Here is a 922,746-nt window from a genome sequence, read left to right as displayed (position 1 = left end):
TTAAGTTGGTGGTAATTGGAGTACTACATGTCAGATTCGTAAGAAAACTGTTACCATTATGGATATTCTGCATAACGTAGTCAAAAGATTGCTTGTATTGGCTTAGTGGCTGAGGAGTGATTTGCCACCGTATCACTTTATTACAAAGCAGGGTCGGTGATTGATTAGTAAAACCATTAAAATTATACAATACGAATGAAGGGTCAAGCTTGTCTGCTTCTTCTATATACGAACAACTTTGCAGATAATTAATGATAAAAATAAAGGGCTTGCCTTGTTCTGACAGGTAGTTAATCCTCCGAACAGCTTGTTCTTTATTGTATGATTGTAACATATAATTTCCAGATTAGAACATTGATGAGATATGGAAAAACAATATACTATAACCTGTAACACAAAAGTACGTATTTAACGCCCTGTTAAATACGTATTTAAGTCACTATTAAATACGTACTTTACATGTATAAAAGTACGTACTTTTTAAAAGCCTGATTAGATGGTTATTTTCAATATCTTTCCGCTATGTCTACTCAGTGAAACCTCTGTTGCCTTATAAGGGAGCAGACAAATATTTTCTTTCTTTCCAGTCAGTAAATCCGTAGCCTCGTAAGAGTCCATCTGAGGGATTTGCAGGAAGTCAAAAGCATGAGACGGTACATTTATAGCAATGTCTACCGGCTGACCATCAAAATTGACAATAATGAAAAGCAATTCATTTTTATACTTACGCAAAAAAGTATACTGCTTGTGTTCATTGAATCTCCATCCGTTTTGGTTGGCGTACATCAAGTCGAAGAAAGCTCCTTGCACAATAGCCTGCTCTTCGTTGCAAAGAGTCAGAATCTTCTGGTAGACAGCGTACAGGGATTTCTGTTCTTCCGTTAGCATCTTGCCATCAAATTTACCTTCATTCCGCCAACGGCGTATGGTATCTACACTCCAATAGTCAAAAATTGTAGTGCGTCCGTCACGTCCGCTAAAGCCTTCACTATCCATCCCTAATTCACCAAATTCCTGTCCGAAATAAATCATCATCGGGTTTGTATTCATACAGGCTGATACAATCAGAGCCGGAATTCCTTTGCGAGGATCACTTGCAAAAAAATCCGAAGCAATACGCTGTTCATCGTGATTTTCAAGAAAGTTGAGCATACGCTTCTCAATTCCTCCCAAGCTTTGCCAACTGCGGGTTATAGCTGTAGCAGAATCATAGCCGCATGCTACATTACGTAGTGTATCATACAATCCCACTTTATCATACAAATAATCAAATTTACCACGGAACAGATAATTCTGGTATTCTGCCGGATTATAAACTTCTGCAATGAACAACAGTTTGGGATGTTTCTCTTTTACCTGAGGGATTACCCATTCCCAAAACTCTACCGGCACCATTTCCGCCATATCACAGCGGAATCCATCTATGTTCTTTGAAGCCCAGAAAAGAAGGATATCAAGCATCTTTATCCATGTATCCGGAATAGGGGAGAAATTACAGGTACCTCCGTTAGGATAATCTACGCCATAATTTAATTTCACTGTCTCATACCAGTCGTTGATATTGGGATATGCATCAAAACGATTGTTACCGGTTGCTTTGGCGGGGTATTCCCGATAAGGTTCCGCAGCGCTTCCTTTCATATCAAACTGTCCGTGAAGTTCTGCTTGCGGAATATAATAAAAGTTGTTGTACGGACTGAAAGCATACGTCGGGTCATCGTTTGCACCCAGTTCTACTGTCCCGTCGGGCTGTGCATCGGAGTGATACTGACGGGCCACATGATTAGGAACAAAATCAATGATCACTTTTAGTCCGGCACGATGTGTACGGTTCACAAGATTCTCAAACTCTTTCATCCTGCCGGAAACGTCTGTTGCAATATCCGGGTCTACATCATAATAATCTTTAATAGCGTAGGGGGAGCCTGCTTTACCTTTCACAATAGCGGGGTGGTCCGGACGGATATTATACCGACGATAATCTGTTTGTGTAGCATGTTCAATAATGCCTGTATACCAGATATGTGTTGCACCTAACTTTTGTATCTCACCCAATGCTTTTACTGTGAAGTCTGCCATCTTTCCACAGCCATTTTGAACAATGTCACCGTTATTGATGCAATGATTATTATTGTTTCCAAACAGGCGGGTAAGCACCTGATAGATAATTATTTTCTTTTCGTCACTCATGTTGTATAAGATTTATTTTAAGCTGATAACTTTACCTTCCTGCTGGCTTCGATAAGCTGCTTCAATAACACGAATCACATTCAGGATATCACGCGCTCCTGTCTGCAATGCTTCTCCAAGGCGAAGGTGTTCATATATGTTTTGATAAAACCCACCGTAATTTCCAGAAATACCCGGATATTTCCGACAGATCTCTTCTCCATCAATCTCTGTATGTATTAATCCCCATTCTTCTTCTGTTTCTTCTCCCCAATGAGGTTGATCGGGCATTTCGCCACGCAGTAAAGCAGCTTCTTGTTTGTCGACTCCATGTTTTACATATGAACCTAAGGTTCCATGAAGAACAAACCGGGGCTCAGCTTCCCGCATTAAATAACTGGCTTTTAGCGTAACTCTTACATCCGGCGCCAATGAAGGACGAAGAAAACGAATCATAAAATAATCGTCAACTTTTCCATGGGTACGCATGGTAGCTATATCGGCAAAAACTGCCTCCGGCATACCAAACAATCGGATGGCTTGGTCTATGAGATGGGAGCCTAGATTATAAGTTAATCCACCACCTGATTCTCCTGTCTCTTTCCAAGTGTTAGGTTTGATAAAGTTACGATAGCGTGCAAAAGTAGATTCATATTCTACCAGTCGTCCCAGCAGCCCTTTGGAAATGATCTCCTGTACAGTCTGGAAATCCGCATCCCATCTCCGATTTTGATATACACTAAGCATGAGGCCTTTTTCGGCAGCCAATGCTATCAATTCTTCTCCCTCTTCCGTAGTTGAAGTAAAAGGTTTCTCAACAATGACATGCTTTCCCGCTTCAAGAGCCAAACGGGCATATTCATAATGCGTACTATCCGGAGTATTAACTACAATCAACTCTATTGCAGGATCTTTTATCAACTCTTCGAAACTGCGTACAATTGTAGCATCAGGATAGCGTTCCTTTGAAAGCTCCTTACTACGCTCTACTATTTTGCAAAGTTCAAAATGAGGATTGGTACTAATAAACGGAGCATGAAAAACTTGTCCTGACATTCCGTAAGCAGCCAAACCTACTTTTATTATCTCCATATTCTTCCTTTCTCCTGAAACAGATTTTCCAATATTTCATTGGCCGTTTTATATCCCTGATCAAATATCTCTTCTGCCTTTTCCAACTCCCGGTTGCTATATCCATTCAAGTTGTACGGTTCTATTAACAGATCGCAAAGTTCGCGTTCCGGAAATGTATTGGCACGAAACATGAAATGATAGGATCGCATCGCAATGCTGACAATATTCATTTTATATTTCTCTGCTTCTAAAGGGCTAACATTGATGGCAACTACTTTTTCACATTCTTTGCGGAGGGTAGATACCGGCAGATTCATCAACAGCCCACCATCCACGTAATGTGTACCGTTTATTCTGACTGGCGTAAACATTACCGGCATACAACATGAAGCAGCAACCCGCTCAGCGATGCTGCCTTTCCGGAAATGCATGCTTCGTCCGTGATCCAGGTCTGTAGCAGTTATAATAAGGGGGATTTGTAACTCTTCCAACTTCTGAGCTTTCAGATTACTTTTGAGGAAATCTATAAATTCTCCCAGTTCGAAGAGTCCTACTTTGGGAATCACCATTTTTGTAAGATCTTGAAATTTATGTCCGGAAAAGTAATCCAGGACTTTGTGAGGTTCGTTACCATCAGCATAAAATACACCAGCCAACGCACCTGCACTTACACCCGAAATTATATCCGGCCTGATATCATGCTCCAAAAGGGCCTGCATCACTCCTAAGTGGGCAAAGCCTTTAATAAACCCACCACTAAGTGCATATCCTATCTGAAATTTTCTGTGTTCCCAATCGGTAGTTACTACATCCTCCATTTGCTTCTTTTTATATTGTTCGCCACGAAATTAGTAAAATTCTGCAAAGAAGAACTTGATATAGAGAAAAAAGTTCACCACTGATAACACAGATTAGTACTGATTGTCTCTTCGAAAAGAAAAAGTCAGTACTAATCTGTGTCGTCAGTGGTGAATATAATCAGAATCCGAATCCGTCTATCTCGACCTCTTCCTTTTCTGTTTCTTTAAATGGTTTAGCTGCTTTCTGTATCGGATTACCTTCTATATAAACTGCACGGAACGGACGAGAGGGGCATACATATTCACAACCGCCACATCCTACACAGATATCTGTATTCACATGCGGAATCGTCAGTCCACCTTTGTACGGCACCATCGCTATAGCTTGTGTCGGGCAGTGTTCTGAACAGGCACCACAACTGGTACCATCTGTATACACAATACAGTTTTCTTCAATAAAGACTACATACCCCATTTGAGTCAGATGTTTCTCTTCCACAGTCAATGGTTTTATGGCTCCATTGGGACATACATCTCCACAAACAGTACAGTCAAAGTTACAAAACCCTTTTTCGAAATTCACCGTAGGTTGCATGATTCCTCCTAATCCATATTCTGTGAATGCAGGTTTCAGCACATGCGAAGGACATTTACTGACACAAAGATGGCAAGATGTACAGTGATTCTGGAAGTACTCACGACTAACAGATCCCGGAGGCGTTATTGGGTTCTTTTTTTGATATGCTTTTTGACCTCCCAACAGGGTTGCCGCCGTTTCTTTAACTTGTGCCAATACTTTGGGCGCAGTAGCTGCTGTTATTGCCCCTGCCATTAAAAAACGACGTTTAGAACTATCTGCGCTCTCTTTTTTTATAGATTCTGAAGACGGAGCATAAACCAACGCATGCTTATTGCATACTTCCAAACAGTCAAAACAGTCTACGCAGCGACTATAATCAACAGCATGGTTTTTACTGTCTATGCAAGCAGCTTTACACTTAGTCGCACACAGACCACAACCATTACACTTATTCTGATCAATCCGAACTTTAAATAGGGAAAAACGGCTTAAGAATCCTAAGACAGTTCCTACCGGGCAAATTGTATTACACCATGTACGCCCATGTTTCCAAGCAAGAAACAGGATGATGATAAAAGTGAGTAATGCTATCACAAGTGAAGCCACACTCAAGACAGAAGCATCTACCTGATAGAAGGTATAATTTTTAAATTGAGAAAATACAGACTCCAATAAATTATTGCCCAACATATACACCGGTTTAAATACATTGACTACTATCCGGCCGTATGCACTATAAGGATCAAGCAGCCCAAGTATCGCAGTAAAACCACAGAAAAAGGAAATAGCTGTGATCCCTACAACAATCCAACGTAGAATATTCTTTGCCGGACTATAACTATATCTTTTCTTTTTCTTTCCAACAAACTTTGAGCCCCGTGCCACTACATCCTGAAAAATACCCATAGGACAAATAGTAGAACAGTAAATCCGACCAAACAATAATGTCAATACAATTAGAAAAATCAGTACACCAATACTAAAGGACAAAAGCGCCGGAATAAACTGTATGTGTGCCAGTCTATGAAAACTATTGGGCAATATACCCGCAAAATCCAAAAAATAAAATGTAATCAGTGTAAATAGAGCCACTGATATACCTATACGTATTTTTCTCAACATGTGTTTATAACTTAATTCGCTTCACGTTCAGTTTGTCCAGATTCATTGTACCTATTTTCAAGGCTTCCCCTTTGGCAAGATGCCCTACGGTATCCAAAGGCATTTCGCGTACTTGATTGAAAAATTTAGCGGCAGCTGTATCTACGGCTACTATATCAGGTGAGATAAAAAGACCTTTAGCCAGTACAACATCTGAGGCAGAACGTCCACGCGGACCATTGGTTTTCATAATACGGTAAGCATCTACCACATTCAATACTGCCTTTTTTTGCATAGTACAGATATCAGCTATGCATTGTTGCAAATCATTCTTATGAAAATAACCTCTATCCCATACTATTCCCATATGATTTTTCATCGAAATAGTAAGGTTTGCACCACCATGATTTTTTAAGACAGGCACATTGATCCATACATCACTATTCAATATAGCTTCGTGTATTTTGGCTTTCTTCAGATTTTTTCCTTTTGGCAAATCCACAGAACGGTAATATGATTCCAGATGGGCAGGCATTACTTTGGCTCCGGCAGCTTTAGCAGCAGCTTCAATTCCGCTGTTCTTATAGCATTTTTGCCAATCGTCACAAGTATGGTCAAATACAGTAACTTCTTTGGCTCCGGCGGCAAAACACTGTTTTACAATTTCAGCAACCAACTTAGGATTGGTATTGCCTGCCAATTCCGGAACTTTGTCCCATCCTATATTGGGTTTTACCACAACTTTCTGTCCCGGTTTCACAAACTGTTTCATACCTCCCAATTCAGTAATTGCACGCTGGAACATCACTTCCGGTTCGCCACCCATTACAGCTACGAGATCAGGTTTACCAGTATTATTTACGGCTTGTGTCAGTACTTCCATTGCTTCTGAGCGCTGTATAGTCATTGCCGCACCCGCTATCGCTACTGTTTTCAGAAAATCTCTTCTGTCCATCTTTTATTTTTAATTTATTCCCTACAGTCATGACCATGATCCGATCTGTATCACATAGGTACGTTATCTATTTACAATCTACTATTCAGACAATCCACGGAAATTTAAAACAAGCTTCATCAAAAAGAGCATAGTCCGCATTTCCGTTAACGGCGAAAGTTTTTATCATTCTGGCTTCTTGCATCAATTCCTTGGCTAATTTTATAGTAGAACCGGTTTTTATACGGTCATCCACCAAGAGAATACGTTTATCTCTGAAATCGAAGTCAATTGGTGCCAGAAGTTTGGGCTGATCATACTTTGGATGTTGATATTCGTCTCTCAAATTGATTTTCAGCAAATGAATCTCTTTTTGTAAACGCTGATTAATGATACCCGCCGGAACAATTCCACCATTGGCAATGGCTACAATCATATCAAATTCATCCTCGAAGGCGATAGAACGAAAACGTTCCATCACCTCATCAAACGTTTTTGCCATATTGTCAGATTCCTGCAATAGCTTTGAGCAATGCATAACCACCAAACCATTGAATAAGCATTCCCGGAACACCTATACGGAAATCTTGTACAGCAGCAAAGAAGTCTCCTAAATAGGCCCATTCAAGGGCTGTACCTACAACCTGATAAGACAGTACTGCAAGCAGGATGGCTAATAACGAAACTTTTTTTGCATAACGGGCAGCCAATGCAGAAGCTCCCGCAAGTAAAGCAGATTTAGTAAGGATAACAGGCAGTGCAGCAGCTGCAGGCATTGCAAATAGTAAATGATTGATAACTGGTGATAAAATAGCAGTCAGTAAGCCTACACGAAAACCATATTTATACGATGCAATCAGTGTGAAAAAATAAATAGGCAATAGGGTAGGACCACCGGCAGGCACCAAATGACACAATTGAGGTAATGCAATATTGCCTGCTACAAATAGCAAAGCGAACAAATACGTTTTCACATTACTGTAATTCAAAGAATAAAGTTTAACTGTTGTTTCCATTTCTATTCTGTTTTTGATTGATAACATTGTATTTAAAATTAGATTGTATATTTAAAGAATGGTTTAATTTCACACACGAATTAATTCATAATCCATTGTTCCTAATCCTATTTTCTCTGCATGTTTTAATCCAGCCAACCAGTCAGTATCGGGATGCATCAGATGGAATTTATCACAACCGCATAAATCATCCTGTTCATGTTTGTCAGATAAGCGGTTTCCACTATGCAGGATAGGTGCTTGTATCACTAAGTCGGCACATGCTTTATCCAGAGCTACCGGATCAAAAGATGCTAAGATCCCTAAATCGGGGACAATAGCAGCATCATTATGATTCCAGCAATCGCATTCCGGAGATACATTCATAATAAAACTCACATGGAAGTGCGGTTTACCTTTAACTACAGCAAGTGAGTATTCGGCTATTTTGTAATTCAGGCGTTCAGAGGTATCTTCGTCACCCATTACAGCTGCATCATACTGACACAGAGCAACACATTGACCGCATCCGATGCATTTTTCGTAATCGATTTCTGCTTTACGATTTACATTCAAATGTACGGCATCATGTGCACAATGTTTTACACAGATATTACAGCTTTTGCAATTATCGATATTGATTCGGGGTTGAGAAGCACTATGCAACTCCAACTTTCCACCTACGCTGGCACATCCCATTCCGAGATTCTTCAAAGCACCGCCAAATCCTGTTTGCTCATGCCCTTTGAAATGATTCATGCTAATAATAACATCAGCATCGGCAATAGCCGTTCCTATTTTGGGAGCTTTACAATACTCTCCGTTTTTTAGTGGAATTTCCTTGCAGTCAGTACCTTTCAGCCCATCAGCTATAATGACCTGACATTGTGCCGATATCGGGTTAAAACCGTTTTCCATTGCACTCTGTAAATGGTCAACGGCATTGGCACGCTGCCCGGAATACAGTGTATTACAATCTGTCAAAAAAGGTTTTGCGCCAAAACTACGTAATAGGTTGGCCATTCGTGCTGCATAATTCGGACGTATATATGCCAGGTTTCCCGGCTCCCCAAAATGGATTTTAATAGCCACAAAATTATCTTTAAGAGGTATGGTTCCAATACCAGCTTTCTTTACCAGCCGCTCCATTTTGTCAAGTAGATTGGAGGTAGGTGTAGTCCGTAAATTCGTAAAATAAACTTTTGAAGTGTTCATAATTTTAATTCATGTAGCGCATATGCCATCAAAGGTAAATTAAAAAAGATATTTCAATAGCACATTGCAAATATATCATTTGTTCTTTATTTATTGTTCTATAAAAAATATACTGAATAGTTATTGATACATTTTCTATAAAGATTGAGAGAATATTAATAAAGAGCCTCCCTCTTTTATTTCAAACTCCTTTTAAAGCGTAAAACAGTTAAAACATCTTCCAGCTTTTCTTTATCACCAACTACTATTGACATTGGCAGTAATTTGCCAACGGGTTTCATCTCATAAAAATCTTCTTTTATATAATCTGATATATTCAGATCTGCAATAGCAGATAAGTGTCTTTCCATGAAAAAAGATGATACTCTGAAGAATCCATCGTAAACATGCAACCAACCCATATTCTTCTTCTTGAACATCATTTTACACAACCAGGCTTTACCATCTCTGTAATAATTCCATTCCGGCCGTATCTCCATAGCAATCAACAAAGCGTTCAATTCTTCAAACGCCGGATAACTACTACCCAAAACAGCTTCTAAGACTTCTTGTGTTGGAAGTATATCCCCATCTCTCAGTGCCAATGTTTCCATTCTTGTGTGTTTTTTTGATTATTCATTGGAAAAATCATGTTATTATGCTGATACCCATAGTTCAACAATCTTTAATGTTGATGCAAAAATAACAGTTTTTTCTTTGCTTACCCTATCGAATTTCATAAATCAGTAATAAAGGTATATATATCAGCAATCGGTATAACAATCTATTGGTAAAATCGGAATAATTTTACACTGTAGATAGCCTGTGCAGTATTGAAAAAATGATTAATAAAGAAATATATTACAAAGTACATACCGTATATTAGTTTTCTCTGTACATTGAATGCACTATCATGTATCAATGAGATAATTCCTGAAAATTAGTAATTCTGAGGTTACAAAAAAAAAGTGGGTAAACAAATGATTTGTTGCCCACTCTTTTTCTCTATTACAGAAGAGTTCTTTTTTCTTAGAAGAACAGATATTTACTTTTCGCTCATGGAAACGATACTTTTTGCCGGCAAAGTAAACCAGAAAGTAGAACCTTCACCTTCCTGTGAGAAAACTCCTATATTGCCACCCAAATGAGAAACAATGGTTTTACTAATAGAAAGTCCCAAACCTGTTCCCTGTATAAAACTGTTTAATTTAACAAAACGTTCAAATACCTCGTTCACCTTTTCAGCTTGTATACCATATCCTGTATCCTCTACATAAAAATAGAGTTCACCTGATGGATTTAGCTTGTAACCTATGTGAATATGTCCTTGGGGAGTAAATTTAATAGCATTGTTTACAAAATTGTGTATCACTTGTAACAAACGGTTTCGATCACTATTTACCACACATTCCGGCAGATGGTCAGTAAAGGCAATCTCCAGTTCAGGATTGTTTGCTTTCATTTGAGCGGTTTGTGCTACCTCGACCAATAGATTATTCAAATCAATATCAGAATAAATAAATTCTAAAGTACCTGCTTCGATCTTAGACAAATCCAGAATATCACTGATCAACTGCAAAAGAAGAGCATTATTGTTCAAAATAATATCTGCATACTCTTCTTTCTCTTCCGGGTTATCTGTTTCCGTCAATAACTCTGAGAACCCAACAATTGCATTTAGTGGGGTTCTGATTTCATGGCTCATATTTGCTAAAAAAGCAGATTTCAGTGTATTACTTTGTTCTGCCTGTTCTTTGGCAAGCCTTAGAGACTCTTCCATATTTTTTTGTTTCGTAATGACCATACCTGAACCGATCACACTAATGGGACGTCCCTTTACATCATACCTGAAAACAGTTCCTTGCTTATTTACCCATTCATATTCACGGTCATTATACCAATGTATCTGATACACTTCATGAAATTCGGTTCGTTTTCCTTCACGTAATTCTCTGAATACAGTCGAAATATGTTCACGGAAGTCCGGATGAACTTTTTTCAGATATTCATCAATAGAAATGTTGTATTTCCCATTATCATCAGGTCCCGAAGCACTCTCATGGTGATAAAGATTATAATCGGTAGAGAAAGTATGCGTCACCAGATCAGCACTCCATGGCAATACTTCGGCAATGCTCAAAGCAGATGAAAGTATTGAATTACTGGTCTCAAGTTCTTCTTTAGCCCGGTTAAGAGAGAGTTGTGTGCGTTCTAACTCCAGTTGTGAGATATATGCCTGAGGAATATCATGTGCGGTCATTATTACTCTATCTCTGTCAATCGGGGAGATTTGGATTTCATAACAATGCTTATTCCCGTTTTCTTCCAGATCAAGTTCAAAAAACTCAGACTTTCCGGAAGCAATAGCTTTCCGAAAATGTTTCATACAAATTCGTCCCGTTTCCCAATCTAAAAAAGTCTCTATTTTTTTTCCAATCATTCCCTCCGGATTAAATGGTAAGTTACAGCTGGGATTAATAATATTCAAAAGTGTAGCTTGTTCATTATACACAAATATCATATCTGGCACAGTTTCTATAGTATGTTCATGTGCTCCTGTAAAAATTATATTATCCATCATTTTTTTCTCTGGTTTTGTATCAATCTTATCTGTTTCAATATAGTAGGCTGCCAAAGTCCTTTTCTTTTTACATTAAAAGAACAACAAATTATTGATTGAAAAGTTTTTAGAGGTATTATTTTATATAAACCGCTCACTCATTTAAACCATAGATGGAAAAATAGATATATATGTTATTTAATAATAATTTTTTCTCCCAGATATTTAGGGCTCTTATTTGTATATAAGTCCAGGAATAATTTAACTCTTGCAAATTTTTCGCGGAGCTGTGTTTTAAAACCACTGTAAGCATTCACATCTTCTGCATTAAAACCTACTACCTGCAAAGCTCTGGCTTGGGCTATATAAATGGCACGGCGGTTATGAAATTCCTGAGATATGACGGTAAAACTGGATTGGCCGAAGATCTTTTCCATACGCACTACAGAATCAAGTGTCCTGAAACCGGCATAGTCCAGATAGATTTTATTTTCAGGAATACCTTCTTTCAGCAATTCAGCTTGCATGTCTTCGGGTTCATTATATCCCTCACGACTGTTGTCACCGCTAATAACAATCGCATCTATTTTCCGTGCTTTAAAGAGAGCAACAGTAGCCTGTATCCTGTTCCGGAAATACTGATTAGGATTACCGGAACGCAATGTTTTGGAAGTTCCCAATAATAGTCCGACTTTGTTATAAGGAATGGAGGCCGGCTCCTTATAGACCAATGAGTCAGTAGCATATTCAACAGTGTAATTAGCGGCCATTGTCATTGCAACAATCAAAAGTATTCCGATTGGAATAGCCCATTTGATTCTTCTTCTCCACCTGCCAGTTTTCTTTATTTTCATATTACGCATCATTGTTTCACTTTTTTCAAATCTGGCAGAAACCAGGTAACCAACCCAAGCAAAGGCATGAAAGCACAAACATTATAAACAGCTTCAATGCCGAATCTGTCTGCCATATTCCCCAGCACTGCAGATGCGATACCAGCAACTCCGAAGGCAAAACCGAAAAACAAACCGGAAATCAATCCAAGTTTATTAGGTAGTAATTCCTGTGCATATAACAGAATAGCCGGGAATGCTGATGAGAGCATCAGACCTACACAAAAACTAAGTACTACTGTCCATGCAAGGCCTACATGAGGCATTAACATACTGAAAGGGGCTGTACCAAGAATTGATACCCAGATAACGTATTTCCGCCCGATACGATCTCCAATAGGACCTCCAACCAGTGTTCCGATAGCCGTAGCAATCAAAAAGACAAAAAGGAAAAGCTGTGACTGTTGCACACTGACTCCAAACTTATGAATCAGATAGAACGTATAGTAACTGTTCAAACTTGCCATATAGATATATTTGGAGAAAATCAGAATAAGCAGAAGTGTAATAGAAAAAACAGTCTTGTTCATTGGCAATGGCATAGCAAGATGTGTCTTCATTGTGACAGATTCACATTTTATCCGGTTCAAATACTTTTTATACCATTTGCAAACGGGAATCATTACTAAAATGGCCAAGAATGCCAAAATAGCGAACAAAGCTATGTGATGACGACCATAAGGAGCAACCAATAATGCCACCAACAGAGGACCTAATGAACCACCCAGATTGCCACCTACCTGAAACAAAGATTGTGCAAGCCCCCTTCGTCCTCCGGAAGCAAGTGAAGTGATGCGTGATGCTTCCGGGTGAAGAACAGAAGAACCGATACCAATCAGAAATACGGAAAGAAGCACCCAATGCAGATTGGAAGCAAAAGCAAGATTCAACATCCCTGTCATTGTGAAAAGCATCCCTGCGGGAAGCGTCCATGCTACCGGACGTTTATCAAAAAAAAGACCAAATACGGGTTGGAATACCGATGCCGACATTTGATAAACCAATGTAATCAACCCGATTTGAGCAAAACTCAAAGCTAAATCATCTTTGAACAGGGGATAGGTTGCAGTTATGACAGATTGCAATAAGTCATTCAAACAATGAGAAATACTTAGTGCTATCAATATAGGAAAAGCAATTGAACTGACCGGACGTTGTGGATTTTGTATCATTTTATGACCTTTTGTTATCTATATATTCGTGAAATTGGCTGCAAATGTACAAAAACACAGCAGGTCTACACTAAACGAAATACTAAATAATTATTTTTTCAAGCTATAAAATGACTTCTTTGTATAAAGTTCCGTTAGTTCCGTTGTAAATTGCTCCCTGATACATATTGACCAACAGGTTACTATAATCCTGTAAAATAGTGTTACTATCCTTCGATAAATTGGCTGTTAATATTCCGCTTCCAAGTATTCCCGGATTACAAGGAATGGTATTTCGTTCTATTATTTCAAGAATTAACTCTACACAAGCACATCCTTTTATTTTATTTTTTCGGAGGCCATTAAGAATATATGCATTCAATTGTTCTTTCACACTCAAAGTCATAAAGCCATACCATAAATAGCACTTTATACCTGCCTGTGCCGCTTCAAGAAACACATCAAAATAAGTAAAACCTCCCGGTTCTCCGGATTTATCTATTTCATACGGATCAATGTGTATAAAAGAAGAGACAGGAAGAGACGGTAATAGCTCCACCGTTCCTCTGATGGAATCCTGATTGAATGTTCTTATTCGGTTTCTAAATCCGTCTCGTTGGGCAAATGCTTCAATGTTTTTCAAAGGTTCCTTTTCGATATCAAAGAAAAGCAATTCATCCGAAGGAGAATTCAGAATATTCATGGCCAATCCGGGAGAACCTAAATACAAATGATCCCGGTATGCCTTTCTTTCCAGATTCAGATAATTTGAATCGGTAAATTCATTATATTCTGATACGTTATTCAAAAAATGGCAGATACCATATTGTTGCTCCAAACTATTACTTAGCATATATTCTGCACAAGCGGAATTCGTCTCTACATATAGGTCCGGTTTTTCTTTCTTTAGTACTTCACACAAGATGACATGTTTGAATACATCTGCTTGTTTTCCAAAATGCGTATAGGGCATAACGTTATTATCTTTTTTATTTTTGTCGTATGTATTTCATTGGAGTATATCTGATTCCATCTGTCAACTGCTCTTTTTCAACATCTGTAAATCCCAACTTGTGATAGAATCCCACAGCATAGCGAGAGGAATTGACAGTAATTTCTTTTGCATTACTATTTTCTAAAACTAAATTGAATAAACTACGACCTACTCCCCGGCAGTGAAACTCCTTGTTTATAAAAAATAATGAGATGTGACTTCCTGTACTTCTTGTTGCAATGATGCCCACAAGTTTGTTACCATCAAAAGCACCATAAGCATCAAGACTGTCCACCATTTCTTTATCATCAATGAAATTACGGAAGTTTCTCAATCCTTCTTCACTACAATCCGTATTATCAAACTCTACAAAAACATCCCATGACAATTGCATTGCAGTAACTTTTTCATGTTCTGCCAATTTTCTAACTATGATAGAATCCATATTAGTTTTATTTTTTTATTGAGGTTGCATGCGCTCTCTGATTTTTCCCCAGGCATGAGTGTCGAACAGGCAACTACTACGCATGGTTTGATACATTTCCCTAAAACGGGACATAGGAATTGTATAACTTAATACATCCGGTTCAAAGTAAGGGCGCACGGACGGATCAAAAAAGCCCACAAAAGTTCTTCTTCCACCTTTCCGGTTTTCAAGAATTGTTTGAGTCACTACAGTGCTACAACCGGAGCCAAACTGTGATGTCACCGCATCCTCTGAGTTATTATCGAAACAAGCCCATGTTGTAAGTCCGGAAAGCATGTCGGGTGTTGCGAGAAATAAGATTCCTTCAATTAGATCAAAAGTATCTACCTTATCTATAGGCGCAAAGTGGAGATAGTTCTTTGTAGCCCTTGGCACTCCCAGACGTTCAATAAACTCTGTTACCATTTCCGGTGTCTGTTTGTACTTCTCTTTCAGGGAAACAAAAGTCGGCACATGTTCCGGCATATCGGTAAAACCGGTATAAAACTTTCCACCACCACATCCGATGACATCTGCATTTAAGCTGATAATATGTCCGTCTCTTACCTTTTTCATGTTCTTAAAAAAACAACCATTGATCTTTTCTGTCTGGCTTTCAGGAGTATCAGAGTACCAAAATACAATTGGTAATTCTGCCGTCTCTCCAAAAGCTTCCCGATAGTTTGCTACAAATGTCTTTATTTCCATTTTCTGATTTTTTTTAAAAGTTCGTACTAAGTAGAAGGGCAATATTCGCAAATTTAAGATAAAGAATGGTATTTATCAATGAACAAGCGTTAAATAGCTGGAAAAAGAAGATAATAGCCGAATCGCTAACATTTGTTAAGTAAAGGTGTTTTATTATCAACATATATAACTTGACTAACTAACTTTTTGTTATCTTTGGTTCAAAATATAACTGTTAACCATGTAACAATAAAAAACAACCGACGTATTATGAACCAAGAACTATCAATGAGCCCCCATTCGCTGGTGGCCTTCCTTCAAAAACCAGCTTCCGAATTTACGAAAGCTGACATCATCACTTATATTCAGAAGAATGACATCCGGATGATCAATTTCATGTATCCTGCAGCAGACGGACGATTGAAGACTTTGAATTTTGTCATCAACAATGCTGCCTATTTAGATGCAATCCTGACATGTGGCGAACGTGTGGATGGCTCCAGTCTGTTCCCATTTATAGAAGCAGGTAGTAGTGATTTATATGTAATTCCCCGGTTCCGTACAGCTTTTGTTGATCCTTTTGCAGAATTGCCAACAGTTTCCATGCTTTGTTCTTTCTTTAATAAAGATGGTGAACCTTTAGAGAGTTCTCCCGAATATACATTACATAAAGCTTGTAAGGCTTTTAAGGATGTAACCGGTATGGAATTTCAGGCAATGGGAGAGTTGGAGTACTATGTGATTTCAGAAGATGAAGATATGTTTCCGGCAACAGATCAGTGTGGCTATCATGAGTCAGCTCCTTATGCCAAGTTTAATGATTTCCGTACAGAGTGCATGGCATATATTGCACAAACGGGAGGACAAATTAAATATGGCCATTCGGAAGTTGGCAACTTTGCACTGGATGGCATGATATATGAACAAAATGAGATAGAATTCCTTCCGGTACGTGCAGAAGATGCAGCAGATCAGTTGATGATCGCCAAATGGGTAATTCGTAACCTGGCTTTTTCTTATGGATACAACATTACATTCGCTCCCAAAATTACTGTTGGAAAAGCAGGATCAGGCCTGCATATCCACATGCGTATCATGAAAGACGGACAAAACCAGATGCTAAAAGAGGGTATACTGTCCGAAACCGCCCGTAAAGCAATTGCCGGTATGATGGTACTTGCACCTTCTATCACTGCTTTTGGAAATACGAATCCAACTTCTTACTTCCGTCTGGTACCGCATCAGGAGGCACCTACCAATATTTGTTGGGGAGATCGTAACCGTTCGGTATTAGTACGTGTACCATTAGGCTGGTCGGCTAAAACTGATATGTGTATGTTGGCCAATCCATTGGAGAAACCAGCCAATTATGACACTACTCAGAAGCAAACTGTAGAAATGCGTTCTCCGGATGGTTCGGCAGATATCTATCAATTGATAGCCGGACTTGCAGTAGCCTGCCGTTATGGTTTTGAAATGGAAAATGCGCTGGATATAGCCGAAAAGACCTATGTCAATGTGAATATCCATAAACAAGAGAATGCAGATAAGCTGAAAACGCTGGAACAACTTCCGGATAGTTGTGCAGCATCTGCAGATTGTCTCGAGAAACAACGTGCTTTCTTTGAAAAGTACAATGTATTCAGTCCGGCTATGATTGACGGTATTATCACTAAGCTGCGTGCATACAATGACAGCACATTGCGTAGTGATATAAAGGATAAACCCATAGAGATGATGGAATTAGTGGAAGAGTTTTTCCACTGCGGATAACACATTACCAAATTTTAGAAACAAAGGGTCCCGATATTTCTGCAAATACCGGGACCCTCTGTTTATTTACTACCGGTAGAGTGAACCATTTAAAAAAGCGACTGTTGTACTTACAATTATTTTAAAACTATAAAAGTATGTTCAATCTGATTGCTGTATTTTTTGTATGTTCCGGAATTGGTATTGCCGTTCATATCGCATATGATCTTACCAGCCATAAACAATCTATGAAAATAATGAATGTAGTGTGGATATTAACTGCATTATGGGGAAGTTATCTTGCACTATGGGCTTACAATAAATTTGGGCAAAGTAAAACCTCTAAAATGGTAATGCCTGAACAGGAAATGACCGGCGAAAGCATGAAAATGGACATGAATATGGAAATGGATATGAGCAATGCTCATCCACAATGGCAGTCCGTGGCTCTTTCCACTTTACACTGTGGGGCAGGATGTACATTAGCAGATATTATCGGAGAGTGGATTACACATTATATTCCTATAAGCATTGGTGGTAGCATGATTTTAGGGAATTGGATACTTGATTTCATTCTGGCTTTGATAATAGGAGTTTATTTTCAATTCTATGCCATTCGGGAGATGGAAAAAATCTCGGTATCAAAAGGTATAACCCGTGCTTTTAAAGCAGATTTCCTCTCATTGACCTCCTGGCAGGTAGGCATGTATGGTTGGATGGCCATTGTTTATTTCATACTATTTGTAAATTTCCCGTTAGCAAAAGATTCATGGCAATTTTGGTTCATGATGCAAATTGCTATGCTCTTCGGTTTTATTTGTGCTTTCCCTATGAATGCTCTGCTCCTGAAACTGGGGATTAAAAAAGGAATGTGACGGATTAATAGAATACACTCCTGTTACTTTTCAATATATTCTGTAACTTTGTACAGTAAAATAAATAAAGTAACAGTGAGTGATTTCAATAAATATACATCCAAAATTGATTATTCTGCAATAATAGAATTCGCACTTCAGAACGGAGAACTGATGCATTATAAAAAAAGAGAATACTTCAACCGTCAAGGTGAAGTTTGCTATAAAATGGGGTATGTTGTTTCCGGTTCTTTTCGTTATTGTTGTATCAATAGTTCGGGGGAAAGCAAAGTAGTAGGATACACATTCGAAAATTCCTTTGTTGGCAATTATCCGGCTTGTCGTCTTGAAGACCATTCAAATGTTGAGATACAGGCACTATGTGATTGCTCCGTATACGTTGTTTCAAACAAGCAGATCACTCAATTCTACGAACAGAACATTGAAAATCAACGGTTGAGCAGAAGTATTGCAGAAACATTACTGTGGGAAGTATACGACCGTATGATTGCTATGTATAGCATGACACCCGAAGAACGTTATATAGAAATCCTTGACCGTTGTCCTGCGTTACTCAATCTTATCTCCCTCAAAGAACTAGCATCTTATCTTATGATCTGTCCTGAAACACTAAGCAGACTCCGAAGAAAATTAGTACAAAAGTAAGAGCCTGTCTAAACTTTAATCAGTTTTCTCTATCATTGTCCGATTCACAAGCAATAACCTTATTAACAGGGACTATATAAAGGAATCCAAGATGTGTTATAATTTCAGATGCACATAAATACTAAATAGACAGATAAAGGATGATTTGAACATTGAAAATGCACAACATTTCAACATGTTATAAGAATATTGATAATCAACGTGTTATATAGTCTATTTTTTTCCTCTACGAGAATCACCTCGTTTCTCTACGGAGATCGGGTCGAAACTCTACGAGGAACGGGTCGATTCTCGTAGAGGAAAAAACTAACCATCCATAAGATATAACAATTTGCATAAACATAAAAACGGAGACAATTATTAATTGTCATGAAAACAGAAAATAAAGTCAGAGATATCTTTTTTTATAAATAGTTGGTTTTAATAGAGCATACGAGAAGAAAATTTGAACAGACTCTGAAATCTTGATTTCAATCAAGACTTTTTTTATTCTGATGGGATACTTTTGTACCGGACGATAAAAAATGAAAATGAAAAAGGTTATTATCATAGGTGCTACATCCGGCATTGGACGTGGATTGGCAGAGACTTATATAAATGAAGGGTGTATTGTCGGCATTGTTGGTCGCCGGGAATTAATGTTACAGGAGATCTGTTCACAAAGTGAAGATTGCCATTACAGAGTATGTGACATTACCAATGACAATGATACACTTTATCAACTCAATACACTCACTAATGAAATGGGAGGTATGGATATTCTGGTGATTTGTTCCGGTGTGGGGGAAGTAAATCCAGAATTGGACTATCGGCTGGAGAAACCTACTCTTCTGACAAATGTAATTGGATTTACTAATATTGCGGATTGGGCTTTCCTATTCTTTCAACACCAGCAGTCAGGACAACTTGTTGCTATATCTTCCATTGGCGGTATTCGCGGAAGTGGTGTTGCCCCGGCATATAATGCAACCAAAGCATTTCAAATGAACTACACCGAAGGGCTAAGGCAGAAAGCTGCAAAATTACCTTATCCTCTATATCTCACAGATATACGCCCCGGTTTCGTTGATACAGCTATGGCAAAAGGTGAAGGCTTATTTTGGGTGACACCTCTTGATAAAGCAGTACGCCAGATATACAAAGCTATTACACGGAAAAAGAAAATATACTATATATCCAAACGCTGGAGATACATAGCATTGCTTCTGAAACTAATTCCTTCTTATTTGTATTGCAAAATGATGTAGAGTGATACAATTCCGGTCATTTGTCAATCTTAAAATCATATAGAAATATGTTTTTGTTTAATAACAATCGACTTTATATCCGATATCTTTTAATACCTTTGAGCATTATTTACAACAAAATCAGATGAGGGTATGACGAATTTCCGTAAACTATTTCTTTGGATATTAATTTGTATATTGACATTGTGTGCTTTAAGATATGGGGTCTTAGAAAGCGCGAATCAGTACATATATAATCTTCGTAATACACATATTCCTTCTTTTGCCTACCGTTATGATGATTTTCTGCCATATCTTCCGCTAACAATTATGTTCGGATTAAAAATAGCAGGAATAAAGAGTCGAAGTAACTGGACACAAATGTTGGTTGCTACTGTTTTTTCATTTGCATTGATGGTAATTACTGTTTCTTCAATCAAGTCATTGGCTGGAGTATTAAGACCGGACGGATCTGATTTGCTATCTTTTCCTTCGGGGCACACGGCAACCGCTTTTACATCAGCATGTTTGTTGTACAAGGAATATGGCAGGAAAAGTATCCTGGTAAGTGTAGTGGCCTATTTACCGGCCGTAGTTACAGGTATTACCCGCCAGCTTAATAACAGGCATTGGTTAAGCGATGTAGTGGGAGGGGCAGTAATTGGAATTGTTGCAGTAGAAGCAGGGTATTTCTTTACGGATTTACTGTTCAAAAAGAAACAGAACTAAGATACAGATCTGATCTCTATACAATCAAAAAGGAGTCCGGCAACTACCGGGCTCCTTTTTCAAACGTTTCTTTCAATAAAATTCTGATAACAACTTTTTTACTCATGGAGCATCACATACCCCCAAATCATAGAATCGGCATTTCCGATTCTATCTAACAATCTTTTTACCCATTTCATAATTTAAACATTTAATATTATACCTTGAAAACACTGCAAATGTAATGCAGAAATGTTACGATTGAATTGATCTAAAGCAAAAAATAGATTTCAAAGCTCTGGTTTTTGATGTATGTCAATAAAACCACACATTTGTATGACGATTATAAACAAAAAAGAAGCTTTTCGGGTATTACTTTCTGTACCCCGAAAAGCCTCTTTAAATATAGCAGCTAAAAACTCTATTTTTTTATTGGATTCATCCGACAAATATATAATTCATTAATATTGTTAATGCGTTTTTTTTAACATTTCTGATTTACTTTACAAGAGTGTACATTTTAGTTTATCAAGAACGTACATTCTTGCATGATAAAAGTGTACAATTAATACTTATATAAGTGTACACCCTTGTCCTCCTTTAAACACAAGGTCAATAGTCGCTATAAATCAACCGATTACACTAGGACAAACATTCATATCCTGTCTCACATACTCTTCTTAAATAAATGCTGTAATTGCTTTTTTGACCATTACGCATTTGTCAGACGAACCCTTTATTTTACATCCCGATCAGTCATTGTTATCTTCTTCACCATCAACCAGGTTATTTAATTCAATTTCCAAATCGACTAACTCCTGTTCCCACAGCTTTATAATATCTTTGGGAGTATCTTTAGGAGCCTTTTTAATCCTTTCCTGAGCAACAGATACCTGATGCTCCAACTGGCTGCGCCTACCCATATCGTTTATTTATTTATGATTATATAAATTAATTATCAATATAAATAACAGCCGCCGAAAGTAAAAGTTTGATTACTTAAAACTTTTATTACACTAATATTTTATACTTTTGAACTATGCAGCTTTTTATAAATCTCTATACGAAGATCTCTTTCTGCCTGGGATAAGTGTGCAGGAAGTTCAATGGATGTTCGTGGGCTGATTGCCACAAGCACTACATCACCTACGCTCTTTTTATACTCTTTAAGTACATTCTCTGTCAACTGATTGGACGAATTCATTTCAGATCGTATCATATTACCTTTTTTCATAATTCAAATTGTATTATTTTAGTTTTTATATTTTTTAGAAATGATTCTTGTTCCATCTACTTTTAATCAGAGTCTGACATACTATCAATTTCCTGTTTTTTGTTCATTCTCGAAGCAAATATTCACAGCATTCATACCTTTTATCCCTCGTTCGAGGTCGAATGTCACAATGTCATTCTCTGAAATATCAGCCATTACATTGTTCACATGAAAGAAGTATTTTTCGGTTCCCGAAAGGTCTTTGATAAAGCCAAAGCCTTTGGAAGTGTTGAAGAATTCTACCCGTCCTTTCATCACGGTTGGAACTTCTTTTTCTTTTTTAGGAGTAGATATAACTATTTCCTCCTGCTTTATTTCTTCTTTTTTGATATTCTCTGTTGGTGGTGTAGAGGTTATCATACCATTTTCATCAACATAGGCAATCATATCATCCAGGCTATTCGCTTTGGGTGATAGTTTTTTTTCTTCTTTTCTTTTTTGTTTTTCCGCTCGGCGAGCGAGTCTTTTCTTTTCGTTCTCACGTTTGTCAACTGTTACGGATTTTGCCATCTAAATTATATTTTGATTAATACTTAAATATCTCAACGTTTGCAGCTTTCTGATTATACCAGCTTATGAGTTGCTAAGAAGAATTCGCTTTCCAGTTTATTCATTACCTCTTTCACACTACTTATTTTTTCTGCCAGAAAAGCATTACTGCCGGCAAATGCATATCCTCTTCTCATATTACCTTTTGCAGCATTATAAAGTGCTTTAATAATGCAATATGGACTTTTTTGATAATCACATGTCTTAATACAATGGAATGAGCATTTTTTAGGTTTTTCCATACCGCTTTCTACATTATGGATGAACTCTCCATTGATGGCTCGTCCCGGCATCCCGACAGGGCTTTCAATGATAAGTACATCTTCTGGTTTGGAATGAATGTACACTTCTTTGAAAGTTTGGGAAGCATCACATTCCTGCGTTGTCACAAAAATACTTCCCATCTGTACAGCCGAAGCTCCCAATTCCATAAAGCGGGCAATATCTTCACCTGTAGAGATTCCACCGGCAGCAATTACCGGAATATTCTTCTTTTCACTGTAACTATTGGCTATCGCTACCACTGCCGGAATCAATGATTCTAAAGCATAACTTTGATCCTGTAGTTGTTCCTTCTTAAATCCTAAATGCCCGCCGGCTTTGGGACCTTCCACCACAATCGCATCGGGCAGATAGTTATAATTGGCCAGCCATTTATCACAAATAATTTTTGCAGCTCTTGAAGAAGATACGATAGGTACCAGTTTAGTAGAATTATCCGGTGTTAAGTAGGCAGGTAAGTCAAGAGGAAGTCCTGCACCCGAAAATATTACATCAATTTTTTCATTGATTGCCGTACGAATCATGTCAGCATAATTGGAAAGTGCCACCATAACGTTCACTCCAATAATTCCGTTCGTCTTTTTACGTGCTTTTCTGATTTCCTCTTCCAATCCACTAATACATTTTTCAGTATAAGTTCCTTTTCTTTTAGGATATAGCAATCCTAAACCGGCACACGAAATTACACCCAATCCTCCTTCATTTGCCACTGCTGATGCTAAACCGGACAGTGAGATTCCAACACCCATTCCACCTTGTACAATAGGTATTTTGATTTCAATATTTCCTATAAAAAATGATTCCATAAATTTATTTTGTACTATACTATAAGCCGGATAAACAACCTTGAATATACTTTATGCTAAAGAGTTGACGCATGTATCGACCCAATGAAAAGGTACAGGATTGGAAATTCCTGATATTATATAGAAGAACGGAAAATTAATAAATATTCCGTGAATAAGTAAAAATGAGATAATTTTAATGCAAAAACAAAAGAAGATCTTCTGTTTTTGCATTATCTGGATATTAATATCTTCTGGAGTTATTATAGTTTCTTCCTCCGTTTGATGTTTTTTCTGTACGTGGACGTGCAATGCTTACTACAATCACTTTTTGATCGTATTCTACTCCGTTAAGTTCGTCAATCGCTTTCTGACCTTCTGTATCGTTTGTCATTTCTACAAAAGCAAATCCTCTTGACTTTCCTGTTTCTCTGTCTAAGATTACTTTAGCTGAAGATACTTCTCCATACTCTGCAAACAAATTATTTAAGTCAGCATCATTTGCGCTAAAGCTTAAACCTGAAATGTAAATGTTCATTTAAAATTTTATTAAAATAAATACTAATTCTGGAGTGAGGGAGATAATTAAAGGAGAGACCTGCTTAATAATACATAAAAAGGAGAACTATGCGATAACGACTTCGTAACTCAAACTCTGAGTACAAAGATAGTACAATAAATCAGAGAATCATACTTTGTTGCTTAATTTAAAAATTAAAAGTGTTCATTGTCATTTATTAGTAGAGCATATTCACTATAAAGCATACGGAGTTTTATTGAATAAAACGCAAATTAACACTGATTTTGCAAATGAATAACATTACTTGAAGTGAGTTGCATTGCATTTCAAACAAAGGTTTTCAAACGGGTATATCTAAAAAAAGAGAATTTCCTGTGACGGAAATCCTCTTCATTTTTCATTTATTGTATAAAGGAAAATATCTTATGCTATCCCATGAGCAGAAACCGTAGAATCAATTTTTTTAATCAATCCTTGAAGCACTGCACCCGGACCACACTCTGTAAAGTCGGTAGCACCATTGGCAACCATATTTTTCACAGTCTGAGTCCAACGTACAGAAGCAGTAAGCTGAGCAACCAGATTCTTTTTGATCTCAGCAGGATCAGTATGAGGTAATGCATCTACATTCTGATAAACCGGGCATTTGGGGGTATGAACTTCTGTTGCATTGATAGCAGCTTCCAATTCTATTTTTGCAGGATCCATCAATGGCGAATGGAAAGCACCACCTACCTTTAAAGGAAGAGCACGTTTTGCTCCGGCAGCTTTCATTAGTTCGCAGGCTTTCTCGATACCCGGCACGGAACCTGAAATAACAATCTGGCCTGGGCAGTTATAGTTAGCTGGAACACAAACTTCGCCTTCAGCTGTAACTGTAGCACAGATTTCTTCTACTTTTTCATCAGGCAATGCAATGATAGCAGCCATTGTAGAAGGAGTAGCTTCACATGCTTTTTGCATAGCCATAGCACGTGCATAAACCAGTTTCAAACCATCTTCGAATGAAAGTGCACCGGCAGCAACCAATGCGGAAAATTCACCCAATGAATGACCGGCAGTCATTTCCGGCTTAAAATCGTCACCCATGCAAAGAGCTGAGATTACCGAATGAAGGAAAACAGCAGGCTGAGTCACCTTTGTCTGGCGAAGGTCTTCGTCAGTACCATTGAACATAATATCTGTAATGCGATATCCAAGGATATCATTTGCTTTTTCGAACAATTCCTTTGCTAACGCAGAGTTGTCATACAAGTCTTTACCCATACCCACAAACTGGGCACCTTGACCAGGAAATACAAATGCTTTCATATTTTCGTTCTAAATTTAAATTTGCGGGTGCAAAGTTATATATTTTTGTCATACAACAGCACAGAATCTGCAATTTTGTGCAATGAAGATACTATTTTCCTTCTATTCTATCTGCCTTATCATCAATTATCTGCGCTTTCTCAGGATTCCAAAAATGGCACAACGGTCCATTCCCTTTTCCTGCAACTATCTCTTTACCTGCGTCAATAGCTTTACTCAAGTAGTTTTTAGCTTTACCTACCGCTTCATTCATGGTATACCCTAATGCCAGGTATGTAGCAATGGAAGAGGAGAGGGTACATCCCGTACCATGTAGATTTTTACTTACTATCTTCTTCTCCTTATATATGAATAAGTTTCCGTCGGCACACAAGATATCTTGCATCTCATCTCCCGGCCAATGCCCCCCTTTTATTAATACGGCAGTCCGGTAAATAGCCGAAAGTTCCCGGGCAACTTGTTGCATATCTTCCAATACAACAATCTTTTTACCCGTTAAAACTTCTACTTCGTCCAGATTTGGGGTAAGGAGAGTCGTTAGTGGAAAAAGTTCTTTCTTTATGATTTCAATAGCAGCATCGTTCATTAACTTTCGCCCACTGGTAGACACCATCACCGGATCATATACCACATGTTCGGGACGAAATTTACGCAAACAATCAGCTATAGCCCTTACTGTTTCTTCTTCGCTTACCATCCCTATCTTAACAGCATCGGGATGCAAATCTTCCATTACGGCTTCTATCTGTCCGCAGACAATTTCAGCAGGAACAACATGTACAGCGCGTACTCCTACTGTATTTTGTACGGTTACAGCTGTGATGGCGGATGCAGCATACCCTCCTAAAGCAGATATGGTCTTGATGTCTGCCTGTATACCTGCTCCGCCCGAACAATCGGAACCAGCAATGGAAAGAACCACCGGATAATGTTTCATACTTGTTTTTTATATTTTCAGGGAACAAAGTTAGTATAAATTCATACTCCTGTCAGAAATTGTTTTAATTTTCCTTTTAAAATTCGTTTCTTTGATTTTTAATATAAAGATGCCTATTTAGGACAACTGATTATGGAAGAAACGTACTACTTTTGCTGTATAAGCTCTATTTAGAATCAATCGTAAATGGAATGTCATGAAACACCCTTTTCAAATACCAACTTCTGAAAAGATAGAAAACTTAATAGGAGAGGATCTTTATTATGTATGGACCTCTTTGTGTCAGCTCATCGAACAAAAATATGAGATGGAACGGCTTTGGAACAATGGTGGTAAAACCTGGACGTATGAATACAAATATCGTAGAGGAGGCAAAACCCTTTGTGCCCTATATGCTAAGGAATATACTTTCGGCTTTATGATTATTCTGGGTAAAGATGAACGCGCTAAATTCGAAACACAGCGGGCGCTTTTCTCAAGGGAAGTACAAATGAAATATGATGAAGCAACTACTTTTCATGACGGCAAATGGATTATGTTTGAATTAAAAAACACAAACTTATTCAGTGATATGGAACGGCTGTTGCAGATTAAGCGAAAACCCAATCGCGCAACTACAAACAGATAAAAATAAATGGTTATAAATAAAAGATATTGCCAAAGTTGCGGAATGCCACTCCGCTTTGATGTAGAAGAGTGGTTAGGTACTAATTCTGATAATTCCAGAAGCGATCAGTTTTGTTACTATTGTCTGAAGGACGGAAAATATACCGTTGATATATCCATGCAGGAGATGATTGATATCTGGATAAAATACACAGATAAGTACAATGGCTATGCAAATACTGCATATTCTCCGGAAGAACTAAGGGAAATCTTAAACAAACGTTTGCCTGCATTGAGCCGCTGGAAGCAAAAGCAGGAAACAAATAATGTTCATCATCAAACAATTCAGAATGTTATCATTCACATTAACAATCATCTGTTTGACAGAATGGATGCGGATACACTTTGTACGATAAGTGGCTTGTCCAAATACCATTTCAGAAGAGTTTTTCTGACAGTGACAGGAGAAAATATCGGAAGTTACATACAACGCCTACGTATAGAACACATAGCACATCTGTTAATATCAACAGACTATACCATAAATCAAATACTGGAACATACGACTTATCAGACCAAATTCAGCATTGCTAAGGCATTCAAAAAACATTTTGGTATATCTGCATCCCAATACAGGGAAAAGTATAAGCCGGCAGGTTATGAACAAAACACAGTGCTCTTTCCTGAAATAAAGACTCTCAACCCCATTAAGATATTCTGTATCGAAGTGGGCGAAGCTTACAAAGATAAGTTTCGGTACAGGCTAATCTGGGATAAACTTATACATCATGCTAAACGATACAATATAGTCGGAAAGGATCGCAAATTTGTAAGTATAAGCATGGATGATCCATCCATCACTCCTGAAGAAAAATGTCGTTTCTATTTAGGTATAACCTTATGTAATGATAAAAAAACAGATTTAAATTCCGGAATAATGGAAATACCCGGCGGGCGTTATGCAATATTCAGACACACCGGAGACTATTCTTCGCTATATGAGTTCTACCGAATCATTTATGAAGAGTGGTTCCCCGCAAGCAGATATCGTCCTCAGAATACTTTAAGCTTCGAAATATACACGAATCATTCTTCTGCAACAACAAAAACGGAGCTAATAACAGACATATATATACCAATTACAAAGAAATAAAGATTCACTATTATGGCAAGGATTTCAGAAATAATGTTGTTACAACAACCGGAGCAACCGGTATTGATAGTCGAAGTACATACAGATATGAATGGAATGACTAAAGCGATCGGAGATAACTTTATTAAAATAGATTCCCTATTTAAAGAGCAAAATGAAGTTACAACAGATATTCCTTTTGTTGAGTATCCCCACTATGAAAGCCTAACTGAACAGGACATCAGAATGATCATTGGCTTTAAATCATCCGGAAGGTTGCAAGGTAAAGAAGATATAAAATCAGTGATAGTACCTGCGCGTAAAATAGTCTCCTGTCTGCATAGAGGATCATATAATGAACTGGCTGCTCTTTATAATGAGATGACGGAATGGATAAAATTGAATGGATATAAAGCTTCCGGTTCATCCATAGAATATTACTATAGTAATCCGGATGTACCGGAAGCAGAACAAGTCACAAGAGTTGAAATGCCCGTATTTTAATATTGAGTACTTCCCGTATGGGAATTAAAACAGGGGGCCTTCTCTTTTTATCTTTTTTTAACAATCTAATAATATCCCTTTCATGTCCTTTCCATAAATACAAATTGATATATCGTATAAAATACAATAAGTCTCTTTTTCCATATACAGAAATAAACCGACGAAACTAACTGAAAATAAAGACATCTGTGGTTTATGTACTTTATACAATTACTAATCTTCTGTAAAGCCCAAAATACATATTGTAAATTGTATGATAAGACAATTTGCAGTTACTGTAAAATAGAAGATATGTATATCTTTGGGAAACAATGTTTTAGAACATACGATTTTCTATTTATAAAAACAAAAACAGCCTCTATATTTGCATCGTTCAAAAAACAAGTGATATGCAAAATATACAGCAACAAGCCCCATTGGCAAACAATCACATCTCAGTGGACTGTGTGGTGATTGGTTTTGACGGCGAACAATTAAAAGTACTGTTAGTAAAACGAATGGGAGAGGAGAACGGTGAAATATACCATGATATGAAACTCCCCGGAAGTCTGATTTATATGGATGAAGATCTGGACGAAGCTGCACAACGTGTATTATGTGAACTGACAGGTATCAAAAATGTAAATCTGATGCAGTTCAAAGCATTTGGCTCTAAAAACAGAACAAGTAATCCTAAAGATGTACACTGGTTGGAACGTGCCATGCAGTCGAGGGTAGAACGCATTGTGACCATTGCCTATTTATCAATGGTGAAAATAGACCGGGCACTGGATAAGAGTTTAGATGAACATCAGGCATGCTGGGTAGCTTTAAAAGATATAAAGGTATTGGCTTTTGACCATAATCTTATCATTAATGAAGCGTTGACCTATATCCGTCAGGTGGTAGAATTCAATCCCTCAATGCTTTTCGATCTGTTACCACGAAAATTCACAGCTTCTCAACTACGTATACTCTTTGAATTAGTATACGACAAACCGGTAGATGTGCGCAATTTCCATAAGAAAATAGCCCTAATGGAATATGTCGTTCCTCTCGAAGAAAAGCAGCAAGGCGTTGCCCACCGTGCAGCCCGCTACTACAAATTCGACAAAAAAGTATACAACAAAATAAGACGGTAGGAGGAAATTATAAATTAAAAAGATTCTCCAACCGTAAATTGTAAATCGTTAACGCTCCTATGTGTTAAAGATCAGATAATGGTCATGACCGTAGGGAATAAATCGTAAATAACATCATGTATCTATTAGGTTATGACATAGGTAGTTCGTCAGTGAAGGCGAGCCTTGTAAACGCTGAAACAGGCAAGTGCATAGCTTCGGCATTTTTTCCAAAAACAGAAGCTGCTATTATTGCTGTTCATTCCGGATGGGCAGAACAAGATCCGGAGAACTGGTGGGAGAATTTAAAACTTTCCACACAAGCCATCCTGGCAGAATCGGGTATAGACGCTGCTGATATTAAAGCGATTGGCATCTCTTACCAAATGCACGGACTGGTATGTGTAGACAAGAACCAGAAAGTACTTCGTCCTGCTATTATCTGGTGCGATTCGCGTGCTGTTCCCTATGGACAGAAAGCCTTTGAAACCCTCGGAGAAGAACTTTGCCTTTCTCACTTATTAAACTCTCCGGGCAACTTTACAGCATCCAAACTAGCGTGGATCAAAGAAAATGAACCGGCTGTCTATGAGCAGATTTATAAAATAATGCTTCCGGGTGATTACATCGCAATGAAATTGAGCGGAGACATCTGTACAACCGTAGAAGGGCTCTCCGAAGGTATATTCTGGGACTTCAAAAACAACCGGTTAGCCGATTTCCTGATGAAATATTACGGTTTTGATGAATCGCTGATTGCTGATGTTAAACCGACTTTTGCAGAACAAGGACGTGTAAGTGCAGCTGCTGCGAACGAACTGGGCTTGAAAGAAGGTACACCTATCACTTATCGGGCAGGTGACCAACCCAACAATGCTCTTTCACTGAATGTATTCAATCCGGGTGAAATTGCATCTACAGCGGGAACATCCGGCGTGGTATATGGAGTAAATGGTGAAGTAAACTATGATCCTCAATCACGTGTCAATACCTTTGCACACGTTAATCACAGTGTCAGCCAGATCCGTCTCGGAGTATTACTCTGTATCAACGGAACCGGTATTCTCAATTCGTGGGTAAAACGCAATGTCGCTCCCGAAGGTATTTCATATAATGATATGAATGTATTAGCTGCAACAGCTCCCATTGGTAGTGCCGGGCTTAGTATACTTCCCTTTGGCAATGGTGCCGAACGTATGCTATGTAACAAAGAAATAGGTTGCAGCATCCGCGGTCTGGACTTCAATGCACATGGCAAACAACATATCATTCGTGCAGCCCAGGAGGGGATAGTATTCTCCTTCAAATATGGTATTGATATTATGGGACAAATGGGTATCCCGGTACAAAAAATCCATGCAGGACAGGCCAATATGTTTTTAAGCCCCGTCTTCCGTACTACTCTGGCAGGTGTAACAGGCGCTACCATCGAACTTTATGATACGGACGGATCTGTAGGGGCAGCCAAAGGAGCCGGTATCGGAGCAGGTATTTACAAGGATAACAATGAAGCATTTGCCACATTGGATAAACTGGAAGTGATTGAACCTGATACTGCCAAACAACAAGAGTATGCAGAGGCTTATGAAAGATGGAAATTCTGTCTGGAACAATCAATGAATAAATAATCTAAAAAAACAAAGTATAAACCTTGTAGCCGATGTATAATCAGTGTATATATCAGTTACATAATCAATTAATTTAAATTATGGCAACAAAAGAGTATTTCCCCGGAATTGAAAAAATTAAATTTGAAGGTAAAGATAGTAAGAACCCAATGGCATTCCGCTACTACGATGCTGAAAAGGTGATCAATGGTAAGAAAATGAAAGACTGGCTGAAATTTGCCATGGCATGGTGGCATACACTCTGTGCGGAAGGTGGTGATCAGTTTGGTGGTGGAACAAAACAGTTTCCATGGAATGGCGAAAATAATCCCGTTCAGGCTGCTAAAAACAAAATGGATGCAGGCTTTGAATTCATGCAAAAAATGGGCATCGAATATTACTGTTTCCACGATGTAGACTTGGTGACAGAAGCTGACACAATTGAAGAATATGAAGCTAACCTGAAAGAAATTGTCGCTTACGCTAAACAGAAACAGGCAGAAACAGGCATCAAACTGTTGTGGGGTACCGCCAACGTATTTGGCCATGCACGTTATATGAATGGTGCAGCTACCAATCCGGATTTTGATGTAGTGGCTCGTGCTGCTGTTCAGATTAAGAATGCAATTGATGCAACGATCGAATTAGGTGGTTCTAATTATGTATTCTGGGGTGGACGCGAAGGCTATATGTCACTGTTGAATACGGATCAGAAACGTGAAAAAGAACATCTCGCTCAGATGCTGATGATAGCCCGTGACTATGCCCGTGCACGTGGTTTTAAAGGTACTTTCCTGATTGAACCCAAACCAATGGAACCTACCAAACATCAATACGATGTAGATACCGAAACTGTGATCGGCTTCTTGAAAGCTCATGGGTTGGATAAAGACTTTAAAGTAAATATCGAAGTAAACCATGCAACATTGGCAGGTCATACTTTCGAACACGAACTGGCAGTAGCAGTTGACAATGATATGTTAGGTTCTATTGACGCCAACCGTGGTGACTATCAGAATGGTTGGGATACAGACCAGTTCCCTATCGACAACTATGAACTGACACAGGCTATGATGCAGATTATCCGTAATGACGGATTAGGTAATGGGGGTACAAACTTTGACGCCAAAACCCGTCGCAACTCTACCGACCTGGAAGACATCTTTATAGCTCACATTGCCGGTATGGATGCCATGGCCCGTGCTTTGGAAAGTGCAGCCAATCTGCTGAATGAGTCTCCATACAAGAAGATGCTTGCTGATCGTTATGCTTCATTTGACGCCGGTAAGGGTAAAGAATTTGAAGATGGTAAACTGTCTCTGGAAGATCTGGTTTCATATGCTAAAACAAACGGTGAACCCAAACAAACCAGCGGCAAGCAAGAATTGTATGAAGCAATCGTAGCGATGTATTGTTAATAGTGATGAGTTTTTTAGTGATAAGTGATTAGTGCCATGCGGTATGTAGCGCATAGCAGCTACTCACTTATCACCACTTACTTATCACTACTTACTTATCACTAATCACTACTCACTTATCACTATTTATTATGAATAATACAAATGAAGGTAGCAAACTCTACCTATATTCCATAACATCAGTAGCCATTCTGGGCGGATTGTTGTTTGGTTATGACACCGCAGTGATCTCAGGGGCGGAAAAAGGACTTGAAGCCTTCTTCCTTACTGCCACCGATTTTCAGTATGACAAGGTTATGCACGGCATCACTTCTTCAAGTGCTTTGATAGGTTGTGTGCTGGGGGGTGCATTATCCGGAGTCTTTGCCTCCCGACTGGGACGTCGTAACTCATTACGGCTGGCAGCTGTACTTTTCTTCCTCTCTGCATTAGGTTCTTACTATCCCGAATTTTTGTTTTTTGAATATGGTAAGGCTGATATGAATCTGCTTATCGCATTCAATCTGTACCGTATTTTAGGAGGTATCGGAGTAGGACTGGCATCTGCCGTATGTCCGATGTACATTGCCGAAATAGCTCCATCCAATATTCGCGGAACATTGGTTTCCTGTAACCAGTTTGCCATTATCTTCGGTATGCTGGTGGTATATTTCGTTAACTATCTTATTATAGGCGATCATCAGAATCCGATCATCAATAAAGACGGAATGACAGGTGTTCTTTCTGTCAGTAGCGAGTCTGATATGTGGACTGTATATGAAGGATGGCGTTACATGTTTGGTTCTGAGGCATTCCCGGCAGCCATGTTCGGCCTGCTGCTATTCTTCGTTCCCAAAACTCCGCGTTATCTGGTGATGATAGATCAGGATCAGAAAGCATACTCTATTCTGGAGAAAGTAAATGGTGCTTCGAAAGCAAAAGAAATATTAGCAGAAATCAAAGCCACTTCCCAGGAGAAGACAGAAAAACTATTTACATACGGTGTTGCAGTAATCGTAATAGGTATCCTGCTTTCTGTATTCCAACAGGCTATCGGTATTAATGCTGTACTATACTATGCTCCGCGTATTTTTGAAAATGCCGGTGCTGAGGGTGGGGGTATGATGCAAACGGTCATCATGGGTATTGTAAATATCATCTTCACATTGGTTGCCATCTTTACTGTAGATAAGTTTGGCCGTAAACCACTGCTTATTATTGGTTCCATCGGTATGGCATTCGGGGCTTTTGCTGTGGCTTTGTGTGATAGTATGGCTATTAAAGGTATTTTCCCGGTAGTATCCGTTATCGTTTACGCTGCCTTCTTTATGATGTCATGGGGACCTATCTGCTGGGTGTTAATCTCAGAAATCTTTCCGAATACGATCCGTGGCAAAGCAGTTGCCATTGCAGTGGCATTCCAATGGATATTCAACTATATTATATCCTCTACCTTCCCTGCACTCTACGATTTCAGTCCGATGTTTGCATACAGCCTTTACGGAATTATTTGCGTAATTGCCGCTATCTTTGTAGGACGCTGGGTACCGGAGACGAAAGGTAAAACTCTGGAAGATATGAGTAAACTTTGGAAAGATAGAAAAAAAGGAATTTAATATATAGGTTCTTTCATATATAGACTATGCATTTTAAATATGCGTTAATTAGGTTATTAACACATACTTAAAATGCATAGTTTATATGTATAAAGTACGTACTTTTATAATCGTTGATATTCAATAGTTTACGAATGTGTTTTCATACGAAATAGAGAAATATTATGTATCGTTAATCTTTGTTTTACGAACAAAGACCGGTGTACTTTGTTTTTCCGGTAATCATTAAATAACATCTAAAACAGAAGATAATTATGAGATCATTAATTGGAAAACAAGCGCCGAAATTCAATGCCACGGCAGTAATCAATGGGCATGAAATCGTTCCGAATTTCTCACTGGACCGATATAAGGGTAAAAAGTATGTAGTATTTTTCTTCTATCCGATGGATTTTACATTTGTATGTCCTACCGAACTGCATGCTTTCCAGGAAAAATTTGCCGAATTTGAAAAACGGAATGTTGCCTTGGTAGGTTGCTCAGTGGACTCCGAATACTCACATTACTCCTGGCTGCAAATGCCGAAGAATGAAGGAGGTATTCAGGGGGTGAAATATCCTATTGTATCCGATTTCTCTAAATCAATCTCTGAGAGCTATGGAGTACTGGCTGGAAGTTATGCTCCCGATGAAAATGGCAATTGGGTATGTGATGGGGCTCCGGTAGCTTTCCGTGGATTGTTTTTAATTGACAAAGAAGGTATTGTTCGTCATTGTGTTATCAATGACCTCCCATTAGGACGCAATGTAGATGAAGTATTACGTATGGTAGATGCGTTGCAGCATTTTGAAGAATACGGTGAAGTTTGTCCGGCTAACTGGTCTAAAGGCAAGGATGCTATGAGTGCAACCGAAAACGGAGTGGCTGACTACCTGAGCAAGCATTAATAAAAAGAGATACTAAAATATGAAAAAGGGTGTTTATTAAAAAATAAATGCCCTTTTATAGTTGATATTCCAAATATTATGACGTTATTTGCGCTGAAAACAATGGATCGTTTTATTATACTCTATTTTCTACCTAATCAGTTGAATCCGGATTTAATTTCAAACCTCTCTTGTTTCTAAATTTATTTATCAATTTTTATTTTTTGTATTTTATGAACATGTACATTGGAAACCTTAGCTATCGTGTTAAGGAAGCAGATCTGAGACAGGTAATGGAAGAGTATGGAACAGTAGATTCAGTAAAACTGATCATCGACCGTGACACTCGTAAATCTAAAGGATTCGCATTTGTAGAAATGCCTAACGACGATGAAGCTAAGCATGTAATTTCAGAACTGAACGGTGCTGAATATGAAGGTCGTGCAATGGTAGTAAAAGAAGCTTTGCCTCGTAACTAATCCATTCATATAGAAGTAATAAGTAAGGGGATGTATTGTTGACAATACATCCCCTTACTTATTTTTAAGAGTCCGGAATCTATAGTTCCTTACTATTATCATTAGTCAAAGGTTTACCCTTATATTCTCCTGTAAGAGTTTCCAGAAAGGCTACAATCTCGCCTAACTCTTCATTAGATAAGATAGCATCTACTTGATATTTTGCCATATAATCAACAGCATCTTTCATTGTTTTTATACTTCCATCGTGGAAATAAGGAGCTGTTAAGGCAATATTTCTCAAACCGGGAACTTTAAAGCGGTGTTTGTCACGATCTGTTTTAGTCTGTTTGAAACGTCCGTTGTCCTCTTCAGTCATTTCCGAACCGCGATCAGCGAAATAATCTCTTTTCACTCCCATTAGCTCATAAGATTGTCCGCCAAGCGTTTCACCAACATGGCATGTTGTACAGTCATACTTTTTGAAAAGCTCATATCCAGTCAGTTCTGTATCATTGATTGCACTCTTCTCACCCTTCAGATAACGGTCGAAACGAGAGTTGGGAGTAAGCAGTGTCTTCTCAAACTCTTCGATAGCATTGGTTATACTTTTTTCCGAATAACCTTCCGGATATACTTCTGTAAAAGCTTTTGTGAAGTTAACATCTTGCTGCAACTTAGCTATAATTTCGTCAAAAGAATGACAAGCCATCTCTACCGGATTTAAAGGAGGGCCGGCTGCTTGTTCAGCCAGTGTATTAGCACGTCCATCCCAAAACTGGACGAAGTTATAAGCTGCATTATAAACAGTAGGTGCATTTACACCTCCAAATTGCCCGCCAACCCCTTCAGAATAGCGTTTGTTATCTACACCGCCGGTGTTCAATCCATGACAAGAAGCGCAGGAGATACTATTGTCTGCCGAAAGACGGGTATCATGATACAGCATATCTCCTAAAACAACTTTGTGCATATCTACCGGCAGTGAATCTGCAATGGGACGTATGGGTTCATTGGCAAATTCAGCAGCAGCAAGTCCATTAGCGTAATATGCCAAACGGTGTTGTTTTACCCAGGCAAGTGCCATCTCTTTTTTCGCATCGGTAGTAGTAGATCCCCAATGCACCATATAATATTGATGCAAAGGCATTCTGCCATCCATCATTACCTTCTCTACCTTTGCTAAAGCTACTTTACCAACAGATTTACCAGCTTTTAAGGCTTCGGCCATTTCTGTCATGTCAAAAGTGCGATAACCGGCAGTGACATCTTTCATAATCATACCATTGGCAACAGGCCAGTTCGCATAAAAAGGAAGGTCGGGATTGGAAGAGTGACAGCGTAAACAACCACCGGAGGTAATAATCTCCTGCATTTGTACATCAGCAGTAAGCTCCTGCGACGGAGCTCTGTTTACTACGCAATAGGTGACAGCCAGAAACCCGACTGTTACCAATAATGCGATAATTAGTTTTGTGCTCTTTTTCATTGTGCATTCTTTTTAGTTAGTTATTGTGATTGTATAAATCTCCGGACATAAAAGCAACATCTACATCAGATAGCTGGGGAAATGAACCTATTATCGGACTGCCTCCAATTAATATTGAAATAGAAAGTATTCTTGTGTGTGATGCTAATAAAAAGACGGGATAATATTGGCCTACTGCCTTCTTTGTACAAATGCTGCAACAAATACCCCCACGCCATAATCCAAATCACATTAAAAGGAAATGCTAAAGAAAGCGGGAAATTACCTATCGTTGCTTGCAACAATACTGCCAAGGCAAAGTAAAATGTTGCTAATAATGATTGCTTGTGCATGATGGTTTTCGTTTAACGCCACAAAGCTAATTAAAATTATGCATATAAACGTATAAAGCAACAAACTAATTTGTATTAAGTACAATTATGGATTAAATTTAATAGGTAAATCAAAAGAGATACAAAAGAAAACGGTTCCGGATTTATAAATAATACGAATCAGTTGTTGAAATCAATTAAGGGCTAGTTTTGTATGGTTTTGAGTGTATTTCACCACAGAGTAACACGGAGTTCCACAGAGTTTAAATCTTTATTGAAACGTAGATGAACGCAGATTTTCGCAAAGGGGAAGAAATCTAAGATAAAGAAATACAGCCTTTTAATCGGTGTTTATCTGTGTTAATCCGCGTTTTATCAGATAAATAGTACTCTGCGGTGAGTTTTGCTCATTTTTATTCTGTTTTGAGCTTAATGGCGTTTGTCATTGCTATCAGTCTCTTTCTCTGGTATTGATAAAGCGCTATCTCGTAGAGTAACGTATGAAGCCTCGGTGTGTAGTCTTATTTTAGATGTACATGTAAAGCAGTACGACATGTGCATGTGGGACAGCACAACATGTGCATCTCATGCTGCTTTACATGTACATCTAAAACAAGACTGCACACCGGGGAAAGGAACGTTCCTTTCTGAGAAAGACAAAGTACAACACCGGACAACGGTAACAATGCCATCTACGGATACTTCCTCCATCGAAAAGATAGGATCATAATCTTCGTCACTGTACGGTTTTGAGTGTATTTCACCACAGAGTAACACGGAGTTCCACAGAGTTTAAATCTTTATTGAAACGTAGATTTTCGCAAAGGGAAACAAATCTAAGATAAAGAAATACAATTTTTTAATCTGTGTTTATGTGTTAATCTGCGTTTCATCAGATAAATAGTACTCTGTGCTACTCTGTGGTGAGTTTTGCTCATATCCATGTAGCTTTGAACTCAATAGCCAACTACTATAAAAAGCCGGCAATCAAAGAAAAGTCTTCGATTGTCGGCATTATTAATAGACAAATGATGTTTTTCGTTATTTGGAGGATGTACCACTTTCCAGAATACTGACGATAGAAAAAAGAGTAAAACAAATAGCTCCCAAACCTGTCAAGACACGGGCAGGAATGAAATAATCTTCGTGAATGGTTCCTAATTCAAAGGTAAACGCTGCTAAAAACAAACATGATAATGCTGTCAGGACAGGGATAATTGGAATGCGACTGGATAAAGCAAACTCATGCCGCCAAACTTTGGCCAACAAAATTACTTTGCTGGAAATGCTGTAGCAAACCAATCCTAATCCAATCATTATATAACCAATTACTCCGTTTGTAGTACTCGAATCAGCAAAAATAACAAATACTCCCCAAACAAAAGAAATAGTCCCCATTAACAGTACCAGTTTGGGCCATCGGTTACGCTCTGTAGCCGAATATACATTCCTTACCTGACGGGCAATGGTTGCTACCAAAGCAATCAGACTGGTACAAATACAAGCAAGCCCCACCATTACATGTCCAACCACGAAGTAAGCGGGATGTATTTCACTTTGCCCCAACAGAAAGAAAGCCCATATCCAGGCAACACCAGATGCCATAATAGCTATTCCTTTTAAAATACGTTCTTGTCCGGCTGTAAAAGCTTTCTGAGGAATATTATGTCCTGTATCTTTAGCATTGGTGGGAATCAAAGAAAAACGGGTAGAAGAGGTGGCAGCAGTTGCCACACAAATTGTAATTAACCCTACTCCGGTCACTACATGCCCGGCGACGAATGAATGGGAGTCATCAGAAGAAGTAAAGAGAACAATACCACCAATGATTGTAATTACGGCAGCCAAATAGGCGATGACAGGCAAAGCATATTGAGAATTTCGTCCATATGTATGAATTATCTGGCGTATGATAGTAGCAGCCGTGGCAAAGAGTGCAATGCAAATCATACCCAATGAAAATACAACGGGGCCTGCTACCAAACGGTTAGGATCGTCCCCCAATACATAGATAAATGTCCCGTAACCGAAACACAACAAAGCCATCGCCAACGGAATAGCCCTGAATAATACGCTTATACCGTAATTCATAATCCTATATAGTTTTAAAATTTCCCACTACAACAAGGTTTTACGTAATTTGTTTCTATCCGGTTACTGCTTTTTAGAGTCTTTTCACAAGAGGGCTATTTCTACCAAATTGAAATTAAAAAGCCTTTTCTTGTATGCAAACGAATGTTTTTGTACATTTGCACCCTTAAAATAAGGAGGGTACCTCCAACTGTAATTGTAAATAGTAAAATCGTATCTATAGTCATGAGCAAGAAGTTCGCCGAATATTCGCAGTTCGACCTTTCACAGGTAAATAAGGACGTATTGAAAAAATGGGACGAAAACCAGGTTTTCGCCAAGAGTATGACAGAACGTGAAGGCTGCCCTTCGTTTGTATTTTACGAAGGACCTCCCTCAGCTAATGGAATGCCGGGCATTCACCATGTGATGGCTCGCTCTATCAAGGATATTTTCTGCCGATACAAAACGATGAAAGGCTATCAGGTAAAACGTAAAGCCGGTTGGGATACACATGGATTGCCTGTAGAGTTAGGGGTGGAAAAAGCGATGGGTATCACAAAAGAGGATATCGGTAAGACTATTTCTGTGGCCGAATATAATGCAGCCTGCCGTAAAGATGTGATGAAGTTCACCAAAGAATGGGAAGATCTGACTCATAAAATGGGATATTGGGTGGATATGCAACATCCGTATATCACGTATGACAATCGTTATATCGAAACCTTGTGGTGGCTATTAAAACAGTTATATAAAAAAGGATTACTTTACAAAGGATACACTATTCAGCCCTATTCTCCAGCTGCCGGAACAGGATTGAGCTCACACGAGTTAAACCAACCGGGTTGCTATCGCGATGTGAAAGATACAACTGTAGTAGCACAGTTCAAGATGAAGAACCCTAAACCTGAAATGACAGAGTGGGGGACTCCTTTCTTCCTTGCATGGACTACTACGCCATGGACTCTGCCTTCAAATACTGCGCTTTGCGTAGGTCCCAAAATAGATTATGTAGCTGTACAATCATACAATGCATATACCGGCCAGCCAATCACAGTGATATTAGCAAAGCAATTACTGAATGCTCACTTCAACCCAAAAGCTGCCGAACTGAAGCTTGAAGACTATAAGCCTGGTGACAAGTTGGTTCCATTCAAAGTAATAGCCGAATATAAAGGCACTGACCTTGTAGGTATGGAATATGAGCAACTGATCCCATGGGTTAACCCAGGCGAGGGTGCATTCCGCGTCATCTTGGGTGATTATGTAACCACTGAGGATGGTACAGGTATCGTACATATTGCTCCGACATTTGGTGCAGACGATGCTCAGGTAGCAAAAGCAGCCGGCGTTCCTCCTTTGCAGTTTATCAATAAGAAAGGTGAGCTCCGCCCTATGGTAGATCTTACCGGTAAATTCTATACTTTAAATGAACTGGACGAAACGTTTGTAAAAGAGCGGGTTAACGTAGAACTATATAAAGAATACGCAGGGCGTTTCGTAAAGAATGCCTATGATCCGAATCTTACTGATCAGGATGAGTCATTGGATGTGAGTATTTGCATGATGATGAAAGCCAACAACCTGGCATTCAAAATAGAAAAGCATGTGCACAACTATCCGCACTGCTGGCGTACGGACAAACCGGTATTGTACTACCCGTTGGATAGTTGGTTTATTCGTTCTACTGCCTGCAAAGACCGTATGATAGAGCTGAACAAAACAATCAACTGGAAACCGGAATCTACCGGAACAGGACGTTTTGGCAAATGGCTGGAAAATTTGAATGACTGGAACCTGAGCCGTTCTCGTTATTGGGGTACTCCGCTACCCATCTGGCGTACGGAAGATAACAGTAGTGAAATATGTATCGAATCTGTAGAGGAGTTATACAACGAAATAGAGAAATCGGTAGCTGCCGGATTTATGAAATCTAATCCTTATAAAGAGAAAGGGTTCGTTCCGGGACAATATACAGATGATAATTACGATAGAATAGATTTGCACCGTCCGTATGTGGATGATATCATCCTGGTATCCGAAGACGGAAAGCCTATGAAACGTGAGACAGACCTTATCGACGTATGGTTTGATTCAGGCGCTATGCCCTATGCACAGATTCACTATCCTTTTGAAAATAAAGAATTGCTGGACAGCCATGAGGTATACCCGGCAGACTTTATCGCAGAAGGTGTGGACCAGACACGCGGATGGTTCTTTACACTGCATGCTATTGCAACAATGGTATTCGACACCATATCTTATAAAGCTGTTATCTCTAATGGCCTGGTACTGGATAAGAATGGGAATAAAATGTCCAAGCGCCTGGGCAATGCTGTTGATCCGTTCTCTACAATCGAAAAATACGGTTCCGACCCGTTGCGTTGGTATATGATAACGAACTCTTCGCCATGGGATAACCTGAAGTTTGATATAGATGGTATCGAGGAAGTTCGTCGTAAATTCTTTGGTACATTATATAATACATATTCATTCTTTGCGCTTTACGCCAATGTAGATGGATTTGAATACAAGGAAGCGGATGTGCCTATGGAAGAACGTCCGGAAATAGATCGCTGGATACTTTCTGTACTGAATACACTGATCAAAGAAGTGGACACTTGTTACAATGATTACGAACCAACCAAAGCAGGACGACTGATCTCAGATTTTGTGAACGATAATCTGTCTAACTGGTATGTTCGTTTGAACCGTAAACGTTTCTGGGGAGGTGAGTTCACACAAGATAAATTGTCTGCTTATCAAACGCTGTACACATGTCTTGAAACAGTAGCCAAACTAATGGCACCGATTGCCCCGTTCTATGCAGATCGTTTATATAGCGACTTGATTGTTGCTACCGGACGTGACAATGTCGTATCTATTCACCTTGCTAAATTCCCTGAGTACAATGAGGAAATGATAGACAAAGGGTTGGAGGCACGTATGCAAATGGCACAAGACGTCACTTCTATGGTATTGGCATTACGTCGTAAGGTAAACATTAAAGTTCGCCAGCCGTTGCAATGTATTATGGTTCCTGTAATAGACGAAGAGCAGAAGGCTCACATCGAAGCAGTGAAAGCATTGATTATGAATGAGGTGAATGTAAAGGATATCAAGTTTGTAGATGGTGCTGCCGGTGTATTGGTGAAAAAAGTGAAATGTGATTTCAAAAAACTCGGTCCGAAGTTTGGAAAGCAGATGAAGGCCGTAGCCGCTGCTGTTGCAGAAATGTCACAAGAGGCTATCGCCGAACTGGAAAAGAACGGTAAATATACACTGAATCTGGATGGAACAGAAGCTGTGATAGAAACGGCAGATGTAGAAATCATCAGTGAAGATATACCGGGATGGCTGGTTGCAAATGAAGGTAAACTGACAGTTGCCCTTGAAGTTACCGTTACTGAAGAACTTCGCCGTGAAGGTATTGCCCGTGAATTAGTGAATCGTATCCAGAATATTCGTAAATCAAGTGGATTTGAAATAACTGACAAGATTCGGATAACAATCTCTAAAAATCCACAAACAGATGATGCGGTAACAGAATATAATAATTATATTTGTAACCAAGTTTTGGGTACATCCCTGACTTTGGCAGATGAGGTAAAAGACGCTACGGAGCTTAATTTCGACGATTTTTCTTTATTTGTCAATGTAGTAAAAGAATAATTCTAATACCAATAACCTCTAAAAAGTAAAAATTATGGCAGAAAAGACAAGATATTCGGATGCGGAACTTGAGGAGTTCCGTGCCATTATAATGGAGAAACTGGAGTTGGCACAACGTGATTACGATCAGTTGAAACTCAGCTTGATGGGTCTTGATGGAAACGATACTGACGATACATCACCCACATACAAAGTACTGGAAGAAGGAGCTAACACACTGTCAAAAGAAGAAACGACTCGCCTGGCACAACGTCAGTTGAAGTTTATTCAAGGATTGCAGGCTGCTCTTGTACGTATTGAAAACAAAACGTATGGTATTTGCCGTGAAACAGGAAAGCTGATCCCTGCAGAACGTCTGCGTGCTGTGCCTCATGCTACACTCAGCATTGAAGCAAAGAATAGTGGCAAGAAATAAAATTAGTGACGAGCTATAAGCTACAAATTACACGTACTGTGTGCTATTGGCAAAGTACTTGTAGTCTGTAACTTATAGCTCGTAGCTTATATAACTTGTATTCAACAAAATGAAAAAACTACTCACGAAAGGACAAATAGCCCTGATCGTCATCTTCTCGGTGCTGATTATAGACCAGATTATTAAAATCTGGATTAAAACCCACATGTATTGGCACGAAAGTATCCGGATTACCAACTGGTTCTATATCTATTTTACGGAAAACAATGGTATGGCATTTGGTATGGAGATTTTCGGAAAATTATTCCTTACTACTTTCCGCATTATTGCCGTAGCATTGATAGGATGGTATCTGTATAAGATTGTAAAGAGAGGATTTAAGACAGGATACATTGTTTGTGTTTCTTTGATTCTTACCGGAGCATTGGGAAATATCATTGATAGCGTATTTTATGGAGTACTGTTTAACGAGAGTACACATTCACAAATTGCCAGTTTTATGCCCGAAGGGGGAGGATACTCCACTTGGTTTTATGGTAAGGTAGTAGATATGTTTTATTTCCCGATTATTGATACTACCTGGCCTACATGGATACCGTTTGTTGGGGGAGAGCATTTTATATTCTTTAGTCCCATCTTTAACTTCGCTGATGCCGCTATCAGTTGTGGTATCATCGCATTGCTTCTTTTTTATAGTAAATATCTGAATGAGTCTTATCACTCACACGAAAAAAAGGACTAAGACAGAAAATGAAAAGAGATTTCCGGTGCCGGTTGTATATTATGTGCCTGTTAGTGGTATTTGTTGTTGGTTGTAAGGTTAAAAGACCCGATGGAGTCCTTCCGGAAACAACAATGGAAAACCTGTTATATGATTATCATATAGCGAAAGCGATGAGTGATAATCTGCCATACAATGAGAGCTATAAAAAAGTATTGTATACAAATGCTGTATTCAGCAAATATGGTACAACGGAAGCTGTTTTCGATTCGTCTATGGTATGGTATACTCGTAACACGGAAGTACTGGCCAAAGTCTATGAAAGAGTTAGTAAAAGGTTAAAAGCACAACAAAATTCGATCAATCACTTAATTGCCATACGCGACAAAAAGCCGATGACATCTACTCCTGGTGACAGTATTGATGTATGGGCATGGCAACGTATGAGACGCTTAACGGGAATGCCAATAGATAATAAACTGACGTTTGTCCTGCCTTCGGATTCTAATTTCAAGAAACGTGATACATTGGTATGGGAAGTTCGTTATCATTTCCTTGAACGTGTTAAGCCGGATACGACTCTGTACGCATTAATGGGTATGCAGATTCAATTTGAAAATGACAGTATTATAAGTGAAACCAAACGAGTGACAGAGTCGGGGATACAGCGTATCCGCCTGCAATCGGATACGTTGGGAGCTATCAAGGAAGTGAAAGGATTTATCTATTATCCAAGGAAAAAAACACCGCATACCTTATTGACTGATGATATCACACTCATGCGTTATCACTCCAATGATACACTGCCGGTTTTGAATGATTCTTTAAAAACAGATTCTCTTAAGCAGGATGTAGTGAAAGAGGTAGTTTCGAAAAAAACAGCTGATACAATAGAGAAAGCAGATCAGCAACCTCAGCCAAGATTAACTCCGGAAGAGATGAATCGCCGTCGCAGCAATCTGCAACGTGAAGTGAAACCGGAACAACTCGAAGTAGAGAAGCACATACAAATGGAGAAACGTGAGATAAGACAAGAACGGCAGATGAATCAACGTCGCCGTTCACAGTAAATTTCAGAACTAAGGAGATGAAACGCTTTGCTTCTCATTATTTGTATGCACCGGATACCGGTTTTCTCAAACAACAGGTAGTAGAAATGGAGGGAGAATACGTTGTGAGATTCTTCCCCCTTACCGAAGAAATAGAATCGGTAGAATGGTTACCGGGCGTCATAGAGCTAACCCAGGTGAAAGATAAATTCTGTGCTTATCTTTTATTTCCTTTTGATTTTACAATGATGCAGCCTGTCGCCGAAACTCGGCGCAGACAATTGCTGTAGCAATGGCTACATTGAGCGATTCGGAAGTTTCTCTCTCCTGAGGATAATTAGGAATATATAGTTTCTGATTGATTAGTGCTTCCACCTCTTTACTAATTCCACTTCCTTCATTTCCCATCACAATCAATCCATTACGGGATAGAGGTTGGCCGTATATATTCTTCCCATCCAGAAATGTTCCGTAAACCGGAATATCACCAAGAGAACGAATAAGGTCGGGCAGGGGAGTATAATATGTTTTTACACGAGCTATACCGCCCATAGTAGCTTGTACCGTCTTAGGGTTATAAACATCCACCGTATTAGATGAACAAATGATATGCTCTATGCCAAACCAATCGGCAAGACGAATAATTGTACCTAAGTTTCCCGGATCCTGTACATCATCCAGAGCAAGGCAGAGTGAATTACGAAGAATAGAAGTATTTAAAATATATTCCGGTTGCCTGAATACAGCGAGTACCTGTTGAGGAGTCTTCAACAAACTGGCACGTGATAGTTCATCCTGAGTAACTTCTGCTATTTCATCTGCCTGAACAGATGTATGTTCTTGTAACCAGGAAGAAGTAGCAGCCAGCAAGCTACAGGATAGGTGTCCAAGTAAGTCACCTACCAGTTTCGGACCTTCAGCCAGAAAGACTTTTTCTTCTTTACGTATCTTTTTTAGCTCCAATGAGCGAATGTACTTTATTTTATTTTTGCTTAATAGAGTCATATAAACCTGATATTTACGGCAAAGCTATAAAGATATTTCCAATATACCACTTTCTCACGATTCTTTTTCTACATCTATTTTCTTATGATTAACATTATTTATACCAATAAATATATACTATCTACTTAATTATCGTAGATTTGCTTAAAAATAGTAGACTGGTTATCAGTAACAAATAAAAATATAATGGAAAGACTTACACAGCAAGAAGAAGAAGTAATGCTTTACTTTTGGAAGATAGGCCCAAGTTTTATAAGAGATGTGCTGAATCAAATGCCTGCACCAAAGCCTCCTTATACCAGTGTGGCATCTGTAGTACGTAATTTAGAGAAGAAACAATATCTGTCTCCTTTCAAACTGGGCAACTCTATTCAGTATCATCCCATAATTAAAGAGAGTGATTACAAGCGTTATTTCCTTAGTGGAGTGGTAAGTAATTATTTTACTGGATCCTATAAAGAAATGGTTTCATTTTTTGTGAGAGATCGTAAAATCAGCAAAAAGGAACTGAAAGAACTTATTAATATCATTGAAGACGAAGAATCTTAAAAACAATCAGAGATATGACACTTTTTATTCTATACTTCATGAAGGTAAATATAGCATTAGTTGTGCTGTACTTCTTTTATAAATTATTGTTTAGTAAAGATACCTTCTTTGGCTTACGCAGACTGATGTTGATTTTAATCTATATCATCGCATTCACATATCCTTTGTTTGATCTTTCTGCCTGGATGATAGCAGACAATAATGTAACCGGTGTAGTAAATACCCTATATCAAAAGGTATTGCCCGAAATAACAATCGTAAGTGGAACAGCTGATAATGCGTCATATTTTCCATTGGTTACAATAGTTCTCACTGGCCTTTACATAGCAGGAGCGATTATCTTATTAACACGTACATTGCTGGAAATCAGCAAAACCTGTATCATGCTTCATCATAGTAAAAAAGTATATATTGATGGAATCCGTATATGTCAGCCCAAAGAAAAGCAAGAGCCTTATTCTTTCTTTAAGTGGATTTGTGTGTATCCGGGTATGTATAATGAAAAAGAGACAAAAGAGATATTGGTACATGAACAGACGCATGTACGCGAACTTCACTCGGCGGATATATTATTGGCACAGCTCGTAGTCATTCTTTGCTGGTTCAATCCTTTTGCCTGGCTCATACGAAGCGAAATGCGTATTAATCATGAGTATCTTGCCGACAGGAAAGTAGTGACCAGTGGTTACGACAGAAAAACGTATCAGTATCATCTCTTAGGACTCAAACAAAACCAACCGGCTGCAGCAAATTTATATAATAACTTTAGTGTATTACCTTTAAAGAACCGAATTAAAATGTTAAACAGAAAAAGAACCCGTAACATCATGAGAAGCAAATACCTCATGTTCATTCCTGTAACTGCTTTGTTGATTCTATTCAGTAACTGTACAAATACAGGCAAAGAAGAATCAACAGAAGAAAAAGCGGAAGTAAAATACATCCCTACAGAAGTCAAACCGGATACAGTAGACATCGACAATGCTGTTTTCGATATGGTAGAAGAAATGCCGGAATTCAAAGGAGGCAATAAGGCACTGATGGACTATCTGGCTGCAAACCTACAGTATCCGAAAGGAGCCGAAACCAAAGGAACACAAGGTCGTGTTATCGTACAGTTCATTGTTAATACGGATGGAAGTATTGACGATGCAAAAGTAGTTCGCAGTGTTGACCCTGAATTGGATGCAGAGGCCTTGCGTGTGATCAATGGAATGCCGAAATGGAAACCGGGAACACAAAAAGGTGAACCGGTACGTGTAAAATATACCGTACCAGTTGTGTTCCGTCTGAAATAAACGACGGGTCAGAGAGAAAACATTGAAATCACCAATAGTTCGCCCCTACGATGTTGTAGCAACTTCTTAGGGGCGAATTAGCATATATTATTTCCCCATACAGAAAAATTCGCCTATATTTGTAGGGTATTTGAGGCAACTAATAAAACCCTATGAGGAGAGGATATCTTTACACGTTACTTTCTTTTACCATTCTGACGCTGGCTTCGTGTTCCGCTACCAAGTTTGTGCCGGATGGTTATTATTTATTGGACGAAGTTAAAGTATCTACTAATAACAAAGAAGTAAAACCTTCCAGCCTACGCAATTATGTACGTCAAAATCCCAATGCAAAATGGTTTAGCCTGATAAAAACACAGTTGTACGTTTATGATCTTTCAGGACGTGACTCCAGCAAATGGTACAATAAGTTTCTTCGTAAAATAGGAGATGCTCCGGTTATTTACAACGAAAGCGAAGCACAACGCTCACAGGAGGAAATAACAAAAGCTGTCCAGAATATGGGATATATGAGTGCTTCCGTTAAGCGTACGACGAAAATAAAGAAAAAGAAACTGAAGCTTTATTATGAGGTAACTACAGGTAAACCTTACACTGTACGTACGCTGAAATATGATATTGGTGATCCGAAAGTAGGTGAGTATATGCGAAAAGATTCTGCAAATACTTTATTGAAAGAGGGTATGCTGTTTGACGTAAATGTATTGGACGCAGAACGGCAACGAATAACGGACCATCTATTGCGTAACGGATACTATAAATTCAATAAAGACTATATTTCATATACAGCTGATACTGTACGCAATACTAATCTTGTAGACCTGACTCTACATCTGCAACCCTATAAAACGCACACTGCCGATGCACCTCAAGCACATAATCAATATCGTATCAACAAAATAAATTTTATCACAGACTACGATGTTCTCCAGTCTTCTGCGTTGAGCAGTATTGAAATTAATGACTCCATACACTACAATGGTTATCCCATTTATTATAAAGACAAGTTATATCTGCGACCTAAAGTATTGACAGATAACCTACTGCTCTTTCCGGGTAACCTATATAACGAACGTGATGTACAACGGACTTACTCAAACTTCGGACGCCTACCGGCATTGAAATACACCAATATTCGTTTCTTTGAAACCCTGGTAGGAGACAGTACCCTGTTGAATTGTTATGTGATGCTAACCAAAAGCAAACATAAGTCAATCTCTTTTGAGCTGGAAGGAACAAATTCTGCCGGTGATCTCGGAGCAGCAGCTTCTGTATCTTTCCAGCATCGGAATCTCTTTCGTGGTTCCGAAACTTTTATGATGAAATTTCGTGGTGCATACGAAGCAATCACCGGATTACAGGGCGACTATCACAATAACAACTACACAGAATACGGTGTAGAAACGAGTATAAACTTTCCAAGCTTCTTATTTCCTTTTCTGAGTTCTGATTTTAAACGTAAAATACGTGCTACCACAGAGTTTGGCTTGCAATATAGTTACCAGCTACGCCCGGAATTCTCACGTACAGTAGCTTCGGCTTCGTGGAGTTACAAATGGACACAGCGTCAACGGGCACAACACCGTATTGACTTGATAGATATCGGCTATCTGTATTTGCCCTGGATCTCCCAAAAGTTTCGCGAAGACTATATCAACAAGGGGCAGAATCATATTTTTGAATATAACTATAAGAACCGGCTTATCGTACGCATGGGTTACAGTTATAATTATAACAGTGCCGGAAATGCTTTGGTGAACAATACCATCAGTTCTAATTCTTACTCCATCCGTGCCAATATAGAATCGGCAGGAAATATTTTGTATGCATTCTCTAAAGCAACCGGTATACGTAAAAACGATGATGGCGAATATGCTATTCTCGGTATTCCGTACGCACAGTATCTGAAAGGTGATTTTGACTTTGCCAAGAATATCCGGATAGATGATCGTAACTCATTGGCATTTCATGCCGGTTTTGGTATTGCGGTTCCATACGGTAATGCAAAGACCATTCCATTTGAGAAGCAATACTTCTCAGGAGGTGCCAACAGTGTACGCGGATGGTCTGTACGTGATTTAGGGCCGGGTTCATTTCCCGGTGACGGTAATTTCCTGAATCAGTCAGGCGATATCAAACTGGACGCGAGCATCGAGTATCGAAGTAAATTATTCTGGAAGTTTCAGGGGGCTGCCTTTATTGATGCCGGTAATATCTGGACAATCCGTGATTACGCCAATCAACCGGGCGGTGTATTCAAGTTCAATGAATTCTATAAGCAGATTGCCGTTGCTTATGGCTTAGGTTTACGTTTGGATCTGGATTTCTTTGTTTTACGTTTCGACGGTGGAATGAAAGCCATCAATCCGGCTTATAAAAATGGTAAAGAGCGCTGGCCCATTATTCATCCCAAGTTCAGTCGTGATTTTGCATTCCACTTTGCAGTGGGTTATCCATTTTAACCAACCATCTTTCATCCTCTTTTACCAAATGAATGGTGTCCTGTTTCTCGGGAAGAATAGCAGATGTACCATTAAAGAAATCAGCTTTCAGATAATTTTTTACCGAACAGATAACGGTTGCATGCCCTTCTTCCGGATTCATTTGCTCACTAATTACAGTCACAACAACCGGTCCTTTTGCATTTACCTTGTCAATGAGCTCCTGGGTCGTGTTTGTAGCCATATAACTAAGATATGGGAGGGAAGCCGGAACAACCAATTCTTTGGTAGCCGCATAATCAAGATCATAAAAGGTTTCACAGAATGCTATTGCATTGCGTACAACTTCACTTTGAGGTAACTGTTTCTGACAGGCAGCAGCCAAGCCCATAAAAGCAATGAGAGAGAATATTCGTAGTATTTTCATAATTTAGTGAATAAAAAAGATGAAACATCTCTTTGTGCAGAGCATGTTTCATCTTTTGACATTTCTTTATGCATTAAATTAACGGGCAGCAAACAGCAGACCGTTCATTACCATCTGACGTGCTGCAAGAGTTCCCTGAGCATCCAGAGTGACAGTCATTGACTCGCCATTAGGCAAATACATCTGCGCTGTACCATCATTGTTCATTTTCAGAAGTTCGGTACTCTCACCATTAGCTACTACATTCCAGGTATTTGCTTCCTTGTTGTAGATCAGTTCCATAGCAGTTTTTTCACCCTCTTTTGTAATCGAATAACCATTCTCCAGAGTTTCTACCAGATAGTTGCCATTTTCGCCTTTTACTTTCTTTACATCTCCAGCGTTTGCCATCGGATTAGAACCGCTCCAAAACTCAATAGAGTTGATAACCAAAGCATCCGCCAAATATGCAACGCCATATACCGGAACGATGTTCAGTGCAAGAAACACAAGTTCGTTTACAAACTTATTTCCTACTGACTGATTCCAGGAAGAAATGCGATTGAATAAACCAAATGAACCTACACATGAACTAAACAAAATAGTACCGCTCAGAGCAAAAGCTGCGACCAATGTCAATCTGTTTTTTTTCATAATTTCTGTTTTTTAGTTGTTATTTTGTGAAACGATAAAAAGACCTATAATAGCTATAAGTCCTTTATACAGTTGCAAATATAAACCTTTTAATTAATAGAAACAAAACATGGTGCAATTTCTATTTTACATTTTTTCTTCGCTTCCGAAGTTCATTCCCTAATAAATAGTCGACAGAAAACTTACCGGGACCGGATATATACATCAATATAAATACAACTAAATAGATGAGTGCCAGTTCTTTTACAGCAAAAGCATCATTACCGTGAATGACAAAGAATGCCATGCCCATTGTAAAAATCATAGGCAACATAGCCAAACGATATAATACGCCGACGATAAACGCCATTGAACAAACAAGTTCTCCAAAGATAGCCAATCCTAAAGATACCGGGCTCCCTACACCCAATGGATCGGGGAAAGCTATGGATAGTTCCTGATAACTACTCCATTTCTGTATGCCGTGATTCATCAATAGCAAACCAAAGAAAATACGCAATGCAAGTAAGAATAAGGATGCCCCTGTACTATTGGGCTTTGAGGGAAATAAAAAATTGTAGATCATAAGTTTCATTTATTAGTTTGATAATTTATACAATATAAACAAACCTTAGCTTCACATTGTTTAAATTGATTCATATCAAATAAAGCATTACAGAGATAAAAAGTATAAACTCTTTTTGTCTACCTTTGTTATTAGATATATATTACATTAACAGAAAGGAATAATTATGAAAAAGGTAAAAGATTTCTTCAAAGATTGTCTCGAAGAAATAGGTAGAGGCATACTCCATGAATATGGCTACTTTGAAGAGGATGACAAATAATAAAATAGAATAAGGAAGTGATATCCACAAACCTTCTCATACCTCTGGAGTATATTCCATTACTTCGGGGGTATTTTATATATTCCGGTTCCAAATATTGAAAGCATAACTATTATAACTCTAATACTATATTTAATGAAAAAAAGGAATAAGTCATCGCGACATTCCCTTTTCCATATCTACTAAAATGAGAGTAACCTATATCATTTCTTCGGTTTTACTCTTTTCACAGGCTTTATTATTAATCGCAACGAAGGGTCATAAGTGAAATAACTCCACATCCAGTCTATGAAAATGAAAAGTCTGTTCTTTACACCTACAATACTCATTAAGTGAATGAATAGCCAGACTGCCCAGGCAGGAAAACCACCAAAACGGATATTCTTCAACTCCACAATAGCGTTATTTCTTCCGATAGTAGCCATCGAACCTTTATTATGATACACAAAAGGTTTAAGTGGAAGTCCCTTTTCTATGTTGTTCAGATTCTGAACAAGAAGCTTAGCCTGTTGAATAGCCGGCTGAACAACCTGAGGGTGCCCCCTCGGATAATCTTCTGAAATCATCAGAGCAGTATCACCAATAGCAAATACATTGTTAGTACCGGTTACCTTGTTGAAAACATCTACATTCAGTCTATTCCCCGGTCCGTAAGCGTCCTGTGGAAGTCCTTCAATACTGTTAGCTTTCACACCTGCTACCCAATAGATATTTGTAGAAGGTATGGCCGTACCATCTCCCAGAGTAAGCAAATCATTTTCATAATCTACCACCTTGGAATCCACCTTTATTTCAACTCCTTTTTTTGCCAGATAGTCCTGTACTTCGGTTGACGATTTTTCGGAGAAAGCCGAGAGTAGGCGAGGGCCTGCATCGATAAGGACAATACGCATCTGCTCTATATCCAGATCGGGATAATCTTGTGGCAAAATGAACTTACGCATCTCTGCCAATGCACCCGAAAGTTCTATTCCGGTAGCTCCGCCACCTACAATTATAAACGTCATCAATTTTTCCCGTTCTTTCAAATTACTCGTGTTCTGCGCTTTCTCAAAGCTTTCCAGTACTTGGTTACGGTTATAGAGAGCTTCTGCCGTCGTCTTGAGAGACATGGTATGGAGAGCCATCTTATCGTTACCGAAATAGTTGGTATAACATCCGGTTGCAATTACCAAATAGTCGTATTCAATAACTCCAATGGAAGTTTCCAATATATTTCGTTCCGGAATAACCCGTTGGGCTTCACAGATACGAATATGAAAATATTTACGCTTTTTAAAAATCTTGCGGAAAGGAAAAGAGATTGCACTCGGTTCTATACCGGCTGTAGCTACCTGATAGAGAAGAGGCTGAAACAGATGATAATTATTTTTGTCTAACAGAACAATTTGAAAATTGTCATTTTTTAGTTTACGTGCCAACTTTAATCCTCCAAAACCACCACCTACAATAACTACTCTTTTTCTTTTCCCTTTATCGGGAATATCTATTTTATTCATCATGTTATCATTATATTAATCTGATAGTATATTAACATCACGGAAGGGAAAATTGTTTTTGTTATCCACTACCTCCAAACATGTTTTTGTCAAGAGCTGATTTATTGATTATTAACCTGAAAGCGACTTTCTCAGAAGATAATATCAGTTGTATTGCAACACAATAGCATTTACATTGCAACATACCGAGAAATGCATCGTAACATAGTAACAAACGAACCGTAACATACCATGTAATCTTGAATAAGTACCGGGAAAAACTCCAATAGATACCTGTCTATATACCTTCAGAAGCCGGTATAAAAAAATAAAGGAGAAAGCCATAGCTTTCTCCTTTACAAGTATTCTAACTGAATCTACTTTATGATTACAATTACAAAGATACTGTTTTTTTGACTAAAAGTCAAACATCCGATGTATTATTTCATAGAAAATCTTTTTTATTTATCTCATTCTCTACCAGATACTCCACTTCGTGAGCTTCCGTCAATTGAGGTACCTCAAGCTTACCAAGCATACCGTCCAACACACTCTCCGGAAGCGGATATTCTCTTTCACGGTTCTGTCTTCGCCAAACGGAATAGTCTTTCTCAACATAAACCACTTTAACACGAGCCCCATACCCGGCAAAGAGATTGATAAGCTGAAAACGCATCAGAGTAGTAATATTAGTTGCATTCCATATGAAATCCTGCCCTTTACGCAAATAAGCGCGGGCTATCTTTTTAGCTTCCTGCACCACCCATCCATTTGCCGATTTATCAGTAGGACTCAGTTTATTCTTCCGGCGAATATCATCCAGGCTGATAACAGGAAGAGCTATACCGGACGTTTCAATATAATGATCTTTTCCCATTCCCGGTAACCCGGATAACAAAACAACATTACACTTAAACTTTTCATACGGAATGTAATCTATATAGCTTTCTTCCGTGTGAAAGTAACGAAAACGGGCATGATCAGTGGTAAATTCTCTGCTCTTTTTCCAGCACCCCTGCTCACGGCAGAAGATTTCAAATAACTCCAGCGATTCCAATAAAGTATCTTTATCCTGACAGATACGTCCTTTTATATCAGCTTCGGCAAGTAGACGGAGCTGCGAAGTGTCCACTCTGAAAGCTGCCCTGGCAACCTGTCTCATAGGGTCCTGTTTTTCCATCAGCCATAAAGGGAGCCCGTGAAACCTTACAAGTGATGCTATCTTTTCACGAATGATAAAAGGAGTTGATATATCCTTGTATAAAAGCGTACGCACAGTATATTCTCCCTTACGGGCATGCCCTTTGGCAGTGATACTGCCATCTTCCTCAATGACTGTAGTAGAACGTTTTTCTACATCATGCAGTAGTGCAGCCGTCCAAAGTATTTCCTTGTCCTGCTCTGTAAGGGCAAGATAGCCGGGTAATTTCTGTAATTCTTCTATCACCCACCAGGTATGTGTAGCCACATCTCCTTCGGCATGATGAAACTGGTCCTGAGGAATCCCATTCATATCGCGTAACCATTCGAATTGTAGTTCGAGCGAGTTACGATCTTTCTTATCTGTTAATGTCCAAATCATATTTTTCTTTATTTTCATTAAACTCCCAGAAAAGCCGGGCACGCTTCCAGTGACGTGTCCAATGCTCATCTGTTTTCACATGTCCTTTGCGCACATACTTGAATACATTGTGTGCAAATTCGCTAACCGGATATTCATCTGTATTCCGCACTACCAACCCTTCACGCGTACAATCTTCTCCGGTAAAAGGATCTTTTGTACCAAAGACTCCCGGTTGCCGGGCAAGAGTAAGTATCTGTTGTCGAAGTTGCTCCTGAGAAAGTTCTGCAACGGACTCTAATCCCAATTCGGGAACTGTTGGCAAATCAAACATAGCAGCATAAAACTTTACCTCTTCCCAGGATAACCATTTATCGAGGCAACGCACGGCAAAAACATAGAAATACGATTCTAACCGTTTGTATTCAATAGAGTGAACAGCATACAGATTTTCACCAAATAATTCAAGACTGCCCAAATCATGCTTCATTAATTCCCAACGCTCACGCAGTTGTCGTGTCCATGGAGAAGTAGCAGGTGCAGCATGTGATCGTGCAAATACGCCGGCGCTGTTCAGGCAATTATTCTCACCATCCAATTTTTCGGTATATACAAGCGTGTCAATCCGCTGGATATCTTCCCAATAAGTATGGTTGATGCGGTCGTCACTTGTAGTTCCCGGTGAGAAAGGGAAGTGATACGTACGACCATATTTTTCTGATAACATTTTGTTTTAATTTAATTATTCTTTATTCATTCTTACGATGCGGGGCATAAAACGCCCTTGTATCTCTACCAGGTTTTCCTGTGCCCGCATTACCCTTTCGATGTCCTTATAGGCAAGAGGCATCTCTTCCACACTGCCTCCGATAAGGGTTACACCCGCTTGTGCCAAAAATTTCTTTAAGGCGGACTGCGTGAAGGTACTTTGAGCCTGCTGTCTTGACATCGCCCGTCCGGCGCCATGAGAGGCCGAAAAGAGAGATTCACGTACTCCTTTGCCACAAACTAGATATCCGGGAGTAGCCATACTGCCCGGAATAAGTCCGGGTTGCCCCTCATAAGCAGGAGTAGCTCCTTTGCGGTGAACAATGGCAAAGTTACCTGGTGCTATTTCCTCCTCCCAGGCAAAGTTATGGTGATTGCTGACATTAGCAATCGGAATCAATCCTAAGGCTTTGGCAAGGTTAAGATGAATCCTTTCGTGACAAGCCCGGGCATAATCTCCGGCAAGATTCATACTCATCCAATACGCCTGCCCCTCTTCCGAATGGAGATCAAGCCAGGCAAAGTGCTGGGCTTCGCGAGGTAATTTACAAGATTCACGTGCCAGAAAACTATAATGTTGTGCAATAGCAGCTCCCAATCCCCGTGAACCTGAATGAGACAACAAAGCAACATAATTCCCGGCAGGTAACTGTAAAGTATTGTCTGCCTCCAGTTCCAGTTCTCCGAAGTTTACAAAATGATTCCCTTGCCCCGATGTTCCTAATTGTCGGACAGCCTTCCCATGCAACTTTTGTAACAGGGGCGTCAATCGGAATTCTTCCCTGTCCAACACTTCATGCTCCTGTGTAAACTCTAATCCACCATCCATACCAAAATGTGTGTATTCCTTTAATGCCACTTTTGTCTGATGAGCATATCGTTTCAGAAAATCCGGCTTCGCATCAAAAACCGTCAGACTCATCCGGCAGCCAATATCCATTCCTACGGCATAAGGTATTACTGTATGAGCTGTTGCCAGTACACCGCCGATGGGCAAACCATATCCGGCATGTGCGTCAGGCATCAACGCTCCTGCCAGCGTTACCGGGAGTCGCATGGCCAGTTCCATTTGTTGCTTGGCAGAATTTTCTATAAACTTGTTACCGTAAGTTTGGTGCATCAACGGCACTTCTCTCAGATCATAAACCTGAAACTTCCTTTCTATAATGGTGGGAGAGAAGTGTTCCGCCAGTTTCCCCCATACTTCATCCTTTTTATATGCTTCGGGATTATCAAGCACATTTGCTAAACGAACCAGAATTTCTTCTTTACTTTCATACTTGCAATGTTTGCTTACAATAGCAACAGCCAGACTCCGCGCCACATTATTTGTATATCCCAGTTTGCTTAAATCTTTTAAACGTATTCCCATGATTTCTTTCATAGCACACTAATCTCATCCCCGGAATAAACATATAATGGTTCCGGAGTAATGAGGCAATATGTCTGTTACCAGTGCAGAAAAAGGCAGAACATAACATCTCTGCTTCACCACACTGAAGTGATTAAATAATAAAATAATAAGATTGTAGGACTAATCAATTTTTCTCCGGCAACAGTTTCGCGGAGTGTTCAGATAATAAAATTATTGGGGCTCTTCATCCCGATGAGCCGCTTAGTCCCGATTTTGATGTGTTATTTCTCCAACATAATTAATACCCTTTCCACAGTTTAAAGGGTGAATACTAAATTTATCGCTGCAAATGTAATTCCTTTTTTAGTTATAGCAAAGCGAAAGAAAATAAATTTAAAAAATAATAGCTACAAGGCTTGCTATTTTAAAATAAAGCTTTACCTTTGCACCCGAAATCAAAAAAAGCATAATACCAATGCACTCTTAGCTCAGTTGGTAGAGCAACTGACTCTTAATCAGTGGGTCCAGGGTTCGAATCCCTGAGGGTGTACAAAAAGGAGACTATTTTTAGCAGGAGTGGTCGGAAGATTTTTCTTTCGACCCTTTTCGTATTTTAATGTGTACATATTTTGATATCTGCATCTGCATTTTTTTGGTTATTATTTTGATATTCAGGTGATTGTATTTGTTTTTGTTATTTATTTTGCTTATCTTTAATCATTGATAATCAAAATATTATGGCAATTTTTAAAGATCACAAAGTAAGGGTTAACGACCTATTGGGAGTGATTCCCGAAAGCCTGATTTCACACCTGTCAACCACAACACCCATCGATTACTACACCAAAGTTCTCCACGGTAAAAAGGTGTTCTATCTGCTATTGTACGGTATTCTGGAAAATGATCGCCTTAGTCAGCGAACGCTTGAAGATACTTTTAACGATTCTGTATTCAAGATTTTGTTCGGGTTGGACGAAGATGAAAAAGTACGCCGGAGTTCTCTCTCTGAGAGGTTGTCGAAGATATCACCGGATTACTTCCGTCAGATTTACGATTGTGTCTATGACCAGTTCTCGGAGTGCTATTCCGATACAGAGATAGCACAATACAACCTTATCCGGGTTGACAGTTCCATTGTTTCAGACACATCCGGCAGGATGGCAGAGGGGTTGGGCAACTGTGGCGGAAAGGCTGTAAAGTATAGTATAGCTTTCGATGGTATGTTACCTTGTGAAGTAAACCTGTTTACAGATCCAGTATTTTCGAGCGAGGATATTTCCCTGCCCCAAATAGTAACCAGTCACGTTAAGCAGCAGTCCGGACATCGCAACGTATATGTATTGGATAGAGGTTTTCAGTCAACCAGAACGATGAAAGAGTTTTGCGATCAGAGAACTACTTTTATTGCTCGAAGTAAAGAAAACCGTAAGTATGTAGAACTGGAGCCGATACCGTTTTCTAACAGCGACTTAGCCACTTTGGAACTTATTCGCGACAGTAAGGTGTATCTGTACACAGGCCAGCCTGTTATCAATAAGCGCGGTAATAAACATTACCGGCAGGTATTGGTCAAAGAACCTTTAAGACTTATTGTTGCCCGAAGCAAAACTGATCCAGCGATGGAGTATTGGTTTATTACCAATGACTTTGAACTCACGGCAAAGGAAATTACCGATGCCTACCGTAAACGATGGGATATTGAAGTCTTTTTTCGCTTCATCAAGCAGGAATTAAACGCAAGCCATCTTATATCACTGAATAAGAATGGAATAGAGGTGATGCTTTACATGACTTTGATTGTAGCCATGCTCGTGTTGATATACAAAAAAGCCAACAAGATAGGTTATAAAACCGCTAAACGGCGATTTGCTATGGAAGTTCGCGATCTGGCAATAGCCATGATTGTCCTGCAATGCGGGGGAGACCCAAACTTATTTTTCAAGATAAAGAAAGAGTGACCGGAATTTCTTCCGACCACTCCTGCTATTTTTAGCCTCCTTTTTTATTTGTCTTAAGTCGATAAAAACTTTAAGACCAATGAGAAAAGAACATCGTTAATACAATGAAAATCAGACATTAAAAGAATGTACATTTTTGTATATCAAGAATGTATATTCTTGTTATGTATCATTGTACACTTTTGCAATACATAAATGTACACTCTTGTGATTCCCCTTCATACGGGTTAGTGTAACACCTTCATTTCTTTTCGGAAGAGAGTACAGTTCTTCAGATAAAAATGTAAATTAAAAAATATAAATATTACCTTTGTTTCATTGTTACTATTTTAAAATTAATTGAATATGAAAAAATTAGTTTATCTATCGACTTCAGTAGTATTTTTATTGGCTGGCATTATTTCATGCAAACAAGCTCCAGCCACTCAGATCATTAACGGAATCGTGTATGATGCAAGCATGAACAACCTGACAATTATCTCTGATCAGGGAGATACGGTAAACATCAGCACAATGGATGCCAATCCACAGAAAGTGCCCGGAGTATTACTCAATGATTCTGTCAGAGTAACCTGCACCCACGAAGATATAGACGGAGTTAAAATTCTGAAAGCCGACGAGCTAACAATTACCGTACATTCCCCTTATTACTATATTCAGGGAACCTGGCTTGAGCCCAATCCTATAAATCCCAAAGAGATGCAAGGATTCACACTCAATCAAAACGGAACGGCCAGTTCTGTGAATATGGCAACTTTACTGATAAAAAACTGGAACCTGGATAATTGGACACTGACTCTGCAATATGAAAGTATTGGCAACAAACAGACCATTACAGGAACCGATACCCTGAATGTAGTTAAAATCGATGCAGATTCACTTGTACTGGCACGAAAAACAAATGTAATGTGGCGACTGGCAAGGCAAAAGTAACCGGATTCTACCGCAATTCATAAATACCTTATTTATATTGTCATACTTTTAGTGCTGGCACGTATCCTACTCAAATGCTCCGATGAAATACCAAGATAGGAAGCAATATGCCGCAACTGTACACGCTGTAAAATCTCCGGTTTCTCTTTCATAAGCCGGAGATAGCGTTCGGTTGCCGTCATAGACAAACTGGAAATAAGGCGATGTTCAGTTCCTACAAATTCTTTTTCTATGAATTGCCGTGCCCAATTGCATACTTCCAGATCTTGCTGATACAATTCATGCAACTGTTTTAAATTCATTTTGTACAACACGGAATCCTCTAAAAGCTCTATCGTCTCATACCCTTTCTCACCATTCACATATCCCTGAGCAGATATAATAATATCATTTTCCTTCCCAAACCAGATTGTAATATCTCTTCCGTCCACTTCAATATATGCCCTGGCAATACCTTGCTTTATCAGATATACATCACGTTCTATCTTATCTTTAGTGAACAAAATAAATCCTTTAGGATAGGAAATTTCATCCCATATAGACTCCAATTTATTCATTGTATTCTGTAAAATGGTATCCTTTGAAGGACAGGAAAATGATGTGATATCCATAACATGACTATATTTTGCCCGACAAATATAACTGATTTTATCTATTAAAATACTTAATTGATAATTATCAATTACTTTTTCTAACCAAGCTCATATCTTTACTGAAAATTTTAAATAATTAAATTATGGCATGGTTATTATTGATTGGAGCCGGACTACTGGAAATAGGATGGCCTTTGGGATTCAAACTGGCAAGTATTTATGAGAAATATTTCTATTTATTCATCACCATATCCATTGTTTCTATGGGAGCAAGTGGTTTCTTGCTATATCTTGCACAAAAGACAATTCCTATTGGCACTGCATATGTCATCTGGACAGGCATCGGAGCAATAGGGACAGTTCTTATCGGTATCTTCTTCTTTCATGATTCAACAAATATATTCAGACTGCTGTTTGTACTGCTGATTCTGACAGGAGTAGTAGGACTGAAGATGGTACATTAGAAATAAGCCAGAAACAGAAAAACCTATTAATATAAAAGAAAATCCGTTGTATTTATTTGAAATACAACGGATTCTTTTATTTTACAAAACACTTGTACACCCTCAGGGATTCGAACCCTGGACCCACTGATTAAGAGTCAGTTGCTCTACCAACTGAGCTAAGAGTGCTTATCTTCTCATTTGCGCTTGCAAAGGTAGATTTTTTGTTTTATTCAGCCAAACAAAACAGGAACTTTTTTAGCCGTTTTTATTGCTTTCATTCGAATTCATACAGATCTGATGGCGTACTTCGCTTTAATGCAAGCAGTTGCACATCTTTACCTACAATGATTCCTTTGTTCTTTAATTTCCATTCCACAGTCTTGTATGCCAGTTCCGGATGATTATTATCTTTACTCAAGTGGCAAAGCCAGATATAACGTAGATCTTCGGTAAAGTTCTCTGCCAGGAATTCGGCTGTTGCTATATTGCTCATATGTCCCGTACCGCTTGATATACGTTCTTTCAGATATTGCGGATAAGGTCCCATCTTCAACATCTCTTCGTCATAATTGGCTTCAAGAATCAGATAATTGGCTTTGCGAATGTATTTGGCAGCGGTAGGAGTGATCTCGCCAAGGTCGGTAAGGAAGGAGAAGACTTTACCATCTATCTCAATACAATAACCCACATTATCTGTTCCGTCATGAGGAACCTCGAAAGACTCTATATGAAAATCTTCCAGCTCCATTGGCTGCTCCTTTTCCAGATAACGGACAGAAGAATATAACTTCTCCGTCATACAATAGCTCTTATTAATTCCGGCATGAACACGAGCCGTTGTATAAACCGGAATATTCAGTTTCTCCCCCAAATGTCCTACAGCCTTGATGTGATCGGCATGATCATGAGTCACAAACACAGCACGTATGGACTCCATTGCTACATTGATGTCTCTCAGTGTCTTTTTTATCGTTCGTATTCCAATGCCGGCATCGATTAGTATTCCATATGTATCAGTACCCAGATAATAGCAGTTTCCACTACTGCCACTCGCCAGGCTTATAAATCTTACTTTCATTTCGTATCCTTTTCTTTAAAATGCAAATTGCCGTCAACTTTTGTGGCAAAGTGACGGCAAATATACACAAAAAAAGAAGAAAATAAGCCTTATGCTTTCTTCTTTTTGTCGATGGATTGGGTGATTTTAGCGAAAATAAGAAGAGCAATAGCTGCTATCAATCCTATACCTGCAAAATAATACCAGATATAATGAGCATTCACACTGGCAGCCTCCCATGCTTCATGTGATTCAAACAAAATAGGATCCGGACAATATCTCGTCAATAAAATACCAGCTAAACCAAAACCAAAGATAGAGGAGAGGAATGAGTGCAGATGACTGAACCCCAAGTACATTCCCTCTTCGCCTTTGGGCGCTTGTAAAGAGAAATATTCAAGGTAGCGCGGAGAAATAAAACATTCGGCCAACGCCTGTATTACAATACCAACGATCATCATTAAGGTAATATTAGTCATGCCGGATATTATATCATCTCCAAGCAGGTTACCGCAAGCCATCAGTAGTGCTGAAACCGGAATCAGAAACATACCGATATTCATAGAAGTGATAGCGGTACGCTTTGCCATCAGCCGGGTAATAAAACTGACACAACAAACCACCACAAAAGGATTAACATTAGCAATCCACCCGGGCTTCGCCGTTTCGCCCGCCATACGAATAACATATTTCGGCATAGTGGCATACAATTGTTGTTGCACCATCCAGAATCCGGTAATGATTAAAATAAGAATCAGTAATCGCCAATTAGTCATGATTCGAACAAAACCACGCCAGATTTCATGCATACTTTTTCCTTCACCCGCCGTATGTGTTGATTTATAGAAGAAAATCACTGCCAGAAGAGCAAGCAATGTCATGCCACCGGAGAAATAATTGATGTAAATATACGCCTGCTCACCTATAAAGTTTCTCAGTGGATCAATAATGGTTTTACCGGTGAAAGCACCAATATTTACCATCATATAGAAAATGGAGTAACCCCCGTGCACGTGTAGCTTCCGTTGTCTCTTTGGCTACTGATGCAGAAATGATAGATTTGATAAAAGAGCCTCCTATCATAAGTATAGTCAGGACAGGAACTATCATCCAACGGGCATTGCTGTCCGGCAAACCGGAGAAACGGGTTACTTCACCATAAGTAACCAGCCCCGCCGATTCAAGCAGGGTGGGTAATACTCCTAATCCCAAGTATCCAATGGAAAGAAGTGAAAAGGCAATGATCATAGACCGGCGGAAACCTATCTTATCAGCATAAGCTCCCGAAAAAATAGGAAGCAAATACAATCCACCGGAGAAAAGACCGGATATCATACTTGCTTCTAAATCATTAAAACCTAAAATACTGGATAAATAGATCGTGAGAACGATAAACACAGCATAATAAGCCATGCGTTCAAACAGTTCGACTGTGTTGCTGACCCAAAAGGCTTTAGTGAATCCTTTGGTAGCACTTTGAGGGGAATTGTTCATGTAAATTTTCTGTTTTTATGTATTAATTCAGCGCAAAGATAGTCTTTTTTGGCTATTTATATGTACATTTGTCAACAATAACACCTAAGAAATAATGAAATGAGAATAGCTGTAGACTTTGACGGAACCATTGTAGAGCATTGTTATCCACGCATTGGCAAAGAAATTCCCTTTGCGATTGAAACCCTGAAACTGTTACAACGAGAGGGACATTGGCTGATATTATGGAGTGTACGCGAAGGTAAACTCCTGGAAGAAGCCGTAGAATGGTGCAGGGCACGAGGACTTGAGTTTTATGCAGTAAACAAAGACTATCCGGAAGAAGAAATGACAGATAAAGATTATTCCCGGAAACTAAAGGTAGACTTATTTATTGACGACCGTAATCTGGGAGGGCTTCCCGACTGGGGAATTATTTATCAAATAATAAAAGAGAAAAAGACTTTTGCCGAGATATACAAGCAAGAGCCTAAAAAGAAGAGAAAATGGTTTTGAAAATAAAAAAATACCGCAAGAGAAATCTTCCCATATTAAGATTTCTTTTATGCGGTATTTTTGTTGAGTGAAAAGAAAAATACTATTTATTGTCTTTATGCCCATAGCCATATCCGTAACCGTATTTGCCATAAGCATATTTTTCATCAGACATATTGTACCCGTTTACCAATATGGAAATACGATTCAACTGACCACCCGATTCCAAATCCCGTATGATTGACAAAGCCTTTTTAGGTGTATAATTCAACCGGCATACATAGAGAGTGAAGTCCGTTATCTTTCCAAGGCTCAATGTATCACTCACCATACCTACCGGAGCCGAATCGACGATAATATAATCAAATTGTTTACGCAAATATTCAAAGGCTACCCTAAGTTTTTCTTTTTCCAATTGTTCTGCCGGATTGGGAGGTACAGGACCCGCAGGAAGCACAAACAGATCTTTATGAATGCCGGAAGGATAGATAATACTATCCAGGGATACTTCACTCCCGGAGAGGTAATTAGTCATTCCCTGTTCGTTTCTAATCTTAAAAAATTCAGCGAGTCTCGGACGACGAATATCAAGCCCCACAATTAATACTTTACATCCCAGGAAAGCAAAAGTCAGTGCCAGGTTTATACTCGTAAAACTTTTACCTTCAGCACTCATCGTAGAAGTCACAAGAATACATTTCTTATCATCTCCTTCAGCCATAAAACGAAGGTTACTGCGCAAACGCCTGAATGCTTCATCTATTACATCATTCCGACCGTCTTCAACTTGCCGTTCCGAATCATTCATTTGTGGAATAGTCCCCACCTGTGGTAAACCAATTGCTTCCAACTCAGATAGTGACGTCAATTTAGTACGGAAAATTCCTCCAAACAGAACTATTCCGGCAGTAAGCACAAGAGACATGAAGCTTGCTCCGGCATAAATCATCATGCTTTTAGGAGCTACCGGTGCATCAGCAGCAAGCGCTGCATCAATAATACGTGCTTTATTAATAGTAGCAGCCAATGAGATAGCAGCCTGTTCTCTGCGCTCAAGTAACATCAGATAAAGATTCGCCTTAATTTGTTGCTGACGGTCGATGTTATTAAATTCTCTCTCTTGTTTGGGCAGATTATCTATCCGGGTATTAAAATAGTTTGTTTTCTGCATAATATCGTCACGCGCTATCAGTAAACCATTTTTTATTCCTGAAAGCGAATTGAGCACATTCCGCCTTAAAGCGTCAATCTTAATACCCTGGTTTATAACAGCCGGATTATTCTCTTTCATTATATGCAACAATCTTTCACGCTCCAGCAATTCTTTATTATACTCATTTACCAATTTGGCAAGTTCAGTATCTGCAATTCCGGTATTAATGGGCAATAAAGAAAAAGGGTGGTTACTATCTTGCAAATATTCATAGATATAAGCAGTCATGTTCAATTGTGTTTCTACATCAAGCAATTTCTTCTCGTATTCATTATTTGTATTGAGATCAAGTACCATGTTGGTTTTTATATCACTAAGACGCTCTTTCAGTTTATAGCGTTCCAGATTCTTGTCCACAAAGCCCAGTTCACGACTGATACTATCAAGCCGCTCCGTTACAAACTGTAAAGTATTTCCTGTCACTTTGTTTTTATCTTCCATCGCATCACGGTTATAAATTTCAATCAATCTGGAAAGGAAAAGCTCTGCTCTGCGCTTACTGACATCCGTGTATGAAAGAGAAATAATCGATGTTTTCTTAGAAATGGTACTAACGGAAAGACGTGATGCACAACTTTTCACAGCATCTATAGGACGGCAAATCATAATTTTCATAGTTCCCGGCCATTCACTCTGGTCATTGGTCATACGAAGCATCACTTTTCCTGCGGGCGTTTCAACAGTAACCGGAAACCCTGTAAACTCAGTTGTCCGGCAAACATCATTTAATGCTGCAGTCACTACATATCCTCTTTTCTTACTATCAATTTCCAGTAGCAAAGTTCCTGTCAAAGTATCCATAGCCGCTTCATCAAGAATAGCAGCCAATGGTGAAGCAGTATCTTCTACGTATCTGAAGTTTTTTCTGATGCGATAAGTCGTATGCAAACGAAGTTCATTGACTACCTGTAAAAGGGTAGAACGCGAACGTAGTATCTCCATTTCATCATCAATCTGAGTCCCTGTATTAGGAAGTTGGGTATTTGCCATGGCAAAAAGTTCGTCAACTACTTTATTCTGATTCTCTGTCTCCTTTATAACAATGGAAGCAGAGGCCTGATAAACAGGAGTTACTAAATGAACATAAATAAAAGCAGCAGCCAATGCCAGAATAAGAGAAGCAACGAACCATTTCCATCGGGCAAGAAGTTTGTAAAAAAGCTCAATCAAATCAATCTCCTGTTCCTGAACAGGATCATTCGTCATTCGGTTATTTTCCATAATCTTTAAATTAGCGAAGTATGTTAACAATCAATCCGGCAAGTGATATCAGAATAGAAGTAACAGAAACCAGCAATGTAGTAGAAGAACCGATATTGGCACTTTGAGACTTTGCTTTATTAGGTTCTACATATACAATGTCATTCTGCTGCAAATAGAAATAAGGAGAGTATATGATATTGGCATCATTCAGATTCAGTGTAATAATATGCCGGTGAGAGTCGATGTCCTCTCTCATGATTCGTATACGATCTCTTCTTCCATAAATCGTGAGATCGCCCGCCATAGCTAATGCTTCAAATACATTTATCTTTTCGTTAATCACCGTATACATATTGGGGCGATTCACTTCTCCTATGACAGATACTTTATAGTTTATCAAACGGACGGTAACAATGGGTGGTTCTTTCAGGTACTTATGCAACTGCGAAATAATCATTTCAGAAGTCTGTTGTGTTGTGAGTCCGCCTACTTTCAATTGTCCCAGAACAGGGAAAGAGATCTCCCCTTCATTGTTAACCAGATAGTTTTGTAATGTAGGCTGGGAGACAAGACTGGAAAGACTGTTGCCCGACTGGGCAGAAGGAACAATCAGATTGAATGGCAAAGCTGCTTCCGGTTCGGGGGTACTGACAGAAATGGTTATTAAGTCTTTTGGCATGATCCGTGCATCAAAAGCCACGGAAGATTCCGGTATTTCTAAACTTTTCTCTTGTAAATAGACAACCCGTCTGCTTGATGCACAAGACATGACAACAAGACACAAAGCTACAACCATGGTAGCCTGAACTGCTCGATTCATTACTGTTTGTTCGTAGCCGATGGTTCCCGCACCAGCTATTCTAATTATATATAGAAAGCGTGGGAACTGTTGCCATTATCTGTCAAGAGGTATCGCCAAACACCCGAAACACAAATAATGAAGCAACAGCCCACGCCCAACTATACATTCGTAGATATACAGCGAGCATGAGCGTTTTGTTGCTTATTATTCCAGTGTCTCTTTTGAAATTGGCGATTTCCTTGACAAGAATAATATCGTAAACGCTTCTAACTAATTAATATGTAACCATTTAGAGCTTTTATGTAAAGTTTCTAAACAGACTGCAAAGTTAATGAATAAAATAGAAATGACAATGGTTTCATATAAAAAAACCGGCAGGAACATGATTAGTTCCTGCCGGTATTCTGTTTTCTTATCAGATTTTTATCTGATTAAAACTGAAAGAAGTTCTTAGCATTATTATAACTGATATCTTCAATCATTTGGTTTACACGATCCATTTCTGATACCGGAATTTCACCATTTTCTACATCACGACCCACCAGATTACATAACGTACGACGGAAATATTCATGACGCGGGTAGGAGAGGAAGGAACGAGAGTCGGTCAACATACCTACGAAACGACTCAACAATCCTAACACAGAAAGAGCATTCATCTGCTTTTCCATACCATCTTTCTGATCGAGGAACCACCAGCCTGAACCAAACTGTATCTTTCCTGCAACAGTGCCATCCTGGAAGTTACCCAACATCGTGGCAATCACTTCGTTTGCACAAGGATTGAGGTTATAAAGGATTGTTTTTGTCAATTTACCCTTAGAGTTTAAGCGGTCAAGGAATTTAGACATAGCTTTTGCCGTAGTAAATTCACCAATTGAATCAAAACCGGTATCAGGACCCAGAAGCTTAAACATCTTACTGTTGTTGTTACGGATAGCACCATAATGGAACTGTTGAGTCCAGCCTTTTTCCCAATCCATTTCACCAAATACCACCAACATAGCCGATTTAAACTTCAGAATCTCTTCCTTCGTCAATTCTGCTCCGCCATACACCTTATTAAATATAGCTTTGATTTCCGCATCTGTATAATCTTCGGCATAAAATTCTTCAATACCATGATCTGACAGTTTACAGCCTTGTTCAGCAAAGAAGTCATGACGTTTGCGCAAAGCAGCAATCATATCATCATATGTAGAGATGGTAACGCCACTCACTTCGGAAAGTTTTTCCATATATGAACGGAAGTCTGCAGGAACTTCTACAGCCATCGCTTTATCCGGACGCCATGTAGGAAGCATTTTTATTTCAAATCCACTCTCACGTGTTTTGATGTGATATTCCAGTGAATCAATAGGATCATCAGTAGTACAAACCACTTCTACACGATAACGACGCATCATACCACGAGCCGAATATTCGGGTAAAGCCAACTTTTCATTACATTCATCATAGATCTCACGGGCAGTCTTCGGACTCAGAATCTTATCAATACCAAACGCAGTCTTCAGTTCCAGATGAGTCCAGTGATACAACGGATTACGAAAGGTATAAGGTACGGTTTCAGCCCACTTCTCAAATTTTTCCCAATCTGTAGTATCCTTACCGGTACAATAACGCTCATCTACACCGTTAGTACGCATTGCACGCCACTTGTAATGGTCGCCACCCAACCAAATTTCTGTCAATGATTTAAACTGATAATCATCAGCAACCATTTGAGGAATTAAGTGACAGTGGTAATCAATAATTGGCATCTTTGCCGCATGTTCGTGATACAACTTCTGTGCTGTTTCTGTCTGCAACAGGAAGTTTTCATCCATAAAGTTTTTCATTCTACTGTGTTTTAAGTATATAAAATAATTACTTTTTATATCGTAACCTATATAGTATTGATTGTAAAGCTAATAGGCCTGATTATCGTTTTAGTTTTATTAACCGTTATCGAACACAAAAGTAGAAAAATTACTTGTAGGAACAAAATAATTCGTATATTTGCAGCGAATATTTATAATATTTAAGTTTTAAAGCTATGGAAGACCAGAACTACACCATAAAAGATATAGCCCAGATGGCAGGAGTTTCTGCCGGAACGGTAGACCGGGTACTTCACAATCGGGGTGACGTATCTCAGAAAAGCAAAGAAAAAGTCCAGAAGGTGCTCGATGAGATCAATTATCAGCCCAATGTATTTGCTATCGGCCTGGCTGCCAAGAAAAAGTACACCATTACATGCATGATACCCTATTATGTAGAACATGATTATTGGCATTCTGTGGCAATCGGTATTGAACGTGCCCGGCAAGAGTTACGTCCGTTTAACGTTAGTGTAGATTACTTGCATTACAAACATGGAGACCGAAAATCTTATCAGGATGCATGTCAGAAAATAGAGAAAAGCAACACAGATGCACTGCTTTTAGCTCCTAATTTTCGGGAAGACACTCTTTCAATGCTTGCATATTTAAAAGATAAAAATATTCCGTTTGCATTCATTGATTTTGATATTGAAGAAGCTAAAGCTCTGAAATACATCGGTCAGGATTCTTATAAGAGCGGATATATTGCAGCTAAAATCCTGATGCGCAATTATCAGCAAGGGCAAGAATTGATATTGTTTTTAAATAATAACAAGGATAATCCGGCAGAGATACAGATGAAACGTCGTCTTGAAGGATTCATGAAATATATTTCTGAAGAACATAAAGACATTGCGATTCACGAAGTAATATTGAATAAGAATAATCCGGAAAAAAATAATGAAATATTAAGTGACTTTTTCCGGAAACATCCAAAAGCAACATTGGGGGCGGTATTCAACTCTCGTGTTTACCAGGTGGGGCACTACTTACGGGAAAAGAGACAGAACATGACCGGCCTGATAGGGTATGATCTTCTAAGAAACAATACCGAATTACTGAAATCAGGAGAAGTCACCTATCTTATAGGTCAACGTCCCGGGCTTCAAGGCTACTGTGGCGTAAAAACACTATGTGACAACATCGTCTTCAAAAAATCTGTTGAACCGCTGAAATATATGCCGATTGATATTCTGATAAAAGAGAATATTGATTTTTATTTCGAATTTGAATAACATATTAATTTTATAATTTTGATTAACATGAAAGCATTAAACAAAGAGACAGCTCTTAAAGTACAACGCCCGGAGCGTATCATCCAATTTGGTGAAGGAAACTTTTTACGTGCATTTGTAGATTGGATAATCTATAATATGAACGAAAAAGCCGATTTCAATAGTAGCGTAGTCGTTGTTCAACCTATCGACAAAGGTATGGTAGACATGCTGAATGCGCAGGATGATCTCTATCATGTAAACCTCCAGGGACTGGACAAAGGCGAAGTTGTTAATAGCCTCACAATGATTGACGTTATCAGCCGTGCATTGAACCCCTATACACAAAATGCAGAGTTCATGAAACTGGCGGAACAACCGGAGATGCGCTTTGTTATTTCCAATACTACTGAAGCCGGTATCGCTTTCGATCCGTCTTGTAAACTGGATGATGCACCTGCAACTTCTTATCCGGGCAAGCTGACTCAATTGTTATATCATCGTTTCAAAACATTTAATGGAGATAAGAGTAAAGGATTAATCATTTTCCCATGCGAACTTATCTTTCTTAATGGTCACAAACTAAAAGAAACAATCTATCAATACATTGAATTATGGAACCTGGGTGAAGAATTTAAAACATGGTTTGAAGAAGCCTGTGGCGTATATGCTACATTGGTAGACCGCATTGTACCCGGATTCCCCCGTAAAGACATTGCTGCCATCAAGGAAAAACTACAATACGATGACAATCTGGTTGTTCAGGCCGAAATATTCCATCTTTGGGTCATTGAAGCTCCACAAGAGATAGCGAAAGAGTTCCCTGCTGACAAAGCCGGCCTGAATGTATTATTCGTTCCATCTGAGGCTCCGTATCACGAACGTAAAGTAACTTTATTGAATGGTCCGCACACTGTCCTTTCTCCGGTAGCCTATCTGTCAGGAGTAAATATTGTGCGTGAAGCCTGTGAGCACGAGGTTGTTGGTAAATATATCCACAAAGTAATGTTTGATGAGTTAATGGAAACACTTAACTTACCAAAAGACGAGCTGGAGAAATTTGCTCACGATGTATTGGAGCGCTTCAATAATCCGTTTGTAGACCATGCCGTAACAAGTATCATGCTGAATTCATTCCCGAAATATCAGACACGTGACCTGCCGGGATTGAAAACTTATTTAGAGCGTAAAGGAGAATTGCCAAAAGGTTTAGTATTAGGTTTGGCTGCTATCATTACCTATTATAAAGGTGGTGTTCGTGCTGATGGCGCCGAAATTATACCAAACGATGCTCCGGAAATCATGAATCTGTTGAAAGAGCTGTGGGCAACCGGTTGTACTCAGAAAGTAGCAGAAGGTGTACTTGGCGCCGAGTTTATTTGGGGTGAAAATCTGAATAATATCCCAGGACTGGCCGAAGCGGTAAAAGCCAACCTTGATTCTATCCAGGAAAAAGGTATGCTGGAAACAGTGAAAAGTATTCTCTAAATAAGAGATCAAAATAAACAGGAAAGAGCGACTTTCATTATATGAAGGCCGCTCTTTTCTATTTTTAGTCATACAAAGAATTAGTCAATAGTAAGATCTTCAATAACCTCTTTTGACTGTTGGTTTACATCTTTCTCCACCCTGGGAGATGATAAAACCCAATAGCCCAACAATAATACAGCTATAATGATGGCTACAATAATCCATGTTCTGTTTTTCTCTTTCATTTTCGTTAGGGTTTAGTGAATTTTTATATGCTCAAAGAACAAACTGAAGATGAGTTTGTTCGAGCATACTTTTACTCCAAAACAAAATAACGTATTTAATACACTGTTAAATACGTTATTTTATATCCCTAAAGTACGTACTTTTGACATGTAAGAATACGTACTTTTATATCAGAAAAATAGTATTATTTCTTATCTGTTAATATTATCGGCGATTCAGCATATAAATCGCTTCTCAAATGAAATTTACTTGTCATAAAACGCATTTATTCTGATTCCGCAGTCCGAAGTATAAAAGTAGTAGCACCAATCGTTATGATAGCACCATTTTCTATCTGGATACGGTCTTTATCATTTAAAATTTCATTCATTAGAAAAGTACCTGTCAGACTGGGAGCATCCCGAAGTGTATAAACCAGTTCCCCTTGTTTATTTCGTTTCACATTAATAATACAATGCCGACGATCCATACTCATATCACCAGTCTCGATAGGAGTGTTTATCATCGTGCCCACACAACGGCGTCCAATAACATTATCCCCTTCCTGTAAAGGTATTACTTGTTTAAAACCAAATACGTTCTCAATAACAACAATACACCCGAATTTATTTTTATGAGCTTCTTCATCAAGTATTTCTTCTTTTTGAGTCTCTCTCACTTTACTCTTTCCCAAACGAATACTAAACTGCTTACCGCAGTGTTCACAAACAAATACCAAAGATTGCCCTTCTGTATACTTAGTTTCATCAAAAGAAAGATAATTCTCACACTTAGGACAACGAACTCGTTTCATATATCAAAGGATAGGGGGGATTTGTATTACTTAACCAGCAACCAAGCGGTTTTATAGGTGTCATTCTCTCTTAACTTCAAAAGCTGTTTTGTACCCTCTTCACGAGTTGTACACGACATTATACTTACACGGATCTTGCCATCATTATTTAAAACTTTCGCTCCTGTAAATCCTTCGGCTTTCAATCGTTCTGCCATTACCTCTGCATCTTTTACACCAATGCTTCCAGCAACAATTATATGAAAATTACCTTCTGTCTGTTTTGATCTTACAACAGCTTTAGAGGACGGAATCGATTGAGATTCGTTTGATTGTACAGCAGCAGACGTTTTATGTACCTCTTCTGTAACAGGCTGAGCTACTTTCACCTCTCGTACCGCAACAGGTTTTGTTACCTTTTTCCCCGTTTTTTTAGAAGTACCGGACACTGCCTTTACCGACTGCTTCACATCCTTATTCATCACAACAGGAGTCATCGCAATAGATTTTCCCTCTATTTTTTCAAACAGATCAATCGGCAACAATTGAGCGTAATTATCTTTTTCTACATAAGTATTTTCAACCGGAGTGGAAAGGAAGAAGAATAGTATTACCGCAGCCACTATAGCCACCGCACTACGCACCATCCCACGATTGATCTTGATCTCATATGATTTCTTTCTTTCCTGAATAACAGGAACCAATACCTTTTCTTTTTCCTGATGTAAAACGGTCAGTTCCTTCATTTCGAAAGAATCAAGCCCATATAAATAAGGTGTAGTAATTTTATTATCATAAGGAATGAACTCATAAGTGTCATGGATCGTATACCTGATTTCTCCAACATTATCCAAATCAACCTTACCTTCTTTATGCAGCATAATGATCAACTCTGAAACCTCATCTTCGACTATCTTGGAGGCATCTGAGAAGTTCGTATCATATACAGCCATATAAGATTGTACCAACAACCCATCATTCAGCTTTAACTGCGGATTAAAACCAATGGTACGGGTAGGAGGGAGGAACATGTTCTCTTCTAGTTGTATCGCAGGCGTATAATGAGCTACAAAACCTCCTAATCCGGGAACAATTACACAATCATTCTCCAATAATAATACTTCTATATGCTGTGACAATCCAATCATGGGTACAAAATTAACAGTTTTATTGAAGATATGCCAGAAAAAGGCACTTAATTATATGCATCTAACTGGTATTTTACCAAATATTGACTACTTTTGCATAAAAAAACAGAAGATGATCAATATAATTAAACAAAAATATAGATTTACTAATACAGAATCTTGGTTTGCCGATAAAATAGATAAAAAAAATAAATATAAATTTTACTATTATCGTCAAGCACTAATAAATGTACCTACCCAATCTTTTTATAAAGAAGAATTTCATACTTTACTAACAAATCTTAGACTCTCCGAGGAGGAATTATTTAGAAAGTGTTCAGCTACTGTCCGTAATGAAATAAAGAGAGCAGAACGGGAGGGAGGAACATTTTCTTACAATACTTCTATTGAAAATTTTATTCCTTTTTATAATAACTTTGCACGTATAAAAGGATTAGAAGTTATAAAAGAATCGCAAATGAAAGCGTATGGTAAACATTTAATTATTACAGAGGCTACATTTAATAATAAGGTATTAGCTTCTCATTCTTATATTATTGACGAAGAGTTGAGACGTGTTAGATTATATCAGTCTGCAACTCAACGTTTCTCAAAAGAATTAGATCATAACTTAATTGGACGTGCCAACAAATTTCTTCACTACAAAGATATGTTAAAATTTAAAGAGTTAAATTATTCTGTTTATGATTGGGGTGGAATAGCTCATGACACTATGGATTCAAATCTTATAGGCATCAATAAATTTAAAAAATCTTTTGGAGGGATAGAAAGCGTAGAATATAACTATGCTTCATTACCATATATCTGGTTCATGCAAATAAAAAAAATATTTAAGCGTTAGTTCTTTTTACTTATTTTTTTTAGAAAAACAGTTACTCTTATTAATTAACAAACACCTCGTTATTTAGCCAATGTAATATATTTTCTCTTAATTCCCCTTCAAACTGATAATTTTCACTAAATCCCCATCCATGCCCACCTGCAGGAAACACCACTAAACGAGATTTTATTCCTTCCCGGACCAGACGTTGATGATACATTTTACTGTTTTCTAAAGGTACTGTATAGTCATCTGACGCATGAAACAATAGAGTTGGAGGTGTATAAGAAGTTACTTGCTTTTCCGATGAACAGAGATCAATCAATACATCTGAAGGATCCGCTCCCAATAAGTTTTCTTTTGTACCTATATGCGTATAAGGTTCCCTCATTGTTATAACAGGATAGCAAAGTATAGTAAAATCCGGACGAGATTTATATGCTTTTTCCGGATAAATCACACCTATTTTCTCGTCAATATCAAAATGAGTCGAAAGAAGAGATGCCAAATGTCCACCAGCAGAAAATCCTATTACTCCAATCTGATCCGGACGAATTTTATAAGTAGCAAAATTTTCACGCAAATATCTCATTGTCTCTTGTACATCACTAAGAGGGATTTCCGGATGTCCATTAGGTAAACAGTAATGTAGAACTATAGCAGTCACTCCATGTTTCGCAAACCATTCAGCAACTAAACGCCCTTCATGAACAGCTTCTAAACACGAGTATGCTCCTCCCGGACAAATAACAATTGCGGGGGAAGGAACTTCATTTTTCTCAGATGGATAAATAATCAAACCTGTATTTTGAACATTCAATAACGTAGTTCCTACCCACTGTTGAGTACCTTCATTTATCCACCTTTTAAAAGGGTGTTCCTTCCCCCACACAGCAATATAGCTCGGAGTAGGTATATCCGATACTAAGCAAACAGAAAAACTACCGGAAATATAATTGTTTTCGCCAAATTCACATTTTTCAAATAAAAGACTAAAAGAATCATTACTAGCAGATGAGATAATAGCTTTTCCATCTATTATAGAAAATTGATAATACTTATTATTTTGACTATAACAAATTAAAATGGGCTGTAAGCAACTGTTATTGATATCCGTTATTTTATTCTTGAAATAAACAACTAAATCAATCGACAAATCACCATTAATCGAAAATAACTTAGTAGAAAAAACAGAGCCATTATCTATTAAAACAGCTTTCTCTCTTGAAATATATTCATTTCCGTCAATATTAACGAGTGAAATATCCAAATTAACAAAAGTTTCATCATTCCTCCCACTACAAGAACTAAATATCAGAATACTTCCCAATAAATAGATTATATATATTCTGCCACACATCCATATTTCCTATTTAAAATTAAAACCACTCATTATAAACTTATATGGTGAACATGAAAGCGCTAGTTTATAATACAAAAGTACTATAATCTTCCGTCAACAATCTCACGAGGCATATATCCTTTAATGTCATAAATAATATTTTTATCTTTAACCAATGTTTTCCATGAAATATCTGCAAACTTTCTATGTGCAACAGCTAACACTAAAGCATCATATTTTTCTTTTGGTAATTGATTTACTAAATCGAAATTATATGTTTTTTTTACACGTTCCGGATCAGCCCACGGGTCATATATAGTGATCTTCAAATTATATTCTTTCAGAGTATTTACCAAATTAGCAACTTTCGTGTTACGGATATCCGGACAATCTTCTTTGAAAGTAAATCCTAGAATTAAAATATTTGAATTTAAAACTTGAATTCCCTTTTTTAACATCAACCTTATTATTTGACTTGCCACATATTCACCCATACTATCATTCATTCGACGCCCAGCCAAAATAATTTCCGGATTATACCCATAACGCTGAGCACATTGAGCTAAATAATAAGGATCTACTCCAATGCAATGACCTCCTACTAAGCCTGGACGGAAAGGCAAAAAATTCCATTTTGTACCAGCAGCTTCTAACACGTCCATTGTATCTATTCCCATTTTAGAAAATATTTTCGAAAGCTCATTAACAAATGCAATATTAATATCTCTCTGAGAATTTTCTATAACCTTAGCTGCTTCTGCCACTTTTATACTGGGCGCCAAATGAGTTCCGGCTTTAATGACTGAGCCATATATTCGGTTCACTATTTCACCAACTTCCGGAGTCGAACCTGAAGTCACTTTCTTTATCAATTCCACAGTATGCAGTTTATCTCCTGGATTGATTCGTTCAGGTGAATATCCGACAAAAAAATCTCTATTATACAACAGACCTGATTTTTTCTCTATAACAGGAACGCATTCATTTTCCGTTACTCCGGGATAAACAGTAGACTCATAGACAACGATATCACCTCTGTTAATAACCTGGCCTACAATTTCACTAGCCTTATAAAGCGGAGATAAATCTGGATTGTTATTCTCATCAACAGGAGTAGGAACTGTTACTATATAAAAATTACAATCTTTTATGTCATCGACCTCGTTCGTACAAACGAAACCGTTATTTATCGCATTCTGTAATAGATCGTCAGATAATTCTAATGTTTCATCATGCCCTTGCATTAATGCTTGTATTCGATTAGAGTTTAAATCATACCCTATTGTTTGATATTTCGTTGAAAATAATCTTGCTAGAGGCAAGCCAACATATCCTAATCCAATTACTGCAATTTTAAATTTTTCCATTTTCATTTTATATTTTCCCAGTACCATTTCACAGCCTCTTTTAACCCCCTATACATATTATATTCGGGTGCATAGCCCAACTTATCTTTTGCTTTATCAATACATGCTAATGAATGTGGTATATCTCCCAATCTATTGGGACCATGCACAACTTTTACCTCTGCTATTTTTGGGTCAAATTCACTCAAAAATTCTTTTAAATAATGAACTAATTGATTCAATGTTGTCCTCTCTCCATATGCTGTATTATAGACTTGGTTAACAGCTTCCGGGTTACTAGTAGTCAATGCCAATAGATTCATCTGAATTACATTGTCAATATAAGTAAAATCACGACTATATTCACCATCTCCATTAATAATTGGACTCTCATAAGCCATCAGCTTTTTTACAAATAAAGGAATCACAGCTGCATAACTTCCAAATGGATCTTGACGACGACCAAAAACATTAAAATATCTCAAGCCAATTGTTTCCATTCCATAAGTACGGGCAAAAACATCTGCATACAATTCATTCACATATTTAGTAATAGCGTATGGAGAAAGAGGTTTTCCAATCACATCCTCAATTTTGGGTAATTGTTTTGAATTACCATATGTTGACGAACTTGCCGCATAAACAAACCGTTTTATACCTGCATCGCGCGCAGCAACAAGCATATTCAAGAAACCGTCTATATTAACTCGATTAGTAGTGATCGGATCTTTTATTGAACGAGGAACAGAACCTAAAGCAGCCTCATGAAGTACATATTCCACTCCTTGAATAGCTTTAGAACAATCATCATAATTACATACATCGCCCACAACTAACTTAAAGTTTGAAGAATAATCACGGAGCAGTGGTAATATGTTTTCAATCTTACCAGTTGAGAAGTTATCCAAACAGACAATTTGATTACCCTTCTTCAGTAATGCCTCACACAGGTTTGAACCAATAAAGCCTGCCCCACCAGTTACAAGTATTTTCATATCATTGAAATTGCAAATTAAAATTTTATGCAAATATACATGAATGTTTTTGAAAAATACATTGAAAATATTATTAATTCAAAGAAAGAGGATTGTCCGCAGTTTACTACCATGAACATTCTCGGTATTTGGATATTACGAGGATCAGCCTTCTCATTGTCGTTTTGTCAATATACTTTAAATAGTAAAAGCTTAAGCAATAAAAAACCAATAGAACCGTTAAATTAAAAAGCTATGGTATATACACAGCTTGATTAACTATTTATATATACTTTAAGAATATTCAGAATTATGAGTAAACTCTTTTTTAGGGATTCTAAATTTTTAGTGTTGCTTTTTGCACTAACTCTATTTGTATCATGTAAAACACCTCATTCAATCACTTATTTTCAAGACACAAAAAATGATACAAAAATTCGTTCAATAATATCGGATTCATCTAGCTATGAAATTACAATTCGACCAGCAGATTTACTAACAATAGCCGTTTCAAGCATAGACCCTAATGCTGTAGCTATATTCAATCTGCCTGCAACCACCTACTTAACTCCTGGTAACACTGAATTATCAACAACTCCCGTAATGCAAACCTATCTAGTTGATAATCATGGAAATATCGATTTTCCCGTGCTGGGAAGAATTAAAGCTAGCGGATTGACCCGAATAGAATTGGCTGACTATATAAAAGAAAAGGTAAAGGTTTATGTAAAAGAACCGTTGGTAAATGTACAAATTATAAATTTTAAAATATCCGTTTTAGGTGAAGTAAATGCTCCTGGTACCAAGTCAGTTAGTGGTGAACGTATTACGATTTTAGATGCAATCAGTTTAGCAGGTGATTTAACTATTAACGGTATGCGAAATAATGCATTATTAATTCGTGAAAATGGAATGAAAAAAGATTTTTATCGATTTGATTTGACTTCTTCCGATTTGTTTTCTTCTCCTTATTTTTATTTAAAACAAAATGATATAATCTATATTGAACCTAATGAGGCTAAACAAAATTCTTCGAAAATAGACTCAAGAAAGCAATTCAATATATCAGTAGCTTCTACAATTACAAGTGTAGTTGCCACGATAGCTTCATTATGTATCGCTCTGTTTATAAAATAATGGTACGTATATTTATCTTAAAAAAACTAATTTTTACATACAATAAAAATGAAACAAGAAGAAGTTGTTGACTTTACCAACATTTTAAAAAAATATATAAAACATTGGTATGTTTTTGTTATTTCAATTACGGTTTGTGCCATATTAGTATTTGTATATTTAAAAATCGCAAGCCCAATATTCCATGTTGAAGCCAAAATAAAAGGTGAAGAAGAGAAGGTCGGTGGTATACAAGCTGCTTTATTGAAAAACACAAGCTTTGGCGGACTGTTAGGAGGGTCAAACGGTAGTATTTATAATGACATGGAAACCCTTAGGTCTTATACATTATTGTCAAATGTAGCCGAAACTCTTGGTCTAAACACAATATATACTATCAAAAAATTTCCTAAAAACGTAGACTGTTATAACAATTCTCCTTTGGAATTAAAACCGATGTTGCCGATAGCTGATACTCTCTCAATTGCATTAAAATTCAATGTAGAAGTAAATGAGGAAAGTAAAGTAAATATCAAAACATATTTAGGTAGAAAGAAAATAGCAGAAGTAAAAGAAGCATCATTTCCAGCAAAAATACCCACAATCTTTGGTGATTTCTTAATTAACACCACTCAATTCTATAAAGCTGATAAAAGTATATCCATGAAAATTATTTATACCGGTTACGGATATATAGCAGAAATACTTACAGAAAGAATCCTGATAGATCTTGTTACCAAAAAGGCTGATATAATATCATTAGGTATTGATGAGAGCAACATAAACAGAGGTAAAGACATACTTAATACTCTTATTAGTAAGTATAATGAACGAGAACTTAGTGACAAGCGCGCATATGCAAAAGAAATGGAAGTGTTTTTCAATGATCGTGTAAAATTAATTTCAGACGATTTAGAGAAAGTAGAAAAAGATATAGAAGTTTATAAAACCCAAAATAAACTAACAGATATAACAGCTGAAGCCAAAATTTTAATTGAGAAGAATGGCGATTTTAAAGAAAAAATGATTGAAGTAGAAACACAGTATTCTGTTATATCAACAATTGATGCCTTTTTAAAGGATCCAAATAATAAATATGCAATGATTCCTATGACTTTAGGTATTGCCGACAAAAATGGAGTAGAGGTGTTACAAAAATACAATGGCTTATTATTAGAAAGACTAAAGTTGCTACGTTCAACTCATGAGGGTAACCCAACAGTGAATCTGTTGAATGAACAAATTGAAGCAACACATGCAAGTGTCATGGCAACAATAAAGAGTATTAAAGAAGGTATTGAATTTACTCGAAATGATTTAAGGCAGCAAGAAAATGAATTTTATAGTAGGATAAAAAACATGCCGACCCAAGAAAGGGAATTTGTAACAATGAAAAGACAACAATATTTAAAACAAGAAATGTTTGTTTTTATGTTACAACAAAAAGAGGAAAATGCAATAAAATCTGCTATAACTACTCCCAAAATGCGAATAGTCGACCATGCATATAATTTGGTAGAACCACTTAGTCCTAAACCATTAAAATGTATGTTTATAGCAATAGTAATTGGAGGAATTTTGGCCATGATATTCATATCTGTATTCTATAGAAAACGATCAATCTGATATTTTAACAGATATTATTATGGTTACCAAAAAGACATTGATAAATAATTCTCTAAGTGGGTTAGTGCAGCTTATTATAACTGCACTACTTACTTTTATATGTATTCCTGTTTTTATCAATAAATTAGGAGTCGAATTATATGGAGTATTTGCTATTGTGTCTGTAATCGGGAATCTGAATATATTCGCAAACTTGGGATTAAATACTTCACTAATAAAATATATTTCTGAACAAGGTAAATGTCCGGATTCAGAGAATGATATTTTTTCTTCATTATTAATTATTGGGGTTATAATCATACCTATTACAATATTAGCTTTCATACTTAATCGATTTCTACTAATAGATGTATTAAATATCCCAATACAATATTATGAACAGACAAAAACATTACTATTTTCACTCCTAATTTCTAACTTTTTATTAATTGTAGGACAAATTCTCACAGCAGTACTTGATGCTTTGCAAAAAATATACCTTACTAATTTTGCTCAATTAATCTATAGTATTATTTATTGGGGAGGAATTATATGTGTAACGAGTTTGGGATATGACCTTGAAAGCATCGGTTGGGCTGTATTTACAGCAGCCGCTAGTTGGTTTCTATTTGTAATTGGTTCCTTTTACGTCTACTGGGGGCCTATAAAGCCTTATAAGCTTCGACAACAATTTATTCCTGTAGCCAAAAAACAGTTATTGTTTGGAGGTAAAGTATATACCTCCGGTCTTATAGGTTTTTGTAACGAACCTCTATTTAAAATAATAGTATCAAACATTTTTGGAATGCATGTGGTTGCTTATCTTGAAATTGCATTAAAAGTAAGAGTCCAATTAACAAGTATATTTTCTAAGTTAACGATGCCATTGCTTCCATACTTATCTCAGTTAACAGATAAACAATCAATGGCCAAATTAATAAAAGACTTAACTTCTAAACTGTTTCTTTTAGTATTGCCTGTTTGTGGTATGTTATCTGTCGGATGTGAAGAGATTGTTAGTTTATGGCTTCGTACCGATATTTTCAATTATACCATCTTTATCATAGGCTTAGTTGTTCCATATTTAATATTTTCACCATTGACTTTACCTATATATATATATCTAACTGCTAAAGGCCATCCGGGTAAAACCGTTGTTTTTCAATCACTTTCTGTCGTCATTAATATTTGTGTATTTTTTATGCTTTATAAATTTACAAATGAATACACAATTATTATTTCTAACATTCTTTCGTATTTTGTCAGTTATCTATTAGGGCTTTATTATCAAAAAAAATATTTAGCCATTCATTACCAAATGAACCGTTCATACATACTAAAAATACTTATTCTAATCTCAATATTCATGGTTATTTATTTTTTGAAATTTTATATTAGCTCTGATATTTTAAAACTATTATTCATCTCTATAAGTATTCCAGTTATGACCATATGGATATACAAGCATCTAAGGATTGTAACTATTGATGATTTAACAAGATATTTTTCCGATAGTAAAATTGCTAATCGTATTTATAAGATAATATAATTATTATGCTGTTTATCCCTATATTAATCGTAAGTATAATTCTATACCTAAGTGGTAAAAGGATACTATCCACCATTCTTTTTTTCTTTTTTCTTTTTGACGGTTTTCAAATTATACCAGAAAAGTTCTTCGAAACAGGTATGGGAATCAGTAAATCTACCGACTTTGCTCTATTATATATTATCATTTTATTTATATATGGCATAATTAATACTAAAGACTTCATTCCTATTAATAAATTGGCCTTATTATTAGGAGGGTATTTACTCTTTATTGTGTGCCTGATAGGAATTAGTTATTATACCTATCATATTCCATTTGTTGAAATCATCCGTACCTCCCGTTACTATTTATTTGCCTTATCCTACTTCGTATTGAGAAGGCTAACAAAGGAAGAAATTTCTTCTATCTTGAAAATTCTTTTTTGTATAGTAATATTTCAATCTATATTATTCACTATTCAGGGTTTTACAGGAATCGCATTGCTCATTGGAGCCGAAAGTCATAAATCTGCAAAATTGATTACGCGTTTCTATAATTCGCCGTTAATGCTCTATTTTTTTGTATTTTACGGAATATTCAATAATCCATTTACTGGCAAATACAAATATATATCAGCATTAATATGTATTGTGTGCGTATATATGCCGTTACACCGTTCGCTAACCATTTCTTTTATTCTCATTTTAATATTAGGACTTTTCCTGAAAATGGGAAAAATAAAACAATTCATAAATTATCTTCCTATGTTATTACTATGTGTAATCCCTTTGGTTGCAGTTATGGGAGCTCAGTTAGCAAGTAGAACGATGAATGATATAAATAGTGTAACTACCGGTGAATTTGTGGATATTGAAGAAATTGAATTAGGTGAGGAATCTACTTTATTGTTCAGAATAGCACACTTTTATGAAAGATATATGCATATCTTAGAAAAACCTATAGAAACAGCATTCGGTAGTGGATTGATGGCGGAAGAATCAAATTACACTAACAAAAAATTTGATTTCATCGTTGGCCTTGAAAATGAAAAGACAGGAGAGATCGTACAATTAGAGACATCAGATATTGCATGGTCTAACCTAATTATACGCTATGGAATTATTGGTACTTTAATATATTTAACGATATATATTTCAATCATGATATTCTATTATAAACATAGAAAAGTACGTTATGCCTTATCAACCTTTTTGTATTTGCTTTTACTATTATTTACATCAATAACTTCAAACCAATTATATTATGTATATATGCTTGTTTTTCCCCTCATGTTTTTTGATATGACTTTAGAAAAGAATAATCCCAATCTGACCAATAATGAAAATGAAGAATAAAATATTTCAATTATATAGCATTTGTAAAAAGTCGGAGTCAAATTTCTATTGTGTTCTCTTTCGGCTTATATATTACAAAATTTTCTATAAGCTTGATATTATTGCTCACCCTAAAGTAAAGATACAGGGAATAGAAAATATCATTACGCATAACAGTTTGTATATAGGCACAGCTTATGTTGGTACTAGTTTGAAGTCGGATAAAACCTTTTTAAATTTGAAAGGAAAATTAATCATCGAAGGGCCCTATCTGATTGGTCGTGGTTGCCGCTTGGATATCTCAGAGGGGGCTACTTTAAAGATAGGTAAAGGTGGGTTTACTAATATAAACTCCACATTTATCATCTCACATGGCGTAGAAATAGGAGACGATTGTTCGATTTCTTGGGGGTGCCAATTCTTAGACAATGATTTCCATGAAATTAATTATGAAAATAAACCTCCGATTGACCCTAAAATTAATATTGGAAATCATGTCTGGATAGGTTGTAATGTCAGTATCTATAAAGGAACAAAAATCCCCGAAGGATGTGTGATAGCTGCCAACTCTGTAGTAAGAGGGATTTTCAATGAACCCAACGCTCTGATAGCAGGAAATCCTGCCAAAATAATAAAACACAATATTAAATGGAAACCATAATTTTTTTGTATCTATGTGTATGGAAAAAATCACTGTTTTAACCTCATTATATAATTGCGAGTTATTTCTTGAAAGTTATTTTCAGGAACTCTCACAGTTAGAGCACAAAGAACAATTAAAAGTCTTATTGTTACATAATGCTCCTACGCCACAAGAGTTAGTTATCATAGAAAAGCACCTACCCAAATATTCTTTTATCCAGCATATAATTATCCCTAATCGTGAAAGTCTTTATGCCACATGGAATCGTGGAGTAAAATTAGCGACCAGTAATTATATAGCTATATGGAATGTAGATGACATACGTACCCCCGATTCTCTATACCGGCAATCCGTTTTATTGGACAATAATCCGGAAGTAGCAATGACCTATGGTGATTGTATTGAAACGGAAAAATATGGAGACAGTATAGGAAGACTCTGCGCCGAACCAGAATTTTCTTATCAGAACTCAGCTTTTTATAGAAACCACCATATTGGATGTTTTCCAATGTGGAGAAGAAGCATCCATAAATCTATTGGCTATTTTGACGAACAATTCCGGTTAGTTGCAGATTTGGACTTTCAGATAAGAGTAGTACGCCAATTTCCAATAAAAAAATGTGAAGGAAATATGGGTTTTTTCCTAAATGAAGGTTCTACCAAATTAAGCAGCAATCGTTTTTGCCAAAAGTTAGAATACACAATGTTAATGATGAGGTACGGAGGTTATGATTTACTGGATTTATTATATTTACGTCCCGGCAAAAAAGTAATAAATTATAAAGTAATATACTATGATAATAAATATCATAAAATAGAAGATCTATTCCCTGATTATAAATTATTTATCGATGGAAAAAAGAAACTTTGGTTTTTAACAATCTGGAAGCAGCCAAGATTTCTGTTAGCATATATAAAACATGTTATTTTAAAAATTAACTAATAAACCAGCATGGTAATAGTACACATTATATTTTCGTTTCTGCGTGGAGGAACCGAAAGTATGCTTGTCGATATTTTAAACGAACAAGTCAAAACCGAAAAGGTATCATTGATTATTATCAATAACTTGTTCAATCAGGAACTTTTAAATTCTATTCATAAAGACATACGAATAATTCGATTAAACCGCATTCCGGGAAGCCATGATATATTCGCATTTATAAAACTGTATTACTATTTACTGAAGATATCCCCACAAATCATTCATTGTCATGATGTAAATATAGTAAAAATGCTCTTTTTCACAAAAGCAAAACTATGTTTTACTTTGCATAATGTACAATCCAAATTATCAGATATAAAAAAATACGATAAAGTATTTGCAGTATCCAATGCTGTAAAAGAATACATCAAAGAACAAGCAGGAATTGAAGCCCAAGTCATTTATAATGGGATATTCCCCGATTTTATAGAAAAAAGAAAATCTCCTCCCGGTGCTCCTTTCCGAGTTATTCAAATAGGACGTTTAGACAAAGATATCAAAGGACAAGATTTACTTATTCAAGCTGTTTCAGAGGTAATAAAAAAGGGACATGACATAGAGTTATACATAGTTGGCAAAGGGAAATCTTATGACTATTTAAAAAAAATAACTGATAAATTAGGTATTGAACAGAAAATCTTCTTTTTAGGAGAAAAATCCCGAAATGAAATTTATACCAATCTGCATAAATACGATCTGTTGGTACAGCCCTCCCTGTTTGAAGGATTCGGTCTTACAATCATCGAAGCCATGGCTGCCCATGTTCCTGTATTGGTTTCTAACCTTGCAGGTCCAATGGAAGTCATCAATGAAGGGGAGTGTGGCGACTACTTTGAAGCAGGAAACCTTGCAGACTTAACTGCCAAAATAGAAAACATCATAAACAACCCTCTTACTGATAATATTAAAATAAAGAAAGCATCAGAACGGGTAAATACTTATTTTAACATCTCGCATTCAGCTCAATGTTATCTCAATTCTTATAATGATTTAATCCGATGAAAATATTAATTGTCCATTATCGTTATTTCATAACCGGAGGCCCGGAACGATATTTATTCAATATAAAGAGTGCTCTTGAAAAAAGAGGCTGTGAAATAATCCCTTTCAGTATCAAAACATCTCACAATATAAGCTCTAAATACGAAAGTTATTTTGCTGAGAATATAGGGCATTCTGATAGTGTATATATGGATAACTATCCCAAAAACATTAAAGTTTATTGGGATCTGATTTTCCGTGAGTTCTACTCCTTTAGAGTCAAGAAAAAACTTAAAAAGCTTATTAAAGACACTCGGCCGGATATTTGTTATCTATTAGCATATAAACGTACACTTTCTCCCAGTGTTATCGATGCTTGTGCTGAATTGAACATTCCTATTGTAAATAGGCTGTCTGACTACAACAGCATATGTGGTGCTGCCCACCTATATAGAGACGGGCATGTATGTGACAATTGTGTGAAAGGATCTAAAAAAAACTGCTTTACCCATAGATGTATGAAAGGCAGTACGCTCTTCTCGTTAATGCGATATTTATCCATCCTTTTACACCAAAAGCTCCACATGGATAATAAAATATCTAATTTTATCTGTACCAACGAATTCATGAGAATTCAGATGCACAAGGATGGATACGCAGCCAATAAATTGAAGTTACTCCCAACCTTTTTTCATGAAACGGAGGAAACGGTTCGCCAGCGAAGTGAGAATGTCCTTTCTGATAAAATAAAATTCTTATTTATAGGTACCTTAGATGAAAAAAAAGGACTTTATGATTTGCTGGAAGTCTTAGCCTCATTGAAACAAAATTATTCCAATTTCTTACTGAACATAGTAGGAGGTGTGAGTATTCAGGAACAAGAAAAAGTGAAACGACTCATATCAGAGAAACAATTGGAAAAATACATCACTTTTGAACCTTTCAGAAACGACGGGAACATCTTCAGTGCATATAAAAACGCCAACGTAGTCGTTCTGCCCAGCAGAATATATGAAAATCTGCCAAATACTTTGATAGAATCAATTTATTTCCAAAGACCAGTCATTGTGCCAGATTTCGGTTCTTTTTCTTATACAGTAGATGACAACGTCTCATTCAAATATACAGCCCTATCCCTTAACTCTTTGAAACAAGTGATGCAGGCTGTTTTGGAACATCCCGCATCCATTCTTGAAAAATCAAAAAAATGCAATGCTTTCTTTCAGAAAAACTATTCGGAAAAGTCTCATTTAGAGAAGCTAACGAAAATATTCAATGAAACAATAATAAGCCATAATAAGCGTTATTAATATTACATGTACAACTTTAAATAACATGGGATGAAAAGTAAAGCTAAATATTTAATTAGGCTTGATGATGCTTGCGAAACATTCTCTATCGAGAAATGGCAAAAATACTTTGATTTGTTTGACAAATACAATGTGAAACCCATTATAGCAGTAATACCGGACAATAAAAGTCAAGAATTTCTAAATCATCCTCAAATTCCCGACTTTTGGAAGTTGGTAAAAGAATGGGAAAAAAAGGGTTGGTGTATAGCTATGCATGGCCATGAACATTTATATTTATCAAAAAACTCAGGTATGTTAAATACCATGCCTAAAGTTAGCGAATTTGCCGGTATCCCCTATGACCGGCAAATAGAGAAATTAAGAAAAGCAAAAGAAATTTTCAACAAAAACGGACTAAATCCCACCGTTTTTGTAGCCCCGTCACATACATTAGATCATAATACACTAAAGGCATTGAAAGAAGCCACTGATATTACAACCATCAGTGACGGTTTTGCCTTAAAACCCTATTTAGCTTATGGTTTTAAATGGATTCCCATGCAATCATGGAGTTTTCGTTCCAGGCCTTTTGGGCTTTGGACAATCTGTTTACATCCGGAAGTTGGTGATATAAACGAAATAAATTCATTAGATTGTTTTCTTGCAAATAATAAAGATAGAGTAACGACTATAGACGCTTTATCCTATGGAAATCTAAGAATAAAAGATTATCTATTTCGCTATCTTTTATCTGCCAAACGTCTAATTATAAAAAGAATAAAAGGACATTACTAATTCTTTATTCTCAAAATTAACACATATCAATAATATGAAAAAAATTATCATCGCTTCATTGTTATTATCATTACTTAGTATCGGTTGCACCCATGACCCAATCGAAATATCTCCTCCAGATACAAGATTAAATTGGTTTAATGACGCTAAATTTGGAATGTTCATCCACTGGGGTGTTTATTCGGGTATGGCAGGTAAATATGTAGGCCCTTCCCTATATGGAACAGAATACACAGAAGCTTCTCCCTACCTATGTGGCTGGGGTGGGGAATGGATTTTAAGTAGAGCTGGAATCCCCAGAGAGTCATACAAACAACAAGCAGACAAATTCACAGCAAGTGCTTTTGAAGGTAACGAAATCGCATCTTTAGCTCAAGAAACCGGAATGAAATATATCATCATCACTATAAAACACCATGAAGGATTCCTACTTTATCCATCCGAAGTACAATCTGATTGGTGTACAACCATGTCAGGAGCAAACGGCCGTGATTTAATAATGGAATTATTTACTGCGGCAAAATCAAAAGGCCTAAAAGTTGGGTTTTATTTCTCACAAAATTTAGACTGGATGCAAGAAGGCAGTCTAGGGGAGATACCTCAACTGTATGGAGGTAAATATGATATTGAAGCAAATCGATCGTATATTGATCATACATGTAAAGTAATATCTGAAATGATGGATCGTTATGGTGAAATCTTGGATGTATTTTGGTGGGATATACCTAAAATAAATACCAGTCAAGAATTTACCGATAAAATGTATAATACTTTAGTTCAACATAAAAACTATAGTAGAAAAATACTCCAAAATGATAGATTATCAACTCTTGCTAATGGAGATTTTGAAACTCCGGAAGGAGTTATAGTGCAAATACCTAAAAGACCTTATGAACTTTGTATTGCAATGGATAGTTCATGGGGGTACAGTGATTATGTTGATAGCAAAAAAACAAGATTAGAGCTTTTACACGAAATTATTAATACTGTCTCGAAGGGAGGGAATTTACTGTTAAATATATCTCCGAAAGGAGATGGCAGTTTACATCCCGATGCATTGAAGATGCTTAACGAAATCGGAGACTATATTAGGACAAATGGTGAATCAATTTATGGGTCGGAACACAGTGGTTTCATTTATGGACAAGATTTTGGGCGAGTTACCAGAAAAGGAAATTCTTTATATCTACATTACTACGTTGGAGATAAAATTGAACTATATGGGGTGAATTCTCCCATTCTTTGTGCAAAAACGCTAAATGGTAGAGACATAAAATATGAAGCTATTCCCAATGGTTATAGATTTATGGGAGTAGAAAAAGGAGAAGTTGTTAAAGTTACGTTTAATTCAATTATGATTGATGAAGGTTTTCCAATTAGTAGTAAAATGAAAGAAACTGACCTTTATGCTATGTCAGCTTTAGCTGAAGGAGGATTGATGATGAGCGGATTTGAATCTGGTCCTGTAAATTATAATTCTTGGATTAATTTGTGGCCCGATTTAGGATGGTTATTAAAAGTTGAAGATCCTGCAAAATATGATATTTATGTTACCATATCTAATGGTGGACCAGGAGAATTGGAAATGAGAATTGAAGGTGATGACAATGCGTATATATATTTCCAATATCCTACTACTAGAGGTTATGATGATTATCAAGAAATGAAAGTCGGTAGTATGTATATTAAATCTGGAAAACAAGAAATTATTTTCAAAAGAGTAGGAGGTAGTCCATTAAATTTTGCATCTATGAGGCTTGTGCGTGTAGACAACTAAACATTAACAAAAACTCGTTATTTATTGGAAATACTCAATTAAAACTAGACAGAAACTACAAAGCATACATTGAGTATCGTAAACATATTGGACTTCATAAAAAATAAATTTCATATGTGTGCATGCAAATACAAAAATAAATCCACATTAACTCTATTAAATAGTCGTCCCTTAAAAAGTATATTTCAGCGAAAGATTCTCTTTTATGAGTGTTTCGCTGATTTTTTCCAATAGCCACATAAGAACCTTCATGGCTCTTTTGAAGTTATATGCAGCCGCTGCTAATATAACATTGATAGCATCTCCCACTAATCCTTTATAAAAGTTTCGTCCTAGACGATAATCAGCCTTTAGATGTCCGATAGTTGGTTCTATTCCTGCCCGCTTGCAAAATAACTTATGTTTCTTTTTCCGTTGGTAGTATGTATCTTTAGCTCTTGGCGCATTGGGAATAAGTATTTGTGTCCCGTCTATTTCTTTCCTACCCCGATAACCCCTGTCTCCGGCTAATCGTCTGATGCTTTTACCCGTCAACCTGCGTACTTGCTCCAGACTCTTTTGGATCGTATGCCCATCGTATTCATTGCGGAAAGAGCTGGCACCAAGTATGACGCCCGTGGCAGAGCGTATGATGGAGACTTTGTTCCCGAACTCGTATTTCTTTTGTTCTTTGCCTTTACTGATGCACTGAACCTCAGGTTCATGAATTGAATAAATCTTATGGGAGGAGTTACGGCGTTGTAAGAGTATCTTCTTAAAGATGGATAGCAATTCATCATGTTGACGATTCTGCCCTAAGTTACGCTCCAGTTCTCTGACCAGACGCCCGGCAATCGTGCGTAAACGTTTATCGGCTTTTATGGCTTTCCTCCGGTTCTTGGGATGATTACGAAAACGTTGATCCCGATAAATACCTTTCAAAACAAAGGTGTATGATTGCCGCATGGGAAGATTGAGTTCTTTTACAATTTTCAATACTTTACCAATTATCTTTTTGTGCAATTTTGCATCTGTGGGATAAGTCACATTCTTTTCCTGTACGGTAGAGTCTATAAAGGCGGTGGCATGATGGTCATCATCACTCTTGTCATCATTCACACGGATGCTTTCAGAAAGAATAAGTTCCATGCCTTTCTCACCTATCCGTTTGCGAAAATGCACAAGCTCGGATGAGGCGCAAGGGAAAGAGGGCACAAACTCATGCATACCGCAGAAGTACTGAAAATAGGCGTTCTCACTCCATTGTTCAACTACAGACTCATCAGAGATGTTGCGCAGATGTTTGAGAATCAGCAAGCCACACATTAAACGGATCGGTTTAGCCGGACGGCCATTGTCTGAGCAGTAAAGAGGCGTGAAGGAGTTTTCAAATACGCACCAGTTTATCTTGTGAGAGAGTTTATACAAAGGATGTTGCTGGTTTAGTAAATCATCCAGGGATGAGAACAGAGACGGAGAAGATGGAGTTGTATTTATCATAAAAATCTGCAAGTTTCAATACCCAAAGATACGAAAACTTGCAGATTTACAATAGAAGTTTGATAATTATATTGTTGAATATCAGATAATAAAATACTTTTTAAGGGACGACTAAATAAAAGAAATCATGGAATACAATTATAAATTACTATCCAAAGATTTATCTTTCGCTAGTCAAGTAATACAATCACATACTATTTATGAAATAAAAGATATTTTTCCAGTTAACAACTTTACAATGCCAAATGATTGTATTTTAATGTTTACTGGTGGATTATTAGTCATTGAAGGTACATTAACAGGTAATTATACAAAAATTAAATGTGGGTTATATCGCTGTTTTTCTGGCAATATAAATCTTAACGGGAAGTGGATTATAAGTGAAGCTTATCCTCAATGGTTTGGGGCAATTGGAGACGGAGAGACCGATGATACTTTTGCTATTAGATACTTATTCGCAAACGCTCATTGTTATAATAAAATATCATTTCCAAATATGAATTATTTATTCTCAAATATAGACATTACCAAACAATGCTATATTGATTTTAATGGAAGTCACTTAATCTGTTTATCACTTGGTTACAGTAAAAATTTTTTCACTATTTATGCAAATAATTGTATTATTGAAAATTTTATAATTGACGGTAATTCTGAAAGTATTTCTATTTCAAATGGAGGTCATACGTTTGCAGTATATGGGAATAATAATATATTTCGAAATGGAAAAATATCCAATTCTGTACAAGACTCTTTTTGGCTCTATGCTGGTCTTTATAATGGTATTGAATATTTGGCAGATAATACACTCATCGAAAATATAGTTATAAATTATCCTAGAAGGAATGGAGTCATGCAATTATATGATTCACAAATATTTAAATCATCAATTATAATACGAGGTTGTCGTTTTTACAATATTAATGGAGTAGGTGAAGCTATTCAGTTGTCGTATTGCAAAAACGTTTTATCGGAAAATAATTATATAAAAGGCTGGAATGTACAACAGTCATTAGTTCATATTAAATATGCAAACATCATTAATTCAATTTATGAAGGATATGGGGATGACGATACTAATATAAACGACCATATTGATTTAACCTTTAGTGAGAACATTAACATATCTAAATGTCTTTTTAAAAACCGTCCGTTAGGTATTGCAATAAACCCATCAAATACCTCTAAAAAAACACAGATATCAGAGTGCCGTTTTTATGACAATCAAGGTATTGTTAGTTTTAAAAATTACAATGATATAAAAATAAATAATTGTAGTTTTTATGGTTGCAGAAGTGCTATTAGCGGTAAAAATGTAAAGCTATTTAGTATACTTAATAATTATTTTGAAGAGTGCTTTGTGTGTATGTATATTTCTTGTGATGAAATAGACAATGATAATGACAATCCAAGTAACTTAAAATTAATCTGTAATATACAAAATAATGTTTCTATAAGATGTGGTAATGCCTTTCTTCAATGTGAACCTTATATTGGAAACTTTGAATTAATATCAATAATACAAAATACAATAATAGACCTACACCAATTCAATATTAAACCAGATTATAAATCATGGCAGAATAATAATTACAATCCACTAGAACAAGTACCAGGTGCCATTGCTATATATGCTTTAGGTAGCGCTACATCAATAAATAGTATTAATCTTCTTGAGATTTTAAACAATAAATATATCCAAGAACAGTTGTATTCACCACATATAGCCGGAAGTGGCATATATACATTTTCTAAACTTAGTTCATGTGATGATATTGTATTCAAAAATAATACAATCAACAACATAAATCTACCATTATATATTGATTATCCAGAAAGACTAAAAAAAATTACAACAGATTATTATTACGAAAGCGAAGAAATAGATTTATCATCTGGAAAAGTTTTTAATGCGAGATGTATGTCAGTCGTAAATTCATTAAATACTCCATTTGCCATATATATATCATATACTGAAAACAGTTCAAATGATACAGGAATCAATATTTCTTTTTGTGATGGAATAACTAATACTGAAAAAATATCTTATATAACTGAACAGGAAAAAAGTACAGAGTATCAAAAATTTATATATACCAATAATCACATATCCAAATATAGACATTTAAAAATTAATTGTTTATGTAATAAAATAGGCTCAGGGAAAATCATAATACGTGTTTACTATATTGACTAAGTTAGCAATTACGACCAATTTTATTTTGACTTAAATACAATATAGCACTAATATATTAATAATTATGTTGTTTAATTCATTTGCTTTTATATTATTTTTCCCAATCGTCTGTATTATCTATTGGATATTACCTTTTAAATATAGAAATATATTTCTGCTTATAGCCAGTTATTATTTTTATATGAACTGGAATCCTACGTATGGTATACTCATTCTATTTTCTTCAATCGTAACATGGGCATCAGCTATTTGGATGAGTAAGAAAAAATCAACAAATACAAAAAAAAATATATTAGTAATTTGCTTATTAATAAACCTTGGTATTCTCTTTATTTTCAAATATGCTAATTTCATATCAGCCTCCATTAATGACATTTTTGTCATATTAGGTATAAAAATGAATATTCCACAGATGAATATACTTTTACCTGTCGGAATTTCTTTTTATACATTTCAGGCTATAGGATATACAATTGATGTATATAGAAAAAATATTAAACCGGAATCTAATTTTTGGATCTATGCTTTATTTGTATCTTTCTTCCCCCAGTTAGTTGCAGGCCCTATCGAACGCGCAAAAAGTCTACTACCTCAATTTCATATAAAACATTCATTTAATACAGATAAAGCTGTACAAGGTTTTAGACTTATTTTATGGGGATATTTTATGAAATTAGTAATATCTGATAGATTAGCTGTATATGTAAATAGTGTGTATGATAATGTTTCACACCATAGTAGTATTTCGCTAATAGTAGCATCTATATTTTTTGCTTTTCAAATATATTGTGATTTTGGAGGATATTCTAACATTGCGATAGGATGTGCCAAAATCATGGGATTCGACTTGATGACTAATTTCAACCGCCCCTATTTATCAAAGTCCGTAGCAGAATTTTGGAGAAGATGGCATATTTCTCTTTCTACCTGGTTCAAAGATTACGTATATATACCCTTAGGTGGCAATCGTTGTAGCAAAGGGCGAAATCGTCTTAATTTATTAATCACATTTTCTGTGAGCGGCATATGGCATGGAGCCAATTGGACTTTTTTGATATGGGGAACATTGAACGGCCTGTTTCAAATTGTAGAAAAGCTATTTAAAAGAAACAACAAAGCCATGGAAGAAGAAAAAATCACCTATAAAAATAAAGTCATAAACATATGTAATGTAGTAATAACTTTTATCCTCATCACATTTACTTGGATTTTCTTTAGAGCCAACAACCTGTCAGACTCATTGTTGGTAATAAAGAAAATAGGCCAATTTAAAGGCCCGTTATTTACCAACAACATTGATTCCATCATCTATGGCTCTTTTTTCATACTGATGCTGATCTGCTCTGATATTTTGCAAGAGAGAAACAACAGTAGGCATATTTTATTGGAAAATTCTAACAGAATGATCCGATATTCATCTTATATCGGAATAACCATCCTGATATTAATGTTTGGAGTCTTTGACAGTTCGCAATTTATTTATTTTCAATTTTAATATACCGATTCTATGCGCAAAACACGTTTTTTCTTTTTGCTCGCAAGCTTGTTTGCTGTATTATGTATTTTAGATTATGGTATAGGAAAGTTCCTTGAGTATTTATATTTTAATCAAAAACAGGGGAAATTGTACAATATAACATATGCCATAGAGAAGCAAACCAATGATGTTATTATAATGGGATCCTCCCGGGCAATGCATCACTACAACCCCGACATTATCTCAGATTCTCTGAAACTGTCTTGCTACAATGCCGGATATGACGGTCAAGGTATTTTGTATCATGAAGCGATATTAAATACGATACTTCAAAGGTATACTCCCAAAATTATAATTCTGGATGTAAACAACTATGAGTTATCAATAAATGAAGCATCCTATGATCTACTATCCATTCTAAACCCTTATGTAGCCAAACATCCTATTTTAAAAGAAACGGTTAATCAAAAAGGCAAATTTGAAAGATATAAATTTCTTTCTCATATCTATCCATACAATTCTCTATTTGCTCGTATTATCATGGGAAACCTGAATTTTTCAACAAAAGATGTGAGTGAGAACGGTTTTACAGCTCAAACAGGAATATGGGAGCAGCCAATAGACAGCATTACTTTCCTAAAAAATGAAATATTAGATAAACAAAAAGTACATTCTCTAAATAAATTCCTCAAAGAATGTAAAAAGAAAGGCACAAGCCTATATGTTGTGTACAGTCCGACTTATAGAAAAGAAAAAAACACCTCAAAATCAATTGACTATATAAAAAATGCATGTAAAGAATATGACATACCTTTCATCTCTTATCAAAACAATCCGAATTTCACAAATAATCTTCTATTCCACGATTTTGATCATTTGAATGACAAAGGTGCAGACTGTTTTTCCAGTGACATAGCTACTTATATTAAAAAAGCCAAAAAACATTAGAAATGCAAGGAATATCATATCTGAAGTTTTTCCTCAGTATTTCGTTTACGCTATGCATAATTTGTAACGGATGTAAAACCGAAGAACCATATAAACAGCCAGAAGGAGGAAAAGTGATAAGTAGGGAAGTTGACATGTCTTGGTGGAACGATGCCCGTTATGGAATGTTTATTCATTATGGAATATATTCTGTCTTAGGAGGAGAATATATTGGTAAAAACGTAGAAGGTACGTCAATTCACTTTCAAAGTGTTGGTCGTAATAACGATAAATCGGATTCTGTAAAAATCGGAGCAGGAGCCGGTGCTGAATGGATTTTATACGAAGCTTCTATCCCAAGAGAATCTTACCGCAAATACGCTTCATCTTTTACCGCTGAAAAATATGATCCACAAGCAATTGTTGATTTAGCATTGAGTGCCGGAATGAAGTATATTATCATTACTACAAAACATCATGATGGTTTCTGCTTATGGGATAGCGACGTCACCGATTGGGATATATCACACACACCAGCAGGCATTCGTTGGAATCACGACTTAATTGCCCCTTTGGCAGAAGCCACACGCAATGCAGGTCTCAAATTTGGAATATATTTTTCACATACTCGAGATTGGATGCACCCAGGAGGAATTGGTCCCATACCTGAATTGCAAATGAAAGAATATTCATATATCGAAAATCAGTCATACATGGAAACATATACCTATCCAATGGTAGCAGAATTATTAAATCGTTACCATCCGGATATATTTTGGTGGGACTCAAACAATCCGTATGAAGAATTTGCAATACGTTGTAACTCTTTAGTAATTAATTCAAGTTCAACAATCATTCAAAACAATCGCATTTCCACTTTGCCTCTTTATCAAGGAGACTTTGCAACTCCAGAACAATCTATGAATGAAAACGAAGAATACGAAAATGTAGAACTTTGTATGACAATGAATAGCTCATGGGGATATAATCAATTTGATAATGATTGGAAAAAACCAGAATATATTTTATGGTGTTTACTACGAGCAAATAAGTTGGGAGGTAATTTGCTCCTAAATATAGGACCACGTGCTGACGGTACTATTCCTGAAGAAAGCCAATCAGTATTAAAAACTGTTGGACAATGGATCAATACAAATAGTGATGGAATATATGGAACCCGAAAAAGCCCACTACAATTCAACTTACCATATGGACCAACTACGTGGTGTAAAAAAAACAATATTCAACATCTGTATTATCACATATTTTATTGGGATGGTAGCGGCGAACTCTGGTTACCAGGCATAATGAACCCAACGAATGAAATTGAACTTCTATTTCCTGAAAACCCTCAACTTACATTTCAGGTTGAAGCTATTAAAGGTATCGGATTACACATAACTGGCTTACCTCAAACTAAAATATCTGAAATGTGTACTATGTTGGATATCAAGTTCAAAAATGAGCCCAACTTGAATGAAGGTACAAGAGAAATTAATAATATAATCCATCTATATGCCTTAGGGGCACAAATAGAAAATGTGGCTATTGATGATTTCAAAACCAAACCTTGTATAAATTGGTATTCAGGAAGATGTATAAATTACAAAGTAATAATAACCCGTGCAGGGACTTATGATGTTAGTGCACAATTAGCGGGATATTACCCAGGAACAATAACATTCAATTTTGAAAACAAACAAAAATTGACAGGAAACAATAAAGCAACTTTTGGACATGACAATTTTGAATGGCAAAATATGGGAAGTATACATTTAGAACCCGGTGAATACAAGTTAAGTATAACAGCCAATCAAGTTGACCTGTGGTTAAAAATACGAGAATTTAAAATGAAACGTCAATAGGCCTTATTTCTATAATTACAATTCAAGAAATTTCAAACACATTGTCACAAATCCCTATTTTGTATTGTATTTACAAATCAATTAAAAATTTCATATTAGAAAATTTATTCCATATATTTTTTCAAAAATATGGGCAAACAGATAATTTTTATGAGTTATTCACGTTTAAGAAACATAACAGAGGCTTTTTTATATAAAAAGCTTTTAAAAACAGAAATTAATTTTATCATAAATCAAAAGTATTGAATAACTTACGCTCAGGAAATATTTAATAATAAAGATGACTACCACTATACCTAACCCTACCGACATGTGCATTATCGTCACTTATCGCTGTCCGATGAAATGCCAAATGTGTGATATCTGGAAAAATCCTACTCAGAAAGAGAAAGAAATAACTATAGCGGAAATAGAGAAACTCCCTTCTGTGAAATTTATAAATATTACGGGAGGGGAACCTTTTGTGAGAGAAGACCTGGAAGAAATCATAGATGTATGCTTCCGTAAGTCTCCAAGAGTTGTTATTTCGACTTCTGGTTGGTTTGAAGATCGTATTATAAAAATGGCAAAGCGCTTTCCCAATATAGGAATACGCATCAGCATTGAAGGGTTATCGCTGAAAAATGATGAACTTCGTGGAAGGGTTGGTGGCTTTGATAAAGGTTTGCGCACTTTACTCAAGTTAAAAGATATGGGAATTAAAGATATAGGATTTGGAATTACGGTATCTAACCATAATTCAAATGATATGCTATCGTTATATCAGCTTTCCAAATCATTAGGAATGGAATTTGCGACAGCTGCATTCCATAATTCTTACTACTTTCATAAGGAAGATAATTATATTACTAATAAAGAGGAGGTATGTAATAATTTCAGGACTCTGATGGAGTGGCAATTAAAAGAAAAGCATCCTAAATCATGGTTTAGAGCATACTTCAATATGGGGTTAATTAATTATATTCAAGATAATAAAAGACTTCTTCCATGCGAAGCTGGGTTGGTTAACTTCTTTGTTGATCCATACGGAGAGATTTATCCTTGCAATGGCTTGGAAGAAAAGTTCTGGAAAGAAAGCATGGGGAATATAAGACAAACAACCTCATTTAATGAAATATGGCATAGTGAACAAGCTGAAAAAGTCCGTCAAATGGTGAAAAATTGCCCAAAGAACTGCTGGATGGTGGGAACAGCCTCGCCTGTAATGAAAAAATACATTACTCAACCATTAAGATGGGTAATTCGCAATAAATGGAATGTTATAACAGGGAAAGCTATATCTATAGAATTGAAAAAAAAATGAAAATAGTAGTAACTGGTACAAGAGGAATCCCTGGCATTCAAGGCGGAGTCGAAACACATTGCGAAGAGTTGTTTCCGCGTATTGTGGATGAAAGGCATGAAATAATTATCATCCGCAGACCTGATTATATATCTGCTGGACATAATATAAAAGAATATAAAGGAATACTAATTAAAGATATCAAAACTTTACCAGGGAAGCACCTTGAAGCGATTACGCATACTTTTATGGCTGTACTCTATGCACGTAGGATCCATGCTGATATCGTTCATATCCATGCTGTTGGCCCGTCTTTAATGATACCAGTTGTACGGTTATTAGGTATGAAAGCTATAATGACACATCATGGCCCCGACTATGATCGTCAGAAATGGGGAAAATTATCAAAAGGTATATTAAGGTTTGGAGAAAAGATTGGAGTAAAATATGCTAATCATGTGATCGTGATTTCTAAACATATTCAAAAAATGATTTCAAAAAAATATCCTGTCCAAATAAATCTGTCTCTCATACATAACGGAGTGAATCTAACGTGTCCACAAGTTGATAATAACTATCTTGCAGAATTAGGGGTTAAAAAACATTCTTATATTTTAGCTGTTGGGAGATTTGTAAAAGAAAAGGGATTCGATCTATTACTGGAAGCATATAAGTATATATATAATAAAGACATAAGGCTTATTATAGCAGGGGATGCCGATCATGAGGATCAGTATTCATCCGCACTAAAAGATATGGCAAAAAGCCAGAATGTTATATTGACCGGATTTATACAAAAAGATAAATTATCACAGCTATACAGTTCTGCCCGTTTATTTGTGTTACCATCTTATCATGAAGGATTACCAATATCATTACTTGAAGCAATGAATTGTCATTGTGACGTTTTAGTAAGTGATATTCCTGCTAACAAAGAAGTTGGATTAACAGATACATGTTATTTCAAATGTGGTGATATTCAAAGTTTAAGAGATTGCCTAAATAGAAAACTACAATCCACTTGGACTCCTTGCGAATATAATATGTCTTTATATAATTGGGATTATATAGCTCAGCAAACCAAAGATATTTATGATTCTTTATCACAAAAAACAATATAATAGATATGAATACGTTATATCTACAAATGGAAACAGAGACTCTATTAAATAATGCACCGTTAACACGGAATAGTTGCAGAATGATAAAACGTACATTTGATATTATAACCGCTTTGATAGTCCTAGTATTAATTTTTCCATGGGTCTATCTAATTATAGCTTGCTGCATAAAAATATTTATGCCAGGTCCTATTTTCTTTAAACAAAAAAGAACAGGAAAGGATGGTGCAATTTTTACATGCTACAAATTTAGAACAATGGATGCAAAGAATCATTCTGATGAATTCATTGATCCACAATTAAATAAGTATTCGCTTGGCAACTTTTTACGTTCAACCAGTTTAGATGAACTTCCTCAGTTTTGGAATGTATTGATAGGAGACATGTCAATTATAGGGCCAAGACCACATATGCTTGTTCATGATGAAGAATATATGAGTAAAATTGAAGAATATCCCTTACGTTATGCGGTAAAGCCAGGTATTACTGGCTGGGCACAGGTAAATGGTCTACGCGGAGAAAGAGACATCAGAAGAGTGAAAATGCGCGTAGACTACGATTTGTGGTATATTCAACATTGGTCAGTAGTTTTAGACATGAAGATAATGTTACGTACCATTAGAGTGATGATAAAAAAGTAATAAATGCAAATTCTGTTCAAGCAATATAAAATATTTCCTATTATTTTGTTATTTCTAACAGGGAATATTTATGCACAAAATTTAGAAACATTTGTAGAGTACGGAACAGCCATACATGCAGGAGATTATACTCCTCTGTGGCAAGTTAGCAATCAGCAAGGTCTATCTTCTATTAAGAACAATACTTATATTAGAGGAGGAGTATTCTACAATAAAACGCTTCATTCATGGAAAGCGGAAGCAGGGATAGATATTGCCGTAGCAGCTGGTTTTTCTTCTACTTTTATCCTTCAACAAGCCTATGCTGATATTCGCTATAAATGGATAGGTTTGTGGGCTGGAAGCAGAGAAATTAATTCTCCTTTGTTAAATCAACAACTAAGTAGTGGCGGTTTAACGTGGTCGGGAAACGCAAGACCTATACCACAAATAGCAGTAGGCATATTTGATTATGTACATATCGCTCCTAAAGTTCAAGTAAAAGCAGAATTGTCATACGGTTGGTTTACTGACACTAAATATCAAGAAAAATATGTAGGAGATGAATATTCATATACGCGAAAGATAAAATATCACCATAAAAGTTTCTTTTTCCGTTTTGGCCTTCCAAAAGGAAAGTGGTTATTTGATGTAGGAATGAGTTTAGATGCTCAATTTGGAGGGTACAAAGTAAGAGGAAGAGATGAAGGTGATTTAGGTAACGGATGGAAAGATTATTGGAATGTACTTATACCTCAAAGTGGAGGAAATGCCAGTCCTGGAGGAGAACAAGTATGGTACCAAGGAAATTATATGGGGAGTGAACATCTTAAATTAACATATAAACATAATGATTTTATCCTTAGCGCATATTTAGAAAATTATTATGATGATTTTTCCGGAATGGGAAAACAAAATGGTTTAGATGGTCTTTGGGGTATAGAATACAAAGCGAATAAGTCTCAAGTTATCAACAATATAGTGATAGAATATTATCAAACAACTAATCAAAGTGGTCCCTTACATGGATTAGATAATTCTATCATAAAAAAAACAGGAGGTGCTGATGACTATTACAATAATGATTGGTATCCAGGTTGGGTACATTGGGGTATGGGAATGGGTAATCCATTAATCACTTCACCTATATATAATAAAAACGGAGATTTAGCATTTTTATATAATCGTGTAAAAGCGATTCATCTTGGTTGGAGTGGTGATATTACCAAAGAATGGACCTATCGTGCAAAACTGTCCTTCAATCGTACTTGGGGGACTCCATTTAAACCAACTCCTGAAATTTTAGAAAATTTTTCTACCTTTGCAGAGTTTAAATATATTCCAAGTAAATGGCAAGGTTGGAGTTTTACCGGCTCCGTAGCTTTTGATATTGGAGATATCTATGGTGATAATTTGGGTTTTCAATTAAAGATTCACAAAAATTTTTGATAATGAATTACATACAGACAGAAATTGATGGCGTATGGTTAATAGAACCTAAAGTATTTTCTGATAGTAGAGGATATTTTATGGAAGCTTTTAAAAAAGAAGAATTTGAAAAATACATTGGGCCAGTAAACTTCATACAGGATAATGAGTCTAAATCATCATTCGGTGTATTGCGTGGTTTACATTATCAAAAAGGGGAATATAGCCAGGCAAAACTGGTACGTGTCATAAAAGGAGAAGTACTTGATGTAGCAGTGGATTTACGAAAATCATCACCTACATTTGGGAAGCATGTCAGTGTTTTACTAACCGAAGAAAATAAACGCCAGTTTTTTATTCCACGTGGATTTGCTCATGGTTTTTTGGTGTTAAGCGAAGAAGCTATTTTTACTTACAAAGTGGATAATGTATATACTCCACAAGCAGAAGCATCTTTATTATATTGTGACACGTCATTAGCTATTGATTGGCCTATAGCTGAGTCTCAAGTTATTATGTCTGAGAAGGACAAACAAGCTAAAACTTTCCAAGAAGCTGAATATTTCGTATAATCCATTCAAACAAAACATCAAAATATGAAAATTGCAATTGTAGGGACCGGATATGTAGGTTTGGTTACAGGAACTTGTTTTGCTGAAATAGGTGTAGATGTAACTTGTGTTGATACTAACAGTGAAAAAATAGAAACATTAAAAAAAGGTATCATTCCTATTTATGAACCGGGGTTGGAAGAAATGGTACTCCGGAATACAAAGTCAAAACGATTGCGATTTACAACATCATTGGAAAGTTGCTTAAATGATGTAGAAGTGATATTTAGTGCGGTAGGTACACCTCCCGATGAAGACGGTAGTGCAGATCTCAGTTACGTTCTTGCTGTAGCCCATACAATCGGGCGTAATATGAATAAATATAAACTGGTAGTTACTAAAAGTACTGTGCCGGTAGGGACAGCTCAGAAAGTACGTAATGCCATTCAAGAAGAACTGGACAGAAGAGGAGTCAATATAGAATTTGACGTTGCTTCAAACCCTGAATTTCTAAAAGAAGGAAATGCCATCAGTGACTTTATGAGCCCGGATCGTGTGGTAGTGGGAGTAGAGTCGGAACGCGCAAAGAAACTCATGAGTAAACTCTATAAACCGTTCTTATTAAATAACTTCCGGGTGATCTTTATGGATATTCCTTCTGCAGAAATGACTAAATACGCAGCAAATTCAATGCTTGCTACCCGTATCAGTTTCATGAATGATATAGCAAATCTTTGTGAACTTGTAGGAGCTGATGTAAATATGGTACGTAGCGGTATTGGTTCAGATACTCGTATCGGACGTAAATTCCTTTATCCGGGAATAGGATATGGAGGATCTTGTTTCCCGAAAGATGTGAAAGCGTTAATAAAGACTGCAGAACAAAATGGATATGATATGCGTGTGCTCCGTGCTGTAGAAGAAGTGAATGAAACACAGAAAAGTGCTTTATTTGATAAACTTCAGAAACTATTTGGCAATGATTTGCAAAATAAAACAATTGCTATCTGGGGACTTGCTTTCAAACCGGAAACAGATGACATGCGTGAAGCTCCTGTACTGGTACTTATAGATAAGTTGCAGCAAGCCGGATGTAATATCAGAGCATATGATCCTGCCGCCATGGAAGAATGTAAAAGGAGGATAGGGGACACCATTTATTATGCACGTGATATGTATGATGCTGTACTTGACGCAGATGTCCTGATGTTAGTTACCGAATGGAAAGAGTTTCGTTTACCTTCATGGGCAGTAATCAAAAAGACAATGGCACAACAAATTGTTTTAGATGGTCGTAATATCTATGAGAAAAAAGAAATGGAAGAACAAGGATTCATATACCATTGTATTGGGAAATAAGAAGATAATTGTGTATTTTTGCACAAAACTAAATAAATGATTAAATACGTAGCGATATCGTTGTTGACGGTCTTGCTTATGGCGTGTAATAGCACCCAAAGACAAAACTCTTCGGAACAAAATGAAGACATCAAAGCCAAGCAACTATTACAAGGAATCTGGCTTGATGATGAAAGTGATGTTCCTTTAATGCAAATCAAAGGTGATACTATTTATTATGCAGATTCACAAAGTGCCCCCATATACTTTAAAGTAATAAAGGACACTCTTTATACCTATGGAAATGAACAGACACGTTATCAGATTGATAAGCAAACAGAGTATACCTTTTCATTCCATTCCTTAGCAGATAATATTGTAAAGCTCCACAAATCAGAAGATCCCAATGATTCATTAGCCTTCTCCGGAAAGCCGGTTGAGGTTATTCCAACTTATACAGAAGTCACTAAAAAAGACAGTGTAGTAACATTTGATGGAATTCGTTATAGAGCATATGTATATATCAACCCCTCTAAAATCAGAGTAGTAAAAACCACCTATTCAGAAGACGGTATCAGTATGGATAATATATATTATGACAATATTATGCATATATGTTTATATGAGGGAAAGAAATGTTTGTATGCCAGTGATATAACAAAGCAAATGTTCGAGAAAGTAATCTCAACAGATTTCCTGCAACAATCAATATTATCCGATATGGATTTTAAAGGTGTTGATCATAAAGGATTTCATTATCAGGCTATGGTCTGTATTCCGGAAAGTGCTGTATGTAATATTGTGAATTTATTAATTTCTTTTGATAAAAAACTCATTATTTCTGCGAACAAATAATCAAATAGAAAAAAGAAGAAATGGAGAATATCAATAATTTACAGCATTGATATTCTCCATTCTCTTTTATATATTTATTGTTTTCTCCCTCTTGAACGATCTCCGGATTTCCGTCCACCTCCCTTACGAAAGTTTCGAGATCTACCGCCACTGCCATTGCTTCGTGGATTATAAGCCGGGGCTTCACCCAATTCTGCAGGTACAGGTATTTTATAAATATCCTTTTCCAGGAAATTTTCTATATTCTTAAAGTTGGTCTGTTCTTTTTCATTTACGAATGTAAGAGCTACACCATCATTATTAGCACGTGCAGTACGTCCGATACGGTGCACATAATCTTCACTATCATGAGGAACGTCAAAATTGATCACTAAACGAATATCATCGATATCAATTCCTCTTGATACAATATCAGTCGCTACAAGGATATTAATTCTTCCAGACTTAAACTCATGCATAATGAATTCCCGCTGTGCCTGTTCCAGATCCGAATGCATCTCTCCAACATTCAACTTCATCATCTTCAGAGCTTTCGCAACTTCTTTCACTTTAATTTTAGAGGATGCAAAGATAATAACACGCTCGGGCACTTCTTCTTCGAAAAGACTACGGACAATACCTAATTTTTGGTTTTCATAACATACATATGCTGCCTGAACAATCTTTTCGGCTGGTTTGGATACAGCCAACTTCACTTCTGCCGGATTATTCAGAATTGTTTTAGCCAACTGTTGAATTTTGGCAGGCATTGTTGCCGAAAACATAATTGTCTGACGCTCTTTAGGCAGATACTTTACAATTTGCATAATATCCTCATAAAAGCCCATATCGAGCATGCGGTCAGCTTCATCCAGTATGAAATAGGATACCTTTGATAAATCCACATATCCTAAACTCAGATGAGCAATCAAGCGGCCCGGAGTAGCAATTACCACATCTGCCCCAAGAGTCAACCCCTTCTTCTGTTGTTCAAAAAGCACTCCATCGTTTCCACCATATACAGCAACACTGGACACTGGCATAAAATAGGAGAATCCTTCCATTTGCTGATCTATCTGTTGTGCCAGTTCCCGGGTAGGGGACATGACAACGCAGTTAATAGCGTCCTCCGGATGCTCTCCCTCAGATAGCTTATTTAATACAGGGAGTAAGAAGGCAGCCGTCTTACCTGTACCTGTCTGAGCGACCGCAATTAAATCTCTTCCCTCAAGAATAACAGGGATTGCCTGTTCTTGTATCGGTGTGCACTCATCAAACCGCATTGCGTCGAGTGCTTCAAGTACACGATCGTTTAGTTTTAGTTCAGAAAACTTCATTTTATGCTTATTATACAAATTAATAATATCACCAATTAATCACAGGCAGATTTACATGTTCAAATATGAATCTTTAAAACCAAGAAAATAAAGTACCCCATCCAGGCCAATTGTATTAATAGACTGCTTAGCATTGGCTACTACCTTAGGTTTAGCATGAAATGCAATACCTAATCCGGCAATACCTAACATCGGAAGATCATTGGCTCCATCACCTACTGCAATTGTTTGGGCAATATCTACTTTTTCAACCTGTGCAATCAGACGGAGGAGTTCCGCTTTCCGTTTTCCATCAACCACATCACCCAAATAACGTCCGGTCAACTTACCATCTATAATCTCAAGTTCATTGGCATACACATAGTCAATGCCATATTTTTGTTGTAGATATTTTCCAAAATAAGTAAAACCTCCACTTAGAATAGCAATTTTATAACCATACTTCTTCAGGACATACATCAACCGATCTACTCCTTCCGTAATAGGCAAGTTCTCTGCTATTTCCTGCATCACCGACTCATCCAACCCTTTAAGTAATGCTACACGCTCACGGAAACTTTCTACAAAATCAATTTCTCCACGCATAGCACGCTCAGTAATCTGTTTCACCTGATCTCCCACACCAGCGCGCATTGCCAGTTCATCAATAACCTCTGTCTCTATCAAAGTAGAATCCATATCAAAACATATCAAACGACGCATACGTCGATACATATTGTCAAGCTGGAAAGAGAAATCCATTTCGAGTTCACTGGCCAGTTTCATTAACTGTTCCTGCATAACAATACGATCCTTCGGGGTACCACGAACAGAGAACTCAATACAAGCCCGTGTACGTGCTTCACACTCATTCAGGGGAATACGCCCTGTAAGACGTTTGATAGCATCAATATTCATCCCTTGTTCAGCAAGAATACGAGTAGTTGCAGCAATCTGACGAGCAGAAAGTTTACGTCCTAACAACGTAAGTATATAACGGTTCTTTCCCTGCATCTTTACCCAACTTTCATATTCCTCCGTAGATATAGGATAAAAACGAATTGTTACCCCCAAAGACGAAGCTTTGAATAATAACTCTTTCATAATAAACCCAGAATTCTGTTCCTCTGTCATACAAAGGATACCTAATGAAAGCGTATTATGAATATCCGCCTGGCCGATATCTAGAATTGTAGCATCATATTTTGCTAATATTTCTGTCACAGAAGCCGTCAATCCAGGACGGTCTTCACCTGTTATTCGGATGAGAATGAGTTCAGTATTTGAGAGTTGCATAAAAAAAATCTTTTAATCCTGCAAAAATAGAGAAAAAAGTCGGTACCTATGCTAAAGAACATAAAAAATTATGGTCAAAAAGTAAGAAATTTGCTTGTTTATTTGGAAGTTAATTTAATAAATACTTACCTTTGCGCCCGGTTTCTGAATTAAAGGCATTGACAATCAACGGATTCCTCTCCGTTTAATGCCTGGAAAGACGATGTTTCGGGGAGAAGCCACTGTTTAAGGACAGTCCCGAATAGTATTAACCAAAACCGAATTACATGAGACATGTAAAATGGATTTTTGTTGTATTACTAATTTGTTCCTTGACAGCCTTCGTTGAAAAAGACAAACCTACCGGAGGCTTAAGTGTGGGTGACGTAGCCCCTGATTTTCGAATCGAATCTACGTCAGGGGAGCAACGCCCTCTTAAATTGGCTGACTTAAAAGGTCGGTATGTGTTGCTAAGTTTTTGGGCAAGTTATGATGCACAGTCCCGGATGCAAAACGTAAGTTTGAACAATGTACTTCGGTCTGATATGCCCAATGTGGAAATGGTTTCTGTGTCATTTGACGAATATCGTTCGGTATTTGAAGAAACTATTCGTAAGGATCAAATAGTTACGCCCACTTGTTTCGTGGAAACTAAAGGCGAAGATTCCGGTTTATTTAAAAGATACCGTTTGAACCGGGGTTTCACTAACTATTTATTAGATGGAAATGGTGTTATTATAGCCAAAAACATCTCTGCTGCAGAACTCTCTGCTCACATAAAAGAAATCGGATAAAATAATATTCTGACTTCAATAAAAAGTGTAAGGAGAGAGGGGAATTTCCTGAATAAATAAAGATGTTCAGGAATAGACAAAAGAGGAAATGAATACAACAAAAAGAGTCCCGTCTACTTAAAAGTTGACGGGACTTTTTCTTTAAAGATTCAGATTACTCTTTCAATCATCTGCCATTACAGAAAATAAGCATTATTTAGGAGCCTTTTTATATAAGTAGAATGCTATGAATGCATACAATACATTCGGTATCCATACCGCAACTACAGGAGGAACATTTCCATTAACAGCAAAAGTCGAAGTAATTGTCTGGAAAAGGATATACGAGAAACTTAGTGCAAGCCCGATTCCCAAATGCAGTCCCATTCCTCCCTTGGTTTTTCTTGATGACAGGGATAAACCTATCACAGTTAGAATGAACGACGCAAAAGACATGGCAATACGCTTATGATATTCAATTTCAAACTCTTTGATATTGGCAAATCCACGCCTCCGTTGCTTATCAATGTATTCACTCAACTGAGGGCTGGTAAGCATTTCCTGCTGATTCTTCATAATCAGAAAATCAGATGGATCCATATTTATAATAGAGTCCATTCTATCCCCCTTTATGATATTTTCTTTCAAGCCATCCAGTTCACGTATCATATAATCATGAATAGTCCATTTGTTTACAGTAGTTGTATCATATACAATACGACGTGCTGTCAGGTGAGAAATCAGTTTCTTATCAACAAATTTATCCAGCGAAAAACGATTTCCGGTCTTATTATAATCCTGATAATTATCAATGTAAGCTATTACGCCGTCAGCCACCTCAAGTTGCACATTACGTGCACTACCTTTCTTTTTGGGCTTTACATACCTATCCTCAAAGTTCAAACGCGTTACACTTCCTTTAGGTATTACATAGGATCCCAACATAAAAGTAGCTACTGCAATAACGGCTGCCGATATCATATAAGGACGCATCAGACGCTTAAAACTCATTCCGGTGGAGAACATAGCAATAATCTCTGAATTCTCTGCCAGCTTTGAAGTGAAGAAAATTACGGCAATAAATACAAACAACGGACTGAATAAATTCGCAAAGTAGGGAATGAAGTTCATATAATAATCAAAGACGATTGCAGTCCAGGGCGCTTCACGCTCCATAAACTTATCCATCTTCTCATTGAAGTCAAACACTACAGCGATAGAGATAATCAACGCAATAGCAAATACGTATGTCCCCAAGAATTTCTTGATGATATACCAGTCCAGCAGTTTGATAAAACGATTGCTTTTCATTTAATTATAGTCTTGTTGACACTCTTTTTACCATCATCGGCTTCCATGTAGAGAAATCCCCGGCAATAATGTGTTTACGTGCCTCACCTACCAACCAGAGATAGAATGCCAGATTATGGATAGAAGCAATCTGCATAGCCAATAACTCTTGCGCATGAAACAGATGACGCAGATAAGCTTTACTGTATAAAGTATCTACGCAAGAAGCGCCATCAGCTTCAATAGGAGAGAAGTCCATTTCCCATTTTTTATTACGCATGTTTATAATACCATCCTTGGTAAATAACATTCCATTCCGACCGTTTCGAGTAGGCATTACACAGTCAAACATGTCAACTCCACGTTCAATACCCTCCAGAATATTCACCGGCGTACCGACTCCCATCAGGTAACGGGGTTTGTCTTTCGGCAAAATGTCGTTTACAACTTCAATCATCTCATACATTTTATCCACAGGCTCACCCACGGCAAGTCCTCCAATGGCATTTCCATCCGCTCCTTTAGAGGCAACAAACTCTGCTGATTGTTTACGTAGGTCTGTGTATACACACCCTTGGACTATAGGGAAAAGAGATTGATTATAGCCATATTTAGGTTCCGTTTCATTAAAACGCTGAATACACCTGTCAAGCCAACGGTGTGTCAGTCCTAATGACTTTTTGGCATATGCATAGTCAGAATCTCCCGGAGGACATTCATCAAATGCCATCATAATATCCGCACCGATAGTACGTTCAATATCCATCACTTTCTCAGGAGTAAAAACATGTTTACTTCCATCAATATGTGAACGAAACTCAGCGCCTTCTTCACACAGTTTACGGATACCTGCCAACGAAAAGACCTGAAACCCACCACTATCAGTCAACATCGGACGATCAAAACCGTTGAATTTATGTAATCCACCGGCTTTTTCAATGACCTCCAATCCCGGACGCAAATAAAGATGATACGTGTTACCCAATATGATCTGAGCCTCAATATCCTCTTTCAATTCTGTCAGGTGTACACCTTTCACTGTGCCAAGTGTACCCACTGGCATAAATATAGGAGTTTGTATCTGCCCGTGGTCTGTTGTAATCAGACCTGCACGGGCATTACTTTTTGCGTCTGTATATTGTAATTCAAATGTCATTCCTGGCTGGCTTTCTTTACAGATAAATCAATGGCATCAGCCACCTTCTCGTTAGTCAATGCAATTGCAAATACTTCTTTCACATCAGTTACATAGTGGAATGTCAGTCCTTTAAGATAAATCTCCTGAATCTCATCTATGTTCTTTTTGTTCTCGGCACTCATTATAATCTCTTTAATCCCTGCACGTTTAGCTGCAAGAATTTTTTCCTTAATACCGCCCACCGGAAGCACTTTACCGCGAAGAGTTATTTCACCGGTCATTGCCAGATTTGCTCTCACTTTACGTTGTGTCAACGCAGAAGCCAATGAAGTAGCCATAGTAATACCTGCTGACGGACCATCTTTAGGGATAGCACCTTCCGGAACATGAATATGAATATTCCAATTATCAAATATCTCTTCGTCCAGATTCAGCAATGAAGCATGCGCTTTAATATATTCAAGTGCCAGCATAGCAGACTCTTTCATTACATCCCCCAAATTGCCCGTTAAAGTCAAGCGTCCACCTTTACCGCGGCTCAAACTTGTTTCAACAAATAAGATTTCACCTCCAACAGCAGTCCATGCCAATCCTGTCACAACACCTGCGTAGTCATTACCCTGATATTTGTCACGGGTATATTCAGGTGCTCCCAGAAAATCATATAAATCGGCAGGCTTAATCTCAGTCTTTAAAAAATAACCATCTGTAGCATACTGGCGGGCCGATTTACGAAGTATCTTACCGATCTTCTTCTCCAACTCACGCACCCCACTTTCACGAGTATAAGACTCTATAATAGCCTCCAATGTATCTTTTGGGATCTTAATATCAGTCTTTTTCATTCCGTTTGCTTCCAACTCTTTTGGAACCAGATGCTTACGGGCAATCTCAACCTTTTCTTCCGTGATGTAGCCACTAACCTCAATCAGTTCCATACGGTCAAGCAATGGTCCAGGTATCGTGTTCAGATTATTGGCAGTAGCAATAAACATCACTTTAGACAAGTCATAATCCACATCAAGGAAGTTGTCATGAAACGTTGTATTCTGTTCCGGGTCAAGCACTTCCAGTAAAGCAGATGAAGGGTCTCCCTGACGATCTGCACTTACTTTATCAATCTCATCTAAAATAAATACCGGATTGGAAGAACCTGCCTTTATCAAACTCTTTATAATTCGTCCCGGCATAGCACCGATATAGGTTTTACGATGTCCGCGAATCTCGGCTTCATCATGTACGCCTCCTAAAGACATACGAATATACTTCCGTTTCAGAGCAGCAGCGATAGATTTCCCCAAAGAAGTCTTACCAACCCCCGGAGGTCCATACAGACAGATAATCGGTGATTTCATATCACCTTTCAGTTTCAGAACAGCCAAATGTTCAAGAATACGCTCTTTCACCTTTTCCAGACCATAATGATCTTTATTCAGTGTTTTCTCTGCATTCTTCAGATTCAAATTATCCGTTGTATATACATTCCACGGCAAACTAAGCATCGTTTGCAGATAGTTCAACTGTACACTAAAATCAGGAGATTGCGGATGCGTACGTTCCAATTTGGCCAACTCTTTCAAGAAGAGGGTACGTACTTCTTCGCTCCATTTCATTTTATACGCTTTATTGCGCATTTCTTCTATTTCCTGCTCCTGTCCACTGCCACCCAATTCATCCTGAATTGTTTTAATTTGCTGCTGCAAGAAATATTCACGCTGCTGCTGGTCTATATCTTCACGGGCACGCATCTGAATAGACGCTTTAATTTCAGCAAGCTGGACCTCCCGGTTCAATATCTCCAACAGACGATAAGTACGCTCTCTCAATGAATCGTAACGGAGTAATTCTATCTTCTCGTCCTTTTTTAAAGGTAAATTAGTGCAGATAAAATCTACCAGAAACATATGGTTACTAATGTTTTTGATAGCAAATGCAGAATCCTGATGCAAAGAATCCGAAGATTTAATATAGCGTATTGTCAGGTCTTTGCAAGTTTCAACCAAAGCTTGAAATTCCTTATCATTTTTGTCAGGCATTATTTCATCTTTCACTTCGATGCTGCCCTTCAGATAAGGATGGGTTTCTGTAATACCCGTCAATTCCAAACGTTTCAATCCCTGTAAAATAACAGTTGTCGTTTGATCAGGCATTTCCAGAATACGCACAATTTTCCCAATGGTTCCAATTGTGTGCAGATCTTCAAATTGAGGTTCATCTGTCTGAGCTACTTTCTGACAAACAACCGCTATATTCATATTTTTCTTTTCAGCCTCACGTATTAATCTCAAGGATGACTTCCTACCCACTGAAACCGGCATAAATACCCCCGGAAACAACACCATATTACGAAGGGGAAGTACCGGAAGAGTATCACCTGATTTGATTTTCACATCGAACATTTGCTCTTCATTTCCTTCAAAATCGGCGATCAGTGAGAATGCATTATCATCTGAATCTTCCATAAAGTATTTTTCTCTCATCATTTCGTTTAAATTAGTTTATGTCATTATATGGGCATAAATTGTTTGCAAAGTTAATCGATTATTCATTAATAATAAAGCCCACGTACGATAAAAACACAAAAACAATGCCAAATTATACCGTTTACCGAACGTTATCTCATAATAATTATTTATTTTTGGCAATTTCCATAAGATATTAGCAAAATGCCAAATCCATATTTCCAATTCAAACAGTTCACCGTATGGCACGACAAATGTGCTATGAAAGTAGGAACAGACGGAGTACTACTCGGTGCATGGTCCAGTGTTAAGAACGCCCAAAGAATACTCGACATTGGAACAGGAACCGGATTAGTAGCTTTAATGCTTGCCCAGCGTAGCAACGCTTTTATTGTTGCCCTCGAAATAGACTGTGCCGCTGCCAAACAGGCTACAGAAAACGTGGTACGCTCTCCCTGGCAAGATAGGATAGAAGTGTTACAGGTAGATTTTAAACAGTATACTTCTACTACACGTTTTGATGTCATAGTCTCTAACCCTCCATATTTCGTAGACTCTTTAAAATGCCCTGATCAGCAAAGAAATGCTGCCCGGCACAATAATGAGTTAACTTATGAGGATTTGTTTAGCGGAGTATCACAACTTCTTTCAAAAGATGGAGAATTTACTGTCGTCGTGCCTACAGATGTTTCGGACAGTATAAAAGAAGTTGCCTCCAACCACTCTTTATATCCATGCAGGCAACTGAATGTTATCACCAAACCCGGATTACCCCCTAAAAGAACCTTGATAACTTTTGTATTCAAAAAGCAGGAATGCCGGACAGAAGAACTATTAATAGAACTAACCCGCCATCAATACAGTAAGGAATACATTGAACTAACCAGAGAATACTACCTGAAAATGTAATAAAAAAAGAGGCAACCACATGAATGATGTAATTGCCTCTTTTTTTTGTCGGGGTAGCGGGATTCGAACCCACGACCCCCTGCTCCCAAAGCAGGTGCGCTAACCGGACTGCGCTACACCCCGAAAACTTTTCAATTGAACTCCTTCTTTGTCGGGGTAGCGGGATTCGAACCCACGACCCCCTGCTCCCAAAGCAGGTGCGCTAACCGGACTGCGCTACACCCCGAATAAAAATCGTTGGTGTTCTATCGAAAAGCGGTGCAAAGATAGGGAGTATTTTCAAATTAACAATAGCTAAACCCATTATTTTTGTTACTTAATTTTCAAGACACTGACTGTCACTTATTTATAGTTTCATTTTTTTCTAAAGAAGACTAAAGGTTATTTACGACTGTAAATGAACCAAAATGTCCTGTCAGATGTAGTATTAGTATAACAAATACGAAACGCACCTATGTTTACACAATTTCTGAACCTTCTGGCCACTATCATAAGTGTAATAAGCCTGCTTATTGTTACTTATGGGGCATTGATTGCATTTATAGCTTTCATTATAAATGAATTAAAACGATTTACCGGGAAATACAGCCCTATTAACATTCGCAGATTACGGGCTACTTTTGGTACTTATCTCCTGTTAGGACTCGAATTTCTTATCGCTTCGGATATTCTGAAAACAGTACTGGAACCTACTCTCAACGAACTTGCTATTTTGGGAGGAGTCGTTGTACTGCGTACTATTTTATCTGTTTTCCTGAATAAAGAAATTAAAGAACTTGAGACAGAAAACGGTAAATCTGATGAACCATAAAGAATTTATTATGTTACAAATATACTAAACCTAAACAAGAAAAAGATATGGATACAAAGAAGAAGAATCCCTCTAATAAAAAAGAGGAAGCGCAATTGAAGCTTGAAAGTAAAAAACAAGAAGTACTACCCGGACAACAAATAGCTATCTATAGTGAAGCCACTAAAAAAGATGTCCGGGAGGTTGTTAAAGAGTTAAATCCCGACATAAACAGTCTGGGAAGTAGGGGATAATACAGGAAAAACAAGTGTGAAACAACTACCGGCTCCTTTTTCTGAACGTACTGAAATAGTTCCCCCATGTAAGTTCATAATCTGCTTACACAGGCTGAGCCCGATTCCCGAACCGGATGGTTTGGTAGTAAAGAACGGAACAAATATTTTGTCTATTACATCCGGCAATATACCTTCTCCATTATCTGAGACGGTAAGAATAGAACCTTCTGCAGTCTGAGTAAGTTCAATTTCTATCTGAGCATCGGACTTACGAAAACATGCTTCCCGTGCATTTTTCAACAAATTAATCAGAACTTGTTCTATTTGAGTCCGATCTATCCAAAGAGTAAGGGAAACATTGGGTTGTCTAAAATGGTAGATTTCAGCCGGAAATAACTTCTTCAAATCAGCAAACAATTCACGGGCCGGGACTTGTGTACATACAGGTTCCGGTATTCGTGTAAGCCTGCGATAGTTCTCTACAAATCCTAACAATCCTTTACTTCTCCGATGAATAGTTTGCATGGCCTGAAGCATTACAGCATACTCTTTTTCTGTCAACAGATTTGGCATACCCCGTTCACTGAGCGTTTCTGAGAGAGAGATTATAGGAGTTATTGAATTCATTATTTCGTGAGTCAATACACGTATCAATTTCTGCCAGGCCTCCATTTCGTTTCTCTCCAAAACAGAATGAATGTTTTTCAAACTAATCAGCAATCGTTCCTTTCCCTGTGTGATAAATAGCGTACAAGAGGCGGCCATTTCCAATACTGTTCCATTTCTTTCAATACGTACAACCCGTGTGTCGCTCGTTGAAGCCTTTAGTATTTCTGCCGGTAATTGCGGATTCCGGCCCAGATGGGTTATAGCTGCAAGGTTCATCCATTCTGTATGACCGGATTTATCTGTAACCAGAACAGCTGTATCTACCTTATTTAATAAATTCTCATAATATTGATGTTTAACCTCTTCTTCAAAAAGCCGCTCACGGAAAACTTTCAATGCCTCTGAAAGCTCCTGAGCCATATCTGTCAACACCCTGTTTTTTAATGGAGGATAAAAAGTTTGCGTCATATCATTATAACGAATACTTTCTATCAGACGTGTCATCATGCCTGCCAGTTTCATTTGTACAACATAAAGGTGAATTCCGGTTCCTACTAAGAGCAGGATAGCAACAAGTGTACTAAACCATAAATTGTGTATAAACAACACATAACAAGCTATAGCAAACAATACTAATAATACAATGTGTACAAAAACACTAACGCCATATTGTTTCATAATCCTAATTTTTCAAGTTTCCGGTAAAGAGCAAAACGGGTAATCCCTAAATACTCTGCCGCACGTGTCATATTCCCTTGGCTCAGGCGCAATGCTTTCTCCACAGTCTGCCTTTCCAACTGTTCAAGATTAAGAATTTCATCCTCCTCTTTTTTCCTTCGCTCTATAGTGTGGAAAGGAAAGTTTTCGGGTTTCAATAAAGATCCCTCTCCAAGAATAATTGCTCTTTCAACAGCATGCTGTAATTCACGTACATTACCTGGCCAGGCATATTTTAAGAGTTTATTTTTTGCTTCACGAGTCAATCCGCGTATCTCCTTCTTATATTTACGGCCATAACGGTTCAGAAAATACTCGGCCAACAAGATTATATCATTTCCACGTTCACGAAGAGGAGGAATGTGTACCTCTACCGTATTGATACGGTATAATAAATCCTGCCGGAAGTTAGCTTCATCCACCATTTGCCGGATATCGGTATTGGTAGCGCAAATCAACCGGACATCTATCGGTACAGCCTGTGTAGAGCCTAAGCGGGTGATCTGACGTTTCTCAATGGCAGTCAGTAGCTTTGCCTGCATCGGTAAAGAGAGATTTCCAATCTCATCCAGAAACAAAGTTCCACCGGTTGCTACTTCCATACGTCCGGATTTCGCTCTACGCGCATCTGTAAACGCTCCCTTTTCATAACCGAAAAGTTCACTTTCAAACAACTGTTCGGGAATGCTGCCCAGATCGATCGTCACAAAAGGTTTTCCATAACGGGGAGAACAGCGATATAGTAAATGGGCAAAAACATCTTTTCCTGTTCCGTTTTCACCAAGTATCAGGATGTTTGCATCCGTTTCACTAAGTTTGCCAATCGTAGCAAACACCTCCTTCATGGCAGGCGATTCACCAATAATATCACTTTCCGGGCCAGTCTGTCCACTCAACACCTCTATCTGCTCTTTCAGTGCCTTCACCTCTTTTCCGGAGCGACGTAGCTTCATTCCTGACGAAAGAGTTGCCAAAAGTTTTTCTTTCTCCCAAGGCTTAGGAATAAAATCCGTAGCCCCAGCTTTAATGGCTCGCACAGCTTTGTCGGTATCCGAATAAGCCGTCATAAAAATCACGATAGCCTGCGGATCTGCTTTAAGAATCTGCTCGAGGCTTTCAAAACCTTCCTGTCCGCTGATTGCATCCCGGCTGAAGTTCATATCCAGCAGGATAAGATCCGGTTGGAAGGTAGTCATAAAATATTCGATACGATCAGGAGTAGTAGCTACCTTTATCTTCTCTGACAAGGGTTCGAGCAATAGATTCAGAGCGAAGAGGACATCTTCATTATCATCTACAATTAATATCTTACCGAGGTGCTCCATGTTCTTCTACGAGTTAAGTATATTACCTTACTATCAAACGGTGTACGAGATGTACATCTCGTGCAGTACGACATGCACATCTCGGCATGCACCACATGCACATGTCGAGCAGTACGACATGTACATGTCGTACATCGTTTGATTACGACAATCGGGAGCTTTCTTTACTATATCAAGCATAAAACCCCTACTGTAGCGACAAAGATAAAGATTATATCCGTGTGTTGTGTGTGCGCTATCGCACTATTTTTGTGCGTATATGCACAAGCACACAGTAAGCCGTAGAACATCAATAACATGAATAACAATCAGTTACGACTATGGCATAACTTTTGAACTTCAATTATCAAATACAGAATATATGCAAATCAAAATACTACTTATATTAATGGGCAGCAATTTCATACTTCCGCTAACAGCACAAAAGGAGGTGATGAATCTATCTTTGCAACAAACCATCGAGCTTGCCAAGCACCAGTCGCCCGATGCGCAAACGGCGCGCCACAGTTTCCGGTCGGCATACTGGAACTACAAATCTTATCGTTCCAACTATCTACCAAGCCTTAAACTAACCTCCACACCCTATCTGAACCGGGCGATAGACAAAATCTCACTCGAAGACGGCAAGGTGAAGTTTGTAGAGCAAAACTTACTGAGCACCGATCTTACATTGAGCCTTTCACAAAACATCCCCTGGACGGGAGGTACTTTTTTTATAGAAACGGCCGCACAACGGATGGATCAGTTCGGCGATCACAGTACGTCTTATCAAACTTCGCCCGTCAGCATCGGATACCGCCAATCGCTTTTTGGCTACAACAGCCTGAAATGGAACCGCCGTATCGAACCGCTCCGCTACAAAGAAGCCAAGAAGACTTACATAGAAACACTGGAACTGGTTGCCGCCCGCGCCACACAAAAGTTCTTCGCCCTTGCCACCGCGCAAAGCAATCACGAAATAGCTTCATTCAATTATGCCAACGCAGACACACTCTATCAATATGCCTGGGGGCGTTACAACATCGGCACCATCACCGAAAATGAAATGCTCCAACTGGAACTCAACATGCTTACCGAAGAAACCAACAAGATGAACGCCCGCATCGAGATGGACAACTGCATGCAGGAACTCCGCTCGTATCTGGGCATTCAAAGTGATGAAGACTTGGTAGTAAAAGTGAGTGACCGTGTGCCGGACTTTAGCGTGGAGTTGCACGAAGCCCTGCTGATGGCGAACGAAAACAACCCGGATATTCAAAACATGATCCGCCGGAAGCTGGAAAGTGAAAGCAATGTATCGTATGTACGTGCCAACGCCGGGCTGAAAGCAGACCTCTATCTCAGCTTCGGATTGACCCAGAAAGCCGGGAAGTTGGGAGATGCCTACAAAGACCCGCTCGACAAACAATATGTCAGCCTGGGCATTTCGCTCCCCATTCTCGATTGGGGAAGAGGGAAGGGGCAAATACAGGTGGCCCGTTCGCAACGCGACCTGGTACATACGCAGGTAGAACAAGATAAAACAGACTTTGAACTAAACGTGCGCAAACTGGTGAAACAATTCAACCTACAGACGCAGCGCGTACGCATCGCCTCACGAACAGACGAAACGGCCCAACGAAGAAGTGAAGTAGCCCGCCGCCTCTATATTCAGGGGAAATCTACCATACTCGACCTCAACGCTTCCATCTCCGAGAAGGATGCCGCCCGGCGCAACTATATCTCCACCTTATATAATTACTGGAATTTGTATTACGCGCTCCGTAGCCTGACACTTTTCGACTTCGAGAAGAACCTCCCCCTTGCCACCGATTATAATCTCCTGATAGAATAAGTTCCTCCAATCATAAACCATCTAATCGTAAATATATTCATGGACATCCAACTCAAAAAAAGACCCTGGTACATCCGCTATAAATACCACATAGCCGGAGGGAGTACTTTTATAGCTTTCCTTGTATACGTCATTATCCTTTCCGCCGGTCCCCGCAGACTTCGCATCGACCCGGAAAACATTCAAATGGCAGAAGTACTCGAAGGTAAGTTTATGGAATATGTAGATGTGGAAGGACTTATCCAGCCCATCCTTACCATCAAAATCAATACCCGTGAGGCAGGAAGTGTAGAACGCATCGCAGGAGAGGAGGGAAGCCTGCTCCAAAAAGGTGACACCATACTGATACTCTCCAATCCCGACCTTCTGCGCAGTATCGAAGACCAGCATGATGACTGGGAGAAACAACTCATTACTTATCAAGAAAAGGAGATAGAGATGGAACAAAAGAGCCTGAACCTCCAACAACAGACACTACAGACCAACTACGAACTGGCCCGCCTGAAAAAGAGCTACGATCTCGACAAGGAAGAATTCAATATGGGTATCAAAAGCAAAGCACAGCTCGAAGTAGCCGAAGACGAATACAACTATAAAGTGAAGTATGCCCGGCTTCAACGCGAAGGGCTCCGACATGATTCTACCGTAACCGTCATTCGCAAAGACCTTATCCGCAATGACAGAGAGAGGGAACAGAAAAAGTATATCCGTACCCGAGAACGGCTGGACAACCTGATAGTGAAGGCTCCGATAAGCGGGCAACTGAGTTTCGTCAAAGTCACCCCGGGGCAACAAGTAGGTTCCGGCGAAAGCATAGCCGAGATCAAAGTGCTCGATCCATACAAAGTACATACCTCGCTCAGCGAGTACTACATCGACCGCATCACCACCGGACTCCCCGCCACGATCAATTATCAAGGAAAGAAATACCCTCTCAAGATAACCAAAGTAGTGCCCGAAGTAAAAGACCGCATGTTCGATGTCGATCTCGTTTTTACTGCCGATATGCCAGACAACGTACGTGTAGGCAAAAGCTTCCGCGTGCAAATAGAACTGGGGCAACCGGAGCAGGCCATCGTCCTGTCGAGAGGTAATTTCTATCAATCAACCGGCGGGCAATGGATCTACAAACTAAATGCCTCCAAAACCAAAGCAACCCGCGTTCCGGTCTCTATCGGCCGGCAAAACCCGCTGCAATATGAAATTACAGACGGTTTACAGCCCGGAGATTGGGTAATTACAACAGGATATGATACCTTTGGGGAGGCAGAAGAACTAATATTAAAATAAGAAGGAGAACAAACACAATGATGACACGACATTACATAAAAATGGCCTTCCGCAACTCACTGAAACATAAGACACAGAACATTATAACCATTTTCTGCCTGTCTATCGGCATATTATGTTTCAGTATCGTATATTATTATGTAAATCAATATATGCGTAATCCGTATAGCGAGTTGCCGCACTATCATCAGATGGCATCGCTGAAAGTTATAAACACTACTACCGGAAACCATTCTAGTTTAAAAAAGGCAACCATAGCCCAACTTGAACAACAACCTTTATCGGGTATCGATCTATTGGCACTAAGCCAATATGGATATAATGAGAGGGAAGTAATCGTTATAAATGAAGAAGGTAAAGAGAATATTTACCAGTCCCGGTATACGTTTGTCAATAGTGAATATTTTATTTATCTCGGCATACACTCCATATATACTCATCATCTTCCTACACTGAACAAAGGTGAAGTAATCCTGAGTGAATCTTATGCCAGGCAGCTCTTTGGCAAAAAGAATCCGATAGGAAACAAACTAACCTTTGCCAAATATCCTACAGAAAATACGGAAACAGTCTATTACACCATAAAAGATGTGATACCAGATTTTGGGTACATACAGAATGATTATGATAGCAATAGTAATCTCTTTTTCTCTTATCTGGATGCTCCCGATTGGCTGTCATTAGAAGCTAAGGTATTAATTAATAAGGATCAAACCTTCAACCAGGTTGATAAAGCATTGGAAAACAGAATTGTATTTCAGCAAGACGATACCCTTCATTTTAAAACCATACCTCTGTATAAACGATATGAAATAGACAAAGGAAAGTTCGTTGCCATGCTATCCCTCCTTCTCATCGCTTCGCTGATACTAACGGCCGGGCTGATCAACTTTCTGAAGTTCACCATTCAGTCTTTCTACAATCGGATACGGGAGTTAGGGCTTCGTAAATGTCTGGGTTCTTCCTATTCGGAACTGTTCCGAATGCTGTCATGCGAAGTCCTGTTGATACTTCTACTTTCTTTCCTTTTGACGCTGGCATTCTCCGAATCAATCATTCCCTATCTGTATCATTACCTACCTCTGTCTTATCAGAAGTATATATACATTGATGTTCAGCAACTGAACCTAATGGAATTGGGAATCTTTATATTCGTATTGTTGCTATGTATGATTATTGCTGCAATATCCGTTATCAAAACACGATACATCAGCATCCGGCAAAGCATTTCAGGTGGGAAGCAAGGTAAACACGTATTTCGGAATCTCATGATGGGGGTACAGCTTATTATTTGCTTTTTTTTCACCGGAATGACATTTGGCATATTACAACTCACCAATAGCATGCGTAGTGCTATGTATACTCCCGTTTCATCCACTGAATATAAAAAGAGGTTACAATTAGAGCTATCCGGCATCACATTGCTGCCTCATGCAAAGGAGATCCATCAGCAACTAAAAAGTCTGCCTAACGTACTGGAAACAGTAATCATCAGCTATAATAGCTACATGAATTATGAAACCAGAAATCAGGTAAAGTTATATGGAAAAGTTACAGGAGCAGACTCCAATTACTTATCTTTCTTCAACATTCCTCTATTGAAAGGAGAAATGCCGAAGGAGGATGAAGAAGACGTAGTGTATATCAGCGAAAACCTCGACAGAATCATGCAAAAGGACTCCGCACAAAACACCATAACCATACACTCTAAAACATATCGGATAGCAGGTGTATACAAGGCAGCTCCCTACGAAAAGCTGAATCCGAAATATATGGAATTTTCAGTATATATACCCACCACACTGGGTGGTAACATTTGTTTGCGAGTAGTGCCCGGCACTCAAAAAGAAGTAAAAAAAGAGATAGAAAAGATATGCCGGTGCTATGCACCGGAGACTATCCCATTGAATATCACAACCATGTACCAGTCACGCAATACTGCAGAAACCGGTCCAATGGATATGGCATGTGATATAGCCATATTCCTGTCCGTCATCAGCCTGCTCATTGCTGTACTGAGTATCTATTCCGCTATCTCTTTAGACACCGAGGGACGGCAAAAAGAAATAGCAATACGCAAGATAAACGGAGCAACACCGCGTACAATAACCCTCTTGTTCGGCAAACTATACATACTCTTGCTTGCAATAGGATTCGGCGTAGCATTCCCATTGGTTTATTATATCTTTCATACAATCATGGGCAATGACCTGAAAGATTTTTCTATAAACTTCTACCAGATAGGAGCTTGCTCATTGGTATGCATCTCAATGGTAATACTTATCACAATCGGGTACAAAATATACCGGATCATGAAACTGAACCCGGCAGAAGTAATTAAAAGCGAATAAACAAAAAGAACAACGAATATGGAACTCTTTACTCTAAAACTCATAACCCGTAGTTGGTGGCGGAATAAAATCTTTTTCTTCATCTCTCTGCTCAGCCTTTCAATCGGTTTGGCATGTACCAATCTGCTGCTCACTTTCTTTATTTACGAATACAACATAGAAAGCAATCTTCCTGATAAAGAACAAATTGTATGCCTGCAGCAGGATGCTCCCATGCAGGAAGGGGCAAAAGTTAGCTATGCAGTAGGAACTATCCCGGCCTTGCTCAAAGATAAATTTGCAGAAATAGAAGAGTACGTCCGTATCAACACAATGTCAGCTCAATACTGTAAATACAACACAGAGGTATTCCACGATGTCACATTCATTTGTGCCGACGCATCTCTCCTCTGTTTTTTTGATTACCAGACTCGTACAGGGAACTTGAAAGAAGTATTGATACACCCCGATCAGGTAGCCGTCAGCGAAGAGTTTGCTCAAAAGATGTTTGGCGATACAGATCCGATTGATAAACATATAGATGTATCCATGTCAGACAATGGCAATAAAACGTATGTAGTGAAAGCCGTCATTAAAGCACGTCCGCAGTCACTCTTACGCTTTGACTTAATCACAGGTACAGAAAGTACTTTCTGGGGTGGATTCACATTATTAAAACTAACAGAAGGAAGTAGCCCACAGAGTTTAGCAGATAAAATCAATAACGAATCTATCCCCACTCTTCTTCCGGGAGAAGGCCGTTATTACCTCAAGCCCTTCTCTGAAATCTATTTCTCTACTTCAGGCAAGACAAGCCAGGAGTCATTGTCATACATCCGGCAAAGCAACGTACAGCTTCTCTACATCTGTCTCCTGTCTGCCTTTCTGATATTTGCCATGGCTTGTTTCAATTATACCAATATGAACCTCAGCCGGACACTGCAACAACTGAAAATGATACATATTGAGAAACTGATGGGTAATACACTTACCGGCATCCGAAAGCAGTTATTCGGAGATATCTTCTTGACGGTATTCTTTGCATTTATACTATCCTTGTTGTTCATCAGTGACATCTTACCTTATTTTAATGGTCTATTGGATGCACACCTTCATATAGGTTTCTTTTTCAGCACACAAGTATTACCCTGGTTACTGCTGTTTATACTCATCACCGCCATTGCACCCGGAGCATATATAAGTCATAAGCTATCTCGCATATCGCTGAACGAATATAAAAGCAGGTACATGGGGAAAAGTAAAAGTATTCTTATCGCCTGGCTCATGTGTCTGCAACTGGTTATTTCTATCGGATTATTATTTGCCACACTTACGGCCAATGCCCAGATAAACATATTAAAAAATCAAGCTTATTGTTACGAAAACAAGATTGAAATAAAGATGCCGCACAAGCATCCGGCAAAGCCCTTGCAACAGGAGCTACAGCGGAGTATAAAGGGAATTGAATCTATGACGCTCTCAGAAGGATCGGTTCTGAACTCCTGGATACGCCAGCTACCAATTAAGCAAGACGATGGATCTGAAATGAAGTCTTATCTGCTCGCATTATATACCGATACTGATTTTATAGAAACGATGGATATTGAGCAACTGGCTGGTATTCCTCCTGAGAACTCAAAGAAACAATACACCTATTCCGCAGTTGTGAATGAGAGTTATGTAAAACACATGATTCCCCCCGGCGTATCTCCCATAGGTCACGCTCTTACAGAATTTGATTCGTATGCCGATTCGCTATACATTATCGGAGGGATCGTGAAAGATTTCCCCACAAACTCACTGAAAGATAAGATAGTTCCGGCGATCATATACTTTGTACCGGATAAACAATTGGCTCGTGCTTCCTACCTGCAATTAAAGATCAAGCCGGAAAACAGAAAAGAGACACTATCGGCCATCAGGCAAGGATGGGAAAAAATCAATGGGGGAGAGGTCTTTGATTATCAGGATATGCATCAGGTCTTTATGGAACGTAACAAAGAAGTTCTTACACTTTCGCAAATACTTATGAACTACTCATTGATAGGATTATTGCTTGTTTCATTCGGCTTGTTCGGTATCTTCTGGTATACAGTACGGCAACGTATCCGGGAAATTAGTATCCGAAAGATACATGGTGCAACCTTCCGCCAAGTGATCTGGCTGTTTAGCAAACCCTTCTTTCTGCAAATAGGCATTAGCTATATACTGGCCATTCCTGTCGCTTATTGGTTAATGAAGACCTGGAAAGAGCAGTTTGCCTATAGTACCGGATGGTCATTATGGATTTTCCTGCTTCCTCTATTCATCGTAGTAGGAATATCCATAATTGTCATCAGTCTGCACTGTTATCTGGCAGTCAAATTGAATCCAACGGTAACAATGAAACAAGAATAACTTTTAGAAATCAATAAAAACTCACCATCATGATCAAGACCGTAAACTTACAAAAGATCTTCAAGACCGAAGAAGTAGAAACATGGGCACTGAACAATGTGAATATAGAAGTGAAGGAAGGAGAATTTGTGGCTATTATGGGACCATCCGGTTGCGGCAAATCCACCTTGCTGAACATTTTAGGATTGCTTGACAACCCGACGGGAGGAGAGTATTACCTCCATGGAAAAGAGGTATCCAACTACACTGAGTCTCAACGTACCAACCTCCGTAAGGGAATTATCGGTTTCGTTTTCCAGAGTTTCAATCTGATTGACGAACTAAATGTCTACGAAAATATAGAGCTACCATTACTCTATATGGGTATTCCGGCTTCTGAACGTAAAAAACGTGTAGGAACAGCAATGGAACGCATGGCCATTACTCACCGTAGCAAACACTTCCCACAACAACTTTCCGGAGGCCAACAACAGCGTGTTGCTATTGCCCGTGCAGTAGTATCCAATCCTAAACTGATTCTTGCAGACGAACCAACCGGTAATCTGGACTCCAGAAACGGTAAAGAAGTAATGGGGCTTCTGAGTGAGCTAAATAAAGAGGGTACTACCATTATCATGGTAACCCATTCACAACATGACGCAGGATACGCCGGAAGGGTGATTAATCTATTTGACGGGCAGGTAGTAACAGAAATCAGCATATAAGAATCACACCTGTATACATCTGTATTTCAATGCATTAAAAAGTACGTACTTTATACATACAAACTATGCATATTAAGTCTCTGTTAAATAGGTATTTAACGGAGACTTAAATACGTACTTTTGTATACCAAAAAACGGTTGTACCCAAACCAAGAGTACAACCGTTTTTTATATCTTATAGAGAATGCTTAGATAATCTCTAATTCTTTAAAGCATTTTACTAATTTATCAACAGCAGAGTCAATCTGTTCTTTAGTATGTGTAGCCATCAACGCAACACGCACTAATGTATCTTGCGGAGCACATGCCGGAGGTATAACCGGGTTGATAAATACTCCTTCGTCAAATGCCAGTTTAGTCACCATGAAAGTCTTTTCTGTATCACGTACATAAAGAGGTATAATAGGAGACTCAGTAGCACCGATTTCAAAACCAGCCTCGCGGAAACGCTTCAATGCATAGTTTGTAGCTTCCCACAATGCTTCCAGTCTTTCCGGTTCGTTCTGAATAATATGAAGAGCTTCCAGAGCAGAAGCCGTAGCAGCAGGAGTATTAGATGCACTAAAGATATACGTACGTGCATTGTGACGCAACCAGTTAATGATTGATTCATCTGCAGCAATAAATCCTCCGATAGAAGCTAATGACTTACTGAATGTTCCCATAATCAGGTCTATTTCGTCTGTCAAACCAAAGTGGTCACAAACACCGCGTCCCTGTTTTCCGAATACACCTAAGCCATGAGCTTCGTCTACCATAATAGTAGCATTATACTTATGTTTCAAACGAACTATTTCGGGCAAATTGGCTAAGTCACCTTCCATAGAAAACACACCGTCTACAACAATCAATTTCACAGAATCCGGATTACACTTCTGAAGCTGCTTCTCAAGATCAGCCATATCATTATGCTTGTATTTCAGGTTCTGAGAGAATGACAAACGACGACCATCTACGATAGAAGCATGGTCCCGATCATCACAAATAATATAATCGTTACGATCTGTTAAGCAAGATATTACTCCCGAATTTACAGTAAATCCTGTAGAAAAACAGAGTGAATCTTCTTTACCAACAAAAGCAGCCAATTCTTTTTCCAACTTCACATGCAAGTCGAGTGTACCATTCAAGAAGCGAGAACCGGCACAACCGGAACCATATTTTTTCATAGCTTCGATGCCTGCTGCAATAACTCTTTCATCTCCGGTAAGACCTGTATATGCGTTTGAGCCGAACATTAAAACATTATGTCCACCCATATTTACTTCTGTACCTTGTTTCCCTTCTATCTCACGAAAATAAGGGTATACGCCCATTGCCATATATTGCTGCGGCAGGTCGTACTTAGCTAACTTCTCTTGTAATAATCCCATGAATTGTTATTTATTATTCGCTTTATTGGTTACTGATAGACAACAGTCCAAATCCTTTTATCCTTAATAACTGTTTAAAAACAGGGGGCAAAGATAACAAAATTTGTGTTTGCCTGTTCTTTTTAATAGAAAAAATATACTCTTTCTGCTTTTGAGAAGCCGGAAGATTTAAAATTAAGAAATTTATATTACTTTTGTCGACCACAATCGATTAAAATTAGCATGAACGAAAGCATGAAGAAAATTATATTCATTGTCAATCCGATTTCAGGCACGCAAGGTAAAGAACTTGTTCTCAATTTATTAGATGAAAAGATAGATAAAGAGAGATATACGTGGGATGTGGTGTATACCAAAAGGGCCGGTCATGCAATAGAGATTGCCGCTCAGGCAGCAGCAGAGAAAGCAGATGTTGTAGTAGCCATCGGTGGAGACGGAACTATCAATGAGATAGGACGTTCACTGGTACATACAGAGACAGCATTGGGCATTATACCTTGTGGCTCCGGCAATGGACTTGCAAGACATCTGCATATTCCAATGGAGCCTAAAAAAGCATTGGAAATAATCAATGAAGGAGTAACCGACATTATCGATTACGGCAAGATAAACGGTACTGACTTCTTCTGCACTTGCGGAGTAGGTTTTGATGCCTTTGTCAGCCTGAAGTTTGCCAATGCCGGAAAACGCGGTTTATTGACTTATCTGGAAAAAACCCTGCAAGAGAGTCTGACTTATCAACCGGAAACTTATGAATTGGAAACGGAAGACGGTACCTATAAATATAAAGCTTTCCTCATTGCTTGCGGTAATGCTTCCCAATATGGTAATAATGCATATATAACCCCACAAGCCACCCTTACTGATGGCCTGCTGGATGTCACTATTCTTGAACCGTTTACCGTACTCGATGTTCCTTCACTTGCTTTTCAGTTGTTCAATAAAACCATTGATCAGAATAGCCGTATAAAAACATTTCGTTGCAGAAAATTACGTATTCACCGTACCAGTCCGGGAGTAGTTCACTTCGATGGTGATCCGATGCAAGCCGATGAGAATGTGAACATTGAGCTTATACAAAAAGGGTTACGCGTTATTGTGCCCAAAGAAACTATCGTAAAAGACAATGCTAACGTGTTGCAAAAGGCTCAGGAATACGTTAATGGAATTAAAATGATTAACGAAGCTATTGTAGACAATATTACTCACAAAAATCAGAAAATTATTCGGAAATTAATCCGAAAGGATTAAGAATTTGTGTACTTTTGCAGACTACTACAAAAGTAAAGAATATTATAAAATACAAAATATATGTTTAGAACGCACACGTGTGGAGAACTGAGAATCTCCGATGTAAACAGTCAAGTCACGCTGTCAGGATGGGTACAGCGTAGCCGTAAAATGGGAGGTATGACTTTTATTGACCTTCGTGACCGTTACGGTATCACTCAATTAGTATTCAATGAAGAAGTAAATGCAGAACTATGCGAACAGGCTAATAAACTGGGACGCGAATTCGTAATCCAGGTGATCGGTACTGTAAACGAACGTTTTAGCAAAAACTCAAATATACCTACAGGAGACATTGAAATCATCGTATCGGAATTAAACGTTCTGAACGTTGCCACCACCCCTCCTTTCACTATCGAAGAAAATACAGACGGAGGAGACGACATTCGCATGAAATACCGTTATCTGGACCTTCGTCGTAGTAACGTCCGTTCCAATCTGGAGCTCCGTCATAAAATGACAATAGAAGTACGTAAGTATTTGGATGAACAAGGATTTATAGAAGTGGAAACTCCGGTTTTGGTTGGTTCTACCCCGGAAGGTGCACGTGACTTTGTTGTTCCTTCACGTATGAATCCGGGACAATTCTATGCGTTGCCTCAATCCCCGCAAACTCTGAAGCAATTGTTGATGGTAGCTGGTTTCGACCGTTATTTCCAGATTGCAAAATGCTTCCGTGACGAAGACCTTCGTGCTGATCGTCAACCGGAATTCACTCAGATTGACTGCGAAATGAGTTTTGTTGAGCAAGAGGATATCATCACTACTTTTGAAGGTATGGCCAAGCACTTGTTTAAGACACTTCGCGGAGTTGAACTAACAGAACCATTCGTACGCATGCCATGGAGTGATGCTATGAAATATTACGGTAGCGATAAACCCGATTTACGCTTTGATATGAAATTCGTCGAACTGATGGATATCATGAAAGGACACGGTTTCCCGGTATTTGACAGTGCTGCATACATTGGTGGTATATGTGCAGAGGGTGCTGCAAGTTATACCCGTAAACAACTGGATGCACTGACAGAGTATGTGAAAAGACCTCAAATAGGTGCCAAAGGTATGGTATACGCACGTATAGAAGCTGATGGAACTGTAAAATCAAGTGTTGACAAGTTCTATACCCAGGAAATATTGCAACAAATGAAGGAAGCTTTCGGTGCTAAACCGGGAGACTTAATTCTGATTCTCTCCGGTGACGATGCTATGAAAACCCGTAAACAGCTTTGCGAACTTCGTTTGGAGATGGGTAAACAGTTAGGTTTACGTGATAAGAATAAATTCGCTTGCTTGTGGGTAGTAGATTTCCCAATGTTTGAGTGGAGCGAAGAAGAAGGACGCCTGATGGCAATGCACCATCCATTCACTCATCCTAAAGATGAAGATATTCATTTATTGGATAGCGATCCGGCAGCAGTTCGTGCAGATGCCTATGACATGGTCGTTAATGGTGTAGAAGTAGGTGGAGGTTCTATTCGTATCCACGATTCACAATTGCAAGCCAAGATGTTCGAGATTTTAGGGTTCACTCCTGAAAAAGCACAGGAACAATTTGGCTTCTTAATGAATGCATTCAAATTTGGTGCACCTCCTCATGGTGGATTGGCTTACGGACTCGATCGGTGGGTATCACTTTTCGCAGGGCTTGATTCTATTCGTGATTGCATTGCATTCCCCAAGAATAATTCGGGTCGTGACGTTATGTTGGATGCTCCGGCAGCACTTGATCCGTCTCAACTTGATGAACTGAATCTGATAGTAGATATTAAGGAATAAGTGAAAGAATCAGTACGCATCTTTAGATTTGCCGTAATAGGTACGCTCAATGCATTGATTACAGCATTTGTCATCTGGTTAATGATGAATGAGCTATCATACGATTATATTCCTGCAAATATTACTGCGTATATCGTAGCCCAGATACATAATTTTATATGGTGTAAGTATTGGGTATTCCCCACAGAAGACAAAAAGAACAACCTCTGGCAACAGGTGTTGTTCTTTGCTATGGCTTTCGGAATAGCCTACAGTGCGCAATTTATATTCCTTATCATACTGGTGGAAGCAGGAGATGTAAACGAGTATCTGGCACAGTTCCTCGGACTATTTATCTACGGTACAGTTAATTTTATAACAAACAGGAAACTCACTTTCCGGTGAGATTCAATTTCACCAGAGAGAGAGTAACACTATTGAAACGCAGAATTAACGCAGATTTTCGCAAAGGAAAACAAAAGATAAAAGAATAACAGTCTTTCAAATCTGCGATAATTCGCGTTAATTTGCGTTTATCAAATAATTAGCACTCTGTGGAACTCTGTGGTGAATTTTGAATCTTAATCCAGGAATCGCTTTGTCAGCCCTTCATATTCATCTATTCTTCTGTCTCTCAGGAATGGCCACCAACGACGAACATTTTCCGAACGTTCCATATCAATTTCTACTACTATATTTTCCGGACGATCATTAGCGGCCTGTGCAAGAAGTTCTCCCTGCGGACCGGCAACAAAACTATTTCCCCAGAAAAGAATACCATTTGTCTGCATAGACGGATCGGGCTCATGCCCAACGCGGTTGACAGAAATAACCGGAAGCCCGTTTGCTACAGCATGGGCACGCTGAGAGATAATCCATGCATTGAGCTGACGAATCTTTTCATCATCCGCATCCGAACTCTCCCAGCCAATAGCGGTAGGATAAATTAGTAATTCGGCTCCTTTCAGGGCCATAAGACGGGCAGCTTCCGGATACCATTGATCCCAACAGACAAGTACTCCTAATTTGCCTAAAGATGTCTGAATAGGCTCAAAGCCAATATCTCCCGGAGTGAAATAGAATTTCTCATAATAAGCAGGATCATCAGGAATATGCATCTTGCGATATTTTCCGGCAATACTGCCATCACTGTCAAAAACAACCGCAGTGTTGTGATACAATCCCGGAGCACGTTTCTCAAACAAAGAGGTAACCAACACAATCTGGTTACTGGCAGCCAGTTCGGAATAAAATCCGGTAGAAGGGCCGGGGATAGGTTCTGCCAGATCAAATAAGTTTGTATTTTCTGTCTGGCAAAAATACAAAGAGTTATGTAACTCCTGCAATACAACCAGTTGTGCACCACGTGCGGCACATGCTTCTATACTTTGAGCCAGATTCATCAGATTAGTTCTGATATCTGAAGTATTGGCCTGTTGAATCAAGCCGACTTTTATATTTCTCATCTTAGTAATTTACGATTAGACAATTTACGATTTACGATTGAGGTTACTTCAGGATACCTGTGGGGTATTGCATGGTTACACAATGCAAAGAGCCATGCTGCCTGATCAAAGCGCGGCAGTCAATGCCAATTATATCATACCCAGGAAAAGCTTCCTGCAAAACTTCTTCTGCACGTTTATCCTTCTCAGGTTGATCATAAGTTGGATAAAGTACTGCATCGTTCAGTATCAAGAAATTAGCATAAGTGGCAGGCAAGCGTTCTCCTTCTTCCTGCACTTCATCGGCCATTGGCAAAGCTAATAGGCGATAAGACTCTCCGGCCAACGTACGAAATGTTTTAAGCTGCTCTTCCATGGCATGAAGAGATTTATAATGTTCATCTTTCTCATCTTCACATTGTACATATACGATCGTATCAGCGGGGCATAAACGGGCAAGTGTATCGATATGACTATCTGTATCATCTCCTGCCAGATAACCATGATCCAGCCAAAGTACCTGCTGAAGATGAAATACACTCTTCAGATATTCCTCAATCTCCACTTTATTCATTTGCCCGTTACGATTGGGCGACAATAAACATTCGGAAGTCGTGAGCAATGTACCCATACCATCACTTTCAATAGAACCTCCTTCGAGAACAAAACCGAGACGGTTGACATAGCGTCCTTTCAGAACTCCGTTTTCAATGGCACGACGGGTAATCTGATTATCCAGATCGGAAGCAAACTTCAGCCCCCAGCCATTAAAAGTGAAATCGAGCAGGGAAGGGGCATCTACGTCCATCATGGTAATAGCTCCATGATCACGTGCCCAGGTATCATTTGTACCACACTTCAGAAAGCGTACATTCTCCATATTCACAGTAGCAGCGATCTGCTTCTTCACTTCTTCCGGTTCGGGCGTTACAATCAGTAACAACTCTCGCTTAGCGATCTCATTGGCTATATTGACAAAACATTCCTGCACTTCATCAAGCATATAGGCCCAGTCTGTCCCCGCATGAGGCCAGGTCAGCTGAACACCACTTTGCGGATACCATTCAGCAGGAAGAAAGGGTGCCCGCATCTCTGTTTGCTGAGCCATCACCTTACCAAAATTCAACTGCAAATCCTTTTCCGAACCGCCCGAACAAGGAAGCCCAACTATAATTCCCATCTGTTTACTTGCAATTTAATATTTATAAATCTTTAGAACAACCCTATTTACTGTTTTGGCTTACGGTCAAAGAACGGATTCTTAGAAGAAGCACTAACAGGAATAGCCATCACCATTTTACAATCTTTCAGCCAATTGAGTTGCTGGGCAGCCAACCCGGCCGAAAACATCACACGTGTATCCACCCTCATATCGGCAGCTGTAGCACATGCCGAACCAATGGCAATACCTACATCAATACTATTTAGCGCACAGGGTACTCCTTCGGCACGAGCTGCACACGTAGCATATCCGCAATGTCCGCAATTCAATCCCTGCGCTTGCTCGCGCGTACCTATTAATACAATGCATTCAGCACTTAGAATATTATCGGCATCGCGAAGAAAGAATTTCATTCCATGCTCCTCAACCATTGCAATCATCTTGTCAGACAATATTTTGATATCCTCACCTGTAACCAAAGCCACTTCTATTATATCAATACCTTTTCCTTTCGGAGCAGTACGGGCAGCTGTCATCATCTGCCGCGCCACGTTGAGTATATGCTCGTGGCGAATGTCTCGTTCATTCTGTATCATAGCCTTTATTTTAAATAAAATCAGTAAGCAAAGATAAATATAAAAATGCAGTTGAAAAAAGAATTAATTCCTTATCTGATCCGGGAGGGTTATATACATGCGGAACGGGTGTAAGTTACAGGCAAGTAAGGTAATATCCCTCCTAAAAACATCCCTCATCGAAGCAGGTAGAATCAATTATTCTACGATTCTTCCAATATTTTGTTTACCTTTGTCAGAAAGATAGAACAAAAAAGTAAAATGCTACAAATAGACAATGCATGTATTGCTTTCGGAGACGAAGAACTTTTTTCCGGTTTTTGCATGCAGTTACATAAAGGTGAAACCGCTTGTATCGCAGGCGAATCGGGGCGAGGAAAAACTTCTCTTCTAAATGCTGTCATGGGATTTGTCCCTCTACGTAAAGGAACAATTACCGTAGGTGACTTCGAACTGACCCGAAATACCATTGACACCATTCGCCGGCAGATAGCCTGGATTCCGCAGGAACTGGCTCTGCCTATGGAATGGGTGAAGGAAATGGTACAGTTACCTTTCGAACTAAAAGCAAACAGGGGAGCCTCTTTTTCTGAAGAAAGACTGTTCAGTTGTTTTGCAGAATTGGGGTTGGATGAAGATTTGTATCGAAAACGGGTAGGGGAAGTATCCGGCGGACAACGGCAACGTATTATGATAGCCGTAGCTGCCTTGCTGAAAAAGCCACTTATCATAGTAGATGAGCCTACTTCGGCACTCGACTCCGGCTCTACAGATAAAGTACTGGCCTTTTTCCGGAAGCAGGCCGAACAAGGAGCTGCCGTTCTCGCCGTATCACATGATAAAACCTTTGCTCATGGCTGCCACCAATTAATAGCCCTGTAACTTCAATCGTCTAATTGTAAATCATTTAATTTGTAAATACCTCTCTATGGGAACCATCGATATATCATACCTTAGTCTGCTAACAGGGTTACTCTTACTGATAATCCCTGTATTTTATTTATGGAAATTTAAAACCGGACTACTCAAAGCCACTCTTATCGGTACAGCACGTATGATCGTACAACTCTTCCTTATCGGGATGTACTTAAAATATTTGTTTTTGTGGAATAATCCGTGGATAAACTTTCTGTGGGTGATTATTATGATATTTGTAGCCGGACAGACAGCTCTCGTACGTACCGGGCTAAAGCGAAAAATACTATTGATTCCTATCAGTGTAGGCTTTCTATGCAGTGTTGTCCTGGTTGGGATGTACTTTATTGGCGTAGTGCTACAGCTGGACAATGTATTCAGCGCACAATACTTCATTCCTATTTTCGGTATCTTAATGGGAAACATGCTTTCGAGTAATGTCATTGCACTAAATACCTACTACAGTGGATTGAAACGGGAAGAACAACTCTATTGTTATTTGCTCGGCAATGGGGCTACCCGGCAGGAAGCACAGGCACCTTTCATCCGGCAGGCAATCATTAAAGCCTTCAGCCCACTGATAGCTAACATTGCTGTAATGGGATTGGTTGCACTTCCGGGAACAATGATTGGTCAGATATTGGGAGGGAGTAGTCCGAATGTGGCTATCAAGTATCAGATGATGATTATGGTCATTACGTTTACAGCTTCCATGCTTTCATTGATGATCACCATTTCGCTGGCATCACGTAAATCATTTGATGCTTACGGCAAACTACTACAGGTCATGGTAGAAAAGAAAGAGAAAAAATGATTGAACAGATTCTGGAATTCATTTCAAAGTTATCAACACCGGGATTCTTCATTACAGCAGAAGTCTCACGGGAAGGGATCGTTATACCACCCGACATAGAACGCTTCATTCGGGAGAAACTTGTGTTAATAGAACAAGGAACAAATGTACGAAAATTCATTTATCAAAAAGAAGATTGGAGAATTATATTCACATTTTTCCCTACAGATAGAGTAGTAGACGAGAAATACGCTTTAAAAAATAAAGTTCTTATTAAATATAAACGGTTTTGAGTGTATTTCACCACAGAATAACACGGAGTTCCACAGAGTTTAAATCTTTATTGAAACACAGACAAACGCAGATTTTCGCAAAGGAAAACAAATGTATGATAAAAAACTACAGGCTTTTAATCTGTGTTAATCCGCGTCTCATCAGATAGACACTACTCTGTCTTAATGATACATAAAAGTCGTTTTTGTAACCTCCAGTATACAAATACAGCCCAAATAAGCTATTTAATTCCCACATAATGCTTTCCTTTTAATATTTCACACGCTTTCTTTTTGTATAATCATTTGAATTACTATATTTGTTCCGAACTTAATTTAATACGGATGAAAATACTATCAATTCACGATCTTGAAAAGATCAGAAGAAGTGCGGAGACTGCCCTCCGTTTACGTGAAGAGAGCAATGATAAAGTAACTGAAAACAGTTGTGGGCTGGCTCTTGGTTCACAACATTTGCAGATTCTGATCTGTGGAGGTACGGGCTGCAAAGCATCTTCCAGTCACCTTATTGCTGACAATCTGAACAAAATACTTAAAGAAAGCGGAATAGCAGACAAAGTAGAAGTAATCACGACCGGATGCTTTGGTTTTTGTGAAAAAGGTCCTATCGTAAAAATCATTCCGGACAACACTTTCTATACTCAAGTCACCCCCGAAGATGCCGAAGAAATTGTAAAGGAGCATATTATAGGAGGAAAGAAAATAGAACGCCTGCTGTACACTGATCCTAAGACGGAACAAAAAGTAAGTGACTCCAAACACATGGATTTCTATCGGAAGCAATTACGAATTGCATTGCGTAATTGCGGATTTATAGATCCGGAGAATATAGAAGAATACATCGCACGTAATGGTTATGTAGCTTTAGCAAACTACTTGCTCAACCATACTCCGGATAAAGTGATAGATGTAATCAAACGCTCTGGACTACGTGGACGGGGAGGTGGTGGATTTCCCACAGGTCTGAAATGGGAACTGACTGCCCGTCAGGAATCCGACATTAAATATGTAGTCTGTAACGCTGATGAAGGAGATCCGGGAGCATTTATGGATCGTTCAATCATGGAAGGTGATCCCCATTCTATTATTGAGGCAATGGCTTTGTGCGGATACTCCATCGGAGCCTCCAAAGGCTTGGTATACATCCGTGCAGAATATCCGCTCGCCATACATCGGTTGAAAACAGCCATCACACAGGCCCGTGAATACGGATTATTAGGCGGACACATATTAGGAACAGATTTCTGCTTTGATATAGATATAAGATATGGAGCCGGTGCATTTGTGTGCGGTGAAGAAACTGCACTCATCCATTCAATGGAAGGTAAAAGGGGAGAACCTACTTTGAAACCACCTTTCCCGGCTGAATCGGGATACCAAAACCAACCAACCAATGTGAACAATGTGGAAACATTAGCAAATATACCTATTATATTAATCAACGGAGCCGAATGGTTTGCTTCCATCGGTACAGAACGCTCTAAAGGGACGAAAGTTTTCGCTTTAGCCGGAAAGATTAATAATGTAGGATTGATAGAGGTTCCAATGGGAACAACACTACGGGAAGTAATTTATGAAATAGGCGGAGGAATCAAAGGAGATAAAAAGTTTAAAGCTGTACAAACAGGAGGCCCGTCAGGTGGTTGCCTCACAGAAAAACACCTCGATACACCCATCGACTTCGATAACCTGCTTGCTGCCGGTTCTATGATGGGGTCCGGAGGAATGATTGTTATGGACGAAGACGATTGTATGGTATCGGTAGCCCGCTTCTTCCTTGATTTCACGGTAGAAGAGTCCTGTGGCAAGTGTACCCCTTGTCGTATCGGTAATAAACGATTATTGGAACTACTCAATAAAATAACGGAAGGTAAAGCTACAGAAAAAGATCTACAGACGCTGCAAACGCTTGGTAAAGTTATAAAAGATACCGCGCTGTGTGGATTGGGACAGACATCTCCCAACCCGGTATTGTCTACATTGGATAACTTTTATGATGAATACATAGAGCATGTACGGGATAAGACTTGCCGTGCCAAACAATGTAAATCTCTGCTCACGTACTATATCAATCCCGATCTGTGTATCGGTTGTCACCTTTGTGCCAAAAACTGTCCGGCAGATGCCATCATAGGTCTGCCACGTAAACCACATACTGTTCTTCCCGAAAAATGTATCAAGTGTGGTATGTGTATGGCACGCTGTAAATTTAACGCAATCTCTGTATGCTAATCTCAAACACTATGGAAACCAAAGAAGTAACACTACAAATAGACCGTCACTCGATAACCGTACCTGTTGGTACTACTATTTTGGAAGCCGCCACCGAAATCGGCATAAACATACCAACCCTCTGCCACATTGACCTGAAGGGTACTTGTATCAAAAACAATCCAGCTTCCTGCCGTATCTGTGTGGTAGAGGTGGAGGGTAGAAAGAATCTTGCTCCTGCCTGTGCCACTAAATGTACAGAAGGGATGACAGTGCGTACCAGTACACTACGAGTGATGAATGCACGAAAAATAGTAGCTGAACTTATTCTGTCCGATCACCCGAATGACTGTCTGACCTGCCCAAAATCCGGCAATTGTGAATTGCAGAATCTTGCTCTTCGTTTCAACGTACGCGAAATGCCATTCACTGGCGGAGAGCTTTCATTGCGTAAACGGGAAGTAACTTCTTCCATCGTTCGCAACATGGATAAATGTATTTTTTGCAGACGATGTGAAAGCGTTTGCAATGATGTACAGACAGTAGGTGCCTTGGGAGCCGTACGCAGAGGTTTCAATACCACCATTGCTCCTGCATTTGACAAAAAAATGAGTGAAAGTGAATGCACTTATTGCGGACAATGCGTTGCTGTTTGTCCGGTAGGAGCGCTGACTGAGCGCGATCATACCAACCGGCTTCTTGAAGATCTGGACGATCCTGATAAAGTGGTTATTGTACAAACAGCTCCTGCTGTACGCGTGGCCTTAGGAGAGGAATTCGGTTTGCCCGCCGGTACCCCGGTTACAGGCAAAATGGTATATGCCCTCCGCGAATTAGGTTTCAATTATGTATTCGATACCGATTTTGCAGCTGATCTTACTATTATGGAAGAAGGAACAGAAGTGCTGGACAGACTCACACGCTTCCTAAACGGGGATAAAAATGTATGTTTGCCTATCCTGACTTCCTGTTGCCCGGCATGGGTGAACTTCTTTGAACATCATTTTCCCGATTTACTAAATATCCCATCTACGGCTCGTTCTCCGCAACAAATGTTCGGTTCCATAGCCAAGACATATTGGGCAGAGAAAATGGGTATTCCACGTGAAAAATTAGTAGTGGTTTCCATCATGCCTTGCCTGGCAAAGAAATACGAATGCGACCGGGAAGAGTTTAAAGTCAATGGCAATCCCGATGTGGATTATTCCATCTCCACCCGCGAACTGGCTACACTTATCAAACGTGCTAATATTGGTTTCAACCTGTTACCAAACAGTGAATTTGACAATCCAATGGGAGAATCAACGGGAGCCGGTGTGATCTTCGGAACAACCGGTGGAGTTATGGAAGCTGCCTTACGATCCGTATATGAAATCTATACAGGTACCACACTGGAAAATGTAAACTTTGAGCATGTCAGAGGATTAGAAGGAGTACGCCGGGCTACTATCAACCTGAATGGCTTTGAGTTGAAAGTGGGGATTGCTCATGGTTTAGGAAATGCACGCCGCTTGTTGGAAGATATCCGAAACGGACATAATGAGTACCATGCTATCGAAATTATGGCTTGTCCCGGAGGATGTATTGGTGGTGGAGGGCAACCGCTCCATCACGGACGGGCAGATATACTGTATGCACGTTCTCGTGCTTTATATGAAGAAGATGCGCAGAAACCTTTGCGGAAATCACACGAGAATCCGTATATTCAAAAACTTTATGAAGAATATTTGGGTAAACCTCTCAGTGAGAAAGCACATATGCTACTGCACACACATTATTTCAATAAAGCCATTGATTAACGCCTAAAAAGTAAAACTATGTCAGATATAAAATTAGCATGTACAGTAGTTGAACAAGTAAAAGCAATTTGTGATATACACGGAAATACTCCGGGAGAACTCATCAATATTCTCCATGAAGCTCAGCATCTCTATGGTTACCTGCCCGAAGAGATGCAACGTATTATAGCCCATAAACTCAATATCCCTGTATCAAAAGTATATGGAGTAGTTACTTTCTATACATTCTTTACAATGACTCCCAAAGGGAAACACCCTATCTCAGTTTGTATGGGGACTGCCTGCTATGTAAGAGGTTCGGAAAAATTATTAGAAGAATTCAAACGTATTTTAGGTATCGAAGTAGGAGAGACCACACCGGATGGAAAGTTTTCATTAGATTGCCTCCGCTGTGTGGGAGCCTGTGGCCTTGCCCCCGTAGTGATGATAGGAGAGAAAGTATATGGACGCCTTCAACCAGTAGACATAAAAAAGATTCTGGATGACTTAGATGTGCTTCCCGCACGGGGAAGTACGGCGGGCGATGGGAATATAGACAAGAGATAACAGGCTGATTATCAATGAATACAAGAGTGTACAGTTTTGCATGATAAAAATGTACACTTTTATATAACAAGAATGTACACTTTTATAATTGCTGATTCATTCTTGTTATACACACCTAATATTACCAATGCATTACTATCTTAAACTGACATTCTCCAGGATTATTTTCTGTTAGAAAGTCACTATAAGTCACATAGAAAGCAAACGAACCTACGGAATAATCATAGGAGAACGTTTCTGCCCAATTCTTATTTCCCTCAGCATAATACATTACATAAGGAAGAGGAGTCTGGACCGGCGTATTACCATCATATTGAATCAGATATACCATGACACTTCCTTTATCAAAGATATACTGATCTAAATACTTATCTTCAACGATACAACGAAAATAAGAATTATTTTCATTCACACCTCCTATACGCTCCCAGTTTTTAACAGTAATTGTATACGAATCCCAATTCTGAGTTTCATTAGAACCTCCACCTGGGCGATTATTCCAATTTGAATCAGTATCACTCTCACAAGCTCCGAGAGTGATAACCAGTAACAATAAAAATAAAATTTTCTTCATCTTCTTAAATTATAATATATTAGTAATACTTTATCTATTCCACTTCATTACAAGCTCTTGTTCGCCTGTTTCTTCTTCTACATGCTTCTCTACAAACCTAAACCCCTGTTTCTCATAAAAAGCCACTGATGGTTCATTTTTAGCATATACCCTTAGTGTTATCTCAGGATATATCTTTTTTACGTATTCTATCAATGCCTTTCCAATACCTGTACCTTGTGCTTCTGGTATTACAAATATAGCAGCCAAATAGTTGCCTACCATCGAAATAAAACCTTGCACAGACTTTGTTTTTTCATCTTCAAATACATATGTATCACTTCCCGGAAGATAAACATTCCGCATATCTTCTTGTTTTCCAATCCAATACATAGCAGGAATAAAATGATGTGCCAAGATAGAGGCTTCTAACCAAATGCGTATCACCCTGTCTGTATCTTGAGAATTATAGCTTCTTATCATATTTTGATTCAAATCAAATGGTTCGTATTCAACTTTATTTATCTTTGCAAAGATACTTGATTTACATTATTATACACTCATAAAAGAAGAGAAATAACCATTTATAAAATAACCATGTATATTCATCACATTGCACTTTGGACCACTCAATTAGAAGAGTTAAGACAGTTTTACATTACTTATTTCAATGGAACAAGTAATGAAAAGTACGTAAATCCTGCAAAAGGTTTCGAATCCTACCTTATCAGCTTTGATGGAGGAGGCGCTTTAATCGAAATGATGCGTAAAACGGATGTTACTTCTCCGGCAGACAAGATTCCGCACATTGGTTTGGCACACTTTTCTGTTTCAGCAGGTAGTAAAGAAGCAGTTCTTGAACTTACAGAACGTTTGCGCCACAATGGGTTTGTAGTAGCCAGTGAACCCCGTACCACGGGCGATGGATTCTTTGAAAGCGCTATCCTCGATCCGGATGGAAACCTGGTAGAGATTACTATTTAGCATATAGTTCACCACAAAGCCACACAGAGTTTCACCAAGTTTTAATTATTATAAATCAGATAAATAGTACTCTGTGTAACTCAGTGAAACTCTGTAGTAAAACTTTAATACAATAGGAACAGGCCGATTTCCCTTGATTAATAAGTCTTGTAAAATATCAGAAAGACTCCATACATTGCTCTACGAGAATCGGCCCGTTCCTCGTAGAGTTTCACCCCGATCTCCGTAGAGTTTCGACCCGTTTCTCGTAGAGAAAAAAGTGTTCATATATATTGCTAATAATCAAGCAATTACAAATATAAAAATTGTAGTATTTTTCTACCATGCAACACCAGCTCTTTTTCTGTTGCGTGCAGCCCATGCATCTCTGAATTAATTACAACACTAAGTACTTCCCCATGCGGGAAGCACTCAAAAACGGAGAAGAAATAAACAAAATCCCACTAACATGGTTTTCAACTACTGATTCGCATTATTTAATAAAGATAGCATCAACTGATGCACTGGTACAGTGAATAGTAGCTCCTTCTTCATAACTTATATTATCAAGCACAAGCATACAAGAGTCATTACGAGTGATAAATAACCCCAAACTTACCGAATCGGCTACCTCATTCTGCATCCAGACACGATGAGAGTTCATATATGCATTTATATCACGGCTTATAATCACCCTATCATCAGATGCACGCCGAATTGTTATTACTCCATCTTTTACTTTACTAATATATTCTTTTCTATCATAAGTACGCATAGGATAATAACGAGTATATCCTTCTATATTGATTCCTGACGGAAAAACAGGACTCATGTAATGCCAGTTACGCTTAGTTGAAATGTCGCATTCCCCATATTCCTTTTTCATATAATCAGAACCTGTTTCATCCTTTAAATAAGAATAACATGCTTCCAGTTCCCGGGCATCTTTCCACCTCAAAGAATCAGTTTCATTAAATACGACTCCTTGTTTTAACTTATGAGTAACAGAATCCAGCATATCAAGCCTGGAAATATATCTTTCTAACCTCTGTTTCTGTGAATGAATGCCTATACTTCGGGCACTAATGCCAGGGATAAAAGTCAAAATCACAATACAGATACTACTCACTACAGCCATCAACTGATAGTTTCCTATCTTCCGGGAAAACAAGAAAAAGATATAAAATGTCATCAAAATACCGGATATGAAGAGGTAAACTCTTGATGCCGTAAAGCTATAAGTCGTTATGCGCTCAATGGTTCCCACCCAGAAAAGAATAAGTGGCGGTATCGCAATCCAACTAAAATGGCTATAAAACCACCCATAAATATTTTTGGAAACAAGAAGCTGAAACATATGCCCTGCCATTGCAAAAATGGCCAACGCAAGTACCATATACCCAATCCCTCCCTTAGGCAACTCCCAATGAATGGCAATCGTTATGAAATAGATGTAAAGTATTGCCGTATAAACAATCACTGCCGGTGAAAGAATATAGTTTATAATAATTTCCATAAACCGGGGAGTCGCATGCTCTTCACTTTCTTTCTCCTGCAAATGGCAATAAAGCAACGGAATCACAACAAACAGGCAGAACATATAAATATACTCAGGGAAATCATACCTCTCCATATTAAAGATGTATACCACAGAAGAATAAAGCCCCCATACAGCAAGCGCCAAAAGATGTCCGATAAAGAAAGCAAAAATCAGACTTACAAACGTTTGCATACAATTTCGGGCAAAGGAAAGATTCTCCCACTTACATTTACATGCCAGCAGAATGAAAAATGCCAATATCAGTGTAAATGTATAAGAAATAGTAAATACAAAGTGACTCAAATCAACCCAAAGAAAGGGTAGAGGCAGTAATACCGACAAATAATACAATATTCTGCCCTTAGTAGGATACAAAAGCTGATGCAAGCTGTACACCAGTACCATAAAGGCCGGAAAAAGGGACATTACATCCCGTATATGCTTAATCAGCTCCGAAGAGGATTCCCAACTTAACTGATCTTCAATACAAAAGAATACAAAAAATAGCAAGCCCAATAATGCTTCCATCGGATACTTTTTCAAAGCTGAAATGATATCCGCACCAACCTTTGATAGATTTATTTTCATAAGTACTCCTCCAAATTTCCCCAAATGTACTAAAAAACGATAAAAGGCATACTTATTCCCTGCTTTTTTCTTATATTTGCAACCAAATTTTCTACAAAGAATGAAAATTAAAGAGATTGTAAGCGCCCTTGAACGGTTCGCGCCTCTGCCATTGCAAGACGGATTTGATAATGCCGGCCTGCAAATCGGATTGACAGATGCGGAAGCAACAGGGGCTTTGTTGTGTCTGGACGTTACCGAAGCCATTCTCGATGAAGCCATTGCAATGGGGTATAACCTTGTTATATCGCATCATCCCCTTATTTTTAAAGGCTACAAGTCTATCACAGGAAAAGACTATGTGGAACGTTGCATACTGAAAGCTATCAAGAATGATATTGTCATTTATTCAGCTCATACCAACCTGGATAACGCTCCCGGAGGAGTGAACTTTAAGATAGCCGAGAAGATAGGACTAAAGAACGTACGCATACTTGATCCGAAAGAGAATAGCCTGGTTAAGCTTGTTACATTTGTACCATTCGCACAGGCGGATGAAGTACGTAACGCCTTGTTTTCCGCAGGATGCGGATATATAGGTAATTATGACTCATGCAGTTATAATCTTGAAGGAGAAGGAACATTCCGCGCACTGGAAGGAAGCAGTCCTTTCTGTGGAAACATCGGAGAGTTTCATCATGAAAGAGAAATAAGAATTGAAACCATTCTTCCTGTATATAAGAAAGGAGAAGCGATTCGTGCTTTGCTTACTGCACATCCGTATGAAGAGCCGGCATTCGACATTTATCCACTCCAGAATTCCTGGCAACAGGCAGGAGCAGGGATAATAGGAGAGTTGGAGACTCCGGAAACTGAACTGGAATTCCTGAAACGTATCAAGAAAACGTTTGAAGTAGGCTGCCTGAAGCACAATAAACTATCCGGACGTGAAATACAAACCGTAGCACTTTGTGGCGGGGCTGGGGCTTTCTTGCTGCCATTGGCTATTCGAAACAGAGCAGATGTATTTATTACCGGTGAAATTAAATATCATGATTATTTCGGGCATGAAGCAGAAATTCTAATGGCCGAAATAGGACATTATGAAAGTGAACAGTATACAAAAGAAATTTTTTATTCCATAATCCGGGATTTATTTCCTAATGTTACACTCCAATTTAGTAAAGTGAACACAAATCCCATAAAATATTTATAAGTAAAATGGCTAAAGAAGCAAAAAAAGATCCGAATGAGTTGACCGTGGAACAGAAGCTGAAAACACTGTTCCAACTACAAACTATGCTGTCTGAGATTGACAAGATTAAAACTTTGAGAGGTGAACTTCCATTGGAAGTACAGGATCTTGAAGACGAAATTGCCGGTTTGAGTACACGTATTGATAAAATCAAAGCGGAAGTAAGCGAACTTAAAGCAGCAATCGCAGGCAAAAGAGTAGAGATTGAAGCGGCAAAGGCTTCTGTAGAGAAATATAAATCACAGCAGGACAACGTACGCAACAATCGCGAATATGACTTCTTAACGAAAGAAATCGAATTCCAGACACTCGAAATAGAGCTCTGTGAGAAGAGAATCAAAGAATTTACTGCCGAAGAACAGGAGAAATCTGAAGAAGTAGCTAAAAGTACAGCTGCTCTGGAAGAAAGACAAAAGGACCTGGATCAGAAAAAGAGCGAACTGGACGAAATCATTTCTGAAACAAAACAGGAAGAAGAAAAGTTGAGAGATAAAGCAAAAGATCTGGAGACCAAAATAGAACCACGTCTGTTGCAGTCATTCAAACGTATCCGTAAAAACTCTCGTAATGGTTTAGGCGTTGTATACGTTCAACGTGATGCTTGTGGTGGTTGTTTTAACAAAATCCCGCCTCAGAGACAACTTGATATCCGTTCACGTAAAAAAGTAATTGTTTGTGAATACTGCGGACGTATTATGATTGACCCGGAACTGGCAGGTGTTGAGATTAGCCACAAGGTAGAAGAAGCTCCGGCACCAACAGCAAAAAGAGCTATCAGAAGAAAAACTGCTGAATAAAAAAACAGCTCTCAATAGTTAATATCCTATTAAAAGGTGGATGGATTGTATAATTACAATTTATCCACCTTTTTCTTTTATCCCATCCTACATACTTCTCTGTATGTGAGGAACAATCTTCCCGGCATTCTAAACAAACTGAAACTTTAGTTGTTTTCTTTTCATTTCTTAAAAACCTGAACTTATGAATATGCGAGCGTGGAGCATATCGCTCCTTTTGTTTCTTTCGTCCGTAGCCTCGGCGCAGACTGCGAACCGTTATCTGGACACTCCCTTGCCACAAACCTGGGAAGAGGGAGGAAAAGTATTTCAACAGATATTACCTGTAGACGATCAGTGGTGGAAATCTTTCGGAGATCAGACTCTTGACTCATTGATAACCATTGCTGTAGACCGTAACTATTCGGTGTTGACTGCGATAGACCGTATGAATGCAGCAAAGGCAAACCTACGTATGGAGCGTAGCAATTTCTTTCCAAGCCTTGGAATAAATGCCGGATGGACACGTCAGCAAACCAGTGGTAACACCAGTGAGATACCACAGACAACCCAACATTATTATGATGCTTCTATCAATATGAGCTGGGAATTAGATATATTCGGAAGCATCCGACAACGGGTAAAAGCGCAGAAAGAGACTTTTGCCGCCAGTAAAGAAGAGTATACAGCAGTAATGGTTTCCTTATCAGCACAAGTAGCCTCAGCATATATCAATTTGAGGGAACTACAACAAGAGTTACGAGTGGTAGAGAAAAATTGTACTTCACAAGCTGCCGTACTGAAAATCACTGAAGTAAGATATAATACAGGGTTGGTATCCAAACTTGATGTAGCTCAGGCTAAATCAGTATACTACAGTACCAAAGCTTCCATACCACAATTAGAATCGGGTATCAATCAATATATTACCACATTGGCCGTATTGCTCGGAACCTATCCGCAGGAAGTACGTCCCGTATTGGACCGGGTAGGGGAATTGCCGGATTATATGGAACCCATCGGAGTTGGTCTACCTGCCGATTTACTAATGAGAAGACCGGATATCCGCAGTGCTGAACGTCAGGTAAACGCACAAGCCGCTTTGTTGGGTGCCTCTAAATCAGACTGGTTACCACAAGTATTCCTGAAAGGTTCCGTCGGTTTTGCATCTAAAGACCTCAAAGACTTTGGCAATCATAAAAGTTTCACCTACGAAATAGCCCCTGCTCTAAGTTGGACTATCTTCAATGGTGGCAAACTGATAAATGCCACCAAATTAGCCCGTGCACAATTGGACGAATCAATAAATCAGTTCAACCAGACTGTATTGACAGCCGTACAGGAAACAGATAATGCCATGAACGCTTACCGCAATTCTATCAAGCAAATAGTAGCCTTGCGGGAAGTACGTAACCAGGGACAAGAAACATTGACCCTCTCTCTCGACTTATACAAACAAGGACTCACTCCCTTTCAGAATGTACTGGACGCACAGCGTTCTCTGTTGACTTACGAAAATCAGTTAGTACAGGCACGAGGCAATTCACTGCTACAACTGATTGCCCTCTACCAGGCATTAGGAGGAGGCTGGAATAACTAAAATTACTAAAACCTATATAACAATGAAAAGATTACTGTATATCCTTCTCGCCCTACCATTATTAATAGGATGTCAGGGGAAGAAAAAAGCCACCGGAGATGCTATGCCTGTACCCGAAGTCAGCGTAGCCCATCCGCTTGTGAAAGATATTACGCTTACCAAAGATTACCCGGGCTATTTAACCACCGAACAGACGGTAAACCTCGTAGCACGAGTCAACGGCACTTTACAATCAGCTTCCTATACACCAGGAAGCCGGGTCAAAAAGGGACAATTACTATTCGTCATAGAACCCACTATTTATAAAGACAATGTGACGAAAGCCGAAGCCGCCCTTAAAACAGCTCAAGCACAACTGACATACGCCCGCAATAATTATTCCCGTATGCGTGAAGCACTGAAAAGCGATGCAGTAAGCCGGATACAAGTATTACAGGCAGAATCTTCCGTAGCCGAAGAAACAGCTGCTGTCAGTAATGCCGAAGCTGCACTGAATACAGCACGCACCAATCTGGGATACTGCTATATTCATGCACCATTTGATGGAACCGTCAGTCGAAGTACAGTAGATGTAGGTAGCTATATCAGTGGTGCCGTACAACCTACCACACTGGCTACTCTCTACAAGGACAATCGTATGTACACCTACTTTAACGTAGCCGATAACCAATGGCTTTCAATGCTGATGAGTGCCCCTTCTAAAGACGGTAAAGAAATACCGGAACTTCCTCGCGAGGTTATTGTAAAATTAGGGGAGGATGGCAGACAGACTTATCCTGCCACTCTTGATTATCTGTCTCCAAACGTGGATTTAAGCACTGGAACACTCACAGTCCGAGCCAATCTGGATAATCCGAAAGGCCTGCTGAAAAGCGGATTATACGTCAGCATTACACTGCCATACGGAGAACAGAAAGAAGCTGTTCTAATCAATTCAGCTTCTATCGGTACAGATCAGCTTGGCAAATATGTGTATATTGTAAATGATTCTAATATAGTACGTTATCGCCATATCAGTGTAGGGCAACTAATAGGAGACAGCCTGCGTCAGGTTACAACCGGACTCTCTCCACAGGAACGTTATGTCACCAAAGCCCTGATGAAAGTAAGGGATGGAATGAAAGTAAAGGCAGTTGGCAATTGACAGTTGATAATTGACAATTGACAGTTTATCATTAATCATTCATCATTAACCATTAATCATTAACATCATGTTTTCAAAATTCTTCATCAACCGCCCCATATTCGCCACCGTTCTGGCGCTTATCATTGTGGTGGCAGGATTGGTGACACTCAATATATTGCCCGTGGCGCAATTCCCGGACATTACACCGCCTACGGTGCAAGTTTCCGCCGTATATCCCGGAGCTAATGCCGAAACAGTAGCGCAAACTGTAGGTATCCCTATCGAACAGCAAGTGAACGGGGTAGATGGTATGCTCTATATGTCGTCTACTTCCTCTTCGTCAGGAGCCTATTCGTTAACTATCACTTTTGCTGTGGGTACGGATGTGGATATGGCTACTGTACAAGTGCAAAACAGGGTAAGTGTAGCACAATCATCACTACCGGAACCAGTTGTTGTACAAGGTGTAACCGTACAAAAGCAATCATCAAACATCGTCATGTTCCTCACCATGAGTGCCAAAGACTCGGTGTATGATGGACTTTATCTGACCAATTACGCCAAGCTGAACCTCGTAGATCAACTCACACGTGTTCCGGGCGTAGGGGCTGTCAATGTAATGGGAGCAGGGGACTACTCCATGCGTGTCTGGCTCGATCCGGAGGCTATGCGTATCCGTAGTATCTCTCCGGCAGAGATCTATCAGGCTATTCAATCGCAGAATATGGAAGTAAGTGCCGGGACGGTCGGTCAACCTATTGGAAAAGATAATGCCAATGCTTTCCAATACAGTTTGACCGTGAAAGGGCGCCTCTCATCACCGGACGAGTTCGGTAATATTGTTCTTCGCAGTGATACAGGAGGTAAGATGCTCCGCCTGAAAGATGTGGCACGTATCGATCTGGGATCCGCTTCCTATAATGTTGTTTCTCAGTTACGCGGAAAACCGACAGCTGCCATTGCTATTTATCAACAACCCGGCTCTAACTCCCTCGACGTATCCAAGGGAGTGAAAGCCAAAATGCAGGAACTGGCTCAGACCTTTCCTTCAGGAGTAGAGTATAACGTGACATTGGATACAACAGACGTAATCAATGAATCTATCGACGAAGTACTTGTTACCTTCCTCGAAACCACTCTATTGGTAGTACTTGTTATTTTTCTCTTCCTTCAGAACTGGAGAGCGGTTATCATTCCATGTATTACCATCCCGGTATCTCTTATTGGTACACTGGCAGTGATGGCTGCACTTGGATTCTCTATCAATACACTAACGCTGTTTGGATTAATATTAGCCGTTGCCATTGTGGTAGATGATGCCATAGTGGTGGTAGAAAATTCATCGCGACTTCTTGAAACAGGACAATACTCCCCACGTGAAGCCGTCACAAAAGCAATGGGAGAGATTACCGGTCCCATTGTCGGTGTAGTACTTGTATTGCTGGCTGTATTTATACCGACAACACTTATCAGTGGTATCTCCGGACAACTATACAAGCAGTTTGCTCTTACCATTGCTGCATCTACTGTATTAAGTGGTTTCAACTCCCTGACACTGACTCCGGCACTTTGTGCTCTGTTTTTGGAGAAGAGTAAGCCATCTACTTTCTTTATCTATAAAGGATTCAACAAGGCATATGACAAAACCCAGGGAGCGTATGACCGCATTGTTAAATGGTTGCTCGAACGTCCCGGAACAGCATTGATCTCTTATGGTATTTTCACCGCCATCGCCATACTGTTATTTGTGAAATGGCCGTCTACATTCGTTCCTGATGAAGATGACGGATATTTTATTGCTGTAGTACAGTTACCTCCTGCCGCCAGCCTGGAACGTACACAAGCTGTTGGTAAACAGATAAATGCCATACTTAATACATATCCCGAAGTGAAAGATTATATTGGTATCTCCGGTTTTTCCATAATGGGAGGAGAGGAAAGTAATGGCGGTACATATTTCGTCGTTCTAAAACCGTGGAGCGAACGGAAAGGTAAAGAACATACCGCTGCTGCCGTAGTAGAACGTTTCAATGAAATGGCATACAGTATACAGGAAGGACAGATATTTGCCATGGTTCCACCTGCTATTCCTGGTCTTGGAGCTACCGGGGGATTGCAGCTACAGTTGGAAGACACCCGTAACCTGGGTCCAACAGAAATGCAACAGGCCATTGCAACCTTAATGGCAAACTACCATAGCAAACCGGCCCTGGCTTCCGTCAGTAGCCAATACCAAGCCAATGTTCCACAATATTTTCTGAATATCGACCGCGATAAAGTACAATTTATGGGTGTTCAGCTTAATCAGGTATTCGCTACATTGGGTTATTATATGGGTGCTGCTTACGTGAACGATTATGTACAATTCGGACATATTTATCAAGTGAAAATAGAGGCTAATGATCAAGCTCAGAAGGTGATTGACAATGTGTTACAGCTAAGTGTACCGAATGGGAAAGGGGAGATGGTACCTTTTTCTTCCTTCACTAAAGTAGAAGAGCAATTGGGACAAGACCAGATAAATCGTTACAATATGTATCAAACAGCAGCCATAACTTGTAATGTAGCTCCCGGCTTTTCTTCCGGCGAAGGCATTCAACAGATGGAAGAACTTGTCAGCGAACAATTAGGAGGGGAATATGGCTATGAATGGACTTCTGTAGCCTATCAGGAAACACAGGCAGGAAATACTACTACAATTGTTTTTCTCATGGCGTTATTAGTAGCCTTCCTTGTACTTGCCGCACAATATGAAAGCTGGACAAGCCCCGTAGCAGCTATTATGGGATTACCCGTAGCACTCCTTGGAGCGATGATTGGCTGCTTTGTCATGGGCACACCGGTAAGTATCTATACCCAGATTGGTATTATCCTGCTTATTGCACTCTCAGCCAAAAATGGTATTCTAATTGTAGAATTCGCCCGCGACTTCCGGGCAGAAGGAAACTCCATCAGAGATGCTGCCTATGAAGCGGGCCACGTTCGTCTAAGGCCAATTCTCATGACGTCATTTGCATTTGTATTAGGGGTTATGCCATTGTTGTTTGCTTCCGGTGCAGGAGCTGAAAGTCGCATCGCCTTGGGAGCTGCAGTAGTATTTGGTATGGCAATGAATACTTTACTTGCTACCGTCTATATACCAAACTTCTATGAACTGATGCAAAAATTGCAGGAACGATTTAAATAATATGCTAATGTAATAATGTGCCAATGTGCCAATTGCTGCGCTATATTAACACCACGCAGCTAATTGGCACATTATTACATTGGCATATTATTATAATCCGGAATATCCTTAAGAAACACATAACATTGCTTCTCATAATCCATCTTGCAACAATAATGCTGCATTCCATTACTCACTATCAGATAATCGACTTTTAACACCATGTTATAACGTGTAATCTGGTCAAACACAGCTTGCGTAATTTCTATGTGCGGTGCTTTATATTCTACAATCATCCGCGCTGTAAGATCCCTCCGATATAGTACAGTATCACACCTTTTCTTCGTTCCATTCAGGTTAAGAAGCACCTCGTTAGCCATCAATGCCATCGGATATCCTTTATGTGCAATAAGAAAGTGAACGAAGTGCTGCCGTACCCATTCTTCGGGTGTAAGGGCAACATATCGTTTACGAATTACGTCAAAAATAACATTTTTTCCATTTCGTGACGCAATTTTAGTATCAAATACTGGCAAGTTTAACGATAACATTTCGTATTTTTGTAAGTTAAATAATGGCTCTCTGTAAAGAGAGCACAAATTTAATGAATCTTATGAAAACAAAGGAAGAAATCGTAGCTAATTGGCTACCCCGTTACACAAAACGTAACCTGGAAGATTTTGGAGAGTATATTCTGTTGACCAACTTCAACAAGTACGTAGAAATATTTGCAGAGAAGTTCAATGTCCCCATTCTGGGGCGTGATGCCAACATGATATCTGCAAGTGCAGAGGGCATCACTATCATTAACTTCGGTATGGGAAGTCCCAATGCCGCCATCATCATGGATCTTTTAAGTGCTATTCAGCCTAAAGCCTGCCTTTTTTTAGGTAAATGTGGAGGGATCGATAAGAAAAATAAAATAGGTGATCTTATTCTCCCTATCGCCGCCATCCGTGGTGAAGGAACCTCCAATGACTATTTTCCACCCGAAGTACCTGCACTGCCGGCATTTATGCTGCAACGCGCCGTATCTTCCTCTATCCGCGACTATGCCCGTGATTACTGGACCGGTACTGTCTATACCACCAACCGCCGTATTTGGGAACATGATGAAGAATTCAAGAAATACCTGACTAAAACCCGTGCTATGGCAGTAGATATGGAAACTGCCACTCTTTTCAGTTGTGGTTTTGCCAATCATATCCCAACAGGAGCTTTACTATTGGTTTCTGACCAACCCATGATCCCGGAAGGTGTAAAAACCGATAAAAGTGACAACATTGTCACCCAAAACTATGTCGAGGAACATGTGAAGATAGGTATTGCTTCACTACGCATGATTATTGATGAGAAAAAGACCGTAAAACACTTGAAATTCGACTGGTAAGGCTTTTGATATATGGCAAAACAAGAACTTAGTTGCGATGACATCCTCAAAGAATTGAGGGCTAAGCAATACCGCCCGATCTATTACTTGATGGGAGAAGAATCATATTATATCGATCTCATAGCCGATTATATAACAGACAATGTATTGAGTGAAACCGAGAAAGAATTCAATCTGACTGTAGTATATGGTGCTGATGTAGACATAGCAACGGTTATTAATGCTGCTAAACGATATCCTATGATGTCCGAATATCAGGTAGTAATTGTAAAGGAAGCACAAGCAATACGTAATATGGAAGAGCTTTCTTTTTATCTTCAGAAACCATTGAACTCTACCATCCTTGTAATATGCCACAAACATGGTACATTGGACAAACGAAAGAAACTGGTGGCAGAAGTAGAAAAGGTCGGTATTCTATTTGAATCCAAAAAGATCAAAGACTCTCAACTTCCTGTATTTATAAACTCATACATGAAACGTAAAGGCATCGACATGGAGCCTAAAGCGTCGGCTATGCTTGCAGATTTTGTGGGTACGGATCTAAGCCGCCTTACAGGAGAACTGGAGAAGTTAATCATTACCTTACCCGCAGGCCAGAAGAGAGTGACACCTGAACAAATAGAGAAGAATATAGGTATCAGCAAAGATTATAATAACTTTGAACTACGTAGTGCATTAGTAGAGAAGGATATTCTTAAAGCAAATAAAATAATAAAATACTTTGAGGAAAATCCGAAAACTAATCCGATACAAATGACCCTTTCATTGCTATTCAATTTTTATTCAAATCTAATGTTATCCTACTATTCTCCCGAAAAAACAGAACAGGGGATTGCCTCTTGGTTAGGTCTGAAATCGCCTTGGGCCGCCCGCGATTATCTAACTGCCATGCGTCGTTACAACGGTGTAAAGACCATGCAAATCATTGGAGAAATACGATATGCAGATGCAAAATCCAAAGGAATAAACAATGCATCTATGAGCGATGGCGATATTCTTCGTGAATTGGTGTTTAAAATTCTTCATTGAAAATATAACAGAAGAAAGACTCTATTTAGATAGATTCAACCGCTTCTTGAAATTTAAAAATATAAAAAACCTTTCATGTCTTATTTTTGAGAAATCAAAAGGATGGAAAATAGATATACAGTATAATGAGAGATAATGTTTCTATACATTACCTCTCATTATTTTAAGTCCGGGAACCTGTATTTATCATCATTTTCACCGTATTTTTCCACTCTTTCTTTGCTTATACTTCTACCATTTATTAGCCTACAAAACGCTTTATATTAATAGCAAGTTCTTTGTTTATTCAACTAATTATCTTTACTTCTTTAACTCTACTCCCTACTTTTTTAATCCTATTTCATGATGTAGACTGCGAACCCCATACATGTTAATGATCCGATTAACAGGAAAAGCATGTGCCTAAATCATAAACCAGACCAAAGAAACCTATATAACAGGCTAATATCTATATATTTGATGATTTAATATACTCTGAGCAAATACAGAAAAAAGACTTTATATTACCTCCATTTTCCCATATTTCCGGTATTTTATCTATTTTGAAGAATCTAAATTTTGCGTATTGACTTTTTGATCATAAATATCCCTGTTTCTATTATTTTATGCTCTATTTTCTATTTAAGAATATATTAGAAGAAGAGAAATAAGGCATAAAACATTATTATACAGTATATTATATCAATAATAGTCCTTGTAGAATTAAAAAAAACAATTTAATCAGGGATTTATACGGAAATATTGCAAAGATTTGCCATTAGAAGGTAGTATAAAAATTACGTAAGAAAATATTATAATGAAAAAGGGAAGTTAGAAAGAGAATATATCACATTTTTCATACTATTTGTTTACTTCTGTAAAATGTTTGATTTACATTCTTAATAATAACGCTTGTAATACAATACCATATGTAAATAACAAACGCAAATCATCATTGTAATATTGTAATATTACACAAATAAATAAGAAATAACATTTGTAATAGGAGAGTAGTTAACATTTCATTCAATTCATTATAAAATACAGTATTCCAACTAAATAATATATTTTTCTTAATTACTACTCTAAATGATAGTCAGAATAGGGTTGAACATTCGTAAATAGAAAATAAATAGTATACAATACACAATCATATACCACTAATAATCAATGCTGTATATAATATAAATAAAGTATCACTTTAATATTCAATATACTTGTAATATACACATTTACAAACATAAATCACAAAAGTAAATGCAATATTCATTTTCGTAATAACTCATTAATTTCATTTGTAATTTGCTTATGTTATTTTATTTATTTACTTTTGTAAACCGCGAAAACAGCGTACACATTTGTAAATAAAGTCAATAAATACACAGTTGTAAATATAAAAAACGTCATGGATATCAAGGATAGAATTAAAATGATTATGGATCATGAGCAAATGACTGCTGCGGCATTTGCCGAAAGTATCGGTGTAGCCCAGGCTACCATTTCTCATACACTGGGCGATCGAAATAAATATCCGAGTACTGACTTCATCATGCGTCTGCATGAAAAGTACAATCACATTAGTTTAGATTGGCTGCTTACTGGAAAAGGTAATATGATGGAAGGAGAAGAAAATATAATCAAAGAAGAGCAAAACTACCCTCTATTTGCTTCTGAGAATCCAAAAAATCCGGCCAATGGAACGAGTGCTCCAGAAAATCGCAAGGAAATCGCATTAGAAAGCACTCAATACACCCCTAAAGAAGTTGTAAGACAGGAGATTATATACAAAGAAAGACCTCCACGTAAAATCACTGAAATAAGAATTTTCTTTGATGACAATACTTATGAGACATTCCGACCGGAAAAATAAGAGGTAAAAACGGTGTTTTGCACAAATTCCTGTATCTTTGTACTCTGAAATACGAATTTAGTTTCAATACATGAAAAAATTTATTTTAGACCTGACAGTAACTGAGAACCTCAAACTACACATAAACTATGTGCTGTTAAAGTTAACATCTCAGTCACCACTTCCCGAAATGCTACCGGGACAATTTGCTGAAATACGGGTAGATGGTTCGCCAAGTACTTTTCTTCGCCGCCCCATTTCTATTAATTATGTAGACAGATCACGAAACGAAGTATGGTTTCTGATACAGCTTGTAGGTGACGGAACACGTCGTCTGGCAGAAGCTACGAAGGGAGATATCATTAATATTGTACTTCCGTTGGGTAACGGCTTTACAATGCCGCAAATACCTTCTGATAAGCTCTTATTAGTAGGCGGAGGTGTAGGAACAGCCCCAATGCTTTATCTGGGTGAACAATTGGCTAAAAACGGTAGTAAACCTACTTTCCTTTTAGGTGCTCGTACGGACAAAGATCTTTTGCAGTTAGATGATTTTGCATCTTATGGCAAAGTATACACAACTACTGAAGATGGAAGCTATGGCGAAAAAGGATATGTCACTCAACACTCTATATTAAATAAGGTAAAGTTTGAGCAAATTTATACTTGCGGTCCAAAGCCTATGATGATGGCAGTAGCAAAATATGCCAAAAGTAATAATATCAATTGTGAAGTCTCATTAGAAAACATGATGGCATGTGGCGTAGGCGCTTGCCTTTGTTGTGTAGAAAATACTGATGAAGGCCACTTATGTGTTTGTAAAGAAGGTCCTGTATTTAATATAAATAAACTACTATGGCAGATTTAAGTGTAAACATTGGTGAATTACAAATGAAAAACCCGGTAATGACTGCTTCCGGTACATTCGGATACGGTGAAGAGTTTGCCGATTTTATAGATATTACGCGAATAGGTGGTATTATTGTAAAAGGGACCACTCTTCACAAACGTGAAGGGAATCCATATCCGCGTATGGCAGAGACACCATCAGGTATGTTAAACGCTGTGGGACTGCAAAATAAAGGTGTACATTACTTTGTTGAACACATCTATCCACGTATTAAAGACATCCAAACCAATATGATTGTGAATGTTTCGGGTTCAGCAATTGAAGATTATGTAAAAACAGCAGAAATCATTAATGAACTTGACAAAATTCCTGCCATAGAATTGAATATTTCATGCCCTAATGTAAAGCAAGGAGGTATGGCTTTTGGCGTCACCGCCAAAGGAGCAGCAGAAGTTGTGAAAGCCGTGCGTTCAGCTTACAAAAAGACACTTATCGTTAAGCTTTCCCCAAACGTTACCGACATAACAGAAATTGCCCGTGCAGCAGAAGAAAGCGGTGCAGACAGTGTATCATTAATTAATACATTGCTTGGTATGGCTGTTGATGCGGAACGTAGACGACCGATATTATCCACAGTAACAGGAGGTATGTCCGGTGCAGCTGTAAAACCGATAGCATTACGTATGGTATGGCAAGTAGCTAAATCGGTAAATATTCCTGTCATCGGATTAGGTGGCATTATGGATTGGAAAGATGCAGTCGAATTCATGCTTGCAGGTGCATCAGCCATACAAATAGGTACGGCAAACTTTATAGATCCCACTGTTACAGTGAAAGTATCCGATGGTATAAATAATTACTTAGATAGACACGGATACAAGTCTGTTACTGACATTATTGGTGCGCTTGAGATATAATTCAAATCATACAATAACCCTTCGCATCATTTAATATAGAAAAAAGTCATAATGATATTCAGAAGAAAAGGAATCTACATAACTAAGTAAGAGAGAAAATATGTAATATCTCTATACATTCTAAAACAACTGAATACCGACAAGAAAATCATAAAACAAAAAAGCGAAGGCACCGTATAACAGATACGATGCCTTCGCTTTTTTAAACAAGTTAATTACTACTCATCCAATAGATCAGGACGCAAACGTCGGGTGCGTTCCACAGACTGTTGCAACTCCCACTCCTTGATTTTCGCTTCATGTCCGGACAAAAGAATATCAGGTACCTTCCAACCATTATATTCCGCAGGACGAGTATATACCGGAGCGGCCAATAAATTATCCTGGAATGAATCAGAAAGTGCAGACTGCTCGTCAGAAATTACGCCGGGAATAATTCGCACAATAGCATCCGCCATCACCGCAGCTGCCAACTCTCCACCAGTCAACACGTAATCTCCGATACTAATTTCTTTCGTTATGAAATGCTCACGAATTCGATAATCAATCCCTTTGAAATGCCCACAAAGAATAATAAGATTTCCGGCAAGCGAAAGAGTATTTGCCATCTTTTGATCAAATTGTTCCCCATCAGGAGTAGTAAATATCACTTCATCATAATCCCGTTCCGCCTTCAAAGCATTTATGCAACGTTCAATCGGCTCAATCTTCATCACCATCCCGGCAAAACCACCAAAAGGATAATCATCCACACGTCGGTACTTATCCTCGGTGTAATCACGAAGGTTATGAATATGAATTTCAGCAAGCCCCTTATTCTGAGCACGTTTCATTATTGAACAATTGAAGAAACCTTCAATCATCTCGGGAAGAACGGTTATTATATCAATACGCATAGTCTTTTAATTTTTTGCAAAATTACAAATATTCAAAGATAAACCCGTATTTTTGTCTCAAACAATCCAAGAAATATGACTGCAAAGGAAAAAATAGAAGAGCTGCGTGCCGAACTTCACCGGCACAATTATAACTATTACGTATTGAATACCCCTGAAATCTCAGACAAGGAATTCGACGACAAGATGCGTGAGTTACAAGACCTGGAACAGGCACACCCTGAATACAAGGATGATAACTCTCCGACAATGCGTGTAGGAAGTGACCTCAATAAGAATTTTACGCAAGTAGCACATAAATACCCAATGTTATCTTTGGGAAACACATACTCGGAAACTGAAGTAGCAGACTTCTACGAACGAGTAAAAAAAGCCCTGAATGATGATTTCGAAATATGTTGTGAAATGAAATATGATGGAACTTCAATTTCATTAACATACGAAGACGGTAAGCTGATACGAGCTGTAACTCGCGGTGATGGAGAAAAAGGAGATGATGTGACAGATAATGTAAAAACAATCCGTAGCATTCCGCTTGTACTCCATGGCGACAATTATCCCCAGTCTTTTGAAATACGTGGAGAAATTCTTATGCCATGGGATGTATTCGAAGAGTTGAACCGTGAAAGAGAAGCACGTGAAGAACCTCTATTCGCTAATCCGAGAAATGCAGCATCAGGAACACTGAAATCGCAAAACTCCTCAGTCGTAGCTTCCCGCAAACTTGACGCCTATTTATACTATCTGCTTGGAGAAAATCTACCTTGCGACGGACATTATGAAAACCTGCAAGAAGCTGCCAAATGGGGTTTCAAAATTTCGAATGCCATGCAAAAGTGTCACACCTTAGAGGAAATTTTTGATTATATCAAATATTGGGATACAGAACGGAAAAATCTGACAGTTGCCACAGACGGCATCGTGCTGAAAGTAAACAGTCTGAAACAACAAAAAAACTTAGGCTTTACGGCCAAATCTCCTCGTTGGGCTATTGCATACAAATTTCAGGCAGAACGTGCACTTACCCGGTTAAACATGGTAACATATCAGGTAGGAAGAACGGGGACCGTCACTCCGGTAGCCAATTTGGATCCCGTGCAGCTGTCCGGCACCATTGTAAAACGCGCTTCTTTGCATAATGCAGATATCATTGAAGGACTTGATCTCCACATTGGCGATATGGTATACGTGGAGAAGGGTGGAGAAATTATTCCTAAAATTACAGGGGTAGATACTTCTGCACGTTCATTCATGATAGGTGAAAAAGTGAATTTTATCACAAATTGTCCCGAATGCGGAAGCAAATTAGTACGTTACGAAGGCGAAGCAGCTCATTATTGTCCCAACGAAACGGCTTGTCCACCACAAATCAAAGGTAAGATTGAACACTTTATCAGTCGGCGGGCTATGAACATCGACGGACTTGGTCCTGAGACAGTAGACATGTTTTATCGCCTGGGACTAATCCAGAATACAGCTGATTTGTACAAACTGACCACAAAAGATATCAAAGGATTGGACCGGATGGGTGAAAAGTCTGCCGAAAATATTATCAATGGAATTGCCCAAAGCAAAGAAATTCCTTTTGAACGTGTCATCTTCGCATTAGGTATTCGCTTTGTAGGTGAAACTGTAGCAAAGAAAATAGCCAAAGCCTTCAAAAATATAGAAGAATTGGAAGATGCGGATCTCGAAACCCTGGTAAGTATTGATGAAATCGGTGAAAAAATTGCGCAAAGCATTTTAAACTACTTCGCAAACGAATCAAACCGCGAACTTGTGAATCGTCTGAAGGAAGCTGGTCTTCAGCTCTATCGTACAGAAGAAGATCTTAGCGGACACACCGATAAACTGGCCGGTCAGTCTATCGTTATTAGTGGCGTTTTCACCCACTATTCGCGAGATGAATACAAAGATCTTATAGAAAAACATGGCGGTAAGAATGTAGGAAGTATTTCAGCTAAAACCAGCTTTATTTTGGCAGGTGAAAATATGGGACCTGCCAAACTTGAAAAAGCAAGTAAACTGGGTATCAGGATAATGAACGAAGAGGAATTTTTAGAGCTCATATCGTAACATTTTTCTGTCAGAATCTTATTTTATATATTATTTTTGCCGGTAAAATAGAAAATATTAGTACTTTTGTGTCCAAATTATTTAGAGATTATTATTAATACTCATGATACAAACGAAATTGAAAGGAATGGGGGTAGCACTGATTACTCCTTTCAAAGAAGATGAGAGCGTTGATTACGATGCATTAATGCGAATGGTAGATTATCTATTGCAGAATAATGCAGATTTTCTATGTGTGCTGGGTACCACAGCCGAAACTCCGACACTAACCGAAGAGGAGAAAAAGAAAATCAAAAAAATGGTTATCGACCGCGTCAATGGAAGAATCCCTATTCTACTTGGAGTAGGTGGAAATAACACCCGTGCTATAGTTGAAACGTTGAAAAACGACGATTTCACCGGTGTAGATGCCATCTTATCTGTAGTTCCTTATTATAATAAACCATCACAAGAAGGTATTTATCAGCATTATAAAGCAATTGCCGAAGCAACGGAATTGCCCATTGTATTATATAACGTTCCGGGGCGCACAGGAGTCAACATGACTGCTGCAACAACATTGCGTATTGCCCGTGATTTCAAAAATGTAATAGCTATCAAAGAAGCATCCGGTAACATCACCCAAATGGATGATATTATCAAGAATAAACCGGCCAATTTTGACGTTATTTCGGGAGATGATGGTATTACCTTCCCACTGATCACTTTAGGAGCCGTTGGCGTTATATCAGTCATAGGAAACGCATTTCCACGCGAATTTAGTCGCATGACCCGTCTGGCTTTACAGGGAGACTTTGCAAACGCCCTCACCATTCACCATAAGTTCACTGAATTATTTGATCTTTTGTTTGTAGATGGAAATCCGGCAGGAGTGAAATCAATGCTAAACGCAATGGGAATGATTGAAAATAAATTGCGCTTACCACTTGTCCCAACAAGAATAACTACATTTGAAGCAATCCGAAAGGTATTGAATGAACTAAACATTAAATGTTAAGACAGGTATGTCCTGATTGATTTTCCAAATATGAATTCCGCAAATCATACGAGCAAAAATATAAATTCGTAAGGTTTGCGGAATTTATGTATTATTTCATCGATACCTTGAAATTTGTTTTTCTACTAAATACTGGAAACGATCCCATTCTTTTATGTTTATTATTATATAAAATATGTTTCAACTTCACAATATAGTAAAGTTTGGCTGATATACAAAAAAATCTCCCCAATTTCTTGAGAAGATATTCTTGTGATCGCGACAGGATTCAAACCTGTAACCGGCTGATCCGTAGTCAGCTACTCTATTCAGTTGAGCTACGCGACCCTTTGTTTCGAATTATGAATATATTTTGTGACCGCGACAGGATTCAAACCTGTAACCGGCTGATCCGTAGTCAGCTACTCTATTCAGTTGAGCTACGCGGCCATTCTGTTAAACTAAAAAGTGATCGCGACAGGATTCAAACCTGTAACCGGCTGATCCGTAGTCAGCTACTCTATTCAGTTGAGCTACGCGACCCTTTGTTTTTGTTTAACGGGTGCAAAGATACGGACTTTTTTGAAAGTAGCAAGCGTTTACTACTATTTTTTCCCGAAATATTATTCAAAGAAACGATAATTGAAGAGCTGCCAACCCAGCGTTAATCCTACATTCCACTCTTTTTTCGGTGAGCTATAATGATTTACATAAGCAGAGATAGCACCGAATGAAAATTGGCATACAATTGATATTTCTCCTAAATATTCAAAACGAGAAAAGGCTTTTCCATAATATGCCTTATTTATCGAATTTCTCTCTATTGGGAAAATTGGCATAAAACCATAGAATTCTCCTCGCACATGAAACATTTGATTCAAACGATACACAGGCCGTACACCAGCTCCTACAAATTGATTGGCACGAAAAGCTTCATTATACATCAATTGCCCATGCGCTGTAGGCGCAAACTCTCCGGCCTGCATCATAGTAGCCGTATAGTTCTCGGAGAAATTTCTTGAAGAATACAATGCTTTCAGATACCACCCAAGCGTCCAATGCTCTGCCATTCTGTGATACTTCTCCTTCATATATGACAGTTGCAACCAGGAGTGCCGCTCCTCACTTGTCTTCTTTGTATCTGAAGTTTCTCCCGGATAGAATCGTTCTTTTCCGGTAAATATCTGGGCCACAAGTTCCTCATGGCTGCCTTGTGTAGAAAATTGTCTGGCATTCAAGGTACTTCCATTAAAGCTGATTGAACCACCAAACAGGCTATATTCGCTTTTATCATATTTATCTTTATCAAAATCAATCACATTCTTCTGAAAGTAACGATCCTGTATCTTCGCCAGTCCCACTCCAAACTCAGCTCTTTTACTGGAAAGGAAAGGAAGTCCTACTTTCAGTTTCACAAAACGTTCATCTTTTTGATTGAATGCCGGCTTATCATTCCGCGAAAAGAGTTTCTCTTTCTTAAAATAATCGAACGTGCTGATAGAAGCTATCAACCGGTATGACGTAGGAATATTGGTAGCGAAATCAATCCTCCCCATCAACTGCACATTATTATAGATTTTACCTAATTGTCCGTCAAATGTCAGCTCTTTTGCATTATAATTCAAGTTTTGATAACTAAGTCCCAGATATATCTGATTGGAACTTGTGGTAGAAACATTACCTCCGATACGAACAGAGAAATTATCCTCCAGTTTGACTTTCAAATGCAAATCATACGTATCATCTTCCGGATTAAAAACAGCATGAGGGATAATCTCGGATATCATATTACCTGAAAGCAAACGGAAATAACCACGTTTCACATCTTCAAACGTAAACTCTTTATCATCAGAAGCATGAAACTCTTTCTTGATATAAGCCTGCTGTTGAGCATTGGCACCGTCAATCAATATATTTTTGAAGCGAAGTTCCGGATAATTACTTCGGTACACAAGCCTTCTAAGACGAATATTATCGAGATTTACCCTCCTGCGAATACGACTTTTGATAGAATCCATCATACTCATCGTACGATTATATCCAATGTCATGCAGTTCATCAATTCGCTGAAAATCCATCAGATTGACATCATCGTATTTAAAAGTCATCACAATGCCTTCAGATTCCGGAACCGAATAATCAGTTTTCTGCATTACCATGTTCTCTATCTGACTCATTAAATCATTTTCCTTCGGCTTTGTGGGATTGGTGGCTACAACACTACCAATAATAACATCAGGATGAAAATCATCACGCATCACATCCGTAGGAAAATTATTATAAATTCCGCCATCATAAGCCAAAACACTGTCTATTTCAATCGGCTTAAACATGAACGGGAAGCTCATAGAAGCACGTACAGCATCTCCCAGATCACCCCTGTTCATAATCAGTTGTTTCTTATTATACACGTCAGAGGCTACACAACGAAAAGGTACAAAAAGCTTATTAAAATCTCCACCACAAGCTGCCGTAGCCCGAGCGTACAAATCAAGAAAAACAAGATTCATCTGTATTGGATTGACAACACTGGAAGGTAGAAACTGCGGTTTTATATTCAATGAATCACGAAAAGAAAGCCTGATATTTAAAAAATCAGGTGTCGGCTGGTTCTTTTTGAAGTAATACATATACTCTTCTTCCACCTCTCCGGAATACCAACGTTTAAATTCTTCCGACTTCAATAATATTTCCATATCATCCGGAGAATACCCCATAGCATACAAAGAGCCAACAATAGCCCCCATAGAAGTACCTGTAATATAGTCAATAGGAATATTATTCTCTTCAAGGGCACGAATAATACCGATGTGCGTCAGCCCTTTAGCTCCACCGCCACTCAACACAAGCCCCACTTTCTGGGCTTGCACCAATATAGGCAACAACAGCAAAAAAGTAATAAGCACTAAAGCTTTTTTCATAATCCCGGATAAAACAATTGATTTTTCATTAATTAATGCTCAAATATATGCAATAGTTTCCAATTAACGGGCAATTCAAAGGGATTTATAATCAAAAAAAGAGCATTGCTTCGCTTTAAGCGAGCAATGCTCTTCGGGAATTTATTTAAGAATTTAAAAGGGGCTAATTAAATAAGCTCAATGCTTCTTTTTACAAAGTTGTTCAACGCTTCACCCTTCAGCATGTTATTCTGCAACAGAGCAAGATCCACTAATTGGCGTACCACTTTATTTTTTTCAGCATATCCGGTGAAGATAGCGTCTTTCTTACCTTTCAGTTCATCCAGTTTCTTATCCAAATCTTTCAATTCATCCTTTTCTGAGGTAGGAATATCTTCATCCTTCTTACCTTCCTGCTTCTTTTTCAATGCATCACGTTGTTTGGTCGTATCATCAATAGAAAGTTGCAAAGGAACAATATCAGCGGCACAAGCTGCTTCTTCATCACTCAACACCTGCTTAATGAGCTTATGATCAGAATTCAGAACCAGATTGAACATATCCGGCATTTCTCCATAGAAACTCATACCTGCCTGTATATTGGCCATTTCCTTCATACGACGCATGTATTCACTCTGCGTAATCATGACAGGAGCAGAATTTTCACCCAACGCTTGTGTCATCACATTAAATTCGACCTTCTCAACTTTAGGCAACTGACTCTTGAATGCAACAGATAAAGCTTCTTGCTTGTTAGCATCCAGCACATCACCCTTCTTATCGTCTTTCACAATGATATTGTCTATTACATCACTATCGACACGGGTAAAACGAGATTTCTCAAATTTCTGTTCAAGCATGCTGACCATAGCAACATCCAACTGTCCATCCATAAGCAACACATTGTATCCCTTATTTTTAGCAGCTTCAATGTAGCTAAACTGTTCGTCTTTATTATTTGTATAAAGATAAATCAAATTTCCTTCCTTATCTGTCTGATTATCTTTAATTAGCATCTGATACTCTTCATAGGTATAATGCTTACCATCTGTATCGGTGAAAAGGGCAAATTTTGAAGCTTTCTCATAGAAATCTTCCTGCGTCAACATTCCATAATTGATAAATATTTTCAGGTCATTCCACTTCTCTTCAAACTGAGGACGATCATTCTTGAAAATAGATTGCAGACGGTCGGAAACCTTCTTAGTGATATATGTCGAAATCTTCTTCACGTTTGAATCACTCTGCAAATAAGAACGTGAAACGTTCAACGGAATATCCGGTGAATCAATTACACCATGTAATAGTGTCAGAAAGTCGGGCACAATACCTTCTACAGAGTCTGTCACATAAACCTGATTGCTATACAACTGAATCTTATTTCTATTCAGTTCAATATTACTCTTTACTTTCGGGAAATAAAGAATACCAGTCAGATGGAAAGGATAATCTACATTCAAATGAATCCAGAACAAAGGCTCATCAGACATCGGATACAACTCTCTATAGAACTTTGTATAGCCCTCGTCTGAAAGTTCACTTGGTTTACGTGTCCACAATGGGGTAGTATCATTGATAATATTATCTTCTGCAGTTTCTACCTGCTTACCATCTTTCCACTCTTTTTTCTTACCGAATGCAATTGGAACAGGCAGGAATTTACAGTACTTTGTCAACAGACCGGATATACGTGTTTCTTCAAGGAACTCTTTACAGTCATCATCAATATAAAGTATGATATCTGTACCACGATCAGCCTTATCAACATCTTCCAAAGTAAACTCAGGACTACCATCACAAGTCCATTTCACAGCCTGAGCACCTTCCTTATAAGATTTTGTAATGATTTCAACTTTCTTTGCTACCATAAAGGCAGAGTAGAAACCAAGTCCGAAATGACCAATAATGGCATTCGCATCATTCTTATATTTTTCCAGGAAGTCATTGGCACCGGAGAAAGCTATCTGATTGATGTATTTATCAATTTCTTCGGCAGTCAGACCAATACCGCGATCGGAGATGGTAATTGTATCCTTATCAAGCGATACATGAATGGTCAAATCACCTAATTCTCCTTTAAACTCACTAATAGATGCCAGTGTATTCAACTTTTGAGTAGCATCGACAGCATTAGAAACCAACTCACGGAGAAAAATCTCATGATCACTATACAAGAACTTTTTGATGATAGGGAAAATGTTCTCTGTTGTAACCCCAATATTACCTTTCTGCATAATAATGTATATTTTTAATTTATCAGATTAATGTTTTCATGGAATATGAAAACAAAAAAAATGCCAGACCTTCCGATCTGACATTTTGACGTATTACAAGGAAATTTATTCCACAATATTTGCCTCTTTTTTCATCTCCAGTTCTCCTTTCTCCTCATTCAGGGACACCTTTATAGTATCTCCATCGACCAAAGTAGAGGAGATGATCAGTTCTGACAATCCGTCCTCCAGATATGTCTGTATAGCACGTTTCAACGGACGGGCACCAAACTGTACATCGTACCCTTTTTCAGCTATAAATTGTTTAGCCTTATCTTCGATAACCAAATTATAACCAATAGACTTGATCCTGTCATACAAGCCTTTAAGTTCTATATCAATAATTTGAGTTATCGCTTCCAAAGACAGCTGGTCAAAAGTAATAATCTCGTCGACACGATTTATGAATTCCGGAGCAAAGGATTTATTCAAAGCCTTCTGTATCACACCACGAGAAAATTCTTTATCATCAATACGGTTCTGAGTAGCAAAACCCACTCCGCGGCCAAAGTCTTTCAGCTGACGTGTACCTATGTTAGAAGTCATAATAATAACTGTATTTTTAAAATCTACCATTCTGCCATAACTGTCAGTCAACCGGCCTTCGTCCATAACCTGCAACAATAGATTAAAGACATCAGGATGCGCTTTCTCTATTTCATCAAGCAAAATAATAGAATAAGGTTTACGACGAACCTTTTCCGTCAACTGTCCACCTTCTTCATATCCCACATATCCCGGAGGTGCTCCGACAAGACGGGAAACAGTGAACTTCTCCATATACTCACTCATGTCAATACGAATTAAAGCATCCGAAGAACCAAACATATACTTGGCCAACTCTTTTGCTAAATGCGTTTTACCAACACCGGTAGGCCCCAGGAACATGAAAGTTCCAATCGGCTTATTCGGATCTTTTAATCCGACACGGCTACGCAGAATGGCTTTCACCAACTTCTCAATAGCCGGGTCCTGAGCAATAACCTTAGCCTGAAGAGACTCTTTCATCCCAGCCAGTTTAATACCTTCGGCCTGTGCCATACGTTGTACAGGAATACCGGACATCATAGAAACAACATTTGCAATTTCCTCTGCATCAACTGTCTGCCGATTGTCTTTCAATCGTTCTTCCCATTCTTGCTTCATACGGTCGAGCTCAGTAGTGAGTTCTTTTTCTTTATCCCGAAAACTGGCAGCAAGTTCAAAATTCTGCGATTTCACCGCATCATTCTTTTTACTTTTAGCTTCTTCAATCAATCTTTCCTGTTCTTCTATTTCTTTCGGAACATTAATATTGGTAAGATGCACACGCGAACCTGCTTCATCAAGAGCGTCAATTGCTTTATCCGGGAAATTACGGTCCGTTATATAACGATCTGTCAACTTGACACAAGCTTCTAAAGCTTCATCGGTATAGATCACGTTATGATGGTCTTCATACTTACTCTTGATATTCCGAAGAATCTGGAGAGTTTCTTCAGCCGTAGTAGGTTCTACCATAACTTTCTGGAACCGACGTTCCAATGCACCGTCTTTCTCTATATTTTTACGATACTCATCAAGAGTAGTGGCACCAATGCACTGTATTTCACCACGTGCAAGAGCCGGCTTCAACATATTGGCAGCATCCATAGAACCAGCAGCAGAACCCGCACCAACAATGGTATGTATCTCGTCAATAAACAGGATAACATTCGGATTTTTTTGCAACTCATTGAGAATGGAGCGAATACGTTCTTCAAATTGTCCGCGATATTTAGTTCCAGCAACAACCGATGTCATATCCAAAGCCACCACACGTTTATCGAATAAGATACGCGATACTTTTTTCTGGATAATACGAAGTGCCAAGCCTTCAACAATGGCTGATTTTCCAACCCCCGGTTCACCAATCAATATCGGATTGTTCTTTTTACGACGACTCAAAATCTGCGCCAGACGTTCTATTTCACGTTCACGGCCTACCACCGGATCCAGACGTCCTTCTTCTGCCGCTCTTGTCATATCTGTACCAAAATTATCGAGTACAGGAGTATCATTCGCCGGCTTTTTAGAAGCCGTTTGTGCCTGTTGCTGACGCTCTTCCGAACCACGACCACCAGAACGGGAAGCCCCCATTTCTTCTTCATCATCGTCATCTTCACTAAAGCCCATTCCGGCATTAATGTCTGGTTGCAATGACAACTGCTCAAACACTTTTTTGTAATCCACCTGGTTTGCTTCAAGTACAGAAGCAGCCACGTTATTACGATCTTTCAGAATAGCTAACAGAACATGTTCTGTATCAGCTACATTACTCTTCATTAAACGAGCTTCAAGAATACACATCTTGAGTATCTTAGCCGCCCCATTAGACAATGGAACTTCTGCATCAGGCAGCAGAAAATCATCTGCATCTGCCTTCAATATTACTTCAATCTGCTTTTTAATGTCGGTCAGATTTGTTTTGAGTTTAGACAATATCTCGATAGCTTTCCCTTCTCCGTCCCTAAGCATTCCCAGTAACAAATGTTCAGGGCCTATATACCTACTTCTCAAACGGTTCGCTTCTTCCTTACTGAAAACGATAATGTCGGAAACTCTTTGTGAGAATTGATTATTCATACTTTATTCCTTCCTTCTTAAGGTGTTATTCACTGGCAAAGATACGCATAACATTGATTTATGCGCAATATTTGCTTTATTTATTATAATAACAAATGCCGTGCCAAAAAAGATGCATACTTATATACCTTATTATATATAATAGTAAATACTTCTCATTTTAATCAAATAAGACTATTTCTTATCCTCATAAAAGGTGAGAACAAATACTAAAACATCCCCATGTTCTTTATCATAACACCCGGATGTTTTTGTATAAAACATCCGGGTGTTATGATAGCATGATATCTATAATAGTACTATTACCAAACGCTGATAGAACATCCATTAGATACCTGTATTTTAAGTTTAAAACACAGTACTTTTATTCCATATATCAATCCCAAAGATAGAAATGTATATTTCCAACTCTTATAATTAAGGATATACCAACACTCAAAAAGTTTATGCGAGAAAACTTTTGTATATCGTGAAAAAGTAGTACTTTAGCGTGGTTTTTCGTAAGCCATGAATGTATAATTAATAATCTTTTTAAATGCTTGAACAAGACAGAATTATAAAGATTAACATCGAGGAGGAAATGAAGTCATCTTACATTGACTACTCCATGTCGGTCATTGTTTCGCGTGCCCTTCCGGATGTTAGAGATGGATTTAAACCCGTTCACCGCAGAATACTCTACGGTATGATGGAATTGGGTAATACGTCAGATAAACCTTATAAAAAATCAGCCAGAATTGTGGGTGAGGTACTCGGTAAGTACCATCCGCACGGAGATTCTTCCGTATATTTAGCAATGGTACGTATGGCACAAGAATGGGCTATGCGTTATCCGTTAGTAGATGGCCAGGGTAACTTTGGTTCTGTGGATGGTGACAGTCCCGCAGCTATGCGTTATACAGAGGCCCGATTGAACAAGCTCGGCGAAGCTATGATGGAGGATCTTTATAAAGAAACCGTTGACTTCGAACCGAACTTCGACAATACGTTGGTGGAACCAACTGTAATGCCTACACGTATCCCTAATCTTCTGGTAAATGGCGCTTCCGGTATTGCTGTAGGTATGGCTACGAATATGCCACCTCACAACCTGTCCGAGGTTATCGATGCTTGTGATGCATATCTTGATAATCCCGAGATTACCGTAGAAGAGTTGATGAACTATGTCAAAGCACCTGACTTTCCGACAGGAGGGTATATATATGGTGTAACTGGTGTACGTGAAGCCTATTTAACGGGACGTGGTCGTGTAGTAATGCGTGCAAAAGCCGAAATTGAAACGGGACAAACACATGACAAGATCGTAGTTACTGAAATACCATACAATGTAAACAAGGCTGAATTAATTAAGTATATTGCTGATCTTGTAAATGATAAGAAGATAGAAGGCATTTCCAATGCAAATGACGAGTCCGACCGTGATGGTATGCGTATCGTTATCGATATAAAACGCGATGCAAATGCCAGCGTTGTTCTTAACAAGCTCTATAAGATGACGGCTTTGCAGACGTCTTTTGGTGTCAACAATGTGGCATTGGTACATGGGCGCCCTAAAACGCTGAATTTAAGAGACTTGATTAAGTACTTCGTAGAACACAGACGTGATGTAGTTATACGTCGTACTCAGTATGATCTGCGCAAAGCTAAAGAACGTGCTCACATTCTTGAAGGTTTGATTATAGCTTCAGATAATATTGATGAAGTTATCCGCATTATCCGTGCGGCAAAAACTCCGAACGATGCTATTGCCGGATTAATCAACCGCTTTGAACTGACAGAAATACAGGCACGTGCAATCGTAGAAATGCGTCTGCGTCAATTGACCGGACTAATGCAGGATCAGTTACATGCCGAATATGAAGAAGTAATGAATCTCATTGCTTATTTGGAAAGTATTCTTGCAGACGATGAGGTATGCCGTAAAGTTGTAAAAGATGAATTAATCGAAGTAAAAGCTAAATATGCTGACGAACGCCGGTCGGAAATTGTTTATTCATCTGAAGAGTTCAACCCTGAAGACTTCTATGCCGATGATGAAATGATTATCACCATCTCACATATGGGATACATAAAACGTACACCACTTACTGAATTCCGTGCACAAAATCGCGGTGGGGTAGGTTCGAAGGGTACAGAAACACGTGATGAAGACTTCATTGAACATATCTATCCGGCTACAATGCATAACACGATGATGTTCTTTACCCAAAAAGGTAAATGTTACTGGTTGAAAGTATACGAAATTCCTGAAGGAACGAAAAACTCTAAGGGACGTGCTATTCAGAACCTACTGAACATAGACTCTGATGACGCCGTAAATGCATATTTACGTGTAAAGAGCCTTGATGATCGAGAATATATCAACAGTCATTATGTATTGTTCTGTACAAAGAACGGTGTAATTAAGAAAACGTTGCTTGAACAATATTCTCGTCCACGTCAGAATGGTGTAAATGCGATCACGATCCGTGAAGACGACCGCGTTATCGAAGTTCGTATGACAAATGGTAATAATGAAATTATTATCGCAAACCGCAACGGACGTGCAATTCGCTTCCACGAAGCAGCAGTTCGCGTTATGGGACGTACGGCAACAGGTGTACGTGGTATTACACTCGACAACGACGGACAGGACGAAGTAGTAGGTATGATTTGCATAAAAGATCTTGAAACAGAATCTGTTATGGTAGTTTCTGAGCAGGGATACGGCAAACGTTCTGAAATTGAAGACTACCGTAAAACAAACCGTGGTGGCAAAGGTGTAAAAACAATGAACGTTACCGATAAAACAGGTAAAGTGGTAACAATCAAGTCAGTAACAGACGAAAATGATTTGATGATTATCAATAAATCCGGTATTACCATTCGTTTGAAAGTCGCAGATGTACGTATTATGGGACGCGCCACACAAGGCGTTCGCTTAATCAATCTGGAAAAACGCAATGACCAGATCGGGTCTGTATGTAAGGTTACAACGGAGAGTCTTGAAGATGAAGTCCCTACAGAAGAGATAGAAGGACAAATTCCGGTTGATCCTACAGCAGAAACATTTGAAGATACAGATACACCGGATGTTGCAGAGAATAATGAAGACGAAAACAAAGAAGAATAGACGTAATATTAATAATTAATCAAACAACAATCATGAAAAGAGTATTATTTTCAATGGTTCTACTGATGGCTGTCAGTTTCACATTTGCTCAACAGAAGAGCGTAAAAGAAGCTAAAGGCATTGCCAGCGATGTAAAACCTGACTTCAAAAAAGCTGAACAGCTGATTAACGGAGCATTGACTAATCCTGAAACAAAGGATGATGCAGCTACATGGGATGTAGCAGGCTTGATCCAAAAGAAAATCAACGAAAAGGAGATGGAAAATGCTTATCTGAGAAAACCCTATGATACATTGAAAGCGTACAACAGCATCCTGAAAATGTATGAGTACTTCTTGAAATGTGACGAATTGGCAGAAATACCTAACGAAAAAGGCAAGGTTAAAAATAAATATAGAAAAGCCAATGCTGCTTCAATGATGGCGGAACGTCCTAACCTGATCAATGGAGGAATACAGTATTTCAATCTTAATAAGAGCGCAGAAGCCTTGAAATTCTTCGGAACATACGTAGAATCAGCTTCTTATCCGATGTTGGAGAAAGAAAATCTGGCTGTATCTGACACGTTGCTACCTCAGATTGCGTATTACGCCACATTAGCTGCCAATGGAGTAGAGGATAAAGATGCTATCTTGAAATATGCTCCTATAGCAATTAAAGACAAAGATAATGGCTCAATTGCCATGCAGTTATGGGCAGATGCTTTAAAAGCAAAAGGTGATACTGCCAAATGGGTGGAATCTCTAAAAGAAGGTATCCTCAAATTCCCAGAAAATCAATACTTCTTTGCAAATCTTGTTGACTATTATAGCAGTTCTAACCAACCAGAAAAAGCAATGGAATTTGCTGACGGTATGTTGGCTAAAGATCCTAATAACAAATTGTATCTGTATGTGAAGGCATATCTTTATCACAATATGAAAGATTATGATAAAGCACTTGATTTCTACAAAAAAACAATTGAAGTTGATCCTCAATATGCAGAAGCTTATTCAAACTTAGGTTTAGTATTGCTGATGAAAGCTCAGGATTTTGCAGATCAGTCTACTACGGATGTTAACGATCCTAAGTATGCACAAGCTCAAGCTACTATCAAAAAATTCTATGAAGAAGCAAAACCTTATTATGAAAAGGCGAGAGAACTGAAACCTGATCAGAAAGATTTGTGGGCACCGGGTCTTTATAGAGTTTACTATAATTTAAACATGGGTACTGAATTTGACGAAATTGAAAAGTTGATGAATAACTAAAATTCAATTTGATATTTCCCAAAAATAGCATGAACGGCTGGAATAATTAATATTTCAGCCGTTTCTTTTTACACTTGATAGGATCTATATATAATAGGAGAGTAATTGATGAATAGTAACTTTCAACCATATAAAAAGGCAACTTACTCTTTACGAACAAATTGCCTTTTTATATTAAACATAATGAAGATTATTCCATTATTTTAAATGCCTTATTTTTTTCTTCTGATCATCCGTTAATAACAAGTAATGGTGTATCTGAATGGAAAATCATTTTCCGGGCAATACTTGGATTAAACAAACGAGCAAATATATTTCTTTTATAAGAAGTCAACGTGATAATATCGATTTTATTGGCTTTAATATATCCGTCAAAACTTTTAAGGAAATCATCATTCATCACCACATCATAATGAATTTCAAGTTCCGGATATTGTTTTTGGAAATATTCTTTAATACCAGCCAACTTTATTTCATTCCAAGTATCTTTTGCTTCTTTAACATCAGCAAGATAAATCAAAGATACGACGAAATTAAAAGGTTTCCAAGCATTTATAAAGGAATCAAAAGCTATTAAATCCCTTTGATCAAAATTAGTCATAAAAGCAACCCGCTTCACAGCACCGAATTCTCTAAATGGCGTGTTTTCTGGAATAGCCAATACTGCAGTACGACTGCGTTCAATCACTTCAGCAGTAACACTACCAATCAAATCAAGATCTTTCTGACTCTTACCACGAGTACCCATTATTATAATACGCGGATGTTGTTCTTTTGAATAGCGTAAAATCTCCTCTTCAGGTATTCCTTCACGCAATACACAAGTATATTTTACATCCGGAAACTCCCCGGAAGCTACTTTCTCTTTTATTTTATCAGCTAACGCATTCAAATCCGAATGAACTTTTTGTAAAATCATTTTAACCGTCTCCTCGTCACTTATCTGGTAGTTAAACACATCACCATAAGGCAACGAAGATGCATATATAGGTGTAAAATATACATGCAATAATAAAACTTCGGCTCCATAGGCTTTAGCCAAGTTAAAACCGAATTCACATGCTTTAATCGAATAATTAGAAAAGTCTACTGGAATAAGTATCTTCCTACTCTCATTATCATCCTCAACATTAGGTGTCTTCTCTCCCACTATACTTTCGGCTAACCAAACAGAACTCTCTGTAATCTTGAGCGCCCTTGGTAAATCACTTTCTTTTATGCGTAATCGGACACCTGATGAAACAACTGGTTGAATCTGATTCACATTATGAATATACGTCTCAATACCCTCATTTTCAAGGACATTTTTCAATATCTGAGCTTTTGTATAAGTCAGAATAGCTAAAGTAACTAATTTGTCTTCCATAATCCATTATTATATATATGAATTTAACAAATAAGAAATCCCAATTGTTTTGATTCAATTGGGATTCTGCAAGTATATCTTTTCATTAAGCCTGCACAGGTTCGGTAGCTTCTTCTCTTTGCATACTCATATTTAGTTCATCAAGAATGCGAAGAGCCCGGTCAAGTACGGTAGTATCGTCAATCATCACTAACCCACCGTCCGGACCGGGCTCTAAATGTATTCCGACACTTTTACCCTCTTTAAAATTATGTCCGCCGAAGAAATTGCGTACTGTATCTACGTGTAGACCAAGTTCATCAGCTATTCTATGCATGCTACCGCTGGGCAATGAATCTTTAATTTTACGAAGCTCATTGAATGTTATTGTCCTCATGTCACATAAATTTAATGGTTAATACTAATGTGAATCATTATCACGCTATAAACTTAAGAAAAAAAAAAGATAAAACAAACTATTTACCTATTTTTTTTACTATATTAGATAAAATACAATTTTAGATAGATATTATATAGCAAAATCCCCATGTAGACATATCTACACGGGGATTTTTACTTTTATTTTAATTATTATTCCTATATTATTTCGATTGCAGAAGCGGGTATCCATCCCACTTTACCATCTTCTAAACGTATTTCTTTCCAGTCTTTCATGGAATTATCTTTTACATCTACTTTATGTCCTTCATGAAGAATAAACAAACTCGTTCCGCTGTCACTGGGAGTACTACGAACTGTAACACTCGGATTTATCACGATAGCATTATTACGGTTCAATAATTCGTCTTTCTGTTGTCCGGCAAATATATTCGTTAAAACAACTACAACCAGAAAAATGATCCCACATATAAAGCCCGCTTTCTTCAATACAATCTGCTTTGAGAAAATAAAGAAATAAAGAGATATAATCAATAATATAAAACAAGCAACACCCCACACAGCCCATGCATCTACGCTCATACTATTAACTAAAGAATTTATCCAGGAAACAAAAAAGATTTCCGGAACAGCTTCTACTTTATCAATCGTTTTGGAACGTGCTATCTCTAAATTAGCACGAATATCACTATTACCTGGTTGAAGCAGTAAAGCACGTTCGTAATTCAATATTGCTTTGGCAATATCACCGGCTTTATAATAACTATTCCCAAGGTTATAGTAAACATCTGCAGCTTCACCTTTACTCAACAGCGCCTCATAAATCTGAATAGCAGAAATATAATCGTTTCTCATATATGCACTGTCTCCTTCAGCTTTTGTAACATCTTCCAGTTTAGAAGAGAACTGTTGCATACCAGCACTTATCGAGTCTGTTTCTACAGCCTGCAAAGAGTCTGTCTTCAACGAGTTCTGTCCAATAGAAGCTATTGAAACCAATAAACTAAATGCAAAAAACAATATTTTTTTCATGATGTTAATCTCTTCTAATTTAATGTTTTATTGAATTCTCCATCTTACTCATCACAGCCAAAGATGACGAATAGACTTTATCCATAGCCTGGCTTTCATCTCCCGGAGCAAAACGTGCAAATTCACATTCATTTAAAGCATCCAAAAACTCTTTAATCAATTCATCACTTACTCCATGATTTCTCAATTTCTCTTCCACATTATCCTTTGATAAGCGAGATACCGGGATATTCAGTTTATCACTTATATATCCCCACAAAGCTTTCAATACTTCATCATAGAATGCTTCTTTCTTATTTTCAGCAAGCAGTTTACCTGCCAGTTTCATACGCTTTGTAGCTACCTTATTTGCCTTCTTCGTACGCATTTTAGCCACATTAGCATTCTCGGCTGCCTGCTTACGATAAATAATAAAGAATATAATGAAAGCAATGGCAGGAATTATGTAGAACAACCAGTAAGTGAATGAACCATAGAAGAAACTTCCCTTAGGTTGAAGCGTTACATCTTTCAACTTAATATAACGAATATCTTCACCCAAAACTTTCAGGTCTTCTTTATTTGTGAAATTCGCAATCACTTGATCCGCATTACCAGCACCTTTCTCTACTTTTATTTCATAGTCTTCTGTTTTCAACGTCTTATAAGACTTGGATTTAATATCGAAATAAGAGAATGTTACAGCCGGTATCTTATAATTACCTGGATGACGCGGAATTGCTAAATATTCAATCACACGATTACCAGACAACCCGCTCGATGTCAAACGAACTTGGCTATCTACTTTGGGGTCATACACTTCGAAATCTTCCGGAAATTTCACCTCCGGATTTGAAAGCAATTTTAAATTTCCTGTACCGGAAATTACCAACTTAATCGTGATTGCATCATTTGTTTTTACATCCTTACTATTTATTGAAGAACTAATAGTAAACTCTCCTACTCCACCTGAGAAATCAGCAGGTTTCCCGGCAGGAAGAGCATTCACATTGATTGTAATAGCCGGAGTTGTAAGTACTTTCTTCACTTCAACAACGTTACTGCCTCCATTAAAGAATGCATCAAACGGATCGGCACTCCGTACTGCTTTCGCAACAGAGGCATCAAACCGTGCCGGCTCAATTGTGAGCTTTCCGGACTGTTGTGGAAATAACACAAACTGTCGAAAAACAGTAGTATAATAGTTTCTCCCTTTATAATGCTCTTGCGACCATTTTGCATTGGATGGACGTTCTATTTCCTGCGAATGAAAACCTTTAAAATCCGGTAATTTCACATTATCAAATTGCAACTGGCTTTCACGTGTATAAATTTTATAAGTCAGCAGAAAAGCCTCTTGCTCATAAACAGTTGTTTTTGTAGCTGTTGCTGTTACAAACAGGTCTTGACTGGAAACACTTGCAGAAGAATTTCTGCCAGAAGAACTATTCCCCTGAGTAGCCGCACCACTTGAAGTTGCAGCTGCACTCTGATCGGGTGGAAGCACTTTTATTTTTACAGAGTTAGAAACCATTTGATCTCCATCTGCCGTAATTGTTGCACCAGAAATAGAATAATCACCTTCAGTTGTTGCCATCAGAATATAGGTAAATGTGATTCCTTTTTCTGAAGACATCGCACCATTAATTATTTGCGTATTACTAAATGTACTTCGAGTAGGTCCCATCAATACATCAAACCCTTTGATAGATGGTGCACGAAAGTCTCTCACCTTCTGCGTAGTCACTGTATAAGATAACCTGAACTGGTCTCCCACCACTACTACATCAGGCGCTGATGCAGTAAACGATACTTTACCATCGGCAAAGACATTAGTGCTTGCTACTACGAATATTATCAATAAGAAAATCAGTTTTCTCATTTCTTTTGAAGTTTTTATCATCTTACTTTATTATTACCAATCTTTTTCGAGACGACCTCCCTGGGTTACCTGCTGCTGTTTTTTAACTTTATCCTGGGTATCCTTTTCGTCCTGCATCACAGAATTAAGGAGTTGTTCAGCATTTTCCTTCGACATCTCATTATCTTTCTTCTCAGGCTTGGGTGGCTGCTGTTGCTGATCATCTTTCTTTTGATCATTTTGCTTATTCTGATCTTTTTGCTGATCCTGCTTCTTTTCCTGCTCATCCTTATTCTGATCTTGATTTTGGTCCTGGTTTTGCTGATTCTGTTGCTGATCCTTTAACATTTTCTGTGCCAATGCCAGATTATAACGAGTTTCATCATCTTTAGGATTATTTCGCAACGACATTTTATAAGCTTCTACAGCCTGAGCATAATCTTTCCCCGCCTGAAATAAAACACCCATATTATGATAAATATGTGCCAGTTTCATTTTATCTTTCTCAATCTTACCAGCAGCCACATATTGCTCCATAGCATCTTTAAATTTCTGCTGCTGAGACAATGTATTACCCAAATTATACATTGACACTGTTGACTTGGGATTTACTTCCAATGCCTTCCGATAATTCACTTCAGCGTCTACAAATACACTATCGTTAAACAAACGATTTCCTTTACGGATATAGTCTCTCTCTATCTTTTGTGCTGAAGCTCCAGCTGCCAGTATCACAAACAGAATGAACAGAATATATTTACTTTTTGACATAAGCATAATTACTTCTTATTAGAGAACAAATGAATGTTCTTAAACAACGGATTCTTACGTTCCAATATCAACATCTCAGCTAATAATAAAAGCAAAATAATCCATGCAATAGCTTGGAACTGCTCGTTGAATTCTGTATATACCTTGGATTCAACATCTGATTTTGCCATTTTATTAATTTCCTGGTTAATAGCTTTTTGAGCAGAATTGGAATTATCAACACGTACATATATACCCTTACCATCTTTAGCGATTTCCTGACACATAGCTTCATTAAGTCGAGTTACCACTACATTTCCATCCCGATCACGACGAAAATCGTTCGTTCCTTCAACGGGAATCGGAGCCCCATCAGGAAGTCCTATTCCTAATACACTCACTTGGATTCCTTTTTCAGCCGCAGCCTTAGCAGCTTCCACAGCTCCTCCTTCATGATTCTCACCATCAGTAATGACAATAATAGCCCGCCCTACTCCTTCTTGCGGAGTGAAACTACGTGTTGCAAGATTGATAGCAGCTCCGATGGCAGTTCCCTGTTTAGAGATCAGCGAAGGATTAATAGACTCTAGAAACATTTTAGCAGAAATATAATCACTTGTAATCGGAAGTTGGGTAAAAGCATCACCTGCAAACACAATCATACCTACCTTGTCATTTTCCATTTCATCTACCAATCTAGAAATAAGACGCTTGGCTCTTTCCAAACGGTTTGGTTGAACATCCTGCGCCAACATAGAGTTAGAGATATCAAGTGCAATTATTACCTCTACTCCTTTACGTTTCACTGTTTCCAGTTTTGAACCAAACTGCGGACGTGCCAACAATACAGCAAACAATCCGATTGCAGCAAAAATCAACCAAAATTTCACATCCGGACGATATTTGGAAACGTCAGGCATAAGTTGTGCCATCAATACCGGATCACCAAAACGACGAATAGCTTTTCGCTTTCTGTAATTAGAATACAGATAGAAAACAGCTAATAACGGTAATAGCAGCAACAGATATAAATATGCAGGTTCTTCAAATCGAAACATCTTTCTATTTAAATTTTACGATTTACAATTTACGATTGAAATCACATTTATACTATGGAATCTTCTTAAGAATTGAGTTACGCAACAGTACCTCAAGCAATATACAAAGAAAAGCTGCTAAGGCAAACCAGCGATATTCTTCCTGACGTTTGCTATATTCTTTAACACTCAACTTTGTTTTTTCCAGTTTATCAATTTCTTCATAAACCTCTTTCAACTTTGAATTACTGGTAGCCCGGAAATAATTTCCGTCTGTTGTACCTGCAATCTCAGTCAACGTCTTTTCGTCAATTTCAACAGGTATATTTACATACTGCACAGAATTTCCTATCGGATACGGATAAGGAGCCATGCCATTTGTACCGACACCAATTGTATATACGCGAATACCAAAACTCTTAGCTATCTCAGCAGCAGTTAAAGGAGAAATATCTCCTTTATTATTCGTACCGTCAGTTAACAAAATAATAACCTTTGATTTAGCTTTACTATCTTTCAAACGCGTAACTGCATTAGCAATACCCATACCTATTGCTGTCCCGTCTGTCACAATACCACATTTAATGCTTTGAAACAAGTTGAGCAACACTGCATGATCCACTGTTAAAGGACACTGCGTGAAACTTTCACCAGCAAATAAAGTCAAACCAATATTGTCATTCGGACGTCCATTAATAAATTCAGCTGCTACATCTTTAGCGGCTTCCAATCTATTAGGCTTTAAATCCTCAGCAAGCATACTGGTAGATACGTCAATAGCAAGCATAATATCAATACCCTCTATTTCGCTATTTTGCCAGTTATCCGTAGTCTGAGGTCGGGCAAGTACCAGAATAATCAATATCAATGCTATGATTCGAAGTCCAAATGGTACATGCAACAAATAGTTCTTATAACTTTTTGGTGTATGTGCATATACCCGGGCATCCGAAATTTGAAGCGTTGCCTGGCTTTTCTTCCACTTTAAAACATACCATACGATATAAGGTATGAGCAACAGCAGCAAAAATAAATATTCAATATTGGCAAAAACCATTCTATTTACGATTTTACAATTTACTATTCACGATTGAGAAATGCTCCTTTAAGCAAAGAGATTATAAAGTTGCATTCCAATATATACAAAAGTACCTACAAGAGCTACTGATAATAAAACAATGCCACAAATAAGCAATATCTTAGCACGCAATGAACGTTTTTCTATAATCGTAATCTCCGTTGGTTGCGGCTTCTGGTTCTCCTCATCAGGCTGCTTAGTTTCATTAATAAAATCAATAGCATTAATCAGATTGGCATCATTCTCATTCATTTGAGGATCATGCTTAGCAAACTTTACTAAATCCGCCGTTTGGAAGAGCTCCTTCAAATCTGCAATAGCTTCTTTATCATTCATTTCCATCAGATTATCAATGATTTCCGAAGAAGTCATCTCTAACGCATTGAAACCAAAACGATCTTTTATATAAGTACGAAGAGTATCTGTAAGTTCCGTGTAATATTCCTTCGGAAGTCCTTTTTGCCATACCTTCTCATTCTTAATACGTTCGATCTCTTTCATAGCAGCCTGATGTGGAGGCAATTTGGGCTCTACTTTCACCTTACGTATAATTGGCTTATTATCACGAATACGTATGATAAAATAAATAAGCAAAGCAAGTAGCGGTAATGCAAGGAATGAACATCCGATTAGTCCATACCAATCTTCCCAAACAAAAGGAGCTTTCATTACGGCTTTCTGCCCAAAGAATTGATCCGGATGCAAGGTATCCACTGGCATTGAGTACACTTTCAATGCTAATGCCTTCGACTTATACTCTTTATTATCAACCGTCACCACCATTGGAGGTAAATAGTAAAGAGCAGAATCAAAAGATGTTACAGTATATTCTTGTGTGATCAACAATCGCTGACGATCATTCAAGAATTGTGTATCCGGTTTAGCAGTTTCCACAATTTCAACTCCGCGTACTATTGTATCAGTATAAGCAGGCAAAACAGCTCGCTGCTTTGCATCCATTGCTACCTGTAATTGTATCTTTGCCTGTTCTCCAATGAGAATCTGCAAAGAATCTATTTTAGCTTCAACAGTAACAGACTGTGCAACAGCCCTACCAGATAACAAAAACAACAGTATTATTAGAAAACTATTTCTATTCATTGTCTTTCCGTTAATTTCGTTTGGCAAACAAGTTCAACAACGCCTTTACATAGTCCTGATCTGTACGTACCGATACTGAATCTACATTACTTTTAGTAAAGATATCACTCAGTTCATCCTGTTTACTTACCCACCAATTGTGATGTGCCTGACGAACTGCTTTCGATGAAGTATCAATCCATTGTTCATGCCCGGTTTCGGCATCTTTAATTTTCATCAATCCTATTGGTGGAAGTTCAGCCACACGCCTATCGTAAACCTGAACGGCTACTACATCATGCTTCCGGTTGGCAATCGTCATGGCATTCTTGAAATTTTCTTGATCAATAAAATCAGATAGAATAAAAGCAGTACAACGCCTTTTCATTACATTCGTCAAGTACTCCAATGCTAACCGAATATTTGTACGACGGCTTTCAGGTTTAAAATCAATTAATTCACGAATTATATAAAGAATATGTTTACGTCCTTTCTTAGGAGGAATGAACTTCTCTATTCGATCAGAGAAAAAGATTACACCAATTTTATCATTGTTCTGAATAGCCGAAAATGCCAATGTTGCAGCAATCTCAGTTATCATATCTTTCTTCATCTGCTTAACAGTACCAAATTCCAAACTACCGGAAACATCAACCATCAACATCACTGTCAGCTCACGTTCTTCTTCAAACACCTTAATATAGGGTTTATTAAAACGCGCAGTCACATTCCAGTCGATATCACGAATATCGTCACCAAACTGATATTCACGCACCTCTGAAAACGCCATACCTCTACCTTTGAAAGCCGAATGATACTGACCTGCAAAAATATTGTTAGACAATCCACGCGTCTTTATTTCAATCTGACGGACCTTTTTTAATATTTCACTTGTTTCCATCTATTTAATTGAGAATTGAGATTTGAAAATCGAGAATTATTCATCACTCAATCAAAGTTAAGGCACTTCAACTTTATTCAATATCTTACTGATAATTTCATCTGAAGTTATATTGCTGGCTTCTGCCTCATACGTCAAACCAATACGATGACGAAGTACATCATGAGCTACAGCACGCACATCTTCCGGTATTACATACCCACGTCGTTTAATGAATGCATACGTACGCGCAGCCAACGCAAGATTAATAGAAGCACGTGGAGAACCACCAAATCCAATCATATCTTTCAACTCCTTCAAGTCATATTTCTCAGGATAACGTGTCGCAAATACAATATCTACAATATAACGCTCTATTTTCTCATCCAGATAAACCTGACGAACGACTTTACGAGCCTCAAGAATTTCATCTGCCTTGAGAATAGGCTTTACATTAAATTTCTCACCATTAATATTCTGACGAATAATCAATTTTTCTTCTTCCAACTTCGGATAATCAATGACCACCTTCAACATAAAACGGTCTACCTGTGCTTCCGGCAACGGATAAGTACCTTCTTGCTCAATCGGATTTTGAGTAGCCAATACTAAGAAAGGTTCAGGCAAAAGAAAAGTTTGTTTACCAATAGTAACCTGACGTTCCTGCATCGCTTCAAGCAAAGCACTCTGTACTTTAGCCGGTGCACGGTTTATTTCATCAGCCAATACAAAATTAGCAAAAACAGGACCTTTTTTTACCTGAAATGATTCGTCTTTCTGACTGTAAACCATTGTACCAATAACGTCAGCAGGCAATAAGTCGGGGGTAAATTGTACACGACTATATTGTGCATCAATCAATGATGCCAACGTTTTGATTGCTAATGTCTTTGCCAAACCAGGCACACCTTCCAACAGTACATGCCCGTCAGAAAGAAGTCCAATAAGCAGCGACTCTACCAAATGTTTCTGACCAACAATAATCTGGTCCATGCCTGTTGTAAGATTGGTAACGAAAGCACTTTGTCTTTCAATCCGCTCATTCAGTTCGCGGATATCAATTGATTCAGCCATAAATACTTAATATTTTATTGTTTAATTACCACAAATAATAAATAAGCCTCTTGTTTGTGTAAGGCTTTTTAATTCGATTCCAAAAGTACGCCATAAAATTAACCATTGCAACTAATTTTTATTAAAAAACAATGCGAAACCTTTAGATTAAGGTACTTTTATATGGTTTAGCAGTTCCATAACATTTCGTTCCTATACAAAAAACTCCGCCTGAATGAAACAAACATGTATACATTCAGGCGAAGTAAAAAGTCCGGGTTATTATTTCCTTACTAATTCAGGGATCTTAATTGTAGTTCCATACGGCACATTATCGGGATTTTTAATAACTCCCGGATTGTGTTTTACAATGTATGGCCACAAAGCTTTAGTTCCATAAAAACGTAAAGCAACTCTTGTTAATGTTTCCCCTTCTTTGATAGTATATGTAGTTTTAGTTCCCGTTATAATATAACTAACAGAATCCGGCTTGAAAGGAACAGACTTAGCTGTTGTCGATTTACCTGCATCTTTCTTCACTGTTTCCGGTTCTTTTTTAGATACAGGAACAGCCACCGGAATTTCTTCTTTCACAGGAGGAACAACTTCAGCAACCGTATCTTCTCTGACTATTGTATCTTGAAGAATAACCGGTTCCGAAGTAGGCTGAACAGCTTTTTCCATTTCCTTCACTTTTTCAATTCTGTCCGAAGAATCAAAAAGATCAGGATAATAGATGAAAAGCAAAGCCCCTCCACAAAGCAATAATACAATAACGATGATCGCAATAAGATAAGGTACCGGAGACCTTTCAGATTTCACCTGCTTGGGTTTACTTTTTCTTTTAACCGGCACTTCATTCGCCACTGTTGAAACAGCCAATTCCCGGGCTATTATTTCTTCTGCAGACAACTTTGGAGCTACTGATTGAGAATTCTCTGGATCTGTTGTTTTTTCCTTATCCAATTGAGAAGGTTGATTTACAGAAGGAGTAGCTTCTTTCTCCATAATAATATCGTCTGAAACTCCTTTTTCACCAACTATTATTTCATTTTTCGCCTCTTCTATTTTCGGTACTACAACTTCAGTAACCGCCGTATCTTCCTCAGTAGCAACTTCATCTACCGTATCTTGTCCTTCTGTCGCCACTGAAGTATTTCCCACAGCAGAAACGTCTTGCTCCTTTTCCTCTATCGAAGACTTTTCTTCTTCAACTATTTCCTCAGCACTCTCTACTTCCCCGATGCTTTCTTCAGTATTCACTCTCCCCACACTCTGGGATACAGATTCCTCTTCTGTCAATTCCCCATCATCATCCAAATCCATCACCGGAGTATCTTCCAAAACAGTCTTTTCATTCAACACTACCGTTTCAAAATGAGAAAATGGCTTATTAATAATATCACGTAATGAACCATCCGGAATAAAGGAAACCTTTGTATAACCTTGTATCTGAAATCGTTCACCCGTATTAACCTTCACACTCTCCCTGCTTTCCACATCTACCAGTTTGAAAGTACCAAAGCCTTTAATTTTCACAGACCTGTCCTGTTCAAGAGCTTCTTCTATCAAAAGAAAGAACTCTTTAACAAATTTATCGGCATCTTTTTTATCCATGCCGTATTTCTCAGATAATAAGTCTATAAAATTCTGCAGATATAACCTTTCATTCATGAGAGTGAACTTTTATTTAAACTTATCTTTTAATTGGGCACTCGGTCTGTATGTCAAAACCAATTTAGGAGGAACAAGCATTCGTTGCTTCGTTGTTGGATTGACTGTAATACGTTCTGCTTTCTTCTTTACTTCAAAGGTTCCAAAACCCTGTATTGTAACTACATTTCCCTCTTGTAATTCCTGGGTCATACCCGACAATAAAGAGGATGCTAATTCGGATGTATCCTTAATTGTATATCCTAACCTACGCGATAACTCTGAAATAAAATCTTTATTATTCAAATCCAAAAGTTTTTAAAGTACGACGCTATATTAGTCATTATTAAGCAAATAAACAAATTCCATGAAAGAATACTTTAAATAATCTTTCCAAAAAGATCAAAATCATCAGAATCAATCACCTCTATCTGATAAAAGTGACCAATCAGAAGCGTTTGGTCCGCACGATTAATCAAAACTTCCGGATCCACTTCCGGAGAATCGAACTCCGTACGTCCAATATAATAATCTCCCTCAATACGATCAATAATTACTTTTAGTTGCTTACCCACTTTCGCAGCACTTAACTCAGATGATATCCCTTGCTGAATATCCATCAATTCATCCAAACGAGCTTGCTTTTCTTCTGCAGAAACAGAATCTTCATAATGCTCGGCAGCATAAGTCCCCTCCTCTTCTGAATATACAAAAGCTCCCATTCTGTCAAAACGTGCCTTACGAACGAACTCTTTCAATTCTTCAAAATCAGCCTCCGTTTCTCCCGGATGCCCTACCATCAGGGTAGTGCGCAAATGAATACCGGGAACTTCTTTACGAAACTGTTCTATTAACCGATAAGTATCCTCCTTTGTTACATGCCTACGCATATGCTCCAACATATTATCACTAATATGCTGCAAAGCGATATCCATATATTTACATACATTATCACGCTCACGCATTACACGAAAAAGATCTGTAGGGAAATGAGCTGGATAAGCATAATGCAGACGAATCCATTCTACCCCAGGAATATCAGAAATACGTTCTATCAATTCCGGAAGCATTTGTTTCTTATACAAGTCAATTCCGTAATAAGTAAGCTCTTGTGCTATAACCTGAAACTCTTTCACGCCCTGAGACACAAGATATTTCACCTCATCCAGTATTTCTTCAATCGGCCGTGACACATGGTGTCCTGTTATTATAGGAATAGCACAATACGAGCATTTGCGGTCACACCCTTCCGAGATTTTCAGATAAGCATAATGACCGGGAGTAGTTAATGTTCGTTCAATGTGTAATTCATCGTGATAGGCTTTACCCAGATCTTTCAGCAGTTCTTTCCAATTAAACTTTCCATAAAATTTATCAACCTGGGGAATTTCGATTGCCAGTTCTTTTAAGTATCGTTCCGACAAACATCCCATCACGAATAATTTCTCCAGATTCCCTTCTTCCTTCTCCTGAGCAAAATCAAGAATCATATTAATAGACTCCTCTTTTGCATCACCTATAAAGCCACAGGTATTTATTACTGCAATTTCTCCTTCAGGTTTCTCAGAATCATGAGTAACGTTATATCCAGCTTCGTTCAGTTGACGCATCAACTGTTCTGAATCTACCAAATTTTTAGAACACCCTAAGGTTATAATATCTATAGTCTTTCTCTTCATGCATTCTCTCCAAACAAGGAATCTACAAATTCTTTTTTACGGAAAACCTGCAAGTCTTCCATACCTTCCCCCAAACCGATATACTTTACAGGAATTTTAAACTGATCAGAAATACCAATCACGACTCCCCCTTTAGCTGTACCATCTAATTTGGTAATAGCCATAGCTGTAACCTCTGTTGCCAATGTAAATTGTTTCGCTTGCTCAAAAGCATTTTGCCCGGTAGAACCATCAAGCACCAACAAAACCTCATTAGGAGCATCAGGTACAACTTTCTTCATAACGTTCTTGATCTTTGTCAGTTCATTCATCAATCCTACCTTATTATGCAAGCGCCCGGCAGTATCAATAATAACCACATCAGCACCATTGGAAACAGCCGAACTTAGTGTATCGTATGCTACGGAAGCGGGATCAGAACCCATTTTTTGCTTAATAACAGGTACTCCTACTCTTTCACCCCAAATAACCAATTGCTCCACGGCAGCAGCACGGAATGTATCCGCAGCACCCAAGTACACTGATTTTCCGGCTTTCTTAAACTGATATGCCAATTTTCCAATAGTAGTAGTCTTGCCTACCCCATTAACACCCACTACCATAATTACATATGGCTTCTTATCTATTGGCACATCAAAATCAGCTACATCATCAGAGTTATTCTCTGTCAGCAATGCAGCTATTTCATCACGAAGAATAGTATTAAGTTCTTGTGTGTTTACATATTTATCATTTGAAGCACGTTTTTCAATACGCTTAATGATGTTTAATGTAGTCTCTACACCTACATCAGAAGTAATGAGCACCTCTTCCAAATTATCTAACACTTCGTCGTCCACTTTTGACTTACCGGCTACTGCACGGGCTATCTTACTGAACACGCTTTCCTTGGTTTTAGATAATCCTTTATCTAAAGTTTCCTTCTTTTCCTTTGAAAAAAAACTAAAAAATCCCATGATACTTACTATTTGTATAATACATTATGCTACAAAGATATAATAAAGTAATGAAAAACTAAAAAGTGAGGCAAAAAAATTGAAACTCCACAACGTTTTAGTAAACTTCAAACAACAACAAGAAAGCATTTCAAACTGTTCAGAAGAGCTCTTTTTTATTTATAGAATTACAAATAAAGATTCACAAATCTATAACTACAAAAAAAATCCCCCCAATAACAACATGAGAGGATTTTTTAATTGCAGGGCAACCGCAATCTATTATTTCTTGAAAAAGTCTTGTACCTTTTCGTTAGGAACCATCTGTTCATCAAAAATGTAAGCACCAGTTTTCGGAGACTTAACCATTTTGATAACCTTAGTATAAGAACGACCTTCTTTAGATCCTTCGTGCAAACTTGCTACTGTTTTCTTTGCCATGGGTTATTCTCTATCTTTTATTATTTAATTTCCTTGTGAACTGTTACTCTCTTCAGAATAGGGTTGTATTTCTTCAACTCAAGTCTTTCTGTAGTATTCTTTCTATTTTTTGTTGTGATATAACGAGATGTTCCCGGCATACCGCTATCTTTATGTTCTGTACATTCCAGAATCACCTGTACTCTATTACCTTTTGCTTTCTTTGCCATAATCAGTTTTCTCCTCTACGTTTAGCCAATCACTTTAATGGTTTTCCAATCACAATACCCTTTAGCAACTGCATCGTTCAGTGCAGCATCCAATCCTTTTTTGTTAATAATGCGCAAACCAGCAGCACAAAGGCTAAGGCTGATCCAGCAGTCCTGTTCTACATAATAGAACTTCTTGTTAAACAAGTTCAAATCAAAGGTTCTCTTTGTTCTTCTCTTTGAGTGTGAAACATTGTTGCCAATCATGGCTTTCTTTCCGGTAATTTGACAAATCTTCGACATTTCTATCTTATTTTTATAGTTTTTATCTATACTTATTTCAAACAGAGCGCAAAGTAAGCACTTTTATAGATATAAAACAAGTAATTCTTAAAATAATTCGTTATACAGTACACTTTTTCTTTATTTTAGAAGGTCCAGAAGTAACAAAAAGGCATTATTCCCAGCTCTCTCGACATTCATCTCTCTCCCACGGTCTGTATCTTGTTTCATTGTTCGAATTTCATTTTTATAGGCAGCAGCAATCCAAACGGTCCCCACCGGTTTCTCTTTTGTCCCTCCACTAGGACCGGCTATTCCTGAAGTTGAAACGGCGCAATCAGTTTTCAACGCTTTCATCGCACCTTTTACCATTTCAATCACAGTTTCTTCACTGACAGCCCCCTGTTTTTTGAGCGTTTCAGACGACACCCCCAACAACGATTCCTTAATTTCATTAGAATAAGCAACAATCCCTCCTTTAAAGTAATCCGAACTCCCAGGCACGGAAGTTAATTTAGCAGCAATGCTTCCTCCCGTACAACTCTCTGCGGTGGATACGGTCAAATTCTTCTCTCTTAGCAAATTTCCAATAAGTATTTCAAGTGGAGTATCTTCTTCATCAAAAACAGCATCTCCCAAAATATACTTCAGTTTACACCCTTCAACGGAAATCTGAGATTGCACCTCTTCTTTATCCCTTCCACGCCCTGTAAGCCGAAGCCGAATAATACCGGGTTTAGGCAAATAGGCCAATTTTATAGATTTAGGCAAAGCCTCTTCCCATGATTCAAGTTTTTCTGCCAAGACAGATTCAGGATAATTCTTTACGGTAAAAGTCTTATGTATAATAACATCTGTATCAAATTTCTGACGCAAACGAGGAATTACCTCTTCGCTCATCACAGTAATCATTTCCTGAGGCACACCCGGCATAGATACCAATACCTTACCATTTTTTTCAAACCAACTAACGGACGCACTACCTACCCGGTTATTTATCACAAGGCAATCTTTCGGAACCATTGCCTGGCTCTTATTTAACGCATTCATCGGTATCTTACTTGCCAATACACGCTTGATATTTTCAAATACCTCTTCACTAAACACTAACTCCGTATCAAAATAAGCACATAACGTCTGTTTGGTTATATCATCTTTCGTAGGCCCCAATCCACCAGTCATCAATACAATATCGGCCCTATTCATCGCATCGTCTACAGCCTCAGTTATTTCATCCGCACGATCACGGACAGAAACAACACGAATCACCTCAATGCCAACTTTATTCAACTCACGCCCCATCCAGGCCGAATTTGTATCGACAACCTGCCCTATCAGTAGTTCATCGCCTATTGTAATAATCTCTGCAAACATACTTATACCAATCAGATAATTGTAATTAGAAACCTCTTTCAATACAAATCTCTTTTATATCACAAAGTAACACGCGAATAAGCCGGAAGTTCGATTGAACAAAAGTCCTGATCCAGATACTTGAAGTAACCTGTAATAGCAATCATTGCGGCATTATCTGTAGTATAACTGAATTTAGGAATGAATATTTTCCAGCCATATTTTTCGGCATGTTCACGGAAAGAGTTACGCAATCCGTTATTGGCAGATACTCCACCAGCTACAGCTACCTCATTTATTTTATACTGCTTGGCAGCTTTTCGAAGTTTATCCATAAGAATATCTACAATTGTTGCTTCCAGTGAAGCTGCAAGATCTACCTTATGATGTTCAATGAAATCAGGATCATCCTTCATCCAATCACGAAGTGAATAAAGGAAGGAAGTCTTCAATCCACTAAAACTATAATCCAGTCCCGGTATATGCGGTTTACTAAAAGTAAATGCTTTCGGATTTCCCTGGCGTGCTAATTTATCAATAATTGGTCCTCCCGGATATCCGAGCCCCATCACCTTTGAGCATTTGTCAATTGCTTCTCCGGCAGCATCATCAATAGTCTGCCCCAGAATTTCCATATCATTATATGCCTTCACCAATACTATCTGCGAATTTCCACCCGACACAAGCAAGCAAAGAAAAGGATAGCTAGGCTGCTGAATTTCTTCACCCTCTACTTTAATAAAATGGGCTAACACATGACCTGTCAGATGATTAACATCAACCATTGGTATATTTAAAGAACGGGCAAAACCTTTTGCAAACGAAACTCCCACAAGTAATGACCCCATTAATCCCGGACCACGCGTAAAAGCTACAGCACTCAATTCCTCCTTGGTCACCCCTGCACGTTTTAATGCTTCATGTACCACCGGAACTATATTTTGCTGATGTGCACGCGAAGCAAGCTCAGGCACTACACCCCCATACGCTTCATGAACAGCCTGGCTGGATACCACATTCGACAGCAAATAACCATCCTTGATAACGGCTGCCGACGTATCATCACAAGAGGACTCAATTCCTAATATTATTGTACTCATAGTTTTTTTGATGTTTAAACGGTGCAAAAGTAATGATAAAAGTACGATTCATAACGAACTATTTTATATTTTTGTTCGCAAAATAAAAGTAACCGCTTATCAGAACGCTGAAAAAGACTGTACGCTGGGTACTCGGTATTGTACTGGGAGTATATATCGGGGTCATTCTTTTGTTGAACATACCTTTTGTTCAGCAGAAGTTTGCTGTATTCGTAGCCAAAGAACTCTCCCGTGTAATGGGTACCGAATTAACTATTGGAAGAATAGATATGGGACTGCTGAACCGTATCATTATCGACGATGTATTACTTGACGACCAGTCAGGAAAGGAAATGTTGAAGGTCACCCGTCTTTCTGCCAAGTTTGAGATACTTCCTCTTTTCAAAGGAAAAATAACTATTAGTAGTGTACAGTTGTTTGGTTTCAACATCAATCTAAACAAAAAAACTCCGGATTCACCACCTAACTTCAAATTTGTCCTTGACGCATTTGCATCCAAAGATACTGTTAAGAAAGAGAAAAATATCGACTTGCGTATCAATTCCATATTAATTCGTCGTGGAAAACTGGCATATGATGTACTTTCTGAAGAAAAGACTCCGGGAAAGTTTAATGCCAAGCATGTACGTTTACAGAACATTATAGCCAACATCTCGTTGAAAGCGCTGCAAAATGACTCTGTGAACGCTTCAATCAAGCGGCTGAGCGTAGATGAACAATCCGGATTTGAACTTAAAAAATTAAGTCTGAAGTTAGTAGCCAATGATAAAGAAATGTCTATTGATAATTTTGTTATCGATTTGCCCAATACTTCCTTAAAGATGGATACTATTCATCTGAATTACGATAGCTTGGGAGCATTTAAACAATTTACCAATAATGTACGATTCTCTTTCCACACATTGCCTTCACACATCACATTAAAGGATATTTCTCCGTTTGTTCCGGCACTATCCAATTTTAAAGAGCAGATCGAACTCGATATGGATGTTAATGGTACAATAGACCAATTGAATTGCTCTAAACTTGAAATAAAAGCCGGTAAGCAGTTCCATCTGTTAGGAGATGTTTCCCTGCAAGACTTGTCACACCCACAAGACGCTTTCGTCTTTGGTAAGATGTCTAATCTTTCGGCCAATAGTGCCGGCATTGGCTTTTTAGTACGCAATTTAAGTAAAAACTATAATGGAGTTCCTCCTGTACTCGAGCGCTTAGGAGATGTATCCTTTCACGGAGAGATTTCCGGATACTTCACAGACCTCGTTACATACGGTCTGTTCCATACAGACATAGGCTCTGTAAAAACCGACTTGAAACTCAGTTCTAACAAAGAAAAGGGGCTGTTTGCTTATTCCGGTTCCGTTAAAACAAAAGATTTTGAACTGGGAAAATTACTGAATAATGAAAAGTTAGGAGAAATCACCTTCAATCTCGACGTACAAGGCAGTCATTATGAAAAACAGCGCCCTTCCATCGTGTTGAAAGGTTTAGTAGCTGCTATTGAATATAGTAATTATAAATATGAAAATATCACTCTTGATGGTGAATACAAACGTGGTGGATTCAATGGTAAAGCTGCATTAAATGACGAAAACGCTACTATTGCGATCAATGGTGATATTAATCTGACTGAGAAAGTACCTACTTTTGACTTTTCAGCCTCAGTTAGCAATTTCCGTCCACACGAACTAAACCTGACACCCAAATACGAAGATGCAACATTCTCCGTAAAAGTAAAAGCAAACTTCAAGGGAGGCTCTATCGATCAGATGATCGGTAATATAGACATCGATAGTTTGCAATTCACAGCTCCCGAGAAAAATTTCTTTATGAAAAATATGCATCTGTCCGCCACACAACAAACAGGTATTAATCAACTAACTCTAAACTCAGAGTTTCTGACTGCTAATGTAAAAGGACGTTTCATGTACCATACACTACCCTCCAGCGTAATGGGCATTTTGCGCAGTTATATCCCCTCGCTCATTCTTCCTCCTAAAAAAACGATAGAGACAGATAACAATTTCAGTTTTGACATTAATATATATAATACAGATATCTTATCCACCATTTTTGATATTCCATTAAAGGTTTACACCCATTCCACCATTAACGGATATGTCAATGACCGAATGAAACGCTTGCGTGTGGAAGGATACTTCCCACGCCTACAATACAAAAACAATTTCTTAGAATCGGGATTGTTACTTTGCGAGAACCCTGCCGACCAGTTTAGAGTCAGGGTTCGTTTTACAAATCAAAAAAAGAAGGGAGCTGTAAACCTATCTCTGGAAGCACAGGCTAAAGATGATCTTGTAAACACTACCATCAATTGGGGAAATAATGCTGCCGTTACATATAGCGGCCAACTGGCTGCCGCAGCACAATTCTTACGTACAGAAGGAGACAAACCCTTGCTCAAAGCAATTGTAGACATAAAACCGACAGATGTTATCTTAAATGATACCATCTGGGAAGTACATCCTTCGCAAGTAGTGGTGGATTCCGGTAAAATTGATGTTAACGATTTCTATTTTAGTCATCAGGACCGTTATATCCGAATCAACGGACGCGTATCCGACAATCCGGCGGATACAGTAAAAGTTAATCTGAAAGATATCAATATCGGTTATGTTTTTGATATTGCACGCATTTCAGACGATGTTAATTTTGAAGGAGATGCCACCGGTATGGCTTATGCCAGTGGAATACTGAAGAAGCCGGTGCTCAACACGCGCCTGTCTATCCGTAGTTTCACATTGAACAAAGGGTTATTAGGTGATTTAGATATTTATGGAGCTTGGGACAATGAGAAGAAAGGTATTTATCTGGATGCCCATATCCAAGAAAAAGATATTTCCAAAGTTCACGTAGATGGGTTCATCTACCCGATCAAACCTACCAGCGGACTTGATCTAAACATTGATGCCGAAAACCTGAATATTAAGTTTCTGGAACATTATATGCGGTCTATAGCTCAGGATATTAAAGGAAGAGCTACAGGAAAAGTACATTTTTACGGTAAATTCAAAGGATTAAATCTCGATGGTGCCGTAATGACAGATGCCTCAATGAAATTTGATATACTTAATACCTCGTTTGCCATAAAAGACACGATACGTCTGGCACCGGAAGGAATCACATTCGATCACATCCATATTTCAGATATGGAAGGGCATCAGGGAAGAATGAATGGATATCTCCATTACGAACATTTCAAGAATATAAAGTATCAATTCGACATTCAGGTCAACAATATGCTGGTAATGAACACACAGGAATCTCCGGATTTCCCCTTCTATGGTACAGTATATGCCACTGGAAACGCTCTGCTCGCAGGTAATGCACAAGACGGGCTCGATGCGAACATAGCAATGACTACCAACCGGAATACGAACTTTACATATAGTACAGGAACTGTTGCCTCGGCCACCAGTAATCAATTTATTAAGTTTGTAGACAAAACCCCACGACGTAGCATACAGGATTCGATACAGATCATTTCATTCTATGAACAAGCCCAACAGAAAGAAGAAGAGAAAAATTCACAGACAGACATCCGTCTCAACATATTAGTAGATGCCACACCGGATGCTACAATGAAAATTGTTATGGATCCTGTTGCCGGTGATTATATCAGTGGACGGGGTTCAGGTAATATTCGTGTAGAGTTCTATAATAAAGGAGATGTGAAAATGTTCGGTAACTACCACATTCAACAGGGTATCTATAAATTCAGCCTTCAGGAAGTAATACGTAAGGACTTTATTATCAAAGACGGAAGTACTATTACCTTCAATGGACCGCCACTTAATGCCACATTGGATATACAGGCCTCTTACACTGTACCCTCAGCCTCATTAAATGACTTGATACCAGATGCATCTGTGGTTGTGCAACAACCCAATGTCCGTGTAAACTGTATGATGAATCTTACTGGCATCCTGTTGCGCCCCTCTATTAAATTAGGTATTGAGCTTCCCAACGAACGTGATGAAGTACAGGCCCTGGTACGCAATTATATCAGCACAGATGAACAAATGAATATGCAGATACTCTATCTGTTAGGTATTGGTAAGTTTTACATGGAAAATAATACAGGTAACCGGCAGAGCTCTGACATGATGTCCTCTGTATTATCTTCTACTCTATCCGGCCAACTGAACAATGTACTCTCACAGATTATCGATAATAACAACTGGAACATCGGAACCAATCTCAGTACCGGTGAGAAAGGCTGGACAGATATGGAAGTGGAAGGAATCCTTTCGGGTCAATTGCTCAATAACCGACTGATTATCAATGGGAATTTTGGATATAGAGATAATCCAATGGCTAATACCAACTTTGTGGGAGACTTTGAAGCAGAATGGTTACTGACCCGTTCGGGAGAAGTACGATTGAAAGCATATAATGAAACGAATGATCGCTATTATACTAAAACCAATCTGACTACCCAGGGAGTCGGCATTATGTATAAGAAAGATTTCAGTAAATGGAATGAACTTTTCTTCTGGAACAAGTGGAAGCTTCGTAATCTAAAAAGAAAAATGGAGAAGAAGCAGGAAGAAATTCAAAAGAATGATTCTACAAAAACAGATAGTGCACAATCAAAAACAAAAAGACAACGACCGGAAAAATAAACAAGCATTCCGGATAATACTGGCAGAGTTGGTTTATCAAATTCTTCCCGCAAGGAGTGAAAGATCCGGAATATATATTGCTCAAATTCAGCAGTAATCAGGCTACAATTTATATTGAAGATCAATTTCAGCGCGTAGCAATAAAAGAGTAAGAACACACCATAACATTCCGGTAGAAAGGAAAAATTGCCGCAAAAATCTGAATAAATACTATCTTTGCAACACGAAAACAAATGAAAAGATAGTAATACAATGACTCAACTCATAATGCTGGGTACAGGAAATGCAATGGCAATAGAATGCTATAATACCTGTTTCGCTCTAAAATCAGGAAAAGAGTACTTTTTAGTAGATGCCGGTGGTGGCAACGGCATCTTCACTCAACTTAAAAAAGCAAATATTGCTTGTACTGACATTCATCATATGTTCATCACTCATGCTCATACTGATCACTTATTGGGTATGGTGTGGATGGTACGCAATATAGCAATGATGATAAACAATGGTAAGTATGAGGGCACTTTGACTATCTATTGCCACGATGAAGTGAAAGAAACATTGCTTACTATTTGCCGTCTGACTCTCCCACAGAAAATAATGCTTCCCATTGGCAAACGGATTCTTATACAGGAAGTTAAGGATGGAGACAAAGCAGAAATCGCCAATATAAAACTCTCTTTTTTCGATATTGCTTCCACTAAGATGAAACAATTTGGGTTTCAGGCTATCCTACCCAACCAAAAAACATTGGTCTGTCTGGGTGACGAACCTTACAACGAAAAAAGCCACAGATATGTAGCACATTGCGATTGGTTGCTTTGTGAAGCGTTTTGTCTTTATGCAGACAAAGAAAGATTCAAACCATATGAAAAACATCACAGTACAGCACTTGATGCCGGAAGATTGGCAGAAGAATTAAATGTAAAAAATCTATTGCTCTATCATACAGAAGACGAAAACATAAAAGAACGGAAACATAAATATAGCCGGGAAGCTTCCAGGCTATTTAAAGGTAATATATTTGTACCCGATGATCTGGAAATTATTACATTATAAAACAGATGTATCCTATAATTGTCTTACTACGCGGCAAGGATTCCCCACTGCAAGACAATTAGCCGGAATATCTTTAGTCACCACACTACCAGCTCCGATGGTAGTATTATCACCGATAGTCACCCCAGGCAATATAATAGAACCACCGCCAATCCAGACATTATTGCCCAGAGTGACAGGAGCCGTCAAAGAATTCCAGTAAGCACTGTTTTCAGAAAGCCTCTCCATCGGATTTACCGGATGAAATACAGTATAAATATGCACTCCCGGAGCAATACCACAATTATCACCGATGGTAATACGGTTACAATCGAGGAAAACACAATTCATATTTATTTCAACATTATTCCCTAAATGAATATTCTCACCATAATCTACAAAAAAAGGAGCGGTGATCCACACATTCTTTCCATGTGAACCAAGTAATTCATTTAAAATAGCATCCAATTTCTCCTGATCTGTTGTGTCAGTTGTAGCATATTCTCTTTGCAGTTGTTTTGCTTTGTGCCAACGGGTAATCAGTTATGTATCAGTAAAATCATATATTTCTCCTGACAGCATTTTTTCTTTTTCTGTTTTCATAATAGTTGTTTTATGATTTAGTTTCTCTGTTTTTCAAAATGACAGGCATGTTCTCCAACGCCCAACCTACCAAAGCTTCAATATGAGGAATCAGGCTATGTCCTGTCTTGGTTAAACAATATTCCACCCGTGGAGGTACTTCGGCATATATCTTTCTTGCCACCAATCCGTCAGCTTCAAGTGTACGAAGAGTTACAGTAAGCATACGTTGAGATACATCCTCAATCGTTTTATGAATATCACTGAAACGCATCACTCCATTTGCATTTAATGTGATTAACACGAGCATTGACCATTTATCACCTAATCTGCTCAACACATCCCGTACGGGGCAATTTCCTGTAGGATGAAAATTTTCCATTTTTTTATTTATTCTATTCCACTGATGCTCAACAATAGTTACTTCTATGTAAGTCCCTTATCCTGAGGTACGTTCTTGTTTATATGAATCAGTAAATCTATCTTTGCGGTACAAAAGTAATAAACTTACTAAAAATAACTATTGTTTCACTTTATAATTAATGTTATGGCAAAGAAAGTTGCAGTTTTAGCAGTAAATCCGGTCAACGGATTTGGTTTATTCCAGTATTTGGAAGCATTTTTTGAGAATCATATTTCATACAAAGTGTATGCAGTGGCAGAAACGAAAGAGATTAAAACCAATTCAGGCATAACTTTACTTACAGACGATGTGATAAGTAATCTGAAAGGACATGAGGATGAATATGACGCATTGGTATTCGCCTGTGGAGATGCAATTCCGGTATTTAAGGACAATGCAGACAAGCAATATAATCTTGATTTAATGGAAGTGATTAAAACTTTCGGAAACAAAGGAAAGCTAATGATTGGACACTGTGCTGCCGCAATGATGTTTGATTTTACAGGAATCACTAACGGTAAAAAAATAGCAGTACATCCTCTGGCAAAACCAGCTATACAAAATGGAACAGCTACAGATGAGAAATCAGAAATTGATGGAAACTTCTATACTGCGCAGGATGAAAATACGATCTGGACAATGATGCCTAAAATAATAGAAGTTCTCAAAAAATAGAAACCTATTCCGTTCTATATAAGAAATATTGTAGAAGCAAATCAACTTAGCATTAAAACACAGATTATCGCAAAAATCAGATTTAATCTGCGATAACCTGTGTTTATCCTGCGTTTCAAAAAAACTATCTTGAAATAGATCAGGTTTTGCAAAACATTATCTCTTATCTACAATTTCCTTCCCAAACGGCGTTAATGCAAGTCCAGCCAGCTTAAAGTGTTGTATACCGAAAGGCAATCCGATAATTGTGATACTCAGCAACACCCCGAATACCAGATGTGAAAGGCTTATCCAGATACCTCCTAAAAATATCCAGAGAATATTCATTAATATACTGAGACAACCACCCGAATCTGGGCAACTCCTCACCTCCTTTCCAAATGGATATAATGCCAGCAAAGCCATCTTCAGGGTCTGAAGTCCGAAAGGAATACCAATAATAGTTATCATCATCAAGAAACTGGCTATCAGATATTCGACAGCTGTGAATATGCCTCCCAATAGAAGCCATAGTATGTTCATGAGTAAATTCATATTTCCAAAAATTTAATTATCTATGGATACAAAGATAAAACAATCTTGTGAATTTTTGTATGGTTTTGAGTGTATTTCACCACAGAGTAACACGGAGTTCCACAGAGTTTAAATCTTTATTGAAACGCAGATGAACGCAGATTTTCGCAAAGGGAAACAAATCTAAGATAAAGAAATACAGTCTTTTAATCTGTATTTATCTGTGTTAATCCGCGTTTCATCAGATAAATAGTACTCTGTGGAACTCTGTGTTACTCTGTGGTGGGTTTTACTCATTTCCGATCGGTTTTGATACAATTTAAACAGGCTAAGAATTTATAAATATTAGAGGTATGAGGATATCTCTTATGTAATAATTTTAAAACACCAAAAAAACACTTTCTTTTGTAAAATACAGATAGTTTATAGTAATAAAAGTGCACAATAATTAATCCAACTAATAAGCTGATTATAAACAAGTTAACATGGTGTAATTTTTCTCTACGAGAAACGTATCGAAACTCTACGAAGATCGGGTCGAAACTCTACGAGAAACGAGACGTTCCTCGTATACTCTATTAAAACCAAATGTTTCCGCAGAATATTGCTTTAATAAATGTTAACTACGAAAGATATGTCCTTTCTTCACTATGTTTTCTTTTTCATTACAATTAATGACTGACTCTACTTTCGTAACTATACCAATTGTTATATCTTATGGATGTTTCATTTATTTCTCGGTGATAAATGCCCCGTTTCTCGTAGAGAATCGAAGCGTTTGTCGTAGAGAAACGAGTCGATTCTCTACGAGAAAATAATCTCTCATATAATGTATTAATTATCAATGTATTATAAAACCGTCTACTTGTTTTGAATATTTACTACCTAAACGGTCCATTTGTTCCTTTTTCAGCATTTATTTGTATCTAAAATCACAACACATCTCGGGTCTCTTTGTATATAATCCCTGTCATAGGTCTGTTGCTTTTGAATCAGACTGTAAATCAGCCGCAATAACTTATTGGCAATGTTATTCATCGCTACGAAAAAGTGCTTCTTTTCCACTTTATGCTTTTTTAGGAAGTATAATCTTATTTCTTTATTATGCTCCTTTGCCGAACGTGCACATAAGAAAAGCAGTGTTTTCAATTGTTTGTCACCCATTGGCGATATTTTATGTCCACATTTCATCTTTCCCGATTCTTTGGGATAAGGAGCGATACCTGCGTAAGCAGCACATTTTTTAGCCGTGTCTAATTTTCTAAAATTCTCTGTCTTTATTATCAGCTCACAACTGGTCACAGGTCCTACACCGACAATGGAGGTAAGAATCTGATAATTCCTGCTGAATTCGGAAGAGTTTTGTATGAGGGCTTCTATCTCATGGTCAAGCCCGGATATTTGGGTATTTAACTCCGCAAGAACAGCTCTCCGTGCATGGTCGGCCGCCAGGGAAACAGAAGATTTACAATTATCACCTATGTTTAAAGTGTCCAGGCGCTTACGAGAGTCCACCAGCAGAGAGCGTGTACGATACAATTCCTGAAGTTCAGACATCTCTTCCCCAGGATAGAAACAAGGTCTGAGAAGGTCATAAAAACGTTCGGCATATTCACGGATACGACAGGCATCCAGAGGATCGGATTTACCACGCTGAAGCCCCAGACTATGCTTTATCTGATAACCCGGAACAAAACACAGGCATGTCCGGTTTAAAGTACACAGACGAAGCAGTAGGTCCCCATAAACGCCTGTATGTTCCGCACAAAGAACGGCAGAGGAAGGCAAGGAGAGAAGAAACTTGCTGATCCCATGAACCGTGTTCTTTACACCGGATAAATGACGGACACTGCCCGATTCACTCAAAAAACTAACGTCAAAGCTTGACATTCCCAAATCAATTCCATAAATTTGTACCATAACATTTTTATTTAGTGAAGGTCTCCGATATTGAACGGCTACTACCATGATAATGGGATCCAACTCCCGAAATACTCTCTGGCTTAGGTTCAATAAATATGTCGTGCTTAATACGAGGAATAATCTAAAAGATTAATAGAGGAAGTAAGCTAACGCGACATATGGAGGCTTTCTTGTTTACGAGACAATATTAAGAAATTTATTCTTATTAACGTTCATAAAGAACTATGTTTTCCATGGCAAAGATAATGGTAGAGCAACAAATGAAATGTTTATAAGACTTGACAAAAGGTATATAGAAAACAAAAGAGATCCCTTCTTTTTGTACTAAAAAATAAATATTCTTAGTACTATATAAACCATTTCTATTTCATTCCACCTCCTCATTAACTGTCTTAACAGTTTGTCGTACCCTACTTTTTTAGCCTGGCAAAAGTACGTACTTCTCCAGTATAAAAGTACGTACTTATATACAAGAAAAGTACGTTTTTAAGATACACTTAAATACGTACTTTTACAATATAAAGAATGCATTATTAATTACGTTGTCATTCAGTAACTTACGCCTTATTTACTATTACATACATTGATGATCTTCAACAGACACTTTCTGTTATAATTGTTGTTATGATAACTTTAAATCCAATAGAGATCAGATAAATTTCCCTGTCGTATCTATTTTCACTTTTATCTCTTTCGCTCCTTGTTCCAGTTCAATCTGATAATAATCTCCTTGTGGTGCTTCATAATATTCGGCATCATCCACAGTATACGTACTATATTCAGAGTTTGCCAATGCTTGTGTCACAACAGCAGGGAGTTCATTTCGGCGAATGTCCCATGAAGTAGAAATCCAATTGTTCGTTTTATCAAACCGAACCTCCTTACAACGCCCCTCGTGAACGATTTCCACTTCTGTCACGCCCTGTTCTACTTCTATCTCTATCAGCCGGGCATCGGGATATTTATCGTTAATGAAAGAAAGAATTGCTTCCGGAGCCTGTATCGGTAAATGACTTTCATAGTCGTCATCATGATCCGTATCTGCAACCGCTTTTATCAAAAGCCCTTCAGCAGAATAGTACAAATCCATTTCCTGTGGTTTCTTCTCAACTTCAATGACATATACTGTTTCCATATCCCGGCGTTCCAACTTATCAACGTCGTCAACAGTCCAAGTGCTATAATCTCCCTGTTCAAACGCCGCTTTCACAGCTTCGGGCAAACCTACATACAAAACATCCGTTTCTGTCATGCACCACACACCTGCCGGAGTGAACCAGGCAGAAGCTTCACTGGCATTATCATAAAAATCGGCAACATAATAACCGGCTTTTGTTTCCCATTCTACGCGAGTAGCAGCAGGATATTTCTCCAGGAATGCTTTCTGAAGTTCGGGAGATACTCTCAAGTTATCATCATCATTATCACAACTTTGCAAACCTATAATACAGGCAACCGCCATTAGTATAGAATAAAATCTCGTCTTCATTATTCTCTATCTTTTTTAATTATCAATATCAATCAGGTTAAATTGCAGGTCAAACTTCAATTCCCACTTATTAGAGAGCTTTACTTCATACTCTTTTTTGTCACGCTCTATCTTCAACACTTTAACGTCGGGATAGTTCTCTGAGATATACTTACGAATAGCCGCAGGAATAACACTCACAGGGACAGCACTGTACTTGCAATTCACCTCTTTCCAATTTCCTTGTTTATCAAACTCTACTTTATTGCCATCAGTAAAAATGACATCATAACTCTTATCAAACCAATCGGTTTCCATTTTAGCCATAGCAACCTTGCTGTCGCCAAAGTGCGATTTTACAAACTGTTGAGCCGGTTGTGGTAACTGGTCTACCTTAATAGGTTTATCATCATTTGCCCTTACAACAGATTGAATAGTAAACAGGCACACAAATAAAAGAAGTAACTTTTTCATAATCATTTTTTTTATACTGTTTTTTTCTTTGAATATTTAATTATGATACAAAGATGAGAAGAGAAACTGAAAAGATTTTGAAATCTGAGAAAAAATGAAATAAAAAGCGATCTTAATATATTATATTTGTAAAGTCTAACAAAAAACATTTCTAACATGAGAGAAAAATTAGTCTTGTCTCTTCTTCTATTAATAATGGCCACAAATCTGGTAGCTCAACAGACTGTACCGCAAAAGCCCCGTATTCTTATCAGTTCTGATATCGGAGGAACTGATCCTGACGACAACCAGTCAGTAGCTCATTTCCTGATGTATAACAATGAATTTGATACAGAAGGTCTTATTTCTTCCCCATCTTTCGGAAATGGAGACAAAAAAGAAATTCTTCGGATGATAGACCTTTATGAGAAAGATCTACCAACGTTGGAGAAACATATCCAGGGGCTATCCTCTCCCGCTTACCTCCGCTCTATTACTAAACAAGGCCGAAGAGGATCTGCTCCATACTGCGGCTTTGCTTCTGCAACCGAAGGTTCGGACTGGATTGTGCAATGCGCCCGTCGTGAAAACAAACGCCCTTTATATATACTCGTTTGGGGAGGATTGGAGGACGTAGCCCAAGCTCTCCATGATGCACCTGATATTCAAAGTAAAATTCGTATTTATTGGATTGGAGGTCCCAACAAGAAATGGAGTATAAATAGTTATACCTACATCGTACAGAATTTCCCCGATTTATGGTTTATTGAAAATAACGCTTCTTACCGGGGATTTATTTATCAAAGTAAAATCAACGATCAATACAATGCTTTGTATTATGATACATATATAAAAGATGCCGGATATTTAGGAAAAGATTTTGCACACTATTATAAAGGTAACCCCAAATTGGGTGATACACCTGCATTACTATACATGATGGACGGTGATCCTGACAACCCCGCTAAAGAATCATGGGGTGGTAGTTTTGACCTGTGTACGCATAGCCCCCGTTCCGTCTTTTATCGTCCGGTTACGGCCAAAGACACGGTACAAGTGTATTCCATCATAGAGTTTCATGTGGCAGGACCAGTCAGAAATGATATTCCTATTGATTCAGCCTGTATAACTTTAACTATTGGTAAGCAGAAATGGGGTGGCTATCACATTGGCAATGGTGACTATGTAGTCCGCCACTCTACCTATTATCTTGGAACATTGCCTTATACAATTACTTCCAATATTCCTGAATTTCCCAACCAGGAAGGAGAGATTACTGTAGAAAACATTTGGCCGGGAAGAATACGCGATACTGATTATATTGTAGGCAATAAATGGTTTACTGATAAAAGTGCTTCCGAGTATTTCTGGAAAAATTATCAAGGTGCACAAACTATCTACAAATGGAGAAATGCTGTTATGGAAGATTGGGGCAAACGTTGGGAGTGGCTAAAAAAAGAATAAAGACACCGAAAACATCCATCATTTTTAAAAAGAGGTCTTTTTTATAAAATTCCTCTTTTTTCCGGTTTACCATCCCTGCCTATTCTGTAATTTATACCTGCTTTCCATGCCTGTGCAATCTGATAATATCGTTTAATGCGATACAACTTTCCGTCTTTAAGCAGTTTGGCTCCGGTCTGATGGAAACAGAAAGGAATGTCTTTTTCTATACACTGTTTACGAATATCGAGTATCCATTCATAATCACAAATTCTGGCATCATTCCCCGATTCACCACTTGCTGCTACTTCCTCAATTGTATCGTCCAGGTAAGGTGAAAGAACCAAATTTTCCAATAGCGGAGCCGCTATAATTACTTTATGCCGTATCGGCAACTCTTTAAAAATAGGTAAGCGATAATCTGCCATCTCCTGATTTTCAACTGTACACCCGATAATCACATTCTTGTATCCGTTTCCCCAATCAGCGGGTAGCCCAACCTCAAACCGATCAATACGTTTAGTAAAAATAAAAAAGTCCAAATCTTCCCTTTCACGTATCATAGCCCATGCTTCTGCCCGCCATTCGTCTGCACCATCCACAAAGAAGTCAGAAGTAAAACAGGTATAAACCAATTTTCCCGACTCTATCTTATAACTTTTATCGCGTTTTAACTTCACTGGCAGACTAAAATTCGCCGTTTTGCGAACCTCACGACTACTGGTATCTGCACCATACATTTCATCCTGCCGATAAACATAACAATATTTACAACCGGCACTGATTTTAGTACAACCATGCCACGGATTCCAGCTTGCTGACATTATCATATTTACCTAATTTTACTTTTCTGAAATTTCAAAACAATGCTCGCCATTCTCAAAATAATACCTCAGTCCGATATTCTGCAACCGACAAATAGAATCAACGATTGCCAGTCCAAGTCCTGTAGAACCTTCTTTTTTGGCCCCCTGATAAAAGCGCTCAAAAATACGCTCTTCGTCCAAAGGCTGCCCTACCCCACTATTACGAAACGTAAAGCTGTGTGGCGTTATTTCTATCCGGATATGTCCACCATCTATGTTGTGAACGAATGCATTTTTCAAAAGATTAGTTATCAGGATAGTAGCAAGAGACTCATTCATTTGTACGCAAAAAATACCATCTTCAACTATTTCTGTCTGAATATCCCGATAAGCATATACTTCTTTATAGTCATCCATGTACTGCTTTAAAAGTTCATTAAGTTCCAGTGCTACGGTTTCTGTAAATTGCCCGTTATCTATTTTAGAGAGCAATAACAGCGATTTATTCAGTTTTGTAATATGCTCCAAAGTCTGGTGAGTCTTCATCAGTTCTTCCAGCTGGGTTTCAGAAAGAGATTCATCTTCCATCATCATCTCCAGACGGTTCCGGCAAATGGCAAGCGGAGTCTGTATTTCATGAGAAGCATTGCCTATAAATTGTTTCTGTTGTTCAAACAGTTGTTCACTACGCTCTGCATTCCGAAGGGCTGCTTCATTTAGTTTCCGAAATTCAGTTATCTGCGTATCATTCTTCAGAGGTTTATTCTTATTTCCTATCCGGTAATCATCCAACCAATGCAACAAAACATATAAAGGTTTCATATTTTGTTGAAATACCCACACATTCACTACTATTATTACAAGCAACAAAGCGATATAAAGAAATATCATCCAATCACGTATCGCAGCGGTCAAATCCTCTTTCTCTATACTGGGAATAGATACTGTTAATTCATAAAAACGATTTTCATTATCTTTAAATATTGTAGTCAGAATACGTGCCGGTTCGGTTTCATCCTTTTCCACAATATAAACCATCGAATCTTTATAGGTAATACCCTCACGGCTGTCCGCATATTCTTCAGTAACTTCTTTAAGATAATATTGATTGTTTGAACCGGTATTCTGTGAAGGCAATTCCTCTCCGGCAAGCGCACGAATAATGATTATTTCCGAATAATCTTCCAGAGAATCGTCCACCTCATCGTTCACCTCATCCATCATAGCCATATAAAAAAACACGGCCCAAACACCCAGAACAAGTGTTAGGAGTAAGGATATGCGGATAACGATGCGATAAATCAGTTTCATAATTATTCAACAGTCATTTTATAGCCAAATCCATAGACCGCTTTTATTTCAGCAGTGGCTCCGGCATCTTTCAGTTTCTTACGAAGATTCTTTATTTGTGCATAGATAAAGTCAAAATTATCTACCTGGTCGATATGATCTCCCCAAACAGATTCGGCAAGTGTATTCTTATTGACCAGTCTGCCGGGACGATTGATAAAATACAATAGAATATCATATTCCTTCCGGTTCAGCTCAACTTCTTTTTCATCAATAAGCACTTGGTACCTGTCCGGAAGAATACGAATATTACCCAAACGAATATCCACCTCTCCATCATGATGTTGACGGCGAATAACGCTTTTAATACGAGCATTCAATTCTGCCAGATGAAAGGGTTTAGGTAAATAATCGTCCGCTCCCAATTCCAATCCCAATACTTTATCTTCCAAAGAATCTTTCGCAGAGATAATAATTACATTCTCACGTTTGTGCATTGCTTTCAGCCTTTCAAGCAGATTAAGTCCGTTACCATCCGGAAGCATGATATCCAGTAAAACGCAATCATAATCATAATCTTCTATTTTGCACAAAGCCGAATTAAAATCGGCAGCCACCTCTACCACATAACGCTCTTTTTCCAATGAACGTTGGATGAGTTCACGCAATGAAGGTTCATCTTCAACTATCAATATCTTCATAAGATTACTTTTTTATTAGATATATGTACAAAGAAAGAGGAAGTTTCTGAAATAAAGCTGAAATCACGAGGTTTTTTTTATTTTTAAGTTCATAATACAGGTACTGTATCCCAATTGAGTGATAGTATTGAAATACCGATTCATAGTATGAGTTAAATCTGAAATACTCCTGCTTATCACTAAAAAAGAAATGCCGGTTGGCAATGATCTGCAACCGGCACTCGCGTCAAAATAAAGTATCTTCTTAATAAGAGCGTGCAAAAATTACACGGCATGCAGAAGGCTTACCTGTAACCATACACTTTCCCGGAGTTTTATCGCCATCGAATGGAATACAGCGAATAGTCGCTTTCGTCTCTTCTTTAATTTTCTCTTCGGTTTCAGTAGTTCCATCCCAATGAGCAAGAATAAAACCACCCTTTTCTATTTCTGTTTTAAATTCATCATAAGTATCTACGGTTCTTGTCATAGACTCACGATGTTTCAACGCTTTCTGATAAATATTTGCCTGAATTTCTTCAAGGAGATTCTTAACATATGCTTCGATACCTTCACAAGAAATTGTTTCTTTTTCCAAAGTATCACGACGCATTATTTCCATTGTATTGTTCTCCAAATCACGGCCCCCCATAACAAGACGCACAGGCACACCCTTCAGTTCATAATCTGCAAACTTAAAGCCAGGACGCTTATTATCGGCATTATCATACTTCACAGAAATACCCAGTGACTTCAAATTGGCAACAATACCCGCCACTTTAGCATCAATCTGCTTCAACTGTTCGTCGTTTTTATAGATAGGTACTATAACGACCTGTATAGGAGCCAAATGCGGAGGCAATACCAACCCGTTATCATCAGAGTGAGTCATGATAAGTGCTCCCATCAGACGAGTAGAAACGCCCCATGAAGTAGCCCACACATATTCCATCTTATTCTCTTTATTCACAAACTGCACGTCAAATGCTTTGGCGAAGTTCTGTCCCAAGAAGTGAGAAGTACCACTCTGCAAAGCTTTTCCATCTTGCATCATTGCTTCGATAGTATACGTATCGAGTGCACCGGCAAAACGCTCGTTGGCCGACTTCACTCCTTTTACTACCGGAACAGCCATATACTTCTCTGCAAAATCAGAGTATACATTCAACATTCTGACTGCTTCTTCTTCCGCTTCTTCACGGGTAGCATGTGCTGTATGACCTTCCTGCCACAAGAACTCGGCTGTACGCAGGAAAAGACGTGTACGCATTTCCCAACGGAATACATTTGCCCATTGATTACACAAAATAGGCAGGTCACGATAAGATTGTATCCAGTTTTTATATGTATTCCAAATAATTGTTTCTGAAGTAGGACGAATAATCAGCTCCTCTTCAAGTTTTGCAGCCGGATCTACCACGACCCCTGAACCATCTTCTGCATTTTTAAGACGATAATGAGTCACTACCGCACACTCTTTAGCAAAGCCTTCTACATGTTCGGCTTCGCGGCTAAGGAAAGATTTTGGGATTAACAACGGAAAATAAGCATTCACATGACCTGTTTCTTTAAACATATCATCCAACTGACGTTGCATTTTCTCCCAAATAGCGTATCCGTAAGGCTTTATCACCATACATCCACGCACAGCCGACTGCTCTGCCAGATCGGCTTTTACCACCAAATCATTGTACCATTGCGAGTAATTCTCGCTACGTTTGGTAAGGTCTTTCAGTTCTTTTGCCATTATATTTTTTATTTAAAGTTTTCTTAATTCATTAAAAACAGGATGCAAAAATACGAAATTAGACTGAACTCTGCCTATTCTTCTGCATTATTTTTGTCAATGAAAGCCGCTATAACGAGGCTTCTGTCACTTTACAGGCTCATTCACTCCAAAACCGAACAAAGCAAAATCTCCTTTTACCGGATCATCGGGCCAGATACGTGCCAATGCTTTCGTAATATCACTTGCTGTTTTGATACATTTACGGCTTTTTGTCAAGCCCAAATCGGTAGAAATACGATGAACGTGAGTATCAAGTGGAATAATCAATTCACGGGGATGAAACTTCTGCCAGATACCAAAATCAACACAGGAATCCCGACGAATCATCCAGCGCAGAAACATACACATTTTCTTGGCTTCGGAAGTACTACGTATTGTGGGCATACCGTTGATATGCCCCAAAACTGATTGTAATCTTTGTAATGGTGAGAATCCTTCAAAGGACTCATAAAGATAATCTTCCAATGTCTGGGTTTGAGAATACACCGCATGTAAGGTACTACACAACAGATAAAAATCATCATAAGAATAATATCGGTAAAAACTTCTCTTTTGCCCTGCATACATTTTCCACTCTTCACTCATGATATAAGAATGAGGAGCACAACTGAATAGTTCACAATCCACCCGGTCTGCACTTTTGATAATGGCTTTACGGTTTCCAGTAGCTATCCAGGAAGTTACGAGACCTGAAATTTCAATATCTACCTGAGAAGTATAACGATGAGGTATTTGTATCGGATCTTCTGTGATAAAAGCCGGAGTCTCATATCGTTCCGCCAATAACATAAGATGTTCTTTCAGTTCTTTATTCATGATTATTACAGATATAGTAAGAGCCATAAATCAGGTTGATTTATGGCTCTTTTCATTTGGAGCGGCAAGCGAGACTCGAACTCGTGACCCTTAGCTTGGGAAGCTAATGCTCTACCAACTGAGCTACTGCCGCATTACTTTTCTATTCTTTGAAAACGTTGGCAAAGGTAAACATTGTTTTGTAAAAAAGCAATGTGTAAGCAGAAAAAAATAAGAAATAATGCGAATCAGTAGTTGAAACCAATTAAGAGTTAGTTTTATTCATATCTGATCGGAAATGAGTAAAACCCACCACAGAGTAACACAGAGTTTATCAATAAAAACGAAACACGTTCTTTCTTACACATAACCTTTTAATTACGCAGTTTAAAGTTTTACTCAACTGCATAATTCGTGGTTTTATTTTTCTGTTTTAAAAAACAGTCTGCGAACAATCTTCTTTTTCATCTGTTAACTTCTCACGAAATAAACGAATAACGAATATGAACCTAAACCATCGAATGATTCTCATTATGCTATCGGTAGGATTATTTATACCTACCGTTATAGCACAAGAAGATAGCTCTGGAAAGCAACACCTTAGTTTTGAGGAAGCTCTTGAGTTACTGCACAATGGTAACCAGAGTTTAAAAATAGCAGATAAAGGAGTGGAAATAGCCAAAAGTGAAAAAGGAAAGTTGAATGCATTCTGGTATCCAAGTGTGCAATCAACCGGAGCATTTGTACATATGTCAGAGAAAATAGAGGTAAAACAGCCTCTGTCGCAATTTACCGATCCGGCAAAAGACTTTGTACATAGTATTATTCCGGATGACAAAATTATAAGTGGCATACTCGATCAGATAGGAGCTAATACGCTGATATTCCCTTTGGCACCACGCAACCTCACAACAGTAGATGTTACTGCCGAATGGATACTCTTCTCTGGCGGTAAACGATTCCATGCCAGTAAGATAGGAAATACCATGGTAGATCTTGCCCGCGAAAGCCGGGCGCAAGTGGATGCCACACAACGTACACTATTAGCCGAAAGTTATTATGGATTAAGACTGGCACAACAAGTAGTGGCAGTGCGCGAAGAAACCTATCGTGGATTGGAAAAGCATTATGAAAATGCCCTCAAACTGGAAGCTACCGGAATGATAGACAAAGCAGCGCGTCTCTTTGCACAAGTCAATATGGACGAAGCGAAACGCGAACTGGAAGCAGCGCGTAAAGAAGAAGCTGTTGTACAGAATGCACTGAAAACATTGCTCAATATAGAGGGAGAAAACGGAGAGATCACTCCTTCTTCACCTCTGTTTATAAATGATTCGCTTCCACCCAAGATGGAGTTTATTCTTTCGGTAAATACCAGTAACTATCTTGTCAATCAGTTAAACTTGCAGGAACACATGGCCAAGCAACAAGTAAAGATTGATCAAAGCGGATATATGCCCAACATTGCCCTCTTTGGCAAACAGACATTATACTCACACGGTATCCAGAGCAACCTGTTACCTCGTACAATGATCGGGGTAGGCTTTACATGGAACCTCTTTGACGGATTGGAACGTGAGAAACGGATACGCCAATCTAAACTCACCAGACAGACATTAGCACTGGGACAGGCAAAAGCGAAAGACGATCTCGCCGTAGGAGTAGATAAGCTATACAGTCAGATGCAGAAGGCACAGGATAACGTGCGTGCTTTGAACACCACCATTGAGTTGAGTGAAGAGTTGGTACGAATGCGGAAAAAAGCCTTTACGGAAGGAATGGCCACTTCAACCGAGGTGATTGATGCAGAAACAATGCTGGCTAAAGTAAAAGTAGCCCGACTGGCTGCCTATTATGAATATGATGTGGCACTAATGAATCTACTGGCCCTATGTGGTACACCGGAACAATTCAAACAATATGCCTCCACTTCGCCTGGTAACTTGCTTAAAGAGGAATAAAAAACGAAAGAATCTCAATTAACAGAAACGATAATCAATCCTATAATTATGAATACAGAAGATAACATAAAAAAAGAGGTAACGCCCTCTTCAAAGGAAATACAAGAGAATACTTCTAACAGAAAAAGTCTGAGCATTGCCTTTATTGTTGTTCTGATAGTTGTTCTCTTATTTACAGCTATTGGTATGATATTAATGAGAAAACAGCCACTCGTACTGCAAGGTCAGGCAGAAGCTACAGAAATACGTATCAGTGGAAAACTGCCCGGACGTATTGACACTTTCTTAGTACGTGAGGGAGACTGGGTAAAACAAGGTGATACACTTGTAGTAATCAACAGTCCGACCATAGAAGCCAAATATCGCCAATTAGGTGCGTTGGAGCAAGTAGCTGTACAGCAAAACAAAAAGATTGATGCAGGTACACGCCGGCAGATTGTAGCCACTGCACAGCAACTTTGGAATAAAACGAAGAGCGACCTGTCACTGGCAAAGACTACCTATGACCGGATACTTACTTTATATAAAGACAGCGTGATAACCTCACAACGTAAAGATGAAGTAGAAGCGATGTACAAGGCAGCAGTTGCTGCAGAACGTGCTGCCTATGAACAATATCAAATGGCGGTAGATGGTGCACAGAGTGAAGATAAAGCTTCGGCAAGAAGTCTGGTAGATGCAGCACGCAGCACAGTGGATGAAGTAACTTCTCTACTCGTAGATGCACGCCTTACAGCTCCTGAAGACGGACAGATAGCCACTATCTTCCCAAAACGTGGAGAACTCGTAGCACCGGGAACACCTATCATGAATCTGGTAGTGATGAGTGATGTACATGTGGTACTAAATGTACGTGAAGATTTAATGCCCAACTTCCGTATGGGAGGTAAATTTGTAGCAGATGTTCCGGCAATAGCTAAGAAAGATGTAGAGTTTGAGATATATTATATCAGTCCGTTGGGTAGCTTCGCTACATGGAAATCGACGAAACAAACGGGTAGTTACGATTTACAAACTTTTGAGATACATGCAAGGCCCACACAATCCGTAGATGGATTAAGGCCGGGAATGTCGGTGCTTGTTCAATTGACAGTGGACAATTGACAATGGACAGTGTAATTGCATCGGTATATTATTAATTAAGTAATCGTTCTAAATTATATGATGTTATTATGAAACGCAGAAACTCGCAGATTCACGTAAAGCATATCATCGCTCAAGTATAACGCAGCCATTTAATCTGCGAAAATCTGCGATCATTTGCGTTTCAATAAAACGCTGTCACATAGTATGAACTAAATTTGAAGTACTACTTATGACCAATAACTCTCAACATACAACTTCCAACTATCAACTAATCTCCGTCCTACGTCGTGAATGGATACGGATGACCTCGCGACGCCTTTATTTTGGCGTCTGTATCATCTTGCCATTGTTCACCCTCTTCTTTATGGCTACTATCTTCGGCAACGGACAAATGGAGAATATACCTATCGGCATAGTCGATCAGGACAACACGGCAACTTCACGGACAATAGCAAGAAATATATCTGCAGTACCCACTTTCAAGGTGACCTGCCACTTTACCAATGAAGCTGCCGCCCGTGAAGCGGTACAGCGTAAAGAGATATATGGTTATCTCTCCATCCCTCACAATTTTGAGCAGGATGCTACAACAGGTAATGAGGCCACTCTCTCCTATTATTATCATTATGCATTGCTCTCAGTAGGTGGCGAGCTAATGGCTGCATTCGAAACATCGCTTGCACCGGTAGCATTATCTCCTATAGCAATGCAGGCCGTAGCATTAGGAGTAAACGAACAACAAATAGAAACATTCCTCCTGCCTGTGCAGGCAAATGATCATCCTATATACAATCCGTCTCTGGACTACTCGGTTTACCTGAGCCAACCCTTCTTTTTTGTATTGTTTCAGGTACTCATATTGCTCGTCACAGTGTACAGTGTAGGTAGTGAAATCAAGTTTCGCACCGGAGACAACTGGCTTGCCGTAGCAAAAGGAAACATGGTGAGCGCCATCATGGGTAAACTCTTGCCCTACACCATCATTTTCAGTCTTATTGGTATACTCGGCAATTATGTTATGTTTGGTATACTGCATATTCCCTTTCATGGTAGTTGGCTGCTGATGAATACAATGACCGTACTTTTTGTGATAGCAACTCAAGCACTGGCACTGTTCATCTTCTCCCTGTTTCCGGCAGTGGCACTCATCATCAGCATTGTATCTATGGTAGGTTCACTGGGAGCAACATTGTCCGGGGTTACTTTCCCGGTGGCCAATATGTATCCTTTGGTAAGAGATGCTTCATACCTCTTTCCAATACGTCATTTTACAGAAATTGTACAAACTATGCTCTATTCCGGTGGTGGATTCGTCCATCTATGGCCTTCGGCCGTTTTTCTTTGCATCTTCCCGTTATTAGCGTTAATGATGCTCCCCCACCTGAAACGGGCTATAATCAGTCATAAGTATGAAAACATCCAATAAACTCTCACAACTGTCATCTATTATCACGCGCGAATTTCGTGCTATTAGCACCAGTTATGCCGTGCTATTAGTGCTGATGGGAGGTATCTTTGTATACGGATTACTCTACAACTATATGTATGCCCCGAACATTGTTACCAAAGCTCCTATTGCTGTGGTAGATAATTCACACAGTAGTTTGAGCCGGCAATACATACGCTGGCTGAATGCCACACCACAAATAGAAATCTATGCACAGGCAATGGATTATCATGAGGCACAGGAATGGATGAAGGAAGGAAAAATACAAGGTATTCTGTATTTGCCACACAACTTCGAAGATCGGGTATTTCGAGGAGAAGAAGCCGTATTCTCACTCTATGCCACTACAGATGCCTTTCTTTATTACGAAGCTCTACAGGAAGCATCATCACGGGTGATGCTTGCCATTAATGATGCCTATCGCCCGGATGGTACCGTATTTCTACCTCCGCAAGGCCTGATAGCTGTAGCTATGGCAAAGCCTGTCAATATCTCAGGTACAGCATTGTACAACTATACCGAAGGATACGGTTCTTATCTTATTCCGGCGGTAATGATGGTCATTATCTTTCAGACATTACTAATGGTTATTGGTATGGTGACGGGAGATGAATATCAAACAGGCGGTATACGTGCCTACCTCCCATTTGGAACGGGATGGAAAACTGCAGCACGTATCGTTGCAGGAAAAACATTTGTCTATTGCATGCTGTATGCTCTGTTCGCTTTCTTTCTACTGGGATTGTTACCTCATTTCTTTAGTATTCCCAATATAGGCAGTGGCAAGGATATTATAATCATGCTCATCCCCTATCTGCTGGCAACAAGTTTCTTCGGACTGGTAGCTTCACGCTGGTTTACCGATTCAGAAGCCCCTCTGCTGATGATTGCTTTCTTCTCCGTGGGATTGATTTTCCTCTCCGGAGTATCCTATCCCATGGAGTTAATGCCGTGGTATTGGAAAATGGCACATTATATTATACCGGCAGCACCGGGCACACTTGCTTTTATAAAACTAAACTCTATGGGAGGAAACATGGCAGATATACGCCCGGAATATATCACGCTGTGGGTACAGACTGTGGTATACTTCGGGCTGGCTGTATGGGTATATAAAGAGAAATTAAAAACGGGCACGCACGTATTTATCAGTACCGGAAGTAAAGGATAAACGAAGCGGAAAGATATATTTTCCTACCTTCTCTGCCACTGACAGTTCGGAAGCTGGTAACTCCATTACTTTTATCAATGAGTAATCATTGGCATCAACCGCATAATAAAGTTCTGTATGAGGTCTCGTTATTCGTATGGTCCAGTCAAACATATTACCCATAACAGTCATTGCATCTGCTTCAGGATTAAAAGCAGGAATGCCGACTTTCACTACATCATATGTCTTGTTATTAAGTACATAAAGAGTATTGTTTACATCCGTCATAAAAGCCAGTGTCTTACGGTTTTTAAACTCAGTGATAAAAAGATGCTTCAACTCTAATCCGGCAGGTAAATCCACAGCCCGAACATAAGGACGGTCTTTCACTTGTTTCAAGTGAAATAAATGCCGGTTGGCATCCAGTAGCATGTATCCTTCGTCATAGTCTTTACGTGTAGTGGGATTACCCGAAATTTCAAGAGCCGGAAAAACAAAGCCTTTCTTCTTCATCGCCTCCGTGAAACGACTACTCTTTTCATGGTCAATAGTATTGGAGGCAATAGTGACGAACTCAATTCCGGTATCAGTAATACGAAATACATCACCGGGCATTTTCAGATCCACACGACCGGACATAGATTCCAGTAACGGGTATAATCCGATACGAGGAGCATTGATATCCGAAGGAACAGTACGGAAATTAAAGTTCTCCATTTGTACCAACCGCGGAGTTACAGGTACTCCATTTATAGTATCCGGAAATCGTTCATCCGCCATTAGCTGACGAACATAAAACATGGGCAAAATACTGTCAAACTGTGCCTGCGTATAGGTATTACCCGAAAGATCACGCCGAACCATGCCCTTGTCGCCTTCCTGTCCCATCATGGCAAAATCGTCGATGACAAAGCTATACAGGGTAAAAGGAGTCTTCTCCGGTTTGGAAGTAAAGAAGTTATAGCACCAGGGCAATTGCCACACCAGTAGCAAAACAATGGTCACATAAAGTAATATTTGGCTGAAACGTTTCATTATCAATTAGTTTATGAAAGTAAATATGATTTTAATCTTGAGAAGCTGAATCTTCCTGTACGGATAGTATTAGTCTTGCTTCCCTTCCTTAAAGCGAATGACAGAGAGCCATGAAAAACCTGCTATTAACAATGTATAGAGGGTAAGCCAGGGCAAGAAGCTGTTATACGCTTCGGGGGTAGCAGACAAAAAGAACACACGCAAAACCAATACGGTAATAATCAGATTCAGAATGCGACGCTTCCAAGCCGGTTCAAGGCAGACCCAGGAAACAAGCAGATAGGCGGAAACACCTGCCAGATACCACGGAACAGCTGTAAGTAAGATATGGCGCACAAGTTCGGAAGCAAGAATACTTTCCAGATAGACAGCCATCAACAGAAAATTGAGTGCAAAACACACGATCAGTGATAATAACCCATAAAACAACATAGAAGCTACCATACGCAGTTGTGAATAGGGTAAATGAAGTGTCAATTTGAGACATTTACGATGCATTTCGGGCACAAACTGTACCACGGCCAGTAGTAACCCGACAAGCAATGGTATATATTGCAGTAAATCTACAAATACCGCGTCACGTTGCAACATTACTTCCCATACATGTTCTACTCCTTTTAGTTCTACAACCCGATTTATACGCAACATGCTGTATCCGGCAAAACCCAGTGTAACGACTCCGGCCAGCAACAGATACCAGCGGGTCTTGATCCATTCTTTATAAAATATAGCGTTCATAATGTTCTTCATTTAATATTTACCAGTCAGTCCAATAAAAGCATCTTCCAAATTGACACGTTCACTATGAACATCAGTGAAAGGTATTCCCTTTACATTCAGTAAACTTTCTACTTCAACCGGTGAAAGAAACGAGTATGTTTCAAGCGTATTACGTATCACGGAAGGGTGATAAAGCCTTTCTATAGAAGGGCAAGTATATCCCTCCGGTACCGTCCATGTAAAACGGCGTACCTTATCAAGTAATTCTCCAACCGGTTTCTGAATCAGAATCTTACCATAGTCCATCATAATGCAGTCATCTATAAGCCGCTCCATATCTTGTATAATATGGGAGGTGAGAAAAACGGTTTTATTTTCGGCACGGGCATAGTCACGCAGGTAATCCACAAACAGACGACGATAACCGGGATCGAGTCCCAAAGAGAAATCATCGAGTACTAACAACTCTGGATTTTGAGCAAGTATAAGCCCTAAAGCAACCTGCGAACGCTGTCCGCAGGACATACGTGAGATACGTTGTCCGGGAGCAACTTGCAGCTTATTCATCAGCTCATAATAGGCTTCCTTTTTCCATTGTCCCTGATAAAAGGCGGCATAAAATTTTTCTATTTGGGTAATGGTCATGAACTGGTATTGCACATGACCTTCAATCAGCAGTCCGATATTGCGACGTAATGAAGGTTCCATTGTCTGAATATCCTGTCCAAAAATACGGCACTCTCCCGAACGGGGTTTCAGATAGCCACTCAAAATATTAATAGTAGTGGTTTTGCCTGTACCATTCTTCCCCAACAGACCGAGAATACGCCCTTTAGGTACACTAAAAGTTAGATTTTCATATATTAACCGTTTGCCGTAGTAATGGGTCAGGTTGTTACATTCTATGATTGGTTCCATTTATTTGTAATTATTACTATAAAATTCTGATTAGAAAAAGAAGAGAAATGCCAGTGGAATAAGTATTCCTGCTACCAACTCTATCCCTCCCCGCCCGGCAATTCCTTTTTTACCTTTGAGCATGATGATACCGGAAACAGTAATCAGGATAAGGCCAACAGCAAAGATATCGGCAAAGACAGTCCACCACTGTCCGGGGTTATAGTGAAGACGGACCACAGCACTCAAGAAGGGGCGACGGGTCACAGATTCGTAGACGGCAGTTCCTGTCTGTACATTTACCTGCAGGTTAGATCCACCTTTGAGGAACACCTTCATTATCTCCGGCTGGGGAAAGTAATGCTTGGTATAGTTTTTTTCTTCGCCCAATGGTTGCAGAAGAGTAAGCACCGCTGTTTTATCCATGGTTGCTTTTTGAGGCAGAGGGGTAGTAACAGTATATTCGCGTCGTTCTACCGAATAATTGGGATTTATCGTATCCCGGTGATTCATCACGATACCGGATATAGCATATATCAATAACATTCCTGAAAAAAAGAAAGAAAAGTCGCGATGTATAACGCGACTCCACTTCCGGATATTATTACCCTTGAATGTCATAAGAGGATGCTTCAAGGAAATAGAACGACAAATAATCTTTTCCCGTTTTAGCCTTACGATCCGCTATCTTTGCACGAAAATCAGCAATACGTGCTTCAGGGGTATTGGCTGTCTCACCGCGGGCTTTCTTCTCTGTACTACAAGCAGCTTCACCTTCACCATGTTTCTCGGCAGCCTTAGCTTTAAGTTGCGACTCCCAATTTTGCAAATATGCTTCATCCACACGCTGTTCTTTCAATGTTCCGGTGACACGAACAATCGAATTAACGCATTTCTGGTCAAACTTACCGACACTACCGCCTTCAACACGAATCGTTTGTGTATCATCACTCCCCATCAGAAAGATTTTACGACCGCCATGCTTGCATATATGTGTACAAACTCCTTCCACGGTCACCTCCTGTCCGGCAAGTGATTCTGCATCGGCAAGCAGATTATCTATTTCGAGAGCACCGCTGTTGGCGGATTGTTCTACTGTAGTCACTTCTTCCTGAGAAGTTTTCTGTGTTTTGTTTCCACAGGAAGTACCTACAAAAACGAGGGCTGCAATAGCAGCAATAATAGTAATTCTTCTGGTTTTCATTATTTTTGTTTTAGTATATGTAAATGAATGTTATAAACTCTGCAAAGTTACACATCCTGCTATGGATATAAATACCCCGAAATAGGTATTCTCCACTTAGACAAGACAATAGATGTACCCATAATTAGGTAAAACAACGAAAGCGGTATTGAATCAATGCTGCGTTATGTTCTCATAACACACGGATAAGACGGATAAAACAAAACGAATGACAACGGATCTTTTATCTTGTTTATTGATAATCAAAGAAAAAATCTGCTCCGTCGTCATCCGCCTTATCTGATCCGGTCTTATCCGTATGCTATAAAAAACACAAAACTATTTATCTCACATAAACTTTATAAGAAGTATTTTCTACTTTCACAATATAGAATCCACGAGGTAGAGCATACTCATAAGTACCCTCCTGCATCTGCTCACGCATGACAATGCGTCCATCCATAGTTGAGACAAGAACAGAAGCTGATTGGGCAAGTATCATATGCAGTGTTGCATCGGTTGCCCAAACCTGTACTTCTTTTGACAGATCCGTATCCGTAATGCCTGTTCCTCCTGTGGAACGGAAAACAATCTCAACTGTTGTATTTTCGGCAGCAGTACGGAATGTTTTCACTCCTTCAGCCAGCAATACGCCATTAACACGTAAAGCTTCAAACTCATAACCGTTGTCCGGTGTAACGGCTAATTCTACTGCTATGTTTCGCTTCAGGAAGAAAGTAGCAGAATCTTTGGCAAGTACGGCAACGGGCTTGGTCAGTGTATAAGTTCCATGCTCCGGTTCTTCTACTGTAAATATATAGGCAGGAGTCGATACTGTATTCTTTGTACCGAAAGTAGGACAGGATGTTTTAGAAGAAGTCCATTGCAGATAGGTAGTCAATTCAATATTATTCAGATATCCGGCAAAACCAGACATTTCGGTAGCAATAGCACTTCCATACATTTCAGTTTCAGTAAGAGCATTTCCTTCTGAGTTGAGATCTGTAGCGGCAGTAACAGTGTTTTCCAGATAATAGCTGCGTGTAATAATACCCGGCTTATCTTTACTGGTATTCTGTCCTACAATTCCACCTGCATACTTAACAGCGGTTGTTACTGTAGCTGAGTTAATACAATTTTTTACTTCAGAATAAGCATTGATCATGGCTACAATACCTCCGGCCGCATTTGCAGCAGAAGTAATCACACCTGTATTATAGCTATTAGCGATAAGACTACGCGCCGGTCCTGCAGTAGGTGACTGCAACATAGCAACCAATCCTCCAACTGTTCCTTTACCGGAAAGAGCACCGGTATTAAAACAGTTGTATATTGTACAAACGGCATTATTATCACCAAGGCGTGCGGCAATACCGCCTACCATCATATTGGTTGAAGTAATAGTACCTGTATTAGAACAGAGAGAAATAACTGTTTGTGCACCAATAGCGTCTCCAACGATACCACCTACGTACATTCCCGATGCTTCAATTGCAGCAGCATTGTGACAGTTTGTGATAACAGTATTGCTTATACCTCCTGCCACAGCACCGAAATATTGTTGTGTAGAAGAAAGCTTACAATTGGCAGCAATACTCACATTCTTAATCTCAGCACCACTGGCAGATCCAAATAATCCGGCATATTTTATAGTGGCATTGATATACATATTCTGTATCGAAAAGTCATTACCATCAAAGATTCCACCAAACTTATTCGTCTCAGTTCCTATAGGTACCCATAATAAGGTTTCACCTGCCGCATTGTTCACACCAAGATCAATATCAGACATCAGCTTAACAGTCGTTTCAATATTCGTTTCTCCGGCATTCACTTTAGATGCAACATAAGCAAGCCCTTTAGCTGTATATACCTCATAGGCCGTGCCATCCAGTTTATAGTCGGTAGAAGCAACAGCATGTTGTGCCATATCCGCCCATGTGGTGGCTGTACCTGCATTAAAGAGCAGTTCTATCTTTACATCTTCTGCAGGCATTGCAAATGTATTACCGGTTTTGGCTTCTTCACCCAATTTAAATCCGGAGAAATTGTATCCCTGATAAGCAGTTACGGCAAGAACAACCTGAGCACCGGCTTCACTGTAAAGAGACATTGCGTCATCCGAAGCCAAAGGAGATGCAGATAGTTCACCCAACAGAGTAGGCACTATACTGACCCGGTAGGTTTGAGTAGCAGCATCATTACCTAATGCCACATATTCACCTGCAACAGATGTCCATGTAACAGCACCCAGTGTTCCTCCGGTACGTTGGTTCTCGTAACCGGCACCAAGAGTCAGTTCTTTTGCCAGTTTCTCACTTTTCAATTGCTCATCTGTAAGTACGGTAAAAGGAATGGTTCCGGCAGACAACCCGTTATCTATCGAATAATTACGAATAAGGGTAGTATGTGTAGTTGTCATAACGATACTATGTCCTGTACCGCTTACTTCACCCAGATTTACACAGTTTGCCATTCGTCCTTTCAATGCAGCGGCAGACATTCCTCCGGCAGCCTGTCCGATAATACCGCCACCATTGATTACCTTTCCGGCATTGATGCAATTGAGTACCTGATAATCACCATAGCCATACCCGGTAAGTCCGCCTGCTTTGTTGGAAGCTTCCTTAATCTCTCCGTAGTTCACACAGTTCACCAGAGTGTCCGCCTGAATATATCCGCAAATTCCTCCTACATATCCGCCATTATCAATGTTTCCATAGTTCCGGCTATTAGCAACGTAGCATTTGGCACGTGCCGCTCCTACCAGTCCACCAATATGTATATTCTGGTTTTTAATGACAGAAACTTCGCCCCGGTTGGTACATCCGATGATGCGGCTTTCGATTACGGAAGCTGCCAAAGCACCGGCAACGGCAACCGTTTTGGTAGTTGTAAACTTTGACTTTTCACCGATTGTCACATTGCGTATAATAGCTTTGTTGAGAGCACCGAAGAAACCGGAACAATCCACATCCCCACTCACATTTACACCGTCAATGGTGTGTCCTTGTCCGTCAAAAGTACCCTGGAAATAGATTTCTGTTCTATTGCGGATATAGTTACCAATCGGTGTCCATAATACCGGTGCGTCATCCACTGTTGCAGTAAGATCGATATCATTACCCAACTTCACCGTTTTTCCATCGAAGGTATACTTATATGTATTCACCAGAATAGAAAGTCCGGCAAGCTCTTCAGGCTTCGTTAATGTATATTCTGTCGCAGATTTATGTTCCGTATACCAAAGGGTATCTGGTTTTTGACTGTCATCCGTCCAGTTTGCAGCAGAGACAGATGCCGGGAGCAATGCTGCCGTCAGCATCAGTGTCCCGGAGATGAGAAGTAATTGTTTTTTCATTTAATTCTTGTTTTTAATTATAAATAATTGAATAATATGCCTATTAAATAATGTGCCAATATGCCAATTGAGCTGCGTAGAACAAACCAACCGGATCGAAATCTTTCTCCTCCTTCCTCTCAGAAAAAAAATCAGATTGTATGGTCACACTGCATAGTAACTGTCAATTGTCAACTGTCAAATTGTCAACTCTAAAAGGCTACCCCAACAGAAGCCGTAACATAATCAGAAGCCATTTTCCCGGCCTGTTGCCATCCATGCTCATAGCGAACGGCAAGGAAAAGACTGTAACTGGTTCGCGGAGAATAATCACAACGAACAGCCACACAGATCAAAGCGTTATCTTCTGAAAGATAGCGATAGTTACTATACACAGGTGCATTAAGCCCTTCATCCATCGCCTGCTGAGACTCCCCTGTGTGGGAAGTACCGGATAAAAGTAAAGACGGAGAAACAGAAGCTGTATAAAGAGCACCTACCTCACCCTGCAACAGGTAACGCCCGTAAGGGCGAGAAGCACGCAATAAGATCTCACCAGTCAGATGATTAATATCCATCTGCCGTTTCGGATATACATAACGCGTACGTATACTTCTGTACTTCACAGCGGGTAGTATGGAGTACCGCACATCTCCCGCACTAATATGTTCATAAAAGCCCGAAAGCCCCACTTGAGCCACATCATTATAATACATCTTCTCCGAAGCAATCAGAGGATAAGTATTATTAGCCGCATCACCAAACAGATTTTCCGTACCTGTACGTTTGACGAAAGAAGCTTCTCCTTTTACTCCCCATTGATATACTGTAGAAAGATTGCGCCAGGCTGCCTCGGCTTTCACTGTATGTTCGCCCACCTCTGCCATAGGCAGTTCATTGAGTGAAGAAATTATTTTATCAAAAGTGAAGTAGTCATAAGCCACCGAAGCCGTGAATCCTGTTGTACCGGCCTCATAAGGTAACAGATTAATACTTCCGCCAAAGGCCCTTCCTTTATAAAACGTTTTTCCCCTGTTACCACGAAAACGATAATAATCAGTACCCATCCCTGTGAGGTGATAGATATTGGGAACACCCAATTCGTTATAGAAAACCAGCTCATTGGTCTGCTTATACTTACGTGCACGAAGCGAAACACCCGCAACGTACGAAGCCCCTAATTTCGTTACTACGCCAACAGCTACATTCAAATCACCCGTTAAGTTTTTGGGACGGGGATCGGCATTACGGTATTCAATATTAGCACAATAAGAAGCATCAACTCCAAAGGTGAAACGTCCGGTCTGCCGGGCATATCCTCCGGCAAAGTAGTATTGTTCGGACTTTAGATTTCCTCCTACCGTATCGCCCATAACATAGGGATAGAGCAACGTGTAGTCGGATGTTTCATTCCAGTTGCGTCCCAACTTCTTTCCATTCACGTAACGGGCCTCTCCCCAAAGACTACTCTGCCCCTTACGGATGAAAGAATTGACATCAACCAGTCCCATTCGTCTGCCATTGCCTTCCTGAATAACAAAAGGCTGCTGTTCGTGCCGATACTCCCCTCCTGCACGGAGTTCGTTCAACGTATAAGTATACTGCCTGAATTTCATTGCAGGATTGGTATAAACTAATGAAAAGAAATCCTTTTCTGCCGATGACTGATTGGCATTTATACGACGCTGCACCGATAAACTATCAGCAGCATACACGCCTCGGCAGCCTGCAGAAAATAATATAATAATGATAACGATTCTGCCCATTATGTATTTTGTTCTATATAGATACATCTCAGTTCCTTACCGGTTGTACTCCGTCATACGTCACTATCTCTGCAATTGTACCATCGGCATTCATGGCCGTATGTTGCTGCTCGATGATGGAAGGTACACACTCTGTGTTAAAGTCATCCGTAGAATTATTGGTATCCTGAAGTACACGGTTTCCCTTATCGTCAAGATAAAGCATCTTGCGCCGTACACTCTTAAAGTATCGTGTAGGATCTTTATCCATCTTACCACAATGAGTCCACCCGGCATCCACCGTAGGCGGAAGAACATTCCATACCCGCTCTGTCCCGACGCTGCAATTCACTCCGTCCACAATCCAGTCGTTGGGAAGTTTATATGCCTTTTGTGTCATCGGGTAGTTGCCTTGCGGCAGTTGCATGATGTAGTTATAGCGATAGAAATATTTCTTCAGATAGTCTTCTTTAGAGGTATTGATCCGCGCCAGTGCATACGAACGGAAACCACGATTATGAAGTACCCAAAAAGATAACGTATAACAATACCACTTATCCAGATTAGGTACGGTTTTACTGTCAATATCCATATTATTGGGTTCCGTAGAAACATCATACCATTCAAAATCGGCGGCGCTCAGATCAAAGGAGTTCGGATTGGCTACGCGATGATCGATCCCGGTATCACACAAAATCATACTCTGCCCGGGAAGAACCGGATGTTCTTTACCGCTTCCCGGCACTACATAGATGGCATGTACCGTCATTGTATCCTCACGGATATCCGGAGTATAGTCATACTTTTCTGTAGAAATAAACTTAGACTCCACCAATGCCAGCCCATCGGCATAGAGTATACGGTCTGTATTGTTATATATCTTCACATAATCGTCGCCATAATACTGCTTATTACTCGCACGTAGTGTTCCGGTAAAAAAGATCTCTTCAATGATAAAATCATTCTCATCAATAAGTAAATGAGTGTTCATCGTAAAAGAAGTCTCACTGCCAATCAGTTTTACAGACTCACTGGCTCCGCGTAAACGTCCTTCTATCTGATCTCCGTTTTCCTGGTAAGTAACATCCGCTTTATAGAAGCAGTTGTAAAGCCCTTGAGGTAATACAGGAGTTTGGGATGCGGGTATTTTAACCGATTCACCGGTAGCAACATTGACAAAGGTCAACGTATCATGTGATACAGCTCCGGCTGATATACCTTCGGGAAAATTAATCGTAATCCCAGCGGTAGTGCGGGAAACATCCTCTGAATCATTACAGGCAGTAACGGTCAATACCATTGCTAAAGCCAGGAGGTTGATAACTTTTCTATATTTCATAATCTTTCAAATAAACACTTATAAAGTAAAATTCAATTCCATACCGAAATACGGATTTACATTCCGACGAATCGTCTGCCCATTGCTCGTAAAGTCGGGAGTATAATCCAGCAACCTATTGGCAAAGAATGAGAGACTCATATATTTGCCTATCTTCTTGGTTGCTTTAAGGTTGACGTAAAAAGCCATAGGCACAGTGTACTTATCAAACATCCCCGAACTAAACGGGATGATGAGGTGCTGCAAATAAAGATCTTCCCGGGAAACATCGGTATATGGATGTAACTGACCATCTTCGGCAGAGAGATAAGCCATAGGGACGCCTTCTTTGTATTTGGTTTGTTTGCTGGTGAACCACATACACTGCACAGAGGTAGAGAAAATCAATCCCCATTCCGGTATTTGTGTATCCAGCATCAGATTGGTGTTGAACTGTTGGTAAGTATTGCCATCGTTCCAATCATAGAGTCCCACATAACGGTCGGAAATAGATACGTCATTTACTACTTCACTAACCGTACGAAACGTAGGCAGGCTATTAGTATACGTGGAACGAAACCAAGCGCCACTTACGTTTATAGCTGTACGTAAGGGCTTTATACGTTTAGAGTTAAACAAGAACTCTACTCCTTCTTTAAGTAAATAACTGCCATTGGCTGCCTTTGAATACCCATCCAGTTTTTTTGTTTCGGTATATGGCAGGTCTGCCAGATCGGGTGGTCCCTGAAGTTCGGAACTTACTATGTTACCATCATCATACTTCTTGTAAAAATAAGAAGCATAAGAAGCCATATAACGGAATCCGGAATTCATCGTCTCCCGGAAATAAGTCACCGAGAGGCGGTTTCCATTGTAAGCAAAATCGGTGCGAATCTCCCACTTCTTATTACGGGCGGCCCGAAGATCATAGTTAGTACGATCTTCTACATACGTACGTATGTTGAAACGGCTGTTTTGTTCCGGATGAAGAGCATCATAATACCCCAACTGAATGATGTCGTTATAATACTTATTGGGGAAAAGATAGTCCAATGTAGGCATTCTGGTGGTCCAGCCTACCCCACCTCCCAAAGAGATGTTGAGATCATGACCTCCCACACGGATCGCAGGAAAGACCCATTGGACATTGAGACGCGGGTCGAGGTAGAACTTGCCATTCAGCGTATATCGTTTGTCAAGACCGATAAGCGACAGGGCACGCAATCCTCCCATTATTTCCAGCTTGTGGGTCCCCATACGTACAGTGGCTATATCCTCGGCAAAGAAAGCAAGGTTCTGTAAAGCCGGAATATCTTTGTAAGCACGCGGACGACTACTCCATCCTCCGGTAGAAAGCGGACGGCTAAGATCATACACTTCTCCCCGTCCAAAGTTCTTGGTATAACCCCATTCCGTACCTGCACGGGCATTGTTCGTTAACCAGCTGGGACCAAAAGTAAAATCTCCTTTCAATTTGACGAAAATATCAAAAGGCTTACCATCACTCAGATAGTCGGCAATATATTCTTTAAAAAGTAAGGTTGCATCATGTTCTCCCCCTTCTACCGTAGAAGGTACAATAGCATAACGTTGCGGAGCAACAAGCTTACGGCGTTCGAGACGGTCAAACTGAGCACTTACAGAAGAGTTTAACCCTATTCCCTTAATGGCCTTTATCCGGGGGAATGTCCAGAAGAAATTATTGGTTAGTGAAGCACGATTATAAATGGTCTTGTAAGTATCGGTGTTACCATAATTCAGCTCAGGGTCTAACTTATCATTATCAAAGGAACCGGTATAGTCGATGGCAGGTTCATAACGCATGGTCCATGTATCATGTTTCCAGTTCCATGTGAAACGCAGGGAAGCATTGATACGTTTATAGTTCTCCAGATTATTGCGCGGATCGGGTTTGGCATCAAGATAACCGATATCGGCATTCATCACAAGATCTTCGCTCCAAGGTAGTGCAAAACCTTTTCCAACAGCCAGTAACTTACTGTACCCATCGGCTTTGAAACGTGCATTGAGAGGAGTTACTTTACGTATCTTCTTTATATTGATCATTCCACTGGTGAGATTGCCATATTCGGCAGAGGGAATACCACGTACTACCTCTACACTTTCTATGTCGTCTGTAGAGATAGAACGCATATCCACACCCCGGTTTACTATATTGCGACCACTTTCCACCGTATCATCAGATCCGGGTATTGCCTGCAGGTTGGCATCCGTATTAATAGGAATGCCATCGACAACGAAAAGTGTGCCCAGTGAAGTAATAGAATAATCCTTCCCCACGGCAGTCTTGTTACCATTAGAATCTATTCCTCCTGTTTCACGAAGAGTCATTGTATTGGCAGCTCCCATATCCGGGTCACGTGACATCCCACCGGGAAGAAGTTCAAGCAAATCGGTGAAGCTGGTGGGCTGAAGATGCGCCATAGCAGGACGGTCTATCCGGGAGGTAGTAACGATGCCTTTGGATTCTGTGGCGGTAATGATTACTTCGTTCAGTTGATTGTCCGACCGGAGAGAAATGGTAAGATGAGTGCTACGTTGTAAATCAAGTGTTTTCTGGTAACGTCCATAGCCGATAAAAGAAACTTTAAGTGTATAAGAACCCGGAATAACTGCAGGCAGATGAAAGTCTCCGTTATCACCCGCCACGACCGAATACCGTTGTTTGCCTTCCAGCTGAATAGTAGCATAAGGAAGTGATTCCCGGGTGATGGCATCCCGAACCATACCACTAAAGATTATCTTATCTTCGGCTACAAGGGTCTGTATGGGAAGTAGAAAAGTGATACACAAAAGAATACTATAAATTATCGTTTCGCGATTCATAAAATCTTAAAGTAGTTTAGATAAGTAATACATCACCATTAAATGATTATTTAGCGGATTATTATTGAAACGCAAATAAACGCGTATGAACGCAGATTTCCTATAAGGAATATTGTTTTCAAGCAGAACGCAGCTATCTAATTTGCGAAAATCTGCGATCATTTACGTTTCAATAAATTCATATTATAGAGTATACTAATTTTGAATCAATACTTATCATATTAATAGACGAAGTTTATTGGGGTTTTAAATTAAGAAACTGTTTTGATTTAGCCCATAAGCATAATAGTCTCTCTAACTCCATATCATTAACAGAGAATCCCCCTATCGTTAAAGAACTACCGTTTTACACCCGTTTACGATATAAAGTCCTGCCGCCAACGAATGAACTGTACGTCCCGCTGAAACATAAAAACTATCAACAAGCCTGCCGTCAATACCATATATACGTACTTGACAGGCAGTAGCAGTCTCTACGGTTATTTCTCCCCGACCGGAATATATACGGAATGTATCATCCGAAATACCAGCAGGTATATCCCCTATACCCGTTACAATTGATGAGATATCATGCCCTGTAAAGACACAGGCCCGGTAGTTGGCATCACCATTATTAATCACCTCCAATGTCATGTCACTTCCCGGAAAGGTTGCCGATTTATTAGCATTCATTGCCGAGATCAGACGGTTTCCTATAAGAACACCTCCCTGGGTAGCTGTCATTAAAGAGTTCTTAAGTGGATATGTCTGTAGGTTTCCCAATACTTCATCAAGTACATAAAGATTAGAAGTACCATACAAATCATATCCCGGAGCCAGTAGTTTACCATCCTTGGGCAGGATATCTTCTACTTCCGTCAGCCCTCCCTCTATTTTCACCGCATTCTTCACTGTTCCGTCTTCTGCACTACATTTTAGTATATATGCACGCAGTCCGTTCGTCATTGGAAGATCATTTTCGAGCCATACCTTATCGCCTTCCATCATATTGCCATAAAAAGAACCTCCGAGATATAAATCATTCCCTGAAACAGAGATACAGGTAGGTTTCACACGAGCACTGGCTTGTGTGACAGGATGCTGTACCGATCGCAATACACGCGCCCATTTCACATCACCGGCTGTAGAAATACAACTGTAGAAAAGACAATCCTTATCAGTAGGAACCAGACGACTGCTGCCCAGACTGATCGCTTTTTCTCCATCACCATGTAGATAACCGCTCACATATAGATTTTCTCCGGACAAGCAAATACTTTTAGGTGTTTCACTGGTAATCTGCCCTTTGGTGGTTATCCCCCATTGAGCCTCTCCGGCAGCGTTGAGTTTCACAACAAAAAGATCACCGGGCACTGTACCTTGCACATCTCCATTCCATCCTTCTACATTGTGGGGAGAACTGAGATTGGCACTGCGTCCAAAGTTTATAGAAGTACGGTAAACACCTGTCAGATAGAGATTATTATCTCCGTCAGCCACCATATCATTAATCTCAAAGTTATCACTAAGTTTCTTTTTACTTCCGTCTATTGTCACTACCTTATAATCCACCGGAATACGTTTTGCCCATTCTATCTTGCCATCTTTACTGATTTTAGCAATAACGGGCTGGTAAACACCACCGTATGTTTCATAATCGGGAGCATCCCAGTTCACAACAGTTTCGACACCTTCACTGTCTACGAAACTACAAATGACATCACTCCGATAGGCTCCTTTCTCAGAATGGCGCATTTTAAGAGCTAACACTGCACCACCATCATTCGTAGGCGCTATGGCTCCACCGCTATCAAAGTATCCGGCATTGGTGCAGACTCCCCAGATAAGGTGCCCGTCGGTATCAACTTTATAGAGGGTCATATTCTTGTTCCCGTCTTTAGTTGTCATATCAAGTGCACCGGTAGAGGTTTTCTCTGAGGTTCCGGAACCGTCCGCAATATTGTAATAATAATAATCTGTAGTTTTGGAGTACCCTTTGTTAATCTCTCCGTCAGGATCATAACTACTCTCCTGGGCGCTGGATGCAAAGTCATTGAAAAGAAACACGTTACCATCCGAAGAAGGTTTGATATCATGGGGAATTTCAAGTCCCATACCGTCTTGTGCAGTAACCCATTGTAAAGTGGGATTCTGGGCAGTAAGTCCTGCTGTTAGCAGACAAAAAATAAAAGTAATAGTAGTTGTTTTCTCATTCATAATAATAAAGGTGTAATTAAAATAGTCAATAGTTCCGGAGCGGATATCTGTAATTTATTATCAGATAGAAATACAGAAAAAAGCGGAACATTACGGGTTGTAAAGGTAGAGAGAAGCACCGGGGTACACAATCGTCACTAATTGGTATATTAAAAAGGGTATTATAGCAAAAGTAGCTATTAGTAGGTAACAATTAACCGAACAGATGATAAAGGAAACACCTGATGATGATAGCATTACGTAAAAAAAGAACTTCCATACACATTCCCTTCTATCATTATCCAAACAGAAAAGTAAGTAAATTAATCTCCATGAATACATCTCCATGAGAGAATATATCTATCTTTGTTGTCCCAAAATCAAAAACAATTCATGAAACAATCACAAGTTATACTCATCACCGGCGCCTCTTCGGGGTTCGGAAAGATAACGGCACAAACTCTCGCTGCACAAGGACATATCGTATATGGCACAAGCCGAAAGCAAACCGAGAACAAAGGAAATGTGACGATGCTTGTTGCAGACGTTACTGATAACAGTTCTATACATTGCGTAGTGGAACATATAATGAAAGAGCGGGGACGCATTGATGTACTGATAAACAATGCCGGCATGGGCATCGGCGGTGCACTGGAACTGGCAACTGATAAAGAAATTGCCCTGCAAATGGATACGAATTTTCTGGGTATGGTTCGTGTATGTCGTTCCGTACTACCCATCATGCGCAGGCAACGTAAAGGAAAGATAATCAATATCAGTTCTATCGCAGGACTAATAGCAGTACCCTACCAGGGCTTTTATTCTGCTTCAAAGTTCGCAATAGAAGGATACAGTGAAGCTCTTTCGCTGGAAGTACATCCATTTGGTATCAAAGTATGCGTGGTGGAACCGGGAGATTTTAATACAGGATTTACAGCCAACCGGAATATCTCTGCCGCCACCCTGAACAGTTCCGACTACGGGCAATACTTTACAGATACACTAAAGATTATAGAAGAAGCTGAAACAAACGGTTGCGCGCCTTCAAAGTTTGCAACCGCCGTATTGAAATTAGTAGAAAAAGAGAACCCTCCTTTCCGTACACTTACCGGACCGTTGTCGCAAGTGATGTTTGCCAAAGTTAAGGGCTGGCTTCCGGGAAAGGTCATCCGGTATGCACTGCGCACATTTTATAAAATAAAGAAATAGTAAAGAAAAGTATCTGTTTCCTGTAAAATAAATCCTTATTTACTTGACTTTCATAAAGAAACAGGTTATCTTTGTAAACGTAATCATAAAATAGATTCGGTTAGAACATTTGTAAAGGAGGAAGTCACAACTTTCTCCTTTATTTTTTTGCACCGGCTCCTGAAGGCATATAAACGGGGTATTCAACGAGATTTCTTCGGTACTTATTTAAAATTACATGGTATGTTACGATTCGTTTGCTGGTATGTTACGACACATTTCCTTATATGTTGCGATGCAAATGTTACTGTGTTGCAATGAAACAGATATTCTCTCCTCCAAAAACTGTTTTTAGGTTAATAATCAATAAATCTGCTCTTGACAAGAATGACCACACGATTAGGCCGGAGTCAGTTGTAGAAACATGGTAACTGTAAGAATAACCCCCAAAGCAATACAAACAGAGACAAGTAATAAATTAATAAGTTTTGCTCTGGGTTGTGTATCGGTATGCAACCTGTTCAGAAAATATTCTCTGAAGAAAAGATAAAGTGCCGGCACAGAAGCACTGGCAAGCAAAAAATCCTCAGGAATATGAAAGAAATAGGTCTTGGATAGTCCGATGAGCGACCAATGGCAAAGGAAAAGTACAAGAAACATATTCACTTTACGAGCAAACAACAATAGCAACCCGATAGTAAATACCACTACCGAACAAGGCATCACCGGAGAGGTAATACCCGGAAATGTTAGTCCGCGTGCCAAAGAAAGTAAAGGATAAATAAAAGGCATAGCCAGCAGGATATATGCCAGACCATCATATTTACGGCTACGCTCCAATGTAGTATATCCGGTCAAAGTATCCCATATCCATATTACGGCCATCACTCCCCAAAACAAAGCCATCACAACATTGTAACTACGTTCGGCACAATAAATATAGTAATACACCACCGCAATCCATATGTAAAGGAATATAAGATAAAACTTCATCGACAACTTTACCCACGACTCTGGCCTTCTCAACAATAACCCTGTGAGAATGATACCAATGATAACAATTATCAACTGAAAAAGCCAGGTAGCCGAGTTGTACCCCGCAATAGTGTTCCAAAATATATCCATAACGTTTATTTTCTTCGCGCGATTGTATCTTATCCCAAATCGGTCGCAAAAGTATAAAAATGCTTCCTATTTCTCTCCTCAAATCTATTTTTTTATCCATACAGGCTTATTTCTGCATAGAATACTTCTATTACTTATTTTGATTTTATGAATAAAAAGGCGTATGTTTGTATTTCCGGCACTATTTCCGGCACTTAAATATCATAAGGTATGAAGTATGTTGTGATCATTTATTATGTACTCGTAAAAGAAGGCAAAGAGATTGAATCTCTTAATATTAAGGAGAATATTGAAGCTGATTCGCCAGAAGAGGCAATAGGTATAGCCTATAATATCTTTAAATCCGAATATCCGGATGATAATTGTTATATCGCGGCAATAATTCCTAACGCTATATAATGGAGCTAAACGACCAAAGAATTATTTTTAGACAGAAGAACATATTCACAGTATGATGTAACTCATGTTTTCTTATTTGTTCTTATGTTCTTCTGTCTAATAAAGAATATTCTGTTTTGCTCATGTCCTACATGTTACCTCTTATGAGTAGTAAAGAAGAAGTCTATCAATACTGCCAGTCCAACCCCAATTGTATAGCACAACATATCAGACCATAAAAATCCGTGTCCCAAAACCAAAGCCCCCAAAGTAGTACCCCGAATTACATTTATCCAATCGGCCTGATAAAGCTGGCTCACTTCAATACAATAAGAAAACAGCAGAGCAATCGTCGCTCTTCGCAATAAACGGGTAAAAGGAAAAAGAAAACTTATTCCAAAATATACCATGGCAGCCCACAGTGTATCTCCGGCATAAGTAGCAACCCATGAAGGCAAATAATCACCGTAAGTCCGTGAACCGAGTCCAAGAACAACTATAAGTATCCATAAAGCGAGATAGTAAAAACGTAATTTCATAATAGATATATCTTGTAAAAAAGAATCCCGAAGCCCTCTTTCTCTATAAAGCAGGCTTCGGGTATAATTTATAATACTTATAATATAAATTTTCTCTTGTTTATTTTTTCAATGGGATAGAGAAACTGAATGTAGATCCTTCTCCCTTAGCAGATGTAAACCACAACCTACCGCCATTCTTAATAACAAAGTCTTGGCAGAGAAGCAAACCAAGTCCGGAACCCTCTTCATTATTTGTTCCAAAAGTACTGAAATGAGTATCTGTATGCAACAGTTTTTTCTGGTTCTCTTCGTCGATACCACAACCACTGTCTTTTACACTCACCACAGCCATACCCTCCTGTTCTTGTACTGTTACTAATATCTCAGTTTCTTCATTACTAAACTTAATAGCATTACTAAGCAAATTACGGATAACTGTTTTTATCATATCAATGTCAGCATGTACGTCCAACTTGCTTGGTGTTTCCAAACGAATACTGATCTTTTTCAGTTCAGCTACCATCGAGAAGATCTCTATCACCCCTTCAGTAACTTCTACCATATCAATATCCTGATATACTACCTTCAACTTACCGATCTGACTCTTAGTCCATTTCAATAAATTATCAAGCAAAGAGAACACGTCCTCCGTTGTCTGATTAGCCATCGTCAGCAACTCATACATCTCCGGTCCTATAGTATCACTTGGCAGATTCAATATAAGCATATTCAATACCATTTTAATAGATCCCATCGGCGAACGAAGGTCATGAGCTATTACAGAATAAAGCTTATCACGTCCGATAATCGTCTTTCTCAATTCCTCTGTCTGTGCTACAATTATACGCTTAGCAGCAATCAGCGAGATTTGGTGAGTGACACGAATGATCAACTCTTCTTTATTAAAAGGTTTTGAAATAAAGTCATTGCCTCCTACCTGAAAGCCTTTCACGATATCTGCCGTACTATTCAAAGCAGTCAAAAAGATGATCGGAATTTCTGCCGTTTCCGGATTAGCTTTCAGTTGCTGAGAAACTTCAAAGCCACTCATATCAGGCATCATCACATCCAACAGAACAAGATCAGGTTTCTCTTTTGTCACCTGATCCAACGCTTGACGACCGTTACTGGCTGTCGCAATCTGAAACTTCTCATTAGTAAGAAGCACCTTCAGCAACAATACATTCGACATTACGTCATCTACAATTAGTATTTTGTATTCTGAAGGATTTATTTCCATGTTCATCTTTTATATAGCTTTATCTGGTTGTTTTATACTTTATAATCTTTAAAATAATTAATCATACGTCCAAGACCTTCCTCCAGTTCTACCGTTGGTTTCCAATTCAATTTCTCCTTTGCCAATGTAATATCCGGCTGACGCTGTTTAGGGTCATCATGCGGCAAAGGCTTAAATATAATCTTTGATTTCGAACCAGTCAGTTCAATTACTTTTTTTGCCAATTCAAGGATAGAAAACTCATTAGGGTTACCAATATTCACAGGTCCTGTAAAATCATCAGGAGTATTCATCATCCGGATCATTCCTTCGATCAAATCATCTACATACTGAAAACTGCGTGTTTGTTCTCCCGAACCATAAATAGTAATATCCTGATTTTGCAATGCCTGAACTATAAAATTAGAAACAACTCGTCCGTCGTTAGGAAGCATACGAGGACCGTATGTATTGAAAATGCGGATAATCTTTACGCGAACATCATTTTGACGATAATAATCCATAAAAAGAGTTTCGGCACATCTTTTACTCTCGTCATAACATGAACGATAGCCAATAGGGTTTACATTCCCCCAATAGCTTTCAGGTTGTGGATGTACCATCGGGTCACCATACACCTCACTGGTAGAAGCCTGCAATATCTTAGCATTTACACGCATAGCCAATCCCAGCATATTAATAGCCCCCATTACAGACGTCTTTATCGTCTGAATGGCATCATGTTGATAATGTATAGGGGAAGCAGGGCAAGCTAAATTATAAATTTCATCAACCTCTGCACTATATGGAAATGCCACATCATGACGTACAAACTCAAAATGATAATTGTCCATCAAATGCACGATATTACTCTTTGAACCTGTAAACAAGTTATCTAAACAAATAACATCATTACCTTCATTCACCAATCTGGTACAGAGATGTGAACCTATAAATCCGGCCCCACCGCTAACTAATATTCTTTTCATGTATTATAAGTTCCATTTATGCACGGACAAATGTAGACGATTCACCCTAATTATGCAAATATTATGAACTTTTTTATTTCATATAAAATTTCATTCACCCCCACACAAGCCAAAAAATGAACCACAAAATGAAAATAGTTGCGATATGCGAAACATCTCTCTACTCTTATTTGTTTTAAATCAAGAAAACAAGAAAAGGACAATGATTATGATAACAAATAAATTAAATGAAGGGCTCATTGAAGCCATAAAAGAAAAAATACCGGCAAACAGTAATATAGCAAACGTATTAATGGACAATTTGTTTATCGGTAGAGAAGCCGTATACAGACGACTACGTGGAGAAGTTCCTTTCACTCTGACAGAAGCTGCTATTATTTCCAGAAAACTGGGAGTATCACTCGACAAGATGATAGGAGTAAGTTTTAAGGAAAACGCCGTTTTTGACATGAATGTGGTTCACCACAGTAATCCCTTTGAAACATATTACGATATTATAAATAAGTATACCGAGCTATTAAAAAGTATAGAAGATGATCCCATTTCTGAATTGGCTACATCTTCCAACACTATCCCACAGACATTATATCTTAAACACGATATATTGTCTAAGTTCAGACTGTTTAAATGGATGTATCAGAATGAAAATATCGGTTGCAAGCATTTTGACGATTTGGAGATACCAGCCAAACTACAAGATATTCAAAAAGACTTTGTAAATGCTGCAGAACAGATTCATAGTACAAGTTTTATATGGGATAGCAATATTTTTTCCCACATAGTGAATGATCTGGAATATTTTTCGAGCATTCAGCTCATCTCCGACAAGGCCAGACAAGAGATCAAGGAAGAGTTGTTACTGTTATTGGACGAATTAGAGAACTTGGCAAGAAAAGGAAAATTCGAATCCGACAATGAGGTTAATATATATATTTCTAATATTAACTTTGAAGCAACCTATAGTTACGTAGAAAGTAGCAATGTACATCTGAGTATGATACGTGTTTATGCTATAAACTCCATCACGACACAAGATATTGAAATGTGTAAGAGTTTAAAAGAATGGATTCAGTCATTAAAAAAGTTTTCTACACTAATCTCCGTTAGTGGAGAAATGCAACGTATACAATTCTTCCAAAAGCAAAGAGAGATAATTGATACATTATAAAAAGATATATCAATGATATTCAGAATCAAAAGCAAATACATTTTCTCATAACGAAAATACGTTTGCTTTATTTTTGTATAATTTCATTTTTCATAATCTACATTACACAAAACAATAAAATAAGAAATAACGCAACTCACTATTACGTTTTATTCCATACTAATTATCAGACAGGAAGCTTTATATTTGCATAAAATCATTTTTCGACAAGAAAATCACTAAAAGCAATATAAGCAAGTATGAAGAATAGTATAGTAAACGAACTCATCAATGAAATGAAAGAGCGTATCGCTCCAAAAGAAACACTTGCCAATTTTCTAACTAATACACTATGTATGGGAAAAGAGGCCGTTTATCGCAGACTACGCGGAGAGGTAGCTTTCACTTTTGATGAAGTCGCTGTTATATCTCACAAACTCGGAATATCCATCGATCAGATAATTGGCAATCACCTGTCAAACCGGGCTACATTCGATCTGAATCTGCAACATTCACCCGATCCGATAGAAAGTTATTATGAAATACTGGAACGTTATCTGAGAATCTTTAATTATATCAGAAATGATGATAGTACAACCATATATACCGCAGCCAATATAATTCCTTTCACACTCTATTCAGCTTATGAGAGTCTGTCTAAATTTCGCTTGTGTCGCTGGGTATATCAAAACGGGAAAATAAAAACTCCTCACTCATTAGCCGAAATGCAAGTTCCTGAGAAAGTCGTTTCTGCACATAAAAAATTGAGTGAAACAGTAAAACATTGTAAGAAAACCTGTTTTATATGGGATAGTAATATCTTCTACTCATTCATAAAAGAAATTAAGTATTTTGCAGGATTAAATCTGATTTCAGAAGAAGATGTAAAACAGTTAAAGAATGAACTTCTCCTATTATTACATGAATTGGAACAGTTATCTATAAAAGGAGAATTTAATAATGGAAACAAGGTAGCCATCTATCTATCAAATATCAACTTTGAAGCAACATATACTTACATTGAGAAGAGTGATTTTCAGATCAGCCTGTTTAGGGTATACTCTATAAACTCAATGGATTCACAAAATCAACAAATATGTACTTTACAAAAGAATTGGATACAATCCCTCAGAAGACATTCAACTCTAATTTCCGAAAGTGGAGAAGTGCAACGTATTAATTTTATGGAACGACAAAAAGAGATAATAGAACAACTATAATTCTCCGTAATTCTCTATTCAGTGATGTAGAAAGGGAGGTGCAGTGATTGCAACTTCCTTTCTTTTTTTATTTCATCCTGAGACAATAAAAAACAAACCAACAAAAACTTCAAACCACAGGTTATATAAATTTTTCTATCAAAATCTATATCACCTGTGGACTTTACATCTACAAAAAACATTAGATGCGCCTGCATCTTTTTTTTGGCGAGTCTACAATTTAACTAAACAGATTTACAGAACAATTTTATCAGCCCCACCAACTTATATATAATTATTAACTGGTTGTCTCCGAGCAATTATTACATTACAAATATCGAACATCCCATTGATTTAAATAAACCTTTTATCCTCTTTCACCGATACAAAGAAGAGTATCTATCCACTAATTATGAGCACACCAAAGAGACTCTTTGTCCGAAATAAAAAAACAAGAAAACAGAATATTCAAAATTTCATTTTAAGCAAATTCAGACACCAAAAATTTACATACAAAGCAAATATTCCTTTTCACAAAAACAAAACAGGTCCTTGTATTCTGAAAATACAAGGACCTGTTTATAAGTATCAAAAGCTGTATTCTAAACCACAGTACTTTCTTTTGAATTTATAGGAGACTCTCTTTCCGGAATACTAAATTCGTTATTAGCAAACAAATCGGCCAATCCGGAAATCTGTTTCAAACGCAGTAATTCATCCCTGTCCATTCCAATATTCTTCATAATCCATTGATCAGACATACCTGCTTTATCCAATTCAGCAACAATATGGCACATCAACTCAATATTATGAGCACCACGGGCACGGTTATGCCGAATCGTAGAACTCATTCGATTAGATAAATCTTTGTCAATAACTACAATCGGCAATAAGCCGTTTTCGCGTTGAAAAATACGTTTGGATGTTTTCAGAACAGAATATCTATGAAAGCCATCTACCAGAATATACATGTCTTTTTCTTTATCGTAATAGCATACACAGGGCATAGTGAATCCATCTTCCCAAATAGATAATTCTAATAGCTTCATTTCCGGCGGGGCAACTATATTGGGATTATAATCATTAGCAACCACTTTATCTACTGGTACAGCTCTCACATCATACACAGGACTTTTTTTACAACTCATTGCAGAATATTTTTATATTGTTCCATTATTTGACTTCTCTTACTAATCTCTTCTTTTGTTGGTGAAAATCCCATATACTTACAAGCATGGTCATTTTTCAGAATACAGATACACATACGCTTATAAGTAGGAATTTCTCTGAACTCCGCGATATTAATATCATCCTGATACTCCATCCGAACAGGCTTCTTCACTGTCTTATAATTACTATTATCCATCACAATAATAGGGATTTTGGCAGCAATCAGCTTTTGTATGGTTTCATCATCTAAACATCCTCCTTTGGTACGCCAGAAATTAACGCTAACCGACAGTTTCCTCAGGTATCCCTTACGCGCACGTTCTGGTAATGTAGACAAAAGAAAATACATAAATTCTCTCCACGTATAACCCTCCGGAAGTTTTATAGATTGCCATCCCATAGCATGAGTACCTCCATACATTCCGGTGAAGTTGACTCCATTCACACGCCCTACCATTTTTCCCCAGGTATTAGGATCAATAACCCGATAAAGAGACAGACTTTCTATAGCTTCGCCAATAAATGGGCTGGCCACCCGCTGACGTTCTATATTCACTCCGGCACGATAATACAAATCGTACAAGATGTTGTAATCCCAATGAAATTTTCCATTGGCGGTCCATACGTCTGTTGTTTTCCAGTCGAAAATAGGATATGCATTATATACATCGTTTGCCACTTTAGAAGTCCAACGATACGTATGGTACATCTGATATTTACGATTCAGATAAATACACCTCCACCGATTGAAGCTCTCCTGCGTACGTATACCAATAAGGCAACAGGTACGTACTGCATCTTTTTTATCATGTATCCATTTAGCAAAACGCATCTGAAATTCATAGTCCCACATCTGAGTATTATAAAAAGGAAAGTCCTTCTCCGTCATTGCATCTTTCGGCATAGGACGTACCCACAGTTTCTTTTTCCCTTTTTCCCACGGACGCCAGAAAGACTGATACATCGACGTACAGGTTGCCACACGGAAAGGAACACAAACGCGATACACATCAATAATATCTTTATTAGCCTCGATCATACGGTCCACATAGTCAATTGTCATTTTATACTGTATTTCATAATCCATATGAAATACTCCGATACGCACATTCAAATTGTTACGACGTATGTAATCAATACATAAACTCAAAAGTACACCACTGTCTTTTCCTCCCGAAAAGGAGATATACACGTTATCAAACTCTTTAAAAATCATGCGCAAACGTTCCTGCGCCAATTCATATACATTCTTCTTTACCTCTACTTCTTTTTTCTTCATTCATCCCTCCGCATTTTTACATATAGTTTCCAGGCTTTCTCTACAGTGAATCCATGTTTTTCAAAAATAGCCTGATGTTCTACTTGAACTACAGCAACCAACGTTTTGTCTGCATCAAAAGCTGCAATAGCATCCACCAATAAAAGAGCAAACGCCTCTTCCTGGTCTTTCCCTATATAATAATTATTAATAATAGCTTCTTTTCCTCTTCGTTCTACCGGAAGAAATCCAACCACATGTTTCCCATTTGTGGCAATAAACCAGATAAACTTATCAGTAGTCTTAAAAGGGTAATTGTTGTTCATCTTCAGCACTTCAGGATCCATAACCAATGGAGCCACAATTTTATAAAGTTGTTTGTCTGTTCCGTGCAGTTGTATCGTCTGTATCATAATAACGTTTTTATTCTTTTACTATTTCATACACAACTTTCGCCATTATCTCTGCACCTTTTTCATTTGGATGAACTTTATCAGGAAAAAGTTCGGGCATTCCATCCATTGCAGTATGTAAATCTATTACCGATAACTTATTCTTTTTAGCCACCTTCTTTATCATCGGAATAACTTCATTCACAATTGTCTTATCGCTGATTCCATAATTATCATATGATTTAGACGGACAGCACAAATATATCTTCGGATGAACAGCAAGCCCTCTAAATGCATCAATCATAGCCTGCATATCTTTTGTGAACTCATTTTTGTGAACCCAATTATGTGGTTTACTATCATTAGTTCCTAATTTAATAACCACAATATTCGGATTAAATGCCAATGCATCTTTATATTTTTGCTCCTTCATATACGGATGATCACCTTTATTCAGCATCGTACGTGATCCTATTCCAAAGTTTTTCACCCAATATCCGTCACCCAGCATACGTCCCAAAACAGCCGGATATGCATCTCTTTCCCGATTTTTCAAACGCGACCCATAGGTAATACTGTTACCGATACATGCCACACGAATAACATCTTTACGAGGTGCTTTAAATGATCGTAGCCAGGCAGAAAGTTCATCCAACATCAGATTTTTATATATAAAATCTTCACGAATCCCCCATCCATGGCCACCGGAAGGATACACATGAAGGGCAGCCGGAACACCTTTCTTATTTAAAGCCAGATAATAGTTCACCCCATTTGCAGGAGGCACCGTCTTATCGTCATCACTATATACAATGAAAGCACGGGGAGTATCTTTGGTCACTTGTTTTTCATTGGAGTATTGTTCTTCCAACTCAGCCGAAGCATCTTTTCCCAAAAGGTTGTTATGTGATCCCATATGAGTATAACTCTTATCCATCGTTATAACCGGATAAAACAATATCTGGAAATTCGGACGTAGTTCAGGTGAAGTATGTGTAGCCATAGTAGAAGCCAAATGTCCACCGGCAGAGGATCCCATTATACCAACATCATTCGGATTTATATTCCATACATCTGCACTGTCTCTCACCATCCTCAGAGCCTCTTCCGCATCTGCAAAAGGAACTTCCTTGTGTCCTCCTTTAGGCATGCGATACTTCAATACAACCAAAGCAATTCCTTGTTTATTAAAAAATGGTGCCCAATCATAACCTTCATGATTATAAGCAAGATGTGAGTAACTACCTCCCGGACAAGCAATAATTACCCGACCGGTGGCCAATTCGGGTGCGGGAAGAAAAACACGAATTGAAGGTTTGAAATTACCTTTCGATTCATCAAAAGGAGCACTATCCATACCGTTTGTATTAGGCATGCCTTGTTGCCACAAATCGATATCAAAAGGTTTCTGTGCATTTTGTGCCTGCATACTTCCTTCCATTAATAAAAGTAGTAAGAAAAATAAGGAAAAACGTAGCTTCTTTTTCATAGTTTATCCAAATAATAGTTTAAAATGTTACAATGTTTAATCAAGACACGCAAAAGTAGTCAAAAAGTGTCATAAAAAAAAGGAAAAAGAAAGTATATACTTTTGCATAATAAAAATACGTATTCAAAGACAGAATATCAAAAAAAATCCCTTATCTCTAAATTGAGATAAGGGAATACACTTCGAAAACAATGCTAAAAGAGATAAATTATTCATTTATACCGGCCACATATACGTCTCTATTAGCAGTAGCCAACGTTTTGGGAGCATCCGGAAGTGGATTAGAAAACATTAATAATTTCAGTTTCGGACGGGCATTTTCTATCCAATAACAACGGGAAAGCGAAAAAGGGGTAACAATCTCTGCTTCTTTCTTCACACTACGTCCTCCGTCATTGGTAACAAAAGTAACTGCTCCCCTGCCCATAGTAGCATAAATACGAAATGACTCGGGACCTAATTTCTCAATGCCTCTAGGTTCACCTTTAGCTTCAAAAGTCAGATGTTTCCATTCTCCGGCATCCCAAGTAGATAATCGGGCCGCGTTTTCTTCCGGATATTGATAATGTACAACAGGATATGAGTTATCGCGATAGTGAACAGACACCTGTAATCCGGCAGAGTGTCCGCGTTCCGGAATGGGAGTTTCTAATACCTGACAATATTTATCCGATTCTTCATTATCAATAGTAGTCCCCAGATCTATTCCTTCTACATTATACATATGGTCATTAGAAGGATCAAGATAAGCATAGTATACATTTCTCCCATAAGTAGCATGAGCATGTTTACCCAGTTTCTCGCCACAAATTGTCCAAGCGATATGAATGCGCTCCTTTTGTCCATTTCCGGCAGGTTGATAAGTAACCTGACCATTATAGACCTCCATCATATTATCTGTTACACGGGGAAAAGGATCAATAACCATTTGACGTGTCCAGGTATTCCCACCATCTGTAGATTTCACAAACTGATAAGGTCTGTCATCCGAATATTTATTTGTTTGACGTGTATCCCGATAAAACACATAAAATGTTCCACCTTTTGTTAGTATCGGAGCGGGATAAGATGCACGCTCTGCTTCATTAATAAAACAATCCTTCCATTCTCCTTCAATACTTCCAGGTTTAGGAGAAACAGCCATCTTTAATGTAGAATTATGACAACCATAGAACAAAAAAATTCGTCCGTCAGTTCCACGTAACATTCCCGGATAATTATGTTTATCAACAAACGGAGAATGCGCCACAATTTTTGTTTCACTCCACTTATCGGTAGCATGATTATAAGCCTTGACAACCGGATGACTATCCGTGGACATCCAACACACAAACGTTTGATCAGCTTGTTCATCATAATATCCCACTGGGATAGGACGACGATCAGAACGCATATTTGAACGTTCGGCTATAACTCTTACATCAGTAAAAACCTGTTGTGCCTGCATTATAAAACAAAATGAGGTAGCAACCATTATTCCAATTATTTTCTTTATCATATCAATTCATTATTTAGATTTAAATCGAACTATATATCCTCCTCCATTACGCATATATCCTGTAAGGGAATCGCTATTTCTACAAAAAGCACGTTCTATTTTTATTGCTCCTGCATCAGTGGTCCTGTCATTCTAAACTGTAGCCTCATACCATCCCTCACCAAGGAACGAGAGAGGGAATTGAATTGTCTGCGCTTCTTTTCCATTTACCACGGCAAGAAACCAAGTATCACCACTACGCCGGGCGAAGGCAGCAATTTTCCCAATCTCGCTACAAGGTAGTACAATTGTCTCATCCCAAACGGCCGGTATGTCTTTTATTATATCCACTGCCGGATTATCAAGTATAGTCTGAGGATGTGCACCGAAAAAGATAACAGAAGAATTGAATATCAATGCTGTCGCTATCTGATGTACCCAGGATGTATCTAATTTCCTGTCACCAAATACCATTGGAGTATAATCACCCGCTCCGGCAACTAATCGGGTAAAGGGTAACGTAGTATTATGTGTAGCCCATTCATATTGATTCTTACCATACTCCAAACCACGAATTCCTTCACGTGACATTTCATTCGGCCACGAACGTACCTCTCCTGTCGGTTTATCACTGCCATGAATATTCAACATCAGTTTATGCTCTGCTGCTTCTTTCAAACATGCCTGGTAAAGATCAATAAACTCTTTGGATTCGTGAGAAAAAGCATCCAACTTAACCCCAACAATTCCTAACCGCTGACAACGATCAAAGAATTCTTTCCGCTTTTGAGGATCGCGCAGATCACGCCCATGCCTCCATAGCCATATCTTAACTCCAAACTGAGCGGAGTAATCAACCAATTCCTTAATCTGCATATCCGTCCACCGATACCAGAATGCATCAACCGTATTGTACTCAAATCCTAACTCTCCGGCAAGTTTTGAAAATTCTTTCATTCCCTCCAAAGTACGTTGGCCACCATCCAACCAACACCAGACAGAACGTCCCGGTTTGATCCATTCCGTATTCACACCTTCAGGAAACAATTTCTTATCCGGAGCTGGTGACAGATTAGTAATTAAGTCTGTATTTACCAATTCATTCAAATCTGAAGTAATAATCACGGTTCGCCAGGGAGTTATAATATCGCCTGTAATGACAGCCGGTTCAGACAAACGTTTAGCCTCTTCCAAACTATAATCATGAGCAAACGGATATCCTGCCGGTTGTTCATGGCCCAATCTGACAACAAGCCCACATTCCCCGTCAGCCTGTAAAGACATACCCGGATAATTTCTGAGAGCAGATTCTGTGATACACGCATATCCCTGTTTTTGCGGTAACTCAATAGTTACAGGAGGTGCTGCCCATTCTCCTTTACTAACACAATCTATTACCTGTTTTTTATGAATACCCTCATAATGTGCATACATATCATGATAATAGATGTGGCTTCCCAAAGGCAACTTGAAAACAGTACTCTCTTTCGGAATATACTTATCCGTCGGAGTACCCTTTACCAGAAAGCGAAAAGCGATGCCATCATTATAAGCACGAGCATCAATCGCAAATAAAGTATTATTTTTTTTATCCGCGATTTTCACTTTCATTCCATTTGCCTTATTTATCGCAAGCGAATGAATGCCCCGGATAGGATACGTTTCATCTACTTTATAATACTCAGGAGAGTGTAAATGCGCTATTATAAATTTCTTTTCATCAGAAGAAAAGGCCATAGGCGAATCTTCCAATACAGTAGTCTCTCCCTTTTTCACGTTAAAAAGAAGTTGCCCGTTATCAGATTTTATATTCAAAACAATCTTATTATCGGGACTTTTAATGGAAACTATTTGAGCTGCAACCTGTTGTACACTAAACAGTAAACAAAAACTATAACATAAAATCTTTTTCATGTATCTGACATTATATATGAAAAGTTATCGAATAAAAAAAATGGGAACTATCTTTAAATATAGCTCCCATCTCAAACCAACTTATATCTTTCTAATCGTGGGCAGCAGGGCTCGGATTTGTATCTTTTTCATAAATTACAAAGTCAGCTAAATCAATTGTTTCATCTTTGATATTATTGGTTATCTGTCCTCCACTGCCTCCGTAGCTACGGTAGATACCAAATTTATTACGAATATTAATTGCCCCTTTCCGCCATGTATCAATATCATTCTGTGTATTGTCTATCAAAACTTTGCCATCCCTGATACGAGTTATCACCAAGCGATACTTGCCATGATGATCGTATTTCACTTCTTCACTTACCTGTACCCATTCATCTTCAAACTCTTCTATTTTCACATTGTCTACAAACGTTCCCAGACTTTTGGTTCCTGCACTATGGTCAGACCCCAAAGAATGAATGACTTGTACTCTGCGATTGGTTCCATCATTGTTTCCACGAAGAGAAATAGTAATAACAGGAGCTCCATTGTCACCCTCTTGAGCCTTTAACTGATGAATATGGCAAAAACTTGTACTGGGTCGATACCCTTTAGGTATCTTAAATTTCCATTGTAATATTTGAGACTCTCCCCAGTTACCGTTCAATTTATACCAAGCTGCACTTGTTTGCGTTTTCATCTCATTGCGCATACGGTCATTCATTGAACCACGATCGCCATCAAGAGCACTACTTGCGTGACTACTAAATCTAAATATATACTGATTGATAGTAGCATCAAACACTGTTTCAATATGGTCTACTTCATTATGGTCCTTAGTAGATGAATTTGGATGTTCTGAATAGTCCCAACCAAACTTTCTCATATAGGTATGTACATCCGCATACCCCTTACCAACCAAATCCGCACTTCCCTTCATGCTTCCTTGTAAAGTGTATCCCATCTGAATCGGATCATTAGGATCAAAATTTTCAGATTTCAACTGAATAACTTTAACGTTAAAATTGGATGCCTTTTTGTTTTTGTCTTTAAAGACAATATAACAGCCGCGTTGGGATCCTGTATTAGCCTCAAAAGCCAGTGTGAGTGATTTATCAGTTTTCGATTTTTCTTTTATCCAGCTCTGTTGTTCTCCAGGTATTTCATACTCCCAATCTACTCCAGCAGAACTCTCGACAGTAAAAGTATACTCTTTACCTTCAGCCGGTATATCAACCACCTCCATTGGAGATACCACCAAAGAAGCAGTAGCCGCAGCTTGGGAAATCTTTATCGGCTTTGTCAAATCAGTGTTATCCAATTTTACAATAACATTTGTCGAACGCGATTCAAGAGTAGTGTTTGCAACTATAGTAAGCACTAATTTGCCGGCTTGTATATCCGATGACTTAACTTTAACCCAATCTACCTTGTCATCAATTACTGTAGTCCAGGTAGAAGTTGCTTTCACTGTAATATTTACGTCTTCACCACTTGCCTTAGCATTTACATCTGTGGGAGTAGTAGTCAGACTTGGAGTAATTGCTTCTTCCTCCTTGTCATCCGAAGAACACGAAGTAAACATCGACACAGACACAAAAGTCAGGATAACATATAAGAAATACTTTTTTAATCTCATCTTTCTCTATTTTTTTAAAGAAGCAGGGTTCTTTGACAAATCATATTCACCAAAGAACCCTGATAATTATTAAACTTATGGTATTAGTACTTTAGCAACAGAAGTACCAGCTTCATTCATAAAACGAACAATGTAAATACCCGATTCAAGATTAATAGGAGCACTACCATTGATAGTAAGCTCTGTTATCTTAGCACCAAGCATATTGAATATACGGCACTCACCGGATTCTGCAATAACCAAACGTCCCTTTTCCACACTATAGTTAAATTTCGCGTCGGCTGTTGCAGTCTGAATACCTACAGGCTCAATTCCACCTAATTCGAAGGCACCCATACAAGGTTTAGCAGCACGAGTATAACCACGTTGGTCTACTGTAGGAATAGTTACGTCTATACCGGCAGGTGCAGTGGCAATTCCTGCTTTAGCAGCCATACTTTGCGTAGCATGTAAAGCAACTGTAAGTGTATTACCACCATTATCTTTCAATTCAGGAGCTGCATCATTTTCAAACACTTTCATTACCCCAGGAATTACAGTAATATTATTGTTTCCTTCAAATGTAAAGCCCTTTTCAGCAGCACCCTCCGATTCATTAGCCGATCCTACAAGGCAGTTATATATCTGGAAACTACCATTATTTCTTCTGACATCTTCACCACTTAAATCCGTCCCAGTTGAAATATTTTGGTAGAATATAGAATTAATAAGAATCATAGGCTGATCGTTATGTGCATAAAATCCACCACCCATCTCACCAGAATTTCCTGCAATTGTGCAGTTAATGAGTGTTACCGGATATCCTGCATAAATAGCTCCTCCTCTTCCTACATTTATTTTATTTCCATAAAAAGTTGAATTAGAAATGAGGAATGAACCATTATTATTTCCTGTAGTAGCAATTACAGCTCCACCTTGAGCTAATTTAGTACCAATAAGAGCTTCTGGATATATAATTTCATTATTTGAGAACACGCACTGATCAATAATAACATCTACTCCTCTACCATTAAAAATAGCACATCCACTCGCTTTTCCATTTTCTGGAGCATTTATTAAACAATCACTAACTTCACTATTAATTAATCTGAAAGTTGCATAGTTTTCAGTATCACCTTCAGTTGCAGTTTTTGAGTTTCCAAGTGCAAATCCCGCTCCATTTCCTGTATTATTAAACTCTTTTACTATAATATTACGAAACGTTATATCCATTTTAGAAGCAGTAGCACCATCTAAACCCTTAAAAAAAGGAAACGGATCACCCACACTTCTAAAAGTTATTCTATTCCCTGTAGCTTTATTAATTCCATCAATAACATATACATTGCCAACTGCTTTAGGGCATCCGCTTTGTCCTTCCAATAGAATTTCATCACCCTCAGGTATATTGAATGTCACAATATCACCATTTTCCAATGAGTTCATTACCTGACGGAAACTACCTTCTGTTTCCGCATCCCCTGCAAGAGAGGTTACCACTCTTTCTTCTGCAGATAAATTAGCAGTAAATAAAGCTGCCAATAAAATTAAAGTACTTTTTTTCATGATACTTGGTTTTAAATTAATAATTTATAAAAAACAAAAAGGTTACATATTACTATTTCAAAGTGACAGCAATCACTCCATTGGCACCTTTGGCACCATACATATTACTATCCTTACTTATCTCTACCTTCTTAATATCATTGATATTCACATTATCCAATCTTTCAACTTGTGTCCCATCCAACAGATAAAGCGGAGAAGTATCCAAACTAATAGAAGTAGACCCACGTAATTGTGCAGAGATATCTCCGTTATCCTTCATTACCACTGTAAACCCAGGGACTTTACCTGCTAAAGCATTAAAGAGATTACTTTCACCCGTAGCAACCAGTTCTTCACCTGTCACCACAATCGTACTCGATACCGAACGGGAACGCCGCAGACTACGTAACATTAGTTTCATGATTTCACCTTTATCTTCTGTCACTGAAATTTCGGGCCCCAATGCAATATTCGGATAGGCTATACCATTTACCGAAACTTGCACTTCTTTTTCTGTTTTGGGCAAAATAACTGTCAGTATATCTCGCAGACTCACATTATTCAGCTGAAAAATACCATAACGATCAGTCTCGGCCTTTACGTCTTTTACAGATACCAAAGCTTTACGAATTGCCTTCCCTTTTGCATCAACCAAACGTCCTACAATAGTATCATTAGAATTCTGAGCAACAACAGGCCAGGAAAAAGCCAGAATAAAAATGAAAAGTAACAAATTCTTCATTAGCATATTGATTTATGATTTATACTTACCGGAGGAGGCAAAAAAACTCCCTCCTCCGGTTTCATAACCCTTCTAACAATCAATTACCTCCAAATATATCATCACTATAGAAGAATACATTATCCAGATAAACTTGTGTCAATGGAGGATATATATATTTAAACTCCTTCACCTGAAGAACAGCATTGTCATGTGCCGCTCTCCACTGCTTCATCACATCACTTGTAGCAAGAGTTGTTGCTCCTACCATTGCTTTTATTGTGTAATCCTCACTGATCGCCAAACCAACAGTTTTACTTTCTTCCACATCATATTTCAACAGATTATTCTGTATTTTCACCGGTACTGCCACCCAACCGGTTTGAACAGTTGGACGTCCATTTTCTCTGTCAGCTTTCAAGGTCCACTGGAAACGTATAATGGCATCAAACTCATCGGCATTGAAACTTACCGGATTACCATTTACATCTGTATAAATGTTAGTTCCCCATGGTACTGCTGCCAGAATATGGTTCTTAGGCCACCATTCAAAACGAACTTCACTAATAAAATAAGTAGTCGTTATATCAACAGAAGGTGTATTTCCAGAAACAGCAACTGCACATGCATTCTCACCATATACAAACTTAACAGGATCTACCGGATATTTAGGATTATTTGTGTTGGTTGCTCCTCCTACAATACCACAATCAAATCGAGTGGACATCGGTGGGTAAAAATCCTTCTGATTCAGATTATAACGTACTTCACCATAATTCCGGGTAGTAGCATTAGGTGTTGTGACATTCATCTGATAACGTCCGTCACGAATCTGAGTAGCAGAATTTGAATTAGCCCATCCTGTTGCCGTTGTTCCTCCAAAACGATCAAAGAACAAACCATTCACCCAGATTTCAGCCTGCCGGGTCTCTTTTGCTCCACCGCAGGTTACAGTACATTTAATCGTATATCTACCCGACTCTTTCGGCGCTTTCCACTGATTCATTGTATATCCCTGACGCTGTAACAAAGTTCCCCCGTTACATTCCCAATAATAATCGGCTTTATCCGGATCACTCATTCTCACTGACATACCGACATTAACAGTTTCTCCGGCAAAAAATTCTTCACCAAACACCTGCAAAGAGTCTATTTCAACATAATCATCATCGCAAGATGCCATCAAAGCCACAAAGGCTACCATCAATAAATATTTTATTCTTTTCATAATCATTTTGCTCCATAAATAGGAATAGATACTAATTCTTTATCTGTAGGATACTGCATATACTTATCCATCACGTGAATATATGATCCGTTAGGACTTTGCAGATTACTGGTACGAGGTTTTGTTTTCAGCTGAAAATGATCTTCGTAGTTATTGAAATAAATACTAAGAGCACCTTCTTTCAACATTTCAACAGCCATATATCCATAAGGAGAATCATATTCTGTAGGAAAGAATGTTATAACTCCTTTTGTCAAATCAGTCAGTTCATAATACGAAAGAGCTTTCTTTATAATATGATACATAATCATATTTTTCACTACGGTTTTATCCAATTCCTCCCAACTGGTAGGAATAATTAACTGTTCCGGATTAAATTCATCCGGATAAGCGTTCTCATTCCAGAAACTCCGGTCACTACTATTGGATGAAGTCAAAGCTGTATTTGTCAACAACAGATAGGTTCTATCAGGCTGTTTGAATAATTCCGGATCAACTCCCGAATATTTAATAGCTTCTATCAGAGACGAAAACAAATCGGTACGCGAATTCATGAAATCCCATGCATTCATAGTAATTTGATTATCATAGGTTCCTTTCTCTGAATCATAATCATAAGGAGTTTGCACATCCAGACCAAATAGTTCACAACTTGTAAATGTGAATATTGGAATTACCAATAAGGCTATATTTAATATTATCTTTTTCATTATATACACTATTTATTATCATTATTCTGAATAAGGAGGATTCTGATGTCCTACCAGAGTTGGATTGGACGTAAAGACAGACTTAGCTATCGGGAAACGAACCCGTCTTAAATCAGTGCCAAAACCTACAGGTTCCTCACCACGCATTGCTTGAATATAAGATAGATGCGGATCCAGTATTTCATTCACATATCCGGTACGTATAATGTCAAACCAACGCTTAGGTTCACCATAAAACTCCATCTGACGTTCATCCAACACCAGTTTTTCCAATGAAGACTGTGTCATACCGATTCTTGTCGGATAATCTTCTGCTTTCGCAACAATCGTATTACCACAGCGACTACGTATCTGATTAACTATATCAATAATATCCTGAGCCGGCTTATTTTCATGAATCATTGCTTCCGCACGCAATAACATAACATCCGCAAAACGATAAATAGGTATTTCAAAAACACAACCGGAAGTAGCAGGAATATCAAATTCAACAGCAGGATCTGTAGACTTCACCGGGAAGAACTTACACAATTTATTAGCCAATGCACCGGTACTTCCATAGATAATCTGAGAATTCCCTGGAGCTAAAGTTTGTTTGTCCAGTCCGTTATATATATTCAACGTATCTACAACTCCCCAGAATCGAACATCCTTTTTATCCTGGAGCATTCTTTGAAACAGCGAATTAGACAACTGATAATGAGCATTACCACCACCAACGCCAATCGGGCCACCATAACTGTTATTGTTATTTTTCTCAAAATCCCATTCTATAGTAAAAATAGCCTCTTTACTATTGGTAGGATCTGTAAATATTTTCTTCCATTCGGTAGTATTACTTACCATTTCATACCTTTTCAAAGCCAGTAAGTTATCCGATGCTTTCAATGCCCCAGCATAATCCTTTCGCCACATCAAATAATCTGTTTGCAATGCATAAGCAGCTCCCTGATTAAAATAGTAAACTCCTTCATTACCCAATGACGAAATGGCAATTGTTAAATCATCCTCTATCACTTCATAGATAGATTCCAAAGAAGCACGTGAATTATATTTAGTATTCAAATCGCCATCCCATGACTTAGTAATCAATGGCACTTCACCCCAAACACGTACTGCATAGAAATACATCAAAGCTCTTAAGCCATGAAATTGCCCCAAATATGATCCGGCCACATCTTCAGAAAGTCCCATTTCAGGGATATTCTCGATAGCCAGATTACACCGGTTTATGACCTGATATAATTTTTCCCAGTCGCAATAACTTCCGTTCGAATCCAAAGAGTTAAGTTGTAAAGCAGCATTGGCATACAGAGTTATGTAATAATCATCTGAACGTAATTCACCCCAGGCCAACAAAGTACTTGATACAATTTTCTGTACTCCATTATATGTACCAGCTCTCCATGCTTTCAGATCCGACTCACTGGTCCAGTAAGCTTTATTGCTCAAATCAGCTATCGGAGTTTTAGTCAGGAAGTCCTCACAAGAAGAGAAGAGAGACATCCCCGCCAATAAAACTGAACATGATAATATTTTAAAGTTTTTCATTTTCATTATAGTTTTAATCATTTAGAAACTTACATTTACACCAAAACCAAATTCACGTTTTTTCGGATACTTCTGTGAATCATTACCAGGGTTCAATACGCCTCCGGTAGTAATTTCAGGATCGTAACCACTATAGTTAGTCCAAGTCAACAAGTTAGAACCATAGATATAAATTTGTGCAGACTGCAGATATGCTTTCTTTGCATATACCGAAGGCAATTGATAACTCAAACGTACATTCTGCAGACGAATAAATGAAGCATCCTCAAGATAGTTGCTACTCAAAGTACGATTGTTTTCTGTTGTACGTGCATTCTGTCCCGGAGTATACCAATTTGTGATATGTCCCTGATATCTCCAGCCCTGAAGAACTCCACAAGGAGCCGGATTGGAAGTGTTATCGCCATAACTTGTCAAATCACGTAAAAGTGAATTGTAAATCAGACCACCATGACTCATATAGAATGAGAAGTTCAAAGTAAAATCTTTATATTTCAATGTATTATTCCATCCTGCATACCATTTAGCCTGTGCATTCCCTAATATTTGTTTGTCACCGGCATCAATATTACCACTGTGGTCTTTATCCTCCCAGATTACATCACCACCTTTACATACTACTCCTGAGGCCTTCATCTGATAAATTTCTCCTTCATATTTAGTACCATCAGCATAAGTATAGCCAAGCACTTCGGGACCTCCAACTTTATTTATTACTACGTTATTGTATTGGTCACGCTTAAATACCGGAATCAATCGATTCTTATAGCCTTCGTCGTAAGCATTGTCTGCATCATAAGCATATACTCCCAAATGTCTGTAACCATAAAAATTACCTGCAGCCATTCCCGGCTCAATCCACCAGTTAGTTTCAAAATCACGTGGTTCACCTACAATACTTAAAATTGTATTTTTGTTTTTAGACCAGTTAAAAGAAGTATACCATGAGAAGTTGCGTATACGAACGGGAGTTGCCGAAATATTAAACTCAAAACCTTCATTCTTCACTGAACCTGCATTCACACGCATACTATTAAACCCGATTTCAGTAGGAATAGCATCATTATTAAACAAGCCGGTTGTTTTTTTCACATAATAGTCACCTGTAAATGAAAGTCTCCCGTCAAAGAAAGTCAGGTCAAGACCGATATTCGTCTGTTTGGTTTCCTCCCATTTCAAATAAGCATTACCTACTGATGACTTAGGAATAACACCAGTTACCCCGTTATAACTATAGTCCGGATCTACAGCATACAACGTATAGGTATCATAATCACTTACACGGTCGTTACCATTAATACCCCAGCTGGCACGTATTTTACCATCAGTAAGAACCGATCTCGACCAATCCATGAAAAACTCATCAGAGAATCGCCAAGCTGCAGATCCGGCCGGAAATACACCATAACGATTTTCAGAACCGAATCTCGACGAACCATCCCGACGAATAGACCCCTCTACAATATATCTACCATAATAGTCATAATTTACACGACCAAACATAGACACCATACTGTTTCCGTCTCCTTTTATAGAATATCCGGTCAATGTACTGGCTTGTGGTACAAGCATGTTCTTATTCAAATATTTCTCACTTTCCATGAGAGTCGTACGAGACATCTTATCTTCGATACTACCACCAATCATCACATGTACATTATGTGCCTGTTTAAAGGTTTGGGCATAATCAAGATATCCATCTATCAAATAATTCTTTTTCCAAATAGTACGGTCAGAACCTTTATCCCATCCGGCTTCCACTTCTTCCCTCTTCGTTTTGTTCACATTTGGACTTGCATATTGCTTACGGTCAGCATGACTCAACGAAACTGTTGCTTTTCCTACGAACTTGAAATGTTTAAGGAATGAAAGCTCCATAATCTCCGATAACTGTCCTTCATATGTAGTAGTCTCGTCCGTACGCTCCAACAGTTCCTGAATCGGATTTCGTTTACCAGACGGACTTGATCCATAAGCAGGTACCAAAGTACCATCCGGATAATAAAGAATCGATTCGGTCGGTCGCCTGATCGCGTTATAAAATACACTACCCTCACTAATATTATTCTGTTTACGATAGGTTACATTAATATTAGTAGTGAATTTCAAAAATTTATAAGGTTCATAATCCACTTTAGTACGACCTGTAAAACGTTTTGCATAACTGGTCAGGATAATACCTTTATCATCAAGATATCCAATACTGGTCATAGTACGTACTTTATCACTACCTCCACTGATACTCACATTCACATCATGGCGAACAGCTGTTTGTGAAATCACATCCTGATAGTTGTTACTGGTAGTCCCCTGAATATTCACCGAGTCATTATTAGATTTGAACATAGCAAATGGATTCTTACCAGCTACAGACTGAATTGTATTTGCAAATATTTCACGCTCTGCACGATTCAACTGTGGAAGTGTATTAGAAAGAACACCATAAGAATTAAGATAACGAACATCTATACGAGGTTTACCGCTTTCACCGGATTTAGTTGTGATAATAATCACACCATTGGCAGCACGGGCACCATAGATAGATGTTGAAGAAGCATCTTTCAAAATATCCAAAGATTTAATATCGTTGGCATTGATATGATCAATACTTTCAACAATTACTCCATCTACTACATATAGGGGTTCAGTACCTCCTGCTTCAAACGTCGAAACACCACGAATACGAATGCTTGATCCGGCACCCGGAGCACCGGAAACAGCAGTAATCTGTACACCAGGAACCTCTCCCTGTAATGCATCCATTACATTTACCGGTTGTTTTTGCTCAATCTTGGCAGCATCTACATTAACTGCAGCTCCCGACAGATTTGCTTTCTTTGCCGTACCATAACCTACTACTACTACTTCATCCAATGCTTTGGCGTCTTCGTGCATCACAATTTTTAAAGTAGATTGTCCTTTCCATTTGATATCTTGTGTGATATACCCCATGTAAGAAAACACAAGAGTCTGCCCTTGCTGTACACTTAGTTTAAAGTGTCCATCCATATCAGAGATAGTACCATGTGATGCACCTTTCACTTTTACAGAGACTCCAATCATAGCTTCTCCTTCGGCATCAACAATAGAACCAGTCACCTGGCTTTGTTGTGCATATAATTGAGATGTACCTCCCAACAATAGGCCAACAAATAACATAAATTTCCATAGCATACTGGCTAACGGAGATTCTTTTCTCACTTTTTCATTCATTTGTAGAATAATATTAGATTAAACATTAATAATTTAGAATAGAAATAACGACTTTCCACCATTATGGTGGATAAAATTGTGTTCTTCTTGTTTTCATTAATAGTATAAATTTTAAGTTAGACTTAAATTAACAGCAGGTGTTTTTGTCCCTTTTAAGTTTTTTGATAGCACAAACATAAGCACATTCCAAGTAACGAATTTTAAGAAACATCTCAATTGCTTTAGAATTTGTATCAGCACTATCAATATTTTAAAATACCACTGATTATCAATAACTTAAACAGAATATTAATATTTGTGTGCGAACACACATATATTAATAAATTGTATTTTACAAATACAAAAATAGGCGATGTATGCTAAAAAGGCTTTCTAATTTGTATCAATGGTTTGTAAAAATGAATCAGCCACCTTAAAATTCTGAATAAAAGCATCCTATTTATATATTACCTTAACTATAATATCCGCTCATAAAATAAAACTCCACTCAGAAAGAACAAGTTATGTACTTCTGAGTGGAGAAAAAAGATTAATAAAAGAATTGTAACCTAAGCGGTAAATTGTGTTTCTTAATGTATAATAGTTGTTCCATCCATTTTGCCGGATGCAACAGAGAAGTGAATCTCTTTTTTATTAATTATAGCCTTTGCTTCTGATTGTTGCTGTGTCGGATCGGCATAAGCAACCTTATAGTTTTTGTCGGAAGGCATAATCATGTAAACACCCGGGGTAACGGCTTCAAAAGAAAGCCCGGATGTTAATTTTATTTTTAGAGGTTGATAGGCAGCTATATAATAATTATCTGCAGCAAAAACAATCTGAGCATTTTCATCATTACGTAGTATCTTAACAGAAGAAAGATCAAACGCTGCCGTCTGTTCACAACTAACTGAAGGAAGAAGAAGATATTGATAAGTAGCCTTTTGCGGATGTACTCCGTGATCAATATGCAAAGATACAACTTCTCCTTCTACCGGTTGCGGACGATACATCTGCATAAAGTCACGCCACTGTCCTGTACGTTTTTCAGAATGGGCTACGCTATTGACAGAAGAATTCCCCAAAAGAATATATCCGGTACGTCCATGAAAGAAACGCTGTTCTTTTCCATCAAACAGTTGAGTACCTTCTATTATCTCCCATTTATTTTTTTGTAATACGAGTAAATTATCCCGTTTTAGACGCTGGTCAATAGAAGTAGTAACGGTAAGTGCCGAATCAGACTGTATACCTGCTCCCAGACAAAGTACAAAATTATCTGTCATTACCCATGCCTTACGAGCCTGTATACCATCCTTATTGAAATCCATAACCGTCATTCCCTGTCTACCGTCAGATACACCTCCTACAAAAGAAGCATCATTAACAGCTTGTTTTCCCCTTTTCCACCGTACAGGTTCGTTACTCTCGTAGGATGTTATACCTGGAATCTTTCTCCAATCCCAGAAAGGAAATACATTCAGATAATCATTTGTATCTTCATAGATATAAGTGGCCCCGTCACCCATGTAATATCCCAATAAATTATCTTCATTCACCTGTTCGGAACCAATCACCCGCTCAGAAGACATTTTCACTGAAGCCATCCATGACGGACGACGGTGAATCGTGTAATCCGATTGCCAGAAATGTTTATGTCCGGTAAATGTACTTCCCGATTTACGAGGAGGGAAATTATCAGCAACAAACTCTTTGTTTCCCAGCGTCAATGCCACAAATCCCACACTAAGTGCTTTGTGAATAGGTGCATTGTGGAATAATTGCCGGTCAAGAGAATTTATATCCATCTCTCCCCGCCAGACAATCCAACGATAACCGTCGGCAAGCAATGTGTTCAATATTTCCATCTGTTTGTCATCAAATGCAAATGAAGTACCGGAGAACAACCCGGCAAAGAAGCTCATGCCTGACAAAAACGATAGTCCGTAATTACCAAATTGCTGCTGAGCACCGTGTTGATGAAAGCTCCAATCTTCCTTAATTCCCTCTTTCCCTCCGGTCATTATTTCAGAAGCAATAATATCCCGGGCTTCCTTCACCAAAGGATAGTCATTCTGTAACAAGGCACGCATCAACACATTACCTGCCAACCACACTTTATTCTGTCCGGTCATACCAAACTTGGCATGTTCTAATACCTCAATAGCCGATTGTTTTTCTGCCGGAGACAGTTCATCTTCCAAAAGAATAAAAGCGGCCCCCATTGTTTTGGGTATACCTATCTGGTTGTACCACCAATTCAGACAAACAGGCTTTGCGGTAAACCAATAATTCAATGCGGCATGGATTACTTTTGATACTTCTGACGAACCTTTATATTCCGTCTTGTCCGAACGGTAAAGTTTGGCAAGTTCCAATATGCGCTCGGCATGCATCTTGGGTTCCCATCCCGAACGTTTCTTATCATCATAATTAATATCAGGCCAGGTTCCATCCGCTTTCTGAGAAGAAAGATACCCTTGTATTTTTCTTAAATCGAAAGGATAAAGCTGATGCAGCTCCATTACTACCTGATCAGACATCTCACTTTCCGGAGAGATCTGCTGCAAATAGCGAACTAAGTCTTCCTGTTCGCCTCCTGAAGGAAGTAAAGAGCGAACATAATTTTGCCGGATACGCACAAGTTCATCCGTCTCAGCTGCACGAACAACCGATATGACAAACATAAGCAGGCTTAAACAAAATACAATTTTCTTCATGGTGTTTTATTTCAAATGTTTATACTGATTCCTCCGAATACGGTAGCTCCCGGCATAGGAAAGCCGGAATTAATCTCATAATTCTGTCCCAGGAGATTTTCTCCTTTCACAAAAATCTCCACTATTTTAATGGGGGAATAGGCGACACGAACGTTCCACAACAAGTAGTTTTCAGTGGTTGTACTACCCATAGCAGTATACAGACCATTGATATATTGTAATCCTGTAGCTACACTCCAATTACTCCGGGCATAGCGTCCACCCAGGTATAACTGATGTTCCGGAGCAGCCGGAACCGGATACTTCATATGCAAATAACTATAGTTCATATTCAACCCCAGATGACTGTTCAATTGACAGGCTGTAGCCAGTTCGATACCATAATTTTCCACCTTATTTATATTACGGTTCACAGGTGAACCGGTGCTTGTGTCCGTAAAGATAATATCTTTTCCATTTATATAAAATAGATTGAGGTCAAAATGCAAAGCATTATCCCAAAAATTCTGACCAACAGAAACTTCGTAATTCATTAAACTCTCCGGTTTCAGATTTGGATTTTGAGGTTTGAACATATACATTTCTCTAATCGTAGGATTACGGAAACCTTTACTTACAATGGCCTTTAGTACTGTGACAGGAGTAACAATATAGCTTATACCCACTTGAGGAATCAATTCCTTTCCCGACTTATCATTGTAATCCAGCCGAAGACCAGCGTTCAGTGTCAATCTCTCTGCCAGTATCTGACGAAAATTAATATATCCGGCTACATCATTTATATAAGTAGAAGATAATATATCACTGTTTTTACCACCTTCTGCCAAAGGAGTATTCCAGGCATGACCACCGTAACGGGCATAGTCAATCCCTACTGCTATATCATTGCCGGTGAAGAAAGAATAGGACTGATAAAGAGAAAGCCCCAACATATTATCGGTAGAGTGATACAGTTCTTTCTGGGGATTACTGCCTGCAGTATATCCGTCATTAATCTGATGATTTCCCCAGTTATAGAAAAACTTCAAAGCACCGGATGTACGGGCATACGAATTGGATAGTGCAAAAGAAGTCATGCCTCGGGTGATTTCTGCATCATTATCAATCATAGGAGCCGATACTAACCCGGGATTGGCCGCATTATAGTGAGTGACATTCACGTCTGCAAACACATTCCAATGAGAAGAAAATTCATACCCCAACTTCGCATATCCCCCATACTGGTCAAATTCAGAATTCTCACGATGTCCGTCTGTACGATTATAATTCAATGAAACAAAAGAACTGAAACCCTTTCGCCGAAAGGCGTTGTGAGCTTCAGCACTAAAAGTATTGTATGAACCATACATTGCACGACCATAGGTATGCACCCCATCTTGTTGCTGTTTTTTGGTAACGATATTGACAACACCTGCCATCGCATTGGAACCATAAAGTACAGAAGCCGGTCCGCGTACCACCTCTATTTTTTCAGCCATAGCCGATTCATAGGCATCGGGTAACGGATGCCCCATCATACCCATATACTGGGGATGTCCGTCAATCAAAACCAGCACCTGCGTATTAGGACTACCACCTATACCACGAATACTCATTCCACCGGCTGCACCATTAGCAACCCCATAGCCTATCACACCACGTCCGGTAACAAACATTCCGGGAACCTGTTCTGAGAGTGCAGTCAAAACAGAGTTGGTATAGCGTCCTTGTAACTCCTGTTTATCCAGCGAAGTAACAGTCATCGGCAAAAACTTCCGATTCACCTCTGTCATGGTCCCAGTCACTACTACTTCATTCAAACGAACGGTATCATTTACCACTTGGTCTACTTCACCGGCAACTCCCACAAAGGTAGTAGCCAGAAAAGAGATTGTCAATATCTGTTTTTTAATCATTATTTATCATTAATTTCTCCGATTCCATTATTACAGCCGCCCATAGCACTCCTGCTACGGCTTCCTTTGCATTGAGTATCTTGGGCACAGTTACATATTCTATGAAATTCTTCTTGATAACCACTCCATCACAGGCTCCTATCACATCGAGTAATCCCTGTTCGTTAACCTGTATAAAAGGACGCAGACTCTCATATCCCTTAGTGACAACAGGCATATATTCCTTTTGCTTCAGTAAACCCAGATTGATCCCCTTTCGAAGAGAGTAAACAAACATTGCAGTACCCGAAGGATCAATAAAATTCAATGGATTGTCACCCTTATCTACAACCATAAACCAACCACCGGTAGACTTATCCTGTACAGACTTCAATCCTCGACACATCTTTATATATATATCGAGTATTTTATTATAATCCGGATGAGTTTCCGGTAACACGGCAAGTAATTCGGGAACCACCAATGTGTACCACCCCATACCTTCGCTCCAAACTTCAGGCGACAAGCCTGTCTGTTTATCAGCCCAGGTAGCTTTTTCCGGTTCTGTGGTCCATGCATGTAGCACCAGTCCGTCTGGACGTTGAAGATGACGTGCAGCAGTAATAACATTACGGCAAGCCGTATTATAGCAATAATCAGTCTCTCCCACATATTGTCCGCAACGGATGAGGAACATCTGCATCATAAAAACACCATCAATCCACATATTCGGGCTCCGGTTTCCATGCCAGAATTGTCCGTCAGAACTGGGATAGTCATCCACAGCTTTTAATATCTGTAAAGCAGCTTTCTTATATTTTTCATTACCTGTGCGGGCATATAGTGTACAAAAAGCAGAGCCTGTCATGAAGTTATCAAGATTGGTCAGTCCCCCACCCTTATAGTTTCCATCATCATCTACAAAATAATCTATATATTTCCGGATATATTCAAGATAATCCGGATTACCGGTTAATTGTCCTAACCGATCCATTGCCTCAAACATATATCCCTGTACATACGTATAGTCTTTCCAATACGCCAACCGATAGTCAGGGTAACGTGCCATCACCGTTTCGGCAAGTGGTAATGCCAGATCCATGGGTGTTTGACCGGGAGTATAGCCCAACTTTGCATCAGGTACCCCTTGCGAAGTTGTTCGCCGGTAACGGGTAGTCGTTTCCTGAGTGACCATCATTGTTACTCCATTCTCTACAGTCGTACCAGTAGTACGTGTAGTAGTCACGCGATTGGTTTGCGCCATAATCGGCTGCAACAATATATTTCCTAAAAATAGCAGAACGAAAATAGTTTGTGTTTTCATATATAACATTTTTATAACCAGATAATAGGATTACGTATAGGTAAATTGCGTACCACCTCATTATTTGTCGGAAAGTGTTCCAGTTTGAGCCAGGTATCAAACATTGCCTCATCTTTCAACTGCGCAGAACCAAAAAGCAGAAACGGATGTGCAACAGGCCACTCTTCCCAACACATCACATCCGGTGCCAATGTCCATTTACTCTTATCCGCTACAAAAGGGTAAAGATAAGAAATACCTAACATAATATTTCGTCCGTCCGCAGTTGTATATTGCCAAAGATTATCGTCATTCGTCGATAAGATCTGACATATCATGGTCATTGCATCAAGATTGAAAAGCGAATAGGCATACGGCTTGGTACGCTCTTGTTCTAACGGAAAACTACCGTCCTCCGCCATTTGTCCGGGAAGCAATACTTCCTTGTATCGGTCCGAACAAAATTTCATCATCTTCTCATCTTCGGTATATTTGGCAAACATTGCTGCCTGCATTACCCAGCAAGTACCATGATTGTTCTTCGCCTTCATCTCATCCATGCCATACGGATGTGTTACCATCCAGTTCAGATAAGATGCAAACCATTCTTTAGTAGCCTTTGCATCTTCAGCAGGAAGTACTCCAGCCTGTTGAAGGCGTAAAAGTGATTGAGCCACTTCGATCAGATGAACCGTATCAATAATCCCAATTCCACGTCCGGTAGCAATCCCCTTAATAGCCTGTGCATACAACAGATTCGGATTCATTCGCGTCTCTTTGTTCACAAACCAGGCACGTATATGCTGAAGGACTGCGTCGGTATACTTCTTATCTTGTGTAATAAGATAGGCAGAAGTTAAATTGCCGGTAATCACACTAAAACGAACCATTGCATGCCGATGGGCTACGAAGTTATCCGGATTGGTTTCTCCGTCACGTCGAATATACGGTCCGTCGGGATTCAATGAATCAGGCCACCAATAATCTCCTTCAGAAAAGAAATCATGCGATCCACCCATACTACGCTCAGCAATAAAGGAAGTCACTGTTACTGGTTTCTCCGCCAGATTCTGTTCTGCACGTTTCAATATCTCCTGTCTTAATGTTTTCACTACCGGATCGGGGCCCGACGCCGCACATGAAAACAGAAAACAAGTTAAAAGCAAATAATAAAAGCATTTCATAAACTACTCAATTTGTTATAAGGTGTATAATAAAGGATCTCTTAGCAGTGCGCAAAAATAAAAGTTTAGTTTCTCTTCAGCTTTTAGAATTATCCCATAAGCTTAAACTATTATTCCATTTGTCAATGAAAACACCCTTTATCTGGAACATACACCGAAGAAAGCGTTTGTATAGAATCGTGCAGTCCAAATGTACAAAGAATATTTTTCTGTCTGTCCACAAGAAACATATGAGGGGCTTTATCCTTCACTCCATGTCCCTGCCAGTTAGTAAACAGCAACCCCACCCCTGGCAAGTATTGCATACCACTGAGAAATTTCAACGGGCTTCCTTTCAGATCTCTGTTCGACAATTCCCAGACCACTATCCCTGCTTTATCAAACTCCATAATGCGGGGATTCTTGTCCGCATCTGCCACCGCAACAAGTGTATTGCCATTGTCCAACCGGATAACAGAATGTGCTCCACCGGAAACTTCTACTTCCCAGCACGATTTGCCATTCTCATCATACTCCACTACCCGTTTACCACCATAATGTGCCACCAGGTAATGTCCGTTGTCCAACCTGCGGGCATTACGGATAAACGACTTCTTACCATCCGTTACACCCGGAGGTAGAATACATACTTCCTTTACAACTTCTCCTTTCGGATTCACCTCCAGCAAACGACCGGAATTACATTCACCTATAAATGTATCTCCGTTCTTCAATCTCTGGCAGGCAAAGATATGGCTTTTAGATGTATAATGAAAGACAGTATCTTTATTTTGGTTCACTTCAAGCACTCCCTGTCCGGTAGTGAAAAGTATATTTCCATTCTCCAGTATCCACAAATCATTGGAAAGCGGTGCATCGTGTTCCCAGACAATTCTCCCATTCTCAAAGATAAAAACCTTCCCTTGCGAATAATCCGTACAAGCAAATGTTTTGCAATATTCCAGATATGGATATTGATTACTGTTCTCTACAATCCAGGTTGCCCAGAGGAAAGAGGAAATCACTTCCTGCCCATTCATTTTCTTCGGACGGGTCACATAAGTCTGATAGTCTTTTTGAATGCCCAATCCATTGTTGGCATCCTGCAAATCAATCAATCCGTCTACAGAACTTATTTTTGCTTTAGAAAGCAATCCCATATATCCTTTTCCCACACAATTCTTGTATTCTCCGGCAGGAATAATACCCAATTCTATAGCACGTTGTAAAGCATACACAAACATCCCACTACCGGAAGTTTCCTGCCAATTACCGGGTTGATCACCTTTATCTACCACCTGATACCATAGTCCGGTGACCGGATCCTGGCAGTTCTTTAACCCCTGCATTAACTCTTGTGTGATAGAAACCAACTTCTTATATTGTGAATGAGTTTTTGGGAATATTTCCAAGGTCTCTACCATTATTAGTGCATACCAGCCAAGCCCTTCGCTCCATACCTCCGGTGCCATGCCCGTCACCGGATCCGCCCATCGGGCATCTTTATCCTCATCCCAGCCATGATAAAGCAAACCGGACTCTCCTTTTTTCAGATGCGTATACATCCCTATTAACTGACGGGAAGCTTCATTGAAGCAATAATCCGTATCGCCAATGTAGTGTCCATATTTTGTAAGGAACATCTGTCCCATAAAAACACCATCCACCCATATCTGCCCAACAGTCCCCCGTCCGTGCCAAAACACTCCGTCGGACGTTCGCGGATAGTCGTCATAACTCTTCCGAATTATATCGGCAGCCTTCCTGAACTTCTCTTCTTTTGTTTGCTGATAAGCCCAGACAACAACAGAACCAGCCATCATGTCGTCCATACTTCGTCCTTTGAAATAAACGAGGCTTCCATCCGGACGCACTACTTCATTGGCCCAGTTCATCATGTAATCATAATACTTTCTGTCTCCGGTAGAGCGCCACAACTTATCCAGTCCCATAAGGAAATAGCCTTGCGGGTAGCACCACGGTTTGAAAGGAATAGTCAGTGCCGAAGGATAACGCGTCATTACTGTATGAGCTATTTCTTTGGCCCAGGAAGAAGGTACTTTCCCGGGAACTTGTGCCGTTGCCTGTATAAAGGCAAAAGATACTAAAATGGTAATTAAAAAGCTTTTCATTCGTGTTTCTTTTAAAGTTAGCGCTAAGATAGATGCTTTGTCTTTACCGGACTTTCAGACTTGTATCAATGATTATAAATTCTATCTCAAAGGAAAATAAAAAGTAAAAAGAAGTAAGTTTGGATATTTACAGGATATTTAAGCACAATAATTTACAAACGATATACACAGAAGAAAATTCTCTGATTCATTCTGTAATAGAAAAATCCGTTTAATACTATAGGTAAAATATCAGCATCGATTCTCTATCAAAACAAAGTGTACATTCTTGTATCGCAAAAGTGTACATTCTTGCTATACATCTCTGTACACTCTTGTATGATAAGATTGCACACTTTCATAAACACTGATTATCAAATACTTATCAACAACTATTTCCTCAACCCAATACTCGTCTGGTCTCAAACAATATCGAATTAATTAATCCCGGGAGAGACGTACAGAAAGTATCTTGCTACTTCCGTGCAACAAAAACATATTACAAAAACAAACTCTGATAAAACTATAAAAATCACACTTTTAACCTTTTGTATATTTACATTATAAAAGTACGTACTTTATTAGTACAAACTATGCATTTTAAGTATGTCTTAAATAGGTAATTAACAAACATTTAAATACGTACTTTTATAAGTAAGAAAATCCAGCTTTAAACAAATACAATTATTTCTTTAGATATTTATAAATTCACATTGAAACTCTCTACTTTCCCAGATATTTTCGCACATAGTGTTTTACTTCCATTGCAACAGACCCTTCCATCTTATATTCACCTATAAGAATCTTCTCACCCAACTCTTTTGCTTTTTCATCATTCCCGGTTTCTACATAAAACCGAAAAAGATAATAATGTGGAAGTATATGTCCCGGAACCATATATATAGCCGTTGATATCACTTTTTCCGCTTCCGTATATCTTTCCAGATACATAAGGCAATTTCCTAAATCAATATAAAGATCGGGACTTGGTAGCAATTCAGCCCCCCGTTGTAAAAAGGGTAAGGCCTCTGTGTATTGCCCATTCTTATATAAATAATGGGCATTATTTAAAATATAACTTCTATTATATTGTTTGGCAAAAACATATCCGGACAGAACCCTCTGATACCGCCAACATGCCCAGACAGCCATCAAACATGCAAAGGAAATCATACCGATTAGAAGAAAATTCCTGTATCTACATGCACAACCTTTTATTTTCTTCTTTCCACTTCCGGATGTAACTCCCAAAAGAAATGCAACCATTATCAATAAAGAAGAAACTTCCCCTACATAAGAAAAACAGGAAAAAACACATAAATACAAAAGCATAGCACGAATATAACAGTCAGACCGGGAAGTAAACAGAGTAACAAAAAGTACAAGAAAAATTAACAGTCCGATGATACCATATTCACAACAGATACGCAAAGGCTCATTAAAAGCATGAATGTTGGATGTAGCACGATTCGTATGTTCTGAATTTGGGTTTTCCTTAAAATAAGAAGCTTGCGCCAACATATATCCGGCAGGAAAAGAATCGGCTCCTTTTCCTGTTAATGGAGCTTCATTTATCAATTCACTACTAACCCTCCAAATAAAAAGACGACCGTCTGCCGAATCTTTCTTCAAATTATAAAGAGGAACAGCTAACAACGTAATGACCAACAAGAAGTATAAAAAAAATTGAAAACGTATTTTCCTTCTTTTGCAGAAATAATAGAAACCTATAAAAGACAGAAATAAAGCCACCCAAGATGCGCGAGATTGTATAATTATAAATAACATTGTAACAGGTAATGCAACTAAAAGTAAACCTCCAAATAATGACCATCGTTTTTGGTTATAAACAGCCTTCATTAAAAAGAAAAAAGCCCATATTGCAAGCCCGGTATATGCCCCTAAATGTGCAGGATTAAAGAAACTACCTGTTACTGAAAAATAAAGATGATTGGAAGGCAGCCATTCTATATATTGCAACCAACCATATATAGATTGTATAAAACCACCCAAAGCAATTACTATATATATCCATATACGTTGCGAGGATGGTCCGTAAATACGTCCACTGATATAAAAAACACCGGCAACAATCCACAAAACAATATTTTCATCCGAAACTCTTCGTTCATTCCAAAGAAAAGTAGTCATAAGTATCCATCCTCCAAATAGTAAGACAAGTATATCTGTCATGCTCAACGGTATCCACTCGGATCGGTTTATACTCAAAGTTGCACACAATAGAATGAAGCAGCCCCCCAATAACATTATATAATGATTTTCTTCTATCAGGTGTCTGAAAGAGGTAAAAAAAGGTAAAAGCAAAAAAATAATGCCTGCCAGTAGCCACTTTATATCTACAAATTTGATAACCATTCTCTGTGATCTAAAATGAAACAATTAATTATCAAAATAGCATATTACATATTCTTCAACAGAAGGACATAGCATTAATGTGCTCCACAAAATAATCCAAAAAATACGCCAAATATACCATAGCTTCCAGGTTGAGTCTCTAAACCATACAAAAAACGATAGGTTTATTGCAAAAAAAATAAAAGAGAATCCAGGATAGAAATATAAGTGAGAAACTTTTGAAACTTCTCTTACATGAGCATGAAATCCTAACAACAAGAAGAAAAACACTTGTGATAAAACGGTATTGTAATTTATACTCTTTATAACTTCTCGTAAATAATTATTCATCATCGAAACAAATTTAAATTAACCATCAAAACAAGATAATGCCTCCTTCTATAAATTATCTTTCGGATCTTTCAAATAAGGCCTTTCGAATTCTACATAGATAATAAATTCGACAACCATTCCCAACAATCTAAAGTGAACCGATTAATGTTAATCAAACCAATCTGAAATGTATACGTTTCTGAGTAGTTAAATAAGCCGATCTGTATTCCTTTAAACTCTCCCGAAGTAACATTGACCGGTGCTATCATTCCACCAGCTCCGTCACCTGCAGAATTAATCAAACCGGAAAACTGTATTCCACGCAATGTTTCAGCCAAATTGAACATTCCCGATACTTGTGTTCCATAAACTTCTCCAAGACTATTCATGATCCCGGCTATCTGTATCCCATGCAATACACCTGCCGTGAAATTTATTCCTCCGGAAAGAAACAAACCATCATAATCATGCGCGGTATGATTTAAAATGTATAACCCGGAAACAGCTACTCCTTTTGCCTCATACACCATACTACCCAACACATTGACAGCCAATCCATTCAAACAATTCATATCCGAAGAAAAACCAAGGTTTAAATAACAGGTTTGTTTGGTTTCCATAGGAAAAGTACATACATCAGAATTCAGGGAAAGATTAATTCCTATATGCTCATTCCGGGAAATAAGCATAAATAGGCTTAACACAATAGCAACAGTTAATATAAATATCTTTTTCATTTTAACAAATCTAAATTAGCCATCAAAACAAGATAATACCTCCTTATATAATTGGCTGATACATCAAAACCTTTCGTTTATAACAAGATAATGAAAGAATATCTGAAGCGCTTTTAAATGCGCTTCAGATAAAAAACAGACCTAATAACGATCTACTTCTTTCCAACTACGAGGATCGTTTTCTACCAAACGAATTTCCAAATCTTTTATCACTTGATCTTTAAATAGGGAACGATAAAGATTAGGCATCCCTTTTTTTATCATAAATCGAGTATCCTCCGGACCTTTCAAATAAGGTCTTTCAAACTCTACATAAATAAAATACAAGGGACGTTTATCTCTCCAATAATAATAATCTTCCATAACATAAGTCATACTTGCGCCCCAAAATTTAGATTTATCAGGGATACGACCATCAAAGGGGCATTTCAAATAAATGTCAAGCTCAAATTCATTAGTAAATTTGGAGAAAGGCTGATTGATATACCGATCTTTATGGGTGATAAAATTCACCTCCATGTACTTCAAAGTGTCATTATTACACTCTTTCAAAGAAACATAACCAGATTGAGAAAAAGATTCTACTACTATCGTAGTAAAAAACAGGATTAAAAATATTTTTTTCATAATATTACTTACAGTTTATTGGTACAATTTTTTCATTTCTAACAATAGTAGAATACACATCAAAATTTGTTGATGTATTCTCTTTTTTAAGTATTTCAATAGTTATATTTCTTTTTCATTTTAACAAATCTAAATTAGCCATCAAAACAAGATAATACCTCCTTATATATAATTGGTTGATACATCAAAACCTTTCGTTTATAACAAGATAATGAAAGAATATCTGAAGCGCTTTTAAATGCGCTTCAGATAAAAAAAACAGACCTAATAACGATCTACTTCTTTCCAACTACGAGGATCGTTTTCTACCAAACGAATTTCCAGATCTTTTACCACCTGATCTTCAAATAAGGAACGATAAAGATTAGGTATTGACTTCATAATAGAATAATGAATATCTTTCCCATTTTTCAAATAAGGTCTTTCAAATTCTATATAAATAAAATAAAGAGGACGTTTGTCCCTCCAGTAGTAATAATCTTCCATAACATAAGTCATGCTTGCCCCCCAATATTTAGATTTATCAGGGAGGCGACCATTAAAGGGGCTTTGCAAATAAATGTCAAGCTCAAATTCATTAGTAAATTTGGAGAAAGGCTGATTGATATACCGATCTTTATGGGTGATAAAATTCACCTCCATGTACTTCAAAGTGTCATTATTACACTCTTTCAAAGAAACATAACCAGATTGAGAAAAAGATTCTACTACTATCGTAGTAAAAAACAGGATTAAAAATAATTGCTTCATATTCTACTTCTATCAATGATTAAAACAAGATAATACCCCCTTCTATAATCGGTTGATGGGAATGGGTTTTGTTTCTGCCATAATGACGGATTACCTCATACCCACCGGACAAGAACAAAGACAGTTTGCTCCTAATTTTACACTCCAAATTTAAACGTGCCTGCAAAGCATACAGACTTCCCGGAAGGGATTCATTACGATTCTTCCCGGTCATCAAATGTTGATACCCTATATCACCACTTATGTCTAAGAGTTTGGTAATTGGTAGCCAAAGACCGCTACGATAGGATAAATTCCAGGAAAACTTATCATTCAAATGGAAAGAATAGGCACCTACGCCAACCATATTATAAAACAACTTCCCACGGAAACGAACACTCACATTCATCAAGGAACTATTCCCACCGAAAATCATCGGTTGTATCTTTGTAGAACGATTGAGATTGATGAGACCTAACTGGAAAATATTGACCTCCTTACCCAACCAACAATTTACCAAACCAATTTGTACCCCTTTGCAATCACCACAAATATTGAATGGAGCTATTTGTACGCCCTTTAAATAACCTGAAATACCTACTATACCACTTACTTGCAAACCATTCATTTCGTCCGTACTATTAACTATACCAGAAATCTGTATACCATTCGTTCCCTCTGTGGCCATATTTATCATACCGGCAATACAAAGACCGTTGTAATAACCTTCATAATGATTTAAATGCCCTATTCCGGCAATAGATATTCCTTTTATCGTATCTGCCCGTAAAGTGAACAGATTCGCACCCAACCCGCATAATAGATGGGTACTGGAACTTAAGCCAATATTCAAATAGGTAATTTGATTTTCAGAAAAAGATTGTGTACATACTTTCGATGTTAGAGACAGATTAACACCTGCAAATTTATTCTGAGAGAACAAACATAACAGATAGTTCAATAAGACAAATAGAATAAAAAGTTTCTTCATACGCATTGTTTATAATATTAATATGAATCAGTAATTGAATATCAACTACTGATTCACATAAGTAGTAATACAATATTTGTTAATAATAATCACATCACTATCATTTATAGTATAGGATTATTGCTTCTCAGAAAACGAATTGAGGTATTATGTGATATAAAATATTAACATTTTAGTTAATTCAGATAAGATACTCATCTAATTAAACACATCTGGATATTTATCTATATCTGAAATAGCGATATAGTCATTAATTGACTTATTATAAAGATCATACGCCTGAGGCAACAAATGAGCATCCGCAGGAGGAAAAAAGAGTTTTCCATATAGACAGGTGGTTGTATCTGCTCCATATACCTCTAATTCTGACAGTTCCATTTTAGCATTTCCATTGTGCTTGATACGTAGATAACGGCGAGGTATGGAAACACCCGAAGCATATACAGAATCATACTGTGTATTGGCATCGTGGGTAATGGTACATAATGTATCTACTTTCCGAAAATCCTTATAATCTGATGATTCTATGGTAGCCCCTATGATATGACGGCTGTAATTGGCAAAACGGTGAAAAAGAGGGTATTTCCGATGTAGAGTTAATGATGTTCGTTCTGTCCCGGAAGGAGAAATAAAGTGAACAGTACCATCTAAACGAACATGAAAAGGAAGAGAAGCGGGTTGTAATTCGTCATCTTGAAAATACCCTGCTATAAACATGGTTTCGGGACCAACATCTGTAAATGTTACTTTAAGTCCATCCCGCTTACCGTAATGTACCGGTATCCAATGTGAGTTGTTGAATACACAAAGATAGGCATATTCCTGATTATCATCCGGTTCGTAATCCAATGAAATAGTAATATCATGGCAAGTCATATACTCGGAAGTGACATCCTGTAAAAAGCGGTTTTCAAAAAAGATGGGGATAGATTCGTCACCGGTATGATCTATCAACGCCCGTGCATTACGTTGATAAGTATGACGATACACTTTATTCATCTTATAATCCTGATTCAGACCACGAGGACGTGATTCAAATCCGGTGAAAGGATAATGTAAACCTGTGAAATGGTACACAGCATTCCAACAGTGCTTTCCCCCACGGGAGGACCACTGTTCAATAGACTCCATTGAAACGGGAATACCTAAAGAACGCATCACTAATACAGTAACAGGAACAAATTCCGGACAGCCTAAAGAGAAAATATCTTTCCCTCCGATCAATGGATGAGAAAAACGAACGGAATCTTTCCGGGCAAGCCCCATCTCTTCTATCATTTTACTATTGACATACAGACATGCCTGATAGGGAGACTCATTAATCTCGTCTATCCCTGCAAAACGTCCGGGCATATCGCCATACATACCTTTCAGAGAATCACGCCAATTAGTAATGGGTTCGTTGCCTACACGATAAGGAAGCAGATATTCACAAAAATCATCAAAATCAAGATGATGTGCCCAGGGATATTGCCAGGTTTCAAAAGCACAATCGATGTTGTGTATAAGATAAGAGGCGGTGATACACTCCACGTCTTCTATACGGCGTGCACCACTCACTTTATGAATGGACTGATAAGGATAGAGATGAAAAATCTGCCGGATATGCCAGGGAAGCCTACACATGGCAGCCGAACGGTTTACACTATCCCGATATTCATCTAACGATGTACCATAATAAGAATAATGCCCGGGCATGTTTTCAATAAGGAAGACAGCGGCCCGTAATTTTAAGCTATCGGCATCTTTCTGTGAATAATGCATCAACACCTTTTCCAATTCAGAACGGTTATCACCACTTTTCTCTAATGCCTGCTCTAACAAAGAAGAAGGTGGTGGCAAATGAGAATGGCAGGCCAGCAAAGCAATAAATAGTATGACCCAAAAAGGAATTAAAACAAGTGTGTTTCTCATAGCTTGTGTATTTTTGACAAAGCTATGAGAATTTACACAACTGCATTATAAATATTGTATCAGTTTTTTAAAATAATCAATCAACATTCCTGTAATAACAAGTTTATTCTGCACTCAGATCATCGTTTAGTGGTATCTTACCACCTTCACGATGTTTCATCACAAATTCCGAAGGTGAATACCCATACACAAGCTTAAAGCTGTTTGAAAAATAAGCATGACTATTAAAACCGGTAAGTACGGAAATCTCCGACACGGTATAGTCTGACTCTACCAATAGTTTAGCGGCAACTTCCAACCGTTTGTTTCGGATCAATTCGGTTGGAGACAGCTCTGTTATGGCCTTTAGTTTTCTATACAGATTGGCACGGCTTAACCCAATCTCTTTGCTCAGCAGGTCTATATTCAGATTAGGATTGGCAATGTTTTTCTCTATAATCTCAAAGAACTTTTGTGTGAAACGATCATCGGTAGAAACGATCTCGATACCCAATGCTTCGGGAGAGAATTTTTTACCATAGAGTTTCTTTAGTTTCTCACGTGCTTCAAGCAGGTTATTGATGCGACAGAGCAAAACATCCATGTTAAATGGTTTGACAATATAATCATCAGCACCTACGGAGAAACCTTCTTTTATATGTACAACCATCGATTTGGCAGTCATCAGCACAACCGGTATATGGCCTACACGCAGGTCTTTCTTCACCAGCGTACAAAGTTCAAGACCGTCCATACGAGGCATCATAATATCACTGAGAATAAGATCGGGATATTTCTCTACGCAGATATTAAAGGCATCTTCGCCATTGTCTGCCTCGAGCACATAATAATAAGGTTCGAGACACTCCTTTACATAATTACGTACTTCATTGTTGTCTTCCGCCAGCAGAACAGTCCATTTCTTTTCGGCATTCATAAGAGGAAGTTTCGCTGTAGGCGGAATTACATCTTCCACAATACGCTCTTCTTCCTCCGCCGCAAAGCAAGACTCATCGTACACCCCTTTACTGACCGGAATGATCACTTCGAATATAGTTCCGTGGGGTTCATTGGAGGCTACTTCAATGATACCATGATGCAGGTTGACAATAGATTGGGTCAGACTAAGCCCAATGCCTGTACCCACATTATTTTCCTGACTCACCCCTACCTGATAGAAAGGAGTGAATATGTTCTTTATCTCATCCGTAGGAATTCCTTTACCTGTATCTGTCACCAACAGGCGTATCATGTTCGTATCGGCAGGAAGCTCTCCCAACTTTTCTTGCTGCCGGGATGGCAGTTCGCTATAGGAGATTGCCCTCAGATCGAGTGAGACCTCTCCTCCGCTATTCGTAAACTTAAAGGCATTGGAAAGCAGATTGAAAACAACCTTCTCAAACAGAGATTTATCGAACCATACACTCAGGCGCTCTTCGTTCCTGTCGAACACAAAGTTGATATTCTTATTCATAGCTATCTGATTGAAAGCACAACAAATCTCCAGCATAAAAGAGCGGATATTGCTCTTTGTGAGCCGAAGCTGCATCTTTCCATCCTGATTCTTCCGAAGATCCATAAGCTGATTGACTAACAGTAACAGCCGTTGTGCATTACTAAATATCAGACTGAGTTTATTCTTCACGCCTGCACTGAAATCTGCCATCTGCATGAGTTCCTGCAAAGGTGCGATAACCAGCGTCAACGGAGTTCGTAACTCGTGAGAGAAGTTGGTAAACAGGCGTAGCTTGGTCTGATGAAACTCTTCAAGTTGAAACTTCTCTTTCTGCTTGAACACCAATTCACGTTCCAGTTTCTGCTTATTGAGGATGTAATACATGATAATTGTAAGCATAGACAAAAAGACAACGACATAGAACAGATACGCATACCAGGTCTTCCACAAGGGAGGAGTGATGATGATACGAAGTTTCTTTACCTGCTCATTCCATATCCCGTCATTATTGGCTCCTTTCACTTCAAAGATATAGGTTCCCGGACTCAGATTGGTATAATAGGCTTCTTTACGATTGCCGATATAATTCCATTCCTTATCATGACCTTCAAGGAAAATAGCATATTGATTCTGTTCCGGAAAAATGTAATTGAGTGCACAGTAACTAATGGATATATTATTCTGATTGTATTTCAACCTGATTTCTTCGGTATCATCAAGAATAGAGGTAAGTATAGTACTTGCTCCAGGTTCCACCTCTTCATTATTAACCACCAATCCGGTAAGAACAAGTGGCGGAATGTAAGAGTTCTGCTGCAATTCATCGGGGGTAAAGGTTACAAAACCATTGTTTCCGCTAAAACAAATATCTCCGTTGGGAAGCATGGCACCACTATGAGGGGTAAACTCCTGTATGGCAACTCCATTGAAAATATTATAGTTAGCGCACTCTTTCGTCTTGATATTATAGCGTGAAATACCGTTGCTGGTACTGATCCAGAGATTGTGCTTTTCATCGGGAACAATGGCACAAACATCATTCTCAGCCAATCCCGATTCCTGTGTAACGATGCTGATAATCCCTTTTTCTTCGTCATAAAGGGCAAGCCCCCCTCCGAACATGCCAATCCATATATTTCCGGAAGCATCACGGACAATACTGGTGATGTAGTTATTCTGCAAACGCCGGTTTTCAGGCTCCTCATCCATACTGTAATAAGTCATTTCATGTCTCCACTCATCGTATTTCACCAATCCGTCATTACGGGTTCCTACAAGCAATACCCCGGGTCTCAACTCCATCATGCAACGCACACTCCTCACTCTTTGCGGAGGAAGAGTATCATTGGCCAACTTAAAACTATTCTGTACACTCTTGTCTTTTCCAAGTTTAATCAATCCCACATCCGGACTGGCAGCTCCCAACCAGAGATCACCATTCGATGCTCTCAGTATGGAATAAATAGACATGGCTTCCTTAAACTGATAATAAAGCGAGTATTTCTTTGTGCGGATATTAAACTGATAAATACCACCGCGATTGGTTCCGCACCACAGAATATCACCTTCCAACATCAGCCCTTTTACAATATTCTGGCTATGTTGCAACTGAACGGAATCTTTGATAGGATAATACTGATACCTACGAGTAGGCAGATTATAATCGAGTATCCCCCGCCCTTCTGTCGCCATATACAGACAGCCCGTAGGCATACAAACCATTGTACCATAAATGCCGAACATGGCATCAAAGACAGTTGTAGGATCATGAAAAACAAAGCGATTGTTGTACTTACTACTATAATTGATACCTCCGGCATAAGTACCTACCCATACAATATTACTTCTGTCCACAAAAAGCGAATAAATAGAGAAATGGCTGAGATTGCCTTGTTCCAAAGAGGCGTTGGAGTGTAACAGTTTGGAATTGTTGTGCAGGTCAATTGTATAAAGTCCGTCGAACGTACCTACAAGTAGTGTACCCTCCACTTCGGCAATACAACGGATACTATTGTTGGAAAGTGCACTGTTATCTTTGGTATAAGTAATAATCGTTTCACGGTCTATATCAAGCTTGAATAGTCCGTTGTAAGTAGCTCCGCCCCAAATCTGTCCTTTAGAATCTTCAAAAATAGTAGCAACATTATTACTGGGCAAAATACCCAACTTATCTTTACTATTGGCCGTAAAATGCTTTAATGGTTTCATATTCATATCACAGACATAAAGCCCTTTGTTCTTGGTACCGATCAGCATTTGTCCCTTAGTAGTTTCATAAATATCGGCTATCAGTTCTTTCTTAATCTGTCCGTTCAGTTCAATCACCTGAAACATATCCATATCATTAATATACAGAAACATCCCTTCGGCCGTACCTACCCACAAACGATTACGGGAGTCGACCAGCAAAGCACGAATAGAGCTGTTGTAAAGTAACGGATAAGCTTTGGTATTGAAAGATTTTATTTTATTGGTTTTCAAATCAAGGCGGTTAAGGCCTTTACTTGTTCCGATCCATAGATTACCGAATTTATCTTCGGCCAAAGTAGTGATATGATTATCGCTCAAACTAAGCGAATCGGTATTACTATGCTTGTACGCCACAAAACGGTTACCATCATATCGATTCAGTCCATTACGGGTAGCACACCATATGAACCCTTTAGAATCTTGCATGATCTTCAGAACAGAAATTTGGGAAAGACCATCCTTCAGATTCAAATTAGAAAAATAGAAATTCTCAGCCTCTTTGGCAAACAGCACCGGCAAAGTGAGAAAACAAACTAAAAACAACAATAATCGTTTCTTCATTAGAATAGTAATGTGTAATTCATAATATCATTTTCTACGCAAAGATATAATATGTTGCTTATGACGCAATAGATAACACAAAAAAAAGCAAAGCCTCTCTCTTTTACAAAAGAAAGGCTGTACAATCTTAAAAAAATCATTTCCCAAGCAAAGCAACTGCACACCACAACAAAGGAGCATGTGCATGCAAATCACCCGTAATTTGTTTACGGTTCATGTAATGATTCTTATCATTCTTTATATTCGTCCCCTCACAAACATTGGTTATTTCGTCATTTTCATTGATATAGGTCACCAATGCAAGCCAGCCTTTACGGGCAGCAGTACCATACTCTTTTTTATCAAGCCAACCATGTTTCACTCCTACAATCATGGCATAGGTAAACATTGCCGTACCGGAGGTCTCTTTATAGGAAGCCGGTTCGTCAATAAGCTGATGCCACATACCATCCGGATCCTGGTTTTGTTTGAGTGTGTTCATCATCTTCTTATAAGCCTCCATTATAGTAGTACGGTCCGAATTATCTTTCGGAAGAATAGATAGTAACTGGGCCATACCGGCAGCCATCCAACCATTGCCACGTGCCCAGAAAAAGGGAGCTTCGGGAGAGTGATAAAACAGTCCGTTGGGACGCTGAATCTTTTTGAGGTACATCGCCATCTCACGGGCAGCACGGTCAATGTATTTCCGGTCACCTGTGGCGCGGTAGGCCTGCGACTGAATAGTAGTAATCATAAACATATCATCAATCCAGATGCGTGTCTGCCAGGAATAACCCTTATCAGCATACGCCTTCTGTTCGGGAGTAGCATCAACAGGAGCTTCCCACTGTGTATCGGCATATCGCATACCAAGATCATAATAGCGCTGATCACCTTTTTTCTGTATATAAAGTTCAAGTGGAACTGCTCCTACCACATTATGATCTACATGATTCATACGGGGAAGCATCTTCTGCTCTGTGGAGAAAAGAGGTTCAAAACGATCTTTAAGTTTATCAAGTAAAGGTTCGTTTTTGGTAACTTTACCAAACCAAAGAGCACCCAACCACGCACAAGCGTCGGGATACGTGATATAATTAGGAGCTTTCTCCGCCCTCGGATTTCCGAAACGGGTATGCGGGGTGACAATAAACTTATTAGCGATCCGATTACCTACTTCAAGAGGAGTAGAACCTTTTGGAAATTTAGTGAGATTATACTCTTGTGCTTGTAAAGAAGAAAACATCAGGCAAGCGCCTGCGAAAAAAGAAAGAATTTGTTTGTATTTCATAATATAAGTATTTTGTATTATTGTGACAAATGTAAGGGATAATCCTTCAAAAGGCTTGAACTATTGTATCAATCGTTATCAATATTATCCCGAAGCGTATCAGTCCGAAATAACGGAAAGAATTAAGAGATATATTTGCATCATTAATTTATCTTATATGAATAGAATATTATGAAGAAACAATCACTTATCTATCCGTTTGCAGCAGTGTGTATGTACCTTGCTCCCAATCTGCCTTGCTATGCCGGAGAGGTTTTCAGAAACTCCGTTCCGGAAAAGGATTCCATCGCATATACTTTGCAAGGAAATATGCAGGCCGACGAGAGTCTTGTTGGCAAAGATTACAATGCCATCCACCAATATATGCGCCGGTTGGGATGGGATTATAGTGAACATCCCAACTCATCGCTCAAAGACCATCACACAGGAGTACATGCCGAAGTGGTATATGATGATGTATTGAAACAATATGTTTTCAAATTCACCAACCACGCAGGAGAGTTCCTTGACGGTGACCGCGGATCACTGAAAGACCGCCAGCGTAATGAAATGAAAAGCCAGACTTCGCCCGCATGGCAAAAACTAAACGGTAACTGGGATGAATGGCAACAGCTAAAATGGAAATTCAAAATACCCAAAGGATTCCGTCCTTCCACTTCATTCTGCCATATCCACCAGCTCAAAGCTCAGGAGGGCAATAACGGTGCACCGCTTATCACCATCACACCACGTTGTGATGCGGACGGCACTAACCGACGAATGCAAGTCATTCACACAGGTGATACAAGAGCAAGTACTAAAGGAGTCCTTATCGACAATATTCCTCTTAAAGAGTTTGAAGATGAATGGGTACAGGTGGAAACTGAAATGCACTATACAGACCACGGTTCCTTTCGCATAAGGATTACCCGTATCAGTGACGGAAAAATACTGATGAATCAATGTTTTGACGATATAGATCTTTGGCGTAGCGGAGCAACCAATATCCGCAATAAGTTTGGTATCTACCGTAGCCTGGGAGGCAGAATGGAAAATCTTGATGACCGGCCTAAAAATGGTATCAAAGACGAACATCTCTATTTAGGTGACTTTCAGGTATACGAACGTTTACCACACGAAGAGAAACATAAAAAGTAAAAACAAGAAGAAAAGAATGATCGTAAATCCACCACTTTTCAGAAACAAAAAGACAGTAATACAAAAGATTGACTAACGAACCTTTCTATTAAAAACACTCTTCTGAGAAAACTTTACAAGGAAAATCCACATAAATATTCATCTAAACAAACGTTTCCGGTAAGAAATGCATGTTTCTTACCGGAAACGTTTGTTTTTTCTTAGTGAAACAAAGTATTTTTTAAAGATGCGCAAAGATAACGCAACCATGCTAAAAATCAAATAGTTATAAAACATGTTTTTTAGCGGAATTGAAAAAAGAAGCAAAGGAAAGCACATTTGGAAGCGAGTTACGTTACTAAATCGTAACTCGTTCCAAATAGCACCATTAAACAGTGTAATAGATTAAATTTCAGTTAGTTGCCTACTTTTGCATAACACCAAATAACTCAACAGTAATTAAATTTGTAACTAAAAAAAGTTGAGTTATGAGAAGCACCTTTAAAGTGTTATTTTACACAAAGAACCAGTCTGTAAAAAATGGTAAGGCACCCATTATGGGTCGTATCACCATTAACGGAACCCAAGCAGGTTTCAGTTGTAAGAAAGAAGTGTCCCTTAATTTATGGGACGTTAAAGCTAACCGGGCAAAAGGTAAATCCGAAGAAGCCCGCACACTCAATCAGGAGCTTGATAATATCAAGGCGCAAATAACCAAACACTATCAGTATATTTGCGACCATGACAGTTTTGTCACAGCCAAGAAGGTTTATAACCGTTATGTCGGTTTCGGTGAAGAGTGCCACACGCTTATGGCACTTTTCAAGGAACAGCTTGCATCGTATAAAGAAAAGATAGGTAAAGGAAAGGCGGAAAGCACCTACCGTGGACTTGTTGCTGATTATAAAAGTCTTTTGCTTTTCATGAAAAGCAAAAAGAACATTGAAGATATAGCTATTGATGAACTCGAAAAAACGTTCATTGAAGACTACTATACATGGATGCTCGGGACGGCAGGGAATGCAAATGCCACAGCCTTCAATCGGGTCAACACCTTAAAATGGTTATTGTACATCGCCCAGGAAAGAGGCTGGATAAGAGTCCATCCGTTTGTATCCTTCGAATGTGTACCCGAATATAAAAAACGTTCTTTCCTTTCCGAAGAGGAATTGCAGAAAATGATTCATTTAGAGCTGAACCATAAACGTCAACGGGCCAATCGGGATATGTTTCTTTTCATGTGTTTTACAGGTCTCGCTTTCATTGATCTGTACAACTTGAAGGAAGAGAACATCAAGGAATTTTTCGATGAAGGTGAATGGATTGTTATCCATCGACAGAAGACAGGAACGGAAGCCAACATCAAGTTGCTTGATTATCCCAAGCAGATTATGGAAAAATACCGTGGATTGTGTGAAGACGGTAGGGTATTTCCAGTACCCAACTACAAAAGTTGTATGGATTCGCTCAAAAGACTGGGCAAGAAATGCGGCATCACCAAGCCGCTGTCCTGGCACATGAGCCGTCATTCGTTCGCAACCTCGGTTTGCCTCTCCAACGGAGTCCCAATAGAAACCGTGAGTTCAATGCTTGGTCACAAGAACATAAAGACAACCCAGGTGTATGCCAAGATTACCAAGGAGAAATTGAGCAAAGACGTGGAAAAGTTGTCTCAGCAAATTAATAACATTGAGGAATTCACGTTTGGAAATGTTTGCAACGATAATACTAACACTATAAATGGCAGAGTATGAAACGACAATTGATAACAATACAAGAAGATATGGTCATCTACGCCCCACATCATGGTGAGGTGTGGATGACAGTTTGGGAGATTGCCGAACTGTTGAATGTAACAGGGACAGCAGTGAAGAATACCATCAAGCGCATTTGGAAACAAAGTGTGCTGAAAGATTTCCAGCATTCTCAATACATCAAACTTGAAAATGGATATTCTGCGCATGTCTATGATATGGAAGTGATTATCGCCATAGCACTTCAAATGGATACATACCAAGCCTTGTTGTTCAGACAATGGTTTATCAGTAAGGTTGTGAACCGCAAGGATTGCCAAGCAGAGCAAGTAAAACACGAGTATCCGATGATTATTGTGATGAACGGAACGATGCCAAGAGGTGCAAGTTAGAATCTCTCATCTTTTAATAAGATTCCTACACCTTTATAATATAATAGCGTACAGGGGGAACGATTTTTGTCGTTGTACCCTGTACGCTATTTTTGTTTCGCTATTATGAAGCAGTACCCTTCTCTTGTGAAACAGTGCCTTGTTTTCCTCTGAAGTATCAGGATAAATTTTTCTTAAAGCTTCTTTTTTCTTGTTTTGTTTTTCAGACCATGCTCTTTCTGCAGCCACATAGTCATCATATAGGCGATAAAATACCTCCTGAAGCGTATAGCTTTTCGTATTTTCGTCACCAAAATCATAAGGATATGGGGTCAGCAGCAGCTCGCGCAGTTGATTTTTCGCTTTTGCGATTTTTTCGTTCAATTTAGGAGTTAATGTATCCAGAGCCGAACGGTACTGATATGGCAATGTCATGCCGTTATCACCGCCTGTAACGCGACAGGGATCGAAGAGCTTGTTGGCTAAACGCGATTCGTTGGCTTCCACCATCGGCCCTTTTTCCGCCCGCAACGGCTTACTGCTTCCTCAAGGTAGGCAATGTTTCGTTAAGTTCGTAACGCCACTTTGAGCCTGCGTTCTGCAAGGCGGTGTTCATGGCATCAACGGCTTTCTGCCAGGTAACGACAGAGCCGTCCACCTCCGTGGCTTCGGTGCTTTCCTTATTGTAGCCGATACCTTGTTCATGATTGTTCTTCCAATAGCAGGCGGTCACGGAGGTGTAGTTATTTCCCAAAAAGCCGCCGATATGTACATAGCCAGTGCTACTACCCGTACTGGTTACGTTGCCCGTGGCATAGCAGGCAAGGAGGCTGCTTCCTGCGTTCATTCCCACCAGACCGCCACCAGCGATATTCTTTTTGGGGGCTATTTCTAAGGTCACGTTGCCCGTGGCATAGCAAGCGGTCAGGGTGGCACTCGAATTCGTCTGACCTGCCACGCCGCCGACATCGACCATACCCTTCACTGTGGCAGAGGAACTGCATCCGGTGATGGAACCGCCTATTTGAACACCCACCACACCGCCGACATACACCGTGCCGCTGACGCTGCCCGACACCGAGCAGTTTTCAATGGTGCCCCAGCTAGATCCTACCACGCCGCCAATACTGCCGCCATATATTTGATTGCTTGTTATCTGTACGCCCTCCATCACCACGTTCTTCACCGTACCAGCTCTATTGAGCCAGCCGAACAGACCCGCATATTCGTCATTTGTCGTAAAGGTCAGCCCCGTAATGGTATGGCCGCCACCGTCGAAGGTGCCTTTGTATGAGTTGTCGTAGTCTGTGCCTATCGGCGTCCAGTCTTTGCCGGTGAGGTCAATGTTTTTGTCGAGGGTAATGTTAATGTCGGTCTTACCTCCGTTCACTAATTCGGCTATATTCATCAGACCGTCGGCGGAGGTCACGGTGTAGCTGCCGTTGCTCTCTATGGTATAGCCCAGGTCTTTTGCCGCAGCGAGGGAGACGGTGTAGGTATATTCACCGCCCGCCTGCCAGTCGGTAGCATTCTTCATCTTATAAACGAAGGTCTTGCCGTTAGTGAAGGTGCAGGTAATGAAGGTCGTGCCAGCTGCCACACTTTGCGGGGCGACGATGGCGATGTAGGTGTTGCTACCCTTGTCATACGGGACGATTATATCCGGGTTGTCGCCTTCGGTGGAGAGGCCCGTCAGCTGCACGGATGCCAGCCCCTCGGTGTAGTCCGTCAGAACGACAGTCACTCGCGCCGTGCGGTGGGTGAAGCGGAGCGTGGGGCTACCGTAGGTCACCTTCTGTCCGTCGGCTACGATGAGGTCGCTGCCCTCAAAGTCCTTCTGGGTACTTTGGTTGGCTTTTACCTTCACAGCAGAAGGGGTTGTCTCGCCAGCGGTGTAGGGCCACCACGCCGTAACGGTGATGTCGTTGTGGTTGGTCCAGTAGTACGGGTCGGTGGAGGTCAGCGTGGCGCTGGTGGGGTCGGCAGTGGAGGGCGTCACGTTGTACGTCTTCACCGTGCCGTCCATCAGGACTGCCACGCTCTGCACACCCTCCCAATTGCCGTCTGCTGGGGCACGGGTGCCGGCGGTGGCCGTCGCAGCGGTGGTCAGCCCCGTGGCGGTGAAGACGATGGATGTGCCTTCCGCCCCTTCCGGCAGGAAGCCCGCTTCGTCCTGTGTGCAGGCGCCCAATAAGAGGGCGAGCGCTGCAAGTGCAAAAAATCTTATCCTCATAATATCTGTTATTTTATTACTCTGGTTCTTTTCGTTGCGGGCGTAACTTTTCCGCCCGACGGTTTACTGCTTCCTCAAGGTAGGCAATGCTCCTTTAAGTTCGTAACGCCACTCTGAGCCTGCGTTCTGCAAGGCGGTGTTCATGGCATCAACGGCGTTCTTCCAGGTAACGTTAGTGCCGTCCACATTCGTGGCTTCGGGGGCGATGCCTTCCTTATTGTAGCCGATACCTTGTTCATGATTGTTCTTCCAATAGCAGGCGGTCACGGTGGTGTAGTTTCCTCCCAAAAAGCCGCCGATATATACATTGCCAGTGCTACTACCCGTACTGGTTACGTTGCCCGTGGCATAGCAGGCAAGGACGCTGCTTCCTGCGTTGAATCCCACCAGACCGCCGCCAAGGATATTATTTATGGGGTCTATTTCTATGGTCACGTTGCCTGTGGCATAGCAAGCGGCCATGGTGGCACCCGAATTCGTCTCACCTGCCACGCCGCCGACCTGGACCATTCCCTTCACTGTGGCGGAGGAGCTGCATCCGGTGATGGAAGCCTCCCATTGAATACCCACCACACCGCCGGCGCATATCGTGCCGCTGACGCTGCCCGACACCGAGCAGTTTTCAATGGTGCCTCCCCAGCTAAATCCTGCCACGCCGCCGGCATAGCCCAACCTGTGATTGCATGTTATCTGTATGCCATCCATCACCACGTTCTTCACCGTGCCAGCTTTACCGAGCCTGCCGAACAGACCCACATATTGGTCATTTGTCGTAACGGTCAGCCCCATGATGGTATGGCCACCGCCGTCGAAGGTGCCGGTGTATGAGTTATAAAAGTTTGTGCCTATCGGTGACCAGTCTTTGCCCGTGAGGTCGATGTCGGCGGTGAGGGTGCAATTTATCGATCTGTCTTTTTGTGCGGCTTCGTTCCATGCCAGTAGGCCGTCGGCGTTATAGACCGTGTAGGTCTTGGTGTTGCTATCGTAGATGTAGCCCAACTCGGCTGCACCACTCTCGCCGCCGCCGTCAGCCCAATCACCGATGGTGCAACCCTCTAATGTCAAGCCAGTGGCGTTCACCTTGACGGTGTAAGAATAGCGGTTGCCCGCCTCTAATACGACGTCGTTCTGCGGGCGGAAGTAGAAGGTGCCGCCCCCGAGTTCCACCTTGACGAACGGCTTGCCTGCCGCAACGGTCTGCGGGGCGGTCAGTGCCTCGTAGGTGTTGCCGCTTGCGTTGTAGGTCTTGATGGCGGTCGGGTTGCCGTTATCGGCGGACAGGCTCACGAGGCTCACCGTGGCACCGGCGACGCTCGTGAATCCCGTGCCGGGCTTCAGTTCGATTGTCACGCGTGCCGTGCGGTGGGTAAATTCAAGTGTCGGGTTGTTAAATTCCACCTTCCGGTTCTCAGCAGAGATGAAATCGCTGTTCTGGAAGTCAGCCAGTTTGCTCTGGTCTTCTGCCACCTTCACGGCAGGCATCTGTGTGATGTCAGCATTGTCGAAGGGCCACCATGCCGATACGGTAATCGGGTCGCGGCTGGTCCAGTAGTACGGGTCGTTCTCGCGTGAAAGTGTGGCACTCTTGAAATCGGTAGAAGCCGTTACGGTGTATTCCTTTACCGCATCGCCCATCTTGAGTGCCACGGAAGTGACGCCCTGCCAGTCGCCGTCCACAGAGGCACGGGTGGAAGGGGCTGCCAGCGGCGTTGCTTCTACGGACAATCCGGTGGCACGGATGACGACGGGGTATTCACCTTCGGGCAGACGGTTATCGCCAGCAAGTTCGTCCTGCGTGCAGGCGGCGAGGGCGAACAGCAGTGCGGTGGCTGCGGGGATAAATAATCTATGTCTCATAATTCTTCATTCTAATCGATTAATTATTAAAATCATACAGGTCTGCACCCACATCTCCACCGTCTATATCGTTCCACTTTGCAATGGTGGCTTCGCTGACTTCAAGGACTTTGTTGCGTACCTTGACGGTATAGGTATAGTTGTTGCCCGCCAGCAGTGCGCCTTCGGGCACGGTGAGTGTGGCATGATATTCCTGACCTTTGTAATTCACAACCAACGGCAGGGATGCAACTGTCTGCGGGAAGAGGATGATTGATGACGTGAGATTGCCGTCTGCCAGATTCATGGCCAGTTCTCCGGTCTGTGCCCCGTTGTCTGCGGTGGCAATACCGTCGGCCGTGTTGAACGTACCGGTGAGTAACAATCCGCCCAGCGTGTAACGTTCAGGCTTGACCACGCTGAAATCCACGCCGTCGCCCGCCTCGAAGGTAAGGGTTATCTGGCTCATGCGGTGGTGGAAGGAGTTGTCTTCACCGCCTTTGGCGGTTTTGTCGGTGAAGCTTACTACCGGGTTGTTTTTGTCTCCCGTGGCTCCTGAAGCAAAGAGGAAGTCGATGGCAGGCTGGTTCTGCTGCGCCGTGGCATCGGTCGTGGCAGCGAGGATGCCTCCCGCCGCGTTGTACGGATAGTAGGCGCGGAAAGTATGGGTCTTTGTATCTTCGATATAGATAACCTTTCCTTCTGCCTCAAATTTCCCGTTTTTCAGGATGAAAGGCACGTTGCCGTACTGGGAATCGTTGCCGATGTCGGTGATGCCGATACGGTCGCCGCCAGTCCAGGTGGTTCCGCTGGCGCGGGTGGCGGGGGCGATGTTGGCGGTAAACTGGGCGGCCACGGGGTCACCATTCAGGTTCTCGTTGTCGTTGTTGCAGGCTACCAGTGCGAGGGCGAGCATCGCAAGTGCAAAAAATCTTGTCTTCATTATATTCTGTTATTATATTAGTTAAATTCCATTTCAATAATTGCTGCACCTTAGCAAAATCAAAGCAAGCTTTGCTTCTGCGTTCGGTTTGCTAATTATTTACAAATCGGCATTTACATCATCACCTTTCACTTCTTCCCAGCCGTTGATTTCGGCTCCGTCCACTTCCATGCCTTCGGGAGTCTCAACCAGCGTTCCGCTGAGGGTCAGCGATTCGCCCTTTCCGGTGTTGAACTCCTTGAGGGCTTCCGTAAGGTCGCTTTTCAGCGTGGTGGGGGTCGGGTTGCCGTCAGCATAGCGGATTTCACCCTTCAGCAGTTGTTCCGTACCGGTCACACCCAGCAGCCGCACCGTGGCTTTCCACTTGCCGGCATCGTCACCTTCGGTAATCTTGGTGAAGGGCAGCACGACGTTCGAAGCGGCTCCGTAGGTATCGGTAGCGAAGTCGAGTGTTCCGGCTGCACCCGTCAGATGGGCAACAATCTCCGTGATGCGTCCGGCGGCATCACCAGTAGGTTCGACGACAAGCGTCAGTTCGCGTACCTGCTGCTTCATTGCGGCGGTCAGCGGATAGTCCTTGTCTTTCTCGATGGTCACCTGTTCCGTATAGGTGAAGAACCATCCCGGGGCATTGTTCACAAAGGTATCCGTGCCTGCCCGGGTTCCCGTGGCTGCGGCAATGGTGGCTGTGGTGCCGTTCACCGTGATTCCTTCAGCCGGGTTCCACACCGCAAGGGTGTAGCTGCCCGGAGCAAACAGATGGTCGGGGGTATGGGTGGCGGAAGTCTCCGTACCCGTATAGTCACCCATGGTGACCGTCCATGTGGCAGGTATGTCGATACCCTCACCGCGGGCCGACCAGTCGGCTGTCACCGCAATCTTCCCGTAGTCGGGATGCGGCGTGTCATAAAGCGTGTCCTTCACGCAGGAAGAGAGCAGCACGGCGGCTGCCATTCCCATCATATTTATATATTGTCTTGCTTTCATATTCTATTCCTCCGTGTTAGAATAACTTCCATACCAATGTCACACCGGCATTGATGGGACCACACCAATCTTTTGTCTCGTTGCCGCGGCGTACACGTACACCGTCGATGACTTCATATTTTTCGAAATCGGCATTCAGGTAGCCCAAACCGAGGTTGAAATCAAGATCTAATGCCTTGTTCAGCCGCAGCTGATAGCCGGCGGTGATGCCGCCACCCATCAGGTCGCCCTGCTTGCCTGTTTCGGAGAGCTTGTAGTTGAACTGTCCGGCCTTGAACATCGCGCCCAGATACCAGGCTTTCTTCTCACCCATATAGTAACGCACTTCCGGAGCCACTTCCCAGAGTGCATAGCGGTGGTCCTTGTCGCTCCACGTCCATGAAGTCCACGAGCCGTTTACGGCAATGCCCCACGATGGGCAGATGCGCCATTCAAGTCCTAAATCTGGTGTCAAGGTAGCCCAGCGCAGCAGGTTGGCACGCAGGGAGAGATGATAATCAGTTGTGATTTTGGTTTCCGACAGCGTGTCGGCAAGTGTATTTTGTTGAGCGGTTTTCTCGGCTTCTGCCTTTTCAGCGGCAAGTCGGGCTTCTTCCGCCTTGCGCTGCTCTTCGGCAAGCCGTTCCTGCTCGGCACGCTTCTCGGTTTCTAAGCGTTCGGCTTCCGCCTTGCGTCGTGCTTCTGCTTCCGCATCCGTCACGGCTGTTTCCTTTACCGGTACCGTCAGGCGCACGGTGACAAAATCACCCTCTGTCACATGATTGCGGGTAATGAAGTTTTCTTCCTTGATTTTCGCTCGTGTAATCAGTTCTGATTTCACACGGTTGGCACGAATCTTCGCTGTTGCAAGGTTCTTGACTTCACTGCTCTGCGAATTGCAATATCCGTCAACCAATAGCGGCAGTTTGCCGTCAAGAATTGTTGCTTTGTTGTTTTCGATACATTCCAACAGGCGGGCAAGTTCCGTGTCATTGCCATTCCAAGGCACGTAGAACATGTCCTTCTGCGTAACGAACCGGAAGGTGTAGGTCGTGTCTGCTTTCTGCTGCGCAATGACAGGAAAAGTTACCGTCATCAGCCACAGAAACAAGGTAAGAAAAGTGATTTTTCTGCTCATATAAACTTGCATTTATTATCTTTGTCATCTCCAAAGGTAATAAATGCCATTCAGCGCCCAAAATATTACAAAAACTTTTTTTGCTAAAACACAGCGTTTTATAAAAATTGTCGTTTGAGCACTTTTCACATTGTCGTCTGAGCACTTATTTTGTCAAATCGGCACTTTTTGAGTTGTCGAATTAGCACTTTTGTGGCTGTCGAATTAGCACTTTTTGTAGTATGAGCACTTTTGGAAAATGGGTTTCTGAGAGCTTTTTCATCGGATTTTTACCACGCAAATCACTTCAGATTTGCTTTTTTCCACTTGGCAGGCGTACATCCTTCCTTCTCGGTAAATAATTTGATAAAGTTACTGCGGGAAAGAAAACCGGAAGACTCAGCCAGCTTCTGTATATTGATCTCCGGATGCTCCTTCAGTATGTTTTTCGCATACTCCAACCGGAGACTGGTTATCCATTCGCGGAATGTCATTTTATACGTAGTCTTGATATAAGCGGAAAGATAGGTACGGTTCGTATGAAGTATTTCGGACAGTTCTTTTATGGTAAGTCCCTGCTGGACATAGCCGTCTGTCTTTATCCAGTTGGCCACTTTCTCTATAATTTCTGTATAGGACACTGGAACTTCTTTCTCAGAAACTATTTTAGGTTCTGTTTCTGTATCTGTCAGAAGTTCTTCTTCAGACTGTATATCTTGCTCAAAAGCATTTTCCACCTGTTCATAGAACAGCAGGTAGTTCTGATAGCTGTAGAAAAGATAGCTGTAGAACGGTATTGACGACAAAATCCAGATAAAAACATATTTGTCTGGCAGAAATGTCAGCAATCCGCATCCGACACCGAAGATAAGTGCCCAATAAGTGAATATGGAAAGCCATTCGATATATGCGCCTATATCATCCGCCTGAGTTTCATTGAAAATCCGAATGGCTCTACGATATGCAATTATGACTCTGCGAGCTAAAACGACTCCAAAAACGACTAACCAGGCAGCTAAAGCAAATAAAGAGAATTTTTGCATGATTCCGCTTGGCAACAGGAACAACACAACTCCGGAAAGAGTTGAAAATATAATCCATAAAATGATATGTGTCCACACACGCCGTTTGGTAATGTAAAAACGATCAAGCAACATTATCAATGCCGAACTGAACAGAGAATAGCACAGAAAGTATGTGGACATGTTCATCAATATGGCAGAATCCGCATTTTTGAATCGGATACCAAAGAAGAAATGTACCGAATAGTTTGCAGAAAGCAGCAACATAGCTATACCCATAATCTGTCGGGAGCGGAGATAATTCGTGAAAATTTTCTTTTCAGGAGTCTTTGCAAACAAAAAATAAAAGCCGAAGAATAACATTAACGGCAGTGCGGTACAAAGTGAAAAACTGTATATAGATGGTTCCATTGTTATGCTTATTTAGTTTTGATACAAATTTTGATAAATTTCCGAATTATAAGCCAGTTGGGATAAAAAACAGAAATATCTCCGAGTGCTCGCTGCTTGAGTTAAAATGTCAAGACCGACTCACCTAAGATCTTGCATCAACGTGCTCTAAGTCACAAATTACATTAATTTTGGGAAGAAATCATTAGGTCGTTGCTCCTTCTCTCCATGAACGATTCATACCATAAATTCAGTATATCTTGCGCTTTATTTGCATATGGTATATTTACTTTTGAGTCTTTCAATTGTAAATAATGAGTCACCAATGCAAACTTGCTCGATAAATGGTATAAGGTTACCATTTTTATCAAGCGACTCTTTGCCAAATATTTATACCTTATCTGCACGTTTCTTATTAAAATCAAATAATGTGAATGAAGTATTTTTTTTCATTACAATTCTTTATAAGGATTATGTTCAGGAACCCTAATGAGTTCTTTTATATCAACTTCCAGACATTGAGCTATCTGTATTAATGCTTCTAAAGGTGGTTGACAAGCATTGGTACACCATTTGGAAATGGTTGCTTGGTCTCTGCCAAGTTTCTCTGCAAGCCATTTGTTCGTTTTCCCCTTTTCTGCAAGCATAACTTTTATACGATTAAGATTTTTCTCAGCCATTGCGTATATTATTATTGTTTTCGGTTGTAAAGATACACATTCTTCTCCAAATATCGTTTGTTAAATCCGAAAATCATTATAAAAAGCGGAAAATAATTTGTCTAATTAGAAATTCCGTTGTTTTTTGCATGATTTACAGTGACTCTTTCCCTCTTTATCTTGCATATCACTATATTCTGTTAAAATGAAAACAGATGTGCCTACTTATAATTTTCTTTTGGAGTTGATTTATGAATAACAAAATCGGAAAAATTTGTTTGCCAAAAGCGACATGGCTGTTATGATATTGGGAGACAACGGAACAGGCAAAGAACATATAGCGGAAAAGATACATCTGCAAAGCAAAAGAGCCGACAAGCCTTTTGAGGTAGTAGATTGCGGTACGCTTTCTGCGGAACTTGCCGTTTCTGCTCTCTTCGGACATGAGAAAGGGGCATTCACAAGTGCGGAGGCAGCAAGAAAAGGTTACTTTGAATTGGCTGCTGGAGGTAAGCTGTTCTTGGATGAGATAGGCAACCTGCCGAAAGACGTACAGGCAATGCTGCTGCGTGTGTTGCAATCCAAGAGCTACCGACCATTGGGAGCTACAAAAGATAAAGTGGCTGATGTTTGGGAACCGTAGGCTTGTATGTGCGCAAAGCTATTGCATTTGTCCGCAGGATGCAAGAGCATGTGGCAGCAACATATCATCTTCATGTGACCACATCCACTTCAGAAGCCTCCCCGCCAGTATCACCAGAATCAAAGCCATTTGTGAAATGGACTGGCAATGCCGTTGACCTTGTAGAAATGGTATATGGCATCTGCGTCATGGGAAGCGTGAATGATGGCGATGTGAAATTCAAGGACTTGGCGCAAGCCATGTACCAGTTCTTTGGTATCAAAGCCAAGGACTGCTATCGTTTCTACACCGACATCAGAAGACGCAAGAACTATAGTCGCACCTATTTTCTGGACAAGATGCAGGAGAAGTTGAATGAGAAAATGCGGAGGGATGATGAATTGGAGAGAATGAGGAGATGAAAATGCAAAGCACCATTGGCTATGAAATGTGTAACCAATGGTGCTTTGTGAATCATTATAGAATTTTCGTTTCAAAGAAATTCTTTATCTTGTATATACCTATATCATGCTTATAGCGTCCGAACAGAAGTTGTGGATTGACATTGTGTTTGTCTGCTTCTGTCTGAATATATGGTGCTATTTTATAAGGTACAACATCACGAGTCCTTGCCATGAACTTTTTCCAGTCCGCATTTGGTAGGGTCGCATTTAAAGCAAACTCGTCAGCCTCAGACTCCTCGATGTTCTTCTTGTCCTCCATGAGATTAATCATTGCCTTACCATTTTGGGTAAGGTGCTTGAATACATGACCGACCTCATGTAAAATGGTGAAAGCAAAATTGTCAATGGAAGCTATTCTCTCAGTGATGACAATCGTTGGTGTATCTCCTATCCAAAAGGACATTCCATCAACAGGAACTTGCCCAACCTTATTGACTACAAGAAAACGAATACCATACTTGTTAAGAACCTCTTGGGTTTTGTTCACCGTATTCTTGTTTTCTTTAAACACATTGTTCAGCTCTCTTGCCAGCATCTCTGTATCTGCCCCCTTGTCAAATGTGCATAAAGTTGAATCATCATTTTTAGAGAGATGATAGCAATAATATTTCCAAGACAGAATGTCCACGGGATTGGTTTTCACCTTTTCTGACTTGCGGTAATAAGAAAGTTCCATCTCTTCTGCCTTCAAACCAAAGAAATCATCCAAGTTATCCACGGAAAAGACCTCGAAGATGCGTTTTACATCCTCGATGATATTTCCTCTAACGATACCGGCTTTTCTGAAAAAGGGTATTGATACTTGGTCTTTGAGTACATTCCAAATCTCAAGCATTTTAGTCTGCAACACAACCCTTTCGCTCTGTTTGGCGCAATCCAATTCGTATTGCGTCTGGATGTTCATGAGATATGTCGCAGAAATGCCGAGAGCGTTTTCCAACAACAATGCCATTTCAGGTGTCAGAGAACGTTTACCTTTTATGACATCATTCAGAATGGATTTCTGTATGCCAGTGAGTTCGGACAATTCGCTCTGCTTCATATTACGAGCAGACAATTCGTCCTTAATCACCTCGCCCACATGAGTTGCCTCAAATGGGACTGCCTGATTGAAACTAAACTTAGTCATAATGATGTGATATTTCAATTAATTCTATTTCGGTAATGATAATACTGCCATCGGCAGGAGAGCTTTGGAAAATCAATCGCCAGACATCATTGCATCTTACGGATTCTTGATCTTTTCTGTCTCCGTGCAATCTTTCGTAGCGCAAGCCATGATCACGCATAATGTCTTCAATTCTTGTTGCAGCTCTCATTTTGTTGACAGCCTTAACATAACCCTTGATTGCGGCTATAGGAAGTCTTTTATACTTCTTGTCAGATGTCTTTCCATTTTCGAACAGTTCCAACAAAGCCTCGTCTTCACTTGTTATGTTCATATATTATTCAGCCATGTTATTTTTATTTGTGTGCAAAATTACGATAAATATTTTGATTATCAAAATTGATAATTGATTATTAACTATATTATAATCATTTTTAACTGTTATTCTTGGCACTTGCGGAAAAAAGCAATAGGACAGACCTATTTATATTCAACTGTGAAAAGCGCATTTATGCCTTCTGTATCAAGTGCTTCAAGTTCTCATCGTTGGCGATACGCCCCAGCTCATCCTTGACAATCTGCTTGGCGTCCTCCTTGATTCGGTTGTAGTTGTCCTGAATGGCTTGTTTCATGCAGTCGTTGCCACCCGCATCCAAGAAATCGTTGATGATGGGGAGTTTCTGATAACGACTTTCCTCCCGTTTCACCTTTTCGGTATCAACTACTATCTCGGCATGAAATATCTTCTGCTCTATGCGCTCGGTGAAGTTGTCGGAAACAGAGCCGACAAACATACCTTGTTGCCCTGTCCGTCCGTGGCAGAATAGACAAAACCATGATACTCTCGACCGCCAACTTCGCCTCTGACCTCCTCCAAGGATATATTATATAAGGAAAGAAGTGCACGGTACTCGCCCAAGGACTGGAACCTGTAGGTAGCGCAGAGAGATTTTACGGTGTTGGCAACCTGCTTTTTCACATTGCCTTGGCTTATATCCACCTTGCGGAGTGGATTGTCTGCCTGGCGTTGCTTGCGGTCTGCCTTGTGGAGATTGTACTTCTCCTCCAAGTCACGGGTGATAGCCTTGCTCCTATGGTAGTTGTATCGGCTATCCAAACACTTGCCGTTTTCATCCACTCGGATGGTCACGATGTGCATGTGATGACGGTCGATGTCCTCATGCTTGTAAACCATGTATGGCTGGTTGCCATATCCCATGCGCTCCAAGTATTCACGGGCAATATTCTCCATCTCCATATCCGTCAGCACATCATCAGGATGCGGATTCAGGGAGATATGCACGACAGGCTTCTCTGTTCTGATATGCGGAGAAAGGTTTCGCTGGAAATCACGCAAGGCATTGGCGATGCTCGTCTTTCCCGAACAATCATCGAAGATATTGTTCGTAGCCAAGAGCTTTCCTTCTTCCTTGTTAATCTTCTCACCATTGTATGCCAGAGCCCCATACAATGAACTTCCGAAACTTATCTTTGCGACCATCTTTCCTCAAACTTACGGTTTAGTTCAACTATCTCACGGGTAAGAGAGACCAGTTCCCTGGTGCAGTTCTCCAACTTATAGAGTAAAGCCATTGCCTTTTTCTCGGAGAAATGACAACGGAGTTCCTTGACAACCTGGTTGTAGTTGTTGCCAATCATTCGGTACTGCGAGTGAAAAGAAGAAAGCTTGGTGTAGTATTCCACCAAAGTCTTGTCTTCACGCAACACCTTGAACGGTTCGCCGAAGATGCGTGCCTTGGCAAAAACAGCCTTCGCCTTCACGTCAGTCTGCTCATACATGACGAGGAATTTCATCCACTCGTCATCATCGAACCGAAGCATCACATGGTGCGACTTCGGATTCAGTTTGGGGATTCGTCCCCCTCGTTTTCTTTCTGTGTTCATATAAAATGGATTAAGTGGTACATACGGCAATGATGGAGCTGTGCTAACTATCGTCAGATTGGAACATGGGAAGCCCGACTTCGGAGATGCTACCAACCCGGCAGGGCAAGGTCTTTGGAGAGTAACTCCAAAGGTTTTGAGTAACTCAAAACATACCTTGCTATGTCTTTGAGGACATAATGTTTTGGAAAGAATAAAACCTGATACCATTGAAAACACTGCGGTGGTTCGCCCAAGTGGCTGGAGGCGCAAAGCCTCCAAGGAACGACTCGTTTTTCGCTATGTCCAAAGGATGAAACAAATAAATCCCGAAGAATTGGGGACATAGAATACCATTCCTCGGGATGAACAAAAATGTATTCCTGCATGTCATACGTTTTATATGTCATACGATAAACATGTAAAACGTATGACATCAATGTATATATGCTTACACTATTCTTTGCATGGATACTTCTTTATCAAATTACAAGCACATTTCTATACGACAGTGAATCAGTGCGTCAATAAGTCAATACGACAGTGAACAACCGAAGCGTCAAAGATACGACCATTTTCAACAAAAGGCATTCGTCTCTCCGTAGAGTTGCAGGACAATAGTTGTTTTCTCTTTTGCTTCGTACAATCTCTTGAGGATAACTTCACGAAGTTGTGCTGCGCCAAAAGAGTGGAGACGAAAGCAAATGGCAACTATCATAGGAAAATTATACAGCGTTTGCCAAACACTAACGGAAGTTTCGTCCTTGTATTGGACTTCCGACATAGACAACATACCTTCTTTATATATAGCTCGTATCACAGAGTTGAGTTTCGGGGCGATAACATGAAGCATATCCACCAACTCTCCCTCACTCATCCACAAGTCCTCCAAGTTGGACGGAATGGAAAGCCTTCCATTTCCGTCCATAGTGATAGTTGTCCTTTTCATGCCATTCCTCCCATTACAGGCAAATGCCCCTTGATTCGACTTTCAAAGACAGATATGTCATGGTTAAGTTTTGTGCTTGTCACCTTGGCGTATATCTGTGTTGTGGTGATATTCGTGTGACCAAGAATCTTGCTCACGCTCTCTATCGGCATACCATACTCCAAGGCTAAAACTGCCCAACTATGACGTGAGACATGAAATGATACACGCTTCTTTATACCACACATTGCAGCAACTTTCTTGATGCGCTTGTTAATGCTGTCAAGATTACCGATATTGAACAAGTGGTTGTCTTTTCTGAAAGACTTGTATCTCTCAACAATCTGCATGGGAATATCCATCAGCTTGATTTGGAACGGTACGCCTGTCTTCTGACGCTTGGACACTATCCAAGGAGCACCGTTTACCATGCTGATGTTATCTTCCGTCAAGTTCTTGATGTCGATGAAAGCTATACCTGTCCAACTGCCAAAGATAAAAATGTCTCTCGCAAATGCCATGTTGGGGTCTTCCAACTTTATCTCAGTCATGGCGGTAAGCTCGTCCTAGGTCAAGAACTCACGTTCCTTATGGTCTGGATCAACGTGGTACATGGCAAACGGATTTCTCGGTATCTTGCCGTTGTAGTGTGCCGCCATAACGATATGTTTCAGAGGTATGGAGTAAATCCAAATGGAGGACTGCGCAAGCCCTACCACATTTTTCAAGTAAATACTACCCAACGGTGTGGAGATTTTTTCGAAAACCGAAGGCTCAACCTTTTATTTCCAAAGCCCGCTGCCATACCTTTGCACCTGCACGATAACGGTTGATGCCAAAAGGAAAGACCATGTGGAGGAAAGAAAATCAAAGCGGCAAATGAAAAAAGAAACTTCACGGAAGTTTTTGGACTGTACGATTATCGCATACTCATTTCTGAGAAATGGATACAACGTCGTCTTACAAACGTCTTGAAAAATGGAAATCGCATACAAAAATGGCACAGCCATCAGAGAAATTCTGATGAAAGAAGAGTATGGCTTGTCCATGCTTCTTGCATCGGGTTTTCTCCAAGGCTGTGCAGCCAAGCATGAAAGTGGTCGTTGAGGTTTACATCAATGACTTCTTTTTTGCGGTGGAGTATGCAAACAAAATGGTACGGCAAATCAAGGAATGGTGTTTCTTTTGATCGGTTAGCCTGCAACCGACAAAAAGATGCACTTTTCCTCATGCCGTACTACTAAGACATGAAAGGGTGGCGTGCCACTGTTTCATGTCGTTTGGATTGTGCGATAAAAAATGGAACTGCGAGTTGTGGCTATAAAAATCAGCCGTTGTCAGCACGGCAAACAAAGAAAAGTCCTTGGCAGTATAGTCTTGAAGCATTTCAAGGCATACTGTCAAGGATTTTTCTTGCCGTGCCATAGTCGGAGGAAGTTAGTCTGAGGTACGAGGACTGTCTTTCTGCGACGACGGCTGACTTTTATACAAAACACACGAAAGGATGAGAATATGCAAACGAAATAGATCATTCAAAAAACAGAAACCATTGCCACATAAGTTTGAATGGATTGAAATGGATATAGCAAAGAATAGAGAAGAATATGGTTTAATGAAAACAGATTTATCCAAGCAAAAAATCGAGGATAAAAAATCTTAAAACATTCTTTATCCCCGATTAAATATCGTACCTTTGCAACCGAAAGAGTTCTTTGGATGGTTATGCAAATCACAGCAGGATGCTACATTCTGTTTATTTCTAATTCGTAACCTCTTCTTTTTATGAGATAAAGACTTATCTCATTCTCAATCACTTATAAAAAATACGTACTTTCCTATAAGGAAAAGTTTTCTACCTGTTTATTAATAATCTTCCAATCTATCGAGTCTTTCAGATTAATAATATCTACAATCGAATAATGCTTTGTCCCGTTCTCTTCTTCTGCAAAACGTAGCCGTCCGCTCAAACGCTGTTTCTCAATCTCTGCCGGATCGAGATTTATCAGTTCGCAGACTTCATCAGGCAGCATGGAAAGCGCCACGTCATTTTCCTGACAGATATGTTGCAGGACGGCCAGCATATTCAACGACTTCTTATAACTTCTCACGAGCGCAGCGAATGAACTGCTTTCAATTTTAATCATTTTCTTCATAACGCTTATTTTTTAGAGTGTTCTTCTTTTTCCAGCAACATGGCACGGAGTACGTCCGAACGACGGTAATATATCTTCCCCTTGTCTCTATGAAAGGGGAGTGTCCCGTCATTGCGTCGTCTTAAAAGTGTCCTGTCCGACATCTTGGTGAGCAAGCGCACACCTTTTGAGTCCAGTATCTCGCTGTCCGGCAAATTATGTACGGCAGGAGCCAATAACTTTTCAATGTTGGTAACTTTGGCGAGTATGGCACTAAGCATGTGGGTTGTCTGTCCACCCGGTGCAGTTCTTCTGTTATTCATAATGACCTTATTTTTATTGTTTATGGTGCAATATTACGGAGATATTATAAGGCCATTGGTTACTCAACCGTTGAGCAACCGCCAAAAAAAGACAGAAAACGCCAATTTGGGACAAAAAAATAGCCGAGAGACATTGTCTCCGGCTATTCTATAACAAGTAGGCATCAATAAGTTATGCCTTAAATTACTAATATGTTAATAATCAGATTTATACAAAAATAAATAGCAGTATATTTTGCTATATTCCAAATATTGCCTACATTTGTATATGAGTTATTTGAAACTATGCAAAGCAGTGTAACCCGAAGCAGGACTTCCATCACCAAATCGTTACCTGCATCTTTTAAACTCTCTATATTTACTTTATCTTCAGATAGTTACAACAAAATACATTGTTTTAAGGCATAGAACACAGGTAAGCAACAAAAAGAAAGTAGCAGAACAAACCCGGCTTTAACTATCTACAATCATAAAGACAGCTACAAAAAAGAAAGCATTTCATTCTAACACTGAAATAATCCAAGTACAAACTTTATGCGTTCTCACAACGCACCTACAATGCCTTCAATTCTATAAACCAGAATTCTGCTCTGCTACAACGTTATAAAAAGGATATAGAAAATACACTTTGTCAGTTTGTCAAAATGTCAATCTTCTCCCAGATTTTCGTAAGTCTTTTCTCCCGAAGATTTTTCCGCAACCTTCACTCCTCCGGCATAATACTCCTGAGAGAGTTTGAGATACTTGTCAAAAAGCTGTTTTACCATGATAATTTCATCACCTTCAGTAATCGGAGTACGTGCCTTACCATAAGTATCAACATATGCAAGCTCCCACTCTGCCAGACCGTTATAGAAATCATTGGCCCGGAAAGCCTCCCGACCATAAATCAATGGTAAACCGGCTTCTTCATATGAAGTACCCACATCAAGATGTTGTTGCAGCATGGCATAGAATTTCTGCCAACGCGGGAGATAATAGCCACTGATTAAACCCGACCACTCTCGCCAGGAATAATCAAAGATACGCGGATCACCGTCAGCCCCCCAAATAGTGACCAAAGAAGTGGCATCACGTTCCATCAAATTCTTCTCCTCGTCAGTATCTCCCCAACTACGGGCTTCCGTCAGCCAACGATCAAAGCTATACTCACTGCGGGTACGAAGCAACTTATCCATATCAGCCAACATTTCAAGGAATCGCCCGGAATGAAGTGTAAAAGCACACTGATCTTTCTTCCTGAAAGCTTCTGCCGCTTGACGATGTATAAGCTGACCGAGATTAGTCATCAGCTGCCGTTGCACATCCACGATATCGAAACGATAAGGTCGGGAAACAGACAACTTATCTATATCTTTGAGCAACAGGCTTTGGGCACGAATCACCAATGTGGGATCATAAGGTATCTCAAGAGCAGCATTCGGACCAGATTTCTTTACGTCCAACGCAGGACGGGCAGCTACGATTGAACTCTTTTCAGTACCATTCGTACCCCGGCGATACGGACCGTTAAGCAACAACAACCACGCCTCCTGTGCCGCCGGCGAAAAGGCACCATAACGACGGGTAGCATACTGTTTCAGCCATGCTTGCAGGTTGATACTATCAGCATGACAGGGCATTTCAAAAGCCAGTTCATAATATACCGGATTCTGCTCAATGGCTTCCATAAATAAACCTGATCCGCAAACAGCAGGATTCAACCGTTTTGCCTTACTGTATTGGTTGGAGGCCAAAAGTTTCAAATCACCGTGCATATTGATACGTCCACCAAAATTATGCAGATTGCCTACTACCGTAGAATATCCCCAAAACAGGGCTTTTGAAGTACTTTTACCGTTCAGGTCAAGAATCAACAAAGCGTCTTTTGGAACGGCCTTTACAATATCTTCACGCAAACTCCACGATTGCATGGCCCAAGTACTATGCGGATCGAAATCACGGAAAAGATGATGAATTCTTTCTCCTACGGCTTTCAAATATTCAGGAGTATCTATCGGAGGAGCACTTTCGTGGAACGGATCGGCAGCATAAACTCCGTGTGCACCAAACAATCGGGCCTGTTCTTCAAGGAAAGCACGTCCCATACGGGTAAACAACGAATCAGTAGGGTCCAACTGGGCAGCTCCTTTGAAACCACACCAGGAGCGTTGCTGGTTAATATTCGCTGTGGGATACTTCTCTTTCAACTCACGAGGTACGTAACCGGAGAAGCCCTGCTGAATAGGTTGCATTCCCAACTCCAGCTGCCGTGAAATAATTTTTTTACCCAATGCGGCATGTTTATCAATCACAGTTTTCGGAAGGGGTCCACCATAACTTTGAAGGTTTTGCATCCATTGCCAAGCTGCATGTCCGGGACCAGCCAGGAAAGCACGCGCTTCTTTATCAGTGAAATTGAAACGCAACAGGGTGTTATACCACACAGCATCCAACCCAATAGTAAAAAGAGGCATATTGATGGAGTTCATCGCCATAAAGTCAAGTTCCCTTTGCCAACGTTCCCAATTCCACCAGGCAGCAGTATAGCTCACAGTACAATAGTTCATGTACACACGATAACGGCCGTTGATGAGACGGCGCTCCTTTGCAAGAGGCTGAGGCAATTTTTTAGGAAGCTGGAGCTGATTACCAAACCAGGAAACATGCGCCTGACAAGTATACTTCAAATACCAGTTAAAGGCAGTAGCCAGCGCAACGGACGTGTTACCTCGAAGAATCACTTGTTTGCCGTTGCCGTCTACCTCGTAGACATCAGAACCATTATCGGGAGCTATCAACTCCAACCGGTATTGCGAAGAGTAACCGGGAGTTACCCGCTCTATCAGATCATAAACGGCTTTGACACGCTTGTCCTTACCCGAAACAGATAAAGAACATAGAAAAAACAACAATACAAAAAAACTTTTAATTTTATTCATCAGTCACAAATTGAAGATATGCCTTCATTTCCCAAACTGGAAAAGCTGGAGGCAAGGTTAGTAAAATCAAGCACTGTAATCTCTCCGGGTTTCAAAGTCAGCGATAGCATATCACCATAACGATACGAGGCTTTCACTCTACTGCCCACACTTCCTAAAGGAGATGAAACATGATAAACCATATCCGTTTCGGGCAATAATCCTAAACTACGGTCAAACATCACATTATAAGTTTGCTCCTTTTCCGAAGGATTGTGAAAAGAAAGATATCCCTGAGTCTTATTCCAGGCACTGTAGCCGTACACCTCATTGTCACGAGGCGAACCACCGTGCATACGGACATTATGGAAAAGCGGAAATACTTTTTGAGCCCATTTCAAGCCATCGGCCAAAATGTCCCAATCAGAATAAGACAATTTTTCTGTCTTGATATACAGCTCAATAAAACCAGTACCCCGGCTAAGATTCATATACAAATAATCACGGAAAGCCTCCGGTGTTTCATCCGGACCTGTTTTCTTCGGTTCATGATTGAAAACTGAGTTCATCGGAAACTTCGTATTCTCTTCTTTCCATATCTGATGATAAACATTATCACGATATACCAACTCCCCGTTACGATTATTTCCTTTCGCAGCATCTCCGGCATTAATCAGCCAAACCACATCGACGTATTGCAACCACCATGGACTAAGATAAGCCCCGTTTGTAATAGCAATAAAAATATCCGGATTCACTTCTCCCAAACGATTAAAGATCTTCATCAGACGTTCTGTTCCGGCAGTCAGGTAATAAAGTTTCAGTTCGTCATACCGGGAGTCATTCAAGCGCTCGTCATTGGAAGAAAAGCCTTCAAGCCCAAGCTGTGGCATAGCTGCCGTGCCTCTTCCCTGTAACTAAAAATCACGGATATTAAGATGTCCGAACAGTCCGTCAAATTTAAAATAAGAAACACCTCCGGAAGCAAGCTCCACAACCCGGTCTTCAAGCTTCTGCATATATACAGCTCCCGTCATGGACATACCATAAGAGAGAGATTCATAACCATATTCACGCATTTTAGGAACCATTTTCAATCCACCTAAAATGGAAGCCGGACTTAGCCAAAGCCCAAGATTAGAATTAGCTTCCTTCACTACTTGCCGGCTTTCGGAAAAATCGGAAGAGAACTTGGAATTCACCGTCCAAACCTTTCCCGACCAATCGGCAGTCGCCGGGTCGGCATGTTGCCACCCATCATCAATAACATAGGCATTCAAAGGTGTACACCCCCGTTCAAGCACCAGTTCATTGTTCACTTTACGCACACTGGCTGTAAACGTTCGGGCCGAAACACTCTTTCCAAAATCAAACCAACTGTTGTACTGAATCTGCAAGCGAAGCGGACGTTTTCTTATTTTATTGATATAAGCGTAAAAGGCATCATCAAGATAAGCCGGATCATCGGCCACGCCAACCACGCTCTTATAGGTTGTATACTCTTCGCCTTTAGAAAGTCCGCAACCACGAAGATAGCCACAGGACATTTTCTGATCCGTTACCAGATTGGTTGCCGCAGGAAATTCGATTCCCCAATAGGTAGCCGTTTCTGTTGTATAAAGAGGTTGTCCCAGACCCGGTTTCCAACGGGCACCCCCCTGAGCCGTAATTTCTTTTGTAGTATAGTTTTGCCGGGCATCAGCGAAAGAGATAGACTCCACATCAACGCGTTCCAATGTAACATCCTTACCAGAGCGAATCTGCAAGTACTTGTGGCAAAAAGAATCATCATCCGTCAATTCATAGCTGACCGTCACCGAAAGTTCTTCTTTTTTATTATTAAGTACAAACCTGTAACCACGGCCTTTCTTGTTTGATGTAAGATTGTAGTCGGAAACAGAAAGTACTGTAAAATCTTTAGCAGTCAAGATACGGTCGGTACCTTCTTTGTCGGTACCCTCAGAAATGCGCAAGGCAAACTCTTCACATGAAAGAGGCGTCAGCGTTTTACCAGAAAGTTTATTGTAAATAGATTGAGTAGCCAGGACACCGTTGTTTACTTCAAGCGTACGTACCAGAAAGGGGTTCTCCAAACGATAAGCAGTAGTCTGGGCACCAAGAGTCACAGTAATCCCACACAGAATGATAAAAGATAGAAAAGTTTGTTTATTCATAAGGTTCGAAAGTAAGATGTTAACAGAACAATTTGTTCAAATTCACCACAGAGTACACAAAGACCACCAAGGGGTTGCATATTCGATTACAAAAGTAATAAAACTCTGTAACCTCTGTATACTCTGTGGTGAGTTTTTACTTAGTCAATATCTGCAAGTCTGCTCCTTTTTGTCTTGCCATAAGCTGGGCCACATACAAAGAGCGAGGGAAAATATTAATCTCATTCTGTCCTTCCCAAATGCCTTCGGGACGGTCTTTGAAATGTCCGGGCACCTTCTCTCCCTTCGTTCCGATACTATAATTGTTTCCGGAAACCCAAGGATTTTGTATAGCAGCACGGCGCACCCGGCAGTTCCATAAGACTTGTGTAACGCCGGCCCAACCATGTCCGCTTCCCATCTGTCCCCGATCCTGAACATTAATTTCTCCGTCGGTGATTATATTGTCATAAAGAGTACCCACTGCCCAACGGTGATGCGGACCTATATCTGCAAATGTCTGGGAAGCGGAACAATTATAAAATACATTCGGCCCGCACACACGCGCCCCGGTCACATAGTCATGACGCCCTTCGGAACTCTGGCAATTCATGAAAAGATTCTGTTGCCCCCAATTATTGAAACCATAACGGAAACCACCTGTAATAAGTGATTTTGCTTCAAGACAACGGCTGTTAGAAACCGTTACGTTCTTAGCCATCGCCTCACAACTAACAGCTGCATACCCCAGGTAACGACAAGTAATATTGCGTGCCCAGCAGTTTTCTACTTTATCAAACTCCACACCTATCCAACCATGCTGATTATCCTCATAGTTTTCAAACTCAGACTCAAGACAAAGATTGCTGACTCCTACTTCACTGATACGTCCGTCAAATGTATACTTATAAATCTCACCGCCACCATATTTGGCATCCATCTGCATTACAACAGGATTATCAATATAAATACGGTCGCCTTCTACTTTGGTTATCTCACGTTCAAAAGCAAGATTATACTCTTCGGGAGTCCATTGACGGGTACCTTTACGTTCTACAATTTGATCCATTTTAAGGTCGTGTATCCACTGTGAAGTACCGGGGCGATAAAGCATAATGCGATCTCCCGGACGAAAACCTTTACCCGAAGAAACCCGGAAAGAATGGGTACCAACAGGAACGAATGTATCTGTAATCTTTGCCCGTGTACCCGGCACTTCTTTCGCTCTTCCCGTACCGGATACTTTTATTAACGAATACCGCTTTTTCCCTGTAGCCAAAAGACGGGTTTCATTCACATTTTCTCCCTCTCCCTCTAATACAACACCACTGGCGGTAATAAGAATACTCTCAGAGATCTTATAAATACCTCGTTTGAGTAAAACCGTCCCCCGGTGTCCATCCTTATCGGGCTTCATTTGCGAAACTTTATCAATTGCCTTTTGGATAACGTTATGGCTATCTCCGTTCGCTACCGGCGAAACGATTATCGTAGCCGGATAAGCCGGAATGCTCTTATCTCCGTGATGATAACCTACACGGCTGAAATCCGGGATTGTATTTCCTTCTTTATCAGGATAATATGTAAGTTCTCCCGCATCGGTTATCTTTACCAGGCTGGATTGCCAGGCAGGCGGGAGTTTGGTTTGTGCCAATGCCCCTGTAACAAAGAAGACAATAAAGGCCCCTCCACAAATTAGGTTCTGAAATTTACTCATTGAATTGAAAATTGAAAATTACTATGCAGCGCGTTGTCGTTTAATTGAAAGTCTTATAGAGTTGAAAGTTACTATACAGCATGACAGCGCAGCAACTTTCAACTTTCAACTTTCAATTTTCAATTAACAACGTTACTGTAGGAATACCTTCGGCTTTCACCGCAACAACGGATTTTCCTTTGGGTTGGCGAACGCGGATACCTGCACGTCCATTACATGCCTGCACTTTGCGCGATCCCATGGCAGTACCTTGATTTTGTATCAACTCACCATCGCCTGCTATTTCAAAATGAACGAACATACGGGAGTCCAGGCAGCGAACTCCATTGGTATCCAATAACTGTGCTGATACCTCAAACATATTATCTCCACAAGGTGTCGCAGTAAGTTGTATAGTAGCCTCTGCCCCCCACTTCTCCGTTTGATACTCAAAAGATATTTCGTCTGTGATGCTTTCCTTACCAGTAGAAACAGCCTTAACCGTATTCTTTCCGACATTCAAAGGTACATTCCAACGTAGTCCGGCAGCAGGAAAGTCCTGACTATTACGTTTCTTTATTCCCCGGCTCACTCCATTGACGAAAAGTTCTACTGAAGGGCAGTTTGAATAAACCAGTATCTCTTTCTCCTCACCCGCATTTCCCCAACGCACTGGCCAGCTGTGCCCATATATATGTATCATGGGCTTCTCTGTCCAATAAGACTGGAATACATAGTAACTTTCTTTCTTCGTAAAGTCACGCTCTACAACCCCTTTCTGATTCATATACGGTACCGGATTTTCGGGACGTATCGGAGTAGAGAAATCTTTGAAAGGCCAATAAGCTGCTCCTGTCAACCAAGGCATATTCTCCTGTTCTTTCAAGTGCCAATCAATCAGCTTTACGATATATGTTTCGCTCCAATCCCCTTTCTTAAGCACTTGTGCCGAACCATTCAGTGCTGCATCAGCATCGCTCTCACCTGCTTTACGAATGGCTGCCACCACCTCGGCATGACGTCCGGCATGGCTGTCACCTCCCCACTCTACGTGTAGGAAATGTTTCACCTTTTCCATCTCAGCAAGAGACATTTCCTGATAATCGGTATAATTACCCCGATACCAGCCTGCCCAGATAGAAGGCGAATAAACATCAACAATATCACTACAGAAGGCGCAACGGCGAATAGCTGTCTTACGACTATCATCCAGCTGATGCGAAAGGGTGTGAAGCTCACTCATCAACGAGCGGATCTCTCCTTGGTTAAATGTTTCAAAATCATTCGGCCAGTCATTCTCGTTTCCGAGTCCCCAAATGATCACGGCAGGATGATTGCGGTGTTGTTCTATCATGTCTGTCAACATGTGTTTGGCTTGTGAACGGTACTTTTCTCCACCTACCCCTCCACGGCACCAGGGAATCTCCTCCCATACCAGGATACCCAGGCTGTCACAAAGGTTAAGGATTATTTCTGACTGCTGATAATGTCCCAGACGAATGAAGTTAACACCCATCTCTTTCATCATCTGCATCTCTTGTCGCATCTGATCTTCGGTCATGGCAGCAGCTACCCCCGCATGATCTTCATGCCGGTGTGTACCACGTAATAACAACCGACGCCCATTCAAATGGAACGGACCTTTTTCTATAAATTCAAACGTTCGGAAACCAAAACGTTCGGAAGCAGTAACTGCCTGTCCATTGGCACGCACAGTAACCTCACACGTATAAAGCAGCGGGTTATCCACATCCCATACCTGAGGCTTTTTTAACGGGACGTCGGCAAGGCAGAATTCGCCGAGAGGAGTGACTTCATCCTGCCTGCCGGATAGTACCACGTTCCCTTGAGAGTCTTTCACGCGCCATTCAACAGTGGCTTTTCTCACATCCGAAGGATTATAAAAGAAAGAATTTATTTTCAGGGTTGCCTGCTTCAGTTTCTGATCTAATACCGGCTCTATCTTCAGCGAAGCTATAGAAACCTCCGGAAGATAAACCAGATTGAGATAACGGTAAATACCTCCATAAAGATTAAAATCGGAAAGATCTGAAGGTATCATTTCGGCATCACGCGTATTGTCGCAACGAATACTCAAAGGGACACGTCCTCCAAAACGCTCAGCCTCTTTACTGGAAAGGAATGTGTTTACGGCATCTGTTATATCCACATTCCAACTATCATAACCACCTGTGTGACCAGCCACTTTAGTCATATAGATATAAACATCTGTCTTTTGTCCTGCTCCTTCAAATTCGAGCAGGATACGACCGTTTTTATAGGGATTGTCTATCGTGAGTTGTGTTTTATACCAGCCCGGTCCCTGATAGTAATTCACATCCGGATCTACTGCATCTTCTGCATTAAAGCAATGTGGAAGAGTTACTTTTGTCCAAATGGGTGATCCTTCCGGTTGTCCGACTTTCATGGGTCTGACAAGTTCCCATATATTACCAACATCCTGTCGAAGAAATTCCCAGTTATCCGTTAAACGAAGTTTTTGTGACTGCGTCACAGGAACCTTTGCACCAAGATTCCCGCTCAGCAGCATCAAACTAACTAATAAACCAACAATTGTATTTTTCATATTTACACCGCTTTTACAATACAGCGTTTCCTTCTTTTTCCAGTTTTGATTTTCTGAGTAAAGCCTCAAGGAAATAATAGTCTGCATAGACGATAGGAACATCTATCTCGGACTTATGAGGAGCAGAACCCGTACTGTGAAGTAAAAGGAAACCACGATCACCATTCAACGCTGCACGATAGTTCTTACTCAAATTACTGACAATTGTATCGGCCCATTCTTTATACTGCACAGCATTGTCCTTGTCGTACATAGAAAGCTCATACAGCGCACAAGCTATAACAGCTGCTGCCGACACATCTCTCGGTTCGTCAGGAATATTAGGAGCGTTGAAATCCCAATAAGGAATCAAGTCTTCAGGAAGTGTTTTACTGGTAAAGATATAGTTGGCAATATGTTTGGCCTGTTCCAGAAATTCCGGAAGATTCGTTTCACGGTAACACATAGTATAACCATATAATCCCCACGCCTGTCCACGTGACCATGCTGATTCATGCGCATATCCCTGATGTGTGTTCTTTTTCAGAACCTCTCCGCTGATTGTATCATAATCAATTACATGATACGAACTATAATCGTCGCGGAAATGATTCTTCATTGTTGTACGTGCATGGTTTACAGCGATGTCATAAAATTCTTCCCGGTTGGTTTGTTTGTAAGCCCAGAACAGTAACTCCAGATTCATCATATTATCTATAATAACAGGACACTGCCATTTATCTTTATTGTGATCCCATGAACGGATACAACCCACATTGGGTTTATACCGGGTAATCAGCGTTTCTGCCGATTCGATAAGTATTCCTTTATAATCAGAATTATGCGTCAAACGGTATCCGTTACCAAAACTACAAAATACTTTAAAGCCCATATCATGGGTACGGCCATTGGTCTTTTCACGCTCAATAGGTGCGGTAAACTCTTCAGCTTTCTGTCGCCAATACTCATTGCCGGTATATTCATACATATACCACAATTCTCCCGGAAAGAATCCGCTGCACCAATCCCGTGAAGCGACGAGATGCAGTGAACCATCCGGTTCAATATTACGAGGGCTGACTAACATCTTCTCTTTTTGCTCTTCTGTAAATGCAGACTTCACCTGGTCTATTTCCGAAAAGGCGAAATTCAATTGCCCGGAAGCAAAATCGAAGTTATCTTTTAACACATCCGCTGGTTGGGTAGTTCGGCTACATGCGCCGCATACTATCATTAGTGATAGCAGTCCTGTTTTGATTTTCATGGTTATTTTATAATTTATTTTGTCCAATGCAAAAATAGGCTATTAGCCTGACTCGGGTTTATATTATTATTCCATAGACTTGCACTATTATCCCAATCTTAGGTTTGAGACAAGAAAACATACCATTTTTCAATCCTGATCAATCTATATTCAGCGTATGTAACATATCCGACAAAGCCGCGGGGGTCAATTGTTGTGCAGCATCAGACAAAGCTTCCTGCGGGCAACAGTGGGATTCAATAAACAATCCGTCCACTTTCAGAGATAGTGCCTCCTGACAAATCTGAAGCAACAACTCACGTTTTCCTGCAATATGACTGGGATCACAATAAACAGGTATACCAGGAACGCGATTACGGAGTTCTTTTATCTGATCCCACAACGGAGAATTGCGATAAGGCGCATTGTCTACCAGGCAAAAGCCTCTATGTATGGCACCAATGCGCTTTACCCCTGCGTGTTGCAGGCGTTCGATAGCTCCTATCCATAGTTCCAGATCGGGAGAGACAGGATTCTTTACCCATATTGGAATATCTGTTCCACGTAATGCCTCGGCAAGTTCATGCATCATAAAAGGATTCACTGTAGTACGAGCTCCAATCCAAAGCATATCCAACCCGGCATTTAAGGCAGCTTCTACATGTGAGGGCAGTGCCACTTCAGTCATCACCCGCATACCTAAAGTTTGCTGTATCTCTTCCATCCATGCCAGTCCCTTCTCGCCCACTCCTTCAAATGTTCCGTAGTGTGAACGAGGTTTCCACAATCCTGCACGCAATGTCCGGATACCTACGGCCCGTAGTTGGGTTGCAGTCTTCATCATTTGTTCGCGAGTCTCAGCACTACAGGGACCCGCAATAAGTTCTATTTTATCCATTCGGTCTTCATTTTATTTCACCACACAATAACACAAAGTTTCACAGAGTACTACTTATGATTCTCAATAATAATAAACTCTGTGAAACTCTGCATTACTTTGTGATGAACTCTTAGTCTTCTATAATCACACGGAAGCCAACATTATAAACCTTCTGCCAGGGCAGATAAGCTTTCCGGTAATAAGATGTACAAGTTTTGGGATGTTCCGTCCATGATCCACCGCGGGCTACCTTTTCTGTACCGGTACCGTCTTGTGCTTTCTCATTATACGGATAAGGCATATAGTCTGAACGGGTCCATTCGGCTACATTACCCTGCATATCATACAATCCCCATGGATTGGCCTGATAACTACCCCCTTTTACCATCAGCATATTACCATCATCCACTCCGTTCTCTTTCGGCTGGTATGTGTAATACTTATACCAACTGTCATTCGGATTCATCGGTTGTGGATTCACACCACGCACGGCCGCTTTATTCAATTGTACATCGGCCAGATTCTCAAACTTGGCAAAGTCCGTATTCAGGGAACCATACCAGAAGTCATCATCACTACCAGCCCGGCAAGCCCACTCCCACTGTACCTCTGTAGGCAGGGTTACATTCAATCCGGTCTTCTCACTCAACTTCTTACAGAAGTCCATAGCTTCTTGCCAGCTTACACGGATAGCCGGTTGTTCCGGATTATTAGCCGGATAACCTTCGTGTACGTGGTCTTTCCAAAGTTGACCAATAAAACGGCTGTTATGCTCAGGGAAGATGGTACGGAATTGTTCATTGCTTACCTCTATTTCACCCATCCAGAAAGCTTTCTTCACGACCTGTTTGCTTACAGGAGAATAGTCGGAATGTCCGCGGTTACTACCCATTACGAAGGAACCAGCCGGAACTCGTACAAAGTTCATCCGGATACCAGGAGCAAGTTCAATGCTCTTCTGCGTTTCTGTTTCTTTGCTCAACATCGCCTTGGCAGTAGCAGCATCAAAGGGCCAGCCTTTCAGTTTCACCTCTTTGTCTTTATATTCCTTACGTTCAGGCTTCACAGCAGCAGGTTTTTCCTGTTTGCTCAGATAGTCGGCATACGAACGGATTTCGGCTTTCCAGTCTACACCCGAACCTGCATATTTCTCTGTCAGTTCCGTACGACGGCTGATCTGCTCTACCCCTTTAAATACATTGGCTTTGAACTTGCCATGATAAGGCGCATTGAAGTCAATCCAGTTGTACAAGGTCTGCCATTCTTTATCTGTCAGTTCCACACCATGATGTCCTTTCTTCAGTAGCTTTATAAGCGGACTTACAGAAGCATGATATTCATACGGATTCAGTACTTCTATTTCGGCTTCCGGTCCCTGACGGTACACAAACGGATGAAGATTCAGATAACTTTCACCAAATCCGGTAAACTTATCAATACGTCCTCCGGTGAAGTCGGCCAGTTTACTATCGCTATTGTGGCAAGCTACGCAGGCACGGTCAAGTACCGGCTGTACTTCCAGATCAAAAGTAAAGGAACGCTGTCCACCTTCAGGCTTCGTTATGGTATGAGGAGCAATCTGTGAGGCTATCACACGTTTAGGAATAGGAATCTGATTCTGATCCTCATGGCAACCGATACATGAAACCGTTTCACCCGGCATACCGGTCAACCAGCTACGCATCCACTGAATAGCACGTCCTTCACTATCCAACGGCTGAAGTGAAATAGGCGTATTGGCAGGTATTTTAAACATAGCAGAACCATCTTCTTCTACTGGAACCGTACCCAACAAACGTTTGATATCCCAACCGCTCTGTACACCCTGTGCCCAATGATCGGACGGGGTTTTGTTGTAAGCATACTCATAAGAAAGTACACGGAATGCCTTCACTGTACCACGGGGTACACCTTTTAAACCTTCACCTTCGTAAATATCCTGAATAAATACTGTGGCTTCCTTATCACCCGGCTTAATCTTTTCCGGAATTATAGGAGGAGTCGGAGTCTTCTTCACAGGTATCGGACAAATTAATCCTTCACCTTCATATTCGGCAATCAGAGTCAAATTATCAAATACGTCTATCAGATAAATACCCCATAATGCATTCTCATTCAACTTAGCTGCAACCAGGAAGTATTTATCATTCAACGGATAAGGCTTAATAAACTGAGGCCATACACCGTCTACCAGACGATCTTTTACAATCGGTTCAATCTTGCGATCTCTGAAAGGAAGTTCCTGTAACATGCCTTTCTCCGATTTGCGGCTCTTAGCCGGATCAAAGATCATCAGGCGACCGGAACGGGTTACACCATGGTGACCGGAGATAACGCCTACAAACTTAGAGGTATTACCCGGAAGCGGCTTTGCATCGAAAGTACTGTTCGGGAAGTAAGAGCCACTACCGTAAAGTGACTTCTGCTCAGTACCATCCGGATTCATATGCATCACAAAACGTGAAAAATAATGCGTTAAGTCAGTATATTCCCAACGGGTATACATGACACGGCCATTATTCATCACTGTCGGTGCCCAGTTAGCATCCTGGTCAAAAGTGAGGCGACGCAAAGAATTGTCTTTCGGATCATACAGACACATATTACCGACTTCATCGTTACCATTTACACAAGGTACACCATTGTAACCTATATTGGAGACTGCAATCATCTTGCCGGAAGGCAGATAAGTAGCGTCAAAAAACTCAAGATCAGGTTCCAGATCGGGAATCATCTTTTTCAGCCCTTTACCATCTACACCTACCTCAAACACTTGCCAGCGTTTGTCGGTATCCACCATAGAGAACAAAATACGGTCAGCGTCCCAATGCAATTTAAGGTCAGGAAGAGACGAACCGTTAGTTGGTTTAAAAATCGTTCTCGACTTAATATCGCCACGAAGATTTGACAACTCAGTAATCTCAGCATCAAAGCCCCCACGGGAAGCAGAAGTCTGATTAGACCAGTTGTTATTTTGTGTTCCCAATGCACGAGGTGTGGCCTGACGAGCAGTAGTACCTATCTTATAACGACCTACAATCAGTTTGTCAACATCCAGTTCAGGATTAGCCAGCAAGATATCCCGTTTTAGTTTCAGCGCTTTATTGGCAGTCTCCAATGCAGCGGGTTGATTGGTATAAATATCATTGAAACCTCTTCCGGTAAGCATTTTCAATTCTGCCAACCGGGTTTGGTTAGTTGTCTGATCAAAACCTTTATACTGATTCATATCATTTACAGCTTCCTCAATAGCGCGGATATTGATCCATGCCAGAGCCTCCTGCAATTGATAAACATTCATTGCATCCTGAGCCAGATTCAGATAGCCAATAACCTGTTCGTCCAATGCAGTTTTTTGAGATACCTGTTGCAACAAAGCATTAAAATGTTTCGGTTCCTTCAAGAGCCTGATAACAGATTCTGCAACGTGTTTCTCAATACTTGCATCATACGTAGTCACCAACGCTTTCATATCTCCACCGGCAAAGGGCAGGAACAGAGCAGCTTCCCCAGGATAGTCATTCACAAGTTTACCGGCAGCTTCGCTACCCGTAATACCTTGTACACGGAAAATAACCGAACCATTTGAAGAACGATTCTCCAATCCTATTTCTGCTTCAAAACGCATATACTTTTTGTCTAACGGAACAATAATCTGTGCATTTCCCCCCGTCATAATAGTACGATTATAGGTTTTTCCTTTCATCGTTACAGCAGCATTCTTAGCATTTACATTGTAACGCAAACCGCCACTGGTACCTTTTTTAAAGGTATTCTTCAAATCATTTAACCACACGGATGAACCGTCGGCAGCAACCAGCCGGGCATTTGCCCACACTGGCTGATCATCGGAAGTACCGTCCACCGTACTCCAGGTGTAAAGTACCATTTCGTCCAGTCCGCTGATGTCAGCAGAGAATGGCTCTGCTGCCGCTTTCGACTTAATCACTTTAGAAGCGACCGGACGAAGCGTTTTTTGCATCTGTGCATCAGCCTGACTCTTTGCCCGGGCAATACTTTCTGCCCAAGTAGCAGGTTCGGCTACCTTTGCCCTTTTCTTCTGTGCAAAAACAGAAAGGGACAATGCCATGCAAACGGACATTATTACTATTTTCTTATTCATATCAGTTATGTATTAGTTTGAGGATTACTCTACTACATTTATCTTAAATTTGGGATTACTCACCAGACAAGCTGCCGAAACTTTACCGATATTTTCTTTATCATTCAAGCTCCATAATACTTTTCCGTTTGCATCCACTTCAATGAGTTGAGGTTCATCTACTGTAGCATCTTTTGTGTGTCCATACCAGTTACAGATCAGCAAATTTCCTTTGCCCGCATCCAATATCTGTCCCACAAAAAGCAGCGAAGCACCTTGTACATCTTCAGACGTTACCCGTTTGAGTTCCTTCCCTGTTTTACGGTCAATAACCTGAAAAAAGTGCCCGTCTCCACAAGGAAGCAATATATTCCCGTCTCTCAATTCGAGTGAAGAAAAAGCCCGGCCTCCTGTCGGAAACTCTGCCACTACTGCACCTTTCCGGTTTATTTCCATCATTTTCTGTTTTCCCATGACAGGAAGCAGATAATTCTTGTTGCGCAACTGGAAAACCTGTCGGAACTGACCATGTGGTTTTTCTATTTGCAGGTCAATCTCCACACGGTTACGCTCCTTTCCGTTCTTATCCAGTTCAATGAGCCGTGCCGGATTGCCACAGATGCCAAGAAGAAATCCGCCATCCTTCAAGAGAGTTGCTGATTGAAGTTCCGTTCCTTCCGGGGCTTTATAATCCCAGATCACACGGTGATCTGTCCCTATCAGCTTTGCTCCTTTTTTGTAAGAATAGAGAATATTGCCCTGTCGGGTAACAGCTACAGTATTACACTCCTCTCCTTTTTCTAATGCATGTTTCCATTCTACAGCCCCCGATTGCTTATCTACTATCATTACCGCAGGATTTCCCGAACCGGCAAGTACCAGTTTTTCCTGTGCAGACAAATGCAACGAACAACTAAGAAATAACAGAGCTAATAAACGCAGGCGTATCATCACTATTTAGCTTTTAATTCGTTAAACAGTTCAAAAGCCTGATCTACACTATAGTTCTGGTGTACTACTGCATAAACTGCCTGAATCATTGCGGCGGGAGCTTCTGACTGGAATACGTTACGTCCCATATCTACCCCGGAAGCACCGTCATTGATAGCCATATAACAAAGCTCAAGCGCTTCCCTCTCCGGAAGTTTCTTACCACCGGCAATCACTACGGGAACCGGGCAGGCAGCTGCCACTTTCTCAAAACCGTCGCAATAGTAAGTTTTTACAATGTTAGCGCCATTCTCGGCTGCAATACGTGAAGCTAAACCAAAATAACGTGCATCACGAGCCATTTCTTTACCAACGGCCGTAACTCCCATTACAGGAATGCCATAACGTGTACCTTTATCTACTGCCTTGTAGAGATTAGCCACCGTTTTAGCTTCATGTTCTTTATCACCGATAGCCAGCATCACTGCCATAGCCGAAACGTTCATGCGTACTGCATCTTCGATATCAATCAATACATTGTCATTCAATTCTGTCAAAATGGAGGTACCGGCATCCGAACGCAAGCAAATTGATTTGTTTGTGGTGGGTGGAATAACAGACTGCAAAACACCACGGGTACACATCAGACAATCTGCATACTCAATAAGTGGTACAATGTTCAGGTCGATACGTTCCAGTCCGGAAGTAGGCCCCATTATAAAACCATGGTCACAAGCCAACATCACTGTACGTCCTGTCGCAGGATTAAATATACGTGATAACCGGTCTTTCATTCCCCAGGGAAGATTTCCTGCGCCTTTTACGTGGAAAGTCTGATTTGCCACAGCCTGGTCCAACCCAAAGTTGCAGCCATCTCTTAAATCATCTAAATCTGCCATTTTCTCTTATTCTGTTTTTATATATCTTTAAAGTAGTGCTTTTGCAAAAGCATCAAACATGCATGACCAGGAGCTTGCTCCGGAATCGGCATATCCAATGGAACGTTCGCCATAATTACGGGCACGCCCAAAGTTAGCTTTCATATCTACAGTTTCCGCTGCTCCCTTCAATGCAGCTTCTGCTCCCGCTGCCATCAACATTTTTATATCAGACGAATTTGTGGCTTGTATAGCTTCTACAGCAGGTATCAAAGCGTCCATCATCGTCTTATCTCCGCGTTGGGCTTTAGTCTGCTTTTTCACACCGGCAAGTCCACCGGCAAACATGCTTTTTACACCTTCAGCATCCAGCTCAGTTACTCCATCTGCCAGTGCATCGCTCATTCCGAGAAAAAATCCTCCAAGTAGTGTACTGGTAGAGCCACTGATCTGCAACATTACGTCGAAACCCATATCTCCAAGCATTTTCTTGAATTCCGTACCTTTATCAGCCGATTGTACAATGGCCGACATAGCTTGTACGATAGCTGTACCGTGATCACCGTCCCCCAATACAGCATCCAGTTTAGAGAACTCATCAGAACGCTCTGTTATATTTTTCAGAGCGTTCTGAATCATTTTCTTAAAGTCATTTACAGTTAATTTATCCATTCTTATTTTCCTAAAGTAGTCCAGTAAGGTGCATTAGACATATGGTTCTTCAAATAATCTACATGATCATTGTCCAGCAATGCCAGAATCATTTGAAAACCGGCCTGTTCCTGTACTGTCAGTAATTCACCAATACGTCCGGACACCACTTCAACACCGTTATTTTCTAATATAAAATGAGCCTTACGGTAAACAATACTCATCTCCATATGAGTAGTTGCCCCCACGCCGTTAATGATAAGCAACGCCTTATCTCCAGGTTTAGGCTGTAATTTTTTCATTAGCAGACCTACCATTTCCTCGGCAGTATCATCGGCAGAAACCAATGGTTTACGTCCACCACCACCTTCGCCATGTTGTCCCATACCAATCTCCATAATACCGTCCGGAAGATCGGAAATGCTCATACCATTTTGTGGATGCGTACATGCTTTCATTGCTACAGCAAGCGTGGCTATCTTCGCATTCATACGTTCACCTATTTCAAGTATCTCGTCCAGAGATTTACCTTCTTCGGCAGCGGCACCAACCACTTTAATCAAAGGCACACAACCTGCCAATCCGCGACGATCTTCATCGGGAGCATCCAGCCCGGCACTGATATCATCATGGGTAATGATACTCTTCACTTTGATACCCACCCGTTCAGCCAACTGACAAGCCATGTTTGCACTCATAATATCACCGGAATGATTGAGTACTACCAACAAGATCCCCGCTTCGCGTTTGAACATTTGCAAAGCCTGAAAAACGCGTTGTGCGCCCGGAGCTGCAAAAATATCTCCAACCACAGAGCAGTCGAGCATACCTTCACCTACAAAACCACTCAATGCAGGTTCATGACCCGAACCTCCAAGCGTGATAATAGCAACCTTATCTTCCGGTTTAGCATTGGCACGCACAATAATATTCTCACCTCCAATAGCTACCTGATCACTGTAAGCCATCACATAGCCTTCCAACAACTCTTCTGTGAGATTATCAGGGTTATTTATAAACTTATCCATATTTTTTAATTTAAGAGTTACTTTTCAAAATACATAAGTTCGAGTGCAATACCTTCTTCCTCAATAAAAGCAATGGTAAGATTTTCACCTCCCGGCATCGGTTCAACAAGTACTTTGGCACCTTTTAATTCTTCTTCCAGATTATCTACTTCATAGGCTATATGAGCCGTTTTCTGAATCAGTTCCGGCATCCAGCTTCCTTCTTCAAAACGAAGAAATTCTATTTTATTAGGGCTTTCATTAAAGTTAGTCAGCCACACTTTCAAACCTTCTGCATAAGATTCACCCGGTTGCGGTGTCTGAGTAGGTATTCCAATATGATTTATTTTTCTCATGGTATCTTAGGTATTAGTTATAAAGCTGCTTTTTTATTTGTGAAACGCAAACCATCGTTATCATGGTAGCAGGCCCACTCTTCAACAATAGCTCCTTCGGGACCAGCCATCATAAAATGGAAAGTCTCAGGTTCTTTCAAACGAAGAACGTCACCTACCTGCTGTACTACAAAGTTTTTACTCTTAACCGGACCGTGACCGGCAGGAATAGCAGGCGGATTAGGAGTTTCGTCTCCTACCTCAGAGAAATTATATACCCACCCATGGTTTACCATCCATGATTCATGTTTGGCAGGAAATGAAGTTTTTACATGAGCATGTTCCGGAATCATCTGCCCAGGCAACAAGTAAATACTATGAGCAAAATAGCCATGTTCGGCATCGTTAATCCAGAAGATCCCCCCCATACCTGTATTCTCAAAGTCACCCAGTCCGAAATCGGTAAACCAGATGTCCTTTTCCATCAATGCAGTGAAAGGTACGTCATAAAACTCAAACATATCCAGAAATGCTTTCTTAGCAGCTTCCTGATCAAACTTTCCATCTTTGTAGAAGTCAGCATTTGTAAACTTCTTCTGATACGTTGTCTTTTCTTGTGTCATAACTGATTCTGTCTTTTTAGATTCTGTAGAGCAAGAGGTCATCCCTACCCCACAGCAGGCAATAAATGCCGCAATTAATACTTTTGTTGTTTTCATCGTTTTAATATAATTATTTAATTAATTGAAAGTTGAAAATTAACTGTGCAACATGATAGCGCAGCCTCTTTCTCCCCTCTCCCTTCTCCATTCTCAAATAACCCCCATTCCTTCAATCTCAATCAGAAGTTCAGAGCGACAAACATCCGTAAGAGTATATACAGCCGGAAGATCAGGATACTGACGGGTGATAACCTCACGGGCCTTCGCCATATCCTCCCATCTTTTGACGTAAACACGAAAGCAGATATAGGATGCATCTTTCGTCACTGGAATGCCCGATTCCCCAAGATTTTCGGCAGAAACAAGATATTTTATATTCTCCAGTGTTGCAAGTGTTTGTTCTTCAATCCCCACTCCTTCCAGACTTTGTTCACCTCGGATGGCAGCAGTACCGGAGATATAAACAAACCCATGATCTTTCTTCCATATAGCCTTGGCACGTTCAAACTTTGGCGTAGTTTTCTTATTGAGCTTCTCATCCTTCTCACCTAACAACACATTTTGTGAATAAGCATGAGCAGAGACCTGTAACGGATTATCCACCGCTTTCACACAAACCGTTTTATCCTGGCAAAACAAAGCATCAATATCAATCATTACTCCTCCCCACTGGGTACCTATACCAGTAGCTGCCGGATAACCGTCTAACCACTGTGCAGACTGATAAAATAAAGAACGGGCATCATTGAAGTCCTGATAATGCTGATGTCCCGTGACATCACAATCTGTTATCTTCTCAATGTAATTCCATTGACGCACAATAGAAGAGACCGGCATCTGCTCAGCAATCATTATATGAGAAATTGTTCTGAACACATCATCCGCCTGCCTGCGAATAGTAGCTTGAAGAACATTACCAATAATCCCACTCATAAACAGACGCTTGCATCCTTCACGCTCAACCGTAATATAAGGCACATCATCCAATGTTTTATAACAGATACGGTCAGCATCCGTCAACACCACTTCATGTACTTCCATCACGAGGCCTTGCGGACATGGAGGTTGGGCAACATAACTCACTGTAGGAGCCGTGTTTCCAAATCGTTCAGCAATAACATTACGAATCTGACTGAAACGTTCGCAGTATTCTTCATTATTTTGGGGTGCACCGAATACTACAATGCGTACCGGTGTATAGACTGCCTCATACAAAGCCATCAACTGAAAAAGCATTTCCTTAAAAGACCCTTTTCCCGTTTGATAAAGCCTATGGACAATTTCTATATTTGCTTCCAATATCATATTTTTCATTTTTATAGAGAATTCACATATTCTACGAGTTCATCTATTTCCTTATCAGATACTTTTTTATCAATACCATGCTTATGAACCGTAAAAACATCTTTCATCGTAGCAGCCCTTCCGTCAAATAAGTAAGGAGCCGTACGCCATACTTCCCGAAGAGTCGGTGTATCCCATCCATTTTCAAATTCAACATCTTCTCCAATACGATGCATTTTCATATCGGTATAATAGGGTCCCGAATGACATTCGTCACACTTTAGTTTTTCATATACCTTACGACCGCGCTGTGCTTTCTCCGAAAGTTCTCCATTCACCAGATATGGGCTGGGAACAGGTTTAAGATCCATCAAATATTCATCTACACAATCTGCAAAATCTTTCGGAAGATCAGTAAACTGAATCAATTTATACCCGGCACGCACAGCTACATTAGCAGAAGCACGGATACCCGAAATCATATTAGGAGGTGTGACATGCGAGAATAGTAAGCTTTTGCAGTTTTTCGGATTACCGATACCATCATTCATCAAATCCCAATTCATGCCATCTGTACGGGCATCTCCCGGATGACATCCGTTGCACGACTGCCAGTTCTGAAAACAGTGCTCTGCATCATTAAAGTACTTCTCACCACGTTGTATACGACTCTCTACCCGATTCTGTACCAAAGGCACAGCATCTATCTGATGCGTATTCAAATCAACAATATTCAATGTATCCGAAAAATAAGTAGGGACAATCGCCTTTCCATCTTTTAGTATCAAACTGCGCGGACCGTTCCCTGCCAATGCTATCCGATCCCGAAGACCATACAAAAAACGAAGATCATACGTCAATGCATCTTTTTGCGGATAAGCATTAAACTTCTGAATAAAACCGGGATAATCAATCACACTAATATCATGTGTACCGGAGTGGCTGATAACGATCTTATTATCCGCACATTTCACATCCCATATACCAGCTGCACCACGTTCGGGTTCATCCAGCAATACGGCACCCTCAAATCTCAGACTTTCCAGATTAACAATACTGATAGCACTGGTATTCATCCAACCTTGTTGTAACTGTGAAGTAGGCACCTGAAAGCGTCCCAGATTATGCGTTATCAATAAATAACGACTATCGGGAGAAAGCGTCATACCACGTAGAGCATTACTCCCGTTAGCCAACTGGATATCGCGTACCTTATGAAAACTGTTCAAATCAATGACCGAAACACATGCTGCCACCGTATCTATATCGGCACGTTGTTGAGGAAGATAATTGGTAACGAACAAATACTTTCCATTCGGATCAAGTATAGATGATTTAGGCTCACGAAGTACTTTTACTTCACGCATCACTTTATTACTCCCTAAATCGATTTCAGAAACGGTTGTTGAGAACTGATTACAAACATATAATTTATTTGTTTTCTCATCTGCCAAAGGAAAACAAGCCCCCGAACCGGTTGGTATATATTCCTTTGAATCTCCCGTTACAGAAAGAACATACACTCCATTCTTATCTCCAGTAACTGTAGCATAGATTTTATCCCCAGCTACAGTTACCCCACTGGGTACGGCATCCAAATCCCACTTTTGCAAACTCTCCTTCCAGTCAGACGAATAAAGGACTAATTGTTTCGTCCCTTTTTGCGATGTAATGACACCTGCTTTATACGGAGTTAACCCTGTTATAAACAAAGGATCTCCTTCTGATTGAACCGGCTGACGGAAAGTAAACCCCAACAAAACAGCAGAAGCCAATAGTGCAGAAAAAGACTTTATTCCAATATGTGTATGCTTTCTCATGGTCGATTATTTTTTATTCACCCACAAAGTTAGCCGTTAACAGCCATCACCATTATCACTATAATCTCATAGACTTATAATAGCGTATCAACTATCATAGAAAATATTTATATAACAGGATATGAGACGGGGCTAACAACTATATTTTCAGGATGAGAAAGAATACTACGCGATACTTATTTCTTAAAAAGCAATAACTATAATATGATAAAACACGGATAAATATATTCATCTTGATCTGTTTTCTATATTCACCTATCCAACCCTCCGATTTACCAGCCAAAACTCAGTCCATTTGAAATTTTATCTCATTTTACTATCAATAGCGTCCCAAAAACGATTTAGAGACAAATCAAGCAACATTTGAAACAATACATAAAAACATCTTTTCACAATTCCATACCTTTGCAGAACCAAGTGTTAACGCACACATCGATAACATTTGTGAAATTATACTTTTTATTAATTAATCTAATTAAAGAAGATGAAAAACAATTTTCCTTTTCTAACCAAAAGGTGTAGCGCAATGCTACTATTGTTGGGCATGTTAGGTTCCTTTCCAAATTATGGAGTAACCGCTTTTGCCACCTCTCCATCCGTTCCGGGCGTCACACAATCCCGAAACATTACATTGAAAGGTACCATTATTGACGAAACCGGAGAAACTGTTCCCGGAGCTGCTATCCAGGTAGTAGGTACACCAAGAGGAGTAACTACAGATATGGATGGTACATTCTCAATTGATGTACCCAAAGGAGCCAAACTCGAAATTACGTATTTGGGTATGGAACCTCAGACAATCACAGTAGGTGATAAGAATAACCTTAGAATCATACTAAAACAGAAAGTAGACGAGCTGGATGAAGTTACAGTTGTTGCTTTTGCCAAGCAGAAGAAAGAAAGTGTGCTTGCCTCCGTATCAACTATCAAACCAGCAGAGTTGAAAGCACCTACAAGTAACCTTACCACAGCACTTGCCGGACGTGTAGCAGGTCTTATCTCCTACCAGCGTAGTGGTGAACCGGGTGCAGACAATGCAGACTTCTTTGTACGTGGTGTAACAACCTTCGGATATGCAAAGTCTCCACTTATCCTGGTAGATGATGTGGAAATGGAGTCAGAAGACTTAGCACGTCTGCAAGTAGATGACATTGCCAGTTTCTCTATCATGAAAGACGCTACGGCCACTGCTCTCTATGGTGCACGTGGTGCCAATGGTGTAATTCTGGTAACTACAAAGCAAGGTTCTGAAGGTCCAAGTAAGATTTCAGCCCGTTTTGAAACTTCTATTTCTGCTCCGACAAAAGAGGTGAAATGGACGGATCCTATCACTTATATGAATATGTATAACGAGGCTATCACTACACGTGACCCGTCTTCTCCTGCGCGTTATAGCCAACAGAAGATAGACAATACAATTGCCGGCTTGAACCCCAATGTGTTCCCTGCGGTTGACTGGTATGATATGTTGCTGAAGAACCACACAACCAACTTACGTGGTAATCTGAATCTAAGCGGTGGTGGTAAAGTAGCCAGATACTATGTAGCCGGATCACTGTCACACGATGCCGGTATCTTTAAAAATGCCAAAGCAAACGGATTCGACAATAACATCAGTCTATTCAAATATTTGCTTCGTAGTAACGTAGATATCAATGTTAGTAAATCAACATTGGTAAAAGTACGCTTGCAAGCTACAATGGACGATTATACCGGTCCGGTACATTCAGGAAGTGACCTGTACAAAATGATTTCTCAATCAAGTCCGGTAGAATATCCGGCTTATTACCAACCGGATAAAGCCAACGAAACAACTCCATACATTCTCTATGGTGGTAGTGAAAATACTTTTATCAATCCCTATGCTGAATTGATGAAAGGTTACCAGGACAGACAGAATTCTACAATTTTTGCTCAAATGGAATTGGAGCAGGATTTAGGTTTCATATTGAAAGGACTGAAACTGAGAGGTATGTTTAATACCAACCGAAAAACCAACTACAGTATTGACCGTACATATAAGCCTTACTACTTCACTGCAGGAGGTTACAACCCGGCTCAGAATACTTACTTCCTGACCTGTCTTAATCCCTCTGCCGGTACAGACTATCTGTCTGTTGGAAATGAAAACAAAGAAGTTATCAACTCCACTTATTTCCAGGGAACACTGACTTATAACCACACCTTCAATAAGAAGCATGCTATTAGTGGTTTGTTGGTATATTATTTGCGTGATGAAAAGAACTCTAAGAAAACCAGTACCATACAGTTATCCCTTCCTTACCGTAATATGGGTCTCTCAGGACGTGTAACTTATGCTTTTGACGACCGTTACTTCTTCGAAGGTAACTTCGGTTACAATGGTTCTGAGCGTTTTTCTGAGAAAGAACGCTACGGATTCTTCCCTTCAGCCGGTTTAGGATACATTATCAGTAATGAGCCGTTCTATCCGGAATCATTGAAGAAAGTAGTAAGCAAACTGAAACTGAAAGCAACCTTCGGTTTAGTAGGAAATGACCAGATCGGTGCGAAAGAAGACCGTTTCTATTATCGCTCGGAAGTTAATCTGAACAACGGTAGCTATGGATATACATGGGGAAATGACTATACCGGTCTACATTCTGTAAACGGTGTTAGTATCAATCGTTATGCCAACGATGATATCACCTGGGAAACTTCACGTAAAACCAATTTAGGTGTGGAAATCGGCCTTTTCAATGACCTCGAATTGCAGGTGGATGTTTATCGCGACTACCGTTATAATATCTTGATGTCTCGTGCTTCTCTCCCAGGTTCTATGGGATTACAGGCTAGTATTAAATCCAATTTGGGTGAAGCAATTAGCCAAGGTATTGATATCTCTTTAGACTATAATCATGCGTTCAAAAATGGTTCTTATATGCAGGCACGTGCCAACCTGACTTGGGCAGGAGGTAAATACAAAGTATACGAAGAACCTGATTACAGCAAAACACCGTGGTTATCACGTATCGATCAAAAACTGAAACAAACATGGGGATATGTAGCCGAACGTCTTTTCATCGATGATAATGAGGTTTACAACAGCCCGACTCAATTCGGAGAATGCCGTGGTGGTGACATCAAATACGTAGATATCAATGGTGACGGACAAATTACCGCTCTTGATAAAGTACCTTTGGGATATCCTGACGAAAGCCCGGAAATTGTTTATGGTTTTGGTTTGACATATGGTTGGAAAGGTCTTGATATTTCTTGTTTCTTCCAAGGTTCTGCCCGTGAATCATTCTGGATGGACTATAATGTAATGCATCCATTTACCGGATCAGGTAGTGGAACTCAAGTAATGCAAGCTATTGCCGACAGTTACTGGAGCGAACGTAATCAAGATGTATACGCTTTCTGGCCTCGTTTGTCTTCTACTGTATCTTCAAATAACTCTCAGACCAGTACCTGGTTTATGCGTGACGGTTCATTCCTTCGCTTGAAATCAGTGGAAATTGGATATACACTCCCGAAAAAGATATTAAAGAAGCTCCATATGAACACCATCCGTATTTACTATAGCGGAACTAATTTATTGTGCTTCAGTAAATTTGACACATGGGATCCTGAAATGACAAGTATGGATAAAGGATTTAAATATCCACTCCAACGCGTAAATAATATTGGTGTTAACTTCTCATTCTAATCATACAATAAACAGATCAAAATGAAAAAGAAATATTTATCTATATTGGCCCTCTCAATGGCGCTGACTACAAGTTGCAATTTTCTTGATGTCATGCCCGACAAATTGGGAACCATTGAATATGCATTCCGTGATCAGGTGAGTGCAGAAAAATATTTGGCCACATGTTACTCATACATACCAAGCCAGTTTGCTACAAATGACGTCTATATGTATGGTAACGAAATAACCGCTTATAATAATGTTCAGACTAATGGTATGAAACTATTATTAAACGGAAATAGTGTCACTTCTGTCAGTATGGGATCATGGAACAATTTCTATCAGGCTATACGCCATTGTAACATTTTCCTTGAAAATGTAGATCAGGTACGCGATCTTGAAGAATACGATAAAGTTCGTTGGGTACTCGAAGTGAAATTCCTGAAAGCATATTACCACTGGATGCTGGTACAGAAGTATGGTCCTATCGTTGTAGTACGTGACAATCTTCCTATCACCAGTCAACCGGAAGAAGTACGTCTGCCGAGAGAACCGCTGGATGACTGTATCGAATATATTATCAGTCTACTTGACGAATGTATCGGAAGCGATCTTGACGAAGAAGAAGACTCGGGAATTCATTTGCCGGATAAGATAGAAATGGCAATGACTGAATATGGCCGTATCACCCGCCCTATCGCTGCCGCATTAAAAGCAAAAATCCTGGTACATATGGCCAGTCCTTTCTTTAATGGTAACAACAATAACTATGCCGGATTCAAAGATAAAGACGGTAAAGCATTGTGGCCTACTACTTACGACCCTGCAAAATGGACTCGTGCAGCCCAAGCATGTAAAGAAGCAATCAAATATTGTGATAAGGGAAATCACGAACTTTACCATTACACGAACCTGGGTACGTTGAAAATTTCAGAAGATACACGCAAAATCTTAACTTTCAGCCAGCTTATCACAGATCATGCCAACAATCAGGGAGAATACATCTGGTCAAACAGAATCAACCTGAGTACGAAAGATTATCAGTTCAACATGATGCCTGCACTCAATGCTTATTGCCGTACGGCACGTTTGAATTCACACTGGAATCCAACATTAGAATTTGTTGAGAATTTCTATTCATCCAACGGTGTACCTATCGAAGAAGATAAGACATGGAATGAAAACGGATGGTACAAATCACGTTATGAAGTAACACGTGGTGACGCTGTACAGGAGAAATACATTGAAAAGAACTACCCGACAGCCCGCCTGAATACTTACCGTGAGCCACGTTTCTATGGTGACGTTGCTTTCGACGGTTCAGTATGGTTCGGAGCCGGTAGAACAGATGAATCTAAATCCCAAACAGTCAAGGTGCTTGCCGGTGACCCGACAAACTATCCTGCCGGACGTAATGGTAACCAATACTATTCAACAACCGGATACTTCATACGTAAGTTGACACCTTATACTACTTATGTTACGGAAGATACAAAGACAGAGTTTAAGGGAACAAACTATGCTTTCCCTATTATCCGTCTGGCAGACCTTTATCTGCTCTATGCAGAAGCATTGAATGAGTCATTAAGCGCTCCTAATGAAGAGGTATACAAATACATCAACCTGGTACGTGAACGCGCCTTCCTTCCACCCGTTGAAGAAGCATGGGCAAATCATTCTATCAACCCGGATAAATATCTGACCAAAGATGGTATGCGTGATATCATTCAACAAGAACGTATCCTCGAACTTGCATTTGAAGGTCATTACTTCTATGATCTGCGCCGCTGGGCTAACGGTACAAAGAAAAGTAAATTCGACATTTTCGAACAATTCAATAAAAAGATTCGTGGCTGGAATGTAGAAGGAGAAACTGTAGAAGATTTCAATAAAATAAAAATTTACTATTCACCGAAGTTCACTCAGAGAGATATGTTATGGCCTATTGCTGAAAGTGAAATGATGATTAACACTAATTTGGTGCAAAATCCGGGCTGGTAATTAACCTATATCTTTTACAATATTAAAACAAAACGTAATCATGAAAAAAATATTCTTATTACTGCTCGCCGCAGGAGCTCTGTTTTCCTGCCAGGAAGAATTCATCGGACAATATCCGGTGGATAACATTCCACCCAAACCAATAACCAATGTGGAACAGGTGGAACAAGTATCGGGAGGTGCCATATTGAGTTATGTACTGCCGGATGATCGCGATTTACTATATGTACAAGCCGAATACACACTGGATACTGGCGAAAAAATGATAGTAAAATCGTCTATGTACGGAACCCAAATCAAAATAGACGGTTTCGCCAAAGCCGAACCACGTAAGGTGACATTGTATGCTGTAGACCGTAGCCATAATTTCTCCACTCCGGTAGAATTTACCGTCAACCCGGCACAATCCGCTATTTATGACGTAGAAAACTCAATGGAGTTGATACCAACTTTCGGTGGAATGCAAGTTAGCTGGGAAAACCCGACAGGAGGAAATATCGTGATAATGGTATCGGAAGATATCATGGAAGGTTCGGATGTGCAGCAAAGTGTGGGCAATTTTTACTCAAGTTCCAAAGACGGTTCAGCATATATACGCGGATATGAAGCTGTGTCCCATACTTTCTACGTACAAGTTAGAGACCGCTGGGGAAACAAAACAGATGTTAAATCGGTGACTCTGGTACCTCTTTACGAAGAATTTATCAAACCGAAAGATGAAACACAACAGTATTTCAAAAAATGGAATGATGACCCGGATATACCTTACAGACAGTATAGTAGCAAGTATCCTATCGAAAAATTATGGGATGGTAAAACAATGCACGGTACCAGCAGCGGTAATTTCTTCCATACACCTGCCGGATACCCATTCCCGGTATGTTTCACATTCGATATGGGACGTACTTTCCGTCTGAGCCGTTTCAAACTCTATCAGCGCGGTACTGCCGACTGGGTTTACAATCACGGTAATCCAAGAATATTCAAAGTATACGGTTCACCTGATGATAAAGCACGCGTAAATCCGATCAACGAAGGCGAACATCCATGGACACTGCTGGGCGAATATGAATCAATTAAACCATCAGGATTGCCGGTAGGTAAAAAGAGTTGTACGGATGAAGATATCGAAAAAGGTGCCGGAGGTGAAGATTATGACTTTACTTATGGTTCTGCCTACGAAGTACGTTATCTCATGTTCCAGATTGACAAAACCTGGGGAGGTACTGAGATGATACATATTTCCGAGTTGGAATTCTGGGGACAAGACCCGAATAAAGAATCTACCCCGGAACCGGAACCTGAACCGGAACCTGAAACTCCTGCCGAGTAAATAAGGAAAGAAAAAAGTAACTATTAAACGATTAAAAGAATGAAAAAGATAAATTATATACTGATCGCTGCTGTATCCGCTTTATGCGCTTGCTCAGATATGAACTCTTTGCATGATAAATACTTGGCGGATGGTGAAACGATCTATCTGGCCCGCTTCGATTCTGTGAAGATCTATCCCGGAAAAGAAAGAGTAAAAGTGCTCTATTGGCTTTCAGATCCAAAGGTAGCAACAACTACGGCTATGTGGAATATGGACAGGGAAAGCGGTGAATACGAAGTACATAAAACAACTCCGAACAATCCGGGTAGTTTCATTATCACAGGTTTGGATGAAGGAAGTTACAGTTTCAACTTCTATAACAATAATGCAGAACATGATCTCCGCTCTATCAAATATAGTGTAACAGCTATTAGCTACGGAGATTCTTATCAGAACGCAATTATTAATACCAGCCCTACTGATTTCACTTATCATCAAATGCCTGATAAGTATAGTTTCAAAATAAAGACGAGGTATGAAAATGCTGTAGCTTATGAAGTATGCTATACTAAAATAGACGGTACAAAGGTGACAGATTTAAGATATAACATTGCAGACTTATGTGATGAAAACGACAACATGATTTATCCGATCATGCTCGAAGGAGGAGATGATACAATGGAAATCCAACTTCGTACGGTATATCATCCGGAATCCAACTGTATTGATGAGTTTATAACCAGTTATGAGACGTATACTCTATCAGATCCGAATTTAGTTTTAGAATAGAATAAGTCAATCACACTATTTATTTGGTGAATAATGTAGAGAAGAGGGTACCCGTGATGGGTATCCTCTTTGTATTATATCACTATTTATATCATTCTATATCAAACAATTATCAACATCGATACTTTATATTACAAGAGTACGTATTTAAGTCTGTGTTAAATACGTACTCTTATACCCTAAAAGTACGTACTTTAATACCCCAAAAGTATATACTTTTGTATCCACAAAAATAGATATTGAAATAGTCCGTTAAAGATGTTAACGGGAAAAACAGGTATTTATCCGTTACATAAAGAATAATAAGGTTTCACATGGCTCCGGTATTATGATTTCTTCATCCACACAAACCATTTTAGCAATTTATACTTGAAGTACCTCTTTGACACAATGGATTTTGCAGTAGCCAATCTGGCAACACTTTCTTTTCCGTATTTATCTTTCTCCTTTTTTACAAGTTTCAGTGCTGCACACAGCAAACAACGACTACATTTCAGGTTTGAAAGAGAAAGCTTTCTCCAGTCTTTTTCAGATTCTATTTCCCAAAAGTAATCCTTCAAAAAATCATATATATTTTCAGATTCTTCCATATCCGTTTTCATCAGGCAAGGACAAGGAGAATCAGTATCAGACTCTTGCTGCCTACCAGATAAACAAAATCTGTACCTCAATATGCTCATACTCTTTATATTATTGTACAACTAAAATTGGGTACAAAAACGTACCCAATTCCAATATATAAGTTTTTCGAAGGTACAACAAACAACCCAGACCACATCTATATACTGAAAAGGTGCGTATATCGTTGATTTACAACATACAGCTCCCCATTCAGCTTAAATGTGTCTTTTGAAAGTTTCGCTGTTTTCCGAAAAACACTTAAACTGATTACTCTAAAAGCGATACTTCGGGAGTATAACCGCAAAAGTAACGAAAAGAAAATGCACTGCAACAAAAAGAAGTATTTATATGTCGCTTATGAATATATTTTATCCTATTGTAATACAATTTTAGTATATCCGACTGAAGTTTGTAATCATTTAAAAACCACAAATACACTTAAAAAAGAAAATGACAGACAAAAAAAGAGGACAAATGGCATTACACGATAAATCATTATATATCAACCAATTACATCTGTTATTTTTTTCCTCGTAGAGAATCATCCCGTTCCTCTAGGAGGAACACTCTGTTTGTCGTAGAGAAACGGAGCGATTCTCTACGACAAATAAACAAAAGAACTATAAGATATTACAAAGAGTTACTGTACGGAAAAGAAAAGCCCTATGCTGCGTAATGAAAAATCAACATTATCTATTCCTGCAAATCTCCGGATAATTGATTACCAGAGTTATCCGTAACATTTACAAACCAACGAACAACCTTTTGAGGTAATTCAACTTTCCACTCTTTACCCGAAGGAACAGCTTCTACAAAATGCCACTCACACTTCTCCTGCTCTACATTTGTATCTGTAGTATAATAGAGAACTACTTTTTGGACAGGTGATGATGAAACAGCCTTTACAGAAAGTATATTATCCTGTAACCGCAATGACTTTATTTTCGGTAATGCAGGGCCATTACACAGATAATGATCTATAAAAGTACCGATTTCCTGGTTATTCCAACCATGACCATGACCATGCCTTAATTTATACTTTATCAATACCTGCCCCTTGGAAACCAATACAGCACTCTGCGTCATACTCGGCAGATAGAAATGTACATCATTCGTACCATTCAAAAAGAGAACTGGACATTTGGCACGCGACAGATAGACAGAAGGATCATATTGCTTTATCCACGTTTCACGTTCCAATAGAGAAAGCTTATCTAACTGCTGTTTCATCCGTCCGCTTTCAGCAAGAAAGCCACATCCGTAAACAGGAACAGCCGCACGAAAACGATGATCTAATGAGGTAGCAACACTGGTCAGAACTCCTCCCCAACTGATACCGGTAAGTGCCGTACGCTTCTTGTCTACTTCAGGAAAGCTAAGCAACAAAGAATGAGATAGTATTACATCTCCTACAGCCTGATACATCCACTGTTCTTTCAATGGTAATGTCACATCAAAATAAGGGGTATCTTTACCGTTTTCTTCAAAACCGTTCTCAATATGTTCCTTATTCGCTCCATTACCGCGGGTGTCAATAGCTATGGCAGCATATCCACGACGTGCCCATAGTAACACCCATTCGCGAAAGGCTCTTCCACCCCCACCATGCACCAATACAACACCGGGGAGCTGTTTGTCTATAGAACGATCGCCTTTCAACATACCGGGTGTAGCATAAAAAGCAAAAACCTGTTTCGTATGCCCCTTATACGACAACCCTTCAAACTGAATGGACCGGATGGAATCTTCGGCAACTACCCGATAAGCAGGAGTCTTCAGAATCTCATCACCTTCCCACGGAGTGCCCTTTACATCAATATTTTGCGCAGATACACTGATTGCCAGCAAGCACATGCCTGCCAGCAATCTTATTGTCTTTATTATACTTCCCATACACAACTCACTTAACATCGGCCACCACTTGCAGACTGACCTTCTTCGTTGGAAGTCCCTCTGACTCTACCGTCAGAACAGCCTCACCCGTTTTACCGGATACAGAACGAAGAATGACCAGGCAAAGCCCATTGTATGCCTCACGTTCATGAGACTGGAAGGGAACAAAACTGGTAGCATCACCATTATCGGTAGCTACAATCTCAACCGGACCACTAACCGAGAACTTTAACAGGTTCTTTGTACGGGGAACGATCAACCCTTCTTTATCTACAACATCAATACGCACAAAAGACAGGTCCGTACCAGTATTTCGAAGAGTCTTCTTCTCCGGATTGACAGATAACGCAGCAGGCTGGCCTGTTGTCTTTACCTGTTGTTCCGCCCACTGTTTCCCCTCTTTATAAGCTATCGCCTTCAGTTCTCCCGATTCATACCGAACGTCATCCCAGGTGAGACGATCATAAGAATGCTCTTTCTTCCGTCTGCCTTGCGACTTCCCGTTCAAGGAAAGTTCCACTTCGTCACCCGAAGTATAAATATGAACCGGTGTAACCTCTCCTACCCGCTCCGGCCAGTTCCAATGCGGAAGAATGTGAACCAACGGAAGTTCTTTACGCCAATAACTCTGATAATTATAGTAACGGTCTTTAGGGAATCCGCATAAATCCACAATTCCAAAATAAGAGCTACGGGATGGAGTTTTTATTTTGCCTAACTCTTCCAACTCTTTTTTAGCCGCCTCCAACTCTACAGGATCAGAGAAATTCAGCAGATTGGTCAAGTCTTTGTTATAAGGCGTAGGTTCTCCTAAATAATCGAATCCCGTCCACACAAATTCTCCACTCATAAACGGATATGCCTCATTCATTTTGAACTGTTCTTCCGGCGTGCATCCCCATCCGATAGTTGTCATATCATAAGAAGAGAGTTGAAAACCGGAACGGCTGTCGTTCACATTCTTCGTCACCGGGAAGAAATATTCTCCACGGGAACTGGTAGCCGAAGAGGTCTCGCTGGCGTGATAGCGGCGTGTAGGATTCTGCTCTTTAAACAAAGGATATGTCTTATGATAATAATTCAGCCCGAATATATCCACCTGATTGACAATATCACGATAAATCGCATCCCGTTTGTTGCATCCCAAAGAAGTAGGACGCGTAGGATCTTCATCATGACTGTAAGCAGTAAGATTACGGGCAATCTCTATACCCAGATCTGTTACCTGATCGTGCACCTCATTACCGATACTCCACATGATCACTGACGGATGATTCCGGTAATGACGAACCAACGAACGCATATCTGCTTCATTCCAATCATCAAACAGGATATTATAATCATTTTTCCGTTTCCCTTTATGCCAACTATCCACAAACTCCAATTGCATCATCAAGCCCATACGGTCACAAAGAGCTACCAATTCAGGTGCAGGTGGATTATGTGAAGTACGAATTGCATTGGCTCCCATCTCTTTCATTATGCGCAACTGGCGCTCGGCTGCCACTTCATTGAAGGCTGCCCCCAATGCTCCGAGATCATGGTGCATGCAAACTCCTTTGATAGGTACTTTACGGCCATTCAGCATAAATCCCTGATCGTGAGTAAATTCAATCTCACGTATGCCGAAAGGAGTTTGATAACGTTCTACCTCACGACCGTCTACTTCAATGCGGGTCACTGCCACATAACAGGCGGGAGATTCAATTTCCCACAATTTAGGATTAGGCACAACAAAACCCGACTGTAACTCGGTGGTAGCTTGTTGCTCTATTTTCACTTTCATCGCAGGGCAGGAAGCCACCTTAGTGCCTTTAGGATTTCCTGTCTCGTCCTGTTCATATATATCAGTCTTCACGCTTGCCTGCACACTCTTCCCCGTATTATTTTCCAGTTGGAGGGTCATATCCATCACGACTTTATCAGTAGAGATCTCTTTATTACGGATAAATGTACCCCATTGTGCTACATGTACAGGAGACGTTTTCACCAACCATACATTCCGGTAGATTCCCGATCCCGGATACCAGCGGGAAGCATCATCCGGATTATCCAAACGGATAGCCAGCATATTTTTCTTTCCGGCTTTCACATAAGGAGTCAGATCAAGACGGTAAGAAGCATAACCATACGGCCATCCGCCGACGAATTGCCCATTACACCAGACAGAAGAGAAAGACATCGCCCCATCTATATCCAGATAAATTTGTTTTCCGGTATCTTTGGGACTCAACTCAAAGGATTTACGATACCAGCGTATTCCCCAATAAGGCAATTTACCGGTAGCTCCTACATAATCTATATTGAAAGGTCCTTCAATAGCCCAGTCATGCGGAAGGTTCAACTGCCTCCAGCTACTATCGTCAAAATCCGGTTTCACGTAAGCCACCTCGCCTCCCGGGTTTCCTGCCGGACGAATATGTTTCTGCCCCGATTTGATAAAATCATTGGCACAAGGCAGTAAATAGGGTTTCAAACGTGAATAGTGCAAGGTACTATCAGTTCCGTCCGGATCATTCTCCTGATATCGCCAGTCTCTATTCAAGTTTATACGCTCTTGCGAAGCAACTTCATTGCTCCACGAGAGAAAATATATACTCAACAGAATAAATATGAATGCCTTTCTCATCTTTAATGATATAAATAGTTTTATACTGTTTAATTAGTTAACGTTTTTCCGTTTTTCCTTCCGCTTGCCTTTTTAAAGCAATAACGACATTACCTGTGCAACACTTGTATTTTTTTTTCACTTTATTATATCCCTCTTTTTCAAGAGAGAGTGAGATTTTAGGACAACCCAATATACCACCTGTCATTGAGGTAATTTCAAAATTTCCAAGACTATCCGTATATATAGCCCTGTTTCTGCTGTCTTCTTTTGCCATTACTCTTTTTACCATTACCTTATTTATTGGCAATCGGGTTTCAGAATCAACCACAACACCTTGTATATGTTGTAAACAATCACAAGAAGTAAAAGCTACAACTATAAACGCCAATATAGTAACCTTTAGGAATTTCATATTTTTATCTTTAAGAAAAAGTGTATCATTCCAAATCTCATAAAAAAACATCAGTACATGCAAGTATTATTTATTCACAAGAAAAATCAAAATAATACCCTTTCTTAGTAGTTACAAACAATACTCCATCTTTCGGCACATTGGGAATCCCTTTTTTCTCTGCTTTTGCTTTTGAAATTAGTTTTGTATTTTTCATATTCGTAAAATCAAACCGGTTTCTAAAGCAATTCACTTTTTTCTCCTCCCTGATTATTATATCATTTAAAATCAATAAAGGGAAAATAAAATGATTATTTACACCGGCCCTTTTCTTATATTCTTCAATACTTTTATCGCTTGTTAATGGATAAACAAGAAGAGCGTCAATAGCTGAAACTACTATACTGTCATCAGAAGCAATCTGAGAAATAGTTTGCAACTTATTATTATTTTGGCATATGCTATTTGCAACACCAACCACTAAAAAGAATAGAACAAAACATATCCTTATCATTTGAACATTTTTATTTGTTTAATTACACCAATACTTCGGAAAACATCTAAAATTGACAGTCATTCAAAATATTCAATTGTTGCCAACAGATCATTATCAAAATTCCATATCATATAAGAAACATCAATCATTTCATACTTTTTCACTAATGCTTCTTCTTTAATCTTTTAACAACTTTCTCTATTGGTATTACAAATATATCCCCATCAGTAATAGCAGCATCATAACCGCCACTTTCTACTCTTTGAGCAGCATCAAAAATATATAAACTACTCAAAGTGGAGTAGTTATGGTCAAAACGCCTACGAGTGTCTCTAAAATATTCTATTTTACTTTCTGAAAAACCAACCTTTTTCCCAACAAGATTAAAATCTAACGTATCTACTTTAAAAATAAAATTTAAATATCTTCCCTCATACTCATTGAGTACTAAAGCACTATCCATTCCCATTTTGTTCATATTTTCCAGTAAACTTTTGGGTATTTCTGAAAAACTACGCACTTGTAATTCGTACCTTTGTCCAGATTCATTCACTCCATCAGAAGCGTATTTATAAATAGAGGAACAAGCAAATGCCAACATTCCCAAACATACTATTAAAAATAATTTCTTCATACTGTTTCAGCGTTTAAAAAATCAATTCAATAATGCACAAAGCCTGTTTATTCACAAAAAAAATCAAAATAGTATCCTTTCTTAGTGGTTACTAACAATGCTCCATCTTCCGGAACATTAGGAATACCTTTTTTCTCAGCTTCAACTTTCGAAATTTTCTTTATCTTTTTATTTTCGTTCTATCAAAATGATTACGAAAACAATCTACCATTTTTTCATCTTTTATTGGCACATTATTTATCACTAAAAGAGGATAAACAATAGGGTATATGGTCTTTTTCAAATGAATATCGGTAACAAGTGGAAATACAATCAACAAAGTTCCCGTTCGTCCTTGTAAGGCAGTGTCATTTTTTTCACTTGTTTGTCCCAGTATTGAATGAGAAAAACACATCAATAGTAATAAAATAAAGTATTTCATATTGGTCATTTAACAATGTCTATTCATATCGTATCATTTATTACTCTTTGTCCATTACGCATAATAACATCACAGGGATTCTTCCGTTTATCTGCATCTCATCATATATTTTATCAATTAATACTTCAAATTTCTATAAATACCAAATTTCATGAAATATATAAATTGATAAAATGTTATTATTCTTTTACTATCTTCACCACACAACCTTGACCATCTATCGTCTCCATCAGTACAACATAGATACCGGCAGGTAAATGAGAGACGGAAATATTTTCCTCATAAGGTTGATTTAACATGATGCGTCCACTAAGATCAGCAATCCGTACAGTTTTAAGTTCCCGTTCTACTACGATGTTCAGTATATCTTTAACAGGACCGGAAATAAGAATATTATCCTTTCCTACAGTAGTTGATGGTGTAATGGCCGTGGGGTCATATCCTCCATAACGGGTAATGTTGATGGGGTGAGCATCCAAATCATCTGCATAGCCGAAAAGACGGCTCTTCATATATAGAAAATGCCCCATACGACCTACTTCGCCTGTCACGTTTCCTCTCATTTTCAAGTTATATTCCCAAAATTCCGGATCGAAGTATGACATCTGTATCCATCCCGGTAGAGTATTGTCTCTCCTATCTTTAAGTGCTGTCTCTTGACCATTCACGTGATCGGAAACCGTACGAGTGGTTTCATCCCACATGATATATTTCACCGTATTAATAAATGTCTGCATTTTGTCAAGCGTTACATTTTCAAATAAATCACTTTCGTAAGCTTTATAATATTGCAACATAGCATAGGAAGAATGATCGAAATCTTCTACTTTAGTTCCTCCATTCATATGATAATACCAAAGATAACAGTTCTTGGTCTCTCCGTTTACCGTCACCTTTACAGGCTTTAAGGTTTCAGCCTGTCCATCTATAGAAACCTGCACCACCTTCTTATAAAGAGCTTGTTTCTCGGGATTGATACCTAACACAGCATAACATTCCAATGCTTTATGGAAAGCATTCAGAGCCATCGCTTGCTGGTTGACAGGAAATCTATATCCAATGGCTTGTCCTAACCAGTTCCATTCCGGACAATTGGGCCAGTTGAGCGTATAGGTATCAGTGACAAAACGAGGTACATAAAACTCATCCATCACCTCATCACACATTTGAATATATTTCATGGCACGATCCCGATAGGTAGTACCAAAATCAATGTAATTCTTCTTATCACTTACCGGTGCTTGCTGATCCAGTAAATCCGGACTAAGTAAAATCAAATAGGCACAGAAGTAAATATGTCCTAAGATATCTCCATTTTCAGAAGCAGAATACTTCTCCAATTGCTCTCCCTCTGTTTTGTCTTTATTAGGCCAACACTTTTCTACACGCCCGGTCCAAAGAATACGCTTTTCGCCTCCCTGCTGATCATTACGACAATTAAGCATATAATCGCAATGCCTTATGAAAACATCCAAAATTTCTTTGTCACCTGTTGTCTTGTACATCCAAGCAAGTCCTTCCGCACCAATCCCTTGTTTACCATAAACCAATTGATTTCCAATATTTGAAGTCGGTAATGGAAATTTGTTTGTTTTAGCAACATAAGCCTTAAAATAATCCACCTCTGATTTGGTCAGTGGCCCTCTGGGATCTTCAAAATACATGCCCTCTCCTAAAATAGGTTTAGATACTTCTGCCACCTTATTAAATACACCTATTTCATAAATACTGGGTTCTGAAAGGGCTGAAATAATATAAAGTCGCAAATAGCGTTTGTTTTGGGGAGCCAATAACTCTAACACTTCATCCGACTCAATAATTGTTCCCTGAGCAGCAATAAGCCACTTTTCACCGTTATCGGAAACCCGGATCTGGTAACTGGACACACGAGTACCATACTCTTTTATTACTACCCGGTCAAATTCTACAGAAGTTCCGAAATCTACTTGTACCCACTGATTATTTATGGAACCTTTCTCTGCCGACCAACGCGACGCAGCATTTCCGTCAAAAGCATTCTTGGCCGTATATGTACTACCCCAGATCGAACTTGCTGAATATGTTTTATTTAAAGCAAGATTCACTGCCTGCCCTTGTACTACAAAAATTGTCAATCCTAAAAGGAAAATAAATGAAATTGCAAATCGTTTCATACTGTTTATTTTATCTTCAATTATTGTTTGATAATCTTTTTAATAATAACACTACCATCCATCGCCTCAAGCCGTACCAGATAAATACCGGATGATAAATGAGCTACCGACACTTCCGACTCAAAAGATTGATTAATCAATACCTGGCCATCCATAGCAATAACCTTCACGGATTTCAATGGTAATCCGGTCTCTATGAACAACCGGTCCTTCACCAAGCCGGATATGTAGATATTCTCTGAAGCTGTGTTAGCAGATTCTATTCCAGTACCTTTACCATAATTGGATAAATCTATTGGAGAAGCCGTAAATCCTTTTATACCAAACATTTTACTTTTAGCATATAGAAAATGAGCCATCAATCCCGGGTCGGTTGCTGTCTTTCCGGGCATAGTGAGTAAATAGTCATATAATTCGGGATCTACAATAGAAAGAAGTACCCAACCTGCTTTTGCTGCAGAAGAGCGGCTTTCCGAACTGGGGGTAGTTCCATCTACTTTATGAGATACCGTATGCGTAGCTTTATCATACATCACATACTTAAAAGTATTTGAAAAGCGAATAAGCTTCGCGGTATCTAAGTTAGTAAACAACCCGCTATCCAATAGTTTATAATAAGTTTGCATTGTGAATGCAGCATGTCCGTAATCTTCTACAGTGTTGCCTGCCATATGGTAATACCACCGGCAATATTCCTGTGAAACTCCATTCACAGTAATCCTTCGCGTTTCCAGTGTTTCGTTTTGCCAATCAATAGAATTCTGTATCACTTTCATATATTCTTCCTTCTTCTCCGGATTGATGCCAAGCACTTCATAACATTCCACAGCTTTCTGGAATCCATTTAAAAGCATCATCTGCTGATTCACCGGAATACCACGTCCATTGCGATCTGCATAGAAAGTTCCCATAGCTCTCCACGCAGGAGTATTGGGATAGTACATTCTACCATCTTTTGCAATAAGTTTTTCAACAAACTCCATTCCTTCATCGCACATGGCAATGAACTTCTTTGCTCTGTCCAGATAAGTAGTACCCCAATCTGTCAGTTTATCACTTGCCGGAGCTTCAAGAGCGTGCAGTTCGGGACTTAATAAAATAAGGTATGCACAGAAGTAGATATGCCCCAGAATATCTCCGTTTTCCGATCCGGAATAGGGTTGATCAAGTTCCCCCATAGCCTTATTAGGCCAGCATTTCTCAACGATTCCGGTCCAAATAGTACGCTTATCTCCACCAGGTTGGTCATTGCGGCAATACAACATATAATCACAATGGCGAATCAGAATATCAAGAATTTCCCGGTCTCTTGTAGCAGCATACATAAATGCCATACCTTCAGCAGCCAGTCCGATACGACCATACACCAGCGTATTTCCAATATTATTAGTGGCAGGTGAAAGCCCTTTCAGGTAAGCTTTATAATAAGTTAGTTCCACATCAGTAAGTGGTCCTCTCATATCTTCAAACTTCATAGTTACGCCCAGGTCTGGCAAGGGAGTCTTTTGATAATAAACTCCCATTTCATTAATAGTAGGTTCTCTTGTGGCCAAAACAATAAAAAGACGGACATAACGACTGGTTACCGGTTCAAAAGAAATAATTCCACCGTCGGGAATTGAACTATTCACCACAGCCACATCCGTCCATAGCACTGTATCATCAGAAACCTGTACTTTAAAAGAACTGATACGTTTTTCATTTTTATATTCCGTCACAAGAATACGATCAAACAAAGTAGCTTCCTGTAAATCTACCTGTAACCATTGATCGGTGGCAGCATTCTTTGCTGCGGACCAACGGGAGTTGTCTGTGTTGTCTCCGTCAAAAGCTTTGGATGCCGGAAAACGGCTGTCATATATTGTACTTGCTTCGGATGGTTTATTGAGCGCCAGATTGATCACATTGCTCTGAGCATAGGTTGTAACAGATAATACAAAGAATATCAACGATAGTAGTAAAGGTTTTCTCATGATAGTAGATATTAAATTAAAAAAAGAAAAGGCCAGCTTACCGTCTGTTAAATGCTCCCGATAGACAAAAGAGCCCGATTATACGGACGGTAAGCTGACCATTAAATTACTTTTTCACGATTTTACGGGTAATAAGAGTTCCTTCTGATGTTTCTAACTGAACCAAATAAACTCCTGATGAAAGATTAGCTACAGAAATTGTTGAATTGAAAGGTTGCTCGATAACGGTACGTCCGCTCAAATCGATTACTTTTACAGAATTCACAGCTTGTGCAGTTTTAATCTGAAGTTGCTCGCCATCTACATTCAACGAAAGAAGTTTATCGGCATCGGTAGATGTAAGACCTGTACTAAGGCTGGGATCATTGTAGATTTCCATTTCACAGATACTGGGTTCATCAAGTACACCACTTCCTCTAAAAGTGAAAGATTCAATAATCCAAAGACGCACATAACGTTTGGTAACAGCAGGGAATGTGATTTCCGGCCATGGATTCACTTTACCTTTTATACCTTCAAAAGTTTGTTCTACATCCCCTAAAATTGATTCCCAACTTAAGTCATCCGTTGCATCATCTGTTACTTCAATACGATATTTATTAATCTTATTAGAGTACTCTGTAATAAGTATCTTATTAAACTCAAGAGCTTCTCCCAAATCAACTTGTAGCCAGGAATTTTCACCTGTATTTATCTCACCGTCACCAGTGCCTTTATGATCTGCTGCACTCCAACGCGAACCTGTGCTATTTGCAATTCCATCAAAAGCATAACTTGGCCCCAAGTTATCCCGGAATTGGGAACTTGCCGTAGCTGTTTTATTCAAAGCCAAATTTGTCAAAGGTTCTTCATCTTGTGCCTGAACGGACGCAAATCCCACAAATAAAATACTTGCCAATAATGTAATCTTTTTCATAATGTTATTTTTTTAGTGAAACAATATTATTTTAAGTCTATCTTTCAAATCTCATCAGATACCCACCGGCTGTAATTCCTTCCATTATCAGGTGTGGTTTTACCAAATTATCAGGAGTATAAAAACGGATAACCGCTTTCCCGTCAGCATCTGTATTTAGTGCCGGATTCCAATAAATAGTACTTCGAACATCCGACTTTTGATTACTTATCTGTTCAAGGGTTTCATACACCGGATGATAAAATTCAACAGCTTTGTTGTATCCTTGTGTGGTAAACACGGTCAGACCCGGTGAAGCTTTTGCTTTTACCTCAGCACCCGTGTTCAACATAATAAGAATAGCACCGGCAGAAGCTTCAGGACCTAAAAAACCGGCAGAAACACTTTTTACAATTTCAATAGATTTGATATCATTAGCATCCAGTCCTCTAAGTGATTCTACTGCATCCTCCCCTTCAAAGCGCATTTCGTCTATCAGGAACAGGGGTGCACGGGTTTGTCCGGATAGCGTAATAAGATCACCTGATACCCTTACACTGGGGACACGCATCAATATATCGTATCCGGTGGAACCGCCAAAACGTCTTAGTTCTTCACCCGTAGCCCGATAATCTGCCAATCCGCCATATACGCTGGAAAAAGCATTTGCATCGCGCTTTGAAGCAGTGATAGTAACCTCGTTCAAGCGTACTACCTGCATGCCTCCTTCACTCAGATAAGCATTACGAACCATATTATCGTATTCCTGAAATTTACGGTCCTCCTCAGCAATTACCGGAAATGGGTTATGAGGTGAGAAATAAGGAAGCGAATCTACGCGCAGAAACACAGTAGAAAGTCCGGCCTGGCTTCGTGCTTGTGCTACGAACGTAACCGTGTCACGATATTCAATTCCGTCAAATACAAAGTTTCCCTCCTCGTCAGTATAGGTAGTAGCAGAAATTCCCTGCGAAGGAGCCATCAGTGCAACAGGGCATCCCTTGGCCTTTCCACCGAACATGGTAGTCGCCTTTCCGGTGACGGTTTGCCCTCCCTCCATAAAGTAATCAATTTGAATAGTAGGCAACTCTGCTATATTATCGTGATGGAAGCGAGTCCAACCATGAGTAAGCATTAATAAATCGGTATTGTATTCCGTACGGGCATCTCTCTTTAGAAAATAGTAACCGGGATTTTCTATATATCCTTTCAGATCAGAAGTTAACAAAATATCGGAACGAATATTACCGGATAATGTATCCGGAATGACCAGGCTTTTATCTGTCAGGCTAACAGAGAAAACACCTTGAACCGGCGTTCCTTGCAGATCTGTGAAACGAAGCGGAATCTCTACTAACTTACGTCGTTCCGGGAGTTCAGGGAACGGATTCATATCAAGATTCACCAACTCTTCGGGAACCACAAAGACAAGGCGCCGACTCAATACAGTACCGCTACTATTGGCCAACAGTAACTCTGTCAACCCCTCGGACAGTTCCGTTTCACGGAAACGACCGGAAGCACGATCAGAGGTCAGAGGAAGAAAAACAGTTAAATGTCCACGAGTATGCCCTACCAGATAAAGTGTATCGTTCCATTGTTCCTGCGATGCCTTCAAAATATTATACTGTATAATCCCTTTCCGGTGAGTCACACTTAACTGACGCCCTTCGGTTTTCACCTCCGGCAATGTAAACTCACGATATATTACACTATCCAATGAAGCTTTTACGCGATATTTCTGCCCGGCAGCCGGAAGAAGTGTAAAAACACCCATCCCGTCATGTTCCGTCCGGATACGGGTAATCGTATCTCCGGCTTCATCCAATAAGAAGCCGTGTATTTCACAGCTATGCCCATCTTTTCGCTGAGCCTTAAAAGCTACCCGTTGGCGGCTTCCATCCAGCAGATCACCTCCTTCGGGAAAGAAACTCAGAGCAAACTCTTTCTTCCTGTCTCCCAACAGGGGTACGTAAAATGTCTTATCATAATTGTAAAGATCATCCTTAAAAGTAATCTCAATGGCCCGTTCACGGTCCTGTTTTTCGGCAAGCGGTATGTCAAAACTGATTTCTCCCTGTGCATTGGTGCGACGCGAATAGCGTTCGGCCTTTTTACGCATCACGGTAAGCCAGCTTTGTACCTGAATACCAGACAAGGGTTTGTTCGTCTCATCCGTGAAACGGATAATAGCCGTACAATATCCCTCTCTCGAAGAATCTTCATAACGAACAGCCGACTGAATACTTCTGTCGAGTGCATTACCAATACGCAAACGGCGGTAATAAAAGTACTCCTCACCGGCATTCAGCATCCACTGCGTAAATGCTCTCATGTAGTATTCTCCTGCCGGAATATCAGCCGGAAGCAGAATACTGCCATGAAAGCCTCCTTGTTCTCTCCTTACCTTATGTTTACTGATAACCTTGTCATCCCGGTTTATTAATTCTACATATACAAAATTGCTCTTTGTATACGGAATATGAGATACTGCATCTACCAAATAACCCTTCCAGTAAATTCTCTCACCGGCAGCATAATATGGCTTATCAAGATGCAAGTACAACTTCTCCTGTGGATAGGCTGTATGTAACTGAAAGTAATTGCTTACTTTTTCCTTCAAATCTTGTGCTGCCGTATCTCCGCATATTGCTGTTAGTACAATGATGAGGATAAAGAGATTCCGTTTCATGGTTACTGTCCTTTAATAACTCGAACTGAATAAGCTACTATATTCTTTTTATTATAAGAGGTGACTGTATAGGTACGCGGGTTACTGAAATCCGCTAATACTCCCATCTTCGGACTGATAGTTGCTGCGGAAGAGGTGTTAGAAAGCGTACCGACCAATTTCAGATTAGTCACATCTGCTTCCGGTTTTACTGTAACCAAGATCTCTGTATTCGAGGGATCTTTAAGATGTTCTTGTTTATTAGCATCGGTTATAAGTACCGGAATATTTGTACTGACAACCACATCATTTCCTTTGGCATCAGTCATTTTTACAGCAGTGAGATAAGCACCGGTATCAATACCGGATACATCAGGGCCCTCCTCTTCAAAATCCACACAGGCGGATAATAATAACAGAGTAGCACAAACAAATAACTTCAATGTTTTCATAGTTCTTATTGTTTATTGATTAATTAGTATATTTCGGATGACACATTCGTGTCCTTTACTATTCTTATTCTTCTCTTTGGAGATACGAACCGTCAGTTTATGTTCCCGCTCCGGATCTAACTCCGCCTCTAACACATATGCCCAGGGAATATAAAGGTTCTTACTCCACTCGGTATATGTGTCAAGCTTTTTATATGGGGCATTGTCCACACTGTACTCCAATGTCCCTGAAAAAGGGCCGCAGACGCAAAACAGACCTACGGCCCTACCCTTAAATGAAAAACTAAAAGTAGAATTTATGGTATTTGAGTAAAGCATCGGCACATTAACAAATCCCTTACGGGTATGGGCTCCATTATCCGGTTTCCACGAAGCAATATGCTCCCATCCTTTAGAAAGCTTAACCTGACTGATATCAGCAAATGAAGCATTATAATAACTGTTCACATCCAATGGAGGTTCGGGTACAGAATGTGCTTCAACTGCATCAGAGACAGACACACGACTCCACATTTTATCTAACAGATGTGCCAGAGAGGCTGCATAAATCTTATGTCCCGGTTCTGCCGGATGAATACCACCAAACTGTTCCCAATCGAATTCACCGGCAGCAATACGATCGGACACTTCATGTGCCAGATGAACAGAGGGAATCAAATAATAATTAGCCACGCGTTCATGGTTCAGAATTACATCCGGTACACGTCCTTTCGGGTACATTTCCAGAAAAAGAGTATGAATAAAGTGAAGCATAACGATATCCGTAGATGGATTTGCCAATAAAGCATGTCGTACTATCCCCTCCATACCACGTACCTGATCAATAGCACAAAAATAATTGCCATGGTCATTCACTGCTGCTTCTACAAACAAAAGATCAATATCACCATGCCGGAGTACATCCTGCTCGAATCTATAAGAATGCGGAGTCGTTCCTGTAGAAGATATGCCGGCATCTATAAACTCGAACTCAGTGAAAGGGAAACGCCGCCGGAGATAGTCTTTAGTCAACTCACGCCAACCACGCATCTCAGTAATAGATCCACCTAGAAAAGCGACCCGTCCTTTACGTTCTTTTTCAAAACGGATGAAGGAATTTTTCAATGTACCCCGTTCATTCAGATATTGCTTTTCTTGATAATCGGGTTGATTACGGCAGATAAAATCAACTACAGGTTCAGGATTTTCCAAACTATGGGGATGATGATCTGCTCCCGGTTTAATAATTAACTCTACAGGAGCCCCCAACTGTTGATAACGGTCACGTATCAACTTCATATTATCCCTGAAAGGCACGACACGATCGCTATCACCACAAACGGCAATAACAGGGACCTGCTGAGAAGCCAAAGGAGCCAGATTATCAAGAGGATTTCCTTTGAAATTGTCTTTATCCACAGAAGTCATTCCCCATTCTTTAAGAAAATCATTCCAAAGTTTACTCTTCTCACCCGGCCAGCTGAACATATCACAAACCGGATTGTCAAGATAGAGACAAGCTACCTTATCCGGATTGGCTATTGCCCAGTTCAAGGCATAATATCCGCCACGACTAAAACCTTCAAGAGTTACTTTGGGAGAAAAATGCCAGGCAGAAAGCAGATAATCATAAAACTTTCTTCCCTGCTCCACTGCCTGAGGACTACCATAACGGTGAGTCATATCATAAAATACCACATGAAAACCTTTCTTCAACAATGCTTTGTCTACTGATGGGAAAGCACCAAAAAAAGCAGGACGCCATATCCAAGGTTTACCGCTTATTACAGAATCGGGACACACAATTGTAGCATGGCTTCCATCAAACGTAAAATCATATCGGACATGCCCATTCCATACAGATTGTTTAACATCTATATTTCCAGCATACAATACAGCTGGCAAGTTTAATAATAAAAAAGATATAAGAATAATTACCTTGTTTTTCATATCAACAGGACTACATTGGTTTGTGTACAAAGAAAGCCGATCTAACAGAAACACAGGATAACTATTATTTCAGATACTATCAGAAACATATCATATATGAGAGTGAGACAATAGTGACAATGAAATGAGACAATAGTAACAGAAAAAGGGAGAAGGGAGAATTGAGAGAGGAGAAGGCAAAACTTAATAGTGACCTCCTTACTATTACACGGTGGCATTCATTGGCTAAGTCGGGAAAAAAGATATCCACGGCCGATATACAGAGTTGTTTTACATGTACATGTAAAGCAGCGTTAGATGTACATGTAAAACAAAGAACAGTGGCCTGCGCATACCTCTTCCCCGCCCCGAAGCGTATCCCCTCTCAGAGGGAGATAGGCTACGCTATCCGCTGCATAGTACTTCTCCCCTCTCAATTCTCCCTTCTCCCTTCTTTTCAACTCTCCCCTCTCTTCAAATTCCCGTTTGCTTCTTCTGAATAAACTCCGTAGGAGTATATCCGTAAAAGCTCTTGAAAGAGTTAGAGAAATACGAATGACTGTTGAATCCAAGTAATGCTGCAACTTCTGACACGCTCATATCCGATTCTTTCAACATCTTCGCAGCTATTTCAAGACGTTTGTTACGAATCAGTTCGGTAGGTGAAAGTTCAGTTATAGATTTCAATTTACGATACAGATTGGCCCGACTGATACCAATTTCCTGGCAAAGCATTTCTACTCCCAAATTCTGATCGGAAATATTCTTTTCAATCACCTCAAACAGTTTCTGTGAAAAGCGTTCATCAGCAGAAACAACCTCTATACCCATTTCATCGAGAGAGAAACGCTTACCATACAACTTCTTCAGCTGCGCCCTACTTTCCAATAAACTACGAATACGCAATCGTAATACATCCATATTGAAAGGCTTGATAATATAATCATCTGCCCCGGCAGAGAAACCTTCTTTGATATGCATCACCATAGAACGTGCCGTCATCAAAATTACAGGAATATGACCGATACGCACATCATTCTTTATCATAGAACACAATTCGAGCCCGTTACGTTTAGGCATCATAATATCACTCAGTACCAAATCAGGAAAGTGGCTCACCGCCTTCTCATATCCTCTCACTCCATTGTAAGCTTCTATAATATCATAATCATTCTCAAGAGATTTATGGAGATATTCACGAACATCTTTATCATCTTCCACCAACAAGATTTTATACTTCTGACGTGCAAAATCTTCCGGTGCTGAAACTCCAGAAGCAGACGCAAGAGGGGCAGCAGGTGCCACCGTTATTGATTCTGACATTTCCGTTCCACCATTAGCCATATCCAAAGAGTCAGCTTGAGAATCCATAATACCCTCTTCACCAATGGAAGTATCTATTTCTTCTTCTTTAAAGGCCATAGGACTGATGGGTAATACCACGACAAAGCAAGCTCCCGGATGATCCATATCTTCTATAAAAATCCCCCCGCGGCATAGCTTCACGATTGAATACACCAGGCTCAACCCAATACCTGTACCGGGGACATTGGCAACTGTAGACTCCGGAACCTGATAGAAAGGAATAAATACTTTATCACGCTCTTCTTTAGAAATCCCCTTACCGGAGTCTTCAATTCGTAACATCAAATAACGCATTTCATTACAATCGCCTTTATGATAAACCTCACTCCGGTAGCTTTCGTTCAACTCTTCATAGGAGTAACTACGTACCAGCATTTTTATGTCCTTACCGGCAGGAGTATATTTAAAGGCATTGGAAAGTAAGTTGAAGACAAGTTTTTCCAATAAAGATTTATCATACCAGGCATCTATTTCCTCTGGTTGGCAATCAAGGCGGAAGTCTATCTCATTCGTTTGTGCTACCTGGCTGAAAGCATAATAGATCTCCTTTATAAACTCACAGACATTTCCTTTACTGACACGTAACTGCATATTACCTGTCTGATTCTTCTGTAAATCCATCATCTGATTGACAAGTAATAACAACTTTCGGGCATTCTTATAAATAATCCCCAAACGTTCACGTAATTCACCAGGCAATCCTACTTGTTTTACCATCTCTTCAAACGGAGTAATGATAAGCAACAACGGTGTACGAAGTTCATGTGAGAAATTAGTAAACAAACGAAGTTTGGCCTGATGCAATTCTTCTTGCTGCCGTTTTTCAAGTTGCTCTACACGAAGGTTCTCACGCAAACGACGGCGGGCATTCATATAAAACAAAATAATATATATCACGCAAGAAAGTAATAATAAATAAAACGTATATGCATACCACGTAGCCCATATAGGCGGATGAACAACGATATGCAAGGAACGGCCTTCGTTATTCCACAGTCCGTCATTGTTGGACGCACGCACATGGAACGTATATTCACCCGGCCGCAAATTGGTATAATAAGCCGAAGTACGTCCTCCCGCTTCATTCCAGCCTGTATCATATCCTTCCAAACGATAGGCATATCGATTCATATTATTGAATACAAAGTTCAGTGCCCAATAATCAATAGATATATTATTTTCATTATAAGAAAGGTGTATCTCAGACATATCATCCAACACACCGGGAAGTATGCCGGAAGCATCACCCGGAGAAATAGGTTGATTGTTTACACTTAACTGCTCCAATACAATAGGAGGAATATAACTGTTAACCTGCATCTTCAATGGTTGGAAAGTAATAAACCCATTGTTTGCCGTAAAGCAAATTGTTCCATCAGGCATAGATGTTCCTCCGTGTAATGTAAATTCACGAACATCAACACCATTACCTCTTTCATAGTTGTGTACTTTGCCTGTCTTAGGATTATATACGGCTACTCCCTGAGACGTACTCATCCACAAATTACCATCCCTCCCCATAATAAGTTTGCAGATATTATTATCCAACAAACCTTCCTGTTTCGTCACATAAAGGTCAGCGCCACGTTCCGGATCAAAACGGAAGATGCCACTACCATAAGTAGAAACCCAGATATCACCCGATTTAGTACGATCTATACTGGAAATATAATTACCCGGTATGAATCCTTTACTACTGGGAAAAGTATCTTTCCGATAGTTATCCACTACACCGGTATTCATATCGTAACGATAGATTCCCGTAGAACGGGTACCGATTAACATTACTCCTTCACGCTCTTCAAAAAGGCAACGAATACCAGACATACTTACTTTCCGCCCTTGTGCATCTTCAAAGGTATCTAACACCTTTCCATCCGTGGTAAAGCAAGTTAATGCAAATTCACGCCGAATGGTAGACGCCCAAAGATTCCCCTTACCATCACGAAGTAGCGAATAAATCACTACCGATTCAGGATATTTATAGAATAACGAGAATTTTCGGGTACGAAGATCAAAGCGATAAATTTCACCAAAGGCTGTCCCGCACCAGATACAATCATCTTCCGGCAATACAGTCTTTATTATATTTGAATTATGGAGAGAGGGTCCTGTACGATCAAGCAAATAAAACTCAGCATTCTGAGTAACCGGATTGTAATTCAACAATCCGTGTCCTTCTGTGGCAAGCCACAAACTACCATCCTTATCAGCACAAGCCGTACTATAGATACCGGTTGGTATATTCAACCTATATCCAGGATCATGACGTACAAACCTGTTCATCAGTTTTGAAAGCATCGTAATACCACCGGAATATGTACCAATCCACAGTATCTTAGCACTGGAAAGACAAAAGGCATAAACCGAAAAATGTCCCAGTGAGTGTCTGTCTCCACTGTAATCGGCCACCTTCTCTATATCACGTGTAGTAAGGTTAAGAGCAAAAATACCGTCATATGTTCCGATAAGCAACTGTCCGTCCCACTCCACAAGACAGCGAACGAAATCATTTTTCAAACCACTATTTTTACTTGTATAATGAGTAATACGGTTATTACGCAAGTCAACGCAATTTAAACCATAAAGATGACACCCCACCCATATCTGTTTCAGATGATCTTCATAGATACTTGAAACAGCATTATCCGACAACGCCAGATTGGTCCGTTGTGAATAATGGCTGATAACTTGCATCTGTTGGTCACAAACGTAAACCCCATCATCGTGGGTACCTATCCAAAACTTACCAGATGAGTCTTCAAATATAACAGAAACACTGACTGAACCACCATCGCCAGCAATTTCAACCGGATAAAAACGATCTTCCTCCCGATGATAAAGAAAGATCCCTCTGCGATTCCCCACCCACACACGTCCGGAGCGGTCAACAAAAACAGATTGGATTGCATCTCTCAATATACCCTTATCATCCAGATAGCGACGAATACGATTCGTATGCTGGCAAAGACGATTCAGCCCATAACTGGTTCCTATCCAAAGAGCATGACCGGGTTCTTCCGCCAAAGAGAGAATATCACTATTAGTAAGACTCAATGAGTCAGATGGGTTCTCTTGGTATACTGTATACTCTTTCCCATTATAGCGATTCAATCCATTCTTAGTCCCCAACCAGATATAACCTCTGGAGTCCTGATGAATGACCCTGACGGAAAGTTGCGAAAGCCCCTCATTTATATGCGGACTATAATAAAAGGAATTCCGGATATCCTGTGCCAGGGTATAAGACACACTTGACAACAACAGGTATATCAACAATAGTGTTTTTCTTAGCATAGTTACAGTTTCGATAGATTAATACATAGCAAATGTAATAAAAACCTATAAATAGTGAAAATCTCCATTCCCATATATTCGAGAATAGAAATAAAAAGAGACGATAGTTATAGTAAAAGAGACAGAAACTATAACTCTATTTCCGAAAAAAGAGACAAAACTGCACAATTTCTATTCAAAGTAAGTATCGAAAAACAAAAATATCCCGGTAGGAAAATGTATCTTACCGGGATAAAGGAAAAGTAACCTGACAGAAGATTCTATAATCTCACAGTTATTGTCTGTCCTTCACTAATGGTTTTCTTTATAGTTTTCTTTCCATTCACAATTGTAACCGCCAACTTACTGCCGCCAGCACGTTTCACCTGTATATCAAAGTCAGCACCAAACGCACGCACACGATTCAGATTAGCAAACTCCCACTCTTGCGGAAGACGCGGAGTTATTTCAAAACTACGTAAACCTGTGGGACGAATACCAAAAAGCCCTTCTGTATAAATACGGCAATAAAGCCCACTTTCGGCAGAGAGATGACGCTGATTACCTTCGGGCCAAGCCTCAATAGCATACGGAACATGATCACCCAACAGACGGCGTTGAGAATATTTCTTAAGGAATGCCATACCACGCCCTACTTCTCCTGCAGCAATTGTACCACGAAGTGCATAGAGAGTGGAACGATCCCAGAAAGTTTCCGTACCAGCCTGAGTCAACAGTCCGTCGTCCGTCCAAAGGCGGGGCGAAAAAAGAGCATCGATAGTACCTTTAGCACGAGTATAAATGCCCACAGTAAGCGGCATGCAAATCCAGGAACGAAGAATATCATTACCTTCATAATAACGATAACTGGGGAAACCTTCTATTTCGTAACCAAAATGCGACTCAATAGCTTGTTTCAAATCATCAGCCTGGCGGGTATATGTTTTGATCTGTGCAGAAGAAATACCCAATTCACGCCCCAAAAGGGCAGCTGAACGTAATGCATCATAATAAAGTGAAGAAGTACAAAGATTAGCATCTCCCGCAGGAAAGCGATTTTCAAGTTCATCAGAATTAGAAGCTACTACACCGGCAGGCGTCAACTTACGATGACAGTATTCCAGACACCATTCGATAAGAGGCCATAACTCCCGGGCTTCTTCTTTATCACCACGGGCAAGCGCATACCGCGCGGCACCGTAAGCAATCATAGCTCCATCTCCCCGGTCTTTGGCTCCATGCCAGGTTCCTACTCCTTCGGAAATAATAGAACTGGGAATAGGACGATATTCATCATTCATAAATCGGGCAAAATGGCGGAAAGAGTTCAAAGCAGATTCATTACCTATTTCATATCCCAGATAAGGAAAGAAAGGGTTGATATATTCTGCCTGGTCATTGGCCCAAATGGCTGCATAGTATGCTTCACCACCGGGACCATGCATCAAACCACCTTTTGTACGATAGATACTTTCGGCCCCACGCAGCTTGGCAAAAGCGAACATACGATTTAATACAGGATCGGGAGTATCAAGAACAAGATTGTTCCACCATTGATTGATCAGTGCCTGACGTCCGGTACGTTCTGATTCAATATTAATGCGGGTCAATGCTGCATCACCTGCTTTACGACCGGAGAAGATGGCATAGAACTCGAGTTTTCCACCTGGCTCTACTGTGAAAGTTCCGTTCTTTGAAAGAGAAGCTTCAATGGTATAAGCACCATAAACTCCAGCCTCTTCGGGAGTATTATACGTCACCTTCCACTCAGGAACACGCATTGTAACAGGGTGCTCTCCGGCATTGGTAAAAGAATACTCCTCACAATAATAGTCATTATTGGGTGAAGGATACAGAGTACGGGTCAGTTGAATGGCATTCTCTACTTCTTTCCGGTTACGGATATAACCAAAAGAACTATGAACAGTCATAATACCGTTGAAAGTAATATCACTGACACGTTCGTTTAACAAAGTCTGATCGCCAATAGTAACCATAGCCGGGATATTGACTTCAAAACGCTGCCTGAGGTTGTTTTGTGTTTTATTGGGTTGCATACGAAGCATTGGGAAGACAAGGCTACGATTGAGGTGAAAAGCCCGGTCGGCATCTACTCCGTAACGAAGAACAACGGAGAGACGCTGTCCACTCATTTCAAGATGATCATAATGAGGAATGTCTTCTTTAATCTGCCAACGAATAGAACCTTCGGGAGTGATATCCCAACGGTCTTTATTCTGTGCCGAAAGGGTTAATCCGACAAGGACAAAGAAAAGAGAGAGAGAAATTAGTTTTTTGTTCATCATAATTATTATTTAATGGGTTATAAATATCATTTAACAGGCAATCTGCCAGTCTCCACTTTACCTGTTTACAGTCTACGCCTTGTCTGCATGCAGTATAGGCGTAGGCTACATGCAGGCAAGGCGTTAACTACAAACAGACTTTACAAAATGTAATCGGAACATCAATTGTGCAAATTACGCAAATAAATTTGTAAGAATTGCGTTCCGTCGAAGATAAATAATGTAACAATCAAACTGCTTTGTGCCGACATACCTTTCCCCGCCCTTTTGAGCCCTCCTCTTTCCAGGGAAGATATAGCCCCCCAGCGCAGCCCCATTGTCCACTGTCAATTCTCCACTGTCAACAGAATCACTGCACTCTCAAACTGATTACTGAGCGGATTTGCGATACCGGTTGTCATCAACTCTGCTCCGGTGAAGAGTTTACCATGAGCGGCAAAACGGGAAGGTGCCATCCGAAGGGCACTTCCCCGGCCGGGAAGGCCCTGTCCTTTCGGAAGATTCACTTCTGTAATACGGTAACGTTTATTGGCATCCAATCCATTTAATAGAATGGCCGGAACATTACCATCTTCTGTCTGATAAATATAAACAACCGCACGTTCTTTATCTTCGGAGACATAGCTCAATGATGCTACCGGCTGTTCATACGGAGAAACCAAACGGTACAAATCACCCTGCATCACCAATGGACGGATACTTTCTTTATAAAGTTTCACAGCAGCAGCCAGTTGTTCACGCTCTTCGGGAGTAGCTTTATCCAGTGCTAAATCGATACCGAAAGAGCCACTTAATGCCACGTCAATCGCCATCTTCAGATGACGTTTACCCATACGCGTCACATGTGCCGAGATAGTACTTGCCGGGAAGAAGTGAGAAAAGCCCCACTGAATCTTGATACGTCCCAACGGATCAGTATTATCACTCGGCCAGAAACTATGAAAATACTGCATTGAACCATAATCCACACGCCCCGAACCTCCGGCACAAAGCATTGCCATCACATCCGGAAAACCTTTTGCAAAGCGATCCATCAACCGGTAAAGTGCCCAGTTATAATCTATCAACAGATGACTTTGTTTGTCCGGCTGCAAATAGGTAGAACCCGGCTGCGTCACATAGCGGTTGCAATCCCACTTCACATACGAAATATCTGGATTGGGACGTAGTGTTTTGTCTATCACCTCCCATTCATACTGTTGCACTTCAGGACGTGTCAGGTCGAGTATCTCCTGATGACGCCCCAAAATCGGTTCACGCTTCTGCTGGGTAATAATCCATTCAGGATGTTTATTATAGAGTTCACTCTGTGGGTTTACCATCTCCGGCTCCAGCCAGATACCAAAACCAACTTTACGTTTCAAAGCTTCTTTGGCTATATAAGAGAGTCCGCGTGGAAGTTTTTTTGTAGATACTTCCCAATCACCCAGACCGTGTTTATCGTCATCACGAGAATAGGATCCGTTACCAAACCAGCCATCATCCAATAAAAAGAGTTCGGCACCAATTTGGCGTGCACCATCAAAAAGTCCTTTCAGACGTTCTTCATCAAATGTACAGTGAGTTGCTTCCCAGTTATTGAGTAATACAGGACGGTCTTTTTCCGCATCACGGATACCGTAAGCACGTGCCCAACGATGAAATTTACGACTAATATCACCTTTCCCCTGTTTACTGTAAGCATAAAGAATAGCAGGTGTAATGAAAGTATCACCACGTTCCAGATGATACTGCGAACCGACCGGATTGATACCTGTCAACACGCGAAGATTATTATTCCAGTCAACCTCAAAGGCAAGCTGAAAACTACCCGCCCATTTCAGAGAACCGGCAAGCACTTCGCCCTTATTCTCATCTGCTTCACCATTAAGAGAAAGAAGGAAAGAAGGAATACGCATCTGATTGGCACGTATACCAAGCTTGGAATCAAGAACTTTAATACCCGTAGTAAGCTCTTCCTCGGCAAGAGTCGCTTCACGTTTATAATTACCTATGAATTGAGTAAGCCGGTAATTCTTTGCTTTCAGTACAGGAGATGCAGAAGCATAGCGATAAAGTATCACCTTGCCTTTTTCATTGTGTGTGATTGTGTTCCATATCTCCATCATACTGGTAGATTCATAACACTTGATGTAAATATCTACAGAGAAAGGATAAGCAGGATCTTTCAGAGAAATAACGGTTTGTGTAATACCGTCACCCAATTGCTCCGTCTTATGATTCGTATAGAGCAATTCCGTAGAGGTATTACCGTCTACATGAGTAGCCTGCAAAGCTGGTTCAGTCAGTACACCATTACCGTAAGGTGGAAGAAACTCCCACTCACGCGAAGGCATTTTAACGGGAACTGTTACCTCTTTAGATACATCACCAAAAGCAAGCTGATAAAGGCGGCCGTCAGTACCAACCATAAAAGATAATTTCAGATCACCGGAGGTAACATTAAATAATTGTTTTGCTATAGGATTGTCATCTGCTGCCCAGGCTAACAGAGGGCATAAAGACAAAAGGAAAAAGAGATAGATGTATTTCTTCATTTTAGTTGAAAATTAAAAGTTTATTCAGTTGAAAATTGAAAGTTGAAAATGAGCTGTATTGTACCGATACACCTCCCCTGCCCTTCGGGCACCCCCTCTCAGAGGGGAATGTGCTGCACTATCATCTACATAGCAACTGTCAATTGTCAACTATCAATTGTCAATTGTCATAAATCGCCAAGTCACCTTCCCTACCGAATCAGGTTTTCCCTTTTCAGCCTTCGAGATAGTGCCCTTCATTTTACCATTCTTTTGACGTACTACACTAATATCTCTCCATGTGTATACTCCCTTCTCATAATCAAATGTTTCACCATCATCATCATACAGACGATAAGAGCCATTTGCTTTCCCATAGTGACGAATTTCCAGGTTCACTTTTACTCCCGGTTTCGGTGCATGAAGCATCGGCTCCATCATCGGAATGATAGCTCCGTCTTTCACATATACAGGAATACGATCCAGTCCCGGAGTTACTGTTATTGTCTCTCCATTACCAACATATGCACCGGTATAAAAATCATACCAATCACCCTGTGGCAGTACGACTTTACGCTCCGTCTGCCCCTTAAACATAGGCGCTACCAGTAAATATTCACCTGCCATATATTGGTCTTTTATTTCTTTAGTCACAGCTTCCAGATAGGGATTATCTTCCAAACTCTTCTCTTTCAGTTCTGTTGTTACCGCCGCATCCGGATTGAATCCGGCTTCCAAACTCATACCACGGAAAGGAGGAATACCATCAAAATGATAACGCGCAAATTCCGTATACCAGTAAGGCATCATCTGCATACGAAGCAACGCATACTCTTTCACTTGTTCGGCAACCTCCGGAAATGTCCAGGGTTTCGTACCACTACTCCACGCATTAATCATTGCCATCGGGGAAAAAACAACCGACTGGAAACGGCGTAACCAATCTTCCGCAGACTTAGAGCTACGTACTTCCGGAGTCCACAATACACCACAATATCCGGAGTTAATCAATGCTGTAATGAAGTCCGGGTGACTATAATAATCATTATAAATAACATAAGGCATAGAAGATGCTCCGGCATTTGATGCACGTACCAAACCGAATGTACGTTGATTGCGTGCCTTGTAGAGTTCAGCTGTTGTACGCTGTACCCAAAGCCCATAAGTTTGCCTCATCTGCTCGGCAGATACCCCCGATGGGAAAGTAGCCACATCCGGCCAGAGATAATAATCATATCCGTCTACTTCATCTACTTTATAACCACTTACACCTATATCTACATGCTCTTTATTCAGTTTATTTTTCCATAAAGAGCGTGCTTTCTCACCAGCCAAATCGGGAACAATACCGCACCACACCGTATGTGAACCACTTACAGGATACATATCCTTATATAGCTTTGAATCAGGAGACACATACGGGTTTGTCCACAGATTGATACGCACGCCTTTGTCGAGCATGTCCTTTACAAAACCCGAAGGATCGGGATAACGTGTAGCGTCCCATTCAAAGGTGCAAGGGTATGCTTTGCTCTGCCATCCCGGCTCCAAACCAATAAAGTCTAACGGATACCCCTGACGTTCAAACTCATCCGCTTCTTGTTTCACCTGCTCGGCAGTGTATAGTTTTTGTGTACGTTGCGTAAAACCGAGTCCCCAACGTGGAGGTAACGTACCGCCACCACAGAAAAGGTTGTAACGACGTACTACATCCATTGGAGTAGGACCGGCAAAAAGATATATCTCTGTCCCCGGTGCAGGTACAAGAATAGAAACCGCATCCGAATAAGGGCGTGACGACCAGGATTTATCCGTATTACGATCTTTCGCTACCGGAGCATTGGGACTGTCTTTCAGTGCACCACTTCCGGCATATACGGTAATATAACGTGCCGAATTAATAAATACACCATAGCCCTGGCTGGAAACATAAAAAGGAACCGGAGCATGCGTACGTCCATTGTCCTTACCACCGTAATGGTCTACATGCAGATTCAGGATTTTACCACGTTGATGTACAGTTTGGAAGTTAAGTCCAAAACCATACAGTTGCTCTTTTCTCTGTAAGGGAATACGCAAAGCTGTCTGCCCATCTTGAATATTGCCTTTTATTTCAGAGGCAAATGCAGGTAATATTACCTCCGGCAAACGGCTGAAACCTTCCATTTTTGGAGTAACATCTGCCACTTGCAACAATGAATAACTTTCAGGAGTTCCTACAACTCCTTTCCAAACACCGGGCGCCACCTGCTCCCAGCTTATTTGTGCAGCAAGCTGCGCGACTGTCCATATGGACAGGATAAGGGTTACAATGTATCTTTTCATTTTTATAATTATTTAATTCAATTGACAGTGGACAATTGACAGTGGACAGTTGACAATTGATAATTGACAATTGATAATTGACAGTTACTATGCAGCGTGACAGCGCAGCCAACTGTCAACTGTCAATTGTCCACTGTCCACTGTTATCTAATCGTTCCCGCAAACCCACCGTTTGCCAATAACTTCACTTTAACTTTTCCATCTATCACAGAGATCACTTCGTTTCCAAAAGAATCCTTATCTTTTCCATCAGTAATCCAGGTAGAGGACAACTCCTTACAAGCCTCCGGTAAAGAGAATTCCAACTCGCGCTCTTCATTCTTCCCGTTGATACCACCCACATACCAGACTTTTCCTTTACGACGTGCTACCACTGCAAAATCTGACGGATAACCAGCCAACAACTGACTTTCATCCCAGACAGCAGGCACATCTTTTAAGAAAAGTTTGGGCATGCGTGGCAATTCTTCATACGCCTCTATTCTATCTGCATAACACTGAAAACCGGATTCAAAAACCACTGCGAGTGCTAACTGATGTGCTACCGTTGTTTGACGAATAGCCGGTACTCCCTGCCGTATCTTATTTGAAAAAGTAACAGGTGTATAATCCATTGACCCCACTACATTCCGCGTAAAAGGTACTGTAGCATTATGTTCTGCCGCCCGGTCACAACGCTCCTGACGTCCTAACGTCTCTGCTCCGCGTATTGCTTCGGTAGTCATCAGGTTAGGATAGGTCCGTTCAAAGCCGCGAGGCAAAGTTGCTCCATGTAAATCAACAAGTAAATAAAACTCCGCCGCATCTTTTAGTATAGCCGGATAAAGCTGTATGATACGCTGTTTATCCGTATCGAAGAAGTCTACCTTGATACCTCTTACTCCCAGCCTGCTGATACGTTCCATTTCCGCCCGACGCAATACAGGATCGGACATAAGACGATGCGTTGGAATACTATCCATCTCTCTTCCCGCACCGGAATGATACCACAACCAGACACCGACTCCTTTTTCTCCGGCATACTTCACCACATCTTCCATCGTACCTCCATTGTCCATTCGTTGCCATCCGGCATCAATCAATACATACTCCCATCCCATCGCATGGTTGAAGTCTACATGCTTTATTTGTGTTTTATAATCACGGGTAGTTCCACCAGCATACCACCAACTCCAGGAAGCACGTCCCGGCAATACCCAGGAATCATCTCCTATCACTGACGGCGGATTCAGATGAGAAACCATCTGTGTACGGAAAACCGTATTCAGTTCCTTACCCACGATAATAGCACGCCAGGGTGTATACCAGGGGAAGGTGGAAACAGGCTCTACCGCATCTGGAACAACAGGTTCTTCTATCTCAGGAAAACGTATTTTATAAGCTTTGTTTTTTCCCGAGTTATCAATATGTGTAGCCGGATAAGAACCATCCAGATAAGCCTCAGTAATCATCATCCAGCAGTCATTGGTATTAAAAAGCATCGGAAAAGCCCAGCCACGACCATGAGAAGCTTCGGTATTGATAGCAATTCCGTTCTTTGAATACTGCTCGTAACTTGGTTTGTGACGCTCATTCCAGTCATACGGATGAATCCATGCTTTACCGTTGGCAGGTACTGAAAATTCTGTTAACTCATCTGTTATGGTATGTTGCTTCCCGTCATCCTCTTGTGTAAAGGCATAGCGGAAGGCGATACCATCATCGTATGCCCGTACAATCAGCTGAAAACCCTCAAAGGGAATCGTCATCTCCCGACAGGCATTCACAGTCCTAAGTTGTTTGCCTGCCTTCAGCTCATAAGGTTCATTCATTGTTTTCACTACTGCTTTTCCTGCAGGGCGCGCATCTTTCCCATATTCTATCCCATCCATCACGAGTCCGAGACGGGACGGATTGATCACTAATGAGTCACCACAATAAACGGAATATTGAAGTATAGTTGTCTCCTCACCTTCCGGTACCTGTGTTGCAACAAACCGTACTGCACCATCGGGTGACGTCAACGTCCACTCTTTCTCAGCCCGGCATCCCAGACAACAAAAGAGAATCAGCGAATAAAAAATTGCTTTCATGGTATTTTGTCTTTATTTGTATATTTCCATATCACCGTCCTCGCAAATGATCTCGGGACGTGCATCGGGATTCTTTAGTTCAAAGGTTACGTTCTTTAGTTTCAATCCGCGTACGTGACGTGCCCAAACACCATAAGCCGGAATCTTCGGGCCAAAGGTTTTTACTTCCGGATACTGGTCTATTGCCTCCGGCACTTTAGAGAGAGCATCTTCGGAAGTTCCCGTACCGAGCAGACGAATCTGTATATTTTCAAGTGTCAGATTAGTGATGTAATGTCCCGGAATACCGGTAATAAGAATACCGGAGGGAGGAGTGAGTTGTGCTTTATCAGCAGCTACAGCTTTTACATTCCGGATCGTGACATTTTCAAATACCCCCACCGGTTGTTGTGTATCCTGTCCTTTACGAAATACACTCAAACGGGCACCGAGACGGAAAAGCATCGGAGTACGTACTTCTTCCATAGTAATGTCTGAGATTTCGACATTACGCAGGTGAGCTCCGTCTACCGAGAAAAGTTTGATACCCCCATTCTTAGTATCATAAATGTGACAATTACTGATACGAATATTCTCGAAACCGGCCATGGACTCCGTCCCCATCTTAATACCAGCCTGATTGCTTTTAAGCTTCATATTCTCTACAACGATATCATCACATCCCATTTTACTGGAAGTTGTCTTAAAGCAAAGTGCATCATCGCCACTGATAATATCACAATTGCTGATACGCACATGCTGACAACCGTCGATATTAATTCCATCATTGTGTGCAACCCCGAAACTGCGAATCGTCACATTGTCTATCTTCACATTGCGGCACTGAAAGTAATGAGAAGTCCAGGCACCGGCATACTTCAAAGTAACATCACGTACAGTTACTCCTTCGCAACGTACCAGGCGAAGCAAAAAGGGGCGAAGTCCCCAACGCTTACCTTCGGGACGTGTATCCACTTTGATGTGTCTTTCTTTTAATGCAGAGCCCTGACCGTCGATACTGCCTTCTCCTTCAAGAGTGACATTCTTTGCGTCAACAGCCACCAACAATACCCAGCCGACATCAATGCCCAAGCCTTCTGTAAAAGGATCGAGATTGTCATAGGCTTTATAATCCGTAGTACCCAAAATCAAAGCATCCTTTTCCAAATGCAGGGTTACATTATCTTTCAATACAATCGTAGCCGAAAGATAGGTACCAGCCGGAACAAGTACCGTGCCACCTCCAGCCTTATGGCAGGCATCGATTGCCTTTTGAATAGCAGGAGAATCCAGCTTCTTCCCGTTACCACGGGCACCGTATTTTTTCACATTAAAAGTTTCTGCAGATGCACCTGTAATCAGGAACAGCATCGTGAATAGAAAAATACAGAGTCTTTTTGTCGTCATAAGTTGTGAATTTTTAGTTTATGAGTTTTTAGTTTACAAGTTCTTTAGTTTATGGAATTGTTGGCTTCTTCTCCCTTGCTACCGTTACCGAATAAATACGGTTGCTACGCTTTCCCAGATGTTCTAACTTCATAGAATTCTTCCCGGCAGTCAATGTCACCGGAAAAGCAAACTCTCCTTTTTTACTACCCGACGTAGCTAAATAACCGATATTCTCACTTACCAGCTGATTGTTAAGATACAGGTAGGAAGGTACCGGACTACCGCCCGAATAAGAAAACAGCAAATAATATTCTCCCGTTGCAGGAACATCAATCTGCCATGTCAACGCTCCTTTTGAACTCCCTTTTTCACCACGAAACTCAGCAAAGCCTTCGGCCTCAACAATGGCAGAACCCTCGGTTTGTGCTTCTTTCACATCATAACAACGCACATCTGTAAAACTCCTGACAACCAGTTTCTGTACCGCCTGTACTGTACCGCCTTTCTTCACAGCCAGTTCATACATTAATGAGGTCTCCGGTCTCACCACGCAAGAATCATTGGCAGCTACTGCCTCTCCATTTAGCAATACTTCTTCCCCATTTGATGTTTTCCAATACAGAGTAACAGATTGATCTTCTATTTTAGAAATACGGTCGGAATAAAAATATTCAATAGCGGGACGTTCTGCATCCAGAGGGACACGATAAAGCTCAATCCCCTTGCCTGTTTTCAGATTACGTGAGTACATACGATCATCCGGGTTATTCCAATGTTCATGTACTCCCAAACTCTTCTGTGCCCGGCCTTCATACCTAATTCCTGAAGGAGGATTGCCTATATTGGCCGCTTCATGCATAAAGTTATCCGCATTGGCTGCAACAGGCATTTCCGAACGTATAAAGTCCAGTACTACCGACTCTATAGCTACCTGGTCATTAGAAGCCAGAAAACTTGATGTCCATCCATCGTTAAAAGGAGCACGTTTGAAACGAACAGCACGTCCGTTATGAATAGGATTCACGTACATAGCATCTACAATGTATACAAGTGTATTTCCCCCCAAACGTTCATGTGCCATCAAATCAACAATACTGTTATATGTTCCCATTCCCCGAAACTTAGACCAATCGCGGATAGACAGATGCAAAGGAGAAACATTGCCAATGGAACCAAAATGATTTTTGCCGGTAGCTGTTATTCCCGTCTGCCCTGCACTGTCCTTCCAATTATCGGTAGGACGGGAATGACGCTTCATTAATGCCATATTAATCATATAATCCGCCTCATAGGCAGCACGTGCCAGACTCATTGCACCCGGATCGGTTATTTCACTTGAATAGCGAATTACATCGGGTACGAAACCTCCCCAATTCTGATAGACTACATCGGGATAAACCGGTTGCAGGTAAGTATAAATGGCAGAGATACCACGACGCTGTGCATCATATACTGTAATACAGTGCTGAGGTACGTTCATTATATCGACCAACTGATGCAGAAGTGCATAGACAGACTGTGGAGTAGCATCTATTATATTACTTCCGCCATTATCATTCAGATTTACTTTTATAGCTATTTTTTCTCCTTCTTTATATCCTGTAGCTCCCTTACCTTTTTTCTTATTAAAGGTACGGAACAGTTCATCCCAGGCACGGTCTATTGTTTTTTGGTGGGTCAAAGAGATGATGACTCCCTCCATCATGTCACACACACGGGTCTGACTATTATTATCCGCATCCGAATATAGTCCGTGTTTACCATCCCAAACCGCTGCCTGCGGATCATGCGCCCAAGCCACACGTCCCGGGTGAATGCCTCGTGCCACTCCCATTGGTGCATTGGGTTTATCTGCCGGAGTAAAAGTCCCCATATCCGAACCATTGTCTATCTGCTTGCCAACCGCCTGTCCGAACAAAGAATTATCTACCGACATTATATAAAATGTGCCTGAAAGTAAAACACCGGCAAAAAGTACGGCAAGCCCCTTATAGAAATGTCGTGAATTCCGGAGTTGAAGAAATTTCTTCCAAGCTCCCCACCCTACTAATGTACTACTGAAAAAAGCCAGAAAAGAAAAAGCCAGTGGTGCTGCCACTTGCTGACAAGGATAAGCAATACGTGAAGGTTTAGGTACTACTCGAATGAGAAACCAGATTAGTGCCGTTAACCCCATTAATGGGAAGCAAATTTTAAGAACCACATTCTTTTTATTAATACCAACAATTCGTCCACTTCGGGGACAGGTTTTAAAAAAACAGTTTTTTATCTTTTTCATATTATCAGATACATTAAATTCTCACTTTGTTACGTCACAAAAGTAGTTATATAAAAAAGAGACGATTTTAAGTATTCATTCAAATACTATAGAAATCGTCTCATACATCAATAAAAACACTTATTTCTTCTTATATACCAGTTCAATTCCGCTCTTTTGTCCTAAATTACGACTATACTGTTTATCTGTAGGATTATTCCAATGTTCTAATACACCAAGACTATGTACACCTGTTCCGTCCTGTTCGGGATCATAGAAAGTGCCGGATAGCGGATTATTTGCCAATGCTGCTTCCACAAGATACATATCACAGTAATTCACATCTGCCATCCGTGGAAACTCCGTACTAAGAAAATCAATACCTACAGCATCAATTGCTACAGGATCTTGCGAAGCAAATAAAGAACAGGGCCAATTGCCTCCAAAAGGCTCCATCTTCCATTTTCCAGAAGGAGCCCCATTCACCTTTTCTGATCCATAAAGCCCGTCAATAAGAAAAAGCATGGTCTTTTGCCCTAAATCTTTGTGAGCAATATAATCAGTAAACGTCATATATCGCGGACGTCCGCCACGATCCTGATTAAAGTTATTATGCTGATTCTTACGAAAATTGCGATCAATATCAGTGACACCATACCAATTTTTTGCACAAAGCGTAACACCTTGACCTCCATGGCCTTTCAACAAAGCCATATTGATAAGATAATCAGCCTCAATAGCGCAACAAGCCAGACCGCGAGCCAGCTTTCCGTTATCAACCGAGTATGGAATGGCATCGGAGATATAGGTTGATTTCACCCGTCCGTTCCCCCCTTCATTATCCAGATAAGTTACATCAGGAAACTCTGTATGACATTTTTCAAATAAAGTATGAGTGATAAAGCGACTCGCATCAAACACCGTGATCTGTTGTTGAGGGATCCCTCCCTCGTATATCAGGCTACGCAACAAGGAAAGCACAAGATGCGGAGAAGCGTTCAGTTCTTCGGAGTCATCATGTGAAAACGTATTGTTCTGATTGATTTTAATTGCAATCTTTTCCCCTTTCCGATATCCCTTACCACCTTTGCCATGTTCGCGATTAAAGTAGGCAAACAGAGCATTCCATGCTTTCTTCTCACTTTTCTCACCCGTCAAAGAAAGAAGAGACTGCACCACTAACCAATCTGCATCCGACTGATTGGTGTAATGATCTTCATACCAGAAACCAGTACCTTTCTCCCATGTTGCAGCTCCGGGAGCATGTGACCAGACAACACGACCGGGATAAATTCCTTTTGCCGTACCCACAGGGTTATTCTTTCCCCATGCCATCTTCGGTTCACTAACAGGAAGAACGATTTGCGCCAGCATCTCACCACTGTTCTTTATCGCCATCATACCTCCGAAAAATATCAATAAAAAGAAAAACAACGTTGTATAAAGGTAATGACGTGCACGCAATGCCTGTTTCATCTTCCGGTAGCTGAACCATGCACCTGTAAAAGACAACAGATAGACGACGAAAGCAGACATCATAGGAGCAGCTGCCTGCATACAAGGATAGGTAGCCCGCGAAGGCTTAGGAACCACACGAACCAGAAACCAAACTGTAGAAGAGATACCCAACCCCCAAAAGAGGAAAATATGATACCACCTGGCTCTGTTACAACTCTCAACTTTCTGCCTGAAATAGAGATATATCTTCTTTATCATTTTCTTTGACTATTAATTATAATAAGTACTGTATCCTAATTAAATGATAGTATCATTGAAACGCAGCAGATTATCACAAATTCACGCAAAGAATATCGTCTCTCAAGTAGTACAGCAAGCCTTCTAATTTGCGATAATCTGCGATCATTTACGTTTTAATAAAACGCTATCATAGTATGAATTAAATTTGAAGTATTACTTAAGTAATAATACTTAGTGCTTCGTTACATATATTGTTATGTTCCATTACATATATTGTTATACCCCGTTACATATACTGTTAGGAAGGGTCCGCTCTGATGAGAAGAAAATCATTGTCTTATATCTTCGCAGTCTATCAATTTCACTTCTTCTTTATCTGATATTCCTTTATCCACCTGCAAACTTTCTACCTCACCTCCTATCACATCATCCATCACTACAGCATAGCGTCCATCCGGTTGTTCGGCAGCAATACGAAAATTCTTCAATAAGAAGCCCTTGACATGGCGTGCCCAAAATCCGAACGCCGGCTGTATCTTCAGGTCTCCTACATTATAGCGGCCTACTCCTATCTCCGGTGGATATGCTTTTGCATCTTCCGACGGATGTCCTCCCTTTACTTTCAAACTCACATCATGGAATTGCACATTATTGATGTACCCCGTATGGTTCCCATCCGGCAGACGGAATGTCAACCCACCTTCCACAACATCCGAATCAGGCAGTTTAAATCCTGCAATAATAGGAGTCGCTTTACTTTGTGAACCGTCATAAGCTTTCCAACGGTCGCCACGAAATGAACTACCACCATAGACCTCTTCAATATCCACCCCACAGATAACAATATTCTCTACCTGCCCAATGTTAGAATTGGTTACAAGCAGTTCCTTACGTACCACTCCATTTTCAGTGAAAGTAAACGGAGCAACATCGGCTCCCAATACACGCCCACGATTGGAAATAGAGATAAAGAAGGGGGCTCTCGTACGACGCATTACCGAACGGGAATGTATAGGACCTGTTTTACCGCTATTCAGATAAACATTCTTCACATGACCACCATCATTGGTAGAAATAGAAAAACCCGCCTTATTAGCACCCAACACATAGATATTATCCACATACAGATCCTGAATATCATCTGCTGTTTCTGATCCTATCTGAAAGAGATTACAGTTAGTATCTCCCACAATATTTCTCACCATGTAATGGCGTGCCGGACGAGTATAGCCCAATGAACAATCCGAACCGGGTTTTACAATATCATCCGAACTTACCTTAGAGTAGATATTTGTTACCGTCACATCATTGCATGCCATAAAATCATAAATATCGCGGGCATTCTTTGTACTATGCTTTGCAAAGTAAGTATCATGTACATGAATACCATCCGTACCTGTAGCCAACAACACAAAATGCCCTCCCTGATCAATGTGCAGCATTGTACTGTCACTATATAACCTGTTATCTCCTTCTATATAATAAGGTATGTCCTTTTCCGGATCATACCACATATCTTTCTTTACATCCCATCCGCCAATCTCTACATTCGTACAAAGTTTTAAAGAAAACATTTTATCACTACGTTTCTCCGGAGAATTATTCATCACTTTATCCGAAGTCACAATATTACCATTACCGGTAATACGCCCCGTACCTACAACTTTTACATTGTCAATTCGCTCTCCAAAGAACATGCAATTGCGAAAGAAAGTATGTCCTACATCTTGCTTCGTAAGATAATTTTCCGGGTCGGCATAAGGACGCGGGTCTGTGGGCGAGAGCCCTGAACGATAAGCACGATCACTAAACCAGGTTGCCTCGGGAGCATCGGCACCGGGCAATGCCTGTATCGTAGCATCACTATCCAGATGCAACCACACATTACTTTGCAAATGGATAGTACGTACATTATAGGTTCCTTGGGTAAATCGAAGGATACCACCTCCCAAACGGCTCATATTGATAATAGCCTCATTGATAGCTTCCGTATCATCAGCTACTCCATCTCCTTTTACACGATAATCTCTGATATCTTTTCGTCCGGTATAGAACCATACAGTGTTGGATTCTCCTTTATTCTGCCCTCCTTTGACACGAAGTTTGAAAGCATACAGGCGATTCGGTTCCAATCCGTTCGCAGCTGTCTCACGACTATCAGGAGTTACTTCCGCCCGGGCTGTTGTCCATGTATTCCCACCGTCTGCTGATTGAAGCAGTTCTACGGAAGAAGCGTTGTGAGGGGGAGTCCAGGAAAAAGAGGCATACGTATATTCCTGTCCGGGACGATACGTAAAATCACGCAACGGAGTACGTACAAGATCAGCAACAGTGGTAATGCCTTCCAAATCTGCCACAGCAACAGGACTCTGCAATACTTCCGGCTTTGAAGTTGTATAAATAGCTTCAAAACGATTTATTCCTTTACGCACCGGAGCTACTCCACGAAAGCAGATCCGCAGATCCGGACCATTTGAAGGTCGAAAATCAAGACCACTAAATACAATCACCGTTCCCCGCTCACCTTCATCCCGCAAGGCTACATTCCCCACTTTATTATATGAGTAGTGAGTGCCGGTACGCCCTATCGATTGTTTAGGCAGATCACGCAATAATACCTCCCCACGTCCTATCACGTTCACGGTTGTATTATCAAGTGTCACGACGATACCTGCCGGGACACGGATTTCTACCTTCACCATCGGACTTCGCTGTCCGGCCCGGAAATCAAGAACAATGTTACCCGGCGCGTTTATTGTAGCCTGTTCGCGATGTAACAACAATTGTGCCGGAAGGGCAGCATTTCTTATTCCAATCATCCACCGCCGGGTAACTTTTCCCTGTGGAGAAACTAACTCCATACGATCACCTTCCAAGGGCGTTCTATCTACCTTGATATTACCATGCAGATCCGTCACCCGGCAAACAGCTTTTTCCGACTTGGAAAAGAGTTCTACTAATTCAGTAACGGAAGGTAAAGTAGAAACCAGTCCCTCCCCCTCCGGAGTATCTACTGTATATCGGTACGTCGTTCCGGAAGATAATAATAAAGAATCTGCTTTCAAGACCCAGGGAGTAAGCCCGGAAGCTGCCTGTGCACTCATTCCCAGACAACATAAAGCAAACCAAAGCACAGGTGTTTTTCGTGTAATAGAATTCATCATTCAATTCTCTAAAATAGTTTTAATTCTCAATTAACTTTATCACAGCGGCAAAGCTAACGGAAAAAAGAAAAAAGCCTTTGCAGTGTTGTCGCAAAGGCTTTCAATTTTATATCATATTAGTGAAACTACCACGTGCTTCAATACGAAAGCGATTATTCCCATTCTCAACAGCCCCTGCATCCACAACCTTGTTTTGTTTATCGAACGCACGAATTATTTCCGCTGTTGTTATGCTCGTCTGAGCCATTAATGAAGACACTGTACCAACACCTCGATTGCAGGATTTTGAATACCAAAAACTTCTACTTTAGCTACATTTTTAATTTTAAGCAGTTCGTTTTTATATTTTTAGCCTGATTTTCCAGTTCGCGATGCGGATAGTATAATTCACCTAACGACTGAATAGACTCTTCAAGTACGTCGGTTACCTGTATCTGTACCTCATAAGGTATATTCATTGATTACACATTTTGGGAGCAAACGTACGAGTTAGTTTTCTGAAAAAAAGGAAGAGATATACCGAAACGGAATATTGGAGACTGAAACGGAAAAATAAAGGACTGAGTTACTTACGCTTCACTTTACCGCCCATCTTATTTATCCTCACGATAACATGGAATATTAAGTAACTCCCCAATACGTTGGACTCAGTGTCCCGTATGGAAGTTGCTGTGATAGTACGTGTCAGTGCATTCTCTTGTTGCAGAATATCATAAATCTTGAATCGCAACAACAGCTGTTTCCGTTTGAAAAAAGATTTGGAGAGTTGTGCGTTCCACATCAGATAATCATTGCCCTCGTTTTGCCCGTATCCCGAACGCAGATTCCACACAGCATCACTATATACTTCAAAACCCCAGGGAAGATAGCATTGTACATTCATTCCCGCCTGATAGTTAAAGGTTTCTGTACGAATACTTTTCACATTATTGTATGAGTTATTGTAGACAACAGAACCCCGGGCACCCATTTCAATCTGTTTGGTTCGATAAGTAAGATTAAGTCTCTCGCGTACTGTCAGATGGCGGACAGAACTCTTTTGCGGCTCTTCTTTATTAAGCGTAGTATATCCGTTTTTATTACTAAACCGAAGTTGGGAATACGTACGTACCAACCAATTCTTATTCTTGAAAGGAGTACTCAGTGAAAAAGAGCCTTGTGCTTCCCAATTACCGTTCATGTTGACTGGTATAGTAGTACGTCCACCGGTTTCACTATCATAAGTAACCTGATTAGTGACGCTGTTCAGCGTATTCTCAGCGGTAAGTTGCAACACCATATTGCGTTGATACTTCACATTATAAGAATTATAATTAAGATTGAAAGTATTGGTATACGATGGTTTCAGCGAAGGATTACCCATACGGATATTCAACGGATTAGTTTGATCAGAAATAGGTTGCAAATCACGGACAGAGGGTTGACGGCTCTTTCCACGATACGTTATTTGCAAATGCGTACGTTTGGAAAACTTATACCGGAAACTAACGGTGGGTGAGAAATTGAGTACACTTCGGGGGAGACTGTATTTCAATACATCCAATACATAACTATCACTAACGGACTTTTGTGGTTCAAGATCAACCCCTACGTTATAGTTATACATTTTCTGTGTAGTGCGGACCGAAAGATTAACGAGGTGATTGGAATATTGATTCTCAAAACAGTTACTATTCAGCGTATCCGGATCTTCTGTAAAATCTTCCAATTCCTTATTCCAGTTATAAGCTTTACGATCAGAGTTCGATGTACGATGCTGATAACTATAACGAAGTTGCAGAAAGTGTGCCCAAGGTAACGGTTCTACATATACCAATTGAATACGATAATTATCCCCATCCGTCTTATTATCAATCTTCTGATTCAATATTTTCTCCGTACCGGTTTTAAAATAACGGGTGGTGGCATAATTCAAACGATCTGATGTAGAAGCATTTGTACCATAATCCAGTTTCAAAGCAACATTACGCCCTCTGGTATTCAGTTTACGGTTCACCTGCAACATCAATGCCAGACTGTATTGCGAACTCTCCGACCAGTTGGAGGACTCTTTTTCGTTCAGTTCTTCCTCTCCCGACCAACTCTTCTGATAACTGGCTCCTCTGCGATCGGCCGTTGAATAGCGAAACGTAGGACGGAATATAAGATTGGTTACCGTATCTATCTTCCATTCCAGATAGGCATTTCCCGTTACTCCGTCATTTCTGTTTCGACTACTGCTCGTACTGTTGGTTATGGACTTTTCCGCTTTCATAAAATTATCGGTCAGCGTCTTACTCTCCTCCTCACGATCCGTTCCGGAATACTGTACATTTGATCTGAATTTAACATTCCCCCAATCTCTGCTAAAGTTAAATCCCAATGAACGGGAAGTCCCCATTCCTGCCCTGCCACGGGTATTTCCAGTGGCATTGGATGACTGTTGCTGAAGTTCCGAAAAGCCCTGATTATTTGTATTGTTCCAATTAGCAATCACTGTGAGCTGGGAGTTCTCACGAATACGGTTCATCGTATTCGCCACTTCATAACGTTCTTTACTTCCCATACCACCAAGAAAATTATCCATCCAACCTTTCTTCATATCCTTTTTCACAGAGAGATCGAGAATCATCTCTTCCTCACCATCATCAATTCCTGTAAGACGCGCCAGATCAGACTTCCGTTCGTATGCTTTCAACTTCTCCACCATTTCCACCGGAAGATTTTTCAATGCTGCCTGTGGGTCATCCGAAAAGAATTCCTTACCATCCACCAGTATCTTTTTCACTTCCTTTCCCTGAATCATCAGCTTACCATCCGCAGTAATCTCTCCTCCCGGCAACTGTTTCACAAGTTCCTCAAGCATAGAACCTTCAGGAGTACGAAAAGCCGAAGAGTTATATACTGTCGTATCATTCTCTGTAACTGCCATCGGAGCCTTGCCCGTAATAACAGTTTCTTCGAGCATAAACCCATCGGGAGCCAGACATATGTCACCGATCTTCCTGTCACTATAATTCAGTGTACGGTCTATTGCCGTATAACCTACATAAGATACATGAATGGATATTTTTACTGCTTTCCGGGCAGTAGCAGAAAGAGAGAAACGACCGTCAGCTCCAGTAGCTCCTCCGGTAATAAACGTACTATCGGGCAATACATAAATCTGAACAGCAGCATAAGGTACCGGTTCGTGGGTCTCTTCGTCAAGAACACGTCCGGTAAACACCACTTTACCGGACTGTGCCTTAATCTTCATTGTTGTGCATGTTAGTTGTAATACACAAAAAATTGAAAGAACCTGAAAGCAACCTATATACCTACTTATATTCAATGGACTTGTATTAGATGTTATTGTTGAATAGTTCCGCCGTTTAAAGATTAGAGTTCGTAAAGATGAGAAGGTTAAAACTGAAGTGTTATTTTTAAGTTTTATTAAAGCTTCGCTTTCTATAAACAGAATAATCACTCAATAGGCAAAGAAAGTACATGCTGATTCGAGGCAAAGAAAAATAAACAAAAAAAAGAGTATCCCGGTTTTACCCGAAATACTCTCTTTAACTCTGAGCGGAAAACGAGACTCGAACTCGCGACCCTAACCTTGGCAAGGTTATGCTCTACCAACTGAGCTATTTCCGCAAATTAGTCTCCCATCAATTGTTTATCAGAAAGACTGTGCCCAGAACAGGACTCGAACCTGCATGCCTCTCGACACACGCACCTGAAACGTGCGCGTCTACCAATTCCGCCACCTGGGCCTTTCTTCTTTTCAATGAGCGGAAAACGAGACTCGAACTCGCGACCCTAACCTTGGCAAGGTTATGCTCTACCAACTGAGCTATTTCCGCATATCTTTAATAGTTGTGAAGAGAAGGAGACTCGAACTCCCACGACATAATTGTCACTACCCCCTCAAAGTAGCGCGTCTACCAATTCCGCCACCTCTCCAAATTTATTAAAGTACTGAACTTATTCATTTCTTTGTGCCCAGAACAGGACTCGAACCTGCATGCCTCTCGACACACGCACCTGAAACGTGCGCGTCTACCAATTCCGCCACCTGGGCAAAAAATGAACTTCCAATATTTCAAAGATGAGCGGAAAACGAGACTCGAACTCGCGACCCTAACCTTGGCAAGGTTATGCTCTACCAACTGAGCTATTTCCGCAATTTTCGTTTGCGGTTGCAAAGGTAGACATTTTCTCTAAACATGCAAACATTCGGCTTGTTTTTTTAGTAAAAAAATAGTCACTTTGCTACACCCGCAAAAAGATTAGTTTGATTATCAACTCATTCGGTCACGATAATCTTCATAAGAGAACTGTTTATATATTTCAGCTGTCCCTCCTTCAGTCCACAAAGCAATAGAAGGATGATGAATCCCATTAAACATATTTGTTTTCACCATTGTATAATGTATCATGTCTTCAAACACAATCCGTTCACCCATCCGAAGTTCATGATCAAAACTCCAAAATCCCATATAATCACCACTCAGACAGGAATTCCCCCCAAGACGATAAACAAATGTACCATTGTCTCCCATTTCGGCTCCACGCACAGCAGGCTGGTAGGGCATTTCAAGACAATCGGGCATATGGCAGGTAAAGCTGACATTGAGAATGGCGGTTTTAATGCCACGGCTCTCCACTATATCAACAATCTCAGAAGTCAATACCCCGGTTTGCCAAGTAAATGCCGAACCAGGTTCAAGAATAATCTGAAGATGAGGATAACGGGATTTTAATCCCTGAAGCAAACGAATGAGGTGCTCTGTATCGTACCCTTTACGAGTCATCAAATGTCCGCCTCCCAGATTCAACCACTTTATCTGTGAAAACCAATGGGAGAATTTCTCTTCAATGTGCTGTAAAGTATGCTCCAGTTCAAAAGACGACGACTCGCAATGACAATGGCAATGAAAACCCTCAATACCCTGCGGAAGAACTTCGGGCAACAAATCGGCTGTAATGCCAAAACGGGTACCGGGAGCACAAGGATTATAAAGTTCTGTTTCCACTTCGGAATATTCGGGATTAATACGAATACCGCAGGAGATCCCACTCCCTTCTGCCAAAACCATTGGATAGAACCGTTGAAACTGTGCCAGTGAATTAAATGTGATATGACTGCTGCAACGCATAATTTCCGGAAAGTCCTGTTCGGTGTAAGCAGGCGAATACGTATGTGCTTTGCTGCCAAACTCTTCGAGCGCCAAACGGGCTTCGTAAACGGAACTTGCCGTAGAGTGTGCGATATACTCACGGAATATGGGAAATGAACGCCACATGGCAAATGACTTAAAAGCAAGGATAATTTCCACCCCTGCCTTGTCTGCAACCTGTTTTATCAGACTCAAATTCTTTCTCAACAATTCTTCTTCCATGATGTAGCAAGGAGAAGGAAATTGGGTAAAGTCTATCATTTCAGAATATAGAATTTAGTAGTTAGTAGATAGTAAGTATAGAATAATGATGCAAAAATACGGAATGTTTTCTAATATTTTCTACCTTTACGAAATGATTTGATTCTTCACTAAAAATTAAGAAAACGTTATGGACAGAGATTTAAAGAAAGTAGTGATTCTCCTGGCGCATCCCAACATGAAAGAGTCACAGACAAACAAGGCATTAGTGGATGCCGTAAAGGATATTGAAGAAGTAGCAGTTTACAATCTGTATGAGTTACAAACTTTTAATGTAGATGAATGGAGCAAGATTATTTCACATGCAGCCGCTATTATCTATCAGTTCCCGTTCTACTGGATGTCTGCCCCCTCACTACTAAAGAAGTGGCAAGATGAAGTATTCACCTATTTGGCCAAAACACCGGCTGTGGCGGGTAAACCACTCGTGGTAGTAACTACCACAGGCTCAGAATTCAACGCATATCGCAGTGGAGGAAGAAATCGTTTTACAGTAGACGAGTTATTAAGACCTTATCAGGTGGGAGCTATTCACGCCGGAATGGTATGGAAAACCCCTATTATTGCATATGGCATGGGTACAAATGATGCTGCCAAAAACATAGCGGAAGGAGCAAATCTATACAGGCAAACAGTAGAAGCTCTGATAGGAACAGGAAATGCCGGCAATAGCTGGTGATGAATAATGTGCCAATATGTTAATGTGCCAATGTGCTAATTGGCTGCGCTGTGTTGCCGAAAGGTATTGGCATATTGGCAAATTAACACATTGGCACATTATTAATTAAAAGTACGTACTTTATTAGTATAAACTATGCATTTTAAGTGTGACTTAAAATGCATATTAAGTCATACTTAAATACGTACTTTTATAAGTAAAAGAATCTACTTCCCGATATCATCTTATTCTCTTCTGTGTTGGCAAAGAAAACTCTTGCCAGTCACACTCCGCATTATCTCCGGCAGCCACGGTTACACGCAGTACCACTTCTCCATCTTTCAGTTTCTCTCCGGCCGATACCGTAGCAGTATAACGTATGCCTTCACCCGGAGCAATCTGTTCTACCAAAACAGAGGGAGAAATAAATATATGCTTCATTCCGGTAACCTCTTCCACCGCAGGTACGACATCATAAACAGGAGTACGCCCTTCATTGACTATCTCAAAAATAACCTTACTATTTTCACCGGCATCAATCACATGATTACGATTGTCATCAATAAAACGTATGTTCCGTATCTTCAAATTAGTTACCGCTATCGGACGTTGTTGAGGTACAAACTTCTTTCTTTCAATCACCTCTACATACTCATCTTCCTTCTGACGAGGCGTAGATACCGCATTTCCAATAGCCGCACCGGCAACCGTTCCTACAATCGTACCAATGGCAGAGCCACGATACCCGCCTCTCCATCCATGATTATTTTCACCGATAAGACCACCTATCGCACTACCTACCGAACCGCCAATAGAGGCTCCTGCCATAACGGCTCCAGGATTACCGGACATTCGTCCGGTAGCACAACCGCTTAACAGGAAAGCGGGTAAAATCATCCAAGCAATTAATCGTTTCATAGTTCACTTTTTTTGTGGTGCTTCCCGCACAGAACATACGACAAGCGGTTATTGTAATCATCCTATTATTTTAAAACGCGCAAAGCGCAGTAATAGTTGCTTTTCACCTGCATTTTTAAAGCGAATCGTTGCTTTTGCATTGTCTCCTGCTCCTTCTACCTTTACTACCTCTCCCAAGCCAAAACGCTCGTGTTCTATCATCTGTCCTGCCTGTATTCCTGCTATAGAAACCGAGGCGGAAGAAGCAGACGACGGAGTGCTATTACCGCTTACCGCACTAACCTTTTTCAGATTTCTCGGCACAGTGGGAGCTATAACTTGTGCTTTCGGCCGCTCACGATCTGAAGTATTTGTACCGAAAGGAGCGCGTGAAGGAGAAGCAGAACGGGCAAAGCCTCCTTCAATTTCCCTACGAAAACGGCCGGCACCTTCATCTACCGAACGACCGACTCCATCCTCATGTGGTAACTGCAAATAATGAACATCAATATCACGTAAGAAGCGACTGGGACTTCCAAACTCCATCTTTCCATAACGAAAACGGGTTTTAGCGAAAGAGATGAAACAATGTTCCTCGGCACGGGTAATAGCTACATAGAATAAACGGCGCTCTTCTTCCAATGCCCGTGGAGAATCTCCTACCATACCACTTGGAAACAGATTCTCTTCCAATCCCACAACAAATACATTTTTGAACTCTAATCCCTTTGCCGAATGAACCGTCATTAAAGTTACTTTTTCTCCGTCATCGGCTTTATCAGAATCCTGATCAGTAAGCAAGGCTATTTCCGAAAGAAAATCAGTCAGAGAAATGTTGGGGTTTCCCTCTTCCTGCCGCAAAGCGCAGAAATCATTCATACCATTTACCAACTCTTCTATATTTTCCTTACGGCTCAAATTTTCCGGTGAAGTATCCTGGCAAACGTCATTGATGATACCGGACTGACGAATGATATCCGTTCCTATCTCGTATGCATTCTTTTCGGGCAGATCGGTTATAAAACCCTCTATCAGTTCCCGAAAACCTTGCAGTTTTGTATGCGTACCTTTATTAATTGTCAGTCCGTAACTCAACGGTTCACAGAGAACTGTCCAAAGGCTGACCCCATTATCAGTAGCTGCGGTTATTATCTTCCCCACCGTAGTATCACCAATACCACGGGCAGGATAATTAATAATACGTTTGAATGCTTCTTCATCACTCGGATTCACCACCAACCGGAAGTAAGCAGTTACATCCTTAATTTCTTTACGTTGGTAGAATGAAAGTCCACCATAAATTTTATAAGGCATACTGCGTTTCCGTAGTGCTTCTTCAAAAACACGGCTCTGTGCATTTGTACGATACAGAATAGCAAATTCAGAATATCCATAAGCGTGTTCACGACGTAGTTCCGCTATTTTATTGGCCACAATATCTCCTTCCTCTACATCACTATAAGCCTGAAATACCCCAATGGCCTCTCCTTTCTCCTTTTCGGAAAAGACCTCTTTGGGTATCTGCCACTCATTCTTTGCAATCAGACTATTGGCCGCACAAACAATGGTTTGCGTAGAACGATAATTTTGCTCCAGCTTAAAAACTTTCGTATTAGGATAAATCTTGGTGAAATAGAGAATGTTATCAATATCCGCTCCCCGGAAAGAGTATATACTTTGAGCATCATCTCCAACCACACAAACCCGCTGATTCTCCTTTGTCAATTGGAGTACAATACTGTGTTGTGCATAGTTAGTATCCTGATACTCATCTACCAGCACATAGCGAAACTGCTCACTATAACGCGCACGCACCTCAGGAAAATCACGAAAGAGAATATAAGTATATACCAGTAAATCATCAAAATCCATAGCTCCCGCCTGGCGGCAACGTTCCCAATAACGACGATATATATCACGAATGGCAGGCATCTTAACCGCCTGATCTTCAGTGTATTCCTCTTTGTTTGCAGCATAATCGGAAGGCAGCACGAGATGGTTTTTAGCTTTGGAAATGCGTCCCTGTACCACACCGGGCTTATAGGTCTTATCATCCAATCCCATTTCTTTAATGATAGAACGCAAAAGACTCTTGCTATCGGCCGAGTCATAAATGGTAAATTGCGAAGTAAACCCTATGGACTGTGCTTCGGCACGGAGAATACGTGAAAAGACAGAATGAAATGTACCCATCCAAAGATAACGGGCGCGCTGTTCACCTACCTGACGAGCAATGCGTTCTTTCATTTCCCGGGCCGCTTTGTTAGTAAAAGTGAGTGCAAGGATATTCCAGGGATTATAATCGTTTTCAAGTAAATAAGCTATTTTATAAGTTAGCACACGGGTTTTTCCGGAACCAGCACCGGCTATAACAAGTGATGGTCCGTCATTATAAAGTACCGCAGCACGCTGGCTTTCGTTCAATTCTTCGATATAGTTTCTTTCCATAGTGGCAAAATTATAACATTCATTTGACAATATATGTAATTTTATATACTTTTGTGACTTAACATCAAATAAAACAGGTATGATAAAAAAGAGTATCTCTTTAGTTGCCATTCTTCTCATAAGTATGACAACAGGAGCCTTACAAGTCATAGCACAGAAACAAGACCGTGTGGGGAAGCTCCTAAAACTCCTAAGTGAAAATGAAACCGAGAAATTTCAAAAAGGCCGCGAGAAGTTGGATGAGAAAACAATCCAGGCATTTGCAGCCGAAGTAGAACTAATGGACATCATGTGCCACCTGTGGACCCAACCGGATAATAAAAGTGTCGCCGACTACTACCCTACCTACGCTAAAGCCGTCAAAGGAAGTCTGCCCGCTATCTGCAACGAGAACGAAATAGATTTTGCTCCTTTGCGGGAACGTACCAACAAGGTGATAACCGAAGTCTTGAATACAACACAAGACAAACTCACATTAAGTAGACAATTAATAGAAGGAGCTAAAAGCAGTAAATATCCTATTTCACAGGCACAGATGGATCTCTTCTACCTAACGAGAGAAGATGCATTAATGAAAGATTGTGAAGAGAAAAATAACGCCGGCAAATATGAGAATTACTTTAATGAATTTCCGGAAGGCAAATATCTGGTAAAACTCATGAACGAATATAACCAACTCTTATACGACAACGTGAAACGGACACCCACTCATACCAATTTCAAGAACTTTTTCGATAATATAACTTTGAACCGTTATTTCAACGGAATGTCCGGCCGTAAATACACTCCGGAGGTACGTGATTTATATGATGATTATCTCTTTTCCATGATACAACAAGCGGGAGCACCGGTATCTAAGAAACAATGCATCAGTGATTATGAGAACGCATCTTATTTGGAAGAAGGCCAGCGCAAATATATCTCTGCACTGGAATACATAAAAGACAGTGTGGACTATGAACTAATGAAACCGGAAGTGAATAGCAACAGTAAACTGAGATTAGTTCGAGATTTTCTGACTACACATAAATACAGGGAGTTTCGTGACAAAGCACAGGACTTGTGCAAGCAGTTCGAAGATTCGGTGATATGGATTACTCCTGCTACGGTCAAATATTATAAAAAAGGAATACTGACGAAAACAGAAGAGAAGCAAAATAATAAAAATACCACAGAGGTATATACCTATCTGGAAAACGGAAAGCCGGCGGGTATAGACATTACTACCGGTAACCTGCAATTCCATACCTCTTTCTTTTACGATGCACAGGATAGATGTACACAGGAAATACAGATAAATACCAAAACAAAAAAAGAAATATATAAGAGAACAAGAACATTTGATACCGATGGAACAATTCAGAGTGATTCACTGAAATATACCGATGGCAGACTGGTATTGAGCAGCTACAATCGTCAGGGAAAACTAATAGAAGAAAAGGAGTACAATAAAGATGTCATGCTTTCGTCCACAATGCATCAATATGACAGTAAAGGAAATGAAATAAAATCACAATATGTATTGCCGCTCCCTAAAAATCCGCTACCGACACAAATCAGTTCACAGACAGATGTATATGAATATGATAAATACGGTTATCTGGCAAAAATCATTTCTACACAAATACTGGTAAACAACGAAAAAAGAGTCTGCTCACAGTATTTCGTGTATGATGAATTTGGGAACCAGATAGATAGCAACATGTATTATGAATACGATCAGGCCGGACGATGGATACGGAAAACAGCAAAGGGAAATCCGGAGATAACGGAACAAATAATAATTAAATAGAACAAACAGATAGATTTTTGATTGTCTCTATAAACATTTATGGGTTTTCGTATGTTAATAGTGTATAGTTAATAACCAAACATTATGAATACATTATTAATGTCTTTAATATTTATAACCATGACTTACGAGATGCCTAAACTTCCGTACGCTAATAATGCGCTGGAACCTGTAATCAGTCAGCAAACTATAGATTTTCATTATGGTAAACATCTGCAAACCTACGTAAATAATCTCAATAGCCTTGTTCCGGGAACCGAGTTCGAAGGTAAGACCGTAGAAGAGATCGTAGCAAAAGCGCCGGATGGTGCCATTTTCAATAATGCCGGACAGGTACTGAATCATACACTCTACTTTTTACAATTTGCAGGAAAGCCTTCAAAGAAAGAACCTTCCGATAAATTGGCAGAAGCCATCAAACGTGACTTTGGTAGCTTTGAAAACTTTAAAAAAGAATTCAATGCAGCTGCAGTTGGATTGTTCGGTTCAGGTTGGGCCTGGTTGTCAGTAGACAAAAATGGCAAACTGCACATCACTAAAGAAGCCAACGGAAGCAACCCGGTACGTGCCGGACTGAAACCGATTTTAGGCTTTGACGTGTGGGAACATTCCTACTATCTGGATTATCAGAACCGTCGTGCAGATCATGTAAATGCCCTTTGGGACATTATCGATTGGGAAGTAGTTGACAAACGAATGTAATAAACCCCTCAACATTGTAAAAAAGACTGTCACTCAATATTGAGTGACAGTCTTTTTTTTAGATTCAGCCTATAAACGCGAAGTTATCAAAAAAGTAACTACAAGCTTTCTGAAAGAAAAGATGTGAGATGGAATATAAATATTCGCCCTTATATAACCAGCTGATTTTCAAGAAATAAGATTCTCTTATATAAAGACAGACAAGAGTGTACACTTATCCGAATATGAATTGTACACTTTTACCATCCTATATTGTACGCTTTTGATATACTAAAGTGTACAATATAGAATGGCATATCCAAAGCGTTAAAAACAGCATTAACAATATTAACAAATTACACATTTGCCGGATGAATCTTTTTTATACATCCATTAAAAATAATCCTCCGTTTTGCCGTTTTTCTGCATCTTTTTCATTTACTTTGCCCCTGTAAAAACAAAGGGGTGCCCTATAAGGGGCTGAGATTATACCCTGGAACCTGATGCAGTTAGCACTGACGTAGGGATTGTGTTACTTTTATCGCCTCCACCATTAGCACTCTCTTTGTATTTACTTTCATTATAATTTTAATTCTGTAGCAATGAAAGTACAAGTTAACAACAAAGAAGTAAAAATCACCGATGCTTCTACCATCACCCAACTGACCGAACAGTTGGAACTTCCTTCGCAAGGCATTGCCATCGCGGTAAACAATAAAATGATTCCACGCACAGAGTGGGATAAATTTGTACTGCATGAGAGTGACAATCTGGTTATTATTAAAGCAGCTTGCGGAGGATAAAAAATGATCAATCTACAATTTATTACCCACCGGACAGAAAAGTATTCGTATCTGGACTCGGCACGTATGGCACTCGAAGGCGGATGCAAATGGATACAACTACGAATGAAAGAGGCCCCGCTTGAAGAGGTAGAAGCCGTTGCCCTGCAATTGCAACAAATGTGCCGGGAATACGAGTCCATCCTAATATTGGATGACCATGTAGAACTGGCAATTAAGTTAGAAGTAGACGGAGTACATCTGGGTAAAATGGATATGCCAGTAGCAGAAGCCCGCCAACGAATGGGAGAGCAATTCATCATCGGAGGAACAGCTAATACCTTTGAAGATGTGAAAATGCTATATGAGGCAGGAGTTGATTATGTAGGGATAGGTCCCTTCCGCTTTACTACAACTAAAAAGAATCTGAGTCCTGTGTTAGGGCTGGAAGGATACACATCCATTCTTTCACAGATGGAAAAAGAAGATATCACGCTGCCGGTAGTTGCCATCGGAGGAATTACTTTCGAAGATATCCCCGACATTATGAAAACCGGAGTAAATGCTATCGCCCTTTCCGGTACCATCTTGCGGGCAGAAAATCCGATAGAGGAAACCAACCGTATTCTATCAATTAACTTCTAAAAAAGATTCCTCTCGATAATTCATAAATTATAATTCACAAATCACAGATATGGAAAAACTTATTATTGCGGGACGTGAGTTCAACTCCCGTATTTTCTTAGGAACAGGCAAATTCAACTCTAATGAACTGATGGAACAATCTCTTCTGGCATCGGGCACTGAAATGGTGACAGTAGCTATGAAACGTATTGATATGGATAACAAAGAAGATGACATGCTGAAACATATCATCCATCCGCATATTCAGTTATTGCCCAATACGTCGGGAGTAAGAAATGCCGAAGAGGCTATATTTGCCGCACAAATGGCACGTGAAGCATTCGGTACAAACTGGCTGAAACTCGAAATTCATCCCGACCCACGTTATCTCCTTCCCGATTCTGTAGAAACCCTGAAGGCAACTGAAGAATTAGTGAAATTAGGCTTTGTTGTACTCCCCTATTGCCAAGCCGACCCTGTGCTTTGTAAACAACTGGAAGAAGCCGGTGCTGCAACAGTAATGCCACTGGGTGCTCCTATCGGAACAAACAAGGGGTTGCAAACGAAAGAATTCCTGAAAATTATCATCGAACAAGCCAATATCCCTGTAGTAGTAGATGCCGGTATCGGTGCTCCAAGTCATGCGGCAGAAGCCATGGAGTTAGGTGCATCTGCCTGTCTGGTCAATACAGCCATTGCGGTAGCAAGTGATCCGTTAGAAATGGCCAAAGCATTCAAGATGGCAGTAGAAGCCGGACGTATGGCTTATGAAGCTGGTTTAGGCATGCAAGCGGATAACCTCATAGCAGAAGCAAGCTCTCCGCTTACAGCATTTCTAAACATACAATAAATACCTGCGACATCGACGCACTGTAATTTAACAACTAAGTATATGGAACAAAAAATAAAATTCCCACGCTCTGAGAAAGTGTATATACCCGGCAAATTATTCCCCGAAATACGGGTAGCTATGCGTAGAGTAGAACAAGTGCCAAGCACAACTTTCGATGGTGACGAGAAGATTATAACACCCAATCCAAAGGTTTATGTATATGACACCAGTGGCCCTTTCAGTGATACCAATGTATCTATCGACCTGAAAAAAGGCTTACCACGCTTGCGTGAAGCATGGATTCTGAAACGGAACGACGTAGAACAATTACCCGAAATTACTTCTGAATATGGCCGTATGCGCCGGAATGACAAAGGATTAGATCATCTGCGCTTTGAACATATCGCTCTACCCTACCGGGCAAAGAAAGGTGAACACATCACTCAAATGGCATATGCCAAACGTGGTATCATCACCCCGGAGATGGAATACGTAGCTATCCGTGAAAATATGAACTGCGAAGAATTGGGTATAGAAACATACATCACTCCTGAATTTGTCCGTCAGGAAATAGCCGAAGGACGTGCTGTATTACCTGCTAATATTAATCACCCGGAAGCAGAACCTATGATTATCGGACGTAACTTCCTGGTGAAAATCAATACGAATATCGGAAACTCTGCCACAACCTCCGGTATTGACGAAGAAGTGGAAAAAGCCGTATGGAGCTGCAAATGGGGCGGTGACACACTTATGGATCTCTCAACAGGAGAAAATATCCATGAAACACGCGAGTGGATCATTCGTAATTGTCCGGTACCGGTAGGTACTGTCCCCATCTATCAGGCTCTGGAGAAAGTAAATGGGAAAGTAGAAGACCTTACCTGGGAACTTTACCGCGATACTTTGATCGAACAATGCGAACAGGGTGTAGACTATTTTACCATCCATGCAGGAATTCGCCGCCACAATGTACATCTTGCAGAAAAACGTCTTTGTGGAATTGTAAGCCGTGGGGGAAGTATTATGAGTAAATGGTGCCTTGTACATGACCGTGAAAGTTTCCTCTACGAGCATTTTGATGACATCTGTGATATTTTAGCACAATATGATGTAGCCGTTTCATTGGGAGACGGCCTTCGCCCCGGGTCTATCCACGATGCTAATGATGAAGCACAATTTGCCGAGCTCGACACCATGGGAGAGCTTGTAGTACGTGCCTGGGAAAAGAATGTGCAGGCATTCATTGAAGGGCCGGGACATGTACCTATGCATAAAATCAAAGAAAACATGGAACGTCAGATAGAAAAATGTCACAATGCTCCTTTCTATACCCTCGGCCCGTTGGTTACAGACATCGCTCCCGGATATGACCATATCACATCGGCTATTGGTGCTGCACAGATTGGTTGGTTGGGCACAGCAATGCTTTGCTATGTCACTCCGAAAGAACATCTTGCTCTGCCCGACAAAGAAGACGTACGCGTGGGAGTGATCACTTACAAAATTGCTGCTCATGCAGCCGATCTTGCGAAAGGACATCCCGGTGCACAAGTACGTGATAATGCACTAAGCAAAGCCCGTTATGAGTTCCGTTGGAAAGACCAGTTCGACCTTTCACTTGACCCCGAACGTGCTTTCTCCTATTTCCATGCCGGGCGGCATACAGACGGAGAATATTGTACGATGTGCGGTCCTAACTTCTGTGCCATGCGTCTGAGTCGTGAACTCAAAAACACAAAGAAAGAAGAATAAACAGATATGGAAAGAATCGACGAGTTTCGTAATGCCCTGTTGGTGCATATCTCTGAATTGAACATTGAACCAATAGTAAAATCTCTCAGCCTTCATCCGGAGGAATTACCGGATATGTACAAACTCACTTTCGACAGCAAACGCCTCGTTTCATGGCGTGCATTATGGGTTTGCGAAAAGCTAAGCGAGGTTCATCCCGGTTGGTTTGTCCCGTTACGGGAAGAACTGACAGGACGCTTGTTGAGTTGTACACACGACGGTTCAAAACGTCTGCTTCTTTCCATTCTCTTCAATCTTCCGGTACAGGAACCTATATCTGTTCCTCTGCTGAATTTCTGTTTCGACCGTATGTTCTCGCCCGCTGAAAGTATCGGAGTACAAGCTTTGTGCATCAAGACCGCTTACCGGCTCTGCCAGAAAGAGCCAGAACTGTTGGGTGAATTACGTATCATTCTCGAAAGTGTTGAAACAGAATTCTTTTCAAAAGGAGTAACAACAACAATCCGGAATACACTGAAGAAAATAAATCAGACTACAAAAAGAAAAAAATAAAATGTTTTCAGATGAATTAGATAAAATATCCTGGGAGGAGACGACGAAAGCCATCTATTCCAAGACAGATGCCGATGTACGTCGGGCATTAGGAAAAGAACATTGTGACGTTAATGACTTCATGGCATTAATCTCACCAGCCGCAGCCCCTTATCTTGAGGTCATGGCACGGCTTAGTCAAAAATATACAATGGAGCGTTTCGGAAAGACGATTTCCATGTTCGTGCCTCTCTATCTTACCAACTCATGTACCAACTCATGCGTCTATTGCGGTTTCCACATCAGCAACCCGATGAAGCGTACTATATTAACAGAAGAAGAGATGGTAAATGAGTACAAAGCCATCAAAAAACTGGCTCCTTTCGAGAACCTGCTGTTGGTGACAGGAGAAAACCCAGCTGCCGCAGGAGTACCGTATATAGCACGGGCACTCGATCTGGCAAAACCCTATTTCAGTAATTTGCAAATAGAAGTTATGCCACTGAAGGCAGAGGAATATAAAGAACTGACCCATCACGGTCTGAATGGCGTTATTTGCTTTCAGGAAACCTACAACAAAGCGAACTATAAAACCTACCATCCCCGTGGCATGAAGTCTAAATTTGAATGGCGCGTTAATGGTTTCGATCGCATGGGACAGGCAGGTGTTCACAAAATAGGTATGGGTGTACTTATAGGCCTGGAAGAATGGCGTACCGACGTGACAATGATGGCATACCACCTGCGCTATCTGCAAAAGCATTACTGGAAAACCAAGTATAGTGTGAACTTCCCACGTATGCGCCCTTCCGAAAATGGCGGTTTTCAGCCAAACGTTGTTATGAACGACCGTGAACTGGCACAACTCACCTTTGCCATGCGTATCTTCGATCACGATGTAGATATCTCCTACTCCACCCGTGAGAGTGCGGAAATCCGTAATAATATGGCAACATTAGGTGTAACTACTATGAGTGCCGAAAGCAAAACAGAGCCGGGCGGATATTACAGCTATCCACAAACGCTCGAGCAATTTCATGTCAGTGATGAGCGCAAAGCCACAGAGGTAGAAAAGGCTCTGAAAAAGCTGGGGCGCGAACCGATATGGAAAGACTGGGATCAGACTTTTGATTATAAACAACAATGAGAATTTAATATATTTACGATTAGACAATTTACGATTTACGATTGAAAAATGATTTTCTATATTGGATATATATAAGTGGGAGGACTAATTTCAATCGTAAATTGTAAATCGTCCAATAGTAAATATATTCAGTAATTTCAATCGTAAATCGTAAATTGTCCAATAGTAAATATATCCATGCGTTACAACAGACAAATAATTCTTCCGGAAATTGGAGAAGAAGGACAAGCCAAGCTAAAAGCCGCTAAAGTTCTGATAGTCGGTGTGGGAGGACTCGGTTCTCCTATCGCCCTTTATTTAGCAGGAGCAGGAGTCGGTACACTGGGACTCGTAGATGACGATGAAGTAAGTATCAGCAATCTGCAACGGCAAGTATTATACACAGAAGATGAATTAGGTGATTTTAAAGCAGTATGTGCCGCCATGCGCCTTACAGCACTCAATAGTGAAATTACAGTAAACTCCTGCCCGGGCCGATTGAGCAAAGAAAATGCTAAAGACCTTATCAGTGACTATGATATTGTTGTGGACGGTTGCGACAACTTTACTACACGATATCTGATCAATGATGTCTGTGTAGAACAGGGTAAACCCTATGTCTACGGAGCCATCTGCGGCTTTGAAGGTCAGGTATCTGTATTCAACTACGGCAAGACCAAAAAGACATACCGGGATTTATACCCCAACGAAGAAGAGATGCTACGTATGCCTCCTCCACCTAAAGGAGTAATAGGTGTCACACCTGCCATTACCGGAAGTGTAGAGGCTACCGAAGTTTTAAAGATAATCTGCGGTTTTGGAGAGGTTTTAGCCGGTAAACTATGGACAATTGACTTGCGGACATGGCAATCTAACATATTTTCACTATAAACGTTGGTCTCGCAAATAGTTAATTACTAACTTTGCTAAACAAACTGTTTAACATAAAAAATGAAGCTTATTGTAGTTACCACCCCCACCTTCTTCATTGAAGAGGATAAAATAATTACTGCTCTTTTTGAAGAGGGTCTGGATATTCTACATCTTAGAAAACCGGAAACTCCCGCTATGTATTCAGAACGTCTTTTGACACTCATACCGGAAAGATATCACAATCGTATAGTAACACATGAACATTTCTATCTGAAAGAAGAATTCAATCTGATGGGAATTCATTTGAATAGTCGTAACCCTAAAGAACCACATGATTACGCCGGACACGTAAGTTGTTCATGTCATTCAGTAGAAGAAGTAAAAAATAAAAAGCATTTTTACGACTATGTGTTCATGAGCCCTATCTACGACAGTATTTCAAAAGTCAATTATTACTCTACATACACTGCCGAAGAACTTCGCCAGGCACAAAAAGATAAAATTATAGACTGTAAAGTCATGGCCCTTGGAGGCATCAACGAAGATAATTTACCGGAAATAAAAGATTTCGGCTTCGGTGGTGCTGTAGTATTGGGAGATGTATGGAATAAATTTGATGCCTGTTGTGACCGTGATTATCTGGCGGTAATAGAGCATTTCAAGAAACTGAAAAGACTGGCTGATTAAGAGAGCATAGTCATTCTATAAAAAAACTCCCACTTCATTCTTGATGAATAAGGTGGGAGCTTTGTTTATTAATAAAAACAGTCAGGGGTTATCTTAAAATTTATATCCTAAAGTAATAGCACAGTTTATATTTTTTGGATTGGAGTCAATGTTCATATCCATCAACTTCACCAAACCAAACTGCCCGTCGAGTCCTACTATAATCCGACCAAACTCAGCCGCAACACCAACTCCTAAGCCTGCATCAAAACGATCAAAAGCATCACTGCCAAAAGTGTTTTCTTTTATATCTGTCTTCGCTCCTCCAATCCTCATTTTTGTTCTGGTTTTCCCTCCTACTCCATAAGCCATATACGGACCGGCACTTACCACAATATTTGTATTATTAGCCACATTAAAACGTGCTGCCATCATAATTGGTAATTCAAAATACATAGCGTTGAATTTCACATCAGCTTCATCGCCAGAAACAGTTGCACTAAACTTAGCCCCCTTCTGGGATAAGAATAAGGAAGGTTGTAATAACCATGTATCATTAAAGGCATATTCCATTCCTACCCCTAATTTAACACCAACTTTTGCACTCACATCCAGATCACCTGTAAAGTTGCTAATATTCATACCGACTTTAGCATTCCATGAAACCTGTGAGAAACCTGCTACCGATAATAAAGCAAACATCACTAACAAAATACTTTTCTTCATGATTTTAGTGTTTTAATTAATAAAAAGTCTTTTAGCCTCTGTATCTAACAACAATATACAAATGTATAATCTAATTACACACAAAACAAATATTAAGTCAACAATTACAAAACAAATAGATATTACATACTAAAAAAGGGAATTCCCTATTTACCGGAACTCCCTTCCCTATTTTTATTAGAAAATAAAGAATCTTCGCTCTAAATTTTCAAAATTGGTTTATTAAAATTCATAGTGGAAACCAAAGCTCAGATCTTCACTACGTAAGCTGATACCAAAGCCATCTTCTTTTACTGTATAATCATCTCTGAAACCAACAAAGCCACATTTAGCAATAAGACTAAAACTCTTGTTCAGTTTAAGAGCGATACCCGGTTGTAATCCGATTTCATAACCGTTAATTGCATCATCAGCATCTTTCACGCGGCTTGTAGAAAATCCCAAACCACCGTCAACAAACAGTCTTACAATCTTATTCTCATAATATGAAAAACGAGCATAAGGTGCAATAGCAACACTATTTGTCTTCAATCCCTTCAAATAGTCATGAGCATACGAGAAAGTTACACCTACCGCCCATTTCTCACTGAGGTTATAACCAACTTCCGGAGCTATTGTAAAATTTGTTCTATTGGCATCAGTATTACGCCATAAATTGAATGTACCACCCATGTAAATATCCTGCGCATTCACAGACAAAGTTGCAACCACAACAAACAAAAATACTAATAGTTTTTTCATTTTTCTTTTTATTTTAAATTAAACATAAAATAGGCAAGCATCCGGTGTCTATTTATTTTCGGGGCGCAAAGGTATAACAAGAGTTCTGATTATACAATTTTTTAGTTAGTTTTTTATAAAATACCCAAACAAGGAAAATAAAAGAGGGAAACCTGTTTGAATGGCTTCCCTCTCTCAAAATTAATATACAGTACTAATTATCAATCTTCTATCGCTGCTTGTGCGGCTGCAAGTCTTGCAATAGGTACTCTGAACGGAGAACAGCTCACATAGTTCAATCCCACTCTATGACAGAACTTCACAGAAGATGGTTCACCACCATGTTCACCACAAATACCACATTTCAAGTCCGGACGAACAGCACGGCCTTTTTCTGTTGCCATACGTACCAATTGGCCTACACCCTTCTGATCGAGTACCTGGAATGGGTCTACTTTCAGAATCTTCTTTTCCAGATAGACTGGAAGGAAGGAAGCGATATCATCACGAGAATAACCAAAGGTCATCTGAGTCAGGTCATTTGTACCGAATGAGAAGAACTCGGCAGAAGAAGCGATACGGTCGGCAGTCAGGGCAGCACGTGGAATTTCAATCATTGTACCTACCTTGAAGTCGATACGATCACCTACTTCAGCAAACAGTTTTTCAGCTTCCGCACGAATCACGTCTTCCTGTTGTTTAAACTCATACAGGATACCGGTCAGAGGCACCATGATTTCAGGATGAGTCTCAACCCCCTCTTTCTTCAATTCAAGTGCAGCACCTAAAATAGCACGTGTCTGCATCTGAGTAATTTCAGGATATGTATTTCCTAAACGGCAACCACGGTGGCCCAACATCGGATTGTGCTCACAAAGTGACTCTACACGCTGTTGAATATATTGCAGGCTTACACCCATTGTATTTGCCATTTCCTGCTGTCCTTTCAAATCATGCGGTACAAACTCATGCAAAGGAGGATCAAGCAGACGTACAGTCACCGGACAACCTTCCATTGCCTTGAATATTCCCTTAAAGTCAGCCTGCTGGTACGGAAGGATTTTAGCCAATGCCTTACGACGTCCCTCGGCATCTTCTGCCAGAATCATTTCACGCATTGCCTTAATCTTTTCTCCTTCAAAGAACATATGCTCCGTACGGCAAAGCCCAATACCAACGGCACCAAAATCACGGGCTACTCTCGCATCATGCGGAGTATCGGCATTAGTACGTACCTGAAGTTTTGTATATTTATCGGCCAATGCCATCAATTCGGCAAAGTCACCGGAAAGTTCAGCAGCTTTGGTTTCTACCTTACCCTGATAAACTTCACCCGTACTACCATTCAATGAAATGTAATCACCTTCTTTCAGCAAAACACCATCTACTTCAACCGTGCGTGCTTTATAGTCAATATTTAATGCACCTGCACCTGAGACGCAACATTTACCCATACCACGAGCCACAACAGCAGCATGTGAAGTCATTCCACCACGTGCAGTAAGAATACCCTGTGCCACAGCCATACCTGCAAGGTCTTCAGGAGAAGTCTCAACACGTACCATAACCACTTTCTTACCCCCTGCAGCCCATTCGGCAGCATCATCAGCAAAGAAAACGATTTGTCCGGTTGCAGCTCCCGGAGAAGCCGGCAAACCACGAGTCAATACTTTCGCTTGTTTCAAAGCATTTTTATCGAATACCGGGTGAAGAAGTTCATCCAGTTTATTGGGTTCAACACGCATCAAAGCTGTTTTCTCGTCAATCATTCCCTGATGGAGCAAGTCCATAGCAATTTTCACCATAGCCGCACCGGTACGTTTTCCGTTACGAGTCTGCAGGAACCACAATTTACCTTCCTGTACAGTGAACTCCATGTCCTGCATATCGCGATAATGATTTTCCAGTTTAGTCTGCAATTCATCCAATTGCTTATAAATTTCGGGCATTGCCTCTTCCATTGAAGGGAATTTAGCAGCACGAATATCTTCGGTCACACCAGCCAGTACGGCCCAGCGTTGAGAACCAATCTTAGTAATCTGTTGCGGAGTACGAATACCTGCTACAACGTCTTCACCCTGTGCATTAATCAAATACTCACCATTGAAGAGATCTTCACCGGTAGCGGCATCACGTGAGAAGCAAACACCCGTAGCAGAAGTTTCACCCATATTACCGAACACCATAGCCTGTACACTGACAGCTGTACCCCATTCATCAGGAATTCCCTCCATCTTACGGTAAAGGATCGCACGTTCGTTCATCCATGAATTAAATACTGCACATACGGCACCCCAAAGTTGTTCGTAGGCACAAGTCGGGAAATCTTTTCCGGTCTGTTCTTTTACAGCAGCTTTGAAACGTTTTACAAGTTCTTTAAGATCCGCCACTTCAAGTTCATTGTCCAGCTTCACTCCTTTTGCATGTTTCACGTCTTCGATGATAGCTTCAAACGGATCCACGTCTTCCTTGTTCACAGGTTTCATACCCAACACCACATCACCGTACATCTGTACAAAACGGCGATAAGAATCCCATGCAAAACGGGCATTCCCGGTCTTACGGGTCAATCCTTCCACTACCTCGTCATTCAACCCCAGATTAAGAATCGTATCCATCATACCCGGCATAGAAGCACGTGCTCCGGAACGAACGGAAACCAGCAAAGGGTTCTCAATATCGCCGAACTTCGACTTCATCAAGACTTCAATATTCTCAATTGCTTTTTCTACTTCATTTTTCAGGAGAGCTACGACTTTATCTTGTCCCAGTTCATAATATTCGGTACAAACGTCTGTTGTGATAGTAAATCCGGGAGGAACAGGAACCCCGATAAGGTTCATTTCTGCAAGATTGGCACCTTTGCCACCTAATAAATTCTTCATGTCGGCCTTGCCTTCTGCCTGGCCATTACCAAAAGTATAAACTCTTTTTTTGTCCATAATATGTATTTAAAGTTGTCTATTGGGTTTTTCTGTTCGCAAATCTAAGTATATTTCGTAAACCAAAAAACTTTTAGCGAAAAAAGTTTCTGCTAAAATGCAATTTCGACATTGCAATCTTTATTATTTCAAAGGATAGAGATAAATCCCGAAAAAATGCCTATTTTTGCGAAATAATTTATTAGACTGGTGTAAAAGTGGCAAGAAAGAGAAAAGAGCTTCCCCTACTGGAGAAGATAACAATTACGGATGTGGCTGCCGAAGGAAAAGCCATAGCAAAAGTAAACGACCTGGTGATTTTTGTTCCTTACGTAGTACCGGGTGATGTAGTAGACCTGCAAATCAAACGTAAAAAGAATAAATATGCCGAAGCAGAAGCAGTGAAGTTTCACGAACTCTCTCCGATACGTGCCGTTCCTTTCTGCCAGCACTATGGTGTATGCGGTGGCTGCAAGTGGCAAGTGTTGCCTTATGCAGAGCAAATAAAATTCAAGCAGAAACAAGTAGAAGATAATCTGAGACGTATTGGTAAAATTGAACTGCCGGAGGTATCTCCTATCCTGGGTTCTGCCAAAACCGAATTCTACCGGAACAAACTGGAGTTCACTTTCTCCAACAAGCGCTGGCTCACCAACGAAGAAGTAAAACAAGATGTGAAATACGATCAGATGAATGCTGTAGGTTTCCACATTCCCGGAGCATTTGATAAAGTATTGGCAATAGAAAAATGCTGGTTGCAGGATGATATATCCAATCGTATCCGCAATGCAGTACGCGATTATGCCTACGAACACAATTACTCATTCATCAACCTGCGTTCTCAGGAAGGTATGCTTCGCAACATGATTGTCCGCACATCATCTACAGGAGAATTGATGGTAATTATCATCTGCAAGATTGTAGAAGAGAGCGAAATGAAACTTTTCAAGCAACTGTTGCAATACGTAGCAGATACATTCCCCGAAATAACTTCCCTCCTATACATTATTAATAATAAGTGTAACGATACTATCAATGATCTGGACGTACACGTATTCAAAGGCAACGATCATATGTTTGAAGAGATGGAAGGACTGCGCTTCAAAGTAGGACCGAAATCATTCTACCAGACAAACTCGGAGCAAGCATACAATCTATATAAAATAGCCCGTAACTTTGCTGGATTGACCGGAAACGAACTGGTCTATGACCTTTATACGGGTACGGGAACCATCGCTAACTTCGTATCACGTCAGGCTCGCCAAGTAATCGGTATCGAATATGTGCCCGAAGCCATTGAAGACGCAAAAGTAAATGCAGAAATTAATGACATCCATAATGCACTGTTCTTTGCAGGAGATATGAAAGATATGCTGACGCAGGATTTCATCAACGAATACGGACGTCCGGATGTAATTATAACCGACCCTCCCCGTGCTGGAATGCATCAGGATGTAGTGGATGTTATCTTGTTTGCCGAACCCAAACGAATTGTATATGTCAGTTGTAATCCGGCCACCCAGGCACGCGACTTACAACTGCTTGATGTGAAATATAAGGTGACAGCCGTGCAACCGGTCGATATGTTCCCACATACGCACCATGTAGAAAATGTAGTATTGCTTGAACTCAGATAAAAGAGAAAAAATGGCTAAAGAAAAAAGACCTAAAAGAACCCCGGCTGAGAAAGCCCGGGCACAATATACCGGTTATTTAGTGAAGGAACCAATGGACCTCATGGGATTCCTCGCTGCTAAAATGCCGGATGCCAGCCGTACAAAGCTGAAATCATTATTAAGCAAACGTGTGGTTTATGTAGACAATGTAATAACCACTCAGTTTGACTTTGCTTTAAAGCCGGGTATGAAGGTACAGATCAGCAAAGATAAAGGCCGGAAAGAATTCAATAACCGCCTGCTGAAGATTGTGTACGAAGATGCCTTTATCATTGTAATAGAGAAAAAGGAAGGTTTGCTTTCAGTGAACACCGAACGCCAGAAAGAACGTACAGCCTATACCATCCTGAATGAATATGTACAACGCTCGGGCAAACACCACCGCGTATACGTAGTACATCGTCTGGACCGCGATACATCAGGCATAATGATGTTTGCTAAAGACGAAAAGACCCAGCATACTTTGCGCGAATACTGGCATGATATTGTTACAGACCGTCGTTATGTAGCAGTTGTGGAAGGCGAAATGGAGAAGGATCACGGCACAGTAACCTCCTGGTTAACAGACCGTACATTGTATGTAAGTTCCAGCCAATACGATGATGGTGGCTCCAAATCAATCACACATTATCACACCATCAAACGTGCCAACGGATACTCATTGATGGAACTCGATCTGGAAACAGGACGTAAGAATCAGATTCGTGTACATATGCAAGACTTGGGACATCCCATTATCGGTGACGGAAGATATGGTGGCGAAGGTGTTCCCAACCCTATTGGCCGATTGGCTCTGCATGCATTCAAACTTTGTTTCTATCATCCGGTGACAAACGAACTAATGGAGTTTGAGACGCCGTATCCGCCTAATTTCAAAAAGTTGTTTCTAAAGCAATAACCATATACCATAAATTTCATCCTAAAAACAACTGCAAATCAGACTATAAAAAAGTACGTACTTTTGGGGTATAAAAGTACGTACTTAACACACTGTTAATATGCATTTTAAGTCACTGTTAAAATACTATATTAGTAGTTGGATATTAGCATGCTATCCAAAGAATAAATAATAACTTTAGTTTGCTTCCAACGTGACGCTGAACTCATAATTTCCATCTGCATAAAGCTCACCATAAAGGAAACGTCCGGTGATATACACTCCTCTGATCTCTAACAGAGGATAATCCGGACCATAATCCAGATATAACGTTCCCATATCTATCCACCAATTAAGCCTCAGGGTACCAGCTTCACCGCCACCATCTTCGGCATAATAAAACTGCCTATCTACTGCATAATCATTTCCTTTGAAGGTGATGCCACTTTCCAGCGCATAAGGTCCATCAATAAACCCCAGATCACCCACCCACGTACGCCCAATGAGATAATCATAAATGGTTTCATCATCTTCTTCACAAGAAGAAAAGCCAACAGCCAGCATGGTCAATACCAACAGCAACTTTATAGGATTCAATATTTTCATATTCGTTATTTTATTCTTTTACAAATGTCACTTCTATACCATCCAATTTACCAGAAAGATAGTTCTGACGTACCCAGACATTATCAAAATAGTGAATCTCTCCGGCACCACGATCCAGTTTCAACCCTTCCATTTCCTGATCTATCCATTCCCAATCAAAATTATAACTTTCAGTACGTGCAGGACGTGATTCGCCGACACGATAATAGTTGAATATCTCTTGTCCGCTCCTATCTTTCGTAAATTTCAGCTGATGGACACACTTCATATTATCTTCTGTATAATTTTCCGACCACGTTTTTCCACACAACTTTTCATCACTATTACGTAAATAATCATCTGTGTAGTAAACATCGTCACCACCACAAGCATTTAAACCAAGTGTCAATACTAATAACAATATAAATCGTGCATAGTTTAATTTTCTCATATTCTTATGACTTATAGTTAATATATGACGACAAATATAGCGTTTTTAATCAACGATGTGTGAATAAAGCCTGCTTTTTTATACCTTTGCGGCCATAAACGTTAAAATTCTTGCATGAAAATTCTTTGGCTCGACTTAAATAGCTCTTATGCCCACTCCTCTTTGGCGTTACCGGCACTGCATGCTCAAATTGCAACAGATAACTCCATCGAATGGGAAATCGTATCAGCTACTATTAATGAAAATGCAGGTATGGTGGCAAACAGTATCTATTATCACCAACCGGATATCATTGCCGCCACCAATTGGCTGTTCAATCACGAGCAGTTACTACATATTGTTTCAAGAGCTAAAGCGTTGCTTCCGCAATGTTGTGTAGTTATGGGAGGACCTGAGTTTTTGGGAGACAACGAAGCGTTTCTGCGCAAGAATCCATTTGTCAGTTGTGTGTTTCGTGGAGAAGGTGAAGAGGTATTCCCACAGTGGCTTGAGTGTTGGAACCAACCGGAAAACTGGAATACCATTGCCGGATTGTGCTACCTTGATAAAGAAGGAGGCTATCGCGACAATGGAATTGCCCGCGTCATGGAGTTTGCCAATCTCATTTCGCCAGAACAAAGTCGCTTCTTCAACTGGAGTAAACCATTTGTACAACTTGAAACAACACGAGGCTGCTTCAACACGTGCGCCTTCTGTGTAAGCGGTGGAGAAAAACCGGTACGGACACTCTCTATAGAGGTCATCCGTGAACGCTTAAAAGAGATCCACCGACATGGTATCAAGAACATTCGCGTACTTGACCGTACCTTCAATTACAATAACAAACGGGCCAAAGAACTACTCAATCTGTTTCTCGAATTTTCTCCTGATATCTGCTTTCATCTTGAGATACACCCGGCCTTGCTCTCCGAAGAGCTGAAACAAGAACTTGCCAAGCTTCCCAAAGGTTTGCTCCATCTGGAAGCCGGCATTCAGAGTTTGCGTGAGCCTGTGCTCGAACAAAGCCGACGGATGGGACGCTTATCCGATGCACTGAACGGACTGAAATATCTCTGTGCACTGCCCAATATGGAGACTCATGCCGATCTTATTGCCGGACTACCGCTGTATCATCTCTCCGAAATATTCGAAGACATACGAACCCTTGCCGAATATGGAGCAGGAGAAATACAATTGGAATCGTTAAAGTTGCTTCCCGGTACAGAAATGCGGAGAAGAGCGGAAGAATTAGGGATTCAATATGCCCCACTCCCACCTTACGAAGTGTTGCAAACCAGGGAAATCAGTGTAGATGAGCTACAAACAGCCCGCTACCTCTCACGATTATTAGATGGTTTCTATAACACTCCTGCCTGGCAGTCTATCACGCGAAAATTGATTCTGGAAAACCAAACATTTCTACACGAACTTTTAAATCATCTGATAGAGATTGGGCTGATAGACCAACCACTGAGTCTGGAGAAAAGAGGATTGATTCTGTATGAATTCTGTAAAAAGTACTATACTGACTATCAGACGCAAGTAAGCATCGCCTGGATAGAGGCGGGTATGTCGTTAAAGAAACTTCCGGCTGAAAAAGTCAAAACCAAGCGGCAGGTTCCTCCTGAAACATGGACAATCCTCTATGGTGAATACAAAGAAACACTGCGTTTGTGCTTCTTGCCAATAAATCAGGAAGGACAAGCCGGTTATTGGTTTGGATTTGAATCGGAAATACAGAAAATCGAACCGGTTTTTAAGGCGTTCACAACATGATACGCAACATAGCAAATGTCAAAATCATTGTATGATAACCTTAAAGACCGCATTCTGAACTTTCACAAAATAAATCCCAGTTGAAAAAGAAGATATATCAATTGTCCGGTTCCATGTTTCTATAACCTTGACTCCCAAAGCATTGTATATACAAATCGTCTCACCATCATCAGTACCTTCAATATTCAAGACATCCGAAGCCGGATTCGGGTATATCGTCACAGCTGTTTGATTTTCGATCCTATTGATATCCGTTGGCACGTCTATGATATTAATACGAGTCTCTAAAATGCTGTTCCATTTATTTTTAGTATTTCCCTTTCCGCTTATTCTGACATAGCGGGCTTTACAAAGACCTATGTAAAACGTCTCCCAACGATCCGTATTTCCTCCGGATTGCCCATTAAAAACTTCTGTCCAGTTTTCATCATCCGTCGAAAGCTCTATTGAGAAGTTAAACTTACGCTTATGTCCATCCCAAAATGCAATATCAACCGTTGCTATTGTTTCTTCTGATAGTAAATCGTACTTAATCCATTGTTCACCTTCGGCCGACCAACGTGTATTGAAATCCCGATCCAAAGTCTTTTCCGGAGTATTTGTCGTACCGGTTTCATAAGTACTTGCCGTCACGTTTATATTCACTGCCTCGATAGGCGGTTCCGGTAAATCACCTACTTCCGGCATTTCACCTTCGGCCAGTTTTACAACTTCACTTCCGGCCAACAGGAAAGCTCCGACTCCATAGTCCCAAGTCGATTCAGCATTTAAGGGATAGTTTGATTCCGGCTTGAAACCAGGTCCTTGAACATATCCTAAAAGTCCGTTTTTATGAACCGCAATCGTAGTCATTCCATTCCACGCTTTGAGAACCACAGGCAGATAAAACTCTCTATCGAGTACTCCGTGATTTATTCCCCAAGATAAGCCATATACAAAAAGGGCTGTACCGCTTGTTTCCGGACCTGCCAGATGTTCCGGATCTGCCAAATTTCTATTCCAGAAGCCATCTTCACGCTGACAGGCTTTTAAAGCTGCTGCCATTTCGGTCAGCAACTGAACATACTCCACTCTATAAGAATGGTCGGCAGGCAGATCATTCAAGACACGAACACAAGCAGCAACCGCCCAACCATTTCCACGAGACCAACAGACTTTCTTCCTATTGGGACTCAGGCTCTTGGCAGGTACCTGCGTACTATCACGAAACCAAATGTGGTCTGTTTCATCATAAAGTTTCCAACGCGTTTTTGAATAGGTATGCATAGCATGCATCCGTTCAAAATAAACGTTATCTTTATACAAATCTCCCAGTTTCGAGAAAAGAGGCATCGCCATAAAATAAGAATCTACCCACCACCAATCGTCAATAGATTCCTGCGGATTAGTAATTAAATTATCCACACACTCTTTAATAGCCTGTATCTTATACTCCTGTTTATTTTTATCCAACTGATACAAATCAATGTAAGTTTGTCCACACACTTGCCCGTCAGCACCATGCTTGTCGGCATTTACTCCCAACGCCCACTTATTTTTTTCGGCCCATAAGGTCATATAATCAAGTAACTTCTGATCCTGATAAACCTTATAAAACTCCATACACCCTGTGAAATAAGCGGATTTTACCCAATCGTTAGTTCCTGCGGAAATTGCATTGTTGGTCATGTAATAGTTGTTCACTAAAGCCATTTGCTGAAGGACTCCATCTTTGTAGGCAACTGCGATATAGTTGCACTAACAGATAGAATGGGCACACAACAAAAGGAAACCAGTAATCGTGTTCTCATAATGCATTCATGTAATTTCATGTTCTTCTTGCTTTACTATTTGTGTTGTATAATATTAAACTCTCGCAATATACAAATCATTAAATAATTGAAAAAGATTAATCACATTTTTTTCATATAATCCTGTTAATAAATTCAATCGTCATATGCCCCCAAACTCCTATTCTAAACTGAAAAGAAAATCAAAAAATCAGTCTCCACTTTTAATATACAATACCTGCCCATAGCACTTTCAATCAATAAAGATAGTTATTTATCCAACCGAAAGCAATTAATTACTAATATTAATTCTCTACCTTTGTACCATTGACTGAAAGATAAAATATACAGAAACAATGAAAAAGTTCATCAAGGGCTTCCGGTTCACCCCTTCTAATTACCCGGACGAGATAGAAGATAAAATTCAAAAATACAGAAAACAAGGCATAAAACTCCCTCCACGAAAGGTACTCCGTACACCGGAACAGTTGGAAGGTATACGCGAAAGTGCTAAAATCAATACTGCACTGCTGGATTATGTTTCCGAGAACATTCGTGAAGGCATGTCTACAGAAGAAATCGACCGTATGGTATATGACTTCACAACGAGCCACGGTGCTATCCCTGCCCCACTCAATTATGAAGGATTCCCCAAAAGTGTATGTACAAGCATCAACGAAGTAGTATGTCACGGTATACCAAGTAAAAATGAAATTCTGAGTAGTGGAGATATTGTTAATGTAGATGTTTCAACTATCTATAAAGGATATTTCTCAGATGCCTCACGTATGTTTATGATTGGAGATGTAAATCCGGAGATGCGACGGCTGGTACAAGTCACCAAAGAATGTATGGAAATAGGCATCGCTGCTGCACAACCCTGGGCACGACTGGGCGATGTAGGTGCCGCTATCCAAGAACATGCCGAAAAAAACGGATATAGTGTAGTACGTGATCTTTGCGGACATGGAGTAGGCATGCATTTTCATGAGGAACCGGATGTGGAACACTTTGGCCGCCGGGGTACAGGTATGATGATTGTTCCAGGAATGACATTTACCATAGAACCAATGATAAATATGGGTACATACGAAGTATTCATAGACGATGCGGACGGATGGACTGTCTGTACGGACGACGGAATGCCGTCGGCACAATGGGAAAACATGATTCTGATAACTGAAACCGGTAATGAAATACTGACGTATTAACTCATGGAACTGATTTTACTCATTGTCACTATCATCCTACTGATTGGGCTCATCATTTTAATACTGACTAAAAATAACGGGCAGGCACAAAGTGAGCAACTGCAAACTGCTTTGCGACAGCAAATGCAGGAGAACCGTGAAGAGCTGAATCGTAGCATACGCGAACTCCGCATGGAAATGACGCAAGCCCTCAATCAAAGCATGCAACAGGTGCAGGATGTACTACACAAAAATATGATGACCACCGGAGAACTGCAAAGACAGAAGTTTGATACAATGGCACGTCAGCAGGAAATGTTACTAAAATCTACAGAAAAGCGTCTGGATGACATGCGACTCATGGTAGAAGAAAAATTACAAAAGACGCTGAACGAACGTATCGGGCAGTCTTTTGAGATAGTGCGGTCACAGCTTGAAAATGTGCAGAAAGGATTGGGAGAAATGAAATCTCTGGCACAAGACGTAGGAGGGTTGAAAAAAGTGCTGAGCAATGTAAAAATGCGGGGCACTTTCGGTGAAGTACAATTGGGAGCATTACTGGAACAAATGATGAGTCCCGAACAATATGATGCCAATGTCAAAACGAAGAAAAGCGGAACTGAATTCGTGGAGTTTGCCATCAAGCTACCGGGTAAAGATGATGCTAACAGTACGGTATATCTCCCTATTGATGCGAAATTTCCAAAAGATGTCTACGAGCAATACTATGATGCCTTTGAAGCAGGAGATACCGTACTGATAGAATCATCCGGGAAACAACTGGAGAATACAATCAAAAAAATGGCAAAAGACATTCATGATAAATACGTCGACCCACCTTACACAACAGACTTTGCTATCCTGTTTCTGCCCTTCGAGAGTATTTACGCAGAGGTTATACGTCGTACAGCCTTAGTAGAGATGCTGCAAAAGGAATACAAAATCGTAATTACAGGACCAACCACTCTGGGTGCCATTCTAAACAGCCTGCAAATGGGCTTCCGCACACTTGCCATTCAAAAAAGAACGGGAGAAGTATGGACTGTGCTGGGAGCGGTAAAAACAGAATTCAGTAAATTTGGCGGATTACTTGAAAAAGTACAAAAGAATCTGCAAAATGCCGGTGATCAGCTGGAAGAGGTAATGGGAAAACGTACCCGTGCCATCGAAAGAAAACTCCGGCAAGTGGAACAATTGCCACATGAAGAAAGTCAGAAAATTCTGCCTATCGATGAAAGTGAAGGAGATGACGAATAACATAAAGAAATAAGTTTTACTTACAACAAAGAAAGCATTCCCCCTTCTTCCGCCTTATTTTTGTAAATTCTTATAAAAAATCAAATTATTGGTCGTAGAGAAACGGTTCGTTTCTCTACGACCAACGAAGTGTTTCTCGGTGTGTTTCGGATCGATCTTCTACGAGTAAAAACAGCATCCTATAACCACTTCATAATCAACTGTTTAACAAAATAAAAGTTTGTATATTTTTCTTACCCAACTAACATATTCAGTCTTTTCATTTCTGTTTCTTTTTCTATCCACAAATATTTACAACAGCAAATAAAGTCGCAAAAAATAGTCATTTCTTCTTGGGTAATACCAGATAGAGTACAATATATCCTAAAGCACCTGCCAGAACCGTACCTGAAAGGACTCCGAATTTAGCCTGATTCAACAATATAGGATATGTGGAGCCGAATGAAAGATTAGCAATGAACAATGACACGGTAAAACCAATACCACCCAACAAAGAAACACCTGCTATATTCTTCCAATTCATACCTTCCGGCATAGGTGTCAGCCTGCTCTTAATAGCCAGCCAGGTAAAGAAATAAATCCCCAAAAACTTACCACACAGTAAACCTAAAGCTACTGCTATACTGACCTTGCCCATTACTTCTCCCCCTCCACTAAACACAACTCCTGCATTTACAAAAGCAAACAATGGTAGAATAATGTAATTGACTGCTCCATGAAGATTATCTTCCAAAGATTGTAAAGGGCTAATTACACGGTCGGAAGCAGACTCTACCTGTTTCAACTTGGCAATTTGCTCATTAGTAAGAACAATGCTGTTTCCTTCCATAGTCGGGAATGTATTGATTATACGGCGGATACGCTCAATATACTTACCAACATGTAGCTGAGGTTTGGCCGGAATTATAAAGGCAAACAGTACCCCGGCAATCGTACTATGAATACCTGATTGCAAGAAAAGATACCAGATAATAACCCCAATAATCAAAAAGAACAATTTATTGGTTGCTCCATGTTTACCGATAAAATAAAGTAGTACAAAAAGCAAAGCAGCTACCAGCAGATATCCATAAGCCACATGCGAACTATAAAAGACTGCAATAACAAGAATACCGCCAATATCATCGACCACAGCAAAAGCTGTCAGAAAAATTTTCAGACTTAACGGGACACGTTTCCCCAATAAGCTAAGCACACCCAATGAAAAAGCAATATCTGTAGCCATCGGAATGGCAAGCCCCTGTCCTTCGGGAGTGTACGGGGTACAAATAAACGAATAAATAAGAACAGGAATCAGCATACCACCACAGGCTGCAATAAACGGTAATACTGCTTTACGGAAAGAAGACAACTCTCCCACCAATAATTCACGTTTTATCTCCAACCCAACTAACAGAAAAAATACAGTCATCAACCCATCGTTAATAAACTCAATCATAGTCAGATTCTGACCTCCATGTGAAAGCAGATTGAAACTTCCTATCCGGAAATGAAGTTCATGTGAAAGAAACTCCTGGTAGGCAGGAGCCAACGGAGAATTAGCAATAATAGCAGCAGCTATGGCAGTTACAAACAACAAAATACTCGCCACAATATTCATAGCCGAGAAATTCCTCATTGAACGTAAGATAGTCATAATATGTGTGTTTTAGTTAGTATATGATTTAATATTATTTCTATTATTCCATATAGCTTCTCAAAGCTAGTTTTTTTACCCAAAGAACAAAGATTCCGGTTAATATTAAGTTCAGTACGATTGTAAGAACCGAAATAGCCAAAGCAGGCCCACCAAGATTGTAACCAAGAGCTATGAAAATAACCCCTGCTCCTACTTCACCACGGGTAAACATACCAATAGACAAAGCTAATCGCTCACTGAATTTGCGATCCCGATAGAAAAAGACGGGAAATAACTTTCCGATATTCGATAATAAAGAAACAATGAGCACATGAAGAGCAATCACTCCCCACGGCATCATCTCCTGTGAACCGGTAACGGAATATTCTCCAGCTTGAGTCTCTGCAAAATTGACACCTATAAAATGAGGCATACTCATACCTACCAGAAACATAAACAGGAAAGAAATACCAGTAGAAACGTTGCGTTCCATTGGAGTATCTATCTCTTTGTGCTTCATTATCATGCCTAATATAAACGCAGGCAGCAACACTTCAATGTGAATACTTCCTTCTTCGCCATACAGACCTTTACTGATCAGATACAAAGATTGAGTAGCAACAAAGACAAGGGTAGAATAAAATAAAATTGCTTTCCAGTCCTGCCTCCAATTATACTTGCTCAACTGTCTCCAACCAAACAATAGTAACAAAAATACGATCAGAACGACAATAATCAGCTGCCAGCGTAAACCAATCATCATAATCTGAAGGGGAATCATCAAAAGAATGGTATCAAGATCATCGAAAATGGCAAGTACCTGAATCTTCTTGTACATCCAACTTGCTTTGAGCCCAATGGCAGCCAACATAGTAAAAAGAATACCGGCAGAAGTAGGAGCTGCAAAACGACTCAGTAATAAGTTCTCTTTCCACGCTTCCCAACTATTCCAAAACTCTGGAGGAAGCAATACAAATACATAATAAAGGGCAATCAGCAACCAAGGCATAGCAGCCGTAGCCATTGCTATAAAATAATCTTCAGTGTAACTTTTCCAACGGGATTTATCAACTTCAAACTCTCTGCCTACATTAATCATAATAAATCCCAGGCAAATATAAAGCAATATATTAGCAACAGTCTTCACTGCGCCATATCCGCTTCCCGCAAGCACTGGCAAGAACTGAGACAGGAGAAGACCTATTATAAGGAAAACCGAAAAAGACAGAACTTTTCTCATTTTGTATTGTACGTATTTAAGTAATTGCCAGGGAAAGCTCTGTGGACAGATGGCAATTACCTGGTGTATCTAAAACTATTAACAGCGCTATTTGTTCAAGATACACCCTCTTTTAGCTATCACAAAAAAGTTTTAATCAAGCTTTAGCACAGCAAGAAATGCTTTCTGAGGCACTTCTACATTACCAATCTGCTTCATTCGTTTCTTACCTTTTTTCTGTTTTTCAAGCAACTTACGTTTACGGCTGATATCACCACCATAACATTTTGCAGTCACATCCTTACGAACTGCCCTTATCGTTTCACGGGCTATAATTTTAGCACCGATAGCCGCTTGGATAGCAATTTCAAACTGCTGTCTAGGAATCAGTTCCTTCAACTTCTCGCACATACGGCGTCCCATATCATAAGCGTTATCAAAATGAGTCAATGTAGAAAGTGCATCAACAGATTCGCCATTCAGCAGAATATCCAGTTTTACAAGCTTGGACGGTCGGAAACCATCCGGATGATAATCAAAAGAAGCATATCCTTTGGAGATACTTTTCAGTCGATCGTAGAAATCGATCACAATCTCACCCAAAGGCATGTTATAATATATTTCTACACGATTGCCGGAAATATATTCCTGTTTAATCAGCTCACCTCGTTTACCTAAGCAAAGGGTCATAATAGGACCGATATAGTCGGTAGTGGTGATAATAGAGGACTTGATATAAGGCTCTTCAATACGGTCTATCATTGTAGGATCGGGCATACCACCGGGGTTATGTACCTCAGTCATGTTTCCCTGCTTGTCGTAGATATTATAAGAAACGTTTGGCACGGTAGTAATCACATTCATGTCGAACTCACGATCAAGACGTTCCTGCACAATCTCCATATGAAGCAGACCCAGGAATCCGCAACGGAACCCAAAGCCTAAAGCTAATGAAGATTCCGGCTGGAAAGTAAGCGAAGCATCATTCAACTGCAATTTTTCCAAAGAAGCACGCAGATCTTCAAACTCTTCGGCCTCAATAGGATATACACCGGCAAATACCATTGGTTTTACCTCTTCAAACCCATCAATTGCTCTGTCACAAGGACGGGCAATATGTGTGATAGTATCACCTACCTTTACTTCTTTGGAAGTCTTAATACCCGAAATGATATATCCTACATCTCCGGTACGTAATTCCTTACGCGGAACCATATCCATCTTGAGTACTCCGATTTCGTCGGCTGCATATTCTTTTCCGGTATTAAAAAATTTCACCTTATCACCGGAACGAATCACTCCGTTTACTATCTTGAAATAAGCAATAATTCCGCGGAATGAATTAAATACAGAGTCGAAAATCAATGCCTGCAACGGCGCTTCATCATCTCCTTGCGGATGAGGTATACGCTCAATAACAGCAGCGAGTATTTCTTCTACTCCCATCCCCGTCTTTCCGGATGCACGTATGATTTCATCACGCTTACAACCCAGCAACTCAACGATTTCGTCTTCTACTTCTTCGGGCATGGCACTTGCCATATCGCATTTATTAATGACGGGAATAATTTCCAGATCATGTTCAATGGCCATATAAAGATTCGAGATTGTCTGCGCCTGTACTCCTTGCGAAGCATCTACAATGAGCAATGCACCTTCACAAGCAGCAATAGAACGGGAAACTTCATATGAGAAGTCCACGTGTCCCGGAGTATCAATTAAATTCAGAATATACTTTTCGCTTTTATATGTATACTCCATCTGTATGGCATGGCTCTTAATGGTGATACCTCTCTCCTTTTCCAGATCCATATCATCCAGCATCTGGCCTGCGGTCACCTGTATGGTGTTGGTGAATTCCAGCAGACGATCTGCTAACGTTGATTTACCGTGGTCAATATGAGCAATGATGCAAAAATTACGTATATTCTTCATTCTAAAACAACTATCTAATTATAAATAAGAACTTTATGATAAAAGAAGGATACTCTCGTAAAACATTCGTAAAACAAATGACAATATACAATAAATAACAACTCTTTTATTGGGCACAAAGATAATGAAAAATATGAGGTTTTAAAAGCTATTTTTTTAATAACTCCAAAGGGCTAAGTGTACTACTGTAATAAAACAAAAAGACAACTAAAACAAGGCTATCTTCCATGACAATTCTTATATTTCTTACCGCTTCCACATGGACATAAATCATTTCGACTTATTATTTTTGATGCAGTTTTTTCTTGGATATCTTCAGAATTCTTATCTTGCAATATTACTTTATTTTTTTCCATAGAACTTATAAAAGTAGAAACAGAAGTTTTTTTTAACTTTTCATTCGAGTCTTCTATTTAATACTCCATACTGGAAATTAGAAAATCCGTACCAGATTCATATCATTTGCCTTTATTTACAATAAAAATGCGCAAATCATCTACATAAAAAAATGCGCTGATAACATTCAGAAATGTATCAACGCATTTTTTATGGGTAAGTGATTTACTCTCTTAGTTCAATTTAATGAAAAGTTCACCATCAATTTCCTGAGTAGAAACTTTGTCTTCTCTTAGCAACCAACCAAGACCCAAGAACAAGTCTTTGTCTACCAGCTTAGTTACTTTCTTGATTTGCTTAGCGGTCAGACCTTCTGTACCGTCCAGTGCATTCCAGATTTTACCTGCAATTTCACCTGCTTTTTCTTTCAACATTTGCTTTAGAAATTTTAGTTAAACATGATGTAAAAACTGACAACCTCTCAGCTTTCAGGTTTTATTTCAGCTGCAAATATAGTTATATTTATGTTATATAACACTTTATTGGGCGTTTTTTTGCATAATCTGTAATAAAAACGGCTTTTTTATAGCTATTTCGGGTATTTTTCGAGATATTCCACCCAAATTCGGGCAGCTTGTTCTACCATCCTGGTACACGGACGTTTAGCATAATATTGCTTGGTTCTTTCTTCAGGAACTGATGACAAAAGAGCTTTTTTCTTCAAACCTAATAGTTCGCCACAGTTCAGTGAGCCATTCCTTTTCCTGAACTCAGCAGCAAGTTCCTGTACCAAAGCATAGTTAGCGGCTTTCCCTTCCTTATCGGCTCCGTCAGTTGCCCCTGTTTCCAGTCCGGCCAACAGAAACATACCGCAAGCAGCCCCACAAGTCTCTCTCATACGCCCAATACCTCCTCCGAAAGAGGCTGACATACGAAAAGCCTGTTCTTCGGTAAATCCATACATATCAGCAAAAGCAGCCACTACAGACTGAGAGCAATTATAACCGCTTTTGAAAAATTCAACGGCACGCTGTATTCTATCTTCCATTTTTGTTTCTATTATTTATTTGTGCAAAAATATAAAAAAGTATCTTTGCAGACATAACAAAAATGCAGTAATATAATGGCTATAACCTTGGATATACAATTGCCACACTACCCACGTGGTTTTCATCTGATAACCCGCGACATTGTATCACATTTACCAGAACTCCCCGAAAATGGGTTACTTGTAGTGTTTATCAAGCATACTTCGGCAGGAATTACAATCAATGAAAATGCAGATCCGGATGTCCGTAAAGACTTCCAAACCTTCTTTAATAAACTGGTTCCGGATGGAGCACCTTACTTCATTCATACTCTGGAAGGACCAGACGATATGAGTGCACATATCAAAGCGTCATTAATTGGCAGTTCAGTCACAATCCCCATCAAGAACCACAAGTTAAACCTGGGTACCTGGCAGGGGATTTATCTGTGTGAGTTTCGTGACGGAGGAGACAGTCGTAAACTGAGCATTAGTATACTCTAATGTAATCAGTCCTTTACTTCCAACACCATCGGACAATGATCTGAGTGTACCGCTTCATTCAATATACAGGCACTCTTCAGCATCGGGCGTACAGGTTCACTTACCATACAGTAGTCTATACGCCACCCTTTATTCTTTGCACGTGAATTGAAACGATAACTCCACCAAGTGTACTCTTGTTTTTCAGGATACAATGTGCGGAAAGAATCAACAAAACCAGCAGAAAGAAAACGAGTCATCCACTCCCGTTCTTCCGGTAAGAAACCGCTATTCGTAGCATTACGGACAGGATCGTGGATATCTATCGCTTCATGACAAATATTGTAATCTCCGCAAAGAATCAAATTGGGACGGGACTTTTGCAATTCTGTTACATACTTCTGGAAAGCTTCCAGCCACACCATTTTGAATGCCTGTCGTTCATCACCACTTGTCCCAGAAGGATGATATACACTCACAACTGATAAATCACCAAAATCGGCACGAATAAAACGCCCCTCATTATCATATTCTTCAATTCCCATTCCATATTCCACATGATCGGGCTCACGACGGGTAAGGATAGCTACGCCACTGTAACCTTTCTTTTGTGCAGAATATAAATAGCCTTTATACCCCAGTGCCTCAAAAGCTTCACCGGGATATTGTTCTGGTTGCAATTTGGTTTCCTGCAAACAAAGTACATCCGGCTGTTCTTGTGCCAGCCAATCAGGCAAACCTTTTGAAACTGCGGCACGCAGGCCATTCACATTATAAGTTATTATCTTCATAAGATGTTTATATTTACAATCGAGAATCCTGAGTTCACAAGATTTCTACGAGTATTAATTATCAGTCATTAGACGATTTCTTTGTTCTTCTATCTTAGCAGCTTCCCATCCTATTATAGCAGTTTTGCGGGTCAATCCCCAATGGTAACCTCCTAAAGCACCGGTAGAACGAATGACACGATGACAAGGAATTAAGAATGCTACCGGATTGTCTCCTACTGCTGTTCCTACAGCACGGGATGAACTGGGACTATCCAGATAATTAGCAATGTCTCCGTAAGTGGTCAATGTTCCCATTGGTATCTTTAACAATGTCTCCCAAACCTTCAGCTGGAATTCCGTACCACGCAAATGTAGCTTTACCTCATTGAGATTCGTCCAATCCATAGAAAAAACAGCAAGGGCACGTTCCTGAAACTCATCGGGATGTTTCTCAAACGTAGCGAATGGAAAGTGATGCCCCAGTTCTGCCAATGCCTGCTCCCGGTTGTCACAAAAAGTCATATAACATACTCCTTTAGAAGTAGATGCTACTAATATTTCACCAAAAAGAGTTTTGGCAAAACGATAGTTTATGGTTAAGCCTTTGCCACCGACTTTATATTCTCCGGGGGTCATTCCTTCAATATGAATAAAAAGTTCGTGCAAACGCCCCGTACCCGAAAGCCCGATTTCAAAAGCAGCATCAAAAAGACTTCCCTGCCCTTCTTTCAGGATTCTCTTAGCACGATTTACACTGATATATTGCAGGAATTTCTTCGGACTTACTCCTGCCCATTCTGTAAATAGCCGTTGAAAATGATAAATACTCACATTCGCCTCCTCCGCCATATCGAATAACGAAGGCTGCTCCTGGTAGTTGCGGGTAATATACTCAATGGCATCTGCCACGCGAGCAAAATTAATCTCGTCTTGTTTATTACTCATAATTATTAAGTTTTACCGGGTAAAATTAGTACTACCATTCAGCAATGGCAACCTGTTTCTTGCTATCTTATCTTTTCATGAAAACAGCAACATGATATTCAATACAGATACTACTATTGCAATAGCATAAAGCACAAATGTACTCCAACGACTATTCACATAATTGCCCATTACTTTCCGCGAAGAAGTCAACCCGACTTGCAAAAATACAGTAAACGGCAATTGAATACTCAGCACCATCTGTGATATAAGCAATCCTTTGAAAGGATCACCGATGAAAAATATCAGTAGCAAAGCGATACCTAAAGAGAGAATAACACCTACCTGTGAATGACTATCCTTTATATGATATGATTCACCAAAGATCCCCGCAAAAATAGATCCGGCAGCCATTCCACTGGTTATAGTAGAAGAAACTCCCGCCATCAACAAAGCCAAAGCAAACACAATAGCGGCATTACTACCTAACAAAGGTTCTAATAACGATTTTGCCTGTTGCAACTCTTCTACCTGTATTCCACTTTTAAAGAAAGTAGCAGCAGCAAGCAGAATCATCGCACTATTGATGGCCCATCCAACGATCATTGAAAAAAGTGTATCGAATAATTCATATTTAAGAACCTTCCGGATGGAAGCATCATCCTGCTTATTATATTCATGGCTTTGTATCACCTCCGAATGAAGAAACAGATTGTGAGGCATTACTACCGCTCCAAGCACACTCATAATGATAAGCATACTCCCTTTCGGAATGGCAGGCGTCACCCAACCTTGCGCAGCTAACGGCCAGTCTATATCCACAAGAAACAACTCATAAATAAACGAAAGTCCGATAACAGATACAAAAGCAATAATAGAACGTTCTATCTTTTTATAGGAATTGGTAAACAACATAACAGAAACGAAAGCCGTGGTCAATACGGCTCCCCAAATTATAGGGATATCAAGTAGCATCTCCAATGCAATGGCTCCCCCAAGAATCTCAGCCAACGAAGTAGATATAGAAGCTAATACAGCTGTCCCAAGGATAGGACGTGATACCCATTTTGGGGTATATTGAGTAGCAGCCTCTGACAAACAAAGTCCGGTTACAATACCCAAATGCGCTACATTATGCTGAAGTACGATTAACATGATGGTAGACAGCGTTACTACCCATAATAAGGAGTAACCAAACTCAGAACCTGCGGCAAAGTTAGAAGCCCAGTTACCCGGGTCGATAAATCCTACAGTGACAAGCAATCCGGGACCGATATATCTAAACACATCCAATCCCCCTAAATAGCGTTTATGGTCTTTACGCTTTAAATCCTTAAATATATTCCGCATAATAAAGTTCTGTTCTTTTTTCTTTAATGTTTGTACAAAATTACAATTAAATGCTATCAAAAGCAATGCTTAATCTGGTTTTGTTGAATGGTAGTGATCTACCTTAATGATAATAAACAAAACAATCAGACTACTTGTTCAGTTCATTAAAAACGGTTATCTTTGAACGTTATTTAATTAAAAATAAGACATTATATGAAAAAGATCCTCTCAGCAGTTTGCCTTGCTGTACTCACATTAACTTCTTGCCAGCAGGCAAAGCAAAAAGTATTTGAAATAGCTTCCCAGGAAGTAAATAAACAGTGTCCTATGACCATTGACGAAATGACAAGAATGGATAGTACCAACTACACAGGTGGTGATAACACATTTACCTACTATTATACCCTCACGGGTACTGCTGACGATCCAACTATCGCAGAGGCTACTCAAAAACAATTAACAGAAAGTCTTCCGGAAATTATCAAAAATACGGATGATCTTAAAATATACAGAGAAATGGGTGTAACGATGCTGTATGTCTATCTATCAGACAAGACTCATGAGGAGCTGTTCCGTGTTAAGATAACACCGGATATGTACAAATAAAAAAAGAACTTCTATCCAATAAAAACGGAGGCACTTAAAGATAGTGTCTCCGTTTTTTATTGGATGCTATATTAATTTCAATATCCCATTTCGTGTAATGCCTTGCATAACTGATCGGGACAGGAAGTTGGACGACCACTACACCGGATACCCTCCAGTTTAGTAATTACCTCTTCTACTTTCATCCCCTTTACTAGGCGGGAAACTCCCTGTAAGTTACCATTACATCCACCCCAATAGGTCACTTCTTTCAGAATATCATTCTCTACATCGAGTTCAATATTCGTACTACAAGTCCCCTGGGTTCTATAGACATACTTCATTATTCTTCGTCCTCAGACGCCGGTTTCATATTAGTATATACATTCTGAACATCCTCGTCATCTTCAAGGCGCTCTACCATCTTATCAATAGTAGCACGTTGTTCATCATTCAGTTCTTTTTCGTCATTCGGAATACGGGTAAATTCGGCACCCTTTACCTCAAAACCATTATCTTCGAGATATTTCTGAATCTGAGCAAACGATTTAGGATCACCATAAATTGTGATTTCCTCCTCATCCTCATCATATTCATCCTCTACTCCGTAATCAATCAGTTCAAGAATCAGTTCATCCATTTCCAATCCTTCTTTCTTGGCAATAGTGAACATAGATTTCCAACTGAACATAAAATCAAGGCTACCGGAAGTACCCAATGTTCCGCCAAATTTATTGAAAACACTACGCACATTAGCTACTGTACGGGTAGTATTATCAGTTGCAGTTTCTACAAATACAGCAATACCAAATGGACCATATCCTTCATAATTCATTTCTTTATAGTCCTTCTGATCTTTACCCATTGCATTTTTGATAGCGCGTTCCACGTTATCCTTCGGCATATTCTCACGTTTTGCAGTAGCAACAACAGCACGCAAGTGCGGGTTGTTTTCAGGATCCGGTCCACCGGCCTTTACAGCAATAGCAATCTGTTTACCTATTCTCGTAAATGTACGGGCCATATTGCCCCATCTTTTCAGCTTGGTAGCTTTTCTATATTCGAACGCTCTTCCCATTGGTATGTATTTTAATTATAAATTTTTAAATTATTAATTTCCACAAGATTTCTATCTCAGTTTCGCATTTAGCTTCTCTTCCAGATTCTTCACCAACTTAGACATGATTTTGTCAATCATCTTATCGTTAAGCGTCTGTGACTCATCCTGCAACAAGAAACTCACTGCATACGATTTCTTACCGGCTTCCAGATTCTTACCTTCGTACACATCGAAGAGTTCTACCTCTTTCAAAAGTTTCTTCTCTGTTTCATACGCTATCTTTTCAATCTCCGCAAACTGAACATTCTTATCAAGCAACAACGCAAGGTCACGTTTCACAGCCGGGAATTTGGATATTTCTTTGTAACTGATCTTCACCGAACGAATAGCTTTCATCAGTTCTTTCCAGTCAAAATCAGCATAATACACTTCATTATCAATATCAAATACTTTCAGTAGCTTCTTCGTTACTACACCAAATGTAGCCAAACGTTTGCCCCCCTTTGTATTAACAGAAAGAGCAGCTGCAAATATATCATCAGTCAGATTACCTACTACAAGATTACGTAAATCAAGCCCCAGACGTTTCAATATATTCTCTACATAAGCCTTTAACTCATATACCGAACTGTTTTCATCTGCATGCGCCCATGAGTTTGAAACTCTTTTGCCTGTCACCCATAACCCAAGGTGATAATCTTCCGAATAGGCAGCCAGTGTCTTTTCCGGATTCTTCTTATCGGCATCAAAATAATAACAATTACCAAATTCAAAGAATTTCAAATCGGCATTCTTACGATTGGCATTATGAGCAATACTCTCAAGACCACCGAATAACAATGTCTGACGCATACTGTTCAAATCAGCACTCAACGGATTCATCAACATTACCAGATGATTAGAAGGATAAGACTCCAATCCATCATAGTAAGCAGCACGAGTCAAAGAGTTATTCAATATTTCATTAAACCCGCAACCAACCAATTGTTCAGCGACTAAATTTTGTAATTTGTTTGATTTATCCGCATCACCTTTAGTTGTCAGGCTGGACTTCAATGTAGAAGGAATTTCCACATTATTATATCCATAGATACGAAGAATGTCTTCAATCACATCACAATCGCGCTGCACATCGACACGATAAGGAGGAACAGCCAATGTCAAACCTTCAGCTGTTTCATTTGTAATCTTCATCTCCAGACTGGATACAATACTTTTAATTGTTTCCACCGGAATTACTTTACCTACCAACGAATGTATTTTCTCATATGCCAACTCGACTACAAAATCCTGTGCAGGTGCAACGCAAATATCTTTAATCTCACTGGAGATTGTACCTCCCGCCAGTTCTTTCACCAGCAGAGCAGCCAGTTTCAGACAGTAAATAGTAATATTAGGATCGATACCTCTTTCAAAACGAAATGAAGCATCTGTGTTTAAACCATGACGACGGGCTGTCTTACGCACCCATGTAGGATGAAAATAAGCACTTTCGATAAATACATCTGTTGTAGTTTCTGTAGAACCGGAATCCAATCCACCGAATACACCGGCAATACACATAGCTTCTTCCTTATTGCAGATCATCAGGTCACGTTCGTTCAACTTACGTTCCACACCATCCAATGTCACAAAAGGAGTACCTTCAGGCATCGTTTTCACAATTACTTCCCCACCCTTGATTTTATCTGCATCAAAGCAGTGCAACGGTTGTCCGAAAGCATGAACAATATAATTGGTGATATCTACTACATTATTAATAGGCCGCACACCAATGAGATGGAGTTTATTCTGCAACCATTCCGGGCTTTCTTTCACTGTCACCCCCTTTACAGTAACACCGGCATAGCGAGGACATGCTTCACTATTCTCCACTGTTACCTTAATATCAAGATCATGATTTTCTACGGCAAAAGCCTCTACTGACGGGCGCTGTAATGTAGCCTGTTTACCGTTCTGAATAAGATAAGCATACAGATCACGAGCCACACCGTAATGAGAACAAGCATCTGCACGATTTGGAGTGATATCTACTTCAAGTACGTAATCACTCTTTACATTATAGTAATCTTTGGCCAATGTACCCGGAACAGCATCTTCCGGCAACACAATGATACCGTCGTGAGAAGTTCCGATACCAATTTCATCTTCTGCACAAATCATCCCGATAGATTCCACACCACGGATTTTTGATTTCTTTATAGTAAAGCATTCATCACCGTCATAAAGTTTCGTACCTAATGTGGCAACTACTACTTTCTGTCCGGCAGCTACATTAGGAGCTCCGCACACAATCTGAGTAGGTTCTCCATTTCCCAGATTTACTGTGGTGATGTGTAAGTGGTCTGAATTAGGATGCTCCACACATGTCAGCACTTCGCCAATCACGAGTCCTTCCAAACCTCCTTTAATGGTTTGAACTTCTTCCACGCTTCCTGTTTCCAGTCCGATGGAAGTAAGCGCAGCAGCTACTTCATCAGGTGTAAGATCGAAGTTAACATACTCTTTCAGCCAGTTATAAGAGATATTCATATCATTAAGTTTTTATTGTTTCCAAAAAGATTCGCAAAGTTAATAAGTTTTTTTGGTTGGCAGGGAATTAATATGTAGAAAATTAACTTTCACCACTTTCCTTTACTATATTCTCCCGGCGAACAACCTACATATTTCTTAAAACTGGTTGTGAAATAAGAAGGACTACTGAACCCCACCATTACACTAATTTCTGCAACAGTATAACGCCCTTCTTTCAACAAAGTACATGCCCGGTTAAAACGTATTTTGCGTACAAAATCAGTGGTAGACTCTCCTGTGATAGCCTTCATTTTCAAGTGCAATGCAGTACGCCCCATTCCCATCTCAGAAGTAAAATCTTCTGTTAAGAATTCCGGATTACTCATATTGGCTTCAACAATATTCACTGCCTTCTTCAGGAAAGCCTCATCCAATGCATTAAATGTCATTTTATGCGGATCTACTTCCAATGACTTTGCATAATGATCAAGAATCCGATAACGGGCACGTATAAAGTTCTGTATCTTCAATATAAGTATGTTCATCACAAAGGGCTTGGGGATATAATCGTCTGCTCCTGTCCGTAAACCTTCTAATTGATGCTCAATTTCTGTTTTTGCAGTTAACATCAACACAAAAATATGACAGGTACGAATATTCCTTTTTATCAGTTTTGTTAACTTCACCCCGTCCATTACAGGCATCATTACATCTGTAACGACTACATCTACCTCTTGTTCATTCAAAAGCTTCCATGCTTCCTCTCCGTTAGCAGCTTCACAAACCTCAAATAAGTCTCTTAGTTCTTCTGCCAAATATCGTCTGATATCTTCATTATCTTCAACAATAAGTACTCTTTCTTTCTGCTTAATGGTATTTTCCGTATCAGTATCTGTTTCTTTCTCATTTCTCTCTTTCGTTTCATACTGATCCCCATCCGGCAATACATCCACTCTTTCTGCCATTGTTTGTTCTGCTTCATCCGATATCCACTCGTCTTCTCTGTATGCAACTATATTTTGTGGAATATATACCGAGAACACAGAACCTTTCCCCACCTCACTCTCCAAAGTGATTGTTCCATGATGAAGTTCGATCAATTTTTTAACCAGGGATAATCCGATTCCACTTCCGTTACCACCCTCGTGAACTTGATAAAAACGCTCAAAAATCTTCTTCTGATTCTCCTGAGTAATCCCTATCCCGGTATCAACAACCTGCAATAGCAAACAATCATTCTGTTCACGTACCTTTATCGTAATACTTCCACCATCACCTGTATATTTAAAAGCATTAGAAAGCAGGTTGTTTGTTATCAGTTCCAGATATCTGGCATCAAAGATCCACTCATCATCATTTATCTCAATATATAGATTATAATCTATTTTCCGACTACGTGCCAACCGTTCAAAAGACATAAACGTATCACTTATCAACCGACAGACATTCCCTTTTTGTACTTTAAGGTGGAAAACTCCCAATTCAGCCTGACGATAATTCATTAACTGGTTCACCAGACGTAGCATTTTTTGTCCACTTTTCTGGGCATATTTCAATTGTGTACGAGTCCACTGATCGTCAATTCGGGCAAGTACTTCATGCAAAGGTGCAAGAATAAGAGTCAGTGGCGTACGTAGTTCATGAGACATATTAATAAAAAAGTGTATCTTCATCTGATTCAACTCTTCTTGCCTTTCCTTATCTTTTCTTTCCTGTTCTATCTGTGCCTGCATTATTTTGCGTTGCCAAAAGTAACGAAAGACAAAAGCCACTACTGTCAAAGCAAGAATAATAAACAGCAAAATGGCCCACCAGGTTTTATACCACACAGGCAACACTACAATCTCCAGCCGGGTGGGCTGTTCATTCCACCTCCCATCATTATTGGCAGCCTTTACAAGAAAATGATAAGTCCCGTCGGGAAGATTTGTATAAGACACTGTTCTTCTGTCTGAAGATATGTACCACTGCTTATCATATCCTTTCAACTGATAAGCAAACGTATTATGTTCTCCCGAAATGTAGTTAGAGACTACAAAATCTATAGAGAATGAAGATTGTGAGGATGTAAGTGTTATCTTGTCCGTCTCACTTATATTTTTCTGTAAAATACCCGTCTCATCATCCGGACGAATAGAACTTCCAAATAACTGAAAATCTGTAATCATCACCGATGGTGTATAAGGATTATCCATCAGTTTTTCCGGAATAAATGTCGTTATTCCCTTAATACCTCCAAAATACATTTGTCCATCCGATGCATGACAACAAGATAGCATATTGAATTGATTATTCTGCAAGCCGTCTACTCCCGTATAGTTCCTGAAGATTTCCGTTTCAGTATCCAAACAACTCAATCCTCTGTTAGAGCTTATCCATAACCGACCGAAAGTATCTTCCATAACTCCACAGATCACATCATTAAACAGTCCGTTCCGCTTCGTATAACAATTCACCTGCCCGGTATTATCATTATATTTATACAACCCTTCCCTGCTTCCAATCCAGAATATCCCATCATGTACTTCATATACACAAGTAATATAACTGTCATTCAATGGCGAATCTTTTGGTATAACGTATTGCAACTGTAATTCTTCTCCTATTTGACGATAGACCTGCAATCCATTTTCCCCTCCCAGCCATATTCTTTGTTTCGAATCTCTGAACAAAACCCTGATCCGTCTACTCTGGAAAGGAGTACCATCTTTCTGCCTTGAAACAGCTACAGACTTTCTCTCTTTAATCCGAAATCTGGCCAAAGTATTTAGTGTTCCGATCCATAAAGCATCTTCTCCATCAGGAATAATGGCATACACATTCTCGTCTGAAAGTCCACTGTTGTAATATTCCATCTTACCCGATCTCTGATGAAGAACAGCTAATCCGCCTGCATGTGCTCCAATAAAAACCAGATCATTCTTTTCATCAATATAAATAGCCTTGATATTATTGGCACTGACCTTCTGATTGTTTTTTTCTACTTTCAGGGAATAAGAAGTGAACTTTTGGGTTGTTGTATTATAGAAATTCAGTCCGCCACCGTCGGTACCAATCCATAAATTCGATTCAGCATCTTCCACGATACAATTGACAACATCACTACTCAATGAATTCTGAAACGGAACATGCTTGATATTGCGAAAACGATTTTTCAGAGGATGATAATAGTTCACTCCTCCCCAGAAAGTCCCCAGCCACATCCCCCCTTGTATATCCCTAAAAATACAGCGAACTGAGCTTTGAGAAATACTTTCGGGTTGTACAGGATTATTTTTATAAGAAGTAAACGAGTCATTCTCTTCATCATAGATAGATAACGCATCAAACGTTCCTACCCACAAGCGATTCTGCTCATCGGACCTTAACGCGCGAACATAATTCGATGCTAAACTCCGTTCATTATAGGGTATATGCCGGTAATTTTTCATCTCTCCTGTAAGAGGGTTTATCTTATACAATCCTTCTCCTTCAGTCCCTACCCACAAACAATCGGCAGCACTTTTCCAAACAGTATTAACCAGTCTTTTATTAAATGGACCACATATTAAACTTAGTTTAGATTCTGTCGGAGAATACGTAAACAAACCTTCCCGGGCACCTACATATATAATCCCATCTTGTTTCATCAACATCGAAAGTAACATGGGACCTTCAATATGGGACAATGACACCTCTTTAAAAGAAGTTTCTTTTATATCAAACAAAAACAAAGCTCTTTTCGTAATCAAAAGTAAATGGTCCGGATCTGCTTCCACAATTTTCATAAACTCTTGCCTCTGTCCCTCCTTTAAATATTCAAAATTTATGAAATAATCTTTCTCTTCGTTGTAATACGACAAACCGTTTCTTGTGGTAACCCAGATTCTTCCTTTACTGTCAATCAGAATAGAGTGAGCAATGTTATTTGCTATAGAAGTACTATCTGTTACATCATGTTGAAACACGGTACAAGTATATCCATTATATCTATTCACTCCATCATTAGTGACAAACCACATATTTCCTTTTGTATCCTGAGTTATATCAAAAACAGTGTTTTGGGAAAGACCCTTTTCTGATCCGATATGTGTAAATACGACCTCATTCATATCTACTGCCGAATGGAGAGAAGCCGAGAAAAGAAGAAGAAAGATTAATAGCAAACTGTTTTTTCTTATCATAGTATTATTACCAGTGAATAGTGTGACACAAATATATAGATTTACAACGGAAATAAGAAATATATCTTGCTCTGAATGGCTTTAATTTAAGTTCAATAACATTCTTCTGAAGTATCCAATGAACGCATCATTTGTTAATATCTTTAACCGTTTTTTTAACGCTTTGGCTTTACTTTACAAGGTTGTACACTTATACCATACTAAAGTGTACAACCTTGTCTACCTTAAACCAGGAGGTTGATATTCGCTATAAATCAAGCAATTATACAACAAAAACATTCATACCTTATCTCACGTATCTTCTTCAAAAAGCTTGTAATTACTTTTTTGACAACTATACATTTGTCAGATACCCCCCCCAATTAATCCATAAAATTTATTTAGATCAGTTACACATAAACATCTATGTGACAGATACCAAAACGTTGTTTTAGTATCTGTCACATTTCTTTCTTATTTCTTAATCAACTTTCCTCCTGACGCTTTTCCATCAATCAGCAGCAAATACACACCCTCTGAAAGTGAATTAGTAGGAATAATCAAATGTGAAGTTCCTTTTGACTCAGCCGAATAAGCAATGCGCCCCATCACATCACACAGCTCTATCCGATGCAAAGCAACCGCATCCAGTTCTACAGTGAGACTTTCCACAAACGGATTCGGGAAGCAAGATACAGTTACATCTCCAACAGAATGAATACCCGAGGCACCTGTAGCTTTCCACATTTTAACAACATTCTTATTGGAATCTGCAACATATAAATCATTATCAGCATTCACGGCCAACCCATAAGGCATTCCGTAATCACTACCATCAACGGCACCTATCATTTTTGTGAATACTCCCTCCGGAGAAAAACAGCATACTCCTTTATAAGATAAAATATCCGAACCTTGTTTCTTATCCGCATCCAATGCTATTATCAGGTTTCCATCCGAAGTCTCTGTTATACCGGCTACATTATTATATCTATTAATACCATCTTCCCGTTTTATCAACGAAAACGGATATATCACATTATCATCATAGAAATCGACAACAATTACTCCGGTATTTTTATCCGAAATGTACATTGTTCCTTTCGAATCGAAAAAGACCTTTCTCACAATACGAAGTTTATCACATCCCGGTATTCCGTTATCCGGTGCCATCTGATCCAACACTTGAATCAGCTTTAACTCACTGTCATAAATATGGATAGCATTGTAAGAACTGCCTCCTACAGCTACATAAATTTTTCCATCTTTGCCTATAGTTACACCGGTAACGGCACTACCTACAACATCTCCGTTCATCTTTTTTATAGATACAGACTTCTCGAGAGTTCCATTTGCATCGTAAACTTTAATTTCCTTTTCTCCCTGATTGGCAACAAAAATTCTTCCATCCATATCGCAATCTACATCATAGGGTAGATTCAATCCCTCTGTGATTGTTAATAGTGTATTTTTGCCATCCAAAGAGGTTTTCACCACTTTATTATCACCCGAAAAGGCAATATACAATGCTTCTCCTTTAACGACTATTCCTTTGGGAGCTGTCCCTGATACAGAAACATCCGAAAGTGTATAATTCTGAGCATTCATAGAAGCGGCACAAGTCAAGGCCAAAGCGAACAATAATGTTTTTCCACACATAGTTTTTCGATTTAATTGTTTATAATTTATTTTGATTAAAAAATAATCTTCTTAACTACAACCTCTTCACGAGTAGTCACTTTTATCATAAGAACACCATGAGGATAATCGTCTAATGGCAACGTCAGATTTTCACCGTGCCCATAAATGGTTTTCACTACACGACCGTTTACATCCAAAACCGATACCGCAGCCGGAATTCCTCCAGTAACAATACAATAACCGGTAGCTTCTTTGTAGATTTCAATTTTCTCTTTTGAAGATATAACTTCCAATCCGGTAGCTTTATTGGTCAGTAATACTCTGTAAGTCTCTCCGTTGCCCGATTCGGAATAAGTCACTGTAGTGACTCCGTTTTCACTGGTTACTTTAACAGGGCTATCTACGTCGGTATTCCTATACTCTCCATCAATGCGGAAAGATATTTCAGAAATACGTCCCGGCATGTTCACCATTGCATCTGTAAGTGCATTGTTATTGGATGCACTCTCTCTATCCATATCCGGATTGGTGAAAGCAACATCCAGCATTCCGTTGTCCTCTTTCAGCACAATCATCATCGGTTTATTTACATAACGAATGTGCTTACACCCCGTGACATCTCCTTTTTTGAAGATAGATGCCATAAGGACTTTTTGTTGCCTGTGCCACAACACATGGCCTTCTTCATTTTGTTTCAGCACTTCAAAAGGAGAATTATTCCTATAAACGTCCGATTGTCCTTCTTCCGGTTTGATGAGCCAGGTGTAAGCATAAAGCGCATTGCTAGCTCCTTTTCCATGATTGATATATCCCAAATCGAACTTTTCGTTTTCTGACAGTGACAGGTTTCCCTGGTGAATCAGAAACAGATTTCCCCAATTATCATACACGGTCTTTTCATCCGGTCGCTGTACTGCCTTGCTATTCTCTCCTTTCAGATTCTGATAGAGAGTGGTATGCACTTCTACATCTGCCGATCCCGACTTGATGCCACTGCCCATGCAATAAACCACATTGCCAAAAACAAAGAAAGATTTATCTGCGTAGAACGTCTTGTCAATGGCATTGTCATGCATCCGGTTGGTAAACAGACTCGTATTTTTATCGAAAGCAATCCCTCCGAGGAAACTCTGATCTGAGAAATTACGATGTTTATCTCCCACCGTACTAAAGTGTAATTCATTATCAGATAGCTGCTTTGCAGTTGTTCCGGGGAGATGTGTCCAATCCCATTCTTTGGGGCGTAAAGTCGATTGACCGTTTTGCAGATCGGTATATTCCACATGTCCGTAACTCAGATACCGTCCATATACATTCTCTGAGTTGGAACTCTCATAATCCCAGATATATTTGCTGAACCCTTTTATAGTAAACATCCACTCCGGCTGGCGATATACCAATAGCCCTGAATAAGGCATGAACTTAGTACCTGCAAGATTCGTTTCAGCATCCCCTCCTTTAGATGCAGCATCCAGAAGCAATTCCACTTCACCCAAACTTCTTGTATAACAAATATCTACGGCTGTTTTTGCCAAATAAGCACTTACCAAACTATGTTCAGGCTTCCACAAACGCAGGAAAGCAGCCTGAAGTTCAGTATCCAACTCTCCGGAAGACATCACCAGATAAGCATATGCCGGTATCAGCGTATGAAGTACCTCAGCCCCTTCGGGAAAACGTCCGCAAGTACTACCGGGCACAGCATATTCACCACAGAAGAAACGATAAGAAAGCAATGCATTCCTGAGAATATCGTAGATCTCATTATCCAGTTGAAAAGGCGTATCATGAAGCAGATAGTAGAGCATAGAAGCCACATAAACTACTTGAGGATAATAAGCACTCAGATATGTTCCACGGTGATGATAACCAGAACCATCAGGCTTGAATGAACCGGCAAATCCGGGAGCATAAGAAAAAGCATTATTCAGATATTTACAATAAGACTCCATAGAAGCAATCTGTTGATGCTTGTCAGTCATCATTAAGATAGCATGTAGTTTGGGTACAGCAAGTGAACGGATATAGTCGGCCAATTCTCCCGGTGTCTCCGGTACAATAAATGCATCTCCCAAACGGGTATACCAATGCTGAGCTTCGGTTATATGTTTACTCTCCTCTTCCGAAAGTTGATCACGCAACAAAAACACGGAATGATAAAAGCCACTGCTACGTAGCATTTCGAGATACAACGTCCCCAAAGCACTCCCATCAGCCCAACCTTGATCGTAATACCATTCATAAATCTTTTTTGCTTTATCCAAACTGGCAGAGTTATTATTAATACGATAATCAAATGCCAGTTGGAGTAAGCATGACTCATTGATATTCTTAAATGTTTTCAGTTTCACTCCATCCACCGACTTCCCATCAAATCCTAATGAAAATAACCCGGATTTATCAACCGTTCCATTCTCATCAATAGTGGGAGCATTACGCCGTCCGGTGCTCATCCAACTATTGACAGCTGTTTTACGTTTTTTATATATATCATTCGAAGTATATCTCCCTGTTCCTAAATACCAATTTTCCAATCTTTTACTTATTACCCTAATCGCCTCCTCCTGTTCGTCAGTCACCCCAACAGAAGAAGGAACTGAAATTTCACGAGAGGTCAAGTAAGATTCATCTCCTTTAATGGTACGATTCTGATAATCGGGCATCCTTTGCCAGGAACTGGTTGCTACAAATTCGATATAATCCAGATAAACCGTTCCGGAAGCTCCGGCAGGCATCTCAAATTTCATTGTGGTCAGTTGAGTACGATCATGTCCCATATCTTCTGTAAAGCATGCCCACAAACAACGCCATCCTACAAAGTTCATACGGAAATCAAGTTTACACTTCTTCACTCCCGAAGCATTATAAAATCCTATCTGCATCACATCATCCATAGCTTTTGAACTATATATCCACAGATTTACACCACCTTTACTCTTTGTCGATACTGTTTTAAGCGAAGTTAAGTTTTCTGCAGTCAATACACTTCCGGGCTCTATATTCCAACACAAAGCAGCATCACCTACTTTTACTTTTGCAGAGGAAATCGTTACAGTTCCTTTAGTACACTTCCATGCATTGAGTGCATCATCTTCTTCAAAAGAAATAACCTGTCCCTGTAGACCAAATGTCACAGTCAAAAAGACAAAAAAGAAAAAAAATTTGATTCTATTCATATTTTTCATTGATTAGTTCGTTTCATTATTGAATTCAATATATTACCAAGAACAGGATTAGTTGTCAATCTGCCTGCCAAATTAAGCGAAAGTAAAACAACCTGCCCTTTTCCATATGGTTTCTCAGCGACCACTACCTGATCTTTAAAAGTCAGTACAGGCACGAATTCCGGAGCACGAAGAGTAGTAAACGTATAACGCTGCGGTGCATTCACCGATGAATCAAATGCATATTTCAAATCCGTACTTCCACTTTGACGCAACCAGGGATGCGACGCATTACGAAATAATATCCAACTATGTCCTTTTAAGTTGTCCGGTTCAACACTACTCCCACAAAGTTCCGCATCCTCCGTCAATGCTTCTCTCAAGAAAACCACCTTTGCTCCATTCCTAACAGCTTTATCTATTTCCTCTTTTCGCAGCATATAGGCTTTAAGATCACTGATAAGAATAATATTCTCAGGCACTATATTTCCTCCACTTTGCCTTATCATTCTTGGCTGAAACACACTTAGTATTTCTTTCTCGTCAGCACATTCACCTAATGGATATATCACCTGGGAATCTTCTATTGATAACCTGGGAAATACGGTACAACTAAATACATCCTCGTGAAGTTGCTCTCCTGTACTCTTACTGAATAGTCCAATTCGTATTATTACTACAGAACGTCGATTAACCTCGGGCAACTTCACCTTCAGAAATCCTTGGAACGCAGACCCGTCACTGACAGTAGGTATTACAGCATCACATTGTCCACTATCCAATACCTTTCCTGAATATTCCATCACATATCTCAACTGCATATCTGAGAAATATCGACCATCATTACAAATCCATATCTGAAAAGGATACTCTTCTCCCGCATAAAACAAGTTGCGTTCAGACTCTACCTGAACTGCCAGTGGTGTTAGAGCTTCCCGATAAGCAAACCATGCTTTTTTAGGATTCCTTTTACAATCCATGATTGCCTTCATCCAACCATTGGGCCAGGCATCGATAAACAGATGGACAGCAAACGAGTTCATACGAGGCATTCTCCGGAAAGCACGTGCTACTTTGGATATTCCCCAAGCTTGATGAGTCTGACTCTCTTCCACCCAATCCTCCATACTTTTCTGGGTTTCAAACCAATGCCAATGCCTATCCCAAGTCTGAGCCTTCGAATGACGAGCTATCAGATTCTTGGGAGACCAATCTCCTACCGAGTCCGTCCGTAACCACTCCTGAGGATAATATTTACACATAACTTCGACAAAATCAAGTCCTTCAGCCCCGAACTCACCACAACCATACATCCAGCCTTCCGGAACTTTCATCCAATCACCTCTGCACATTCTATCTATGGAAATACCATGATTCTCATACCATATATTATATAGATGGTGGTCTGGGAACCCGCCGTTAGGCATTTGATAGTCTCCGTCTATATACTTCACTACCCGATCGGGATTCTCATGATGCACTACAACATCCAAAGCTTCAAACAACCGTTCATATTCTTGCCGATTTAAAGCGTGAGGTTTTTTCCCGGCCATCGATTCATTCAGATAACTCAGCAAAATAACAGAGGGATGACTACGTAATAACCGTTCTATATTACCCGCCTGTTTCAATATTTCACTGTATTGTTTGTGATTAATATAAGCAAATAATGGTAAATCTGACTGTAACAATAACCCCAGACGATCTGCATAATCGTAGACTTCTTCGGGCATTGTCCGTTGTGTAGTTCTGATAAAATTCATATTGGTCAAACGCGCCAGCAAAATATCATCTATTAGCTGAGCTGTGTCTTTCCGCATCACATCCAACTGAAAGAACCCCATTGTATTAGCCCCTCGCAGACGAATTTCTTCTCCATTCAGCAGCATTCGTCCTTTCGGGATACTACTGGCTGATATTTCAAAAGAACGCATACCAAATTGTCGCTTACGACTATCGAGTCTTACCCTTCCCGTTTTATCATACAACTCTACCTGTGCCTGATATAGCCAGGGACTTTCAGGTGACCAAAGCCTTAACTCCGGTTTAAGCATAGATATCTCAATTGAGGTGACTACTCTCCCACCCACAACTTCCACTTTCTGCCATTGATCCCGAGTTACACAACAGGCAAAATTTTGCCCGTAAACACTATATTTCAACATAAACTCTTCCGCTTCATCTCCATTTGCCAACTCTATTTCCACATGAAGAATAATTTTTTTATCCTTTAAGTTGGGACGAGGAAATATATCTTCAATATATGGAACCGAACGAGTTTCCAGATAAAGGGACTGGTATATCCCATATCCGGCAGGGCAACAAGACCATCCAGTGAAAGGATCGTCCCATCCCGGAGAATTACTAGCAGCTAATTTATGTCCCCAACGGCGATTCTCCCCTTCACTTCCCAGTAAGGAATAATCATTGCGTAACCTAACTAACAGAATATTCTTCCCCTTGCGAGCATATTTCTTTATATCAAATTCAAACGAATCGAGCATTCCTTCGTGATAACCCACATGATGCCCATTCAGAAATGCATCTGTATAGTAATCTGCTCCATTAAAGTGAAGCATTAAGGCAGGAAATGAAAACATATTTTCGGATAATTCCAACTCTACCCTATACCAGGCGGTCGATGGCCCTTGTGGGCCGTGATAGTAAGGGATGGGTACTGAATCCCATTGTCCCTCTCCCCGCAACAAACAAGTAAAGTCTTCCCGGTCTTCTTCCGTCTCATAACGAAATTGCATCTTCGATATCACCAGACGCCTCCTTACATCCACACTCTTCGGTGCCACATCTTTCAGATATACCGCAAGGTCTTTTCTCATCCGGTTCAGTGCTTCCTTCATTTCCTCCGAATTATCAATCTTTTCCATTGGCTTAAACTGATATCCAGTCGTTCCACTCCACTTTAGCTGTTTATCCACAGGTAAAGTTTTCCCAAGTGGACTTTCCAAAGTCCGGAATAGTTGTTCTCCTGATTCGTTCTGAGCAATCTTAGTATAGAAATCAGCTTCCGTTTCAACTTTATTCTGAGCACATAAAAAGAAATCTCCAAAACCAATTAATAGTCCTAGTATCGTATAGATAATTTTTATATACATTTCATATGGTTTTAATTAAAAGTCAGCAGTTTCTCCTCTCCGGCCCTCCATGACAACACCCGTCTCTCATCTTTATAAACGACTGTAGCTTCTGCCGGGTATTCACTTCGAATGGTTGCAGTCCGCAGTTTACCATCTTGCCATTCCATATTCACCAGGAAACCACCTCTTGCTTTCAATCCGGTAATCTTTCCTTCTTTCCACTCCGTCGGCAAAGCAGGAAGTAAATGAATATTTCCAAGATGGCTTTGCAGCAACATTTCTGCAATACCGGCAGTAATCCCGAAGTTTCCGTCAATCTGAAAAGGAAGTGCATTAAGCATATTCCGATACAGTCCGCCTCCCTTTTTACTTTCCACAAGCGGATCAATAAAACTCATCAGATTTTTTAATGCAGCATATGACTGCTCACCTTCATATTGGCGTGCCCATAAAGCTGTTTTCCATGCCATACTCCAACCTGTGGTTTTATTCCCCCGATCAATCAATGTTTGCCGGGCAGCTTTGAAGACCTCCGGTGTATCAGGAGTAATATCACAGCCCGGATATAAACCGAACAAGTGTGACAAATGACGATGTTGAGGTTCTGTCTCTTTATATTCTTTATCCCACTCCAACAATTGTCCGTGTGAACCGATTCGATATCCGGCTAAATATTTTGATTTCTGTTCAAGCATTTTACGAAACTCTACATCAACACCCAGTAACTCAGCAGCATGAATCGTATTTCCAAACAGATTTCTGATAATAGCCATATCCATAGTCGATCCTTCACATACAGCAGCTTCTCTCCCATCCGGCATACGGAATGCATTTTCCGGAGAAGTACTGACCGGAGTCACCCATTCTCCTTTTGTATTCTGCACCAGCCATTCGGAACAAAAACGTGCAGACTCCTTTAATATCGGATAATACTCCCTTAAAAAAGCAACATCTTTCGTATAAAGATAATGCTCCCAAATGTGACTACACAACCAGGGACCAGACATATTCCAGAAAAACCAATGCACAAATCCATCTGCCGGATAGGCTTCCCGCCAAATAGACATATTATGATGGGCAATCCAGCCATTTCGCCCATACATGTTATGGGCAGCCTCCTTACCCGACTGTGCTATTTCTTCGATAAATGTAAAAAGCGGCTGATGACACTCGGACAGATTAGTTACTTCAGCCTGCCAGTAATTCATCTGCAAGTTAATATTTGTTGTATAGCCCGAATTCCAGGGTGGAATTATTTTATCATTCCACAAACCCTGTAAATTCAATGGCTGCCCTCCGGGACGGGAACCTGAAATCATCAGATATCTGCCATATTGAAACAATTGTGCTATTAAGGACAGATCTGTCTTAGTTTGAAACTCTTTCAACCGGATATCTGTCGGTTTATCTTTTTGATTCGGAGAAGATGGTAATGCCAGGTCTACCCGTTTGAAAAGAGACTGATAATCAGCAACGTGCTCATTTCTGATTTGCTGATATTCTTTGCCGGCAAGCTTTTTCCGTTGTGCTTGCAGTTCTTTTGCTATATTCTTCCCTGCCTTTGACGGACTCTTATCAAAACCATTGTAAGAAGTTGCTGCATAAAGCAAAAATGTTATTTCCGATGCATCTTTCACAACAAGTCTGTTATCTTTGAAGGTGATTACTCCATCCTTCTTCAGCGGTACAACGCAGGCTTCAAATGCCATACCTTTGTTTTCTGCATAAATCACTTGTTCCGTAGAGATCACTTTTCCCTTTTCATCAAAATATTCAGGATGCAAACGTTCCGTATTATATTTCCTCATCCCCTCAATTGTTCTTCGTTGTACATGCGCAGGAGCCCGGCCTTCCATCTGTAATCTTTCTCCTTCACAGGACAGATGAACCGGATGCAATGATGCAAGTTGCATTTCAAAGTGTAATACCGGCTTTTCAGCTTTTAAATGTATTACGATAGCCTGTCCCGGAAATGAAGCAAAGACCTCTCGTAAAATCTCTGTTCCTCCCTGTTTATACCGGGTAGTAACCACTGCCTGTTCCATATCCAGCGAATGAACATACTCCGTCACCTCGCCTTTCATTTTGAAATCCAAACAGACATCTCCAAAAGGCTGATAAACTTCATTAAGCCTGCCTATCCATTCATATTGCATGATCTTTTCGGCCTCAGCATTCTTACCCTGCTTCAGTAAATCCCGTACCTTTTCATATTGAGGCAGGATACAAGTAGAGCGGTTTAATGCAGCAGGTTCACCACTATACAATGTGTTTTCGTTAAATTGTATCCGCTCTTTTTGGGTATCTCCAAACACCATAGCCCCTAACCGCCCGTTTCCAAGAGGTAAAGCCTCTTCCCATACACGGGCAGGAGTCGTATACCATAACGTCAGATCATTCTGTGCATTTACACAAAAAAACGGAAAACAACAGATCACTGCTAACCAAATCTTTTTCATAAGTCTTTCTTTCGGAGATTAAACATATAGTTATTGCCACGTATCGTCAAAACACGTACTAATGTATTTCCATCTTTATATTGGACTTTCAACGGAGTAACAGGACTATAAACATCATACATACCGTTAAGGACCAATTCTGCTTCAAAAGCCTTTTCTTCCTCTATCACATCTTCTTCTGATAAGCCGTCCATGCTGGTTCTCGAAACTCTCCGCATATCCGGTTCTGAAAAGAAAACTTTCGTTGTATCCTCTTCTTCGCCTTCTACTATATAGGAAAGAGGAATATTCACACTCTTCACTAACAATGAATCAAACGGCTGATCCTTACTAAAAATTGCTCCATAGGTAATATTCTTATCTTTTACTTTCACGATATGGGCTTCATCATCCTGACGCAGGATCTGTATAGGCGTATTTTCTGACAACAGGTGTCCAGCCAGTTGTTCATCTCCGTTAGTAACTACATAATATTGATACCCTGCCCGATCGGGAGCTACGTCATGATCAATGTATGCAATGGTAAACGAATCATTCTTTTGAACTACCGGATCACAATCTTTCACAACATACAACAGACCAGAATGATCATTGAGCAACGCTCCTGTTTTCCGTTTCTCCATCTTCACTTTTTGTTTCACAGGAGACTGAAACAGAGTCGTTACAGTTTTATGTTGCTTATCGCTGTTTCGGATATCAGTTCCAAGACATAGAATAATATCATCTATTACAAAAGTCGATTTGTTAGCATGAAAACTATCATCATATTTCAAATCATGCAGCCTCATCGAAAACATGGATCGTTGTCCGGTAGCACTGACACCACACAAAAAGGTTTCATCCGAGAAGTTACGATGTTTGTTCTTCTTCGCCCCCAACTCTGTAACTGGTAACACAATAGAAGTAGTTCCCGACAAATAATTCCAATCGAAAGCCGGATTGCCCGGATAGAAACTACGGGTGTTTTTTCCAAAATGGAAATACTCAATCTGCCCGTAAGACAAATAGCGTCCATACAAATTCTCGGATGCAGATGATTCATAATCCCATATATATTTGCTAAATCCTTTTACATTAATATGATAATCTTTATTTTTGACTACCAGCAAACCAGAATAAGGCATAAACAGAGAACCTTCCGGCGCTGGTTCCTCTTCTATATCCATTTGCAACAGCTTAGCCATAGCTTCCGCTTCGCCCACACTGTTAGTATAAGTAAGGTCAGAATTCACCTCTGTCATAAACAATTTTACTACATCCGGATTTTTGCGAACCAATCGTCTAAAAGCAGCAGTCAGTTCAATATCTGTTTCCGGAAATGATTGGGCAACATAAGCAAAAGCCGGTAACAACTCCTGTAACACTTGTTGGCCACGAGGAAAACGCCCTACTGTACCTGCCGGTATACTCAGATTAGCCGAAAAAAATCTGAAAGTAAGCAATGCTTGTTTTAGGTGTGTCAATGAAGACTCTGAAAGAGCATAGGGTGTATCATGCAAAAGATAAGCCACAAAAGATGCAGCATAAAGTGCATGAGGGTAATATGCACTGTTATAAGGTCCCCGATGGTGATAACCGGAATAATCTGCCTTGATAGTTCCAAAGAATCCCGGACCAAAATCAAGTGCATTATTCATATAAGAAGAAAAAGCTGTCATAGCTACTTGCTGTTCTGTCAAATCAGTCAACGAAAGTGCATATATCAATTTAGGTAAAGCCAATGCACGAAGATTATCTGCTACTTCTCCCGCATGTTCAGGTTTCTGGTAGCATGCTCCGAACATAGTGAACCATTTCAAAGCTTTCAATTCCCGGTTCAACTGAGCTTCAGATAAATTGTCTTTTAGCAGAAACAACGAATGAAAATATCCTGCACTGCGTAATTTCTCAAAACATAATGTTCCCATTCCGCTACCATCAGCCCATCCCTGGTCATGAAACCAATCATAAATATAGATTGCTTTCTTCAGGCTATTTTCTGATTTGTTTTTCCGATAGTCTAATGCCAGAGGTAATAGAATATACTTATTGATATCCGGGAAGGTAGCTACATTTGTTACACCTGCTTTAGAGAAGTATAATGGGAATAATCCTTCTCCCATCGCCACTCCATCAGCATCATATCTGATCTGAACTTTTTCCGCAGCTTTCAAACCCTTCTTTATAAAATCCCTCTCACCTCTTTTTCTGATTTCTACCATCGGATGATTATCAGCAGACTGATCTCCTAAATACCACTTCATCAATCTGTTTTTAATTGTCTCAACTCCCTTTCTATTCTCATCTCTGACAATCACGTCCGAAAGATCGGGAAATGTATTCCGATATCCTATAAAATCGTGAATCAAACTATAATCCTTTTGATTCACCTTATATTGTGCGTCTGACATCTTCTGCCACGAAACTGTAGGAGTAAACTCTACATAGTCCAGATATATAGTCCCGGTTTCTACGTTTTCAGGCATTATCATAGCACAGGAGGTAATTATAGTTCCCGGCTTCATCAGCATATCTTCTCTGAACTTAGCCCACACACAACGCCATCCTTTAAAATCCATTCTAAAAGGTAACCGACACACCTCTGCTCCGGATTCATCAGCAAACGAGAAATACATATATTCTGTGACCGGTACCTTATTATATATCCATGCTGTAATCCCACCATTAACCGATCGGCTTGCAGCATCCAGAGACTCCTTTCCTGTAAAACGCACAATGGCATTTTTATCCCATACTACTTTAAGTGATTGTTTACCTTCTTTATACTTTAACCGGGATACTTCAAGTTTTCCACCATCGATACTCCATTCTTTCGGCACTTTTTTATTCTCAAAAGAATAGACCTGTGCTTTCATCACCTCTGTAATGAAGCATAAGAGACAAACAATCAAAACCCAATTCTTTATTTTCATCTTTTAATTTACTAATTATTCACCACCGGTTGCACAGTTCATACAGCTTTATACATTCAATAGACAATGTAATATCTCTGCAAATCCTGCGATACCGGTGGCAAAACCAAATCCAATTTATCCCAAAAACAAACTTTAATAACCCGGATTATTCAATGAGCCCAATGCCTTATTCCGTTGTATTTCCATCAATGGTATCGGGAATAGCTCATGCTTACCTGTTACAAACCGATCTCCTTTACCTGCCGGAAAAGCATTCAATGCATATTTATATTTCTTCGGATCACCATCAGGAAATTTTTCGGTCGACTTCATATACGCATACATGTTCTCCAATGATTCTTTCAAAATACCCCAGCGAATCAGGTCATATTTGCGAGTACCTTCATAACACAGTTCAAAACCTCTTTCCCAATACAAGGCAGTTCTGAACTTGCCCGCAGGAGTAGAATCATCAATGAAGTCAAGATCAATCACTTTCGGTGCTTTATAAATAGCAGCATAATTAGAGAAGTCTTTTTTCAGTTCCGTTATCCCGGCACGCTTTCTCACCATATTTAAAAGTTCAACAGCATCATCGGTCCTATCCAGTTCATTCATAGCTTCAGCTACCATTAATACTACATCCGGATAACGCAAAACCGCATAATCCACATCCGTATTATTAGGATCTTTAGACATACCTACCCCAATCCATTCTCTTCTCCACTTGCCCGGATAATAGAATTTATTGGAAGGGGTATCCGGACTTGTAGCTGGTTTCTTCGGATCGTAAGGCTTAATATTATATACTTTCTGACTCTTATTATCAATTTTATACTGACATATATTTACATCCAGACGAATATCATTCTCGTCATAGAAGGAAGCCCAGGTAGGAAGGACTACAAAAAAGGAATTAGCACGTCCGTAAATACTGGCCTGATCTGTTGACGGACCAATGTAAGTACCCCACATACCTGCACCGGGAGCTTTTCCGTCAGGAGTATAGAATGCTATTTCCCAAAGCGTCTCTACCGGTTCATCTACATTCTGACAGTAGTTTTTCCACGCTTGTTCATATCCTCCGGAATAGAAATTATGGAAACCACTCTTTTTGAAAGCCTCCCATTCTGTCAGGATTGCATTGAAATACTCTTTTCTTTTAACTTCAGACGGACGTGAGAGCTTAGCATCTGCTTTCAGGCTATATCCGGCTCTTTGCAATAACGCTCTCATAGTTAAAGCTCTGGCAGCCCCCTGAGTTGCCCGTTCCGGACTTGTATTTGCATCAGCCCATGGAAGTTGAGTTCTGGCTATTTCCAGATCCGACATAATCTGATCATAGATTAATTCACGGTCTACACGAGGAGAATAAGCATCACTAACTGAAGCAGTATAAGTTGTTTTATACGGAACATCTCCCCAGTTTCTTACCAACTGCAAAGCTATAAAAGCACGGAGGAAACAAAGTTCACCTTCATACTTTTTCAATGTTTCATTACCTGTAGCATATTCTTTCATAGAGCGAATTCCATCCAATGCAAAATTCGCTCTGTCGAGTCCCTGATATTTTGCATTCCATGTAGATTCTATCCACTGATTATTTGTTGAAACCATATAATGTGATATATCACGACGCAAATTATCCGTATTAGTACCTGATACATAATACATATCATCAGAGGTAGGTATGGCCATTTCTGCTTGCCCGTAATGCCCCATACCTCCTAAAGTGTTGTACACAGCAGCAACGGCCATATTTGCATTAGGAACTGAAACGAAATAATTGGTTGAATCATAATAGGATTCAGGAGTTTCCGTCAAAAGATCAGTACAAGATGTCAGTCCGGACATCAGACAGAAGATTGCTATATATTTTTTCATGTTATTTTTCATCATTATCAGTTATTAAAAAGTAATGCTTCCACCACAAACAAAAGAACGGCTTCTCGGATATCCTCCCCAGTCTACTCCACGTGTAATTCCATTGCCCATTGTTGAAACCTCCGGGTCAAATCCGCTGTATTTAGTAAAGGTATGGATATTATTAGCCGTCAGATATAAACGTAATTTCTTGATAACCTTCGTTTTCTTCAACATACTTGCCGGGAATGTATATCCCAGTGAAATATTATTGATTCGCAAAAACGAGCCATCTTCAATGGCCCATGAATGCATAAACTTATCACCATCCTGCATATCACTGTAACAAGCCACTGTCTTGCCTGAATTTAAGCGTGACAATGCAGCGGGATCAGTAATCTTTTTACCATCTTCTCCAATCGTTACCCAACGGTTCGATGAATTGGCAATATCAAGTACTGTAGTGTTTCCTGTTCTTCCGGAAAGAGTATTAGCCAATTTCGTTGCATTCAGAATATCTCCTCCCAAACTGAAGTTAAGGAAAATACTCAAATCGAAACCTTTATAACTGAACGTATTATTCATACCTCCATACAAAATAGGATTGGCATCACCAATGACTGTCCTGTCATTATCATCAATAACCCCTTTGCTTGCCCCTTCATCATCTACGTTCTCAAACTTCCAGTACCCCGGTTGTGGAGTATTATTCGTATTATAAGGAATCCCCTCTTTCAAAGTATATTTTTTTGTTGCAGGATCATAATTGAAATCGTCCACCTGATATAATCCAACTGTTTTCCAACCATAAATCCGCCCTAATGATTTTCCTACCTCAACGATATAGTTATTCTGATTCCACCCGAATTTAGCTTCTTCCAGAAAACTATCCTGATCATTTAAGGCGATCACCTTATTTACGTTATGCGATAAGTTCAGATTAGTAATCCATTGAAAATCCTTAGTCTGTATATTAACAGAAGTAATACTGATATCAATACCTTTATTTTCAGTCTCGCCAATATTCTGAAGCATTGTGTTAAATCCCGAAGAGGTGGGGATCTTTGTATTTAAAAGCAGATTGGAACTACGGTTTATATAAAATTCCGGAGAAATGGTTAAACGCTGATTAAAAAATCCGAAGTCAAGACCGATATTTAATGTTTTGTTAGCTTCCCACTTCAGATCCTTATTGGGAATCTGCGTAGAAGCAAACCCATTGGTTATTCCTTCTCCATTCGGATAAAAATTATTGTTACTACCCATAATCGGTAACGAAGCATAGCTACCAATTCTATTATTACCAGCCAAACCATATCCTATACGTAATTTCAAATCAGAAAACACATTCAGATTCTTGACAAATGCTTCCTCACCCACACGCCATGCAGCAGATACAGCCGGAAAGTAACCCCATTTATTATTGGCACCGAACTTTGAAGAACCATCAGCACGCATAGAAGCAGAGAATAAATATTTGTCTGCATACGAATAGTTCACACGTCCGAAAAATGACAAAAGAATGTCATCATCATTATAAGATGATTTCGGAGTTCCCGGAGTAGCTCCCAACGACATATCATTCAAACCGATATCATCATTCGGAAAGTTAGAAGCACTGGCACTGAACCAACGACTCCAACGTGCCACATATTCCTGTCCCAACATCACGTCATAACTGTGTTTTTTCATCTTTCCTGCATACGTCAAAGTATTTGAAGTTGAGAAACTACCTTGTTCATTATTTTGCAAAGTACCATTAGTGCTCGAACGTTTGGCAGTAGCAGAAAGTGCCCCGTAAAATGTTTCTGTACGACGGGTAGAGAAACGGGCTCCCGTAGTATTTTTAAAAGTCAGTCCCTTCAAAAGTTCATAGCTCAGACTACCATTAATCTGTATAGTTCTCTGTTCTCTCTTCTTATGTTCCGAGAGAGCTGATATAATAGGATTCTGCATTGCATTCTGATCATCGTCATACAATGGGTCGTCATTATCAATTAACTGTTGATCATCTCCCAACATACCGGCAGTAGGACGGTAAGATAAAATAGACCCCATCTTATTAAAGCCATAATTATCACCGGAAGTCCCCATTCCATGTACCGTAGTATGATCAAATGAGATTGATCCCGAAGCAGTCAACCGGTCATTCGGTTTATGATCAACTTTCAGTTTAGCGTTATGCTTGCTACTCCCACTGGCCTTCATCAACCCTTCTTCATCAAAATAGGCATATGACATGTTATATCGTAATTCTTTTGTTCCCCCGGCAATGCTTATACGGTGGTTCTGCATAACTTTTGTTCCTCCGAAAACCTCTTCCTGCCAATCTACTCCTTTACGATTCGCATAGTTCTTTCCAATATCGGCAAAGTCACCATATAAATTGGTAAACCCATTAATATTACCGGCATCTATATCTTCATCCGAGAAGTTTCGTCTTTCATAATCCAGAAACACATACTCTTTTGTTGAAAGCATATCCAACTTACTTGCCAGTTTGGAGAACCCAACATAAGTATCATAAGAAATAGAGAATTTATTATCATTCTTACTGCCGGTTTTGGTAGTAATCACTACCACTCCATTGGCTCCACGTGCTCCATAAACAGCTGTTGAAGAAGCATCTTTCAGAATATTAATAGATTCAACATCGGCAGGGTCTATAGACGAAAGACCATCTTCACTGGGAAAACCATCAATAATATACAGTGGTTCATTACTTTGCGTAATAGAAATTCCTCCACGCACACGAATAGAAATAGAAGCTCCCGGTTCACCTTCATTCTGTGTTACCATTACTCCGGAGACGCGTCCTGCCAAAGCTTGGGTGATGTCCGATACAGGTACTTTAGAAAGAGCTTCCGCATCCACAGAAACAACAGATCCTGTAATATCCTTACGGGCCATTCCACCATAACCAATTGCAACTACTTCATCAAGCATTACGGAGCTTGCTCTTAAAGTTACATCAATCTTACTTCTTCCTTTCACCGGTACTTCCTGAGTATCCATTCCTATAAAAGTAAATACCAATACATCTTTGGAAGGATTGTCGGATTTTAATTTGTAATGGCCATCCAGATCGGTAATCGCCCCTACTCCGGGTGCTCCTTTTAAAGTAACATTTGCTCCAATGACTTCCAAACCGTCACTGTCCACCACTTTTCCTGTCACCGTAATACTCTGTGCATACACCACAAGGTTTGTAAGTAGAAGAAATACTACGAAAAGACATCTTGTTTTTCTTTGCATAATAATTAAATATAAAGTTATACATAAAGTTAGATAAGAAAGGATACAGAGTATGCTTCTTATCGATATTGCAAATGTATCAACTCGTTCACACAGGTCAGAATTCAAATGTTTCGGGTTTATTCAAAAAAACAGATTTCCATTTTGTTTTCGTTCGCACAAAGTTAGATATCGTTCATACCGTTATAAATCAACGGTTTCAGAGTCAGTATTCAACGATCTAATAACAAATGATCGCAGATTTTCGCAAATAAGAAGGCCTGTTGTACTTGAGAGATGATATTCTTTGCGTGAATTTGCGATAATCTACGTTTCAACTACAGTACCGCATCAAACAATCAATAAAATCACAAAACAAATACAAATATTATTATCTTTAAATCACTATACATTAACACATTACAAAATATATTGAAAATCAATTAAATAAAAATTCATTTATCAGATATATTGTATTACATTTACCGGATAACAAAACAATAAAATAATATGAAAAACACTCTTAAAAGAACTGCTAAACATAGTCTGTTAGCAGTAGTCTCTCTTTTCTATTTTTCCTGCGTTAACAATATTCAACCGTTAGAAGAACCTACTCCTCCTCTACCTGCTTCGGGCAATATACCCATCACAATTTCCGGACGAATATTACAAGTCCAGACTCACACACGTATCACCGATAACAAATTTGACAACGACAATGCCATCGGACTTTACGTATTAGCCCAACCGGAAAATCTAAGCGGATCAAGACATATAGATAATATGCGCCTTGTATATTCATCAGACGTATTTACTCCTGAAGAAGAAATATACTACCCTAAAGGAGAAGGCAAATGCGATTTCATCAGTTATTACCCTTATCAGGAGGAAGGAATCATACAAGGAAGTAGTAACATAAACGTCAATGTCAGCCCCGATCAAAGTTCAACTACAGAATATAGTAATTCTGATTTTATGGTAGCTAAAGCAACCGGGATCTCCCCAAGCCTGAAGGCAGTAAACTTACAATATAATCACAAGTTGTGCCAGTTAAATATCATTCTACAAGTTTACGAAGAAGAAAATATCAATGAACTACAACAGAATGCATCTATCAGTATCAGTAATCTGAATACAAAAGCTACATATAACATGGATACAGAATTATTCAGCGCATTCAATACCCCACAAAGCATTATCCCAAACGGAAAATGGGAAATAGACGAAGAAAGTCACCAACTTACCGGAAAAAAAGTCATTTTAATACCGCAACCTATAACGCCCGATTGCGAATTAACATTGCGGGTTAACAACAAAGTTTATTGTGCATCTATGCCAATGGATCTTATTTTAGAAAGTGAAGCTGGCTGCGAACTCTTACTCAGATATGATTCAAGGGTAGGAATAGGAGGTATCACGACATCCATAAGCAATTGGAAGCCAGGAAGCAGTAGCAGTACAGACCTTGAAGAAAAAGTAGATAACAGCTCGATAACTATCTCTGATTTAAACTTTGAGAAAACCGGTATATACAACCTGATAACTTCTTCGGATATTGTGATCGGAGAGATTTGTAAAGAATACCTATTAGGCGATAATATCGATGCGCAAGCTATTGTTTTATATCCTACAAACAATTCAAACAAAGGAACTGTACTGCAAATACTGGGTGAAACTCAAAGTATACATGGAGGAAATATCAACTGGGACAAAACCAATAATTCATTTACCTACATAACCGGAGACAAAGCTCCAATAGAACAAATTTATGCAGACAAAGATGGAAACATAATCTTTGAAAAAAGTGAAGACGTACAACTAATTCAAGCCAAAGAAAGCATGTTAACAGATATCAGAGGTGCCGAAACAAATATTTATCCAATTGTAAAAATAGGTACCCAATACTGGATGCAGGAGAATCTGAAGACTACTAAGTATAATGATGCGACTGCTATTACCAATAATACAACAAATCTCTCAAAGACAACAGCGGGTTATTATCTAAATAATTCTAATTACTTCTATAATCAGGCAGTTATCATCACAGGCAAAATAGCTCCACAAGGTTGGAAAATACCAGATACCACAGAATGGGAGAAATTAAAGAACTACATAAAAAATGAAGCAGCGACATTGAAATCGGGTGTATGGACAATAGAAGAAGGAGCAGATAAAGCCAATAATAAAACCGGATTTAACGGAAAGCCGGTAGGAACATATACAAAAAACGACAAAAAAGACGAAAGTGATCACAACTTTCTTCAAAAATATGTCGGTTATTGGACATTACAAGAAGCCCAATCATCCCCTAATAATACAAGTTTTGCTCTCAGCTATAAACTAAATAACACAGGAGAATTCAAAAACTCCGATTACTGTGCCTATTCCATACGTTGCCTAAAAGAGTAACACATATGAATATCTATATCCAGACAATAATTCGTACAGGCATCATTGCATTAAGTGCTTTGATAGCCTGTTCGTGTGTCAACAGCATCGGAGAAGAAGAAAAAGAAAATACTTCCATTACTCCCGGCGATGTTCCTATAAAAATATCAGCAAAAACACTCCATACTCAAATTTACCAAAAAGAGTGTAATGAAGCTATTGGACTATATGTCCTGGTATCGCCTGCGACTTTGAGTAAGGAGCGTTATGTATCAAACAAACGTTTCAATTGTACAACCTCAGGATTTGTTCCTGATGAAGAAATATATTATCCGGCAGAAAAGATAAAATGCAATTTCATTAGTTATTACCCCTATCAGGAAACTGGCATTACAGAAGGGGAAAATACGATAGATCTAACTGTATGTACAGATCAGAGTTCAACTGTTGGCTATAACAATTCTGATTTTATGACCGCACAAGTTAGCAATGTCGCTTCGGGTAAAAAAAATGTAGAATTGCCTCATATACACCAACTATGCCAACTGACTGTCAGAATCAAGCCAACAGAAGGATATGATATAAATGTACTAAAAAAAAGTAACCCCTCAGTTCGCATTAACGACGTTTTCACACAGGCCAAATATAACATAGAGACAAAAGAATTTTCATTGCTCAGCAATATTCAGAATATTCTTCCAAACGGCGAATGGGAAATCGACAATGAGGCGCTAATTGGGAAAAGGAGTATACTAATTCCACAAACAATAGCAGCAGGAACAGAGATACTCACATTATCTGTAGATTCTAAACATTATGAATGTCAGCTAACTGAGAATTATGAGTTAGGAAACGGTACTTCCTGTGAGCTCACAATACTCTACAATCCGCAACAAGGAATAAGTGGAATAATACCAGATATTAATGACTGGAAAGAAGGAAACAAAAGTGAGATCACTCCCGTTGAAAAGGTAGAAAAGACATGTATCTCAATTAGCGATTTTGATTTCGAACAGAGTTCTGTATACAACATCACCTTTGATGGAAAAATAGTAGCAGAGGTTTGCAAAGAATATTTATCTGCTTCCGAAATACATGCACAAGCGATTGTTATCTATCCTGTAAAAGATGGAAAAAGTGACTGGACAGAAGGAACCGTACTTCAGATAATCAGTGATGATAAGGCAATACATGGTGGTAAAGTGATGTGGCAAGGTGATACAAACACATTAAGTTACACTCCCGGCAACCAGAATCCAATCTCTTCCTTCTATATCACTTCCGATTTATCAATTGCATTTACACCTCCCATCGATCCAGTGTTACTATCTTTTAAAAAGAAGATATTGTCCGACGTCAGAGGAAGTGAAATAATCACGTATCCCATTGTAAAAATCGGAACTCAATATTGGACCAGAAAAAATCTCCGGACAACATTATACAATGACGGAAAGAAAATTACCTTAAAAACAGCTTCCAATTATTCTAAAAGCTCTGCCGGATATTTCAAAGAATCCACATTTATTTTCTATAATAAAGCAGCTGTTATCACCGGAAAGTTAGCTCCAAAAGGATGGAAAATAGCCGATAATGAAGCCTGGCAGCTATTAAAAACATACATCGAAGGAGACGGGGCTGTTCTGAAAGGAAATGATTTATGGGAAAAGTCCGAGTCCGTACCTTCCAATGCAACAGGATTCAATGCTATTGCCACCGGCATCTTTACTAAAGTAAAAGAGAACGATTCCAGTATCTATCAATTTGCCGGAAAATATACTGCTTATTGGAATATGGGAGCCACCCAGAAAGCAGTAGCAGAAAACGGTATTCTTCTGAGGTATGACACGCATGAAATTAAAGGAGCAGCCTACTCAGATTATTGCGGATATTCAGTGAGATGTGTAATTGAGTAGGTAAGTTCATTCTGAAAAAAGACTCTAAAACCTGTTTCATTTATGATAAATTCTTTTGTTTATAGATGCAGAAAGATGTTTTTTGAATTATCTTTGTAGACCATTTAGCCCTATTGAAAAGATAAATGGCAGAAAAATAATATATTAACTAAATAAAAAGAAGAAAAATATGGCAATGCATACCTGGTTTGAGTGCAAAATCCGTTACGAAAAACTAATGGAAAACGGAATGAACAAAAAAGTAACCGAACCTTATTTGGTAGATGCACTCAGCTTTACAGAAGCAGAAGCACGCATTATTGAGGAGATGACTCCATTCATCACAGGAGAATTCACCGTTTCAGATATCAAACGCGCCAATTACAGTGAACTATTTCCCAGTGAAGAGGAATCGGCAGACCGCTGGTTCAAATGCAAACTCATCTTTGTCACTCTGGACGAAAAAAGTGGTGCTGAGAAAAAAACATCCACACAGGTATTAGTGCAGGCATCTGATTTGCGTGATGCTGTGAAAAAACTGGATGAAGGAATGAAAGGTACAATGGCTGATTACCAAATTGGTTCTGTAGCCGAGACTGCCATTATGGACGTATATCCATACAGTGCAGGACCTAATGACAAACCGGAAGTTTAATTGAGTGTTGAATTATGATTTATGAATTTCATAAATAGTACTTCAAATTTAATTCATACTATGACAGCGTTTTATTGAAACACAAATGATCGTAGATTTTTGCAGATTTAGAAGGCTTGCCGTATTTGAGAGACGATATTCTTTGCGTGAATTTACGATAATCTGTGTTTCAATGATACGATCATTTAATTAGGATACTTACAATGAAATTTTTCATAAATCATGATTCAAAAAACATAATTTATAAATCAACAATATGAGTGTTGCGGAGAATCTAAGAGAAGTACTGACCGAACTTCCTCCAAGGGTCCGGCTGGTTGCTGTTTCGAAATTCCATCCCAATGAAGCGATAGAAGAAGCATATAATGCGGGACAGCGTATTTTCGGAGAAAGCAAGGTGCAAGAGATGACTGCCAAACACGAGAGTTTGCCCAAGGATATTGAATGGCATTTCATCGGACACTTGCAAACGAACAAAATTAAATATATGGCTCCTTATGTAGCCATGATTCATGGAATCGATTCATACAAACTACTTGTAGAAGTAAATAAACAAGCTGCCAAAGTTGAGCGTACTATTAAGTGTCTGTTGCAATTGCATATAGCACAAGAGGAAACAAAATTTGGTTTCAGCGCTGAAGAATGCAGGGAGATGTTGTCTGCCGGAACATGGAAAGAACTGAAAAACGTACAGATATGCGGACTTATGGGTATGGCCAGCAACACTGATGATGTTGAACAAATAGACCGGGAATTCTGTTCTTTAAATAGCCTTTTCAAAGAATTGAAAGCTACTTATTTCTCTCATTCAGACACTTTTTGTGAACTATCTATGGGTATGTCACATGATTATCCTCAGGCTATTGCCGAAGAAAGTACGCTTGTACGGATAGGAAGCAAGATTTTTGGAGAAAGAGACTATAACATTTAAAATTATCTACTATGACCGATTTAAAAACTACTTTTGCCGGGCTTCAACTTAAGAATCCCATTATCATTAGCAGTTCGGGACTAACCAATAGTGCCGGAAAAAACAAGAAGTTGGCCGAAGCAGGAGCCGGAGCCATCGTATTGAAATCGCTTTTTGAGGAGCAGATACTTATTGAAGCTGATCAGCTTAAAGATCCCACATATTCTGAGGGTAATGATTATCTGGCTGATTATATCAGAGAACATAAACTGGCCGAATATCTGGAACTGATCAAAGAAAGCAAGAAAGTATGTGATATTCCAATCATCGCAAGTATCAACTGTTATACAGATACAGAATGGATTGATTTTGCAAAGCAGATGGAAGAAGCCGGTGCGGATGCATTGGAAATTAATATCCTCGCAGTGCAATCGGACATTCAATATAAATATGGCTCGTTTGAACAACGCCATATTGATATTCTGAGTCATATTAAAAAAGTCGTTAAGATTCCTGTAATCATGAAACTGGGTGATAACCTGACCAATCCTGTGGCGCTCATTGACCAACTTTATGCTAACGGCGCAGCAGCAGTTGTATTGTTCAACCGTTTTTACCAGCCGGATATTGATATTGAAAAGATGGAACATATCTCCGGAAATGTATTCAGTAGTGCTTCCGACTTATCCAAAACACTTCGTTGGGTAGGAATTGCTTCTTCAATGGTTGATAAGATCGATTACGCAGCATCCGGAGGGGTACACAAACCTGCAGCTGTAGTAAAGGTGATTCTGGCAGGAGCATCAGCTGTAGAAGTATGTAGTACAATCTACCAAAATACCAACATGTATATTGGAGAAATGACCCGTTTCCTGGCCACATGGATGGAACAGAAAGGGTTTAAAAGTATTGCACAGTTTAAGGGAAAATTAAATGCAAAAGATGTGCAAGGCATCAATATGTGGGAACGTACTCAATTCTTGAAATACTTCTCCAACAAATAGAGAATAAAAAAAATAGCTGCGTTATTTTTGTAACACAGCTATTTTTTTATCCTTTATTTTTGCCTATTAGTTCTTCTTATCCAACGCTTCAAAACAAGAGTTCTTACTTACAAATTCGGGAACAATATCCTTCATTGCTGCTACAATCTTCATCTGATCGTACGTATAACTCATTTCAATTAAATTCTGGATACGCTCTTTTACTTCATCATAATCATACTCGCGGACGGTAGCAATCATAATCTTATCGTGATAGGTAGGTTTTGTCAACTCCTTCACGTTCAAAAGTTCCTCATATAACTTTTCTCCATGCCGTAATCCGGTAAACTCTATTTTTACATCTGTACGCCCCGAAAGACTAATCATACGCTTAGCCAAATCAACAATCTTAACCGGTTTGCCCATGTCGAAGATATAAATCTCCCCGCCATTTCCCATACTTCCGGCTTCAAGTACCAATCTACAAGCTTCAGGAATAGTCATAAAATAACGAATAATTTCAGGGTGAGTCACAGTTACAGGACCTCCGCGCTGAATCTGATCACGAAAACGAGGAATAACAGAGCCATTAGAGCCTAATACATTTCCAAAACGAGTAGTGATAAATTGTACGGTTCCCTCTCCTTTTTCCTGTAATTTCTTAGCTAAAGACTGCACATAAATCTCACAAATACGTTTGGAACATCCCATCACATTCGTTGGATTTACAGCCTTATCAGTAGAGATCATCACAAACTTCTCTGCACCGTATTTTACAGCAAAATCAGCTAAAATACGTGTACCTGCTACGTTTACCTGAATAGACTCGGACACATTATCCTCCATCATTGGCACATGTTTGTAGGCAGCTGCATGGAATATATATTGAGGCTTATATTCACGGAAAATAGCTTCAATACGGGTCGGATTAGAAATATCTGCTACGATTGTCTCAGCATCAATATCTCTCCATCGATCCTGCAATTCAAGACGAATATCATGCAATGGTGTCTCTGCCTGATCTACCAGAATAAGTTTATAAGGATTAAAAGAAGCTACCTGACGCATTATCTCACTACCGATAGAACCGGCTGCACCGGTAATCATCACCCTTTTTCCTTCAAGATGAGAAGCAATCTTATGAATATCCACTTCAATCGGTTCGCGTTGCAAAAGGTCTTCAATCTGGATTTCCTTCAACTGAGTACGATTCAAAGGCTGTCCACCCCACTCACTCAAAGGAGGTGCAGTAAGTAGTTTTATATTATGAGCCAACAAACGATCTGCTATATCCGTTTTCTTCAACTGATCCATCTTAGCCGGAGAAATGATAATGGTGTTCACATCGCGATCCTCCAACCTCTCAATCAGCGTATCATCATTGGGATACACCTTCACTCCCATCATAATCTTATCAATCAATTCCGGTTCGTCGGCAATAAAACCACGCAAACGATAATGATTACGTAAATTCACACGAAGTGACTTGGCTATATTTACACCTACTTCTTTTGCACCATAAATAAATACATTAACTGTCTGGCTACGGTCAAAATTAATGATTTCAAAAAACATTTTAACCACAATGCGCGAACAAGCCATCAGAGCAAAATTTATGACATACGCCATAAACAACACACTTACCGGAGCTATCTTTACATTGAAATATGTATCCAGAAGAACACTCGTAACCATCAACGTCCCATATGATACGGTGAGGGATACGAAAATGCGCATAATATCAACAAATGAAGAGAAACGCAGTACATTGGAATACGTACGAAATACCCGGAAAAATACCAGATTAACAATTACTGTCCAGAGAATAGTCTTATCAATAGTAGAAGAGTCTAAAAAAATACTACGAAAATCATAACGGAGCGCATATGACAACATACACGAAGATACAATAATAAAGACATCAATCAACAGAATAGTCCAAATAGGCAACACCTTTGAGGAAAGGTATCGATGAAAAAATCTTGGTTTCATTCTTTTTACAGTTTTTTGTTTTAGGCGTTGCAAAGATACATTATTTTTATCAACCACCGCTTTATTTTACAAAATAATAAAAAATCTTTTGTGTTTCCCTACAAATCAATAGAAACCGAAAATAATAAAAAAATGTAATAAACGCATTGAAATTCAATGATTCCAATGCGTTTATTACATTCTCAAAAACTTACTAATCAGAAAGGCAAAGGTCCTTCATCTCCTCCACCAAACGGATTGGCACTTTGTGGAGCAAAATCGGGTACAGGCGGCGGAACATTACCAGAGCTACTATTCATACGTGAGCCAAGTACAGGCATCGCCCCTGCATCGGGCACAGGTATTACCATATCATCATCCGGATTCTGGAAACGAGTATATTCACCTTTAAATCGCAACAGAACATCACCCACAGCACCATTACGATGCTTTGCAATAATTATTTCGGCCATACCACGAAGATCATTTCCATGATCGTCCTGAAATATTTTGTAATACTCCGGACGGTGAATAAAACATACCATATCGGCATCCTGCTCAATGGCTCCGGATTCACGAAGGTCACTCAACTGAGGACGTTTTCCTTCAATACCCTCACGATTTTCTACACCACGATTCAACTGTGACAGAGCAATAATAGGAATGTTCAACTCTTTGGCAAGCCCTTTGAGCGAACGAGAGATAGTACTAACCTCTTCCTGACGGCTACCAAAAGCCATACCACTGGCATTCATCAGCTGAAGGTAGTCAATAATAATGATTCTTACACCATGCTCACGTACCAGACGGCGTGCCTTTGTACGAAGCTCAAACACGGATAGAGAAGGCGTATCATCTACATAAAGCGGTGCGTCGATCAGGTCTTTCAGTTTATAGTCCAACTGTTGCCACTCATATGCAGCAAGCTGTCCGCTCTTGATCTTTTCACTGGGTATTTCGCACACATTGGAGATAAGACGGTTCACCAACTGTACATTGCTCATTTCAAGCGAAAACAATGCAACTGGATTACGGAAATTGACAGCTATGTTCTTAGCCATGGAAAGCACAAAAGCCGTTTTACCCATAGCCGGACGGGCAGCAATAATGATAAGGTCGGAATTCTGCCAACCGGAAGTCATCTTATCCAGTTTAGTGAAACCACTCTCCAAACCACTTAATCCATCGGCACGGGCAGCAGCTTTCTGGATCAACTGATACGCTTCACTAATCACCGGATTGATCTGCGTATAGTCCTTTTTCATATTCCGCTGCGAGATTTCAAAAAGCTTTCCTTCGGCTTCCTGCATCAAGTCATCCACGTCGAGCGTTTCGTCAAACGCTTTACTTTGAATGCCACTGGTAAAAGTAATAAGTTCGCGTGCCAGGTACTTTTGCGCAATAATGCGGGCGTGATATTCAATATGCGCCGAAGAGGCCACTTTACTACTCAGCTGTGTGATGTAAAACGGACCACCTACTTCTTTCAAATCACCCCGTTTGGCAAGTTGTTCTTTTACCGTGAGAATATCCACCGGCTGCTGGTTGACTGCCAGATCGGTTATAGCAGCATAGATCAACTGATGACGATGTTCGTAGAATGATTCCGGACGAAGTATTTCACTCACCAAAGAATAAGCATCTTTCTCGATCATCAAAGCACCCAGTACAGCCTCTTCCAGTTCCGGTGCCTGAGGCTGAATACGTCCGTAATCAGTTATAGGTTGCGGAGTTTTGGATTTGGTATTACGTGGAGTTCTTTTGGGTTGTTCAGCCATCTTTATATTTACTATTTAAATTCTATTTATTTACAATCTAATCCTTAAGCACACTGCCAGTATGCAAAGGGGGGTGACAAAGATAGAAAATAAAAATGAGACTGATAGCAGAATAAGATAGCAAGACTGATAAGAAATGTCTATTTACAACCTAATAATGTGTATTTAACATTTATATATCTACACCATTAAAGTACGTACTTTATCCATATAAACTATGCATTTTAACTGTGCGTTAATTACCTATTTAACACTGCGTTAAATACGTAATTTTATAAGTAAGAGAACCTATTTATCTGCATTTTCTTCTTTCAAAGTACCAGATAATACTTCCCGTCAGTACAATCATCAGTATCGTACAGATGATAGATCCCTCAAAGCCAAAAGTACCGCCGTTCAAAATGGTATTCTCTGGCAGTTGCAACTGTAACATTGGTGGACAAAGCTCAATCCCGCTTACTTTATACCCCAACACAGGACCTTGTAACCAATTCCAGAACAGATGTAACGAAATCGGGAACCAGAGATTACGGGTATAGAGAAAAGCAGCTCCAAGCAGACAGCCAGCCAACACAAGATTCAGCATGGGAAGAAAAGCTACATTCGGATTGAAAAGATGCATCAGAGAAAATAACACAGACGAAATCAGCAACGAAAGGAATTTGTTAAGCCTCGTCCGCAGCAACCGTCCCAAAACATAGCCACGAATCATTATTTCTTCTGTAAGGGCAATAAGAATACAGACACCGAAACTCCCCGCCAGATTGGTAAAGCTAAAATGAACTCCCATAATCCTGACCTCTCCCAATGCTAATGAAAGTCCGAATCCAATACCATACAGGAGTACAGCCACCAACAATCCATACAAGAAGTCTTTCCAACGCCCCCGGATACTAAGTCCTAAATCAGAAAACGGGCGATAATCGCAATATTTAAGAACAAACAAAGCAGGAAGAACACTGGCCAACAAACTGGCTGTCTGGATAACTGCATATTGGGACAGTGTATACGATCCATGTACTCCCGAAAGCCCCAAACCAAGATAAGCAGCCACAGAAAGCACCATGGAAAGAAAGAAATATAATCCTATATAAACAGACAGACTGATAAGTACGTGAACCCCTGTCCTGGGATTTTCCTGGCGGATAACATTTTCTTGTTCCATATATAATAATTTACTTTAGAGTATGCCACAATCATATAGCCTTATAGTAAAACTATGCCCACTGCCGCATTATTAATTGTTAAGCCGGAAGCAAAAATAACTATAAAAAACAAAAAGAGAGGCTTGTTCTCTCTTTTTTCTGTATATTTGTCTAAATAAAAGCTCACTCATGAAAATAAAACATTTATTTATAGGTCTGTTCCTGGCTGCAACGACCCCGGGAATTATGGCGCAACCTATTAAAAAGCAGTATTTTGTATCCAAAGCAGGAACATTGATTTCAATGATGACCGAAGACGAAGCAAACAGTGTTACTCATCTTACACTGACAGGAAAAATCAATGCAGAAGACTTCAGACACCTGCGGGATGAATTTAAAAACTTAGAAGTACTCGATATCTCAAATGCAGAGATCAAAATGTATACAGGAAAAGCCGGAACACATCCCGACAAATTCTATGTATATATGCCCAACTTTATTCCTGCATATGCATTCTGCCAGGTAGTAAACGGACAACCTCAAGGAAAGATGTCATTGAAAAAAGTGGTTCTTTCAGAAAAGATCAAGAACATCGAAGATGCTGCTTTTAAGGGTTGCAGTAATCTTGCTATTTGCCAGATCAGAAAGAAAACGCCGCCCAATCTCCTTCCGGAAGGGTTGGCAGACAGTATTACTGCCATTTTCGTCCCATTAGGTAGCAGCGACGGATACAAAATAAAGGATAACTGGAAATCATTTGCCTTCATCGAAGGAGAACCACAGGAAGCTACTTTGCAAGTGGGTGCAATGAGTAGTCTGGAGAGTGAAATACAAAAGGCAGGCTTACAGCCCAAAGATATCAACTTCCTCACAATTGAAGGTAAATTGGACAACAACGACTTCAAACTAATCAGAGACTACATGCCCAACCTCGTTGCTGTAGATATTGCAAAAACAAATGCAACTTCTATTCCGGATTTTACATTCTCTCAAAAAAAATATTTGCTTCGTATAAAATTGCCCCACGGACTAAAGGTGATCGGCCAACGTGTATTTAGCAATTGCGGCAGATTATGTGGTACGGTAGAGTTACCCGCCAGTGTAACCGCTATTGAATTCGGTGCATTTATGGGATGTGATAATCTACGGCATGTGGTAGCTACAGGAGATAAAATTACAACATTGGGTGATAATCTATTTGGCGACGGGGTAGAAAACAAGTTGATATACAAGTAGGAATCGAGAAAATTAATAAAGAAACATAAGAGTGTACATTTTTGTCATGCAAGAGTGTACACTCTTGTTATATAAAGATGTACACTCTTGCATGACCAAAGTGTACATTCTTATTTTAATTGATTATCAGCACCTTACATCGAAATAATAAAATAAAAAAACGAGCAAATTCTTTTAAAGAATTCCTCGCCTCTGATAAGAAAAGCCATAAGGCTTTTCTTTTGTTTTCCTCTTTTTTCCTGAATTACAATCTTCTTTCTTACCTAAAAAAACTTCAATTACCTATTATTCTATTGTTATCCTTATTAATCTTTTACCTTTTATTTGTACCTATTGAAGCTTTGTTTATACCTTAAATTCTAATACCTTAATTTCTTATTTTTACCTTTTAAACTAATAACAATTTCTCAATTGCACTGCAAAGATACAGCTTTTTTCCGTGTGCGCAAACGGTTTTGCGTTTTATAACACTTTTTAAAGCTATAAATCTTTCACATCACTCAGTTCAACCAGCTTATTTACAATAGCATAGATAGTCAAACCGGCAGCACTGTGTATTTGCAGCTTTTTACTGATATTTCTTCTGTGAGTGATTACAGTATGGATAGAAAGAAACAGTTTTTCGGCTATCTCTTTGTTTGTCATCCCCTTCACTACACATACCACAATTTCTTTCTCCCGCTGACTTAGTGTCTCCTGTCCGTCTTCCTCTATATCAGGCTCAATATTCTCCAAACGGGTTATCTTGTTGGAAAGTGTCTCCAGGTCATCAAAAATAGAGATGGAATCGTCGTATTTACTTAGCAGGTTTGCATCAATAAACGAACTTACCAGTGCCACCACCCGAATTCCTTTTCCAGTCGTTTCTTCACGAAATCGCACTACATCAAAATAGTCACCAAATGTTGGGTTTACTACCAATATATCGGGATACTGCGTACGCAGACAGTCGTGTAATGCTTCAACAGAAAGAAGTTCTACCGGCTGGACTTTCAGATTAGGCAAACGTTTTAATGCCAGTGTCAACCCACTACGGATAATCACAGAATTTTCTGCAACAGCTATGCGAATTGCTTCGTTATTTTTCATTGTCATTCATCCTCCTTTCCAACTTCAGAATAGCAGGAACAAAAATATAATCTTCTACTTTACAATGAGACTCAAGCCCCTCTTCACAAGCATATATATCAAACAATGCAGCATTAAGCAAATTGGTGTTTGCCTTAGCAGGACAGTATTTAATAATAATATTTTTAAGTTCAGTCAACTTCTCTCCTACCTGATCATGGTGTTTGGAGAATGTACTGATTTGATAATTCTTTGGTGCGTTATTCTCAAGCAGCGCATCTACATACTTAAACACCGTTCTCTCCTCATACTCCATGTGTTTGCGTACTTCCCGCATATATTCGTCGAAGAATTTAAGAATAAGAAAAGATACATCGTTCTCTGAACAATCAATAGCTTCCAGTAGTTTGCGCCGTATAGCAGGCAGACAGAACTCCAAAAAATAAATATGAGCCTGCCGCAAGTAGTCAACCAATGCCGGAATAGACAGACCATCTGTTTTACCATCCATACGCGAAAATCCCTCGGCCATAAAATTCACTACCGCAAGAAACGTCGGACAATCGACTCCATTCATCTCGCAAACTTCTTTTACCGTTTTGTCTCCAAAGCCCAAAGACAACCCAAAACGGCTCATAACCTGTAACAGAGAGTAATTATCACTGATAAGATCAATCATCTTATCGGAGGATTTATATTTTTGTAATCTGTCCATTTATACCTATTTTTATATTACGCGTACAAAGGAACGGATATTTTTTCGTGCACGCAATCCCCATTTATAGGTATTTTGGGGATTTAAAAATTAATAATTAAAAATTAAAATGCTTATCTTTGCGACGTTAGTCCGGGAAGAAACCTTGACGGTAAAGTTCATACAAGCCTGTAATAAGGCTCATAATCAGAAAGAATTTATCAAGCTACAACACCGGTCTTTTAATTTTCAATCTTTAATTTTTAATTATAAATCATGGCAAAAGAATTAGAACTGAAATACGGCTGCAATCCTAACCAGAAGCCTGCCCGTATCTTCATGAAAGACGGAGAACTGCCCATCGAAGTATTAAACGGACGTCCCGGATTTATCAATTTACTGGATGCATTCAACAGCTGGCAATTAGTAAAAGAGCTGAAAGAAGCTACCGGACTTCCGGCTGCCGCTTCCTTCAAGCATGTCAGCCCGGCAGGTGCTGCCGTAGCGGTAGAAATGAATGAGACGCTAAAGAAGATTTACTTTGCAGACGATCTTCCACTTTCTCCGCTGGCTACTGCTTATGCCCGTGCCCGTGGTGCAGACCGTATGTCATCTTATGGTGATTTCATTGCTCTTTCTGACACGTGTGATGAAGAGACGGCACGTCTTATCAATCGCGAAGTATCCGATGGGGTTATAGCGCCTGATTACACACCCGAAGCACTGGAAATTCTTCGTAACAAACGCAAAGGTACTTACAATGTTATAAAAATAGACCCGGCATACCGCCCTGCTCCTATCGAGCATAAGGATGTTTTCGGTATCACTTTTGAACAAGGACGCAATGAATTGAAAATAGACGAATCTCTGCTCAAAGAGATGCCGACCCGGAATCAGGAGATTCCTGCCGATGCCAAACGCGATCTGCTTATTGCCCTCATTACATTAAAGTATACACAGTCCAACTCCGTATGCTATGCCAAAGACGGACAGGCTATCGGTATTGGTGCCGGACAACAGTCACGTATCCATTGCACCCGCCTTGCCGGAAATAAGGCTGACATCTGGTATCTACGTCAACATCCGAAAGTAATGAACCTCCCCTGGAAAGATAAAATACGCCGTGCCGACCGCGACAATACAATAGACATTTACATCTCTGAAGATTATATGGATGTATTGGCAGACGGCAGTTGGGAACAATTCTTCACCGAAAAGCCGGAAGTACTGACCCGCGAAGAAAAGCGTGAGTGGCTGGATACGCTAACCGGAGTAGCATTGGGTTCAGATGCCTTCTTCCCTTTTGGTGACAATATTGAGCGTGCACACAAAAGTGGTGTAAGTTATATTGCACAACCGGGAGGTTCGGTACGCGACGATCATGTGATTGAAACGTGTGATAAGTATAATATTGCCATGGCATTTACGGGTATCCGTCTGTTTCATCATTAATATAATTAATAAGGTGTAAAAGCATCTATCTGGCTCCAACATACTTATTAATAATCAATAGTAACATCCCCATTTATAATGAGAACCAATGTGTTATTCCATTATAAATGGGGATTTTCTATTTCATCCGGCTACCCTATCTTTGCACCATTATAATAAAACAGAAATTGAAAATGAATAAAATTGGTGTATTTTACGGTTCTACTACAGGAACTACAGAAGACGTGGCCCGTCGCATTGCAGAGAAGTTGAATGTCCCTCAGGGAGATATTCATGATGTTTCAGTATTGACTGATGCTCTGGTAAAAGAATATGATGTATTGGTATTGGGTACTTCAACCTGGGGCGCAGGCGAATTGCAGGACGATTGGTATGATGGCGTTAAAGTTCTGAAGAAAGCAGACCTGTCGCATAAGTTTGTGGCACTATTTGGCTGTGGTGATTCCGATTCATACGCCGACACCTTCTGCGATGGAATCGGTATCTTATATGAAGATCTGAAAGCCAGTGGTTGTACATTTGTTGGTGCAGTAGACACTGCAGGGTATACTTTCGATTCATCCGTAGCAGTAGTGAACGGCAAATTTATGGGGCTCCCTATTGATGAAGTGAACGAAGACAGTCAAACAGACGAACGTATCACTCAATGGGTGGAAATACTCAAAAAAGAAATTAACTAATACTTTTTATTATATATACTTGCATTATGGCTACTGAAAGAACAATCCCCGGAGAGGTAAGAATTTTCCTGAATCACATTTATGAATTTAAGAAAGGAGTACGCAACATGGTACTCTATACCATGAATCGTGAATATGAAGAATTTGCAGTGCGCCGACTGGAGAATCAAAACATCAGTTATATGATTCAAAAAGTAGGGCCAAACAAAATCAACCTGTTCTTTGGTAAACCGGAGTGTATGGAGGCTATCCGCCATATCATCATCCGTCCGCTCAATAAACTGACTCCTGAAGAAGATTTCATCTTAGGAGCTATGTTGGGGTATGATATCTGCCAGCAATGCAAGCGATATTGTGGTAAAAAAGGAGGTATTAAGATTGCCGTTTAGTATAGTTTTTTGTATGTGTTAGCTTATTTGCATGTCTTTTTGGGGAAAGAAGCCGCTTCGTTAGGGAAAGCGGCTTCTTCTTTTATCTTTCAATAATTCCACAGAACATAGTATCATACTTTACATCTATAAATTCAAATTCTACCTGATAAAAACTCTTATTTACAACCCAATATATAAATTAGAAACCTTCTATTTTACCCATATCCGATTTAACATTATTACAAATAAAATAAGAACTACAACACATTGTTTATTTTGCCAATTCAATTAATACCAATTCTCATCATCATTTGCAGTTATTGTTTCAATAAGAGCATTAAGAAAATCATCATTGTATAACTTAGAAAATCGAATGTGTTCTATTTCTTTAATAATACTATCACGACTTTCTATTCTTCGTTTAATCGTATATAAATCATATAAAGATTCTTCATTGGGATTATTTGATAAATAATTTTGAATATTTTTCACTATTTCCAAATACAATTGATTTTGTTTTATCGTATCACCCTGCGAAGCAAATGTCAGAGCTTCAAATGTCTTCAAATACATATTCTTTTTATAACCTACTCCAAAGTCTAAAGAATCAAATGATGCAATATAATCCTTTCCACGTTCGTAATCTTTCAATAGATATATCAAAGAAACCTTAAGTTCAAATACCCTATATTTAATAGGTTTACAATCAATACTATCTAAATATTGTTCTGATTTTCGTAGAAGCAAAGTGTCGTGACTTAAGGAATATTTACACCAACAATCCAATGCCTTTTCATACAATAAATCGCAACGTTTGTTATCTTGCATTGTGCAAGAAGTTATTAATATACATAAAACAATAATATAATTTACCTTGTAAAACATACTTTCAATTTTATTTAGTCCACAAATGTTTAAATGAAATAGGAATAGGAGCCACTGGATGAGCCACAATTGGTGTTTTCCCTCCAGGAGTTGTAATCCACCAATTGCCCTCAACTTTAATTTGCAAAAAATCATTACCTCTATACAAATCTAATTTTGGAATATTTACAGTTGATGTTTTAACAGAAGAACCAGCTTCAAGCAACTGTGGACTATCTGGTGTTTTTAAAGTAGAGGTATATGCTTTATCACCATACTGTACATTCACTAAACCTACATTCTCTATATTTCCATCTAATCCCGAATTTGAACTGACATTTGTAACCTTGATTTCTACTCCATTAAAAATTCTTCCTTCTCTAGTGTAAGAAACGTTCACATCAATTGTAGCATTACTTTTTTCTTTTACATTTATCATATGAGAAACAGCATATCTCCCTACTTCTGCATCTGAAGCAATCGAACCTATTCTGTTAGAACTATATTCAAGAAAAGAAGTAGGCAATCCTAAATGAGAAAGAATATCAGAATCATTCGCTCCAACATATTGATATCCCTTAGGTATTGTAGATTCTGCAGTAATATCATTTCTCCACTCATAATTAGAAGTACCATTTGCAACTATCCAATCCTTTCCATTCGGATCAATATATTTTATCGGATTATTCATACAATACGCATACGGACTTATTGAATAATATTTCTCACACAACGGATCAACAGACATAAATCGTCCTAAAGCCGGATCATGCCAACGGGCCTGAAAGTCATATAAGTTTAATCCCATCAATCTCTCAAGTTCTTTACCTCCAAAACGATATGCCTGCGGATTTTTTCCCCACTTGGAATCTATTACCGGCATACCATAAGGGAAATAGTCATCCATTCCTTTTACAGAACCCGTTGAAAAAGCAGTAGCCCTATTATTTCCTAAATGATCTTTGATATAAAAATAATATTCCCCATCTTTAATATACCCATTATCTATAAGAATCTTATCAAGATATGGTTCACCCTCAGGAGTTGTTTTATATATAATATTTCCAAAATAAAATGTAGCCTCGTCTCTGTCAGTAGAAGCCATTGTTGATACTCCTCCTGCTATTTCGGCAGGATTAAGCGAACGTCTTAATGATACAGAGCTTGAAGCCATTATCTTCTCCCCCGTTGCTAAGTAAACATAAGTAATACTACCGGATGCCAAATTATTATTAACGGTTATTTGTTGCGGTAAGTTAAGACTATTATTTATTATCGTTGCACCTTTATAAGGATCTTTTGTGACTGCACCATTCAGATCATACTCATAAGAAGCAGAGGTTCCAACTCCTGTTAAATTTCTAAAATCATATGAATAATATGTTTCTGAACAGTCTGTAGCATCAACCACTGATTGAACTTGATTCCCAGAATGAGTAATCGTCAATTCATCACAAGAATCGTAACTATCTTCAGCAGTGACACCACTCCTATCTATATATATAATATTCCCATGCTTATCGTACTCAAAAAAGGTGGTAGGTGCCGCTCCATATCCTGCATCCGCATAGCTTGTCATTCTTGAAAGATCATCATACTCCATTGATACTTCCCAATAATATTGAGGCCTTTTTGAATGTCTATATTCATTCATATATATCACATTCCCAATGTTATTATATTCAATACTTTCTCTATATACACTGTTATTTAGGTTTGTTGTCCATGAGCGGATATTGTATGAATAATCCGTTTGCAGACCTTCCTGACCATTTGCTTGTTCCGAAATCAATCGCCCCAATTCATCATATGTATTTCGAGCAATAACAACCTCATTCCTCTCATTCAATTTATGTCGTGTTTCTATTAAGCGTCCTGCATGATCATACTCATAACTATATAGTTCACTGGTTTGATTTATATCAGTCATTAAGTGCTCATGCAATCTTTTTACAGGTTGTCCTTGAAAATTATAAGCTAAATATTCATTGTCAAATGCTTCTCCTGACATTCTACTCTTCCTGGACTGAATAAGGCGTCCACGATCATCACAATATAAAGCAGAATGCTCATCTAAAGCTCCTTCCCAGCCTGCAGGAATTGTATTTACATAAGTACCGGTGAGTAGCCCTTTTGCAGAATAATCATTAACATTATATCGTTTACCATACCCCGGACGATCTTCGTATACGAGTTCTTTATTCCTATCGGTAAGAAAATCATAATTATCATAATAATTATTCATAAAGTATCTTCTATTTTCAGGAATAAAATCGGAGAAAGAATATCCTTTTTCTACGTTATATGTTCCAATGACAAGCTTATCCTTATAATTTTCATTTGATATATCAGTATTCCGACAAGTACCGGTTTGAACTATTCTACCTAACGCATCAGGAATAGAATATATCCATTCATGCTTTTTGCGTGATTCACCATCCTGAGTAAAGATCAATCGATCTGTTCTATCATATACATAATAAATCCAGTCACATCCTGGCAAACGCTTTCTAATGCAACGGTTACGTTCATCATATTTATATAGATAGGCATATTGCTTTACTTCAAGACTATTATCTGCCATAGATTTATTCTCCTTTATTATTTTATCGGCTAATATCGGAGGAATAACATAATTCAAATTACCAAAATCATCATAGACATAATAAGTATCGTGAGCTTCATTATTGTTCATCTGTCGAATAAGAATAGTTTGTTCCAAGCTATTTTTAAATTCATAAGAAAGATTTCCTATTTCATTCTTCTTTTCAGTTACATATAATTCCCCCGCAGCATATAACCCAGACTTTACAAGAGATGCATTTAAGCCACTACCATCTATTTTGAAGTACATACAAGAACGATTACCAGTAGCATCATTTGTCAAATAACTCACCTTATTCGAAGAATTACTACTGTGCCAGTTAGCTCCCGGACCGTATTGTTCCAAAACTCTATTTAAAGGAGATGCTTCATAAATAGTTTTTGAATACGGATTTGAATCATTCCCATAAGAAGTAATTGCCGACGATTTTAGATCTGTTACATTAGTGAAATTGCCATTATTTCCCATTATAATTGCAGGCAACCATGTAGCACATTCTCTCCCATACATATCATACTCTTGCAATGTTACCAGACTGTTATGCGCAGGAGTAATACCAACCTGAACTGTTTGCGTCAGACGTCCTAAGCCATCAAAATATTCTATTACATCTAAATATTTATTTTGATCCGTCTCATCCACCATAGTTCTGGTCTTGATATAGTTTTGATCCTGACTTTGTGATAATACACAAATAGAATATATTAAGTATACTATAGCTAATATGTATTTTTTCATAATCACTTTATGTTATTGATCGTGGTAATTATAATCATAAATCTGAAGAGTCTTTTCTTGATTGCTTTCATCTTTCAGATAGGTTCGTTTTAACCGTCCTAAACTATCATATTCATAATAGGTTGTTATTCCGGAGGGATCAGTGATTTCATTTATACCTATCAAAGGTCTATATTTATAAGTTGTTACAAAGGCATAAGGAAGATTTGTACGTAATAAATCCCCCATCATTTCTAATGTTTCATCAGCTGGATTCTTTGCATTTTGTATCATCACTAACTGGTTTGTATTTAAAACATTCAGTACTTCCTCATAAGAAGCATTTTTTATTTCAGCCACAGGATATTGCCCCTCGTAACTCCAAATATAGACAATCTTTGTACCACCATCTTTTGTTATATACAAAGGATTACCTTTTGCATCATATTCGTGATATATGATACGTACTTGTCCGGTATCTGCCTTAGTACTATAATTTTCTTTCTGAGGAAGAATCAGACCATTACCATAATCTTTGTATGTGATTATTTTCTTACTAATAACACTCCCATTAATTTTCTTTTCATACTGAACAGGAGTAGTCATTCTATTAGAATTTATCAAATCAGACGCAGTACTCATCTGTTCAGGAGATAAGGCAGAAAGGTCTTCCCATGGATATAAAAATTCTTCGTTTAGTGTATTTCCCGTTCCACCGATAGAAGTTATTTTTCCTTTCAGTATTTTTTTATTTTCCCGTACTACATAGTTATATTCTGTGGTATTGGTGATTGCACCATTTGTATTATATACGGTTACAATCTCTTTTCTGGGAAAAAGACGTGCAAACTGCAATTGATAAGAATAAGAATCATAGAAACCACCAGAATAAGAATCAAAAGCACCATAAATTTTTCCCGGAAGGACCCGACACGGTTTAAAAGAATCCTTAGTAAGATCTGTCCATGTAAAGTGAGGCGACAGTTCATTCTCACAATTACAATTACAAGGACCGCTATAGTTTAAATGATTCTGTATTCCAAGTAAAACCTCAAGATTATTAAACTCATGAAATAAATGATAGTCATATTCTATTTGTTCTCTCTGTATTTTATTAAAAGAATTATTTACTTTGACGTATTTAATCTTTTCTACCAAATTAGGAGCGGATATCGTATTTAGTTGATATGGATATCGCGGATTGAAAAAGCTCTGACCTTCACCTAATGCCCATTGAGGTCGCAGTTGCCTACCATTAGGACCATAATTAGGCCCCAAAGTCCAATCCAGAGCAGAAAGTCCAGCAGCTGAAGATGTCCTGTTAGACATGGCATTCTTAACACTATTCTCATATTCATATTTATAAACTGTTTTAATATCATCATTCTGAAACTCGGTAACTTTATCATACCAAACATTGGGTTCAAATAACATATAGTTCCAGATGTAAGATTGAGAGCTAAAAGAAAGCACACGTCGAGTAACATATAGAGGAGCCTCAAAATCCGTACCCCTCCACATCGTAGATATAGTAACGGCTGCACCCTCATCCACAAAGGTATCTAAAGTTGGCTCTGCAGGAGCAATACCATATCCAGTATAATAAGAATCTATTTTTGCTTGTTCTTCATTAGTACCCATAGTATCCCCATATTTATATGTCTTAATTACTGCAGGAGCAGTTGGAGAATCTTTTGTTATCATTTGAGACAATCGTACCCCTCCACCTTCTGTTAATTGTTTATATGATATATGAGAAATCCCAGGATTCTCTTTACAAAGAGTATTTATATCTCTCCCTAGAAATTTATGTGTCTCATACTTAAACTCGGTAGTACCTCCTAATGGATATGTTACTTTTTCTAAAATATTAGCTTTTATAAAATTACCGTCAACCTTTCTTGACATCCCTCCTGCATAATAATTTATTCCACTAGTTGATGTTAAAACAATCATCTTAGGTACTAAAAGTCCCATCCCTTCTCCATTATAATATCCCCAATAATCTTGTGGTACGTAATAACCAGTACTACCATTTTCCTGAAAAAAGGAAAAACGCTGCGGATTATATTCAAAGCTATAACGACCTTCTCCCGATATGGTTAAATTATTCAATAAATCGCCTTCAGTATTATATTCCAAACAAACTTTTTTTACTAAATTTAAATTTGAGCTTACCTTTATTTCATTAAGAGTACAATTACTATTATTCATATAATTAAATTCAACAGTACCAAGAGGGAAATATATTTTTTTTATCAAAATGTTTTGAAGTGTTTTACATATCTCTCCTTCAGTACTATGACTCATTATCGGTTCTTTTTGAGACAAATCGTCATCAATCTCATAACCATGAAGATAAAAATTCATAGGTACCCATGAATGAAAATCAAACCAACTTTCAGAATGGCTCTTAAATGATCTGGATATTCGACTTTTTGCTTCCCAATCAAATAACACTATATTATTATTAGGTAATATAATCTTTTTTAATCCCCATGCAGATATATAAAGTTGTGGATTACCATTTGAATAATATGTTCTTTTTTCTAAACAGCTATCATCTCCTCCAAAAATATATGTTATACCTTTTTCATCTTTCACTATAATCTGTCGTTCGGTTGCTTCTATTTTTGCGAATGATCCATCTGTTATACCAATCCATTTATCTCCTTCTTTTTCAAGCACAAAGTTAATCTTTTCATCAGGAAGATGTATTGTAAAAATATCCACTTTTGAATCGATATTTGTATATTCCCAATCGCTGGGATAATTATCATTTAATTTAGTCAACGTACTTTTTAAATAAAGAAATTCTTGCTGAAAATTTGAGAAATCCATTTCAGCCACATCACAAGTACTCCGACGAGATGAAAAATCATTTCGCCCCATTAAAATTCTTGTAATTCTCAAAGCAGGCTGCAATATCCAGCCATACCCCATCGGATGAGGACTATCTTCTGGTTTAATACCATTTGTTGCATATTGAAAAGAGATCGGCAAAGAAAAATTTCCAATATTGATTTGATAAAATGGAATACTTATGTTTACGGTGCCTGTAGCTAAAGAAGGTTCATGATTACCATATTTCATGAATTTTTGAGACTCAGGCGTAGGTAACACTACATTTGGTATATTAGGAATATATCTTGTATCTGCCATTGGAACTGCTGAACGCAATTGAATAGAATCTAATTGAATACTATTTATAATACTATCCTTAACTTCAGCTTGGGCTTTTAAGATCATAATACTTACAAAAAAATAGAGCAATATTATTGTGGTTTTCTTCATTACTATCATTTTTTAAGAACAATATTAGATATCAATTCATTTTCCACATTAAACTGTATGATATATGCTCCCGGAAAAAGAGTAGAACAATCAATTGTTTCTCTATATAATCCCATATCCATATACTTCACAGGAATTATTTTCACGATCCCATGTACAGAGCTATACAATGTTATGCCGACATTAGCTCCTTGTTCTAACTTATATTCTATATTCAATTCTGTCGAAACAGGATTGGGCCAGAAGTTATGAGAGAAATTCTGATTAATCCAATTTGTAAGTATATTCGGAGCTTTCTCATTATTCAAACTATCCAATACTATTGTATTATCTAAATCGTCATCCAGATAATAGTGGTTTACAGGTGGATAAAAATAAGCAGCTGCAAATGTCTGTTTTTTTAAGCTATCTATAACATCAAATGCCTGAACCGTTTCAAAGACTGGATAACGATAACCTTGAACATACCAACTATATGTATCTGCTTCTATTTGTTTATGATGCTTTTCAACTTTCTTTTTTAATTGTTTCCTTAGAAATATATTACTAATATCATTCGGTCCAATATTATTCTTTATATATAAAGTATCATTTATTAATTGAGTCGTTTTAATTCTAACAACATGATTAAGTGTATCGCCAGTAGGCAATATCATTTTCCCATAAGCATCCGATTCAATACTTATATTCCCAAAAGTATTAGTCCCACTTTGTGAAGAATGTATTCCTTCAGACTCAAATTTATGCTCAATTCTTTGTTTGTAATCAAAAGGATATGTCATTAATGGAAATGGAATTGTATTGTGCATAAGGGTTATAGGATTTTCATGTCCCAAACAGAATAATGTATCATTCTTTACTTGATAATAATACATCGTAGAATGTTCTTTGCCAATAATTAAATTGTTGATATCTGAATTCTCCTTTAAAAGAGTATCACATCCCATAATATAGATACTATCATTAATAAGACAAGGAGAATGAAAACTCAATTTATATTTAGAATTAATCGTTTTAAGTTCACTGAAATTCCAGATAACATTTTCACCAGATCTTCCTGGATCCTTAAATTCAACTTGCTCTTTTATGATTTCATCTCCACTACGAATACAATTATTCTTATAGGTTATTTGACTAAAAGCCCAAAAAGTAGAAAAAAAAGAGAATGATAATAGTAATAGCAATGATTTTCCCATAGCAACAGTATTTAAGTTACAAGATAAAGTACTCCTTATCATTCAATTGTTAAAGAATATGCTTTACCATTAACAAAGATAACAAAAAACTGAGATACAGATGTAAATCGGCAAAATTATTTATACACATCTACCTCATTTTGTAGCCTTTCTTTATAAAAAAGTCATAAATAACTTCCTTTTCATAATTATTCTAATCTTTTAAATCTTAATTACCTATTTATACTGATAACCGACTATAACATTCATTATTTGTGGGTATTGTCGCCCTTTTTAATCTCATCTACCTTTGCCCCAGAAAAATTTATATAAAACATGAGAAAATTAACAAGTTTATTTATCCTCTGTTTCCTGATGTCTTTCGGCAAAACAGTTGCACAGGGAAAAGACTCTACTAAGAAAGAAGAAAAGAGTTCTTCTTACACAGAAGAATATAATAAGTTCCGTTTTGGCGGATATGGTGAAATGGTAGCAAGCTACATGGATTACGGACTCAACCGAATGACCGAAAAGGGTAGTGTGAAAGAGAACCGGGGTACAGTTGCAATCCCGCGCTTTGTACTCGCCTTTGACTATAAGTTCTCTCCCACCTGGATATTAGGTGCCGAAATCGAATTTGAATATGGAGGAACAGGAAGTGCACGCGAGATAGAATGGTACGAAGAAAACGGGGAGTATGAAGTTGAAATAGAAAAAGGAGGTGAAGTAGCACTCGAACAATTCCATATTACCAAATTGATTCATCCTGCTTTCAACATCCGCGCCGGACACATGATTGTTCCCGTTGGTCTGACTAACTCACATCACGAACCGGTTAATTTCTTTGGAGTCTATCGCCCCGAAGGAGAAACTACCATACTTCCTTCTACCTGGCACGAAACGGGTATCGCATTCTTCGGTAAAGTATATAAATTTGATTATGAGTTGCAATTAGTAGCCGGACTGGACCCCCAAAACTTCCGTAATACAAACTGGGTAGGTAAAGGACGCCAGGAAGCATTCGAAATTGACAATTTCACAAGTCCTGCATTTGTGGCACGACTCAATTACTCCGGAATACGCGGACTTCGTATCGGCGGTTCTTTCTATTATAACCAAACAGCAAAAAACAGTAGTAAACCAAGCAGAAATATAGGACATAAGTTCCCTGTAACAATTTTTACAGCAGATGCACAGTATAAGAGTCCGAAAAACACTTTCATAGCTCGTGCCAATATGGTTTATGGTAATCTCGGAGAAGCTGCCAGCCTTTCGGAAATCAATCGTAAATCACCAAAAGCGACCGGATATCCTACCACAGACGTAGCTAAAAATGCAGTAAGCTATGCAGGAGAAGCAGGCTACAACATCGGATCTTTCTTCGGTGAAAAAGCACCACGCATTTATCCGTTTGTTCGCTACGAATATTATAATCCTATGGAAAAGGCCGGTTATCTGAAAACACCGGATGCCCGCCTCAAAACCTCTATGTGGACAGTAGGACTAAACTACTATGCACTGCCCAACCTCGTAGTAAAAGCAGACTACAGCAAACGCAGAATTGGCGGTGGTAAATACAACAACGAAAATATAACCTCAATAGGTATTGCCTATGTGGGTTGGTTTGTAAAGAGATAACTTTAATAATAAACAAATAGAAAGTAAAAAGATGAAGACAAGAAATTTATTTCCAATCTTGTTAATGGGACTTACATTAACGTTCAGTGCATGTAGTGATGATGATGAAAAAAAGAAGGGTGAAACAGATACCTATGAAAATCCATTCGAAAAATACAAAGCAGAGATTGCAGCAGCCGACACAAAGATCAAGTTGAATGATGATATACTGGATCCTGCCATTGCCACTTATGTAGATGATGTAGTACTCCCCACTTATGCAATGATGCTGGAGAAAATCACAACGTTCAATACATTGGTACAAGCCATGCAGTATGGTTCATTAAGCAACAACCAGATTGCCGACATATGTGAAGCCTGGAGAGCAGCACGTATTCCATGGGAAGAGAGTGAAGCTTTCCTGTATGGACCCGCAGCCTTGAAAAAACTCGACCCGAGCCTTGATAGCTGGCCATTGGATAAAGACGGTATACAGCAGGTACTTGAAAAAGGAGATTTCTCTCATGTAGATGATGAAGTAGACGATGATGACAATGCTCCTACCAATGCAGCGCAAAACGTACGTGGTTTCCACACTGCCGAATATCTGTTGTTTGCAGATGGTAGTGCCAAAGCGGCTGATGCCTTTACAGAAAATGCAGTATTGTTCCTGAAAGTAGTAGCCAGACACATGCTGAAAGATACTAAAGAACTGTATACAGCATGGAAAGATGGCTTAGGAAGTTCCGATGCTGATGTGCCAACTGCTTATGGTGAAATGATGAAAAGACATAGCAGCACAGATCTCTATAAAACTGCTGCCGCAGCTATCGCCGATATTTTTAATACAGAAGGCGGAATGCCGGCTATTGCCAACGAAGTAGGTGAAGCTAAAATTGGTGATCCGGTTAATGAATGGAATGCCGGTAACAAAGAGGAAGCTGTACTCAAAGTAGAATCATGGTATAGCTGGAACTCATTGGATGATTATGAAAACAACATCATCAGTATCCAGAACGCCTACCTTGGCAAAAGAAACAACGATTATAGCACAGATGCTACTGCCAATAGTTTCTCCAGCGTAGTGAAAAGCCTCAACCCAAAACTGGATGAGCTTCTGAGAGCACAAATCATTACTACCCGCCGGGCTATCAGAAATATCCCTTATCCATTCCGCAGCAACCTGGATCAGAAGGCAGCTATCACAAAAGCTCAGAAAGAGTGTGCCAGCCTGGTAGACGGATTGGAACTTGCCGGTCGTAAAATAGCATCTGCAGCCGAATAAAAACAGTAACTAAAAACATCCTAAAATGAAATTGTTTGTCGATAAACACTATTTGGCAAAAGAGCAACATACATACAAAGCCTGTGCAAGGCTTTGTATGTATGTGTTATTCGGAAGTCTGTCCCTCAGCGGATGTGACAACTCTATGGATGACAAGCTCATACTCAAACCGGACGGAAGTGTAGCATTACCTGCCGAGCTATCAGCTGGATACTCTACGATCTTTGCTACCGCATCAGATGCTTACGACATCAATGCAGACTGGGTAACCGGAGAGTTGGAACACCGGTTCAACCGGGGCAATAATCTATACGACCGAACCAGAGGAACGGATAATTCTTCAGGCGGAGGATTGGGCCCTGTATATGCCGGATACTCATGTTCCAGCTGCCACAAAGGTGCCGGACGTTCAAAACCTTCAACAGCCGTGGGAGGCAGTGAGAACGGATTTTCATCCATGCTGGTTTATATCCTGAGAAAAAACGGAGGGTACTATCCCGAATATGGGCGTGTATTGCATGACCAAGCCATCTATGGCGTAAAACCAGAGGGGAGACTAAAGGTTACCTACACGGAAGAAACCTTCAACTTCCCTGACGGAGAAGAGTACAAGCTACAGACACCTCATTATGAAATTACCGATTGGTATGCCGAGAATATAGCTCCCGAAGATTTGCGTATCAGTGTACGCATCCCCCTACGCCACGTAGGCATGGGACAAATGATGGCACTGGATCTGGATGAGCTGAAACGTCTCGCAGCCAAAAGTAACTATCCGGAATATGGTATTAGCGGACGCCTTAATTATATCACCGAAAGAGGGATAAAACAGATTGGCGTATCGGGCAATAAAGCACAACATGCCGACCTGACCGTAGAACTTGGTTTTTCTTCTGACCTCGGTGTAACCAACGACCGCTATCCGGAAGAAGTATGCCAGGGACAAAGCCAGATGATGGGATTTGCCAATTATGGTATTCAGGTATCCACACAAGATATGGAAGACGTTGACCTCTACATGCAAACCCTCGGTGTACCTGCACGACGGAACGTGACAAATGAAACCGTAAAGAAGGGAGAAGAGATGTTTTATAAAGCCAAATGCCAGTTATGCCACACGCCGACACTGCATACACGCCCCCGAGGCACTGTATTGCTCAATGGTACACAGCTCCCCTGGTTAGGCAGTCAGACCATCCACCCCTACTCCGACTATCTGCTACATGACATGGGTCCCGGACTTGACGACGGTTATCCCAGCGGATTAGCCGCAGGATGCGAATGGCGCACTACTCCATTGTGGGGTATCGGCCTTCAAGAGGTCGTAAACGGACATACCTATTTCCTGCACGACGGACGTGCACGCAACCTGACAGAAGCAATCATGTGGCATGACGGTGAAGGTGCCGCATCACGTATCCTTTTCTCCAGAATGAGTAAAGAAGAACGGAGTGCATTGCTCACTTTCATTGAATCTCTCTAAAACAAAAAGACCTAATCAGACAAAAAAGCAACAAAAATGATACATCAAATAACAAAAACAACCGCCATCCTCGCGTTCAGTGCCCTTACTGCAATGCCAGCTATGGCACAAGAGAAAGAAGTAGACGACAAATATGTAGAAAATGATGTCGTATCACTTGCCGGCAAAAAAGGATTCTCATTCAGTACCAGAGCCGGAGACTTTTTACTAAAACCCTATGTGCTGGTACAAACTTCGGCACGCTTCAACCGCTACGATGACGAAGGACTCGAAAACATGTATGCTGACAACATCGCCAATACCGGCTTTGAGGTTCCCAATGCCATTTTAGGTTTCACAGGAAAAGCTTTTGGAAAGATTACCTTCAACCTTTCACTCAATGCAGCCAAAAGTGGAGGTGCGTTATTGCAGCAAGCCTGGTTTGATATCGCTTTCAAAGAATCTCTCCGCTTCCGTGTCGGTAAATTCAAAACACCGTTCACGCATGCTTATCTCTCTACACTGGGCGAGACACTCTTCCCCGTTCTTCCCCCGTCAGCCAGTACAATAGTCAACCTTCCCTACTCCCTCAACAGCGTAGGCCCTACTTTTGCTACCGGTTTTGATCTGGGTGTCGAACTTCACGGACTCATTAATAACCGCTGGAATTACCAGATAGGTATCTTCAACGGAACAGGGATCGATGTAAACACAGCCACCAAAACAATGGGACGTGACCGTAAATGGCTACCCTCACTTTTGTATGCAGGACGAATAGCATACATGCCTAAGGGTGAGATGCCTGCCACTCAGGGTGATCCGGATAATCTGCATACAGACAAGATGATGATTGGCCTTTCTACCTCATACAACGCCGAAGCCGAATCACAAAGTAGTAACGACTGGCGTGTCGGTGCAGAATTTGCCTGGATAAAAAACAGATTGTATCTGGCCGCAGAAGCCTATTATATGAATATGAACTTCACCAAACGCCAGAATATCTCCAATGACTATCACTTCTGGGGAGCTTATGTTCAGGCAGGATACTTCATCACCAATAAGTTACAGGGAGCTTTACGCTATGATCTTTTCGACCGTAATGGTACGGATATGGACGGTTTACTGAATATGCCTGCCGTAGGTATGAACTATTATTTCTGGGGATCGCACCTCAAACTGCAAGTAATGTACCAGTATATGGGACGTACCAAACACAACACACAGAATGACCGCGAAGAGGACGGACTGGGTATAGCACGTCATAGTGCCACAGCTATGTTACAATTCACATTCTAAACGACTATGAACAAAATATTCAAATATGGAATAGTTCTTCCCTGTTGTTGCCTCCTTCTGAGTGGTTGCGATGACGGGAAGATCTACCCGGACGACTCTATTGATGCGGGAAGAACTGTCACCATCCAGGTTTCCTTTACCGGTGTGCGTGCCTATCCCGACTATAACATGCTGACATTTGCAGCCTTTGGCGAAGATGCCCATGAACCGCTTCTGACGCAGCGCCTCTCCCGCCCCACCGAAGGCAGGGTAGAAGAATACACACTAATGGGGCTTCCGGAAGGGACAAAAGCCGTCGGCATTGCCCTCGTCAGCAGAGGACAGACATTGATTTATAAATACTGCTCCGTAGATATTGACACATCGGTAAAGGAAACGATTCTTCCGAAAACGACTGTCAACCTGGCCACTTATGACCGGATACAAGAACAGGTGTTCGATGCCCACTGCATCGCTTGCCATGGGAAAAGTTCGGGCCAACCGGCAGGTAATCTGTTTCTCACCGAAGGAAAAAGTTACTCAGCTCTGGTCAACGTAAAAGCCGGGGCTCCCGTAGCCAATGAGAAACCATATGTAACTCCCGGTGAACCGGATAACAGTTTTCTGATGGATATATTATCCGAGAACATATTAAGCCACAACCATACGGACATCTTCAACGGTAGTGAAACCACCGAAGTTAATAATCTCCTTAATGCCTGGATAAACAACGGCGCCAAAGAAGAATAAATTAGAAGAAAGACAAGTTATGAAATACCAACATCACTCTTTTAATGAGAAAGAGGTAGAAGTACAAATAGCTTCGTTCTCAAACGGAAACGAAGTATCCGAATACCACATTATACTACAAGGCACTCAGCCAACTCTCACTTATAAGGAGCAACTGAATAACCTGACAGATGTTTACAACTCACTACTGACGGGAGAGCTTAAAGGTGCCAGTGCCCTGTTTAAGCGTTATTTTCTCAGTGATGCTGCCAATCAGGAGGAGATGCTGTTGGCCATGGCCACCGAATATTCGAACTGTGCCCTCTCCATTGTAGAGCAATCGCCACTGAACGGCACTAAAATTGCTTTGTGGGTATATCTGCAAACGGATGTACAAAGCCGTGCCCTGCCCAACGGATTGTTTGAAGCTGTCCATGGCAATTACCGCCACTTCTGGGGAGGAAGTGCCTTTAATCGTGCAGCAAACTCCGAATATCAGACACGGTTGTTGCTCAATGACTATGTGATGCAACTCATGGAGCAAGGATGCACGTTGGCAGACCACTGCATACGTACCTGGTTCTTCGTACAGAATGTAGATGTCAATTACGCCGGAGTAGTAAAAGCCCGCAACGAAGTATTCGTTACACAAAACCTGACGGAACATACGCACTACATAGCCAGTACAGGTATTGGGGGCCGGCATGCCGACCCGAAAGTAACTGTGCAGATGGATACCTATGCAGTGGATGGTATCTCTGCCGCACAAGTACAGTATCTCTATGCTCCCACACATCTCAACCCGACTTACGAATATGGAGTTAGCTTTGAGCGGGGTACTTGTGTCAAGTACGGTGACCGTCGGCAGGTGTTCATCTCCGGCACAGCAAGTATCAACAACAAAGGAGAAGTGGTACATCCCGGAGATATCCGCCTGCAAACCCACCGGATGTGGGAGAATGTAGAAGTCCTGCTACAAGAAGCCGAATGTACATTTGACGATCTGGCACAAATGATTGTGTATTTGCGTGACACCGCAGATTACCAGATAGTGAAGCAATTGTTTGACGAACGTTTCCCCCAAATACCCAAAGTGATTTTGCTCGCACCAGTCTGCCGTCCGGGATGGCTCATTGAAATGGAGTGCATCGCCACAAAGGCAGACCGGAACGAAGCGTTCGCAAACTACTGATGAAAACTGAAAAATAATTCGCTAATATGACAACTGCCAATTAGCGAATTATTTAAAACCATACAATAACCAGGTAAACTGTATGCACAGTTATGCCAATAATCAGTCTTTATGCTGGTGGGTAGGTTTATCCTTGTGATGATCATATCCGTCCGTCAACGTTTTCATGAAAGCAACAAGAGCGGCTTCCTCTTCAGGAGTCAATCCCAGGTTACCCAATTCATCTTTATTCACCGTAGCAGGATATTCGGCTGGTGGAAATTCATCACTTACGTCACGTACATTATAGAAATGTACAATCTCTTCAAGTGTTTTGAAATACCCGTTGTGTCCGTATGGCGCTGTCAGTTCCACATTACGAAGCGTAGGTACACGAAACTTTCCGTTCTCCTCCGCCTTTCGGACAATAGCTCCCAATCCAAGGTCTATAGAGTCCGGAGTCAGCAGAAAATACTCCCGAGGAACACAGTAATGCGGGTTTTCGGGATTTTTAGGAATACCCAGATTATCATAAGTATGGTCAGTAAACAGCGTACGGCGGGCAATAACATCCCGTTCCAGAATATGGCACTCGGCACAAAGCCCTTTACTTTCAAAAAGATCAAGTCCCAGTTTCTCCTGTGCAGTAAGCGTATAGTTACCTTTCTTATATGCGTCAAACCTGGAAGAGAAAGGATTTACCTCTTTTGAAGACTGGTATGCCGCCAATGCATCGGTAATATAGGCATACAGGGAGTCTACGTTTTCCGTCTCACCATAAATGCGTATCAACTGCGGATAATAAGAGGTACGTTTCACTTTGTCTACCACCATACGCTTGTCATGATTCCCCATTTCAACAGGATTGAGGAAAGGTTCACTTGCCTGAGCCTGTAAAGAAGGCGAACGCCCGTCCCAGAACAGACCGCCTACATAAGTTTCCTCCTTTTCATCGTAATACAGATCGGGAATGAATTTTGAATAAGAGATGGTCATCGCATTGCGTTGAGAGTAAAGCCCTTTCACCGCACCTTCGGATACGGCACGGGAATCAATGTCTGCAAAACCTTTAGTCAATGTATGGCAAGTGGCACAGGACTGTCCGGCAGGTTCGGAGAGCGTAGCATCATGGAACAACCGGTTGCCAAGTAACTCTTTCTGTTTATGATAATGGGTAGGATCGTGCATGCAGGATGCCAGACTGAATACGCCCAACAGCAACACAGCATGAAGCAATGGTGTGTGTTTCATAGATGTTTTAGTTATAAATATGTCTTAATAATGGTATACAAAAATATATATTTTATCTGAACTATACAAAAGAAAGGAAATAAGAGATGGAGAAAAGGAGAGAAAAAAGAAGACAATCTAAAATGAGGTCAATCGCTTGCTGAAGGTAATTATGACAGCGTAAACAGTAAAGGCGCAGGCTGCATGTAGTAAAGGCGTTCCCTGCATGCAGCCTGCGCCTTTACTACATGCAGGGAACGTATCAACTGTACAAAAGAAATTTCGCCTCTAAAACATAAAGAAAATATGATACATATATCTAAGATGCACAAAGATGCGTTCCATTATCCGGTACACTTCTCTGCACAGAAAGCAATGCCGGAAAAATTCTACTTAATAGGTTATTTTCACTCCGGCAAAGTAACTTCTTGGCGTTGCCGGACCATAAATATAGTTAGAGTCGCGGTTTGCCCCACGGTCGAAATCTTTCTGATATGCCTGGAAAATGTTTTGCACGCCACCATTGAGTTGTAATACTGCTGCTTTATACAATTTAAAGTCGTAAGCCACTTTCATACCAAGATCTAAGAATTTGGGTGTAGTGAGAGCTACTGCAGGACGTTCGGGCATCTCCCCCATCGCTGCATTCTCAGCAGAGATAGCAGCACGCTGTACAAGCATACTGCCAGTGTACGTGCCCGACAGAGCAATACTTAACGGCTTTATTGGTGTATAGGTAGCCGTAAAGTATCCGTAAGTATTTGGGGTACGAAACATTTTCTTTTCAGCCGGAGCGTCATCGTCCCATTGATGCGGTTCGTCGTAATGACTCCGTTGCAAAGTGATACCAGCCTGCAACTGGAATTGTGCCAGGTATGCCAGCTTTCCTTCCAAAGTCAGTCCCATGACTTTTGCACCTGGTCCGTTACCGCGTGTCCGTATCAATACTCCGTCTCCACGGTCCTCATACGGTCCAAGTACGAAAACATCTCTCAGACTCGTATAAAACCCTTCGACCAGGAAATTTACTTGCCAGGCTCCAAAACGGTAATACATATCGGCAGACGCACTCAGACTCTGCGACTTCTCTTCTTTCAATCCTTTAGCGCGTTCAATCATAGACACTGTACCCCCCACATTCTCAATATGCAAATCCTCATCAAAGGCTTGCGGAGCACGAAAACCGGAAGCATAACTCAGGCGGAAGTTAATATCCTTCGTCGGATTAAAACGCAGATTGGCACGCGGACTGAAAATGACATGATTCACCAGATTATGCTTATCCAGACGACCTCCAAGAAGAATCCCCCACTTATCATTCTTCCATTCGTTCTGGAGAAAGCCACTGTAAATATTCACCGTCTGTTCCGTCTGGCGATTGTATCCCCACATATTGTCTTTCAGACGGTCACGGTTGTATTCCAGTCCGGCAGTGAGATCGGCAGGCATAAAGAGGCAACGCCCAAAGCTGTACATATACTGTGTACCCCCCATAGCCGTAAGGTCAGTAGTTTTGCCATAGGCATTCAGGTCTTGCCCGCCGCCATAATAACTGTCACGATCTGTATTCAAAGCCGAAGCAAAAAGGCTCAGACGATGCTTCTCATTGGGCGAGAAGTAATCGAACTTCAGACTACCGCCATCAATAGCATGTTCCAATTGTTCGGCTATATTGGCTTCGTGAGGCGGACGATTCAGCATATCCCCTCCCCGGCGGAACTCCTGCAAATGATGATACTCAAAAGTCAGCTTAGAGTAAGTACTCGTTTTGAAATAAGAACGGAAACCTACTGTCTGGTTCTTTAGTTTGGGCAACTCCGTGTAGCCGTCTCCATCGTAATCATACCCCGAACGATGGCGGTTCTGACCGAAAATATAAACTCCTGCGCGATGATCGTCCGTCACCAGAGAGACATTTAAAGAGGTATTATTATCGAAAGAGTTACCACCTCCAAATCCGGTAATGGTATGAGACAACTGGCCGGAGTTGCGCAGTGGTTCTTTAGTAATAATGTTTATTGTTCCGGCTATTGCAGACGATCCGAACAAAGCCGAACCACCTCCGCGCATTACTTCTACCCGTTCAATCATACTGGCAGGAATCTGCTCCAGCCCATACACCCCCGAAAGAGCACTGAACACCGGACGAGAATCTATTAGGATCTGTGTATACGGCCCGTCCAGCCCATTGATACGTACCTGCTGAAAGCCACAGTTCTGGCAGTTGGTTTCCACCCGCACACCCGGCTGAAAGTTTAACCCTTGCGAGAGAGTACTGGAGTTGGTAGATTCAAACAGTTTCAGATCGACCACATTGACCAATGTAGGTGCCATACGACGGGTTGTTTCGTTACGATTGGCAGAGACAACTACTCCATCAAGGGCAATAGCGTCTTCTTCCAATTCGAAATTCTCTTCCAGCGTCTTGCCCTTTTTCAAGGTTACGTCGCGGGTCAGGGTTTTGTATCCCACAGAACTGACTTCCATCCTGAAATTGCCTTCGGGAAGATTCTTCAGAAAATAGTGTCCCGTAGCATCTGTTACCGTACCTATGGTAGTCCCTTTAAGGGCAATCGTAATATATGGTAAGTGCTCGCCACTATTCTTATCAAGTACATGCCCGATGATATTGGCGTCAGATTTCTTCAACTCAGGGAATTCAGGATGTTCAGGTTGTGTGGCCATTGCTGAGAAAAAAGCATAGCACAGGCCAACGAGAATAAAGATATATTTTTTCATTTTCGTTTGTAGTCAGTAGTAACCACCTGGCAATGACAAAGGATGGAGACAGAACAATTGTACAGTCCTTTCCCCAACCACCATCCGGTAGTTACTTATTATTAATAGATGATTAAAAAAGAGGTTCTTTCGCGTTGAGGCGGAAAGAGTTTACGATAGATAAGGCGAAGGAGGCGCCCTCAATGACACCACTCCTGCACAAGAAGCATGACGGCCTATACGTTGGGGACACCATAGAAGCGTACACAACAATGCCGTAAATGCTGCAAAGACCGGGATAATACCCGCATCTGTAGTTTGAACGTGGGTTAAGAAGTGAATTAGCTGGAACTCAACACTCGTGTGTTCATGTTTTGTTCCTTTCTTAAAGGGGTGTGAATGAACGATTGTCACCCCGTTCACCACGTGCGAGTGGGTGAACAGCGTAATACCTGCCATGTACGAAATAAACAGTACAGGGAGGAACCACTTGAGAATAGATAGGTACAATCGTTTCATCTAAGTTTGTTTTCGGCAAAGATAAGGGGAATAATTATATCAGACAATCCCCATTAATGATGATTTGTCAACAAATACCGACTAACAGGCAGAAAAGCCTGGTTTTTCACTATTATTAGGTATTTCATATCTCAAAGAAGCTCCTCATCTTTACAGTGAAATAGTAATAACACTCAGCCTGATGCAAAAGTTGCCAATGTGCTGATGTACCAATTGGCTGCGCTGTTTTATCGCAAGACATTGGTATATTGACATATTATTACAATGAAGAGGTTCCAAGGGTCCCCCTAAACAGTATCATTACGTTTATCCGGTATCGTACTTTGTTTTTCTCAGAAAGGAATGTTCCTTTTCTCGACATGTATTACTGTTTTACATGTACATGTCGTGCTGTTCCACATGCACATGTCGTACCGTTCCACATGTACATGTCGTACTGCTTTACATGTACATCTAAAACAATCTTACACACCGAGACTTCATACGTTCCTCTATGAGACACTTTGCGAGAATTTGCGCTCACCTGTGTTTCAATGTACTATCGCCTGTCGTACCTCCCCGGCCGGGAAGGCCCTATGAAAACTTTTCATGCGTTTCTCAACGGATATTAACAGATTAACAGTACATTTGTCGTATCATATTTATTTAATAATAAAACTACAATGAGAACGAAAGACTGGAAAGCGATAAATACCCCCAGGATACTTGTGATAGGAGAAGATTCAAACTTGCAGTGGTCGGAAACCGTAGCAAAGTACGCTATGTTTGCCGATTATTATTTTCGCGGATTTCCGGAAGATCACGGAGAGCGCAGTAGAAACGTGGAGTCACGCAATCTCTTCAACTATGTAATGAGACTCACCGATCATCAGTTAACTCCCGAAGATGTGTACATCACCAATTTGTGCAACGATGATGTAGAACCGGCTCCCAAAGGAAAAAGAACTTTCATACCCGAAGAAAAAGCACAAAAAGGCATCGAACACATCAAATGGATTTTATCGGAGAATCCTTCCATAAAATGTATACTGGCAATGTCTTTGCAAACAAATTACTGGCTTCAGCAACTCGGTTTCTACGAAGGGGATGCCGATTTTTTACGGGCTGCCGAACCCAGACGCAACGGAAAAGAAAGCCTGTCGCCTTTCTATCAGCCGGTAGACGGTAAAGCATTTACCATGATCTGCGGTAAAGCTTATGACGCTACGGACTTCCCGGTAAAAGTATTCCCTGTGCTTCCTGCAAAAGACTATCCCTTGTCCGATCAGAATCTGGATCGTTATGCAAAAGCTCTGGACCAGGTAGTTAATTACTTTAGAACGAATAAGATATTTTAAACTCCGGAGCTTTTTATTCGTTTCCGGAGATAAAACGTTTTAAATCACTCTTATTGAAGACCCATTCGGGGGTATAGAGTTTGCCGGTAGTTTCGGATGAAAGTTCGTACCACGGAGAGAGTGAACGATTTTGAGGATTAACCAATAAATGTATCTGCTGCGCAGGCATATAGCTTTGTGCCAGCAGATATACTTTTTTCCGGGTTTGCGGATTCACCGCCACATCCATCACAATAACAGCATGCCCGGGAGAACCGCCTTGTATAAATACATCACCGGGAGACAAAGAGGCATAAGGAACAACAACAAGCTCTTTTGACAAGGAAGCCGTACCGGCATACATAAATACTATATCCAGATATTTGCGGAAAGTCTTATAAGAATAATCGGGAGCAGTTGCGGCATACCACTGTACCTTGTTTCCGTTTACTTTAATACGATTACCCTCTGCCCACTTTTTATATTCGGCAGGGAAACCACTGGTGAAGTTAAACTTTATCTCATCATATCGTTTCTGTGCCCACAAATATTCAGCACGCAATCGTATCACAGCGTCAGCACACTGCTGCAAGTCACGATTACCGATCTCCATATCGATCACAGCGTAAGCCGCAGCCTGGTTCCGCTTCACCTGCCCGTTGTAAAGCAACACTTTACTCCCTGCCGGTAATAAAGACAGTGTCCGCAAATATGCTGTAAACGAATGGAGATCACAGGCTTCACGAACATATCCCGCAGGAGGTGTCACACGCCTTTCAATACTTTGCCCGGATACGGACAAAGCAGAAAGCGTAAACACAATGCTTATAAGAAAAAGCGTCTTCATTAATATACAACCGTTGATATAATCTGTATAAAGAGAATAAGAAATACCATTGCAATCGGATAAACCGTAGCATAAGCCACACTTGGGATATTACTGTCTACCATTGAGTCGGCAGCAGCAAGCCCCGGTGTACTGGTCATGCCTCCGGTTATGGTTCCCAATAAGTCGAGTACATTAATTTTGAAAACCAGCCTGCCTACGAGTACGGCTACCAGCATAGGCACTATTGTAATAGCTGCCCCTACCCCGAACATCAGCAATCCGCTCTCCTGGAAAGTAGCTACAAGAGTCTTTCCGGCAGAGGTACCGACTTCAGCAAGAAAGAGCAACAACCCTAATTGGCGCAATAACTGATTGGCAGGTCCGGACATTGACCAAAGGATTGGTCCGGTTTTACCTACTGCACTAAGCACCAGAGCCACTATCAGTACACCACCCGTCAATCCCGGAGAGAAAGACAATCCACCGGGGAAGGATATATTGAGCTTTCCAAATAATACGCCAAGTACGATCCCCATCGCAATAGGAAAGAAATCGGTATCCGACAGCTTTTTGGCATCATTGCCCAACAAACGCGCCACTCCCTGTATACCTTCTTTCTCGCCTACCACCATTAACTTATCACCAAACTTCAGCGCAAGATCCGGTGACGGAGAAAGATCAATACCACTTCGGCGAACACGGGTCACCGTACAACCAAAGTTGCGTTGCAGATTTAAGTCGCCCAACTGTTTGTTTATCATATCTTTCTTAGTGAGCAGCAACGACTCAATCTCCTGAGTCTTATCCAATGGGAGTTCACCCTCTTCACGCTTACCAATCAACACGGCAAGCTGATTCAAAGACTCATCACTCCCCACAGCCTGAATATAATCTCCTTCACGAAGCACCGTGTGGGCAGTAGGGATCGAAATTTCTTCGTCGTGCTTCAGCCGGGAAATAACAGCTCCGGTCATTGCACGGGCATTGATTTGCATCAGGCTACGGCCGAACACACTTGGATTGGTGACGCGATAAATACAGGTTCCCAATTCAGGAAATTGTCCGCGACGTTCTATTTCGAGACGGCGTGCCTCCTGGTCGAGGTTCACCCGCATGATCTTAGGAAGCAGTTTCACAAACAAGATAACTCCGATAACACCGAACGGATAAGCAATACCATAAGCAATGGAGGCCATCGGAGAATTTGTACTGTCAATAGCTACAGCAAGTCCCGGAGTACTGGTCAGTGCACCGGCAATCAGTCCCACAACACTCGGGGTATCAATATCAAAAGCATACTTCAGCCCTACAGCCGTAAGCGAAGCCGAACAGATAATGAGCATCGTAATAAGAATCAGGGTCTTTCCTTTGCTTCGGAAAGAATCAAAAAATCCGGGACCGGCCTGGATACCAATCGTAAATATAAAAAGTACCAATCCGAAGTTACCCAACTCTTTGGGGATAATTACACCAAAATGTCCGAAAAGTAAAGCAATAAAAATGACCGCCGATACATCGAGCGATAGCCCCTTGATCTTGATTCTTCCCAACATGAAGCCTAAAGCAACAATCAGAAAAAGTGCAAAATAAGAGGAGTTCAATAAATCAGTAAGCATAGGTTTTAAAGGGTTTGTTAGTTTAGGGCGGCAAAGGTACGTAAAAAAGCCTCAATCAACAAGTTTCTTCGTCGCAGGTGGCACCTTCACACTCAAACTCAAGCGTAATATGATGAATGCCCGCATCCTCTAATACACGCCTGATGAGATGCTTAGCTTCCTCCATATGATTCATTTCATCCAATACAATATGTACAGTCAATGCAGTTTCAGTGGTACTCAACGCCCAGATATGAAGATGATGATACCCCACAACGCCGGGTTGTGAAAGTATAAGCTGTTCTATTTTCTCCGTATCTATTCCTACAGGTACTCCATCCAATGAAAGCCGAAGACTGTCATGCAACACCCCCCAGGTAGATATAACGATAATAACTGCGATAACCAGCCCGATAACCGGATCGACAATGGTCCAGCCGGTATACATGATGATAATACCCGAAATCACTACTCCTACAGAGACCAGCGTATCAGCAGCCATATGCAGATATGCTCCCTTTACATTCAGATCTTTCTCTTTATCTTTCATGAAAAGCCAGGCAGTGACAGCGTTTATTACAACGCCTGCCCCGGCTGTCCAGGCAATAGCAGCACCCTCTACAGGAGTAGGATGAAGTAGCTTGCCTATACTTTCGGTAATAATGATACCTACAGCAACCAATAGAATTACAGCATTGAGCAGAGAAACCAATACCGTACTCTTTTTATAACCATACGTATAGCGACTATTAGGATGTACTTTTGCCAAACGAAAAGCAAGCATAGCGAGCACAAGGCTCGCTACATCTCCCAAGTTGTGTCCGGCATCGGAAAGCAAACCCAAAGAATCATAATAAAAACCGATGCCGAACTCAACAAGGACAAAAAGTATATTGAGCGTAATCCCTATAATGAACGATTTATTGAGCGACGATAACTGATGTACGTGCTCATGCGAATGATGTTCGTGATTGTGTACCATTACTGTATTCTATTTTAGCCTGTTATGAAAACAGCACTTCATTCAAAATGAAAACATTTCATATCCCGAATTGGTTCAGGTATGAACCGAAACTTATCCAAAAGAAATTCTCTTCTCTCTTTTGTCTACTGTTTTTTTGATTACCTTTGCCGCCGAAATAGCGCTTTTTCATCTTGAAACAATCGATATTTAGCCGGAATTAAACTAAAATCTAAGAACTGTGTTATAGACATCAGGGACCTAACTCTCTTTGCAGAGAAACAATTGTGTTATTTTAGATTTAAAGATTTAATAAGGAGAAAATATTTATGTTATCAGGAGAACAAGTGGAAGAAACTTCCAACACAGACAGTTGCCAGGCAACCGCAACATCTCAAGAGGCAATACAAACTGTTACCACCTATACCACCGGCACAGTAGCTACAACACCTGTACGCAGAACATTTGAAGAACAAAAACCATTCATCTTCGGAATTGTAGGTTTCGCGGTATTGTACATTATTACACTTATCATAACCCGGATTGTAAAGAATCAATTAGCACGTTAAAACACCCCCATGGATATCCATCAAGAATTAAAAGAGCTTTCTAAATTCCTGTCGGAGTACTCTACCAGCCTTATGGCTGTAGGAGTACAAACTTCACGTATTGTACGCAACACCGCGCGTATAGCCGAATCATTCGGGTTCCTCTGCGATATGACGATCTTTCAGAAAACGATCATTATGACATTGCGTGACGCCGACAATTCACATTCATACAGTACTGTGAACAAAATAAAGCCTATGGGATTGAACTTTGCCATCAATTCAAAGCTTAGTACCCTTAGCTGGCAAGCTTATGATGAACGACTCTCATTGCCGGAATTGCAACGCCGTTATCTGGACATTGTCAGCAAGCCACGCGAGAGCAAATGGCTGGTACTAATCCTTGTTGCATTTGCCAATGCATCCTTTTGCCGCTTGTTTCAGGGAGACTTTACTTCGATGGGAATTGTATTTGCAGCCACTCTGGTAGGTTTCTTTGTCCGTACCCTACTGATGGAACATCACTGGAACCATCTGGCGGTATTTATAATCTCCGCTTTCGTGGCTTCAATGATTGGCAGTACAGGCTATCTGATGCATTGGGGCAATACTCCCGATATGGCACTGGGTACAAGTGTTCTCTACCTTATTCCGGGGGTGCCATTGATTAACTCCATCATGGACATTATCGACGGGCATGTATTGGCAGGGACTTCGAGATTTATCAACGCTTGTCTGCTTATCATTTGTATAGCGATAGGTCTGTCAATGACTCTTTTATTAACCGGAATCAGCGCCTTATGACAGCACAGTTTATCACAGAGATCATACAAGATGGGGCCTTTGCCGCTATTGCTGCTATCGGGTTTGCCATTATATCCAATCCACCCCGTAAAGCCATATTAATATCCGCTTTACTGGCCGCCATAGGTCACGGATTGCGTTATTTCCTTATGCACACCGCTATGCCTTTGGAGATTGCAACGGCTTCGTTCTTCGCCGCCTTCTCTATCGGTCTGCTGGCTATCCCGTTTGCAAAAGCCATTCATTGCCCGGCAGAAGTTTTTTCGTTCCCATCTTTACTCCCTATGATTCCGGGAATGTTTGCTTATAAGAGTATTCTTGCATTAACTCAATTCATGCAAACAAAAGATGACACCGCTTCATTAAAATACCTGGTGGAGTTTTGCCACAACGGAGCTACCACTATCTTCGTGCTTTTTGCCCTGGTAGTAGGTGCAGCCATACCGGTATTTATCTTCCATCGCCAATCATTCACAGCAACCCGTTTGCTGAAGAAACTAGTGAAGAAATAAACATAATAAAACAAACCACCGGAATGATTCACTAACAATGTCATTCCGATGGCTGTCCCCTTTAAACACCTTTAAACAAAATGAAAAAAATATGCCTCAACTAACTAAACTAACTAACCCTTAGAGGCATATTTTAGATTTACGATTGAACGATTTACGATTCTATGATTGAAGTAACCTCAATTATAAACTGTAAATTGTCTAATCGTAAATTTTTTCTTTATTTACGAGCCTCAGCAATGTAACCCAATGCTTCAGCACATTTAGCTGTAACATAAGCCCAGTCTTCGGCAGCTACTTTATCCTTCGGGAAGAGTTTAGAACCCATACCTACGCAGAATACGCCAGCCTTAATCCAGGCAGTCAGATTTTCTTTAGTCGGCTCAACTCCGCCGGTCACCATTAATTTAGACCATGACATCGGAGCCATCAGACCTTTTACAAAATTAGGACCATATACATCACCCGGGAATACTTTACAGAGATCACAACCTACCTCCTGTGCGAAACCCACTTCTGAAACAGAACCACATCCCGGAGTATAAGCTACCAGACGACGGTTACAGATCTTAGCGATTTCAGGGTTAAACAACGGACCTACTACGAAGTTTGCTCCTAACTGAATATACAGTGCAGCTGTAGCCGGATCAACGATAGAGCCAATACCCATCGCCATTTCCGGACATTCCTTTGCTGCAAATTTCACTATTTCAGCAAATACTTCATGAGCAAAGTCGCCACGATTCGTGAATTCGAAAGCACGAACACCACCTTCATAACAAGCTTTTACTACTTTTTTTGCAATTTCTGCATCTTTATGGTAGAATACAGGAACCATGCCGGTTGAACCAATCTTGTTCAGAACCGCTATTTTATCAAATTTTGCCACGACTATAATATTTACGATTAGACAATTTACTATTTACGATTGAAATTTCTTTTATTATATATTTACGATTAGACTTGCTTTAATTGATGGGCTTTCGATGTAACGATTGAACTTACTATTATCCGATAGAGTTCATCCGCTTCTTGTGATAAATCCAATAATTTTTCAGACTTTATCATACCACTATCTCCTATAATTTCCAGCCAATGTATCGTTTCATCCAATTCCTCCTCCACCATTTTCAACTTATTCAGAAAATCTTTATCGGATTTTCCTAAACAAGCTGCTCTATAATTAGCAGCAGGTGAAGTTCCCGAACGAACAATCTGTTTAGCAATAGCATTACCTGAAATCGTATTAGGCATACTATCTACCATTTTAATTATTCTCAGTGAGAACATTTTGAATCGTTTTTTCAATTCATCAGAGTCCATTATCCAAAAGTAATTTCAATCGTAAATAGTAAATCGTCTAATCGTAAATCTCTTTATCTTTGCACGCGTCCGCTTGCATCACCTCCTGCCAGCGCTTCTACCTCTTCTACTGATACAAGGTTGAAGTCACCATTGATAGTGTGTTTCAATGCAGAAGCAGCAACAGCAAATTCAAGAGCCTCACCCTGGTTCGGTTTCGTCATCAAGCCATGGATGATACCTCCGGAGAATGAGTCACCACCACCTACACGGTCGATGATAGGATCAATATCATAACGCTTTGAAGTATAGAACTCCTGACCATTGTAAATCATAGCTTTCCAGCCGTTGTGGGTAGCAGAGAAAGATTCACGCAATGTAGAAATTACATATTTGAATCCGAACTCTTTCATCATCTGCTGGAAGATACCTTTGTAACCTTCAGCATCCGTATGTCCTGCTTCAACATCAGCATCCGGCTTGAAACCCAGACAGAGTTCTGCATCTTCTTCATTGCCAATACATACATCTACATATTTCATTAAAGGCTTCATGATAGACTGTGCTTTTTCTTTAGTCCATAGTTTCTTACGGAAATTCAAGTCTACAGAAACTGTTACGCCATGACGTTTTGCAGCCTCACAAGCCAAACGAGTCAGTTCGGCAGCTTTATCAGAGATAGCCGGAGTGATACCAGACCAATGGAACCAGTCAGCACCTTCCATAATAGCGTCAAAATCAAAATCAGCGGCATCAGCTTCAGCGATAGAAGAATGAGCACGGTCATAAATTACTTTACTTGGACGCATAGAAGCTCCAGTTTCAAGATAATAAATACCTACGCGATCACCACCACGGGCAATAAAGTCTGTCTTTACACCATATTTACGCAATGCATTTACAGCAGACTGACCAATTTCGTGTTTAGGCAATTTTGATACGAAGTATGCATCGTGGCCATAGTTTGCACAGCTCACTGCAACGTTGGCTTCTCCACCACCGTATACTACATCAAAAGAGTCAGATTGAACAAAACGAGTGTTACCCGGAGTTGATAATCTAAGCATGATTTCGCCTAACGTAACGACTTTCTTTCCCATAATTCTATGTTTTAATGAAATAAGTAATTAATATTATTAAGTTTCAATTTATCATTATAAGCCCATTTTGCAGCTTAACACACTGATACTATGTTATATATACAAACAACAAATGTACGCCACATAGCTTTCGTGTGCGGGCACAAAGATACAACAATTTTCGTAATTACAAAAATTGTTATATATTTGTGTCGAAAATATTAATATTATTATTGTGTACGAGCACAATATTGATTTACGATTTGACTATTTACGATTTACGATTGATAAAACTTCGTTCATTCAACCATAAGTCTGATGTCTTTTCAATCGTAAATCGCAAACAGTCAAATCGTAAATATGAATAAGTTGCCTGATAGAATCAGAATCAAAGATATCGCCCGTCTGGCCGATGTATCAGTAGGAACAGTAGATCGCGTCATTCATGGACGCAGCGGAGTTTCCGAATCAAGCCGGAAACGCGTTGAAGAGATCCTAAAACAGTTGGACTATCAGCCCAATATGTATGCAAGTGCATTAGCTTCCAATAAAAAGTATTCTTTTGCGTGTCTCCTCCCTCAACATTTAGAGGGGGAATACTGGACAGATGTAGAAAAAGGTATCAGTAAGGCACTCAGTACTTATTCGGATTTCAATACCACGGTAAAAACCACCTATTATGATCCTTATGATTACCAGTCATTCGTTAATGCAAGTGACGCTATTATAGCACAGCATCCGGATGGAGTGATGGTAGCACCTACCGTACGCGAATATACCCGGATTTTCACTGGACAATTAACAGAACTGGATATACCTTATATATATATAGACTCAAATATTAAGGATATACCCCCACTGGCTTTCTTCGGACAAAACTCACGCCAAAGCGGATACTTTGCTGCACGCATGCTGATGCTACTGGCTGGAAACGAAAAAGAGATCGTCATCTTCCGCAAAATACATGAAGGTATCGTAGGTTCCAACCAGCAGGAGAACAGAGAAAAAGGATTCAGACAATATATGAAAGAACATCACCCTGCATGTAATATATTAGAACTGGATCTTCATGCCGAACGTAATGATGAAGATGCTCTCATGTTGGACAACTTCTTCCGGGAACATCCAACGGTACGCAACGGAATCACGTTCAACTCGAAAGTATACATCGTAGGAGAATATCTGCAAACCCGGGAAAAGAATAATTTCAATCTGATCGGTTATGACCTTTTGGAGCGAAATGTAGCCTGTCTGAAACAAGGAAGCGTATATTTCCTTATAGCACAGCAACCGGAACTACAAGGATACAACGGCATCAAGGCATTATGCGATCATCTTATTTTCAAAAAAGAGGTAAATTGCATTAACTATATGCCTATTGATCTGTTAACAGTAGAAACAATTGACTATTACAGCAATAAATAAAAAAAGGTTCTTCAATCGTAAAAACAGTAAATATAAATAAGCATCATGGAAACAAAGTATCTAAAAATCAATCCAGCTGACAATGTAGCCGTAGCTATCGTTAATCTACCCGCAGGAGAAAAACTTTCAGTAGATGGCATTGAGGTAGTCCTGAACGAAGATATTCCGGCCGGGCATAAGTTTGCCTTGAAAAACTTTGCTGAAGGAGAGGATGTCATCAAATACGGTTATCCTATCGGCCATGCCAAAATGGCAAAGAAGCAGGGTGATTGGATGAATGAAAATAATATAAAGACCAACCTGGCCGGACTTCTGGAATATACCTATAATCCGGTAGAGGTATCGCTTGATATTCCAAAGAAAGATCTGACCTTCAAAGGATATCGTCGTAAAAATGGCGATGTAGGTGTACGTAATGAGATATGGATTATTCCTACCGTAGGCTGTGTCAATGGCATTATCAATCAGTTGGCCGAAGGTTTACGCCGCGAAACGGAAGGTGAAGGCGTGGATGCCATCGTAGCTTTTCCACATAACTACGGTTGTTCACAATTGGGTGACGATCACGAAAATACAAAGAAAATCCTTCGCGATATGGTACTTCACCCCAATGCAGGTGCAGTGCTTATTGTAGGATTAGGATGTGAAAACAATCAACCGGATGTATTCCGTGAATTTCTGGGTGACTATGATCAGGACCGTGTGAAGTTTATGGTTACTCAGAAAGTGGGTGACGAATACGAAGAAGGTATGGCAATCCTGCGCGAGCTTTACGCTAAGGCTTCTAAAGACGAGCGTACCGAAGTTCCTCTGTCAGAATTGCGTGTAGGCTTAAAATGCGGTGGTTCTGATGGTTTCTCCGGCATTACAGCCAATCCATTGTTAGGCATGTTCTCAGACTTCCTTATAGCACAAGGTGGTACAAGTGTATTAACTGAAGTCCCTGAAATGTTTGGTGCCGAAACAATTCTGATGAACCGTTGTCACAACAAAGAGTTATTCCAGGAAACCGTTAAACTAATTAATGATTTTAAAGAATACTTCCTCTCACATGGTGAACCTGTAGGAGAAAACCCCTCACCGGGAAATAAAGCCGGAGGTATTTCTACACTGGAAGATAAAGCACTGGGATGTACGCAGAAATGTGGTAAAAGTTATGTAGAAGGTGTATTACCTTACGGAGAACGCTTACAGGTGAAAGGTCTCAACTTGCTTTCTGCACCAGGCAATGATCTGGTGGCAGCCACTGCCCTTGCTTCCTGCGGTTGCCATATGGTGTTGTTTACTACCGGACGCGGCACTCCGTTTGGTACCTACGTACCTACTATGAAAATCTCTACCAACTCAACTTTAGCTAAAAACAAGCCGGGCTGGATTGATTTTAATGCAGGCGTTATCGTTGAAAATGAACCAATGGAAAAGACTTGCGAACGTTTCATTGACTATATTATCAAAGTTGCAAGCGGCGAATTTGTAAACAACGAAAAGAAAGGATATCGCGAAATCGCTATATTCAAGACAGGAGTAACGCTTTAAATCAGAAGTTAGAAGATAGAAGTTAGGAGTTAGAATAAAAGAGCCGGTAGTTAAATCTATATTAGTATGTAAATCATAAACACGCTGTATAGATTCTGACTACCGGCTACTATATTCTCCCCCCTATTACTCCCATTCTTAACTACTAATTATTATCTTTGCGATCCCAAAACAAGTACAACCTTATATTAATGAACGAAGAAAAGAATAGTAAGCATATCTCCGGTTGGTGGGCACTCAGCCCGCTATTTGTTTTCCTGTGTCTGTATCTGGTAACCTCCATCATCGTCAATGATTTCTATAAAGTCCCTATTACAGTAGCTTTTCTGGTATCTTCCTGTTACGCTATTGCCATCACACGCGGTTTAAAGCTGGATCAACGGGTCTATCAGTTCTCTGTAGGAGCCTCCAATAAGAATATCATGCTGATGATCTGGATCTTTATTCTGGCCGGGGCTTTTGCACAAAGCGCCAAAGAGATGGGAGCCATTGATGCAACAGTAAACCTCACCTTACACATTCTTCCCGACAATTTGTTATTGGCTGGCATCTTTATAGCTTCCTGTTTCATCTCCCTTTCTATCGGAACCAGTGTAGGAACGATTGTAGCCCTTACTCCTGTTGCTACTGGCCTGGCACTAAAAACCGGCATAGATCTTCCGTTTATGGTAGCTATCGTTGTAGGTGGTTCCTTTTTTGGTGATAATCTGTCTTTTATTTCCGACACCACCATTGCCTCTACCAAAACACAAGGTTGCGTGATGCGTGACAAATTTCGCGTAAACTCAATGATCGTTGTACCTGCTGCACTTATTGTGCTGATTATTTATATCGTTCAAGGATTATCAATCACCGCTCCCCCCCAGGTACAAGAAATCGAATGGCTCAAAGTCATCCCTTATCTTGTCGTATTGGGTACAGCCATAGCAGGTATCAACGTGATGATCGTTCTCTTGTTAGGCATCATCTCCACAGCCATCATAGGACTTGCCACAGGAAGCTTCGGTATATTCGACTGGTTTGGAGCAATGGGAAACGGTATAACCGGAATGGGCGAACTCATCATCATCACCCTGCTTGCAGGCGGTATGCTCGAAACAATCCGTTATAATGGGGGAATCGACTTTATCATCGGAAAGTTAACCCGCCACGTCAATGGCAAGCGTGGAGCAGAACTCAGTATCGCCGCCCTTGTCAGTATAGCCAACCTCTGCACAGCCAACAATACAATTGCTATCATCACTACGGGACCTATTGCCAAAGACATTGCCGGAAAGTTCAACTTAGATCGTAGAAAGACAGCCAGTATCCTCGATACATTTTCATGTTTCATACAAGGTATCATCCCCTACGGAGCACAATTACTCATGGCAGCAGGGTTGGCTAAAATTTCTCCGATCAGCATTGTAGGTAATTTGTATTACCCGTTTACCATGGGGACGTTTGCATTATTGGCTATCATTTTCCGCTATCCGCGAAGATATTCATAATATTTTTCTAAGAAAAGCTGCAAACAACATTTTCCGATGAAGACAACTTTGCTATTTATAGTGTTTTATCACACATGAATCTCAATAAGATCCAAAAGTATTATCTATATTTGTGTCCAGATCTACAGACAACAGGAAGATATGTCAAATCTGAATTCCGATAAGCTTCTCAGATTAACCTCCATGGCACAAATTGGATGGTGGGAAGCAGACTTTAAAAACCAAAAATACACTTTATCAGAATTTATAGTAGACCTTTTGGGTCTTGAAAGCGATACTATTGAATTCAAAGATCTTCACAATCTTGTTCATGAGGATTATCGGGACAAATTGAGAGAGGCATCTCTGACTCTTAAAAATCAACGTGCCTATGAACTGATCTTCCCTCTCTATACTAAATATGGGATAACCTGGGTATTATCTAAAATGGAATTCAGCAAGAATACCGAGCAAGATAACCTAAAATCTTTTGGTTACATAAGATGCCTGAATGATATCGAAGTTAATGAAAAGAAACTATCTACAAGAGACGAGCTTAACAAATTACTCTATCGTCAAATCAGTATATCCCACTCTCTATTTTCATTTTTGCAAACAGATGATATCTCCGAAACAGTACAGAAAATACTGAAAGATATACTAATGCAATTTAATGGAGACCGGACTTATATTTTCGAAATACTTCCGGAGAGAAACATACAAAGCTGCATTTATGAAGTGACAGCGGAAAACGTTTCGAAGGAACAAGAATTTCTTCAAAACCTCCCCATCAATCAGACTTCGTGGTGGAGTCAACAAATATTAAGCAAAAAGGCAATCATCCTGAACACACTCGATGATATGCCTGCGGAAGCAGAATATGATAGGAATATTTTAGAGCCACAAAATATAAAATCACTCATGGCAGTCCCACTGTTATCCAAAAAAGGAGTATGGGGATATATGGGCATAGACATCGTTAAACGATACCGTAACTGGAGCAATGCAGATTATCAATGGTTTACTTCTTTGGCAAACATTATCAGTATCTGTATTGAATTGCGTAAATCCGAGAAAAAGGCAAAAGAGGAACGGCAAGACCTCAACAACTTATACCGCCATATGCCCATGGGTTACCTCCAGATGCAAATTGTCTATAAAAATAATAAAGTAATCGTTCACAAATGGGAGGAGAAATAGGAGTAGAATCAACAGAAGATACAGGTTCTTCTTTCTGGTTTACACACCCTTTATAATATCTTATCAGCGTGAAAATCAAGCAATAAAGAAGTACGTACTTTTGAGGTGTAAAAGTACGTACTTAACACACTGTTAATATGCATTTTAAGTCAACATTAAATACGTACTCTTTCAATTAAAAGAATACATAGTGTACAACACAAGAGTATCTTATCCTTTACTTGTAAGAAATTAATTCCTCAACAGATTAAAACATAGAATATAATAATGAAGAATTTACTAACTTTGCATCGTCGTTCATAAACATCGTAAACGTACCTATGTTATTATCCCCCAATGAGAGTCATAACTGTAGGGAATAAATCGTAAATAAAAAGATGATCACATTTCCAAATGCCAAAATAAACCTGGGACTAAATATTACAGCCAAACGTCCGGACGGATATCATAATCTGGAAACCGTCTTCTATCCCGTACCGATAGAAGATGCGTTGGAAATTCATGTGCTGAATAATAGTACAGATAAGAAGTTTGCTTTGCATCAGGCTGGTATGGAAATAACAGGAAATGCAGAAGACAACCTTGTGGTAAAAGCCTATTTATTATTGGATAAAGAATTCAATCTCCCTCCGGTAGATATTCATTTGTACAAACATATCCCATCGGGTGCCGGCTTAGGAGGAGGATCTTCGGATGCAGCTTTCATGTTGAAACTCTTGAATGAACGATTTGAATTGAAGCTAACAGATGAGAAATTAGAAGAATATGCAGCTACATTAGGAGCCGATTGTGCTTTTTTTATAAAGAATACCCCAACTTATGCAGAAGGAATCGGAAATATCTTCTCCCCTCTTTCACTCTCTTTAAAGGGTTATCAGATTCTGTTAGTCAAACCGGATATCTTCGTTTCTACCCGGGAAGCCTTCTCCCTGGTCAGGCCTCACGAACCGGAATATTCATTAAAAGAAATTATAACTCATCCCGTCAGTGAATGGAAAGAACAAATAGTGAATGATTTTGAAGCAAGTGTATTCCCGCAATATCCTGTTATTGGAGAAATAAAAGAAGAATTGTATAAAAATGGAGCGATGTATGCTGCTATGAGTGGTTCGGGGTCATCAGTCTTTGGATTGTTTGCTCCGGATATCACAATACCGGATATTAACTTTGGCGCACGAAGTTTTGTATTTAAAGGAAAACTATAAACTTCGAATAAAGTAAATAAGGAACGCAGGTGTACAGTCTGCGTTCCTTATTTTTTTATCTGAATCCTTCAATACAGAATAAATCCCATTACTCCCGCCAGTAGAATCATCAGAATCGGATGGACCTTATATTTCCAGGTCAGAAAAAAGGCTGCAACAAAGATCAAGATACTTTTGTAATCAATAAAATTATCCTTATTCATCAATAACAAAGCAGCAGCTCCAATCAAAGCTACAGACATAGGAAGCAACCCCGACATGGCGGCATTGACATATTTGTTGTTTTTGAATTTCACAAAGAAATAAGAGATAAACAATACCATCAGAAAAGAAGGCAGGCAAACCGCGACAGTAGCAATAACAGCACCCCATATATTACCTGTTACCGTATAACCTATGTAAGTTGCACTGTTTATGCCGATTGGCCCAGGAGTCATTTGCGAGATTGCTACTACATCTGTAAACTGTTGAAGCGTCAACCAATGATAACGCTCTACTATCTCAAACTGAATAAGAGAGAGCATTGCATATCCACCGCCAAAACCAAATACTCCAATTTTCAGATAAACACATATCAGTTGCCAGTAAATCATACACGTCTTCCTTTCAATTTATCTTTTAGCCACAGTGTATATACCAATCCCCCAACGATGCCGGCCAACACAATATATACCGGCGATATACCGGCTTTCCATATCAATACCGTACCTATTGCCGGAGCAATCAACTCCATATATCCCATGCGAATAGCCTTTATAGCCGAAAGACAAGGCACCAGTATCAACGCCACAACAGCCGGACGAATGCCATTGAATATTCTGATAACATATGGATTATCCTGAAACTTATCAAAAAATAAAGCAATAATCAGGATAATAACAAATGAAGGTAAAATAGTACCCAAAGCACAAACTAAACTTCCCCAGAAGCCTCTCAATCTATAACCTACAAAGATTGATATATTAACAGCGAAGACTCCCGGCAAAGATTGTGTAATAGCAAACATCTGCATAAAATCTTCCTTAGTCATCCATTGGCGCTTCACTATCTCGCGCTCGATTAGAGGAATCATTGCATACCCTCCTCCTATGGTAAACATTCCTATTTTTACAAAATTGAGAAAAAGTGTCAGATACATGTCGTATTCATAAAAGTAATGCTCGCAAAGGTAAGAAAAAAAGAAATATCAAAATTAAATAAGATAGGATATAACATAAAACGGTACCACGACTCACGTCGTAGTACCGTCACAACACAAACACAAAATAAAACACGACAAAACTACTATGCAATCTTACCTGTCTATGCCGGGGAGGCATATGTACCGAGTATGGATATTCACATATACATAAATGGCTTCAGGCCGATTTGCACTATATAAACAAATAACTTATGTATTTGTTTATTTCTTGTATGTTAATGTAACATAAACTCTTCTTATTGTATGCCTCTCTCACGGAGTTTCAGCTGCCAGTTCCATGCAGAACGTAAAGTATCTTCAATACTTTCTACAGCTTTCCAACCCAGTTCTTTATTTGCATAATCCGGGTTAGCCCATACTTTTTCGATATCACCGGCACGGCGTCCTACAATCTTATAGTTCAACTTCACACCGGTAGCTTTTTCAAAAGCATTTATTAACTCCAATACAGACAAGCCACGACCTGTACCAATATTGAATACTTCTACTTTCTCCTTTTGTTTTTGCTCAAGAATGCGTTTAATAGCAATCACGTGTGCCTTGGCAAGGTCTACAACATTGATAAAGTCACGGATACAAGAACCGTCAGGAGTATCATAATCGTCACCAAATACACTCAGTTCTTTACGGATACCGATTGCTGTTTGGGTCAGATAAGGTATCAGGTTTTGAGGAACTCCGTTAGGAAGTTCACCCAACAACGCAGTAGGATGCGCACCTATCGGATTGAAATAACGCAACAGGATAGCATTGATCGGTGCACCGGAAGCTACTGTATCACGAACGATTTCTTCGTTTATCTGTTTGGTGTTTCCATAAGGAGATTCAGCTTTCTTGATAGGAGCCTGTTCTGTTACGGGAAGCTCATCGGGCTGACCATAAACAGTACAGGAAGACGAAAATACAATACCACCTACATTGTGCTTAGGCATCAATTCAAGCAGATTGATCAAAGAAACAAGATTATTACGGTAGTAAAGCAATGGCTTCTGAACAGATTCGCCTACTGCCTTACTGGCAGCAAAATGAATAATTGCTTTAATACCTGGATATTTGGTAAACACGGCATCAAGACCGTTAAAATCTAAGCAATCAAGTTTTTCAAAAACGGGACGTATACCAGATACTTTCTCGATATTATCAACTACGTCAGCATTTGAGTTTGAGAGGTTATCAATGATGATTACTTCGTATCCACTGTTTTGAAGTTCTACTACAGTGTGAGAACCGATATAACCAGTTCCACCGGTTACTAAAATTCTTTCTTTCATATATTTATACTTGGTTAGTTCTTTCGGTTTTGTCCTTTTGTTCTGTTTGCAAATTTAGAAAAATTAATTTAGAAAAGCAGGATTGATACAAAAAAAATCACCACAAGGTAAAAAAGTTACGAGCTACAAGCTACGAACTATAAGTAGCTGTGCAATAAAACACAGATCCTTAAATTCGTAGCTGTAGCTCGTAACTTATAGTGAATAGCTTATAACGATTACACTACTCCGGAGAATCCCATAAATGCCATAGCCAGCAAACCTGCTGTAATCAAAGCAATCGGTGTTCCTTTCATACCTTCGGGAATCTTCACAAGACTCATTTGTTCGCGTAAACCGGCAAACAACACGAGAGCAAGTCCGAAACCAAGAGCGGTAGAGAATGCATATACAACACCCGTCAACAGGTCAAAGTCTTTCTGGATAACCAAAATAGCAACCCCTAAGATACAGCAGTTGGTTGTAATCAAAGGAAGAAATACTCCTAATGCCTGATACAATGCAGGAGATACTTTCTTTAAAATAATTTCTACCATCTGCACCAAAGCGGCGATTACCAGAATGAAAGTAATGGTCTGCAAATAACCAAGCCCGAAAGCATCGAGTACAAACTTCTGAATCAGAAAGGTAACGATAGTAGCAATGGTAAGCACAAATGCTACTGCGGCACTCATACCTAACGCAGTTTCTACTTTCTTGGAAACCCCCAAGAAGGGACAAATTCCCAGAAACTGTGACAATACGATGTTGTTTACAAAGATTGCCGATATAAAGATCAATATATATTCCATAATTAATTAAAAATTAAAAACCAGAATTTAGTAGTTGGTAGTTAGTAGTTAGAATCTATGCAGTATGTTAGCTATCATGCCGAATGAATTCTAACTACTAAATTCTAATTTCCTTAGTTTTTCTTCAAACTGTTAATCAATGCAATAAGGTATCCCAATGCAATGAAAGCACCCGGAGCCAACACAAATACCAACATACCGTACTCTTCCGGGAAGATAGCAAAATCAAAAACCTTACCGGTGCCTAAGAATTCACGCACAGCACCCAGCAGAGTCAAGGCAATGGTGAAACCAAGTCCCATACCAATACCATCAAACATAGAAGATATCGGATTATTCTTAGCTGCAAAAGCTTCGGCACGCCCCAAGACAATACAGTTCACAACAATCAACGGAATAAAAAGCCCCAGTGTGGCATACAATCCCGGAACATAAGCCTGCATCACCATCTGCAACAAAGTCACAAAGGAAGCAATAACTACAATAAATGACGGAATACGCACCATATCCGGAATCAGATTTTTGATCAGCGAGATAACGACGTTAGAACAAATAAGTACAAACATCGTAGCCAGTCCCATACCCATACCATTAATGGCAGAAGAGGTAGTTCCCAAGGTAGGACACATACCTAACAGGAGCACAAATATGGGATTCTCTTTGATAATCCCATTCATCAATACTTTAAAATTATTCATTTCTTAATACTCCTTTCTTAATTAGCACTGATGGGCTCAGCAGGTTCAACAACTTTTTGTGTAGCACCGGTAGTTCCATTGGTGTCATCATTGCCCTTGTAAGCGGCATAAGCAGCATTCACTGCATTAAGAAATGCACGTGAAGTAATGGTCGAAGCAGTAATAGCATCTATCTGACCACCGTCTTTACTCACTTTCAATGGAGCTTCACCCGGATTCATTCCCTTAATACTTCCTTTACCACCTTCCTTAAACCAGTCAGCGGCTTTAGAGCCCAATCCCGGAGTTTCTACATGAGACAGTAAAGAGTAATCATAGATCTTACCATCGGCATCAAAACCTACCAGAACTTTCAATTCGCCACCAAAACCCATAGCAGTAGATTCTACAGCAGCACCTACCCACTGACCGTCTTTTTTAGCAGGATAAATAGTATATTCAACCCCATCTATAGTTTGCTTGGTAGCTTCTGCAGTAGGGTCATTATCAAATGCAGGTACAACCACACTAATAGCATCGCTCAATATTTTAGCATTGGCTTCGGCTATCGGTCCTTTTGTAAGTTCATTTACGTAAGCCAGTAACGCCACCGAAATAGCAGTAACTCCGGTAAGTACCAGCAACATATTCTTTAATGATGATTCTAATTTTTTCATTTCTTCTTCGCTACCTCCCCAAAGCGTTTAGGTTTGCAATATGTATTTATCAGCGGAGTAAATGCATTCATAATCAAAATAGCGAACGACATACCCTCAGGATAAGCACCAAACAAACGGATAATAACAGTCAGCAGACCGATACATACACCATAAATCAACATGCCTTTCTTGCTCATCGGAGAAGTAACATAATCCGTTGCCATAAAGATAGCTCCCAACATCAAACCACCGGTAAGCAATTGAAGAACCGGAGATACATACAATGCCGGATTTACCAAATGCATAATGCCGGAGAACACAAATACAGTAACCAGAATAGATACCGGAATGTGCCAGGTAATAATTTTCTTCCACAACATATAAATAAGTCCGAGCAGCAATGCAGCAGCACTTACTTCGCCTAAGCATCCGCCATTCTGACCAATGAGGAGACTCAGGGCATCAGGAAGCTGATCCAGTGAAACACCGGGAGCACCATTGATAACTCCCTTCATTATAGCCAGTGGAGTAGCTCCCGTAGTAGCGTCTGCATAAGCTGTTAGCTGGCCTACAACCGGCCATGTAGTCATCTGTACCGGAAATGAGAGCAATAGGAATACACGCCCTGCCAATGCCGGATTAAAAGGGTTGTTACCTAAACCTCCGAATGACATTTTGCCTACACCAATAGCAAACAGTGCACCCAAAATGATAATCCAGATAGGAAGGTTAGACGGAAGATTGAAGGCAAGCAACACACCGGTGATGATAGCCGAACCGTCACAAATAGTAGTAGTTTCTTTCTTCAGCAGGTACTTGCCGATAGCCCATTCAAAAAAGACACAGGCTGCCACAGAAGTAGCTGTAACAATAAGGGCACCCAACCCGAAAAAGAGTAGCGACACGATAAAGGCAGGGAATAATGCAATTAGTACACCATACATATTCTTCTGTATGCTGTCTCCGCCATGAACGTGAGGTGATAGTGATACTATAAATTTATTTTCCATACTTCGTTATTTTTTAGCTTGACGTGCACGAATCATAGCCCCTACCTTACCTTTGCCTAAGCGACAATAGTCGAGCAACGGACGGTAAGCCGGACAAGTGAACTGACAGGAGCCACATTCAATACAGTCCATGATTCTTTCTGTTTCCATTCTTTCAAATTCCCCGTTTTCGGCCAATGCAGAAAGCAGATAAGGTTCCAGTCCCATCGGACAAGCACCTACACACTTCGCACAACGAATACAATTTTGTATCTCGCCACGCTTCGCTTCTTTCTGATTCATAATGAGAATACCGGAACTACCTTTAGCAGTGGGAACGTCGATATTAACCAATGCTTTCCCCATCATCGGACCACCACCGATTACCTTACCTGTATCTTCGGGTAAACCACCACAAGCATCAATCAACTGACGCATCGGCGTACCTACACGTGCCATAAAATTAGAAGGTTTGGCAAGTGACTTACCGGTAACGGTAATAACACGCTCAAACAAAGGTTTATTTTTCTGCACAGCCTGATAAACAGCAAAAGCAGTACCCACATTCTGCACTACAGCACCGGTAGAGATAGGAAGCGCTCCACTCCCAACCTGGCGTTTGATAACGGCATCAATCAATTGCTTTTCACCTCCCTGCGGATATTGCACTTTCAAAGCTACTACTTCAATGCCGGCATAACCAGAAGCTATTTTGGTCATCAGTTCAATAGCGTCAGGTTTATTATTCTCGATACCAATAAATGCCTTATTCACCTTCACAGCCTTCATCAGGATAGAAACACCTACCATGATTTCTTCAGCATGTTCCAGCATTAGTTGATGGTCGGCCGTCAGATAAGGTTCACACTCCACTGCGTTAATGATAACACATTCTGCCTTAAATGAAGGAGGAGGACACAATTTTACCTGTGTAGGAAAACAGGCACCACCCAAACCAACAATACCTGCATCGGCTATCTTTTTTACAATCTCTTCAGAGCTCAGTTCGCACTCTTTCACCAGTGTTTCACTACGATCGATATTTTCTTCCCATTCGTCTCCTTCTACATCAATGAAAATGGCAGGTTTGGCATAACCGCTTGCATCAACAATCGAGTCAATTTTGGTTACCTTTCCGCTGACAGAAGAATGAATAGCTGCCGAAACAAAACCAGCAGGCTCGGCAATCTTTGTGCCCACTTTCACCACGTCACCTTTAGCCACAACAGGCTTTGCCGGAGCACCAATGTGCTGGCCCAGTAGAATTACCGCTTTTGACGGAACCTCTGCTGTAATGATGGGCTGATGTGCTGAGAGTTTATTTTCCTGTGGATGAACACCACCAATTGAAAATGTCTTCAACATACAATTCTGTATTTTATCTGTTATTATTCTATTATTTACGCTTCGGCTGCGGGAGCTGCTTTAGGAGCCTCTGCTTTGGGAGCCTCTGTTGCAAGAGTCCCTTCAGCCTTTGGTTTACGCGGTGGGAAATTTAACTCAATAATTGTTCCTTGCGGACAAACTTCCACACACTTACGACATGATTTACACTTATTGGGATCAATGTAAGCCAGGTTGTTCTCAAGCGTGATAGCTTCGAACGGACAAGTCTTCACACATTTACCACAACCGATACAACTAACTGTACAAGCCTTACGTGCCACTGCACCCTTGTCTTTGTTTACACAAGACACATACACACGACGAGACTTTTTACCTTGCGGACGGATTTCAATAATCGCTTTCGGGCAAGCTTTTACACAAGCACCACAAGCGGTACATTTTGCCTCATCTACTTCCGGAAGTCCGGTCTCCGGATTCATGTGGATAGCATCGAACTGGCAAACAGCTACACAGTCGCCACATCCCAGACATCCAAAACTACAACCTGTTTCTCCACCATAAAGAGAAGCAGCTATCGCACAGCTCTTTGCACCATCGTACAGATTGGTACGAGGACGATTAGCACAGGTTCCGTTACATCTCACCACCGCAACCATTGGTTCGGCTTCACCGGCATCGAGTCCGAGGATAGAGGCCACTTGCGTCATAACATCCTGCCCACCTACAGGACAGAATTTACCTTCAAGCGAACCAGCCTTCACGCAAGCGTCAGCAAATCCACTACATCCCGGATAGCCACATCCACCGCAATTGGCTTGGGGCAACACTTCGGACACCTGGGCAATACGCGGGTCTTCATACACGGCAAATTTCTTGGAAGCGGCATACAGAATAGCGGCTGAAACCAGCGCAATGGCTCCCAATGAAATTACTGCAATCAGAATCAAATTCATAAATTAGTTATTTTATTGGTTTTATAGTAAATGAAAATTTCTGTTTCAATCGGTTCTTATTCAACCACAATACATAATAATAAGGAATAAGAAGAGCGAGCGATGTAAGTGACGCATAAAGCTCGTCGTTCATCACTGCCATAAATAAGAAAAGGGAAAGTATTAAAAGCACAAAGGGAAACACGAAAGCCAAAGCAACAGCCATCATCCCCATAGAGGTTTCGCCGGTCACCATTACCTGTTCTCCAATCTGATAAGAAGATGCCGAAGAATCAACTATGTCGATAACCTTCTCTTTACTATCTGCAGAGGAGCAATGCCCTTTGACACTGCATGCCGAACATGCTGATGTCTGGATAATTCTCACTGAAAGATGAGAACCATTTATGTTTTCCACAATACCTTGATGCTTTATTGTATTAGCCATTTTGCAAACTGAACATTACAAATTGCGGCAAATTTAAGCATTATTTGTGAACTACGAAGCGTTAGGCTGTTTTTTCTATGTGTTAAAGTGCTATTTTTACTTTTTTTGTTATCGCACACAATAAATGAAGAAGGGCGACCTATATGGCCGCCCTTCTTTAATATGCTTACAAAAAGCTAACTTACCATTGATAATTGATACCAAAACTGAGCAATTCCTTTACTTGGAAATAGCTACTTCCCTCAGTTGGCTTCGAACTGTCATCATAACGTGCATGTACATAAAGTTTGGTAGACAGATAACGGTTCAGAACAAAGTTTACTGTATTTTCCCACTCTATACGCACCCATTTGTAACTGGTGAGGTAATTTAAACGAGAATCAAGAGTCACGGAAGGGATGATTGTCCAGGTCAGAGTCGGCTGGAATTGTGAACCAAAATCATTTTTAGAACATTTGCCTTTGTCCAGACCAAATTTTGTTTCATTCACTTCACTGTTACCTATATAACGGAGGTTATAAGTCAAAGGAGCCAAGAATAAAGAAAAGTTAAATTTCTTCTTCTTCAATTTATAATCCATACCGATACTGACTGCCAAATCTGCCGGAGCAAAGAAAGCAGAAACAAGTTCCTCACTATTGGCTTTATAACCATTGGCAAACTGGGTTTTAAATTCAGCGGAAATTGTATAATACCAGTTATGAGCAGCCTGAATACCCAGCTTACTGTACAAACGAAGTTGGTCTGTATTTACTAAATATTTATGATACTTATCTGACGGAGTAGAGTTGAATCCTAACTTAGCTTCCAACATATTCTCGAACTGCACCTTCTCACGGTCATTGTAATTGGCAAACAGTTTCAAATTGGCAAGTAATGCATTATTACTTTCTCCTCCTTTATACCAGTTGTCCGAAATATAGTTTTGAGTAATCTGCAAAGAACCATTACCACCAGTTACCCACCAGTTAGGTTTGCTGATTTTCAATTCAGCCTCTCCTACTGCAACCTCCATCGGCTCTTTATCAAACAAACGAAGTACCTCTGTTTTTGTCTTAGGCTTCACATCTTCACGGAACACCTTTCGGCTTCTGATACGATCTTCTGTCGTACGAACCAACTGAGGAGCATTCAAGTAGACTCCCATCAATGACTGGTCAACAATCTTATTAGCACGCTCCAAAGTCGTAAAACGATCTTTATCATAAGGCAGCCAATTAGAACAATCAACAGAAACAGAGTCCAGTTTAGGCATCTCCCAATCAATCTTAGAATAATACGCAATCGGAGAATAATAATATGCCAACGGCACAAAAAGACGATAGTATTTTGGATAAACCGGAATATAACGTTCCGGTACAGCAGGGTCATTCAAATAATCTAACTCTCCAATATACTTCTGATACAGATAAGACACTGTATCCAGCTTATTGGTCTCAGTATTCAATTTCAAAAAGAGATATGGCTGAAGTCCTTCCGAAAGCGTATCAGGCTTTGCAGACAACACCGTATCAGTTTTTATTACATTAGTCCTGTTTTTCGACACAGTCCCGACTACATCTTGCGCCACAACAGACGAAGAAAAAATAATCGCCAATGCGAATGATGAGATATAACTATTTTTCATGATTCATGCTATTTGAGCGCAAAAATACATCAAAAACTTCAGAAAACATAGAAAAAGTAAAAAGTTGTTTTTGCCAACCTTTTTGTAAGGGTTTGAGGAAGGAATTGCATTTTTTAATAAATTTGTTTCTGTGATTACTTACTACTTCCTCATTTTTTTGTAATTTTGCAGTTTTTAATGCGTTAGATTCTTTAAAATACTACTAGTAAACAAATAATTAAAACAGTTATAGCTGTGGGAGAAACAAAGTATATTTTCGTCACCGGTGGTGTAGCTTCCTCATTAGGAAAAGGCATAATCTCATCATCCATTGGTAAATTGCTGCAAGCAAGAGGTTACAAGGTAACCATTCAGAAGTTTGACCCGTACATCAACATCGACCCGGGAACACTGAACCCTTATGAACACGGAGAATGTTACGTGACTGTAGATGGTCATGAAGCTGACCTCGATTTAGGACATTACGAACGCTTTCTGGGAATTCAGACAACAAAAGCCAATAACATTACTACTGGACGTATTTACAAAAGTGTGATTGACAAAGAACGTCGCGGTGACTATTTGGGCAGAACTATTCAGGTAATCCCACATATTACAGACGAAATTAAACGCAACGTCAAACTGTTAGGTAATAAATACAAATTCGATTTTGTAATTACCGAAATTGGCGGAACGGTAGGTGATATTGAATCACTTCCTTATGTGGAAAGTATTCGCCAGCTAAAATGGGAATTGGGTAAAGATGCATTATGTGTACACCTTACTTATGTACCTTATCTGGCTGCAGCCGGTGAGCTGAAAACCAAACCTACCCAGCACTCCGTAAAAGAGTTACAAAGCGCAGGTATCCAACCGGATATTCTGGTATTACGAACGGAACATGAACTAACTGCGGGACTTCGTAAAAAAGTGGCATTGTTCTGTAATGTAGATGAGAATGCAGTAGTACAAAGTATTGATGCTCCTACCATCTACGAAGTACCTTTGCTGATGCAGGCTCAGGGATTGGATGAAACAATTTTGAAAAAGATGGGCCTCCCCGTTGGAGAAACTCCGGGATTAGGTCCGTGGCGTGCATTCCTCGAACGTCGTCATAAAGCAGAACAAAAAGAACCCGTACATATTGCGTTAGTTGGTAAATACGACTTGCAAGACGCATACAAATCTATCCGCGAAGCGCTTTCACAAGCCGGAACCTACAATGACTGCAAAGTAGAGGTAGATTTCGTAAACAGTGAAACACTTACAGATGACAATGTAGAGGAAGCATTGAAGGGAATGTCCGGCGTAATGATAGGTCCCGGATTTGGCCAACGTGGTATTGATGGTAAATTTGTAGCCATTAAGTATACCCGTACTCATAATATTCCTACATTCGGTATTTGTCTGGGTATGCAGTGTATTGCTATCGAGTTTGCCCGTAACGTGCTTGGATACAAAGATGCCAATTCACGTGAAATGGATGAGAAAACACCACACAATGTTATCGACATTATGGAAGAGCAGAAGGCAATCACCAATATGGGAGGAACCATGCGTTTGGGTGCATATGAATGTACATTGGAAAAAGGTAGTAAGGCTTACGAAGCCTATAAAACAGAACACATTCAGGAACGCCACCGTCACCGCTACGAATTCAATAACGACTTTAAGACCGAATATGAAGCAGCCGGCATGAAATGTACTGGTATCAATCCGGAATCAGGCCTTGTAGAGATTGTAGAAATCCCTGCCTTGAAATGGTTTGTAGGTACTCAGTTCCATCCGGAATATAGCAGTACGGTATTGAATCCACATCCATTGTTCGTATCATTCATCAAAGCGGCAATAAATAATTAATAATTAAAAATTAAAAATTAAAATGGATAAGAACACCATTACGGGTCTCGTTTTAATAGCGCTATTATTAGTAGGTTTCAGTTTCTTCAGTCGTCCGAGTGAAGAACAACTTGCTGCACAAAAGAGATACTACGACTCCATTGCAGTGGTGCAAAAACAGGAGGAAGCTCTAAAAGCTAAAACTGCCGCTGCATTGGCTAATGAAAAAGAAGAAACAACAAGCGTAGATTCTACCTCACTCTTTTTTGATGCCATGGAGGGTAAAGAATCCTTCACCACCATTCAGAATAATCTGGTAGAAATTACATTTGTCAATAAAGGAGGCCGTGTGTACTCTGCCATGCTGAAAGATTACAACGGACAAGATGGCAAACCAATCGTATTGTTCAATGGTAGTGATGCTGAGATGAACTTTAATTTCTACAATAAGAAAGAGACAGTACAAACCAGGGATTACTATTTTGAAGTAGTTAATAAGACCGACAGTAGTATTACGATGCGTCTGGCTGCTGATAAAGACAGTTATATTGATTTTGCTTACACCCTGAAGCCAGACAGTTATTTACTTGGATTTACTATCCAGGCAACGGGCATGGCTGGCAAACTTGCTTCAACAGACTATGTAGATATCTCATGGTCACAACGCGCTCGTCAGCTTGAAAAAGGATACACTTACGAAAACCGTCTGGCTGAATTGATGTATAAGGTAGTAAATGATGGAACCGACAACCTCTCAGCTGCCAAGGACGATGAAAAGCAAATCGAAGGTCGCGTAGACTGGGTTGCCTTCAAAAATCAATTCTTCTCTTCCGTATTTATTGCTAATCAGGACTTCGACAAAGTAGCAGTAAAATCAAAGATGGAGAAACAAGGAACCGGTTATATCAAAGACTATTCTGCTGAAATGAATACTTTCTTTGATCCGACAGGTAAACAGGCTACCGATATGTACTTCTACTTCGGACCGAACCATTACAAAACACTTAAAGCCCTTGATAAGGGACGTGATGACAAATGGGAACTCGACAATCTGGTTTATTTAGGATGGCCTCTGATTCGCTGGATCAATAAGTATATTACAATCAACGTGTTCGACTGGCTTTCGGGCTGGGGACTGAGCATGGGTCTTGTGCTATTGCTATTGACCATCATGGTAAAAATTGCAGTATATCCGGCAACCTGGAAAACGTATATGTCATCTGCCAAGATGCGTGTATTGAAACCGAAGATTGATGAAATCAATAAGAAGTATCCAAAACAGGAAGATGCAATGAAGAAGCAGCAGGAAGTAATGAGCCTGTATAGCCAGTATGGCGTCAGCCCAATGGGAGGATGTCTGCCGATGTTATTACAGTTCCCTATTCTTATGGCATTGTTTATGTTTGTGCCAAGTGCTATCGAACTTCGTCAGCAGAGCTTTTTGTGGGCACCGGACCTCTCCACGTATGATGCTTTCATTACATTCCCGTTCCATATTCCGTTCTTAGGCAATCACCTCAGTTTGTTCTGTTTGCTGATGACAGTAACCAACATCCTGAACACTAAGTTTACCATGCAACAGCAGGATACTGGTGCACAGCCTCAGATGGCAGCAATGAAATGGATGATGTATCTGATGCCGATAATGTTCCTTTTCGTATTGAATGACTATCCTTCGGGATTGAACTATTACTATTTCATTTCAACATTGATTAGTGTGGGTACAATGATCGTATTACGCAAAACAACGGATGAAGACAAATTGCTGGCTATCCTTGAAGCAAAGAAAAAAGACCCGAAACAAATGAAAAAGACCGGTTTTGCCGCTCGCCTGGAAGCTATGCAAAAGCAACAGGAACAAATGGCAAAAACAAGACAGCAACAGAAAAAATAATAAAAATAAACTCTGTATGATGTAAAAAGCCGGGCAAATCCAAAAAGGTATTTGTCCGGCTTTGTGCTTATGTTTCACACACGGGGAAGTACACCGAGCGATGAAACGACTATAAACAAACAAAGAGATGAAAACTAAATATACTTATAAGGAAATATGGATTATCTCCTACCCTATCCTCATCAGCCTTATCATGGAGCAGATGATAGGAATGACGGACACAGCTTTTTTAGGACGTGTCGGAGAGATTGAATTGGGTGCATCTGCCATTGCCGGAATCTATTACCTGGCTATCTTTATGATGGCATTCGGTTTCAGTATTGGAGCACAAATCATGATTGCCCGCCGCAACGGAGAACAACGGTACAACGAAATAGGTACTATCTTCTATCAGGGAATCTATTTCCTATTAGCATTAGCCGCCGTCATGTTTACCTTATCGATATGCTTTTCACCGCATATACTGAAGAACATTATCTCTTCACCAAACATCTATGAAGCCGCCGTCAGTTACATCAACTGGCGTGTATTCGGTTTCTTTTTCTCGTTCATAATGGTGATGTTCCGCGCTTATTTTGTAGGTACTACGCAGACAAAAACCCTAACCCTGAACTCCATTGTAATGGTACTGTCAAACGTTGTATTCAACTATATCCTGATCTTTGGTAAATTTGGTTTCCCGAAATTAGGTATTGCCGGAGCCGCCATTGGCTCATCACTGGCAGAATTGGTATCGGTATTGTTCTTCGTCATCTACACCTGGAAACGGATTGATTGCCGGAAGTATGCACTACACAAACTCCCGGCCTTTCAATCTAAAACACTGAAAGCTATATTAGGAGTGTCTTTCTGGACTATGATACAAAACCTGCTGTCCATGTCTACCTGGTTTATGTTCTTCCTCTTTGTAGAACATCTGGGCGAACGGGCACTGGCCATTACCAATATCATCCGCAATGTCTCAGGCATACCATTTATGATGACAATGGCATTTGCTTCTACCTGTGGTTCATTAGTCAGTAACCTGATCGGAGCCGGAGAAACACAATGTGTACAAGGTACCATTCGTCAGCATATCCGCATCGCATATGCTTTTGTATTACCACTGTTGATATTCTTTGCTCTGTTCCCCAACCTTGTACTGAGTATTTACACAGATATTCCGGAACTGCGGGAAGCCTCCATACCATCATTGTGGGTACTATGCACGGGTTATCTGATAATGATTCCGTGTAATGTATATTTCCAGTCCGTATCCGGAACCGGTAACACACGAACTGCATTAGTCATGGAAATGTGTGTGTTAGCTGTTTATATTGCATATATCACATACATCATCCTGTATCTGCGAGTAGACGTAGCTATCTGTTGGACCACAGAACATCTGTATGCCACTCTCACGTTAATACTATGCTGGTGGTATATAAAGAAAGGAAACTGGCAGAAAAAGAAAATATAATTCAATTTATCTGTCACCCAATCCATGAATAAAATTTAATCGTTATCTTCGCACATCTTAATTTAACTGAAAAAAATATGAGACAAGCCAAACTGTTAGTTATGTCAACAACAATGATGTTAGCAGCCTGCAGTGGAACAAAAGATGCAGGACAGAGCGCAGAAGCACTCATCGGCAAATCGGATATCAAGATTGAAGGAATGCGTATGACACCCGAAGCACTATGGGCCATGGGACGCATCGGTGAAGTATCCGTATCACCCGACAATCAGAAAATTGTGTATAGTGTAGCTTACTACAGTGTACCGGAAAACAAAAGTAACCGCGAACTTTTCACCATGAAAGCGGACGGAAGTGACAACAAACAGATCACTCATACCCCCTATCAGGAGAATGGAGCCATCTGGATTAAGGATGGAACTAAAATAGCTTTTCTAAGCAATGATAGCGGAAGCAGCCAGATTTATGAGATGAATCCGGACGGTAGCGGACGTAAACAACTTACCAATTATGACGGGGATATTGAAGGCTTCTCTATTTCGCCGGACGGAAAAAAGATTCTTTTTGTCTCACAAGTGAAAACAGTAAAAAGCACAGCTGATAAATATCCGGATCTGCCCAAAGCATCGGGTATCATCGTTACCGACCTGATGTATAAGCATTGGGATGAATGGGTAACAACTGCCCCACATCCGTTTGTAGCCGATTTTGACGGAAACTCAATCTCCAATATCGTTGATATCCTGGAGGACGAACCTTATGAAAGTCCGATGAAACCCTGGGGTGGTATGGAGCAACTGGCATGGAATCCTACTTCAGATAAGATAGCTTATACCTGCCGTAAAAAGACAGGATTAGAATACGCTGTTTCTACCAATTCGGATATTTATGTGTATGACCTGAAAACAAAGCAAACGACTAATATTACCGAAGAGAACAAAGGATATGATACCAATCCGCAGTATTCTCCGGATGGTAAATACATTGCCTGGCAGAGTATGGAACGCGACGGTTATGAAGCAGATCAGAACCGCCTTTTCGTAATGAACCTCGAAACAGGTGAAAAACGGTTTGTCAGTAAAACATTTGAATCAAACGTAGATGCTTTCATCTGGAGTGCAGATGCACAAACGATCTATTTCACCGGTGTATGGCATGGAGAAGTACAGATATATGCCCTCAACCTTGCTGATGATTCTATCAAACCGATCACCGAAGGAATGTATGACTATGATGCTCCTGCCCTTTTCGGAGATAAGCTAATTGCCAAACGTCATTCAATGAGTATGGGCGACGAAATTTATGCCATCTCTCTGGACGGAAAAACCACTCAACTGACACAGGAGAACCAACAGATCTACGACCAGCTTGAAATGGGTAAAGTAGAAGAACGTTGGATGAAGACTACAGACGGAAAACAGATGCTGACTTGGGTAATTTATCCCCCTAAGTTTGATCCGAACAAAAAATATCCAACCTTACTCTTCTGTGAAGGTGGGCCACAAAGCCCCGTTAGTCAGTTCTGGAGTTATCGCTGGAACTTCCAGATTATGGCAGCTAATGACTATATCATCGTTGCCCCGAATCGTCGCGGACTTCCCGGCTTTGGTAATGAATGGAACGAAGCTATCAGCGGCGATTATGGCGGCCAATGCATGAAAGATTATTTCACAGCAATCGATGAAATGACAAAAGAGCCGTTTGTTGATAAAGACCGTTTGGGCTGCGTAGGTGCCAGCTTCGGCGGCTTCTCTGTGTACTGGCTTGCCGGACATCATGATAAACGTTTTAAAGCATTTATTGCACACGACGGTATCTTCAACATGGAAATGCAGTATCTGGAAACAGAAGAAAAATGGTTTGCCAACTGGGATATGGGTGGCGCCTACTGGGAAAAACAAAATGCAACAGCGCAACGTACCTTTGCCAACTCTCCACATCTGTTCGTAGACAAATGGGATACCCCTATCCTTTGCATCCATGGAGAGAAAGACTACCGTATCCTTGCCAATCAGGCAATGGCTGCATTTGATGCTGCGGTAATGCGAGGTGTTCCTGCAGAATTACTGATCTATCCGGATGAAAACCATTGGGTACTCAAGCCACAGAATGGTATCTTGTGGCAACGTACATTCTTTGAATGGCTGGATAAATGGTTGAAATAAAGAACCAATCCGATAAATAGTAAAAGTCTCTTTGATTCATCAAAGGGACTTTTTTCATTTTATAAGAAAAAGAACGAGGAATGTGTTTAGCACTAACGTCGTGTCAGGTGTATTTATAATAGATATAATGAAACCCTCTGATTAACTTTACATAAAATAGAACTATGAAAACAATTCTTTTAAAACTACTTCTCATCTGGGCACCTGCTTTCCTACCTCTACTTTCTTATGCACAAAGTAATTATCGTCCCGGACTGATTATTACGATCCAAAACGATACTGTATATGGACAGATAGACTTCCGGACAGATAAGATGAATGCCAAACGATGTGTGTTTAAGCCAGAAAGGAGTTCGGATATTATAACCTATTATCCAAATGATATACAGGGATATAGATTCACGGATGACGGAAAATATTATATTTCATATACGATAGAACTAAAGCACAGTGAAGCACCTCAGCCTGTTTTTCTTGAATACCTTCTTCAAGGTATAAAAAGTCTGTATTATTATGAAACAGAGAACTATGAGTCTATCTACTTTGTAGAGAGTGGTGATAAATTGATAAAAGTAGATGCACCCAAGATCATTACTAAAAGAGAAAATGGCAGCCAATATACTGGTAATGTGAAACGCTATATTCCAATATTACAATATGCCTTTGGAGACTGCCCAGCTTTGGAACATAAAATCAGAAGAACATCATTTACTCATAAAGGCCTGATTGATATTGCAAAAGATTATCATTATGCAATGTGTACCAGCAATGAAGATTGCATTGAATTTGAGACTAAAGAAGACAAACACTCCCTAAGACTGTATGTGACTCCTTATGCCGGAATACAACAATACAGTTTCCCTTCAAGAGGCCCTTGGCATAATTTTAGTAAACCTGATTTATCCTATCTGTTTGGTGTAAACCTGGCATTGAACAGCCGACGTTGGATGAGCTCTTTAAGCGCATCTATGGATATTTCCATTTCTCATTTCAACAGTGTAGAGCAAAGATCTTATCAAACCTATAAGATGGTAGATGGCAGTATTTCTGAAACTTATCTTCATCATTATACCAGAAGTAGCTCACTAACATCACTCTCTGCAAAATTAGGTATCCGCTATACATATCCAAAAGGTAGAATACGTCCTTTTATAGAAGCCGGTGGAGCATTTGCAGGTATGATTGGCAGAAAGTTCGGTCCGGAACAGGAAGGAGATTATAGCTCTATAGCAGAAAACGTTGCAGAAGATACAGCTTTAGGATACTATGTCAATGCAGGCTTACAATTCAAACCGGTAAAGCATAGAGATCAATATATTGTATTGCGGGCACAGTTTGAAGCTGCTCACCATGCAGGTCTTGGCCTTCCACTCTACAATGCATGGTCGGGTGCTATAGGATATACTTTTTAATAATGACCTATTGAGGGTAAAGATTATTACTTATTCTTACTATGGTCTTTTACAATGACTTTACATACTCAGGAGACAAGCTATTCTCTTCTGTCAGAACTCCATTTTATAACTGATGAACGGAATTACACTATCAAAATAGAAATCAAGCAAGTTTATACACAACAAAGTTGATCCCTTTTTCTTAATTCTTATCAAATCCATGAATTATTAGCAAATAAATGTTACTACACAAATATTTTCCGAAGGAAATTTGTTTTAATAGAAAACAGTTAAACTGATTACATAACTATATGCTTCAAAACGAAGCTTTAATAAAAGAATAATATGATAAGAAATTTCTTTAAAAGCTAGTGGCTTACTTTGACAGGAATAGCAGTTGGTGCATTGGGTGGTTTTCTGTACTGGAAATTTGTAGGTTGTACTACCGGGAGTTGTCCTATCACATCCTCACCTGTCAATAGTGCTTTATGGGGGGCACTTATGGGTGGACTACTCCTAAGTTCTTTTAAAGTGACAACTAAAGAAAAAATAAAATAAAAAAAATGGCTAAAAGTGGAAAAGAAACAAGGAAAAATAAAAATAGGTTTCAGGTGATTTGATTATTCATTTCTTCTGAGAAGGATGCGGTTGAAAAGTTATATCAACTGCATCCTTCTCAGAAGAGTAACAGACCAGTATCAACGCATCCACACGCTCTCTATTTCAACCACATACATTTTGTGAAAACCGCCATGTACACCTCCATACCATTTATCAATCAGTTTCTTATCAAAGAAATTTTCAGGATCAATAGCATCCGCATAGAGCTTTTTACATTCTAAACTCAGACGGGACTGTTCAAAAAACACATTTCCTTGCTCTGTAAACAACGGCTTCAATCCGGTTTCTTTCACTTTATCTACTTCTCTACCTGACTTTGATCCGCAAACGGCATGAATCTTTTTATTTTCTTCTCCCAGAAAAGAGAGGGTGAGATAATCGCCTTTCTCAATAAACTCATACGTATATCGTTCGGGGCGAACAAAGACAAAAGCTACCGGTTTATTCCAAAGCCAACCAATACCTCCCCAACTGGCAGTCATGGTATTAAAACCATCTTTGTTACCGGCTGTCACCAACATCCACTCTTTGCCAATGGCTTCAAAAAAATTCTCCGAAAGCTCTTTTATTTCTACCTTTTTCATTGCTATTTCTATTTGTGCTTCCCGCACAGGGAGGTGCGACAAGCGATGTTATTTATGAAAATAATAATACAATCTTTACTTCTGTCTTTTCAACTTCACAACCTCTCCAAGTGCAGGAATAACCACATTGACCTTCCGTTTTTTTGCCTCAGCAGCAAATACCTGAGGAGGATCATGAAGTGGCTCGTCTGATAAATCAAATGTTCCGTAATGCATCGGGATAGTCAATCCGGCCTGCATCTCTTGTGAAGCCGTCAATGCTTCATGAGGGGAAATATGATTGGGACGCATAAACCAACGGGGCTTGTAAGCACCAATCCCCACTAAGGCATAATCGGGAGCACCGAAAAGTTCCGGTATCTCCGAAAAATGTTGTGAATATCCGGTATCACCACTATAATAAACAGACATACCATCTCCCTGAATCATAAATGCACCCCAAAGACGCTGTCCGCCATCACGCACCGAACGTTTGCTCCAATGCTGGGCAGGCAGAAAAGTGATTTTCAATCCTTCATCCATTATCTGCTGATACCATCCGGCCTCTACCATTTCAATCTCCGGAAACCAACTTTTTATCAACTCCCCGGTACCCAAGCCGCAGAAAAGTTTCATCTGAGGATTGCTCTTTAATAGACAGCCGACACTCTGTTTATCCAAATGATCAAAATGATCGTGACTAATCAACAGATAATCAATTCCGGTAAAAATGTCCGTATTGGCAGGAAACTGGCTTCTTCGACGTACAAAAGGAATACTCCCGAATACCGGGTCAAACATGATACGTTTCCCTGCCAGTTGCAGAAAAAAAGAATTATGCCCAAGCCATATCAATGAGTTTCCCGTAACTGCATCCAATGAACGAAGATAGTTTACTCTCGGTTCCCACTTAACGGTACGTTTCTCTTTCCGTTGCGGATTGGGAGACAAACGCCATTTCAACACACTGCCCATTCCGGGCCGAAAACGATGCTGCCGATTGAAGAACCGTCCTTTTACCATTGGATTTCCCCTCCAATAGGGGTTTATAGTGGCCAGACGCTCGTTACGTCTGAAACATATATGCTCACCCATATTTCTCTAAACCAAATAAGATATCACAAACTTAAATAAAAATCATTGACTTACAAATAGAACAAACAAAAAAATGTGCCCCGGACACACTAAACGGGGCACATTTTATAAAACTAACTAAATATTTAACAAATGCTTAGATTGAATGGATGCCATAAAGCGGAAATTGCCATCCCAAAGCAGAGAGATTTACCAGGAAAATAACCAGTCCGAGTATCCAGAGAACCAGTAAAGACCACTTCAGACCAGTTGCCATCGGTGGCCAACGGAATATCTGCCGAAGGATCGTATAAACGATACACGCCAACGGGATACCCATCAAAACCACACCTGCCAGACTGCCTGCCACCGTCATAAACGGAGAGATAGATACCAAAGGCGCCCAATCGACTGCTGGAAGCATTTCATACAGAACGGCTCCCCCACCAATGGCTGCCGCAATGGCAGCAATAACCAATGCCACAAAGACAATAGCAAGTACAAACAACACCGGACTGAAAACAATGGCCAACACTACCAGACAGGCTTTCAAAAAGAATCCTGCAACCGCAACAAACGCATCTCCCAGTTTTTGAAGAAAGGTACGCGGTTTATCTGAATGCATATAACTATTCACACCATTGGCTACTTTTTCAAAACCATCGGTCACTGTCTTTCCTATATTCTCAACAGTTACCGCTTCGCCACGCATACTAAGCTTCTCTGCCGCAGTACGGGCCTCCGGAATAACAAGCCAGCAAATGATATATACAGGAATTAATGTGCCATATCCACAAATAAGAATGACCAGTGCCAACAGGCGTAACAGGGTCGGATCCCATCCCAGATAGGCAGCCAGTCCACTCAATACTCCACCCAGCAACTTATCATCCGGATTACGATACAACCGGCGCCGGGTAGTATAAGTATAAGAAGCAGAATTATTTGTTGAAGTTTTCTTTTCTTCTTCATCGGTAGTTCCGAAATCCTCAGGCTTTCCCACACGAGCAATCACTTCTTCTACATCAGCAAGCGTAATCACCTGCGAACCTGCATTCAGCTTTTCTAAAAACAGTTCCGAAATACGGTTCTCAATATCATCTACTATTTCTTCGGCACCCTCTTGCTTACGAAAATGAAGTTTGAGGTTGCACAAATAGTTGTCCAGCAATCGGTAGGCATCCTCATCTATATGGAAGACAGTTCCACCTAAATTTACAGTCAATGTCTTTTTCATTGTTATTTCTTTTTAATCGGATTATCTGTTAGCTATATGATTCACAGTTTCATTAAGTTCTTTCCAGGAAGTTTCCAGCTCTCCGAGAAATTTCTCTCCTTTCTCTGTCAGTTTATAATATTTGCGTGGAGGTCCTTGTGTAGATTCTATCCATTCGTAACTTAGTAAATCATCATTCTTCAACCGGGTAAGCAATGGATACAATGTACCCTCCACTACAATCAGCCGGGCTTCTTTCAACTTCTGGATAATGTCCGAAGCATAAGCAGGCTCTTTATGCAATAACAGCATGATGCAGTACTCCAACATCCCTTTCCGCATCTGCGACTTTACATTATCTACATTCATAAGCTTCTTTTTTAGTTTGACGAAACAAATATATGCATTACTTTAGTACTATGCAATGCAAAGTACTATAAATTAATATTAATTAGGCCATTAACAGTTGTACACCTTATTATATATTCGTTCATCCCAAAGTACGTATTTAAGTCTCTGTTAAAATACTATTTAAGTCTGTCTTAAAATAGATATTAACTCACATTTAAATACGTACTTTTGCAATCATACTTATTTATCTCTTATATTTGCGTTTTATAAAACCAAAATACAATACATATATGTTTACTATCAGAAAAGCTACAACAGCAGATTGCGGGTTGATCCACGACATGGCTTCCATCGTATTCCCCGCCACTTATAAAGAGATCATTTCAGCAGAACAAATGGTGTTCATGATGGACTGGATGTACTCTCACGATAATATCCGCAAGCAAATGGAAGAAGAAGGACACGTCTACTTCATTGCCTACAAGGGAGAAGAACCTTGTGGATACGTATCTGTACAGCCTCAGGAGGAAAATATATTTCATTTACAAAAGATATACGTGCTCCCCTCTTTTCAAGGACAGCATTTGGGTAGCTTTCTTTTCCGTGAAGCGATAAAATACATTAAGGAAGTACATCCCGCCCCTTGCCTGATGGAACTGAATGTAAACCGCAGCAACAAAGCATTGCAATTTTATGAACGGATGGGAATGAGAAAGCTGCGTGAAGGAGATTTCCCGATTGGAAACGGATATTATATGAATGATTACATCATGGGATTAGAAATATAACAAGACTAACCGCCCAATAACAAGATATGAAATGCCCCTTTACATTATTTATTATGCATGATAACAATATATGTAAAGGGGCATTTGCTCTAACGTAAAGTAAAACTTGAGAGAGGATTATTTTTTAATGAATTTCTTTATGCTTGTCTTGCCATCTTTGGTAGCAACCTTAACCAGATAAATTCCCTTATTAAGAGAAGCTATTGACAGATTATTCACATCTCTTTGTTCCATCACAGGAGTGCCCGAAATGGCATAAACTGTTATGTCGGATATTTCTTCAGAAACAACTTCAGAATCGGTAATATAAAAATCAGAAGTCAGATTTTCCTGCATAATTCCGGTAATAGCACCATTCAAACTAAAATAAGAAGAACCGATACCTTTTATAGTAGCAGGAGTGGTAGTGATTGCTTTCTTATCATAATCAACGGTTAACGCTGTTGCAGTCAACGGCATGGTATAAAGCTCGGTAGCCGGATTTGCAAGAGCATACACATTTACTTTATAGCTCAGACTATTAGTTAGTCGTCCCTTAAAAAGTATATTTCAGCGAAAGATTCTCTTTTATGAGTGTTTCGCTGATTTTTTCCAATAGCCACATAAGAACCTTCATGGCTCTTTTGAAGTTATATGCAGCCGCTGCTAATATAACATTGATAGCATCTCCCACTAATCCTTTATAAAAGTTTCGTCCTAGACGATAATCAGCCTTTAGATGTCCGATAGTTGGTTCTATTCCTGCCCGCTTGCAAAATAACTTATGTTTCTTTTTCCGTTGGTAGTATGTATCTTTAGCTCTTGGCGCATTGGGAATAAGTATTTGTGTCCCGTCTATTTCTTTCCTACCCCGATAACCCCTGTCTCCGGCTAATCGTCTGATGCTTTTACCCGTCAACCTGCGTACTTGCTCCAGACTCTTTTGGATCGTATGCCCATCGTATTCATTGCGGAAAGAGCTGGCACCAAGTATGACGCCCGTGGCAGAGCGTATGATGGAGACTTTGTTCCCGAACTCGTATTTCTTTTGTTCTTTGCCTTTACTGATGCACTGAACCTCAGGTTCATGAATTGAATAAATCTTATGGGAGGAGTTACGGCGTTGTAAGAGTATCTTCTTAAAGATGGATAGCAATTCATCATGTTGACGATTCTGCCCTAAGTTACGCTCCAGTTCTCTGACCAGACGCCCGGCAATCGTGCGTAAACGTTTATCGGCTTTTATGGCTTTCCTCCGGTTCTTGGGATGATTACGAAAACGTTGATCCCGATAAATACCTTTCAAAACAAAGGTGTATGATTGCCGCATGGGAAGATTGAGTTCTTTTACAATTTTCAATACTTTACCAATTATCTTTTTGTGCAATTTTGCATCTGTGGGATAAGTCACATTCTTTTCCTGTACGGTAGAGTCTATAAAGGCGGTGGCATGATGGTCATCATCACTCTTGTCATCATTCACACGGATGCTTTCAGAAAGAATAAGTTCCATGCCTTTCTCACCTATCCGTTTGCGAAAATGCACAAGCTCGGATGAGGCGCAAGGGAAAGAGGGCACAAACTCATGCATACCGCAGAAGTACTGAAAATAGGCGTTCTCACTCCATTGTTCAACTACAGACTCATCAGAGATGTTGCGCAGATGTTTGAGAATCAGCAAGCCACACATTAAACGGATCGGTTTAGCCGGACGGCCATTGTCTGAGCAGTAAAGAGGCGTGAAGGAGTTTTCAAATACGCACCAGTTTATCTTGTGAGAGAGTTTATACAAAGGATGTTGCTGGTTTAGTAAATCATCCAGGGATGAGAACAGAGACGGAGAAGATGGAGTTGTATTTATCATAAAAATCTGCAAGTTTCAATACCCAAAGATACGAAAACTTGCAGATTTACAATAGAAGTTTGATAATTATATTGTTGAATATCAGATAATAAAATACTTTTTAAGGGACGACTAGTTATGGTAAACTTACCGGTTGTAGCTCTCAACCGGACTGACTTAAATGAGAAAGCTTTATTTGTATATGATCCGCTAATCAGACAATCTTTCAATGTATATTTGGAAGAAGCATTTGCTGCAAAATTAATGATATCTTTACTACCAGCAAATCCGGCATCAGCATCACCACAATCTATAAAGCTAACTTTCTCCATAGAAAAATCAATCGGAGTGGTTGCATCATTAGAATAATAACCACCACCCTGACATCTGTAAAAAGTAACATTATAAAAAGTAGCTTTACTAACTTTTGCTTTTTGAAGCATTATAGCTGCATTGGCAGGATTGCCGGTATTCAAGTCATGTACTACAGTATTCTTAACCGAGATTGTTGGAATTTCTGTTTCTCCCAATGCTTTAAGGAAACAAATTGTATAATCATAAACTTCGCAATCTTCAACTGTCAAAGAAGATACTTTAGCAACATTAGCCGGAATATTCACTAATATCTTAGAAGGAGTCTTTTCTTCCGATGAACAAAATGCAATAATCCCCTTTATAGAGAAATTAATATCACTTTCTATGGAAAACAGTACATTATCCATTTTGACTCTTCCGCTTTTTGCTGATATATTCACATCTTTAGTCAATGTAATACTACTCAATGTAGCATTTTCCAAGTCAGCAGCAACCACAACATCACCCCCCGCCTCTACTGCGGCTTTAAAATCAGCAAATGTAGAAACTTCAACAGCATTCAGTCTCAAACCACCTATTAATAACAGGCAAAGAATAAAAGTAATCTTTTGTTTCATAATCATTATATTTTAGTTTAGTTATTAATATGCTCCCTTCATACAATGTGAAGGGAGCCCCTGTATATTTATCTTTTAATGCAACGAACAGACATGCCAAACACTTTACCCAAAGGTCCTTGGGTACTATTATCCGTATTATAAGCTGCTCTCATTACATAGACGCTATTTCTACTAAACGGATCTTCTCCCGAATATTCAGTAGTACTCCAAAAGTAGGCTTCATAGCCAAATCTGTCAAATGAATAGGTAAAGTCTGAAGTATCCAACGTTCTCCAGCCTGCCGGTTGCATAGAAAAGCCGGTCTGATTATTGGACACAACACTTGTAGAAGCCTGCCAATACCCATCGGTTGCTTTTAAATAAGCAGTACATTTAATGGCTTTAGTAGGATCGGCACCCGGAACAATATAAGTTTTCAGAGATAAGAAATCCTGCTGAGTAGGTATATCCCATCCTTCCGGAGCAAGTTTATTACTGTTCACAACTGCATTCCAATTATACAAAGCTCCAAATACCTCTTTGTAATTCGTCGGATCATTGTTTACATAACAGAAAGCTCCCTCCGTATCATTTTTCCAATCCGCGCCACTCGTTATTTTATTAATCGGAGATCCATTGCTATATCTTTCGCATTTAAAATTATCTGCAATCCAATACTGGGTACCAATTTTAACAACACGATATTTGTTATAATCTAAATCAACCAATATATCTGCCTTAGCACTCGTGTTTCTCTGTAGTTTAGAAGCAGAAGTCGCTACCAGCTTATCTTTTTCAAGATATACTTTTTGTAAAGGACTTCCAGCTGTTCCGGCTGTATAAGTACAACTGTTTTTAGCAATATCCCACACTACATTGCCACCGTCTTTCACAGCAAGCCCCTTAGTCAAGTCAATCTTTCCGGAAACAACCGGATATACCACAACCATTTGTTCGGAGACAGTACTTGTTTTAATAAACTCTTTGCATACCTCAGCAATCTGTACATCACCATACATTATTTTCTGTACGTAGCTGGCCGAAAAATCAGCAGGTACATCAATAGCATATGCCATACCCGTATTGCTCTGGGTTACAGTGATATCCTTGCTCAAAGAGCCGGCTTTGACAGTAATAACAGCAGATCTGGGTTCACCATCCGTATATTCATCTGCCGAAACGGATAATACATCTCCATTGCGAGATACATTACACCACGTTTTATCAACATTGTAAGTCCATGAATCTGTATTCGTCGTTATGGTTACATTCACAGCTTCTCCACTGGCATCCAGTTCCACTTTATCCGGCACAAATGATAATGCTTCATTGGCAGCTGCTTGCTCCACCACAATATTTTTTGTGATATTACCTGCATATACGGTGACCGTTGTCGTACGTGGCTGTACTTTCAAATTATCGTCCACCTCAATAATCAGTAAAGCACCTTCAAACCTCAAACTACACCAATCGTCTTTTTCCGGACGTACCGCTTTCCAGGTAGCCTGATTAGTACTTACAGTTATTATTTCTTCATCAGCCGGAGCTGTAAAGTTCACTGTTTCTTTCGAAACAGACAGTGAAGGTTCGTCCTCCTTCGAACAACTAACGAATGAGACAAGCAGTAACAGCATTACGCCTACCCATTTAAATTCCTTTTTCATAAAAATCTCATTTAGTTTATATCTGTAATTTATTTGTTCACTTTCTCAAACTCCATCCAAACCCAGTTCTTCTTAGTGTTTACCAGATAGAGTTTATTGTCCTTCAATACCACAGAGTGTCCGGTTGAATCAAAAAAGTAAGAGTACATCTGAATACCAATGATATTATCGTAGATATTGATTACCTCATCTCCGATCCACCCTTCCGGTTCATCCTTCCCATATCTCACAAAGACAGCAATGTCATCTCTCTGCTTTTTTATCTCTTTGGCCAATACAGTTTGAGGTGCATCTTTACCATCAATACTAAGCAATACGGAGAAACCTGTTTTACCGTCTACATCCATAGTCAGCTGGGCACCGGCATAGTTCGGATATTTATATTTGTATAATTCAACCCAACCCTGAACATCATAACTTCCTCCGATCAGCCTGTAAGTATTTCCGGCAGCCTGTTGTAAAGTAGGATATACAATTAATGGAGTTTTGGACGTCATCAATGTATCCGTATTCTCGGCTACAAACCTGGCCTTGGCATTGTTCCATACGAAATGCTGAATACTCTTACTATTAACCGTCACCGGAGCAGTTAAATCAAATCCTGTATCTGTAAAGGTGAAAGCAGCAGATGATGTCTTTACCGTTTCTCCCTGCATTTCCTTAAATACCAGTTCTTTCTTATCATCTGATAGCGTCACATCTGCCGTAGCTGCCGTAGGAGACTTCAGACAATGAAAAAATGAATTATTAGAGATCGAGGCAATATCCATTTCACGGATAAGGCGAATCTTATGTTGTTCTCCCGCACCTACTTTCTTAAATACCACCCGGTCCTGATTTTTACGTCCTTTGCAAACCAGAGAGTCCTGCGTCAATTCCATAATAATAAACTCAAAGTCACCTTTATACCCCTCACCCAAAGGAGTAGTAGAAGGATCGGCATAAGTATGGATCACCGAATAGGTATCAAATGACAGCATCGGTCCTTCACCCGAATTGAGATTATAGGTGGTAGTAGATTCATCTTCATAGTTGGACCACATATAAACCCTGTCTTTACCCGTAAACTTCATGATGAAGCTAACGTAAGAAACAGCATTAGCCGGTTGATAATCCAGTCGCCAGCCATTAGGAGCTGTTTGCAGTATATCATCGCATTGCTTTAAGAAAGTCTTCATTCTTTCACTCGCCGATTGTGCAAACACATCATCCACTTCATTTTTGCATGAAGTGAAGAATAGAGCCATGAAAAATAGCATCCATATTCCTCTATTCAGATATTTAGTCAATTTTCTCATAATTCCTAATAATCTCCTAATACCACATTCTTTATTACTTCATCCATTTTCGCCTGGAAATGATACAAATCAATGTCCCATACATCCTTTAGATACCCCACCACAATTGCCTCTTTTTTGCGTAAAGCAGAACGGGCATCTTCACTTTTGATCGTATTGATCATTATATCCCAGTCTCTTTTATTATTTGTCAGCATAGTAGCTATCATTTCCACAAAGTCTTCATCGGGTGCAGACATGGCGTAATTTGTTATAAATCCTCTTTCCTGAGCATATTCATTGGAACGCAGATACCAACTGGAAGAATATCCGGTCGTTATAGTACGATAATCCCGGCTATAAGCTACTTGCTGATGCATTATATGGGCAAATTCATGGTGCATCACATGAATAAACCTCTTCAACTTCGTGACATTCTGCGGACTAAAGCTGTTTATTTCATACAATACCATTTTACGCCCTCCCTCTGCAGTACCTTGCGTCACCGTTTCGTCGGGATTGTAACTTGCACTTCCTATCAATAATATTTGTTTCGGTATCAATCCTTTAAGAAAATTGCTACCTACTTCTTCCACATAAGGATCGACCCAGACAGTTTTTAAAATTTCAAGGAAAGGTTCTACCTTCTCTTCCTCCGGTGGAACCAGATTCTTGGCAACATCCGTCTCACTATCTTTCCAGCGATAAATCACTTCGACATTGTAGGGTTTCGTATAATTTTTATAGATATACAAATCCGTAGGAGTCAAATCTTTGAGATTGAACTCAGGAATTTCAATACCTGATTCTCCCAAATCTTCCGAGCATGAGTGAAACAGTCCCACACTCAATGCACAAACCAATAGCATCAATACTTTTTTCATAATCATATGTATTTATCTGGGATTAGGTGTTAAACCATAGGCAATAGCATCACTCGGTACCTGAACGGCTCTACGAAGATCGCGTTTGACCAACACATCCTTTTGACTGGGCATACCATATGGATAATGAACGATTTCTATACCAAACCGCTTCACATCAAACCACCGCATGCCTTCCATCACAAACTCCACCCGGCGAAGTTCTACGGCACATTGCACAAATGCTGCCTGCTCCGTATCCATCTCATAGAAAGGATTCAGTGGGGCATAATCCGCATAGAACTTTGTTATATCTTCGGCTTTTACGTTTTTAGAAACATCATAAGACAAAGTCCGTTTGCTATAAAAAGCATTGATGTCTGCCAAAGCTTCCGTATACCTTTTCTTCATGGCATAAGCCTCTATACGGTTAAGCAGCACTTCATCTTTAGTAAGAATGGGAATCATGGCATACAAATAACCAGTCGTTGCATTGATGCCTATCTGTTGGAAATACTCCTTCCATTTGAGCATGGTAATCGGATCACCTTTATCTGCCTGCCACTTCTCAAGTACATACGCCCAGGGCAAGCCAATCGCATTTACCTTGGCACTACGAAACAGCTTCGACTCCAAAGAACTGTTAAAGCCATATCTATAAAACTCCTGGTAACGGGCAATCTTTGTCAAAGATGAAGCCAACAGTAAAATAGAGGGCTGCTCGGCAGATGTATACTCTTTCTCACGAACGGAAGTAGACAGTTGTCCATGAGTGATCCAGTCACGCAACTGAGAAGCAACATCTCCTGTACCAAAAACAGCATTAGCATGTTCGATCACCTTGTCCCAATTACCTTTATACAGATAGAAACGACTGGCAAAAGCATGTGCGGCAGCCTTCGTAAAGTGGTATTTAGGAACGGTATAAGTGTGATCCTGGATCAGAGAAAGCCCTTCTTTCAAATCCTGTTCTATCAATTCGTACACTTTTGCTACACTCTCCCTCTTGTAGTCTTTCAACACCACAGTCTCGGGTTCAGTAACGTATGGAACACCCAAATCTTTATCGGCTGTTGCCGGATCATAATGTTGAGCAAAAATATTCACCAGCATAAAATGGCAATAAGCCCTTGCCACCAAAGCTTCACCACGCTGGGCCTGCGTATCCATTCCACCCAGTTTATCCAAAGCTTCCAAAGCATGATTGGCAGCAGCAATTGCTTCATAACATGAACTCCAATAGCCTGTAGGGGAATCCTGTAAGGTATACGAAACATCTTTCCACTTAAAAGACTCCTCAACAGCTCTGTCCGACTGAATGGCCACTCCTTTATCTTCGGCGTTGTCACTCATGGCCTCACAGAATTCAACATAAGCTCGGTTAGGATATGCCGAGACCAATAGTTCGGATATAGTTTTGGCATTATCCAGTTCTGTTCTATTATCAGGCACTTTATCCAGAAAATCATTGCATCCGGACAAAAGAACCGCAGCTGAGATAAATATATAATATCGTACTTTCATATCTTGATTTTATCATGGTTAGAAACTTGTTCGCACAGACAAAGTAAATTGTCTCGGAGTAGGCATTGCCACACCACCCGAACGGAAAAATTCAGGATCCTGTCCGTTTAACTTTTTATCAGAATAAATCAGCCACAGGTTGGAAGCAACGCAACGTAACTGCAAATTATTCATCCCGACCGCCTTCATCCAGTTTCCTTTGAAATCATAAGAAAGAGAAATCTCTTTCAAACGAATAAAAGAGCCGTTGGCAACCCGTGCATCCGAATAATTATAAGCGTTATAAGCCACATTGAGATTCTCTATATTAGAGACCTGCCTTTTCGAAGGAATACCCGGTACGTCGGTATATTTCTCATTTCCAGCCTGCATCCATCTGTTTTTCATTTCTTTCGGCATAGCACTCATATCCGAATATACAGCAGAGAACTCCGGATACAGACGAATTACATTGCCAAACTGATAAGTGAAATACACGTTCATCTTCCAATTCTTGTACATAAAACCATTGTCAAATCCACCGGTAACTTTCGGATCAATAGAACCTTCATATTTCAGATGGCCGATATTATTATTTTCCTGAAAATTAATATCAGTGGAAGTCAATTCTCCGTCCTCATTGATGAAGGTGGGAAATCCGTTGCTATCCAATCCTTTGAACTGATACGAAAACAATCCTCTCACAGGATAGCCTTGCAAAGGACCGCCTTCTTCTTTCACCAGGTCGATAACTCTGGGCATTGATTTTAAATTCGTAATCTCATTATGGTTGAATGAGAAAGTCAGATTAGAAGTCCAGTTGAAATTCTTCGTAACGATATTCTTTGTATTTAATGTAAATTCCACACCGCGGGACTTCATATCTGCATAGTTTGCAGCTTTCATAGCCTCTCCCCCGATTCCGGATGTACGCATATAACCAATCAGATCGAACCCATTCCGGAAATAAACATCTGCACTTAGACTTATCCGGTTACGCAGAAACCCCATATCAACACCGACATTCGTTTCATATTGTTTTTCCCAAGTAAGTTCAGAGTTTTGCAATGAACTAATTAATACCTGATTTTCTCTGTTTCCTTGCGTATCACGAAAAGTCACCTGATTTCTGAAAATAGCCAAAGCATTGCTGGCCGGTCCCATACTGGCAGTCAATCCGTAGGTGGCTCTCAAGGTCAATGCCGAAAAAAGAGTCTGGGTTTTCATGAAACTTTCTTCCAAAGCATTCCATGAACCACTAACATTCCAGGTAGGCAACCAACGGGAGTCACGTGCACGCCCCAAACGGTTCGAACCATCATAACGTCCGGTCAAATTCAAAGTATATTTCCCATTATACGAGAAACTGGCAGTTCCAAAGAAAGCTACAAAACGGTCATAATTTTCTTCCATTCCATAATAATCAAAACCTCCTACCAATATCTGTTGCAAGATGCGATAATCAACAGAAGGAACGCCTCCCTTATCCCATTGATATCCGTAACCATTATTAAAACCGCTTTTACGGTCAGCAGACTTTATCTCCTGGCCAACCATCAAATTAAAAGGGTGCTTCCCAAACAACATTTTATTATAATTGGCCGTTGCCCGGAAGTAGTAACTCAGCATTGTATTATTAGTCGTATTATAAAAACCGCCTTCGGGCATTACCACCTCAGGAAGAGCATCCGGGTTATCCGGGTCTTTATAAAGGAACTTATTTTTATCACGAATAGTAGCATCATCTGCTGCACGATAGGCCATTGCCATATTAGAATTACCGTATATTTTATGTTCCTGTGTAGACTTTACATACCTTATTGCGCCCAAAGCATTCAACTCTAAAGTCTTAAAAGGCTTATAATTCAGTTCCATTTGCAGTTTCAGATCCATCATATCCATATCAATGAAATTGGAATTCATTTCATTCAGAATACTAAAAGGGGCATAGTTCATCCGATAGTATTCAGGATCTCCGTTAGCCGTATAAGCCGACATTGTTCTACTCGTATTCAATGCATAACTGAAAGGATTGATATCAAAATCACGTGTATACTCTCCATTCACAGCATCCATATCGCGGTCCATGGTTCCCGGTACCCTCTGATTACGAATTGATCCGCTGGTATTTACTCCGAAAGTCAGGTATTTATTCAAATCGAATGAAGCATTCATATTGGCAGTATAGCGATTTACCTTATCTGCATCTGTCCAACCCGGATCATTATAGAAACTGAGAGAAGTATAGAAACGGGAACGTTCATTTCCCGATGAAATACTTAGTGAATGATTACTTTGAAGAGTCGGCTTAAACAAAACACTAAACCAATCTGTATTACGCATCTCTGCTGACTGCAAAAAGCGCGAACGGGACTGAGGCGTATTCATCAACCCGAACTGTCCGTTAGTCTTATCAAACTGGTTAATAAGATCATACATCTGAAAAAATACGCCTCCATTCTCAGCCCGTGAAATTGTAGCATGATCCAGCCAACCTTTCTGCTCCATATCCAAATAGACAGACATCTGATCTTTTGAATTCATAATATTATATTGCGAGTACGAAGGACGGGTGCGCATGGTAAACTCTCCTGTATAGCTAATGGATGCAGTACCTTTCTTACCTTTCTTTGTAGTTACAACAATCACCCCGTTCATAGCACGCGCTCCATAAAGAGCTGTAGCCGAAGCGTCTTTCAATATCTGGAAACTTTCAATATCGTCAGCATTCAATCCGGCAACGGCCGAACTGATAAGAGTAGCTGCATTTCCGGAAGACAAATCATCCGGAGAAACTTCTACCACATCTTCAAGGACTACCCCGTCAACCACCCACAAAGGACTTTGATTGCCATATATGGAAGATGCACCACGAACGCGTATCTTCGGAGCAGCACCAAAGGTACCGGATACAGATTGTACCTGTACTCCTGCCGTCTTTCCCTGTAGCATCTTACTAATGTCAGTTACTCCGTCCACCTTTGCTTTATCACCCGAAATACGATCAGCAGCTCCTGTAAAAAGCCTGCGGTCTATCTTCTGGTATCCGGTAACAACAACTTCATCCAGTTCCTGAGAATCCGAAAGCAATACTATTTTAGTAAAACCGGGAGCTATATTGAGTTCCTGAGTTTTCATTCCGACATACGAAACAATAAACCTTTTGGCATTATCAGGAACATCTAACTGAAATTTCCCATCAAAATCTGTAATTGTACCCGTAGAGGTACTTCCTTCTATCTGTATTGTCACGCCTGGCAATGCCTCTCCGCTCTCATCAGTAACCAATCCGGTTATATTTTTGACTTTCTGCTTCGGCTTTTCTACATTGGTTTTATGCTTAAAAATTTGTATACGCTTATTTTTAACTTCAAAATTCAGATTCTGACCGTCTAAAATAATCTTCAAAGCATCTTCAATGCTTTTATTCTCCAACTGTACAGTGACAATTTTAGATAATTCTACATCATTGACATTGAACCACAATGAAAACTTTGTATCATTTTTCAACTGTTCCAGTGCTTCTTTGACTGTAACATTTTTAAGATTCAGAGATAGTGTAACATCCTGAGCCAATAAATTCTTACTACATAATAAAACTATTAAAATAGTACTAATTTTCAGGATGTTATTCAACTTATTTTCATACATTTGTAACATCTTTATATATTAAACAATATGTTTTTATATGCTGAGACTGGAGTCGGGAGTGCGCCAACAGAACCCGACTCTTTGTTTTTATATCTTATTCCTCATAGATTCCCTCCTATTTTCTTGATATTACAATTTTATTATTATCGACAACATAGCGTAAATTGTTGCTTTCCGCCATCATTTTTAAAATATCATACAATGTTTCTTCATTTCTAAAATCTCCGTAGAATTTTTCGGACTTTAGCTTTTCATCTTTTATCTCAATCTGTACATTAAAGACTCTTTCCAGATCGCGAACAATCTGAATAAGAGATTCCTCATCAAAAAATAAAGTATTCCGTAGAGTAATATTCGGATTTTCCGTCTTCGCCAAAGCCTTATCTACATTCATTTGCTTTTCATCAATAGGTTCTTCTTTAGGTAAAGTCCACATAGCAAACAGATCGGCTTTTACATTTTTCACTTTCATATCCTTTTTTGCCTTATCGAAAATAGCCTGCTGATTAGGAACCAGATGAACTTCCTGTTTCTTATCCTCAATTCCTACATTCAAACTTCCCTCAACAAGAGTCACTTTAGCACTTTCATCATCTGAATAGGACTTAAAATTGAATTTGGTACCCAATACTTCCACCTGCACCTTTCCCGAAAAGACTTTGAATGGCAAATTCCGATTTTTGGTTACTTCAAAATAACCTTCACCGCTTAGTTTTACATCACGATTATTTTTTCCAAAATTATTTTCATACGAAAGAATACTCCCTGAGTTTAACCAGACGGTTGTACCATCCGGTAAAACAATTTTTGATTTAGAACCAAACGGAATTTCTATCGTTTGTGTTAGCTGAGTCTGAATATAGTGACTTTGAAAGAAATAAAAGGCAGTAGCTCCCAAGCCAAAAACAAGTAATAAAATAGCTGCATAACGCAAAGTTCTATACAGAGAGAGTGTACGATGCTTTCTGCTTATAGTTCCTATTCTGACCACAAAGCGCTTATAGGCAGACTCCACCGAAGGCCTAAAACGCTTTTTGCTATTCAGAACATGCAGATATTTTTTTAAAATACAATACTCCTCATACTGTTTCTTATTTTCCGGACTGGCATTATACCATTGCCGTAAATAAGTATACTCTTCAGAAGACAAAAGCCCTGAAAGTTGCTTATCAATAAGTTCTTCAATTATATTATTATTTTCACCCATATTAAGTCCTTTTAATAGGGAGACGAGATTTTTAAGATGTAGGGGTAGTGAAATTCTAAAAAATCTTTCAAGAAAAAACAATTATGGAGAATTTAATCACACAAAGAGCTGTATTTTCTGATATTAGTGTCTAAACAAAAAGACAAATGCCACAACAATAGCAAAAAGATAGTCACCAAGCCCTTCTTTCAGTACAGACAAGGCCTTTTTAATATGATATTTAACTGTATTGATAGAGATATTCAGACGTTCTGCTATTTCCTGATTAGAAAGTCCTTCAAACCGGCTCATTTGGAATACAGTCCGGCATTCAACAGGTAAGGTTGACACTATCTCTTCTATTTTATCCTCCAGTTCCAATAAAGCTATTTTATCAAACAACTCTTCGTCAGCAATAAAACAAGTCTCATATTCATCAATAGTACTCATGCGCACAACCTTGGTTTCCTGCACATTACTACGCAAATAATCAATACTCCTGTTACGAACCGAACGGATTAAATACCCTTTCAACGAAATATTAATATCCAATTGTTTTCGTTTTTCCCATACCGATAGCAATACATCCTCGGCTATACCCTGGCATATATATTCATCCTCTATATATTCATAGGCAATAGCACACATCAATGCATAATAGAGATCGAACAAACGGCGAAAAGCATTGTGTTCTCCATTCCTTAATTGAATAAGTAATTCGGTTTCTATATGATAAGGATTCATTCAGTTGTTTACCTTACAATTTTATCTTGTGCCACAAAGTTATACGAAATTTAATTTAATATGTAAGAAAACACAGATAAAAAACAAAATAAAGAAACAAATCGCCTAATTTTATCTACAATGTGAGAAAAAAAAAGCGAGAGTATCCGTTCTACTAGGATACCCTCGCCATATTCTATAATAACAAAGCTATTTCTTATTTAGCCACTCTTTCCAACCATTTCAGCATAAAGAGCATTGTAATCATCGAAATACTACAAGCCACCACAAATACTGTCCATGTCATCCAGATAGGAATTGTCTCATACAGCACAGCACCGATGAAAAGCAACTGATTACCTATAGCAGTAGCACCAAGCCATCCACCTTGCATGATACCCTGATATTTAGGAGGAGCCACTTTGGAGACAAACGAAATTCCCAACGGAGAAATATACAATTCAGCAACTGTAAGGATAAGGTAAGTCAACATCAACAACAACGGAGTGACTTTCACCGGTGAAGTTCCTACAGCTAAGATTTCTTTATGCAGAGGCAAATCGGCAACATAAGAGCCAATGGCCATTACAACAAATCCCAAAGCTGCTATTCCCATACCGATTGCAATCTTTTTCGGAGTAGATGGTTCACATCCACGAGCACGCTGACGAGCAAATACAGCCATTATCACCGGAGTAAGGAACACCACAAAGAAAGGATTCAACGATTGGAACAATTCAGCCGAGATAGGCATTCCAAAGAGATTAAGATCGGTGTATTCTTTTGCAAAGAATGTCAGCGTCAAACCATTCTGATGGAAAGAGAACCAGAAGAAAATAACCACACCAAATACAGCAAACAAAGCATAAATACGCTGTTTTACCTCTTGTGCACTCATCTCTACTACAGATGCAGCGGTATTGCTCTTATCGGCAACAGCTTTCTTACTTGGATCCGGGAAGTTCTTCTTATTCAACATATAGATAAGAAGTGAAACAGCCATTGCTACAATAGCAATAGCAAAAGCATAATGGAAACCGGTAGTAAATACATTCAGATAATCAGCAGCAAAAGTTGTAAGATCGGTTACAGGAGTAGAAGAAGACTCTGAGGCCAATCTGGTATAAGTTTCGATAGCTTCCGGAGTTAAAGTCTGAGCCAATTGTCCATGGCACAGAGCAGGCAGATCGGCATTATAGGCATAACCGAAAGTAGACAACCACCAGTTACGTACACCAATTGCTGCCATCGGAGCAAAAATAGCACCTATGTTAATGAACATATAGAATAACGAGAAACCGGAGTCACGCATAGAAGAGTACTGAGGATTGTCGTACATCTGTCCGACCAATGCTTGCAGGTTACCTTTAAAAAGTCCGTTACCAAAAGCAATAACAAACAATCCGATACAGGTGATAGTTAAGAATAAAGTTTGATTGTCAACCGGAGTTTTGGAAGGAATAGCAAGCATCAGATAACCCAAGGCCATCAAAACAATACCTACCATAATCGTTCCTTTGTAGTTTCGTGTTTTATCGGCAATAATACCCCCTACCAAGGCAAGGATGTAAATAGAGAAATAAAACGTTGAATAAATAATTCCTGCGGTCTTTCCATCCAGCCCAAACTTAGCTTGCAGGAAAAGAACAAGGATTGCCATCATAGTATAAAAGCCGAAACGTTCGCCAAGATTGGCCAAAGCGGCTGGGATTAACCCTTTAGGGTGTTTACTAAACATAAGATATAAATATTTAATTAATAATTTGAATTGTCATTTCAGGTATAATTTCTGCAAATATATACTTTTTTTTGAATTATTCAGTGAACAAGACACAAACTTCGGCGCGTGCTTCCTTAATTAAATCGTTAGGAGCCACTTTTATCTGTAACCCCCGCTGGCCGGCACTTACATAAATATACGGAAACTCAAGGCAGGTCTCATGAATATAGGTAGGAAAATGCTTTTTCATCCCGATAGGTGAACAGGCACCACGAATATATCCGGTAGTAGGAAGAAGTTCCTTCATCGGAATCATATCACAACTCTTGTTGCCGGATACTTTAGCAGCAAGTTTCAGATTCACCTCTTTATCACCGGGAACAATACAAACAAAATGCCCGGTCTTATCTCCATGCAAAACAAGGGTCTTAAACACCTGGTCGATATTCTCTCCTAAATTTGCTGCCACATGTACAGCACTCAAATCATCTTCGTCTACCTCGTAAGGAATTAGCTCGTAAGATATTTTAGCCTTATCTAACAAACGGGCAGCATTGGTTTTATTTATTTTCATGGCTTATTTCTTTCTGTTTATAGATTTCGAAGAACAAAAATAGGAAAAAATTATCCCCCGGCAAAAACGTTGATTCGTTTTTACCGGGGGAAATACACCTTTATAATACTTCAAACGCATATCTTCTGCGTATAGTAACGAAGTATCTTTTTATTTTTTCATAAACTTAAAGGTTTTCACACCATCTTGTCTGACCATTTTCACAGACTATCCAGTATGGCATCTCTATTGGCAGATACCGGGGAACAAACAAATAACAACGATAAAACAAATAATTGATTCTTCATCTTAGGGTATGTATTTTTAGTTTTCTTTACCACCAACAGGCGTGCAAGTCCGGAAAAATCCGCTACCGGAAACGGTATTCCTCGCTAAAGGGAAAGTTCCTCGCGAAGAAACTTCGGCGTATATCCTTTCTTGCTCTTCGCAACCTCTTCAGGCGTACCGAAACTAAGAAGTTTTCCTCCTCCCTTACCACCATCCGGTCCCATATCAATGATATAGTCTGCCATCTTTATTACATCCAGATTATGCTCTATCACAATAACCGTATTTCCCTTATCTACAAGCTTATTCAGTACATTCATCAGCACACGGATATCTTCAAAATGCAGCCCGGTGGTAGGTTCATCAAGGATATAAAGTGTCTTACCGGTATCACGCTTTGAGAGTTCGGTAGCCAACTTCACACGCTGACTTTCACCACCGGAAAGTGTAGTTGACGACTGCCCTAACTTAATATATCCCAAACCAACGTCCTGTATCACTTTTATCTTATTCAGGATTTGTGGTACATTTTCAAAGAATTCAACTGCACGATTGATAGTCATATCCAACACATCGGCTATGGATTTTCCTTTAAAACGTACTTCCAGTGTTTCGCGGTTATAACGTTTGCCATGACACACTTCGCAGGGTACATATACATCCGGCAGAAAGTTCATTTCAATTGTCTTATAACCATTCCCGGAACAAGCTTCACAACGTCCGCCAGACACATTGAACGAGAAACGTCCCGGCTTATAACCACGTATCTTTGCTTCCGGTAATCCTACAAACAAATTGCGAATATCAGAAAAAACACCTGTGTAGGTAGCCGGGTTGGAACGTGGTGTACGTCCCAACGGCGATTGATCTACATTGACCACTTTATCAATATTCTCTAATCCTTCAATAGAACCATATTCCAACGGATCCTGAAGAGAACGATAAAACTTCTGCGAAAGAATAGGCTGCAACGTTTCGTTTATCAACGTAGATTTACCACTACCCGATACACCGGTCACACAAATCAATTTACCCAATGGGAATTCCACATCCACATTCTTCAGGTTATTTCCTTTTGCACCGCGAAGCCACAACGACTTACCATTACCGGGACGGCGTTTGGCAGGAACTTCTATCTTTTGCTGACCATTCAGGTATTGCGAGGTTAATGTAGACGTCTGTAACATCTCCTGTGGCTTACCGGCAAATACCACTTCACCACCCAGGCGACCCGCTTTAGGTCCCATATCAATCACATAATCAGAAGCCAACATCATATCTTTGTCATGCTCTACCACAATCACAGAATTACCCATATCACGCAATTCCTTCAATGAGTTAATCAGACGCAGATTATCCCGCTGATGAAGTCCGATACTCGGCTCGTCCAGAATATAAAGCACATTCACTAACTGCGAACCAATCTGTGTTGCCAATCGAATACGCTGACTCTCACCACCCGATAAACTCACCGAACTACGATTGAGAGATAGATAATCCAACCCTACATCCAACAGGAATTTCAGGCGTGTACGAATTTCTTTCAATATCTCGGCGGCAATCTTCTTTTGTTTATCAGACAAAAACTCATCCACTTTCTGCAACCAGTCATAAAGCTCGCTGATATCCATATTGGAGAGTTCATTGATATTCTTATCATGAATGCGGAAATGCAATGCCTCTTTGTTGAGTTTCGCTCCCTTGCATTCAGGACAGACGGTAGTACGGGCGAACTGTTCTGCCCACTTCTGAGCCGTAGCCGAAGCATCTTTCTCCTGCAACATCTGGATATACTTCACTACACCCTCATACGTCACGAAATAATCAGAAGAGGTGCCAATGAGCGAACTCTTTATCTTAATTCGTTCATCCGATCCATACAGCACTTCATCCATAGCATCCTCCGGTAAATCTTTAACCGGAGTTTTCAATGTGGCTTCATACTTTTCAAGCAATGCACCAATTTGCCAGAATATCATTGCATTTTTATATTTGCCCAATGGAGCAATAGCACCTTCGTAGATAGACATGTTCCGGTCTGGAATCACCTTATCGACATCAATCTGATTCACTACTCCAAGTCCTTTACACTTTGGGCAGGCTCCCTGCGGAGAGTTAAAAGAGAAATTATGCGGAGCCGGTTCCCTGTATGAAAGTCCGGTTACGGGACACATTAAACGCTTACTGTAGTGACGGAGTTCTCCGGTAGTGACGTCCAATATCATTAGTAATCCGTCACCCTGACGCATTGCTGTGGCAACACTTTGTTTCAGACGTTTATCGTCCTTATCGCCCACTATCATTTTATCAATCACTACTTCAATATCATGGTTCTTGTAGCGATCCAACTTCATACCATGCGTCACTTCACGTACCTCACCATCTACACGTACATAAAGATACCCCTTCTTACGTACTTGTTCGAACAGTTCTTTATAGTGTCCTTTACGGGCACGCACCAACGGTGCCAACATATAGATTTTCTTGCCTTTATAATCTCCTAAAATAAGGTCAAGTATCTGCTCTTCGGTATATTTCACCATTTTCTCTCCTGAGAGATAAGAGTAAGCTATTCCGGCACGGGCATAGAGCAAACGGAGATAATCATAGATCTCCGTTGTTGTACCCACTGTAGAGCGGGGATTCTTGTTTGTTGTTTTCTGTTCGATGGAAATCACCGGACTCAATCCGGTTATTTTATCTACATCGGGACGCTCCAGATTACCCAAAAAATTACGGGCATAAGCTGAAAAAGTTTCAATATAACGTCGTTGTCCCTCAGCAAATATCGTATCGAATGCCAAAGAAGATTTACCACTTCCGCTCAATCCGGTAATAACTGTCAGACTGTTACGGGGAATTTCAGCATCAATATCTTTCAAATTATGTACACGCGCACCGTATACATTTATATATTCTGTTTCCTGCATATCCTTTTTACCTCAGTATATTTATATCTCCTTTATGCTTGTACACTACTCCATCCGCACCACGTGCTTCTATTACGATAAAATACACGCCTACCGGCACCTGATGCCCACGAGATGTTCCATCCCATCCTTTATCAATGTCCGTCAATCCCCACTGATACAACTTCTGCCCCCAGCGATTGAACACAACAGCATCGAAACTAACAAGTGATTTATACTTCACTTTAAAAATATCATTAATACCGTCTCCGTTAGGTGAAAAAGCATTAGGTATTTTCAATTCCGACTCAGGTACCTGAATGATAAACACATCTGATATCGAAGTTGGTCCGTCTTCTGTTTCCGTATCACTCACCTGTAACCTGACATAGAATGTCCCCGAAGTAACAAAATCAAAAATGGTTTCTTCTTCATAACGTGGTGACCCGCTTATAGGATCGTTAAATTCCTCATCAGATGCAAAATTCCATTCATAACGTAATGTTGGAGAAGGAGACTCAATATTGGCCACAAAACGAAATTTAAGTGGAGCCGACCCCACATATGGTTCCCCACCGGCCTCAAGTGTCTTGGGCTCTGTAGGATCAGTACCATTCTCCAGTAGCAATATAGCCACAGGATTTAACTTAATCTGTGCCCAACTCTCTGAAAAAGGAAAGGCAAGACAGAACAATATTATATAAGATAATCTGTGTAGTGACATAACATCTGCAAAATTAATGTTTCCACTTGAATTATGGTCTTAAAGAAACACAATATTATTTTCTTAACTCAATTATTAGGCAGATATATATCAGAATTTGTACCTTTGTTGCCTGATTTTAAGAACTAATAGTTTAAAAATTGATGAGACCCTTAATAAACCGAATACTCTTTCTTCTGTTTTTTATAAGCATTTCTTGTATGAGCCTTCATGCTCAGGAGAATCAATCTTACTTCCTTCACACCATTGAAAAGGGACAAAGTTTATATTCCATATCCAGTATGTATGGAGTCAGTCAATCAGATATCATACAGTTAAATCCGGGATGTGAAGAGAAAATCTATGCGGGACAAACAATCCGGATTCCTCAGAAACAAAAAGCATCAAAACAAGATGAAAAATTCCACACCATTGAAGCTGGGGAAACTTTATATAAACTAACTACAATATATAATGTATCGGCTAAAGCAATCTGTGAAGCCAACCCCGGACTAAGTGCTGAAAATTTCCGTATCGGACAAGTGATCCGTATTCCTTCCGCCGAAGAAGTTGCACAAACGACTGCCACTCCTTTGACTCAGAATGTTACGGCAACTTCTCCATCGACTGCCACCATTCAAGGTCCTGTTCAATCCAGATGCAAAGATATGCATAAGGTAAAACGACGTGAAACCATTTTTAGCGTCAGTCGCGAATACGGTATCAGCGAACAGGCACTGATTGATGCCAACCCGGAGCTAAAACAAGGGATGAAAAAAGGCCAGTTCCTTTGCATCCCCTACCCTTCGGCAAAGCCTGTAACACCTCAGGAGAATAAAGACATAACTCCTCCTACTGATAAGGAACTATTCCTGGCCAGTAAAGAAGCACCGGAAAAAATTAGTACCATAAAAGCAGCCATATTATTGCCTTTCCTTCAAGATAAGCGTATGGTTGAATATTACGAAGGATTCCTTCTTGCTGTAGACAGCCTGAAACGTACAGGCACTTCTATTGATCTTTATGCTTATAATTGTGGAGACGACAATGCTTCTCTAAATAACATTCTTGCCAAAGATGAAATGAAAAAAATGAATATAATCTTTGGCCCGTCACAATCAAAGCACACAAAAACGCTGGCAGCCTTTGCTAAGAAACATGATATTCGTATGGTTATTCCTTTCTCTTCGAAAGAAGAGGAGGTGTTTAGCAATCCGTTTATTTATCAGATTAATACTCCACAGTCTTATCTGTATTCAGAGGTATACGAACACTTTATACGCCAGTTCTCCAATGCCAATATAATCATATTGGAAGCTACGGCAGTAGATAAAGACAAAACGGAATTTATCAAAGGACTGAAACAGGAATTGGCAAACAAAAGAATTCCGGTAAAGACACTCCCCGAGTCAGCCACAGCACAAGCGATGAAGGAAGTTCTACGCAGTGATAAAGAAAATATTTTTATCCCTACATCTGGCAGTGATGTGACACTCATTAAAATCATTCCACAGCTAACTGTACTGGTGAGAGAGAATCCGGACGCTAACGTACACCTTTTTGGTTACCCGGAATGGCAGACTTATACAAAAGATCACCTGGACAGTTTCTTTGAGCTGGATACATATTTTTACTCTTCGTTTTATACAAACAATATGCTTCCGGCGGCTATCAACTTCATCAACTCTTATCACAAATGGTATAGTAAAGATATGGCCATCAATTACCCTCAATACGGAATGTTAGGATTTGATACGGGATTCTTCTTCCTGAAAGGATTATCCAGATATGGTTCCGAACTGGAAAAGAATCTACCTAAAATGGATCTGACTCCTATACAAACCGGATTTAAATTTCAACGGGTGAACAACTGGGGAGGTTTCATCAACAAGAAAGTATTCTTTGTTCATTTTACAAAGAACTTTGAATTAGTAAAGCTTGACTTTGAATAAGATGACACATATAAAAACAACAATCATAACAACTGTGTTACTAATAGGCATTGCTTTTCCGGCAATGGCACAGATTGGCGAAATGCGTCATAATTTTGCTATCGGAATAAATGGTGGTGTCAATCTCAACAAAGTCTCTTTTCAACGAAAGATAAAGCAAAGTATGCCCATGGGAATCACAGGCGGATTGACTGCCCGTTATATCTCTGAGAAATATTTTGCTATGATTTGCGGTGCACAGGTTGAGCTAAACTTTTCACAACGAGGCTGGGAAGAGGCTTTCGAATTAGCCGACGGTACCAAAGACCTTAGTCGAAGTTATAGTAGGAATATGAATTACATCGATATCCCTTTTTTAGCCCATCTGGCATTTGGTAAAGATTACGGCGTACAGTTTTTTATCAACTTAGGGCCACAGGTAGGCTTTTTAATAGGTGAATCAGAAAAGGCAAGCGGATGGACGGCCGAACAAATTGCCAGTGCAAAAGAATATGGAAAAAAGATAGAAAACAAATTCGACTATGGAATAACCGGAGGAGGTGGACTTGAAGTAAGAAGTAAAAAAGCCGGTAGTTTTCTGTTAGAAGGAAGATATTACTTTGCATTATCCGATTTCTATCACACCAGCAAAAAAGATGATTTCGACCGTGCAGCTCACAGTACCATATCAATAAAGCTGACTTATCTGTTTGATTTGAAGAAATAAAGATATATACTCTTTAAGATTATCAGAGATTTTAATAATATCAGACTACTTCATAAAAAGATGCCACACCGTTTTGTAGAACAGTGTGGCATCTTTTTATGAAGTATGCAACTATTTGTATGATTTGATTTATCTCAACCGATCAGCAGCATGCACCATTGCTTCATCACGACCAATTGCACGTATGGCTAAATAATTAAGAATAATGGCAATCAATGGAAAGCACAACGCCCAATGAAACTGAAAAGAAGTCTCATCACTGCGAAGCACAAAGAAGAAAGCAAAAAAAGCCATATAATATCCCACCAATAATAAACTATTGAATATAGTCATACGGATCTGTAATATGCGATTCTTAAAAAGAAAGATAGTAGCAAATGCAATAATAGCAGCCAGCATTAAAATACAAAAAAGCCCCCATGTAGACTGAAATGCATCACCCATTGTAAGTCCGAGCGGTTTAAAAACATTTACTGCCCCATTAAAATCAATCAAAGAGCCCACAGGCAAGCACATGCTTGCTATCAACAAGCCTGTAACAAGTAACAAATAAATACTCTGAATACGTTGAATCATATTGTCTTAGTAGTTTTAAAGTTTATAACGATAATAAAAAAAATAGCCGACAGTAAAAAAATAGTCAAGTAATAATAAGAACACTCTTCCTACTTACTACTTGACTACTTAATTCTTACTACGTTATTCTATTCTTAACTTCTTGCTTTCTTTTTACAGCTTCTTTTACTGTAGTTTTTCTTTTTCCTTAGCCGGATTTCTATAGTAAATCTTACCTTCGATATACTCTTGTGTAGCAATCAATGTAGGTTTCGGCAATTTTTCATAATAGCGAGAAATCTCGATCTGTTCACGATTCTCAAATACTTCTTCCAAGTTGTCATTATAAGAAGCAAACTCTGCCAGCTTCTTGGAAAGATCACTTTTGATCTCCACGCTAATCTGATTGGCACGTTTACCAATGATAGCCACTGTTTCGTAAACATTACCTGTATCAGCGCACAATTCCATCATGTCACGCGTAACGGTGTTAGTAGGAGCATTCGTTTTTTTGTAATCCATAAATCTATTTATAATTTAATCTTTAATTACTTTGGTTGATGCGTTAAATATCTTTTCAGCTTCCTTCAGATATTTACTTTCCGGAAACTCATTCTTAAAAGCATAATATTCATCGACAGTTTCGCGATAACGATCTATCTTTTTCTCTTCTATACTATTAATAGCCATTTCATATTTAGCACGAAGAATGAGAATAGAGAGGTCCTCACGATAATCAGTATAAGGATAATCTTTTAGTGCATTCTGAGCAGTGATTACACACGACTCATAATTATTACCCATATAATTACCCAAATTATAATACAATTTAGCAGACATGAATTCTTTCAGAACAAGCTTATCCTGAAGAGCAAAAATCATATCCTGAGCTTCTTGTTTTTTAGAACTTGCAGGATAATATTCCAGGAATGTCTGTAACTGCTGAATAGCTGTATAAGTACCAGACTGATCCAGACGTGCCTCCGGGGTATCCAAATAAAGCGCTTTACCTGCATGATAACTTGCCAATTCAGCAAATGTGCCACGCGGATAAGTATTGGTATAGGTTATAAATGTCTGGGCAGCAGTAGAATAATCTTTCTGATTATAATAACTCATACCTAACATATAAAGAGATTCTTCTGCTTTATCAGTACCTTTCAAGATGGTTATCAGCTCATTCAATAATGTAGCAGAACGCCCATATTGACCTTTAGCGAAGTAGTTTTTTGCCGCCTCATACTTATATTCGTAATCGGTACTTTTTAGCAACTTATTGTACTCTCCACACGAGGAAAGCGTAGCGGCTGCAAGCAGAGTTATAATAATATTCTTCTTCATCCTATTTTAAATAATGCGCAAAGTTACAGAATCATGCGGAATAAACCAATTAATCAATGTTTTTTAATATAAAATAGGAGTTAGAATTTAGTAGTTAGTAGTTAGAATCTATGCAGATTAGCTGTATGCCGCAAGGATTCTATCTACTAGCTACTAAATTCTAACTCCTATTTCTACCTCCTAAAGCCTATACAGATCACTTGCTGCCAGCAAATCTACTTTTTTCTCTGTGAGTACGCGAATACAATTCTCCATATCATTAGGACGAATCACAACATTTGCCGTATTGTTATTGGCAAACGAATACATGTACTCAATAAATACTCCTTCATCAGATAAAAATCGCAGTACTTTGGCAAGTGCACCTGGTACGTTAGGACAACTAATACCTACCACGTCTGTTACATTCACAGCAAAATGATTCTCTTTCAAAGCCTTATAAGCTCTGTCAGGATCAGATACTATACCACGCAAAATACCAAAATCTGCATTTTCAGCTATACACAAGGCAGAAAGATTTATATTTTCCTTCGCCAGCACTTCAGTCACTTCCGTCAAACGACCAGACTTATTTTCCAAAAAGATAGAAAGTTGTTTTGCTACCATAATATTTGAAATTTAAAAAGTTACAACTTACAATTTTCTATTATCAATCACCCTCTTCGCTTTGCCTACGCTACGTTCAATACTACGTGGTTCAACCAGCTTCACATCTACTCCCAATCCCAACACACTCTGCAGACGAGAAGTAAGTTTCTTCTTCAATGCCAGCATTTTATTAATCTCGTCAGAATAAGCGTCTTCACGAACTTCCACTTTCAGCTCCATCGTATCCGTATTATTCTTACGATCAATAATCAACAGATAATGTGGTTCGAATTCCGGCATCTCAAGGATGACAGACTCAATCTGAGTTGGGAATACATTGACTCCACGGATAATAAGCATATCATCACTACGTCCCAGGATACGATCCATACGCACTAACGTACGTCCACAATTACATTTATCATAATGTAAAGCAGTAAGATCTTTTGTACGATAACGCAATAAAGGCATTCCTTCTTTGGTAAGATGAGTGAAAACAAGTTCACCGGTTTGTCCTGGTTCAACAGGTTGCAGTGTAAGAGGATCGATTATTTCAGGAAAATAATGGTCTTCATTTAAATGTGTACCATGCTGGCATTCACACTCATAACCTACCCCGGGGCCGGCAATTTCACTCAATCCATATATATCATAAGCTTTAATGCCCAGCTTTTCTTCTATTTCACGACGCATATTCTCCGTCCACGGCTCAGCTCCGAAAGCACCGGCTTTCAGCTTAAACTCTTCACGGGGCAATCCGGAATCTTTAATCGCATCCGCCAGATAAAGCGCATAAGAAGGCGTACAACACAACAAAGTAGAGCCAAAGTCATGCATCAGAGTAATTTGTTTTTCTGTATTGCCACTTGACATGGGAATAACCGATGCTCCGATATTCTCAGCTCCGGCATGAGCCCCCAGTCCACCGGTAAACAAACCATAACCATAAGACACCTGGAAAATATCCGAGCTGTCAGCTCCATAAGCAGTAAAGGCACGTGATAAACATTCCGTCCACGACGACAAGTCCTTACGGGTATACCCCACGACAGTCGGTTTACCCGTTGTCCCTGAAGAGGCATGAATACGCACAATCTGACTCATTGGAACCGCACATAATCCGAACGGATAATTATCTCTCAAATCGTACTTGGTGGTAAACGGTAATTTTACAATGTCATCAATGCTGTTAATATCATCCGGAGTAATTCCTAACTCCTGCATCTTTTTGCGATAAAAGGGGGTGTTGTGATAAACGTGCTCCACAATTTTTTTGAGCCGTATACTTTGGATTTTGCGAAGACTCTCACGGTCCATGCATTCGATACTTTCGTTCCAAATCATGTTTCTCGTTGTATTTATATTTGTATTAATCTGTTTTTTCTTTACACAACCCGCTGAGGGAATTAAATAAATAATTGAGTAAATTTCGGCTAAATCAAACAAGAAATAATAAAGTGTACACTTTTACCTCACAACAATGTACACTCTTACCATACAAAAGTGTACAATATTGACCCACCAAAGTGTACACTTTTATAAGCGTTGATTACCAGCGCTTTACAGTCATCCATTTAGAAGGATAAAAAAACGATTCATGAGATAATTCAAACCTTTGTTTCTTTGCAGATTTGCCTCTCCATCAACCATCTTTTAAACAGCTTCACATCAACTCCAGCGATGTTTTATAATAAACTGTTGCAAAGTAAAGGATTTATTTGGAAAAACAATTTGTTTATCTCAACTATTTTCCCGAATATTGCTCCCCCTTTTAAAACAAAAACATGAATTTTGAATTAACATCCGCCTATAAGCCTACAGGCGACCAGCCTGAGGCTATTGCCCAATTAACCGAAGGTATAAAACAAGGATTACCTGCCCAGACCCTATTGGGTGTTACGGGCTCAGGAAAGACGTTTACTATAGCCAACGTCATAGCTAATATCAACAAACCTACATTGATATTGAGCCACAACAAAACGCTGGCCGCCCAGCTATACAGTGAATTTAAAGGATTTTTCCCCAACAACGCTGTGGAATACTATGTTTCATACTACGATTATTATCAGCCGGAAGCCTATCTTCCCAGCTCTGATACGTATATCGAAAAAGATCTTGCCATCAATGATGAAATAGATAAGCTACGGCTTGCCGCCACTTCTTCCCTACTCTCAGGACGTAAAGATGTAGTGGTAGTTTCTTCTGTTTCATGCATCTATGGTATGGGAAATCCATCCGACTTCTATGACAATGTCATAGAAGTGGAACGGGGGCGTATGCTGGATCGTAATGTATTTCTGCGCCGTCTCGTAGACAGCCTTTATGTACGCAATGACCTGGATCTGAATCGTGGTAACTTCCGTGTAAAAGGTGATACAGTAGACATTTATCTGGCCTATTCCGATACCATCCTGCGAGTGACTTTTTGGGGAGATGAAATTGATGGAATTGAAGAAGTAGATCCGATCTCAGGCATAACAATTGCTCCTTTTGAATCATACAAAATATACCCGGCTAATTTATTCATGACAACCAAAGAGGCAACTCTACGTGCTATCCACGAAATAGAAGATGACCTTACCAAGCAAGTAGCCTTTTTCGAATCTATCGGAAAAGAATATGAAGCCAAGCGTCTTTATGAACGGGTGACGTATGATATGGAAATGATTCGCGAGCTGGGGCACTGTTCCGGTATTGAGAACTATTCACGTTATTTTGATGGTCGCAGTGCCGGTACCCGCCCCTATTGCCTGCTCGACTTTTTCCCGGATGACTTTCTAATTGTTATAGACGAAAGCCATGTTAGCGTCCCACAGATACGTGCTATGTATGGTGGTGACCGCGCCCGAAAAATCAATCTGGTAGAATATGGTTTTCGCCTACCTGCAGCCATGGACAACCGTCCTCTTAAATTTGAAGAGTTCCAGGAAATGGCCAAACAGGTTATTTATGTCAGTGCAACTCCGGCCGATTACGAACTGGTGCAGTCCGAAGGTATTATTGTGGAACAAGTAATCCGACCTACCGGTCTGCTTGACCCTGTGATTGAGGTACGTCCCAGCCTCAACCAGATAGATGATCTTATGGAAGAAATTCAGATACGTATCGAAAAAGAAGAGCGTACTCTTGTGACGACTTTAACCAAGCGTATGGCTGAGGAATTAACAGAATATTTGCTTAATAACAATGTGCGATGCAACTATATCCACAGCGATGTAGATACGCTTGAGCGTGTGAAAATTATGGATGACCTTCGCCAAGGTGTATACGATGTATTGATCGGCGTAAATCTCTTGCGTGAAGGACTTGATTTACCAGAAGTATCTCTGGTTGCCATCCTTGATGCAGACAAAGAGGGCTTCCTGCGCTCCCATCGTTCTCTGACACAAACTGCCGGACGTGCTGCCCGAAACGTAAACGGAAAAGTAATCATGTATGCAGACAAAATGACGGAAAGTATGCAGTTGACAATTGACGAAACCAACCGACGCCGGGAAAAACAGCTTGCCTATAATGAAGCAAATGGCATCACCCCACAACAAATAAAGAAAGCACGTAATCTCGCAGTATTCGGTGGAAACAATACCGAGGAAATACTGAAAGAGAAACAAGTCTATATAGAACCATCGAGCCCCAATGTGGCTGCTGATCCGATCATCCAATATATGACTAAAGCTCAGATGCAAAAGAGTATAGACCGTACACGCAAGTTAATGCAGGAAGCTGCCAAGAAGTTGGAATTCATAGAAGCAGCGCAATATCGTGACGAATTGCTGAAACTGGAAGATCTTATGAAAGAGAAGTGGGAGGAATAAGCAGAAACTCTTAATAAAAATAGAATTCAATAAGAAAAGTATTAATCAATGTTATAAAACATATTTTTTCTTCCCCTAAATTTGCTAATATCCGGAAAACCCGTACATTTGCAATGTGTTTTTCATAGTATTAGATTTAAGGTTAACAAAGGTTGGAGCAAGGCGTTGCTCCTTTTTTTATGTCTATACGTTTGCTTTCTCTAAAAATAGTAATACATTTGCAATACAGATATTTCCTCCAAACAGCCAAGTATTATCATATAAATAAAATTCAAAGCTTTATCAAGATTATAATAAGACAAAATGTATTCTAACATACTTCTATTGATAAAATACACAGATTGTTTCATTCAAATAAAACTATAAATCAATATATAGAATTTGTAAGTTGAAGATACCAAGAATAAAAAACTATTAAAATAATTATGGAACAACAACCTCAGCTCAACGATCACAATAAGCAGGAGTATCCTCCTATGCATTCAGTAGAACACATTCTGAACGCAACCATGGTGAAAACTTTTGGCTGTCCACGCTCGCGAACGGCTCACATAGAAAAGAAAAAAAGTAAATGTGACTACGAACTTTCTTCCTGCCCTACTGATGAACAAATACAGGCTGTAGAAGATAAAGTAAATGAAGTTATCAATCAACATCTCCCTGTAACAATTGAATTCATGCCCAAAGAAGAAGCTAAAGACATCGTAGACCTTAGTAAGCTGCCGGAAGATGCAAGTGAAACTCTACGCATTGTCCGTATAGGAAATTATGATGCTTGTGCCTGCATCGGACTACATGTAGAAAATACCTCTGAAATAGATACATTCAAAATCATCAGTCACGATTATGATGAAGAAAAAAAAGTATTGAGGATACGGTTTAAGCTAATAAAACAATAGGAGAAAAAACAAAAATCTATCTATCTTATATAAAATAAACAAAAACAAGTAACATTATGGCATAAACAGCGAAACTTTGGCACTTCAATTCTGACAAATAGTCAAACACAAGAACAAAAATGCCTTGGCATATGTTTTGCTTAATTATTAATGGACAACGGTTCCGGAAACGGAACGGAAGTTCATTAATTAACCGAATGTTTAACTAAAAGATAGGAGACTAAAATTATGATGCCTGTTAGAAGAACTCAGAACTGGTTACCAAGTATCTTTAACGATTTCTTTGATAATGAATGGATGGTAAAAGCAAATGCTACTGCACCTGCTATTAATGTGATCGAATCAGAAAAAGAATACAAAGTAGAAGTGGCTGCTCCGGGTATGACGAAGGAAGATTTCAACATCCGTATCGATGAAGATAATAATCTCGTCATTTCTATGGAGAAGAAAACAGAAAACAAGGAAGAAAAGAAAGACGGTCGCTATCTGCGCCGTGAGTTCTCATACTCCAAGTTCCAGCAAACAATGATTTTGCCTGATAACGTAGACAAAGAAAAGATTTCAGCTCAGGTTGAAAATGGTGTTCTTGCCATTGAACTTCCAAAGCTTAGCGAAGAAGAGATTAAGAAACCTGAAAGAACCATCGAGATAAAATAATTATAAGACAAATTTTACTATAGAATTAAATAAAAAGAGGATACACTTCATTCAAGGGGTATCCTCTTTTTTTAATCATACTTCTTACACAAAACAAGTGAAACCTACGCCCTCTTTCGATAGCTTCGTACAGCCCATACATTAAAAAATAAAACAAATGCCAATAATGCTCCCAATTGTGGTAACATATCCGTAAAACCACTCCCCTTCAGATAAACCATACGCATTACCTGCATTAAATACTTTAACGGATTGAAGATAGTAATCGCCTGTGCCCATTCCGGCATACTGCTAATAGGAGTAAACAACCCACTCATAAGAATAAAAATTAGCATACAAAACCACATAACAAACATAGCTTGTTGCATGGTAGCAGAATGATTGGAGATAACCAGTCCCAATCCGGACATGGAAAGGACGAAAAGAATAGCGAAAAAGTAAATTACAAGAAAATGTCCGACAGGCAAGATACCGTAAAGTAACCAGGCCAGAATGAAACAAATGGTAAGTACCACAAAACCAATGAGCCAATACGGAAAGAGCTTTGCCAGAATAAAAGTAAATTTACCTACTGGCGTAACATTTATTTGCTCAATAGTACCAACTTCCTTCTCACTGACAATGTTGAGAGCAGGTAAAAAGCCACAAATAAGGGTAAGCAACATTACCATAAGAGCCGGGATCATGAACAATTTATAATTAAGGTTAGGATTGAATAAATTGAGAGTTGTATAGTTAGTTGAAGGTTGGGAGTTGGGAGTTGAAAGTTGGGAATTCACCATGCCACTTACATCGCCCGGCGTATCTCCCCGTGCAGGAAGCACTGCGGGAAGCGCCACTACTTCAGAAGCATAACTTTGAATGATATTAGATAGATAAGAGCCGCCAAGACCACCCTTGGTACCATTCACTGCATTAGCAGCAATGAGAACGTGAGGACTACGCCCTACAGTACAATCCTTTTCAAAATCACGCGGGATTTCAAGAATAATATCGGCATCACCAGCTTCCACGTTCTTTAACGCCTCATCATAAGAATCAGGAAGCGCTGTCAGACGAAAATAAGTAGAAGCGGAAATCTTATCAACCAACCGGCGAGAAGTAACAGAATGATCATTGTCTACAATATTGAGAGAAACATTCCGTATCTCCAGATTCATAGCCCAAGGCATCAGAATCATAATCATACAAGGAAAAACAAGTATGAGACGCGGAAGAAAGGAGTTGCGAAACAACTGCTTGAATTCTTTTTCTATGAGAAACTTTATCATATTCAATAATGTGTCAATATGCCAATGTGATAATGTACCAATTGGCTGGCACGTTTTAGTTGGTTAATTATATTGGTTAATTCTCCCTGGTTGATCTATCATTCCAATCTATTTTTAAACTTTTTAAAACTAATCGTTATCAGTACTGCTGCCATTAATGCCAGAATGCCTACTTCTTTCAAAACCAGCGTAATATCCACCCCTTCAATCATCAGTTTACGAACAGCCTGAATATACCAACGGGCAGGCAATATATCAGAAATAATCTGCAACACCAACGGCATACTCTCTATAGGAAAAATCATACCGGAAAGAATCATTGTCGGCATCATCAGTATCAACCCCGAAGCAAGCATGGCAGCCACCTGTGTCCGTGTCACAGAAGAGATGAGTAGCCCTAATGCCAACGACACGAATATAAATAACAAAGACACCGTTATCAACCAAAACAGGCTGCCTGCTACCGGCACATGCAGTACATAAACTGACAGCAACAGAATAGTGACCAGGTTGATGAACGACAATACAAAATAAGGTACTGCCTTTGACAAAATAACGAAAAGCGGTTTCACCGGAGAGACCAGCAAAATTTCCATCGTACCGGTTTCCTTCTCACGAACAATCGAAATAGAAGTCATCATCGCACAAATCAGCATAAGTATAAGCCCCATCACACCAGGTACAAAATTATAAGTACTCTTCATCTGCGGATTATAGAGCAATTTCACATCCGGCACAATAGTGGCAACCGACACGCCCGGAGGCAGCATTTCCTGCTGTACGGAAGCAATGATACCGGCAGCATAGTTCGTTCGGGTAGTTGCCATATTGGGATCAGTAGCATCGGCCACAAGCTGTATTTGTGAGTCACCGCTATAAATGCCATCAGCAAAACGGGTACTAAATACAATAGCCAGATCGGCATCTCCTTCACGAAAAATCGCTTCCAACTCTTCCGGAGAGTGTATCATGCGCTCCATCCTAAAGTATTCGCTGGCACCGATACGGTCTACAATACGACGAGTCATCACATCATTACTGGGATCAAGCACCACCACCCGCACATTTTTCACCTCTGTAGAGATAGCAAAACCAAAGAGGATAATCTGAACGACAGGCATACCCAAAAGGATTAGCATCGTTCTCCGGTCACGGAAAATATGATAAAATTCTTTTCTTACAAAGGCAAAAAACTGTTTCATAATTTAATCTGCTTTACGAACGGCCTTACGAGCCAATTGTTGAAATACGTCATCCATTGTTTGCGCATGGAACTTCTCTTTGAGTTCACGGGGAGTATCAAGAGCTTCAATACGTCCATCCACCATAATAGAAACACGGTCACAATACTCAGCCTCATCCATATAATGGGTGGTAACAAAGACGGTTATACCACGGTCGGCAGCCTGATAAATGAGTTCCCAGAATTGACGGCGGGTGGCAGGATCTACTCCTCCGGTCGGCTCATCTAAAAAAACAATCTTCGGTTCATGAAAAATAGAGACTGAAAAGGCCAGTTTTTGTTTCCATCCCAGGGGGAGGCTTTTCACAAGCGTCTCACGTTCGGCAGTAAAACCAAGACGTTCCAATAACTCATCGGTTTTATTAGCTATCTCCCTCTCTTTCATACCATATATACCGGCAAAGAGGCGAATGTTTTCCCAGACTTTAAGATCCTCGTACAAAGAAAACTTCTGACTCATATAGCCTATATTTTTCTTAATTTCTTCAGACTGAGTGAAAAGATCAAATCCGGCTACCCTACCACTGCCGAAAGTCGGTTTACTTAGTCCGCAAAGCATACGCATAGCAGTTGTCTTTCCGGCACCATTGGCGCCCAGGAAACCAAAAATTTCACCACGATTTACCTGAAACGAGATATGATCTACAGCGGTAAACGTACCAAAACGCTTACAGAGGTTATCAACTTCGATAACAGTTTCGCCTTTATGACGCAACTCCTCCCGTTCCAATCCCGGTGGACACAGGATATGGGCAAATTCCCGAAGGATACATTCCGGAGTATCAATGCCATGTATTTGTCCTTCGTTGATAAATGCGATCCGGTCACACTGACGGGCTTCATCCATGATAGGCGTAGAGGCTATAATAGTAATACCCTGCTCTTTGAGACGACGCAGCATTTCCCAAAACTCTTTGCGGGAAACAGGATCGACTCCGGTAGTAGGTTCATCCAGAAAAAGAATATCCGGTTTATGAATCAAAGCACAGCTTAATGCAAGTTTCTGTTTCATTCCCCCCGACAATGCTCCTGCACGACGTTTCTTAAAAGGTTCTATCTGCTGATAGATATCCTTCACCAAATCATAATTTTCTTCTATTGTAGTGTGAAAAACGGTAGCAAAAAAGTTCAGGTTCTCTTCCACCGTCAGGTCCTGGTAAAGTGAAAACCCACCGGGCATATAACCTACTTTCCGGCGAATCTCTTTATAATCTTTCACCACATCCGCTCCACCTACAGTAGCCGTACCTTCATCGGCAAGCAATAAAGTAGTAAGTATACGAAACAGTGTACTCTTCCCTGCTCCGTCCGGACCAATAAGTCCAAAAAGTTCACCGGGTTTCACAGCAAAAGAAACTCCACGAAGCGCCTCCACCTTCCCATAACGTTTGCTTATATTATCTACCACTACTTCCATCTCCATCTCCTAACTTTTTCTATTTCCCACAACTTTCAACTCTCATTTTCAACTTTCAACTTTCCATTTTCAATTAAAACAAACTCCTCCATACATCCCTATTTTCAAGTACCCGTCATTCTTCACGGATATCTTCACTGCATATACTAAATTAGCACGCTCATCTTTAGTAAGGATGGTCTTAGGGGTAAATTCCGAACGGTCAGATATCCAGGTAACAACTCCCGGATACTCTTTTCGGGTATCATTGCCGTAGTCTGAAAATACAGTCGCCTTCTGTCCAAGTTTCACCTGTGAAAGCTGTTCAGAGGTTATATAGGCACGAATATACATCTGTTCCATATCCGCCACTTTAAACAAGGGTTTCCCCATAGTAGCCAGCTCACCGGCTTCGGCATATTTGGCAAGAACCATCCCATTAAGAGGAGATGTAATATGGCATTTCATTAATTGATCTTCTATCTGTGCCACCTGAATACCTACTGAAGAACTTTGCCACGTAAGGCTTTGCCGGCTGTTGAGCAAGGTTGAACCCTGGGCAATCAATTGCCGTTGAAGTACAGAAAGATGTGCATCCGCATCATCCAGTTGTTTTTGATTGGCAGCTCCCGCCTTCAACAGATTTTCAACACGACGTTTCTCACGTTCGGCAGTGACAATCTGTTCTTTTAAAGCAGCTACCTGTTTCAGGATATCAGGTCGCTGATCTTCTACCGACTTCACATTAGCTTCCAATTGTATCTTCTTCAGATAAAGCTGAACAGTATCTACAAGTCCCACCTGCTGACCGGCTTTTACAGGTGTGCCTTCTTCTACTTCCAGACTCAATAATTTACCGGTTGCTTCGGAAGACACGAGTACTTCGGTTGTTTCAAATGTTCCGGTAGCATCATAATCGGGACTACCGCTTCCACAAGCAGCAGCTATAAACAGTAGGGAAGAAAATCCTATAAATTTCATTCGTTTCATAACAGGGCTATTTTATAAATTAATGGTATATTTTAGTTTCCAGATATTCATCAGCAATTGAATTTCGTGTAGAGCTTTGGTCTGCCGTGCCATACTCTCTGAAGTAATCTCACGTAACAGATCCGTAACAGTCAGTGTACCGTTTGCCACTTTTGCTTCAGCTGCCAGACGGATATTAGTGCGCAGACGAATAATCTCTTCATCATCCTGCATCTGTTTCCGCATAGAAACAATACCACTGTTTTGTTGGGTAGCTTGCAGGCGGGTATTAAAAAGAAAGACATCCCGGTTGTTTTGCAATTGCTGCTTATTGGTCGATATCAGTTTTTTATCATTTCGCAATGTATATAAACTCCCGAAGTTCCACGACAACCGTACTCCTGCTACATAAAAAGGAGAAAACTCATCTTTCAGCATATTCAATCCGGGATTGCCATAAGCTCCCTGTACAAAAAGTCCGAAACGAGGCATATAACCTGTTTTCAATGCTTCTTCCTGTATTTGCAAACGTTGATTTTGTGCATCAAACCATATCAATTCCGGACGACGTATATCTCCCAAAGGAGATACCTCACTTTCCACAGGTTTCTTCAACGTGGTATTTTCCGTCAGATCCTCCCCTGTCAGTAATGCCAGCATCTGTACATAGGCCTGTCTCGAAGCGGAAAGCTCCACCCGCTTCTGCCGGGTATTCAACTGTTCCACTTTTACAGCATCAAGATCAGACTGACTGGCTATTCCATTCTCCATATAAGCACTGATCTGCCGGAAACTACGCTCCAGTTCGTCTTGCAAAAGCTGATTTTGTATAAGCTGTTCATCCAACAAGAGAATACTGAAATACAATTGATCTACTCTCTCATTCAGAGCATACATCTCTACATTCAACTTCTCCCGTTCCACATCAGAAGACGCAAGGGTCATCTCTTTTTTAGTATGTATCTCTCCACCATCCCAAATGTTCTGTTTCAGCTCTAACATCACCTGATACTGATCCTTGGGCTGACCTTTAATATCTATTCCGGGAATTTTTACAGGAAGTTCGGTCACATCACTCTGATAACTGGCCTTTGCCGAAAGGGCAAACTGCGGCAGATATCCTTTCGAAGCATTATTCAGATTATACTCTTTAGTTTTTTCTATAAGACCATACTGCCTCACTAACGGATAGTTGTCCTGCGTTTTCTGCCGACACTCTTCCAAAGTTATCTGTCCGTACATACACGATACAGCCAGCAGAAATGATAATGAAAGAATCATTCGTTTCATATTCTTCTTCTCTATTAATTTCTTTTCTGCAAAGATAGGTAAATAGAACATGCAACCAGGTTCCAATAGTTTGCAATGATGTCCCATTAGTTCGATAATGAACAGATTTGAATAAAATTCACCTGTAGATTACAATGTAGTCTTATCTTCATATTGTATCTTTGTGAAAAATACAACAACTCCTGTCTGTTATGGAAGAAAAGAATAAGCCTCTCGAACTGGCACTCGACTTACTAAAACATACCCAAATTGCACGTAACAATGAGTATAGGTATATAAATCCCGATTTTGGTATCGTCATTAGTTTTGCCGGATTAGATAGCTATCTCTTTAAAATAGGACAACCCTACCGTACCAAAGAGGGACGGATTATCCGCGCCTTACGAGGAAGAGCCCGTATATCAGTCAATCTGATAGAATACGATGCTTTTCCGGAAATGATAATTATCACCCCACCGGACTCCATCATTCAGGTGATAAGCTTTTCCCCCGACTATGATTTTCAAGTGATTGTAGCAAGTAACATTTTTTTGCCTGTTCCCCACAGAGAAGATCTGACCGATTCATATATGAAACAGGGTATCGTGATAAAACTGACGAATAAAGAATGGGACGAAATGGGAATGTACTTCTCACTGATCTGGGAAACAGTACAAGAATCCACTTTCCGGAAAGAAGTAGTACAGCATCTGCTTACAGCGCTTCTATATAATATAAGGTATATACAAAAAAAGAACCAAAGCAGCATCAACCAATCGCCCTCACACCAGGAAGAATTATTCCGCCGGTTTATTGCTCTGGTCAACGAGTACAATAAAAAAGAACGTACCGTAAGTTTCTATGCAGATAAACTCTGCCTTACCCCTCGTTATCTGAATACCGTCATACGACAAGTAAGCCAACAGACGGTAATGGAATGGATTAATCAGGCCGTCACGCTCGAAGCTCAAGTCTTACTAAAACATAGTAACTTAATGGTTTATCAAATTGCTGATGAATTGAATTTCCCCAATCCCTCTTTCTTTTGCAAATTCTTCAAGAGAAGAACGGGAATGACACCACAGGAATATCAAAAAAGATAAATACAGCCCTACATCAGAATCCGCATATTGCAAATAATCAGTAAGATACTTTGCCAGTTCAAACTAAAACCGTATCTTTGCGCCCGCTATTACGAGTTAGTAGCATTAATTCAAATCATTAATTAAAAACATTTATTTAAAATGGCAACCAAAATCAGATTGCAAAGACACGGACGTAAAAGTTACGCGTTTTATTCAATTGTAATTGCAGACAGCAGAGCACCACGTGATGGTAAATTTACAGAGAAGATTGGTACTTACAACCCGAACACCAATCCTGCTACAGTAGATTTGAATTTCGACGCTGCATTGGCATGGGTATTGAAAGGTGCACAACCTACCGATACTGTACGCAACATCCTTTCTCGCGAAGGTGTTTACATGAAGAAACATCTCCTTGGCGGTGTAGCTAAAGGTGCATTTGGCGAAGCTGAAGCTGAAGCAAAATTCGAAGCTTGGAAAAACAACAAGCAGACAGGACTTGCTACTCTGAAAGCTAAAGAAGATGAAGCTAAAAAAGCAGAAGCAAAAGCACGTTTAGAAGCTGAAAAGAAAGTAAACGAAGCAAAAGCGAAAGCATTGGCAGAAAAGAAAGCGGCTGAAGCTGCTGAAAAGGCTGCTGCTGAAGCACCTGCAGAAGAAGCTGCTGCTCCGGCAGAAGAGGCTCCTGCTACTGAAGCTGCTGAATAATAGTAAGCAAATTCACCAAAATGGGATTAAAACTATAAGGTCCTCTCCAGCTTGCCGGGGAGGATTTTTTGTGCTTCCCGCACGGGAAGGTTCAGCAGGCGATAACAGGGAGAGATGTTTATAAAAGATAGTTGCCAAAATAATAAGCAAGTGGGTTTGCTAAAACGAAGATAAAAAAGAGGGCAACAGGAAAAAGATTAAAGAGAAGGAAACACATCATTCATTTTCAGCGTTTTAGAATACTATTTATTGGAAGCAAAAGTACGTACTTTAAAACACCCAAAGTACGTACTTAATGGGCAATTAAATACGTACTTTTTCCGTGGTAAAATACGTATTCTTACATCTTAAAAGTACGTACTTCTATCGGTATGAGAAATAGGATTCCGAAAAGGCATTAACATTGTTAATTTATGCCCCTGTTTACAAACCTTATCACCTACTTTTAATGGATCCACTTCTTCAACTCCTTATACAAAGCTTCTGTGATTTCACTGTTCTTCGAATTAAAGAATATCTCCTTACCTGTATTCTCCTTAAACATGATATAGGGTTTGCTGTGCGAAGAGAGTAATAACAGACAGTTGCCTCCGTCTTTCAGCTTGAACCACCCTTTACTTATACCACCTATAGAAAGTCCATTAAGACGAAGCCCGATATCGGGAAGAGAGTCTATCAAACAAATCCCGGTTATCTCTTCCAGGGTTCTGGATGTACCATACATTCCCGTAAAAATCAGCTTATCCTCCTTTATCTTTATAGTTGCCGGATTCATACCATATGCTATAAATGCAGCAATCACCGCAATAGTAAGCACACTAATAGCAACCACATACTTCGTACTTTTCTTGGGAGGATTATGATCAAATTTATTTGCCTTGATTATCAGATACGGAATATAGAGTATAGGCAGAAGAATGCAATAACTGGCCCAGTCTGCATGCCCTACCCCAAGACAGGCATAATAAGTAAGTAAAGGTACGGTTCCCATTCCCACCAGACTATAACACATAAAAGTAGACAATCCTTTGACATCTACATTTTCTTTCTCTTCTTTAGACATTGTATTATATCCTGCAATAAGAATCGGGAAGCGCTTTACGAGTACCCCGAGCCCAATGAGGATGAAAGCTGTAATCAACACTGTAGTTTCCATAATCAAGTTTATTAACTCATTTCCACATCAACAAAAATCCCTTATTTTACCTCCGAAAGATAAGAATTATTCTTCAGAAAACAGGAAAAGTTGCTCTTTTCCTTGCAAATCGACTGCCTTGAGTGACTTAGCACGCGAACTACGTAGTTTCAACAAAGCACAAAAGTCGTCTTCTACATTATATCCATTGACCTCTTTTACAACGAATCCTCTTCGTACTCCTATCCGGTAGGCCTTTGAGTTTTCCCACACCAACCCGATTTTGATCCGGCCTTCTTCGGGGATAAATGAAATGCCGGAACCACCGGTATCAGGCAGTATTACTGACGAAATACCGTCATACGGCATGAAAAGATATTGCTTTCGGGGAAAATCAAGAATCATCTGCCCATAGTTAAGCAAACCGGCTCCGACACGCGAAGTAACCCCTGTATGTGTTTCTGTCATCACATTCCTGAAAGTGACCGGACCGATCTTCATCCAGTCAAACCTCAAACGATAACGCAAAGTATCCCGGCCAGCACCTGTTATGCCAATAGAAGAAGCTCCATAAGCACAGTCCGTCACACACCGTTCTATCTTTTTAGGCATACGATTCTTCAATAGAATAAATACCTCATCGCAGAGGTCATAAAGTTCCGGAGCTCCCGTATCAAAAAGTACTCCGGTCTCCTGCAATCTACGGAATAGCTTTATATCCAAAAGGGGGCAGTTTGCTATCACCTTCATCCGTCTCCGTTTTCCTTTCTCTGCCTTAAAATGATTTTTCCTGTCTGTCAGGATCAGCCGTTGGTTTCTGGTATCTATCTTAACCGATAAATTCTGCAAAATCTCACTTCCTATCAGCCCGTCTACTCCTTCACAGTTGAAAAGACTATTCTCATTCATATCCCAAAGAGTAGCCGGATAATGATTGAAATGCAGTTTTCCTAAACGCAACTCCCTTACATCTGCCATGTTTACAGCAATACGTACGCCGTTGGCATCACGTGCACTATCTCCTCTATAAGTATCTTCGCCACTTAACAACTCTTTATTCAGAAGCAAAGAGGAAGCACCGGTATCAAAAAGAAATTTCCGCTCAGTACCATTCACTGAAGCGGAAATTAAAATACGATTCTGAGAAAATTCAAAAGGGATGGTATCGGCAAAATTCTGTTCGCTGGTATAAGGAATTTTTCGCTCTTTGGGTGCATTGTAATATTCATATACCTTTCGGGATATCTCGGAAATAAGAGTTGCATTCGTTTTGTCATCTTCTCTGGAATCTGTTACAAACACTGCTATACTATATTGCCTCCCATCGGGCAAACGGACAAATCCCATGTCATTATCTCCCGCTTTCAGCCCCGATTTGTTTCTGCCGGAAGAACCCGTCTTATGCCCAAATACAACCTCCCGGGGTAATCCGGCTTTTAACTTATCGTTTCCTGTAACAGTTCCTATCATTAACTTCTCTAAATACTCTTTATATCCGGAATGCCGAAACAATGTTTCTGTACGAAACTTCTCCATCACCTGAACGGCTGCAAACGGCGTAGTCCAGTTGAGATATTGATATTCAAAAGCTTCATTCAGTTTCTCTTCATTTGCCTCAATCTTAAAATCTTCTATACCCAACGTGCGGACATATTTATCGACCACTCCCGTGCCACCTATATAACGAAGCAAAATATCACAGGCGTTATTATCACTCTCCGATATACTGTACCGCAATAATTCCCCCACAGAGATATTAAACTCTCCTTCGGGGCGGGCATCTCTCAAAGGACTATAAGTATCGGGCAGCAGATCTGCTTTGCGAACATATATTTCTGTTTCCAAAGGCAACTGCCGTGTATCGAGATAATCCATCACCGCCAATGCCTGATGAAACTTAAAAACACTCATCAAAGGGTAATGATGGGGATTGTTGTAAGTGAATGTCTCCCGCCCTTCAAACACAACAGCCACTCCTACCTTTGCCTGTTTTCCTTGCAACAAGATGTCAAGCTCTTTTGTCAAAGGATGTTGTGCTCTTGCGTAAGGCAATATTAAAAGCAGACACATCATCAGCAAGCTCCGCACAAAAACAGTTCTTTTTGTATCCATTACTCTCTCCTGTTTATTTTCTGTTACTTCAATAAAAGCTCTCCCAAGTCTGCAATGTCCTCCACAATATAATCTGCTCCGGCTTTCGTCAGTTCCTCTCTGTCACCATATCCATAAAGTACACCGATTGAATCAATGCCTACTGCCTTTGCACCTATGATATCATGCTTCCGGTCACCAATCATCACCACACGGTTCAGATCCGTAATTCCGTTCTCATGCAGCACATATTCTATCACCTCTGCTTTCGTATGTCGTGAACCATCCAGACCACTGCCACCAACAAAAGAAAAACAACCGTCCAAATGAAAATGTTCCAAAATAAGCCGGGCAAAAACATCCGGTTTGGAAGTTGCCATCATCAATTGATATCCTTGTTGACGTGCCTTTTCCAGAAGTTCGGCAATGCCGGGATACACCTCATTCTCATAAAGCCCTGTCTCCGAATACCGTTCCCGGTATTTTTTCACTGCCTCCTCTGCCTGTGCTTCCGTAAACTGATAAAACTCCATAAAAGAGTCTTTCAGCGGAGGGCCGATAAAAGGACACAATTCCCGAAGATCGTTCACAACGATGCCGAAGTGATTGAGTGCATAGTCTACAGAGCGGGTAATGCCCTGCATAGGATCAGTAACGGTACCATCCAGATCGAAGAAGAGATACCGGTATTTAGCGGATAAATTATTATTCTGTTTCATCATCTTTTTGACGGACGAAGATAAGGCAAAAGAGTGGCAAAAACAAATGAAGAGCAAAACGTTATCCAAACCATCCGAAGCCAGGTGATTGTGAATATCCAGATATTAAGAGTCATAGTCAGGAAAAAGAAACGCCATACTACACCAGGGCAAAATAAATCTATCGGCATCAATCCTAATACAATCAGATTACTGTAATACAGTATTTTATCTATCCGGGAAGGCTGACGACTATAATACCACAACATATATCCCAGGAGTGCTATTACATAAGTGTGATACTCCGATGAGGTACCGAAAAGAATAACCCATCCCATCAATATACCAAGTGCCTGTACTCTAAATGCAAAATCCTTGTATTTAGACCGGTTTACTAAAACCAAAAAAGCCAATAGAACTATAGCAAATATCTGGGCTATTGTAGTCCATGCAGGCGGTTGCGAAAAGAATGGCTTCAGATAGAAGAAGGTATGAAAAACACGAAGCGTTTTCTGATGTGCCAACCCATTAAACCAATGTTCATAATATCCAGACAACTCCATAACAGGTATTTTTATCAATGGTACAAAAATATATAGGGCTGCAATTAATGCAACATACCCGAAGTTTTTCCACACTTTAGGATAAAACAACAACATTCCCAACTGAAAAACACCATAAATTTTAGTAAATCCGGATAACAATATAATCAGGATAGCCGGCAGATACTTACCACGTTCCAGTAAAGAAAATGAAAAGAGAAAGAAATAAGCAACACTTACATTGTACTGAAATGACAGCAACGTTGTTGCTAAGATAGGCAATGTATACAGGAATATCTTGCATTTTGTCTCCTTGGTATATTTATCCGGTAATGTAAATATAGAAATAAAATAGAGCGTAAAATTCATTAAGTTCCACACAAAAGGCGCAAGCCATGAAGGCAGATAAGCAAACGGGCTAAAGAATATGTTAAACAAAGGTCCATAAAGAAACACATCGTGTCCTTTTTCCTCTGCCCATGCTGCTCCATATGGAATAATACCATTCCAGAAGTCTCTGGTGGCATCACTAAATATCATAAAGTTATACTGTCTGCCACGTGCTACTTCCGAAAACGTAAGGGCAGCCGTCAGAATAAAGCCAATTGTAAACCATAGATTAGTCTTTGCAAAAAGATTGCTACCAACTATTTGCTTCTTAAATATGTACATGATTATTTGTGTGTTTAAAAGTCGAAAATCAGATTAGTTTGTTTCTTCAATGTTTGTACTGTATTCATTTATATAATAGACAGGCCTTTTCTTCGTTTCAGAAAAGACAATACCTAAATATTCGCCTATAATCCCTAATGCGAGTAACTGAATTCCTCCTAAAAAAAGAATAACACTCATTAATGACGGATACCCTGATACAGGATCTCCCCAAATAGCAGCCCGTACAACAACAGTTATTAAATAGACGAATGCCGTGAAAGATACTACGACGCCAATTAACGACACAATACGCAAAGGAGTTTTGGAAAACGAAGTAAAACCTTTAATTGCCAGATTAGTCAATTTCCAATAATTCCATTTAGTACAACCTGCCGCTCTTGCATCCCGCTCATAATATATAGGCTTTTTTTTAAGGCCAATGTAAGAAAACAGTCCTTTCATATTCCGCTCATTTTCTTTCAGTTGCCGCAAAGCATCAATAGCCCGTTTACTAAACATCCTATAATCACCCGTATCTTCTTGGATAGGAATATCCGACATCGTTTTTAATAATCTATAGTATAGCTTGGAAGTGGCTTTCTTCAAAAAGGATTCTCCTTTCCTATTAGAACGCTTTGCATACACATCATCATATCCCTGCTCTATTTCCTTAAACATTTCAAGAATCAATTCGGGAGGATCCTGTAAATCGGCATCAATAATGACCAATGCATCACCTTTTATATAGTCAATGCCGGCAGCCATTGCAATCTCCTTTCCGAAATTACGTGATAAATCAACCAAAGATACCCGTTTATCTTTCTTTTGAACCTCCTTCATCAAAAGCAGAGAGTTATCTTTACTGCCATCATTCACAAACAGTATTTCAGATTTACAAGGTAGCTTTGAAAGTACGCAACTCAGTCTCTCATAGAGTAATAGGAAACACTCTTCTTCATTATAGACAGGCACCAGTACACTTAACATATTTATATCCATGATGAGTTATTACATTTATTGTTCAGAAGTCTATTCTCATAGTGTTTATTTTGCGCCGAAATATAAATAATATTTCCTAAACCACACAACCTTTTTATCATAAAAAAAATTAACTACCAAGCAAATAATCCACTTTATAATAATCTCTTCAATATATCAATAAAAACTCTGTATACAGAGCAACAAACCTATTTCTAACCACTTTCTAATCTCACCTAAGTGTATTATAATCACCTTTAGAATGCCTTTCAAAGAGAGAGCCTTACTTTTGTCCGCAAATTAAAAGTAAGAATGAAAAGGCTGATTATTATTTTATTTTTCTCTTCTATCTACGGGCTCCTGCATGCACAGGAATCTCCTTTGCAGCTATCACTGAAAGATGCAGAAAAGATGTTTTTAGAACGCAACCTGTCATTAATTGCCGAACGATATAATATTGACAAGGCACAGGCACAAGTGACACAGGCACGGTTATTTGACAATCCCGTAATCTCACTTGAACAGAATGTATACAACCGACTGAACGGTAAGTACTTTGATGTAGGAAAAGAAGGAGAAGCCACTACCGAAATAGAACAGGTTATCAATCTTGCCGGACAACGTAATAAACGGGTACGGCTGGAAAAGGTAAACAAGGAGATAGCCGAACATCAATTTGAAGAAGTATTGCGTACCCTGCGAAGCGAACTGAACAAGACTTTTGTTGAAATATGTTTCTCCACCCGCTCTATCGGGATATACGACAAAGAGATCGAATCTCTCAGCCTGTTGATGAAAGCCTTCAGGGAGCAGCAAAATAAAGGAAACATCTCTCTGTTAGAGAGTTCACGATTGGAATCTTTACTCCTATCGCTCCGTAAAGAGAAGAATGAACAGGAAAACAACCTCGTGAACTTACGTGGTGAGCTAAACTTGTTACTAAGCCTCCCTGCCGGACAGGATATAGACCTGCTGCTGGATGATGATATTCTGAAACAAGTGGATACAGCTGCCGTTCCTTTTGCGGATATGGATAATATGCTTTCTGTCCGTCCTGATCTGAAAATGGCCCATAGCAATGTTACGGCTGCCAAAGCGAACCTGAAGTTACAGCGTTCTATGGCAGCGCCGGAGTTTTCAATCAAAGGTATGTATGACCGCGCCGGAAACTTCATCAACAACTACTTCGCCGTAGGGGTCAGTGTCTCCGTCCCTATCTTCAACCGTAACCAGGGAAACATTAAATCGGCTAAAATCGATATTATGCAAAACGGAAAGGAAGAAGAATATGCCATAGAAAAGGCACGTATGGAGTTATACGCAGCTTATAGTCAGCTACAAAAAGCAGTAGAATTGTACCGGTCGTCCAATGATGAACTGGAGCACAACTTCGGACGCCTTATCGAAGGAGTAAATGAAAACTTCCGGAAACGGAACATCAGCATGCTTGAATTCATCGACTATTATCAAAGTTACAAAGAAACCTGCCTGCAACTGTATGAGCTCAAAAAAGATGTATTCCTCGCTATGGAGAACTTAAACACAATTGTCGGACAAACTGTATTTAACTATTAGAATCAATATGAACCGTATCTTACTACCCGTTTGCCTCTGCGTCATGATACTGAGTGCTTGTGGCAGACAAACAGAAACTCCCAAAGAGATATCTCAGGAACTCTTCCTTACAGACAGTTTACAAAACGTAGTATCGGTAGATACTGTATACACACATGAAGTGACTGACGAACTGACTCTCAACGGCAGGGTTACCTTCAATCAGGAACAAGTGGCACGTGTGTTTCCTATTTTTGGAGGTACAGTGACTGAGGTCTCTGCCGAAATCGGTGATCATGTACGCAAAGGAGATATACTTGCCATCATCCGGAGTGGCGAAGTAGCCGATTATGAGAAACAAAAGAAAGAAGCAGAACAACAACTTATCATCGCCCGTCGCAACTTGCAATCTGTACAGGATATGTTTACCTCCGGCATGGCATCAGAACGTGATGTATTGCAAGCTCACCAGGAACTAAACAATGCCGAAGCAGAAGAAAAGAGAATCACGGAGATCTTCTCCATCTATCATCTTGCCGGAAAATCGCTTTATCTGGTGAAAGCCCCGGTATCCGGTTTTATCGTAGAAAAGAATATCAATAAAGAGATGCAGATACGTTCGGACCAAAACGATGAGATGTTTACCATCTCCGGATTGGAGAATGTATGGGTAATGGCAGACGTATATGAGAGCGACATCAGTAAGGTACACGAAGGTGCTCCGGTACGTATCACTACCCTCGCCTACCCGGACAAAGAGTTCAGCGGAAAGATAGACAAAGTGTACAACATGCTGAATGACGAAAGCAAAACGATGAGTGTACGGATAAAACTCACCAATAAAGATTACCTGCTAAAACCGGGCATGTTTACCAATGTATGCGTGATAAGTAAGGTATCCGATAAGAAACTGCCACGCATAGACTCACACGCCCTTGTTTTTGAAAATGGAAAAAACTATGTAGTAGCAGCAGACGCCAACGGCAAACTCACTATAAAGGAAGTTGAAGTCTACCGCCAACTGAGCAAAGAGTGCTATCTTTCATCGGGTGTACAAGAGGGAGACCACATTCTGAATAAAAATGTATTGCTGGTTTACAACGCATTGAATGCTGATTAAAAGGAGGAACAAACGATGCATAAGTTTATTGACAACATTGTAGCCTTCTCACTGAAGAACAAGTTTTTTATCTTTTTCTGTACCACGATAGCCGTCATTGCCGGAGTTGTATCTTTTAAGCATACCCCGATTGATGCCTTCCCGGATGTAACGAATACCAAAGTGACCATCATCACCCAATGGCCGGGACGCAGTGCCGAAGAAGTGGAAAAGTTCATCACTATCCCCATTGAGATAGCGATGAATCCGGTGCAGAAGAAAACAGATATACGCTCCACGACCCTTTTTGGACTGTCGGTTATCAACGTGATGTTTGAAGATCAGGTGGACGACTTCACCGCGCGCCAGCAAGTGTACAATTTATTGAATGATGCTGATCTGCCGGATGGGATAACACCGGAAGTACAACCCCTCTACGGCCCTACGGGAGAGATATTCCGCTATACTTTGCGCAGTGATAAGCGAAACGTACGGGAACTGAAAACCATCCAGGACTGGGTGATTGAACGTAACCTCCGTTCGGTATCGGGCGTGGCAGATATTGTTAGTTTCGGCGGAGAGGTAAAGACGTTTGAAGTAAGCGTCAACCCTCACCAGCTTATTAATTACGGTATCACCGCGCTGGAGCTTTACAATGCCATCGCCAACAGTAACATCAATGTGGGTGGCGACGTGATCACCAAAAGTTCACAGGCATACGTAGTACGCGGTATCGGCCTCATCAACGACCTGGAAGAGTTACGGAACATCGTAGTAAAGAATATCAACGGCACTCCTGTGTTAGTACGCCATCTGGCAGATGTACACGAATCCTCCCTGCCTCGCCTGGGACAAGTAGGAAGAATGGATGAAGACGATGTAGTACAAGGCATCGTCGTAATGCGTAAGGGAGAAAACCCGGGAGAAGTGATTGATGCTCTAAAGACCAAAATAGAAGATATCAACAAGAATGTATTGCCCAAGGATGTACAGATTGTGCCCTTCTATGACCGTGAGGACCTTGTAAACCTCGCCGTACGAACGGTGACACATAACCTGATCGAAGGAATCCTGCTCGTGACCTTCATTGTACTGATATTCATGGCAGACTGGCGGACTACAGTGGTAGTGGCGGTAGTTATCCCGCTGGCACTGCTCTTTGCCTTTATCTGCCTGCGTGCCATGGGGATGTCGGCCAATCTCTTATCGATGGGGGCTATCGACTTCGGTATTATTATAGACGGTGCCGTGGTAATGGTGGAAGGGGTATTTGTGGCGCTCGATAAGAAAGCACGGGAAGTGGGAATGCCGGCTTTCAACCGTATGTCGAAAATGGGACTGATCCGCCATACAGCCAAAGACAAGGCAAAGGCTGTCTTTTTCTCCAAACTGATTATTATCACAGCCCTTATTCCTATCTTCTCTTTCCAGAAAGTAGAAGGCAAGATGTTCTCACCTCTCGCCTATACTCTCGGTTTTGCCTTGTTGGGTGCATTATTATTCACGCTTACACTGGTTCCGGTGATGTCGTCTATGTTATTAAAGAAGAATGTACGTGAAAAGAACAACTTCTTTGTCCGCTTCATCAACGAGAAGGCGAGCGCCCTGTTCAATAAATGCTATGCACACCGCAAACTATCCATCGGGTTGGCAAGTATTGTAGCTGTTGTCGGATTGTGGATGTTTACTCTGTTAGGTACTGAGTTCCTGCCACAGTTGAACGAAGGTTCTATCTACATCCGTGCTACCCTGCCACAAAGTATCTCGCTGGACGAATCGGTGAAACTCGCCAATCAGATGAGGCGCAAGCTCGCTGCTTATCCTGAGGTAAGACAAGTGCTTTCACAGACCGGACGCCCCAACGACGGTACGGATGCAACGGGGTTCTACAATATTGAATTTCATGTAGATATCTATCCGGAAAAAGAGTGGGAAAGCAAGCTGAGCAAGCTGCAACTGATAGATAAAATGCAGGATGACCTCTCACTCTATCCCGGTATCGACTTCAACTTTTCCCAGCCTATCACGGACAATGTGGAAGAAGCCGCTTCGGGTGTCAAAGGGTCTATCGCCGTAAAAGTATTCGGCAAAGACTTGTACAAGTCTGAGAAGATAGCAGTAGAAATAGACAAAATACTCGCTACCGTGCAAGGTATCGAAGACTTGGGTGTCATCCGTAACATCGGGCAGCCGGAACTGCGCATTGAATTGAATGAGCAGAGCCTGGCACGCTACGGTGTAGCTAAAGAAGATGTACAATCCATCATCGAAATGGCCATTGGCGGCAAGTCGGCTTCATTGCTTTACGAAGATGAACGCAAATTTAACATCATGGTGCGGTACAAACCGGAATACCGCCAAAATGAAGAAGAGATAGGCAAGATACTGGTACCCACCATGAACGGTACCATGATACCCATCAAAGAGCTGGCAGAGATAAAGACCATTACCGGCCCTCTGCTGATATTCCGTGATAACCACACCCGTTTCTGTGCCGTGAAATTCTCCGTACGCGGACGAGATATGGGAACTGCCGTAGCCGAAGCACAGAAGAAAGTGAATGCCTCTATACACCTGCCCGAAGGCTATACACTGAAATGGACAGGAGATTTTGAGAATCAGCAAAGGGCTACGAAGCGCCTTTCACAGGTAGTTCCGGTAAGTATTGCCATCATTTTTATCATCCTGTTTGTGTTGTTCTCCAACGCCCGGGATGCCGGACTGGTGCTGCTGAATGTACCTTTCGCCGCTGTTGGTGGCATTATCGCATTGCTCATCACGCACTTTAACTTCTCCATTTCGGCGGGTATCGGGTTTATCGCCTTATTCGGCATTTGCATTCAGAATGGTGTCATCATGATTTCGGATATCAAACACAACATACAGGCACGACTCCCCCTGCCCGAAGCGATCCAGACAAGTATGCGTTCCCGCATCCGTCCGGTAGTGATGACGGCAGCTATGGCAGCCATTGGCCTGATGCCGGCAGCTATGAGTCATGGTATCGGGTCGGAATCACAACGCCCCTTGGCTATTGTCATCATCGGCGGACTGATAGGAGCTACTTTCTTCGCCCTTTTCATTTTCCCGCTGATTGTGGAAGTGGTATACGAAAAGATGCTGTATGATAAAGAGGGAAACCTGAATCAGAGAAAGTTATGAGCAGATTCACCACAGAAGGTATGGAAAGGAACGTACCTCGTAGACAAACCTACCGGAGGTCATAGAGGAGGGATGTTTTACATGTACATGTAAAGCAGCATGACATGCACATGTGGAGCAGTACGACATGCACATGTCGTACTGTATTAGATGTACATGTAAAATAATCCACCCCACCGACAAACGAAAGGTACCTCAGTGACAAACCCTACGTTCCATACGGGACCTCACATCACAAGGTTCAAAAGAAAAAACGCCGTACCCCCTGTGTCCTCTGTTGTGAATCTCGTATATTTGCAAAATACTAAAACAACTCGTTCATGGCAAAGATATTATTGGTAGAAGATGAGATAAACATTGCCTCGTTCATCGAACGCGGATTACGGGAATTCGGGCACACAGTCACCGTAGCCCATGACGGCACTTCCGGCTGGGAACTGTTGCAGAATGAAGCATTCGACTTGCTGATACTGGACATTATCATGCCCGGAACAAACGGATTGGATCTATGCAGGCAATATCGCCAGAGAGAAGGGTATCAGACCCCCGTCGTCATGCTCACGGCATTAGGTACTACCGAAGATATCGTAAAGGGACTCGATGCCGGAGCAGATGATTATCTGGTAAAACCTTTCAGTTTTCAGGAGTTGGAAGCCCGTATCAAAGCACTGCTCCGCCGGGGCAAAGAAAGCCCGGCACTGCAACTCACCTGCAACGATCTTGTATTGGACTGTAATACCCGTCGTGCCCAGCGGGGAGAGTTCACCATTGACCTCACCGTAAAGGAATACCGCCTTTTAGAGTACTTTATGACACACCAGGGCACCGTTCTCTCGCGCCTTACCCTGTTGAAAGATGTGTGGGACAAGAACTTCGATACCAACACCAATGTGGTAGATGTCTACGTAAACTATCTGCGAAATAAGATAGATAAAGATTTCGAGACGAAACTCATTCATACGGTTGTGGGAATGGGGTACATCATGGGAATACAATAACAAAAAAGATGTAGGGAGGTACAAAAGATGAAAATAGGATCCAGGATAGCACTGTTTTATACCATCATCACCGTAGGAGCCATCACTGCGGTGGTTATGGTATTCTACTTTTTCACCTCTCGGTATATCAATCACCTCTATGACTCTTACCTGATAGAGAAGGCTTATCTGACTGCTCAGAAACATTGGGAAAAAGATGAGGTAGACGAATACAGTTACCGCGAAATTCAGCAGAAGTACAACGAGCTACTGCCACAGGCGCAAGAGATATTGCTGAATATGGACAGTGTACCGATGGCTGTAAACGATTCTCTGAACAAATACCTCGACAGCAACCAGCAGGCACGCCTGTTCAAAGATCTCCCGGTCTCCTTCGTTTATGGCAAGCTGAGAGGCGCTGCACTCCACTACCCCGACAATGAAGGCGACTTTATTGTTTTGGTAATGGCAAACAATACCTATGGATACGAGATTCAAAAGCATATCCTTCTGCTCGCCGTATTCCTCCTGCTGATAAGCTGCGGCCTCATCTATCTCCTCGGAAGAATTTATGCCAACCGTATTCTGCGTCCTTTGCAGCACATCCTCAAAGAGCTGAAACGCATTCGCGGAAACAATCTGAATGTACGGATGAAAACCTTCGATAACAAAGACGAACTGGACGAACTTATCAGAACCCTGAATGAAATGCTAGACAGGATAGATACTGCATTCCAGGCAGAAAAGTCATTCATCAGCAATGCCTCGCATGAACTGAATAACCCGCTCACCGCCATTCAAGGAGAATGTGAAATCAGCCTGCTCAAAGAACGTTCTGCTACGGAATACATAGACTCGCTGCAACGCATCTCCACAGAAAGCAAGCGCATCACCCAACTGATAAAACACCTGCTTTTCCTCTCCCGCCAGGATGAAGATATATTGCAAAACGCTAAGGAGAAGATAGACCTCGTTGTGCTCCTGCGCGACTTATGCCTGCAATATCCACAAGTGACATTCAACACGAATGAGACAGATGGAAGCGTCCATATCACAGCCAACTTCTATCTGCTGCGTATCGCACTGCAAAACATAATAGATAATGCCCGGAAGTACTCAAAAGAGCAGGTAGACGTCAGTTTAAGCATTCGTGAAGATTGCCCGGTCATTGAGGTAAAAGACTACGGGATCGGCATTCCGGAGAAAGAAATACATCATATCTTCCACTCCTTTTACCGGGCAAGCAACACCCGCGAGTATACAGGACAGGGAATCGGACTGAGCTTATCTATGAAGATATTATCAGTGTATGGTGGTAAGATAACAATCGATTCAGAAGTAAACTGCTACACCAAAGTAACGATGACTTTTCCACACATCCGAAAACAGAATTAAAATCCGCAAATCCGGCCTACTACCCCATATGCTTCCTGTATTACCTCTTGCGGATAACCGCAAATATCAAGAATGCGTATGGCATTGCGTTCTGTCACCGGGCCGGACTTCAGTTTGTAATCAAAAGACAGTACCCCGTCTTCTACACTTTCGCAGAAGTGATACAAGTCATATTCAGCTTTCAACAGGGAGGCAAGTTCAATGTCATGGGTAGAGATAAACACAAGGTTTCTTTGCACCACCAATGCCGAAAGCACTGCTTTGGCTATGGCAATCCGCTCAATTGTATTAGTCCCCTTAAACAATTCATCCAGCAGAAACAGATGGTTTCCTTCCCGGCTCAGATCAATCATCTCCTTAACGGTCTGTACTTCTTGCAGAAAGAAACTTTTTCCTTCCATTAAGCTATCTTCCATATGAATAGCAGAAGCCAACTTCAAATCCGGAGAAGAACAAAAATGATGTGCAAAACAAGTATGCAGCGCTCCTGCAGAAAGCAGATTCACTCCTATTGAACGGATAAAACTCGTCTTTCCTGACATATTAGAGCCGGTAATCAATGCAGATTTACCATGGAGGGTAATAGCATTGGAAACACAATTTTCTATCAGCGGGTGGTAGATATCCTCTACCTGAAATGAAATCTCTTCTGGGCAAGACTCTGGCAATGAATAGTAAGGTAATTTACTCCGAAACTCAGAAACAGAACATAAAACATCTATCAGCCCGAAAAAGCGGAATACCTGTTCCAACTTCTGCTGTTTTCCCTGTAAAAGAAAAAAAGCACGGGATGCTGAGATTGCCTCGGTCAGAAAAAACATGTTAAACAACTCAGTAAATAAATAAACCATAAAAGCCAAATCGCTTTCAAGGCGGATGCTCAGACGGAAAGAAGCTAAACGTTTCCTCAATGGCATTAAGTCGGACAACACTTCCGTTATCTCTTTATTAGTTGAGAGGCAGAGCGGCCGTTTCGTTAACTTCTCTGACTGCTTCAACAAATTCAATAATTGTGGCACAGAAAACAAATATGCCTGCATCTCTGTCTTTTTACGATAGTGCAACACAAGGTTTACAAGCAGCCCTGCCAACATTAACCAGAGAAACCCGACAGAAGAGGTGACGTATAATAATCCCAACGAAAGTGCCGGAATGAATTGCAATACCCTCAGTAATAAGTAGAAAGAACGTGAACAGACCGGATGAGTGGCCGAGAACAACGAGGCAATCGAACAGGCATCCACATGATTCAGTTTTTTCAACTCATTTTGGATATCACGGCGCAAAACAGTATCAGCAGAAAGAGAATCGAGCATTTTCTCCTGACCCGCCACCTCTGACGTACGGTTATAGTGTAATACATCATATAAATACTGTCTGCCTACACAAGAAGAAGTATGGTCGGCAAACAGGAAAAAATCATCCAGATTCAAGTCTTCCCAGGTCCGTTCGGACAGTAAACTATTTGTGTCCGTCGTGGCTTTATACTCATGATAAAGTGCAATGTCTGATAGTGTTTCTCTCATCCTACAAATATATAAAAAGAAAGGCATCCAAAGAATATCTTTGAATGCCTTTTTACTATGCGTACATAGCGTTTCCGCTTTTCGTCAGATTAATATCTGTCACGACCGCCACCGTAGCCACCGCCACGATTACCGCCACCGTAACCACCGCCACGATTGCCACCGCCGTTATAGCTGCGACGCGGAGCAGATTCTTCCTTAGGACGAGCTACAGATACAGCAAGCTTTCTGCCATCTATTTCTGCTTCGTTCAATGCTGAAATAGCCTTATTACCGGCTTCTTCATCTGCCATCTCCACGAAACCATAACCTTTAGAACGGCCAGTCTCTCTGTCAGAAATAACTCTCGCTGAGGCTACTTCTCCATACTCTGCAAACAACTCTGTTAAATCGGAATCGCTAATGTTATAGCTCAATCCTGCAATAAAAATGTTCATCGAAAAAAAATAATTAATTCTTAAATAATAAAATGATTTTGTTAGAGAAGTCTTGTTAAGGAGATAAATAACTCTGCAATAATATTGAGAAGGAACCGATCTTACTTATCAGAAATCTTTAAAACGTGGTAAATATAGACATTAAGTGGGGATTTAGAAAAAAAAAAGGCAATTTCTTTAAAAATAAATGCAAAAAAGGTGGGACGGTATTACAAATACAGCTCAAAAACAAAAAATTAAACCAGTCAGATACATCCATTCCCACTTCCTTAGAACAGTATTGTACTGATAATAAACACCTGTTTTCAGCTGAAATTTATTATTAAACTGATAAGTAACGCCTCCTCCTGTTCCCATTGTGTAAAGACTGCGCGGTGTGTGATACCTATCGGATATATAGTTGGTAGAAAGATAAAGCGAAAGCTTTTTTGTCAGTTTATAATCGGCTTCAGCTTCCGACCGGACACTGTATGCAGAGTAAGTTTCTACCGGCAAAGAAGCTGAAGAGAAATAATCTCCACGAACGGTTAATCGCCGGGAAGGTTTCCAAAGAGACAGGCTTCTAAGCTGATTCGTCTGTGAGAAACGCACCGGAGTCATGCCGGGAAGAGAAGGACGCGGCCAATGAGGAACAAAAGGTTTATCGGGACGTAGAATCTCAAAGTCCGGCAACTTGACAGCAGGCAGAGGAGATTTGAAAGTCCCCGGCTTACGCTCGCCGGGGACTGAAATCAAATCATCCAGATGAAGCCCTTCAAACGGGACTTCCTGCGCCACGAGAGTAACAGAACAGAATAGACATAGAATAGTATAGATGCAAATTTCCCTCATACGGCGTCTGGTTTTATCCATTAGACGCTCACATGAGGGAAATGCTGCAAACAAATTAATTAAAAATTGATAATCGATTAAGACTGTGTAGTAATGAATGCATTTCACCACAGAGTAACACGGAGTTCCACAGAGTAGTATTTGTCTGATGAAACGCAGATTAACACAAATGAACGCAGATTAAAAGACTGTATTTCTTTATCTTAGATTTGTTTCCCTTTGCGAAAATCTGCGATCATCTGCGTTTCAATAAAAATTTAAACTCTGTGGAACTCCGTGTTACTCTGTGGTGAATAATGTATTAAGATTACAACGACTTCTGATTCTTCTTTCTACGGCTGCGACGTCTCTGTAACTTCTTACGCTGATATCGCTGTATGCGTTTGTAGATCATCCATCCACTCATTACACCTACCACCACAAAGATAAGAATGGTAATACCCACTCCCAGATTGTCTCCTTTGATACGAGACCATATTTCAAGCACCTCTTTGGTCTTATCACCAAAGTCACGAATCATTGCACAACGTTCTACCACACTACGGTCCGGATATTGAATACGATTGATCTGAATACTATCTGCACCGGAACCAAAAAAATAGCTCAAGTCGGAATAATAAGTCAACGTCGTATCTATTTTTTCTTCCATAATCTCGGGAGAAGCAATAGAACTTACGTATCCACAGGCATCCATATTCCGAATAGCAATATCGGGACGACACATGAAATTAATAAAATAACTGGCAGCTTTCGGGTTGCGTGCATATTTCGGAATCACCCAACCATCATACCAAATGTTGCTACCTTCCTTTGGGACTACATAATCAAGGTCCACTCCCACTGCCTCAGCCTCTTCAATAGCCCACATGGCGTCACCACTCCACGTCATATTAATCCAGGCCTTATTTTTTGTCATCATCTCTTTTCCGAAATCAGCCTCCCAGCCGGCAATATTAGGCTTCATCGCTTTGAGGTATTTCTCTACTATTGCCATCGCTTCAGGAGAATAATCGTTCATCAGTTGTTCAACCGTTACTTTTCCTTCTTCCAACTCTTTAGCATGAGAGTAGATGATAGCTGTTCCGTATGCATCACGATAAGCATCTTTCATCAGAATTTTACCGGCATATTTCTTATCCCAAAGACACTCCCAAGTGTCTACCTCCTGCTCGGTAACAAAAGCCTTGTTATAAAGAATCCCTGCTGTACCCCACATGTAACAAACTGCATATTGGTTGGCAGGACATCCCGGCTGGCTAAGTTTAGCTATCTGTTCACGGATATATGGAGAAACATTGTTCATATAATCGGGCGAATGAGCAAAAACAGTATCAATGGGCAACAGCAAATCTTTCCTTAGCATACGCTCAATGATATACTCCGAAGGACAAACGACATCAAAATCCTCGTGTCCTTTTTCAATCTTGGTAAGCATTATCTCATTGATATCAAACGTCTGATAAACAATGCGGATATCTTCTCCGGTCTGCTCCTTATAGTAAGCCTGAAAATCTTCTAATACACCCTCTCCGATATAATCAGCCCAATTGTATATCTTCAGTACCTTTCCGCGTGGCTCACCTGTGTTGTAACAACCGGTAAGTAGAAGTCCCGATAAAATAAATATAGATAGAATCTTCTTCATAAACAGTTCTTTTATAGTATACCCCCATTTCATCCTTCCATCACCGTTTTCCGTTACTCCCCGTGCGGGAAGTACCTGCTCTGCGATTAATGACAATCAATAACGCAAGAACTACCACGAAGATAATCGTAGAAAGCGGACGAAGTTCCGGCGTTAACCCTCCCTTACGGGCATCAGCATAAATATAAGTAGAAAGCGTCTCCAACCCCTCGTTACCAATGGTGAACACCGTTACTGCAAAATCATCAATTGAGAGCGTCAGTGCAAGCATGAAACCACTAATCATTCCCGGACGAATCTCCGGAATAATCACTTTACGTAATGCCTGCATCGGGGTAGCTCCCAAATCAAGAGCGGCTTCGTAAAGGTTCGGATTCATCTGTTTGAGGCGTGGTAACACACTAAGCACCACGTAAGGAGTACAAAATGTAATATGCGCCAGTACCACAGTTGTATAGCCCTGTGAGATACCTAATGAAACAAACAGCAGGAACAGAGATATACCAGTGATAATATCTCCGTTCAGAATAGGAATACTATTCACAAAACCGATAGTCTTACGGGCACGATTCTTTAAATTAAAGATGCCGATAGCTGTAACACTCCCTAACAAAGTAGAAGCTGTGGCTGCTATCAAAGCGATAGTGACCGTATTCATCAACGCATTCATCAACGAATGATGGGTTCCGGTTGTAAACAGAGAAGAGTAGAGTTTTGTTGAAAATCCGGTCCAGTTTCCCAAAACTTTGGCTTCGGTAAATGAATAGATCACTATAATCACAATCGGCGAATAAAGCAGTAACAGCAATATCCACAGATAGGTTTGAGCAAGAATCTTCTTTACCATAACCCACCTCCTTCGTTAGAATTGTCTTTATCATCCGTACTGAACAACGAGGTAGCAGCAATCAGCAACAACATAATAAGAGACAGGGCCGCACCATAGTTCCACATACTGTTGTTGATATTCTCCTGAATGGTAGTACCGAAAAGTTTTATATTGTTCATCGTCAGTAGCTCGGCAATGGCAAAAGTAGAAATAGTAGGCATAAACACCATCATAATACCACTCATCACTCCCGGCATAGACAGGGGCAGAACAGCTTTAAGAAACACCTGAACCGGATTGGCTCCCAAATCCTGTGCCGCTTCAATATAACTATGATCCATCTTCTGCAACGTATTGTAAATAGGATAAATCATGAAAGGAATAAAGTTGTACACCATACCGAAAATCAATGCTCCCTCTCCCAATGGCATACTGAAAAAATCGAATAAGGCAACAGTAGCAAGTGTACGCACCAGAATATTAACCCACATAGGAAGGATAAACAGCACTACCAAAGTTTTGGAACGGTTCAACTTGGCATTACTCAGAATCCAGGCTGCCGGATACCCCAAAAGGATACAAATAAGTGTTGTTATGATAGCTATCCCAATGGAATATACAAAAGTGTTGATCGCCTCATGGTGAGTAAAGAACTTCTCAAAGTTCTCTAATGTAAGATGCCCGCTGTCATCGGTAAATGCATAGACCACAATAAGAAGCAACGGAATAACAACGAATATCGCCGAAAAGATAATGTAAGGGAGGGTCCAACTCTTACGTGATGAAAAAAAGATTGATAACTTATTCACCTCTTTACTTTTAATTTCTAATTATTAATTATCCGGATTCCGTCTGGAGGGATAGTAATACCTACACGATCGCCATCATCCCATACGTCATTCGTATCTACAAAAACATTCTCGTCCCAATCCGACCACACTGTCAGATGATAGTGGTCTCCCTTGTAAAGGATAAATTTCACATCTCCCGTCAGCATACCATCTTCTTCATTATCCTGCAAAATGATTTTGTCGAAGTCTACTTCTACACGGACATCTGTACCGGCAGCAATATCAGAAACAGGAGCACACTCAAAGTTGCATCCGAGAAATTCTACATGCGTATCATCAACCAGTTTTCCTTCAAAAGTATTGCAGACACGCTCTTTTCTCATAATATGAATATCGAACGGTTTCACCAGTAATCCTACCTCAGCACCGACTTCAAAATGATGATAATCCTGCACCAGAAATTCATATCCATTGCAAAGTACCGTCATTTCATAATGTACTCCTTTGAATACAGAAGACTGCACTACTCCCACCAGCTGTGCCATGTCAGACACAGGAAAGATGTATAAATCTTCCGGACGAATCACCACATCCACCGGCACATTCTCACCAAAACCTTCGTCCACACATTCGAACTCGGTTCCGCAAAAACGGACCAGCTTATCTTTCAGCATCGTTCCGTTCAGGATATTACTTTCACCTATAAAGTCAGCAACAAATGAGTTGATCGGTTCATTATATATATCAATCGGCGTACCAATCTGCTGGATCTTTCCTTCGCTCATCACCACAATAGTGTCACTCAGTGTCAATGCCTCTTCCTGATCATGCGTCACATACACAAATGTGATACCTAACCTCTTGTGCATTTCCTTCAACTCCATCTGCATGTCTTTGCGCATCTTGAGGTCAAGCGCTGCCAATGGTTCGTCAAGCAACAATACTTCCGGCCCATTGACAATGGCACGGGCAATAGCTACCCGTTGTTGTTGCCCACCCGAAAGCGAATCTACATCACGATATTCATAATCCGTCATACCCACCATCTTCAAAGCAGCTTTCACTTTCTTTTCAATCACCTGCTTTGGTGTCTTTTTCAGCTTCAAACCGAAAGCAATATTATCATACACATTCAGATGTGGGAAAAGAGCGTACTTTTGAAACACGGTATTCACCGGGCGCTTATGGGGCGGTGTCTGTGTTATTTCCTTACCAGATATCTTTATTTCACCCTCCGTAGCGGTCTGAAAACCAGCAATAAGACGCAACAATGTGGTTTTACCACAACCCGAAGGTCCGAGAATCGTCACGAATTCTCCCTTCTTCACGTTTAAGGTCACATTATCCAAAGCGGTCTTTTCGCCAAAGAACTTCGATACGGCATTAACCTCAATAATGGATTTGTTTTCTTGCATATTCATACTCAATTTGGGATGCAAAGGTACACATTTCTATGATTTCCTCCTACGTGTTAATCTAATATAACAGAGTTTTCCCATGATAAGACTGAAAAATAATCTATCTTTGCATAAATATTTATTCACTAATCTCACAAAAGCATGAAAAAGTTAACTTATTTGTTCGTTGCTGCAGCCGCTTTAGGCATGGTAGCATGTAACGGCAACAAACCCGGCTACGTTATCACCGGTACAGTAGAAGGAGCGGCAGACGGTGACACTGTATTTCTACAGGAAGTAGTAGGCAGACAACTTAGCAAACTGGATACTGCAATTATTACAAAAGGAACCTTTACCTTTGAAGGTGTGCAGGATTCTGCTGTCAACCGTTACATTACATCCGGTAAGGGTAACGAGGCTTTACTTATAGACTTCTTCCTTGAAAACGGTAAGATCAATATAGCACTGACCAGAGATAATGATTCGGCAACCGGTACAGCCAACAATGATGCATATCAGGAAATCCGTAATAAGATCAATGCGTTGAATCAGAAAGCAACTCCTCTTTATGAATCAATGAGAAGTGCCGATATAACCGATGAGCAGAAAGAAGCTAATATGAAGGAACTTGAAAAACTCGAAGAAGAGTTGGGACAAGTTTACAAAGAAGGTATCGAGAAGAATATCACAAACCCTGTCGGTATTCATCTGTTCAAAAGCAATTATTATAATATGACAACTGCTGAGAATGATGCTTTACTACAACAGATCCCGGCTCAATTCCAGAATGACGAAACAATCGTAAAGATCAAGGAAATGACCGAAAAGCAAAAGAAGACTGCCGTAGGGCAAAAATTCATTGACTTCGAAATGTTGACTCCCGACGGAAAACCTGTGAAATTGTCTGATTATGTAGGCAAAGGTAAAGTTGTTCTTATTGATTTCTGGGCAAGCTGGTGCGGTCCTTGTCGTCGCGAAATGCCTAATCTCGTAGATGCTTACGCTAAATATAAAGGTAAAAACTTTGAGATTGTTGGCGTATCACTCGACCAGAGTGCCGATGCATGGAAAGAATCTATCAAGAATCTGAAAATCACATGGCCACAGATGTCCGATCTGAAATACTGGGGTAGCGAAGGTGCACAACTGTATGCTGTAAACAGTATTCCTCATACCATTCTGATTGACGGTGAAGGTACAATCATCGCACGTGGACTCCACGGCGAAGGACTCCAAACCAAACTGGCTGAAGTACTGAAATAAAAAAGTATCGTGAGGGTGCGTCAATAAAGTAAATTAACCATCATTAAAACGCAGATTAACGCTAATTTACGCAAAGATTAAATTAAATCCGCGGTCATTTGTGTTAATCTGCGTTTCTAAAGTTACATATCGATAGCTTTCTCAGACTTTTGACACATCTTCATGTACAAATAATTAGCCCTTGCAATATTTTACTATTGCAAGGGCTATTTTTATTATAATACTTTATAGTTGTTTGTTACACAAACCAGCGTACGTAGCAGAAGTCCTGACGATGAGGAAGATCCGGGTTCTTTGGGAACATACGGTAAGATACCTTAAAACTTCCTGCATTAGACAAGCTGTGTTTTGCCTGGAATGTATACAGGTTGCCTTCCTTCTTGATAACACTGAACGGCTCTACCGAATAAACATGTTGCTTATCATCGGCAGTCGTATAAGTGGTCACTAACTCGAGTCCTACGGCATCATTCAAGCCTTTTTCATCGATTACGTAAGTGATTGTATACTCTTTTCCGCTTTCAATAGCTCCCTTCACAAGCTCTTCAGTCTTTTCGCAAGATACAATTTCAATTGAATCCCACTTCGCTACTACTTCCTCTTTCCATGCTGCTATCTCTTTCGCTTTGGCATTATCATTAGCAGACAACATCTGGAAACGTTTTGCTTCTTTGATATAGAACTTATTATAATAATCATCAAGCTGGCGCTTCATTGTATAGTGAGGAGCAATCTGAGCAATAGAGTTCTTTATAGTCTTCACCCAACCTTCAGAATATCCCTTCTTATTACGTGCATAATACAACGGCAGGATTTCTGTTTCAAGGATACTGTAAATAGTCGCAGCATCCAACTGGTCCTGATGATCCTGATTCTGGTAAGTACGTTTTTCTGTTAACGCCCAACCTGCACCTTCACGGTAACCTTCCAGCCACCATCCATCAAGTACAGAGAAGTTAACCACACCATTCATCAACGCTTTCTCACCGGATGTACCCGATGCTTCCAACGGACGAGTCGGAGTATTCAACCAAATATCAACTCCGGACACCAGACGGCGTGCTAACTGCATATCATAATTTTCGAGGAAGATAATCTTACCTAAGAATTCCGGACGGCGGGAGATCTCAATAATTCTCTTAATCAAACCTTGACCGGCACCATCATGCGGGTGAGCCTTACCTGTGAAAAGGAATTGTACTGGATAATCAGGATTGTTAACAATCTTAGCTAAACGTTCCAGGTCAGTAAACAACAGATGAGCACGTTTGTAGGTAGCAAAACGACGGCCGAAACCAATCAGTAATGCGTTAGGGTTGATCTTATCCATTAATGAAACAATACGTGAAGGATCACCCTGGTTCTTCAGCCATGTTTCACGGAACTGCTTGCGGATGTAATCCACCAGCTTGTTCTTCATGGTCATACGAGTCTTCCAGATTTCCTCATCGGATACATTGTAGATAGCTTCCCAAATCTTCGGGTTAGACTGATCATACAAAAAGTTTTCATTAAAATATTTAGCGTACAGTTGCTTCCACTCCGTAGCACTCCAAGTTGGGAAGTGAACACCATTAGTAACATAACCTACATGACTCTCTTCAGGGAAGTAACCTTTCCAGATAGAAGCAAACATCTCCTGAGAAACTTTTCCATGCAACCAGCTTACACCATTTACTTCCTGAGAAGTATTGCAAGCAAATACAGACATACAGAAACGCTCTCCCTTATCACCTGGATTGTTACGTCCAAGATCCATCAGATCATCCCAGCTGATGCCCATCATTGCAGGATATCCACCCATATATTTGCCAAAAAGACCTTCATCGAAGTAGTCATGTCCGGCAGGAACCGGAGTATGGACTGTATAAAGAGAAGAAGCACGAACCAACTCGATAGACTGGTCAAATGTCAGGCCAGTAGCCACATAATCACAGATACGCTGAACATTGATCAGTGCAGCATGTCCTTCGTTGCAATGATAGACGTCCTTCTTGATACCCAGAGCTTTCAATGTCAGGATACCACCGATACCCAACAGGATTTCCTGTTTCAAACGATTTTCCCAGTCACCACCATACAGCTGATGAGTAATAGGACGGTCAAATTCACTGTTCAGCTCATTATCCGTATCCAACAGATATAAAGAGATACGGCCCACATTCACGCGCCATACGTTAGCATGTACAAAGTAGTTCATATAAGGCACAGCTACTACCATCGGTTTACCGTCAGCATCAAGAACACGGTCGATAGGCAATTGCCCAAAGTTCTGCGCTTCGTAATTGGCAATCTGTTGTCCATCCATAGACAAAGACTGAGTAAAATAGCCATAACGATAAAGGAAACCTACTGCACAAAGGTCTACATTACTATCAGAGGCCTCTTTCAGATAGTCACCGGCAAGAACACCCAGACCACCGGAATATATTTTAAGAACGTGAGTCAAGCCATATTCCATACTGAAATAAGCTACTGACGGACGAGTAGTGTCCGGTTTCACATCCATATAATCTCTAAACTTGGAATACACATCATTCATGCGTCTCAAAATCACTTTGTCTTTAGACAAAGCTTCCAGTTTCTCATAACTCATACGTTCTAGAAGAAGCACCGGATTCTGACCAACCTCTTTCCAAAGAGCCGGATCCAGATCAGAGAACAATTCAGTAGCCTCATAATTCCAGGACCACCAAATGTTCCGAGCTATTTCAGATAGTTTTTCTAATTCTACCGGAACGCGGGATTTTACAGTTACCTCTTTCCAGTTCGGAGTGTTCACATTACTAACTTTAACTTTCATAATGTTTATGATTTACTTGTTGATGAATAAATTTAATTCAGCTGACGTTTCATTGCACTGCGTAAAGCAATGTCATAAGCCTCATAATAATATCTAATAAAGTGCTTCCACAACGCCTGTTCTGCGATTTCGGCTGCATGTTTGCGGATTTCCTTTACTTCATTTTCTGTTTTTCCTGAAAATAGAGAGATAGTATCTTTAATGCCATCGGCCACTTCGGAATAGTTGTAATCCGACCGATGTAATACTTCTACTCCATCATTAATGCCATGCTGATTTTTCAGGCTTTTCACCCAAAGGCCAAAACCGGCAAGGTCAGTTGTTATAGTAGGTACCCGGAAAGCAACACTTTCTAATGGCGTATATCCCCATGGTTCATAATAAGAAGGATAAACACTCAAATCCTGACCTAACAACAGATCATAATAGTCCTTATTTAATATACCATCTCTACCATTCAGGTAACATGGTACAAATATCACTTTCACTTTATCTTCCGGACGATTATTCATTCCCAGATATTTCAGCATATCAAGCACCTGATCATGTGTCATATTATGCAACCAGTGTGTTATAAAAGGTACTTCCAGCGGCGTATCAAACTTCTCTTTACTCTTCAGACGCGCTTGCAAGTCCTCCCGTGGATCTCCCACCCAACCAGGTACATTGACAAATGCTAATACCTCTCTCTTTAAATTCTTATCGCGATTAAGGCGATTCAATGACTCTAAAAAGACGTCGATACCTTTATTCTTAAATTCATAACGCCCACTGGTTCCGATAATTAACGTGTCATCACCCAAATTTGTTCCCATTAATTTGTTGGCAACATTCAGCATCGCCGAACGGGCACGTTTACGTTTACCTGTGAAAGTACTTCCTTTCGGTACAAAATCATCTTCAAAACCATTCATCAGCACTACATCTGCCGACTTTTCAAGCAACTCCTTACACTCATTGTTGGTTATTTCACTCACCGTCGTAAAACAATCCACATAGTGAGCAGTCTGCTTTTCAATAGAATGTTTCGATTGCATATTCAATTCTCCAGCCATTTGATCTCCGTTATAAGCAAACAGATAATCATATAGCGGCTTATTGTTACCTGCTATGGAACGTCCGATAGACGTTGCATGAGTTGTGAAAATAGTTGCAATTTCAGGTACAGCCATTTGCAAATAAAGTGCTCCGAGGCCTGTCATCCATTCGTGTGCCTGATAAACTACTTTATCATTCTCCGTCAGATTATAGCGATAGAAGCTTTCTACTACCCTTCCGGCAGCATACGAAAACATAGAAGCTTCATCATAATCGCCATAAGCATGCAACGAATCTACTTGAAAACGATTCCACATTTCTGTATATATATCATCCTTCTTTTCAAAGAAGGGCTGAAAATCGACTAAAATAACAATGGGCTCACCCGGAATATTCCAACGTCCGACACGAACAGAAAGGTTATCTTTTTCACGTGCATACTCTTTCCATGCAGCACAAAGATTATCGGATTCAATAAACAAGGGATTATCCTTGCCTTGCCATACATCCGGGCCAATAAAGAACAATTTATCACGAAAAGCGGTTTGCAATGTGTTCGCCCTTGTAGACAGAACAGTGTAGATCCCTCCTACTTTATTGCATACCTCCCAGCTGGCTTCGAAGATATAATCGGGGGTTAATAAATCTTTTACCATACAATTGTTTAGAACTCTTTTTTATTACGTGGGTGCAAAAATACGCATTATTTATTGAAAAATAATGCTTTATGCAGAAAATATAAGCTAACGAAAGGCAACAAACGTTTGCAAAGTCCTATAAGAAGTTGCTTGAAAGGAGGAAAAAGCGATATATCCCATTTCAATGCTGACTTCTGTTTTTAAAGTATAACTTTTGAGATAAGTAATGTTTCAGAATTTAGATTCAAATAATATGTTAAGTAGTACTTCAAGTTTAGTTCATACTATGTGACAGCGTTTTATTGAGACGCAAATGATCGCAGATTTTCGCAGATTCAATAGCTGCGCTATACTTGAGCAATGATATGCTTTGCGTAAATCTGCGAGTTTCTTCGTTTCAATAATAGTATCATATAATTTTGAACGATTACTTAATGCCCCATTGACTATATTATCAACTAATTTGAAGACTACTGATAAAAACAAAAACTCCTGCAATATTTCTATTACAGGAGTCATATTCTTGTCACTTAGCAGGTTTTAAATAACACTGCCGAAAGACGTTGATTTATCAATAAGCAGATTAAGCCAATGCACTACCGATCAAGAATGTAGCAGCCAAAGCTACGATAGCGTAAAGCTCAGGGAATACGGCAAGAATCAGCGTATTACTAAATACATTATGTCCCTGTCCGATGGCAGCAATACCATTAGCACAAACCTGTCCCTGACGAATGGCAGAGAACAAAGCAACCAATCCCAAAGCAATGCCTGCGCCCAATACGGCAGAAGCCTGAATTGCCGTAATCTGAGGAGTAAGAATACCAAAAATCGTCTGGAACATAAAGTATCCGGCAAAACCATACAGACCCTGTGTACCGGGAAGCGCTGTCAATACAAGGAAGTTACCAAATGCACTATCATTCTTTTTCAACGCGCCGATAGCAGCGTTACCTGCAATAGTTACTCCGTATGCACTACCGATGCCCGACAAACCAACCATTACTGCGATGCCAATGTAGGCAATAAACAAATTCATTTCCATAATCTTATTCTATTTTATTGTTTAATTTTTAATTCTTTAATTCTTAAAAGGTTTGTACTCTTTTCCACCGCCTTCATAACCGGAATTCTTAAAAAACTCCACAAACGTCAGACGCATCGGATGAACCATTGCCCCAAGTACATTCATAAATATGTTAATAGCATGCCCGATTACAAAAATCAAGACCATTACAATAGGTCCCATAATTGCATTATCAGGGCTCATTCCCGTAGCAAGGCTATTGAACACTCCCGCCAAAATACCCCCTGAAAGCCCAAGGGCAAACAGACGAACGTACGAGAGAACATCTCCCAAAAGCCCGGTAACCATATTATAGGAATCCCACAAACCGAGTCCGATATTGAGGAAAACATTCTTTCCCGGCGTATTGAAAAGGAAGATCATAACAGCGGCAATACCAAGAATTACCAAATGTATAGTCCCCCCCATAGGCAATACCGCCGGCAACAGCGCAGAAACACCCATAGACACCAACAAGATAATCCAGCCGATAGTAGCAACAGCATACTTAAAGCCAAACTGTATTGTTTGATTTACAGCTTTCAACACCATACCAAACATAATCTGTACTACACCTAAAATCAGTGAAAGCTGGAACATATCATTATTATCCATAAATACTGCATGTTTCAACCGCTGCACAATAGGCCAGTCAAGATTATAAATATTAGCGCCAAAGAAAGTACCTGTCAACAGTCCACAGAAGAAAGTAGACGTAGCCAACACCTGAATCAGCGAGATTATTGATTTAGCTGACGGCGTCAGTTTCTTTGCCATCAAACGGTAGGCTGTAGCACCGATAAACAGGAATAATCCATATCCGGAGTCTCCCAGACAGAGCCCGAAGAAAATCATAAAGAACGGAGCAAAGAATGGAGTCAAATCCAATTCATTGTACTTCGGCAACATATACAATTTACAAATCGGCTCAAACCAAGAGAAGAATCCTTTATTATTCAGTTCAATAGGTACATTATCTTCCGGAGTAGGATCAGAAATCTCGTAATATACATGAGATGCATCCAGAAAAGCTTCAATCTCTATCTTATTACGGGCAGGGGCCCATCCTTCCAACAGCATTAGCTTTTCACCTGCAACCTGCTCCGTACTCAACACTACTTTGGAGAACTCGATATTGCTCTGCAATTCTTTCAGTGCTTCCTTCAAGGCAGGAATATCCTTTTCTGCAAGAGCAGCCAATTTCCGGTCGTTCTCAACGATAGCCTGTTCTGTATCAGCATAGAGCTGTTGCACACTCGTCAACGAATAAGCCGGAAGCTTCACCTGTTCTACATCCAGATCTACTTCTTCTCCTGCTTTTGTTAGAGTTATAAAGAATACTTTTGAAGAAATCCGATTAATCACCATTGCGTGATATTCTGTTTCCCATTCTTCCTTATAATTACCCTCAGAACAGGTGTAAAAACCGATTGTATACCCGGCATCATTCAGACGCTGAATACTCTCCGGTTCAAAATCACCCCATGCCAACAATGCATCTCGCTCTTTAGCATATGCCTGCAATTGCTGAGACAGTTTATTCTTTTCAACCTGCAGTGCATCTACTTCATCCAATACCTGCATACCCCGATCAGAAGTTCCTCCCTCTTTAACTGCAGCCGTATCTTTCTCCAGTTTTATATTCTGAAGTAATTTCAAAGTAGCTGCCAAGCGAGACGAAAGCCGAATGTTATCTTGCAGTTCCGTGTTATCTGCGGCACCTTGCTGCTTTTCTACAGTATGTACCACTCCAAGTTCGCGGAGACTATTCAGAAATGACTCATACTCCTTGTGATAAGCAAGGAATGTAATCTTCTTCATTTTTGTAATCATGCCTCTACCTCCTTCCTTTTTTCTTGTTGAGATTTCAGGATCTTCTGCGATGACTTGGATAAGTTTTCTTCATCCTCCATAAATCGTTTTATCTTTCGCAGTGCATCCTGATAGCCCGGTATCTGTACCTTCTCAAAAAGATTCACTTTCTGAGTGGTCTTTTTCCTCGCATGTTCCAACAAGTTCAGCTTGGCCAATATAAATTCTCTTTCGATAGCCGTCTGTGCAAGCTCCTTAAGCAGATGCAGACCATCTGCATACCATTTAGGGGCATTGAACATACTGTACGGACGTATCTCGAAATCAACATTTTCGAGCAATGGTACACGTACACCGGCAATCTTTTTTATGCCAAGATGAACATCATTAACCTTTATCAATGAGGCATCAAACTCATTCCAAAGTGCGAACATGGCTTCATAAGCCTGGATTTGTTTCTCCAGTCTCTCCTCCAGATCAGCCGCTTCCGTCTTACAACGTTTCACTTCCATACGTAGTGCACTCTCCTTATTTTTAATAATAGGAAGCGTACGTACCCGTACTTTCAATTGCTTTTCAAGCTGCTGAAGGGATGTCTTATTATATTGAAATTTTATAGCCATCTCGTTTATTTTACTATTTAACAATTTACAAATAGACGATTGAAATTACTTTTTTACTGCTACAATCTACATATCCTAATCGTAAATTGTAAATCGTCTAATCGTAAATTTTATTACTTAGGCCAATACTGATCTACCAGTTCCTTCTTAATATTCACCTCTTCCGGACGGAAGTACTTACCAAATAATCCCCAGGCTACATCCAACATCTCAGTTGTATCCAGATTGACATCAATGGCGAGCAACTGATTGGAATAATCCTTGGCAAAAGATAAAGTACGTTCGTCATAGTTAGTAAGGTCGAAACCATTTTCCAGCTTTGTCTTGGCGTTAGCAGCATCGGCATACAGACGTACAGCAGCATTCATCACCTGCGGATGGTCTTTACGAGTCTTTTTACCTGTTACCAACTGTTTCAAACGAGACAATGAACGGAACGGGTCAACAATAACTTTACCAATATCGCTATCACGACGCAGGAACAACTGTCCTTCAGTGATATATCCCGTATTATCAGGCACGGCATGTGTAATATCACCACCAGACAATGTAGTTACGGCAATAATAGTGATAGAACCACCATCAGGGAACTGCACAGCCTTTTCATAAATCTTTGCCAAATCCGAATAGATAGAACCAGGCATAGAGTCTTTCGAAGGGATCTGATCCATACGGTTTGACACGATTGCCAATGCATCCGCATAAGAGGTCATATCAGTAAGCAGTACCAGCACCTTTTCATTATTCTGCACAGCAAAATACTCAGCAGCTGTCAATGCCATATCCGGAACCAGCAAACGTTCTACCGGAGGATTCTCTGTTGTATTTACAAAACTGACAATACGGTCGAGTGCACCTGCATTAGAGAATACATTCTTAAAATACAGGTAGTCATCATTCGTCATACCCATACCACCAAGAATAATTTTATCGGTCTCGGCACGTAGTGCCACATTTGCCATTACCTGATTGAACGGTTGATCCGGGTCTGCAAAGAATGGAATCTTTTGTCCGGATACCAATGTATTGTTCAGGTCGATACCTGCAATACCTGTTGCAATGAGCTCCGACGGTTGTTTACGCCGAACCGGATTTACAGACGGACCACCGATTTCTACTTCCTGCCCTTCAATCTCCGGCCCTCCGTCAATCGGATCGCCAAAGGCATTGAAAAAACGACCGGCAAGCTGTTCGCTCACTTTCAGTGTAGGCGATTTACCCAGAAAAACGACTTCAGCATTCGTCGGGATACCTTCGGTTCCTTCAAATACCTGCAACGTCACTTCATCACCGGCAATCTTTACTACCTGGGCCAGTTTGCCATTTACGGTAGCCAACTCATCATACCCCACTCCCGTCGCCTTCAGCGAACAGGTTGCTTTGGTGATCTGAGTAATCTTGGTATATATTTTTTGAAATGCTTTTGTTGCCATTTATATATTTACAATTTATTCCCTACGGCCATGACCATTATTCATTTTTAACACATAGGTACGTTAGCAATTTACAATTTACTATTTAGCAATTACGATTGAAGTTTCTTTTCATCAATCAACTCTTTCAGTTGCTTCCGGAAACCATCATACTCTTCTGACTTAAACTTCGAGTAGTTCATCTGTTTACAGATATTGATCATCTTCTTAAAGTAATCCATTACTTCATTGAAGTTGTCAAATTCAAACTCTGTATGGCAAATATCAATAACCATATCCAAAATAGCTTCCTGACGTTCCATAGGAGTTACAGCATCAATGTCATCAAATGCATCCTGCTGAAGAATAACGAAATCGATCAATTCAGATTTCCAGAAGATAACATGATACTCTACAGGCACACCGTCATCACCTAAGATGTTAATCTGCTCGGCAATTTCCTTTCCACGTTGCAAACGGGTTTTGATTTCATTTACTTTGCCAATCCATTCATCATTGATGTGTTCAGAGATATATGCTTCAAATTCCGGATATTCAATATATTTGGAATAAGAGTCAATCGGGTTCACAGCCGGATAACGTTTTTTATCGGCACGATCCTGTTCGAGAGCGTAGAAACAACGAGCTACTTTCTTTGTATTCTCTGTCACAGGTTCCTTCAGATTACCACCTGCCGGAGACACTGTACCAATAAAGGTAATAGAACCAGTTTTATCATTGTTCAGCTTCACATATCCTGCACGACCGTAAAAATTAGAGATGATAGAAGACAAGTCCATTGGGAAAGCATCCGGTCCAGGCAACTCTTCCATACGGTTGGACATCTCACGCAATGCCTGTGCCCAACGGGAAGTAGAGTCAGCCATCAGCAAAATCTTCAAACCCATTGCACGATAATATTCTGCAATTGTCATTGCCGTGTATACAGATGCCTCACGGGCAGCTACCGGCATGTTAGACGTATTCGCAATAATAATGGTACGTTCCATCAACTTACGCCCTGTATGTGGGTCGACCAGTTCAGGGAACTCGGTAAAGATTTCTACTACCTCATTCGCACGTTCACCACAAGCAGCGATAATAACGATATCTGCTTCGGCCTGTTTTGAGATGGCATGCTGTAGTACGGTTTTACCAGTACCAAACGGACCGGGAATAAATCCCGTACCACCTTCAACAATCGGGTTTACCGTATCAATCACACGAACACCGGTCTCTAACAGTTTGAATGGACGTGGCTTTTCTTTATAATTCTTCATGGCACGTTTCACCGGCCATCTCTGAATCATATTTACATCGATAAGACTACCTTCTTCATCTTTCAATACAGCCATCCTATCTTCTATCTTATAATCACCTTCATCAGCAATATACTCAACCGTACAAGTGCCCTTCAATGTAAAAGGTGCCATAATTTTCAGTGGCTGAAAGTTTTCATCCACTTGCCCTAACCATGCCGAAGCTTCTACTTTATCGCCGATTTTTACCAACGGCACAAAATGCCACACCCTTTCTTTATCTAACGGATATGTATATTCACCTCTTTTGAGGAAAACACCTTCCATCTTGTCGAGGTCATTTTGCAAACCATCGTAATTTTTTGATAACATGCCCGGACCTAAGGTCACTTCAAGCATGTGTCCTGTAAATTCGGCTTCAGCTCCCACCTTCAGTCCGCGAGTGCTCTCAAACACTTGGACGTATACATGTGAACCTACCACCTTAATCACCTCCGCCATCAGTTTGTCGCCACCAGTTGAGATATAACAAATCTCATTCTGTGCTACCGGTCCGTCAACGACGAGGGTCACCATGTTGGCAATAACGCCACTAACAGTTCCTTTTGTTGCCATATAATTTTAGTTATTTATTTACCTAAATTCTGCGGGAATCTGTACCTCATCCTTCAGCGCATCAATAATGCGTCGGAATAGTTGATTTCCTTTCTCTTTGTCCAATGATATCCATCGCTCAATCATTTCCAGTTGCAATAAGAAAGCGAAAATACGTTCAATCGTAAAATAATTGAAAAATGTAGCTTCCTCGATCCAATCCCAGCGCAATGAATCAAGCTTCTTTTCACGCTCTACCAGTTCGGTTATTTCACTGATCTTCACTAACTGTTCCAGACAATCTACCTCACCGGATAATCCGAAGTCACGAGCACCGGACGTACGCAATGCTTCACAAACCTCAGTATCGCCTACAATATTCTGTGCTACGTCCCATTTATATTTACGGGCTGTAAATGCTACCAGAATATTATTTATAGTCAGATTGAATTCAAACCAAGATGCGATAAACTTATTTCCGCATTTCATGGCATACTCATAATACAGTGCTGCCAAATGATCTTCATGCAACACAGCACTTTCTGCCGGGGTATTAAAATAATCAGAAATAAAAGCAGAGATGTAGGAAGGGAAGTCTTTCGGATGAACCTCACCACCTTCTTTTATCACACCAATGTATTCGATAAGTTCTTCCGCAGAGAAATTTCCTCTTAAATCGATAGCAGCCTCCTTGTCTTCAAGCAATTTCAAGACATTTGCATTATCAAATTTCAGATAGAACAGATCTATCAGCTTCTGGTCTGAAGAAGAGATTCCGGGATAAATTTCTGTTTTAAAATCAGCTACTGTATAACTCAGTTTACTATCCTCAAGAGTGAGTTCAGGCAAACCGGCTACCAAGTAATAGTATTTACTCATAATCGTTCTCTATTAGAATAGCATTTCTACTAACTGAGGACGCAGAAATTCTTTGAAATAATTCATGAATTCTTCTTCTCCAAAGTTCACTTTATACGAACCGTTTGCCGGAGAAACAGAAAATAATGTTTTAATTCCATTTACCTGCTCTATTCTGACACCCTTGTCCAAAAGAGCTTTAGCATTGGCAGCAAAGTATTTCTTCAGCGATTCTGCATCGGCTGTCGAAATCACAATAGGTTCGTCTACACTCCATTGGGAAGCTAAAGCTACAATAAATGCATTCAAGAAGTCTTGATTCTGCGCAAATTCCTTTACAGGAGCAGTCACAATCTTATCTGTCACAATAGTAGCAATTTCCGATTTTAGTGCATTTACAGCCTGACCGGCAAACAATTTTAACTCTGATTTGGTATTTTCTGCCAGTTCATCAGCAGATTTACGAGAGGAGGTAATAATTGACTCTGCTTCTTTATGAGCATCTTCAATAATCTTCTTAGCTTCTTCCTGAGCATTTGCGATAAGACGCTGGGCTTCTTCATTACCTTTTTCTACGCCTTCACGATAAATCTTATCGGTCAACTCTTGAATTTTGTTTTCCATGTTCACGGACTATTTAGAAGTTTATATTATAGTATCTATGTATTTCGATTAGATTCTTGCCAAAAGTACGAATTTCAATCTAATTAAAAAAGGGAAAAGAAGAAGAAAACTGTTCATAAAATAGAAAAGAATAGTCAAAAAGGAGGAAATATTGCAATAAAATGGCATTTAGAATCTATTCTTATATCAAGGTGGACTATATATGCAGGAAATATAATCATTCGGATAGTTATAAAACACAAATGGGAGCAAAGCAACTTTTGTGCTTTACTCCCATTTGTATCAGATAATCTCGCTTATTATTTCTTGTCACAAGCTTTTTTCTCACATCCTGCTTCTTCTTTACAACATGCTTTAGTAGAATCACAAGCAGCAGAATCAGACTTACAGCAAGGAGCTGCAGCTTCTACAGTTTCAACTTCTACTGATTCAGCAGATACTTCAGAACTTGCAGGTTTATTACCACAAGAAGTTACAGCGAAAGAAAATGCTACTGCAACAGCAGCCAAAAATAATTTAGTTTTCATACTTTAAATTTGCTTTAAACAGTTATTGATTATTGTCGGTTGCAAATATAAGTAAATAAAAGCACTTATACAAAGTATTTTTTTCACCACCGAGTTTCACAGAGGAACACAGAGTATTGATTATCCTTCATAAACAGAATAAACAAGAATACGGCTTATTCCTCTGTGAAACTCAGCGGTGAATAAAACGAAAGAATCCCCCTTCCATCAATCATCTTGACGAAAGGGGGATTCAAAAAACGGCGACTACCTACTCTCCCACTGTTACGCAGTACCATCGGCGTGATCAGGCTTAACTTCTCTGTTCGGAATGGGAAGAGGTGGAACCCTGATGCTATAGTCACCTGAAGAAGGTAGACATGTGTACAAAAAGCAATTCAGTCAAAAAGAACTAAACGTATATATAAACCATACAAAAAGGAAAGAAAACAAAAGTCAACGGGCAATTAGTAAGGCTCGGCTATGATATTACTACCTTTACACCTGCCTCCTATCAACGTCATCGTCTATGACGACCCTAAGAAATCTAATCTTGTGGCTGGCTTCGTACTTAGATGCTTTCAGCACTTATCCAATCCCGACTTAGATACCCAGCAATGCACCTGGCGGCACAACTGGTAAACCAGCGGTCAGTCCAACACGGTCCTCTCGTACTAGTGTCAGAGCCACGCAAATTTCATACGCCCACGATAGATAGAGACCGAACTGTCTCACGACGTTCTGAACCCAGCTCGCGTGCCACTTTAATGGGCGAACAGCCCAACCCTTGGGACCTTCTCCAGCCCCAGGATGTGACGAGCCGACATCGAGGTGCCAAACCCCTCCGTCGATATGAGCTCTTGGGAGGGATCAGCCTGTTATCCCCGGAGTACCTTTTATCCTTTGAGCGATGTCCCTTCCATGCGGAAACACCGGATCACTATGCTCTAGTTTCCTACCTGATCGACTTGTGAGTCTCCCAGTCAAGCGCCCTTATGCCATTACACTCTACCGCCGGTTACCAATCGGCGTGAGGGCACCTTTAGAAGCCTCCGTTACACTTTTGGAGGCGACCACCCCAGTCAAACTACCCACCAAACAGTGTCCTCGTAACAACGAGTTAGAACTCAAATAATCAAAGGGCCGTATTTCAACAGCGACTCCACAAATACTGGCGTACCTGCTTCAAAGTCTCCGGCCTATCCTACACATCAATTACCCAAATTCAATGTTAAGCTATAGTAAAGGTTCACGGGGTCTTTTCGTCCCATCGCGGGTAATCGGCATCTTCACCGATACTACAATTTCACTGAGCTCACGGTTGAGACAGTGTCCAGATCATTACACCATTCGTGCAGGTCGGAACTTACCCGACAAGGAATTTCGCTACCTTAGGACCGTTATAGTTACGGCCGCCGTTTACTGGGGCTTCAATTCAATGCTTCTCTTGCGATGACATCTCCTCTTAACCTTCCAGCACCGGGCAGGTGTCAGGCTGTATACGTGATCTTTCAATTTTGCACAGCCCTGTGTTTTTGTTAAACAGTTGCCTGGACCTATTCTCTGCGCCCCGCCATCACTGACGGGGACCCTTTATCCCGAAGTTACAGGGTCAATTTGCCTAGTTCCTTAACCGTGATTCACTCAAGCGCCTTAGTATATTCAACCCGACTACGTGTGTCCGTTTACGGTACGGGTACCTTTAAGATTAAGTTTAGCGGATTTTCTTGGGAGTATGTTTACACGCACTATTGGATTGTTCAGAAGAACGCTCCATACTATCAGGTTCGACTCTTGCGGTGGATTTGCCTGCCGCAATCAACATCTACACCCTTTAACGAACTATTCCGTCAGTTCGCGGCGCTGTCACGCCTCCGTCTCCACGTCACTCCTAAAGGTAGTACAGGAATATTAACCTGTTCTGCCATCGGCATCACCGTTCGGCTGAGCCTTAGGACCCGACTAACCCTGATCCGATTAGCGTTGATCAGGAAACCTTAGTCTTTCGGCGAGGGGGTTTCTCACCCCCTTTATCGTTACTTATACCTACATTTGCTTTTCCACACGCTCCAGCATACCTGACGGTACACCTTCAACGCAGAGTGGAATGCTCCCCTACCGATCATTACTGATCCCATAGCTTCGGTAAAACACTTGATGCCCGATTATTATCCACGCCAAACTCCTCGACTAGTGAGCTGTTACGCACTCTTTAAATGAATGGCTGCTTCCAAGCCAACATCCTAGCTGTCTTAGCAATCTGACTTCGTTAGTTCAACTTAGTGTTTATTTGGGGACCTTAGCTGATGGTCTGGATTCTTCTCCTTTCGGACATGGACCTTAGCACCCATGCCCTCACTCCTGTGATTGAACTAATGCGCATTCGGAGTTTATCAAGACTTGATAGGCGGCGAAGCCCTCGCATCTTATCAGTCGCTCTACCTCACATTAGTAATTCACAAGGCTGCACCTAAATGCATTTCGGGGAGTACGAGCTATCTCCAAGTTTGATTAGCCTTTCACCCCCACCCTCAGGTCATCCGGAAGCTTTTCAACGCTTATCGGTTCGGTCCTCCAGTTAGTGTTACCTAACCTTCAACCTGCCCAAGGGTAGATCACTTGGTTTCGCGTCTACTCCTTCCGACTATAACGCCCTGTTCAGACTCGCTTTCGCTTCGGCTGCACGTCTTCAGACGCTTAACCTTGCCGGAAAAAGTAACTCGTAGGTTCATTATGCAAAAGGCACGCCGTCACAACAAAAAGCTGCTCCGACCGCTTGTAGGCGCACGGTTTCAGGGACTATTTCACTCTTCTATTCGAAGTGCTTTTCACCTTTCCTTCACAGTACTGGTTCGCTATCGGTCTCTCGGGAGTATTTAGCCTTACCGGATGGTCCCGGCAGATTCACGCAGAATTCCTCGTGCTCCGCGCTACTCAGGATACCACTAGGGTTCAGATGGCTTCGTGTACAGGGTTATCACCGTCTATGACTGAACTTTCCAGATCATTCCACTCACCAACTTTCGTCCCAAAACGTGGTCCTACAACCCCAATTATGCCGTAACATAATTGGTTTGGGCTATTCCCCGTTCGCTCGCCACTACTAGGGGAATCATTATTTATTTTCTTTTCCTGCAGGTACTAAGATGTTTCAGTTCCCTGCGTTAGCCTACTGCAGTGCAGTATAATTGGTCTTCAACCAATTGGGTTGTCCCATTCGGAAATCCGCGGATCAAAGGTCATTTGCACCTACCCGCAGCTTATCGCAGCTTATCACGTCCTTCATCGCCTCCGAGAGCCAAGGCATCCGCCATGCGCCCTTTCTTACTTTCATTATCTTGCCTTTATACTGTTAAAACAACAGCGTACGGTTCGATATATACTTTTAGCTCTTTACTAAATTTACTTTTTTTATGTACAACATGTCAAAGATCGTGGGATCTACGATTGGAAGGTTTACAATTTACAAGTGAAATTACAAACCAAAAATCAAGATCGGAGTGGAGAATAACGGATTCGAACCGTTGACCCTCTGCGTGCAAGGCAGATGCTCTAGCCAGCTGAGCTAATCCCCCTTCGAAGAATTGAGAAGAAAGAATCAAGAACGACTTAATCACAAGGATTTATCATTTTCAACTTTCAACTTTCAATTCGAGAAGTAGTCCCAGGCAGAGTTGAACTGCCGACCTCTACATTATCAGTGTAGCGCTCTAACCAACTGAGCTATAGGACTAGTTCAAACTGAGCCTATTATTAGACCCGGCTTCTGTTTTCTCTTGTTTATCTCTATCTATACTTCTATAGATGGTTGATCTATATCTATAAATAAACAAGTACCAGTAGTACAGTTAGAACCTTAATAAAGTCATATGTCTTTAATTGTATGAACAATCAGAGTTGAATTGTCAACTGTCAATTGTCAACTGTCAATTAAATCACGGTATCGCTCCAGAAAGGAGGTGTTCCAGCCGCACCTTCCGGTACGGCTACCTTGTTACGACTTAGCCCCAGTCACCAGTTTTACCCTAGGACGCTCCTTGCGGTTACGTACTTCAGGTACCCCCGGCTCCCATGGCTTGACGGGCGGTGTGTACAAGGCCCGGGAACGTATTCACCGCGCCGTGGCTGATGCGCGATTACTAGCGAATCCAGCTTCACGAAGTCGGGTTGCAGACTTCGATCCGAACTGAGAGAGGCTTTTGGGATTAGCATCCTGTCACCAGGTAGCTGCCTTCTGTACCCCCCATTGTAACACGTGTGTAGCCCCGGACGTAAGGGCCGTGCTGATTTGACGTCATCCCCACCTTCCTCACATCTTACGACGGCAGTCTCTCTAGAGTCCTCAGCATAACCTGTTAGTAACTAAAGATAAGGGTTGCGCTCGTTATGGCACTTAAGCCGACACCTCACGGCACGAGCTGACGACAACCATGCAGCACCTTCACATTTGCCTTACGGCTGTTGGGTTTCCCCAACATTCAAATGCAATTTAAGCCCGGGTAAGGTTCCTCGCGTATCATCGAATTAAACCACATGTTCCTCCGCTTGTGCGGGCCCCCGTCAATTCCTTTGAGTTTCACCGTTGCCGGCGTACTCCCCAGGTGGAATACTTAATGCTTTCGCTTGGCCGCTTGCCGTATATCGCAAACAGCGAGTATTCATCGTTTACTGTGTGGACTACCAGGGTATCTAATCCTGTTTGATACCCACACTTTCGAGCCTCAGTGTCAGTAACAGTCCAGTGAGCTGCCTTCGCAATCGGAGTTCTTCGTGATATCTAAGCATTTCACCGCTACACCACGAATTCCGCCCACCTCTACTGTACTCAAGACACACAGTATCAACTGCAATTTTACGGTTGAGCCGCAAACTTTCACAACTGACTTACATGTCCACCTACGCTCCCTTTAAACCCAATAAATCCGGATAACGCTCGGATCCTCCGTATTACCGCGGCTGCTGGCACGGAGTTAGCCGATCCTTATTCATAGGGTACATACAAAAAGCCACACGTGGCTCATTTTATTCCCCTATAAAAGAAGTTTACAACCCATAGGGCAGTCATCCTTCACGCTACTTGGCTGGTTCAGGCTTTCGCCCATTGACCAATATTCCTCACTGCTGCCTCCCGTAGGAGTTTGGACCGTGTCTCAGTTCCAATGTGGGGGACCTTCCTCTCAGAACCCCTATCCATCGAAGGTTTGGTGGGCCGTTACCCCGCCAACTGCCTAATGGAACGCATCCCCATCTTTTACCGAAATTCTTTAATAATAATCCCATGCGGAAATATTATGCCATCGGGTATTAATCTTTCTTTCGAAAGCCTATCCCCGAGTAAAAGGCAGGTTGGATACGTGTTACTCACCCGTGCGCCGGTCGCCAGCAATGTATTGCTACATCCTGATGCCCCTCGACTTGCATGTGTTAAGCCTGTAGCTAGCGTTCATCCTGAGCCAGGATCAAACTCTTCATTGTAAAAGTATTGTTGATTTACTATTAGACAATTGGAAATTTACGATTGAAATTACCAAAAGACAATAGCAAAGTCGTTGCTCTGTTCAGGATACCGTTATTTATTGACCTTATTTCAAATACCTATATATAAGTATTGACGGTTCTAATTTCTCAAAACATTTTACTGTCTTGGACTTGTACTACTTGTATTGTTTATCAATTTTTCAAAGAACGCTTCGTTTTTTTTAAATCGCTTCGTTTCAAAAGCGGGTGCAAAGGTAAAGGACTTTTTTATAACTACCAAATGTTTCTGGAAGTTTTTTTTAGTTTTTTTTTCCGAGGATTATCTAACAGCTCTCTTGCGAAAGGAGAAAAACCTGCAAAGAAAAAACGCCTTCTATTTGCGAATCGGACTGCAAAGATAAGAACTTTTAAACATTGAAACCAAATCTTTTTGGAAGTTTTTTTGTTTAATAACTTAGCCGGTAATCCGCGCTTTCAATCATGTCAAGCTTAATAACTTAGCTCCTCTGGCTAAGCGGATGCAAAAGTAGACCTTTTTACAATATAAGCAAAATATATCAGGAATTATTTTAGAATAAAAAGAAATCTTTTTTGTAAGACGCTGATTTGCAAAGGTGTTGTAAAACATAAAAAAAGAAACAGGGAAAGAAAGAGAAAAAGAGGAACACATTATAATATATACGCGCATGCGTATACGCGTGCGAGCAAAAAATTGAAATATAGATTTCCACAGATAAAAAATAGTTGCTTATTCTTTCTCATTCATCTACTGTTATACTTAACATTGTTTTGGAGAGTTATCAGTTGCTTTTATTAACTTTGCAAAAAAAGATCAAATGCCAACTATCCCAATACACAAAGTCGTTCAACAATCTGATTTCGGAATATACCTGAAAGAGGTCTCCCCTTTTTCATCAAAATCGCCTATTAACTATATTCATCAGGATGATTATTATATATTCGGTATGGTGGATAGCGGAAAGTGCAGCGTCAGTATTGATTTTAAGAATTATCATTTATCAGAAAGTGAAATAATATGTACCCAGCCCCATCAAGTGCATCATGTTACCAATGCAGGCGACGCAAAAACATTTCTTTTGTTTATTGACAGTGTATTCATAGACTCAGAGACAAAACAAATACTTGCCGAATATGCTCTATCTCTGACGCCATTCAAAATAACCGATCAACAACGCTTTGAATTAGAACAATTATTCGCCATCATTCTCCACAGAATAAACGATTCGGGGAACAATAAATCAAAACATATTATACAAAACCTAGCACGTGCTGCCGTAGGGATAATAACAGAAACCATACAAGGAATTATCCGACAACAATCTAAAAATAAAAGACATATAGAAATCACATTAGCTTTCAAAGAACTACTTTCCAAAGAACTACACGTAGAAAAGAGAATATCTCACTATGCAAAATCGTTACATATATCTCCGGTATATTTAAACGAAGCTATTAAAAGCATTGCCGGAATCAGTGTAAGCAAATATATTCAAATTGAACTTATGTTGAGAGCAAAACGAATGCTAATATATACCTCTCTAAATATAAAAGAGATCGCTATTAATTTAGGTTTTGATGATTATGCTTATTTCACGCGTTTATTTACGAAAGCAACAGGCCTAAGTCCTACCTCATATAGAAAGAAATACCTTGAATAGTGCAATCTTTACCTTATATTGTCTATTTTTCCATTTAACAACGCATTGTAACTTTGCAACCAAAAAGGAACAATGAATAGAAAGAGATTTATTTACTTTACGGATTTAATATTGATTCCCTTATTTATTTTATCGTTATACACAGGAATAAAACTACACATCGCAGGCCATCATGCCAACCATGAAATATGGCACAATTGGACTGTGTTTCACACAATCGCCAGCCTGTTATTTCTATATTCGGAATTGTACACATCAAAAGCCATTGGGGCTGGTATAAAGGATTAAAAACGACAGGCTGTAAAGGTAAAAAAAAGGTTGTGTTACTTTTCTCCATAACCTTTGCATTGGTTATTATTACAGGCATACTATTGCTACTATTCGTCGATGGAGCCAATTCGCCAACAGGACTGCTACATTACAAAATAGGTATTGCAACGGGAGTTTTAGCGATTCTACACATATTAAAACGAAAACACTTCTTGTATAGCGGATTTAAAACAAATATAATAGCCAAGAAACAATAATTATGCATTGTCTAAAAATCAACCAAGATGCAATACTACCTTACCAGCCAGTATTCACCCAGCCCGCATCGTTATACCACTGATAATCACGATAAAATTCATTTAACTTCGGACTTGAACTACGAGGTATAAAGATAGACAAGCCACATGTTCCAGTCATATCAAAGGCCCCTACCCAATCTGAAAAGTTTTTTGGAGTAGTATAATAGTAGGGAACAGCTTCTTTAAAAAACTGCTCCCAAATTTTATATTCATCATTGTCACCCGTGATCTTTTTCATAAAATCAGCAAAATCATAATAGAGTTTAGAGTTATTGTAATCATATGAATACCCTTTTCTCTTATCATAGCAATATACATTATCAGAAGTGATCGATGCGTCCACATATTTTGAGACAAGCTCTCCCGTGACAGTGGCAAGCGCTTCAAGCTTACTACAATCTACCACTGCAGACGAAACCCCTGCAACCCAAATATTAGTAAGATAATTACGGTCTTTCCATGGGCTATACTCCCCTTCCCGTATCTCCGCATTATACGTGTTTGCATAGTTTGTATAATATGTTTCAGCAATCTTTTTTGCCGCATCTTCATCTTCAAACATAGCAGGCACTACAACCTGATAAGGAGCTCCCGGAGCCGGAATTTCAGTAGGAGAACCCACTATATAATCTGTATATTGACGCAACTCATAAGCAACTTCTGCCGCTTGCATAAAGCAAGCATCAAAAAAGACAAAATTCAGGTACCGGGTACCCTCAAGCACTTTACGAAGGTCTGCAATATTCATTGAATTCCCGCCATCATCTCCAAATGACCTGGATTTAACTCCCGGATAAGGAGCCCAGCCATCAGCATGTGACCATAGCACCAATCCATAACTATCAGCCGGATATTCCGAATAGACCTGATTTAAAATACTTTTCATTATTTCAGTATCTACAGAATTCTGTTCCGCATAATCCTGAAGCCTCTCTTGTTTTACCGTACCATTCTTATCCTTGTATAGGCGAATTAAACGCGGTTTTGAATCTTTATCATCCCAATAAATGATCAAGTTATTATTCTGATCATCCACAGACTTCATTCCTTCAAGCATTTCATTAAAGTCTGCTTCGGCAAAAGAGCTCAAGTTGTTTTGCGCTACCATATATACCAATACTGTACGTGATCGCTTCTCCGCCTCCGGAGCTTCGTTGTCATCACGACATGCCGTAAAAGTCAAAATAAAAAATGAAACCAATAAAGATAATATGGTAATTCTCATAATTATAGTATGCTCTGTTTCTTAATATATTACCCACAAAGATAAAAAAATAAGAGATACAAACATTGCATCTCTTATATATTAACATCTTAACTATTCTTCCGGTTTAGTGAACCTGAATTTTTCAGGATCAATCTTTTGCAAAGCCACCGCTTTATTCTTCTTATACTTTCCCAGTATTTTCAAAGCTTCTTTATCGAGTTTCTTCTTACTATCCGAAAAATAAATCATACAAGTCCTGTTAGGCTGATTCATATCCAGTTCTAAAAAGTTTTTAAACTGATAGCTGTACAATTCACGATGTGGCAAAAAACCATTCTTATCAAGATGAACACTATCAATCAACTGAATATCCGTATAGTACACCACAGTATCTGTAAATGAAGCAGAAACGCCAAAAGCATACACAGGCTTATGAGAACCTTTCTTAATTGAAAACGCTGAGCACAAAGTAAACACCAGTGCTATTGCAAATAGTATTTTTACGTATTTCATATCTTAACTGTTTTATTGCGGCAAAGGTAACAAAAAAGGGGAAATATCTCTTATTAATGACAAAGAAATGGCATCATTACTGATACACCCACAACAATAATGGCTTTTTTTCATCTTTAAGCAACTTGTCAACACGCCGCATCACATCATTGGCTATCACAGGACAACCCTGGCTCATACCTAAAGGAAGATGTGCCGGATAAATCTCAACGACAGGTATAAGATCATAGGAATGCAAAACAACCACACGTTTGAAAGCATTATTATTGGTTGCCTCCAGACCATGCAGTTTATAATGAACATTAATCCCCCATTTGCTGTATGACCGGACACCGACTTTGTAGCGCCCCAAAGAAGAGCAATAACTCCCTTCTATATTACTAAACACAGGATTGGAGACTGTACTATTCTTCCCATATCCATGAGCACAAAGACTGGCACACAAAATCGAATCGCCTTTAAAGTCCCAGACAAAAAATCGTTTTTTACCAGAATGAATACTAAAATCAACCAAAAAGCAATAGTTTGTATTCAAACCGTTTTTCACACAATATACCTTTGCAGAGTCTGCTTTCTCCTTCAAACGCTCTTGTTTTTCAGAAATAAGAGTGCCGCCTTCTTTCGTATACTTTCCCCATCCCCAAAAACAAAAAGAGAATGCTAAAAACAAGATCAATAAAAAACGGATCAACTTAATCATACATCTTTCTTTTAAATTAAGAAGGTCTAAAAAAAACGGACATTTTTCTTACAAAAATACAAAAAAGTCGTGCAAGTCCGTTTTTAGTTATCCTAAACACTTCAACTTACACGACTAATACCTTAATTGTCGAAAACTGATATATCGTCTTATCCCAAGTACGATTTGAGCAATTTACTACGATTACTTTGTCTTAATCTTCTGATTGCTTTTTCTTTTATCTGACGAACGCGCTCACGTGTGAGACCAAACTTATCGCCGATTTCTTCTAATGTCATTTCCTGTTGTCCGATACCGAAAAACATCTGTATGATTTCTTTTTCTCTATCGGTTAACGTAGAAAGAGCTCTATCAATTTCCCTCGCAAGAGACTCATTAACCAGAGAGCGGTCCGCCATAGGCGAATCGTCATTCACCAGCACATCCAGCAAGCTGTTATCTTCTCCTTCAACGAAAGGCGCATCTACCGAAATATGACGGCCAGACACTTTTAACGTATCAGAGATTTTATCAACCGGGATTTCCAATTCGTCTGCCAACTCTTCCGGAGATGGCCGGCGCTCGTTTTCCTGCTCGAATTTAGAGAAAGCTTTACTGATTTTATTCAGTGAACCTACCTGATTCAAGGGAAGGCGAACGATACGTGACTGTTCTGCCAATGCTTGCAGAATAGACTGACGAATCCACCATACAGCATAACTGATAAACTTGAATCCACGTGTTTCATCAAACTTTTCGGCAGCCTTAATCAGTCCTAAATTGCCTTCATTAATCAAGTCAGGCAAACTCAAACCCTGGTTCTGGTACTGTTTGGCTACAGATACGACGAAACGCAGATTGGCACGTGTCAATTTTTCTAACGCTACACGGTCACCCTTACGAATACGCTGAGCGAGCTCTACCTCTTCCTCTACAGTAATGAGGTCTTCGCGACCGATTTCCTGCAAATACTTATCAAGAGAAGCGCTCTCTCTGTTAGTGATACTTTTGGTAATCTTTAGTTGTCTCATTCTTATAAAACAGATTTGGAGTGCAAAGTTACGACAAATAATTTGTTAACTAACTATCTTAACGAAACTTTTTCACCATTATTATTATCTGTATAAACAAAAAGAGATGCCGACAAGTTGTATACCGGCATCCTTTTTTTAGTTGAAAGTTGAAAATTGAAAGTTGAAAGTTGAAAGTTGAAAGTTGAAAGTTGGCTGCGCTATACACTACATAGTAACTTTCAATTTTCAACTTTCAATTTTCAATTAATAAACTATTCCTGAGTCAGGTCTACAGCGTAATTAGCACGTTTTCCTGATGGGAACATACCTGTGAGGAATAATACCTGATCCGGTGATTTGGTTGCTGCTTTCAGTACCTCTTCCAGATCGCTCACTTTACGTATCTGCTGTCCGTTAGCTTTCAGAATGATGAATCCTTTACGGATACCTGCATCTTTCATCTTACCATTGGAAACACCTGTTACCTCTACACCATATCCTAAGTTGAGTTGCTTCTTCAAATCAGCAGGGAGTTCTCTAAAGGCTGCACCTAAAATTTCCATTCCGGCATTCTTTATCACCTTTGTAGTACCTTGCTCATTCTTCAAAGTCACTGCCACGCTCTTTTCTTTTTTATCGCGAATCAACTTCACAGTAATCTTATCACCCGGACGATGTTTTGCAAGTGCTTCCTGCAAGTCAGCAAAGTTGTGAACCTTCTTACCGTCAATACCAATGATCACATCGTCTACTTTAATATCTGCACCGGATGCCGAACCACCTTCAGTAATTTCACGTACCCAAACTCCGTCTACTACACCAAACTCTTTCGCTTTATCACGAAGCGTAGTACCCGACTTGTCTATAGGTTGCTGGTCTTCCATTATGCTGCTTCCCAATGAAGCTCCTGCGATACCCAACATAGCACGCTGTACGGTTCCAAACTCTTTCAAGTCGGCAACCACCTTTTTCATAATACTGGTTGGTATAGCAAAACCATATCCGGCATATGCACCTGTAGGTGACGAAAGCACAGAGTTAATACCTACCAATTCTCCTTTTGCATTTACCAGTGCACCACCACTGTTACCCTGGTTGATAGCAGCATCCGTCTGAATAAAAGATTCAATACCACCATTGTAAACACCCAGCGTACGGGCTTTTGCACTTACAATACCTGCCGTTACAGTAGAGTTCAGATTGAACGGATTACCTACAGCGAGTACCCACTCACCTACTTTCAGTGCTTCCGAATCGCCTACCGGAATAGTAGGCAGATCATCGTCTGATTCTATTTTCACCAATGCAAGGTCAGTACTCGGATCTGTACCAATGATACGGCCTTTAAATTCGCGATTGTCATTCAACTTCACCGCTATTTCATCCGCACCATCAATCACGTGATTGTTGGTTACAATATATCCATCTTTAGAGATGATAACTCCCGAACCAAAACCTACACGCTCCGGTGTCTGTACCCGGCGCTGACGTCCGCCGCCATCACCAAAGAAGAAGTCAAAAATATCAGGTGCTCCCTGAACAGTCTGAGTTTTTGATTGTTGAGTGGACTTTATATGTACTACAGCATGAAGCGAATTCTCTGCCGCCTGTGTCAAGTCTACCGGTTGCGCATTGATTGCATCAAAAGCAGCCAGTTTCACATCAGGATTCTGTTGGAACACCTCATTAAATGACGCCTGCTTGTCGCTATCTCCTGTCTGCATCATTTTATAGGTTGTTAAACCTGCAACTCCTGAACTCAGAAGAACGATGGCTCCTACTCCAAGAATGTTTTTTGTTGTCTGTTTCATACTACTCTTTGTTTATTCTTTAAAATGTTAATATTCTAATTCGTTTTAACTTTATGACGTTAAAATAACGACAAAAATCATTCACTTATTCCACTTGTCACTCTTTTTTGTCCTCTTTTAACAGAGAATATTTACTGATTAACAGCGCTTAACGACGGACACTGACAAATTTGCATTCGTTACATGACAAGGCTTTTAACATGGCAGAAAAACAATTTGGATAATATGCTAAATAATGTGCCAATATGCCAATGTGCCAATATACCAATTGGCTGCGCTGTGGCATACCGCATGGCAATTGGCACATTGGCATATTATTCAAATTAGCACATTATTTTATTGCCACATTAGTACCTGTCAGACTGACAGTGTGACTCCAATTCCTGGTAAGTTATTGAGCGTAATTTTGCCTTTTAATACCTCCACTCCCTTAAAACGATCATTGGAGATAAGTAAATTACCATCCAAATCAGCAAAATCAACGGCCGGAGAAAATTGCGCAGCAGCAGATATGGCACAAGATGTCTCGGTCATACACCCTACCATTACTTTCATATCCAGTGCACGCGCTAAAGTCACCATTTTCCATGCCTCACGCATTCCGGTACATTTCATCAGCTTTATATTGATTCCGGTGAAAGCACCTTTTAAAGCAGCCACATCACTAAGACGCTGCAAAGATTCATCAGCAAACACCGGTAACGGACTCTGCTGAGTGACCCAGGCAATGTCTTCCAACTGTTCTTTAGGCATGGGTTGCTCAATCATCACAATTCCCTGTTCTTTCAACCAATGAATCATATCGAGCGCATAATATTTATCTTTCCAACCCTGATTAGCATCGATAGCTATCGGGAGCGTACTGACCGAACGAATTGTCCGAATCATCTCCTTATCATTTTCACGTCCCAGTTTTACCTTCAGTATATTAAATTGTCCGGCCACCTCAAGTGTCTTTTCACGTACCACCTCCGGCGTATCAATACCAATAGTAAACGTAGTAGAAGGTGTCTTTTCTCTATTTAATCCCCATATCTTATACCAGGGAGCTCCCAACAGCTTTCCTACCAGATCATGCAAAGCAATATCTACCGCCGCTTTTGCTGCCGTATCGCCCGGACTCAAACTATCAACATAAGCCAGAATATCTTCCAGTTCAAACGGATCATCAAACTGTTCCAGATTAACCTTACTCAGAAACTTCATCACACTATCCACTGTTTGCCCCAAATAGGGAGGCATGGAAGCTTCACCATATCCGGTCACCCCTTCATATTCTATCTCCACTTGCACATCAGGAGTCGTAGTACGCGAAAAGGAAGCTACCGTAAACACATGCTTCAGTTTTAATTCATAAGGAAAAAACTTCATTTTCATCTTTCCACCCTTTCCCAACCGGTTTATGGAAAAAGAAGCAGGATGAGAAGCTTCCGCAAAAGTATTGTTCACAATCAGACCGGAACCTATAGCCGCCAGGGCGGCAGTCTTCAGAAAATCTCTTCTATTTTGCATGCTAATTCTTTTTATAGTAGGGGTTTGTAAGTGTTGTATTCAATTCCGCCTCCTTATTTATAAAAGGTAGAAAACGGACAGCGAAAAGCAATCGCCCGGCATTAAATGCATCATACTCCTTATCTGCCTGATTAAAACTACTGATATGCACATCCCCCAAAGCATGGATAAACCTTTTATCACCTATATATATACCGACGTGCGAAACAGACTCTTTTTTCTCAGCCGTAGCCTGCCGTCCAAAGAAAACAAGATCACCCGGCTCCACATTACTAAAATCAGGTGCTATATCAATATGTTGCCCTATATATGCTTGTTGCGAAGCATCCCGGGGAATAATAATATCATGCATAAAAAGTACAGTACGCACCAAACCACTACAATCCATCCCTTTAGAAGAAGTACCCGCCCATAAATACGGAACTCCCATCATCGTATAAGCTGTACGAATAATACTCCCTGCATCTTGCTTCAACTCTGAACGCCATTCTTTTTCGGGCTTTGCTATCGACTTTGAAACATATGCCTGTCTGCCATCAGGATAAGAGACCTTATAAAAATGTCCTTTACTCCCCTCCCACTTCAGACGATTGCCTGCCACAACATCCGAGACTGTCTGAGAATGTTCATTGGGCTTTTCATACGTAAATCCATAATGTGCCGTTACTACTATCTTCTCTGTCCGGTTCCATTCATCGTACTTCTCTTTAGACATCGGGCTGATAACCATCCGATGCACCCATCCGGTATAATCGTCAGGCGTTTGTATCTCATACCAGCCTGTATATTGTAATACCTTTACCGGCATCCCCAGCAAAGCCTGCGTAGTCATACCAGAGGTAAATTTACCCTCAGCACGCATATTACAAACAGATACACTAACAACACCATAAGCCGAATCGGCAGGTACGGACGGAATGTCCTGAGCTTTTATGCCTGTCACTATAAACCATAACAGGCTGAAAAAAAAGATACGCATTTTCATTGAAGCATAATTGAAATTAGTAGTTGGTAGATAGTAGTTAGAATCTGTGCAGCATATTAGCGTTGTCATACCGAAAGGATTCTAACTACTAACTACTGACTCCATTCTAAAAGCAAAGATAGGGATTGCACGAACAATAAAGAAGAAGTTTGTGTTTATTTTTTAGCATAAAAGAAATAAATGACGTACTTTTGCCCCCCTAAAGCAGTTGGCTGGTCTGTCGCGTGTGTTTCGGCACAGGAGGAAAGTCCGGGCAACACAGAGCATCCCACTTCCTAACAGAAAGCTGTCCGTGAGGGTAGAGTAACGTAGAAGAAAATAACCGCCTCTCTTTCTTCGGAAAGTAAGGTAAGGGTGAGAAGGTGGAGTAAAAGCCCACCAGCCGCATGGTGACGTGTCGGGCTGTACGTCTTGGGAGTTGTAAGGTCATGTATACCGGCGTTATGAGAGTTGCTCGCTCCATGTCGGAGGGTAGACCGCTAAAGTGGCATGGTGACATGTCACTCAGATAAATGACAGGCACTTGTTTAATTCATAATTATAAATTAAAGATTATACAAGGACAGAACTCGGCTTACAGGCCGACTGCTTTTTTTTAAATTATAATCTACTGAATGCCATGAATAAAAGAATAGCAGATATATGGAAATTTATCACCTATGACATCTGGCGTATCACGGAAGATGAGGTAACCAAAACTAAATTCTCGGTTTACAATATCATCAAAACCATTTATCTCTGCATCAACCGTTTCACCAAAGACCGTATTGTCAATAAAGCTTCTGCACTGACATATAGCACATTGCTCGCCATTGTGCCTATACTTGCCATTGTATTTGCCATTGCCCGTGGATTTGGTGTTTCCACAATAATGGAACATCAGTTCCGCAACGGTTTTGGAGGTGCAACCGAAACCTCTGATACCATTCTTGAGTTTGTAAACTCTTACTTGTCGCAAACCAAAGGTGGAGTTTTCATCGGAGTGGGTTTAATCATGTTATTGTGGACGGTAATCAATCTGGTAAGTAACATCGAAATCACCTTCAACCGCATTTGGGGAGTAAAGAAAGCGAGAAATATGTATCGCAAAATCACCGACTATTTCTCTATGTTTCTTCTGATGCCTATCCTTATTGTTGTTTCCGGTGGTCTTTCCATCTTCATGAGTACAATGTTGAAGCAGATAGAAGATTTCGTTTTGCTGGCTCCTATTATGAAGTTTCTGATACGGCTTATCCCCTTTGTGCTCACCTGGTTTATGTTTACAGGGCTTTATATATTTATGCCCAACACAAAAGTGAAGTTCAAACATGCCCTGATATCAGGAATCCTTGCCGGTTCTGCTTATCAGGCATTCCAGTTTCTATACATCAGCAGTCAGTTATGGGTATCGCGCTATAATGCCATCTACGGCAGCTTTGCTGCCTTACCGATGTTCCTGTTGTGGTTGCAAATCTCCTGGACCATCTGTTTGTTTGGAGCAGAACTGACTTTTGCAGGACAAAACATAAGGAATTTTAGTTTCGATAAAGACACCCAGAATATCAGCCGCCGTTACCGAGACTTTATCTCTATCCTCATTATGTCTCTTATAGCCAAACGCTTTGAACAAAACGAGCCCCCATATACCTCCGAACAACTGGCAGACGAACATCAGATTCCGATACGACTCACCAACCAAACCTTGTATCAGTTGCAGGAAATCAATCTGATACACGAAGTTGTGACTGACCAGAAAAGTGAAAACATTGCTTATCAGCCTTCCATGGATATCAATCAGCTGAATGTGGCTGTACTACTCGAACGTCTTGACACCTATGGTTCCGAGAACTTCAAGATAGACAAAGAAGAAGAGTTCAGTGATGAATGGAGGGTACTGGTAGAATCAAGAGAAGAGTATTATAAAAAAGCAAGTAAGGTATTACTAAAGGACTTATAGCAAATAAGAATCGCCCGATTCACTCCTAAGAATGAACCGGGCGATCTCTTATTTATATCTATTTGTCCGCTAAGCCATCATAGCCTGTCCGCCAAATACACCAGCCAAGGCACTTGCCACAGCTATAACCACTTTCAAAATCGTATTCCAAATCGTCTTTTTCATTTCTCTCTCATTTTAATAACGTATCAAGTGCCGCGCAGCCAACTTTCAACTCTCAATTTTCAACTTGCAACTAAATAGAAGGGTCTTCCCCCTCACCCTCACCGCCTGGGTTTCCCCCGTCGGTCATACTTTTCAGCAAATCAGCATGCACAAACTGTACACCTTGCAACAGAGCACGTGTGGTACCAATAGCTGCCGGGCGAGTATACTCAGCCGTAAACTGGCACTTCAAAGCTGTTATCTGATTCGGATTTACCTTATCGGCACTCTCTACTCCCCTGCCCTGCGTACGGGCTTTCATTGTAAACGTACCCAAGCCATCTAAACGTACCGTACGGCTGTTCAGAAGTTGTTCCCGCATTGCAGACATCAGGTTACGTACCACATTCTGCACATCACCCGGCGTAAGGGATGATTTCTCTGCTATTACCTCAGCCAATTGCTGAGTAGTTACTGTTACTCCGGTTTTAACCAGATTAAGATGCCATAATTTAGCTCCCGCTTTGTTGGCCATCGGTGATTGCACCGCTCTGTAAAATAAAGGCATAATTACCTCCTCTTTTTAATGTTACTAATCGTTTTTTTCATTCACACGTTTCGTTGATCAACATTGCAAAGATGAGGGTTTATTATCGGATGGCAAACGAAAAATAGGGAGGTAAAGCTGTTTCTCTCAGAAAGTTTGTAGAGAGATAATTATCAGTTAGTTGAAAGAAAAATGCAGATCAAAGTATTTATACATAAACAAGACATATAGAATACTTAATACTAAAATACTGCTCAATAAATACCAGTAACCATACGCCTGGAAATAGAAATAACCCACTATTACCAATGCTTGTATCACCATATATACAGAAGAGACTACCACATGAGGTACTTTTAGCTCATTTGCCATAATCTGATACAGATGTTTCCGATGCGGCAATCCTATATTCTCATGAAGTATCAGGCGATGAATAATGGTAAGTACACTATCTACTCCATACACAACTAACAGTACAATCCAACTGAAATCCTCCGTCTTGATTATCAGCTTACCGATAAGGAACAAAACGATAAATGCTATACTTACAGAACCTACATCACCGGCAAAGCATTTTGCATGCTTTCGGAAATTGAAGAAATTAAAAACCAGTACGGAACAAAGAACAGTAACAATCAATTCTTGTTCCACAAAAGAAACAATCTCTCTGTTTATATAGGCAAAAGCCACAAGAACAACCAGAGAGTATCCGCCTGTGATCCCATTGATTCCATCCATGAAGTTATAAGCATTGATGATACCGGTACATATTATTAGCGCTACAAGGATTGTCCACCAAGGAAGAGAGAACAGTCCCCACTGATAGAACATCAAAGACATAGCAGAGAAATGAAACACTAATCGCAATACCTGAGAAGTAGAACGGATATCATCTACAAAACTAATAAAAGTGATCAGTGTCAGGGCAAGCATGAACCAGGGATATTCGAAATGGTTCGTGAAGAAATAGGCTAATACGCCAAAATAGAAGATGATCCCCCCACCCCGCAAAGTGATCCGGGTATGCGAACTGCGCTCATTGGGTTTGTCAATGATATTACATTTATCAGCAATACGGAAATAAAAAAGTTCTGCCAGGAAAAGCAGAACTAAGACTATTAAATAATACATTATTCGTTTTTATTAATCAGATAAAACCACAGTTGGAGGCCACTAAAGATTAAAATAACAAGAGCAAGCAAACCTCCTATAACTCCCCAAAGCATAACTATTCAATTTTAAAATTCTCCAATACATTCATTGGTTTCCACCCCAATTCACGCATTGCTTTCTCATTACTAAAAGTCAAAGATTTGGTTATTTTATTCATTTTTAAAGAGTTAATAGGTGCTTTACTTCCCAAACAGTCACCGACAACAGCCATACTTTTTGCCAACCAATACGGAATGGAAAGCGGCATTGACTTACCAAGTTGCCTACATATCACGGATTCTAATTCCCGGAATGTAGGCTGATAGGTATCACAAACATTATAGATACCACCCTGCTCTGCTAATAATGGGATCAGATTCGCAATATCTTGCACCATCAAAACACTTTTCCGGGCTTTACTACCAGCTATGCTGAAATATTTACCATTACGTATCCCATTGATCATAGCACCTAAGTTTCCCGGAGGATTAGGCCCTGCAATCAATGAAGGGCGAATAATTCCTAAAGTCACATGATGTTTATTACACCACTCCTGTAAATATTGCTCTGCTTGTATTTTACTTAAGGCATAAGGTGTCATTCCATTTAGAGGATGTTCCTCTGTTATATTCTCACCATAATCACAGCCATAAACAGCAACAGTACTGACAAAAATGAAAGATTTGGGTACGCCACTACTTTCTAAGGCAGTACATAAATGCTTAGTACCTTGTAAATTGACATCAAAAAAAGCCAGTTTCTCCTCCTCTGTTTTAGGGATTGAATGGGCTTTACCGGCAGCATGAAGAACAATATCATACTTTTCTGTTAGATTAGGTATTTCTATAGCTAAATTAACGGAGTAATTATCTTGTAAAGCCAATCCGATAGTAGCAATAGAATAATTATCTTTTAATAGAGGATAAATGTTATTGCCCAGGAAGCCGGAAGCTCCTGTAAAAAGTAGTTTCATGAAAAATGATTATTGAAAGTATTGTTTCAATTTAGGAAGTAAACGATAAAATGGATATAAAACACTTACAGGTATTCCATTCTTTCTAAACGCATTCAAACATTCAATATTCCCTTTTCGTATATTGGTCAGATTTTTACTGGTAGTTCCCCCTAAACGCATTCTCACTAATGGTTCCGGTAAATAGAATAACCTTATATGCTCTTTCTCAACTAATCGTAACATCAACTCAAAATCTGCAGCAAATTTAAAATTTAAATCAAACATCCCATATTTTAAATATATATCTCGCTTTACATAAAAAGTCGGATGTGCAGGATGCCACCCTTTTGAAAATGAGCGCTGTTTCCCTGTGATCCAGTGACGTACTATTTTAGAAGTATCATGCTGTGACACATAATACAGATCTGCATATACACAGTCAATATCTTTGTGATCCTTAAAGCAATCGATAACTTTCCCTATTACACCGGATTCTGTCAATAAGTCATCGGAGTTAATAATACCGACAATCTCACCTGTAGCCATCTTGAAGCCTTTATTCATGGCATCATAAAGTCCATTATCCTTTTCACTTATCCACTTTAGCCGACCTTGAAACAAGGGGACATATTCTTTTATTATATCTATGGTACTATCTTCAGATAAACCATCTACAATGATGTACTCAATTTCCGGATAGGTCTGAGATAAAACAGATTGAATAGTATCACGAAGAGTTCCGCCACTATTAAAAGTAACGGTAATGAGAGAAATTTTCATTCTATAATATTACTGCCTTATTATGAGTATATTACTTACAAAGAATATCATCATAGATATTCAAGTATTCCTTGAAACGTTCTGAAGCATTATAATACTTATTAGCTCTTTCTATGCACATCTTTTTTAGTATGGCTATATCCTTCGTTGTTATTAACTTCACGGCATCAGCCAATGCAGGAACAGACTTCACATCCACTATAGCACCACAGAGGTGTTCTTTGCCAATTGCTTCAACACTCCCTCCCGTCTTAAATGTCACGACAGGTGTACCGCAGGCTAATGCTTCAAGATTTGTTGTGGGAAAATTATCTTCTAATGTAGGATTAACATATACATCGGCTAACGAATAAAACTGCGCCAGTTCATCTATACTTTCAGTACGTTCAATACCTATTATTTCCGGGGGAAGTCGTTTCTTTTGGGCTTTTGTTACACCTATAATTATAATCTGGTAAGCATCGGCGGGAAGATAATCTATTAGCCCAACTAAGTATTTCAATCCTTTTCTTTCATTCCATATACTGGCAACTCCTAAAACGACTTTTCTATTCCCCAATCTATATCTTTCAAGTAGTCCACCGGTCGATCGGGGATAGAACTGTTTCAGATTTACACCATTATTAATAACTGCTACCGGAAATATTTTCAAGAAGGAACTCCTTACTAAATTAGCTAACCACGATGAAGGGGCAACTATTCTCAATATATTCAACTGAGATATCAACTCTTTCTTATGAGCATAATTCTCCAACGAACGATCCAATAACAAGCTTTTAGGATAGCTGTGTTTCTCCGGACATGAATAGCAACCTGTCATCCAACGAGTACAATTGATAAAATCAAAATGAGTACAATGCCCTGTAAAACTCCAGCAGTCATGCAAAGTCCAGATTACAGGAGTACGTGAAGCGATTAAATATTTAAATAAAACATCCAGATTTAAATAGTATCCATGCAGGTTATGAAAGTGTATTATATCCGGCTTTATTTCTTTTATATATTCTACAAGCTGTTCCGTAGGTTTTCGTCTCACAAATCCATCGTTATCAAAAAGCCTTGCAGCAAATGCATTTATTAATAAATCCTGATCACGACCTATGTGATAAGTGATACTGGCACTTAGCTGTTTCCCACGACCATAGGCAATATGGCTTTTCCATCCTTTTTGAATGACAAAATTAGCGATCTCCTCCGCTATGCGTCCGGTTGAACCGGAGTTACAGACAGTATTTATCTGTAAAAGTATTGGCATACGTTGTAATTTATAAAAAATAAAAGGAAAAAAGAATTTCTTTTATCAGCAATTCTGACGATATTTTTTCACAGTATAGTCTACGCTTATCACTAAATAATAACAAACTATCCCCCAAACACATAATTTTACCAATTGTATTGGATTGTACGCAAACCAACGGGATACCGTAATTACCATCAATAGAATATAGATTTTCGGCAGATTACAGTTATCCTTAGAAAGCATATTTAGCATACGAGAGACAAAATACCCCAAGAATACAGTACCCAAGAAACCAAACATAACAAAGAAATTGACAGGAGCCAAGTTTCCACCACCAGTATCCATTAAATCCCTTCTATAAGTGGAGAGGTTTGCAGTCTCAGGAAAATAAGAAGAAGGAGCCAATGGAGAAAGAAAGTAACAAACAGCAGCCTCTATGCGAGAAAAAAAATTAAGGTTCCCATCTTCTATCAAACACAACAACCTTTCTGAAGCCCAATACACATCCCCTTCATTGGAAGTCTGCATCCCTAAGTCAACTGCACGATTATCAAAAATAATAGAAATTATATCCTGTTGAAGAAGTATAACAGGATCATGTCTGATTTTTCCAAACAATGTCATACCCCACACTCCAAACAGAAAACACAAGAATAAAAATTTGAAGGAAAACTTATACTGTAACACTGTTGCCAATAACAGAAAAAAAAGAAGAACCAATTCAATACGGCCACCAGTAATAATAGCAAAGAATGCATAAAGGGCATAAAGAAAATATAAAGCTCTGTTTTTCAATTTCTCATTGGAACTATATATAAAGCAGATCAAGAAAAGTATTATGACATATTCATTCAATGTAGATAACCCTCCATCTTCTTCTCCTCCATACATATTCCCTTTTCTCCTGCACATGCACACTATTATGAAAGCAATAATATAAAGAATCCAAAAGATACAATTATTTTTCCGAAATCGAATCTGCTTAGTTGTTCCTTGAGGTATGATTAAAAACAAGTTTACAAACAATAAGAATAAAGAAAAAATTAAAGTTGTATAGCCTGCCGTATAATAAGAAAATGTCTGATGATAAGCAGAAAAATATAATCCGTCAAAAAAAAATAATTTAGCAGGCAAAACATAGAGCGAAATAAAGCTAAAGAAAATAAAATATAAAGGATTCCTGGCACAAAAAGAACGAACTAATAGTAGTGCTGCCATTACAGATAAATGTACAGTAGCCATTTGTCCTATAAGAAGTAAGTCAGTGACATTTAATAATGCTACGAATAACAGTAGCCACATAAAACAGCCTGTACAAAAGAACCAATATCTAAAGTTACGTCTTTCACACCAGAGAATGTTCATAAAACCAGACTTATAGAATATTTCTCATGAAATTAATTATGCTTAATATACCATAGAGCAATCTTGTACATTTTCTTTGCGCCAATACTAAAAGGCACTTATGCAATAAGGATATTCTTAAATCTCGTAAGTCCAATCCTTCACATGCTGACTCTACTTCAGATAATAGATTTAAAGGTGTAGCATACAATAAAGTCACTAAATTGATTGCTTTAGACTCCTGTAAAGGAAGTTTATCATGTAATCCGTGCTTAATAAAAAAATCGCAAAGTACATCATTCGCCAAAATTGCATTACCGATAGAAATAGAACTAAGATTATGAGTATAAGAGATACTATTTGATTGAACATAATTATAGAGAGCTCTATCCACTTTGACTATATTATGGGCATAAAACACTAAACGTGGTGTTACCACGTAGTCTTCCGCATAGTTCAAATCCGGTATAGGATAAACCGAATTGGCTACATAGAGAGACTTCTTTATCAAACGTCCCCATACACAGACAGAAGAATGTCTTGTAATCAAACTGGCTATATATTCGAGACGATCGTTTTCTACCACATTATTCATTCTCTTCACCTTATCAATAAAAACATAATTAAAATCACAAACAACCATATCCGAATCTGAATCCAAGGCCTTCTTCATCATGACTTCAACCATATCCCTTTCAATATAATCATCACTATCCACATTCAGCAAATATAAACCACTACAGTTGTTTATACCCGTAATTCTTGCATTAGATAGCCCTGCATTTTTCTCATGCGCCACAATCTTCACTTGATCCTTCCTCTTGGGATACCGCTCCATTACCTTTTTCAGCAAAGCTATACTATCATCCGGCGAACAATCATCTACAAATACATACTCTATATTATCGTAAGTCTGCTCAAACAAAGAAACGGCACATTGTTCTATATATTTACTAACATTATATATCGGTACCAAAATAGAAACAAGCACAAATTCAGAATTAACTATCATATCTCAAAGTTTATTTACTAAAAAGCGAGAAAAGTTTCTTTTTCAAATGAACTATGGTCTCGAAGTTATCATAGCCTATCATTCTTACAACTCTTTCTGTAATCTTTTGCTTGGGTGTTAACCAACTGCCTGCGAAATGATGTATAGCAACTGTATTTTCCGTTAGATAGATTTTCCCGTCATCATAAGATTTTGGACAAAAATATTCCTTCGGAAAAAGAGTAAAACCATTCACCGTCTGAAACCGGTTATTCGGAACCAAACCGTATTTCAAACAAGCATTAGTAATACGAACTACATTTGTAGTAAAATCCAAACTTCCATCCGTCTGTTTGAAGTGTATACCCTCATATTCGTCCAGTAATTCTTTAAACAAAGGATGCCCCTCACGACACGCCATTAAACCTGTTGGAATTTGAGTTTTTGACTCAAACCCCGACACCGCATCATACTTTAGAAAAGTGTCCAAAGGTTTCAACACTTCCACATCCGTGTCCATATAAATACCTCCTTCATGATATAAAGCATATAATCGCACAATATCAGTTACAAAGGCAAATTTCCGATTGTCGTATGCTTCACGGGCATAAGGATACGCATCCAGATCGAAATTATCCTCATTCCACTCTTTAATCACATAGTCCGGAAGATGTTTCTTCCATGACTCAAGACACTTCAATGCCAGTTCTGGCATTTTACCTCTGCCAAACCAGCAATAATGGATTATCTTTGGTATCACACTTATCTATTTTTAAAAGAAACTATAACGTTAAAATACAATACCCCCAATAAAAGAGCTGACAACAATTACTGCCAGTATCAATAGGATATTTATGAAAATATTAAATGTTAATCAGAGTATCAAGAAAACTCCCAACACGAAAACTTAATAAGGGGAGGTGTAGTAAGTAAAAGATTAGTTATCAATCATTTTTATAAACAATATGACAGCTAACAAGTGTACTTCGTTAGATAATCATATTTTGGAGTTATTCAAAGTTTCCACAATTCTTTTGCAAGCAAAACCATCTCCATAAGGATTTACAGCTTTACTCATTCGTTCATAAGCCTGATTATCATCAAGTAAAACAGATACCTCGTTTACAATCTTATTGAAATCGGTTCCCACCAGTTTCACTGTACCTGCAGACAACGCTTCAGGACGTTCAGTAGTATCGCGCATCACCAGTACAGGTTTACCCAAACCCGGTGCCTCTTCCTGAATACCACCACTATCTGTGAGAACAATCGTCGATCTCTCCATCAGATAAACAAACGAAAGGTACTCCAGCGGCTCAATGAAAAACATGTTTCCGAAGCCAGACAAATCCTCACCGAATACCTCGTGAATCGGCTTTCGCACATGAGGATTGAGATGCATAGGATATACAAAGTCCACATCCAAATAGGTTTCCGTGAGATGTTTAATGGCCAGACACATACTAATAAATCCATCTCCGAAATTTTCACGGCGATGGCCAGTGATAAGTACTAACCGTCTACCTCCCACCAACCGCCGAATATCATACCCTGCCTTCAGCACCACTTTCTCCAGTTCAGTACCCAACACGTAATCATTACCGATACGGTTCAGTACCCAATAGAGGGCATCGATTACCGTATTTCCCGTTATGTTGATTCTTGCTTCACTTACCCCTTCCTGCAGCAAATTTTGCCGGCTGAGTGAAGTAGGTGCAAAATTATAGGTAGCAATACGTCCTGTGATCTGTCGATTCATCTCCTCTGGCCAAGGACTGTAAATATTATGTGTTCGCAATCCCGCTTCCACATGCCCCACAGGAATTTGCTGATAAAAAGCAGCTAACGCAGCCGCCATAGAGGTAGTGGTATCGCCATGCACCAAGACAACATCGGGATTCACCTCTTTAAGAATATCACGCATCCCTAACAATACCCTTGAGGTAACATCATACAAATCCTGCCCCTGTTTCATTATGTTTAGATCATATTGCGGGGTAATATCGAAAATACGTAGCACTTGATCCAGCATCTCTCTATGCTGACCCGTCACGCAAACAATTGTTTGAAAAGTTTCTAAATGTTTTTGAAACTCCTTCACTACAGGAGCCATCTTTATTGCTTCGGGACGTGTGCCAAAGACAAGCATTATTTTCTTCACTGTATAACTTCAATAATATATTATTCAATACTAATTCACAACAGAAAACATTATATAAGTAACTTACTACAACAATAAATAGCTATCTAACACTTTTTTACACCAAGTATCTATTTGAAGTCGTTCTAAATTATTCTGTCTCGATATTCTACAATCTTCTATAAGCTGTGTACGATTAGATTTTATCACCATCTCCATTTTAGTTACCAAATCATCTATATTCCCACTTTTAAACAAAAAAACAGAGGGGTTATTCGCATTCCAATATGTACCGGGAATATCACTCTGAATAACAGGAATACCAGCCAATGTAGCTTCTGCAATGGCTGTAGACATAGTTTCATGTACAGAAGTACTGACATAACATGATGCGTTATTTAAAAGTTGATTAACATCATTAGTCTGCTCTACCAGCTGCAACCAAGAGGGTATATTATTACCAACTATCTCCTTTACCACATTTTCAGTACTATCACCTTTAGTTATTACTATTCTAAAGTTCAAACCTTTTGTATATAATATTACACCTGCTCTCACTAAATAATCAATGCGTTTATGCACATTCTGGCCACCATAAGAAAGAAATGTAAAAGGACTCTGATTCAAAGTATTACTTTCTGAGACATTAACCCGATTCATCTCAATACCATTAATCAGAACCTTTATATGAGAAGTCTTTAATTGGGATAACTCATTATTTGAATAAACAGGCGGAAAAGATAGTAAATTTCCCGATTTATAATGACTACAGAATGCTGCCATTTCTGCACTAACAGCAATTAATTCTACATTACGCCCATAAATACCATAATGTCTAAAATAGAAGAGATGCCAATAGATTTTTCTCAATATATGAAAAGAACGCCGTCCACTACTTAAACTCATATAATCATGGACATGCCACACCATACTAACTCGTCTATCCACCGCTTTTGCTACTGCAATATCATACGCTTCATAATGAGTATGGATAATATCCGGAGTACAGTCCTTGAAAAATGTTTTTAACTCAGATTCGCATTTATCATATGAATTAGAAGTAAAGAACACCTTATACTTCTTTTGGATATTAGAAATCCATTCCCTTGACGGTTGTTTGGGAAAAATCCAAATAACAGTAGCACAGTAGTCTCCTACCAATATATCGGCCAGCCTGCTCAATGATGCAATCGTATTTCCTCCATAAGAACAATTCAGCGCTACCGGAAAACAAATTCTTTTATTAATCAAATTCATTTGTAAGGTAATTTATTAATTGAAAATAAATTATCAATATATAGTTAATCATATTATAAACATCCATCAATATATTTCCTACATAATATATCATCTTTCACATCATAAACCACTCCATTATTAATACGCAGGAAACATCGTATATCTAAAGAGTTAACTTCGTTATGCGCTACTCCAAGAATAACAGCATCAAACTGACCTTCTAAAAAAGCAATATTCTCATTAACGACATCAATTCCGTATTCCTTTTTTACCTTCTCCACATGGACCCATGAATCATAAATAGTAATATTGGGGGTATATTCGTGCAATGTAGAGTAAATATCAACAATTTTTGTATTATGAATATCCGAGCAATTCTCTTTAAAAGCAATACAAAGCAATAATATTTTACCACCCTTTATCAATCCCCCCTTTTTATTTATCAACTTAATCACTTATTTATCGATTCTAAATATATTAAGAATATTATCAAATAAAGGAAGAAAACAATATCATATTTCATTATTTCTTACTCAATTTCGACTTTAAAAACGTAATCAAATACCCTCTTTGCCTATGTGTAATTCCCAAAATCCAAATGACGGCAAGAGCCAATGAAACAATCAAAAAGATAAGTAATATAATATATGGTAAAGTAGTAGGAAGAATTTTGCTCAATCCATATGCAATAAAGGAAGATGCAGAAACCACCTTAACTATAGGCAAGATGACATTCCGAAGATATTTATAACCTGAGAAATGAATATATCTATTAATAATAGTCAGTACTACTACCACATAGCAACACTTGACCCCAAACATAATGACAAAAATAATCACCGGGGAACAACCTGATCGCAAAGCCACGTATGAAAGTGGAAATATCATGAGAGACACACAACTTTCATAAGGAACGTACCGCTTCAAATCTCCTATTGCAAGAGCAATAGGCCATACAGGATTATTAAACACAATGACTAATGAACAGGCCAAAATCCATAAAGTAAATGTATTAGTATATTCGGGAACTTCCGTCAGCCACATATGAAGTATGGTGTTTATAGAAAAAAAAATAGGAAGGCATAATACCCAAAGCAACATGAATGAGAATTTGGTACTGTTAAAGAAAAGCTTTATCAAAGATTCGCGATCTCCATTGGCATAAGACTTCATAAGTTGAGGACGGACAGCTGTAAAAAAGTTAACTATAAAACTGTTGACAGCACTACTTACTTGATAAGATACTGCACGGGCAGCATTCACTGTTGGCCCAAAGAAGATATTTAACAAAACATTGACACCCGAATCATTCACTGCTTCTACAGCTGTTGAGATCATATTCCAACCTACTATAGAAGACGTTTTCTTCAACAAAGCTCTATCCCAAATAAACCTAATCTGACATTCATCATAATGCTTCAATCCATAATAAGCATAATAACCCTGAACAGTCAACGTTGTAATCAGCAACAACAATCCGTAAACAATTAACCGGTCAAAAGGTGATACGCTTATCAAAAAAGCAACTGCCAACTTAGCCACCCCCTCAAATATCCCTACATAAGAGTAGATACGCATATTTTCATGAACAACAATCTCGGAATTGAATACAATGCCAATCAACGTAACACACAGAGAAAGTACTGTGAATTGATATACACATACAGCTGCCACAACCCTATCAGGAGGAATAACAAGCTTATTCCATACAAACCAGAGCCCTATAGTCTCAGCAGCCACAATAACGACTATTGCTATAATACAATAAAACAAAAAATACTGACTGAATACTTTTTTTGCACCATTCAAATTATTCTGCCCCAACTCAATATTTAAGAATCGCTGAGTAGCATTAGATAACGATGAACTAAAGAAAGTGAACATCGTAGCTAAACCACCTACCACATTGAATATACCAAAGTCTTCAACACCTAATTTGTCCAAGACCACCCTTGAAGTATATAATGAAATAAACATCAGAAACAACATTCTGACGTACAAGAACAGTGTATTCTTAGCTATACGCTTGTTATTAGAAGAAAGATTTGACACAAAAATAAAATCTGAATGTAAATACTCTTTTCATATATAGCCACCTTTTGCTTTACAAAGTAAAAATGAAAACAGCATATCGTCAGGCCTCAACAACAATCTACCTTTATCATTCAAGTAAGTTACCTGTTACTCTACCTCTTCCCAGTTCGGATACGGATTAGCCTCCAAACTCTCCAGATAGTCAAAAACCTCCCGTTCTGCCAAAGTCAAATCACGACCTTCCCAACCATTGATTATTGTATGAGCTTCTTTCGCCAACTCATCATCAAAAGTTTCTGCGTAACAAGCTACTAAAAGCTGACACTTCAATAGTGAAGCAAGGAGTTTATCAAGTACCTTCCAACTACGGTCAAGAAGCGCCTGGATCTTTTTATTTTTATTGCCATTGTCGTAAATGGTGGCATGGAAACCACTCAGCAGGGCATAGCAAAGCCGGGCTTCTTCTTCAACACCGGAACTACGACGGATGTAGAGATCTTCGGACTGACGGTATACCTCGAGATTGAGTTCACAGAAACGGTCGGAATAAATGGGGCTACCATCGAAACCTAAGTTGAGAAGCTCGTGCGTAATATGGCACAGGGCATTGATTTGTGATTGTAGAAGCATGAATTTATTTACAATTTTTCGATTTACAATTTACGATTGAAAAATGATGCAATTATCAATTAGATGATTTACAACCAATTATAATGAGGAATCGGGAATGCGTTCGATTAGGGAGGGATGGATATAGGCGGTAGCTACTGCCATGACTCCCTGAATACAAACCGACACGCGGCGGTCTCCCTTGACACGGATGATGACTCCTTCCACACCTTCGAAGATACCACCGGTGACACGAACACGGTCGCCTTTCTGCAAGGCGGTGGCGATGGGGTCGAGGTAGACAATCTGCTCTTCGTAATTGCCCGAAACGGCAATGAAGCTACGCATCTGGGAATCCGGGATGGTGATCGGGCGGCGAAGCTCCTGATTGAAGATGTAACGGACAGCCAAAGAAAGGGCGATGGACTGACGGATACGTTCGATGCATTCCAAAGAGGAACGGACGAAGATAAGGTTATGCACCACGGGGACCAATTTACGTACTTTACGCTCCCCTTTCCGGATGTACTCGTAGTGCATCGGGATGAAGTTCTCAATATTTTCGGCATCTAAAATCTCTTTCAGGAGAAGCTCGCGGCTGTAAGTGACGCGAAGAGGATACCAGTGTATGTCGGTGGATTTGTTCACAATTGGATATTCTTTAGGGACACCGGGGTAGTGAAAACTCCTTCCGGTCAAGCGTGTATAAAAGAGATTATCAATGAGTTATACACTTGCCCTCAATAGTGGCCCTATCACAGGGAACGAACATAAAGAGGGGATTTATGAGATGTGCAAGGACTTGTTTTTATCGAAAACAAAGCGGGATGCACAACTTATTATAAACGAGCCAACTGAAAGCAACAAGTGTTTCAATAGACGTTCGTTTAATTGAACGCTTTTTTTACACATCATATAAAAGGGGATTTTCATAAAAGCATACAGATAAAATATCAATTTATTTAATACTATATATTATTAGTAATCAATGTATTGAGGGTAATTCAACAAATATAATATCATTTTTTTTATTAAACATTTTGCCAATATAAAAATACCTCATATCTTTGCGTTCAATTAAACGAACGTTTATTGAAACACTTTTATATTCGATAGTTATTTTATTGATTTACAATATAATAGACATATAAAACAAGCATTTTCCTTCATTTTATCCCATAAATAATCCATACTAAATGAATTAATTAACTACTTTCGCGATTTTAAACATTTTTATCATTAACAAAATTAAAATCGCAAATTATGAACCAAAAACTACAACAGAAAGAGGATAGTAAAAGAGTAAAAAAAACGAGAACAAAAAGTCTTTACTAACTAATAAACAGGAAATTCAATCAAAAAAAGGAAGAAAAAAGGAGAAACCAATGTGCGGTATTATTTCCTGTCACGAAGAATATATCAGAGACATGATATTGCTATATAAAAAAGGAGCAATGGGAGAAAATTTAAAGACATGCCAAGCCAATTTAGCGCGGTTTATTACTGAAAAAGGAGTACTCGTCCACTATATCAACGGAGAATATAAATCACTCAAATACAGCACCATCAAAACCTACATATCCCAAATATGGAATGAAGAGAAATAGTAGTAATCCGGTTATGTGAAGACAGGAAAATTGCAGGACATCTATTTTGTAAATTCATTTTAAAATAATAAGCATATATTCGCAGCAGATTGAAGCGAAAGATGTAGGAGTGCCGCTTTCTCAGGATGCGGCACTTTCTTTGTATACAGCATCAACCTGAAAAAAATAATTATTCATCATTTTAAATTTAATAGTATGAAAAAACAGAAAAGGCAGGTGCCACAGAGTGAAGCAATGAAAGCAAGATGGAAAAGACGGATCGTGATGGAGAAAAGTTACCCGGAGAGTACCGCACAATGGATGGCAGAACGACTGGAAAGATTGTTGGACCACATGCTGTACGGGCATGCCATGATTGCCTATCACAAGCAGAACGGAGATTTCAAGTTTGTGAAAGGGACACTGATCTATTACGAAGCAGAGTTTCACAAAGCATACGATCCCGCAAAAGTGGAAGGTACTATCGTTTACTGGGACGTGGAGCAACAGGGATGGAGGACGTTCCTGGTGGAGAACTTTATGGAATGGAGACCTATTCAGTAGTTAGTAGCCAGTAGTCAGTAGCCAGAATCTATGCAGTGTATCAGAGGTATGCTAAAAGAATTCCGGCTACTTACTATCAACTACTTACTACTTGCTACTAACTACTTACTACTCAAAAAAATTATGGCTACAGAATACTATGGAATAAACTACTTCCCGTTACTGACGGGATTTTTTCACTGCGATACGATAGAACTGATTACGGCAATACATGGAGTGAAAGGGCCGCATGCGGTGATCATGTTGCTGTGCAAGATATATACTGACGGGTATTACATTCATTGGGGAGAAGACCAATGCATGATTTTTGCAAGGAAGTTAGGACCGGAATACGATAAAAAGACAGTGGAAGAGATCGTAAACCTGCTTATCGAAAAAAGATTTTTCGATAAAGAAAGCTACGAAAAACATGGAGTGCTGACTTCTGTGGAAATACAAAAGGTATGGCTGGAGGCTACAAGCCGTAGAAAGAAGGACTTAACGAAACTTCCCTATATGCTGACAGAGGGTGCGAACTCAAAAAATGTATGCAAAACCGGTAGTTCAACTACAGAAAATGTAGACAAGTTACCGACTCAAATGGAGTTGAACCCCGAAAATGCAGACAATTTCAGACAAAGTAAAGTAAAGCAAAGTAAAGCAGAGAAGAGTAAAGAACTTCCCCCCTCTGATCCCCCCACCGGGGAGAAGGAAGAAGAGGAGGATATTTCTTTGCTTCCTCCCCCACCCGAATACGCACTCAATGAGAAAACACACAATTACAGCGGGCTACTGGAGAGCCTGAGGCTGCACAATGTGAAGGACAGAGCCGAGATTAAAGCGATACTGAGATTGTCGGACTACGGCAGGAAGGGGACGGAAATATGGAGAATACTGGCAAAGACAAACTGGAGCAGGATTGAGGCACCGGGGAAATACATCCTGAAAATACTCAGGACTTCACAGTAAAAAACAGACCGTAAAAACCTGGAAATCAAGCAATAAAAAAGTACGTACTTTGATATCCCAAAAGTACGTACTTAACACACTATTAATATGCATTTTAAGCCGATGTTAAAATACTAAGTTTAAAATCAGACTATTAAAGGCTTGAATACATAAAAAAAGTTTTAATTTTATGTTATATTGATAAGTCCTTTAATCAAAATATAAAAAACAACTAACACTTACTGTTAGTTAGAATAAAAACACTATCTTTGCAAAAAGAATAATTATCTTCTTTTTCAATTAACACCAAAGAGCAATCAAAACTAAAAACAAAAGGAGTGGAAATATTGTTCCAAGATAAAAAACTGAGCAAACAAGCGGAGGATTACAAGAAATGTAAAAAAGAGCAAGGAGAAATCAGAGCTAAATTATTCATGAAAAGAATTGGCGATTTATACAATGCTGAAACTCTTGAAGATGTACGATATTTACCGGGCCATTATCACGAGTTAACAGGAGATCGCAAAGGAGAATGGGCCTGTGATCTGGACCAGCCCTATCGATTAATTTTTGAACCTCATGAAAAACCTATACCAACCGATAAAGATGGGAAATATATCTGGCTGGAAATAAAAGAAATAGAAATAATAGAAATTAGTAACTATCACGGTAAATAAGAACAAATATGGCAACAACAATGAATCATTATACTCCTCCAGTAGCATTCCATCCAGGAGAAACATTAGCTGAAAAGTTGGAGGAAATGGGAATGAGCATTAAGGAGTTTGCTATTCGTGTCACTAAACCAGAGAAAACGATAATAGCAATCATCCGGGGAGATAGCTCTATAACCTCCGATATGGCAGTATCATTTGAGAGTGTTACCCAGATCCCCGCACATTTTTGGATGAACAAACAGAGAGTTTATGATGAATATATAGCTCGCGAAAAGAGAGAGAGATTGATTCAAGAATCAGTAGAATGGATCAAACTATTTCCTATAAACGATATGATAAAAAAAGGTTGGCTTTCTCCATGTAAAAATACCGGAGAAAAAGTTTATCAAATATTCTCGTTTTTTGGAGTCAGTACTCCTAAAGCATGGGAAGATTATTATTTCAACCAACAATTAAAAGTTGCTTTCCGAATTTCTTTAGCAAATACCAAAGAACCATATGCCATTTCAGCATGGTTGAGACAAGGAGAACTACAAGCCACCAAGCAAATAGCCAACACGCCTTATTCGGATAAAAAACTGAAGGAGATACTACCGGAAATGAAAAAACTAATGGTAGCCCAACCTGACAATTTACCATTTCAACTTCAAAAACTTTGTCTACAAGCAGGCGTCAAGTTAGTCTATACCCCCTGTTTGCCTAAAGCTCCCATAAATGGTGCTACCCGCTGGATAGGTGATTATCCATGCATACAACTTTCCGGACGTCATAATCGGAATGACATCTTTTGGTTCTCATTCTTTCATGAAGTGGGTCACATCCTCCTACATGGCAAGAAGGATATTTTTCTGGAAGATATAGAATATACCGACAAACAAATAAAAAAGGAACAAGAAGCTGATAATTTTGCAGAAAAAATGACTCTTACAAAATCAGAAGAAGCTGAAATTATCAACTCCAAAGATTATTCTACTCAATCTATTAAACGTTTTGCTAAAAAAATAAATACACATCCTGCCATTATAGTAGGCCGATTGCAACATCTGAAAATTATAGACTATTGGCAAGACCAGCAATTAATAGAAAAAATTGATTTATTCAAAGACGTATAAAAAAAATGAAGGCCATATACAGCCTTCATTCTTTTTATACGTCTTTATTCTACTTGTATTCCTCCCAGCTCTTTATAGCAATATCATCAACACTCATTGTACAGAAGGCATTGATAAATGCACTTGCCAAACGGGCATTGGTAATCAGAGGTACATTCAGATCGATAGCTGCACGGCGTATTTTATATCCGTTATCGAGCTCACCGGCAGTGAGATTCTTCGGAATATTAACTACCATATCTATCTCTTTGTTATGGAGCATTTCAAGCGCTTGCGGATGCTTGTCCGACTCATTCGGCCAGTAGACCAGGGTACTCTCAATGCCATTCTCGGCAAGAGTTCGGTGTGTTCCACCGGTAGCATACAGTTTATACCCCTTATTGACCAGCATACGGGCCGCCCCCATCATATCTATCTTTTGCTTGGGTGTACCGGTAGAAAGGAGAATACTCTTTTTAGGAATACGATAACCAACAGAAAGCATGGCTTTCAGAATGGCACAGGAGGTATCAGAACCAATACAGCCAACCTCACCGGTAGAAGCCATATCTACGCCCAGCACAGGATCGGCCTTCTGCAAACGGTTGAAGGAGAACTGTGACGCTTTGATACCGACATAATCAAGCTCAAAAAGATTCTTTGATGGTTTTTCCACAGGCAGACCGAGCATTATTTTAGTTGCCAGCTCGATAAAGTTAATCTTCAGCACTTTGCTGACGAAAGGAAAACTACGCGAAGCACGCAGGTTACACTCGATAACCTTAATATCATTCTCACGGGCAAGATACTGGATATTGAACGGACCGGAGATATTCAATGCTTTCGCAATCTCACGGCTGATACGCTTGATACGACGAACGGTTTCTACATACAGTTTCTGAGGAGGGAACTGAATAGTAGCATCTCCGGAATGCACACCGGCAAACTCGATATGCTCACTGATAGCATACGCGATGATCTCACCATTCTGCGCCACAGCATCCATTTCTACCTCTTTGGCATGTTCAATAAACTGGCTTACCACTACCGGATGTTTTTTAGAAACATTGGCTGCCAATTTAAGGAAACGCTCCAGCTCTTCCTGGTTGGAACAGACGTTCATGGCTGCACCACTAAGCACATAGGAAGGGCGAACAAGCACCGGAAAACCGACCTCATCAACAAACTCATTAATATCGTCCATAGAGGTAAGCTCGCGCCAGCGAGGCTGATCTACACCAATACGATCGAGCATGGCAGAGAACTTCTCGCGGTCTTCGGCATTATCTATGCTCTTGGCAGAAGTACCTAAGATATTGACTTTCTGTGCATCCAGACGCAGAGCAAGATTATTCGGAATCTGGCCACCGGTGGAGACAATTACCCCATGCGGATTTTCAAGTTCAAGAATATCCATTACGCGTTCAAAAGTCAACTCGTCAAAGTAGAGACGATCGCACATGTCATAGTCCGTAGATACCGTTTCCGGATTATAGTTGATCATAACGCTACGCCAACCCTCTTTACGAATGGTATTCAGTGCCTGTACACCACACCAGTCAAACTCTACGGAAGACCCGATGCGATAAGCACCGGAACCAAGTACGACAATAGATTTATGATCGCCCAGATAGGTTACATCATTGGCCACCCCACTGTAAGTGAGATACAGATAATTGGTCTGCGCAGGATATTCGGCCGCCAGTGTGTCAATCTGCTTCACTACAGGCAGGATGCCTACACTCTTCCGATAATTACGCACATAAAGGATACCATCTTCCATATCCCCCTGAAAACCGATGCCACGAGCTATCTGGAAGTCAGAAAACCCCTGTACCTTCGCTTTGCGAAGCAGTTGAGGGCTGAGATTTGACAATTGAGAGTTAAAAAATGCAGCAGCATCTTTCACTGCCAATTGTCCACTGTCCACTGTCAATTGCCTAAGCTCCTCGGAAGTACGCATGATATTCATCAGTTTCTGAAGAAACCATTTATCAATCTTGGTCAGATCGTGTACCTGGTCAATCGTATATCCGGCACGGAAAGCTTTGGAAATGACAAAGATACGTTTATCAGTAGGTTCGCGCAGGGCTTTATCAATATCGGCTATCACGAGTTCTTTGTTTTCTACAAAGCCATGCATGCCTTGACCTATCATACGGAGACCTTTCTGGATAGCCTCTTCAAAGGTACGGCCGATAGCCATCACCTCGCCTACGGATTTCATAGAGGAACCCAACTCTTTGTCTACACCATGGAATTTTCCTAAGTCCCAACGGGGTATCTTACAAACCACGTAGTCCAATGCAGGTTCAAAAAAAGCACTGGTAGTTTTAGTGACGGAGTTCTTCAAATCGAACAGACCATAACCGAGTCCTAATTTGGCAGCAACAAAAGCCAACGGATAACCGGTTGCCTTGGACGCCAATGCCGATGAACGCGAAAGACGGGCATTTACCTCGATAACGCGATAATCTTCCGATTCAGGATCGAAGGCATACTGCACGTTACATTCACCCACGATGCCAATATGACGAATGATACGAATGGCGAGTTCACGCAGTTTGTGGTATTCTTTATTGGTCAATGTTTGTGACGGAGCAATTACAATAGATTCCCCGGTATGAATGCCCAGCGGATCGAAGTTCTCCATGTTACAAACGGTGATACAGTTGTCGAAGCGGTCGCGTACTACCTCGTACTCCACTTCTTTCCATCCTCTTAGTGACTTTTCGACAAGCACCTGCGGAGAGAAAGCAAAGGCTTTCTCAACAAGCACATCCAGCTCTTCTTCGTTATCACAAAAACCGGAGCCAAGTCCGCCAAGTGCATAAGCGGCACGAACAATCACCGGATAACCTAACTCCCGGGCTGCACGGCGTGCATCTTCTGCATTTTCTACGGCTTCACTTTTGATGGTCTTTACATCAATCTGATTCAGTTTCTCTACAAAGAGTTCACGATCTTCCGTATCGATAATGGCCTGCACGGGAGTACCGAGTACCTTTACATTGTATTTTTCAAGGGTGCCTTCCCTGTAAAGGGCCACCCCACAGTTCAACGCAGTTTGCCCACCGAAAGCAAGCATAATACCTTCCGGTTTCTCTTTCTGAATTACTTTCTCTACGAAGTAAGGAGTCACAGGGAGGAAGTAGATCTGATCGGCTACCCCTTCACTGGTCTGCACCGTAGCAATGTTGGGGTTGATAAGAATGGTTTCTATGCCTTCCTCTTTCAGAGCCTTCAGGGCTTGCGAACCCGAATAGTCAAACTCTCCGGCTTCACCGATTTTCAAAGCACCGGAGCCGAGGAGCAATACTTTCTTTATATTTTGTTCTTTCATTGATTACATATTTTTTGGTTGCACCACAAAGGGCACGGGACTCTCTTCTCCCGTACTCTCGCTTACACTGCGGTAAATATTGAATTACAATAGCTTTACGAATTCGTCAAACAAGAATTCAGTATCCGTTGGGCCACTGGCAGCTTCGGGATGGAACTGTGCCGAAAACCAGGGGTTTGTTTTGTGACGAATACCTTCATTAGAACCATCATTCATATTAATGAAGAGTGGCTCCCACTCAGCACCCAATGTATTGTTATCAACGGCATAACCATGATTCTGACTGGTAATGAAACAACGTTCCGTGCCCACCATGCGTACCGGTTGATTATGGCTACGATGGCCATATTTGAGCTTGTATATCTTAGCACCACCGGCTTTCGAAAGTAACTGATTTCCCATACAGATTCCAAAAATAGGAAGTTGGGGATTCTGCATCGCTTTACGGATATTCTGTACGGCAGCATCACAGGTATCAGGATCACCCGGACCATTGGATATAAACAGACCATCAAACTGTAACCCGTTAAAATCATAATCCCAAGGGACACGAATGACTTCAACATTACGTCTGAGCAGGCAACGGATGATGTTTGTTTTTACTCCACAATCTACAAGAACAACCCGCTTTAGTTGACAATTGACAGTTGACAATTGACAGTTGAGCTGCGCAATGGGGAGATCTATACTAAAAGAGCGACTTTCACCGTTCGCATAGACGATGATCTCTTTGCAAGAAACCTTATCGACATAATTAATATTTTCATAACTATCCACTGTCAATTGTCCATTGTCAACTGTCAATTGTCCACTGTCCACTGTCAACTGTTCACCGTCAAATACAATCTTACCCATCATCACCCCATGTTCACGCAACACTTTGGTCAGTTCACGGGTATCAATGCCTGTAATACCGGGCACTTGTTCACGCTTCAGCCAGTCGGCAAGGCTTTCCACTGCATTCCAGTGACTGTATTCTTCCGAATAGTCACTCACAATGATAGCTTCGGCATGAATTCTCTCACTTTCCATAAAAGTAGCCAATCCATTAGTTTCAAAAGTAAAAGGAGGCACACCATAGTTACCCACCAATGGGTATGTCAGTGTCATCAACTGTCCGGCATATGAAGGATCGGTCAGACTCTCCGGATAGCCTGTCATGGCGGTATTGAATACTACTTCGCCCGCCACCGGCTTCTCGTAGCCAAACGACTTACCATGGAAACGGCTCCCGTCGTCAAGGATTAAAGTTACATTTCGCATCTATTTATTTACTATTTGACAATTGAAAAGATTGACGATGAGACGATTTACAATTTAAGATTGGGATGACTCCCATTTGCCAATAAAGTAACTTCAATCGTAAATTGTAAATCATAAAATCGTAAATCTCAAAATTGGTATACTTGTTCTATATAATTTATAAACGCTTCATTGAGCAGCTTCACACCACCCGGCGTAGGATAGTTGCCACTGAAATACCAGTCACCCGTGTGATGAGGACAAGCCTCATGTAAGCCACTGAGCGGTTGATACACAATCTCTACTTTGGCCTTCGTGCCTTTCGGAGTGAGCAATTCCACCATTTTGGCAGAAATCTCCTCATCGGTGAATGGGGCATAGATATCCTTTACGTAATTCACCAACTGCTCTTTAGGTAGGCCAACCTGATCTTTCGACTTACGATAGGCAGCAGCAATCACATCTTTCATATCACGCTCTTTCAGGAGTTCTACAGCTGCTTTAAAGGCAATAAACTCACTCATCTTTGCCATGTCAATGCCGTAATAATCGGGATAACGCACTTGTGGCGAAGAGCTTACAATAACAATCTTCTTCGGATTCAGACGGTCGAGAATACCGATAATGCTCTGCCGGAGTGTTGTACCGCGCACAATACTGTCATCAATAATCACCAGGTTGTCTATACCGGCACGGAGGCTGCCGTAAGTGATATCATATACATGCGCAGCCAGGTCGTTACGGCTATTGCCCTCGGCAATAAAAGTACGCAACTTGATATCCTTGATAGCAACTTTTTCACTACGAATGCGCCGTGAGAGGATACATTCAAGTTCTTCCATATCAGGATTGTGTCCCAAAGCAGCTATCTGCTGTACTTTCTCTTCATTCAGATAATTGTCCAATCCCTCAAGCATTCCGTAGAAAGCTACTTCGGCTGTGTTCGGAATAAAAGAGAACACCGTATGATCAAGGTCAGAGTTTATCGCTTTCAGAATACGGGGAATCAGTTTCTCTCCCAACAACTTACGCTCTTTATAAATGTCTGCATCGCTACCACGAGAGAAATAAATACGCTCAAAAGAGCAGGCTCTCTTCTCACGGGGTTTATTAATCTGAGTAGTACGAATCTGCCCCGCTTTGTTGATAAAGAGTGCTTGTCCAGGCTGCAATTCTTTAATTTCCTCCACAGGCACATTGAGTGCTGTCTGAATCACAGGACGTTCAGATGCCAGGACAGCTATTTCATCATCCTGATACCAGAAAGCAGGACGGATACCCCACGGATCACGAATAGCGAAAGACTCACCACTTCCGGTCAGTCCGCAGATAACATATCCCCCATCCCACTCTTTACTGGAAGAACGCAGCACATTGGCAAGATCGATATGCTCTTCAATAAAACGGGTGATGCCCATACCCGTCTGCCCTTCTGCTTCTGCAAGATTAAAGAGGCGTTCTACTTCCCGATCGAGACGATGCCCTACCTGTTCGAGCATAATATAAGTATCGGCATATTTGCGCGGATGCTGTCCGATAGCTGTAATGCGGGTAAAAATCTCATCCACATTCGTCATATTGAAATTACCGCAAAGGGCCAGGTTCTTGGCACGCCAGTTGTTCCTTCTCAGAAACGGATGAACATAAGAAATACCGGATTTTCCGGTGGTAGAGTATCGCAGATGTCCCATATACACTTCACCGGCAAAAGGCAAGGTACGTTTGGCAAAATTAGCATCGTGCAACTGTTCAGAGGTCAGATCTTTAAAATTGCCTTGTACGGTCTCAAAAATCTCAGTAATGGCACTCGATCCTAATGCACGCTCACGGAACATATATTCTTCTCCCGGATTGGCTGCCAGTTTCACACAAGCCAGTCCGGCGCCTTCCTGTCCACGATTGTGCTGCTTCTCCATCAGGAGGTAGAGCTTATTCAATCCATACATCCACGTTCCGTACTTCTTCTCGTAATATTCCAACGGTTTGAGCAGGCGTATCATGGCAACGCCACATTCATGCTTTAATTGTTCCACCTTACTTATTTACTATTTGACAATCTATTTTGATTTACGATTAGACGATTGAAGGAATTTACAATTAGACGATTTACTATTTACAATTGAAGTTACCTTAATCTATAAATGGGAAGTAATCCCAATCGTAAATTGTCAATCGTCTAATCGTAAATCCCTTTATTCTACCGTTACCGACTTCGCCAGATTCCTTGGCTGATCCACATCCATCCCTTTACATACCGCCACATGATAAGCAAGCAATTGTAAAGGCATTGTGGTAATAAGCGGATCAAGACACTCCAGTGTTTCGGGAAGTTCGATACAATAATCAGCTACTTTGCTGATCACTGTGTCTCCTTCGGTGACAACAGCTATAACTTTTCCCTTACGGGCCTTTATCTCTTGTATGTTGCTGAGTACTTTTTCATACATTCCATTTTGAGTAGCAATAACTACCACAGGCATTTCGGCATCAATCAAAGCAATAGGGCCATGCTTCATCTCTGCTGCCGGATAACCTTCAGCATGAATATATGAGATTTCTTTCAGCTTCAAAGCTCCCTCCAGAGCTACCGGATACGAATACCCGCGACCAAGATAGATAAAATTATGCGCATACGTGAATATTTTAGATAATTCTGCGATTTTATCATTCAGTTTCAGGACTTTTTTCATTTTTTCAGGGATGCGGCTCAATTCGTGTACTACACCAAGGAAATGGGCCTCATCGATGTTTTGCTTCTCCCGCGCCAATGTCAGTGCAAGCATAGTGAGCACCGTAACCTGTCCGGTGAAAGCCTTGGTAGATGCCACACCTATTTCGGGACCTACATGTATATAAGAACCTGTGTGCGTAGCACGCGGTATAGACGAACCGATAGCATTACAAATGCCGTAGATAAATGCACCACGGCTTTTTGCCAACTCAACGGCAGCCAGTGTATCGGCAGTCTCACCACTCTGAGAGATAGCAATCACAACATCACTTTCGTCAATCACCGGGTCGCGGTAACGGAATTCGGATGCATATTCCACCTCCACCGGAATGCGGCAGAGACTTTCAATTAAGTGTTTGCCTATCAACCCGGCATGCCAGGAGGTTCCGCAGGCTACAATGACAAAACGCTTTGCTTTCAGAAGTCTCTCCTTATAATCAATGACGGCCGAAAGCACAACATTGTTACTCTCTACATTGATACGCCCACGCATACAATCATAGATGCAATCGGGTTGTTCGAATATCTCTTTCAGCATAAAATGCGGATAACCACCCTTTTCCAGTTGCCCTAAGTTTAACTCTACCTTTGTCACTTCAGGAGTCATCTCCACATTGTTCAGATTCACCACTTTCAGCTCCCTGTCCCGGTGTATCACTGCTATCTCTTCATCTTCCAGATATACTACCTTATCAGTATATTCTACAATAGGAGTGGCATCCGAAGCCAAGAAAAACTCATCTTCACCAATGCCCACCACCAACGGACTGCTTTTACGCGCTGCAATAATTTCATCGGGATGATCCTTCTCCAATACGGCAATAGCATACGCACCAATCACCTCACGCAATGCCAGTTGTACGGCTGTCAGCAAATCGAGGTTATTAGTCACTTTCATATATTCTATTAATTGTACGAGTACCTCGGTATCAGTACTGCTTTTGAATGTATAGCCTTTGGCCTGGAGTTTTTCTTTGAGAACGGCGTAGTTTTCGATGATACCGTTATGGATGAGAGCGAGAGTTTCGGAAGAGGAATAATGAGGATGGGCATTAACTGAACAAGGTTCTCCGTGAGTAGCCCAACGTGTATGTGCAATACCAATATTACCGGAAATATCTTTCTGTGTGACAAAATTTTCCAGTTCGGAGACTTTTCCTTTCGTCTTATACACATTCAACTGTTGGTTGTTACTGATTAGTGCTACCCCAGCGCTGTCGTATCCCCGATACTCCAGTCGCTTCAGCCCTTTGACAAGGATGGGGTAGGCTTCTTTTTTACCAATGTAGCCTACAATTCCACACATATTATCCTATTTTTATGTTTTCAGGGTACAAAGATATACAATTATAATAACATAAAGATTATTTTTACTATAAATATTTGACATAAGCATAGAAAAAAGTTATTTTTACGTCAAAACGTTAATTTTTCTATTATTTTATTCTCAAAAAGAAAGTAGTTTCAAATTTTAATAAAAAGACTTTCACTACCTTTCACATTAACATAAAAAACCGACATTGAACTACCAATTTATAACTTCAACATGAAGTATATGTAATTTATGTCACAATAAGCACTAATAAAGATATCAAAATGAAATTAAATCAATACTTTTGCAAAACAAAAAGACAGCATAAATAGGTATTATCATACAATAAAGCTAAACAGAATGAAGAAAAGAGAACTTTTTAACAACGAAACAAAAGAACTGCCTTACCAGCGACAGCCTGAACAACAGGGTTTGTATGATGCAGCAAACGAACACGATGCCTGCGGAGTAGGTATGCTGGTAAACATTCATGGAGAGAAATCGCACGACATTGTAGAGTCGGCACTCAAAGTACTCGAAAACATGCGTCACCGCGGAGCTGAAGGAGCTGATAATAAAACCGGAGATGGTGCAGGTATCATGTTACAGATTCCTCATGAATTCATTTTATTACAAGGTATCCCCGTACCCGAAAAAGGACGTTACGGCACAGGACTGATCTTTTTGCCAAAAGAGCCGAAAGACCAGGCAGACATTCTGAGTATTATTATTGAAGAGACTGAAAAGGAAGGACTTACACTCATGCACCTGCGCAATGTGCCTACCTGCCCTGAAATTTTAGGAGAAGCCGCACTGGCAGCAGAACCGGACATAAAACAGATTTTTATCACCGGATTTACAGAAACAGAAACGGCCGACCGTAAATTATATATAATAAGGAAGAAGATTGAAAACAGGATACGCAACTCTTCCATCGCCACAAAGGACGATTTCTATATCGTTTCACTATCAACAAAAAGCATTATCTACAAAGGTATGCTTTCGTCACTGCAACTACGCAACTACTTCCCGGACCTCACAAACAGTTACTTCACCAGTGGATTAGCATTGGTACATTCACGTTTCAGTACAAACACTTTCCCAACATGGGGACTGGCACAACCTTTCCGCTTACTTGCCCACAATGGTGAAATCAATACGATCCGTGGTAATCGGGGATGGATGGAAGCACGCGAAAGTGTTCTTTCATCTCCTACCCTGGGAGATATTAAAGAGATACGTCCCATCATTCAGCCAGGGATGAGTGACAGTGCCTCACTGGATAATGTGCTGGAGTTTCTTGTGATGTCCGGTCTCAGCCTGCCTCATGCCATGGCTATGCTCGTACCGGAATCTTTCAACGAGAAGAATCCAATCAGTGAGGAGTTGAAAGCCTTCTACGAATATCATTCCATTCTAATGGAACCATGGGATGGCCCTGCCGCACTACTCTTCAGTGACGGACGCTATGCAGGAGGAATGCTCGACCGCAATGGGTTACGTCCGGCACGTTATCTTATCACTAAAAACGACATGATGGTAGTAGCCAGCGAAGTAGGTGTGATGGACTTTGAGCCGGGAGATATCAAAGAAAAAGGACGCCTGCAGCCTGGCAAAATCTTACTGGTAGATACCGAAAAGGGAGAAATATATTATGATGACGAACTGAAACAACAATTGGCAAATGCCAAACCCTATCGGAACTGGCTGTCAGCCAACCGCATTGAACTGGATGAGCTGAAAAGTGGACGCAAAGTTCCTCACAGCATAGAGAGGTACGATTGTATGTTACGCACTTTCGGCTATTCGAAAGAGGATATAGAAAAGATTATCAGCCCGATGGCTACCACCGGGGCAGAACCGATTCATTCAATGGGTAACGACACTCCATTGGCAATACTTTCGGACAAGCCGCAACTGTTATACAACTACTTTCGCCAACAGTTTGCCCAAGTGACCAATCCTCCCATTGACCCCATCCGGGAAGAACTGGTAATGTCGCTGACTGAATATATCGGAGCAGTAGGGATGAATATTCTAACACCAAGCGAGAGCCATTGTAAAATGGTACGCCTGAACCACCCTATCTTGAATAATACTCAACTGGATATTCTGTGCAACATTCGTTACAAAGGTTTCAACACAATAAAACTGCCCATGCTTTTTGAAATATCACGTGGTAAGGCGGGGTTGCAGGAAGCCTTGAACAATCTATGCAAGCAAGCGGAAGAGTCAGTGGCAGACGGAGTAAACTACATTGTACTGACGGACCGTGACGTAAATGCTACACATGCAGCCATCCCCTCGTTATTGGCTGTAAGTGCAGTGCACCATCACCTTATAGCGGTAGGAAAACGTGTGCAGACAGCCCTCATTGTAGAGAGCGGTGAAATACGCGAAGTGATGCATGCTGCTCTGTTACTTGGTTTCGGAGCAAGTGCACTGAATCCCTATATGGCATTTGCCGTCCTCGACAAACTGGTGGCGGAAAAAGAGATTCAACTGGACTATGCCACAGCAGAGAAGAATTATATCAAAGCCATCTGCAAGGGATTGTTCAAAGTAATGAGTAAAATGGGTATCAGTACCATCCGTTCTTATCGGGGAGCCAAAATATTTGAAGCCATAGGTCTGAGTGAAGAGTTAAGCAACGCCTACTTTGGCGGGTTAAGTTCACGTATCGGCGGTATCCGTCTGGAAGAAATAGCACAGGATGCTATTGCAGTTGAAAGTGAAAAGTTGAAAGCTGAAAGTTCTATGCAGCATAGCGGTACAGCCGGCTCTCAACCCTCAACTGGCAACTCTCAACTAAAGAATCGTGGCATCTATACTTTCCGCAAAGATGGAGAAAGACATGCGTGGAACCCGGAAACGATCAGTACCCTGCAATTGGCAACACGCCTGGGCAGCTATAAAAAATTCAAAGAGTTTACCACCATGGTGGACGAAAAAGAAGCTCCCATCTTCCTTCGTGACTTCCTTTCGTTCAAACGTAACCCGATCAGTATAGACCGTGTTGAACCAGTAGAAAACATACTGCGGCGATTCGTAACGGGTGCTATGAGTTATGGCTCTATCAGCCGCGAAGCACACGAAGCCATGGCTATAGCCATGAACAAAATACACGGACGAAGCAACACAGGCGAAGGCGGGGAAGATGCCGAACGTTTCACTCCCCGTCCGGATGGAACCAACCTGCGTAGTGCTATTAAACAGGTTGCTTCAGGACGCTTTGGTGTAACTGCCGAATATCTTGTTAATGCAGATGAGATACAAATAAAGATAGCTCAGGGAGCTAAACCGGGCGAAGGAGGTCAATTGCCGGGTTACAAGGTAGATCAGGTGATTGCCAAAACGCGCCACTCCATACCGGGCATCTCACTAATCTCTCCCCCACCTCACCATGACATCTACTCCATCGAGGATCTGGCACAGCTTATCTTCGACTTGAAGAATGTAAACCCGAAAGCCAAAATCAGCGTAAAACTGGTAGCCGAAAGCGGAGTAGGAACCATCGCTGCCGGGGTAGCAAAGGCAAAGGCTGACCTGATTGTAATCTCTGGTGCAGAAGGAGGTACAGGAGCTTCACCTGCTTCATCTATCCGTTATGCAGGTATCTCTCCGGAACTGGGACTAAGCGAAACGCAACAGACACTGGTGCTGAACGGGCTTCGCGGACAGGTTATGCTGCAAGTGGACGGACAACTGAAAACCGGACGTGACATTATTCTAATGGCTATGTTAGGTGCAGAGGAGTTTGGTTTTGCAACTTCCGCACTGATTGTACTGGGCTGCGTGATGATGCGCAAATGCCATATGAATACCTGTCCCGTCGGAGTTGCTACACAAAATGAAGAGTTACGCAAACGCTTCCACGGACGAAGCGAATATCTGGTCAACTTCTTCACATTCCTGGCACAAGAGGTACGAGAGTATCTGGCAGAAATTGGTGTGGAAAGACTCGATGATATCATTGGACGCACCGACCTCATTGAACGCAAACCGGATAACGGAAACGAAAAGCACCGTCTCATTGATTTCAGCAAACTGCTCACACGCATAGAGAGCAGTGCAGCCATCCATCACGTCAGTGATCAGGATCATGGTATCTCTGCCGTAAAAGACGTAACAATCTTAAGTGCTGCCAAAGAGGCTATCGAACATCAAAAAGAGGTGTCATTGGAGTATACCATTGCCAATACGGATCGCGCGGTGGGCGCTATGCTTTCGGGGGCCATTGCTTCACGGTATGGCGCAAAAGGATTACCGGAACATACACTGAACATTAAATTTAAAGGTTCTGCCGGACAATCTTTCGGCGCATTCCTTACACCAGGAGTTAGTTTTAAACTGGAAGGCGAAGCAAATGATTACCTTGGCAAAGGATTGAGTGGCGGACGTATCGCTGTGCTTCCGCCCGTACGAAGTAACTTTGAGGCAGAGAAGAATACAATTGCCGGGAACACCTTATTATATGGAGCTACCAGCGGAGAGGTTTATATCAATGGCCGCGTGGGAGAACGCTTTGCTGTCCGCAACTCGGGTGCCATAGCCGTAGTAGAAGGCGTAGGCGATCATTGCTGCGAATATATGACAGGCGGACGTGTGGTAGTTTTAGGACAAACGGGCCGGAACTTTGCTGCCGGAATGAGTGGCGGTGTGGCTTATGTGTGGAACAAAGAGGGTAACTTTGACTACTTCTGTAACATGGAAATGGTAGAACTATCTCTTATCGAAGAAGCAAGCTACCGCAAAGAATTACACGAACTCATCCGCCAGCACTACCTCTACACCGGCAGTAAATTAGCCCGTATCATGCTCGACGATTGGAACCGCTATGCAGACGAATTCATCCAGGTGGTACCTATCGAATACAAAAAGGTTTTGCAGGAGGAACAAATGCGAAAGCTACAACAGAAAATTGCGGATATGCAAAGAGACTATTAAATAGTGATAAGTGGGTTAGTGAGTAGTGATTAGTACCATGCGGTATAATAGCGCAGCCACTTATCACTAATCACTTACCACTAATCACTTATCGCTTATCACTAATCACTAATTCATTATCATCATGGGAGATCCTAAAGCATTTTTAACCATACGCCGTCAGGAGGCCGGATATCGCCCCGTATATGAACGTATCACTGACTATAGTGAAGTAGAACAAACCCTTAACACCCACGACCGTAAGCTACAAGCATCACGCTGTATGGACTGTGGTGTACCCTTCTGCCACTGGGCATGCCCGTTGGGTAACAAACAACCTGAGTGGCAAGACGCCCTCTACAAAGGAAAGTGGAAAGAAGCTTATGAAATACTGGCTGCCACGTGTGACTTTCCGGAGTTTACAGGGCGTATCTGTCCGGCACTTTGTGAGAAAAGTTGTGTATTGAAACTGTCTTGTGATGAACCTGTGACTATCCGGGAGAACGAGGCAGCTATCATAGAAGCTGCTTTCCGGGAGGGATATGTCATACCGGTAATGCCACAACGCAATGGAAAACAGGTAGCTGTGATTGGTGCAGGCCCTGCCGGACTGGCAGCAGCCAACCAACTAAACCGGAAAGGATACACCGTCACTCTGTTCGACAAGGCAGAGGCTCCGGGAGGACTGCTACGTTTCGGTATCCCCAACTTCAAACTGAACAAAAATATCATAGACCGCCGTATCCAACTACTTAAAGCAGAGGGTATCCGTTTTGAAATGAATACAACCATAGATCCCACCCATCTGCCGGAAGGGTTCGACGCATATTGCATCTGTACCGGAGCAGAGACGCCACGAGATCTTCTTATCCCGGGGCGTGAATTAAAAGGTATACATTTCGCCTTGGAAATGCTTTCGCAACAGAACCGGATTGTGGAAGGACAAACCTTCTCTAAAGATAAACTGGTAAGTGCTAAAGGAAAAAAAGTACTTGTTATCGGTGGTGGCGATACCGGATCGGACTGTATCGGAACCAGTATACGTCAGGGAGCTATTAGCGTAACACAGATAGAGATCATGCCACAGCCACCCGTTGGGCACAATGACGCTACTCCATGGCCGCAATGGCCCGTAGTACTCAAAACGACTTCTTCACACGAAGAAGGTTGTACCCGCCGTTGGTCGCTCACTTCCAACCAATTCATTGGTAAAAATGGCAAAGTAACCGGCGTAGAAGTTGAACAAGTGGAGTGGACACCTTCTACTGATGGAGGACGCCCCACGATGGTACCAACCGGAAAGAAAGAGATTATCGAAGCCGATATAGTATTGCTTGCAATGGGATTCCTCAAACCGGAACAGCCAGAATTCCCCAAGAATGTATTCATCGCCGGTGATGCAGCAACCGGAGCGAGCCTTGTTGTACGTGCCATGGCGGGAGGACGAAAAATTGCTGCTGAGATAGATAAAACGATCTGATTTACGATTGGACTATTTACGATTTACGATTGAAGTTACTACAAGTAATCGTAAATCATCAATCGTAAATCAAAGTAACATCAATCGTAAATTGTCCAATCGTAAATCAAAGTAATTTCAATCGTAAATCGTAAAATCGTAAATCAAAATTATGTGTGGAATAGTAGGTATATTCAAGATTAAGAGCCAATCAGAAGAGTTGCGGAACAAAGCGTTACGCATGGCACAAAAAATCCGTCATCGTGGTCCGGATTGGAGTGGTATTTACACCGGAGGCAGTGCGATCCTTGCACACGAACGCCTTTCCATTGTAGATCCGCAAAGTGGAGGACAGCCCCTTTACTCTCCCAACCGTAAACAAATTCTTGCCGTTAACGGCGAAATCTATAATCACCGTGAAATACGTACCCGGTATGCCGGACGCTATGAATTCCGGACAGGTAGTGACTGCGAAGTCATTCTGGCACTTTACCAGGACAAAGGTATTCATTTCCTCGAAGAGTTGAACGGCATCTTCGCTTTTGCTCTTTACGATGAAGAACGGGATGAATTCCTTATCGCCCGTGACCCTATTGGCGTAATACCTCTTTATATAGGACATGATGCAGATGGAACAATCTACGTAGCCAGTGAACTGAAAGCTCTTGAAGGTTTCTGTGACGAATACGAACCATTCCTTCCCGGCCATTATTTTTATAGTAAAGAGGGAAAAATGAAACAATGGTACACCCGCGACTGGACAGACTATGAAGCAGTAAAAAACAACCCTGCCTCTGTAACCGACTTACACGATGCACTTGAAGAAGCCGTACACCGCCAATTGATGAGTGACGTGCCTTATGGTGTACTACTGAGCGGAGGGTTGGATTCTTCAGTGATCTCAGCCATAGCCAAGAAATATGCTGCCAAACGTATCGAAACCGATGGAGCCAGTGATGCTTGGTGGCCACAGCTCCACTCCTTTGCAATCGGTCTGAAAGGAGCCCCCGATCTTATCAAAGCCCGCGAAGTTGCCGAATATATCGGAACCGTACATCACGAAATAAATTATACCATTCAGGAAGGTCTCGATGCACTTCGTGATGTTATCTACTTTATCGAAACATACGACGTTACCACCGTTCGCGCCTCTACCCCAATGTATCTGCTGGGACGCGTTATCAAATCAATGGGAATCAAAATGGTACTTAGTGGTGAAGGAGCAGATGAGATATTCGGCGGTTATCTCTACTTCCACAAAGCACCCGACGCCCGTGCCTTTCATGATGAAACCGTTCGTAAACTCTCCAAACTGTATCTTTATGATTGCCTGCGGGCCAACAAAAGTTTGTCGGCCTGGGGAGTAGAAGGACGCGTTCCATTCCTCGATAAAGAGTTTCTGGATGTTGCCATGCGCCTCAACCCGAAAGCTAAAATGGCTCCGGGTAAAGTGATAGAAAAGAAAATTGTGCGTGAAGCCTTTGCAGATATGTTGCCCGAAAGTGTAGCATGGAGACAAAAAGAACAATTCAGTGACGGAGTAGGCTACAGTTGGATTGATACATTGAAAGCAATCACTGCCACCGCTATAAGTGATGAACAAATGGCAAAGGCGGCAGACCGTTTCCCGGTCAACACACCGCAGAATAAAGAAGAATATTATTACCGAAGCATCTTCGAAGAACACTTCCCCAGTGCATCGGCGGCAAGATGTGTACCAAGTGTACCAAGCGTAGCTTGCTCCACAGCAGAAGCATTGGCATGGGACGCTTCCTTCCAGGGCAAGAATGAACCAAGCGGACGAGCCGTAAAAGATGTGCACGAAGAAGCTTACTAACTATTAATGTGAATCAATAGTTGGATATTCAGTTCAAAGTTGTTCAGAAGTGAACTGAACTCACCACAGAGTTTCACAGAGTACTATTTATCTGATGAAACGCAGATTAGCACAAATAAACTATCGCACGGCGTACCTTTCCATGCGGAATAGGTTTTCAACTGCTGATTCGGATTAACAAGTAAAAAACATTGATTTTTCACTCTGTGTGCAGTGTATACTTTCACTACATGGAGACTACGCCTTGCCTGCATGCAGCCAAGGCGTAGTCTGTACACCCCCTCTCAAATACCTCAGGAGCATTGTAATATTCCTGTAACTCCATTCTCCCTATCAGTCCATTTATATCACTCTTTTCACACAAATTCGCAATCCATAACTTGCAATTCATAATATCTTCTTTACCTTTGTCTCACTCTACTAACTCACAGAATTATATAGTATGAAAATAAAGAAAATCCTTCTTACCTCCGCCCTGATTCTCTCAACTTACAGTGCAATAGCTCAAACCCAGGTTATCGCCCATCGTGGTTACTGGAAAACAGATGGTTCGGCACAAAACAGTATCGCTGCCCTCCTGAAGGCTGATTCTATCGGTTGCTACGGTTCCGAATTTGATGTGTGGCTCACAGCTGATGATAAATTAGTGGTGAATCATGATCCTATTTTCAAACTAAAAAGCATGGAACGTTCCACGGCTGCAACACTCACCTCACTCAAACTGGACAATGGTGAACAGCTCCCCACACTGGAACAATATCTCAAAGCTGCCAAGAAAACCAAAACACAGCTCATCCTCGAACTAAAAGCGCATAGCAGACCCGAACGCGAAACGCTGGCTGTTGAAAAAATAGTAAATATGGTCAAGAAGTTAGGATTGGAAAAGAGAATGGAGTACATTACCTTTTCATTGCATGCCACCAAAGAGTTTATCCGGTTGGCACCTGCCGGTACGCCTGTATTCTACCTGGATGGAAAATTAACCCCGAAAGAATTAAAAGAAATGGGATGTGCCGGACCGGATTATCACCTGAGTGTTTTCCAGAGACATCCCGAATGGATCAAAGAATGTCATGACCTGGGACTGAAAGCTAATGCCTGGACGGTAAACAAACCCAAAGATATGAAATGGCTCATCGAAAAGAATATAGATTTCATTACTACGAACGAGCCGATTCTATTGCAGGAGAAGGTGAGAAATTAGTGATTAGCGATTAGTGATTAGTGATTAGTGGGCTGCGCTATTATTTGCACTAATCATTCCTTCACTAATCGCTAATCACTCCTTCGCTAATCACTAATTTCTCCTATTTCTCAGAACTCCGATAACACCAGCCGGAGCTGATCAACGGTCAATTCGCCTATCTGCCTCCATAACTCCTTGCCTCTATGCAGCAAAACGAATGCCGGCACAGTTCCTATATTATAAGAATCGGCCACTGCTTTATCGGTCTCAATATTTACTTCAATAAGTTCAACTACTCTTTTCTCATACTCATTGATAGCCGGTTCCAGCCAATTATAATGGGGAGCCCAGTCGGCATAAAAGAAAATCAAAACCAAGTGACTGGTTTGAGCTGCTGCCTCTAATTGTTTGGTTACATCATCCATTGTTTATTGTTTTTTTATAATTATACCCCACATCAACAAAAGCAATAAGAAAAGGTTTCACTATAACTGGTTTTATAACGAATATAAGCCCGATTTATAATCACATTATTAGTACTTCACATATCGGGTGATACTAATTAAAAAATAAACGATACACCGTATACCGTTTCAAACAGACAAAAAGACAGTAATCAGCACAATATCCTTTTCATTTTGTCAATTCCAAAGTACCCTTTTTTGTACCCAAAGCACCTCAATTGATCTAAATCAAGTATTCAAGCCTCTCATATATAACGGAAGAATATGCAAAACAAAATACCCCTATAATAGTTTATTAGTATATCGCCCTTTTACATTTCAAATTACAAGCATACACACCCCTATTTAACAAGATTGAAAGATTCAACAAATTAAATAGATATTAGATATGTATTTAAGCGAAACATAAAGCAAAAAGACATATCTTTGCATTGTAATAAAACAAAAGGATATATCAATTGATAAATAAAGAGCAAAATGATAAAAAGAATTCAATTCACTAAAATGCATGGAGCGGGCAATGATTATATCTATGTAGATACTACCAGATACCCAGTCACAAATCCGGAGAAGAAAGCCATTGAATGGAGTGCATACCACACGGGAATAGGAAGCGACGGACTTGTTTTGATTGGCACTTCTGATAAAGCAGACTTCAGTATGCGCATTTTCAATGCAGACGGCTCGGAAGCAATGATGTGTGGCAATGCAAGCCGATGTATAGGCAAATACTTATTCGAATATGGATTGACCAGCAGAACGGTCATTACTCTGGATACGCTCTCAGGCATCAAAATACTAAAACTTAATGTAGAAAACGAAACAGTAACGGCTGTTACAGTAGATATGGGAGAACCGTCGGAGATAGGAATCATTGACTTCAGCGATACATATTCATATGTTTCTACCAAAGTATCTATGGGAAATCCGCATCTGGTAACTTTTGTGGAGGATATTAACGGAATAGAGCTCCAAAAGATTGGTCCGGAGCTGGAAAACAACCCACTTTTCCCCGACCGTACCAACGTAGAATTTGCACAGGTATTAGACGATCATAAAATAAGAATGCGTGTGTGGGAAAGAGGTTCGGGAATTACCCAAGCCTGTGGAACAGGAGCTTGTGCCACTGCCGTAGCTGCCGTCATAAGAGGTAAAGCCGGACGAAAATCAGATATTATCATGGATGGCGGAACGCTGACCATCGAATGGGATGAGAAAACGAATCACGTGTTTATGACTGGTCCCGCAACAAAGGTTTTTGACGGAACAATAGAAACAGAAGAATAAAAGAGAATAAGAGAGAGAGAGAGTATATAAAACGATAAACTTAAAACAACAACAATATGGCACTTGTAAACGAACATTTCCTGAAATTACCGGGAAGTTATTTATTCTCGGATATTGCGAAAAAAGTAAATACGTTCAGGATCACACACCCGAAGCAAGACATTATCCGCCTGGGTATCGGAGATGTCACCCGTCCATTGCCTCCGGCCTGTATCGAAGCAATGCACAAAGCCGTAGAAGAATTGGCTCATGCCGAAACCTTCCATGGATATGGTCCGGAACAGGGATACGACTTCCTTATCGAAGCCGTTATCAAGAATGACTATGCAGCCCGGGGAATTCACTTTTCCAACTCAGAAGTATTCATCAGTGACGGAGCCAAAAGTGATACGGGAAACATCGGGGATATTCTGCGCCATGACAACAGCGTAGGAGTTACAGACCCTATTTATCCGGTATACATAGACAGCAATGTGATGTGTGGACGCGCAGGCGTATTGGAAGAAGATAGTGGTAAATGGAGTAACGTGACGTACATGCCTTGTACAAGCGAAAACAATTTCATCCCGGAGATACCCGATAAACGTATCGACATTGTGTACCTCTGCTACCCTAACAACCCGACAGGGACAACGCTAACCAAAGCAGAACTGAAGAAATGGGTGGACTATGCACTGGCCAATGATACGCTGATATTGTTTGATGCAGCCTACGAAGCATACATCCGGGAACCAGACGTCCCACACTCCATTTACGAAATCAAAGGAGCCAAAAAATGTGCCATTGAATTCCGAAGCTTCTCAAAGACGGCAGGCTTCACCGGAGTACGTTGCGGATATACCGTAGTGCCCAAAGAACTGACGGCAGCCACACTCGGAGGAGACCGTATCCCTCTGAACCGCCTATGGAATCGCCGGCAATGTACAAAATTCAACGGTACCTCTTATATCACCCAACGGGCTGCTGAAGCGATTTACACCCCGGAAGGAAAAAAGCAGATACAAGAGACCATAGATTATTATATGACCAATGCCCATATCATGAAAGAGGGACTTGAAAGCACCGGACTAAAAGTTTACGGAGGGGTAAATGCTCCCTATCTTTGGGTTAAAACCCCGAACGGAGCAAGTTCATGGAAGTTCTTCGACCAGCTGCTCTACGAAGCCAACGTAGTAGGTACACCGGGTATAGGCTTTGGCCCAAGCGGAGAAGGATATATCCGCCTCACAGCATTTGGTGAACGCAATGATTGTATCGAAGCTATGAGAAGAATAAAAAACTGGCTGTAAAGTCATTGAAAATTAGAAATTAAAACAATCCCCCACCGCTTTTTTTCTATGGTACACGGATAAGACGGATGACGACAGATCTGATTTTATTTCTCTCTGATTCCCTCAACTACTGATTCGCATGATTTTTTAATTTACAAAGATAATAATAGCGCGCTACTATATAACAGTTGGACCGTACATCCACAATTTTTCTAATTTAAAGGTAAAAAGACGATGAAAACGACGATTAACAAAAAATTAGGGGGAGTAGCAGTAGCGATAGTTGGAATACTCATTCCAACAACTACAATGGCACAAGACAAATTTGAGGTTTCACTGGGAGCCGACATAGTAAGCAAATACGTATGGCGTGGTTTCGACCAAGGCTCCGGTGCCTCTGTTCAACCTTCTTTAGGGCTGGCCTATAAAGGAGTATCACTGTCGGCATGGGAAAGCACCAGCATCACAGATCTCGAACCAAAAGAATTCGACATCACATTAGGTTACAGCATTGGTGGATTGGGTATTACAGTGACAGACTACTGGTGGTCCGGCGAAAGCGGTAAATATGGCTATTATAAAGACAGCCATTATTTTGAAGGTGCATTGAGTTACCATTTCGGAGAAAAAGTACCGCTGACTCTGTCCGTAGCAACCATGTTTGCCGGAGCAGATAAGAACCCGGAGGACAACCAGAACTTCTCCACTTACTTCAATGCCTCGTATGATATCGCCTGTCCGGGAGACATCACATTGACTCCCTCCATCGGTGTATCAACTAAATCTTATTTATACACAGGTGAGAAGATCAGCGGCCTCACGGATATCTCGCTGAAGGCAGCCAGATCAATCAAAGTAACAGATAGTTTTTCTATCCCAATCTTTGTACAGGCCACCGTATCACCCGCTATGGACAAGACATATCTGGTGTTCGGCATGAGTTTCTAAAAGAAATACAAAACACACTAATTCAAGAAGGTATATGAAAAAGATTGAAGCTATTATCCGTAAAACCAAATTCGAGGAAGTGAAAGATGCGCTTCTGGATGCAGACATTGAGTGGTTCTCCTACTATGACGTAAGAGGTATAGGCAAAGCACGCCAGGGACGTATTTACCGTGGTGTGGTATATGACACAAGCTCTATTGAGCGAATTCTTATTTCGATTGTAGTACGTGACAAGAATGCAGAAAAGACCGTTCAGGCGATTGTCAGATCAGCACAAACCGGAGAGATCGGAGACGGACGTATTTTTGTTATTCCGATAGAAGATGCTATCCGCATCCGCACAGGAGAGCGAGGCGACATTGCTCTCTATAATGCCGAACAGGAACGATAGCACAGCGTGACCGGATTCCTGATACGGACCATTAGAAAATAAAGAAAGTAGTACAATTCAAAGACATCAAAATTATGGATACATATAGAAAGCACAGCATTACAAAGCTGTGGTTGGCCAGTGCTATGCTTTTTGCACTGTGCTTCGCAACAGAAACACTCGCTCAGGATAGAACCCTTGTAAACGCTACAACAGTAACAACTGCCGTAACGGAAACAATCACTACGGCAACAGAAACTCCGGTTACGGAAACTGCACCGGATACAATAGGAGAATTGGCTAACGGACTGAACACCGTATGGATGTTATTGGCGGCAATGCTGGTATTCTTCATGCAACCGGGGTTTGCACTGGTAGAAGCCGGATTCACAAGGGTAAAGAACACCGCCAATATTCTAATGAAGAACTTTGTCGATTTCATGTTCGGTTCGTTACTCTACTGGTTCATCGGTTTCGGACTGATGTTCGGTGCAGGTGGATTCATCGGTATGCCCCACTTCTTCAACTTGTCGTTCTATGAAGGTGGCGGACTCCCTTCAGAGGGTTTTCTGATATTCCAGACTGTATTTTGTGCCACAGCAGCCACCATTGTCTCAGGGGCTATGGCCGAGCGTACTAAATTCTCTATGTACATCGTTTATACCATCTGCATCAGTGTATTGATCTATCCCATTTCAGGACACTGGACCTGGGGAGGAGGTTGGCTCATGAACGGCGAAGAGGGCTCATTTATGATGAACCTGTTCGGCACAACTTTCCATGACTTTGCCGGTTCAACCGTAGTTCACTCCGTCGGAGGCTGGATAGCATTGGTAGGTGCAGCTATTCTCGGTCCGCGCATTGGTAAATACGGAAAAGACGGGAAGTCAAAAGCCATTCCGGGACACAACCTGACGATTGCAGCATTGGGCGTATTTGTCCTGTGGTTCGGTTGGTTCGGTTTTAACCCCGGTTCTCAATTGGCGGCAGCTTCTACCCCCGATCAGATAGCAATTTCCCATGTGTTTCTTACTACGAATCTGGCAGCTTGTGCCGGTGGTTTCTTCGCCCTCGCAGTGAGCTGGTGGAAATACGGGAAACCCTCTTTATCACTTACACTGAACGGTATCCTTGCCGGATTGGTAGGTATCACAGCCGGATGTGATTGTGTATCGGCAGCAGGAGCTGTACTGATTGGTGCCATCTGTGGGGTTGTAATGATATTCTCGGTAGACTTCATCGACAAAGTGCTGAAAATAGACGACCCCGTAGGTGCAAGCTCCGTACATGGTGTTTGTGGTTTCTTAGGCACACTGCTCACCGGATTGTTCTCTACAAGCGAAGGAGTATTCTATACAGGTACTTTCGGATTCTTTGGAGCACAGGTATTTGGAGCAGTCATAGTAGGTTGTTGGGCAGCCGGCATGGGTTTTGTTATCTTCAAGCTGCTCGATAAAGTTCACGGATTACGTGTTCCGGCACGCATCGAAGAAGAAGGTCTCGACATTTACGAGCACGGAGAATCAGCATATAACTAATCTATCATAATTCCATCAATCATAAATCAAAAGATTATGTCAAAACTAAGATTCAGAGTAGTAGAAACAGCTTTCAAGAAAAAAGCGGTAGAAGTGGTTCCTCCTTCGGAACGGCCTTCGGAGTACTTTGCAAAGTACGTATTCAACAAAGAAAAGATGTTCAGATACCTGTCAAGCAAGGTATACAACAAATTGATTGACGTTATTGACAATGGTGCTCCACTGGATCGCAGCATAGCCGATGAAGTAGCTGCCGGAATGAAAAAGTGGGCCAGCGAAATGGGAGTCACTCACTATACCCACTGGTTTGCTCCACTGAACGAAGGTACTGCCGAAAAACATGATGCCTTTATTGAACACGATGGCAAAGGAGGTGTAATGGAAGAATTCTCCGGCAAGTTACTTGTTCAACAGGAGCCGGATGCCTCATCCTTCCCAAACGGAGGAATCCGCAATACCTTCGAAGCGCGTGGATACTCAGCCTGGGACCCTTCCTCACCTGCATTTATTGTAGATGATACATTGTGCATCCCAACTGTATTCATAGCGTATACAGGCGAAGCACTCGACTATAAAGCTCCGTTGCTAAAAGCCCTGAGAGCCGTAGATAAAGCAGCTGTCGATGTATGCCGTTATTTCAACCCGGAGGTAAAGAAGGTAATCGCCTATCTGGGATGGGAACAGGAATATTTCCTGGTAGACGAAGGTCTTTATGCCGCCCGCCCCGATTTGCTGATGACAGGACGTACACTCATGGGGCATGACAGTGCTAAGAATCAGCAGCTGGAAGATCACTACTTCGGTGCCATTCCTACCCGTGTAGCAGCTTTTATGAAAGATCTCGAAATAGAAGCGCTTAAATTGGGTATCCCTGTAAAAACACGCCACAACGAAGTAGCACCCAACCAGTTTGAACTGGCTCCTATCTTTGAAGAATGCAATCTGGCAAATGACCACAACCTGCTCATCATGTCATTAATGCGCAAAATAAGCCGCCGCCACGGTTTCCGGGTATTATTACACGAAAAGCCATTCAAGGGAGTAAATGGTAGCGGCAAACACAACAACTGGTCATTAGGTACAGACACCGGCATTCTGTTAATGGCTCCGGGCAAGACTCCGGAAGACAACCTGCGCTTTGTGACATTCGTTGTGAATACACTAATGGCTGTTTACCACCACAACGGCTTACTGAAAGCATCTATCTCAAGCGCCACAAATGCCCATCGGTTAGGAGCCAACGAAGCACCTCCCGCCATCATTTCTTCTTTCCTGGGCAAACAATTGTCTCAGGTACTGGAACACATCGAAGAGAGCACCAAAGATGATCTGGTAAGTCTCAGTGGCAAACAAGGAATGAAACTTGACATTCCGCAGATCCCGGAATTACTGATTGACAATACAGACCGTAACCGTACCTCACCTTTCGCCTTCACCGGAAACCGTTTTGAGTTTCGTGCCGTTGGCTCGGAAGCCAATTGTGCCAGTGCCATGATTGCCCTGAACTCTGCCATTGCCGCTCAATTGAAGATGTTCAAAAAAGATGTAGATACACTGATAGAAAAAGGCGAGCCCAAAGTTTCGGCCATCCTGGAAGTAATTCGTAAATACATCAAAGAGTGTAAAGCCATCCACTTTGACGGCAACGGATACAGTGACGAGTGGAAAGAAGAGGCTAAAAAAAGAGGATTGGACTGTGAAACCAGCGTTCCATTAATCTTCGACAACTATCTGAAACCGGAGACCATTGCCATGTTTGAAGCCACAGGCGTAATGACAAAGAAAGAGCTGGAAGCCCGGAATGAAGTGAAATGGGAAACCTATACCAAGAAAATCCAGATTGAAGCCCGTGTCTTGGGTGACCTGGCAATGAACCACATTATTCCGGTTGCAACGCAGTATCAAACGGATCTGATTGATAATGTGTATAAGATGCGCGCCCTCTTCCCGGAAGAGAAAGCTGCCAGACTATCTGCTAAAAATCTGGAACTGATCGAAGAAATAGCAGATCGTACGGCCTTCATAAAAGAACATGTAGATGCCATGATCGAAGCTCGTAAAGTGGCAAACAAGATTGAAAGCGAACGCGAAAAAGCCATCGCTTATCATGATACCATAGTACCGGCACTGGAAGAGATACGTTACCACATAGACAAACTGGAACTCATCGTTGACAACCAAATGTGGACGCTACCCAAATACCGGGAATTATTATTCATTAGATAGTGAATAGTGATTAGCGATGAGCGATGAGTGATGAGTGCCATGCGGCATATAAGTACAGTATTAATCACTATTCACTAACCACTAATCACTATTCAAACTATTTCTTTTGTTGGTTGTTTTAAGTTTGCAGGGGAGGATTGCCGTGAGGCAGGCCTCTTCTTTTTTTTTACTCTATTATCTTCGCATCCTCAATATCGTCTGATACCGGCTTTCTGGGTTTATTGCGTGTAAACTTAAACCAGTTCACCAATTCAGATATCGCATATATAAGACTACTTACTCCGATAATCATAAATGCCGTATTGCGTGCTCCCGTCGGATTGAAAAGAGCCACAATGCCTGCCAGCAAGATAAGAGAGGGTACCACATAAAACGCACCGGGAACTACCGTCCAGCGGCGAGCCATTGAAAGCGAAGCTATCTGCTGCACACCTCCTAATATAAGGATAAAGCCAAGCAGGAACATCAATACATCGGCAAAGAATCCCGGCATTACCACCAACCAGAGACCGAAAAGCAAACTACCCGTTCCTTCAATCGGAAAACGACGCGAAACACCTTGCTCTGGTTTAGCTGCAAAATAACTGATAATAGAAATAAAACCGGGAATCAGGAATAACACACCAAGAGTAATAACAAGATACTGTACCGCAGCATCCGGCCAAAGCACAAGTACCAGACCAATAATCAATGCACAGACAGTACGGATAAGGGAATAATTCATTGTTTTCATATTTTTCTATATATTTTTAACGGGATACAACCCAATCTTTTTGCGAATATAGGTGTTTCAGTTTACATATTAAAACAACAAACCAGTTTTGTAATAAGTTCATAGCAGAAATGTAACTTTTCTTACATCCTGCTTCCGTACTTTTGCAACGATAAATTTATAGACACTAAAGAGCCACCCTAAGTTATGACAAAGTGTACTAAGATAATAGGGCTTCATTGCCTTGCGCGAACAATGAAGCCCTATTATGTTGTAACTTTGTTATATAACAAAACGATTGTTTTAAAACATTGATAAGTACTACCTCTTACATAGCACTTTCCAATATCTCTTTTGCCACTGTACCTGTTACATTTCCGTTTTCGCCATACTTCACTCCACGGGCATTAAAACGACGTTCTATTTCTTCAATCGTTTCTTTGCCGATCCCCTCTTCACTCAAGCGGGTAGTGAGTCCCAAGGAACGGAAAAACTCTTCGGTACGGCGGATAGCCTCATCAATACGTTCTTCTCTCGTACCGGACGTTATTCCCCACACCCGTTCACCATATTGCAGGATCTTGTCTCCTTTGAACCGACGAAGCACACGCAAGGTAGCCGGATAGACAATGGCCAATGTATGCCCGTGCGTCAATCCGTGAAGAGCTGTCAGTTCATGCCCAATCATATGTGTAGCCCAGTCTTGCGATACTCCCATGGCTACAAAACCATTCAGCCCCATGGTAGCAGAAAGCATAAAATCTGCCATCAACTGGTAGTCATGCTGGTTCTCGCGTATCTGCGGAGCAATCTCTACAAGGGTTTGCAAAATACCTTCTGCCCAGCGGTCCATAAGGCGGCTTTGACCGGGAGTAGTCATATATTGCTCTACTACGTGCACAAATGTATCGGCAATACCGCAGGCTACCTGATGAGGAGGCAGAGTAAACGTCACCTCAGGATCAAGGATAGAAAAAAGCGGATAGTTGGCATAGAAAGGATATTTCTCCTTTGTTTCGTGACGGGAGATTACAGCCCCGTTATTCATTTCCGATCCTGTGGCAGGCAAAGTGAGTACGGTAGAAAGAGGCACGGTATTTGTCACCGGACGTCCGGCAGCCACAAGATCCCAGGCATCTCCATCATATAGTAATCCGGCAGCTATCAACTTTGTTCCGTCAATGACGGAACCGCCACCTACTGCCAACAGATAGTCAACTTTATGTTCTTTTCCAAGAGCAATGGCTTTACGCAACGTTTCGATAGCAGGGTTGGGTTCAATGCCCCAGAATTCTACTGTAAAATAATCTTTGAGAGCTTCCTTCACTTGGTCGTACACGCCGTTTTTCTTAACGCTTCCACCGCCAAAAGTTATCATAATTCGTTTATCGGACGAAATTTCCTTACTCAATTGAGCAATCATCCCACGCCCCATAATGAGCTTGACGGGATTCTGAAAAATAAAGTTATTCATAGGTTATTACTTCTTTAATAATGATAAGTGCAAAGATAACAATCCTACTGCGATATAGGAAGAATCTTTTATAAAAAGAGATTCATTCAAGACTGTACAAGAATGAAGCAAACTCACCACAGAGTAACACAGAGTTCCACAGAGTTTAAATCTTTATTGAAACGCAGATTAACGCAGATTTTCGCAAAGGGAAATAAATGTATGATAAAGAACTACAGTCTTTTAATCTGCGTTTATCTGTGTTAATCCGCGTTTTATCAGATAAATACTGCTCTGTGGAACTCTGTGTTACTCTGTGGTGAAATACCATACAAAAACGAACAATTCATATTAGTTCACCGGAAGCCATGCGTTAATATCTTCAGCTACAAAAAGCCAGTATAGTAACAGTAAGATTAAAATAACGACAGCGATTGCAATAAGGACTTTCCTTTGTTTCATAATTTGGTTTCTGTTTAAATATTAATTGTATAATTAAACAAATCAAGAGAAGGAAATGTTTATTTAGTACTTTCTTCAAACGAAAAGAATAAAAAAAGAAAGATTTTGTTTGCTATTTCAAACAATGTGTTTATATTTGCCCCCGTAAAACATCAAAAGACAATGAGAACAATGTTAGTAAATACATATTGGTGGTGGCGCCCGTTACAACTCCGACAGTCGTAAGGGAGCAGTGCTCGTATGTATATACCTCATTAAAGATATAACAGATTTGAAAGAGCCCTGTCGCAACTTGCGACAGGGCTCTTTTCATTTCCACCCCATTTGTCGAATCCGGCTCAGCCGGCATTACAACAGAGTTTAATTATAAAAAGAAGAATATATGAAAAGTTATCAAGTTGACAAAGATGGTTATTATGGAGAATTTGGCGGAGCGTATATCCCCGAAATACTTCATAAATGTGTAGAAGAATTAAAGAATACATACCTCACCGTACTGAATGATGAGGGTTTCAAACAAGAGTTCGACCAACTACTGCGCGACTACGTAGGACGTCCCTCCCCTCTCTACCTGGCACGCCGCCTTTCAGAGAAATACGGATGTAAGATGTACCTGAAACGGGAAGACCTCAACCATACCGGTGCTCATAAGATAAACAATACCATCGGTCAGATATTGCTGGCTCGCCGAATGGGTAAGACTCGTATCATCGCCGAAACAGGTGCCGGACAACATGGAGTAGCTACAGCCACCGTTTGTGCACTGATGAACATGGAGTGCATTGTCTACATGGGTAAGACAGATGTGGAACGCCAGCATATCAACGTAGAGAAGATGAAAATGCTCGGTGCAACAGTTATCCCGGTAACATCGGGAAATATGACACTGAAAGATGCTACCAACGAAGCGATACGCGATTGGTGTTGTCATCCGGCAGATACGTACTACATCATCGGTTCTACGGTTGGCCCTCACCCTTACCCGGACATGGTAGCACGCTTGCAGTCAGTGATCAGTGAAGAGATAAAAAAACAACTCGCAGAAAAAGAGGGACGCGACTATCCCGATTATCTTATCGCCTGTGTAGGTGGAGGAAGTAATGCTGCAGGTACTATCTATCATTATCTGGACGACGAACGGGTACGCATCGTTCTGGCAGAAGCCGGAGGAAAAGGCGTAGAAACCGGACAAACCGCAGCAACTATCCAACTCGGGAAAATGGGTATCATTCACGGAGCACGTACCTTCGTCATCCAAGACGAAGACGGGCAGATTGAAGAGCCCTATTCTATCTCTGCCGGATTGGACTATCCTGGCATCGGACCGATACATGCTAACCTTGCATCGCAGCATCGTGCCACAGTACTGGCCGTAAATGACGACGAAGCCATAGAAGCCGCCTACGAACTGACAAAACTGGAAGGAATCATTCCGGCACTCGAATCGGCCCATGCATTAGGTGCCCTCAAAAAATTAAAGTTCAACCCGGAAGATGTAGTAGTATTAACTGTGTCGGGAAGAGGAGATAAGGATATTGAAACCTATTTGAAATTTACGATTTGACGATTTACTATTTACGATTGGGATTACCCTTATTCATAAATAAAGTAACTTCAATCGTAAATTGTAAATCGTCTAATCGTAAATCAAAGTGGTTTTAATTGTAAATAGTAAATCGTCTAATCGTAAATAACCCCATGTTTAATTATAAAACTAACAGCAAACAGGTACTTGGCGACCTGCATACTCCGGTAAGTATCTACCTTAAGGTACGCGATATGTATCCGCAATCGGTACTCATGGAAAGCTCAGACTTCCATGCCGGAGAGAATTCCATGTCATACATCGCTCTCTGCCCACTGGCAAGCGTAGGTGTCAACAACGACCTTGTCACTACTACCTATCCGGACAATACCCGCGAAGAAAAGCCGCTGACAGAAACCTTCACAGTAGAAAATGCCATTAACAGCTTCATTAACTGTTTCCATGTATCGGGAGAACACAAGGAAGTATGCGGACTCTACGGTTATACCACTTTCAATGCCGTGAAATACTTTGAACATATCCCCATTAAAGAGAGTCACGACCAGATGAATGATGCACCGGATATATTGTACATCTTATATAAGTATATCATCATCTTCAATCATTTCAAAAACGAGCTTACGCTTGTAGAAATGCTCAGCGAAGGAGAAGAAAGCGGATTGCCGGAACTGGAATCTACCATCGAGAACCGTAATTACGCATCTTATAACTTCTCTGTGACCGGTCCGGTAACAAGCCCCATCACCGATGAGCAACACAAAGCAAATGTTCGCAAAGGTATCGCACACTGTCTGCGTGGCGATGTTTTCCAGATTGTTTTATCGAGAAGATTCGTACAGCCTTATGCCGGCGATGATTTCAAAGTATACCGTGCTCTGCGTAGCATTAACCCTTCCCCTTATCTGTTTTACTTCGACTTTGGCGGTTACCGCATCTTCGGTTCATCTCCCGAAACACACTGCAAAATTGAAGGCAAACAAGCCTGTATTGATCCCATAGCAGGAACTACCCGCCGCACGGGCGACTCTATCAAAGACAAAGAACTCGCAGAGGCTCTGCTTGCAGACCCGAAAGAGAATGCAGAACATGTCATGCTGGTAGATCTGGCACGAAATGACCTCAGCCGCAACTGCCACGACGTGCGTGTAGTGTTCTACAAAGAACCACAGTACTACAGTCATGTGATCCATCTGGTCAGCCGCGTCAGCGGAGTACTCAACCAAGAGAGTAGCTCCATGAAAACGTTCATCGACACTTTTCCGGCAGGTACACTTAGCGGTGCACCCAAAGTACGCGCCATGCAACTTATCAGTGAGATAGAACCGCACAACCGCGGCGCCTATGGCGGTTGTATCGGATTCATCGGACTAAACGGAGACTTGAACCAAGCCATTACAATTCGTACCTTTGTGAGTCGTAACAATGAACTGTGGCTCCAGGCAGGAGGTGGTATTGTAGCCCGCAGCCAGGACGAATATGAATTGCAGGAAGTAAACAACAAGTTGGGTGCATTGAAGAAAGCAATAGACTTGGCAGTAACACTTAAAAATTAAAGACAATGAAGATATTACTTTTAGATAACTACGACTCTTTCACTTATAATTTGCTGCATGTTGTGAAGGAATTGGGAATCAAAGATGTAGAAGTATTCCGTAACGATCAGATTGCACTCAGTGAAATAGAACGCTTTGACAAGATCATCCTCTCACCCGGTCCCGGTATACCGGAAGAAGCCGGTCTGTTATTGCCCATCATCAAACAATATGCCCCAACCAAAAGTATTCTCGGCGTTTGTCTGGGGCATCAAGCTATCGGCGAAGCTTTCGGTGCTACACTGGAAAACCTTACAGATGTATATCATGGTGTACAAACCCCGGTTCATATCATCAAAGACGATATTTTGTTTCAGAATCTGGAGCACGAAATACCCGTAGGACGCTACCATTCATGGGTAGTAAGCCGCAACGCTTTTCCAGAGTGTCTGGAAATTACAGCCGAAAGCCAGGAAGGGCAAATCATGGCATTGCGCCATCGGATGTACGATGTACATGGCATTCAATTCCATCCCGAATCGGTGTTGACACCACAGGGCAAAGTTATCATTCAGAACTTTTTAAATGCATAAATGTATGAAACAGATTCTATATAAGCTCTTCGAGCACCAATACCTGGGACGGGACGAAGCCCGTATCATCCTGCAAAACATAGCACAGGGCAAATATAATGATGTACAGGTGGCATCTCTAATCACCGTTTTTCTGATGCGCAATATCTCCGTAGAGGAATTATGCGGTTTTCGCGATGCTTTACTCGAGATGCGGGTCCCTGTCGATCTGAGTGAGTTCTCTCCGATTGACATTGTAGGCACGGGTGGTGATGGAAAAAACACCTTCAATATTTCTACAGCAGCCTGCTTCACAGTAGCCGGAGCTGGCTTTCCGGTTGTGAAGCATGGAAACTACGGAGCTACTTCCGTCAGCGGTGCCAGCAATGTAATGGAACAACACGGTGTGAAATTTACCAATGATGTTGATAAGTTACGGCGTTCTATGGAGAGGTGTAACATCGCTTATCTGCACGCTCCCCTCTTCAACCCGGCACTCAAAGCAGTAGCTCCGGTACGCAAATCACTGGCAGTACGTACGTTTTTCAATATGCTTGGTCCGTTGGTCAATCCGGTATTACCGAGCTACCAGCTGTTGGGCGTCTACAATCTGCCTTTGCTTCGTCTGTATAGCTACACTTATCAGGCAAGCAACATTAAGTTCGCAGTAGTCCACAGCCTGGACGGATATGACGAAATATCCCTGACAAAGGAATTCAAAGTAGCTACCAGCGAGAGTGAGAAAATTTACACCCCCGAAAGCCTTGGTTTCTCTCGTTACACGGAGATGGATCTGGATGGTGGAAACACACCAGAAGATGCCGCAAGGATATTCGACAACGTACTGGCAAATACAGCTACCGAAGCACAAAAAGATGTAGTAATTGTCAATGCTGCCTTTGCCATCAATGTGATTTGTCCGGAGAAGCCAATAGAAGAGTGTATTGCCCTTGCCCGCGAGTCGCTGGAAAGTGGAAGGGCACTGGATACGCTTAAGAAATTTATAAATAGTGGTGAGTGATTAGTGATAAGTGATTAGTGCCATGCGGATGATCGCGCAGCCCACTAATCACTTATCACTAATCGCTTATCACTAACCACTAATCATTAATCACTATTTTTCCTATGCCCGATATATTATCTGAAATTATCGCTAACAAGCGGATTGAAGTGGAGTTGCAGAAGCAATCCATTACAATCGAACAATTATACGAAGGGGTTAGTGACGTCCCTCCTACCCGCTCTATGAAACAGGCATTAGCTACTTCTTCCAGTGGTATTATTGCCGAGTTCAAACGCCGTTCTCCCTCTAAAGGCTGGATAAAGGAAACAGCCAGTCCGGAGGAGATCATTCCCGATTATGCTGCTGCTGGTGCTTCTGCACTATCTATCCTTACTGATGAGAAATTCTTTGGCGGAACATTACGTGATATCCGTATCGCCCGTCCGTTGGTGGATCTACCCATTCTAAGGAAAGAGTTCATTATCGATGAGTATCAGCTCTACCAGGCCCGTATCGTAGGTGCCGATGCAGTGCTGCTTATTGCTGCTGCACTCGAACAGGACGAATGCCATGCACTGACTGATAAAGCTCATGAACTCGGTCTTGAAGTCCTGCTCGAAATTCATAGTGCAGACGAGCTTACTTATATAAATAAGGAGACAGATATGGTAGGTATCAACAATCGTAACCTCGGGAGCTTTCATACAGATGTTGCCAACTCCTTCCGTCTGGCAGAACATTTGCCGGAAGACATCATACGCGTATCCGAAAGCGGACTTTCTCAACCAGAAACCGTATCTCAGTTACGCGATGCCGGTTTCAGAGGTTTTCTTATCGGCGAAACCTTTATGCGCACCGGGCAACCGGGTGAAACACTCAAAGATTTTATAGATAAAATAATCACATAATAACTCTTAATCCCTCAAGAAAATGGTAAACAACAAATTAATCAAAGTTTGCGGCATGTGTGAAGGAGAAAATATTCGTGAAGTAGAATCACCGGACATCGACATGATCGGGTTCATCTTCTATCCCAAATCTCCACGTTACTTATGCGAAATGCCCGATTATATGCCTGCCAATGCCCGCCGTGTCGGAGTCTTTGTTAACGAAGATAAGCAGACAATAGAAATGTTTGCCGACCGTTTCAGTCTGGACTTCATTCAATTACACGGAAATGAATCGCCGGAATATTGCCGGTCACTCCAGTTGTCAGGACTGAAACTTATCAAGGCATTCCCTATAGCCAGCAGAAAGGATCTGCAAAACGTACACAATTACAGTAATTTCTGCAAATACTTTCTCTTTGATACAAAGTGCGAACAACGCGGAGGATCGGGCAATCAATTCGACTGGAGTATTCTGCATATCTATAAAGGACGTACTCCCTTCATACTGAGTGGCGGTATCAATCCTTATAGCGCCAAAGCACTCAAAGAGTTTCAGCACCCCCTACTGGTAGGCTACGATCTCAACAGTCGCTTTGAAGTAAAACCGGGAAAGAAGGACGCACAACGTATCCATCTGTTTTTAAACGAATTACGCTAACAATAAAGAAAGAATAAAAACATGAATAGAATCAATCAACTCTTCGGCAGCGATAAAAAAAACCTGCTATCTATCTATTTTTGTGCCGGTACTCCTACATTGGAGGGAACAGCCAACGTTATCCGCACCCTCGAAAAGCACGGTGTAAGTATGATTGAAATCGGCATTCCATTCAGTGATCCAATGGCAGACGGTATTGTGATTCAGAATGCAGCCACACGGGCACTTCGTAACGGCATGTCACTCAAACGGCTTTTCGAACAGCTCCACGGTATTCGCGAAGATGTGAAAATTCCACTTGTATTTATGGGATACCTGAATCCTATCATGCAGTTTGGGTTTGAAAACTTCTGCCGCCAATGCGTTGAATGTGGCATTGATGGAGTTATTATTCCCGATCTTCCTTTTCGCGACTACCAGGAGCAATACCGCCCCATAGCCGAACGTTATGACATTAAAGTAATTATGCTTATCACTCCCGAAACCAGCGAAGAACGCATACGTGAAATAGACGCCCATACAGACGGGTTTATTTATATGGTATCTTCGGCTGCCACTACAGGCGCCCAGCAGGATTTTGATGTGCAGAAGCGTGCTTACTTCAAGAAGATAGACGAAATGAAACTACGCAATCCGCGCATGGTGGGTTTTGGCATTTCGAACAAAGCTACCTTCCGTGCAGCATGTGACAATGCGCGGGGAGGTATTATAGGCAGTCGATTTGTTACTTTACTGGAAGAAGAAAAAGACCCTGAAAAAGCAATCCTTCGGCTGCTGGAAGCAATTCGGGAGTAAGTTGATGAGTTTGTAAGTTTGTGAGTTGATAAGTTGATGAGTTGGTAAGTTGAAGAGTTGGTGAGTTGAAAAGTTGGTGAATTGGTGAGTTGACAAGAGGACAAGTTGTCAACTCACAAACTTACAAACAAACTTATAAACTCACAAACTTACCAACTCACAAACTCATCAACTCACAAACTTACCCAACGATAATCCATAAATCATAATAAATTTATATCTTTGTCGCCGATTTAACAAAAGAGCCACAGATATGATAGCAAATTGCCCTTCCGTTTTGTTAATATATACTGGAGGAACTATCGGAATGATAGAAAACCCGGAAACAGGTGCCTTAGAAAACTTCAACTTTGACCACCTGCTGAAACACGTCCCCGAATTGAAGCGTTTTAATTACCGGATCTCCTCCTATCAATTCGACCCTCCTATTGACTCTTCTGATATGGAACCTCTTTACTGGGCAAAACTCGTAAAGATCATCAACTATAATTATGACAACTTCGATGGCTTTGTCATTTTGCACGGTACAGACACAATGGCCTATACAGCTTCGGCTTTGAGTTTCATGCTTGAGAATTTAAGCAAACCAGTCATCCTCACCGGCTCACAGCTTCCTATCGGAACCCTGAGAACAGACGGAAAAGAAAATCTGATAACCGCTATCGAAATAGCCGCAGCCAAAAATCCGGACGGTACCGCCATAGTACCGGAAGTATGTATCTTCTTCGAAAATCACCTTATGCGGGGCAACCGTACTACCAAAATCAACGCCGAAAACTTCAATGCCTTTCGCTCATTCAACTATCCGGCATTGGCACGTGTCGGTATCCATATTAAATATGAACCTAATTTAATCCGCAAACCAGATTTCTCCAAACCACTGAAACCACATTATCTGTTCGATTCCAATGTGGTGATATTAACTCTTTTCCCCGGCATACAGGAAAGTATCGTCACCTCCCTGCTTCACGTGGAGGGATTGAAAGCAGTGGTATTGAAAACTTTCGGTTCGGGAAATGCCCCTCAGAAACCCTGGTTCATCCAACAGCTAAAAGAGGCTACAGAACGAGGTATTATCATTGTCAACATTACCCAGTGCTCTTCGGGAGCAGTAGAAATGGAACGGTACGAAACCGGAATACAACTATTGCAAGCAGGTGTGATCAGCGGATATGACAGCACCCCGGAATGTGCAGTAACCAAACTGATGTTCCTGCTTGGACACGGATTGAGTAACAAAGAAATCAGATACAAAATGAACTCTTGCCTGGTGGGAGAAATAACGAAGTCAATAGGATAAAATGAAATAGACAATATATTCCCCAACTCCGAAGTTTTCAAATCAACCGTTGTGGAGTCCGGGGAATATTTTCAGTATTTAACTAAAAATCGGGTATTGATCCTAAATGATAAATAATGCGAATCAGTAGTTGAAAACCGGACTCAACTTAATCGTATATATTTGTTCAAAACAAGGCGATATAAACTACCTTTTATCAGGAAAAAAACTACTATTCTCTCTTTTATAATCTATAACCAAAACTTTTGATTCTATAACCGGAACTTTTGGTTATAAAACCTAAAGTTTTAATCTTACAACTGAAACTTTTGATTATAGTTTATCTTTAATTGTCCGTAACTTTACTTCCTATGAAAAGGTATTAATTTAAGGAAGAAGCAGATTTTATATATAAATGTCTTGAGTGTTGCGGATAAACTATCGGCAATCCCTTTAGTTCATTCTATACAGGTTTGGACCAAATATCCAACTACCGATTCGCATCAATAATAGATTACAGACGAATATTTTTAGCCTGTTGGGTTTCAATGTATAATCATGAATCTTATTGAATAGTAACCAGAGCAGAGAAAACACAGATATTAATAGTGAAAATTCAATAAATATATCTATTGCCAACTAAAAACATAAAAGATTAAGAATTTGTCAACAAGAAGAATTTGTATAAACTATTTTCTATATACATACCTTGATCCTCCCCCAATACAGACATCTCAATCATCTATTGAAAGAAGAAACAGTCAAAATAAGCATCATAACAACAATAATCTGTTACCGTCATCCTTGCTCCTCTGCTTGTAAAGAAAGTCCAATAAGAAACAATGAACAGAATATACAACTTTTCTTATAATTCGCTTTTACAGTGCACGAACAAATATAGCATATACCACTGATAAACAAAGAAATAAAAGTTATTGAAAGAACGACTAAAGAAAGTTGCAATATCCGTCCATCAATATCTAAAAAGATGTTAATAAGCAAAACTTTATCTCCCCTAACTGGTTGTTATCATACAATAAATAGATATCTTTGTGATAAATAGTAAAGGCAATTTGTTGTTATAGCAAATTACAGTAGACAAAATAAGCAATATTTAATGTATGAAAATTAACTTCCGGGAATCACTGGCAGCTACACTTATAGTAAGTGGAGTTGTTTTTAGTAGCTGTGTAGATAGTGATAAGAACTTCTATGATCCCAATTACCGTGCTCAAAATCCAATGGGTAACATAAGTGCCCCTAATGGCTTTGACTGGTTATTATTCTCTTCGATAAACCTTAATGTGAAGGTTAACGACACATTTAACGGACAATATCATTATACGGTAGAGGTGTTCGACAACAATCCTGTAATATCTCCGGATGCAACCCTCCTGACCAAAGGATTTGCCAAATTGGGTCAGGACTTCACTACCGAATTGCCTGTATCCAATTCGATTCCGATGCTTTACATTCGCCAGATTGCTCCGGATGGATTGGCATCAATTCGTGCGTACAGCACAGAGAACGGGGTTGTTAATTGCGACTTCAGTACTCCGGTGACTACGCAAACTACCAGAAGCATGAGTACACGGGCATTCACGACAATGACAACACCAGACAGTGAAGATAAGAGTATATTTCCCGAAGTATCACCCACAAATGAAATATTCGATCAAAACAACTTTAAAGCCAACGGCAGTTATAAAGTTACTGCAAAGACAACCAAAATAAATATTTGGGCATCAGGAGTTAGTTTGTATGTTACCGAAAACATAACGCTGAGCGAAGAAACATACCTTGCTGCCAATTGCAAACTATTCATACTGCCCAATGTGACTGTAACAATGCCACAATCAAAGAATAATGGCCAAATCAACTGCTTGATTTCAGTAGGCAAAGGAGCAACATTAAAGATAGAAAACGATATGCAACTGGATAGTAACTACAAGTTGTATAACCAGGGTACTCTCACCGCCCGTAATGTCACTTATACCAACAGTTCTTTCATCTATAATGGAGAAAAGGGTATTATAAATATCTCCGGTAAACTGACCGGCACGAACGGAAACTCTAATATGCTGAATGAAGGAGAAGTGACTGCCACCGATATAACTGTCACAGGTGATAGTCATATAAAGAATATCAATAAAGTAACCGTAGCCCAACTGACCAGCCTCAACTGTACAAACGGTTCATGGGAGAATGAAGGTGAATGGACTACCACAAACATGCACATAGAAGGCTGGAATGATTATAGCCTCAACAAATGCAAACTAATCGTCAATCAACTATTAGACCTGCACGAAGCTAAAATCATAAATGACGCCGGTGCATTTATTAAGACCAGCAGGCTGTATATGGACAACACATTAATAGAGATGGGTGCCAAGGCTATGTTTACAGTAGAAGAGCAAGCCGAATTCCGATATCATACAAAAAACAGAGGGTTCAAGGGTACAGGCAACGAGAAAGCACTTCTCAAAATGAAAAAAGCAGTTGCTACGAATCCCGACAACAATGACATGATTCATTATTCCGGAAATTTACAGATTGTCTGTGATGATCATCCGGATTCTAAAAGAGATCAATGGGGGAATATTCGCTGGACAATGACAGGTGGTGCCGAATGGGCAAGTGAATCTACCAATCCTGTAGAAATCGCCAAAACAGAATGTAGTGAAGGCTCTGTTACCAATCCGCTTCCTCCAACTGAACCGGAATTCCCGACTATCATAGAAACAGCCAATAAATACACACTGCTGTTTGAAGACCAATGGCCTCTCTACGGCGACTATGATATGAATGACATTGTAATACAGCTCAAAGGTTTGAAGTATGAACTTGACAGTAAAAACAAAACGAACAAAGTAACATTCACTGTTACCCTTCGTGCCGTAGGAGCAACCAAAGCTATCGCCGCCGCTGTAATGTTAGACAAAGTACCGGCAAGCAGTATAAACAGCATTGCATACAAAGCCCATAAACCCACCACATTCAATCTTCAAAACAGTGGAGTTGAAGCAGGTCAGAGCCAGGCTGTGATACCTCTCTTTGACGATGCACACAAATTAATGGGAAAGAATACAAGAGAGTTCATCAATACCCAGTCTGGCAGTGACAATAATGTAAGCAACAGTGATCTTCCCGAAATAGAAATCACTGTAAACCTGACCAATAGCATAGAAGAAAGTGCCTTCAACATCAACAATATGAATTTCTTCATCATCACCGACAGAGCCCAGCAGAGAAAAGAAATCCATATGCCGGGACGTCAGCCAAGCGATTTGGCCAATACCCAACTGTTCGGAGGAAATGATGACGGCTCAACGGGTACGAAGTATTACATAAGCAAAGAGAATCTTGCCTGGGGTATCATCATACCACAGTCGTTTAAATGGCCTTTGGAGTATCGCAATATTAAAGATGTATACAAGGAGTTTGAAAGTTGGGTAACCAGTGGTGGTACAGAGAACCCCAAATGGTATACTACCTTCGACAACAACGGCACTTTCCAGAACAATAAAAATTAAAAATAAAGTAAAAGCCGGAGAATAAGAAAATCCGGCTTTTATTTTGTCCGGGAAACAGACTTTATTTGAAAACAGAAAATAACTTTATCGTAAAAGAACACAGTTATAAAAATATTATATATATTTGCACGGCTTGAGACAAGAAAGACATCAATCACGTATCAACAAAGCAAGCAAAGTAAAAAGTTTTATTATAGACATGAGAAAAAAAATATTGCTCATTGATGACAAGGCATCCATCGCAAAAGTAGTTTCCATCTATTTGGTAAAAGATTACGATTTCACCTATCATGAAAATCCTATTAAAGCCATTGAGTGGCTGAATGAAGGGAACGTTCCGGATCTTATTATCTCGGACATCCGTATGCCGGAAATGATGGGAGATGAATTCTTACTTTACATGAAACGAAATGAGTTATTCAAATCCATACCTATTATCATGCTTTCAAGCGAAGAAAGCACAACAGAAAGAATCAGGCTTCTGGAAGAGGGAGCAGCCGATTACATCCTAAAACCATTCAATCCTCTCGAACTTAAAGTCCGTATTAAAAAAATTATAGACTAAGTCTTTCTATGCTACATCTTATCTATATCGGAAGGTACGAAAAAACGATTAAACGCTTTTCCAAACTCCCCAAAGAGGAGTTTTACAATGTAGCTACATGTGATAAGGCTATCAAAATAATAGATAAGATACGGGAGAAGTTTGATATAATCATATTATACGAACAGACTAATACACAGACAGATATCAAAGATATTGAGTCTTTGCGGAAAAAGTATCCCGGTATCTATATGGTATTAGTGATGGATTCACTTACACAACAAGAAAGTCTGCAATATCTGAAAGCCGGTATCAACAACACCATACCATTTGAAAGCCCCCAGGAGGCAATAGACAGCCTGATAAGCTTTCAGAAACGCAGAAAGCAACAAAAGATAAAAGACCTACAAAAAAGAGGAGAGAATATACAAACATTCAGGCTTCCTCTCTGGAAAAGATGTTTTGATATACTTTTTTCGGGTACTGCACTATTAGGCTTGTCTCCCCTACTCATTATTACTGCGATAGCTATCCGCCTGGAGAGCAAAGGAGCCATTATCTATAAATCAAAACGTGTAGGAAGTAATTATCAGATATTTGATTTTCTGAAATTTCGTTCCATGTATACGAATGCCGACAAGCATCTGAAAGACTTCAACTCCCTGAATCAATATCAAACCGAAGAAGAGACAACCGAAGATATCATCTGGGGAGAAATGCCCGAGCTTAGTGAAAATGAAGACGGGATAGTACTAATCTCTGATGATTTTGTCATTTCAGAAGAAGCGTATATCAACAAAAGAAGCCACGAACAGGAGAATGCATTTGTCAAACTCGAAAACGATCCACGCATCACGCGGGTAGGACGTTTCATTCGTAAATACAGCATTGACGAATTGCCTCAACTTATCAATATATTGAAAGGAGACATGTCAATAGTAGGTAACCGCCCCTTGCCACTGTACGAAGCTGAGTTATTGACCAGCGACGAATACATCGACCGCTTTATGGCTCCGGCGGGACTGACAGGACTTTGGCAGGTAGAAAAGCGTGGAGATTCAGGAAAGATGTCGGCAGATGAGCGTAAACAGTTGGATATAAAATATGCCAAAACATTCTCTTTTTGGATAGACATGAGAATTATCCTGAAAACTGTTACTGCATTTATACAAAAAGAAAACGTATAATATATACAGCTTATATGGCAGACACTCTTTTCTATACTGCAGACAGCATATTCTTTCTCTGCATTGCGATAGCCGGCATCTATCTATTTGTTTTTGCTTTGGCAGCATTATTCAGAAGATCAGAGAAATATCCGGCTACCGGGAATATGCATCGTTTTATACTTCTGGTTCCTCCGGGAACAGAAATCTGTAAACAAAAGTATCCGGAAGAGTTATATACCCTGCTCACTTACGAAAATCTGTATCAGAGTATAAAAGAACTGGATGAGTCGCTATACGACATAGCTATCATTCTGGGAGAAACAACCAATGTATCTCCGTGCCTGCTAAAAGAAATCAATAACGCATACGGATCGGGGACAATGGCTATGCAACTACACCATATCATTGAATGCCGTCCTACCCGAAAGATTCGCAGGAAAGCAATCCATGAAGAAATCCGAAATTCAATATTCAGACAAGGGCATGCCCAGACAGGACTTTCTTCGGCACTCGAAAAAACGGATATTGCCATAGACTTCAAATGGCTGAAACAAAACCTGAGAAGTCCGAAAAGCAATCTGGAAAGCAGATTATTACAGCAGAACATCTATATAGAATATATGGACCACATCCATATATATAGTAATACTCCTCGTCCCCGCCCCTATTCTATGTCAAAGCGAAAAGCCGTCTCAAAGCTTCCTGCAGTACTAATGGAAGGCAACTGGGATTATGCAGACAAATTATTCCGGCAGCTTTTGCCCTCATGGAGAATCCTACTTCTCGTCAGCAGTATCTGGTGCATCATAGCCACCTGCTATGACTGGAGAGCTTCTTTGAGTTGGTGGTTCCTGTTGTTCGTCCTGTTATTTACTCTCTGTCTGGCTATCCCCGATTATCTGGTAGAGAAGAAAAAAAAGAAGTAACCTCCCAAACCCAACAAATATATATGGACATCAGAAAGCTAAAACATAACATTAAACAACACTCGGGCTTAAAACAGGCCGTACACAGATTTATTATGCATCCGGTAAAAACACGCCCCAACTGGTGGATACGTCTGTTTTATTTTGTATACCTGAAACGGGGGAAAGGTTCGGTTATTTATCGTAGCGTACGCAAAGATCTTCCGCCGTTCCGTAGCTTTTCACTCGGCAAATACTCAGTTGTGGAAGATTTCTCGTGTCTCAACAATGCCGTAGGAGATTTGATTATCGGAGATTATACCCGCGTGGGATTAGGAAATACGATCATAGGTCCTGTACAGATAGGCAATCATGTAAACCTGGCACAAAATGTGACTGTAACCGGATTAAACCACAATTACGCAGATGCCGAAAAGCTGATTGATGAACAAGGAGTAAGTACTGCCCCTGTGACAATAGAAGATGACGTGTGGGTAGGTGCCAATGCAGTCATTCTACCCGGAGTGACACTTGGAAAACATTGTGTTGTAGCTGCCGGGAGCGTTGTAAGCCGTTCTGTTCCGGCTTATACAATATGTACCGGAAGTCCTGCACGTATCATCAAACGCTATGATCCGGTAAGCAAAGAATGGAAAAAAGAACTCAAGTAACTATATATAGTGAGAAATACTACGTAATATACCTTATTTAAGGGATTGTGGCTATGGGGTAAACACTCTATCTTTGCAGTATCAGAATTTAATTAATTAGTCATAATTTTATTACGTAGCCACATTTAAGTAAAATGAAACAGTGTCCTGTCGAAGTGATTTCGCCAGGATTTTGTTTTTTATATACAAAAAATCCCCGAACAAAACAGTGTCCGGGGAGAGCATATATATAAAAAGGTAGGTTTATTGGCCTACCTCACTTAGTTTTTCCTTTACCTCATTGGCCTTATCCGCTACTTTACCTGCAACTTTAGCACCTGTTTTCACAGCTTTTACTTTTGCATCTTCCATTGCAGCTTCGGCATCTGCCTCAATTTCATGAAGGGCATTAAACACATCATTTTTCAGTTTCTTAGCTTTCGCTGTGCGCGAAAAGTGATAAACCAGCGCACCAATGGCAGAACCTAATCCAAGACCTACCAGAAATTTAGTATTTCCACATTCCATAATCAAATAATTTTATGTTAGTTAATAAAATAAATACATTACAAAGGTAACTTACTGTCGCGAATGACTAAACAAAGATGCAATCCACAGAAACAGAACAGCACCTACAACAGAAGTTATCAAACTACCGATAATACCAGTTGCCGCCAATCCAAGTAAAGCAAAGACCCAGCCCCCGAGTACACCGCCAATAATTCCTAAAACAAGATTGACCAGCAGTCCAAAGCCACCTCCTCTTGTTATTTTACCAGCCACATAGCCGGCAATAATTCCTATCAGAATATACCAGATAAAATTCATAATATTCTCTTTTTGTATTGTTTATACAAGGAACGTATCTCCTCTGTAAAAAGTTCGCAAACAGAAGAGGGAATTAACGAGAATTTAGGAAAGGCATGATTATGAAAAAAGGCAGTATAGAAATAAACTCCTATACTGCCTGCGTCTAATATAAAAAGGATCTTTTTTTATTTATCGCCGTACATCTTAGCTCTCAACTCTTTAATATGATCGGAAGTAATATATTCATCATATTCCATCATCTTGTCAATGATGCCGTTCGGAGTCAGTTCGATCACACGATTTGCCACAGTCTGAATAAATTCGTGGTCATGTGAAGAGAACAGGATATTACCTTTATATGTTTTCAGGTTGTTGTTGAATGCCTGAATCGATTCCAGATCGAGGTGATTAGTCGGCGTATCTAAGATCAGACAGTTTGCATTGCGAAGCTGCATACGCGCAATCATGCAACGCATCTTTTCACCCCCCGAAAGTACACTTACCTTTTTCAAAACTTCTTCTCCAGAGAAAAGCATACGTCCCAGGAATCCTTTCATATATACTTCATTCCCTTCACCATACTGCCCTAACCAATCTACCAGATTGAGATCGGTATTAAAGAAATCCGTATTATCCAACGGCAAATAAGCGGTAGTAATCGTCACTCCCCAATTGAAGTGACCGGCATCCGGCTTCATATTGCCATTGATTATTTCAAAGAAAGCCGTCATGGCACGTGGATTACGTGAGATAAATACGATCTTATCGCCCTTCTCAACGTTAAAGTTCACGTCATTGAACAGCACTACGCCCTCTTCGGTCTTCTTACTCAAACCTGAAACCTCAAGGATCTGATTGCCCGGTTCACGTTCGGGTGTGAAGATAATGCCCGGATACTTACGTGAAGAAGGTTTAATCTCTTCTACATTCAGTTTCTCCAACATCTTTTTACGGCTGGTAGTCTGCTTGCTCTTAGCTACATTGGCGCTGAACCGGCGGATAAATTCTTCCAGTTCTTTCTTCTTCTCCTCAGCCTTTGCTTTCTGGTTCTGTTGCTGACGGAGAGCCAACTGACTGGATTCATACCAGAAACTGTAGTTACCGGCAAACATATTGATTTTTCCGTAGTCGATATCAACCGTGTGTGTACATACTGAGTCAAGGAAGTGACGGTCATGGCTCACCACCAATACGGTATGTTCAAAGTTTGACAGATATTCTTCAAGCCATGTCACTGTCTCCATATCGAGGTCATTGGTAGGCTCGTCCAGCAGCAAGTTATCCGGATTACCGTAAAGCGCTTGTGCCAACATCACACGTACCTTCTCTTTACCACTCAGCTCACCCATCAACACATAATGTTTGTCTTCTTTAACTCCCAGGCCACTGAGCAACATGGCAGCATCACTCTCGGCATTCCAGCCGTCAAGCTCAGCAAATTTCTCTTCCAGCTCGGAAACCTTCAACCCGTCTTCATCGGTAAAGTCTTCCTTGGCATACAACTCTTCGCGTTGCTTCATGATGTCCCACAACACAGTATGTCCCATCATCACAGTATCCATTACCGTGAAAGCATCCCACTTAAAGTGGTCCTGGCTCAACACTGACAGACGTTCGCCCGGACCTAATGTTATATTTCCGGTAGTCGGATCAAGATCGCCATAAATTGTGCGAAGGAAAGTGGACTTACCTGCACCATTGGCACCAATAATACCATAACAATTCCCACTTGTAAACTTCAAATTTACATCATTAAACAATACTCTTTTACCAAACTGTACCGAAACGTTTGAAACTGTAATCATCTTTTATATTTACGATTTTAACTATTTACAATTTACGATTGAAATGTCTGTAATTCACAAACAGGTTGCAAAGATAGACATTTTTAATGAATTACATGCTATGCAGCATGTGTCAATCTGACAGAAAAGCATTACCTTTGCAGCGTTTTTTGACATGTTTAGCAGATTGGCAGAGTTTTTGCTGGGAGGCAGTTACATTGTAACGTCCTATTGACATGAAATTGAATCCATTTATTAAGAACAAAAAAGATAAAGATATGAATCCTAAAGAAAAAGAAACAGCTAAAGAACAAGAGTTGAACGCTGAAAACCTTGCAGACGAACAGTTGCAGGATACAGAAAATACGGAGGAAGCAGCTCCCCTGACTAAAGAGGAAGAGTTGGAAAAGCAGTTGAAAGAAGCTGATGCTACCATTGAAGATCAGAAAGATAAATATCTGCGCCTCTCTGCCGAATTCGACAACTACCGTAAACGTACGGTAAAAGAAAAAGCTGAACTGATCTTGAATGGAGGTGAAAAGAGCTTGAGTAGTATCCTGCCTGTGGTTGATGATCTGGAACGTGCTATCCAAATGATGGATAAAGCAACAGACGTAGCAGCCGTTAAAGAAGGTGTGGAACTTATCTATAACAAATTCATTTCTGTATTAGGACAAAATGGCGTAAAAGTAATCGAAACCAAAGATAAGCCTTTGGATACAGATTACCACGAAGCCATCGCAGTGATTCCCGCACCGTCTGAAAAACAGAAAGGAAAAATTCTGGATTGTGTACAGACCGGATACACACTGAACGATAAAGTACTGCGCCACGCCAAAGTGGTAGTTGGAGAATAAAATATATATATGGAAAAGAGAGACTACTATGAAGTGCTGGAGGTATCGAAAACCGCAACAGCAGAAGAAATAAAAAAAGCGTATCGTAAAAAAGCCATTCAGTATCACCCGGACAAGAACCCGGGCGACAAGGAGGCGGAAGAAAAGTTTAAAGAAGCAGCCGAAGCATATGACGTGCTGAGCAACGAGGACAAACGTGCCCGTTATGATCAGTTCGGCCATGCTGGTATGGGTGGTGCTGCCGGAAATGGTGGTCCGTTTGGCGGCTTCGGTGGAGGTATGTCTATGGACGATATCTTCTCCATGTTTGGCGATATCTTCGGAGGTCGCGGAGGTGGCGGTTTTGGAGGCTTCAGTGGCTTTGGAGGCGGAGGCGGTCAGCAACAGAGACGCTATCGTGGTTCTGATCTTCGTGTGAAAGTAAAACTGACGCTGAAAGAAATCTCTACCGGAGTAGAAAAGAAGTTCAAGCTGAAAAAGTATGTGCCTTGTACACACTGTCATGGAACGGGTGCAGAAGGTAACGGTGGTTCTGAGACTTGTCCGACCTGTAAAGGTAGCGGATCGGTAATTCGTAACCAACAGACTATTTTGGGTACGATGCAGACCCGCACCACCTGCCCCACTTGTAATGGTGAAGGTAAAATCATTAAGAACAAGTGTAAGGAGTGTAGCGGTGACGGTATCGTATATGGAGAAGAAGTGGTAACCGTTAAGATTCCGGCCGGCGTAGCAGAAGGCATGCAACTCTCCATGAGTGGAAAAGGTAATGCCGGAAAACACAACGGTGTACCGGGTGATTTACTCATCCTGGTTGAAGAAGAGCCACACGAAAGCCTGCTCCGTGATGAAAATGATTTGGTATACAACTTACTTCTCAGTTTCCCGGCAGCAGCCTTGGGAGGAGCTGTTGAGATACCTACCATCGACGGAAAGGTAAAAGTAAAGATTGATGCGGGTACACAGCCGGGTAAAGTGCTTCGTTTGCGTGGCAAAGGCTTACCAAGTGTTAATGGATATGGTACAGGAGATTTATTGGTAAATGTAAGTGTCTACGTGCCCGAAGCATTAACAAAAGAAGAAAAGAGTACACTTGAAAAGCTGGATACTTCTGATAATTTCAAGCCCAATACTTCTGTGAAGGAAAAGATCTTTAAGAAGTTCAAGAGCTTCTTTGATTAAGCACATTAGTATTTGTTTCATATTATTCAAACGCAGGCTAATGCAAATTTTCATATAATTCATTTTACTGTAGAGTATAGGATTTGTTTATGAAAATTAGTGTTATCCTGCGTTTTTTATCTTCCTCAAAGAACTACCAAATCCTATTATGACAAAGTGGTTCTTTCACCCAAACATATTGATTATCAATCATTAAAAAAGTACGTACTTTATTAGTCCAAACTATGCATTTTAACAGAGAGTTAAAAACGTAATTAGTCGTCCCTTAAAAAGTATTTTATTATCTGATATTCAACAATATAATTATCAAACTTCTATTGTAAATCTGCAAGTTTTCGTATCTTTGGGTATTGAAACTTGCAGATTTTTATGATAAATACAACTCCATCTTCTCCGTCTCTGTTCTCATCCCTGGATGATTTACTAAACCAGCAACATCCTTTGTATAAACTCTCTCACAAGATAAACTGGTGCGTATTTGAAAACTCCTTCACGCCTCTTTACTGCTCAGACAATGGCCGTCCGGCTAAACCGATCCGTTTAATGTGTGGCTTGCTGATTCTCAAACATCTGCGCAACATCTCTGATGAGTCTGTAGTTGAACAATGGAGTGAGAACGCCTATTTTCAGTACTTCTGCGGTATGCATGAGTTTGTGCCCTCTTTCCCTTGCGCCTCATCCGAGCTTGTGCATTTTCGCAAACGGATAGGTGAGAAAGGCATGGAACTTATTCTTTCTGAAAGCATCCGTGTGAATGATGACAAGAGTGATGATGACCATCATGCCACCGCCTTTATAGACTCTACCGTACAGGAAAAGAATGTGACTTATCCCACAGATGCAAAATTGCACAAAAAGATAATTGGTAAAGTATTGAAAATTGTAAAAGAACTCAATCTTCCCATGCGGCAATCATACACCTTTGTTTTGAAAGGTATTTATCGGGATCAACGTTTTCGTAATCATCCCAAGAACCGGAGGAAAGCCATAAAAGCCGATAAACGTTTACGCACGATTGCCGGGCGTCTGGTCAGAGAACTGGAGCGTAACTTAGGGCAGAATCGTCAACATGATGAATTGCTATCCATCTTTAAGAAGATACTCTTACAACGCCGTAACTCCTCCCATAAGATTTATTCAATTCATGAACCTGAGGTTCAGTGCATCAGTAAAGGCAAAGAACAAAAGAAATACGAGTTCGGGAACAAAGTCTCCATCATACGCTCTGCCACGGGCGTCATACTTGGTGCCAGCTCTTTCCGCAATGAATACGATGGGCATACGATCCAAAAGAGTCTGGAGCAAGTACGCAGGTTGACGGGTAAAAGCATCAGACGATTAGCCGGAGACAGGGGTTATCGGGGTAGGAAAGAAATAGACGGGACACAAATACTTATTCCCAATGCGCCAAGAGCTAAAGATACATACTACCAACGGAAAAAGAAACATAAGTTATTTTGCAAGCGGGCAGGAATAGAACCAACTATCGGACATCTAAAGGCTGATTATCGTCTAGGACGAAACTTTTATAAAGGATTAGTGGGAGATGCTATCAATGTTATATTAGCAGCGGCTGCATATAACTTCAAAAGAGCCATGAAGGTTCTTATGTGGCTATTGGAAAAAATCAGCGAAACACTCATAAAAGAGAATCTTTCGCTGAAATATACTTTTTAAGGGACGACTAATTAACGTGCAATTAAATACGTATTTCTATAAATAAGAATTACTACTTTTCTATCTAAGAATATTATTATTGTAAAGTAATCATTTTCTATTTCTACATCAAATTTATAGTGCAATACTATTTTAATCGATAATATTTTACATAAGCAATAATAACAAGAAGTATAAGTGATATTTCTCGAATACCAGTCATTAGAGAGAATAATAATGCTCTTTCTACTTCTGAATAAATTTCAATTAATTCTTTTGAATAATTTAAATATGCAGATAGTAAATTAATGAAAAGTATCAAAGGGATAATCCAGAACCGTATATAAGGAAGTTTCTTTACGCGAAAACATGTTACTAATAAAGTAAATGCAACAATTGCCAATAAAGACGGAGCTATATAAATATTATGAACAAAATTCACAATTATTTCATACCCGATTAACTCAGTAAATCCCAAAATTGATCTTATTATAAAGAACAATATTATTCCATAACAAATATCCTTTTTCATTTTTCAAATTTTATAAGTGGTTTATTATTCTTTAATCCTTTAAAAGGTTCTAATCTATTAATTCTCCCTTGTATCCTATCTATTTGACCTTCAGACTTTCCTATGTGGTACCCTCCAAGAATCTGAGCACCCTCATCTGAAACACCTTGAATATGCATCCAAATGGTAGTAGCAATTCCTGATTTACCATTATAAGTAACATCATAGCCTATCACATAACCATTATCTACATTATCATTACCTGTTTTATAACTATTTTTATATTCAGTAATATCCTTTCCTAAAGGATGTAATACTTCCTTATTAGCCTGAGGATCATTCAATTTACCTTCTTCCTCTAATTTCTCTCCTTTTTTTTCTAAAGCAGCAACATCAGGATCTCTAACGATTATAATATCTGAAATTCCATCACTAGTTTTAAATAACAGTTCCCCTTTGTCATTTCTATAATCAGTATAATTCATACCACTTGGATCTATAAATCTCATTAAGTTATTATTACAGTATCCATATGGACTTACATCATAATATTTCTCGCACAACGGATCCCGGGTTGTAAAATGAGGGATCTGAAACTCTTGCATGCGTGCCTTTGAATAATATTGATTCAGACCATGCATGGAAATCAACTCCTTGCCCGTATATTTATCTGGTTGAAGATCATAGTTCGTGCTACGAAAGATCAATCCGGACGGGTAATACTCTAAACTCTGGACTACATTGCCTGTCACAGCATCGCAAACCTGGCGGACACTACCCAAATGATCGCAAACATACGCATAAGATTTAAGAGAATCCAAATTGCCGGATGTTTTATTTACACATAATTGCAAATAACCATCCTGAATATCTATCCGTTCCGCAACATCACCTTTGTAGTGCATTTCTCCATTACGCCACTCTTTAGTTTCTACAAAAGGATCGGTACTATTGGTTATCTTATCCAAGGGTACGGAGAGCGGAGTGGTATAAGTACGGGAAATACTGCCCAACTTGATACCACTTGACAGATAATAATTTACGATACGGTTGCCATCACCAAATTGTACCGTATCTGGTAGATTAAGGATATTATAGCGTACTGCCACAATATTCTTGTCAAGATTAGCTGTTTCATTGCCATTACCATCATAATAATACTCTTGTTCGCTATCAGCAAGATCGGGATAAATGGCGAAATCATAAGTGCCATGAAAACTTTTGTTGTCATCGGTCACCTTCAATAGCTGATTACCCCGATAATGAATATCCAAACCATTTACAGTTCCTGCTTCCTCCAAACGATATAAAGACGTGATATTACCCATCTTATCATAACTATAGAACTCATCATTCTTTAAACGGCTACCACTCATCCCGTACATCATGCCTGAAGTCAAACGATTGAATTCGTCATAATCAAAATGATAAAAATAAGAACGGCCATCCTGACTAATAGAGATATCGGCTATATTACCATTGTAGCAACGAGAGAGTTGATAGGGCAACATAGAATTCCCATAATAAAGAGTTTCATTAAACCGGCTCGTACTGATAATATTATATAGAGTCCCATCATTCTGGTAATTATACATCACTGCAACTTTATCACCCTGCAATTGCTTTTCAATAACACGTCCGTAAGAGTCGTAATTAAATGTACGCAAAGGAGAAGTATGCCGAGTTGCCCCATATCCTAAAGCATAGGTACTGCTTTTTTCACGTGCGGCATGGTCATAGGTATAATTCGACTTCAAAGAGTAACGATTGTCATAATGCGATTCACTCTGTATCAATGCCCCCTGAAAGTTGTAATTATAATTTACAGACAGGCTGTTGCCAGATAATGTTTCTTTTGAAGACTGAGTAAGTAACCGCGCTTTATCATCATACCGACTGACTGTATACCGCCCTTTATCCGGAAGATTCAATACAGATTCAAACACCCCTGTCTGCAATCCTTTTGCAGAAACGGAAGTGGAAATGTCGACAGAGGGCCACTCTGCAGTAAGTTCTGTAAAATCATAGGTATCATAATACCGAACACAAATGAATGTATATCCTCCCTGCCCCAGTTTCACATTGTCGGAATAACCCATGCATGAACCGGAAGCGCCCCTGTAATTTTCGCGTATCAGTACATCCCGGTAGAGTGCTGCCAGTTCTTCACGGCTACGGCTATCTTTGACCGTCCCCTCTACAACGGCCCGTCCAAGCCCATCATATTTAATGAAACTCCATTCACCTTTTACTCTCCTGTTAGCATCTTGTATCAGAATCGGGCGATGATCTCCATCATATACTGTATAGATCCAGTCTGCACCCGGATATTTCACTTCCACACATTGGTTATCATCATCATAGATATAAAAATAGGCATATAAATCAAGATAATTCCCCTCAGACAGACTTTGATTGTTGAAAGAGGTATATCCGTCTACAGCAGCAGGGGGAAGAACACAACAAAGACGATCATAATTATCGTATACAGAATAAGTATCATGATATCCGTCTTCTCCTATTTGACGCTTCAACACTGTACGTTCGTTATTATCCACAAAAAGCAAAGTTTGATGGCCATCCTCATCCGTTTCCCAGGTAACCTGATAGGCCCCTGTCGCTGCTATACGTTTTTCAAGTGTAGTGGGCCCTTGCATTCTGAATTCAAAAGCATTCAACTCCGGTATAGCAGAAGTGCTCAGCCGATACTTATAAGTAACATTTTTACCACCTAAATGAAGCCCCGAAACTTCTCGCAACTGCCCTCCGATAACAGGTTCATAACAATAATCATGAGACCATGCACTACCTGAAGACTCAAAATTTGCATGAGAAACAAAAGCCCCGTTATTACCGGAAAAAGGAAACGGAAGATACTCTTGTGATTTCTGGCCAACCGTATTATAAACGATATAGTTTGCCAAATCCCCTTTATCAGGACTAATCCCTTTCTGAAGCTTTTGAATTAACCGGCCGGCAGAATCATAATACTCAATAGTAGTGAGGGAATTGTTTTCATTAACTGCTGACAACTCCTGAACCGGCTCACGCAAAATGTGAGAAGTGATACTATTCTCCTGAGCGCAAATGCGTACTGCCACATGAACAAGCAGCAAGCAAAGACTATATATAATTAATGTGCGTTTCATTTTTCAGTAGCCATTTTAAGGTGATTTGTTTGAATGATGTTATGGTCATTATCCCGTATACAGTTCAGGCGTCCCATATCATCATATTCATAATAAGTGGTGATACCCCGTCCATCTGTCTTTGAAGTGATGCCCACTGACGGACGATAAGTCATTATAATAACTTCCGCACGTGGAAGTTTAGTGCGAAGGGTATGCAAAGCCTGCCACTGTGCCTGAGTCGGTTCATCGGAACGCCCGATAACGTCAACATCAATTCCTTGCGCTTTTACCTCTTCTATAGTCGCATTAAAAATTTGTGCAATAGGATATTGTGACTTATATCCCCACACATAAACAGCCGTCTGCCCCATCCGGCTTTGTATAGAGGTGCAATTACTCTGAGGGTCATAGTCTGCATAGGTAGTTTCCGCTTTTCCAAACAAGCTCATATCGCCATATAAAGAAGAAGGTTCTTCCTTACCAAATGGTTGATAATAAATATAATCGGCTTCCGGAACAAACTGACTATTCTTATTATTCTCCTTGTATGTATGGAGCGTTTTCCGAACTAATCGATTTTGTGCCCCTTTACGAAAATTCTCTTCAACAGGTGTACAGACTAAATTCTTCTCACACATCTCTTTATAAGGTGAACGATCTTTAAAATCAACAGAATAAAATATCTCATGAGTTTCATTCAGATTCCGGTCTGTTACTTTTTTAGTTATAGTCCGAGGCTGGAAGTTGGTTGTGTTGTATAGATAACTATTCATCAAATTACGAACAACCGGAGTCGTTCCGTGAATATCGATAATTGAATCATACTGATGAGACACAGCACAGAATGTGATCGGAATATGGTACTTCGAAATAACAAAGAAATTACCCGGGTCCTCCCGAAGCGCCTTTAATCTCATAATCTCCCGTTCCTGATAAGTATAGTAAGTAGCTTTTGTCATTCTTTCGTTTTCATAGATACAATGTCGACGCAATTTCCCATTTTGAAAAATGAATTCTCCCGGAAATCCGGGAACTGCTCCATCTTTCTCTTTCCTGTTATAATAATAAAAGTCTTCCCGCAATGTATCTGTCAATACACTTACTTGGCTATAACCAACCGCTACTCCGGCTGTCGGGCTTTCCATTGGATTAACAGAACCGGAAGAACGGTTCAATACAACCGTACGACCAGCCACATAATAATTACCGGGATCTGCAGGTGAAACATCATAGCAAAGAGAGACTTCACGGACAGCGTATAAAGGGTTACGTATCTGAATGCCCGAACTTTTCCAATTATCATTCATATATTGATATTTCCGGAGAGTTGACGGTGATTTGATCTGAGCTATACGAACTCCACCAGCAAGAGGCAACCCTTTATAATAAGGAACCTTATATAACTTTAAAGTTGCCGTTTGTTCCACAACAGTAGTATTTGACTGCATATCAAAAGTGTAAAAACCTTCTGTCAGATAAACTTTACGCCCCCGGATTGACCGGTCATCCCAATTTATATCTTTTGCCGTATGCCTGCGATCACGAAAACCAAAAATAACAGTTCCCTTCTCTTCCTCTGCGTGAAATTCATTACCACCATACATGAAATCATAATCCACATATCCGTCAAACGGCATATAAAACCGGCTGGTTTTCAAATGCTCACTGGCAGGTTTTACAAACCGTAATGTTTCCTTCCAGGTACCTTCATCAGACAAAGGTATTTTTACTTTTTCTCCATCAATGGCTTTTGGTTCGTAAGTGAACTCAGTACGTCCGCCCTCGGGTGTCTCAAAGGCCGTTAACATGCAAGAAGTTACATAATCGGGCAGTGTGCCACGATTGGCACCAGGCAAATGAGTTCCTTTTGGAATAATGATATTATGTGCAAAACCCTCATAATCCTGATCCGTAATCATCGAAGGATAAAGGCAATTGTTCTTTATACCGTTGTAATATCCCCAATGATCACAAGAAAAACTATTCTTACGAGGAAGAAGATGGGTTGTGTCATACTCCATGCGATACATAACACTACGTGCCTCTGTCCCGGTTACAGTTATAGAATCCAGTCTCAGCCGAAGCGACAGGTAATTCTTACACGAATCTGATGAAGTAAAATAGGAGGTATGAAAGTAGTACTTACTCAAAGGCTGAGGTTCTTTATCTGAGCCACAAATTTTAATCTCCTGCAATGCACGAGCCGGGAAATGATTACCCCAATCAGCGTTATGTTTATAATAATACAAAGAACGTACATCTTCTCTTTTATCCTGGCTTGCAACAAAATCAATATGCCCGTTTTTCCAGCTAATACGCCTCAGACGGGGATATTCTACAGTCAGGTCAGCAGAGTAAGTAGCCTTGGGAGTAAATGTATCATACGGAAATTTCTTTCCATCTTGTGCCAATATTGTATATATATGTTGCGATACTCTCACCGGAGACACATAAGCATTCAACTCTTCATCATATTCAAAAGTAATCCGGTCGCCATTTGGATAGTAGATATCTTTCAGATACCAAGCCGTCACATGATTATCTGCCGGATTACTGGGATCTATATCACCTTGTTCAAAATTACCTTCAATACTTGACATACTGGCATTCGACTCTGTATATGAACGAGAATATTTTATCTCCGGTTGCACGAAACTGTAACTGGTACCATCAGGAACAGTTACTCGAAATCCGATAAAAGTAGTCGTTCCTTGTAGTTCAATCTCCTCGATCTTCAGATTATCTTCCGGATTAGAATAGATAAACCCGCTTCCCGGATTCTCCTGTTGCAGTTTATGCCCTCCCAATTTACAATAAAAACGGCCTGTATATCCACCAAAGTTATAATAAAATACATCCGGTTCGGCATCCCGCGATAATCTGGGGAACAGAAACGGAAAAGGAGTACCATATTCATGAGACATTCTTATATACTCCGAATCTACCGAACCATCCACTACATCAGGAATATCCGTCTCATTATAATAATATCCGGTACCAAGATCATCTTTCCCCCGGATTGTACGTGTTATCACACCGCCGGCATTCAAGCACCAGCCCAATCCCACCCAAGTAGCTTCTTGTGCAACCCGGATACCCGAAGCGTGGTAACTAAGATTTATCGGAAAGCTATAAGGCCCTGTTTCAATCGTATGAATAGGAATATTGATGGAAGGAGTTCCGGTATACAGGGATACCGGATAGTCAACATATTGCGCTAATGCACACGAATTGGGAGAAGGAGTAATATCTTTAAATAACGATTGCCCTTTTTGTGCTCCCAAAAGACAACAGTACAAAAGTGCAGAAATAAATATTGTTATTATCTTCATACATAATTAGTTTTAAGGTCACTATTACATTATTTTTCGGGACTCTTGCTTTCCATTCACAATAGTACTAAGAATAAACTCTTTGTCTCCGCTCTGCGAAACATCTATTTTCTCAGAATACCCCCCCGCAGAAACTATGTGAGGAGACTGATAGTGGATAACAATACCCGAAACTGTAGTAAGAATCACCTCCAACTGTACCGGTTCATTCATTTGATAGTTCAGTGTCAATTGTTTCCCGGGAACCAACGTATAATCCAACAGAAAAGACCTGTACCCAGGTCTTGATACGGAAGGATTGTTTTCCGAATTCTGTCCGGGAGTTTTTTCTGCAACGACCGCTAACTGTTCACGAATAGCACGGTTTTCCGGATCATCTTTCAGATATTGCTGTTCTGTAAGGGGATAATAAAAGGAGGTATTGAAGTGTTTGTGTAAAATACCGGACTTATATATAGAATTTTCAAAGGTTTCGAATACCGGATAACGATAGCCGGGAGCATACCACTGGCAATGGACAACATGCCAGGTAGCAGGGTCTCGTTGCAACCATACCTGTATAGTATCGGATAAATGAGGAATACTGTCAATACAGGGAGTAGAATGCCTATTGGCATAGTAAGTCTGCCCTATATACTGATCACGACGAACACGAAGAACTTGCCGCAAAGTATCCGTGTCGGGAAGTAGCAAACACCCTAATCCATCGGCCACAACGGAAGAAAAACCGTAGGAAGAGATGCCTAAAGAATGGCTATAACTCCCTTCACCATAGAAATAAGAGCTGATAGAATCGCCATAGGCAAATGGATAGTGCAGGGCAATCATCGGAAACCTGTTGTCTACCCGGGCATTGGCATTCTCATAGCCTATAAGAAGCAACGAATCAGTGGAAAGCCGGTACTTGTATTGTGTACGGGATTCTGATAGACAAAGTACAGAATCAATCTTACCGGTATAACCAACTCTGTAGGTGTCATTATCTGCTTTTTGTGTACGAAAATCCCATACTACTCCTGAACCTTTTGCCCCGGAAGTAGTATAGTCTTGTTGTATCTTATAAAGCACATCACCAGATCGGGGCTGTGAAGCCTCTTTTGATAGCTGCTGAGCTAAGCAGCCTGGTGTTATCATAAAAAACAAAAGGAATAACAAAGTACAATTTTTCATATCTTCTATTAAGTTAAGTCAGTGCTCTTGTTACGAGTTCATTAAGAACAAAGGGAAAAAGGAATTTGTAAAATTACGAAAACAAAGCTAACAAACAACTATTTATGCTTTTTTTTTACATTTTCGGCATATGTTTATTAACATCTTTTCTACCACCCAACAACGTTCTGTTGATATATACAGATAAAAAAACAGCTACCTGTTAACATTAGAAAATGTACCGACAGGTAGCTATTCTTACTCCGGAATACGTTATATCCTTATTTATACCCCGGATTCTGAACCAGATTCGGATTCATACGCCTCACCTTATCCGGTATGGGGAATACCGTAGTATACCCACTCGCTTCGCCAGCCAACTGTGGCCGGCTGCTATACGGACGGGTGAATAATCCAAACCTCACAAGATCCTGTCGCCTCCAGCCTTCCCAGGCAAATTCCAGTTGGCGCTCATCAAGAAGGGTATTCAAGGTAGCTTCCCGGTAAGGAGCAGCCACACGGGAACGTACCCGGTTCAACTCTTCATCACCGTTCTCTCCGTTGCGGACTTTTGCTTCACTCTTCATCAGCAGCACGTCGGCATAGCGATAAAGCACAATATCATTCTCCATCAGTTTACCGTCTTTCGTGCCCGTATCATCTACTTCGTACTTCTTCATACGGGCTCCTGCTGTCTTCTCATAAGGCTCATTGGATATATCCAAAGCCACCTCCCAGGGTAGGTATTCAAGTATCGTACCGTCGTCCAGCCTCACAACGTTTCCTTTCAAGTCATAAACAATGCCGGCAAAGTAGCACTTGTCAAAACGGGGATCAACCTGAGGAGTGCCATAGGCAAAGGTTTTCAGAACCTCAATGGTGGCACTTGAACCATTCTCTCCACTCAAGCCATATGCCTTGGCATGGTTGTAGTGACGCGAACGGAAGAGATATTGCATCTGGTTGGTGTACAGGTTCTTATTCATCGGTATAATAAAGATATTCTCGGCCGATGATTCGTTGAATACGGCAAAGTTGGTGGTATAATCCTCTTCAAGCCGGTAACCGGACTTCGTGACAGAATCACAATAAGCCTCAACGGTCTGCCAGGCATTAAGCTCTTCACCACCTACATTAAAATAGATGTTTCTGCCATCCGGGCGTATGCCGTCCGTCCAGTCATTATCGGTATATACCTCTGCATTCAGAGCCAGTTTAGCCAAAAGGAAATGGGCAACGGGGCGGGTAATGTGTCCATAATAAGTACCGGGCAGATTGCTATGGGCAGTGCTCAGTTCGGGAGCCGACTGCTGTAACTCGCGTACAACAAAATCATAAACCTCCTGGCGGGTGGACTGTTTCACTTCTTTCACCGGCATAGAAGAAGACAATACCAACGGAACATTTCCAAACAAATCTACCAGATGATAGTAATACAGGGCACGTAATGCTCGCACCTCTGCTTCATAGGCCACTAACTCCCTGTCGTTGTGCGTCCCGGCATACTGCGCTATTCTTTCCAGCGATTTATTACTTAAACCTATCACTTTATACAAATATTCCCAGGTGGCTTGTATAGCATCATTATTGACACCCCAATTGTGCAGATAAAGCCCCTGCCAGAAACCACCATCATACCAGTCGCCACCCCGGGTGGGCATTATAGCCTCATCGGTAGTGAAGGTATTCAGATCGTAGATACCGCGTCCGGTGCCCTGCAAGCCCTGGCTGTCACTGTATCCGCCAATATTGTTGTACAATGAGGCGACTGCATTGAGATACAAGTCGGACAAGTTTTTATATGCTTCTTCCTCAAAGATGCGGTCTCTCGGTTTCTCACGTAAAAAGTCATCACAGGATAGTTGCGCCAGTGATAACAGCAGAAAACATGCTATATATATAAATGAACGTTTCATCGTAGCTCCTTTTTAAAAGTTAATACTCAAACCTACTGTATAAGTCCGCGCCAGCGGATAACCACGTTTATCATCTACTCCTAATGTAGAGTTGACGGTGGAACTATTGATCATCGGCGAAAGTCCGGAATAGCCGCTGATGGTAGCCAGGTTATTGACCGTAAATGCCAGACGAAGTGACCGGATATACTTCTGAGCCTTTGCTAACGGGACATTCCAGCCGATGGTAAGATAATCGAAGTTGACGTAATCTCCCTTTTCCAGCCAGTAATCGGTGGCGGTCTGATCTTTTATATTTCGCCGGGGGGCCTCTTCCATCACATTATAATCGGGGAAGATGTTCATATTCATATAAGTCAGCGAAGTGCCGTTGTAGACCTTGTGTCCGAAAGCTCCGTTGATCTGTACCGAAATATCAAAACGCTTGTAACGGAAACTGATGTTAGACCCCAGTAAAGTTTTGGGTACTGCCTGCCCTGCCACATAGCGGTCTTCACCGTCTTCAAGACTGATGCCTCCTCCGTTCAGATCGGCTATGCCATAGGTATATCCGCCATCGCCATCGGATACAAGCCCGTTGCTGTGCGGAAGATAAAAAACACCGAGCGGTTGTCCCACTATCTGATAGACGATGTGATTGTATCCTCCATGAAAGCCTGCACCGTCAAGGCTTGCCAGGCTTTTATACTCCGGTGCCGAGATATTCTCGCCATTATAGGTACCGCTCAAAGAGAGTAGTTTGTTGCGCTGAAAGGTAATATTGGCATTGATATTCAGTTCCATATCCGGCGTTTTGAGTGGAGTGATACCAATGGCTATCTCGGTACCGCTGTTACGCATGGAACCGATATTTGCCAGCAGCGTGTTGTAGGTAAAGGGAGGCACACTGACGTTATAAAGATAGAGCATATCGGTGGTCTTTGAGTTGTAGTAATTGACAGAGAGTAGCAGGCGGTTGCCAAACATCCCTAAGTCTGCCCCGGCATTAAACGTATGTTTCACCTCCCACTTCAAATCGGGGTTTATATTCTGCATCTCTCCCAAGGTAACTACTGCCGAATTGCCCACAGGCACTACCCCGTTGGGTCTCACCAATCCGAGGGTGGTGTATGAATCTATCCCGTTCTGATTTCCCGCCAATCCGTAACCTACACGTAGTTTCAGATTGTCAACCAGAGGGATACGCTTCATAAACTCCTCTTCACTCACCGCCCATGCTGCGGATACGGAAGGGAAAAAGCCCCACTTATGATTGCTCCCGAACTTGGAGGAAGCATCTGTACGGGCATTCACGGTAAGAATATAGCGGTCGGCATAGGTATAATTGAAACGCCCCATGAAGGAAGCCAGATGTGGCTCTTCATAATAAGAATTCGTACCTTCCCAAAGGCGGATTGCACCTGCCTGAAGGTTGTCATATCCAAACTGGTCGGAACTAAAGTTTGTGACGGTGGTATAATATCCGGTATAGGTCTCCTTCTGAAGTTCGGCAAGTGCCAGCACATCAAAGAAGTGTTTCCGCCAGTTCTTTTTATAGCTCAGCATCAGGTTGCCAAGTAGAGACTCCATCTTCTTCGTCCCTTTGTATGCCTGCCCGTGTGCCCAGACCGATGTGGGGAGATACTGGGAGTTCTCTACAATATTGTAGGTGTATGCACCAAACATGACGAGCTTTAGATCATCCATCAGATTGAACGTCAGCCGGGCATGTGTACTGATGTGAGAAGTAGCATCATGGTCTTTCACTTCCATCCATGCCAGCGGGTTGGTGATCTGGCTGGCACTTGTGATCTGATCCCACGAACCGGTTTCCGTATTCTTATGATTGGGAAAGGTGGGATTGAAAGTAGCCGCAGAGTAAAATGTCTTCTGGTAATCGAACAAGTTATGGTTCTTCTGCACGGAGCCAAACATGCCTAACTCGCAACGGATAAAGTTGCCAAAAATGTTCTGGCTCATATTCATGTTGGATGTAAAATTCCTCATATCCTGATTTTGTATCACCCCCTGCCGGTCTACATATCCCAGGGAGACACGGTAGCTGGAGGCATCGGAACCGCCATAAAAGGCGACATGATGATTCTGCTGAAATCCGGTTTGTTCTATTTCTTTCTGAAAATCGGTATTGTTTCCCAAATCCAGAATGGAAAGTCCCCGCTCACCGGCCACCTGCCGAAAGCCGTTTGCCGATAGCATGCTGAGATTCTTGTAAACGGAGGTTATACCGAAACTACCATTATAGCTGACGCGGGTTTTGCCGCTAATACCCTTTTTGGTAGTCACCTCTATGACACCGGAAGCCCCACGGGAACCGTACTGGGCAGTTTCGGAGGCATCTTTCAGGATAGTAAAACTTTCGATGTCAGTGGGATAAATGGAGGTAAGCATATTCAAATCGCCAAATACCCCGTCGACGATGATCAACGGATCGTTGCCACTGGTCAAAGAGGTGGTACCCCGCAAGCGAACGGCATCCAGGGCGGCCTGCCCGTTTGTTCCCCGTTGTATGGTTAACCCCGGCACACGGCCACGGATTGCATCGAGAGGATTCGTGATCTGATCCCGGTTCATCTGTAACTCGGTGATCTTCTCAACGGAACCAGACAGATTTTTAATACTTCCGGTGGCATATCCTACGGTTATTAAAGAATCGAGCGGAACTAATCCGGGCTTCTGGGCCACGACATCCGAAAAAAGAAACAGAGAAAAGAGACATAAGAGAAAAAATCTCAAATGTGTAGTGTGGTGTTGTTTCATGATATCTCTTTTTTTTAAGGTATATACATCTTCAATATACATTTATAACAAAAAAAAGGATAGAGGGGTTCGTGAAGTAATGAGTTTTCTTCCGGCTTCCGGAATATCACAGAACAGAGCCTATGAAATCAGCAGCAAAAAGACGCTATATGAACAGCATACAGGCAACGCCTTGCCTGTAAAAGGGTATTCGGAGATGTTATACAGCAGGTATTTCCTCTCTCTTAATAAGATCGGAAAGTAGAAGCCGGCAGCCCCTGAGCATTCACCAGATTGGCACGGGTGAAAGGTTGCCAGCCATAACGCACATAACGGGGATGCTTCACCTGATCGCTATATACTTTTATCCGATCGCCAACGATCTCGGCTTTGGCCGGATAGAAGAGCCCTTCGGTTTCTGCCACTTCAAAAGTCCGCAACACTTTGCCATCCGAAGAAGACATTCCATCGGCAAAATCAAACGAAACATAAGCAGCCCCTTTGCGGAACTCTGCACTGCGGAACAAGGGTCCGGAAGGTACAACCGCTTTCATGCCATACGTACGGTTCAATGCCTGACGTGCCAGACGCTCGCCCACCGGTTTCTTATTCTTAGGATGTACATCCAGCGAATCACCCTGATCGCTCGAAACAGCCATACCCGTATAAGATACCTCCTTCAGCAACCTGCGCTGGCTATCGCGAAACCACGGCCACGAAGGACGGTCCATGGAAGAGAGCTGTACGTAGTAAAACGGAAGTTCCGGATTTTCCCAATTCTTGCGCCAGCTATCTACAAGCAGGTGGAACAGCTTCTCGTGCGTCTCGTAATCGGGAGCATTGGATTCTCCCTGATACCAGATCACTCCTTTCACCGGAAATCTATCCAACGGGAGGATGCCGGACTCATACAGATAACATGGTTCATAGGGGTGACGCTGAAACTTATTCGTCGATTTCTTAACATTCAGCGTAGCGCGTGCGCGTATCCAGTTTTGCGGATCATTCTTCGTCCAATTGCGAAACATGATAGGAAGGTGAAACTCCAATGCATGCCTGCTCACCCACGCTTCTGTGGGCGAACCACCAATTGCATTGCAAATCAAACCAACGGGTACATGCAGGCTATCCTGCAACATCTTCCCGAAATAGTATGCCACAGCAGAAAAATCAGCAGCACTGGCCGACGTACAAACCGTCCATTGGCTATCTTTATAATACTGCAAATGGTTTAGAGAATCGAGTACGGACTCCTCCCACTCTACTGGATTGGTACGCCAACGGGCTTTCATATCCAGCAAACGAATGTTATTATTGTCACTTTGAGGAATATCCATCCGGGCCGTAGAGGCTTCTTTCAACATAAACTCCATATTGGACTGCCCCGAACAAAGCCATACTTCTCCTACCAACACGTTGGAAAAGTGTAACCGGGTCTTTCCGGCAGCAACAGCAAGTGTATGAGGGCCTCCCGCCTGCATGGGTTTCAGACGCACGCACCACTGTCCGTCAGATCCGGTTTTAGCCCGTTGCTTTTGTCCGGCAATGCTTACCGTTACTTCCTCTCCGGCATTGGCAATACCCCGCACTTCCAACGGACAATCACGTTGTAATACCATGTTATCACTGTATACCTGCGGCAGACGAAGGCCACCATAATCACCGGTTATGGCCGAGCAAACCGTTTGTGCCAGAATCCCTGCTCCTTCGGCAGTGGGATGTACCGCATCCGGAAGCATAAAGGGATAAGGATAAAGGGGAGTATGAAAGTCTATCAGTTGTGCCCCGGCAAACTCGGCCACCCTTTCAATGGCCTGTTGTATCTGTTCGTGCCAGTCGCGCGTGCCCGACTCAAAACGGGAGTGACGGTTGGTTATGGGAGTCATTCGCGCCACCAGGATACGCGCCTTCGGATTGGCTACACGGAAAGAGTCGATCAGCGCCAGATAGTCTCTGACGAAATAATCACGATAATTGGGCCAGTCGCGCGGATCAGTATCATTGATGCCCAGATGGATCACAACAACATCTCCCGCAAAGGTCAATGCCCGCTGAAATTCCTTCTGTTCGATATAGGGACGATGCCCTTTATTCAGCAATGTAGCTCCTGATTTACCAAAATTTCCTACCACATACCCCTCTCCCAACATCCGTTGCAGCTGGACAGGATACGCATCCCGTTCCCGGTTTTCAATCCCGGCTCCATACGTAATGCTGTTTCCTATACAAGCCACCCTTACCGGCGTTTGGGCTACGGCAACCAGGCTACAAAGAACCAGCAAATAACTCAGTACTATCTTTCTCATTTTCCGTTAACATAAGGTTTAACAATCTCCACCCATTTCAGATAACCTTTACCCAACAGGTGTAATCCGTCATTCGTATCATCCATATTCATTTTCCCCGTTACCGGATCAACAAAATGAGCGTAAAGGTCGATATACGTAAGCCCCCTCTCCGTAGCCAGCCGGAGTATCCCTTTGTTGATCTTCTCTACTTCTTCCCAACGGGAAGTGTGGCCCTTAAACAGTCCATAATGATCGGTCACCGGGAGTACACTTTGCAGATATAACTTCGTTCGGGGCGAATCTGCCTTTATTTTAGAGGCAATCATGCCGATGCGCTGCACAATGGTGTCTGCCGGAGTGCCCCGGCTTACATCATTGATACCGATCAGCAAAAAGATCTTTGCAGGTTTCCCTTTCAGAACCGCATCCAGACGATCATACACTCCCATGCAGACATCCCCACTAATCCCTCTGTTCTTGACATGCTTATTGCCAAGCAACTCGGCCCACTCCGCTCCGTTTGTGATACTGTTTCCCAGAAAAATAATATCCTTCGAGGTGACGGGTAACTCTTCAAACAAAGTAGCCCGCTGATAATAAAACGTTGAGTATTTCCGCTCCTGGGCATTGCCTGCAACAGATACAAGCAATAGCACAATAAAAATCCACTTGTTCTTCATAAATTATTCCTTCTTAATGTTCATTCAATTACGATCTTGCAAATTTGTGCTGTACGAATGCCGGGCTTTGTCTCACCACCTATAACGAAGACTTCTTGTTGCCTTCCTGCCAAAGCAGCACCGGCACGTGCCAGACCGGAAGATTGTCCCCATTCATCCCAGCCGTTCCGGTGGATATCATATACCATCAAGCGGTTGTTAAAGCGATACCAGCTTACGGGTTGCGTCAGATAATTTTCTTTAGTAACCCGGCTATAACTTCCGCTGATTGCATCCAGAAAAATCTCTTTATTCACTCCGCCTACACAAAGAATAAGACTGTCCGAGCAGGCTATGGAGGCCCCTCCCGTCAAAGTAAGAAGTTCGCCTGTGGCCGGGACCACAGGTGCCGATACGGGTTCCCATGTTTTCGACGCCGGAAGATACCGATAGCCATCCGTAGCAACCGTGGCCTCCTGATTCTCTCCTAAGGAAGGTGAAAAGCCTCCCCAAATGTAGAGCGCATCCTCCTGAGCAGTACAAACCGGTTGCACACGTGGAGCTCCGGGCAAGGCTGGCTCTTCCTTCCAGCCCTCAACAGGATTCTCCATGCTCAAAGAGAACAGAGAAGCAGAGGGAACACCTGCTTTGTTACCCCCGAACACATAAAGAACATTCCCAAGAACAGCGCCTGCCATATTATCTAAAGCAAAAGGTAACGCGGGCAATGTGTCAAGAATAGCAGCGTCGCCTGTGGCATTCAATGACAAAGAGTAGGTAGTAGAAAGCCCGCCTGCGGAATGATTGCCACCTACAAAGATTAGTTTATGAGGCAGTGAAAGCGTTACTCCATAGGCAGCCTCAACGGGGAGTTCACCTATTTGGGTCCATGTCAATGTAGAGTCGTTGGCGGGCAGGCCCCTATATATGCCTTTATAAAAACGTTTTTCACCTCCCTCGGAAGCAGGTATATCAGGGAAATTACAACCGCCTGCAATGATTAGATCGTCGTTTATAAAACCGGCATAGCATGCCGACACTCCCAGAGAGTATCCGGGTTCATAATCCGGAAAACCGGAGATATGCTCTATACGTATGGCACAAGAGGCGGCCTCCTGCCCGGAAGAGGAGGTACATGCCGGAAGTAGACCGCCCGTGATTACAGTGGCGATCAGTGACAGGACTATGAGGGAGGACTTTTTCATAATATATAAATCATGGAAGATTTTACCACAGAGTAACACTGAGTTAAATCTTTATTGAAACGCAGATAAACGCAAATTTTCGCAAAGGGAAACAAATAGATGATAAAGAACTACAGGCTTTTAATCTACATTAATCCGCGTTAATCCGCGTTTCAATAAAGATTTAACTCAGTGTTACTCTGTGGTAAAACTCAGTATATATCTCCTTTCGCCAATTCCCCCAACAACTGCGCATACTTTTCTACCACAGCCCCGGCGTATCTTTTACCCTTTTCTGCCGTAGCCAGCCGGGGATCTCCGATACCTGTATCCTCAGATACTTTCTGCCAGTTTCGCGGAATCCATGCAACCTTTTCTTGCAGTGAACTTATGGCAAATGGTTTGTATTTACCCTCACCGGCTTCTTCCAGATTAACCAACTCCGGGTGATAATGCATCATCACAGAAGTTTCCACCTCGTCGGCATGGTCGCCTGGCCGATCGAAGTACTCCCTTGCCGGAAGCACCGCAAACCACTCGCTGCAAGCTATCAGGAAGTCCGGGTAATCAACAGATAAGTCGCGAATCATATTCTTGAAATTATTCCCGCCATGTCCATTGATAATCACCATTTTGCGAATGCCCTGTGTATGGAGTGAAGCCACGATATCCGTAAGAATTGCCCTCTGAGTCTCATACCGGGCATGTATGCAGAAGGGCAGCTCGCGCTGTCCCGGATTTTGTGACCCCATAGTTACAGGAGGCATCACCATACAGCGCACACCATACAACTCTTTACTGCGCTCTGCCGCATCAACGGCAATGGCGTGTGCCAGGATACAATCTGTCAAATAAGGCAGATGCAGATTGTGCGGTTCGGTAGCTCCCCAGGGAAGCAGTACCAAATCATAAACTAACTCTCTCGTTTTCCCGTAGCATGATACGGACAAGTCAATTTCTTTATTCATCGTCATCCTTTTTTATCTGAATTCAATAGATACAAAATCATTTTAGTTTTTTCTCCGGCGAGTAAATCAACCCGTCTACTGCATGTTCGCCATCAAGCGTGACAAAAACAGTTGTAAACATCCACTTCACCAGACGGACCTGAGGAGTCGTAAATTTCCCTACCGGAAGTTTCAGCAGCACCTTATTCCACCCCTTATTCAAGTGTACCTTCAAAGGAGGGCGGGCTGTAAAGTTTTCATTACCCAAAGGCGTTTCATTATCCGGCTTTGTGTGGGTAGCCGTCCACACAGGAGGAAGTATTTCACTATCGTTCAGCCAGATGCGGCTCCCTTTATAATCCCACTTTCCGGCTGGAGGAGGTAAGTCTTTCTCCGAACGTCCGTAGTTCTGAAACTCCACCCACAACCCCACATCCTGTGCTTTGGGCGAATATACCCATGTATAGGCATATGCCGTATGGTTTTCTGCCGGCTCTTTATAGAAAGAGGGGACCAGCGTACCCCATACATGACGCAGATAGATACCCGCACCGATAGCCTGCCGCACATTATACGCTTTGCCATCATATATATACTGATCTTTGAGTCCGGCTTCGGGTGGAAATGCCTGTTCCGGATTTCCTCCATTGGGAAAAGCATCCGTAATGTTCCACTTCACATTTGTCTGCTTCACATAAGCAAAGGGATATCCTTTGAAATGATGCTCTTTGTGCCACAACATTCTTTCTTCAAAATCAGCAAAGCTCTTAAACTCCTCCGAGTCTTCACCCGGAAGAACTGTACCGTTCCGGTCGAAATATTCGGAGCCTCCCCCTCTCCACGAACGCTCGGCAAAAGCCAGCATGTTAGGATAAAAGGCATTCTCTCTGATCACATTCTCCTCGGGCACTACTACCCTATCCTGCCACACTGCCATGATAGCCCCGGCTATATCATCACTACCCTGAGGCTGATTGTAAATGCGACTGTTATACAAAGCTATTATATCGGCAAATACGTCAAAATGATTCAGGTAGTGGAACCTTGAATCAATGGCAGGAATACCTTCCTGCGCCTTTCCGCGGTAGCTCCAGAGGTGGGTCATATCTATTTCTCCCGGTTTGTAGTGCCAGCCCGGATTCCAGGAAATCACTTTCTTGCCTTTTGCCCGGATATAGGCTACCATCTCCGGCGCAAATTGCGGATTGGTAAAGGCTACCTCATCCGTGCCGATATGCAGGTAAGGTACCTCAAAAACATCACAGACCTCATCCATCAGCAGTTTAAGAATTTTCATTCCCGCTTCGCTCTGCATATCGTGCCGAAAGGCCCGTACAAAGGCGGCACTATGCCCCGGCATATCAAACTCCGGTATCAGCAATACCTGACGCTGTTTACAGTACCGAACCAACTCTTTGGCTTCTTCCTGCGTATAAAACTTGCCCGGCATGCGCGTCACATTACAACTGTCATTCAATACCGGAAAGAGCTTGCTCTCAAGCCTCCATGCCTGGTTCTCTGTCAGATGCCAGTGAAACACATTGATTTTATAACGAGAAAGCATGTCGATCTCCCGCTTCAATTCGTCCATAGAAATATAGCCTCTGCCTACATCCTGCATGAATCCCCGTACCCGAAAAGCAGGCCAGTCTACAATCTCACATCCCCGAACAAAGGTCTTTCCTCTCCGGTGCTGCAACAATTGGTTCAATGTTTGTAATCCCCAATAAGCTCCTTGTTCGGTGATAGCCTCAACCCTGATCTTGTTTCTGTGTACCGTCAGGCGATATGCTTCATTTTCATTCAAGGGTATCCCCTCCAGTTTCTCAACCAACCGGATTTCAATTACAGAAGAGGCGCACTCATCGGCAGTCCCTCCCGCTTCGGTCACCCATGCTTCCAGTTGCGGAACAAGTACGGAAGAGACGAGCCTCACCCGTTTCATATCAAACTGCTCACCGCTCAGTTTCACTTGCTGCGGCTCTGGCAGGAAATGAATCTCACCTGCCCGGACTGTAGGAAATGTACAAAGCAACAGGAGAAATGCAACGCTATATACAATGTGCCTCATTTCACTATATCTTTTATTTTAATCTGCTGAAATGTCATATGCGCCACACTGCTCTCATACAAAATGCCAATCGTTTCATTGTCCACCAACGTAAGACAGGAATATCCCCAACCATCGGCCTCGTCTATCAACAACTGATGTTCAGGCAACCAGGTTACGCCTCCATCCAGACTGGCTTTTATAGTGATATGGTTTCTTCCCTTCGTTGTATCAGGATTGGAGAAGAACAAAAGATCTCTGCCAAGCACATTGTCCTTTGCCTCTACTTTTATCAGACTTGCCATACACACTGGCTCACGCAAAGCACTCCGCGAAGAAATATGTTCTGTCCACGTTTCGCCTAAATCCCTGGTTATAGATACTGCACGACTTCCACCCCGGTTATCGCGCATGTTCAGCATCAATACACCAGGCTCTACTTCCGCCACTTGTGCCTCGGTGGTATTGGTACGGGCATAGTTATGTATTTTCCAGGTTTGTCCCCGGTCCTTACTGTACATAATACCGGCATTGGGTATACGTGTGGCATCAATAAACTGAATAGGAAACACCAGCGTACCGTCTTGCATAGTGATGCCACGCCCCGGTCCTTGCAGCAGGAAATACCAGGAAGGATCTTTCACCTGCTCCGTGATGTTGATCGGAGCCGACCACGTCTTTCCATCGTCAGTACTCTTTGTCATCATCAATTGCGCCGTATGATTCATATCCATTCCCGGATGCGAACTCACCCACGCCCGTTGATTGCCCATGCCGTGCGTCCATGCAGCAACAATCCATATTGTATTGGTCTTTGTATCTACCAGAATAGACGGGTCTCCTACCCCATTCTGTGCAGCAGGCAGTCCTCCATATTCTCCGAATGCCAGTGGCAAACGCATTTTTTCCCATGTCTTTCCACCATCCGTACTCCGGCTTAAACCTACATCGACGCGCTCCTGCAAATCAACACTACTATTATAACGCACGTCATACACTCCCAACAGCGTACCTTTGTTGGTAGTCACCAGTCCCGGAATACGGAATGCGGCCGACTGATCATCTCCGGCATGACGCACGCCTACCCCCATGCGGTGTTCTGTTTCTTTTGGAGATACAATATCTATAAGTGCTTGTTTACCATCCACTGTCACAGAGGCGATACTCGCCGTAACCTTAGCGGCCAGCGGAGTGGAAGGCTTCATCTGCAAGCTGACCCAGAAATAATTGACACCTGGAAACAGATCTTGGCTGCCCTTCAATGTTACTTCGGCATTAGGATTACTCACTTCGGCTTTTTTGATTGAATAAGACGGATTGGCAGCCAGCGTATTTCCCACAGCATGGCTGGAAATGTATTCAACCGGTGCAAAACGGTTCTTATGCTCATTCTGCAACGCCTCTGTACCGCTATAATAAAGTTTCACCGATTGAATATCTGAAAGCCTTGTTCCTTTGTCAAATTTCAAAACCACATTATTCAGTTTTTTGCTCTCTTGTGCATTCAGGCGCAGATAGAACAGAACGTTGTCTTGTCTTTCGATCAAGACAGGGATACGCGCTTCCTTAACGAATATAGTATCTGCTGCATAAAGTACAGGTGTAGTACATAAAAAGCAGAAAAGGAGAAACATAAGAGGGGTATTTTTCATGGTAATGATTAAAATTGTATGAATATTATTGAGGACAAAGATACTATTTTTCATTTTATTAGGATATGGAAATAATTAAGTTATTTAGCATATATAAAGTCTATTCCATATTATCTGTTTTAGGCCGCAAAAAATAGAGTTGCAACGCCAATGCTATCAGAACAACAACGCTAAGCCATGCAAAACCCAATCCCAGATTGCCACCATCGGTCCAGCGTCCCAACAAACTGGTAACTGCTGCTCCGGCAAATACACCAGTCATATTCATTATACCATAAGCCGTGGCTCTATATTTAGTTGACACAAACTGGCACAGAATAGGCATGTTGTTCGCATCGAAAATGCCATAGCCCACACCAAACAGCAAACCTGCTCCCACGATGCCTGCTGTATTGTGGCCAAATCCCAACAACATCAGCGCCGGAATTGTAAGTCCCAATCCGATAGCACCGGTATAAACTCTACCACGGATATTCTTCAATACCCATCTATCCGAAAGAACACCCCCAAGCAATACACCGACGAAAGAAGACAAAGCAATCGTAATAGTTGACATTGGTCCCGCTTCGGCCATCGGAATATTCAAATTTTCGGCAAACAATGTAGGCAGCCAGTTCTTTGTAGCCCATCCCGGAAGGCTCGGTGCGGCAAAATAGAACAATATTACCCAAAATGCAATGTTACTGAACAGCAAAGAAAGGCCTTTGAATACAGATGATTTCTGCTTCGGCTCCTCTCTGCGCAAGCGTTCAATCTCAATATGCTCTTTATTCTCATGTAAGAACAACACCAGAATCAAAGCATAGATAATGCCGATAATACCAAACCAATGAAAAGCAGTATGCCAGGAGTATGCCGCTGCCACCGTAGCACCGAAGCCACCGATAGCCTGCCCTGTGTAAAGCCCCGTCATGTGTATACCTACTGCCAATGACCGGGATTTATCCTGATGCCAGTCGGCAATCAGTGAAAGCCCTGCGGGAATATAAAGTGCTTCACTAACTCCCATCAAAGCACGCAACCAATATACCTGACTGAACGTTTCGGCATATCCCATACCAAAAGTGACAGCAGACCATACGAAAAGACTCCCTACAATTAACCACTTTCTATTCAACCTGTCGGCAATCATACCGGCTACGGGGCTCATAAATCCGTATATCCAAAGAAACACAGCCATCAAACGGCCGAAATTAGTAGCTGATTGTAGTTCTGCAATATCCAGTTGCATGGCGTCTTTCATTGTCGAAAGCATCTGACGATCCATGTAATTGAGTAATGCCACTCCCCAAAGAAGAGCTACCACAATCCATGGATAAATTTTTGAGTTTTTCATAATATGTAGTTCTTTTTATTTATTATTGCGTACTTCCTGCTACGGTTTATACTTGTCTCTAAAACAAGTATCTCTCTCATCAACCGCAAATATAAGAATATACTTTCTCTTTCAAACCTCACTATTCAGTGAGGTTATCTATTGATAGTCAACACATTCAGAAGTACTATTCTTTATATTATAAAAGTACGTATTTAATGGAGTGTTAAATGTACACTTTTACTATACAAGAGTGTACACTTTCATACTACAAAAGTACGTACTTTTACAAAGGAAGAATCCGATCTTTAACATCTACGTTAATAATGTTAATAGAAAATGCCATTAAAAACCATAAACAATTCGTATGGCAATATATATATTGTTGTTTTAAGGTAGTAATTCCTGGCAAAGTACATAGCTCTTCGTTAACATCCGGGGGATGTGGAAAGGACCTTTGAAAATGTTACCTTTTGCCGGTTGTGAGACTGTTCCGTTGCGATGAAGATATCCATACCACTCGCCAAAGTCGCTATCAGGAAAATGAGCGTATGTCCAATCACTGATTTGCTGATGCATAGCAAGATATTTTTCATCTTTTGTTGCCTGGTAAGCGTAGAGTGTAGCGATAATAGCTTCCGTCTGCGGCCACCAGAATTTCATATCATGTGCGTAATCCTGTGGGGGCAGGTTACGACAATCGCGGAAGTTGATGATACCACCGTGTTCTTTATCCCATCCCCACTCCCAAGACCAGTCGAGAATGGTAAGAGCCATGTCAGTAAGCTGTTTATCCCAATTACGGTACTTGGCTTCTTCAAGGATAAACCAGGAGGTTTCAATACAATGGCCCGGGTTGATGATACGTCCGTTTATGGTATCAATAAATTCACCATTAGTACCCACTGTCTCCAGTAATGCTTTAAACTCCGGATGCATAAAGTCCTTTTTCAGCAAAGCAATAGAGTCATCAATTTGCTGGTCGAGTATGGGATCGGCTATGGCAGCCCGAATGCGCGAAGCTGTATTTATAAGGATCATAACAATCGAATGCCCCTTTGTATGCACCGTTTCACAATATTTTGGCTCCAGAATGCCGGGAGTCCGAAGAAAGCGCTGAATGTCTTTAAATAAGTTTAAAGCCTTTTCTGCATAAGCCCTTTCGCCCGAAGCAATCGCATACTCCGCCATCGCAATGGCTGCAAAGGTTTCGGAGAATACATAACGGCGTTTACGAATGGGCTCTCCGGATGCTGTAACTTCAAAAAACATGCGCCCATCCGAATCAAAACAGTGATGTTCTATGAAATCAAGTGTGCTCTTTGCCGCAGCCAGCCAGTCGAGATTCTGCTCAATATGATTGTATGCATAACTGCATGTAAAAGCAAAACGCCCCTGAAACCAAACGGATTTGGTAGTGTCTATCAGCGAACCATCACGATTTAAACAAGTATATATACCTCCATTCCGGCGGTCCAGACCATGCTTCAACCAAAAAGGCATAATATTATCCAGCATGTCAGCCTTGTACGAGGCTGACCATGTCTGTAGGTATTCAGTTACATTCATAAAAGTAAATTTAAAATTTATTGCAACGCTCAAAGAAGTGAATGGCCTCTAACTCAGCTTTCAAACGTGCTTCTTCTTCATCAGTCATATTCTGGAACGGAGTACGGTTCTTGCCAAGATCCAGACCTATCAATTTCATTATTCTTTTACCACCAACAATATTGCCCCGATAGTGACAAATCACATTGATAACCTCTTGAGAGAAGTTCTGAAGTTCGCGTGCTTTCTCCAAGTCACCTGCATTCCATGCGTCGATAATACCAACCAGGTTGCAACCATTGTAATTGGTAGTACCACCAATTCCTCCCTGAGCACCTCCCATAGCCAGACAAGGAAGAATCGTTTCATCCTGTCCATGTAACATATCAAATTTACCGTTCTTGTAAAGACGACATTGGTTATACTCATACAAACTCTCGTACGTATACTTAATACCTGCAAAGTTGGGGATACGTCCGTCTACCGCTTCAAGGAAAGTTACCATAGACAGAAAGGCGCCGTTAAAAGCAGGAATATGATAAAAGTAGAAAGGCAGATTGGGGGCACCACAAGCAATCTCTTCACAATATTTCACCAACTCTTCTACGCGACCTACCTTAGGAAAAGGAGGAGCCATTGCACCAATTCCCCATGCACCTATCTTTTGTGCATGTTCTGCCAGACGCCGGCTCGACTTCACACAAGTACTGCCCACATGAACAATCACTTTGAAGCCTTCGGGAGCTACTTCAATCCAACGTTCGGCCAGCTTCATGCGTTCTTCTTCCGTCAGCATATAGCCTTCGCCGGAAGAACCGTTGATAAAAACACCTTTCAAACCATTCTTTGCTAACATAGCGGCATAGGCTGCAATCGGCTCATAATTTACTTCCCCATCCTCATAAAAAGGAGTAAAAGGGGCATCAATCAATCCAATAATCTTTTCCATAAGTATACAGTTTTCATATATCAAACAATTTATTTAAACATTCATGCTGCAAATATAAAAACTTCTTAATTAACAGCAAGCATATTTCTAAATTATTTTATTATTATACCTGTACAAAAGTTATATTATTTATTATATCTCCTTATATAAACCAATAAAGAAAGAATATTAATAAATTAAAGATGCAAAACGAAACGAAATATTTAAAATACTTGTATATTTGTTCAGCATTAACCACTAACATGGCATATATGAAACATAATCTGCTTAAAGAAATAGAAATGGGCTCCAAAAATGCCCTTGTGAAGAAGAGAATTATTACACATTATATATACAACGGTAGTTCAACCATTACCGACCTCTCAAAAGAGATGGATTTGAGCGTACCAACCGTTACCAAATTCATAGATGAAATGTGTGAAGACGGATATATCAACGACTATGGTAAGCTGGAAACAAGTGGTGGAAGACACCCCAATCTGTACGGACTCAATCCGGAATCCGGCTACTTCATCGGAGTAGATATCAAGAAGTTTGCCATCAATATCGGACTTATCAACTTTAAAGGAGATATGATGGAACTCAAAATGAATATCCCCTATCAATTTGAAAATTCAATAGAAGGACTGAATGAACTGTGCAAACTCATAGCAAACTTTATAAAAAAACTCAATATCAATAAAGAGAAAATATTAAATATCAATGTAAATGTATCAGGGCGGGTAAATCCGGAATCGGGTTATAGTTTCAGTCAGTTCAATTTTGAAGAACGCCCGTTGGCGGATGTCTTGACAGAAAAGCTTGGCTATAAAGTAACAATAGACAATGATACGCGCGCCATGACTTACGGAGAGTATATGCAGGGATGCGTAAAGGGAGAAAAGAATATTATATTCGTCAATGTCAGCTGGGGACTGGGTATAGGGATCATCATTGACGGAAGAATATACACCGGAAAATCGGGATTCTCGGGTGAGTTCGGACACGTAAGTGCTTATGAAAACGAAATCATTTGCCACTGTGGGAAAAAAGGATGCATCGAAACTGAAGCATCAGGTTCGGCACTACATCGCATATTACTGGAGCGTATTAGAAACGGAGAGAACTCCATCTTGTCCGACCGCATTTCATCAGAAGATCCTATCACCCTGGACGAGATCATTGCAGCTGTCAATAAGGAAGATGTCCTTTGTATCGAAATAGTAGAAGAAATTGGTCAAAAGTTAGGAAAGCAAATTGCCGGACTTATCAATATCTTCAATCCGGAACTGGTAATTATCGGAGGAACTCTGTCACTTACCGGAGATTATATCACACAACCGATAAAAACTGCGATTCGAAAATATTCTCTCAACCTGGTGAATAAAGATTCGGTTATTCTCACTTCAAAGCTGAAAGACAAAGCCGGAATAGTAGGAGCTTGCATGCTTGCACGAAGCAGAATGTTCGAGGATTAAACCTCGGACATCCGCTTCATAAAAGCTTTTATACCTTCCTCATCGGTCACATCTGGTGCCCAAGGAGCCATGTTTTCAGGAGTCAATGGAGCATAAGGCCCCTGCTTTATTTCATATATCACCGTACCAGGTTCAAGCACTACAATACAGTGCCATGTACAAGGTGGAATCTCTATTCCATACATACCCTTTTCCGGATTCAGGTTTACCTTCTCTGTCACATTTCCTTCTTCATCAAACAGAATGGCAAGCAAGCTACCGCGGAGAACAAGGTATATTTCTTCTTTATCTGGATTCTTATGACGATGCGGAGGTAAATATGTATCGGGTTCCAGCGCATTTAGCATACGATGAATCGGTGCATCCATAGATTCATGGAAATTATAATTCATACGCAGACGCGGATTCTCCTTAGCCTGTCCGGATACCGTGTTCAGCAGAGTTTCAGTAATTAACTTCATAATGCTTACCTCACTTTCTCAATAGCATCCGAAGCAACAGTGACCAATGCACATCCCAACCCCGCAATACGAAGCATTAACTTATTCTTACCCTGACAATCAAGCAACTCACCGGTCGCCCCTTCCAGTTGGCCCCGAGTTACCCGAACCGTTATCCCCGGAGTCAGTTCTTCAGCAAATTCAATAAATTCACCTGTATTCTCTACCATCGAACGAAAGACCTCCATCTGACATTCCGGAATAGAGACATAACGCCCTTCTTCGCGTAACAGGAAAGAGACTCCTTTTACACTTTTAACCTTAGCAACATCGCCCACCGACAGATGCACAAAGATATAACCCGGAACAACAGGAATCATTACCTTTCTCTTACGATTGTTCCACAAACGAATTACAGACTGAAGCGGCAAATAGCTTTCAATGCCAGCTTTATCGAGCCGTTCTTTCACTTTTTTTTCCGCTCTGCCAGCTGTATAGACAGCATACCAGCAAGAAGTTTTTCCTTCTATTTCTCTGTTTGTTGTTTCCATCCCTTTAATAAGTCTTTAACAAAAAGAATCCATCCCACACTACCAACGCCTGCCAGAAATACAAAGCCAATAAGAATCATGATTTTATTTGGTTTAGCGGGCTTTAAAGGCACCGTCGCTGGTTGTACTACTGTATATACAGGAGTAATCTCCTGTACTTTAGCCTTGGCCATCTGCAATTGCTGAGCAACCTGATTGTATACCCCATAAGCAAGGCTCATCTCATTCTGCAAACGCTCTTGTTCTGTACGAACACTATGCAAAACGATATTCTGATTACCATCGGCATACCGGGCATACTTTTGTTGTGCTGCATAATAGTTAGCCTTGGCTTCATCATATAATTTTTCAGCAAACTTCAGGTCATGCCGTGCCTTGTTGGTACGATAATCTGTAATATAATTCTGCAAACGGCGCATCACAGTATCAGTCAATGCAGCTGATATTAACGGATCCTGCATAGTAACAGACAGGGTAGTCACTCCAGTCTTTTTGTCTACAGACACAGAAATGCGCTTACTCAAAGCATCGGCAATAGCAGCCTCATCTTTAGTTAACATAAATGGATTAACTTTACCATCTCCCTGCCCGGTAGGCTCATCTTTAAACAGAGAAACCACCCACCCCAAAGCTTTAAACGGCGCAGACACGATAGCCCCCCACCACGGACTTCTCTGATGTTCGTCCAGATAGTCGTATAGCCGAATCTTTAACTCACCTTTTTGATCTTCTACCTTTACATCAAACAACTCCGTCAGAAAAGGGGTTGAACTTACAATATCCGGATATAACTCTGGAAAAAGAGCATCATCACCTCCGGAATTACCCAAGTTAACACCTGCCATGGCAGCCAGGGCTCCCATGCTCCCACCTGTTGATTTTCCTGTTGTCTCAGGAGCAAGTGTCACACTGGTAGCATACTCTTTAGGGATACTAAAAGCAACTACAAGTGCTACTATTACAGCAATTCCACAAGTTTTGAAAACCAATTTACGGTTAGCCCAAACCTTTTTGGCCAACTCTATCAAATCTATTTCCTGCTCCTCAACAGGCTGAGGTATTTTATTTTTATCAAATTCTTCGTTCATGTTATCCACGGTTTTTTTATATTATTTCTTCAATAAATTTGCAACCGTAGCTGCCATTGTACCGATTGAAGCAGCCGAGGTAGTCAAGCCGATAATCTGTGCAATATCCACACGCTTACGTTCACGTTTCGTCGGAATAATAATTTCACATCCCGGCTCTACTTTCGCTTTACGCAAACGTTTCACCCTTGACACCGTACCATTCATATATACAATATAAGCCTTACTCTTCTTGGCTCGGGCTCCATAACCACCTGCCTGATCAATATAATGTCCTAACTTAGCTCCTTTCTTATATAATACGGTATTGGGATACATCACCTCACCATTAATGCGGACTGTACTCAAGTATTCCGGTATTATCAACTGATCTCCCTCACGTAATACCATATCATAATCAGAACCCGGATTCTGTAATGCTTTATCCAGTTCAATACCTACCGTATATTGTTCGCTTAGTGCCAGACTTCCCAAAGCTACGGAATCTTTACCGCTACTATGAATAGCCATACGCAAAGTAGCACTGCGAAGAGCACGTTCTTCATCATTCATCCGACGAATAAGACGAGCCCCTTTTGCATAAGCATCAGCAGTCAAACCACCCGAACGGGCTACCAAGTCAGATAAGCGCTCACTCTTCTTCAACAGGGTATATCCACCATCAAAAACAACTTCACCCGAAACGCTGACTTTACGCTGCACCTGATAAGCAGGACTACGACGTACTATAACTTCGTCATAAGGCTCCAACACAAATCCGGGAGTTCCGTCAACAACATAGCCATCTTTTACAGAGAAAGTATATACCTCACCCAAACGGCTGGTAGACGTCATTCCCTTAGGATCTTTCAAACGACGGGAGATATCTACTTTAACTGTAGATGCAGCTTCCAGCAAACCACCTGCTTGTATAATAAGATCCTCCAAAGTAGTATTTTCTGCATAAGGATATGTACCGGGACGCGCAACCTGTCCTCCAATCGTAAATGCTCCACGCTCCTGAAGTTCATGGATACTGGGGATTACCAATACATCATTCTTAATAAGAGGAATATCGGCCACCGAACCATTCATCATACCTTTCAAATCAATAGATATAACTTCTAATGTCAAATCTTCATGTTCACGGAATAATTGTGCACGATTCAAAAATGCATCACCTTTCAAACCTTCTGCTTTCTGGATCAGCTGTTTCACCGTATTCATATTACCACTTAGCTCATACATACCACTACGGTAAACAGCTCCGCGAACTTCAACACGATTCTCAAAACGATCCAGAATCGAACCTACAGTCACTGCGTCACCATCGTCTAAATGAAATACGGAATAATCCATTTCGTCGATATTGAACAGCTTGTATTCACGTCCACTCTGCCGTACCAGACGGACTCCTTTTGTATAAGCATCACCAGAGAACCCACCAGCATACTTTATCAAAGTAGCAAGTGTTTCGTTCTTCTTCATTTCATAATACATCGGACGTTTCACCTTACCCGATATATCAACCAACTTCTCATAAGGAGGAACGATGATCACATCCCCTTCCATCAGGCGAATATCATCTAACAATTTTCCTTTTAAAATATAATCGTATACATCCAGATCGGCAATGCAGTTACTGCCACGCATCACTCTGATGCTACGCAAACTACCGATATTGTTGACCCCTCCCGCACGATACAACGCATGAAATACCGTAGATAAAGAGGATAGCATATAAGTACCCGGGACAGCAACTTCACCCATTACATTAATTTGAATGGAGCGTATCTGTCCTAACGTCAGTCGTACTTCAGATTCCGGATTGGTACCTGATACCTGTGAATAAATCTTGCTGAATTCTTTTTTGAGAAAGCTGTTTGCTTCTGCAACGGTCATCCCATTCAAATAAACCGGACCTAACAGATTAACCATTATATTTCCCTCCGGAGAAATGGTCTTTCGCATACTGGCCTCATTGGCTCCCCATACATCAATAATAACTTCATCGCCGGGACCCAAACGATAATTAGGCGGAGTAGCCATATTGACATTAGGTTCAAATGTCAAATTCCGGCTATTAAAGATATTGCGACCAAACACCAAACGAGCTGCAGCAGCTGTACCTTCAGTAGTAGGGTCACTCACTTCTGTACTAATAACATCAAATGTTCCGGCTGTCACTTCATCAGAAGCATCCTGCCTCCTTTCTCTTTGTTGTGATGCAACACTTTGATCTACAACGGCAACATCGGCTCCTTGGCCCTCTTCGTATCGTTCTTTTATTCGTTCAGCCTGTTGTTTGGTTACGCCTCGTGCAGTCAATTCTGTTATAAGCTGCTTTTGACTCTTTCCCGATTTTTGTCCATCTTTCACATACTGAATTACTTGATCATCGGACATTTGTGCCATTACTGCCCCAGTCAAAGTAAACGTTAAAAAGAACAGTGTGATAAATCTACGCATAAGATATTCTGATAAATCTTTTTTTGAGTTTCTTCTTTAAATCGGGCGCAAATATAATACATTATTTTCATAATATACATTTATTTCATTCCGAAGTTTCTGAAAATACCTAAAACGAGTAAATATGTCCAAAAATAGTACATAATGAAATCTTGATCCATAAAGATAAAAGTCTTTTTCTAGCAACTATCAATCCACAGAAAATCAACATTATATTAAAGTAAAACAATTGTTAGGCAACTTAAATCTTCCATACAATCACTATCTTTCAGTTATTTTTATATCAGCTTTTTTTTCTGAGTTAGCAAAACAAATATTTTCTTTGACATTTAACATTAAGTCTTATTGCTCTCCTATATTTCATAATATTGTAAATTCTATTTTATCTACATAGCCCTGTTTATACCAAATTTTCCCATTAACTTCCTCCCTTCTACCTATATTTTATCGATATTAGAAATGTAAAACTAATCGCCGAAACCAGATTTTATAGTGACTACAAATACACTATAATAATTATTATCAAAAAAAGATTAGCTTTCTTTTTGTTTTTTCAAATAAAGCTGTAATTTTGCACGCCGTAAACGAGTCCTGCCGCTATAGCTCAGTTGGTAGAGCAACGCATTCGTAACGCGTAGGTCGCCAGTTCAAGTCTGGCTAGCGGCTCATTTATAAAAGCGCTGATTATAAAAATATAGTCAGCGCTTTGTTTATTTCTAACTGTCTCTTTTTTTTAAATAGAGACAGGATATATAATTCTTAAATATTATATCGTGAGTGGAAGAAAATCCTTAAAAAAAAGAAAGCCTCAGAACAAACTCAAGTTAGGCTGCATCATCATTTTCATCGCTTTAATACCACTTTTTTATGGACTGTATCTCTACATACAACAATCTGAAGCAAAAGACAACGACAATAATAAAACGCTACAACCTATTGTCGCAGTAAATAACCCCCAAAGAGCTATCTACAAAGACTTACCAGAACCTATTGGTAAAAAAACAGAAGCTTCTTTAAATAAAGATTCAAAAGCTTCAATTCCCCAGAAGCAGAAAATCCCCACAGCCGAGGAACTGGAAATCCCGGTAATGACCGCCCCCAGAAAGGGACAGATCATCCGTCACACCGGATATACCGTATCTTATAATGAAAACCTGCGACTGCCCAACTGGGTAACTTACGAACTTACCCGCCAGGAAACGCAGGGCAACGCCCAAAGAACCGACCGCTTCATTGCCGACCCACAGGTGAAGGGGGGCATCGCCACCAATGCAGATTACACCCGCTCTGGCTACGACAAGGGGCACATGGCCCCGGCTGCCGATATGAAATGGAGCGTAACGGCCATGAAGGAGTCGTTTTACTTCAGCAACATGTGCCCGCAACACCCCGAACTGAACAGGCGGAAATGGAAAGACCTCGAAGAAAAGATACGCGACTGGGCCATAGCCGACAGTGCCATCATTATCATCTGCGGCCCCATCGTAGAGGATTCTGCACAGAAAATAGGGAAAAACCGAGTGGTTGTGCCACAGAAATTCTTCAAAGTGATTCTCTCGCCTTTCGTCGACAATCCCCGGGCCATCGGCTTCCTTTTCGACAATGAACGTTCGGTAGAACCTCTGGGCACCTACGTCGTAAGCGTAGATAGCATCGAAACGCTGACGGGGATGGACTTCTTTGCCCCGCTACCCGATGAACTGGAAGATAGCATAGAGGCAAAAGCGGATATCAGGCTGTGGAAATAGTTTCAAGTGTATTTCACCACAGAGGACACGGAGGACACAGAGTTTTTTAGATCTTTGATGAAACGCGGATAAACGCAGATTTTCGCAAAAGGGAAAAAATAAATAGTATTTCACCACAGAGTAACACAGAGTTCCACAGAGTGGTATTTATCTGATAAAACGCAGATTAAAAGACTGTAGTTCTTTATCATACATTTGTTCCCCTTTGCGAAAATCTGCGTTTATCTGCGTTTCAATAAAGATTAAAGAACTCTGTGTCACTCTGTGGTGAAGTATGAATAATTTGCCAATATGCTCATTATTTATCTGCGTTTCATCAAAGATCTAAAAAACTCTGTGTCCTCCGTGGTGAAAACGTCAACGCCTTGCCTCCATCTAGCCAACGCCTTCCCTCCATGCAGCCAACGCCTTGCCTATTTTCTACAAATTCCGCTCCTCCCCTCCAAATATTTCCCCTGCAAAACCTCCGGAATTACTCGGATTCTTGTTACCTTTGACCCGTTTTTATAACGTCAACATTCCCTATGGAAAAGAAAAAGAAAAAAATCCTCATCAGCCTCCTGGCCATCCTCCTTATCGCCTGCGCAACAGCTGCCGGAATCGTTTATTATTACCTTCTGTATCCACAGTTTCATCCGGCCCGCACCGTCTACGTATACATCGACCGCGACGACACAGCCGACTCCATATATAATAAGGTGAAAACCTACGGCCATCCCACCACCCTCACCGGATTCCGCTGGCTGGCCAAATACCGGCAACTCGAAAAAACAATCCACACCGGACGATACCCCATTCGCCCCGGCGACAACGCCTACCACGTCTACAGCCGCCTCTCCCGCGGCTATCAGGAGCCCATCAACCTCACCATCGGCAGCGTTCGTACCCTCGACCGCCTGGCACGCAGCGTAGCCCGCCAACTCATGATAGACTCTGCCGAAATAGCTGCCCCCCTTTTCGACCCCGCCTTCCAGCAGCAACTGGGTTACAACCCCGAAACCATGCCCTGCCTCTTCATCCCCGAAACCTACCAAGTGTACTGGGACATGAGCGCCGACGATTTCTTTGAACGCATGCAGAAGGAACACCGGAAATTCTGGAACGCCGAACGCCTCGCCAAAGCCCAGGCCATCGGCATGAGCCCCGAAGAGGTGTGCACCCTCGCCTCCATTGTGGAAGAAGAGACGAACAACAACGCCGAAAAACCCACCGTAGCCGGACTCTACATCAACCGCCTGCACACCGGAATGCCCCTTCAGGCAGACCCTACCATCAAATTTGCCCTGCAAGACTTCGGACTGAGAAGAATCTCCAACGAAAACCTGCGCGTAGAATCGCCCTACAACACCTATACCAACACCGGGCTCCCTCCCGGACCGATACGCATCCCCTCAGCCAAAGGCATAGACAGCGTGCTCAACTACACCCGCCACAACTACCTGTACATGTGTGCCAAAGAAGATTTCTCGGGCACCCACAACTTTGCATCCAACTATACCGACCACATGGCAAATGCCAGAAAATACTGGAAAGCACTGAACGAAAGAAAGATTTTCAAGTAATTCTGTGATAAAATGACCGTAAAAATGTATCTTTGCCAAAGACTAGAAGTAGGCAAGCGAGTAGTAAAGTAAGTAGTTAAGTAGTCAAGTAGTCAAGTAGCAAGTAGAATAGATAAAATGAAACATTTCTACTTAACTACTTGACTGCTTAACTACTTAACTACTCGCTTTACTACTTACTTAACTACCTGACTACTAAATAAAAATAACCGTGACTAACACTAATTAAAAAACAAAGATATGAGCAAGCAACTCTTACTTGGCGACGAAGCCATTGCACAAGCTGCACTGGATGCCGGACTCTCAGGCGCGTACGCCTATCCGGGCACCCCTTCAACCGAGATAACGGAATACATCCAGATGTCTCCCATTACGAGTGAAAGAAACATACACAACCGCTGGGCAGCCAACGAAAAAACAGCCATGGAGGCCGCCTTGGGCATGTCCTTCGTTGGCAAACGCGCACTCGTCTGCATGAAACACGTAGGCATGAACGTAGCTGCCGACTGCTTCATCAACTCAGCCATCACCGGCGTAAAAGGTGGCCTGATCGTAGTAGCCGCCGACGATCCCAGCATGCACTCCTCACAGAACGAACAAGACAGCCGCTTCTATGGCGACTTCTCGCTCATCCCGATGTACGAACCCAGCAACCAGCAGGAAGCCTACGACATGGTGTACAATGGATTTGAATTCTCCGAAAAAACCGGCGAACCCCTGTTGCTGCGCATGGTAACCCGCCTGGCACACTCACGTTCCGGCGTAGAACAGAAACCGCAAAAACCACAAAACGAAATCGCCTTTGCCGAAGATCCCCGCCAGTTTATCCTCCTGCCCGGCAATGCACGCAAACGCTACAAAGCACTGCTGGCCCGCCAGGACGAATTTATCCGCGCTTCCGAAGCATCACCCTACAACAAATACACCGACGGCCCCAACAAAAAACTGGGCATCATCGCCTGCGGTATCGGCTACAACTACCTCATGGAAAACTATCCGGAAGGTTGCGAATACCCCGTACTCAAAATAGGCCAATACCCACTCCCCAAAAAACAACTGATGCAGCTCATAGAAGCCTGTGACGAAATACTCGTCCTCGAAGACGGCCAGCCTTTCGTCGAAAAACAACTCAAAGGCTATCTGGGCATCGGACTCAAAGTAAAAGGACGCCTCGACGGCACACTCTCACAAGATGGAGAACTGAACCCAGACTCCGTGGCACGTGCCGTGGGCAAAGAAAACAAATCCGAATTCAGCGTACCCTCCGTAGTCGAAATGCGCCCACCCGCCCTGTGTGAAGGTTGCGGACACCGTGACATGTACATCACACTCACCCAGGTGCTGACCGAAGAATACCCCACACACAAAGTATTCAGCGACATCGGCTGCTACACACTGGGAGCCAACGCACCCTTCAACGCCATCAACTCCTGCGTAGACATGGGCGCCTCCATCACCATGGCCAAAGGTGCTGCCGACGGAGGACTTTACCCCGCCGTAGCCGTTATCGGCGACTCCACCTTCACGCACTCCGGCATGACCGGACTGCTGGACTGCGTCAACGAAAATGCCGATGTAACCATCATCATCTCCGACAACGAAACCACCGCCATGACCGGTGGACAAGACTCTGCCGGAACAGGACGCATCGAAGCCATCTGCACAGGACTGGGAGTTGACCCCGCACACATCCGTGTGATGACCCCGCTGAAAAAAAACTACGAAGAAATGAAACAGACCCTACGCGAAGAACTCAACTACCACGGCGTGTCAGTCATCATCCCCCGCAGAGAGTGTATCCAAACATTAGCACGTAAAAAAAGAAACAAGTAAGCCATGAAAAAAGACATCATACTATCAGGAGTAGGCGGACAGGGCATTCTGTCAATCGCCACAGTCATCGGTAAGGCAGCCCTGAAAGACGGGCTATACATGAAGCAAGCCGAAGTACACGGCATGAGCCAGCGCGGAGGAGACGTACAATCCAACCTCCGCATCAGCGACCAACCCATTGCGTCAGACCTCATCCCCTCCGGAAAGTGCGACCTCATCATCTCACTCGAACCCATGGAAGGACTACGGTACCTGCCCTACCTCAGCCCCGAAGGCTGGTTGGTGACCAACGAAACACCGTTCGTCAACATCCCCAACTATCCCGCACAGGAAGACGTACTGGCCGAAATCGGCAAACTCCCCCACAAAGTAGTGCTCAATGTAGACAAAGTAGCCAAAGAAGTAGGCTCGGCACGCGTAGCCAACATCGTATTGCTGGGAGCCACCATCCCATTCCTGGGCATCGACTACCAGAAAATACAAGACAGCATTCGTGAGATATTCCAACGCAAAGGAGAGGCCATCGTAGACATGAACCTCCAGGCACTGGAAGCCGGCAAGGAAATAGCCGAAAAATTAATCAAATAACACCAATGTGATACAACACAATGTGCCAATTGTCCGCGTCCAAACCACCGCAGCACAATTGGCACATCAACTCCATTGCTCCAATTAATAAAAACCATGAATACAACATACTGGGAAGAAGATATAGAAACCATGAGCCGCGAAAAGCTGAACGAACTACAACTGCAACGGCTCCGGAAAACAGTTTCAATAGCAGCAAATGCTCCTTATTACCAAAAGGTCTTTAAAGAACACGGCATCACCGCCCAGTCCATCCAGACACTGGACGACATCCGGAAAATACCCTTCACCACCAAAACCGACATGCGCGCCTACTACCCCTTCGGACTCGTAGCCGGCAACATGCAAAGAGATGGCGTACGCATCCACTCCTCAAGTGGAACCACCGGAAACCCCACCGTCATCGTACATTCACAGCACGACCTCGACTCCTGGGCAAACCTCGTTGCCCGTTGCCTCTACATGGTAGGCATCCGCAAAACGGATGTATTTCAAAACAGTTCCGGTTACGGTATGTTTACCGGTGGCCTCGGATTCCAGTACGGAGCCGAACGCCTGGGGGCACTCACCGTACCAGCCGCCGCAGGCAACAGCAAACGGCAGATAAAATTCATCAACGACTTCAAAACCACCGCCTTACATGCCATTCCCAGCTATGCCATACGCCTGGCAGAAGTCTTTCAGGAAGAAGGACTAGACCCCACAGGCACCACCCTGAAAACCCTCGTCATCGGAGCCGAACCTCACACAGACGAACAACGGAGGAAAATAGAACGCATGCTGGGCGTCAAAGCCTACAACAGCTTCGGAATGACAGAAATGAACGGTCCCGGTGTAGCCTTCGAGTGCACCGAACAAAACGGCATGCACTTCTGGGAAGACTGCTATTTTGTAGAAATCATCGATCCCGAAACAGGAGAACCCGTTCCGGAAGGAGAAATCGGAGAGCTTGTACTCACCACCCTCGACCGCGAAATGATGCCCCTGCTCCGCTACCGTACCCGCGACCTCACCCGCATCCTACCCGGGAAATGCCCCTGCGGACGCACTCATCTGCGCATAGACCGCATCAAAGGACGCAGTGACGACATGTTCATCATCAAAGGAGTCAACATCTTCCCGATGCAGGTGGAAAAGATACTCGTGCAATTCCCACAATTGGGCAGCAACTACCTCATCACCCTGGAGACAGTCAACAACCAAGACGAAATGATCGTCGAAGTAGAACTGAGCGATCTCTCTACCGATAACTACATCGAACTGGAGCGCATCCGCAAAGAAATCACCCGCCAGCTTAAAGATGAAATACTGGTTACCCCCAAACTTAAACTGGTCAAAAAAGGCTCTCTCCCCCAAAGCGAAGGCAAAGCAGTAAGGGTAAAAGACCTGAGAAACAATATATAATAAATACACCAATGCGCCAATCAGGAGGCCCTCCCTCCCCGAATTGGCGCATTGGCATATCAACTTCTTTAGCAAATGACACGTTGATATGTCCCCATTTTCCTTATTCATTATGCAATTATTAAAGAAAAGAATACAGCAAGACGGAAGATGCTTTGAAGGCGGTATCCTCAAAGTAGACAGCTTCATCAACCATCAGATGGACCCTGTATTAATGAAATCCATCGGAGTAGAATTTGTTCGCCGCTTCGCCGCCACCAATGTCAATAAAATCATGACCATAGAAGCCAGCGGCATTGCCCCCGCCATCATGACCGGCTATCTCATGGACCTCCCCGTTGTATTTGCCAAAAAGAAATCGCCCAAAACCATTCAGAACGCATTGAGCACCACCGTACACTCCTTCACCAAAGATCGTGACTATGAAGTAGTTATCAGCTCCGATTTCCTCACCCCCGAAGACAATGTGCTCTTTGTCGACGATTTTCTCGCCTATGGAAATGCCGCCCTCGGCGTGCTGGACCTGATCAAGCAATCGGGCGCCAATCTGGTAGGAATGGGATTCATTATAGAGAAAGCCTTTCAACATGGCCGGAAAACACTTGAAGAACAAGGTGTACGTGTAGAAAGCCTGGCCATCATCGAAGATTTATCAAACTGCCAGATAAAAATCAGATAATCCTGTAGCGCGAACTACAGGGAACACTTTATATTCGGATTTTAGAAATCCGGCCGCCGTCAGTCATTTTACATTCGGATTAAAGTATTGCCCCTTTTTCTTTGTAGCTTTCCCATACTGCACAGCCTTCTGCGGACATACATGATAGCAAGCCAGGCAGGAAGTACAATCTGCTCCCCAAACCGGTTTCCAACCCACCATCACGATATTCAACATCGGACAAACCTTCTCACACCGCTTACAGGCAATACAAGCATCCGTTACATGAAATTTTCCTACTGATATGCCCTTCTTGATAAAGAGAGGATTAATCAACTTCGTTTTGATAAAAGGAAAACGCCCTTCGTTACACTGAAAAGATTTAGTTCTCTCCTCAATCATCTCTCCCACTTCGGCCACTCTTTGAACAGCATCATCCAGCTTCCGCTTCTCCACCTCCTTAGAGTCTACATCAAACCCCGGAAGCAGTACATAATTATTAGGCATAGTAACCGAGAATCCCGCATCACATCTCCATCTCTTCGCAGCCACCGCGTCGCAAAACACCTGCTGAGCCAACCCGGTATCATCACCACACGAACACACAAAAAAGAAATACTGACTATGATAATTAGACAAAGATAAACCCTGCAAGAATTGGAGAACAATAGGAGGAGGCCCCCAGGAATAAATAGGAAACACAAAACCGACCTTCTCTTTATCGGCCAACTCGTAATGGGTAACTGCATTCCGCATAGCTTCCGGAATGAATATCAATTGTTCTTTCAGCACACCAGCAAGCTGCTCTGCAATCCACTTAGAGTTTCCTGTACCAGAAAAATAAAATATCATAAAGAGGAGGGGTATAAAAAAGCCGCACCGACGATGTGATGAAACTCTGATAGAACAAGATTTGAGTGCTCGCCCCCTTTGTAATCCACCGGCATTAAGCTGTCCCGAAGGATGTGGCCCGCCATTGAGAGCTGAAGCGTTCTCGGTTTATCAGATTAATTTGAAGAGTTTCCCGATCAAGTCGATACGGCTAATATTTTAACTACACAAATGTAACAACTTTGTATGATATAAACAAGGAAAAGCCGCTTTTTGTTTACCCTCAAAGTAACTTTTCCTCCCATCCAGAGGGAGTTCCGGAAAAGAAAAATGCCGGTTGCTTTACAGCAACCGGCACCTATAATTCTTACACTGTGTGACTTAAGCAGCTTTTGCTTTAGCAACTACAGCCTTGAAAGCTTCCGGATGATTTACTGCTAAATCAGCCAAAACCTTGCGGTTTATTTCGATACCGGCTTTGTGCAAACCACCCATCAACTTAGAATATGACATTCCTTCAAGACGTGCAGCAGCATTGATACGTTGTATCCAGAGAGCGCGGAAGTTTCTTTTCTTATTTCTACGGTCACGGAACGCGTATGTCAAACCCTTCTCCCAAGTGTTTTTAGCTACGGTCCAAACATTTTTTCTTGCACCAAAGTAACCTCTGGTCAATTTCAAAATTTTCTTTCTTCTTGCTTTTGAAGCAACATGATTTACTGATCTTGGCATAGTTTTACTCTTTTTTGAATGTTAGCGCCGTTACTTCACGTAGCGAACTTAAAGCTAATGCATTCGGTTAATACTTTAATAATACTTTTACGCTTTTGATTACTTCATAGCTAAGAGCTCCTTAACCTGGCTTACATTTGTTGCATCAACAGTTGTAGAGTAGCACAGATTTCTTTTTCTCTTCTTAGTTTTCTTAGTCAAAATATGACTGTGAAAAGCGTGCTTTCTTTTGATTTTACCTGTTCCGGTAAGGGTAAACCTTTTTTTAGAACCGGAGTTAGTCTTCATCTTTGGCATCTTACTTGATTTTAAATTATTAAATTATATGGCAACGCACTATACCTGGCGCGTTACGCATTTCTTTCTTATTCTTCAGTTGGCTCTTCGCTCGCTTTCGGAGCTGCAACTTTGGGCGCAACTACCTTAGGAGCAGCAGGCTTTTTAGAAGTCCCTTCCTTCTTTTTAGGAGAAAGCTGGATAATCATACGCTTCCCTTCCAAAACAGGCAACTGATCTACTTTTGCATAATCTTCCAGATCATTGGCAAAACGCAATAACAACACCTCACCTTGTTCTTTAAAAAGAATAGAACGTCCTTTAAAGAATACATAAGCCTTCACTTTGTCACCATCTTCCAGAAATCCTTTCGCATGCTTCAACTTAAAGTTATAATCATGGTCATCTGTCTGAGGTCCGAAACGTATTTCTTTTACGTTCACCTTCACTTGCTTGGCCTTTTGTTCCTTCTGACGCTTCTTCTGCTGGTAAAGAAATTTAGAGTAGTCAATAATACGACAAACAGGGGGTTCTGCATTAGGTGAAATTTCCACCAGGTCAAGTTCTTTTTCTTCAGCCATCTTCAAGGCCTGGAAAATAGGATATACCTTAGGCTCTATATCATCGCTTACGATGCGTACTTCTTTGGCTCGAATCTGTTCATTGATTCTGTACTGCCCTTTTAAGCTGTCATTCTTCATCAAATAACGTTTACTTCCTTGTTGTTTTTTATTGTCTACCAATTTATTTTAATTTATTAATTGCGCGCAAAGTTACCACTTATTTATCATATTCTGAACTTCTTCGTTCAAAATTTTAGCAAATTCTTCAAATTTCATAGTCCCTTTATCGCCTTCACCTTGTCTGCGAACTGAAACTTCACCGTTTTCGGCCTCTTTCTCACCCACAATCAGCATGTAAGGAATACGTTTCATTTCATTATCGCGTATCTTACGACCAATCTTTTCATTACGATCGTCAACAATCGCACGGACTTCGTGTGTTCTCAGATACATCTTTACCTGTTCTGCGTAATCATTAAACTTTTCACTGATTGGCAGAATGACTACCTGATCGGGTGTCAGCCACAACGGGAACTTACCAGCTGTATGCTCAATAAGCACTGCCACAAAGCGTTCCATCGATCCGAAAGGAGCACGATGAATCATCACCGGACGATGTTTCTGATTATCAGATCCCATATATTCGAGTTCAAAACGCTCCGGCAGGTTATAATCTACCTGGATTGTTCCCAACTGCCAACGACGACCGATGGCATCTTTCACCATAAAGTCAAGCTTAGGACCATAGAAAGCAGCCTCTCCATATTCTATTTTAGCCTTCAAACCTTTTTCTTCACAGGCTTCAATGATGGCTTGCTCTGCCTTTTCCCAATTCTCATCACTACCGATATATTTCTCACGATTAACCTTATCACGCAGAGAAATCTGAGCCTCAAAGTTAGTAAAGTCCATCGAACGGAACACAATGGAGATAATATCCATTACGCGAAGGAATTCACCCTTCACCTGATCCGGACGGCAGAAAATGTGCGCATCATCCTGTGTGAAACTACGTACACGAGTCAAACCGTGAAGCTCACCACTTTGTTCGTAACGGCATACCGTACCAAACTCTGCAAGACGCAAAGGAAGGTCTTTGTACGAACGCGGGAAATTCTTATAAATCTCGCAATGATGCGGACAGTTCATTGGTTTCAAGAAGTACTCTTCGCCTTCCTCAGGGGTATGTATCGGTTGGAAAGCATCTTTACCATATTTGGCATAGTGTCCGGAAGTTACATACAACAATTTATTACCGATAGGCGGAGTTATCACTTCCTGATAATCATAACGGGTCTGGATACGACGCAAGAACTCTTGCAGGCGCAAACGAAGTGCAGTTCCCTTTGGCAACCACATCGGAAGTCCCTTACCCACTGTATCAGAGAACATAAAGAGCTGCATTTCCTTACCAATCTTACGATGATCGCGCTTTTTAGCTTCTTCCATCAGTGTCAGGTATTCATCCAGCATTTTCTTTTTCGGGAAAGTAATACCATAAATACGAGTCAGCATCTTACGGTCTTCATGACCACGCCAGTATGCACCTGCCACAGAAGTCAGTTTGATAGCCTTGATCGGAGCGGTTGTCAGCAAGTGAGGACCACGGCAAAGATCTGTAAAAGCTCCTTGCGTATAGGTAGTAATATGACCGTCTTCCAATTCGGAAATCAATTCGCATTTGTAGGTTTCACCACGATCACCAAACATTTTCAAAGCATCGTTTTTTGCAATGTCTGCACGAACCACAGCCTCTTTCTTTGCCACCAACTCTGCCATTTTGGCTTCAATAACCGGCAGATCAGCTTCCTTGATCACAGCTTCACCCGGATCAACATCATAGTAAAAACCATTCTCAATAGCCGGCCCAATACCAAACTGTATGCCTGGATAAAGTTCCTGCAATGCTTCTGCCAGCAAGTGAGCACTTGTATGCCAGAAGGCATGTTTACCTTCTTCGTCCTCCCACTTATAAAGTACGATAGAAGCATCTTCATTAATAGGGCGACCTAAATCATAAATTTCACCGTTCACGCCACAAGCCAGTACGTCCTGTGCCAGTCGCGAACTGATACTTTCTGCAATTTGCAAACCGTTCACTCCCTCGTTATATTCACGAACAGAGCCATCGGGAAATGTTATCTTTATCATAATGTGATGTTATATTTTTCTTTTTAGCACGCAAAGATAGTGCAAACCGAGAGCAGAATAAAATGAACTCGTTCATTTTTTATGCCAAGGTGCAGTTTATATTTACTTTTTGGTGCAAAAATAGCTAAATCTTTTTGAGTTTTCTATTATTTATAAAAAAAATGTTATTCCATCTGATCGGTGAAACGTTTAATAATATTGTATGCCGAAACAATACCCAGTTCACCTGCCTTACTCAAATCTGTAATACCTTGCTTATTATTACCCAGGAAAATATGGGTCAATCCACGGTTATAATACGCATCTGCAAAATCATGATTCAACTCGATGGCTTTGTCATAATCGACCAATGCAGAACGATAATCTTTCAACATTGCCGACACATTGGCACGATTGTAGTAAGCATAAACGAAATCGGGTGCCAAAGCAATCACACGGTTTAAGTCTGCTATTACCGCATCATAATCTACCGCGCCGATCTCCTTATGAGACGAATCGATACCCTGTTTGGCACTTGTAGCTTCTTCGGCTTTTTGATACTCCAACTGTTTACAACGCACCAAAGCTCTCATAAAGTAAGCAGGGAAGAATGTATCATCCAGCAAGATGGCTTGTGTCAGGTCGTCAACCGAACTTGTAAAATCTTGTACAAGATAAAAATCGAGCGCACGGGCAAAACGTTTCGCAGCACTCTTCTCATCTTCCACAATGGCAGAAGTATGAGCATCGATCAATGCAAAATGGAACTTAACCTGCTCTTCAGTCAATGGCGCTTCCATATTAGTGAGACGCAGGCGCTTCGGGAATATACCCGTCTGGTTCAGTTCATCAATGTAGGTATGATAGTTTACGGAACGCTTCACATCACTCATCTTCTCATAATAAGTAAGTGCAAACATCGGTTCGGGCTTGATATTCACGTTGCGATCCTGTACCCTGCCCCGGTAATCGCTCTTGTACTGCCGTTCCTGTTCAGAATCGTCTGCTATCACTATCTTACGATAGTTATTCATATTTTTATCCGACTTCTTACGTGTCTTGCCTTCGTCTTCCTCATCTTCATTATTCTCAGCCTTATCATCTTTATTATTTTGTGCCACATCTTTATTTGACACACCATTCTGACGATCGAGCTGCATCTTCATAATTTTGAAATCATCCGCTTCGGCTCCTTTACGGTCTCCTATTTTCTTTCTGGCTTCAGCACGCTGATAATAACCGGCCAGGAAGTTAGGATACTGATCAATAACTGTAGTATAATCCTTGATCGCTCCCCGGTAATCTCCCGTTTGTGCACGCAACAATCCACGGTTAAAGGTAGCCATCATATTATCCGGTTCTATTTCAAGCACAAAGTTAAAATCTTCAATAGCACGGTTATCATCTCCTACTTGTGCACGCAGCAAACCACGGTTATAATGCCCGATAAAATTGTTTGGATCTATATCTAAAGCGAGGTCATAGTCGCTCATGGCCCCTCTCAGATTGTTTTGATGGAAGCGAGCCAAAGCACGATTAATATAATTCCCGGCATTCCGGGCACTCAGGCGAATAGCCTGGTTGAAATCGGATTCGGCCTCTGCATACTTGGATTGTTGTAACTGTACAATAGCCCGTGACGACCATGCATCCGGATCATATTTATCCAGTTCGATAGCTGTATTAAAATCATTCAGTGCCCTGATAGTATCCTGCTGCTTTAAAGCCACTTCACCACGCATAAGATAGGCTCGTGTATATTTGGGAGATATAGCCAATAATTTACCCAAATCTTCTTCTGCAGCTTTATAATCTTTTTTCTGAATATGGCATAGAGTCAGATTGTGCCACAACGTAACATTCTCCGGGGCATAAAACAGGGCTTTCTGATAATCTTCAATCGCACCACCATACTTATTCTGCCGGATACGGGCCAACCCTCGAATCTGGTAAGCTCCCACTACAAAAGGATTACGCTCGATAGCTTTATCACAATCAGCCTCCGCACCCTGAAAGTCATCCAGATTTATTTTAGCCAGGCCTCTGAAAAAATATGGCTCGTACAAATAGGGTTTCGCATTGATTACCTGATTAAAATATTGGATAGAAAGCACATAGTCTTCAAAATAAAGCGCATTACGGGCAATCATCATTACCCGCTCTGTATTTATTTGAGCATACACCAGCGTGGGCAGTAGCATAAGTGCTACTAATATCTTTTTTATCATTGGCCTTTGAATACTACTTAATAAGTGAAGCAAAAGTAATGCTTTTCGGCTATTAAACAGGGATATCGGTTAACTTTTTATATTTTTTGAGTATTTAGCCAAGAAGATTTACGATTTGACGATTTACAATTTACGATTAAAGTTACTTTTTTTTATAAATAAAACATTTATCAATCGTAAATAGTAAATCGTCAAATCGTCCAATCGTAAATCCCCCTCACTTCACTTGTTTCATCTTATATGAGCTACGGGCTTTTCCTTTCAGCATTGTATTCAGCTTTCCTTTTATCATCTGTTTACGAAGCGGAGAAATGTGATCAATAAACATTTTACCATCCAGATGATCGAACTCGTGCTGCATCACACGAGCCAGATAGCCTTCTACCACCTCATCGTGTTCAACGAAATTCTCGTCCATATACTTCACATGTATACGGTCTCCTCTTTTCACTGTTTCATGAATACCCGGAAGGCTGAGGCAGCCCTCCTCCATTGCTACTTCGTCTCCTCCCACTTCGAGTATGTGAGGATTAATATAAGCACGATTAAAATCTTTAAACTCCGGATAATCTTCTGATAACGGATCCAATGTTATGGTTACAACCCGGATAGGGAGTCCGATTTGAGGAGCAGCAAGACCAACCCCATCGGCATGAACCATTGTTTCAAACATGTTCTCTATCAGTTTCTTCAGCTCCGGATAATCGGGCGTAATATCTTCGGCCACCTTTCTCAATACAGGCTGGCCGTATGTGTAAATTGGTAAAATCATATTTCTTTCTTATTCCTTATTTATATTATACGGTTGTCTCTTTACTAAAAACGTTTACTTTCGAGATATGTTTGCAAGATAATAGTAGCACTGATTTCATCTACCAAAGCCTTATTCTGACGATCTTTCTTTTTCAACCCGGCCTCCAGCATCGTACGGTGTGCCAACACAGAAGTAAAACGTTCGTCTACAAACTCAACAGGCATTTCCGGTAATTTTTTATTCAGCAAACGGACAAAAGGTTCAATATACTTCATATTTTCAGAAACCTCATTATTCATCTGTTTGGGCAAACCAATAATGATACGTTCTACCGGTTCTTTTTGTACATAACCTGCTATAAAGTCCAGTAACTCATGCGTAGGCACAGTTGTCAGCCCATTTGCGATAATCTGCATTGTATCGCTAACAGCAAGCCCTGTACGTTTCCTACCATAATCTATTGCTAATATTCTACTCATAATTGGGGTACAAAGTTACTACAAAAAAGTGAAATGCGGAAAGTTATAGTGATAGAATTGAGTTACAAGGGTTTTAGTTGAAGTGGCGATAATTCGTGAAGCCATTACAATCCCTGCCGAAGCCAAATCCTGACGCCGCAACGTTACTTGTTCGTAACCATGCCCGAAAATGCGACAAACGGGTACGGATAGCGAAACAATACGTTAAGGAATAGTGAGTTACCGATAACTCACGCAAAAATTTCGGTTACGGAAAAAGATTGCTCCGTTCCTCCCCGTTTTGCGTACCGACACCGGACTCTTCACCAACTAATTTTGAAACCAAAAAATTAAGGACGATGAAGAGTACATTTTCAGTAATCTATTACCTCAAGCGTCAGGTAGTGAAAAAGGACGGGACAGTACCCGTCATGGGACGCATCACGGTGGACGGCAGCCAGACGCAGTTCAGCTGCAAGCTGACAGTCGATCCGAAACTGTGGGACACCAAAGGTGGACGTGTCACAGGCAGAAGCGCGGCGGCACTCGAAACGAACCGTATGCTTGACAAGATGCGGGTGCGCATCAATAGGCACTATCAGGAAATCATGGAACGTGACAACTTCGTCACGGCTGAGAAGGTGAAGAACGCTTTTCTCGGACTGGAACACCGCTACCACACGCTGATGCAGGTGTACCGTCGTCACAATGAGGACTATGAGAAACAGGTGGAAGCAGGCATGAAAGCAAAAGGTACACTGGAAAAGTACCGTATCGTTTACAAGCACCTGCAAGAGTTCCTCGACATCCGCTACCATGTGAAGGACATCGCACTGAAAGAGCTTACCCCCGCTTTCATCTCCGACTTCGAGATGTTCCTGCGCACGGACAAACACTGCTGCACCAATACCGTGTGGCTGTACGTCTGCCCGCTACGGACGATGGTGTTCATCGCCATCAACAACGAGTGGCTGACACGCGACCCGTTCCGCGAGTATGAAATCAAGAAGGAGGAAACAACACGCAGTTTTCTGACCAAAGAGGAAATACGCCTGCTGATGGACGGGAAACTGAAAAACGCCAAACAGGAACTGTACCGTGACCTCTACCTGTTCTGCGCTTTCACCGGGTTGTCGTTCTCGGATATGCGCAACCTCACGGAAGAGAATATCCGCACCTACTTCGACGAACACGAGTGGATAAACATCAACCGCCAGAAAACGGGCGTGGTGTCCAACATCCGCCTGCTTGACATCGCCAACCGCATAATCGGCAAATACCGTGGGCTGTGCGAGAACGGCAAGATATTCCCCGTCCCGCATTATAACACGTGCCTTGCCGGTATCCGTGCCGTCGCCAAGCGTTGCGGCATCACCAAGCATATCACGTGGCATCAGAGCCGCCACACGGCAGCCACGACGGTATTTCTCTCTAATGGCGTACCTATCGAAACCGTCAGCTCCATGCTCGGACACAAGAGCATAAAGACGACGCAGATTTACGCGAAGATAACCAAAGAAAAACTCAATCAGGACATGAAGAACCTTGCCGCAAGGTTGAACAGTGTTGAGGAATTTGCAGGTTGCACCATCTAAAAAAGAGAAGCCATGAAACGTGACATAATCATCATAGAGGACAAGGCGGTCAGCGTAACCGGTAACGACGTGTGGATGACCGCCACCGAAATCGCCGGACTGTTCCATACGACCGTCCCGGCAGTGAACGCCGCCATCAAAGCCATCCGCAAGTCGGACGTGCTTAACGACTACGAGGTGTGCCGCTACATGCAACTTGAAAACGGACTGTACGCAGATGTGTACGCGCTTGAAATCATCATCCCCGTCGCCTTCCGGCTGAACACCTACAACACCCACCTGTTCCGCACATGGCTGGTGGGAAAAGCTCTCGCCAAAGAGAAACGGCAGGCATACGTGATGTTCATACAGAACGGAAAAGCCGGGTACTGCTGATTGCGCATACCACATAAGACAAGGAAACGGGCAGCACCACAAAAAGTGTCGCCCGTTTCCTTTTTTCTTGCCAACCGCGCTCACTCCAGCGGCTTGCGGTAATTTGCTTCCAGCACTTCACGCAGCCCCGTTTCCGGGTAAAGCACCTTCCCTCCCAAAAGTATGAAGGGCAACACGCGGTTGTTGCGGTATTCCTGCAATGTGCGTCGGCTTACGCGGAGCAGTTCCGCCACCTCGCCGTCCGTCAGGTAACGTTCCCCGTCCAGCAGAGGACGGTAACTTTCCAGAAAGGCGGACAGCCATTTCGAGCCTTTGCGCATATCCTGCACCACAGAGGCTATCGGCTCGTCTTCCATCGTAAAAACATCGTTGTTCTCGTTCATCATAACTTCGGATTCAGTGGGTGAATAAATCAAATCATCTGCCGTGCGGATAGAGCGTGCCGATAAGCGGTATCAGCCGCTTCACCTCCTCCGGCTTGTAATAAAACCTGCGGTTTATCTGCGAGTAGCCGATAAGCCGCCTGTCGCGCAGCGTCTGCAACGTGCGCGAACTTATTCTCAACTGCCTACAGACTTCCTCGCCCGTGAGCCATCTTTCCATGCGCCTCGTGTCGCTTTTGCGCCTCAGGGCGGCGACCTTCTCCGAGAGTGCGCCGAATGCCGCCACCATCATCTCGAAAGTCTTTTTCTCGATAGATACTATTTCCATATTCATGCAATTATCGGTTTGCCCGCAAAGGTAACGGTACGGTCCTGAACACGTGCCGTTTTCCGCTGAAAGGCTGCCTGTTGCGCCGTTTGACCGGGTTACGGAGCCATCTTCCGTAAAAATCTTACGTGAGTCACGTAGTGAGTTGTTAAAGCCCCTTTTGTTTATTGCCGATTTTTGCTGCAGAAACAAAAAGAAAGGACTGAATATGAAAGTGATAACGATGGAAAGTTCCGCCTTCCGGTCATTGACGGAACAGATAGCGGAGATTGCGGCACACGTCCGTGCCGCCTCCGGCGACAAGAAAGCGGCATCGCCCGACAGGTTGCTCACCACACGCGAGGCGGCGCACCTGCTTAACGTGAGTACCCGCACCCTCCAGCGTATGCGCAGCGAGCAACGCATCGGTTATGTCGTGCTTCGCGGTAAATGCCGCTACCGGCAGTCGGAAATAGACCGCCTGCTTGAAGCGTGTGCCGTCAACGAGGACGCGGCGACACCGCAGGAATTGAAACGCAACCACACGCTGCGCACTGGCGGCAAACCAAAAGGAAGGAGGACATAGGTCATGGAACTGCTCACACGAAACAACTTCGAGGGCTGGATGCAGAAGCTGATGGAACGGCTCGACCGTCAGGACGAACTGCTGCTGGCGATGAAGGCTGAGGGGAAACAGCCTACTATCACGGAAAGCATCCGCCTTTTCGACAATCAGGATTTGTGCATGCTGCTCCAGATAAGCAAGCGCACACTGCAACGCTACCGCAGTGTCGGCGCATTGCCCTACAAGACACTGGGCAAGAAAACCTATTACAGCGAGGAGGATGTGCTGACATTCCTTTCCAACCATATCAAGGACTTCAAAAAAGAAGATATAGCCTTCTACAAGGCTCGTATCCATAATTTCTTTCATAAATAACCCATTAAAACATTTTTCAAATGGCAAAGAAAAAAGACGAAAAGGACGTGCTGGTAGTCCGTGATGAGAAGACGGGCGAGATCAGCGTGGTAGCCGGGCTGAATGCAGACGGCACACCCAAGCGTACCCCTGCGAAAGCTGAGAACGCGCAGAGTTTCCTGCAATTCGACCGACAAGGCGACGTGCTGGACAACTTCTTCAAGAACTTCTTCCGGCAGTGCAAGGAACCCAGCCGCTTCGGTTTCTACCGCATCGCGGCAGACCAAGTGGATTCCATGCTTGGCGTGATGAAAGACCTGCTTCAGCATCCGTACCAGAACAAACAAATCCTTGCACCGCACAAAATCGACACCTTCCCTTATCAACAGCAGGTGCAGGAAGAGATGGCGGCACAAAAGACAGAGAAACAAGAACCTCAAAAACAGGAAAACATGGAACAACAGAAAGAACAGCAGGAAAGCCCGCAACAGACGCAGGGCAGACAGGGCTACCAACCCATCAACGAGAGCAAAATCAACTGGCAGGAGCTGGAGGACAGATGGGGCGTGAAGCGTGACGACCTTGAAAAGTCCGGAGACCTTACGAAGATGCTCCACTACGGCAAGTCCGACTTGGTAAAGGTCAAGCCCACCTTCGGCGGCGAATCATTCGAGCTGGACGCCCGCCTCTCCTTCAAGAAGGACGGTGAGGGAAATGTCAGCCTCGTGCCGCACTTCATCCGCAAGGAGCAGAAGTTAGATGAGTACAAGGAACACAAATTCTCCGACGATGACCGGAAGAACCTGCGCGAAACGGGCAACCTCGGCAGGGTCGTGGACATTGAGGACAGGGAAACGGGCGAAATCATCCCCTCCTACATCAGCATCGACCGCAAGACGAATGAAATCACGGACATTCCGGCAAACAAGGTGCGCATCCCGGAGCGCATCGGCAAGACGGAAATCACCAAACAGGAGCAGGACATGCTCCGCGCCGGACTGCCCGTGCGCGACAAGCTCATCGAGCGCAACGACGGCAGGAAGTTCGTCACCACCCTTCAAGTGAACGTGGAGCAGCGCGGCGTGGAGTTCGTGCCGGGAACCGGAAGGTCGCCCCGTACCGCACAGACGCAGGAAGCCAAAGGTGACACCTCGAAAAGTCAGGCGCAAGGCGGGGAAAATGCCGCACAGACCAAGAAGGAGCAACGCCGCAACACGTGGATGAACGAGGACGGCAGCATCCGCCCCATCAGCAAATGGAGCGGCGTGAACTTCACCGACAAGCAGAAAGCCGACTACGTGGCGGGTAAAGCCGTGAAACTGGAGAACGTGACCGACAAGCAGGGCTTCCATGCCACGATGTATATCAAGTTCAACCCGGAGAAGGGCCGCCCGTACCGCTACGAAACGAACCCCGACAACGCCCAGCAGGTCGCCCCGTCCAACGAGAGCCGCACACAGGTGGCGGTGAACAACGAGGGCAAAACCAACGAGGCGACAAAGAACCTGAAAGAGCCTTTGCAGAAAGGTCAGACCGCCCCGAAGGACGACCGCCAGCAACAGCAGCAGGAGAAGCCGAAAAAGAAGAACAACAAAGGCATGAAAATGTAATCCCGTGTCCGCCACTGAATCCAAAATAAAATCCAAAGTATCAACAAAAAAGCAAGAAAACATGAAGACAATCATTGCAGAAAAGCCCTCCGTGGCACGTGAAATCGCCCGCATCGTGGGCGCGACAAAGAGAGAGGAAGGATATTTCGAGGGAGGCGGCTATGCCGTGACATGGGCATTCGGACACCTCGTTCAGCTTGCCATGCCCGACGGCTACGGCGTGCGCGGATTTGTCCGTGACAACCTCCCGATTATTCCCGACACATTCACGCTCGTCCCCCGTCAGGTCAGGACGGAGAAAGGTTACAAGCCCGACAGCGGCGTGGTGTCGCAGATAAAAGTCATCAAAAGACTGTTCGACACAAGCGAACATATCATCGTGGCGACCGATGCCGGACGCGAGGGAGAGCTTATCTTCCGCTACCTCTACCACTATACGGGTTGCACCACTCCTTTCGTGCGCCTGTGGATCAGCTCTCTCACCGACAAAGCTATCCGTGAGGGACTGCGGAAACTCGAAGACGGCAGCAAATACGACAACCTCTACCTCGCCGCCAAAGCGCGGAGCGAATCCGACTGGCTCGTGGGCATCAACGGCACACAGGCGTTATCCATCGCCGCCGGACACGGCACGTATTCCGTGGGGCGGGTGCAGACACCAACGTTGGCTATGGTATGTGAACGCTACTGGGAGAACCGCCGCTTTACGTCCGAAGCATTCTGGCTGCTCCATATCGCAACGGACGGTTGCGACGGCGAAGTCGTGAAATTCTCATCCTCCGAGAAATGGAAAGAGAAAGAACCGGCGATGGAACTATATAATAAGGTAAAGGCGGCAGGTTGCGCCACTGTCACGAAAGCCGAGCGCAAGGAGAAGACGGAGGAAACTCCCTTGCTCTACGACCTGACCACGCTCCAGAAAGAAGCCAACGCCAAGCACGGCTTCACGGCGGAACAGACGCTTGAAATCGCGCAGAAACTCTACGAAAAGAAGTTGATAACCTATCCGAGAACGGGAAGCCGCTACATCCCCGAAGACGTGTTTGCCGAAATTCCCAAACTGCTCGCTTTCATCGGCACACAGCCCGAATGGAAAGACAAGGTGCGGGCAAAAGCCGCCCCGACACGCCGCAGCGTGGACGACGGCAAGGTGACAGACCACCATGCCCTGCTCGTCACGGGTGAGAAACCGCTCTTCCTCTCCAAAGAGGACAATACCATCTATCAGATGATTGCCGGGCGCATGGTCGAGGCATTCTCTGAGAAATGCGTCAAGGATGTGACCACTGTCACGGCGGAATGTGCCGGAGTGGAGTTTACCGTAAAAGGCAGCGTCGTGAAGCAAACCGGATGGCGTGCCGTCTATGGCGAGGAAAAAGAGGAAATTACCATCCCCGGCTGGCAGGAAGGCGACACGCTGACACCGAAAGGCTCGTCCATTACCGAAGGAAAGACCAAACCCAAGCCGCTGCATACCGAAGCCACCCTGCTCTCGGCAATGGAAACGGCGGGCAAGGAAATTGAGGACGACGCACTGCGGCAGGCGATGAAGGACTGTGGCATCGGTACTCCCGCCACACGCGCCTCCATCATCGAAACGCTTTTCAAGCGCGGTTACATGGAACGCTGCAAGAAGTCGCTTGTTCCCACCGAAAAAGGACTTGCCCTCAATTCCGTCGTCAAGACGATGCGCATCGCCGATGTTGCCATGACGGGCGAATGGGAAAAGGAGCTGGCGCGTATCGAGCGCGGGGAACTGTCCGCCGACACCTTCCGCAAGGAGATAGAGGCGTACACACGTGAGATAACCTCCGAACTGCTCTCGTGCGACAAGCTCTTCGGCAGCCGTGACTCCGGCTGCGCGTGTCCCAAGTGTGGCACGGGCAGGATGCGGTTCTACGGCAAGGTGGTACGCTGCGACAACACGGAGTGCGGACTGCCCGTGTTCCGGCTGAAAGCGGGACGCACCCTGTCCGACGATGAAATCAAAGACCTGCTCACCGAAGGGCATACCAAGCTGCTCAAAGGGTTCAAGAGCAAACAGGGCAAGAGTTTCGATGCTGTTGTCGCCTTTGACGGGGAATATAACACGACTTTTGTGTTCCCGGAGGCTAAAAAGGGCAAGAAATTTTCAGGACGGAAGAAATAGTATTAACTTTGCCACTTGTTCAGAGTAATGAATTGTTCTTCGATACCGGATTACACTCATACTTTGGATTTAGTGGTGGCACTCGGAGGGATACCGAGTGCCTTTTTCTTCCTTTTTCCAACCGATTATCCCGTTAATTATCAATCCGCTAAATCCAAAGTAATGAACAACAAGAAGAAAAACGAGGGTCAGACCGACTTTTCCTATTACGGTCTGTACCTGCTGGACTATCTCCGCACGAACAAGTTTGAACAGGCTGACGACACCGCTTTCATACGGGAACGGGCCGACCGTGCCGCCGAAACGTATGAGAGGGCACGGCTTGAAGGCTATCCCGCCGATGGTGCGCAGGAACTGGCGATGGACACGCTGCTGCGCGGGCTGCATTATTCCCGTTACGCCATCCTCCGCGAAGTCGTGGAAAACGAGTTTGCCGATGAAGTGCCGGAAGAGAAGCGTGAAGCCTTTGTCCTGAAACTGCTGCCGCTTGTCGGCAACGTGTTCTCCGTCTATGACCTCTCGGATGACAATTTCGCCCTGTCTTCCGATTACGACCTGCTCTACACGGAGCTGACGGGAGCAACCGTCCTTTACTTAGACGAATATGGCGTTTAACCGCAAACAGAAACTGCGGGACAACATCGAGGCGATACGGACGGCATTCATCCTTGACAGGGAAAACAGGACAGCGACAACCGAAGAGCGTGCCATACTTCAAAGGTACTGCGGTTTCGGCGGTCTGAAATGTATCCTCAACCCTGCAAAGGAACTGACGGATGCCGTCCGGTGGGCGAAATCCGACCTCGAACTGTTCGCCCCGACGGTGGAGCTGCACAGGCTTATCCGTGAGAACAGCAAGGACGAAACAGAGTACAAGCGGTTTGTGGATTCGCTGAAAGCGTCCGTGCTGACCGCTTTCTACACCCCCAAAGAGATAACCGACACCATCGCGGACGTGCTGGCAGATTACAGCGTCCGCCCCGCCCGTATGCTCGAACCGTCGGCAGGTGTCGGCGTGTTCGTGGATTCCATGCTACGGCACAGCCCCAATGCGGATGTGATGGCTTTCGAGAAGGATCTGCTCACGGGTACAATCTTGAGGCATCTCTATCCCGACCAGAAAATGCGCACCTGCGGTTTTGAGAAAATCGAAAGACCGTTCAACAATTATTTCGACTTGGCGGTGTCCAACATTCCGTTCGGTGACATTGCCGTGTTCGACGCGGAGTTTCAGCGGAGCGACTCTTTCGGCAGACGCTCCGCCCAGAAAACCATCCACAACTATTTCTTTCTCAAAGGACTGGATGCCGTGCGTGACGGCGGTATCGTGGCGTTCATCACCTCGCAAGGGGTATTGAATAGCACCAAGACCTCCGTGCGTAACGAGCTGTTCAGTCAGGCCAATCTGGTATCCGCGATACGCCTGCCCAACAACCTGTTCACGGACAACGCGGGGACGGAGGTGGGCAGCGACCTGATTGTCCTGCAAAAGAACCTCAGCAAGAAGGAAATGTCGCAGGACGAGCGGCTGATGACCGTGATACAGACGGACACGAAAACCGACCTGACCGACAACGCCTATTTCATCCACCACCCGGAACGCATCGTGCATACGACGTCGAAACTTGACACTGACCCCTACGGGAAGCCCGCTATGGTTTATCTGCACGAGGGCAAGACCGCAGGTATCGCCGGGGACTTGCGCCGGATGCTCAACGAGGATTTCCATTACAGGCTCGCCATGCGTCTGTATTCGGGAACAATCTGGCAGTCGGGAACGGAAGAAAAGGTTACCGTTCAAAAGGAGGCGGAGCGTCCTGCTATAAAATTGGAAACGGTATCTTCGGCGCAGACGGTGGAAACTCCGACGGAAAAACCGCAACCCGTTGAGGAAAAACCGGAGATAGAGCCACGTCCGAAATATTCTGACGGGGTGCAGCTCTCCTTGCTCAACCTCTGGGGGATGACGGAAGAGGTCAGCCAACCGAAAACCTCCAAAAAGAAAAAGACGGTGAAAAAGGCAGTTACGGCAAAGTCCACTCCGCCCAAACCGAAAGTCACGGTTACACCGACAGCTCCAACTGCAAAACCCGCTATGGAGAATAAGGAGGTGAAAGCGGAGAACACCGCCAAGCCTGCCGACCCGGACGACATCTATGCAAAGCTGGACTGGGAAACCAATCCTCCCATCAACGGCTTCTACGAGATGATGATGGAACTCACGCCGGAGCGCAGGAAGGAACTTCGGGAGCTGGCAAGGCAGCATAATGAAAAACATGAAAACAGAACGGTTGCGACGATCACGCCGGAAGTACCACGTGAACAACCCCGGCAGGAGGAAACACAGCCGGAAGCAGTCGCCGCACCTGCTGTTACCGATGCTCCACCGGAAACGGTGGCTACTTCCCTTTTTCCCGACATCGAACCGGAAAAGCCGAAGGAGGAAGTCGCGGACCTTACGCCGCGTGCCTACCATCGCACGCCGGAGATGCACCTGCGCGAAGGCTCGCTGGTGGCTGACCGGGGGCGTCATAACATCGGCTATCTGAAGGACATCACGCCATACGGGGCTACATTCCAGCCGCTCGACCTGAAAGGATACCAGAAGGAAAAGGCGTTGTTGTATGTGTCGCTGCGTGACGCCTACGAGCGTCTGTACCGTTATGAATCGCTCCGGCGCGAGGCAAATGTTCCGTGGCGAGAGCATCTGAATACCTGTTACGATGAGTTTGTCATGCGCTACGGCAACCTCAACGCCAAGCAGAACGTGAAGTTAGTGATGATGGACGCGGGCGGGCGTGACATCCTTTCGCTGGAACGGGTGGAGAACGGAAAGTTCGTCAAGGCGGACATCTTCGAGCATCCCGTTTCCTTCTCCGTGGAGAGCCATGCCAACGTAGGCTCTCCCGAAGAAGCCCTGTCCGCGTCGCTCAACAAATATGGCACGGTCAATCTCGACTATATGCGGGAGATAACCGACAGCACGGCGGAGGAGTTGCTCACAGCCCTGCAAGGACGCATCTATTACAATCCGCTCGTGACCGGTTACGAAATCAAAGACCGCTTCATAGCCGGGAACGTGATAGAGAAGGCGGAACGCATAGAGGCTTGGATGGGCGAAAACCCCGAAAGTGAGCGTATGCCGGAAGTGAAACAGGCGTTGGAGGCTCTGAAAGATGCCGAACCGCCGCGTATCGCCTTCGAGGATCTGGACTTCAATTTCGGGGAACGCTGGATTCCGACGGGTGTCTATGCCGCCTACATGAGCCGGCTGTTCGACACGGAGGTGAAAATCGCCTATTCCGCAAGCATGGACGAGTTTTCGGTTGCGTGCGGCTACCGCACCATGAAAATCACGGACGAGTTTCTGGTAAAGGGGTATTACCGGAACTATGACGGTATGCACCTCTTGAAACACGCCCTGCACAACACCTGCCCCGACATGATGAAGTCCATCGGCAAGGACGAGCATGGCAACGACATCAAGGTGCGCGACAGCGAGGGCATACAGCTCGCCAACGCCAAGATTGATGAAATCCGCAACGGTTTCTCCGAATGGCTCGAAGAACAGTCGCCGCAGTTCAAGGAACGGCTGACGACAATGTATAACCGCAAGTTCAACTGTTTCGTGCGCCCGAAGTATGACGGCTCGCACCAGACCTTCCCCGACCTCAATCTGAAAGGCTTGGCAAGCCGGGGTATCAAGAGCGTCTATCCCTCGCAGATGGATTGCGTCTGGATGCTGAAACAGAACGGCGGCGGAATTTGCGACCACGAGGTGGGAACCGGCAAGACGCTGATAATGTGCATCGCCGCGCATGAGATGAAGCGTCTGAAATTGGCACATAAGCCGATGATTATCGGGCTGAAAGCCAACGTTGCGGAGATTGCCGCCACCTATCAGGCGGCATATCCCAACGCACGTATTCTGTACGCTTCGGAGAAGGACTTTTCGACCGCCAACCGTGTGCGCTTCTTCAATAATATAAAGAACAACGACTACGATTGTGTCATCATGTCGCACGACCAGTTCGGCAAGATACCGCAGTCGCCGGAGTTGCAGCAGCGCATCCTGCAAGCGGAGCTTGACACGGTGGAGGAAAACCTCGAAGTGCTGCGGCAGCAGGGAAAGAACGTGTCGCGGGCTATGCTGAAAGGTCTGGAGAAGCGCAAACACAACCTTGAAGCGAAGCTGGAGAAGGTGGAACATGCCATAAAGTCACGCACGGACGACGTGGTGGATTTCAAGCAGATGGGCATCGACCACATCTTCATAGATGAGAGCCACCAGTTCAAAAATCTGACGTTCAACACGCGCCATGACCGTGTGGCGGGACTGGGCAACAGCGAGGGAAGCCAGAAGGCACTGAACATGCTCTTTGCCATACGCACCATACAGGAGCGCACGGGCAGAGACTTGGGAGCGACCTTCCTTTCGGGTACTACCATCAGCAACTCGCTGACGGAGTTGTATCTGCTGTTCAAGTATTTGCGTCCGAAGGAGCTGGAACGGCAGGACATCCGATGTTTCGACGCTTGGGCGGCGATATTCGCCAAGAAGACGACGGATTTTGAATTTAACGTGACGAACAACGTGGTTCAAAAGGAGCGTTTCCGCTACTTCATCAAGGTGCCGGAACTTGCCGCCTTCTATAATGAAATCACGGACTACCGCACGGCAGAGGACGTGGGCGTAGATCGTCCCAACAAGAATGAGATACTGCACCACATACCGCCCACGCCGGAGCAGGAGGACTTCATACAGAAGCTGATGCAGTTCGCCAAGACTGGCGATGCCACACTTCTGGGCAGGCTGCCGCTTTCGGAAACGGAGGAAAAGGCGAAGATGCTTATCGCCACCGACTACGCCCGCAAGATGGCACTCGACATGCGCATGATAGACCCGCATTATGAAGACCACCCCGATAACAAGGCGAGCCACTGTGCCAAGATGATCGCGGAGTATTACCAAAAATACGACGCGCAGAAAGGCACGCAGTTCGTTTTCTCGGACTTGGGGACATATCAGCCGGGCGACGGGTGGAACGTCTATTCGGAAATCAAGCGCAAGCTGACGGAGGATTACGGCATACCGCCAAGCGAGGTGCGCTTCATTCAGGAGTGCAAGACCGACAAGGCTCGGAAGGCGGTGATAGACGCCATGAATGCCGGAACGGTGCGTGTTCTGTTCGGCTCCACCTCCATGCTCGGAACGGGTGTGAACGCACAGAAAAGGTGTGTGGCAATTCATCATCTCGATACGCCGTGGCGACCGTCCGACCTGCAACAGCGTGACGGACGCGGAGTTAGAGCCGGAAACGAAATTGCCAAGCATTTCGCCGGGAACAACGTGGACGTAATCATCTACGCGGTGGAGAAGTCACTGGACAGCTACAAGTTCAACCTCCTGCACTGCAAGCAGACTTTCATCAGCCAGCTCAAAAGCGGTGCTATGGGGGCGCGTACCATCGACGAGGGGGCAGTGGACGAGAAATCGGGCATGAACTTTTCGGAATATATGGCGTTGCTATCCGGCAACACCGACCTGCTGGACAAGGCGAAACTTGAAAAGCGCATCGCCTCGCTCGAAGGGGAACGCAAGTCGTTTAACAAGGGCAAGCGTGATTCGGAGTTCAAGTTAGAGTCGAAGACGGGCGAGTTGCGTAACAACACGGCTTTCATAGATGCCATGACGGAGGACTGGAACCGCTTCCTTTCGGTGGCGCAGACCGACAGGGAGGGCAACCGCCTTAATATAATAAAGGTGGACGGTGTGGATTCCGCCGATGAGAAGGTTATCGGAAAGCGTTTGCAGGAGATAGCGAAAAACGCCACTACGGGCGGGCTTTACACACAGGTCGGAGAACTGTACGGTTTTCCGATAAAGGTGGTGAGCGAGAGGATACTCAAAGAGGGATTGGAGTTTACCGACAACCGCTTCGTGGTAGAGGGGAACTACAAGTACACCTATAACAACGGACATCTGGCAATGGCTGATCCGATGGCTGCCGCCCGAAACTTCCTGAACGCGATGGAGAGGATACCCTCCATTATCGACCAGTACAAGGCGAAGAACGAGGTGCTGGAGAGGGAGATACCGCAGTTGCAGGAGATAGCGGGCAAGGTGTGGAAGAAGGAGGACGAGCTGAAGCAGCTGAAATCCGAACTTGCCGCCCTTGACCGAAAAATACAGCTGGAACTTGCGCCGCCCACGCCCGAAGTCGCCGAAAAGGAGAAAGAAGGGCAACAGGTCAAGCCGGAAGCGGAAGATGTGAGGAACAGGCAGGCGCAATATCCCGAAAATGCACCGCCGCAGATACGCAGTCCGGCGGATAGTATCGTTGCCAACCATGTCATAATCGGGCGTCCGGGACTGTATGCCAAGGAGGAAACCCGGTTCAAAGGATTGAAAATATAACCTTAGGAATTTTATCTGAAGTATTAATAAGGGCTATCCCAAAAGGTCTAAAAGTAAATTTTATCCTTTCTGCAAGTATCTGTAGGATGGCAACTGCATTTTTTTCTTTTTGGGCAGCCCTTATTAAAATTTATTCTTATTTTAGGTTATATACATTCATGTCCATTTATGTAAAAAATCCTGCTGACCTTGTTTATGTCTTGTCAGTCACCATTTGCAAAACCATATTTGACCCTCAAAGAGGCTGAATTTGATAAGCAACTTGCTACATACTCATAATAAGGAGCTAAATAGAACACGAATGGGAAATACTCAAATGCCAAACTAAAGAAGATATTGGCCAAAATAAACGCTATACCGAGAGAGAAACTTGATTTTTCAACTTCCTAAAACAGTGTTGTTCAAACATTTCTACTTATTTGTACTTACCAGTTGAACCTACGTTTCCCTAATAAAATGTCTATGGTAAAAAGTTAAAAAATCCTCCTACTTTTGTTAGATATATTTTTTTGTGTAATTTTGTAATCGTTATGCGGCAGTAATAATATACATATTAATACGAGTTAGGAATCCTGTAGTTCTCATATGCTACGAGGAGGTATTAAAAGGTGCGTTTCGACAATGCATCTATTGTAGTATATTATTGCTTAATCCAAATGAATATTATAAATTTAGGAATTCTTGCTCACATTGATGCAGGAAAAACTTCCGTAACCGAGAATCTGCTGTTTGCCAGTGGAGCAACGGAAAAGTGCGGCTGTGTGGATAATGGTGACACCATAACGGACTCTATGGATATAGAGAAACGTAGAGGAATTACTGTTCGGGCTTCTACGACATCTATTATCTGGAATGGTGTGAAATGCAATATCATTGACACTCCGGGACACATGGATTTTATTGCGGAAGTGGAGCGGACATTCAAAATGCTTGATGGAGCAGTCCTCATCTTATCCGCAAAGGAAGGCATACAAGCGCAGACAAAGTTGCTGTTCAATACTTTACAGAAGCTGCAAATCCCGACAATTATATTTATCAATAAGATTGACCGAGCCGGTGTGAATTTGGAGCGTTTGTATCTGGATATAAAAGCAAATCTGTCTCAAGATGTCCTGTTTATGCAAAATGTTGTCGATGGATCGGTTTATCCGGTTTGCTCCCAAACATATATAAAGGAAGAATACAAAGAATTTGTATGCAACCATGACGACAATATATTAGAACGATATTTGGCGGATAGCGAAATTTCACCGGCTGATTATTGGAATACGATAATCGCTCTTGTGGCAAAAGCCAAAGTCTATCCGGTGCTACATGGATCAGCAATGTTCAATATCGGTATCAATGAGTTGTTGGACGCCATCACTTCTTTTATACTTCCTCCGGCATCGGTCTCAAACAGACTTTCATCTTATCTTTATAAGATAGAGCATGACCCCAAAGGACATAAAAGAAGTTTTCTAAAAATAATTGACGGAAGTCTGAGACTTCGAGACGTTGTAAGAATCAACGATTCGGAAAAATTCATCAAGATTAAAAATCTAAAAACTATCAATCAGGGCAGAGAGATAAATGTTGATGAAGTGGGCGCCAATGATATCGCGATTGTAGAGGATATGGATGATTTTCGAATCGGAAATTATTTAGGTGCTGAACCTTGTTTGATTCAAGGATTATCGCATCAGCATCCCGCTCTCAAATCCTCCGTCCGGCCAGACAGGCCCGAAGAGAGAAGCAAGGTGATATCCGCTCTGAATACATTGTGGATTGAAGACCCGTCTTTGTCCTTTTCCATAAACTCATATAGTGATGAATTGGAAATCTCGTTATATGGTTTAACCCAAAAGGAAATCATACAGACATTGCTGGAAGAACGATTTTCCGTAAAGGTCCATTTTGATGAGATCAAGACTATATACAAAGAACGACCTGTAAAAAAGGTCAATAAGATTATTCAGATCGAAGTGCCGCCCAACCCTTATTGGGCCACAATAGGGCTGACTCTTGAACCCTTACCGTTAGGGACAGGGTTGCAAATCGAAAGTGACATCTCCTATGGTTATCTGAACCATTCTTTTCAAAATGCCGTTTTTGAAGGGATTCGTATGTCTTGCCAATCCGGGTTACATGGATGGGAAGTGACTGATCTGAAAGTAACTTTTACTCAAGCCGAGTATTATAGCCCGGTAAGTACACCTGCTGATTTCAGACAGCTGACCCCTTATGTCTTCAGGCTGGCCTTGCAACAGTCAGGTGTGGACATTCTCGAACCGATGCTCTATTTTGAGTTGCAGATACCCCAAGCGGCAAGTTCCAAAGCTATTACAGATTTGCAAAAAATGATGTCTGAGATTGAAGACATCAGTTGCAATAATGAGTGGTGTCATATTAAAGGGAAAGTTCCATTAAATACAAGTAAAGACTATGCATCAGAAGTAAGTTCATACACTAAGGGCTTAGGCATTTTTATGGTTAAGCCATGCGGGTATCAAATAACAAAAGGCGGTTATTCTGATAATATCCGCATGAACGAAAAAGATAAACTTTTATTCATGTTCCAAAAATCAATGTCATCAAAATAATGGAGCGGTCAGGAAATTTCTATAAGGCAATACAGTTGGGATATATACTTATCTCCATTCTTATCGGATGTATGGCATATAATAGCCTCTATGAATGGCAGGAGATAGAAGCATTAGAACTTGGCAATAAAAAAATAGACGAGCTCCGAAAAGAAATAAACAATATCAATATTCAAATGATAAAATTTTCTCTATTGGGTGAAACAATACTGGAATGGAACGATAAAGATATCGAGCATTACCATGCACGGCGTATGGCAATGGACAGTATGCTTTGCCGTTTCAAGGCCACCTATCCAGCAGAGCGCATCGATAGTGTGCGCAGTCTTTTAGAGGATAAGGAACGACAGATGTTCCAGATAGTCCGGTTAATGGATGAACAACAATCTATTAACAAGAAGATAGCCAATCAAATTCCGGTTATTGTGCAGAAAAGTGTGCAGGAACAGTCCAAAAAGCCAAAACGAAAAGGTTTCTTGAGCATCTTCGGCAAAAAAGAGGGAACGAAGCCAACGACAACAACGACTACGCTCCGTTCATCCAATAGAAACATGGTCAACGAACAGAATGCGCAGAGCCGTCGATTGTCAGAACAAGCCGATAGTCTTGCTGCCCGTAATGCAGAACTTAACAGACAACTGCAAGGATTGATTTGCCAAATCGAAAAGAAGGTGCAATCTGATTTACAAAATAGAGAAAGCGAGATAACAGCCATGCGTAAAAAATCATTTATGCAGATAGGCGGCTTGATGGGATTTGTTCTTTTGCTGTTGGTCATTTCCTATATCATCATACACCGTGATGCAAAGAACATTAAACGATACAAACGCAAGACAACGGATTTGATCGAGCAATTGGAACAGTCCGTGCAACAAAATGAGATACTCATAACCTCCCGAAAGAAAGCGGTATATACTATTACCCATGAGTTGCGTACACCACTGACGGCAATAACCGGCTATACCGAACTTTTGCGGAAAGAATGCAATAGCGGTAATAATGGGCAATATATCCAAAATATACTGCAATCCTCCGACCGTATGCGGGATATGCTCAACACTTTGCTTGACTTCTTCCGCCTGGACAACGGCAAGGAACAGCCCCGTCTGTCACCCTGCCGGATTTCTGCAATCACGCACACACTTGAAACGGAGTTCATGCCTGTTGCCGTGAACAAAGGGTTGTCCTTGTCCGTGAAGACTGGACACGATGCCATTGTATTGACCGACAAAGAGCGAATAATACAAATCGGGAATAACCTGCTGTCAAACGCTGTCAAGTTCACAGAAGAAGGCGGTGTTTCTTTGATTACTGAATATGATAATGGAGTTCTGACACTGGTCATTGAAGATACAGGTACAGGCATGACAGAAGAGGAACAGAAACAAGCGTTCGGTGCGTTTGAACGTCTATCAAATGCCGCTGCAAAGGAGGGTTTCGGGCTTGGGCTTGCCATAATGCGTAATATTGTGTCGATGCTTGGCGGAACAATCCGTTTGGACAGCAAGAAAGGGAAAGGCAGTCGTTTCACAGTTGAAATTTCTATGCAGGAAGCTGAAGAACAGCTTGGATATACAAGCAATACACCTGTTTATCATAACAATAAATTCCATGATGTTGTCGCCATTGACAATGATGAGGTATTACTTCTAATGCTGAAAGAGATGTATTCCCAAGAAGGAATACACTGCGACACTTGCACCGATGCTGCGGCACTGATGGAAATGATACGCCAGAAAGAATACAGCCTGTTGCTGACAGACTTGAATATGCCTGGTATAAACGGTTTCGAATTGCTGGAACTGTTGCGTTCGTCCAACGTGGGCAATTCACCAACAATCCCGGTGGTTGTGGCAACCGCTTCGGGCAGTTGTAACAAAGGGGAACTATTGGCAAAAGGCTTTGCCGGATGCCTGTTCAAGCCGTTCTCCATATCGGAACTGATGGAGGTTTCCGACAGGTGTGCCATAAAAGCGACACCGGACGGGAAACCGGACTTTTCCGCCTTATTGTCCTATGGCAATGAAGCCGTCATGCTGGAAAAGTTGATAACTGAAACAGAAAAGGAAATGCAGGCGGTACGGGATGCAGCAAAAGAAAAAGACCTGCAAAAGCTGGATTCCCTGATCCACCACCTGCGCAGTTCGTGGGAGGTGCTCCGTGCCGACCAACCGCTGAATGTACTTTACGGATTGCTTCGTGGCGATGCTCTCCCGGATGGTGAAGCGTTAAGCCATGCCGTGACTGCTGTGCTGGATAAGGGAGTGGAAATAATACGGTTGGCAGAAGAGGAAAGGAGAAAATACGAAGATGGATAAGACAAAAATAATTGTGGTGGAAGACAACATCGTGTATTGCGAATATGTCTGCAATATGCTGTCACGGGAGGGCTACCGCAATATGAAGGCTTACCACCTCTCAACCGCGAAGAAACATCTGCAACAGGCAACAGATAATGATATCGTGGTTGCCGACCTGCGTCTGCCTGACGGCAGTGGCATAGACCTTTTGTGCTGGATGCGAAAGGAGGGAAAGATGCAGCCCTTCATCATTATGACCGACTACGCCGAAGTTAATACCGCCGTGGAAAGCATGAAACTCGGCTCGATAGACTATATTCCCAAACAGCTTGTGGAGGATAAACTTGTCCCCCTGATCCGTTCCATACTGAAAGAACGTCAGGCAGGACAACGCCGTATGCCTGTATTCGCCCGTGAAGGTTCCGCTTTTCAGAAAATCATGCACCGGATAAGGCTGGTAGCCGCCACCGACATGAGCGTGATGATATTTGGTGAGAACGGCACGGGTAAGGAGCATATTGCCCATCTGTTGCATGACAAGAGCAAACGTGCAGGCAAGCCATTTGTGGCGGTGGACTGCGGTTCACTCTCCAAAGAGCTTGCACCGTCGGCTTTCTTCGGACACGTCAAGGGAGCGTTTACAGGTGCGGACAATGCCAAGAAAGGATATTTCCATGAGGCGGAAGGCGGCACGCTTTTTCTGGACGAGGTAGGAAACCTCGCGTTGGAAACCCAACAGATGTTGCTCCGCGCCATACAGGAGAGGCGGTATCGCCCGGTCGGAGACAAGGCAGACCGGAATTTCAATGTCCGCATCATCGCTGCTACCAATGAAGATTTGGAAGTAGCGGTGAATGAAAAGCGTTTTCGGCAGGATCTTCTGTACCGCCTGCACGACTTCGGGATAACCGTTCCTCCGTTGCGTGACTGTCAGGAAGACATCATGCCGCTGGCAGAGTTCTTCCGTGATATGGCAAACAGAGAGCTGGAGTGTAGCGTGAGCGGGTTCAGTTCCGAAGCACGTAAAGCGTTGCTGACACACGCATGGCCGGGCAACGTGCGGGAACTTCGGCAGAAAGTTATGGGTGCTGTATTGCAGGCGCAGGAAGGTGTTGTCATGAAAGAGCATCTGGAACTTGCCGTGACGAAACCGACCTCTACTGTCAGCTTCGCCTTGCGCAATGACGCGGAGGATAAGGAGCGGATATTGCGTGCGTTGAAACAGGCAAACGGCAACCGGAGTGTCGCCGCAGAACTGCTCGGCATAGGCAGGACAACACTATACAGCAAACTTGAAGAGTATGGACTTAAATATAAATTCAAGCAATCATAGCCCGTAATTCACTGAATTTGGCTATCTTTGCATAACATTTGAGAAAAACGGCGATTGGCAGGAGCTTTTCGCCGCCAACATATAGGATAAGACCGCAAGGCGTTTCAAGCGAAAATCTGGTAAATTGGAACTACGGAGACGATTGCGTGATGCTTATGCTATGCTTACGCATAGCGTGCATTCACGTACTCTCCGTAAAGGCTTTACCAGAGCCATCGCTTGAAGGTAGTGTGAATTGCACGCTACTTTTTTACCCTTGCCTAACGAAAGGAAACGATTATGGGTAAAGTTCAGATTCTCGCCGTACTGACGATGGACGGATGTCTTTCTTCAGAGTTATATGATAAAGCACATCAGGATTTGTGCCTTGACCGTTGCGGTCTTGATGAAATCAGGAAGAAAGCCCTTTACCGTGTGACACCGGACTATTCCATTTCAATGCTGCACGAATGGAGAAAAGACGGCACAAACATCCGTTACCTCGCGGAAGCCACACTGGATACGGCAGATTATATAAACGGACTACTGCGTATGCACGCTGTGGATGAAATCATACTATACACCGTTCCTTTCATATCCGGAAGCGGACGACATTTTTTTAAGTCGGCTCTGCCAGAGCAACACTGGACGCTTTCCTCCTTGAAAAGCTATTCCAACGGTGTATGTCGCATTATCTATATCCTTGATAAAAAAGCAAGATAGCCAAAATGTGCGGCAAGCATACATTTCTATTTTCAGGAATAGAATAAATGTTCTGATTACAAACAATTTAAGTCGGAGATAATTTGTCCTTGTGAAAAAATATTGAATTTTATACCTCTGAAATCCAGTACTTTGTAAAATTGAGTGTTGGATTTTTTATTTTCTGCCGCGTTTTTTGCCAATTATATTCATGTGCGCACGCAGAAAACAAAGTGTAATTTTCAAAATTGACAGAACCATGAATTATTTCTTGCTGGCGGAAACCGACTTTTTCCGCCTGATAAACGAAGCCGGTGACTGCAATATGGAAACGGCATACACGGCTTTTGCCACCCAAGTGATCGAACTGTGTAACGGTAGCATGGACGCGAACCTTACCGTCATCGCGCTTGCCTACATCGAAATCGAGTTGCAGCACCATCCCGTGCGCAACCTGTCAGAAGAAAAGAGAGAGATTGCCGCCTATGTCAGCAAGGCCCTGTCTTTCGTGAGGAAGATGCAGAAATTCCTTGCCACGCCCCAAGTGCCGCCACTGATATCCGCCAACAACACAACAGAAACCGCCACCAGCCTCCTGCAATGGACGGGCAATGCCATCGACCTCGTGGAACTTATCTACGGCATCGACGAGATGGGCTGCATCAACAACGGCAACATGCCGCTCAAACAGCTTGCCCCGCTCCTTTACAAGATATTCGGGGTTGAGTCGAAGGACTGCTACCGTTTCTACACCGATATCAAACGCCGGAAGAACGAAAGCCGCACCTACTTCCTTGACAGAATGCAGGAGAAATTGAACGAGAGGATGCTGCGCGATGATGAGTTGGATCGTATGAGGAGATAAAAAACAAATTCATTAGAATAAATCACATCAATTCAATTCATTATTTTGTTATATTAGAAAAAGATATTAACTTTGCATTGAAATTGATATAGTCATAATTCAGATGAACTCAATACACGATATAACAGACTACATTATCTTACGAGTAAAATCGGAAGATAGATTTGCGTCTTTAATAAATTTAAAGTTGCAGAAGTTATTGTATTATGTTCAAGCATGGTCTTATGGTATCAATAAAAAACCTATGTTTGACGGCGAGTTTGAAGCATGGATTCATGGTCCGGTAAATCGAGAAATCTACAATCGATTTAATTCTACAAAATATCTCTATTCAGAAATCAATATTGATGATTGCATGAATCACAATGTGAGTTTATCATCAGAAGACGCTGAATTCATTGACTTTATATTGGAGAATTATCTTAAATATAGCGGTGCTGAATTAGAACGATTGTCCCACAATGAGATGCCTTGGATTGAAACACGTGGAGATTTAAATGTAAATGAGCGTTGTGACAAGGTTATTACTCCAGAACTAATGATTGAGTATTATGGGAAAAAATGGGAAACTATTAAATCTTAATTCAGATTCTCCTAAATACGGAAACAAATCATTAGTTACCAAAGAACAAGAAAATGAGTTAAAGAGAAGGAAGATAACTTTTTCCTTCTCTTACTTTAAGCAGATACCTAATTTTCAGATTGGAGAGTGTTCTAAGGGATGGCATATTGGGCTTCTTGAAAGATTAGGTGCTTTGGGTACTATGACACCGCAAGAAGTATTAGAAGAAAATAGAGGTAGTATTGCATTAAGATGTCATCCAATAGATTGGAGTGCTAAAAACATTCCTATTCAACGAAAAGATTTAGATTGGCTACCAAAAGAAATATTGGACAATGAGACAGATTTTCCAATAATGCAATTTTCGATAACAAAAAGTACGGGGCGTATTGTAGGTTATTTTGATCGGGATTCTTCTATATTTCACATAGTATTATTAGATCCTGAACATAATATACAACCGGCAAAGAAAACTAATTATCAAATACAACCAACTACAAAAGGGTTATCTCAATATGATGATTTATTAAATAAGTTGGAACGAATTAAAAGTATCGTATCAGATTGTTCTGATAAAAAGTGCAAATTGCATTCACATATTAGTGTTATAGAAGAATTACATGACAATATTGTTTATATAGGACTTGATAATGACTTCTATAGCACTTATCAAGAAATCTTAAAGAAAATTCCATTGCAAAAAATTTTGGAAAACGGAATCTTAGTAAGTATGGATAATGCTTAAGTTCTAAAAAAATGAAGAAAGGTTTATGGTAAGCCTTTCTTCATTTTTTTATTTACTTCTGCTGCAACAGATATTTCAGGTTATCATCGCCCGCGATGCGCTCCAGTTCCTCCTGCACAATCTGCTTCACCTCTTCCTTGATACGCCGGTAGTTCGCCTGCACCGTTTCTTTCATGCGGTCGTTGCCGTCCTCGTCCGTGAAATCGGTAATGACCGGAATTTTCTTGTAGGCACGTTCCTCCCGCTTCACCTTCTCGGCATCCACCACAATCTCGCAGTGAAAAATTTTCTGTTCGATACGTTCGTTGAAGTTGTCGGACACCGAACCGACAAACATTCCCTGCGTCAGACCGGAAATCTTGCTCGGCGGAATGAGCGCATCCATCTGCGTGTTGATGGAGGTGGAAACATCCTGCCGGTTGATGGAGATAGACTGCCGTTTCTGCAACACCTTACCGAACCGTTCCGATAGTGTCTTTGCCGTTTCACCTACCACCTGCCCGGAGAAAATGTTACCGACCGTATTCATCACCACTTTCGCCTCCTTATCACCGTAGTCGCGCACCAGCTGGCTGAAATCCTGAAATCCCAGACACACGGCAACCTTGTTGCTTCGGGCGGTGGCTATAAGGTTGTCCAACCCCTTGAAGTATATCGTGGGCAGCTCGTCGATGATGACCGATGACTTCAGCATTCCCTTCTTGTTGATGAGTTTCACGATACGGGAGTTATACAATCCGAGAGCCGCCCCGTAGATGTTCTGACGGTCGGGATTGTTGCCCACGCATAGGATTTTCGGCTCTTCGGGATTGTTGATGTCCAGCGTAAACTCGCTGTCCGACATCACCCAATAGAGCTGCGGGGAAATCATCCTCGAAAGCGGGATTTTCGCCGACGCTATCTGCCCCATGAGCTGCTCCGCAGCCCCTCCGAGCCAAGCATCCATGAACGGGGAAAGGTAGTTTTCCAGCTCCGGGTAAGAGGTCAGTATCGGGAAAATATCCTCGTAGCGGCGGTTCAAAAACTCGATGGCATGGGGAAACGTGCAATACTTCCCGTTCTGATAGATTTTGAGATACCAGATAATGCTGGCAAACAAAATGATAGGTGACTCCACGAAGAAGTCGCCCTGCTTTTGCACCCAAGTTTTATTGAGGTTAAGCATTATCGTGTAGGCACTCTCGTAAGCGTCCGTAATATCCTCCATGAAATCCGGGTGTATGGGATTGCAACGGTGTGAGCGTCGCGGGTCGTCGAAATTGATCACATAGAATTTCGGCTTCACCTTGTAGCCCTCCGGGTGGTTCAGCAAATGGTTGTAGGCTATGGTGGACAAGTCACTGAATTTGAAGTCATATACATACATCGAGAAGCCCTTTTCAATCTGTTGCTTGATAAAATTGTTTACCACGGCGTATGACTTGCCGCTGCCCGGCGTACCCAACACGATGGACGCACGGAAGGGATTCACCACATTGATCCAGCCATTGTTCCAACGCTTTTTGTAATAGAAGCGTGTGGGCAGATTGACCGAATACTCGCTTTCGATGAGCCTCGTTTCCTGCATGAAACTCTCATTCTCGTTGTTGAAAACATCCTCCATCAGATTGTGTTTCAACAGGCGGCTCATCCACAGCCCGCCCATCAAAAGACAGACATAGCCCGTGCCGATGGTAAGGATATACAAGCCCGTCACCGCTTCAACCGGCAGCGGCAGAGCCAGTATCCACCAGTTGAGGAAAAACAGCACGAATCCGGCGGCGAGTGCCGTCCATATTCTTCCCCAAGTGATTTTCTCGCCCTTGACCCCTTTCGTACCCAGACAGGACAGGGCAAGCAGCAGGACGGCAAACAGTTTCGTGTACAGAATGGAATGGAACAGCCCCGCCGTGCGGTCGAAGTTCAGAAGGATTTTGTCCACCACACCGATGTTCACGCCCCATAGCCGGATGGCTTCGTAGCAGAACCAGTACACGTTCATGACCACTAAAATGATACTCACGGCACGCAGAAAATCCATGATTTTCGCCAATGCCCTCAAATCGTCTTCTTGTTGTGACATACATTGATTTTTTAATTGTTGATACTCCGATTACAAACCCAAGCCCTTGCGCTTTTTCTTCTTTTTGCGCTTCATCGCCCGGATGAAAGCCTCTTCCTCGGCATCTACCGCCGGACCTTCGGGAGTGAGCAAGCCCATTCCGCCCGATACGTCTTCACGGTCGTATGCGGTCTGTCCGTGTGCCTTGTCCGCAGCATCCATAGGGATGGATAACGGTATCGGCGGTTGTCCGGCGTATGGCAGGGTGAAGTGTTCCTGCAAGGCATTCGCCGAAAGCTCCTTGCCCATGCGCGAACCGTTCAGCACACTCCCCGTGCGGTGGTCGATGAAGGTAGCCCCGTAGATGCGCCCTTCCTCCGTGTAGCGCAGTACGGTGTCGATGCCCTTCTCTTTAAGTTGGGAAACAAACCTATCCTTGTCATAAGTGCCTTGCAGCACGGAAAGAACGGTACGTTTCGTCATGTCTGCCAGTTTCCTGTCCTTAATCTCCGATCTGGAACGTACAAACTTCTTCTGCATGGCTTCATAGCCTGCGGACTTCCCGAAGAGCGAGGACTTGAACGGGTTGCCCACCTTGTTGCCCCTGCCGTCCGTGACGGAATAGACCAGCCCGTGATATTCCCGTCCGCGCACGTTACCCCTCGCTTCCTCCACCGTCAGGTTATAGATGGAAAGGAGCGCACGGTATTCGCCCATCGTCTGGAAACGGTACTGCCCGTTCAGAGCTTTCACGGTGTTGCCTACCTGTTTCTTCACATCGCCTGCCGATGCGTCCACCTTGCTTAGCGGCGTGTCAAGACGGCGGTTCCTGCGCTCCGCATCGTGCAGCCCGTATTTCTTCTCCAGCTCACGGGTGATTTGTTTGCTACGATAGTAGTTGTTCTTGTCGCTGATACATTTCCCGTTCTCGTCCACCCGAACCGTCACGATGTGCAGGTGGTGGCGGTCGATGTCCTCGTGCTTGAAAACAAGATAAGGCTGGTTGCCGAAACCGAGTTTTTCCAGATACTCGCGGGCTATATCCTGCAATTCCGCATCGGTCAACGCATCCTCCGGATGCGGGTTGAGCGAAATATGCACCACCGGCTTCTCCACCTTCATCTGTGGCGGCATGAAGGTGAGAAAACCCTCCATCGCCTTGTTGATGTCCACCTTTCCCGAACCGTCATTGTAGATGCGGTTGGTCGTAAGCAACCGCCCCTGCGCCTCGTTAATCTTCTCCCCGTTATAGGCAATCGCGCCGTACAACGAGTTTCCTACACTGATTTTTGCGACCATTTCGCCTCCATTTCCCTTGAAAGTTCCACAATCCGGCGGCTCAGTTTCACGAGTTCGACGGTGTGTTGCTCTAATTTGTAGAGCAACGCCATCGCCTTTTTCTCTGAAAAATGCAGCCTCAGTTCCTTCACGACTTGGTTGTAATTCGTACCCACGGCACGGAACTGTGCATGAAAATCCGACAGTTTGGTGTAATAGTCCACCAGCGTCTTGTCCACCTTAAGCACCTTGAACGGCTGTCCGAAGAAGTGCGCCTTGAGGAAAACCGACCGTGCATAGACACCCGATTTTCCGAACATGGCGAGGAAACGGTTGTGTTCCTCCTCATTGAAACGGACGGTGTAACGGTACACCGCCGGATCAAGTTTGGGATTTCTCCCTGATTTGCTTTTCCTTTTCTCTTTCATATTACTTTGGATTTAGCGGATTGACGGCATAAGCCGCCGCTTCGGATTACAGCACCGCAGTTTTGAAAGGCTTCCCGACTTCGGAGGGAAAGCCCGCCCCCTGCAAGGGCAAGGCGTTTTCCGGGATGCTCAAAATATTTTGAGCGGCTGAAAACATACCTTGCTATGTTCAGGTGAACATAAAAATCCGTCAGGGGACGGATGGGAAGATACCTTTCAGGACTCCGGCTGTGCCACCATCGGCGAACCCTGCTGTCCGGGGGCAAAGTTACGTCCTTAAAGCGGTATCGGACAGACGCTTGACCCGGTCAATGACTGCCAACCGGCGCAACGTGCTGCCAATTGCTTGGGAAGTGATACAAGTTCCAAAATATACTTGTTTATTTGCAGCATGATTCAAGGAACCAACGATTTGAAGATATGAGAAACGGAACATTCAAATACCCGGAAAACCGCTTCTTCGGACACTTGCCGAAGCGGATACCCGAACCGTCGGAACCCCGGTTATCCGACAATCCGGTGAAGTACGGATTCAATGACTTCATGACGCAGTGTCGTCATTCATCACTTGTTCGCCGCACCGCTTCACCACAGAACCGGATACGCGATGACCCGCCCGTGTGTCTGTTCACTGAAGCGGATAATGTAGCAACCAAATCCGCATATAAATAGAAAAAGAAATCTTCAACAATTAAAATAAATGGAACTATGAGTAAGGAAATCTTCGTTGCATTCGCAACACAGAAAGGTGGCATCGGCAAATCCACTGTCACGGCACTTGCCGCCAGCTACCTGCACAACGTGAAAGGCTACAATGTCGCCGTCGTGGACTGCGACGACCCGCAGCACAGCATCCACGGGCTGCGCGAACACGAAATGGGGCTTATCGACAGCAGCACCTACTTCAAGGCTCTCGCTTGCGACCATTTCCGCCGGATCAAAAAGAACGCCTACACCATCGTCAAGAGCAATGCGGTGAACGCCCTCGACGATGCCGAGAGGATGATTGCCACTGAGGACATGAAACCCGACGTGGTGTTCTTCGACATGCCCGGCACGCTCCGTAGTAACGGCGTGATAAAGACGCTCTCGCAGATGGACTACATCTTCACTCCGCTGAGTGCCGACCGCTTTGTCGTGGAGAGTACCCTGAAATTCGTCACGATGTTCCGCGACAGGCTGATGACTACCGGACAGGCGAAAACAAAGGGGCTGCATCTGTTCTGGACGATGGTGGACGGCAGGGAGAGGAACGACTTGTACGGCATCTACGAGGAAGTGATAGCCGAAATGGGCTTTCCGGTACTTTCCACCCGCTTGCCCGACAGCAAGAAGTTCCGCCGTGACCTTTCGGAAGAGCGCAAGAGCGTTTTCCGCTCCACCATCTTCCCGATGGACACGGCACTGCTGAAAGGGAGTGGCATCCGGGAGTTTTCCGAAGAGATAAGCGACATCATCAGACCGCAGTGAGCATGGGCAGCAGGAAAGTGAACACGGAAGGCATCGACGAGGAACTGCTGTTAGCCTCCATCGGGCGGCGCACACAGGACGGGACACTGCGCCCCGCACAGGAAGTACCCGCAGCTGCACCGACCGAAGAGGACACCGCCGCACCGGAACCATCTCCTGTGCAACCCGTAACACGGGAAAAAGCGCAGAGGGAAAGTGGACGCCGGAAAAGGCAGGACGAGGACTACAACGAGCTGTTCCTGCGCCGCAACGAGATAAAGACCCGCCAATGTGTCTATATCAGCCGTGACGTCCACGGCAAGATCCTCAGAATCGTGAACGACATCGCCGGAGGGGAAATCTCAGTAGGCGGATATGTGGATACCGTGCTGCGCCAGCATCTGGAACAGCACAAGGAGAGAATCAACGAACTGTACAAGAAACAACGTGAAGATCTGATTTGAAAATGGAAAAAGAAATGACACCGAATGAAAAAAGACCACAGCAAGACTGCGGAGGTATGTTTGCCCAAGTGCAGGCGAGTGTGGAAATACTGTCGCCTGTCCCGGTAACCGACAAATGCTGCGAGAAGGACTATGAACGTCTGTTCATCCGCGACCCGGAAGTAAAGGCACGTGAGGGGAAAATGGCGTATGTGCGCCCGGAGTACCACGAGCGTATCATGCGCATCACCCGTGTAATCGGGCATGACCGGCTTACGCTGTCCGCCTATATCGACCATGTGCTGACGTACCATTTCAACCAGTGCGAGGATGCGATAAAGAGCCTTTATGCCCGAAATTACAATTCAGTATTCTAACCAAAACGGAAGGATATGAATTACACAATTAGCATGACAGACATTCTGCTGGCGGTATCGGTCGGCTGCAACCTCTGGTTCCTGTTCCTGCTCCTTTACGAGCGCATCATGGACACGCGGATTGTCCGCTTCTTCAAGGGCATTGCCGGATTATGGCGGTCACTGGACGGGAATGAGGCTAAACGCATAGCGGCACACGAGGAAGTCCCTGCGGAAAAGGCGGACATCATCGGCGAGAGCCGTTTCAGGATGGCATCCACCCGGACAACCGCTGCCATACCGACGCAAGAAGCCGCCACTTCGGAAAAAGGCATTGAGCTGTCGGAGGAAGAGGCTACTTTTGACGACGGAAAAACGGGAAACGCATCCCGCCCGGCACAAGTCCCGGAGGAAAAACTCGATGAGACCTTCACGAGCATACCGCCGGAGGAACTGGGATACGGGGACGACGAACCGGAAGAGGACGCCTCGGACACGCCACGGGCTTCGGGCAGCAGCTTTGACGAGATTGACGACGCCTGCAAGACCGCCAAAAACCCGGACGCGACACAGGCGGAACGTGAAAAGGCGGCGAAGGTGTTCACCGACATGGAGGGCACGGAGTTGTACGAGAAAATGATGGAAGGCTCTTCGGAGATAGGCATCCGCATCAAGGGGCTTATCGAGATTCGGCTGAAGAAATCTGAAAAGGAGTTCGTCGTGCCGGACAACATCGAGGAGTTCGACATTCGCAACTATGTATGACAACAATAAAAGAAATGAACATGAAAGAATGACATCAACCCACGCGGCGAGGAAACGCAAGGCGCATCCCCATCCGCAACGGACACGCCCACGTCCGTGGAAACAAACGGGCATCCACTAAAACCAAAGTAAAGAAACAAAGTATCAACCGCCCGACAAAGGACCATCCACCCTTTTGACGGCAAAAAACAAGAACAGTTTATGAACAAGAACATCTTGAAAAACAGAAAAGCAATCCTCTCCGCGGCACTTGTCATCGCCGCAACCGCCTCCGCTTTCGCGCAGGGAAACGGCATCGCGGGCATCAACGAAGCCACCTCTATGGTGAGTTCTTATTTCGACCCCGGAACTAAACTGATATACGCCATCGGTGCAGTCGTCGGGCTTATCGGGGGCGTAAAAGTGTACGGCAAGTTTTCATCGGGCGACCCCGACACCAGCAAGACAGCCGCCTCGTGGTTCGGCGCGTGCATCTTCCTGATTGTTGCCGCCACCATCCTGCGCTCATTCTTCCTTTAATAAATAATGTATGGCTGAATACCCAATCAACAAGGGTATCGGCCGTCCGGTAGAGTTCAAGGGCTTGAAGGCACAGTACCTCTTCATCTTCTGCGGAGGTCTGCTGGCTCTCTTCGTCCTGTTCGTCATCCTCTACATGGTCGGTATCGACCAGTGGATATGTATCGGCTTCGGCGCGGCATCGTCCTCCCTCCTTGTATGGCAGACCTTCGCGCTGAACGCCCGGTACGGCGAACACGGGCTGATGAAATTAGGAGCGGCACGGAGCCATCCCCGATACCTTATCAACCGGCGGCGGATAACCCGTCTGTTCAAACGACAACGAAAGGAAGAAAGACAATGAGGAATACATCGAAAATGACAACACTGGAAAACAGGTTCCCACTTTTAGCGGTGGAGCATGGCTGCATCATCTCAAAGGACGCCGACATCACGGTGGCTTTCGAGGTGGAACTACCGGAACTTTACACCGTGACGGGTGCGGAGTACGAGGCGATACACAGTTGCTGGTGCAAGGCTATCAAGGTGCTGCCGGACTACTCCGTCGTACACAAACAGGACTGGTTCATCAAGGAACGCTACAAACCGGAGCTTCAGAAGGACGACATGAGCTTTTTAAGCCGCTCTTTCGAGCGTCACTTCAACGAGCGTCCGTACCTGAAACACACCTGCTACCTCTACCTGACCAAGACAACAAAGGAGCGTAACCGGATGCAGAGCAATTTCAGCACGCTGTGCCGGGGACATATCATCCCGATGGAGCTGGACAGGGAAACCACGACCAAGTTCTTGGAAACCTGCGAACAGTTCGAGCGTATCATGAACGACAGCGGGCTTGTCAGGCTGCGCCGCTTCTCCACCGACGAGATCGTGGGGACGGAGGGTAAGGCGGGACTTATTGAACGCTACTTCTCGCTCATGCCAGAAGGTGACACCACCTTGCAGGACATCGAGCTTTCGGCAAGGGAGATGCGCATCGGCGACAACCGCCTGTGTCTGCACACCCTCTCCGACGCGGAAGACCTGCCGGGCAAGGTGGCTACCGACACCCGTTACGAGAAGCTCTCCACCGACCGGAGTGACTGCCGACTGTCATTCGCCTCCCCGGTGGGGCTTCTGCTCTCCTGCAACCATATCTACAACCAGTATGTGCTGATAGACAACAGTGAGGAAACCTTGCAGAAGTTCGAGAAGTCCGCCCGTAACATGCAGTCGCTATCTCGCTATTCAAGGAGCAACAGCATCAACCGCGAGTGGATAGACCAATACCTGAACGAAGCCCATTCCTACGGACTGACCTCGGTACGGGCACACTTCAACGTCATGGCGTGGAGCGACGATGCGGAGGAACTGAAGCATATCAAGAACGACGTGGGCAGCCAGTTGGCAAGCATGGAATGCGTGCCGCGCCACAACACCATCGACTGCCCGACACTCTACTGGGCGGCGATACCCGGCAATGCGGCGGACTTCCCGGCGGAAGAGAGTTTCCACACCTTCATCGAACAGGCGGTGTGCCTGTTCACAGAGGAAACCAACTACCGCAGCTCGCTCTCGCCCTTCGGCATCAAGATGGTGGACAGGCTCACGGGGAAACCGCTGCACCTCGACATCAGCGACCTTCCGATGAAGCGGGGTATCACGACCAACCGCAACAAGTTCGTGCTGGGTCCTTCGGGCAGCGGCAAGTCTTTCTTCATGAACCACCTCGTGCGCCAATATTATGAGCAAGGCGCACATGTGGTATTGGTGGACACGGGAAACTCCTATCAGGGCTTGTGCGGCATGATCCGACGCAAGACAGGCGGAGCGGACGGTGTGTATTTCACCTACACGGAAGATAAGCCCATCAGCTTCAACCCGTTCTACACCGACGATTACATCTTCGACGTGGAGAAGAAGGACAGCATCAAGACCCTGCTGCTGACGCTCTGGAAGTCGGAGGACGACAAGGTGACAAAGACGGAGAGCGGCGAGCTGGGCAGTGCCGTGAGTGCCTATATTGAGCGCATCCAATCCGACCGTAGCATCGTGCCGTCGTTCAACACCTTCTACGAGTATATGCGTGACGACTACCGCAAGGAACTGGCACAGCGTGACATCAAGGTGGAGAAGTCCGACTTCAACATCGACAACATGCTCACCACCATGCGGCAGTATTACCGGGGCGGACGCTACGACTTCCTGCTCAACTCCACGGAGAACATCGACCTGCTCGGCAAGCGGTTCATTGTCTTCGAGATAGATTCGATTAAGGAAAACCGCGAACTGTTCCCCGTCGTGACCATCATCATCATGGAAGCCTTCATCAACAAGATGCGGCGACTGAAAGGGGTACGGAAACAGCTTATTGTGGAAGAGGCTTGGAAGGCTCTCTCTTCAGCGAACATGGCTGAATATCTGCGCTATATGTACAAGACAGTCAGAAAATATTACGGCGAGGCAATCGTGGTGACGCAGGAGGTGGACGACATCATCAGTTCTCCGGTGGTCAAAGAGAGCATCATCAACAACTCGGATTGTAAAATCCTGCTTGACCAAAGGAAATATATGAACAAGTTCGACCAGATACAGGCGTTGCTCGGACTGACGGAAAAGGAGAAGTCGCAGATACTCTCCATCAACATGGCGAACAACCCTTCACGGCTCTACAAAGAGGTGTGGATAGGCTTGGGTGGCACACAATCGGCGGTCTATGCCACCGAGGTCAGTGCAGAAGAGTATCTGGTGCGCCCGTAAAGGGAATTTGACGAATGTCGCTTTGGCAAGCGACTGGGCAAGTGTTTAAAATGCCCATTAACAACCGCTAACCGGAGGGGAAAACCCCACAAGGGAACATAGCACGTTGGTAAAGCCATAAGTCAGCCAACTGTCAGGCTGCGACCGAATGGCAAGTTAAAATGATAGATATGAGGATAAAGCCTGCATTGGTTGAACGATAGTCCGAGCAGTCGTATCCTTGGGCAATGACGGAAGACAGTTGAATAATTCTTCGGAATTATACCGTTATGTTGCGGTACTACACTGATGACACGTAGCAGGAGTAGCATAAACTTACCGCAAGGCAACTACCATAAGTAGTAAAGGACGAAAGTCGTATCCGACAATCTATCGAGCCAAATAGTCGTCAAATTTCTAAACGGGGATTGCCTAAACCGGAAAGCCAGTTGTAGGGCTATGGGGTCTGCCCCTGAATATCCGGCATGGCAACGGAGCTTCCATAGTAGTCTGAGCAGGGTAACGCCCTGTACATGGCGAAGGGGAGCAGCTAATTAAGTTTAACAATTTAAAGGAAGATGTGAGAGACATGAGAAATCCAGAAAATGTGTTGAACAGTCTGAGTAAACACAGCGGTAACTTGAACTATAAGTTTGAGCGGCTGTATAGAGTGCTGTTTAACGAGGAAATGTTTTATGTAGCCTATCAGAATATTTACAGCAAGACAGGCAACATGACGGCAGGAGCCGATGGTAAAACCATTGACGGAATGAGTATTGACCGAGTTGAACAACTGATTGGCAGTCTTAAAAATGAGACTTATCAGCCTAATCCGTCCAAAAGGACGTACATACCTAAGAAAAACGGGAAAAAACGTCCGCTTGGCATACCCTCTTTTGATGATAAGCTGGTACAGGAAGTAGTCAGAATGATACTTGAAGCAATCTATGAAGGTAGTTTTGAACATACTTCACATGGGTTTCGTCCCAAACGAAGTTGTCATACTGCTCTTATAGATATACAAAAGACATTCACTGCCGTGAAATGGTTTATTGAAGGCGATATTAAAGGATTCTTCGACAATATCAATCATGACGTACTGATTAATATTCTTCGGGAACGTATCGCCGACGAGAGATTTTTGCGGCTTATCAGAAAATTCCTGAATGCCGGATATGTGGAAGACTGGGTATTTCATAGAACGTACAGTGGAACTCCGCAAGGCGGGATTATCAGCCCAATACTGGCTAACATCTACCTTGACAAGTTCGACAAGTACATCAAGGAATACATCAATCGGTTCAATAAAGGGGTAACAAGAAAAGGCGACGCTCGATACAAGCTCTACGAACAGCGAAGATACCGACTGGCAAAGAAACTAAAGAATGAGAAAGATGTAAAGGTAAGGAAACAGATGACCGCCGAAATTAAGCGGCTACGAGAAGAACGGAACAACTATCCGGCACGTAATGAAATGGACAGCAGTATCAAACGGTTAAAATACGTGAGATACGCAGATGACTTTCTGATTGGAATTACCGGTAATCTTGAAGACTGCAAAACAGTAAAAGAGGATATTAAGAATTATTTGAATGAAGCTCTTAAACTGGAACTGTCAGACGAAAAGACACTGATAACCAATGCGCAGAAACCAGCGAAATTTCTCGGATATGACGTATTTATACGTAGGTGTAACGATTTACGTAAGGATAAGTACGGTAAAACGGTTCGTGCATTCGGACACAAGCCTGTATTGTACCTGAATTTTGAAACGATGCGGAAGAAACTCTTTGATTATAAAGCCGCAAGAATCGCGGTCGTCAATGGCAAAGAGGTTTGGAAATCCATCGTCAGAACGTACATGCTGAACTTGGATGACTTGGAAATAGTCAGTCAGTTCAATGCCGAAATCCGAGGGTTCTATAATTACTACTCAATAGCCAATAACAGCTATGTCATCAATTCTTTCTATCACATTATGTCATACAGCATGTATAAGGTATTTGCGAACAAATACAAATCATCTGTAAAGAAAATACTTCTGAAATATAAAAAGAACAAGGTTTTCCAAGTGGCATATGAAAATAGCAAGGGTAAGACACTTTACCAATCATTTTATCATGATGGTTTCAAACGCAAAAAGGTTGCAGGGAATATTTACTGTGACACTATTCCACGGACAGTTTCCATAACAGGTGGACGTAACAGCCTTATGGAAAGGCTGAAGCTCCAAGTTTGCGAATTATGCGGTGCTACCGATAAACTCGAAATGCATCACGTTCGCAAACTTAAAGACCTGAAAGGTAAATCCGACTGGGAAAAGAAAATGATAGCTCGAAGACGAAAAACTTTGGCTGTCTGCTCAAAGTGTCATGCAAAAATAGATCCCGACCGAAGAATCAGACTGAATTAATTAGTGGAGAGCCGGATACAGGGAGACTTGTAAGTCCGGTTCGGAGGCGAGTACTCGGAAACCTACCATAGAAATATGACAAGGCGCTGGGTGCTTAGCCTACGCGTACACCACCGAGGAAACGGAGAAAGTGGAGGTTTACCATCTGGCGGAGAAGTTGGGCGGCGACATCGAAGCCGCCATCCGGCAACTTGCCGAGAAGCGGAGAAACAAGGAAACAACCAACAATTAAAAATGAATTTATCAACGAAAAAAGAAAAATGCGTATGAATTTACAGACAGTGAAAATGCTGCAAGTCAGCAAGTGTCTGATCGGATTGGCGGTCATGATGCTGCAATCCTGCGACGTGGCCGACAACCTCCGTGATATGCTGTGCGGGAACTGGGAGAGCGTGGAGGGGAAGCCCGATGTGCTTATCTACAAGGAGGGCGAAGCCTACAAGGTGACGGTGTTCCGCCGGAGCGGTCTGCGCCGCAAGCTGAAACCGGAAACCTATCTCTTGCAGGAGGAAAACGGCAACCTGTTCATGAACACCGGCTTCCGCATCGACGTGTCCTACAACGAGGCCACGGACGTGCTGACCTTCTCGCCGGGCGGCGACTATGTGCGGGTGAAACCGCAGCCGGGACACCCGACAGAAGAATAACAACCACTAAAATCCAAAGTAACATGAGAACAAGAATAACAATGATTATCTGCCTGTGCCTGCTTTTCGCAGGCAGGGCAAGCGCACAGTGGGTCGTAAGCGATCCGGGCAATCTGGCGCAGGGTATCATCAATGCCTCCAAAAACATCATCCATACCTCCAAGACTGCCACGAACATGGTGAGCAACTTTCAGGAAACGGTGAAAATCTATCAGCAGGGCAAAAAGTATTACGATGCCCTCAAATCGGTGAACAATCTCGTCAAGGACGCCCGCAAGGTGCAGCAGACCATCCTGATGGTAGGCGACATCACCGACATTTATGTAAACAGTTTCCAAAGGATGCTCCGTGATGGAAATTTCAGACCAGAAGAGCTGTCGGCAATCGCTTTCGGTTACACGAAACTGCTGGAAGAGAGCAACGAAGTGTTGACGGAACTGAAGAATGTGGTGAACATCACCACGCTCTCCATGACCGACAAGGAGCGCATGGACGTGGTGGAACGCTGCTACTCCAAAATGAAGCGTTACCGCAACCTTGTGAGCTATTACACCAACAAGAACATCTCCGTGAGTTATCTGCGTGCAAAGAAAAAGAACGACCTCGACCGCATCATGGGGCTGTACGGGAACATGAACGAAAGATACTGGTAAGCCTATGGAGTTCGATAACCTTCATCAGATTTTACGCTCACTTTATGAGCAGATGATGCCGCTATGTGGGGACATGGCGGGTGTGGCGAAAGGCATCGCCGGGCTGGGTGCGCTGTTCTACGTCGCCTACCGGGTATGGCAGTCGCTGGCGAGAGCCGAACCGATAGACGTATTCCCGATGCTCCGTCCTTTTGCCATCGGTCTGTGCATCATGTTCTTCCCGACTGTGGTGCTGGGCACGATAAACAGCATCCTCTCACCCGTTGTACAGGGCACGGCAAAGATGCTGGAGGCGGAAACGCTGGACATGAACCGATACAGGGAGCAGAAGGACAAGCTGGAATACGAGGCGATGGTGCGCAACCCCGAAACCGCCTACCTCGTGTCCAACGAGGAATTTGACAAGCAACTGGAGGAACTCGGCTGGTCGCCCTCCGACATGGTGACGATGGCGGGAATGTATATCGACCGGGGAATGTACAATATGAAGAAGAGCATCCGCGACTTCTTCCGCGAGATACTGGAACTGCTGTTCCAAGCCGCCGCCCTCGTGATAGACACCGTCCGCACCTTCTTTCTCGTGGTGCTGGCGATACTCGGTCCGATAGCCTTCGCCCTGTCGGTATGGGACGGTTTCCAAAGCACGCTCACGCAGTGGATATGCCGCTACATACAGGTCTATCTGTGGCTTCCGGTGTCGGACATGTTCAGCACCATACTGGCGAAGATACAGGTGCTGATGCTGCAAAGCGACATCGAGCGGATGCAGGCAGACCCGAACTTCTCGCTGGATTCGAGCGACGGGGTGTATATCGTGTTCCTCTGCATCGGCATCATCGGCTACTTCACCATTCCCACCGTTGCCGGCTGGATTATCCAAGCCGGAGGCATGGGCGGTTACGGTCGCAACGTGAACCAGATGGCGGGACGAGCCGGAAGCATGGCGGGCAGCGTGGCGGGTGCAGCCGCAGGAAACGTGGTCGGACGTGCCGGGAAACTGCTGAAATAATCAACTGACAATTAAAAACGAATAAACAACAATGGAATTTAAGTCACTTAAAAACATCGAATCATCGTTCAGGCAGATACGCCTGTTCGGTATCGTCTTCCTCTCGCTGTGCGCCGTGGTGACGGTGTGGAGCGTGTGGAACTCCTACCGTTTCGCGGAGAAGCAACGGGAGAAAATCTATGTGTTGGACAACGGCAAATCGCTGATGCTTGCGCTGTCGCAGGATCTGTCGCAGAACCGTCCAGCGGAGGCACGGGAGCATGTGCGCCGCTTCCACGAGCTTTTCTTCACGCTGTCACCTGAAAAAAGCGCGATTGAACACAACGTAAAACGTGCCTTGCTGCTGGCAGACAAGAGCGTGTACCACTATTATTCGGACTTCGCCGAGAAGGGGTACTACAACCGCATCATCGCCGGGAACATCAACCAAGTGTTGAAGGTGGACAGCGTGGTGTGTGACTTCAACGCCTATCCCTACCGTGCCGTGACTTACGCCACGCAGAAAATCATCCGGCAGAGCAACGTCACCGAGCGCAGCCTCGTGACTACCTGCCGCCTGCTGAACGCATCGCGGTCGGACGACAACCCCAATGGCTTCACCATCGAGGGCTTCACCATCATCGAGAACAAGGATTTACAGACAATCAAACGGTAACGGATTATGAAACGGAAAGTAAAAAGTATCAGAAAAACAATGTGGGGCGCATACTGGAAGCTCCACGACAAACGGAAACGGCTGGTGGCAAGGCTCAAAGGGTATTTGGACGGTTTGCCGCCGGAAACACGCCGCCGCATCATGCTGGGGATGCTCGCCGCCTTCGCGGTGCTTGCCCTCTATACCTTCGGCAGAGCCGTCTATGACATCGGCAGAAACGACGGCTCACGCATGGAAACGGGACACGCCGGACGGGTGGAACTGCCGACCCCGGTGGAAACAGACAATCACTTAACACCTTATTCATATGGAACAGACGAAGAATGAACCGACGAAAGAGAACAAAGCCGCTCCCGACACGGGAAAGCCGAAAAAGGGGCGCGAACCGCTGACAGAGGCTCAGCGGCTGAAACGGCAGAAGATGATCGTGTTGCCCGCTATGGTGCTGGTCTTCATTGGGGCGATGTGGCTGATATTCGCCCCGTCCTCCGGCAAGGAACAACCGCCGGGAACGGACGGATACAACACCGAAATGCCCGACGCTGACAAGGCGAACAAGCAGATTATCGGCGACAAGTTGAAAGCCTACGAGCATGGGGAGATGGAAGAGCGTCAGGAGAGCCGCAACCGTACCATCGGGCAGTTGAGCGACATGTTCGACCGCGAGATAGCGGGAACGGAGGACGGAACGAACTTCGACCTCGCCAATCCGGGCGGCAAGGAGGAAAAGGCACAGCCTGCCGCACCGCAGACTATCCAATCCTCCGCTGCCGCCTACCGTGACCTGAACGCCACCCTCGGCAACTTCTACGAACAGCCGAAGAACGACAATGCCGAGATGGATGAGCTGTTGGAGCGCATCGCCTCGCTGGAATCGGAACTGGAAAGCGAAAAAGGCAGGACTTCATCTATGGACGAACAGGTGGCACTTATGGAGAAGTCCTATGAGCTGGCGGCAAAGTACATGGGCGGTCAGAACGGAGGAAAGCCGGAACAGGCGGCAGAGCCTTCCACCGTGCAGAAGGGAAAGAAGAACACGGCGACACCCGTAAGGCAAGTGACCCGCCAAATCGTTTCCTTCCTTGCACAGCCCATGAGCAACGCGGAGTTTGTCGCCACCTTCTCGCAGGAACGCAACCGGGGGTTCAACACGGCTGTCGGCACTACAGAGGTATCGGACCGGAACACCATACCGGCGTGTGTGCATGGGGCGCAGAGCGTGACGGATGGGCAGACAGTAAGGCTTCGCCTGCTGGAGCCTATGGCGGTGGCGGGCAGGACAATCCCCCGCAATGCGGTGGTGGTCGGCACGGGCAAGATACAGGGGGAACGGCTCGACATCGAGATTACCTCGCTGGAATATGACGGTACGATTATCCCCGTGGAGCTTGCGGTCTATGACACGGACGGACAGCCCGGCATCTTCATCCCGAACTCGATGGAGATGAACGCCGTCAGGGAGGTCGCCGCCAACATGGGAGGTTCGTTGGGTAGCAGCATCAACATCTCCACCAATGCCGGGGCGCAGCTCGCCTCCGACTTGGGCAAGGGGCTGATACAAGGCACAAGCCAGTACATAGCCAAGAAAATGCGAACCGTAAAGGTGCATCTGAAAGCCGGGTACAGGGTTATGCTCTATCAGGAAAAGGACTGAAAACAATAATCAATCAAAAAAACATTTACCACTAAAAATCCAAAAGTAATGAGAAAAGTAATCATCATGTTTGCCCTCGCTATGGGCATCGCATCTGCCCACGCGCAGGAGAATGTAACCGTTGAAACAACCAACGGAAGTAATGAACAGCCGACCTTGACAAAGGAGGTCTATCCGCAGAAGGAGGCGGACGGCGACCTGTATCACGGGCTGTCACGCAAGCTGACCTTCGACCGCATGATACCGCCGCACGGTCTGGAAGTGACCTACGACAAGACTGTCCACGTCATCTTTCCGGCGGAGGTGCGCTATGTCGATTTAGGCTCGCCCGACCTGATTGCCGGGAAAGCCGACGGAGCGGAGAACGTCATCCGCGTGAAGGCTACCGTGAGAAATTTTCCCAACGAAACGAATATGTCCGTCATCACGGAAGACGGCAGTTTCTACACCTTCAACGTGAAGTACGCCGCCGAACCGCTGTTGCTCAACGTGGAGATGTGCGACTTCATCCATGACGGCAGCACGGTGAACCGCCCGAACAACGCGCAGGAAATCTATCTGAAAGAGCTGGGCAGCGAAAGCCCGATGCTGGTGCGCCTTATCATGAAGTCCATCCACAAACAGAACAAACGGGAGGTGAAGCATATCGGCTGCAAGCGTTTCGGCATCCAGTATCTTCTCAAAGGCATCTACACGCATAACGGATTGCTCTATTTCCACACGGAGATAAAGAACCAGAGCAACGTGCCTTTCGATGTGGACTATATCACATGGAAAATCGTGGACAAGAAGGTGGCGAAGCGTACCGCCATGCAGGAGCAGATCATCCTGCCGCTCCGAGCGCAGAACTACGCCACCCTCGTGCCGGGCAAGAAAAGTGAACGCACGGTCTTCACGATGGCTAAGTTCACCATCCCCGACGACAAATGCCTTGTGGTGGAACTGAACGAGAAGAACGGCGGCCGTCACCAGTCCTTCGTGATTGAGAACGAGGATTTGGTACGCGCGGGTACCATCAACGAACTTCAAGTACGCTGACCATGAGAAAGTACATCGCAATAATCATCGCGTCGCTTGCCCTTTTCACGGGGCAGGCGCACGCCCAGCGATGCCTGCCGAAAATGCAGGGTATCGAGGTGAGGGCGGATATGGCGGATGGCTTTAATCCCGGCGGCAAGGATGGCGGGTACAGTTTCGGGGCGGCACTCTCCACTTACACGAAGAAGGGGAACAAGTGGGTGTTCGGTGGCGAATACCTCCTGAAGAACAACCCCTATAAGGACACCAAGATACCCGTGGCGCAGTTCACGGCGGATGGCGGATATTACTTCAAGATACTGTCGGACGCCCGAAAAATCGTGTTCGTCTATGCTGGGGCTTCGGCTCTCGCCGGATATGAGTCTGTGAATTGGGGGAAGAAAATGCTGCATGACGGCTCCACGCTGCACGACCGGGACGCCTTCATCTACGGCGGCGCGCTGACGCTCGATGTGGAATGCTACGTGGCAGACCGTATAGCCCTGCTTGCCAATCTGCGGGAGCGTTGCCTTTGGGGTGGCGACACGCGGAAGTTTCACACGCAGTTCGGGGTCGGTATCAAGTTCATCATCAACTGACACGGGCATGGAAAGGACGGAAATAGATGCTGTCAGAAGGATGCCGCTTGCGGATTTTCTCGCACGGCTGGGGCATGAGCCTGTTAGAAGGAGCGGTAACGAGCTGTGGTATCTTGCCCCGTACAGGGGCGAGCGCACACCCTCTTTCCGTGTGAACGTGGCGAAACAGCTCTGGTACGACTTCGGTTTGGGCAAGGGCGGCGACATCTTCACGCTTGCCGGGGAGTTTCTGCAAAGCGATGACTTTAGGACGCAGGCGAAGTTCATAGCGGAAGCCGCCAACATGACGGTGACCGGATGGGAAAAACCCGCCTATCTCCCGAAGCCGATTGAACCCGTCTTTGAGGATGTGGAGGCAGTTCCGTTGTTTCGTTCACCGCTGACGGAGTATCTGGCAGAACGGGGCATCCCTTACGCCATCGCATCCCGTCACTGTTGCCGTCTTAACTACGGCGTTCGTGGGAAACGGTATTTTGCCGTCGGCTTCCCGAACATGGCAGGTGGCTATGAAGTCAGAAGCCGATATTTCAAGGGTTGCATCCCGCCAAAAGATATGTCTTTGGTAATGGCTAAAGAAATTCCGGCTGACGAATGCCTCGTGTTCGAGGGCTTCATGGACTTCCTTTCTGCGGTGACGCTTGGCGTAACCGGTAACGCTGACTGCCTTGTGCTGAACTCCGTCGCCAACGTGGAGAAGGCGGCGGGATTGCTGGACGGCTACGGGCGCATCGACTGTTTCCTTGACCGTGACGAAGCCGGACGGCGGACGCTTGCCGCACTTGTGGGGCGATACGGGGAGCGTGTCACCGACCGTTCCTCCCTCTATGACGGTTGCAAGGACTTGAACAAGTACCTGCAACTGACAACGAAAAATTAAAAAACAACCATCTAAAAATCGAAGAACAATGAACATACTGAACAACAGAAACAAGAGAACATCCATCTTCAAGGCGGTGGCGTTATGCCTGATAGCCGCCGTGTCATTCACCCTCGTATCGTGCGACGACGACATGGACATTCAACAGTCCTATCCCTTCACGGTGGAGGTCATGCCCGTGCCGAACAAGGTGACAAAGGGGCAGACGGTGGAAATCCGCTGTGAGCTGAAAAAGAAGGGCGACTTCGCTAACACGCTTTACACTATCCGCTATTTTCAGTTTGAGGGAGAAGGAAAGTTGAAAATGGACAACGGCATCACCTTCCTGCCCAACGACCGCTACCTGCTGGAGAACGGGAAGTTCCGTCTGTACTACACGGCGGAGGGTGAAGAAGCACACAACTTCATCGTGGTGGTGGAGGACAACTTCGGCAACTCCTTCGAGTTGGAATTTGACTTCAACAACCGGAATGTAAAGGATGACGGTTTGACCATCGTTCCCATCGGCAACTTCAGCCCCTTGTTGAAATGATGCGTGTATTCATGATAATGCTCTGTTCGCTTCTGGCGGTCTGTTCCGTATCTGCACGGACCAGCCGCCAAGAGGAAACGGACGGGCAGGCGGCAATCTACCGTCTGCCACTTATGGAACGGGCTTTTTTATGCTGTCGCTATTTTGAGGGCTGGCACTCAGAAAAACACCATCCATACGTGGGTTGGGGTCACAAACTTTTGCCAAACGAGAAGTATTCAGCACGAACCATGACAAAATGGGACGCGGATGAACTTTTGCGGAAAGACCTGCGCAAATTTGTCGCCATGTTCCGTAAATTCGGAGTTGATTCGACTTTGCTTGGCACGTTAGCTTACAATGTGGGACCGGCGAAGCTGTTAGGCAGCAAGACACTCCCCAAAAGTACCTTAATCAAGAAATTGGAAGCTGGCGACAGGAACATTTACCGTGAGTATATCGCCTTCTGCAACTACAAGGGTAAACGCCACGCCATGCTGCTCAAACGGAGAAAAGCGGAGTTTGCGCTGTTGTATATCCCATAAATGTAAATAGACAAAAGAACCTCCGATGAAACCACAACTTCATCGGAGGTTTTCCGGTTTGTTAAAATTGAATTTTTACTTCTTTCTCTTTAATATGTATCACATCTCCCATAATCGTCATAGGGCACATTTTCCCATTCCAAGGTTCATCATAACATTCATCTTTATCATACTTTTCTTTTTCACAAAACGAATGCAATGGGCATACATAACCATATTTGTGCAATCTCGTTAAATATGAAAATAATGCATTGTGCCCTATTAGTGCCAACATATCATCAGATAATTTTTCGGAATCTATTGAGGATGAAGGTGTGGATTAAAATCGCCACTGTCTGTATAGCTATAAGGCATTCCTAAAAAATCTATTAACGTTTTAATTCGTTCCTTAGATAAGGGTTGGTAATCAGTAATCAAAGTTAAGATAGGAACAAATCCTTTGGCAGGACGAATTCGTTCCAAAACTTCGCCAATATAATCGATTCCGACTCGGACACTTTTAAAAAAGACTTGTTTGAATGTGTCTATAAGAGTATCAAAAAAGTCACAAACTGACATTGCTTTTCCCTTGATGTATATTTTATCTTCATTGACGAACCGTTCAAACAATTCTATTGCAGATAAATCCGGATTTTCATTCGCGTATGCTAAGTTATCTATTAGAACTTCAGCAGGAGAAAGGCTAAACAAAGATATATAGCAAATAGTTATCAGTTTTATATTATCAGATGCTATTGCAGAAAAATGTTGTTCTGCAATAATCTTAATTAAATTATATGGGAGGTCAAATTCTTCATGAGTTGCAGTTTCATCTATGAGCATTTGATACAATGCTGCCATACTCTCCTTAATAATGTTAGCACCCAAAACAATGGTTTGTTTTGAACCATCCGTAAAACTGATATCTAATGTTATTATTGGTAAATTTCTATTATTTACCTTTTTATAGTTTCTATGGATGCAAATCCGTTCACTTACATCTATTTTAAAATTATTTCTCCGTGTATCTGAAAGTGGGCAATATCCTGTTCCACATTCTACAATATCCATTTTATTCTTCAATCCTTGAGAATAATCAATATTTAATGGGAGAGTGATAGTAGATGTAGCATTTTCTACAAAAGCATATGTTTCCGCCATTATATTATATCGAACCATACTATCATATAGTCCCCACGGAGTTGATACATTTTGAAGAAAGTGGATGTATTCATGAACAAGAGTTCCTAATGTTGGGACATCAAGTTCATCGATGTTTCCATCAAAAGAATTGTGAATACGAATCTGCATAAACGCCGGCTGATATTCACCTTTACTATTATTTCGTTCTGTTATGATGTGCTTTTGACTTATTGTTAATTCACACATAATATTACTATGATTATGAGTATCAATACTTTTACAAAGATACTCATAATATTTTATATATCGCTAACAAGCGATTGAAACAAAGGTTTCTTTGCTACTTTCTTTGTCCGCCATCATGCTCACTGAAAGAAAGTAGGGCGGCTCTCGCCGCCCCTCCACTCAAAAGCGTGTGTAAAGTCCCGTCACCATCGTGAACATTTCCTCCAACATATCAAAATAGATGCCCTCGTGTATGGCAATGTCCTTTGTTCTGCTCTCGAATGTCTTTTTGCTGAATGTCCTGCGGTAGAAACGCATATTGTAGAGGTCTGCCCCTGCATCATAGATGATGTCAAGGCGGTTGGCACTTGTCTTGTTCCTTGCAAGGCTCATCCGTAAGCCGTTGCCCATATCTATGAAGTCACGGCTTCCCGTCATGGCGGTGAAGCGTCTTCCGCCTATCTGCTGTAATATCGTCTGTGCTATCATATCCGTTGTTTTAGGGTTTTAAGTGTTGGCGGTGCGGACACCGCCAACTTGTTCAAAATTCTCGCATCTCGGCAATGGGTGTCTGTCGTTGCAGCCACTCTTTCACACACTCCATATTATACTCGCTCGTGATGACTGCCGTATGGCTGTCGGTGGCGGTGAAACGTGTGCTTTCGTAATCATCTATCCACCCTTTGAGGGTGTTCGTTCCCCACGCTTGGGCTTCGTCAAAGATACCGTCCAATGCCGTGATAGGTTCGCTGAATTTGACTATCAGCGTTTGATAGGTCGTGTTCATCGGTTGCCCTCCTTTCCCTGCTTTGCGTTCAGCCACTTGTTCCTTGCGGTTCGGCACTCGTCCAATGTGGGTTTGACACAAGCGAACAGTTCTCCGTCCGTATGGCGGTAGTCGTACTGCACAAGTGTCCGCTTGCGTCTGCCGATACCCGATTGGAAACGCTCATATTTCTCCGTACCTGCTTCCGTACAGGTGCTTACTCCGTTGATGGTCATTCGTGTTGCCATAATGTTGCTTTTTAGATGATTAAAAATGTACTGACAGAACTCTGTCCTTCATCACCATTTCGGGGTTGCTCGTGTAGCGTTGATGCAGGTAGAAATGGTGTGAGCCGAAGCCGTAAAGGAAAAACTTGTCAAGTTCGTGCTTCTCGGCAAACTCCTTCACACTCCTTCTCAATCCCTCCTCACTCGTTGTGAGAGTGAGGAGATTTACAAATTCAATGAACATCGTGGGAATTGCATCATCCCACACACAAATCATGCTTTCGATTCTTACTTCCATATCAATGTTGTTTTAGGGTTTATGCTATGCCGCTTTCATCCGCTCACGGATAAGGTTGGCGTTCTTGTTCACAAGGTCTATGATGCGTTCGTGGTATTCGGTGTCTTGGTTGTACTTGCCGTGGCACTGCACCACCTTGAGTGTCCGCAAATCCACCTCTACGGTTTCAATTATCTCACCGCCAATCCTTGCCGAGAGTATGAGGGTGTCGGCTTTCTTGTAGTATTCACTGCCGAACACGCAGATGTTCTGTGCCTTGCCCTCGCTGTAATACTCGTCTATGCTTTCAAGCACCTTGATGATTATTTCCTCGTCCGTGATTACCAATCCGAAGAATTTGGATTTGTTGGCGATGAAATCCTCCGCATCTTTTTCCCTTTGCAGTTGCCGCTGTTGCTCACGCTCACGCCTTTCAATCTCCCAGCGGCGGCGTTGCTCTGCTCATTCCTTCTCGTGTATGGTTTCAATCTTTCGGGTTGCGTTGTCGTGTGCCGCCATGAAATCTTCGGGGCAGATGTTCTTCGGGTTGCGGAGGTCTTGACCGAGTTTGTTGAGCATACGCAAATAGTCGCACCACATGGAGAAGTTGTCTATCAGATACTTGTGACGCTTGGCAATCAGATATGATGCCCAGCATTCATCGGCAGTACGGGCATTGAAAATAAAGTGTTTCATAACCTCAATCTCACCGCCTTTCATAAGGGTTTCAATTCTTGGGTCAGAAAGCAAGGCTTTGAAAAGACGCACGGGGGAAATGCCGTGGAAATCGCCCTTGAAGCCGTTACGTCTGAGTTGAGGTAATACCCTCATTTTGGGATATGCACAGCTTCTTGCCACAACATCATCGTATAGGCTGTTGTGCGGTCTTATCTCCATCGCGCTGCACAATGCCCATACATCGCAGTAATAGAATGTGAAGCCACGGAGCAACGCCATGTCTGTAACCTTACCGTCGGGTGAAATCCAACGCTGCACAACCTCGTGGCAGTAGAATTGCATCGGCTCGCCTTTCCTGCTTTCGCATCTGACCTGCGCCACACGGATTACCTGATAGCCTTTGCAGATGGTTATCACGCTGAAATATTGCGTTTCCTTGTAGATACGTTTGCGTGTGTCCTGCACTTTGAGTTTGGCATGGCATTGGGAACAGGTGCAACCTTCAAGGGTGTCGCATAGTCCACTGTCACTGTGCCACTCGTGACCGCAGTCGGAGCAGGTAATGTTCCCTTTCTTGGTGCGGTAGCCGATATGTTCAACGCAGTGGCGGTATGCCCATTCAATTTGTGTCGTTGATATGGGGCGGAGGTTGGCTGAAAGTCTTGCCACCTCTTTCTGTATCTTGGTCTTCGGTTTCATAAGCCTAAATCAAATAATGAGGGTTGGGGGTGGTTTTCTTTTCTCGCTGACGGTCTGTTGCGGTTCTGCAACTTGCGGAGTTCCTCCTCTTGGTATCTGCGGACTGCATTCTGACGTGCCTCCGCCTTTTCCTCTTCCGTGAGTTCCACAACATGGTTCACCACCACTTGGCAGTTCATAGGTTTGCCCACCTCTATCTCGTTTTCCTCATAGTAGTGGATGGCTTGCCCGAATATCTCTCCGTCCGTGAAGCCGTTGCAACCACTTTTCTGCACATGGTTCAGAATGTGGGTCACGCACTCGTCTATGTTCTTGGCAGGGTTGCGGTACTTCTTCGCAAAGAGCGTATCTTCCTCCGCCCGCTGTTCCAGATACATTTGTATCGTTCTTTTGAAATGGTCTGTTCCTTTCATATCGCTGTCGTTTTTAGATTGTCTGTTTAAGTATCTCTCTCCAATAGGTCGGCTCTACCTCGCTGAGAAGGAAGTCCATGAAGTCCCTCCGTGCGTCTTTGTTTAGTTCGTGGTACAATCTTCGGAACGTTTCAAAATTGCCGTTGATGTACGTTTCCACCATATACACGAAGATGTTGTCCACCTCGTAATATCTGCACTGCTGCGCTACCGTCTTGCTGTTTCTCTTTGTCATGTCGGTAAGGGTTAAAGAGTTAATGACCAAAGGATGAAGCCGAAGTAGGCAATGGTGGAAAGGATAGCCACGATTACACCTATCGCCACTCGGAACACTCCGTTTACAATCTCTCTGATGATGCCCCAAAGGATGCCGAACACCCCGAAGGCGGTGCGCATCATCAAGCCGCATATCGCCAACCCGATGTATTGCGCCACTTGTCTGAAATTTGCCGTTGCTGTCATATCTTCGCTGTTTTTAATTTTTTTGTTTTTTATGCGGATTCAAGAGCTGAGGGAGTTGAGTTTCAAACTATCTTATCTGCCTCTCGTTTATCCGACATTTTTTTTATGCGTCTTTCTGTCGCATCGGTCGTTTTCGTTTCGGGTGCTTGAAAAGGTAGGGATTAGGGAATGCAAGGTTTTTCGGGGAAATACTACCCGAAGGGCTGGAGATTTCCGCAGAAAACAGGAGGCTTGACCTTGCTTTCCCGTCCAATCCCGGAATTACCTTTGCGCCCAGAACGAAAATGACTGACTGATGCGGCTTACTGAAAGGCGCAAAATGGAGGTAAACGAAAACAGAGGCAGATTAGGTAGAAAAAACTTTAGGGGAAAATCCGTAAAAAGAGGAAACCGTCTGAAAGAAAAAGACATCACCGGAAGCGTGAAAAGGGCAAACCACGACAAAGGAAGTATGATTGTTTCCGTTCCGACGGAACTTGTCCAGCCGGGCGGCAACAATCATTCTTCCCGGTTTGTCCGGCTGTGTGTGACCGCCTGTTTCATTCATGGGGCAGGCTGACACACTCTGCATTCACTTTCCGCTTCCGGCAAAAGGGACAGCAAAAAAAGAAAAATCATCTGGTAGCCCGTAAAAGCACCTCTTGGCATAGACGCAAAAGAAAGGGGCATTGCGTCATCAGTCTAAACATCGTTTAGGCGTGAGGCAATGCCCTTTTCTCCGGCTATGCGGTAGTCGGCACACGATTGTTCAAAACTCGTTTTTGGCAATGGTGTTCCGACAAACAAAACCGCTTTTACGGAAAAATCTTATGAATGAGGGGATAAAAAACGGGAGTTTATATCAAAATCTCGAATTAAATAGCTACTTTTGCATAGGAAGAGTTCTTTGAAGGTTACGCAATGCGCAGAAAGATAATGCAGTAGATAACTAACTAAATCGTAACCTATTACTATCAAGAGCAATTAACCTACGCTCATTTCCAATAAATTACACTCTTTTCGTAACTTCATGGTACAAAAATACGATTATTATTTTGATTACATCTCATTGAGGTACAAAAAAAGGACGTCTGCAACAGACGTCCTTTCTCTCATTCAGAGCTTTCGCTCTATAGAACCCATATTTTATTCCAGAATCACTACACGGTTCAGGAAGTTCTTACCGAACATATTGTCAGTTCCACCGAAACCAACCAGTTCAAGCTGATCTTTGCTTACGCCTTCTTTAACAAGTGCGTCGTAAACAGCCTGAGCACGTGCTTCAGACAGTTTCTGATTCCACTTAGAGCTACCGGTTGCCTTGTCAGCATATCCGGCAATCTTGTATTTCTTATCCGGATTAGCCTTCAGGATCTTAGCTGCCAACTGGATGTTAACCATGCCATAGTCGTCAATCTTAGACTTGCCAATCTGGAAGAAAATAGCACGAGGACCGGCTACTTCTACTTCCTTCACAACTTCCTTAGTCACAGGTTTCGCATTAGCCAATGCATTCTTTGCATCTGCTAAATCTGTCTGAGCCTGTGCCAGTTCGTCGCGATATCTGTTCAATTCATCATTGATAGCGCTCTGGTCTACTTTACCTCCTGCAACAAATTTCTTACCGCCGAATGTATAAGTGAAACCAGCTGTTAAGTGCAGATAACCGTCTGTACTTGCACTACTATATGCACCCAAGATAGCAGGAGTCACCTGTCCACGAGCTTCTATATCAATAGCCCATTTAGGGTTGATGTTAAATTTAGCTCCCAAACCGACACTTGCTCCTACAAGCCAACGCAACTCATGATCGTTCGGAGTTGTCTTTGCAGGATCTATCTTAGTTTCATACAAAAGACTTCCGTCAGGCTGAACTACACCTTCACCGGTTGAATATCCGAGCTGCCAGCCATCATAGTTCTTAACGACATTCATAGAAGGACCAACAAAAAGCATTCCTTCGAATACACGTCCAGGTTTGTAACCACAGAACAAATTGGTCAAGTTCAACATTCCGTCCAGGTTGACACCAACATAGTTTTCTTTACGTTTTACCTTGTTACCCGTTTGCAAAAACGGATATGCAGTAAACTGTTTGGATTGCCATCCATAAACCTGTCCACGAAATCCCCAGATAGGATTGATAAATTTACCCACCGATACATTGATCAGCGGAGTAATGGATTTGCTAAATTTGGAATCCGGATTGGTTGAAGCCTGTGCTCCCACTCCAACGCTCACAAAGATATTGTCCTTCCAGTTTTCACTGTAGTACTTCTCTTTTTCCTGAGCAGACACCGAAGCAGCAGTCCCCGCCAACAATAAAGATAATATTACTAACTTATTTTTCATTGTTTTTTGTTTTTAATATTCAACTCTTTTTATTCTTATTCACTTTCATTCCTTGCAACAGCCTTATTTCAGGCAAAACCTGAACATCAACCCACCAGTGAAATACTTCATTTTCTGAAACTCCACCTGCGCATGCAAATGATTGAACAGCAAATAGGTGGCACCCAGTGCAAAATCCTTCGAATCATATTCGGCAATTAACCGCAACTGCGGATGAAAAGACGGATTATATGTAATACCTGCCGCAATTCCATTTAAATGGTAATCTTTTCTCCTATTATATAAATAAGAGAGGTGTACCCCGATTGTCTCTTTCCCCAGTTGAATGTGCTTAGTTGCAGCTAAATAAAAACGGCTGTAATATCCATTTCCACCCGTAGGAGCTACCACTTCACCAGAAGATGTGAACGGATCCGAAGTTCCTATCACCACAGCCGGTGTGTATTTCCAAAACTGGCCTTCCTTTAAAGCACGCAACCGGATTGAGAAATACCGATCCTGATTCGTAAACCCTGTATAACCATAAGGTTTTAGTCCCAATGCTTCGGCTTTGAAAAGCGTACAGGTATATGCTACTTCCAGCCAGGGCATTATAGTTACATTCAGGTAATAATTGTACGTGTGGTAATACCACTTAGGAGGAGTTATCTCCTTATTCATAAAATTGGCACCCAGCATTACTGTTTTATCTTTCTGCATCTCTGCCGAAGGAGCATGCAGCAATCCTGTGGTTCCATAGGTTAATTGAGCTGAAAGCATATATGGTATACTTATAAGCAGTAATACTATGTAAATGCGCTTCTTAGCCATTTCTTCACTTATTTATATTTATATGCTTTCAGCCTATGCTATTTATTCAGCATCAATAATACCACCACCGGAAAGGTTGTCATTTCCATGACCATGGCTATGTCCGTGTCCATGTCCGAATGTATAAGTTTCAATACCTACAATTACATGATCAGCGGTCTTAACAGTTACTGTTACCGGTTTCTCATTGATAGTAAACGTGTAAACAGTAGTCAGATAAACTTGCTGAGTTGTAACTTTTTCAAGGCAAGTCCATGGATCAATTGTTTTATTCTCTTCTCCGGAAACTGTTGTAAAAGGCTCAGCAACAATACCTTTTTCTTCCATATAAGCTTTTATAACAGAAGTAACTACAGCATTTGCTTTACTATCTGTAAATCCAGCAGATGTAGCTGCCTCTTCTATTGAAGATATTTCAGTACCTTTCTTTTGGTTATATTTTACTGTTACTGTAATAGCATTTTCAGTATCATTCTTTTTACCAACTACAGTTTCTACAACAGCATCTTTTACTTCTTCAGAAGTGCCAACAGAGCTTTCGCTATTAATAACAGCTTTAAATTTAGAGAAGTGACTTATATTCATAGTATATACGCCATCACTTCCACGTACAACATCACCTTCTGAATCTCCCCATTTACCATCTTTTTCGTAAACAAGTTTCATTGTACCCAACTGATTAGCCCAAATATCGTTAAACTTAACAGCAATAGGCTCACTAAACTTAATTCCATCAGGAGTACCTTCATATACTCTCATAGCCTCTTCATCCGATGCCTCTTCACCAACCAGACGCTGAATATTAACTTCAACATCTGCAAAATCTACGACTTTACCATCAGGCAATGTAATTGTCGTACCTTTTTTAACTGCAGCAACATCACCATCTGTACCAGCAATTTCAGTATCTTGTCCCGGTACAATCGGAGTAGAGCCTTCCTGAGCATTGGTATTCAAAAGTACACCAAGAGAAGTCATATCATCTGCAAAGTTCTTTGTTACAGTATTTTGACTTCCATCAGTACGCTCATAAGTAACAAACAATTTATAATTTGCAACTTCTTCTTTTTTAACCTTAAAGGCAAAATGACTTGTATTGGTAACAATTGATTCAGGCACATCCACACCGTCTTTAGCCACCCACGCTTTTACAACATTCACCAAATTACCATTAGAAGCATTTGTAAAGTCAGCAAACAGCATTGTATATTCTGTCATATCACCTATTAAAGGCATATATGCAGAAACAACTACCGTAAGATTAGGATCACCTTTTGGTACATATACTTTATTTAAAGAAACCAAAGTAGTGAAATCCTGCAATGTCTTCTGAGCACCTGCAGCCACTTTCTCTACAACATTCAGTGTATAAACACCATATTCAAGATCCTCAAAACCAGCTACTGCTACACCTTCTTTAGTTATTGTAGCTTCGTATCTTGACGGATCAAGCAAAGCCATTGCCTCACCACCATATGCCTGAACTTTTATGTTATACTTAGCAACTTCTTCAGTTACAACAGCATTAGGTTTCAAACCAATTGTTTGAGTATAAACAGCCGACTGTCCGGGTTTTATCGGTGCAACATTTACAGAACGAGTAAATTCCTGATCTTCATTATACCCCTTTACTTTCACTGCAATAACATTAGTTTCCGCTTTCACAGCTACAGTAAAAGAGCCATTAGTCAAGGTTACATCAACATTATTCACTTTTACATAATCTCCGGCTGCAGCATCCAACTTAAGATTCTGCATTGTCGATGCATCAATCACTGTACCATTTAAAGTATAAGTAGCTTCTGGCAATACAGTCTCTCCTATTGGAGCATCCATATCCAAGCCATCGTCTTTATAACATCCGGTTAAAAGAGCCCCAGATAAAGCTACAATAGCCAATGCCATTTTAGCATTAATACCATTAAAAAAACTTTTCTTTTTCATCTCAATAAAATTAAAAATTTAGTAATTCTGATTTAATAAAATATGGGTTAAAACTATTATTCTGCATGATATTCTCACCAGGACTCGTTCTGTATCCTTTATAATAATACCGTTCATTTCCTGCATTATAGGCTATCCCCATGTTTTTAGACGGAGTCACACGTGGAATATACCCCTTACGTTTGTACCTATATGGCGGAAGAGCAACCTGGAAGCGAAAACCTCCATTAGCCCTCACTCCTTCTGCTTTCATAGCATAAAAGCCTATAGACGTATATCGAAAATGCCTTATTATATCAAGACGTACCCCTTTCTCACCTAATAAATATTGCTCGGCCTTCAAAGTGGTCTGCAAATTAAACTGGGGCCAATAAAAACTGCCCCCAATACTCCACGTAAGCCTTTGTTTGCTTCCATATACATATTCAAAACCATCCCAATAATAAGTCCCGGTTGTCCCTATTCGTCCCTCTACACTAAAACGTTCATCCTTGAATGGATGAAACAGCTTCAAATCAACCCCATATCTCCCAGCATTAAAAGTACCAACTGCCAAGGTACCCCATATATTATAAGGTAGCCGAACAGTTTGCTGCAGAGTAAGAAATCCCGGGTGTACTTTACCCGCACGTGTTCCATACCCATCATTATATACCGGAATCACCACTTGCGCAGTCAACTTCATCCCTTTCCAAAACGAAACTTCAATAGCCGGAGACAAATTAAACAGCACTTGATAAATCTGAGTTATTACCAAATTCTTTAATGATAACTCAGGGTATATTGTAACATCCACTTTAAATAGTGAACTATTTTTTTTCTTTCCTTTAACCTGTTTTCTCCAGTTTTTTCCAAGGTTATAGCTAACTTCCCAGTCTTTCCGATCAACCTCAGAAATACTATCAGCAACTGTTGGCTGATAATACAATGATATCTGAGGAACGTTATTGTCCAAAAAAATTAACCGACATGGCTTATTCTGTGGTAAACCCATCCTTTGGACAACGTCAACAGCTTTGCCGATTCCTACTCCATTCAGGCGGTAGGCCGTATTCTCCATCACATAAACACGTTCCTTATCATCTTCATGCCAGCCGACATTCTCAAAACCCATTCCAACTAAAGTGTTAACAGTCTCTTCTCCCGTTTGGCTCATCCCCTTTGAGGAAAGCAAACAGAATAAAAAGATCGCTATACAGCGTATTATATCGCTATTATTTAGGCCTTTCCACATGTAAGAGACTTTATATCCCATTCTTTAGTTTTATCTTAAGTGTCATCTTTATGATGCGAAATACGACGCAAAAATAGGTACATTTTTAATAATACCAAAGAATTTTACACGAAAAATCAAAATATTGTATTATATTTTTTTATTCTTGTTACGGATTTCTCAAAATAGATACCAAATCGGTAATATTCTTTCTGAATGTTACAAAGAATAGCGCTATTTAAGGTGGTTACAACTGTACGAATGAAGGTAAAAATGTAGTTCAATAAAGAAAAGAAAAGAGTATCAATGTTGTCTTTAATTACCATACAATAAGAGCTTATTATATCATAGAACCAAAAGTACGTACTTCTATACTCCAAAAATACGTATTTAACTATGACTTAAATACGTACTTTATATACATAAGAGTACGTACTTTTATAGTCAATGATATATATATTCTCTAAATACTGATAATCAGCATTATGTTATCTCAGGAATGAGGGCAATTGCTTTACTCTTGCTCTCATCTACAATCTTTGCATAGATCTGAGTTGTCTGGATATTTGTATGTCCTAACAATTTAGAAACTGTATATATATCAGCTCCCAAAGTGATCATCATAGTTGCGTGGGTATGTCTCGCGGTATGAAAAGTAATATGTTTTTGTATCCCTGCATCCTTTCCCCAGCGAGATAATATTTCATTGGTTCTTCCCAAGGATATCAAACCATTAAAAACCCGTTCGGTATCCAATGCTTTACCTCTCTCGGGTAACTGTTTTAATGCTTCAGGACTAAGAGGAAGAGATATTATTTCTTGAGTCTTTTGCTGTATTATATGTAATTGAGTATTACCAGCTTTATCTTTCCTGAGATTCTCCCAGGTCAATGCAGCAATGTCCGAGTGTCTTAATCCACAAAAACAGCTGAATAAAAAGGCTCTTTTTAACATTTCATTATAGAAATGAGTTTGAGACAACAACCGTATTTCGTCCATGGTCAAATATTCCCGTTCAGTTCTTTTTCGTTTAGGTTTATCTTCATTTTTTATTTTATTCATCGGGTTTGTAGATAAAACATCTTCAACAACTGCATATTTTAGGCAATAGTTTAACTCTTTCAGATAGCATATCTGGCTATTCACATTGATCAACTTTTCTTTTTTACTATGTTTCTGAGTTGCAGACTTTAAGTACTCCATAAACCCTAATATGTAGTCTTTATCAACAGCTTTTAATGAAATTCCACTTTTATCATATCTCTGAAGATGGTGAATCAAGGTATTCATCAAAGCTCGTTTTGCCTTTTGAACCATGTCTCTATTTGCCAAATAGCCTATATAGTCAGTAAGTAGCATATTTGACCTATTCTTATTTGCATCGAAGCCAAATTTGCCATTTTGTAATGCTATAATCTTCTGAGCTTTAATAGCATTAGCCAACTTAAGCGTTTCTGCATTTCTATCCTTATCTATCCGGCTATTTTCCGGAATAATATAAAGTTTTAAAAATTCATATCTTCGCTTTTTATCCATATAAATATCGAGATAAAGTGATAAACACCCATTCGACAATTGTTTTGACCGAAGTTTAATCGGTTCTTTTATTCTAAGTTTCTTTTTCATATCTGTCTACTAACCTATCATTAATATATACACCTTTCTGTTCGGAGTAACAAACTGGTAACATCCTTCATAAAGGGTAATTAGAACGTAGTACTTATTTCTATTGTTTATGCTATAACGTTTATTACTATTAGGACTAATTAATAAGGAATAAAGTATTACAATACAATGACCTTTTTTATACGTCTATATATGGTTTCTCTTGAATTTAAGTAATAAATTATTCTTTATAAGGTAAAGAAAAAAAATATGAACCTCACTATGTAAATAAATAGTAACATATTGGTAACAGTAATACTATTATTATAGTTGATATAACGTTCTTTATATCTATTTATTTTCTTGTAATAAAATTGCATAATACGCTGTGGTGTAATAAACTACTATTGTTTAGTAGGTTTGTGGTTATATCTATCTACATATCCACAGAATAAGCCATGCAGACTTATTTTACTGGATAATAATATTCCGCAAATTTCGCTTTATTATCAGCCAGTTATAGGTGATAGCATCCCTGAAATAAATCGACAAAACTGGAATATAAGTTATAATCTGGGAAAAAACTGGAGACAAGCAACAAAAGGTAAGAAAAAAAATAGTTCACTATTTAAAGTAGATATTACAATATACCCCGAGTTATCATTAAAAAACTTAGTGATAACGCAGATATACCAAGTGTTGTTCAATTTATCTCCTGCTATTGAAGTTTCATTATGGAAAGGGATGAAGTTGACAGCACAGATGGTGATACCTATATATAATGATGGATATCCTTATTTATACGGTAAAGTACGCCCGGGGTTTGTTGGCCTGTCACAAAGCGTAAGACTGCCCTATAATATTTGGGGAACATTGACTATAGGGCACTTTAGTAATGAAAGATATGGCGTCGATTTGAAAGTTGACCATCATTGCATATGGGATAAACGATTCACATTATCAGGAAGAATAGGATGTACCGGAGCCGGATATTGGGAAGGATTTACGATGCATTATGGCACAAAGAAACGCATTACATGGTCATTAGGAGCAAGCTTCTACTGGCCACAATACAATGTAGAGACAACGATGAAAGTTGAACAATATTTATTAGGAGAAAAAGGGGTTAAATTAGACATTATCAGACATTTCCGTTATGCATCCATAGGTTTTTATGCCATGAAAGCAGAGGGTGTCAAAGCAAACGGAGGATTCCGTTTTCAGATAGCCCTCCCCCCTTATAAATATAAACGCAGAGGATACCTTCCCAGAATCATACCTTCCAAAGATATGGGAATGAGCTACAATGCAGGAAACGAACAATATTATTATAAAGGCTACAGATCTATGCCTGACGACAATATAATGCAGAATAATAGTTTTAACCCATATTTTATTAAATCAGAATTATCAAATTATTAATTAATTTTATTGAGATGAAAATGAAAAGTAAATTTTTCGGTTTTAACGTCAAGCTGGCGTTAATGTTGGTAGCAATCTGCGGTGCGTTCGCCAGTTGCTACGAAAAAGAAGAGATTGATGTGCCTGCTCCAAGTACACAAGATCCGATTTATCTGATCAAAGGTATTGTGACAGACGAAAGTACAGGAGACATTCTACCTTCTGCAAAAGTCAATGGAGTTACTGTTGGAACAGATGGCTCATATACGGTTACTGCAACAGAAGGAACCAACATCATTAAGTTTGAAGCAGCAGATCATGTGTCCGCAACTACCTCTGTCTATGTAGACAAAAAGGACAAAGGAACAACTACTGTTTACACTGTAAACGCAGCGTTGAGACTTGGTGAAGGAGAAGAAGAGCCAGTTACGTACAAAAAAGTTGAGTACCTCATCAAAGGTTCAGTAACTGACGTAGCAGGCAATACTGTGAACATCAAAACAATTTATGTATCCGGTGCCCCTACACAACCAGCAGGTGCAGTTGGTACAAGTAAATTTGAATTCACAACGACTACCATAGGAACTTACGAAGCATACATTACTGCTGATGGTTATATGCCTGCATTGGCTACAATCTATGTATCTGCTGTAGCACCCGAAGAAGGTCCAAGCACAGAAATACAGACAGTAGAAGTTAAAGTTGGCGTTATCATGGAGAAAGAAGCTGACAAACCGACAATTATCGATCCTGTTTATTACGTACAAGGTAATTTGTACAATGATAATGGTACAGGTGCTAACGATGTTAATGTAAAAATGACAACCAAAACGGGTTATAGCAACTCTACAAAAACAACTAAAGGCTTGTTCTATTTCGAGCTTACCAGCAACTATGTTCCGGCTGCTACGATAGGTACTATCAACTGCACCCAAGCTAACTACAAACCATTTGCAACCAGCTTCCTGATTTTACCAGTAGTAGGTAGCAGTACTACTCCCGTTACTTCAACAATTACCATCATGGGTAATTTGAAACCAGTAAATGGAGGAGATGTACCTGACGAAGATGTTAGCACCGGTGGTAGCGAAACAATTGAAGTTCCTGTAGAAGATGCAGATATCAAAGAAGTAGAAAAGGCTGGTGACGAAGCTACTGTAGAAGAAATTAAAGATGCAGTAACTAACATAATGAAGCCCGAAGATGTTGCAGCCGCAGAAGTTAAACCTGAGGAAGTAGCTGAGATCATACAGAATATGAAGGATGAAGGTAAGATTGAGAGCATTGAGAATGTAGCAAGTGTTAAAGTAGAAACTCCTAAAGTAGTGGAAGTTGCATCAACAATTGCTACCGGCGAAGGTTCTTCTTCCTCTACCAAAGAAGAAGTAGACCAGATCACTATTCCGGCTGGTGTTATTGTTTATGCTACCGGAGAAGCTAAGAATGTAGTCATCACCCGTGACCCTGCTGCAGAAAAAGCAACGGCAGCTACCCGTGTTTATACTGGAGAACCTACAGGTACTATCTTCACAACTCCATTAGAGGTGAAATTTGAATCACCAATTGCAATTACCGAAACTCCGGATTTTGATCTGAACATTCTGTATGAACAAGCTGATGGTACTTGGAAAAAAGGAGATACAAAAGCAACATTCAAAAATGGTAAATTTGAAGGAGAAGTAAAACACTTCTCTAAATTCAAATTCGGATTTGATTCTAAATATGATGTTGAAGAAATGTCAGTCGACAGTGTTACACTTACGCCTATTATCATCAATAAACCTTGTTTCACAGGCGCCGCAGCACAGCCAGTTATCGTAAATATAACTTATGATGGTGGTATGAAATACGCTCCATACGACGAAAGCAAACCGACAATCACCACTCCATCTCTGGCAGTTGCCGATCAGTTGGCAGGCTCTAACCAGTCAACCACAGCTTTTGTTACTGACATGATGACTAAGATGATTAAATCAAACAACTTAAATATACTTCCGACTCCGAATTATACAAAACAGAAAACTTCTGCAGAAATGATAATTCCTGCTTATGCTCAAGTAACCGGATTTGAAGTATATCGTACTCAAATTACTTATACCAGCACTATCTACGTCACAAAGACCGGAGCTTCAAAACCAATTCCTGTTAAAGTAAAAATCAGTAAGATTATTTCTGCAACAGTTAAGCCAATCTACACTACTGGTCACGGACATGGTCATGGCGAAGACTTGAATGCAGGTGGTGGTATCATCAACGCTGAATAAGAAGCATTGTTTATATAATTGAATCGAAAGCATTTATAATGTATAAAATGAGTTTAAAACGAATCTATATTGTATTATTACTTATAAGTATACCTTATATGCTTTCGGCTCAATTAACCTATGGAACCACAGGATTGCTGCATGCTCCTTCGGCAGAGATGCAGAAAGATAAAACAGTAATTCTGGGTGCCAATTTTTTAAATAAGGAGATAACTCCTCCTACATGGTACTACCATACGTATAATTATTACCTGAATGTAACTATAATGCCCTGGCTGGAAGTAGCGTATACCTGTACGCTTTTCAAAGCCGAAGCATTGGGACTAAAACCTTATGGTTATACAGGATTTACGAATCAGGACCGGTATTTCTCAGTCCGATTGCGTGCTTTGAAGGAAGGCCAATTCTGGAAGTATACGCCTGCAGTAGTTTTAGGGACCTCAGATCCTTTTACTTCATCAGGAGATGTGATAGCTTCCGATAAGGGGAACGGATATTACAGTCGCTTTTATATAGCTGCGACCAAACATATCCGGATAGGTAAAGAAACACTTGGTGTTCATCTCTCCTATCTTTATAACAGGAGAATAGAATATCATTTGAACGGCATTGCAGCAGGTATTACCTATAATCCGTCTTTCCATCCACAGCTACGACTGATAGCCGAATATGATTCGAAAGATTTTGCGTTAGGAGCCACTTATCTGCTTTTCAATCATCTTCATGCACAGATAGAATTGCAAAGGATGAAATATTTCACAGGAGGATTGACCTTTCAATTCCGGTTGAAATAAAAAGAGATAAGAAAGAGTTGAAATATTAAAAATTAAAAACAATGAAAAGCAAAGTAGTAATATTATCTTTACTGTTGACCGGAGCAGCCATCTCAGCTTCTGCGCAGACCAAAGAGAAGTTCTATACCGAAAGGGCTAAGGACAATATCTTTATCAGTGTGGGTGCCGGAGCACAAGGATGTGTAAATCCGAACAACTTTGATTATGGCTTTGGACATGCCATAACTCCGCTGATCCATGTATCAGTAGGAAAACTAATCAACCCCGTATGGGGAGTGCGTGCTCAGGTAGCCGGCATGTGGAGTACACTGTATACTGACTACAACAGAGTGAAAGGCGATTATGCCGAATACAAGAACAAAAAATACTTCACACTGCGTGCAGACGCTATGTACAACCTCAGTAATGCTATTGCAGGTTACAATCCGGATCGTCTGTTCAATGTTTCTGTATTTGCAGGTCCGGGACTGACTTTTTCAAAAACGTATGGCGACATGAACAAAATGAATGCGCTGGTCAACGGTTCAGTTGGCTTGGCAGGACAGTTCAACGTAAGCAAATACATCGACATTAATATTGAAGCAAGAGGCGAAGTTTCTCCTTCTATATTTGGTAAATACAGTAGTGCATATACAGACGGTGCAGTTTCTCTGACTGCCGGTGTAACTTACACATTCGGCGGTAAGAAATTTGTATCTTGCAACTCTAAGGTAGACCAAAGCGCTATCAATGATGAATTGAACAGATATCGTGACGAACTGGCACAGGCTCAGACAGATTTAGCAGATGCAAAGAATGCATTAGCGAACGTGAAACCTGTGACTAAGGAAGTTGTGAAGGAAGTAGAAGTAGCCGGTCCTCGTGCTATTTTCTTCCAGATTGGCAAGTCTAAGATTGACGACTATGGCATGGTTAACATCCAGTTGGCAGCTAAGATCCTGAAGGCTAATCCGGATAAGAAATACAAGATTGCCGGATATGCTGACAAGGCAACCGGTAGCTCTAAGTGGAATCAGAAACTGTCTGAAGCACGTGCTCAGGCTGTTTACGACGCACTTGTTAAAGAAGGCGTAAGCAAAGATCAGCTTGAACTGGTTGATTTCGGTGGAACTGACAATATGTTCGGTAAGAACTTCCTGAACCGTGTAGTGATTCTGGAATAAACGCTGAAATCAGATACAAACTAAAGTTTTTAATACCAAAAGGCTATCCCACTAAATTTTGTGAGATAGCCTTTCTTATATCCAACTATTTTAAGGAAACTCCATCTTATTTTTGCAATCAATGGCTATTTACATTATCTTTGCGCCCCAAAAAAACAAACAATTAATATGATTAATAACAAAATCCTCAAACTTATCGGTTTGTTCATTTTGGGTATGTGGAGTTTACAGGCTTGTACTGATAGTAACTCTAATGACCTCCCGACAGATGAAGTGCCGGATAATCCTTACGGCTTAATAAAGGTTACAGAGAATGATCTGACACCTGACGTATTCAAACTTATGTTGCAGGACGACGAACCTTCAACTACGTATTTTGACAACAGCCAACGTTTCTTTTACGTCAATCAGCCTCTGCAAGTGAGTATTAACGAAAAGCAGGAACTATTCATCCGCTTCTATTCGCCCCGTCCCATACATGGAGTAACAATCTGGGCAAAAATCAATGGCTATGATGAAGAGTTTCAATTGGCACAGTTTGATGTAGTGCCTGCCTTCACCGAATATCACCGGGCACTGCCAATGCTCACCGAAAGCAAACGTTATATCACCCGTTCAGGAAAAGAGATACAAATCATGGCTAACCCACATCTGTCAGCATCAGATTTCTCGTTGAAGACAGATTGTGAGGATAGTTATTATCAAAAACTACTCTCTACCAAAAGCAAATACAGGGTGCGTTTTTCTGCCTACAGCCAACAAGGTAGCTGGCAATTCCCCCTACTCGCCGCCCATGCCAGAGAAACGGTAGCTATTATGCTGAACTTTGCCTATATGTTCTCCTCACCGGAATTTGCCGAGGAATTGGAGAAATACAGAGGTAAACTTCATAGTAACAATGATCTGGCAGTGGTAGACATCGACAAATTGCTCAAACAGGTAATCAATCATTCGGGTTTCCTGGTGGGGCATGTGAGTGGAGTAAACGGTCTGGGTGGAGGAGAAACCTATGGACTGAATGAATGGTGCTACCTTGAACACTATGCAGACGACACGAACCAAACCCACACAATTTTTCATGAATTGGGACACTGCCTGGGCTATGGACACGACGGAAATATGACCTATGAACAAACCGGAACGGGATGGATTACCCTTTGTAATAAAGTGTATACCCAGTTGTGTATTGATAAAAAACTTCCCATCTACTCAAGAAGATTTATGCATACACGTAAACAGGGAAAACTGTATGGTACTGCCCGCTACCAACGCTCTAAATACATCATTGAAGATCCGGAACTGGATGCCATAGACGGTGGTCTGGCCCCGGCATTGAAAGGCGACAACGAAAACATTGAAGAAGGAACACCCCTCTCCTGCTCTATTTCTTATGAAAACATCCCGGGAGCTACCAAAGAGACTTTTACTCCAAAAGATGTGTGTGTCTACAAAAAACGCATATATATTGTCAATGATGCAAACGGGAAATACAGTCTGGAGGTCCTGGAAGAGAAAGAAGGAAAACTAACGCATGTAAAAAGTGTGAAAGAGTGGACTGAGAATACAGAAACCAAGACCTTTGCCGGGAAACCTAACGGGGTTACAGTGGCACATGGAAAAGTATATGTCACAAATGAAAGTAGCCGTACAGATGTATTTGACGAGGCTACACTGGACTTTATTACGTGTATAGGTACAGGCAGTTGGGGTGAAGGTAGTACTCAGACAGTACATGCCTTTGATGTACTTGTGCGTCGTGGATGTGTGTTTATCCGGGACAAGAAACGCGTGTGTGTATTCATGGAAGATGATGTTGTAGCAGGTAGTTACAAGAAAGTAGCCAACTATTGCCGCACAATCAATATGGGTGAAGCTATGGGAACTTATGGACAGGCAATGGGAGCTGACGGACTACTCTATACCACCCACCAAGGTAATCGGAAAATTTATGTATTCGACTGTAACGTGATGCGCGAACAAACGGAATGGAAAGCGCAACGGGTAATAGACCTCCCCGCTTCTCATTCTCCCTACGACATTGCTTTTGTTGGCAAACGAATGTTCGTATCATTTGCCACCGGAAAGAATCAACCGGTAGCCCTGGCAGAAGTGAATCAGGAAACCGGAACAATCCTAAAAGATTATACAACCATAGGTGAACATACCTTCCGTAATGTGGAGAAAATAATGCTATCCCGACAAACACTGTTTGTAATAGACCGCACTGAACGTACCATAACCGGTATTCCAATAAACGAACTGAACTAAAAGGAAATAATCATGAAAAAAAAGATAATTCATACAAGCCACCTGCTACTGGCCCTGATGATTGCAGGGGCCTGCTCGGAAGAAGATATGCCAGGAGGTATACCACAAAAACCTGAAGAGCCATATACCAGTCATTATTACTACTCCTATGAAGCAGGACAGCAATTATCGGCTGTGGATTTTGCCCTGAACGAGGGTGAATTTACTCCAGGAGCCACCTATATAAAAGGAGATACACTGTTTGTAGCAAACATACAGAACGGACATTACAGCCTAGAGCTGTATGATAAAAAGAAGAAACAACACCTAATATCACTGCGGTCATGGAAGTATGGAAATACTGATCAGAAATTTCAAAGTCCGATAGAAGCCATCGGAGTATCTCCGGCCAATCGTCTGTATGTATTAAGTAGAGAGACTCGCATCGATGTTTTTGCCCTCGAAGACCTGAATTTCATTACGCGCATTGGGACTGGCAGTTGGAGTGATGGAGTAAGCGGATTGTTTCAGGCACAGGCTATGGCGATTTCCCCGGACGGAAAGATTATTGTTCGCACCAAAAGAGAGATTGCCGTTTACCGGGAGGAGGACGTAACTCCGGAAAAATATCAGAAAGTGCCTTTTTATTGTCGAAGTGCAGCAATAGGAATGGATACAAACAACGGATTTAATCCCCATCAGATGGTACAGGATTCTACCGGTATTGTTTATTTGGCAGATTACGGGCAATACGGTAACAAAAAAATTCAGGCAATAGACACTGCACGTATTGAAAAAGGTGATCAAAAAATATTAATAGATGCAGAAAAGACACTCGATACCAACTTCAACCCTTGCGGTATCGCTTTGCACAACGACCAGATGATGGTGTCTGCCAGTAATGGTTCTATCTATATCTATGATCGTACGAAAAAAGAATGGGGAGACGGTTTCAAATCTGTAAACGGTTACACATTTAAGAAGGCAGAAAAACTATTGATAGCGGGATCAAGCCTCTGGGTTTCTGACACCAATACCAAAAAGCTGATAGAAGTAAAAATCTATAAGAATGAAATACGGGAATACGAGTGATAACTTCCTCGTACTTGTGTAATTATACAACTTAAAAACGCAGATTAACGCCAATTTATCGCAGGTATAATTTAATATTTGCGTAAATTGGCGTTAATCTGCGTTTTAACAACAGCTAATTTTAGTTTTGAGACCCTCTTATTCTTTCATAAGTGGTCAACTATCTAATAAACCAGTTTCACATTATCCACCCACAAGGTGTTTCCCGGAGAACCGATATAAGCTCCTCCATGACTGGCTGTAAACTGAAGAATCATGTGAGTGGGCGTTTCATCCTTATCGGCCCATGCCACTTCACGAACCGGTACACTCTCTCCCTTGCTATTGAGCGAATAACGTTCGTCAACCTGTAAGCGCATCATATGAGGTTTATATATAGGACTTCCGGTTATATCACCATAGTGAATCTCATAGGTAGCATTATTATGCCAATCACCGGTATTATAATAATAAACAACCATCGTACCGACACGCTTTGCAAAAATATTACCTTCAGCATCTTCCCAACGCTTTTGTAAAAGCAAAATCGCTGCAGGAAAATCTTTGCCCGGCACATCGGTTATTTTACTAAACCCTGTAGCGCGAATACGGTTTTCGCGATCAGACATCTTCACTTTATAATCAAACTGAAGAGCAATAGGGCGCTTTGTGAACGGAATCCCCATTCCAAGCATTTTGTTGGGTTTTTTGGTACCTTTAATAGGTTCATGTACCGTGCCCAGAAACATAGAACCGGCAGCAAGTACCGTAATATCCACGAGTCCGAACACTTTCACACTTTCCATACGAGTTTCCAGACGTGCACAATATCCACTTCCCCGCTTTTCGGGAAAAACAGATGTATTTGTCTTTGTGACTCCCGCTACTTTCGCCATCACATTGGAAGTAGCCCAAGGAGAACCACCAAGATTCGTATAAGCTTTTGAACCAGCTATGGTTTGGGTAGGCCCGACGGCATATACATTTTTTGTATTTCCACCAATAATGGCAGACTCTTTTATTTCGCGATTTACCCATTGATCCATATCCCCAAACGGGAGCATTTCTACCTTATGTTGCGCCATAACAACAGCCGAGCATAAAGCAATAAAGCCTGTCGTCATCAGACGGCGATATGTTCTCTTTGTCATCCTTTCTCCTTTCTTTTTAAAGACTATAATCCCACTGCTTCAGCGCAAAGTCCCAATTGTCCTGCACTAACTGAACAGTACGATCATCGTACTTATATTTATTTTTCTTATATCCTTTCTTTCCACCTACATACTTTTCTATTGCTTCACGTGCTTCTTCGAAGCCTGGAATAGAGAGTTTCTGATATATATTCTCGGTCATCGCCAAAGCATCCGCTTCAAAATCCTCAAACTTCACTTCAATCAGATTTCTCTCAGGAATATACTGTTTATCGGCTTCGTACTTATGATACAACTTGGCATAAATAGAGAGAATGTTTTTTTCGATCTCCTCGTTGCTGATATCTTCCAGTTTCAAAGGCTGAATAGTATTGGTAAAGAAACTACGTGTAGACTCAAATACTGTGTACGGGTTACGCATCAGATAAATGAACTTTGCATTGGGAAACATCTTCACCAACTCCTTCACACGCCCCGTATGAGGAGGGTTCTTACTCAGGAACTGAGTACCTTGCGTATTCCACAATGAAATCTTTATCAGTTTTTTAAATGTATCTTCAAACACTTTCAGTTCTTCGTCGGGGATACCATCAAACAACAAATACTTATCAGCATATTCTTGCTGGTATTTGGGCAAAAACCAGAAATTATAATATGTATAAGGCATCATATTTGCCAGTGCAAATTCCTCTTCCTGCGGCAGGTCTACAGCCAGTTCCATATTATCGGTCGGGCGTTTATCGGGCATCAGCCAACTCATATTCTTTTTAAAGAAAGGTTGCCCCCACATCATCAGATGTGGAAAAACAGTCTGATAGGTAGTGTTGTACCCAAAGTGTTTGTCACAGGAAAAGACATTGTGTACAAACGTTGTCCCACTACGCCAATGCCCCAATATAAACACCGGATCGTGCTCTAACGGCTTATTGGCCAGAAGCTTTTCGTAACGGCTGTTTTGCAAAGGAGCCAATGTAGAGAGCAGGCGGCATACTGCTTTGGTCAAACGATACTTTCCTTTGTAGGCAGCATCGATATCCCTACCAGCGGTTATCGCTTTAAATGTTTTCCAGTCAGCTCCTACCAGGGTGTTTATCGGAAGTTTATTGAATTCAAGTAATCCCATGTTATTTACAATTTACAATTGACTATTTACAATTGACTATTTACCATTTACAAATTGCACGATCTGCATAGCAAATTGTAAATTGTAAATAGTCAATTGTACATTATTTAATGATTTTCACTGCAATGCCCTGACGTTCCAGATCTTTCACAGCCTTCTCTATCGCTTCATAATGCTTAGGATCAATACCCAGTTTCGGAAGATCCAGCACCGGAACATCATCCATAGTGCGCATATCTTTCTCTTCCACCCGGTCTATAATCATACCAACGGCACTGGTGTTATTGGTGATCGGGTCGATAAGGATGAACGATCCACAGGATTTGTTCTTCTGATAAGGATCAAAGAACAGCTCTTTCGCTGTAGTCAGTACCACACGGGCTATCTCATTCAACGAAAGGAAAGGCACGGCAAATTGCTCCATAGTGTTCACGTCCACCTTGTACTTGATGCTATCAATGCGGGTACGGCTCATATTAGTAGTCTGCTTGATAAAGAAGGATTTGTTCACATCCATTGGTTCCTCATCCATCCATACCAGCATAGCCTCAAAGTTACGATCAACGACAGGCAAATTATTGGGATGCACCAGCATCTCTCCTCTCGATACATCTATTTCATCTTCCAGTGTCAGTGTGACAGACTGAGGTGGAAAAGCATAATCCAACTCTCCGTCATAGGTCACAATACTTTTCACGCGGGAAGTCTTGCCAGAAGGCAACGCCATTACTTCGTCTCCTTTGCGGATAACCCCCGAAGCCACTTTTCCACAGAAGCCACGAAAATCGAGATTAGGACGAAGCACGTATTGTACGGGGAAACGAAAATCGGTCAGGTTATGGTCGTTATCGATGTGCACCGTTTCGAGGAAGTCGAGCAAGGAGATACCCTTATACCAGGGAGTACGCTCTGATTTATCCACCACATTGTCACCATCCAGTGCAGAAAGCGGAATACAATTTACATCGGGGATACCAAGTGGCTCTACAAACTTTTTGTATTCTGACACAATCTCATTGAAGCGCGCTTCGGAGAAGTCTACCAAGTCCATCTTGTTAACAGCAAGCACAACATGTTTAATGCCAAGCAGAGACACCAGGAAAGTATGACGGCGGGTCTGAGTGATAACCCCCGTCCGTGCATCCACCAGAATAATGGCTAAATTGGCAGTAGAACCACCGGTAATCATGTTACGGGTGTATTGTTCGTGTCCCGGAGTATCGGCAATGATAAACTTACGGTTGTTGGTTGAGAAGTAGCGATAGGCCACGTCAATTGTGATACCCTGTTCGCGTTCGGCCTTCAAACCGTCGAGCAACAGTGCATAGTCTATATGTTCGCCGGCATTTCCCATACGTTTGCTATCACGTTCGAGAGCATCCAGCTGGTCTTCATACAATTTCTTACTATCAAACAGCAAGCGGCCTATCAGAGTTGATTTTCCATCGTCCACCGAGCCTGCCGTCAAAAGACGGAGCAAATCCTTCTGTTCGTCTTTATCCAGAAATGCTTTTATATCTAAAGTAGTTCCCATCTTCAATTCTTAGTTTTTAATTTTTTTTGATTAGAAGTATCCTTCGCGCTTCTTCTGTTCCATACTTGCATCCTGGTCGAAGTCGATCACACGGGTAGTACGTTCGCTCTTTGTGGTAGTCATCATCTCCTCCACGATCTTCTCAATTGTATCGGCCTCACTCTCCACTGCACCAGTCAACGGCCAACACCCCAATGTGCGGAAGCGTACCATACGCATCTTAATCTCATCACGGTATTTTTCCGGCAGACGGTCATCATCGGCCATAATAAGATTACCGTCAAGTTCAACGCAAGGACGCTCTTTTGCATAATAAAGCGGAACAATGGGAATGTTTTCCAGGCGAATGTACTGCCAGATGTCCAGCTCGGTCCAGTTACTCAACGGGAAAACACGAATACTTTCTCCTTTGTGTACACGGGCATTATAGATATCCCACAGCTCGGGACGCTGATTCTTAGGATCCCACTGGTGAAATTTGTCACGGAAGGAGAAGATACGTTCTTTGGCACGTGACTTTTCTTCATCGCGACGGGCGCCACCAAAGGCGGCATCAAATTTATATTTGTCGAGCGCACGCAACAACGCCTGTGTTTTCATCAGGTCGGTATGTACTTTACTTCCATGTGTAAAGGGGCCTACACCTGCATGAAAAGCCTCCATGTTGCTCTCCACAATCAGATTCCAGCCATATTTCTTAGCATATTCGTCACGGAACTGAATCATCTCTTTAAATTTCCATTTGGAGTCAATGTGCATCAAAGGAAACGGCACCTTACCCGGATAGAAAGCTTTCTCTGCCAGGCGAACCATAACAGAAGAATCCTTTCCGATACTATAAAGCATCACAGGATTCTCAAATTCCGCAGCCACTTCGCGGATAATGTGAATGGACTCAGCTTCGAGTTCTTTCAAGTGACTCAATTTATACTCTTCTTTCATTATATTCTTATTTTATAAATCTCTTATTTTTATCTTTTCACTTTTGGCAATATCAACTCCAGCAAACGATTAACAGATTCTTCAAGCGAAAGTTTTGAAGTATCCAACTCAAGAGCCGGATGTAGCGGTGCTTCAAACGGAGCCGAAATACCGGTAAAATTCTTAATTTCTCCTTTACGGGCTTTGGCGTACAAGCCCTTCACATCACGCTTTTCGCATTCGGCAAGCGGAGTGCTGACATATATTTCGAGGAAATCGTCCTGTCCGATAATATTGGCAGCCATTTCGCGGATATCATTGTTAGGACTGATAAAAGCGGCAATAGTAATAATACCGCTATCTATAAAAAGCTTTGAGACTTCGGCTATACGACGGATGTTTTCTACACGGTCGGCTTCCGAAAAGCCCAGATTATTATTAATACCACTGCGGATATTATCACCATCGAGGATACGACACAGCAACCCGCGTTTGTGTAACTCACGCTCCAAAGCAATGGCAATGGTGCTTTTTCCGGAACCGCTCAATCCGGTGAACCATATCATCACGCTATGCTGCTTCAATAGCTGTTCTTTATCTTCCCGCGCCAGCATACGATCAAAGATAGGATAAATATGATTAGTTGAAAGTGGAGAGTGGAGAGTTGAAAGTTCTTCTCCTTTCGGTTCCTTATTTTGTTTCATGCATATTATTTTTAGTCGTTTTTACAATACTTACTGTTAGTTTTCTTTTTCCCATCTTTTCGTCTTCCGCAACTCTCAACTCTTAAAAGGGCCAAATTAGTGGTATCAAAAATACAGAAATGAGAAAAGTGATAATATTCAATGGCAAACCGATACGAACAAAATCGGTGAACTTATAATTGCCAATACCTTGCACGATCAGGTTTGTCTGATAACCAATCGGAGTAGAGAAACTTGCCGAAGCAGCCATACAAATCACCACAAAGAAAGGCGTAGGATCAACCCCTAATTGTTGGGATATGGCCAATGCCAGCGGAAAGGCTAAAGCTGCTGCCGCATTGTTTGTGATAAGTTCCGTAAACAGATTGGTAATAATAAACAAAATAGCCAACAAAACATGAGGTCCGTAGTTATGGCTTAAACCGATAATATAACTTGCAACTCCATCGGCTACCCCCGAATTTACCATTGCTTTACTGATAGCAAAAGCACAGGCAATAGTAATCAGGATATCCCACGAAATATATTTGGTATATTTACGGGCAGGAAATATTTTGGTCCATGCCATGATGATGGTAGTCACAGAAACAAAAAAGAACATATCCAGCTTGATATTAGGAAACATCTCCTGTGTCACCGGCAATTCACCGACCGTAGCACCCAGAATCATCAGAATGAGCAGAATCAAGGCAAACCAACGTTTCTTCTTACCCGGCACCGGCTCAGTATCTTTTCCGTTGGCAAGCATCACAAAGACAGAAGACTCTCCCCAGGTAGGAATAAAAGTATCGTCGGCCATTACCACTAATGTATCGCCTTCGCGAAGCACAACTTCATTGAGTTTCTCTGTGATACGCTGTCCGTTGCGAGTTTTTATCTCTTTCACTTCTGCCCCATAATGACGCTGGAAGTTGAACTCTACCAGGGTTTTGTTGATACCCGGGAAACGGGCACCCAACACTGCTTCCACGCGATGGAGGCTCTCGCCTTTTTCTTCCTCTTCATCGGGCACTGCCGTATCGGGACGTGCATCGGGAAGGAGCTTTTTAGAAAACAGGAACAAGTAGATAATCCCCGCAATGGCAATGAATATACCCACCTTCCCTAATTCAAACATCGTGAATCCTTCATAACCTGCCTCAAGAATCATGCCGTGTACCACCAGATTGGTAGAAGTACCAATCAACGTACAAATACCGCCCAAAATCGTGACATAAGAAAGAGGAATAAGAAACTTGGTAGCGGGAAGATGAACAGCTTGTGCCCAACGTTTGATAATAGGAGCAAATATTACTACTACAGGAGTGTTATTCAGAAAAGCCGATATAAAAGCAATAGTGGGAAGCATACGAAATTGTGCCTTAAAAACAGTAGTTTTACCTACGGGAAGCAATTTCTTGATCACCTGCCCCAAAGCCCCCGACTGGCGAACACCTTCGCTTACCAAAAAAAGCATGGCAACGGTGATCATTCCTTTATTACTAAATCCTTCGAGCATCTCTTTCGGACTAAGGATACCCGCACAAAGAAACAGTACCACAACCGAAAAAAGCACCATACCCGGACGCATCTTATCCAATATAAGAGCAATCACCATTCCCAATAATGATAGTAGTACAAATACAATTTCAAATGTCATAATCAGTACAAATCAATTAGTGATTTACTCTTTTTCTCTCTACAATAAACCAGGGATTCAACAGGTTTTCTTTGTTGTATTGTAATGGCAACGCTTCGCCAGCCTGATAAATTTCCATTCCTGCTGCACGCGCGATAGCATGTCCGGCAGCTGTATCCCACTCCATAGTCGGAGCAAAACGAGGATATACATCTGCTTTCCCTTCGGCAACCAAACATATTTTTATGGAACTTCCGCTCGATATCAGCTCTACTTCTTCGTACTGTTGCTTCATTTCACCAATATAGGTTTCTGTTTCCGGGGTTAAATGAGAGCGGGAAGCTACAATAACAAAACGCTTGCGTGGTTCGTCTATCGGCAAACGTACAGAAAAGTTAATCAACTCTTCCAAAGAGGCAGAATCGCCCAAAGCCGTGATTCCGGATAGTTTGAATGCCCCTAGTGATTCGGATGCAAAGTAAAGTTCCTGCTTCACAGGTAGATAAATGACTCCCATCACAGGAATGCCATCGTGCACCAGTGCTATATTGACAGTAAATTCTCCATTACGCTTTATGAATTCTTTCGTTCCGTCCAGTGGATCGACAATCCAAAGCGTACTCCAATTCTTTCGCATGGCATACTCCATATGCTTACCCTCTTCGCTCAACAGCGGGAAAGGAGTTTCCTGAAGAATCGTAGCAATCGTTTCATGCGCTTTACGGTCGGCAATGGTTAAGGGGGAATTATCGGCTTTTCTCTCTATCTCAAAATCCGATGCCGGATCATTATAGATAGAAAGTATCTTCTCGCCTGCTCTCAGGGCCGCGTCAACAGCAACAAACAAATATTTCTGTTCCATCTTGTTATATAATTATAGCCCTGTTTCCAACAAGGCGTAATAACCCATTGATATAATGAGCTACAAAAGTAAAAACTTTATCTTCTCTCAAAGTTTCCGCACTATCATTTATAACTTCTTTTAGCAATAGCGCTAATATTACTAAAAAAAAAATTCACCACAGAGAACACGGAGAGCACAGAGGTATTATTTTCTCTGATGAAATGCAGATGAACGCAGATTTTCGCAAATACACAAATGTGAAAAAAAGAAGACCCGTACTTTAATCTGCGTTTTATCCGGATAATAAAGCTCCGTGTCCTCTGCGTCCTCTGTAGTGAAATACCAAACCTATATTACAAAAAGGCAGCAACTTCCCAGCTACTGCCCTTATTCCGGAAGGGTGCTTTCCCACTTCCGATATTACCAAAAAGAAATATTAAAATACTCTGTAAAGCAACCAGGCACCCTGGAAGTCTTTACGGTTAGGGTATTTAGCTTTGAAAGCATCACGAGCCTGTGCAGCGGCCGTTCTATCGGCAAAAGTGCTCACAATCACACGATACATAGCAGATTCTGCATTGAATGCAATAGTTGCATTGTAGCCCTCAGCATCCAAAAAGTCTTTCAGACCTTCGGCATTTGCTTTCAAACCGAAGCTACCACACACTACGCTATAATCTTTCAGGTTGTCGCCATTGCCCGAAACAACCGTTACCTTCTCCTGACGCACACCATTGGCTGCATCTGTAGCCTTCTTTACCTCTACCGGAGCTGCTACAACGGGAGTTACTTCCACCGGAGCTTCTACCTGCGGTTCGGCAAGTTCCTGCTGTTTTGCCTTTTCGTATGCTTTTTTATATGCACTTTCGCTTGATTTACAAGAAGCAAATGCCAGAACCATGCATACACTCATTCCCAATACTACTAATTTTTTCATAATCTATATTCTTTTAGTTAATAAATTTGCATCAATACTTTCTGAAAACGGATACAATATCTTCATACCTAAGCTGAAGAGTGGACGAAGAAAGCTCTTCAATTTGAAATGTCCGGCCCAGTTCATCCCACTGTAAATATTGCTTGCAAAGATCTATATTCTCTTCGGGGCGCAAAATAATATAAATTTTATCATCCTGCAAAGAATAAAGTCCGAAAAAGGTGTGATACGTCTTATCTTCGAGCAAACAGATGGCCGAAAAGCTACCTTTCTGAAAATTATAAAACACACTATCTTCCTTCTGCACAGTGCCGTCGGGAAGCTCATACCGCCTCAATTGCCACTTACCAGTCAGCTTGTCTTCATCATCCGAGCAGGAAGCCACTATCGATAGCAACAAAGGCAAACATAAGAGATACAACCATTTCTTCATCATTCTGCTTTCTTTTTATATGAGATAGTACCTGTGGCCTGATATGTAGGCATCACTAATATCTCTGCTATTTGAATATGTTCCGGAGCCGAAGCTGCGAAATATACTGTTTCTGCAATATCATCACCTGTAAGCGGACGGATTCCTTTATAAAAATTGTCCGCAGCTTGCTTGTCGCCCCGATAACGCACTACACTAAAGTTTGTCTCTACCATCCCCGGCTTTACGTTGGTTACCCGCAACGGCGTATCCACCAGATCGATGCGCAGTCCGTCCGAAAGGGCTTTGACTGCGGCTTTGGTAGCACAATACACACTTCCACCGGGGTAAGCGGCATCACCGGCAATAGAGCCAATATTGATAATATGTCCACGTCCGCGCTCCACCATTCCGGGAACTACCAGACGGGTTATGGCCAACAACGACTTTATATTTGTATCTATCACAATATCCCATTCGTCCAGGTTTCCTTCAAACTCTTTATCAACCCCGATAACGAGTCCGGCATTGTTTACCAGCACATCAATCGCTTTCCACGTTTCGGGCAAAGAAGCCAGTGCCTGAGTTGCAGCTTTACGGTCACGAACATCAAAAGGCAACAAGAATACGCGAACTCCATAAGTCGCTTCCAATTCGTTTTTTAACTCTTCCAGTTTTGCCACATTACGGGCATTAAGAATCAGATCTGAACCTTGCGAAGCAAACTTCCGGGCGCAACCTTCGCCTATTCCACTACTTGCTCCGGTTATAAAAACAATCTTACCTCTCATATTGTTATTACTCTATAGAATTAAGCAACAAAAATACGCTTTAACCTGCTATCATTCGGCCTTTCTCTTAGTTAAATAAGATTAAACCGACGATATAAAAGTATTTACCCCCACAAGTTCGCGTATCTTTGCTCCATATAACATAACGAGCCGCGAGGCTCATTCAACTTTTTTACATGACATTTGAAAATTTAAACATGATAGAGCCCATACTCAAGGCTCTGAAAGAAGAGGGTTATTCCTCTCCCACTCCCATACAAGAACAGTCAATCCCCATTTTACTTCAAGGAAAAGATTTATTAGGATGTGCACAGACCGGAACAGGAAAAACAGCTGCTTTTTCTATCCCCATTTTGCAGAAACTATATAAAACCGACCACCGCAAAGGAATAAAAGCATTGATATTAACCCCAACCCGGGAGTTGGCCATTCAAATTGGTGAATGTTTTGAGGCATATGGCAAATACACCGGACTGAAGCACACTGTTATCTTTGGCGGAGTGGGTCAGAAACCTCAGACGGACGCATTGCGCAATGGTGTACAGATACTGGTTGCCACACCGGGACGCTTGCTGGACTTGATAACCCAAGGTTATATATCGCTCAAAACACTGGACTTCTTCGTACTGGATGAGGCCGACCGCATGCTCGACATGGGCTTTATCCATGATATCAGACGGATACTGAAACTCCTTCCCCAGAAGCGCCAGACGCTTTTCTTCTCGGCTACTATGCCGCCGGAGATAGAGACACTGGCCAACTCAATGCTGACCCATCCGGAAAAGGTAGAGGTGACACCGGCTTCTTCTACTGTGGACACAATTTCGCAATACGTCTACTTTGTAGAGAAGAAGGAAAAGAAGGACTTATTATTGCACTTACTGAAAGACCAGTCGATTGAATCGGTGTTGATCTTCACACGTACCAAACATGGAGCCGACAAACTGGCACGCATATTGACCAAATCGGGTATACGTGCTGAGGCTATACATGGCAACAAATCGCAGAATGCACGCCAGCGTGCCCTGACGGATTTCAAAAATCATACTTTGCGCGTATTGATTGCAACGGACATTGCTGCACGTGGTATCGATGTAGATCAGTTGTCACACGTCATCAACTACGAACTACCCAATGTGCCGGAGACGTATGTACACCGCATTGGACGCACAGGACGTGCCGGACATGATGGAATTGCGATCTCCTTCTGCGAATCGGAAGAATTACCTTACCTCAAAGATATTCAGAAGCTGATCGGGAAAACAATCCCAGTAGTCAAAGACCATCCGTTTGTCACCACCGAAGGCGCCAAGGCGCAGGAGGTGAAAACGGAAGAACTCAAAGCGAAAGCAAAAGAGAATAAAGTATACCGTGGCAGCCGCTCCAATGGAGACTTCTGGAGGCGAAAAAAACAGGCACAAAGAGGAGAACAACAGAAGAAATAAGATATATCCATATAAAAAGGCGGCCGCTTTTCCGAAAGAGAAGTGGCCGTTTTCTTTGCCATCAGCCTCACCAGCATCCCCTGTGAGTTATGAGAGGATTCAGATAAAAACTCTTAAAAAAAATCCTCATCCATAGAACATCCTATGCAATAAATGCGTTATATTTGTAGTATTATCACTTTAAAACAGTAAAATTATGAAAGGACTTAATGTATTAGCAGCTTTTTTAGGTGGTGCAGCAGTAGGCGCAGCACTTGGTATTTTGTTTGCTCCTGAAAAGGGAGAAGACACTCGTCACAAAATAGCAGAGATTCTTCGTAAAAAAGGTATCAAGCTGAATCGCAATGAGATGGAAAACCTCGTTGACGAAATTGCAGCCGAACTAAAAGAAGTAACTGACTAAAAGAATCAAAAACAGAGCCACTATGTTTGCAGACGACAAAAGTATAGAAAACTTTCAACAGCTATTCTTCGAGTTCAAGAAATATCTGGAGCTCCAGAAAGAATATACCAAACTGGAATTGACGGAAAAGCTAACCATACTTCTTTCCACCTTAATCATGGTTTTAGTACTCATTATTCTCGGCATGGTGGCCCTGTTTTATCTCTTATTCACCCTGGCCTATATCCTCGAACCGCTCGTTGGCGGACTCATGGTGAGCTTTGGCATTATTGCAGCAATCAACATCATACTCATTGCCACAGTTATTATCTTCCGCAAGAAACTTATCATTTCTCCAATGGTAAACTTCCTTGCCGGCCTGTTTCTTAATGATTCAAAAGAATAAGTTATGAACAATCAGCAAGCTACCCCCCAGAAAATCACACTGGAATATATCGCCCGGCTCAAGACAGAGAAACTGGAAGAAATACGCGGACAGAAAAAAGCGATGACCCGAACGGCACAACGAATTTTTGCCCCTCTTGCTCCCGCCACCTCTCAAACAGACGCAATAATGAGATCATTCAATACAGGAATGGCCATCTTTGATGGTGTGGTAATGGGAGTGAAAATAATGAAAAAGATTCGCCGTTTTTTCAGAAAGGGATAAACAAAAACTTATTACCAAAGCAGTATTTCCTACACAGTATTTCGCTTTGCACATTCACCTCCACTTTAGGGTAGAGGTGTTTTTTTGTAAAAAAAACAAGAAAGGAAGCACCTTTTGGAGACCACGCCCGCGCTGCATGCAGGCAACGCCTATGCTACATGTAGTGCGGGCGTAGTCTCCATGCAAAGTATTTGTCTCAAAAAACACTCCGAACAAAATACGATATTAACACTCCTTATACAAAAAATCATCAGGAAATTCTCCTGATGAAACTTCCTATGATCGCAAAATTATCATCCGACTTATCATCTGGAAATTTTCCTGATGATACACGATTTACACCTTATAAGAGAATTAAAACTATAAACAAGGGGAGTTACGCGCCTACGCGCGAGAGCCACCCCTCGTAAGAATAAAGACTTTTTTACTTTAAACGTAAGTTTCGAGAATCTTCACGTTTCCTCCCTCTTCGGGAGTAATCGTTATATTCTCTGTCGTGGCAGGAAGCAAAACTGTTTCACCGGCACAAAACGCCAGCTCGTTGCCTTCGTTGTCTGCCAATCGGCAAGAACCCTCGATGCAAATGAAAATCACGAAAGAATCCAGCTCCGAATAGTCGCAACTGATCTTTTCGGTCATGTCATACAGAGAAGTGGTGAAATAGGGACAAGCCACCAACTCCACCGGTTCGTCTTTCACAGCGTCATATTTGGTGCGATAATCATCGAGCACCTCATAGTTGATAGCTTCGCGTGCCAGGTCGGTATGCAGTTCACGCGTATTACCCTTGGCATCCTTGCGGTTGAAATCGTAAATGCGGTAAGTAATATCCGAAGTCTGCTGAATCTCTGCAATAAATGCACCTGCACCGATGCTGTGAATACGTCCTGCAGGAAGGAAGAAAACGTCACCCGGATGTATTTCATACTCTTGCAGCACATCGGTTATGGTATTGTTGAAAACACGCTCTTTGTACTCTTTCGGTGTGATCTGTTCTGAAAATCCCGAACGGAGTTTTGCCCCCTTATCGGCATCAACAACATACCACATCTCGGTTTTTCCCATAGAATTGTGGCGTTTCTTTGCCAGTTCGTCGTTGGGGTGTACCTGAATAGAGAGATCTTGTTTAGCGTCGATGAATTTAATAAGCAAGGGAAACTTATTGCCAAAACGGGCATAGTTTTCTTCACCAACCAGTTCTTCACGGTATTTTCTCACCATATCGATCAACGTGAATCCTTTATCGGGACCATTAGCCACCACAGATTCATTGTCTTCTACGCCGGAAATCTCCCAGCTTTCTCCTACTCCTGTCAAGTTATCACTCAAGTGCTTGAACGGAAGGATTTTGTCGCCTCCCCAAAGTGTCTGCTTCAGGATCGGTTCAAATTTTAACGGATACATTTTGTTTTTCTGTTAATAAACTTAGATTATAATTCTTGATTTGATAATCAGAGGACAAACATACAAAAAATATCAAATAATACACAGAACCGGGCGTTTTATATTAAATTCATCACCAAAATTTCATAGAATTGACACGAAAGTAAGTTTTAGCCCATGCGAAACTAAACGCTAAACTTTCCTAAATCCTCGAATAGATTTACCATGAATAATTTGGGAGTACGAAAGAATTTAGCTTTATTTGCAAGAAATTTTATATATGCCAGACATGAATAACACATTCCCCACAGAAGAAAATTTATCCGGACTAAACCGGAAGGATTTTCAAAAGGATATCGACGATAAGCAAACAGACTTATTTATCCTCAGAAATAAAAAAGGGATGGAAGTTGCCGTAACAAATTACGGCTGTGCCATTCTCTCCATCATGGTCCCGGACAAAAACGGGAAATATGCCAACGTTATCCTCGGACACGACAGCATAGACCATGTAATAAATAGTCCCGAACCATTCCTGAGCACCACCATCGGTCGTTATGGCAACCGCATCGCCAAAGGGAAATTCACCCTCTACGCCGAAGAGCACTCGCTGACAATCAACAACGGCCCCAACTCCCTGCACGGAGGACCTACCGGTTTTCATGCACGTGTGTGGGATGCCGACCAGATAGACGAAAGCACGATCATCTTCAACTATGTATCGGCCGACGGAGAAGAGGGATTCCCCGGAAATCTGGAAGTAGAAATGACTTATAGACTCGAAGAAGAGGAAAATGCACTGGTCATCGAATACCGTGCTACCACCGACAAAGCTACTGTTGTAAATCTTACCAATCATGGGTTCTTCAATCTGGCAGGTATCGCTACCCCCACCCCGACAGTAGAAAATAACATCGTCACAATCAATGCTGATTTTTATACTCCGATAGACGAAGTGTCTATCCCCACAGGAGAGATTGCCAAAGTAGAAGGAACTCCGATGGATTTCCGCACCCCGCACACTGTGGGCGAACGCATTAACGACACTTTTCAGCAACTTGTCTACGGCGCAGGATACGATCATTGCTACGTGCTCAACAAACAGGAAGCCGGTTCGCTGGATCTGGCTGCCACTTGCACAGATCCCGTAAGCGGACGCGTCATGGAAGTTTATACCACCGAGGCCGGCGTGCAACTCTATACGGGTAACTGGCTCAACGGTTTTAAAGGTTCACACGGTGCCACTTTCCCGGCTCGCAGTGCCATCTGCTTCGAAGCACAATGCTTCCCCGACACACCCAACAAACCTCATTTCCCTTCAGCCGTACTGCTTCCGGGAGACGAGTACCAACAGGTAACGATTTATAAATTTTCTGTCGAAAACTTATAAAGTGGACAATTGACAGTTGACAATTGACAGTTATTATGCAGCATCATATAGCATAACCCACTGTTAACTATCACCGTCAACTGTCAATTGTCTATTGTCAATTAATAACTAAATAACCTAATTTTATAAACTAACAACTTTTTTAAAACCATGACACAACAGAAAAAGAGCTATCTATTGCCTATTGCAATGATGTTCGCCCTCTTCGCTATGATTTCGTTCGTAACAGGATTTACCAACCCTCTCGGACTCATCGTAAAAGAACAATTCAATGCTCCTAACTGGATGACCCAGTTGGGTAATGCAGCAAACTTCATAGCTTATGCCTTTATGGGGCTTCCTGCTGGTATTATGCTGAAAAGAATCGGTTATAAGAAAACAGCATTAATCGCCGTTGCCGTTGGATTTGTCGGTGTAGGAATCCAGTTCCTTTCCGGACAAATTTCTTATGCTCCCGGTGAATTAATCGCTTTCTGGGTATACCTGGGTGGTGCTTTCGTTTCCGGTTTCTCTATGTGTATGCTGAACGCTGTAGTAAATCCGATGTTGAACACACTGGGCGGCGGTGGCAAAAAAGGTAACCAGCTGATTCAGTTCGGAGGTTCTCTAAACTCTATCGCAGCTACTATCGTTCCGGTACTGGGCGGTTATCTGATTGGTACTATCAGCCAGGATACCAAGATTAGTGACGCTAATCCTGCATTGTTCATCGCAATGGGTATCTTCGCTATAGCATTCATTGTATTGGGCAGTATGAAACTTCCGGAACCGCACATGGAGCACGCTTCAGACCACAAGGTGAAAGATACTCACAGTCCAATGTCTTTCCGTCACTTTGTACTCGGAACTGTTGCTATTTTCGTATACGTAGGCGTTGAAGTAGGTATTCCTAACTTCGTAAACTTGTTCCTGACTACTTCTCCGGAAGCTGCCGGCGCAAAAGGTATCGGTATGGATACAGCTATGGCGGGTTCTATCGTAGGTACTTACTGGTTCCTGATGATGATTGGCCGTCTTTGTGGTGGTGCACTTGGTGCTAAGTTCTCCAGCAAAACTCAGTTAACTACCGTTTGTTTGTTCGCACTGGGCTTCCTGCTTGTGGGTATGTTTGCTCCGGTTGAGGCTACAATCAATATGCCTGTATTCAAATCAGACATCAGCTTTGGTATGGCTAATGTACCTATCGGTATCATGTTCTTTATCCTTTGCGGTCTTTGTACTTCTATCATGTGGGGTGGCATCTTCAACCTGGCTGTAGAAGGTCTGGGTAAGTACACAGCAATGGCATCAGGTATCTTCATGGTAATGGTTTGCGGTGGTGGTATCCTTCCGCTTATCCAGGGTGGTGTGGCCGACGTAACAAGCAGCTATATGTCAAGCTTCTGGGTAATCTTTGCAGGTGTAGCTTACATGCTGTACTACGCATTGATCGGTTGCAAGAATGTAAACAAGAATATTCCGGTTGAATAAACTATTATATTAACCAATTAAAAAGATATTATCATGGATATAGAACACGTAAGAAGCCGTTTTATTAAACACTTTGACGGAACTACAGGATCAGTTTACGCCTCACCGGGCCGCATCAATCTTATTGGCGAACACACCGACTACAATGGTGGATTCGTATTCCCGGGAGCCATAGACAAAGGCATGATTGCAGAAATCAAACCAAACGGAACCAATACTGTCAACGCATATTCTATCGACCTGAAAGATTATGTATCATTCGGGTTGAACGAAGAAGATGCTCCGAAAGCAAGTTGGGCAAGATATATTTTCGGTGTATGCCGCGAAATGATTAAACGCGGTGTTGATGTGAAAGGATTCAATACTGCTTTCTCTGGTGATGTGCCTCTGGGAGCTGGTATGTCTTCATCGGCAGCACTCGAAAGTACATACGCTTTTGCACTGAATGATCTGTTTGGCGACAACAAAATAGACAAATTTGAACTGGCCAAAGTGGGACAGGCTACAGAACATAACTACTGCGGTGTAAACTGTGGTATTATGGACCAGTTTGCCTCCGTATTCGGAAAAGCAGGCAGCCTGATCCGCCTGGATTGCCGTTCACTGGAGTATCAGTACTTCCCCTTCAAACCAGAAGGTTACCGTCTTGTACTGGTAGACTCGGTAGTAAAACATGAACTCGCTTCATCGGCCTATAATAAGCGCCGCCAGAGTTGTGAAGCTGCTGTAGCTGCTATCCAGAAAAAACATCCGCACGTAGAATTCCTTCGCGACTGCACAATGGATATGCTCAAAGAAGCCAAAGCTGACATCAGCGACGAAGACTACATGCGTGCTGAATATGTGATTGAAGAAATTCAACGCGTACTCGACGTTTGCGATGCACTGGAAGTAGGCGACTACGAAACAGTAGGTAAGAAAATGTATGAAACACACCACGGCATGAGCAAGCTCTACGAAGTAAGCTGCGAAGAGCTCGACTTCCTCAACGACCTGGCAAAAGAGTGTGGCGTAACCGGTTCACGCGTTATGGGTGGCGGTTTTGGTGGTTGTACTATCAACCTGGTTAAAGAAGAATTGTACGACAACTTCATCGAAAAGGCAAAAGAGGCATTCAAAGCCAAATTTGGCAGAAGCCCCAAAGTGTATGATGTTGTAATCGGCGACGGTTCAAGAAAACTCGTATAAATAACAAAAACTAACTTCTATAAAGAGGGACATATCCTAAACAGATGTGTCTCTCTTTTTGTTGATATAAGTACGATAAGGACAAATAGTTATTGTACGCAGCACAAGAAGAGCGCTTTCGGACTTTAAACAAAGATTAAAAAAAGCCCCCTTCTTATGCCCGATAATTAACGTTAAAGACTTATCTTTGCGGAAAATATGAAAACTTAATCATTATAAATATGAACGAAAGCAAACTTATGAACCGTGCAGCGGACAACATCCGTATTCTTGCTGCATCTATGGTTGAAAAAGCCAACTCCGGACATCCGGGTGGTGCTATGGGAGGTGCGGATTTTATAAACGTACTTTTCTCTGAGTTCTTAGTATATGATCCTCAGAATCCCCGCTGGGAAGGACGTGACCGTTTCTTTCTCGATCCGGGTCATATGTCACCAATGCTCTACTCTGTACTTGCACTGACCGGTAAATATACGCTGGCAGAGCTGGCACAGTTCCGCCAATGGGGAAGCCCTACTCCGGGACATCCCGAAGTAGATATCATGCGTGGTGTAGAAAACACTTCCGGTCCGCTGGGACAGGGACATACTTTTGCCGTAGGAGCCGCCATTGCAGCTAAATTCCTTAAAGCCCGCTTCGGTGAAGTTATGAGCCAGACTATCTATGCCTACATCTCTGATGGTGGTATCCAGGAAGAGATTTCACAAGGAGCCGGACGTATTGCCGGAACCCTGGGACTGGACAATCTCATCATGTTCTATGACTCCAACGATATTCAGCTTTCTACCGAAACCAAAGAAGTGACGGCAGAAGACGTGGCCATGAAATACAAAGCATGGGACTGGAACGTTATCGAAATCAACGGAAATGATCCTGATGCTATCCGTACTGCCCTCAAAGAAGCAAAAGCAGAAAGCAAACGTCCTACACTCATCATTGGGAAAACCACGATGGGCAAAGGAGCACGTAAAGCCGATGGCAGCAGCTATGAAGCCAACTGTGCTACACACGGTGCACCATTAGGTGGTGATGCCTATATCAATACAATCAAGAATCTGGGCGGAAATCCCGACGAACCGTTTGTTATCTTCCCGGAAGTAGCCGAATTGTACGCCAAACGTACCGAAGACCTGAAAAAGATAGTAGCCGAAAAATATGCAGCAAAAGCCGAATGGGCCAAAACAAACCCGGAATTGGCAGCAAAAATGGCCACCTTCTTTGCAGGAAAAGCTCCTAAAGTAAACTGGGACGCTATCGAACAGAAACCCAATGTGGCCACCCGAGCCGCTTCGGCCACCGTACTGGGTGCACTGGCTACACAAGTAGAGAATATGGTAGTAGCATCTGCCGATCTTTCTAATTCAGACAAGACAGACGGTTTCCTCAAAAAGACACATGCCTTCAAACGTGGCGACTTTAGCGGAGCTTTCTTCCAGGCCGGCGTATCAGAATTAAGCATGGCTTGTGTCTGTATCGGTATGTCACTTCACGGTGGCGTTATTCCGGCATGTGCCACCTTCTTCGTATTCTCCGACTATATGAAACCTGCCATCCGCATGGCAGCCCTGATGGAACAACCCGTGAAGTTCATCTGGTCACACGATGCATTCCGGGTAGGCGAAGATGGCCCTACTCACGAACCCGTAGAGCAGGAAGCACAAATCCGCCTGATGGAGAAACTGAAAAATCACAAAGGCCACAACTCTATGCTTGTACTCCGTCCGGCAGATGCCGAAGAGACCACTATTGCATGGAAACTGGCTATGGAAAATATCTACACCCCGACTGCTCTGATTCTTTCCCGCCAGAACATCGTCAGCCTGCCTACAGGCAACGACTATGCACAAGTGGCCAAAGGAGCTTACATCGTTGCCGGTTCTGACGAGAATCCGGACGTAACCCTGGTAGCTTCCGGTTCGGAAGTAGCCACCCTCATTGCCGGAGCCGAATTGCTTCGCAAAGACGGTGTGAAGGTACGTATCGTATCGGCACCTTCCGAAGGATTGTTCCGCAGCCAGGATAAAGCATATCAGGAATCGGTACTCCCGGCAGGTGCAAAGATTTTCGGCCTCACCGCTGGTCTGCCCGTAAATCTGCAAGGTCTTGTAGGTGCTAATGGTAAAGTTTTCGGTCTTGAATCATTTGGTTTCTCTGCTCCCTACACAGTGCTGGACGAGAAGCTGGGCTTCACTGCCGCCAATGTGTACAACCAGGTAAAAGAGATGCTATAATGAAAAAAATCGGACTATGCTGTGACCATGCCGGATTTGAACTGAAAGAATTCGTCCGGGGCTGGTTGCAGGCAAAAGGTTGGGAATACAAAGACTTTGGTACTTATTCTGCTGAAAGTTGTGACTATCCTGATTTTGCGCACCCGTTAGCACTGGCAATAGAAGCTGGCGAATGCTATCCGGGCATTGCCATTTGTGGAAGCGGAAATGGTATCAGTATGACGCTAAACAAACATCAGGGCATCCGTGCCGCACTTTGCTGGACGGCTGCAATAGCACACCTGGCCCGCCAGCACAACGATGCAAATATACTTGTGATGCCGGGACGCTTCATCAGTACTGAAGAGGCTGATATGATTCTGACAGAGTTCTTCGACACCCCATTTGAGGGAGGAAGACATCAGAAAAGAATTGATAAAATTCCCGTGAAATAAATAAAGATAAAAGAATAAAGAGAGACGCATTACTGTATGTCTCTCTTTATTTTTTATTATAATACTATCCCCCTTTCTACCTCTCCTCCCCCTTATATTAATCAAAAATTACACCCTTTCAATCAAAATATATCGCACAAAAACCGCGTTACTTCGTATTTTTGCATACTTAAAATCCAATATCCATCAAAAAAACAACAAGAAACAAATGAAGAAACGATTTAGCTTCCTGTCTCTACTGTTAGTAACAGCAATTGCTTTTGCCAACCCGATTGACTTTGACAAAGCATTCAAAGAAAGTGCTAAGATTGAAAAACAAATCAAGAAAACCTCTTTCCCAAAACAAACCTACAATATCACTGACTTTGGTGCAAAACCGGACAATGAAACCGAGCCCTGCCACGAAGCCATCAACCAGGCTATTCTCAAATGCAGCCTTGCTGGTGGCGGCACAGTTGTTGTCCCCCAAGGAACCTTTTATACAGGCCCCATTACCCTGAAAAGCAACGTTAACTTTCATCTGCAAGAAGGTGCCGTACTAAAATTCCTCACCGACCAGAGCTTATACTTCCCCGGAGTAATCACCCGTTGGGAAGGGCTGGATTGTTACAACGCCCGCCCACTAATCTACGCCTATGGCGAAACCAATATTGCTATTACCGGCAAAGGAACCATTGACGGTCAAGGCTCCAACGAAACATGGTGGCCCATGTGTGGCGCACCCAAATATGGCTGGAAAGAGGGAATGGTGGCACAGCGCAACGGTGGACGTGAGCGCCTGCTGATGTACGGCGAAACATCAACCCCGGTTTACAAACGCATCATGACTCCGGAAGACGGGCTGCGTCCTCAGTTAATCAATCTTTATGCATGCAGTACCGTCCTGATAGAAGATGTCACACTACTGAACTCTCCCTTTTGGGTGATTCACCCTCTGTTCTGCGAAAGCCTGATTGTACGTGGTGTCAACATATTCAACCGTGGCCCCAACGGAGATGGATGCGATCCTGAATCCTGCAAAAATGTACTGATAGAGAACTGCACTTTTGATACCGGGGATGATTGCATCGCCATCAAATCGGGACGCAATGCAGACGGGCGCAAATGGAATATACCCAGCGAAAACATCATCGTACGCAACTGTAAAATGAAAAACGGACATGGTGGCGTTGTTATCGGTAGTGAGATATCCGGCGGCTATCGTAACCTGTTTGTTGAGAATTGCCAGATGGACAGCCCGAATCTCGACCGGGTGATCCGTATCAAAACCAGTACCTGCCGGGGTGGAATCATCGAAAATGTATTTGTACGCAACATCACCGTAGGACAATGCCGGGAAGCCGTACTACGCATCAATCTGCAATATGAGAACCGGGAACAGTGCAACCGTGGCTTCACTCCTACCGTGCGCAATGTACACCTGAAAAATGTAACCTGCCAAAAAAGCCGTCTGGGAGTGCTTATCATCGGACTGGATGACGACCAGCATGTATACAATATCAGCGTAGAAGATTCTCACTTCAACAACGTAGCCAAAGGAGGCAACGACATCAAAGGCGCTCACGATGTCACTCTAAAAAATCTGTACATCAACGGTGAACTCGTGAAGTAACAAAACGATTGAGAAAAGGCTGTTCCGGATTCATTCTGGTACAGCCTTCCGTATTCTTTCCACCCTATCCGCTCCTTTCTTAACTTTCATTATTACACTGCTTCCTTCCGGCATTATCTACATATGCAATCCCTCCATTTCTTTTTCTACATTAAATCCATTATACGCTAACAATCAGGTAGTTTCTGCTTAAAAACATAAAATAACAAAATGTCGTTAAAACCCACCTATACACCCTCATTTTTGATAAGAAAAAGTACAATAAGGATAAATTTAACCCACGACATAAGCTGTGTATATAAATAAAAAACTATCTTTGTGGTGCAAACTCTGAAACTCATTTAAATATGAAACAATTGGAGACCATAAAAGAGCTTATCAATCAGGGAGATATAAATAAAGCAATTGAAGCCCTTGATACTCTTCTCACTCAAACGGACTTCGCCCCCAAAGACGAAGTTTACTACCTGCGGGGCAATGCCTACCGAAAGCAAGGTAACTGGCAGCAAGCCCTCAACAATTATCAATCCGCCATCGAGATTAACCCCGAAAGTCCTGCCTTGCAAGCTCGCAAGATGGTAATGGATATTCTGGAGTTCTATCACAAAGACATGTATAATCAATAAACGTAATAAAATCGATAGATTATGGCAAAAATTAAAGGAGCAATCGTGGTCGACACGGAGCGTTGCAAAGGTTGCAACCTGTGTGTAGTGGCTTGTCCGCTCGATGTAATATCACTCACCAAAGAGGTGAATGTAAAGGGGTACAATTATGCCCGCCAAGTATTGGAAGATACCTGCAACGGATGCAGTTCGTGTGCAACGGTCTGTCCGGACGGATGTATCTCTGTGTATAAAGTTAAAGTAGATTAGCAAATTATTATTATGACAGAAGAAGTAGTATTAATGAAAGGTAACGAAGCCATCGCCCATGCAGCCATTCGCTGTGGTGCCGACGGATACTTCGGTTATCCTATTACTCCGCAATCGGAGGTATTGGAAACGCTGGCCGACTTGAAACCGTGGGAAACCACCGGTATGGTAGTGCTCCAGGCAGAGAGTGAAGTAGCAGCTATCAATATGGTATATGGCGGTGCCGGAAGTGGGAAAATGGTGTTGACCTCCTCTTCAAGCCCTGGTGTCAGCCTGAAACAGGAAGGCATCTCTTATCTGGCAGGAGCCGAACTCCCCTGTCTGATCGTAAACGTAATGCGCGGTGGTCCTGGTCTGGGAACCATCCAGCCAAGCCAGGCAGACTATTTCCAAACAGTGAAAGGTGGTGGACATGGCGACTATAAACTGATTGCACTTGCCCCGGCTTCTGTACAGGAAATGGCCGACTTCGTTGGGCTCGCTTTCGAACTGGCCTTCAAATACCGTAACCCTGCCATCATCCTTGCCGATGGTGTTATCGGACAAATGATGGAGAAAGTAGTATTGCCACCGATGAAACCCCGTCGCACGGATGCAGAAGTAATCGAACAGTGTCCATGGGCCACTACCGGTAAAACCAAAGACCGTAAACCCAATATTATCACTTCGCTCGAACTCCGCCCCGAAGAAATGGAAAAGAACAACATCCGTTTCCAGGCAAAATACCGCGTAATCGAAGAAAACGAAGTGCGCTTTGAAGAAATAGACTGTGAAGATGCGGAATACCTGATTGTAGCATTTGGCTCTATGGCACGTATCGGACAGAAGGCAATGGAGCTGGCACGTGAAGAGGGTATCAAAGTAGGTATGCTTCGTCCTATCACTCTGTGGCCGTTCCCCACAAAAGCTATTGCAGCGTATGCCGATAAGGTGAAAGGTATGCTTGTTACTGAGTTGAATGCCGGACAAATGATCGAAGACGTACGCCTGGCAGTAAACGGAAAAATAAAAGTAGAACACTTTGGCCGTCTTGGTGGTATTGTGCCCGATCCGGACGAGATTGTGAGTGCACTGAAAGAAAAAATCATGTAAAGTAGAATTTACGATTGGACGATTTACGAATTACGATCTAGGGAAAATGAATCATGAAAGTAAAGCAGTAAATCACGGAAGTTAAAGAAGTAAATCAAAGCCCCCAATCGTAAATCGAAAATCGTCTAATCGTAAATAAAATAAAGATGAATCCCGATAAAATAAGAAACGTATTGAATATACTTTTCATCATACTCGCTTTAGCGGCTATTATCGTTTACTTTGTAGCAGACGATTTCAAGATATTCATATACGTATGCGGTGCGGCAATCTTTGTCAAGCTGATGGAGTTTTTCATACGATTCACCAACAGATAAGGAGAAAGTTAACAAAAAGACAAGATGCAGGATGGTAAATCCACTTGTCAAATTGTCAACTTAAACCTCATCAACCAAAAAAAATTAAGTTATGACTAAAGAAGAAATAATCAAGCCCGAGAATCTGGTTTATAAAAAACCGACTCTGATGAATGATAACGCCATGCATTACTGCCCGGGTTGCAGTCACGGTGTGGTACACAAGCTCATAGCCGAGGTCATTGAAGAGATGGGAATGGAAGATAAAACCGTTGGTATCTCTCCCGTAGGTTGTGCCGTTTTCATTTACAACTATCTCGATATCGACTGGCAGGAAGCAGCCCACGGACGTGCCCCTGCATTGGCAACAGCCATCAAACGCTTATGGCCGGACCGTCTGGTATTCACTTACCAGGGCGATGGTGACCTTGCCTGTATCGGTACAGCCGAAACAATCCATGCACTCAATCGCGGTGAGAATATCACTATCATCTTCATCAACAATGCCATATATGGTATGACCGGTGGACAGATGGCTCCAACAACCCTTGTGGGTATGAAAACCGCCACTTGCCCTTACGGACGTGATGTAGACTTGCACGGATATCCTCTGAAAATTACTGAAATTGCTGCGCAACTGGAAGGTACGGCATACGTTACCCGTCAATCCGTACAATCGGTTCCTGCAATCCGTAAAGCAAAGAAAGCGATCCGCAAAGCATTTGAAAACTCTATGGCTGGCAAAGGCTCCAACCTGGTAGAAATTGTTTCTACTTGTAGTTCCGGCTGGAAAATGACTCCCGAAAAGTCTAACAAATGGATGGAAGAACATATGTTCCCATTCTATCCGCTCGGTGACTTGAAAAATAAAGAATAATGCTAAAAACTGAAAAAACAATGAAAGAAGAAATAATTATAGCAGGATTCGGTGGACAGGGAGTACTGTCTATGGGAAAAATTTTAGCTTACTCCGGACTGATGGAAGGCAAAGAAGTAACCTGGATGCCAGCTTACGGACCGGAGCAACGCGGTGGAACTGCCAACGTAACGGTGATCGTAAGTGATGACAGAATCTCCTCTCCGATTCTAAGTCAGTATGACACAGCTATCATATTAAACCAGCCTTCGCTCGAGAAGTTTGAGAACCGTATCAAGCCGGGCGGAATTCTTATCTACGACGGATACGGAATTATCAACCCACCTACCCGCAAAGACATCAAAGTATACCGCATTGATGCTATGGATGCAGCCAATGAAATGAAGAATGCCAAAGCATTCAACATGATCGTACTGGGTGGCTTACTGAAACTACGTCCTATTGTAACGCTGGAAAATGTTATCAAAGGATTAAAGAAAACTCTCCCCGAACGCCATCATCACCTGATACCGATGAATGAAGAAGCCATCAAGAAAGGGATGGAACTGATCAGGGAGGCTTAATTTAATTGAAAGTTGAAAATTGAAAATTGAAAGTTACTATGCAGCATGGCAGCGCAGCTAACTTTCAATTTTCAATTTTCAACTTTCAATTAATTAAGGTTTCAACTCTGTAAGCTTCAACTTTTTTGTCGTATATTTGCGCCCAATTATGAAACGAATCCTACTTACATATATACTACTCTTTATCGTAGGTCAGTTGGCTATCCAAGCGCAAGTCAACCCAAACAATCCGTACGGAGACCGACAGGATGAATTTGGCAATATCGTAGACCAATATGGCAACCAGATAGACCCTGCCATGCGTCCCCAAAGTCTGGATAGCGCAAATGTAGAAATCCAGGGACTTCCACCCAAACTTTACATGTGGCGTGTCAGCGAAAATCTGGGAAACGTAACCCGTATTCCTGCCGATACAGCCCGACTTAACTACCAGAATGCTAATCTGACAGAAGGTATGACCGGACACTATAACTACTTAGGTAACATGGGTGCTCCACGTATGTCTCGTATCTTCTTTGACCGGCAGGCAGCAGAACCAACTATCTTCATGCAGCCATATTCTTTCTTCTTCGTGCGGCCTGATGAATTTAATTTTACCAATAGCAATGTTCCATATACGAATCTGACCTATAACAAAGCAGGTAACAAAATAAACGGAGAAGAGCGTTTCAAATCTTATTTTTCGGTGAATGTCAACAAGCGGCTTGCTTTCGGCTTCAACATCGACTATCTGTATGGACGCGGATATTACAACCATTCAAGTACCTCATACTTCAACGCAGCTCCCTTTATCAGTTATATGGGAGAGAAATATGAAGGGACTTTGCTGTATAGCTACAACTACCTGAAGAACAACGAGAACGGAGGTATAACGAACGACGATTATATCAAAGATCCCGAGGGTGCAGCAGAAGGTGGAAGAGTGTATGAATCTACCAACATGCCGACGGTGATGAATACAGCCACTTCCCGTAATACTGACAGTTATGTATTCCTGACGCAACGCTACAAACTGGGATTCCATCGCGACCTCCCTCAACAGGAAAATGATACGTTGCCTCCTCAACAAGAGTTTGTGCCCGTCACCAGTTTCATTCACACGATGCAGGTGGAATGGACGAAGCGTAAATTTACGTCCAACGACCAACTGAAAGATTATTACCAAAATACGTACATCAAACCGGGACAACCTTATGTGGTGGATGATTCCACCTCCTATATCGGCATAAAGAATACATTTGGAATCTCCCTGCTCGAAGGTTTTAACAAATATGCCAAAGCCGGGGTCACTGCCTTCATATCGCATAAACTCAGTAAATATGAACTGATGAATGCAGACTCTGTCAGTAAAGATCACTATACAGAAAATGAGGTTTTTGTAGGTGGCGAGCTGGCTAAGCGACAAGGGAAAGTACTCCACTACCACGCCATAGGTGAAGTAGGCTTATTGGGAAAAGCCATCGGACAATTCAACGTAAAAGGAGATATCGATCTGAACTTCCGTTTGGGCAAGGATACGGTGAGCCTGATAGCACGCGCGTCTGTCAGCAACACACTGCCCTCGTTCTACATGCGCCATTATCACTCCAAACACTTCTATTGGGACAATGATAACATGGACAAGGAATTTCGTACCCGCATAGAAGGAGAACTAAACATCGACCGTTGGAAAACGCATCTGAAAGCAGGCGTAGAGAATATCAAGAATTATACTTACTTCAACCAGCAGGCAGTGCCCGAACAATTTGGAGGCAACGTACAGGTAGTTTCGGCTACTCTGGCACAAGACTTTCGCCTCGGCATTCTCCATCTGGACAATGAAGTGACCTGGCAGAAATCAAGTAACAGTACAGTGCTTCCGCTCCCCACTCTCTCGTTGTACCACAATCTTTACCTCGACTTTAAACTCGCAAAGAAAGTATTGAGTGTGCAACTGGGTGCCGATGTACGCTACTTCACTAAATATTATGCTCCGGCCTATATGCCTGCTACCGGACAATTTTACCTTCAATCGTCCAAAGATCAGGTAGAGATAGGTGCTTATCCTATTGTCAATGTATATGCCAATCTGCACCTGAAACGGACACGTTTCTTCGTCATGATGTATCACGTGAACGACGGACTTATAAATCGACCGAACTCGTTTTATGCTCCCCACTATCCGATCAATCCACGATTGCTAAAGTTTGGAGTTTCCTGGAACTTCTACGATTAATGACCTCATGAACCTATGAAACCAATAAAACGGAAATATCTGAAATACCTGTTAATGGGAGTCATATGCTTTCTGGTACTTTGGCTCTGGCCACAGAAGAAGGAGAAAGAGAACGGACATCCGCGAGACTATGCCGAGATCATTGCAAGCGGCATTCTCCATGCAGCAACAGAATACAATTCTATCAGCTTTTACGTGGACGGCGATACGGTGACTGGCTTTCACTACGAACTGATAGAAGCCTTCGCCCGGGATAAGGGAATCCAGGCACAGGTATCTCCAGTGATGAGTTTCGGGCAACGGTTGCAAGGATTAGAAACAGGAAAGTATGACGTTATCGCCTACGGCATCCTGGTGACCAGCGAACTCAAGGACTCTTTACTTCTCACTTCCCCCATCATTCTAAGCAAACAGGTGTTAGTTCAACGTAAACCTGTATCCGAGTACGATTCACTCTTTATCAAAAATCAGCTCGATCTGGCAGGGCGGACACTCCATGTAGTAAAAGGTTCGCCATCCATCCTCCGCATTCGTAATCTGGGAAATGAGATAGGAGATACGATTTACACCAACGAAGTAGAAAAATACGGTTCGGAACAGCTGATAGCAATGGTAGCTCACGGAGATATCGATTATGTCGTGTGTGACGAAAGCATCGCCCGGACAGCGGCAGATTCGCTGCCACAACTTGACATCAGTACGGATATCAGCTTTACACAATTTTATTCATGGGGTGTCAGCAAGCAATCACCTGTATTACTGGACAGCCTCAACTCCTGGCTTACAAAATTCCGTGAAGGAAAAGAATACAAAAAAATCTACCGAAAATACTATGGCAAAGAGTAGGAAGTGATTTGCAAGAGAATAAAAGGTGAAAAGCCAGGCTTTGACATTTCAATGTCGTATATTGGTCAATGAATTCATAAAGGAGACTCAGTTAAACTACACATAAAGGAGGGGCACTACGCGCTCTCCTTTTTTTATGCACATACGTCATAGAAAGCCTGCGAGCTGGATACTTCATGCTATTTCCCCGGTACTCGTCAAAAGTTTCCCAATATGTTACGGTTTGTTTCCCGGTATGTTATGGTTCATATCCCAGTATGTTACGATAGAAATACCACTGTGCTATGATGCAAACAGCGTTTTCTCTCAAAAGGAATGCTTTTAAGTTAAGAATCAATAAATATGCTCTTGACAGAAAAATATCCTTATCTTTGTGATCGTAAAAAAACAGATAGGTATGAGTGAAAAGATTATTAAATGGGGCTTCATCGGTTGCGGTGAAGTGACAAAGAAGAAAAGCGGCCCTGCGTTCCAAAAGGTGGAAGGCTCTGAGGTGGTGGCCGTAATGAGTCGTGACGGCTCCAAAGCAAAAGCTTATGCAGAGGAAAGAAGTATCAGGAAATGGTATGACGATGCTCAGGAGCTTATTGATGATCCGGAGGTAAACGCCATCTACATTGCCACTCCCCCTTCCTCTCACGCCACATACGCCATCATGTCAATGAAAGCCGGCAAGCCCGCCTATATAGAGAAACCAATGGCCGTCACTTACGAAGAGTGTACCCGCATCAACCGTATCTCACGTGAAACGGGCGTTCCTTGTTTCGTGGCTTACTACCGTCGCTACCTGCCCTACTTCATCAAGGTAAAACAGCTTGTGGAAGAAGGTGCTATCGGCAATGTAATCAATATACAAATCCGTTTCGCCCAGCCTCCCCGCGATCTGGACTATAACCGCGACAACCTACCCTGGCGGGTGCAGGCAGACATCGCCGGAGGTGGTTATTTCTATGATCTCGCCCCTCACCAGATAGATTTATTGCAGGAGATGTTTGGTTGCATTCTCGAAGCCAGTGGTTATAAAAGTAACCGTGGCGGATTGTATCCGGCAGAAGACACATTGAGTGCCTGCTTCCAGTTTGACAACGGACTGGTAGGGAGTGGTTCCTGGTGCTTCGTTGCACATGAGTCTGCCAAGGAAGACCGTATCGAAATTATCGGTGACAAAGGTATGATCTGTTTCTCCGTCTTTTCATTTGATCCCATTGCACTACATACGGAACGAGGACGGGAAGAGATACATATCGAAAACCCCGAACATGTACAACAACCGCTTATTCAGGCAGTGGTAGACCATCTGTTAGGAAAATCAATCTGTACATGCGACGGCGAAAGTGCCACACTTACCAATTGGGTGATGGATAAGATACTGGGGAAGATATAAAAGTCATTGCTAATGAATAATCCTGGAAACACACGTATAAGAATAACTATAAAAATTCGACAACAATGAAATTTAGTAATGTAAGATTATTAGTTAAGGATTTTGCTAAATGTTTTAAGTTCTACTCTGAACAACTTGGATTGGAACCGGCTTGGGGCGATGAGAACAGTGGATATGCCAGTTTTAAGGTAGCAGACGGAATAGAAGGATTTGCCCTTTTTGTATCCGATTGGATGGCACCGTCTGTAGGTAATGCGAATAAAGAGCTGCCTGTTGGATTCCGAGAGAAATCACTCGTATCATTCAGTGTAGACAATGTTGACGATACTTATACAGCGTTGAAAGAAAAGGGTGTGGTATTTGTTAATGAACCTACCAATATGGCTGATTGGGGGATGCGCACAGTACATTTGCGCGATCCTGAAGATAATTTAATAGAACTTTTTTCACCATTAGCTCCGGAACAATGTAGTGAAGAGCTAATAGAAGAATGCAAAAAATACGAGTAAAGAGTTTTTCTCTTACAATAAAGCGGGGAATCTCATAACTATCTGAGATCCCCCGCTTTATTGGTATAACATGGTTTTCAAGTATATCAGAATAGGATCTGCCAACAATAAAAGTTAAGTATTTGCCAAACGGTTACCCAATCGTTACCTCTACCATTGTTTATCCTTGCTTAAAGACTCCTATTCAACAGCTTATCAGCAAATGATAGTTTGATAATAGGAAGTGGTACTTCAAATTTAGTTCATACTATGACAACATTTTATTAAAACGCAAATGATCGCAGATTTTCGCAGATTAAATGGCTGCGCTATACTTAAGCGATGATATGCTTTGCGTGAATCTGTGAGTTTCTGCGTTTCAGTAAGAGTATCCTATAATTTTAAACGATTACTTAATAAAAAAGACTGTAACAGAGACAGAAAGCAACCTATCTTTCCAGTTTACTTAAAAAAGTTCTATCTTTGATGTCACGTTTCTCCTCTCCCTCCGTCTTATTGATGTAAATGGAACTCAAACAATTTAAAATAGACGTGCTACCCCTCCGCGAAAAGTTATTAAACTATGCGCGGAAATTGACAGAAGATCCCTCCGATGCCGAAGACGCAGTGCAGGAAGTCATGCTGAAGCTATGGAATATGCGCCAGAGACTGGATGAATACCGCAGTATCGAAGCCTTGGCCATGACCATGACGCACCACCTCTGTATGGATATCTGGCGGGCCCGACGCCCGGACGCCCTTTCACTGGATCAGGTGCAAGCCCCCAGCCAATCGGCCACTCCGGAGCGACTACTCGAAGAGAAAGATGAATTCCGCCTGATGCGCGAAATCATCGACTCACTACCCAGTCTGCAACGTACCATCATACAAATGAAGGACGTGCAGGAATACGAAACAGACGAGATTGCGGAAATCACCGGATGTAATCCTGAAGCTATCCGCAGCAACTTGTCCAGAGCACGAAAGAAAGTTAGAGACATTTACCTGCAAACCATACAAGAAAGGAAAAGGAGAAACGAAGCATGAATATAGAAGAATTATTAAATAAATACTTTGAAGGTGAAACCTCTTGCGAAGAAGAACGCGAACTCAGACACTTCTTCACCCAGGGAATCGTACCGGAACACCTGAAAGAATACAGCCCCCTGTTTGCTTTCCTTGAAAAAGAAAACAGGCAAGCTAAGGTCACCGATACAGAGCCCGCTACAAAACAAAGAAAACTCCGTCGCCACGCCATCTATACCCTGAGCGGAATTGCCGCCGGACTGCTTCTGCTACTGGGCATTGCCGGTATTCACCGTCACCTCAACGCCATGCCCGACAGCTACGTCATCATCGACGGTAAGTGCTACACGGACGAAAATCTGGTGCGCGAACAAGCTATGGCAGCCTTCCGCAATGTAAGCCTCGACGAAGATGAACTTCTCGACAGCCTCTTTGGTGAATAGAAACAGTAGTAAACTATCAAAAAAAATAAAAAGAACCTATATGAATACAGTCATTCGCACAACACTTATCATCCTGCTATTAGCTGCCTTCCCGGCCAGTATAAAGGCGCAGGAAGATCTGCACAGTGCTTCCGTATTTCAGAAATACGGCAAGCAAAAAGGTGTGACGATGGTAGAATTGTCCCGAGACATGCTGGACTCCTACCGTATCGACCTATACAGAAGTCTGGTTTTCAAAGATGTGACAGAAGCATTGCCTTATATACTGGATTGTTTGGAGAAAGACCAGAAAGAAGGAACCATGAAAAAAATACAAGAGATCATCGAAGACGGTAAACTGCTGACTGCCTATTACCAACTCACTCAGGTGAAAAAAGGCAAAGAGAAGCTGAACCGTTTCCTCCTGTTCAAGATCGGGAAGAAAAACAGCGCTACCTTAATCTATATCGAAGGCAATCTGAATTCGGACGAGCTTGTAGCACTCTTATTCCAAAGAAGAAACTAAAACAATAAAAACGATAAAGACATGAAAAAGATCATTTTAGCATGTATGATGCTCTTCCCGTTCATGGGTATTGCAGCACAAGAAAGCGAAACCAGAAAACAAACGACCGTAAACACTTCCGGCGACTCTATCATTATCCTGAAGGGAGAAGGTAACGTGAAAATCAAAATCTATGAAGAGAATATCTGTAACGGCACCAGACAGGAAGAGAAGCTTTTTGAAGGCGTCTACCTCACCCGTATCGACTCTGACCGCCCAAGCATATTGGATGCGCTCCCCTTTGCACCGAAAAAGCGCAACCGCTTCGACCCACATTCCAGTGGTTTTTATATGGGATTCAGCCGTCTCACAAGCGATTTCTATAGTTTCGGCCCCACCGGAAAAGCATCACTGGATGCCGGTAAATCCTGGGAAATCGGTGCCAATCTTTTCTCCAGCCATATTGCTCTGACCCGTGATCGTCACTGGGGAATGACCTTCGGGCTGGGTTGGGGATATACTTCTTTCCGTCTGGACGGCAATCAGGCTTTCCTGAAAGCAGAAGGCAGCACGGGTGTCTTTGACGGAGATGAGGAAACGATGTATAACAAAAGCCGTCTGCGCTACTTCCATTTTCGTATTCCTATCTCTATCGAATGGCAGACAAGAATCAACGGACGTCGCCCCGTATTCTTCGCTGCCGGACCGGAAGTGGAAATACGCCACGGTGTGAAATCAATGGCAAAAGTAAACGGACACAAAGAGACACTGGGTAAAGGCATGTATGTACACCCGGTAGGCATCAACCTGTTGGCACAAGCTGGATACGGCAGCCTGGGCTTCTATCTGCGCTATTCTACCTACGGGCTCTTTGAAAAAGGAAAAGGACCGGATGTATCGCCAATGGCTTTCGGTATTTGTTGGTATTGGTAGGGAGAGAGTGATTAGTGATTAGTGATTAGTGGTAAGTGATTAGCGATAAGTGATTAGCGATAAGTGATTAGCGATAAGTGATTAGCGATAAGTGATTAGCGATAAGTGATTAGCGATAAGTGATTAGCGATAAGTGATTAGCGATAAGTGATTAGCGATAAGTGATTAGCGATAAGTGATTAGCGATAAGTGATTAGCGATAAGTGATTAGTGGTCTGCGCAATCGTTGCCATAGCGCAGCCCACTAATCGCTAATCACTTATCACTCATCACTACTTTATAATCTCCTTACACCACTCCCTCACCCGCTTGTCCGTCAGTTCCGCCTGATTATCAAGATCAATAACCAAGCCACACCATTGATTGCCACGCAGTGCACGAGACTTATTAAATTTATATCCCTCTGTAGAAGTAAAACCAACCAGGGTGGCTCCGTCTTCTTCAAAAACATCTGCCAGTATGCCCATACCATCTACAAAGTTATCAGGATACTTTGCCTGGTCACCCAGGCCAAAGATGGCTACTTTCTTTCCCTTCAGTTGAAGTGTCCTCAGCTCCGGCAGAAGTTCATCCCAATAGGTAGGCAGTTCCCCGTCAAACCAGGTAGAAGCTCCCACAATCAAATAGTCGTATGCTTCAAAATCATTCTGCCAGGCGTTCTCTACAGAGACTACCTCAACTGCATCACCCAACTCTTTTTGTATCTTTTTTGCTACCAAGGCCGTCTTATCCGAATTGGCAGCGTAAATCAATGCTATCTTTTTCATATAAGTAGTACTTTAAATTTAGTTCATACTATGTGACAGCGTTTTATTGAAACGCAAATGATCGCAGATTTTCGCAGATTAAATGGCTGCGCTATACTTGAGCGATGATATGCTTTGCGTGAATCTGCGAGTTTCTGCGTTTCAATAACAGTATCATATAATGATGAACGATTATTTATCAATCTATCTTTCTTAATATTCCAATAACTCTTTTGCTGTTGCATATATCTTTTCTTCATCGGGCAAAATAGCACGTTCCAGTACCGGATGGAACCCAACCGGCGTAAATGTGGAACCTACACGACGGATAGGGGCATCAAGATGCCTGAACATCTCCGTCCCAAGAGTAGCAGCTACCTCGGCACCAAAGCCTGAAAAGACTTTATCTTCGTGTACCACCAATGCCTTGCTGGTTTTCTTTACCGATTCAAAGATAGTCTCTTTGTCTAACGGGATCAGTGAACGAAGGTCGATCACTTCCACTTCCCATCCGCTTTCCTTCGCCAGGCGTTCGGCTACGTTAAGGCAAAAATGGGTAGTATTGCCATAAGTGATAATACTCAGATCGGAGCCTTCACGACGGATACGGGCCTTACCAAAAGGTACCTCAAAATCTTCGGGCACAATGGCTGAGGCTTCTACTGAATTGTACAGAGCTTTCGGTTCAATAAATAAAGTGAATCCCCGCGAACGCATACTTGTACGAAGCAGTCCGGCCGCATCATCGGCAAAAGAAGGACATACGATCCGCGCTCCGGGAAGGGTGGTAAGAGCTCCTTCTATGTTTTGGGAGTGATACAGTCCGCCACCGATATAACCACCCGAAGCTAATCTCAGGGTGATATTGGGAACAAATTTTCCGTTGCTTCGCCAGTACTCGTGTGTACACTCTACGTACTGCTCTACGGCCGGCCAGAAATAATCGGCAAACTCAGCACCTTCTATCACAACATGTATCTTCGGGTCGAAGCGACACATACCATTGGCCGTACCTACGATATAATCTTCGGCAATCGGTGCACTGAATACACGGGCATCGCCAAACTCCTGTTGCATGCCTTTGGTGACATTAAATACGCCTCCTTTTTCTTTGTTTGCCACATCCTGTCCCCAGATAAAGGTATCGGGATTGCGCCTGAACTCAGACTTCAGTGTTTCATTAATAGCAGTCACCATAAAAGCCTTCTCTCCTTCTACCTCCTTGTGAGTTCCATCCGGATACTTCTTCGGTTCATAAGGTTCCGGCAGTACAAAGTCAAAAATCGACTTCGGATCGGGATCGGGAGCAGCAAGTGCTTTGCGATTGGCAGCACTAAGCTCTTTTTTCGCTTCGGCTTCTATCTTTTGCAAATCCTCTTCCGAGAGTCGTTTGTAACGGAGCAACATCCGGCGGAATTTCATCAGCGGATCGGCATCTTTCACATAGGTAAGTTCGTTCTCATCGCGGTAAAGGGTATGCTTGTCCGAATTGGAATGCGAACCGATACGGACACAATTGGCATGCACAATCACCGGGGTGCGATTGGCAATGGCAAACTCACGGGCTTCGGTCATCGCATTCATAGAGTCGAACACGTCTTTGCCGTTACAATGAATGATTTTCAGATTCTTAAAGCCGGAGAAGTTATCGGCAACTTTACGGTTGGCAGTCTGCTCATCTTTCGGGACAGAGATACCATAACCATTGTCCTGCCATACAAAGATAACAGGCAGGCGCTCAAGACTGGCCCCATTGACAGCTTCGTAAACAAAGCCCTCGGAGGAGGCCGATTCGCCATGCGAAGTGATCGCAACACCCCGGTGGCCGTAGTAAACCATAGCCCGGGCTACGCCTGCGGCATGCAAGTCGTGTGTACCGGTGGCAGAAGAGACATTTTCAATGTGCCACTCCGGTTTGGCGAAGTGATTGGACATGTGACGACCGCCACTACCGGGGTCGGTAGCTTTGGAAATGCCGTTTAGAATCAGTTCCTCTACGCTCATTCCGGCAGAAAGAGCGGTAAGCATATCGCGGTAGTATGGGAAAAGAAAATCTTCTCCTTTGGTGAAAACCTGCCCGATGGCTAACTGAATGCCATCATGCCCGGCATAAGGGGCGTGGAAAGACCACCCTAAAGATTGCAACAAATAAGACGGTGTTTTCTCGTCGAGTGCACGTCCTAAAGTCATCAGATAGTACCATTTACGAAGCGTGGCTTCGTCAGTAGTCTTAATATCATATTTCTTCATAAATCTTTTTTTGTGCTTCCCGCACGGGGAGGTGCGGCAGGCGATGATTGTATATTAATGGGGGTATCAATGTGTATTTTTATTTGACATTTAGGGGATACTTCGAGGGAGGCTTCGGGAGGGGGTGTTGTGACACACTGATGTCATGCTCGGTGACATCAAGGATGTCATGCCCGGTGACATCAGGGATGTCATACCCGGTGACATCAGTGTGTCATGACTGGTGACACAGGTGTGTCATGACTGGTGACACAGGTGTGTCATGACCGGTGACACAGGTGTGTCATAACAGCATCCCCAAAAAGCTGCTCAGAAGTACCACAGGGGCATTATTCTGAGGTGAAACGCTCTAAATAATCTGCTATAAAATGGAGGAAGTTACCCCCTAATGAGCCATCTACTACCCGGTGGTCATAAGAGAGAGACAGGTACATTTTATGCCGGATAGCGATCACATCTCCTTCGGGAGTTTCTTTTACAACCGGCTTCTTCTCAATACTTCCCACACCCAGGATAGCGACCTCCGGCTGATTGATTACCGGAGTACCAAAAAGCATCTTAAATGTACCGTAGTTGGTGATTGTAAATGTTCCGCCACTAATCTCGTCAGGAGTCAGCTTATTATTGCGGGCTTTAAGTGCCAGTGAGTTTATGCTCAGTGCCAGTCCGTTCAGGTTCAGGCGGTCGGCATCATGGATGACAGGTACAATCAGATTACCGTCATTCAGCGATACGGCAACCCCGATATTGATGTGCTTCTTAAACAGTATATTGTAACCGTCAACAGATACATTCACCTGCGGATAAGCAACCAATGCTTTAGCCACCGCCTCTGTTATGACAGGCATATAAGTCAGCTTCACACCCTCCCGACGGAAGAATGCATCTTTATTCTTCTCACGCCAATGAACCAGCCGGGTCACATCAACTTCGACTACATTGGTTACGTGTGGAGAAACTTTCTTCGACATTACCATATGATCGGCGATAATCTTACGGACAAAATCCATAGGCTTCACTTCCACATCCGAAGTGGACCTGGCTACCGGAGCAGGCGAGACAACCGGTGCAACCGGAGCAGTGGTAGCAGCAGATACAGGCGAAGTAGCCGGAGCTGTACTCACCGGAGCCTCTTTGGATATAGCGGCTGCTTGCTGAACAGTAACTTTAGGCGCAGCAGAACTACCACTCTTCTTCCGGGCAATGTAATCTTTGATATCTTTCTTACTCAACCGCCCCTCATAACCTGTACCGGGAATGGTATCCAGTTCTTCCCTCTGAATTTTTGCTTCCCGTGCCAGCTGTAACACAACGGGCGAGTACCAACGCTCTTCTTCGGCTTTCACAGCTTTCTCCTGCGGAGAGTCAGAAGTGGGTATTCCGCTTGATGGTTGCTCTGTTTCGGTTTCTTCCTGTTCGCCTTCTCCACCCATATCTACAAGGGCAACCACAGTTCCTACCGGCACTGTATCGCCTTCTTTAAACAATATCTCTACCACCTTGCCGGCTACGGGAGACGGAACTTCGGCACTCACTTTGGCAGTGTTTACCTCAAACAACACATCGTCTTCCTGAATGACGTCGCCTACTTGTACCGACCAGGATATAATGGTACCTTCAGTGACACTCTCACCCAATTTGGGCATCTTTATTTCAAACTTTGGCATATAACTTATTCTTTTATTATTATTGACTTATATAGATTAAACAACCTTCCGGATTAGAAAGTTCCGAGTTAATAGTTTATAGTTGTTATCACCCCGCACAATAACTGTCCACTGTCAATTGTCCACTGTCAATTGTCCATTGTCCACTGTCAATTGTCCACTGTCAATTGTCCATTGTCCCCTGTCAATTCCCCCAAATCCACGCTTCCGTAGCATACTTCCCACGCTTCAGCCGTTCAATAGCTTCTATATCATTACGGGTAAAATGATAGATAGGATTCTCTCCATTCTCACTCAGAAAGTAATGAAACAGGAGCCGTAGAAAGCGTCGCATATCCGGAGGTTGTTGCAAATGCCTGCACACATTGGTCACTTCACTTTTTACTGACGGCACAGCGCGCACTATGTGAGAACCGGGAGCCAGTACTTCCGGCTCCGACCTGCCATTGAGCGAGGCATTCAATGCCTCGATGTTTGTAGAAAAGAGGAGTGTGCAGTGATACATCACTCTGTTTTTGTGGATACACTGTGCACTACCGGATATCTTCTGCCCGTCGATATACACTCCTAAGCGACTGTCCGCACTGGCAGTGATCCCTACTGTTGCCAGAAAATCAATGGTCTGTTGCAGATAATAGTTGAAGTCGGGCTGAGTAGCAGTCTCTATGAAAGTGAGGTTGACATTTCCCGCATCGTGATAAACTGCACCTCCACCGGAGAAACGGCGGGCAATCCTCACACCGTACTGCTGCGTGTAGTCCGTATCCACTTCTGCCTCCACACGCTGGTGTTTGCCGATAACCACCGTAGGAGTTGCCTGCCAGAGCATGAAATAGTTCTCACGCTTCTGCTTCAACAGATATTCTTCTGCTGCCAGATTGAAATAGATATCCGTACAGCGGTTGTCTATGCAGAACATCAGGCAAAAAGGGTTTCATGGAAAATCTCTCCCACCGTGGGGTGAGGAAATACGTTCTTCTTAAACTCTTCTACCGTATATCCGTGCTCGATGGCAATACCTGCCACTACAATTAGTTCCGAAGCCGGATTCCCCAACAAGTGACAGCCGATGATATGCTCATCTTCATCAAGAATCAGTTTGCAAAGCCCATTTCCCAATTCATTCTCGGCAATAAAACGCCCGGAGTAGACCATTGGTAACTTCTGTACCCGGTAACTCACCCCTCCGGCAATCAGCTCTTCTTCCGTCTTCCCCACCCCCGCAAGTTCGGGATTGGTATAAACTACTCCGGGAATGTAGTCATAGTTCATCTTATCTTCTACGCCCAAAATGTGGTTAATAGCCACCTCACTCTCACGGATGGCAGTATGTGCCAGCATCGAATGGCCTGTAATATCACCACAAGCATATACATGCGGGTGAGAGGTTTGCATGTGCTCATTTACTTTCACCCCACTACGGTGTAGCTCGATGTTCAGTTTATCAAGCCCCACCTGGCCTATATTTGCTTTACGTCCCACGCTTACTAATATCTTATCTGCTTCAAGTACAGTTGTTTTCCCGTCTCTCTCTACTGTAACTCCTGCCTTACCCACTTCAATCACTTTTGTATTCAGATAGAAATTAACACCCCGTTTCGTATAGTCTGCCCGGAGCATGGCGCTGGTTTCTTTATCCATCGCACCCAGAATTTCGGGCATCATCTCGACCACTGCTACCCGCACTCCCATACTGTTGAAGAAAGAGGCGAACTCCATACCGATTACGCCACCACCAATGATGACGAGTGACCGGGGGAGCTGCGTCGACTCCAGGGCTTCTTTTGAAGTCCAGTAATCTACATCCGTAAGCCCCTTTATCGGAGGAATCACCGTATCAGAGCCCGTACAAACCATCAGATAGGTCACCTCATACGATTCGTCCTCACTGCTAATGTGTATTCGCCCATCCTTCTCCCCCACTATGAGGGCTTCATGCTCCACAATCGTTACACCGTAGGAAGTTACCGTCATTGTCACTCCTCCCGTCAGCTTCTTCACTGTCTTGTCTTTGCGGTTGATAATCTTTTCCATATCAAACGCGGGAAGCCCGGAGACGGAAACACCATACTTGGATGCTCCTTTTATATTATCCAGCACTTTGGCGGAGTACAATAATGTTTTGGTTGGGATACATCCTTCGTTAAGGCATACCCCTCCCATTGCTTTTTTCTCAAACAGTACGGTTCTCAGACCGTTGGCCCCTGCACGCTCGGCAGCGGTATATCCGGCGGGACCTCCGCCAATGATTGCTATATCAAATTTCATACGCTGATTGTTTTTAAATAAAATATGATATAACAACAAATAAAAGAAGAACTTGGTTGCCGGGAATTGTCTGAATGATTACCTTTGCCTTAAAACTAAATCTTAAAAGAAATGACTAAGGAAGAATTAATGCGGAAAGCCATTGAGCTTTCAAAAGAAAATGTCGCTAATGGTGGTGGCCCGTTTGGTGCTGTTATTGCCAAAGACGGAGAGATTATTGCTACCGGAGTAAACCGCGTAACTGCCTCTTGCGACCCTACAGCCCATGCGGAAGTCAGCGCTATCCGTGCTGCTGCTGCCCAGCTTGGTACATTCAACCTAAGCGGTTACGAAATATATACTTCGTGTGAGCCCTGCCCGATGTGTCTGGGAGCGATCTATTGGGCACGACTGGATAAAATGTATTATGGCAATAACAAAACGGATGCGAAGAATATAGGGTTCGACGACTCATTTATTTATGACGAACTGGAATTGAAGCCCGCAGACCGGAAATTGCCTTCGGAGGTACTGCTCCACAATGAAGCTATCAAGGCTTTTGAAGAGTGGGCGGAGAAGGAAGATAAAGTGGAGTATTGATTAATCCTATTAACATTCCTGAGAATCATACGTACTATGCCTGACAAAGAATGCATAGTTTACATCTGAACTATGCATTTTAAGGGAGCGTTAAAATGCATTTTAAGGTATTGTTAAATACGTACTTTAGGACTCGTAATATTATCTTTCCTAAATGGTAACATAAAGCGTTGCAACATAGAAGTATACGCTATATAAAACAAGAATCCCCGGAGTACTGCATTTCTCCGGGGATCTTTTTCACACACAAAAGTTATAATTGCAATTGAAACTCTTCTTTTTTAGAAACGCATGCCGATGGTAAAGAGTACCTGGCTGCGAGTGTTGGTAACGTCCGTCTTGTTAAGATATATATCTTCAAAGGCATAGAACTTCTCTTTATAAGTACTGTATTTATATGCGAGATCTGCATAAAGCAAGCTGCCACGATAACCGATACCGATGGTATAATTGCTAAGCGCCTGGGCATTGGCAAAATCTGTATCTGTACTTATTGAGTTTATAGGTAAGTTCTTGAAAGCATCCTCCTTAAAGGCAGAAGTGCTGTAATTGTATCCCAAACGGAAAGCAAATTGCGGAATCACCTTATACTCTGCCCCTACGCGAACCGTACTAACTCCTTTCAGCATACTGGTCTGGCCATTTTCCCAAGTCATTGCATCACCTTCGGGGTAGTTGAAGCGCATTGTTGAATAATTTTCATATTCATACTCCGCACCGATAGCCAGGCTACTGCCCACTGTATATCCGAGACTGAAATTATAAGTCCACGGTGTACGGAAACTATACTCGCGGTTCATATCACCCACCAAGTCATAGGTATCAATGGTGGTCCGAGTCAGTTTATCACCCAAAAAGACATCGGAAACCATACGAGAGCTTGTAGTCAGCGTAAGTTTATAGAATGTAGGAGAGTGCACAGACACACCGAAACGCAGAGGAGAGGATTCGATGGGACGTACAATGGCTCCCAGCTTAAAGTCAAATCCACTACCGCCAATCTTGTTCCAGCTTTCCAGCAAATATCCTGTCTCGCCATAGTTCTCGTCATAAGAAGAGTACTTCTTATAGTCTACGTCATAAGCACCTATTGTCATTCCGAAATAGAAACGGTCATTGACGTTGAACGATACGTTGAAGTCATATTGATCAATTCCGCCTCTTTCCTCAGAGTGAAACTTAGCATAGGGGATATCGGTAGTCATCGGTCTGTAGAGGTTTCCACCCCATTGGTCTTTTCCATCTTCAATTATTAGATGACCTTGAGAGCCCAATACGGAAAGCCAACCCAAATCCTTGTCGCGAAAAGCTTCACGGCCTTCAAGATATTTACTGTCTTTCACTCCATTCGCCTGATTAGCCATCTGGTAGGTTTGGGTTACAATACCATCGCCAGGTGCTGTATTCAGCAATCCCTCCATGCCCATATTCTTATAGAACGACTTCGATTTGTGATAGTTGAATCCGAAGTTCACATACCGCAGAGGCGTCTGATTACCTATCTTTGAAGAAAACACAAAACCTATATTATCAAATCCTCCACGGTTCTTATCCCATTTTGAATTATAAACATTGTCAAGTCCCTTGTATGTACTCTCCATCCCATAGGCTGAGAAACTGAAAGTAGTCATCACATCATTACTGCGGTAGATTCCGATACCAGCCGGATTTGTTCCGATAGTGGATATATCTCCTCCTAAAGCACTCATTGCGCCACCCATACCGACAAAACGGGCGGTTCCATTTAAGTCCTTACCAGTAAACTTAGCAGCATCGTATATTGTCTGTGCCTTTGCACTGCCTGCAAGCAGGGCGGCAGCCGCTATAATCATTATCTTTTTCATAATCCTTACCTTTTAAGTTAATACTACGGTTATCTCCGGCTACTACTGCTACGGCTGGAACCACCGCCACCACCACTGGAACGGGAGGAACTACCACCACTATATGAACCTGCACTGGAGCGCGAACTACTGCTGCTACTGGGAGAATAACTTCTGCTGGAAGAAGGAGTAGACGACGAACGTGAACTTCCGCTTGAATAGCTGCTACGGCTGGAAGGCTGCGTTGAGCTACCTCTGTTGTAAGTAGAACTCGGACGGCTACTGCTACTACTGCTCGGTCTGGAGGAAGAGCTGCTGGAAGGACGGCTTACCTCAGTCCGCGAGCTACTATTATAAGTACTGCGCGTACTGCTCGGACGTGTGTAGGTAGAACGACGTGAAGAGCTTGCTTCTCCCCTGTCCGTACTTACTCCCGGACGACTGCTGGCGGAGGTACGTGTACCTACAACCCGGCTTGAAGACGAAGCATTGGTACGACGGGAAGTGCTCGTTCCACCTGCACTTGGGCGACGGGAGGCATCTCCTGAGGTATATGTACGACGGGAAGTACCCGATGAATACCGGTCGCTGTTTCCGTAAGACCGACGATTGGTATAACTGTTATTGCTCCAGTAGTGACCTCCGCCACCCCAACCCGGATAATACCCGGGATAATGATGGTGATGTCCCCAGTGACCACCCCAATAGCCGCCACCATACCAACCACCGTACCAGCCGCCATAATATCCGCCCCAACCGTAATAAGGACGTGACCATCCCCAACCCCAACCGGGACCGTAGGAATTATAGCGCCAATCCCACCACATCGGATTGCTGAACGTAGGGAACGCATAGGCATACAAGCCGTCAGTATATACGTTCCAGTCCCATGAATTGCTTCCGTAAACAATATCCCAATAGAACGGGCTACTGATACTTACAGCAAAACGCGGATTACGGAAACGGATGATGCGTTCTGCATATTCGTAATCGTCCTGCGAACCGTTGAACTCACCGTTCACCCATTCGCCATCCAGATCCGGGCGTGATTTCTCTTTAATATATAAGGTGTCATCCTCCATCTCGAAGTCGTTTTCACGTGCATCGTAGCGGCGGTTATACTCGTCCACATCTCGGGTATTTCCTTTGCGGTCCTGAACAACAACAGTTGTCCCCGGAGACGTATAAATATTCGTCGTGGCCTGTCTCCTCACCGGTTCCTTCTTCTCTGGTGCCGGCTCTTCCTTCTCTTTGGAAGGAATGAAGTAGAGGTCATCGTCATAGCTCTGTGCCATCAAACCTATAGGGAGACACAAGGCAATCAACAATAAAAAAACAATCTTTTTCATATCTCTGTGGTTTATGGGTTTATTTTTTAATCCTTTCATTCACATTACAAAGATAAGCAAGGTATTGTTGCTTTTCGGAAGATTTTCCCCAAACAATAATAGGGAAATCCCTATTTATAAAAGATTAAGAAGCTGATAAAAACCTTTAATACTTTACCTCAATGAATAAAAAACAGAAGGATGCAGGGAATTGTTTCCGAGAGAAGAAAAGTTAACCATGAAGGTGGCATGTAACCGGAGCGTAGCCTGTATGTAGGCAAGGCGTGGGCTCCAAGCAGGCAAGGCGTAGTCTCCAAGCAGGCAAGGCGTGGGCTACGAACACCCTGTTTATCCTCCTTTTACCATAGTAATCTTTACGAGGCAGAACAACCGTTTAAATTAAAAACTCATTTCGCTTTCAATTTCAAAAAATATATATACTTTTGTTCTTCATAAATAAACTTCTAAAAGACAGATTATGAAAAAAGGACTACTATTAATGGGTTTGTCACTGTTTTCCGTGACAATATCGGCACAACAAATTCATTCTATTCTAAATAAAAAATATGGAATAGAGAACAAAACATCTATCAAAACAAAGCAAACCAGACAAGCAGAAACAGAAAAGCAAAAAGAGTATCAAAAAATGGTGGAAACACAGGTGAATACCAGCATCGCACGCCATAAACTGGAAAACATGCGCGAAACCATCGAAAGGGCAAGCGTCAACCTTCTGGATGAAGCTGTCATCGAAGGATCGGAGAGACGCACATACACCTATTCGCCCGACGGCAAACGTGACGAAGAAAAACTCTACCATTGGTACAACAATGAATGGCGACTGGATAATGTCTATAAAAGAATATACACGTATGACGACCAACAACGCTGTACTGGACGTACTATATTAAATGATGGCAGAGAAATATCCAAAGTTACCATCAGCTATGAAGGTGGAAACACCATCTACAAATACTACAGAATAGGAGGACCCGAGCAAACATTGGTGGCCGACTATGAAAAAGGTTACGATGCAGAAAAGCGCGAAACCCTCTACAAATTATACGACGAACGAGGTATCCTAAGAGACTGGAGAGAATTCAGATATGATAATGAAGGAGACCAGGTATTCACGTTATTCTGGAACGGATCATGGGGTGAACATGGCAGTGGAACAAAGTATGAAACGATAAAAGAAGGCTTGAAAAATACAAGAACCTCCTATCAATGGGACTCAAATAAAAACGACTGGTGGATGACCGAAACCCTGACCATCCTCCACAATGAAGCAAAACGCAGCTTGTCCGAAGAACGTTACGCATACAATCCCGATGGTAGCATCATCCATGGAGAAAAAGAAACCAATGTATATGATGCATACAACCGCCTCACCTCTACAGTGGTCGAGGAGTATACGAACGGAAAATTTGAATACTCATACAAAGAAGAGTATACATACTGGGGAACCGAAGCCTACGATCCCGACAGCGAAGAGGAAGACTTTGAAGGTCCGTTACTCACCTATTCTTCTTCTGACTGGGAAGACGGTGAATGGGTAGAAACTGAGTATGGAAAGATAGAACGTAATGCACAAGGGGTAGCCACAAAGGGTTACTCAAAAGAAATTGATGAAGAACGTATTGACGGTGAGTATGTCTTTGTAATCAACGAAGAAGAAGGAACGTTTGACGATAAGGGAAACCTTATTGCAAGTACAGGAACATGCAAGCATGAGAACGGCACATTGTTGTACAACATAAAATCTGAATACGAATATAATGCCCAAAACAAAAACATACGTTCTACTTTCTACAGAAAATACCCGACGGATGATGCATGGCAACTGAATGAAGAAGACCGTGAGGAATATGATTCATTCGGCAGAACTATCCTGAGTTCCTACCTCTACCGCGATGATAGCAATAACTGGCAGGGAAATAAGTCAATATACAAATACCAGTTTGGAACCAAAGAGACGGAATATGCCGAAATAACAGATTACTTTGTAAACAGCAACGGTGAATTCAGTACAGTACCAAGCTACTTCCGTTCTCATCTCCTGAAGGATCAAATCAAAGAAACCATAAACCAATCCTACGAGAATGGAGTTGTAGTTTATGGAAACAAAGAGGAAGTGGCTACAATCAGCATCCAGCTCACACTGCCCGACCCCGAACGTTACAACGATCCTATCGAGATAGAAGAGGTGATGGAAAGTCCGAAGATTTCTCTCATATCCTCCTACTACTGGGAAAACGATAGCTGGATACCGCAACAAAAGTACGGATTCGAGCAAGAAGGCAACAACATCACCGTAACATTCCAGGTAGGTGACAGAGAGATGGAAAGAAGCGTATACACCTACGATGACCAGAAGAGAATCGTTGCCTATACACAGTATCAGGATACAGAGAAGAGATCAGAAGTGACATATAGCTACAACAACGACGGATTGCTGAACAAGAAAGACGAAAACGGTATTGTCACCCTCTACATCTATTCTAAACACGAGGTGACAGGTATTGAGAAAACAACCGTGTCCGTTCTGCAAATCAAGGGACGTATCATTACTACCGACAACGCAGAAACATTGTTGCAGGTATATACCATTGACGGAACACTCATCGCCAGCGGAACAGGTACAGTTACCCTGCCGGAAAGCGGAATCTACATCGTAGTTACAGACACTGTTCGCCAAAAAGTTATGATCCAATAATGTATGGACATGAATTTATTTACGATTAGACGATATACGATTGAAGTTACTCTTTTAAAAGCCTGTTTCAGTGCTGTTAGAGACAAAGTAATCCCAATCGTACATCGTAAATCGTCTGATCTAAATAAATCCATTTTTATATGGATATAAGGGAATTTTGGTGCAGTTGCCCGGGCTTTTTCGGATATTATACCAGGCAATTGGTATTTTAATTACCTTTGCAAATAAAAACAGAATACATATGAAGTACTTTGAATTCACTTTTAACACTAACCCTTGTACCGAAACAGTCAACGATGTACTGGCCGCTGTCCTGGGTGAGGCAGGATTTGAAAGTTTTGTAGAGCGCGAAGGAGGATTATCAGCTTATATCCAGCAAAGCCTTTGCGATGAAGAAACAATAAAAAACGCGCTTGCTGATTTTCCTTTGCCCGATACGCAAATCACTTACAGCTATGTAGAGGCAGAGGATAAGAACTGGAACGAGGAATGGGAAAAGAACTTCTTCCAGCCAATAGTAATCGGAGACCGTTGCGTGATTCACAGTACATTCCATACAGATGTGCCCAAAGCGGAATACGATATTGTAATCAACCCACAAATGGCATTCGGCACAGGACATCATGAAACCACCAGCCTTATTATTGGCGAATTATTGGATAGCGAACTGCAAGGTAAATCACTGCTCGATATGGGATGCGGAACTTCCATACTTGCTATCCTTGCCCGCATGCGTGGTGCTGCTCCCTGCACGGCTATTGACATCGACGAGTGGTGCGTACGCAACTCCATTGAAAACATTGAACTAAACCAGGTAACGGACATCACCGTAGAACAGGGCGATGCTGCTGCATTGGCGGGTAAAGGACCGTTCGATATAGTCATTGCCAATATCAACCGCAATATTCTACTGAATGATATGAAGCAATATGTCGCCTGCATGCATCCGGGTTCGGAACTATATATGAGTGGCTTTTATGTAGATGACATCCCCGTGATCCGCGAAGAGGCAGAACGAAACGGACTGAGCTTTGTTCATTATAAAGAAAAGAACCGTTGGGCAGCTGTCAGATTAATAATGTGCTAATGTGCCAATGTGCCAATTAGCTGCGCAGTATTTGCACAAAGCTAATTGGCACATTATTTAATTGCATATTAACACATTATAAATTGGCACATTGGCATATTAGCACATTGGCACATTATTTTATCGTCATCCTCTTCAGCTCTTCCAGCGAACCGTTAAATACATTCAAGTCCACATCTTCATCAATTCCAGGCACAGTACCAACATCGGAATGCTGCCAAAAGTGCCATTTACCTTCATACTTCACAGAATCCACATAATAGTGAGCAATCCAGTAAGGATACGTATTGAAGATTGAATCATCCAGATAGCGGGTTTTAAATTTGTAAGAAGTATAAAGGATTGGTTTCACACCATAGTGCGCCTCCACCCTGTCGAGCCAGCGCTTAATATTTTGCTGCAATTCCTTCTTTGTCTTTTTCCCGGTTACCTCCACATCCAGCACCGGAGGAAGATCACCCGGAGCAAGTTTCACCGTACGAATAAAGAAATCGGCCTGCTTTAGCGGATCAGTCTTCGGAGAGAAGAAATGATAAGCTCCGCGAATAAATCCATGCTTTCCCGCTTCCGAGAAATTACGGGCAAAAGTATCATCACCATGATCTCCGCCTTCGGTAGCTTTCATAAAAACAAACTCAATAGGATAATCGGTCAGACGGCTCTGCATCAGTTCAAGCCAATCTATATCACCTTGATAATGGGAGATATCAATGCCATGTACATCATAACAACAAGGCACACAAATACCATATGCTTTCAGACCGTAACAAGGTTTCCAACGATAAGCATAAGGACGTATAAAGAAATAATAAAATGCCCCGGAAAAGATAGCAATAATAAAGATAGCAAGTACATTGCGCAACCAGGAGGGCATAGCAGTACGGGCTGTTTTTTTTGTTTTTGAGGGAGTACGACGACGGGTACTACGCGCAGCAACAGCATCCATAGGGGTACGACGCGAAGTAGCAGCAGAAGTTTTGTGAGGTATAGGTTTACGGGAAGTAGTCATATCAGTAGTTAGAAGTCAGTATTTAGTAGTTAGAACCTATGCAGAGTACCAGTATTTACTACTAACTTGGAATTTAGTAGCCAGAATCTATAACAGCGTTAATACTGTATAGATTCGAACTACTAACTACCAGTTTCTAACTTCTTCTTATTTAGCTTGTTCAAGCTGCAATGTCTTGGTAGGCTGATCACAGACTTCAGTAGGACCAAAGTACTGGATAGGACCCGGATATACATAATCCGTAGTCATAGCCCACTGGTCGCGCATAGCGGCAAATGTTTTGAAAGGAGCACCATCCAGTTTCACGAGAGCTTTCTGGATAACCGGTTTCATTTCGCCATGACGACGTTCCATATTCATCATCATTGTGATAGGCACACCGCCTGCAATCCATTCTTCGGCAGGAGCTGTAGTGTTGCGTACAGATGACATATAACCAGTCTTACCATTGGCAATCAGCATAGAAGCGGTATATCCCAGTGAGTAGCAATAGTCGGCATCGTAGTTTGACGGAGCAGCGCAACGGCCTTCGTAACCGAAGAAGTGGTGCTGTGCAGCAAACTTTCCTACATATTTGCCTTCTGCCTTCCAGGTAGCCAATTTGGTAGCAACCATTTCCGACAACAGTTTCTCTGTTTCAATCAGTGATACCTGTACGTTTCCGTGCGGGTCACGGTCCAGAGTAAGCTGACGGGCAACGCCCTCGGGAAGGCTTGCATAGATAGCAGAATTTTCCGGAGAAAGTTTACGGATAATATAATCACGTTGATGAGATTTCTTAATCTGAGAGAACTCTTCTGCATTAGAAGCCAGGAAGTCGTTCAACTCAGCAATCAGGCGTTTCATAGCCGGAATGAACTCAACAAGACCTTCGGGGATAAGAACCGTACCGAAGTTATTGCCTTGTGCAGCACGATCGGCAACCACCTGTGCAATGTAGGTTACTACATCATCCAAAGACATATCTTTCGTTTCTACTTCTTCAGAAATGATACATACGTTAGGCTGAACCTGCAAAGCACATTCCAGCGCAATGTGAGAAGCCGAACGACCCATCAATTTGATAAAGTGCCAGTATTTGCGGGCAGAGTTACAGTCGCGTTGGATGTTACCAATCACTTCTGAGTAAACCTTACAAGCTGTATCAAAACCGAAAGAAGTTTCAATCATTTCGTTCTTCAGGTCACCATCGATAGTCTTCGGACAACCGATTACCTGTACACCAGTGTTCTTTGCTGCATAATATTCAGCCAGCACACAAGCGTTTGTATTAGAGTCATCACCACCAATAATAACAAGTGCTTTGATGCCCAGTTCTTTCAGGATTTCAAGCCCTTTGTCAAACTGCTCTTCCTTTTCCAGTTTCGTACGGCCGGAACCAATAATATCAAAACCTCCTGTATTACGATACTCGTCGATGATATCAGAAGTAAGCTCCATATAATTATGGTCAACCAGACCACCGGGGCCCAAGATGAAACCATACAATTTGCTATCAGCATTGAGAGCTTTGATACCATCAAACAGACCGGAGATTACGTTGTGTCCGCCCGGAGCCTGTCCACCGGAAAGGATAACACCTACATTCATAGCAGGCAGTTTAACAGCTTCTCCGGCTTCAAACTTAATCAATGGCATACCGTACGTATTGGGAAATAATTTCTTGATAGCTTCCTGATCGGCTACCGATTGAGTAGCAGCGCCTTCTACGGCTTTAACAGCCCCTTTCAGCGCTTTCGGAAGTTTGGGCTGATACGCAGCCCTTGCGATTTGCAATGCACTTTTAGTCATTTTCTTTATTTTTATTTAAAGGTGTTAGTAAGTTCGATACTAAAAAATCAAAAGCGATGCAAATTTCGTGTTTTTTTCTGAAATATGAAAGAGCATACGTAAATAATGTTAGCATACCTTTCGGTTAGAGAGACTTCCGGCTATCAACTACAAAAAATGGAAAAGGCGATAAAATGGCTTTTTTGAGGTATTAGTATAAATCATTGAGATAATACTGCAAAGTGGGACAAAAGATTTGAGCTACATTTGCACACATCATTTATGCATTTTTAATCAGGAAAAGAAACCATGAAAAACATGTATGGTCACCTTAGTAAAGGTATTTTGTTAGGGGTTCTCTGTCTGACTTCGTGCAGCAACCCCGCCCGTTCAGAACAAGAACCTCCTATGAACCGCTACAAAGCTGTATTTACTTCCATCCCGCAGGAAGTACCTACGATCAAAACACCCGATGCTCCCTTGGCAGGAAACGGAGATATAGGTATCACTATGGGCGGAGCACCGGATAGTCTGTGCTTTTATATCGGCAAGAACGATTTCTGGCGTGCATACCCTGTTTATCCGGGTGGTATTGCTCTACCAGGAGGGCTGAGCATCTCTTCCAAGAGTCTGCAAGGAGCCGGCTACTATGCAGAGCAACTACCGGGAAGCGCCGAAATCAAAGGTCGCTTCACCAAAGAAGATTTACAGGTTGAATTATCGGCATGGGTAGCAGCAACACACAATCACGTCGTCATAGAGTTGACAGCCAACGAACCTATTGAAGTCAATCTCAACCTATGGGCGGCCCAGGGTAACACCTCCGTCACTGCACAAGGCAAAGAAGATATACACTGGGTGAGCCGTTCATTTGAGAACACTCCGTTGCTACGCTGGCCTACACACGTAATACTGGCTATGAACACTCCCGGAAGTCCCCTCCCCCATTCTGACAGGATATTGTTACAACCCGGAGAAAAGAGATGGATAACCGTCACAGCATACACCAATCACGACACACCCCAATGGAAAGACCAGGCACTCAGTGAAGCCAGAAAACTGACTCCCGCCTTATTAAAAGAACTAAAGAAAGAACATCAACAATGGTGGAATAACTTCTGGAATGAATCCTCTGTCACCATCGGTGACGAAGAATTGGAGCGCTACTATTACATGTCCCAGTATCTGCTGGCTTGCTCTTCACGTGGCGATAAGTTTGCTCCCGGCATTTGGGGCACATTTGTTACACGCGATGAGGCTGCATGGGGAGGTGACTATCACTTGAATTATAATTATCAGGCTCCCTATTGGGCAGCATTTTCTTCCAATCACATCGACCTCACAAAGAATTTTGACCAGCCATTGCTGGATTATATGGACATGGGACGTCGGCACGCCCGTGAGCTATTGAACTGCAAAGGCATTTATTATCCGGTTGGTATCGGTCCAAAAGGACTTTGTACCTCTATGTGGCCTCTTACTCCGGACGAAATGATGCAAAAATATGCTACCCGCGAAAACACGATTGACAATGGGTATAAGTTCCTGGGACAAAAGATAAATGCAGTATTCAGTGTAGGCAATATGCTGATGAGGCACTACAGCACCTACGATGAAGCGTATGCAAAGAAGGTATATCCTTATATTATAGCCTGCGCAGACTTTTGGGAAGATTATCTGGTAATGGAGAACGGACGTTATGTGATAAAAATGGATCACTTCAACGAGGTGATGCCCAACAAGCGCAATAAAGGCGTATGGCGAAACAGGTTGGGCGATTTCAACTCAACTCTCTCGCTGGGATTAGTGAAGATGCTTTTCAAAGGAGTAACGGACATGAGCATCTTCCTCCAAACGGATGAAGAACGACGAGACAGATGGAATGAAATACTAACCAGACTAAGTGACTATCCTGTAGGAAAGAATTCTGAAGGAAGAATGAGCCTGAAAAGTATGGAACGCGGACCGCAAAATTCGGAAGTCCGTCCGTCGGGGTTAAACCGGGTATCTATTCATGGGCTTATCCTGCCAGGAGGAGTAGCCGGTCCGGTAACCGACTCTGTATTTAATACTATCCTGCTGGAAGATGTCAATCATTGGACAGATCGGCAACAGAATCCCAACGACTGGGGAAACACAAGCAACAATGGAATAGAAACCTGTTATCCGGGTGCAGTACGAGTAGGCTATGACGCGGAAAAGCTACTGCAACATCTTAAAAGACGTATCAGCTTCAGTGTTCATCCTAACCTGTGGATAACCCAGGGAGGTGGAGGCATAGAGACACTTGCCGCTGTGCCATTGACTATCAACGAAATGCTGATGCAGAGCTATGAAGGAGTAATCCGTATTTTCCCTAATTGGATAATGACACAGGACGCTTCTTTCAAAGATCTGCGGGCATACGGTGCTTTCCTCGTGAGTAGTAGCCTGAAGAACGGAACAGTGGAAATGGTGGAGATTAAAAGCGAGAAAGGACGTACCTGTGTGATAGATAATCCCTGGAAGGGGAAAGAAGTACGGATCGTACGTAATGGGAAAAACGAAGAAGTTATAGGCGGCAGCCGATTCACGATTGATACAAAGGAGGGAGAAACGGTAAAAGTGCTTCCCGCACAGGGAGGTTCGACAGGCGATGGTAGCTAAGCAAGTATATTCAAATCTGTATGGTTTTGAAGGTATTTCACCACAGAGTAACACAGAGTTCCACAGAGTAGTATTTATCTGATGAAACGCGGATTAACACAGATGAACGCAAATTAAAAGACTGTAGTTCTTTATCATACATTTGTTCCCCTTTGCGAAAATCTGCGTTTATCCTGCGTTTCATTAAAGATTTAAACTCTGTGGAACTCTGTGTTACTCTGTGATGGGTTTAACTCATTTCCGATCAGGTTTGAATAAAACTGAAACAGCCTCTTAATTTATTTACCTTCTTCCCTTATTTGCCAACCTCCGCCAAGAGCTTTATACACTTGTACTACTGCGATTAACTCATCACGAATAGCATTGCTCAAGCCTATCTGAGCATCAAAATAGCCACGTTGCGCATCGAGTACATCCAGATAATTGATAACTCCGTTAATATATTGAAGTTGTGCCAAGTCTACATAACTCTTGGAAGAACGTTCCAAATGAGCACGAAGATCATATACCTCTTTTATCTTGTTGAAGTTAACAATTGCATTTTGTGTCTCTTTAAATGCCGTCAACACCGTTTTCTCATAGTTGTGTACTTCCGCTTCATAGGCAGCCTTCTTAGCTTTCAACGCTGCGCGATTCTTTCCCCAGCCCAGAATGGGAGTTAGCAAAGCACCTTCCATAATACCATAAGGAGATTTCAGCAGATCGGAAAGGACTGTACTTTCGGCTCCGGCCCTACCTGTAAGAGAGATACGCGGAAACATATTCGTATACGCTACCCCCACTTTGGCGTTGGCAGCAATCAGTTTCTGCTCTGCCTGACGAATATCCGGACGACGTTCGAGCAAGGCAGAGGGTAAGCCAACAGGCAACGCATTCGGAAAATTGAATTCCTGCAACAAGCCACTACGAGCTATTTTATTAGGATACTCTCCGGCAAGAAAGGCAATATCATTCTCTTTGAGACTGATCTTACGTTCGAGATCGGGCACAAGTGTTGCCGTACGGGCAAGCTCCACCTGAGACTGGCGATAGGAAGTCTCGGATGTCAACCCACCTTCAAAACGAATACGTGCCAGACGCATCCCTTCTTCACGGGCTTTCAGAGTCTGCCGGACAATCTCAAGCTCCGTATCAAGAGCTACAAGTTCATAGTAAGCCTGTGCCACTTCGGCTACAATAGTCATACGCAAAGCACGTTGTGCCTCTATGGATTGCAAATAGTCGGCAATACTTGCCGAACGTGCCCAACGAAGGTTTCCCCAAAGGTCAAGCTCCCACGAAAAAAGTACCTGAGCCTCAAAGGTATCACTGCGTTTGAAAGCATCGCCACCATGATTCTCAAACTCACGTTCACCGGTCACCGTTCCTTTTATGTCGGGAAGAAGGGCAGCAGTTGAGATTCTTTTTTGTGCAGCCATCTCTTTTACGCGGGCAGCAGCAATTAAAAGATCTTTATTGTACTCCAGCGATTTTGATATCAACCCGCGAAGTGTAGAATCGGTATAAATCTCCCACCAGTCCATATCACCAAAACTAAGTGTATCCTGATTGCGAGCAAGGCTGTCAGGCAAGTGAAGGTCAGGGCGGGTGTAACTCTTTCCAATCTTACAAGAGGAAAAAGAGACTACAGCCAGTAATAAAATAATATATAAAAAATTTCTCTTCATATCGTAGTTAGAATTTAGTAGTTAGTAGTTAGAATTTAGAATTTGGTAGTTAGAATTTGGTAGTTGGAATCTTTGCAGATACTCCCACGCTGCATAGATTCCAACTGCCAACTACTTACTTCTAACTACCAACTTATACACCATAACAAAGAAGAACGGTACAAGAATAATGCCCAGAACAATGGCAAAAATCATTCCGAAGAATACACCCGTACCAATAGCCTGCCGACTGGCAGAACCCGGTCCGCTTGCCAATACCATCGGGAGCATACCAAGCACAAAAGCCAGAGACGTCATCAAAATAGGACGAAAACGCAGACGGGCAGCATTGATAGCCGCTGTAACAATATCTTCGCCATCGTCTACCTGTACTTTGGCAAACTCCACAATAAGGATAGCATTCTTAGCTGCCAACCCTACCAACATTACCAATCCTATCTGAAAATATACATCATTTTCCAATCCGCAGATCCATACCCCCAGGTAAGCACCTAACGCAGCAATCGGCAAGGATAACAGTACGGCAACCGGCAAGGTCCAGCTTTCATATTGTGCAGCCAGAAACAGGAACACAAAGAGGAATACCAACGCCATCACCAACCCTGTCTGTCCACCGGCCTTCTTCTCCTGATAGGAAAGTCCACTCCATTCCAGCCCGATATTATCAGGCAAATGATCACGGGCTATCTGCTCCATAATCTCCATGGCTTGTCCGGAACTATATCCCTGTGCAGCTTCTCCGCGTATCACTGCCGTAGTAAACATATTGAAACGTTTGATACTACCGGGTCCTGTAGTGTATGAAGCATTCCCCAAAGAGGTAAGCGGTACCATAGCACCATTGGATGCTTTAACAAAGAAGAGGTTGATATTATCTTTATGCTCACGATAAGGAGCCTCTGCCTGAATATACACCTTATATATACGGTTGAACATGTTGAAGTCATTTACATATACAGAACCTGTATAGGCCTTCATGGTAGAAAACACGTCCGCCAGCGGAACACCTAACATCTTCACCTTATCACGGTCTACATCGAAATACAATTGTGGTATCTCTGACTGTAACGAAGAAGACAAGCCGGCAAGTTCTTTACTTTTTGAAGCATAGTACATCAATGTATCCGCCGCCTGAACCAGATTATCAAAAGTTGCCTCTCCACGGGCTTCCAGCTGCATCTCAAAACCTCCCGAACTACCTAAACCCGGGATAACCGGCGGTGTAGAGAGATACACTTTACTCTCGGGATACTCTTTGAGGTGTTCTTGTACCTCGGCCATAATTTTGTTTATAGTGGTTTCTTTACGTTCCTCCCACGGTTTCAGGATAACAGTCAACTCACTACGTGCCTGGTTACTACCTACACGAGGGCTACTTCCAGTCACATTCTGTACATATGCAATGTACGGATTCTTATCAAGGAAAGAGATAGCGCGCTCAGTCACTTTACGTGTACGTTCCAGTGTAGAACCTTCGGGCAGTTCAAGCTCTATCTTAAAATACCCCTGGTCTTCTACCGGAAGAAAACTGGTAGGAATGATACGATGTAATAAAAGAATCGCTATCAATACCATGCCGAAAGCACTTAGTACACGACGCGGATGCTTGATGACACGAGTGATAACTGCTACATATTTATTATTTCCAATATTCAGCCACTCATTAATTTTACGAAATACGATGTTCTTCTTTTTGCCATTGTCCGGTTTCAGAATCAAAGAACACATGACAGGACTCAGCGTCAGAGCCACTACTGTAGATATCAGTACAGACACAGCAATGGTAATGGTAAACTGACGGTAAAGCTGCCCGGTAATGCCACTAAGGAAACTAACAGGAACAAATACGGCGCAGAGCACCAGCGAGGTCGCAATCAGAGCACTCGTCAGTCCCTCCATTGCCTTCTTAGTGGCCTCGTAGGCACTCAACTTTTCTGTCTCCATGATATGTTCTACGCTCTCCACCACCACAATAGCATCATCTACCACGATACCAATGGCAAGAATCAACCCTAACAATGTAAGGATATTCAGTGAGAAGCCAAAGATCAACATAAATCCAAACGTACCAATCAGCGAGATAGGTACAGCCACAATTGGAATCAGTGTGGCACGCCAGCTCTGCAAAGAGAGAAATACCACTAATACCACCAGTACAAGTGCTTCAAACAATGTTTTGTACACTTCATGAATCGACTCCGAAATATAGGTAGTCATATCAAACGGGATTTCGTAGCTCAACCCCTCAGGAAAGTTTTTACTGATTTCTTCCATGGCCTGTTTCACGTTGTCGGCCACTTCGATAGCGTTAGCACCAGGAAGCATATAAATACCAAGTACGGCAGCATTCTCTCCGTTGATACCACTCTCCGTATTATAAGAAGAAGCCTCAAGTGACACACGTGCCACATCTTTCAAACGGATAATAGATCCGTTTGCATTGGCACGCACCACAATATCTTCAAACTGACTTACGGTGGAAAGACGTCCCTGTGTAGTAATAGGAATAGTAACATCGAGCCCTTTTACCGGTTGCTGGCCAAGTACACCGGCAGCCGACTCACGGTTCTGATCCTTCAGAGCATTCTGCAAGTCCTGCACGGTCAAACCGAAGTTTGCCAGTTTATCGGGTTCTGCCCATATCTGCATAGCATAATACCGGCTACCAATATTCGATACACGTCCCACACCCGGAATACGACGAAGCACGTCGAGCACGTTGATCGTGGCAAAGTTACTCAAATAGATTTCGTCAAACTTCGGATCCGAAGAAGTCAGACAGAGTGTCATCAACTGACTTGGTGCCTGCTTCTCTACGGAAATACCATTTTGAATTACTTCGGCAGGCAAACGGGATTCGGCAAGTTTCACACGGTTCTGAATCTCAACGGCAGCCAAATCAGGATCAGCAGATACATCAAAAGTGACTGTAGCCGAAAAGCCTCCGGAGTTGGAACTGTTAGACTCCATGTAAAGCATACCGGGAGTACCGTTAATCTCTTGTTCAATCGGAGTAGCCACCGCCTGCGAAACGGTAAGTGCACTGGCTCCCGGATAGGATGCACTGATTTTAACCACCGGCGGAGTTATCTGCGGATACTGATCCACCGGAAGCATAGTCAACCCTATGACTCCGATTATTATAATTACAATGGATATGACCGCCGAGAAAACCGGACGATCTATAAAAAAACTGACTTTCATTATTTACTCCTTTATAGCGTTATCCACCTCTTCAGCCTTATCGGCTTCTACTACCCGGACTTTCATTCCCGGATTGAGTTTGTGGAATCCTTCAACAACAATCATTTCTCCCTGTGCAAGTCCGCGTTCCACAACTACTTTATTACCAAATTCAGGTCCTAATTCAATGAAACGTTTCTCTACTGTTGAGTCTTTACGCATCACGTAAATATAAGCACCACCTTTCTCGATTGTTACAGCCTTGAGAGGCACCACAACAGCACCTTCTCTAACATCGAGCAATAATTTCACTTTTGTGAACTGTCCGGGTAACAACACCTGCTTCGGGTTGGGCATCTCAGCCCGGACAGAGAACGTCCCCGTCTGAGGATCCACTTGTGGTTCGGCAAAATCCACGTAACCTTTGTATGGATAGACCGTATTATCGGCCAGTGTAATAGAAATGTTGGGTTACCAGGAACGACTGGAATCCTGCTGCCCGATATTAATATTCCGTTCTTTACTTTTCAGATAATCCAGTGCAGTCATATTAAAATCGACCAGCACCGTATCACTCTTTACGATGGTAGCCAGCAAAGACTTCGCACCCGGTCCAACCAATGTCCCAAGGTCGACGTTTCGTTCGCTGATATGTCCCGAAAGCGGAGAGCGAACTAATGTATATCCCAATTCCATCTCTGCTTGTGCCAGATCGGCTTCACTCATGGCAACCGTAGCTACTGCACTTTCATAAGCAGCTTCAGCATTATCAAGATCCAACTGGCTGGCAGCATTCTGAGCATAAAGCGGTTTGATACGTTCAAAGTCACGTTGAGCTTTCAGTGCCTGTGCCTCATCTTTTTTCAGCTGTGCACGTGCTTTATCTGCTTTTGCCCGGTATTGCTCCTGGTTAATAACAAAAAGTACCTGGTTTTTATTCACATAGGTACCCTCTGCGAAAAGCATCTGTTCCAGATAACCTTCTACACGGGCACGCACTTCAACAAATTGCTGGGCACGAATACGGCCTACATACTCACCATAAATTTCTACATCATCTTTTACTGCAGCCTCCACTATCACTGTAGGTATTTCCGGTTCAGCCTTATGCGGACGCGTTAATAACCAGTAAATACCCAATATCAGAACAATGCAAACAACAGTAGCAATGGTTCTCCTTTTCTTTAATTTTAATTCTTTCTTTGAGAGAAATAATCTCATAATCGGTTGAATTAGTTAATTTAACTTATGTTTGTTCTTAGTCTCTTGTCGTACAAGTTTCGTACCAAAACTGCAAAAACTTCATTTATCTACTATAAACAAGCTGTTTATACTGTATATACACTAATTGGACATCTGTGGAATTTTACTGTAAACTGTAGAATTTATCCACAATTCCGACTTTTGGACCACAAAAGTAGAGAAATCTGCCTAAAGCAAAACAATTTATCACTTACATTTGTATTTTATATGTTACACGTAACAAAACCATCTTAATGAAAAAACATTTATCTTTAACATTAGTTCTCCTGGCCTGCTTTTTTTTGGCTTTACCTACTTCGGCACAGCAACGTAAAAAAGTAGGCGTAGTGCTCAGCGGTGGCGGTGCAAAAGGTGTCGCACACATTGGAGCATTAAAAGTGATCGAAGAAGCAGGTATTCCCATCGATTATATCGTAGGTACCAGTATGGGCTCTATTATCGGAGGTTTATATTCTATCGGCTACACACCGGAGCAACTTGACAGCATGGTGAAAAAGCAAGACTGGACCTTCCTTCTCAGTGACCGGATCAAACGAAGCCAACAGACCATGTCCGAACGGGAAAAGTCGGAAACGTATGTACTCTCTCTCCCTCTGACCGGAAAGGGTTTCAAAGAACAGGCATCGGGAGGAGTTATCAAAGGGCAAAACCTCGCTAACCTGTTCTCTGACCTCACTGTGGGGTATCATGACTCAATTGATTTTAATAAAATGCCCATCCCTTTCGCCTGTGTTTCGGAAAACGTTGTGAATGGTGACGAAATAGTATTCCATAATGGCGTACTTGCCACAGCGATGCGTGCAAGTATGGCTATTCCCGGTGTGTTTACCCCTGTGCGAATAGACAGTATGGTATTAGTAGACGGTGGCATGAAAAACAACTATCCGGTGAATGTAGCCAAAGCAATGGGAGCCGAAGTTATCATCGGAGTAGATGTACAGGATAAGCTGAGAACAGCTAATGAGCTGAATACGGCTCCTGATATTTTGTTGCAGATTATCGATCTTACTACACAAAAAAATTATGAACAAAACGTAGCAGCTACAGATGTTTATATAAAAGTAAATGTAAAAGGATATTCTGCTGCCAGCTTTACTCCCAATGCACTGGATACGCTCACCAATCGAGGGGAAGAAGCAGCACAGGAGAAATGGAGCGAACTGTTGAAGCTAAAAAAGAAAATAGGTATCCCGGCAGATTATAAACCAACTCCTCATGGGCCTTATACTTCCTTATCTTCTTCCAGAAAGTTCTTTGTAAAAGAGATCAATTTTTCCGGTATTGAAGATGTAGATAAAAAATGGATGATGCGGAAATGTAAATTGAAAGAAGATAGCGAAATCAGTGTAGCTCAATTGGAAAAAGCACTTTCCGTATTACGGGGAAGTCAGGCATATTCCAATGTCAGCTATAAACTTACCAGTACACCGGAGGGAGACAAGTTAGACTTTTTGTTAGAAGAAAAGTATGAACGGAAAATCAACCTGGGCATTCGTTTCGACTCTGAAGAAATTGCTTCTATGCTGCTGAATGCGACCCTAAACTTAAAGACACATATCCCGTCTAAAGTATCTGTAACCGGACGTTTGGGGAAGCGATATGCTGCCCGCGTAGATTATACCCTGGAACCGATGCAGATGAGGAACTTCAATTTCGGCTACCTCTTCGAATATAATGATATCAATATCTACAATCATGGTGACCGTGCTTATAATACCACTTATAAGTACCATTCGGGAGAATTCAGCTTCTCGGACGTATGGTATAAGAACCTGCGTTTTGCTGTCGGAGCACGATTCGAATATTTCAAATACAAAGATTTTTTGTATACCAGCCCGGAGTATAATCTGAAAATAAAACCGGAACATTTCTTCAGTTACTTTGCGCAGGTGCATTATAATACATTCAATAAAGGATATTTCCCCAACCAAGGTGCAGATTTTAAAGCCGGATATTCACTTTATACAGATAACATGGCAAAGTATAAAGGACATGCCCCATTTTCAGCACTTAACGCTTCATGGGTGGAAGCTTTCCAATTAACCAATCGTTTTGCCTTGCTTCCCGCTATATATGGAAGAGTGCTTATAGGTAGAGATATCCCCTACCCGTATACCAATGCATTGGGTGGTAACTACTTCGGACGGTTCATTTCACAACAAATGCCTTTTGCCGGAATTGATAATATCGAAATAATGAAAAACTCCGTAGTAGTAGGCGGTTTAAAACTACGTCAACGCTTATGGACCAAACACTACATCAGCCTGACAGGTAATGTAGCACTAACCAATAATAACTTCTTCGACATCTTGGAAGATAAATGTATCTACGGATTCAGTTTAAGTTACGGAATAGACAGTATGTTCGGCCCCCTTGAAGCTTCATTGGGATACTCTAATCAAAGTAAGAAGGCAGGGTTCTATGTGAATCTGGGATTCTACTTTTGACCAAACCTGAATCAGTTCACCACAGAGGACACGGAGGACACAGAGAAATTATCGACTTGGCATAAAAAGAATAAAATCCTCTGTATTCTGTGGTGAATCCTCTCTTTTCTTTGCGAGAATTCGCGTCTATCCACATTTCAATCAACCATCGTCTGGTGTACCTCCCCATGCGGAAAGCACACCGTTGCCCGGTGTTGTACTTTGTCTTTCTCAGAAAGGAACGTTCCTTTTCCCCGTGAGCAGCCTTGTTTTACATGTACATGTTTCACTGTACCACATGTACATGTCGTACTGCACCACATGCACATGTCGTACTGCTTTACATGTACATCTAAAACAATATTACACACCGAGGCTTCCTACGTTACTCTACGAGATAGAACTTTATCAGCACCGAAGAAATAAATAGATGGTAACGACAGAAGCTATTAAGCTCAAAACTTAATCTATTTACGATTAGGCGATGTACGATTGGAATTACCCTGTCTCTGACAGGGCTGAAACCGGCTTTTAAAAGAGTAACTTCAATCGTACATCGTAAATCGTCTAATCGTAAATAGATTCATATCCATACAGTATTGTATTATTTATTTGCCTAAGCCGAAGAAAGTATTTATCTTTACCGCTGATATATTCAATATTCACATTAAAAGAAGATAGATTATGGCAAGTAGAAGAGAACTCAAGAAAACCGTAAATTATATTTCAGGAGAATTATTCTCAGAGTGTTTGATCAATAGCATGTTTGTTCCTGGTACTGATAAGGCCAAAGCAGACCAACTTATGGCCGAAATCCTTAAGATGCAGGATGAGTTCATCAGCCGCATCAGCCATACAGAGCCGGGTAATGTAAAAGGATTCTACAAGAAATTCCGTAGTGACTTCAACGCTAAAGTAAACGAAATTATTGATGCCATCGCGAAATTAAACTAAGAATGAAAAAAGCAATTTACAGCTTTATTTACTTTCGCTTGTTGGGTTGGAAAATGAATGTAACGGTGCCAAACTACGACAAATGCGTAGTTTGCGCCGCTCCCCATACTACAAATTTAGACCTCTTCATAGGTAAACTTTTCTATGGCGCCTGGGGGCGTAAAACAAGCTTCATGATGAAAAAAGACTGGTTCTTCTTCCCCTTAGGCATCATTTTCAAAGCAGTGGGAGGTATTCCGGTAGACCGTAGTCGTAAAACATCATTAGTAGATCAGATGGCACACAAATTTGCCGAAAGTAAGAAATTTCATCTTGCCATCACACCCGAAGGCACACGTAAACGAAATCCAAACTGGAAGAAAGGATTCTACTATATCGCACTGAAAGCACAAGTCCCTATCGTGCTCGTAGGAATAGATTATACTACTAAGACCATTTCATCCACCAAAGCTATCATGCCTACAGGAGACATTGAAAAAGATATGCGCGAAATAAAGCTCTACTTCAAAGACTTTAAAGGCAAACATCCCGAAAACTTTAGTATCGGAGATATTGATGAGTAGTGATTAATGATTAGTAATAAATGTAATGCAAGAATTACGTATTTCAATCGTCCAGACTAATATTGTCTGGGAGAATAAACAAGAAAATCTCCGTTTGCTCCGTGATAAGCTACAAACGCTTCACGGAACAACGGAGATTGTTGTTTTACCGGAAATGTTCTCGACCGGGTTTAGTCTGAACAGCCGGAAGTTGGCAGAACCAATCTCCGGAGAAACCATACAAACACTCAAAAAGTGGGCCGGAGAATTTCAGTTCGCTATTACCGGAAGCTTCATTTGCAGCGAACAAGGTTCGTATTATAACCGCGCTTTCTTTATCACCCCCGAAGGAGAAGAGTATTACTACGACAAACGCCACCTCTTCCGTATGGGGCAAGAAGCTGAACATTTTTCCTCCGGAGACAGTAAACTCATTATCTCCTACCGCGAATGGAACATCTGCCTGCTGGTATGCTACGATCTGCGTTTCCCGGTATGGAGCCGGAATGTAAACAATGAATATGACTTATTAATATATGTAGCCAGTTGGCCGCAAGCCCGCCGATTAGTATGGGACACACTGCTTCGTGCCCGTGCTTTAGAGAATATGTGTTATGTATGCGGGGTAAACCGCACTGGAACAGATGGTAATAATCATCTATATAATGGAGGTAGTATCGTCTATTCCGCTAAAGGTGAAATACTAACATCAGTCCCGGACGGCAAAGAAGCTATCGCCACCGTTTCACTCAACCTCAAATCGCTACAACAATTCCGTGATAAGTTTCCGGTATGGAAAGACGCAGACACTTTCCGGATTTGAGTTTATATGTACATTTTAGTGATGTAACTTAAATGAACAAACGTTAAAATCGCCTCCCTATAGTAACAATACCTACAATAAGGTAGTTTTTATAATAAACTTCTTTTGTATCTTTGTCGTTCAGAAAAAACAGTCGCACGACTTGAATCTAACATAACTTAATTAAAGAATTTATGAAAACAAACTTAAGTTCTCAAATCACTCTCAACAGGGTCTCCCCCAGATACTACAGACCAGAGAATGCATTTGAACGGTCGGTATTAACCCGACTTGAAAAAATCCCTACTGATATTTATGAATCTGTAGAAGAAGGTGCCAACTACATCGCTCGCGAAATAGCACAAGTAATACGCGACAAACAGAAAGCAGGACGTTTCTGTGTTCTGGCATTGCCGGGTGGTAATTCACCACGCAATGTGTATTCCGAGCTAATTCGCATGCACAAAGAAGAAGGCCTGAGCTTCCGCAATGTGATCGTGTTCAATATGTATGAATACTATCCATTAGCTCTGGATGCAATCAACAGTAACTTCAATGCCTTGAAAGAGATGTTCCTCGACCATGTGGACATTGATAAGCAGAATGTATTCACCCCGGACGGAACCATTGCTAAAGATACGATTCTGGAATATTGTCGCCTGTATGAGCAACGTATCGAAAGTTTCGGAGGTATTGACATTGCTCTTTTGGGTATCGGTCGCGTAGGTAATATTGCTTTCAATGAGCCGGGTTCACGCCTGAATTCTACTACTCGCCTGATCTTGCTGGATAACAGCTCACGCAATGAGGCTACCAAGATATTCGGAACAATGGAGAACACTCCTATCAGTTCTATCACAATGGGGGTATCTACTATCCTGGGTGCCAAGAAAGTATATCTTCTGGCATGGGGAGAGGACAAAGCCAAGATGATTAAAGAATGTGTGGAAGGACCGATCACAGATACAATCCCTGCATCTTATTTGCAGACACACAACAACGCTCACGTAGCTATCGACCTTTCAGCTGCCAGCAACCTGACACGTATTCAACGTCCCTGGTTGGTGACTTCTTGCGAATGGAACGATAAACTGATCCGTAGTGCCATCGTTTGGTTATGCCAATTGACCGGTAAGCCCATCCTGAAACTGACCAATAAGGATTACAACGAAAACGGATTGAGCGAACTTTTAGCTCTCTTCGGCTCGGCATATAATGTAAACATCAAGATATTCAACGACTTGCAGCACACGATCACCGGTTGGCCCGGCGGTAAACCGAATGCGGATGATACGTATCGCCCCGAACGTGCAAAACCGTTCCCAAAACGTGTTGTTGTATTCTCTCCGCACCCGGATGACGATGTGATCTCTATGGGTGGCACTATCCGCCGTCTGGTAGAGCAAAAACATGAAGTACATGTAGCTTATCAAACATCGGGTAACATCGCTGTAGGCGACGAAGAAGTAATCCGCTTCCTGCACTTCATTAATGGTTTCAACCAGATTTTCAATAACAGCGAGGACCTGGTAATCAACGAAAAATATTCAGAGATCCGCAAATTCCTCAAAGAGAAGAAAGACGGAGATATGGATTCACGCGATATCCTGACTATCAAAGGTCTGATTCGCCGTGGCGAAGCCCGTACGGCTTGTACATACAATAACATTCCGTTGGACCGCGTTCACTTCCTGGATCTGCCATTCTATGAAACAGGCAAAATCCAGAAGAATCCTATCAGTGAGGCAGATGTAGAAATTGTACGTAACCTGCTCCGCGAAGTGAAGCCTCATCAGATATTCGTAGCCGGTGACCTTGCCGATCCGCACGGAACCCACCGCGTTTGTACGGATGCTGTATTTGCTGCTATAGATTTGGAAAAAGAAGAGGGAGCCAAATGGCTGAAAGACTGCCGTATCTGGATGTATCGTGGTGCATGGGCTGAATGGGAAATTGAAAACATCGAAATGGCAGTACCTATCAGTCCGGAAGAGTTGCGTGCTAAACGTAATTCCATCCTGAAACACCAGTCGCAAATGGAAAGCGCTCCGTTCTTAGGCAATGACGAACGTCTGTTCTGGCAACGTAGCGAAGACCGTAACCGTGGTACAGCCGCACTCTATGATAATCTTGGCCTTGCGTCTTATGAAGCAATGGAAGCATTCGTAGAGTATATTCCATTATAACAATTAGTAAATAATCATAAAGAAGAGTGAGGAACAGAGAATTCTTCACTCTTTTTTTGTTTACAAATAAAAGACAAATTAATATGAAGAAAGAAGATACTCATTACCGGCTCCTACCAATGGCAGGAGCTTATAACATGCGCGATCTTGGAGGTTATCGCACCATTTATGGCAAACATGTGAAATGGAAAACTTTTCTGCGTTCAGACGACATGAACAAACTGACATCCACAGACCTGGATTATCTGACTCTATTACCGCTACGAACCGTGGTCGATTTCAGAGGTGAAGCCGAAAAGAGGGCAGCTGCCGATCATTTGCCACAGACTGTGTCCAAGCATATCCCATTGCCCATCGAAGCCGGCAATATGAGTGATATTGCACATTTTGACAAAAACAATCTGAGTGCTGTTATGGAAGAAGTGTACGCATTCATCGTTCGCCATATGCAGGATACATACAAAGAATTTTTCCGCATCCTGACAGAGAAAGCCAATACCCCGCTCCTCTTCCACTGTTCTGCCGGAAAAGACCGGACAGGCATTGCAGCTGCATTGCTGCTTTCGGCTCTGGGAGTGGAACGCGATACAATAATAGAAGACTATATGCTGTCAGCTCAGCATATCCAGGCCAAATATGATTTTATCACAAAAGACCATCCGGAACTGAAGCCGCTGACTACCGTGAGAAAAGAGTATCTGGAAACGGCTTTCCGTGTGATAGACAAAGAATTCGGAGGAATAGAAAGTTATCTGATAAACAACCTTGAAGCAGATATAGAGAAACTGCGCAATTTATATACAGAATAACGAAAATTACTCTACTTTTACAGACTAAGATTTCACCACAGAGGACGTTGAGAACACAGAGCTTTATTATCCGAATAAAACGCAGATTAACGCGAATGAACGCAGATTAAAGTACCGATATTCGTCCTTTTACATTTGTATTTTGCGAAAATCTGCGTTAATCTACGTTTCAATCAGATAAATAATACTCCGAATAATACTCCGTGTTCTCCTCTGTGATAAACCGTAATAATTGAAGTTTATGAGAAAGCTATACCTATTCCTGCTATCACTTATTGTAGGAACCAATTTACTCTTTGCGCAAGCTATCGAAAAAACAGTAGAAGATCGGCTGAATGAATACTTCAACAGCTACACCTCTGCCTCTGCAAAAATAAAACAACCCACACTACAAAGTGTAGAAATTGACTTTGACCGAAAGCAACTCACAATACAGGCTTCAGAAAGTTTTGCTTATCAGCCCTTTCTACCCGAAACTGTTGAGTCTATTTATAATCAGGTAGAAAATATTCTCCCTGGTCCGGTACGTTTTTTCGATGTTACGATATACGCCGATGGCAGACCCATAGAGGACCTTATCCCTAATGCCTACCGCAAAAAGAAAAAGGACAAAACCCGGCTTTCATTGAATACTGACTATAAGGGAGCGCCCTGGGTGACAAATACATCGCGCCCATACGAAATATCCCGTGGACTGCAAAACCGACACATTGCTCTCTGGCAGAGCCATGGACAGTATTTCAAGAATGAAAATGGAGAATGGAGCTGGCAACGTCCCCGGCTGTTTTGTACAACAGAAGACCTTTTTACACAATCGTTTATCCTGCCCTATGTTATCCCGATGTTGGAAAACGCAGGTGCCAACGTTTTCACTCCACGCGAACGGGATACACAGAAGAACGAAGTAATTGTTGATAACGACACGAAAAACGGTTCTATCTATCTGGAAATGAAAAGTCGCAAGGCCCGTTGGGAAACAGTAGGTGGAAAAGGATTTGCATCTAAAAAACGTATCTATAAAGATGGAGAGAATCCTTTTTTGGACGGTACTGCACGCTATGCCCGTACAGAAAAGAAAAAGAACAAAGCCTTTGCAGAATGGATTCCGACCATCCCACAAACGGGTAACTATGCAGTATATGTATCCTATCAGACGCTACCTAACAGCGTAAGTGATGCCAAATACATTGTGTTTCATAAAGGAGGAGCTACCGAATTTAATGTGAACCAGCAGATAGGCGGAGGTACCTGGGTATATCTGGGGACTTTTGAGTTCGACAAAGGCAATAATGATTATGGCATGGTGGTACTCAGCAATGAGAGCAAAGAGAATGGCGTCGTGTGTGCGGATGCAGTACGTTTTGGAGGAGGTATGGGAAATATCTCACGAGGCGGAACCGTCAGCGGACTTCCGCGCTATCTGGAAGGAGCACGTTATTCTGTTCAATGGGCAGGTATGCCGTATGAAATATATGGTGGACGAAAAGGAGAAAATGATTATGCCGATGATATCAATGCACGCTCCAATACACTCAATTATCTGTCCGGCGGTTCAGTGTTCAACCCCAAAGAAAAGGGATTGGGAGTACCGTTGGAAATGACCTTGGCCCTGCACAGTGATGCCGGATATAGTAAAACAGACGAAATAATCGGCTCATTAGGCATATATACCACCGATTTCAATAACGGCTTGCTGAACACAGGCATGGACCGCTATGCCTCGCGTGATCTGGCAGATATCTTATTGACACAGTTGCAACGGGACATCCGCACTACCTACAATATCCCCTGGACCCGGCGTAGCATGTGGAATCGCAATTATAGCGAAACACGCTTGCCGTCTGTACCCTCTACGATCGTAGAACTACTATCACACCAGAATTTTGCGGATATGCAACTGGGGCACGACCCTAACTTCAAGTTCACCGTAGGGCGTGCTATTTACAAAGGTGTACTCCGCTTTGTGAGCAGCCAACACGGAAAGGACTATGTTGTACAACCGCTTCCTGTAAGCAACTTCGCCCTTCAGTTCGGAAAGAAAAAAAACACCCTCGAACTCTCCTGGCAAGGAGAAAACGATCCGCTGGAACCAACTGCCACTCCACGTGAATATATAGTATATACCCGCATCGGCTACGGCGGCTTCGACAATGGTGTACTGGTGAGCCACCCTTCCTATACCCTAAAAATAGAGCCGGGCCTTGTGTATTCATTCAAAGTCACAGCAGTCAACCGTGGTGGCGAAAGTTTCCCCTCAGAGATATTATCGGCCTATAAAGCAAAAGATGAAAAAGGGAAAATACTTATCATCAATGGTTTCGACCGTCTGAGCGGTCCGGCTATCATCAACACACCTACCAGCGCAGGGTTTGATCTGGAAGAAGATCCTGGCGTACCCTATTTATACAACATCTCCCTGAGTGGGGCACAAATCGGATTCGACCGGAAACAAGCCGGCAAAGAAGGGAAAGGCAGTCTGGGGCATAGTGGCAACGAACTGGAAGGAATGAAAATCATTGGAAACACATTTGACTATCCATTTATTCATGGTAAAGCAATTCAGGCAGCAGGACACTATAGTTTTGTATCATGTAGTGATGAGGCTGTAGAAAACGGACGGGTACAATTGGAAGAATATCCCATTGTGGACTATATCCTGGGACTGGAAAAGGAAGATCCCGTCAACCGGGCATATTACAAAACATTCTCCTCGCCTATGCAACGGATCATTACGGCTTACTGCCAATCGGGAGGTAACATTCTCGTCAGCGGCTCTTATCCTGGAAGTGATATGAATACTTCGCAAGGTAACCGGGAGTTCACACAAAAAGTGCTGAAATATGGCTATCAAAGTTCACTACGCAACAGCCTGTCCGGACAGATCAACGGACTGGGACGTACTATTTCCATTCCCCGCCTACCCAATGAAAACAGGTATGCGGTGACTGCACCGGATTGTATAGTCCCCGTAGCACCTGCCTTTTCCGTATTCACATATAGTCCGGATAACCAAAGTGCAGGTATTGCCTACAAAGGGAATTACCGCACATTTGTTATGGGCTTCCCCTTCGAAAGCATTGAATCGGACAAAGACCGGGCAATGGTTATGGCAGCAATACTTAACTTTTTTAGTGAATAATAAATAGTGATTAGTGATTAATGCGAATCAGTAGTTGAAATCAGTTAAGAGTTATTTTTGTTTCTTTCTGAACGGATTTAAATCAAACTGCGTTCTATTTCTATGGCACACGGATGAGGCGGATAAAACGATGACAACGGATCAGATTTTCTTTTTCCTTGATTATCAGTGAATAAAATAAAAAGATCCGTTGTCATCCGTTTTATCCGCCTCATCCGTGTGCCATAGAAAATACAAAGCCATTTAGCTCGTTTCTATTCAGTTTTGAACTCAATAGCCAACTACTGATTCACTTATCACTATTCACTAATCACTTTTTTAATTAATTTCCCCCCTATTTGTTCAATCTCTCGCGAAAAGTTCTATCTTTGTCCCTATCATTAACCTCTAAAATAAAAACATTATGTATACCATACAAGCAAATCCCAGCGGCACACGCAGCATGGAAGTTTCCGAAGAAAACCTGAAAACCATTGAAAAATATGCCCTCTTCCGTCACCTGATTGACAGTAATGGTATTGTAGACGAAGCTGTTCTTGATAAACTTAAACTGAACGTCCGTTCGCTTATCGCCAGCCAGGAAGAAGACAGCAAGGACCTGCTCGATCTCTGCATAGACGTGATTTATCACAATAACATGAAGGCATTCGGCCTGCAACAGCTTATTAAACTATACCTTACCTGGTTTAACTCCCAGGAAGCAGAAGAGGAAGAGTCATGATTACCGCCGACACTCGTGGAACGACTGCTTACAGTCCGTTAATCCCGGCTATAAAAGCCATATGTAGCGCCCAACCCGGCGAAACAGTGAAGATTATTATGGATAATGCCGACGCATTTCAGGACTTGAAAGAGTACTTATCGGAACAAGGCATCGGTTTTCGCGAAATCTATGGTAGCGAACAAATGACTTTGCAGTTTATCGTACAAACATAAGCTTTCACCACAGAGGACACAGAGAGCACAGAGTTTTAAAATATATTTAAAGTAATATAGTCTCTGTGCCCTCTGTGTCCTCTGTGGTGAAACATATCCCAAACCGCATTAAACATGAGTGAAGTACAACAGAAATTAAAGGAATTACCGGGATCAGCCACCCGGAAAATCAACAGTATATATGGTAGTATAGACAAGTTCTACGCTACCGTTTATCTTATTGCCCGCAATGAGCACCAGTGCCAGATGATGGCTGTGCCGGCTGCTGACCAACGAATGAAAACCATTCGTGCCTATCAGGGCCTCATACGTTTCATGCTCGACGAACTTGGCCTTGACGGAAAAGACATTATGGATGCCATAGCCAGTGACTATCTGGAAGATTTCGTAAACTACCGCGAACAAAGCTTCGGCATGACAAACGAAGAGTTCATCTCTATTATCAAACGAATCGGTTAACCGGATGGATATTCTCCTCATTATCATAGGAAGCATCTGCCTGTTGGCAGGACTGATAGGGTGCATCGTCCCAATGCTTCCGGGTCCGCCCATCGCCTATCTGGCTCTGGTATTGCTTCACTTCACCGACAAAGTACAATTCACAATAACTCAACTTTTCTTGTGGCTACTCCTCGTTATAGCTATTCAGGTGCTCGATTATTTTATCCCGATGTTCGGGGTGAAACGGTTTGGTGGTACCAGCTGGGGTAACTGGGGTTGTATTATCGGTACTTTCGCAGGACTTTTCCTGTTTCCTCCCTGGGGTGTTATCATCGGTCCGTTTGCCGGAGCATTTATAGGAGAGTTATTAGGAGGAAAAGAGACACATCACGCCCTCAAAGCCGGATTCGGAGCTTTTGTGGGATTCTTAATGGGCACTGTACTGAAAGTTGCCGTATGCGGTTGGTTCATCTTCTGCTTTATCAGTGCATTAATTCAATCTTAACTATCTATGAAACACACGAAATCACTGACTTGTCTATTAACTTTGTTCTCCTTCATTACATCCGTTACCATAAAAGCGCAGGATGATAGAGAGTGGCATACTATTCAGATAGAGAAATTAGGGATTAGCGCCTCTTTTTACCAACAACCCACAGCCACTACTAAATTAAACGGTGAGGAAAAGAACTATCGTTTTGAAAATATAGTAGAGGAAGAAGAACATCCCAATAAATCTTACCTCATCAGTATCTGGGAAACAACAAACCCATCTGATTCTGGATATGCAGAAAAGAAGGAGATGCAACTTATCACCCAAAAGCTGCATGGAAGCAATCTGGAACTCATGGACAAAAATATCTTTCCCAAAGGAGGAGTTCCTATTACACAATATACTTTGAAAAACATCAATGGAGAATATATTCTTTTCCTTATTGGATATAGCAAGAACAAAGTATATACGTCAGAGATACACTGTAAAAAAGACCAGGGATTCAACTACGAACGCCTAAAGTTTATTCAGAGTTTTTACATCGACAACTATATCAAAGAGATACAGAAAATCAGTCTTGATAGTTTAAGTTGTAGCATCCTTTTTCCTTATCCACCCGAAGTATATAAAATAGATAATCCGGAACCCGAAATGATATATGCAATAGAAGCATATGCCCCAACTCCCCAAAAAGAAGAAGAGGTAACTATCTGGATTGGAGAAGAGGAAAAAACCATCAAGATGTATCAATATGAAGACTCAGTGAGTTATTATAAACTATCAGAGGCACTTCTTTCAGAAACCATTCCGGAAACGATGTCAGCCGAAACTATGAATTTATTATTGCAGCATTTCGTTCACTCGATGGTAAGTACTTCTAACGGGAAGTTAATAAAGAAAGAAGAAATCCAAAGAGACAATCTACAAGGAATAGCCATCACGGTACAAAGTGGTAATACAACCGAGACCCTTCTTTATCACATGTTTCTAAAAAATCGTAAGATATATATTCTGATGGTCGCACTGCAACGTGGAGTAAGAACGAACTACCCTGCCGCCACCCGATTTATGGAATCCTTTCATATAAAATAAATGTGCAGTTATAAATTATCCGTATCTTTGCAGCATGAAAGAATACCGACTTACCGACTGGCTGCCCACCACCAAGAAAGAAGTAGAACTGCGCGGATGGAATGAACTCGATGTCATCCTATTCAGTGGAGATGCCTATGTAGACCACCCCTCCTTCGGGCCGGCTGTGATTGGCCGCATTCTCGAAGCACAGGGATTGCGGGTAGCCATTATCCCCCAACCTAACTGGCGCGATGATCTACGCGACTTTAAGAAGCTGGGACGCCCCCGTCTGTTTTTTGGCATTTCGGCAGGATGTATGGATTCTATGGTAAACAAATATACTGCCAATAAACGCCTTCGCAGTGAAGATGCCTATACCCCGGACGGACGCCCGGATATGCGTCCCGAATACCCTTCGATTGTATACAGCCAGATACTGAAAAAGCTATACCCGGATGTTCCCGTTGTACTGGGTGGCATCGAAGCAAGCTTACGCCGGTTGAGTCATTATGACTATTGGCAGGATAAAATACAAAAAAGTATCCTGTGTGACAGTGGTGCCGACCTGCTCATCTATGGCATGGGAGAGAAGCCTATCGCCGACCTTTGCAAACGACTGCAAACCACCCATGAGATGCCGGCCGACCTACTGCAAACAGCTTATTTACGAAACAATACGGAAGACGTAACCCGTGCGGAAGATGACATCGAACTTTACTCACACGAAGAATGCCTGAAAGACAAGAAAAAGCAGGCCGCTAACTTCCGCCACATCGAAGAGGAGTCGAATAAATATGCCGCTGCGCGCATCCTGCAAGTTGTAGGAAAGCAGGTCGTAGTAGTCAATCCGCCTTATCCGCCCATGACGCAGGAGGAACTGGACCACTCGTTCAACCTACCCTATACCCGCCTGCCGCATCCCAAGTATAAAGGAAAGCGTATCCCCGCCTATGATATGATTAAGTTCTCGGTAAACATCCACCGGGGATGCTTCGGAGGTTGTGCCTTTTGTACCATTTCGGCACACCAGGGCAAATTCATCGTAAGCCGCAGCAAGGATTCCATTCTCAAAGAAGTAAAAGAGGTGATGCAGTTGCCGGACTTCAAAGGCTATCTCAGTGATCTGGGAGGTCCTTCGGCCAATATGTATAAGATGGGAGGAAAAGACGAAACAGTCTGCCGGAAGTGTAAACGCCCGTCATGTATCCATCCCAAAATATGTCCGAATCTGAATACAGACCACCGTCCCCTGCTTGATATCTATCATGCAGTAGATGCACTGCCGGGCATTAAGAAATCATTTATCGGCAGCGGGGTACGCTATGACCTGCTACTGCATCAAAGTAAAGACCCTGCAGTAAATCGCAGTACCAATGAATATACCCGCGAACTGATCGAGAAGCATGTTAGCGGACGACTGAAAGTTGCACCGGAACATACCAGCGACCGCGTTCTCAATATTATGCGCAAGCCCTCGTTCAGCCAGTTCGGAGAGTTTAAAAAGATATTCGACCGCATCAACACCGAGAAAAACCTGCGACAGCAACTCATCCCTTACTTCATCTCCAGCCATCCGGGCTGCGAGGAAGAAGACATGGCTGAGTTGGCCATCATCACCAAACGACTGGACTTTCATCTGGAGCAGGTACAGGACTTCACCCCTACCCCGATGACCGTTGCAACAGAAGCATGGTACACCGGATTCCACCCCTATACACTGGAACCGATATTCAGTGCCAAAACACAACGAGAGAAACTGGCACAGCGCCAGTTCTTCTTCTGGTACAAACCGGAAGAGCGCCGGAATATCATCAACGAATTGCGGCGCATCGGACGCCAGGACCTGATAGATAAATTGTACGGAAAGAGATAAAATACAGTATCATACTATGCTGCTTGCAGTACACGCCTTGCCTGCATGGAGAATACGCCTTGCCTGTTTGCAGGCAAGGCGTACTCTCCAAACAGGCTCTACAAGGCACACAGACACGGGTAGGTTTATTCTTCCTGTTTCACCGGTAAAGCCACCATTTCCTGCAATATACTCACGGCAGTCTCTACATTCGGGATATCTTTTATTACCATCGAACGGCGTCCGTTCTGTTCGCGCAAATCGCAACGACGGGTGTACTTCATCATATAATCTATCACCTTACCAAAAGCCTGGCTCTGATAGAATGGGCTGTCCGGATTGGATACGAAAAACAACGTCATACGCCCTGCTTTAAGGAATACCTTTTCTGCTCCCAGACGGGCTGCAAGGCGACGAAGCGGAACGATACGGAGCAGTTCTTCCGTTTCGGAAGGCACAGGGCCAAAGCGGTCTTCAAGCCGCGAACGAAAAGCCTCCACATCTTTGTCCAGAGTCAATCCGTCCAACTCGCGATACAGCAACATGCGTTCACTACTTCCTGTGACATAGTTGGCAGGCAACAACAACTCCAGGTCACTCTCTACCTGGCACTCATCTACAAACTGCTCGCCACTGACAGCTCCTTCACCTTTTATCTCGTTGGCATACAACTCGGCAAACTCGTCTGTCTTCAACTCATACACGGCCTCTGAAAGGATTTTCTGATACGTCTCATATCCTAAGTCGGCAATGAAACCACTTTGTTCCGCCCCCAGCATATTTCCTGCACCACGGATATCAAGATCCTGCATGGCAATGTGGATGCCACTCCCCAGATCGGAGAAATTTTCGATAGCCTGCAATCGTCTCCTCCCCTCAGGAGTAAGTGACGAAAGCGGAGGAGCAAGCAGATAACAGAATGCCTTCTTGTTACTACGTCCCACACGCCCGCGCATCTGGTGAAGATCACTCAAACCAAAATTCTGCGCCTGGTTTATGATGATGGTATTAGCATTAGGGATGTCAATTCCACTCTCGATAATCGTAGTGGCAAGCAACACATCATAATCATAATTTACAAAGTCGAGGATAATCTGTTCCAGATCGGCAGGCTCCATTTGCCCGTGTCCGATAGCGATGCGGCAATCCGGAATATGCCGTTGTATCATGGCTTTCAGTTCCGGCAGATTCGCTATACGGTTGTTTACAAAAAACACCTGTCCGTTGCGGCTCATTTCGAAGTTAATAGCATCGGTTATAATCTCTTCATTAAAAGTATGCAGTTCCGTTTGTATGGGATAACGGTTGGGCGGCGGGGTAGATATCACACTCAGATCACGTGCTCCCATCAGCGAAAACTGGAGCGTGCGCGGGATAGGCGTTGCCGTCATAGTCAGCGTATCTACGTTCACTTTCAGTTGGCGTAGTTTCTCCTTTACCGATACACCAAATTTCTGCTCTTCGTCAATGACCAACAGGCCCAAATCTTTGAAATGCACATCCTTACCCAGGATACGGTGCGTACCGATAAGGATACCCACTTCTCCTTCTTTAAGTCCTTTAAGTACCGCTTTCGTTTGTGCGGCAGTACGGGCACGGCTCAGGTACTCCACTTTACAGGGGAGTCCTTTCAGTCGTTCGCGAAAGGTTTGAAAGTGCTGATAAGCCAACACGGTAGTAGGTACCAGTACTGCCACCTGTTTATTATCGGCCACTGCCTTAAAGGCAGCACGGATAGCCACTTCTGTCTTTCCAAACCCCACATCCCCACAAACAAGGCGATCCATCGGGCGGTCACGTTCCATATCTGCCTTCACCTCGGCAGTAGCCTTACTCTGGTCGGGTGTATCTTCATAAATAAAAGAAGCCTCCAACTCACGTTGCAGAAAGCTATCGGGACTATAGGCAAATCCCTTTTCTTCACGGCGCTTTGAATAAAGCAGAATCAAATCGCGCGCAATATCTTTAATCTTAGTTTTAGTACGTTCCTTTAGCTTCTCCCAGGCACCCGTACCTAATTTATTCAGGCGGGGAGCTTCCCCCTCTTTACCTTTGTACTTCGATACTTTGTGCAACGAATGGATAGACACAAAAACCACATCCTCGTTCTGATACACCAATTTCATGACTTCCTGGGTGGTATCACCGTTAGGGATACGTACCAATCCTGAAAAACGCCCCACGCCGTGATCGGTATGCACCACATAGTCACCAGGGGTAAACTGGTTAAGCTCTTTGAGCGAAAGAGCTACTTTTCCCGAACGGGCTTTATCACTTTTAAGGTTGTATTTATGAAAACGGTCGAACAACTGATGATCTGTAAAGATACACAGACGCAAGGCATCATCGGCAAAACCTTCATGCAGAGTACGCTCTACTGCAATAAAAGGTATCTCGTCACCTCTGTCTTCAAAAATAGCCCGTATACGTTCAGTCTGTTTCCTGCTGTCACTACAGATATAAAGTGAATAGCCCTTCTCACGATATTCTCTGAAAGAAGCAGCTACCAGATCGAAATTCTTATGAAAAATAGGTTGTGCCGTTGTCTCAAACTCAATCGTAGCATCCGGTGTTCCGGTAGGCTTGTTGCCAAACTCCATCCTTCGGAAATCAAGAGCGCGAACGGTAAATTTGGCACCATCAATTAATGCCCCTTCAAGCTTAATCCCCCCATTATCTTCGGCTTCCTGTACTGCAAGTGCCTGCGGAGTCAATGCCTCATCATGAACGGTCTGAATACGTTCACGCAACCAAAGGAAATCACGCATGGCCAATATCGTATCTTTCGGGATAAAATCAAGGAATGAAGAAGACATCGCCCCTGCCAGCGCCAGATCCGGAACGATAACAATGCTATTTTTCTTCTCACGCGACAGCTGTGTATCGACCTCAAATGTGCGGATACTCTCTACTTCGTCTCCAAAGAAATCGATACGATAAGGATACTCCGATGCAAAAGAAAAAACATCAATGATACTACCGCGTACAGCATATTGTCCCGGTTCATAAACATAATCTACGTATTCGAAACCGTAGCTATGCAATACCTCCGTAATAAAACCGGAATCAACATGTTCACCTACGTTCAGCTTAAGAGTCTTATCGTCCAGTTCTTCCTGCGAAACGACTTTCTCCGCCAATGCATCGGGATAGGTAACAATGCACAAACCCTTTTCTCCTTTCTGCAAACGGCTGAGCACCTCGGTACGTAATATCTCATTGGCTGCATCCTTCTGACCATACTTGATGGCACGGCGAAAAGAAGAAGGGAAAAAAAGCACCTGCTCTCCTCCCAACACCTGTGTCAGGTCATGATAAAAATAACCGGCTTCCTCCAGATCGCCCAAAATAAACACAAAAGGAGACGGACTTTTCTGTACCAACGCTGACGAAAAAAGCGAAGCAGAAGAAGCGCACAATCCTCCACAAAAAATGTGATTTACAGAAACGTCTTTCAGCAATTGACACATAACAGTCACGTTGGGATGAAAGGCGTATTGTTGTTGCAGTTCGGTGATAGTCATTGTTCCTGTTTTTAACTCGCCAAAGGAGCCAAAGAGTCCCACTGAGTTTTAAGAAAAAATAGAACCCTTGTAAGATAATTGTGCTCTCTGTGGTGAAAATCCTCGCAAAAGTACTAAATTATCCTTAGTTTTGATACACTATTTTCGGTAAGTAACGGAAAAGCGTTACATTTGTCTGCAAATACAGATACGATTATGCACACACCATCGGACAGCATTGTTATCATACCAACCTACAACGAGCGGGAAAATATAGAGAATATTATCCGTGCTGTTTTCGGGCTGGAAAAGGAGTTCCATATTCTCGTCATCGAAGACGGTTCACCGGATGGAACAGCCGCCATCGTGAAAAAACTGCAAGAGGAGTTCCCCGAACGTCTGTTCATGTTGGAGCGCAAAGGTAAACTCGGATTGGGGACTGCTTATATTGCAGGTTTCAAATGGGCGCTTGCCCACCATTATGAATATATCTTCGAGATGGATGCCGACTTTAGTCACAATCCGCAAGATCTGCCCCGCTTGTATAAAGCCTGTGCAGAAGAAGGAGGCGATGTGGCAATCGGTTCGCGTTATGTCAGTGGAGTAAATGTAGTAAACTGGCCTATGGGACGTGTCCTTATGTCATACTTCGCATCCAAATATGTCCGGTTCATAACCGGAATACCGGTACACGATACCACTGCCGGGTTCAAATGTTACCGACGCTGTGTACTCCAAACCATAGACTTGGACAATATCCGCTTTAAAGGATATGCCTTTCAGATAGAAATGAAGTTCACGGCTTATAAATGCGGATTCAAAATAATCGAAGTACCCGTCATCTTTATCAACCGGGAGTTAGGTACCTCCAAAATGAACGGTAGTATTTTTGGCGAAGCTGTATTTGGAGTAATCAAGCTGAAACTAAACAGTTGGTTTCATAAGTATCCCCAAAAAGTGGGAAACAACAAACCGTGAACGACAAAGTCTTATGGGTAATTTAAAATTGTAGATTTCAGATGAAAAGAACACTTATAAAGAATGCAATCATTGTAAACGAAGGGCTTCAAGTACCCGCTTCGGTGATTATAGAAGGAGAAAAGATAGCGGAAATATTGGTTGAAAATCAAGAGCCTTCCATTCCTTGTGACGAAACAATCGATGCAACAGGATGCTATCTACTGCCCGGAGTTATCGACGGTCATGTTCATTTCCGTGATCCGGGATTAACTCACAAAGCAGATATCATCACCGAAAGCCGGGCAGCAGCAGCCGGCGGAGTAACATCTATCATGGATATGCCTAATACCAGTCCGCAAACAACAACATTGGACGCCCTGAACGCCAAACTCGACCATCTGGCTGAAAAGTGTTCTGTAAACTACTCCTGTTATTTTGGCGCTACCAACAACAACTATCCTCTGCTCGAACAACTGGACAAGCACCGTGTATGCGGTGTCAAGTTATTCATGGGTTCGAGTACCGGCAATATGCTGGTGGACAAGATGGCCAGCCTGCTGAATATATTCAACGGAACCGATCTGCTGATTGCCACCCACTGTGAAGATCAATCTATCATCAAAGACAATACAGTCAAATATCTGGAAAAATACGGAGCAGATGGCGATGTACCGCTAAAGTATCATCCCAATATCCGTTCGTCGGAAGCCTGTTATCAGTCTTCCGAGCTTGCTGTTCGACTGGCGCGTATAGCCGATGCCCGTCTGCATATACTGCACATCTCTACTTCTAAAGAGTTGCAACTGTTCGAGAACATTCCATTATCAGAGAAACGAATAACGGCCGAAGCATGCGTTGCCCATCTGCTATTTGCTTCCAGTGACTATCAGGAACTGGGCACACGTATCAAGTGTAATCCTGCTATCAAAAAGAAAGAGCGAAATGCGCTGCGCGATGCTGTAAACTCCGGACTTATTGATTCAATTGCCACTGACCACGCTCCTCATCTGATCTCCGATAAAGAAGGAGGTGCCTTAAAAGCAGCATCCGGCATGCCTATGATACAATTCTCCCTTGTAAGTATGTTAGAACTGGTAGATGAAGGCATATTTACCCTTGAAAAGGTAGTAGAAAAAATGTGCCATGCCCCTGCCGAAATATACGAGATACATAATCGTGGCTACATACGGACAGGCAATCAGGCCGACTTGGTACTCGTTCGCCCCAATAGCGAATGGACTGTAAATAAAGAGTGTATTCTTAGCAAATGCCAATGGAGTCCGTTAGAGGGACATACTTTCCGCTGGAAGGTTGAAAAAACTTTTGCCAACGGACATTTGTTATATTCCGATGGAGCGGTAGACGAAAATTATCGTGGACAGGAATTAAGATTTAGAAATTAGTGATAAACGGTTAGTGATTAGTGATCAGTAGCTGTGCTGTGATCCGCATGGTACTAATCACTTATCACTACTCACTAATCACTATTCACCGACCATTTATTATTAAAAACTTGTCAACAATAGTATCATATAAAATTCACGAAGTCAGTCCCTATATCAATTGGATCTACTTCTTTCATGCATGGGGCTTTCAACCCCGTTTTGCTGCGATAGCCGATATACATGGGTGCGACGTTTGCCGTGCTTCCTGGCTAACATCATTTCCGGAAGAAGAACGCCCGAAGGCATCGGAAGCTATGCAACTCTTCAAAGAAGCCAATCGGATGCTGAACTTACTGGACGAAGATTTTGAAGTAAAAACAATCTTTAAGCTCTGCCAGGCAAATTCACAGGATGACAACCTGATACTGGACGGCATTACTTTTCCCCTGCTTCGCCAGCAAGCTAAAAAACGCGAAGGAGGTCCATTCCTTTGCCTGAGTGACTTTGTCCGCCCCTTGTCATCTGGCATAACCGACACTGTGGGTGCTTTTGCCTCCACAATCGATGCAGATATGGAAGGGCTTTATGAAAAAGATCCATATAAACACCTCCTTGTACAAACCCTCTCCGACCGCCTTGCAGAAGCTGCAACAGAAAAGATGCACGAATATGTGCGCAAAGAAGTCTGGGGATATGCCAAAGAAGAGAATCTGACCATCCCCGAATTGCTCGTAGAAAAGTATCAAGGCATTCGCCCGGCTGTAGGTTACCCTTCCCTCCCCGATCAGTCAATAAACTTTCTGCTCAACGAGCTTTTAGATATGAGGCAAATCGGTATATCACTTACAGAAAACGGGGCCATGTATCCGCATGCCTCTGTCTGTGGTTTGATGTTTGCACATCCTGCTTCCGAATACTTCTCTGTTGGCAAAATCGGAGAAGACCAGTTACTGAATTACGCAACCCGCCGGGGAAAATCAGTAGAAGAAATGCGAAAGTTCCTGGCAGCAAATTTACAGGATTAGTTGAATAAGGCTGATAATCAAGCCATAAGAAAGTACGTACTTTTACACCACAAAAGTACGTATTTAACGCACTGTTAATATGCATTTTAAGTCACTGTTAAAATACTAAGTTTGTCATCAAAATATAAAAGGCATATATTCTAACATTCATAAAAATACTTCCTATCTTTGCATATCTCACTGTGATTTTTCTTATCCCCCAACGACTAACAATCTAAAAAGCAATCGAGAAAAAAGCCAATGGATTCAAAAGCCACGCAAGTCAACGAAAGTGTAGAACAGGAATTCCTATCGGTCATCCGGGAGTATGAGCGGGTCATATATAAGGTATGTTACCTTTATACTACCCCCAATGCTACACTCAATGACCTCTACCAGGATGTGGTGCTCAATCTTTGGAGAGCTTATCCAAAATTTCGGAGGGAATGCAAAATATCAACTTGGATATACCGCATTGCACTAAATACTTGTATCAGCTTTATCCGCAAAGAAAAAAATGTACCGGAGTTTGTAACGCTGAGCCGTGAAGCCGACTGGATGACCGAAGATAATGACCCACTCCAGGAAATGCTAAGGCAATTGTACCGGATGATAAACCAACTGGGGCAACTCGACAAGTCTATCATACTGCTTTATCTCGAAGAAAAAAGCTATGAAGAAATGGCTGAAATCACTGGGCTCACCGTAACAAATGTTGCAACCAAACTAAGCCGAATTAAAGACAAACTTAAGAAAATGAAGAAGGAGGAATAAGATATGGAACTGGATGAACTTAAAAAATCATGGAACGCACTGGATGAACATCTGAAAGATAAGAAACTAGTCAAAGATGAAGAAATATCCCAGCTCATTAATCATGCTACGAAAAACATCAACGAAATGAGTCGACTAAACAAAAGGCTACGTATTATTTCGCTGACAATTATCGCATTACTCCTGTTTACATTTATATACGATGGGGTATTCCCGGATATCTATTATCAGATTATCCTGATAGCATTGGTGCCAGCTTTGGGATGGGACTTGTTTAGTTCCCGCTATCTGAGTAACACCTCGATTGACGAATTACCACTTGTGACCGTTATATCCCGCTTCAACCGCATTCACCGATGGGTGATCCGTGAACGGATGATAGGAATAGGTTTCATTTTATTTATGGCCGTATTCTTTTTCTTTTATCGGGAGGTGTGGCAACATGGTACCGGAATGATCATCTTCTTTTTCATTATATGGACCGTGTGTATCATCATCCCACTTTGGATATATCGTAAGAATCTGAACCGACTCCGCGAGATAAAGAAAAATCTCGGAGAGTTAAAAGAATTGAAAGATAATAATTAACTTAAACCATACTCTCTATTTTCTCTAACAAAGTAAAGTCTTCTCTGTTTATTAAAACGGAGGAGACTTTCGTATCAAAAACAATAATCATACATATGTTACAACGAATTTTTATTTTTCTAACACTAATAGTTATTTTACCAGACATCTATATCTACCAGATGTTTATCGCGCGACAGATGGTTCATCCGGTCTTAAAAGTGCTTTATTGGGCTCCCTCCTTCTTCCTGTTAGCAGGACTTATCTGTCTCACATTCTTTACTCCCGAAGACTTCGTAAGTCAGCACATGCGGGGGATCGGCTGGTTTGCCGTTGTATTGTTCCTGTTCGCATTACCCAAATTGACCTTTATGTTGTGTTCTGTTATCGGGCTTCCATTCAATTACCTGTTGCACTGGCCTAAAACCCCGTTTGTATATGCCGGATTAGTGCTCGCCGTAATCAATGCAGGAGTTATTCTGTACGGTTCTCTGATTGGTAAAACTCAGTTTGAAGTGAAAGAGGTTGCCTATTACTCCTCTAAACTGCCGCCAGCTTTCAAAGGATATCGTATCGTTCAACTATCAGATATACATATAGGTAGCTGGGAAGGAAATGCACGGGCACTGCAACGTATGGTTGATCTCGTCAATGCCCAGCATCCGGACTTGATTGTTTTCACCGGAGACCTGGTGAATAATCAGGCGAAAGAGTTAGACGGATTTCAGCAAATCCTATCCGGACTACATGCAAAAGATGGTGTCTACTCTGTCTTGGGAAACCACGACTATGGTCCGTACTACAAATGGGAAAGTCAACGCGCGCAAGTTGAGAATCTTGCCGATCTGAAAAAACGTGAGGCGGAAATGGGTTGGAAATTGTTGAACAATGAACATGTTATCCTGCATCAGGGCAATGACAGTATCGCCCTGATTGGAGTAGAAAACGAAGGCGAACCGCCCTTCTCACAACATGGTGATCTGACTAAGGCAATGCAGGGAACCGAAGGTATGTTTCAGCTATTGTTGAGTCATAACCCTACACACTGGCGGCGGGAAGTATTGCCTCAATCCCCAATAGACCTGATGCTGGCAGGACATACACATGCCATGCAAATGGCATTGGGACACCACTCCCCTTCCTCTTTTGTCTATCCGGAATGGAGCGGAATGTATTCTGAAGAAGGGCGAAACCTGTACGTAAACGTAGGGTTGGGATTTGTCGGATTACCTTTCCGTTTCGGCGCATGGCCCGAAATAACGGTTATTACACTGAACTAATCACTATTTCACTCTTCCCGTTCACCGATTTATGTAGTTGTATCTGCACGGAGATGCGTTCGCTCATCTCCTGCACATGCGAAATGACTCCAATCTTTCGCCCCTGCATCTGCAACTGTTCCAATGCTTCCATAGCAGTGCGTAAACTATCGGCATCCAGTGATCCGAAACCTTCGTCAATAAAAAGAGATTCCACTTTCAGATTGTTGCTCGACAGGGATGAAAGCCCCAGTGCCAATGCCAGAGAAATGAGAAAGGATTCGCCTCCGGAAAGAGAATAAACAGTACGTACTTCATCACACATATCGCAGTCGATAACTTGTAAAGCCAGTGTTCCGGATACTTGCTGGAGCTTATATCTCTTTGATAAATAAGATAAGTGTTTGTTGGCATGAAGCAACAAGAGGTTGAGAGTATAGCTCTGGGCAATTACTTTAAACTTTGTTCCGTCAGCACTACCAATCAGTTTATTCAGTTTCCCCCATTGCTCGGCAACGGCCTGTTTTTCTTTCCATTCTGCTTCTATCTCTTTCAGTTTTTTCTTGTTTTGCTCTTGCTGTAACAAACAGGCTTCTACTGTCGATAGCCGACGCTCTGTTTCCTGATTGGCAGACTGGCACGCAGCAATTGCTTCGGACAATGTTTCAGGATTCTCAATCTGTTTTTGCTGCTCACTCAATTCAAGAATATTCCGGGACAGTTGTTTTAGCTCTCCCTGTATACCTGAGAGATTGGTTTGCACCTGCTCCACCGATTTACGGGCCGATTCCAACGCATCATTCAGCTCCTTCTCTTTACGGCGTACCACGGCCTCTGCTTCATCCGCCGGTTTTCCTTTCAGAAGGGTGGCACGCTGTTGCTGTAACTGCTGCAACTGCTCACTGACTGTTTTAAAATGGGTGCGTTGTGTCGTTTCCGTTTGTTGTACCATAGCCAATTGTTCGGCTATAGCAGCAGCTTGCTGCATCAATAACCGGGACCGGGTGATTCCCTCACGGAGCGATTCACAATGGTGGCGCAACTTCTTCAATCCTTCATCCTTTTGCTGCCATTCTGCATATAGTTGCTGATACTGATTTATTCTATCCTCCAGTTCCTGTAAGCGTTGTCGCAATGTTTTCAGACAAGTATCAAAATGTTCCGGAGTACGTTCTGTTTCAGAATAAGCAGCAAGTACCTCCTCCTGAGTTTTCTCTTGGGCAATAATATTACGAACATCGCGCTGAAGGGCTATACAACGGTCATTGAGCAGTTTATGGGCATCGACAGCTATACGGTATTCTTTTTCTATGGAGTGGTAAAGCGTATCTGCCATTTCTCTGTCTTGCCCGTAAGGGTGTGAAAGGCTGCCGCAAACAGGACAAGCTTCACCCTCTCGCAGATCATGACGCAAAGCCACTACATCTTTCCCCATAGCCATACGGGCATTCTCATAAAGTCGTTGCAAAGAGGCAGTTTGCTCCTGTTTAGCAACCAATTGCTGAGTTAAAGTATCAAGCTCTGAAGATATTACTTTCTGTTTTTCACGCAACTGATTCAGCAATATACTGGCTTGTAAAGCATGTTGCAAGCGGGATTGTTCTTGCAAAAGTTTATTCTGTTCCTCACCTACAGACTGGATACCAAAAGCATTAAGCCGGGAAACACGGTCGTCATTTTCCTTTTGAAGAAGGGCTAATTGTTGCTCTTCGCGGACGAGAATATGCTCTATCCGATCCAGATCTGTGGACAGAGACGGATTGAATGCATCCTCACTCTTCAAAAGGCGATTGATGGCACTACAAGAAGCGCTCAATGCCTCTCTACTGACGTGATGCCTTTTCTCAAGATCAGCAACCTGTTTCTGTGTGAGTTGCAAAGTTTGTTGAGATTGCTTGTAATCATTGTGCAAACTTTGCAGACGAACATCCAGTTCACGTGCTTTCAGTAATTCGGGTTGCAGGGCTTCCCACTGTTCCCGAAAATGGGCAAGATATCCAGTCTGTGCAAGCAGATCTTCGTGGAGTTTCTTTAGTTTTTCTGTTTCCACAGATTCTTCCTGCTGCTTTTTAGTGAGCTGCTCTTGTTTCACCACAAGAGAACGGACAATATTGAATTGTGCATTCAACTCAGCAAGCCGCTTCGTTCCTGTTGTGCGAAGTTGAATCAATCGTTCTTTCTCCTTTTGCAGATTTTGTAATTCATCTTCCGGGAGAAGCTCAATAAGGCTGATACTGTTTTTGAGAAGATTCATTGCTTCATCAGCCGCTTTACTACGAGTGTATATCTCTCGTGATATGCGGGAATAAATCTCAGTACCCGTGAGTTTCTCCAACAATTCGGCTTTGGCGGATTCACGGGATTTCAGAAAAGTGGCAAAATCATTTTGGGCAAGCAACACCGTACGGGTAAACTGCTCGTAGGTAAGCCCGACCAGAGAAACCAGTTGCGCCAGAAGCTCAGTCTTTGTACCCTGCAAATCCTCTTCCTTATCCAGATCGGTAACCTGAAGCGACTGAGGTTGTAAAGAACCCGTGGCCTTACTGCGTGCCCGCCGGACAGACCAACGGGAACGGTAACGCCGTCCTGTCGCCCCCAGAAAATCAACCTCCGCAAATCCTTCTCCCGTCCCACGGCGAAGAATGTTTTTTACATCAGACTGATTCACCTGATTCTCTCCTACATCCGAAAGAAAAAGGCTCTCTCCCGAAGCAGCGAAACGGGGTGTCTTATCATAAAGAGCTAAACACAAAGCATCTAATATCGTAGATTTCCCGGCTCCCGTAGGACCGGAAATTGCAAATATACCAGCTGACCGAAGAGGTTCAACAGTGAAGTCCACCTCGAAAGTCCCTTCGATAGAAGCCAGATTCTTAAGTCGTATTGTTAGTATTTTCATTCCGCCTCCCTCATCGCCTGCTGAAACAAACGTTCCAGTTCTTCCGGCATCTCAGATTGATATGTATTTTCAAAAGTCGCTTTCACGATCTGTAACGGATTCATTTCCTGAAGTCCGGCAGCTAACACCTCTTCTTCAAGGGTGTTCTCTTCTGCCTGCCGATAAACAGATACGATGCGTGCCAGGCGAACAGCCTTATCGGCAATAGCCTCTTCTATTTGTTGACGAAGCATTGGTTCCGGCTCTGTCAAAAGGACTTTTATTTCTAAATAAGGAAAATGTAAACTTCTCTCTGTTTGTTCTCCCTCTGCCTCTTCCGAAGCCAACGGCAAATGTGCAAGCTCCTCCAAAACCTCTTCGGGAGTAGCAGCCTTTCCTCGCGGTACACTCAAAAGACCTACCAGCGGAATGTATTCCCGCTTCTCAATCTCTACCGCCCACCCTTCTGCAAGAGTCACTATCACTACTCCATGATGGTACTCCCTCTCTGCAAAAGACATCGGCAAAGGGCTACCGGCATAGCGTACATTCTCCCTGCCCGACACTCGTTGAGACTTGTGTATATGTCCTAAGGCCGTATAAGCAATCTGCTCTGTAAAAGTATCCGGAGAGACGCACTCTAACCCTCCGATAATGGTTCGTTCACTGAAATCACGTTCGGCAATTTCTGAACCTGTGGCTTGCAAATGTCCCACTGCCACAAGAGCCTGTCCGTCCTTACGCCGTTGAAGCGCCCGTTCCTGTAACCGGACATAAAGTTCTTTCACACCTTCGGCATACGGATTACCATCTGTTGCAACAACCGGATAATCCCCCTGCCGCAAAAAAGGAACCGCCAGACAGAGGGCTTCTACTTCTCCTTCACTATTCTTTAACTCTACAATCAAATGATCATAGTCAATCTCTCCTTCATGTTTCCGGACAATACCTCTGATCTCCGTACGCATCTCCTGCAACAAAGGTACGGGTGCTTCAAGACGTGCAGCAGAATCATGATTGCCTGCCACAACTACCAACTGCAACTTCGGATTCTCTTCCGTCACCTGCCGTATAAAATGATAAAACATACGTTGGGATGCCGCGGAAGGATTGGAAACATCAAAGACATCTCCCGCAACCAATAATACATCAATCTTGTTTTCTTTTAACTCACGGACCAACCATTGGAGAAAGTGCGTATGCTCCTCCACCCTGTCATAACCGAAAAAGGTCTGTCCCAGATGCCAGTCGGCTGTATGCAATATACGTATCATTCAAAATATCTACATTATAAATCAATTACCCGGTGCAGACAACGGACAAGTAAAAATGACTGTCGGGCCTTCATCCGCTTCTGCACTTACTGTATAAGTACCGCCAAAGTAACGAATAAAATGGGAATTAATCTCATTACGGATCAATATCTTTTTGTCTTTCAAATTTTCCTGTGCCAACAAGGTGCCTGCTATACGGAAAACCAGTACGTCTGCTTCTCTGTCCCACTCAATGCAAACGATTGTCTCACAAGCCATATTACTATCCCCACGAGCCAATGCTCCGCGCAACAATGACACCAGCCATTTCTTATCCGTACAAATCATCTGGCTTTCAAGAGTTGTTTTCAGAACAATCCTATCCTCCCCGGGCTCCTGGCTATTGGCAAGCCGAATGATATTCCGACACAACAAAATGGCCTCTACCTGTTCCTGTTCATACTGTATCTTTCCGGATTCGAGCCGTGAAAGCTCCAATATATTATTCACGTATCCTAATAACTGTTCTGCATTCTCCTGAATAATCTTCCCATAACTCAGTTTACTTTCTTTGTCAAGTTCTTCGGATTCAGACAACAGTTCTGCAAACCCCACTACCGCATTTAATGGAGTACGAACATCGTGGCTAATTTCCATCTTCAAGCGTTCTTTTGCCATGTTATCCGCTTCGGAATGGGCTGCCGCTTCGGCTGCCGCCCGTTCAGCCAAAGCTATCTTGCCGGAAAGGAAGTGCGTGTAGATATAAAACAAAAGAGCCAATATTGAGAGTACAAGCAATGTACCGAACACCCATATGTAATTCGTATTCCGTATCTTCTGCTTCTCTAAAAGAAGTTCATCTATATGATAAATCTCTTTTACCTGCTGCAACTCATTGGCAGTAAAAGCATTATTCAGCGAGTCTTGTGCCCATATCAGATAACGCCACGTTTCAAGTGCTCCGTCTATATCCCCCTTACGCTGCTGGGTGCCTGCTTTATGGCTGATCAGATTGCCAAATGTAGAGACATAACTTTTCAATACAATCGGAGTAACTTCATCCACTAAAGCAATGCTCTTATCATACTCTTTTGTACGCGAAAAATATTGGAGACGTATGAGCTGTATATTCAGCCAGAACACCGAATCGACATGTGGACTGAGCAAAGCTTGTGCACGTTCAATATATAATTGAGCCTGTTCAAAATCTTTTTGATCCATATAATGCAACACATGCTTCACTTCACAATCTATTGCCAGATCGGTCCAATTATCCCGTGCTTCCGGTTCGTTTGTCATCACTTCCTGCAGAAGACTTTTCATTTTACGTAAATAAACCATTCTTGATTTATCATCTCCTCTACTCCCATACACCTGAGCGATACGCGAAAGCACATCTACTTTCAGAAAGGGCTTTGTATCAGGAGTAAACTCCCGATATGCTTTCAAAAGCACCTCCAGTCCCTGCTCATGACGACTAGATACGGAATAAGCACATCCCAGACTATTGTATGCGGCAATTTTCCCATTATTGCTCTTACGTTCAATAGCTTCGTCCAACACTTCTTTGGCTACATATACCGCCTTTTCTATCAACCTTTTAGAAGCCAGTGCACGACTGAGGGCTGCTTTCCGTTCCAGATAATAGTCATATTCTCCTGCCTGGGAAGCAAGTTCTTTCAGTTGCCCTACCCAGTACTCCAGACTATCCGGATCGTGTTTTTTATCATAATAGCCGGCCATATAATAAGCTCCTTCATTTTCATAAAAGAGATTCTTTCGAAGTTTTGCTTCCTCATAAAGGGCTGCTGCAAAATACTTATTATAAGGAAGATATTGATGACAATAAGCCGTCTTCTGAAGATAAGAGATCCTGCCGGTATCCGAAAGTATACGTTCTGCCACAGCCAAGATACTGTCACGGTAAACTATCTTTGCATCATTTTCGGCAAACAAGGTCAATGGCAGAAGAGTAATATATAAGACAAATATCAACCTTTTCATAAACCTGCGGTATATAAGTCGGCTCCGCTTTTCAGTGGATGTACAAAACAGAAACGCGCTCCCTTCGTATAACTTTCATCAATCCATATCCGGCCTTTGAACCTCTTCATAATCAACAGACAGATAGAAAGTCCCAATCCAGTACCTTGTACAAAATCATTCAGTTTCTCAAACCGTTCGAAAATAAGTTTCTGCTTCTCTATCGGAATACCACATCCTGTATCCGTCACGGAAAACAGAGCCATATTACGGTCATCGTCCCATCGTTCCAGCCGCAAGACAATAGAGCCTTCGGAAGTGAACTTCGTTGCATTCACTATCAGATTGATGAGCACCTGCCGCAGCCGGGAGTCATCGGTATCTATCATCAGAGATTTCAGCGGAGTATCAAAGCGTAGCTCAACTTGTAACCGATAAGAAGCGGCAACTGTATCTATTACTTCATGGCAAATCTTCACGGCGTCATATTCCCTGATATTCATACTGATATTGTCACCATCAAAATCAGAGAAATCAATAATATCATTGATTAACTTCAACAACTGATAAGAATTAACCTTGATTATCTCACAAAATTCCTTTCTGGAAACCTCATCCACTTCCATTTCCTCGGATGCCATCAGTGTAGAGAAGCCAACAATTGCATTCAGAGGAGTACGTACTTCATGGCTCATGTTAGAAAGAAACAGATTCTTTTTACGAATGGCATTTTCTGCTTTTAGTTTCATATCTTCCAGTTTCTTCTTTGATTGCCTCAAATGAAATATCTTCTTCCAGCTAAGAAAAATAAATAGTGCCAGTATCAATACACATCCCACAACAGCCATTACATAATAACGGAGAGATTGAGTACGGGCACGCTCAATATGATAAGCCAGCTGGTCTGCCTGAAAACGGGCACAAAGCTGATCTATTTCTTTAGGGTAGTTTGCCTTGAACACAGAGTTTATATAAGAATAGATCGTGTTGTACAAGCTGGCAGCCTCTTCTTTTTGTCCCATCTTTTCCAGTAACTCTGCTTTTCCTTTCATCGTACTGACATAAAATGCGTAATTATCACTGGCATGTTCCAGATTGAAAAAACGGTCGTATGCCTTCAATGCTTCTTCTAATTTCCCCATTCTCTTCAGATAAAATGCCTCTGCAACTATAAAATACTGCTGAAGGGCGGGTATTAGTTTCTGCTGATGCTCCCGTACTTCGGTCAGGTACTGCCCGGCTTCTTCCAAATTCCAGATTTGAGTTTTATAATAAGCATTAAAGATGCGCAGGATATCCAGTTCCAACTCTGATTGTTTACCTGTAGAATACTGGCTCAGTAGCCCAAGGTATTTTGCAGTAGCACCTGTATTCTCCATACGAATATTATATTCGATCAGCTCCACAAGCAACGTTTTCTTCATTCCCTCATCCAGTTTGTGTCGTTCGAAGATTTCTAAAGAACGCTCATAAACATCACCTGCCTCTTTGTTTCTTCCAACAGCAGCATACACCTCACCAATAGCGCTGAGAGAAAGAGCCAATCCTAAAAAATGATTTTGTACTTTGGCTTTTGAGTACATCACATCACTATGTGCGATGGCCATCCGGGTTTCCCCCTTAAGTACCTGAGATTTTATAATGATGCGGGACAATTCAAAATAGGCATCATATTGTTTACTGTTTTCAAGAACAGAGAGCAGACTATCACTATAAATAACTGTACTGTCTCCTTCCTCCAACACACTAAAACCAAGACTATTGCGAAAAGACTCTATGATTTGTTTCTGTAAAATAGCATTCTCCTTCATATCGACAGCAGCATCCGTGCTACTCACCCAAAGTAAGTTACAAAAAACAAATAATAGATATTTCAGTAGTTTTTTCATCAAATAACCCAAAAGAGGTGCTTTGTTTGCATCGTTTTTTTATAATTATGTTTGCAAACATACATAAAAAATAATAAACTTCTGCAGTAACTTTATTTAAAATAGCAAGAAAAACACGAATGCTTCTACCGTCCCTCTCAAAGTTAACTATTAGTATACAATCAAAATGTAAAATCCAACCATGGTACATATAACTGCCAGCATTACGGATATTGGCTGATTTTTTATTCACTTTGAGACGTAACAATAGAAAGAGATTCTGTATCTTTGTCCTCCGAAAATCCAACGCTTATGAAAATACTGTATTATATTTATCAGATTTGCATTGCATTACCTATATTATTAGTGCTGACTATTCTCACAGCCATAGTCACAACTGTAGGTTCTCTGCTGGGTGGAGCACACTTCTGGGGATATTACCCTGGCAAAATATGGTCACAACTCATCTGTCTGTTCCTGCTGATTCCGGTAAAAGTACACGGGCGTGAAAAGATACATAAACGTACGTCTTATATATTTGTGCCTAACCATCAAGGGTCTTTTGATATATTCCTCATCTATGGTTTTCTGGGACGTAACTTCAAGTGGATGATGAAAAAGAGTCTGCGAAAGATTCCTTTCGTGGGTAAAGCGTGCGAAAGTGCAGGACATATCTTCGTAGACCGTTCGGGACCGAAAAAGGTACTTGAAACCATCCGGCAAGCAAAAAACTCATTGAAAGACGGTGTGTCACTGGTAGTATTCCCCGAAGGGGCACGTTCATTCACGGGGCATATGGGGTACTTCAAGAAAGGAGCTTTTCAGTTGGCAGACGATTTGCAACTGGCAGTGGTTCCGGTTACCATAGATGGTTCATTTGAAATCCTTCCCCGTACGGGAAAATGGATTCACCCTCACCGCATGATCCTGACAATCCATGATCCTATCCCGCCTAAAGGCAAAGGGATAGAAAACATAAAAGAGACAATGGCAGAAGCCTACGCTGCCGTAGAAAGTGCTTTGCCGGAAAAACACAAAGGCATGGTAAATAATGAAGATCAGGATCGCTGAGTACTCACTGTATGAGGTGTGTGTGACAGGTGATGGTAGAGTTATAAAGTCATAAAATGATAGAGTTTAAAGTAATCCGGTAGAAATAGTCAATTTGTTAAAGTACCTGTAACTGGCATAATTAAAATGTTTATTGTTTGAAACGACTGTAAGTGTTCACCGCAAAGGAAGGATGGAAGTCGACACCTGGCATTGTATCTATCTGACTTAATACAGTTTTACTTTACACCGTTTTAACATTATAAAAATTCATATGGCAAGTAAAGTATCTCCTCGTTGTAGGTATAGTTTAGATTTTAAACTTAAAGTATTAAGTGATTATTATCGTTCTGGTTTGACCAAATATTTCATCGAGCAGCGAGATGGTTTGGTTCATGGGAGTATTTACAGATGGGAAAAAGCCTTGATATTGTCTGCAAAAGACTTATCTTTGTCCCAGGATTTATTATCTCAAATAGAAACGATGCGCAAAGCGAAAGAAAAAAAGTCCCAAGTAACCTCTTCCTTATCTAAGGAAGAAAAGTTGCAGGCGGAGTTACTTCGTCTTCGTAAAGCTTTGGAATACTCCGAACTTCGCAATGAGGCTCTGTCTGAAGTCTTAAAAATCGGTCGTGAAGAATACGGCATCGATTTATTAAAAAAAGCTGGCGCCAAGCAGTAAATACCCTTCGGCACAGGCATCCAAAGATTTCCATCGGAAGCCTGTGCTCACTGTTTGGTAAGAGTAGAGAAGGGTATTATTCAGTAAGTACGCAAGTACTTTCAGACCGTATTCTCACGGAGGTCAAAGTCGCCCAACTTGTACGCGAAATCAGGTCATCAGCACCCGGTATTGGTGCCTATAAGTTATTTCTGATCCTAAAGGAAGTATATGAGGGGAAGTTGATGGGGCGGGACAGTTTTTATAACCTGCTCCGTCGCAAAGGTCTCATGCTTTCTCCTTTGAAAAGGCGTCATACTACCAACTCCAACCATAACTATCGGAAGTATAAAAACCTGATAAAAGACTATAAGCCAAAGACTTTAAATCGTTTATGGGTGGCAGATATTACTTATATTGAAACAGATGCCGGTGTTTGCTATCTCCACTTGCTTACAGATGCCTTTACTCATGAAATAGTGGGTTGGATCCTATCCGGTAGTCTCGTTGCAGATAACACTTTAGAAGCACTTAATCAAGCTATTGCTATGTTTCCTGATACCGATTTCAGTAAATTGATTCATCATTCTGACAGAGGATCACAGTATTGTTGTAACAGATATGTTGAGAGATTGAAAGAAATGCAAATCTCTATCAGCATGACGGAAGATAGTAACCCTACTGACAATGCGATAGCCGAGCGGGTTAATGGTATTATTAAACAGGAGTGGCTATACCGTCAGAAACGTCCAAAAGACATTGTTGAAGCTAGAAGTAAGATAACGGAAATCATTGACTTCTACAATAATGTGCGACCACATATGAGCAATAACATGAAAACGCCCAAAGCTATGAGAGCAAGTGTAGCCGCTTAACGCTCTTTGGAGGCTTCGCGCCTCCAGCCGCTAAGGCGAACCGCCGCGGTGTTTTTCATAATATGATTTGCAGGATAGTCAATAAATAGCTAATTTAGAAGCTGGAAAAATACACTGTTTATGGGATGTATTGATTTATGATCGGAAAGACGAGCAGGTAAGATAATCAATAAGGTATTCCTGAAGGTGTAAAGTGAAACAGTAAAACAATCAAGAAACTGTGAAGGAAAACAGTAGATATTAACCAAAATGTGTAAAGTGAATACAGGCATAGTCAATCTGATAATCAGCAATTATAAAAGTGTACATTCTTGTCATACTACATTGTACACTTTTGTATGACAAGAATGTACAATATTGCACCACAAGAGTGTACACTTTTGCATAACAGTAAGACCCACCTTTATTTTTTGCTTTAAACTAATCGCTTTTTTCATTACAATAAAACTTGATATTTTTATTTATACCTTGCACTTAATGTCTATTTTATAAACTTTCACCCCGTTTCTCTAAGGAGATCGACCCGATCTCCTTAGAGTTTCGACCCGTTCCTTGTAGAGAGAAAAAAAGGGGGATGGGATAGCTATAGCATTGATAATCAAAATGTTAAAATTGCACAAGATGTATAATATTTTCAGCTTGCGTACCTCCCGTTTATACCCTCTTTAGATTTCTGAAATAGCTACCAATATTCATCCCTGCCGAATATAATTCCTATCATAAACGATTGTTTCATAGAATAAAAGTAGTACCCCATCATCAAGGATACAAAAATGAAGAAATCTCAAAAGAAAAACAAAAGAAAAGTCTTACAATAATCTTACAAAAAGAAAAATCATCATTATTTCAACATTTCATCTATCCTGGCCTTTGTTCGTGGAATACTGGGACGCAGTGATGTTCCATAATCCACAACTACCCCCTGCTTATTGATTAAAAGCTTTATCCAACATTAAAAAATTATTAGGGTCCCTACCCTTTAATACCACTAAACAAATACTGATCATGAGCATAAACAACCGTATTACACTCAACCAAACATCAAAAACATACAAATTAGGCGAAAACAGATATATCATTTTTTCAATATATCGGGGATAGATTCTTTATATTACAAAAGTACGTATTTAAGTATGTGTTAATTACCTATTTAATACATCGTTAAAATGCATACTTTATACGTATAAAGTACGTACTTTTTAACGTATTGTATTACAGATATATATAATAGATTCAGACTCTTTTTATATATTAAAACAAGTGTGGGATACTCACGTACCCCACACCCCAACCAATCGTGTATTAATCTATACAAATCAAATCTAATTACTACAATTTAGAAAACATGTAAGATTTAGGAATTTCGTATTATCGAATAAGATGAAACAATGTTCCATACTTTTCTATTATTCTCTGACATTTCTTTTTTCAATTTTTCTGCAATGGCCTCCAACTCACGTACAGAAAGTTTAGAAGCTGCTGTTATTTCCTTTTGCAATTGGTCCAGAGAAAAGTATTCATCCAATTCTCCACCTATATTGCCCAAGAAGTGGTTATGATATTGTTCCACTACATTGGCAGAAGTCAACAAACCACCTGATCCATAATCACCAATAACGATAACAGGCTTTTTATGTAAAGCTCCTTGCAGAGCCACATATTTATGACCTATTACAAGACTGGCATTTTGTATCAATGTATCTAACTCAAATTCTTCACGTACAGTTACATGAGATGCATATCCTATATCATAAAGTTCCTGTTCTCCCGAATAAATGATATTAATCTTATATTGAGTCAGTGTGTTCAAAACAATAAATGTTCTTAATGCCGAACGCCCATTACCCACTCCAACAAGAACAGCAGGCTTGGAATACGGATATTTAAGATACCTATCCACTTCTCCGTCCCACGGAAAAGGAAGAGCTGTAACACAACTATCACAGGAATAAGTTTTTTCCGGTGCAATGAGCAGTAAATGTTCATACTGCGTGGCATCTTCTATAAACTCATCTTCATAATCATCTGCCAAGATCGAATAAACAATTGGAATGGCAGGGCGTAATGTCTGTATTTTCTCATAACCTCTTCTATTAAAAGCAAAGGCAAGATTATAAGAAAGCCACATCTCCTTGGCAACATCGCCTGCCATATCCACTTGATAACGTCCATCTTTCAACAGCTTTATCAAACCTTCACAGGTCTTTTGCTGTGTATATGTGTTGCAACAAGCAGAAAATAGAATTTTCCTCATATTATATTTATGGATTACATTAATGTAAAATTGCCATAAACATAACCATCCTTTGAGTTTCTAAATTCTATTGTATAAGTACCAGCATTGTAATCTTCTACAGGAATAGCAAGTGATTGCCCGCAAGCAGTTACCTCTATAGAAGAGGTGTACACATTTTGAGTGGCATCCTTTATTACTATATTCACATCACCTACAGGAGCGGTAAATTCAACAATCAAAACATTTCCTTCGAAAGTTGCTTCAATAGGAATAGCAGGATCTAACGAACGACTACCAATCTGAGAGAATTCTCCTTTTAATACTAACCCATCTTCAAGAGGAGTACCTGCAAAAACATTGCTCATCATAAACAATGCTACCAATAATGACATAAACAAACGTGATTTCATAAATATACTGTTTTTTGTTTCTCCAAATGTACAATGTACTGATGAGAAAAGCAAAAAAACGACCCGGACAATTTGAGTTAGTCCAATAAGAAGTAAACAGTTATATATCAAACAATTACAGAAAATAAAAAATTATCGACCCGGACAATTGGAAATTTATTTTCTTAGTATTTTCGTATAAAATGGTCTAAATCCTCCTGAGCTGATATATTTAAGCGTTTTTTCAATCGACCTTTGGCTTTAGTTATAGAGTCAGATGTAGTGAAAAAGACACGTTTTAACGCATCATTAGTAAAACCAAACTTCAATAAACAACAAATTTCAAGATCATGTTTAGTCAATGTAGGATATTCTTCCTGCAGACGAATAAGCATATCCGAATACAAATAATTAAATAAGTCAAACAAACATTCCCAATCCGGACGAGAGAGTTCTCCTTTCACAGCACCAGACTTTAACGAAAGTAACATACGGAATGTAGATATATACCTTGCATCAATAGGCGAACACGAATTATCAATATCACCACCCAATGTATTCAAACGTTCTGTTAGCGTTTTATTCTGTCCTTGCAGAAGCAAAACTTTTCCATTCAATTCTCCAATCTTAGTACGATAGTCCTCGGATTCACTTTGCAATTCCTGGTAATTTACCAACTCTTCCTGATAGAGTGCTATCTCTTCTCTGTTTTCAACAATCTGTTTTTCAATCTCCTGTATTCGTTTCTTATTCTGACGTTGTCTGTAATAAAAATAGTAAGCACCAAGAAAAACCAAAAGGGCCAATAAGAAACAAAGCCAAACAATCGTCTGATTCTTTATCTTCAATTGAAGATTTTCGTTTTGTAACTTCTCATTCTCATATTTCTTCTGTAAACTCGCTACCGTTTCTCTTATCTCTGCTTTTTGAATTTCTCTATTTAATGAATCAGATTTCTCTTTATATTCTATAGCTTCCCAAGGATTCTTACGCATTTTTTCTAATTCAAATAATAATCTATAAGTATCTGCTTGTGTATAAATATTAGTAGCCTCTGTAGCCCTTTTCAAATATTTTTCAGCTTCATCTTTATTATCCATTAAAAGACAATTATACCCCAAAGAAAGATATATCTCTGAGAAAAGAGATGTTTTTCCGTCCAGTTCAAGAGCTTGCAACAAATAATATTCAGCTTTCTGATAATCTCTTTTCATTCGATGTAATAACCCTAATTCCTGAAGAATAGTTAATTCTGATTTACATTTAGAACGATGAGCTAACTCCAAAGCTTTTTGATAATAGGTATACGCACTATCAGAACTGGCACCTATAGAAAGATAATACCGTCCAATACTCCTTAATGCATAGCTCATACAACAAGTATCCTTAATTATACGATAACAACTCAGAGCTTCTTGATAATTCAAAAGAGATTCGTCTGCAAGATCCTGGTTCCAGTTCAATGTTCCCATTTCTTCTAAAATAAGTCCCAATGTTCTGTACTCCTTGCTCCCTTCGAATATACTTCTGGCCTTCAAATAATACCTCATAGCATCTTCCGGGCGATTCAGTTCTTTCATTACTCTACCATAATAAAAGAACGCCTTTCCTTTAGCTATCCAATTCTCATCATGAGAGCCATAATATCCTACTGCAATTGCAATTAAAGAATCCGATTCCGGTTTAATGTAGTTTTTGTCCATAGCTTGTGTCATCAACAAGCTATAGTCAGCCTGGGCTTTACCATGTAAAACATCAGGGTTGGGTATACGTTTTAGAAGATTAAGAGCACTATCCGGGGCTACCTCCATGCATTTTTCAACCAAAGATAATGTTTGAACGACTGAATCGGGAGTCGTCTGGCAAGACATTACCCATAAGGATAGAATGAGCAAAGATAGAAAATGATAAGTAGTACGTCGTAACATGTCTATATTGAGTTTTGTGCAAAAATACACAAAAAACTCTTAGATCAGTTACTTACAGCAGCGTTTTGTTCCAAACGTTGGTGTTCCTGGATAAGTTGCATGTTCTCTTTTGCCTTAGAAACAAACTCCTTCACCATTTTATTCATTTTAAAAGAATAGGGAGCATCCTTCATTATATCCTCTATTTGTGGAGTCATTACGGGATAAGGAAGATTACTACACAACATTAAAAAGACACTGGGGCCTAACACCGTTTCATAATTATCAGATATAAACGACTTAACATACTGATTCATCTCATTAATCAACGCTTCCCCCTCCTTCGTCAACTGTTCATGAATATCAGCAAGATCAGCACCCTCCATCACCATACGGGCTTCCTTATGTTCTAACTCTTCAATCTTCATATCCATGGCATTTTTCTTATCGATAAACTCATAAAGAGCATCATTAAGAGGAGTACCCTTGGCTGCCAGTTCTGTATTGGTAATTGTTATTTTAATATCACCTTTTTCTATCACTAAAGGCATAATAGCCTCATCATCCATATAGAGAGTAGCCATCATCACAGAATCCACAGTACCTTTCATTGAAAACAGTCCATGAATAACCTCTGCCGAATCAAGTTTTATCCATTTCCCTTCCTGCAATGTTTTTATAAACAACATTCTTCCATCAAGGCTGCTTACCGATGACGAACCTTCTATCTTATACTTGCGACCACAGGAAGTAAAGACGAGAAGCAAAAGCAATAAAGGCAAAAATTTACTCACACGCATCTGTTTGTAGGTTTTCATGCTGCAAAGGTACAACGGATTCAGATTTGAATGAAACATTTTATCAATATTTAAAACTTGTAAGACTCTTTTCTTTAATAATCCTTATAAACACCAGTTTTGGGTATGTATTTTCATTTAGTTTACCTAAATTTGCAAGCTATGACTTGACAAATAGTCAACATTAACGATTCTGATTCATAATTTATAATTCATAATATAATAGAATGTCAACTTACGCACCCTTTGCCAAACCGCTCTACGTGATGCTAAAACCCGTTGGAGCAGTGTGTAATCTCGCATGTGATTATTGTTACTATCTGGAAAAGGCTAAATTATATAAAGAGAATCCCAAACATGTAATGAGTGAAGAACTTCTGGAAAAGTTCATTGAAGAATATATTAACTCTCAGACAATGCCACAGGTGCTTTTCACATGGCATGGCGGAGAAACATTAATGCGCCCTTTATCTTTTTATAAAAGGGCGATGGAACTACAGAAAAAATATGCCCGGGGACGTACAATAGATAACTGCATACAGACCAATGGTACTATGCTGACGGACGAATGGTGTGAATTCTTTCGTGAAAACAACTGGCTGGTAGGCGTGTCTATCGATGGTCCACAGGAATTCCATGATGAATATCGCAAAAACAAGCAGGGAAAACCTTCTTTTATAAAAGTAATGCAGGGCATCAACCTGCTCAAAAAGCACAAAGTGGAGTGGAATGCCATGGCAGTAGTAAATGACTATAATGCAGACTATCCACTGGAATTTTACCGTTTCTTCAAAGAACTCGATTGTCATTATATACAGTTTGCTCCTATCGTAGAACGTATTTTCAAGCACACTGACGGACGTCATTTAGCTTCACTTGCCGAACAGGAAGGTGGTGAACTTGCAGACTTTTCCATTACCCCGGAACAATGGGGTAACTTTCTATGTACCCTATTTGACGAATGGGTAAAAGAAGATGTAGGAAACTACTATATACAATTATTTGATTCAACACTCGCTAATTGGATTGGTGAACAACCCGGCGTTTGCTCTATGGCCAAGACTTGCGGCCATGCCGGAGTAATGGAATTCAATGGAGATGTATACTCTTGCGACCACTTTGTATTCCCGGAATATAAACTGGGGAATATTTACAACAAGACTCTGGTAGAGATGATGTATAGCGAAAAGCAGAATGCCTTTGGACAAATGAAGCAGAGCTCTCTTCCAACTCAATGTAAAGAGTGTGAGTTCTTATTTGCCTGTAACGGAGAATGTCCGAAGAACCGTTTTATAAGAACAGCAAGCGGAGAACCCGGACTGAACTACCTTTGCAAAGGTTATTATCAATTTTTCCAGCATGTAGCACCCTATATGGATTTCATGAAAAAAGAGTTGATGAATAAACGTGCTCCGGCAAATATAATGGAAGCCATAAAAAAGGGAGAGTTATAAAAGGGAGAAGGGAGAATTGAGATGGGAGAAGAAAAAAACTCTTTGAACATTATTCGTAAATAATAAATCATAATTTATAAATCATAAATCAAAAAGATGAATAAACTAAAACTTTATGTACTGGCGCTAATGGCGCTAATCGTTTGTTCCGTTAAAGCGGACGAAGGAATGTGGTTGTTACAGTTGATGCAGCAGCAAAACTCCATCGACATGATGAAAAAACAGGGATTAAAGCTGGAAGCAACTGATCTCTATAACCCGAATGGAGTATCCCTGAAAGATGCAGTAGGTATCTTTGGTGGTGGATGCACCGGAGAAATTATCTCACCGGAAGGACTTATCCTGACTAACCATCATTGCGGATATTCATCTATCCAACAACATAGTTCGGTAGAGCACGATTATCTGACAGACGGTTTCTGGGCTACTTCAAGAGATAAAGAATTACCAACCCCGGGATTAAAATTCACATTTATCGAACGAATTGAAGATATCACAGATCTTGTAAACCAGAAGATAGAGTCTAAAGAGATCACAGAAGCTGAATCTTTTACTCCGAAGTTTCTTAATAAACTTGCAAAAGACCTCTATGCAAAGAGTGATCTGAATGAAAAGCCAGGTATTGTTCCGCAGGCTTTGCCGTTCTATGCAGGTAACAAATTCTACATGTTTTATAAGAAAGTATACCCGGATGTACGTATGGTGGCTGCTCCCCCCTCATCAGTAGGTAAGTTTGGTGGTGAAACGGATAATTGGATGTGGCCTCGCCATACCGGCGATTTCTCTATGTTCCGTATCTATGCAGATGCCAATGGCGAGCCTGCTGAATACAGTGCAGACAATGTACCTTTGAAAACCAAAAAACATCTTTCTATCTCTTTGAAAGGACTGAAAGAAGGTGATTATGCCATGATTATGGGATTCCCCGGAAGCACCAGCCGTTATCTTACTGTTTCGGAAGTAAAAGAACGTATGAACTCTACCAACGAACCACGTATTCGTATACGTACAGCCCGTTTGAACATACTGAAGGAAGTCATGAACGCCAGTGATAAGACCCGTATCCAGTATGCCAACAAATATGCAGGTTCATCCAATTACTGGAAAAATTCGATCGGAATGAATAAAGCCATTATTGATAATGATGTGCTGGGTACAAAAGCAGAACAAGAAGCACGTTTTGCACAATTTGCCAAAGAAAAGAACAATGCAGCCTACATGAATGTAGTGAAAGAAATTGATGATGCGATAGCCATTACCGCTCCTCTCACCTACCAAGCTACTTGTCTGACAGAAGCTTTCTTCGCTGCCATTGAATTTGGAAGTCCTTATCAGATCATGGAAAAACTGGAAAAAGCACTGGAAGAAAAGAATGATTCTGCCATTAACGCCAATATCGAAATTCTGAAAAAAGTCTTTGCCGATATTCATGACAAAGATTATGACCACGAAGTAGATCGTAAAGTAGCCAAAGCTTTGTTCCCGCTTTATGCTGAAATGATTCCGGCAGAACAGCGCCCCAACTTCTACAACACGATTGAAAAAGAATATAAAGGAGATTATAACAAGTTCGTTGATGCAATGTACGACTCCTCTATTATGGCTAACCAGGCTAACTTTGATAAGTTTATCAAAAAGCCAACTGTAAAAGCCATCCAAAAAGATCTGGCTACTCAATATTCACGTGGAAAATATGAAAAACTGATAGAACTCAGATCAGCACTTCAGGCTGAAGATGAAAAGCTGGACTCACTGCATAAAATCTATATCCGTGGCCTGGGCGAAATGAAACTCCCCGTTCCTTCTTATCCGGATGCCAACTTCACGCTACGTCTGACTTACGGTAATGTGAAACCTTACAGCCCAAGAGACGGTGTGTTCTATAAGTACTATACTACAACAGACGGTATTCTGGAAAAAGAAAACCCGGAAGACCGCGAGTTCAATGTGCCTGCAAAACTGAAAGAGCTGATCGAAAAGAAAGACTTCGGACGTTATGCAATGCCTAATGGTGATATGCCTGTCTGCTTCCTTTCAACCAATGACATCACCGGTGGTAATTCCGGAAGCCCTGTGCTGAATGAGAACGGTGAGTTGATCGGTTGTGCTTTTGACGGCAACTGGGAATCATTGAGTGGGGATATCAATTTCGATAATGACCTGCAACGCTGTATCAACCTGGATATCCGTTATGTTCTTTTCATCCTCGATAAACTTGGCGGATGCGGACACTTAATTGATGAAATGACAATTGTAGAATAATTATTCAATTTGTTAATATGTCAATATGCCAATTGCTCTTCAGCATAACAGCGCAAGCAATTGGCACATTGACATATTGGCAAATTAGCACATTATTATATATAAATGAAAAAACAATTATTAATAACTGCCCTCTCTCTTGTGGCCCTTACAGCACATGCCGACGAAGGTATGTGGATGCTGACCGACTTACAGGCTCAGAACGCTGCTGTTATGAGAGAACTCGGACTGGAAATTCCGATTGAAGAAGTATATAGTCCTAATGGAATTGCCCTTAAAGATGCAGTTGTCCACTTTGGTGGCGGCTGTACCGGAGAGGTGATCTCGGCAGAAGGATTAGTACTGACTAACCACCACTGTGGATATGGTGCTATCCAGCAACACAGTAGTGTGGAACACGACTACCTGACAGATGGTTTCTGGGCAATGAACCGGGATGAAGAACTTCCTTGCGAAGGGCTGAAGATCACTTTTATTGACCGTATACTGGACGTCACACCATACGTCAACGAACAATTGAAGATAGATAAAGATCCTAACGGAACCAATTACCTGTCTCCCAAATACCTGGAGAAAGTAGCCGATCGTTTTGCCAAAGCAGAAAATATCGAAGTAACCCCGGCAACCAAACTGGAACTGAAAACCTTCTACGGAGGCAACCGTTATTATCTTTTTGTTAAAACGGTGTATAGTGATATCCGCATGGTAGGTGCCCCTCCTTCTTCCATCGGTAAGTTTGGTGCTGATACAGACAACTGGATGTGGCCTCGCCATACCGGTGATTTTTCTTTGTTTCGCATCTACGCTGATAAAGACGGTAAACCGTCTGAATACTCCAAAGACAATGTTCCATTGAAAGTGAAGAAACATCTCACAATCAGCCTTGCAGGAATACAGGAAGGAGACTTTACTTTTGTAATGGGATTCCCCGGACGCAACTGGCGTTATATGATTTCCGACGAGGTAGAAGAACGTATGCAGACCACCAACTTCATGCGTCAGCATGTACGCGGTGACCGTCAGGAAGTATTAATGGAACAAATGTTGAAAGATCCTGCCGTGCGCATTCACTATGCCAGTAAATATGCTTCATCCGCCAATTACTGGAAGAATGCTATTGGCATGAACGAAGGATTAATCCGTCTCAAAGTACTGGATACGAAACGTGCACAACAAGAGCAACTATTGGCTCGCGGACGTGAAAAAGGAGATGATTCTTATCAGAAAGCATTTGACGAGATACGTTCCATCGTTGCTCATCGTCGTGACGCCATGTATCACCAGCAAGCTATCAACGAAGCACTGGTGACAGCTCTGGACTTTATGAAGATACCGTCAACTAAAACACTGTCAACGGCATTACAGAAGAAAAATAAAGAAGAAATTCAAAAGGCAACTGAAGAACTGAAAATCGCAGGTGAAAAGTATTTCGCTTCTGTACCTTTCCCCGAAGTAGAGAAACTGGTAGGCAAACAAATGCTGAAAACTTATATGGGCTATATACCCCAAGAACAGCGAATCAGCATATTCAAAGTGATAGACAGCCGGTTCAAAGGAGATAGTGATGCATTTGTAGATGCCTGTTTTAAGTATTCTATCTTTGGGAATAAAGAAAATTTTGAAAAGTTCCTTCAAAAACCCAACCTGAACAAAATAGACAAAGACTGGATGATTCTGTTCAAACATTCTATCACCGACGGATTGATGCAGACAGCATTGGCAATGCATGATGCTAATACAAACTATGATGCTGCCCACAAAGTATGGGTGAAAGGTATGATGGATATGCGTCAGGAAGCAGGTATTCCTATTTATCCGGATGCCAACTCTACACTGAGACTGACATATGGTAAAGTAGCCTCATATGAACCGGCGGACGGAGCAGTATACAAATATTATACAACTCTGAAAGGTGCTATGGAAAAAGAAGATCCTAATAACTGGGAATTCGTTGTACCCGCTAAGTTGAAGCAACTATACGAAGCAAAAGATTATGGACGCTATGCTATGAAGAATGGTGAAATGCCTGTTTGCTTCATTGTAGATACTGACAATACAGGAGGAAATTCCGGTAGTCCGGTATTCAATGGCAAAGGTCAACTGATAGGTACCGGCTTTGACCGAAACTATGAAGGATTGACAGGAGATATCGCCTTCCGTCCCTCTTCTCAGCGTGCCGCTTGTGTAGATATCCGCTATACTCTCTTCATTATTGAAAAGTATGCGGGAGCTTCACATATAATCAAAGAGCTGGATATTGAGGAGTAATAGTTTAATGTGCCAATTGCTGTGCTATGTGATAACGCAGTTAATTGGCACCCAACTCGTTATTCTCAATCAACCTCCCCCATTGAACACTCAAATAAGCGCCCCACTCTTTTTTACGTCCTATCAATTCGGGTACAGAGTGATAATCTACCTAAGCCGTGTGAAACAAACATAGAGATTTAAATTTAATTCCGGAAGGAAATGTATTCATAATGCCGCTAACCCCTATTTTGTATAATGTAATGCCCCAAAGGTATACTTTTTTAAGGAGTAACAGGTAATGAATCGTCAAATAAATTCTTCTACCAAATACATCTCATCAAGTAAATCTTCCATTGATTGCTGCAAATTATCCACTGCCTCTTCAGGAGAATCTCCATACGCATTACATTGAATATTCACGGCAAGCCAGGCGTAATAACCTCCGTCGGAAGTGCGCTCAAGCACATAATCTGTTTTATTCAGTTTCATATTGGTAAATAATTAGTAAGTGTTGGTATATTTACAACTGACTGATGATCAATCAGATTTTCGAGTTCACAGATAATATGACGTTCACTACTACGTGCCCAGTAAATAAACTCACGGCTGGGACAATACTTGCCGGCAAAGCGAAGCAAGGGTTCAAGTGCAAACGAGTCACTCACAATACCGGCACCCGCACGAACTGCATCATAAGCGTTGCAATCTTGTTCAATATGGGCTGGCACCATCAATACGGGTTTACCCAAATACATGGCCTCGCAAATAGACTCAAAGCCTGCGGTACTGGCATAAGCACGGCATCCTGCCATATAATTAAGAAATTTCACATCATCGAGTTGATGAAAAGTCAACGTCTCATCCATCCAGGTCACCTCCGCTGTATCCGCCTTGTCCCAGAAAAAATGTAAGGGTACTTCCGGATGAACAGAATGAAAAGCTTTCACACTATCAGAGAAACCGGCATTGACCATATAACCATGAATATAATTACCCGCTTCGGGACGAATGGCAGTAACCTCCTGCCGGAGCAAAGGAGGAACTACAACAAGATTATTTTCTCTGTCTTCGGACATCTTGCGAAAAGAAAGAGCCAAACGCTTCTTTGCTTTCAAGCTTGTCATTCGCGTAAAGAGGCGAAGCATAAACAGTTGAACTGCATCTTTCTCCGGAAATTCAAATTCCCGGTGCAAAAACAAATACTGATGCCCAATACAAACATACGGAACAGAAGGGCGGAAAAACATATAGGTAAGTCCGGTTAAAAGTTCGTAGAAGTTGATTACTACTTCCGCCTCTGTTTTCCTGATCCGTTGGTTTATATAACACATACTACGGACATATTCCGGTAGGTGTATAAGATTATAAGCAAAGCTTTTTTTCAAATTAGCACGTCTATTATCGGGCGAAGGCAAGAAGTTAGGGCTGAGAAAACGCTTCACCGGAGCCTTTATATTCCGATTGAAAAAGCCCGGTAAAGTACGCGACGAGCTTTTACCCACAAGCACTTCTACTACCTCGTGCCCATTGCGTCGTAACATATCTTCGAGAGTCAACGCTTGTGTAAGGTGTCCTCTCCCTTCTCCCTGAACAATAAATAAAAATCTCATGAGGCTATTGTTATTTGTTTGGTTTCCCCCTTTTCCTGCTCTTTTTCTGACATCAGCACATTATCAAAGTAACGTACACTCCAATTTCCTTCCTCATCTTCTGTCAATGCAGAAAGTGACTCTACCCAGTCACCGGAATTCAGATAATGAATTCCATCATAACAAGTATTGGCAGGATGATGAATATGCCCACAGATTACTCCGTCACACTTTCTGGCCTTTGCCAGTATTACCAGTTCTTTTTCAAAATCAGAAATATAAGAAACGGCTGATTTCACTTTATTTTTGATAGACTGGGATAGTGAATAATAAGTTTTTCCCTGTTTCATTCGCCGGGCATTATACACTTTGTTAAGCCAAAGTAAAAATGTATATCCGGTATCGCCCAGTTTAGCCAACCACTTCATTTGGGTAGTTATTCTATCAAAAACGTCACCATGCGTCACATAATAACGTCTACCGTGACTTTCGTAGATGCAGTCCTTAACAATCTGTATATTAGAAAAGTTCAGTGGCGCCAGATTATCAAGAAAATCATCGTGATTGCCACGAACATAAATAACCTGTGTACCGAAATTCTCCATCATCTTCATGATAACTTTGAAAAAGTCCGTATGCTTAGCCTTCCATTTACTTAAGCCGCTTTTTTTCAGATGCCACCCGTCGATAATATCTCCATTCAATATCAGACGGTCACAATTGATTGATTTAAGGAAGCGGGTCACCTCCTCTGTTTTGGAGTGCTGAGTTCCCAGATGAATATCTGAAAGAACAACTGTAGGATAATACGTGCGTAAATGCATAACATTTCAGTTTTTCGATATGCAAAAGTCCGTATTTCACATTACAAGCGGATGTCTTTACAGTTACTATTTTATGAACAAAATCAGCTTTTCGGCGTTATATATCTAAAATAGTAATTATATTCGCAGCCCGAAGAGGCTGGGAATTCATTTTAAGAAAAGAAGATTATGGAAAAATTTGATGAATTAATACAGTCACCGGTCCCGGTTTTAGTAGATTTTTTTGCAGAATGGTGTGGTCCTTGCAAGGCTATGAAGCCAATTCTTGAAGAAGTAAAAGCTAAGATAGGAGATAAAGCCCGCATCGCTAAGATTGATGTGGACCAACATGAACAACTGGCAGCAAGATTCCGTATACAGGCCGTACCTACATTCATACTATTCAGTAATGGAGAAGCTGTGTGGCGTCACTCCGGAATGATACATGCCAGTGAATTAACAGGAGTTATCGAACAGTATTCACATAAAAATTAAGAATGAAGAAGGTATTAGCTATGGTAGCTTTTGTCATGATCAGCGTAATTGTTTACGCTTTCAATGATGGAAGCAAGATAAATGCAGATCAACAAGGTAAAGAGGTAAAAAGCGGTGAAGTAATCGTAATGAATAAAGATATGTTCATTAAGGATGTATTTGATTACGAGAACACCAAAGAATGGAAATACAAAGGTAATAAACCTGCCATCATTGATTTATACGCTGACTGGTGTGGTCCTTGCCGAATGACAGCCCCTATCATGAAGTCGCTGGCAAAGGAATACGACGGCAAGATCGTAATTTATAAGGTTAATGTGGATAAAGAAAAGGAATTGGCAGCTTTGTTTAATGCAACAAGCATTCCCCTCTTTGTATTCATCCCAATGAATGGAGAACCACAGCTTTTCCGTGGTGCGGCAGATAAAGCCACCTACCAAAAGGCAATAGACGAATTCTTGTTGAAACAGTGATAAATGATTAGTGATAAGTGATTAGTTAGTTGCGCTATAAGCCTCATGGCACTAATCACTTATCACTTATCACTATTTATGATATCCCACCGGATGGTTCATCAATGGTAACTGAGTATCGGTCAGTTTCAATATACTTTTCAATTTAGCTGTGTCCATTGAGGCCCGCGGTACAGTAGCTAATTTGACAGCAGAACAAAAGATTGAAATATTCTGCGAAACAATACCTGTATCCATAGCCCCCATCAACTGAGTATGGGTATTCTTGGCATCACCTAAACGAGACAAGTCACTCACCAACAATAAAGAAACAGGAGCCGACTTTACAAAAGCCTGTCCTCCTGCCACTACTCCCCGATGATCTCCTTCAGCCACCAGATTCAGCTGATGTGCTTTCGCATCATACAAATAAGTAGCTTCGGGCAGTACTACATAAACATCTACATCTTGTTTGTTCATAGCCGAAGGGGCTGTACGTTTTCCTTCTTCCGGACGATTTATGCCATTGGCAGCCCAGAGTAAGTCTGATAAATCAGTAAGAGTTAATGCTTTTGCAGCATATTCACGCGTAGAATGGCGGTTGGCAAATGCTTCCATCACTTCACTATTACGATTCAAATTCGGTTTAGGCAACCGGATCACTTTATCAGCAGCAAATGTAGCTACTGAGATAAACAGGCACAATAATAACAGTTGTACTTTCCTCATAATCTGTGGTTTTTAAAAGTTTATGCGCAAATATAACCGTATCTTAGTGATTCCAATCTTTTTCTAAGAAAGTTTAATAAAAAAGGCCTGCATCTGTTAAACAGACACAAGCCTTTCTTTCATTTGTGAACTATATATTTATTATTTCTTTCCGAAATAACGATTGTAAAGTCCTTCAAAACCTTTACCGTGACGTGCTTCATCTTTACACATTTCATGAACAGTATCATGAATAGCATCCAGATTCAATGCTTTAGCACGGGTAGCAATACGTTTTTTATCTTCGCAAGCACCAGCTTCGGCGTTCATTCTCTTCTCCAAGTTAGTCTTAGTATCCCATACACAGTCACCCAGCAGCTCAGCAAATTTAGAAGCATGTTCTGCTTCTTCCCAAGCATAACGTTTGAAAGCCTCTGCTACTTCAGGGTAACCTTCACGATCAGCCTGACGACTCATAGCCAAGTACATACCAACCTCTGTACACTCGCCCATGAAGTGATTGTTCAGATCCTTAATCATTTCGTCATCGCAACCTTTGGCAACACCAATTACGTGTTCGTCAACAAAAGTAAGTGCACCACCTTCAGTTTCAACAACTTCTACAAATTTGCTGGCAGGTGCTTTACACAATGGACATTTCTCAGGAGCTGCGTCACCTTCGTAAACGTAACCGCATACAGTACATCTAAATTTCTTCATTTTGTCTTTAATTTTAATTAATTAGTCAATACGTATATTTTTTAAGCAATTCTTACAAATTCCTTTATAGTAATAATGCATTTCAGTTATCTCGTGCCCATCCATTTGAAGTCCTATAACCTCTTTTATTTCAAGAGGAAGTTCCAAATCATATATATTTCCGCATCTCTTACAAATAAAATGCGCATGCGGTGAAGTATCCGCATCAAAATTAGCATTACGTTCATCAATAGTAAGCATCAGGGCTGCTCCCTGCTCTGCAAATAGTTTCAGCGTATTATACACTGTTGTCTTTGAAAGCGTTGGCATTGAGGGAGATAAAGCTGTATATATTTCATCAGCCGACGGATGTGTACGATGTTCCATCAGATACTCCATAATGGCAATACGCTGCATGGAAGGTTTTATGTTGTACTCTAATAATCGGTTATATGGCTTCATAGACTCTGCTTATACAAAATTGTAATGATTACAATTTTAAATTCGAAGCAAAGATAGGAGTTTCTTTTATTTCTGCAAATAATTGGCCAATAAATTTTATAAAAAATAGCTACATTTTTTGTAAGTAATCAGATTTTAGTAGTAGGTAGTCAGAATATACCAGTTTAAATGTACTCTGGTTGTTTACCGGAAAAGGTATATAGACTACGCCTTGGCAGCAAGAAGACAAGGCGTAGTCTGTAAGCATTAGATTAATTAGAATATCCTTTTAGATATTATCAAACGAATATATCAAAACAATTTCCTAATTTTGCAACGCAAATAATAATGTGTTAATATATCACATTTTAATATTTATCAATTATGAACTACGGATTTGTAAAAGTAGCAGCAGCAGTACCGCGTGTTAAAATAGCGGACTGTAATTTCAATGCCAAACAACTCGAAAGCCTGATAGCAGTTGCAGATGGCAAAGGAGTACAGATTATCACTTTCCCCGAAATGTGTATCACCGCTTATACCTGTGGCGATCTTTTCGGTCAACAGCTCTTGCTGGAAGAAGCAGAAATGGCGCTGATGCAGATATTAAATAATACCCGCCAACTGGATATCATCTCTATTCTAGGAATGCCGGTAATCGTAAATTCTACTGTTATCAATGCAGCCGTAGTTATCCAAAAAGGTAAAGTACTGGGTGTAGTCCCCAAAACCTATCTGCCCAACTATAAAGAGTTTTACGAACAGCGTTGGTTCACCTCTGCTCTGCAAGTAGCAGAAACCAGTGTACGGCTTTGCGGACAAATCATCCCAATGGGTACAAACCTGTTATTCGAAACATCAGACACTATTTTCGGGATTGAAATATGCGAAGACTTATGGTCTACCATACCTCCAAGCTCAACACTTGCGCTACAAGGGGCCGAAATCATATTTAATCTTTCTGCCGACAATGAAGGGATAGGTAAAAACAGTTACCTCCGTTCGCTTATCAGCCAACAATCTGCACGTTGTATTTCGGGATATGTATTCTCTTCCTGCGGATTCGGAGAGTCTACTACCGATGTAGTCTTTGCCGGAAACGGGCTTATCTATGAAAATGGTAGCCAATTGGCACACAATGACCGCTTCAGTTTTGAAGAGCAATTGATTATTAGCGAAATAGATGTAGAATATCTGCGTGCCGAACGGCGTATTAATACAACATTTGCAGCAAGTAAAGGAAACATTCCGGCAGATAAAAAGCCAGTACGTATTGCTACGGAGTTTGTAAACAGTAAAGAACTAAATCTGACACGTACATTTGAGAGGCATCCATTTGTCCCACAAGGAGCAGCATTGAATGAACGTTGTGAAGAAGTATTTTCAATACAGGTAGCTGGACTTGCACAACGTCTTGTGCACACCGGAGCTAAAACTGCCGTAATTGGTATCTCAGGAGGGTTGGATTCTACACTTGCCCTACTTGTCTGTGTCAAAACCTTCGATAAATTAGGTTTATCCCGCAAAAATATTATTGGTGTCACCATGCCGGGTTTCGGTACAACCAACCGTACTTATCACAATGCCATCTCTCTCATGAACTCACTCGGCATTACCTTACGGGAAATCAGTATTAAAGAAGCATGTATTCAACACTTCAAGGACATTAACCATGACATCAATGTACACGACGTAATTTACGAAAATGCTCAGGCACGCGAACGCACACAGATATTGATGGATATAGCCAACCAGACAGGAGGAATGGTAATCGGAACAGGTGATTTATCAGAACTGGCTTTAGGATGGGCTACATACAACGGCGATCACATGTCGATGTACGGTGTAAACGGAAGTATTCCTAAAACCCTGGTGAAATATCTGGTAAAGTGGGTAGCAGAAAACGAAGTAGACGAAACATCATGTATTACTCTACTCGATATTGTAGATACACCTATTAGCCCCGAATTAATTCCGGCAGATGAAAATGGAGATATCAAACAAAAGACAGAGGATCTGGTAGGTCCGTACGAATTGCACGATTTCTTCCTCTATTATTTCATGCGTTTCGGCTTTCGTCCGTCAAAGATATTCATGCTGGCTTCATTGGCATTCAAAGAAGTATATGATGAAGAGACGATCAAGAAATGGTTACTCATCTTCTTCCGCCGTTTCTTCAACCAACAGTTCAAACGTTCCTGTTTGCCCGACGGTCCTAAAGTAGGAAGTATCTCTATCAGTCCACGTGGCGACTGGCGCATGCCAAGTGATGCTTCGGCAGCAGCATGGCTGAAGGAAATTGAAAAAGAGTGATTAGTGAGTAGTGAGTAGTGAGCTGCGCTATTACGCTGCATCGTGCTAATCACTACTCACTAATCACTTATCACTACTACAACACCCCTTTACTTGAGGGAAGTTCAAAATGATAAATATCCCGCTTCAAAGCCATTTTCAGCGCACGAGCCAATGCTTTGAATATTCCTTCAATCTTATGATGTTCATTTTGCCCTTCGGCTTTGATGTTTAGATTCATCTTTGCAGCATCACTCAGAGATTTAAAAAAGTGGAGAAACATTTCAGTAGGCATCTCTCCTATTTTTTCACGTTTAAACTCTGCATCCCATACCAGCCAGGGACGTCCACCAAAGTCAAGGCATACCTGACAAAGGCAATCATCCATAGGAAGAGCATAACCATAACGTTCAATTCCCCTCTTGCTTCCTAATGCCTGATAAATACATTCACCCAAAGCAATAGCCGTATCTTCGATAGTATGGTGTTCATCTACTTCAAGATCCCCTTTCACCTTAACAGTGAGGTCCATACCGGAATGCTTACCTATCTGCTCCAACATATGATCAAAGAAGCCAAGTCCTGTAGAGATATCACAAGTACCATTACCGTCCAGATTCAGAGAAACAAAGATATCCGTCTCCTTTGTAGTACGCCTCACCTCTGCTTTACGTTCTCCGGCAAAAAGAAACTCAGCTATTTTATCCCAGTCAGTAGTAGCCAGTACACAGACCTCTTCCAAACCCTTCTCTTTCAGTAGCTCTGAAGAATCTTGCAGATAAATAGCGCGACATCCCAGATTCCTGGCCAGTTCGACGTCGGTAGGGCGATCACCAATCACAAAACTCCCTGTCAGGTCGTAATCCGGATTATCAATGTATTTAGTCAACATTCCGGTACGCGGTTTACGAGTCGGGGCATTCTCTTCGGGAAAGCTACGGTCTATCAGAATATCATCAAAAGTAATACCTTCACCCACCAGAGTTTTCAACATTAGATTGTGAGCCGGCCAAAAGGTAGCTTCCGGGAAAGAATCAGTCCCCAAACCATCCTGATTGGTGACCATAACAAATTCAAAATCGAGCTTGCTACGCACAAAGCCAAGATTGCGGAACACTTTAGGATAAAACTCCAGTTTCTCCAATGAATCAAGCTGATAATCTACAGGAGGCTCAATAACAAGCGTACCATCACGATCAATAAATAATATTTTTTTCTTCATGGAAATGATAATATAATAATGTGCCAATTACCATGCAGCCTATTTCTATAGTGCAGCCAATTGGCACATTGAATAATTATTTGTATTTCTTTAACGCCTCTATCAGCTTTCCGTTTTCAGCACGTGTACCTACCGTCACACGAAGGCAATTGCAACAAAGTGATATATTATGGCGATTGCGAACAATAATGCCCTCTCCTACCAGATAATTGTAAATCTTCACAGCATCCGTCACACGGGCCAGAAAGAAATTTGCATCCGAAGGGAACACTTCCAGCACACAAGGCAATTCCGCAAAAGCATTTTCCAACTCTTTTCGTTCTTCCTTCAAAGCCTTCACCCAACGATCTATCTCATAATGTTTATGTAACATCTGTATAGCTTGTTGCTGTGTCAGTTGATTGACGTTGTACGGATACTTGATTTTATTAAGAATAGAAATAATTTCTTCCGAAGCAAAAGCCATACCCAAGCGAATAGCAGCACATCCCCATGCCTTAGAGAACGTTTGAAGTATCACCAAATTGGGATATTCCTTCAGACAGGCAAGAAAAGAAGGGGCCTCCGAAAAATCACTATATGCCTCATCCAGTATTACAAGTCCTTCAAAGTTATTCAACACCTTTTCTATCTCCGAACGCAGCAGGTCATTGCCAGTCGGATTATTGGGTGAACAAAGAAAAATCAGCTTTGTCTGGTCATCTGTAGCTGCCAATAACTTATCGGCCGAAAACAGGAAATGCTCGTCCAGCAATACTTTACGGTATTCTACATCATTCACCTCGGCACATACCTGATACATGCCGTAGGTAGGGTCAATAGCTACTACATTGTCTTTACCCGGCTCACAAAAAGCACGAAATACAAGATCAATAGCCTCATCACTACCATTTCCCAGAAAGATATTCTCCGGGGCTGCTTTTTTAAGCTTTCCCAAATCTTTTTTCAATTCGTACTGCAATGGATCCGGATAACGATTATGGGGCAAGTTATATGGATTTTCATTAGCATCCAGAAATACAGAGGCAGTGGCCCCTTTATATTCATCCCTTGCTGAAGAATATGGCTTCAGCTTCCAGATATTCGGACGGGTTAATTCTTGCAATGTTTTCATGCGGATATTTATTTTACGATTTACAATTGATATCTCTCAGGCGGACAGATACAGCATTCTTATGAGCATCCAGTTGTTCATTGGCTGCCATTATTTCAATAGCCGGTCCAATAGCCTTCATACCCTCCGGACGGATTTCCTGAAACGTAATCTTACGGATAAAACTATCCAGGCTTACACCACTGTATGCTTTTGCATAACCGTTGGTCGGCAGCGTATGATTGGTTCCCGAAGCATAATCTCCGGCACTCTCAGGTGAAAATGATCCCAAAAACACAGAACCGGCATTGATTACACGTTCTGCTATCTCCCTATAATTTTCCGTCTCTATAATCAGATGTTCAGGAGCATATTCGTTAGTTAGTTCTAATGCTTCATCCATATCTTTCACCAGAATGAGTTTACTGTTGGCAAGAGATTTTTCCGCAATTTCACGACGTGTCAGTTCCGCTAACTGTCGTTCCACTTCTTTCATCACATCATCCTGTAACTTCTCAGAAGTCGTGATCAGTACTGCCTGGCTATCTACTCCATGCTCTGCCTGTGAAAGCAGATCGGCAGCCACAAATACCGGATTAGCAGAATCATCTGCCAGGACCTCTACTTCCGAAGGACCTGCCGGCATATCAATGGCAACATCACGCAAGCTAACCAACTGTTTGGCTGCTGTGACATACTGATTACCCGGACCAAAGATTTTATATACTTTAGGTACGCTTTCCGTACCATAAGCCATAGCTGCAATAGCTTGTACTCCGCCGGCTTTGAATATTTTACTTACTCCCGCCATTTGCGCTGCAAAAAGAATAGCCGGATGGATTTTTCCATTCTTATCAGGTGGAGTACAAAGTACAATCTCTTTACATCCGGCAATCCTGGCCGGAACTGCCAACATCAATACAGTAGAGAATAACGGTGCTGTACCTCCCGGAATATATAGACCTACTTTCTCTATGCCTACCGCCTTCTGCCAGCAAGTCACCCCTTCCATTGTCTCTACTTTACACCCTACAAAACGTTGTGAAGCATGAAAGGTCTCAATATTCTTTTTGGCTAAAGAGATAGCTGCCTTCAACTCTTCACTGACCAAAGCAACACCTTCTGCCAGCTCCGCCTCCGTCACAGCAAGTGATGTCAGAATTGCTTTATCAAAAGTAGCTTCATACTCTATCACGGCTGCATCTCCTTCAGCACGAACACGATTGATAATGCCGCGTACCGTATCAAAAAGGCTCTCCGTGTTGAGTGCAGGACGTTTCAATATGTCGGTCCACTGCTCTCTTGAAGGATATTTTATTTGTTTCATATTTATTAGTTTATAATGTTATGTTGTCTTGGATGTACTTTTCTTTCGCCTTGATGCAAAAGAAAAGATACCAAAAGAAAAAATCAAGGCTGCATTTCCTCCGCTACTGCACTATGGTGAAAAGCTAAAGGGGCTCGAACTCGCTTCGCTCAGACAATCGCCCCTTCTTACGTTTTTCACCTCCGTTCCGTTTGACGCTGCGGAAATGAGGCCGGGGGACCCATTCGGATGATAGCATACAATGCTTGTTGTAACTAAAGAAGTATACTATATAAGCTTAATTATATTGTAATATATTTACTTTATATATCACACATCTCTTCTCCTTCCTAAACCTCAGTATCCGTTGATGAACGGCCTCCGGCCTCATTTTTTCTCCGTCAAGCGAACGCCCGCAGTGAAGCGTCAAAAAGGGGCGATTGTTTGAGCGAAGCGAGTTCGAGCCCCTTTAGCGGAACGAAGGAAGTGAGTAGGAGAAAAAATGCAGCCTTGATTCTTTCTTTTGGTATCTTTTCTTTCGCATCAAGGCGAAAGAAAAGTACACCCTATCATAGTATCATCTTCTCTATCGGCAACACCAATATCCCCTCAGCTCCCAGTGCTTTCAGTTTTCCGATAATCTCCCAGAAGCGTTTTTCATCAAGCACCGTATGCACGGAGCACCAACCCTCTTGCGCCAGTGGCATCACCGTCGGACTCTTCATACCAGGTAGTACAGCTACAATCTCCTCCAACTTATCCTTCGGAGCATTCATCAGCACATATTTCTTATCCTCTGCTGTTTTCACAGCATTCATACGAAACAGTAACTCATTCAAAATCTCCTTCTTCTCATCACACATGTTCTTGTTACCAATCAACAGTGCTTCTGATTTCATTACTACTTCCACTTCTTTCAAGCGATTGCTCACCAGTGTAGAACCTGAGCTAACAATATCAAAAATAGCATCTGCTAACCCAATGCCCGGAGCTACCTCCACCGAACCGGTAATGACATGTACTTCTGCACTTACCCCTTTCTCCTTCATATACTTCTCCAGAATCACCGGATAAGAAGTGGCAATCTTCTTGCCATTAAACCACTCCACACCCGGATAATCTATATCCTTTGGCATAGCCAGTGACAAACGGCATTTACTGAAACCGAGGCGTTTAATAATTTCTGCTTCCTCTCCCTTTTCAGCAAACTCATTCTCTCCTACGATACCCAAATCTGCCACCCCCGTAGCTACCGACTGAGGAATATCGTCATCCCGGAGGAACAACACCTCTACTGGAAAATTAGATGACTGCACCAACAATGTACGTTTTGTTGCGCTCAATTTAATGTCTGATTCTTCTAAAAGAGCCATTGTCTCTTCAAACAAACGACCCTTAGCTTGTACTGCAATTCTTAATAAACCCATAATTCTATTGACGATTGACGGTTGAAATTACTTTTACTTATTACGTTTACCTGCATTTACCAATCGTCTAATCGTAAATAGATAAATCGTAAATAAAAAAGGCTCACCTCATCGGCAAGCCTCGTTTTTATATTATATATACACAATATCATACACGCCCACCGAGTTATTCGTTAGGAAAATGATGATGATGATGTGTAGTATATTTCATATTTTTGTTCTTTACAGCGACAAAAGTAAAGCATTCCATTCAAACCTCCAAACAATTATCACAAAAAGTTCGATTTTAATTTCAAATTAAAGGAAGGATCTCTTCAGGTTCTACTTCACACGCCAGAAAATGCATTTCATCTCTCGACTTCTCCTGTGAGAAAGTGAAATATGTACAAAGTGCTTCCGTACACAGTTCGCCCGCCTCATTATAGAGTTTTGCGTCTACCAATACAATATTGCGCTTTACTTCACGAATAGACGCTCGCAGTACCACATGTGAATCTTTTGTACTGATTGACTTGCGATAACGTGTCTCCATCTTCGAAGTTACTCCCGTCGTTTGTAACTTCCGAAGAATGACCCAGGCACATATTTCATCCAGTAATACGGATTGAATTCCTCCATGCAGTGTATCAATCCAGCCCTGGTATTCCGGACGTGGCTTCCAAATACTCACTACTTCATCACCATCTTCATAAAACTCCATTTTGACACCTGCCTCATTATTTGGAGCACAGCCAAAACAATTATACCCTTCCAGTCCCTTCCATGGGTTGATAATCTTCTTCATATTATTTATCCTTATTATTTATAGTATACATACTCACGTTCTTCATAAAGTACCGGAACATCATTGAAAAATTTCACCCGCTTTTTCCAGTTACCATGCTCATCATTATAAAACTTATAGACATATTCTGCATCTGCCTGTCCTTGGACAGGTTCAGTTCCTGAAATCACTTCGCCGCGGACACTATATTTATAAGTATAGTGTTGAACATTCTGAGGTAATCCTCTCCATTCTTCTGCAATACGTCCACGGCTGTTCCACTCATACTTCAACGGCTCATACTCTTCCCCCGCTTCCTGATGAAAAAGGACATCTTTGGCAATCAGCTGACCGGCAGAATCATATTTATAACGCAACTCACTAAACTTAGTCCCCTCTTTGCTGAACCACATTTCACTAATACAATTTCCTTCTATATCATAACGGAATACACCTTTACGCAATACCTCACCATTGATATCCTGCAATGATTTGTTCTTCAAACGTCCCTTCGAATCATATGCCCACCGAACTGTATTCAATAATTTCCCTGTTGCTGATTTTCTTATTTCTTCAAGAATATTGCCTTCTTCATCATAATTGTATTCTGTAATTTCACCTGCCACACCTATGTCTGAGTAAGACTGCTCTAATATTTTTCTACCCTCATTATTAAATTCACAACGGAAAAAAGTACCCTGTTTTTTACCTTTATCAATACTACCAGGTCCTTTGGGTATAGCCACATACGAGCTCTGAGATACTGATTTCACCTGACCATTCAGCAACATCTTCTCCCAATCCGTATCTTGTCCGGCATAGTCAATCGTACGCACAATAATAAATTCCGGATTTACTCCGTCATATTCCGTACGTTTTACCCAGTTACCATATGCATCATAATCAAAATCTACCTTTTTATTCTTCGGAACTTTGGGTTGCATCGAACTTCCTTCAGAGAAAAGTTTCAAAGCAATCGTATCTCTTTTATCAAATGGACGGCTTTTCTTACCCACCTTTGGAAAAGCAGAATCATCTTCCATTACTTCTTTTATTCGTCCATCTTCATCATAAACAATTTCCGTCACACAACGGTTTTTCGTTTTCTTTCCATCATTCATTCTTGTTGATATACCTTCGGAGATCCGCTTCACTATTTTGTCATTTTCATTACGAAAAATAACAGTCTCACCAACTACATTCCGGTCGGCATCCAATGTTACTTTCCGGTTTAAGCGGCCCTTCCCATCATAATCATACTGATACATTCTCGTTACCCCACCCTGCTTTACGGAAGCAGTTATCTCCTCTTTTATCTTCCCGTCATTATCATATACATAAAGAAGTTTATTTTTAGCACTTCCATCCGGATTCAACAGGTTTTCTACCACTTTCCGTCCCTGATTATCATACCTCACAAAATGAATCTGAGCAACAATGGGACCGGCAGTCCATGCCGTATCTTTAAGAACGGCTTTATATGTAGCAGTACGGGTAGATTTAATAAGTGGAACTTCCTGCTGCGTTTGTGCCAAAGCCGACAGTACAGCCATTCCTGAAAAGAGAAAGAATAAACCCCTCCGATATAAGGATACTTGATTTTTCATGTGGTATTATTTTGACTAGACCCTCATCGTACCAACGATGAAGCGTTACAAATATAAATGATAATCCCGAAAAAATACTATTATAGGGATTAAAAGTGTTTCCCCCAATAGAAGAGTACACCCAAACAAGATTCATTAATGATTCAAATAATAATGCGAATCAGTAGTTGAAATCAGTTAAGAATTAGTTTTGTTCATATCTATATCGTTTTACGCTAAATAGTTGTCTACCATTACTATCTATCTCTTTCTTCGGTATCGATAAAGCTCTATCTCGTAGAGTAACGTATGAAGCCTCGGTGTGTAACATTGTTTTAGATGTACATGTAAAGCAGTACGACATGTGCATGTGGGACAGCACGACATGTGCATCTCATGCAGCTTTACATGTACATGTAAAACAAGACTGTGCACCGGGGAAAAGAACGTTCCTTTCTGAGAAAGACAAAGTACAATACCGGGCAAAGGTAACGATGCCGTTTGGGAATACTCGTATTGCCAAACCTATTCTGACTGTCCCGCCAATGGACATAACGAAACGTCGTAATGAAATATCAGCTGTTGCCGTAGACTATGATGTGCCAAACAATGCCTGGGAAAGATGGAGTATAAAGGCCACTACCGATGTAAGATATGCACGTGTCAGCTATGATCGCTATAATTGCCGCGACTGTGGCTCTAAATTAAATAGCGGACATAAAAACTATTTCGGTCCCACAAAGCTCGGGATCAGTCTGATTTATATTTTATAGCTCAATTGAAAAGTCATCTCACCACAGAGTAACACTGAGTTTCACAGAGTTTTTTAGACATAAGAACAAAAAACTGAGATAAGAGCTTAAAGACGGATTATGCAAATAATATGTTCTTTTGTTCTTAATATCTAAAACTCATAAATAGTACTCTGTGAAACTCAGTGTTACTCTGTGGTGAAGCTTCTCAGAATGCAAAGCTACATTCTATCCCTACAATATGCTTACTCTTATCTGGTTCATATTGATAGCAATAAAAAACATCCAATGACCACTTGTCGGAAATTTCAATTTCCACACCAGGTCTGTATCGCATACGTGCCACATCAAAAAAAGCCCCTCCCCCAATTGCCTGATACAATTCAGCAGAGAAATAAGGCAAAAAAATCCCCTTCTTCGGCTCATAACCTACTTTCAACCGGGAACGCAACCGGTTTTCTGCATTTCCACCCGAAAAGGTCTGTTGAAAACGCTCCCGGAGTGAAAACTTCATCCGTTGCCACTTCACACTTCCCATGACTCCCAGATTATAACGATGTCGGTATTTCCACCCTTCTACTCCCCTATCACGATGATGCAATTCATAACCACCTTCTGCTTTCAAAAACGGGAACAGTTGATAAGATCCTGATAATGAAGTTCCCCAACGATCCATCGTTTTCATCGAATCTTTTGTACGCAGTTCCACTTTTCCCGTCATTGTAAAGTGGGAAGTAAATTTATGACTAACCTTCATTGTAATCCATGTTGTAAAATCATCAGACTGTGCATACAAAATGGGAGGCATGTAGCACAATAACAATAAAAACAAACTATATTTTTTCAATACTCCTTCGTACATTATGAAAAATTTAAAGGACAAAGATAAGAAGCAAATTCTGAAAACATCTTGAAATTACACCAAATAGTTACAATCATTTCCATTTTCACAAAATTAAACCATCTGTCATATGAATGACTTCTATTCTTTTTAAAAGTAACCATATGGTCATTCATTACTTCATAAAGATCAACCTCAATCAATCATCATTTACAAATAATATTAGATTCAATCAATACCAGATCCTCATTCATTACAAAAAAATTACAATATTACCAATATTCGTTTATTCTGCTATCTTATCGAGAATATTTTATCAGAAAAGGTGTATTTTTATTGCTTAAAACAACTATTTTCGAAACTATTATTTTACCTTTTTTAATAATCGACAATTTGTGTATTACAAAAAAAAGACATAGGTTTGCATTACAGATTGAACAAAATCTGCAAAGTAGTAAACTTTATTATATGTATCTCAATACCCCATCCGTGCAAGAACACGAACTCGTATTACGACTTATTAATGATGATGAAAGTGCATTCTGTGAGCTATATTCAGTTTATAGAAACAGGCTTATCTACTTTGCTATGAAGTTTCTCAAATCGCAGGTATTCGCAGAAGACATATTTCAAGATACGTTTACAGTAGTCTGGCAAAGTCGCAAATTTATAAATCCCGATGCATCTTTTTCTACCTATCTCTATACTATCATGCGAAACCGTATTCTGAACACGTTACGTGATCTGGAAAACGAACAGCAACTAAAAAATAATATCTTTGCCCAGGCAATAGACGCCAATGACAGTACTGAAGAAACTATTCATTCTAAAGACTTCATGGAATTGATAAATCAGGCAATGCAAAAGTTGACTCCCCGGCAACGGGAAATATTCAACATGAGTAGAAACAGGGAAATGTCTCATAAAGAAATTGCCGAGACATTGGGAATATCTGTAAATACTGTGCAAGAGCATATTTCAACTTCTCTTAAAATCATACGAACTTATTTCACTAAAAACAATGGTCCGTATGCCGATCTTTTATTACTCTTATTAATACTTCCTATTAGCTTTTCGTATTAATAAACGTTAAAGACACCCTAGATTATTTCTTCTCTTGTGTATTAACTATATACAAGCAGAAATATTATATTCATAACTTTATGAAAAAAGAAAAAGCTATAAAGCAAAAAGTGCGTCATTATTTAGATGGTATATATTGCAAATCAGAAGTTACTGAACTATTAAAAAACATGCAAAATCCTGAAATGCAAAATATTATCGAAGAAGTTGCAGATGAGCTATGGGAAGAGAACATGGAGCAGCCGCCTTTTCACAGTGATATAGAACATGAACAATACCGGCGTGAGGCTGCAACTCTTCTAAAAAAAATAAACAAACGTTCCTCTTACAAAAAAATGATGTGGGCAGCCGCCTGCATCACTCTAATCATAATGATTGGGTTAGGAGTAAATAGTTACCGATTTACCCAGATAGAGAAACCGTTGTATACAGAAATTTCAACTTCATTTGGTGAAAAGAAGGAATGGACACTGCCCGATGGTTCCAAAGTAAATCTAAATGCATGTACAACCCTCAGATATCCTGAGCGATTCACTGAAAAAGAACGAAAAATCGAATTAACCGGTGAAGCCTTTTTTCAGGTCAACAGAGATGAAAAAAAACCTTTTATCATAAAAACAGCAGGATTTGATGTAAAGGTTTTAGGTACATGTTTTGATGTCAAATCATATGAAAATAACGAAACATCATTAGTCAGCGTAAAAAGTGGAAAGGTACAGGTGGAATTACCAGAAGCAATGATGAAATTGGTAGCCAATGAACAATTGCAGATAAATCGGCAATCTAATGAATACACAAAAAGAAAAGAGAGTTACCAACATGCAATGGCATGGCTTCAAAACACATTACACTATAACAAGACCCCTTTATATGATGTAATTAAGGATTTGGAACGCATCTATAATTGTCGGATAAAGTTTGCCCCCAATCAACAGTTTAATTATCATTTAAGTGGCGAACACGATAACATTAACCTACAAGCAGTATTAAAATCAATAGAGCATGCGACAGGTGTGAAATATAAAAAAGAAAAAGATTATATACTGTTATATCAATAACGAAAGCAATAAATACATTAAGATAACACTCCAATCAATCTAACTAAATATTAATTTATGACAAGAGAAAAACACAAATTTGTTATTTGTACCATGTTACTGATTTTATTTCTATGGGGAACATCAATTGTAAGTATAGCCCAGGAAGTGAAGAAAAACAACGTAACCATTAATGTAAAAAATGAATCAGTAGAAAAAGTTTTAAAAAGAATCAATAAAGAAACAAACCTCAATTTTTTCTATGATCCAGCTATTCTCAGTAAAGCATCATCCGTTACACTGAACGTGAAAGACATGCCTCTACAGAAAGTACTAAACATGCTTTCCGTTCAAACCGGATTAAATTTTCAACGAATCAACAACACAATTTCAGTCAACTGGGAAACAAACAGTAAGCAACCGATTCAATCCCCAAAAGAAAAAATAACAGGTACCATTAAGGATAATAATGGAGACCCAGTCATCGGAGCAAGTATTCAAGTAAAAAACACCGGAATAGGTACAATTACCGATTATAACGGACAATTTTCATTAAGCAATGTACCGGAAAATGGAATACTGATAATCTCCTATATAGGTTATGATACGGAAGAGATTCCTGTAAACAAAAAGAAAAACCTGCAAATTGTGATGAAGGAGAACACTAAACAATTAGAGGAAATAGTAGTAGTAGCCTATGGAACAGCTAAAAAAAGTTCATTCACAGGTTCAGCAGAAGTAGTCAAACAAGATCGTATCGAAAAAAGGGTTGTAGCCGATGTTTCTAAAGCATTAGAAGGTACAGTAGCCGGTGTACAAAGTACTTCAGGAAGCGGACAGCCGGGTTCAGGCGCTTCTATGGTTATTCGTGGTTTTGGCTCTATCTCAGCTTCCAACACTCCACTATATGTAGTAGACGGAGTACCGTTTGACGGAGCATTGAACACAATTAATCCGAATGATATAGAATCAGTAACTGTTCTAAAAGATGCATCTGCTGGAGCATTATATGGTTCGAGAGGTGCAAATGGCGTTGTAATGATTACAACAAAACGCGGAGAAAGAGATGATAATCAGATATCTATCAATCTAAAAGCTAATTGGGGTATTTCTTCAAGAGCTATACCCAAATATGAAACAGTAAACGAAGCGGAATACTTGGAACTTGCTTTCGAAGCATACAAAAATGAACTGATTTATACAGAAGGAATTGATCCGTTATTAGCGGGAACACAAGCCATCGAAGTAATGAAAGGAATGGCCAAAGGAGTGTTAGGGTATAATGAAGAATATAATCCTTTCAACATGCCATTACAAGAGTTGATTAACCCTATTACTGGTAAAATTAATCCGACAGCCCAACTAAAATATCATGAAGATTGGAAAGATGAGTTGAGTAATCATAACCCACTCCGTCAAGAGTATCAATTATCAGTGACCGGAGGGAACAAGAAAACCCAATATATGATATCAATGGGATATCTTGATGAAGTAGGACTCTTACAGACAACTGAATTTGAACGTTATACAGGGCGCGTTAACATTGATACCCAAGCAAAAAATTGGTTCAAAACAGGTTTTAATGCCTCATTTGCTCAAACCAGTACCAATTACAATAGTGCTTCTGGCTCTGTCATATCCAATCTATGGTATACCAGTCAGATTATGGCTCCAATCTACCCCGTGTATGAACATAACACAGATGGTTCGCTTAAAACAGATGCTAACGGAAATAAAATATACGATTACGGAAAGAACCGAATAGCCCTTGCCAATTCAAATGCAATAGCTTTATTACATGAAGATAAAGAAAATAATACCCGGGATAATTTGAGTGCCAGAACCTATATCCAATTATCTACAAACGATGATGAATATGGAATATTTAAAGGTTTCTCACTAATGGCCAACCTGGGATTAGATTATTTCAATACTCATGAAATGAGTTACAGCAATCCTTATACTGGTAATGCAGCAACAACTGCAGGTAGTTTAACAAAGGCTGTACAACGCCAACTAAGTTATACATTTAATCAATTATTGACTTATCAACGCAACATCCGTTCCCATTCATTAGATGTTATGATAGGACATGAATATTATGAATTAAAACAGCAGTTTCTGGGAGCACAAAAAACAGGATTCCCGTTTGGTGGATTGTATGAACTGTCTGCTGCTGCAACTCTTAGTGGAGCAAGTTCACAAACTGATAAATATGCTATCGAATCGTTCCTAAGCCGCGTAAACTATAATTTTGCCCAAAAATATTACTTCTCAGCCAGTTTTCGAACCGACGGTTCCTCTCGATTTCATAAAGACAGCCGATGGGGAAAATTCTGGTCATTAGGAACTTCATGGAGAATATCAGAAGAAAGTTTCATGAAAAAATATGACTGGGTAAACAATTTAACCTTGAAAGCCAGTTTTGGTTCACAAGGGAATGACAATATCGGTAGTTATTATGCTTACCAAAGTTTATATAATATGGGACTATCCAATGGCAGTTTAAACGGTGCAGGAATTAATTCATTAGAAAATAAGGATCTCAAATGGGAGAAAAATGAGAATTTGAATATCGGAATTGAAGCTCGTTTGTTTAATAGATTATCTTTGACAGCCGAGTTTTTCAATAAACACACAAAAGACCTACTTCTAAATATGCCTAAAGCTACCTCCAGCGGTTTCGATGCATATCCGGCCAATATAGGAAGCATGAGAAATATGGGTCTTGACATCACTGCAACTATTGATATTCTTAAAAATTCTGATTTGAAATGGACATTAATAGCCATGGGAAGCCATATTCGTAATAAAATTCTAAAATTAGCCGACAAACCGGAGATTATTTCAGGATCAAATATCTTCAAAGAAGGTGAAACTGTCAACTCATTTTATTTACCAATTTCAGCAGGAGTAGATCCACTAACCGGGAATCAACTCTATTGGGTCGATCACGACAAAAATAACAATATAGTAGCTAAATACAAGACAGACGATGTAACCTTAACAGCCAATAGTAGAGAAATTGTTGGTAACCGCATCCCCGATTTATATGGAAGCATAACGAATGACTTTAGTTACAAAGGAATCGATTTTTCAATACTGACTACCTATTCTATAGGTGGAGAAATGTTAGATGGAGTATACGGAAGTATGATGAATGTAGGTTACAAAGGATACGTATGGCATAAAAATGCTCTCCGCAGATGGCAGCAACCGGGCGACATAACCGATATCCCTAAAATTATGTGGGATCAACAATTACGTGTAACAGATAAAGATCTGATAAATGCCTCTTACTTTGCTATCAAAAATATTACTTTGGGCTATACATTTCCAAAAGACTGGCTAACAAAAATCAAAATGGACAATATCAGAGTATATGCCACAGCAAATAATTTAGCATTATTCAGTCACCTCAAAGGAATGGATCCCCAATATAACTTTACTGGCACTGTGGGATACACTTATACCCCTTCACGGACATATTCTATAGGTATTGATATAAAATTCTAATAAATCAGAGACGATATGAAAATAAAATATTATACACTGTTAACTATTATCTTCTTATCTACCTTTTGCTCATGTAGTGATAACTTAAATACCAATCCCACCGACCAGATATCGGGTAACGTCATCTTCAAAGACGTAGAAGGAGGAATGGTAGCGATGAACGGCGTGTACCGCATGATGTACTCATCCGGCTGGGCTGGAGACAACTCTACACATGCTTTCGGATATATGTCAACCATGTTGGTATCCGGGGTTATGGGTGATGATATGATTGTATCTTCATCGGTAAAAGGTTGGTTTTCGATGGATTACAATCTGCAAGAAAGAAATTTCTATTCAAGTACTTTATACCGCCCCTATTCTGAATGGAACTTTTACTATACTTTGATCTCAAATTTAAATTATATAATTGCACATGAGAATGATTTATATGGACTTCCTGCAGACAAAGCAAATTTATTTGGGCAGGCATATGCTTTGCGTGCTATGTGTTATTTTCATTTAATCCAACTGTATCAACAAACCTATAAAGGGCACGAACAAGCTTTGGGAGTTCCAATATACACGACCCCTACTACATCTTCTACTCCGGGAAAACCAAGAGGTACCGTAGAAAATGTATACATGCAAATCAATAATGACATAGAATACGGAATAGAATTATTAAAACAAGCAGAAGACGGAGGTATAACACAAAAGCATAAATCACACATTGACTATTATATAGCCAACGGAATCAAATCAAGAATAGCACTCGTGCAAGAACGATGGCAGGATGCAGTAGATGCTGCCGTACTCGCACTAAAAAAACCTGATTTAAAAACAGCCAATGCTTCCGAATTAGTGGGAGGATTCAACGATATCAACATGTCATCGGTACTTTGGGGAGCCGAAATTCAGAAAAGTGACCAGATCGGTGCATACGCTTCATTTTTTTGCCATATGGATGCTATGGCCGGCATGCACGGATCATATGATCGCAAATGCATAAGTGCATGGTTATACAAACAAATGGGATTACAGGATCTTCGCCGGGTAAATTGGTGGAAAGGAAGTATCGCTCCTGCATTAGAGAGTACGCAAGGGGCACAAAAAAGCTATTGTACAATGAAATTCCGTTTTAGTGATTATTCTTCCTATTTAGGAGATAATATTTACATGCGTGCAGAAGAGCTACTTCTTACAGAAGCAGAAGCTCTATGTCATTTAAAAAAATATAAAGAAGCAAGGAGTATTATGGAAACATTCGGTACAATACGTGAAAAGAGTTATGTACGCAATCGGCTCGATAAAGTTATTGATGACAATTCATTGACGCTGGATGTATACGGTACCGGTACAACTCCGGAAATCAAAACTCTTTTGGATGAGATATTATTACAACGGCGTATCGAGTTATGGGGAGAAACAGGTCGTCTGTTCGATATACTCCGTTTAAAAACCGGATATTATCGTGGGTATGAAGGCTCTAATCACGTAGTTAAGCTTAACGACGATACTCGTTTGCCAGACTATAAAGGTTTTATATTAACCATCCCCCAAACGGAGTTCGACGGCAATATCAACATGGATCCTATAGCAGATCAAAATCCATTATAAACCATTGTTTGACTACCAACCTCAAAAAAAGATTAAGATGAATTTCAAAACATATATAACCAGCACATTATTAAGTTGTTTTTTACTAACAGGCTGTAACTCTGATAATGAAAAATTAATTTATGAATCGGACACAAATTGTTATGTATCTTTTCGTACTGAAAAACTAAACAAAGAAATAGAAAAAGATGAAAACAATCTGATTATCCCTGTTTATCGCGAAAATAAGCAAGGAAAAATGACAGTTATTGCCGAATTGTTGTTTCAACAAAATCCAGATGGTACAGAGGTCCCCGGAAGAGAGTTTATATCTTTAGAGAACAACATAATAGAATTTAAAGATGGAGAAAATGTTAGTAATATAATACTAAATATAAATCTTTCGCAATTAGACTATCTGACTAAAGCTAAAGCCCAGATAAAACTGAGAGCTACTGAAACAGCCCCCTTTTCTACTTTCGGTAAAACAGCATTGACCCTGTCTTTAAACCGTAAACCTACCTGGAAACAATTTGAAGAAAAAGGTATCTACACTTCAGGATTTTTAAATACAGAGAAAGAGGTTACAATACTAAAAGCCGAAGAAGCCCCTTTCTATATCATAAAAGATTGCTATGTAGCAAACGGAGATATTCGTGTGGATATGGATAATGACGGAAATGTTACCATCGAGCAACAAAAGGCTTTTCGACTTGAAGCCTATGGAATAGTATATGTGGTAGGAACAGGATTTTTGGACAAAACCACCAACACCGTCATAATGCAATTAACGTTCCTTGTTGAACAAGATGGGCAATGGGGAATATTATCAGGGGCTGCTTTTGAAGAAAAATTTACTATTCCTGCCCGTTAAACAGACAATTATCAGAGAACTATAGATTAATGTTTAACAAAAACAATTACAACTTATGAAAAAGTGTTACGTATTATTATTATTTACAATGTTGGGATTTACCATCAATGCACAATCCGTATGGGATGGAACTGCAATGACATGGACCAAAGGTGATGGAACAAGTACAAATCCTTATTTAATCGAGAACGGACAACATTTAGCTTACCTGTCCGAACAAGTACGCAATGGAGAAACTTACAAAAATAAGTTCTTCAAGTTAAACAACGATTTGGATATGGGAGCAACTGCTGATCATAAATTCACTCCTATTGGCGTATTTGATGAATATACCGACTCGTCAAAGCCAGAACTGGGAATCGTCGATGATTCGAAATACTTTTTAGGAGTATTTGACGGTAACAATAAAAAGATAGATAATATTCATGTCTTTTTCATTGATGAACAATCAGTTGGTGGTACCGGATTGTTTGCCTGTATCTCTGCAGGAACTATAATAAAAAATTTAGGAATCGGAGAAAACTCTATTATCGAAGGAGGTGATGGCACTGGATCACTGGTAGGAAATATGAAAGGAGGTATCATTGAAAATTGTTACAATGAAGGATTAGTGACAGGAATCGGAGGTAGTTTTGGTACCGGTGGACTAATCGGAGTCGGAGAATATGGTAAAATAACTAATTGTTATAATACCGGGATGGTGAAAGGAGTAAGTGACGTTGGAGGTATCGTAGGATATGTTGATAAGAACTTTACTATAGACAACTGCTATAACTGCGGTATGATCAATGCTTCAGGTCTTTTCGTGGGAGGTCTTGTCGGACTTATGTATGCCGGAACAATAACAAATAGCTACAACATTGGAATGATATCTGACGGACCACTTTTCGTCAATGCCATTGTCGGAGCAACAGACATGGATCCTTTCGTTATCAAAAATTGCTATTATTCAAAAGAACTGACAAATATTGGAGAAGAGATAACGAACGGTATATCTGAAAAAAGTGTTGAAGAGATGAAAGCAGCTTCTTTTATTACCTTACTTAATGGAGGACAAAATCCAATAGCATGGACTGCCGACACAAGAAATATAAACGGAGGATTTCCCATTCTTGTATGGCAATCAAGTCCGGTTACTGGAATTCAGAATGCAAGTGAAAAAACTGATTGTAATATATATGTAGTAGACAAATCTATCGTTGTGGAATGTTCCGAAAACGTACCTTGTCAAATGAATGTAATCAATTTAAACGGGGAAATAATCAATAGTCAAACATTTCTAAAAAATAACTCTCT

Annotated in this window: 729 protein-coding genes, 17 tRNA genes, 3 rRNA genes, 1 other RNA gene, 9 pseudogenes and 1 riboswitch (2 of these 760 running past the window's edge); of the genes and pseudogenes, 317 read left to right on the top strand and 442 right to left on the bottom strand. The window is 41.1% G+C overall.

Annotated features, from left to right (window positions below; translation table 11 throughout):
- The 16 genes from K8P02_RS08130 to K8P02_RS08055 form a co-directional block, all read right to left on the bottom strand.
- On the bottom strand, positions 1 to 334 hold the beginning of the coding sequence (locus K8P02_RS08130; protein WP_002560320.1) for an aminodeoxychorismate synthase component I. The gene continues 650 nt to the left of window position 1, outside the view; 334 of the gene's 984 nt are visible here — the first part of the coding sequence; the start codon lies at positions 332 to 334; the stop codon falls past the left edge of the window.
- A 158-nt stretch (positions 335 to 492) separates the two neighbouring features.
- Entirely contained in the window at positions 493 to 2,190 is a 1,698-nt protein-coding gene (locus K8P02_RS08125) for an alpha-amylase family protein (RefSeq protein WP_007485567.1), read from the bottom strand.
- Positions 2,191 to 2,202: 12 nt separating this feature from the next.
- Entirely contained in the window at positions 2,203 to 3,261 is a 1,059-nt protein-coding gene (locus K8P02_RS08120; RefSeq protein WP_025866400.1) for a Gfo/Idh/MocA family oxidoreductase, read from the bottom strand.
- Positions 3,252 to 4,061 carry a patatin-like phospholipase family protein gene (locus K8P02_RS08115; RefSeq protein ID WP_002560317.1) on the bottom strand — a complete coding sequence of 270 codons (810 nt, stop codon included), beginning with the start codon at positions 4,059 to 4,061 and terminating at the stop codon, positions 3,252 to 3,254. Before K8P02_RS08115 ends, K8P02_RS08120 begins: the two co-directional genes overlap by 10 nt.
- A gap of 160 nt (positions 4,062 to 4,221) precedes the next feature.
- Positions 4,222 to 5,745 (bottom strand): 4Fe-4S binding protein, encoded by a 1,524-nt coding sequence (locus K8P02_RS08110; RefSeq protein WP_025866399.1) that lies wholly within the window; start codon positions 5,743 to 5,745, stop codon positions 4,222 to 4,224.
- Positions 5,746 to 5,749: 4 nt separating this feature from the next.
- Complete coding sequence (locus K8P02_RS08105) at positions 5,750 to 6,679, bottom strand: DUF362 domain-containing protein (protein WP_007485570.1); 930 nt, start codon at positions 6,677 to 6,679, stop codon at positions 5,750 to 5,752.
- A gap of 85 nt (positions 6,680 to 6,764) precedes the next feature.
- Positions 6,765 to 7,160 (bottom strand): phosphoribosyltransferase, encoded by a 396-nt coding sequence (locus tag K8P02_RS08100; RefSeq protein ID WP_002560314.1) that lies wholly within the window; start codon positions 7,158 to 7,160, stop codon positions 6,765 to 6,767.
- A gap of 4 nt (positions 7,161 to 7,164) precedes the next feature.
- Positions 7,165 to 7,674 (bottom strand): hypothetical protein, encoded by a 510-nt coding sequence (locus tag K8P02_RS08095; RefSeq protein WP_025866398.1) that lies wholly within the window; start codon positions 7,672 to 7,674, stop codon positions 7,165 to 7,167.
- A 69-nt stretch (positions 7,675 to 7,743) separates the two neighbouring features.
- On the bottom strand, positions 7,744 to 8,868 hold the full coding sequence (locus K8P02_RS08090; RefSeq protein ID WP_002560312.1) for a DUF362 domain-containing protein: 1,125 nt from the start codon (positions 8,866 to 8,868) through the stop codon (positions 7,744 to 7,746).
- A gap of 176 nt (positions 8,869 to 9,044) precedes the next feature.
- Positions 9,045 to 9,461: a DUF3788 family protein gene (locus K8P02_RS08085; RefSeq protein WP_025866397.1), complete on the bottom strand. Its 417-nt coding sequence runs from the start codon at positions 9,459 to 9,461 to the stop codon at positions 9,045 to 9,047.
- A gap of 431 nt (positions 9,462 to 9,892) precedes the next feature.
- Positions 9,893 to 11,425, bottom strand: a complete 1,533-nt coding sequence (locus tag K8P02_RS08080) for a PAS domain-containing sensor histidine kinase (RefSeq protein ID WP_044157814.1) — start codon at positions 11,423 to 11,425, stop codon at positions 9,893 to 9,895.
- 176 nt (positions 11,426 to 11,601) lie between these two features.
- On the bottom strand, positions 11,602 to 12,270 hold the full coding sequence (locus K8P02_RS08075; RefSeq protein WP_223382400.1) for a SanA/YdcF family protein: 669 nt from the start codon (positions 12,268 to 12,270) through the stop codon (positions 11,602 to 11,604).
- Positions 12,270 to 13,472: an MFS transporter gene (locus K8P02_RS08070; RefSeq protein ID WP_025866394.1), complete on the bottom strand. Its 1,203-nt coding sequence runs from the start codon at positions 13,470 to 13,472 to the stop codon at positions 12,270 to 12,272. Before K8P02_RS08070 ends, K8P02_RS08075 begins: the two co-directional genes overlap by 1 nt.
- A 103-nt stretch (positions 13,473 to 13,575) precedes the next feature.
- Positions 13,576 to 14,424 (bottom strand): 23S rRNA (adenine(2030)-N(6))-methyltransferase RlmJ, encoded by an 849-nt coding sequence (locus tag K8P02_RS08065; protein ID WP_025866393.1) that lies wholly within the window; start codon positions 14,422 to 14,424, stop codon positions 13,576 to 13,578.
- A gap of 16 nt (positions 14,425 to 14,440) precedes the next feature.
- On the bottom strand, positions 14,441 to 14,890 hold the full coding sequence (locus K8P02_RS08060; RefSeq protein WP_044157790.1) for a GNAT family N-acetyltransferase: 450 nt from the start codon (positions 14,888 to 14,890) through the stop codon (positions 14,441 to 14,443).
- 15 nt (positions 14,891 to 14,905) lie between these two features.
- Positions 14,906 to 15,619 carry a DUF169 domain-containing protein gene (locus tag K8P02_RS08055; RefSeq protein ID WP_002560304.1) on the bottom strand — a complete coding sequence of 238 codons (714 nt, stop codon included), beginning with the start codon at positions 15,617 to 15,619 and terminating at the stop codon, positions 14,906 to 14,908.
- A 249-nt stretch (positions 15,620 to 15,868) separates the two neighbouring features.
- On the opposite strand from K8P02_RS08055, the gene K8P02_RS08050 reads away from it, so the two are divergent.
- From K8P02_RS08050 to K8P02_RS08030, 5 genes are all read left to right on the top strand, one after another.
- The gene (locus K8P02_RS08050; protein WP_025866391.1) at positions 15,869 to 17,371 is read left to right on the top strand and encodes a glutamine synthetase family protein; all 1,503 of its coding nucleotides are present in this window, start codon (positions 15,869 to 15,871) and stop codon (positions 17,369 to 17,371) included.
- Between the two features lie 137 nt (positions 17,372 to 17,508).
- Entirely contained in the window at positions 17,509 to 18,225 is a 717-nt protein-coding gene (locus K8P02_RS08045; protein ID WP_002560302.1) for a DUF4396 domain-containing protein, read from the top strand.
- Between the two features lie 75 nt (positions 18,226 to 18,300).
- Positions 18,301 to 18,870, top strand: a complete 570-nt coding sequence (locus tag K8P02_RS08040; protein ID WP_007485576.1) for a Crp/Fnr family transcriptional regulator — start codon at positions 18,301 to 18,303, stop codon at positions 18,868 to 18,870.
- Between the two features lie 530 nt (positions 18,871 to 19,400).
- Entirely contained in the window at positions 19,401 to 20,117 is a 717-nt protein-coding gene (locus K8P02_RS08035; protein ID WP_025866389.1) for an SDR family NAD(P)-dependent oxidoreductase, read from the top strand.
- 132 nt (positions 20,118 to 20,249) lie between these two features.
- Positions 20,250 to 20,825, top strand: a complete 576-nt coding sequence (locus K8P02_RS08030; RefSeq protein ID WP_025866388.1) for a phosphatase PAP2 family protein — start codon at positions 20,250 to 20,252, stop codon at positions 20,823 to 20,825.
- A gap of 731 nt (positions 20,826 to 21,556) precedes the next feature.
- Here K8P02_RS08030 and K8P02_RS08025 read toward each other — a convergent pair.
- From K8P02_RS08025 to thiD, 7 genes are all read right to left on the bottom strand, one after another.
- Positions 21,557 to 21,727: a hypothetical protein gene (locus K8P02_RS08025; protein ID WP_007485580.1), complete on the bottom strand. Its 171-nt coding sequence runs from the start codon at positions 21,725 to 21,727 to the stop codon at positions 21,557 to 21,559.
- Positions 21,728 to 21,828: 101 nt separating this feature from the next.
- On the bottom strand, positions 21,829 to 22,038 hold the full coding sequence (locus K8P02_RS08020; protein ID WP_025866387.1) for a hypothetical protein: 210 nt from the start codon (positions 22,036 to 22,038) through the stop codon (positions 21,829 to 21,831).
- An 84-nt stretch (positions 22,039 to 22,122) separates the two neighbouring features.
- Positions 22,123 to 22,587, bottom strand: a complete 465-nt coding sequence (locus K8P02_RS08015) for a cold-shock protein (RefSeq protein WP_002560295.1) — start codon at positions 22,585 to 22,587, stop codon at positions 22,123 to 22,125.
- A gap of 53 nt (positions 22,588 to 22,640) precedes the next feature.
- The gene (locus K8P02_RS08010) at positions 22,641 to 23,714 is read right to left on the bottom strand and encodes an NAD(P)H-dependent flavin oxidoreductase (RefSeq protein ID WP_002560294.1); all 1,074 of its coding nucleotides are present in this window, start codon (positions 23,712 to 23,714) and stop codon (positions 22,641 to 22,643) included.
- Positions 23,715 to 23,937: 223 nt separating this feature from the next.
- Complete coding sequence (locus K8P02_RS08005) at positions 23,938 to 24,231, bottom strand: RNA recognition motif domain-containing protein (protein ID WP_025866386.1); 294 nt, start codon at positions 24,229 to 24,231, stop codon at positions 23,938 to 23,940.
- Between the two features lie 405 nt (positions 24,232 to 24,636).
- Positions 24,637 to 25,524: an ACP S-malonyltransferase gene (gene fabD, locus K8P02_RS08000; RefSeq protein WP_002560292.1), complete on the bottom strand. Its 888-nt coding sequence runs from the start codon at positions 25,522 to 25,524 to the stop codon at positions 24,637 to 24,639.
- 91 nt (positions 25,525 to 25,615) lie between these two features.
- On the bottom strand, positions 25,616 to 26,461 hold the full coding sequence (thiD, locus tag K8P02_RS07995) for a bifunctional hydroxymethylpyrimidine kinase/phosphomethylpyrimidine kinase (RefSeq protein WP_025866385.1): 846 nt from the start codon (positions 26,459 to 26,461) through the stop codon (positions 25,616 to 25,618).
- Between the two features lie 196 nt (positions 26,462 to 26,657).
- Here thiD and K8P02_RS07990 point away from each other — a divergent pair, with 196 nt between their 5' ends.
- The 9 genes from K8P02_RS07990 (at position 26,658) to K8P02_RS07950 (ending at position 35,768) form a co-directional block, all read left to right on the top strand.
- Positions 26,658 to 27,089, top strand: coding sequence for a DUF3788 domain-containing protein (locus K8P02_RS07990; protein ID WP_007485583.1), 432 nt, complete (start codon positions 26,658 to 26,660; stop codon positions 27,087 to 27,089).
- 6 nt (positions 27,090 to 27,095) lie between these two features.
- A complete protein-coding gene (locus tag K8P02_RS07985; protein WP_007485584.1) occupies positions 27,096 to 28,220 on the top strand; it encodes a GyrI-like domain-containing protein in 1,125 nt (374 codons plus the stop codon).
- Positions 28,221 to 28,232: 12 nt separating this feature from the next.
- Entirely contained in the window at positions 28,233 to 28,703 is a 471-nt protein-coding gene (locus tag K8P02_RS07980; protein ID WP_007485585.1) for a GyrI-like domain-containing protein, read from the top strand.
- A 389-nt stretch (positions 28,704 to 29,092) separates the two neighbouring features.
- The gene (locus K8P02_RS07975) at positions 29,093 to 29,824 is read left to right on the top strand and encodes an NUDIX hydrolase (protein ID WP_002560287.1); all 732 of its coding nucleotides are present in this window, start codon (positions 29,093 to 29,095) and stop codon (positions 29,822 to 29,824) included.
- A 116-nt stretch (positions 29,825 to 29,940) separates the two neighbouring features.
- Positions 29,941 to 31,431: a xylulokinase gene (locus K8P02_RS07970; RefSeq protein WP_007485586.1), complete on the top strand. Its 1,491-nt coding sequence runs from the start codon at positions 29,941 to 29,943 to the stop codon at positions 31,429 to 31,431.
- A gap of 80 nt (positions 31,432 to 31,511) precedes the next feature.
- The gene (gene xylA / locus K8P02_RS07965; RefSeq protein ID WP_195350252.1) at positions 31,512 to 32,828 is read left to right on the top strand and encodes a xylose isomerase; all 1,317 of its coding nucleotides are present in this window, start codon (positions 31,512 to 31,514) and stop codon (positions 32,826 to 32,828) included.
- A 131-nt stretch (positions 32,829 to 32,959) separates the two neighbouring features.
- On the top strand, positions 32,960 to 34,423 hold the full coding sequence (gene xylE, locus K8P02_RS07960; RefSeq protein WP_007485587.1) for a D-xylose transporter XylE: 1,464 nt from the start codon (positions 32,960 to 32,962) through the stop codon (positions 34,421 to 34,423).
- Between the two features lie 254 nt (positions 34,424 to 34,677).
- Complete coding sequence (locus K8P02_RS07955; protein ID WP_002560283.1) at positions 34,678 to 35,310, top strand: peroxiredoxin; 633 nt, start codon at positions 34,678 to 34,680, stop codon at positions 35,308 to 35,310.
- Between the two features lie 212 nt (positions 35,311 to 35,522).
- A complete protein-coding gene (locus tag K8P02_RS07950; RefSeq protein WP_002560282.1) occupies positions 35,523 to 35,768 on the top strand; it encodes an RNA recognition motif domain-containing protein in 246 nt (81 codons plus the stop codon).
- Positions 35,769 to 35,847: 79 nt separating this feature from the next.
- Here the strand turns inward: K8P02_RS07950 and K8P02_RS07945 are convergent, their stop codons facing one another.
- Entirely contained in the window at positions 35,848 to 37,236 is a 1,389-nt protein-coding gene (locus tag K8P02_RS07945; RefSeq protein ID WP_025866384.1) for a cytochrome c peroxidase, read from the bottom strand.
- 1,352 nt (positions 37,237 to 38,588) lie between these two features.
- Positions 38,589 to 39,638, bottom strand: a complete 1,050-nt coding sequence (locus tag K8P02_RS07940; protein ID WP_007485590.1) for a DUF2776 domain-containing protein — start codon at positions 39,636 to 39,638, stop codon at positions 38,589 to 38,591.
- A gap of 225 nt (positions 39,639 to 39,863) precedes the next feature.
- Between K8P02_RS07940 and ileS the strand changes: the two genes are divergently transcribed.
- From ileS to K8P02_RS07915, 5 genes are all read left to right on the top strand, one after another.
- Positions 39,864 to 43,289, top strand: coding sequence for an isoleucine--tRNA ligase (gene ileS / locus K8P02_RS07935; RefSeq protein WP_025866383.1), 3,426 nt, complete (start codon positions 39,864 to 39,866; stop codon positions 43,287 to 43,289).
- A gap of 34 nt (positions 43,290 to 43,323) precedes the next feature.
- Positions 43,324 to 43,704: a TraR/DksA family transcriptional regulator gene (locus K8P02_RS07930; RefSeq protein ID WP_002560277.1), complete on the top strand. Its 381-nt coding sequence runs from the start codon at positions 43,324 to 43,326 to the stop codon at positions 43,702 to 43,704.
- Positions 43,705 to 43,813: 109 nt separating this feature from the next.
- On the top strand, positions 43,814 to 44,446 hold the full coding sequence (locus tag K8P02_RS07925) for a lipoprotein signal peptidase (RefSeq protein WP_002560276.1): 633 nt from the start codon (positions 43,814 to 43,816) through the stop codon (positions 44,444 to 44,446).
- An 8-nt stretch (positions 44,447 to 44,454) separates the two neighbouring features.
- A complete protein-coding gene (locus tag K8P02_RS07920; RefSeq protein WP_002560275.1) occupies positions 44,455 to 45,495 on the top strand; it encodes a DUF4296 domain-containing protein in 1,041 nt (346 codons plus the stop codon).
- A gap of 17 nt (positions 45,496 to 45,512) precedes the next feature.
- Positions 45,513 to 45,764, top strand: coding sequence for a hypothetical protein (locus K8P02_RS07915; RefSeq protein ID WP_002560274.1), 252 nt, complete (start codon positions 45,513 to 45,515; stop codon positions 45,762 to 45,764).
- On the opposite strand, the gene K8P02_RS07910 is transcribed toward K8P02_RS07915, so the two are convergent.
- Positions 45,715 to 46,479: a TrmH family RNA methyltransferase gene (locus tag K8P02_RS07910; RefSeq protein ID WP_002560273.1), complete on the bottom strand. Its 765-nt coding sequence runs from the start codon at positions 46,477 to 46,479 to the stop codon at positions 45,715 to 45,717. The two genes, K8P02_RS07915 and K8P02_RS07910, sit on opposite strands and share 50 nt — an antisense overlap.
- Positions 46,480 to 46,665: 186 nt before the next feature.
- Here K8P02_RS07910 and K8P02_RS07905 point away from each other — a divergent pair, with 186 nt between their 5' ends.
- From K8P02_RS07905 to tamL, 3 genes are all read left to right on the top strand, one after another.
- Positions 46,666 to 47,028, top strand: coding sequence for a BlaI/MecI/CopY family transcriptional regulator (locus tag K8P02_RS07905; RefSeq protein ID WP_002560272.1), 363 nt, complete (start codon positions 46,666 to 46,668; stop codon positions 47,026 to 47,028).
- Between the two features lie 14 nt (positions 47,029 to 47,042).
- Positions 47,043 to 48,326: a M56 family metallopeptidase gene (locus K8P02_RS07900; RefSeq protein ID WP_007485594.1), complete on the top strand. Its 1,284-nt coding sequence runs from the start codon at positions 47,043 to 47,045 to the stop codon at positions 48,324 to 48,326.
- Between the two features lie 152 nt (positions 48,327 to 48,478).
- Positions 48,479 to 50,788: a translocation and assembly module lipoprotein TamL gene (gene tamL / locus K8P02_RS07895; RefSeq protein ID WP_223382206.1), complete on the top strand. Its 2,310-nt coding sequence runs from the start codon at positions 48,479 to 48,481 to the stop codon at positions 50,786 to 50,788.
- Here tamL and K8P02_RS07890 read toward each other — a convergent pair.
- The 7 genes from K8P02_RS07890 to K8P02_RS07860 all read right to left on the bottom strand — a co-directional run bounded on the left by K8P02_RS07890 (position 50,742) and on the right by K8P02_RS07860 (position 57,833).
- Positions 50,742 to 51,194 carry a hypothetical protein gene (locus K8P02_RS07890; protein WP_044157787.1) on the bottom strand — a complete coding sequence of 151 codons (453 nt, stop codon included), beginning with the start codon at positions 51,192 to 51,194 and terminating at the stop codon, positions 50,742 to 50,744. The genes tamL and K8P02_RS07890 overlap by 47 nt on opposite strands.
- 78 nt (positions 51,195 to 51,272) lie before the next feature.
- Entirely contained in the window at positions 51,273 to 51,827 is a 555-nt protein-coding gene (locus K8P02_RS07885; RefSeq protein ID WP_002560268.1) for a DUF3332 domain-containing protein, read from the bottom strand.
- A gap of 121 nt (positions 51,828 to 51,948) precedes the next feature.
- A complete protein-coding gene (locus tag K8P02_RS07880; protein ID WP_007485597.1) occupies positions 51,949 to 52,392 on the bottom strand; it encodes a DoxX family protein in 444 nt (147 codons plus the stop codon).
- Between the two features lie 465 nt (positions 52,393 to 52,857).
- The gene (locus K8P02_RS07875; protein ID WP_025866381.1) at positions 52,858 to 54,156 is read right to left on the bottom strand and encodes an NAD(P)/FAD-dependent oxidoreductase; all 1,299 of its coding nucleotides are present in this window, start codon (positions 54,154 to 54,156) and stop codon (positions 52,858 to 52,860) included.
- Positions 54,157 to 54,577: 421 nt separating this feature from the next.
- Positions 54,578 to 55,714, bottom strand: a complete 1,137-nt coding sequence (locus K8P02_RS07870; protein ID WP_025866380.1) for an AAA family ATPase — start codon at positions 55,712 to 55,714, stop codon at positions 54,578 to 54,580.
- Positions 55,692 to 56,420, bottom strand: a complete 729-nt coding sequence (locus K8P02_RS07865) for an RNA ligase family protein (protein ID WP_002560262.1) — start codon at positions 56,418 to 56,420, stop codon at positions 55,692 to 55,694. Before K8P02_RS07865 ends, K8P02_RS07870 begins: the two co-directional genes overlap by 23 nt.
- Before the next feature lie 15 nt (positions 56,421 to 56,435).
- Positions 56,436 to 57,833: an RtcB family protein gene (locus tag K8P02_RS07860; RefSeq protein ID WP_025866379.1), complete on the bottom strand. Its 1,398-nt coding sequence runs from the start codon at positions 57,831 to 57,833 to the stop codon at positions 56,436 to 56,438.
- 459 nt (positions 57,834 to 58,292) lie between these two features.
- Here K8P02_RS07860 and K8P02_RS07855 point away from each other — a divergent pair.
- The 3 genes from K8P02_RS07855 to K8P02_RS07845 all read left to right on the top strand — a co-directional run bounded on the left by K8P02_RS07855 (position 58,293) and on the right by K8P02_RS07845 (position 60,706).
- Positions 58,293 to 58,365: transfer RNA gene (locus K8P02_RS07855), tRNA-Lys, on the top strand.
- A gap of 187 nt (positions 58,366 to 58,552) precedes the next feature.
- Positions 58,553 to 59,773: an IS4 family transposase gene (locus tag K8P02_RS07850; RefSeq protein WP_025868357.1), complete on the top strand. Its 1,221-nt coding sequence runs from the start codon at positions 58,553 to 58,555 to the stop codon at positions 59,771 to 59,773.
- Positions 59,774 to 60,118: 345 nt separating this feature from the next.
- Entirely contained in the window at positions 60,119 to 60,706 is a 588-nt protein-coding gene (locus tag K8P02_RS07845; protein ID WP_025868086.1) for a lipocalin-like domain-containing protein, read from the top strand.
- A 32-nt stretch (positions 60,707 to 60,738) separates the two neighbouring features.
- Here K8P02_RS07845 and K8P02_RS07840 read toward each other — a convergent pair whose 3' ends face one another.
- Positions 60,739 to 61,317 (bottom strand): Crp/Fnr family transcriptional regulator, encoded by a 579-nt coding sequence (locus K8P02_RS07840; RefSeq protein ID WP_007485604.1) that lies wholly within the window; start codon positions 61,315 to 61,317, stop codon positions 60,739 to 60,741.
- 125 nt (positions 61,318 to 61,442) lie between these two features.
- Between K8P02_RS07840 and K8P02_RS07835 the strand changes: the two genes are divergently transcribed.
- Positions 61,443 to 61,763, top strand: coding sequence for a DMT family transporter (locus tag K8P02_RS07835; protein WP_025868087.1), 321 nt, complete (start codon positions 61,443 to 61,445; stop codon positions 61,761 to 61,763).
- A 95-nt stretch (positions 61,764 to 61,858) separates the two neighbouring features.
- Here K8P02_RS07835 and K8P02_RS07830 read toward each other — a convergent pair.
- The 3 genes and pseudogenes from K8P02_RS07830 to K8P02_RS07820 form a co-directional block, all read right to left on the bottom strand.
- Positions 61,859 to 61,931, bottom strand: a tRNA-Lys gene (locus K8P02_RS07830).
- 88 nt (positions 61,932 to 62,019) lie between these two features.
- Entirely contained in the window at positions 62,020 to 62,823 is an 804-nt protein-coding gene (locus K8P02_RS07825; protein WP_002560257.1) for an MBL fold metallo-hydrolase, read from the bottom strand.
- Between the two features lie 89 nt (positions 62,824 to 62,912).
- A pseudogene (locus tag K8P02_RS07820) lies at positions 62,913 to 64,296 on the bottom strand (peptide MFS transporter).
- 99 nt (positions 64,297 to 64,395) lie between these two features.
- Here K8P02_RS07820 and K8P02_RS07815 point away from each other — a divergent pair.
- Positions 64,396 to 64,791: a BT0820 family HAD-type phosphatase gene (locus tag K8P02_RS07815; protein WP_007485609.1), complete on the top strand. Its 396-nt coding sequence runs from the start codon at positions 64,396 to 64,398 to the stop codon at positions 64,789 to 64,791.
- An 82-nt stretch (positions 64,792 to 64,873) separates the two neighbouring features.
- Here K8P02_RS07815 and K8P02_RS07810 read toward each other — a convergent pair whose 3' ends face one another.
- The 3 genes from K8P02_RS07810 to uxaC all read right to left on the bottom strand — a co-directional run bounded on the left by K8P02_RS07810 (position 64,874) and on the right by uxaC (position 69,826).
- Positions 64,874 to 67,204, bottom strand: coding sequence for a GumC family protein (locus K8P02_RS07810; RefSeq protein WP_025868088.1), 2,331 nt, complete (start codon positions 67,202 to 67,204; stop codon positions 64,874 to 64,876).
- A gap of 10 nt (positions 67,205 to 67,214) precedes the next feature.
- The gene (locus K8P02_RS07805) at positions 67,215 to 68,006 is read right to left on the bottom strand and encodes a polysaccharide biosynthesis/export family protein (RefSeq protein ID WP_025868089.1); all 792 of its coding nucleotides are present in this window, start codon (positions 68,004 to 68,006) and stop codon (positions 67,215 to 67,217) included.
- Between the two features lie 413 nt (positions 68,007 to 68,419).
- Positions 68,420 to 69,826, bottom strand: a complete 1,407-nt coding sequence (uxaC, locus tag K8P02_RS07800; RefSeq protein ID WP_002560252.1) for a glucuronate isomerase — start codon at positions 69,824 to 69,826, stop codon at positions 68,420 to 68,422.
- Between the two features lie 197 nt (positions 69,827 to 70,023).
- Between uxaC and K8P02_RS07795 the strand changes: the two genes are divergently transcribed.
- Both K8P02_RS07795 and K8P02_RS07790 read left to right on the top strand, forming a co-directional pair.
- Entirely contained in the window at positions 70,024 to 71,085 is a 1,062-nt protein-coding gene (locus K8P02_RS07795) for a LacI family DNA-binding transcriptional regulator (RefSeq protein WP_025868090.1), read from the top strand.
- Between the two features lie 27 nt (positions 71,086 to 71,112).
- Positions 71,113 to 72,552, top strand: coding sequence for a tagaturonate reductase (locus tag K8P02_RS07790; RefSeq protein ID WP_002560250.1), 1,440 nt, complete (start codon positions 71,113 to 71,115; stop codon positions 72,550 to 72,552).
- Between the two features lie 80 nt (positions 72,553 to 72,632).
- Here the strand turns inward: K8P02_RS07790 and K8P02_RS07785 are convergent, their stop codons facing one another.
- The 3 genes from K8P02_RS07785 to K8P02_RS07775 all read right to left on the bottom strand — a co-directional run bounded on the left by K8P02_RS07785 (position 72,633) and on the right by K8P02_RS07775 (position 74,700).
- Positions 72,633 to 72,779, bottom strand: coding sequence for a hypothetical protein (locus tag K8P02_RS07785; protein WP_002560249.1), 147 nt, complete (start codon positions 72,777 to 72,779; stop codon positions 72,633 to 72,635).
- Between the two features lie 266 nt (positions 72,780 to 73,045).
- Complete coding sequence (locus tag K8P02_RS07780; protein ID WP_025868091.1) at positions 73,046 to 73,573, bottom strand: FHA domain-containing protein; 528 nt, start codon at positions 73,571 to 73,573, stop codon at positions 73,046 to 73,048.
- Positions 73,574 to 73,599: 26 nt separating this feature from the next.
- Positions 73,600 to 74,700, bottom strand: a complete 1,101-nt coding sequence (locus K8P02_RS07775) for an HU domain-containing protein (protein WP_025868092.1) — start codon at positions 74,698 to 74,700, stop codon at positions 73,600 to 73,602.
- On the opposite strand from K8P02_RS07775, the gene K8P02_RS07770 reads away from it, so the two are divergent.
- A complete protein-coding gene (locus K8P02_RS07770; protein ID WP_025868093.1) occupies positions 74,699 to 75,541 on the top strand; it encodes a hypothetical protein in 843 nt (280 codons plus the stop codon). The genes K8P02_RS07775 and K8P02_RS07770 overlap by 2 nt on opposite strands.
- Positions 75,542 to 75,581: 40 nt before the next feature.
- Here the strand turns inward: K8P02_RS07770 and K8P02_RS07765 are convergent, their stop codons facing one another.
- From K8P02_RS07765 to K8P02_RS07755, 3 genes are all read right to left on the bottom strand, one after another.
- Positions 75,582 to 76,880, bottom strand: a complete 1,299-nt coding sequence (locus K8P02_RS07765; protein ID WP_081768159.1) for an alpha/beta hydrolase — start codon at positions 76,878 to 76,880, stop codon at positions 75,582 to 75,584.
- Between the two features lie 83 nt (positions 76,881 to 76,963).
- Positions 76,964 to 78,229, bottom strand: a complete 1,266-nt coding sequence (locus K8P02_RS07760) for a nucleotide sugar dehydrogenase (protein WP_025868095.1) — start codon at positions 78,227 to 78,229, stop codon at positions 76,964 to 76,966.
- Between the two features lie 2 nt (positions 78,230 to 78,231).
- On the bottom strand, positions 78,232 to 79,203 hold the full coding sequence (locus K8P02_RS07755; RefSeq protein ID WP_195351216.1) for an SDR family oxidoreductase: 972 nt from the start codon (positions 79,201 to 79,203) through the stop codon (positions 78,232 to 78,234).
- Positions 79,204 to 79,494: 291 nt separating this feature from the next.
- Between K8P02_RS07755 and K8P02_RS07750 the strand changes: the two genes are divergently transcribed.
- The 10 genes from K8P02_RS07750 (at position 79,495) to K8P02_RS07705 (ending at position 91,241) form a co-directional block, all read left to right on the top strand.
- On the top strand, positions 79,495 to 80,319 hold the full coding sequence (locus K8P02_RS07750; protein WP_044158554.1) for a polysaccharide biosynthesis/export family protein: 825 nt from the start codon (positions 79,495 to 79,497) through the stop codon (positions 80,317 to 80,319).
- Positions 80,320 to 80,367: 48 nt separating this feature from the next.
- Positions 80,368 to 81,924, top strand: coding sequence for a GumC family protein (locus K8P02_RS07745; RefSeq protein WP_025868097.1), 1,557 nt, complete (start codon positions 80,368 to 80,370; stop codon positions 81,922 to 81,924).
- Between the two features lie 19 nt (positions 81,925 to 81,943).
- Entirely contained in the window at positions 81,944 to 83,452 is a 1,509-nt protein-coding gene (locus tag K8P02_RS07740; RefSeq protein WP_223382204.1) for a lipopolysaccharide biosynthesis protein, read from the top strand.
- 140 nt (positions 83,453 to 83,592) lie between these two features.
- Entirely contained in the window at positions 83,593 to 84,789 is a 1,197-nt protein-coding gene (locus K8P02_RS07735) for a hypothetical protein (RefSeq protein ID WP_025868099.1), read from the top strand.
- 217 nt (positions 84,790 to 85,006) lie between these two features.
- Entirely contained in the window at positions 85,007 to 85,429 is a 423-nt protein-coding gene (locus tag K8P02_RS07730; RefSeq protein ID WP_162173722.1) for an acyltransferase, read from the top strand.
- A gap of 19 nt (positions 85,430 to 85,448) precedes the next feature.
- On the top strand, positions 85,449 to 86,354 hold the full coding sequence (locus K8P02_RS07725; RefSeq protein ID WP_025868101.1) for a glycosyltransferase: 906 nt from the start codon (positions 85,449 to 85,451) through the stop codon (positions 86,352 to 86,354).
- A gap of 9 nt (positions 86,355 to 86,363) precedes the next feature.
- Complete coding sequence (locus K8P02_RS07720; protein WP_025868102.1) at positions 86,364 to 87,398, top strand: glycosyltransferase; 1,035 nt, start codon at positions 86,364 to 86,366, stop codon at positions 87,396 to 87,398.
- Complete coding sequence (locus K8P02_RS07715; RefSeq protein ID WP_025868103.1) at positions 87,395 to 88,687, top strand: glycosyltransferase family 4 protein; 1,293 nt, start codon at positions 87,395 to 87,397, stop codon at positions 88,685 to 88,687. Before K8P02_RS07720 ends, K8P02_RS07715 begins: the two co-directional genes overlap by 4 nt.
- A 30-nt stretch (positions 88,688 to 88,717) precedes the next feature.
- Entirely contained in the window at positions 88,718 to 89,464 is a 747-nt protein-coding gene (locus K8P02_RS07710; RefSeq protein ID WP_025868104.1) for a DUF2334 domain-containing protein, read from the top strand.
- A gap of 34 nt (positions 89,465 to 89,498) precedes the next feature.
- The gene (locus K8P02_RS07705) at positions 89,499 to 91,241 is read left to right on the top strand and encodes an alpha-L-fucosidase (RefSeq protein WP_081768162.1); all 1,743 of its coding nucleotides are present in this window, start codon (positions 89,499 to 89,501) and stop codon (positions 91,239 to 91,241) included.
- A gap of 171 nt (positions 91,242 to 91,412) precedes the next feature.
- Here K8P02_RS07705 and K8P02_RS07700 read toward each other — a convergent pair whose 3' ends face one another.
- The gene (locus tag K8P02_RS07700) at positions 91,413 to 92,720 is read right to left on the bottom strand and encodes an IS5 family transposase (RefSeq protein WP_025868356.1); all 1,308 of its coding nucleotides are present in this window, start codon (positions 92,718 to 92,720) and stop codon (positions 91,413 to 91,415) included.
- 127 nt (positions 92,721 to 92,847) lie between these two features.
- Between K8P02_RS07700 and K8P02_RS07695 the strand changes: the two genes are divergently transcribed.
- The 11 genes from K8P02_RS07695 to K8P02_RS07645 all read left to right on the top strand — a co-directional run bounded on the left by K8P02_RS07695 (position 92,848) and on the right by K8P02_RS07645 (position 106,381).
- On the top strand, positions 92,848 to 94,917 hold the full coding sequence (locus tag K8P02_RS07695) for a right-handed parallel beta-helix repeat-containing protein (RefSeq protein WP_155921468.1): 2,070 nt from the start codon (positions 92,848 to 92,850) through the stop codon (positions 94,915 to 94,917).
- Positions 94,918 to 95,098: 181 nt separating this feature from the next.
- Entirely contained in the window at positions 95,099 to 96,412 is a 1,314-nt protein-coding gene (locus K8P02_RS07690; protein ID WP_223382193.1) for an MBOAT family O-acyltransferase, read from the top strand.
- A 12-nt stretch (positions 96,413 to 96,424) separates the two neighbouring features.
- On the top strand, positions 96,425 to 97,342 hold the full coding sequence (locus tag K8P02_RS07685) for a hypothetical protein (RefSeq protein ID WP_044158373.1): 918 nt from the start codon (positions 96,425 to 96,427) through the stop codon (positions 97,340 to 97,342).
- 2 nt (positions 97,343 to 97,344) lie between these two features.
- Entirely contained in the window at positions 97,345 to 99,186 is a 1,842-nt protein-coding gene (locus K8P02_RS07680) for an alpha-L-fucosidase (RefSeq protein ID WP_025867761.1), read from the top strand.
- Positions 99,187 to 99,466: 280 nt separating this feature from the next.
- Positions 99,467 to 100,489, top strand: a complete 1,023-nt coding sequence (locus tag K8P02_RS07675) for a radical SAM/SPASM domain-containing protein (RefSeq protein ID WP_025867762.1) — start codon at positions 99,467 to 99,469, stop codon at positions 100,487 to 100,489.
- The gene (locus K8P02_RS07670) at positions 100,486 to 101,589 is read left to right on the top strand and encodes a glycosyltransferase family 4 protein (protein WP_025867763.1); all 1,104 of its coding nucleotides are present in this window, start codon (positions 100,486 to 100,488) and stop codon (positions 101,587 to 101,589) included. The genes K8P02_RS07675 and K8P02_RS07670 overlap by 4 nt, the downstream gene beginning before the upstream one ends.
- 5 nt (positions 101,590 to 101,594) lie before the next feature.
- On the top strand, positions 101,595 to 102,230 hold the full coding sequence (locus tag K8P02_RS07665; protein ID WP_025867764.1) for a sugar transferase: 636 nt from the start codon (positions 101,595 to 101,597) through the stop codon (positions 102,228 to 102,230).
- A 3-nt stretch (positions 102,231 to 102,233) separates the two neighbouring features.
- Positions 102,234 to 103,658, top strand: coding sequence for a capsule assembly Wzi family protein (locus K8P02_RS07660; RefSeq protein WP_025867765.1), 1,425 nt, complete (start codon positions 102,234 to 102,236; stop codon positions 103,656 to 103,658).
- A 2-nt stretch (positions 103,659 to 103,660) separates the two neighbouring features.
- Complete coding sequence (rfbC, locus tag K8P02_RS07655) at positions 103,661 to 104,209, top strand: dTDP-4-dehydrorhamnose 3,5-epimerase (RefSeq protein WP_002560229.1); 549 nt, start codon at positions 103,661 to 103,663, stop codon at positions 104,207 to 104,209.
- A gap of 24 nt (positions 104,210 to 104,233) precedes the next feature.
- Positions 104,234 to 105,547: a UDP-glucose dehydrogenase family protein gene (locus tag K8P02_RS07650; RefSeq protein ID WP_195350161.1), complete on the top strand. Its 1,314-nt coding sequence runs from the start codon at positions 104,234 to 104,236 to the stop codon at positions 105,545 to 105,547.
- A 36-nt stretch (positions 105,548 to 105,583) separates the two neighbouring features.
- A complete protein-coding gene (locus K8P02_RS07645) occupies positions 105,584 to 106,381 on the top strand; it encodes a DUF4738 domain-containing protein (protein WP_025867766.1) in 798 nt (265 codons plus the stop codon).
- Positions 106,382 to 106,455: 74 nt separating this feature from the next.
- On the opposite strand, the gene K8P02_RS07640 is transcribed toward K8P02_RS07645, so the two are convergent.
- Together K8P02_RS07640 and serB are read right to left on the bottom strand one after the other, a co-directional pair.
- Positions 106,456 to 107,697, bottom strand: a complete 1,242-nt coding sequence (locus K8P02_RS07640) for a DEAD/DEAH box helicase (RefSeq protein WP_002560226.1) — start codon at positions 107,695 to 107,697, stop codon at positions 106,456 to 106,458.
- A gap of 51 nt (positions 107,698 to 107,748) precedes the next feature.
- Positions 107,749 to 108,972: a phosphoserine phosphatase SerB gene (gene serB, locus K8P02_RS07635; RefSeq protein WP_002560225.1), complete on the bottom strand. Its 1,224-nt coding sequence runs from the start codon at positions 108,970 to 108,972 to the stop codon at positions 107,749 to 107,751.
- Positions 108,973 to 109,238: 266 nt separating this feature from the next.
- On the opposite strand from serB, the gene K8P02_RS07630 reads away from it, so the two are divergent.
- Complete coding sequence (locus K8P02_RS07630; RefSeq protein WP_007485643.1) at positions 109,239 to 109,745, top strand: TlpA family protein disulfide reductase; 507 nt, start codon at positions 109,239 to 109,241, stop codon at positions 109,743 to 109,745.
- Between the two features lie 192 nt (positions 109,746 to 109,937).
- Here the strand turns inward: K8P02_RS07630 and K8P02_RS07625 are convergent, their stop codons facing one another.
- The 3 genes from K8P02_RS07625 to lon are packed head-to-tail and all read right to left on the bottom strand — an operon-like array spanning position 109,938 to position 114,632.
- Positions 109,938 to 111,035 carry an LptF/LptG family permease gene (locus K8P02_RS07625; protein ID WP_002560223.1) on the bottom strand — a complete coding sequence of 366 codons (1,098 nt, stop codon included), beginning with the start codon at positions 111,033 to 111,035 and terminating at the stop codon, positions 109,938 to 109,940.
- A gap of 4 nt (positions 111,036 to 111,039) precedes the next feature.
- Positions 111,040 to 112,170: a tRNA guanosine(34) transglycosylase Tgt gene (gene tgt / locus K8P02_RS07620; protein WP_025867767.1), complete on the bottom strand. Its 1,131-nt coding sequence runs from the start codon at positions 112,168 to 112,170 to the stop codon at positions 111,040 to 111,042.
- Entirely contained in the window at positions 112,167 to 114,632 is a 2,466-nt protein-coding gene (lon, locus tag K8P02_RS07615; protein WP_002560221.1) for an endopeptidase La, read from the bottom strand. The genes tgt and lon overlap by 4 nt, the downstream gene beginning before the upstream one ends.
- Before the next feature lie 186 nt (positions 114,633 to 114,818).
- Here lon and K8P02_RS07610 point away from each other — a divergent pair, with 186 nt between their 5' ends.
- Positions 114,819 to 115,523 carry a tRNA1(Val) (adenine(37)-N6)-methyltransferase gene (locus tag K8P02_RS07610; protein WP_025867768.1) on the top strand — a complete coding sequence of 235 codons (705 nt, stop codon included), beginning with the start codon at positions 114,819 to 114,821 and terminating at the stop codon, positions 115,521 to 115,523.
- Between the two features lie 48 nt (positions 115,524 to 115,571).
- Here the strand turns inward: K8P02_RS07610 and K8P02_RS07605 are convergent.
- Positions 115,572 to 115,646 (bottom strand) — tRNA-Pro (locus tag K8P02_RS07605).
- 28 nt (positions 115,647 to 115,674) lie between these two features.
- A tRNA-Pro gene (locus K8P02_RS07600) sits at positions 115,675 to 115,749 on the bottom strand.
- A 228-nt stretch (positions 115,750 to 115,977) separates the two neighbouring features.
- Here K8P02_RS07600 and K8P02_RS07595 point away from each other — a divergent pair.
- Together K8P02_RS07595 and K8P02_RS07590 are read left to right on the top strand one after the other, a co-directional pair.
- The gene (locus K8P02_RS07595) at positions 115,978 to 116,334 is read left to right on the top strand and encodes a DUF1622 domain-containing protein (RefSeq protein WP_025867769.1); all 357 of its coding nucleotides are present in this window, start codon (positions 115,978 to 115,980) and stop codon (positions 116,332 to 116,334) included.
- A 47-nt stretch (positions 116,335 to 116,381) separates the two neighbouring features.
- Positions 116,382 to 116,567 carry a hypothetical protein gene (locus K8P02_RS07590; RefSeq protein WP_025867770.1) on the top strand — a complete coding sequence of 62 codons (186 nt, stop codon included), beginning with the start codon at positions 116,382 to 116,384 and terminating at the stop codon, positions 116,565 to 116,567.
- Here the strand turns inward: K8P02_RS07590 and K8P02_RS07585 are convergent.
- Positions 116,529 to 117,836, bottom strand: a complete 1,308-nt coding sequence (locus tag K8P02_RS07585; protein ID WP_025867771.1) for a sensor histidine kinase — start codon at positions 117,834 to 117,836, stop codon at positions 116,529 to 116,531. The genes K8P02_RS07590 and K8P02_RS07585 overlap by 39 nt on opposite strands.
- Positions 117,833 to 119,200 carry a sigma-54-dependent transcriptional regulator gene (locus K8P02_RS07580; protein WP_002560216.1) on the bottom strand — a complete coding sequence of 456 codons (1,368 nt, stop codon included), beginning with the start codon at positions 119,198 to 119,200 and terminating at the stop codon, positions 117,833 to 117,835. Before K8P02_RS07580 ends, K8P02_RS07585 begins: the two co-directional genes overlap by 4 nt.
- 388 nt (positions 119,201 to 119,588) lie before the next feature.
- Here K8P02_RS07580 and K8P02_RS07575 point away from each other — a divergent pair, with 388 nt between their 5' ends.
- Genes K8P02_RS07575 through K8P02_RS07555 form a run of 5 tightly spaced genes read left to right on the top strand, consistent with a single transcriptional unit; the run spans position 119,589 to position 127,755 of the window.
- The gene (locus K8P02_RS07575) at positions 119,589 to 121,034 is read left to right on the top strand and encodes a TolC family protein (protein ID WP_369880867.1); all 1,446 of its coding nucleotides are present in this window, start codon (positions 119,589 to 119,591) and stop codon (positions 121,032 to 121,034) included.
- A gap of 39 nt (positions 121,035 to 121,073) precedes the next feature.
- Positions 121,074 to 122,324: an efflux RND transporter periplasmic adaptor subunit gene (locus tag K8P02_RS07570; RefSeq protein WP_007485648.1), complete on the top strand. Its 1,251-nt coding sequence runs from the start codon at positions 121,074 to 121,076 to the stop codon at positions 122,322 to 122,324.
- A gap of 17 nt (positions 122,325 to 122,341) precedes the next feature.
- Entirely contained in the window at positions 122,342 to 124,675 is a 2,334-nt protein-coding gene (locus K8P02_RS07565) for an ABC transporter permease (protein ID WP_007485649.1), read from the top strand.
- A gap of 18 nt (positions 124,676 to 124,693) precedes the next feature.
- Positions 124,694 to 127,051 carry an ABC transporter permease gene (locus tag K8P02_RS07560; protein ID WP_007485650.1) on the top strand — a complete coding sequence of 786 codons (2,358 nt, stop codon included), beginning with the start codon at positions 124,694 to 124,696 and terminating at the stop codon, positions 127,049 to 127,051.
- A gap of 29 nt (positions 127,052 to 127,080) precedes the next feature.
- On the top strand, positions 127,081 to 127,755 hold the full coding sequence (locus K8P02_RS07555; RefSeq protein ID WP_007485651.1) for an ABC transporter ATP-binding protein: 675 nt from the start codon (positions 127,081 to 127,083) through the stop codon (positions 127,753 to 127,755).
- 188 nt (positions 127,756 to 127,943) lie between these two features.
- Here K8P02_RS07555 and spt read toward each other — a convergent pair whose 3' ends face one another.
- On the bottom strand, positions 127,944 to 129,128 hold the full coding sequence (spt, locus tag K8P02_RS07550; RefSeq protein ID WP_002560208.1) for a serine palmitoyltransferase: 1,185 nt from the start codon (positions 129,126 to 129,128) through the stop codon (positions 127,944 to 127,946).
- A gap of 222 nt (positions 129,129 to 129,350) precedes the next feature.
- Here spt and K8P02_RS07545 point away from each other — a divergent pair, with 222 nt between their 5' ends.
- Genes K8P02_RS07545 through K8P02_RS07535 form a run of 3 tightly spaced genes read left to right on the top strand, consistent with a single transcriptional unit; the run spans position 129,351 to position 132,581 of the window.
- Complete coding sequence (locus tag K8P02_RS07545) at positions 129,351 to 130,379, top strand: diacylglycerol/lipid kinase family protein (protein ID WP_002560207.1); 1,029 nt, start codon at positions 129,351 to 129,353, stop codon at positions 130,377 to 130,379.
- A 60-nt stretch (positions 130,380 to 130,439) separates the two neighbouring features.
- Entirely contained in the window at positions 130,440 to 132,197 is a 1,758-nt protein-coding gene (gene aspS / locus K8P02_RS07540) for an aspartate--tRNA ligase (protein ID WP_007485652.1), read from the top strand.
- Positions 132,198 to 132,581, top strand: a complete 384-nt coding sequence (locus K8P02_RS07535) for a GtrA family protein (RefSeq protein WP_002560205.1) — start codon at positions 132,198 to 132,200, stop codon at positions 132,579 to 132,581.
- Positions 132,582 to 132,757: 176 nt separating this feature from the next.
- Here the strand turns inward: K8P02_RS07535 and K8P02_RS07530 are convergent, their stop codons facing one another.
- The 3 genes from K8P02_RS07530 to K8P02_RS07520 are packed head-to-tail and all read right to left on the bottom strand — an operon-like array spanning position 132,758 to position 135,379.
- Positions 132,758 to 133,642 (bottom strand): carbon-nitrogen hydrolase, encoded by an 885-nt coding sequence (locus K8P02_RS07530; protein ID WP_002560204.1) that lies wholly within the window; start codon positions 133,640 to 133,642, stop codon positions 132,758 to 132,760.
- Positions 133,643 to 133,685: 43 nt separating this feature from the next.
- Complete coding sequence (locus tag K8P02_RS07525) at positions 133,686 to 134,801, bottom strand: agmatine deiminase family protein (protein ID WP_002560203.1); 1,116 nt, start codon at positions 134,799 to 134,801, stop codon at positions 133,686 to 133,688.
- A 47-nt stretch (positions 134,802 to 134,848) separates the two neighbouring features.
- The gene (locus K8P02_RS07520) at positions 134,849 to 135,379 is read right to left on the bottom strand and encodes a ferredoxin domain-containing protein (protein ID WP_002560202.1); all 531 of its coding nucleotides are present in this window, start codon (positions 135,377 to 135,379) and stop codon (positions 134,849 to 134,851) included.
- 240 nt (positions 135,380 to 135,619) lie between these two features.
- On the opposite strand from K8P02_RS07520, the gene K8P02_RS07515 reads away from it, so the two are divergent.
- The 6 genes from K8P02_RS07515 to K8P02_RS07490 all read left to right on the top strand — a co-directional run bounded on the left by K8P02_RS07515 (position 135,620) and on the right by K8P02_RS07490 (position 141,915).
- A complete protein-coding gene (locus K8P02_RS07515; protein WP_007485653.1) occupies positions 135,620 to 136,240 on the top strand; it encodes an ABC transporter ATP-binding protein in 621 nt (206 codons plus the stop codon).
- Between the two features lie 46 nt (positions 136,241 to 136,286).
- Positions 136,287 to 137,087, top strand: a complete 801-nt coding sequence (locus K8P02_RS07510) for an ABC transporter permease (RefSeq protein WP_002560200.1) — start codon at positions 136,287 to 136,289, stop codon at positions 137,085 to 137,087.
- A complete protein-coding gene (locus K8P02_RS07505) occupies positions 137,084 to 137,359 on the top strand; it encodes a hypothetical protein (RefSeq protein WP_002560199.1) in 276 nt (91 codons plus the stop codon). The genes K8P02_RS07510 and K8P02_RS07505 overlap by 4 nt, the downstream gene beginning before the upstream one ends.
- A 324-nt stretch (positions 137,360 to 137,683) precedes the next feature.
- The gene (locus K8P02_RS07500) at positions 137,684 to 139,591 is read left to right on the top strand and encodes a NuoF family protein (RefSeq protein WP_223382191.1); all 1,908 of its coding nucleotides are present in this window, start codon (positions 137,684 to 137,686) and stop codon (positions 139,589 to 139,591) included.
- 11 nt (positions 139,592 to 139,602) lie between these two features.
- Entirely contained in the window at positions 139,603 to 141,369 is a 1,767-nt protein-coding gene (locus K8P02_RS07495; RefSeq protein WP_025867773.1) for an NADH-dependent [FeFe] hydrogenase, group A6, read from the top strand.
- Between the two features lie 18 nt (positions 141,370 to 141,387).
- A complete protein-coding gene (locus K8P02_RS07490) occupies positions 141,388 to 141,915 on the top strand; it encodes an NADH-quinone oxidoreductase subunit NuoE family protein (RefSeq protein WP_002560195.1) in 528 nt (175 codons plus the stop codon).
- Positions 141,916 to 142,036: 121 nt separating this feature from the next.
- Here the strand turns inward: K8P02_RS07490 and K8P02_RS07485 are convergent, their stop codons facing one another.
- Together K8P02_RS07485 and K8P02_RS07480 are read right to left on the bottom strand one after the other, a co-directional pair.
- Positions 142,037 to 142,489 (bottom strand): hypothetical protein, encoded by a 453-nt coding sequence (locus tag K8P02_RS07485; protein WP_002560194.1) that lies wholly within the window; start codon positions 142,487 to 142,489, stop codon positions 142,037 to 142,039.
- Between the two features lie 30 nt (positions 142,490 to 142,519).
- The gene (locus tag K8P02_RS07480) at positions 142,520 to 142,951 is read right to left on the bottom strand and encodes an N-acetyltransferase (RefSeq protein WP_002560193.1); all 432 of its coding nucleotides are present in this window, start codon (positions 142,949 to 142,951) and stop codon (positions 142,520 to 142,522) included.
- Positions 142,952 to 143,065: 114 nt separating this feature from the next.
- Here K8P02_RS07480 and K8P02_RS07475 point away from each other — a divergent pair, with 114 nt between their 5' ends.
- On the top strand, positions 143,066 to 143,452 hold the full coding sequence (locus tag K8P02_RS07475) for a VOC family protein (RefSeq protein WP_002560192.1): 387 nt from the start codon (positions 143,066 to 143,068) through the stop codon (positions 143,450 to 143,452).
- Between the two features lie 472 nt (positions 143,453 to 143,924).
- Here the strand turns inward: K8P02_RS07475 and K8P02_RS07470 are convergent, their stop codons facing one another.
- Positions 143,925 to 145,559 (bottom strand): DUF4153 domain-containing protein, encoded by a 1,635-nt coding sequence (locus tag K8P02_RS07470; protein ID WP_007485655.1) that lies wholly within the window; start codon positions 145,557 to 145,559, stop codon positions 143,925 to 143,927.
- Between the two features lie 100 nt (positions 145,560 to 145,659).
- On the opposite strand from K8P02_RS07470, the gene K8P02_RS07465 reads away from it, so the two are divergent.
- From K8P02_RS07465 to K8P02_RS07445, 5 genes are all read left to right on the top strand, one after another.
- A complete protein-coding gene (locus K8P02_RS07465) occupies positions 145,660 to 146,754 on the top strand; it encodes a Nif3-like dinuclear metal center hexameric protein (protein ID WP_007485656.1) in 1,095 nt (364 codons plus the stop codon).
- Between the two features lie 5 nt (positions 146,755 to 146,759).
- Complete coding sequence (locus K8P02_RS07460) at positions 146,760 to 147,590, top strand: zinc ribbon domain-containing protein (RefSeq protein ID WP_007485657.1); 831 nt, start codon at positions 146,760 to 146,762, stop codon at positions 147,588 to 147,590.
- Positions 147,591 to 147,774: 184 nt separating this feature from the next.
- Complete coding sequence (locus K8P02_RS07455) at positions 147,775 to 149,169, top strand: efflux transporter outer membrane subunit (protein ID WP_007485658.1); 1,395 nt, start codon at positions 147,775 to 147,777, stop codon at positions 149,167 to 149,169.
- A gap of 22 nt (positions 149,170 to 149,191) precedes the next feature.
- Entirely contained in the window at positions 149,192 to 150,313 is a 1,122-nt protein-coding gene (locus tag K8P02_RS07450) for an efflux RND transporter periplasmic adaptor subunit (protein ID WP_007485659.1), read from the top strand.
- A gap of 67 nt (positions 150,314 to 150,380) precedes the next feature.
- Entirely contained in the window at positions 150,381 to 153,482 is a 3,102-nt protein-coding gene (locus tag K8P02_RS07445; protein ID WP_007485660.1) for an efflux RND transporter permease subunit, read from the top strand.
- A gap of 74 nt (positions 153,483 to 153,556) precedes the next feature.
- Here the strand turns inward: K8P02_RS07445 and K8P02_RS07440 are convergent, their stop codons facing one another.
- A complete protein-coding gene (locus tag K8P02_RS07440; RefSeq protein ID WP_002560185.1) occupies positions 153,557 to 154,012 on the bottom strand; it encodes a type I restriction enzyme HsdR N-terminal domain-containing protein in 456 nt (151 codons plus the stop codon).
- Between the two features lie 62 nt (positions 154,013 to 154,074).
- On the opposite strand from K8P02_RS07440, the gene K8P02_RS07435 reads away from it, so the two are divergent.
- The 5 genes from K8P02_RS07435 (at position 154,075) to K8P02_RS07415 (ending at position 159,478) form a co-directional block, all read left to right on the top strand.
- On the top strand, positions 154,075 to 154,851 hold the full coding sequence (locus K8P02_RS07435) for an AMP nucleosidase (protein WP_044166459.1): 777 nt from the start codon (positions 154,075 to 154,077) through the stop codon (positions 154,849 to 154,851).
- Positions 154,852 to 154,863: 12 nt separating this feature from the next.
- Positions 154,864 to 155,883 carry a DNA polymerase III subunit delta gene (gene holA / locus K8P02_RS07430; protein ID WP_223382189.1) on the top strand — a complete coding sequence of 340 codons (1,020 nt, stop codon included), beginning with the start codon at positions 154,864 to 154,866 and terminating at the stop codon, positions 155,881 to 155,883.
- Positions 155,884 to 157,267: 1,384 nt separating this feature from the next.
- Positions 157,268 to 157,732 (top strand): helix-turn-helix domain-containing protein, encoded by a 465-nt coding sequence (locus K8P02_RS07425; protein ID WP_007485663.1) that lies wholly within the window; start codon positions 157,268 to 157,270, stop codon positions 157,730 to 157,732.
- A gap of 70 nt (positions 157,733 to 157,802) precedes the next feature.
- Entirely contained in the window at positions 157,803 to 158,579 is a 777-nt protein-coding gene (locus K8P02_RS07420; protein WP_007485664.1) for a dihydroorotate dehydrogenase electron transfer subunit, read from the top strand.
- Positions 158,567 to 159,478 (top strand): dihydroorotate dehydrogenase, encoded by a 912-nt coding sequence (locus K8P02_RS07415; RefSeq protein WP_002560179.1) that lies wholly within the window; start codon positions 158,567 to 158,569, stop codon positions 159,476 to 159,478. The genes K8P02_RS07420 and K8P02_RS07415 overlap by 13 nt, the downstream gene beginning before the upstream one ends.
- A gap of 218 nt (positions 159,479 to 159,696) precedes the next feature.
- On the opposite strand, the gene trmD is transcribed toward K8P02_RS07415, so the two are convergent.
- Entirely contained in the window at positions 159,697 to 160,374 is a 678-nt protein-coding gene (trmD, locus tag K8P02_RS07410; protein ID WP_002560178.1) for a tRNA (guanosine(37)-N1)-methyltransferase TrmD, read from the bottom strand.
- Between the two features lie 75 nt (positions 160,375 to 160,449).
- Between trmD and ligA the strand changes: the two genes are divergently transcribed.
- Together ligA and dapA are read left to right on the top strand one after the other, a co-directional pair.
- Entirely contained in the window at positions 160,450 to 162,450 is a 2,001-nt protein-coding gene (ligA, locus tag K8P02_RS07405; protein ID WP_025867774.1) for an NAD-dependent DNA ligase LigA, read from the top strand.
- A 103-nt stretch (positions 162,451 to 162,553) separates the two neighbouring features.
- Positions 162,554 to 163,447, top strand: coding sequence for a 4-hydroxy-tetrahydrodipicolinate synthase (gene dapA, locus K8P02_RS07400; protein WP_002560176.1), 894 nt, complete (start codon positions 162,554 to 162,556; stop codon positions 163,445 to 163,447).
- Positions 163,448 to 163,700: 253 nt separating this feature from the next.
- Here the strand turns inward: dapA and K8P02_RS07395 are convergent.
- From K8P02_RS07395 to K8P02_RS07370, 6 genes are all read right to left on the bottom strand, one after another.
- A tRNA-Arg gene (locus K8P02_RS07395) sits at positions 163,701 to 163,774 on the bottom strand.
- A 28-nt stretch (positions 163,775 to 163,802) separates the two neighbouring features.
- A tRNA-Arg gene (locus K8P02_RS07390) sits at positions 163,803 to 163,876 on the bottom strand.
- 19 nt (positions 163,877 to 163,895) lie between these two features.
- Positions 163,896 to 163,969: transfer RNA gene (locus tag K8P02_RS07385), tRNA-Arg, on the bottom strand.
- A gap of 80 nt (positions 163,970 to 164,049) precedes the next feature.
- Entirely contained in the window at positions 164,050 to 166,347 is a 2,298-nt protein-coding gene (locus K8P02_RS07380) for a patatin-like phospholipase family protein (RefSeq protein WP_007485666.1), read from the bottom strand.
- A gap of 167 nt (positions 166,348 to 166,514) precedes the next feature.
- Positions 166,515 to 168,560 (bottom strand): molecular chaperone HtpG, encoded by a 2,046-nt coding sequence (gene htpG, locus K8P02_RS07375; protein ID WP_025868005.1) that lies wholly within the window; start codon positions 168,558 to 168,560, stop codon positions 166,515 to 166,517.
- 105 nt (positions 168,561 to 168,665) lie between these two features.
- Positions 168,666 to 171,203, bottom strand: a complete 2,538-nt coding sequence (locus K8P02_RS07370; protein WP_007485668.1) for an ATP-dependent Clp protease ATP-binding subunit — start codon at positions 171,201 to 171,203, stop codon at positions 168,666 to 168,668.
- Between the two features lie 535 nt (positions 171,204 to 171,738).
- Between K8P02_RS07370 and gyrA the strand changes: the two genes are divergently transcribed.
- Together gyrA and K8P02_RS07360 are read left to right on the top strand one after the other, a co-directional pair.
- Entirely contained in the window at positions 171,739 to 174,315 is a 2,577-nt protein-coding gene (gene gyrA, locus K8P02_RS07365; protein WP_007485669.1) for a DNA gyrase subunit A, read from the top strand.
- Between the two features lie 32 nt (positions 174,316 to 174,347).
- Positions 174,348 to 175,565 (top strand): tetratricopeptide repeat protein, encoded by a 1,218-nt coding sequence (locus K8P02_RS07360; protein WP_002560171.1) that lies wholly within the window; start codon positions 174,348 to 174,350, stop codon positions 175,563 to 175,565.
- A gap of 229 nt (positions 175,566 to 175,794) precedes the next feature.
- Here K8P02_RS07360 and K8P02_RS07355 read toward each other — a convergent pair whose 3' ends face one another.
- The 19 genes from K8P02_RS07355 to tsaD all read right to left on the bottom strand — a co-directional run bounded on the left by K8P02_RS07355 (position 175,795) and on the right by tsaD (position 193,690).
- The gene (locus K8P02_RS07355; RefSeq protein WP_002560170.1) at positions 175,795 to 176,931 is read right to left on the bottom strand and encodes a universal stress protein; all 1,137 of its coding nucleotides are present in this window, start codon (positions 176,929 to 176,931) and stop codon (positions 175,795 to 175,797) included.
- Positions 176,932 to 177,016: 85 nt separating this feature from the next.
- Entirely contained in the window at positions 177,017 to 177,307 is a 291-nt protein-coding gene (locus tag K8P02_RS07350; protein WP_002560169.1) for a hypothetical protein, read from the bottom strand.
- Between the two features lie 200 nt (positions 177,308 to 177,507).
- Positions 177,508 to 178,341 carry a tetratricopeptide repeat protein gene (locus tag K8P02_RS07345; protein WP_025868006.1) on the bottom strand — a complete coding sequence of 278 codons (834 nt, stop codon included), beginning with the start codon at positions 178,339 to 178,341 and terminating at the stop codon, positions 177,508 to 177,510.
- A 19-nt stretch (positions 178,342 to 178,360) separates the two neighbouring features.
- Entirely contained in the window at positions 178,361 to 180,202 is a 1,842-nt protein-coding gene (locus tag K8P02_RS07340; RefSeq protein WP_007485673.1) for a BatD family protein, read from the bottom strand.
- Between the two features lie 33 nt (positions 180,203 to 180,235).
- Complete coding sequence (locus tag K8P02_RS07335) at positions 180,236 to 180,952, bottom strand: tetratricopeptide repeat protein (RefSeq protein ID WP_025868007.1); 717 nt, start codon at positions 180,950 to 180,952, stop codon at positions 180,236 to 180,238.
- An 8-nt stretch (positions 180,953 to 180,960) separates the two neighbouring features.
- The gene (locus tag K8P02_RS07330; RefSeq protein WP_025868008.1) at positions 180,961 to 181,989 is read right to left on the bottom strand and encodes a VWA domain-containing protein; all 1,029 of its coding nucleotides are present in this window, start codon (positions 181,987 to 181,989) and stop codon (positions 180,961 to 180,963) included.
- A 52-nt stretch (positions 181,990 to 182,041) separates the two neighbouring features.
- Complete coding sequence (locus K8P02_RS07325; protein ID WP_002560164.1) at positions 182,042 to 183,025, bottom strand: vWA domain-containing protein; 984 nt, start codon at positions 183,023 to 183,025, stop codon at positions 182,042 to 182,044.
- A 48-nt stretch (positions 183,026 to 183,073) separates the two neighbouring features.
- Positions 183,074 to 184,147: a membrane exported protein gene (locus K8P02_RS07320; RefSeq protein ID WP_025868009.1), complete on the bottom strand. Its 1,074-nt coding sequence runs from the start codon at positions 184,145 to 184,147 to the stop codon at positions 183,074 to 183,076.
- Between the two features lie 10 nt (positions 184,148 to 184,157).
- On the bottom strand, positions 184,158 to 185,027 hold the full coding sequence (locus K8P02_RS07315) for a DUF58 domain-containing protein (protein ID WP_007485679.1): 870 nt from the start codon (positions 185,025 to 185,027) through the stop codon (positions 184,158 to 184,160).
- Positions 185,028 to 185,084: 57 nt separating this feature from the next.
- Positions 185,085 to 186,080, bottom strand: a complete 996-nt coding sequence (locus K8P02_RS07310) for an AAA family ATPase (protein WP_002560161.1) — start codon at positions 186,078 to 186,080, stop codon at positions 185,085 to 185,087.
- A 261-nt stretch (positions 186,081 to 186,341) separates the two neighbouring features.
- Positions 186,342 to 187,733, bottom strand: coding sequence for an HU family DNA-binding protein (locus tag K8P02_RS07305; RefSeq protein ID WP_007485680.1), 1,392 nt, complete (start codon positions 187,731 to 187,733; stop codon positions 186,342 to 186,344).
- A gap of 12 nt (positions 187,734 to 187,745) precedes the next feature.
- On the bottom strand, positions 187,746 to 188,018 hold the full coding sequence (locus tag K8P02_RS07300; protein WP_002560159.1) for an HU family DNA-binding protein: 273 nt from the start codon (positions 188,016 to 188,018) through the stop codon (positions 187,746 to 187,748).
- A 74-nt stretch (positions 188,019 to 188,092) separates the two neighbouring features.
- Positions 188,093 to 189,391: a 30S ribosomal protein S12 methylthiotransferase RimO gene (rimO, locus tag K8P02_RS07295; RefSeq protein ID WP_007485681.1), complete on the bottom strand. Its 1,299-nt coding sequence runs from the start codon at positions 189,389 to 189,391 to the stop codon at positions 188,093 to 188,095.
- The gene (gene ftsY / locus K8P02_RS07290; RefSeq protein WP_007485682.1) at positions 189,388 to 190,347 is read right to left on the bottom strand and encodes a signal recognition particle-docking protein FtsY; all 960 of its coding nucleotides are present in this window, start codon (positions 190,345 to 190,347) and stop codon (positions 189,388 to 189,390) included. The genes rimO and ftsY overlap by 4 nt, the downstream gene beginning before the upstream one ends.
- A 261-nt stretch (positions 190,348 to 190,608) precedes the next feature.
- Positions 190,609 to 190,767, bottom strand: a complete 159-nt coding sequence (locus tag K8P02_RS07285) for a DUF4295 domain-containing protein (RefSeq protein WP_002560156.1) — start codon at positions 190,765 to 190,767, stop codon at positions 190,609 to 190,611.
- Between the two features lie 20 nt (positions 190,768 to 190,787).
- A complete protein-coding gene (gene rpmG, locus K8P02_RS07280; RefSeq protein WP_002560155.1) occupies positions 190,788 to 190,976 on the bottom strand; it encodes a 50S ribosomal protein L33 in 189 nt (62 codons plus the stop codon).
- Positions 190,977 to 190,997: 21 nt separating this feature from the next.
- Positions 190,998 to 191,258, bottom strand: coding sequence for a 50S ribosomal protein L28 (gene rpmB, locus K8P02_RS07275; RefSeq protein WP_002560154.1), 261 nt, complete (start codon positions 191,256 to 191,258; stop codon positions 190,998 to 191,000).
- 120 nt (positions 191,259 to 191,378) lie between these two features.
- Positions 191,379 to 192,611, bottom strand: coding sequence for a competence/damage-inducible protein A (locus K8P02_RS07270; protein ID WP_025868010.1), 1,233 nt, complete (start codon positions 192,609 to 192,611; stop codon positions 191,379 to 191,381).
- A gap of 59 nt (positions 192,612 to 192,670) precedes the next feature.
- Entirely contained in the window at positions 192,671 to 193,690 is a 1,020-nt protein-coding gene (tsaD, locus tag K8P02_RS07265) for a tRNA (adenosine(37)-N6)-threonylcarbamoyltransferase complex transferase subunit TsaD (RefSeq protein ID WP_002560152.1), read from the bottom strand.
- A 236-nt stretch (positions 193,691 to 193,926) separates the two neighbouring features.
- Here tsaD and K8P02_RS07260 point away from each other — a divergent pair, with 236 nt between their 5' ends.
- Both K8P02_RS07260 and K8P02_RS07250 read left to right on the top strand, forming a co-directional pair.
- Complete coding sequence (locus K8P02_RS07260) at positions 193,927 to 198,333, top strand: translocation/assembly module TamB domain-containing protein (protein WP_002560151.1); 4,407 nt, start codon at positions 193,927 to 193,929, stop codon at positions 198,331 to 198,333.
- A gap of 252 nt (positions 198,334 to 198,585) precedes the next feature.
- Positions 198,586 to 199,389, top strand: coding sequence for an MBL fold metallo-hydrolase (locus tag K8P02_RS07250; protein WP_002560150.1), 804 nt, complete (start codon positions 198,586 to 198,588; stop codon positions 199,387 to 199,389).
- Positions 199,390 to 199,401: 12 nt separating this feature from the next.
- Here the strand turns inward: K8P02_RS07250 and K8P02_RS21830 are convergent, their stop codons facing one another.
- Positions 199,402 to 199,911: a sugar O-acetyltransferase gene (locus tag K8P02_RS21830; RefSeq protein WP_317197244.1), complete on the bottom strand. Its 510-nt coding sequence runs from the start codon at positions 199,909 to 199,911 to the stop codon at positions 199,402 to 199,404.
- A 70-nt stretch (positions 199,912 to 199,981) separates the two neighbouring features.
- A complete protein-coding gene (locus tag K8P02_RS07240) occupies positions 199,982 to 200,332 on the bottom strand; it encodes a winged helix-turn-helix transcriptional regulator (RefSeq protein ID WP_002560148.1) in 351 nt (116 codons plus the stop codon).
- Positions 200,333 to 200,497: 165 nt separating this feature from the next.
- Here K8P02_RS07240 and K8P02_RS07235 point away from each other — a divergent pair, with 165 nt between their 5' ends.
- Positions 200,498 to 201,028 (top strand): DJ-1/PfpI family protein, encoded by a 531-nt coding sequence (locus K8P02_RS07235; RefSeq protein WP_007485686.1) that lies wholly within the window; start codon positions 200,498 to 200,500, stop codon positions 201,026 to 201,028.
- 156 nt (positions 201,029 to 201,184) lie between these two features.
- Here the strand turns inward: K8P02_RS07235 and K8P02_RS07230 are convergent, their stop codons facing one another.
- The 4 genes from K8P02_RS07230 to K8P02_RS07215 form a co-directional block, all read right to left on the bottom strand.
- Positions 201,185 to 201,562 carry a YccF domain-containing protein gene (locus tag K8P02_RS07230; protein WP_002560146.1) on the bottom strand — a complete coding sequence of 126 codons (378 nt, stop codon included), beginning with the start codon at positions 201,560 to 201,562 and terminating at the stop codon, positions 201,185 to 201,187.
- Positions 201,563 to 202,450: 888 nt separating this feature from the next.
- Positions 202,451 to 203,461 (bottom strand): IS110 family RNA-guided transposase, encoded by a 1,011-nt coding sequence (locus K8P02_RS07225; protein WP_223382186.1) that lies wholly within the window; start codon positions 203,459 to 203,461, stop codon positions 202,451 to 202,453.
- Between the two features lie 652 nt (positions 203,462 to 204,113).
- Positions 204,114 to 204,953 (bottom strand): PepSY-like domain-containing protein, encoded by an 840-nt coding sequence (locus K8P02_RS07220; RefSeq protein ID WP_002560145.1) that lies wholly within the window; start codon positions 204,951 to 204,953, stop codon positions 204,114 to 204,116.
- 15 nt (positions 204,954 to 204,968) lie between these two features.
- Complete coding sequence (locus K8P02_RS07215) at positions 204,969 to 205,406, bottom strand: PepSY-like domain-containing protein (protein WP_002560144.1); 438 nt, start codon at positions 205,404 to 205,406, stop codon at positions 204,969 to 204,971.
- Positions 205,407 to 205,562: 156 nt separating this feature from the next.
- Here K8P02_RS07215 and K8P02_RS07210 point away from each other — a divergent pair, with 156 nt between their 5' ends.
- Positions 205,563 to 206,849 carry a nucleoside hydrolase-like domain-containing protein gene (locus tag K8P02_RS07210; protein WP_002560143.1) on the top strand — a complete coding sequence of 429 codons (1,287 nt, stop codon included), beginning with the start codon at positions 205,563 to 205,565 and terminating at the stop codon, positions 206,847 to 206,849.
- Between the two features lie 41 nt (positions 206,850 to 206,890).
- On the opposite strand, the gene K8P02_RS07205 is transcribed toward K8P02_RS07210, so the two are convergent.
- From K8P02_RS07205 to K8P02_RS07180, 6 genes are all read right to left on the bottom strand, one after another.
- The gene (locus tag K8P02_RS07205; protein WP_195571297.1) at positions 206,891 to 207,658 is read right to left on the bottom strand and encodes a DUF5131 family protein; all 768 of its coding nucleotides are present in this window, start codon (positions 207,656 to 207,658) and stop codon (positions 206,891 to 206,893) included.
- Between the two features lie 12 nt (positions 207,659 to 207,670).
- Positions 207,671 to 208,945 (bottom strand): sensor histidine kinase, encoded by a 1,275-nt coding sequence (locus tag K8P02_RS07200; RefSeq protein WP_007485696.1) that lies wholly within the window; start codon positions 208,943 to 208,945, stop codon positions 207,671 to 207,673.
- A gap of 2 nt (positions 208,946 to 208,947) precedes the next feature.
- A complete protein-coding gene (locus K8P02_RS07195; RefSeq protein WP_223382184.1) occupies positions 208,948 to 209,625 on the bottom strand; it encodes a response regulator transcription factor in 678 nt (225 codons plus the stop codon).
- Positions 209,626 to 209,869: 244 nt separating this feature from the next.
- Positions 209,870 to 211,351, bottom strand: a complete 1,482-nt coding sequence (gene proS, locus K8P02_RS07190) for a proline--tRNA ligase (protein WP_002560139.1) — start codon at positions 211,349 to 211,351, stop codon at positions 209,870 to 209,872.
- A 126-nt stretch (positions 211,352 to 211,477) separates the two neighbouring features.
- Entirely contained in the window at positions 211,478 to 212,209 is a 732-nt protein-coding gene (locus tag K8P02_RS07185; RefSeq protein WP_025867838.1) for a TIGR02757 family protein, read from the bottom strand.
- 57 nt (positions 212,210 to 212,266) lie between these two features.
- Positions 212,267 to 212,342, bottom strand: a tRNA-Gly gene (locus tag K8P02_RS07180).
- Positions 212,343 to 212,691: 349 nt separating this feature from the next.
- On the opposite strand from K8P02_RS07180, the gene K8P02_RS07175 reads away from it, so the two are divergent.
- The 4 genes from K8P02_RS07175 to K8P02_RS07160 all read left to right on the top strand — a co-directional run bounded on the left by K8P02_RS07175 (position 212,692) and on the right by K8P02_RS07160 (position 217,853).
- On the top strand, positions 212,692 to 214,149 hold the full coding sequence (locus K8P02_RS07175; RefSeq protein ID WP_025867837.1) for a TolC family protein: 1,458 nt from the start codon (positions 212,692 to 212,694) through the stop codon (positions 214,147 to 214,149).
- 48 nt (positions 214,150 to 214,197) lie between these two features.
- The gene (locus K8P02_RS07170) at positions 214,198 to 215,253 is read left to right on the top strand and encodes an HlyD family secretion protein (protein ID WP_025867836.1); all 1,056 of its coding nucleotides are present in this window, start codon (positions 214,198 to 214,200) and stop codon (positions 215,251 to 215,253) included.
- 211 nt (positions 215,254 to 215,464) lie between these two features.
- Positions 215,465 to 216,661: an ABC transporter permease gene (locus tag K8P02_RS07165; protein ID WP_007485702.1), complete on the top strand. Its 1,197-nt coding sequence runs from the start codon at positions 215,465 to 215,467 to the stop codon at positions 216,659 to 216,661.
- Positions 216,645 to 217,853, top strand: a complete 1,209-nt coding sequence (locus K8P02_RS07160) for an ABC transporter permease (protein ID WP_025867835.1) — start codon at positions 216,645 to 216,647, stop codon at positions 217,851 to 217,853. Before K8P02_RS07165 ends, K8P02_RS07160 begins: the two co-directional genes overlap by 17 nt.
- Here the strand turns inward: K8P02_RS07160 and K8P02_RS07155 are convergent.
- The 10 genes from K8P02_RS07155 to K8P02_RS07110 form a co-directional block, all read right to left on the bottom strand.
- Positions 217,806 to 218,867 carry a DUF4857 domain-containing protein gene (locus K8P02_RS07155; RefSeq protein ID WP_007485704.1) on the bottom strand — a complete coding sequence of 354 codons (1,062 nt, stop codon included), beginning with the start codon at positions 218,865 to 218,867 and terminating at the stop codon, positions 217,806 to 217,808. The two genes, K8P02_RS07160 and K8P02_RS07155, sit on opposite strands and share 48 nt — an antisense overlap.
- 69 nt (positions 218,868 to 218,936) lie before the next feature.
- Complete coding sequence (locus K8P02_RS07150) at positions 218,937 to 219,605, bottom strand: hypothetical protein (protein ID WP_007485705.1); 669 nt, start codon at positions 219,603 to 219,605, stop codon at positions 218,937 to 218,939.
- A gap of 12 nt (positions 219,606 to 219,617) precedes the next feature.
- A complete protein-coding gene (locus tag K8P02_RS07145) occupies positions 219,618 to 220,505 on the bottom strand; it encodes an ABC transporter ATP-binding protein (RefSeq protein WP_007485706.1) in 888 nt (295 codons plus the stop codon).
- 30 nt (positions 220,506 to 220,535) lie between these two features.
- Complete coding sequence (locus K8P02_RS07140; protein ID WP_007485708.1) at positions 220,536 to 221,105, bottom strand: PepSY-associated TM helix domain-containing protein; 570 nt, start codon at positions 221,103 to 221,105, stop codon at positions 220,536 to 220,538.
- Positions 221,089 to 221,688, bottom strand: a complete 600-nt coding sequence (locus K8P02_RS07135) for an OB-fold nucleic acid binding domain-containing protein (RefSeq protein ID WP_007485710.1) — start codon at positions 221,686 to 221,688, stop codon at positions 221,089 to 221,091. Before K8P02_RS07135 ends, K8P02_RS07140 begins: the two co-directional genes overlap by 17 nt.
- 322 nt (positions 221,689 to 222,010) lie before the next feature.
- A complete protein-coding gene (locus K8P02_RS07130) occupies positions 222,011 to 225,028 on the bottom strand; it encodes an InlB B-repeat-containing protein (RefSeq protein WP_007485712.1) in 3,018 nt (1,005 codons plus the stop codon).
- 191 nt (positions 225,029 to 225,219) lie between these two features.
- Positions 225,220 to 226,773: a DUF6850 family outer membrane beta-barrel protein gene (locus tag K8P02_RS07125; RefSeq protein ID WP_122202026.1), complete on the bottom strand. Its 1,554-nt coding sequence runs from the start codon at positions 226,771 to 226,773 to the stop codon at positions 225,220 to 225,222.
- A 28-nt stretch (positions 226,774 to 226,801) separates the two neighbouring features.
- On the bottom strand, positions 226,802 to 228,091 hold the full coding sequence (locus K8P02_RS07120) for a DUF4876 domain-containing protein (RefSeq protein ID WP_007485716.1): 1,290 nt from the start codon (positions 228,089 to 228,091) through the stop codon (positions 226,802 to 226,804).
- 18 nt (positions 228,092 to 228,109) lie between these two features.
- The gene (locus tag K8P02_RS07115; protein ID WP_025867833.1) at positions 228,110 to 230,917 is read right to left on the bottom strand and encodes a TonB-dependent receptor; all 2,808 of its coding nucleotides are present in this window, start codon (positions 230,915 to 230,917) and stop codon (positions 228,110 to 228,112) included.
- Positions 230,918 to 231,247: 330 nt separating this feature from the next.
- On the bottom strand, positions 231,248 to 233,113 hold the full coding sequence (locus K8P02_RS07110) for a hypothetical protein (RefSeq protein WP_007485720.1): 1,866 nt from the start codon (positions 233,111 to 233,113) through the stop codon (positions 231,248 to 231,250).
- 372 nt (positions 233,114 to 233,485) lie between these two features.
- On the opposite strand from K8P02_RS07110, the gene kdsR reads away from it, so the two are divergent.
- Entirely contained in the window at positions 233,486 to 234,301 is an 816-nt protein-coding gene (gene kdsR, locus K8P02_RS07105) for a 3-ketodihydrosphingosine reductase (protein ID WP_007485721.1), read from the top strand.
- A gap of 378 nt (positions 234,302 to 234,679) precedes the next feature.
- On the opposite strand, the gene K8P02_RS07100 is transcribed toward kdsR, so the two are convergent.
- Positions 234,680 to 235,405, bottom strand: a complete 726-nt coding sequence (locus K8P02_RS07100; protein ID WP_007485723.1) for a DUF6064 family protein — start codon at positions 235,403 to 235,405, stop codon at positions 234,680 to 234,682.
- A gap of 210 nt (positions 235,406 to 235,615) precedes the next feature.
- On the opposite strand from K8P02_RS07100, the gene K8P02_RS07095 reads away from it, so the two are divergent.
- On the top strand, positions 235,616 to 235,804 hold the full coding sequence (locus K8P02_RS07095; protein WP_007485725.1) for a hypothetical protein: 189 nt from the start codon (positions 235,616 to 235,618) through the stop codon (positions 235,802 to 235,804).
- A 134-nt stretch (positions 235,805 to 235,938) separates the two neighbouring features.
- On the opposite strand, the gene K8P02_RS07090 is transcribed toward K8P02_RS07095, so the two are convergent.
- The 3 genes from K8P02_RS07090 to K8P02_RS07080 form a co-directional block, all read right to left on the bottom strand.
- The gene (locus K8P02_RS07090) at positions 235,939 to 236,322 is read right to left on the bottom strand and encodes a ribosomal maturation YjgA family protein (protein WP_025867832.1); all 384 of its coding nucleotides are present in this window, start codon (positions 236,320 to 236,322) and stop codon (positions 235,939 to 235,941) included.
- Between the two features lie 100 nt (positions 236,323 to 236,422).
- Positions 236,423 to 237,550, bottom strand: a complete 1,128-nt coding sequence (locus K8P02_RS07085; RefSeq protein WP_025867831.1) for an ATP-binding response regulator — start codon at positions 237,548 to 237,550, stop codon at positions 236,423 to 236,425.
- Positions 237,551 to 237,576: 26 nt separating this feature from the next.
- The gene (locus K8P02_RS07080) at positions 237,577 to 238,512 is read right to left on the bottom strand and encodes a UDP-glucuronic acid decarboxylase family protein (RefSeq protein ID WP_002560127.1); all 936 of its coding nucleotides are present in this window, start codon (positions 238,510 to 238,512) and stop codon (positions 237,577 to 237,579) included.
- A 208-nt stretch (positions 238,513 to 238,720) separates the two neighbouring features.
- Between K8P02_RS07080 and K8P02_RS07075 the strand changes: the two genes are divergently transcribed.
- Together K8P02_RS07075 and K8P02_RS07070 are read left to right on the top strand one after the other, a co-directional pair.
- The gene (locus tag K8P02_RS07075; RefSeq protein WP_007485732.1) at positions 238,721 to 239,680 is read left to right on the top strand and encodes a hypothetical protein; all 960 of its coding nucleotides are present in this window, start codon (positions 238,721 to 238,723) and stop codon (positions 239,678 to 239,680) included.
- Between the two features lie 239 nt (positions 239,681 to 239,919).
- The gene (locus K8P02_RS07070; RefSeq protein ID WP_025867830.1) at positions 239,920 to 240,879 is read left to right on the top strand and encodes a hypothetical protein; all 960 of its coding nucleotides are present in this window, start codon (positions 239,920 to 239,922) and stop codon (positions 240,877 to 240,879) included.
- 581 nt (positions 240,880 to 241,460) lie between these two features.
- Here the strand turns inward: K8P02_RS07070 and K8P02_RS07065 are convergent.
- From K8P02_RS07065 to K8P02_RS06940, 26 genes are all read right to left on the bottom strand, one after another.
- Complete coding sequence (locus K8P02_RS07065; RefSeq protein ID WP_007485737.1) at positions 241,461 to 242,006, bottom strand: IbrB-like domain-containing protein; 546 nt, start codon at positions 242,004 to 242,006, stop codon at positions 241,461 to 241,463.
- On the bottom strand, positions 242,003 to 243,307 hold the full coding sequence (locus K8P02_RS07060) for a DUF3440 domain-containing protein (RefSeq protein WP_025867828.1): 1,305 nt from the start codon (positions 243,305 to 243,307) through the stop codon (positions 242,003 to 242,005). The genes K8P02_RS07065 and K8P02_RS07060 overlap by 4 nt, the downstream gene beginning before the upstream one ends.
- On the bottom strand, positions 243,304 to 243,699 hold the full coding sequence (locus K8P02_RS07055) for a hypothetical protein (RefSeq protein WP_007485742.1): 396 nt from the start codon (positions 243,697 to 243,699) through the stop codon (positions 243,304 to 243,306). The genes K8P02_RS07060 and K8P02_RS07055 overlap by 4 nt, the downstream gene beginning before the upstream one ends.
- 10 nt (positions 243,700 to 243,709) lie before the next feature.
- Positions 243,710 to 245,053, bottom strand: coding sequence for a GDSL-type esterase/lipase family protein (locus K8P02_RS07050; RefSeq protein ID WP_370788613.1), 1,344 nt, complete (start codon positions 245,051 to 245,053; stop codon positions 243,710 to 243,712).
- Between the two features lie 322 nt (positions 245,054 to 245,375).
- Positions 245,376 to 246,665, bottom strand: coding sequence for a BNR-4 repeat-containing protein (locus tag K8P02_RS07045; RefSeq protein ID WP_002560119.1), 1,290 nt, complete (start codon positions 246,663 to 246,665; stop codon positions 245,376 to 245,378).
- A 132-nt stretch (positions 246,666 to 246,797) separates the two neighbouring features.
- Positions 246,798 to 248,558, bottom strand: coding sequence for a glycoside hydrolase family 97 protein (locus tag K8P02_RS07040; protein WP_223382182.1), 1,761 nt, complete (start codon positions 248,556 to 248,558; stop codon positions 246,798 to 246,800).
- A gap of 91 nt (positions 248,559 to 248,649) precedes the next feature.
- Positions 248,650 to 250,179 (bottom strand): BACON domain-containing protein, encoded by a 1,530-nt coding sequence (locus K8P02_RS07035; RefSeq protein WP_007485748.1) that lies wholly within the window; start codon positions 250,177 to 250,179, stop codon positions 248,650 to 248,652.
- A gap of 75 nt (positions 250,180 to 250,254) precedes the next feature.
- Positions 250,255 to 251,724, bottom strand: coding sequence for a T9SS type A sorting domain-containing protein (locus tag K8P02_RS07030; protein WP_002560116.1), 1,470 nt, complete (start codon positions 251,722 to 251,724; stop codon positions 250,255 to 250,257).
- Positions 251,725 to 251,776: 52 nt separating this feature from the next.
- On the bottom strand, positions 251,777 to 252,448 hold the full coding sequence (locus tag K8P02_RS07025; protein ID WP_025867826.1) for a TonB-dependent receptor plug domain-containing protein: 672 nt from the start codon (positions 252,446 to 252,448) through the stop codon (positions 251,777 to 251,779).
- A 79-nt stretch (positions 252,449 to 252,527) separates the two neighbouring features.
- The gene (locus K8P02_RS07020) at positions 252,528 to 253,655 is read right to left on the bottom strand and encodes a hypothetical protein (RefSeq protein ID WP_223382180.1); all 1,128 of its coding nucleotides are present in this window, start codon (positions 253,653 to 253,655) and stop codon (positions 252,528 to 252,530) included.
- A 2-nt stretch (positions 253,656 to 253,657) separates the two neighbouring features.
- A complete protein-coding gene (locus K8P02_RS07015; RefSeq protein ID WP_002560113.1) occupies positions 253,658 to 254,365 on the bottom strand; it encodes a hypothetical protein in 708 nt (235 codons plus the stop codon).
- Between the two features lie 21 nt (positions 254,366 to 254,386).
- Positions 254,387 to 255,916: a RagB/SusD family nutrient uptake outer membrane protein gene (locus K8P02_RS07010; protein ID WP_002560112.1), complete on the bottom strand. Its 1,530-nt coding sequence runs from the start codon at positions 255,914 to 255,916 to the stop codon at positions 254,387 to 254,389.
- A 21-nt stretch (positions 255,917 to 255,937) separates the two neighbouring features.
- Positions 255,938 to 259,129, bottom strand: a complete 3,192-nt coding sequence (locus tag K8P02_RS07005) for a SusC/RagA family TonB-linked outer membrane protein (protein ID WP_002560111.1) — start codon at positions 259,127 to 259,129, stop codon at positions 255,938 to 255,940.
- A 569-nt stretch (positions 259,130 to 259,698) separates the two neighbouring features.
- Entirely contained in the window at positions 259,699 to 261,828 is a 2,130-nt protein-coding gene (locus K8P02_RS07000; protein ID WP_025867824.1) for a polysaccharide lyase 8 family protein, read from the bottom strand.
- An 11-nt stretch (positions 261,829 to 261,839) separates the two neighbouring features.
- Positions 261,840 to 263,723: a TonB-dependent receptor gene (locus K8P02_RS06995; RefSeq protein WP_002560109.1), complete on the bottom strand. Its 1,884-nt coding sequence runs from the start codon at positions 263,721 to 263,723 to the stop codon at positions 261,840 to 261,842.
- On the bottom strand, positions 263,716 to 265,026 hold the full coding sequence (locus K8P02_RS06990) for a glycoside hydrolase family 88/105 protein (protein ID WP_002560108.1): 1,311 nt from the start codon (positions 265,024 to 265,026) through the stop codon (positions 263,716 to 263,718). The genes K8P02_RS06995 and K8P02_RS06990 overlap by 8 nt, the downstream gene beginning before the upstream one ends.
- Positions 265,027 to 265,037: 11 nt before the next feature.
- Positions 265,038 to 266,189: an alginate lyase family protein gene (locus K8P02_RS06985; RefSeq protein ID WP_002560107.1), complete on the bottom strand. Its 1,152-nt coding sequence runs from the start codon at positions 266,187 to 266,189 to the stop codon at positions 265,038 to 265,040.
- Positions 266,190 to 266,311: 122 nt separating this feature from the next.
- Complete coding sequence (locus K8P02_RS06980) at positions 266,312 to 268,300, bottom strand: glycoside hydrolase family 88 protein (protein WP_223382178.1); 1,989 nt, start codon at positions 268,298 to 268,300, stop codon at positions 266,312 to 266,314.
- A 702-nt stretch (positions 268,301 to 269,002) separates the two neighbouring features.
- Positions 269,003 to 270,472 carry an O-antigen ligase family protein gene (locus K8P02_RS06975; RefSeq protein ID WP_223382176.1) on the bottom strand — a complete coding sequence of 490 codons (1,470 nt, stop codon included), beginning with the start codon at positions 270,470 to 270,472 and terminating at the stop codon, positions 269,003 to 269,005.
- Positions 270,473 to 271,077: 605 nt separating this feature from the next.
- Entirely contained in the window at positions 271,078 to 271,704 is a 627-nt protein-coding gene (locus K8P02_RS06970; RefSeq protein WP_007485771.1) for an LA_2272 family surface repeat-containing protein, read from the bottom strand.
- Positions 271,705 to 271,845: 141 nt separating this feature from the next.
- Positions 271,846 to 272,331, bottom strand: coding sequence for a hypothetical protein (locus tag K8P02_RS06965; RefSeq protein WP_223382174.1), 486 nt, complete (start codon positions 272,329 to 272,331; stop codon positions 271,846 to 271,848).
- Positions 272,332 to 272,595: 264 nt separating this feature from the next.
- Positions 272,596 to 273,081, bottom strand: a complete 486-nt coding sequence (locus K8P02_RS06960; RefSeq protein WP_223382172.1) for a hypothetical protein — start codon at positions 273,079 to 273,081, stop codon at positions 272,596 to 272,598.
- A 19-nt stretch (positions 273,082 to 273,100) separates the two neighbouring features.
- A complete protein-coding gene (locus tag K8P02_RS06955) occupies positions 273,101 to 274,051 on the bottom strand; it encodes a hypothetical protein (protein ID WP_223382170.1) in 951 nt (316 codons plus the stop codon).
- Positions 274,052 to 274,249: 198 nt separating this feature from the next.
- Entirely contained in the window at positions 274,250 to 275,965 is a 1,716-nt protein-coding gene (locus tag K8P02_RS06950) for a hypothetical protein (protein ID WP_007485775.1), read from the bottom strand.
- A gap of 103 nt (positions 275,966 to 276,068) precedes the next feature.
- Complete coding sequence (locus tag K8P02_RS06945) at positions 276,069 to 280,211, bottom strand: hybrid sensor histidine kinase/response regulator transcription factor (protein WP_007485776.1); 4,143 nt, start codon at positions 280,209 to 280,211, stop codon at positions 276,069 to 276,071.
- A 136-nt stretch (positions 280,212 to 280,347) separates the two neighbouring features.
- Positions 280,348 to 281,484 (bottom strand): glycoside hydrolase family 88/105 protein, encoded by a 1,137-nt coding sequence (locus tag K8P02_RS06940; protein ID WP_002560097.1) that lies wholly within the window; start codon positions 281,482 to 281,484, stop codon positions 280,348 to 280,350.
- A 171-nt stretch (positions 281,485 to 281,655) separates the two neighbouring features.
- Between K8P02_RS06940 and K8P02_RS06935 the strand changes: the two genes are divergently transcribed.
- The 3 genes from K8P02_RS06935 (at position 281,656) to K8P02_RS06925 (ending at position 284,746) form a co-directional block, all read left to right on the top strand.
- Positions 281,656 to 282,621 (top strand): hypothetical protein, encoded by a 966-nt coding sequence (locus K8P02_RS06935; RefSeq protein ID WP_223382168.1) that lies wholly within the window; start codon positions 281,656 to 281,658, stop codon positions 282,619 to 282,621.
- 467 nt (positions 282,622 to 283,088) lie between these two features.
- Positions 283,089 to 284,354 (top strand): site-specific integrase, encoded by a 1,266-nt coding sequence (locus K8P02_RS06930; protein ID WP_025868235.1) that lies wholly within the window; start codon positions 283,089 to 283,091, stop codon positions 284,352 to 284,354.
- Positions 284,351 to 284,746, top strand: coding sequence for a hypothetical protein (locus tag K8P02_RS06925; RefSeq protein WP_025868234.1), 396 nt, complete (start codon positions 284,351 to 284,353; stop codon positions 284,744 to 284,746). Before K8P02_RS06930 ends, K8P02_RS06925 begins: the two co-directional genes overlap by 4 nt.
- Before the next feature lie 33 nt (positions 284,747 to 284,779).
- Here K8P02_RS06925 and K8P02_RS06920 read toward each other — a convergent pair whose 3' ends face one another.
- From K8P02_RS06920 to K8P02_RS06885, 8 genes are all read right to left on the bottom strand, one after another.
- Positions 284,780 to 285,235, bottom strand: coding sequence for a hypothetical protein (locus K8P02_RS06920; RefSeq protein WP_025868233.1), 456 nt, complete (start codon positions 285,233 to 285,235; stop codon positions 284,780 to 284,782).
- 25 nt (positions 285,236 to 285,260) lie between these two features.
- Positions 285,261 to 286,958 carry a fimbrillin family protein gene (locus K8P02_RS06915; protein WP_223382167.1) on the bottom strand — a complete coding sequence of 566 codons (1,698 nt, stop codon included), beginning with the start codon at positions 286,956 to 286,958 and terminating at the stop codon, positions 285,261 to 285,263.
- Between the two features lie 63 nt (positions 286,959 to 287,021).
- Positions 287,022 to 288,815, bottom strand: a complete 1,794-nt coding sequence (locus K8P02_RS06910; RefSeq protein WP_223382165.1) for a fimbrillin family protein — start codon at positions 288,813 to 288,815, stop codon at positions 287,022 to 287,024.
- Positions 288,816 to 288,834: 19 nt separating this feature from the next.
- On the bottom strand, positions 288,835 to 289,737 hold the full coding sequence (locus K8P02_RS06905) for a fimbrillin family protein (protein WP_025868320.1): 903 nt from the start codon (positions 289,735 to 289,737) through the stop codon (positions 288,835 to 288,837).
- Between the two features lie 99 nt (positions 289,738 to 289,836).
- On the bottom strand, positions 289,837 to 290,724 hold the full coding sequence (locus K8P02_RS06900; RefSeq protein ID WP_025868319.1) for a FimB/Mfa2 family fimbrial subunit: 888 nt from the start codon (positions 290,722 to 290,724) through the stop codon (positions 289,837 to 289,839).
- Positions 290,725 to 290,740: 16 nt separating this feature from the next.
- Positions 290,741 to 291,841 carry a DUF3575 domain-containing protein gene (locus K8P02_RS06895; protein WP_025868318.1) on the bottom strand — a complete coding sequence of 367 codons (1,101 nt, stop codon included), beginning with the start codon at positions 291,839 to 291,841 and terminating at the stop codon, positions 290,741 to 290,743.
- Between the two features lie 281 nt (positions 291,842 to 292,122).
- Positions 292,123 to 293,205: a helix-turn-helix domain-containing protein gene (locus K8P02_RS06890; protein WP_223382398.1), complete on the bottom strand. Its 1,083-nt coding sequence runs from the start codon at positions 293,203 to 293,205 to the stop codon at positions 292,123 to 292,125.
- Between the two features lie 479 nt (positions 293,206 to 293,684).
- The gene (locus K8P02_RS06885; protein ID WP_025867321.1) at positions 293,685 to 293,912 is read right to left on the bottom strand and encodes a helix-turn-helix transcriptional regulator; all 228 of its coding nucleotides are present in this window, start codon (positions 293,910 to 293,912) and stop codon (positions 293,685 to 293,687) included.
- 241 nt (positions 293,913 to 294,153) lie between these two features.
- On the opposite strand from K8P02_RS06885, the pseudogene K8P02_RS06880 reads away from it, so the two are divergent.
- Positions 294,154 to 294,510: pseudogene (locus K8P02_RS06880) on the top strand (sigma 54-interacting transcriptional regulator); the annotation flags it as partial.
- Between the two features lie 11 nt (positions 294,511 to 294,521).
- Positions 294,522 to 294,935, top strand: a complete 414-nt coding sequence (locus K8P02_RS06875) for an RteC domain-containing protein (protein WP_025867319.1) — start codon at positions 294,522 to 294,524, stop codon at positions 294,933 to 294,935.
- A gap of 55 nt (positions 294,936 to 294,990) precedes the next feature.
- On the opposite strand, the gene K8P02_RS06870 is transcribed toward K8P02_RS06875, so the two are convergent.
- From K8P02_RS06870 to K8P02_RS06840, 7 genes and pseudogenes are all read right to left on the bottom strand, one after another.
- A complete protein-coding gene (locus K8P02_RS06870; RefSeq protein ID WP_025867318.1) occupies positions 294,991 to 296,106 on the bottom strand; it encodes a HigA family addiction module antitoxin in 1,116 nt (371 codons plus the stop codon).
- Positions 296,099 to 296,419, bottom strand: a complete 321-nt coding sequence (locus K8P02_RS06865) for a type II toxin-antitoxin system RelE/ParE family toxin (protein ID WP_025867317.1) — start codon at positions 296,417 to 296,419, stop codon at positions 296,099 to 296,101. The genes K8P02_RS06870 and K8P02_RS06865 overlap by 8 nt, the downstream gene beginning before the upstream one ends.
- A 175-nt stretch (positions 296,420 to 296,594) precedes the next feature.
- A pseudogene (locus tag K8P02_RS06860) lies at positions 296,595 to 296,885 on the bottom strand (conjugal transfer protein TraG); the annotation flags it as partial.
- Positions 296,879 to 297,586 (bottom strand): annotated as a pseudogene (locus K8P02_RS06855) (relaxase/mobilization nuclease domain-containing protein); the annotation flags it as partial. The pseudogenes K8P02_RS06855 and K8P02_RS06860, both read right to left, overlap by 7 nt.
- The gene (gene mobA, locus K8P02_RS06850) at positions 297,571 to 297,990 is read right to left on the bottom strand and encodes a conjugal transfer protein MobA (RefSeq protein ID WP_025867314.1); all 420 of its coding nucleotides are present in this window, start codon (positions 297,988 to 297,990) and stop codon (positions 297,571 to 297,573) included. The pseudogene K8P02_RS06855 and the gene mobA (K8P02_RS06850), both read right to left, overlap by 16 nt.
- Positions 297,991 to 298,546: 556 nt before the next feature.
- Positions 298,547 to 298,918: a hypothetical protein gene (locus tag K8P02_RS06845; protein WP_025867313.1), complete on the bottom strand. Its 372-nt coding sequence runs from the start codon at positions 298,916 to 298,918 to the stop codon at positions 298,547 to 298,549.
- Entirely contained in the window at positions 298,915 to 299,418 is a 504-nt protein-coding gene (locus K8P02_RS06840; protein ID WP_223382163.1) for a site-specific integrase, read from the bottom strand. The genes K8P02_RS06845 and K8P02_RS06840 overlap by 4 nt, the downstream gene beginning before the upstream one ends.
- Before the next feature lie 457 nt (positions 299,419 to 299,875).
- Here K8P02_RS06840 and K8P02_RS21790 point away from each other — a divergent pair, with 457 nt between their 5' ends.
- Positions 299,876 to 300,004: a hypothetical protein gene (locus K8P02_RS21790; protein WP_262903100.1), complete on the top strand. Its 129-nt coding sequence runs from the start codon at positions 299,876 to 299,878 to the stop codon at positions 300,002 to 300,004.
- A 728-nt stretch (positions 300,005 to 300,732) separates the two neighbouring features.
- On the opposite strand, the gene K8P02_RS06835 is transcribed toward K8P02_RS21790, so the two are convergent.
- The 18 genes from K8P02_RS06835 to K8P02_RS06750 form a co-directional block, all read right to left on the bottom strand.
- A complete protein-coding gene (locus K8P02_RS06835; protein WP_025867312.1) occupies positions 300,733 to 301,050 on the bottom strand; it encodes a hypothetical protein in 318 nt (105 codons plus the stop codon).
- A 5-nt stretch (positions 301,051 to 301,055) separates the two neighbouring features.
- Complete coding sequence (locus tag K8P02_RS06830) at positions 301,056 to 301,352, bottom strand: MerR family transcriptional regulator (protein WP_016268110.1); 297 nt, start codon at positions 301,350 to 301,352, stop codon at positions 301,056 to 301,058.
- 647 nt (positions 301,353 to 301,999) lie between these two features.
- Positions 302,000 to 304,273, bottom strand: a complete 2,274-nt coding sequence (locus tag K8P02_RS06825; RefSeq protein ID WP_044158144.1) for an alpha-N-acetylglucosaminidase — start codon at positions 304,271 to 304,273, stop codon at positions 302,000 to 302,002.
- The gene (locus K8P02_RS06820; protein WP_223382161.1) at positions 304,273 to 305,145 is read right to left on the bottom strand and encodes a hypothetical protein; all 873 of its coding nucleotides are present in this window, start codon (positions 305,143 to 305,145) and stop codon (positions 304,273 to 304,275) included. The genes K8P02_RS06825 and K8P02_RS06820 overlap by 1 nt, the downstream gene beginning before the upstream one ends.
- A gap of 24 nt (positions 305,146 to 305,169) precedes the next feature.
- Positions 305,170 to 306,426 (bottom strand): alpha-galactosidase, encoded by a 1,257-nt coding sequence (locus K8P02_RS06815; protein WP_223382159.1) that lies wholly within the window; start codon positions 306,424 to 306,426, stop codon positions 305,170 to 305,172.
- Positions 306,427 to 306,562: 136 nt separating this feature from the next.
- On the bottom strand, positions 306,563 to 308,122 hold the full coding sequence (locus tag K8P02_RS06810; protein WP_025867310.1) for a hypothetical protein: 1,560 nt from the start codon (positions 308,120 to 308,122) through the stop codon (positions 306,563 to 306,565).
- A gap of 112 nt (positions 308,123 to 308,234) precedes the next feature.
- Positions 308,235 to 310,688, bottom strand: a complete 2,454-nt coding sequence (locus K8P02_RS06805) for a glycoside hydrolase family 2 TIM barrel-domain containing protein (protein ID WP_122201602.1) — start codon at positions 310,686 to 310,688, stop codon at positions 308,235 to 308,237.
- A gap of 13 nt (positions 310,689 to 310,701) precedes the next feature.
- Positions 310,702 to 311,931, bottom strand: coding sequence for a glycoside hydrolase family 88 protein (locus K8P02_RS06800; protein WP_122201601.1), 1,230 nt, complete (start codon positions 311,929 to 311,931; stop codon positions 310,702 to 310,704).
- Positions 311,932 to 312,070: 139 nt separating this feature from the next.
- Positions 312,071 to 312,808 (bottom strand): DAHP synthetase I family protein, encoded by a 738-nt coding sequence (locus tag K8P02_RS06795; protein WP_025867305.1) that lies wholly within the window; start codon positions 312,806 to 312,808, stop codon positions 312,071 to 312,073.
- Positions 312,809 to 312,920: 112 nt separating this feature from the next.
- Entirely contained in the window at positions 312,921 to 316,913 is a 3,993-nt protein-coding gene (locus tag K8P02_RS06790; protein ID WP_025867304.1) for an SUMF1/EgtB/PvdO family nonheme iron enzyme, read from the bottom strand.
- A 24-nt stretch (positions 316,914 to 316,937) separates the two neighbouring features.
- Positions 316,938 to 317,843, bottom strand: coding sequence for a beta-propeller domain-containing protein (locus K8P02_RS06785; protein ID WP_025867303.1), 906 nt, complete (start codon positions 317,841 to 317,843; stop codon positions 316,938 to 316,940).
- Between the two features lie 2 nt (positions 317,844 to 317,845).
- Positions 317,846 to 318,721: a 3-hydroxy-5-phosphonooxypentane-2,4-dione thiolase gene (lsrF, locus tag K8P02_RS06780; protein WP_025867302.1), complete on the bottom strand. Its 876-nt coding sequence runs from the start codon at positions 318,719 to 318,721 to the stop codon at positions 317,846 to 317,848.
- Between the two features lie 27 nt (positions 318,722 to 318,748).
- Positions 318,749 to 319,372 carry a DAK2 domain-containing protein gene (locus K8P02_RS06775; protein WP_025867301.1) on the bottom strand — a complete coding sequence of 208 codons (624 nt, stop codon included), beginning with the start codon at positions 319,370 to 319,372 and terminating at the stop codon, positions 318,749 to 318,751.
- Positions 319,373 to 319,374: 2 nt separating this feature from the next.
- On the bottom strand, positions 319,375 to 320,379 hold the full coding sequence (locus K8P02_RS06770) for a dihydroxyacetone kinase subunit DhaK (RefSeq protein ID WP_025867300.1): 1,005 nt from the start codon (positions 320,377 to 320,379) through the stop codon (positions 319,375 to 319,377).
- A 17-nt stretch (positions 320,380 to 320,396) separates the two neighbouring features.
- Positions 320,397 to 320,714: a VOC family protein gene (locus K8P02_RS06765; protein WP_025867299.1), complete on the bottom strand. Its 318-nt coding sequence runs from the start codon at positions 320,712 to 320,714 to the stop codon at positions 320,397 to 320,399.
- A 17-nt stretch (positions 320,715 to 320,731) separates the two neighbouring features.
- Positions 320,732 to 321,412, bottom strand: a complete 681-nt coding sequence (locus K8P02_RS06760) for a cupin domain-containing protein (RefSeq protein ID WP_122201599.1) — start codon at positions 321,410 to 321,412, stop codon at positions 320,732 to 320,734.
- Between the two features lie 93 nt (positions 321,413 to 321,505).
- Complete coding sequence (locus K8P02_RS06755) at positions 321,506 to 322,669, bottom strand: chorismate transformation enzyme, FkbO/Hyg5 family (protein WP_223382157.1); 1,164 nt, start codon at positions 322,667 to 322,669, stop codon at positions 321,506 to 321,508.
- 2 nt (positions 322,670 to 322,671) lie between these two features.
- Positions 322,672 to 324,459, bottom strand: coding sequence for a YncE family protein (locus K8P02_RS06750; protein WP_025867298.1), 1,788 nt, complete (start codon positions 324,457 to 324,459; stop codon positions 322,672 to 322,674).
- Between the two features lie 484 nt (positions 324,460 to 324,943).
- On the opposite strand from K8P02_RS06750, the gene K8P02_RS06745 reads away from it, so the two are divergent.
- The 4 genes from K8P02_RS06745 to K8P02_RS06730 are packed head-to-tail and all read left to right on the top strand — an operon-like array spanning position 324,944 to position 332,216.
- On the top strand, positions 324,944 to 328,129 hold the full coding sequence (locus K8P02_RS06745) for a SusC/RagA family TonB-linked outer membrane protein (protein ID WP_025867297.1): 3,186 nt from the start codon (positions 324,944 to 324,946) through the stop codon (positions 328,127 to 328,129).
- Between the two features lie 21 nt (positions 328,130 to 328,150).
- Positions 328,151 to 330,112: a RagB/SusD family nutrient uptake outer membrane protein gene (locus tag K8P02_RS06740; protein ID WP_002560079.1), complete on the top strand. Its 1,962-nt coding sequence runs from the start codon at positions 328,151 to 328,153 to the stop codon at positions 330,110 to 330,112.
- Positions 330,113 to 330,152: 40 nt separating this feature from the next.
- Positions 330,153 to 331,445: a DUF5000 domain-containing lipoprotein gene (locus K8P02_RS06735; protein WP_025867296.1), complete on the top strand. Its 1,293-nt coding sequence runs from the start codon at positions 330,153 to 330,155 to the stop codon at positions 331,443 to 331,445.
- Positions 331,446 to 331,484: 39 nt separating this feature from the next.
- A complete protein-coding gene (locus tag K8P02_RS06730) occupies positions 331,485 to 332,216 on the top strand; it encodes a DUF4998 domain-containing protein (RefSeq protein ID WP_007485797.1) in 732 nt (243 codons plus the stop codon).
- A 326-nt stretch (positions 332,217 to 332,542) separates the two neighbouring features.
- On the opposite strand, the gene K8P02_RS06725 is transcribed toward K8P02_RS06730, so the two are convergent.
- The 31 genes and pseudogenes from K8P02_RS06725 to nspC form a co-directional block, all read right to left on the bottom strand.
- Complete coding sequence (locus K8P02_RS06725) at positions 332,543 to 332,806, bottom strand: hypothetical protein (protein ID WP_223382155.1); 264 nt, start codon at positions 332,804 to 332,806, stop codon at positions 332,543 to 332,545.
- Between the two features lie 724 nt (positions 332,807 to 333,530).
- Positions 333,531 to 334,730, bottom strand: a complete 1,200-nt coding sequence (locus tag K8P02_RS06720) for an alpha/beta hydrolase family protein (RefSeq protein ID WP_025867295.1) — start codon at positions 334,728 to 334,730, stop codon at positions 333,531 to 333,533.
- Between the two features lie 7 nt (positions 334,731 to 334,737).
- Positions 334,738 to 337,359, bottom strand: coding sequence for a beta-galactosidase GalB (gene galB / locus K8P02_RS06715; protein WP_025867294.1), 2,622 nt, complete (start codon positions 337,357 to 337,359; stop codon positions 334,738 to 334,740).
- A 37-nt stretch (positions 337,360 to 337,396) separates the two neighbouring features.
- On the bottom strand, positions 337,397 to 337,753 hold the full coding sequence (locus K8P02_RS06710; protein ID WP_147351268.1) for a hypothetical protein: 357 nt from the start codon (positions 337,751 to 337,753) through the stop codon (positions 337,397 to 337,399).
- Between the two features lie 70 nt (positions 337,754 to 337,823).
- Entirely contained in the window at positions 337,824 to 338,246 is a 423-nt protein-coding gene (locus K8P02_RS06705) for a hypothetical protein (RefSeq protein WP_025867293.1), read from the bottom strand.
- A gap of 145 nt (positions 338,247 to 338,391) precedes the next feature.
- Entirely contained in the window at positions 338,392 to 338,862 is a 471-nt protein-coding gene (locus K8P02_RS06700; RefSeq protein WP_007485807.1) for a hypothetical protein, read from the bottom strand.
- Between the two features lie 160 nt (positions 338,863 to 339,022).
- Complete coding sequence (locus tag K8P02_RS06695; RefSeq protein ID WP_195660340.1) at positions 339,023 to 339,283, bottom strand: hypothetical protein; 261 nt, start codon at positions 339,281 to 339,283, stop codon at positions 339,023 to 339,025.
- A gap of 179 nt (positions 339,284 to 339,462) precedes the next feature.
- Positions 339,463 to 341,436, bottom strand: coding sequence for a discoidin domain-containing protein (locus tag K8P02_RS06690; protein WP_025867291.1), 1,974 nt, complete (start codon positions 341,434 to 341,436; stop codon positions 339,463 to 339,465).
- Between the two features lie 20 nt (positions 341,437 to 341,456).
- Positions 341,457 to 343,409: a galactose-binding domain-containing protein gene (locus tag K8P02_RS06685; protein WP_025867290.1), complete on the bottom strand. Its 1,953-nt coding sequence runs from the start codon at positions 343,407 to 343,409 to the stop codon at positions 341,457 to 341,459.
- A gap of 106 nt (positions 343,410 to 343,515) precedes the next feature.
- Complete coding sequence (locus K8P02_RS06680; RefSeq protein ID WP_025867289.1) at positions 343,516 to 344,325, bottom strand: discoidin domain-containing protein; 810 nt, start codon at positions 344,323 to 344,325, stop codon at positions 343,516 to 343,518.
- Positions 344,326 to 344,362: 37 nt separating this feature from the next.
- Positions 344,363 to 346,996: a TonB-dependent receptor plug domain-containing protein gene (locus tag K8P02_RS06675; protein ID WP_025867288.1), complete on the bottom strand. Its 2,634-nt coding sequence runs from the start codon at positions 346,994 to 346,996 to the stop codon at positions 344,363 to 344,365.
- 2 nt (positions 346,997 to 346,998) lie between these two features.
- Entirely contained in the window at positions 346,999 to 347,427 is a 429-nt protein-coding gene (locus K8P02_RS06670; protein ID WP_002559961.1) for a hypothetical protein, read from the bottom strand.
- A 12-nt stretch (positions 347,428 to 347,439) separates the two neighbouring features.
- Entirely contained in the window at positions 347,440 to 349,356 is a 1,917-nt protein-coding gene (locus tag K8P02_RS06665) for an SGNH/GDSL hydrolase family protein (RefSeq protein ID WP_223382153.1), read from the bottom strand.
- A 453-nt stretch (positions 349,357 to 349,809) separates the two neighbouring features.
- Complete coding sequence (locus tag K8P02_RS06660; protein ID WP_195449989.1) at positions 349,810 to 353,997, bottom strand: two-component regulator propeller domain-containing protein; 4,188 nt, start codon at positions 353,995 to 353,997, stop codon at positions 349,810 to 349,812.
- A 260-nt stretch (positions 353,998 to 354,257) separates the two neighbouring features.
- Positions 354,258 to 356,279, bottom strand: a complete 2,022-nt coding sequence (locus tag K8P02_RS06655) for a glucosidase family protein (RefSeq protein WP_025867286.1) — start codon at positions 356,277 to 356,279, stop codon at positions 354,258 to 354,260.
- Positions 356,280 to 356,608: 329 nt separating this feature from the next.
- Positions 356,609 to 358,819, bottom strand: a complete 2,211-nt coding sequence (locus K8P02_RS06650) for an alpha-galactosidase (RefSeq protein WP_223382151.1) — start codon at positions 358,817 to 358,819, stop codon at positions 356,609 to 356,611.
- Positions 358,820 to 358,972: 153 nt separating this feature from the next.
- Entirely contained in the window at positions 358,973 to 361,123 is a 2,151-nt protein-coding gene (locus K8P02_RS06645; protein ID WP_025867284.1) for a glycoside hydrolase family 31 protein, read from the bottom strand.
- A gap of 143 nt (positions 361,124 to 361,266) precedes the next feature.
- The gene (locus tag K8P02_RS06640; protein WP_025867283.1) at positions 361,267 to 363,195 is read right to left on the bottom strand and encodes a glycoside hydrolase family 97 protein; all 1,929 of its coding nucleotides are present in this window, start codon (positions 363,193 to 363,195) and stop codon (positions 361,267 to 361,269) included.
- A gap of 12 nt (positions 363,196 to 363,207) precedes the next feature.
- Positions 363,208 to 364,581, bottom strand: a complete 1,374-nt coding sequence (locus K8P02_RS06635) for a glycoside hydrolase family 28 protein (RefSeq protein WP_195349925.1) — start codon at positions 364,579 to 364,581, stop codon at positions 363,208 to 363,210.
- Between the two features lie 49 nt (positions 364,582 to 364,630).
- Positions 364,631 to 366,841 (bottom strand): DUF362 domain-containing protein, encoded by a 2,211-nt coding sequence (locus K8P02_RS06630; RefSeq protein ID WP_223382149.1) that lies wholly within the window; start codon positions 366,839 to 366,841, stop codon positions 364,631 to 364,633.
- A 120-nt stretch (positions 366,842 to 366,961) separates the two neighbouring features.
- Positions 366,962 to 368,536: a DUF362 domain-containing protein gene (locus tag K8P02_RS06625; RefSeq protein ID WP_223382146.1), complete on the bottom strand. Its 1,575-nt coding sequence runs from the start codon at positions 368,534 to 368,536 to the stop codon at positions 366,962 to 366,964.
- 311 nt (positions 368,537 to 368,847) lie between these two features.
- The gene (locus K8P02_RS06620) at positions 368,848 to 371,682 is read right to left on the bottom strand and encodes a glycosyl hydrolase family 28-related protein (RefSeq protein WP_223382144.1); all 2,835 of its coding nucleotides are present in this window, start codon (positions 371,680 to 371,682) and stop codon (positions 368,848 to 368,850) included.
- A 112-nt stretch (positions 371,683 to 371,794) separates the two neighbouring features.
- Positions 371,795 to 372,131: pseudogene (locus K8P02_RS06615) on the bottom strand (efflux RND transporter permease subunit); the annotation flags it as partial.
- Between the two features lie 116 nt (positions 372,132 to 372,247).
- Positions 372,248 to 374,920: an outer membrane beta-barrel protein gene (locus K8P02_RS06610; RefSeq protein WP_317197243.1), complete on the bottom strand. Its 2,673-nt coding sequence runs from the start codon at positions 374,918 to 374,920 to the stop codon at positions 372,248 to 372,250.
- 307 nt (positions 374,921 to 375,227) lie between these two features.
- A tRNA-Gly gene (locus K8P02_RS06605) sits at positions 375,228 to 375,300 on the bottom strand.
- A 37-nt stretch (positions 375,301 to 375,337) separates the two neighbouring features.
- A tRNA-Leu gene (locus K8P02_RS06600) sits at positions 375,338 to 375,419 on the bottom strand.
- A 17-nt stretch (positions 375,420 to 375,436) separates the two neighbouring features.
- Positions 375,437 to 375,509, bottom strand: a tRNA-Gly gene (locus K8P02_RS06595).
- Between the two features lie 16 nt (positions 375,510 to 375,525).
- Positions 375,526 to 375,609: transfer RNA gene (locus tag K8P02_RS06590), tRNA-Leu, on the bottom strand.
- A gap of 36 nt (positions 375,610 to 375,645) precedes the next feature.
- Positions 375,646 to 375,727 (bottom strand) — tRNA-Leu (locus K8P02_RS06585).
- Between the two features lie 30 nt (positions 375,728 to 375,757).
- Positions 375,758 to 375,830: transfer RNA gene (locus K8P02_RS06580), tRNA-Gly, on the bottom strand.
- Between the two features lie 117 nt (positions 375,831 to 375,947).
- Positions 375,948 to 377,087 carry a carboxynorspermidine decarboxylase gene (nspC, locus tag K8P02_RS06575; RefSeq protein ID WP_002559944.1) on the bottom strand — a complete coding sequence of 380 codons (1,140 nt, stop codon included), beginning with the start codon at positions 377,085 to 377,087 and terminating at the stop codon, positions 375,948 to 375,950.
- A 130-nt stretch (positions 377,088 to 377,217) separates the two neighbouring features.
- Here nspC and K8P02_RS06570 point away from each other — a divergent pair, with 130 nt between their 5' ends.
- Positions 377,218 to 377,766: an NAD(P)H-dependent oxidoreductase gene (locus tag K8P02_RS06570; RefSeq protein ID WP_025867281.1), complete on the top strand. Its 549-nt coding sequence runs from the start codon at positions 377,218 to 377,220 to the stop codon at positions 377,764 to 377,766.
- Between the two features lie 219 nt (positions 377,767 to 377,985).
- Here K8P02_RS06570 and K8P02_RS06565 read toward each other — a convergent pair whose 3' ends face one another.
- Together K8P02_RS06565 and K8P02_RS06560 are read right to left on the bottom strand one after the other, a co-directional pair.
- Complete coding sequence (locus tag K8P02_RS06565; RefSeq protein ID WP_007485841.1) at positions 377,986 to 378,663, bottom strand: glycine zipper domain-containing protein; 678 nt, start codon at positions 378,661 to 378,663, stop codon at positions 377,986 to 377,988.
- 57 nt (positions 378,664 to 378,720) lie between these two features.
- Positions 378,721 to 381,090, bottom strand: a complete 2,370-nt coding sequence (locus K8P02_RS06560; RefSeq protein WP_223382142.1) for an ATP-dependent helicase — start codon at positions 381,088 to 381,090, stop codon at positions 378,721 to 378,723.
- A 79-nt stretch (positions 381,091 to 381,169) separates the two neighbouring features.
- Between K8P02_RS06560 and K8P02_RS06555 the strand changes: the two genes are divergently transcribed.
- From K8P02_RS06555 to K8P02_RS06510, 10 genes are all read left to right on the top strand, one after another.
- On the top strand, positions 381,170 to 382,882 hold the full coding sequence (locus K8P02_RS06555; protein WP_223382140.1) for a hypothetical protein: 1,713 nt from the start codon (positions 381,170 to 381,172) through the stop codon (positions 382,880 to 382,882).
- Between the two features lie 84 nt (positions 382,883 to 382,966).
- Entirely contained in the window at positions 382,967 to 383,584 is a 618-nt protein-coding gene (locus K8P02_RS06550) for a superoxide dismutase (protein WP_223382138.1), read from the top strand.
- Between the two features lie 430 nt (positions 383,585 to 384,014).
- Positions 384,015 to 384,107: riboswitch (TPP riboswitch) on the top strand.
- Positions 384,108 to 384,165: 58 nt separating this feature from the next.
- The gene (gene thiS, locus K8P02_RS06545) at positions 384,166 to 384,366 is read left to right on the top strand and encodes a sulfur carrier protein ThiS (protein WP_025867280.1); all 201 of its coding nucleotides are present in this window, start codon (positions 384,166 to 384,168) and stop codon (positions 384,364 to 384,366) included.
- 3 nt (positions 384,367 to 384,369) lie between these two features.
- Positions 384,370 to 384,990 carry a thiamine phosphate synthase gene (locus K8P02_RS06540; protein ID WP_025867279.1) on the top strand — a complete coding sequence of 207 codons (621 nt, stop codon included), beginning with the start codon at positions 384,370 to 384,372 and terminating at the stop codon, positions 384,988 to 384,990.
- A 49-nt stretch (positions 384,991 to 385,039) separates the two neighbouring features.
- Positions 385,040 to 385,819 carry a thiazole synthase gene (locus K8P02_RS06535; RefSeq protein WP_025867278.1) on the top strand — a complete coding sequence of 260 codons (780 nt, stop codon included), beginning with the start codon at positions 385,040 to 385,042 and terminating at the stop codon, positions 385,817 to 385,819.
- A gap of 42 nt (positions 385,820 to 385,861) precedes the next feature.
- Positions 385,862 to 387,556 (top strand): phosphomethylpyrimidine synthase ThiC, encoded by a 1,695-nt coding sequence (thiC, locus tag K8P02_RS06530; RefSeq protein ID WP_223382136.1) that lies wholly within the window; start codon positions 385,862 to 385,864, stop codon positions 387,554 to 387,556.
- 6 nt (positions 387,557 to 387,562) lie between these two features.
- On the top strand, positions 387,563 to 388,108 hold the full coding sequence (locus K8P02_RS06525) for a hypothetical protein (protein WP_025867277.1): 546 nt from the start codon (positions 387,563 to 387,565) through the stop codon (positions 388,106 to 388,108).
- Between the two features lies 1 nt (position 388,109).
- The gene (thiH, locus tag K8P02_RS06520; RefSeq protein WP_195660729.1) at positions 388,110 to 389,234 is read left to right on the top strand and encodes a 2-iminoacetate synthase ThiH; all 1,125 of its coding nucleotides are present in this window, start codon (positions 388,110 to 388,112) and stop codon (positions 389,232 to 389,234) included.
- 177 nt (positions 389,235 to 389,411) lie between these two features.
- Positions 389,412 to 390,104 (top strand): HesA/MoeB/ThiF family protein, encoded by a 693-nt coding sequence (locus tag K8P02_RS06515; protein WP_025867276.1) that lies wholly within the window; start codon positions 389,412 to 389,414, stop codon positions 390,102 to 390,104.
- 60 nt (positions 390,105 to 390,164) lie between these two features.
- Positions 390,165 to 390,773 (top strand): thiamine phosphate synthase, encoded by a 609-nt coding sequence (locus K8P02_RS06510; protein ID WP_002559929.1) that lies wholly within the window; start codon positions 390,165 to 390,167, stop codon positions 390,771 to 390,773.
- Positions 390,774 to 390,866: 93 nt separating this feature from the next.
- Here K8P02_RS06510 and K8P02_RS06505 read toward each other — a convergent pair whose 3' ends face one another.
- From K8P02_RS06505 to ppdK, 3 genes are all read right to left on the bottom strand, one after another.
- Positions 390,867 to 391,478 (bottom strand): porin family protein, encoded by a 612-nt coding sequence (locus K8P02_RS06505; RefSeq protein ID WP_002559928.1) that lies wholly within the window; start codon positions 391,476 to 391,478, stop codon positions 390,867 to 390,869.
- A 222-nt stretch (positions 391,479 to 391,700) separates the two neighbouring features.
- Positions 391,701 to 392,219, bottom strand: coding sequence for an outer membrane beta-barrel protein (locus K8P02_RS06500; protein WP_007485861.1), 519 nt, complete (start codon positions 392,217 to 392,219; stop codon positions 391,701 to 391,703).
- Positions 392,220 to 392,419: 200 nt separating this feature from the next.
- The gene (gene ppdK / locus K8P02_RS06495) at positions 392,420 to 395,140 is read right to left on the bottom strand and encodes a pyruvate, phosphate dikinase (protein ID WP_007485863.1); all 2,721 of its coding nucleotides are present in this window, start codon (positions 395,138 to 395,140) and stop codon (positions 392,420 to 392,422) included.
- 197 nt (positions 395,141 to 395,337) lie between these two features.
- On the opposite strand from ppdK, the gene rlmD reads away from it, so the two are divergent.
- Positions 395,338 to 396,756, top strand: a complete 1,419-nt coding sequence (rlmD, locus tag K8P02_RS06490; protein WP_025867275.1) for a 23S rRNA (uracil(1939)-C(5))-methyltransferase RlmD — start codon at positions 395,338 to 395,340, stop codon at positions 396,754 to 396,756.
- A gap of 10 nt (positions 396,757 to 396,766) precedes the next feature.
- Positions 396,767 to 397,693: an RluA family pseudouridine synthase gene (locus tag K8P02_RS06485; RefSeq protein ID WP_002559850.1), complete on the top strand. Its 927-nt coding sequence runs from the start codon at positions 396,767 to 396,769 to the stop codon at positions 397,691 to 397,693.
- Positions 397,694 to 397,870: 177 nt separating this feature from the next.
- On the opposite strand, the gene K8P02_RS06480 is transcribed toward K8P02_RS06485, so the two are convergent.
- Together K8P02_RS06480 and K8P02_RS06475 are read right to left on the bottom strand one after the other, a co-directional pair.
- Positions 397,871 to 398,278: a hypothetical protein gene (locus tag K8P02_RS06480; RefSeq protein ID WP_195350335.1), complete on the bottom strand. Its 408-nt coding sequence runs from the start codon at positions 398,276 to 398,278 to the stop codon at positions 397,871 to 397,873.
- Positions 398,279 to 398,288: 10 nt separating this feature from the next.
- Complete coding sequence (locus K8P02_RS06475) at positions 398,289 to 398,708, bottom strand: hypothetical protein (protein ID WP_002559847.1); 420 nt, start codon at positions 398,706 to 398,708, stop codon at positions 398,289 to 398,291.
- A gap of 114 nt (positions 398,709 to 398,822) precedes the next feature.
- On the opposite strand from K8P02_RS06475, the gene K8P02_RS06470 reads away from it, so the two are divergent.
- The gene (locus K8P02_RS06470; RefSeq protein ID WP_002559846.1) at positions 398,823 to 400,463 is read left to right on the top strand and encodes a B12-binding domain-containing radical SAM protein; all 1,641 of its coding nucleotides are present in this window, start codon (positions 398,823 to 398,825) and stop codon (positions 400,461 to 400,463) included.
- Between the two features lie 24 nt (positions 400,464 to 400,487).
- Here K8P02_RS06470 and K8P02_RS06465 read toward each other — a convergent pair whose 3' ends face one another.
- Positions 400,488 to 402,155: a glycoside hydrolase family 88 protein gene (locus K8P02_RS06465; RefSeq protein ID WP_223382134.1), complete on the bottom strand. Its 1,668-nt coding sequence runs from the start codon at positions 402,153 to 402,155 to the stop codon at positions 400,488 to 400,490.
- A gap of 433 nt (positions 402,156 to 402,588) precedes the next feature.
- Here K8P02_RS06465 and map point away from each other — a divergent pair, with 433 nt between their 5' ends.
- Positions 402,589 to 403,443: a type I methionyl aminopeptidase gene (map, locus tag K8P02_RS06460; RefSeq protein ID WP_025867171.1), complete on the top strand. Its 855-nt coding sequence runs from the start codon at positions 402,589 to 402,591 to the stop codon at positions 403,441 to 403,443.
- 3 nt (positions 403,444 to 403,446) lie between these two features.
- Entirely contained in the window at positions 403,447 to 404,679 is a 1,233-nt protein-coding gene (rmuC, locus tag K8P02_RS06455; protein ID WP_196039810.1) for a DNA recombination protein RmuC, read from the top strand.
- Between the two features lie 322 nt (positions 404,680 to 405,001).
- Here the strand turns inward: rmuC and nhaA are convergent, their stop codons facing one another.
- From nhaA to K8P02_RS06425, 6 genes and pseudogenes are all read right to left on the bottom strand, one after another.
- Positions 405,002 to 406,315, bottom strand: coding sequence for a Na+/H+ antiporter NhaA (gene nhaA, locus K8P02_RS06450; protein ID WP_002559842.1), 1,314 nt, complete (start codon positions 406,313 to 406,315; stop codon positions 405,002 to 405,004).
- A 43-nt stretch (positions 406,316 to 406,358) separates the two neighbouring features.
- Complete coding sequence (locus K8P02_RS06445; RefSeq protein WP_195349632.1) at positions 406,359 to 407,537, bottom strand: cation:proton antiporter; 1,179 nt, start codon at positions 407,535 to 407,537, stop codon at positions 406,359 to 406,361.
- A gap of 132 nt (positions 407,538 to 407,669) precedes the next feature.
- Entirely contained in the window at positions 407,670 to 409,451 is a 1,782-nt protein-coding gene (gene lepA, locus K8P02_RS06440; protein ID WP_025867170.1) for a translation elongation factor 4, read from the bottom strand.
- 218 nt (positions 409,452 to 409,669) lie between these two features.
- Positions 409,670 to 409,747 (bottom strand): annotated as a pseudogene (locus tag K8P02_RS21895) (SEC-C metal-binding domain-containing protein); the annotation flags it as partial.
- A gap of 273 nt (positions 409,748 to 410,020) precedes the next feature.
- Complete coding sequence (locus tag K8P02_RS06430; RefSeq protein ID WP_002559838.1) at positions 410,021 to 410,221, bottom strand: winged helix-turn-helix domain-containing protein; 201 nt, start codon at positions 410,219 to 410,221, stop codon at positions 410,021 to 410,023.
- A 155-nt stretch (positions 410,222 to 410,376) separates the two neighbouring features.
- Complete coding sequence (locus K8P02_RS06425; RefSeq protein WP_025867169.1) at positions 410,377 to 410,835, bottom strand: C-GCAxxG-C-C family protein; 459 nt, start codon at positions 410,833 to 410,835, stop codon at positions 410,377 to 410,379.
- A 75-nt stretch (positions 410,836 to 410,910) separates the two neighbouring features.
- Here K8P02_RS06425 and K8P02_RS06420 point away from each other — a divergent pair, with 75 nt between their 5' ends.
- A complete protein-coding gene (locus tag K8P02_RS06420) occupies positions 410,911 to 411,318 on the top strand; it encodes a secondary thiamine-phosphate synthase enzyme YjbQ (RefSeq protein ID WP_002559836.1) in 408 nt (135 codons plus the stop codon).
- Positions 411,319 to 411,323: 5 nt separating this feature from the next.
- Here K8P02_RS06420 and K8P02_RS06415 read toward each other — a convergent pair whose 3' ends face one another.
- From K8P02_RS06415 to K8P02_RS06405, 3 genes are all read right to left on the bottom strand, one after another.
- Positions 411,324 to 412,088 (bottom strand): exodeoxyribonuclease III, encoded by a 765-nt coding sequence (locus tag K8P02_RS06415; protein ID WP_002559835.1) that lies wholly within the window; start codon positions 412,086 to 412,088, stop codon positions 411,324 to 411,326.
- Positions 412,089 to 412,142: 54 nt separating this feature from the next.
- Positions 412,143 to 413,015, bottom strand: a complete 873-nt coding sequence (locus K8P02_RS06410) for a methylated-DNA--[protein]-cysteine S-methyltransferase (protein WP_002559834.1) — start codon at positions 413,013 to 413,015, stop codon at positions 412,143 to 412,145.
- Positions 413,016 to 413,090: 75 nt separating this feature from the next.
- A complete protein-coding gene (locus K8P02_RS06405; protein ID WP_002559833.1) occupies positions 413,091 to 414,344 on the bottom strand; it encodes an Nramp family divalent metal transporter in 1,254 nt (417 codons plus the stop codon).
- 195 nt (positions 414,345 to 414,539) lie between these two features.
- On the opposite strand from K8P02_RS06405, the gene K8P02_RS06400 reads away from it, so the two are divergent.
- Positions 414,540 to 414,932 carry a hypothetical protein gene (locus K8P02_RS06400; RefSeq protein ID WP_025867167.1) on the top strand — a complete coding sequence of 131 codons (393 nt, stop codon included), beginning with the start codon at positions 414,540 to 414,542 and terminating at the stop codon, positions 414,930 to 414,932.
- 77 nt (positions 414,933 to 415,009) lie between these two features.
- Here the strand turns inward: K8P02_RS06400 and K8P02_RS06395 are convergent, their stop codons facing one another.
- The 11 genes from K8P02_RS06395 to K8P02_RS06345 form a co-directional block, all read right to left on the bottom strand.
- Positions 415,010 to 415,255: a TIGR03905 family TSCPD domain-containing protein gene (locus K8P02_RS06395; protein WP_002559831.1), complete on the bottom strand. Its 246-nt coding sequence runs from the start codon at positions 415,253 to 415,255 to the stop codon at positions 415,010 to 415,012.
- Positions 415,255 to 415,989, bottom strand: a complete 735-nt coding sequence (locus tag K8P02_RS06390; RefSeq protein WP_002559830.1) for a YebC/PmpR family DNA-binding transcriptional regulator — start codon at positions 415,987 to 415,989, stop codon at positions 415,255 to 415,257. The genes K8P02_RS06395 and K8P02_RS06390 overlap by 1 nt, the downstream gene beginning before the upstream one ends.
- A gap of 51 nt (positions 415,990 to 416,040) precedes the next feature.
- Positions 416,041 to 418,503, bottom strand: coding sequence for a phenylalanine--tRNA ligase subunit beta (gene pheT / locus K8P02_RS06385; protein WP_025867166.1), 2,463 nt, complete (start codon positions 418,501 to 418,503; stop codon positions 416,041 to 416,043).
- An 89-nt stretch (positions 418,504 to 418,592) separates the two neighbouring features.
- Positions 418,593 to 422,648 carry a hybrid sensor histidine kinase/response regulator transcription factor gene (locus tag K8P02_RS06380; protein WP_195349626.1) on the bottom strand — a complete coding sequence of 1,352 codons (4,056 nt, stop codon included), beginning with the start codon at positions 422,646 to 422,648 and terminating at the stop codon, positions 418,593 to 418,595.
- Between the two features lie 453 nt (positions 422,649 to 423,101).
- Entirely contained in the window at positions 423,102 to 424,286 is a 1,185-nt protein-coding gene (locus tag K8P02_RS06375; RefSeq protein ID WP_195349624.1) for an NHL repeat-containing protein, read from the bottom strand.
- 35 nt (positions 424,287 to 424,321) lie between these two features.
- Positions 424,322 to 427,444 carry a chondroitinase family polysaccharide lyase gene (locus K8P02_RS06370; protein WP_195349622.1) on the bottom strand — a complete coding sequence of 1,041 codons (3,123 nt, stop codon included), beginning with the start codon at positions 427,442 to 427,444 and terminating at the stop codon, positions 424,322 to 424,324.
- A 5-nt stretch (positions 427,445 to 427,449) separates the two neighbouring features.
- On the bottom strand, positions 427,450 to 430,545 hold the full coding sequence (locus K8P02_RS06365; protein ID WP_195349620.1) for a glycoside hydrolase family 2 protein: 3,096 nt from the start codon (positions 430,543 to 430,545) through the stop codon (positions 427,450 to 427,452).
- Between the two features lie 11 nt (positions 430,546 to 430,556).
- Positions 430,557 to 432,986 carry a glycoside hydrolase family 95 protein gene (locus tag K8P02_RS06360; protein WP_223382132.1) on the bottom strand — a complete coding sequence of 810 codons (2,430 nt, stop codon included), beginning with the start codon at positions 432,984 to 432,986 and terminating at the stop codon, positions 430,557 to 430,559.
- Positions 432,983 to 435,898, bottom strand: a complete 2,916-nt coding sequence (locus K8P02_RS06355; RefSeq protein ID WP_025867158.1) for a chondroitinase family polysaccharide lyase — start codon at positions 435,896 to 435,898, stop codon at positions 432,983 to 432,985. The genes K8P02_RS06360 and K8P02_RS06355 overlap by 4 nt, the downstream gene beginning before the upstream one ends.
- Before the next feature lie 135 nt (positions 435,899 to 436,033).
- The gene (locus K8P02_RS06350) at positions 436,034 to 437,764 is read right to left on the bottom strand and encodes a RagB/SusD family nutrient uptake outer membrane protein (RefSeq protein ID WP_025867157.1); all 1,731 of its coding nucleotides are present in this window, start codon (positions 437,762 to 437,764) and stop codon (positions 436,034 to 436,036) included.
- A gap of 24 nt (positions 437,765 to 437,788) precedes the next feature.
- Positions 437,789 to 440,998 (bottom strand): SusC/RagA family TonB-linked outer membrane protein, encoded by a 3,210-nt coding sequence (locus K8P02_RS06345; RefSeq protein WP_025867156.1) that lies wholly within the window; start codon positions 440,996 to 440,998, stop codon positions 437,789 to 437,791.
- Between the two features lie 489 nt (positions 440,999 to 441,487).
- On the opposite strand from K8P02_RS06345, the gene K8P02_RS06340 reads away from it, so the two are divergent.
- The 5 genes from K8P02_RS06340 to K8P02_RS06320 all read left to right on the top strand — a co-directional run bounded on the left by K8P02_RS06340 (position 441,488) and on the right by K8P02_RS06320 (position 447,826).
- Complete coding sequence (locus K8P02_RS06340) at positions 441,488 to 443,386, top strand: fimbrillin family protein (protein WP_223382130.1); 1,899 nt, start codon at positions 441,488 to 441,490, stop codon at positions 443,384 to 443,386.
- 5 nt (positions 443,387 to 443,391) lie between these two features.
- On the top strand, positions 443,392 to 445,278 hold the full coding sequence (locus K8P02_RS06335) for a fimbrillin family protein (RefSeq protein WP_025867155.1): 1,887 nt from the start codon (positions 443,392 to 443,394) through the stop codon (positions 445,276 to 445,278).
- A 169-nt stretch (positions 445,279 to 445,447) separates the two neighbouring features.
- Complete coding sequence (locus K8P02_RS06330; RefSeq protein WP_002559826.1) at positions 445,448 to 445,912, top strand: DUF4494 domain-containing protein; 465 nt, start codon at positions 445,448 to 445,450, stop codon at positions 445,910 to 445,912.
- Between the two features lie 256 nt (positions 445,913 to 446,168).
- A complete protein-coding gene (locus K8P02_RS06325) occupies positions 446,169 to 446,843 on the top strand; it encodes a YggS family pyridoxal phosphate-dependent enzyme (protein ID WP_007485906.1) in 675 nt (224 codons plus the stop codon).
- 11 nt (positions 446,844 to 446,854) lie between these two features.
- Positions 446,855 to 447,826 carry a dihydroorotate dehydrogenase-like protein gene (locus K8P02_RS06320; protein ID WP_025867154.1) on the top strand — a complete coding sequence of 324 codons (972 nt, stop codon included), beginning with the start codon at positions 446,855 to 446,857 and terminating at the stop codon, positions 447,824 to 447,826.
- A 66-nt stretch (positions 447,827 to 447,892) separates the two neighbouring features.
- Here the strand turns inward: K8P02_RS06320 and K8P02_RS06315 are convergent, their stop codons facing one another.
- The 3 genes from K8P02_RS06315 to K8P02_RS06305 form a co-directional block, all read right to left on the bottom strand.
- Positions 447,893 to 449,797 (bottom strand): polysaccharide biosynthesis protein, encoded by a 1,905-nt coding sequence (locus K8P02_RS06315; RefSeq protein WP_025867153.1) that lies wholly within the window; start codon positions 449,795 to 449,797, stop codon positions 447,893 to 447,895.
- 197 nt (positions 449,798 to 449,994) lie between these two features.
- Positions 449,995 to 451,554, bottom strand: coding sequence for a replicative DNA helicase (dnaB, locus tag K8P02_RS06310; protein ID WP_025867152.1), 1,560 nt, complete (start codon positions 451,552 to 451,554; stop codon positions 449,995 to 449,997).
- A 292-nt stretch (positions 451,555 to 451,846) separates the two neighbouring features.
- The gene (locus tag K8P02_RS06305; protein WP_025867151.1) at positions 451,847 to 452,719 is read right to left on the bottom strand and encodes a CPBP family intramembrane glutamic endopeptidase; all 873 of its coding nucleotides are present in this window, start codon (positions 452,717 to 452,719) and stop codon (positions 451,847 to 451,849) included.
- Positions 452,720 to 452,888: 169 nt separating this feature from the next.
- Here K8P02_RS06305 and K8P02_RS06300 point away from each other — a divergent pair, with 169 nt between their 5' ends.
- Positions 452,889 to 453,935 carry a leucine-rich repeat protein gene (locus tag K8P02_RS06300; RefSeq protein ID WP_025867150.1) on the top strand — a complete coding sequence of 349 codons (1,047 nt, stop codon included), beginning with the start codon at positions 452,889 to 452,891 and terminating at the stop codon, positions 453,933 to 453,935.
- 480 nt (positions 453,936 to 454,415) lie between these two features.
- Here the strand turns inward: K8P02_RS06300 and K8P02_RS06295 are convergent, their stop codons facing one another.
- Positions 454,416 to 455,024: a response regulator transcription factor gene (locus K8P02_RS06295; RefSeq protein WP_025867149.1), complete on the bottom strand. Its 609-nt coding sequence runs from the start codon at positions 455,022 to 455,024 to the stop codon at positions 454,416 to 454,418.
- On the bottom strand, positions 455,014 to 455,718 hold the full coding sequence (locus tag K8P02_RS06290) for a hemerythrin domain-containing protein (protein ID WP_025867148.1): 705 nt from the start codon (positions 455,716 to 455,718) through the stop codon (positions 455,014 to 455,016). The genes K8P02_RS06295 and K8P02_RS06290 overlap by 11 nt, the downstream gene beginning before the upstream one ends.
- 255 nt (positions 455,719 to 455,973) lie before the next feature.
- On the opposite strand from K8P02_RS06290, the gene K8P02_RS06285 reads away from it, so the two are divergent.
- The 3 genes from K8P02_RS06285 (at position 455,974) to K8P02_RS06275 (ending at position 458,218) form a co-directional block, all read left to right on the top strand.
- The gene (locus K8P02_RS06285) at positions 455,974 to 457,149 is read left to right on the top strand and encodes a phosphoribosylaminoimidazolecarboxamide formyltransferase (RefSeq protein ID WP_002559816.1); all 1,176 of its coding nucleotides are present in this window, start codon (positions 455,974 to 455,976) and stop codon (positions 457,147 to 457,149) included.
- A gap of 173 nt (positions 457,150 to 457,322) precedes the next feature.
- Positions 457,323 to 457,829: a flavodoxin FldA gene (fldA, locus tag K8P02_RS06280; RefSeq protein ID WP_025867147.1), complete on the top strand. Its 507-nt coding sequence runs from the start codon at positions 457,323 to 457,325 to the stop codon at positions 457,827 to 457,829.
- A 26-nt stretch (positions 457,830 to 457,855) separates the two neighbouring features.
- Positions 457,856 to 458,218 carry a DUF2023 family protein gene (locus K8P02_RS06275; protein WP_025867146.1) on the top strand — a complete coding sequence of 121 codons (363 nt, stop codon included), beginning with the start codon at positions 457,856 to 457,858 and terminating at the stop codon, positions 458,216 to 458,218.
- Between the two features lie 270 nt (positions 458,219 to 458,488).
- On the opposite strand, the gene K8P02_RS06270 is transcribed toward K8P02_RS06275, so the two are convergent.
- From K8P02_RS06270 to K8P02_RS06255, 4 genes are all read right to left on the bottom strand, one after another.
- Positions 458,489 to 459,028: a hypothetical protein gene (locus K8P02_RS06270; RefSeq protein ID WP_223382127.1), complete on the bottom strand. Its 540-nt coding sequence runs from the start codon at positions 459,026 to 459,028 to the stop codon at positions 458,489 to 458,491.
- Between the two features lie 67 nt (positions 459,029 to 459,095).
- A complete protein-coding gene (locus K8P02_RS06265) occupies positions 459,096 to 462,407 on the bottom strand; it encodes a DUF6443 domain-containing protein (protein ID WP_025867144.1) in 3,312 nt (1,103 codons plus the stop codon).
- A 12-nt stretch (positions 462,408 to 462,419) separates the two neighbouring features.
- The gene (locus K8P02_RS06260; RefSeq protein ID WP_195349610.1) at positions 462,420 to 465,680 is read right to left on the bottom strand and encodes a hypothetical protein; all 3,261 of its coding nucleotides are present in this window, start codon (positions 465,678 to 465,680) and stop codon (positions 462,420 to 462,422) included.
- A gap of 5 nt (positions 465,681 to 465,685) precedes the next feature.
- Positions 465,686 to 466,876 (bottom strand): T9SS type A sorting domain-containing protein, encoded by a 1,191-nt coding sequence (locus tag K8P02_RS06255; protein WP_223382125.1) that lies wholly within the window; start codon positions 466,874 to 466,876, stop codon positions 465,686 to 465,688.
- 315 nt (positions 466,877 to 467,191) lie between these two features.
- Here K8P02_RS06255 and K8P02_RS06250 point away from each other — a divergent pair, with 315 nt between their 5' ends.
- The 6 genes from K8P02_RS06250 (at position 467,192) to K8P02_RS06225 (ending at position 474,415) form a co-directional block, all read left to right on the top strand.
- On the top strand, positions 467,192 to 468,493 hold the full coding sequence (locus K8P02_RS06250) for a porin (protein WP_025867139.1): 1,302 nt from the start codon (positions 467,192 to 467,194) through the stop codon (positions 468,491 to 468,493).
- A 31-nt stretch (positions 468,494 to 468,524) separates the two neighbouring features.
- Positions 468,525 to 469,757, top strand: a complete 1,233-nt coding sequence (locus K8P02_RS06245) for an imelysin family protein (RefSeq protein WP_025867138.1) — start codon at positions 468,525 to 468,527, stop codon at positions 469,755 to 469,757.
- A 97-nt stretch (positions 469,758 to 469,854) separates the two neighbouring features.
- Positions 469,855 to 471,240 carry a di-heme oxidoredictase family protein gene (locus K8P02_RS06240; RefSeq protein ID WP_122201606.1) on the top strand — a complete coding sequence of 462 codons (1,386 nt, stop codon included), beginning with the start codon at positions 469,855 to 469,857 and terminating at the stop codon, positions 471,238 to 471,240.
- A 93-nt stretch (positions 471,241 to 471,333) separates the two neighbouring features.
- Positions 471,334 to 472,515 carry a porin gene (locus tag K8P02_RS06235; protein ID WP_044095220.1) on the top strand — a complete coding sequence of 394 codons (1,182 nt, stop codon included), beginning with the start codon at positions 471,334 to 471,336 and terminating at the stop codon, positions 472,513 to 472,515.
- Between the two features lie 6 nt (positions 472,516 to 472,521).
- On the top strand, positions 472,522 to 473,244 hold the full coding sequence (locus K8P02_RS06230; protein ID WP_025867137.1) for a hypothetical protein: 723 nt from the start codon (positions 472,522 to 472,524) through the stop codon (positions 473,242 to 473,244).
- A gap of 19 nt (positions 473,245 to 473,263) precedes the next feature.
- A complete protein-coding gene (locus K8P02_RS06225) occupies positions 473,264 to 474,415 on the top strand; it encodes a Rid family hydrolase (protein WP_025867136.1) in 1,152 nt (383 codons plus the stop codon).
- A 102-nt stretch (positions 474,416 to 474,517) separates the two neighbouring features.
- Here K8P02_RS06225 and K8P02_RS06220 read toward each other — a convergent pair whose 3' ends face one another.
- From K8P02_RS06220 to K8P02_RS06210, 3 genes are all read right to left on the bottom strand, one after another.
- On the bottom strand, positions 474,518 to 475,645 hold the full coding sequence (locus K8P02_RS06220; protein WP_025867135.1) for a cytochrome-c peroxidase: 1,128 nt from the start codon (positions 475,643 to 475,645) through the stop codon (positions 474,518 to 474,520).
- Between the two features lie 372 nt (positions 475,646 to 476,017).
- Positions 476,018 to 478,309, bottom strand: coding sequence for a TonB-dependent receptor (locus K8P02_RS06215; protein ID WP_394373212.1), 2,292 nt, complete (start codon positions 478,307 to 478,309; stop codon positions 476,018 to 476,020).
- A 204-nt stretch (positions 478,310 to 478,513) separates the two neighbouring features.
- The gene (locus tag K8P02_RS06210; RefSeq protein ID WP_081768123.1) at positions 478,514 to 478,861 is read right to left on the bottom strand and encodes a hypothetical protein; all 348 of its coding nucleotides are present in this window, start codon (positions 478,859 to 478,861) and stop codon (positions 478,514 to 478,516) included.
- Positions 478,862 to 479,523: 662 nt separating this feature from the next.
- Here K8P02_RS06210 and K8P02_RS06205 point away from each other — a divergent pair.
- Positions 479,524 to 480,198 carry a hypothetical protein gene (locus tag K8P02_RS06205; RefSeq protein ID WP_002559804.1) on the top strand — a complete coding sequence of 225 codons (675 nt, stop codon included), beginning with the start codon at positions 479,524 to 479,526 and terminating at the stop codon, positions 480,196 to 480,198.
- 13 nt (positions 480,199 to 480,211) lie between these two features.
- Here K8P02_RS06205 and K8P02_RS06200 read toward each other — a convergent pair whose 3' ends face one another.
- The 3 genes from K8P02_RS06200 to K8P02_RS06190 are packed head-to-tail and all read right to left on the bottom strand — an operon-like array spanning position 480,212 to position 483,583.
- Entirely contained in the window at positions 480,212 to 481,024 is an 813-nt protein-coding gene (locus tag K8P02_RS06200; protein ID WP_025867134.1) for a DUF4846 domain-containing protein, read from the bottom strand.
- Complete coding sequence (locus K8P02_RS06195) at positions 481,024 to 482,622, bottom strand: aspartate:alanine exchanger family transporter (RefSeq protein WP_002559802.1); 1,599 nt, start codon at positions 482,620 to 482,622, stop codon at positions 481,024 to 481,026. The genes K8P02_RS06200 and K8P02_RS06195 overlap by 1 nt, the downstream gene beginning before the upstream one ends.
- A 55-nt stretch (positions 482,623 to 482,677) precedes the next feature.
- Positions 482,678 to 483,583, bottom strand: coding sequence for a cation diffusion facilitator family transporter (locus K8P02_RS06190; protein ID WP_025867133.1), 906 nt, complete (start codon positions 483,581 to 483,583; stop codon positions 482,678 to 482,680).
- A 308-nt stretch (positions 483,584 to 483,891) separates the two neighbouring features.
- Between K8P02_RS06190 and K8P02_RS06185 the strand changes: the two genes are divergently transcribed.
- From K8P02_RS06185 to K8P02_RS06175, 3 genes are read left to right on the top strand one after another with little or no spacing between them, the layout of a single operon-like run.
- Positions 483,892 to 484,131 carry a hypothetical protein gene (locus K8P02_RS06185; RefSeq protein ID WP_025867132.1) on the top strand — a complete coding sequence of 80 codons (240 nt, stop codon included), beginning with the start codon at positions 483,892 to 483,894 and terminating at the stop codon, positions 484,129 to 484,131.
- Positions 484,132 to 484,140: 9 nt separating this feature from the next.
- Entirely contained in the window at positions 484,141 to 484,914 is a 774-nt protein-coding gene (locus K8P02_RS06180) for a threonine/serine exporter family protein (protein WP_195348755.1), read from the top strand.
- Positions 484,911 to 485,426 (top strand): threonine/serine exporter family protein, encoded by a 516-nt coding sequence (locus K8P02_RS06175; RefSeq protein ID WP_025867131.1) that lies wholly within the window; start codon positions 484,911 to 484,913, stop codon positions 485,424 to 485,426. The genes K8P02_RS06180 and K8P02_RS06175 overlap by 4 nt, the downstream gene beginning before the upstream one ends.
- A gap of 220 nt (positions 485,427 to 485,646) precedes the next feature.
- Here K8P02_RS06175 and K8P02_RS06170 read toward each other — a convergent pair whose 3' ends face one another.
- The 3 genes from K8P02_RS06170 to K8P02_RS06160 form a co-directional block, all read right to left on the bottom strand.
- Positions 485,647 to 486,315, bottom strand: coding sequence for a bifunctional 4-hydroxy-2-oxoglutarate aldolase/2-dehydro-3-deoxy-phosphogluconate aldolase (locus tag K8P02_RS06170; RefSeq protein WP_002559797.1), 669 nt, complete (start codon positions 486,313 to 486,315; stop codon positions 485,647 to 485,649).
- 68 nt (positions 486,316 to 486,383) lie between these two features.
- The gene (locus K8P02_RS06165; protein WP_025867130.1) at positions 486,384 to 486,749 is read right to left on the bottom strand and encodes a four helix bundle protein; all 366 of its coding nucleotides are present in this window, start codon (positions 486,747 to 486,749) and stop codon (positions 486,384 to 486,386) included.
- A 53-nt stretch (positions 486,750 to 486,802) separates the two neighbouring features.
- Positions 486,803 to 487,828: a sugar kinase gene (locus K8P02_RS06160; protein WP_002559795.1), complete on the bottom strand. Its 1,026-nt coding sequence runs from the start codon at positions 487,826 to 487,828 to the stop codon at positions 486,803 to 486,805.
- Positions 487,829 to 488,167: 339 nt separating this feature from the next.
- Here K8P02_RS06160 and K8P02_RS06155 point away from each other — a divergent pair, with 339 nt between their 5' ends.
- The 5 genes from K8P02_RS06155 to ispE all read left to right on the top strand — a co-directional run bounded on the left by K8P02_RS06155 (position 488,168) and on the right by ispE (position 494,642).
- Complete coding sequence (locus K8P02_RS06155) at positions 488,168 to 489,232, top strand: LacI family DNA-binding transcriptional regulator (protein WP_196039338.1); 1,065 nt, start codon at positions 488,168 to 488,170, stop codon at positions 489,230 to 489,232.
- A gap of 45 nt (positions 489,233 to 489,277) precedes the next feature.
- On the top strand, positions 489,278 to 490,768 hold the full coding sequence (locus K8P02_RS06150) for a UxaA family hydrolase (RefSeq protein ID WP_025867129.1): 1,491 nt from the start codon (positions 489,278 to 489,280) through the stop codon (positions 490,766 to 490,768).
- Between the two features lie 191 nt (positions 490,769 to 490,959).
- Complete coding sequence (locus tag K8P02_RS06145; protein ID WP_002559792.1) at positions 490,960 to 492,258, top strand: Na+/H+ antiporter NhaC family protein; 1,299 nt, start codon at positions 490,960 to 490,962, stop codon at positions 492,256 to 492,258.
- A 183-nt stretch (positions 492,259 to 492,441) separates the two neighbouring features.
- Positions 492,442 to 493,437, top strand: a complete 996-nt coding sequence (locus tag K8P02_RS06140) for a GAF domain-containing protein (protein ID WP_223382121.1) — start codon at positions 492,442 to 492,444, stop codon at positions 493,435 to 493,437.
- A 377-nt stretch (positions 493,438 to 493,814) separates the two neighbouring features.
- The gene (ispE, locus tag K8P02_RS06135) at positions 493,815 to 494,642 is read left to right on the top strand and encodes a 4-(cytidine 5'-diphospho)-2-C-methyl-D-erythritol kinase (RefSeq protein ID WP_025867127.1); all 828 of its coding nucleotides are present in this window, start codon (positions 493,815 to 493,817) and stop codon (positions 494,640 to 494,642) included.
- A gap of 68 nt (positions 494,643 to 494,710) precedes the next feature.
- On the opposite strand, the gene K8P02_RS06130 is transcribed toward ispE, so the two are convergent.
- From K8P02_RS06130 to K8P02_RS06080, 11 genes are all read right to left on the bottom strand, one after another.
- Complete coding sequence (locus K8P02_RS06130) at positions 494,711 to 495,235, bottom strand: chromate transporter (protein WP_002559789.1); 525 nt, start codon at positions 495,233 to 495,235, stop codon at positions 494,711 to 494,713.
- Positions 495,232 to 495,741, bottom strand: coding sequence for a chromate transporter (locus tag K8P02_RS06125; protein WP_002559788.1), 510 nt, complete (start codon positions 495,739 to 495,741; stop codon positions 495,232 to 495,234). Before K8P02_RS06125 ends, K8P02_RS06130 begins: the two co-directional genes overlap by 4 nt.
- 338 nt (positions 495,742 to 496,079) lie before the next feature.
- Positions 496,080 to 497,114, bottom strand: a complete 1,035-nt coding sequence (gene galE, locus K8P02_RS06120; RefSeq protein ID WP_221649943.1) for a UDP-glucose 4-epimerase GalE — start codon at positions 497,112 to 497,114, stop codon at positions 496,080 to 496,082.
- A 218-nt stretch (positions 497,115 to 497,332) separates the two neighbouring features.
- Positions 497,333 to 497,905, bottom strand: a complete 573-nt coding sequence (gene rsxA / locus K8P02_RS06115; RefSeq protein WP_002562594.1) for an electron transport complex subunit RsxA — start codon at positions 497,903 to 497,905, stop codon at positions 497,333 to 497,335.
- Between the two features lie 113 nt (positions 497,906 to 498,018).
- Entirely contained in the window at positions 498,019 to 498,603 is a 585-nt protein-coding gene (gene rsxE / locus K8P02_RS06110; RefSeq protein WP_002562595.1) for an electron transport complex subunit RsxE, read from the bottom strand.
- Between the two features lie 17 nt (positions 498,604 to 498,620).
- Positions 498,621 to 499,259 (bottom strand): RnfABCDGE type electron transport complex subunit G, encoded by a 639-nt coding sequence (locus K8P02_RS06105; protein ID WP_025867125.1) that lies wholly within the window; start codon positions 499,257 to 499,259, stop codon positions 498,621 to 498,623.
- Complete coding sequence (locus K8P02_RS06100; RefSeq protein ID WP_025867124.1) at positions 499,256 to 500,251, bottom strand: RnfABCDGE type electron transport complex subunit D; 996 nt, start codon at positions 500,249 to 500,251, stop codon at positions 499,256 to 499,258. The genes K8P02_RS06105 and K8P02_RS06100 overlap by 4 nt, the downstream gene beginning before the upstream one ends.
- Positions 500,252 to 500,257: 6 nt before the next feature.
- Positions 500,258 to 501,595, bottom strand: a complete 1,338-nt coding sequence (gene rsxC / locus K8P02_RS06095; protein WP_025867123.1) for an electron transport complex subunit RsxC — start codon at positions 501,593 to 501,595, stop codon at positions 500,258 to 500,260.
- A 35-nt stretch (positions 501,596 to 501,630) separates the two neighbouring features.
- Positions 501,631 to 502,530, bottom strand: coding sequence for a Fe-S cluster domain-containing protein (locus K8P02_RS06090; protein ID WP_007485945.1), 900 nt, complete (start codon positions 502,528 to 502,530; stop codon positions 501,631 to 501,633).
- 7 nt (positions 502,531 to 502,537) lie between these two features.
- Positions 502,538 to 502,957, bottom strand: coding sequence for a SoxR reducing system RseC family protein (locus tag K8P02_RS06085; protein ID WP_002562600.1), 420 nt, complete (start codon positions 502,955 to 502,957; stop codon positions 502,538 to 502,540).
- A gap of 181 nt (positions 502,958 to 503,138) precedes the next feature.
- Positions 503,139 to 504,584 (bottom strand): DUF3078 domain-containing protein, encoded by a 1,446-nt coding sequence (locus tag K8P02_RS06080; protein ID WP_007485946.1) that lies wholly within the window; start codon positions 504,582 to 504,584, stop codon positions 503,139 to 503,141.
- Positions 504,585 to 504,818: 234 nt separating this feature from the next.
- Between K8P02_RS06080 and K8P02_RS06075 the strand changes: the two genes are divergently transcribed.
- The 6 genes from K8P02_RS06075 to K8P02_RS06050 all read left to right on the top strand — a co-directional run bounded on the left by K8P02_RS06075 (position 504,819) and on the right by K8P02_RS06050 (position 513,872).
- Complete coding sequence (locus K8P02_RS06075) at positions 504,819 to 506,423, top strand: CTP synthase (RefSeq protein WP_002562602.1); 1,605 nt, start codon at positions 504,819 to 504,821, stop codon at positions 506,421 to 506,423.
- A gap of 22 nt (positions 506,424 to 506,445) precedes the next feature.
- Positions 506,446 to 508,296 (top strand): membrane protein insertase YidC, encoded by a 1,851-nt coding sequence (gene yidC, locus K8P02_RS06070; protein ID WP_002562603.1) that lies wholly within the window; start codon positions 506,446 to 506,448, stop codon positions 508,294 to 508,296.
- A gap of 127 nt (positions 508,297 to 508,423) precedes the next feature.
- Positions 508,424 to 509,755 carry an MATE family efflux transporter gene (locus K8P02_RS06065; protein ID WP_002562604.1) on the top strand — a complete coding sequence of 444 codons (1,332 nt, stop codon included), beginning with the start codon at positions 508,424 to 508,426 and terminating at the stop codon, positions 509,753 to 509,755.
- Positions 509,756 to 509,832: 77 nt separating this feature from the next.
- Positions 509,833 to 511,920: a S9 family peptidase gene (locus K8P02_RS06060; RefSeq protein WP_025867121.1), complete on the top strand. Its 2,088-nt coding sequence runs from the start codon at positions 509,833 to 509,835 to the stop codon at positions 511,918 to 511,920.
- Between the two features lie 164 nt (positions 511,921 to 512,084).
- Positions 512,085 to 513,332, top strand: a complete 1,248-nt coding sequence (locus K8P02_RS06055) for a hypothetical protein (RefSeq protein WP_025867120.1) — start codon at positions 512,085 to 512,087, stop codon at positions 513,330 to 513,332.
- A gap of 363 nt (positions 513,333 to 513,695) precedes the next feature.
- Positions 513,696 to 513,872 (top strand): DUF6132 family protein, encoded by a 177-nt coding sequence (locus K8P02_RS06050; protein WP_195350736.1) that lies wholly within the window; start codon positions 513,696 to 513,698, stop codon positions 513,870 to 513,872.
- A 140-nt stretch (positions 513,873 to 514,012) separates the two neighbouring features.
- On the opposite strand, the gene K8P02_RS06045 is transcribed toward K8P02_RS06050, so the two are convergent.
- The 4 genes from K8P02_RS06045 to K8P02_RS06030 form a co-directional block, all read right to left on the bottom strand.
- A complete protein-coding gene (locus tag K8P02_RS06045) occupies positions 514,013 to 514,519 on the bottom strand; it encodes a flavin reductase family protein (protein ID WP_195350737.1) in 507 nt (168 codons plus the stop codon).
- A 75-nt stretch (positions 514,520 to 514,594) separates the two neighbouring features.
- A complete protein-coding gene (locus tag K8P02_RS06040) occupies positions 514,595 to 515,593 on the bottom strand; it encodes an MBL fold metallo-hydrolase (RefSeq protein ID WP_007485969.1) in 999 nt (332 codons plus the stop codon).
- 136 nt (positions 515,594 to 515,729) lie between these two features.
- Positions 515,730 to 516,809, bottom strand: coding sequence for a PspC domain-containing protein (locus K8P02_RS06035; protein ID WP_025867119.1), 1,080 nt, complete (start codon positions 516,807 to 516,809; stop codon positions 515,730 to 515,732).
- 21 nt (positions 516,810 to 516,830) lie between these two features.
- The gene (locus K8P02_RS06030) at positions 516,831 to 517,157 is read right to left on the bottom strand and encodes a PadR family transcriptional regulator (protein ID WP_025867118.1); all 327 of its coding nucleotides are present in this window, start codon (positions 517,155 to 517,157) and stop codon (positions 516,831 to 516,833) included.
- Positions 517,158 to 517,429: 272 nt separating this feature from the next.
- Here K8P02_RS06030 and K8P02_RS06025 point away from each other — a divergent pair, with 272 nt between their 5' ends.
- Positions 517,430 to 517,927, top strand: a complete 498-nt coding sequence (locus tag K8P02_RS06025; protein ID WP_025867117.1) for a GNAT family N-acetyltransferase — start codon at positions 517,430 to 517,432, stop codon at positions 517,925 to 517,927.
- A gap of 117 nt (positions 517,928 to 518,044) precedes the next feature.
- Here the strand turns inward: K8P02_RS06025 and K8P02_RS06020 are convergent, their stop codons facing one another.
- The 14 genes from K8P02_RS06020 to K8P02_RS05955 form a co-directional block, all read right to left on the bottom strand.
- Complete coding sequence (locus K8P02_RS06020; protein ID WP_223382119.1) at positions 518,045 to 518,425, bottom strand: T9SS type A sorting domain-containing protein; 381 nt, start codon at positions 518,423 to 518,425, stop codon at positions 518,045 to 518,047.
- A gap of 37 nt (positions 518,426 to 518,462) precedes the next feature.
- Positions 518,463 to 519,770 carry an IS5 family transposase gene (locus K8P02_RS06015; protein ID WP_025868356.1) on the bottom strand — a complete coding sequence of 436 codons (1,308 nt, stop codon included), beginning with the start codon at positions 519,768 to 519,770 and terminating at the stop codon, positions 518,463 to 518,465.
- Entirely contained in the window at positions 519,767 to 520,681 is a 915-nt protein-coding gene (locus K8P02_RS06010; protein ID WP_223382117.1) for a DUF4957 domain-containing protein, read from the bottom strand. Before K8P02_RS06010 ends, K8P02_RS06015 begins: the two co-directional genes overlap by 4 nt.
- A gap of 68 nt (positions 520,682 to 520,749) precedes the next feature.
- Positions 520,750 to 522,327 carry an FISUMP domain-containing protein gene (locus K8P02_RS06005; RefSeq protein ID WP_195348763.1) on the bottom strand — a complete coding sequence of 526 codons (1,578 nt, stop codon included), beginning with the start codon at positions 522,325 to 522,327 and terminating at the stop codon, positions 520,750 to 520,752.
- Between the two features lie 29 nt (positions 522,328 to 522,356).
- Positions 522,357 to 523,625: a DUF4302 domain-containing protein gene (locus K8P02_RS06000; protein ID WP_002562632.1), complete on the bottom strand. Its 1,269-nt coding sequence runs from the start codon at positions 523,623 to 523,625 to the stop codon at positions 522,357 to 522,359.
- A 5-nt stretch (positions 523,626 to 523,630) separates the two neighbouring features.
- Complete coding sequence (locus K8P02_RS05995; protein WP_025867757.1) at positions 523,631 to 524,488, bottom strand: zinc-binding metallopeptidase; 858 nt, start codon at positions 524,486 to 524,488, stop codon at positions 523,631 to 523,633.
- A 12-nt stretch (positions 524,489 to 524,500) separates the two neighbouring features.
- Positions 524,501 to 525,991, bottom strand: a complete 1,491-nt coding sequence (locus K8P02_RS05990) for a RagB/SusD family nutrient uptake outer membrane protein (RefSeq protein WP_025867756.1) — start codon at positions 525,989 to 525,991, stop codon at positions 524,501 to 524,503.
- Between the two features lie 18 nt (positions 525,992 to 526,009).
- Complete coding sequence (locus K8P02_RS05985) at positions 526,010 to 529,621, bottom strand: SusC/RagA family TonB-linked outer membrane protein (RefSeq protein WP_025867755.1); 3,612 nt, start codon at positions 529,619 to 529,621, stop codon at positions 526,010 to 526,012.
- Positions 529,622 to 529,736: 115 nt separating this feature from the next.
- A complete protein-coding gene (locus tag K8P02_RS05980) occupies positions 529,737 to 530,828 on the bottom strand; it encodes a FecR family protein (RefSeq protein ID WP_002562636.1) in 1,092 nt (363 codons plus the stop codon).
- 123 nt (positions 530,829 to 530,951) lie between these two features.
- Positions 530,952 to 531,551 (bottom strand): RNA polymerase sigma-70 factor, encoded by a 600-nt coding sequence (locus K8P02_RS05975; protein ID WP_002562637.1) that lies wholly within the window; start codon positions 531,549 to 531,551, stop codon positions 530,952 to 530,954.
- Positions 531,552 to 531,747: 196 nt separating this feature from the next.
- Positions 531,748 to 533,268, bottom strand: coding sequence for a peptide MFS transporter (locus tag K8P02_RS05970; protein WP_025867754.1), 1,521 nt, complete (start codon positions 533,266 to 533,268; stop codon positions 531,748 to 531,750).
- A 76-nt stretch (positions 533,269 to 533,344) separates the two neighbouring features.
- Entirely contained in the window at positions 533,345 to 533,824 is a 480-nt protein-coding gene (ybaK, locus tag K8P02_RS05965; protein WP_002562639.1) for a Cys-tRNA(Pro) deacylase, read from the bottom strand.
- A 371-nt stretch (positions 533,825 to 534,195) separates the two neighbouring features.
- A complete protein-coding gene (gene uvrA / locus K8P02_RS05960) occupies positions 534,196 to 537,021 on the bottom strand; it encodes an excinuclease ABC subunit UvrA (RefSeq protein WP_007485982.1) in 2,826 nt (941 codons plus the stop codon).
- 7 nt (positions 537,022 to 537,028) lie between these two features.
- Positions 537,029 to 537,637 (bottom strand): gliding motility-associated C-terminal domain-containing protein, encoded by a 609-nt coding sequence (locus K8P02_RS05955; protein ID WP_223382115.1) that lies wholly within the window; start codon positions 537,635 to 537,637, stop codon positions 537,029 to 537,031.
- Between the two features lie 230 nt (positions 537,638 to 537,867).
- Between K8P02_RS05955 and K8P02_RS05950 the strand changes: the two genes are divergently transcribed.
- Positions 537,868 to 539,655 carry a LysM peptidoglycan-binding domain-containing protein gene (locus K8P02_RS05950; protein WP_025867752.1) on the top strand — a complete coding sequence of 596 codons (1,788 nt, stop codon included), beginning with the start codon at positions 537,868 to 537,870 and terminating at the stop codon, positions 539,653 to 539,655.
- A gap of 1 nt (position 539,656) precedes the next feature.
- Positions 539,657 to 540,361, top strand: coding sequence for a porin family protein (locus K8P02_RS05945; RefSeq protein WP_025867751.1), 705 nt, complete (start codon positions 539,657 to 539,659; stop codon positions 540,359 to 540,361).
- A 129-nt stretch (positions 540,362 to 540,490) separates the two neighbouring features.
- Here the strand turns inward: K8P02_RS05945 and K8P02_RS05940 are convergent, their stop codons facing one another.
- The 5 genes from K8P02_RS05940 to K8P02_RS05920 all read right to left on the bottom strand — a co-directional run bounded on the left by K8P02_RS05940 (position 540,491) and on the right by K8P02_RS05920 (position 544,189).
- Positions 540,491 to 540,937, bottom strand: a complete 447-nt coding sequence (locus K8P02_RS05940; protein ID WP_025867750.1) for a DUF4293 domain-containing protein — start codon at positions 540,935 to 540,937, stop codon at positions 540,491 to 540,493.
- Positions 540,938 to 541,102: 165 nt separating this feature from the next.
- Positions 541,103 to 541,438, bottom strand: a complete 336-nt coding sequence (locus K8P02_RS05935) for a DNA-directed RNA polymerase subunit omega (protein ID WP_002562645.1) — start codon at positions 541,436 to 541,438, stop codon at positions 541,103 to 541,105.
- A gap of 15 nt (positions 541,439 to 541,453) precedes the next feature.
- Positions 541,454 to 542,257, bottom strand: coding sequence for an outer membrane protein assembly factor BamD (locus K8P02_RS05930; protein ID WP_007485988.1), 804 nt, complete (start codon positions 542,255 to 542,257; stop codon positions 541,454 to 541,456).
- 180 nt (positions 542,258 to 542,437) lie between these two features.
- Positions 542,438 to 542,863 (bottom strand): hypothetical protein, encoded by a 426-nt coding sequence (locus K8P02_RS05925; protein ID WP_002562647.1) that lies wholly within the window; start codon positions 542,861 to 542,863, stop codon positions 542,438 to 542,440.
- A gap of 27 nt (positions 542,864 to 542,890) precedes the next feature.
- On the bottom strand, positions 542,891 to 544,189 hold the full coding sequence (locus tag K8P02_RS05920; protein WP_002562648.1) for a phenylacetate--CoA ligase family protein: 1,299 nt from the start codon (positions 544,187 to 544,189) through the stop codon (positions 542,891 to 542,893).
- 440 nt (positions 544,190 to 544,629) lie between these two features.
- Between K8P02_RS05920 and uvrB the strand changes: the two genes are divergently transcribed.
- The 3 genes from uvrB (at position 544,630) to K8P02_RS05905 (ending at position 548,216) form a co-directional block, all read left to right on the top strand.
- Entirely contained in the window at positions 544,630 to 546,660 is a 2,031-nt protein-coding gene (gene uvrB, locus K8P02_RS05915; RefSeq protein ID WP_223382113.1) for an excinuclease ABC subunit UvrB, read from the top strand.
- Positions 546,661 to 547,085: 425 nt separating this feature from the next.
- Positions 547,086 to 547,559 carry an alanyl-tRNA editing protein gene (locus tag K8P02_RS05910; RefSeq protein WP_002562650.1) on the top strand — a complete coding sequence of 158 codons (474 nt, stop codon included), beginning with the start codon at positions 547,086 to 547,088 and terminating at the stop codon, positions 547,557 to 547,559.
- Between the two features lie 228 nt (positions 547,560 to 547,787).
- A complete protein-coding gene (locus tag K8P02_RS05905) occupies positions 547,788 to 548,216 on the top strand; it encodes an Hsp20/alpha crystallin family protein (RefSeq protein ID WP_025867749.1) in 429 nt (142 codons plus the stop codon).
- Between the two features lie 104 nt (positions 548,217 to 548,320).
- On the opposite strand, the gene K8P02_RS05900 is transcribed toward K8P02_RS05905, so the two are convergent.
- The 5 genes from K8P02_RS05900 to K8P02_RS05880 form a co-directional block, all read right to left on the bottom strand.
- Complete coding sequence (locus tag K8P02_RS05900; RefSeq protein WP_025867748.1) at positions 548,321 to 549,487, bottom strand: ABC transporter permease; 1,167 nt, start codon at positions 549,485 to 549,487, stop codon at positions 548,321 to 548,323.
- Between the two features lie 98 nt (positions 549,488 to 549,585).
- The gene (locus K8P02_RS05895; protein ID WP_007485996.1) at positions 549,586 to 550,689 is read right to left on the bottom strand and encodes an ABC transporter permease; all 1,104 of its coding nucleotides are present in this window, start codon (positions 550,687 to 550,689) and stop codon (positions 549,586 to 549,588) included.
- Between the two features lie 3 nt (positions 550,690 to 550,692).
- Positions 550,693 to 552,153: an ATP-binding cassette domain-containing protein gene (locus K8P02_RS05890; protein WP_025867747.1), complete on the bottom strand. Its 1,461-nt coding sequence runs from the start codon at positions 552,151 to 552,153 to the stop codon at positions 550,693 to 550,695.
- 63 nt (positions 552,154 to 552,216) lie between these two features.
- Positions 552,217 to 553,116, bottom strand: coding sequence for an HlyD family secretion protein (locus K8P02_RS05885; RefSeq protein WP_007485998.1), 900 nt, complete (start codon positions 553,114 to 553,116; stop codon positions 552,217 to 552,219).
- A 12-nt stretch (positions 553,117 to 553,128) separates the two neighbouring features.
- Positions 553,129 to 554,385, bottom strand: coding sequence for a TolC family protein (locus K8P02_RS05880; RefSeq protein ID WP_007486000.1), 1,257 nt, complete (start codon positions 554,383 to 554,385; stop codon positions 553,129 to 553,131).
- A gap of 191 nt (positions 554,386 to 554,576) precedes the next feature.
- Between K8P02_RS05880 and K8P02_RS05875 the strand changes: the two genes are divergently transcribed.
- Entirely contained in the window at positions 554,577 to 555,467 is an 891-nt protein-coding gene (locus tag K8P02_RS05875; RefSeq protein ID WP_025867746.1) for a helix-turn-helix domain-containing protein, read from the top strand.
- Positions 555,468 to 555,608: 141 nt separating this feature from the next.
- A complete protein-coding gene (locus K8P02_RS05870; RefSeq protein WP_002562659.1) occupies positions 555,609 to 556,157 on the top strand; it encodes a 30S ribosomal protein S16 in 549 nt (182 codons plus the stop codon).
- A 445-nt stretch (positions 556,158 to 556,602) separates the two neighbouring features.
- Here the strand turns inward: K8P02_RS05870 and K8P02_RS05865 are convergent, their stop codons facing one another.
- The 5 genes from K8P02_RS05865 to K8P02_RS05845 all read right to left on the bottom strand — a co-directional run bounded on the left by K8P02_RS05865 (position 556,603) and on the right by K8P02_RS05845 (position 562,276).
- Positions 556,603 to 557,313 (bottom strand): DUF3784 domain-containing protein, encoded by a 711-nt coding sequence (locus K8P02_RS05865; protein ID WP_002562660.1) that lies wholly within the window; start codon positions 557,311 to 557,313, stop codon positions 556,603 to 556,605.
- A 66-nt stretch (positions 557,314 to 557,379) separates the two neighbouring features.
- Entirely contained in the window at positions 557,380 to 559,404 is a 2,025-nt protein-coding gene (bla, locus tag K8P02_RS05860) for a class A beta-lactamase, subclass A2 (RefSeq protein ID WP_025867745.1), read from the bottom strand.
- A 23-nt stretch (positions 559,405 to 559,427) separates the two neighbouring features.
- A complete protein-coding gene (locus K8P02_RS05855) occupies positions 559,428 to 560,102 on the bottom strand; it encodes an HAD family hydrolase (protein WP_025867744.1) in 675 nt (224 codons plus the stop codon).
- A complete protein-coding gene (locus tag K8P02_RS05850; RefSeq protein WP_025867743.1) occupies positions 560,102 to 561,295 on the bottom strand; it encodes a glycosyltransferase family 87 protein in 1,194 nt (397 codons plus the stop codon). The genes K8P02_RS05855 and K8P02_RS05850 overlap by 1 nt, the downstream gene beginning before the upstream one ends.
- Before the next feature lie 33 nt (positions 561,296 to 561,328).
- On the bottom strand, positions 561,329 to 562,276 hold the full coding sequence (locus tag K8P02_RS05845) for a glycosyltransferase family 2 protein (RefSeq protein ID WP_007486008.1): 948 nt from the start codon (positions 562,274 to 562,276) through the stop codon (positions 561,329 to 561,331).
- Positions 562,277 to 562,567: 291 nt separating this feature from the next.
- Here K8P02_RS05845 and K8P02_RS05840 point away from each other — a divergent pair, with 291 nt between their 5' ends.
- The 5 genes from K8P02_RS05840 to K8P02_RS05820 all read left to right on the top strand — a co-directional run bounded on the left by K8P02_RS05840 (position 562,568) and on the right by K8P02_RS05820 (position 570,442).
- The gene (locus K8P02_RS05840) at positions 562,568 to 563,830 is read left to right on the top strand and encodes a TolC family protein (RefSeq protein WP_025867741.1); all 1,263 of its coding nucleotides are present in this window, start codon (positions 562,568 to 562,570) and stop codon (positions 563,828 to 563,830) included.
- Between the two features lie 43 nt (positions 563,831 to 563,873).
- Entirely contained in the window at positions 563,874 to 564,929 is a 1,056-nt protein-coding gene (locus K8P02_RS05835; protein WP_223382394.1) for an efflux RND transporter periplasmic adaptor subunit, read from the top strand.
- Positions 564,930 to 564,944: 15 nt separating this feature from the next.
- A complete protein-coding gene (locus K8P02_RS05830) occupies positions 564,945 to 568,070 on the top strand; it encodes an efflux RND transporter permease subunit (RefSeq protein WP_223382111.1) in 3,126 nt (1,041 codons plus the stop codon).
- 320 nt (positions 568,071 to 568,390) lie between these two features.
- Positions 568,391 to 569,068, top strand: coding sequence for a response regulator transcription factor (locus tag K8P02_RS05825; protein WP_002562666.1), 678 nt, complete (start codon positions 568,391 to 568,393; stop codon positions 569,066 to 569,068).
- Positions 569,069 to 569,095: 27 nt separating this feature from the next.
- Positions 569,096 to 570,442 (top strand): sensor histidine kinase, encoded by a 1,347-nt coding sequence (locus K8P02_RS05820; RefSeq protein ID WP_025867739.1) that lies wholly within the window; start codon positions 569,096 to 569,098, stop codon positions 570,440 to 570,442.
- On the opposite strand, the gene K8P02_RS05815 is transcribed toward K8P02_RS05820, so the two are convergent.
- The 7 genes from K8P02_RS05815 to K8P02_RS05785 all read right to left on the bottom strand — a co-directional run bounded on the left by K8P02_RS05815 (position 570,439) and on the right by K8P02_RS05785 (position 577,922).
- Entirely contained in the window at positions 570,439 to 571,968 is a 1,530-nt protein-coding gene (locus tag K8P02_RS05815) for a MutS-related protein (RefSeq protein ID WP_025867738.1), read from the bottom strand. The genes K8P02_RS05820 and K8P02_RS05815 overlap by 4 nt on opposite strands.
- Before the next feature lie 89 nt (positions 571,969 to 572,057).
- Entirely contained in the window at positions 572,058 to 572,405 is a 348-nt protein-coding gene (locus K8P02_RS05810; protein WP_002562669.1) for an RNA recognition motif domain-containing protein, read from the bottom strand.
- 222 nt (positions 572,406 to 572,627) lie between these two features.
- The gene (locus K8P02_RS05805; RefSeq protein WP_002562670.1) at positions 572,628 to 573,236 is read right to left on the bottom strand and encodes a DUF481 domain-containing protein; all 609 of its coding nucleotides are present in this window, start codon (positions 573,234 to 573,236) and stop codon (positions 572,628 to 572,630) included.
- 307 nt (positions 573,237 to 573,543) lie between these two features.
- Positions 573,544 to 574,881 (bottom strand): ABC transporter substrate-binding protein, encoded by a 1,338-nt coding sequence (locus tag K8P02_RS05800; protein WP_025867737.1) that lies wholly within the window; start codon positions 574,879 to 574,881, stop codon positions 573,544 to 573,546.
- A gap of 40 nt (positions 574,882 to 574,921) precedes the next feature.
- Positions 574,922 to 575,728 (bottom strand): ABC transporter permease, encoded by an 807-nt coding sequence (locus K8P02_RS05795; protein ID WP_002562672.1) that lies wholly within the window; start codon positions 575,726 to 575,728, stop codon positions 574,922 to 574,924.
- Positions 575,722 to 576,519, bottom strand: coding sequence for an ABC transporter permease (locus tag K8P02_RS05790; RefSeq protein WP_002562673.1), 798 nt, complete (start codon positions 576,517 to 576,519; stop codon positions 575,722 to 575,724). Before K8P02_RS05790 ends, K8P02_RS05795 begins: the two co-directional genes overlap by 7 nt.
- A 17-nt stretch (positions 576,520 to 576,536) precedes the next feature.
- The gene (locus K8P02_RS05785; protein WP_025867736.1) at positions 576,537 to 577,922 is read right to left on the bottom strand and encodes an ABC transporter ATP-binding protein; all 1,386 of its coding nucleotides are present in this window, start codon (positions 577,920 to 577,922) and stop codon (positions 576,537 to 576,539) included.
- Positions 577,923 to 578,060: 138 nt separating this feature from the next.
- On the opposite strand from K8P02_RS05785, the gene K8P02_RS05780 reads away from it, so the two are divergent.
- On the top strand, positions 578,061 to 579,161 hold the full coding sequence (locus K8P02_RS05780; RefSeq protein ID WP_122201524.1) for a TlpA disulfide reductase family protein: 1,101 nt from the start codon (positions 578,061 to 578,063) through the stop codon (positions 579,159 to 579,161).
- A 238-nt stretch (positions 579,162 to 579,399) separates the two neighbouring features.
- Here K8P02_RS05780 and K8P02_RS05775 read toward each other — a convergent pair whose 3' ends face one another.
- The 15 genes from K8P02_RS05775 to K8P02_RS05705 form a co-directional block, all read right to left on the bottom strand.
- Positions 579,400 to 581,964 (bottom strand): glycosyltransferase family 1 protein, encoded by a 2,565-nt coding sequence (locus tag K8P02_RS05775; RefSeq protein WP_002562676.1) that lies wholly within the window; start codon positions 581,962 to 581,964, stop codon positions 579,400 to 579,402.
- A 32-nt stretch (positions 581,965 to 581,996) separates the two neighbouring features.
- Positions 581,997 to 583,658, bottom strand: coding sequence for a glycosyltransferase (locus K8P02_RS05770; protein ID WP_007486021.1), 1,662 nt, complete (start codon positions 583,656 to 583,658; stop codon positions 581,997 to 581,999).
- A 565-nt stretch (positions 583,659 to 584,223) separates the two neighbouring features.
- Positions 584,224 to 584,685 carry a V-type ATP synthase subunit K gene (locus K8P02_RS05765; RefSeq protein ID WP_002562679.1) on the bottom strand — a complete coding sequence of 154 codons (462 nt, stop codon included), beginning with the start codon at positions 584,683 to 584,685 and terminating at the stop codon, positions 584,224 to 584,226.
- 36 nt (positions 584,686 to 584,721) lie between these two features.
- Positions 584,722 to 586,539 (bottom strand): V-type ATP synthase subunit I, encoded by a 1,818-nt coding sequence (locus tag K8P02_RS05760; protein WP_122201522.1) that lies wholly within the window; start codon positions 586,537 to 586,539, stop codon positions 584,722 to 584,724.
- Positions 586,536 to 587,141 carry a V-type ATP synthase subunit D gene (locus tag K8P02_RS05755; RefSeq protein ID WP_002562681.1) on the bottom strand — a complete coding sequence of 202 codons (606 nt, stop codon included), beginning with the start codon at positions 587,139 to 587,141 and terminating at the stop codon, positions 586,536 to 586,538. Before K8P02_RS05755 ends, K8P02_RS05760 begins: the two co-directional genes overlap by 4 nt.
- A gap of 113 nt (positions 587,142 to 587,254) precedes the next feature.
- A complete protein-coding gene (locus tag K8P02_RS05750) occupies positions 587,255 to 588,574 on the bottom strand; it encodes a V-type ATP synthase subunit B (protein WP_002562682.1) in 1,320 nt (439 codons plus the stop codon).
- 92 nt (positions 588,575 to 588,666) lie between these two features.
- Positions 588,667 to 590,427, bottom strand: a complete 1,761-nt coding sequence (locus K8P02_RS05745; protein WP_025867735.1) for a V-type ATP synthase subunit A — start codon at positions 590,425 to 590,427, stop codon at positions 588,667 to 588,669.
- Between the two features lie 18 nt (positions 590,428 to 590,445).
- Complete coding sequence (locus K8P02_RS05740) at positions 590,446 to 591,285, bottom strand: DUF2764 domain-containing protein (protein ID WP_025867734.1); 840 nt, start codon at positions 591,283 to 591,285, stop codon at positions 590,446 to 590,448.
- A 12-nt stretch (positions 591,286 to 591,297) separates the two neighbouring features.
- A complete protein-coding gene (locus K8P02_RS05735; protein ID WP_002562685.1) occupies positions 591,298 to 591,888 on the bottom strand; it encodes a hypothetical protein in 591 nt (196 codons plus the stop codon).
- Between the two features lie 299 nt (positions 591,889 to 592,187).
- Positions 592,188 to 592,415, bottom strand: a complete 228-nt coding sequence (locus K8P02_RS05730) for a hypothetical protein (RefSeq protein ID WP_002562686.1) — start codon at positions 592,413 to 592,415, stop codon at positions 592,188 to 592,190.
- Positions 592,416 to 592,652: 237 nt separating this feature from the next.
- Positions 592,653 to 592,763 (bottom strand): 5S ribosomal RNA (gene rrf / locus K8P02_RS05725).
- A gap of 78 nt (positions 592,764 to 592,841) precedes the next feature.
- A 23S ribosomal RNA gene (locus tag K8P02_RS05720) occupies positions 592,842 to 595,728 on the bottom strand.
- Positions 595,729 to 595,895: 167 nt separating this feature from the next.
- Positions 595,896 to 595,969, bottom strand: a tRNA-Ala gene (locus K8P02_RS05715).
- Positions 595,970 to 596,053: 84 nt separating this feature from the next.
- Positions 596,054 to 596,127: transfer RNA gene (locus K8P02_RS05710), tRNA-Ile, on the bottom strand.
- Positions 596,128 to 596,346: 219 nt separating this feature from the next.
- Positions 596,347 to 597,869: ribosomal RNA gene (locus K8P02_RS05705) — 16S ribosomal RNA — on the bottom strand.
- The 16S, 23S and 5S rRNA genes sit together here with 2 tRNA genes alongside, the layout of an rRNA operon.
- Positions 597,870 to 598,708: 839 nt before the next feature.
- On the opposite strand from K8P02_RS05705, the gene K8P02_RS05700 reads away from it, so the two are divergent.
- From K8P02_RS05700 to K8P02_RS05695, 3 genes are all read left to right on the top strand, one after another.
- The gene (locus tag K8P02_RS05700; protein ID WP_025868241.1) at positions 598,709 to 599,551 is read left to right on the top strand and encodes an AraC family transcriptional regulator; all 843 of its coding nucleotides are present in this window, start codon (positions 598,709 to 598,711) and stop codon (positions 599,549 to 599,551) included.
- 72 nt (positions 599,552 to 599,623) lie between these two features.
- Positions 599,624 to 599,839, top strand: a complete 216-nt coding sequence (locus K8P02_RS21890) for a DUF4405 domain-containing protein (RefSeq protein ID WP_326979458.1) — start codon at positions 599,624 to 599,626, stop codon at positions 599,837 to 599,839.
- A complete protein-coding gene (locus tag K8P02_RS05695; protein WP_310592591.1) occupies positions 599,740 to 600,078 on the top strand; it encodes a hypothetical protein in 339 nt (112 codons plus the stop codon). Before K8P02_RS21890 ends, K8P02_RS05695 begins: the two co-directional genes overlap by 100 nt.
- A 40-nt stretch (positions 600,079 to 600,118) precedes the next feature.
- Here the strand turns inward: K8P02_RS05695 and K8P02_RS05690 are convergent, their stop codons facing one another.
- From K8P02_RS05690 to K8P02_RS05660, 7 genes are all read right to left on the bottom strand, one after another.
- Entirely contained in the window at positions 600,119 to 601,345 is a 1,227-nt protein-coding gene (locus K8P02_RS05690; RefSeq protein ID WP_044158590.1) for a clostripain-related cysteine peptidase, read from the bottom strand.
- Between the two features lie 93 nt (positions 601,346 to 601,438).
- On the bottom strand, positions 601,439 to 601,840 hold the full coding sequence (locus K8P02_RS05685) for a hypothetical protein (protein ID WP_002561591.1): 402 nt from the start codon (positions 601,838 to 601,840) through the stop codon (positions 601,439 to 601,441).
- A gap of 76 nt (positions 601,841 to 601,916) precedes the next feature.
- A complete protein-coding gene (locus K8P02_RS05680) occupies positions 601,917 to 602,540 on the bottom strand; it encodes a murein L,D-transpeptidase catalytic domain-containing protein (protein ID WP_122200571.1) in 624 nt (207 codons plus the stop codon).
- A gap of 149 nt (positions 602,541 to 602,689) precedes the next feature.
- A complete protein-coding gene (locus tag K8P02_RS05675) occupies positions 602,690 to 603,550 on the bottom strand; it encodes a sigma-70 family RNA polymerase sigma factor (protein WP_002561589.1) in 861 nt (286 codons plus the stop codon).
- 254 nt (positions 603,551 to 603,804) lie between these two features.
- Positions 603,805 to 605,343: a Do family serine endopeptidase gene (locus K8P02_RS05670; RefSeq protein ID WP_025868239.1), complete on the bottom strand. Its 1,539-nt coding sequence runs from the start codon at positions 605,341 to 605,343 to the stop codon at positions 603,805 to 603,807.
- 357 nt (positions 605,344 to 605,700) lie between these two features.
- Positions 605,701 to 606,855, bottom strand: coding sequence for a dipeptide epimerase (locus K8P02_RS05665; protein ID WP_025868238.1), 1,155 nt, complete (start codon positions 606,853 to 606,855; stop codon positions 605,701 to 605,703).
- Position 606,856: 1 nt separating this feature from the next.
- Positions 606,857 to 607,840 (bottom strand): C40 family peptidase, encoded by a 984-nt coding sequence (locus tag K8P02_RS05660; RefSeq protein WP_025868237.1) that lies wholly within the window; start codon positions 607,838 to 607,840, stop codon positions 606,857 to 606,859.
- 204 nt (positions 607,841 to 608,044) lie between these two features.
- Between K8P02_RS05660 and rnpB the strand changes: the two genes are divergently transcribed.
- Both rnpB and K8P02_RS05650 read left to right on the top strand, forming a co-directional pair.
- An RNA gene (rnpB, locus tag K8P02_RS05655) (RNase P RNA component class A) lies at positions 608,045 to 608,433 on the top strand.
- 26 nt (positions 608,434 to 608,459) lie between these two features.
- The gene (locus K8P02_RS05650; protein ID WP_002561585.1) at positions 608,460 to 609,779 is read left to right on the top strand and encodes a YihY/virulence factor BrkB family protein; all 1,320 of its coding nucleotides are present in this window, start codon (positions 608,460 to 608,462) and stop codon (positions 609,777 to 609,779) included.
- A 69-nt stretch (positions 609,780 to 609,848) separates the two neighbouring features.
- On the opposite strand, the gene K8P02_RS05645 is transcribed toward K8P02_RS05650, so the two are convergent.
- The 15 genes from K8P02_RS05645 to K8P02_RS05575 all read right to left on the bottom strand — a co-directional run bounded on the left by K8P02_RS05645 (position 609,849) and on the right by K8P02_RS05575 (position 623,602).
- On the bottom strand, positions 609,849 to 609,944 hold the full coding sequence (locus K8P02_RS05645; protein ID WP_002560793.1) for a smalltalk protein: 96 nt from the start codon (positions 609,942 to 609,944) through the stop codon (positions 609,849 to 609,851).
- Positions 609,945 to 610,014: 70 nt separating this feature from the next.
- Positions 610,015 to 610,491, bottom strand: a complete 477-nt coding sequence (locus K8P02_RS05640) for an HU family DNA-binding protein (protein ID WP_025868236.1) — start codon at positions 610,489 to 610,491, stop codon at positions 610,015 to 610,017.
- A gap of 156 nt (positions 610,492 to 610,647) precedes the next feature.
- On the bottom strand, positions 610,648 to 611,601 hold the full coding sequence (locus tag K8P02_RS05635) for an MraY family glycosyltransferase (RefSeq protein WP_223382109.1): 954 nt from the start codon (positions 611,599 to 611,601) through the stop codon (positions 610,648 to 610,650).
- Positions 611,602 to 611,698: 97 nt separating this feature from the next.
- Complete coding sequence (locus K8P02_RS05630) at positions 611,699 to 612,595, bottom strand: NAD-dependent epimerase/dehydratase family protein (protein ID WP_223382107.1); 897 nt, start codon at positions 612,593 to 612,595, stop codon at positions 611,699 to 611,701.
- A gap of 9 nt (positions 612,596 to 612,604) precedes the next feature.
- The gene (locus tag K8P02_RS05625) at positions 612,605 to 613,357 is read right to left on the bottom strand and encodes a glycosyltransferase family 2 protein (RefSeq protein ID WP_025868255.1); all 753 of its coding nucleotides are present in this window, start codon (positions 613,355 to 613,357) and stop codon (positions 612,605 to 612,607) included.
- Positions 613,358 to 613,388: 31 nt separating this feature from the next.
- Entirely contained in the window at positions 613,389 to 614,612 is a 1,224-nt protein-coding gene (locus K8P02_RS05620) for a glycosyltransferase (protein ID WP_025868256.1), read from the bottom strand.
- 45 nt (positions 614,613 to 614,657) lie between these two features.
- Positions 614,658 to 615,962: a hypothetical protein gene (locus K8P02_RS05615; RefSeq protein WP_223382105.1), complete on the bottom strand. Its 1,305-nt coding sequence runs from the start codon at positions 615,960 to 615,962 to the stop codon at positions 614,658 to 614,660.
- A 10-nt stretch (positions 615,963 to 615,972) separates the two neighbouring features.
- The gene (locus tag K8P02_RS05610; RefSeq protein WP_025868259.1) at positions 615,973 to 616,953 is read right to left on the bottom strand and encodes a glycosyltransferase family 2 protein; all 981 of its coding nucleotides are present in this window, start codon (positions 616,951 to 616,953) and stop codon (positions 615,973 to 615,975) included.
- 10 nt (positions 616,954 to 616,963) lie between these two features.
- On the bottom strand, positions 616,964 to 617,692 hold the full coding sequence (locus K8P02_RS05605) for a glycosyltransferase family 32 protein (RefSeq protein ID WP_025868260.1): 729 nt from the start codon (positions 617,690 to 617,692) through the stop codon (positions 616,964 to 616,966).
- A 237-nt stretch (positions 617,693 to 617,929) separates the two neighbouring features.
- Positions 617,930 to 619,093, bottom strand: coding sequence for a non-hydrolyzing UDP-N-acetylglucosamine 2-epimerase (gene wecB / locus K8P02_RS05600; RefSeq protein WP_025868261.1), 1,164 nt, complete (start codon positions 619,091 to 619,093; stop codon positions 617,930 to 617,932).
- 66 nt (positions 619,094 to 619,159) lie between these two features.
- Positions 619,160 to 620,329, bottom strand: a complete 1,170-nt coding sequence (locus K8P02_RS05595; RefSeq protein WP_025868262.1) for a glycosyltransferase — start codon at positions 620,327 to 620,329, stop codon at positions 619,160 to 619,162.
- 53 nt (positions 620,330 to 620,382) lie between these two features.
- Positions 620,383 to 620,766 carry a UDP binding domain-containing protein gene (locus K8P02_RS05590; protein ID WP_025868263.1) on the bottom strand — a complete coding sequence of 128 codons (384 nt, stop codon included), beginning with the start codon at positions 620,764 to 620,766 and terminating at the stop codon, positions 620,383 to 620,385.
- 67 nt (positions 620,767 to 620,833) lie between these two features.
- Positions 620,834 to 622,288, bottom strand: a complete 1,455-nt coding sequence (locus K8P02_RS05585) for a lipopolysaccharide biosynthesis protein (RefSeq protein ID WP_223382103.1) — start codon at positions 622,286 to 622,288, stop codon at positions 620,834 to 620,836.
- A gap of 204 nt (positions 622,289 to 622,492) precedes the next feature.
- Positions 622,493 to 622,975: a UpxZ family transcription anti-terminator antagonist gene (locus K8P02_RS05580; protein WP_025868267.1), complete on the bottom strand. Its 483-nt coding sequence runs from the start codon at positions 622,973 to 622,975 to the stop codon at positions 622,493 to 622,495.
- Between the two features lie 78 nt (positions 622,976 to 623,053).
- On the bottom strand, positions 623,054 to 623,602 hold the full coding sequence (locus tag K8P02_RS05575; protein ID WP_002560810.1) for a UpxY family transcription antiterminator: 549 nt from the start codon (positions 623,600 to 623,602) through the stop codon (positions 623,054 to 623,056).
- A 737-nt stretch (positions 623,603 to 624,339) separates the two neighbouring features.
- Here K8P02_RS05575 and K8P02_RS05570 point away from each other — a divergent pair.
- From K8P02_RS05570 to K8P02_RS05550, 5 genes are all read left to right on the top strand, one after another.
- Positions 624,340 to 624,561 (top strand): hypothetical protein, encoded by a 222-nt coding sequence (locus tag K8P02_RS05570; RefSeq protein ID WP_052353164.1) that lies wholly within the window; start codon positions 624,340 to 624,342, stop codon positions 624,559 to 624,561.
- Positions 624,562 to 624,756: 195 nt separating this feature from the next.
- On the top strand, positions 624,757 to 625,104 hold the full coding sequence (locus tag K8P02_RS05565; RefSeq protein ID WP_002560814.1) for an SH3 beta-barrel fold-containing protein: 348 nt from the start codon (positions 624,757 to 624,759) through the stop codon (positions 625,102 to 625,104).
- A gap of 123 nt (positions 625,105 to 625,227) precedes the next feature.
- Entirely contained in the window at positions 625,228 to 626,052 is an 825-nt protein-coding gene (locus K8P02_RS05560; RefSeq protein WP_223382101.1) for a DUF4373 domain-containing protein, read from the top strand.
- Between the two features lie 317 nt (positions 626,053 to 626,369).
- Positions 626,370 to 626,708 carry a type II toxin-antitoxin system RelE/ParE family toxin gene (locus tag K8P02_RS05555; RefSeq protein WP_002560817.1) on the top strand — a complete coding sequence of 113 codons (339 nt, stop codon included), beginning with the start codon at positions 626,370 to 626,372 and terminating at the stop codon, positions 626,706 to 626,708.
- 8 nt (positions 626,709 to 626,716) lie between these two features.
- Positions 626,717 to 627,820, top strand: coding sequence for a HigA family addiction module antitoxin (locus K8P02_RS05550; RefSeq protein ID WP_002560818.1), 1,104 nt, complete (start codon positions 626,717 to 626,719; stop codon positions 627,818 to 627,820).
- Positions 627,821 to 627,869: 49 nt separating this feature from the next.
- Here the strand turns inward: K8P02_RS05550 and carB are convergent, their stop codons facing one another.
- The 4 genes from carB to glmS all read right to left on the bottom strand — a co-directional run bounded on the left by carB (position 627,870) and on the right by glmS (position 636,421).
- Positions 627,870 to 631,142, bottom strand: coding sequence for a carbamoyl-phosphate synthase (glutamine-hydrolyzing) large subunit (gene carB / locus K8P02_RS05545; protein ID WP_223382099.1), 3,273 nt, complete (start codon positions 631,140 to 631,142; stop codon positions 627,870 to 627,872).
- An 84-nt stretch (positions 631,143 to 631,226) separates the two neighbouring features.
- Positions 631,227 to 632,405 (bottom strand): glutamine-hydrolyzing carbamoyl-phosphate synthase small subunit, encoded by a 1,179-nt coding sequence (gene carA / locus K8P02_RS05540; RefSeq protein WP_025867940.1) that lies wholly within the window; start codon positions 632,403 to 632,405, stop codon positions 631,227 to 631,229.
- A gap of 128 nt (positions 632,406 to 632,533) precedes the next feature.
- Positions 632,534 to 634,417, bottom strand: coding sequence for an amidophosphoribosyltransferase (locus K8P02_RS05535; protein ID WP_025867941.1), 1,884 nt, complete (start codon positions 634,415 to 634,417; stop codon positions 632,534 to 632,536).
- A gap of 159 nt (positions 634,418 to 634,576) precedes the next feature.
- A complete protein-coding gene (glmS, locus tag K8P02_RS05530; RefSeq protein ID WP_002560822.1) occupies positions 634,577 to 636,421 on the bottom strand; it encodes a glutamine--fructose-6-phosphate transaminase (isomerizing) in 1,845 nt (614 codons plus the stop codon).
- 366 nt (positions 636,422 to 636,787) lie between these two features.
- On the opposite strand from glmS, the gene gltB reads away from it, so the two are divergent.
- The 3 genes from gltB to asnB all read left to right on the top strand — a co-directional run bounded on the left by gltB (position 636,788) and on the right by asnB (position 644,649).
- Entirely contained in the window at positions 636,788 to 641,374 is a 4,587-nt protein-coding gene (gene gltB / locus K8P02_RS05525) for a glutamate synthase large subunit (protein WP_223382097.1), read from the top strand.
- Positions 641,375 to 641,498: 124 nt separating this feature from the next.
- On the top strand, positions 641,499 to 642,833 hold the full coding sequence (locus K8P02_RS05520; RefSeq protein WP_223382095.1) for a glutamate synthase subunit beta: 1,335 nt from the start codon (positions 641,499 to 641,501) through the stop codon (positions 642,831 to 642,833).
- Between the two features lie 151 nt (positions 642,834 to 642,984).
- Entirely contained in the window at positions 642,985 to 644,649 is a 1,665-nt protein-coding gene (asnB, locus tag K8P02_RS05515) for an asparagine synthase B (RefSeq protein ID WP_025867946.1), read from the top strand.
- 226 nt (positions 644,650 to 644,875) lie between these two features.
- Here the strand turns inward: asnB and K8P02_RS05510 are convergent, their stop codons facing one another.
- Positions 644,876 to 645,040: a hypothetical protein gene (locus K8P02_RS05510; RefSeq protein ID WP_162173720.1), complete on the bottom strand. Its 165-nt coding sequence runs from the start codon at positions 645,038 to 645,040 to the stop codon at positions 644,876 to 644,878.
- A gap of 51 nt (positions 645,041 to 645,091) precedes the next feature.
- On the opposite strand from K8P02_RS05510, the gene K8P02_RS05505 reads away from it, so the two are divergent.
- Positions 645,092 to 645,853, top strand: coding sequence for a glycerophosphodiester phosphodiesterase family protein (locus K8P02_RS05505; protein ID WP_025867947.1), 762 nt, complete (start codon positions 645,092 to 645,094; stop codon positions 645,851 to 645,853).
- A 110-nt stretch (positions 645,854 to 645,963) separates the two neighbouring features.
- Here K8P02_RS05505 and K8P02_RS05500 read toward each other — a convergent pair whose 3' ends face one another.
- The gene (locus K8P02_RS05500) at positions 645,964 to 646,260 is read right to left on the bottom strand and encodes a thioredoxin family protein (RefSeq protein ID WP_002560828.1); all 297 of its coding nucleotides are present in this window, start codon (positions 646,258 to 646,260) and stop codon (positions 645,964 to 645,966) included.
- 516 nt (positions 646,261 to 646,776) lie between these two features.
- Between K8P02_RS05500 and dapF the strand changes: the two genes are divergently transcribed.
- From dapF to K8P02_RS05470, 6 genes are all read left to right on the top strand, one after another.
- On the top strand, positions 646,777 to 647,586 hold the full coding sequence (dapF, locus tag K8P02_RS05495) for a diaminopimelate epimerase (protein ID WP_025867948.1): 810 nt from the start codon (positions 646,777 to 646,779) through the stop codon (positions 647,584 to 647,586).
- Between the two features lie 56 nt (positions 647,587 to 647,642).
- Entirely contained in the window at positions 647,643 to 648,875 is a 1,233-nt protein-coding gene (locus K8P02_RS05490) for an LL-diaminopimelate aminotransferase (protein WP_025867949.1), read from the top strand.
- 216 nt (positions 648,876 to 649,091) lie between these two features.
- Positions 649,092 to 649,805, top strand: coding sequence for a hypothetical protein (locus K8P02_RS05485; protein ID WP_025867950.1), 714 nt, complete (start codon positions 649,092 to 649,094; stop codon positions 649,803 to 649,805).
- Between the two features lie 34 nt (positions 649,806 to 649,839).
- A complete protein-coding gene (locus K8P02_RS05480; protein ID WP_002560832.1) occupies positions 649,840 to 650,196 on the top strand; it encodes a P-II family nitrogen regulator in 357 nt (118 codons plus the stop codon).
- Between the two features lie 74 nt (positions 650,197 to 650,270).
- Positions 650,271 to 651,713, top strand: a complete 1,443-nt coding sequence (locus tag K8P02_RS05475) for an ammonium transporter (protein ID WP_007485083.1) — start codon at positions 650,271 to 650,273, stop codon at positions 651,711 to 651,713.
- A gap of 36 nt (positions 651,714 to 651,749) precedes the next feature.
- Complete coding sequence (locus K8P02_RS05470; RefSeq protein ID WP_002560834.1) at positions 651,750 to 653,939, top strand: glutamine synthetase III family protein; 2,190 nt, start codon at positions 651,750 to 651,752, stop codon at positions 653,937 to 653,939.
- Between the two features lie 166 nt (positions 653,940 to 654,105).
- Here K8P02_RS05470 and K8P02_RS05465 read toward each other — a convergent pair whose 3' ends face one another.
- Positions 654,106 to 654,672 (bottom strand): HdeD family acid-resistance protein, encoded by a 567-nt coding sequence (locus K8P02_RS05465; protein WP_025867951.1) that lies wholly within the window; start codon positions 654,670 to 654,672, stop codon positions 654,106 to 654,108.
- 307 nt (positions 654,673 to 654,979) lie between these two features.
- Positions 654,980 to 656,125: an iron-containing alcohol dehydrogenase gene (locus K8P02_RS05460; RefSeq protein ID WP_223382093.1), complete on the bottom strand. Its 1,146-nt coding sequence runs from the start codon at positions 656,123 to 656,125 to the stop codon at positions 654,980 to 654,982.
- A gap of 823 nt (positions 656,126 to 656,948) precedes the next feature.
- Here K8P02_RS05460 and trpB point away from each other — a divergent pair.
- From trpB to K8P02_RS05395, 13 genes are all read left to right on the top strand, one after another.
- Positions 656,949 to 658,130, top strand: a complete 1,182-nt coding sequence (gene trpB, locus K8P02_RS05455; RefSeq protein WP_002560838.1) for a tryptophan synthase subunit beta — start codon at positions 656,949 to 656,951, stop codon at positions 658,128 to 658,130.
- 134 nt (positions 658,131 to 658,264) lie between these two features.
- Complete coding sequence (locus K8P02_RS05450) at positions 658,265 to 659,665, top strand: anthranilate synthase component I family protein (protein WP_007485072.1); 1,401 nt, start codon at positions 658,265 to 658,267, stop codon at positions 659,663 to 659,665.
- A gap of 5 nt (positions 659,666 to 659,670) precedes the next feature.
- Positions 659,671 to 660,237, top strand: coding sequence for an anthranilate synthase component II (locus tag K8P02_RS05445; protein WP_002560840.1), 567 nt, complete (start codon positions 659,671 to 659,673; stop codon positions 660,235 to 660,237).
- Positions 660,238 to 660,241: 4 nt separating this feature from the next.
- Positions 660,242 to 661,237 carry an anthranilate phosphoribosyltransferase gene (trpD, locus tag K8P02_RS05440; protein WP_007485070.1) on the top strand — a complete coding sequence of 332 codons (996 nt, stop codon included), beginning with the start codon at positions 660,242 to 660,244 and terminating at the stop codon, positions 661,235 to 661,237.
- 104 nt (positions 661,238 to 661,341) lie between these two features.
- Entirely contained in the window at positions 661,342 to 662,127 is a 786-nt protein-coding gene (trpC, locus tag K8P02_RS05435; protein WP_002560842.1) for an indole-3-glycerol phosphate synthase TrpC, read from the top strand.
- A gap of 22 nt (positions 662,128 to 662,149) precedes the next feature.
- Positions 662,150 to 662,767, top strand: coding sequence for a phosphoribosylanthranilate isomerase (locus tag K8P02_RS05430; protein WP_002560843.1), 618 nt, complete (start codon positions 662,150 to 662,152; stop codon positions 662,765 to 662,767).
- A 21-nt stretch (positions 662,768 to 662,788) separates the two neighbouring features.
- Positions 662,789 to 663,562: a tryptophan synthase subunit alpha gene (trpA, locus tag K8P02_RS05425; RefSeq protein WP_002560844.1), complete on the top strand. Its 774-nt coding sequence runs from the start codon at positions 662,789 to 662,791 to the stop codon at positions 663,560 to 663,562.
- 253 nt (positions 663,563 to 663,815) lie between these two features.
- Positions 663,816 to 664,862 carry an asparaginase gene (locus K8P02_RS05420; protein WP_002560845.1) on the top strand — a complete coding sequence of 349 codons (1,047 nt, stop codon included), beginning with the start codon at positions 663,816 to 663,818 and terminating at the stop codon, positions 664,860 to 664,862.
- Between the two features lie 1,100 nt (positions 664,863 to 665,962).
- Positions 665,963 to 668,374: an LruC domain-containing protein gene (locus K8P02_RS05415; RefSeq protein ID WP_223382091.1), complete on the top strand. Its 2,412-nt coding sequence runs from the start codon at positions 665,963 to 665,965 to the stop codon at positions 668,372 to 668,374.
- Between the two features lie 199 nt (positions 668,375 to 668,573).
- Positions 668,574 to 668,939, top strand: coding sequence for a response regulator (locus K8P02_RS05410; protein WP_025867952.1), 366 nt, complete (start codon positions 668,574 to 668,576; stop codon positions 668,937 to 668,939).
- Between the two features lie 8 nt (positions 668,940 to 668,947).
- The gene (locus tag K8P02_RS05405) at positions 668,948 to 670,105 is read left to right on the top strand and encodes a sugar transferase (protein WP_025867953.1); all 1,158 of its coding nucleotides are present in this window, start codon (positions 668,948 to 668,950) and stop codon (positions 670,103 to 670,105) included.
- Positions 670,106 to 670,119: 14 nt separating this feature from the next.
- Positions 670,120 to 671,013, top strand: a complete 894-nt coding sequence (locus K8P02_RS05400; RefSeq protein WP_025867954.1) for a hypothetical protein — start codon at positions 670,120 to 670,122, stop codon at positions 671,011 to 671,013.
- 23 nt (positions 671,014 to 671,036) lie between these two features.
- Positions 671,037 to 671,663 carry an acyltransferase gene (locus K8P02_RS05395; RefSeq protein WP_195348975.1) on the top strand — a complete coding sequence of 209 codons (627 nt, stop codon included), beginning with the start codon at positions 671,037 to 671,039 and terminating at the stop codon, positions 671,661 to 671,663.
- A gap of 243 nt (positions 671,664 to 671,906) precedes the next feature.
- Here the strand turns inward: K8P02_RS05395 and K8P02_RS05390 are convergent, their stop codons facing one another.
- From K8P02_RS05390 to K8P02_RS05380, 3 genes are all read right to left on the bottom strand, one after another.
- A complete protein-coding gene (locus K8P02_RS05390) occupies positions 671,907 to 672,170 on the bottom strand; it encodes a YtxH domain-containing protein (protein ID WP_002560851.1) in 264 nt (87 codons plus the stop codon).
- Between the two features lie 51 nt (positions 672,171 to 672,221).
- Positions 672,222 to 672,470: a GlsB/YeaQ/YmgE family stress response membrane protein gene (locus K8P02_RS05385; RefSeq protein WP_002560852.1), complete on the bottom strand. Its 249-nt coding sequence runs from the start codon at positions 672,468 to 672,470 to the stop codon at positions 672,222 to 672,224.
- Between the two features lie 167 nt (positions 672,471 to 672,637).
- Positions 672,638 to 674,257 carry an ABC-F family ATP-binding cassette domain-containing protein gene (locus tag K8P02_RS05380; protein WP_002560853.1) on the bottom strand — a complete coding sequence of 540 codons (1,620 nt, stop codon included), beginning with the start codon at positions 674,255 to 674,257 and terminating at the stop codon, positions 672,638 to 672,640.
- Between the two features lie 257 nt (positions 674,258 to 674,514).
- On the opposite strand from K8P02_RS05380, the gene K8P02_RS05375 reads away from it, so the two are divergent.
- The 3 genes from K8P02_RS05375 to K8P02_RS05365 all read left to right on the top strand — a co-directional run bounded on the left by K8P02_RS05375 (position 674,515) and on the right by K8P02_RS05365 (position 677,952).
- The gene (locus K8P02_RS05375; protein ID WP_085929647.1) at positions 674,515 to 675,093 is read left to right on the top strand and encodes a nucleotide exchange factor GrpE; all 579 of its coding nucleotides are present in this window, start codon (positions 674,515 to 674,517) and stop codon (positions 675,091 to 675,093) included.
- 9 nt (positions 675,094 to 675,102) lie between these two features.
- Positions 675,103 to 676,275, top strand: a complete 1,173-nt coding sequence (gene dnaJ / locus K8P02_RS05370) for a molecular chaperone DnaJ (protein WP_002560855.1) — start codon at positions 675,103 to 675,105, stop codon at positions 676,273 to 676,275.
- A 369-nt stretch (positions 676,276 to 676,644) separates the two neighbouring features.
- Positions 676,645 to 677,952 carry an IS5 family transposase gene (locus tag K8P02_RS05365; protein ID WP_025868356.1) on the top strand — a complete coding sequence of 436 codons (1,308 nt, stop codon included), beginning with the start codon at positions 676,645 to 676,647 and terminating at the stop codon, positions 677,950 to 677,952.
- 127 nt (positions 677,953 to 678,079) lie between these two features.
- Here K8P02_RS05365 and K8P02_RS05360 read toward each other — a convergent pair whose 3' ends face one another.
- The 15 genes from K8P02_RS05360 to K8P02_RS05290 form a co-directional block, all read right to left on the bottom strand.
- On the bottom strand, positions 678,080 to 678,463 hold the full coding sequence (locus K8P02_RS05360; RefSeq protein ID WP_025867928.1) for a hypothetical protein: 384 nt from the start codon (positions 678,461 to 678,463) through the stop codon (positions 678,080 to 678,082).
- Positions 678,460 to 681,591, bottom strand: coding sequence for a DUF6443 domain-containing protein (locus K8P02_RS05355; RefSeq protein WP_081768153.1), 3,132 nt, complete (start codon positions 681,589 to 681,591; stop codon positions 678,460 to 678,462). Before K8P02_RS05355 ends, K8P02_RS05360 begins: the two co-directional genes overlap by 4 nt.
- Positions 681,588 to 684,905, bottom strand: coding sequence for a hypothetical protein (locus tag K8P02_RS05350; RefSeq protein WP_025867926.1), 3,318 nt, complete (start codon positions 684,903 to 684,905; stop codon positions 681,588 to 681,590). Before K8P02_RS05350 ends, K8P02_RS05355 begins: the two co-directional genes overlap by 4 nt.
- Positions 684,906 to 684,929: 24 nt before the next feature.
- On the bottom strand, positions 684,930 to 686,075 hold the full coding sequence (locus K8P02_RS05345; protein ID WP_155921476.1) for a hypothetical protein: 1,146 nt from the start codon (positions 686,073 to 686,075) through the stop codon (positions 684,930 to 684,932).
- A gap of 260 nt (positions 686,076 to 686,335) precedes the next feature.
- Entirely contained in the window at positions 686,336 to 687,970 is a 1,635-nt protein-coding gene (locus tag K8P02_RS05340) for a RagB/SusD family nutrient uptake outer membrane protein (protein ID WP_025867924.1), read from the bottom strand.
- Positions 687,971 to 687,982: 12 nt separating this feature from the next.
- Positions 687,983 to 690,727, bottom strand: coding sequence for a SusC/RagA family TonB-linked outer membrane protein (locus K8P02_RS05335; RefSeq protein WP_025867923.1), 2,745 nt, complete (start codon positions 690,725 to 690,727; stop codon positions 687,983 to 687,985).
- A gap of 224 nt (positions 690,728 to 690,951) precedes the next feature.
- On the bottom strand, positions 690,952 to 693,012 hold the full coding sequence (locus tag K8P02_RS05330; RefSeq protein ID WP_025867921.1) for a GDSL-type esterase/lipase family protein: 2,061 nt from the start codon (positions 693,010 to 693,012) through the stop codon (positions 690,952 to 690,954).
- Positions 693,009 to 693,674, bottom strand: coding sequence for a GDSL-type esterase/lipase family protein (locus tag K8P02_RS05325; protein ID WP_025867920.1), 666 nt, complete (start codon positions 693,672 to 693,674; stop codon positions 693,009 to 693,011). Before K8P02_RS05325 ends, K8P02_RS05330 begins: the two co-directional genes overlap by 4 nt.
- Before the next feature lie 20 nt (positions 693,675 to 693,694).
- Positions 693,695 to 694,858 (bottom strand): cyclically-permuted mutarotase family protein, encoded by a 1,164-nt coding sequence (locus K8P02_RS05320; RefSeq protein ID WP_195350731.1) that lies wholly within the window; start codon positions 694,856 to 694,858, stop codon positions 693,695 to 693,697.
- 191 nt (positions 694,859 to 695,049) lie between these two features.
- Entirely contained in the window at positions 695,050 to 695,805 is a 756-nt protein-coding gene (locus K8P02_RS05315; protein WP_025867919.1) for a creatininase family protein, read from the bottom strand.
- 37 nt (positions 695,806 to 695,842) lie between these two features.
- Entirely contained in the window at positions 695,843 to 697,855 is a 2,013-nt protein-coding gene (locus K8P02_RS05310; protein ID WP_007485051.1) for a family 20 glycosylhydrolase, read from the bottom strand.
- A complete protein-coding gene (locus K8P02_RS05305) occupies positions 697,852 to 699,486 on the bottom strand; it encodes a sialidase family protein (protein WP_085929645.1) in 1,635 nt (544 codons plus the stop codon). The genes K8P02_RS05310 and K8P02_RS05305 overlap by 4 nt, the downstream gene beginning before the upstream one ends.
- Positions 699,487 to 699,586: 100 nt before the next feature.
- A complete protein-coding gene (locus K8P02_RS05300; protein ID WP_007485049.1) occupies positions 699,587 to 700,822 on the bottom strand; it encodes an MFS transporter in 1,236 nt (411 codons plus the stop codon).
- A gap of 369 nt (positions 700,823 to 701,191) precedes the next feature.
- Positions 701,192 to 702,370 (bottom strand): AGE family epimerase/isomerase, encoded by a 1,179-nt coding sequence (locus tag K8P02_RS05295; protein ID WP_007485047.1) that lies wholly within the window; start codon positions 702,368 to 702,370, stop codon positions 701,192 to 701,194.
- 10 nt (positions 702,371 to 702,380) lie between these two features.
- Positions 702,381 to 703,298, bottom strand: a complete 918-nt coding sequence (locus K8P02_RS05290) for a dihydrodipicolinate synthase family protein (protein ID WP_007485045.1) — start codon at positions 703,296 to 703,298, stop codon at positions 702,381 to 702,383.
- A gap of 251 nt (positions 703,299 to 703,549) precedes the next feature.
- On the opposite strand from K8P02_RS05290, the gene K8P02_RS05285 reads away from it, so the two are divergent.
- Entirely contained in the window at positions 703,550 to 704,755 is a 1,206-nt protein-coding gene (locus K8P02_RS05285; protein ID WP_044095313.1) for an ROK family transcriptional regulator, read from the top strand.
- Here K8P02_RS05285 and K8P02_RS05280 read toward each other — a convergent pair.
- From K8P02_RS05280 to K8P02_RS05265, 4 genes are read right to left on the bottom strand one after another with little or no spacing between them, the layout of a single operon-like run.
- Positions 704,752 to 705,216 carry a WbuC family cupin fold metalloprotein gene (locus K8P02_RS05280; protein WP_002560868.1) on the bottom strand — a complete coding sequence of 155 codons (465 nt, stop codon included), beginning with the start codon at positions 705,214 to 705,216 and terminating at the stop codon, positions 704,752 to 704,754. The two genes, K8P02_RS05285 and K8P02_RS05280, sit on opposite strands and share 4 nt — an antisense overlap.
- Positions 705,217 to 705,221: 5 nt before the next feature.
- On the bottom strand, positions 705,222 to 705,746 hold the full coding sequence (locus tag K8P02_RS05275) for a UpxY family transcription antiterminator (RefSeq protein ID WP_002560869.1): 525 nt from the start codon (positions 705,744 to 705,746) through the stop codon (positions 705,222 to 705,224).
- Positions 705,722 to 706,834, bottom strand: coding sequence for a Wzz/FepE/Etk N-terminal domain-containing protein (locus tag K8P02_RS05270; protein WP_007485038.1), 1,113 nt, complete (start codon positions 706,832 to 706,834; stop codon positions 705,722 to 705,724). The genes K8P02_RS05275 and K8P02_RS05270 overlap by 25 nt, the downstream gene beginning before the upstream one ends.
- A 21-nt stretch (positions 706,835 to 706,855) precedes the next feature.
- Positions 706,856 to 709,282: an SLBB domain-containing protein gene (locus K8P02_RS05265; RefSeq protein ID WP_025867918.1), complete on the bottom strand. Its 2,427-nt coding sequence runs from the start codon at positions 709,280 to 709,282 to the stop codon at positions 706,856 to 706,858.
- A 593-nt stretch (positions 709,283 to 709,875) separates the two neighbouring features.
- Between K8P02_RS05265 and K8P02_RS05260 the strand changes: the two genes are divergently transcribed.
- The 7 genes from K8P02_RS05260 to xpt all read left to right on the top strand — a co-directional run bounded on the left by K8P02_RS05260 (position 709,876) and on the right by xpt (position 717,096).
- A tRNA-Thr gene (locus K8P02_RS05260) sits at positions 709,876 to 709,948 on the top strand.
- A gap of 107 nt (positions 709,949 to 710,055) precedes the next feature.
- Positions 710,056 to 711,030 carry a DNA/RNA non-specific endonuclease gene (locus K8P02_RS05255; RefSeq protein ID WP_044158477.1) on the top strand — a complete coding sequence of 325 codons (975 nt, stop codon included), beginning with the start codon at positions 710,056 to 710,058 and terminating at the stop codon, positions 711,028 to 711,030.
- A 524-nt stretch (positions 711,031 to 711,554) separates the two neighbouring features.
- The gene (mltG, locus tag K8P02_RS05250) at positions 711,555 to 712,592 is read left to right on the top strand and encodes an endolytic transglycosylase MltG (RefSeq protein ID WP_002561632.1); all 1,038 of its coding nucleotides are present in this window, start codon (positions 711,555 to 711,557) and stop codon (positions 712,590 to 712,592) included.
- A 240-nt stretch (positions 712,593 to 712,832) separates the two neighbouring features.
- Entirely contained in the window at positions 712,833 to 714,425 is a 1,593-nt protein-coding gene (locus K8P02_RS05245; RefSeq protein WP_223382083.1) for a thiamine pyrophosphate-dependent enzyme, read from the top strand.
- A gap of 3 nt (positions 714,426 to 714,428) precedes the next feature.
- Positions 714,429 to 715,013 carry an indolepyruvate oxidoreductase subunit beta gene (locus K8P02_RS05240; protein ID WP_002561634.1) on the top strand — a complete coding sequence of 195 codons (585 nt, stop codon included), beginning with the start codon at positions 714,429 to 714,431 and terminating at the stop codon, positions 715,011 to 715,013.
- Positions 715,014 to 715,109: 96 nt separating this feature from the next.
- Positions 715,110 to 716,417: a phenylacetate--CoA ligase gene (locus K8P02_RS05235; RefSeq protein ID WP_002561635.1), complete on the top strand. Its 1,308-nt coding sequence runs from the start codon at positions 715,110 to 715,112 to the stop codon at positions 716,415 to 716,417.
- Positions 716,418 to 716,529: 112 nt separating this feature from the next.
- Positions 716,530 to 717,096, top strand: coding sequence for a xanthine phosphoribosyltransferase (xpt, locus tag K8P02_RS05230; RefSeq protein ID WP_025867916.1), 567 nt, complete (start codon positions 716,530 to 716,532; stop codon positions 717,094 to 717,096).
- A 63-nt stretch (positions 717,097 to 717,159) separates the two neighbouring features.
- On the opposite strand, the gene K8P02_RS05225 is transcribed toward xpt, so the two are convergent.
- The 8 genes from K8P02_RS05225 to ruvX all read right to left on the bottom strand — a co-directional run bounded on the left by K8P02_RS05225 (position 717,160) and on the right by ruvX (position 725,068).
- Positions 717,160 to 717,927: an EFR1 family ferrodoxin gene (locus K8P02_RS05225; RefSeq protein ID WP_002561637.1), complete on the bottom strand. Its 768-nt coding sequence runs from the start codon at positions 717,925 to 717,927 to the stop codon at positions 717,160 to 717,162.
- Between the two features lie 360 nt (positions 717,928 to 718,287).
- Entirely contained in the window at positions 718,288 to 718,638 is a 351-nt protein-coding gene (gene rplT, locus K8P02_RS05220; protein WP_002561638.1) for a 50S ribosomal protein L20, read from the bottom strand.
- Positions 718,639 to 718,737: 99 nt separating this feature from the next.
- The gene (gene rpmI, locus K8P02_RS05215) at positions 718,738 to 718,935 is read right to left on the bottom strand and encodes a 50S ribosomal protein L35 (protein ID WP_002561639.1); all 198 of its coding nucleotides are present in this window, start codon (positions 718,933 to 718,935) and stop codon (positions 718,738 to 718,740) included.
- Between the two features lie 68 nt (positions 718,936 to 719,003).
- A complete protein-coding gene (infC, locus tag K8P02_RS05210) occupies positions 719,004 to 719,615 on the bottom strand; it encodes a translation initiation factor IF-3 (protein ID WP_007485026.1) in 612 nt (203 codons plus the stop codon).
- 72 nt (positions 719,616 to 719,687) lie between these two features.
- On the bottom strand, positions 719,688 to 721,628 hold the full coding sequence (gene thrS / locus K8P02_RS05205; RefSeq protein ID WP_007485025.1) for a threonine--tRNA ligase: 1,941 nt from the start codon (positions 721,626 to 721,628) through the stop codon (positions 719,688 to 719,690).
- A gap of 164 nt (positions 721,629 to 721,792) precedes the next feature.
- The gene (locus tag K8P02_RS05200; protein WP_007485024.1) at positions 721,793 to 723,835 is read right to left on the bottom strand and encodes a tetratricopeptide repeat protein; all 2,043 of its coding nucleotides are present in this window, start codon (positions 723,833 to 723,835) and stop codon (positions 721,793 to 721,795) included.
- Between the two features lie 217 nt (positions 723,836 to 724,052).
- Entirely contained in the window at positions 724,053 to 724,607 is a 555-nt protein-coding gene (def, locus tag K8P02_RS05195) for a peptide deformylase (RefSeq protein WP_002561643.1), read from the bottom strand.
- Between the two features lie 44 nt (positions 724,608 to 724,651).
- Positions 724,652 to 725,068, bottom strand: coding sequence for a Holliday junction resolvase RuvX (gene ruvX / locus K8P02_RS05190; protein ID WP_007485023.1), 417 nt, complete (start codon positions 725,066 to 725,068; stop codon positions 724,652 to 724,654).
- A 338-nt stretch (positions 725,069 to 725,406) separates the two neighbouring features.
- Between ruvX and K8P02_RS05185 the strand changes: the two genes are divergently transcribed.
- Positions 725,407 to 726,642 carry a site-specific integrase gene (locus K8P02_RS05185; RefSeq protein ID WP_004348478.1) on the top strand — a complete coding sequence of 412 codons (1,236 nt, stop codon included), beginning with the start codon at positions 725,407 to 725,409 and terminating at the stop codon, positions 726,640 to 726,642.
- Between the two features lie 12 nt (positions 726,643 to 726,654).
- The gene (locus tag K8P02_RS05180) at positions 726,655 to 727,017 is read left to right on the top strand and encodes a hypothetical protein (RefSeq protein WP_004348477.1); all 363 of its coding nucleotides are present in this window, start codon (positions 726,655 to 726,657) and stop codon (positions 727,015 to 727,017) included.
- Between the two features lie 80 nt (positions 727,018 to 727,097).
- Here the strand turns inward: K8P02_RS05180 and K8P02_RS05175 are convergent, their stop codons facing one another.
- Together K8P02_RS05175 and K8P02_RS05170 are read right to left on the bottom strand one after the other, a co-directional pair.
- Positions 727,098 to 727,403, bottom strand: coding sequence for a helix-turn-helix domain-containing protein (locus K8P02_RS05175; RefSeq protein ID WP_004348476.1), 306 nt, complete (start codon positions 727,401 to 727,403; stop codon positions 727,098 to 727,100).
- Positions 727,404 to 727,434: 31 nt separating this feature from the next.
- Positions 727,435 to 727,734 (bottom strand): helix-turn-helix domain-containing protein, encoded by a 300-nt coding sequence (locus tag K8P02_RS05170; protein WP_004348475.1) that lies wholly within the window; start codon positions 727,732 to 727,734, stop codon positions 727,435 to 727,437.
- A 202-nt stretch (positions 727,735 to 727,936) separates the two neighbouring features.
- Between K8P02_RS05170 and K8P02_RS05165 the strand changes: the two genes are divergently transcribed.
- The 13 genes from K8P02_RS05165 to K8P02_RS05105 all read left to right on the top strand — a co-directional run bounded on the left by K8P02_RS05165 (position 727,937) and on the right by K8P02_RS05105 (position 747,871).
- A complete protein-coding gene (locus tag K8P02_RS05165; RefSeq protein ID WP_002561004.1) occupies positions 727,937 to 728,293 on the top strand; it encodes a helix-turn-helix domain-containing protein in 357 nt (118 codons plus the stop codon).
- Positions 728,294 to 728,296: 3 nt separating this feature from the next.
- Positions 728,297 to 728,647, top strand: coding sequence for a helix-turn-helix domain-containing protein (locus tag K8P02_RS05160; protein ID WP_004291454.1), 351 nt, complete (start codon positions 728,297 to 728,299; stop codon positions 728,645 to 728,647).
- Between the two features lie 20 nt (positions 728,648 to 728,667).
- Positions 728,668 to 730,236: a DUF3945 domain-containing protein gene (locus K8P02_RS05155; protein ID WP_004348473.1), complete on the top strand. Its 1,569-nt coding sequence runs from the start codon at positions 728,668 to 728,670 to the stop codon at positions 730,234 to 730,236.
- A 61-nt stretch (positions 730,237 to 730,297) separates the two neighbouring features.
- Positions 730,298 to 732,385 (top strand): type IA DNA topoisomerase, encoded by a 2,088-nt coding sequence (locus tag K8P02_RS05150; protein WP_005790822.1) that lies wholly within the window; start codon positions 730,298 to 730,300, stop codon positions 732,383 to 732,385.
- Positions 732,386 to 732,547: 162 nt separating this feature from the next.
- The gene (locus K8P02_RS05145; RefSeq protein ID WP_004304266.1) at positions 732,548 to 733,000 is read left to right on the top strand and encodes a DUF1896 domain-containing protein; all 453 of its coding nucleotides are present in this window, start codon (positions 732,548 to 732,550) and stop codon (positions 732,998 to 733,000) included.
- On the top strand, positions 732,990 to 738,803 hold the full coding sequence (locus K8P02_RS05140; protein WP_005790817.1) for an N-6 DNA methylase: 5,814 nt from the start codon (positions 732,990 to 732,992) through the stop codon (positions 738,801 to 738,803). Before K8P02_RS05145 ends, K8P02_RS05140 begins: the two co-directional genes overlap by 11 nt.
- Before the next feature lie 656 nt (positions 738,804 to 739,459).
- A complete protein-coding gene (gene tet(Q) / locus K8P02_RS05135; protein ID WP_004293868.1) occupies positions 739,460 to 741,385 on the top strand; it encodes a tetracycline resistance ribosomal protection protein Tet(Q) in 1,926 nt (641 codons plus the stop codon).
- Positions 741,385 to 743,703 (top strand): hybrid sensor histidine kinase/response regulator, encoded by a 2,319-nt coding sequence (locus K8P02_RS05130; RefSeq protein ID WP_004348456.1) that lies wholly within the window; start codon positions 741,385 to 741,387, stop codon positions 743,701 to 743,703. Before tet(Q) ends, K8P02_RS05130 begins: the two co-directional genes overlap by 1 nt.
- A complete protein-coding gene (locus K8P02_RS05125; RefSeq protein ID WP_004293870.1) occupies positions 743,696 to 745,018 on the top strand; it encodes a sigma-54-dependent transcriptional regulator in 1,323 nt (440 codons plus the stop codon). Before K8P02_RS05130 ends, K8P02_RS05125 begins: the two co-directional genes overlap by 8 nt.
- A 279-nt stretch (positions 745,019 to 745,297) precedes the next feature.
- Positions 745,298 to 745,720: a dihydrofolate reductase family protein gene (locus tag K8P02_RS05120; RefSeq protein ID WP_004293871.1), complete on the top strand. Its 423-nt coding sequence runs from the start codon at positions 745,298 to 745,300 to the stop codon at positions 745,718 to 745,720.
- A gap of 238 nt (positions 745,721 to 745,958) precedes the next feature.
- Positions 745,959 to 746,564 carry an RteC domain-containing protein gene (locus K8P02_RS05115; protein WP_004293872.1) on the top strand — a complete coding sequence of 202 codons (606 nt, stop codon included), beginning with the start codon at positions 745,959 to 745,961 and terminating at the stop codon, positions 746,562 to 746,564.
- Positions 746,565 to 746,667: 103 nt separating this feature from the next.
- The gene (locus K8P02_RS05110) at positions 746,668 to 747,147 is read left to right on the top strand and encodes a Panacea domain-containing protein (protein WP_004293873.1); all 480 of its coding nucleotides are present in this window, start codon (positions 746,668 to 746,670) and stop codon (positions 747,145 to 747,147) included.
- Positions 747,116 to 747,871, top strand: coding sequence for a hypothetical protein (locus K8P02_RS05105; RefSeq protein WP_004293874.1), 756 nt, complete (start codon positions 747,116 to 747,118; stop codon positions 747,869 to 747,871). Before K8P02_RS05110 ends, K8P02_RS05105 begins: the two co-directional genes overlap by 32 nt.
- 52 nt (positions 747,872 to 747,923) lie before the next feature.
- On the opposite strand, the gene mobC is transcribed toward K8P02_RS05105, so the two are convergent.
- Genes mobC through mobA (K8P02_RS05090) form a run of 3 tightly spaced genes read right to left on the bottom strand, consistent with a single transcriptional unit; the run spans position 747,924 to position 751,618 of the window.
- Entirely contained in the window at positions 747,924 to 749,933 is a 2,010-nt protein-coding gene (mobC, locus tag K8P02_RS05100) for a conjugal transfer protein MobC (RefSeq protein ID WP_004348455.1), read from the bottom strand.
- A gap of 30 nt (positions 749,934 to 749,963) precedes the next feature.
- A complete protein-coding gene (gene mobB / locus K8P02_RS05095; RefSeq protein ID WP_004348454.1) occupies positions 749,964 to 751,211 on the bottom strand; it encodes a conjugal transfer protein MobB in 1,248 nt (415 codons plus the stop codon).
- Entirely contained in the window at positions 751,190 to 751,618 is a 429-nt protein-coding gene (gene mobA, locus K8P02_RS05090) for a conjugal transfer protein MobA (RefSeq protein WP_004291488.1), read from the bottom strand. The genes mobB and mobA (K8P02_RS05090) overlap by 22 nt, the downstream gene beginning before the upstream one ends.
- Before the next feature lie 173 nt (positions 751,619 to 751,791).
- On the opposite strand from mobA (K8P02_RS05090), the gene K8P02_RS05085 reads away from it, so the two are divergent.
- The 21 genes and pseudogenes from K8P02_RS05085 to K8P02_RS04985 all read left to right on the top strand — a co-directional run bounded on the left by K8P02_RS05085 (position 751,792) and on the right by K8P02_RS04985 (position 768,448).
- Complete coding sequence (locus tag K8P02_RS05085) at positions 751,792 to 752,013, top strand: hypothetical protein (RefSeq protein WP_162173721.1); 222 nt, start codon at positions 751,792 to 751,794, stop codon at positions 752,011 to 752,013.
- Positions 752,014 to 752,038: 25 nt separating this feature from the next.
- Positions 752,039 to 752,290 (top strand): hypothetical protein, encoded by a 252-nt coding sequence (locus K8P02_RS05080; RefSeq protein WP_009037593.1) that lies wholly within the window; start codon positions 752,039 to 752,041, stop codon positions 752,288 to 752,290.
- A gap of 36 nt (positions 752,291 to 752,326) precedes the next feature.
- Positions 752,327 to 753,088 carry a ParA family protein gene (locus tag K8P02_RS05075; protein ID WP_004348452.1) on the top strand — a complete coding sequence of 254 codons (762 nt, stop codon included), beginning with the start codon at positions 752,327 to 752,329 and terminating at the stop codon, positions 753,086 to 753,088.
- Between the two features lie 2 nt (positions 753,089 to 753,090).
- The gene (locus tag K8P02_RS05070) at positions 753,091 to 753,531 is read left to right on the top strand and encodes a DUF3408 domain-containing protein (protein ID WP_004291503.1); all 441 of its coding nucleotides are present in this window, start codon (positions 753,091 to 753,093) and stop codon (positions 753,529 to 753,531) included.
- Between the two features lie 2 nt (positions 753,532 to 753,533).
- Entirely contained in the window at positions 753,534 to 753,887 is a 354-nt protein-coding gene (locus tag K8P02_RS05065; protein WP_004348451.1) for a DUF3408 domain-containing protein, read from the top strand.
- Between the two features lie 15 nt (positions 753,888 to 753,902).
- The gene (locus K8P02_RS05060; RefSeq protein ID WP_007487622.1) at positions 753,903 to 754,631 is read left to right on the top strand and encodes a hypothetical protein; all 729 of its coding nucleotides are present in this window, start codon (positions 753,903 to 753,905) and stop codon (positions 754,629 to 754,631) included.
- A gap of 201 nt (positions 754,632 to 754,832) precedes the next feature.
- Positions 754,833 to 755,150: a DUF4134 domain-containing protein gene (locus tag K8P02_RS05055; RefSeq protein WP_002560983.1), complete on the top strand. Its 318-nt coding sequence runs from the start codon at positions 754,833 to 754,835 to the stop codon at positions 755,148 to 755,150.
- Positions 755,151 to 755,160: 10 nt separating this feature from the next.
- Complete coding sequence (locus K8P02_RS05050; RefSeq protein ID WP_004291514.1) at positions 755,161 to 755,493, top strand: DUF4133 domain-containing protein; 333 nt, start codon at positions 755,161 to 755,163, stop codon at positions 755,491 to 755,493.
- Positions 755,490 to 757,877 (top strand): annotated as a pseudogene (locus tag K8P02_RS05045) (TraG family conjugative transposon ATPase); the annotation flags it as partial. The gene K8P02_RS05050 and the pseudogene K8P02_RS05045, both read left to right, overlap by 4 nt.
- Before the next feature lie 580 nt (positions 757,878 to 758,457).
- Complete coding sequence (locus K8P02_RS05040; protein ID WP_005680466.1) at positions 758,458 to 760,281, top strand: reverse transcriptase/maturase family protein; 1,824 nt, start codon at positions 758,458 to 758,460, stop codon at positions 760,279 to 760,281.
- 266 nt (positions 760,282 to 760,547) lie between these two features.
- On the top strand, positions 760,548 to 760,928 hold the full coding sequence (locus K8P02_RS05035) for a DUF3876 domain-containing protein (RefSeq protein WP_004348448.1): 381 nt from the start codon (positions 760,548 to 760,550) through the stop codon (positions 760,926 to 760,928).
- Positions 760,929 to 760,951: 23 nt separating this feature from the next.
- Positions 760,952 to 761,581: a DUF4141 domain-containing protein gene (locus K8P02_RS05030; RefSeq protein ID WP_002560978.1), complete on the top strand. Its 630-nt coding sequence runs from the start codon at positions 760,952 to 760,954 to the stop codon at positions 761,579 to 761,581.
- A gap of 4 nt (positions 761,582 to 761,585) precedes the next feature.
- A complete protein-coding gene (gene traJ, locus K8P02_RS05025) occupies positions 761,586 to 762,590 on the top strand; it encodes a conjugative transposon protein TraJ (protein ID WP_002560977.1) in 1,005 nt (334 codons plus the stop codon).
- A gap of 31 nt (positions 762,591 to 762,621) precedes the next feature.
- Complete coding sequence (gene traK, locus K8P02_RS05020; RefSeq protein ID WP_004348447.1) at positions 762,622 to 763,245, top strand: conjugative transposon protein TraK; 624 nt, start codon at positions 762,622 to 762,624, stop codon at positions 763,243 to 763,245.
- 39 nt (positions 763,246 to 763,284) lie between these two features.
- Entirely contained in the window at positions 763,285 to 763,572 is a 288-nt protein-coding gene (locus K8P02_RS05015; protein WP_004348446.1) for a TraL conjugative transposon family protein, read from the top strand.
- Positions 763,553 to 764,899, top strand: coding sequence for a conjugative transposon protein TraM (gene traM, locus K8P02_RS05010; protein ID WP_004348445.1), 1,347 nt, complete (start codon positions 763,553 to 763,555; stop codon positions 764,897 to 764,899). Before K8P02_RS05015 ends, traM begins: the two co-directional genes overlap by 20 nt.
- Positions 764,900 to 764,947: 48 nt before the next feature.
- Entirely contained in the window at positions 764,948 to 765,937 is a 990-nt protein-coding gene (gene traN, locus K8P02_RS05005; protein WP_004348444.1) for a conjugative transposon protein TraN, read from the top strand.
- A gap of 2 nt (positions 765,938 to 765,939) precedes the next feature.
- Positions 765,940 to 766,515, top strand: coding sequence for a conjugal transfer protein TraO (locus tag K8P02_RS05000; protein ID WP_004348443.1), 576 nt, complete (start codon positions 765,940 to 765,942; stop codon positions 766,513 to 766,515).
- A gap of 7 nt (positions 766,516 to 766,522) precedes the next feature.
- The gene (locus tag K8P02_RS04995; RefSeq protein WP_004348442.1) at positions 766,523 to 767,392 is read left to right on the top strand and encodes a toprim domain-containing protein; all 870 of its coding nucleotides are present in this window, start codon (positions 766,523 to 766,525) and stop codon (positions 767,390 to 767,392) included.
- A gap of 28 nt (positions 767,393 to 767,420) precedes the next feature.
- Positions 767,421 to 767,924, top strand: coding sequence for a DUF3872 domain-containing protein (locus K8P02_RS04990; protein WP_004348441.1), 504 nt, complete (start codon positions 767,421 to 767,423; stop codon positions 767,922 to 767,924).
- A complete protein-coding gene (locus tag K8P02_RS04985; RefSeq protein WP_004348440.1) occupies positions 767,921 to 768,448 on the top strand; it encodes a glycoside hydrolase family protein in 528 nt (175 codons plus the stop codon). Before K8P02_RS04990 ends, K8P02_RS04985 begins: the two co-directional genes overlap by 4 nt.
- Positions 768,449 to 768,745: 297 nt before the next feature.
- Here the strand turns inward: K8P02_RS04985 and K8P02_RS04980 are convergent, their stop codons facing one another.
- The 9 genes and pseudogenes from K8P02_RS04980 to K8P02_RS04940 form a co-directional block, all read right to left on the bottom strand.
- Entirely contained in the window at positions 768,746 to 769,816 is a 1,071-nt protein-coding gene (locus K8P02_RS04980; RefSeq protein WP_004348439.1) for a hypothetical protein, read from the bottom strand.
- Positions 769,817 to 769,975: 159 nt separating this feature from the next.
- Positions 769,976 to 770,284, bottom strand: coding sequence for a hypothetical protein (locus K8P02_RS04975; RefSeq protein WP_004348438.1), 309 nt, complete (start codon positions 770,282 to 770,284; stop codon positions 769,976 to 769,978).
- A gap of 52 nt (positions 770,285 to 770,336) precedes the next feature.
- Positions 770,337 to 770,582: a DUF6956 domain-containing protein gene (locus K8P02_RS04970; RefSeq protein WP_004348437.1), complete on the bottom strand. Its 246-nt coding sequence runs from the start codon at positions 770,580 to 770,582 to the stop codon at positions 770,337 to 770,339.
- Positions 770,579 to 770,809 (bottom strand): DUF3873 domain-containing protein, encoded by a 231-nt coding sequence (locus K8P02_RS04965; RefSeq protein WP_007487606.1) that lies wholly within the window; start codon positions 770,807 to 770,809, stop codon positions 770,579 to 770,581. Before K8P02_RS04965 ends, K8P02_RS04970 begins: the two co-directional genes overlap by 4 nt.
- A gap of 19 nt (positions 770,810 to 770,828) precedes the next feature.
- A complete protein-coding gene (locus K8P02_RS04960; protein ID WP_007487603.1) occupies positions 770,829 to 771,086 on the bottom strand; it encodes a hypothetical protein in 258 nt (85 codons plus the stop codon).
- Between the two features lie 24 nt (positions 771,087 to 771,110).
- Positions 771,111 to 772,442: pseudogene (locus K8P02_RS04955) on the bottom strand (PcfJ domain-containing protein).
- Positions 772,439 to 772,855, bottom strand: coding sequence for a PcfK-like family protein (locus tag K8P02_RS04950; RefSeq protein ID WP_007487599.1), 417 nt, complete (start codon positions 772,853 to 772,855; stop codon positions 772,439 to 772,441). Before K8P02_RS04950 ends, K8P02_RS04955 begins: the two are co-directional and overlap by 4 nt.
- A 13-nt stretch (positions 772,856 to 772,868) precedes the next feature.
- Complete coding sequence (locus K8P02_RS04945; RefSeq protein WP_004348431.1) at positions 772,869 to 773,090, bottom strand: hypothetical protein; 222 nt, start codon at positions 773,088 to 773,090, stop codon at positions 772,869 to 772,871.
- Positions 773,091 to 773,101: 11 nt separating this feature from the next.
- Positions 773,102 to 773,317: a hypothetical protein gene (locus K8P02_RS04940; RefSeq protein WP_004348429.1), complete on the bottom strand. Its 216-nt coding sequence runs from the start codon at positions 773,315 to 773,317 to the stop codon at positions 773,102 to 773,104.
- A 295-nt stretch (positions 773,318 to 773,612) separates the two neighbouring features.
- Here K8P02_RS04940 and K8P02_RS04935 point away from each other — a divergent pair, with 295 nt between their 5' ends.
- Positions 773,613 to 773,876 (top strand): hypothetical protein, encoded by a 264-nt coding sequence (locus K8P02_RS04935; protein ID WP_025867979.1) that lies wholly within the window; start codon positions 773,613 to 773,615, stop codon positions 773,874 to 773,876.
- A gap of 566 nt (positions 773,877 to 774,442) precedes the next feature.
- Here K8P02_RS04935 and K8P02_RS04930 read toward each other — a convergent pair.
- From K8P02_RS04930 to K8P02_RS04910, 5 genes are all read right to left on the bottom strand, one after another.
- The gene (locus K8P02_RS04930; RefSeq protein ID WP_007485022.1) at positions 774,443 to 775,648 is read right to left on the bottom strand and encodes an OmpA family protein; all 1,206 of its coding nucleotides are present in this window, start codon (positions 775,646 to 775,648) and stop codon (positions 774,443 to 774,445) included.
- 63 nt (positions 775,649 to 775,711) lie between these two features.
- Entirely contained in the window at positions 775,712 to 776,458 is a 747-nt protein-coding gene (locus K8P02_RS04925) for a YjbH domain-containing protein (RefSeq protein WP_007485021.1), read from the bottom strand.
- A gap of 42 nt (positions 776,459 to 776,500) precedes the next feature.
- Positions 776,501 to 778,402, bottom strand: a complete 1,902-nt coding sequence (locus K8P02_RS04920) for a DUF3869 domain-containing protein (protein ID WP_007485018.1) — start codon at positions 778,400 to 778,402, stop codon at positions 776,501 to 776,503.
- A gap of 10 nt (positions 778,403 to 778,412) precedes the next feature.
- Complete coding sequence (locus tag K8P02_RS04915) at positions 778,413 to 779,657, bottom strand: hypothetical protein (RefSeq protein ID WP_007485016.1); 1,245 nt, start codon at positions 779,655 to 779,657, stop codon at positions 778,413 to 778,415.
- Positions 779,658 to 780,098: 441 nt separating this feature from the next.
- Complete coding sequence (locus K8P02_RS04910) at positions 780,099 to 781,241, bottom strand: site-specific integrase (RefSeq protein ID WP_007485013.1); 1,143 nt, start codon at positions 781,239 to 781,241, stop codon at positions 780,099 to 780,101.
- 375 nt (positions 781,242 to 781,616) lie between these two features.
- Between K8P02_RS04910 and K8P02_RS04905 the strand changes: the two genes are divergently transcribed.
- From K8P02_RS04905 to K8P02_RS04880, 6 genes are all read left to right on the top strand, one after another.
- Entirely contained in the window at positions 781,617 to 782,642 is a 1,026-nt protein-coding gene (locus K8P02_RS04905) for a hypothetical protein (protein ID WP_223382392.1), read from the top strand.
- 20 nt (positions 782,643 to 782,662) lie between these two features.
- On the top strand, positions 782,663 to 784,885 hold the full coding sequence (locus K8P02_RS04900; RefSeq protein ID WP_223382081.1) for a translocation/assembly module TamB domain-containing protein: 2,223 nt from the start codon (positions 782,663 to 782,665) through the stop codon (positions 784,883 to 784,885).
- A gap of 38 nt (positions 784,886 to 784,923) precedes the next feature.
- Positions 784,924 to 785,679, top strand: coding sequence for a YjbH domain-containing protein (locus K8P02_RS04895; RefSeq protein WP_044158592.1), 756 nt, complete (start codon positions 784,924 to 784,926; stop codon positions 785,677 to 785,679).
- Positions 785,680 to 785,720: 41 nt separating this feature from the next.
- Positions 785,721 to 786,842 carry an OmpA family protein gene (locus tag K8P02_RS04890; protein WP_007485008.1) on the top strand — a complete coding sequence of 374 codons (1,122 nt, stop codon included), beginning with the start codon at positions 785,721 to 785,723 and terminating at the stop codon, positions 786,840 to 786,842.
- A gap of 168 nt (positions 786,843 to 787,010) precedes the next feature.
- Entirely contained in the window at positions 787,011 to 789,110 is a 2,100-nt protein-coding gene (locus K8P02_RS04885) for a YncE family protein (protein WP_007485007.1), read from the top strand.
- A 12-nt stretch (positions 789,111 to 789,122) separates the two neighbouring features.
- Positions 789,123 to 790,181, top strand: coding sequence for an NHL repeat-containing protein (locus tag K8P02_RS04880; protein WP_007485006.1), 1,059 nt, complete (start codon positions 789,123 to 789,125; stop codon positions 790,179 to 790,181).
- A 164-nt stretch (positions 790,182 to 790,345) separates the two neighbouring features.
- Here K8P02_RS04880 and K8P02_RS04875 read toward each other — a convergent pair whose 3' ends face one another.
- The 10 genes from K8P02_RS04875 to K8P02_RS04830 form a co-directional block, all read right to left on the bottom strand.
- A complete protein-coding gene (locus K8P02_RS04875) occupies positions 790,346 to 791,311 on the bottom strand; it encodes a PCMD domain-containing protein (protein ID WP_007485005.1) in 966 nt (321 codons plus the stop codon).
- A 16-nt stretch (positions 791,312 to 791,327) separates the two neighbouring features.
- Positions 791,328 to 792,434, bottom strand: coding sequence for a sulfotransferase family protein (locus K8P02_RS04870; protein ID WP_007485004.1), 1,107 nt, complete (start codon positions 792,432 to 792,434; stop codon positions 791,328 to 791,330).
- A gap of 103 nt (positions 792,435 to 792,537) precedes the next feature.
- Entirely contained in the window at positions 792,538 to 793,968 is a 1,431-nt protein-coding gene (gene cysN, locus K8P02_RS04865) for a sulfate adenylyltransferase subunit CysN (protein ID WP_002561659.1), read from the bottom strand.
- A 30-nt stretch (positions 793,969 to 793,998) separates the two neighbouring features.
- Positions 793,999 to 794,910: a sulfate adenylyltransferase subunit CysD gene (gene cysD, locus K8P02_RS04860; protein ID WP_007485002.1), complete on the bottom strand. Its 912-nt coding sequence runs from the start codon at positions 794,908 to 794,910 to the stop codon at positions 793,999 to 794,001.
- Between the two features lie 29 nt (positions 794,911 to 794,939).
- Positions 794,940 to 795,503: an adenylyl-sulfate kinase gene (gene cysC / locus K8P02_RS04855; RefSeq protein ID WP_155896588.1), complete on the bottom strand. Its 564-nt coding sequence runs from the start codon at positions 795,501 to 795,503 to the stop codon at positions 794,940 to 794,942.
- A 172-nt stretch (positions 795,504 to 795,675) separates the two neighbouring features.
- A complete protein-coding gene (locus tag K8P02_RS04850; RefSeq protein WP_025867693.1) occupies positions 795,676 to 797,232 on the bottom strand; it encodes an SLC13 family permease in 1,557 nt (518 codons plus the stop codon).
- A 16-nt stretch (positions 797,233 to 797,248) separates the two neighbouring features.
- Positions 797,249 to 798,073: a 3'(2'),5'-bisphosphate nucleotidase CysQ gene (gene cysQ, locus K8P02_RS04845; protein ID WP_007484998.1), complete on the bottom strand. Its 825-nt coding sequence runs from the start codon at positions 798,071 to 798,073 to the stop codon at positions 797,249 to 797,251.
- Positions 798,074 to 798,491: 418 nt separating this feature from the next.
- On the bottom strand, positions 798,492 to 798,992 hold the full coding sequence (locus tag K8P02_RS04840) for an SPOR domain-containing protein (RefSeq protein WP_002561664.1): 501 nt from the start codon (positions 798,990 to 798,992) through the stop codon (positions 798,492 to 798,494).
- A 31-nt stretch (positions 798,993 to 799,023) separates the two neighbouring features.
- Positions 799,024 to 799,428 (bottom strand): lipocalin-like domain-containing protein, encoded by a 405-nt coding sequence (locus K8P02_RS04835; protein ID WP_025867694.1) that lies wholly within the window; start codon positions 799,426 to 799,428, stop codon positions 799,024 to 799,026.
- Positions 799,425 to 800,195, bottom strand: a complete 771-nt coding sequence (locus K8P02_RS04830) for an SDR family NAD(P)-dependent oxidoreductase (RefSeq protein WP_025867695.1) — start codon at positions 800,193 to 800,195, stop codon at positions 799,425 to 799,427. Before K8P02_RS04830 ends, K8P02_RS04835 begins: the two co-directional genes overlap by 4 nt.
- Before the next feature lie 176 nt (positions 800,196 to 800,371).
- Between K8P02_RS04830 and K8P02_RS04825 the strand changes: the two genes are divergently transcribed.
- The 4 genes from K8P02_RS04825 to K8P02_RS04810 all read left to right on the top strand — a co-directional run bounded on the left by K8P02_RS04825 (position 800,372) and on the right by K8P02_RS04810 (position 802,692).
- On the top strand, positions 800,372 to 801,640 hold the full coding sequence (locus K8P02_RS04825; protein ID WP_122202243.1) for a DEAD/DEAH box helicase: 1,269 nt from the start codon (positions 800,372 to 800,374) through the stop codon (positions 801,638 to 801,640).
- A 196-nt stretch (positions 801,641 to 801,836) separates the two neighbouring features.
- A complete protein-coding gene (locus tag K8P02_RS04820; protein WP_002561668.1) occupies positions 801,837 to 802,043 on the top strand; it encodes a YtxH domain-containing protein in 207 nt (68 codons plus the stop codon).
- A gap of 22 nt (positions 802,044 to 802,065) precedes the next feature.
- Positions 802,066 to 802,428 carry a phage holin family protein gene (locus K8P02_RS04815; RefSeq protein WP_025867696.1) on the top strand — a complete coding sequence of 121 codons (363 nt, stop codon included), beginning with the start codon at positions 802,066 to 802,068 and terminating at the stop codon, positions 802,426 to 802,428.
- Between the two features lie 3 nt (positions 802,429 to 802,431).
- The gene (locus K8P02_RS04810; RefSeq protein WP_002561670.1) at positions 802,432 to 802,692 is read left to right on the top strand and encodes a hypothetical protein; all 261 of its coding nucleotides are present in this window, start codon (positions 802,432 to 802,434) and stop codon (positions 802,690 to 802,692) included.
- A gap of 429 nt (positions 802,693 to 803,121) precedes the next feature.
- Here the strand turns inward: K8P02_RS04810 and K8P02_RS04805 are convergent, their stop codons facing one another.
- On the bottom strand, positions 803,122 to 804,096 hold the full coding sequence (locus K8P02_RS04805; protein ID WP_025867697.1) for a type I phosphomannose isomerase catalytic subunit: 975 nt from the start codon (positions 804,094 to 804,096) through the stop codon (positions 803,122 to 803,124).
- A gap of 268 nt (positions 804,097 to 804,364) precedes the next feature.
- Between K8P02_RS04805 and K8P02_RS04800 the strand changes: the two genes are divergently transcribed.
- The 19 genes from K8P02_RS04800 to K8P02_RS04710 all read left to right on the top strand — a co-directional run bounded on the left by K8P02_RS04800 (position 804,365) and on the right by K8P02_RS04710 (position 823,922).
- The gene (locus tag K8P02_RS04800; protein ID WP_025867698.1) at positions 804,365 to 805,465 is read left to right on the top strand and encodes an aldose epimerase family protein; all 1,101 of its coding nucleotides are present in this window, start codon (positions 804,365 to 804,367) and stop codon (positions 805,463 to 805,465) included.
- 150 nt (positions 805,466 to 805,615) lie between these two features.
- On the top strand, positions 805,616 to 806,935 hold the full coding sequence (locus K8P02_RS04795; RefSeq protein WP_221648771.1) for an MFS transporter: 1,320 nt from the start codon (positions 805,616 to 805,618) through the stop codon (positions 806,933 to 806,935).
- Positions 806,936 to 806,968: 33 nt separating this feature from the next.
- On the top strand, positions 806,969 to 808,123 hold the full coding sequence (gene galK, locus K8P02_RS04790; protein ID WP_002561674.1) for a galactokinase: 1,155 nt from the start codon (positions 806,969 to 806,971) through the stop codon (positions 808,121 to 808,123).
- A 221-nt stretch (positions 808,124 to 808,344) separates the two neighbouring features.
- Positions 808,345 to 810,354: a transketolase family protein gene (locus K8P02_RS04785; protein ID WP_025867699.1), complete on the top strand. Its 2,010-nt coding sequence runs from the start codon at positions 808,345 to 808,347 to the stop codon at positions 810,352 to 810,354.
- Positions 810,354 to 810,788 (top strand): ribose 5-phosphate isomerase B, encoded by a 435-nt coding sequence (gene rpiB, locus K8P02_RS04780; RefSeq protein WP_223382079.1) that lies wholly within the window; start codon positions 810,354 to 810,356, stop codon positions 810,786 to 810,788. The genes K8P02_RS04785 and rpiB overlap by 1 nt, the downstream gene beginning before the upstream one ends.
- Positions 810,789 to 810,996: 208 nt before the next feature.
- Positions 810,997 to 812,400, top strand: a complete 1,404-nt coding sequence (locus K8P02_RS04775) for a glycoside hydrolase family 28 protein (RefSeq protein WP_025867700.1) — start codon at positions 810,997 to 810,999, stop codon at positions 812,398 to 812,400.
- 347 nt (positions 812,401 to 812,747) lie between these two features.
- The gene (locus tag K8P02_RS04770) at positions 812,748 to 813,026 is read left to right on the top strand and encodes a tetratricopeptide repeat protein (RefSeq protein WP_025867701.1); all 279 of its coding nucleotides are present in this window, start codon (positions 812,748 to 812,750) and stop codon (positions 813,024 to 813,026) included.
- 21 nt (positions 813,027 to 813,047) lie between these two features.
- A complete protein-coding gene (locus K8P02_RS04765) occupies positions 813,048 to 813,275 on the top strand; it encodes a 4Fe-4S dicluster domain-containing protein (protein WP_002561679.1) in 228 nt (75 codons plus the stop codon).
- Between the two features lie 12 nt (positions 813,276 to 813,287).
- Positions 813,288 to 814,367, top strand: a complete 1,080-nt coding sequence (locus K8P02_RS04760) for a 3-methyl-2-oxobutanoate dehydrogenase subunit VorB (protein ID WP_007484986.1) — start codon at positions 813,288 to 813,290, stop codon at positions 814,365 to 814,367.
- A 408-nt stretch (positions 814,368 to 814,775) separates the two neighbouring features.
- Positions 814,776 to 815,540 (top strand): thiamine pyrophosphate-dependent enzyme, encoded by a 765-nt coding sequence (locus K8P02_RS04755; protein WP_002561682.1) that lies wholly within the window; start codon positions 814,776 to 814,778, stop codon positions 815,538 to 815,540.
- A gap of 20 nt (positions 815,541 to 815,560) precedes the next feature.
- Complete coding sequence (locus tag K8P02_RS04750; RefSeq protein WP_002561683.1) at positions 815,561 to 816,103, top strand: 2-oxoacid:acceptor oxidoreductase family protein; 543 nt, start codon at positions 815,561 to 815,563, stop codon at positions 816,101 to 816,103.
- A 148-nt stretch (positions 816,104 to 816,251) separates the two neighbouring features.
- A complete protein-coding gene (locus K8P02_RS04745) occupies positions 816,252 to 818,318 on the top strand; it encodes a putative porin (RefSeq protein ID WP_025867702.1) in 2,067 nt (688 codons plus the stop codon).
- 15 nt (positions 818,319 to 818,333) lie between these two features.
- Positions 818,334 to 819,164 carry a transporter substrate-binding domain-containing protein gene (locus K8P02_RS04740; RefSeq protein WP_025867703.1) on the top strand — a complete coding sequence of 277 codons (831 nt, stop codon included), beginning with the start codon at positions 818,334 to 818,336 and terminating at the stop codon, positions 819,162 to 819,164.
- A 397-nt stretch (positions 819,165 to 819,561) separates the two neighbouring features.
- Positions 819,562 to 820,548, top strand: a complete 987-nt coding sequence (locus K8P02_RS04735; RefSeq protein WP_223382077.1) for a Gfo/Idh/MocA family protein — start codon at positions 819,562 to 819,564, stop codon at positions 820,546 to 820,548.
- Positions 820,549 to 820,613: 65 nt separating this feature from the next.
- A complete protein-coding gene (locus K8P02_RS04730; protein ID WP_002561687.1) occupies positions 820,614 to 821,057 on the top strand; it encodes a VOC family protein in 444 nt (147 codons plus the stop codon).
- Positions 821,058 to 821,561: 504 nt separating this feature from the next.
- Positions 821,562 to 822,083, top strand: a complete 522-nt coding sequence (locus tag K8P02_RS04725) for an RNA polymerase sigma factor (RefSeq protein ID WP_002561688.1) — start codon at positions 821,562 to 821,564, stop codon at positions 822,081 to 822,083.
- On the top strand, positions 822,080 to 822,505 hold the full coding sequence (locus K8P02_RS04720; protein ID WP_025867704.1) for a hypothetical protein: 426 nt from the start codon (positions 822,080 to 822,082) through the stop codon (positions 822,503 to 822,505). Before K8P02_RS04725 ends, K8P02_RS04720 begins: the two co-directional genes overlap by 4 nt.
- Before the next feature lie 40 nt (positions 822,506 to 822,545).
- Positions 822,546 to 823,010 carry a DUF4252 domain-containing protein gene (locus K8P02_RS04715; RefSeq protein WP_007484980.1) on the top strand — a complete coding sequence of 155 codons (465 nt, stop codon included), beginning with the start codon at positions 822,546 to 822,548 and terminating at the stop codon, positions 823,008 to 823,010.
- Positions 823,011 to 823,031: 21 nt separating this feature from the next.
- Complete coding sequence (locus K8P02_RS04710) at positions 823,032 to 823,922, top strand: hypothetical protein (protein WP_007484979.1); 891 nt, start codon at positions 823,032 to 823,034, stop codon at positions 823,920 to 823,922.
- Positions 823,923 to 824,194: 272 nt separating this feature from the next.
- Here the strand turns inward: K8P02_RS04710 and K8P02_RS04705 are convergent, their stop codons facing one another.
- The 5 genes from K8P02_RS04705 to lpdA form a co-directional block, all read right to left on the bottom strand.
- A complete protein-coding gene (locus K8P02_RS04705) occupies positions 824,195 to 824,689 on the bottom strand; it encodes a flavodoxin (protein ID WP_025867705.1) in 495 nt (164 codons plus the stop codon).
- A gap of 192 nt (positions 824,690 to 824,881) precedes the next feature.
- Positions 824,882 to 826,918 carry an alpha-ketoacid dehydrogenase subunit alpha/beta gene (locus tag K8P02_RS04700; protein WP_002561693.1) on the bottom strand — a complete coding sequence of 679 codons (2,037 nt, stop codon included), beginning with the start codon at positions 826,916 to 826,918 and terminating at the stop codon, positions 824,882 to 824,884.
- Between the two features lie 329 nt (positions 826,919 to 827,247).
- Entirely contained in the window at positions 827,248 to 828,585 is a 1,338-nt protein-coding gene (locus K8P02_RS04695; RefSeq protein ID WP_025867706.1) for a dihydrolipoamide acetyltransferase family protein, read from the bottom strand.
- A 184-nt stretch (positions 828,586 to 828,769) separates the two neighbouring features.
- Complete coding sequence (locus tag K8P02_RS04690; protein ID WP_025867707.1) at positions 828,770 to 829,504, bottom strand: lipoate--protein ligase family protein; 735 nt, start codon at positions 829,502 to 829,504, stop codon at positions 828,770 to 828,772.
- Positions 829,504 to 830,853, bottom strand: coding sequence for a dihydrolipoyl dehydrogenase (gene lpdA / locus K8P02_RS04685; RefSeq protein WP_223382075.1), 1,350 nt, complete (start codon positions 830,851 to 830,853; stop codon positions 829,504 to 829,506). The genes K8P02_RS04690 and lpdA overlap by 1 nt, the downstream gene beginning before the upstream one ends.
- A 111-nt stretch (positions 830,854 to 830,964) precedes the next feature.
- Between lpdA and K8P02_RS04680 the strand changes: the two genes are divergently transcribed.
- Positions 830,965 to 831,432: a nucleoside deaminase gene (locus K8P02_RS04680; RefSeq protein ID WP_002561697.1), complete on the top strand. Its 468-nt coding sequence runs from the start codon at positions 830,965 to 830,967 to the stop codon at positions 831,430 to 831,432.
- Positions 831,433 to 831,713: 281 nt separating this feature from the next.
- Here the strand turns inward: K8P02_RS04680 and K8P02_RS04675 are convergent, their stop codons facing one another.
- Together K8P02_RS04675 and K8P02_RS04670 are read right to left on the bottom strand one after the other, a co-directional pair.
- Positions 831,714 to 833,276 (bottom strand): OmpP1/FadL family transporter, encoded by a 1,563-nt coding sequence (locus tag K8P02_RS04675; RefSeq protein ID WP_122202233.1) that lies wholly within the window; start codon positions 833,274 to 833,276, stop codon positions 831,714 to 831,716.
- Between the two features lie 29 nt (positions 833,277 to 833,305).
- Positions 833,306 to 834,604 (bottom strand): hypothetical protein, encoded by a 1,299-nt coding sequence (locus tag K8P02_RS04670; protein WP_002561699.1) that lies wholly within the window; start codon positions 834,602 to 834,604, stop codon positions 833,306 to 833,308.
- 457 nt (positions 834,605 to 835,061) lie between these two features.
- Here K8P02_RS04670 and K8P02_RS04665 point away from each other — a divergent pair, with 457 nt between their 5' ends.
- Entirely contained in the window at positions 835,062 to 837,299 is a 2,238-nt protein-coding gene (locus K8P02_RS04665) for a hypothetical protein (protein ID WP_025867708.1), read from the top strand.
- Between the two features lie 241 nt (positions 837,300 to 837,540).
- Entirely contained in the window at positions 837,541 to 838,386 is an 846-nt protein-coding gene (gene prmA / locus K8P02_RS04660; RefSeq protein WP_002561701.1) for a 50S ribosomal protein L11 methyltransferase, read from the top strand.
- A 115-nt stretch (positions 838,387 to 838,501) separates the two neighbouring features.
- Here prmA and K8P02_RS04655 read toward each other — a convergent pair whose 3' ends face one another.
- Together K8P02_RS04655 and K8P02_RS04650 are read right to left on the bottom strand one after the other, a co-directional pair.
- A complete protein-coding gene (locus K8P02_RS04655; RefSeq protein ID WP_002561702.1) occupies positions 838,502 to 839,395 on the bottom strand; it encodes a glycoside hydrolase family 25 protein in 894 nt (297 codons plus the stop codon).
- A 147-nt stretch (positions 839,396 to 839,542) separates the two neighbouring features.
- Positions 839,543 to 841,186 (bottom strand): diphosphate--fructose-6-phosphate 1-phosphotransferase, encoded by a 1,644-nt coding sequence (locus tag K8P02_RS04650; protein ID WP_002561703.1) that lies wholly within the window; start codon positions 841,184 to 841,186, stop codon positions 839,543 to 839,545.
- 288 nt (positions 841,187 to 841,474) lie between these two features.
- Here K8P02_RS04650 and K8P02_RS04645 point away from each other — a divergent pair, with 288 nt between their 5' ends.
- Positions 841,475 to 843,811 (top strand): glycosyl hydrolase family 95 catalytic domain-containing protein, encoded by a 2,337-nt coding sequence (locus tag K8P02_RS04645; RefSeq protein ID WP_155921467.1) that lies wholly within the window; start codon positions 841,475 to 841,477, stop codon positions 843,809 to 843,811.
- A gap of 278 nt (positions 843,812 to 844,089) precedes the next feature.
- Here the strand turns inward: K8P02_RS04645 and K8P02_RS04640 are convergent, their stop codons facing one another.
- The 3 genes and pseudogenes from K8P02_RS04640 to K8P02_RS04630 all read right to left on the bottom strand — a co-directional run bounded on the left by K8P02_RS04640 (position 844,090) and on the right by K8P02_RS04630 (position 849,882).
- Entirely contained in the window at positions 844,090 to 845,478 is a 1,389-nt protein-coding gene (locus K8P02_RS04640; RefSeq protein WP_002561705.1) for an efflux transporter outer membrane subunit, read from the bottom strand.
- A 111-nt stretch (positions 845,479 to 845,589) separates the two neighbouring features.
- Positions 845,590 to 848,682: an efflux RND transporter permease subunit gene (locus K8P02_RS04635; RefSeq protein ID WP_007484964.1), complete on the bottom strand. Its 3,093-nt coding sequence runs from the start codon at positions 848,680 to 848,682 to the stop codon at positions 845,590 to 845,592.
- Positions 848,683 to 848,685: 3 nt separating this feature from the next.
- A pseudogene (locus K8P02_RS04630) lies at positions 848,686 to 849,882 on the bottom strand (efflux RND transporter periplasmic adaptor subunit).
- 275 nt (positions 849,883 to 850,157) lie between these two features.
- On the opposite strand from K8P02_RS04630, the gene K8P02_RS04625 reads away from it, so the two are divergent.
- The 13 genes from K8P02_RS04625 to K8P02_RS04565 all read left to right on the top strand — a co-directional run bounded on the left by K8P02_RS04625 (position 850,158) and on the right by K8P02_RS04565 (position 865,599).
- Entirely contained in the window at positions 850,158 to 852,371 is a 2,214-nt protein-coding gene (locus K8P02_RS04625; RefSeq protein ID WP_002561711.1) for a patatin-like phospholipase family protein, read from the top strand.
- 663 nt (positions 852,372 to 853,034) lie between these two features.
- Positions 853,035 to 853,304: a hypothetical protein gene (locus K8P02_RS04620; RefSeq protein ID WP_002561713.1), complete on the top strand. Its 270-nt coding sequence runs from the start codon at positions 853,035 to 853,037 to the stop codon at positions 853,302 to 853,304.
- A gap of 2 nt (positions 853,305 to 853,306) precedes the next feature.
- On the top strand, positions 853,307 to 853,867 hold the full coding sequence (locus K8P02_RS04615) for a 1-acyl-sn-glycerol-3-phosphate acyltransferase (RefSeq protein WP_002561714.1): 561 nt from the start codon (positions 853,307 to 853,309) through the stop codon (positions 853,865 to 853,867).
- A 25-nt stretch (positions 853,868 to 853,892) separates the two neighbouring features.
- The gene (locus K8P02_RS04610; RefSeq protein WP_025867710.1) at positions 853,893 to 854,669 is read left to right on the top strand and encodes an amidohydrolase; all 777 of its coding nucleotides are present in this window, start codon (positions 853,893 to 853,895) and stop codon (positions 854,667 to 854,669) included.
- Positions 854,670 to 854,842: 173 nt separating this feature from the next.
- The gene (locus K8P02_RS04605; RefSeq protein WP_002561716.1) at positions 854,843 to 856,834 is read left to right on the top strand and encodes a glucosamine-6-phosphate deaminase; all 1,992 of its coding nucleotides are present in this window, start codon (positions 854,843 to 854,845) and stop codon (positions 856,832 to 856,834) included.
- Positions 856,835 to 856,917: 83 nt separating this feature from the next.
- A complete protein-coding gene (locus K8P02_RS04600) occupies positions 856,918 to 857,643 on the top strand; it encodes a tyrosine-protein phosphatase (RefSeq protein ID WP_002561717.1) in 726 nt (241 codons plus the stop codon).
- Positions 857,644 to 857,884: 241 nt separating this feature from the next.
- The gene (locus K8P02_RS04595; RefSeq protein ID WP_223382073.1) at positions 857,885 to 860,782 is read left to right on the top strand and encodes a golvesin C-terminal-like domain-containing protein; all 2,898 of its coding nucleotides are present in this window, start codon (positions 857,885 to 857,887) and stop codon (positions 860,780 to 860,782) included.
- Positions 860,783 to 861,185: 403 nt separating this feature from the next.
- A complete protein-coding gene (locus tag K8P02_RS04590; protein ID WP_002561719.1) occupies positions 861,186 to 861,503 on the top strand; it encodes a hypothetical protein in 318 nt (105 codons plus the stop codon).
- Positions 861,500 to 861,718, top strand: a complete 219-nt coding sequence (locus K8P02_RS04585) for a sulfurtransferase TusA family protein (protein WP_002561720.1) — start codon at positions 861,500 to 861,502, stop codon at positions 861,716 to 861,718. The genes K8P02_RS04590 and K8P02_RS04585 overlap by 4 nt, the downstream gene beginning before the upstream one ends.
- A 114-nt stretch (positions 861,719 to 861,832) precedes the next feature.
- On the top strand, positions 861,833 to 862,177 hold the full coding sequence (locus K8P02_RS04580) for a hypothetical protein (protein WP_007484949.1): 345 nt from the start codon (positions 861,833 to 861,835) through the stop codon (positions 862,175 to 862,177).
- A gap of 4 nt (positions 862,178 to 862,181) precedes the next feature.
- On the top strand, positions 862,182 to 862,664 hold the full coding sequence (locus tag K8P02_RS04575) for a DUF456 domain-containing protein (protein ID WP_025868157.1): 483 nt from the start codon (positions 862,182 to 862,184) through the stop codon (positions 862,662 to 862,664).
- Between the two features lie 6 nt (positions 862,665 to 862,670).
- Positions 862,671 to 863,744 carry a hypothetical protein gene (locus K8P02_RS04570; RefSeq protein WP_155921485.1) on the top strand — a complete coding sequence of 358 codons (1,074 nt, stop codon included), beginning with the start codon at positions 862,671 to 862,673 and terminating at the stop codon, positions 863,742 to 863,744.
- 34 nt (positions 863,745 to 863,778) lie between these two features.
- A complete protein-coding gene (locus K8P02_RS04565) occupies positions 863,779 to 865,599 on the top strand; it encodes a YgiQ family radical SAM protein (protein ID WP_025868155.1) in 1,821 nt (606 codons plus the stop codon).
- 125 nt (positions 865,600 to 865,724) lie between these two features.
- On the opposite strand, the gene mfd is transcribed toward K8P02_RS04565, so the two are convergent.
- The gene (mfd, locus tag K8P02_RS04560; protein WP_195450208.1) at positions 865,725 to 869,102 is read right to left on the bottom strand and encodes a transcription-repair coupling factor; all 3,378 of its coding nucleotides are present in this window, start codon (positions 869,100 to 869,102) and stop codon (positions 865,725 to 865,727) included.
- Positions 869,103 to 869,297: 195 nt separating this feature from the next.
- On the opposite strand from mfd, the gene K8P02_RS04555 reads away from it, so the two are divergent.
- The 6 genes from K8P02_RS04555 (at position 869,298) to K8P02_RS04530 (ending at position 875,051) form a co-directional block, all read left to right on the top strand.
- Positions 869,298 to 870,059: a polyprenol monophosphomannose synthase gene (locus K8P02_RS04555; RefSeq protein ID WP_025868154.1), complete on the top strand. Its 762-nt coding sequence runs from the start codon at positions 869,298 to 869,300 to the stop codon at positions 870,057 to 870,059.
- 41 nt (positions 870,060 to 870,100) lie between these two features.
- Entirely contained in the window at positions 870,101 to 871,444 is a 1,344-nt protein-coding gene (locus K8P02_RS04550) for a dihydroorotase (protein WP_007484943.1), read from the top strand.
- A 110-nt stretch (positions 871,445 to 871,554) separates the two neighbouring features.
- Entirely contained in the window at positions 871,555 to 872,451 is an 897-nt protein-coding gene (locus tag K8P02_RS04545) for a vitamin B12 dependent-methionine synthase activation domain-containing protein (RefSeq protein ID WP_223382071.1), read from the top strand.
- Between the two features lie 240 nt (positions 872,452 to 872,691).
- Positions 872,692 to 873,204: an RNA polymerase sigma factor gene (locus tag K8P02_RS04540; RefSeq protein ID WP_002561746.1), complete on the top strand. Its 513-nt coding sequence runs from the start codon at positions 872,692 to 872,694 to the stop codon at positions 873,202 to 873,204.
- Between the two features lie 3 nt (positions 873,205 to 873,207).
- A complete protein-coding gene (locus K8P02_RS04535) occupies positions 873,208 to 873,792 on the top strand; it encodes a hypothetical protein (protein WP_007484939.1) in 585 nt (194 codons plus the stop codon).
- Between the two features lie 95 nt (positions 873,793 to 873,887).
- Positions 873,888 to 875,051: a metallophosphoesterase gene (locus K8P02_RS04530; protein WP_025868153.1), complete on the top strand. Its 1,164-nt coding sequence runs from the start codon at positions 873,888 to 873,890 to the stop codon at positions 875,049 to 875,051.
- Here the strand turns inward: K8P02_RS04530 and K8P02_RS04525 are convergent.
- From K8P02_RS04525 to K8P02_RS04510, 4 genes are read right to left on the bottom strand one after another with little or no spacing between them, the layout of a single operon-like run.
- Entirely contained in the window at positions 875,038 to 877,929 is a 2,892-nt protein-coding gene (locus K8P02_RS04525) for an AAA family ATPase (protein WP_025868152.1), read from the bottom strand. The two genes, K8P02_RS04530 and K8P02_RS04525, sit on opposite strands and share 14 nt — an antisense overlap.
- Positions 877,926 to 879,182: an exonuclease SbcCD subunit D gene (locus K8P02_RS04520; RefSeq protein ID WP_025868151.1), complete on the bottom strand. Its 1,257-nt coding sequence runs from the start codon at positions 879,180 to 879,182 to the stop codon at positions 877,926 to 877,928. The genes K8P02_RS04525 and K8P02_RS04520 overlap by 4 nt, the downstream gene beginning before the upstream one ends.
- A 21-nt stretch (positions 879,183 to 879,203) precedes the next feature.
- Positions 879,204 to 881,165 (bottom strand): ATP-binding protein, encoded by a 1,962-nt coding sequence (locus tag K8P02_RS04515; RefSeq protein WP_002561751.1) that lies wholly within the window; start codon positions 881,163 to 881,165, stop codon positions 879,204 to 879,206.
- The gene (locus K8P02_RS04510; protein WP_002561752.1) at positions 881,162 to 883,033 is read right to left on the bottom strand and encodes a tetratricopeptide repeat-containing sensor histidine kinase; all 1,872 of its coding nucleotides are present in this window, start codon (positions 883,031 to 883,033) and stop codon (positions 881,162 to 881,164) included. Before K8P02_RS04510 ends, K8P02_RS04515 begins: the two co-directional genes overlap by 4 nt.
- Before the next feature lie 291 nt (positions 883,034 to 883,324).
- Here K8P02_RS04510 and K8P02_RS04505 point away from each other — a divergent pair, with 291 nt between their 5' ends.
- The 3 genes from K8P02_RS04505 (at position 883,325) to K8P02_RS04495 (ending at position 885,598) form a co-directional block, all read left to right on the top strand.
- On the top strand, positions 883,325 to 884,083 hold the full coding sequence (locus tag K8P02_RS04505) for a lysophospholipid acyltransferase family protein (RefSeq protein WP_002561753.1): 759 nt from the start codon (positions 883,325 to 883,327) through the stop codon (positions 884,081 to 884,083).
- Positions 884,084 to 884,336: 253 nt separating this feature from the next.
- The gene (locus K8P02_RS04500; RefSeq protein WP_223382069.1) at positions 884,337 to 884,744 is read left to right on the top strand and encodes a hypothetical protein; all 408 of its coding nucleotides are present in this window, start codon (positions 884,337 to 884,339) and stop codon (positions 884,742 to 884,744) included.
- Entirely contained in the window at positions 884,702 to 885,598 is an 897-nt protein-coding gene (locus K8P02_RS04495; protein WP_155896531.1) for an IS3 family transposase, read from the top strand. The genes K8P02_RS04500 and K8P02_RS04495 overlap by 43 nt, the downstream gene beginning before the upstream one ends.
- Before the next feature lie 1,354 nt (positions 885,599 to 886,952).
- Here K8P02_RS04495 and K8P02_RS04490 read toward each other — a convergent pair.
- From K8P02_RS04490 to K8P02_RS04475, 4 genes are all read right to left on the bottom strand, one after another.
- On the bottom strand, positions 886,953 to 887,852 hold the full coding sequence (locus K8P02_RS04490; RefSeq protein WP_025868174.1) for a hypothetical protein: 900 nt from the start codon (positions 887,850 to 887,852) through the stop codon (positions 886,953 to 886,955).
- A 14-nt stretch (positions 887,853 to 887,866) separates the two neighbouring features.
- Positions 887,867 to 888,244: a DUF3244 domain-containing protein gene (locus K8P02_RS04485; RefSeq protein WP_025868173.1), complete on the bottom strand. Its 378-nt coding sequence runs from the start codon at positions 888,242 to 888,244 to the stop codon at positions 887,867 to 887,869.
- A gap of 164 nt (positions 888,245 to 888,408) precedes the next feature.
- Positions 888,409 to 890,151: a hypothetical protein gene (locus K8P02_RS04480; RefSeq protein WP_025868172.1), complete on the bottom strand. Its 1,743-nt coding sequence runs from the start codon at positions 890,149 to 890,151 to the stop codon at positions 888,409 to 888,411.
- Positions 890,152 to 890,195: 44 nt separating this feature from the next.
- Positions 890,196 to 890,924 carry a DUF4369 domain-containing protein gene (locus K8P02_RS04475; protein WP_025868171.1) on the bottom strand — a complete coding sequence of 243 codons (729 nt, stop codon included), beginning with the start codon at positions 890,922 to 890,924 and terminating at the stop codon, positions 890,196 to 890,198.
- 230 nt (positions 890,925 to 891,154) lie between these two features.
- On the opposite strand from K8P02_RS04475, the gene K8P02_RS04470 reads away from it, so the two are divergent.
- The 3 genes from K8P02_RS04470 to K8P02_RS04460 all read left to right on the top strand — a co-directional run bounded on the left by K8P02_RS04470 (position 891,155) and on the right by K8P02_RS04460 (position 896,911).
- A complete protein-coding gene (locus K8P02_RS04470) occupies positions 891,155 to 892,381 on the top strand; it encodes an anaerobic sulfatase-maturation protein (RefSeq protein WP_002561758.1) in 1,227 nt (408 codons plus the stop codon).
- Positions 892,382 to 892,477: 96 nt separating this feature from the next.
- A complete protein-coding gene (locus tag K8P02_RS04465) occupies positions 892,478 to 894,643 on the top strand; it encodes a S46 family peptidase (protein WP_223382067.1) in 2,166 nt (721 codons plus the stop codon).
- 105 nt (positions 894,644 to 894,748) lie between these two features.
- Entirely contained in the window at positions 894,749 to 896,911 is a 2,163-nt protein-coding gene (locus K8P02_RS04460) for a S46 family peptidase (RefSeq protein WP_025868170.1), read from the top strand.
- Between the two features lie 288 nt (positions 896,912 to 897,199).
- On the opposite strand, the gene K8P02_RS04455 is transcribed toward K8P02_RS04460, so the two are convergent.
- Genes K8P02_RS04455 through K8P02_RS04445 form a run of 3 tightly spaced genes read right to left on the bottom strand, consistent with a single transcriptional unit; the run spans position 897,200 to position 899,306 of the window.
- A complete protein-coding gene (locus K8P02_RS04455) occupies positions 897,200 to 897,382 on the bottom strand; it encodes a type II toxin-antitoxin system HicB family antitoxin (protein WP_007484904.1) in 183 nt (60 codons plus the stop codon).
- Positions 897,379 to 898,503 (bottom strand): glycosyltransferase family protein, encoded by a 1,125-nt coding sequence (locus K8P02_RS04450; RefSeq protein ID WP_223382065.1) that lies wholly within the window; start codon positions 898,501 to 898,503, stop codon positions 897,379 to 897,381. Before K8P02_RS04450 ends, K8P02_RS04455 begins: the two co-directional genes overlap by 4 nt.
- The gene (locus K8P02_RS04445; RefSeq protein WP_007484902.1) at positions 898,500 to 899,306 is read right to left on the bottom strand and encodes a UDP-2,3-diacylglucosamine diphosphatase; all 807 of its coding nucleotides are present in this window, start codon (positions 899,304 to 899,306) and stop codon (positions 898,500 to 898,502) included. The genes K8P02_RS04450 and K8P02_RS04445 overlap by 4 nt, the downstream gene beginning before the upstream one ends.
- Positions 899,307 to 899,474: 168 nt before the next feature.
- On the opposite strand from K8P02_RS04445, the gene trxA reads away from it, so the two are divergent.
- Positions 899,475 to 899,780 (top strand): thioredoxin, encoded by a 306-nt coding sequence (gene trxA / locus K8P02_RS04440; protein WP_007484901.1) that lies wholly within the window; start codon positions 899,475 to 899,477, stop codon positions 899,778 to 899,780.
- 2 nt (positions 899,781 to 899,782) lie between these two features.
- On the top strand, positions 899,783 to 900,253 hold the full coding sequence (locus tag K8P02_RS04435; RefSeq protein ID WP_025868169.1) for a thioredoxin family protein: 471 nt from the start codon (positions 899,783 to 899,785) through the stop codon (positions 900,251 to 900,253).
- Between the two features lie 72 nt (positions 900,254 to 900,325).
- On the opposite strand, the gene K8P02_RS04430 is transcribed toward K8P02_RS04435, so the two are convergent.
- The 3 genes from K8P02_RS04430 to K8P02_RS04420 form a co-directional block, all read right to left on the bottom strand.
- Positions 900,326 to 900,961, bottom strand: a complete 636-nt coding sequence (locus K8P02_RS04430) for a SagB/ThcOx family dehydrogenase (RefSeq protein WP_025868168.1) — start codon at positions 900,959 to 900,961, stop codon at positions 900,326 to 900,328.
- Between the two features lie 141 nt (positions 900,962 to 901,102).
- The gene (locus K8P02_RS04425; RefSeq protein WP_002561768.1) at positions 901,103 to 901,660 is read right to left on the bottom strand and encodes an NADH peroxidase; all 558 of its coding nucleotides are present in this window, start codon (positions 901,658 to 901,660) and stop codon (positions 901,103 to 901,105) included.
- A gap of 21 nt (positions 901,661 to 901,681) precedes the next feature.
- Entirely contained in the window at positions 901,682 to 902,101 is a 420-nt protein-coding gene (locus K8P02_RS04420; protein ID WP_025868167.1) for a Fur family transcriptional regulator, read from the bottom strand.
- A gap of 363 nt (positions 902,102 to 902,464) precedes the next feature.
- On the opposite strand from K8P02_RS04420, the gene K8P02_RS04415 reads away from it, so the two are divergent.
- A complete protein-coding gene (locus K8P02_RS04415; RefSeq protein WP_025868166.1) occupies positions 902,465 to 904,393 on the top strand; it encodes an NAD(+) synthase in 1,929 nt (642 codons plus the stop codon).
- 76 nt (positions 904,394 to 904,469) lie between these two features.
- On the opposite strand, the gene hisB is transcribed toward K8P02_RS04415, so the two are convergent.
- From hisB to K8P02_RS04385, 6 genes are all read right to left on the bottom strand, one after another.
- Entirely contained in the window at positions 904,470 to 905,594 is a 1,125-nt protein-coding gene (gene hisB / locus K8P02_RS04410) for a bifunctional histidinol-phosphatase/imidazoleglycerol-phosphate dehydratase HisB (protein ID WP_025868165.1), read from the bottom strand.
- 76 nt (positions 905,595 to 905,670) lie between these two features.
- Positions 905,671 to 906,708 carry a histidinol-phosphate transaminase gene (gene hisC, locus K8P02_RS04405; RefSeq protein ID WP_025868164.1) on the bottom strand — a complete coding sequence of 346 codons (1,038 nt, stop codon included), beginning with the start codon at positions 906,706 to 906,708 and terminating at the stop codon, positions 905,671 to 905,673.
- Between the two features lie 13 nt (positions 906,709 to 906,721).
- Complete coding sequence (gene hisD / locus K8P02_RS04400) at positions 906,722 to 908,014, bottom strand: histidinol dehydrogenase (RefSeq protein ID WP_223382063.1); 1,293 nt, start codon at positions 908,012 to 908,014, stop codon at positions 906,722 to 906,724.
- A 548-nt stretch (positions 908,015 to 908,562) separates the two neighbouring features.
- Positions 908,563 to 909,420 carry an ATP phosphoribosyltransferase gene (gene hisG, locus K8P02_RS04395; RefSeq protein WP_002561774.1) on the bottom strand — a complete coding sequence of 286 codons (858 nt, stop codon included), beginning with the start codon at positions 909,418 to 909,420 and terminating at the stop codon, positions 908,563 to 908,565.
- Positions 909,421 to 909,712: 292 nt separating this feature from the next.
- The gene (locus K8P02_RS04390; RefSeq protein ID WP_002561775.1) at positions 909,713 to 910,204 is read right to left on the bottom strand and encodes a PaaI family thioesterase; all 492 of its coding nucleotides are present in this window, start codon (positions 910,202 to 910,204) and stop codon (positions 909,713 to 909,715) included.
- A 14-nt stretch (positions 910,205 to 910,218) separates the two neighbouring features.
- Positions 910,219 to 911,790 carry an RHS repeat domain-containing protein gene (locus K8P02_RS04385; RefSeq protein WP_025868135.1) on the bottom strand — a complete coding sequence of 524 codons (1,572 nt, stop codon included), beginning with the start codon at positions 911,788 to 911,790 and terminating at the stop codon, positions 910,219 to 910,221.
- Positions 911,791 to 912,089: 299 nt separating this feature from the next.
- Between K8P02_RS04385 and K8P02_RS04380 the strand changes: the two genes are divergently transcribed.
- A complete protein-coding gene (locus K8P02_RS04380) occupies positions 912,090 to 912,542 on the top strand; it encodes a DUF3575 domain-containing protein (protein ID WP_223382061.1) in 453 nt (150 codons plus the stop codon).
- A gap of 187 nt (positions 912,543 to 912,729) precedes the next feature.
- Here the strand turns inward: K8P02_RS04380 and K8P02_RS04375 are convergent, their stop codons facing one another.
- Positions 912,730 to 913,383: a DUF2490 domain-containing protein gene (locus K8P02_RS04375; RefSeq protein ID WP_223382059.1), complete on the bottom strand. Its 654-nt coding sequence runs from the start codon at positions 913,381 to 913,383 to the stop codon at positions 912,730 to 912,732.
- 447 nt (positions 913,384 to 913,830) lie between these two features.
- Between K8P02_RS04375 and K8P02_RS04370 the strand changes: the two genes are divergently transcribed.
- The 6 genes from K8P02_RS04370 to K8P02_RS04345 all read left to right on the top strand — a co-directional run.
- Positions 913,831 to 914,445: an RNA polymerase sigma-70 factor gene (locus tag K8P02_RS04370; RefSeq protein ID WP_025868133.1), complete on the top strand. Its 615-nt coding sequence runs from the start codon at positions 913,831 to 913,833 to the stop codon at positions 914,443 to 914,445.
- A gap of 80 nt (positions 914,446 to 914,525) precedes the next feature.
- Positions 914,526 to 915,503: a FecR family protein gene (locus tag K8P02_RS04365; protein WP_025868132.1), complete on the top strand. Its 978-nt coding sequence runs from the start codon at positions 914,526 to 914,528 to the stop codon at positions 915,501 to 915,503.
- A 57-nt stretch (positions 915,504 to 915,560) separates the two neighbouring features.
- Complete coding sequence (locus tag K8P02_RS04360; RefSeq protein ID WP_223382057.1) at positions 915,561 to 918,998, top strand: TonB-dependent receptor; 3,438 nt, start codon at positions 915,561 to 915,563, stop codon at positions 918,996 to 918,998.
- Between the two features lie 15 nt (positions 918,999 to 919,013).
- The gene (locus K8P02_RS04355; protein WP_025868131.1) at positions 919,014 to 920,597 is read left to right on the top strand and encodes a RagB/SusD family nutrient uptake outer membrane protein; all 1,584 of its coding nucleotides are present in this window, start codon (positions 919,014 to 919,016) and stop codon (positions 920,595 to 920,597) included.
- A 37-nt stretch (positions 920,598 to 920,634) separates the two neighbouring features.
- Positions 920,635 to 921,450 carry a hypothetical protein gene (locus K8P02_RS04350; RefSeq protein ID WP_025868130.1) on the top strand — a complete coding sequence of 272 codons (816 nt, stop codon included), beginning with the start codon at positions 920,635 to 920,637 and terminating at the stop codon, positions 921,448 to 921,450.
- Positions 921,451 to 921,505: 55 nt separating this feature from the next.
- Positions 921,506 to 922,746, top strand: the 5' portion of a protein-coding gene (locus tag K8P02_RS04345) for a T9SS type A sorting domain-containing protein (protein ID WP_025868129.1). It continues 82 nt past the right edge of the window; only the first 1,241 of its 1,323 coding nucleotides appear in the window; it begins with the start codon at positions 921,506 to 921,508; its stop codon lies off the right edge, out of view.

Origin of the sequence: Bacteroides nordii, from assembly GCF_019930665.1 — a bacterium.
GTDB classification, from domain to species: domain Bacteria; phylum Bacteroidota; class Bacteroidia; order Bacteroidales; family Bacteroidaceae; genus Bacteroides; species Bacteroides nordii.
This window is presented reverse-complemented; position numbering and strand designations above follow the sequence as displayed.

What these genes read in the sequence shown, in the direction of transcription:
- K8P02_RS05520 (WP_223382095.1), top strand. Translation starts at nt 641,499, where the DNA reads ATGGGAGATCCTAAAGCATTTTTAACCATACGCCGTCAGGAGGCCGGA.
- K8P02_RS05585 (WP_223382103.1), bottom strand. Translation starts at nt 622,288, where the DNA reads ATGTTTATTTCATTATATACTTCAAGGGTGGTCTTGGACAAATTAGGT.
- K8P02_RS05465 (WP_025867951.1), bottom strand. Translation starts at nt 654,672, where the DNA reads ATGAAAACAATGAATTATTCCCTTATCCGTACTGTCTGTGCATTGATT.
- K8P02_RS08095 (WP_025866398.1), bottom strand. Translation starts at nt 7,674, where the DNA reads ATGGAAACAACAGTTAAACTTTATTCTTTGAATTACAGTAATGTGAAA.
- K8P02_RS07570 (WP_007485648.1), top strand. Translation starts at nt 121,074, where the DNA reads ATGGACATCCAACTCAAAAAAAGACCCTGGTACATCCGCTATAAATAC.
- K8P02_RS06610 (WP_317197243.1), bottom strand. Translation starts at nt 374,920, where the DNA reads ATGAAGATTAAGGCACAGTCCGGTAAAGTGGTGTTTACCGGACGTGTT.
- K8P02_RS04725 (WP_002561688.1), top strand. Translation starts at nt 821,562, where the DNA reads ATGGAACTCAAACAATTTAAAATAGACGTGCTACCCCTCCGCGAAAAG.
- K8P02_RS07955 (WP_002560283.1), top strand. Translation starts at nt 34,678, where the DNA reads ATGAGATCATTAATTGGAAAACAAGCGCCGAAATTCAATGCCACGGCA.
- K8P02_RS06830 (WP_016268110.1), bottom strand. Translation starts at nt 301,352, where the DNA reads ATGAATAACAGAAGAACTGCACCGGGTGGACAGACAACCCACATGCTT.
- K8P02_RS04595 (WP_223382073.1), top strand. Translation starts at nt 857,885, where the DNA reads ATGAGAAAGCTATACCTATTCCTGCTATCACTTATTGTAGGAACCAAT.
- K8P02_RS07165 (WP_007485702.1), top strand. Translation starts at nt 215,465, where the DNA reads ATGACCAATAACTCTCAACATACAACTTCCAACTATCAACTAATCTCC.
- K8P02_RS04485 (WP_025868173.1), bottom strand. Translation starts at nt 888,244, where the DNA reads ATGAAATCACGTTTGTTTATGTCATTATTGGTAGCATTGTTTATGATG.
- K8P02_RS05580 (WP_025868267.1), bottom strand. Translation starts at nt 622,975, where the DNA reads ATGCTTCTACAATCACAAATCAATGCCCTGTGCCATATTACGCACGAG.
- traM (WP_004348445.1), top strand. Translation starts at nt 763,553, where the DNA reads ATGGAACAGACGAAGAATGAACCGACGAAAGAGAACAAAGCCGCTCCC.
- K8P02_RS07285 (WP_002560156.1), bottom strand. Translation starts at nt 190,767, where the DNA reads ATGGCAAAGAAAACAGTAGCAAGTTTGCACGAAGGATCTAAAGAAGGT.
- K8P02_RS06200 (WP_025867134.1), bottom strand. Translation starts at nt 481,024, where the DNA reads ATGAAGACGCTTTTTCTTATAAGCATTGTGTTTACGCTTTCTGCTTTG.
- lsrF (WP_025867302.1), bottom strand. Translation starts at nt 318,721, where the DNA reads ATGGCAGATTTAGATGATTTAAGAGATGGCTGCAACTTTGGGTTGGAC.
- thiH (WP_195660729.1), top strand. Translation starts at nt 388,110, where the DNA reads ATGTTTTCAGATGAATTAGATAAAATATCCTGGGAGGAGACGACGAAA.
- K8P02_RS07055 (WP_007485742.1), bottom strand. Translation starts at nt 243,699, where the DNA reads ATGATACAGACGATACAACTGCACGGAACAGACAAACAACTTTATAAA.
- K8P02_RS04430 (WP_025868168.1), bottom strand. Translation starts at nt 900,961, where the DNA reads ATGAGGAAAGTACAACTGTTATTATTGTGCCTGTTTATCTCAGTAGCT.
- K8P02_RS06030 (WP_025867118.1), bottom strand. Translation starts at nt 517,157, where the DNA reads ATGAATGTAGATAATGTAAAGTCGCAGATGCGGAAAGGGATGTTGGAG.
- K8P02_RS06005 (WP_195348763.1), bottom strand. Translation starts at nt 522,327, where the DNA reads ATGAAAAAGGAATTTAAATGGGTAGGCGTAATGCTGTTACTGCTTGTC.
- K8P02_RS04575 (WP_025868157.1), top strand. Translation starts at nt 862,182, where the DNA reads ATGGATATTCTCCTCATTATCATAGGAAGCATCTGCCTGTTGGCAGGA.
- K8P02_RS04555 (WP_025868154.1), top strand. Translation starts at nt 869,298, where the DNA reads ATGCACACACCATCGGACAGCATTGTTATCATACCAACCTACAACGAG.
- K8P02_RS04700 (WP_002561693.1), bottom strand. Translation starts at nt 826,918, where the DNA reads ATGAAGAAATATGATATTAAGACTACTGACGAAGCCACGCTTCGTAAA.
- K8P02_RS06950 (WP_007485775.1), bottom strand. Translation starts at nt 275,965, where the DNA reads ATGAGAAACACACTTGTTTTAATTCCTTTTTGGGTCATACTATTTATT.
- K8P02_RS06475 (WP_002559847.1), bottom strand. Translation starts at nt 398,708, where the DNA reads ATGAGAAAATTAAACTATGCACGATTTATATTGTTATTAGTATTGACA.
- K8P02_RS04835 (WP_025867694.1), bottom strand. Translation starts at nt 799,428, where the DNA reads ATGATGAAGAAATGGTTGTATCTCTTATGTTTGCCTTTGTTGCTATCG.
- K8P02_RS05265 (WP_025867918.1), bottom strand. Translation starts at nt 709,282, where the DNA reads ATGCGTAGATTTATCACACTGTTCTTTTTAACGTTTACTTTGACTGGG.
- K8P02_RS04775 (WP_025867700.1), top strand. Translation starts at nt 810,997, where the DNA reads ATGAAGAAACGATTTAGCTTCCTGTCTCTACTGTTAGTAACAGCAATT.
- K8P02_RS04425 (WP_002561768.1), bottom strand. Translation starts at nt 901,660, where the DNA reads ATGAAGAAATTTAGATGTACTGTATGCGGTTACGTTTACGAAGGTGAC.
- K8P02_RS06255 (WP_223382125.1), bottom strand. Translation starts at nt 466,876, where the DNA reads ATGGGAAAATCATTGCTATTACTATTATCATTCTCTTTTTTTTCTACT.
- K8P02_RS04600 (WP_002561717.1), top strand. Translation starts at nt 856,918, where the DNA reads ATGAAGAAAGAAGATACTCATTACCGGCTCCTACCAATGGCAGGAGCT.
- uxaC (WP_002560252.1), bottom strand. Translation starts at nt 69,826, where the DNA reads ATGAAAAACTTTATGGATGAAAACTTCCTGTTGCAGACAGAAACAGCA.
- K8P02_RS05995 (WP_025867757.1), bottom strand. Translation starts at nt 524,488, where the DNA reads ATGAAAAAAGTATTGATGCTATTGGTTTGTGCATTGAGTGTGGGACTG.
- K8P02_RS07780 (WP_025868091.1), bottom strand. Translation starts at nt 73,573, where the DNA reads ATGAAACGAGTTCGTTGTCCTAAGTGTGAGAATTATCTTTCTTTTGAT.
- K8P02_RS06085 (WP_002562600.1), bottom strand. Translation starts at nt 502,957, where the DNA reads ATGGCTAATACAATAAAGCATCAAGGTATTGTGGAAAACATAAATGGT.
- K8P02_RS06465 (WP_223382134.1), bottom strand. Translation starts at nt 402,155, where the DNA reads ATGGCTTTAGTGAACAACTATTACATGACCAACAATGCAATTTCCGCA.
- K8P02_RS07495 (WP_025867773.1), top strand. Translation starts at nt 139,603, where the DNA reads ATGGAAACCAAAGAAGTAACACTACAAATAGACCGTCACTCGATAACC.
- K8P02_RS06910 (WP_223382165.1), bottom strand. Translation starts at nt 288,815, where the DNA reads ATGAGACATAGATTATTTATCCCCGCAGCCACCGCACTGCTGTTCGCC.
- K8P02_RS06395 (WP_002559831.1), bottom strand. Translation starts at nt 415,255, where the DNA reads ATGAAGTATGTCTATAGAACCCAGGGGACTTGTAGTACGAATATTGAA.
- K8P02_RS05125 (WP_004293870.1), top strand. Translation starts at nt 743,696, where the DNA reads ATGGATAAGACAAAAATAATTGTGGTGGAAGACAACATCGTGTATTGC.
- K8P02_RS04565 (WP_025868155.1), top strand. Translation starts at nt 863,779, where the DNA reads ATGAAAGAATACCGACTTACCGACTGGCTGCCCACCACCAAGAAAGAA.
- K8P02_RS04550 (WP_007484943.1), top strand. Translation starts at nt 870,101, where the DNA reads ATGAAAAGAACACTTATAAAGAATGCAATCATTGTAAACGAAGGGCTT.
- K8P02_RS04640 (WP_002561705.1), bottom strand. Translation starts at nt 845,478, where the DNA reads ATGAAGAGAAATTTTTTATATATTATTTTATTACTGGCTGTAGTCTCT.
- K8P02_RS06975 (WP_223382176.1), bottom strand. Translation starts at nt 270,472, where the DNA reads ATGACAGATATACTTGTCTTACTATTTGGAGGATGGATACTTATGACT.
- K8P02_RS05490 (WP_025867949.1), top strand. Translation starts at nt 647,643, where the DNA reads ATGGCACTTGTAAACGAACATTTCCTGAAATTACCGGGAAGTTATTTA.
- K8P02_RS07160 (WP_025867835.1), top strand. Translation starts at nt 216,645, where the DNA reads ATGAAAACATCCAATAAACTCTCACAACTGTCATCTATTATCACGCGC.
- K8P02_RS05930 (WP_007485988.1), bottom strand. Translation starts at nt 542,257, where the DNA reads ATGAAGAAGAATATTATTATAACTCTGCTTGCAGCCGCTACGCTTTCC.
- K8P02_RS05140 (WP_005790817.1), top strand. Translation starts at nt 732,990, where the DNA reads ATGGCGTTTAACCGCAAACAGAAACTGCGGGACAACATCGAGGCGATA.
- K8P02_RS05110 (WP_004293873.1), top strand. Translation starts at nt 746,668, where the DNA reads ATGAACTCAATACACGATATAACAGACTACATTATCTTACGAGTAAAA.
- K8P02_RS04455 (WP_007484904.1), bottom strand. Translation starts at nt 897,382, where the DNA reads ATGAAACTGAATAAAACAGATTATGTGCTTGAGCGCACTTCCGACGGA.
- K8P02_RS06125 (WP_002559788.1), bottom strand. Translation starts at nt 495,741, where the DNA reads ATGTTTACCATAGGAGGAGGGTATGCAATGATTCCTCTAATCGAGCGC.
- K8P02_RS06955 (WP_223382170.1), bottom strand. Translation starts at nt 274,051, where the DNA reads ATGAAGAAACTTTTTATTCTATTTGTCTTATTGAACTATCTGTTATGT.
- K8P02_RS06810 (WP_025867310.1), bottom strand. Translation starts at nt 308,122, where the DNA reads ATGAGTAAATTTCAGAACCTAATTTGTGGAGGGGCCTTTATTGTCTTC.
- K8P02_RS05185 (WP_004348478.1), top strand. Translation starts at nt 725,407, where the DNA reads ATGAAGAGTACATTTTCAGTAATCTATTACCTCAAGCGTCAGGTAGTG.
- K8P02_RS05650 (WP_002561585.1), top strand. Translation starts at nt 608,460, where the DNA reads ATGAATAAAAGAATAGCAGATATATGGAAATTTATCACCTATGACATC.
- K8P02_RS04680 (WP_002561697.1), top strand. Translation starts at nt 830,965, where the DNA reads ATGACTAAGGAAGAATTAATGCGGAAAGCCATTGAGCTTTCAAAAGAA.
- K8P02_RS05395 (WP_195348975.1), top strand. Translation starts at nt 671,037, where the DNA reads ATGGACATCAGAAAGCTAAAACATAACATTAAACAACACTCGGGCTTA.
- K8P02_RS05200 (WP_007485024.1), bottom strand. Translation starts at nt 723,835, where the DNA reads ATGATAAAAAAGATATTAGTAGCACTTATGCTACTGCCCACGCTGGTG.
- K8P02_RS07915 (WP_002560274.1), top strand. Translation starts at nt 45,513, where the DNA reads ATGAAACGCTTTGCTTCTCATTATTTGTATGCACCGGATACCGGTTTT.
- K8P02_RS04460 (WP_025868170.1), top strand. Translation starts at nt 894,749, where the DNA reads ATGAAAAAACAATTATTAATAACTGCCCTCTCTCTTGTGGCCCTTACA.
- K8P02_RS06620 (WP_223382144.1), bottom strand. Translation starts at nt 371,682, where the DNA reads ATGATGAATTCTATTACACGAAAAACACCTGTGCTTTGGTTTGCTTTA.
- K8P02_RS06705 (WP_025867293.1), bottom strand. Translation starts at nt 338,246, where the DNA reads ATGATAAGGATATGTTTTGTTCTATTCTTTTTAGTGGTTGGTGTTGCA.
- K8P02_RS07885 (WP_002560268.1), bottom strand. Translation starts at nt 51,827, where the DNA reads ATGAAAAAAAACAGATTGACATTGGTCGCAGCTTTTGCTCTGAGCGGT.
- K8P02_RS07940 (WP_007485590.1), bottom strand. Translation starts at nt 39,638, where the DNA reads ATGAATTACGGTATAAGCGTATTATTCAGGGCTATTCCGTTGGCGATG.
- K8P02_RS06525 (WP_025867277.1), top strand. Translation starts at nt 387,563, where the DNA reads ATGGAAAGAATCGACGAGTTTCGTAATGCCCTGTTGGTGCATATCTCT.
- K8P02_RS07220 (WP_002560145.1), bottom strand. Translation starts at nt 204,953, where the DNA reads ATGAAGACGAGATTTTATTCTATACTAATGGCGGTTGCCTGTATTATA.
- K8P02_RS06665 (WP_223382153.1), bottom strand. Translation starts at nt 349,356, where the DNA reads ATGAAAAACAAGGTAATTATTCTTATATCTTTTTTATTATTAAACTTG.
- ruvX (WP_007485023.1), bottom strand. Translation starts at nt 725,068, where the DNA reads ATGAGTAGAATATTAGCAATAGATTATGGTAGGAAACGTACAGGGCTT.
- thrS (WP_007485025.1), bottom strand. Translation starts at nt 721,628, where the DNA reads ATGATAAAGATAACATTTCCCGATGGCTCTGTTCGTGAATATAACGAG.
- K8P02_RS07460 (WP_007485657.1), top strand. Translation starts at nt 146,760, where the DNA reads ATGGCTAAAGAAGCAAAAAAAGATCCGAATGAGTTGACCGTGGAACAG.
- K8P02_RS08080 (WP_044157814.1), bottom strand. Translation starts at nt 11,425, where the DNA reads ATGGATAATATAATTTTTACAGGAGCACATGAACATACTATAGAAACT.
- K8P02_RS06275 (WP_025867146.1), top strand. Translation starts at nt 457,856, where the DNA reads ATGGCTACTGAAAGAACAATCCCCGGAGAGGTAAGAATTTTCCTGAAT.
- K8P02_RS04420 (WP_025868167.1), bottom strand. Translation starts at nt 902,101, where the DNA reads ATGAAGCCATATAACCGATTATTAGAGTACAACATAAAACCTTCCATG.
- K8P02_RS06300 (WP_025867150.1), top strand. Translation starts at nt 452,889, where the DNA reads ATGAAAATAAAACATTTATTTATAGGTCTGTTCCTGGCTGCAACGACC.
- K8P02_RS05500 (WP_002560828.1), bottom strand. Translation starts at nt 646,260, where the DNA reads ATGGATGATGTAACCAAACAATTAGAGGCAGCAGCTCAAACCAGTCAC.
- K8P02_RS07920 (WP_002560275.1), top strand. Translation starts at nt 44,455, where the DNA reads ATGAAAAGAGATTTCCGGTGCCGGTTGTATATTATGTGCCTGTTAGTG.
- K8P02_RS04880 (WP_007485006.1), top strand. Translation starts at nt 789,123, where the DNA reads ATGAAAAAAAAGATAATTCATACAAGCCACCTGCTACTGGCCCTGATG.
- carB (WP_223382099.1), bottom strand. Translation starts at nt 631,142, where the DNA reads ATGAAAGAACAAAATATAAAGAAAGTATTGCTCCTCGGCTCCGGTGCT.
- K8P02_RS05325 (WP_025867920.1), bottom strand. Translation starts at nt 693,674, where the DNA reads ATGAAGAACAAGTGGATTTTTATTGTGCTATTGCTTGTATCTGTTGCA.
- K8P02_RS04370 (WP_025868133.1), top strand. Translation starts at nt 913,831, where the DNA reads ATGTATCTCAATACCCCATCCGTGCAAGAACACGAACTCGTATTACGA.
- K8P02_RS05340 (WP_025867924.1), bottom strand. Translation starts at nt 687,970, where the DNA reads ATGAAACGTTCATTTATATATATAGCATGTTTTCTGCTGTTATCACTG.
- K8P02_RS06885 (WP_025867321.1), bottom strand. Translation starts at nt 293,912, where the DNA reads ATGGCTGAGAAAAATCTTAATCGTATAAAAGTTATGCTTGCAGAAAAG.
- K8P02_RS07865 (WP_002560262.1), bottom strand. Translation starts at nt 56,420, where the DNA reads ATGTTATCAGAAAAATATGGTCGTACGTATCACTTCCCTTTCTCACCG.
- K8P02_RS07080 (WP_002560127.1), bottom strand. Translation starts at nt 238,512, where the DNA reads ATGAAAAGAATATTAGTTAGCGGTGGGGCCGGATTTATAGGTTCACAT.
- K8P02_RS07195 (WP_223382184.1), bottom strand. Translation starts at nt 209,625, where the DNA reads ATGAAGATATTGATAGTTGAAGATGAACCTTCATTGCGTGAACTCATC.
- K8P02_RS06355 (WP_025867158.1), bottom strand. Translation starts at nt 435,898, where the DNA reads ATGAAAATAAAGAATTGGGTTTTGATTGTTTGTCTCTTATGCTTCATT.
- K8P02_RS04900 (WP_223382081.1), top strand. Translation starts at nt 782,663, where the DNA reads ATGAAAAGTAAATTTTTCGGTTTTAACGTCAAGCTGGCGTTAATGTTG.
- gyrA (WP_007485669.1), top strand. Translation starts at nt 171,739, where the DNA reads ATGCTTGAACAAGACAGAATTATAAAGATTAACATCGAGGAGGAAATG.
- K8P02_RS07335 (WP_025868007.1), bottom strand. Translation starts at nt 180,952, where the DNA reads ATGTCAAAAAGTAAATATATTCTGTTCATTCTGTTTGTGATACTGGCA.
- K8P02_RS05550 (WP_002560818.1), top strand. Translation starts at nt 626,717, where the DNA reads ATGGCAACAACAATGAATCATTATACTCCTCCAGTAGCATTCCATCCA.
- K8P02_RS05350 (WP_025867926.1), bottom strand. Translation starts at nt 684,905, where the DNA reads ATGAAGATAATAACAATATTTATTTCTGCACTTTTGTACTGTTGTCTT.
- K8P02_RS05120 (WP_004293871.1), top strand. Translation starts at nt 745,298, where the DNA reads ATGGGTAAAGTTCAGATTCTCGCCGTACTGACGATGGACGGATGTCTT.
- K8P02_RS07435 (WP_044166459.1), top strand. Translation starts at nt 154,075, where the DNA reads ATGAAAACAAAGGAAGAAATCGTAGCTAATTGGCTACCCCGTTACACA.
- K8P02_RS07130 (WP_007485712.1), bottom strand. Translation starts at nt 225,028, where the DNA reads ATGAAAAAACAATTACTTCTCATCTCCGGGACACTGATGCTGACGGCA.
- trpC (WP_002560842.1), top strand. Translation starts at nt 661,342, where the DNA reads ATGCCCGATATATTATCTGAAATTATCGCTAACAAGCGGATTGAAGTG.
- K8P02_RS06570 (WP_025867281.1), top strand. Translation starts at nt 377,218, where the DNA reads ATGGACAGAGATTTAAAGAAAGTAGTGATTCTCCTGGCGCATCCCAAC.
- K8P02_RS07345 (WP_025868006.1), bottom strand. Translation starts at nt 178,341, where the DNA reads ATGAAAAAAATATTGTTTTTTGCATTTAGTTTATTGGTTTCAATAGCT.
- lon (WP_002560221.1), bottom strand. Translation starts at nt 114,632, where the DNA reads ATGAGAGAAAAATACTTTATGGAAGATTCAGATGATAATGCATTCTCA.
- K8P02_RS04585 (WP_002561720.1), top strand. Translation starts at nt 861,500, where the DNA reads ATGATTACCGCCGACACTCGTGGAACGACTGCTTACAGTCCGTTAATC.
- fldA (WP_025867147.1), top strand. Translation starts at nt 457,323, where the DNA reads ATGAATAAAATTGGTGTATTTTACGGTTCTACTACAGGAACTACAGAA.
- K8P02_RS06795 (WP_025867305.1), bottom strand. Translation starts at nt 312,808, where the DNA reads ATGGATAAAATAGAACTTATTGCGGGTCCCTGTAGTGCTGAGACTCGC.
- K8P02_RS06690 (WP_025867291.1), bottom strand. Translation starts at nt 341,436, where the DNA reads ATGAAACGATTTGCAATTTCATTTATTTTCCTTTTAGGATTGACAATT.
- K8P02_RS06655 (WP_025867286.1), bottom strand. Translation starts at nt 356,279, where the DNA reads ATGAACAAAAAACTAATTTCTCTCTCTCTTTTCTTTGTCCTTGTCGGA.
- K8P02_RS07720 (WP_025868102.1), top strand. Translation starts at nt 86,364, where the DNA reads ATGGTAATAGTACACATTATATTTTCGTTTCTGCGTGGAGGAACCGAA.
- K8P02_RS05235 (WP_002561635.1), top strand. Translation starts at nt 715,110, where the DNA reads ATGAATACAACATACTGGGAAGAAGATATAGAAACCATGAGCCGCGAA.
- K8P02_RS07420 (WP_007485664.1), top strand. Translation starts at nt 157,803, where the DNA reads ATGAAAAAATTTATTTTAGACCTGACAGTAACTGAGAACCTCAAACTA.
- K8P02_RS07595 (WP_025867769.1), top strand. Translation starts at nt 115,978, where the DNA reads ATGTTTACACAATTTCTGAACCTTCTGGCCACTATCATAAGTGTAATA.
- K8P02_RS06380 (WP_195349626.1), bottom strand. Translation starts at nt 422,648, where the DNA reads ATGATAAGAAAAAACAGTTTGCTATTAATCTTTCTTCTTCTTTTCTCG.
- serB (WP_002560225.1), bottom strand. Translation starts at nt 108,972, where the DNA reads ATGCAACTCTCAAATACTGAACTCATTCTCATCCGAATAACAGGTGAA.
- ybaK (WP_002562639.1), bottom strand. Translation starts at nt 533,824, where the DNA reads ATGAAAATAAATAAAACCAATGCTGCCCGTTTGTTAGATAAGGCTAAA.
- galB (WP_025867294.1), bottom strand. Translation starts at nt 337,359, where the DNA reads ATGAGAAAGGCATTCATATTTATTCTGTTGAGTATATATTTTCTCTCG.
- K8P02_RS06500 (WP_007485861.1), bottom strand. Translation starts at nt 392,219, where the DNA reads ATGAAAAAACTATTAGTATTTTTGTTTGTTGTGGTTGCAACTTTGTCT.
- K8P02_RS05795 (WP_002562672.1), bottom strand. Translation starts at nt 575,728, where the DNA reads ATGGTAAAGAAGATTCTTGCTCAAACCTATCTGTGGATATTGCTGTTA.
- K8P02_RS06915 (WP_223382167.1), bottom strand. Translation starts at nt 286,958, where the DNA reads ATGAGGATAAGATTTTTTGCACTTGCAGCGCTCGCCCTCTTATTGGGC.
- K8P02_RS07925 (WP_002560276.1), top strand. Translation starts at nt 43,814, where the DNA reads ATGAAAAAACTACTCACGAAAGGACAAATAGCCCTGATCGTCATCTTC.
- K8P02_RS05660 (WP_025868237.1), bottom strand. Translation starts at nt 607,840, where the DNA reads ATGAAAATGCGTATCTTTTTTTTCAGCCTGTTATGGTTTATAGTGACA.
- K8P02_RS06785 (WP_025867303.1), bottom strand. Translation starts at nt 317,843, where the DNA reads ATGATACGCCTGCGTTTATTAGCTCTGTTATTTCTTAGTTGTTCGTTG.
- K8P02_RS05700 (WP_025868241.1), top strand. Translation starts at nt 598,709, where the DNA reads ATGCCAACTATCCCAATACACAAAGTCGTTCAACAATCTGATTTCGGA.
- K8P02_RS07675 (WP_025867762.1), top strand. Translation starts at nt 99,467, where the DNA reads ATGACTACCACTATACCTAACCCTACCGACATGTGCATTATCGTCACT.
- K8P02_RS06345 (WP_025867156.1), bottom strand. Translation starts at nt 440,998, where the DNA reads ATGCAAAGAAAAACAAGATGTCTTTTCGTAGTATTTCTTCTACTTACA.
- K8P02_RS04915 (WP_007485016.1), bottom strand. Translation starts at nt 779,657, where the DNA reads ATGGGATATAAAGTCTCTTACATGTGGAAAGGCCTAAATAATAGCGAT.
- K8P02_RS04505 (WP_002561753.1), top strand. Translation starts at nt 883,325, where the DNA reads ATGAAAATACTGTATTATATTTATCAGATTTGCATTGCATTACCTATA.
- spt (WP_002560208.1), bottom strand. Translation starts at nt 129,128, where the DNA reads ATGGGATTATTACAAGAGAAGTTAGCTAAGTACGACCTGCCGCAGCAA.
- K8P02_RS06370 (WP_195349622.1), bottom strand. Translation starts at nt 427,444, where the DNA reads ATGAATAGAATCAAATTTTTTTTCTTTTTTGTCTTTTTGACTGTGACA.
- K8P02_RS06080 (WP_007485946.1), bottom strand. Translation starts at nt 504,584, where the DNA reads ATGAAAAATAGTTATATCTCATCATTCGCATTGGCGATTATTTTTTCT.
- K8P02_RS06865 (WP_025867317.1), bottom strand. Translation starts at nt 296,419, where the DNA reads ATGAACATAACAAGTGAAGACGAGGCTTTGTTGGAACTGTTCGAAAAT.
- thiD (WP_025866385.1), bottom strand. Translation starts at nt 26,461, where the DNA reads ATGAAACATTATCCGGTGGTTCTTTCCATTGCTGGTTCCGATTGTTCG.
- K8P02_RS04980 (WP_004348439.1), bottom strand. Translation starts at nt 769,816, where the DNA reads ATGTGTGAATTAACAATAAGTCAAAAGCACATCATAACAGAACGAAAT.
- K8P02_RS05990 (WP_025867756.1), bottom strand. Translation starts at nt 525,991, where the DNA reads ATGAAAGTACGATATTATATATTTATCTCAGCTGCGGTTCTTTTGTCC.
- K8P02_RS07425 (WP_007485663.1), top strand. Translation starts at nt 157,268, where the DNA reads ATGGATATCAAGGATAGAATTAAAATGATTATGGATCATGAGCAAATG.
- K8P02_RS04525 (WP_025868152.1), bottom strand. Translation starts at nt 877,929, where the DNA reads ATGAAAATACTAACAATACGACTTAAGAATCTGGCTTCTATCGAAGGG.
- K8P02_RS04930 (WP_007485022.1), bottom strand. Translation starts at nt 775,648, where the DNA reads ATGAAAAATAAGTTAGTAATATTATCTTTATTGTTGGCGGGGACTGCT.
- K8P02_RS04765 (WP_002561679.1), top strand. Translation starts at nt 813,048, where the DNA reads ATGGCAAAAATTAAAGGAGCAATCGTGGTCGACACGGAGCGTTGCAAA.
- K8P02_RS07050 (WP_370788613.1), bottom strand. Translation starts at nt 245,053, where the DNA reads ATGCCTAATACAAACGGTATGGATAGTGCTCCTTTTGATGAATCGAAA.
- K8P02_RS07450 (WP_007485659.1), top strand. Translation starts at nt 149,192, where the DNA reads ATGAAAAGATTACTGTATATCCTTCTCGCCCTACCATTATTAATAGGA.
- rsxE (WP_002562595.1), bottom strand. Translation starts at nt 498,603, where the DNA reads ATGAATAATTTTAAAGTATTGATGAATGGGATTATCAAAGAGAATCCC.
- K8P02_RS06330 (WP_002559826.1), top strand. Translation starts at nt 445,448, where the DNA reads ATGGCAATGCATACCTGGTTTGAGTGCAAAATCCGTTACGAAAAACTA.
- K8P02_RS05925 (WP_002562647.1), bottom strand. Translation starts at nt 542,863, where the DNA reads ATGGTAGCAAAACAACTTTCTATCTTTTTGGAAAATAAGTCTGGTCGT.
- K8P02_RS05735 (WP_002562685.1), bottom strand. Translation starts at nt 591,888, where the DNA reads ATGGAAAACAAAATTCAAGAGTTGACCGATAAGATTTATCGTGAAGGC.
- tsaD (WP_002560152.1), bottom strand. Translation starts at nt 193,690, where the DNA reads ATGAGTACAATAATATTAGGAATTGAGTCCTCTTGTGATGATACGTCG.
- cysD (WP_007485002.1), bottom strand. Translation starts at nt 794,910, where the DNA reads ATGAAAGAAGAGTATAAATTGAGTCACTTGAAAGAACTCGAAGCTGAG.
- K8P02_RS05910 (WP_002562650.1), top strand. Translation starts at nt 547,086, where the DNA reads ATGGAACAACAACCTCAGCTCAACGATCACAATAAGCAGGAGTATCCT.
- K8P02_RS04605 (WP_002561716.1), top strand. Translation starts at nt 854,843, where the DNA reads ATGAAAACAAACTTAAGTTCTCAAATCACTCTCAACAGGGTCTCCCCC.
- K8P02_RS04365 (WP_025868132.1), top strand. Translation starts at nt 914,526, where the DNA reads ATGAAAAAAGAAAAAGCTATAAAGCAAAAAGTGCGTCATTATTTAGAT.
- K8P02_RS07355 (WP_002560170.1), bottom strand. Translation starts at nt 176,931, where the DNA reads ATGGAAGACAAATTAGTTACTTTAGCTATTCTGACTTATACAAAAGCT.
- K8P02_RS06635 (WP_195349925.1), bottom strand. Translation starts at nt 364,581, where the DNA reads ATGACGACAAAAAGACTCTGTATTTTTCTATTCACGATGCTGTTCCTG.
- K8P02_RS06550 (WP_223382138.1), top strand. Translation starts at nt 382,967, where the DNA reads ATGAATACATTATTAATGTCTTTAATATTTATAACCATGACTTACGAG.
- K8P02_RS05050 (WP_004291514.1), top strand. Translation starts at nt 755,161, where the DNA reads ATGGCTGAATACCCAATCAACAAGGGTATCGGCCGTCCGGTAGAGTTC.
- K8P02_RS04350 (WP_025868130.1), top strand. Translation starts at nt 920,635, where the DNA reads ATGAATTTCAAAACATATATAACCAGCACATTATTAAGTTGTTTTTTA.
- K8P02_RS06505 (WP_002559928.1), bottom strand. Translation starts at nt 391,478, where the DNA reads ATGAAGAAAAGTATTTTGTTAGTGATGTTTGCTTTATTATCGGTAGCA.
- cysC (WP_155896588.1), bottom strand. Translation starts at nt 795,503, where the DNA reads ATGCTGGCGCGGGAAGATAAAGAACAGCTATTGAAGCAGCATAGCGTG.
- pheT (WP_025867166.1), bottom strand. Translation starts at nt 418,503, where the DNA reads ATGAATATCTCTTATAACTGGCTGAAAGAGTATGTTAACTTCGATCTT.
- K8P02_RS07575 (WP_369880867.1), top strand. Translation starts at nt 119,589, where the DNA reads ATGGGCAGCAATTTCATACTTCCGCTAACAGCACAAAAGGAGGTGATG.
- K8P02_RS05850 (WP_025867743.1), bottom strand. Translation starts at nt 561,295, where the DNA reads ATGTACATATTTAAGAAGCAAATAGTTGGTAGCAATCTTTTTGCAAAG.
- K8P02_RS05745 (WP_025867735.1), bottom strand. Translation starts at nt 590,427, where the DNA reads ATGGCAACAAAAGGAACTGTTAGTGGCGTTATTGCCAACATGGTGACC.
- K8P02_RS07310 (WP_002560161.1), bottom strand. Translation starts at nt 186,080, where the DNA reads ATGGCTGAATCAATTGATATCCGCGAACTGAATGAGCGGATTGAAAGA.
- hisG (WP_002561774.1), bottom strand. Translation starts at nt 909,420, where the DNA reads ATGGGTTTATTAAGAATTGCAGTACAAGCTAAGGGTCGTTTGTTTGAA.
- K8P02_RS06965 (WP_223382174.1), bottom strand. Translation starts at nt 272,331, where the DNA reads ATGAAAAAAATATTTTTAATCCTGTTTTTTACTACGATAGTAGTAGAA.
- K8P02_RS06365 (WP_195349620.1), bottom strand. Translation starts at nt 430,545, where the DNA reads ATGTATATAAAAATTATCTATACGATACTAGGACTATTAATTGGTTTT.
- K8P02_RS08045 (WP_002560302.1), top strand. Translation starts at nt 17,509, where the DNA reads ATGTTCAATCTGATTGCTGTATTTTTTGTATGTTCCGGAATTGGTATT.
- K8P02_RS07145 (WP_007485706.1), bottom strand. Translation starts at nt 220,505, where the DNA reads ATGGAACCAATCATAGAATGTAACAACCTGACCCATTACTACGGCAAA.
- K8P02_RS04490 (WP_025868174.1), bottom strand. Translation starts at nt 887,852, where the DNA reads ATGAGGAAAATTCTATTTTCTGCTTGTTGCAACACATATACACAGCAA.
- K8P02_RS05945 (WP_025867751.1), top strand. Translation starts at nt 539,657, where the DNA reads ATGACACATATAAAAACAACAATCATAACAACTGTGTTACTAATAGGC.
- K8P02_RS06790 (WP_025867304.1), bottom strand. Translation starts at nt 316,913, where the DNA reads ATGAATAAGAAAATAGTAATAATGTCCGTTTGCATGGCATTGTCCCTT.
- K8P02_RS07025 (WP_025867826.1), bottom strand. Translation starts at nt 252,448, where the DNA reads ATGAAGAATTTGTTACTTTTCATTTTTATTCTGGCTTTTTCCTGGCCT.
- K8P02_RS06130 (WP_002559789.1), bottom strand. Translation starts at nt 495,235, where the DNA reads ATGATTTACTGGCAACTGATATGTGTTTATCTGAAAATTGGAGTATTT.
- K8P02_RS05665 (WP_025868238.1), bottom strand. Translation starts at nt 606,855, where the DNA reads ATGCAAAATAGAAGAGATTTTCTGAAGACTGCCGCCCTGGCGGCTATA.
- K8P02_RS04415 (WP_025868166.1), top strand. Translation starts at nt 902,465, where the DNA reads ATGAACTACGGATTTGTAAAAGTAGCAGCAGCAGTACCGCGTGTTAAA.
- K8P02_RS05900 (WP_025867748.1), bottom strand. Translation starts at nt 549,487, where the DNA reads ATGATAAAGTTTCTCATAGAAAAAGAATTCAAGCAGTTGTTTCGCAAC.
- K8P02_RS06630 (WP_223382149.1), bottom strand. Translation starts at nt 366,841, where the DNA reads ATGAAAAAGATAAAAAACTGTTTTTTTAAAACCTGTCCCCGAAGTGGA.
- K8P02_RS07525 (WP_002560203.1), bottom strand. Translation starts at nt 134,801, where the DNA reads ATGGGAATTATAGTTGGGCTTCCTTGTTCGGGCGGTTCGGAAAAGGAT.
- K8P02_RS07705 (WP_081768162.1), top strand. Translation starts at nt 89,499, where the DNA reads ATGAAAAAAATTATCATCGCTTCATTGTTATTATCATTACTTAGTATC.
- K8P02_RS06240 (WP_122201606.1), top strand. Translation starts at nt 469,855, where the DNA reads ATGTATGTGTTATTCGGAAGTCTGTCCCTCAGCGGATGTGACAACTCT.
- K8P02_RS05405 (WP_025867953.1), top strand. Translation starts at nt 668,948, where the DNA reads ATGCTACATCTTATCTATATCGGAAGGTACGAAAAAACGATTAAACGC.
- K8P02_RS06930 (WP_025868235.1), top strand. Translation starts at nt 283,089, where the DNA reads ATGAGAAGCACCTTTAAAGTGTTATTTTACACAAAGAACCAGTCTGTA.
- K8P02_RS07765 (WP_081768159.1), bottom strand. Translation starts at nt 76,880, where the DNA reads ATGTGTGGCAGAATATATATAATCTATTTATTGGGAAGTATTCTGATA.
- K8P02_RS05695 (WP_310592591.1), top strand. Translation starts at nt 599,740, where the DNA reads ATGGCACAATTGGACTGTGTTTCACACAATCGCCAGCCTGTTATTTCT.
- K8P02_RS06160 (WP_002559795.1), bottom strand. Translation starts at nt 487,828, where the DNA reads ATGGGAAAGAAAGTCGTTACGTTAGGCGAAATCATGCTTAGATTATCA.
- K8P02_RS07805 (WP_025868089.1), bottom strand. Translation starts at nt 68,006, where the DNA reads ATGAATCGAGCAGTTCAGGCTACCATGGTTGTAGCTTTGTGTCTTGTT.
- K8P02_RS21790 (WP_262903100.1), top strand. Translation starts at nt 299,876, where the DNA reads ATGGAAATCGCATACAAAAATGGCACAGCCATCAGAGAAATTCTGATG.
- K8P02_RS05385 (WP_002560852.1), bottom strand. Translation starts at nt 672,470, where the DNA reads ATGAATTTTATCTGGTATATTCTGATAGGAATTATTGCCGGCTATGTG.
- K8P02_RS07750 (WP_044158554.1), top strand. Translation starts at nt 79,495, where the DNA reads ATGAGTAAACTCTTTTTTAGGGATTCTAAATTTTTAGTGTTGCTTTTT.
- K8P02_RS06215 (WP_394373212.1), bottom strand. Translation starts at nt 478,309, where the DNA reads ATGGCCACACAACCTGAACATCCTGAATTCCCTGAGTTGAAGAAATCT.
- K8P02_RS07625 (WP_002560223.1), bottom strand. Translation starts at nt 111,035, where the DNA reads ATGAAAAGCAATCGTTTTATCAAACTGCTGGACTGGTATATCATCAAG.
- K8P02_RS04580 (WP_007484949.1), top strand. Translation starts at nt 861,833, where the DNA reads ATGAGTGAAGTACAACAGAAATTAAAGGAATTACCGGGATCAGCCACC.
- xylA (WP_195350252.1), top strand. Translation starts at nt 31,512, where the DNA reads ATGGCAACAAAAGAGTATTTCCCCGGAATTGAAAAAATTAAATTTGAA.
- K8P02_RS06245 (WP_025867138.1), top strand. Translation starts at nt 468,525, where the DNA reads ATGAAGACAAGAAATTTATTTCCAATCTTGTTAATGGGACTTACATTA.
- K8P02_RS06650 (WP_223382151.1), bottom strand. Translation starts at nt 358,819, where the DNA reads ATGAAGAAATACATCTATCTCTTTTTCCTTTTGTCTTTATGCCCTCTG.
- mobC (WP_004348455.1), bottom strand. Translation starts at nt 749,933, where the DNA reads ATGTCACAACAAGAAGACGATTTGAGGGCATTGGCGAAAATCATGGAT.
- K8P02_RS05870 (WP_002562659.1), top strand. Translation starts at nt 555,609, where the DNA reads ATGGCAACCAAAATCAGATTGCAAAGACACGGACGTAAAAGTTACGCG.
- K8P02_RS05145 (WP_004304266.1), top strand. Translation starts at nt 732,548, where the DNA reads ATGAACAACAAGAAGAAAAACGAGGGTCAGACCGACTTTTCCTATTAC.
- gltB (WP_223382097.1), top strand. Translation starts at nt 636,788, where the DNA reads ATGAAGAAAAGAGAACTTTTTAACAACGAAACAAAAGAACTGCCTTAC.
- K8P02_RS05685 (WP_002561591.1), bottom strand. Translation starts at nt 601,840, where the DNA reads ATGAAATACGTAAAAATACTATTTGCAATAGCACTGGTGTTTACTTTG.
- K8P02_RS05565 (WP_002560814.1), top strand. Translation starts at nt 624,757, where the DNA reads ATGAAAAAACAGAAAAGGCAGGTGCCACAGAGTGAAGCAATGAAAGCA.
- K8P02_RS06060 (WP_025867121.1), top strand. Translation starts at nt 509,833, where the DNA reads ATGAGACAAGCCAAACTGTTAGTTATGTCAACAACAATGATGTTAGCA.
- K8P02_RS05670 (WP_025868239.1), bottom strand. Translation starts at nt 605,343, where the DNA reads ATGAAACAGACAACAAAAAACATTCTTGGAGTAGGAGCCATCGTTCTT.
- K8P02_RS05940 (WP_025867750.1), bottom strand. Translation starts at nt 540,937, where the DNA reads ATGATTCAACGTATTCAGAGTATTTATTTGTTACTTGTTACAGGCTTG.
- K8P02_RS05130 (WP_004348456.1), top strand. Translation starts at nt 741,385, where the DNA reads ATGGAGCGGTCAGGAAATTTCTATAAGGCAATACAGTTGGGATATATA.
- K8P02_RS21890 (WP_326979458.1), top strand. Translation starts at nt 599,624, where the DNA reads ATGAATAGAAAGAGATTTATTTACTTTACGGATTTAATATTGATTCCC.
- K8P02_RS07260 (WP_002560151.1), top strand. Translation starts at nt 193,927, where the DNA reads ATGGGTACCGAATTAACTATTGGAAGAATAGATATGGGACTGCTGAAC.
- xpt (WP_025867916.1), top strand. Translation starts at nt 716,530, where the DNA reads ATGCAATTATTAAAGAAAAGAATACAGCAAGACGGAAGATGCTTTGAA.
- K8P02_RS06415 (WP_002559835.1), bottom strand. Translation starts at nt 412,088, where the DNA reads ATGAAGATAATAACTTATAATGTGAATGGCCTGCGTGCCGCAGTTTCA.
- K8P02_RS04355 (WP_025868131.1), top strand. Translation starts at nt 919,014, where the DNA reads ATGAAAATAAAATATTATACACTGTTAACTATTATCTTCTTATCTACC.
- K8P02_RS05845 (WP_007486008.1), bottom strand. Translation starts at nt 562,276, where the DNA reads ATGGATATAAATATGTTAAGTGTACTGGTGCCTGTCTATAATGAAGAA.
- K8P02_RS05620 (WP_025868256.1), bottom strand. Translation starts at nt 614,612, where the DNA reads ATGCCAATACTTTTACAGATAAATACTGTCTGTAACTCCGGTTCAACC.
- K8P02_RS04650 (WP_002561703.1), bottom strand. Translation starts at nt 841,186, where the DNA reads ATGACTAAAAGTGCATTGCAAATCGCAAGGGCTGCGTATCAGCCCAAA.
- K8P02_RS05935 (WP_002562645.1), bottom strand. Translation starts at nt 541,438, where the DNA reads ATGGATTACAAAAAAACGAATGCTCCTACTAACACCGTTACGCGTGAC.
- K8P02_RS06980 (WP_223382178.1), bottom strand. Translation starts at nt 268,300, where the DNA reads ATGAAAAGCTTTTTAATTACCATTTTAGTATCTTTTGCCTTTATACAG.
- bla (WP_025867745.1), bottom strand. Translation starts at nt 559,404, where the DNA reads ATGGATACAAAAAGAACTGTTTTTGTGCGGAGCTTGCTGATGATGTGT.
- K8P02_RS04970 (WP_004348437.1), bottom strand. Translation starts at nt 770,582, where the DNA reads ATGAACACGACCTATCAAACGCTGATAGTCAAATTCAGCGAACCTATC.
- K8P02_RS06905 (WP_025868320.1), bottom strand. Translation starts at nt 289,737, where the DNA reads ATGAAGACAAGATTTTTTGCACTTGCGATGCTCGCCCTCGCACTGGTA.
- K8P02_RS07900 (WP_007485594.1), top strand. Translation starts at nt 47,043, where the DNA reads ATGACACTTTTTATTCTATACTTCATGAAGGTAAATATAGCATTAGTT.
- def (WP_002561643.1), bottom strand. Translation starts at nt 724,607, where the DNA reads ATGATTTTACCAATTTACACATACGGCCAGCCTGTATTGAGAAAGGTG.
- K8P02_RS05155 (WP_004348473.1), top strand. Translation starts at nt 728,668, where the DNA reads ATGGCAAAGAAAAAAGACGAAAAGGACGTGCTGGTAGTCCGTGATGAG.
- K8P02_RS05115 (WP_004293872.1), top strand. Translation starts at nt 745,959, where the DNA reads ATGAATTATTTCTTGCTGGCGGAAACCGACTTTTTCCGCCTGATAAAC.
- K8P02_RS06420 (WP_002559836.1), top strand. Translation starts at nt 410,911, where the DNA reads ATGGCTATAACCTTGGATATACAATTGCCACACTACCCACGTGGTTTT.
- K8P02_RS04805 (WP_025867697.1), bottom strand. Translation starts at nt 804,096, where the DNA reads ATGTATCCGTTAAAATTTGAACCGATCCTGAAGCAGACACTTTGGGGA.
- K8P02_RS07950 (WP_002560282.1), top strand. Translation starts at nt 35,523, where the DNA reads ATGAACATGTACATTGGAAACCTTAGCTATCGTGTTAAGGAAGCAGAT.
- K8P02_RS05055 (WP_002560983.1), top strand. Translation starts at nt 754,833, where the DNA reads ATGAACAAGAACATCTTGAAAAACAGAAAAGCAATCCTCTCCGCGGCA.
- K8P02_RS07980 (WP_007485585.1), top strand. Translation starts at nt 28,233, where the DNA reads ATGGCAAGGATTTCAGAAATAATGTTGTTACAACAACCGGAGCAACCG.
- ppdK (WP_007485863.1), bottom strand. Translation starts at nt 395,140, where the DNA reads ATGGACAAAAAAAGAGTTTATACTTTTGGTAATGGCCAGGCAGAAGGC.
- K8P02_RS05400 (WP_025867954.1), top strand. Translation starts at nt 670,120, where the DNA reads ATGGCAGACACTCTTTTCTATACTGCAGACAGCATATTCTTTCTCTGC.
- K8P02_RS07200 (WP_007485696.1), bottom strand. Translation starts at nt 208,945, where the DNA reads ATGAAACTGATTTATCGCATCGTTATCCGCATATCCTTACTCCTAACA.
- K8P02_RS07470 (WP_007485655.1), bottom strand. Translation starts at nt 145,559, where the DNA reads ATGAAAATAAATCTATCAAAGGTTGGTGCGGATATCATTTCAGCTTTG.
- K8P02_RS07035 (WP_007485748.1), bottom strand. Translation starts at nt 250,179, where the DNA reads ATGAGATTAAAAAAGTATTTCTTATATGTTATCCTGACTTTTGTGTCT.
- K8P02_RS06430 (WP_002559838.1), bottom strand. Translation starts at nt 410,221, where the DNA reads ATGTTGAAAGAAAAAGCAGGTGAAATTGCAGGTAAAATCTGGAATGCA.
- K8P02_RS04885 (WP_007485007.1), top strand. Translation starts at nt 787,011, where the DNA reads ATGATTAATAACAAAATCCTCAAACTTATCGGTTTGTTCATTTTGGGT.
- K8P02_RS05635 (WP_223382109.1), bottom strand. Translation starts at nt 611,601, where the DNA reads ATGTATTATTTAATAGTCTTAGTTCTGCTTTTCCTGGCAGAACTTTTT.
- K8P02_RS06015 (WP_025868356.1), bottom strand. Translation starts at nt 519,770, where the DNA reads ATGATAAATACAACTCCATCTTCTCCGTCTCTGTTCTCATCCCTGGAT.
- K8P02_RS05825 (WP_002562666.1), top strand. Translation starts at nt 568,391, where the DNA reads ATGGCAAAGATATTATTGGTAGAAGATGAGATAAACATTGCCTCGTTC.
- thiS (WP_025867280.1), top strand. Translation starts at nt 384,166, where the DNA reads ATGAAAGTACAAGTTAACAACAAAGAAGTAAAAATCACCGATGCTTCT.
- K8P02_RS08090 (WP_002560312.1), bottom strand. Translation starts at nt 8,868, where the DNA reads ATGAACACTTCAAAAGTTTATTTTACGAATTTACGGACTACACCTACC.
- K8P02_RS05360 (WP_025867928.1), bottom strand. Translation starts at nt 678,463, where the DNA reads ATGAAAAAGGATATTTGTTATGGAATAATATTGTTCTTTATAATAAGA.
- tamL (WP_223382206.1), top strand. Translation starts at nt 48,479, where the DNA reads ATGAGGAGAGGATATCTTTACACGTTACTTTCTTTTACCATTCTGACG.
- trpA (WP_002560844.1), top strand. Translation starts at nt 662,789, where the DNA reads ATGAATAGAATCAATCAACTCTTCGGCAGCGATAAAAAAAACCTGCTA.
- K8P02_RS04710 (WP_007484979.1), top strand. Translation starts at nt 823,032, where the DNA reads ATGAAAAAGATCATTTTAGCATGTATGATGCTCTTCCCGTTCATGGGT.
- K8P02_RS04435 (WP_025868169.1), top strand. Translation starts at nt 899,783, where the DNA reads ATGAAGAAGGTATTAGCTATGGTAGCTTTTGTCATGATCAGCGTAATT.
- K8P02_RS07320 (WP_025868009.1), bottom strand. Translation starts at nt 184,147, where the DNA reads ATGAATAGAAATAGTTTTCTAATAATACTGTTGTTTTTGTTATCTGGT.
- K8P02_RS07205 (WP_195571297.1), bottom strand. Translation starts at nt 207,658, where the DNA reads ATGATAATGTCAGCAAGCTGGAATCCGTGGCATGGTTGTACTAAAATC.
- K8P02_RS04750 (WP_002561683.1), top strand. Translation starts at nt 815,561, where the DNA reads ATGAAAGAAGAAATAATTATAGCAGGATTCGGTGGACAGGGAGTACTG.
- K8P02_RS06405 (WP_002559833.1), bottom strand. Translation starts at nt 414,344, where the DNA reads ATGCGGAATATATTTAAGGATTTAAAGCGTAAAGACCATAAACGCTAT.
- rimO (WP_007485681.1), bottom strand. Translation starts at nt 189,391, where the DNA reads ATGAAGAGAAAGACTATAGATATTATAACCTTAGGGTGTTCTAAAAAT.
- K8P02_RS07485 (WP_002560194.1), bottom strand. Translation starts at nt 142,489, where the DNA reads ATGAAGAAAATTTTATTTTTATTGTTACTGGTTATCACTCTCGGAGCT.
- rmuC (WP_196039810.1), top strand. Translation starts at nt 403,447, where the DNA reads ATGGAACTGATTTTACTCATTGTCACTATCATCCTACTGATTGGGCTC.
- K8P02_RS07185 (WP_025867838.1), bottom strand. Translation starts at nt 212,209, where the DNA reads ATGAATAAAGAACTGAAAGAACATCTTATGTTATTGGCGGAACGATAT.
- K8P02_RS07645 (WP_025867766.1), top strand. Translation starts at nt 105,584, where the DNA reads ATGATTAAATACGTAGCGATATCGTTGTTGACGGTCTTGCTTATGGCG.
- K8P02_RS05985 (WP_025867755.1), bottom strand. Translation starts at nt 529,621, where the DNA reads ATGTATGAAAATAAGTTGAATAACATCCTGAAAATTAGTACTATTTTA.
- K8P02_RS07740 (WP_223382204.1), top strand. Translation starts at nt 81,944, where the DNA reads ATGGTTACCAAAAAGACATTGATAAATAATTCTCTAAGTGGGTTAGTG.
- rfbC (WP_002560229.1), top strand. Translation starts at nt 103,661, where the DNA reads ATGAATTACATACAGACAGAAATTGATGGCGTATGGTTAATAGAACCT.
- K8P02_RS05855 (WP_025867744.1), bottom strand. Translation starts at nt 560,102, where the DNA reads ATGAAACAGAATAATAATTTATCCGCTAAATACCGGTATCTCTTCTTC.
- K8P02_RS05835 (WP_223382394.1), top strand. Translation starts at nt 563,874, where the DNA reads ATGATACTGAGTGCTTGTGGCAGACAAACAGAAACTCCCAAAGAGATA.
- K8P02_RS05290 (WP_007485045.1), bottom strand. Translation starts at nt 703,298, where the DNA reads ATGGAAAAGATTATTGGATTGATTGATGCCCCTTTTACTCCTTTTTAT.
- K8P02_RS08065 (WP_025866393.1), bottom strand. Translation starts at nt 14,424, where the DNA reads ATGCCCTATACGCATTTTGGAAAACAAGCAGATGTATTCAAACATGTC.
- K8P02_RS06920 (WP_025868233.1), bottom strand. Translation starts at nt 285,235, where the DNA reads ATGGTGGAAGCCAACGAATCGCGTTTAGCCAACAAGCTCTTCGATCCC.
- K8P02_RS04820 (WP_002561668.1), top strand. Translation starts at nt 801,837, where the DNA reads ATGAAAGGACTTAATGTATTAGCAGCTTTTTTAGGTGGTGCAGCAGTA.
- K8P02_RS06400 (WP_025867167.1), top strand. Translation starts at nt 414,540, where the DNA reads ATGAAAAAGATCCTCTCAGCAGTTTGCCTTGCTGTACTCACATTAACT.
- K8P02_RS04570 (WP_155921485.1), top strand. Translation starts at nt 862,671, where the DNA reads ATGAAACACACGAAATCACTGACTTGTCTATTAACTTTGTTCTCCTTC.
- galE (WP_221649943.1), bottom strand. Translation starts at nt 497,114, where the DNA reads ATGAAAGAAAGAATTTTAGTAACCGGTGGAACTGGTTATATCGGTTCT.
- K8P02_RS04925 (WP_007485021.1), bottom strand. Translation starts at nt 776,458, where the DNA reads ATGGCTAAGAAGCGCATTTACATAGTATTACTGCTTATAAGTATACCA.
- aspS (WP_007485652.1), top strand. Translation starts at nt 130,440, where the DNA reads ATGTTTAGAACGCACACGTGTGGAGAACTGAGAATCTCCGATGTAAAC.
- K8P02_RS04445 (WP_007484902.1), bottom strand. Translation starts at nt 899,306, where the DNA reads ATGCATTTACGCACGTATTATCCTACAGTTGTTCTTTCAGATATTCAT.
- thiC (WP_223382136.1), top strand. Translation starts at nt 385,862, where the DNA reads ATGGAACAAAAAATAAAATTCCCACGCTCTGAGAAAGTGTATATACCC.
- K8P02_RS06065 (WP_002562604.1), top strand. Translation starts at nt 508,424, where the DNA reads ATGAAAACTAAATATACTTATAAGGAAATATGGATTATCTCCTACCCT.
- K8P02_RS07530 (WP_002560204.1), bottom strand. Translation starts at nt 133,642, where the DNA reads ATGAGAAATATAAAAGTCGGCTTGATTCAACAGGCCAATACTTCAGAT.
- K8P02_RS04720 (WP_025867704.1), top strand. Translation starts at nt 822,080, where the DNA reads ATGAATATAGAAGAATTATTAAATAAATACTTTGAAGGTGAAACCTCT.
- K8P02_RS04360 (WP_223382057.1), top strand. Translation starts at nt 915,561, where the DNA reads ATGACAAGAGAAAAACACAAATTTGTTATTTGTACCATGTTACTGATT.
- K8P02_RS06815 (WP_223382159.1), bottom strand. Translation starts at nt 306,426, where the DNA reads ATGAATAAACAAACTTTTCTATCTTTTATCATTCTGTGTGGGATTACT.
- K8P02_RS06660 (WP_195449989.1), bottom strand. Translation starts at nt 353,997, where the DNA reads ATGCTAAGAAAAACACTATTGTTGATATACCTGTTGTTGTCAAGTGTG.
- K8P02_RS07580 (WP_002560216.1), bottom strand. Translation starts at nt 119,200, where the DNA reads ATGGAGCACCTCGGTAAGATATTAATTGTAGATGATAATGAAGATGTC.
- K8P02_RS06725 (WP_223382155.1), bottom strand. Translation starts at nt 332,806, where the DNA reads ATGGAAGAATCTGAAAATATATATGATTTTTTGAAGGATTACTTTTGG.
- K8P02_RS05570 (WP_052353164.1), top strand. Translation starts at nt 624,340, where the DNA reads ATGTGCGGTATTATTTCCTGTCACGAAGAATATATCAGAGACATGATA.
- K8P02_RS07115 (WP_025867833.1), bottom strand. Translation starts at nt 230,917, where the DNA reads ATGAATCGCGAAACGATAATTTATAGTATTCTTTTGTGTATCACTTTT.
- K8P02_RS07210 (WP_002560143.1), top strand. Translation starts at nt 205,563, where the DNA reads ATGAGAGAAAAATTAGTCTTGTCTCTTCTTCTATTAATAATGGCCACA.
- K8P02_RS07120 (WP_007485716.1), bottom strand. Translation starts at nt 228,091, where the DNA reads ATGAAATATAGAAAAGTTATCAACCTCCTGGCTTTAGCAATGGTATTG.
- K8P02_RS06750 (WP_025867298.1), bottom strand. Translation starts at nt 324,459, where the DNA reads ATGAGAAAGCATACACATATTGGAATAAAGTCTTTTTCTGCACTATTG.
- K8P02_RS07835 (WP_025868087.1), top strand. Translation starts at nt 61,443, where the DNA reads ATGGCATGGTTATTATTGATTGGAGCCGGACTACTGGAAATAGGATGG.
- K8P02_RS06260 (WP_195349610.1), bottom strand. Translation starts at nt 465,680, where the DNA reads ATGAAGAAAACCACAATAATATTGCTCTATTTTTTTGTAAGTATTATG.
- nhaA (WP_002559842.1), bottom strand. Translation starts at nt 406,315, where the DNA reads ATGACTATCTTACGTTCAATGAGGAATTTCTCGGCTATGAATATTGTG.
- nspC (WP_002559944.1), bottom strand. Translation starts at nt 377,087, where the DNA reads ATGATAGACTTTACCCAATTTCCTTCTCCTTGCTACATCATGGAAGAA.
- K8P02_RS07270 (WP_025868010.1), bottom strand. Translation starts at nt 192,611, where the DNA reads ATGTTTGCAGAGATTATTACAATAGGCGATGAACTACTGATAGGGCAG.
- K8P02_RS05640 (WP_025868236.1), bottom strand. Translation starts at nt 610,491, where the DNA reads ATGCCTTTATTTTACAGAGCGGTGCAATCACCGATGGCCAACAAAGCG.
- K8P02_RS06325 (WP_007485906.1), top strand. Translation starts at nt 446,169, where the DNA reads ATGAGTGTTGCGGAGAATCTAAGAGAAGTACTGACCGAACTTCCTCCA.
- mfd (WP_195450208.1), bottom strand. Translation starts at nt 869,102, where the DNA reads ATGACTATCACCGAACTGCAACAACAATACGCCTTTCATCCCAACGTG.
- K8P02_RS08030 (WP_025866388.1), top strand. Translation starts at nt 20,250, where the DNA reads ATGACGAATTTCCGTAAACTATTTCTTTGGATATTAATTTGTATATTG.
- K8P02_RS06685 (WP_025867290.1), bottom strand. Translation starts at nt 343,409, where the DNA reads ATGAGAAAACCTTTACTACTATCGTTGATATTCTTTGTATTATCTGTT.
- K8P02_RS06890 (WP_223382398.1), bottom strand. Translation starts at nt 293,205, where the DNA reads ATGTTATTCTTCGGCTTTTATTTTTTGTTTGCAAAGACTCCTGAAAAG.
- K8P02_RS05680 (WP_122200571.1), bottom strand. Translation starts at nt 602,540, where the DNA reads ATGATTAAGTTGATCCGTTTTTTATTGATCTTGTTTTTAGCATTCTCT.
- K8P02_RS04615 (WP_002561714.1), top strand. Translation starts at nt 853,307, where the DNA reads ATGAAAAAAGCAATTTACAGCTTTATTTACTTTCGCTTGTTGGGTTGG.
- K8P02_RS05415 (WP_223382091.1), top strand. Translation starts at nt 665,963, where the DNA reads ATGAAAATTAACTTCCGGGAATCACTGGCAGCTACACTTATAGTAAGT.
- K8P02_RS07045 (WP_002560119.1), bottom strand. Translation starts at nt 246,665, where the DNA reads ATGATAAAGAAAATAATTGGAATAATGGTTGCTACCTCATTTTGTTTT.
- K8P02_RS06625 (WP_223382146.1), bottom strand. Translation starts at nt 368,536, where the DNA reads ATGATAAAGAAGATATATCTCTATTTCAGGCAGAAAGTTGAGAGTTGT.
- K8P02_RS05785 (WP_025867736.1), bottom strand. Translation starts at nt 577,922, where the DNA reads ATGAATATGCAAGAAAACAAATCCATTATTGAGGTTAATGCCGTATCG.
- K8P02_RS04635 (WP_007484964.1), bottom strand. Translation starts at nt 848,682, where the DNA reads ATGAAAGTCAGTTTTTTTATAGATCGTCCGGTTTTCTCGGCGGTCATA.
- K8P02_RS05950 (WP_025867752.1), top strand. Translation starts at nt 537,868, where the DNA reads ATGAGACCCTTAATAAACCGAATACTCTTTCTTCTGTTTTTTATAAGC.
- K8P02_RS07340 (WP_007485673.1), bottom strand. Translation starts at nt 180,202, where the DNA reads ATGAGAAAACTGATTTTCTTATTGATAATATTCGTAGTAGCAAGCACT.
- K8P02_RS04795 (WP_221648771.1), top strand. Translation starts at nt 805,616, where the DNA reads ATGACACAACAGAAAAAGAGCTATCTATTGCCTATTGCAATGATGTTC.
- K8P02_RS06335 (WP_025867155.1), top strand. Translation starts at nt 443,392, where the DNA reads ATGAATATCTATATCCAGACAATAATTCGTACAGGCATCATTGCATTA.
- K8P02_RS05175 (WP_004348476.1), bottom strand. Translation starts at nt 727,403, where the DNA reads ATGATGAACGAGAACAACGATGTTTTTACGATGGAAGACGAGCCGATA.
- K8P02_RS07710 (WP_025868104.1), top strand. Translation starts at nt 88,718, where the DNA reads ATGAAAAGTAAAGCTAAATATTTAATTAGGCTTGATGATGCTTGCGAA.
- K8P02_RS07845 (WP_025868086.1), top strand. Translation starts at nt 60,119, where the DNA reads ATGAAAAAATTAGTTTATCTATCGACTTCAGTAGTATTTTTATTGGCT.
- K8P02_RS07975 (WP_002560287.1), top strand. Translation starts at nt 29,093, where the DNA reads ATGCAAAATATACAGCAACAAGCCCCATTGGCAAACAATCACATCTCA.
- K8P02_RS07850 (WP_025868357.1), top strand. Translation starts at nt 58,553, where the DNA reads ATGGCAATTTTTAAAGATCACAAAGTAAGGGTTAACGACCTATTGGGA.
- K8P02_RS04935 (WP_025867979.1), top strand. Translation starts at nt 773,613, where the DNA reads ATGCGGCTTACTGAAAGGCGCAAAATGGAGGTAAACGAAAACAGAGGC.
- K8P02_RS05905 (WP_025867749.1), top strand. Translation starts at nt 547,788, where the DNA reads ATGATGCCTGTTAGAAGAACTCAGAACTGGTTACCAAGTATCTTTAAC.
- K8P02_RS05270 (WP_007485038.1), bottom strand. Translation starts at nt 706,834, where the DNA reads ATGAACGAAGAATTTGATAAAAATAAAATACCTCAGCCTGTTGAGGAG.
- K8P02_RS08105 (WP_007485570.1), bottom strand. Translation starts at nt 6,679, where the DNA reads ATGGACAGAAGAGATTTTCTGAAAACAGTAGCGATAGCGGGTGCGGCA.
- K8P02_RS06940 (WP_002560097.1), bottom strand. Translation starts at nt 281,484, where the DNA reads ATGAAATACAAACAAATTCTTTCTTTTTTCGCAGGCGCTTGCCTGATG.
- K8P02_RS07325 (WP_002560164.1), bottom strand. Translation starts at nt 183,025, where the DNA reads ATGGTTTTTGCCAATATTGAATATTTATTTTTGCTGCTGTTGCTCATA.
- uvrB (WP_223382113.1), top strand. Translation starts at nt 544,630, where the DNA reads ATGAATTTTGAATTAACATCCGCCTATAAGCCTACAGGCGACCAGCCT.
- K8P02_RS06230 (WP_025867137.1), top strand. Translation starts at nt 472,522, where the DNA reads ATGAACAAAATATTCAAATATGGAATAGTTCTTCCCTGTTGTTGCCTC.
- K8P02_RS06425 (WP_025867169.1), bottom strand. Translation starts at nt 410,835, where the DNA reads ATGGAAGATAGAATACAGCGTGCCGTTGAATTTTTCAAAAGCGGTTAT.
- K8P02_RS05420 (WP_002560845.1), top strand. Translation starts at nt 663,816, where the DNA reads ATGATAGCAAATTGCCCTTCCGTTTTGTTAATATATACTGGAGGAACT.
- K8P02_RS06560 (WP_223382142.1), bottom strand. Translation starts at nt 381,090, where the DNA reads ATGGAAAGAAACTATATCGAAGAATTGAACGAAAGCCAGCGTGCTGCG.
- K8P02_RS04645 (WP_155921467.1), top strand. Translation starts at nt 841,475, where the DNA reads ATGAAAAACATGTATGGTCACCTTAGTAAAGGTATTTTGTTAGGGGTT.
- K8P02_RS04945 (WP_004348431.1), bottom strand. Translation starts at nt 773,090, where the DNA reads ATGACAAAGAGAAACAGCAAGACGGTAGCGCAGCAGTGCAGATATTAC.
- K8P02_RS07445 (WP_007485660.1), top strand. Translation starts at nt 150,381, where the DNA reads ATGTTTTCAAAATTCTTCATCAACCGCCCCATATTCGCCACCGTTCTG.
- K8P02_RS05165 (WP_002561004.1), top strand. Translation starts at nt 727,937, where the DNA reads ATGAAAGTGATAACGATGGAAAGTTCCGCCTTCCGGTCATTGACGGAA.
- K8P02_RS04500 (WP_223382069.1), top strand. Translation starts at nt 884,337, where the DNA reads ATGGCAAGTAAAGTATCTCCTCGTTGTAGGTATAGTTTAGATTTTAAA.
- K8P02_RS05445 (WP_002560840.1), top strand. Translation starts at nt 659,671, where the DNA reads ATGAAGATATTACTTTTAGATAACTACGACTCTTTCACTTATAATTTG.
- K8P02_RS04735 (WP_223382077.1), top strand. Translation starts at nt 819,562, where the DNA reads ATGAGTGAAAAGATTATTAAATGGGGCTTCATCGGTTGCGGTGAAGTG.
- K8P02_RS05810 (WP_002562669.1), bottom strand. Translation starts at nt 572,405, where the DNA reads ATGAACATTTTTATTGCAGGATTGAGCTATAACATTAGCGATTCCGAT.
- K8P02_RS06105 (WP_025867125.1), bottom strand. Translation starts at nt 499,259, where the DNA reads ATGAAAAAATTAGAATCATCATTAAAGAATATGTTGCTGGTACTTACC.
- K8P02_RS07905 (WP_002560272.1), top strand. Translation starts at nt 46,666, where the DNA reads ATGGAAAGACTTACACAGCAAGAAGAAGAAGTAATGCTTTACTTTTGG.
- K8P02_RS05760 (WP_122201522.1), bottom strand. Translation starts at nt 586,539, where the DNA reads ATGATTACAAAAATGAAGAAGATTACATTCCTTGCTTATCACAAGGAG.
- K8P02_RS07005 (WP_002560111.1), bottom strand. Translation starts at nt 259,129, where the DNA reads ATGAATGAAAAAGTGAGAAAAGAATCTCCGTTAGCCAGTATGCTATGG.
- K8P02_RS07650 (WP_195350161.1), top strand. Translation starts at nt 104,234, where the DNA reads ATGAAAATTGCAATTGTAGGGACCGGATATGTAGGTTTGGTTACAGGA.
- rpmB (WP_002560154.1), bottom strand. Translation starts at nt 191,258, where the DNA reads ATGTCGAAGATTTGTCAAATTACCGGAAAGAAAGCCATGATTGGCAAC.
- K8P02_RS05970 (WP_025867754.1), bottom strand. Translation starts at nt 533,268, where the DNA reads ATGTTTAGTAAACACCCTAAAGGGTTAATCCCAGCCGCTTTGGCCAAT.
- K8P02_RS05865 (WP_002562660.1), bottom strand. Translation starts at nt 557,313, where the DNA reads ATGGAAACTACAGTGTTGATTACAGCTTTCATCCTCATTGGGCTCGGG.
- hisB (WP_025868165.1), bottom strand. Translation starts at nt 905,594, where the DNA reads ATGAAGAAAAAAATATTATTTATTGATCGTGATGGTACGCTTGTTATT.
- K8P02_RS05975 (WP_002562637.1), bottom strand. Translation starts at nt 531,551, where the DNA reads ATGAATCCTTATCATATAGAAACCGAATTACTTATTCAATTAAGGAAT.
- K8P02_RS07380 (WP_007485666.1), bottom strand. Translation starts at nt 166,347, where the DNA reads ATGAAAAAAGCTTTAGTGCTTATTACTTTTTTGCTGTTGTTGCCTATA.
- K8P02_RS06835 (WP_025867312.1), bottom strand. Translation starts at nt 301,050, where the DNA reads ATGAAGAAAATGATTAAAATTGAAAGCAGTTCATTCGCTGCGCTCGTG.
- K8P02_RS05875 (WP_025867746.1), top strand. Translation starts at nt 554,577, where the DNA reads ATGGAAGAAAAGAATAAGCCTCTCGAACTGGCACTCGACTTACTAAAA.
- K8P02_RS08100 (WP_002560314.1), bottom strand. Translation starts at nt 7,160, where the DNA reads ATGGCAAAAACGTTTGATGAGGTGATGGAACGTTTTCGTTCTATCGCC.
- K8P02_RS06165 (WP_025867130.1), bottom strand. Translation starts at nt 486,749, where the DNA reads ATGGACTCTGATGAATTGAAAAAACGATTCAAAATGTTCTCACTGAGA.
- K8P02_RS06145 (WP_002559792.1), top strand. Translation starts at nt 490,960, where the DNA reads ATGAACGAAGAAAAGAATAGTAAGCATATCTCCGGTTGGTGGGCACTC.
- K8P02_RS07520 (WP_002560202.1), bottom strand. Translation starts at nt 135,379, where the DNA reads ATGATACAGAATGAACGAGACATTCGCCACGAGCATATACTCAACGTG.
- K8P02_RS06760 (WP_122201599.1), bottom strand. Translation starts at nt 321,412, where the DNA reads ATGAAAACAACAAAAGTATTAATTGCGGCATTTATTGCCTGCTGTGGG.
- K8P02_RS04895 (WP_044158592.1), top strand. Translation starts at nt 784,924, where the DNA reads ATGTATAAAATGAGTTTAAAACGAATCTATATTGTATTATTACTTATA.
- holA (WP_223382189.1), top strand. Translation starts at nt 154,864, where the DNA reads ATGGCAAAACAAGAACTTAGTTGCGATGACATCCTCAAAGAATTGAGG.
- K8P02_RS06925 (WP_025868234.1), top strand. Translation starts at nt 284,351, where the DNA reads ATGAAACGACAATTGATAACAATACAAGAAGATATGGTCATCTACGCC.
- K8P02_RS07870 (WP_025866380.1), bottom strand. Translation starts at nt 55,714, where the DNA reads ATGATTTGGACATTAACAGATAAGAAAGATCGTAACTCGCTCGAACTA.
- K8P02_RS07215 (WP_002560144.1), bottom strand. Translation starts at nt 205,406, where the DNA reads ATGAAAAAGTTACTTCTTTTATTTGTGTGCCTGTTTACTATTCAATCT.
- K8P02_RS06535 (WP_025867278.1), top strand. Translation starts at nt 385,040, where the DNA reads ATGGAAAAACTTATTATTGCGGGACGTGAGTTCAACTCCCGTATTTTC.
- K8P02_RS05890 (WP_025867747.1), bottom strand. Translation starts at nt 552,153, where the DNA reads ATGGAGATGGAAGTAGTGGTAGATAATATAAGCAAACGTTATGGGAAG.
- K8P02_RS04875 (WP_007485005.1), bottom strand. Translation starts at nt 791,311, where the DNA reads ATGACAAAGAGAACATATCGCCGTCTGATGACGACAGGCTTTATTGCT.
- K8P02_RS07695 (WP_155921468.1), top strand. Translation starts at nt 92,848, where the DNA reads ATGGAATACAATTATAAATTACTATCCAAAGATTTATCTTTCGCTAGT.
- K8P02_RS07825 (WP_002560257.1), bottom strand. Translation starts at nt 62,823, where the DNA reads ATGAAAGTAAGATTTATAAGCCTGGCGAGTGGCAGTAGTGGAAACTGC.
- K8P02_RS04695 (WP_025867706.1), bottom strand. Translation starts at nt 828,585, where the DNA reads ATGCCAAAGTTTGAAATAAAGATGCCCAAATTGGGTGAGAGTGTCACT.
- ileS (WP_025866383.1), top strand. Translation starts at nt 39,864, where the DNA reads ATGAGCAAGAAGTTCGCCGAATATTCGCAGTTCGACCTTTCACAGGTA.
- K8P02_RS06350 (WP_025867157.1), bottom strand. Translation starts at nt 437,764, where the DNA reads ATGAAAAAATATATAGCAATCTTCTGTCTGATGTCCGGACTGACATCT.
- K8P02_RS05275 (WP_002560869.1), bottom strand. Translation starts at nt 705,746, where the DNA reads ATGGAAACAACAAACAGAGAAATAGAAGGAAAAACTTCTTGCTGGTAT.
- rpmI (WP_002561639.1), bottom strand. Translation starts at nt 718,935, where the DNA reads ATGCCAAAGATGAAGACTAACTCCGGTTCTAAAAAAAGGTTTACCCTT.
- K8P02_RS05750 (WP_002562682.1), bottom strand. Translation starts at nt 588,574, where the DNA reads ATGGCAACAAAAGCATTTCAAAAAATATATACCAAGATTACTCAGATC.
- K8P02_RS06150 (WP_025867129.1), top strand. Translation starts at nt 489,278, where the DNA reads ATGGAAACAAAGTATCTAAAAATCAATCCAGCTGACAATGTAGCCGTA.
- K8P02_RS04390 (WP_002561775.1), bottom strand. Translation starts at nt 910,204, where the DNA reads ATGAAGAAGATTATCAACCCATGGAAGGGACTGGAAGGGTATAATTGT.
- glmS (WP_002560822.1), bottom strand. Translation starts at nt 636,421, where the DNA reads ATGTGTGGAATTGTAGGCTACATTGGTAAAAAAGAAGCCTACCCCATC.
- K8P02_RS08035 (WP_025866389.1), top strand. Translation starts at nt 19,401, where the DNA reads ATGAAAAAGGTTATTATCATAGGTGCTACATCCGGCATTGGACGTGGA.
- dapF (WP_025867948.1), top strand. Translation starts at nt 646,777, where the DNA reads ATGATAAAAAGAATTCAATTCACTAAAATGCATGGAGCGGGCAATGAT.
- K8P02_RS07175 (WP_025867837.1), top strand. Translation starts at nt 212,692, where the DNA reads ATGAACCTAAACCATCGAATGATTCTCATTATGCTATCGGTAGGATTA.
- K8P02_RS06315 (WP_025867153.1), bottom strand. Translation starts at nt 449,797, where the DNA reads ATGAAACCAAGATTTTTTCATCGATACCTTTCCTCAAAGGTGTTGCCT.
- K8P02_RS07135 (WP_007485710.1), bottom strand. Translation starts at nt 221,688, where the DNA reads ATGAAAACCAGAAGAATTACTATTATTGCTGCTATTGCAGCCCTCGTT.
- K8P02_RS05880 (WP_007486000.1), bottom strand. Translation starts at nt 554,385, where the DNA reads ATGAAACGAATGATTCTTTCATTATCATTTCTGCTGGCTGTATCGTGT.
- K8P02_RS08070 (WP_025866394.1), bottom strand. Translation starts at nt 13,472, where the DNA reads ATGATACAAAATCCACAACGTCCGGTCAGTTCAATTGCTTTTCCTATA.
- hisC (WP_025868164.1), bottom strand. Translation starts at nt 906,708, where the DNA reads ATGAAAACATTGCAAGAATTAACCCGTCCGAATATCTGGAAGCTGAAG.
- K8P02_RS05315 (WP_025867919.1), bottom strand. Translation starts at nt 695,805, where the DNA reads ATGAATAAAGAAATTGACTTGTCCGTATCATGCTACGGGAAAACGAGA.
- K8P02_RS07630 (WP_007485643.1), top strand. Translation starts at nt 109,239, where the DNA reads ATGAGACATGTAAAATGGATTTTTGTTGTATTACTAATTTGTTCCTTG.
- K8P02_RS06515 (WP_025867276.1), top strand. Translation starts at nt 389,412, where the DNA reads ATGCGTTACAACAGACAAATAATTCTTCCGGAAATTGGAGAAGAAGGA.
- K8P02_RS06565 (WP_007485841.1), bottom strand. Translation starts at nt 378,663, where the DNA reads ATGAAACGATTAATTGCTTGGATGATTTTACCCGCTTTCCTGTTAAGC.
- K8P02_RS06270 (WP_223382127.1), bottom strand. Translation starts at nt 459,028, where the DNA reads ATGCAAGATAACAAACGTTGCGATTTATTGTATGAAAAGGCATTGGAT.
- K8P02_RS04940 (WP_004348429.1), bottom strand. Translation starts at nt 773,317, where the DNA reads ATGACAGCAACGGCAAATTTCAGACAAGTGGCGCAATACATCGGGTTG.
- K8P02_RS07465 (WP_007485656.1), top strand. Translation starts at nt 145,660, where the DNA reads ATGAAAATTAAAGAGATTGTAAGCGCCCTTGAACGGTTCGCGCCTCTG.
- K8P02_RS07455 (WP_007485658.1), top strand. Translation starts at nt 147,775, where the DNA reads ATGAATATGCGAGCGTGGAGCATATCGCTCCTTTTGTTTCTTTCGTCC.
- K8P02_RS08050 (WP_025866391.1), top strand. Translation starts at nt 15,869, where the DNA reads ATGAACCAAGAACTATCAATGAGCCCCCATTCGCTGGTGGCCTTCCTT.
- K8P02_RS07545 (WP_002560207.1), top strand. Translation starts at nt 129,351, where the DNA reads ATGAACGAAAGCATGAAGAAAATTATATTCATTGTCAATCCGATTTCA.
- K8P02_RS08025 (WP_007485580.1), bottom strand. Translation starts at nt 21,727, where the DNA reads ATGGGTAGGCGCAGCCAGTTGGAGCATCAGGTATCTGTTGCTCAGGAA.
- K8P02_RS05740 (WP_025867734.1), bottom strand. Translation starts at nt 591,285, where the DNA reads ATGAGTAAATACTATTACTTGGTAGCCGGTTTGCCTGAACTCACTCTT.
- K8P02_RS07700 (WP_025868356.1), bottom strand. Translation starts at nt 92,720, where the DNA reads ATGATAAATACAACTCCATCTTCTCCGTCTCTGTTCTCATCCCTGGAT.
- K8P02_RS06140 (WP_223382121.1), top strand. Translation starts at nt 492,442, where the DNA reads ATGGCACAAATTGGATGGTGGGAAGCAGACTTTAAAAACCAAAAATAC.
- infC (WP_007485026.1), bottom strand. Translation starts at nt 719,615, where the DNA reads ATGAAGAATGACAGCTTAAAAGGGCAGTACAGAATCAATGAACAGATT.
- rpiB (WP_223382079.1), top strand. Translation starts at nt 810,354, where the DNA reads ATGAAAAAAATCGGACTATGCTGTGACCATGCCGGATTTGAACTGAAA.
- K8P02_RS06670 (WP_002559961.1), bottom strand. Translation starts at nt 347,427, where the DNA reads ATGAAAACATTGAAGTTATTTGTTTGTGCTACTCTGTTATTATTATCC.
- mobB (WP_004348454.1), bottom strand. Translation starts at nt 751,211, where the DNA reads ATGGTCGCAAAAATCAGTGTAGGAAACTCGTTGTACGGCGCGATTGCC.
- K8P02_RS07660 (WP_025867765.1), top strand. Translation starts at nt 102,234, where the DNA reads ATGCAAATTCTGTTCAAGCAATATAAAATATTTCCTATTATTTTGTTA.
- K8P02_RS07880 (WP_007485597.1), bottom strand. Translation starts at nt 52,392, where the DNA reads ATGATCTACAATTTTTTATTTCCCTCAAAGCCCAATAGTACAGGGGCA.
- K8P02_RS07860 (WP_025866379.1), bottom strand. Translation starts at nt 57,833, where the DNA reads ATGGGAATACGTTTAAAAGATTTAAGCAAACTGGGATATACAAATAAT.
- K8P02_RS05920 (WP_002562648.1), bottom strand. Translation starts at nt 544,189, where the DNA reads ATGATTTGGAACGAAAGTATCGAATGCATGGACCGTGAGAGTCTTCGC.
- K8P02_RS06220 (WP_025867135.1), bottom strand. Translation starts at nt 475,645, where the DNA reads ATGAAACACACACCATTGCTTCATGCTGTGTTGCTGTTGGGCGTATTC.
- K8P02_RS05000 (WP_004348443.1), top strand. Translation starts at nt 765,940, where the DNA reads ATGAGAAAGTACATCGCAATAATCATCGCGTCGCTTGCCCTTTTCACG.
- K8P02_RS04730 (WP_002561687.1), top strand. Translation starts at nt 820,614, where the DNA reads ATGAAATTTAGTAATGTAAGATTATTAGTTAAGGATTTTGCTAAATGT.
- K8P02_RS07070 (WP_025867830.1), top strand. Translation starts at nt 239,920, where the DNA reads ATGAAGAATAGTATAGTAAACGAACTCATCAATGAAATGAAAGAGCGT.
- K8P02_RS06710 (WP_147351268.1), bottom strand. Translation starts at nt 337,753, where the DNA reads ATGAAATTCCTAAAGGTTACTATATTGGCGTTTATAGTTGTAGCTTTT.
- K8P02_RS04470 (WP_002561758.1), top strand. Translation starts at nt 891,155, where the DNA reads ATGTCAACTTACGCACCCTTTGCCAAACCGCTCTACGTGATGCTAAAA.
- ligA (WP_025867774.1), top strand. Translation starts at nt 160,450, where the DNA reads ATGACTGCAAAGGAAAAAATAGAAGAGCTGCGTGCCGAACTTCACCGG.
- K8P02_RS07685 (WP_044158373.1), top strand. Translation starts at nt 96,425, where the DNA reads ATGCGCAAAACACGTTTTTTCTTTTTGCTCGCAAGCTTGTTTGCTGTA.
- K8P02_RS05755 (WP_002562681.1), bottom strand. Translation starts at nt 587,141, where the DNA reads ATGGCTATAAAATTTCAATATAATAAGACATCCCTTCAGCAGCTTGAA.
- K8P02_RS05475 (WP_007485083.1), top strand. Translation starts at nt 650,271, where the DNA reads ATGGATACATATAGAAAGCACAGCATTACAAAGCTGTGGTTGGCCAGT.
- K8P02_RS07640 (WP_002560226.1), bottom strand. Translation starts at nt 107,697, where the DNA reads ATGAAGTTTTCTGAACTAAAACTAAACGATCGTGTACTTGAAGCACTC.
- K8P02_RS06870 (WP_025867318.1), bottom strand. Translation starts at nt 296,106, where the DNA reads ATGACTAAGTTTAGTTTCAATCAGGCAGTCCCATTTGAGGCAACTCAT.
- lpdA (WP_223382075.1), bottom strand. Translation starts at nt 830,853, where the DNA reads ATGAAATTTGATATAGCAATCATTGGCGGAGGTCCCGCCGGATATACC.
- K8P02_RS07030 (WP_002560116.1), bottom strand. Translation starts at nt 251,724, where the DNA reads ATGAAAAAAAGTACTTTAATTTTATTGGCAGCTTTATTTACTGCTAAT.
- K8P02_RS07075 (WP_007485732.1), top strand. Translation starts at nt 238,721, where the DNA reads ATGATAACAAATAAATTAAATGAAGGGCTCATTGAAGCCATAAAAGAA.
- K8P02_RS06730 (WP_007485797.1), top strand. Translation starts at nt 331,485, where the DNA reads ATGAAAAAGATAAATTATATACTGATCGCTGCTGTATCCGCTTTATGC.
- K8P02_RS07065 (WP_007485737.1), bottom strand. Translation starts at nt 242,006, where the DNA reads ATGAGTTGTAAAAAAAGTCCTGTGTATGATGTGAGAGCTGTACCAGTA.
- K8P02_RS06770 (WP_025867300.1), bottom strand. Translation starts at nt 320,379, where the DNA reads ATGGATAAGTTTATAAATAACCCTGATAATCTCACAGAAGAGTTGTTG.
- K8P02_RS04760 (WP_007484986.1), top strand. Translation starts at nt 813,288, where the DNA reads ATGACAGAAGAAGTAGTATTAATGAAAGGTAACGAAGCCATCGCCCAT.
- K8P02_RS07010 (WP_002560112.1), bottom strand. Translation starts at nt 255,916, where the DNA reads ATGAAAAACTTTAAAATATTATCATGTTCAGTTTTATTGGCGGGGATG.
- cysQ (WP_007484998.1), bottom strand. Translation starts at nt 798,073, where the DNA reads ATGGAACAGAAATATTTGTTTGTTGCTGTTGACGCGGCCCTGAGAGCA.
- K8P02_RS06935 (WP_223382168.1), top strand. Translation starts at nt 281,656, where the DNA reads ATGAAGAAACAATCACTTATCTATCCGTTTGCAGCAGTGTGTATGTAC.
- K8P02_RS05060 (WP_007487622.1), top strand. Translation starts at nt 753,903, where the DNA reads ATGAATTACACAATTAGCATGACAGACATTCTGCTGGCGGTATCGGTC.
- K8P02_RS06045 (WP_195350737.1), bottom strand. Translation starts at nt 514,519, where the DNA reads ATGAAAAAGGTAGAAATAAAAGAGCTTTCGGAGAATTTTTTTGAAGCC.
- K8P02_RS07040 (WP_223382182.1), bottom strand. Translation starts at nt 248,558, where the DNA reads ATGAAAAAGATTTTATGTTATAGTTTTTGTTTACTGTTTAGTGTACAA.
- K8P02_RS04995 (WP_004348442.1), top strand. Translation starts at nt 766,523, where the DNA reads ATGGAAAGGACGGAAATAGATGCTGTCAGAAGGATGCCGCTTGCGGAT.
- K8P02_RS04990 (WP_004348441.1), top strand. Translation starts at nt 767,421, where the DNA reads ATGAACATACTGAACAACAGAAACAAGAGAACATCCATCTTCAAGGCG.
- K8P02_RS07590 (WP_025867770.1), top strand. Translation starts at nt 116,382, where the DNA reads ATGGATACAAAGAAGAAGAATCCCTCTAATAAAAAAGAGGAAGCGCAA.
- K8P02_RS07610 (WP_025867768.1), top strand. Translation starts at nt 114,819, where the DNA reads ATGCCAAATCCATATTTCCAATTCAAACAGTTCACCGTATGGCACGAC.
- K8P02_RS07170 (WP_025867836.1), top strand. Translation starts at nt 214,198, where the DNA reads ATGAATACAGAAGATAACATAAAAAAAGAGGTAACGCCCTCTTCAAAG.
- K8P02_RS08115 (WP_002560317.1), bottom strand. Translation starts at nt 4,061, where the DNA reads ATGGAGGATGTAGTAACTACCGATTGGGAACACAGAAAATTTCAGATA.
- rpmG (WP_002560155.1), bottom strand. Translation starts at nt 190,976, where the DNA reads ATGGCAAAGAAAGCAAAAGGTAATAGAGTACAGGTGATTCTGGAATGT.
- K8P02_RS06825 (WP_044158144.1), bottom strand. Translation starts at nt 304,273, where the DNA reads ATGAATAAAATTAAAAGTTTTTTTGTATTGTTGTTTTTTCTATGTTCT.
- K8P02_RS04920 (WP_007485018.1), bottom strand. Translation starts at nt 778,402, where the DNA reads ATGAAAAAGAAAAGTTTTTTTAATGGTATTAATGCTAAAATGGCATTG.
- trmD (WP_002560178.1), bottom strand. Translation starts at nt 160,374, where the DNA reads ATGCGTATTGATATAATAACCGTTCTTCCCGAGATGATTGAAGGTTTC.
- ftsY (WP_007485682.1), bottom strand. Translation starts at nt 190,347, where the DNA reads ATGGGATTTTTTAGTTTTTTTTCAAAGGAAAAGAAGGAAACTTTAGAT.
- K8P02_RS06155 (WP_196039338.1), top strand. Translation starts at nt 488,168, where the DNA reads ATGAATAAGTTGCCTGATAGAATCAGAATCAAAGATATCGCCCGTCTG.
- K8P02_RS05240 (WP_002561634.1), top strand. Translation starts at nt 714,429, where the DNA reads ATGAAAAAAGACATCATACTATCAGGAGTAGGCGGACAGGGCATTCTG.
- K8P02_RS07500 (WP_223382191.1), top strand. Translation starts at nt 137,684, where the DNA reads ATGAAAATACTATCAATTCACGATCTTGAAAAGATCAGAAGAAGTGCG.
- rplT (WP_002561638.1), bottom strand. Translation starts at nt 718,638, where the DNA reads ATGCCAAGATCAGTAAATCATGTTGCTTCAAAAGCAAGAAGAAAGAAA.
- K8P02_RS05245 (WP_223382083.1), top strand. Translation starts at nt 712,833, where the DNA reads ATGAGCAAGCAACTCTTACTTGGCGACGAAGCCATTGCACAAGCTGCA.
- K8P02_RS06190 (WP_025867133.1), bottom strand. Translation starts at nt 483,583, where the DNA reads ATGGTACACAATCACGAACATCATTCGCATGAGCACGTACATCAGTTA.
- K8P02_RS06720 (WP_025867295.1), bottom strand. Translation starts at nt 334,730, where the DNA reads ATGGGAAGTATAATAAAGACAATAAGATTGCTGGCAGGCATGTGCTTG.
- K8P02_RS05815 (WP_025867738.1), bottom strand. Translation starts at nt 571,968, where the DNA reads ATGAGAGAAACACTATCAGACATTGCACTTTATCATGAGTATAAAGCC.
- K8P02_RS07015 (WP_002560113.1), bottom strand. Translation starts at nt 254,365, where the DNA reads ATGAAAAAGATAATATTAAATATAGCCTTATTGGTAATTCCAATATTC.
- K8P02_RS07235 (WP_007485686.1), top strand. Translation starts at nt 200,498, where the DNA reads ATGGCAAAGAAAGTTGCAGTTTTAGCAGTAAATCCGGTCAACGGATTT.
- kdsR (WP_007485721.1), top strand. Translation starts at nt 233,486, where the DNA reads ATGAAACAATCACAAGTTATACTCATCACCGGCGCCTCTTCGGGGTTC.
- K8P02_RS05075 (WP_004348452.1), top strand. Translation starts at nt 752,327, where the DNA reads ATGAGTAAGGAAATCTTCGTTGCATTCGCAACACAGAAAGGTGGCATC.
- mltG (WP_002561632.1), top strand. Translation starts at nt 711,555, where the DNA reads ATGGAAAAGAAAAAGAAAAAAATCCTCATCAGCCTCCTGGCCATCCTC.
- K8P02_RS05800 (WP_025867737.1), bottom strand. Translation starts at nt 574,881, where the DNA reads ATGAAGAAGATTCTATCTATATTTATTTTATCGGGACTTCTACTTACC.
- K8P02_RS06485 (WP_002559850.1), top strand. Translation starts at nt 396,767, where the DNA reads ATGGCTAAAGAAAAAAGACCTAAAAGAACCCCGGCTGAGAAAGCCCGG.
- yidC (WP_002562603.1), top strand. Translation starts at nt 506,446, where the DNA reads ATGGATAAGAACACCATTACGGGTCTCGTTTTAATAGCGCTATTATTA.
- trpD (WP_007485070.1), top strand. Translation starts at nt 660,242, where the DNA reads ATGAAACAGATTCTATATAAGCTCTTCGAGCACCAATACCTGGGACGG.
- K8P02_RS05160 (WP_004291454.1), top strand. Translation starts at nt 728,297, where the DNA reads ATGGAACTGCTCACACGAAACAACTTCGAGGGCTGGATGCAGAAGCTG.
- asnB (WP_025867946.1), top strand. Translation starts at nt 642,985, where the DNA reads ATGTGTGGAATAGTAGGTATATTCAAGATTAAGAGCCAATCAGAAGAG.
- K8P02_RS06410 (WP_002559834.1), bottom strand. Translation starts at nt 413,015, where the DNA reads ATGAGTAATAAACAAGACGAGATTAATTTTGCTCGCGTGGCAGATGCC.
- K8P02_RS05430 (WP_002560843.1), top strand. Translation starts at nt 662,150, where the DNA reads ATGGTAAACAACAAATTAATCAAAGTTTGCGGCATGTGTGAAGGAGAA.
- K8P02_RS06800 (WP_122201601.1), bottom strand. Translation starts at nt 311,931, where the DNA reads ATGAAAATCAAAACAGGACTGCTATCACTAATGATAGTATGCGGCGCA.
- K8P02_RS05450 (WP_007485072.1), top strand. Translation starts at nt 658,265, where the DNA reads ATGTTTAATTATAAAACTAACAGCAAACAGGTACTTGGCGACCTGCAT.
- K8P02_RS04465 (WP_223382067.1), top strand. Translation starts at nt 892,478, where the DNA reads ATGAATAAACTAAAACTTTATGTACTGGCGCTAATGGCGCTAATCGTT.
- K8P02_RS06295 (WP_025867149.1), bottom strand. Translation starts at nt 455,024, where the DNA reads ATGAAAAATAACGAAGCAATTCGCATAGCTGTTGCAGAAAATTCTGTG.
- K8P02_RS05410 (WP_025867952.1), top strand. Translation starts at nt 668,574, where the DNA reads ATGAGAAAAAAAATATTGCTCATTGATGACAAGGCATCCATCGCAAAA.
- K8P02_RS06945 (WP_007485776.1), bottom strand. Translation starts at nt 280,211, where the DNA reads ATGAAGAAACGATTATTGTTGTTTTTAGTTTGTTTTCTCACTTTGCCG.
- K8P02_RS07480 (WP_002560193.1), bottom strand. Translation starts at nt 142,951, where the DNA reads ATGATAAGAAGCTATAATTCTCAAGATACAGACAGGGTGATACGCATT.
- K8P02_RS05380 (WP_002560853.1), bottom strand. Translation starts at nt 674,257, where the DNA reads ATGATTACAGTTTCAAACGTTTCGGTACAGTTTGGTAAAAGAGTATTG.
- K8P02_RS06510 (WP_002559929.1), top strand. Translation starts at nt 390,165, where the DNA reads ATGAAGCTTATTGTAGTTACCACCCCCACCTTCTTCATTGAAGAGGAT.
- K8P02_RS04540 (WP_002561746.1), top strand. Translation starts at nt 872,692, where the DNA reads ATGGATTCAAAAGCCACGCAAGTCAACGAAAGTGTAGAACAGGAATTC.
- K8P02_RS06210 (WP_081768123.1), bottom strand. Translation starts at nt 478,861, where the DNA reads ATGAAACGATTGTACCTATCTATTCTCAAGTGGTTCCTCCCTGTACTG.
- K8P02_RS04815 (WP_025867696.1), top strand. Translation starts at nt 802,066, where the DNA reads ATGTTTGCAGACGACAAAAGTATAGAAAACTTTCAACAGCTATTCTTC.
- K8P02_RS05775 (WP_002562676.1), bottom strand. Translation starts at nt 581,964, where the DNA reads ATGAAAGTTAAAGTTAGTAATGTGAACACTCCGAACTGGAAAGAGGTA.
- K8P02_RS04870 (WP_007485004.1), bottom strand. Translation starts at nt 792,434, where the DNA reads ATGGGATTACTTGAATTCAATAAACTTCCGATAAACACCCTGGTAGGA.
- K8P02_RS06035 (WP_025867119.1), bottom strand. Translation starts at nt 516,809, where the DNA reads ATGAAAAAGACATTGACTGTAAATTTAGGTGGAACTGTCTTCCATATA.
- K8P02_RS05225 (WP_002561637.1), bottom strand. Translation starts at nt 717,927, where the DNA reads ATGATATTTTATTTTTCTGGTACAGGAAACTCTAAGTGGATTGCAGAG.
- K8P02_RS05470 (WP_002560834.1), top strand. Translation starts at nt 651,750, where the DNA reads ATGTCAAAACTAAGATTCAGAGTAGTAGAAACAGCTTTCAAGAAAAAA.
- K8P02_RS05305 (WP_085929645.1), bottom strand. Translation starts at nt 699,486, where the DNA reads ATGAAAAATACCCCTCTTATGTTTCTCCTTTTCTGCTTTTTATGTACT.
- K8P02_RS05485 (WP_025867950.1), top strand. Translation starts at nt 649,092, where the DNA reads ATGAAAACGACGATTAACAAAAAATTAGGGGGAGTAGCAGTAGCGATA.
- K8P02_RS04690 (WP_025867707.1), bottom strand. Translation starts at nt 829,504, where the DNA reads ATGTTCTGCATAGACAACCGCTGTACGGATATCTATTTCAATCTGGCA.
- K8P02_RS06290 (WP_025867148.1), bottom strand. Translation starts at nt 455,718, where the DNA reads ATGGACAGATTACAAAAATATAAATCCTCCGATAAGATGATTGATCTT.
- K8P02_RS04610 (WP_025867710.1), top strand. Translation starts at nt 853,893, where the DNA reads ATGCAAGAATTACGTATTTCAATCGTCCAGACTAATATTGTCTGGGAG.
- K8P02_RS07150 (WP_007485705.1), bottom strand. Translation starts at nt 219,605, where the DNA reads ATGAACGCTATATTTTATAAAGAATGGATCAAGACCCGCTGGTATCTG.
- K8P02_RS07250 (WP_002560150.1), top strand. Translation starts at nt 198,586, where the DNA reads ATGACTCAACTCATAATGCTGGGTACAGGAAATGCAATGGCAATAGAA.
- K8P02_RS08075 (WP_223382400.1), bottom strand. Translation starts at nt 12,270, where the DNA reads ATGCGTAATATGAAAATAAAGAAAACTGGCAGGTGGAGAAGAAGAATC.
- K8P02_RS06265 (WP_025867144.1), bottom strand. Translation starts at nt 462,407, where the DNA reads ATGAAAAAATACATATTAGCTATAGTATACTTAATATATTCTATTTGT.
- K8P02_RS07000 (WP_025867824.1), bottom strand. Translation starts at nt 261,828, where the DNA reads ATGAAGAAAATTGTATTTTGTTTAAGCCTGCTTATGTTTGTCATATCG.
- K8P02_RS07810 (WP_025868088.1), bottom strand. Translation starts at nt 67,204, where the DNA reads ATGGAAAATAACCGAATGACGAATGATCCTGTTCAGGAACAGGAGATT.
- K8P02_RS06470 (WP_002559846.1), top strand. Translation starts at nt 398,823, where the DNA reads ATGAAAATTCTTTGGCTCGACTTAAATAGCTCTTATGCCCACTCCTCT.
- K8P02_RS05310 (WP_007485051.1), bottom strand. Translation starts at nt 697,855, where the DNA reads ATGAGGCACATTGTATATAGCGTTGCATTTCTCCTGTTGCTTTGTACA.
- K8P02_RS04950 (WP_007487599.1), bottom strand. Translation starts at nt 772,855, where the DNA reads ATGAAAGGAACAGACCATTTCAAAAGAACGATACAAATGTATCTGGAA.
- K8P02_RS06000 (WP_002562632.1), bottom strand. Translation starts at nt 523,625, where the DNA reads ATGAGAAAATTGACTAAATATCTGAATAGAGGAATATGGATGCTATTT.
- K8P02_RS05615 (WP_223382105.1), bottom strand. Translation starts at nt 615,962, where the DNA reads ATGAACATTCTCTGGTGTGAAAGACGTAACTTTAGATATTGGTTCTTT.
- K8P02_RS04530 (WP_025868153.1), top strand. Translation starts at nt 873,888, where the DNA reads ATGTTACAACGAATTTTTATTTTTCTAACACTAATAGTTATTTTACCA.
- K8P02_RS07315 (WP_007485679.1), bottom strand. Translation starts at nt 185,027, where the DNA reads ATGGAAACAAGTGAAATATTAAAAAAGGTCCGTCAGATTGAAATAAAG.
- K8P02_RS07440 (WP_002560185.1), bottom strand. Translation starts at nt 154,012, where the DNA reads ATGTTATCGTTAAACTTGCCAGTATTTGATACTAAAATTGCGTCACGA.
- K8P02_RS07100 (WP_007485723.1), bottom strand. Translation starts at nt 235,405, where the DNA reads ATGGATATATTTTGGAACACTATTGCGGGGTACAACTCGGCTACCTGG.
- K8P02_RS05630 (WP_223382107.1), bottom strand. Translation starts at nt 612,595, where the DNA reads ATGAAACTACTTTTTACAGGAGCTTCCGGCTTCCTGGGCAATAACATT.
- K8P02_RS08015 (WP_002560295.1), bottom strand. Translation starts at nt 22,587, where the DNA reads ATGGCAAAATCCGTAACAGTTGACAAACGTGAGAACGAAAAGAAAAGA.
- K8P02_RS06970 (WP_007485771.1), bottom strand. Translation starts at nt 271,704, where the DNA reads ATGAAAAAGATATTTATATTAACTGTTGCTATTGTGTTAAGCCTATTT.
- K8P02_RS07510 (WP_002560200.1), top strand. Translation starts at nt 136,287, where the DNA reads ATGGGAACCATCGATATATCATACCTTAGTCTGCTAACAGGGTTACTC.
- dapA (WP_002560176.1), top strand. Translation starts at nt 162,554, where the DNA reads ATGATACAAACGAAATTGAAAGGAATGGGGGTAGCACTGATTACTCCT.
- K8P02_RS05625 (WP_025868255.1), bottom strand. Translation starts at nt 613,357, where the DNA reads ATGAAAATTTCTCTCATTACCGTTACTTTTAATAGTGGCGGAACTCTT.
- K8P02_RS04705 (WP_025867705.1), bottom strand. Translation starts at nt 824,689, where the DNA reads ATGAAAAAGATAGCATTGATTTACGCTGCCAATTCGGATAAGACGGCC.
- K8P02_RS06700 (WP_007485807.1), bottom strand. Translation starts at nt 338,862, where the DNA reads ATGAAGAAATTATTTTTAATAGTATGTTTGGGAATGTTGGCATTTGCT.
- rsxC (WP_025867123.1), bottom strand. Translation starts at nt 501,595, where the DNA reads ATGTTGAAGACATTTTCAATTGGTGGTGTTCATCCACAGGAAAATAAA.
- K8P02_RS05805 (WP_002562670.1), bottom strand. Translation starts at nt 573,236, where the DNA reads ATGAGGGAAATTTGCATCTATACTATTCTATGTCTATTCTGTTCTGTT.
- K8P02_RS05675 (WP_002561589.1), bottom strand. Translation starts at nt 603,550, where the DNA reads ATGAGACAACTAAAGATTACCAAAAGTATCACTAACAGAGAGAGCGCT.
- map (WP_025867171.1), top strand. Translation starts at nt 402,589, where the DNA reads ATGAAAAAGTTCATCAAGGGCTTCCGGTTCACCCCTTCTAATTACCCG.
- mobA (WP_025867314.1), bottom strand. Translation starts at nt 297,990, where the DNA reads ATGAACACAGAAAGAAAACGAGGGGGACGAATCCCCAAACTGAATCCG.
- K8P02_RS07690 (WP_223382193.1), top strand. Translation starts at nt 95,099, where the DNA reads ATGAACTGGAATCCTACGTATGGTATACTCATTCTATTTTCTTCAATC.
- K8P02_RS04960 (WP_007487603.1), bottom strand. Translation starts at nt 771,086, where the DNA reads ATGGAAGTAAGAATCGAAAGCATGATTTGTGTGTGGGATGATGCAATT.
- K8P02_RS06995 (WP_002560109.1), bottom strand. Translation starts at nt 263,723, where the DNA reads ATGATTAAAAAACAGATATTGACAATCTCTTTTCTGGCTACTACCTTT.
- K8P02_RS06845 (WP_025867313.1), bottom strand. Translation starts at nt 298,918, where the DNA reads ATGAAAAGGACAACTATCACTATGGACGGAAATGGAAGGCTTTCCATT.
- K8P02_RS05345 (WP_155921476.1), bottom strand. Translation starts at nt 686,075, where the DNA reads ATGAAAAATTGTACTTTGTTATTCCTTTTGTTTTTTATGATAACACCA.
- K8P02_RS06375 (WP_195349624.1), bottom strand. Translation starts at nt 424,286, where the DNA reads ATGTGTGGAAAAACATTATTGTTCGCTTTGGCCTTGACTTGTGCCGCT.
- K8P02_RS05610 (WP_025868259.1), bottom strand. Translation starts at nt 616,953, where the DNA reads ATGATAGTTAATTCTGAATTTGTGCTTGTTTCTATTTTGGTACCGATA.
- K8P02_RS07795 (WP_025868090.1), top strand. Translation starts at nt 70,024, where the DNA reads ATGGAAGACCAGAACTACACCATAAAAGATATAGCCCAGATGGCAGGA.
- K8P02_RS04515 (WP_002561751.1), bottom strand. Translation starts at nt 881,165, where the DNA reads ATGAAAAGGTTGATATTTGTCTTATATATTACTCTTCTGCCATTGACC.
- K8P02_RS05365 (WP_025868356.1), top strand. Translation starts at nt 676,645, where the DNA reads ATGATAAATACAACTCCATCTTCTCCGTCTCTGTTCTCATCCCTGGAT.
- K8P02_RS05840 (WP_025867741.1), top strand. Translation starts at nt 562,568, where the DNA reads ATGAAAAGGCTGATTATTATTTTATTTTTCTCTTCTATCTACGGGCTC.
- K8P02_RS05080 (WP_009037593.1), top strand. Translation starts at nt 752,039, where the DNA reads ATGAGAAACGGAACATTCAAATACCCGGAAAACCGCTTCTTCGGACAC.
- K8P02_RS06235 (WP_044095220.1), top strand. Translation starts at nt 471,334, where the DNA reads ATGCCAGCTATGGCACAAGAGAAAGAAGTAGACGACAAATATGTAGAA.
- K8P02_RS07875 (WP_025866381.1), bottom strand. Translation starts at nt 54,156, where the DNA reads ATGATGAATAAAATAGATATTCCCGATAAAGGGAAAAGAAAAAGAGTA.
- K8P02_RS07745 (WP_025868097.1), top strand. Translation starts at nt 80,368, where the DNA reads ATGAAACAAGAAGAAGTTGTTGACTTTACCAACATTTTAAAAAAATAT.
- K8P02_RS07370 (WP_007485668.1), bottom strand. Translation starts at nt 171,203, where the DNA reads ATGAATAATCAATTCTCACAAAGAGTTTCCGACATTATCGTTTTCAGT.
- K8P02_RS07125 (WP_122202026.1), bottom strand. Translation starts at nt 226,773, where the DNA reads ATGGGCAGAATCGTTATCATTATTATATTATTTTCTGCAGGCTGCCGA.
- K8P02_RS05820 (WP_025867739.1), top strand. Translation starts at nt 569,096, where the DNA reads ATGAAAATAGGATCCAGGATAGCACTGTTTTATACCATCATCACCGTA.
- K8P02_RS06735 (WP_025867296.1), top strand. Translation starts at nt 330,153, where the DNA reads ATGAAAAAAATATTCTTATTACTGCTCGCCGCAGGAGCTCTGTTTTCC.
- K8P02_RS05460 (WP_223382093.1), bottom strand. Translation starts at nt 656,125, where the DNA reads ATGAATAACTTTATTTTTCAGAATCCCGTCAAGCTCATTATGGGGCGT.
- trpB (WP_002560838.1), top strand. Translation starts at nt 656,949, where the DNA reads ATGAAAAGTTATCAAGTTGACAAAGATGGTTATTATGGAGAATTTGGC.
- K8P02_RS07225 (WP_223382186.1), bottom strand. Translation starts at nt 203,461, where the DNA reads ATGGTACAAATTTATGGAATTGATTTGGGAATGTCAAGCTTTGACGTT.
- htpG (WP_025868005.1), bottom strand. Translation starts at nt 168,560, where the DNA reads ATGCAGAAAGGTAATATTGGGGTTACAACAGAGAACATTTTCCCTATC.
- traK (WP_004348447.1), top strand. Translation starts at nt 762,622, where the DNA reads ATGGAATTTAAGTCACTTAAAAACATCGAATCATCGTTCAGGCAGATA.
- K8P02_RS04810 (WP_002561670.1), top strand. Translation starts at nt 802,432, where the DNA reads ATGAACAATCAGCAAGCTACCCCCCAGAAAATCACACTGGAATATATC.
- K8P02_RS05645 (WP_002560793.1), bottom strand. Translation starts at nt 609,944, where the DNA reads ATGAAAAAGACGATTTGGAATACGATTTTGAAAGTGGTTATAGCTGTG.
- K8P02_RS07755 (WP_195351216.1), bottom strand. Translation starts at nt 79,203, where the DNA reads ATGAAAATACTTGTAACTGGTGGGGCAGGCTTTATTGGTTCAAACCTG.
- K8P02_RS07360 (WP_002560171.1), top strand. Translation starts at nt 174,348, where the DNA reads ATGAAAAGAGTATTATTTTCAATGGTTCTACTGATGGCTGTCAGTTTC.
- K8P02_RS06225 (WP_025867136.1), top strand. Translation starts at nt 473,264, where the DNA reads ATGAAATACCAACATCACTCTTTTAATGAGAAAGAGGTAGAAGTACAA.
- K8P02_RS08085 (WP_025866397.1), bottom strand. Translation starts at nt 9,461, where the DNA reads ATGGAAACATTGGCACTGAGAGATGGGGATATACTTCCAACACAAGAA.
- K8P02_RS05335 (WP_025867923.1), bottom strand. Translation starts at nt 690,727, where the DNA reads ATGAAACAACACCACACTACACATTTGAGATTTTTTCTCTTATGTCTC.
- K8P02_RS07585 (WP_025867771.1), bottom strand. Translation starts at nt 117,836, where the DNA reads ATGAAACAATATGGCGTTAGTGTTTTTGTACACATTGTATTATTAGTA.
- K8P02_RS07970 (WP_007485586.1), top strand. Translation starts at nt 29,941, where the DNA reads ATGTATCTATTAGGTTATGACATAGGTAGTTCGTCAGTGAAGGCGAGC.
- K8P02_RS05070 (WP_004291503.1), top strand. Translation starts at nt 753,091, where the DNA reads ATGGGCAGCAGGAAAGTGAACACGGAAGGCATCGACGAGGAACTGCTG.
- K8P02_RS05730 (WP_002562686.1), bottom strand. Translation starts at nt 592,415, where the DNA reads ATGAAAACTAAATTATTTTTGGCTGCTGTTGCAGTAGCATTTTCTTTC.
- K8P02_RS07110 (WP_007485720.1), bottom strand. Translation starts at nt 233,113, where the DNA reads ATGAATGAGAAAACAACTACTATTACTTTTATTTTTTGTCTGCTAACA.
- K8P02_RS07415 (WP_002560179.1), top strand. Translation starts at nt 158,567, where the DNA reads ATGGCAGATTTAAGTGTAAACATTGGTGAATTACAAATGAAAAACCCG.
- K8P02_RS07930 (WP_002560277.1), top strand. Translation starts at nt 43,324, where the DNA reads ATGGCAGAAAAGACAAGATATTCGGATGCGGAACTTGAGGAGTTCCGT.
- K8P02_RS06320 (WP_025867154.1), top strand. Translation starts at nt 446,855, where the DNA reads ATGACCGATTTAAAAACTACTTTTGCCGGGCTTCAACTTAAGAATCCC.
- galK (WP_002561674.1), top strand. Translation starts at nt 806,969, where the DNA reads ATGGATATAGAACACGTAAGAAGCCGTTTTATTAAACACTTTGACGGA.
- K8P02_RS07945 (WP_025866384.1), bottom strand. Translation starts at nt 37,236, where the DNA reads ATGAAAAAGAGCACAAAACTAATTATCGCATTATTGGTAACAGTCGGG.
- K8P02_RS06055 (WP_025867120.1), top strand. Translation starts at nt 512,085, where the DNA reads ATGAAAACAATTCTTTTAAAACTACTTCTCATCTGGGCACCTGCTTTC.
- K8P02_RS06740 (WP_002560079.1), top strand. Translation starts at nt 328,151, where the DNA reads ATGAAAAAGAAATATTTATCTATATTGGCCCTCTCAATGGCGCTGACT.
- K8P02_RS04670 (WP_002561699.1), bottom strand. Translation starts at nt 834,604, where the DNA reads ATGAAAAAGATTGTTTTTTTATTGTTGATTGCCTTGTGTCTCCCTATA.
- mobA (WP_004291488.1), bottom strand. Translation starts at nt 751,618, where the DNA reads ATGAAAGAGAAAAGGAAAAGCAAATCAGGGAGAAATCCCAAACTTGAT.
- K8P02_RS06180 (WP_195348755.1), top strand. Translation starts at nt 484,141, where the DNA reads ATGGATATCCATCAAGAATTAAAAGAGCTTTCTAAATTCCTGTCGGAG.
- K8P02_RS04965 (WP_007487606.1), bottom strand. Translation starts at nt 770,809, where the DNA reads ATGGCAACACGAATGACCATCAACGGAGTAAGCACCTGTACGGAAGCA.
- traJ (WP_002560977.1), top strand. Translation starts at nt 761,586, where the DNA reads ATGGAGTTCGATAACCTTCATCAGATTTTACGCTCACTTTATGAGCAG.
- K8P02_RS08120 (WP_025866400.1), bottom strand. Translation starts at nt 3,261, where the DNA reads ATGGAGATAATAAAAGTAGGTTTGGCTGCTTACGGAATGTCAGGACAA.
- K8P02_RS07985 (WP_007485584.1), top strand. Translation starts at nt 27,096, where the DNA reads ATGGTTATAAATAAAAGATATTGCCAAAGTTGCGGAATGCCACTCCGC.
- fabD (WP_002560292.1), bottom strand. Translation starts at nt 25,524, where the DNA reads ATGAAAGCATTTGTATTTCCTGGTCAAGGTGCCCAGTTTGTGGGTATG.
- K8P02_RS04785 (WP_025867699.1), top strand. Translation starts at nt 808,345, where the DNA reads ATGAACGAAAGCAAACTTATGAACCGTGCAGCGGACAACATCCGTATT.
- K8P02_RS04825 (WP_122202243.1), top strand. Translation starts at nt 800,372, where the DNA reads ATGACATTTGAAAATTTAAACATGATAGAGCCCATACTCAAGGCTCTG.
- K8P02_RS07735 (WP_025868099.1), top strand. Translation starts at nt 83,593, where the DNA reads ATGGGAATCAGTAAATCTACCGACTTTGCTCTATTATATATTATCATT.
- K8P02_RS04800 (WP_025867698.1), top strand. Translation starts at nt 804,365, where the DNA reads ATGAATAACACATTCCCCACAGAAGAAAATTTATCCGGACTAAACCGG.
- K8P02_RS06640 (WP_025867283.1), bottom strand. Translation starts at nt 363,195, where the DNA reads ATGAAAGCAATTTTTTATTCGCTGATTCTCTTTTGTTGTCTGGGATGC.
- K8P02_RS05780 (WP_122201524.1), top strand. Translation starts at nt 578,061, where the DNA reads ATGAAAAAGTTAACTTATTTGTTCGTTGCTGCAGCCGCTTTAGGCATG.
- K8P02_RS07560 (WP_007485650.1), top strand. Translation starts at nt 124,694, where the DNA reads ATGGAACTCTTTACTCTAAAACTCATAACCCGTAGTTGGTGGCGGAAT.
- dnaJ (WP_002560855.1), top strand. Translation starts at nt 675,103, where the DNA reads ATGGAAAAGAGAGACTACTATGAAGTGCTGGAGGTATCGAAAACCGCA.
- K8P02_RS07815 (WP_007485609.1), top strand. Translation starts at nt 64,396, where the DNA reads ATGAGAATAGCTGTAGACTTTGACGGAACCATTGTAGAGCATTGTTAT.
- K8P02_RS04770 (WP_025867701.1), top strand. Translation starts at nt 812,748, where the DNA reads ATGAAACAATTGGAGACCATAAAAGAGCTTATCAATCAGGGAGATATA.
- K8P02_RS05065 (WP_004348451.1), top strand. Translation starts at nt 753,534, where the DNA reads ATGGAAAAAGAAATGACACCGAATGAAAAAAGACCACAGCAAGACTGC.
- K8P02_RS06755 (WP_223382157.1), bottom strand. Translation starts at nt 322,669, where the DNA reads ATGAAAAATATGATATTGGAAGCAAATATAGAAATTGTCCATAGGCTT.
- K8P02_RS05035 (WP_004348448.1), top strand. Translation starts at nt 760,548, where the DNA reads ATGAATTTACAGACAGTGAAAATGCTGCAAGTCAGCAAGTGTCTGATC.
- K8P02_RS06540 (WP_025867279.1), top strand. Translation starts at nt 384,370, where the DNA reads ATGATCAATCTACAATTTATTACCCACCGGACAGAAAAGTATTCGTAT.
- K8P02_RS05480 (WP_002560832.1), top strand. Translation starts at nt 649,840, where the DNA reads ATGAAAAAGATTGAAGCTATTATCCGTAAAACCAAATTCGAGGAAGTG.
- uvrA (WP_007485982.1), bottom strand. Translation starts at nt 537,021, where the DNA reads ATGCAGGAAACAGAATATATAAATGTATACGGTGCGCGTGTACATAAT.
- K8P02_RS05560 (WP_223382101.1), top strand. Translation starts at nt 625,228, where the DNA reads ATGGCTACAGAATACTATGGAATAAACTACTTCCCGTTACTGACGGGA.
- xylE (WP_007485587.1), top strand. Translation starts at nt 32,960, where the DNA reads ATGAATAATACAAATGAAGGTAGCAAACTCTACCTATATTCCATAACA.
- K8P02_RS04715 (WP_007484980.1), top strand. Translation starts at nt 822,546, where the DNA reads ATGAATACAGTCATTCGCACAACACTTATCATCCTGCTATTAGCTGCC.
- K8P02_RS04655 (WP_002561702.1), bottom strand. Translation starts at nt 839,395, where the DNA reads ATGACTACTTCCCGTAAACCTATACCTCACAAAACTTCTGCTGCTACT.
- K8P02_RS06250 (WP_025867139.1), top strand. Translation starts at nt 467,192, where the DNA reads ATGAGAAAATTAACAAGTTTATTTATCCTCTGTTTCCTGATGTCTTTC.
- K8P02_RS04385 (WP_025868135.1), bottom strand. Translation starts at nt 911,790, where the DNA reads ATGAAAAATCAAGTATCCTTATATCGGAGGGGTTTATTCTTTCTCTTT.
- K8P02_RS05180 (WP_004348477.1), top strand. Translation starts at nt 726,655, where the DNA reads ATGAAACGTGACATAATCATCATAGAGGACAAGGCGGTCAGCGTAACC.
- K8P02_RS06090 (WP_007485945.1), bottom strand. Translation starts at nt 502,530, where the DNA reads ATGAATTTGATTCTGATTGCAGTAATTTCATTGGGAGCCATTGCGCTG.
- K8P02_RS06645 (WP_025867284.1), bottom strand. Translation starts at nt 361,123, where the DNA reads ATGAAAAGATACATTGTAACCCTTATCCTGTCCATATGGACAGTCGCG.
- K8P02_RS06820 (WP_223382161.1), bottom strand. Translation starts at nt 305,145, where the DNA reads ATGCCACAGCTTGGGCTTGAAGGCTTTTCTTCCAATGACGAGCGCTTG.
- K8P02_RS06895 (WP_025868318.1), bottom strand. Translation starts at nt 291,841, where the DNA reads ATGAGCAGAAAAATCACTTTTCTTACCTTGTTTCTGTGGCTGATGACG.
- K8P02_RS06745 (WP_025867297.1), top strand. Translation starts at nt 324,944, where the DNA reads ATGAAAAACAATTTTCCTTTTCTAACCAAAAGGTGTAGCGCAATGCTA.
- ispE (WP_025867127.1), top strand. Translation starts at nt 493,815, where the DNA reads ATGATCACATTTCCAAATGCCAAAATAAACCTGGGACTAAATATTACA.
- K8P02_RS07305 (WP_007485680.1), bottom strand. Translation starts at nt 187,733, where the DNA reads ATGAATGAAAGGTTATATCTGCAGAATTTTATAGACTTATTATCTGAG.
- K8P02_RS06010 (WP_223382117.1), bottom strand. Translation starts at nt 520,681, where the DNA reads ATGAAACAAAAGATTACTTTTATTCTTTGCCTGTTATTAATAGGTGGT.
- K8P02_RS07330 (WP_025868008.1), bottom strand. Translation starts at nt 181,989, where the DNA reads ATGTTTCGATTTGAAGAACCTGCATATTTATATCTGTTGCTGCTATTA.
- K8P02_RS05765 (WP_002562679.1), bottom strand. Translation starts at nt 584,685, where the DNA reads ATGGAAATGAATTTGTTTATTGCCTACATTGGCATCGCAGTAATGGTT.
- K8P02_RS06205 (WP_002559804.1), top strand. Translation starts at nt 479,524, where the DNA reads ATGAGAACGAAAGACTGGAAAGCGATAAATACCCCCAGGATACTTGTG.
- K8P02_RS05105 (WP_004293874.1), top strand. Translation starts at nt 747,116, where the DNA reads ATGGGAAAAAATGGGAAACTATTAAATCTTAATTCAGATTCTCCTAAA.
- K8P02_RS07890 (WP_044157787.1), bottom strand. Translation starts at nt 51,194, where the DNA reads ATGAAAATACTACGAATATTCTCTCTCATTGCTTTTATGGGCTTGGCT.
- K8P02_RS06025 (WP_025867117.1), top strand. Translation starts at nt 517,430, where the DNA reads ATGTTTACTATCAGAAAAGCTACAACAGCAGATTGCGGGTTGATCCAC.
- K8P02_RS05690 (WP_044158590.1), bottom strand. Translation starts at nt 601,345, where the DNA reads ATGAGAATTACCATATTATCTTTATTGGTTTCATTTTTTATTTTGACT.
- K8P02_RS04740 (WP_025867703.1), top strand. Translation starts at nt 818,334, where the DNA reads ATGAAACCAATAAAACGGAAATATCTGAAATACCTGTTAATGGGAGTC.
- K8P02_RS04510 (WP_002561752.1), bottom strand. Translation starts at nt 883,033, where the DNA reads ATGAAAAAACTACTGAAATATCTATTATTTGTTTTTTGTAACTTACTT.
- K8P02_RS05390 (WP_002560851.1), bottom strand. Translation starts at nt 672,170, where the DNA reads ATGGAATGTGGAAATACTAAATTTCTGGTAGGTCTTGGATTAGGTTCT.
- K8P02_RS04850 (WP_025867693.1), bottom strand. Translation starts at nt 797,232, where the DNA reads ATGACATTTGAAATTGTATTTGTACTACTATCATTATTGGGAATGGTG.
- K8P02_RS04755 (WP_002561682.1), top strand. Translation starts at nt 814,776, where the DNA reads ATGACTAAAGAAGAAATAATCAAGCCCGAGAATCTGGTTTATAAAAAA.
- K8P02_RS06985 (WP_002560107.1), bottom strand. Translation starts at nt 266,189, where the DNA reads ATGAAATGCTTTTATTATTTGCTTTTAACTTGTTTTCTGTTTTCATGT.
- K8P02_RS05285 (WP_044095313.1), top strand. Translation starts at nt 703,550, where the DNA reads ATGAAACATAATCTGCTTAAAGAAATAGAAATGGGCTCCAAAAATGCC.
- K8P02_RS04985 (WP_004348440.1), top strand. Translation starts at nt 767,921, where the DNA reads ATGATGCGTGTATTCATGATAATGCTCTGTTCGCTTCTGGCGGTCTGT.
- K8P02_RS06480 (WP_195350335.1), bottom strand. Translation starts at nt 398,278, where the DNA reads ATGAAAATATTGAATCCTATAAAGTTGCTGTTGGTATTGACCATGCTG.
- K8P02_RS07155 (WP_007485704.1), bottom strand. Translation starts at nt 218,867, where the DNA reads ATGAAACGTTTCAGCCAAATATTACTTTATGTGACCATTGTTTTGCTA.
- K8P02_RS07770 (WP_025868093.1), top strand. Translation starts at nt 74,699, where the DNA reads ATGGGTACAAAATTAACAGTTTTATTGAAGATATGCCAGAAAAAGGCA.
- K8P02_RS06680 (WP_025867289.1), bottom strand. Translation starts at nt 344,325, where the DNA reads ATGAAAAAGATTACATTATTGGCAAGTATTTTATTTGTGGGATTTGCG.
- K8P02_RS06040 (WP_007485969.1), bottom strand. Translation starts at nt 515,593, where the DNA reads ATGGGTGAGCATATATGTTTCAGACGTAACGAGCGTCTGGCCACTATA.
- K8P02_RS07350 (WP_002560169.1), bottom strand. Translation starts at nt 177,307, where the DNA reads ATGAGGACAATAACATTCAATGAGCTTCGTAAAATTAAAGATTCATTG.
- proS (WP_002560139.1), bottom strand. Translation starts at nt 211,351, where the DNA reads ATGGCAAAAGAACTGAAAGACCTTACCAAACGTAGCGAGAATTACTCG.
- K8P02_RS07680 (WP_025867761.1), top strand. Translation starts at nt 97,345, where the DNA reads ATGCAAGGAATATCATATCTGAAGTTTTTCCTCAGTATTTCGTTTACG.
- K8P02_RS04535 (WP_007484939.1), top strand. Translation starts at nt 873,208, where the DNA reads ATGGAACTGGATGAACTTAAAAAATCATGGAACGCACTGGATGAACAT.
- trxA (WP_007484901.1), top strand. Translation starts at nt 899,475, where the DNA reads ATGGAAAAATTTGATGAATTAATACAGTCACCGGTCCCGGTTTTAGTA.
- K8P02_RS04910 (WP_007485013.1), bottom strand. Translation starts at nt 781,241, where the DNA reads ATGAAAAAGAAACTTAGAATAAAAGAACCGATTAAACTTCGGTCAAAA.
- K8P02_RS08125 (WP_007485567.1), bottom strand. Translation starts at nt 2,190, where the DNA reads ATGAGTGACGAAAAGAAAATAATTATCTATCAGGTGCTTACCCGCCTG.
- K8P02_RS04450 (WP_223382065.1), bottom strand. Translation starts at nt 898,503, where the DNA reads ATGAGATTTTTATTTATTGTTCAGGGAGAAGGGAGAGGACACCTTACA.
- K8P02_RS07990 (WP_007485583.1), top strand. Translation starts at nt 26,658, where the DNA reads ATGAAACACCCTTTTCAAATACCAACTTCTGAAAAGATAGAAAACTTA.
- K8P02_RS04890 (WP_007485008.1), top strand. Translation starts at nt 785,721, where the DNA reads ATGAAAAGCAAAGTAGTAATATTATCTTTACTGTTGACCGGAGCAGCC.
- lepA (WP_025867170.1), bottom strand. Translation starts at nt 409,451, where the DNA reads ATGAAGAATATACGTAATTTTTGCATCATTGCTCATATTGACCACGGT.
- K8P02_RS07670 (WP_025867763.1), top strand. Translation starts at nt 100,486, where the DNA reads ATGAAAATAGTAGTAACTGGTACAAGAGGAATCCCTGGCATTCAAGGC.
- K8P02_RS06695 (WP_195660340.1), bottom strand. Translation starts at nt 339,283, where the DNA reads ATGAAATACTTTATTTTATTACTATTGATGTGTTTTTCTCATTCAATA.
- K8P02_RS08020 (WP_025866387.1), bottom strand. Translation starts at nt 22,038, where the DNA reads ATGAAAAAAGGTAATATGATACGATCTGAAATGAATTCGTCCAATCAG.
- hisD (WP_223382063.1), bottom strand. Translation starts at nt 908,014, where the DNA reads ATGAAACAAATAAAATATCCTTCAAGAGAGCAGTGGACCGACATATTG.
- K8P02_RS05595 (WP_025868262.1), bottom strand. Translation starts at nt 620,329, where the DNA reads ATGAATTTGATTAATAAAAGAATTTGTTTTCCGGTAGCGCTGAATTGT.
- K8P02_RS06445 (WP_195349632.1), bottom strand. Translation starts at nt 407,537, where the DNA reads ATGAGAAAAGTTCTGTCTTTTTCGGTTTTCCTTATAATAGGTCTTCTC.
- K8P02_RS06555 (WP_223382140.1), top strand. Translation starts at nt 381,170, where the DNA reads ATGATAAAAAAGAGTATCTCTTTAGTTGCCATTCTTCTCATAAGTATG.
- K8P02_RS07020 (WP_223382180.1), bottom strand. Translation starts at nt 253,655, where the DNA reads ATGAAAAGAATAAAATATTTATTGATGGTAGCCTTTGTGGCTTTGATG.
- K8P02_RS08010 (WP_002560294.1), bottom strand. Translation starts at nt 23,714, where the DNA reads ATGGAATCATTTTTTATAGGAAATATTGAAATCAAAATACCTATTGTA.
- K8P02_RS07565 (WP_007485649.1), top strand. Translation starts at nt 122,342, where the DNA reads ATGATGACACGACATTACATAAAAATGGCCTTCCGCAACTCACTGAAA.
- K8P02_RS05330 (WP_025867921.1), bottom strand. Translation starts at nt 693,012, where the DNA reads ATGAGAAAGATAGTACTGAGTTATTTGCTGGTTCTTTGTAGCCTGGTT.
- K8P02_RS08060 (WP_044157790.1), bottom strand. Translation starts at nt 14,890, where the DNA reads ATGGATTCTATCATAGTTAGAAAATTGGCAGAACATGAAAAAGTTACT.
- K8P02_RS06960 (WP_223382172.1), bottom strand. Translation starts at nt 273,081, where the DNA reads ATGAAGCAATTATTTTTAATCCTGTTTTTTACTACGATAGTAGTAGAA.
- K8P02_RS05040 (WP_005680466.1), top strand. Translation starts at nt 758,458, where the DNA reads ATGAGAAATCCAGAAAATGTGTTGAACAGTCTGAGTAAACACAGCGGT.
- K8P02_RS06390 (WP_002559830.1), bottom strand. Translation starts at nt 415,989, where the DNA reads ATGGGAAGAGCGTTCGAATATAGAAAAGCTACCAAGCTGAAAAGATGG.
- K8P02_RS06765 (WP_025867299.1), bottom strand. Translation starts at nt 320,714, where the DNA reads ATGAGAAAAATAAATCATATTGGAATACCTACTCAGACACCGCAACCG.
- K8P02_RS06990 (WP_002560108.1), bottom strand. Translation starts at nt 265,026, where the DNA reads ATGAAAACACAAACTATTTTCGTTCTGCTATTTTTAGGAAATATATTG.
- K8P02_RS05770 (WP_007486021.1), bottom strand. Translation starts at nt 583,658, where the DNA reads ATGGTAAAAGATTTATTAACCCCCGATTATATCTTCGAAGCCAGCTGG.
- rsxA (WP_002562594.1), bottom strand. Translation starts at nt 497,905, where the DNA reads ATGGAATATATATTGATCTTTATATCGGCAATCTTTGTAAACAACATC.
- K8P02_RS05980 (WP_002562636.1), bottom strand. Translation starts at nt 530,828, where the DNA reads ATGGGTGAAAATAATAATATAATTGAAGAACTTATTGATAAGCAACTT.
- K8P02_RS07715 (WP_025868103.1), top strand. Translation starts at nt 87,395, where the DNA reads ATGAAAATATTAATTGTCCATTATCGTTATTTCATAACCGGAGGCCCG.
- K8P02_RS04975 (WP_004348438.1), bottom strand. Translation starts at nt 770,284, where the DNA reads ATGATAGCACAGACGATATTACAGCAGATAGGCGGAAGACGCTTCACC.
- traN (WP_004348444.1), top strand. Translation starts at nt 764,948, where the DNA reads ATGAGAAAAGTAATCATCATGTTTGCCCTCGCTATGGGCATCGCATCT.
- K8P02_RS07785 (WP_002560249.1), bottom strand. Translation starts at nt 72,779, where the DNA reads ATGAAAGAGAAAAACAGAACATGGATTATTGTAGCCATCATTATAGCT.
- K8P02_RS06195 (WP_002559802.1), bottom strand. Translation starts at nt 482,622, where the DNA reads ATGCTTACTGATTTATTGAACTCCTCTTATTTTGCACTTTTTCTGATT.
- K8P02_RS07490 (WP_002560195.1), top strand. Translation starts at nt 141,388, where the DNA reads ATGTCAGATATAAAATTAGCATGTACAGTAGTTGAACAAGTAAAAGCA.
- K8P02_RS04830 (WP_025867695.1), bottom strand. Translation starts at nt 800,195, where the DNA reads ATGAGAGGTAAGATTGTTTTTATAACCGGAGCAAGTAGTGGAATAGGC.
- K8P02_RS06175 (WP_025867131.1), top strand. Translation starts at nt 484,911, where the DNA reads ATGACAGCACAGTTTATCACAGAGATCATACAAGATGGGGCCTTTGCC.
- K8P02_RS07760 (WP_025868095.1), bottom strand. Translation starts at nt 78,229, where the DNA reads ATGGAAAAATTTAAAATTGCAGTAATTGGATTAGGATATGTTGGCTTG.
- K8P02_RS06100 (WP_025867124.1), bottom strand. Translation starts at nt 500,251, where the DNA reads ATGGAAAATAAATTTATAGTATCACTATCACCTCACGTTCATGGCGGA.
- K8P02_RS08110 (WP_025866399.1), bottom strand. Translation starts at nt 5,745, where the DNA reads ATGTTGAGAAAAATACGTATAGGTATATCAGTGGCTCTATTTACACTG.
- K8P02_RS06360 (WP_223382132.1), bottom strand. Translation starts at nt 432,986, where the DNA reads ATGAAAAAGATTTGGTTAGCAGTGATCTGTTGTTTTCCGTTTTTTTGT.
- K8P02_RS07060 (WP_025867828.1), bottom strand. Translation starts at nt 243,307, where the DNA reads ATGAAGAAAAAAGAAGTAGAGGTAAAGAAGAATGTATATGAATTGGCG.
- K8P02_RS05015 (WP_004348446.1), top strand. Translation starts at nt 763,285, where the DNA reads ATGTGGGGCGCATACTGGAAGCTCCACGACAAACGGAAACGGCTGGTG.
- K8P02_RS05895 (WP_007485996.1), bottom strand. Translation starts at nt 550,689, where the DNA reads ATGAAACAGTTTTTTGCCTTTGTAAGAAAAGAATTTTATCATATTTTC.
- K8P02_RS04675 (WP_122202233.1), bottom strand. Translation starts at nt 833,276, where the DNA reads ATGAAAAAGATAATGATTATAGCGGCTGCCGCCCTGCTTGCAGGCAGT.
- K8P02_RS05505 (WP_025867947.1), top strand. Translation starts at nt 645,092, where the DNA reads ATGAAAATAAAGAAAATCCTTCTTACCTCCGCCCTGATTCTCTCAACT.
- K8P02_RS04590 (WP_002561719.1), top strand. Translation starts at nt 861,186, where the DNA reads ATGTATACCATACAAGCAAATCCCAGCGGCACACGCAGCATGGAAGTT.
- K8P02_RS08055 (WP_002560304.1), bottom strand. Translation starts at nt 15,619, where the DNA reads ATGGAAATAAAGACATTTGTAGCAAACTATCGGGAAGCTTTTGGAGAG.
- K8P02_RS04840 (WP_002561664.1), bottom strand. Translation starts at nt 798,992, where the DNA reads ATGAAAAAATTAGTAGTATTGGGAATGAGTGTATGCATGGTTCTGGCA.
- K8P02_RS07910 (WP_002560273.1), bottom strand. Translation starts at nt 46,479, where the DNA reads ATGACTCTATTAAGCAAAAATAAAATAAAGTACATTCGCTCATTGGAG.
- K8P02_RS06840 (WP_223382163.1), bottom strand. Translation starts at nt 299,418, where the DNA reads ATGGCATTTGCGAGAGACATTTTTATCTTTGGCAGTTGGACAGGTATA.
- K8P02_RS07790 (WP_002560250.1), top strand. Translation starts at nt 71,113, where the DNA reads ATGAAAGCATTAAACAAAGAGACAGCTCTTAAAGTACAACGCCCGGAG.
- prmA (WP_002561701.1), top strand. Translation starts at nt 837,541, where the DNA reads ATGAAGTACTTTGAATTCACTTTTAACACTAACCCTTGTACCGAAACA.
- K8P02_RS06185 (WP_025867132.1), top strand. Translation starts at nt 483,892, where the DNA reads ATGTTATCAGGAGAACAAGTGGAAGAAACTTCCAACACAGACAGTTGC.
- K8P02_RS05280 (WP_002560868.1), bottom strand. Translation starts at nt 705,216, where the DNA reads ATGAAGTTAATTACTGAAACTCTGCTGAACACGGTATCCGGACAGGCT.
- K8P02_RS04665 (WP_025867708.1), top strand. Translation starts at nt 835,062, where the DNA reads ATGAAAAAAGGACTACTATTAATGGGTTTGTCACTGTTTTCCGTGACA.
- K8P02_RS07140 (WP_007485708.1), bottom strand. Translation starts at nt 221,105, where the DNA reads ATGACATTCAAGGGTAATAATATCCGGAAGTGGAGTCGCGTTATACAT.
- K8P02_RS07725 (WP_025868101.1), top strand. Translation starts at nt 85,449, where the DNA reads ATGGAAAAAATCACTGTTTTAACCTCATTATATAATTGCGAGTTATTT.
- K8P02_RS07515 (WP_007485653.1), top strand. Translation starts at nt 135,620, where the DNA reads ATGCTACAAATAGACAATGCATGTATTGCTTTCGGAGACGAAGAACTT.
- K8P02_RS07085 (WP_025867831.1), bottom strand. Translation starts at nt 237,550, where the DNA reads ATGAACATGGAAATAAATCCTTCAGAATACAAAATACTAATTGTAGAT.
- K8P02_RS05375 (WP_085929647.1), top strand. Translation starts at nt 674,515, where the DNA reads ATGAATCCTAAAGAAAAAGAAACAGCTAAAGAACAAGAGTTGAACGCT.
- K8P02_RS05510 (WP_162173720.1), bottom strand. Translation starts at nt 645,040, where the DNA reads ATGAATTGCAAGTTATGGATTGCGAATTTGTGTGAAAAGAGTGATATA.
- K8P02_RS07840 (WP_007485604.1), bottom strand. Translation starts at nt 61,317, where the DNA reads ATGGATATCACATCATTTTCCTGTCCTTCAAAGGATACCATTTTACAG.
- K8P02_RS07240 (WP_002560148.1), bottom strand. Translation starts at nt 200,332, where the DNA reads ATGGAAAATTTTCATCCTACAGGAAATTGCCCCGTACGGGATGTGTTG.
- K8P02_RS04480 (WP_025868172.1), bottom strand. Translation starts at nt 890,151, where the DNA reads ATGTTACGACGTACTACTTATCATTTTCTATCTTTGCTCATTCTATCC.
- dnaB (WP_025867152.1), bottom strand. Translation starts at nt 451,554, where the DNA reads ATGGCTGAACAACCCAAAAGAACTCCACGTAATACCAAATCCAAAACT.
- K8P02_RS08005 (WP_025866386.1), bottom strand. Translation starts at nt 24,231, where the DNA reads ATGAACATTTACATTTCAGGTTTAAGCTTTAGCGCAAATGATGCTGAC.
- K8P02_RS07775 (WP_025868092.1), bottom strand. Translation starts at nt 74,700, where the DNA reads ATGATTGGATTGTCACAGCATATAGAAGTATTATTATTGGAGAATGAT.
- K8P02_RS06340 (WP_223382130.1), top strand. Translation starts at nt 441,488, where the DNA reads ATGAAAAACACTCTTAAAAGAACTGCTAAACATAGTCTGTTAGCAGTA.
- K8P02_RS05170 (WP_004348475.1), bottom strand. Translation starts at nt 727,734, where the DNA reads ATGAATATGGAAATAGTATCTATCGAGAAAAAGACTTTCGAGATGATG.
- K8P02_RS07555 (WP_007485651.1), top strand. Translation starts at nt 127,081, where the DNA reads ATGATCAAGACCGTAAACTTACAAAAGATCTTCAAGACCGAAGAAGTA.
- K8P02_RS07230 (WP_002560146.1), bottom strand. Translation starts at nt 201,562, where the DNA reads ATGAATTTACTCATGAACATACTATGGCTTCTATTGGGAGGCATATTC.
- K8P02_RS07475 (WP_002560192.1), top strand. Translation starts at nt 143,066, where the DNA reads ATGTATATTCATCACATTGCACTTTGGACCACTCAATTAGAAGAGTTA.
- K8P02_RS06675 (WP_025867288.1), bottom strand. Translation starts at nt 346,996, where the DNA reads ATGAAACGGAATCTCTTTATCCTCATCATTGTACTAACAGCAATATGC.
- K8P02_RS06285 (WP_002559816.1), top strand. Translation starts at nt 455,974, where the DNA reads ATGGCAAAAGAATTAGAACTGAAATACGGCTGCAATCCTAACCAGAAG.
- K8P02_RS05320 (WP_195350731.1), bottom strand. Translation starts at nt 694,858, where the DNA reads ATGAAAAAGTCCTCCCTCATAGTCCTGTCACTGATCGCCACTGTAATC.
- tgt (WP_025867767.1), bottom strand. Translation starts at nt 112,170, where the DNA reads ATGACATTTGAATTACAATATACAGACGCAAAAAGTAATGCCCGTGCA.
- K8P02_RS04745 (WP_025867702.1), top strand. Translation starts at nt 816,252, where the DNA reads ATGAAACGAATCCTACTTACATATATACTACTCTTTATCGTAGGTCAG.
- K8P02_RS06805 (WP_122201602.1), bottom strand. Translation starts at nt 310,688, where the DNA reads ATGAAAAATACAATTGTTGGTTTATTAGTTAGTTTGATGCTGCTGAGC.
- K8P02_RS06900 (WP_025868319.1), bottom strand. Translation starts at nt 290,724, where the DNA reads ATGAAAGCAAGACAATATATAAATATGATGGGAATGGCAGCCGCCGTG.
- K8P02_RS05295 (WP_007485047.1), bottom strand. Translation starts at nt 702,370, where the DNA reads ATGAATGTAACTGAATACCTACAGACATGGTCAGCCTCGTACAAGGCT.
- K8P02_RS06775 (WP_025867301.1), bottom strand. Translation starts at nt 319,372, where the DNA reads ATGGATAAATTAACTGTAAATGACTTTAAGAAAATGATTCAGAACGCT.
- K8P02_RS04620 (WP_002561713.1), top strand. Translation starts at nt 853,035, where the DNA reads ATGGCAAGTAGAAGAGAACTCAAGAAAACCGTAAATTATATTTCAGGA.
- K8P02_RS07095 (WP_007485725.1), top strand. Translation starts at nt 235,616, where the DNA reads ATGAAGTATGTTGTGATCATTTATTATGTACTCGTAAAAGAAGGCAAA.
- K8P02_RS05355 (WP_081768153.1), bottom strand. Translation starts at nt 681,591, where the DNA reads ATGAAACGCACATTAATTATATATAGTCTTTGCTTGCTGCTTGTTCAT.
- K8P02_RS05885 (WP_007485998.1), bottom strand. Translation starts at nt 553,116, where the DNA reads ATGAAACGAATGAAATTTATAGGATTTTCTTCCCTACTGTTTATAGCT.
- K8P02_RS04375 (WP_223382059.1), bottom strand. Translation starts at nt 913,383, where the DNA reads ATGTACGAAGGAGTATTGAAAAAATATAGTTTGTTTTTATTGTTATTG.
- K8P02_RS05030 (WP_002560978.1), top strand. Translation starts at nt 760,952, where the DNA reads ATGAGAACAAGAATAACAATGATTATCTGCCTGTGCCTGCTTTTCGCA.
- K8P02_RS07665 (WP_025867764.1), top strand. Translation starts at nt 101,595, where the DNA reads ATGAATACGTTATATCTACAAATGGAAACAGAGACTCTATTAAATAAT.
- cysN (WP_002561659.1), bottom strand. Translation starts at nt 793,968, where the DNA reads ATGGGAACTACTTTAGATATAAAAGCATTTCTGGATAAAGACGAACAG.
- K8P02_RS05300 (WP_007485049.1), bottom strand. Translation starts at nt 700,822, where the DNA reads ATGAAAAACTCAAAAATTTATCCATGGATTGTGGTAGCTCTTCTTTGG.
- K8P02_RS07090 (WP_025867832.1), bottom strand. Translation starts at nt 236,322, where the DNA reads ATGAAATTACGTTTTTACTATCTCGCTTTATGGATACTTATAGTTGTT.
- K8P02_RS06305 (WP_025867151.1), bottom strand. Translation starts at nt 452,719, where the DNA reads ATGGAACAAGAAAATGTTATCCGCCAGGAAAATCCCAGGACAGGGGTT.
- K8P02_RS05830 (WP_223382111.1), top strand. Translation starts at nt 564,945, where the DNA reads ATGCATAAGTTTATTGACAACATTGTAGCCTTCTCACTGAAGAACAAG.
- K8P02_RS04625 (WP_002561711.1), top strand. Translation starts at nt 850,158, where the DNA reads ATGAAAAAACATTTATCTTTAACATTAGTTCTCCTGGCCTGCTTTTTT.
- K8P02_RS05150 (WP_005790822.1), top strand. Translation starts at nt 730,298, where the DNA reads ATGAAGACAATCATTGCAGAAAAGCCCTCCGTGGCACGTGAAATCGCC.
- K8P02_RS04520 (WP_025868151.1), bottom strand. Translation starts at nt 879,182, where the DNA reads ATGATACGTATATTGCATACAGCCGACTGGCATCTGGGACAGACCTTT.
- carA (WP_025867940.1), bottom strand. Translation starts at nt 632,405, where the DNA reads ATGCGAAATGTAACTTTAATCCTTGACGACGGGAGCCGTTTCCATGGT.
- K8P02_RS07505 (WP_002560199.1), top strand. Translation starts at nt 137,084, where the DNA reads ATGATTGAACAGATTCTGGAATTCATTTCAAAGTTATCAACACCGGGA.